Source organism: Agromyces capsici (assembly GCF_058349965.1).
This window is the reverse complement of sequence record NZ_JBYRET010000001.1, coordinates 1,535,255-2,442,597: the sequence shown is the minus strand read 5'-3', so window position 1 is coordinate 2,442,597 and position 907,343 is coordinate 1,535,255. Positions and strand designations below refer to the sequence as shown.

The window sequence follows — 907,343 nt, the reverse complement described above, 5'->3', positions numbered from 1 at the left end:
TGCCGCCGACGCTAGACGCCCGCCCCGCACCATCCGCCACGATCCATGCCTGAGACGGAACGAACCCCCCACCACGCCGTTGTGGAGGAGGGGTCGTGCCGTGGCATCCGGGATCGCGCCCGGGGTGCCGCTTAAAAGAAGGGGGCGGCACCCATTGGGGGGAACAGGTGCCGCCTCGGCAACGCAAGGATTGGGGGGAATCTCGAGCGTTGCAGGCCTCGAAACGAAAACGTCCGGGCGGTACTCAGTGTATGGGTTACCGATCCATGCGCAAGCACTTTTTGTCCTCATTTGTGCCGACACTCAGAAATTTCTTCGACTTCCTCCAGTGGGAGGAATCGGAGCTGCGGATCCGTTGGAGAAATCGTCAGTAGACGACGCATTCCGAAGGTTGCGGCGACCGGTCGACGCGGCGCGAATGCCGTGAGAGCCCGGCGCGCGACCCGCTGAGAACCTCGTCACGACCCCCCGTCGGGCCGCGATCAGGGTTCAGACTACGCCCCGCCGACGCGCCCGCGCGAACGACACGCACTCCGGCGGGCGGTAGTCTGCTGTGTGGGGCAGGCGACCCACCGTTTGAATCTTTCGCGAAGGAGCGATCGCACCACTATGAACGCGCAGATCGATCACGCGCTCGAGGAGATCCGGCGCTTCCGCCCGAGCCCCGAGTTCGCCGCCCAGGCCGTCGCCGACGAGGGCCTCTACGACGCCGCCCGGGCCGACCGGCTCGGCTTCTGGGCCGACCAGGCCCGCACCCTTCTCCAGTGGGAGAAGCCCTTCACCCGCACCCTCGACTGGTCGAACCCTCCGTTCGCGAAGTGGTTCGACGACGGCGAGCTCAACGTGGCCGTCAATTGCCTCGACCGCCACGTCGAGGCCGGCCTCGGCGACCGCGTCGCGCTCCTCTGGGAGGGCGAGCCCGGCGACTCGCGCGCCATCACGTACGCCGAGCTGACCGACGAGGTCAAGCGCGCGGCGAACGCGCTCACCGACCTCGGCGTGGGCGAGCACGATCGCGTCGCGATCTACCTCCCCATGATCCCCGAGGCCGTGGTGGCGATGCTCGCGTGCGCGCGCATCGGCGCCATCCACTCGGTCGTCTTCGGCGGGTTCAGCGCCGACAGCCTCGCGTCGCGCATCGACGACGCCGAGGCATCCGTCGTCATCACCGCGGATGGCGGCTACCGCAAGGGCCGCGTGTTCCCGCTCAAGCCGGTGGTCGACGAGGCGCTCGGCAAGGCCGAGGGCGGCACCGTGCGCAACGTGCTCGTCGTCAAGCGCGGCGAGAACGAGGTCGACTGGAACGCCGACCGCGACCTCTGGTGGCACGAGGCCGTCGCGACCGCGTCGAACGAGCACGTGGCGAAGGGGTTCGAGGCCGAGCACCCGCTGTTCATCCTGTACACCTCGGGCACCACCGGCAAGCCCAAGGGCATCCTGCACACCTCGGGCGGCTACCTCACGCAGGCCGCGTTCACGCACAAGAACGTGTTCGACCTGCACCCCGAGCGGGACGTCTACTGGTGCACGGCCGACGTCGGCTGGATCACCGGCCACTCCTACGTCGTCTATGGGCCGCTCGCCAACGGCGCCACCCAGGTCATCTACGAGGGCACGCCCGACACCCCCCACCCCGGCCGCTGGTGGGAGATCGTCGAGAAGTACAAGGTCTCGATCCTCTACACGGCGCCCACCGCCATCCGCTCGTTCATGAAGCTCGGCCGGCAGATCCCGCACGAGTTCAACCTGCGGTCGCTGCGCCTGCTCGGCTCGGTCGGCGAACCGATCAACCCCGAGGCGTGGATCTGGTACCGCCACGTCATCGGCGGCGGCTCCATCCCCGTGGTCGACACGTGGTGGCAGACCGAGACCGGCGCGATCATGATCTCGGCGCTGCCCGGCGTCACCGACCTGAAGCCCGGCGCCGCGCAGGTGCCGGTCCCCGGGGTGTCGATCAGCATCCTCGACGACGACGGCACCGAGATCCACGGCGAGGGCGGCGGGCTGCTCGTCGCCACCGACCCGTGGCCGTCGATGCTGCGCGGCATCTGGGGCGACCCCGAGCGCTTCAAGGAGACGTACTGGGAGAAGTTCGGCGACAAGTACTTCGCCGGCGACGGCGCCCGCCGCGACGAGGACGGCGACTTCTGGCTGCTCGGCCGCGTCGACGACGTCATGAACGTCTCGGGCCACCGCCTGTCGACCGCCGAGATCGAGTCGTCGCTCGTCGCCCACCCCTGGACGGCCGAGGCCGCCGTCGTCGGCGCGTCCGACGAGACCACGGGCCAGGCGGTCGTCGCGTTCGTCATCCTCAAGGCGAGCCAGGTCTCGCACGTGAACGACCCGTTCGAGGCCAGCGAGGAACTGCGCAAGCACGTCGCCACCCAGATCGGCGCGATCGCGCGGCCTCGCCAGGTGTTCATCGTCAACGAGCTGCCGAAGACGCGCTCGGGCAAGATCATGCGGCGCCTGCTGCGCGACCTCGCCGAGGGCCGCGAGATCGGCGACACCACCACCCTCGCCGACACGTCGATCATGCAGGTGATCAGCGCGCAGGTGCGCTGACCCCTTCGCACTCCGGATGCCGCGGCGGGCGCGTTCCGCCGCGGCATCCGTCTGCCCGCCCCGCGCCCGCCGTCGCCGCGCGCCAGCCGCACCCTCGGTTGCTGCCAACCTCGCTCCTGGGGGCGTTTGTAGGACTTCCGGGCGATTGTCGGTCATTTGGCTGGACGTAGGACGACACGTCGTCGATTCGTCCTACAGTCATCGCATTGTCCGACCAAGCCTCGCGTGTCATACAACGCAGCGTGCCGCCGTCCGCCGCCCGCCACCGCCCGTACGGAACATCCCGCGCGCGACGACCTGACGAGTACCAACCCCTCCTGCGGCGATCGCGCACCTCACCGCAGGTGCTTGCCCGCGGCCATGACCTCGAGGATCGCGGTCTCGATCATCGGCCAGCTCCATTGCACCTGATCGCCGCTGTACCGGAGCACGATGAACCCCATGCGGCGAAGGCGGTCGTCCTGTTCCAAGTCGCGATTACGCTGTCTGCGAGGCGCGTGCGGCCCGAATCCGTCGATCTGCAGCACGAGGCGCTTGCCGATGAGTCCGTCGACCGGATGCCCGTCGAGCACGACCTGCGGCACCATCACTACGCCGCGTCGCGCCAGCCTGATGCGGGCGAGCGATTCGAGACCGGAATCGGCCAAGCCGTCGGCATTCTCGACCACCTTGGCGAGCGCGGCATCGCCAGCGGCAAGCTCGCGAAGTTCCTCGATCGTGATCTTCTTCCGGCGCAGCGCCGAATCGACGACCATGACGGCGCGCTCGAGGGGTTGGCACGCGGCGATCTGCGATAGCGTCCGCCGCAATGGCACGATGACCGCGCGGACACGGGGAGCCAGCACCGGCTCGGGCCGCCGAGTCCAGTGCACGACGAGTTCGCGCCGCGTGGTTCCCGGCCAGGATGGCGCAGCGCGATCCAAGCGCGGCGTGTCCCGGCCGGCGCACAGGTGCAGGGATGCATCCTCCAGATCCCACAACCCGTGCAACGGGGCCGCTGAAACGCATGCGAGTGTCGCCCCAGCATGCACCGCGTGGATGAGCGCGGAGTTGCACTCCGGCGCCGCGAACCAATCGCGCCGCACACGGCGGACCGCGCCGGCCTCCACTGCCGCTCGGAGCTGTCGGGGCGTGACCGCCTCATCGCGCAGTTGCACACGGTGGGCGAGCTTCCAAGTTCCCAGCGCGCGGTGGACTCCGGCGAAGTCTGAGACGCGGGCAGGCATGTCCTGGAGCATTCCGGAGTGCGCCCCGACGTACCGACCGGAGGGGAGATTGTGCACCGATGACGCGAGCGCGCCGCGCGGGAGGACACGTCGCGGGCGAACAGCACGTGTCTCCGTCGACGGACGGCGAGCGTGTGTGGCCCTGGCAACTGCATGCGAAGACGGGCCGCCGCACCGCGAGGCCCGACCGGTTCCGGGCGGCGCCCACTGAAATCTAGGACACGACGCCGAAGTCATGACAATCATCTGAATGTCGGACAGAACCGCGCCCTTTCGTCCGACATTCCGGCGCCCGTCATCCCATGACGCCCACGTCCTACATTCCGAACATCCGGAGGAATGTGGGCGCGAAGCCAGGCGTGCGGGCGCGCGGGACGCGAGGCACCGGCGCGCGGGGCGCGGGACGCGAGGCACCGGCGCGCGGGACGCGAGGCACCGGCGCGCGGGGCGCGGGCGCAAGCAGGGGCGCGCGGGGCGCGCGAGCCGCGGGCGCAAGAGCGGGCGGGCGTGGGGCGGGGCGACCGCGCGCCCGCGCGCGCTACGCGAACTCGACGATGAGCTCGACCTCGACCGGGGCGTCGAGCGGGAGGACCGCGACGCCGACGGCCGAGCGGGCGTGGCGGCCCGCGTCCCCGAAGATGTCGCCGAGCAGCTCGGACGCACCGTTGACGACGCCCGGCTGGCCGGTGAACGCGGGGTCGGATGCCACGAAGCCGACGAGCTTGACGACGCGGGTCACGCGGTCGAGCGACCCGAGTTCGGCGCGCACCGCCGCGAGGGCGTTCAGCGCGCAGAGCCGCGCGTACGACTTCGCGTCGTCGGCGGGCACGAGTCCGTGACCGTCGCCGACCTTGCCGGTCGCGGGCAGCGCGCCCAAGACGAACGGGAGCTGGCCCGAGGTGTACACGAGCGACCCCGTGACGGCGGTGGGCACGTACGCGGCGACGGGAGCCGCGACATCCGGCAGCGTGATGCCCAGCTCGGCGAGGCGCGCCTCAGCCGAAGACGACGCACCCATCAGGCACCGCCCTCGAACTGCTTCGCGGCCTGCGCGGCCGCCGCGGCGCCGGCGGATGCCGCAGCCGACGTCTCGCCGCCGACGGGGCGCTTCAGGTAGGCGACGAGGCCGCCCTCGGGGCCCTGCACGACCTGGACGAGCTCCCAGCCCTCCTTGCCCCAGTTGTTCAGGATCGCGGCCGTGTTGTGGATCAGCAGCGGGGTGGTGATGTACTCCCAGGCGGGCATGACGCTCCTTCGAGCCGGCGGTTGCGAGAGGAGTCGGCGGGCGGTCGCACGCACGCTCGCACGCGCGCACCAACGCGGGCACGCCTCGGTGCACCGGGTTTTTGCCAGCCTTCTCGGTTAAGCTCCACTATATGTCTGCCCAAAAACCCTTGAGTGATGCCGCCACGGGCGTCCTCGGCTTCGTCGGCATGAGCGCACTCGCCGGCATCCTCGTGACCGCCGCGGTGACCCCCGCGCTGGCCGTCACGGGCATGGCCGCGAACAACAGCATCAACATGTTCGAGAACCTGCCGGCATACCTCGACATCAGCGAGCTGTCGCAGAAGACGGACATCTACGTCACCACGGCCGAAGGCACCCCGTACCCGCTCGCGTCCTTCTTCGACGAGAACCGCGAAGAGGTGGCGTGGGACCAGATCAGCCAGTACGCGAAGGATGCCGCGATCGCCGGTGAGGACCCGCGCTTCTACGAGCACGGCGGCGTCGACATCCAGGGCACGGTGCGCGGTGCGCTGAGCACGGTGACGGGCAAGGACGTGCAGGGCGGCTCCTCGATCACCCAGCAGTACGTGAAGAACGTGCTCATCAACAACGGCGTGAGCCAGGCCACGACCGAGGAGGAGAAGGACGCCGCCTACGCGGAGGCGACCGAGGTCTCGGCCGAGCGCAAGCTCAAGGAGATGCGCTACGCGATCGCGCTCGAGAAGAAGTTCTCGAAGGACGAGATCCTGCGCGGCTACCTGAACATCGCCGCGTTCGGCGGCCGGGTGTACGGCATCGAGTCGGCCGCCCAGTACTACTTCGGCGGAAAGCGCGCCGCCGACCTCACGCTCGCCGAGGCCGCGAGCCTCATCGCGATCGTGAACCACCCCGAGAAGTTCCGTCTCGACCGTCCTGACAGCGAGACGAACGGCGCGAACACGGTGGTCGACGGGCAGCCCGTCCCCTATGCCGAGAACAAGCAGCGCCGCGACTACATCATCGGCGAGATGCTCAAGTACGGGAAGATCACGCAGGAGGACGCCGACGCGGCCATCGCCTCGCCCGTCGCCCCCCTGATCACCGAGCCGAGCACGGGATGCCAGACGGCCGGCGGCAGCGCGTACTTCTGCGACTACGTCACGTGGATCATCAAGAACCACTACGACGACCCCGCCACCGAAGACGTGAACGAGGGCTCGCGCCTGCTCCAGCAAGGCGGCCTGCAGGTGTTCACGACCCTCGACCTCGACCTCCAGAGGGCGGCCGAGACGTCGATCGCCGAGAACGTGCCGACCGTCGACGAGCGCTTCGACGTCGGTTCGGTGGCGGTGAGCGTCGAGCCCGGCACGGGCCGCGTGCTCGCGATGGCCCAGAACAAGAAGTTCACGAACGACCCCGAGCTCGCCGCGACGAGCGCCGAGTACACGTCGGTGAACTACAGCACCGACTACGAGTACGGCGGGTCGAGCGGCCTGCAGCCGGGTTCGACCTACAAGACGTTCACGTTGGCCGAGTGGCTGAACGCAGGCCACTCGCTGCTCGAGTCGTTCAACGGGTCGCGTCGCGCCTTCACGTCGTTCACCGACAGCTGCACCGGCAACTGGAGCGGCAGCTACAACCCGCGCAACGACGACGGCCGCATCGCGAACAACGCGGTCGACGCCACCAAGTGGTCGGTCAACACGAGCTTCATGGCGATGGCCCAGCAGCTCGACCTGTGCAAGATCAAGCAGACGGCCGAGGCGTTCGGCGTGCACCGCGCCGACGGCGGCGAGCTGCAGATGAACCCCTCCGACGTGCTCGGCACGCAGGAGATCGCGCCGGTCACGATGGCGGCGGCGTTCGCCGGCATGGCCAACAACGGCACGACCTGCAGCCCGATCGCGATCGACCGGATCGTCAAGGCGAACGGCGAGGAGGTCCAGCCGCCGCAGTCGAACTGCGTGCAGTCGGTGACGCCCGAGGTCGCGCACAGCATGGAGTACGCGATGCAGCAGGTGTTCGCGGGCGGCGGCACGGCGGTCGCCTCGAACACGGGCTCCGACGTCCCGCACATCGGCAAGACCGGTACGACGGATGGCGCGAAGGACACCTGGATGATCGGCTCCAGCACCGAGGTCGCGACCGCGGTGTGGGTCGGCAACGTCACAGGTGACGCGAACCTGCGCGACCTGAGCTTCGACTCGGGTTCCGCGGCGACGGCACGTCACCGCATCTGGCCCGCGATCATGTCGGTCGCCGATGGCAAGTACGGCGGCGCCGCGTTCCCCGAGCCCCCCTCGGGTGCGTTCAAGCAGGTCCTGGTCGACATCCCGGCCGTCGCCGGCCTCTCCGTCGAGGAGGCGAAGAAGGCGATCGAGGCCGCCGGGTTCGTCTTCGAGCAGGGCGCCGAGGTCGACAGCGACCAGCCGAAGGGCACCGTCGCGGGCACCGATCCGTCGGGCCAGGCGGCTCGCGGCGCGGTCGTGCGGGTGCTGATCAGCAACGGCAACGTGGCGCGCGTGCCCGACGTGCGCGGCATGGACGCCGATGAGGCCAAGTCGACGCTCGAATCGGCCGGCTTCAAGGTGCAGACGCGCGACGAGAACGTGACCGATCCGAGTCAGGATGGCGTGGTCATCGCGCAGTCGCCCGATGCGGGCGGCGCGGCGAAGCCCGGCGACACCATCCGGCTCTCGATCGGCAAGCTCGCGGGCGGCGTGACGCCGCCCGGCGGCGACTCGCCCGGGAACGACTAGTGCCCGGTCCGCGCTCGACCGCCGCGACGCGGATCGCCGCGGCGGTCGGCGTCGCGGCGGCGGCCGCGGCGGTCTACGGGTCGCTCATCGAGCGGACCCGCTGGACGCTGCGCCGTGTCGAGGTGCCCGTGCTGCCCGCGGGCTCGACGCCGGTGCGCGTGCTGCACGTCTCCGACCTGCACATGGCGCCGTGGCAGCGCTCGAAGCAGGGCTGGGTCGCGTCGCTGGCCTCGTTGAAGCCCGATCTCGTGGTGAACACGGGCGACAACCTGGGGCACGAGCGCGGCATCGAGGGCATCCGCCGCGCGTTCGCGCCGTTCCGCGGCGTCCCGGGCGTCTTCGTCAACGGCTCGAACGACTACTACGGCCCGGTGCTGAAGAACCCGTTCGGCTACTTCGGCGGTCCGTCCGGCCACATGACGCGCGCGAAGCGCCTCGACACGGCGGCCCTGCACGCGTTCTTCGACGAACTCGGATGGATCGACCTCGACAACCGCGCGACATCCCTCGACCTTCGCGGCACGCACTTCGAGATGTTCGGCGTCGACGACCCGCACAAGGGATACGACCGGCTCGACCTCATCACGGCGGCGATCGACGACCTCCGCTCCGACGATGCGCTCGGCGACGATGCGTGGCCCGACGGCCCGACTCCGAAGGAGCTCCGGCCCACGGTGACCGTGGGCGTCACGCACGCGCCGTACCAGCGGGTGCTGAACTCGTTCGTGACGCACGGCGCGCAGCTGCTGCTCGCCGGCCACACGCACGGCGGCCAGGTCTGCGTGCCCGGGTTCGGGGCGCTGGTCACGAACTGCGACATCCCGCGTTCGCAGGTCAGCGGCCTGAGCGTGTGGCGTCACGGCCTGCGTTCGGCGTACCTGCACGTCTCGGCGGGCCTCGGCACGTCGATCACCGCGCCGATCCGGTTCGCGTGCCCGCCCGAGGCGACACTGCTCACCCTGGTCCCGGCCGGATGACGCGGGCGCGCGTCCGCACGTCGGGCGTGGTCAAACGCGCGCGGAATGTGGGCTATTCTTGTTGAGGCCTTCGGGCCAGACGGGGTGTGGCGCAGCTTGGTAGCGCGCTTCGTTCGGGACGAAGAGGTCGCAGGTTCAAATCCTGTCACCCCGACCATGTGATGCAGCGAGACCCCCTCCTTCGGGAGGGGGTCTCGGCCGATCAGATGAAGCCGTCGTAGGTGCGTCGGACGACGCTGGAATGGATCCAGTCGATGAGCGTGACGTAGTCCCACACCGGCATGCCCGTGGCATCCTGGATCTGCTTCGCGTAAGGGGGCATGTCGCTGCACTCGAGCAGCAGCGCGCCGATCTCGGGGCGGTCCGCCACCAGCTGCACGGCGGCGCCGACGACCTCGTCGCGTACCTGCTCGAGGTCCATCCAACCCTGGTCTTCGAGGATCGCTCCGCGGAAGCCGGGGCTGTGCTCCATCCCGGCGACGACGATCGGCGCGCCGTCGGGGATGCCGACCGCCGTCAGCATCTGCTGGTCGAGGCTGCTCTCCTTCGCGCAGAGGATGCCGAGCCGCTGCTGGGGCTGCAACGCACCGAGCAGCATCGGCACCTGGCACAGGCTGGAGAGGAACACCGGGACCGGGAGCGCCGCGGCGAGCTCGCGCTGGAACCGGGCGAAGTAGCCGCACGCGCCGACGATGGCGCGGCATCCGTCGCTGACGAGTTCGCGGGCGGCCGCGAGGATCGGTTCGAGCAGCGTCGGGTCGCCGCCGATGAGCCGGGGGCTGTCGGCGCCCTCGACGACCTTGAACCGGACCGGGTAGTCGTACGTCGACGCGTTCGCGACGTTGCCCGGGATGATGGGGTATCCGGTGTTCAGCAGCAGGATGCCGATGGCGTGCCCGGCCATCACCTGGCCGGAGGGCTGGTGGATGATCGTGCCCAGTTCCCTCACCTCACATGGTCCGCCGCAGCCTCAGACGATGCCGAGGCGGGCTCGCACCGCGTCCACGAAGGCGCGAACGTCCAGATCACCGTACCCGCGTTCGGGGCTGCCGAGGACCTTGAAATCCCGGGAGTGATTGATGAGCAGCTGCCGCAACTCGCCCTGGGTGAAGCCGGTCGCGGGACCTCCGGCCATCGCGGCCTTCCGGCCCATCGAGAGCGCGAGCGCGACCGCCCCGGTGACGTGCGGGGCCGCGAAGCTGGTCCCGGAACGAGCCTCCGCCATGACCTCCTCGTCAGTGCCCGCTCGGGCCGCCGCGATGTTGACACCGGGGGCGACGAGATCGGGCTTCATGACGCCGTCGGTGTTGGGCCCGTGCGAGCTGTGCTCGTAGAGCTCCTTACTGTCCTGGGGTGCGATAGCGCCCACGGTGATCACCTCCGAACCGGTGCCGGGGATCGTGATGGTGACGTCATCGACGGCGCCGGCCTTGAACGACAGGCTGCGGTCACGCTGATCCTCGAGCCAGGCGTGGAACACGTCGGCGCCGCGCCAACTCTTGACCGTGATCAGGAGCTTCCATTCGCCCGGCTGGACGGCCTTCTTCCTGCCCGGGGACACGGTGATCGAGAGCCGAGCCTTCCGAGGGTTCGCCGGGGCGTACTGCTCGTAGCTGGCGTTCAGGTCGTTCAGCGTCGTCAGCGCCTCTGAGATCGGCGTGCCGACCGTGAGCACACCGCTGAGGTTCTGGTCGGGATCCACGATCTGGAAGTCGTAGAGGTTGTGGGTACCGAACCACAACTCGAGCTGGTCCGAAGCGCCCTCGCGCGCGGGCACGCTGATCGGCGTGGAGTTCCAGCGGAGCGTCTTCAGGCTCTGATCGACGTACTCGAAGCGTGCATGCCGTCCGAATCCCCCTTCGTTCCCCGCTGATTTCACGATGACGTGATCGGGCTGTGCGACGAACCGCGCGCACCGCTGCTCGACCTCTGCGGTTCCGTCGTGCGCCCCCGCGTTCATGCCGTTCGAGATGTTGACCACGACCGGCAGTCCGAGTTCCCCGGCGCGGTCCTCGATGAGCTGGAGTGCGTTCAGGTGTCCCGCGGACGCACCGATCGATTGGCCGCGGCGGTCGAAGCGCACGACCAGCAGGCGTGCGTCCGGCGCGATCCCGCCGCCGAACTTCGGCTGCTCGCCGAGGGCCCGGCCTGCGGCGATGCTGGCGACGGCGGTCCCATGCTCGACCCCGGTGCGAAGCGCGGCCCGGTCGCCGTCGGCGAGGGCGTCGAAGTCGGTTCCGAGGTACACGGCGCCGCCCTTCACGCCGAGCCGCGTCACCAGGTCCGCCCCCTCCGGGGAGAAGGTCCGAGCCGGAGCGTCGGCGGGTACGGCGGTGTCGCGCTGGTCCCAGTACAGGTCGATCCGGCTGTTCCCATCACCGTCCATGAAGGCGTGGTGGTAGGGATCGATGCCGTCATCGATCAGGGCGATCAACGCCTGCTCTCCACGCTCGTCGATGCCGGCACGGTCCAGCGGCACCCCGACGAACGGAAGGCTCACCCGGCACTCCGTCTGGAGCGCCGTCCCGCTCGCCGAGAGCGAGACCACGTCGCGTGTCCGCGCGAGCTCGCGCGCGGCCGAGGAGTCGACGAGGACGCTCAGCACGTCGGCATCGCGGGAGATCACCGACATCCCCGGGATCGCGGGAAGTTCGGTGGTCGCGTCGACGACGACCAGCACGGCCGGCTGCGGCACAGAGTCGTCTGCCGACAGGAGGATCGGGTCGATCGTGCGGAGCGCCTCCTGTGCGCCGCAGATCCGGCGCCACAGCTGCTGTGTCTCCGCGGCACCGCGCAAGGCCACGACGAGCGCTTCGACCGACGTCCCGAGCTTGGTCGCCACCGTCTTCCCGGAGGCATCCGTGCTCCTCGTCGCCGCCCGATGCGTCGCGACCACCTTCCAATCCTGGTTGAGCACCGGCGCGCCGGCGCTCCCCGCGGCTGTGGCGAGGATGTACCGGACATCGTGCCCGTCGTTGGACAGCAGTCGGCCGCCGACGTAGGACAACGACTTCGGTCCGAGGTAGGGGTAGTGGATGGCGGCGATGGGTCCGCTCGTCGGCCGGCCGAGCTCGATCTGGAGGGGTTCGCGGTCCTCCATCCGCTCGGCGAGGCGCAGGATCAGGAGATCGATCGTGTAGTCCAGGAGGGCGATCTCGGCCGCGGCGACCGCAGTGACGGCGGCGCCGTGACGGTCGGCGTCGAACTCGACGGAGCATTCCGTGAGATCGACCTCGTCGGGCGCCAGCAGCTTCTTCGCCTCCGCGCTGTGATCGCCGAAGGTGGCCACGTGCGCCGGTGCGACGACGAGGTCGGGTGCGATGAGCCATCCGGTGCTGCCCGAACGCCCGAATCGCACCCGTGCGACCGATCGGGCCGCCTCCAGTCCGGAGGAGAGGAACGAGACGCCCACCATCTCCAATGCGTCGGGTTCTGGAAGGCTGTGCAGCACCTCGGGCAGCGGCTGCCCCAGTTCGGTCAGTGCAGTCGTGATCGGCGCGGTATCGTCGACATCCCCGCGCTCGACGATCATGCGGAGCAGCCATTCGAGCGCTTCGGACAGTTCGCCCGAGTCGTCCCGGGCGAGCCGGCGCACCAGATCGGGAAGCGGCTCGATCGTCCCGTCGGACCGAGTGAGTTGATGGGCGAACGGGGATCCCATCACGAACCTCTCCGCGTCGTTCGGGAGGACGGCGACGACGGACTCGAGCGTTGCATCGGAGAGTGCGGGGCCGGTTCGTGCGGGCTCGGTCCTCGCCTCCGAGATCGCGTCGGATGCCGGGACATCCGGAGGCAGGATCGCGTCGAGGAGTTCAGCGTCGAGCAGGCCGCGCCGGTTGAGCGAGTCGACCACGGCGCCCAGATACTCCTCGTCCGAAACCCGGTTCCGCCCTGGCTGGGCGTCGATCGCCTCGGCGACGGCCGGACCGCGTGCACGCAGGAAGTCGAGCGCGGCGTCGAGGTCGGGGAATCGCGCGAGGAGCTGCCGGGTGACGTTCTTCACTCCTCTGGTCTCGACGCTCGGGGTGAATGCCTTCGACTGACTCTGGGTCGCTCCGATGTCGTCCCCGGGCGCGGTGAACGACGAGTCGGGGTACTCGGCCTCGAAGGCCAGTGGATCCGTCGGGGGAAGCGGGCCGGCGAAGCGCAAGCCGAGCGAGACGACCCGGCGGTCGAGCGCGAGTTCCGAGACCGGGACGGCCCAGTTCTCCTTCCCGAACTGGCCGCCGAAGTGGCAGCCGTGCACGGTGCCGCTGGACAGGTTGACGAGGGCGGCACCGGCCGCGCCGCCGAGCGTGGAGCAGTCATGGGCGATGGACCAGTTGCCGCGCTCGTCGAACCGATCGGCGGAGTGGCCCAGTACTCGGCCGGGTGAGACGACCTTCTGACCGGTGTCGAACTCGCCGAGGTCTGCGAGCCACTCGGGGTCGTTCCGAGCGTCGGGCGCGTAGTACCAGGCGAGCGCGACCGCGTCGCCGGCTGAGACATCCGGGGTCGCATCGAGGCTGAGCGGCTCCACCGGAGGCACACTGTCGAGCTCGAGCACGGCGAAATTGAGCACCGGATGGCGCATGAGACATCCGACGATCCGGTACTCCGGTCCCTCGCCGAGCAGTGCCCCCATCCGCAGTGCCGGACGGTGGCGCACGATGCCGCCGGCACCGGACGGCACGATGAGGTCGGCGATGAACCCGGCGGTGACGACGAGACCGGGCCCGGCGAGGAATCCTGCTCCCACCCACTGCATGCCGGGGTGGTCGTCCAGTTCGATGCGGCCCGTCGCCGCGACGGCACTCTCGATCGCGGGCCAGCCGTTCTCCACTGCGGTGGCCAGGTCGTCTTCGCGCTGATCCCAGTTGACGCGGTATGCATCGTCGATGCGCAGGACCGGTCGTTCGGCGGACCGGAGGATCAGCGCCATGATCGTCAGCCGCTGCGACCGGCCCGCATGGCAGCCGCGGCGCTCTCGACGATCGACACGCCTGCCCCGGCGGGCGATTCGACACCCTCCGTCCTGACGGGTGCCGCGTTCTCGAGCGCGGAGAGGATCTCGTCCTGCTTCGCGACGACGCTCTCGCGCTGTGCCTGTTCGTCGGGATACAGCAACCGAAGCCCTCGGACATCGCCTTCCGAGAGCGCCTGGCCATCGCCGTTCGGCGCGCACGGGCTGGGCTCGGTCTTGTAGAAGAGCGAGGGGAATCGGTACAGCATCACGGATGCACGGTCGAAGGGCCCCACGACGAGGCCGGGGTCTTCTTCCGTCTTGAGGTTGTGGTCGACCTTCGCCCGATCCCAGAAGTTGGGGAACCCGGCGAGGTACGTGTAGATCCCCGGCCGCCGACCGTTGCTGTCCGCGATGAACGCCCCGCGGTCGTCCTGCGTCGGCTGGTACCCGGGGTCGTCGTCCCACCTGAAGGACACCTGGCATGGACCGCGCATGTTCTGGTGCGAATGGTGGAACCCCAACGCGTGCAGGAACTCGTGCAGCGTCGTGCCCCGCCACGACGCCGGACGCTGGACGGCGAACCCGCCGAGGTTCAGGCTGGCCTGGTACGGCCGCCCGCCGACACGAGAAGTGGGCGGGCCGATGCTGGTGTCGACGCTGTCGATCCCGACGAGTGAGAAGTAGCCCTTCTTGTCGAAGCTGACGCGAATGTCGGCCGCGTGTTCGGTGTCGGACTCGGTCCAACGGCGGAAGTCGCCGTCCGCCGTCTCGCCGAAGTCGAAGACGACACCGCAGGCCTCGGTGACCTTCTGGAGCGTGGTCGCGATGTCGAGGTGCAGGTCGCTGTCCCCGTCGAAGAAGGCCACCTTGATCACCTTGCCGGGCAGCCAGCGCCGGAGATCCGAGACGACGAATTCGAGGCCGAGATCGCCGCCGAACGAGAGCTCTTGCAGCTTCGCATTCCGGATCTCGACCGTGGCGGCCACATCGTCGGGGAGATTATCGAAGAGAATGTCGCCGTCCCGTAGCTGGCTGAAGAAATCCATGACTCCCCCTCGAATCGGTCATCCCCGGTCTTACTCTCATCCCCCGAACATGACCAGTCCTCACTTCAGGGGACGGCGCGGATCTCTTGGCGCGCCCGAGCTGCGAATGGGCGCACCAGGCGCATTACGCGGGACACTGAGCTGAGTCTCGTCTTCGCCACCCTCGCCGAGAGGCTGACGACGAAGGTCCAGTTGCAGTCCTGAATACAAGGACGTGCCCCTGCCGGTCGAGTCGGCGTGCAGCACATTCCCCTGCCGGTCGAGTAGGCGTGCAGCGCCGTGTCGAGACCACCGACATCCGGCCGAAACCTCAGCGGATCCCCTCCCGACTACGCTGAATCGATGACCTCGAACCGCTCGGATCGCCGGCTCGCGGCATCCGCCCGACTGGATGCCCTGGCGCCGCCGCGGCCTCCGAGGGTCGAGATCGCGCGCGGGTGGGTCTTCCTCATCACCCTGCTCTACTCGATCGGACTGGGGCTGATGCTGTTCTGGCCGGTGCACGTCGACGGCGAGGGCGGCCTCATCGACCCGAGCTGGCTGCTCGGCGTGCTCGGCTCGTGGGGCATGAAGCCTGAGGTGCGCTACCCGCTGGTCGAGATGGCGGGCAACGCGCTGATGTTCGTGCCGCTCGGCGCGCTGTGGATCGCGTGGGCGCGCCGCCCCCGATGGTGGAGCGTCGTTGTGGCGATGCTCATCGCCGTGGTGGTCAGCGTCGCGGCGGAGTACGTGCAGGCGAGGTATCTGCCCGCCCGCACCTTCGACCCGCGCGACATGGTCGCGAACACGCTCGGCGCGGGGATCGGCGCGACGGTCACACTCGTTGCCGTGCGGTCGTGGTTCCGGCCAATTCGGTAGGCCTACGTCGGCGGTGGATCATCGAGCCGTTTCCGCGTTGATCCCGGTACATCTCGCGACGAGTCGCATCAAGATCGCTCTCGAATCGCCATTGCTGTCTCCATTCGGGCCTGGGTTGCGTATCGAGATGACCAGCGACAGTGCATCCCCGCAATTCGGTTGCCAGATACCCTCTTCGTCCAGGTCCGCTGAAATGAGGACTACTCGGGTGTGCATGTACCGAGTACATTGACAGCCCTCCACCGGTGAACGGGGACCGATTGTGGGCGCGCTCGACGAGATTATCACTGAGGTGAGGGACAACGCCATGGAGCGGATCCGCTCTGGCGGGCCCGCCCCATGGGAAGCCGGCGTGGAAGCCGAGGACCGCGTCATCACCGGGGAGCACTCGCCTGCTTCGGCACAGAGCCGATTCAACCCATGTCTTGACCCACGCGTGTACTGACCAAACCCATCCACCTGCGGAGGAACCATGGCTACAAAACGCGTTATCGCTCACGTCATGAGCGAGGACGAACTCTTCCTCGCGGAGGGCCTGCTCGGCGCTGAAGCCTCCACTGAAAGCTTCGCGATGGGCGAGGCCACCGCTGAGCAGGTCGCCGAACTGCAGGCGGCCGGCATCGTTGTCGAGGAGGTTCCCGATGGACCACCGGAAACTGCGGTCGCTCAGCGTCGGTCGATTCCCGCCACGCGCGACATCGGCGTGTGGGCCCCCACGCCAACCGACGATATCCCGCCACCGCCACTCGGGGTCGTCACCGAGTGGTTGATCCAACTCACCGGGCCGCTTCGTGATGAGTGGAAGCCTGAACTCGCAGACCGGGCCGTCCAGCTCATAGAGTACCTGCCAACTTTCAGCTATGTTGGCCGGGCCACCCCCGAAGCCGCCGGCCAGCTGATCGGGTTGCCATTCGTAGTCGACGTCCGCTACTACGGTACGGACGTCACCGGTCCGGTGGCCCTTGCGGTACACGCTGACGAGCCGGGCCTCGAAGCACTCGAGATGGTGACTTGGGACGCGCTGGTAGCGGATGAGGCTGTGGTGCAGGACCTCGTCGGCTCGCTGCAGGCACGGGGCGTGCCCGTGGTCGGCGCCACGCGGCGAAAGGTGCGTTTCAAGGCGACGCCCGGGGATCAACTGCTCGACGACGTCGTGCTCGAGCCCGGGGTGCTGAGCGTGGTGGAGTTCGTTCCGCCGACCTTACAGCTCGACGTCGCACGCCAATTGGTGTTCGGGGCGAACGCAGGGATGGCAAATCCAGGGGCCTTTCTCGGCCTGGACGGGGAGAACGAGCTGGTCGCCGTGGCCGACACCGGCCTCGACGACACGCATCCCGATTTTGCAGGCCGGATCGCGGGGCTAGTGGCGCTTGGGCGACCCGGGGCTGCGACGGATCCGAACGGTCACGGTACGCACGTCGCAGGAACGATCTTGGGCGACGGATCAGCCTCGGGTGGGGAGTTCACCGGCATCGCCCCGAAGTCGCAGCTCTACTTCCAGTCTGTATTGGACGCACACGGCGACCTGGGCGGACTGCCGATAGCGTTGGAGGACCTGTTCGCCCCCGCGTACGCGGCCGGCGCGCGCGTGCACAACGACTCGTGGGGCGCCGCCACAAACTCCGCGTACACAATCAGCGCTCAGGAGGTCGACGAGTTCGTAGCAACCCACCGGGACTTCCTCGTGGTAGTTGCCGCAGGTAACGCGGGAACCGGTTCGGCACCGCTAAGCGCCCAGCGTGGATTTGTGGATTGGTTCTCCATAACGTCGCCAGCCTCATGCAAGAATGCGCTGACCGTCGGAGCACAGCGCTCCCGGCGCATGTTGGGCGGGCTCTCCAATATGACGTACGGCCAGGTGTGGGGCCGTGATTTCCCGGACCCGCCGACCAGGGACACCGCCGTTTCGGGCGATCCCGAGGGGTTGGCAGCATTCTCAAGCAGGGGGCCCTGCGATGACCGGCGAATCAAACCGGATCTCGTGGCGCCCGGGACCGACATCCTCGCGACGCGTTCCGCCTTAGCGCCGGGAGGTAATTTCTGGGGCGAGTATGCGCCCAACGGGAAGTACGCCTTCATGGGTGGAACGTCGATGGCTGCCCCAGTGGTGGCGGGCTGCGCTGTCTTGGTGCGGCAATGGTACCGCCGCGAGCGGGGCGTGGCCTCGCCGTCCGCGGCGTTGATCAAGGCCACGCTCATCAACGGGACGCGTCGTCTCACCGGGGCTGATTCGATCGCGGACTGGGATCGGCTCCCCAACTATCATCAAGGGTTCGGCGCGTTGGACATGACCACGACCTTGCCGGAGCCGGACGCCGATTGGTCGCTCGAGTTCGTGGAGGCGACTGGCGGTCAGGCGTTGGCGAGCACCGGAGCGCGGCGGCGGTACGTGGTGGACGTGGCGCCCGGCCGCCCGTTGCGGATCTGCTTGGCCTACACCGACCGGCCCGGTCGCGGTCTGCAGAACCACCTACTCCTCATGCTGAAAGGTCCCGACGGCACGAGGCTCGTGGGCAATGCCGACAGGCCGAACAGTCTCAATATGCCCGACGCGGACAACAATGTGAAGACGGTTCGGATTGACGCGCCGATGGCGGGTCGCTATCTGATTCAAGTGTCGGCCACCAATCTTCTGATCCGTCCAGGCGAGTTGGCGCAGGATTTCGCACTGGTGGTGAGCGGCGATCTCCAGGACGCGCTCACGCCGATTCCGTGAGAGGTGTTCGGTCTCGGGCGATCGTTCAGGTGCAGTTCGCCGTCTGCGGGCTGAGGCTCAGCCCCGCCCAACGTGGGCAGCCCATCGCGACGCGGTCGCAGGGTATCCCCGGTCCGCTCGTGGACCTCCGGCACAATGTGATAGTCCGAATCGGGCCGGCGGTCTTCGCCAACTAGGCATCGAACTCATTGTTCTTGGCGCCAGCCAGGAATGCGCGCCACTCCTCGGTGGAAAATGCCACCTGGGCGGCCGGCTTTTGCGAGTTGCGTACGTAGACCAGCCCCGATTGCGGTGCTAGAGCGACCTCGAGACAACAGCTTTCGCCACCACAATACGAAGAGCGTGTGAAGTTCAGTTCGTCATCCATTTCTTCTCCTCCGAAATCTTGGGAGAACACTTCACGCCACATGTTGCGCGGTTCGAGGTTCGATGATCGGATCGCCGAAAGGCGCACTCACGTCCCCGAGCCTCCAAGGGCGGCCCGGGCGAGTTGTCGCTCTTCCCCCGGGCCGTCATCGGTGACACCGCCTTGGCAATTGCGGCGTCGGCTGCTTACGGGTAGCACCTGCTCACGATCTGCTCGCCGGCGACATAGAGCTTGACGCACACACCGGTGGGGAAGCCCCAGCTCGTGCGGATGCTCAAACAGGCCCTGACCGGGGTGCCATTCGGAACGTCGAATGGCACCGGGATACAGACCTGCCCGATTCCCAGTGGAAGCCTCAAACAGACCCTGCGGTTGCCGGAAACAACTTCGATGCAGGAGGCGCGCATCTCAAGCACGCCGCCCTCGGTTGTGGAGAGATCGGTGACCGCCGATGCGTCTCGCCCTTCGAACGGCTGCCGCGCTGCCTCCAGAGTGGCCGTAATCGCCTGCTGGTCGAATTCGGCGTATTCTTGGTCCTGACCATTTGCCATGGTTTCCCCCTTGCGACCTCATGCGGACAGGATTCATCCGCTCATGGGATGGTTCCAAAGGATCGTCACCGCAGCGTCACACTTCAATCGTGGGGGTCGCAGCTGCAGGCCCCCGGGCCCGATACGAGCCGAATTCGACAACTGGCATCTCGCGTGGGTGACGCCGACGTGACGACGATGTGACGCGGATGCGGGAGATTTGTTTCACTGCTCCGTCCGCCAATGAGGACGGAGTGATCGCGCAGCCAGGACGTCGTTAGCGTGGTCGGATCGGTCCGACCACGGGAGGGAGGTGACTCATGATCCCGGACGATTATCACGCCCTATATGACCGCGGTGTCCAGGTTTCACGCAGCGCCGAGTTGCCGGCGCCGGAGTCCACCAGCGCCGGGCGTGATGTGTTGTCCGCTGATGTGCCGGATCTGGTCATCGAGGAGGACGAAGCAACGGGGCTCCCCAACCGGATCCTGAGCCGACAGCCCAGCGGCCGGTTGTCTGCGCCAGGGCCGTCGGATCCAGGCGAGGCTGTGGTTCAGTTCATCGAAGACCGACGCGACGTCTGGAACCTCACAGAAGAGGATGCAGCGGCTGTGCAGGTGCGTTCGGTCAGTCGCGCCGGTCTCAAGACAGCGCAGTTGTTCCAGAGTGTCGATGGCGTGGAAGTCTTCGATTCGGATGTGACGGTTGCGCTCGACGACCAGAATGGCGTGATTGCCGTATCCGGGCAGTTGTTCCCCGGCGCGGACACGGCTGCCCGGTCGGCTCGCGAGGCCCGCACCGCGGCGCGGACCCCGGAGGATGCGATCGCACGGGCGGCGTTCGACCTGACCCGCGTCGTCTACCAGCCCGAGGATTTCGTGGCCGCGGCTACGCAGCCCGACAGCGGTCCGTACCGGTTCTACGAGTTCAGAGCTGGTGAGAATGAGCGTCGGCCCCTTTTCGAGCGGCCGGTCAGGGTGAAGGACGTCATGTTCCCTCTGGCGAATCAGCAGTTCGCTTCAGGTCACTACGTCGAACTGTGGATCGTCGGATTTCCCGCGTTCAGCTACGTCATCGACGCGGTGGACACTCCATTCCTCCTGTTCCGTAAGAACCTGGCCAATGAGAGTGCCGCCTTCACATATCGAGTGCACAACACCGGAGACGCACTGTTCCGTCCGCACGATGGGCCGGCTCCCGGAACCCCCCATCCCACTGGGGTGCCCGACGGCTTTCAGGCAGCGACGGTCGTGGAGCGCCTGGTCACACTCGAGAGCCTGCCGGGCCGGGACCCATGGCTGGCACCGGGCGCAACCACCACTCGCGGGAACAACTGCATCGCGTACGCCGACCTGCAGCCGCAGGACGGGCTGGGGAGCGGCGACACGCCAGGACGAATCTCCGCTGTCGACACGTTCGATTACACCTACGACCACAACCGGGACGCCAGCGACGAAGTGAATCTCCAGAACAGCGTCGTGGGCATGTTCTTCCACGTCAACTGGCTCCACGACCGTTGGTACGACGCGGGCTTCGACGAGGCGGCCGGGAACGCCCAGGACGACAACTTCGGCCGCGGCGGCGTCGGAGGTGATCCCATCCTGGCGGAAGGCAACGACTTCAGCGGCACCGACAACGCGAACATGGCCACCCCCGCAGACGGTGCCAGTCCACGAATGCAGATGTACGAGTTCCTGGGACCTCAGCCCGATAAGCCGACCCGTACCAGCAACCATGAGGCGCTGATCACGTTCCATGAGATGGGCCACTACATCACGAACCGGTTGGTAGGGAATGCGAACGGTCTGACCAACCAGCAGGGTCGCGCGATGGGCGAGGGCTGGGGCGACTTCTTCGCCATCAGCATGACGTCGCAACCGGGCGATGACTTCATCGGCGGGGCGTTCCCGGTCGGCGGATGGACCGACCTCACTGCGACCTTCACTGACAACTACTACTTCTCGATCCGGCGATACCCGTACAGCGCGGATACCTCGAAGAACGCGTTGACGTTCCGACACATCAGCGCCGGTCAGCTGCTCCCGGTCGGTCCGCCCATCAGTCCGAACGCCGGCGGGCCGAACAACGCTGTGCACAACGCCGGGGAGATCTGGTGCGCGGCCCTCTGGGAGGTCTTCGTCAATCTGGTGGCGAAGCACGGACATGAAGAAGCCGAGCGACTGATTCTGTTGGATGTGGTCGGCGGCCTGAAGCTGACGCCGTCGCGACCGACGTTCCTGAACGCCCGCGACGGGATCATCTCGGCGGCCACCGCCCTCAACCCCGAGGACGTGCCCGAGATCTGGGCGGGCTTCGCCAAACGCGGAATGGGCATCGGGGCAGTTGGTCCGGCTCAGAACTCAACCGACCTGCAGGGTGTCGTGGAGAGCTTCGAAGTACCGATTCCCTAGCGCGTCCAGCCAGCGCAATCCGTCCACCAGCCGATCACGGGAGAGCCATGGATGTACCAGTGACGCCTTCAGGCTGTCGCCGGGGGCTCGACGAGCGGCCGCACCCCGTCTTGCTGACGCGGTCGGAGGTCCGTTCGCGGCGCTCGGCTGAGATGGCCACAACCGGGCTGGCTGATGCGGTTTCGGCCGTCCGCTATCAGAGGGCTATCGAAGACCTGACCGCGCACCCGACCCGGCATTCCTTCTCGACGTCGTTCCGCGACGCGGCACGAATGGTCGCCGACCGGTTCTCCGAACTCGGGTACGCCACCAGCGAGGAGCCGGTGGCCTTCAGCGGTCGCGAGACACTCAACGTCGTCGCCGACAAGCCCGGCACCGCCCCCGAGGACGAGCGACGGCTGGTCTACGTCGTGGCGCATCTGGACTCGATCAACGAGGCGGCGGGAGTCAACGCACCGGCACCCGGGGCAGACGACAACGCCTCGGGTGCCGCAGGAGTCCTCGAAATCGCCCATGTGTTCGCCGATGTCGACACCCTGCATGACCTTCGCCTGGTCGTGTTCGGCGGCGAGGAGCAGGGACTCCACGGCAGTCGGATACACGTGGCGGGGCTGACTGACGCTGATCGGTCGCGGATCATCATGGTCCTCAACATGGACATGATCGCTCGGCTCAACACCGCCGCGCCGTCCGTCCTGCTGGAAGGCGCTGCCGTTTCCCAGCATGTGATCGACGAGTTGGCGCAAGCCGCCCATGACACGACGGATCTGGACGTATTCGTCTCGCTCGAGCCCTTCGCTTCTGACCACGTGTCCTTCATCGACGCCGACCTCCCTGCGGTGCTGACCATCGAGGGAGCGGACCAACTGAACCTGGATGAACACACGCCCAGGGACACCGTCGCAGAACTCGATATTCCGGTGGCCACCAGCATCCTCCGGATGAACACCGCCGCGCTGGCAACGATGCTCCTTGCAACGCCCTGACGACCGAACGGCGTCGACCTCGAGGCCCTTCATGAGCATCTTCAGCGGGCTTCGTCCGCAGGTGCGGGCACCTGCGACCGCCCACTCGCCCACCGCAGCAGCATCTCCAGCGGCCCGCGCCCCACATACCGCTGCCAGACCGACGCGAACAGCATCGACCCCACCACGAGCCCGATGAGCAGCGCCCACGAATCGTCGACGAGTACGCCGTTCTCCGAGCGCTTGAAGAAGGAGATCACGATGAGGTGCGCCGTGTAGATCGTGAGCGGCATGGCGCCCATGGCGGTGATCGGCGAGAGCACAGCGGTCGCGGCGCGGCGCACGCCCGGCGCAGCAAGCGCGGTGAGCGTCACGACGAACGCGACGACGACGAGATTCACCCCGACGTTCCCGACCGTCTCGGCCGACGCGCGCACCGGGATCATCCAGTCCGCGGCGGGGTCGGCGCCGAGCACCTGGTTCGCGGGCATCGAGCCCGCAAGGGGCAGGCAGACGACGGCCGCGGTGGCGCCGGCCAGCGCGTACCAGGGAAGCACCCGCGGCGAGGCGACATCCAGCCGCGCCAGACCGAGCCCGATCAGCATGACCGGCACCCAGATGATGACCGGGTAGGCGCCGGTGAGGAACCAGTCGACGACGAAGCCGGCGTCGCCGCCGCTCGCGTCGATGAGGGCCGGGTCGCGTTCGGCCAGCGCGGCGACCGCCGGGGTCACGACGAGCAGCGCCGCGCCGAGCGCGACGGCCGCCCATCCGGGCATGAAGAGGAGCGGCAGCAGCACGAGGAACGCGACGCCGTACTCCTCGAGGATCACGAACACGAGCGGGTTGAACACCGCCACGATCAGCACGCCGAGCGCGATCAGGATGAGCGCGCGGATCGCGATCTGCCGGCGCAGGATGCCGCGGCCCTCCGTCGCAGGCCGCGTCGCGCCGGTCAGCAGGCCGAGCCCGATGCCCGCGGTCAGCGCGAACAGCAGCCGAGGGCGGTCGTCGGCGATCGCGATGATCTCCGTCCAATCCGCGGATGGCACGACCGGCGCGACGTGCGCGACGAACATGCCGACGAGCGCCAGCCCGCGCGCGGCATCGACGCCGGTGACGCGGGTCGCCGGACGCGCGACCGACACCCGGGGGCGTCCGTCGGTCGCACTCATGCGAGACACTCTCGCACGGCGCCATCCGCGTGGGATACGGGTTACCCCCAGTTCGGGGACCGGCATGGTCGCGTCCGCTGTACCGGCTAGCGTTCTCCGGTTAGGGTTGCTGGAACACGAGGGTTCATCGACGAGCCCCGAACGCTTTCGTCGTCTGCCCGCCCCTAACTCTGGAGTCGCGCCCATGCCCTCGTCTGAGATCCTCGACGACCTCACGTCCAAGCCGATCAGCCGGCGCGCCGTCGCCGCCGGCCTGTGGGCTGCGCCGGCTATCGCACTCAGTGTCGCTGCTCCCGCATTCGCGGCCAGCGGCACCCACACGGTCCAGGTGACGGCAACGGGCTGCGCATCGGGCACCTCGGTCACGTTCACCGTCAAGAACACCGGCACCAGCGCGTTCCATTCGGATGTGGCCTTTGCCGTGACCCTCAACAACGACGCCGCCGGAACGACAGTCACGTCGATCACGGTGCAGGGCGGGACCCCGACGTCGGGATCGACCGTTGTGTTGCCGTCTCTCGCAGGCGGCGCGAGCACCACGCTGACGGTGGCACTCGGTGGCGGCCCGTCGAGCAACAGCAACAACCTGAAGCCGACGGTCACCGGCACTGTCTCTGGCGGCGGGCTCACCGGCACGCCGTCCGCGGTGGCGTCGATCAAGAAGTCCGGCAGCGGCTGGGCGTGCGGTTGACCTGAGGGTTCGACCCCGAACCTAGGTAGCACCATCGAACTCTCCGATTACCTCAAGATCCTTCGCGCCCATTGGCTCGCGATCCTTCTGTGCACCCTTCTCGGCGGCGCGGCGGCCTTCGGATGGACGCTGCTCCAGCCGAAGGTGTTCACCTCCGAAGCGAGCGGCATCATCACCACCGGGGTCAGCGAAGACCTCGGCGCGGCGCTCGTCGGCGACAACTACGCCAAGTCGCGGGTGAAGTCGTTCGTGGATGTCGCGACCTCGCAGGGCGTCGCCGAGCACGTGATCGAGCAACTCCAGCTGGATGACGCGCCGTCGGCGCTCATCGGCCGCGTCACCGTCACCAACCCCCTCGACACCGCCGTCCTGAAGGTGACGGCGTCGGCATCGAGCCCCGAAACGGCCCAGCAGCTCGCCGAAGCGTGGATCGCGGGAATGAGCGCCCAGATCTCGGAGATCGAGAACTCGGGCCCAGCCGCGAGCCCGCAGCTCGACGAGGCCGGCAATCCGATCGAGGGCGCCGCGCCCGAGTCGGTGGTCGGGTTCCAGACGTTCGACGCCGCCACTCTCCCCGGCGGCCCGAGCTCCCCCAACACGCGCCTCGCGATCGCGCTCGGCCTGCTCGTTGGCCTCGCCGTGGGCGTGGGCTACGCGGTGATCCGCACGACGCTCGACCGCCGCATCCGCTCGGCTGCGGCCCTCAGCCAGGCGTTCGATGTGCCCGTGATCGGCTCGGTGCCGTTCGAGAAGTCGTTCGACGCAGAGCACCGGCTGCTCAGCGGCGCCGACGCCGCCGACGGGCGCGCCCTCCCCGAGGCGATGCGCAAGCTGCGCACGAACCTGCAGTTCATGAACGTCGACCACCCGGCCCGCGTGCTCGTCGTCACGAGCTCGCTCCCCGGCGAGGGCAAGACGACGGTCACGGCGAACCTCGCGATGGCGATCGCCGCCTCGGGCCAGCCTGTGGTCGTCGTCGACGGCGACCTGCGCCGCCCGATGGTCGCGAAGACCTTCAACCTCGTGAGCAACGCGGGTCTCACCGACGTGCTCATCGGCCGCGCGACCCTCGCCGAGGTCATGCAGCCGTGGGGCCCGAGCGGCCGGCTGGCGGTGCTCGCCGCCGGTTCGATCCCGCCGAACCCGAGCGAGATGCTCTCCTCCGACGCGATGCGCGCCACCCTGTCGCAACTGGCGCGGCACGCGATCGTGCTCGTCGACGCTCCTCCCCTGCTGCCGGTGACGGATGCCGCGATCCTCACGGCGCGCACCGACGGCGCGATCGTCGTGGCCTACGCGGGTCGCACCCGTGTGGATGCGCTCGAGCAGTCGCTCGCCGAGCTCGCCAAGGTGAAGGGCCGCGTGCTCGGACTCGTGCTCAACGCCGTGCCGCGGCGCGGCGCCGATGCCGACGCGTACGGCGCGCACTACGGCGGCTACTACCAGGCCGAGCCCGATCTGCCGTTCGCGTTCGACGACCAGGCGCAGTCCGCGCCGACCCGCACACGTCGCTCTGAGCGCACGCGGTAGCGCTCGGTCGGCGACCGAAGAGGCCCGGCGTCGCCGACACGGCCGGCCCCGTCGGCGCGCCGTCGACATGTCCCCCAAAGGTCCGACAGCGGCCAGCCGTGCTTCTTGCCACGATGACCCCAGAACCGAGGAATTCTTCGCATTAGGGGGAGCATCATGAGCGACGACGCGAATGCCACACCGATCGAGGACCCGGACGCGCGAGGGGGCGAAGCGCCGGTCGAGGAGGCGCCTGGCCCTGAGGGCGGTGTCGCCGATATCGACCTCGAGGCGCTGAGCACCGAAGAGCAGGAATCCGCGTTCGCCGAGGCGGGCGTGTCGAGCGACCTCGTCGCCCTCCGCGACGCGGTCGAGGCGACGCTGCTCACCGCTTCAGGCCGACTCGAATCGCTCGCCGAGGAATCGCCGTCTGGAGGCATCCTCGGGGTCGGCATCGGCCTGCCCGATCCGACCAGCCTCTCCATCGGCGGCGTGCCGGGCGAGGCCTCTTTGACCCTGTTCACCGAGAGCCCGTTGCCGCAGGAGCAACTGCTGAGCCAGGTGGCGGAGAGCGCGGGCACGCGCGCCCTCTCGACCGTTCCCGTGGAGCAGGTCCCGGTGGGCTCGGTCGATGCGTACTCGTTCCGTGGACGGCACCGCCCGGCGCCGGGCGGTGTCTCAGTCGGGCACGTCGACATCACCGCGGGGACGCTCGGCAGCCGAGCCATCGGCCTGACGGACCCGTGGACGACTCGCCACCTGATCCTCAGCAACAACCACGTGCTGGCGAACTCGAATGACGCCCGGGTGAACGACAGCATCGTCCAGCCCGGGCCGTTGGATGGTGGGCGCAGCCCCGCCGACCAGATCGCCGTGCTGGCACGCTGGGTGCCGCTCATCTACGGCGGCGCGGCCAACTTCGTGGATGCCGCCTTCGGCTGGGCGTGGGCCGACCGCGTCCGTGGCGAGCAGTACTTCATCTCGGGGGGTGCGAACGCGTACTACCGCACGGGCACGGCGCCGCTCCCCGCGACGCTCGGCATGGTCGTCGGCAAGAGCGGCCGAACCACCGGCCTCACGCAAGGGCGCGTGACGCAGATCGGCGTGTCGGTGAACGTCAACTACGGATCCGGTCGAGTGGCGCTCTTCCGCAACCAGATCGCGATCCAGTCGGTCACGGCGAACCCGTTCTCGGCGGGCGGCGATTCCGGCTCGCTCATCTGGCAGTGGGCGACGGGGCTCAGGCCGGTCGGCCTCCTGTTCGCCGGCGGTGGTGGCACGACCTTCGCCAACCCGATCGGTGCCGCGCTCGCCGCCCTGAACATCCGGCTGCTGCCCTGACCGGAACGCCGGGAGCCGTGAAGCAGGAGGGAGAAGCGTAGAGTTGCCGAGAGGCGATACGAGGTGACCTCATGAGCGATGGTGACCACCCGGAAGCCGACTACTCCGGTTCCGGCCCCGTCGAGTTCCATCCGGCTGACGACGCGCAGCTCGCGGCGCTCGGACGAGTGCCGGCGAGCGACGAGGCGAGCCTGCTCGCGATCCCTGGCGTCACCTCCGTCGGCCTCGGCCACGACCCAGCGGGAGGCGAGGCGGTCGTGATCGGCGTGGTGGACCCGGGCGTCGCGGCGCGGCTGCCGTCCGAGGTCGCCGGCGTGCCCGTGGTGGTCGAGATCACCGGCGAGGTGAACGCACTGCCGTCGGACTGAAGTCAGGCTGGGCCGATGAGGCCGCGGCGCTCCAGGTCGTCGAGGAAGGCCGCGACGTCGACTTCGACGTCGGCCGAGTCGACTCCGTAAGCGGATGTCACGGCCGCGACGATCGCGGCGCGGTCGCGGGTTCCGTCGATCGCGCGCCAGATCTCGAGGGCGGTGCCGTCGAGGTGGATCGGGTCGGGAGCGTCGAGGCGGCGAAGGTCGAGGATGACGGCGTGGTCATCGCGCTCGACGACGGCCAGCTCGGAAGAACGCCGGACCGCGCCGCTCATCGGCCCCTCCGTGTCACGACGCGCGCCCAGAGGGCTGACGGCAGGTTGCGCAGGCCGCGGCCGAGCCGGGCGAGGCGGGCGCGGTTCAGCGCGCGCCGGCCGGGCGCGATGTCGGCGTGCGAGCGGCGGAGGTTCTCCTCGTCGGGCCAGACGATGTAGGCGAGCTCGCGGGGCCGATCGCGCCACGGCGTGCGCTCCAGCCGGCGCAGCCAGAAGTGGGTGCCCGTGCCGCCCGAGGCCAGGCGCTCGCGCCACGCGCGCAGCTCGGTGTCGTCGCGGCGGGCGCCCGCGGCCGCATCCGACACCCCGAGCGAGCGCAGCGCGCCGTCGAGGGTCTCGATGCAGCCGGTCTCGTGCGCGAGCGCGTCGAGGCGTGCGCGCGAGGCCGTGTCGAGCGACCCGAACCGGGCGTGCAGCTCGGCGAGCTCGCCATCCGCCCGCCCACCGAATGCCGGCCAGCGCCGCAGCGCGTGCAGCGCGGCGATGAGGATGGTGCCGTCCCGGCTCGGGATCGGCACCGATCGCCCGGCCACGTCGACGGGCACCTGATCACGCCACAGCGCCTCGAACACCTCGCCGGCCGGTGACAGGAATCCCGGGAACCGCTCGTGCAGGTCGAGGTCGCAGGGCCATCCGTCGCGGATGAGCGTGACCGAGTGCTCCGACCAGTCCTCGGTGCCGTCGGCCAGCTCGCGCGAGCGCCATCCGGCCGCCCGCAGCCGCTCGACGACGTCACCGAACCCTGCGGGGTCGATGAGCACGTCGGCGTCCGCCGACACGTGCGGACCGCGCACCGCATGATGGGAGGCGGCGGGCCCCTTGATGCTCAACGCGCGCACCCCGACCGACGCCGCGACGGCGTGCACGTACGCGTGCGCGAGGGGCGTGGCATCCGCGATCGAGAGCTGCCGCGTCGGCAGCGACCTTACCGGCGCGTCTTCCACCTCAGGGGCGGCCGAGGCCGTGGTAGGTCCAGCCGGCGGCGCGCCAGGCGGCGGGGTCGAGCACGTTGCGTCCGTCGATGATGACGGGCGAGGCGACGAGGGCCGTGGTGTCGGCGGGGTCGAGGCCTCGGTACTCGCGCCATTCGGTGACGAGCACGACGAGGTCGGCGCCGCGCAGTGCGTCGGCGGTCGACGCGACGTAGTCGAGCTGCGGATGGCGCGCCCGCGCGTTCGCGATGCCCTCGGGGTCGGTCGCGATCACGTCGGCGCCGAGGCCCTTGAGCGAGACGGCGACGTCGAGGGCGGGCGAGTCGCGCACGTCGTCGGAGTCGGGCTTGAAGGTGACGCCGAGCACGGCGATGCGCTTCTGGTAGGCCGAGCCGCCGAGCGCTTCGACGGCGAGGTCGACGACGCGCTGGCGGCGGCGCAGGTTGATCTCGTCGACCTCCCGGAGGAAGCCGACGGAGTCGCCGCGGCCGAGCTCCTCGGCGCGGGCGGCGAAGGCGCGGATGTCCTTGGGCAGGCAGCCGCCGCCGAAGCCGACGCCGGCGTTGAGGAACCGGCGGCCGATGCGGGCATCGTGGCCGATCGCGTCGGCGAGCTGCGTGACATCGGCACCGGTGACCTCGGCGATCTCGGCCATGGCGTTGATGAAGCTGATCTTGGTGGCCAGGAACGCGTTCGCGGCGACCTTGACGAGCTCGGCGGTGGCGTAGTCGGTGACGATGCGCGGCGTGCCGGCGTCGAGGGCGGTGCGGTAGACGGCGTCGAGCTGATCGGCCGCGTGCTCGTCGGCGACGCCGTAGACGAGCCGGTCGGGCTCGATGGTGTCCTTCACGGCGAAGCCCTCGCGCAGGAACTCGGGGTTCCACGCGAGCCGCGCGTGCGGCGCGATCTCGGCGAGGCGCGCGGCGAGGCGCGCCGCGGTGCCGACGGGCACGGTGCTCTTGCCGACCACGAGCGCGCCCTCGGCGAGGTGCGGTGCGAGCGACTCGAACGCGGCGTCGACGTACCGCAGGTCGGCCGCGTCGCTGCCGGGGGTCTGCGGTGTGCCCACGGCGATGAAGTGGATCTCGGCGCCCGCGGCATCCGCCATGTCGGTGCTGAACCGCAGCCGGCCCGACCGCGTGGCCGAGGTGAGGATCTCGGCCAGCCCGGGCTCGAAGAACGGCGCCCGGCCGGCGGTGAGTTCGGTGATCTTGCGCTCGTCGACGTCGATGCCGACGACCTCGTGGCCGAGCTCTGCCATCGCGGAGGCGTGCACGGCGCCGAGGTAGCCGCAGCCGATGACCGAGATCTTCATGGGGTCCTTTCCGTCCGAGACGAGCATGCCATGCCTGGGGTCGGCGGGATGGCGAGCGCGGAGGCGGTCACGCGTCGAGCCCCGCAGCCAGCTGCTTGATCCAGGGGCGCAGCTCGATTCCGAGGTCGTCGCGGTCGAGGGCGAGCTGGATGGTCGACTTGATGTAGTCGAGCCGGTCACCGGTGTCGTAGCGGCGGCCGCGGAACACGATGCCGACGACCTTGCCCTCAGCGGCGAGCTCTTGGAGCGCGTCGGTGAGCTGGATCTCGCCGCCCTTGCCGGGGGGCGTGCGCTCGAGGATGTCGAAGATCTCGGGCTGCAGCACGTACCGGCCGATGATGGCGAGGTTGGATGGCGCGGCGTCGGCCGACGGCTTCTCGACGAGCTCGGTGACCTTGACGACATCCGGGTGCTCGGTGGGCTCGACCGCGGCGCACCCGTAGAGGTGGATCTGCGACGGGTCGACCTCCATGAGCGCGATGACCGTGAGGCCGCGCGCGCTGCACTGCTGCAGCATGGGTGTCAGCAGCGCGTCGCGCTCGTCGATGAGGTCGTCGCCGAGCAGCACCGCGAACGGCTCGTTGCCGATGTGACGCTTCGCGCGCAGCACGGCGTGCCCGAGCCCCTTCGGGTCGCCCTGGCGTACGAAGTGGATGTCGGCGAGGCTCGACGAGTGCATGACCCGCTCGAGCTTGGTCTGGTCGCCCTTCTGCTCGAGCGTCTGCTCGAGTTCGGTGACCCGGTCGAAGTGGTTGGCGAGCGCGTTCTTGTTGCGCCCGATGATGACGAGGATGTCGTCGAGCCCCGCGCCGACGGCCTCCTCGACGACGTACTGGATGGCCGGCTTGTCGACCACCGGCAGCATCTCCTTCGGCATCGCCTTGGTGGCGGGCAGGAAGCGGGTGCCGAGGCCCGCGGCGGGAATGACGGCCTTCGTGATCTGCTGTGTCATGTGTGGTCGGAACCTCCTGGGTCGCGAGCGGGTCGGAGTTGCGGCGCCCGTGTGCGCTGCGAGCCCGACCCGCTCCGGTCAAGTCTCGGGGTCGCCTCAGCGAGGCGCCGGTGACCTCGGTCGCCGCACAGAACATCGTGCCGCCCACCCCCGTCGCGACGGCACCCTCTCACTGTATGAGAGGGGCGTCGCGGGGCGCCACGGCGGCGATTTCCGCGGTGTGAATCGTGGGTGACGGTTCGGTCACGGTGCGGTGGCATCAGTCGGAAGACGACGGAATGCCCTTGGTTGCTGGCCGCGTTCTGCAAGCGCCTTCTACCTCGCGAGGATACGGCGAATACCTGCCAAGAGGTGAGCTGGAGTGGGAAGTAGCGCGCGGCCTCCATGCCCAAGCCGAAGGTTCAGCACTACAGCGAGGCCGAGATACGAAACGGTTGATGCGACCGCGGCGCCTAGCGCGCCATAAGGCGGGGCCAGAAGGACGAGCAACGCTATCCCAACGAGTAGCGCACCCGTTTGACCGGCAGTCATTGCTGTCCCTCTGCCAGTTCCGGCGAGCATGAGTGAACTGTACGCCGAGGAGCACAACGCTGCGGACCCGATCAAGTAGACAATCGTTGCTGGGATCGCCGGCGAAAACTCAGCTCCGAAGACGAGGACGATGCCGACGGGGCTCACGATCATCAACGCGATTGATGCGAGGGCTCCGAGGCTGGCAATCTCGCGTGCACCTGAGAGCAGTATCGCGGCACGATTGTCTTGTGGCGCTCGCACGACGGACCGATAGATGGGGGCGACTGCCGCTTGGCATACTGCAGGGGGAATAGACCCGATGATCGTGACGGTTGAGTAGTAGCCCGCTTGCGCGCTTCCAGCTAGAGGCAGAATCAGGATCTGGTCGAGCCGATAGGAAAGCGCCTCGGATACCGCGCCGCCCGCTAGCGATAGCCCCTCGCGGACCACATGCCGGAGGCTCGCACGAGCTCCCACTACTGTGACACGGTTCCACGAAGCGGATACTACGAGCGTCAAGACGTTAGTAGCGACTTGAGCCCAGATGACCTGCCACACGCCCAGGACACCAAATGCGGCGGCACCTATGACAAAGATCATGAACGCAACGGGCTGTGAAATCCGGATCGCGAAGACTGCCCAGTAGCGCTCCATGCCTACCATTGCTGACGCGTCCGTCATCCAAAGAACAGTCAGCGGAGCAAGCGTGATTCCAACGAAGGCTGCCGTCAGTTCTACTGGATCGAGGCTGCCGAAGGCGGTAAACGCCAGTACGACGGCCACGAGACTGGATGGCAGGAAGAGAGCGAGTGCAACAATACGTGCCGCTCGTGTGCCTTGCTCGCGACAACCAGCTGCGGCTAGTCGCCGCACGACAAGTGGAACTCCGAGTCCGATCAGAATCGGGACAATATTGAGTGCGGCAATTACCGCAGAAGTCTCACCTCGCCCCTCTGGCCCGAGCAGGCGTGCAAGAACTGGAGCGACCACTAGTCCCGCACCAATGTTGATGGCGTTGGCAATCACGATCAACGCGGGGCGCCCCCGCGCTGAATCTGCGTCTGAGTTGCTCCTCATCCACGGTCGTTCCGGCGAGACCACATGACCGACTCCATTCGACGTTGTCTAATGGAGCGGAGCAGTGTTCCAAGCGCGGTGCGGATGACAAGTCGCGGGCTGGCGCGCCGAAAGTTCAATTTCTGCCACCCTGAGTACTGCGGCACGCGATATCCGGCGACTCTTCGTCCTGCAAGTCGCGCGCCGAGCGTGCTCCGCCGCTCCACCTGCAGAGGCTGCACCTTTGCAACATCCTCGATATCAATCTCCTTGAGATCGACGACCCCGGCGGAGCGAGCCGCCATAAGCAGGTCTTGGCCTTTCGGCGTACGTGCAATGACCACTGAGTTGCCATGTCCCTCTGTGAAGATGGGGAATCCGCGGGCGTCCGTCTGCCAGTAGTCGCCAACTGCGACGTCTGCAAGCTCGCCCGTCCCATCTATGCAGAGCTTGCATCGCCACTGCAGATCACGACCGAGGATCTCACCCCAAGCCCGCTCGTAGTCCATCTCGCGCCGATCGCCGTCGCGATCTACCGCACTAAATCTGCCCGGCCAACCGAGCCCGCGATAGCGAATACTTTCTGGTCGTTCATCGCCAAAGTCAAGCGCACTGAGGATTCGCTCTGTGGCACGCCAACTCGGAGTCCCCGCACAGAAGAAGGAGAGCTTGATTGTCGAAGACGGAAGGAATGCTGAATCCTGCATTGTGGTCACAGCCGCAATCTCGCAGGGCTTCCCAACGACAGCGACCGGGGGATCACCGCTTTCAATTCCTTCTAGCGTTGCAACGGGCGCGTAGCGCGACCCCGATGCAGCAAGCGCGCCCGCGCGCCCTGTGACTCTTACAGGTGTCGAGAATGTGGATTTCGTGCGGTCCTCTTGCACGGCCCGAACGTGACCACCCCCTTGAGCTGCGATCCATTCTGAGAGGGCGGTTAGGACACCCCCGCTGCTCCCGGAGATGCGAACCTCGTCATCAGTTGCCCACCCACGCCAAACAGAAACGTATCGTCCAAACACATCGTGATCAGCCGTCTGAGATTCGCTGGCAGGCCGAGCGATGCCGAGTCCAGGACAGATTGTTCTGAACTGCCGAGCCGAGTCGCGATCGTTGAGCCCGACGGGCCCATCGACGACTCGAGGCCGAAGAAACCCATCAGATTCGACCATCTCAATTCGCTCAAACATTGCGGCACAACCGCCGCACCCGGTGCAAAGCCCGCCTTCCACCACTTGACGAACGGCGCGCGATAGCTCATCCAACAGCGAACTCCTGCGTGTGACTTGACAGATCAAGGACGAGACGGTCCATCAGACCATCTGCATTCGATAGGGCTTGCTCGACCTCAGGCTGAAGGCGGGCTTCAACCGCAGCCTCGATGAAGCTCAAAGTCGGCGTGACGATATCTCCGTCCTCTCGCAAGTCGCCGCCGTGCCCCCAGCCGATCTCCGAGAAGAGCGGCGCAAATTTGCGGGAGTAGGCCCAAGCGAAGCTCGGTGTACCCATCGAGAGAGCATTCAGGCAAGCGTGCATCCGAGAGCCAACTACCGCGCGTGCACCGCCGACAATCGCTCGCGCGTCGCTCAAGCTCCCGGGAACCATCAAACCATCGGCACGAAGCTCACTTGCAGCCTCATCAAGGACACGGACGTCGCTGTCCTGGTACGGGTTCTCGAGCACGTGCGGCATCAGAACTACCTTGAGGCCCAGCGCTTGGACCGACCGCGAGAGATCCCTCAGACGGGTTCGATAGAGGAGGTGGTCGACGTGGGGGTTAGCATCCCAGAGCAGGCCGGAGACGTTCAGAACAACGTCGTCGCGCTGCGGAACCGCGGGACGGGGCAGTGCGAACACCATATCCGTGGAGGGGATGGCTGAGATATCGAAGGCGTTCGCCGCATAGTCGAGTGACACTCTGTCGCGGCCGAAGACACTCGACGCAGCCGCAAGACGCCGCCTCGCAAGTGACCCGATGTGCCGTGATCTGAAGGGCCCGATGGTCTGAGGCAGGAAAATGAGTGGTACCCGTGAACGCTGTGCGGCGCGCTGCGTGTACATCATCATCAGGACGCGTCGCCATCCATACGCATCCGTAAAGCTGTCACCAGCACCAGTATCAAGAATCAGGTCGTATTGCTGAATCCACTCGGAGACCGGACCATGCCGCTGGATAAGATCCATTGCGACATTCTTCTTTCCCGGATTGAATCCGCTTTCGTTTGGGCCGAAATCCTGGAAATCAATATGGGCGGCCTCGCCCAAGGCTCGAGTCACAACCGTGGCGGCGCCCTGAGCCAGGACGCGAACACCGAGATTCGCGGACCGATCATCAGCCCACAGGACCAAGACACGCATACCGTCATTCGTGTTCACAGATATATCCTTAGCTCATTTCCGTCGCAAGACTTGCATGTTCGAGGCGCCGGACCAATCGTGCAGGAACTCCCGCGTACAGGCCATTCTCGCCACAATCGCTTGCCACAACTGCACCGGCAGCGATAATGCTCCCAGCACCGATCGAAACGCCCGGAAGAATGGTGACTCCAGCACCGATCCAAACACCATCGCCCACCGAAATCGCGGCCGAAGTCTCCTTGCCCGCGCGCATGCGCGAGCCTCCGATCTGATGACTGCTTGTCACAAACATCGACCGCATGCCAATAGCAACGTCCGAGCCGATGTAGATCCCACCGCTTGCATTGAACATGCAGCCATAGTTAACGAAGCTCCGCACTCCGATAGCGACACGGTTAGATCCAAACCATACGCCGGGAGAGATGTAGGATCTCTGAATCTCGAAGCCGAACGCCCGCAGCGCTCGCCAACGAAGTGGCCTTGGGAACAACGGCGAGGCTATCAGCCAGTTATAGACGACATCACGCGCGAGACCGGGCCAAATCCGAGCCAGATTCCTGCTAATCATTCACGGACCCCTCGAACAACACCTCTGACAGCGCTGGCAAATTTCCGGACCTTCCCAGACCGCTCCTGGCGCAGAGGCGTGGTTAGCATTCCGATGGTAACGATCAAGTACCCCGGCGAAATCCAACGTCTTGTGCCGAGCATCTCTCGGGCCAAGGTCGCCCGGTTGAGGTTTGTGTAGTAATAGTACACTTCACCTCTGCCATGGCCGGACCCGCTTGACGCACCCTCGATGTGCCAGATGACCGCCTCTGAGAGTGTTCGCAGTTCTAGACCTCGGTCAATTGCCCGGACCATAAACTCGACGTCCTCCCAGTACATGAAGAAGTCCGACCGAAACCCGCCAAGAAGACACCAATTCGCGCCCGAGAGCGCGAGAGCCGTTGCTGGGGCGAACGGGTAGATCCCCTCGCGTTTAGGTGGCGCGGCATGCTTCACACGGATCTTCTTTGAGTCGAAATAACCGATGGAGAACCAATCCTTCTCCTCCGGACCGAATTGAAAGATACGCGGAGTGACAACGATATGTGGAGATTCCACCAATGCATGCCAAACGAGATTGGGGGCACCAGGACCAATCAGCGTGTCGGGGTTGAGAATCCAGAGAAGATCACCGTCCCCCACACTCAGGTGCTCCGCACCTCTATTGACGGCCGCACCGAATCCGATGTTCTCCGCCAGCGGTAGGACTGAGATCCTGCTGCTTTCAAATGAAGCCAGCTTCTCGAGTTCGCCTTCTCTAGGCGAAGCGCAGTCTACGATCAGCCAGTGGTCGAAACTGTCGTCACTTACCGATGCGATGCTATCGGCCAGGACGTCGGCGGAATTGTAGTTCACCGTGACTATTAGACGACGCATGGCTTTCGACATCGCGGGATTTCTGCCTGCCAACGTCATCGGGAAATTCCTCGCCCTCGAACCAAGCCACCGGGTATCGCGCTGACAACTACGGAAGATACGCTCTCCCAGGAGAGCGAGCCCTGCGCTGCAAGCAGGCCCCTCGCCGAGAGTTCCTCGTACATCTCCGGAACCGCTATCAGTCGCTCAACGGAATCGGCAAGAGACGAGGCGTCGACCGAATCGGCAACGATGCCGCCCTGACTCTCGCCTACTTGCTCGATGAGTCCGCCGACTGGGGTTGCGACAACCGGTACGCCTGCGCCCACAGACAACGCGACAACGCCCGACTGGCTCGCCTCGACATACGGGACGATCGTGATGTCGATCTGGCTGAAGAAATCGGTCACCTCGCTCTCCGACGCCCATTTGAGATTCCAGTGAATCGGAAGGTCGCCACTTGCGGAAATCAGTTCGTCAGCCTGCCCGTTCCCGAGAACTTCAGCACGTACGTCTATCCCTCTATTTGAAAGCTCCCTCACGAGCTCGACATACAGGGGAAGGCCTTTGTATGGGAGTAGGCGACCGAAGAACCCGAGGCGGACTATTCGACCACGTGGGGCAGTGCGCGGCGAAGCCGCTACTGCTGAGACCCCATGGGGAACAACCAGGACGGGAGCAGCTGTCTGGGATTCGACCCGGCGCGCGACCGCGGTACTGAAAGCGAGCACCAAGTCGGCGCGCCTAAGGTCCGCAGCACGACACCACCTCTTGAGAAGATGCTCCTCACCTGGGTGGTCCACTGCGTCATGGATACTCGCCACATATTGTCGACCGTTCCCCACCAGAAGCGACGGAAATAGTGATTGCCACAAGCTGTACATCGGGGAGATAACAACGGAGACATCGTGACGCCGCAAGAACAAGCGAAAGCGCACGATCTCCCAAATGAGCCAAGGTGCCCTCAGGAGGAATTCGCGCTTCGATCGGTATGTTCGAACCTCATGCGCTTCCACGCCTAGGCGCCGCCAGAGCTCGAGATTGTCACTGCCGGAACTGTAGGAGGCAACGACTGACCCTGGCGGCAGCAGCGAAGCGATCCCCTTGGTCAGATGGTATGCGAATGCCGGCCCGCCACCGCTCGAACCCCAGTGAATCAGCGCTACCCTCACAGGTCTGTCGTCGCTGATGGTAGTCATATCAAGCCCACCATTCGGCGACTGGCAGTCGTGTATGCAAGGCGCAATACTTCTGACTGACTTTCCCGCGTGTTCTTCTCCAAGACCTTCGCCCAGACCGAGAGGTTGTGAGCGCGCAGCGATGGATCTGTGGCGACTTGCGTAGCAAGTTCGGCCAGTTCGGATGATGCCATCCGCTTCACGCTACTCGGGACGTCCTCGAAGGCTGGAATTGAGCGAACCACGATAGGCAGTCCCGCGGCATGGGCCTCAATGACGGCAATCGGAAAACCCTCCCACGCTGCAGTGTGCACATAGACATCCGCTTCCGAGAGCCCCTGACGAATCTCGGCCTGGCTCAGCCAACCGGTAACCGTAACCTCAACTTCCTCCAAGCTACGCTTCATCTCGCTGTCGCCGTCGCCGATCCACGTGGCTGTCACTGACCTTAGCTTCCCTGCATGACGCACTACTTCCGCGAAATGCGCGGGATCCTTTTGTGCCGAAACTCGCCCAATCGTCACGAGTCGCACTTGGAACGATGGCCTTTCGAATGCCGGCTCAACTCGCGTCATATCGCCAACGTTCGGCACGTATCTCGCCTCACGCACTCCCAGTGCGAGAGCGGTGCGCGCCTCATGTGGAGAGCACGCGGCGACCATATCGGCTCGCCTCGCAAGTGAGCGTTCGATGACTTGCAGCACAAGACGGGCGAATGCCCCGATGTCGCGACGCTCAAAGCCGAAGCAATGCGGACTGTACACGACCGCGGCGTCGCGCGGGATGGACAACGGACTTCGTCCGACCGCTCCAGCGAGAGACGAGTGCAGGTGCACGATGCTCGGCTCGATTTCGCGTAGCAGCCGCCGAAGTCGCAATGGAGTAAAGTTGCGCTTTGACACGTATTTCACCGAACTAAACGACTCCAAACGGGACACATCGAGTTCGCCTTTTCGGAGCACACCGATTACGTGGTGCTCGATCTCCGGCGTTGCCTCCGCGAATGTCTGCATCGCCGAAGCGACGCCCCCACCGAGGCTCTCGGTCACGTGTGCGACGACAATCTTATGCAACTTTGGGTCCGCCCTTGAGCTCCGACTGTATGTTGGTCGACCCTCGAGAAATTCGAAGTCGCGAATAGCAGACTCCCAAAATGATTCCCCACAGCAGGCCAAGGGTGTCCCAAACAGAGATGGCCAGGACGAGACCGACAGCCGCGATCAGTGTCGATGCGAGGCCAAAGACCACTTCCGGCTGAATTGCTCGGATCCCTATGAACAGAGCGATAACGTATGCGAGGGTCCCCAACACTCCGAAGCTCGCCGCCAAGAACACCACCTCGGAGTCGATAGTGATTGCGACGTCACGGATTCCTTTGTATTCAGTGCGGATTAACCATTCTCCTAACGGCATTCCATTGAAGCCGTATCCCAGCGGCGTTTCTGAAAGGAGTGAAGGCACGAGTGAGTATATTGCGAATCGATAAGCTCGGCTGTATTCGCCCGATGTGTTGCCGACCACTTCAGCAGTCCAAACCTCGACTGATAGATAGGCAACCGTCAGGAGTACAATCCCAGCCGCAACCCAAGCCAACTTGTGACGTCGGGATAGCCATCCAGCGACCTGAGGAAAGACCACAATTACCAAGCACGCAGCGGAGAGATAGATTGGTCCCTCACTCCCGGTACTCCAGATACCAAATGACAGCACCGCCGCACAACCGATTCGAACCCAAGACCGCGCGTATAAGGATGATGGAAGCGCGACCAGAAATAGAAGGCCGAGAACCAGCGGGTGATCCGAAGCAACCAGCGCACGCGGTCGGCCATACTCGACGAAGTAGAGAAAGTCGCGCCCAAGCAAGGATTGCGACGTAAGGAACTCAATACTCGCGGGGACGACCATGATGATCGAAACGACCAGATAGGCCACGGCGAACTGGCGGTGCAGATGCGCACGAGCAATTCCGACACCGACAGAGATTGCCATCGGAATTAGAAGCAGATATCGCTGAGCATTTGCGTTGCCAAACTCAGTTAGGGCAAGAATCTCATCAGTCGCGCCGCCAACTGTGACCAGCCCAAAGAACAGCGTGCCTAGGACGGCGATCGTGAGGTGCCGGATCCGAAGCGCGCCAATGGCGAGAAGTCCGAACGCCCATACAGCGAGGCAAGTCAAGAGAACGACGCGCGGCGATGCAACGCTCGCGACTAAGAACGGGTTGTAGACGACCAGCGAGACAATCAGAGCTAACGCAACTGAAATGCGCCGGAAACCGGCGGGTACGACTATCGTCTCTGTCTGCCTGATTGTGGCGACTTGACGATGCTTCGCGAGGCTAGATTCCGCCATCATCGACCTCAATGATTTGAGGTCCTACAGACGGAGCCCCCAAGGACAGCCCACTCAGACGTACGCGTGCGACTCGCGCCGGCGAATTCCAGTAGCGAACGTGCCGATTGATAATCACGAGGCGTCCTTGCCTGGGGCAATCACCGCGCGAATCGTCCGCCAGAGGATCGCGATATCCGTCGTCATTGACCAGTTCTCGACGTAGTACAGGTCAAGGCGCATTGCGTCGTCCCAATCCAAGCTCGAGCGACCACTCACCTGCCAGAGGCCGCTCACACCGGGCTTCATCATCAGTCGTCGATGGGCGGCGTCGTCGTAGAGCGCGACTTCCGCCTCGCGCTGTGGCCGTGGGCCGACCAGGCTCATGTCGCCTCGGAGTACGTTGAAGAACTGCGGAAGTTCGTCGAGCGAGTATCGGCGAATCAACCGGCCTACAGGGGTGATCCGTGGATCGGCATTGATCTTGAAGAGCGGGCGGTCGGACGTGCCTTGCGCATCGAGCAGGCTCTTGAGCTGATCGTCAGCGCCCTGGACCATCGAACGAAATTTGAGCATCCGGAAAGGTGCGCCACCGAGCCCGATGCGCTCCTGAGAGTAGAATATTGGCCCAGGGCTTGAGAGTTTCACGGCGGTGGCAACTGCCAGCATGATCGGACCGCTCAGGAGTATGAGCACCAGCGAGCCGACGATGTCGAAGAGTCGCTTGGACGCCTTCTTGCGCCCCTCGAAGACCGGATACTCGACGTGGATCAGCGGCACACCGGCGACCGGGCGCGCGTGGATACGGGGTCCAGCGACGTCGGTGAGCGCGGGCGCTACGATCAGGCTCAGGGACCGTGCCTCGAGATCCCAGCCGAGCTGGCGCAACTGCACCGGATCGATCGTGTCGGCACCGGTCACGATCACCGTGTCGGCGCGGGTCGCGTCGATCGCGTCAAGGACATCGTCGTATCCGGCCACGACAGGGATGTCGGGGAGCAGGTCGTTCGAGGTCGTTCCGTGCTCGGTCACCGCCCCGACGATGTGGAGGCCGGCCCGGCCGTCGCGGGCGAGCTGGCGGGCGACGTGGATCGACTTCGTTCGCTCGCCGAGAAGCAACGCGTAGTGCAGGTAGTCGCCGTCGCGCCGACGGCCGTTCAGCCACTGACGCCACACCCAGCGTCCGAGGATCATCAGGCCGAGTCCCGTGGGCAGCGCGATCAGCAGGTACCCACGGCCGATCGGCGAATTGAGAAGGAACGCGAGGATGGCGAGGATACCGAAGACCCGAATGGTCGCGTCGGCGACGCGCTTGTACTCGAGCGTGCCGGACCCGATGATCTTGTGGTCGCGTGTCGCGTAAAACTCGAGGGCGAGCATCCACGCGATCACCAGGAGGATGGACAGCGCGGAGTAGGTCAGCGCGAAGCCGAACATCTCGGACGAAGCCACCTCGAGCTCGACGGAACGCGTGCCGAAGCGGAGCAACTGCGAACCGAAGACCGCGACGAGCACGGCGAGAAGGTCGGTGGCGAACAGCCGCGTCGCGAACTTCCGTTGCCATTTCGCGACCACCGCGCTCGGAGACTTCGCGCCGGTCGCCTCGTTCTGCCCCTCGGCAGGCGCCATCGTCACCATGTCGCACCCCCATCCTTCGAGCGGGCGACGAGCTCGCCGCTCCACAGCCACACCCCGCCTGCCGAGTCGGCGGCGATCGCGGAGGCCCCGTCCGCGGCATCCGTCGCCAGGCACTCGCCCGCGGGGGCGGCCGTGCCATCCGTCGCCACCGTCGCGACCTGCACGCCGTCGCAGTCGCCCTGGTCGGCGATCAGCACCCGGATGCCGCTGCTCGCGTCGTCACGCTGCATCGCGATCGCCGCGGCACCCGACACGGGCGCGGTCTCGAGCCAGTTCGCTCCCCCGTCGAGCGTGATCGCGAGCACCGCGTCGTCGCAGAGCACGGCCGCCGACTGCGCGTCGGCAGCGGCGACCTGACGCGGGGTGCCCGGGCATGGCAGCCAGCGCGCACCGCCCGGCGCGACGACCTCGGCGCCCTCGATGCGCCACGCCGAGTCGAGCTCGGCGGAGGCGGCCCAGCCGGCTCCCTGAACGAACGTGCCGAACGCAGCCGGCGCGCATCCGTCGGCCAGCGCCGCGACGGCCGTCGCCTCCGTCGCGGAGGTGGCGACGATCGACTGCGGGGCGCTGCCGTCGGGCAGTTCGGCCGAGACCCACGTCGCTCCCCCGTCGCCGGTCGCCTCGACGACGCCGGGCACGGCGAGGCAGTCACCGGTCGTCGCGCGGTAGGCGACGTTCGCGTCGAACGCGGCCAGCGTCACCGACAGCGCGGCGACGCTGAGGTCGGGTTCGGGCGTCGGCGTCGCGCTCGACTCGATCGGGATCAGCGACGGCATCGCCTGCGGCGAGGCCGCGCCGGCGGCGGGCGCACGCGTCGACGAGAGTGCGAACCAGATGAGCGCGAGGTCGACGAGCGCGAGCAGCGCGAGGCCGGCGATGACCCACCAGCGGATGCCGTGCGGCGCACCCGAGACGTACGACCTAGGCGGCACCTCGACCTCCCGAAGCAGTCGCTGCGAACGCCCGCACGGCCGCGTCGACGGCATTCGTGATCAGGCGACCCGCCTCGGCATACACCTCGGGCGAACGACGATAGGGATCGACGACGTCATCGTCGTCGGGGCGCACCGGCGGCATCGCGAGCCCGCGCGACAGCGCGAACTCCTCGACCAGTGCAATCGGTTCGATCGTGGCTCCCGGCATCGCGGCCGGAGGAGGCTCGGCGGCGAGGTACTCGCCGATGCGCGCGAACTCGCGCAGCGTGAACGTGCGGCGCGACGCGCGCGGCGAGAGCTTGACGACCGCGGCGCGGTGCTCGCGCGAGGCCGTGAGGATCAGGTCGGCGAGCTCGACCATGGTGGTCGTGAGCTGCTGGGCGCGGTGCCCGTCGCCGTCGAGGCCGGCGGCGAGAGCGAGCTCGGCCGTCTCGGGGGTCATCGGCGAGTTCACCATCGCCCGGGTGCCCGCGCTCCAGACCGTGGCGTCGATACCCCCGCGCTCGAAGCGGTCGGCGAGCAGGTGCGCGGCAAGCGGCGACCGGCAGATGTTGCCGGTGCAGACCGTCATCACGTGCAGCGTCATCGCGCCACCGCCGGCTCGTCGGAGGCGTACCCGTAGCCGTAGCCGTACCCGTAGCGGCCATAGCCGTACGCGTCGGGACCCTTCGTCGGCAGCATCGTCAGCACGATGCCGGACACCGGTGCGTCGACGTTCGCGAGCGCCGCCAACGCGCCCCGCAACTGCCCGCGCTGGGTGCGGCCCGCGGCAACCACGACGATCGCGCCGCCGACGTTGCGCGCGAGGATCGCGGCATCCGTCACCGGCAGCAGCGGGGGTGCGTCGAAGAGCACGACGTCGAACGAGCGGTCGAGCTCGGCGATCGTCTGGATCATCGCCTTCGAGCCGAGCAGCTCGCTCGGGTTCGGCGGGATCGCACCCGCCGGCAGCACGTACAGCGAGTTGCGGCCCCAGCGCTGCACCACGTCCTGCACGTCGGCGCGGCCGATCAGCAGGTCGCTGAGGCCCACCGCGCCCTCGAGGCCGAGGTACTCGGCCACCTTCGGGCGGCGCAGGTCGGCCTCGACGAGCAGCACCTTCGCACCGGCATCGGCCAGCGCGATCGCGAGGTTCGCGGTCGTCGTCGACTTGCCCTCGGACTCGATCGAGCTCGTCACCACGAACGACCGGTTCGTGCGGCCCGCGTCGACGAAGTAGAGGTTCGTGCGCAGCGTGCGGAACGACTCGGCGCGGGGCGACTGCGGATCGGCGTGCACGATCAGCGGGCGCTCGGCCGCCTTCGGGTCGAACACGATGCCGCCGATGATCGGCGTCTCGGTCACCAGCTCGACGTCGCGCTCGTTGCGGATGCGGGTGTCGAGCGTCTCGCGCAGCACCGCGATGCCGATGCCGAGCGCGAGGCCCACCAGGCCGCCGAGCGCCACGTTGAGCGGCACGTTCGGGCTCACCGGCGACTCGGGCACCGCGGCGTGCTGCACGAGCGTCAGCTTCACGGCGCTGCGGGTCTCGCCGTCGTCGCCCTCGGATGCTTCGATCGTCTGCACCACACGAGTGAGGCTCTCGCTGACCGCCGTCGCGACGTTCGCCGCCAGCTCGGGGTCGTCGTCGACCACGGTGATCTCGATGAGCGACGTGTCGAGCGGCGCCGTCGCGGTGACCTGCTCGGCCAAGCTCTGAGCGGAGGTCTCGAGTGAGAGCTCCTCGATCACCGGAAGCAGCACGATCGGGGTGGTCGCGAGGTCGGCGTACGTCTTCACGCGCTGCTGCGTGAACGTGTTGCCCTGTTGAAGTTCGCTGACGGATGACCCGGCCGACGTCGAGACGAAGACCTTCGCCGACGAGCTGAACTTCGGGGTCGTGATGATCGAGTACGCGGCGCCGGCACCGATGCCGAGGAGGGTCAGCAGCACGATGAGCACCCACGACTGCCGGAGGATTCGGAGATAATCCCTCAACTCCACTGAAATCACCTCCTGAACGCAACGAAACGTCGGCCCGGCGCAACTCCCTTGCGCGGCCGACGTTGTCTCACCACTCTTTCACAGGAACGGAATCGGATTCCCCCCTCCGGTACCGATTCCGGATAGTTGTACCCCGAACTGGGGTACAGGTCACGCGCGTCGCGGCGTACCCCTGAGGTTCTCTCGAGCGATCACATCGGTGCGCACGAACTCACCCTGAATCGCGCTGGCTGAACCCCGGTGACCGTCCCCATTCGACCCCGGTCGAACCCGGGCTGGCCGGCGCGTCTCAGCAGGGCGCGTCGGCCAGGGTCACGGCGGTCGTGTTGATCATCGGCGTCGTCCGCACCTCGGTCGGTCCGTACTCGCCGGGCACGCCGGCGAACGTCGCGCGCACGAGAGCCGTCTGACCGCTCTCGAGGTCGATCGTGAACTTCTCGGCGGGCCTGCCGAGGTCGGTCACCGACGGGCCGGCGACCGTGTTCAGGCCGGGCTCGGGAACCTCGACCGCCGCGGTGATCGCACCCACGGGCCCGTAGAGGAACACCTCGGTGCGGTAGAACGCGTACAGGTTGCTGTCGACGTACCGCGGCAGCTCGAGGTCGCCGGGCACGTCGAATCGCAGCCGTGCCTCGACCGTGTAGGTCGGCGCGTCGGGCGTGCACGAGTCGGTCGTCACCACGACCTCGGTGTGCAGGTAGTAGTCGATCTTCGACGACGACCGGTCGCGGAAGTACGCGCCGACCACCGTGGCCCCGGTGTTCGTCTGCGGCAGCACGCCCTGCAGGCGCGTGTCGTCGAACAGCTCCTGCGTCGCGGGATCGGCGCTCCACATCATGAGCGAGCCGCCGTTCGCGACATCGGTCACCGCTCGCGCCATCGCCCACACGTCGTAGTCCACCGTCATGACGCGGTCGAAGATCGCGGATGCCGCGGCGGCGAAGTACTCGTCGGATCCCTTGCCGTCGGGGTACCGGAAGTACGCCTCGCTCAGGAGCTTCGAGACCACGTTCGTGCTCGTCAGCTGCTCGCCGCCGGGCAGCGTCACCGGCCCGGTCACCTCGAGGAGGCGCGCCAGGCCGATCGGGTCGAGCGAGACGATCACGTCAGGCGTCAGCCCCTGCTCCCGCTCCCAGTGCGCCGTGATGAACCGCGCGGCGGTCGGGAAGTCGGGGCGGCTCGTCGCCGCGTTGACCTGGTTGAAGAAGATGTCGTCGTACAGCTCGGCCGCACTCGGGTCGACGTCGACCGGCAGCGGCGTGCGATCCGTGAAGTCGGCGCTCGAGACCTGCCTCGCGACCTGCACCGAGCCCGCCTCGACCGTGAGGAGCGTCTGCGCCGCCGGACCTCCGCCGAGTCCCGCCGCCTCGGCGTTGTTCAGGAACGCGAGTACGACGTTCCGGGGCCCGTTCACGCCGAGCAGCTCGCCGACCGCGTTGAGGGCCGCGTCGACCTGCGGGACCGCCGCGCCCGCGGTCGACAGCATGCCGTCGAGCTCGGTCACCGCCGCGCCGACCGGGCTGATCGTGGCATCCGTGTCGATCGAGTCAAGCTCGCCCTGCAGTTCGGGCAGGATCCGCGCCGCCGCCGCCGAGATCTCGGTCGCCTCGCGCAGCGGCGCGACGTCGAACCCGCCCGTGGCCGGATCACGGGCGAGCGTGAACGAGCCGAGCAGCGTCGAGACCGGCGTGACCACCTCGGCCGACAGGTCGTCGACCCCCTCGGCGATCACGCGCACCGCGCGGAAGTTCTCGCCCAGCACCGGGACGAGCTCGCCCGCACGCCACACCGGCGACGCGGTCGGCTCCACGGCCGATGACGCCGACGACGCGAGCTCCGCCGCGATCGGGGGCAGGTCGGTCAGCCGCCGCTCGTCGGCCGCCCGCTGGAACTGCGCCACGGAGGTGCGCGCCGCCTCGAGGTCGTCGCGCACCTGCAACGCGCTCGTGCCGAGCCACCACGTGGCGACGCCGCCGCCGATGATCAGCAGCGCCAGGACGGGCCAGAACACGGCATGAAAGACCCGGCGGCGCGTGCGCGGTGTGCGTCGGCCGCGGGCGTCGGGCGGCGTCATCCGCAGGGCGCTTCGGCGACCGTGACCGCAGTCGGGTTGATCATCGGCGTGACCCGCACCGCAACCGGCGCGTCGTCGGGCGTGCCGGCGAACGTGGCACGCACGAGCGCCGTGCCCCCGTTCTTCAGGTCGACCGTGAACTTCTCGGCCGGACGGTTCAGGTCGACGACCGACGGGCCCGTCGTCGTGCCCAGGCCGGGCTCGGGCACCTCGACCGCGGTAGTCGTCCCGCCCACCGGGCCGTACAGGAACACCTCGGTGCGGTACGTGCCCGGCTCGCGGGCATCGATGTACTCGGGCAGCTCGATATCAGCCGGGATGTCGAACCGCAGCCGAGTCTCGACGGTGTAGGTCGGCGCCTCGGGGTTGCAGGTGTTCGTCGTGACCAACGCCTCGGTGTGGAGGTAGTAGTCGATCTTCGAGATCGAGCGGTCTCGGAAGTACACGCCGAGCACGGTCGCACCGTCGTTCGTCGCGGGCAGCGTGCCATCCAGCCGCGACCCCTCGAACAGCGTCTGCGTCGGCTCGTCGGCGGTCCACATCATCAGGCTGCCCGCGTTCGTCACGTCGACGAGGGCCTGCGCCATCGCCCACACGTCGTAGTCGCCCGACATGAGGCGATCGAACACCGCGGCCGAGGCGGTCGCGAAGAACGCGTCGGACTCGGCGCCGCCCTCGGGGTAGGTGAAGTAGATCTCGTTGAGCATCTTCGACACCACGTTGTCGCTGGTCAGCTGCTCCCCGCTCGGCAGGGTCACCGGCCCCGTCACCTGCAGGATGCGCGACACCGCGAGCGGATCGGTCATCACGACCGTGTCGGGCACGATGCCGATGTCGCGCTCCCAGCGGGCACGCAGCAGTTCGGCGGCGGTCGGGAAGTCGGGCCGGCTCGTGGTCGCGTTGATCTCGGTCAGCAGGATGTCGTTGTACAGCTGCGAGGCGCTGTCGTCGACCGGGACGTCGATCGGGGCCTGCGTGTCGAGCTGCGTGCTCGAGACCTGCCGGTCGATGGCGATCATGCCGTTGTCGACGTTGAGCAGCGTCTGCGCCGCCGGGCCGCCGCCGAGCGCGGTCGCCTCGGCATTGTTCTCGAACGCGAGCAGGACCTTCTGCGGACCGTTGATGCCGAGCATCGCGCCCGCTCCGGCGAGCGCGGCATTCATCGCCGGCACGGTCTGCTCGGCCTGCGCCACCACTCCCTGGAACTCGCCCACCGCGTCGGACACCTGCCCGATCGTGGCGTCGGTGTCGACCGACGCGAGGGATTCCGACAGTCCCCCGAGGATGCGGTCGGCGGCGGCGGCGACCTCGGTGGCCTCGCGGAGCGGCTCGAGGTTCAGCGCACCGGTCTCGTCACGCGCGATGCCGAACGACCCCACCAGCCCGACGGTCGGCTGCACGACCTCGACGGAGATGTCGTCGACCCCCTCGGCGATGATCCGGACGGCTCGGAAGTTCTCGCCCAACCCCGGGATCAGCTCGGAGGCACGCCAGATCGGGTTGCCCGTGGGCTCGACCGCCGCCGACGCCGACGCCGACAGGTCGTCGGCGACCGGCTGGAGCTCGTCGAATCGGCGCTCGGCTGCGAGCGTCTGGAACGTCGCCACGGAGTCGCGCGCGGCTTCGAGGTCGTCGCGCACCTGGAGTGCACTCGTGCCGAGCCACCACGCCGACAGTCCGCCGCCGATGATGACCAGCGCCAGCACCGGCCAGAAGATCGCATGGAAGATCCGGCGGCGCCTGCGTCTCTTCGAGCGTCCGCTGCTGCTGCCGTGCGGACGCTCCGGCGCCAGCACGAACTCGGGGTTCGTCACGACGCCCCATCGTAGACGGACACGGCCGAGAATGCGCCTCGCACGCCCCCCGAGAACGCCGTCGGCATCAGTAGGCGCCCTGCGCCTGGACCACGGCGCGCGCCGTGCGGTACAGGATGATGACGTCGCCGGTCAGCGACCAGTTCTCGACGTAGTACAGGTCGAGGCGCACGCTGTCCTCCCACGAGAGGTCGGAGCGTCCCTGCGTCTGCCACAGTCCCGTGATGCCCGGGCGCACCAGAAGCCGGCGACGAGCCCAGTCGTCGTACCGCACCACCTCGGAGGCGAGCGGCGGCCGCGGCCCCACGAGCGACATCTCGCCGCGGAGCACGTTGATCAGCTGCGGCAGCTCATCGAGGCTGTACCGGCGAAGGATGGCGCCCATGCGCGTCACGCGCGGGTCGGTGCGCATCTTGAACAGCACGCCGTTGCCGTCGGTGCGGTCGAGCAGCGTCGGCAGCTGCGCCTCGGCGTCGACCACCATCGACCGGAACTTCAGCATGTGGAACGTCTCGCCGTTGAGCCCCACGCGCTCTTGCGAGAAGATCGCCGGGCCGGGGCTGTCGCGGCGTACTGCCAGCGCGATCAGCAGGAACAGGGGGCTCAGGATCACGACGGCGAGCGTGCCCACCACGAGGTCGAACGCGCGCTTGGCCGCGTACTTGCTGCCCGTGAACATCGGGTAGTCGACCTGGATCAGCGGGAGCCCGGCCACCGGTCGCGCGTGGATGCGCGGGCCCGCGACATCCGTCAACGCCGGAGCCACCACCAGGTTCGTCGACGTCGTCTCGAGCTGCCAGCCGATCTCGCGCATGCCGCGCGGATCGATCGTGTCGGCACCCGTGAACACCACCGTGTCGGCGCGCGCCTCCCGCAGCACCCGGTCGAGGCTCGCATAGTCGCCGAGCACCGGGATGCCCCGCGCGAGCTCGTGGGACGACTCGCCGTGCTCGGTGATCGCACCGACGATCTGGATGCCCGTGACGCCGTCGCGCGCGATCTGCTCGGCCACGTGCGCCGACTTCTGCCGCTCGCCCATCAGGACGGCGCGGTGCACGAAGTTGCCCATGAGCCGCTGACGAAGCAGCCACTTGCGCCACGCCCAGCGCCCCGTGACGAGCAGCGCGAGCCCCAGCGGGAACGCCACCAGCACGTACGCGCGACCGACCTCGGAGCGCAGCAGGAACGCGCCGATCGCGAGGATCGCGAAGACGCGGATGCTCGCATCGGCGATGCGGCGGTACTCGGACGTGCCCGCGCCGACGACGCTCGGTGCACGTGTCGCGAACAGGGCCAACGAGACGAACCATCCGGCCGCCAGCAGCGCGGAGACCACGGCATAGCTGATCAGGAAGTCGGCCCGCTCCCCCACGCCCGGAATGCGCAGCGAGGTACCGGTCGTGCCGAACCGGATGAACTGCGAGCCGTAGACCGCGAAGACGATGACCGCGAGATCGGTGAACAGCAGCCGCCGTCCGTACGCGCGCTGCCACCCGGCGACCACCTCGGCAGGGGTTGTGGTCTCGGGCTGCCGAGTGAGCGACATGCATCACCTCCGGCGCCGGCTCCGCCTCGGGTTGGGAGCCCGGCGCATGCACACCGTTCGGGCGCGGTGGGCATGGTCAGGCTACCCTCCCACCTCGGCGCTCCGGGAGTGCTGCGTCGGAGGTCACCCCCGAACTGGGGAGAAGTGAGTCGGCCTCACGCCTTCCGGCCGTGCAGCACCCCGCCGCTCTCCTGCAGGTAGCACACGCCGCACAGCGACTCGTACGTGACATCCGCCCCGTCGATCGCGACCTGGTCGCCGTCGAACACGTACCGGCCGTCGATGAGCCGGCCGTTGAAGATCGCCTTGCGGCCGCACCGGCAGATCGTCTTCAGCTCCTCCAGGCTGTGCGCCACCTCGAGCAGTCGACGGCTGCCCGAGAATGCGACCGTCTGGAAGTCGGTGCGGATGCCGTAGGCCAGCACCGGGATGTCGTCGAGCAACGCGATCCGCAGCAGGTCGTCGACCTGCTCGCTCGAGAGGAACTGCGCCTCGTCGACCAGCAGGCAGCTCACGTCGCGGCCGGTGCGCTCGATCACCGGCGTGCGCTGCCGCTCGAACAGGTCGAGCACCGCGTCGTCGGGCGTGATCGTGAAGTCGACGTCGCGCACCATGCCGAGCCGCGACACGATGCTGCGATCGCCCTTCGTGTCGACCGCCGGCTTCGCCAGCAGCACCTCGTGGCCGCGCTCCTCGTAGTTGAACGCGGCCTGCAGCAACGCGGTCGACTTGCCGGAGTTCATCGCCCCGTAGCGGAAGTACAGCTTGGCCATCTACTCGAGCAGTCCGTCCTCCGCCGCCCGGCGGATCAGTTCGGCGCGGCGCCCCGCGGGGCGGCCGACCTTGGCGTACTTGTCACGCGCGCGACGCAGGTACGTCTTCGCGCTCTCGTACCCGATGCCCATCGTCTTCGCGACGGCCGCGGTCGACAGCCCCTGCGCGTAGAGGATGAGCGCGCGCCGCTCGGCGTCGCTCAGGCCCGCGTCGGCGGGTGCGCCCGGGTCGCCGAGGTCGTCGGCGTTCGCCTGGTCGACGGATGTCGCGTGGCGGGCGCGCGCCATCCGCTCGCCCCGGGCGACCCGCCGGGCGATCGCGATCAGCTCGGCCACCGGCATCGTCTTGGGCACGAAGGCGCCCGCGCCCGCGTCGAGCGAGCGGTTGCGCGACGCGTCGTCGTCGAGCGCCGTGACGACGACGACCGCCGCGCCCGCGGCCCGGCACGCACGGATGCGCGACTCGATCGAGATGCTCTCGTCGAGCTGCAGGTCCATCAGCACCAGGTCGACCGGGAACTCGGGATGCCGCACCAGGTCGAGCCATCGCGTCGTGCGGACCACGACCTCGAGGTCGTCGGCGTGCTCCTCGATCCATGACGCGAGGCCGTCGACGATGACGGCGTGGTCGTCGAGGATGCCGACGCGGACCGTGCTGCGCGCGGTCGCGTCGGCGCCGGGCGCGGTCGCGTCGGTGCCGGTCGCGTCGGTGCCGGTCGCGTCGGTGCCGGTCGCGTCGGTGCCGCGCTCAGCCGGCGTCATAGCGGAACTCCACGCGGACATTCTCTCGCGTCACGACCAGGTCGCTGTGCAGCCCGACCGTGCGCGCGACGGCGAGGAACCGCTCGAGCTCGCGCCTCGTCGGCGGTGCCGTACCCGCCTCGGCCTCGAGCACGATGCGGCCCGACTGCCCCGACGACGACGCCGACATCCGGATGGCGCGCGCCCGCGCCCCCGCGGACAGCCACGACACGAGCGCGGTGATCGCCGGCCGCTGGTCGGTGCGCAGCCGACCGGCGACGCCGCCGGGATCGTCGACCGTGACGGCCACCTCGCGCGCCGCGGAGATCGATGCCGCGAGGTCGTCGAGCCACGTCGACTCGATGCCGGCCTTGAGCGCGCGCCGCAGCGCGTCGGCGAGCTCCCGAGCACGGTCGGCGTCGGCGACGCTCACCCGGTCGGCCGTCATCACATGCGCGAGGAACGGCAGCACCTCGCGCCCGAGCACCGACACGCGGCCCTGCTGCACCGACCGCGCGATGCCGGTGCGGATGCCCGCGTCGCGTTCGAGGGCGGCCGTGTTCGCCGTGCGCTGCCACGCGAGGGTCTCGCGCACGATGGTCACCGAGTAGCCGGCCGCCGCCGCGGCGAACGCGAGCACGGTCACGCCGTCGAGGATCACGATCGACACGGCCGTGACGCGCGGGAGCGCGCCATCCGCTGACCCGACCTCGAGGATCGCGAGGAGCGTGGTCGCGATGCCGCCGGCGACGAGCAACGACACCCATGTGCAGAACGGCGACACCGCGAGGATCAGCGCACCGACGACGACGGGGCCGAACCGCGCGTAGTCGGCGCGATCGGCGCCGATGGTGGCGACGAACTCAGCGATGGCGGCGCCCACGGCGAGACTCACGGTCATCCACAGCCGGTCGACGGTGAACGGCGAACGGGCCGGCAACGCCGAGATCGACGCGACCAGGCCCGCCCCCGCGACGAGCGCGATGGCGAGCAGCGAGAACCCGGGCGCCGTCACCTCGTTCCACTGCGCCGCGGTCACGCCCACCGCGACGCCCACGGCGAGCGCCGAGCCCACGACCACGAGCGGCGCGGCGGCCACCCCGCCGATCGGGTCGACCTCCTGCTGCGTGAGCCGCATCGTGCCGCTCATGCGCCGCCCTCCGGGACCGAGAGCACCACGGTCGTGCCGACGCCGGGGCGCGACCAGATGCGGACCGAGCCGCCTTCCTGCTCGATGCGCCCCGTGATCGACGTGCGGAGGCCGATGCGGTCGTCGGGCACCGCCTCGGGATCGAAGCCGGCGCCGCTGTCGACGACGATGACCGTGACCTCGCCGTCACCCGCCCCGACCGCGACCTCGGCCTCGTCGACGCCCGCATGGCGGATCACGTTGACGAGGCACTGGCCGACGGCCGCCTCGAGCGCGTCGCGGCGGCCGGGGCCGAGCCGCTCGAGGGCCTCGGGTTCGCCGGCGACGTTGACGGTGACGCCCGCGTCGCGGGCGATGCCGAGGGCCTCCGAGAGGGGTGAGGCGGTGCCGGTCGTGCCGGCGGGGCCGGCGGGGCCGGCGGGGCCGGCGCCGGCGGGGGGAGCGGCAGCCGGCGCGACGGCGACGCCCGCCATTCCCTCGGCGGCCCTGGGGCCGGCGTCGGCATGTTCTGCGGCGTCGGCGGCCCAGTCGCGGCCGACGATGAGGGTGAGGTCGTTGCGGATGGCGGCGCGAAGCCGATCGTCGACGGGCCCCGAGCCGGCGGTGGCGATGGCGACGAGGTGGCTGAGCGCGGTGTCGTGCAGTCGGGCGATGGCGCGGAGTTCGTAGTCGTGCCGGATGTTGAGTTCGCGGGTCTGCTGGCTGGCGCGGTGCAGTGCGGTCTCGCGGCGGTCGACGGCGCGACGCGACGCGGCGTCGAACGTCCGCGCGATGACGACGATGCCGAGCGTGGCGGTCGCGGCGAGGCCGGGCGTCCAGGCCGCTCCGGCGGTCGCGGCGCCGAGGAATGCGGCGGCTTCGCCGAGCCCCCAGCCGAGCACGGCCCAGGTGATCGCGATGCCGGATCCGACGCCGGCGCCGCCGACGAGCACCAGCGCGGCGCGGGAGAGGGCGACGAGCGCGGTGTCGGCGGCGTTGTCGATCTCGCCCGAGGCGAGGAGGAGCGCGGTGAGTCCGTACACGGCGGCGGTGCCGGCGATGAGCGACACGACGGTGAGGGTGACGGTGGCGTAGCGGGCGACGAGGAGCAGCAGGAGCGCCTGGATGGCGAGGAGCGCCATGGCGGCGAACGCGGCGCGCTGGCGGCCGGGGCCGTCGCCGATCGGCGTCGTCACTGCGACGGCCGACACGATCGTGAGCAGCAGGCCCGAACCCAGGCAGACGGCGGCGGCCCACTGCCCGGCGCGCGACAGCGCACGGCTGAGGGATTCGCGCGCCAGGTGCTCGGGCAGGCCCAGCGTCATGTGTGCTCCGATCCGGCCGCGACGCGCACGGCCCTGCGCGGATTATCGCAGGCTGTGAACGCCCGGCCCAATGCGGGCGACGGCGCTCGCCCGCATTGGGCGGTGCCCGCGCCGGCGTCGGTCAGAACAGCATCGCGGGTGCGGCGGCGCCGAGGTCGACGTGCTCGACTTCGGCGGCTGCCGCCCGGGCGGCTCGCTCGCCGACGGTGGTCGTGCGGGTGCCGCGGCCGAGCGCCGACGACCGCACTCCGCCGGTGACGGAGTCTTCGCGACCGCGTTCGAGCCGGTGCGCGCGGATCAGCGGCCTGATGCGCGCGGCGAGCCATTCGCGGTACTCGGCGGGCGCGTACGCGCTGGCGCCCGGGTACATCGCGCGGTACCGCGGAACGAGTTCGGGGTGCTCACGGGCGAGCCACTGGAAGAACCACGGCTTCACGGCGCCGCGCAGGTGCAGCGCCGAGTAGATGACGCTGGTCGCGCCGGCGGCCTTGGCGCTGCGGAGAGCGTCGTCGAGATGCGCGCGCGTGTCGGTGAGGTACGGGAGGATCGGCATCAGGAAGACGGAGCAGTCGAACCCGGCGTCGCGCACGGCGGTGACGGTCGCGAGCCTCGCGGCGGTGGGGGGCGTGCCGGGCTCGATCGAGCGCTGCAGCTCGTCGTCGTACACGGCGATCGACATGGCGAGGTCGACCGGAACGTGCTCGCGCGCCGCCTGCAGCAACGGCAGGTCGCGCCGCAGCAGCGTGCCCTTGGTGAGCACGCTGAACGGCGTGCCGCTGCCGGCGAGCGCTTCGATGATGCCCGGCATGAGCGAGTACCGCCCCTCGGCCCGCTGGTACGGGTCGGTGTTCGTGCCGAGCGCGACCGGCTCGTGCCGCCACGCGGGCCGCGCCAGCTCGCGCCGCAGCACGTCGGCGACGTTCACCTTCACGATGATCTGCCGATCGAAGTCTTCCCCCGCATCGAGGTCGAGGTAGTTGTGCGTCGGCCGCGCGAAGCAGTTGTGGCTGATCACGCCGTTCGCGATGAAATCACCGGTCGTCGTCGTGATGTCGAGCATCTCGACCGGCTCGCCTCCGAGCGCCTCGACCGACACCACCCGAAGATCCGCGATCGTCTTCACCATGCTTCCGACGAGGGATCGCTTCCGCACTATTGCCGGTTCCGTGAGTGCGAAGAACTTCTGCCGTGCGGCGAGTCCTCCACGCAGCCGGACCGATGACACCCCGTTTGCACTTGGTGCCTCGAGCACGGCGTCCGAGCCGAAGCTGTCGAACGACTCCAACGTGGTTGCGAGCATGCGCGCATCACTGTTGCTGATTCGGAGGACACCACCTGAATTGGAGCCTTCGGCGTCGAATATTCCTGCAAGGAATCCAGCGCGCCACTCGGCCGAAGCACGTTCCGGCCAGGCGATCAGCTCGGTCAACGCCTCATAATGCGTTCGCTTGCTAGTTCGAATCGCCTGCATGGCGCGGCGCCGTTGAGTCGACGCGCTGAACGCGAACTCGGTCGTCTCGATGCCGAAGTGACTCAAGAACTGGCGACTCCGCTCGAGCGCTTCGCGATCGGCGAGGGCGAGCCTGAATCGATAGGCGCGGTAGATGAGGTCGGGTCGACCCGTGCGCGGATAGTCCCGGGTAAGCATCATGCCGTCGCCTCGTACCATGCCGGTGAGATATCCGCGGCGATACTCGGCGGACGTCAGGTCGGTCTGTGCATCGGCGGGGCCGGAGCCGAAGCCGATGAGCGAGTTACCCGTCGTGAGGTAGGGACGCTGCCCAGGGCCGGACATCGCTCCGACGACGTGCTTCCAGCCGCGCTCCGTGAGGAAACGATGGTCGCCGCTGGCGACGATCGACGTACCGTCAGCCGCGGTGATCCGATAGGCGGACTTACGCGTGGCCCACTTCGCTACGACCTTCGAGGCGACGTACCGGCGGAATCCGTCGCGCGTCTCGGTGCCGAGCACGTGGTCGCCGACTTCGACGTCAGCGAGAGCGCGAGTCGTGCCGTCGGCCATCGTGATCACCGTGTCGGGATCTATGCAGTATGCGCACGCGTGGGTGCATCCCCGATAGGGGTTGATCGTCCAGCCGAACGGCACGTACGACTGGCCCGGCACCTTGTTGAGCGCCGACTTCGCGAGCACCTCGTGGAAGGTCACGCCGGCGAACTCGGGCGTCTGCACCGAGCGCACGAGGTTGTTCAGGCGGGCGAGCCCGGGCAGCGCATCCTGCTGCTCCACGCCGAGTTCTTGACCGTTCCATCGCACATGAACATTCGAACACATGTTCGAATGTGAGGCAAGGGGATGGTACGGCTCGGCGGGCGACGGCGTTCGACTCGTGGGACCGGGAGAAAGGTAGACGCGGGATACCTTTCTCCCGGGATCGCGGAGCGGAAGGTGTGTCGCGGGCGGGTTTCGAGACGGGCGCGGAGCGCCCTCCTCAACCCTCACAAGCGCGGGGCGCACCACCGGGTTTCGAGACGGGCGCGGAGCGCCCTCCTCAACCCTCACAGGCAGCGGGCGCGGAGCGCCCTCCTCAACCCACACGACGAGGGATGCCCCGGGCACGGCACGTGCCCGGGGCATCCGGTTGGGGAGAGAATTGCGGATCAGAACTCGTAGCAGGTGAGGAACTCGAAGCTGTCCTCGGCGAAGGTGCGGTCGGACGGAGCCCAGTCGCGCTCGACGACGTAAAGCTTCACCTTTCCCTGCGCGGCCTCGAGGATCGGGCCCCACTCGATGTCACCCTCGCCGACGTTCGACGGGGTGCCGGGAGCGGCGCCGTTGAGCGCGCCATCCTTGATGTGCAGCAGTTCGATGCGGTCGCCGTACTGCTCGAGGAGCGACGCGACGTCGAAGCCGGCATCCGTCGCCCAGAACACGTCGAGCTGGAACACCACGTAGCGCGGGTCGGTGTTCTCGACGAGGATCTCCCACGCACTCTTCACCTCGCCCGTCACCGGGTCGGCGTAGGTGGTGGTGAACTCCGACTGGTGGTTGTGGCCGAACAGCTTGCCCGTGCCGTTCTTCACCGAGAGCTCGCCGAGGCGGTTCATGTTCGCCGCGGTCGCCAGCACGTTCTCGTACGAGTCCAGCCCCGGGGTGGGGAACCCGCCCGAACCGATGTACTTCTGCCCGAGCGTCTTGGCGTCGGCGAGCGACGTCTCGAAGTCGGTCTCGTCGTAGTTGTGCGCGCTCGGCGACGACAGCCCGTACTGCTTCATCAGGGCGGCGAACTCGGCCGCGGTGCGGTCCTCGTACGTGCTGAACGCGCTGCCGGGCGTGCCGAACGGCTCGATGTTCTGGTAGCCGATGTCCTGCAGTTCGGCGAGGATGTGCTCCGTGCCCACACCCGGCACGGCCGGCCCGCCGAAACTGAAACCGGTCTGCCAGGTGAGGTAGCTGAACATCTGGATCGAGATCTTGCTCGCGGGCACGCCGCGGCCGGCGCAGTCGGCCGCGGAGTTCGCGTTGTCGCTGTTCGGCGCGGCGGTCGCCGGGGCGGCGGCGAACAGGCCGCCCGCGATCAGGGCCGCTGCCGCGGTCGTCGCGAGACCGCGCCGAACGCGCTTGGAGGTGGTGGTCATCTCTGTGTTGCTCCTTCGTGTGATCGGGCGGTGGGTCCGCCCGGTTGGAACTACTAGTCGAGGCTCGCGATGAGCGCTTCGGCGTTGCGGACGAGCACCTCGTCGTCCGTCGCGGCGACGAACCGCTCGAGCGCCTTCACGGCTTCGGGGTCCTCCCCGTCGGCGAGGTGACGGGTCGCCTGCGAGAGGAACGCCGAGAGCTTCCGCTCGTCCGACTTCGAGAACGCGCCCTCGTCGGCCGTGCGATCGAAGATCGCCGCGAGGTCGTCGATCGACGTCGTCACCGTGAACACGACCGTGGTCTCGGCAGTGTGGCCCGCGGCATCCGCGGCCGTGACGACCAAGGTGTGCTCGCCGAGCGAGAGGGTCGACAGGTCGATCGTGCCCGCCTCGGTCAGCTCGATCGGCTCGCCGTCGATCGTCGCCGTCGTCGTCGCGACGCCGGCCGTGGCATCCGTCGCCTCGATCTCGAGCGTCTTCGACGACCCGACCTCGCCGCCGTCGGCGACACCCGTGACCGCGAGCTCGGGTGCGACCGTGTCGATGCCGACCTCGAGCGGGCCGACCTCGGAGGCGTTGCCGCCGCTGTCGAGCGTGCGGTACTGCACCTCGTGCTCGCCGTCCTCCGACAGCGTGAACGGCACGAAGTAGTGCACGTAGTCCCAGTACGGGCCGCGGAGGCTCGTCCAGGTCTCGCCGCCGTCGGTCGACACCTGCGCGTCGCCGAGCTCGCCGTTGTCGGCGCCGTTCACCGTGATCGACACGGGACCCGTGTACCAGCCGTTCTCACCCGTCGGCTCGGCCGGGTCGAGGGTCGCGGTCGCCGTGGGAGGGGTGACATCCGACACGCCGGCACCGGTGAAGGTGATCGTGTCGAGCACGACCCCGCCGGTCGACGTGACGAACAGCTCGCCGGTGCCCTCGGGGAACGCGCCGACCTTCGCCGGCACCGTGGCGAACCCGTCGGAGTCCACGGCCGCGGTCGCGAACGGCTCGGCGTCGGCCGAACCCCAGCGGAACGAGATCGTGCCGTCGCCCGAGCCGCGCACGTCGATGCCGTCGATCCCGGTGAAGTTCACCGGATCCCACGCCAGCACGTCGCCCGCGTCGAACGAGGTCACCGTGTACAGGCCGCCGGCCGAGTCGTCGCGCACGACCTCGACGCCCTCGAGCGTGTCGGCGTGCTCCGCCTCCTGCACGAACGGGTTGAGGATCAGCGAGACCTCGCCCTGCGCCGGCGGGATGTCGCCGTTGCCCGCGTCGGTGTACGTGGCGACGACCACGGCGTAGAGCTTCTCCGTCACGCCGTGCTCGGGCGCGTCGACCGGGGTGGTCCAGGCGCCGGAGCATCCGCTGCCGATGATGTCGGGGTGGGCGTGCGTGTCGTGCCCGAGCCCGATGGTCCAGTTCAGGTTCGCGCAGTTCGTCTCCGTGCCGTCCTCGGGGTCGGAGGTGCTGAACGAGTACAGGATGGCGTCGCCCCAGCCGAAGAACCCGCCGTCGGCCGGTGCGTCGGCCGACAGGGTCGGTGCGACGTTGCCCACCGTGATGAGCCGCGACGTGATGCCGGTGCGGCCCTCGGGGTCGGTGACGCGCAGCCGGACGGTGTACTGGCCGAGCTCGGTGTACGTGGTCGAGACCTGCGCGCCGGTCTCGTCGAACGTGCCGTCGCCGTCGAGGTCCCACTCATGGGTCAGCGCGCCGCCCTCGGGGTCGGTCGAGCCGGTGCCGTCGAAGTCGACCTCGAGCGGCGCGGCCGACGACGAGATCTCGCTCGCCGCGATCACCGCGGCCGGGCTCTTGTTGCCGGCCGCGTAGTCGACGCGGTACAGGCCCGCGTCGGGGTTCTCACGGAAGAACCCGTCGCCGTAGTCGAGGATGTAGAGCGAACCGTCGGGACCGAACTCCATGTCGATCGGGCTGTCGGTGATCGGCTGCACGTTGTCGGTCAGCGCCTCGTTGGGCAGCACCTGCTCGATGTGGGTGACCTCACCGCCGGGCTCCGACGTGGTGAACGCGGCGATGTAGTCCTGGCTGAACTCGTAGAAGAACGTCTTGCCGTCCCAGTACTCCGGGAACTTCGACGACGGCCCCTCGGGGTCGTAGTCGTAGGTCGGACCGCCCATGGGGCCCTGGCCGCCCTGCGCGTCGAACGTCACGAGCTCGTCGTGCGGCTGGTCGCCCGGGTTGTCGCCGTAATACAGCTGCGGGGCGGTGACGGCCGGCAGCTGCTCGAGACCGGTGTTCCAGCGCGACGTGTTCTCGGGCCCGGCCTCGCAGTCGAACCACTCACCCGGCGTCGAGGTCTCGAACTGCCAGTCGTTGTACTCCGCGTTGGGGCCGTGGCAGTAGGGCCATCCGGCGTTCAGCGCCTCGGTCGTGGCCTGCCACTCGACGTAGCCCATGGGGCCGCGCTGCGCGTCGGCGACGCCCGAGTCGGGGCCGTAGTCGCCCCAGCTGACCGCGCCGCCCTCCTCGTCGACGGTCATGCGGAACGGGTTCCGGACGCCCTTCACGAAGATCTCGGGGCGTGTGCCCTCGGTGCCCGGCGCGAACAGGTTGCCCGCCGGGATCGTGTACGAACCGTCGTCCTCGACGTGGATCCGCAGGATCGAGCCGCGCAGGTCGTTCGAGTTGCCCGCTCCGCGACGCGAGTCCACGCCGGGGTTCTGGCCGGCCGCGTCGTTGGTCGGCGCGAACCCGCCCGACCCGCCCGCACCCGACGGCGTGTTGTCGCCCGTGGACAGGTACAGGTTGCCATCCGCATCGAAGTCGACGTCGCCGCCGACGTGGCAGCACTGGCCGCGCTGCACCTCGACCTCGAGGATGACCTGCTCGGTCGACAGGTCGAGCGACTTCGTCTCGGCGTTCCACTGCACGCGCGAGAGCTGGTTGTAGCCCTTCCAGAGGTCCCAGTACGAGTCGTCCTGGCCGGCCGGAAGCGTCGTCGGCGCCGAGCCGGCGGGCGTGGTCTCGGGGTACGGCGCGTGCATGACGCGGGGCGCGTAGTACAGGTACACCCACCCGGAATCCTCGAAGTCCGGCGCCAGGGTGACCGTCTGCAGGCCGTCTTCCGAGTTCGCGTACACGTCGATCTCGTTGATCAGACGCGTGACGCCCGTGTCGGGGTCGGTGTGACGGATGTCGCCGTTGCGCGCCGTATGCAGGACGCTGCCGTCGGGCATCACGGCCATGCCGACGGGCTCGCCGACCTCCTTCGTGAGGGTGATCTTCTCGTAGTTCGACCAGTCGAGCGCGGCATTCGCGCCCGGCTCGGTCGAATGGTCGACGCCGTCGTGCGCCCACGCGAGTGTGCTCGTCGAACCGAGCACGAGCGTGGTCGCGAGGGCGGCAGTCAAGCCGATACGGCTGAGCTTCATTCGCAGTCCTTCATAGGGTCGTGCCGGACACGAACGGCCCGGCGTGAGGAGCGTGCGAGTCACCGCCGCCTCGGAAGGACTCCGACGATCGACGGTGATCTCGGCCTGAACATTACGAGAGGCTTTTGCCGCATGTCAAACGAAAGTTGACATGCAACCGGACAGCTTGCAGTTCTGTGGTGGTGCTATTTCGAGAGCCCGCACGGGCGTCGCGGCACCCGGACCCCTTCCCCTGCATGGCACCCCGCGCCGCACCCGCACGCGCAATACGGGCGGCGATGCCACCCAGACGGATCCCCCGTTTCCGCACAGGGCACGCGAACCGGACAATCGGCCCGAAATAATCCGAACGTCACACGGTTTCTTCTCGGGCTGTGTCGAAGCGGCGTTGCACGTGCACCCAGTTCACGAGCGGTCGGACGCCATCACCGGCGGCCTGACGCAGACGGTCTCGCGGCACCGGGAGAAAGGTAGACGCGGAATACCTTTCTCCCGGTTCCGTGAAGGGGAAGCACTGCGGACGGGTTTCGAGACGGGCGCGGAGCGCCCTCCTCAACCCGCACACGTTCGAGACGGGCGCGGAGCGCCCTCCTCAACCCACACACGTTCGAGACGGGCGCGGAGCGCCCTCCTCAACCCGCACACGTTCGAGACGGGCGCGGAGCGCCCTCTTCAACCCACAGGAGTTCCCTACGCGGCCGCGCGGGACCCCGCAGGGGCGTCGAGCGCGAGCGTCTCGCCATCCCATCGCCGCCGCAGCCAGCGATCGTGACTGGCGATCACGACCGCGCCCGGGTAGGAGCCCAGCGCCTCCTCGAGCTCGCCGGCGAGGGCGAGCGAGAGGTGGTTCGTCGGCTCATCGAGCAGGAACACGTGCGGCGGCGACGCGATCACCAGCGCCAGCGCCAGGCGACGCTGCTGCCCGACCGAGAGGCGCCCGACGGGGCGGTCCAGGTCGCGCGGGGCGACCAGGCCGAGACCGGCGAGCGGCACGCGCTCGGCGCGCCGCTCCCCCAGCGTCCGCTCGTAGATCGCGCGGGGCGTGGCATCCGGATCGGCGAAGCGCACGTCCTGCTCGAGCAGGCCGACCCGCAGCCCGCGCCGGCGGTGCAGCACGCCGCGGTCGGGCGCGAGGCGCCCCGCGAGGACCGCCAGCAGCGTCGACTTGCCCGCGCCGTTCGCCCCCGTCACGAGCAGGCGCGTCGCCGGAGCGACGCGCAGCGATCCTAGCTCGAGACGGCGCTCGACCGCGACCTCCGCCGCCTGCAGCAGCAGGCCCGACTCGTGATCGAGCACGTGCGAGCCCGACGGGATGCCCCCGAACGACAACGGCGCGGGCGGCTTCGCCACCTGCGACCGCTCGAGCTCAGCCAGGCGGACCTCGGCGTTGCGCACCCGGCGCGACACCGCCTGCTCGACGCCCTCGCGCTTGAAGTGCTTGAGGAACTTGTCATTGTCGGTCGGCGCGCGGCCGTGCGCGACGGAACGCGCCGACTCCGCCACCGCGAGCCGCAGCCGCCGCAGCTCGGCCTGCTCGTCGTCGTGCTGGCGCTGCCACCGAGCCCGCTCGTCGACCCGCACCGCGAGGTACTCGCTGAACGAGCCGCCGAAGACCGTGCCGACGGATGCGGCGAGCACCGCGTCGCGCGCGCCCTCCCCCGCCGGTCGGCCCGCGGCGGACTGCGCGAGCGCCGTCGCGCCCGCCCGCCCCGGATCGAGGTCGAGCAGGCCCGTCGCCACGCGATCGAGGAACTCCCGATCGTGGCTCGCGAACACCACCGGCCCGCGCCAGGCGCGCAGGCGATCCTCGAGGAACTCCGCCGCGTCGTCGTCGAGGTGGTTGGTGGGCTCGTCGAGCAGCAGCGCGTCGGGCGCGGCGAGCAGCAGCGCCGCCAGCGCGAACCGGCTGCGCTGGCCGCCCGAGAGCTCGTCGATGCGCCGGTGGCGGCCGAGCGCCGACAGGCCGAGCCCGTCGAGCAGCTCGTCGCGGCGCCGGTCGACCGACCAGACGTCGGCGCGCTCGGCCGCCTCGAGGGCGGCGGCGTACCGCTCAGCGGGGTCGGGCGCGGCGTCGGCGGCGGCGTCCGGCACCGAGAGCGCCAGCGCCGCGGCGTCGAGCTCGCGCTCGATCGCGCGCACCTCGGCGACCGCGGCCTCGAGCACGTCGTCGACGCGATCGTCGGCCGCGAACGGCAGCTCTTGGAACAGGATGCCGGTGCGAGCCGGCCGCGAGATGCGGCCCGACACCACGGCCCCGGGCAACGGATCGGCGCCGACGGGCGGTGAGCCCGCGGCATCCGTCGACCCGGCCGCGATGAGCCGCAGCAACGTCGACTTGCCCGCGCCGTTCTCGCCGATGAGGCCGAGGCGCTGCCCCGCCGACACCGCGAACCCGAGGTCGGTGAGCACGCGCCGATCGACGAAGGCGACGGACAGTCCGTCGACGCGCAGGTGGGATGAGGAGGAATGGATGACTGGCATGAGGAAGGATCCCCTTCGCGAGAGTGCTCCCGAGCCGTCGCCGGACACCGCGCGCGGCAGCGGGCGCGGACGACGCGTCGGACCGGTCGCTCACCACGCGGAGGAGGCGGCGACGGCCCGGGAGCGGAGGATGGATCCCGCCGGGCATCTGCCGTCGCCGGGGTGCGCGCGAACACTGTCGCGATCAGCGGAAAGAGCACACCCCGGATGTCAACGGCGCCTCGGGCGCGGGACGATGGGATGTGCTCACTTCATAGCGGGGTCGACTGTACCAGATCGTGAGGGTTGCGGTGCGCCGTGAGGGTTGAGGTGCGCCGAAGGCGCCGGAGGCGCGGCGCTCGGATCGTGAGGGTTGAGGTCCTCGAAACCCGGCACCCCGCGCGCGGGTTTCGACGTGCGGGCGGGTTTCGAGACGGGCGCAGTCAGATCGTGAGGGTTGAGGTCCTCGAAACCGACACCCCGCGCGCGGGTTTCGAGACGGGCGCAGAGCGCCCTCCTCAACCCTCACAATGAGACGGGCGCAGTTCAGATCGTGAGGGTTGAGGTCCTCGAAACCCGGCACCCCGCGACCGGGTTTCGAGACGGGCGCAGAGCGCCCTCCTCAACCCTCACAGAGGCACGGGCGCAGAGCGCCCTCCTCAACCCTCACAACGGAGACGGGCGCAGAGAGCCCTCCTCAACCCTCAGCAGGTGCGGCGCTCAGGAGGCGAGCGCGGGCACCTTCTCGGGCGCCCGGACCGCGGCCGGAGCCTCGTGCTGTTCGCCCTCGAGCTGCAGCGCCGCGGCCGTGCGCGCGAGCGATGCGGCGGCGAGCTCGGGGTCGTCGGAGAGCGTGGTGCCGTACGACGGGATCATCTCGCGAAGGCGCGGCTCCCACTCGGCGACCTTGCCGGGGAAGCTGCGCTTGAGCACCTCGAGCATGATCGGCACGGCGGTCGACGCACCGGGCGAGGCGCCGAGCAGGCCCGCGATCGTGCCATCCGCCCCCGAGATCACCTCGGTGCCGAACTGGAGCACACCGCCCTGCTTCGGGTCCTTCTTCATGACCTGAACGCGCTGGCCGGCGGTGATGAGCTCCCAGTCCTCGCTCTTCGCGGTCGGCATGAACTCGCGCAGCGCGGCCAGCTTCTTGTCGCGGCCGGCGAGCACCTCGGAGACGAGGTACCGGACGAGGTCGAAGTTCTTCAGCCCCACCTGCAGCATCGGGATGATGTTGTGCAGCCGGATCGAGAACGGCAGGTCGAACCACGTGCTGCTCTTCAGGAACTTCGGCGTGAAGCCCGCGTACGGGCCGAACAGCAGCGAGGCCTCGCCGTCGACGACGCGCGTGTCGAGGTGCGGCACCGACATCGGCGGGGCGCCGACGGCCGCCTTGCCGTAGACCTTCGCGTTGTGCTGGGCGACGACCTTCGGGTTCGTGGTCCGCAGGAACTGGCCCGAGATCGGGAAGCCGCCGAAGCCCTTGATCTCGGGGATGCCGGCGTGCTGGAGCAGCGCCAGGGCGCCGCCGCCCGCGCCGACGAACACGAACTTCGCCCGCACCGCCTTCGGCGTGTTGCCGACCGTGTGACGCACGCGCAGGCGCCACATGCCATCCTTCTGGCGCTTGAGCCAGGTGACCTGGTGGTTCGTGTGGATCTCGGCGCCGCGCTGCTCGATGTCGCGCAGCAGCATGCCGGTCAGCGCGCCGAAGTCGACATCGGTGCCCGCGGTGGCGCGCGTCGCGGCGATCTTCTGCCGGCGGTTGCGGTTCTTCGCCATGAGCGGGGTCCACTCGGCGAGGGTGTCCATGTCCTCCGTGTACTCCATGCCGGCGAACAGCGGCTGGCCCTCGAGCGCGGCGTAGCGCTTGCGGAGGTACTCGACGTTGGCCTTGCCGCGCACGAACGTCATGTGCGGGGTGGAGTTGATGAACCGCTTCGGGTCGGCGATCGCACCAGACTCGACGAGGTGCGCCCAGTACTGCCGGCTCACCTGGAACTGCTCGTTGATCGACACGGCCTTGTCGGCGCTGACGCTGCCGTCGGCCGCCTGCGGCATGTAGTTCAGCTCGCAGAGGGCGGCATGGCCCGTGCCCGCGTTGTTCCACGGGTTCGAGGACTCCTCGGCCACGCGGCCGAGTCGCTCGTAGACACGGATGGTCCAGTCGGGCTGGAGCCTGGAGATCAGGGAGCCGAGCGTGGCGCTCATGATGCCCCCGCCGATCAGCACGACGTCGACGGTGTCCTCGGAAATCACGCGTTCCAGTCTACGTCTGCCCGGATGTACGAGTTGACCAGCCCCGACGCCGCGAACCGCCACGCCGGCGAGCGCCCGCGTCGCGAGGGTTGAGGAGGGCGCCTCGTGAGGGTTGAGGAGGGCGCTCCGCGCCCGTCTCGAAACCCGGCGAGGGCCGCGGAGCGCTGCGAACGACCGCGGCAGCGCTGTCACAGCGCTTGGACCCCGCCCGCGATCAGGCCGACGCCCGCGGTGATGAGCGCCGCGGTGAGCACGATCGCCCCGGCCCACAGCAGCACGACCAGTCGGTTGGGTCGCTGCGGATCGGTGCCGACGACCGAGAGGAAGAAGCCGGCAGGCATGAGGATGGCCGCGACGGGCACGCCCACTCGCGCGAGCTGCAGCCAGAACCCGTCGAGCGCCGCGAAGGAGATGACCGCGAGGATGGCGATCGAGAGCACGAGCAGGACGGCGGCGTGCGCGTGGCCCGCCCGGAAGAAGCTCTGCTGCAGCCGGTTGGCTGCGACATGGCCGCGCACCACCCGGGTGAGGAAGTACCCGCCGCTCTCGACGGTCACGAGCGCGAGCAGGAGCACTCCGATGAGGATGAGATCGTTCGGCGACGGCATGGCGCGGCCCTCCGGTGAGATCGATGATGATTGGATAGTGATACTCTCCAATATTAGAGAGTCGCACTATCCAATGCAAGGAGCCGTCGCATGCGCATCTCCGCCCTCGCCGCCGCGTCAGGCATCCCGGTTGCGACGATCAAGTTCTACCTCCGCGAAGGGCTGCTGCACGCCGGCGTCGCGACCTCCGCCACGCAGGCGACCTACGACGACACCCACGTGCGACGGCTGCGACTCATCCGGGCCCTCACCGGATCGGTGGGGCTCAGCGTGCAGCAGGCGCGCACCATCCTGCAGCTGGTCGACGATCCGGGCGACGACCTCTACCGGACGCTCGGCCGGGCGGTCGGTGCGCTGCCGCCCGAGGTCGGGCTCGCGCCATCCGACGACGCCGATGCATACCCGCGCGCCCGCGCCGCGCTCGAGGCGCTCGGACAGGTGTTCGACCCGCAGTTTCCGGCCGTCGCTCAGCTCGAGTCCGCGCTCGCCGCGGCGGAGGACGCCGGCCTGCCGCTCAGCCGGGAGCGGCTCCTCGCCTACGGGAGGCACGTGCGCGGCCTCGCCGAGTACGATCTCGGGCGCCTGCCCGACGATCCGCGGGCGGCCATCGAGTACACGGTGCTCGGCACGGCGCTCTACGAACCGGTCATCCTCGCACTGCGGCGGCTCGCCCACCAGGATGTCGCGGCGCGACGGCTTCCCGGCGCAGCCGAACGCGGTCGTGAGGGGTGAGGAGGGCGCCCTGCGCCCGTCTCGAAACCCGCCCACGCACACTTGTGAGGGTTGAGGAGGGCGCTCAACGCCCGTCTCGAAACCCGCCCACGCACGGTTGTGAGGGTTGAGGAGGGCGCTCAACGCCCGTCTCGAAACCCGCCCACGCGCGGTCGTGAGGGTTGAGGAGGGCGCTCAACGCCCGTCTCGAAACCCGCCCACGCACGGTCGTGAGGGTTGAGGAGGGCGCCCTGCGCCCGTCTCGAAACCCGCCCACGCACGGTTGTGAGGGTTGAGGAGGGCGCTCAACGCCCGTCTCGAAACCCGCCCACGCACACCCGGGTTTCGAGACGCGCCTCCGGCGCTCCTCAACCCTCACGAACACGCACACCCGGGTTTCGAGACGCGCCTCCGGCGCTCCTCAACCCTCACGAACACGCACACCCGGGTTTCGAGACGCGCCTCCGGCGCTCCTCAACCCTCAGACCGAGGCGGGCAGATTCGCCGCGACGAGCTCCGCGATCTGCACCGCGTTCAGCGCGGCGCCCTTGCGGAGGTTGTCGTTCGAGACGAACAGCACGAGGCCCTTGTTCTCAGGAGCCGACTGGTCCTGGCGGATACGTCCCACGTAGCTCGGGTCGTTGCCCGCGGCCTGCAGCGGCGTCGGGATGTCGCTCAGCTCGACACCGGGCGCGGCGGCGAGCAGCTCGGCCGCACGCTCGGGCGTGATGTCGTTCGCGAACTCGGCGTGGATCGACAGCGAGTGGCCCGTGAACACCGGCACGCGCACGCACGTGCCCGCGACGCGCAGGCCGGGCAGCTCGAGGATCTTGCGGCTCTCGTTGCGGAGCTTCTTCTCCTCGTCGGTCTCGAGGTCGCCGTCGTCGACGATCGAGCCCGCGAGCGGGATCACGTCGAACGCGATCGGGCGCGGGAACTTCTGGGGCTCGGGCAGCGTCACCGCGCCGCCGTCGTGCACGAGGCCGATGGCATCCTGCTCGACCGCCGCGCGGGCCTGCTCGAGCAGCTCCTCGCCGCCGGCGAGGCCCGCACCCGACACCGCCTGGTACGTCGAGATCATGAGGCGCTCGAGGCCGGCCTCGTCGTGCAGCACCTTCAGCACCGGCATCGCGGCCATGGTCGTGCAGTTCGGGTTGGCGATGATGCCCTTGCGTGCCTCGTCGATCGCGTGCGGGTTGACCTCGCTCACGACCAAGGGCACGTCGGGGTCCATGCGCCAGCCGCTGGAGTTGTCGATGACGGTCACGCCTGCCGCGGCGAAACGCGGGGCCTGCGCCTTCGACAGCGTCGCGCCCGCGGAGAAGATCGCGATGTCGAGGCCCGTCGGGTCGGCCGTCGAGGCGTCCTCGACGACGACATCCTCGCCCTTGAACGGCAGGGTCGTGCCCGCCGACCGCGCAGAGGCGAAGAAGCGGATCGACGCGACCGGGAAGTCGCGCTCCTCGAGGAGGCGGCGCACGACCGCGCCGACCTGTCCGGTGGCGCCGACGACGCCGATGTTCACTCCGTGTGCCATGGTGCTCCCTCTCGTGGCATCAATCCAGTATTCAGGAGATCGAACGATTCACAGGACCGGAGGTGTCCGATCGTCCTGCAATGGCAGCGTTCTCCTGTAATCCGGCAGTCGGTCGACGGATGGCGCGTGCGCGGCGCGCCGCGACATCCGCTCGTTCAGGCTGCCGGATGTCGCGTCAGCGACCCGTGCCGGCGTACACGACGGCGTCGGTGTCGCCGTCGAGGTCGAACGCGCGGTGGACGGCGACGGCCGCGTCGTGCACGCTGTCGGCGCGCGTGACCACCGAGATGCGGATCTCGGACGTCGAGATCATCTCGATGTTGATGCCCGCCTCGTACAGCGCCTCGAACAGCTTCGCCGAGATGCCCGTCGCCGAGCGCATTGCGGCGCCGACGAGCGAGAGCTTGCCGATCTGGTCGTCGTACTGCAGCGACTGGAAGCCGAGCGACTCCTGCGCCTGCGACAGCGCCTGCAGCGCCTTCTCGCCGTCGGACTTCGGCACCGTGAACGAGATGTCGGTGCGACCCGTGGCCGCGGCCGAGACGTTCTGCACGATCATGTCGACGTTCGCGTTCGTGTTCGCGACGATCTTGAAGATCTTGGCGGCCGCACCGGGCACGTCGGGCACGCCGACGACGGTGACCTTGACCTGGCCGAGGTCGACCGCGACTCCGGCGATGACGGACTCTTCCACAGCTTCTCCTTCGGGAAGACGCTCGGGGTCGTAGACGATGGTCCCCTCGCTGTTGTTGAACGACGAGCGCACGTGCAGCGTGACTCCGTGGCGACGCGCGTACTCGACGGCGCGGATGTGCAGCACCTTGGCGCCGGATGCCGCGAGCTCGAGCATCTCCTCGCTCGTGATGCGGTCGAGCTTGTGCGCCTTCTTCACCACGCGCGGATCGGACGTGAACACGCCGTCGACGTCGGTGTAGATCTCGCACACGTCGGCGTCGAGCGCCGCCGCGAGCGCCACCGCCGTGGTGTCACTGCCGCCACGGCCGAGCGTCGTGATGTCGCGCGACTCGCGGCTGAAGCCCTGGAAGCCCGCCACGATGACGATCGCGCCCTCGTCGAGCGCCTCGCGCAGGCGCACCGGGGTGACCTCGACGATGCGTGCGGCGCCGTGCGTGGCATCCGTGATCATGCCGGCCTGGCTGCCCGTGAACGAGCGGGCCTCGTGCCCCATGCCCTTGATCGCCATGGCGAGCAGCGCCATCGAGATGCGCTCGCCCGACGTCAGGAGCATGTCGAGCTCGCGCGGCGCCGGGATCGGCGTGACCTCGTGCGCGAGGTCGAGCAGCTCGTCGGTCGTGTCGCCCATCGCGGAGACCGCGACGACCACGTCGTTGCCCGCCTTACGCGACTCGACGATGCGCTTCGCGACCCGCTTGATGCTCTCCGCGTCGGCGACGGACGAACCGCCGTATTTCTGCACGATCAAGCTCACGTGGGCGCTCCCGGGATGGTCGGGGTGGACGGGGCGACCGGGGCGATGGACACCCGGCGCCGGAAGGTCCATCATATGTCGGCGCGCATTCCGGGCCGGCCATGTGACGGATGGCACAGGCGGGCGGGTCGTACCGGCGGGGGGCGGCGCGCGGATGGCGCGGCGCGCCCTGCTCAGCGGTCGCGTTCCATGTACCACTCGGTGAAACGGCGTGCTCGGCCATCCGGTGCGAGACGCACGACCCACAGGTTGTCGTAGAGCTTCGACGCCGGATAGTCGGTGCGCCCCTGCACGAAGACCATGTCGTCGGTCTCGACGAGCACCTCCCAGTCGAATGTCCAGTCGTCGGGTTCGTCCTTCGAGTCGAGCCATCCGGCGATGATCGCCTCGCGGCCGCGGAGCGCATCGGGATCGTCGGGGCTGAACTCGTACACCGCGTCCTCGCTGAAGATGGCGGCGATGTCGTCGGGGTCGTTGCTCCCCCACGCGCGAACGTACCCCTCGACCCATTCGGTTCCTGCGCTCATGCGCTCCGTTGTATCGGCGGCGCCCGCGGGCGTCAACGGCTTGCGCGCTCCGTGCCCGCGCCTCCCGTCGCCGTCCGCCGCCACCCGCCCCTGCCACCCGCCAGCCGCCACCCGCCACCCGCCACCCGCCACCCGCGGTTTACAGGAGTACCGGCGATTCACATGACGATGCGCGCGATCTCGTCCTGTCGATCGCCGGTACTCCTGTAAACCGCAGTGTGCAGCGCGCCAGCGGTAGAGTGCGGCCATGTCCGAACTCGCCGAGGACTGGTCGCAATTCAATGTCGCGATGGCCGGCGCCACGGCGGCGCTCGCCGGCCTGCTCATCGTCGCGATGTCGGTGAACGTGAAGGCGATCGTGGCGTCGAGGTCGCTCCCGGTCCGCATGGCGACCGCGCTTGCGACGCTGCTCCTGGCGCTCGCGGCCACGGCGCTCGGCCTCGCGCCCGGGCAGCCCGTCTGGGCGTACGGCCTCGAGGTGCTCGCCGGCGCGAGCGTCGCAGCGGTGTTCGAGGTGCGGGCCTTCGGCGCGATCAAGCAGGACCAATTGGTCACGACGGCGCAGCGGACGGCGAAGGCCGTTGCGGGCACCGTGCCGATCACCGTCTACCTCATCGGCAGCCTGCTGCTCGTGGCCGGCCTCGCTTCCGCAGGCCTGTGGTTCTTCGCCGCGGGCGCGATCCTCGCGATCGCGTCGGCGGTCCTCCATTCGTGGATCGTGCTCGTCGAGGTGCTGCGCTGACTGCACCGGCGAACGGATGTCGCGGTCAGTCCGTGTGCGGGCGGGGCATGTCCCACTCGGTGTCCGCAGCCCGCACGCGTCAACCGACGACGCGGCGGCCCTCGAAGGCACGACCGAGGGTGACCTCGTCGGCGTACTCGAGGTCGCCGCCGACCGGGAGCCCCGAGGCGAGACGGGTGACGCGGATCTCGAGGGTCGTCAGGAGGCGGCTGAGGTAGGTCGCCGTGGCCTCGCCCTCGAGGTTGGGGTCGGTGGCGATGATGACCTCGCGGACGGTTCCGTCGGCGAGGCGCTGCATGAGCTGGCGGATGCGGAGCTCGTCTGGGCCGATGCCGTCGATCGGGCTGATCGCTCCGCCGAGCACGTGGTAGAGGCCGCGGAACTCGCGCGTGCGCTCGATGGCGACGACGTCCTTCGCCTCTTCGACGACGCAGATGAGCGACGCGTCGCGGCGCGGGTCGCGGCAGATCGAGCAGGTCGACTGCTCGGCGACGTTGCCGCAGATCTCGCAGAACTTCACCTTGTCGCGCACCTCGAGCAGGATCTCGGCGAGCCGCGACACGTCGAACTGCTCGGTCTGCACGATGTGGAACGCGATGCGCTGCGCCGACTTCGGTCCGATGCCGGGAAGGCGGCCGAGCTCGTCGATCAGCTCCTGGACGATGCCCTCGTACACGCGCTACCCCCGCTCGCCGAATCGAGCGGGCGGCGCCTCGACCTCTTCGAGGAACGTCGCGCCGAGCAGGTCGCGGACGACGGCCTCGCCGTACCGCTGGATCTGCGGCGGGCCGGATGTCGCGGGGCCGGACGCGCGTGCGGGCGAGGACGAGCGGGCAGGGCGCGACGGCGCAGTCGGGCCGACAGGTTCGGCGGCGACGGCTGCCGCATCGATCTCGGGCTCGGACCCCGGATCGAAGTCGGGCTCGTCGTCGGGCGGCGGTGCGTCGGCGTCGTCGGGCGGCGGAACCTCGTCGACCACGGCAGACGGCCCGGCGGGAGCGGGTGATCGTCGCGAGGCGTCGCGCGCGGCGGGACGATCCGCGACCGCGGTCGCGGTGCGCGGTGCTGCCGTCGCAGCGACGTTCATCGAGGCATCGGGCTCGGCGGTGGGGTCGGACGCCGGGATCGCCACCGTGACCCACGAATCGACCGGCCCGGCCGGCGCAGCCGACGGCGAAGCGGATGTCGCGGGCGACCCTCCCGTCCGCGAAGCGGCGTTCGTCGTCCCACCGGATCGGGGCGCACGCGACGCGGCGGGGGCAGCGCCTGTTGCGGCCTGGGCGGATGCCGACGGCACGTCTGCAGCGGCGCGGGTCGCAGACGGCTGCGTGCCCGAAGCGGGCGTCAGCGGCTCGGCACCGGGACCGGACGGCGCAGGTGCCGGTGCAGCCGCAGCCGCAGCCGCAGATGCAGATGCAAGTCTGGGCGCGGCACCACCGTCATCCGTCGGCGCCGGCGAGGACGGCGCCGTCGACGACGCGCCCGGCTCATCGTGCGGGGCGACCACGCGCGGGACGAACTTGACCTGCACGCCGAGGACCTCGGCGATCGTGCGGCGGAGGAGCTCGGCCGGGCTCTGGGTTCCGGTGCCGCCGCGGAGGTCTTGCACGTCGTTCTGGCTGGGGAAGCCGAGCACGAGTACGGCATCGTCGGTGCGGTAGTCGATGACGCGAGCGGTGAGCGCCGCCATCCAGGCGGTGCGCTTCGTGCGCTCGAGCACGGCGAGGATCTCGGGCCAGGCGTCGCGCATGAGCTCGAGCGTCACGGGACCGACCGGCTTCGTGCGCGGGCTCGGCTCCGCAGCCTGCTCGGCGTCGGTGCGCGCCGGCGCGGGTGCGGGGGCCGCGGAAGCGGAATCGGAAGCAGCGGGACCGGTGCCTGCGGCACGCGAACCCCTCACGGACGCCGATGCCTCGCTCGGCGCAGCCGCGGCCGGCGGCGACGCAGCAGGCGATGCAGCAGCGGCCGGCACCCGTGCAGCAGACGGCACCGGCGCGACCGACGACGCCGCAGCGCGCTCCGGCGCTGCCGACGACGTCGCAGCAGCCGCGTCGGCCGGCGCCGCGGCATCCGTCACCCCGACCCGGCGCTCGAGCCGCTCGACCCGGGCGAGCGCGCCACGCTCGGTCGCGTCGCTCGCGGGCACGAGCACGCGGGCGAGCATCAGCTCGAGGTGCAGGCGAGGCGAGGTCGCGCCGGTCATCTCGGTGAGCGTCTGGTTCACGAGGTCGGCGACCCGCGAGAGCTCGGCCGCGCCGAACGCCGACGCCTGCGTGGCCATGCGCGTGAGCTCGTCGGCCGGGACGCCGCGCAGCACCGCGGCGGCCGCCTCGGGCGAGGTCGCCGCGACGACGATGAGGTCGCGCAGGCGCTCGAGCAGGTCTTCGACGAAGCGCCGCGGGTCTTGGCCGGTCTGCATCACGCGGTCGGCCGCCGCGAACGCACCGGCCGCGTCGGCGGCGCCGATCGCGTCGACGACCTCGTCGAGCAGTGCGCCGTGCGTGTAGCCGAGCAATGCGACCGCGCGCTCGTACCCCACGGTCGAGCCCTCGGAGCCCGCGATGAGCTGGTCGAGCAGCGACAGCGTGTCTCGCGGCGAGCCGCCGCCCGCGCGAACCACGAGCGAGAGCACGCCGGGCTCGACCTGCACGCCCTCGTCGTCGCACAGCTGCTGCACGTAGTCGAGCATCGGCGCGGGCGGAACGAGCCGGAACGGGTAGTGATGCGTGCGCGAGCGGATGGTGCCGAGCACCTTGTCGGGCTCGGTGGTCGCGAAGATGAACTTCACGTGCTCGGGCGGCTCTTCGACGAGCTTGAGCAGGGCGTTGAAGCCCTGCGGCGTCACCATGTGCGCCTCGTCGAGGATGAAGATCTTGTAGCGGTCGCGCGCCGGGGCGAACACGGCGCGCTCGCGCAGGTCGCGCGCGTCGTCGACGCCGTTGTGGCTGGCCGCGTCGATCTCGACGACGTCGAGCGAGCCGCCGCCCGCGCGCGACAGCTCGACGCAGCTCGGGCACACCCCGCAGGGCGTGTCGGTCGGCCCCTCGGCGCAGTTCAGGCAGCGCGCGAGGATGCGCGCCGACGTGGTCTTGCCGCACCCGCGCGGGCCGCTGAAGAGATAGGCGTGGTTCACGCGGTCGGTTCGCAGCGCCGTCATGAGCGGCTCGGTGACCTGCGACTGGCCGATCATCTCGGCGAAGGTCTCGGGCCGGTATCGGCGGTAGAGGGCGGTGACCACGCGTCAATGGTAGTCGCGGCATCCGACACCGCGGCCGGTCGCGGGCGGTCCCGTGCGGGCCCGAACCGCCGTGCCCGGGCGCGTCCGGCGGCGGTGTCGGTGAGTGGGCGTAGGATTCCTGAACCGCACCGGTGCGGCACGCGCCATCCGCTCGCCCGGTGCCCGACGACGGAGGTGGTCAGGTGACGGGCATCACGAGCGCCGCGCAGCTCGAACGGTTCCGCGAGCTGCTGCTCGCCGAGAAGCGCGAAGCCGAGGAGCGACTCGTCTCGCAGGCCGAGGGCATCTCGGCCGTGCGCGACGCGCGCAACGACGGTTCCGTCGACGACGAGCACGACCCCGACGGCCCGACCATGAGCCAGGAATGGTCGCAGCGCACCGCCGTGCTGCACGACGTCGAGCACGAGCTCACCGACGTCGACCGGGCGCTCGCCCGCATCGACGCCGGCACCTACGGCGTCTGCGAGCGCTGCGGCCAGAAGATCTCGGTCGCCCGACTCGAGGCACGCCCCACCGCGACCCTCTGCATCGACTGCGCGCGGCTCGTGCGCTGAGACCGGTGCGCTGAGCGCCGAGCGGATGGCGCGTCAGCGCGCCACGGTCTCCACGGTCTGCCGCGCGATCTCGAGTTCCTCGTTGGTCGGCACGACGAGCACCTCGACCCGCGAGCCGTCGGTCGAGATACTGCGCGCCTCGCGCGAGCGCTCGCCGTTGCGGGCCGCGTCGACCTCGACGCCGAACCCCTCGAGTCCGGCGAGCGACCGCCGGCGCACCTCGGCCGCGTTCTCGCCCACGCCGGCGGTGAACACGATCGCGTCGACCCGCCCGAGCTGGGCGGCGTACGCACCCACGTACGACCGGATGCGGTGGCAGTACACCTCGAGCGCGAGCTCGGCGCGCGCGTCGCCCGACTCGGCCGCCGCGACGAGGTCGCGCATGTCACCGTGGCCGCCGAGGCCCAGGATGCCGCTGCGCTTGTTGAGCAGGTCGTCGACGCCGTCGACGTCGAGCCGCGCCCTCCGCTGCAGGTGCAGCAGCACCGCCGGGTCGAGATCGCCCGAACGCGTGCCCATCACGAGCCCCTCGAGCGGCGTCATCCCCATGCTCGTCTCGACCGAGCGGCCGCCGTCGACCGCGCACGCCGACGCGCCGTTGCCGAGGTGCAGCACGATGAGCTTCAGCTCCTCGACCGGTCGGCCGAGGAAGGCCGCCGCGGCGCGCGAGACGAACCGGTGGGATGTGCCGTGGAACCCGTATCGGCGAACGCGGTTCCGCTCCGCGACATCCCGGTCGATCGCGTAGGTGTACGCCGCGGGCGGCATCGTCTGGTGGAACGCGGTGTCGAACACGGCCACGTGCGGAACCTCGGGGAACGCGCGCTCGGCCGCGACGATGCCCGCGAGGTTCGCCGGGTTGTGCAGGGGCGCGAGCACCGACAGCTCGTCGATGTTGATCTTCACGAGCTCGGTGATGACCGTCGGCTCGAAGAAGCGGGCACCGCCTTGCACGACGCGGTGGCCGACGGCGACCGGCGCGTGCGACTCGAGCGACGGGCCGTGCTCGGCGAAGGCCCGCAGCATCCACGCGAAGGCCGCGTCGTGGTCGGGGATCGCGAGCTCGTCGCGGAACTCCGCGCCCGCGGCATCGGTGTGCGTCGCCCGCCCCTCGGGCTGGCCGATGCGCTCGACCAAGCCGGTCGCGAGCGCCGCGCCCGCCTCGACGTCGACGAGCTGGTACTTGAGCGACGACGAGCCGGAGTTGACGACGAGGACGGCGGTCACGACGCGGCCGTCCGGGCCTGGAGCTGCTCGAGCGGGCCCGCGCCGTGCTCCATGCCGTCGCCGGCCGCCGCCTGGATCGCCGTGATCGCCACCGTGTTCACGATGTCCTGCACGAGCGCGCCGCGCGAGAGGTCGTTGACCGGCTTGTTCAGCCCCTGCAGCACCGGTCCGATCGCGACCGCGCCGGCCGAGCGCTGCACCGCCTTGTACGTGTTGTTGCCCGTGTTGAGATCGGGGAACACGAAGACGGTCGCCCGCCCCGCGACATCGGACTCGGGCATCTTCGTGCGCGCGACCGCCGCATCGGCCGCGGCGTCGTACTGGATCGGCCCCTCGACCGGCAGCTCGGGTGCGCGCTCGCGCACGAGCTCGGTCGCCCGGCGCACCTTGTCGACGTCGGCGCCCGTGCCCGACTCGCCCGTCGAGTACGACAGCATCGCCACGCGCGGCTCGATGCCGAACTGCGCGGCCGTCGCCGCCGACGAGATCGCGATGTCGGCCAGCTGCTCGGCCGTCGGGTCGGGCACGATCGCGCAGTCGCCATACACGAGCACGCGGTCGGCGAGCGCCATGAGGAACACGCTCGAGACCACGTCGACGCCCGGCTTGGTCTTGATGAGCTCGAACGCCGGCCGGATGGTGTGCGCCGTCGTGTGGATCGCGCCCGAGACCATGCCGTCGGCCAGCCCGAGCTCGACCATCATGGTGCCGAAGTACGAGACATCCTGAACCGTGTCGCGGGCCTGCTCGAGCGTGACGCCCTTGTGCGCGCGGCGACGCTGGTACTCGTCGGCGAACCGGTACACGAGCACGTGGTCGTGGTTGGAGAGCACCGTCGCCTTCGAGATGTCGAGGCCCAGGCCGATCGCGCGTGAGCGGATCTCGATCTCCTCGCCGAGGATGGTGAGGTCGGCGACGTCGCGCGCGAGCAGCGTCGCCGCCGCGCGCAGGATGCGGTCGTCGTACCCCTCGGGCAGCACGATGTGCTTGCGCGCCTGCCGAGCCCGCGCGAGCAGGCCGTACTCGAACATCAGCGGCGTGACGACGTCGGTCGTCGCCACGTCGAGGCGGTCGAGCAGCGCCGCACCGTCGACGTGCGTCTCGAACAGGGCCAGCGCCGTGTCGCGCTTGCGCTGCGACTCGGCCGCGAGCCGCCCGCGGGTCGACGTGATCGCGAGCGCCGTGTCGTACGTGGTGAGCTCGGTGCGGATGATCGGCAGGCTCGCCTTGAGGCCCTCGATCAGCCGCTCGACCGTCTCGGACACCGGGAAGCCGCCGTTCAGCACGATGCCCGAGATCGACGGGAAGGTCGCCGACGCGTTCGCCGTCAGCACCCCGAGCAGCACCTCGCTGCGGTCGCCCGGCACGATCACGACCGAGCCCTCGATGAGCCGCGCCAGCACGTTCTCCATCGACATCGCCGCGATGACCACGCCGAGGGCCTCGCGCTCGAGCAGCTCGGGATCGCCGGCGTACAGCGTGCCGCCGACCGCGTGCATCACGCCCCGCATCGACGGTGCGACGAGGTAGGGGTCCTCCGGAATGGCCCAGACGGCGACGGATGGCGCGGGGGCCGCAGATCGCACGGCCTCGATGACCTGGTCGAGCCGGTCGGGATCGGCGCGGTTCGCCACGATGCCGAGGACGGTCGCGTGCTCGCGCTCGAGCTCCTCGATCGCGAGCTCGGTCAGCTGCGCGAGCTCGTCGGGCGTGCGCGCGTCGGTGTAGCCGAGGCGCTCGCTCGCTCCGCGGCCGTGCGGCACGCGGCCGCCGACGGCGAGCAGCACGGGCGCCCCCAGGTTCGCCGCGATGCGCGCGTTGAACGCCAGCTCGGTGGGGCTGCCGACATCGGTGTAGTCGGACCCGATGACCACCACCACGTCGCACCGCGACTCGACCGCCTTGAACCGCCGAACGATCGTCGCGAGCGCCGCCTCGGGATCGGCGTGCACGTCTTCGTACGTCACCCCGATCGCGTCGTCGTAGCCGAGGTCGATGACGCCGTCGTGCGCGAGCAGCAGCTCGAGGACGTAGTCGCGCTCCTCGGTCGAACGAGCGATCGGTCGGAACACCCCGACGCGGGTCGCGCGCCGACTCAGCGTGTCGACCGTGCCGAGGGCGACGGTGGACTTGCCGGTGTTGCCTTCCGCGGAGCAGATGTAGATGCTGTGCGCCACGTCCGCCAGCCTATTGGCCGGGTCGGACGCCTCGCTGGGAATCCCGGGCGAGTGCGGCGGGCGCCGCGAGCGAGCGGATGTCGCGGACGGCGCGCGGTTCGCGAGGGTCGCGCGCTCGGGTAGACTGACGGACGGCTCCTCGCGTGGCGCCATCCAGGCCAACTCCCCCAGGGCGGAAACGCAGCAAGGGTAACCGGGCTCTGGCGGGTGCGCGAGGGGTCCCAGGAGGATTCGCCTAGTGGCCTATGGCGCACGCTTGGAAAGCGTGTTGGGTGAAAGCCCTCGGGGGTTCGAATCCCCCATCCTCCGCCAAGAAACACCGGGTGACGCGCAGAGCCTCCACCGGGGTTCGAATCCCCCATCCTCCGCGGAATGCGAATGAGCGCCGCGCCCGAAGGGTGCGGCGCTCATTCGCATCACTGGAGGACCATGGACACCGCCGACACCCGCGCTCGTCGCGGCGCGCTCGACTGGGCGACCCTCGCGCTCGGGGCGGCGGGCGTGCTCGTCGTCGCGTGGGTCTGCCTCACGAGCTGGGGAGCGATCGTGCACGGGCATCCCCTCTACGCGGTGTGGCTCACGGTGACGCTCGTCGCCTCGGTCTTCACCGGAGTCATCGGCCTCCGGGGCGGCATGCGCCCCGGGCCGTGGCGGCTCGCGTTGCGGATCCTCGCCATCGTGGCCGGCGCGGGTTGGCTCGCACTCACCGCCTGGCTGCGTCCGTATTCCGCCGTCGAGCCCGCACTCGCGGCGATGCGATCCGACGCGGCCGTCACGGTCACCGAGACCGCCACCGAGATCGTGTTCGCACCGACATCCGGCGCGGATGACACCGGCGTCTTCTTCCAGCCCGGCGCGCTCGTCGACCCGCGCGCGTACGCCGCCGTGCTCCGTCCGCTGGCCGAGGCGGGGCATACCGTCGTCATCCCGAAGCAGCCGTTGGGGATCGCCTTCCTCGCGGTCGGTGCCTTCGACGACGCGCGGTCGGAATTCACCGACGTCGCCGGATGGGTCGTCGGCGGGCATTCGCTCGGCGGCACGGTCGCAGCCCTCGACGCCGACAGCGCCGACGAGGATGCCACGTCACCGTCGATCGGCCTCCTCCTCTACGCGTCCTATCCCGCGGACGACCTCAGCACGTCGCTGCAGGCACCGGTGCTCTCGATCTCCGGCTCGGAGGACGGCCTTGCCACTCCGGCGAAGATCGACGCCTCGCGCGCCGACCTCCCCGACGACGCTCGATTCGTGCAGGTCGACGGCGCCTCGCACGCCCAGTTCGGTTCCTACGGTCCGCAAGCGGGTGATGGCACTCCGACCATCAGCGACGACGACGCCCGCTCGCAGATCAGCGACGCAACGCTGACGTTCGTCTCCGCGCTCGAGGACTGATCCACCACCAGCGGAAAACACCCCCGAACGGGCGTGGCCGCCGGCGCCTGGATCCGCAAGGATTCGCGCAGCCCGGCCCGCAGCGCAGCGGAGCGCCCCTCTCGCCTCGCCGCGCGAGAAGGGGGAAGCATGTCCGCATCAGCCCGCCGCCGCAGCGCCATCGCCGCCGGAGCCGCCGTCGCGCTCGCCGCATCGGTGCTCGCCGCCTCGCCCGCGACCGCCCGCCCGCTCGAGAACGTCACGTTCACCGAAGAGGAGTCCTTCACGGACGACAACTTCTGCGATGCCGGCGTGGCAGTGGACATCGCGATCACGCGCGAAGTCCACGTTCTCTTCAACTCCCGCAAGCCCGGAACGGCACCGTACTGGAAGGCCAACTACGCGGTCGACGTGGTCTACACGGGCGAGAACGGCGTCGTCACCGAGCATGGCCGCGGAATCGACAAGGACCTCAAGATCACGGTCAACGACGACGGGACGATGACGATCCTGGTCCTCGCCACGGGCAACACCACGGTGTACGACGAGTCGGGCAAGGCGATCGCGCGCAACCCGGGCCAGGTCCGCTACGAGGTGCTCATCGACTACGGCGAGGACGTCGCCGATCCGTCGGATGACACGTTCATCACGTTCCTCGGCCTGGTCAAGGGCTCGACCGGACGGTCCGACGACTTCTGCGAGGCGGTGCTGCCCATCGTCGGCTGATCCGCCCGTGAGCGCGCACGCGCGCGCTCATCGAGTGGGCGATCCTGGCGGGCTCGCGCGGAGCGCGACCGCCAGGATCGCCCACTCGATGGCGAGGCACCGGCGCGTGAAGCGGAACCCGCTGTCCGCACGCGCATCCGCGCCGCCGGCGCAAGTCCCCCTTAATGCCGAATGGCGGTGCCGACGGCATCGGCGAATCATGGATTCCGATGTCAGCGGCAGCAGCGGTGAAGTTCGGGAGTGGGGACGCAGGGGGCTCCCGCACCGTTGCTGCGTCGACAGGCGGCAGGGGCCTCAGGGTGCACACGCTGAGGCCCCGCCGCACTCTCGCGAGGACCATCGGCCTGCCGCTGCTCGCGCTCGCACTCCCGCTGCTCGTCACGCTCGCGTGGGTGATGCGCCCGCTCGGGCCCGCGGCCGTGGCCGCGTCGGTCCTGATCGCGACCGCGCTCGGCATGCTCGCGCTCGTCGCGTGGGTGCGCTACCAGCGCACGGAGGCCACGGTGAGCCCGCACGGCATCGTCGAGCGGGGCTTCCTCGGCCGCATGCACAGCGTCGCGCGCCGCGACATCGCCGGCGTGCTCCGCCTCGACACCTACCGCGGCGACACGCTCGAGACGGCGCGGCAGCTGTTCGTCATCGACCACGACGGCCGCTGCGTGTTCCGCATGCGCGGCACGTTCTGGGACGACGCGTCGATGGACCTCGTCTCCGACATCCTCGGCGTCGACGAGGTGGTGCGCCCCGAGCCGGTCACCCTGGCGGAGCTGCGGTCGACCGACCCGAGGCTCCTGTACTGGTTCGAGGGTCGCGGGCTGCACCGTCGCTGACGGCACCTTCGCCGACGAGCGCCTCGCCGAAGGGCGGGCGGATGTCGCGACCCGCGCTCAGCGCGTCGCGATGCCGAGCAGCGGAGCGTCGGGCCGGCTCGAGGGCAGCTCGTGGAACCCGAGCCGCTCGTAGAACGCGCGCGCACCGGTGTTCGCCGGATCGAACCCGAGGTGCACGGCCGGCACGCCGCGTTCGGCGAGCGCCGCTCGCAGCGCGTCGATGAGGCGGCGGCCGAGCCCCTTGCCCTGATGCTCGGGCAGCAGGTCGATGTGCAGGTGCGCGGGGTACGCGTCGAGCTCGGCGATCCGCATCCGCTCGGGGTCGCCGCCGTCGGCGATGAGCTGCGCCTCGGTGTACGCGGGCTCGTACGCCGTGGGCGGGCCCGGCATCGGATGTCGCGCGCGGAAGCCCGGCGCCCACTCGCGTGCGTACCAGTCGATGAAGGCGGCCGTATCGGCGACGCCGAGCACGTAGCCGCCGATGCCGCCGCCCCCGGCGTCCACCACGAACGCGAGCTCGGGCGCGTACTCGACGTACGGCAGTGCGTACACCTCGGGCATGAGCGCATCGTCGCTGTAGAGCCCCGTCGCGTCGCCGCCTCCGGCGGCCGTCAGCAGGCAGATGCGCGCGATCGCGTCGCGGTCGGCCGCGCGGTAGGGGCGGATGACGGGCGCCCGCGCCCCGTCGTCGGACGCCGGCCCCGCGGCCTCCGTCATCGCCGCTTCGCCATGCCGAAGAGGCCGGTGAGCACCTGGCCGATGACCTTCTGGGTCTGCTTCGAGCCGAGCACCTGCTCGAGCGCCGAACGCTCGGGCGTGCGCGACCGCGACCGCGAGGTGCCGGAGGTCCGCTTCATCATGCGGTCGTACTCAGCCTGCGCCTTCTTCTCTGCCTTCTCCTGGTCGGCGCGGATCTTGGCCTGCATCTTCTCGTACTCGGCCTCGGCCTCGGCCCGCGCCTTCGCGGCCTCCTCGGCGTCGGCCGCGGCTGCGGCATCCGCCATCCGCTTCGTCAGCAGCTCGTGCGCCGACTCGCGGTCGATCGCGGTGCCGTACTTCGCCATCAGGGGGGATGCCGCGACGGCGGCGTCGATCGCGGCGTCGGCGCTCGGCGACATCGACGCCTGGGGTGCGCGCAGCCGCGTCCACGCGACGGGGCTCGGCGCGCCCTTCTCGTTCATGACGGTCACGATCGCCTCGCCCGTGCCGAGCACGGTGAGCGTCTCCTCGAGATCGTAGCCCGAGTTCGGGTAGGTCGAGACCGTCGCGCGCAGCGCCTTCGCGTCGTCGGGCGTGAACGCGCGCAGCTGGTGCTGCACGCGCGAGCCGAGCTGGGCGAGCACGTCGCCCGGCAGGTCCTTCGGCGTCTGCGTCACGAAGAACACGCCGACGCCCTTCGAGCGGATGAGGCGCACGGTCTGCACGACCTGCGCGAGGAAGTCCTCGGAGGCGCCGTTGAAGAGCAGGTGCGCCTCATCGAAGAAGAAGACGAGCTTGGGCTTGTCGAGGTCGCCGACCTCGGGCAGGCCGCCGTACAGGTCGGCGAGCAGCCACATGAGGAACGTCGAGTACAGCGCGGGCTTGTCGGCGACGCCCGGCACCTCGAGCAGGCTGATGACCCCGCGCCCGTCGGCGGCGGTGCGGAGGAACTCGGCCGTGTCGATCTCGGGTTCGCCGAAGAACACGTCGGCGCCCTGGTCGGCGAAGGTGATGAGCTCGCGCAGGATGACGCCCACGGTGGCCTTCGACAGGCCGCCGAGCCCCTCGAGCTCGCCCTTGCCCTCGTCGCTCACGAGGTACGCGAGCACCGCGCGCAGGTCGTCGAGGTCGAGCAGCGCGAGCCCGTTCCTGTTCGCGTAGTGGAAGACGAGCCCGAGGCTCGACTCCTGCGTCTCGTTGAGGCCGAGCACCTTGCTGAGCAGGAGCGGGCCGAAGCCCGAGATCGTGGCGCGGATCGGCACGCCGCGGCCGACGCCGCCGAGCGAGAAGAACTCGGTCGGGAAGCTCGCGGCGCTCCACGCCTGCCCGATCCCCTCGGTGCGCGCCAGGAGCTTCTCGCTCGACGCGCCCGGCGTCGCGACGCCCGAGAGGTCGCCCTTGATGTCGGCAGCGAAGACCGCGACGCCGTTCGCGGCGAGCTGCTCGGCGAGCACCTGCAGCGTGCGCGTCTTGCCCGTTCCGGTCGCGCCCGCGACGAGGCCGTGGCGGTTGGTCATGGCGAGCGGGATGCGCACGGGCACCTCGGGCATCGCCTCGCCGTTGACGAGCGCGCCCATCTCGAGCGCGGCGCCCTCGAACGCGTAGCCGGCCCGGATGCGCTCGACGTCGTCGGCGCCGAGCGGGCCGTGTGCGGGTGTCGCAGAACCGGGTTGCGGGGCCGGGTTTCGAGACGCGTCCGGCTCCGCCGGGCGCTCCTCAACCCGCACAGGCGCATCCGGCTCCGCCGGGCGCTCCTCAACCCGCACAGGCGCATCCGGCTCCGCCGGGCGCTCCTCACCCCGCACAGACGCGTCCGGCTCCGCCGGGGGCTCCTCGACCTGCACGGCGGCCTCGGCCGCGGCCTTCGCGAGCGCCGCCGCCTCCTCGGCCTTTCGGATCGCCTCCTGCGCCTGCTGCTGCAGCGCCTCGGCCGCCGCCGCGGCGGCCGCGGCCGCCTCCTGTGCCCGCTTCACCGCGTCATCCGACATGGGGCCGATCCTATCCACGGCGTGCGAGGTCGACCGGAATACTGGAGCGGATGAGCGATCTCGGACCCGTCGACCCCGGACACGCCGCCGACCTGGCCTGGCTGCGGCGGTGGCGGCTCCACCTCGAGGGCGACGTCTTCACGACCGCGACGAGCACGCTCATCCCGGTCCGCACCGAGGACGACGCCCCTGCGATGCTCAAGCTCGCGCACGTCCACGAGGAGGAACGCGCCGTCGACCTGCTCGCCGCGCTCGACGGGCACGGCGCGGCGCGCGTGCTGCGCCGCGACGGCGGAGCCGTGCTGATCGAGCGCGCGACCGGCCCGCGAGACCTGGTCGAGATGGTTCGCCAGGGCGGGCGCGCCGACGACGAGGCGACCCGCATCCTCTGCTCGGTCGGCCGGCGCCTGCACGCTGAGACGGAGCGCGTGCTGGGCCTGCCCGCGCCGCCCGAGCTCATCGACCTCGAGACGTGGTTCCGCCAGCTCTTCGCGAACGCCGACCGGCTCGGGCCGCTGCATCGCGCGGGTGCGTCGGTCGCCCGGCGGCTGCTCGACGAGTCGCACGACCCGGTGATCCTGCACGGCGACCTGCACCACGCCAACGTGCTCGACTTCGGCGAGCGCGGCTGGCTCGCGATCGACCCCAAGGGGCTGATCGGCGACGCCGAGTTCGACGTGTGCAACGTGCTGTGCAACCCGCACGAGCGCGCGCTCGTCCCCGGGCGACTGGCCCGTCAGTTCGAGGTCGTGGTCGATGCGACGGGCTTCGCGCCGCGCCAGCTGCGCGACTGGCTGGTCGCGTGGTGCGCCCTGTCGTCGACGTGGTTCCTGCTCGACGGCGACGAGGAACGGGCGGAGGTCGTCGCGCGCATCGGCGAGCTCGCGGCGGGGCTCGACGGCATCAGTTGACGATCAGCAGCCCCGTGGCATCCGCGGCCTGCTGCATCGAGCCGGCGTCGGTGACGTCGAGGCCTGCGCCGTCCATGAGCGCGGTCGCCTGCGCCGAGCGGTTGCCCGACTTGCAGTAGACGACGTACTCGGCGTCGTCGTCGAGCGCGGGGATCTCGGCGGCGAGCTGCCCCGAGGTGAGATCGAGGTTGACGGCGCCGTCGAGGTGGCCGGCGGCGTACTCGGCGGGCGTGCGGACGTCGACGACGACCGTGTCGGAGGAGAGCTCGATGGGCTCGGCGGCGGCGCAGCCGGTGAGGGCGAGCGCGGCGGCGCCGGTGGCGGCGACGAGGGCGGTGCGGATGGCGCGGGGGCGTCGGAACAGGGTCTGCATGCGGTCGATAATACCCCAGGGGTATTGTCTGGTAGAATCGAGGCATGGCTTCCGTGAACATCACCCACGACACGATCGAGAGCACCGTCAAGGACAACGACATCGTGCTCCTCGACTTCTGGGCCGAGTGGTGCGGCCCGTGCCGCATGTTCGGCCCCATCTTCGAGCGCGCGTCGGAGCAGCACACCGATGTCGTCTTCGGCAAGGTCGACACCGAGGCCGAGCAGGCGCTCGCCGCGGGATTCCGCATCACCTCGATCCCGACGCTCGTCGTCTTCCGCCAGGGCATCATCGTCTTCGCACAGCCCGGCGCGCTGAACGGCGCCCAGCTCGAGCAGGTCATCGAGGGCGCGAAGGCGCTCGACATGGACGACGTGCGACGCCAGATCGCGGAGCAGCAGGCGGCTGCGGCGCCGCAGGCGTGAGCCGGCTCGCCCGGTCGCTCAGCGCGCGCTCCTGCGCCGTGAGCCGCGGCGAGCGCGGCATCCGCGCGGTGATCGCCGTCTTCCTCGCCGCATTCGCGCTGAACAACCTCGACAACCTCTGGTGCGCCATCCCTGCGGGGATCTGCGCCACCTTCCTCGCCATCGGCGCGATCACCGGATGGTGCCCCACCGACCTGCTCGCGCGCACCCCCGCCACGACCGAGCCGAACGCGCTCGGCTACCCCGAGGCGCGGCAGCCGCTGGCGCCCTGAGCGCGCGCGGCGGCGCGGCGACGACGGGCCGACGGTCCCTCGACCGGGGCGCGGCCGCGCGTACGCTGGCGGTATGACGGATGCCGCGCTCATCGGTCCGGTCGGAGCCCCCGACCTACACGTGATGACGTTCAACATCCGCCGCCGCGTGCCCCGCTACCGCACGGGCAGCCCCGACGACTGGGGGCACCGGCGGCCATTGGTTCGCCGGCTGCTCACCATCGAGCAGCCGACCCTCCTCGGGGTGCAGGAGGCGCTCGCCGACCAGGTCCAGAGCATCGCCGACGGGCTCGGCGACCGGTATCGATGGGTCGGCACCGGACGCGATCCATCCGGCCGCGGCGAGCGCTGCCCGATCTACTACGACGCGACGCGGCTCGAGCTCACCGCGTGGCGCCAGCTGGCGCTCTCGGCGACCCCCGACCTGCACGGCTCCCGCTCGTGGGGCAACGTGACCCGGCGCATCCTCGTCACGGCCGAGTTCACCGACCTCGAGACCGGCGCCCGCCTCATGGCGTTCAACACCCACCTCGACCACATCTCGTGGCGCTCGCGGCTGCACTCGGCGCGGATGATCGCGCGACTCGCGCAGGCGGCCCGGACCGCCGACCCCGCCGCAGCCGTCGTCGTCACCGGCGACCTCAACGCCGACGAGCAGTCCGCGGTGCACCGGAACCTTATGAACGACGGCCTCCGCGACGTCTGGGATGAGGCCGACGAGCGGATCACGCCCCAGTGGGGCACCTATTCGGGATATCGTCGGCGCAGGGTCGGCGGGCGGCGCATCGACCACATCCTCGTCGACGACGGGGTCGAGGTGCTGCAGGCCGGCATCAACGCCATGAGATTCGACGGGAACGCGCCATCCGACCACGAACCGGTCCAGGCGGTGCTGCGGCACCGGCGGGCCGGCGGCGGCCAGGCGTCGACGGAAGGACATGGATGATGCACGAGATGCTCGCGAACCTGCGCCGGCGCCCGAACGGGCCCGCCGAGCTCGTCGCCGACGGCCTGCGCGTCATCGCGCTCGTGTGCATCGTCGTGGCCGGCATCGGCTGGGGCCCGGTGGGAGCGGTGAGCCTCGCGCTCGTCAGCGGCGGGATGCTGATCCCGCGGGCGCTCGACGTGCGACCCGCGTTCGACATCATCTTCGGGGTCATCGCCCTCGTGTCGGTGTGGAGCAGCGTGACCGACCTGTACGTGACCGTGAAGTGGTGGGACCTGCCCATGCACTTCCTCATGAACGGGCTCGCCGCGGCGATCGCCTACGTGCTGTTCGATCGGCTCCGCATCGTCGCGGATGCCGAGACGCTCCCGCGCCCCACGCTCTCGCGCACGATCGTGACCACGTCCGTGGGGCTGGCGTTCGGCGCCGTCTGGGAGATGTGGGAGTGGTTCGGCAAGACCTTCATCGACGACGAGATCTACGTCGGCTACACCGACTCCATCGGCGACCTCGTGCTCGGCGGCCTCGGCTCGCTGCTGGCGGGGCTCTCGCTCACCGTGCTCATGGCGCGGCCGCACCGCGCGGCGATGCCCGCGGCGGTCGCGACCTCCGAGGAGCCGCCGGCGCAGCCGGTCGCCTGATGCGCGAACTCCTGGCCAACCTGCGTCGGCGCCCGCGAGGGACGGCCGAACTGGTCGCCGACGGCCTGCGCCTGCTCGGCGTTGCAAGCATCGCCCTCGCCGGGCTCGGCTGGGGCATGAAGGGCGTGTCCAGCTTCGCCGTCGTGAGCGTCGCCATGCTGCTGCCCCGCGCGCTCGGCGTCCGCCCGGCCCTCGATATCTCCTACGGCGTCATCGCGCTCGTGTCGACGTGGAGCAGCGTGACCGACTTCTACAGCGTGGTGCTGTGGTGGGACGACGTCATGCACTTCGCGATGACCGGGATCGCCGCGGCGACCTGCTACATCCTCCTCGTGCGCCTCCGGCTCGTGGCGGATGTCGCGACCCAGCCGCGCCCGCTGCTCTCGTATGCGGTTCTCACGACGACGATCGGCGCCGCCCTCTCGGCGGCCTGGGAGATGTTCGAGTGGTTCACCACGACGTTCCTCGACCCCGCGACCGTCCTCACCTACCAGGACACTGTCACGGACATGGTTCTCGGCACGCTCGGGTCGCTCGTCGCGGGCCTGCTGCTCCCCGTGCTCGCCGCGAATCCGCGCACGACCGAGTCGCCGGCGGGCGGTGAGGGGCCTCCCGCACGAGGGCGCGTCAGCCCGCGCTGATCGTGACCGGTGGGCTGCTCGCCCAGTCGCGCACGAGCTCCTCGCGCACGTGCACGCCCGTGCCCGCGCCATCCGGAACCCGCAACTGCCCGCGGTGCTCGCCGGTGCCCAGCACGAACGGCTCGGTGAGGTCCTCGGCGAAGTAGCGCGCCGACGCCGATGTGTCGCCCGGCAGCACGAACCCCGGCAGTGCCGCGAGCGCGACGTTCGCCGCGCGCCCGACGCCCGTCTCGAGCATGCCGCCGCACCAGACCGGCACCTCGCGGTCGCGGCACGCATCGTGCACGCGCAGCGCCTCGAGGTAGCCGCCCATCCGACCCGGCTTGATGTTCACGATGCTCGTCGCGCCGCGCTCGATCGCGTCGACCGCGGTGGTCACGTCGAGGATCGACTCGTCGAGGCAGATCGGCGTCGACGCCGCCTCGGCGAGCCGCACGTGCGTCGCGAGGTCCTCCTCGGCGAACGGCTGCTCGATGAGCAGCAGCTCGAACGGGTCGAGGCCCGCGAGCAGCGGGATGTCGTCGGCCGTGTAGGCGGTGTTCGCGTCGACCTGCAGCATCGCGTCGCGGCCGAGCAGCTCGCGCACCGCGCCGACGGGCACGAGGTCCCAGCCGGGCTTGATCTTCAGCTTGATGCGGCGGTAACCCTCCTCGACGTAGCCCGTGACCTCGTCGAGCAGCTCCTCGAGCGTCGGCGCGATGCCGACCGAGACGCCGCAGTCGACCCATTCGCGCGCGGCGCCGAAGCACTCCCCCATCGAACGCCCCTGCGCGCGCAGTTCGGCGTCGAGCACCGCGGCCTCGAGCGCACCCTTGGCCATGCGGTGCCCGGCGACGAAGGCCAGGGTCGGGGCGACGCATGCCGCGAGCGGAACGCTCGCGATCGACGCCGCCGCACCGCCCCCTGCGACCTGCGCCCGCCGATCCGCCATGTGCTGCTCGCGGTCGTCGACGAAGATGCCGGCGGCGTGCGCGGGATCCTCGATGAGCACGCCCGACACGTGGCCGTCGTCGTCCACGACGTGGTGCGCCGGAGCCCGCAGCAACGCCGGAGCGAGGTAGCGCTCGATGACGGATGCCGCGCCGGCGACGTACTCGCCGGAGTAGAAGGGGTCGCGACCGGCGACGCACTCGCCCCATCCGTCGCCCTGATCGGTGCGCACGCGTACGAGGAGCACCTCGCGCGCCGTCTCGCGGCCGAACGACGTCTCGAACGGCCGAACGAGCGGTACCTCGAGCCGGTGCAGCTCGATCGCCTCGATGCGTGGCGGGGTCTCGGTCATCGCGCCTCCCGGGCTTCGTCGTCGCCACCAGTCTGGCGCAGCGCGCGCGGCACGTCAGGGTCGAACGGCCGTCCGGGGCGCCGGGCGCACTGGCGCGGCCGCGGCCCTGGCCACGGCCCTGGCCACGGCCACGGCCCTGGTGCCGAGAAGTCGCAGATGCACGGAACGACCCGCCGAACGCGACGTCTCGATCCACGGGCCGACCCGGGGCAACGCGACGCCGCTGCCGCGCGCGAACGGTGTCCCATCGAAACGTCGCAGATGCACGGTACGACCCGCCGAACGCGACTTCTCGATTCGCCCCGGGTGGAGCGGGCGAGCGCGGAGACGGATCGCCACGCGTCAGAGGCCGAGGCGGGCGAGGTACGCGTTGCGGAGGCGGCCTGCGGGGTCGAGGCGGGCGCGCAGCGCGGCGAAGTCGTCGAAGCGCGGGTAGCGGCCGCGCACCTCGTCGCCGGGCAGCGTGAAGAGCTTGCCCCAGTGCGGGCGGGCCGTCGCCGGCAGCGCCGCCTCCAGCGAAGGCAGCAGCGCCTCGACGGCCGGCTGGTCGCGCACCCAGGTGAAGTGCAGGCCGACGACGTCGGTGCGGTACGCGGGGCTCAGCCAGAGCGTGTCGGCGGCGACCGTGCGCACCTCGCACACCTGCAGCAGCGGCGCGATGCGCGCGGCGAGCGCGCGCACCGCCTCGATCGCGGCGACCGCGTCGCTGGGCGGCACGAGGTACTCCGACTGCAGCTCCTCGCCGGCCGACGGCGTGAACTCGAGGCGGAAGTGCGGCAGCCGCTCGTACCACGGGCCCGGTTCACCGAGTTGCGCCGTGCAGGCGTCGGCGGGCAGCCCCAGAATCGGATGCCGCGGCACCGACGCCGGCCGCGCGCCGAGGCGTTGCACGATCGCGCGACGGCGCTCCGCGACATCCGCTTCGAAGGGCAGCCGCTGCTTGACCCAGAGTTGGTCGGCCGTCTCGGTGTCGGACCAGCGCGTGAAGATGCTGACGCTCGTGCCGAGCGACGTGGTCGCGTCGAGGTCGGCGAGGATCGCGTCCCATCGCGGCGCCTCGAACACGGTCTGCGCCACGTCGTAGGTCGGTTCGACGTCGAGCTCGACCGCCACGACGACGCCGAACGCGCCGAGGTGCACGACCGCGCCGTCGAAGTCGGCGTCGCCGCGTGCGAACGACACGTGCTCGCCGCCGGGCGTGAGGAACGCGACCGCGCGCACGGCCGAGGCGAGCGAGCCGATGCGGTCGCCCGATCCGTGCGTGCCGGTCGCAGTCGCGCCTGCGACCGAGATGTGCGGCAGCGACGCCAGGTTCGCGAGCGCGAGCCCACGTTCCTGGAGGCGGGGGGCGAGGTCGCCGTAACGGATGCCGCCGCTCACCCGCACCGCGCCGGGCCCGCTGCCCGCGTCGACCTCGACCGGCAGCCGGTCGGTCGCGATGAGCGTGCCGTCGGTGTCGGCGAGGTCGTTGAACGTGTGCCGCGTGCCCAGCACGCGCACGGGACCAGGGCCGGCGAGCGCGTCGCGCAGTTCGTCGATCGACGCGGGGTGCACGATGCGCTCCGCCTGGTACTCGAGGTTGCCCGCCCAGTTGCGGCCCGCTGCGCTCATGTCGTCGATCCTCTCGTGATTCGCGCGTCGGTGTGCGCGCTCGGGGTCAGCGCGCGGGATGCCTGCGTCTCGGAACGCACCTCCGAGGGCGACGGATGCCGCGACCGCGGCCCGCACGTGGGTGCGGGGGGTCGCGGCATCCGGGTTCGTCGCGGGGACCGGGTCTCGAGACGCGCCTCCGGCGCTCCTCGACCCTCACGGGGACGCGCCTCCGGCGCTCCTCGACCCTCACGGGGACGCGCCTGCGGCGCCCCTCGACCCTCACCGGAGGACGCGCCTCCGGCGCTCCTCGACCCTCCGGGGCGGCTCAGCCGAGCGAGATCGCCGTCCAGGACACCGGCGGGAGCGTGACGGTGAGCTCGCCGCCGTCGATCGCCGCCGACTCGTTCGCGCGCGGCGCGACCCGCTCGGGCTCGGCGAGCGTGTTCTTCGCGTACACGTCGTCGTCGGCGATCGTGTGCGTCTCGAGCACCGAGACCTCGCCGAGCGAGCCGAGGTCGATCGTGAGCGTCACGGGCTCCGAGACGCTGCGGTTCACGAGGAACACCGCGGTCCGCCCGGTCTCCGCGTCGTGCGTCGCGACCGCGTCGACGAGCGGCACCTCGCCGTACGCCTTCGTCGAGTACGTGGGCGCGTCGAGCTTGAGCTCGAGCGCGTCGCCCTGGGCAAGGCGCGAGGTGATCGAGAACGGGAAGAACGTGGTCTGCCGCCATGCGGGCCCGCCGGGCTCGGTCATGATCGGCGCGATCACGTTCACGAGCTGCGCGAGCGAGGCGCTGGTGACACGGTCGGCGTGCTTGATGAGCGAGATCATGAGGTTGCCGAACACGACCGCGTCGGCGACCGAGTAGATGTCCTCGAGCAGGCGCGGCGCGACCGGCCAGTTGTCGATCCCCTCGATCTTGTCGACGCCGTGGAAGCGCTCGATGTACCAGACGTTCCACTCGTCGAACGAGATGTTCACGGTCTTCGAGCTGCCCAGCACGGCCTTCACGTGGTCGGCCGTCGCGACGACCGTCTCGATGAAGCCGTCCATGTCGACCGCCGAGGCGAGGAACGAGCCCAGGTCGCCGTCGCGCTCCTCGTAGTACGCGTGGCACGAGATGTAGTCGACGTCCTCGTACGTGTGCGTGAGCACCACGCGCTCCCACTCGCCGAACGTCGGCATGTGCGCGCTCGACGAGCCGCACACCACGAGCTCGACCGACGGGTCGAGCTGGCGCATGGCCTTCGCGGTCTGCGACGCGATCTTGCCGTAATCGTCGGCCGAGCGGTGCCCGAGCTGCCACGGGCCGTCCATCTCGTTGCCGAGGCACCACATCTTCACGCCGAACGCGTCGGTGCGCCCGTTGTCGATGCGCTGCTGCGACAGCGTCGTACCGCCGGCGATGTTCGCGTACTCGAGCAGGTCGAGCGCCTCGAGCGTGCCGCGCGTGCCGAGGTTCACGGCGAGCATGAGGTCGCTGCCGACCTTCTCGAGCCAGTCGCCGAACTCGTGCAGCCCCACCTCGTTGGTCTCGGTCGAGTGCCAGGCGAGGTCGAGCCGGCGGGGACGCCGGTCGCGCGGGCCGACGGAGTCCTCCCAGCGGAAGCCCGAGACGAAGTTGCCGCCCGGGTAGCGGATGGTCGAGACGCCGAGCTCCTTCACGAGGTCGATGACGTCCTGGCGGAAGCCGTCGGCATCCGCGGTCGGGTGCCCGGGCTCGAAGATGCCGTCGTAGACGTGCCGGCCGAGGTGTTCGACGAAGCCGCCGAAGACGTTCCGCTGGATGCGTCCGATGGCGAAGTGGGGATCGATGGTGAGGCGTGCGCTGGGCATGTGGTGCTTCCTGTGCGTGATGGCCGTGCGGCCGCGTGGTCGTGGGTCGTGATGGTGGCCGGATGTCGCGGGCGCGACATCCACTCGGTTCATGGGTGCGCTACTTGACGCTGCCGATCGCCAGCCCGCCCTGCCAGTACCGCTGCAGGAACAGGAAGGACAGGATGAGCGGCAGCACCGAGATGAACGCGCCCGACGTGATGAGGTTCCACACCTGCTCGCCGCCGGCGCCCGCGTTCGAGAGCGCCGTCCAGCGGTTGAGGCCGACGGTGACCGGCAGCAGCTGCGGGTCGGTGAGCACGGCGAGCGGGAGGAAGAAGTTGTTCCACGTGCCGACCACCGAGAGCAGCAGGACCGTCACGATCGCGGGCTTCAGCAGCGGCAGCGCGACCTGGAAGAACGTCCGCCACTCCCCCGCGCCGTCGATGCGGGCCGCCTCGAGCATCTCGTCGGGCACCGCGTCCTGCGTGTAGACGCGCATGAGGTAGACGCCGAACGGGCTGAGCAGCGACGGCAGGATGACGGCCCACGGCGTGTTGATCAGGCCGTACTGGCTGAGCAGCATGAACGTCGGCACCACGAGCGCCGTCAGCGGCACCATGATCGAGCCCAGGATGACGCCGAACACCGCCCCACGGCCGCGGAACCGGTACTTCGCGAACCCGTACCCGGCGAGGATGGCGAGCACCGTGGCACCCGCGCCGCCCGCGAAGGCGTACAGGAACGAGTTGGCCAGCCACCGCCAGTAGATGCCGCCCTGGTGGGTGAACAGGCCCTGGATGTTGACGAAGAGCTGCGCCGGGTCGTCGAACCAGAACGCCGGGCTCGAGAACAGCCCCGAGGTGCTCTTCGTCGCGGCGACGAAGAGCCACCAGATCGGGATCACGAAGTAGATCGCAAGGATGATGAGGAAGACGTGCGAGCCGATGCGCCGCTGGCCGCGGCGACGGCGGCCGGCACTGTGGTCGATGTGGTCGGGCAGGCCGGTGACGGTCGTGAGCGCTTCGGCGCGGGTGCCGGCGGGAGTCGTGGTGGTGGTGGTGGTCATCACTTCAGTCCGCTCTGCTTGCGCGTGAGGAACAGGAACACGTACGAGCCGGCGAACACGAGGATGCCGAGCGCGAACGCGATGGTGGAGGCGTAGTTGAACTGGCTGTACGAGAAGGCCAGCGAGAACGCGTACATGTTGGGCGTGTAGGCCGCGTCGATCGCGCCCTGCGCGACGTTGCGGAGCACGACGGGCTCGGTGAAGAACTGCAGCGTGCCGATGAGCGCGAAGGTGATCACCATGACCATCGACGACGAGATCATGGGCACCTTGATCCGCGTCGCGGTCTGCCAGCCGTTCGCGCCGTCGATGCGCGCCGCCTCGTAGACCGCAGGGTCGATCGAGCGCAGCGCCGCGTAGATCACGACCATGTAGTAACCCGACCACTGCCACGTGACGATGTTGACGAGGCTGCCGAAGATGGTGCCGGCGGCCAGGAAGTCGGGCGTCGCGAGCCCGACGGCGTCGAAGATCGTCGCGGCCGGACCGAAACGCGGGCTGTAGAGGAAGCTCCACATGAGCGCACCGATGACGACGGGGATCGCGTACGGCGCGAAGATGAGCAGTCGCGAGAGCTGCGACAGGCGGGTCGCGAGCGTGTCGAGCACGAGCGCGGCGGCGAGCGCGACGATGAGCTGCGCCGGGATCATGACGACGGCGTATGCGGCGACGCGCCCGAGGCCCTCGAGGAAGAGCGGGTCGGTGAACGCCTTGACGTAGTTCGCGGCACCGGTGAACTTGGTGCCGGTCGCGAGCGTCGAGGTGAACAGGCTCATCCCGAACGCGTAGACGAGCGGGAACACGAGGAAGGCGGCGAACACGACGAGGAAGGGCGTGACGAAGAGCCAGCCGACGCGCTGCCGCTTGCGCTCGAGGCTCGCCCCGTGTCGCTGCGGGCGGATGGCGCGCGGCGTCGTCGGCGGGGCCGCGACGTGGGATGTGGTCATGGTGGTTTCCGTCCGGTGGGTGTCTCCGATGGATGGATCGGGGCGGGTGGGGCCGGCGCGGGCCGGCCCCACCGGGGGCTCACTCGACCGTGAAGCCCTGCTCGGTCGCGTATGCCTCGAGCGAGGCCTGAAGGTCGTCGAGCGCCTCGTCGGAGCTCTTCTCGCCCTGCACCATCGCGTAGAGCTGCTCGGTCAGCTGGTCGTAGGCGTAGTTCTGGAAGGGGCTGAAGGTGAACCCGGTGTAGCCGGATGCGGCCTCGAGGAAGACGTCCTTGTTGATCTGCTGGCCCCCGAAGAACGGGTACTCGAGGTCGCGGAAGTAATCGGACTCGAGGATGGGCTTCCACAGCGGGAACAGCGCGGCCTCCTCGATGCCGATCTTCCATGCCTCCTCGGTGCCGAAGATCTCCTTGGCCACGGTGGCGGCGGCCTCCGTGTCGTCGGCCTGGCTCGTCACCGCGAAGGTCGAACCGCCCCAGTTGATCTGCACCGGGTTCGCGGCGTCCCACTGCGGGACCGGCGCGGCCTTCCAGACGGCGTCGGCGTCGGCATCCGCGAGGCCCTGCAGGTAGCCCGGGCCCCAGGCCGCGGCGACGTAGATCGCGTAGCTGCCGTCGACGAGCTTGGTGTTGTAGTCGGCGGTGAACGCGTCGTCGGTCGCGACGAGGCCCTGCTTCACGAGGCCGTCCCAGTACGCGAGCACGTCCTTCGCGCCCTGGTCGTCGACCTCGATGCCGATCGACTGCGGGTCGGCGCTGTCGTACTCGAACGGCACCGAGCCGGCCTGCGCGAAGAGCGCCTGATTGTACGCCCGGCCGTTCGTCGGGAAGTCGGCGAGCACGCCGGGCGCTCCGGCATCCTTCAGCGCCTGCGCGGCGGCTGCGAACTCGTCCCACGTGGTCGGCACCGGGATGCCGTACTGGTCGAGGATGTCCTGGCGGTAGAGCATGCCCATGGGGCCGCCGTCGACCGGGATGGCGAAGACCGCGTCGCCGCTCGAGACGTCCTTCCACGCACCCTCGGTGTAGTCGTCCTTGACGTCGTCCGCGCCGAACTCGGTCAGGTCGACGAGCGCGTCGCGGATCGAGAAGCTCGAGAGCACCTCGGACTCGAGCATGATCACGTCGGGCGCTCCCGAGCCCGACTCGATCGCGGTCGAGAACTTCGTGTACTCGTCGTTGCCCTGTCCGGCGTTGGTCCAGCAGACCTGCACGTCGTCGTGGGTCTCGTTGAACAGGTCGACGACCTGCTCGAAGGCGGGGTACCAGGCCCAGACGCTGACCTGCGTCGCCTCGGGGTTCAGGATCTCGTTCGTGCAGGAGTCGCCCTGCCCGGCGGTGCTGCAGCCGGTCAGCGCGGCCGCCGCAACGGCGACGGCGCCGGTCGCGGCGATGACCTTGGTCTTCATTCTGTGTTTCCTCTCGCGGTGCGGGGACACCGTTGTCGCGTGCGATGTGCGTGCGGCCGCGGAGGAGGACTCCGCGCCGAGTTCGGTAGTTCTACAACGTTGTAGGTAAACGTTGTAGAAGTATGGTGACGCGACTTCTCGTCCCTGTCAAGCGCGTGACGCGAAGTTCAGGACGGCGCGGGCACGGATGCCGCGACATCCGCCACCGGCACGACCACATCGGGCAGCGCGGCATCCTCCCGGCCGGTCGGGGCCGGCGACCAGTCGGGCGCGGACGGCGCCGACTCCCGCTCGACGATGCGGAACTCCGCGAGCCTCAGCTCCGGCACGCCCGCGGCGTCGCCCAGCTCGATGCGCCGCAGGAGCGTGCTCACGGCCGTCTCGGCGATCCACCTGCGCCCCGGATCGACGGTCGTCAGCGACGGGATCGAGTACTCGGCCTCGTCGAGCCCGTCGAAGCCGACCACGGCCACGTCGTCCGGCACGCGTCGGCCCGCCTCCTGCAGCACGCGCATCGCGCCGAGCGCGAGCGTGTCGTTGAGGCCGAACACCGCGTCGAAGTCCGCGCCGCGGGCGAGCAGCTCGCGCATCGCATCGGCGCCGTTGGCCCGATGCCAGAGCGTCGTCTCGACGACGATCGAGTCGTCGTACGGCACGCCGGCGGCGGCGAGCGCCTCACGGTACCCGCGGAGGCGGAGTCCGGCCGAGCCGATCACCTCGCCGGGGTGCGCCCCGACGACGGCGATGCGGCGCCGTCCCGACGCGAGCAGGTAGTCGGTCGCCGCGCGCGCGGCGTCGATGTTCCGCATCGTGACGTGGTCGGTCGGGCCGTGGAAGATCCGCTCGCCGAGGAGGACGAGCGGGTACGGCACCTCGAGCGCCGCGACATCCTCCTGGCCCATGCCGAGCGCACTGAAGATGAGGCCGTCGGTGAGCTTCAGCCGTGGGCTGCGCAGCAGCTCGAGCTCGCGATCGCGGTCGCCGCCCGTCTGCTCGACGAGCACGACCGCCCCAGCCGCCTCGGCGGCGGCGATGACCGACGCGGCGAGCTCGGCGAAGTAGGCGAGCCCGAGGTCTGGGACGGCCAGCGCGATCGCACCGGTGCGACCCGATCGCAGGTTGCGGGCGGTCAGGTTCGGCGTGTAGCCGAGCTGCGCGATCGCGTGCTCGACGCGTTCGCGGGTCGCGGGCCGGATGTGCGGGTAGTCGTTGATGACGTTCGAGACCGTCTTGATCGAGACCCCCGCGAGCCGGGCCACGTCGTGCAGTGTGACTGCCATGGGCGCCTCCTCGTCGCCGGTAGTCTACAACGTTGTAAAGCGATCGGGCGCGTGGTCGGGGGCGCGATCCGCGTCGTCGGCGGTGAAGACGTAGTCGCCGTTCGCGTCGAGCTCGGGTCGGAGCCGCCCGTCGGCGAGCGCGGCGAAGGCCTCCCGCGAGGCGTCGCGCAGCGCGGCGGCCGCGCGCGGATCGGCGGCGCGCACGCCCTCGAAGTCGGCCACGAGCGGCAGCCCGCCCTCGGCGCGCCAGGCCGGCTGCGGCATCCGGGTGAGCGCCCTCGCGACGCGTGGCGACCTCAGCCGCCAGCGCACCTCGAACCGGTCGCTGCGGTCGCCGCCCGAGATCGCGTCGCGGAGCTCGCCGTAGAAGTCGGGGTGATAGGCGATCACCTCGGCGCCGAGGCGGACGAGGTTCATGCGCGCGTTGCGACGGATGAGCGGGTCGTACGTCCAGCGCACCTCGTCGACGCCGTGTTCGAGGCAGATCGCGCGCTGGCGCAGCTTGAGCGCGACGCCGATCCCCCGCCCGCGCGCCGCTGGGTCGACGGCGTTCATGTGCGAGTGCACGTGCAGGCCGCCCGCCCAGCCCAGGAACCCGAGCGCCGCCCCGAGCGGCACGTCGAGCACCGACTCACGCGAATCGGCCCCTCTGGGGGCGATTTCGCGTGAGTCGTGATCCTCACGCCGCGCGCCCGACACCGACTCACGCGAATCGGCCCCCGCAGGGGCCGATTCGCGTGAGTCGAGAACGGCTCGCCGGGGCGCCGGCACGGCGACGAGGACGGTGTTGCCCGCGTGGGCGATCGCCTTCAGCGACGCGAGGTCGACCGTGCGGCCGGCACCCCAGGTCGCGTCGAAGCGCGCGAGCGCGCCGGCGAGTTCCTCGGGGCGGGCCTGACGGGTCAGGATGCCGCCGCGCGCGTCGGCGGCGTCCGCCAGCGCGCGCGCCGCGGCCGCGTCGTCGGCCGACGGCGCCGGCACCGCCGTGGGGCCCGCGCTCGCGCCATCCGTCATGCCCGCGACCTTATCGCGTCACGTCCGCCGCGACCCACGCGCCATTCACGTGCCGATTCTGCGAAGGAGGCACGCTCGGGAGCGCACTCCATCGCAGAAGCGGTACTTCAGCGGGCGGCGGGCGGCGCGGGAAGCGTGGGAGGGCGCGGCGCCCGCTCAGCGCGCGAGCCGGTCCTCCATCCCCCACGGCTGGCCGTACCCGCCGTCGGCCTCGGCGCGCGCCATGAGGTCGAGGAACGGCTGCGCGTCGAACGCCTCGGGCCCGAGCACGCCGACGCCCGACCACGCCCCCGTCGCGAGCAGCTCGAGCGCGATCACCGGGTTCAGCGCGGTCTGCCACACGACGCACTGCGCCTCGTACTCGCGCATCGTCCACTCGTTGTCGCTCACGTGGTAGAGGTACACCTCGCGAGGCGCGCCATCCGTGCCCCGGCCCGTCACCCAGAGCCCGGCGCACGTCTTGCCCGTCATGCGGGGGCCGATCGTGGCGGGGTCGGGCAGCGCGGCGGCGACCACGTCGCGCGGCGCGACCTCGACGGGCCCGGCGGCGCTGCGCACGCGGATCGGCCGCGTCGAGTCGAGCCCGAGCAGGTTGAGCGTCTTCAGCACGCCGATGAACTCGTCGCCGAGGCCGTACTTGAACGTCACGCGCTTCGCGTCGACCCAGCGCGGCATGAGGAGCACCTCCTCGTGCTCGACGTTGACGCACTCGACCGGTCCGATGCCCTCGGGGAACTCGAACACCTCGGGCTCCGAGAACGGCGGCGTGGTGAACCATCCGCGGTCCTGCTCCCAGACGACCGGCGGGTTCAGGCATTCCTCGATGGTGGTCCAGATCGAGAAGGACGGCGCGAAGATCTCGTTGCCGGCGTCGTCGCGCACGACGAGGTTGGCGCCGTCGCGCGTGCCGAGCTCGTCGATCTCGCTGAAGAGGTGGTCGGCCGCGTAGCGCGCGAACACGTCGGAGAGCCCGGGCTCGACGCCCATGCCGACGAGCGCGAGCCGGCCGGCCCGCTCCCAGTCGTCGGCCTGCGCGAACTGGTCGTCGCCGAGCTTGACCCCGGTCTCGGCGTAGGGGTCGGTCGGGTGCGGCTCCGAGAGGCTCATGGCCATGTCGAGGTAGTCGGCGCCCGCGGCGAGCGCGCCGGCGAAGATCGAGGGCACGAACTTCGGCTCGACCGCGTTCATCACGTGCGTGGCGCCGTGGGCGCGGGCGACGGATGCCACGACCTCCGGATCGCTCGCATCGACCTGCGCCGTGGCGAACCGGGCCGCGACCTCGTCGCCGTGGCGGCCGGCGATCCAGTCGACCGTGCGGCGGGCGCGGGACTCGTCGTAGTCGCTCACGACGATCAGCTCGAAGAAGGAGCGGCGGGCGGCGATCTTGGCGATGGCATCGCCCACGCCCCCCGCACCGATGAGGAGGATTCGCATGGGGTCGACGCTAGCCGTCACCGCTCGAATTGTCCACTTGGATAATTCGAGAAGGCGGCGCTCGAGAGGTGCCCGCCCTGTCCCCCGCCGAGGCCGTCGCTCAGCCGCACCTGCCGGTTGACGTCCTTGTACAGCAGGTACCGGAACGGCCCCGGCCCGCCGGCGTAGCAGGCCTGCGGGCAGAACGCCCGGAGCCACATGAAGTCGCCGGCCTCGACCTCGATCCAGTCGTCGTTCAGCCGGTACACGCCCTTGCCCTCGAGCACGAACAGCCCGTGCTCCATCACGTGCGTCTCGGCGAACGGGATCGATCCCCCGGGCTGGAACGTCACGATGTTCACGTGCATGTCGTGCGCGAGGTCGTCGGGGTCGACGAAGCGGCTCGTCGCCCACGCGCCGTCCGTGCCGGGCATCGGCTGCGGCACCACGTCCTGGTCGCGTGTGACGAACGACGTGGCCGTGTGGCCCTCGAGCGGCTCGTACGCCTTGCGGATCCAGTGGAAGCTCACCGCCTCGCCGCCCGCGTTCGCGATCGACCAGCGCTCGCCCGCCGCGAGGTAGGCGTACCCGCCGGGCCCGAGCACGTGCTGCTCGCGTTCGGCCTCGAGCGTCAGGGTCAGTGAGCCGGATGTCACGAACACGACGCCCTCGACGCCGAGCTCCTGCTCGGGGCGCTCGGCGCCGCCGCCGGGCCCGATCTCGACGATGAGCTGCGAGAACGTGGTCGCGAACCCCGCGATCGGACGCGCGAGGATCCACGCGCGCGTCTTCGTGAACCCCGGCAGGTTACTCGTGACGATGTCGCGCAGCACGCCCTTCGGGATGAACGTGTACGCGGGCGTCACGATCGCGCGGTCGGTGAGGAGCTCGGTCTGGTCGGGCAGGCCGCCCGCCGGGGTGAAGTAGCTCACGTCGCCTCCTGGTCTCGGGTGGTGGGTGCGGTCGCCGTCGACCGCTCACGTCTCGGGTACGCGAGCGCCGCCAGCGACGCCTCGTCGTATCCGGTGTCGGCCGCGACCTCGGCGCCAGGGATGGCACCGCAGCGGATGGCACGCAGCACGAAGCCGGCGAGCGCGCGCACCGTCGCGGGCTCGTCGAGCACGTCGCCGATGGTCTGCGCGCGGTGGTGGCCGAGCCGCGCCGCGGCCTCGGGGTACCCGTCGAGGTAGAACGCGTAGGTCGCGAGGAACCGCGTCGGCAGCTGGTTGGGGTGCAGGTCCCAGCCCTGCGGGAAGCCGCGTTCGAGCGAGCGGCGCACGAGCCGGGCGTGCAGCCGCCAGGCCGAGCGGGCGCGGTCGCCGACCGGGAGCACGTTGGTCGAGCCATCCGACAGCCGGATGCCGGTGCCCGCGACGGCGACCTGCATGGCCTGCTTCGCGAAGTCCGCCGCCGGGTGCTCCATCGACTGCTGCCCGGGCGCGATGCCGAGGGCCGCGCTGTAGTCGTATGTGCCGTAGTGGAGCCCGCTGATGCGGCCGGGCGCGGCGAGCGAGAGCCGGGCCACGGGCCAGAGCCCGTCGGCGCCGAGGATCAGCTGCGGCGTCTCGACCTGCACCTCGAACCGCAGGCGCCCGTCGTCGAGGCCGAGCGCGCGTTCCAGGGCGGTCGCGACCTCCGCCATCGCCTGCACCTGCGCGACGGTCGACACCTTCGGCAGCGTGAGCGCGAGCCCGTCGGGCAGGCCGCCGTGCTCGACGAGGGCGGTGACGAACAGGTCGAGGGTGCGGATGCCGCGGGCGCGCGTCGCGGCCTCGAACGACTTGAACCGGATGCCGATGTCGGGCGGCGCGAAGTGCGCGCCCTCGGCGGCGATGACGCGCTTCGCGGCGCGGACCGCGTCGGCGTCCTCGACGTCGTCGCCGCGGTCGCCGTAGCCGTCCTCGAAGTCGATCCTGAGGTCTTCGATCGGCTCGCGCTCGAGCTTCTCGTACACGCGCGACGCGGCCACGGGCGCGATCGTCGGGTCCAGGCCGACCGCACGCGCGAGCGCCTCGAGGCCGCCCGCCGCCTCCGCCGCGGCGAGCGCCTCGCGGCTCCATACCGTCGGCAGCTCGGGCGTGTAGCGGTCGGCCGGCACGTACACGGTGTGCACGGGCTGGCGTGACCCGTCGTCGCCCGGGTAGGCGGTCGCGAGCAGCGCGTCGGTCGAGGCGAGCCTGGCATCGGCGGCAGCGAGGTCGGCAGCGGAGAGCGCGGTGCGCACGCTCACTCCAGCAGCTCGTAGGCGGGCAGGGTGAGGAAGTCGACGTAGTCGTCGGAGAGGCAGAACTCGGCGACCAGTCGCGCCGCCGGCTCGTAGTAGGCGGCGAACCGGTCGGGCGGCACGTCGGCGCGGAGCGCGGCGACCTCCTCGTCGAGCACCTCGCGCACGAGCTCGGGCGTGAGCCGGCGCCCGGTGTCGGCCAGCACGGTGTCGTGCCGCAACTGCTGCCACACCTGCGAGCGCGAGATCTCGGCGGTCGCGGCATCCTCCATGAGGCTGTGCAGCGCGACCGCGCCGTTGCCCGAGAGCCAGACCGCGAGGTACGCGACCGCGACCGACAGGTTCGTGCGCAGGCCCGCCTCGGTGACCTGACCGCCCATCGCGGCGACGTCGAGCAGGTCGGCGGCGGTCACCGCGACCTCGGGGCGCTGCCGGTCGAGCTGGTTCGGCCGGTCGCCGAGCACGCCGTCGAACACCTCGAGGCACACGGGCACGAGGTCGGGGTGTGCGACCCACGACCCGTCGAACCCGTCGCCCGCCTCGCGCGTCTTGTCGGCGCGCACCTTCTCGAACGCGACCGCGGTCGCCTCGGGGTCGGCGCGGTTGGGCACGAACGCGGCCATGCCGCCCATCGCGAACGCACCGCGACGGTGACAGGTCTGCACGAGCAGCTCGGTGTACGCGCGCATGAAGGGCGCGGTCATCGCGACCGACGCCCGGTCGGGCACCACGAACTCGGGTCCGGCGTCGCGGAACACCTTGATGATGCTGAAGAGGTAGTCCCAGCGGCCGGCGTTCAGGCCCGAGGCATGCTCGCGCAGCTCCCAGAGGATCTCGTCCATCTCGAACGCGGCGGGGATGGTCTCGATGAGCACCGTGGCCCGGATGCTGCCGGCGGGAAGCGCCATCCGCTCCTCGGAGAAGGTGAACACGTCGTTCCAGAGCCGCGCCTCGAGATGCGACTCGAGCTTGGGCAGGTAGTAGAACGGGCCGTCGCCGGAGTCGAGGAGCAGCTGCGCCGTGTGGAAGAGGTGCAGGCCGAAGTCGACGAGGGAGGCCGACGCGCGCTCGCCGTCGATCAGGACGTGCTTCTCGGGCAGGTGCCATCCGCGCGGCCGCGTCACCACGGTCGGGCGGCGGAGGTCGTCGCGCAGCGCGTACGCCTTGCCCTCGGGCGAGGTGAAGGCGAGCGTGCCGCGCGCGGCGTCGCGCAGGTTCCGCACGCTGCCGACGATGTTCGCCCAGGTGGGGCTGCACGCGTCCTCGAGGTCGGCGAGCCAGACGCGCGCGCCGGAGTTGAGCGCGTTGATCGCCATCTTCGCCGGCGCGGCCGGGCCGGTGATCTCCACGCGGCGGTCGGCGAGCGCCGGTGGCGGCGGCGGCACGGTCCACTCGCCGTCCCGCACGTCGGCGGTCTCGGCGAGGAAGTCCAGCCGGTCCTCCCCGCGCGCGATCCGATCGCGGCGGGCGCGGCGGGCCGCGAGCAGCTCCCGGCGACGCGCATCGAAGCGATGGTGCAGTTCCTCCACGAACGCGAACGCGTCCGGCGCGAGGATCTCCTCGCTGCCCGCGACGTCGTCGGCACGGGCGATCTCGACGGCCATCCGGCTGCCACTCCCCTCCGGTGGAGCCCCTGGTGAGCGCTCCACACGCTGCCCTCATCTTCGCGCACCGACCACCGCGGCGCCACGGGATCGGGGCCGTTTCCGCGGCGTAGACTCGCGGAAACGAGGGGTGCGCGTATGGAATCGACGTCGGTGACCGTCAACGGCCGGGCGTGCGCGCTGCACGGCGTCAGCCCGCACACGACGGCCCTCGACTGGCTGCGCGCGCAGGGCCTGACGGGCGCGAAGGAGGGCTGCGCCGAGGGCGAGTGCGGCGCGTGCTCGGTGCTCCTCGCGACGCCCGACGGCGACGGCGGCACCGCCTGGACGGCCGTGAACTCGTGCCTCGTGCCCGCCGCCGCGCTCGACGGCCAGGAGGTCGTCACCGCCGAGGGGCTGGGCACGCCCGAGCACCTCCATCCCGTGCAGGCCGCGCTCGCCGCGGGCGGCGGTTCGCAGTGCGGCTACTGCACGCCCGGGTTCGCGTGCAGCATGGCGGCCGAGTTCTACCGGGCGGGTCGAGGGCGAGCGGATGGCGCGACCGCCGGCGCCTCGGACGCATCCGACGAGCACGCGGCAGGCCCCGATGTCGGCCCGAACGGCTTCGACCTGCACGCACTCAGCGGCAACCTGTGCCGGTGCACGGGCTACCGGCCCATCCGAGACGCCGCGTACGCGCTCGGCGCGCCCGATGCGGCCGACCCGCTCGCCGAGCGTCGCGGGCGGCCCGCCCCCGCGACGGTCGCGACCGTGCTCGAGGCCGACGACGCCCGGTTCGTGCGGCCGTCCTCGCTCGACGACGCGCTCGCGCTGCTCGCCGACGAACCCGACGCCATGGTCGTCGCCGGGTGCACCGACTGGGGCGTCGAGGTGAACCTGCGCGGCCGGCGCGCCCCGGTCACGATCGCGATCGAGCGGCTGCCCGAGCTGCGCACGTTCGACGCCGACGCCGACGGCGGCGTCGAGATCGGTGCCGCGCTGTCGCTCTCCGAGGTCGAGCGGCACCTGGGCGGTCGCGTCCCGCTGCTCGCCGAGTTGTTCCCGCAGTTCGCGTCGCCGCTCATCCGCAATCGGGCCACGATCGGCGGGAACCTCGGCACGGCCTCCCCCATCGGCGACGCGGCGCCCGCGCTGCTCGCGCTCGGCGCGCGACTCGTGCTGGTCTCGCGCGACGGCGAGCGCGAGGTCGGCCTCGACGAGTACTTCACGGGCTACCGGCAGACGGTGCGCAGGGCCGGCGAACTCATCCGCGCCATCCGGATCCCGGCGCCGGTCGGCGACGCCGCCCGGGCCTCACGCACCGCGTTCCACAAGGTCGCCAAGCGCCGGTACGACGACATCTCGAGCGTCGCCGTCGGCTTCGCCATCGACCTCGACGCGGATGGCACGGTGTCGGCCGCGCGCATCGGACTCGGCGGCGTCGCCGCCACGCCGATCCGCGCCCTCGCGACGGAGCGCGCCCTGGTCGGGCGGCAGTGGGACCTCGAGACCGTCCGCGACGCGGCATCCGTGCTCGGCGGTGAGGGCACGCCGATGTCCGACCACCGCGCGAGCGCCGACTACCGCGCGCTCATGCTGAACCGGGCGCTGCTGAAGTTCTTCCACGCCGGGCCGCCCGTCGCGGCCGACCGCCGCGAGGAGGTGCCAGCATGAGCGAGCTCGCCGCCCGCCCCGCCGAACCCGTCGTCGGCCGGGCGCTCCCCCACGAGAGCGCGCCCCGGCACGTCACGGGCACCGCGATCTACACCGACGACCTCGCCGCCGGCCGCACCGACGTGCTCACCGCGTGGCCCGTGCAGTCCGAGCACGCGCACGCGCTCGTCACGCTCGACGTCACGCCCGCGCTCGGCGTGACCGGCGTCGTCCGCGTGCTCACCGCCGCCGACGTGCCCGGCGAGAACGACGCGGGCGCCAAGCACGACGAGCCGCTGTTCCCCTCCGAGGCGATGTTCCACGGGCACGCGCTCTGCTGGGTGCTCGGCGAGACGCCCGAGGCCGCCCGGCTCGGCGCCGCCGCCGTGCGCGTCGAGTACGCGCCGCTGCCCTCGATCGTCACGATCGCCGAGGCCATCGACGCGGGCTCCTTCCAGGGCATCGCGCCGACCGTGCGGCGCGGCGACGCGCCATCCGCCCTCGAGAACGCCCCGCATGTGTTCGAGGGCGAGAGCTTCGTGGGCGGGCAGGAGCACTTCTACCTCGAGACGCATGCATCGCTCGCGCACGTCGACTCCGAGGGGCAGGTGTTCGTCGAGTCGAGCACGCAGCACCCGTCCGAGACGCAGGAGATCGTCGCGCACGTGCTCGGCGTGCCGAACCACCGCGTGACCGTGCAGTCGCTCCGGCTCGGCGGCGGCTTCGGCGGCAAGGAGATGCAGCCGCACGGGTTCGCGGCGATCGCGGCGCTGGGAGCGACGCTCACCGGCCGCCCGGTGCGCCTGCGGCTCAACCGCACGCAGGACCTCACCATGACCGGCAAGCGCCACCCGTTCCACGCGACCTGGCGCGCGGGCTTCGACGATGAGGGCCGCATCCTCGCGCTCGAGGCCGTGCTGACCTCCGACGGCGGCTGGTGCCTCGACCTCTCCGAGCCCGTACTCGGGCGGGCACTGTGCCACGTTGAGAACGCGTACTGGATCCCCGACATCACGGTGCAGGGCCGCATCGCCAAGACGAACAAGACCTCGCAGACCGCGTTCCGCGGCTTCGGCGGGCCGCAGGGCATGTTCGTGATCGAGGACATCCTCGGCCGGGTCGCGCCCCTGCTCGGCATCGACGCCGCGACGCTGCGCGAGCGCAACCTCTACCGCGAGGGCCAGGCGACGCCGTACGGCCAGCCCGTGCGGCACGCCGAGCGCCTGCACGACGCGTGGGCGCGCGTGCGCGACGAGAGTGCGTTCGACGAGCGCCGCGCCGCGATCGACGCGTTCAACGCCGGCAGCCCCGACACGAAGCGGGCCCTCGCCATCACGCCCGTGAAGTTCGGCATCTCGTTCACGTTCACCGCGTACAACCAGGCCGGCGCGCTCGTGCACGTCTACCGCGACGGCTCGGTGCTCGTGAACCACGGCGGCACCGAGCTCGGCCAGGGCCTGCACACCAAGATGCTGCAGGTCGCGGCGACCGCGCTCGGCCTGCCCATGTCGGCGGTGCGACTCGCGCCGACCCGCACCGACAAGGTGCCCAACACGTCGGCGACGGCCGCGTCGAGCGGCGCCGACCTCAACGGCGCGGCGGTCAAGCACGCGTGCGAGCAGATCCGCTCGCGCATGGCGCCCGTCGCCGCCCGGCTGCTCGGCGTGCCCGAGGCCGAGGTGCGCTTCGCCGACGGTCGCGTCTCGGGCGCCGATCCGGATGGCACGTCGCTCGAGTTCTTCGAGGTCGCCGAGGCCGCCTACCACGACCGCGTGCAGCTCTTCGCGGCCGGGTTCTACCGCACCGAGGGCCTCGGCTGGGAGCCCGGAACCATGCAGGGCACGCCGTTCAAGTACTTCGCGTACGGCGTCGCGGCCGCCGAGGTCGAGGTCGACGGCTTCACCGGCGCCTACCGCGTGCGGCGCGTCGACATCGTGCACGACGTCGGCGACTCGCTCTCGCCGCTGATCGACCTGGGCCAGGTCGAGGGCGGGTTCATGCAGGGGGCCGGATGGCTCACCCTCGAGGAGCTGCGCTGGGACGAGTCCGACGGGCCGAGCCGGGGCCGGCTGCTCACCCAGTCGGCGAGCACCTACAAGCTGCCGGCGTTCTCCGAGCTGCCCGACGAGCTCAACGTGCGCTTCCTCGAGCGGGCCGCCGAGGACGGCGCGGTGTACGGCGGCAAGGCCGTGGGCGAGCCGCCGCTCATGCTGGCGTTCAGCGTGCGCGAGGCGATCCGCGAGGCCGTCGCCGAGTTCGGCCCCGACGGGCACAGCGTCGAGCTCGCCTCGCCCGCGACGCCCGAGGCCGTGTTCTGGGCGATCGAGGCGGCGCGCGCGGCCCGCGGGCCGGCCGGAGCCGCCGCCGAGCTCGCCGCGCCCGGCTCGGGCGCCGCACCGGCTGAGGCTCCGGTCGCGGAGGCCGGCCTCGCCGCAGCCCGCCGCTCCGCTCCGCGCGAGCCCTGAGCCGGGCGCTGGACGGAGGCCGGATGGACTGGGTCGACGCCCTGCAGCGGCTCCGCGCCGCTCGTCGCCCTGCGGTGATCGTCACGCTCGCGGTCGTCCGCGGGCACGCGCCGCGCAACGGCGGCGCGAAGATGGTCGTCGCCGAGGGCGAGGCGTTCGGCACGGTCGGCGGCGGCAACCTCGAGCGCACCGCGCTCGAACGCGCCCGTGCGATGCTCGACGAGCGCGCCGCCGAGCCCGAGCTGCTCACCCTGACGCTGAGCGACAAGGCCGTCACCGACTACGGCGTGCAGTGCTGCGGAGGAGAGGTCACCATGCTGCTGGAACCCGTGCCGGTCGTGCCCGTCGTCGCGGTCTTCGGCATCGGGCACGTCGGGCTGGAGCTCGCCCGCATCCTCGCCCGGCACCCGATCGAGCTGCACCTCGTCGACTCTCGCGGCGACATGCTCGTGCCCGAGCGCCTCGTCGCGCTCGCCGACGCCGTCGCGACCGTGCACGTGCACCACCCGCCCGTGCCCGAGTCCGCCCTCGCCGAGCTGCCGACCGGCGCGCATGTGCTCGTGATGACGCACGACCACGCCGAGGACCTCGCGATCGTCGACCAGGCGCTGCGCACGCCCGGCGTCGCCTCGATCGGCCTCATCGGCTCACGCTCGAAATGGGCGCGGTTCCGCGCGCAGCTCGCGTCGGCCGGCCACGACGAGGCCGCGCTCGGGCGCGTGACGACGCCGATCGGCATCGAGGGCATCCGCTCGAAGGAACCGGCCGCGATCGCGGTCAGCGTCGCCGCCCGCACGCTCGAGCTCATCGAGCAGGCCCTTCCGGCCGCCCGGCCCCCGCTGGCCGAGTAGCGACCGGCGCTACGCGCGCGGTCGCGCCGGCGGCGTGATGTGCGACTGCGCGAGCGCGGCGTTCCGCTCGGCGACGATCGCCGCGCGGCGCAGGCGCTCGGCCTCGAGCTTGCGGGCGAACACCGTCCAGACCAGCAGCGCCATGCCGGCGCCGACGAGCGCCCCGCCGACGGTGTCGGTGAACCAGTGCGCCCCCACGTAGGTGCGGCTGACCGCCATGAGGATGGTGTACAACGCTCCGGCGACCCACACCCAGCGCTTCGGCACGATGATGCCGATCGCCACGGCGATCGTGGCGGCATTCGCGACGTGCCCCGACGGGAACGACCCGAAGTCCGCGATGACCAGGATGTCCTCCGGCCGGGCACGTCCGAACAGGTTCTTGAGCACCTGCACCATGCCCGCGCTCGCGGCCGACGCGACGACGAAGTACAGCGCGGCCCAGGGCCGCCGCACCACCAGCAGCGTCACCGCGACCCCGATGGGCACGATGAACACGCCCATGATGCCGCCGCCGAGCCGGTCCATCCCGAAGGCGATGATGTCGCCGATGCCGCCGCGCAGTTCGAAGACGTCCTCGGCCCACTCCTCGTCGACCTCGAAGATCCCGCCGGCGCGCAGCACGATCACGAGACCGAGCACCGCGGCGATCACCACCGCGGCGATCCCCGCCGCGAACGGCACGAACCGTCCGACGTACTCGGTACGGGCCTCGCGCGCGGGGGGCCGGAGGTCGTCGCCCTTGGCGGGCGTGCGACCCGACTCGCTGGTGGTCGTTCCCTCGGGCCCCTGGTCGGTTCCGGGTGCGCTCATCCCCTCACCGTAATCGGCGAGTCGTGAGCAGCCTGAGAGCGGATGCCGCGTGCCTCGGCTTCGGTGCCGACGCGACGGGCACGGGGCCGACTCGAGCGGATGTCGCGTGCACGGCGCGGCATGCGACATCCGCTCGTCGCAGTCACTCGGAGAGGGCGGGCACCGTGGAGGGGCGCACGAGCGCCCACACGCCGACGATCGCGATCACCGCGGCGCCGAGCATGACGACGGCCATCGGCACCGCACTCCCCACGCCGAGGAACCCGACCAGCGGCGAGATCGCCCCCGCGAGGCCGAAGTTGAGCGCACCGAGCAGCGACGCCGCGGTGCCGGCCTCGGCGCCGTGGTTGGCGAGCGCGAGCACCTGCACGGCGGGGAACGTGAACCCGCACGCGGCGATGTAGATCCAGAGCGGGATCGCGGTGCCCCAGAACCCGGCGCCCGCGCCGTCGAGCACGATGATGGCGATCGCCATGGCGACGTGCACGACCGTGGTGCCCGCGATGATGTACTGCGGCGGGATGGGGCCGCGGATGAGCCGTGACGACACCTGCACGCCCACGACCACGCCGATCGAGTTCACGGCGAAGAGCATTCCGTACTCCTGCGCGGTGAAGTCGTACACCTGCTGGAACAGGAACGACGACGTCGAGAGGTAGGCGAACAGGCCCGTGAAGGTCATGCCGCCGACGAGCGCCGCACCGAGGTAGACCCGGTCGCGGAACAGCGCGCGGTACCGCTGCGCGACCGACGAGTGGCCGGCGATGTGGCGCCGCGACACGGGCAGGGTCTCGACGATCAGGAACGCGACCGCGAGCACCACGACGACGCCGTAGCCGGCGAGCACCCAGAACACGCCGCGCCAGTCCATGACCTGCAGCAGCTGCGAGCCGATGACCGGCGCCAGCACCGGCGCGAGGCCGTTCACGAGCGCGAGGCGCGAGAGCATGCGCACGAGCGGCTTGCCGCCGAACAGGTCGCGCACCATCGCCATGGCGACGACGCCGCCGGCCGCGGCGCCGAAGCCCTGCAGCAGCCGGAACACGATGAGCCAGGTGATGTCGGGCGCCAGGGCCGCCGCGACGGAGGCCGCGATGTGCAGCGCCGTCGAGAGCATGAGCGGCAGGCGGCGACCGACCTTGTCGCTCCACGGGCCGACGATGAGCTGGCCGAGGCCGAAGCCGATCATGGTGCCCGTGAGGGTGATCTGGATGGCTGCGGCGTTCACGCCGAGCTCGGCCTCGAGCGCCGGGAAGGCGGGCAGGTAGAGGTCGATCGTGAACGGGCCGAGCGCGGTGAGCGCTCCCAGCACGAGCACGTAGACGAGGCGCTGGCGGCGGCTGAGGAGGTCGCCGGGGTGGCGCGGCGCGGCGTAGTCGTCGGGGCGGACGATGGGGATTGAAGCGGTGGACATAGGCGTTCCCGGGGCGTGCTGGAGTGCGGACGTGCGGTGAGGATGCCGCGGGCGCGCGCCGTCGGGCGCCGGGCGAACGAAAGCGGCGCCCGCGTGGGGCGCCGCCGTGAGCGATCTCGGCCACCATGGCCTCGAATCGATTCGACTATCGTCCAGTGTACCGAACCGACCCCCGGGTCGCGCAAGTGCGGATCCCGGGACGCGCCCGCGTCGCGGACCCACCGGACGCGCGTCGACCGGCGGGGGCGGCTCAGCGAGCCGCCCCCAGCGGATCGGCCAGCAGGCTCGCGAACGCGCCCTCGGCGGCGCCGATCATGAGGCGGTCCTCGCCGAGCGCCGCGATCCGCACGTCGACGTCCTCGGCCGCGGCCGGCATCGCCTGGGCGGCCATCGCCGCCCGCAGCGCCGGCGGGTCGAGGTCGGCGAGCGTCGCGAGGAACCCGCCGAGGATCACGAGCGACGGGTTGAGCACGTTCACCGCGTTCGCGAGCGCGGTCGCGAGGATCCGCCGCTGCCGGTCGAGCTCGTCGGCGACCCTCGCCGCGTCGCCCGCCGGGCCGTCGAGGGCCGAGCGGATGGCGGCGGCCAGCGTGGGCTCGTCGGCGCCGCGCAGCCCGACCGCCTCGAGCAGGCGGGTGCGACTGACCTCGTCCTCGAGGACGCCGCCGTTCGCGCGCCGGTCGTCGGCCGACGCGATGCCCGGCCGGTTCTGCCCGAACTCCCCGGCGTAGCCGCTCGTGCCGCCGACGGGCCGGCCGTGCACGATGAGCCCGCCGCCGATGCCGCTCGCGCCGCCGTTGAGGTACACGAGGTCGTCGACGCCGCGGCCCGCGCCGAACAGGTGCTCGGCGATCGCGCCGAGGCTCGCGTCGTTGCCGACCGTCGTGGGCAGCCCGGTCGCCTCCTCGACGAACGCGCGGATCGGGGCGTCTCGCCACTCGAGGTGCGGCGCGAACCGCACGAGCCCGTCGGAGGCGCGCACGAGCCCGGGCACCGCGAGCCCGACGCCCGCGAAGCGGGCGTGGGCGAGCGCGCCCGCACGCCACCGGGCGATCGCGTCGGCGATGAGCCGGGCCATCTCCTCCGGCGTGACGAGGTGGTCGACCTCGATGCGCTCGCGCGCCTCGATCCGCCCGCCGAGCCCGACGGCGGCGACCGTGACGGCGTCGACCTCGGGGTTCACGGCGATCGCGACGATGCGCGGATCGGGCGCGACCACGGGCGACGGGCGGCCGACGCGGTTCGTGGGGTCGGGTGCCCGCTCCTCGACGAGGCCGAGCTCGACCAGTTCGCCGGCGAGCGCGGCGATGGTCGAGCGGTTGAGGCCGGTGAGCGCCGTGAGTCGAGCCCGCGAGAGCGGCCCCTCGAGGTGCACGAGGCCGAGCACGCGCGCGAGATTGCGGCGATGCACGCCGTCGAAACTGCCGGACCGGTCTGCCACGCGTCCACTCTAGGTTCGCGCGAGGCCCCGGGCGGTTCGGCACGCCGAATATGTTGCGCTTGACCGCATATCGAGGGGAGCGTATATTCGAGGCGTCCAGATCACTTTCGACGTTGGAGTCGAAACTTTCGAGAGGTTCAAAGATGAACAGACGCAGCATCACGCGGCTCGTCACGCTCGGTGCCATGGCGGCGCTGGCTGCCGGCACCGTGACCGGATGCAGTGCCGGAGACGGTGGCTCGGCTGACGGCTCCGTCGAGTTGAGCTTCTGGCACAACTCCACCACCGGCCCCGGCAAGGCGTACTGGGAGACGACGGCGAAGGAGTTCGAGGCCGAGCACCCCGGGGTCGACATCACGATCCAGGCCATCCAGAACGAGGACATGGACGGCAAGCTCCAGACCGCCCTGAACTCGGGCGATGCCCCCGACATCTTCATGGCCCGCGGCGGCGGCAAGCTCGCTGCGGTCGTCGAGGCCGGCCAGGTGCAGGACCTCACCGAGTCGCTCTCGGACGAGACCAAGACCGCCCTCGGCGAGGCGTCGCTCGCCGCATTCTCCGTCGACGACAAGATCTACGGCGTGCCGTCCGCCGTGCTTCCCGGTGGCATCTACTACAGCAAGGACCTCTTCGCCGAGGCGGGGATCACCGAGACGCCGACCACCTTCGACGAGCTCAGCGAGGCCGTCGACAAGCTGAAGGGCATCGGCGTCGCCCCGATCGCCCTCGGCGCGAAGGACGCGTGGCCCGCAGCGCACTGGTACTACTTCTTCGCACTGCGCGAGTGCTCGGAGGACGTCATGGCCGGGCTGGCCGCCGACCCGAGCTTCGAAGACGAGTGCTTCCTGCGCGCGGGCGAGGACCTCGCGGACTTCGCCGCGACCGAGCCCTACAACGAGGGCTTCCTCACCACGTCCGCCCAGCAGGGGGCCGGGTCCTCCGCGGGCCTGGTTGCGAACCACAAGGCGGCGATGGAGCTCATGGGCGCCTGGAACCCGGGCGTGATCGCCTCGCTCACGCCCGACGAGAAGCCGCTCGCCGACCTCGGCTGGTTCCCGTTCCCCGCCGTCGAGGGCGGCGACGGCGGCGAGGGCGCGATGATGGGCGGCGTCGACGGCTACAGCTGCTTCGTCGAAGCGCCGAAGGAGTGCGCCGAGTTCCTGGACTTCGCCTCGCAGAAGGAGCAGCAGGAGGGCTACGCGGAGGCGTTCGTCACCCTGCCGGCCAACAAGGACGCCCAGGGCGTCGTCACCGACCCCGCGCTGCAGGACGTGCTCGCCAACTACAACGAGGCACCGTACGTCTCCGTGTGGCTCGACACGCTGCTCGGCCAGAACGTGGGCAACGCCCTGAACGTGGGCGTCGTCGACCTGCTCGCCGGCAAGGGTGACGCCCAGGGCATCATCGACGCCGTCGAAGACGCCATCAAGAAGGGCTGAGAGGCCCAGGCACCATGAACGTTCGCACCAGCGCTCCCTCGACGAGGCGAGCCTCGGCGGACGGCGTTCGGGCCGGGGACGACCTGTCGTCCCCGGCCGTGCGCCGGGCCACCGCACCGGCGGCGTCGACTCGGGGACGCGGCAGGCGCGACTGGCGGAAGATCGTCGAGATCGCCCTCCTCGTCGGCCCGGCCCTCGTCATCTTCCTCGGCTTCGTCATCTTCCCGGTCGTCATGGCCGGGTACTACGGATTCTTCCGTTGGAAGGGCTACGGCCCCCCGACCGACTTCATCGGCCTGCAGAACTACGTCACGATCCTGCAGGACCCGGCCTTCCACGAGGCGCTCGGGCACAACTTCTTCATCGTCGTGATGTCGCTCGTGGTGCAGGGGCCCCTCGCACTGCTGCTCGCGCTGCTGCTGAACCGCCCCATGCGGGGACAGTCGGCCATCCGCGTGCTCATCTTCGTGCCCTACGTCCTCGCCGAGGTCGTCGTCGGGACCGGCTGGAGCCTCATGCTCCAGACCGACGGCGCACTCAACGGACTGCTCGAGAAGATCGGCCTCGGCGCCCTCGCGCAGGACTGGCTCTCCAACCCTGACCTCGCGATCTGGACCCTCCTCGGGATCATCACCTGGAAGTACATCGGCTTCGCCGTCATCCTCTTCCTCGCCGGCCTCCAGGGCATCCCGCAGGAACTCACCGAGGCGGCCCAGATCGACGGCGCCTCCTACTGGCAGATCCAGCGCCGCATCACGCTGCCGCTGCTCGGCCCGACCCTGCGCATCTGGGCGTTCCTGTCGATCATCGGCTCATTGCAGCTGTTCGACCTCGTCTACATCATCTGGGGTCAGTACATCGCCTCGACCGCGGGCACCTCGACCATGGCGACGTACATGGTCGCCAACGGCCGCAACGCAGGCAACTACGGCTACGGGAATGCCGTGGCGGTGGTGCTCTTCCTCATCTCACTCGTCGTCGCCCTCGTCTACCAGCGCTTCGTGCTGCGGCGGGACACGGCCGGCGCCCTCACCGATCGGAGCGAGCGATGACCGCCTCGACTCTCGCCATTCCACCGGCCCGACGGCTTCGCGGCAACGGTGCGCTCCCCTGGGGCAGTCCGGCCATCTACTTCGGGGCCCTCATCGTCATCGCCCTGATGCTGGGACCGATCCTCTACATCATCATCGGCGGCTTCCGCACCAACGCGCAGATCACCGCCGACCCGTCGGGAATGCCGTCGCCCTGGGTGACCGAGAACTACGCCGACGTGCTCGCGAGCACCACCTTCTGGGGCGAGGTGGCGAACTCCACGGTGGCGGCCGTCGTGACCACGGTCGGGGTCGTCGTCCTCGGCCTGATGGCCAGCTTCGTGCTCGCGCGCTACCGGTTCCGGATGCAGGGGCTGCTCTACGCCGTCTTCGCCGCGGGCCTCATGTTCCCGATGACCGTGGCGATCACGCCCCTGTACATCGTGGTACGCAACCTCGGCCTGATGAACTCGCTGGCCGGCATCATCCTGCCCCAGATCGCCTTCGCGCTTCCCGCGACCATCATCATCCTGGTGCCGTTCCTGCGTGCCATCCCCGACGAGATCGAGGAAGCCGCCGCCATCGACGGCGCGTCCCGCCTCGGCTTCTTCTGGCGCATGGTCATCCCCCTGGCGCTGCCGGGCGTCATCACCGTGGGCATCCTCGCCTTCATCGCGAGTTGGAACAGCTACATCCTGCCGTTGTTCATCCTGAACGACGAGGCGTCCTTCACCCTCCCGCTCGGCGTGCAGGCCTTCGCATCGCAGTACTCCGTCGACACCGCCAAGGTGCTCGCCTTCACCTCGCTGTCGATGATCCCCGCGCTCATCTTCTTCAGCATCTTCGAACGCCGCATCGTCGGCGGCCTGACCGGGGCGGTGAAGGGATGAGCGAAGCGCTGGCGGATGCCACGGGCACGACCGATGCCGCCCCGATGACCGAGACCCGGACCACGCGAGAGACCCACCTGATGACCGATACGCAGACCACGGACGTCGCATCGGCGACCGACGCCCCATGGCGCGATACCTCGCGTCCCGCCGGAGCCCGGGCCGACGCACTCATCGCCGAGCTCTCCCTCGAAGAGAAGATCGCCCAGCTCTACGGCATCTGGATCGGCGCATCCGCCGATGGCGCCGACGTGGCCCCGCACCAGCACGAGATGAGCGGCAGCGTGGACCTCGACGCGCTCCTGCCGATGGGGCTCGGCCAGGTCACGCGCGCCTTCGGCACCGCCCCGGTCGACGCGGCCCTCGGAGCGCAGTCGCTCGCCCGGCTCCAGGAACGCATCGTCGCGTCGAGCCGGTTCGGGATCCCGGCGCTCGTGCACGAGGAGTGCCTGGCGGGCTTCGCCGCGTTCGGCGCGACCGCCTACCCGGTCCCGCTGTCGTGGGGCGCGACCTTCGACCCCGAGCTCATCGAGCAGATGGCCCGCCGCATCGGCGCCGACATGCGCTCGGTCGGCGTGCACCAGGGGCTGGCGCCGGTACTGGACGTCGTGCGCGACGCCCGGTGGGGCCGCGTCGAGGAGACCATGGGCGAGGACCCGTACCTCGTGGGCACGATCGGCACGGCCTACGTGCGCGGACTCGAGGCCTCCGGCATCGTGGCCACGCTGAAGCACTTCGTCGGGTACTCGGCATCGCGGGCGGGTCGCAACCTGGCGCCGGTGGCGGTCGGCCCGCGGGAGCTCGCCGACGTGCTGCTTCCGCCGTTCGAGATGGTCGTGCGCGATGCGCGACCCCGTTCGGTGATGAACGCGTACACCGACCTCGACGGCGTGCCCACCGCGGCGGACCGAGACCTCCTCACGGGCCTGCTGCGCGGCACCTGGGGCTTCGAGGGCACCGTCGTCGCCGACTACTTCTCCGTGGCCTTCCTCCAGACCCTGCACGGCACCGCCGGAGACCTCGGCGACGCCGCGGCGGCGGCGCTCGAGGCGGGCATCGACGTGGAACTGCCGACGGTGCACGCGTTCGGCGAGCCGCTCGTGCGGGCGATCGCCGACGGCCGCCTCGACGAGGAGGTCATCGATCGGGCGCTCCACCGGGTGCTCGTGCAGAAGATCGACGTTGGCCTGCTCGACGATCCGGCCCCGCCCGCCGCCGCGGACGCCGCCCAGGGCGCCATCGACCTCGATCCCGTGGAGAACCGCGCGCTCGCCCGTCGCATCGCCGAGCAGGCGATCGTGCTGCTCCACAACGACGGCACGCTGCCCCTGGCGGCCCCCGAACGGATCGCGGTGATCGGCCCGACGGCCGACGACCCGCTCGCGGTGCTCGGCTGCTATGCGTTCCCCACCCACGTCGGCGTGCACCACCCCGAGAGCGGGCTGGGCATCGAACTGCCGACCCTGGTCGAGGCCCTGCGCGCCGAATTCCCTGCGGCCGAGATCACCGTGGCATCGGGCACCTCGATCGACGGCGGCGAGAGCGACCGCATTCCGGAGGCCGTGGCACTCGCGCGATCCGCCGACATCGTCGTGCTCGCGCTCGGCGACCGGGCCGGCCTCTTCGGTCGGGGCACGAGCGGGGAGGGCTGCGACGCGGAGACCCTCGACCTGCCCGGCGCGCAGGCTTCGCTGCTCGAAGCGGTGCTCGACGCCGGCACGCCGACCGTGCTCGCGCTGCTCGCCGGCCGCCCGTACGTCCTCGGCACGGCGCCGGAACGCGCCGCCGGCATCGTCCAGGCGTTCTTCCCGGGCGAGGAGGGGACCCGCGCCGTGGCCGCGATCCTCTCGGGCCGCGTGAACCCGAGCGGGCGCCTTCCGATCAGCGTGCCCGCCACGTCCGGCGCCCAGCCGTCGACCTACCTGGCGTCGACCCTCGGCCGGCGCAGCGAGGTGTCCAGCATCGACCCGACGGCCCGCTATCCGTTCGGCCACGGACTCGGCTACGCCTCGTTCGCGTGGAGCGACCTGCGCGTCGAGGAGGTCGAGGCGAGCACCGATGGCGCCGTGCGGATGTCGCTCACGGTGCAGAACACCGGCGACCGGGCGGGAGCAGAGATCGTCCAGCTGTACCTGCACGACCCGGTGGCCTCCGTGGTCCGGCCGGTGCAGCGGCTGATCGGGTTCCAGCGCGTCGAACTCGAGCCCGGCGGAGCCGCGCGGCTGGGCGTCGAGGTACCGGCCGACGTCGCCTCGTTCACGGGGCGCGACGGCCGGCGGATCGTGGAACCCGGCGCGCTCGTGCTGAGCTTCGGGCGGTCGAGCACCGACCTGCCCCTGCAGGCGAGCGTGGAACTGGTCGGGCCCGTGCGCGTGGTCGATCACACCCGTGCCCTCCACCCGGTCTGGTCCGCAGCGCCGCGCGGCACCGTCTCGCCGTGACCGCCGCGCGGAACCCGGTGCTGCCAGGGTTCCATCCCGATCCCAGCATCTGCCGTGTCGGCGACGAGTTCTTCGTGGTCACCTCGACCTTCGAGTACTTCCCCGGCCTGCCGGTGCACCGCTCCCGCGATCTCGTCGAGTGGGAGCTCGTGGGGCACGCGGTGCACCGTGAAGACCAGCTGGACCTGTCGACGGTGCCGGCGTCCGGCGGACTGTTCGCGCCGACGATCCGCCACCACGACGGCCGGTTCTTCGTCGCCTGCACGCTCGTCGGCGGCGAGGGCCGACAGGGCAGCTTCGTGCTGACGGCGACGGACCCGGCCGGGCCCTGGTCGGATCCGGCCTGGATCGAGGATGCCCCGGGCATCGACCCGTCGATCTTGTTCGACGGCGACGGGCGGGCGTGGTGGAGCGGCACCCGGCCGGCCGACCCCGGCGACTGGCCGGAGCAGACTGAGGTGTGGGTGCGGGAGCTCGACCTGACGACGATGTCGCTCGTCGGCGACGAGCATGTCGTCTGGCACGGCGCCGTCGAGGGCGCGGTCTGGGCCGAGGGCCCGCACCTCTATCGCGGGGCGTCCGACGTGCTGCTCGTGGCCAGCGAGGGCGGCACCGAGCGCCACCATGCCGTGAGTGCCGCACGCGGGCCGCACCCCACGGGACCCTTCACCGGCTCGCGAGCGAATCCCCTGCTCACCCACCGCCACCTCGGCGGCGATGTCCCGGTCGCGAACGTCGGCCACGCCGACCTCGTCGACGACGGTCGGGGCGGGTGGTGGGCGACCGTGCTCGCCACCCGGCGGCTGCCCCTCGGCGGAGGCGCCGCCGACGCCCTGCAGGGCCGTGAGACGTGGCTGGTTCCCGTCGCCTTCGAAGACGGCTGGCCGGTCTTCGCACCGGGCTCCGGCCGATTGTCGGAGGAGGTGGAGGTGCCGTGGGCCGACCGGCCCACCGCCATCCGGGGCTCGCTCACCGACGAATTCGACGGGCCGACGCTGCACCCCGACCTGGTGACGCTGCGCACCGCCGTCGGCGGGAACAGGGCGCAACTCGGCGAGCGGCCGGGACACCTGCGTCTCCACGCCGCCTCCGGCGGACTGCACGAGCGGGCGGCGCACGCATTCGCAGGCTTCCGGCTGGAGCAGCGGGTCGCGACCCTGACGACGGTGCTCGAGATGCCGGATGTCGCGTCCGCCGGCCTGCACGCCGGACTCGCACTGCGGCTCTCGGAACGCCGATACGTCACGTTCAGCGCCCGTGCCGGCATGGCCGGCCGCGTCGTGCAGCTCGCGATCCACCTCGACGGCGGCGATCACATTCTGGGCACCGTCGCCGTCGACAGCGCCCGTCTCGGCCTCGCCCTCGAGATCCGGGACTTCGAGGCCGTCGCCGTCGTCGAAGGCGGCGAGGAGCGCATCGAGGTCGGCCGCGCCGACCTCTCACCGCTCAGCCCGAGCCATGGGGGCGGGTTCGTCGGTGTGGTCGGCGGCATCTTCGTCGTCGATCCCGCCCATCGCGAACCCGGCGCGCCACCGGCATCCGCCGATTTCGATCGGCTCAGCCTGGCGCACTCGCCTCCCTCCTGACGGCGGCCGCTCGCTTCCCACCCCGCGTTGCCGATGTCGGACGGCGGCGAGAGACTCGCGATGGAACGAAGGAGTGAATCACCATGACCTCGTACGTGACCCCCGTCGACCCGGACGGGCTGCACCGCAGCCCGGCCTTCGCGCAGGGCATGATCGCGCCGGCGGGCCCGCTGCTCTTCGTCGGCGGCCAGAACGGCACGGATGCCTCGGGCACCCTGCTCGAGGGCCTGCGCGGGCAGACCGAACAGGCGCTGCGCAACGTGCTCGCCGTACTCGCCGCGGCGGGCACCGGCCCCGAGCACGTGGTGAAGCTGAACATCCACCTCGCGCCCGGCATCGATCCGAACGAGGCGTACGCCGCGAGCGCCGCCGTGTGGGGTACCCGCCGAACCGCCGTCACCGTCCTCACCGTCGCACCCGCCCGCCCGGGCGCCCTCGTCGAGGTCGACGCGATCGCCGCCGTTCCTCCTTCCCCGTCGGTCGAGTAGCGGAGGCGGAACGGTGACCCCGACTCCCGCCGGCGACCGCGCCGTCGTCCGCGACGCGTTCGAGCTCCCGCTCCCGCGCCGGGCCGCGTTCCGGCTGTTCACGGCGCGCGGCGAGGAGCTCTGGGTGCCCGGCTGGGTTCCGCGGTTCTTCGCCGACGTCGCCGACGACCTCGAGGTGGGCACGGTCTGGCGCACCGACGACGACGCCGGCCGGCCGACGACGTGGATCGTGCTCGACGCCGACCCGGGCATCCGGGTGCGTTACGCCCGCGTCGCCGACGGGTGGACGGCCGGCACGGTGACCGTCGAACTGGCCGACCTGCCCGACGGGTGCCGGGTCACGGTCGAGTACGACCTCACCGCGATCCATCCCGATGCCGCGGCCGAGCTCGCACGCTTGGCCGACGGCTACGCCGACTACCTCGCCTCCTGGCGCGAGGCGATCCTCGACCATCTCGCGGCGGGCGGTGCGATGCCCGACCCGGTCTGACGCTCGTCGGCCGGCGTCAGGGCTCGACGTCGTCGAGGCGGGCGATCACGACCTCGAGCAGGCGCGCGAGCTCGGCCCGGTCGGCGTCGGAGAGGTCCTGCAGCACGTCGGACTCGACCACGTCGGACCCGCGGATCGCGAGGCTGAAGAACTCCCATCCCTCCGACGTCAGCGCGACGAGGATGCGCGTGCGGTTCTCGGCGTCGGGCGTGCGCTCGACGAAGCCGCGCTCGGCGAGCTTGTCGAGCCGGTGCGTCATCGACGACGGGGCGACGTTCGTGAGGTCGGCGAGCTGGCTCGGGGTGAGGGGGGCGTCGGCCTTCGCGAGCGTCGCGACCACCGCCCACTCCCCCTGGGTGATGCCGAGGTCGGCGAGCTGACGCGCGTACCACTGGTCGAGCTTGCGCGAGAGGCTTCCGACCGCCGTGATGACGCGCTGCACCGACTCCTCGCCGCCCGCCGCGACGTAGGCCTTGACCGCCCGTCGGTGCTGCTCGGCCGCGCTCGGCTTCCGCTTCGCCATGCGGGAATTCTCGCACACCTCTTTCGGTTGCTAAGATTTCGATATCGAACTATTCGACGCCGAAGCCGATGTGAGGTCGCGCCGGCGTCGCCATCGTCGCGGCCGCGGGCCGCGACCTCCGTCGACTCCGCGATCAACGTGAAAGGGGTGCGCCCATGCGCGCGATGCTGCTCGTCCTCGCCTCGAGCATCGGTTCACTGGGATGGGGCGGCGTGCTGCCCTACCAGTACGCCTATGCCGCCGACACGAGGGACTGGGGCGCCCTCGTCGCCGCGGGTGCGGCGTCGCTCTTCTCCGTCGGCGCGCTCGTCGCGGCACCCATCGCCGGCCGGCTCAGCGACCGGTACCCGCCGGTGCGCGTCGCCGTCGTCGCGCAGCTGATCGGTGCGGCCGGTGCGGCCTCGTTGATCCTCGCCGACGATCCCGCGGCGTTCCTCGCGGGCATGCTCGTCTTCGGGATGGGCCTGTCGGCCGCCGCACCCGCCAAGCAGGTGCTCGCCCTGCAGTGGTCGTCGAGCGACGATCGCCGCAAGGTGTTCGCGTACAAGTTCACGGGCGAGGCGCTCGGCATGGCCGCGGGCGCGTTCATCGCCGGGCACCTCGTCGACCTCGACCGGCCCGACGGGCTGCACGTCGGCTTCCTCATGGCCGCGGGCGGCTTCGTCGTCTCCTCGGCCATCATCGCCCTCGCCGGCCGCGGCGCCCCCGTGCCGACCGAGTTCGCGGCCGACCCGACCGGCGCGATCTCGGCCGTCGAGGCGCGCTCGCGCGGCATCCTGCGCGTCATCTTCGCAAACCCGGCGCTGCGCTGGACCGCGATCGTCACGATCACGCTCGCGCTCGGCTTCTACGCGCAGTTCGAGTCGGGGCTGCCGGCATACGGCATCACCGTGCTCGGGGTCGATCCCACCGCGATCGGCACCGCGGCGGCGGTCAACTGCATCGTGATCGTCGCGATCCAGGTCGTCGTGGTCCGTCTGACGGCGAAGCGCAGCGCCCCGGTGCTGCTCATGGCGGTCGGCACGATCTGGGTGATCGCGTGGATCGGCCTCTCGGCCGCGCAGCTCGCGCCCGGCGTCGCGTCGGCGCTGTTCGTGATGATGTACGGCGTGTTCGCGGTCGGCGAGACGATCTACAGCCCGGTGCTCAACCCGCTCACCGCGTCGCTCGCGCCCAAGGGCATGGTCGGCCAGACGCTCGGCGCGATGGCCGCGCTGCAGACCGCGTTCACGGCGGCCGGGCCGCTCGTCGCGGGCGTGCTGCTCGGGGCGGGCCTCGCCGACGGCTTCCTGCTCATGCACCTCGGCGTGAGCCTGCTCGCGGTGTTCGCCGCGTGGCGGGTGAAGCGTGCGCTCGCTCCGGCCCGCGCGGGCGCGGCGCCCGAGCCGCCGCTCACCCGCCCCATCCCGGTCGCGGGCTGAACACGAGCGAGCGGCTCAGTGGGCGTCGTCCATGCCCGTGACGTGGACGGCGTACCCGACGCAGCCGGCGTCCTCCCATCGATACTCGGGGGCGACGGCGGGGTCGTCGGGACCGAACTCGGGAACGCCGTGGAGCGCTTCGAACTCGGCCGTCCCGCCCGCGGGGCCACTGAACGCAGCCAGTCGCTGCTCGACCGACGCCTCCGGCGGGATGAGCCAGTAGACCGTGAACCGGTAGTCGAAGCCCTTCTCGAGCATGCAGTCGGCGATGATGCCGTGCTGGGTGAGCCAGGTCTCGGTGCTCGCCGGATCGGGGTCATCCGCCGGCCGGGGGATGGTCGCGATGTCGGTGGACGCGTCGAAGAACGGGATGCCGGACTCGTCCACCGCCGGCTGCGCCCCCGCCGCCGCCGGGGGCGCGGTCGGGGTCGGGGTCGGGATCGGGGTCGGCTCGACGGCGTCCGCGTCGGGCTCGATCGTCGGCGACGACGACGCCCGCCCGGTCGGGCTCGGCACTGCGACGGGGCTGGATCCGGCCTCGTGCTGCATCAGCGAGGTCACCGCGGTCGCCGCCAGCGTCGCCCCCGTCCCGAGCGCGACGACGGTCGCGGCGACCGCGACGATCAGCGCCACGCGGGTACGGGTGACGACGGGTCGCCGCCGGTTGCGTTCGGCCTCGAGCAGGTCGTCGACCTCAGCCACGTTCGTCTCCTTCGCTGTCGAGCACGGCCGGACGCCCGGGCCGTGCGGCCGTCGGTATCCGAGCCCAGTGGATGGCGGCGGCGACGCACGCGAGCGCGAGCGCGGCACCGATCGCGAACGTCGCAGGCTCCCACCACGGGACCCGGTTCACGAGGACGACGGCGCTCGCACTGAGCACGTAGAGCGCCCGGCCGGCCTCGACGAGGATGAGCCCGGTCGGGACGGCCAGGGCGAGGGTCGCCAACGCACGCTGTCGTGCATCGACCATGGCGAGCAACGCCAGCAGGGCGATGAGACCGAGGATCACCGCTCCGAGCGCGGGGCTCGGGATGCTCGAGACATCGCCGATCACGAGCGCGCGCACGAGCCGGAACGCCACGAACCCGCCCAGCGCGACGTCGAGCACGCCGATCGTCACGACCACCGCGAGCATCGCCGCGTCGGCTCGGAGCGCCAGGCGGACGCCGGGATCGGCCCGCCGGAGCACGGCGGACCGCCAGGTCAGGTCGGCCGGCACGCCGCGAAGGGCCCGCAGCCGGATCGACCACGCGAGGCGCCGAGGACCGACGCCGGCCTCGGCGGCCCACATCGCGTGCTCATGCAGGTCGGAGGCGATCTCGTCCTGCCGGCTCGCGGCGACGCCCGCATCCATCCCACGGGTGTACGTCATCGTCCAACGCAGGACGCCGCGCGCCGCCCGGTGGAAGTGGCCGCTGCGCTCGACGCTCATGCGATCGCCGGCCTGGTCGACCCGCTCGGCGTCGAGGCGGCGCGGATCGACAAACGCAGTGCCGCCTCACCCGCGCCCGTCACCCGGTAGAGCCGGCGGCGCGGGCGCCCCTCCGCCTCCGCCGCCTCGGCCGCCTCCCACTCGGATTCCAGCAGCCCGGCCTCGGACATCCGGCTCAGGGCCTTGTAGAGCGTGCCGTGCGCGAGCAGGGCCGACCCGTCGTGATCGGCCAGCGCCCGGGCCAGGCCGAAGCCGAAGAACGACCCGTCGGCGGCCTGCAGGGTCGATCCCGCATCGAGGATCGCCACCTCCAGCGGGAGGAGGACTCCTGGTCGTCGTCGCGGCATACCCGAACTATAGGAAGATATCTGCCGATAGCGCAAGGATGTGCCTATGCTTCGAGACATGGGACCTGCGCCATCCACACTCCTGACCGGCCTGCTCGCGATCGGGGCCGGCCTGTCACTGACCGCGTGCACGCCGTCCGCGTCGCCGCCACCAGAGGCCGCGCCGTCCGTCACGCCCGGCCCGCCGACTCCGACCCCATCCGACGACGTTCGATGCCAGGACGACTTCACCGCGCAGATCGAGTGGGGAACCGATCCGGCCGCGCCGAGCACCGCCTACCTTGCACTCGCCAACTCCGGCACCGCGGCGTGCCCGCTGTCCGGGTTCCCGAGCGAGGCGGCGTTCCTCAGCGCGTCGGGTCCCATCGAGACGGTGGGCTACGGCCTCGACGGCTCGCCGACGATCGACGAGTTCGGCCGGGCCGGAGAGGTCGTGACGGTCGCCCCCGGCGGGCGCGCCTACATCTGGGCCCGGATCGCGCAGACGGCCGACCGTGCGAGCGATGACCGCTGCCAGTTCCCCGCGGCGGCGACGGGCGTCACCCTGGTGCTGCCCGGCGCGTCCGCTCCGATCGTCGCGCCCGCCGATATCGAGGTCTGCATGGATGCCGACGGAGACGACCTGCAGCTCGGGCCGGTCGATTCGGAGCCCCGCCCCGCCTCGTCCGCGGGGTGACGACGATCGCGCCGACCTGATTCGGAGCTGCGGCCGCGCTCGACGGTGGACCCGCCGCCCCGATCGTGGTTCAGTGGTCCCGTGGCCCACGTGGTCGACACGGACTACCTCGTCGTGGGCGCCGGCGCCACCGGGATGGCGTTCGCCGACGCCCTGATCGACCACGCCGACGGAATCACCGTGACGCTCGTGGACCGTCGCCACGGCGTGGGCGGGCACTGGCTCGAGGCGTACCCGTTCGTGCGCCTGCACCAGGCGTCGGCCTTCTACGGCGTGGCGTCGACGCTGCTCGGCGGCGGCCGCCTGCAGCACCGCGGACCCGAGGCGGGACTCCAGGAGCGTGCCACGCGCGCCGAGATCTGCGCGTACTACGAGCGCATCCTCGCCGAACGGCTGCTGGAGTCGGGCCGCGTGGAGTTCTTCCCCGGATGCGAGGTCGACGAGGACGGTCGACGGTTCGTCTCGCGGGTGTCGGGCGAGGAGCACCTCGTGTCCGACCGGTGCCGCGTGGTCGACGCCCACCACCTCTCACCGCGGATCCCGGCCGAGATGGCGCCGCCGTTCGTCGTCGCCGACGGCGTGAAGGTGGTCCCGGTCAACGAGCTCGCCCACCTCCACGAACCGCCGGGCGAGTACGTGATCGTCGGATCGGGCAAGACCGCCACCGACGCGTGCGTGTGGCTCCTGTCGCGCGGGGTCGATCCGGAGGCGATCTGCTGGGTGCGGCCACGTGACCCGTGGATGCTGAACCGCGCCGTCGTGCAGCCCGAGCCCGCGGTCTTCCTCGGCATGGTCGCCGACACCATGCAGGCGGCCGAGGCGGCGTCCTCGCCGGCCGAGATGTTCGGCAGGCTCGAGGACGCCGGCGTGATGCTGCGCATCGACCCGACGGTCGCGCCGACCATGGCCCGCACCCCGACCCTCGCGGCCTGGGAGCTCGACCTGCTGCGCTCCATCCCGAACGTGCTGCGCCACGGCCATCTCGCGGCCGTGGCGCCCGGCCGCCTCGAGTTCGCCGACGGCACGGTCGCGGCCCTCGCCGACGACGCCCTGGTGGTGCACTGCGCCGGAGAGGGGTTGCGGATGGCGCCGCTCGTGCCCGTCTGGACGCCGGAGGCGATCACGCTGCAGCCGATCCGCACGGGGTTCCCCTGCTTCGGCGCCGCGCTCGTCGGCTACGTCGAGGCCACCCGCGACGACGACGCCGAGCGGAACCGGCTGTGCCCGCCGTCGCCCTATGCGAACTCGATGACGGAGTGGGCCCGGATGACCGTGCTGGGCGCCCGGTCGGCCGCCGCGTTCGGCTCCGAGCCCGACATCGCGGCCTGGGCCGACACGGTGGCGCTCAATCCGGCCCGCATCCCGCCGGATCACCCGCGCACCGCCGAGCTCGACGACGCGCTCGACCGGTTGCAGGCGCATCGGACGCCGGGTCTCGCGCGGCTGGCCGAGTTCGCCGGACTGACGTGATCGGGCGCCCGGCGCCCGATCGCGAGGGGACGGCCTGCCGCGCCGTCAGGCCGCCGGCGGCGCGGTGCTCTCGCGCACGACGAGGCTCGTCGCGAGGTCCATGCGGGGCGTCGGCGCACCTGGCTCCAGCGGTTCGTCGGCCAGCCGGATGGCGAGCCTCGCCGCCTCCTCGCCCATGCGCCGCAGCGGCTGATGGACCGTCGTGAGCTTGGGCGTGAGCCAGGCCGCGAGCGGGATGTCGTCGTAGCCGACGACCGAGAGGTCCTCGGGCACGCGGATGCCGCGCTCGCGCGCCGCCTCCAGCACGCCGAGCGCCTGCATGTCGCTGCCGGCGAAGATCGCCGTCGGCCGCTCGTCCGCGGGCGCGTCGAGCAGCTCCCGCGCCCGGTCGCGCCCGCCCGACACGTGGAAGTCCCCGAAGCGGATCCACGACTCGTCGATGGGCAGGCCCGCCGAGTTCATCGCCGAGCGCAGGCCGTCGATCCGAGCGAGCGAGCACATCATGTCGGCCGGACCGGTGATCGCCGCGATGCGCCGGTGGCCGAGCTCGATGAGGTGCCGGGTCGCGGCGAGCCCGCCCGACCAGTTCGCCGAGCCCACCGACGGCGCGTCGGCCGACGGGTCGCCCGCCGGGTCGACGATCACGAACGGGATGGCGCGCGCGTGCAGCTGCTCCCGGTACTCGGGCACCAGGTCGCTGAACACGAGCACGACGCCGACGGGCCGGCGGCGCATGACCCCCTCGATCCAGTCGGGATCGGGCGAGTGCCGGCTGCCGCTGACCGTCAGCACGACCGAGAGCCCGTTCTGCTTCGCGACCGACTCGACGCCGTCGATGAGCTCCATCGACCAGATCGGGTCGAGCTCGTGGAACACGAGCTCGATGAGCTCGGCGCGCGATTCCGAGCGGCCGCCGCCGCGCCGGCGGTAGCCTCGCTCGGCGAGCACCTGCTCGACGCGTGCGCGCGTCGCCGCCGCGACATCCGCCCGGCCGTTCAGGACCTTCGAGATCGTCGAGAGCGACACGCCCGCCTCGTCGGCGATCTCGGCGAGCGTGACGCGGTCGGTCGCGGCATCCGTTGACATGTTTCGAATCCTAGCCCCGAAACTTGCGCGACCGAATGCCACGACACGACGTGCGCCGGCGGGTCAGCCGCGCACCTCGCCGGCGACTCCGTCGACATCGACCACGGGGATGACGGCGCCGCCGCGGATCCACAGCGGCACCGTGTCGAATCCGTGCTGCTCGCGACGCCAGACGCCGCCCTCGACGGTCTCGCGCGTGAACCAGTTCGTCCACGTCCCCGACGGCAGGTAGTACTCGACCGCTCCCGACGCCGAGAACACCGGCGCGACCAGCAGGTCGGGACCGAGCAGGTATTGCCGGTCGAGGTAGGCCACGGCCGGGTCGCCGGGGAACGCCAGCTGCATGGGCCGCATCACGGGCGTGCCCGTGCGATGCGCCTCCGCGCCGGCCGCGACGAGGTACGGCCGCAGCGACGCCTTGAGCTTCGCGAACGTGCGCGCGACCTCGACCGCCGACTGCCCCGGCGCCTCGTCGCCCGTGTCGAACGCCCACGGCACGCGGTAGCTCGTCGACCCGTGCAGGCGCGAGTGGCTCGAGAGCAGCCCGAACGCGAGCCAGCGCTTGAACACCGCCGGGTCGGGGTCGCCCTCGAAGCCGCCGATGTCGTGGCTCCAGTAGCCGAAGCCGCTGAGCGCGAGCGAGAGCCCGCCGCGCAGGCTCTCGGCCATCGACGTGAACGTCGACGAGTTGTCGCCGCCCCAGTGCACCGGCATCGACTGCCCGCCGGCCGTCGCCGACCGCGCGAAGAGCACTGCCTCGCCCGGCCCGCGCTCGGCCTCGAGCACGTCGAACACCGCGCGGTTGTACAACTGCGTGTAGCGGTGGTGCATCGCCTCGGGGTCGCTGCCGTCGTGCCAGACCACGTCGACCGGGATCCGCTCGCCGAAGTCGGTCTTGATCGCGTCGACGCCCTGGTCGATGAGCCCGCGCAGATGCGCCTGGAACCAGCGCGTCGCCTCCGGGTTGGTGAAGTCGACGAGTGCCATGCCGGCCTGCCAGAGATCCCACTGCCACACCGAGCCATCCGCCCGCTTCACGAGGTAGTCGTGCTCGACGCCATCGCGGAACAGCTGCGACCGCTGCGCGATGTACGGATTCAACCACGCGCTCACGCGCAGGCCGCGATCGTGCAGCCGCGCCAGCATGCCCTCCGGGTCGGGGAAGACCGCCGGGTCCCATTGGAAGTCGGTCCAGTGGAACTCGCGCATCCAGAAGCAGTCGAAGTGGAACACCTCGAGCGGGATGTCGCGCTCGGCCATGCCGTCGATGAAGGCGTTCACCGTCGCCTCGTCGTAGTCGGTCGTGAAGCTCGTCGAGAGCCACAGGCCGTACGACCAGTCGGGGACGTGCGCCGGGCGGCCGGTGAGCTTCGTGTAGCGGTCGAGCACCTCGGCGGGCGTGGGGCCCGCGATCACGAGGTACTCGAGGCACTCCCCCGCGACCGAGAACTGCACCTGCTCGACGGCCTCGGAGCCGACCTCGAACGACACGTGCCCGGCGTGGTTCACGAGCACGCCGTAGCCGCGGTTCGTCAGGTAGAACGGCACGTTCTTGTACGACTGCTCGCTCGACGTGCCGCCGTCGGCGTTCCAGATGTCGACCGTCTGGCCGTTCTTGACGAGCGGCCCGAAGCGCTCGCCGAGCCCGTACACGAACTCGCCGACGCCCAGCGAGAGCTGGGTGTGCAGGTACGCGGATGCCTCGGCGAGGCCGGTCGTCGTGATGCCGGTGACGCCCGTCGGCTCGGCGGCCACGGGTGCGCCGGGCGCGAGCCGCATGTACCCGACCGACTTGTGGCCGCTCGTCGTGAGCGCGGCGCCGGAGGCGTCCTCGAACGTCAGTTCCCACGGCGCCCCGCGCCGGACGCGGGCGCGCACCGAGCCCGCGTCGACCACGCCGCCCTCGTCGTCGACCGAGATCGACGCGCGGTACGCGTCATCCGCCGCGATCTCGAAACCCACGTCGCGCGGAGTGCCGCAGTGGTGCTCGACGCGCACCCGGATGACGCCCTCGGCCGGGCTCGCGAGCGAGACCGTGAGCATCGGCCGGTTCAGCGTGTCACCGCGCGCCGCGATCACGCGCGTCGGCGCCCAGACGACCAGCTCGTCACGGCCGCCCGCCGCCTCGCCCTCGATCGCGAGGTCGCGCGCCTCCTGCGCGTACAGCGCCTCGACGCCGGGGCGGGCGTGCCAGAACCCATCGGTGAACTTCATTACTTGACCGCTCCTGCCGTGATGCCCCTGGTGAGGGTGCGCTGGAAGATGAGGAAGAAGACGAGCGTCGGGATCAGGCCCAGCAGGGCCGACGCGCTCGTGGTCGTGACATCCATCAGCCGGTCGCCCTGCAGCACCGTGATCGCCACCGGCACCGTCTGCGTCGCGTTCGACACGAGGAAGGTCAGCGGGATCAGGAACTCGTTCCACGTCCAGATGAAGAAGAAGATGAGCAGGACCGACAGCGTCGGCCGCGAGATCGGGAACACCACGCGCCAGAGGATCTGCCAGCGCGACGCCCCATCGAGCGACGCCGCCTCGAGCAGCTCCTTCGGGAACGTCGAGTACACCGACGCGAGCAGGTACGTGCCGAAGGCCGACTGGATGACGGTGAAGATGATGATGACCGCCCACTGGCTGTCGTACAGCCCGACCTCCTTGAACATGAAGTACAGCGGGTAGAGCAGCACCTCCTGCGGCAGCATGTTCGCCAGCAGGATGATCACGACGATCCAGAGGCGGCCCTTCACGCGCCCGATGCCGAGCGCGAACGCGTTGAACATCGAGATCAGCACGGCGAACACCGCGACCAGCCCCGAGATGAACACGCTGTTCCAGAGCTTCTCGGGGAAGTTCACGCGCTCCCAGAACGCCACGATGCCGTCGAAGTAGAACTCGGTCGGCAGCGTCAGCGGGCCCGACGTGTTGTAGTCGGCCGGCGACTTGAACGAGTTGATGAGGATGAGCAGGAACGGCACGGCGATGAAGAAGCCGAGCAGGACGGCGACGACCAGCACGACCCAGTCGCCGGGCGTGCGGCGGGCCGGTCCGCCCGAGCGGCGGCGCGAGCCGGTGCTGCGGACGTCGCGGCGCAGGCCACGCGGGCGGCGCGCGGGCGTGCCACCCGTCGGCAGCTCGATGTCACGGCGCTCGGGGTCGAGCTCCTCGACGATGGCGGTCATCGACCCGCCTCCTTCTTCTCCATGCGGTGCTGGGCGAGGATGAACAGCACGCTCACCGCGGCGATCACGACCGTCAGCGCGGTCGCGATGGTCGCGCCGTAGCCGACCTGCTGCGACTGGAAGAACTCGCTGTACGCGTAGTACGCGGGCACGATCGTCGAGGTGCCGGGCCCGCCGCCGGTCAGCGCGTAGACGGGGCCGAACACCTTGAGCGCCGCGATCGTGCACGTGAGCGTGACGACGAAGATCTCGGGGCGGATCATGCCCATCGTGATCGCGCGGAACCGCTGGAACCAGTTCGCGCCGTCGAGCTCGGCCGCCTCGTACAGCTCGGGGTCGACCCGCTGCAGCGCGGCCATGAAGATCACGATCGGGTAGCCGAGCTGCACCCAGACCATGATCACCATGAGGCTCGCCAGGGCCGTGTCGGGGCTGCCGAGCCAGTTGTGCGCGAGGTGGCCGAGGCCGATCGCCTCCAGCACCTGGTTGAGCGCGCCGTTCTGCGGGCGGAGGATCCAGCCGATCACGATCGCGGCGATCACCGCGGGCAGGATCTGCGGCAGGTAGTACGTCGCGCGCAGGAAGCTCGCGAGCTTGCCGCCGAACTTGCGGCCGATGAGGTCGAACAGCATCGCGGCGAGCAGCAGGCCCAGTAGCGTCGGCACGATCACCATCGCGAGGATCATCGCGATCGAGTTGGCGAAGCTGGTCCAGAACACCTCGTCGCCCATGAGCTCGACCCAGTTCTCGAGGCCGATCCACTGGGGCGGGCGGATGCCGCGGTACTCGGTGAACGTGAGGTAGATGTTCCAGAGCAGCGGCACCACCACGATGAGGGCGAGCAGCGCGAGCCCGGGCACGAGGTAGAGCCAGTAGGTGCCGCGACGGGCGCCGGGGATGAGCCCCTCCTCGGGCCCGCGCGGGCGGCGACGCGACACGCGGCCGGCGCCCGTGGCATCCGCGGCCTCGATCGTCGTCGCGGCCCTGGTGTCGAGGGCAGTCATGGTGGTTCCTTCCGGTGGTCCGTCCGGGTCGTGCGGGGTTGGTCGGGGCGTGGCCCCGAGGGGCGGATGCCGCGGCGCACGCACTTCGCCGCGGCATCCGTTCTGTGGTTCCTGAGCCCGTCGAAGGGTCAGCCGATGATGTCGTCGACGCCCGACTGGTACTGCTCGCCGAGCTGCTCCTGCACCTCGGCCGGCGTCTTCGTGCCGTTCACGAGCTCCTGGAGCCCGGCGTTCAGCTCGTCGTAGAACGTCGGCGTGGGCCAGTCGGGGTAGAACGAGATGCCGTCCTTGTCGTTCAGCGCGTTGAAGTTCGCGATGAGCTCCTTCGACTTCTCGTCGGTGATGTCGGCCTCGTCGGCCGCGACGGGCACGCCGCCGTTGTTGCCGAGCAGCGCCTGGATCTCGGGGCGCATCGTGATGTCGATGAACTCGTACGCGAGCTCTTTGTTCTTCGCGCGCTCGGGCACGACCCACATGTTGCCCGCGGAGCCCGGCGAGAGCTGGGCCTCGGGGAAGAGGAACGTGCCCCATTCGAAGTCGGTGATCTCGCTCGCGAAGCGGCCGTACCACCAGCTGCCCGAGTAGAAGATCGGCGCGTCGCCGCTGATGAACGCGACGCCGGCGTCCTCGGCCTTCAGGCCGGAGGCATCCGTCGAGATGTAGCCGGCGTCGACCCAGTCCGTCACGGTCTCGGTCGCGTAGGTGATCTCGTCGCCCGACCAGTCGACCGGGTTCTCGTACAGCTGGTAGTCGTTCACGAACTGGCGGTCGGCCTCGCTCAGCGCGAGCTGGTACCAGAGCTGGCCGAGCGGGTACTCGGCGGCCGAGGTGGTGAGCGGCGTGGTGCCCTGGTCGGCGAAGGTCTGCAGCACGGCCTCGAACTCGGCGAGCGTGGTCGGCACCTCGACGCCGGCGGCCGCGAACGCGTCCTTGTTGTAGTAGACCTGCACGAACTCGCCGTAGTTGGGCACGCCGTACCAGCTGCCCGAGCCCATGATGCCGTTCTCGTCGTACTTCGCCGTGGTCTGCAGCGCCGGCGCGAGCAGGTCGCCCCAGCCGTACTCGTCGACGACGTCGTCGAGCGGGGTCAGCAGGCCCTCGCTCGAGAGCAGGCCCGCGGTCGCGTTGCCCTTGTTGTACTCGAGGATGTCGGGCGCCTCGTCGGAGTTCAGCACCTGGCTGGCCGTCGAGCGGATCTGCTCGAAGCTCTTCTCCTCGAACTCGACCGTCGCGCCGGTCTCCTCCTCGAAGATCTCGATCGCGCGGTCCCACGCGATGCCCATGGCGGAGTCGGCGCCCTCGTAGTGCCAGAGGCGGAGGGTGTTCTCGTCGCCGCCCGCGTCGCCGCCGGAGCAGCCGGTGAGGACGAGGGCCGCGGCCGCGACCGAGGCCGCGACGGCGAGGGTTCTGGTGTGCTTCATTGCTACCTCCTGGTGTGGGTGGTGCGGGGTGTCCACCCGGTGGGGCGGATGGTGGTGGGTGGGTGAGTGGGGTGTCGGGTCGAGATTGTCGAAGCGCTTCGATTACGGGCGAACGGATGCCGCGGGGCGGCCGGTTCCCGTCAGGCCGAGGCGCGGGGCGGCGGCGCGGTCGAGCCGTGCTCGCGGTACTCGGGGGCGATCAGGCGGACGCCGGGCGGCACTTCGACACCGTCGACCAAGCGCATGGCGAGCTCGACCGCGAGCTCGCACGACGCGCTCGGCACGAGCGGGACGGAGTCGATCGGCGGGATGAAGGCGGACGTGTCGAAGGTCGCCCCCACGGAGACGACCGACACGTCCTCGGGCACGCGGCGGCCGAGCGCCGCGAGCTCGTCGAGCGCGACGGCGTGACTCGTGTCGTCGCAGTGCAGTACGAGCGCGGTGGCGCCGCCGTCGAGGAGCTCGCGGACCGCCGCGCGCACCGGAGTGCGCCGCGGGCCGTCGCTCTCGGGGAGGGCGACCGCGCACGCGAGACCGAGTGCGGCCGCGCGCTCCTCGAGCCCGCGCTTGACGCGGGGCGGGAAGTTCGACTTCTCGTACGACGTCGGCGGGTGGCCGATGAAGCCGATCGAGCGGTGGCCGAGCTCCGCGAGCCGGTCGACGGCGAGGGCCGACGCCGCCTCGAAGTCGAGGTCGACGCAGACGAGCCCTTCGTGGTCGTCGGGCACGCCGATGAACACGGTGGGCAGCGAGATGCGCCGCGCCAGGGCGACGCGCTCGTCGTCGGGCGCGACATCGAGCACGAGCACGCCGTCGGCGAGCCCGCTCGAGGCGACCCGGCGCATGCCGGCCGACGCCTCCTCCTCGGTGAGGAGCAGGATGTCGTACTCGTACCGGCGTGCGGCGATCGAGGTCGCGAGCACGAACGCCATGTGGGCCGGCGCGTGCGTGTCGGCCCGGAACGGCTCGGTCAGCGCGAAGATCTGCGTGCGACGACCGGCGAGCATGCGGGCACCGGCGTTCGGCCGGTAGTCGAGCTCGCGTGCCGCCTCCTCGATGCGCCGCCGGGTGTCGGCGGAGATCGAGCGCTTGCCGCTCAGCGCGTACGACACGGTGCTGATGGACACGCCGGCGGCCTTGGCCACCTCGTGGATCTTCGCCATGCCGACTCCATCGTCTAAACGCTTCGATTGGGACTGACCGGCACTCTACGCAGATGTCGAAGCGTTTCGCAAGTGTTTGTGGAAATTGAGAACAAATGGCACCGGACGACACGACGTCGAGTTGCGCGCGGCCGTGCCATCCGGTTATGTTTGATCCGCCAACAAATCACCGATGACGCTGAAAGGCGGATCTCCATGGCCACCGCGCCCACTCGCGACGACAAGTTCTCCTTCGGCCTGTGGACCGTGGGCTACAACGGCACCGACCCCTTCGGCGGTCCGACCCGCAACGCGCTCGACGTCGTGCACGCGGTCGAGAAGCTCTCCGAGCTCGGTGCCTACGGCCTCACCTTCCACGACGACGACCTGTTCGCCTTCGGCTCCACCGACGCCGAGCGGCAGACGCAGATCGACCGCCTGAAGGGCGCGCTCGCCGACACCGGCGTAATCGTGCCGATGGTGACGACCAACCTGTTCAGCGCGCCCGTCTTCAAGGACGGCGGATTCACCTCCAACGACCGCGCCGTGCGCCGCTTCGCGCTCCGCAAGGTGCTGCGCAACATCGACCTCGCCGCAGAGCTCGGCGCGAAGACCTTCGTCATGTGGGGCGGCCGCGAGGGCGCCGAGTACGACGCCGCGAAGGACATCCGCTCGGCGCTCGAGCGCTACCGCGAGGCCGTCAACCTGCTCGGCGACTACGTGACCGACAAGGGCTACGACATCCGCTTCGCCATCGAGCCCAAGCCGAACGAGCCCCGCGGCGACATCCTGCTCCCCACCGTCGGCCACGCGCTCGCCTTCATCGAGTCGCTCGAGCGCCCCGAGCTCGTCGGCCTGAACCCCGAGGTCGGGCACGAGCAGATGGCGGGCCTCAACTTCGCCGCCGGCATCGCCCAGGCGCTGTACCACGGCAAGCTCTTCCACATCGACCTCAACGGCCAGCGCGGCATCAAGTACGACCAGGACCTCGTGTTCGGCCACGGCGACCTGCACAACGCGTTCGCGCTCGTCGACCTGCTCGAATTCGGCGGCCCCAACGGCGGCCCGGCCTACGAGGGCCCGCGCCACTTCGACTACAAGCCGTCGCGCACCGAGGACGAGACCGGCGTCTGGGACTCGGCCGCCGCGAACATGCGCACCTACCTGCTGCTCAAGGAGCGCGCCGCGGCGTTCCGCGCCGACCCCGAGGTGCAGGAGGCGCTCGAGGCGGCGCGAGTGCTCGAGCTCGCGCAGCCGACGCTCGGCGAGGGCGAGTCGTACGACGACCTGCTCGCAGACCGATCGGCGTACGAGGACTTCGACGCGTCGGCGTACCTCGGCGGAAAGGGCTTCGGCTTCGTCCGCCTGCAGCAGCTCGCGACCGAGCACCTGCTCGGCGCCCGCGGCTGAGCCCACCCGCGCCGGCACCCCGCAGTCACCCCAGCCAGCCCCGCCCCGCCCCACCCCACCCCACCCCACCCCACCCCACCGAATGTTGCCGTTCGACGCGAGTGTTGCCGTTCCAGCGGCATCACTCGGCGCGAACGGCAACACTCGACCCATGACCCTCACCAGGAGGACCGCATGACGCTCGTCGCCGGCGTCGACTCGTCGACGCAGTCGTGCAAGGTCGTGATCCGGGATGTCGCGACGGGCGCGCTCGTGCGCTCGGGCCGCGCCGCCCACCCCGACGGCACGGAGGTGGATCCCGCCGCGTGGTGGGACGCCCTCCGGGCGGCGATCGCCGACGCCGGCGGGCTCGACGACGTCGCCGCCGTCGCGGTCGCCGGGCAGCAGCACGGCATGGTCGTGCTCGACGACGCGGGTCGCGTCATCCGCCCCGCCCTGCTCTGGAACGACACCCGCTCGGCCGGTGCCGCGCGCGAGCTGATCGCCGAGGTCGGCGCGCCCGCGTACGCCGAGCGCACGGGCGTCGTGCCCGTCGCCTCGTTCACGGCGACGAAGCTGCGCTGGCTGCGCGATGCCGAGCCGGATGCCGCGGCGCGCGTCGCGGCCGTGGCGCTCCCTCACGACTGGCTGTCGTGGCGGCTGCGCGGCTACGGCCCGGCGGAGGCCGCGGACGCTCCGCGCGGCCCGGTGCTCGACGAGCTCACGACCGACCGGTCGGACGCGTCGGGCACCGCGTACTGGGGCGCCGATGGGTACGACCGCGACCTGCTCGTGCGCGCGCTCGGGCACGACGCCCTGCTGCCCCGGGTGCTGGCGCCGACGGATGCCGCGGGCCACACGCCCGCGGGCGCGCTCGTCGGCGCGGGCGCGGGCGACAACGCGGGTGCCGCGCTCGGGCTCGACGCGCGCCCCGGTGACGTCGTCGTCTCGATCGGCACGAGCGGCACGGTGTTCGCCGTGACCGACTCCCCCGTCGCCGACGCCTCGGGCACGGTCGCCGGGTTCGCCGACGCGACCGGCGCGTGGCTGCCGCTCATCGCGACGCTCAACGCGGCCCAGGTGCTCGACGTGGTCGCGCGCCTGCTCGGCGTCGACCACGACGAACTCGGGCGGCTCGCGCTCGAGGCCGACCCCGGGGCATCCGGTGCCGTGCTCGTGCCGTACTTCGCGGGCGAGCGCACCCCCAACCTGCCGGACGCCACGGCGTCCCTCGCCGGCCTCACCCTCGCGAACACGACCCGCGCCAACCTCGCACGCGCCGCGGTCGAGGGCCTGCTCTGCGGACTCTCCGACGGGCTCGACGCGGTGCGGTCGCAGGGCGTCGAGGCGCGACGCATCCTGCTCATCGGCGGGGCCGCGCAGAACCCTGCCGTGCGGCGCATCGCCGCGCAGGTGTTCGACGTGCCGATCGTGGTGCCCGCGCCCGGTGAGTACGTGGCGGATGGCGCCGCTCGCCAGGCCGCGTGGGCGCTCACGGGTTCGCGGCCGACCTGGCCGGTCGACGTCGCCGACGAGCTCGCGCCCGACACCCGCCCGGTGATCCGCGAGCAGTACGCGGCGCGCGCGGCTGCGGCCGCATCCGCCACGGGCGACCGGGGCGCGTAGCCCGGGTCGCCCGAATGTTTCCGTTCGGCGCGAGCGCGCCCCGTTCATCGGCCGCGCTCGCGCCGAACGGGAACACTCGGCGAGTTCAGCCTCCCTCGCCGCCGGCGGCGAGGGCGGCGCCCGCCGCCTCGAGCCAGCGCAGCGGGTCGGCCATCGCGGCGGCGCTGCTGCCCGCGAGGTCGGTGAGCGAGGCGGATGCCGCGAAGGCGGACGCATCCGCGTCGATGACTCCGGCGACGAGCGCGACGGGCACGCCCCACGCCGCGGCCCGAGCGGCCACCTCGCTCGGCACCTTGCCGGCGGCGGACTGGCCGTCGAACCGGCCCTCGCCCGTCACGACGAGGTCGGCGCCGCGCAGCGCCTCCGAGAGGCCGATCGCGTCGGCGACCGCACCGGAGCCGCCGGCCATCTGCGCGCCCCACGCCAGCAGGCCGAATCCGGCGCCGCCGGCGGCTCCGGCACCCGGCTCCTCGCACAGCCCGGCGCCACCGGGCACCGCGCGCACCAGCCGCGCGAGGTTCTGGTCCATCGCCTCGACGAGCTCGGGCGTCGCCCCCTTCTGCGGGCCGAAGATCGCGGCGGCGCCGAACGGGCCGAGGAGCGGATTCGTGACGTCGGAGAGGATGAGCGCGCCATCCGCCGGCAGGGGCCGCAGGCCCGACAGGTCGACCCGGGCCAGCGCACCCACGCCGCGATTGCCGAGCCGCACCGGGCGGCGTTGCGCGTCGAGGAAGACGCCGCCGAGCGCGGCGAGCGCGCCCAGGCCGCCATCGGTCGACGAGCTGCCGCCGAGCGCGAGCAGCAGCCGGGTCGCGCCCGCGTCGAGCGCGGCGACGATCGCCTTCCCGAAGCCGTACGAGTGCGCGTCGAGCGGGCGGAGCGGGTCGAGCAGCGTGATGCCGCTCGTCGACGCGAGCTCGACGACCGCCGAGCCATCGGGCAGGCGCAGCCACGCGGCATCCACCGGGCGATCGTCGGGGCCCTGCACGGTGACGGGCACGCGCTCGGCGCCCGGCACGGCCGTGGCGAACGCGTCGAGCGTGCCCTCGCCGCCGTCGGCCATGGGCTTCTCGACGATGACGTCGGACGGCGCGACCGACCGCCAGCCGCGCGCGAGCGCGTCGGCGGCCTCGGCGGCGGTCGCGGTGCCCTTGAACGAGTCGGGCGCGAGGATGACGCGACGGCTCACGTGCCGCCCGCCCCGCCTGAGCCGGCCGCCGTGGGCGCCGGCACGTGCGACAGCCACTCGATCGCCCGCGCGATCAGCGCGCGGTGCCCCGCCGAGTCGTACGACCGGGCGTCGTGCCCGAGCGCGTCGTACACGAGCCGCGAGCGCCCGAACTCGCGAGCCCAGATGAACGGATGGCGCACCCCGCCCTCCTCGTGCTCGCCGATGGGTTCGATCACGTCGTACAGGCGCAGCGCGGTGTAGCGCTCGTCCTCGACCGTGAAGTCATCGAGCCCCTCGCGCACGGGATGGTTGCCGACGACGTGCACGCGCGCCTCGCCGAGCGGCGGATGCCACGAGACATCTGGTTCCCAGCCCCCGCCGACGGCGAGACCGTACGCGCCGTAGTCGCGCAGGCTCGACGCGGCCGAATGCATCGCAAGGATGCCGATGCCGCGGTCGATCGCCGTCTCGAACGCGGCATCGTCGACGCGATCGCCGGCGCCGGCGTCGACCTCGACGCCGTCGGGAACCGGCCCGTCGGGATCGCCCGCGTTCACCACGAGCAGCGCGACGTCGTCGCCGAGCGTCGCGAGCGCGGCATCCACGTCGTCGCGGACCTCGACGTCGAACCCGGCCTCGGCCACGAGCTCGGCCAGCCGCGCGCTCGTCTCGGCATACGGATGCCACGGGTCGGCGTACCGCCCGCCCCCACTCAGGATGATCGCGCGCATCGGAACCTCCTCGGTCGGCTGAATCGTACGTCGCTCACTCGGTGAGCACCATGGCCCAGTCGTACGCGGCGAGCTCGACGCGGTCGACTCGCGCGCCGGTCACGGCATCGGTGCCGGCGACGTCGACGGATGTCGCTGGGCCGCCGTGGTTGACCATGGTGAGCAGTCGTCCGCGGCGGGCGGCCTCGACGTGCTCGGGAAGCCCCGCGACGACCGGCTCCACCCCGGTCGCCGCGAGGAGCCGATCGACGACGGACTGCACGCCGCGCTCGTCGGGGATCGTCGCGAGGTAGCGGGCCGTCCCGGCGCCGACCGCACGAACGGTCAGGGCGGGGTCGCCCGCGCGACGGCCCGCGGTGAACGAGGCCTCGACGCGGGCGTCGTCGGCGACCACGTGCAGTTCCTCGGCCAGGAGCGTGCCGATGCCCGCGAGCCCGGCCTCGCCCGCGAAGGGCGCCTCCCGCTCCCCCGGCGCGCCGGGCGCGGCATCGGGCGCGACGAGCGCTCCGAAGTCCTCGATCCGGATGCCGCAGAGTGGGCCGAGCTGGGTCGCGAACCCGCCGTCGCGGAACCGGTCGCACTCGTCGACCACGTCGGCGAACGGTCCGGCGAGCAGCTGCCCGCCGCCCTCGACGAACGAGGTCAGCGCCGCGGCATCCGTCTCGCGCACGAGGTACAGCAGCGGCGCGATGGCGACGTCGTAGCCCTCGCCCGCGCGCGCGGCCGGCACGATGTCGACCTGCACGTGCCGACGGTGCAGCGCGCGGTACCAGCGCTGCACGACCGCGAGGTAGTCGAGCGCGTTCTGCGGGTGGTCGGAGGCCTCGACGGCCCACCAGTTCTCCCAGTCGAAGACGAGCGCGACCCGGGCGTCGCGGGCGGTCGCATCGCCGGCGGGCAGCTCGGGCAGCGCCGCGAGGTCGGCGCCGAGGGCGACCACCTCGCGCCAGGTGCGCGTGTCGGTGCCCGCGTGCGGCAGCATCGCCGAGTGGAACTTCTCGGCGCCCGCCCGCGACTGCCGCCACTGGAAGAACAGGATGCCGTCGGCCCCGCGCCCCACGGCCTGCGCGCTGAGCGCCGCCATCTGCCCCGGCGCCTTCGGCGCGTTCGCCGGCCGCCAGTTCAGCGCGTTCGTCGCCTGCTCCATGAGGATCCACGGCACCTCGGGCTTCAGCGATCGGATCAGGTCGCGCTGGAACGCGGCCGCCCGGAACGACTCCGGATCGTTCGGGTCGGGGTAGCAGTCGTCGCTGACGACGTCGACGTGCTCGGCCCATCGGGCGTAGTCCGCGGGCTTGAACGCGCCCATGAAGTTGGTCGTGATCGGCTGCGTCGCGCCCGCGGCGCGGATGATCTCGCGCTCCATCAGGTGACACTCGAGCAGCATGTCGCTCGTGAAGCGGCGGAAGTCGAGCTCCTGCCCGGGATTGCGCGAGTACGGCGCCTTGCGCGGCGGGAACACCTCGTCGAACGAGCCGTACCGCTGCGACCAGAAGTCGGTGCCCCACGCCTCGTTCAGCGCCTGGACGTCGCCGTAGCGATCGGCGAGCCAGCGCCGGAACGCGTCGCGCGCGGCATCCGAGTAGTCGGCGTTCAGGTGGCAGCCGTACTCGTTGTTCACGTGCCACATCACGACCGCGGGGTGGTTCGCGTACCGCTCGGCGAGGGCGGTGACGAGTTCAGCGGCGAGGCGCCGGTACACCGGCGAGGATGGCGCGAACTGCTGCCGGCTGCCGGGCCAGTAGGTGGCACCGTCCTCGTCCTGCGGCAGCATCTCGGGGTATGCTGCGGTCGCCCACGGCGGCGGCGACGCGGTCGCGGTCGCGAGGTCGACCGCGATGCCGCCCTCGTGGAGCAGGTCGATCACCCGGTCGAGCCATCCGAAGTCGAACTCGCCCTCACGCGGCTGGATGCGCGACCACGAGAAGATGCCGAGGCTCACCATCGTGACCCCCGCCTCGCGCATGCGCGCGACATCCTCGGGCCAGACCTCCTCGGGCCACTGCTCGGGGTTGTAGTCGGCGCCGTAGTGCACGGGGTTCTCCTCCGTCGTCGCAGGTTCGCGAGCGTTTCCGTTCGTCGCGAGTCGCACCATCCGACCCGGAACACTCGGGACGAACGGAAACGCTGGTCATGGGAACGTGCCGAGTGGGCGATCTTGGCGGCGCATCCGGGACGGATGCCGCCAAGATCGCCCACTCGAGCGCAGCACGAACCGGGGTCCGTGCCGCACGGGGTCGGGGTCAGCCGAGGATCACGCCCGCCTCGGTGAAGAACTGGTCCACCGCGTCATCCACCGTGATCGCGCCGAGGCCGATCGACTTGCCGAGGTCCCAGAAGGTCTGCTCGAGCGAGCCGTAGCCGACGACCGGAACAGGCGGGGCGTCGCCGAGCCGATCGGCGACCGACTCGAGGTAATCGGCGACCTGCGCGTCGGCACCCTCGAGGGTCGCGCCCGCGAGCTTCGTCTCGGAGGCCGGGAAGCCGAGCGTGGTGCCGAAGATCTCGCCGGCCTCCTCGCTATTGACGACGAAGTCGAGCCACATCGCGGCGGCCTCGGGGTGCTCGGTGTCGGCCGAGATCGCGACCTGCAGGCCGGCCTGGCGGTAGAGGTCCTGGCCGTCGGGCTCGTCGGTCGGGGGTGCGACCATCGTGATCGACGCGGCGCCCGAGTCGGCGAGGTAGCCGCCGAGGAAGTTCGACCAGCTGCCCTCGCTCGCGGTGAGGTTGGCGCCGAAGCCAGAGATCGGCGAGATCTCCTCGAGCTTCTGCTGCGGGATGGTGACCCCGTCGCGGGCGTCGGCACCGGACTCCCAGAAGTCGCGCAGCTGGTCCTCGGTGAAGCCGAGCTCGCCGTCCTCGGTGTAGAGGTTCTCGCCCTGGGCGCGCAGCACGTTCTCGAAGGTCTGGATGCGCTGGGTGACGTCGGTGCCGCCGTAGACCGCGCCGCCCGTGGCCTCGGTGACCGACGCCATCCACTCGGTGTACTCCTCGTACGAGGTGCCGCCCTCGTAGGGCTCGACGCCGGCCTGCTCGATCAGGGCGTCGTTGAGGAAGATCGCCCACGCGCTGTAGCCGGTCGGCAGCGAGTACTGCGTGCCCTCGAGCTGGCCGGTCTGCTTGAGGCCGTCGTCGAACGCGTCGAAGTCGACGTACTCGCCGACCTGCTCGAGGTCGAGCAGCAGGCCCGGCTCGGCGTACTCGCGGAGGTACGAGTCGGAGAACTGCCACACGTCGGGCAGGCCGCCGCCGGCCGCCTCGGTCTTGCGCTTCTCCCAGTACGAGGGGAAGTCGGTGAAGGTGCCGTCGATCGTGATGTTCGGGTGCTCGGCCTCGAACGCGTCGATGAGCTGCTGGTAGCGCTGCGCGCGGTCGTCGTTGCCCCACCAGGTGAAGTTGAGCGTCACCTCCTCCTCGGGGTCGTACCCGGATGCCTCGCTGCCGCCGCCGCTCGCGCACCCGGTGAGCGCGAGGGCCGCTGCCCCCGTGATCGCCGCTGCGGCGAGCATGCGCCGCCTGCCGTTCCTCGTGAACATCTGTCCTCCGTCGTCGTCGTCGGGTTGTCGCGCCCTGGGGTTCGGGGAAAGCGCTTCCCGAACTGTAGCGTGCATCGTTGTAGAGCGTCAACAGCCGCGATTCCCCGCGTTCTCGGGCCCGCCCCGATCCCCTGTTCAGGAGGTCCCGCGCGACACGCCGCCGGAGCACGCCCCCAAGCTCGGCGCGTCGCCGATTCGTCCTGAACAACCGAGCGGATGGCGCGCCCGCGCCATCCTCGCCCTCACCCCTTGCGCTGCTCGCGGTACGCCGTCGGGCTGAGCCCGTGCATGCGGCTGAACTGGCGTGAGAAGTAGAACTGGTCGGCGTAGCCGACCTCGCGCGCGACCTCCGCGACGTTGAGGTGGGTCGTGTCGAGCAGGCCGCGGGCGCGCGCCATCTTGAGCGCCGTGTGGTGCGCCAGCACCCCGCCCCCGGTGGCTTCGCGGAACAGCGCGCCGAGGTGCGACGCCGAGACGCCGACGAGGCGGGCGAGCTCGCCGACGCGGATGGTGCCGTCGACGCGCTCCTCGAGGTAGCGCATCGCGCGTTCGAGCGGCTCGCCCTGCTCGGGCAGGCGGCGGTCGACGGCGAGCTGCGTCATCAGGCGCCAGGCGATGCCGGCGGTCGCGAGCAGCCGCGCGGGCGACTGGTCGCGCTCGAGCCCCGAGACGATCTCGTCGAGGAGCGCCGTCACGCGGTCGACGGCGCGGAGCGAGACGATCGGCCGCTCGATCGACGCGCCGACCGCCTCCCAGAGGTCGCCGAGGTCGCTGCCGCGCAGGTGGCACCACCAGATGGTCCACGGCCGGTCGGCGTCGGCGCCGTACGCGTGCGGCGCGCCGGCGGGGATCAGGGCGGCGGTTCCGGCGGCGACGCGTGTGCGCGCGCCGGCGAGCTCGATCCATCCGCCGCCGTCGACGCACACGATCACGATGGCCTCGGCCGCGCCGCGGGGTCGCCGCCGCAGGTGCTCCTCGGCCGCGGGGAACAGCCCCGCGTCGGTGACCGTGAGCCGCCGCGTGACGGGCCGCGCGAGCGCCTGCTCGACGAGCGGGCGCGGCACGACGCAGAGCCGTTGGCGCTCGAACCCCTCCCTGCGTTCCATCCGTCCATCTTCCCATCGCGAGGCGAGGCGGCGAGCGGATGTCGCGGCGCGCGCCATCATCGGAACGTCCATGCCGGTGCCGCGATCGCCCATGGGCGACGCACAGGCCCGCGCGTACGCTCGATCGCGTGAGTTCCCTGCACCGTCGCATCCAGCTGCCCGACCCGCCGCCCGCCGAGCGCGCCCGTCTCGACGCGGGCGGGGTCGCATGCTGGGAGGAGCCGCTCGTCATCGACACGTACGAGCCGGCCGAGCCCGACCGCTACCCGCTATTCCTCGACCGGCGCGTGTACCAGGGTTCGAGCGGGCGCGTGTACCCGATCCCGTTCACCGACCGCATCGAGGCCGAGGCTCGGCCTCGCGCCTGGCGCGCGATCCACCTCGAGAACCGGTGGGTGCGTCTCGTGCTGCTGCCCGAGCTCGGCGGCCGCATCCACATCGGGTACGACAAGACCCGCGATTACGACTTCTTCTACCGCAACAACGTCATCAAACCCGCGCTCGTGGGGCTGGCCGGCCCGTGGGTGTCGGGCGGCGTCGAGTTCAACTGGCCGCAGCACCACCGGCCTGCGACCTTCCTCCCTGTCGAGACCCGCATCGACCGCGCCTCCGACGGCGAGGTCGTCGTCTGGCACTCCGACCTCGATCCCCTGCAGCGCATGCGCGGCACGCATGGCATCCGGCTGCGCGGCGACTCGGCGCTGATCGAGCTCGAGGCCTCGCTCGTGAACCGCACCGACGTGCCGCAGACGTTCCTGTGGTGGGCGAACGTCGCGGCGCGGTCGCACGAGCGCTACCAGTCGTTCTTCCCGACCGACGTACGGTACGTCGCCGACCACGCCCGGCGCGCGATCACCGCGTTCCCGGCCGCCGACCGGCCGTACTACGGCGTCGACTACCCGGCGCTCGCCGCCGAGCGGCCCGGCGCCGACCGCATCGACGTGTACTCGAACATCCCCGTGCCGACCTCGTACATGATCACCGACACCGCCGACGACTTCTTCGGCGGATACGACCACGACGCGGGCGCCGGGTTCGTGCACTGGGCCGACCGCGCGATCTCACCCGGCAAGAAGCAGTGGACGTGGGGCGACGGCGAGGTCGGCCACGCCTGGGACCGGCACCTCACCGACGGCGACGGCCCGTACGTCGAGCTCATGGCCGGCGTCTTCACCGACAACCAGCCCGACTTCAGCTGGCTCGCGCCCGGCGAGACCCGGCGCTTCCGCCAGTCCTGGTATCCGATCCAGGACATCGGCCCGGCGGTGCAGGCGACCCTCGACGCGGCGATCGGCCTCCGGGCGGATGGACCGTTCGCGCGCCTCGGCGTCGCGACCACGGCCGAGCACGATGCCGTGCAGGTCGTGCTCCGGCGCCGCGACGACGGCGCGGTGCTCGGCGACTGGACGGTCCGGATCGCGCCGGGTGAGCCGTTCGTCGTCACCGTCGAGAAGGTCGAATCGGATGGCGTGCCCGCCCGCCGAGACGACCTCGAGGTCGACGTGGTCGCCGACGCCCGCATGCTCGTCGCCTGGCGCGCTCACGCGGTCGGCGCGGGCGAGCCGTGGGTCGCGACCGAACCGCCCGCCCCCGACGAGATCGCGGGCACCGACGAGCTCGTGCTCACCGGGCTGCACCTCGTGCAGTACCGCCACCCGACGCGCTCCCCCGAGCCGTACTTCGCCGAGGCGATCCGCCGTGACCCCGGCGACTCGCGCGCCCGCGTGCAGCTCGCGCGGCTCGCGTTCGCGCGCGGCGAGCTCGACGCCGCCCTCGATCACGTCGACCGGGCGCTCGAGCGCCTGACGCGGCGCAACCTCAACCCCGAGCACGGCGATGCGCACCTGCTCCGTGCGCTCGTGCTCGAGCGACTCGGGCGGGCGGATGCCGCGGCCGACGCGTTCGGGAAGGCCGCGTGGGATGGCCGGCTGGTGCTGCCGGCCGCGCTGGGCCGAGCGCGCCTCGCGCTCGCCACGGGCGACGCAGAGCTCTCGCTCGCATTCGCGGAGACCGCGCTTCGGGCGGATGCGTCCAGCACGGCGGCCGTCGCGAGCCGCGTCGTCGCTCTCCGCGCGCTGGGCCGCGACCAGGCCGCGGATCGGGACCTGGCCGCGGCGCGCTCGGCCGACCCCCTCGACCCGCTGCTCGCCGCGCTCTCCGACGACCTCGATCCGATCGACCCGCGTACGCTCCTCACCATGGCGCACGAGCTGTTCCGCCTGGGCGACCGCGCGCGCGGCATCGGGCTCGCCGAGCGGGCCGCGGCGACGGGCCCCGGCCCGTTCGGCAACCCCGCACCGCTCGCCGCCTACGCGCTCGCGGGATTCCTCGACGAGATCGGCCGAGCGGATGACGCGTCCCGCGCCCGGAAGGGCGCCCGCGCCGCCGACCCCCGGCTCGCATTCCCGCACGGGCTCGACGACCTGGGCGCGCTCGAGTCCGCCCTCGACGCCGACCCCGCCGACGCCCGCGCCCGCGCGTACCTCGGCTGCTGGCTGCTCGACGCCGGCCGCACCGCCGACGCCCTCGCGGCGCTCGACGCCGCGATCGGAGGGGGCACCGACCCCATCGCCGACCCCGTCGCGTGGCGGAACGCCGCCGTCGCGCTCGTGAACTCGGGCGGCGACCTCGACGAGGCCGACCGGCGCTACCGCGTCGCGCTCGAGCTGAGCCCCGCCGACGCGCGCCTGGTCTTCGAGCGCGACCAGCTCGCGGCGATCCGCGGGGTCGCGGCGGAGGCGCGGATCTCGGCGATCGTCACCGCCGGCCCTGAGGCGCTCGTCCGCGACGACCTCGCGATCTCGTACGCGAACCTGCTCGTCGACGTCGGACGCGCCGGCGACGCGCTCGCGTTCCTCGACGGGCGCGAGTTCCAGCCGTTCGAGGGCGGCGAGGGGCAGGTGATCCGGGTGTTCGATCGTGCGAGCGCCGCCGTGGCGCGCGACCTGCTCGAGCGCGGTGACGCGCGAGCGGCCGCCGACCTGCTTCGCCGGGGCATCCGCGTGCCGGAGCATCTCGGCGAGGGACGGCACCCGGCCGAGCCCGGCGCGGAACGACACGTCCTGCTCGGCGACGCGGAGGACGCGCTCGGCGACCGCGCTGCCGCTGAGGCCGCGTGGCGGCGTGCGATCGGCGGCGGTCCGCTCGCCGTCGGCGAGCGCACGGTCGACGAGCGCGACGCGTGGATCGGCGCGGCACACCTGCGCCTCGGCGATCCGGCGGCAGCCGAACGAGTCTGGACCGCCCTCGGGGCACGTGCGGACGAGCTCGACGCGGCATCCGACCGGGTCGACTACTTCGCCACCTCGCTGCCCGAGCTCCTGCTGTTCTCCGTCGACACCGCCGAGCGGCGCCACGCGCTGGCCGCACGGCTGCGCGAGCACGCCGCGGCGGGGCGACGCGACGCCGCGATGGTGACGGCATGAGCGACGGAACCGTCCGCTACCTCGGTACCCCGCTCGGCGGCGCACCCGACCCGAGCCTCACCGGTCCGGTGCCCGAGCACCTGCCGGAACGACTCGCCATCTGCCTGTGGGACTTCTCGTGGGTCACCCGGGCCGGATCAGGCGAGCCCTACGAGGACCTCGACCGCGCCATGGCCGAGACGGTCGAGCGCGGGTACGACGCGATCCGGATCTGCGCCGCGCCGCTGCTCGTCGCCGGCGGGCCCGAACTCGGGCTCGACGCGCTCGCGCGCGACCTCGAGGTCGAGGGCCTCGGCGCGGCGCCGACCGGCGGGTACTACGGCGAACGCACGCGCTGGTACGACGCCCCTGGCGGCTACCGCCTCGATGTGCGTGCGCGCCTGTTCGAGCTGGTCGAGGCCGCGAAGCGGCACGGCGTCGTCGTGATCCTCGCGAGCTGGGAGTACCAGCAGTCGCCGTCGTTCGCGGCCGACGCCGCGTGGTTCCGCGCGATCGACGCGGTGCCGCTCGGCGAGCGGCACCGCGTGCTCGCCGAGGCGTTCGACCGGATCCTCACCGAGCTCGAGCACGCCGGCCTCGCCGACGCCATCGCGTTCACCGAGCTGCACAACGAGGTCGACTTCTCGATGCTGCCGCCGATCGAGCAGGGCGGCGAGGCCGCCATCGCCTGGCTGCGCGAGCGGCATCCGGCGCAGCTCGTCACCGCGAGCTACGGCAAGCCGCCGCACCTGGCGATGCACCGCGTGTCGCCGGCGCTCGGGGTCGCCCAGTTCCACGTCTACTCGTACGGCGTGCTCGACGCGCTCCAGCGGCGCATCGACATCCGCTCGGAGGGCACCGAGGGTTTCCCCAACGCCGAGCTGCGGGCGCTGCTGCGCACGGACGCGCCATCCTTCGCCGAGTGCGGCCGCCCCGCCCACTGGAAGCTGGAGGCGACCGTGATCACCGACCAGATGCTCTACGGGTACGACTGGATCGACCCCGCGAAGTGGGATGCCTGGCTCGACGCGCACCTCGACCCGTACCGCGAGGTGATGCTCCGCGAGGTCGAGTCGAGGGTCGTCGCGGTCGCCGAGTGGGCGCGATGGCGCGGCGTGCCCGCCGCGATCGGCGAGGGATGGGTCGGCTACACGCCGCGCGACGGCCGCTTCGAGGAGACCGGGTTCGGGCTCGAGCTCGCCGAGCACGGCATCCGCACGGCGCTCGCGCACGGGGTGTGGGGCGTGGTCGCCTGCTCGAACGCGGCGCCGCACCATCCGATGTGGGCCGACCTCGAGTGGCAGCAGCGCATGACGGCGCTGGTCGGGGCAGGATCGGACGCATGAACGAGCGGATGCCGCTGCGCCTCGCCCCCGCGGAGCAGCGCGTGCCGCTCGCCCGCCCCGCCATGTCGAACGACCGCGACCGCCACGACCGCCTGGCCCTGACGAACCGGTACGTCGAGCTCGAAGGCCGGCCCGCGATCCCCGTGTCGGGCGAGCTGCACTACTCCCGCGTGCCGCGCACCGCCTGGCGCGAGAGACTGCAGCTCATGCGGTCGGGCGGCGTGACGGTCGTGTCGACCTACGCGATCTGGATCCACCACGAGCGCGAGCGCGGCGACCTCCGCTTCGACGACGGCCTCGACGTCGCGGCGTTCGTGCGAGTCGCGGCCGAGGTCGGGCTCGACGTCGTCGTGCGCATCGGTCCGTGGTGCCACGGGGAGGTGCGCAACGGCGGATTCCCCGACTGGGTCGCCGCGGCATCCGTCGCCCATCGCACCGACGACCCGGCGTATCTCGAACTGGTGCGCGGATGGTTCGCCGCGATCAGTCGCGAGCTCGCACCGCTGTGCGGGCCGGACTCCCCGATCATCGGCATCCAGGTCGAGAACGAGCTCATCGACCAGCCCCGGCATCTCGCGACGCTCGTCGGGCTCGCCCGCGACGCGGGCCTGGCGGCGCCGATCTGGACCGCGACCGCGTGGGACGGCGCCGACCTGCCGCCCGACGTCGTGATGCCCGTGTTCGGCGGGTACGCCGACGGGTTCTGGGTCGACGCCCACGTGCCGTGGCCGTCGAGCTTCCGCGCGCACTTCCGCTTCTCGCACGACTGGGACGACCCGGGCATCGGGGCCGACCTGCGTGGCACGCCGGCCGAGGCTGACGGCGCGCCGGCGCGCGCCCGCGCCGCGGCCTCCCCCGACTTCCCGGTCGCGACGTGCGAGCTCGGCGGCGGCATGGCGTCGGCCTACCACCGGCGCCCGCTGCCGAGCGCGCTCGACCTCGCCGCCGTCGCGAACGCGAAGCTCGGCTCGGGCTCGAACTGGCAGGGCTACTACATGTACGCCGGCGGCCTGAACCCGGCCGACGGCCTCCAGGAGTCGCTCGCGACCGGCTACCCCAACGACCTGCCGCGCTTCGACTACGACTTCCACGCGCCGATCGGCGCCGCCGGCGAGCTCGCGCCGAGCCACGCCTCGCTCCGGACCCAGCACGCGTTCCTGGCCGCCTTCGGCGAGCGCCTCGCACCCATGGCCTCGCGGCTTCCCGAGCGGATGCCGCGGGGCGACGACGATCGCGACACCCTCCGCTGGGCCGTCCGCTCCGAGGGCGACGCGGGGTTCCTCTTCATCGGGCACCACCAGGCCGTCGAGCAGGTGCGGCCGGCGGAGAGGGTGCGGTTCGAGGTCGCGCTCGCGTCGGGGCCCGTGCTCGTGCCATCCGCCGACCGGCCGCCCCTGACGATCCCGCCCGGCACGGTCGCACGCTGGCCGCTCGGCCTCGCGCTCGGCGGCGCGGTCATCGACTGGGCGACCGCGTCGGCGCTGACGGTGCTGGAGGGCGAGGTGCCGACGCTCGTGCTCCTCGCCGAGCCGGGTGTCCACGCGACGGTCGCGGTTCGCACGGCGGCCGCCACCGAGGCGGTGCTCCTCGAAGCGCGCGGCACCGAGGAGACGGTCCACCGCGTCCGCGACGGCGTCGCCGCGCTCGACGTGCTCCTTCTCCCGGCCGCGTGGGCGCCCGACGTGTGGGTGCTCGAGGGCTCGGCCGGCGAGCGGATGCTGCTGCGCTCGCGTTCCCCGCTGTGGATCGACGGCGACGCGCTCGCCGCGCGGGCCGGCCGAACGCCCGACGTGCGCCGCTACGACCCCGCGGTGGGCATGTTCGAGTCCGTGCCGCTCACGGGCGATGAGACCCCTCCGCTGCCGGTGCGGGCGGCCGCCGCCCCCCGGTGGGAGCCCGGCCGCGCCCGCGCCGTGTTCGGCGGCACGCCCGCGCGCCGCGCCGCGCCCTCGGCCGACGACCTCGAGCGGCTCGCCGTCCGGATCCCGCTCACGGGGTGCGGCGGCCCGGCCGACGGCGTCATGCGCACGCTCGTCGTGGAGTGGGCCGGCGACGTCGCGACCCTCGAGGTCGACGGACGCACCGTCGACGACCGCTTCTGGGACGGCACGCCCTGGTTCGTCGACCTCGACGCGGCCGGGGTCGGCGCCGACTCCGAGGTCGCGCTGCGCATCCTGCCGCTGCACCCCGACAGCGAGGTCCACCTGCCGGAGGCCGCGGCGGCCCGCCGCCGGGCCCACGACGGGCCGCTCGGCTCGCTCGACCGGCTCGTCGGCCGGCGCTCGACGGTCTGGCGCGCCATCCTCTGATCGCATCGACCCCGAGGCTCGCCGGCGGCGTCCCGCCCGGCACGGCCCACGCGCGCCACCACGCGGCATCCGTCGCCTCGATCTCGCCGTCGGCGAGCATCGATCGCCCGACCGTGTGCGGCCTGGTCCCGGTGAGCCACGGCGCGACGTCGCGCCCCGCGCCCACTGCGGGAGCGGCCGGCCCGACGCGTTCACGCCTGGCGGTCGTGGGCGGAGCTCGCGCGACCGTCGTCGGCGCGGCCGTCGTCGGCATGCCCGCGACCGCGGCGCGGCCGCTCGGGCACCGCGACGATCGCGAGCGCGACGCAGCCGAGTGCGGGCACGACGAGCGGGAGCAGCTGCCACGTCACGACCGACGCGAACACGGCCGTCGCGACGAGGTACGCGGCGCCGATCGGGTCGGCGGCGACCGCGGCCGGAACCGAGCGGATGGCACCGAGCCAGCCGTGACCGGGCGTCCAGAGCCCCACCGCCGTGAACAGCGCGAGCGCGAGCCCTGCGAGTCCGAGCCATCCGACCGCCGCGACCACCGGGCCGCCGGGCAGCACGCCGCTGCTCGCGAGGTCGATGTCGAGCAGCAGCACGAGCACGAGCACGAGCGCGCCGAATCCGATGCCGAGGCCGCCGACGAGAGCCGCCCGGACATCCGCCCAGAACTGCCCCATCGACGACGACTCCGCCTTGAGGAACCGGCGCAGGTGCCGGACTCCCGCCGCGAGCCCCGCGGGCAGCGTCACGACCGGGATCGACACGAGCGCGACCAGCACGCCGATGAGGAGCACCTCGCCGAGCAGCCCGAAGGCGCTCGTCGCGCCCGGGAAGCGGGCGGGCGCCGCGCCCGAGCGGACCGGGCCGCTGCCCGACCGCTCGGCGTGACGCGCCGCGCGCTCGCTCGCCCGTGACATCCGCTCGCCCTAGCCCTTCAGGCCCTGCGTGGCGACGCCGTCGACGAGGAAGCGCTGGAACACGATGAAGAAGATCAGGATCGGCAGGAGCGCCAGGAACGAGACCGCGACGGTCGCGCCGTAGTCGGACGAGGAGGTCTGGTCGTTGTAGAGGCGCAGCGCGATCGGCAGCGGGTAGAGCTCTGGTGAGTTCACGTAGAGCAGCGGGCCGAGGAAGTCGTTCCAGGTCCAGATGAACGTGAAGATCGCGCTGGTGATCAGGGCGGGCTTGATCAGCGGCAGGATGATCGCGGTGAAGATCCGGAAGTGGCCGGCGCCGTCGATCTTGGCCGCCTCGTCCATGTCGCGCGGGATGTTGCGGATGAACTGCACGATCAGGAACACGAAGAACGCCTCGGTCGCGAGGAACTTCGGCAGGATCAGCGGCCAGTACGTGTCGACCAGTTCGAGCTTCTGGAACATGATGTACTGCGGGATGATCACGACGTGGAACGGCAGCAGCAGCGTGCCGATCATCGCGGCGAAGAGGATCCCGACGCCCTTGAACTGCACCCGGGCGAACGCGTACGCGGCCAGCGCGGAGGAGGCCACGGTGCCGACCACGGCGGCGATCGCGATGATCAGCGAGTTCGCGAAGAACCGCCACAGCGGCACGCCGCCGATGCCCTCGAGGACCTTGAAGTAGTTGTCGATCGTGGGCTGGTCGGGCAGCAGGCCCGGGTTCTGGCCGAACTCGCTCGAGGGCTTGAACGTGGCGAACGTGAGCCAGACCAGCGGGTAGAGCACGATCGCGGTCAGCAGCAGCAGCGCCACGAACCAGATGATCGTGTTGACCGTCTTGCGCTTGACCCGGCGGCGGCCGGTGGGCGCGCCCTGGAGCTCGACCTCGAGGAACTCGGGGCGGGCGATCTCGGAGGTTGAGGTGGTCATCGGTTCTCTCCCGCGTAGTGCACCCACGACTTCTGGGTCTTGAAGAGGATGGCGGCGATGATGGCGACGACGATCACGAGGACCCACGCCATCGCAGCGGCGTAGCCCATCTGCAGGTCGGCGAAGCCGCGCTTGTAGAGGTAGACGGTGTAGAAGTTCGTCATGCCGGCCGGGCCGCCGGAGCCGTTGGAGATGATGTACGCCGACGCGAACACCTGGAACGCGTTGATCAGCTCGAGCAGCAGGTTGAAGAAGATCACCGAGGAGAGCATCGGGAAGGTCACCGACCGGAACTTGCGGATCGGGCCCGCGCCGTCGACCTCGGCGGCCTCGTAGAGCTCCTTGGGCACCTGCTTCAGGCCGGCGAGGAAGATCACCATCGGCGCGCCGAACTGCCACACGGCCAGCAGGATCATCATCGGCAGCACGAGGGCGACGTTGCCCACCCAGCCGCCGAGCTCGATGCCGAAGAACGAGAGGGTGTTGTCGACCGGACCGTCGGTGGAGAACATCGCGCGCCACACGATCGCGACCGAGACGCTCGCCCCGATCAGCGAGGGCGCGTAGAACGAGGAGCGGAAGAACGCCGATCCCCGGTCGCGGTAGTTCAGCATCATCGCCACGGCCAGCGCGGCGGCCAGCTTGATCGGCGTGCCGATCAGCACGTAGACCAGCGTGATCTGCACCGACTGCAGGTACACCGGGTCCTCGGTGAACATCCGGACGAAGTTGTCGAGTCCGACCCACTCCGGCTCGGTGAACAGGTTGTACTTCGTGAACGCGAGGTACAGCGAGTAGAGCATCGGACCGAGCGTGAGGCCGATGAAGCCGATCATCCACGGCAGGAGGAAGGTGTAGCCGGTCGCCGTCTCGCGACGGTTCCGGGCCTTGATGCCCGCACGAGCGGGGACATCGGGGCCGCGACGGCCGGGACGCTTGGCGCCCTCGTCGGCCGTGACGATCGCTCTCGTCAGGGTGGTGCTCACAGTGTCTCTCCCGGTTCGATCCTGAGGCTACTCCGGGTCCGGGCCGCCGTGCGGGGCCCGGACCCGGATGGCCGCTACTGGTTCAGGACGACGTCCATCTCGGCGAAGAACTGCTCCACGGCCTCGTCGACGGTCATGGTGCCGTAGCCGAGCTCCTGGCCGATCTGGCGGAACTTCTCCTCGAGGGTGCCGTAGCCGACGATCGGCACGGGCGGGGCGTCGCCGAGGCGGTCGGCGATGGACTCCTCGTACGCGGCGATCTGCTCGCCGAGCGGGTCGAGCTCAGCGCCCTCGAGCTGGGTCTCCGAGGCGGGCAGGCCACGGTTGGTGCCGAACGCGGCGCCGACCTCGGGTGAGTTGACGAGGAAGTCCACGAGCGTGGCCGCGGCCTCGGGGTGCTCGGTCGTCGAGGCGATCGAGTGCAGCATGGACGGCTTGAGGTACAGGTCCTGCGCACCCTCCTCGGTCACGGGCGGGGCGACCAGGCCGAGCTCGGTGTAGCCCTCGCCGAGGTTGCCGAGGTAGCCGGCGCCGAAGTTGTCCCACGTCAGTTCGCTCGCGGTGAGGGCCGCGTCGAAGCCGGAGAGGGGGAAGACCTCCTCGAGGCGCTGCTGGCCGATGACGGAGCCGTCGGTGCGGATCTCGTCGCCCTGCTCCCAGAACGCCGCGAGGTCCTCCTCGGTGAAGTTCGGCTCGCCGTCTTCGGTGAACAGGTCCTCACCGGCGGCGCGCTGCTGGATCTCGAAGTTCTGGATGCGGCCCGTCCAGTCGGTGCCGCCCCAGAGCTCCACGCCCTGCGCGGCGGCCGCGTCGGTGACCTCGGCCATCCAGGCGTTGTAGTCCTCCCAGTCGCCGCCCTCGAAGTCCTCGACGCCGACCTGCTCGAGCAGCTTGGGGTTGGTGTACATGCCCCACGCGTTGGTCGAGGTCGGGATGCCCGTGGTCTCGTCGCCGACGACGCCGATCTGGAGGATGTTCTCGCTCAGCGGCTCGGTGTCGATGATGTTGCCGAGGTACGGAGTGAGGTCGAGCAGCAGCCCGTTCTCGGAGTACTGGCGGAGGTAGGAGTAGTCGAACTGCATGACGTCGGGGAGGCCGCCACCGGCCGCCTCGGTCTGACGCTTCTCCCAGAACTCGGGGAAGGTGAGGAATGAGGTGTTCACCGTGATGTTCGGGTACTCCTCGTTGAACGCGGCGAGCGCCTCGTCGTACATCGCGGCGCGGACGTCGTTGCCCCAGAACGCGAAGTCGAGCGTGACCTCCTCGTCGGGGTCGTAGGTGGCGGCCGGCTCGGAATCGCCGCCCCCGCCGCAGCCCGTGAGCACGAGCGCTGCGCTGGCCGTGACCGCGGCGGCGGCGAGTGCCGCGCGACGCGTGCGAATGTTGAACATCGTTGTCCTCCCGGAAAAACGTCTCTGTCTGCCTGGTGCGGGTGCGCTGCTGGGAAAGCGCTTCCCCAAACTGTAGCCCCTTGCTGCCCATCGGTCAATCGAATCCACAAAATCGTTTCAACCGATACGCGATCGTGACGGATGTCGCGCATCCGGCGGCGGCGTCCGGGTCAGCCGCCGAGCGGCGCGACCGGGGCGTCGCGGTCGCACACGAGGACGCCGTCGACCACCGCGAGCGGTGCGGCGAACACCGCGCTCAGGCGCGCGGCCGCGGCATCCGTCGACCCGAGCTCGGAGCCGTCCCAGTGAGGGTGCGTGAAGTAGTAGAAGACGGCGCGGTCGCCCTCGACCACGACGTCGCCGTGCCGTCCGAACGTCTCGTCGCCGCGGCGACGGCCCGGTGCGCCGAGGATCACGTCGTCGGGCCCGCCCTGCCGCTCCCACGTCACCGCGTCGGGCGAGCGGTGCACGCCCATGCCGCGCCATTCGTCGACGAGCATCCACCACCAGCCGCCGAGCTCGAACACGTTCGGGCCCTCGTGCGGCCGGCCGCCGATCGCGCGTCTCTCCACGTGCCAGGACCCCGGCGCGAGGTCGGGGCTCGACGCGACCCAGGTGGTCGAGCCATCCGCCTCGTCCTTGTACCAGAGGCGCCAGAGGCCGTCGGGGCAGCGCGCGACGCAGGCGTCGATCACGCGATCGCTCGAGAGCGGGATGTCGCCGACGACGCGCCAGCGCTCGAGGTCGTCGCTGACGTACTCGACGATCCGGCGCGCGAGCCCCTCCCACCGGTCGGGGATGCCGTCGATGACCGTGAGGTACATCCGGTACCGGCGCCCGTCGAAGATCACCTCGGGCGCCCAGTGCGTCTCGGCCCAGTCCGACTCGGGGCCGCCGCCGAGCCGCAGGTCGTCGAGCGTGCCGGCGTACCGCCAGCGCCGGCCGTCGGCCGAGCGCGCGACGCCGATGCGGCTGCCGTGCACCCACGCGACGCCGGGCTCGTCGACCGACGCGCGACGCTGGGTGTACAGCATCCACCACTCCCCCGTCGCGTGATGGCGGATCACCGTCGGATCGGTGGCGCCGTCGTGCACGGGGTCGTGGAAGAGGGCGTCGTCGTCGGGCAGCTCGATCGGGGCGACGGATGCCGCGGCGCGGCCGCTCATCGACGCAGGTCGGTGATCGGGCTCTCGAGGCTGCGCAGGCGGTCGTCGTCGTCGCGAAGCGTTTCGCGCGTGACCGTGCGCGCGTTCGCGGCCGAGGAGTAGATCGCCGTCACGATCTCGAACGAGCGCGCCGGATCGGTGGCCGTCGACGGCAGCGGCTCGCCCGCCACGAGCGCGCGGTAGATGTCGCGCACGAGCGGGTCGTGGCCGCTCGGCTCCTCGACCTCGGGCAGCGCCCAGCGGGCGACGGTCTCCTCGTCGACCCCCGGCGCGGGCGTGATGCGCCAATGCTCGTGCCCGTGCCCGTAGAGGTGGTCGACGGTGATCGTGGCGAGTTCGGTGTCGATGCGGATCGAGCTGGTCTCGCGCGGCGAGAGCGCGCTGGTGATGACGGAGGCCACGACGCCGTTGTCGAACGCGATGGTCGCCGTCGAGACGTCCTCCATCTGGGTCTCGCGCGCGAGCCGCCACAGCTGTCCGTTCACGCTCGCCCAATCGCCGAGCAGCCACGCCATGAGGTCGATCTGGTGGATGCCGAGTCCGAGCGTGGGCCCGCCGCCCTCGGTGGCCCACTTGCCGCGCCACGGCACCGCGAAGTACTCGGGAGCGCGGTACCAGAGCGTCTGGCAGGTGGCGACGAGCGGACGCCCGAGGGCACCGGAGTCGAGCAGCGCCTTCGCGTGCGCGGCGGCGGTGCCGGTGCGCTGCTGGAACACCACGGCCAGGCGCCGGTCGTTGCGCCGTGCGGCCTCCGTCATCGCGTCGAGCTCATCGAGCGCGAGCGCAGCGGGCTTCTCGCAGATCACGTGCACGCCGGCGTCGACCGCGGCGATCGCCTGCTCGGCGTGCACGCCGGGCGGGGTGCAGATGTGCAGCACGTCGATGCCGCCGCCGGCGAGCAGGGCGCCGAGGTCGTCGGCGACCGCAGGACCGCCCGACCGCTCGGCGAACGCGCGGGCGCGGTCGAGGTCGCGGTCGACGACGGCGACGAGCTCGGCGTCGGGCGTCGCGGCGATGGCCTGCACGTGCGCGTCAGCGATGGCGCCGGTGCCGACGATCGCGGCACGGAGCGGGGCGGTCGGGGTGGTCATCGGTCTCCTCCGGTGGGCTCGATGGGTGCGTCGACGAGCTCGACGTCGGCGTCGGCGTTCGTGTCGGCGTTCGTGTCGTAGCGCCGCAGCCGCCCGCACATCCCGAATGCGGGGGCGACGGATGCCTCGGCCACGCGCGCCTCGGCCAGGCCGGGATCGGAGCCGCCCGCCAGCGCGTCGAGGCGGTCGCCGGTCTCGCGCGCGACGGCGAGTGCTCCCGCCTCCCAGCGTCCTCGCCACTCCGCGACGCGGGGCCGCACGAGCGCGGCAGCGCGCCCGTGGAGGTGCGCGAGCCGATCGGGGTCGACCGTGCCGTCCTCGCGGAACAACGCGACGTAGCCCTCGACGGCGAGGTCGCGGCGGCCGTGCGCGGCGGCGAGCCGATCGGCGTCGGATGCCTCGGGGCCGACCAGCGCCGCGGCATCCGCGTATCGCACGGGGTCGGCCAGGATCTCGCCGGGGAAGGTCATGACGGCGTCGCCCGCCTCGGGGAGGCCGGCGTTCTGCATGATGACGCGCACGTCGAGCCCGCCGTCGTTGATTGCTCGGTGGATCACGCCGGGCGCGAACCAGACGAGGTCGCCGGGTTCGAGCGGGCGCTCGGCGAACGCACCGGCGCCGTCGATGGTGTGGAGGCGACCGCGGCCGCCGACCACGAGGTACGCCTCGGCCGACACGGTGTGCAGGTGCGGGGTGCCGCCCGCGAGGCCGTCGGGCGCGACGGCGTCGTACACCTCGAGCGCGCTGACCGAGGTCGCGCCGGGGAATTCCGGCGCGGTCACGAGGCACCCGAGGTCGCGCCGCCGGAGGTCGCGGTCGCAGGCCCGAGCAGGTCGGGCAGCCGCTCGGCGGCCAGTGCGGCGAGGCCGGCCGCGCGCTCGGGGTCGGCTGCGCCATCCGCGATCACGACCCCGTACCGGAGGGTCATCGTCGCGCCCGGCTCGATCACGTGCTCCTCGCTGAAGAACGGCGCCGGGCAGAGGCAGGCGAACTCCTCGCTGCGCGCGAACCACTGCGTCGGGTGCTGCACGTTCGCGGGGTCGTCGACCATCACGACGGTCGAGGCGGCGTCGGCCTCGTCGTGCCGGCCGGTGAACCCCATCCAGGGCGAGCGGATGCCGCGCAGCTCGTCGCCGCCGGCGACACCCGGCGCGAGCACCTGCCCGCCGGTGAACGAGCGCGGTCCGCGCCAGAAGAGGCCGCCGTAGCCGGCGTTCTCGCGGCCGCGGGTCGTGGGCGACCCGATCGGGATGGCACGGTCGGTGCGGTTCGTCATGCGGGTCGCGAATCCGAGCATCCACGCGTCATCGGAGAGCACGGATGCCGCGAGCGTGCGCTCCTCGTCGAAGATCCGCTCGCCGTGCTGGGTGATCCACTCGAGACGCTCGACGCAGCGCGCGGTGCCGCGACCGCGTGCCGCGGCATCCGTCGACTCGAAGCCGACATGCCGCTGCTCGCCGTTGTTCGGCAGCTGCACGTAGCCCTCGCCACGGACGAACGTGGGGCCGCCCCAGAAGTTCGCGTCGCCGACGACGGGCAGCGACCAGGCGATCCCCTTGTGCCAGACGTGGTCGTGCGGGCGGTAGAGCGTGACGGTCTCGCCGCCGAGGGTGCGGATCGGGCTGACGTAGGGCCGCGGCGACTCGTAGGTCGGGTGCTCGGGGCGGAAGACGTACTCGGCGAGGACCTCGCCGTCGGCGTGGATCATGATGCGGTCGTCGTCGCGGGCGATGCGGAGGTCGGGCATCGGTCTCCTCGTGGTCGTCGTCGATCCGTGGGGCGCTCGCCGCGAGCCGTCTGACGACCCGAATCAAGGAAAGCGCTATCCCGATACTACAGGCATGCGGCCGCACTCACTCCGGCGGCTCCTCGATCAGGGTGAGCAGGTTGCCGTCCGGGTCGACGAGGTGCCCCGCGCGCAGACCCCAGTCCTGCAGGCGCACCTCATGGAGGCGCGGGAAGCCGGCGTCGCGGACCGGCACGTCGGCAGCGGCGATCGCCGCGGCCAGTTCGTCGACGTCGGCGACGCGAAGCGTGCAGCGCGACGCGCTTGCGGCGGGATCGAGGTCGGCGAACGGGAAGAACTCCAGCTGGAGGTCGCCCCGGCGCAGAATCATCCAGCCGTCGTCGCGGAAGGCTCGTTCGAACCCGAATCCGCCGTAGAACGACTCGGTGGCGTCGAGGTCGCGTGAGGGCAGGTTGGGCACGGCGCGATCGCGCGGCGCGGGGTCGGCAGGGCCGGCAGGGTCGGTCATGACTCGCATCATGCCGTGGAACATCCGGTGCGGCCAGTGCCGCCGCGTCAGCCTCGCAGCGATGCGGGACCGCGCAGGCGCGCATCGAGGAGGCGCATCAGCTCGCCGACCCGTCCGCCGCCGTCCGCCACGGGCGGATACCGGCGGAGCACGTCGACGACGACGTCGGGGACCTCGGGGAGCTCCTCATCGTGCGGAGGTCGCTCGTGCGATCGAGGTCGATGGCAGCGGAGTCCCTCATGGCGTGATCCTCCTCCTCGACCGGCTCGAACGCACGGGGCGCCTCGTCGGATCAGCGTTCACACGGCGACGGGCTCCCGCGCCGCGACCGGCGCGGCCTCGTCTTCGACGCCGTGCGCACCGAGCCGAAGGCCCGGCGTGCTGTTCGCGGCGATCATCATCCGCTCGGCTCGTCGACGATCGATGGGCGACTCGGCGCCGGGCGTGTGCCGCGCGACGACGGTCGAGTTCGGCTGGACCCACGCCTGCATCGCACTGCCGACGCGGTCGGTCCAGGAGACGAGCAGGGGTTCGTTGCGACGCAGCTTGGAGAATACGACGAGCGCGACGTGCGCCAGCAGTTCGTCGTCCAGTTCGATGCGCATCCACCCGTCGATCTCGAGGGCGGGGGGCGCGGTCATGGTCTGGTCGCTCTCATGTCGTTGCATCCGCGCCACGGTTGCAGGGCGAGCGTCATGCGGCAAGCCGGCGGCGGCGATTCACAGGCTCGCAGGATTCACAGCCGACTCGGATCAGGGGACCACGCGCGGTCGGAGCGGGTCATCCGGCCAGTCTTCCACTCCCGGCGGGACCATCGGCCCGCGCGATCGGCAGGGAGGTCGCCAGACTCCTCGCATGCCCTCCGCCCGCACCGTCGCGCTGGCCGTGTCCATCCCGCTCGCCGCTGCCGCGGCCGCCCTCCAGTGGCTGGGCCGCACCTACGGCTCGACGGCGGCGGAGCGGCGCGAGTCGATGCCCGGCGACGAACTCGTCGACGGCCCGCAGATCGTCGCGACGCACGCGGCGACGCTGCCCGCTCCGCCCGAGCGGATCTGGCCGTGGCTCGTGCAGGTCGGATGGCATCGCGGCGGGTGGTACACGCCTCGCTGGGTCGACGTGCTGCTGTTCCCCGACAACTGGCCGAGCGCGGGCCGCATCCATGCGGAGTTCCAGGACCTCGAGGTCGGCGACGTGATCCCGGACGGCCCGCCGGAGACGATGTGCGGGTTCACCGTCCGCGAGGTCGCGCCATCCGCTCGGCTGGTGCTCGAGTCGACGACGCACCTGCCGCTGTCCTGGCGGGAGCGGGACCTCGCCCGACTGCACTGGACGTGGAGCTTCCGCCTCACGCCGGTCGACGGCGGTGCCGCCACCCGGCTGGTGTTCCGCTGGCGCGCACGCACCGCGCCGTGGTGGCTCACCGCCGGCGCCCACCTGTTCATCGTGCCCGCCGACTTCATCATGTCGCGCGGCATGCTGCGCGGGCTCGGCGAGCGGGTGTCGGAGACATCCGAGAAGCCCTGAGGACGGATGCCGCGGCTCGAGCTGAATGGTCAGCAGTCGCTGTATAGTCAGCGCATGCTGACCATTTCGACCGGCCTCGACGTCATGAACCGGCTCGGCCGCGCGATGGCCGACCCGACCCGATCCCGGATCCTGATGAACCTGCTCGACGGCCCGAGCTACCCGGCGGTGCTCGCCCGCGAGCTCGACCTGACCCGCCCGAACGTGTCGAACCACCTCGCGTGCCTCCGCGACTGCGGCATCGTGATCCCCGAGCCCGAGGGCCGTCAGACGCGCTACGAGATCGCCGACCCGCACCTCGCCCGAGCGCTCACGACGCTCCTCGAGGTCACCCTCGCGGTCGACGAGGACGCGCCGTGCATCGACCCCGCGTGCACGGTCGCCGGGTGCTGCGGGATGGCGCCCGAGTGAGCGCGCCGCGCTTGACCGCGAGCCGGCGCCGCGTGCTGCATCGCCGCGTGCGCCTCATCGTCGCGTTCACGATCGGGTACAACCTGCTCGAGGGCATCATCGCGATCACGGCCGGCGCCGCGGCATCCTCTGCGGCCCTCATCGGGTTCGGCCTCGACTCGTTCGTCGAGGTGGCCTCCGCCGCTGCCGTCGCGTGGCAGTTCACGCGGCGCGACCCCGAGCGCTGGGAGAAGCCGACCGTTCGCGCGATCGGCATCGCCTTCTTCGCCCTCGCGGCGTACGTGACGGTCGACGCGATCCTCGCGCTCACCGGCGTCGAGCGCGTCGAGCACAGCCCGCTCGGCATCGCGATCACCGTCGCGAGCCTCATCGTGATGCCGCTCCTCGCCTGGATCGAGTTCCGGACCGGCCGGGAGCTCGGCTCGAAGAGCGTGCAGGCGGATGCCACGCAGCTGCTGCTCTGCGTGTACCTCTCGGGCACGGTCCTCGTCGGGCTGCTGCTCAACTCGCTGTTCTTCTGGTGGTGGGCCGACTCGGTCGCGGCGCTCGTCGTCGCCGCGCTCGCGGTGCGCGAGGGCGTCGAGGCGTGGCGCGGCGAGGTGGAGTCGCCGTTGGAGGTGCTCGAGGAACTGGAGGGCGAGCAGGTCGAGGCGGACTGATCGCCCCCGCCCCGCTCCTCGACCGCAGGGACGCGATGGCTCTCCGCACAGTATCGGTACCGAAGTACCGAAAGTACCGGAGTACCGGAGTGGGCGCGAGGGAATGCCCCCTCCATTGCCGTGCCGGTCAGACGATCGCGCGCGCGAGTTCGACCGGCCGGTTGCGGCCCGCGACGCGGACCGTCGGCCAGCGCGGATCCACCGTGAGCACCTCGATCCCTTCGGGCCCGACCAACACGGTGTCCTCGACCTTCGCGCCGGGCGCGGTCGGATTCCACGCGAACGCCTGGCCGGCTTGCACGACGTCGGCGATGCCGGGCACGGCGCGCGGGTCGCGGCCGGCGTAGCCGGCGGCGCCGCCCTGGTGGTGGCGCGTCCACTCGTCGGGGTCGAAGTCGTGCGCGCCGTACGCGGCGATGCCGGCGGCGAACGCGTCGCCGAGCGTCGCGCCGGGCATGGTCGCGTCGAGGAACGTCGCCTCGACGTCGAGGATGCGGCGCGTGGCATCCGCTTCGGCCGGGTCGTCGCGGCCGAAGCGTACCCAGCGTGTCGCGTTCGCGATGAGGCCGTGACGACGTCCGCAGACGACGAGCATCGCGCGGTCGCCGAGCGATGAGCCGGTGGGCAGCGGATGGCGGTGGCCGAGGCGGGCGCGTCCGGCGACGAGCGTGACGAGCGGGTCGATGCCGCGCGCCACGAGGTCGCCCGCGAGCCGCGCGGCCACCGTCCGCTCGGAGTCGGCCGGCGCCGCGGCGAGCGCGGCATTCGTCAGCACTACGGCGACCTCGCGGCAGAGGACGCGGTAGCGGGCGAGCTCGCCGGGGAGCAACGAGGCGCGGGCGAAGCGAAGGTCGGCCGCGACCTCCATCTCGTCGAGGGCGTCGAGTCCCGCGGGGACGAGCGGCTCATGCCACGGGACGCGCGCGACCTCGAGGTCGGCGGCGTCGCCGAGTTCCTCGGCGAGCAGCCGATCGGCCTCGTTCGCGAAGACGCGCAGCTCGTCGCCATCCGGCCGCACCACGACCGCGACGACGGGGTCGCCGGCCAGCGACACGTGCGTGCGCGCCCCGTCGAGGACCCACGCGACGGCCGCGTGCGAGCGCAGCACGAGTGCCGGCGCACCCCGGCGCTCGAGCAATTCGAGCACGCGCGCACGCTTGGTCGGACGGTCGACGCCCGGATGGGCCGGCGCCGGCGCGAACGCGCTCACGCGCGCGTGCCGATCGCGCCGGGCGCCGTCGTGCTCTCGCGGGCCTCGAGCCGCGGGCGGTAGAGCACGGTGTGCTCGACCGGTCCGCCGCCGATGAGGGTGCGCAGCCGCGCCCACACCTGCGCGCCGATCTCGGTGCGCGGCACCGACATGCTCGTGAGGCGGGGCGTCGCGTAGCGCGCCATGGGCACGTCGTCGAAGCCCGCGACCGACAGCTCGCCGGGCACGTCGACGCCGAGCTCGCGCAGCCGGGCGAGCAGGCCGAGCGCGACGAGGTCGTTGAACGCGATGACCGCGGTGACGCCGCCGCGGTGCGCGTCGAGGACGGCGATGGCGACCGTCTCACCGTCCTCGGGGCGTGAGCCGCCCGGGATCTTGTCGATGCGCACGCCGGGGTGCATCGCGAGTGCCTCGTCGACGCCGCGAAGGCGTTCGGCGTTCGACGAGCTCGTCTCCGGGCCGGTCACGTACGCGAGGTGCCGGTGACCGAGACCGACGAGATGGTCGACGAGGTCGCGGATGCCGCGGACGTAGTCGACCCCGACGATCGGCACGTCGAGGTCGGGCAGCGGGCGGTTCACGACGACCACCGGCGCGACCCGTTCGACGAGTCGGCGCAGCTTCGCCTCGGGCATGCGCGGTGCGCACAGCACGAGCGCGTCGCAGCGTTGGCGCGCCTCGATCGCGGTGGTCTCCTCGTCGTCGACCCGCTCGGCGGTGTCGGCGACGAGCACGCGGTATCCGTCGTCGGCGGCCGCGAGGCTCAGCCCCTTGAGGATGCCCTGGAACAGCGGGTTCTCGAGGTCGGGCACCACCATGGCGACGGTCGTGTTGCGCCCGTGCACGAGGCTGCGCGCGACGAGACTCGGCGCATAGCCGAGCGTCGCGATCGACGCCTGCACGCGGCGCACGATGTCGGGGTCGACGCTCTGCCGCCCGTTGAGGACGCGCGAGACCGACGCCGGCGAGACACCGGCGTGCGCGGCGACGTCGGAGATCGTCACGCCCCTGCTGCGCTCGCCCATGCGTCCCCTTCCGGATGGCGCGGCGCGCCGGATGCGCGCCGGGAAATCGGTTCCTCAGTGTAGCGCCCGGCTTGCCGGCGTGCCCGCATCTCGCCTAGGCTTCCGCCGAGAAAGCGATTTCTCTCGCGTTGACAGACAGGAGCATCGATGCGCGTCGTCGTCACCGGGTCGTCCGGACGGCTCGGGCGCTCGCTCGCAAGCGGACTCGCGGCGGCCGGCCACGAGGTGATCGGCCTCGACCGCGCCCCGACCGGGCTCGACGGCGTCGAGGAGCGCGCGGTCGATCTCGCCGAGCCGGGCGCCGCCGCCCACGTGCTCGGCGCGCTGCGGCCCGACGCGCTCGTGCACCTCGCCGGCATCGCCGTGCCGTTCAGCGCGCCCGAACGCGACATCCTGCTCACCAACACCGCGCTCGCGCACGATGTGCTCTCGGCCGCGGCATCCGCCGGTGCCGGCCGCGTGCTCGCCGCGTCGAGCCCGACGCCGATCGGATACTCCTCCCCCGCGTGGCGCGCCGCCGCGGTGCCGATCGACGAGACGCATCCGCTCGAGCCGGCGAACGCGTACGCCCTGTCGAAGGTCGTCATCGAGGAGACCGTGCGCATGTTCGGGCGCACGGCGCCCGGCGCGTTCGGGTTCTTCCGGCCCTGCTACGTGATCTCGCCCGAGGAGTGGGCGGGGGCGCCGACCCAGCAGGGCCACACCGTCGCCGAGCGGCTGGCCGACCCCGCGCTCGCGGCCGTGAGCCTGTTCAACTACGTCGACGCGCGCGATGTCGCCGGCTTCGTCGACGCCTGGCTCGCCGCACCCGTCGACGCGATCGACGGCGAGGGGTTCTTCGTCGGCGCCGCCGACGCGCTCGCGACCCGGTCCGTCGCCGAGCTGTGGCGCGAGTTCGCGCCATCTCTCGGCCCCGCGGCCGACACGCTCGTGGGCACCGCGCCGGTGTTCTCGATCGCCAAGGCGCGCGACCGCCTCGGCTGGACGCCGGCGCGTGACTGGCGGGCCGAGCTCGCCGCCGCCGCGGCCGCGGCCGACACGGCATCCGCCTTGCATCTGCCGAGTGTTTCCGTTCGAGCCGAGCGTGACCGTTCCAGCAGCAACACTCGGCCCGAACGGAAACACTGGTCGGCGACATCCGCCAGCGCGCCAGTCGCCCCAGCCGCAGGGCCGGCATCAACGAGTGTGTCCGTTCGGGCCGAGTCGGCCCGTTCGGACGGGCACACTCGCGCCGAACGGAAACCCTCGACCGAACCGCATCCCACCGAGACGAGGACCGCATGACCACGCCCGCGCCCGCCGCCCGCCTCGACTTCGACGGCGTGCTGTTCTTCCCCGTCACCCCGTTCGACGCCGACGACCGCGTCGACCTCGGCGTGCTCGCCGAGCACCTCGAGACCCGGCTGCCGTTCGGCCCGGGCGGCGTATTCCCCGCGTGCGGCACGGGCGAGTTCCACGCGCTGTCGGCGGGCGAGGCGATCGACGTCGTTCGCGCGAGCGTCGACGTGGTCGCCGGCCGCGTGCCGGTGATCGCCGGTGCGGGCGGCCCGCTCGGCCACGCGATCGAGCTCGCGCGCGGCGCGGCCGAGGCCGGCGCCGACGGCCTGCTGCTGCTCCCGCCGTACCTCGTCTCGGGCACCACGGCCGGGCTCGTCGCGTGGGTCGAGGCGGTCGCCGCGGCATCCGACCTGCCCGTCATCGTCTACCACCGCGGCACGGCCCGGTACACGGCCGACGCCGTCACGCGCCTCGCCGCCAACCCGAAGGTCGTCGGCTTCAAGGACGGCACGGGCGACGTCGGCCTCGCGCAGGAGATCGTGCTCGCCGCCGAGGCCGCGGGCCGCGACGACTGGGCGTTCTTCAACGGCCTGCTCACCGCCGAGCTCAGCCAGGGCGCGTACCGGGGCATCGGCATCCCGCTGTACTCGTCGGCCGCGTTCGCGATGATCCCCGAGCTCGCCGCGCTGCACTACCGGGCGTACGTCGACGGCGACGAGACGACGCGGATGGCGCTGCTGCGCGACTTCTACACGCCCCTCGTGCGCCTGCGCGACGAGACGCCCGGCTTCGGGGTGTCGCTCATCAAGGCCGGCCTGCGGCTGCGCGGGCTCGCGGTCGGGTCGGTGCGGCCGCCGCTCGTCGACCCGACGCCCGAGCAGGAGGCGCGGCTGCGCGACATCCTGGATCGGGGGCTCGACCTCGCCGCCGCGCTCGCCGCCCGGTTCGCCGCCGCGGAGGCCTCCGCACGGTGACCGCCACGATCGCCCGCCTCGCCACCAGGCCGATCCGCATCCCGCTGCTCCGGCCGTGGGGGCCCGACGTGCGCGACCTCTCGGTCGTCGAGGTCGCGGTGGAGGACTCCGACGGCGCCGTCGGGTACGGGTTCTCGTGGACGCCGACGATCGGCGCGGCGGCGGTGCGGGCCCACCTCGACCACGACATCGCGGCGTTCGCGATCGGGCGCGACGCCGAGGCATCCGCCCTCTGGGAACCGCTCTGGACACACCTGCACGAGGGCGGGGGCGGCGGCATCACGACCATCGCCATGGCCGGGCTCGACCTCGCGTTGTGGGATCTCGCGGGGCGCCGCGCGGGCGTCGGCATCACCGACCTGATCGGCCGCCGCCACGACACCGCGACCGTGTACGGCAGCGGCGTGAACCTGCACTACCCGCTCGACGAGCTCGTCGAGCAGGCCGAGCGCTGGATGGCGGCGGGATTCGACGCCGTGAAGGTCAAGGTCGGCAGCCCCGACCTCGCGCGCGACCTCGAGCGCATCGCCGCCGTCCGCGAGGTGATCGGCCCCGACCGGCGGCTCATGATCGACGCGAACCAGCGCTGGAACCTCGACCAGGCCGAACGCGCGATCGGGGAGCTCGCCACGTTCGACCCTGCCTGGATCGAGGAGCCGCTGCGCGCCGACGACCTCGCCGCCCACGTCGAGCTGCGGCGCCGCATCGAGGTGCCCGTCGCGCTCGGCGAGAACGTGTACACGCACTACCGCTTCGCGGAGTTCATCGACGCCGGCGCCGTCGACGTCGTGCAGCCGAACGTCGTGCGCGTGGGCGGCATCTCGCCGTTCTTGCGCATCGCCGAGCTGGCCGCCGAGCGCGGCACCGACCTCGCCCCGCATCTGCTGCTCGAGCTCTCGGCGCAGCTCGCGCTCGCCCTGCCGGGCGAGCACCCCGTCGAGTCGGTGGAGGATGCCTCGTTCGAGACGCTCGGCGCACTCGCCGAGCCGTCGCCCGTCGCCGTGTCGGGCGCCACGGTGTCCACCACGGGGCGTCAGGGACTCGGCATACGATTCACGAGCGCGCACGCGGATGCCGCGGCATCCGCTCGACCCACGGAGGAAGCATGACCGAGACCGCCGCCATCGAGACGACGCCCGCCGCGACGACCGCGGCCGAGCTCGACGAGGTCGCCGCCGCCGCGCGCCGCGCCTTCGCGGTGACCGTCGCGTCGACCGCGGCCGAGCGCGCCGCGTGGCTGCGCGCCGCCGCCGACGCCCTCGACGCCGCACGCGACGAGCTCGTCGCGATCGCCGAGAAGGAGACGCACCTCGGCACGGTCCGGCTGAACGGCGAGGTCGCCCGCACCACCGCGCAGCTGCGGCTGTTCGCCGACGCCGTGCTCGATGGCTCCTACCTCGAGGCGACGATCGACCACCCCGACCCGACCACCATCCCGCCGCGTCCCGACCTGCGCCGCATGCTCCGCCCGCTCGGCCCGGTCGCGGTGTTCGGCGCGTCGAACTTCCCGTTCGCGTTCTCGGTCGCGGGCGGCGACACCGCCTCGGCGCTCGCGGCGGGCTGCCCGGTCATCGTCAAGGGCCACCCGGCGCACATCCGGCTTTCCCGCCGCACGGCCGAGGTCGTCACCGACGCACTGCTCGCCGCCGGCGCGCCCGACGGCGTCTTCGGCCACGTCGAGGGCCACGAGACCGGCGTGGCGCTCGTGCAGCACCCCGAGATCCGCGCGGTCGGCTTCACGGGGTCGCTGCACGGCGGCCGGGCGCTGTTCGACCTCGCGCAGCGGCGCCCCGACCCCATCCCGTTCTACGGCGAGCTCAGCGCCGTGAACCCCGTGCTCATCACCGCGGCCGCGCTCGAGGCACGGGCCGATGAGCTCGCCGCCGGGCTCGCCGGCTCGTTCACGCTGGGCGCCGGGCAGTTCTGCACGAACCCCGGCGTCGTGCTCGTGCCCGTCCGGTCGGGCTTCGCCGAGCGCGTCGGTGCGGCGGTCGCCGAGGTATCCGCCGTGCCCATGCTGACCGACGGCATCGCCGCGGCCTTCGCGACGGGCGTCGGCGGGCTCGCACGCCGCGCCGACGTCGAGGTGGTCGCCGGCGACCCGGCGCAGCAGCCCGGCACAGGTGCGCCCGTCGTGCTGCGCACCACCACCGCGGCCGTGCTCGCAGACCCCGGCGCCCTGTTCCACGAGTGCTTCGGACCGTCGACCCTCATCGTCGAGTACGCGGATGTCGCGGACGCCCTCGCGGCCGTCCGCGCCGTGGGCGGCAGCCTCACCGCGACCGTGCACGCCCAGCCCGGAGAGGAGCTCGCGCCGATCGTCGAGGTGCTGGCCGAGATCGCCGGCCGCGTGCTCTTCGCGGGCTGGCCCACCGGCGTCGCCGTCAGCTGGGCGCAGCAGCACGGCGGCCCGTGGCCGTCGACCACGACCATCCACACCTCGGTGGGCGTCACCGCCCTGCGCCGGTTCCTGCGGCCGATCGCGTTCCAGGACGCACCGGATGCCGCGCTGCCGGCCGAGCTGCGGGATGCGAACCCGCTCGGCATCCCGCGCCGGATGGACGGCGTGCTCGAACTGCCGACCGCCACCCCGCCGGTCGCCTGAGTGGGCGTCGCGAGCTACCTGGTCGCCGCCACCCCGCCGCGGCTCGCCGTCGGCGGGATCACGGTCGCGCTGCCGGTGCTCGCGGTCGAGCAGCTCGGCGACGTCGCCGTCGGCGGGTTGCTCGCCGCCGCGGCGCTCGGGCCGAGCATCGTCTCGGCGCCCATCGCCGGCGCGATGCTCGACCGCAGCCGCCGGCCCGGGGCGCTCGTCGCCGGGGCCGGCCTGGCCACGGCCGCGGCGTTCACGATCGCGGCCTTCCTCGGGCCCGTGCCGGCGTGGGTCGTCGCGCTCGCGCTCGTGCTGGCCGGGGCGACCACGCCGTTCGTGTTCGGCGGCCTCTCGAGCTTCGTCACCGAGGGCATCCCCGAGGAGCGACGCGCCTACGCGATCGACGCGCTCGCCTACAACCTCGGGGCCGTCATCGGGCCCGCCGCGGTCGCCGCGGCCACCGCGCTCGGCTCCGCCCGCGGCGCGACGCTGCTGATGGCGGGCTTCGCGCTGCTCGGCGCCGCCGGCACGCTCCCGCTGCGACTGCACCCGCTCACGCACGCGCACGAACGTCGCTCGATGCTCGCCACCATCGCCGCGGGCTTCCGCCACATCACGACCCACCGCCCGCTCGCCGTCATCACCGCGAGCGGCACGCTCAGCCAGTTCGGCGCCGGAGGGCTCGCCATCGCGGCGGTCGCCCTCGCGGTCTCGCGCGCCGGCGACCCCGCCGACGGGCCGATCATCGTCACGGCGTTCGCCGTGGGCGGGCTCCTCGGGGCGCTGTGGAACTCGCGCCGCCCGTCCCACCGGGCGCCGGAGTTCATCATGGGCGCCGGGTTCGCCGCGACCGGCGTCTTCACGGTGCTCGCCGCGATCGATCTCGGCACGGCCTGGGCGATCGTCACGATCGGCATCTCCGGCCTCTTCACGGCGGCGAGCTCGGCCGCGATGCTGCTCATCCGCAAGCAGCAGAGCCCGCCCGCGCTCCGCTCGCAGGTCTTCACGGTCGGCGCGGGGCTGCGCGCGGCGGCCGCGGCGGCCGGAGCCGCCGTCGCCGGCCTCGCGGCCGGGGTCGGCGCCGAGGTGCTCCTCGTCGCGATCGGCGCCACCTGGATCGCGTCGGGCGCGATGCTGCTCGCCTACCCGAAGGGCGCGCCCGAGATCGACGGCGAGGGCTGAGCCGCCGCACTCGCCGAGTTGCCCGACACGAGCCAGGGGTCGGGGCCGAAGGCCTCGTCGCGGACCTGCGCGCCGGAACCCCCGGCGCGATCGCCCCCGAACGGAGCCTCAGTCGAGCTCGTGGATGAGGTCGACCAGTTCGTCGATGCGGTATCCCTGCTCCCGCGCGAACTCGACGAGCTCGCGCGCCTTCAGCACGACGGCCCCTCGCGCCGGCGTGCCGGCCACCGAGATGCCTCGGCCGCGGCGGAACTCGAGCAGGCCCTCCTGTCGCAGCAGACGGAGCGCACGCAGCACCGTGTTCGTGTTGACCTCGAGTACGGCCGCCAGGTCCTTGGCGGGGGGCAGGCGCGCACCCGGCTTCGCCTCGCCGTCCGCGATCGCGCGACGGATCGCCGCGGCGACCTGTTCGTAGAGATCGCTCGGTTCGGCTCTATCGACCTTGACGGAGAACATGGTGCTAGCGATAATAGCATCACAAAGAAGGTGACGACATGGTCTCCGACACTGTGATCCGCCGGCTCGCATCCGTTCCGTCCGACGAGGAGGCGATCACGCACGACGCGCTCGACCCGCCGACCGGCGAGCCCGGCTCTCCCCGAGCCATCGAGGAACCCCCGATCCCAGACCCCGTCGAGTTGCTCATCAAGGAGGCAAGGAGGCGAGCCCGCCGGCGGCGGCTCGTCGTCGGCGGGCTCGCGGTCGCGACGGTCGCGGTCGCGGCGATCGCCGGCACGGCGTCGCTCGACGAGGCAGTCCCGACGCAGGGACAGGGCACGGCGCTCGACGCGCCGGGCGGAACCACCGCCCTCGGGGTCTTCGAGCCCATGCGGGGACGCATCGTGTACGTCGCAGGGCGCGAGCTGCGCGCCGTCGACCCCGACGAACCGACCTCCGTCCATGAGCTGGCGCTGCCGGATGAGGTGCGGGGCGCCTTCCTCATGGCAGCCGGATGGTCCGCCGACGGCACGCGGCTCGCGCTGAGCTCCGAGCACTCCGGACGGAGCTACGTGATGGCCGCCGATGGCGAGGTCACCGCCGTCGAGGGCGGCGGGGGCTGCTGCTGGTTCGTGGTCGACCCCTGGCTCTCCCCCGACGGCACCTCCGTTCTCGACCTCGTCGCGGGCGATCAGCTTCGCGTCAGCGAGTTCGGGAGCGGCGAGGTCTCGCGCATGGTGCGGCTCCAGCCTCCCGTCGGAGACCTCGACACCGGGATCGTGCCGATCGAAGCATGGTCGCCGGACGGCGCCCGGGTCGCCTACACCGCGTACGAGCAGGTGGGCGCGGCCCTTCTCCCGTCCGTCCACGTCGTCGATCTCGATACCGGAGCCACGTGGCAGGTGGTTCGCCCGGGATTCGGACACGTCCGGCACATGACCTGGTCGCCGGACGGCTCCCGCCTGCTCGTCATCGCCGGTCCATGGCGACTGACGACCGAGGCGACGACCCTCAACCCGTTGGTGCACCCCCACGAGACGGCCCTGTACCTGGTCGACCCGCAGGTCGCGACGACGCGGACGCCGGACCCGATCGCCTCAGGCCATTTCATCGCTGCGACGTGGTCGCCCGACGGCGGTCGCATCGCCGCGATCGAGTACGACGGATCGAGCCGCCGGATGATCGTGCTCGGCGCCGACGGCTCGGCGTACCGAGAGCTCCTCAGCCTGCCGCATGGCGGCCTGTTCAGCGGCCTGGCGTGGCATCCGGCTCCCGACGCGGGCTGAGCCCTCCGCTCGCCCATCGGGCTATCGGACGTTCGTGAACACCGCGTCCTCGTAGACGAACGACGGCGACGTGCGCATCGTCAGCGAGCCGTCATCGGCGACGGACCACGCCTCCCGCCACGTCACCGACTCCCCCGGCTGGATCGGCGTGGTCGGCGGGATGCCGACCTGGCCGCCCTCGGCGCCGACGTCGATGATGCGCGTCGCCTCGGTGCCGTCGGACTCGAGCCGCGAGACCACGATCGGCTGCACCGGCTCGGACGAGTCGTTCGCGATGGTCAGCGTGAACACCAGGTCGACCGCCTGGTCGGATCCACCCGCGAGGTTCGACGGGGTGAACGGCTCGGGCACCGAGACCGTCATCGAGACGTCGTCGCTCCACAGCATCGTCTCGCCGAACGCCAGGTCGCCCACCACCCCGGAATCGGTCTCGTCCGGCGCCGCGGACTCGTTCGGCACCGGGGTGCCGAACCCCTCCTCGATGCCCTCGCGGATCTCCTCCTCGATCACGCCGGAGTCGACGAGCTGGCCGAAGATGCCGAACGCGACGACGGCGGCCACGATGGCGCCGACGATCGCGCCGACGATGGAGACGATCAGCGCGACGATCGCGGGCCACTTCCGGCCCTTCAGGAACAGCGCCACGATCGAGAGCACGAACGCGATCGGGAGCAGGATCCATCCGACGACCTGCACGAACGGGATGCAGGCGAAGACGAAGCCGACGGCCGCGACGACGAGCGCCACGATGCCGAGCACGTTCGGGCCGGAGGGCTCCGGGGCAGGCGCGGGCGCCTGCGGGCCGCCGGGCACGGTCGCGGTGCCGTAGCCCGCGGTGCCGTAGCCGGTCGAACCGTACGGGGCGGTGCCGTACGGCTGCGCGCCGTACTGCTGGGTGCCGTACTGCTGGGTCGCGGACTGGTCCACGGGCGGGACCGAGCCGTACGGCGCGGTCGCGGTGAGGTCGTCCGGGGTCGCGGGATACGCGGCGGTGGCGCCCTGGTCTGCGGCGGGCGCGAGCGGGGCGGTGTGCTCCGTCCACTGCGTCCCGTCCCAGTAGCGCAGCGCGCCGCGGCCGTCGTCGTACCAGCCGGCGGGAGGGTTCGTGGGATCGGTCATGCCCGCGATGCTGCCATCGGGCGTGTCGCGCCGTGGGGCCGAAAGGCCCTCCGCGACGGGCGGCGGATGGCGCGACATCCGCGCCCGCGGTCAGACGCCGAGGTCGAGGTCGGCGATCCGCACCGGCTCGCCCGTCTTGAGCGATCGGTTGCCGGCGATGCCGACGGATACGGCGCGCACGCCGTCGGCGTATCCGGCGACGCGGCCGAGGGGCGCGTCATCCGTCACCCGGTCGAAGACGTGACGCAGCAGGTAGGCGTCGCCGCCGCCGTGGCTGCCGATGCCCTCGGGGATCTCGACGACCTGCGCACCCTCCCAGTGCCGCTGGAGCACGAGGCGCTCGATGTCGGGGCGCACCTCGTCGACGGGCGAGTGGTCGGGGTGCATGCTCGGGTCGACGACCACGCGGCCGTCGTCGCCGATGAGCACGGCGCCGCGCTCGACGACCTCGAGCTCGGCGCGGCCCTCCGTGCCGTTCACGGTGACGCGGTAGCCCTCCCATGGCGCGTGCGCATTGAGCGAGTAGCTGAGCGTCGCGCCGCTGTCGTAGTCGACGAGCGCGGCGAGGTTGTCCTCGATGGTGATGCCCGGGTCGAACACGTCGCGGTCGCGCAGGTAGCCGTCGTGGTGCTCCTGGTCGAGGTAGAGCTCCTTGAGGCGCGCGTCGCCGGCGAGGTCGAGCGCGAACGGGTCGCCTGTCGCACCGGTGCCGCGTGCGGGCCGCTCGCCGAGCCCCCGCGCCGCGGCGTTCTCGGCGCCGTAGAAGCGCAGGCCGCCGCTCGCGAAGACGCGCACGGGCGCGGCGGCGATCCACCAGTTGACGAGGTCGAAGTGGTGCGAGGCCTTGTGGATGAACAGGCCGCCGGAGTTCCGCTTGTCGCGGTGCCAGCGGCGGAAGTAGTCGGCGCCGTGCACGGTGTCGAGCGCCCACTCGAAGTGCACGCTCGTGACCCGGCCGATGCGACCGTCGGCGATCACGCGGCGGAGCGTCGAGTTGCGCGGGCTGTAGCGGTAGTTGAACGTCGTGATGACCTCGCGGCCGGTCTCCTCGATCGCCGCGCCGATGCGGCGCACGCTCTCGGCGTCGATCGTGAGCGGCTTCTCGACGACCACGTCGGCGCCGGCGCGCAGCGACCGCACGATGTAGTCGGCGTGCGTGAAGTCGGGCGTCGTGATGATCACCCGGTCGAGGCGCTCGTCGGCGATCATGCGTTCGAGGTCGTCGGTCGCGTAGCGGGCCGGGGCCGGATGTCCCGCCGCGACGACCTCGCGCTCGTACACGTCGAGCCGCCCCGGGTTCACGTCGCTCCACGCGACGAGCTCCGCGATGCCCGGCACGTGCTCGGCGCCGAGCACCGTGCCCGAGAGCGCTCCGACGTACATGCCCGCGCGGCTGCCCGTGCCGATGAGTCCGTACCGTTCGCGCTGCGCCATCGCCTGCTCCACTCGAGTCGTCGCGGTCGTCATGCAGAGAAAACGATTTCCCACCACCCGGCGGCGACGCGCGCCATCCGTGCCGGTGCGCTGGGAAAGCGCTATCTCGTTGCGATACCATTTCTACCATCCGGACGGCGGGCGGCGAAACATCCCGGGCACCCGACGACCCGCGGAGTAGCATCGGACCGCCCACGCGGGCGTGACTGACCACGGAGGACGCATGAGCGGCGACGCAGCCCCCACCACGCGGAGCGCCCCGGCGACCCTGCACGACGTCGCCCGCGAGGCCGGCGTCTCGCTCGCGACCGCCTCCCGCTCGCTCAACGGCAGCACCCGCAAGGTGAACGAGGAGTACCGCCAGCGCGTGCTCGCCGCCGCAGCGAAGCTCAACTATTCCCCCAACCTGTCGGCCCAGGCCGTCGCGCGCGGCACCACCACGACCGTCGCGCTGCTCGTCGCCGACATCGCCGACCCCTACTTCTCGCAGATCGCCGCGGGCGTCGTGCGCGAGGCCGACCGCGAACGGCTCATCGTCACGATGGCCGCCACCGAGCGCGACACCGAGCGCGAGCTCGAGCTCGTGCGCACGCTCCGCGGCCAGCGCCCGCGGGTCATGATCCTCGCCGCATCGCGCCGCGAGGGCGACCCGAACAACGCGGCGCTCGAGGCCGAGCTGCGCGCGTTCGAGTCCAACGGCGGACAGGTCGCGTTCGTCAGCAGCACCGAACTGCCGTTCCGCGCCGTCCAGCTCGACAACCGCGCCGGCGCCGAGGCGCTCGCGCGTGAACTCACCGGCCTGGGCTACCGCCGCTTCGCGGCCATCACGGGAACCGAGGGGATCCGCACCGCCGACGAGCGCCTCGACGGGTTCCGTGCCGGACTCGAGGCGACGGGCGGCGCGCTCGAGCGCGTCGTGCGCCCGGCGTTCACGCGCGACGGCGGCTACGCCGGCATGAAGGAGCTCATCGACGGCGGCATCGACGACATCGAACTCGTCTTCGCCGCCAACGACGTCATGGCCGTCGGCGCGATGTCGGCCATCCGCGACGCGGGCCTGACCCCGGGCACGGATGTCGCGGTCGCCGGCTTCGACGACGTGCCCACCGTGCGCGACGTCACGCCGCCGCTCACGACCGTGCGGATCCCCCTCGAGGACGTCGGCCGCCGCGCCCTCCGCCTCGCGCTCGGCGAAGCGACCGCCGACGATGAGGCGCCCGTGCACACCGAGGTCGTGCTGCGCGACTCCACCCCGCGCCGCGGCTGACGCGCGCGGCGCACTCGCCCCGCGCCGCCGGACATCTCCGCGCCGCACACCCTCCTCGCACCGACTCCCGCCTTCGCGCGGGTCGACCCGCAACAACCCGGGACTCGATCGGCGAACCGCCTGCCCGGGGCGCGACATCCGACCGCCGCGTGCGCCGATTCCCGCCTTCGTGCGAGTCGACCCGCAACAACCCGGAACTCGATCGGCGACCGCCACAGCGCGAGTCGCGACATCCGCCCACGCACCATCCGCACCGCCCCCGCGCCGAGCGCCGACTACGACGAATCCGCGAGAGGTGTTGCGCGATGCGCGCCCCGTGTCCTACACTCGGGTAAACGCTTTCCCGCAGCGATGCGGCGGCCGGTCCGTCGCCCGCTCCCGGCTCGAAGAGGAACATCACCGTGGCAGACGCGACGACCCCGAAGTCCATCGGCATCATCATGAACGGCGTGTCCGGCCGCATGGGCTACCGCCAGCACCTCGTGCGCTCGATCCTCGCAATCCGCGAGGAGGGTGGCGTGCTCCTCAGCGACGGCATCACGCGCGTCCAGGTCGAGCCGCTGCTCGTCGGCCGCAGCGAGGCCAAGCTCGCCGAGCTCGCCGCGAAGCACGGCCTCGAGCACTGGACCACCGACCTCGACGCCGCACTCGCCGACGACCGCTGGCAGATCTACTCCGACTTCCTCGTCACCAAGGCGCGCGCCGCTGCGCTGAAGAAGGCGATCGCGGCCGGCAAGGCGATCTACACCGAGAAGCCGACGGCCGAGAGCTTCGAGGAGGCCCTCGAGCTCGCGAAGCTCGCCGAGGCCGCCGGCATCAAGAACGGCGTCGTGCACGACAAGCTCTACCTGCCGGGCCTGCAGAAGCTCAAGCGCCTCATCGACTCGGGCTTCTTCGGCCGCATCCTCAGCGTCCGCGGCGAGTTCGGCTACTGGGTGTTCGAGGGCGACTGGCAGCCTGCGCAGCGTCCGAGCTGGAACTACCGGGCGGAGGACGGCGGCGGCATCATCGTCGACATGTTCCCGCACTGGAACTACGTGCTCGAGAACCTGTTCGGCCGCGTCGAGTCGGTGTACGCCAAGGCGGTCACCGAGATCCCCGAGCGCGTCGACGAGCACGGCGACACCTACCGGGCGACGGCCGATGACGCGGCCTACGCGATCTTCGAGCTCGAGGGCGGCATCACCGCGCAGCTGAACTCGAGCTGGACCACGCGCGTGAACCGCGACGAGCTGGTCGAGTTCCAGGTCGACGGCACGCACGGCTCGGCCGTGGTGGGCCTGTTCGGCTGCAAGATCCAGCCGCGCAACGCGACGCCGAAGCCCGTGTGGAACCCCGACCTCGCCGACGAGCACGACTACGCGACCGACTGGATCGAGAGCCCCGGCAACCGCGAGTTCCAGAACGGCTTCAAGGAGCAGTGGGAGGAGTTCATCCGCCACGTCGTCGAGGACGCTCCGAACCACTACGACTTCCTCGCCGGCGCGCGCGGCGTGCTCCTCGCCGAGGAGGGCCTGCGCTCGAACGCCGAGGGCCGCCGCATCGAGATCCCGGTCGTGTCGCTCGACGCGCCCGTCGAGACGGTCGCGGTCCCGGGCGACGCGTCCGAGCTCACGGGGGCCCGCTGACCATGACCTCGCTCACCCTGCTGGGGGCGGATGGCGCGACTCGCGCCGTCGCACTGGCTCCCGCGCCATCCTTCGCCAGGCCTCGCCGCCCGCTGCAGTCGCGCGTCGCGTACGCCGCGGCCCACGTGGTGCCGAAGGCGCACGCCGACAACACGCCGGGGCAGCCGGCCGAGATCGACTGGGACGCGACCCTCGCCTTCCGCCACCACGTGTGGTCGTGGGGCCTGGGCGTCGCCGACGCCATGGACACGGCGCAGCGCAACATGGGCCTCGATGCGGCCGCGACGCGCGAACTCATCTCCCGCAGCGCCGCCGAGGCGGCGTCGGCGGGCGGACGCCTCGTCGTCGGCGTGAATACGGACCACGTCGGCGACGAGTCCATCTCGCTCGAGCAGGTGATCGACGCCTACGTCGATCAGCTGCACCACGCCGAGGATGCCGGCGCCGGCGCCGTGCTCATGGCGAGCCGGCACCTCGCGCGGGCGGCGCAGAACGCCGACGACTACCGTCGCGTCTACCGCGAGGTGCTGGCGAAGGCGAGCGCTCCGGTCGTGCTGCACTGGCTCGGCCCCGCGTTCGATCCCGCCCTCGAGGGCTACTTCGGGTCGACCGACACGGATGCCGCGGCCGGCACGCTCCTGCAGATCATCGAGGCGAACCGCGACAAGGTCCAGGGCGTGAAGATGAGCCTGCTCGACGCCGACGCCGAGATCTCGGTGCGGCGCCGACTGCCGGAGTCGGCGCGGATGTTCACGGGCGACGACTTCCATTACGTCGGCCTCATCGAGGGCGACTCCGAGGGGCACTCCGACGCGCTGCTCGGCGCGTTCGCGGCCCTCGCGCCGAACGCCTCGGCGGCGATCCAGGCGCTCGACGCCGACGACGTCGAGGCCTACCGCGCCATCCTCGGCCCCACCGAGGAGCTCTCGCGCCAGGTGTTCGCCGCGCCGACCTACTACTACAAGACCGGGGTCGCGTTCCTGTCGTGGCTGAACGGCCACCAGGCCGCGTTCCAGATGGTGGGCGGCCTGCACGCCGCCCGCAGCCTGCCCCACCTGTCGCGCATCGTCGAGCTCGCGAACGGCTCGGGTGCGCTCGAGCGCCCCGAGCTCGCCGCGGCCCGCTGGCACGAACTGCTCACGATCAACGGCATCGACACGACGGTGACGGATGTCGCGTCCGCGCCCTCCGCGGAGGACGCCGCCGTCGCCGCCGCCCCCACCGAGGCGGTCCCGGCATGAGCGCGCACCCCCGTCTCTCGCTGAACCAGGCGACGATCAAGCACGCGTCGCTGCAGGAGGCGCTCGACGTCACGGCCGCCGGCGGCTACCAGGGCATCGGCCTGTGGCGCGAGCCCGTCCACGAAGTCGGCCTCGCCGAGGCATCCGCTCGACTGGCCGACTCGGGGCTGCGCTTCACGAGCCTCTGCCGCGGCGGCTTCTTCACGATGGCCGAGGGGCCCGAGCGGCGCGTATCGATCGACGACAACCGCCGCGCGATCGAGGAGACCGCGACGCTCGCGGCCGCGGGCGCTGACGGGTCGACCGCCGTGCTCGTGCTCGTCGCGGGCGGGATCCCCGAGGGCTCGACCGACCTCGTCGGCGCGCGCGCTCGCGTGGCCGATGCGCTGGCCGAACTCGCGCCCGAGGCCGAGGCGGCCGGCGTGCAACTCTCGATCGAGCCGCTGCACCCGATGTACGTCTCCGACCGGGCCGTCGTGTCGACCCTGAAGCAGGCGCTCGACCTCGCTGCGCCGTTCGCGCCCGAGGTCGTCGGCGTCGAGGTCGACACGTTCCACGTCTGGTGGGACCCCGAGTCGCTCGACCAGATCGCCCGCGCCGGGCGCGAGGGCCGCATCGCGAGCTACCAGGTCTGCGACTGGAAGGCGCCGCTGCCGGCCGACGTGCTGCTCGCGCGGCACTACCCCGGCGACGGCGTGATCGACTTCGCGACATTCACGCAGGCCGTCGAGGCGACGGGATACGACCGCGACATCGAGGTCGAGCTCTTCAACGCCGACATCTGGGCGACGCCGTTCGCCGACGTGGTGGCCCGCACCGCGGCATCCTTCGACGCCGTCGTCGCCCCGCACCTCGCCGCCGCGCCCGCCCGCACCGCCGCCGAGGTCCCCGCGCGCTGACGCGCACCCGCCCGCACACCCCGCCGACTCACGCGAAACCGCCCTTCCAAGGGCGGATTCGCGTGAGTCGGTTCAGGGGCTCAGCCGACTCACGCGAAACGGCCCTTCCAGGGGCCGTTTCGCGTGAGTCGGTGAACGGGCGGGCGGCGGACACGGAGGCGGCGCGCTCAGGCGACGCGCCTGATCGCCGGCATCCGGAAGGTGCCGTCGAGCACCGACGCCCGGGGTTGGTAGATCCGGACCATGGGCCGGAAGTCGCCCTCGGGCGTCGGCAGCCAGTTCGCGGCCGCCGCGTCGTCGTCGGGCCGGTCGCGCTGCATCCGGATCACGAGCGACCCGTCGCCGTCGCGCACGAGGCCCGGCGTGCGGTCGCCGATCGAGTACCGGTCGATCGCGTTGTCGACGAGCAGGAAGTCGGGCATCGAGTACATGGTGACCGACCAGAACGCGTCGGCCGGAGGTTCCTCGTCGAGGCGCAGCTCGTAGGCGGCAGCACCGTTCAGCTGCCGGCCGTCGGCGTCGACGAACACCTCGCCGTACACGGCCTCGTACCCGTGGTTCCCCCAGAGTCCGTTGCGCGCCGACCGCGCGCGGGTCTCGTACGCCCGCTCGCGATCGGCGATCCGCCACTCGGGCGCGTCGATCGTGCCGATGCCGAAGTGGTCGAGGTTGTAGTCGAACGCGTGCACGAGCAGGTTCCAGCCGTTCATGGCCGCCGTCGGGTCGGGCTTCGAGAGCTCCTCGATGCGGTTGCGGCCCTCGGCGGTCGCGTGCGCGAGGTGGGCGTCGAGCTCGCGCGAGACGATGCCGAACGGGTTCCCCCGATCGGCGAGCCCGTAGGCCGCGTAGCGCCGGAGGTACTCGCGGTCGCCCGCGGCCGGTGGGAACGCCTGGCTCCAGACGCGCATGAGCTCCCACGGTCGCAGGTGCTCGGGCAGTCCGGCGAGGTGGCCGCGCGGGATGCCGCGGAGCGGACCGTTTTCGGGCAGCGGCTCGAGCGTCAGCCCGTCCTGGATGCGTCGCACCCTCGGCAGGTCGTCCTCGCCGTCGACCGCGAGCCGGCCGACGATCGCCGCGACCTCGGTCGGAGCCTCGATCACCCGCACGCCGTCGGGCGGCGCGCCGCGCCATCCGGGGGGCACGATCAGGAACTCGGCCTCGGCGGTGCCGGTCGCGCGTCGCCCGACGTACGCGAAGTTGTTCGTCCATGCGTCGACGAACTGCAGCACGTAGTAGGCGCCGTCGGTGTCGGGCACGTGGAGCCGAAGCGGACCGCCCGAGAGGTCGAGGAACGCGATGGCGTACAGCGTGTCGTTGTTGACGCTCACGAACGCGTCCCCGGGCCGGGCGAGGCGGGACGCGAACGCGAACCTGTTCCAGCCGGGGGCGGGAAGGGCGGCGCCCATGCCGTGCTCGGCGATGGACGCGATCGAGGAGAGGTTGTAGACCAGCGGGTAGCCGACGACGTAGCCGTCCACCAGCACTCGATCGGTCCAGTCCATTCGGCACCCCCGGCGGCGGGCTCCCCCTGAGCCCTCTGCGGTCAGGCTACCGGCACCACCGGGCTCACGCCGATTGCACCCGGTGCAGTTCGGCGTAGCGTCCGCCCGCGGCGACGAGCTCGTCGTGCGAGCCCGTCTCGACGATGCGTCCGCGTTCGAGCACGACGATGCGGTCGGCCGAGCGGATGGTGCTGAGCCGGTGCGCCACGACGAGCGTCGTCCGTCCGCGCATGAGGTGGGCCAGCGCCTCCTTCACTTTCGCCTCGGACGACGGGTCGAGCGCGCTCGTGGCCTCGTCGAGCAGGAGCACGCGCGGGTCGCGCACGAGGGCGCGGGCGATCGAGAGCCGCTGGCGCTGCCCGCCCGAGAGCCGCGCGCCGCGTTCGCCGACGACGGTGTCCCAGCCCTGCGGCTGCGCCTCGACGATCTCGAGCGCGTTCGCGTCGCGCAGGGCGCGCAGCACCCGCTCATCGCCGACCTCGCCGAGCCCATAGACGACGTTCTCGCGGATGGTCCCCTCGAAGAGCACCGACTCCTGCGGCACGACCGACACGAACCGCCGGAACGTGCGCAGGTCGAGCTCCTCCATGTCGACGCCGTCGAGCAGCACGCGCCCGCGCGTCGGTCGCACGAAACCCAGCACGAGGTTCAGCAACGTCGACTTGCCGGAACCCGACGATCCGACGAACGCGACCGTCTCGCCGGGCCGGATCTCGAGGTCGACGTCGTCGAGCGCGGGCGGTTCGCCGAACTCGTACCGCAGTTCGGCGCCGTCGAGCCGGATGCCGCCTGCGACCGCGTCGACCGGCCGCTTGCCCGCGTTGAACTCGAGGTCGGGCTCCTGCAGCACCTCGGCGATCGAGCGGACCGACTCGGTGCCGCGCGCGACGATCGGCAGCAGCATGAGCAGGCCGGTCGCGGCCTGCGTGAGCAGCGCGAAGTACGAGCTGAGCAGCACCACCTGGCCTGCGGTGATGGGCAGCCAGCCGCTGACCGCGATCCACGCGGCGAGCACGAGGCACCCGACGCCGAGCAGCTGCAGCGAGACCCACGACAGCGAGGCGAACCGCCCGTTCAGCAGGTCGAGCTGGAATCCGGCCTGTCGCACGCCGTCGGCGCCGCGCGCGACGCGGCCGACGGCGACGTGCTCGAGCCCGTGCGCGCGCGTGATCGGCAGCAGGGTCGCCATCTCGCCGACGCGCGCCGAGAACTGCTCGACCTCGCGCCGGAACGACTCGTTGCGCTGCCGGCTGCGGCGGTTCAGGATGGCGCGCAGCACGACCGCGAGCGGGATCGCGAGCGCGTACACGGGCAGGAACTGCGGCACGTTGATCGCGGTCATCACGATCGCGCCGACGAGCACCATGGTCGCCGAGAGCAGGGGATGCGCGGTCTGCTGCAGCATGACCTCGACGTTCTCGACGTCGCGGACGACCTTGGTCTGCACGATCGCGGAGTTGGCGCGCGTGTGGAAGCCGATCGAGAGCGCCTGCAGCCGGGCGGCGAGCGCGTTGCGCAGGTCGCGGCCGATGTCGCGCACGACACCCATGAAGAGCCGGGTGTAGGCGACGTGATTCGGGTAGTTCTGCAGCAGCGCGATCACGGCGATGCCGGCCCAGAGCGCGAGCGAGCCGACCGGCCCCCCGGCGACGACGACGTCGATGATCTCGGCGGTCACGACCGGCATGAGCCAGAGCGGGGTGTCCTTCAGGGCGAAGAAGGCGACGGATGCGGCGACGCGGCCGCGGCGCATGGCGAGCAGCCGAAGCACCGACCTGGCCGGTCGTCGGCCGTCGACGGCCCGGTCGATGTGGGAAAGCGCTTGCCCGGTCACTCGTCCATTGTGCCGTGAACCGTCTCGCATCGCTAGGCTGGATCGATGTCGTTCGAACCGCGCTCCCTCCCGATCGACCCCGATGCGAAGGCCGCGCTGGCCGCCAAGAGCCTCGACTACCGCCTCATCGACCCCGGTGACCTCGACGCGCTCGACGCGTGGATCGAGGCCGACCACCGCGGGTTCCACCACGCCCGCCCGCGCGACGTGGGCCGCGACTACGACCGTCGCGTCATGTCCGAACGCCGCGTCCACGGCGTCTACGACGACACGATCCCCGACCCCGCCGTTCCCGTCGGCACCGTCTCGAGCTGGCCCGCCGGGCTCAGCGTCCCCGGCGGCCGGAGCGTCGACGGCTGGGCCGTGAGCTCCGTCACGGTCTCGCCCACCCACCGCCGCCGCGGCATCGCCCGGGCGCTCATGGAGGCCGAGATCGCGACCGCGAAGCGCGCGGGCGCCGCCGTCGCGATGCTCACCGCCACCGAGGCGACGATCTACGGCCGCTTCGGCTACGCTCCCGCGGCCAAGGCCGCGACGGTCGAGGTCGAGCGACGCCGTGCGCACTGGGTCGGGCCCGAGGCGCCGGGCCGCGTCCACTTCGTCGACGCGAGCGTGCTCCGCGAGCAGGCGGCGGCGATCTCACGACGGGCGGTCGCGCGCACGCCGGGCGAGATCGACCGCTGGCCCGGTGCCCTCGACCGCATGCTCGGGCTCGTCGACGCCGAGTCCGACGCGTCGCGCTCGCTCCGCGCGCTCCGGTACGACGACGAGCACGGCCAGCCCCAGGGCTTCGCCACCTTCCGCGTCACGCGCGAGCCGAACCAGCCCGGCTGGGCCGAGTTCGACGTGCTCGCCGCGGCGACCGACGACGCCGAGCGGGCGCTCTGGCGGGTGCTCGTCGAGCAGGACTTCGTCACGGGCGTGCGTGGGCTGCTCCGCTCGGTCGACGAGCCGCTGGAGTGGCTGCTCGAAGACCCGCGCGCGGTGACGGTGAAGGACGTCACCGACCACCTCTGGGTGCGCATCGTCGACGCGGCAGCCGCGCTCGGCGCGCGCCGCTACGGCGCCGCGGGCGAACTCGTGCTCGACATCGACGACCCGCTCGGCTACGCCAGGGGCCGCTTCACGTTGCTCGTCTCGGCCGACGGCCGCGCGGTGGTGCACTCGCCGCGCCCCGACGGCGAGGCCGCCGACCCCGCACCCAAGCGCGAGCGATCACGCGCCCGCGCCTCCGACGGCGAGGCGACCGGTTCGCGGTCGGCGTCGCGCGCCGCGGCGCCGCGCTCGATCCGCCTGCACGTGCGCGACCTCGCGTCGATCTACCTCGGCGGCGTGCGTCCATCGGTGCTCGCCCGCGCGGGCCGGATCACCGAGGCGTCGGCCGGCGCGCTCGACCTGGCCGACCGGATGTTCGCGTCGCCGCGCACCCCGCATCTCAGCATCTGGTTCTGACGCGCCATCCGCCGCCCCGGCCCCCGACGCCCGGCGACGGACCCGGCTCACGCGACGTCCTGCCGGGGGAAGATCACCTTCTCCACGATGATGATGAGCGACGCGGCGACCGGGATGGCGACCAGCGCGCCGAGCACGCCGCCGAGCGTGCCGCCGGCCACAGCCGCGATCACGACGAGCGCACCGGGTACCGAGACCGCGCGGCTCATGATGCGCGGGCTGAGGACGTAGGCCTCGACCTGCATGTAGATCAGGTAGTAGATCGCGGCCGCGACGCCGGTCGCGGGCGACGCGGCGAACGCGAAGATCGTGATGATCACGGCGCCCGTGAGGGTACCGATCAGCGGCACCAGCGAACCGAGGAAGGCGATGAAGGCGAGCAGGATCGGCGCCGGCGCCCCGATGATCGTCAGGTAGATGAGGCTCAGCACGCCGTTGATGGATGCGAGGCTGACCTGGCCGATGACGTAGCGACCGACCGAACCGGTGATCTCCTGCGACACGTCGACGAAGCCGTTGCGCGAGGACGCGGGCACGAAGCGCGCCGCATAGCGCTTCATCGAGTCGAGCGACGCGAGGAAGTACAGCGTCAGGATGAGCACGATGGTCGCCCCCGTGAGCCCGCCCGCGATGCCCGCGCCCACGGCGAGGATGCCGCCGGTCAGCGCGCCGATGTTCTGCGGATCGCCCAGCCAGTCGCCGATCGAGGCGATGCCGTCCTCGATCCACGTGGTGCCGCCGGCGATCCCGCTGATCCACGCCACGACGTCGCTGTTCGCGGCATCCTCGACGATCTGGTCCCAGTTCTGGACGATCGTGGTCACCTGATCGACCACGAGCGGGACGATGGTCGCGATCAGCGCGACGAACAGGCCGATGACGAAGAGGAAGACGATGAGGATGGCGACCCACCGCGCCATCCCGCGACGCTGCAGCCAGCTCACGACGGGGTCGAGGCCGAGCGCGAGGAACAGCGCGAGCGCGATGTAGAGGATGACGGTGCTGAGCTGGCCGATGATGCCGCCGAGGAACACGGCGAGCAGCACGCCGACCGCCCCGACGAAGCCCATCCGGAACGCGCGCACGCGGACCTCGGGGGCGTTCGGGTTCGCCTCGGCGGTGACCTCCGCCTGCACGGTCGGTTCGGGCTGCCGGACCGCTCCGGCGACGCGTCTCCACATGGTCGTGACGCTACGCGGGAGGCGTGTCGCGGAGCGGTCGGCGCGCCGCGGCACCCGCCAACGTGCGCTGCGACGGCATCTGCGCGGCCGTGCCCGGCCGGCGCGCGAGGAGCCGCATCAGGCGAGGACCCCGCTGACGGCGAGGCCGACCAGCACGGCGATGCCGACGCCGAGGGCGCCGATGATCATGCCGCCGATGCCGATGAGCACGCGCTTCCGCCCGGCGTTCGGGTCCTCGGTGCGCGCCCACGTCGGTACGCGGCCCTTGCGGGCGTGCGTCTCGACGATCATCGTGCGGATGATGTCGCGCATGGTGCTCGCCACGTCGTGGGCGTTCGGGCGCACGGCCGGGTCGTCGGCGGTCATGGCGCCGAGCAGGGCGCGCCATTCCGCGGAGAGCGCCTCGGGAACCTCGGGCGGGCGATGCAGGCGGGCCAGCGCGGCTTCGATGGGGGTGCCGACGTACTCCCGCTCCCCCTTGAGCGACTCGAGCAGCACGAGCCCGAGCGAGTAGATGTCGGTCGCGGCGGTGACGTCCTCGCCGCGCGCCTGCTCGGGCGAGATGTAGGCGGCGGTGCCCATGATCGTGCCGTGGCCCGTCAGGCGAGTGCCGTCGACGAACTGGGCGACGCCGAAGTCGGCGAGCCGCGTCATGAGCGTGTAGCCGAAGGTGGGCGTCTCGTCGATGAGGATGTTCTCGGGCTTGACGTCGCGGTGGATGACGCCGCGACCGTGCACGTAGCTCAGGACGTCGGCCACCTGGGCGCCGATGTCGGCGACCTGGCGAGGCTTCAGCGGGCCCTCCTGGATCCGGTGCGCGAGCGAGAGGCCCTCGACGAGCTCCATGACGAGGTATCGGCGCTCGACCCCCGCGTGCACCAGGCGCCCGGCATCGTAGACCGGCACGAGCCCGACGTGCGTGAGGCCGCTCAGGAGGTTGATCTCGCGCTCGCGCCGCTGGCGGTCGGAGACCGACTCCTCGGCGTCGCGGAACAGCTTGACGGCCACGTGCCGACCGAGCTCGTTGTCGCGCGCACGATAGACGTCGGCCATGCCGCCCGAACCGATGTGCTCGAGGAACTCGTACCGTGGCGGCGGGTCCTGGAGCGGCTCGCCCGTCGGTGCCGGATCGGCCGACGCGGCCTGGGCCGGCTCGACCGGCGCGGGCACCACCGGCATCGCGCTCGGATCGGTGCGGACGCTCGGGTCGGTGCGCACGGCGGGATCGCTCATCGCACCGGCGCCACTCGGGCCGGTGCGGCGCGACGGATCGGTTCGGAACGTGGGATCCGTGCTGACTCCGACGCCGGCGACGCCAGGCAACCCGAAGGGGCCGGGCCGGCCCTCGGGGGACGACGACTCGCGCATGGCGGCCTCTTCTCTACGGTCGGGGGAGACCGGTTCCGCGCACCCGCATCAGGCGTGGGTGCGACATTTCGCTAGTCTATCTAGTAAGTATTCTGAAACATCTCTCACTGCGAGCAGTCTTCCGAAAGCGGATATCTGCAGCAACACCGACCCGAGGGGTTGACAGCGGGCCGATCTCCTGATCAGGCCCCTCGTCGGCGTTCGCACGCCGACGGCATGCGGTCAGGAGACCGACCGCGCCCGCTCGATCGCGGAGACGCGTGCGGCGGGCCGGGCATCGTGATCGGCTTCGCTGACGCTGTCGACGGCATCGCGCATGCGCTCGAGGAAGTCGAGCACGGCGACGGCCTCGTCGGCCTCGAGATCCTCGGCGACGTCGATCATCCGCCGGTGCATCTCGCCGAGCGTCGCGCGCACCTCGTCGTCGCTGGCGATGGTCGGTGCGATCACCAGGGCGCGCCGATCGGTCGGGTGCGGTCGCCGCTCGACGTGACCGCTGCGGACGAGGCGATCGATGAGCACGGTCGTCGAGGCCGAGGAGATGCCGAGGTGGGCCGCGAGGTCCTTGGGGCTGACGGAGGACCCCTCGCCCTCCCGCTTCAGCAGGAAGCGGATCGCCAGCAGGTCGGTCTCGCCCATGCGCATGGCCGACCTGGTGCGCCGCCGCATCGCCGCCTCGGCGGCGCGATAGTCGCGCAGAGCATTGAGGACCGCCACACCGCGACGCGTACGATCGGCGGAATACCAGTACCCCGAGGATCGCTCGCCAGTCATCTCAGTGATACTACACGACCTCGTTACTAGACGATCTAGGGATAGTTCACGGAACGGCCGTTCGCTGAACGATCTGCGCCGGGCGCTCAGAAGGCGCGCAGGTAGACCCACGGCAGCCGGTGCATCAGCAGCCGGTGGCGCGGACCGGCGGCTTCGACCCGGCCGACGGCCGCCGTCTCGGCCTCGCCCTCCGGCACGGGCGCGAAGTGCTCGTCCTCCTGCCAGTAGAGCGTGGCGCGATCCGCGCTGAACCGACCGACGTACGCCCGCGCCTCCGCCGCGCGCAGGGCGTCGAGCGCCTCGGCGACGGATGCCGCGCCCACCAGGCCGTGCAGCGTCACCCACGTCGGCGGGAAGAGGGTCATCGCGCCGCCGGCATGCCGCTCGAGCGCCTCCGCCGGACGCAGCCACTCGACGGCCACGAGCTCGTCGACCGCGGCCACCGGCTCCGCCTCTGGCGCGCGGGCGGCGAAGAACCACGTGCGCATCCGCTTGGGCACGCCCTCCGGCGGGCTCCACAGCGCGAACTCCACGAGGGCGCCGGCCTCGACCGCGAGGCCCACCTCCTCGAGCGTCTCGCGCACCGCGGCCCGCCGCGCGGCCGCAGCGGATTCGAGGGGCTCGCCCGCGGCATCCTCATCGTCGACCGCCCCGCCGGGGAACACCCACGCGCCCGCGAACGACCCGCGGTCGTGCGGCCGCTCACCCAGCAGCACCTCGACCCCGCCGTCGCCGTCGCGCAGCAGCACGACCGTCGCGGCCGATCCGACGGAGGAGGGGGCGGCGTCGCGATCCATGCCGCCAGCCTATGCCGGTCGGTACACTGCCGAGGTGGCCGAGACCGCCGACGCTCCCCCGCTGCCAGACGGCGTGACGCTCATGCGTGCGCCGAACCCCGGGCCGATGACCCTCGACGGCACGAACTCGTGGCTGCTCCGGGCGTCGGGTGCGAGCGCGTCGGTCGTGATCGACCCGGGACCCACGGATGCCGGGCACCTCGCCCGCCTGGCCGAGGGCGGCGTCGAGCTCGTGCTCATCACCCATCGCCATCCCGACCACACCGACGCGGTCGATGCGTTCGCCGCGCTCACGGGAGCGCCGGTGCGCGCCGTGGATCCCGCGTGGTGCCGCGGCGCCGGCCCGCTCGTCGACGGCGAGCGCATCACGGCGGGCGGCATGACGCTCCAGGTGCTCGCGACCCCGGGCCACACCGCCGACTCGGCGTGCTTCGCCCTCGCGGGCCCGGATGGCGCGCCCGCCGGCGCGTCGCCCGTCGCCGTCCTCACCGGCGACACCGTGCTCGGTCGCGGCACGACGATCATCGCCCACCCCGACGGCGCGCTCGGCCCCTACCTCGACGCGCTCGAACGCCTGCGGGCGATCGGCGCCCGACACCCGGTCACCGTCCTTCCCGGGCACGGCCCGGTGCTGCCCGACCTCGCCGCGATCTGCGACGCCTACCTCGCGCACCGCGCCGAGCGGCTCGACCAGATCCGCGACGCCCTCACGCGACTCGGCGCCGACGCGACCGCCGAGGCGGTGACCGACGACGTCTACGCCGACGTCGACCCGTCGGTGCGGGGCGCGGCCGAGGCATCCGTGCGCGCGCAGCTCGAGTACCTGCGCGCGCGCTGACCCGCACTGGCCGGGCCGCGCTCGCCGGGCCGCGCGCCGAAGAGACCGCGAAGGGCGGATGGCACGCGCCATCCGCCCCGGGAGAACCGGCCGTCACTCGATCGGCTGGACCTCCTTGACCGTGCCGGTGTCGTCGACGTACTGCTGGTGCAGGTGCACCGGCTCGACGGGCTTGGCGGCGGCGCGCTTGCGCTTGCGCGCGGCGGCGGCGAGGTTCAGCAGCTCGACGAAGATCGCGAACGCCATCGGCACGTAGATGAGCGCCTTGTCGATCTTGAACCCGAAGCCGTCGGCGATCAGGAACACGCCGATGAGCAGGAGGAACGACAGCGCGAGCATCTTCACCGTGGGGTGCGCGTTGACGAACGCGAAGATGTAGCGCGCCGCGAACAGCATGATGGCGAACGAGAGCACGACGACCGTGATGATCACGATCATGTTCTCGGTCATGCCGACGGCCGTGATGACGGAGTCGAGCGAGAACACGATGTCGAGCACGAGGATCTGCGCGATCACGGCGCCGAACGTCGCCGTGCCGGCTCCGGTCGTGTGCTCCTCGGCCCCCTCGAGCTTGTGGTGGATCTCGGTGACCGCCTTGTAGACGAGGAAGAGCCCGCCGGCGATGAGGATCAGGTCGCGACCCGAGAAGCCCATGCCCCACAGCACGAACAGCTCGGTCTTCAGACTGATGACCCATCCGGCCGCGAAGACGAGACCGACGCGCATGAGCATCGCGAGCGTGAGGCCGAGGTTGCGCGCCCTCGCCTGCTGCTCGACGGGCAGCTTCGCGGCGAGGATCGAGATGAAGATGACATTGTCGACGCCGAGCACGACCTCGAGCACGAACAGGGTGAGGAACACGGCCAGGAGGTCGGGCGTGAACTCGAGAGAGAAGTCCATGCCGTCCATTCTCGCGGAGGAATCCCGACCATCCGTCCACGAGCATGCGTCGGGCGGGGCCGCGGCCTCCGAACGCCGCTAGTCGCGCGACGACGTCGGGGCGAGCATGATCGGCGGGATGGCGATGCCGAGCGGATGGCGCATCCACACGTTCCCGGTGCGACGGTGCTCCTCGCGGGTCGCGAACGTGTACAGCTCGGTCCGCGCGCGGACGGCCGCAGGGCGCTCGCCGTCGAACGGGTCCCGGGCGAGCAGCTTCAGCGTCGCGGCATCCGCTTCGAGGAGGTGCTCGAGGAATCGCATGAACCACTCCTCGTGGATGCGCCCGAGCGGCAGGAACCACATCAGCCAGTCGAGGCGCAGGTGGTACGGCGCGTACTGCCGCGGGATGCGCTTCGCGTTCCAGGGCTTGCCCTTGAAGCCGTACTCGCGCCACTCGGCACCGGGATCGCGCGGATCGTCAGCGGTGCCCTCGACGACCACCTCGACCCGCTGCCGGGTGACCGTGCCGAAGGCGCCGTACGCGTTCACGAGCATGTAGCGGTCGAACGACGCGTTCATGAGCTGCCGCTTCGAGACGAGGTTCATGAGCGGATGGCGGCTGAGCCAGAGGATCAGCGCCGTGACGAGGAGCACGATCGCGATCCACCACGGCGGGCTCGCGGCATCCGACGGCGCCTCGATCGCCTCGATCGGCAGCCACGGGAGCAGCCACTCGACGGCCGAGTCGCCGACCGCGCCGAACGCGAGGACGATCGTGATCCAGTTCAGCCATGCGAAGTTGCCCGTGATCACGAGCCACAGCTGCGTGGCGATGATGACCGCGGCCGCGATGGTGCGCACGGGCTGCGGCGCGAACAACAGGAACGGCACGATCAGCTGCGCGACGTGGTTGCCGATCACCTCGATGCGGTGGAACCACTTCGGCAGCAGGTGCGCCTGGCGGCTGAGCGGCCCGGGCATGGGCTGGGTCTCGTGGTGGTAGTACAGCGCCGTCAGGTCGCGCCACTCGCGACCGCCGCGGATCTTGATCATGCCGGCCCCGAACTCGAGCCGGAAGACCAGCCACCAGACGAGCACGACGATCGGCAGCGGCGGCGGCACCTCGCGCGAGCCGAGGAACGCCACGAGGAACCCCGCCTCGCACAGCAGCATCTCCCAGCCGAAGCCGTAGAAGGTCTGCCCGACGCTCGCGATCGACAGGTACAGCCCCCAGAGGGCGAGGAAGGCGAGCATCGGCACCCACGGCGGGCCCAGCTGCGGCAGGCCGACCACGACGGATGCCGCGAGCACGAGCCCGGTGACGCAGACGCCGACCAGCTTCGCGTCGCTGTACCCCCACCGCCGGAAGACCGTCGGGCCGAGGTACCCGCGGCGACGGGTGCGCCGCCACAGGCCGACCTTCTCGTCGGTGCGCTCCCGGCGTTCGCGCAGTCGGTCCTCGGCGGCCCGGACCGCGTCGAGCAGGTCGGGGACCGGCAGCAGGCCCCGCTCCCCGAGCAGGGGCCGGAACTGGTTCAGGGTCGACAGGAAGGCGACGACGAACAGTGCGGCGATGCCGCGCTGCAGCACCTCGCGCGCGAGATCGGAATCGCGGGCGTCGAACCACGAGAACCAGGCGGCCCAGTCCACGTGGTCACGCTAACCCCGGCGCACGCCGCGGGCGCGGGCCGAACGGCCCGCGCGCGCGGCCGGGAGCGCCGAGCGCGGTCAGGCCGGCGGGTTCGCCGGATCGACGGTCTCGATGGTCTCCTGCTCGACCGCGTTGTCGGCCTCGAGGTCGTTCGCGTCGGGCGCCGGATCGGTGTCGGCGCTGCCGCCGGGCGCGGGCGCAGGTCCGGTGTCGCCGGCGCCGCCCGCCGCGGCCTGCTTCGCATCGGCGGCTTCACGGTCGGCCGTGTCCGGGCTCAGCACGGCGTCGCCGTGGCCGCCGGCGCCGAGCCCGCCGCTGACCGTGTTGATCGTGCCCGTCAGGTCGGGAGTGTCCGGGTTGAGGTCGCCGGCAGGCTGGAGCCGGTCCTCCTCCTCCCACGGGTTCAGCGGGTCGCTCATTGCTGGTCTTCCTCCTCCGTCGGACGCCGCTCGCCGGATCTCGGCGCCGATCGCCCGGGTGATCTCCACGTTGCTCCGCGGCGCCGCGAACGTCAACGGGTTGACGGGGCCGAACCGGACGCACCGATGCGTGGACGCGCCGACGCGCCCCGGGCCTGGGGCCGCGGGGCGCGTCGTGGTGGGGGCGGGCGGTGGCTCGGCTCAGGCGACGAGCGCGACGCCGGCGTTCCAGCCGACCTTCTCCTGCACCGCGAGCGTCAGCTGGAGGAAGCCGATCGACTCGAGCTCGCGGGCACGGGCGAGCTTGCCCGCGTCGACGGCGTCGACGCCGCCGGCGCGCACGACGTCGACGAGGGCCTGCTTGGCCAGCTCGTCGTCGCCGGCGACGAGCACCGTCGTGGGCTGCGCGCCGCCGACGTTCTTCGAGGCGAGCGTGGCGGCGAAGTTGGTGTTGAAGGCCTTCAGCACGCGCGACTCGGGGAGCTTCGCGGCGAGCTCGGCGGCCGACGACGCGTCGGCGGGCACGACCAGCGAGTCGAAGGTCTCGAAGTTCAGCGGGTTGGTGATGTCGACGACGATCTTGCCCGCGAGCTGGTCGCGGCGCGCCTCGACGATCTCGGCCACCGACGGGTACGGCACGGCGAGGATCACGATATCGCCCGTGACCTGCTCCGCGGCGTCGCGGCCGACGAACTCGACGGTGTTGCCACCCGCTGCCACGATGCCGCCAATGGCGGTGCCCATGTTGCCGTTTCCGATGATGCTGACGGTCGTCATGATGTCCTCTCCGCGCCCCTCGGCGCGATTACTTGTAGCGACAACTAACACCATAGCGGCTTTCAGTTGTCGCGTCAACCAAGTGTGCGAGAATATGACGCATGACGGATGACACGCGCTGGCTGAACACCGAGGAATCGGCGGCCTGGGTGCGGCTCGTCGCGCTCACGGAACTCCTGCCGGGTGCGCTCGACGCACAGCTGCTGCGCGACGCGCAGCTCACGCACTTCGAGTACGGCGCGCTCATGGCGCTCGCGGCCGCGCCCGATCGCACGATGCGCATGACCGCGCTCGCGTCGCGCACGAACGCCACGCTCCCCCGCCTCTCGCACGTCGCCCGGCGCCTCGAGGAGCGCGGCCTGATCCACCGCTTCCCATGCCCCGAAGACCGGCGCGCAACGAACGCGACCATCACCGACGCCGGCCTCCTCCTCATCGACGAGGCGGCGCCCGGCCACGTCGAGGCGGTGCGGCAGAACGTGCTCGACGCCCTCACGCCCGAGCAGCTCGAGCAGCTGTACGCCATCGCCGGCGCCGTGCTCGCGCGCCTCGATCCCGAGCAGCGGCTCTCCGCGACGTCGTGCCAGTTCAGCGAGGGTCCCGCGATCGCGCGCGCCGGCTGACGTCCCACTCGAGTCCGCCCGACACGGTCGGGGAGATCGGCGTCACCCCTGTTGGTGGGTCGTGGCCGCGGCGGAGCGCGACTAGCATGAGGCGATTCGTGACCCGCGGGTCGGCATCCAGCCTGCCCGGATCACCGGTGCTCCTTGGAGGCCAGGATGAACGTCGCTCGATCGATCGGAACGCTCGCGGCGGTGACCGCCGCACTCGCACTCGGCGTGGGGGTGACCGCGTTGAGCGCCACCGGCACGGGCGACGAGACGCTGCGGCTGCACCTCGGCAGCGACGGGACGAACTTCGTCTACAGCAACGGGGGCGATCCGATCACGCAGACCATCGGCACGCCGAAGAACTGCCAGATCACGGTGGACGGCCCACTGGCGGGCATCGACGGCAGCGACCGCGGACCGGGCCTGAAGGACGGCTCGATCGGCATCAAGACCGGCGGTTCCACGGGCGTTCCATGCTCGCGCGTCGACAGCACCGAATACCTGACCATCGACCTGCAGGGCGTCCCCGACGCCGTCCGGGCCTCGCTCGACCTCGAGCTCAAGGGCAGCGTCCGGGTCGACATCGTCGTGTCCCACGGCGACACAGAGGTCGACACCTTCCAGATCCGCGCCGGCAGCGGCATCGTCCCCGGCCAGGGCGTCGACGGGAGCGCGACCGAGCCCTTCACCGCGACCGCGACGGCGGCCCAGCCGATCGCCAACTGCCGGAACGCCTCCGACGCCGGGCCCGACGCCGGGCCCGCCGACAACTGCTACGTGACCATCGAACCGTCGGGTTCGTTCGACACCGTGGAGTTCCGGCCGGTGAGCGGCGAGGTCTCGCTCGAGGGCAGCTCCGACTTCGGCAACGACCCCGCGTTCGACACCGTGTTCACCCTCACCGGGTTCGACGGCGAGCTGGGCTGCACCGAGGCCGACAACACGGCCACGATCGAGGTGGGGACCCTCTTCGGCAGCTTCACCCGGCTGACGAACCCCGACGGCTCCGACTGCGTGCTCAAGCCGTACACGCTCGAGGTGGACATCGCGGCCGAGACGATCAGCTTCGTGCCGGTCGACAACGCCGGCGCCCCGCAGCAGGCGGCCTACCAGGGCACCGTGAAGTTCGCTCCGAAGGACTCCGCGAACCCGTTCACCAGCAAGCTCGAGTACGACCAGGACGATGACGGGCCGCTCGGGTTCGAGTACATGCCGTGGTGCGCCGGTGATCCGTTCACCACGCCCGACGCACCCGGCTCGATCGACACCTCGGTGATCCCGGCCGGCCACACCTGGTGCATCGTCCAGGAGAGCACCGGCATCTACTCTGCGACGCAGACGCGCACCGCGTGGGACGTGGTCGGGATCGGGGACCCGAAGATGCGCTGATCGTCAGCTCCGGGAGCCCGCCGTCGTGTCCACGACGCCGAGCTCCCGGAGCAGGCCCTCCGCCTCTGTCCGCGCGTGCCATGCTGCCGACCGGTCCTCCGAGAGTTCGGCCTCGATGAGCCGGAGCTGCGCCTCCTCGAAGACGAGCCCCTGCTCGCGCGCCTGGGCGAGCCCGGCCGCCACTGCATCCCTGGCCTCCCCGGCACGACCCAGCGCGACGAGCGCCTGCGCCCTCGTCCGTAGGATCGTGCTGCCGTAGACCTCCGCCTCGCCGCCCGAGCCGCGCTCCGTCTCGGCCAGGGTGTCCATCGCCTCCCGAGGCCTGCCCTCCAGGACGAGCCCATGGGCGAACAGGATCGCCGCCTCGATCGCCGACTGCACCTGACCGGTCCGGGTCGCCTCGCGTCTGAGGGCCGAGAGGCGGTCCATCGCGCCCTCGTCGCCGCGGAGCAATCGCAGCCGCGCCAGCTGGATCTCGGCGAAGATCGCGGCATCGACCAGTCCGTGCGCCCGGAGCACGCGCACCGCGGGGACGAGCACGCGCTCCGCCTCCTCCAGCCGTCCCTGGCTGACCAGCACCTCGCCGATGTTCGCGCCGCACGTCGCCGCCTCGGACTCGTTGCCGGCACGCAGGAAGGCGTCCTGGGCCCGCGCGTAGAAGGTCACGGCGGCCTCCCATTCGCCCTTCCAATAGGCCTGCCCGCCCAGGTTGTTGGTCACGACGGCGGTGCCCGTCAGGTCTCCGAGCTCGTCGTAGATGGCGAGCGCGCGCTCGCCGTAAACGGCCTTCGCGGACTGGCCCAGCATCACGTAGGCGGCGTCGAGCACCTGGTACGAGCGCGCCAGGGCCTCCCGCTCGCCTGAGGCCTCGGCCTCGGCCATCGCCTGCTGGGCGAGCCGCACCGCAGCGGGCATGTGCTCCTGCAGCTGCCGGATCTGCGCGTTCAGGGCGTCGAGCCGGGCGGTCGCGCGAAGCGCCTCGACGCGTCCGAGCTCGGCCACGAGGCGACGACCGATCGTCAGGTCGCGGTACGCCGCGGCGTACGCGCCGGTGCGCGCCCGAGCCCGGGCTCGCTTGCGCAGGATGTCGGCGGAGCGGATCGGGTCGTCCCGGACGAGGCGACCGGCCTGGCGGAATGCGCCCACCGACTCCTCGAAGAGGCCCGCCTGCTCGAGGACGTCGCCGAGGGCCTCGGCGACATCCGCGACGTCCGACGGCGACAGCCCGGGGAGGGAGCGCGAGGCGATCATGGCGCGGCGGTAGAACGTGGCCGCCTCGAGGTTGGCGTAGAGCTCCTTCGCGCGGTCGCCCGCCTGCCGTGAGAACTCCCACGCCTCCGCCCAGCGGTGCGCCTCGAAGTAGTGGACCGACAGGAGCTCGACCCGTCCGGCGGCGGATTCGGACGAGGTGTTGAGGATCCCGTCGCCCACGCGGGCGTGCAACTCGCGACGGGTCCGGAACGGGAGCCCCTCGTACGCGACGTCGCGGATCAGGCTGTGCCGGAAGCGGATCCAGCCGCCCTCGTCCGTGAGGAGGAAGTCGGTCAGGCGGCGCAGGGTCTGCCTCAGCCAGTGGAGGTCGCCGGCGACCTCGTCGAGCACCGCCGCGGTGTACTCCGGCCGGAATGCGGCCCCGAGCACGGCGAATCGTCGGAGCAGGTTGCGGTCGGCGGGCGGGAGCGTGTCGACCCGCGCCGCGATGAGGCCCTCCACGGACTGGGGCAGGAAGTCGACCGCGGCGCCCTGGCGCAGGGCATGGAGCAGCTCGAGCAGGAAGAGCGGGTTGCCCTCGGCGCGGGCGGCGAGGAGGTCGACCTGGCTGGGCAGCAGCGGCGTGCCGGTCTCGGCGCGCTGCAGCAGGTCCTTGGCATGGGCCGCGTCGAGGGGCTCGAGCTCGACGCGCGTGATGACGTCGCTTCCGTCGACGACGATCCCGTCACCCGGCTGGCGACTCAGGACGAACAACCACGGCAGCGACTCGACCGCCGCGACGAGGGTGGTCAGCAGGTCGCGCGACGCCTCGTCCATCCACTGCCCGCCGTCGATGAGGAACAGGGTCGGCTCGGCGTTCGTGGCCCGCAGCAACGCCGACACCGCCGCGTGCGTGCGCGCCGGGCGGAACTGGTCGTCGAGCTCGGCGACCTCGGGCGACTCGGGGAAGGCGAGGCCGAGGGGCAGGCCGATGAGCGCGAGCCACGGCTCGAGCTCAGGCACCCGGGCGCGGACCAGGTCGGCGAGCGCCGCCTCGGTCGCGCGGGGGTCGGGGTCGGGCAGGTCCCAGGCCGTCCGCAGGAGCGTGCGGAACGGGAAGTAGGGCGTCGCGGTCTGGTAGAGGCGGCACTCCGCCGCCACGACGCGCTCCGGCCGCGCGGTCGCGAGCAGTTCCTGCACGAGCCGGGACTTGCCCATCCCGGGACCGGCGACGATCTCGACGACCCCGCCATGCCGTTTCCGCGCCCTCGCCCAGGCCCGCGTGAGGATCTCGAGCTCCTCGTCACGGCCGATGAGCGGGGTGGCGGAGACGGGCGCCGAGGCGCGGCTGCCCTCGGGCTCGCCCACCGACATGGCGTGGACCGGCTGCTGCTTGCCCTTGACGAGGAACGGCTCGGGCGCGCTGACCTCGAACGTGGTCCGCGAGGCGTCGAGGACCTCCTGCGTCGCGTAGACCTCGCCCGCCGGGGCCTTGTCCATGATGCGGGCGGCGAGGTTCACGGCGTCGCCCATGATCGTGTACGTCCTCCGGTACGCCGGACCGACGGCACCCGCGAACACCGAGCCGGCCGTGATCCCGATGTGCAACGGGAGGTCGTCCGGTGCACGGTTCCGGATGTCGCGCGCGGCCAGCAGCATCTGCTCCTCGTTGTTGCCGGCCGTGTCGGGAACGCCCGCGGTGAGGATGATCTTGCCGCCGTCCTGGGCGATGTCGGTGCCGAGGAAGGCGACCCCGTGCGCCTCGGCGCAGCCCTGGACCGTCGTGACCAGCTCGTCGAGCGCCGCGGCGGCGCGCGTCGGATCCTGCGCGACCATCCGGTCGAACCCGGAGTAGCGGAGGAAGGCGATGGCCGCGGGGCGGTGCTCCGCGTCGACGGCCGCGCCCGACAGCGTCGCGCGCAGTCCGAGCGGGATGAACTGCCGGAGGTCGACCTCCGGGCTCTGGGCGGCACGGAAGCCGGACTGCTCGACCTGCGGGGCCCGGGTCAGCAGGAAGCCCGGGCCGGACGGGGCCCCGACGGCCTCGCGCGGCAGCAGCCGTGCGTTCTCGGGGCTGAGCAGCACCTGGGCGGCGACGGCCGCCGACTCCATCTGCACCGTCCGGGTGGCGCCGGGACCCGCCACGATCAGCTCGCGATGCGACCGGCCGACGAGGAAGAAGTCGAACGTGCCGCTGTGCACGCCGACCGACATCCGGAGGGCCACCTTGCCGGCGCTGGTCGTGAAGCCGTCGAGCCGTCGCAGCTCGGCTCGCATCGCATGGGCGGCGGCGGCCGCCCGCGTCTCGTGGTCCTCGCCGGTGAAGAGCATGAGCTGCGCGTCGCCGCCGAACTTGAGCAGGTTGGCACCGAAGGCGTACGCGGCGGGCAGCAGCCGATCGAAGGTGCCGTCGATGACCTCGGTGACCTCCTCGGCGCCGACGTTGCCGTGCCGCGCCAGGCGCTCGGACATCCGCGTGAAGCCCGAGATGTCGATGAGCGCCATGCTGCCCTCGACCGGCCGGTGCAGCGCGCCGGGCGCCTCCTCGTCCCAGAAGCGCACGAGGCGGGGCACGTACGGCTGCAGGAGATCCGGCGCGGCGGCGTCGGAGCGGACCCGGCCGGCGGTGGTCATCGCGCGTGCTCGGAGGGTCCCACCGGCACGGAACCGACCGCGCCGTGGATCTCGGGCAACACGATGCCTCCTTCGCGTCGGGACCTCGGCGGGAGCCGATCTCGCACCACGGCGCGAGATGGGATCCCGTGATCCCACCCTGCCACACCATCCCGCGCGCGCGGCAGAACCGCGCGCAGGGCGGGCCGGCGCGCGGCGGAGGTCAGCGCGACGGACGGATCAGCGCGCGGCGTAGGTCAGGCAATCGGCGTCGTCGATCCCCGGCCCGATGCGCACGGCGCTCGCGTGGCACTCGAGCGCGTCGTTGTGCACGCACTCGGCACGCTGGCACGCGCCGACGTGGGTGACGACCTTGTCGAGACCGCCCTTGGTGCCGAGGGGGATGAACGTCACGCACTCGGCATCGCCCACCGATCCCGCGATCGTGACCGCGGCGGCATGGCAGTGCGAGTGGTCGTTGTACGAGCACCCGGTCACCGAGCATTCGGCGACGGCGGGCAGTTCGTCGAGGGTCATGCTCACGGTGACCTCCAGGAGCGGTGTCGGGCCGGCAGGTGCGGGCGATGCTACTCCCGCGCGCGGTCCGCGGCCAGACCCGCCGCGCGAGTCGTCCCCGGCGGGCGTCGGCGACACGGCGTCAGAGGAGCCACGGGTCGAGACCGAGGTCGTCGGCACGCGGCGGCGCCGCGATCGCGGGCGGCGGTGCCATCCGTCTCCGGGCGGGCGCCGCAGCCCGCCCTCGCATCCGGCCGAGCACCCCCGTCGCCCCCGCACCCAGCCGTGCCAGCTCACGGGCACGCGGCCCGGTCGGGATGTCGCGCGGCAGGGCCGTCGACGCGACGATCCACCGCGGCATCCCCAGCAGCTCGAGCACGCGGGCCAGGCGCTCGGACTCGAACACGCTGTCGACCTCGAGTTCCTCGGCGAGCACCTCCACCAGAGCCTCGGCCGAGTCGGGCTTCCCCGCCACCGAGGCGAAGGCGTCGGCGAGCTCCGCGCCGTACGGCTCGGCGAGCACCAGATCATCGGCGCCCGGCTCGCGGGACGGGTCGCTCGAGTAGCGGCCGAGCTCCTCGGATCCGCGCCACGCGGCGAGCACGAGCTGGCGGTCCTCGCGCACGCGCACGGCGAACGCCGTGGTGGCGAGCCGGCCGGCGAGCGCGGCGGCGACCTCGAGCACCCCGCGGCGATCCGCCGCGACCGTGCCGCCCCCGGGATCGGCGATCGCGACGACCCAGCCGCCGTCGGGCGGCGCGATCCAGCCGGTGAACCGGATGTCGCGGAGCACGGCGACGACGGCGTCGCGCGTCGCACCGTCCGCCGTCGAGGCGACCACCGCGCCGTACGTCTCGCCGGCGGCGCCGGCGGCGTCGGGCGTCGAGCCGGGCAGCGGGAGGGTCATGCCCCATCATCCCGCACGCGTGGCACCCGGGCGCGCGAGGGCCGCGGGTGTCGACCGATCGATCGACCCCCGCGGCCCGGGAACGCTGCTCCGTGGAGGCTAGCCGGCGACCGGGATCGACTGCGCCTCGAGCGCGTCGATGGTCGACTGCTGGCCCTTCTCGAGCGCCTCGACCAGCGTGCCGCTGCCGGATGCCGCGGCCTTGAACCCGTCGGAGACGTCGGCGTAGGTCTGCGTCATGGTCGGACCCCACACGAAGTCGGGGCTGACCTGCGCGGACGCCTCGGCGAACACGTCGTAGATCGCCTGGCCGCCGTAGAACTCGACGCCCTCGGTGAGGGTCGGCAGCTCGAGGCCGGCCTCGGTGGCCGGGTAGATCGCCGCTTCCGTGTTGAGGATGGTGAGCGCCTCATCGGAGGTGTTCAGCCAGAGCGCGAACTTCGCCGACTCGTACAGGTGGTCGGTGCCCTTGAAGACCGCGATCGACGAGCCGCCCCAGTTGCCGGCGGCGTCGCCGCCGGCCTCCCACTGCGGCGCGAGCGCGACCGACCAGTTGCCCGCCGTGTCGGGCGCACCCGACGCGATCGAGTTGGCGCCCCAGACGGCCGAGTTCCAGGTCCATACCTCACCCGAGTTGTAGGCGTTGTTCCACTCGTCGGTCCACGCCGGGTAGGTCGAGACGAGGCCGTTCTCGATGAGGTCCTGCCAGTACTCGGCGACCTTGGTCGACTCGTCGCTCGTGAGCTCGACGGTCCACTCGTCGCCGTCGTTGGCGAACCACTGGCCGCCGGCCTGCCACACGAAGCCCGCGAACTGGTTGATGTCGGTCTGCGAGAAGTTGGTGATGTACCCGCCGGCCTCGCGCACCTTCACGGCCGCCGCACGGTACTCCTCCCACGTGGTGGGCACCGCGATGCCGTTCTGCTCGAACAGGTCGCTGCGGTAGAACAGCGCCATCGGGCCCTGGTCCTGCGGGACGCCGTAGACCTCGTCCTCGGTGCCGAGCGAGACCTGGCCCCACGTCCAGTCGAGGAACTGGTCCTCGGCGGCGACGACGTCCTCGCACGCGGCGAGGTTCTCGAGGCCGTCCTGCACGCGGAAGTTCGGCAGCGCGTCGTACTCGATCTGGCCGAGGTCGGGGGCGTTCCCGGCCTCGAGCTGGTTGAAGAAGTTCTGGTACGTGCCGGAGTTGCCGTTGGGGCCGGTCTGCACCTCGACCTGGATCTCGGGGTTCTGCTCGTTCCAGACCGCGACGGCGTCCTCGATGCCGGGGATCCAGCTGGTGAACTCGAGCGTGACGTCCTCGCCGGCGGGCTCGCACGATGCGGCGGCGTCGCCGCCCGACGAGGCGTCGCCGGCGGCGCACCCGGTCAGGGCGAGCGCGGCGGAGGTGAGCAGGGCTGCGGTGACCGCTCGTTTCGTGTGACGCATGGTTTCCTCTTCTCGGTGGGGGTGTTTCGACCCGGATGCCCCCGGGCGGGGTGTCTACTTCAGTGAGCCGGCGCCGAGGCCGGTGCGCCAGTAGCGCTGAAGCAGCAGGAACGTGATGATCAGCGGGATGATCGAGAGCAGCGAGCCGACGAGCACGTAGGTGCGCAGCTCGGGGAACTGGTTGATCGTGGAGTTCCAGGCGTAGAGGCCGTAGGTGACCGGGAACAGCTCCTCGCTGCGCAGCATGATGAGCGGCAGGAAGAAGTTGTTCCAGATGGTCACGAACTGGAACAGGAACACGGTGACGAGCGCGGGGAACATCAACCGGATCGAGACGGTGAAGAACGTGCGGATCTCGCCCGCGCCATCCAGCCGGCTCGCCTCGAGCAGTTCGTCGGGCACGGATGCCTCGGCGAACACGCGCGAGAGGTACACGCCGAACGGACTCACGACGCTGGGGAGGAACACCGCCCAGAACGTGTCGGTGAGCTGGACGCGGCTGAACAGCAGGAACAGCGGCAGCGCGAGCGCGGTGGCGGGCACGAGCACGCCGCCGAGCACGACGTTGAAGATCGTCTCGCGGCCGGGGAAGCGGTACTTCGCGAGCGCGTACCCGCACATCGCCGCGAGGATCGTCGCCACGACGGCGCCGAACCCGGCGTAGAGCACGCTGTTGAGGATCCACTTGAGGTAGACGCCGTCCCGGTACGCGAAGAGGTCGCCGATGTTCTCGAACAGCGCGAAGTCGGCGAACCACAGCGGGTTCGTGCTGAACAGGTCGCCGCGCTCCTTCGTGGAGGCCACGAGCAGCCACCAGATCGGCACGAGGAAGTACAGCGTGAAGACGGCCATGACGAGCATCGCGCCCGTCCGCGAGAGGATCCCCTCGCGCGGTCCGCGCCCGCGGCCGGACGTGCCGCGCCGCTCGGTGGACTCCTCCGCGGCCTCGAGGGCCGCGGCATCGGTCGGCGTGACGATGCTCATGCGTCCGCCCCCTTCCGTCGGGTGAGTCGCAGGAACGCGAACGACAGGATGAACGTGGCGAGGGCCAGCACGACCGAGAACGCCGCCGCGAGCGACACGTTCGGGACCGCACTGGTCGCGTAGATCGTCATGTTCGGCGTGTACGTGCTCGTGACCGCCGAGCTGAACGAGCGGAACGTCTGCGGCTCGGCGAGCAGCTGCAGCGTGCCGATGATCGAGAGCACCGCCGTGAGGGTGAGCGCGGGCCGCACGAGCGGGATCTTGATCGACCAGGCGATGCGCGCCTGGCCGGCGCCGTCGATGCGGGCCGCCTCGTAGATCTCCTGCGGGATGGCGAGCAGGGTCGAGTAGATGATGAGCATGTTGTAGCCGACGAACACCCAGGTCACGACGTTCGCGATCGCCCACAGGACGAAGTCGGCCGAGAGCAGGTCCACCTGGCTCGTCAGCGCCTCGAACGGCGACAGGTTCGGCGAGTAGAGGAAGCCCCACATGATGGCGGCGATCACGCCCGGCACCGCGTAGGGGGCGAAGAAGGCGAGCCGGAAGAACTTCTTGCCGCGGATGAGCGGCGAGTCGAGCAGCAGCGCGAAGAGCAGGGCGAGGGCCAGCATGACCGGTACCTGCACGATGCCGAACACCAGCACGCGGCCCACCGAGGTCCAGAACGCCTCGTTCTGGAACACGAGCGCGTACTGCTGGAACCCGCCGAAGACCTCGGTCGCGGCGCCGTACGTGCCCTCGCGCTCGACGACGAGCATCGACTGCCAGATCGCCACGCCGATGGGGATCAGGTAGAAGAGCAGGAACAGCACGCCGAACGGAGCGACGAACGCGATGATCGCGCCGGGGTGGTGCACAGGCCGTCGGGCCCGCCTGGTTCGCCCGCCTCCGCCGCGCGCTGCGGTGCGCGCGGGGGTCGGGGTGGTCACGGGTGCGGTCATTGCGCGCCCTCCTCTCTGATCACGCGGACCGCGCCGCCGGGCACCGCGAGGCGCCCGTCGACGACGGATCCGGTCACGAGCTCGGTGCCCCGGACGTCGACCTCGACGTCGGCGGCGCCGTGGTTCACGACGAAGGTGTACGCCCGCCCGTCGCCGCGGCGACGGGTGATCTCGACCTCGGCCGAGGCGCCGGGCACGGATTCCACGCCCGCGCCCTCGAGCGCGCGGCCCACGACGGCGCGCAGGGCGTCGCGCTCGAGCAGCGTGCCGAGGTACCACGCGTCGCCCGCGCCGTCGGCGCCGGCTCGGCGGGTCAGGGCGGGCCGGCCGATGGCGGGGCCGTCGGCGAAGCGGTCGAGCACCGCGGCATCCGTCGCGTCGAGCCGGTCGGTCCAGAGCGACGCGCCCGCCCCCGATTCGAGCGTGATGGGCTCGCCCGGCAGGACCGGCGCGAACTCCTCGATGCGGATGCCGAGCAGATCGCGCCACGCGCCCGGGTAGCCGCCTGGTCGCACCCGGTCGTGCTCGTCGACGACGCCGCTGTAGAAGGTGACGAGCGCGTGGGCGCCGGATGCCACGGCCTCATCGAGCGCGGCCGCGTCGACGTCGGAGACGAGGTACAGCCCGGGCACCACGACGAGGCGGTAGCGCGTCAGGTCGTCGCCGGGCCGGACGACGTCGACGGTCACGCCGAGGTCGTGCAGGGCGCCGTACAGGGCGTGCACCTGGTCGAGGTACTCGATCGCGTGGGTCGGCCGGGTCTCCGCGTCGGACGCCCACCACGACTCCCACGAGAAGAGCAGGGCGACGTCGGCGTGGACGCGGGTGCCCGCGACCTCGTCGAGCGCGCCCACAATGCGGCCGAGTTCCACGGCCTCGCGCCAGAGGGCCGAGTCGGTGCCGGCGTGCGGCACGAGCGAGGAGTGGAACTTCTCGGAGCCCTGCAGCGACGCGCGCCACTGGAAGAAGCACACCGCATCGGCGCCCCGCGCGACGTGCGCGAGCGAGTTGCGCAGCATCTGGCCGGGCTCCTTGGCGAGGTTCACGGGCTGCCAGTTGACCGACCCGGTCGAGTGCTCCATGAGCAGCCACGGCGCGCCCGCGGCGAGGCCGCGCGTGAGGTCGGCCGCGAACGCGAGCTCGGTGCGCGGCTCGCCGAGGCGGTGGTCGAGGTAGTGGTCGTTGGCGATCACGTCCACCTCGGGCGCCCACGACCAGTAGTCGAGGTTGCGGATGTGGGCGGTGACCATGAAGTTCGTCGTGATCGGCAGTGCGCTGTGCCGGCGGATGACCTCGGCCTCGGCGCGGTAGTACCCGAGCAACTCGTCGGAGGCGAACCGCTGGAAGTCGAGCACCTGCCCCGGGTTGCGGCTCGAGAGTGTCAGCTTCGGGGTGAGGATCTCGTCCCAGTCGGTGTAGCGCTGGCTCCAGAAGCTCGTGCCCCAGGCCCGATTCAGCTCGTCGATCGTGCCGTGGCGCTCGCGGAGCCACCGGCGGAACGCGCGCGTGCTCTCGTCGCAGTGGCAGAGCGCGTTGTGGCAGCCGAGCTCGTTCGATACGTGCCACAGCGATACGGCGGGGTGCTCGCCGTACCGCTCGGCCACGGCGCCGACGAGCGCGAGCGCGTAGCGGCGGAAGGTGGGCGAGCTCGGGCACCAGGCCTGCCGACCGCCGGGGAACCGCGTGGTGCCGTCCTCGACGACGGGGAGGATCTCGGGGTGCCGGGTCGTGAGCCACGGCGGCGGCGACGAGGTGCCCGTACCGAGGTTCACGCGGATGCCGGCGTCGTGCAGGAGCCCGATCACCTCGTCGAGCGCCGCGAAGTCGTACCCGCCGTGCGGGCCCTGGAGGGCTGCCCAGCCGAAGATGTTGACGGCCACGAGGTCGACGCCGGCCTCGCGCATGAGCGCGACGTCCTCGCGCCAGACGGCCGGGTCCCACTGCTCGGGGTTGTAGTCGCACCCGAAGGCGATGCCCTGGTGCTGGAAGCGGGGGCGGGCGGCGGCGGGCGCAGGCTCGGGCTGCCGCGGCGGGATCGGCGCCAGTGTCGTCGCGTGGTGGTCCACGGTGCTCCCGGATGATCGTCATTGATTCTGTGAACGTGCACAGATTGCTCCGAGCGATTCGCCCGCGCAATTTCTGTGAACGTACACAGAATGGCACTGCGCGGCGGCCGTGTCAACACCTGCGCGGCACTACAGTGAGTCCCATGACGACCAGGCCGGCCCGCTCCAAGCGTGCGACCGTGCACGACGTGGCCCTCGAGGCCGGGGTCTCGCGCGGCACCGTGAGCCGCTACGTCAACGGAGAGCCGTACGTCTCGGCGGCGGCGCGCGACGCGATCGAGGCCGCGATCGAGAAGGTCGGCTACGTGCCGAACACAGCGGCGCGCAACCTGGTCATGCAGCGCACCCAGGCGGTCGGCTTCATCGTGCACGAGCCGCACTCGCTGTTCGTGGAGGACCCGAACATCGGCGAGATCCTGCTCGGCGCGAACACCGAGCTCTCCGAGGCCGACCACCAGATGGCCGTGCTCATCGTCGACACCGAGCGCGACACCGACCGCGTCGCCCGATACCTCTCGGGCGGGCTCGTCGACGGCGTCATCATCGTCTCGGCGCGCGCCGACGACCCCATCACCCGCGTGGTCGAGCGATTGCAGCTGCCGGCCGCGTACGTCGGGCACCCGCCCGGCGCCGCCAGCAGCGCGGCCTTCGTCGTGATCGACAACCGGGGCGCGGCGCGCGCCATCACCGAGCGGCTGGCCGCAACCGGGCGCCGACGGATCGGCATGATCGCGGCGGCCCTCGACCGCGACTCGGGGGCCGACCGCCTCGCCGGATTCACCGAGGCGCTGGGCGACGCGTTCGACGACACCCTGGTCGAGCCGGTGCCGTTCTACTCGTACTCCGCCGGACGCGACGGCATGCGCCGGCTGCTCGAACGTGCCCCCGACCTCGACGGCGTATTCGCCGCGTCCGACGCCGTCGCGGCGGGCGCTATCGAGGCACTTCGCGCCGCCGGACGACGCGTGCCCGAGGACGTCGGCGTCGTCGGCTTCGACGACAGCGCCTGGGCCCGCCGGACCACCCCGCAACTGTCGACCGTGCGGCAGCCCGCGGCCGGCCTCGGCGCCGAGGCGGCCCGGCTCGTCCTCGCGCGGCTGGCCGACGAGGAGACGCCCGCGGAGCGGCGCCTCGACTGCGAGATCGTCTGGCGCGGGTCGGCCTGAGCCGCCGCCGGTGCGATCAGGCCCGCAGCGCCTCGGCGATCGGGGTCGAGCCGCGGTTGAACCGGATGGTACGGCCGATTGTGCCCGGGTCGGCGAGCGCCGCCGCGGCGACCGCGGCGACATCCGCCCGGTCGACGTCGCCGCTCGACTCGCCCGTCGCGTCGATCGCGCCGGTGCCCGGCCCGTCGGCGAGCGCCGAGGGCCCGAGGATCGTGTAGTCGAGGGCGGACGCGCGCAGGTGCTCGTCGGCGTCGGCCTTCGCGTCGGCGTAGTGCCGGAAGGCGCTGTCGGCGGGCACCCGGTGGTCGGTGCGCGAGCCGAAGTAGGAGATCATCACGTACCGGCGCACGCCCGCCTGCTCCGCGGCATCCATCGAGCGGACCGCCGCGTCGTGGTCGACCGCGCGCGTGCGCGTGGGGTCGCCGCCGCCGGCGCCGGCCGACCAGACGACCGCGTCATGGCCGGCGATGACCTCGGCGAGGCCGTCGACGTCGAGCGTCTCGACATCGGCGACGACCGGGTTCGCGCCGGTCGCCGCCACCTCCGCCGCGTGGTCGGGATTGCGGATGACCGCCTCGACGTCGTCACCCCGTTCCGCGAGGATCCGCTCGAGCTGCAGCGCCACCCTGCCGTGGCCCCCGATGATCAGCACCTTCGCCATCGCCGTCCCCTTTCGCGTACTCCCACCGTAGTGACGGATGCCGCGCCGGCAACCCCCGCGAGCGGTCCCCCGCCACCGATGCCGGCGCACGATGCCCGCGCAGGATGGCGGCGCGGCATGCTGGCGCGCCGGCATCCCCCGCGGGCAGAATGAGGCCAGGTGTCACACGGAGGTGCGCATGTCGATCGAAACGGTGCTCTGGGGAGCCATCTTCGCGATCATGGCGGTGGGCGGGGTCGGCCTCGCCGTCTGCCTCTGGGTGTTCGCCCGCTCGCCACGACCGTGATCGCCGCCGCGCGCGGCGCGGCTCGGGCGGTTCGCCGATGCCGGTGACGAGCGCCGGCGTGCTGCTCTACCGGCGCGCTCCCGGGCTGCAGGTGCTCGTCGCCCACATGGGCGGCCCGTTCTGGGCGCGCAAGCACGAGCACGCGTGGTCGATCCCGAAGGGCGAGCTCGACGCCGACGAGGCGCCGCGCGACGCGGCGCTGCGCGAGTTCGCTGAGGAGCTCGGGCTGCCCGCGCCCGACGTCGAGTACGCCGACCTGGGCACGGTGCGCTACGCGTCGGGGAAGCTGCTGCACGTGTTCGCGGGCGAGGCGCCCGGCTTCGAGCTGGAGGGGTTCCGGCCGGGCACGTTCGAGCTGGAGTGGCCGCCGCGTTCGGGCCGCACCGCCGAGTTCCCCGAGGTCGACGAGGTGCGGTGGGTGGATGTCGCGGACGCGTGGATGCTGCTCGTGAAGGGCCAGCTCGGCGCGCTCGACGCACTGGAGCGGCACCTCGCCGCCCGCCCCTGACGCTCAGGCGACCGTGGACCCGTCGGCCGGGGCGGCGGGGACCTCCTTCACGCGTCTCCTGCGGAACCGCAGGTGCTTGCGTTCGTCGATCGAGGGGTCCTCGCCCTCCCAGACCTTGATGATGGCCCAGCCGACCGCGGTCAGGGGCACGGCCAGCACGGCGCCGACGATGCCGCCGACGATGGTGCCCGCGGTCAGGGCGATGAGGATCACGAGCGGGTGCAGCTTGAGCGATTGCGCCATGACGACCGGCTGGAGCAGGTCGCCCTCGAGCTGGTTCACGACGATGACGATCGCGACCACGATGAGCGCCACGATCGGACCGTTGGCGACCAGCGCGACGAGCGCGGCGAGGATCCCGGCGAGCGTGGCGCCGACGAGCGGGATGAAGGACGTCAGGAACACGATGACCGCGAGCGGCAGCGCCAGCGGCACCTGCAGGATCACGAGGCCGAGGCCGATGAAGAACGCGTCGACGAACGCCACGATGGCCGTGCCGCGGACGTACCCGCCGAGGACCTTGACGCTCGTGGTGCCGACGCGGCGTCCGCGCTCGAGCCGCTCGCCGCGGAACGGCCGCATGAAGAACGCCCAGATGCGGTCGCCGTCCTTGAGGAAGAAGAACAGCACGACGACCATGAGGAGGAGCCCCGTGACGAACTCGGTCGCGCGGGAGACGCCCGTGAGCGCGGTCTGGCCGAACTCGGCGCTCGTGACGAAGTCGACGATGGCATTGCGGGCGTCGTCGATCTGCTGCTGGTCGATCGGGATCGGCAGGTCCTGCACCCAGCCGAGCAGGTCGTCGAATCCCTCGGTGGCGGACTCGACGAGGCTGGCCCACTGGCCGCGCACCGCGAAGACGACGGCCGTCACGATCCCGCCGAGCACGAGGATGCCGCCGAGCAGCGTCGTCCACGCGGCGAGCATCGGCGACCACCCCATGCGGCGCAGCCAGACGACGAGCGGCGCGGCCGCGGCGGCGAGGATCAGCGCGATCAGCACCGGGATGACGAGCACCCGCACCTGCAGGAGGCCCCAGACCGCCACAGCGCCGAGCGCCGCGACGAGGAGCATCTGCAGGCTGCGGATCGACCACCTGCCCAGCCGGTCGTTCCAGATCGGACCGCCGGTGCCGCGGCGAGCGCCGTCGCCCTCGCCGTCATCGTCGGTCGAGGCCTCGACCTCGACGCGTGCCCTGCCGAAGATCATGGCTCGACCCTAGGGCCCGCCGGGGTCGCGGCGCAGCCCCCCTCGCGGGCACTCGCGCATGCGCTAGGCTGACCCGCTCCACGGCGCGGGCACGAGCACCCACACGACCTCGGCGGGCTGGTCGTCCTCGGCGGTCCAGGTGTGCGGCTCGCGACCGGGGAAGGTGAGCGCGTCGCCGGCGTCGAGCCGCACCATGCGATCGGCGAACCGCACGGCCACCGCGCCCGTGACGACGTGCATGACCTCGACGTCGCAGTTGACGGTGTAGAGCTCCCTCCCGCCGTGCGCGCCGGCCTCGAGCGACGAACGCAGGAGCTGCACGCGCGACTCGCCGCGCGGCGACATGAGGTGTTCCTCGACGTGCACGCCGCCGAGGTTGATGCGCGGCGCGTCGGCGCGCGTGACCTTCTGGATCTCGGGTTCGGCGAACAACGCGCCGACGGGCAGCGAGAGCACCTGGCAGAGCTGCACGAGGGTCGCGACGCTCGGCGAGGTCTCGTCGCGTTCGAGGCGGCTGAGGAAGCCCTTGCTGAGGCCGCTCGACTCGGCGACCTGCGCGAGCGTGAGGCCCTGCGCCATCCGGGTACTGCGGAGCTTGGCGCCGATGGGCGGCCCGTCGGCGTCGGCTGAGGGATGGATGGGACGCAACGCCGGCTCCTTCGCTGGGGATCGGTACGGCCCGTCGGCCCGGTCTCGACCTCGGTGGTTGACGCGGGCGGGGTGCCGGGCGTACCGTGTGGCTGAGTTTCCTCAACAGTACTGGAAGTTTCGTAATATGCAACCCACTCCCGAGCACGCGCCGCGCGGACCGGTCGACGCCAGCGTCGTGCCACGCTTCGCCGGCATCGCCACGTTCGCGCGCCTGCCCCGCCTCGACGAGGTCGAGCGGGCGGATGTCGCGATCGTCGGCGTTCCGTTCGACTCGGGCGTGAGCTACCGCCCCGGCGCACGCTTCGGTCCCGCGCACGTGCGCGAGGCGTCGCGCCTGCTGCGCCCGTACAACCCCGCGCAGGACGTCTTCCCGTTCGGCGCCCAGCAGGTCGCCGACGCCGGCGACATCGCCGTGAACCCGTTCGACATCGCCGAGGCCGTGCGCCAGGTCGAGGCCGGCGCGCGCGAGCTGCAGTCGGCCGCGCGCAGGACCGTGGCCATCGGCGGCGACCACACGATCGCACTCCCCCTGCTCCGCGCCGTCCACGCCCAGCACGGCCCGGTCGCGGTGCTCCACTTCGACGCCCACCTCGACACGTGGGACACCTACTTCGGCGCGCCGACCACGCACGGCACGCCGTTCCGCCGCGCGAGCGAGGAGGGCCTCATCGACCTCACCGCGAGCATGCACGTCGGCATCCGCGGCCCCCTCTACGCCAAGAGCGACCTCGAGGACGACGAGCGGCTCGGCTTCTCGATCGTCTCGAGCGAGTACCTCGAGGAGCACGGCGTCGCGGCCGCGATCGACCGCATGCGCGCCCGCATCGGCGACGCGCCGCTGTACATCTCGATCGACATCGACGTGCTCGACCCGGCCCATGCACCCGGCACGGGAACCCCCGAGGCCGGCGGGCTCACCAGCCGCGAACTGCTGCGGATGCTGCGCGCCCTCGCCGACCGGAACATCGTCGGCGCCGACATCGTCGAGGTCGCCCCCGCGTACGACCACGCCCAGCTCACGGCCGTCGCCGCGAGCCACGTCGCATACGAGCTCCTCAGTGCCATGGCGCCCAAGGGAACGGAGGCCACGAGATGACCGAGCAACGCACCCCCGCCGTCGAGGAGGTCGAGGCCGCGGCATCCGCCATCGTCGAGGCCTTCGCCGCGACCGACGGACCCCGCTACTTCGCGACGTTCGCGCCCGACGCGACCTTCGTGTTCCACACCGAGCCCGCACGACTCGACGACCGGGCCGCGTACGAGCGCCTCTGGGCCGAATGGGTGGCCAGCGGATGGCGCGTCGCCTCGTGCACGTCGAGTGACCGCCGCGTGCAGCCGTTCCCGGGCGGCGCGGTGTTCACCCATTCGGTCGAGACCGCCGTCGAGACGCCCGACGGTCCCGACGCCTACCGGGAGCGCGAGACCATCGTGTTCCGCACCGACCCCACCCGCGGCCTCGTCGCCGTGCACGAGCACCTCTCCCCCATGCCCGCCGACGACGCGGCCTGACCCCCCCAACCCGAGGAGAACAGCAATGTCGCTCTACACCCGCCTCGAACAACGCCTCGAACGCAACTCCGACGACGCCGGCCCCGTCAAGGGCGAGTTCTCGCTGGTGCGCATCGGCCTGATCTGGCTCGCCGCGAACCTCGTCGTCACGACCCTGCTCACCGGCACGCTCTTCGTGCCTGAGGTGGACTACGGCCTGGTCATCCTGCTCATCATCGTCGGCACCCTGATCGGCGCCGTGGTGCTGGTACTGGTCGGCAACATCGGCACGCGCACCGGGCTGCCGACCATGGCGCTCACACGCGGACCGTTCGGCACGCGGGGCAGCCTGCTGCCCGTCACGGCCAACGTCGTGATCCTGATGGGCTGGAGCTGGGTGCAGGCCATGCTCGCCGGCATCGCGCTCGACTTCATCGTCGCCTCGTTCACGGGGGTCTCGCTGCCCGTCCTGTGGGCGGTCGTCTGCCAGACGATCGTCGTGATCCTCGCGATCTTCGGCCACGAGGGCATCGCCCGCATCGAGCCGTGGCTGGCCGCGGTCATGCTCGCGATCATGGCGTACATCTTCATCGCCGCGTTCACCACGTTCACGCCGGCCGAGTACGTCGCCATCGAGCCGGCACCGACCATCTACACGCCGATCCTGGTGCTCGACGTCGTCATCGCCACCGCGATCTCGTGGACGGTGCTCTCGGCCGACTTCAACCGCTTCGCGAAGACCAGCCGCGACGGGATCGTCGGCGCGGGCGTGGGCTACAGCCTCTCGACGATCATCTCGATGTCGCTCGGCGCCACGGCGATCGCGTACGTCGTGCTCTCGGGCGGCGAGGCCGTGCCGTTCGACCCGGTGACGATCATCGACCCGTTCGGCTGGCCGCTCGCGATCGTGATCTTCGTCTCGGTCATGGCCACCAACACCATGGTCGTGTACGGCATGGTGACGTCGGTGGTGAACGCCGTCCCGGGCACCCGGGTGAAGTTCCTGCCGACCGCGCTGGTCCTCGGCCTCATCTCGATCATCGGCGCGACGTTCTTCGGCCTGCTGAACCAGTTCACGACGTTCCTGGTGCTGATCGGCGCGCTGTTCGCCCCGGTCTTCGCGATCATGATCGCCGATTACTACATCGTCAAGCGCGGCGCCTACACGCCCGACATCCTGCACCCGCGCGGCGGGCGGTACTGGTACCTCGCGGGCGTGAACTGGGCGGCGATCGCGTCCTGGGCGGTCGGCGCGGTCGCGGTCTACCTCTGGACGTACGTCTGGCCCACGCCGATCGGCGCGACGATCCCGGGCTTCGCGCTCACGTTCGTGCTCTACCTGCTGCTCTCGCTGCGTGAGCGGGCCGCGCACCCGGCGGAGCCGAGCCACCACCTCAGCCGCGTGCCGCTCGGCACGGGCTCGGGTGCCGGCGGCACCGGCGCGTGACCGGGGCGACCGGGCGGATGCGCGACCTCAGCCACCCGATCTCCGACGGCATGATGGTGTACCCCGGCGACCCCGGGGTGCACCTCGCGCCCGCGCTCGAACTCGAGCGCGACGGCGCCGCGGTGACGGCGGTGCGGATGGGATCGCACACGGGCACCCACGTCGACGCGCCGTCGCACACGGTCGCCGGCGGGCGGTCGATGGCGGAGGTCGCGCTCGACGAGCTCGTCGGCGAGGCGCTCGTGGTGCGCGTCGCGGGCCTGGGCGACGGCGCGACGATCGGCCTCGACGAGCTCGGCGACCTGCCCGACGCGATGCCGCCGATCGTGGTGGTCGACACGGGCTGGTGGCGGCACTTCGGAAGCGAGCGCGCGCTGCGGCACCCGGCGCTGGATGCCGCGGCCGCGCGTGCGCTCGTCGAACGCGGCATGCGCGTGCTCGCGGTCGACACGCTGAGCCCCGACCCGACGGATGCCGCGGGCACGACGTCGTTCCCCGTGCACGAGATCGTGCTCGGGGCCGACGGGCTCATCGTCGAGAACGTGACGAACCTCGAGGGGCTGCCCGAGCGCATGCGCGTCGGCTTCTTCCCACTGCGCCTCGCCGGCGACGGCGCGCCGGTGCGCGCGGTCGCCTTCGACGTGCGCCCGTCGGTCGAGTAGGCGCGCAGCGCCGTATCGAGACCCGCCGTCCGGTCTCGATACGCGCCTTCGGTGCTACTCGACCCCCAGAACGTTCGCGTGCAGACTGGGGCGATGGACCCGGTGCAGGCGCTCGAGGAGATCGCGACGCTGCTCGAGGTGCAGCTCGCCTCGCCGTTCAAGGCGAAGGCGTTCCGGCGCGCGGCCGCCGCGATCGCCCCGCTGTCGGTCGACGAGCTGCGTGCCCGCTCGTCCGACGGGCGGTTGAAGCGCACGCCCGGCATCGGCGACTCGAGCCTCGGCGTCATCGTCGAGGCGCTCGCCGGCGATGTGCCCTCCTACCTCGCCGACCTCCGCGAGAAGGCGGGCGCCGAGTCCCGCACCGGCCTGCGCGCACTGCTGAAGGGCGACCTGCACGCGCACTCTGAGTGGTCGGACGGCACGACGAGTATCGCCGCAATGGCGCGCGCCGCGACATCCGCCGGGCTCGAGTACTTCGCCCTGACCGACCACTCGCCGAACCTGCGCGTCGCGAACGGGCTCTCGCCCGAGCGTCTCGAATCGCAGCTCGAGATCGTCACCGCGCTGAACGCCGGGCTCGGCGAGGGCGACGGCGACCCCGATGCGCGCGACCGCGGCGACCTCGGCGTTCGGATCCTCACGGGCATCGAGGTCGACATCCTCGAGGACGGCGTGCTCGACCAGCGTCGCGACCTGCTCGACCGGCTCGACGTCGTCGTCGCGAGCGTGCACTCGAAGCTGCGGGCCCCGTCCCGCGAGATGACGCCGCGGATGCTGCGTGCCATCCGCGATCCCCGCACCAACGTGCTCGGCCACTGCACGGGCCGGCTCGTGCAGGGCTCGCGCGGAACCCGTCCCCAGTCCGAGTTCGACGCCGACGCGGTGTTCGCGGCGTGCGCCGAACACGACGTCGCGGTCGAGATCAACTCGCGCCCGGAACGCCAGGACCCTCCCGACGACCTCATCGCGCTCGCCCTCGGCCACGGATGCCGGTTCGCGATCGACACCGACGGGCACGCGCCCGGCCACTTCGGCTTCCTCGCGCTCGGGGCGGCGCGTGCGGAGGCCGCGAGGATCCCGCCCGAGCGGATCGTCACCACGTGGGACGCCGACCGGCTCGTGGAGTGGGCGGCATCGAAGAAGCGACGGAAGGGGTCGTGATGGAACTCGGCGCATTCTCGGTGAGCCTCGCGGTGAAGGACCTCGCCGCGTCACGCGCCTTCTACGAGCAGCTCGGATTCGAGGCCTTCATGGGCGAGGTCGAGCAGGGCTGGCTCGTGCTGCGCAACGCCGACCACGTGATCGGACTGTTCGAGGGCATGTTCGAGCGCAACCTGCTCACGTTCAACCCGGGGTGGGACCAGCGGGCGCAGGAGGTCGAGGCCTTCACCGACGTGCGCGAGCTTCAGCGGACCCTCCGCGAGCGCGGCATCGAGGTCGTGAGCGAGGTCGACGAGTCGGGATCGGGTCCGGGCAGCTTCATCGTCGTCGATCCCGACGGCAACCCGATCCTCTTCGACCAGCACCGCTGAGCGGGTCAGGAGCGTTCGCGGACCCAGTCGAGCACGCCGCCGAGCGCCGTCAGCACGGCGACGTGACCCGCGTCGAGACGCATCCAGAGGCGCGCCTCGGGCACGGCCGCGAGGAGCCGGACCGCGTGCGCTCGCGGGATCAGGCGGTCGAGTTCGCCGTGCACGAGCAGGGTCGGCACGTGCACCGCGGCGAGGTCGAACCCCCACGGGCGCGTGAACGCCACGTCGTCGTCGACGAGGCCGGCGGGGCCCGCCTCCTCCGCTCGCTGCACATCTCGTCCGAGGTCGGCCCAGTCTCCGCCGAGCGCGGCCCGGTCGGCCGCGACGAACTGCTCCGGATCGAACTCGTCGGTCTCCGCGAAGCGCGCGCGCTCGGCCCGCGACGCGGCCGCGGCGCGCAGCGCCGCAGGCGCCTGCATCCCGTCGAACCAGGCGTCGTCGCCCGTGTACGGGGCGACGCTCGCGAAGGTGGCCGCCGCGGTCACCCGATCGGCGAGCATCGCCGCGCAGGCCAGCGCGTGCGGCCCGCCGCCCGAGTACCCGACCACGCCGAAGCGGTCGACGCCGAACGCGTCGGCGACGGCCTCCACCTCGACGGCGGCGGCGGCGACGTCGCGCCCCGGGTTCGCGGCGGACCCGCCGTAGCCGGGCCGGGCGTACGTCAGCAGCCGGATGCCGCGCTCCCGCGTCGCGTCGACGAGCGGGCCGATCGGCTCGCCGGTGTGCGGCGACCCGTGGTGCCACACCACGACGGGCGCGTCCGGCGCGGTCGAACCGGCCTCGAACGCACGGACGGTCCGCCCGTCGGGCACCGCGACGTCGAGCATGCGCGGCATGCGCGCCCCGCGCGTCAGCGCTCGACCTGCCGGCGGTCCCCCGCCCGGCCGAGCCACGCGCGCAGCGCGAAGAACACCCCGACCGCGACCACCGCGACCACCGCGAGCTTGACGATGAACCACAGCACGCTGAACACGAGGTCGACGAGGAACCACGCGATCACGACGGAGGCGATGACGCCGAGGACGATCCAGATGGTGCGGCTCATCGTTCGAGCCTATCGAGCCGCAGGCTCCCCGCAGCATCCGTCGACCGGGCCGTCACCCAGGAGCCGTCAGCCCTGCACGCGCCCCGACGGCGCGGCGATGCGCTTCAGCCGCGGCGGCGTGGCGAGCACCCACGCCGCGACCATGACGACGACCGACAGGGCGAACACGGCGAAGCCGAGCCAGTCGTCGGTGTCGCGGGCCGTGTACATCTGGTTGAGCTTGCGGAGCGCGCCGGTGGTGAACACGAGCACGACGTGCACGAACGTGAACGCCAGGAAGAAGAGCATCACCGGGTAGTGGACGGCACGGGCCCACTTCTCGGTCGCCGGGTTCGCGAGCGACCCCTCCGCGGGCCAGATCGACGAGAGCCGGAGCCCCGTGAGCAGCGCGAGGGGCGCCGCCACGAACACGACGGTGAAGTACGCCAACTGCTGCAGCGCGTTGTAGACGACCCACGAATCCTCGGTCGGCCACTCGAGCGAGGCGTACTGCAGGGCCGCCGAGAGCGCGTTCGGCACGACGGCCCAGTCGGTCGGCACGATGCGCAGCCATTGCCCGGTCGCGAAGAGCAGCACGACGTAGGTGACGCCCGTGAGCACCCAGAGCGCATCGAGCCACAGGTGGAACCACAGCCAGATGCCGAGGCGGCGCGGCGCGCGCTTCGTGCGGGGCCAGCGGGTGTTGTCGCGCGTCCAGAACCCCGGCGGGCGGCGCTTGCCGCGCAGCTCGAGCCCGGTCTTGACGAGCAGCGCGAGGAAGAAGGCGTTGAGGAAATGCTGCCAGCCGAGCCACGCGGGGATCCCGACGGGCGTTCCCTCCGGCGGCGGCACGATGCCCGGGTACTCGGCGACGAACGCATCGACGGCCGGGATCTCGCGGAGCAGCCGCGCGACCACGACCGCGACGACGAACGCCACGAGCGCGATGCCGGCGCCCCACAGCACGCGCCGACGCTGCGCCTTCCACCATTCGGCGGCGCGCGAGGGCTTCGTTGAGGTCACGGTCATCTCCGGGTCGGTTCCTTCTCCGGTCGGGTTCGGCCGGCGGTGCCGGACTGAGCGTATCGACGATAGCGCCGACGGCTGGGAACCCGTGACCCGCGTGACGCTCCGCGACGCAGCCGGGCGAGCTCGTCGCACCTGCCTATGCTGGGCCGATGCTGAAGGAACTCGCGACCGGTGCGCGCATGCTGCTGCGCGGCTTCGGCTTCTGGCGGCGGGATCCCGGGGTGATGCTGCTGGGGCTCGTGCCCGCCGCGATCGTGTTCGCCGCCCTGGTGTGGGGACTGGTCGCGCTGGGGATCGGGCTGCCCGGGCTCGTCGACTGGGCGACGCCGTTCGCCGACGGATGGCAGGAGTTCTGGCGCTCGGCGTTCCGCGCGCTCGTCGCGGTCGTCGTCTTCGCGGGCGCGGCCGTGCTCGCGTTCGTCACGTTCACCGCGCTGACGCTCATCGTCGGCGACCCGTTCTACGAGCGCATCTGGAAGGCCGTCGAGGCCGACCTCGGCGGGGCCGTGCCATCCGAGGGTCCGAGCTTCTGGAGCGGGGTCGGCGGCGCGCTCGTGCTCGTGCTGCAGGGCCTCATCTCGGCCGCGGTCGTCGCGGTCGCCGGGTTCATCCCCGTGGTCGGCGGCGTGCTCGCGGCCGTGCTCGGCGCGATCCTGACGGGGCGCCTGCTCGCGCGCGAACTCGCCGCCCGGGCCTTCGACGCCCGGCATCTCGACCCCGATGTACGCCGCGCCCTCCTCCGCACCAACCGCTGGCGGTTCCTCGGCTTCGGCGTCGCGACGCAGCTGTGCTTCCTCGTGCCGCTCGGCGCGGTGGTCACGATGCCGGCCGCGGTCGCCGGTGCGACGATGCTCGCACGGTCCGCGCTCGAACCCGTGCATCCGATCGGGCCCGACGACCGGAAGTAGGTGGTGAGGGGCAGCGGATGCCGCGGGGCCCGTCGATTCTCCCGCGGCATCCGCCTGTCTCGGGCCGGCGGGGCCGGCGTGCTTGACACCGGCACCGGGCCCGCGACAGGCTCGCCGCGAGGGGGCGGCCGATGGGGCGCGAGCGCGGGACCGATCGCGGCGCGGGAGCACGCCGCGCCCGCCGCGCGGCGCGCGACCCCGCCCACGCGTCTCGCTGGGTGATCGCGGCGCTCTGCACGGGCACGATCCTGAGCGCCCTGAACTCGGGCATGATCGCGGTGTCGCTCAGCACGCTGCGCCGCGAGTTCGCGGTCGACGTCGCCACGGTGACGTGGGTGATCTCGGTGTTCTACCTCACGTCGGCCGTACTGCAGCCACTCATGGGCCGGCTCGCCGACCGGTACGGGCCGCGGCGCGTGTTCGCGACCGGCATGTGGACGATCATGCTCGCCGGGGCGCTCGGGCCGTTCGCGCCCGACCTCGTGTGGCTGTGCGCCGTGCGCGTGCTGCTCGCGATCGGGACCGCGACGGCGTTCCCCTCGGCGGCGGCGATGCTCCGCGCGGTCGCGGCGACGAGCGGCGCCAGCGCACCGAAGATGATCGCGCGCATCCAGCTCGTCGACACGAGCTCGGCCGCGGTCGGGCCGGTGCTGGGCGGGCTGCTCATCGTCGCGTTCGGCTGGGAGGCCATCTTCTGGATCAACGTTCCGCTCGCCGCGGTCGCGCTGGTCAGCACGGCGCTGGTCGCACCGCGCGATCCGCCGCGCGAGCGCGTGCCGATCAGGCAGTCCCTCCGTGAATCGGATGTGCCGGGCATCCTGCTCTTCGTCGTCACCGTCGCGACCCTGCTGGTCTTCCTGCTCGAACTGCCGAGCGGACCGATCTGGCTGCTCGTGCCGGCGACGCTCGGGGCCGGTGCGCTCTTCGCCTGGCGCGAGCTGCGCACCCCGGCGCCCTTCATCGACCTGCGCCTGCTCGCCCGGAACATGGCGCTCGTCCGCGTGTACGCGCTGTTCGTGCTCGCGAACCTCGTGTTCTACAGCGCCCTGTTCGGCATCCCGCAGTACCTCGAGGACCACGCCGGCTACCGCACCGACCTCGTCGGCGCCCTGCTGCTGCCGCTCGCGGCCTTCAACGTCGTGATGACGCCGGTCGTCGAGCGCCTGATCGACCGGCGGGGGGCGCAGCGCACGCTCGTGATCGGGTCGGCGGCCCTCGCGGTCGCGACCCTCGCGCTGCCGCTGCTCGGCGCCTCGACGGCGGTGCCGGTCGTGCTCGCGGTCACCGCGGCGGTGGGCGTCCCGTACGTGTTCGTGCTGATCTCGATCACCCAGTCGCTGTACGTCGCCGCTCCGCCCGAGCACGTCGGCCAGGCGGCCGGCATCTTCCAGACCGCGCGCTCGCTCGGGTGCATCGCGGCGAGCGTCGTCGTCGGCCTCGCGTTCACGGGCGGCACCGGCCCGGCCGACTGGGTGCTGCTCGCGACCATCGCGGCGGGGCTCGCATCCGCGACGCTCGTGGTCGTGGTGCTCTGGCGGATCCCGCGGGCCCCCGTCGCGGCCCCGGCCCCGCACCCGGCGACGCCGTCCTCGCCCGCACGGCCGGACGACTAGCCTCGCGACATCCGGCCCGCGAGCACCTCGTCGACCCAGCGCGGCACGAGTTCGCTCGCGGGCCCGAGCCGGCTCTCGTCGAAGAACGGCGTGATCTCGCTCTCGGCGAGGTTGAGCTCCAGCGTCGCCGCGCCGAACGCCGCCGCGGTGAGCACGAAGCCGGCGGCCGGGTGCACGGCGCCGGACGTGCCGATGGCGACGAACTGCTCGCACGCGACCAGGGCGAGGTCGATGTCATCGAGCCAGTACGGCATCTCGCCGAACCAGACGACGTCGGGGCGCAGCATCCGCTCGCCGCACCGCGGGCACGGCGGCGCGTCGGCGAGATCGCCGGTGACGTCGACGCGCGCCTCGCAGGCCAGGCATCGTGCGCGGCCGATCTCGCCGTGCATGTGCCGCACCCGACCCGACCCGGCGCGCTCGTGCAGGTCGTCGATGTTCTGCGTGATGAGCAGGAAGTCGCCGCCGAGGGCCGCCTCCAGCCGTGCGAGCGCCGCATGCGCGGGGTTGGGGGCGACGGATGCCACGGCACGGCGCCGCGCGTCGTAGAACCGCTGCACGGTGTCGGGGTCGCGTTCGAAGGCCTCGGGCGTCGCGACCTCCTCGACCCGGTGCCCCTCCCACAGGCCGCCCGCGTCGCGGAACGTGGGCACGCCGCTCTCGGCGGAGATGCCCGCGCCGGTGAGCACCACGATGCGCGGCGCCGCGCCCGGGGTCACGCGGGCGCCTCCGCGGCGACGTGCCCGCTGAACAGCAGCACGCGCGTCGGCCCGAACGGGAACGACGGCACGCGCACCAGCTGTACGTCGTCGCCCGTGAAGCCCGCGGCGACGAGGGCGGCGCCGGTGTCGCGGTCCCAGTGGCAGCCGTGGCAGAAGCGCGTCGAGAACGGCGTGACCACGCGCTGCACCGCGCGCTTGAGCGTGCGCGGCGGAGCGATGACGTGGTCGACGAACACGACCCGCCCGCCCGGCCTGAGCACGCGCCGCACCTCGGCGAGCGCCGCGCCCTGGTCGCGCACCGAGCAGAGCACGTAGGTGCCGACGACCGCGTCGACCGACGCGTCGGGCAGCGGGATGGCCTCGGCGACCGCGTCGAGCGGCGTCGACCGGTGGCCCCACTCCCGTGCGCGCGTCGCGAGCTCGCTCCGGCGCTCGGCGTCGGGTTCGAGGCCGACCCAGTCGACGTCCTCGTGCAGCGCGCCGAAGTTCTCGCCCTCTCCCGCGCCGATCTCGAGCACACGGCCGCGCACGCGTCCGACGGCCTCGCGCTCGAGGTCGTCGAGCGCGTCGTCGGTGATCAGCTCGGGCCGCGCGCCATCCATGCCGTCATGCGACCACGGCTGCGCGCGTCCGTCAAGCGGTCCGCGCGGGCCCCGGGATTCGAACCGGCCGGAACCCGCGCGGAGTCGCTCACCGTCGCAGCCAGACGGTGGTCTCGCCGGGCAGGCTCCCGTGGTCGAGACGACCGCTCGCCACGAGCGGAACCCCGTCGGGGAGGTCGACGGGCTCGGTGCCGAAGTTCATCACGACCTCCCACCCGTACGGGCGCCGGAAGTGCACGACGTCGGGTCGGGCGGATGGCACCCACTCGAGCTCCTCGGGCGCCTGCAGGTCGCCGCGCAGCACGAGCGCGCGCCGGTACATCCAGAGCGTCGACGCCGCGTCGTCGGCCTGCACGTCGGCGGCGAGCTCGCCGAACCACTCCGGCTGCGGCAGGTGCGCGCCGTCGGGCCCGAAGCCGAACGACGAGCCGGCGCTGGTCCACGGCAGCGGCACGCGGCATCCGTCCCTGCCGATGTCGACGCCCGGGTTGCGCAGGTACGACGGGTCCTGGCGCTCCGAGGCGGGGATGTCGGCGACCTCGTGGAGGCCGAGCTCCTCACCCTGGTAGAGGTAGGCGGAGCCGGGCAGGCCCAGCATGAACAGGCTCGCCGCGCGCGCCCGCCGCAGGCCGCGTTCCCGGTCGAGCTCGGGCTCGGTGCCCCCCGAGAGCAGCCAGGCCGCGCCGTGCTTCTCCCCCGGCTCGGATGGCTCGGGCAGCCCGTAACGCGTCGCATGCCGGACCACGTCGTGGTTGGAGAGCACCCACGTGGTCGACGAGCCCGACTGGGCCGCGAGGGCGAGGTTCGCGTCGACGACGCGGCGGAACGCGTCGGCGTCGAACGGCGCCTCGAGCAGGTCGAAGTTGAACGCCTGGCCGAGGCCCTCGACGCTCGCGTAGCGGGGGCGGCGGTGCGACTCGACCCATGCCTCGGCGACGCCGATGCGCGGCGGCGAGTACTCGTCGAAGAGGCGACGCCACTCCGCGTAGATCTCGTGCACCTCGTCGCGGTCCCACAGGGGGTGCGCGCCGTCGCGCGGCAGCGCGTCGAGCGTGGCCTGGTCGGGCAGCTCGTCCTCGAGCCGCTTCGCGAGCCCGTGCGCCACGTCGATGCGGAACCCGTCGACGCCGCGGTCGGACCAGAAGCGCAGGGTGCGCAGGAAGTCGTCGCGGACCTCGCGGTTGTCCCAGTTCAGGTCGGGCTGCTCGGTCGCGAAGGTGTGGAAGTACCATTGGCCGTCGCCCACGGGCTCCCAGGCGCTCCCGCCGAAGATGCTGGTCCAGTCGGCGGGCGGCAGCGCGCCATCCGGCCCCAGCCCATCGCGGAAGACGTACCGGGCGCGAGCCGCCGAACCGCGGGGCGACGCGAGCGCCTCGCGGAACCACTCGTGCCGGTTCGACGTGTGGTTCGGCACGATGTCGATGATCACGCGGATCCCGACCTCGTGCAGCGCCGCGACGAGGTCGTCGAAGTCCTCGAGCGTGCCGAGGCGCGGGTCGACGTCGCGGTAGTCGTCGACGTCGTAGCCGCCGTCGGCGAGGGCCGACGGGTAGAACGGGCTGAGCCAGACGGCGTGGATGCCGAGCCGCCGCAGGTAGGGCACACGGGAGGCGATGCCGCGCAGGTCGCCGACGCCGTCGCCGTCGGCGTCGGCGAAGCTGCGCGGGTACACCTGGTAGACGACGGCTTGGCGCCACCAGTCGGCGTCGTGGCGGGTTCGGTCGAGGTCGGGGCAGGCGAGCACGTCGCTCATGGCGTGCGGTCCTTTCGGGGTCGGTTGCGAGTGGCGGAGGATGCGGACGGGCGGGCGGGCCCGGCCCCTGAGGGGCGGCCGGCCCCGCGGCTCCTACCCCTTCACCGCACCCTGCGTCACGCCCTCCATCACCCAGCGCTGGGTGAAGAGGTAGACGATGATCGCCGGCGCCATGGCCATCAGGTACGACGCGAACGACACGTTGTAGTTGTTGCTGAACTGCGTCTGGAAGATCGACTGCACGACGGGCAGCGTCTGCTGCGCGGAGTCGGCGATGATCAGCGACGGCATCATGAAGTCGTTCCACGAGGCGAGGAACGCGAAGATCGCGACCGTCGCGCTCATCGGCGCGAGCAGCGGGAAGATCAGCCGCCGGAACGTCTGCCACGTGGTGGCCCCGTCGATGCGGGCGCTCTCCTCGAGCTCGAGCGGGATCGAGCGCAGGAACGCCGTGAACAGCAGGATGCTGAACGACAGCTCGAACATGATCTTCAGGATGATGACGCCGAACGGGTTCGCGAGACCGACGAGCCCCGTGAGCTGGATCTGCGGGAGCGCCACCACCGGGAACGGCAGGAACAGCGCCGTGAGCAGGTAGAAGAACGACCAACGGAACAGCCGGTGATCCCAGTTCCGCACGATCGCGTACGACGCGAGGGCCCCGAGGATGACGGTGCCGACCACGGTTCCGGCGGTGATGAGCAGCGAGATCATGAAGGCGACGGGGAAGTTGGTCAGCTCCCACGCCTGTGCGAAGCCGGAGAAGTCGATCGGGTTCGGCAGGGAGAACGCGTTGCCGTCGACCGCCTGGGATGTCGACTTCAGCGACATCGAGATCGTGACGTAGAGCGGGAGGAGCACGGTCAGGGCGCAGAGGAGCAGGATGACCAGGGTCGTCCAGTTCGTCCGCTCCTGGCCGACGCGGCCCCGCCGGCGCGGCGCTCGCGTGGCGACGGCCTCGTCGCGCGAGCGCGTGGTCGAGACGGAAGCGGGGATCCGCTTCGCTGCTGTCTGGGTCATCAGATCGCCGCCCTTCCGCGGGAGATTCGGAGTTGGAGGACCGAGATGGCGACGGCGATGATGAAGAAGATCGTCGCGTTGGCCATCTGGTAGGCGTAGTCGCCGCCGGTGAAGCCGGTGAAGATCGTCATCGCGATGCTGCGCGTGGAGGTGCCCGGACCGCCGTTCGTCAGGCCGACGATGACTTCGTACACGTTCAGGTAGTTCTTGAAGCCGATGATGATGTTGATCACGACGTACCCCGCGACGAGCGGGAGCGTGACCGACCAGAGTCGGCGGGCCGCGCCCGCCCCGTCGATGTCGGCGGCCTCGTACACTTCGCCGGGGATCGAGAGCAGTCCGGCGATGTAGATCAGCAGGGTGGCCGGGATGGACTGCCAGGCGGTCACGATCACGATCGAGAGCCAGGCGAGGTCGGGGTTCGCGAGGATCGACTCCGACAGCCAGGGGATGCCGGCGGCCGTGCCGAATGCCGGCAGCGAGTTCGAGAACAGGAAGTTGAAGACGTAGGCGATCACGATGCCCGAGATCACCATCGGGATCACGAACACCGCGCGGAGCGGCGTCTTCAGCTTGATGCGCGACGTGAGCCCCACCGCGAGCAGGAACGCGATGACGTTCACGAGCAGCACCGTCACGATCGCGAAGCCGAACGTGAAGCCGTAGCTGGCGAGGATCGCCGGGTCGGAGAACACCGCGATGTAGTTGGTGAGCCCGATGAACTGCCAGTCGCCGAAGCCGATGAAGTTCGTGAACGAGTAGAAGATGCCGAGGACTGCCGGGACCGTGATCGCGACGGTGAACAGCACGAGCGTCGGGATCAGGAACCAGTAGTAGACCGGGTCGACCCGGGGCCGGCCCCGCTTGTCGTGGGCGGTCCCCGCGAGGTGGTCGACCTGGCCGTGCTCGGCCTCTTCGACCAGCGCGCCGGCGGAGGCCGCGGCGGGGGTGATGGGTGTCGTCATGGCGTTCGTCCTCTCGATTCGCCGGGTCAGCCGCGCAGGGCCAGTCGTGCCCAGTCGGCGTCGATCTTGGCGAGCGTGTCGGGGATGTCCGCGCCGGTCGCCATGGCCTGGATGTAGTTGTCGATCGGGATGGTCAGCGGGATGGAGCGCGACAGGCCCTGGTAGAAGGCGCCGTCGTCGTAGTACTCCTGCATCGGGATGATGCGCTCGTCCGTGACATCCGCCGCATCGGTCGTCGTGCCGAAGCCCAGGAACGCCGCGTTGTACTCGTCCATGACCTCCTGCTGCATGAGGTACGACACGAACTCGCGTGCGGCCTCCTGCTCGGTGCTGGCCTCGGGGATCCACAGGGCGAGGTCGAGGTTGACCCGCACCTTGAGGTCGTCGGGGTCGTCCGACGAGGGGAGCGGGAACGTGGCGAGCTCGAGGTCGGGGTTCGTCTTCGCGATCTCGCCGAGCGCCCACGGGCCCTGCATGTACATGGCGGCCTCGCCGTTCGCGAAGGCGACGTTGCCGTCGCCGTAGCCGCGGCTCTCGGCGTCGTCGTTCGAGTAGTCGGCGAGCTGCTTCATCTTCTCGGAGGGCTCGAGGATCGTCTTCTGGAAGGACACCTCCGAGTCGGGACCGACCTCGGTGCCGAGCTCCTCCATCTGGTCGAGGAACTCGGGGACATCGATCAGGCCGCCGACGGAGTAGTCGAAGAGGCCCTGGCCGAGCGTCCACGGGTCCTTGAACGTGCTGTAGATCGGCGTGATGCCCGCGGCCTCGAGCTCGTCGCAGACCGCGATCAGCTCGTCCCAGGTCGTCGGGACCTCGAGGCCGTTCTCCTCGAACATCTCGACGTTGTAGATGACGGATGCCGCGGCGACCGAGTACGGCAGCACGCTCGTGCGGCCGGGGTACGTGGCGTACTGGTCGACGAGCTCCTGCACCTCCGGGCGGATGCGGTCGGCCTCGGGCATGTCGGAGAGGTCGGAGAGCGCCCCGCGCTCCATGAACCGCGCCATCTCGTAGTTGTAGTTGAGCAGCCCGACGTCGGGCGGGTTGCCGCGGAGGAACCCGGCCGAGAGGTTCGAGGCGGTGTCGAGCGTGACCTGCACGTCGTCCTGCTCGGCGTTGAACTGCTCGACGAGATCGCGGAAGTACGGGATCGCCTCGGGCTTCGACATGTGGAAGGTGATCTCGGCGGGGCCGCCGCTGCCGACGCCGGCGCAGCCGGACAGGGCGAGCGTGGCGCCGAGCAGGCCCGCGGTCGCGAGCGCGAGCGTGACCGGCATCGGCCGGCGTCCCATGGCGCGGGAGGTGGGGCGGTCTGGGCGGTGAGGCACCTCGTCGTCTCCTCTGGTTCCGGATCGCGCGTGCCGTTCCCGGCCCGTCGACCCTGACGGAAGTAAATTTAGAGTGTAGATTTACTTGTTGTCGTAAATAATGACTGAGGAAGACGGAAAGGTCAAGGGGTGGACAGGATCGAAGCCGCGACATCGCCGCAGGTGCTTCGCCGCGTGAATGCTCGACGCGTGCTCGACCACGCCTGGCGCGCCGGTCCGTTCACCGCGACCGATGCGATGGCGGCCACAGGGCTCACGCGTTCGACCGTCATCGGGGTGTGCGACGAACTGCTGCGGCAGGGATGGCTGGAGGAGCTCGACGACGCGCGCGCCGTCGGCGCCTACACGAAGGGCCGGCCGGCGCGCCGATACGCGCTTCGCGAGCGCGCCGCGGTCATCATCGGCGTCGACGCCGGCTACGACCGCGTCTCGGCCACCGTCGCCGACCTGCGCGGGACCCCCCTCGGCCGGCACGGCGTCGTCATCCCCTCGCCCGGACCCGGTGACGTCGAGCGGCTCGCCGATGCCGACGCACGTCGCTCGCTCGCCCGCACCGCCGTCGGTGGCGCACTCGCGGACGCCGGCGTCTCGCCCGCGGAGGTTCTGGCGATCACCGTCGCGGTGCCCGCGCCGGTCGACCGCGACGGCGTCTCGCCCGCCGAGGACTGGTTCTGGAGCCTCACCAACCCGGGGTACGCCGCGGTGTTCGACCGCGACGCCGATCTCGTCACCGTCGAGAACGACGCGAACCTCGCCGCGATCGCGGAACGATCGGCCACGACGGGCGGAGGCCGCGACGTCGACTCCTACATCGCGCTCATCGTGGGCGAGGGCATGGGCGCCGGCCTCATGATCGACGGGCGACTCGTGCGCGGACGCCGCGGCGGTGCCGGCGAACTGCGCTTCCTCGAGCATGTCGAGGGCGTGGGCTCCCCCGAGGGTCTCGCCCTGCTCGCGCGCCGGTGGGCGGTCGAGGCGATCCGCGCCGGCCTTCCCGCCGACAGCCCGCTCGGCCGGCTCGACCCCGACACGCTCGACGAGTCCGACGTCGGCGACGCGGCGCGGGCGGGCGATCCCGTCGCGATCGGGATCGTCGACCGCCTCGCCGACCGCCTCGCCCGCATCTGCCTCGTGCTCGGCGACCTGCTCGACGTCGACCGCATCATCGTCAGCGGCGCCGCGGCCGAGTCGCTCCCGATGATGATCGACCGTGCGGCGGCCATCCTCGACGGCAGCGGCGATCCGACGGCTCCCGAACTGCGGAGGTCGGAGCTCGGCGAGCACTGCGTCACGATCGGTGCGATCGAGCACGCACTCGAACTCGTGCGCGATCGCGCGCTCGACCTCTCGCCTCGGGCCCGCGGCGCGGCCTGAGGCCTGGCCCGCGGCGCGCCCGAGGCGCAATCCGACCCCGGGGAGTTCGAGGGGGAACGCCATGGCCCGACCGATCGAGGGAGTCGGCACGGCGGTCGCAGCGTTCGTCGGCCTCGCCGACGCCGGCCCGATCGGCACCCCGGAGACCGTCGACGCATGGAGTGGCTTCGAGGCCGAGTACCGCGGCCGCGCGGGGCCCGGCACGATGGGTCACCAGGTGTGGGACTTCTTCGAGAACGGCGGCCGCTCGGCCGTGGTAGTCCGGGTCGCGGACGCCCGCCTCGAGTCGGTGCGGCGAGGGCTCGCCGCGCTCGACGGTGTGGACCTCGTGAACCTGCTTGTGCTCCCGGCGGAGTCGGCCGCGGATCCCGATGCGCACGCGATCGTCGCCGAGGGCGTCGCGTTCTGCGAGCGTCGGCGCGCGATGCTGCTCGTCGACCCGCCGCCGTCGTGGACGAGCACGGCGGCGATCGATTCCTCGAGGAGAGCATCGAGCGGGGCCTCCGGTGGGCGACGTTCGAGCCGAACGCCCGCGCATCCGCGAACGCTGCCGGAATGCTGCATCCGCGCCGACATCGGTGCGACGCTGGACGCATGACCTCGACGATCGAACGCCGGATCGACATCGCGGCCCCGGCCGATATGGTGTTCGAGCTCGTCTGCGATCTGCACGGCTACGGTCGCTGGCTGCCGTCGGCCGGCGACTACGAGGGCACGTCCGAGATCTCGCCGCCGCCCGTCGTTGTCGGCACGACATACGCCGAGCACAGCCGCCGCGGCGTTCGCCATGGACGGATCGTGGTGCTCGACCGGCCGCTGCGTGTCGTGTTCGTGCAGCCCATGACGCTGCGTCCGCGCATGGCGGGCACGATCGAGAGCACCGTGACCATGTCGGTGGCCGCCGCTGCCGGCGGCGCGCGCGTCACGCGGACCGTCGAGCTCGGCATACCCGGCCGGCTCGCCCTCGCGCGCTCCCTCATCATCAGCCGCTACTCGCGCGAGAGCGAACGCATGCTGCAGGCGCTGAAGCGCTTCGCAGAACGCTGAACCGAGTCCCCAGCCGATCGCCTCTGCGTCCCCGAGTATCGGCCGACGCGGTCTGAACGTCCCGGCGCGACCGGCGCGGTGTGCTCCGCTCTCGTGCGATCCGTGTAGCTTCGATCGCGCTCGCGTCATGGTTCGATCCCATCCGCACGCCTCTCATGCCGCGACGGCGCATGCCGTTGATGTCGCGACGGCGCATCCCGCAGCGGCTCATGCTGCGAGGTCGGGCAGTTGCAGTTCGAAGCGTGCGCGGCCGCCGAGTCGTGGGGTTTGGTCGGGGTCGATGTGCGGGGGTGGGATGAACCAGGCCTCGCGCGCGGTCGCGCGGATCTGCCATCCATCGCGGTGGATGAGGTGGTGGCAGAAGCTGCACAAGAGCACGCCGTTCGCCAGGTCGGTGGGGCCGGTGTCGCGCTCCCACCAGTCAATGTGGTGGGCTTGGACGTAGCCGATGTTCTGCCCGCAGCAGGCGCAGCCGCCGTCGCGTTCGCCGAGCGCGAGGCGTTGCGCTTTCGTGAACAGTCGTGCGGCGCGGCCGAGGTCGAGTGGCAGGCTGTCGCCGCCGAGCACGGCGGGGATCAGGTTGGCGTCGGCGGCCAGGCGGCGGGCGCTCGCCGCGGAGATCGGCTGGTCGATGCCGTCGATGCTCGCGTGGCCGAGGCCGGTGCGCAGCGTGTCGAGGTCGATGCGGACGATGACGGTGGTCTTGGCCAGCGGGGTGGGCGCGTCCTGACAGCCGAGTGCGTGTCGGGCGAGGTCGGCGAGCGCGTCGGCCCGGATCTGCAGGATGGACCGCGGGTCGTCGATGACCGGGACACCGGGCTCGCCGTCGCCGTCGCCGTCGGCGTGAGCGGTGGCGGTGGCGGTGCGGTCCGGCACGCGCGCGCCGGGCGCGGGGTCGCGACGGCGGAGCACGTCGCTGACGAGCGCGTCGATCGCGGCTTTCACGGGTGCGGCGGTGACCGGGTCGAGTCGGGCGTGCAGGTGCAGCATGCCGGTGCCGTCTTCCCGCATGCTCAGCGACCGCTGCGTGCGCAGCTGCTCTTCGCGGGGTTCGACCCCGTCGGCGTCGAGGCGTGCTTCGGCCTCGCGCACGCCGCGCAGCAGGAGCTCGAGCGGCACCTGGCCGGCGAGGCGGACCAGGGCGGCCTCGGCGGTGTCGGCCAGGGCGGGGTCGGCGCGCAGCGCGACCCGGTCGAGCATGCCCGCGATCGCGGCCGCCGCATCGACGCTGATCGCCGCCGCACCCAGCGCCGCGGCCAGGTGCGGGTGACGGGCCGGCGCCCGACCACCGGTGAGACCCGCCCGCTCGGCGGTCGCCGTGCCGACCGCGATCAGCTTCGCCGCCTCACTGCGCGACCCCCCCGTGGCCGCCGCGAGCAGCCGCACCGGGCTGTGGAACCCGTGCGTCTTCGCCAACCCGGTGTCACCGAACTCGGGCCCGGACCGGCGGGCGACCTCGCCCGCGACCCGCACCAGCAGCCCATCGACCTCGCGCCGCAACCGCGCCAGCACATCGGTCACCTCGACCAGGTCGGCATCACTCATCCGCTCCACCTCGAGCTGCGCATCACCGACCCGCGCATCACCGGCCCACGCATCACCGGAAGGCGCATCACCGGCAGGCGCATCGGCGCCGATCACCCCGAACGCCGGCAGCGCACCGGCCCAGGCCGTGCGCAGCGTCGCGAGCTGCCGCTCGAGCGATGCCAGCGCTGATTCCATGCTTCGATCCTGCACCCACCCACCGACATTCCGATCCGACCCGAAACATGACCTGATCAGCACAAACCGCCTGTGGGGAATCCGCGCGCCGGTCGACCTGTGGAGGACGAGTCGCGCCACGCCGCGCTGGTCCTGCATGCGACATCCGGTCACCTACGACATCCCGTCACCTGTGGCATCGGGTCACCCGCGACATCGCGTCACCCGCGACATCCCGTCACCCGCGACATCCCGTCACCCGCGACATCCCGTCACCCGCGACATCCGGTCACGTCGGGTTCTTCCGGTCGACACCCGACGCGCCTAGCGTGGGGTGCAGTCGCACACCGCCGATGTCGTCGATGAAGGAGAAGGGCATGTCCACGAGACGCCGCCGCACCACCGCCGCACTGACCGCCACTGCCACGCTGATCGGCGCCGCCGCCGTCACGGCGATCGCAGGCCCCGCGGCCGCCGCACCGCCCGAGGGCGCCGGGCCGACCGACCTGCGCGTCGCCACGTACAACCTCTCGCTCAACCGCAACTTCGAGGGCCAACTCGTCGCCGACCTGTCGACGCCCGACAACGCGCAGGCGAAGACGGTGGCCGAGGTCATCCAGCGGACCAATCCCGACATCGTGCTGCTCAACGAGTTCGACTTCGTCGAGGGCGGCGTGGCCGCCGACCTGTTCCGCGAGAACTACCTCGAGGTCCCCCAGGGCGGCGCCGACCCCGTCGAGTACCCGTACGCGTTCGTGGCACCGTCGAACACCGGCATCCCGAGCGGCTTCGACCTCAACAACAACGGCACGGTCGGAGGGCCCGACGACGCGCTCGGCTTCGGCTTCTTCCCGGGCCAGTTCGGGATGGCGGTGCTCTCGAAGTATCCGATCGACGCCGATGCGGTGCGCACGTTCCAGCACTTCCTCTGGAAGGACATGCCGGGAGCGCTGCTCCCCGATGACCCGAACACCGCGGCACCCGCCGATTGGTACTCGCCCGCCGAGCTCGACGTGTTCCGCCTCTCGAGCAAGTCGCACTGGGATCTGCCCGTCGACGTGAACGGGCGCATCGTGCACGTGCTGGCCTCGCACCCGACCCCGCCCGTCTTCGACGGTCCGGAGGACCGCAACGGCCTCCGCAACCACGACGAGATCCGATTCTGGGCCGACTACGTCACCCCGGGTACGGCCGCGCGGTACATCTACGACGACGAGGGCGGCATCGGCGGGCTGAAGCCCGGCGAGTCGTTCGTGATCCTCGGCGACCAGAACGCCGACCCGCTCGACGGCGACTCGGTCGAGGCGGCGGTGGACCAGCTCCTCGCACACTCGCGCATCACCGACCCGCTTCCCACGTCGGAGGGTGCGGTCGAGGCGTCCGAGCTGCAGGGCGGCGCCAACCTCGCGCACGAGGGCGACCCGGCGCTCGACACCGCCGACTTCGCCGACACGACGCCCGGCAACCTGCGCGCCGATTACGTGCTGCCGTCGCGCGACCTGCGCGTGACCGACGCGGGCGTGTTCTGGCCGGTGCAGGCCGATCCGCTCTCGGCGCTCACGGGCGTGTTCCCGTTCCCGTCGAGCGACCACCGGCTCGTGTGGGTCGACGTGCGCGTGCACGGCTGACCGCGTCGGTGACCGAGTCGCCGCGAGACGGCGTGTCGAGGCCTCGCACCGACGGGTGCGGGGTTTCGGCGCACGCCTGAGGCGCTACCCGGCGTCCGGCACCTCCGGGGGCACGCCAGCGACGCGTCGAGCGGATGACACGAACGCGGGCCGCACGCGCTCCCACCCGTCGAGGTAACCGCCGACCATCGCGGCGTCGCGCAGCAGCACCAGCTCGGCGGCGGCCTGGGCGGGGTCGTCGGCGCCGGCGGCGCCGAGCACGCGCTCGAGCTCGGATCGAAACCACTCGCGGTGCCGCGCGACCGCCGTGCGCACGCCGCTCGCGGCATCCGGGTACTCGGCGGCCGCGTTGATGAACGGGCACCCGCGCGTGTGGTGGCGCGCGACATCGTCGGCGAGTCCCTCGATGACGAGCCCGACGAGCGGCGCGGGCTCGGCGCCCGACGCCTCTGCGGCCTCGAGGGCGCCGCGGATGTTCGCATCCTCCACGCCGAGGTAGGCCTCGACGAGCGATTCCTTGCTCGGGAAGTGCCGGTAGAACGTCGCTCGCGTGACCCCCGCCCCGGCGATGATGCGGTCGACCCCGACGGAGTGGATCCCCTCGCGGTAGAAGAGCTCGCTCGCCGTCGTGAGCAGTCGCTCGCGCGCTGCGGAGGTACCGCTCGGCGTCGTCCGTGTTGCCATGACGTAAATGATAGAACGATCTTTCTCTTTTTGCTTGACATGGATGTCGCGACCGGCGTATCTTCTGGGAATAACAAGACAGAACGATCGTTCTACTTCACTGAACGACACGGACCGCGCAGAGCAGGCAGAGCAGACCAGAAGGAGCACCACCCATGACCACCACCGACAAGGCCCCCATCGTCCTCATCCACGGACTCTGGATGACCCCGACCAGCTGGGACACCTGGGCGGAGCGCTTCCGCGCCGCCGGCCACGAGGTCATCGTGCCGGGATGGCCCGGCATCGACGACCGCTCGGTCGCCGACATCCGCTCGAACCCCGAATCCCTCAAGGGCATCGGCCTGAAGCAGATCGCCGACCACTACGAGGCGATCATCCTGGCCCTGCCGCAGAAGCCCATCATCATGGGGCACTCGTTCGGCGGCGTCATCACCCAGATGCTCGCCGACCGCGGCCTCGGCGCCGCCTACGTCGGCGTCACGCCCGGCCAGACCGCGGGCATCACCACACTGCCGCCGTCGACGCTCCGCACGGGCTTCCCGATCCTGTCGAACCCGTTCGACCGCAACGGCGCGAAGCCCATCTCGAAGTCGCACTTCCACTTCACCTTCGGCAACGACCTCAGCCGCGAGGCATCCGACCGCATCTGGGAGCAATACGCCGTGAACTCCTACAACCGGGTCTTCTTCGAGGGCGTCGCGTCGACGATCAACGAGAAGGGCGGCGTGACCCACGTCGACTACGGCCGCACCGACCGCGCTCCCCTGCTCGTGATCACAGGCGAGATCGACCACGTCGTGCCGCCCGCCATCGGCCGGGCCGTCGTGAAGAAGTACCGCGCGACGGGCAGCCCCGCCGTCGTGGACTACCGGGAGTTCGCCGGGCGCACGCACCGCATCGTCAGCCAGGACGGCTGGGAGGAGGTCGCCGACTTCGCGCTCGCGTGGGCGCTCGAGCATGCGCAGGTTCCGGCTGCGGAGTGACGGACCCGGTCGATGGGCCGCGCCGCGCAGCGGCAGCGTCTACGCGGCGACCGGCGGCAGGCCCGGTCCGACGCGGTCGGGGACGGCCCGCACGACCGTCGGCAGCCAGTCGCGCACCTCGGGCCACGCCCGTGCGGTCGGCAACCGGCGGATGAGCGCGGCGAGCGGCGCCTCGCCCGGCGCCCACGGGATCACCCGGCTCGGCGACGCCGACGCGAGCACGCCGAGCCACCAGTGCATCCACGTGCCCTGCAGCGACTCGGGCTCGAGCACCACGTAGTAGTCGGGCACACGGAGCCGGTGCTGCGCGACCTGGCCGATCACCTGCTCGATCTCGAGCTGCAGCACCCCGAGCGTCGAGCGCTCGTCGTAGAACTCGACCCACGCCGAGGCGACGTGCCCGAGCGGGTCGCGGTCGTGCACCACGAAGGGCGCCTGCGACGTGGCCGACCACGTCACGACCTCGGCGTCGGTGGCCTCCGTCATGTCGGCGAAGCTCGCACTCTCGACGTTCGCGAGCCCGGCGAGCGAGCCGATCGCGCTCGTCGCCTCGTCGCCCACGACGACCAGGGTGGTGCTGCCCGGAGCCTCCATTTCCGGATTGTACGTCCGGCGGGGGCACGTTCGGGAGGGTCGAAGGGCGGGTCTCGATACGCGCCTGCGGTGCTACTCGACCAGCAGGGATCACGCCGCGAGCTCGACGCGCACGAGCGACGACCGCACGTCGGCGAACGGCGCGCCGCCGACGGTCAGCACGCGCCACGCGGCATCCGCCCGCTCGACCTGCGAGACCGCGAGGTTGTCGAGCTTGGGGTAGCTGCGGGCGTCGTGCCCGGTGAGCTCGCCGAGCACGTGCCGGATCAGCGTGCCGTGCGCGACGGCGAGCACGCGGGCGCCGGCGTGCTCGACCGCGATCCGCTCGAGCGCGCGGACCCCGCGGGGTCCGACCTCGCTCTCGGGCTCCTTGCCCTCGAAGGCGCGGCCGGGCCAGCGCACGTCGATCTCGGACACCGGCGTACCCTCGGCGGCGCCGAAGTCCTGCTCGACGAGGTCGTCGTACTCGCCAGCGACCGGCAGCCCGAGCCCGCGCGCGAGGATCGCGGCGGTCTCGCGGGCGCGGCCGAGCGTCGAGCTCACGACGAGGTCCCACCCGGCGGGGTCGATGAGGGCGGCGGCGGCCTCGGCCTGGGCACGACCGGTGTCGTTCAGCGGGATGTCGGTGCGCCCCTGCATCAGGCCCCGGAGGTTCCAGTCGGTCTGTCCGTGGCGGATGAGGGCGAGCTGCATGGGCTCCAGCCTACGCGGCGCGGGCTGAGCGGATGCCGCGTGCGGACGCCGTGGGTCACGGGCCGGGCTCGCCGAGCGGCCCGGTGCCCGTGCCGTCCGGCACCGTGCGGACGTCGACGAGCTCCTCGCGGCCGGCGCCGCCCGCGACGTCGAGGGCGAGCAACGGCCCGAGATTGCGCGCGTAGAACTTGTACTCGACGACCTCCGGTTCGAGCGCGTTGGTGTCGCGGGTGACGAGCACGTCCTCGAACGCGCCGTAGGGCGCCTCCGCGCGCTCGCCGACGCGCAGCACCTCGCCCTCGTCCTCCGCCTCGCCCGCGAGGTACTCCTGCCGATACGCCTGGCCCGGCTCGGGGTCGCCGGGCAGCAGCACGCCGGGCAACGCGCCGTCGACGCCGGCCTCGAACGACCCCTCGGTCGAGGCGATCTCGCCGTCCTCGAACTCGGCGGTGTCCTCGCCGAGGTACCAGACCGTGCCGTCCTCGTGCTGCGCGTACCAGTCGAACGTGTCCTCGACGATCTCGTCGCCGCGGTAGACGGTGTCGCGCACGATTCGGGCGACCACCCCGTTCGCGATCTCGCGCGTCTCGGTCGTCGCGGTGACGACCACGCGCAACTGATCGCCGCCGCCGTCGAGCTCGTGGTACTCCCACTGGGTGCCGGGCGTCATCGGCCAGTACGGGTGGTCGATGTCGGCGGTGAACTCGGCGGGGTCGAGGGAGACCGGCTCGTCGGCCTGCGGCAGGGCGGATGCCGCGGTCGTCGGTTCGTCGGTCGCCGGGGCGCCGGTGCACGCGGCGAGCACGAACGCACCCGCGAACAGGACGCCTGCGGCGCACGCCGCTCGGCGCCGGTTGCCCGACCGATCGTCGTGCTGTGATCGCATGAGCCGCCTCCTGGCGACGCCCGCGGCGGTCCGAGCGGACGCCGCGGCCCGGCCGGGCCGGTCGCTCGTCCGGACGATGCGACTCTACGCCGGTGGCCCGCCGGCGGGAATCCCGGGCGCGGACGGATCGGGACCCGTGTCCCGTGACACCGGGACATCCCGCCTGCGACGATGAGCGGATGACGCTCGCCTCCAGCCGCATCGCGACCGTCGTCGCGCTGTGCGTGTCGGCCGTCGCAGCGGTCGGGGCGATCGCGATCGACCTCGTGGTGCTGCCGTCGCATCCGGAGCCGCCGCTGTCGTCGGGCTGGTCGGGCGTGCTGCCGGGCGTCGCGATGCTCGTGCCCGGGTGCCTGCTGCTCTGGCGACTGCCGTGGCATCCGATCGCCGTCGTGCTGATGGGGTTCGGCACGCTCTGGGTGCTCGACGGCCTCGCCTCGGCCGCGGTGAACCTCGCCTGGTACATCGATCGCGACGCGTGGTGGGCGGTGCCCGCGATGTGGTTCTTCGGGCGGCTCGGGTCGGTCCTGATCCTCCCGATCCAGCTGCTGCTCCTGCTTTTCCCCGACGGGCGGCTTCGGGCGGGCGGATGGCGCGTGGTGTCGGTCGTCGCGATCGCGCTGGGGCTCGTGATGCCGTTCGCGTTCCTGTTCGCGCCGGCCGAGGCGCTCGTCGCCGACGATCCGACGCGGGCCGGCCTGCTCGCCGAGTTCGAGCCGGCGCTGCCGACGCTCGGCTTGCCGGATGCCGCGTGGGCGCTGATCCTCGGCCTCGCGCTGCCGTGCCTGGCGGCGAGCCTCGTGCTCTCGCTCGTCGTGTGCGTGAGCCGCCGGTTCGACGCCGACCCCGAGGAGCGCGCGCAACTGCGGTGGCTCGTCTGGTCGGGCGTCGTGTTCGTCGGTGCGCTCGCGATCTACCCGCTCGTGCCGACCGTCGTCGTCGACGTGCTGCTCGCCGGCACGATCGGGCTGATCAGCGCTTCGGTCGTGATCGCGGTCACCCGCTACCGGCTCTACGCGATCGACCGGCTGCTGTCGTGGACGCTCGTCTACGCGGTGCTCATCGTCGCGATCATCGCGGTCGACGTCGTGGTGGTGCTGCTCGTCGGCAGCGCGATCGACGACCGGGTCGCGATGCTGCTCGCGGTCGTCGCCGTGACGGTGGCGTACGCCCCGCTGCGCGGACGGCTGTTCGCGGTCGCGAACCGGCTGGTGAGCGGCCGGCGGGGCGATCCGTACGGCGTGGTCTCGTCGCTCGGCGACCGGCTGGAACGCGCGGCCGGCACCTCCGAGCAGTTGGGCGACCTCGCGGCCGCGATCGCCGAGGCGTTCGGATCGCGGTACGTGCGCGTCGAGCTCGACCGGCCCGACGGCGAACGGCTCGCCGCGTCGGTCGGGGTGCCGGCACCGAGCCTCGTCGAGGTGCCGATCGACCACGCGGGCGCCGTGATCGGCCGCATCCTCATGGAGCAGGGGCGGCGCCCCGTGGTCTCCACGCGCGACCAGCGGCTGCTCGGCGACCTCGTGCGCCTCGCCGCGGCCGCGATCCTGAACGGCGAGCTGCGCCGCGAGCTGCAGTCGATCCGCGAGCGGCTGGTGCTCGCGCGCGAGGAGGAGCGGTCGCGGCTGCGCCGCGAGCTGCACGACGGGCTCGGGCCGCTGCTCGGCGGCGTGAAGCTCCGCCTCGAGACCGCGCGCAACGTCGCGGGCCACGACCCCGAGCGCTCGCTCGCCCTCGTCGACGCGGCGGTCGACGACCAGGCCGAGGTGATGTCCGAGATCCGCCGCATCGTGCACGACCTCCGCCCGCCGGCGCTCGACGATCTCGGGCTCGTGCGCGCACTCGCCCAGCAGGCGGAGCGGCTGACGGGCGGCGGACTCGTCGTCGAGGTGTCGGGCGACGTGCCCACCGCCCTGCCGCCCGCCGTCGAGGTGGCCGCGTACCGCATCGCATCCGAGGCGCTCGCGAACGTGCGGCGCCATTCGGGGGCGTCGCACGCCTCGGTGCGACTCGAGCACGACGAGCGGATGCTGCGCCTGGAGGTGCGCGACGACGGCACCGGGATCCCGGCCGACGCGGTCGGCGGGGTGGGTCTCAGGTCGCTCCGCGAGCGGGCGCAGGAGCTCGGCGGCACGCTCGAGATCTCCGACGCCGACGGCGGCGGGACCGTCATCCGGGCCGCGCTGCCCTTGACCCACACCCCCGCCGCCTCGCCCGCCCCCGTGCCGGACCCCGAACCGGGTCCCGAACGCGACCGTGACCGCGACCCCGACCCCGACCCCGTGGAGGCCACCGCCGATGCCTGAGGACCCGATCCGCGTCGTGCTCGTCGACGACCACCCCGTCTACCGCGACGGGCTGTCGATGCTGCTCGAGTCCCTCGACGGCGTCGACGTCGTCGCGACCGCCGCCGACGGCGAAGTCGCGCAGGAGGTCATCGACGCCGCCGAGCCCGACGTGGTCGTGATGGACGTGCAGATGCCGCGGCTCGACGGCATCGCCGCGACGCGCGAGGCCGTGGCGCGGCATCCGCATCTCGCCGTCGTCGTGCTCACCATGTCGGAGGACGACGAGACGGTCTTCGCGGCCATGCGCGCCGGCGCCCGGGGGTACCTCGTCAAGGGCGCGAGCCAGCACGAGATCCGGTCGGCGATCGACGCCGCCGCCCGCGGCGAGCTCGTCTTCGGCGCGGCGATCGCGCGGCGCGTGGCCGAGTTCTTCGCGGCCGGGCCGGCATCGGCACCCGTCGCCGAGGTGTTCCCCCAGCTCACCGCGCGCGAGCGCGAGATCCTCGACCTGCTCGCCGCCGGACGCTCCAACCCGCAGATCGCGCAGGCGCTGTTCCTCTCTCCGAAGACCGTGCGGAACAACGTGTCGAACATCTTCGCGAAGCTCCAGGTCGCCGACCGCGCCGAGGCGATCGTGCGGGCCCGCGACGCGGGCCTCGGCCGCGCCTGAGCACGCCCTCCCTGCGCGCGGGGTGGCGGAGCAGCGCGCGGCCCCTCGAGAACCCTGACACGGATGTCCCGGACGCGGGTCGGGACATCCGCGGGACGCCGCACCCTGTGGGCCCGGGTCGCCCGCCCGGGAATCTGGGAACACCAACCCAGAACCGCCCGGAAAGGCAGCACACGACCATGGACCTCTTCGCACCCGCGACGACCACTCCCGCCTCGCCCGTCGAGGATTCGACCACTGGTTCCGCCGCGCCCGCCGCGACCGCCGCGACCGCCGCGACCGCGCCATCCGCCCACCCCGCCGGCCGCGGCCGGACCACCGCCGCCGACCTCGGCCCGGTGCGTCCGAACCGCCTGCAGCGCCTCGGAGGCGCGTTCCTGATCGCCGGGCCGATCCTGCTCACCGGCGGCATGCTCACCTCGCCCGAGCAGACGGCGCCCGGCAACGCCGGGTACATCGAGTCGCTCGCGGCCGACCCGGCGCTCAGCCTCTGGTCGGCGAACCTGCTGCACTACGGCTGGGTCGCCCTCGCGCTCGGCGCGCTCGCGACGCTCGGCCTGCTGCGCGGGCCGCGCGGCCGGGTGTTCCTGCCGATCGCCGCGGTGATCCTCATGTTCGGCGCCATCCAGATGTCGGGCCTGCTGCTCTCGGACTGGTTCCTCGTCAGCGCCGGCAACACGCTCGCGATCGAGGATGCCGTGCTCATGGACTCCACCGCCAAGGAGTGGAGCGTCGCGATCTGGCAGTACTCCGGCATGGCCGCCGGACTCATCGGCATCGGGCTGCTCTCGCTCGCGCTGGCCCGTGCGAAGGCGATCTCGTGGTGGATCGCGCCCCTCGGCTTCCTGCCCTGGGTCGTGCCGGCCTTCGGCCTCGGCCCGGTCGGCGCCATCCTCGGGTTCGTCTGCTACCTGCCGCTGCTCGTCGCGGGCGTGCGCCTGGTGGCCGCCCGCTGACGACGACGGATGCCTCGGGGCCCGCGGTGCGCGATGCGCCGCGGGCCCCGTCGCCGTGTCGGCATACCCCGGTACTCCGGTACCCCGGTACCCCGGTACCCCGGTACTCCGGTACCCCGGTACTCCGGTACTCCGGTACTCCGGTACTCCGGTACTCCGGTACCGAAGCTCGAGGGGGAAACCGTGCCTCCGCGCACGCGCGTCCACCCCCTCGACGCGGACGGGCCCCGTGGCTAACGTGGCGCCGGGAAGGAGCACACCATGGGAATCATCGCGGTCGACCTGTTCATCACGCTCGACGGGGTCTACCAGGCGCCCGGTGGGCCCGAGGAGGACCCGTCGGACGGATTCGAGTACGGCGGATGGCAGGCGCCCTACCTCGACGACGAGTCGGGCGCGATGATCGGCGCGGGCATCGACCGTCTCGACGCGCTCCTGCTCGGCCGGAAGACCTACGACATCTTCGCCGACTACTGGCCGAGGCACGCCGACACCCCCATCGGGGCGAAGTTCGAGGCGGTCCCGAAGTTCGTCGCCTCGCGCACGCTGACCGACCCGTCGTGGGCGGGCACCACGGTGGTGACGGATGTCGCGGCCGAGCTTCCGGCCATCAAGGAGCGCTTCGACGAGATCCACGTGATCGGCAGCGGCGCGCTCGCCCGCTCGCTGCTCGCCGCCGACCTCGTCGACCGGCTCAACCTGTACCTCTACCCGATCGCCTTCGGCACCGGCAAGCGCCTCTTCGACACCGGGACGATCCCGGCCGCGTTCGCGCTCGCCCAGCAGCCCGTCGCGTTCCCGAAGGGCGCCGTGGGCCTCGTGTACGAGCGCGCGGGCGTGCCCGTCACGGGCATCGACATGTCGACCCTCGACGAGGCGTAGCCGGCCGGAGGCCTGCGCAGCGTCGAATCCCGGGTTCGTGCGGGATCACCCGCACGAACCCGGGACTCGCGCGGACGCGCCGCCCCGAGGGCGTCCCCAGCGGATGGCGCGGGGCCGCGCCATCCTCAGATCTCGGTGTGCCCCAGGTCGGGCCCGGCGACGAAGCGCGCCTCGGGCTCGGCGAACGCCTCCAACTCGAGCACCGCGACCTCGTTGCGTCCCCCGCGTACGACCGGCGCGGGCACGATGAGCGTGCGCTGCGGTCCGCGCCGCCAGTACCGACCGAGCAGGAACCCGTTCACCCACACGAGGCCCTTGCCCCAGTGCAGGGTGTCGAGGAACAGGTCGGCCGGCGACTCGAGCTCGAACTCGCCGTACGCGAGCACCGGGCCGGCCGCGAACTCCGACGGCCCGAGCTTCGCCGCCGCCGGCACCCGGTCGAGGTCGAGCGGGCGCGCCGCCCACCCCGTGAGCGGCTCGCCGTCGAGCGCGACGCCGCCGATGAGGCCCTTGTGCTCGCCGATGCGCGCGCCGTAGTTCACTCGCCCCTGGTCCTCGACGACGATCACGAGCTCGCCGCGCGCGTCGGCTAGGGCGACCGCGCGCTCGTGCGCGTCGCGGCCGAGCACGCCGACGGGAGCGCCGTCGACGAGCACCCAGGCCCGGTCGCGCACCTCCTCGCCGACGGTGAGCACGCCGGGCCCGCCGCGCGCGAGTCGCGTCGCGAACAGCACGATGCCGCGGTCGTGACCGAGCGCATCGAAGGTCGGCACGTGCTCATGGCGCGTCTCGTCGCCGAGGCGCGGCGCCGCCTCGAGCAGCGACGGGCCGACCGCGAGCGGCGCCGTGAGCACCGGCGCCGGCTCGCGTGTCGCGGGCACCTCGTCGGGCACCGGCGCGTACTTCGCGATGACCTCGCGGAACGCCCAGAACTTCTCGGTCGGATGCCCTGCCTCGTCGAGCGGCGCGTCGTAGTCGTAGCTCGTTGTGATGGGCGCGTAGCGTCCCTTGTCGTTGGCGCCGCTCGTGAGCCCGAAGTTGGTGCCGCCGTGGAACATGTAGACGTTGACGGACCCGCCGGCCGCGAGCAGCGTGTCGAGCTCGGCGGCGGAGGCCGCGGCATCCGTCGTGTGGTGATGCGAGCCCCAGTCGTCGAACCAGCCGCACCAGAACTCCATGCACATGAGCGGTCCGGTGGGCTGGAATTCGCGCAGGGTCGCCAGCCGCTCGGCCGTGCGCGAGCCGAACGAACCGGTCAGGTGCAGCCCGGGCAGGCTGCCGTCGGCGAGCATCTGCGGCGTCGGCTGGTCGATCGTCGTGAGCGGCACGGTGATGCCGGCCTCGCGCGTGACGCGCACGAGCTCGGCGAGGTACGCCTTGTCGGCCCCGTACGCGCCGTACTCGTTCTCGATCTGCACGAGGATCACGGAGCCGCCCGTGTCGACCTGGCGCGGCGCGACGACCTCGTACACGTTGCGGAGGAAGTCGCCGACCGCGCCGAGGTAGTGCGGCTCCGAGCGCCGAACCCCGACCTCGGGGTCGCGGAACAGCCAGGCCGGCAGCCCGCCGTTGTCCCACTCGGCGCAGATGTACGGCCCCGGACGCACGATCGCGTGCATGCCCTCGGCCGCGACGAGGTCGAGGAACCGGCCGAGGTCGAGCCCGCCGTCGGTGCGCCACTCGCCCGGGTGCGGGGCGTGCGCGTTCCAGGCGACGTAGGTCTCGATCGTGTTGAGGCCCATGAGCCGGGCCTTGCGGATGCGGTCGGCCCACAGGTCGGGGTGCACGCGGAAGTAGTGCAGGGCGCCCGAGAGGATCCGGTACGGCTGCCCGTCAAGCTCGAAATCGGTCGTGCCGATCGCGAAGCGGCTCTCGGGGGTGGTGCTCATCGGGGGTATCCAATCGTGCTGGGTGGGAATGCTCTGCGGGTTGAGGAGGCGCGGAGCGCCGTCTCGAAACCGCCGGGTGGGCGTGGTTTCGAGACGCCGACTCCGTCGGCTCCTCAACCCGCAGTGTGGCGACGAGGCCGGGCGGCTACTCGTTGACCGAGAAGCCCTGCTCGTTGCCGTAGGTCACGAGCTGCTCCTGCCAGTCTGCGAGGCCGTCGTTCAGGTCGGCCGTGTTCGCGTAGGACTGGCCGACGGTGTCGCCGAAGATGCTGTTGGCGTACACCTGGTAGGGCAGGTACGACCACCCGGAGGCGACATCCTTCGACGCCTGGGTCAGGACCTCGTTGATCTTCTGGCCGCCGAAGTACTCGGACTCGAGGCCGACGAACTCCGGGTCCTCGAGGTCGGCCGTCGTCGACGGGAAGCCGCCGCTCTCGAGGAAGACCTCGATCGAGGCCGGGTCGCTGTTCAGCCAGCGGAGGAACGCCGCGGCGAGCGCCGGGTTCTCCGACTGCTTCGTGACCGACTGGCCGCCGCCGCCGTTCTCGGCCGCGACGGGCGTGCCGTCGTACGTCGGCATGGGCGCGACGCGCCAGTCGCCGGCGCCGTCGGGCACGCTCGACTCGAGCACGCCGGGCATCCACGCGCCGATCACGAGCGAGGCGATCGAGCCGTCGGCGAGGCCCTTGAACCACTCGTCGCTCCAGCCGGGCGTGGTCGCGAGCAGCTCCTCCTCGACGAGCTGGTTCCAGACGCCGGTCCACTTCTGCGTGCCCTCGTCGGCCAGGTCGACGGTGATGTCGGTGCCGTCGATGCCGAACGGGCGGCCGCCGGCCTGCCAGATCATGCTCGTCGTGAAGCCCGCGTCGCCGGTGTCGCTCGTGAGGTACTTCGTCGGGTCGGCGGCGTGGAGGTCGCGCGCGGCCTGCACGTACTCGTCCCACGTGGTGGGCACCGCGATGCCGTACTGCTCGAACACGCTCGCGTTGTAGAACAGCGCCATGGGGCCGGAGTCCTGCGGGAGCCCGACGAGCTTGCCGTCGACATTCACGGCGCCCCACGTCGAGGCGGAGTACTGGTCCTCGAGCTCGTCGAGGCCGTACGCGCTGAGGTCGACCAGCGCGTCGGAGAGCGCGAACTGCGGGATCGCGTAGTACTCGATCTGCACGACATCCGGAGCACCCGAGCCCGCCTTGATGGCGTTCTGCAGCTTGGTGTACTCCTCGGTGTTCGTGCCGGCGTTCACGAGCTCGACGTCGACGTTCGGGTACGCCTCCTCGAACGCGGCGACCTGCGCCTCGGCGCTCGGCGTCCAGCTCCAGTAGGTGAGCTTCCCGCCGGCCTCGAGCGCGGCGTCGAGGTCGTCGGCGGAGCCGGTGCCGGCCTCGGAGCCGCCGGCCGCGCAGGCGGCGAGCGAGCCGACCAGGGCGGCGGCCGCCACGACCGACAGGGTCCGCCGTGCGGCGGATCGGGTGATGCGCATGGGATGTGTCCCTTCACTTCGTTGTGCCATGTGTTCCGGGGCAGGACGCTCCGGTCGAGCGGGCTGGGGGTGCTCCGCCGCGCAGTGCCGCTCGGTCACTGCTTGACGCTTCCGGCGCTGAGCCCCGACTGCCAGAACCGCTGCAGGCCGAGGAACGCGACGACGATGGGGATGATCGTGAGGAGCGAGCCCGTGATCACCAGGTTGTAGATGGGCTGCGCGCCGACGCCGGTCGCCTGCGCGTTCCACTGGTTGAGGCCGACCGTGAGCGGGTACCAGGTGGGGTCGCTCAGCATGATCAGCGGGAGGAAGTAGTTGTTCCAGGTCGCGACGACCGTGAAGAGCAGCACCGTGACGATGCCCGGGGCGAGCAGCTTGATCGAGATCGTGAAGAACGTGCGGAGCTCGCCCGCGCCGTCCATCCGCGCCGCCTCCAGGATCTCGGTCGGCACCGAGTCGACCGCGTAGACCCAGATCAGGTAGAGGCCGAACGGGCTGATCAGCGACGGGATGATGATCGCCCACGGGGTGTTCGTGAGGCCGAGCTGGCTGAACATCAGGAACGTCGGCACCGCGAGCGCGGTGCCGGGCACGGCGATCGCGCCGAGCACGACCGCGAACACCGCGCGCCGGCCGGCGAAGCGGAACTTCGCGAGGCCGTAGCCCGCGAGCGTCGCGAGCAGCGTCGCCCCGCCCGCACCGATGACGACGTAGAGCAGCGTGTTGCCGAACCATCGCAGGAAGATGCCGTCGCGGTACGTCAGCGTCTCCCAGATGTTCTGGAACAGCACGAACTCGTCGTCGAACCAGAGGCCGAAGCTCGAGAACAGGCCTGCCTGCGTCTTCGTCGCGTTGGTCACGAGCCAGAGCAGCGGCACGAGGCTGTAGACCACGAAGATGCCCATGAGCAGGGTGAAGGCGACCGACTTGCGGGGCTGCAGGGGCGAGAAGCGCCGACGGCGGCGCGCTGCGCCATCCGTCGCCGTGTGCTCGTCGTGGGCCGGTGCGGGGCGGGTGTCGCGGACGGCGGTGACGCTCATCGGTCCTCCTTGCGCGAGCCGCGCAGCTGCACGACGTACGCGATGACGGCGGTGATGACGCCCATGACGATCGCGACGGTGGCCGAGTAGTTGTACTGCTGGCCGGCGAACGAGAGGTTGTAGGCGTACATGTTCGGGGTGAAGTACGTGGTGATGATGTTCGGCGCGAGTGTGCGCAGGATGTTCGGCTCGTTGAAGAGCTGGAAGCTGCCGATGATCGAGAAGATCGTGGCGATCACGATCGCGCCGCGGATGGCCGGGAGCTTGATGCCGGTGACCACGCGCATCGGCCCGGCGCCGTCGAGCTCGGCGGCCTCGTAGAGGTCGGTCGGGATGACCCGCAGCGCCGAGTAGAAGATCAGCATGTTGTAGCCCACGAACTCCCAGGTCACGATGTTGCCGATCGACACGAGGATCCACTCGCGGGCGAACGGCGTGATCACGGTCGAGCCGAGCCAGTCGTTGAGGTTGGCGGCGAGGCCGAAGTTGTCGCCGTACATGAAGCCCCACATGAGCACCGCGACGACCGCCGGCACCGCGTAGGGCAGGAAGATCACGATGCGGAAGAAGCCCGACGCGTGCAGGCGGGCGCTGTCGATCGCGAGGGCCGCGACGAGTGCCAGGGCGAGCATGATCGGCACCTGCACGAGGAGGAACAGCGTCACCCGGCCGAAGGACTCCCAGAACTGCGGGTCCTGCAGGAGGGCGACGTAGTTGTCGAGGCCGACGAACGCGTTGCCGCCGACCAGCTGCTCGCGGAAGAGGCTGAGGTAGACCGAGTACACGACCGGTGCGATGAACACCAGCAGGAACACGACCAGGAACGGCGCGACGAAGGCCAGGCCCTTCCATTCGCTGCGGCCGCGTGCGGCGCGGCTGCGGCGACGGCGCGGTGGGGGCGCCGTCACGGTCGCGCCGATGACCGGCGCGGCGGGGGACGTCGTTGTCATGTGATTCTTTCCGATCGCGGCCATGTTCACGTCAACATGGCGTGCGGACACCGTAGCATGTTGACGTGAACATGCGCCAGTCTGGGCGTAACGGAACACGAGGAGCGTCATGACGACCGTCACCACCCCCGGCGCGGCCGCCGGCCGCCGCCGCGGCCCGTCGATGGCCGACGTCGCCCGCCTCGCCGGCGTCTCGGGCCAGACCGTGTCGCGCGTCTCGAACGGGCGCACGAACGTCGACGCCGAGACCCGCGCCCGCGTGCTCGCCGCCATGGAGCAGCTCGGCTACCGCCCCAACAGCGCGGCACGCGCCCTGCGCACCGGGCGCTTCCGCAGCCTCGGCGTGATCATGTTCACGCTCTCGAGCTTCGGCAACATGCGCACGCTCGACGCGATCGCCTCGGCAGCCGAGGAGGCGGGGTACTCGCTCACGCTCATCCCGGTGCCGCACCCGACGCGCGGCGAGGTCTCCGACGCGTTCCAGAGCCTCGCCGATGCTGCGGTCGACGGCGTGATCATCGTCATCGAGGCGCACCTGCTCGACGAGAGCGACGTCGAACTGCCGCCCGGCCTGCCCGTCGTGATCGTCGACTCCGCCGGCGACGACCGCTTCACCTGGGTCGACACCGACCAGGCCCTCGGCGCGCGCCTCGCCACCGAGCACCTGCTCGGACTCGGGCACGCGACCGTGCGACACGTCGCCGGTCCCGAGCGCTCCTACTCGGCCACCCGTCGTCGCGAATCGTGGGAGGCCACGCTGCGCGCGCACGGCGCGATCGTGCACCCACCGCTCGTCGGCGACTGGTCGGCCGAGTCGGGGCACGAGCTCGGCCTCGAGCTCGCCGGCGACCCCTCGGTCACCGCGATCTTCGCCTCGAACGACCAGATGGCGCTCGGCGTGCTTCGCGCCCTGCACGAGTCGGGCCGGGCCGTTCCCGCCGAGGTCAGCGTCGTCGGCTTCGACGACATGGAGGAGGCTGCGAGCTTCTGGCCGCCCCTGACGACCGTCCGTCAGTTCTTCGGCGAGGTCGGCCGCCGCTCGGTCGAGGCGCTTCTGCACGAGGTCGAGTCCGGCGACCGGCGGGCGCCGTCGGTCGTCGCGACCGAGCTGGTCGTGCGCGCGAGCACGGCGCCGCCGGCCGCGCGCTGAGCCGCGCGCTGAGCCGCGCGCTCACCGCGCCCGGCCACCCGGCCACCCGGCACGCGGCCGCCACGCGCTGCCCACCCCGCCACCCGGCTACGCGGCCGCCACGCGCTGCCCACCCCGCCACCCGGCGCTGCCCACCCGGCCACCCGGCCACCTCGCGCCGCCCCCCCCCCCATTTCGCTTGCTCAGGACTCGCGCGCGACACGCCGTGCCTGGCACGGCGATATGCCGGCGCGCCCTCGTTCCGTCCTGAGCAAGCGTTCGGTGCAGGGCGGGAACGGGCAGGGCGGGAACGCGCTGGCCGGGAATGGGCGGACGGGCACGGCAGCGCCGCACGCGAACGACCGAGCGCCCGGCCCCACGAGGGGACCGGGCGCTCGTTTCGTCCGGCGAGCGACGGATCAGGGCTGGCGCGAGTTCGCCGCCACGATCCGCCCGCCGTCCGCCTCCGCGGACGCCGGCTCGATGCCGTCGGCCCCGACGGTCACGTGCACGGTGAGCAGCTTGCCCGCGCCGTTCGTCTCGGGCGTGAAGGACTGCTCGGTCGCGCCGGGCACCGGCTCACCGTTCAGGTACCACTGCCACGAGATCTCTCCGTCGCCCGGATCGAGCGTCGCGGTCGCGACCGCAGGCGTGCCGACGCGCGACCGGTCGACGACCTGCAGGTCGGCGATCACGGCGTGGCGGTGGACCGTGACGGTGTACACCGTCTGCGACGTGCCGTCGGCCGAGGTCACCGTGACCGTGCCCGCTCCCCCGTTCTCCGTGGTGGGCTGCGCGATGCGCACCGTTGCCGCTGAGTCGACCGCGCCCGCGTCGAGCACCGGCAGGCGCCCTCCGTCGACGTCGACCTCGTAGTCGGCGCGCGACGGGTCGAACCCGTCGACGCCCTCGCCGTCCAGTCGCAGTACGGCGAGGTCGCTGACCGACGCGGCTGCCGGCACCGACTCGAAGACCTGCACCTCCGAGACGATCAGGTGCGTGTTCGGGTACGCGTTCATGATCACGCGCACGCCCGTCGCCGCGGTCGGCGCGAACTCGGCGGTCACGATCGGCGCCGTGCCATCCGTCGGCGATGCGACCGGCTGGGACTGCTCCCACCCGGGCGCCGGCGACCATGCGCCATCCGCACCGCGCAGTTGCACCTGCATGGTCTGCGCCCAGCTGTTCGTGCCGTCGCGCCAGAAGTGCACCGTGACCTGCTCGACCTGGCGCGCGCCGAACTCGTACGTCAGCGTGCTCTGCGCCGGCTTGTTGGTCGACACCCAGTTCGACCAGCCCTTGTCGCCGACCACGCCGTTGCGCGTGCGGTCGACCGGGTAGCCCGACTCGGTCGAGCTCGCCGACGCGGTCACGCCGGCGTCGGGCGCGAAGTTGCGCAGCGTGCCCTCGGTCACGAGCACCGACAGCCGCGCGGGCAGTTCGGCGCCGTCGGCCGTGGCGGTGCCGGCGATGCGGATGACGCCGACCTCGGCGAATGCGTCGGCCGCGACGGCCGACCAGTCCCACGTGACCGGCACGTCGAACGCCTGCTCCGACGCCCCGACCCGCGCGGGCACCGTCGTCGGCGCCGCCGCCTGGACGCCCGCGAGGCTCGCGCCGCGCGCGACCGTCACCGAGACGGGGTCGGTGGCGGTCAGCCCGCCGACGTCGACGTGCGCGGTGACGTCGAACGCCTGCCCGAACACGTCGGTCGCGGTGCCCGGCACGGCGATGCGTCCGCGCTCTGCCCACGCCGAGTCATCCGGCAGCGCCCACTCGACGGGCACGGCGACCCCGGCGCCCCACGCGTAGCGCGGCGCGACGGTCGTCGGCAGCACGGGTGCGACGCCCACGAGCGTGCGGGCGGCGACCGATTGCTCGGCGAGCGGTGCGAGGTCGAGCGGATGCCACGACTGGTTCGCGCCGCCGTTCGATCCGTACACCCCGACCGTCGCGTTCTCGGCGGAGGACTGCCCGCCGACGTCGAGCGAGAGCCCGAGCGCCTCGTTGACGAGCGTGTAGGCGCGGCCGTCGGTGGTGTTCACGATCCAGCGGGTCGCGGCCGTCGCCGCCGCGGTATCCGTGCCGATGGCCCGCAGGTCGGTGCCTGTGCTCGTCGCGCCGAGCACCCGACCGTCGGATGCCTCGAGGACCACGCGTCGCGTGGCCTCGCGCTCGCCCGGCTCGACCTCGTGCACGGTCCACGCCTGGCGCGCGGCGAGCGCCGGCTCGGCGGCGAGGGTCGTGATGGTCGTCGCGGCGCCACCCGCCGCGCCGGCCGTCAGCGCCTTCGCACTCTGCGATCCGACCAGCTGGTACCGGTGCCCGTCGCGGAGCGCGGGCGCGTCGTCGGCGACGCCGGTGACGCCGTCGATCACGAACGTCGTGACCGACTTCGCCGGCACGGTCAGCGTCGCGGTGCGCGCCTCCCGGTCGATCGCGATGGGGGCGCCCTCGACGAGCGCGTTCGCGGTCGGCTCGTCGGCCGACGGCGCCTGCGTGGTCATGTACGGCGTGACGGTCGCGCCATCCGCGACCTCGCCGAAGTTCGACAGGTCGAGCGTGACCTGCCGGTCGGCGGCGGCGGTGTTGCGGTGCACCACGGTCGCGCCGCTGCTGTCGGCCTGGAGCGCTGCGGTGCTCGAGAGGTCGTCGACCGCCATCAGGCGGTCGCCCTCCTGGATGAACTTCGTGAAGTTGCGGAGGGTGTTGAACTTCGAGTTCACCTCGATGCCGCACGGCTCGACGGCCGTCGAGTCGCCGCCGGCCGCCGCCACGCGACGCGCGGACTTCCACACCTCGACGCCGTCCTCGACATACGGGCGGCAGTCGAGGTCGATGAAGATCGAGCCCCAGTTCAGGTTCTCGCCCTGCGGCTGCATGTTGTAGAGGTCCTCGACGGGCTGCCAGAGCACCCACGCGTTCGGCTCGAGCTCACGCAGGTCGTCCATGATGCGACCGGCGATCCCGAGGCCGTTCTCGATGCTCACCGGGTTGTAGCCGTTGACCCAGCTGCCCTCGATCTCGCTCATCCACAGGTCGGTGTCGGCCTGCTTCGCGAGGTCGCGCACGACGAGCCGGCCGCTCGTGCCGTAGGTGTGCACGTTCATGCGGTCGACGGCCTCACGGGTCGTGGCGGGGTACGCCGCCCAGTTCGTGGCGAAGATGCCGGGGTTGGTCTCGTCCATCGCCGCCACGAACGCGTCGGTGGTCGTCGCGTCGCTGTCGAGCTCGGCGCGCAGGGCGTCGATGAGCTGCGCCTGCCGCGCGGGGCCGACGTGCATGCCCTCCTGGCGCCCGCCGACCGGCACGCCGTTCTGCAGGGTCGTGCCCCAGTAGTTCGTGTTCGGCTCGTTCAACGGGTCGATGCTCTCGACGTCGATGCCGTACTCGCCCTCGAGGTGCTCGGTGACGCGCACGAGGTACTCGGCGAACGCCGGGATCGCGGCCGGCTTCAGCTGCTCGGCCGACGTGTTGAAGCCGCCCGACACGTAGCCGCTCTCGGTCATGAAGTACGGCGCCGAGTTCGCGAACGTCTCCCAGTGGGTGATGCGACCGTCGGCGGCGAGCCGCTCGACCCACCACCGCTGCGTCGCGTCGGCGCTCCAGTCGTAAGACGCCGCGTCGCCGGCGTCGAACGCCGCGAGCACGTCGTTCCGCTCGGCGTAGGTCGTCGCGGCGCCGTCGTGGACGCCCGCCTCGCCGTCGGGGTCGGGCGCCCACCATCCCTCGACGGCGCCGCCCGCGCGCAGGTAGTCGCGCACGTCGGACGCGTTGCCGCCGCCGATGTTGTACCGCGCGATGTTCAGGTCGAGGCCGTCCTCGCCGAACACCGCCTGGTAGAGCTCCTCGCGGAGCGCCTCGGGGTAGCCGCCCGTCGCGTTGCCGAACCAGACGAGGCTCGTGCCCCAGCCCTCGAACTCCTCACCCGCGTAGGCCGGGTTCGGCGTGATCGTGAGCGCGTCGGCGGCGTGCGCCGGTTCGGTCGTGCCGATCGGGGCCACCGCCAGGGCGCCCGCCGCGAGCGCGGCGCCCGTCATGAGCGCCGCGATGCGTCTGCCGTGCATCGTCATCGATGTCGTCCTCTTTCACCGTCGAAGTGGATGTGCCGCCGAGCGTGTTGACGTCAACACGCCCGGATCTCGACCCTATATGTTGACGTCAACACGCGGAAGGGCGAGTTCGCCCGCCGCGGCTTACAGGAGATCGAACGATCTACAGGAGCCCAGCCGCAATCCGTCCTGCACATCGGCCGATCTCCCGGCCCAGCTGATGGCGCAGTGAGCCGTGCGAGCGGATGGCGCGGTCCCGCGCCATCCGCTGAGGGCGGCGAGCGATCAGTCGAGCTCCTGGAAGATCGTGAGTTGCAGTCCGGCGGGGCCGCGGAGGCGGGCGTTCACGGAACGCCACGGGGTCTCGCGCGGCGCGGCCTCGAGCTCGGCGCCCGCGTCGACGAGTTCGCCGGTGACCGCGACGGAGTCGTCGACCTCGAGGGCGACCCGCAGGCGATCGCTGCGCTCGCCGTCGGTCTCGACGCGATCGATGTAGCGCACCTGCGCGGGATTGGACAGCTCGAGCGTCGCCCGGCCCGCGTCGAGGATCCGCACCTCCGCGCCATCGTCGCCGCTGTAGGCCTCCTGCTCGGGCATGCCGAGCACGTCGCGGTAGAACGCGAGCGCCGCCTCGAAGTCCTCGGCCTCGACGACGAGCCGCAACTGCCGCACGCGACCGCGGCCCTGGCCCCGACCCTCGCCCGGGATGTCATCCCCCATCGGTCTCCCCCTCCGCCCCGCCGCCGCGCAGCAGCCCGCGCAGCGCCTGGATCGTGTCGGCCTCGTCGGGCCGCTTGTCGTCTCGGTACCGCTTCACGCGCGCGAAGCGCAGCGCGATGCCGCCCGGGTACCGGCTCGACCGCTGCACTCCGTCGATCGCGATCTCGACCACGGTGACCGGCTCGAGCCACACCGTGTTCGTGGTGCGGCGCGTCTCGATGGTCGGGAAGTGCTCGGTCTGCCAGCGCAGCAGGTCGTCGGTGAGGCCCTTGAAGGTCTTGCCGACCATGACGAACCCACCGGGCTCGCCGAACTCGCCGGCCGGGTCGATCGCACCGAGGTGCAGGTTCGACAACCAGCCCGTGCGGCGGCCCGACCCCCACTCGGCGGCGAGCACGACGAGGTCGTAGGTGTGCACGGGCTTGACCTTGAGCCAGCTCGCGCCGCGCCTGCCGGCGGCGTACGGCGCGTCGATGCCCTTGACGACGACGCCCTCGTGCCCGGCGGCGAGGGCCTCGCGCGCGATGCGTTCGGCGACGTCGGGATCGTCGGTGACCTCACCGGGGATCCGGTGCGCGCCGGCGACGCGCTCGAGCTCGCGCCGGCGCATGGCGAGCGGCTCGTCGAGCAGGTCGCGGCCGTCGACGTGCAGCACGTCGAAGAACCACGGATGCAGCAGCACCTCGCGCGCGGCCTCGGCACCGAAGCGCGACATCGTGTCCTGGAAGGGTCGTGGCGCGCCATCCTCGTCGAGCGACAGGGTCTCGCCGTCGAGGATCACGTCGCGGGCGGGCATGCGCCGCACGACCTCGACCACCTCGGGCACGCGGTGCGTGATGTCGGCGAGGTTGCGCGTGAACACCCGCACCTCGTCGCCCGCGCGGTGCACCTGGATGCGGGCGCCGTCGAGCTTGTACTCGACCGACGACTCGCCGGCCTGCTCGAGCGCGGCGGCGGCGGATGGCGCGGTGCCCGCGAGCATCGGCAGCACGGGCCGCCCGACCACGAGCCCGATCGCCTCCAGGTCGCCCGGCGCCCCGGTCAGCGCGACGCGCGCCGTCTCGCCCAGGTCGCCGGAGAGCATGGCCGCTCGACGGACGACCTCGCCCGGCCGGTCGGCGGCGCGCGCGATCGCGTCGGTGAGCACCCCCTCGAGCGCACCGGTGCGGAGCTCGCCCAGGATGACGCGGCTCACGAAGTCCTGTTCGCGCGCCGTCGCGCGCGAACCGAGGTCGCCGAGGATTCCCGCGCGCTCGGCTGAGGACCCGGCACCGGATGCCGCGGCGAGCCGGTCGAGCGCATCGTCGACGTCGTGGATCGTGAGCGTCGCCGTCGCGGTCGGGTCGCCCATCGCGCCGGCGAGGCCACGCCAGCCGACGCCGACCCGCCCCTGCCGCGGCTTCGCGGTCAAGAACCCGATCGCGGGCAGGATCTCGTCGGGCGCGAGCCCGCCGAGAAGGCCCGCGAGCGCATCGACCTTGGCGAGGCGCGACCGTGTGGACGCGACCCGTTCGGCGGTGGCGACCAGCTCGTCGAGCAGCACCGCCCCAGTCTGGCACCGCCCTCCGACACCGCGGCGCACGCTACCGCGGACGCGGCGACGCCCACCGACGCGACTCCGCGGACACCGGCCCGGCAGACGCCGCGACCGGGCGCGCCGACGACGGCGCGCCCGGTCGCTGCGCCGGCGGGGTCAGCAGAACGTCGCGTCGTTGCCGTCGATCGAGGCGAGCAGCGTGCCGAGGCCGCCCGGGCCGTCGACCCCGAAGAGCCGCGCGACGTTGCCGAGCCCGAGGCGGGGCTCGTCGAACGAGCTGGAGTGCGCGCCGAGCCCGCCGTCGGAGCGGGCCGCCTGCGCCGAGACGACGCCCCAGCAGTTGCTTCCGTCCGCGGCGACCGCGGGCGTGGCCAGCGCGAGACTGGCCGTGATGCCGAGCACTCCGGCGACGGCGAGCGTGCGAGTGCGAGTGCGCATGAGAACCTCCTGATCGAAGGACGGTCGGATGGCCGCCGAATGGTGTTCGTGGCCAGCCGCGCGGCGGATTGGCCCGAGCGGAGCGACTGGGGTCGCTCAGTCGGTGGGCGGCAGTTCCATGCTCACCTTCGTGCCGTCGGAGAGCGTGTCGGAGATGAGACCGAGGAGGTTGCCGTCGGGATCGAGCAGGTAGCCGAGTCGGCCGAGGCCGGGCGAATCCTCGGCCGCCATCGACACCGTCGCGCCGAGTTCGACGGCGCGGCGCATGACGTCGTCGATGTTCCCGTCGAGGCCGATCACGATATCGCAGCCGTTGACGGGCGCGCCGGGTTCGGGTCGCGGCCCCTCGCGCTGGGTGAGGCCGCCGTTGATGCCCATGCCGGGCTCCCCGGCCACGTTGCCGATCGAGCCGTCGCCGGTCGCGATGACCCAGTACGGCGTGTCGCCGTACTGCGTGAACTTCCAGCCGAACAGTTCGGAGTAGAAGTCGATGAGCCGCTGGGGCTCGGACGCGTGGATCTCGAAGTGCACGACGAGGTTGGCCATGATGCCTCCTTGGATCGGGTGCCCGCGGCCGCGCCCCGTCGGCGCCGCCGCGCTCGGATGCGCCACACGCTACGCCGACGGCGGGACATCGTGAACCCCGGGGCCCGTTCGACAGGAGAGAATCGTCCGGTGGCCCTCTTCTCGCGACGCGCGATGCCGTCCGCGCGGGCATCCGCGCGGGCGACGCCGATCGGCGACGCCGAGCGGGACTGGATCGACGCGCACGTCGCCCTGGTGACCGACGCCGGCGTCGACCTCGCCGACCCCGAGGCCCTGCGGCGCTGCTACGAGCACTGGGCCGGCGCATGGCGCCGCATCAACCCGCCCGAGCGCGACGACCCGGCCGTGATGGTCAACGCGCTCGGTGCCGCGTTCGGCGAGCACCTCGCGCGAGGCGCGGCGCTCGCGTGGGGGCTCGTCGAGGACGAGGCGGGCGTCGACCTCGCGCTCTACCGCGGCCGCGACGAGGTCGTGATCCGGCCGGTCAGCCTCGTCGCGTCGCGCTGGTCGGCCGAGGAACCCTCCGGCGAGTTCCTCACCGCGACGTCGTCGCAGCTGGTGGCGGCGCTGTCGGGCCCGCGGCGCGGGAGGCGGGCACGAGCGGGCGAGGCGTCCGGGCGACGCTGAACCGACCGCACCGGCCGGCCTGAACGGGGATCTTGTCCGCCGATCCTGGCGCCGGTATCGTCGCGCTCGAGTGGGCTCCGCGCACATCCACGTGCGCACGATCGTCTGGGGGATGGTCCGATGTCCGATTTCTTCACCATGCACGAGGGCGAGACCGCCGCGCCCGTTCCCGACGGACCCGTGCTGTGCCCGGCGACGCCGGCGATGCGTCGCATCCATCGGGTCTTCCTCTGGGCGTACGACGAGGCGCCGGGGCTCGCGCGCTCCGCCGACGGTGACGTCGAGCGATCGCGTTACGTCGGCGACGTGCTCGGCAACTTCGACAAGCTCCTGCACGTGCACCACGAGGGAGAAGACCTGTACATGTACCCGCAGCTGGGAGAACGCGCTCCCGGGTGCGCACTGCACATCTCGCAGATGCTGGCGCAGCACGAGCAGGTCAAGGCGGTGCTCGACGAGCTCGCCCCGATCCGGGAGCGGTGGCGCGACAGCGCCGACGCCGCCGTCGGCGAGGAGCTCGCGACCGGGTACGAGCGACTCTCGGCGATGCTGAAGGTGCACCTGCGCCGAGAGGTGACCGAGGTGACGCCGGCGGTCGAGAAGGTGCTCACGCAGGAGGAGTTCGACAAGCTCTCGAGCCACGGCGTCGACGCCTTCGAGAAGAAGGTGGTCCTCGCCTACCTCGGCATGATCCTCGCGACGAACCCGCCCGATGAGCAGAAGGAGTTCATCATGGACGTCCCGCTGCCGATCCGCCTGGCGTACCGGCTCGTCGGCAAGCGGCTGTACCGCAAGCAGTACGCGACGCTGTTCCCCGGCCGCGAGATCCCGCAGACGCTGTAGGCACGAAGGTCGAGCTTGACGGATGGCGCGCCATGCGCTGCAATATATTGCATGCCGCTGACTGATCGGGGGCGCGCCGAGCGCCCCAAGTCGCTGCGCGACCACGCCTACGCGCACCTGCGCGACGCGATCGTCTCCGGCGAGCTCGCACCCGGCGAGCGCCTGCGCGACCCCGAGCTCGAGGCGTGGCTCGGCGTCAGCCGCACTCCCATCCGCGAGGCGATCGCCCGGCTCGAGACCGCGGGCCTCGTGCAGACGCGCCGTGCGAAGCAGACCGTCGTCGCCCCACTCGACACGCGCACGGCCCTCGCCGCCCAGCGCATCGCCGCGTCGTTGCACGAGCTCGCCGTGCGCGAGGCCGTGCCGCAGCTCACTGGGTCCGACCTCGAGGCGATGCGCGAGGCCAACGCGCGCTTCGCCGCGGCGCTCGGCGCCGATGACGTCGACGCGGCGATCGCAGCCGACGACGACTTCCACGCCGTCGCCGTGCAGGCAAGCGCGAACCCGCTCCTGCCGGGCCTGCTCGAGCAGGTCACCCCGCTGCTGCGCCGGCTCGAGCGCGCACGATTCGCCTCGCTCGCGGGCCGCGATTCCGTGGCCGACCACCACCGCATCGTGGCGCTCTGCGCCGAGGGGCGAGCGGATGACGCGGCGCGGGCCACGCACGACAACTGGTCGACCCTCGGCCGGTTGCTCCACCTCGACGACGACGACGAGGCCCACTCCCCCACCACATCGCACCAAGGAGCACCATGGCCCTCGCCGACTTCCCCCGCCACCAGCTGACGTTCGGGCCGAGCCCGATCCATCCGGTCGACCGCCTCAGCGCCCACCTCGGCGGCGCACGCGTCTGGATGAAGCGCGAGGACGTGAACTCCGGCCTCGCCTTCGGCGGCAACAAGACCCGCAAGCTCGAGTACCTCGTGCCCGACGCGCTCGCGAAGGGTGCCGACACGCTCGTCTCGATCGGCGGCGTGCAGTCCAACCACACCCGCCAGGTCGCCGCGGTCGCCGCGCACCTCGGCATGAGGGCCGTGCTCGTGCAGGAGCACTGGGTCGACTGGCCCGACTCGGTCAACGACCGCGTCGGCAACATCCTGCTCTCACGGCTCATGGGCGCCGACGTGCGCCTCTCGCCGGCGGGCTTCAGCATCGGGTTCCGCGAGTCGTGGAAGCAGGCGATCGCGGATGTCGAGGCCGCGGGCGGCACGCCGTACGCGATCCCCGCCGGCGCGTCCGACCACCCGCTCGGCGGGCTCGGCTTCGCGAACTGGGCGCACGAGGTCGCCGCGCAGGAGGAGGCGCTCGGCGTCTTCTTCGACACGATCGTCGTGTGCTCGGTCACGGGATCGACGCACGCGGGCATGATCGCCGGCTTCGCCGACCTCGAGCAGAACTTCGGCGGCCGGCCGCGCCGCGTGATCGGCATCGACGCGTCGGCGAAGATCGACGAGACCCGCGACCAGGTCGCGCGCATCGCGCGCAACACGTCCGCGCTCATCGAGCTCGGCCGCGACGTGCGCGACGACGAGATCACGGTGCTCGAGGGCTGGGCGGGCGACTACTACGGCATCCCCGTCGAGTCGACCGACGAGGCGATGCGGCTCACGGGCAGCCTCGAGGGCGTCATCCTCGATCCCGTCTACGAGGGCAAGTCGATGGCGGGCCTCATCGAGCTCGTCTCGCGCGGCGACATCCCGAAGGACTCGAACGTGCTCTACGCGCACCTCGGCGGCCAGCCGGCACTCAACGCCTACAGCGGCCGCTACCACTGAGCGGATGCCACTGGGCACGCGCCCGGCGCCCACCCCGCCTCGCACCTGTATCCGCACCGCACGGCGCGGGCTGGCAGGATGAGCCGGTGACCCGCGGCATCCGTTTCTCCTCCGATCCGGCCGAGCTCGACCGTGCCCTCGTGCATCGCTGGCTGTCCGAGCACGCGTACTGGGCGCTCGGCCGGCCGCGTGCGGTGCAGGATGCCGCGATCGACGCGTCGCGGAACTACGGCGCGTACGACGAGGCGTCGGGTGAGCAGCTCGGCTACGCGCGGGTCGTGACCGATGGAGCGACGTTCGCCTGGCTGTGCGACGTGATCGTCGACCCGGACGCCCGCGCACGCGGCGTCGGCGTGGGACTCGTCGGGTTCGTGCTCGCCGACCTCGAGCCGATGGGCCTCAAGCGCATCGCCCTCGCGACCGGCGATGCGCACGGGCTCTACGAGCGGTTCGGCTTCACACTGCTGCCGAACCCCGAGCAGTGGATGGTGCGATCCAGCGACGCCCACCGATGATGCCGTTCCTTCCGTGATGCCGGTGGAAAGGTATCCGCCGGATACCGCGCCACCGCGTCCAAGCAAGGGAACCTCCGCCGCGCTTGGCGCGAGCTGCTCGCGGGTGCCAGCATCAGCGCATGCTGCGGCTCGTGGGGGCGATCGGACTGGTGCGGCTCGTGCTCGGCGTGCTCGGACTCGGGAAGGCGTACCGTGAGGGCCCGCCCCGGCGAAGTGCCGGCCGCGCCGCATATCCTCGTCGGGTGACTCCGACCGCTACGACGACCGCGACCGGTGCACCCGCCCGGATGCTCGCCGCGGGCGAGTGGCGCGCCCGCGAGGCGGCGCACGCCGAGCGCGCCGATGCGCTGACGGCTGCGCACCGCGAACGGCGCGCGCGGGCCGAGGCGCACCCGATCGAGGACTTCCTCTTCACGTACTACTCGTACTCCCCCGCCCTACTGCGGCGGTGGCACCCCGGCGCGGGCGTCGAGCTGTCGGATGCCGCGGGCACGCCGCGCACGGAGTGGCGCTGGTACACGGGAGGCGCGACGTCCGGAAGCCTGGTCGTCGACGTCGACGGCCTGCACCGCGAGAAGGGTCCGATGCTGCGAACGGTCGAGCGGATGCTGCGGCTCACCGCGTCGCGTCCGGGGCAGTTCGGCTGCTTCGGCCTGCACGAGTGGGCGATGGTGTACCGGCAGCGCGAGCATCGCCATCCGGTGCCGCTTCGACTCGGCCAGGACGCGACCGACGAGGTCGTCGAGGCCAACGACATCCGTTGCACCCACTTCGACGCGTTCCGGTTCTTCACGCCCGGCGCGGTGCCGCGCAACCGCTTCGCGCCGACGCGCGAGGACCAGCCCGAGCTCGAGCAGCCGGGCTGCCTGCACGCCGGCATGGACGTCTACAAGTGGGCCGTGAAGCTCGGCCCGCTCGTGCCGGGCGAACTGCTGCTCGACGCGTTCGAGCTGGCACGCGACATCCGGTACCTCGACATGCAGGCGTCGCCGTACGACATGGCGCCCTGGGGCGGGAAGCCCGTGCGCATCGAGACGCCCGACGGGAAGGCCGAGTACGTGCGCCGGCAGCGCCGCTTCGCCGATCGGGGCAACGCGCTGCGCGCGCGGATCCTCGAGGCGCTGCCCGGAGCCTGACGCCGCACCCCGGTCGGGGTCCTGTCCCGTCGCGGTGGCCGGTGTTAGCATCGCGCACGTCGGCATCCGCCTCGCCGCGGCGAGGCGCGCGTGCCGAGGCACCCGACAGGAGGCGCGAATGCCAGGACCCGATGACCTCGTCGCCGGCGCGCCGGCGTGGGTCGACGTGACCACGACCGACCTCGACCGCACCGTCGCGTTCTACGAATCGCTCTTCGGCTGGACCGCGGAGCGCGGCGACGAGCGGTACGGCGGCTACGTCACGTTCCGGCACGAGGGCAGGCGGGTCGCGGGCGCCGCCGCGCGTCAGGAGACCGACCCCGCGCCGCCGCACTGGACGGTGTACCTGCTCACCTACAACGCCGCGGCGACGAGCGAGCGCATCGCCGAAGCCGGCGGCACCGTGCTGTTCGAGCCGATCGACATCCCCGAGATGGGCGTCATGGGGCTCGCGATCGACGCGACCGGCGCCGTCGTCGGCTACTGGCAGCCCGGCGGGCTCCCCGGCTTCGACGCGTTCGACGAGCTCGACACCGCCGTGCGGTTCGAGCTCGCGGCCAGCGACTTCGACGCGGCCGAGCGGTTCTACGCGCACGCGTTCCACTGGAGCATCGACCACGGGGCGGGCGAGCCGCGGTACGGGGTGTACCGGCACGCGCGCCACGACTACGCCGGCATCCTCGACGCGAGCGGCCTGCTCGGCGCCGACCTGCCGCCGTCCTGGAGCGTCGCGTTCGGGGTCGAGGATGTCGAGCAGGCCGTCGAGCGCGCGGTCGCCGCAGGTGCGACGCTCGTGGTCCCGCCGTGGGACCTTCCCTCGGGGCGCCGCGCCGGGCTCACGGACCCGGCGGGGGCGTACTTCGTCGTCGCGTCGATGGCGGATCCGGACGCCGAGTCGCCGTCCGAGGAGGTCGAGTAGATGGGCGACTGGGACGTCGTCATCGTCGGCGGCGGCAGTGCCGGGCTGAGCGCCGCCCTCATGCTGGGCCGGTCGCGTCGCCGCGTGCTGGTGGTCGACGGCGGGGCGCCGCGCAACCGCGTCGCCGGGCACATGCACGGGGTGCTGGGCCGCGACCACACCTCCCCGCTCGACCTGCTCGCCGCGGGCCGCGCCGAGCTGACGCGCTACGACGATGTCGCCGTCGAGTCGGCCGAGGTCGTCTCGGCCGCGCAGCTCGACACCGATGCGATCACGTTCGAGGTCGTGCTCGCGTCGGGCGAACGGCACACGACACGTCGCATCCTCGTCGCGACCGGGCTCACCGACCGGCTCCCCGACATTCCCGGCCTCGCCGACCAGTGGGGGTCCGGCGTGGTCTCGTGCCCGTACTGCGACGGGTGGGAGGTCCGCGACCGCCGCCTCGCCGTGATCCCCACGTCGGCGGCGAACGCGCACCAGGCGCAGCTGCTCAGGCAGCTCTCGCCCGACGTGGCGTTCCACGCGAACGGCCTCGCGCTCCCGGCCACCACGCGCGCACCCCTCGAGGCACGCGGCATCGAGATCGAGGACCGGCCGATCGCGGAGGTCGCGGCCGACGCGAACGGGGCGCTCCGCGCCATCCGGTACCAGGACGGAACCGAGCGCGAGGTCGACGCGATCTTCGTCGCGCCGCGGCCCGAGCCGAACGACCGGGTGCTCCGCGAGCTCGGCGCGCGGCGCATGCGCAACGACGGCGTCGACTGGGTGCTCGTCGACGAGGACGGCCGCACGAGCGTGCGCGGCGTCTGGGCGGCCGGCAACGTGGCGTCGGCGCGCGCGACGGTGCCGATGGCGATGGCGGCCGGCAACGCCGCGGGCACCGCGATCAACGGCGAGCTCATCGACGAGGACATCCGCGCGGCCGTCGCCGCGATCGGCTGACGCGGCGAGCCACCCTCCCGATCCGGGGGTTGGCCGCATGCCGGCGGCGACCCGGCCGTCGGTACCGTCGGCCCATGACCGCGACCTCCGCACCCGCCGCCGCGACCCACGCACCGCCCGACGCGCCGCGCTCCGCGCCATCCGACCACCCGAAGCTCGCGACGCGCATCGGCTGGACCTGGGTGCTGCTCACCTCGCTCGCGATCGCCGCGTTCGCGGTCGTGCCCTACCTCACCGCGCCGCTGGCGGAGTCGAGCGGCGGACTCGCCGACTGGTACGACGGACGCCCCTGGCCCGTCCTCGTCGCCTTCTTCACGCACGTGATCGGCGGCGGCATCGCGCTCGTGCTCGGACCGCTGCAGTTCTGGCACGGCCTCCGCACGCGGCATCCGCGCGCCCACCGCTGGGTCGGCCGCACGTACCTCGTCGCGGTCGGGGCTGCGGCCGTCGCGGGCATCGCGCTCGCACCCGTCAACCAGGCGGGGCTCGTGGGCCTGTTCGGGTTCGGCGCGCTCGGCGTGCTCTGGCTCGTCACCGGATGGCGCGGCTACCGGGCGATCAGGTCGCGGGATGTCGCGAACCACCGCGCCTGGATGATGCGCAACTTCGCACTCACCTACGCCGCGGTCACGCTGCGGATCTGGCTGCCGCTGCTGATCTTCGCGCAGGTGCCGTTCGCGGGACCGGCCGGGTTCGACGGGGATGCCGCGTTCGCGAACGCGTACGCCGTGGTGCCGTTCCTGGCCTGGCTGCCGAACCTCGTCGTGGCCGAGTGGCTCATCCGGCGGCGCGGGCTCCCGTCGTACCGCCTCGCGCGGGAGGCACGGCCGGCGGTCGGGTAGCCGGGACCCGACGCGTCGCACTCGCCCGCGACCGCGACGGGCGCCCGACGTCCCGAGGGCGAGCGTGCGCGTGTCAGGGCACCGTGTACCCCGCGGCCTGCACCAGCTCGTACCACTCGGACCGCGTGAGCGGGATGTCGGATCCCTGCGCGGCGGCCGCCACCCGCGAGGGCGTCGTCGTCCCGAGCACGACCTGCATGTCGGCCGGGTGACGCGTGATCCAGGCGGTCGCGATCGCGATCGGCGGCACGTCGTACTTCGCCGCGAGCCGGTCGATCACGGCGTTCAGCTCGGGGTAGTCGGGCGAGTCGAGGAACACGCCGGTGAAGAACCCGGCCTGGAAGGGCGACCACGCCTGGAGGGTGATGTCGTGCAGGCGGCAGTAGTCGACGATGCCGAGGTCGAGGCTCGCCGACTGCGCGACGCCCTGCATGTTCGCGGCGAGGCCCTGCGCGACGATCGGCGAGTGCGTGATCGACAGCTGCACCTGGTTCGCCACGATCGGCTGGGTCACCGACTTCTTCAGCAGCTCGATCTGCCCCGGCGTGTGGTTCGAGACGCCGAAGTGTCGCACCTTGCCGGATGCCGCGAGCTCGTCGAACGCGCGGGCGACCTCGTCGGGCTCGACGAGGGCGTCGGGCCGGTGCAGGAGGAGCACGTCGATTCGGTCGGTGTCGAGCGCCTGGAGCGAGCCCTCGACCGACGACATGATGTGGTCGTACGAGAAGTCGAAGCCCCACGGCTCCTTCACGATGCCGCACTTGGTCTGGATGGTGATCTCGTCGCGCTGCGACGGCGTGAGCTGGAGCGCCTCGGCGAAGCGGCGCTCGCAGCCGTGCAGCGGTTCGCCGTAGATGTCGGCGTGGTCGAAGAAGTCGATGCCGGCATCGCGGGCGGTGCGCACGAGCTCGCGCACCGCGTCATCCGTCATCTCCTGGATGCGCATGACGCCGAGCACGACGTTGGGGGCGGCGACGTCGGTGCCGCCGAGCGAGATGGTCTTCATGGGTCCGTGACTCCTCGGGTGGTGGGTGCGGATTCACCCTAGGCAGCCGCGATTGAGAAGTCCAACGACTTCTGCTCATGCGATTCAGAAGTACTCTTGATGGATGGATCTTCGCCAGATGGAGTACCTGGTCACGCTCGCCGACGAGCAGCAGTTCACGCGCGCCGCCGCGATCTGCGGTGTCTCGCAGTCCGGGCTGTCGGCGGCGATCCGCAGCCTCGAGGACGAGCTGGGCACGACGCTCTTCGAGCGCACCACCCGCCGCGTCGAGCCCACCGAGTCGGGGCGCGCTCTCCTCCCCCACGCGCGCACCATGCTCGCGCAGGCGAGCGCCGCGCGCGATGCGGTACTCCGCGCCACGCACGAGCTCTCCGGCAGCCTGCGCGTCGGCGCCGAGCAGTGCCTCGGGTTCGTGGATGTCTCGGGGTTGCTCGAGCGCATCCGTCGGCGGTACCCGCTCGTCGACCTCGACTTCACCCAGACCGGCTCGCACGACCTCGTCGCCGCGGTCCGCGACGGCAGCATCGACCTGGCGTTCGTCGCCGGCACCGACCTGCCCCCGCGGATGTCGCGCACCGAGCTGGGGCGACGGCCGCTGGTGCTGCTCGCCCCGCCGCAGCATCCGCTCGCCGCCCTCGACGCGGTCGACTGGGCCGACCTGCGCGACACCGACTTCGTCGACTTCCAGGGCTCGTGGGCCGTCCGTTCGGTCAACGACGCGACGTGCGCCGCGCACGGCGTGGCCCGCCGCGTGCGGTGCACGGTCGACGACGTGCACACCCTGCTCGACCTCGTGCAGCGCGGCCTGGGCGTCGCGCTCGTGCCGCAGCACATCGCCGCGAAGCCGCAGGCGGCGGGGCTCGCGGTGCGGCCGCTGCCGGCGTCGGCGCCGCCGTGGGTCGTCTCGGTCATCACGGCCGAGTCGTCGCCGGCCTCGGCGTCGCTGCTGCTCGAACTGCTCGACACCGAGCTCGCGCTCAGCGCGTGAGCACCGTTCCCGGCGCGGAGCCCACGATCCGTTCGGCCGCTCTCAGGAAGATCGGTCATGCTCGAAGGATGCGCCCTACCGCTCCGCGCCGCCTCCGCCTGATCGCCGTCGCCGCGTCGGTCGTCGTCGCACTCTCCGCGTGCGCGACCCCCGCCGAGGAGGAGCCCCCGGCCGACCCCGAGGCGCAGCTGAAGGCCGAGCTGGCCGGGCTTCCGGGCGTGGAGTCCGTCGAGATCGGCGGCATGGAGCCCGCCGACGAGAACCCGCGGTACACGACCGTCACGATCGAGTCCGACGCCGACCGCGACGACGTGCTCGCCACGGCGGAGCGCACGCCCGAGATCGCGGCCGGCCTCGACTGGGCCGACCCGATCACGCTCACCGCCGATGCGCCCGAGTCGAGCACCGGTGCCACCGCGGCCGACACGTTCGTCGAGCCGTGGTGGTCGTTCGAGGTCACCCCCGAGACGGATGCCGCGACCTCGCGCGCCACGGTCGACGGCCTGCTCGACGCGGCCGAGGTCGAGGGCGTCGTCGGGCTCGCCTTCGTCGACGGCTGGCCGTACGCGGCCTTGCTCGAACCAGACCGGGTCGCCGACCGGTTCGAGGCGCTCATGGAAACCCCGCTGTTCGTGCAGGGCGGTTCGTTCGCGCTGCGCTCCGACCAGCCGCTGCTGCGCTTCTCGCACATCGAGGGCATCACGTCGCCGAACCTGATCGCCGAGCTCATCGCGATCGCGGGCGAGCACCCGCACGCCGAGGTGCTGCTCGAGGGGCCGCAGTTCCCCAAGCTGTACATCGCGCGCGTCACGACCGCGGAGGCCGAGTCGATCGCGGCGCGGCTCGCCGATCCGGCGCTGCTCGAGGGTGTCGACGCGGGCACGGGTGCGCTCTCGTGGCAGATCACCTCACCCGACGCAGACGGCCCGGGCTACTGGGAGGGCCAGGTCGGCACCGGCTGAGCGGCGGGCGCGATCTGCGGGCGCGCGCCGCGCCCATCGCGCCGCTGGCCTACCCGGATCCGGGCTGGTCGACGACCTGTTCCAGCACGCGTTCGAACGCGCCCGCGTCGATCGCGATCGACCCCGCGTACGGGTGGTCCATGTCGGCGGTGACGAAGATCACGAGGCCGATGAACAGCGAGAGCAGCCCGGCCATGAGCAGGTGGAGCCGCCGGCTCGAGACGGCGATGAACGCGATGAGCACGGCGTTGACGATCGCGCCCACCCAGATGACCGCCCAGAGGAGCGGCGGCAGCTGGAGCGAGGTGGCGTCGATGCGCGCGCGACGCGCCTCGACGAGCGAGTCGAACGTCTCGAGCGCCTGCTTGTACTGGGCCTGCTCGGTGAGCGTCTCCGCCTCCACGCTGTCGAGGATCGCCTCGAGCTCGTCGGTCTGCGCGTCGCTGGCGGTCGGCAGCACCTGACGCTGCTGCGAGGGGAAGTCCTCGTCGATCACGGCGTGGAGGTAGTCGTCGAGCGCCTGGTGCACCCGGTCGCCGCTGTCGTCGGGCAGCGCCGAGCTCGCGCGATAGAGCGCGCCGACGCGGCTGGCCTCCTCGATCGCGACCTCGCGGGTGTGGGCGAGGTTCTCGTACACCGACACGGCGACGAGGGCGAGCAGGATGCCGAAGAAGACGCCGAACGTGCCGATCACGTGCGCGAGCGCGCGATCCCATTCTTTCGGGTCGGCGACGAGCCGGGCGACGACGGGCCGCAACGCGAGCACGATGCCGCACGACCCCGCGACGAACAGGATCAGGAACACCGGCAGCGTGATCCAGACGCTGGTCTCGTAGAACCAGTTCACGGATGGCCCCTTCCCCCCGGATGGCGCACACGGCTGCCGCACGCACCCGTGCGGACCACCCTAGGGAACGCGGGCGACCGTGCGCCATCCCTCGAACGGGCCCGGACGGACGGCCGGCTCAGTCGCCGGCGGCGGCCTCGAGCCGGGCGATGCGCAGGCGTGCGTGCCGCTCGCTGGGCGACATCCGACCTAGGACTCGCTCCCCCGTGCGAAGCACGATGCGCGTGAGCGTGATCGCCGGCCACCACGGCCGGCGCAGGCCGAGCAGGCGCCGGTACGCGGGGTCGAGCGAGGCGACCGCGCCGCCGAAGAGGATCGGGTAGAGCCATCCGGTCAGGCCCGGCAGCCCCGGCCGGCGGATGAAGCGCACCGCGCCCGCGACGCGCTCGTCGACCTTCGCGCCCCGCACGAACTCGGCGAGTTCGGCGTGCAGTTCGGCGACGCTCGTCGGCGGCTGCTCGACCCCCATGAGCCGCCCGGCCTGCGCCCACTCGCGCACGTAGGCGTCGGGGCCGCCCGGGATGGGGCGCCCCCAGACGGCGTGCGCGCCGAGGAACGCCTCGGTGAACGCGTCGTGCACCCAGCGGAGAAGGTCTTGGTCGTCGGCCGAGTACGTGCGGCCGGCGCCAGCGGCATCGGTGTAGGTGCCCCGCACCTTCTCGTGCAGGCGGCTCACGAACGCCGACGCCTCGGTCGCCTGGCGGCGGTCGCCGAACGTGGTCGTCGCGACCCAGCGGATGGTGCCGTCGAGGCGCCCGAGCGGATCCTCACGGTAGCGCGAGTGGTCGTGCACCCCGGCCATCGCACCCGGGTGCAGCGTCTGGAGCAGCAGGGCGCGGATGCCGGCGACCAGCGTCGGCAGGGCCCCGTTGACGGCCCACACGGCACTGCCCGGGCCGAAGAACCCGGCGTCGTCGCCGTCGGCGAGCCGGCGCGTCCAGCCGGGGAGCTCGTCGTCGGGCTGCGTCGAGCGCCCGCGCACGCGGAAGCGCGGCCGCGGCGTGACGCGCGGCGTCGCACTCGCGGTCGGGCTCGACGAGGCCATGCCTCCGACCGTAACCCGCCGTGCCGCGTCCTGGCTGACGATCTGCCGCGAACGCGCGCCGCCGGCTACGCGGGAGTCGGCTCCAGCTCGAGCGTCATGAAGACGCTGTGCGGATCGAGCGCGTAGTCGCCGAAGGGCGGGCACTCGCGGAAGCCGTACCGCGCGTAGAGCGTCCGCGCGGGCCGGAAGAATTCCTCGGTGCCCGTCTCGAGGCTGACGCGCCGGTACCCGCGGCGGGCGGCCTCGGCGAGCACGTGCTCGAGGAGGCGCGCACCCAACCCGCGGCCGCGGGCGGCGGCATCCGTTCGCATCGACTTCAGCTCGCCGTGCCCGGGGTCGAGCTCCTTCAGCGCCACGCAGCCGACGAGGTCGTCGCCGTCGGCGATGGTCCAGAACGTGACCTCGGGGACGGCGAGCCCTGACACGTCGAGCGCGTGCACGCTCTCGGGCGGCGAGGTCGCGAACATGTCGTCGAGGTGGTCGCCGAGCAGCTTGAGGACGCGCTCGTCGGCGAGGTCGCCGCGATCGATGGTGATGGGGGCGGGGGTCGTCACACGACCATTCTCCACGGGCGCCCCGGTCAGGCCGGCCGCACGGGTTGGCGCAGGATGGTGCGCAGCTTCTCGGGCGCGGTCCGGCGGGCGTCGCTCAGGTAGATCTCGTGGTGGTCGCCCGCGAAGGTGAGCCCGTGCTGCGGCATCCACTCGTCGTGGAGGCGCGCGAGGGTCGGCGCCTCGTCGTCATACGAGCCGACGTGCAGGATCTGCACGCACGGCCCCTCGTGCAGCTCGCGAAGGTGCACGAGCTCGAGCGCGGGCCGGTCGCCCTTCGCGCGCACGGCCGCGACGGCCTCGGCGACGAGCGCCTCGTCGACCCAGTCGGGCTGGGCGATCAGCATGGTCCAGCTCCACGCGGCCTTGTCGCGGGCGACGAAGGCGGCAGGGTCGTCGGCGCGCCAGAGACCCTCGAGCGGAGCGACCGCGAAGTCCCGGCCGGCCTTCTTGCTCCGGAACTTCACCGCGTAGGCGACCGGGAACAGCGCTTCGAGGGCCTCGGCGTACGCCGGGGCCGTGTTCGGGTCGCCGTGCCCGTCGACGGCGAGGTATCGCATCAGCGGCACGTCGACCATCGCGAAATCGCGAGCGGATGGCGCGTAGAGCTCGCGGTACGCGCGCTTCACGTCGTACTTCTCGCCGGTCATGCCCGCAGGCTACGCCGTCGCGCGGCTCGGGGTCACCCCAGCGCCGCGATGGCGTCCTCGACGAGCTGCACGACCGACGGTTCCTCGTCGATCTCGGGCGTGAAGCCCATCCGCACCACGACGAGGTCCTCCGACGGCACGATCAGCACCTTCTGGCCGTCGTGGCCCGCCGCGTAGAACGTGTCCTCGGGCAGCTCGGGCCAGCGCGGCTCGCCACCGGGCAGCACGTTCCCGCGCCAGCTCATGCCGTTGCCCGGGTCGTCGGTCTCCTCGACGTCGAGGACGGTCAGGCTCCGCGCCATCCAGTCGTCGGGAAGGAGCTGCTCGCCGCCCCACTCGCCGCCCTGCATCGCGAACTGCCCGATCGCGGCCCAATCTCGTGGAGTCGCCCAGAGGTAGGAGGAGCACACCGGCGTGCCCGCGGCATCGGGCTCGAAGATCGCCGAGGTGAGCCCCAGCGGCTCGAGCAGCGTTTGTCGCGGCAGGTCGGCGCCGAGCCCGGTGCGCTCGGCGAGCACCGAGCAGAGCAGGGTCGTGTTGCCGCTGGAGTACTCCTGGACGGTCCCGGGCTCGTGCTCGAGCGGGAGGCTTGCGACGTACGCGGCCATGTCGGACTCGAGGTAGAGCATGCGGGTGATCGGCGTGCCGAGGTCGTAGGTCTCGTCCCATTCGAGGCCGCTGGTCTGGCGCAGCAGCTGCTCGACGGTGATGTCGGCGCGCTCGTCGGTCCACTCGGGGCGGAGCCGGTCGTCGTCGAGCGCGACCACGCCCTGCTCGACGAGCACTCCGGTGATGAGGTTCGCGACGCTCTTCGACATCGACCAGCCCAGCTGCGCGGTCTCGGCGTCGAAGCCGTCGGCGTAGCGTTCGCCGACGAGCTCGCCGTCCTTGACGATGACCACGGCGCGGGTGCCGAGCGCGTCGGCGTCGGCGTCGTCGAGGTCGGCGCCGAACGCACGGTCGATGGCCGCCTCGATCGCCGGGTCGGTCGCCGCGGCATCGGGTGCCGGCGCGTCGGTGAACGGGTTGGCGCCGGCGGCGATCGGCGTCGCCGCGCCGAGCTCGGGCCGGTCGTCGGCGAGCGTGCAGCCGAAGCCCTCGGCGTACCAGGTGCGCTGGCGCGCGAGCGCGCCGAGCAGCGAGCCCGTCGTCGGATCGCCCGCACCGGTGACCTCGAGGTACGGCACGAGCGGGTTCGGCGGCAGGTCGGCCTCGGGGTCGCCGCGCCCGGCGACCTCGCCCACCGCGCACGCGTTGTGCGCCGCATACCCCGTGCCGGTCAGCAGGATGGGCTGCTGCCACAGGTACACGCCCGTGAAGGCGGCGATGACGAGGAGGGCGAGGACGGCGACGACGACGACCACGCGGCGGAGGATGCGCACCAGCGGATGCTAGCAGCGGGCGCCGACGTCGCGCGGCCTCCGATCGCGCGAACGCAGCGCTGTCCTTCGATTCAGGAGCAGGCGCGAGCCCCTGCGCATGTCACCGGCCGAGAAGCGCGTTGAGCCAGCCCGGCCCGACCGCGTCCGCGTCGGGCAGGCGCGCCCGCAGCCCGCGGTCGGCCGTCACGACGAGCACCCGGCCACCGGCGCCGACGAGCACGCGGACGGCGTCGGCGATCGCGTCGTCGCCCTCGCCGAGCGCCCGCACGACCTCGACGCCCGAAGGGGCGGCGGCCGTCCTCGCCTGCCCCTCGAGCACGGCCACGATGCGCCCGATGCGCATCGAGTCCCCGTCGGGGCCGTCGACGTCGTTGCCCACGAGCGCCGGCATGCCGGCGAGCAGCCGGACCGCCGCGCCCTCCCGGTCGCGCCACCAGCCGTCGGGTCGCGAGCCCATGAGGTTCGCCACGTCGACGACCACGGTCACGGTCACGGGCACGGTCGGCTCCGCGTCATCCCCCATTCGGCGATCATCCCACGTGGGCCGCTACGCGTCCTTGAGCGGCAGCACCTCGCCGTGCGTCTGGCACGTCGGGCAGTACTGCGCGGTCGTGCTCGCGAACGAGAAGTCGCGGATCGTGTCGCCGCACCTCGGGCACGGCTCGCCGGCCCGACCATGCACGCGCATGGCCTCGACCTTCGCCGCCTTCTGGCGGTCGATCGGGATGCCGCGGCGCGCGTCGATCGCCGAGCGGATCGTGTCAACCGTCGCCCCGAAGAGGCGGTCGAGCTCGTCGTCGGCGAGCGTCGACGCGTGCGCGACCGGCGAGACCCTCGCCGCGTGCAGGATCTCGTCGGAGTAGGCGTTGCCGATGCCGGCGAGCGACTCCTGCTCCTGCAGCACGGCCTTCGCCTGCTTGCGGCGGCCGACCATCGCGCGGTCGAAGTCGGCCCGCGTGAACTCGGGCGAGGCGGGGTCTGGCCCGAGCTTCGCGATCGCCGACACCTCGGCGGGGTCGTCGACCACCGAGCAGCCGAGCGAGACCCAGTCGCCGGCGTCGGTCAGTTCGAGCGCGGGGCCGTCGTCGAACGCGATCGCGACGAGAGTCGGGGCGGGCGCGACCTCCGCGTCACCGGGCGACGGCTCGGGCGCCGCGCCATCCGCCCATCGGGCCCAGCCGTGCCGGCCGAGTGAGATCACGAGGTGCTCCGACCCGTCGAACGCGAGCGAGACGTGCTTGCCGTGACGCGTCGCGCCGAGCACGCGTTCGCCGGTGAGCGTGGTGAGCGGGCGCGCGCGCGTCTTCGTGACGCGGAACTCGATGACGTCGACGTCACGGATGGCGCGGCCCGCGAGCCGCGCGTCGAGCTCGTCGGCGAGCGCCTGCACCTCCGGTGATTCCGGCATGAGGCCAGCATCCCACTTCGGGGAAGGTCGCGCGCCGGTCGACGCGACGATTGTGCACGACGCCGAGTCGGGCCATCCTGAACCCATGAGTGACCACGGGGAGTTCCTGGTTTGGGTGAACAGCACGCTCGTCGAGGCCGAGCGGGCCCAGTTCGACGGGGACGACCGCCCCCGCCGGGCGATCTGGTCGCGCACGGAACCCGTGAGCGTGCTCGGCGCATGGCGCAGCGGAGTCGGCCGTCCCGACGTCGTGGGGGCCTTCGAGGTGCTCGCCTCGAACTTCTCGAACTGCACCGACTACCGGCTCGAACTGATCTCGTCGGATGTCGTCGGCGACATGGCGTACACGGTCGGGTACGAGCGCGTCACCGCGACGATGGACGGCGCGCCGCGCACCTTCACCATCCGCGCCACGCAGGTGTACCGGCGCGAGGACGGCGAGTGGCGCGTGGTGCACCGGCACGCCGACGCGGTGGCGTGACCGGCTCAGTGCGTGGCGGCCCAGTTCTTCAGGGTCGTGAGCGTGATGCCGTTCTGCGAGTCGGTCTTGCGCAGCCCGAGCGACGCGGCGATCTGCGCGGCCGAGCATCCGCCCGCGTCGACCACCGTGAGGCCCGAGGAGGCGCCGGTGCCGTCGACGAACCGCCCCGTCGAGAGCGCGTAGTAGCGGCCGGCGGTCTTGCGCTTGACGCTGTCGGGCAGGGTCGTGCGGCTGCATGCGTCGGCGCTGTCGGCCACGCCGTCGCGGTCGGCGTCGGAGGTGGTGCCGGTCGAGCCCGATCCGGAACCCGACGAGCACGTGAACGACCAGGTGAGGCTCGAGGGTCGCGTTCCGGATGCCTCGAGGGACCAGCCGAGCCCGAAGGTGCCGTCGTACGGGGCCTTGTAGGTCAGGCCCGAGGTGGCGGGCGCCTCGTTGAACGAGATCATGCCGCCCGATCCGACGGTGAGGATGATCGCGTCGCCCACGCGCGCCGGTGACACGGTGACGCCGATGGTCTCGCCGGCCTTGAGCGCGACGGTGCGGCTGACCGTGTCGGCCGTCACCGTCAGCCCGCTGAAGGAGGCGCACGTGTACGACGCCGTGGACGTGGCCTGCATCGTGCCGGCCTGCGGCTTCGCGGCGATCGCGGGCGCCGCGATCACGGTGGTCAGGGCCAGCCCGATGGCCGCGCCGATGGCGGCCAGGCCGGTGGTGCGTGCGCGTGCTCGCATGGATGTCTCCTCGCTTCCAGGTCGCGGTGTCGTCGACGACACCGTGCCCGACGAGCGGGCGCGACACCTTCCCTGACTATCAGAGAATTCCTCATCGCGCCACTCAAGCGGATGCGGGGGTCCGCATTCACCGCGGTGTCTCGGCGGCCTCGCGGTGGTCTCCCAGACGGCGCGTCGGCTCGTCGGCTGCCTCGGCCGATCGGCCGAGGCAGGTCCGGCCGGACGGCCGATGTGCGCGGCGCCGTGCGCGGCGAGCATCGAGGAATGACCGTCACCGCGACATCCCGCACGCCGCGCCGACCCGCGCCCTCGCCCCGCCGCCGCTCAGGGTGGCTGCCGGTCGCCGGCCTCCTCGTCCTCAGCCTCGTGCCGATCGGCGCCGGCGCGTCCCGTTTCACCGAGCTCGCGAGCGCCGCGCCCGTGACGCCCGAGAACGCGCGATTCTTCGAGGCGCCCGTGCCGATCCTGGTGCACATCGTCGGCTCGAGCCTGTTCCTCGTGCTCGGCGCGCTGCAGTTCGCGCCGCCCCTGCGCCGCCGTCGCTGGCACCGCCTCGCGGGGCGCGTGCTCGTGCCGGCGGGGCTCGCCTCCGCGATGTCGGGCGTCTGGATGGCGGTCGGCGATGACCTGCCCGCGAGCAACGGCATCGTGCTCCTCGTACTGCGGGTCGTCTTCGGCACGGCGATGACCGCGGGCCTCGTCGTCGCATTCGTCGCGATCCGGCGGGGCGACGTGCCCACGCATCGCGCGTGGATGATGCGCTCCTACGCGATCGGCATGGGTGCCGGCACGCAGGTGCTCACGTTCCTGCCGTGGACGATCGTCTTCGGCGCCCCGTCCGTCGGCGTGCACGCGGTGCTCATGGGCGCGGGCTGGGTGATCAACCTCGTCGTCGCCGAGATCGTGATCAGGCGGATGGCGCGTCGAGCACGCCGCCGCACGGGCGCGGATGCGACCTGGTCGACGACCCCGCCGACCGCCCCGTCCGCTGCCGCGCGTGCGCCCCTATCCTGAGGGCATGACGAGCCCCGCCAGGGCGCTGTGGGACGCGCCACCCGCCTCCCCCGCCCCGCCGCGGCGCGTGTGGCGCGACTGGGTGCTCGTCGCAGTGCTGCCGCCGCTGATCCTCGTCGAGGCGGCGCTGCGAACGGATGTGCCGTGGCGCTGGCTCTGGGCGGTCGTGCTCGTGGTGCTCGTTCCGACGCTGCTGTGGCGTCGCATCCGCCCGCTGACGATGCTCGCGATCGCGTTCGCCGTCGGCACGGTCGGCGGCGTCGCGACCGGCGGCGACCCGCAGTTCTTCGCGACGGCGTACTTCCTGATCCTCGTCTACGCCCTGATGCGCTGGGGGGACGGCCGCGCGATGATCGTGGGCGCCGCCGTCCTCGTCGCGGGCACGGTGCTGTCGCTCCCGATCGGCTCGGCGACGGCCGGCGACCTCATCGGCGGCCTCGCCGTGCTGGTCGCGACGACGGCGCTCGGCGTCGCGTTCCGCTGGCGCGCAGGCGCCCGGGCTCGCGAGCTCGATCGCGCGCGCCTGCTCGAGCGCGAGCACCTGGCGCGCGACCTGCACGACACGGTCGCGCACCACGTGTCGGCGATCGCGATCCAGGCGCAGGCGGGCACGGCGGTCGCCGCGCACGACCCGGCGGCCGCGGTCGAGGCGCTGCGCGCGATCGAGGGCGAGGCGTCGCGCACGCTCGACGAGATGCGGTCGATGGTGCGGGTGCTCCGGCGTGAGGATGCCGCCGCGCTCGCGCCGGCGGCGGGCCTGGCCGACCTGGCGCGGCTCGCGCGAGGCTCGCGCGCCGTGCCCGACGCGGCGGCGCCGGGCGCGCCCGGCGCCGCGGGCCCGTTGGTCGAGGTGCACGTCGAGGGCGACGTCGACGCCGTGCCGACCGTCATCGGCGCCGCGGTCTACCGGATCGCGCAGGAGGCGGTCACCAACGCGCGCCGGCACGCGCGGCACGCGTCGCGTGTCGACGTGCACGTACGGGCGGATGGCACGGGCGTCCGCCTCGACGTCCGTGACGACGGCGAGCCCGCGCCATCCGCTGCCCCCGGCTACGGCCTCACCGGGATGGCGGAGCGCGCCGCGCTGCTCGGCGGGTCGTGCTCGGCGGGGCCGGCGCCGGGCGGCGGTTGGGTGGTGACGGCGGTGCTGCCGCGGGCAGGATGGTCGACGTGAGCGTGCGCGTGCTGATCGCCGACGACCAGCAGCTGGTGCGGTCGGGGCTGCGCATGATCCTCGACGCGCAGCCCGGCATCGAGGTGGTCGGCGAGGCGGCCGACGGCGCCGAGGCGGTGGCGCTCGCCGGCTCTCTGCGCCCCGACGTGTGCCTCCTCGACATCCGGATGCCCGTGATGGACGGCCTCGAGGCGACGCGCCTGCTGGCCGGGCCGGATGTCACGGAGCCGATCCCGGTCGTCGTGATCACGACGTTCGACCTCGACGAGTACGTGTACGCGGCGCTGCGCTCGGGCGCTCGTGGGTTCCTCCTCAAGAACGCCGGACCGGTGCTGCTCGCCGAGGCGGTGCACGCCGCCGCGCGGGGCGACGCTCTCATCGACCCGAACGTGACGGTGCGGCTCATCGAGGCGTTCGCGGGGGCCGCGGGCGCGACCTCAGCTGGGCCCGCGCCGTCGCAGCCGTCGTCGCCGCTCACCGACCGCGAGGAGGACGTGCTCGCCGCCGTCGCCCGCGGTCTCGGCAATGACGAGATCGGCCGCGAGCTGCACATCTCGCTCAGCACGGTGAAGACGCACATCGCGAGCCTCATGACCAAGCTCGACGCCCGCAACCGCGTCGAGCTCGCGATCTGGGCGCACGAGCGCGGGCAGGCGACCCGCTGAATCGCAGGGTGGACGCACGCTGTACGCTCTGACAGAATCCTGTACATGCGTACAGCCCTGGTCGTCGACGGCGACCTGACCGCTCGCGCGCGCATCCTCGCAAGCGCGTTCGACCGGTTCGCCGCCCGCGGGTACGACGCCGCGACGATGCGCGACATCGCCGCGCACGCAGGCGTCAGCACCGCGCTCGTGACCCACCACTTCGGCACCAAGCTCGCGCTCCGCGAGGAGTGCGACGCCCGCGTGGCGCGATTCATTGCCGAGAAGCACGGCGGCGCGACCAGCGCCTCCGACGTGCTCGGCGAGGTGCTCGGCACCTACGGCCCGTACCTCGCGCGCATGCTCGGCGATGGCGGCGAGGCCTCCGACGCCCTGTTCGCGCGCCTGCTCGACGTCGCCCGGGCGATGATCGCCGACGGCTCGGCGAGCGGATGGCTCCGCACCTCGCGCGACCCCGACGCGCAGGCGGCCACGCTCGTGATGCTCGGCGTCGCGCCCTTCCTGATGCTCGGCCCGCTGGCCTCGTGGGCGGGCGGCCCCGACGACGCACTGCGCCGCATCTCCGTGCCGCTCGCCGAGCTGTACACGCACGGTCTCACGACCGACGACCGGCTCCTCGCCGCCGCCGCGCTCACGCCGGAGGAGGCAGAATGAGGATCCTGCTGGTCAGCGCCGGATCACGCGGCGACGTGGAGCCGTTCGCAGCGCTCGCTCGGCGCGCCGCGACATCCGATCACGAGGTTCGCCTGGCGATGCCGGATCGGTCGGGCGCCGACCTCAGCGGGCTCGACGTGCAGAGCCTGGGCGTCGACTTCACGGCGATGATCGAGTCGCAGGGCGTGTCGCCGGTCGCGGCGATGCGCAACCTTCGCGACGTGGTGCGGCCGGTGATGCGCGGCGTCCTCGTCGGCGCGGTCGAGGCGGCGCGCGAGTTCCGGCCCGACGTGATCGCCTGGCACCCGAAGGTGCTCTCGGCGCCGATCGCCGCCGACGCGCTCGGCATCCCGCACGTGCTCGTCGAGATGGTGCCCGCGGTGACGCCAACGCGCGAGTTCCCCGCGGCGGGCACGGTCACCCGTTCCCTGGGTCCGCTGAATCCGCTCACGTATCGGGCTGCGTCGGCAGCGTCGGCGATGTTCCGTCGCGAACTCGACGAGGCGGCCGCCGCGATCGGAGTGCGGCGGTCGCGGCGGGCCTCGGCGCCGTCGGCGACGCTGCTGCCGATCAGCCCGGCGATCCTGCCGCGGCCGGCAGATTGGCCCGAGTCGGTGCAGCTGACGGGCGCGTGGCGGTCGGTGGCGGCGGATGACGCGGGGCCGTCGGCCGACCGAGCCGTCGAGGCATTCATGCGCGGCGGTCCGTTCCTGTACGCGGGGTTCGGATCGATGGCGGCGGGCGACCCGGCGGCGCGCGGACGCGCGGTCGTCGAGGCGGCGAGATCGCGGGGGCTGCGCCTGCTCGTCGCAACGGGTCTCGGCGGTCTCGCGATCTCCGACGATCTGCGCGGGCACGACGTGCTCGTGACCCGCTCCGTCGACCACGCGGCCGTGCTGCCACACGCCGTGGCCGCGGTGCATCACGGCGGCATCGGCACCGTGCAGGCCGCGACGGCGGCCGGAACGGTGTCGATCATCGTGCCGTTCATCGCCGACCAGCCGTTCTGGGGCGCCACGCTCCATCGCACCGGGTTGGCGCCCGCGCCCATCCCGCAGCGCCGCCTCACCGCCGCGCGTCTGACCGACGCCATCGCGTCGGCACCCGAGCACGCCGCCACCGTCCGGTCGGCGGCGGACCGTATGGCCGACGAGGACGGCACCGGGGCGGCCGTTCGCAGGCTCGAGCGGCTGGTGCGCCACCCCGCCTGACCGCGCGCGCCGGGTTGGCGCGCCGCAGCCCGGAGTGACCTTGGTCCGCGGCGACGCCCGGCATGCGGCGTGACGTGCGAGGCCTGAGAGGCGCGTATCGCAACGAAGGAGGACGGCGATGAGAGTGCTGGTCGCCTACGCGAGCAAGGACGCACATCGCGAGCCTCATGACCAAGCTCGATGCCCGGAACCGCGTCGAACTCGCGATCTGGGCGCACGAGCGGGGGCGCGCGCGCCGATGGCTGGGGCGCGCGTCGATTCGTTCCTCTCCGCCCGCTGATCCCGCGATCGCGGGACGGTCTTCCGCACGCGATCCTCCGGTACTCCGGTACTCCGGTACTCCGGCACTCCGGCACTCCGGCACTCCGGTCGTCCGGTACTGCGGTACTCCGGTACTCCGGTACTCAGTCACGACAGCTCGGGCCGTCCCCGACGCGGTCGCTCTCAGTGCGCACCCGGGGGCGAACCTCGGCGCGCCGCCCCTACGCTCCGGCCATGGACACTCGTCGCTCCGAGGATGACCGTCCGACCCCGCCCGGGGTGACCGCCTTCGTGCTCTGCGCAATCGCCGCCGTTCCCGCCCTGCTGTTCGGACTCGTGCTGAACATGTTCGGCGCCTGGGTCGGGCACGCCCAGTTCTGGTTCGGCGGTCCGATCCTCACCGTGGTGGGCGTCGGCCTCAGCATCGGCGCCGGCGTCTACGCCATGTCGCTCGGATCGATCTGGGGCGCCCTGCTCACGGCGAGCCCCGCCGCGCTGATCGGGCTGGCGTTCTTCATCGATTCCGGCGGGCCGCTGTTCGGCCTGATGTTCACGCCGATGGCGATCCTGCTCGGGATCCTGCTCGTGCTCACGACCGAGCACCGGCGACGCGCCGACGGTGAGGCCGACGCGGTCGACGCGCTGCTGCGGCTTCAGGAGCAGCGTCCGGTCGCCGCGCCGACCGCCGCGACCGCGGCCGCAGCGGCGGCGGCCGTGCCGGTGACGATCGAGTCGGTCGACGAGGGCCACGCCGACCCGGCGTCGCCCCGTCTCATGCCGTGAGCAAGGGCGCTGCACGGCGCCGCAGCGACGGGCAGCTGAGGTCGGGGCCTGCCCGGATGTCGCGACGCCCCACCGCGGCCGTGCCCGACATCCTGCTGCAGCCGGGCGAGCTCGGCTGCGGCCCCGACACGGCACTGCGGCCGGGCGACCAGCTGCGGTCGCCGCACTGATCGCGCGGGTCTCGGGTCGCGTCGCCTTCGGCGTCGCGACGCGATCACCGGTGCGTGCGGGGCTCCGCGATTCCGCTCGGGTCGGGGTCGTTCCCGTCGGCGTCGGCATCGAGGTCGGGCTCGGGGGCGACCTCCGGCTCGGCGTACTCGGCGATCTCGAGGAGCTCGGCCCGCATCGCGCGCCACCGAACGATCGCGGTCGCGACGCCTCCGACGGCGATCAGGCCGCCGACGAGCGAGCCGTTCGCGAACGCGACCAGGCCGAAGATCGCCGCGATCACCCCGGCGGCGATCGGAGCGTAGTAGTGGACGGCGATCACGACGGCATCTCGAGCGGCACCCGCTCAGTATTGCCCAACGCGCGGTCGCAGGTCCGTGTGATGGCGCAGTGGAGAGCATGCGCGCACGGCATCACTCCTCGCAGCCCGGAGTGACCTTGGTCCGCGGCGCCGCCCGGCATGCGGCGTAGCGTGCGAGGCCTGAGAGGCGCAGGCAGCGACGAAGGAGGACGGCGATGAGAGTGCTGGTCGCCTACGCGAGCAAGTACGGCGCGACCGAGGGGATCGCGCAACGCATCGGCGAGGCGCTGACCGGGCGCGGGCTCGAGGTCCACGTCATGAGATGCAAGGACGTGGCCGAGGCATCCGGCTACGACGCCTACGTGGTCGGCTCCGCGACCTACGAGTTCAACTGGCGCAAGGCCGCGAGGAAGTTGGTCGAGCGCAACGTCGAGGTGCTCGCCGCGAAGCCGACCTGGCTGTTCGCGAGCGGCCCGCTCGGCACCGAGGAGGTGGATGAGGAGGGCAAGGACGTGCTGAAGGGCGCCGAGCCCAAGCAGTTCGCGAAGTACGAGGACCTCGTGCACCCGCGCGGAACGCAGGTGTTCCGGGGCGCGTACGACCACGACAAGATCCACGGCGCCGACCGCGTCATCGTCTGGATGCCCGCGATCCGCGACATCATGCCCGAGGGCGACTTCCGCGAGTGGGACGCGATCGACGCGTGGGCGTCGACGATCGCCGACGAGCTGCTGGGAGCGGCCGCTCGCCCGTGAGGCCGGCGGCCGCGGCGACCCCGACGCCCCTGCGCCACCTGCGCGGCCTCCGCGCCGGTACGACTGGCGCGCGGCATGCCGAAGTGGCGCAACCGTGGCGGGACATGCGCGAACCCGGGACTCGCGATGAGGTGGCGGTGCACTACGCCGCGAGGCGCTCACCGGCGCCGGAACGGCCCTCCGCAGAGCGCGGCGGCTCGTCTGCGGCGAGCTCGGCCTTCGTCGGCGCGAAGACGCTGCGGATCACGAGGTCGAAGAGCCGGTCGGGCAGCAGACGACGCAGTCCGACGATGAACTTCGCGCTGAACGGCGTCGCGTAGCGGGTGCGCGGGCGCCGCGCGGTCGCGGCATCCGCGATCGTGGCCGCGACGACGTGCGGCTCGGTCGACGCCGCCGACCGGTCGGCCGCTTCGAGGGTGCGCGCGAGCGCGCGCGCCTGCGCGGCATACGCCGTCTCGCCCGAGCGCTCGAGCGCGCTGCGACGAGAGATGCCGTTCCATTCGGTGCGGACTCCGCCCGGCTGAATGACGACGACGCGGATGCCATGCGGCTCGAGCTCGACGCGGAGCGAGTCGCTGAGGCCCTCGACGGCGAACTTCGTTGCGTGGTACCAGCTGCCGAGCGGTTCGTAGATGCGCCCGCCGATCGAGGAGATGTTCACGATCGTGCCCGAGCGGCGCTCGCGCATTCCGGGCAGAACGAGCTGGGTGATGCGGGCGAGGCCGAAGACGTTGACCTCGAACTGGCGCCGCGCCTCGTCGATCGGCACGTCCTCGAGCGCGCCGTACGAGCCGTACCCGGCGTTGTTGACGAGCACGTCGATACGGCCCTGCTCGGCGATGATGCGGTCGACCGCGGCGCGAACCGACGCGTCATCCGTCACGTCCATCGCGATGGCGTGCCCGCCGGCGTCGATGAGTCCCGACATCCGCTCGGCTCGCCGTGCCGCGCCGTAGACCGTGACGCCGCGACGCAGCAGTTCCAGTGCGGTCTGCTCGCCGATGCCCGACGAGGCACCGGTCACCAGGGCGACCTGTCGTTCCATGAGCTTGTTCCTAACCGGTTGGTTACTTCGGATGCTCCGAGTGAAGCACGTTTCCGCACCGTTTGCAACTAAACGGTTATATACTCGCAGGATGGCACGCAATGCTGACCTCACCCGCGCCCGCATCCTCGAGGCGGCGACCGCCGAGTTCTCGGCACGCGGCATCGCGGGCGCCCGGGTCGATCGCATCGCCGACGCCGCCGCCTGCAACAAGGCACTGCTCTACTCGTACTTCGGCAACAAGGAGCAGCTGTTCGACGCCGTCTTCGCCGCGCTCGTGGCACGCTTGGTCGCCGAGAACCCCATCGACCCCGAGCACCTCGACGCCTACGCGGGCGAGCTCGTCGACTCGTACGTCGCCCGCCCCGAACTCGTGCGCCTCGCACTGTGGGACCGCCTCGAGCGCGGTGGCGCCGGCATGCGCTCCCCCGAGCTGCTGGCGACGGATGCCGCGAAACTCGCGTCGATCGCCGACGCCCAGGCCTCAGGCGCGGTCTCGTCTCGGTACTCCCCCGCCGAGGCCCTCGCGATCGTGACCGTGCTCGCCTCGATCTTGCCGGTCCTGCTCGAGGGCGACTCCGACGCGCGGGTGCGCGAGGTGGTGACGACCGCGGTCGCCCGCCTCCTGAGCTGAACGGGAACGACCGCTACAGCAGGATCGACAGCGGGTGCTCGATCCGGTGCACGAAGGCCGCCAGCCACTGCGCCGCGAGTGCGCCGTCGAGCACGCGATGGTCGGCCGAGAGCGTCACGGTCATCACCATGCTGACCGTGAGCGCGCCGTCCTCGACGACGGGCAGCTGGCGTGCGGCCCCGACGGCGAGGATGCCCGCGTGCGGCGGGTTGATGATGGCCGAGAACTCGGTCGTTCCGTACATGCCGAGGTTCGACACGCTGAAGCTCCCGCCCTCGAGCTCTTCCTGCCTGAGCCGGCCGGAACGGCCACGATCGGCGAGGTCGGCGACCGCGGCCGCGACCTCCCCGAGTCCCATGCGGTCGATGCCCCGCACCACGGGGGTGAGAAGGCCGCCGTCGATGGCGATCGGGACCCCGATGTCGACGGACCGGTGACGTTGGATCGCCGTCTCTCCCCAGGTCGCGTTCGCCTCCGGAACGTCGGCGAACGCGCCGGCGCAGGCCTTCAGCACGAAGTCGTTCACCGAGACGCGGACCGACGACGCCTCGTTCACCCGGCGACGGAGCTCCAGCAGCTCGTCGACGCGGCAGTCGGCCGTCAGGAAGAAGTGCGGAACGGTCGTGGCGCTCTCGGTGACGCGCCGCGCGATGGCCCGCCGCATCGGAGTGAGCGGCACCTCCTCGACGGATGGCTCGGGGGCCGCCGCGCGCGCCCCGAGAAGGAGATCCTCAGCAACCCCTATCAGTACCGGCGCAGCGACGCGGCGCAGACGAGCTGACGGCGCGGCCGATACGCGAACGCCTGGTCCCGGCCCCCCAGGGGCCGGGCTTTCGTCATGTCGGGCGCGCCCCTTGCCCTCACACGCTCCATGTGGCATGTTCGCAGTCGGATGTTGACGTAAACATCCGATCTCGCGGCGGCGCAGCGACGCGCCGGAATCGATTGGAGCTTGCATGAGACGAACACTCGCCATCGCCCTCGGGGCGGCCCTCCTGATGCCGGCGGCGCTGTCGACGCCGGCATGGGCGAACCCCGCGATCGGACCGACCGGAACCGGCGAGTTCCGCGGCGTGAACTGGGCCGACCCCCGCGACAACTACGCCGACGACGAGGTCGTGCCCTCCGGACTGAGCACTCACGACGACTACGCCACGACGTTCGCGAAGGCATCCGGCATCATCCTGGAGTTCCGTCGTGAGGTGCGCGCCAACACCGTTCGACTCCCGATCAACCCGTCGAGCGTCGGCACCGGCTGGTGGGACTCGTACCAGGGTGCGATCGACGCGGCGGTCGACAACGGGTTCAAGGTCATCCTCAGCTACTGGGAAGCCGACGACGCCAAGGACGGCCGGGTCGACGACCCGGCCGCATTCGATGCGATGTGGGACACCGTGGTCGCCGAGTACGGATCGAACCCGCGGGTCTACTTCGAGCCGATGAACGAGCCGTTCGGCTACTCGCTCGACGAGTGGGTCTCACTGACCTCGGGCTGGCTCGACGACCACGCCGACGTTCCGAGGAAGCGCGTGATCATCTCCGGCACCGGGTACAACGACGACGTCACGGGCGTCGGCGCCGCCGAGGAGCTCGACGGCACGTTGCTCTCGCTGCACTTCTACGGGTTCTGGGCCGACCACACCACCGAGGACGAGTGGAAGCAGAACCTCCTCCCCCGCATCGGCGAGTACGGCTGGCGGACGGTCGTGTCCGAGGCGGGCTCGCCCATGACGACCGGGCTGAACTACGGCAACCATGAGGGCGACGTGTACACGTCGTACCTCGGCGCCCTCACCGAGGTGGCACGCGACCAGGGCATCGGCATCGTCTACTGGCCGGGCCTGCGCACGAACGACGCCTACACCCTCACGGAGATGGTCGGCGACGGGGACCTCGAGGTCACGAACGAGTCCGGCCTCGCGCAGCTGCAGTGGGGCTGGGGCCTCCTGAAGGAGGAGCAGCTCAACGACCTGCCGCCCGCCCCGCCGGGCGAGCCCATCGTGAGCGTGCAGCACGGCGTCTGCGTCGACGTGCCCGGCTTCTCCACGACCGCCGGCACGAAGCTCGGCCTCTGGTACTGCAACGGCGGCGGAAACCAGTCGTTCGACTGGACCGCGGAGAAGGAGCTCACGGTCTACGGCGACATGTGCGTCGAGGTGGCGGGTGACGTCGCCGCCGGCAGCGGGCTGATGATCGCCGACTGCACGGGAGCAGCCGACCAGCAGTGGGAGCTGAACGCCGACCTGACGATCAGCAGCGTCGCGGACGCGGGACTGTGCCTGGCCGCGCCCGAATCGGAGTGGGGAATCGCGCTCGCTGCGTGCGACGCCACGGCGACGACCCAGCAGTGGACTCGCGGATAGCGGAACCCGACGAGGGAGCGTTGCGGACGCCCGGCCTGCGCGGCAGGTCGGGCGTCCGCCGTGTGCGACCAGGTGGCGCGTGGGCGGGCCCGGTGTCACCTCACCGGGGCATCCCACTCGAAGCCGTCGGGGTCGACGACCGCGCCGCCGTCCCCGTTGATCCGGATGCGGTGCGAGCCGGAGCCGTCGGGCGAGACACCGGCCGACTTGGCGAGCGCACGTCGCCGGTAGAGCCCGAGGCCGATGGGGCTGCCAGGCAGGTCGAAGTCGACGTAGCTGCCGAAGCTCTTGCCGACGGCGAGGCCGCGCTCCGTGTAGAAGCGCTTGCTGGCCGGCACGTCTTCGACGCCGAGCAGGAGCACGACATGGTCGAACGCGCGGCTCGCCGGCGCCGAGTCCTTCTTGGTCGACGTGGCGAGGTTCCAGATCGCGCCATCCGGGGCCTGCACCACGCCGCCGAAGCCCCAGAGCGACTTCGCGAGCGGCTTCAGGATGTCGGCGCCGGCGGCGACCGCCGCGTCGAACAGGGCAGTCACGTTCGCCGGTTGCGGCGCGACCAGCGACATGGTGTACCCGCGGAAGCCGTCGGTCGCGGCAGCCGTCGCCGCGGTGCGCACCCGGCCATCGAGGTCGAAGGCGTCGCGATAGAAGCGGGCGGATGCCTCGGGGTCGGGGGCGCCGAGGGTGATCGAGTCGATGCGGGCGAGGGTCGTGGTCTCTGTGGTCATGTCGGCGACGCTACGCGGGGCGCTCGGGGCCCGCTTCTCGATTCCTGATGGATGTCGCGGCGCGCCGTTCACGCCGGTTCGCTCCCGTCTTCGACGAGCGGTCCGGGCAACCGCTCGAACCCGCGTCGCCGCAACCCACGATCGGGTACCGCTCCCCTCGAGTGCGCCGGGCCAAACGTCCCTGCCGAGTCGGCGGGCCCGGGCTAGCCTCGCGCCATGACTGCTGCCGCAACCCCGCAGACCGATCGCTGGAACGTCTGGGCGATCGTCGCCATCATCACGGTGTGGTTCACCGTGATCCTCGGCCTGATCTTCGGCCACGTCGCGCTGTCGCAGATCAAGCGCACGGGCGAGCGCGGCCGCGGCCTCGCCCTCACCGCCGTGATCGTGGGCTGGCTCGCCGTGGTGGCGGGCGCGCTCCTCGCGATGTTCCTGCTCATCTTCGGCGGCCTGGCCATCTCGAGCAACGGCGGCTAACAGCCGGGCCCGACGCGGCGAATGCGCGAGTCCCGGGTTCTTGCGGGTCCGCGCCGTCGGACCCCTCAGCGCTGCGCGCTCCCGGAGACCGCGACACCGAGGGCGTCGACCGCTTGGGCGAGCTGCTCAGCGGTGATGGACCGGCCCAGGTACTGCAACACCAGCCCGTCGATCGCGGCGAACATTGCTCGATCGAGGGCTTCGCTGCCCGGCAACCCGAGCATCGACCGCCCCTGCGCGAGCTCGCTGACGTACCGCTGGTACAGCGTGCGGACCGCCGGCTGGAGGTCGGGACGTCGACTCGCCTCGAGGACCATCTCGAACTGGAACACCTGCAACGCGGGCTCGGAGAGGACGTTGTCGACCAGGGCCGAGCGGAACGACTCGGCGTCGCTCGCATAGTCGGCGAGGTTCGCCAGCCCGATCGAGCGCTCCATCGACCATTCGAGCGCCGCGGCGAGCAGCCGGTCGCGCGTGCCGAAGTGGTGGGCGATGAGGGTGTTGTTGACGCCGGCCTCGTCGGCGACGGCGCGGAACGTCATGCCGCGCATGCCCTTCGCGGCCACGACGTGCACGGTCGCGGCGAGCAGGGCCTCCCGGCCGTCGCCGTGGTTGAGCGGTCGGCGCCGGGGTTCGGTCATGCGCACCAGTGTAGGCACGCGGACGGGTTCGCCCGCGGCATCCGTTGACATCGAACTAAGCATGTGCTTAGCTTACCCGCATCGAAGCTCAGCACTTGCTTAGTTTGGTCGAGGACGACCGGCGGTGCTCCCCATCCGAAGGAAACGACGATGTCTCCAGATCCCAACCCACACGCCGACCCCGACGGGTCGGAGGTCGACGTGGTCGTGCTCGGTGCCGGCTTCGCCGGCCTGACCGCCGCCCGCGAGCTCACGCAGCGCGGCCTCTCGGTTCGGATCCTCGAAGCCCGCGACCGGATCGGCGGCCGCACCTGGTACGCCGAGGGGCTCGGGCGCGGTCTCGAACTCGGCGGCACCTGGGTCCACTGGACGCAGCCGCACGTCTGGGCCGAGCTCGCCCGTTACGGCATCGGCACGGTGCCGAGCCCGACACCGGTGATCGCGCACTGGTGGGAGGACGGCGCGCCGCGATCGGGCGACCCCGACGAGCTGCTCGCCCGGCTCGACGAGCCGAACCGCCGCCTGACCGCCGACTCGCGGCACGTCTTCCCGCGCCCCTTCCAGCCGCTCGATCAGCGCGACCTCGTCGCATCCGTCGACCATGAGACGATCGCGGATCGCATCGCCGCGCTCGACCTGAATCCGGCGGACCGCGCCCTCCTCGAGACGTTCTGGACCCTCAACGTCAACGGCTCGATCGAGCAGGCTGCGTACACGCAGGCGCTGCGCTGGGTCGCGCTCACCAACGGCGACTGGGCCGTGAACTTCGAGGCGTGCGCCTCGTACAAAGTCGAGGGCGGCACGGGCCGCCTCGCGCACGCCATCGCGGATGACTCCGACGCCGAGCTGCGCTTCGGCACCGTCGTCGAGGCGATCGAGCACGACGACGACACGGTCTCGGTGACGACCGCCGACGGGCACGTCCACACCGCCCGATACGCCATCGCGACGTTCCCGCTCGCCACGCTCGCCAGGGTGCGAGTCGCTCCCGAACTCCCTCAGCCCCTGCGGACCGCGGCGAGCGGCGGCCAGACCGGCCTCGGCACCAAGGTCTGGTTCCGCCTCGAGGGCGTGACCGAGCCGTTCGTCGCGTTCGGCGAGAAGGACTGGCCGCTGAACTTCTTCCAGGGCGAGTACCCCGACGGCGACGGGATCATCGTCATCGGCTTCGGCTCCGACGCATCCGCCATCGACCCGACGGATGCCTCGGCGATCGAGCAGGTCATCGGCCGGCTCATCCCCGGCGCACGGGTCACCGCGGTGGAGGCGCACGACTGGGTCGCCGACGAGTACGCCGGCGAGACCTGGCCGATGCACCGGCCCGGGTACCTGTCGGGCGCGCTGCCCGGGTTCCATGCCGGACAGGGCCGCCTGCGATTCGCGGGCGCCGACTACGCCCACGGCTGGGGCGGCTTCATCGACGGCGCCATCGAGAGCGGACTGATCGAAGCCCGCCGCATCCTCGCCGAGTACACCGACGTCGACGTCGACGATCGGCTCCTGGCCGCCCGCGCCTGAGCGCCACGGCCCGCCCCATCCCCTGATCAACCGCACCACGTGAAGTCCAAAGGAGGACATCATGAGCATCGACACCCAACCGAAGCTGACCGCGTCGGATGTGGCGCACGGCACCGCGCTGAAGCCGAACAGCCTCGGCTTCGTCGGCATCGCCTTCTTCGTCATCGCCGCTGCGGCGCCCATGGCCGCGTTCGTCGGCGCCGGGCCCGTGCTGTTCTCGATCATGGGGCCGGGCGTTCCGCTCGTCTACCTCATGGTCGCGGTCGTCATCGCGCTCTTCGCCGTCGGCTACCTCAAGATGAGCCGGCACATCGTGCACGCCGGCGGCTTCGTCGCCTACATCGCGCGCGGGCTCGGCCGCCACGCCGCGACGGGGGCCGCGGGCATCGTGATCGTCACCTACATCGCGCTACAGGTGGGCTTCTGGGCCCAGTTCGGCGTGTTCGCCCAGCAGCTGGTCGCCGGATGGCTCGGCCTCGACCTTCCCGTCTGGGTCTGGGCGCTCGGCTTCATCGCCGTGACCACGGTGCTCGCGATGCGGGGGGTCGACCTGAACCTCAGGGTGCTCGGCATCCTGCTCGTGCTCGAGATCGCCGTGGTGGCCATCCTGGTCGGCGGCATCGTCCTCGGCTCCGGGGGCAACGCGCCATCCCTCGAGAGCTTCAGCCCGTCGCAGCTCGCCAACCCCGGCTTCGGCGTGGCCGTGCTGTTCGTCTTCGCGTGCTTCACCACGTTCGAGGCCACCACCGTCTTCAGCGAGGAGGCGCGCAACCCGCGCCGTACCATCCCGCTGGCGCTGTACGCCGTGATCCTCTTCGTCGCGATCTTCTACACGGTCGCCACGTGGGCGGTCAGCTTCGCCGTGGGCCCCGACAACGTGCAGCAGGCGGCCTCCGACGACCTGGCGGGCGTCATCTTCGGCCTCGCCGCGACGTACGTCGGTCCGTGGCTGGATGTCACGATGCAGGTGCTCGTCGTGTCGAGCTTCATTGCGATGCTCATCGGCATGCAGAACATGTTCGCCCGGTACGGGTTCGCCCTGGCTCGCGCGGGCGTGCTGCCCAAGCCGCTCGCCCGCGTCGGCCGGCGCTCGCACGCGCCCGCCGCTGCGGCGCTCGCCAACGGCGTGATCGTCGCGATCATCGTGACCGGCTTCCTGCTCGCCGGCGCCGACGCGATCGAGGTCGTCTACGCATGGTTCGTCGCGCTCGGCACGGTGGGCTTCATCGTGATGATGGCGCTGGCCTCGCTGGCGATCGTGGTGTTCTTCCTTCGCGAGAAGTCCGAGCGCGGGTTCTGGACGACGAAGGCCGCGCCCGCCGTGTCGCTCGTGCTCGTCGTCGCGGTCCTCGTGATCGCGCTGCAGAACTACGACGCGATGCTCTTCAGCGAGGGCGCGACCGCGAAGCTCCTGCTCTGGCTCATCCCCATCGCCTTCGCCGTCGGCGCGGTCCTCCCGCGCCTCAAGAAGGACATCGACTACGACACCGTCACGTCGGCCGCCAGCTGACTCCGCTTTCCCGTTCCACGAAAGGACCCACGATCATGACCGACACCACGCAGGCCCCCGGCCGGACCGCTCACGACTACGTTCCCGTCGAGGACTGGCCCGACGTCACCGCGATGCTCGACGGCTTCGGCGCGCCATCGCTCGACGCCACCGACGACCTCGACGGCGTAGAGTTCGACATCGCCTTCGACAACGGATGGACCATCGCGCACCGCTTCGCGGGCGGCGCCGTCACCTGGACCATCGTCGGCGGCGACGGAGTCGGCATGACGGGCACCCACCCGTACCGGGCCGTCGAGGCACGACCCGGGCTCTACTTCGTCGACTTCATCAAGGGCGAGGGCGCGCACGCGAGCGACGTCTCGATGGTCGTCGACCGCACCGACGGTCGCGTGACGGTCGCCGACTCGAGCTTCGTCGACCGGGATGGCGCGGTGCGCATGCACACCGAGATCCTCACGGGTCGCATCGCCGGCACCGGCCCGGTCGAACCGCTCCGCCGGTCGAACGAGCTCGTCGGCAAGCGCATCTTCTACCGCTACAGCCCGACCGAGCACTACGAGCACATCTACCTCAACGCCGGCACGTTCGTCTGGTACTGCGTCCGCGGCGCCGAGCAGGGCCTCGGCGACGTCGACGCCGCCAGCGCGTACGAGCTCGGCGACGGCATCGTGATGCTGCACTGGAGCGAGTCGGTCATGCCGGTCGAGTCGTTCCTGGTGATCGACCTCGTGAACGAGCGCTCGATCGGCCGGATGTTCTGCTGGGACGGCCCCACGCTCGCACCCGTGCACCTGCCGTTCGACAGCCGCCTCACGGTGCTCAGCGACACCGCGTACCCCACCGACTGATTCCACGGTCGACCGACTGATCCATGGAGGACACCATGCCCACCACCGAATCCACGACGATCCTCGAGACGATCACCGCTCCGCCCGAGATCGGCCGTCCCATTCCGGATGCCGCGACGCGCGAGATCATCGGCCACGCGCCGGTGCACGGCGTCGCCGACCTCGATGCCGCAGTCTCCGCCGCCCGGTCGGCGCAACCCGCGTGGGCCGCGCTCGGACACGGCGAGCGCAGCCGCATCCTGCACGCCATCGCCGACGAGATCGAGGCGAACGCCGAGGAGCTAGCCGTGCTGCTCTCACGCGAGCAGGGCAAGCCACTGAACGGGCCGAACGCCCGCTTCGAGGTCGGCGCCTGCGCCGCATGGGTGCGGAACGCGGCCGACACCGCGATCGAGCCCGAGGTCGTCTTCGAGGACGGCCCGGCTCGCGCCGAACTGCACTACGAGCCGCTCGGCGTCGTCGGCGCGATCGGCCCGTGGAACTGGCCGATGATGATCACGGTCTGGCAGATCGCGCCGGCGCTGCGAATGGGCAACGCGGTCGTCGTGAAGCCGAGCGAGTTCACGCCGCTGTCGGTGCTCGCGATGGTGGAGGTCGTCAACCGGCGCCTCCCCCAGGGCGTGCTCACGGCGATCGCCGGCGACCGCGAGGTCGGGGCCGCCATCGCCGCGCACCCGGACATCGACAAGATCATGTTCACGGGCTCGACCGCGACCGGCCGGAAGATCGTCGAGTCGTCGGCGCACAACCTCGCCCGGCTCACGCTCGAGCTCGGCGGCAACGACCCCGGCATCGTGCTTCCCGGTACGGATGTCGCGGCGCTCGCCGAGAACCTCTTCTGGGGCTGTTTCATCAACACCGGTCAGACGTGCGCGGCGCTGAAGCGACTCTACGTGCACGAGTCGGTCTACGACGAGGTCGTCGAGGCGCTCGCCGAGCTGGCCAGGGTCATGCCCATGGGTCGCGGGCTCGACGAGGGCAACGTGCTGGGTCCGCTCCAGAACGAGCCGCAGTTCGACATCGTCAGCCGGCTCGTCGACGACGCGCGGGCGCGCGGCGCCCGAATCGTCGCGGGCGGCGAGCCGGCGCCGGAGCTCGGTCCGCTGTTCTACCGCGCGACCGTGGTGGCCGACATCGAGGATGGCGCGGCGCTCGTCGACGAGGAACAGTTCGGTCCCGTCATCCCGGTCGTGAAGTACACGGATGTCGACGACGCGATCGCGCGCGCGAATGCCTCCGAGCAGGGTCTCGGCGCGTCCGTGTGGTCGAACGACCCGGAGGCGGCCGTCGAGGTCGCCCGTCGGATCCAGGCCGGTACCGTGTGGATCAACCAGCACGGCGCGGTGAACCCGAACGTGCCGTTCGGCGGCACCAAAGCGTCGGGCTACGGCCACGAGTTCGGCATCCACGGTCTCAAGGCGGTGTCGTCGCCGAAGGTGATCTCGCGCTGATCGCCGCGCGACCCGCCCGCCGCCTGCGCCACTTCGGCGTGCTGCGCGCCATCCCGACCGGCGCAGAGCGTGCCGAACTGGCGCAGGCATGGGCGGCGAGCGGATGGCGCGGGCCAGTTCGCATGCCGCGCCCCCGGCTCCGCGCCGCCGGCGTTACGCCGCCGAGGTCGCCCCCGCGCGCCCTGACCGCTCGAGCTCGTGCAGCCACGCCAGCGTCGAGGCTTCCAGCCGCTCGGCGAGTGCGGGGTCGTAGTCGGCGCTCGCCGGGTCGGCGAAGAGGTGCGCCGACCCCGGATAGCGCTCGAGCGTCCCATGCGCTTCGGACACCAAGGCGTCGGCGATGTCGAGATCGACCCAGGGATCGTGCTCGGTCGTGTGCACGGCGAGCGCGACATCCGTCGGCCAGGGGGTCTCGAAGACCGCCGACGGGAGGCAGCCCGAGATGAGGAGGGCACCGCGGGCTCCTGGTCGGGTCTGGGCGAGCAGCTGCGCCGGACCGGTGCCGAGCGAGAAGCCGGCGTAGACGAGGTCGGTCGGCAGCGACTGGGCCGCCGCGACCGCGCGATTCGCGAGCTCGGGGATGCCGATCTCGTCGCGGTAGGCGACGCCCTCGTGGAGCGTCGCGAACACCTTGCCGTCGTAGTAGTCGGGCGTGTGCACGATGTGCCCCGCCGTGCGCAGCGCCTCGGCGAACGCGAGGACTCCGTCGGTGAGTCCCTGGCCATGGTGGAAGAGGAGGATCTCGTTCATATTGGACAGTGTACAACTCAATTGATCGCCGTACAATAGCTGCATGGCACGGACCGCCGGACAACGCGCAGGCCTGACTCGGCAGCAGGTCACGGATGCCGCGATGGAACTGCTCCGCGAGGGCGGGCTCGACGCTGTGTCGATGCGACGCGTGGCCGATCGGCTCGGAGTCGCACCGAACAGCATCTACGCGCACATCGCCGACAAGGCCGCTCTCGTCGACGAGCTGATCGATGCGATGCTCGGCGGCGTCCCGACGCCGACCGACGACGGATGGCGCGCCCGGATCGAGCGCGTCATGCGGGACAGCCGGCGGGAGCTGCTCGCGCATCCCGACCTCGTGCCATTCGCGCTCGTGCGCCAGTCGGTGGGGCCGAATGCACTGCGACTCGGCGAGGTGACGCTGGGCGCGCTCCGCGAGGCCGGCCTCGACGGTCCGGCCGCCGTGACCGGCCTCCAGGTGCTGCTGGTGCACACCATCGGATCGGCGGCGTTCGAGACCGGACGCGCGCAGGACCCGGAGCCCGCGGCACGCCGTCGGCGCGGGCAGGAACGGGCGGCGGACTTCGGCGGCCTGACCGCGGAGCTCAGTGAACCCATCTCCCGCTGGAGCGGCGACGAGATCTTCGAACGCGGCCTCGGCTGGCTGCTCGACGGACTGGTGTCCGACGCCGCGCCCGACGCCTGGTGACACCGCAGCCCGCCGGATCCACCTCGAGGATGACTTCGCGTCGATGAGGGCGTGCGCGGCGGCGAGTGCAGCGAGGATGGCACGGTGACCGATTCCACCCTCGAGCCCGCGACCCGATTCCGTGTGAGGCTCGCACCCCAGGCGGCGCGTGTCCTCCTCGTCGGGATCGTCGCCGTCGCGCTGGGCGGGGCGACCTCGCTCGGCCAGACGTTCCTGCCGGAGGAGGCCGCATCGCTCGCCAATTCCGTGACGGGATGGACGCTGCCGACGGTCGCGCTCGTCTTCGTCGTGGCGCGGTCGTTCCCCGAGGCCGCCGTGACCGGCGCGGTGTCGTTCGTCGCGCTCACCGTCGGCTACGCCGTGGTGTCGACGCTGCGCGGCTTCCCGTTCGACCCCATCTCGTGGGCGGTCATCGGCCTGATCGCCGGACCCGTGGTCGGCGCGGCGACCTTCGCGCTGCGGAGATCTCCGAGCGAAGCGGCCGTCGGCGGCGGGCTGCTGGCCGGGACCCTGATCGGCGAGGGCATCTACGGGCTGACGGCGATCGCCGCGACGACCAGCCCGGTGTTCTGGTGGGCGGCCATCGCGGTCGGATGCGCGATCCTCGTGGCCGTGGCGGCGCTGCGGCTCCGCGACATCCGCTCGACGCTGGTGATGGTGTCGGTCGCCGTACTGGTCGCGGCGCTTTTCGTGGCCGCCTACCTGGCGCTGCCCACCGTGTTCCTCGTGCTCTGATCGCCGTTGGTACGCGCACCGAAGTACCGGCGGACGCTGGTCAGGAGGTCGGCCACCATCCGCTCGGAACCGTGATGTCGAGACGGGGGATGCGCAGCAGGGGGAGTTCCGAGCCCGCGGAATCGGCGAACGAGAGCACCGAGACGTGGAGCAGCGCGTCATGCGTGACCGGTCGATAGTAGTCGTACCAGGCGCGGCAGTTCACCTCGATCTCACGGCAGACGGCCGGGAAGTCCCGGCCCTCGTCCACCGAGTCGACTTCCGGCTTCCGCGCCGTCGGATTCGCGAGGGCGATCCGGTCGGCGAGGAGAATCGCATTCCGTGCGCGCAGGGAGCCGGTGCCCGCGAGCGCGAAGCTGTAGTCGACGCCGATCGTGAGCAGTCGCCGGGCGCCCGCGCCCTCGCCCAATTGCACGATCGGTTCGAGCACCTCCTGCAGCGTCGCGGCCAGCGAGGCGCCGGCAGTGACCGGGCCGACCGGTGGCACGGAGATGCTCGGGATCACCGGGGTCGTGAACCCGACCAGCGGCGTGCCGAAGACGAATCGCGCATTCGTCCGTGCCGGCTGGTCCTCGGTCGCCCCCTCGGCGAGCGACGCGTTGCGGATCACCTGGCAGTCCAGCCTGGCGGTCTGGCGTGTGAGCACATCGAGATCCGGCCAGTCCACGTTCAGTGCGCACCCCTCACGGGGCATCGCGTCAGCGAACTCGTACACTGCCTCTCGGGCACTCTGCGGGGTCGCGACCACGTCGTTGATGAGTGGCCAGACGACGTCACCGGTGCCCGGTGCCCGGACACGCAGACGCGCGGGCGCGACGAACGCGTCGGCGAAGTCGACGTCCAGGTCGATCGACGACCCGACACCGGGCGCGGGCGCACCATGCGGCTTCCCGGCCACTCCGTCGGCCCACGGCACCGGAACACCGAGTCGGCGCGCCCACGCGCCGGCCACGTCCTGGACCTCCCTCAGGTAGAGCCCGAGCACGTCGGCGGGTTCCGGCGTCTCAGAGCCGGCGACGATGCCGTTCCACCACGCGCGGATCGTCGGCCACGCGGTCGTGAACGATGCGAGTGCCTCGAAGAGGGTCGGCGCCGCGGCGGCACTCCGTTCGACCGCCTGGATCGGGAGGTTGACGTGGACGCGCAGTCGCAGCGTGTCCTGGGCCTCGACCGACGGCAGCGACAGCCTCGTCCGGTAGTCCCAGCGCAGGTATCGCGCCAGCGGGTTCTCCCCGTCACGGTCGGTGACCGCGCCCGATGACGGCGCGGCCTGTACCGCGGCCTGCGACTCCACGGCGGGAGTGGCGGGGTACCGGCGCTGCGGGATCGGCACGGTGAGTCGGCCGAGGGCGAAGCGCAGCGGATCGCCCGGTCGGTCGAGCACGACTCGCAGCCACTCGGAGGGCTCGTACCCGTCGGTCTCCTCCGATGCCAGGTGCTCGAGGAACCGCGCGCTCCACTCGAGCTCGAGTGGCAGGCTGGCGTGCGCGCCCGGGTCCCCGGCCGAGATCGTGAAGGTGAGGTACGCCGGGTGCGATCCCGTGGTCGGCGCCAGCGCGACCCGGGCGCTCGACACGGTCGGCGCTCCGGTCGTGTTCGCCCCCGCCGCGGAGCCCCCCGCTGGGCGTATTCCGCCGAAGAGGCGCGCCGGGCCGCCCTCACCCTCACCCTCGCGCTCGCCCTCGACCTCGATGTCCACCGGCACCTGCGCGATGGTCGCATTGCCGAACGCGGCGCCGAGCGAGGCGAGCGCCGTCTGCTCGAGATGATCGCGAGCGGTCTCGAGATCGCCCGTGGGCGACCCTGCCGGCGCCGGGTCGTACACCGGCACCACCCCCTCCGCGAGGCACTGCGCCAGGGTCGCCTTCACCTGCATCAGGTGGGCATACGTGGCAGGATCGAACGCCGCGATCGCGCCTGCCGAGGCGGGGCGGAGCATCTCGTCGAACGCGAGCAGGAACCGCTCCGCCCATACGTCGAGATCCACGCCTTCGAAAGTCCGCCCGACGTACGTCGGCGACGGTCCGGCGCTCAGATCGGGCACCCTCGCGGTCGCGCTCTCGAGGTGCAGCGACAGCGGCGCGAGCGCGAAGTACGCAGCGCCCCCACCCACCTGGACATGCACCCCCGACGTCCGGCTCCAGCGAAGCACCCAGAGGAAGGCACTGTCAGCGTCGGCGCGCATCGCGTCGGGACGGACGGCGAGGCGCGCCATCCCGTCGCCGCCGTCGAACCCGGCGAACACGGCCTCGAAGTCGGTCGCGAACTCGGTGAGCGCGACGTCGGACTGCACCGGCTCGCCGGTCGCGATCGCGCGCGCCTGGGCCTTGGCGGTGCCCGCCGAAGGCGGTTCGAGGTCGGCGACGAGGGATGCCGCGTTCCGCGCCGACTTCACCACGGAACGCCCGTCCGGGCTGACGTAGACGAGATCCTCGGGGCGGCACATCGTGAGCGTCACCGACAGGGGCAGGACGTCCTCACCCGCGGACCGGAGTGCGGTCGGGTCGATCGGGAGCGTGATGGTCGCGTCGGCAGTCTGCCGCCCATCGGTCCCGAGCACCGCGATGATCCGGCGCGCGTAGTCCAGCAGCTCGACGCGCAGCTCGTTGGATTGCCATGCCGGAAGCACCGACGTCGTGACGACAGCGCTCGTCCGCGGATCCGCGAGCTGCCAGACCACCGTCGTCAGCTGACGCTCGGCGTCCGCGCGACCGGTGACGGCATCCGAGTCGAACCGCAGCCGGAGCGAGAGCGTCGGACCCTCGCTCGGATCCGTCACGAACCGGTACGCGATGCTCGTGCCCGGCCATTCTCCGGGACTCCACAACGGGTCGTTGTACCGCACGTCCAGGCCGACGCGATGGGTGCCCCCGTCGAGCGTGTTGCCGAAGACATCGAGCACGCGGAGCTCGAGCGGCACCGTCGACCCGACGGCCGCATACGGGTCGGTCGTTCCGTCCCCGAGGTCGGCCGTTCGCTGGGTGACGAATCTCGACACGGGGACGACCTGCCGGTAGGTCTGCACGTCGGTTCCCGCACGGGCCGAGACCTCGTCGTCGACGACGGGACCGAGCGCGAGGCTCCAGAGCGAGGAGGCGAACGTCGCTGCTCCGGCATCGGCGACCACGCGGAACTGGAGCAGGTGGTAGAGCTGGGCGACCCAGTCCGCCTCGTACAGCCCGGGCGCCACCTCGGCGCGGATCACCTGCTCGACTCCCCACCGGGCGCCGAACGCGACACACCCCGGCGGGTAGGCGGGCGCGAGGCTGGTCAGTGCGGCGCCGTCCCGAACCATCTCGAGGTGGAGGGTGCCTGCGTACTCCGGGTCGATCCGTGCGGCGAACGCGTTGTGCCATCCGCTGAAGTCGACGCCGGCCGGGAACTGCACCGCGATCGTGAGCGTCGCGGTGTCGCCGGACGGCACACCCTCGACCGGCGGGACCGTCGGGGGCGAGAAGATCTCGGCCGGCAGCCCCTGCCCGTCGACGGTCACGTACTGGAGGGTCGTGCCGGCCGTCCGGACGACGCTCACCTCCCAGAGCAACCGGAGGAATCCGTTCACGTCGTCGATCCTCGCGGTGCTCGGCCCGAGGAGGTCGTCGTGGGCCGACAACGCCAGCGCAGCGCCGGCCAGGGCCGGCTGGCTGGTCGTGGAGAGGTTGGTCTTCGCGAGGAGCACCCGACCAGGTTCCAGGGCGTCGGAGCGGTAGCCGCTGCCCGGGGCGTCGTAGAGCACGTGCACCGTCGCCCCGGCGAGAACGTCGGCATGCGCTTCGGCCCCGGCCAGGAGTGCTTGGATGCGGCCACGGGTCTCGTCGTCGGTGCCGTCGACCCGATACACGAACGGCGCATACGGAGAGACGGGACGTCCTGCGTCGGACTCGAACTGCGCGTCGCGTGCTCGGGCGACGAGGTGCACCGTGACCGGGATCAGGAGCACCGGTCGCGGAATGATCTCCGGCGGCGTGGCATCCGGACCCCCGGGGTCGTCTTGCGAGACCCGCAGCTCGAGCGAGCCGGATGCGGCCTCGGCGAGCACGTCCGGCGGCAGCGGCACCACGAACGTGTCGTCCTGCCCAGGAGCCGACCAGAAGAGCCGGGTGCGCGCGGCGATCCTGCGGACGTTCGCCTGCGCTGCCGGGATCGCGTCGACCGCGATCGTCCCGCCGTCCTCCGGTGCGGTCGCGAGCAGACCGAGGTCGCCGGCCCCCAGCGTCGACCAGGTCGGCACCGGCGCGGGAGGCAGCTCCGCCACCGGCATCGTCGAGGTGACGCTGTCCGCTCCGCCCGCGAACTTGATGCACGCGCTCAGGCGCCCGGGTGCGGCGCCCAGGCGCAACGTCGCCGAGATCGTGGCATCCGCTGAGTCGACGACGAACTGCTGGCCCGTCAGAGCGACGCCCGCGGCGATGCGGAACGATGCCGGGTCGAATGGACCGGTTGCCGGGACGCTGCTGGGTTCGGGGAGCCGGAGCCCGCTGAGGAGGTATCGCGAGGCAATGCCGCCGATCTCCGCGGCGATCTCGGCCGGGTCGGCGGCCGCCGGAGCCGAGCTGTCGTGCAGGTGGGCGAGCTGGCGCGCAACCGTGAGCAGGTAGTCCTGCAGCACGATGTCGGCCAGCGGCGGGCCGGCATCGTCCGTCGCCGCGCGGTCCTCGGTGCGCGCGGCCGCCGAGCCGAGCGCGAGTTCGGCGAAGTAGTCCGCGACGGCCTCCGGATAGTCCCCGGGCGTCAGCGCCTGCTCCGCGAAGTCGGTCGTCGTGCCCCGGTACGTCATGCAGAGTTCGCTGAACATGGGGAAGAACGACAACGACTGCTCGGGCGGTGCGTCGCCGTCGCCTCCGACGCCCAGCTCCACGGCGTCCAGGACGAACCGGATCTCGTCCTCGAGGAATCGGCTGAGCGCCGACCACCAGTCCTCGGGAGCTGCCGCGGTTCCCTGGCCCAGGGCGAGCACGACGTCGCTCCACCCGCCCCCTGGGGCATAGGTGCGGAGCAGCCAGTCGCCGAGCGCGTCGAGCAGCACCTCGAGCGGCGTCGGCGCCTCGTCACCGGGTGGCGTGGCGGCGCCGGACGGCGAGGCGGCGGGGCATCCGATCCCCAGACCGGCAACCGCGTGGAGCGTTCCCGGCGCGTCAGCGGGGTAGACCGCCGACGGCTGGAGCAGGAACCGCAGCGGGACCTCCCGCAGGCGCGGCGGCGCGGGATCCATGCGCGGTGGTGCGGACGCGTCGATCGCGGCGGCGGCGGCGATCAGCCGGGTCTCCAGTCGATCCGGGCCGATGGCCACCCATTCATTCATGCCGGCGAAGGCGGGATTCCGGGGCCCGTCGATGGTCGCTCCGGGCGTCACCCCGGGCGAGATCTCGAACGTCTCGGTGATGGTGGTCTTGAAGCCGACCGAGATCGTGACGAACGCGATGCGAAGACTCGCCTCGACCCGCACGGAAGCGGAGACCCGAACGGAGCTCGCGTACCCCGTCTCCAGTGCGAGGCCGGCCGAGACCGACAACCGCACGAGGACCGAGAGCTTGACGACCTTCAGGTCGACCCTGCCCTGCAGCACGCCCGTCAGGCTCGCCGTCGCCGCGAACCAGAAGTAATCGGGAGGTCGCGACAGGCTCGCGCCGGACCCGTCGAGCGCCGATCCCGTCGGCTGCGGCGGGGCCTTCCATGCGAGAAGGCCTTGGAACGTGGCCTGGAGCGTGAGCGTCAACTCCGCCGAGAACGGCCCGCTCGCTATCGAACGCCCGAGCCCGAACCAGGCCCCGAGGCCGAACTCGAGGATCGGGTTGTACGACTCGGATGCGGCGACGAGCGCGGATCCACGTTCCCGAAGCGCCCTCCCTCCGCTGGCGGGGTCGTCGCCGCTGCGAAGCTTGGCGAACATGAATCCGCCGCCGCCGGTGAAGATCGCGAACTGCACGCCGATGGAGTTCTCCCCCAGCGGCCATCCCACGCTGACCTTGAAGTCGCCGTTCGTGTAGATCCAGATCTTGAACGAGGGCACGGTCACCGAGACCGCCCCGAGCTGGATCGTGCGGAACTTCTCGGGCAGCGTCAGCGCGCCGTAGTAGACGCCCAGCCCGTCGCCGAGCTTCTGGTAGAGGATCTCGAGCATGAGCCCTGCGAACGCGTCGGCAGTGCAGGTGATCTCCATGCCGTAGAGCGCCGGATCGTTGAACACTGCGCGGACGCACCACCCCCGTACGTCGACGTCGGCCGCGATGAACCAGTTGCGCTCGGGGTCGTAGTACGTCTTCGCAAGCTCGATGACCTTCGCGGGGTCGTTGGTGGTGAAAGCCTGTTCGAGTTCGTCGAACATCTGGGTCAGCGGGTCGTCGGCGTGCACGTCGACCTCGGGTCCGAACCGCTGGCCGAGCCCCAGGTAGTGCACGCGGAAGTTCGGCGCCTCGGCTGGTGGCGCCGGGAACGGGAACGCGACGATCTCGCGCTTGCCGGCCGGCGCCGGCTCACCTCGTCTGCGCGCCTCATCCACGAGCGCCGGCTGCGCGTCGAAGGTCACGACGGCGCGCAGGTCGAGACCGGACTTCCCCGGGTCGTACGTGACGATCAGGCTGTGCACGGTGAACTGCGGCTCGATCGTGATCCAGCCCGGGATGTCGCCTCCGGGGAGGTGCACGCCTGCAGAACCGTTCGAGAAGAGTTCGATCACGAACTCGACGGCCGGCTCGTGCGCGAGCTCGACGGTCAGGTACGGCGCGATGTCGACGTCGAAGACCTTGCTCCAGAGCGCACTCGACTGGAGCGTCGCGACACCCTCGAGTGCGTCGATGCCGATCATCCGAGCGATCGCCGCGACCATCGCGCCCAGGTTCAGCCGCGTGGGCTTCTGCTCGTCCGCCGTGTAGGGCCCGAATGTGACCACGGTCGGGCCGGCACCGAGCGCGACCTCGAGAAGTAGCGGGTAGTCGTGCTCACCCACCTCTAACTGCGCCACGACGCCGAGCGTGAGCCGCGGGCCCGGCCTGGCCGACGTTCCGTCGTCCGCGACCGGCGCGGCCGGATCCGGTCGCGGCTCGAGCGCAGAGCCGGGACCAGGCTCGGGCCCGGATTCGTCGTCGGTATCGTCTGCGTCAGGAGTCATGCGGGTTCTTCGGACTTCTCATTCGTCACGCCGACGACGCCACCCCTGATACCGATCACGTCGTCGATGATCCAGAGTGGATCATCGGGCCACTCCGCCGAGATGATGATCGTGTAGAGCTTGGGGTCATTCGGCTTCTCCGTGCCCGGCACCTTCAGGTGGGCCTTATTGACGGTCCATTCGAGCTGCTCGAGCTTCTCGAAGGCCTTGTCGAGCGGTGGAGGGAAGTCCACGGCCGCCGGCAGCGATACGTGCAGGTTCTTGTCAACCCATTCAGTCAATTGCTTGATCGTTCCGAGCTTCATCGGTCCGGGTAAGGCGAGGTCGATTCCTTTCTTCTTCATTTCAGTGATGTCGGAGGTCGACACGGGAATCGCGTAGCCCCCGACTTGAAACGTGACGCCGACCACCACTTCGCGATCCGGCTGGGTTCCGGCGTCAAGCGGAACAGGCCGTGGGGTCTGGTGGTACTCGATATCGGACATGTGCGGTGCTCCGTTTCTTGACTTGTGCCGTTGGCGTTACTCAGGCTCGGTAGGGCCCGCCGGAGGCTTCGGTCGGCGTCACGCGCACGAACGCGACTCCGTTCGGCGCGGGCGCGAACGAGAGCGGGGCCGTACCCGTCGCCGTGTAGACGCCGTCCTGGAGCACGACGCCGATGCCGGAACGCCAGATCGTGCCCAGCACGGTGCCGTCGGGAAAGGTGACCGGCAGGCCGAGGTGGAACCGGGCATCGACGGCGGCCATCAAGGCGCTGATGGTCTTCGCGTCGAGGATGGGGTCGGTGTCATCCATCGGGCACCCCGACATTGCTGGACGTGCCCAGAGCCGCGGTCTGCGTCCGCTGCGTCCGCTGCGTCCGCTGCGTCGCGGCGAGGTTCCAGCCGAGGCTGCCGGGCGTGGGACCGGCGAACAGGATCAGGTCGCAGATCACCCCTGGCGGGAACTTCAGACCGAGGAAGCTGAGGGCGACGTTGTTGAACATCAGCACATAGAACGGCTCGAGTGCGGATGTCATCGAGTGTGCGAGGTTCGCGTCGCCGAACGTGGTGGAGAGCAGCCCCTCGAGGTTGAAGCCGAGCGCACCGGCTGAGAGGGCGGGGAGCTGCACGAACACTCCTGCGGCATCGTCGTCGGGCGTGGTCCGGCTCGGCCCCCATCCGACGACCAGCGAGGCCTCGATCGAGGCGTGCGCGTCGGAGAGCGACCCGAGAGAGCCGAGCGGCATACGGAACCGCAGTGCGTACTGGGGTGCATCGGTGACGCGCGCTGCACCTCCGGGTGACGTGTCGTCTGGAGCGAGCTCGGCGACGTGGACGACGGCTCCACCGAGTTCGGTCGCCGAGAGCCCATCGGCGTGCTGGAGGAAGCCGCCCAACGTGAGCGGGAGGCCAGCGACCAGGGATCCCTCGCGCACCGCAGCGGGCGTGTCCGTGGCGCTCAGCCCGCTGAAGTCGGGCGTGATCACGGGCGGCCCCATGCGTTTGCCGGTCGCGTCCAGCGCGCAGGAGATGTCGAGGGCGATCCCGCTGACCTCGAGTCCTTTGCCGTTGGCGCCGTAGGAAAAGAGGTCGAGTCCATCACGGACTCCCGGGAACGGATTCCTGGCGAACGCGAGCGCGCCGCTCAGTGTCACCCTCGAGCGGATCTCGGCCGTCTCGTCTGTCCTGGCTGACGGCTGAGTCTCCTGTGCCGGAGCGAGTCCCGCCGAGGTGAGCTCGAACGCATCGAGCACCCGCACGGCGCCGCCGGCATCGGTGAAATCGAAGACGGTGGGGTCCGACAGGCGGAAGTCGAGTGAGCCGATCGCGCCATGCTCCTCGTACGTCCCGTGCAGCACGACCGTGTTCGTCGGATCCGCGCCGAGCCGGACTCGGCGGCCGAACAGCACGTCGATACCGATGGCGACCTCGGCGGTGAGGCCGGTGAGCGTCGAGTTGGCGATCGAGGCGGTCAATCGCCGCACGCCGAACCGGTAGTCGCCACCCGCATTCGCCCCCGGCTCCGTCGACGTGTGATCGATGACGCCGAACAGCGAGCTCGACGCGATCTCGGGCCCGCCCTCGCCGTGGCCGAGGCGGTTCACGTCGATCCCGAAGTGGTGCGCCGTCAGCTGCCCCTCGATTCCGGCGAAGAGCGCCTGCAGGTCGGCGGGCATCCCGTTGCCGTCGATGGCGGCGTTGAAGGCGAGCACCCCCGTCCAGTCGGGCCGCGCGGCGAGCGCGCGGAACGCGACGAACGGATCGCCGGGCTTCCCCGCGCTCGCCTCAGCCTCATCGATGGCCGCCTGGAGGGCCCGCCGAGCCGCGGCGACCTGCTCCGAGCCGCCCACGAACACCTCAGGGTGGGCCCAGCCGTCGCCCGCGATGAGCGTCTTCAGTGCGACGCCGGTCGCGAACTTGAACACCAGGATCGTCGGCGCCGCATCCGGATCGCCGGAACCGGCGAAGGACACGTTGAAGCGGGCCACGTCCAGCGCACGCCTCGCCATGGGGAATCGATGCCAGTCGGCGAGCACCAGGAACACCTCGTCCTGCAGTAGCGCGGTCGCGAGCCATGGCGCGACCGTTCCCGATGCATCCGGTTCGAAGGCCAGCATGCCCGAGCCGCTCACGGCGAGGGTCAGCTGCCCCCACGTGCCGGCGAGGCCTTTCGTGCCGTCGTGAAGGTCGACGAGGAAGCCCTGGGTGGTGCTCGTGCGGCCCGCCAATGGCGTCCCCACGGCGTCGCAGAACACCGGCGGCGCCGGCGGCGGCGGCTCCGCCCCAGCCGCCGCGACCTCCGGCGCCCCCGCGAGGATCTCCCCGCGGATGCGCGCCAGCACCTCCATCTCGAATGCCTGCACCACAGCGGCGGTCTCGCCGGACAGCTCCGGCAGACCTCCGTAGAACGCCATGGGCACGGCGACGGGCGCACGCAGGTCGCGCACCTTGGTGGAGACCGCTGCCGGCAGCGTCATCCCCCCGCTCTTCGCTCCCGCCGGGATGACGGATGGCCCGTAGTTGACGGATGCTCCCGGCTGCGCGAAGTAGTCGCCGTTCGGTCCGCTCGGGTCGACCCACGACGTGGTATCGGAGTGGGCGAAGCCGCCACCCGCGGCGTCGTTCCACCTCGCGGGGCGTGATGGAACGAATGCGATCCGCCGACCTGCGGAGGCCACGACGTACTCGAGGCCACTGAGCCCGCACATCACGCGCGACGGCTCGGACACGTGCAGCGCGAACTGTCCCAGCGGTGCGAGGGAGACCACCGCCCGTCCGCTTGCGGTCGTTCGACGTGCGAACCAGAGACCGGCACGGGCCTGGTCTGCGTCGGTGCACGGGGTGAGGAGCACCCGGTCGCCACCTGTCGTCGTCGCGACCTCTGCGGCGAGCGCGGTGACGTCGCTGTCCTCGGCGAACCGGAGGCGGGTGCGACGCCCGTCGAACGGGGCTGCAGGATCGAGGTCGACGTCGAGTGCGAGGCGCAGGTCGCTGCCGCCGGGGAGGTCCGCCATCGTGGGGAACACCAGGTCGATCGCGTCATCGGAGTGCTGTCGGACGTAGCGGAGGTCACCTGCGCGGGCCGGCCCCGTCGACTCCGGGTCATCCTGGACGAGGCGGAAGAGCTCCTCGGCACCCCATTCGACCGAGAACGAGAGCACGCCGGCGGTCGCGCCGTCGAACGGGACCGACACGGGCGTGCCCTGCGGCAGCGGCAGGCCGGCGACTTCGACCCCCGGCCGAGCAAGCTCCATGTTCGTCGCGCTCGGGCTGGAGAGTTCGAGTCCGTCCTCCGACACCGAGATCCACGTCGAGGGTGGCACCTCGAACGCGAGGTCCCCGAACGACAGCGGGTACCAGCGCGACTGATCGTTCCGAACCTTGCCGTTCTTGCGGCCCTGCGCCGTCGCGAGCAGCACAGAGGGTGCGTCCGCCGCCCCGCGTGGGAGCCATGCCAGGGCGATCCCGACCTGCGAGCCGGTCGGCAGGTCGAGCCGCTGGACGAGGCCGGCGGCGGACTCCTCGACCGGGGCACTCGTCCAGATGAACGCCCCGTAGTGCTGCCACGCGGCGGTCGCGGTGAGGTGCTCCTCAGGCGCCGCCGGAGCCCGTTGCATGACGAAGTAGACGTTCGCGCCGCTGGTCGTTCGGTACCGGGCGCAGCCGTCCCCATGCTGTTCCAGGCGTAGTTCGATCGCGATCCCCCCGATCGCTCGAAACGCGTGGGCGCACCGCGCCCATCCCCCAGTCGCAAGCTAGCGCCTCGCCCATAGCGGAGTCAATGCTCCGGTCGGATTCGCAACAAGCCGGCCGGTTCGCGGTTCACAGCCCTGAAATGAGTTCCACGATCGGCGCGGAGGTCTCATCTGGATTCGCGAACTGCAGGTCATGGGGGCCGTCGACCTCCACCTGCTCGGAGACAGGAGAGATCGCGAGCCAGTGGGCTTGGTTCTCGACGCCGCCTTCGTCCGCCTGCGTCGCGCTGATGACGAGCACCGGGAACTCGCCGAACGGCATCGCGTAGGCGTCCTGCTCGACCGAGGCCTGCACCCAGTCCATGTGCTCGGGGTTGTCCTCCCAGGTGAATCCCTCCTGAGCCTGGTACTCGGTCATCATCGCGGGGTCGTCGTGGTAGGCGTCGATCGTGACGAGCGCGGCGACCCGGTCGGGGTGCGCCTGGGCGTACGCGATCGCGATGTTGCCGCCACCCGACTGGCCGCCGACCACGACGGGCGCCTCCAGTTCGAGCGCCGCGATCACGCCGTCGAGGACGCCGACGAGGTCGGCGAGACCTCGGGGTCGGTCGGGTGGATCGTCGCTCGCGGCGCTGGTACCGAGGCGGTCGTAGGTGCACACCGTCGTGACCTCGGCGATCGGAGCGACGAAGGACGACGGGAACGACCCCGTGCCGGCCGAATCGGTGCCGGCTTCGAGGAGCAATGCCGGGCTGCCCTCGCCGCGGCATGTGTACCCCACGGTGATCCCGTCGAACTCCACCGTGCCCTGACGGGCGTTCGAGTCCGTGGCCGGCGTCGACGGGGACGTCGACTCCGACGTCGGAGATCCGGGGCCGCATCCGGTGAGCCCCACCATGACCGCGACGGTCAGGCCCAGGACCACGGGTCGACGTCGGTCAGGCCTCTGCACACACACGTCCTGCTTCATCGCCGTCCCCCGAATCGAGCACGCCCACAGACCACCGAACGTGAATGTATCTCATATTCGGCTCGCCTGTCGGCCCCGATACGGGGGCGGAATCGGGTGAGTCGCTCGTCGCGGGTGCAGACTGGCTCGTCGGCGTCGGCGTCGGCGTGACCTGGTGCGACCCTGCCCGTCGGTCAGCCGCCCGTCGTCGAGCACCTGCAGCAGCAGGTTGAACACGTCGGGGTGAGCCTTCTCGATCTCGTCGAACTCAGCGAGTTCGTCGACGGCCCCGCCCGAACCGTGCGGCGTCGAAGTCACGTCTCATCGGGTCGAGAGGGACTTCGCGTCGATGTAGTCGCAGATCGGTCGCACCGGTGAGCGCGGCCGCGGCCTCGCGCTCACCGCCGTGATCTTCGGCTGGATCGCCGTGGTGAGCCTGGCGCTCTTCGCGATGTTCTTCCTGATCTGGGGCGGGCTCAACATGTCGAGCACCGGCTGAGTCCCGCGCTCGGGCACACGTGGGGGTCAACCGGTGGGGCGCATGCCCCGTCGGTGCACGAGATGGCGGCGTCGACCCGTGTCGCGCTCACCCCGTCGGGTCGCGCCGAGCCTCGCGCCACCGCACGGCGATGAGCGTGCGGCTGTCGCATCCAAGGGCGACGAAGAGGTCGGCGACGTGCTTGCGCACGGTCCGCTCGGTGAGGCCGAGGCGCCCGCCGATCTGCCGGTTGGTGAGGCCCAGCTCGACGAGCGCCGCGACCTGGCGCTGGCGCGGGGTGAGGCGGTCGGGGTCGCGGTCGGGGTCGCGACCGAAGCCGACGCCTGCGGCCAGGACCTCCATCGCGACGATCGCGCGCCGGAACTCGAGACCCGCCGACAGCGTGGCGCGGAACCGCTCGAGCCGGTCGAGGTCGGCATCGGTGAAATCGCGGTCATCGCGCCAGGCGGAGAGCAGGAGGAACCGGTCGGGCGTCCGGAGCAGCGGCATCGCCGCCTGGTAGCGGCTGCCGCGCGGGTGCAGGAGCACCTCGTAGACCTCGGTGCGCTCGAACTGGCCCAGATCGACGACATCCGTGAGTCGCGACGCCGCCGCCGGCCCGCTGACGACATGGGCGAAGTAGGGGTGGGTGCCGATCAGACGCTGCCACTCGCCGTACTCGCGCTCGCTGATGGGGGCGCCGCCACGAAGTGCGACCTCGGCGCTGACCTGCTCGTCGAGTCGGAGGGACGACACGCTGAAGGTCGAGCCGCCGACGTGCGCATCCAGGACTGCGAGCGCATCGGCCATGACGTCGGCGCCTTCGGCGGCGGCTCGTGCGAGGGCGACCGTGTCGGCAGCGAATCGCTCGCTGGTCATATGTCTACGATCGGGTTCCGAGCGGCGGTGCGCTACCCCCGAATTGGGCTGAAAGTGGCTGAAGCGCCACCATGACGCATCCCGCCTGCGGCATTACCGTGCGCTCATGGGGACCATGGGGACTATGGGGACACGAACAGGATTGCTCGCCACGATCGGCTTCGTGCTGCTCGCGACCACGGCCTGCGCGCAGTCGGGCGCGGGCGAGGAGGCCGACCCGACGACCGACACGTCGGCTTCGCCATCCGCCGAGGCGACGGAGGGCGCGGATGCCGCCGGGCCGGCGACGGTCGGCGACACCTTCGAGTTCGCCGACGGCACGACGATCGGCATGCTCGCCGCGCCGTGGACCACCACCGACCGGGTGGACAGCGTGCTGTTCCACCAGCTCCCGGACAAGCCCGGCGTGCCAGTCGACGACGCCGTGTGGGCCGACATCATCGTCTACGTGCCCGATGCGGCATACGGTCCTGGCGCGACCGAGCCGGAGCCGGTGCCGGCCGATCCCGTTGCGTGGACGCTGTCGCATCCCGACCTGGAGATCCTCGACCAGCGGGAGATCACGGTCGATGGCGTGGCTGCGACGCAGATCGACGCCCGAGCGGTGAATGAGACGAAGTGGCTGGCCGTCGAGGGCACACCGTTCGGTTGGGGCGGCGCCGAACGCGTCGTGCTCATCCCGCTCGACGGCTCGTGGTTGGTCCTGCGTGGCAGCACCTTCGATCCGGATGTCTCGTTCGCCGAGGATCTCCCGCCGGGCGACGGCCTCAGCGAGCTGCTCGACTCGGTCGACATCGCCGACTGACGCCCTGACGACGACGGCCCGGCCTCCGGGGGAAGGCCGGGCCGTCGTGGCGGGTTCGGTGCCGCATCGGGGGTCATCCGGCGGGCTGAGTGCCCCGTTCGTGCACGGTTCCGGCCCCCATGACGACACGGAGCTCGGGTGGGGTCAGGCGGCGTCCGGCAGCGACACCGTGGCGTTCGGCACGGATGCCACGACGAACTCGCCGTCGGCGGCATCCACCCGCACCGCCTCGCCGTCGCCGAGCGCGCCGGTGACGAAGAGGTCGGCGATGCGGTCGTCGATCTCGCGCTGGATCAGGCGACGCAGCGGACGGGCACCGTACTCGGGCTCGTAGCCGCGCTCCGCGAGGAGCGCCACCGCGGCATCCGTCACCTCGAACGCGATCTCGCGAGCGGCCAGCCGGCGCTCGGTCGCGCCGAGCATCAGGCGCACGATCTGCGCGATCTCGTCAGACGAGAGCTTCTGGAACAGCACGATCTCGTCGATGCGGTTCAGGAACTCCGGCCGCATGGCCTCGCGCACCTTGCCCATCACTCGAGCACGCACGTCGTCCTGCGACGAGAACCCCGAGCCATCCGTCGACGCCACGAAGCCGAGCGCACCCGACCGCGACGCGAGGAACTCCGAGCCGAGGTTCGAGGTCATGATGATCACCGTGTTGCGGAAGTCGACCGTGCGACCCTGGCCGTCGGTCAGGCGACCGTCGTCGAGCACCTGCAGCAGCAGGTTGAACACGTCGGGGTGCGCCTTCTCGATCTCGTCGAACAGCACGATCGAGTACGGGTTGCGCCGCACCCGCTCGGTGAGCTGGCCGGCCTCGTCGTAGCCGACGTAGCCGGGAGGGGCGCCGACGAGCCGCGACACGGTGTGCCGCTCGCCGAACTCGCTCATGTCGAAGCGGATGATCGCGCCCTCGTCGTCGAACAGCGACGACGCGAGCGCCCGCGCCAGCTCGGTCTTGCCGACGCCGGTCGGTCCGAGGAACAGGAACGAGCCGACGGGCCGGCGCGCATCGCCCATGCCGGTGCGGTTGCGGCGCACCGAGCGGGCGACGGCGGTGACCGCGTCATCCTGCCCGATGACCCGGGCGTGCAACTCGCCCTCGAGGTTCGCGAGACGCTCGCGCTCGCCCTCGGTAACCCGATTCACCGGGATGCCGGTGGCCCGCGAGATCACGGCGGCGATCTGCGGCTCGTCGACCGTGTGCTGGTTGAGGAGGCCGTCCGCGGCCGTCTCGAAACCAGCCTGCGCAACCGTCCCCTGCGCCTTCGCCTTCTCCGTCGCCTCGTCGAGCCGCTCCTGCACCTTCGAGATCTCATCCCGAATCCGCGACGCCTCCTCATAGTGCTCAGCCCGCACGGCCGCGTTCTTGTCGGCCTCGAGCTCCGCCAGCCGCGAGATCAGCCCCGAGACATCCACCTTCACGCCCAGCTTGAGGCGCAGGCGCGCGCCGGCCTGGTCGATGAGGTCGATGGCCTTGTCGGGCAGCACGCGGTCGGTGAGGTACCGGGCGCTGAGCTCGACGGCGGCGCGGAGGGCGTCGTCGGTGTAGGTGACGCCGTGGTGCTCCTCGTACGCGGGGCGCAGGCCCTGCAGGATGAGCACGGAGTCCTCGATCGAGGGCTCCCCCACGCGAACCGGCTGGAACCGGCGCTCGAGCGCGGGGTCCTTCTCGATGGTGCGGTACTCCTTGAGCGTGGTCGCACCCACGAGGTGCAGCTCGCCGCGGGCGAGGCGGGGCTTCAGGATGTTGCCCGCGTCCATGCCGCCCTCACCGGCACCACCGGCGCCGACGACGGTGTGCACCTCGTCGATGAACACGATGAGCTCGCCCCGGTGCTCGGCGATCTCCTCCATGGTCTTGGTGAGGCGCTCCTCGAAGTCGCCGCGGTAGCGGGTGCCGGCGAGCATGCCGGGCAGGTCGAGCGCGACGACGCGCTTGCCGAGCAGCGCCTCGGGCACGTTCTCCTCGACGATCGCGCGGGCCAGGTCCTCGACGATCGCGGTCTTGCCGACGCCGGCCTCGCCGATCAGCACTGGGTTGTTCTTCGTGCGGCGGCTGAGGATCTCGATGGTCTGCTCGATCTCGTCGGCGCGGCCGATCACGGGGTCGAGCTCGCCGTTCATGGCGCGCTCGGTGAGGTCCATGGCGAACTTGTCGAGCATGGGGGTGGCGGATGCCGCGGCATCCGTCTGCTCGCCATAACCGTCGTTCGCGGTGTCGGTGCCCTCGCCCTGAGCGGATGCCACGTGCTCGCCGAGCCCGGCCGCGAGCGCGTCGGCGGTCACGCCGGCGCGTGCGAGCACCTGCCCGGCGGGGGCGTCCTGCCCCAGCACGAGCGCGAAGAAGAGGTGCTCGGGGTCGATGTACGTCGACCCGCTCGAGCGTGCGACCTGGTACGCGTGGAACAGCGCGCGGCTCGCGCTCGGGGTGATCATGGCCGAGTTGACGTCGGCGGTGTCGGATGCCGCGGGCAGCCGCGCCTCGGTCGCCGTGATGATGCGCTCGGGGCTCGCGCCGACGCGCGTGATCGCCTGCGCGACGGACTCGTCCTCGACGATGACGCGCAGGATGTGCAGTGCGTCGAGCTCGGTCTGCCCGCGCTCGAGCGCGAAGCGTCCGGCGCGCTGCAGGATGCTCTGGGTGCGCGAGGTCAGGAACCGGCTGAGGTCGATCGACCGCGCCTGCCTGGCCTGCTCACCCGCGAGATACCGGGCGAGGAACTCGTCGAACGAGCTCGCGCCGGCCTCGTTGAAGTCGTCTGGCACCTAGGTCCTCCTGGGAACTTGAGTTGGGTACGCTCAAGTTCAACGCATTGAAGGCGAGGGTATTCCTTCTGCGCAACGACGTCTGGGAACGATCGCAGCTCGGCGGCCGCCGTTGGAGATCGGGCGCAAGCTTTCGAAGGGCAGTCGCGGGGCGAGGGTCCTCGGCACCGGCCCGGAGCGCCTGCGCACGTCGACCGGTCAATTCCAAGAAGAGGCTGTTCAAACCGCAGGCTTGCCCTTCACCGCCATCCATGCAACCAACCGGACTTCGCCGAGCGAAACCGTAGGCAGCGGTCTGACCGGCGGAGGTGCCTGGATGCCTGCCGCGTCGAGTACCGTGCGCACCAACTCGATGCGCTCGCTCGCCGTGCGCCCCTCGTTGAGTGCACGTCGTACGCCACGCTCTACCTTCTTTGTCGGGACTGCACGCAGCCGCAGCAAGAGTTCCCGTTGATCTCCACCAAGAGCCCCGCCCTCGGCTCGCACAAGATCGAACGCGTCGCGGAATGACTTCGGGGCATCGGGTTGCAGGTTGTTCGGGTCGGTCAACTCTTGCCAGCGCGCGTGGATGCTTTCCTGAGCGACAGCCCACGCGTCATACGCGCGGTCATACACGAGGTCAGTCATCCAACGCGCGGTGTTCGGGCCCCCGGGATCGGCCGCGATGAGCGCACGCAGCGTGTCCGCGTTGGTAAGCGGCCCGTTGTCGCTCTCGATCGGCTCCCAGTTCTCGGTAACGGGAACGAGGCGGAACCACGGTTGTGGGTGGCCCGCGATCTTGACGCAGAAGACGTAGGCGTTCCCCGCAAGCCGCGATGCCTCATACCCGCTGCCGGACCCGTACGGCAGGTCCTTCGCATCGCGCGCCAGCACGGGATCCTGATCGAACGCGTTATAGAGGCGGCGGCGGTACTCCTCACCCGAGAGCGCAGCGGAGGATCCCCGGGTTTCGACCAGTTCCTCGATCTGCTCGACAATCTCGTCGGCGTCGGCGGCGTCGACAAGCAGGACCTCGCGACCTTTGCGTCCCGGAAGCACCTCCCCCGCTCCCACTGCCGCCTCTGCCTGTGCAAGCTTCCGTTTGAGCGTCCGCTCGAGTCCGAGCAGCGCATCGAGCCGGTCAGATGGAAAGAAGAGGCCAAGGTCGACCGCCTCGTGCTGGCTCCCGATTCGATCGACACGCCCGTGGCGCTGCACGATCCTCATCGGATTCCAAGGGAGGTCGTAGTTGATGATCTGCGCGGCCTGCTGGAGGTTCACACCTTCGGCGAGAACGTCCGTGGTGATGAGGATGTCGAACTGGTCCTCGTGTAGCGGCTCGCCCCCATCGTTCAGCGCCCCGGCGGTCCTGGGTGCGAACCCGGCGATTGTCGCAGCGCGGCCGCCTTGATCGACACCCCCGGTCTCGCCTCGCTTCTGGGTCGATGCGTAAGCGCCTAGGATCGGCGGGGCTATACGGGCGCGATAGTCGGCGAGCGGCGAGTCGCCGGGCACCTCGGCAATGATCTGCGAGAGGTACTCGTGGAGCGCGATGACCGTGTCGGAGTATGTAGAGAAGACGATCACCTTGCGGCGGTCGCCAGAGGACACGCCCCGCGGATCGACCGCACGCGCCTTGGCAGCGATTGCGGTGAGTTCTTCGGCAAGCTGCGCGGTCTTAGGTTCTCCGTCTGCGATGGTCGCGTCGGCCAAGTCGCGCAGCCGACCGAGCAGTGCCAGGTCGCTCTCAACATCGGCTCGGAGGTCATCCACGCGGTAGAACGATGCGGGCTGAGCCTGATCTCGTTCGTCCATGTCGAGGGCCCGCACGAACTCGTCGAGGTCGTCGGACTCGGCGGAGCCCCAGTCGCGAAGCGCCTCGCCGATGAGCACGTACCCCCCCATTAGCGCATCGAGGAATGCGCGGTGCGCGGCAATCAGGGTGTCCAGCGTCGCACGCAGGGCCTGCGGAGATGACTCCAGCCGCTTTAGGAGCGCAGACCGCAACAGGCCGGCGTTCGAGAGTTGGTATGCCTGGAGACCGTCTCCAAGAAGGTAGGCGCTCGTGACATACCGCGAGAGCAGCAGGCGGCCCGGGTCGTCGCTTCGCTCTTGATACAGCTTGTGCGGGTCATCAAGGTGCGGTTGGTCGAGCGCGTAAATCATCGCGTCCACAAGTGCGAGGTCCGAGTCATCTAGGTCGTAGTCGATCCGCCGCACCTTCGCTTGTGGGAAGCGGATGAGCATTGGGCGCCCGTCCGGCCCGATTATCTCCTCGTGGGGGTACAACTCCTTGACGAACTTTCGCGTGCGGCGAACCGCCACTTGATCCATGAGGTCGAAGAGGTGCTCAGGCGTGAGATTCTCGGGGTCGATCGCGCGTGCGGCCTGGATGTACTTCCGAATCGACGGGATTCCGATAGGCGCAAACCGCGCGTCATCACGAACGAAGTACCTGATGAGCGTTTCCAGATCGGTGAGTGAGTTGTTGACGGGTGTCGCCGTGAGTAGGAGCACTTTCTTCGGGTACTTGCCCCCAAGGATGACAAGGTCTACCGCCTCTGAGCGTGCCGTTCCTGCGTTGCGCAGGTTGTGGGCCTCGTCCACGACGATGAGCGAGTAATCCTCGGCCTGCTTGACGAACTGCGGGTCGTGACCGCTCGAGTCAGGATCGACCTTGTTGCGAATCTCCTCGTAGGACATGACGTCTACGCGGTAGCTGAAGCCATGTTTGCGGAGGAATGGAAGCCACATTGAGTTTCGCAACGCGGCAGGTGCCACGATGAGCACACGTTGACGGTTCTGCTCCGAGACTTGCTGAATCACCTCGGCAGCGAGAAAGGTCTTGCCGAGACCCACCTCGTCTGCAACGAGGACGCCGCCGAGCTCATCGAGCAGCCGCTCCATGCGAGCGACGCCATCTGCCTGGAATCGGGTAAGGCTGAAAGCCGTGCTCTTGGGCATGGCCTCTTCGTCGAAGTGCGCCCCGTACAGCTCCCATAGCATCCGAAGGAAAACCGACCACGGCGTGTGCGGTGCCCACTGCTGCTCGTAGTGTGCGGCGAGGTCATATGTCTCGCTCACGTCCCAGAGCTCATTGAACCAGTCCCGAACATTCTTGACGTAGTTCGGGTCGCCTGCGGGGTAGCCGAGGTTCAGCTCGGCGTTGCGCGAGAGCCCGGCGAGGGTCATGTTTGAGGAGCCCGCGAGCACGGCCGCGAGCATGGAGTCGTCGCTGATATACGCTTTGCCGTGTAGAAAGCCCTCGGTGTATCGGCGGACTTCGACGCGCGGTGTCCCACGATTGGACTCACTTCGCAGCCACTCGACCATGCGCTGCGCGTTTTGACTCGCGCGACGCGCGAAGCCCATCGTGTCGCGTTCAGCCTTCATCCACTCGCCGTGTGCTTTAAGCGCGGCCACCACCCGCTTCTCTGCTCCCTCGTCCGCGGCAGCAAGCGCCCGTACGATGTCCTCCTGCGGCTCCGCGCCTAGCAGTAGACGGACGTAAGGCACTTCGTTCAACTCGTCAGCGAGGAGCGCGAATCCCGACGGGTTGACGTACGCCGTGGCGATTGCCGCCGCGGGTGTGACCGCGAGCTTCTCACGGATGATTCGGTACATCTTGTTGATCTCGGACGCGACTGTCATCACCGGATTGTTCGTCGCGAACGCAGGCAGCTGATCTTCGGTCACGCTCTCTCCTTCCAATGGAAGTAGTGAACCAGCACGGCGTCGAGCCTCTCCTGATAGTCCCACCCACGATGGAATGTGGCGAAAACATGGCGCACCTGCGCGGGGGTCAGACCGTAGAGCAAGAACACCAGAGCGTCGAGCTCGGCTATTAGGGACTCCTTCACGCGGTCGTCCTTCCCCGTGCCAGTGTCGACGCCGACCGCCTTGGCCCAGTCGTGATAGCGGCCGTCAACCGCACCAATGGCAGCAGCGATCGAGACAACCCTCCGCGCGAGCGCTGCATCCGGATCGTAGTAAGGCACTGGGAGCGACTTCATCACATAGAAGTTGAAATTGATCTCCACCCACCGCCGCGCGGCCCAGTCGAACGGCAAGCTGCTCAGCACGCCTAGGAGAAACGCCTCAGCCTTCTCATCGCCGTCTGCCCGTAGCACAACCTGGCATCCCTCAGTCGCGGAAATGCCGCCCGGAATGAGCGCAGCAATCGTTGTGCGCTGGTTTGTGTTGCTCGTGATCTTCCGGAATGCGATACGTGGCCGATCCATCGGCAACTTCGTCCCGAAATCGAGCCCGTGGTACGGGGAGCGCGCCTGACGAGTCTGCGCCGCCAGCTTCTGACTGAGGTGATGTCGTAGCGATCCCGCATCGGCACGCGCGTAGTAGATGCCTGTGTCCGGATCCCAGAGATTGAACGACTCGCCTTTGTAGATCGGAATCTTCGCCGACGGTGTGAGGTCAAAATCGTACAGATCCGCGTCGTTCGACGAGTGCAACTCGTTAGTCAGCCGGAAGTCCCAACCCGGCCTACTAGCCGCGAAGACGGGGCTCCGGTGCATCACGCGGAAGATTGTCGCCGACTCGGGGTCGGGAATGAGCGGGAACGCTGCAACGTCGGACCAGGTCTCGAATTCACCTGCTGGCACTTCCGCAAGCCGGTCCGCGCCCCGGAGGAAGTCCGGCTCTGATGCGAACGGCCCAGCGAACCGTACGACGCGGTCACCGTCACGCTCTACCACCGTGAAAGCGAACTCCTTGCTCGCGTGGACGGGACTCTCGAAGACCCAGTGGCCGTTGTTGATCGCCAGGCAGACGGAGGCAAAGGATCCAGAGCGGAAGATTTCACGGCGCCACGCCTCGAGTGGGGCACCCGACACAGCAGGACGAGGTAGCACGATTGCGCTGCGACCACGCGAACGCAACAACTGCCACACCCTCCACGCGAACGCCTGATAAAGATCCGTGTCCCCGGATCCGAGATCGAACGGGCCAGTCCTAATGGCCTTTCCGTACTTGGCGACGTTAGCCACCTCGGCCTCATACTCGCGCACGAGATCAGGACGCCGCTTCTTAAGGTCGGCTATTACCGCATTTTGCTGCTTCTTCGCCATTCGACGCAGACCGAGCCCCGGGAATCGAAGCCACCACCACTTCTGCTCCTCGACCTTGACGGTCTCCCACGGCGGATTCCCTAGCAGGACGTCGAAGCCCGGGTTGTCCCGAAGAAAGACCTCGGGAAAGAGCGCAGGCAGGTGCGCTGGGTCCAACACGCGAACGATCTCGGTGGGCTGTGACGACTCGACGAGTCGCGTGACATGCTCTTCCCGAGTGATCTCCGCTCGCCACTCGCCCAGTCGCGCAGCAACGGCGGCGTCGAAGATCCTCGCTGCCGGTGCGGCTGCCTCCTTAGCCCTGGCGAGCAGGTCTGTCGCCCGCGCGACCTCGGCCTTACCCGCCTCGGAGGCGTTCGCAACGTCCGCGAGGAGCGGGAGCGATTGGTTGAGATATTCCGTGACCGCGCCACGAACCATGCGTTGATAGCCCGACTCATGCCGGTCGTCTGCCAGATCGAGAACGAAGCCACCGTCAGGTGCCGTCACGGGCTGCCTCGCACCACGCCTTTTATCCACCCCGACAAGTGCATCAATCGCCTCGTCGATTGTGCCGATGCCGGTAAGGCTGTTCGCGCACACGAGGCCGTGGTCAAGATTCGACATCGGCAGACCGGGGACGAACGTGTGAATCCACAAGGCGAGGCGAGCGAGCTCGACAGCTAGCGGATTGATGTCGAGCCCATAGATACACCGGCGGGCGACCTGCCGGCGAAGCAGCCCGATTTCCTCAACCTCCGTCTTGGCGACCTCATCGGTGCCGAGCGCATCCCGGGCCACACCCGCGATCGTGAGCAACTCCTGCCGAACGTCGGGAATATCGTGATCGGTAAGGAAGGTTCGCATGAGCGCTTCGATCTTGTCGACGGCGGCAACGAGAAAGTGGCCGGAGCCCATCGCGAGGTCGGCGACGCGGAAGTCAAAGAACTCCATCCGCGACACGGTCATGCCCTTCGCGAGGGCGGCGGCGATGCCGTCGAGATGCGCCGTGAGCGCAGGCACAATCGACCGCTCGATAAGATGATCGACAACAACCTTGGGCGTGAAGTACGAGCCCGTCGCCTTACGCTCGCCTGAGGCGCCGTGGAAGTACACGGTTCCCTTCGCCGCCTCGACTTCGGTTCCATCGGTTGCTGGCACCCACGCGCCATTCCGATCCGTCGCGAGGTCGGAGTCGGCGATCGCCAGGCTGGACTCGAGCAGTCCCTCGTAAATCGTGCCGAACTCGCGGACGCTGAGCGCGCGGAAGTCCACCGGTCCGCGTACGCCCTCGTATGTGGCATCCACGAGCAGGTGCTGCAGTGCAGGCCCGAGCACGGAGTCCGGCAGAACCAGCCGTGCGAGCAGCGCTCCTTCCTCGCTTCGTGCGGCGTCAGCGGCGAATAGCCCGCCATTGTAAGCGGGCACTTGCCACTGCTTGTTGCCTTGGTCGATGGCGTTCCATACCTGGACGAGATCGAACCAGATCGACGATGATTCGCCGAAGTCCGCCTCGTCAATGTCGAGGTTCCGGCGGGCGATCGTCTTCAGGCTGTTGGCGTCGTAGCCCTCATTGCGGCCCGAAGGAAGCAGGCCCCGGTCCTCCGCGTAAGCCTGGAAGAGGAGTCGGAAGAGAATGCGGAGCGTGAGCTTGTATGCCGTCTTGAGCCCGTCTGCCTCGACCTTGAGGTCGACATCCGGTAGTCGCTCGGCGACGGCCTTGGCGATCGGCGGGACGACCTCCTCATAAATGCGCTGCCGCAGGCGCACGCCCAGACCCGTTGCGTAACGGGCGCTGTCGCGCAGCAGTTCGTCCGTCGTGCCCCCTTCGGCAAGCGCCGACGCGGAGAACACAAGGCCAAGCAGGGCTGCCTGAATGTCGTCGATCGCCGAGAGGTCGATCTCGAAGAAGGTCTCTACCTGCCCCTTCTGCCCGACACCGACACCATCCTTGCCCGGGTAGAGGCGGATCTGGTCCTTACGCAAACCGATCACCCACGGCAGCCCACGGCGCTGCGCGACGGCAAGACCGAAAGCGATCGGCGTGAGCTGGTAGCGGGAAGATCTCGCGTCGAAGTGCTCCGTCTCGTCGAGGAGAACCGCAACGGCGCGGGGGGCGTCGGAAGGGCCCGCCGCGTTCGCGAGGATCAGAGTGCCGCCGGTTCCGGGCCCCGTCCGGAACCCGAGCGCCTCAATTAAGCGCAGCCCACGCAGCGCGAGGAACGACCTCGCCTCGGCACCCCGCGATGCCCAATCGGCGCGCGCCGGCACGTTGTGCTCCAGGTGGTACTTGGCGAACAGGCCATTGTTCGTCCAACCGACGCCACCTGAGTCAACCTGCTTTCGCAGGGATGCCATGCGATTGAAGGCCGCCGTCGAGTCAGGTTCGTCCAGCACCGACTGGAGTTGGCGTGCAGCTTGGTCCGCGGCCAGTTCGACCGTGGCCGCCTGCGAGTCCGGCCCGTAAAGCCAGGTGGTGGCGCCGTCGGTGGCGGCAATGACGAGTGTGATCGCGCGGCTGCCCTTACGGAGTGTGAAGAGCTTGTCGAGCAACGCACGGGTAGGCGGTGACGCCACAGTCGCCGTCGCCACCTGGACTCCGCCGAGCCCATCAGGGTCAGGTCCGATAAAGACCTTCCCAAGAGCTGCCCCCGCGGGCGCGGAGCCTGTCCATGAGACCACGTGCGGCGCGCGCAACTCGACCTGGGCCGGGTCCTTGCTCACTCGGCAACTCCTTTGCTCGGTGACCCTTCGACCGCAATCCTTCCATTGAATTCAGACGGACGTGGGGCACAGGGGTGGTTCGCCCGCAGTCTTTCTCTACTAGGCTCCCCGCCCGGCGGTCCCGGGCGAACAGCCGATAAGGACCGGAAACCAACGGGAGCTGATAGGTGAATCTGTCACAGCGAAATCGCCCGCCTGGATGGGCAGCTGGCAAGATGCCCTCGTTCCGAAGCCCCGTTGCTGCACGGGTGTGTGACAGTCGGGTCGATGGCCAGAAGTGACTCCTGAAACCTCCGCCTCGGAATGTCCACCGACGTCTGGACGGGCTGCAATTGTCCGCTTCGCAAGATGGGCATCGACTGGCACCCGATTCAGCAGGATCGGGCCCCCGGTCAAGCCGTGATCCCGGTCTGAACCTCTCGGCCGGCCGGCGATGCAGGAGCGCAAGCGTTTCGCGTTACGAATCAGCTCTCGGTAATGACCAGAGCGAACCGCGGTAGAGACGGATCTTCCGGGAGGTGCGCTGCTTCTAATAGTTGGCCCTTCTCAACGTACTCCGGAAGTCCCTTGCTTAGCTGCTGACGGTTGCGGTGGCTAAACCTAGCGAGGAGCGCCTCAAGCCCGCCTTGCGAAAGGGAAGCAGCTGGACCTGTTCCGCGTGGTGACGGAGGAGCGGAACCACCGCCCGGCGCTCCGCCACCCGGCGGCGGAGGCGGGTTCAGACGGAATAACTCGGACCACGGAAGTGTAGCGTCGGCAAACGCGGATACTTTGTTCGTTCGTCGCTTACCGGCTTCCCTGATTTGTTTGAGATCAGAAGTGTGAATGGCGGCACAGCCATATAGCGTCGGTGCAGGTCGGCGGGCATGCACCGCACCGGGTCGCGACAGATCCCAGCCGTTGTACAACAAGTGGAACGGCATTGCTTCAACGTCTCGCGCGTGCCTAAGTAGCGTATCGTACTGAAGTTCGCCCTGCAGTTGTCCTGGATGGCCAAGCTCGCCGTACGTGTGGTGCCGCTTGTTGTGTGTGACGCGCTTCGCTTGAATCGTGTAGCCGAGCGAAGCTCCCGACTTGAGCAAGATCCAGAACTCAAAATCGGCGCCCACACGTCGCTCGACATTTTGACTTATTGGAACGATGGTGACGGCCGCGTTCAGTCGTGCGAGGTCGAAGAGATTGAGCTGGGTAATCGTCACCTCACCCCAGCTCATTTTCGTTCTGCGGGCTTCCTGGATTGTCCACCAGGTTCGTCCTGCTGCGCGGTCCATCACGCGCGTGAAGTAGTCCAGCTTCAACTGCTTGCCCCTCGACACTCGTTCAGCGCAGCCTAGTGCAAGAGAGAGATTGCAAGAGTTCGATATTGGCGCCGACCACCGAGGTTCCTTGCACCCAATGGCCCACACTTCTTGCCACGGTCGCTCGACCATTTGTTTGCCGATGCTGGATGCGCGGGTTGGTAAGCGGGAAATCGGGACTAGTGAGAGTGCCGCCTTATGACGCGTGCGCCCGACAAACCCGGGCCTGAGTCGGCAACGGAGGGGTACACATCCGCTGGCCCCACGCCCTACGCGCCCCTCGGCACTTGAGGCAGTGGCACGGGCGGGCGCAACTTCGGCCGGGGCAGGACGCTTGGGGTTCTGGGTTCGAGATCACCCAGGCGGCTGCGTAGCTCGGCAGCAGCGAATCATGCGAGCGGTATGGGAAGCGGTCGAGGTTCTCGACGAGGCGCGACGTCGCCGCTACTCGGCTCCACCCCACGAACGAATCAGCTCTCGAGCTCCCCATCCTCGCCGCCGGCGTCGGCGACGAGTGCCGCATGCCAAGGTGGCTGCGCGGTCGGGACTGTCGCACTCGATACGCGAGGGACGACATCCGCGCGGAGGCAGATCACTGGAACTTGCGGGATGGTGGTCGACCGGTGCCTGATGGGTATGCACCATCGGATGAACGCGACGCGGTCGAAGGGTAGACGCACATGCGTGGCGGTGTCTCGCCTCGCCCTGCGAGGCGATGAATCGGGAGCGGAGCCGTGCCATCACGTCTTCCTCGCAGGCAGGCCCTACGATCGACGACTAGGTGATCAAGGGGAATCGATGCAAGGCAGTCCGACGGGCGTTGATGAAGAACTGGCCGCGCAGTTTGCGCATTTCCTAGACCTGCAAGCGAATCTCCGCGATGCGCACGCACGCGAACAGCGGTCGCGGGCAGACGCATCCTCGATACTCGACTTGGATGACACGGCGACGAACCCTGTTCAGATCAGCCATTTCGTGAGTTACTGCCTCATGCAAGCAGTCGACATAGCGGACTCCATGCGCGCCATGGTGCGGCGCGAGGACGGCTCGCTTGAGGTCCCAGTGGTGGCACTCTACCCACTGCTGAGAGCGCAGATCGAGAGCGCCAGCATTGCGGCGTGGGTTTTGGCTCCGCCAGACAGACGAACACGGATCCTCAGGCGATTACAGGCGGGGCACGACGAGCTCGCCCACGACGCGGCATTCGTGCGGAGCTCAGTGGTAGGCAAGACCGCCACAGAGCAGAACCGTGTCCTGCGACTGGACGCACAGCGGACGAAGGCTCATAGACAGCATCTGCGGGTCGTTGCGGCGGCCCAAGGCATTGACCGAACAGAGTACGAGAACTCGCGCCCGGCATGGGAGACGATCGTGCAAGAAGCCGGCAAGGCAGTCGAAATTGCAGACTCGAAGCTTGTCATGATGTGGAGGCTCGCGAGCGGCTTCACACATCCGTCGCTGCGGCGAGGTTCAATCGGTCTCGCGTACTCGGTTTCCGAAACGGACAGTGGCATCGTTCGCGGCGTGCTGTCGCCCCGCATCGATTGGATGCTTACCCTTATCGCCATCAGCTACCGAGCTACCGAAGGCGCACTCAAGCTTTGGCGCGCCGCGAAAGTAGCGCATTCTATGAAGCCGCCGACCTAATCGGACTGCGCCAGGTTATGACACCCGCTCCGAAGGCGTGAAGACCAGTTCTAGGCAGAAAGCCGAGGCATCGGCTGATTGACAGGCTCCGCCGCACTCGAACGCAATCGGCGGAGGGTCGTGTCTCGCCAAGTCAGCGCCCGGAACGAAACAGCATCGGGTTTCGCATGCAACGGCCCGGTTGCCGCCGACGACCGATTTGATGCACGGAAGCGCACCGCCCTCTCCCGGCTCGCGCCTGAAGATGCCGGACTTGTCTGTCATGCGCGCGAGATCCGCTGTACTATAAACGTAGTAAATTGCACCGACGAAGGAGTCGTCATGCGTGCACCAGAACCTCACCATCAGCCGATCGCCGCACCGGCGGATCTCGCGCCGCCGCTGCCCGAGGCATCCGGGTTCGATCACCTCATCGTCGAGACCCCGGGCGTGCGCACCCACGTCGCCACCGTCGGCGACGGTGAACCCGTCGTCATGCTCCACGGCTTCCCGCTGCATTGGTGGCAGTGGCATCAGGTCGCGCCGCTGATCGCCGAGCAGGGCTACCGCGTGATCTGTCCCGACCTTCGCGGTGCCGGCTGGACCGAAGCCGACGACCCCGGCATCGAACGCGAGACGCGACTGCATGACCTGCTCGCGCTCTTCGAGGCGCTCGGCGTCGAACGTGCGCACGTCGTCAGTCACGACATGGGGGCGATCACCGCGATGCAGCTCGCCTACGCTCACCCGGAACGCGCGGGGAGGGCGGTCCAGCTCTCGGTGCCGCCCGGATTCATCTCGTTCAGCCCCAGGCTCGTCGCCGCCTTCCGGCACATGCCGAAGCTGCTCTGGCATCGGCCCGGGAGCTCGCTCCGGGGAGTGTGGGCCGATCAGTACAACGCGAGGCGGACGCCGGAGGCGGAGATCGACGCCCACCTCGCGCCCATGCAGCGCCCCGCCATCGACCAGGCGGTTCGCGCGCTCTACCGAGGCATGGTGATCCCCGAGTCGATGCGGCTGAGCCGCGGCGTGTACAAGCGGATGCGCCTGACCGTCCCGACGCTCTTCACCTTCGGCCGGGTCGACACCAGGTTCGACGAGGAGCTCATCCGCCGCCTCTGCGCGAACCCCGAGCGATTCGCCGACGACGTCGAGTTCGCGTTCGTCGACGACGGCGGCAAGCTCCTCCCCGCCGAGGCTCCCGACGCGGTCGCGAACCTCACGCTCGACTGGATCCGGCGAGCCGACTGAGTTCGGCTCGGCCATTTCGAACTGCAAGTGCGGGGGCGCGGATGCCACGGCGCCACGCGTGCGCGTGCGAAACTCGTCGACGTACGCGACGTGAGAGGCGCCGATGGCTGCAGCAACCAGGGAGCGAGCCCTCGAGGCGGCGGTCGAGGTCCTCGGCACCGACGGAGTGCGGGCCCTCAGCCATGCGCGCGTCGATCAGCGGGCCGGGCTGCCGGCAGGGTCGACCTCGAACTGGTTCCGCACCCGGCGGGCCCTGCTGGCCGGCATCATCGACTGGATGGCGGAACTCGAGCGTGCGGACTTCACGCCCGAGCTGCTCGAGCAGCCGACGCCCGACTCTCTCGCCGAGGGGCTCTGCGCCGTGCTGCTCGTGCAGACCGGCCCCGCCGCGACCCGCACCCGGGCGCGCTACGCGCTCTTCGTCGAACTCGCTGCCGACCCCGAGCTCCTCGAACCGCTGCGCCGTCAACGTCGCGAGTTCGAGCAGTGGACGGACCGGCTCGTCGCTGCGGCCGGCATCCCCGACTCCGTGCCGGCCGCACGCGCCCTCATGGCCCTCGGCGACGGCCTGGCCCTGCACCGGCTCACAGTCGACCCCGAACTCGACGTGCGTCCGGCGGTCGAGCGCGCCGTGCGCGCGCTCGCGGCGACGGCGTGAGCCGGCGTCGGCGCGAACTGAAGTGGGCCCGCCGTCGTAGAGCCGTTGTGGCCGTGGGTCGGGCTCTGCCATAGTGAGCACCATCAGGCCAAGGCCCGCTGTTCTCAGGGATCGAGGTACGGATATGACCTCTCATCCACCCAGTCGCACGAGGGAAGCGCCGCGCGTTCGGCTCGTGTTCATCGATCCCGCTCGGGCCCGGTCGATGCGAGGGGCAGGAGCATGAGCCGCGCGTACTTCTGGGTCGCCACCATCCTCGCGGTGTACTGCTGGCTGATCCCACTCGCCTGGCTCCTCGCGCCGTCGGTGCCGTTGACGTCGTGGGGTTTGGAGATCGAGCCGGTGGCAGCTTGGTTCGGTCTCCGCGCAAGCGTGGGGACCGCCGGCTTCGGCGTTGCACTCTTCCTGGTGCGCCGCGAGCCTCCGTCGCGCGGGCGCCTCGCGGTCAGCGTCGCATTCATCGCTGCCTGGCTCACCTGGGCGGCCTACGGTGTGTACTCGGTGATCACGGGCGCAGCGGGCGTCGGGCTGCTGGCGACGGTGGGCGTCGAGATCGTCGCGGCCGCCGTGCTCGCGTGGGCGGAGTTCGGGACACGGCGCCGTGCCGAGCGGAACGCGCCAGCTGTGGACGGGCTCGGGCACACCGCAGATCGGTGACCTGCCGAGACTGGATGCTCAGGCCGAACCGGATCGGACCTGCGGGCGCGGTGCTCGACGAGTCCCGTCGACGCGACGACGACTCCGGCGCCGACGTGTGGTCGCTGGGGTCCGTCGGGTTCACTGCATCCGAATCGTCGGCGGCGCGCTCGCATTCCGCTGCTTCGATCGTCCACGGTCGAGTGCGCGTCGCCACTACTACGAAATCGTAGTCAGTAGCGTAGATTACGAAAACGTAGTCGTCTATGGTGACTACGAATTCGTAGTGAACGGAGCCCTGCCCATGAGCTACCGCGGCCGCGTCCCAAACGCGGAGACCCTCGGCCTGATGTTGCAGCAGGGGCGGCTCGCTCGCGGGCTGAGCCAGCGTGAGCTCGCTGCCGAGCTCGGGCTCACGCAGCGATGGGTCTCCGAGATGGAGGCGGGCAAGCCGGGCAAGCTCACGGAGCGACTGTTCGCGATGCTCGAGGCGACCGGCGTGCGGCTGTACGCCGAGCTCGACGCGCCGAGCCGCGACCGCGGTGACACGCGCGACACCGAGGAGCCGCGCGATGCCTGAGCTTGCCGTGGAGCTGTACGGCGAGGAGGTGGGGCGCCTGACCGGCACCGACTGGCGCCGGTTCGACTTCGAGGCATCCCGCACCGCGATCGAACGGTTCGGGCTGGGCAGCACCCAGCTTTCGACATCCGTGCCGCTGGTGCCGTTTTCGTCAGCGGCCTGAGGCGCGGCATCCCGCCCGCACATGGCCGGCCGCACCGTCACGCGAGCGGACGGATGCAGGCGCGAACCCACGCGGCGACCGCCTCGAGATCGACCGCACTCGCTGCGACCTCGCGGAGGAACCGGTCGGCCTCGGCCACGTCATCGGCCACGAGGTCGAGTTCGCTGAGTTCGAGGAACGCGACGGTCGCGAACCACGCCAGCCGCTTGTTCCCGTCGGCGAGCGGATGGTTGCGCATCAGCGCGATCAGGAGCGCCGCGGCCTTCTCGTCGAGCGTCGGGTGCACCTCCTCGCCGAACACGGGCATCGGTGCGGCAAGAGCCGAGAGCAGCACGTTGCGCCCGCGGGCGCCGTCCTTGAAGTGAAATCCCTCGTCGTCGAGCAGTGCCTCGACGTCGTCGGGGTCGAGGTACTCAACCTCGCGCCCCGCCGTCACCGGGCGAGACGCTCGAGCAGTTCGGCGTCGCGGGAACGGACGCGATCGAAGGCCGCACGCGTGCGGGCGGACTTGTCGACACGAGCCGCGAGTTCGTCGAGCGTCGCCCGCCCGCGTGCGCGTGGCGGCGATGAGCACGACCAGGTGCTCCGATAATCTCGCAGAATGAGTCGGCTTGAGTCGGTTCCACCTCCTTCGGAGAAGAAGGCACGCGACGCCCGGACTGGACGACGGTTGTTCTATTGGGCCGCAGGGTTGTTCGGCGCGCACCTGCTCTTTCTGGCATTCGGCCTCCTTGAGGCACTCGACGCAGTCGATTGGTCGCCCGAGTTCCAGTTGATTACCGGCTGGCTCGGCTACATCGTCCTGGTGTGGCCGGTGCTTGCGATCATTGCGGCCGTGGTCTGCGGCATCGCACTCAAGGGTCCTTTGCCGGACGACGTCCAGCGAGCCACGACGATCAGTCTCATCGGATCTCTCGCGTTGATCGTGATCGGACCCGTGATCATCTTCGTGATCATCAGGTTGTCCTACGCATTGGCCGGGTGGTGATCTTGTCCGGGTATTCGAGGTCGAAGTTTGAGCGCGCGTTCTCGTCGTTCGAGCCGACACGTACCTGACTGTCACCGCCGAAACTCCCGTCGAGAACGGGGATGCGAGGTCGGTGAGGTCGAGCAATAGTTACCTCGTGCCATGCCCCTCGACCGCGGCCTCGCCGTCAGCGCGCAGGCGGCGCCGTCGACGCCCGCGGGATGACGGTCGGCAGGGCCGTACGGATGCCACGATCCCCCTCCCCCGGCCCAGCCTTGCGGGCGGGGGCGTCGGCTTCGAGGAGGCGTTGGACGCTCGCGCGGCACGAGCGGGCTCGCATCAGTGCGCGGGCACCCGCTCGAGCTCCTCGATCAGCGGCGACGCCTCGACATCCCGCATGATCGCCCGCCCCATCGCCGCGGCCGACTCGCGGTAGCCCGCATCCCCGAGCACCTCGGCGACGGCGCGGGCGATGCGCGCGCTCGGGGCCCTGCGCGGCACGGCGACCCCGGCGCCGCGCTCGGTGACGCGCACCGCGTTGTCGGCCTGGTCCCGTCCGTGGTGCAGGATCACGAGCGGCAGGCCGGCGGCGAGCGCCTTGACGACCGTGCCGTGGCCGCCGTGGGTGACGACGAGATCGGCGTGCGGCAGCACCTCGCGGTGCGGGGCCGATGCCACGACCGTGACGTTCGCCGATGCCCGGATCGCGCCCGGCTCGACGGCCGGCCCGGTGGTCACGAGTCCGCGCACGGGCAGCTCCCCCAGCGCATCGGCGATGCGCTGCAGGCAGTCGACGTGGTTCTGGAACGTCGAGGACATCGCGACGAGCACGAGCGGCCCGTCGCCGTCGGGCGGCGTCCAGCCCGAGCCATCCGCCCAGTCGGGGTCGTCGAGGATCGGGCCGACGTAGCGAGCGTTCGGCGGCAGCGTCGCGGGGAAATCGAAGGCCGCGGACGTCAGCACGAGCTGCATCCGGGCATGCTGCATCTGCGCCCACAGCGTGGGGAGGGGGTCGAGCCCGTGCCGGTCCCGGAGCTCGTTGAGCTCGCGCAGCGTGTACCGGTCGATGAGGCGAGCGGACACCGCGCGCATGGCGCGGTCGCGGGCGCGTCCGAGCGGGCCGTGCGCCGGCGCGAGCCCGGCTCCGAACGGCGGCATGCCGTCGGCGGGCAGCACGTAGACGTTGGGCATGAGCAGGTCGAACGGCACGCCCCGCGATTCGGCGGCGATCATCGCGCCGAGCGCGAAGCCCGAGGTCACCACGAGGTCGGGCTCGATCTCGTCGATCGCGGCGCCCGCGTCATCCGCCTGCCCTGAAGCCGGGCCGACGAGCATGTGGTCGGCCATGCCGCGTGCTTGCGCGAGCGGCGTCCGGAGCTCCCAATCGCGGAACTCCGCGAAGGGGCGCCGCCAGATCAGCACCGCCGCGCCCGCACGCTCGACGTCGGCGGCCATCGTCTCGTCGGCGAGCACGGTCACCCGGTGCCCGCGATCGACGACCCGGCGCACGACGCCGACCTCGGGCGGCACGGTGCCGCCCGCGTCGGTCAGCGCGAACAGGTAGGTGCGAGGGTTCGGATGCGTCATCGGTGATCACCGTCCCGACCGGCTCCGATCCGGTCGGACCGGGCCGCGATGCGGCGAGCGTAGCAACGCGCGGCGAGCGGATGCCTCAGGGCTGGCCCTGCCCGCTCGACCCCGCGGCCGAGGGCGACCTCCGAGCGCGACGACGCAGAGATCGCCAAGCTCGTGGTGATCTGCGGCACCCGCGCGATCGACGCCGACGGTCGCCCCGGAACCTCGTCAGCGCTCGCCGTCGGCGAGGATCGCCTCGAGCCGTGCCTGGCGATCCACTCGCGCTCCTTGCGGAGCGAGCCGACGCCGCCGGGCGTCCGCGGCATCCGCACCAGCAGTTCATCGCGGAGGCGGAACATGACGTTGTCGGTGCCGCCACCGGCACGCACGAGCGGGAGGCCGGCCCACTCGGGGCGTTCGAGTCGAATGACGGATGTCGCGAGGTCGGCGTCGATCGGGATCTCGTCGTGGTGCAGGGCCATCGGGGTCAGTCTGGCAGGCGGCAGAGGTTCTCCGCGGCGTCGGCTCCGCACGGGCCGGGTCAACCTGGCCCGGCCGGTCGGCGGTGCGGCTGAGCCCGAGACGGACTCAGTCCGGCTCGCGGAAGCTCGGGCTGAGATCGGGCCGAGGCGGGGCCGGTGGCGGCTCGGGAAGCCCGGCCGCGAAGATGTCCTCGAGCATCAGGTACGCGGCATCCTTCGGCAGTTCGCCCGGGTAGTAGCGCTCGTACAGCGCCTCGGCCTCGTCGACCGAGCGGATGCCGGTGAGTGAGAGCAGCACGGCGATGTCGGCGTCGTCGCGGGTCGGCCGGCTCGCGCGGATCTTCATCGCCAGCAACGCCTCGGGCGAGATGACCCACACCGACACGTCATCGTCGTCGTAGAGGGGCTCCCACCCGACATCGATCGCGATCGGGATGAAGCTGGCCGCCTTGGCGTTCAACCAGTCGTCGTCCCATCCGCGTCGTCGCGCGATCTCAGCCGCGATCTCGAGGGTCGGGCCCGCGGGATGGAGCTTGGCGTCGATGTCGGGTGTGACACGGCGCTCACCGTAGTAGCGGAGCAGCATGGCCGCACCGCCGACGATGCTCACGCCGCCGCGCTCGTCCCTGGCGTGCAGCTGGCGGACGAGCTCGCGGAGCCCGTCGATCATGTCGTCGCGCGTGAGGTCGGTCATGCGCTCTGCAGCGTCGACTCGTCGACGAGGATCCGGCGACGGCGGAATGCGGGAGGCACGTCGCGGATGGCCCGCGTCGAGGTCCAGCGGTTCACGGTGAGCGGCGTCTCTTCGGGAAGCGTGCGCGCGGGATCGTCGACCCAGCCGGGCTTCGGGAGCGCATCGCGATCGAGCCAGTACTCGGTGACCGCGGCCAGAGCGGCATCCCAGACCGGCGAGCCAGTGGGCGGCGGTTCGGTCGCGGCCAGGACGACGCGATCGACGCCTTCGGTCGCGGCGAGGTTGTCGCTGTACCGCAGGAAGGTGCGGAGCGCGGCCTCGGGGTCGCCATCGGCGAGCCAGTCGGCGATGGCGTCGCCCGCCTCGATCGAGCCGCTGCGGGAGGTCGGATAGACGCCGACCCGGCGCCCCGTTGCTCGCAGCAGGTGGTCGAGCTTCTCGATCGAGGGGTTGCGCAGGCCGGCTTCGATCAGCGACACCGTCGACTTATCGATGCCGGAACGGCGCACGAGTTCGGCCTGCGACAGGCCCGCGGTCTTTCGCGCGGCCCGGAGGAGGGTGCTGGCCGGAGCCATTCGAGGCCTCCAATCTGTTTGCGGATACGCAAACATTGTACGCTCTCCTCATCGCCCGCGAAAGCTCGGATGCGGCGCTCGAAAAGGCGTCGCTCGCGCGGCCGCTGCCGCGACCCTGGCCGCACCCCTACCGAGGGCGGCACGACGCGGGTATGTACACGACACGTGGTGGGATCAGGCGAAGACCGGCGTCGGCAGCGGCTGCAGCTCGAGCTCCTGCCGCATGCGGGCGACGCGTCGATCGAGTTCGGCGCGGAAGGCAGCGTCGTCGGCCACGAGTACCGCAAGCCGGCGAGCGTCAGCCGCCTCGTCACGTTGCCAGTCGATGCCGAGATCCATCGCCTCGGCGTGCTGGAGCAGCGTGGCGCGCGCACGATCAGCGTCGCCGATGAGGGCGCGGGCGAGCGCGATGTCGATCCGCGGCACGATGCCGTCGTCGTTCCCCGAGGCGAGCCGGCGCAGGTGCCGGTCGCGGTCGGCGAACCGGTCGTCCCACTCCACCACCGCCTCGCGGGCCGTCGCCGCGATCCGCTCCGCCTCCGCGCGCACGGCCTCCCGGCCGGTGAGGTCTGCGGAGACACCCGCCACCCTGCCCCCGAGATCGAAGGCCCGTCCCTCGAAGTACGTCCAGAGGTGCTGCACGCCGACGTTGAGCATCGCGGTGTTCGCGACCCAGCTCGCCTGGAACTCGACGTTGATCACCCACCATCCGCGATCGCCGATCCACTGGCGAGGGCTCGAGCTCGCCAGGCGCACGTCGAGGTCCGCGAAGGCCGCGCGGGCGGCGCGACGGAGCTCCGTCATCGCGCGCGTGCGCGAGTCATCCGTCGTCATCGCCGGCGCCCCTCGTCGCGGCCCATCTCAACTGAGCCAGACGAGCGCGCCTCATCCGCCTCGGCTCGCTCGACCAGCCCGCGGTTGGCGCGCGCGGCCCGGATCGCTCCGGCGTTCGCGACGAGCGTCCCGCCGACCATGCCCGCGATCGCGGCCCAGCCGATCCCGGCGCCGGCGAACACCAGAAGCGCGACTCCGGCGACGAAGCCCGCTGTCTGGATCAGCCGGAGCCGTGGGGACATCGGGTGGCCTGCGACCCACCGGCGCATCATCGGCACGGCCACGGCCACGGCGTACGCGAACGCCCCCGCGAAGACGCCGGCCACCGCCAGCGCGGCGACCGGACCGTCGTCGACGGCCGTGACGGCCAGCCAGGCGCCTGCCGCGACCGCCACGGCGGTCAGGACCACCGAGAACGTCAGGGACCCCCTCGGCCAGGCCCGATCGTCCCGAGGGACGACGTCGACGGATGACGCATCCGCGCCCTGCCGGGCCACCTGTGACATCACACGCCTCCTCGCGAGTCGTCGCCGCGACGGATGGCGCGACGCGCCGGACACGTGCGACGGTCGCGCCCCGAGCCGATCGAGGAGCAACCATGCCCAGCATGGTCTCCGGCACATGCTGCTCCACGGGGCGGCAGCGGGGCAGTCCTTGCGTCGAGCGGCGACGGTGCGCTATCCGCTCGCCGATGACCCATCCCAGCCCCTTGCAACCGGTACTCAGGTACGGGTTTACCGTGGGGTCATGAACGATTCGCCAGCCGCCTCGTGGGCCCCGGAGTCGTGCGCGCTGCCCACCGTGGAGCGCCCGCTGCGCGAGGAGGAGTTCGCAACGTTCTTCCGCGACCACCTGAGACGCGTGCGTCGGCCGGGGTCGACCGTCGTCGAGTTCGAACTCGAGCGCGGGAGTCTCGAGCGCGCCCGCGAGCTCGCGGCGCTCGAGACATCCTGCTGCTCGTTCTTCTCGTTCGAAGTGCGAGAGCGGGAACCCGACGGGCGCGTGCTGATGACCATCGGGGTCTCCCCCGCACATGCGCTGATCCTCGAGGCCCTGGTCGACTCGGCGGTCGCGGCATCCGGAGCCGAGGTGGTCGCATGAGCGGCACGCTGCGCGCGGGCGAGGTCGCCGAGCGGGTGGGCGTCAACCTGCAGACGCTCCGGTACTACGAACGTCGCGGACTCCTGCCCGAACCCGATCGCAGCCTCGGCGGCCATCGCCTCTACGACGACGACGCGGTGCTGCTGCTCCGCGTGATCAAGGCCGCCCAGTCGCTCGGCTTCACGCTCGACGAGGTCGCCGCGCTCATCGACGCCGGATCGCACGCGCACCGCCGCCGGGAGAACCTGCACGACCTCGCCGAGGCGAAGCTCGAGCAGGTGCGCGAGAAGATCGCCGCGCTGCAGCTCATCGAGCAGACCCTCGTCGACGTGCTCGACGCCGGATGCGACGACCTCACCGCGTGCGCCCTCGAGGAGCACTGCCCGATCCCGTTCGGCGGCATCGAGCGTCTCTCCTGAAAGCGGGCGCCGGGATCCGGAGCGCGCCGCGGAGGTCGGGCGCGGCGGCGGGGTGCGTGTCTGCGGCTCGACAGAGTACGTCGGCCGGCGAGGCACTCCTCCTCCACAGGGGCGACTCTTGGTGGTTTATCCACATGCAGAATCCCTGATCGCATCCAATTTCACGGGCCAGCGGATGTCAGTGGGTGCCTGCAGGATGGAGTCATGGAACAGCCGCCGCGACTCGCGCCCGACGCCCGGCCGGCGTCATCAACGTCGCGTGCGCTGATCGCGCTCGAGCGCGAGGTTGCGGCGCTCCGCGAGGCATGGGTCGGCGCGATGCCGGCGTGGGGCGCCATCCGCGGTTCGGCGCAGGTCGAGGCGGAGCAGATGAGCGATGCCGGGCTCATGCAGGTCATCGACGGGCTCGCGAACGTGCGGCGCGATGTCGACGCCCTGTTCGCGAGACTCGCCGCCGAGGTCGCCAAGCGGTCCGGGCCCGAGTTCGGGGAGCTCGGGTTCGCGAAGGCGCAGGGCTTCCACAATCCGGCACGACTCCTCGCCGCGGCCACCGGCGGGTCGCGCGCCGACGCGCAACGACTCGTCGCCGTCGGCGCCGCAACGGCCGAGCGGCAGACGTTCAGCGGTGAGCGGATGCCGGCGCGGCATCCGCACGTGGCGACCGCCCTGCGGTCGGCGACGATCAGCGTCGAGGCGGCATCCGCGATCACGATCATGCTCGAGCGAGCGTCGATGCGCGCCGAGGCGGGCCGGGCGCAGGTCGTCGAGCACGCCCTCGTCGAGCTTGCCGCGCGAGTGCCGCTCGAGACGCTCATGCGCGGGGTGCGCGAGGCCGAGGCACGGCTCGACCCCGACGGGGTCGAGCCACGCGAAGACGAACTCCGGATGGCGCGCTCGCTCACGATCCGCGAAGACCACCGCGGATTGGTGCACCTACATGCCCGGCTCGACCCCGACAGCGCGGCGCCAGTGAAGGCGGCGATCGAGGCGCTGGTCAGCGACGCACTGCGACGACGTCAGCCGGGCGAGCCCACGCCGGTCGTCGACGACCGACGTTCGATTCCGCAGATCCAGGCCGATGCGCTCGCCGCGCTCGCCCGCCACACGCTCGGCTGCACCCAGACGACCACACCGCTCGCGAAGACCACCGTCGTCGTGCGCGTCGACCTCGACGCCCTCGTCAGCGGGCTCGGGCATGCCCGCATCGACGGACTCGACCAGCCCATCTCGGCCGCGACGGCCCGCCGCATGGCCGCCGACGCCGAACTCGTCCCCGCCGTGCTCGGCGGCGAGAGCCTGCCGCTCGACCTCGGCAGGGCGGCACGCCTGTTCACGAAGGCGCAGCGTCTCGCCCTCGGCGAGCGCGACGGCGGCTGCGCCTCCTGCGGGCAGAACATCGGCTACGTCGAGGCTCACCACATCGACTGGTGGGAACGCGATGCGGGCCCGACCGACCTCGCGAATGGGGTGATGCTGTGCAGCTTCTGCCACCACATGATCCACCGCGACGGCTGGCAGATCCGGCCCGGCCCGCGGGAGATCTGGTTCATCCCACCCCCGCACATCGACCCCGCCCAGGTGCCCCGCCTCGGCGGCCGGGCACGGTTCGAGTTGCGCGAAGCCGAGGCGGCGTGACCTGCCTCAGCGTCAACCGCCGGCGCCGGGCACCGAACCGACCGGTGCAACGAAGGTCCGGACGCGGCGCGCGCGGACCCGCGCGCGCCGCCCGAAGCGAACCGGGATCAGGCTGGACGCAGCGCGGGCTCCCCCGCATGCGCCAGCGCCCACTCGAGCGCGTGATCGGCGACTTCCTCCCAGCCGGGTTCGGCGCAGATCCAGTGCGACCGGCCCGGGAACTCGACGTACTCGGTGATCGCGGGCGACTTGGCGTAGTGCTTCGCGTTCGACTTGTTCACCGACGGCGGCATGATGTGGTCCTTCTCACCGCCGATGAAGAGGAGCGGTGCGCGATCTTTCGTGTAGTCCACCCAGGTCTCCTGGTGGCCGGGCTGGAAGTTCGCGATCAGGCCGTACGCCCACACCCAGTTGCCGGGCGCGGCGATCGCGTACTTCTCCCAGACGGCGTCCGACTCCTCGCGCGTGAGCGTGTTGGCGAACGCGTAGTGGAACTCCTCGGGCGTGAACCCGACCGCCTTGTGCCGGTTCGCCGGGTTCTTCAGCGCCGGGAACAGCGACTTCGCCTGCGAGAGCGGCGTCACCCGCACGCCCTCGGTGGGCGCCGAGTCGACGACGACGGCCGCCGCCCCCAGGCCGCGGGCCAGCAGCAGCTGCGTGAGCGTGCCGCCGAACGAGTGGCCCATGATGATCGGCGGCGTCGGCAGCGCCTCGATGACGCCGGCGAGGTGGTCGACGGTCTGCGGCACGGTGAGGTTCGCGATGAGGTCGGGGTTCTCGCGCAGCCCCTCGACCTCGATCTCGAACCCGGGGTACCCGGGCGTGAGCACGGTGAAGCCCTTCGCCTCGAAGCGCTCCTTCCAGCCCTCCCAACTGCGCGGGGTCATCCAGAGGCCGTGCACCAGCACGATCGTGTCGGGTGCGGCGGGGTCGGTGGTCCGGTCGGTCATGATCAGTGTCCTTTCGGTGGGGCGGATGCCGCGGCATCCGTTTTCAGGAATCGATGAAGGCGAGCAGGTCGGCGTGCAGCCGATCCCGCTCGGTGTCGGGCAGGCCGTGAGCGCCGTTCTCGTACACGAGCAACTGCGCGCCCGCGACCATGGCGGCGGAGCGCTTGCCGCCGACCTCGAACGGCACGATCTGGTCGTCGTCGCCGTGGATCACGAGGGTCGGCACGTCGACCTTCGCGAGGTCGTCGCGAAAGTCGGTCGCCGAGAACGCGGCGATGCACTCGTACGCCGCGCGGTGGCCGCATTCCATGCCCTGCAGCCAGAACGCGTCGCGCGTGCCGGGTGAGACGTCGTTGTTGCGGTTGTTGCCGAAGAACGGCCCGTCGGCGAGGTCGCGGTACAACTGCGACCGGTCGGATGCCTCCCCAGCGCGCAGTCCGTCGAACACGTCGATCGGCAGGCCCTCGGGGTTCTCGTCGGTGCGCAGCATGAGCGGCGGCACCGCCGAGACGAGCACGAGCCTCGCCACCCGCCCGCTGCCATGACGGCCGAGGTAGCGCACGAGTTCGCCGCCCCCGGCCGAGTGGCCGACGAGCGCGAGGTCGGTGAGGTCGAGGTGGTCGATGAGCACGGCGAGGTCGTCGGCGTACGTGTCCATCTCGTTGCCGTCCCACGTGCGTGTCGATCGGCCGTGCCCGCGGCGGTCGTGCGCGATGGCGCGATGCCCGTGCTCGGCGAGGAACCGTGCGCCGGCAGCCCACGCGTCGGAGTTGAGCGGCCAGGCGTGGCTCAGGATCACGGGCGAGCCGCGGGCGCCCCAGTCGGTGTAGAAGAGCCGGGCGCCGTCGTCGGCCGTGACGTAGGGCATGTCGGCCTCCTCATGGCGTGAACGGATGCCACGATCGTGCCGCCGCGCGCCGGGTCGCCGAACCACGTGGCGTGCGTAGTCGCGACCCGGGCGCGGCGCTACCGGCACCGGCCGCGCCGCGGGTCAGCGGTCGCCGAGTCGCTCGGTGAGCTGCTTGCGCGAGGTCACGCCGAACTTCCGGAACACCTTGCGCAGGTGATAGTCGACGGTGTTGACGCTGATGAAGAGGGTCGCGCCGATCTCGGCGTTCGTCTTGCCCTCCGCGGCCATGCGGGCGATCGTGCCCTCCTGCGGTGTGAGCGGCTCGACGCCGTCATCGCCGGGAACGAGGTGCGGCACGTGCTCGCCGGTCGCCTCGAGCTCGCGGCGGGCGCGGGCCGCGAAGGCCGGCGCCTCGACCCGGGTGAAGATCGCGAGCGCCTGCTTCAGGTGGTCGCGAGCCTCCCGTCGGCGCTTCAAGCGCCGCAGCCACTCGCCGTAGACGAGATGTGCGCGGCCGAGGTCGGCCGGAGCCGTGGCCGCCTCGAGGTGCTCGATCGCCTCCACGTACTTCGATTCGGCGTCCGCGTCATCCGCCATCAGCGCCGCCGACTTGGCCGCCTGGCCTCGTACCCACGGCGTCCCGCTGGCCGCGGCGATCCCCTGCAGCCGAGTCAGCTCGTCGCCGACCTCCGCGGCCCGGCCGCTGCGCACCGCGGCTTCGATGTAGTCCGGGAGCTGCTGCATGGTCACCTGCAGGAAGTTCCGCTCGACCATCGGCCGGAACCGTTCGAACGCGTCACGGTAGTACCCGTCGGCGAGCTCCCTGATGCCCAGTCCGGTCATCGCGATCGTCCACGCACCGGCGAACCCGGTCGCGAGCACGCCCTCGGCGACCTGCTCGACGAGCTCGACGGGGGCGCCCGCCCAGGCGAGGGCCGCGGCGTTGACCACCTGCTCGGCGTCGTAGCCGATCGCCCGGCGCAGCTCGCGCACCTGCTCGATGTACCGAGCGGATGCCGCGGGGTCGCCGCGCACGAGCTCGAGGTGGCCCAGCAGCCACAGGTTGGTGTCCACGACGCGGAGCACCCCGGCATCGCGCGCCACCCGGAGCGTGCGCTCGAGGAGCTCGATGCACACGCGCTCCTCCCACAACGCCATGGTCAGCGCGACGCCGAGCGAGCCGACATCGAGCAGTTGCGCGTCGTCGGCATCGCGGATCGTGGCCACCGCCTCGCGCATGAGCGGCACCGCCACGTCGTAGGGCTCGAGGATGTGCGCGGCGACGGCGCGAAGCTGCACCGACCTCGGACCGTCGGCCACGGCGGCGCCGTCGGCGAGTCGGCGCCCCAGTTCGGGGAGGCTCACGCCCTCGGCCGCCCACTCGGCGGTCAGGGTGTAGTCGAACGCACGCAGCAGCGCCCGCTGCTCGAGCTCCGGAGCGAGACCGTGGAACAGCGTCGCGGCACGCAGCATCATGGCCGCGCCGCCGACGACGCCGTCGTGGTCGGCGATGAACAGCGCGAGCAGCGCGCGCAACGTCAGCACGCGGCCGAGCCCGACCGGGCCGAGGCGGTCCTCGTCGAGACGCGCGAGCAGCTCGAGCGCGAGGCCTACGGCGCCGGCCACCGAAGCCGCCTCGGCGGCCTCGAGGATCCGCCGGTCGTGCTCCGGCCCGTCCGAGGTCAGGTCGGCGGCGCGGGTGAGCAGCTGCGCGCGCGACACCGAGGCGCCGCGCACGCCGGCGGCGTCGGCCATACGTTCCATGCGGGCGGCCAATGCGTCGTCGGCACCGACCGACGCCGCCGCACTGTGCCAGACCGCGAGGTCGGCGCGACCGCGCTCGTCGGCGACCGCCGCGAGCGCCTCGTGCGCGCGCCGTCGGTCGTCGGCGGGCATGCCGTTGTAGACGGCCGAGCGAACGAGCGGATGTCGGAAGTCGACCGTTCGCCGGATGGCGACCAGCCCGGCGCGTTCGGCCGGCCCCGAGGCATCCGTCGCCAGGCCGAGCCGTTCGGCCGCCGTCGCGATGAGCTCGCGATCGCCCGTCGACTCGGCCGCCGCGACGAGCAGCCAGCGCTGCGCCTCCGGCGCGATCGCGTCGACCTGCGCCGAGTAGTGCGCCTCGAGTCGCTCGCCGACCGGCACGGGCGTCGGGGCCAGCGTGGAGTCCGTGAGCTGCTCGGCGGTGAACTCGCGGCCCAGGTCGATGAGGGCGAGCGGGTTGCCGCCGATCTCCTCGGCGATGCGCGTCGCGAGCAGCGGATCGACGGCCCCGCGCACCGATCGGTTCAGGAGCTGCACCGCCGCACGCTGATCGAGTCCGCCGAGTTCCAGCGCGGGAACGCCGGCGGTGACGAGCTGCACGCGCGGGTCGGGGCGCGACGCCAGCAGCAGCGCGACCGGCTCCGCAGCCAACCGGCGGGCGACGAAGGCGAGCACCTCGAGGGACTCCGCATCGACCAGGTGCGCGTCGTCGACGACCCACGCGATCGGCTCGACCTCGCCGGCCGCCGCGAGCAGCGACAGCAGCCCGAGCCCGACGAGGTACCGGTCGGGCGGAGGCCCGTCGTCGACGCCGGCGGCGATCCGCAGCGCCGCGGCCTGCCGCGCGGGCACGTGGTCCAGGTGATCGGCGAGCGGGGCGCCGAGGCGCTGCACCGCGGCGTACGGCATCGCGGATTCGGCTTCGTACCCGTCGGACCGCAGTACCCGGATGCCGCGAGCCCGCCCCACGGCGGCGTCGAGCAGCGCCGTCTTGCCGATGCCCGGTTCGCCGACCAACGACAGGGCGCCGCCGGTGCCGTTCCTGGCATTGCTCAGCATCGCACCGAGGCGGTCGAGCTCGCCGGTGCGTCCGAGGATCGCGGGGGGTGCGGGTTCGATGAGTCACCGTACCCCGGCTACGGCGGTGCGGTCCAGCGTCCTGCTCGTCCTCCCGGTCGGGCGCGGCGGCGTCGAGGTGTCCTTGGCTTCAGGAGTTCCGAGCGGACCACGCCGGAGCCCATCAGGTGGGCGACCCGGCCGCGAGCCGCTCCCCCAGCCAGGCCCGCGCCCGAGCGTGGAAGGCCCGCGTCACCTCGGCGCCCCGAGCGATCGACTCGAAGCCGTGCGGCGCGCCCGGCACGACGTCGACCGTGCACTCGACGCCCGCGTCGCGCAGCGCGGCGGCGTAGGCGAGGTCCTCGTCGTGGAACAGGTCGATGTCGCCGACCCCGATCCACGCCGGCGGCAGCCCGGTCAGGTCGGCGCGGCGGGCGGGCACGGCGAAGTCGGGCACGGCGTCCTCGCCCGGCGACGCCTGCAGGTACGACGACCAGCCGACGAGGTTGTCGCGGTTGGTCCAGGCGAAGTGCCGCACCGCGTCGAGTTCCCGACGCGCGGCGGTGCGGTCGTCGAGCATCGGGCAGTACAGCAGCTGCGCCGCCGGCTTCGGGCCACCGGCGTCGAGCAGTCGCTGCGCGAGCGCGGCCGCGAGCCCGCCGCCCGCGCTCTCCCCGCCGACCGCGACCCGCGCGGGGTCGATGCCACGAGCGGACGCGGCATCCTGCAGCCACTGCCACGCTGCGACGCAGTCGTCGAGCGGAACCGGGAACGGATGCTGCGGCGCGAGCCGGTACTCGACCGAGACGACCACGATGCCGAGTCGCTCGGCCAGGTCGGCGCAGAACCGATCGTCGGCCGCGGCGGCGCCGATCACCAGCCCGCCGCCGTGCATCCACAGCAGCGCGCCGCGCGTCACCGACCCGGTTCCGCGAGCGGGCGTGAACACCCGCACCCCGGGGCCGCGGGCACCGAAGTCCACGCGTTCGAATCGCACGCCCTCGGCCTGCCTCGGCGGCGGGATGAGCGCGAGCATCGACTGCGTCATCCGCCGCTGCCAGCCGTGCTGGACCCGCGGGCGCGGGAACCACCGGTAGGCCCCACGCAACTCCGGGTGCAGGTCGGCGACACGCATGCGTGTCAGGGAGGAGGGCGCGTCATCCGCTCGGGTGCTCGTCATGGTGCCCACGATTCTGACGCATGCGAATCCTCCCAGCAGATTCCCGACCACCGGTTCGCGTGGGCGATATATCGTTGACATATCGTCGAGACCCGATCAGGGCCCGGTTCCAGGGAGGTCATCATGAGCGATTCATTCGGCAGCGGCTTCGGCGGCTCCTCAAGCGGATGGGGCGGCAAGGGCGCCAATCCCGGCCAGGGCATCTGGGATGCCATGGAGCAGCTCCGCGGGATGTTCGAGCAGAAGGTCGCCCCGCGCATGGGCAAGGGCGACGTCCGCGCGGCGGTGCTCGCGCTGCTCGCCGAGAAGCCGATGCACGGCTACCAGATCATCAGCGAGATCGCCGAGCGCAGCGGCGGAGCCTGGAAGCCGAGCGCGGGCTCGGTCTACCCGACGCTGCAACTCCTCGCCGACGAGGGACTCGTCACCGCCGAGGAATCCAACGGGCGCAAGACGTACTCGCTGACCGAGATGGGCAGGGCCGAGGCCGCGACATCCGCTGACCGCGCCCCGTGGCCGACCGCGAGCGGCGGCGGCAGCAGCAGCGGTCGCCGAGACTTCGGCAGCGCCGGGCCCATCGCGAAGGCAGGGTTCGAACTCGCCCAGGCCGCGGCGCAGATCGGACGCACCGGGACGCCCGAGCAGGTCGAGCAAGCCGTCGAGCTGTTGAACGACGCGCGCCGCCGCATCTACTCGATCCTCGCGCAGGACTGACCGGGTGCCCTCGACACATCGGCATCCGGAAGGCAGGATGCCCGATGTGGGGAACCTGCGCGCCCGGTACCGGCGGATCCTGCGGTTCGCCGCGCGGTACATCATCCAGACGTGGTGGTTCGAACTCGTGCTGCCGCGCTTCGGCCTCGCCGGGGTCGCGGCGCGCGGGCGCACCGCGCGGCTGACCCGCATCGCACAGCGCTTCCACGACCTCGCGGTCGACCTCGGCGGGCTCATGATCAAGGTCGGCCAGTACATGTCGTCACGACTCGACGTGCTGCCGCCCGAGATCACGCGCGAACTCGCCGGCCTGCAGGACGAGGTGCCGCCGGTGCCGTTCGACCAGATCCGCCGCCTCGCGGAGGCCGAGCTGGGACTGCCGCTCGAGCGCGCGTACGCGGAGTTCGACCCGACGCCGCTCGCCGCGGCATCCCTCGGCCAGGCCCACCGCGCCCGGCTCGCAGCCCTCGACGCCGCCGACATGGGCTACGACGAGGCCGTCGTCAAGGTGCAGCGGCCGGGCATCGACAAGATCGTCGACGTCGACCTGGCGGCATTGCGACGCGTCGCCGGATGGCTCAGCCGCGTGCAGTTCGTCGCGAAGCGCGTCGACCTGCCCGCGCTCGTCGAGGAGTTCGCCACCACGAGCCTCGAAGAGATCGACTACCTGCACGAGGCCGGCAACGCCGAGCGATTCGCCGCGAGCTTCGCCGACGACCCGCGCGTCGCCGCACCCGAGGTCGTCTGGGAGCGCAGCACCCGCCGCGTGCTCACCCTCGCCGACGTCACGGCGATCAAGGTCAACGACCGTTCCGCGCTGCTGGCCGCCGGCATCGACCCGAAGGACGTCGCGCAGCAGTTCGCGGCCGTCATGTTCGACCAACTCTTCCGCGACGGGTACTTCCACGCCGACCCGCACCCGGGCAACATCTTCGTGACGCCGGTCGCGGCTCGTACGCCGTCGTCCTCGCGTTCAGGAACGCCGGATGCCGCCGCATCCTCCCCCGCGTACCAGCTGACCTTCATCGACTTCGGCATGATGGGCGAGGTGCCCGACGGCCTCCGCCGCGGCCTGCAGCAACTGCTGCTCGCGGTCGCCGCGCGCGACGGCAAGCGGATGGTCGACGCCATCCGCGGGGTCGGCTTCCTGCTGCCGACGGCCGACACGGCCGAGCTCGAACGCGCGATGTCCGAGCTGTTCGCGCGCTTCGGCGGCATGGGCTTCGCCGAGCTGCAACAGGTCGACGAGCGCGAACTGCGCCGATTCGCGATCGAGTTCGGCGAGGTCGTGCGCACCCTGCCGTTCCAACTGCCCGAGAACTTCCTCCTCATCATCCGGTCGATGTCGCTGACCTCCGGCCTGTGCAGCTCGCTCGACCCCGAGTTCAACATCTGGGACGCCGTCGAGCCCTACGCCGCCCAGCTGCTGCGCGCCGAGCGTGGCGGCATCGTGCAGGCGGTCGGCCGCGAGGCGGTGTCGGTGGTCGGCACCGCGTGGCGGTTGCCGGGGCGGCTCGACGCGGTCGCGGACCGGATCGAGGCGGGGCGGCTGGTCGCGCAGTCGCCGCGAATCGAGCAGCGGATGGCACGCCTCGAGCGCGCGGCCCAGCGCATCGTGTCGGCGGTGCTGTTCGTGGGTCTCTTCGTCGGCGGCATCCTGCTGCGGGTCGACGAGCCGGCGTGGGGCGTGACGCTGATGGTCGTGTCGGTGGTGCCACTGCTGCACGCGGTGTTCGCGGGGCTGTTCGGGCGGCGCGGGCCGGGGTGATCCGGGCTCCCTGGCGCGCCTGCACCCGGTTCCGCCACCGAGGGCAACCGCGCATTGACGCACCGCCGGCTCGGGCGTAGACCTGAGGCATCCGAAAGGAGGTGCGCCATGGCGAAGGATCTCCTGGTGAACCTCGACGACATGCCGGGCGAAGGCGCGCGAGTCGGCGAAGCCCTCGGCCGAGCGGGCGTCAACATCGAGGGCCTCTGCGCCGTATCCAGCGGAGGGAGGAGCGCTGTCCACATCCTGGTCGATGACGCTGCCGGCGCGAGGACCGCACTCGAGGGTGCAGGCATGACGGTCGATGCCGAGACCGACGTACTCGTCTCCCCCGCCCTGTCCGAACCCGACCTGGACACGCCGGGCCGGTTCGGCGCGATGGCACGGGCGCTCGCCGACGCCGGCATCAACATCTCCCTCGTCTATGTGGCCTCGAGGAACCGCGTCGTCCTCGCCACGAGCGACAACCAACGAGCCACGCAGCTGCTCCAATCGATGATGTGAGCTGACCGGCGCGCAGGCTGCGGGAATGGGCGACGTCCCGTGGCCCGTCCGCCGTGGACGCGACTGCCGGCCCGCGGGCAGCTCAGCCGTCGGCGGCCCGCCGGTAGCGGTCGGCGTAGACGCGGAGCAGGTCGCGCAGCTCCGAGGGCGACTCGACCATGAAGTCCATGCCGAGCATGCCGATGTACGCGGCGATCGTGTCGAGGCTGTCGGCGCCCGCGAGCAGCATGGACTCATCCGCCGAGATCTCCTCGACGATGCCGACGGCGGGGTGGATGCGGTCCAGCACCGCGGATGCCGATGCGGCGACGCGCACGCGGGCGTGCACGTTCCATCCGCTCACCGCGACCTGGCGCATCGTGAACGCGGTGTAGTCGCCGCCGGGCACGAGCCGCGGTTCGAACCGCCGCCGCGTCGGCATGCGCGGGCGCACGCGGTCGGCGCGGAACACGTCCCACTCCCCTGACTCCGGATCGCGTGCGACGAGGTACCAGCGCCGCAGCCACGCGAGCAGCCGATAGGGCTCGACGAGCCGCGGCACCTCGTCGTAGTCGAAGCGCAGCCATTCGACCGAGCGGATGGCGGTGGCGATCGCCCGCAGCACCTCGGGGTCGACCTCGGGGTCGGGGGCATCCGTGTCGTTGTTCTCGGGGGCACGGTCGATGACGGTCGCAACGGCCTCGACCGTCGGCCGCAGGCGCGGCGGCAGCACCTGTTCGAGCTTCGCGAGCGCGCGCCGGCTGGACTCGCCGACGCCCGCGACGCCGGTCGCCGCGCGCAGACCGATGGCGACGGCGACCGCCTCCTCGTCGTCGAGGAGCAGCGGCGGGAGTCGCCCGCCCGCGCCGAGCCGGTACCCGCCGATCGACCCGCGCCTCGCCTCGACGGGATAGTCGAGGGCGCGCAGGCGTTCGACGTCGTTCCGGATGGTGCGGGTCGTGACGCCGAGCCGCTCGGCGAGCTCGGGACCCGACCACGTCGGGCGCGACTGCAGCAGGCCGAGGAGGGCGAGCAGGCGGCCCGCGGTGTCCGTCACGAGTGCCTCCGACGAGTTCGGTTCATCAGGAACGATCCTTTCCGCTCTCGACCGTACCGTCGGAGACATGAACACCACCACCGCATCGCAGACCGACATCCGCCCCTTCACCGTCGCCGTGCCGCAGGCCGACCTCGACGACCTGGCCGACCGCCTCGCCCGCACCCGCCTGCCCCAGGCGGCGCCCGCCGACGACTGGACCACCGGCACCCCGAACCACTACCTGCGCGACGCCGTCGAGCAGTGGGCATCCTTCGACTGGCGCGCCGTCGAGGCGCGTATCAACGCCCTGCCGAACTTCATCACCGAGATCGACGGACAGCCGATCCACTTCATCCACGTCGTCTCCCCGCATCCCGGGGCGACCCCGCTCCTGCTGGCCCACACCTACCCCGGGTCGTCCGCCGACTACCTCGACCTCGTCGACCGACTCGTCGACCCGGTCGCGCACGGCGGCCGCGCCGAGGACGCGTTCACCCTCGTGATCCCGGATGCCCCGGGCTTCGGCTTCTCGAACCCGGTGCGCGAATCGGGTTGGACCACCCGACGCGTCGCCCGCGCGTACGACACCCTCATGCGCCGCCTCGGCTACGAGCGGTACGGCGTGCACGGCTCCGACAACGGCGCGATGGTCGCGCGGGAGCTCGGCCTGCTCGAGCCCGAGGGCTTCCTGGGCCTGCACGTGCTGCAGCTCTTCTCGTTCCCCTCGGGCGACCCGAGCGAGTTCGAGCGGCTCGAGCCGGCCGACTACGCCGGCCTCGAGCACATGCAGTGGTTCCAGAAGGTCGGCGGATACAACACCATGAACGCGTCGCGCCCGCAGACGATCGCGGCCGCGCTCAGCGACTCGCCCGTCGGACTGCTGGCCTACAGCGAGCTGTTCGAGTCGTTCGGCAACGGCACGTCGAAGGTGCCGCTCGACGCCATCCTCACTGCCGTGAGCATCGCCTGGTTCACCAACTCGGCGGCGGGCATGAGCCGGGCGTACTACGAGAACGCGCAGGACGAGCCCGAGCCGGCCGTCAACCACGCGCCGACGGGCGTCGCCGTGTTCGCCGACGACTTCCAGACCATCCGGGTCTTCGCCGAGCGCGACAACGACGCGATCGTGCACTGGAGCCGGTTCCCCGAGGGCGGGCACTTCGCCGTCCTCGAGGTGCCCGACGTGCTGGCGGGCGACATCGCGGCGTTCTTCGCGTCGCGGCGCTGAGGCATCCGCCAACCGCGCCTGCCTCACCCGAGGACGCGCCCGCCCGGTCGATCCGGGCGGGCGCCGCTGCGTCGCGCACCATCGAGCGCGCTACAACTCCTCCGCGATCCGCTTGATGTCGGCCAGGCGGCGGTCCCACTGGGCGCCGATGGCGTCGAGCCGACGGGCGGTCTCGCTGAGCGACGACCCGACCACCCGGTAGCGCACCTCGCGGCCGACGCGTACCGGTTCGACGAGACCGACCTCGGCCAGCACGGCGAGGTGCTTCGCGATCGCCTGACGGGTCACGGGCAGGCGCCCGGCGAGGGCCGACGCCGAGGCGTCGCCCTCGCCGAGCGCGGCCAGGATGCTCCACCGCGTCTCGTCGCCGAGCGCCGCGAACACGGGAACCAGGGCTGCGGTCACGAGCCGCCCTCGAGGAGCGCGACGAGCTTGTCGAGTTCGCCGTTCCATCCACCACGGTGGTCCTCGAGGTGCGCGGCCGGGTCGGCGAGATGCTCGAACCCCGTCTCGACGACGGTGAGCCAGGTGCCATCCGGTACCGGCTCGAGCGTCATCGTGAAGACGGTCGAGTGCTCGGGCGCGAGCTCGGCGGCGCGGTCCGCCGGGGCGTCGCCGCTGGCCCAGCGGTACGACACCGAGCGTTGCGGGTCGATCGCCTCGACGCGGATCGGGACGACGTGGTCGCCCGGGAAGGTCAGCGTCCCGCGCGCGCCGGCGCCGGCGCCGTCGAACACGGCCTGCCCGAACCACTGCGAGATGTGCGCGGGGTCGGTGACGGCGGCCCATACCTTCTCGACGGGGGCGTCGATGTGCACGCTGCGGCGCACGGTGAACTCGCGCTCGTCGATCACGGCGGCGGGGTTGTCGGTCATGCGGTCCATGTTGGTTCCTTTCGTCAGGTGGTGCAATAGCGAGGTTGCAGGAGGTGGTTCAGTCGACGAGCGCGCCCGCCGTGAGGTTCGAGATCACGCCCGTCATCGATCCGGCGCGGTCGGATGCCGCGAACGCGAGATACTCGGCGACGTCATCGAGGGTCGGCAGCCGGCCGAGCAGCGTCATGCCGACGAGGCCGTCCATCCACTCGTCGAAGTCGATGCCGGAGTCAGCGGCGATCCGCCCGAACATCTCGCGCGTGTACGACGTCTCGAGCGCGTCGCGCATCGCGTGCGGCCGCACGCACACCACCCGCACGCCGGCCGGCCCGAGCTCTCCGGCGAGGGCCCGCGAGAACCCCTCCAGCCCGGCACTCTGCGCCGCGTTGCCGATGAGCCCGCGGCCCGTCAGTCGCGCGCCCGGCGTCGAGACCGTGAGGATCACGCCGCTGCCCTGCGCGATCATCGGCCGTGAGACCGCCTTCGCCGTCACGAAGTTCGTCTGCAGGTAGCCCGTGACGGGGTGCAGGTAGTCGGCGAGCGACGTGTCGCCGATCGCGAGGCCCTGCACGTGGTCGAAACCCACGGCGTTCAGGGCGATGTCGACGCGCCCCGCGGCATCCGTCACCGCGTCGACATGCCGGTCGACGGCGACCTGGTCCATCGCGTCGACCACGTCGACCTCGACGGTGCCCCCGAACGAGCGAGCAGCGGATGCCGCGGACTCGAGCCGTGGCAGGCTGCGCCCCGCGAGGAACACCCTCGCTCCCTCTCGGGCGAAGGCCCGCGCCGCGGCGGCGCCGATCGATCCCCCGCCGCCGTGGATCACGGCGACCTTGTCCTCGAGCAACATGACGGTTCCCTTCTTCCGGTCCTGCGGTTCTGTCCTTCGGTCATCGAGTGGCGACGGATGCCGCGACGCCGGGTTGCAGCGCGCTGGTCGCCCAGGCCGCGGCGATCGCCGCGATCCCGATGGCGGATGCCACGACCACGGCGAGGTGCACCCCGCCGATGCCGATCGCCGCGCCGCCGGCGGAGGCGCCGAGCGCGATGCCGAGGTTCACCGCCGACGCGGGAAGCGCCGAGGCGAGCGGCGCACCGGGGCCGGCGAGCGCGACCACGCGGTGCTGGATCGACGGGCCCGTGGCCATGCCGAAGAGCCCCACCCCGAACACGGCGATGGCCACGAGCCACGGCTGGGCTCCCACGATGAGCAGCGCGAGGAGCGAGATGGTCACGCCGATCGCGCCCACGATGAGCATGCGAGGCGCGTTCGCGTCGGCGAAGCGTCCGCCGGCGAACGAGCCGATCGCCGTCGCGGCGCCGTAGACGAGGAGGAATGCCGACACGGCCGGGCCCGCGACATCCGTCACCTCGCCGAGGAACGGCACCAGGTACGTGATCGCCGTCAGCATCGCCGCGAACGTCAGGATGCTCACCGCCAGGACCGCGAGCACGCGAGGCGCGAAGGCGTGCCGCGCCTGCCCGAGCGCGCCGACGTCGCGCGGCGTCGATACGGAGGGGAGGACGGCGCCCGCGAGGATCCGCACCACGATGCCGACCACGACCACGGCGACGAAGGCGCCGCGCCATCCGATCGCTTGCCCGAGCAGCGTGCCCAGCGGGACGCCGAGCGCGCTCGACAACGCGAAGCCGGAGATGATGACGGCCATCGCGCGGCCGGCGCGATCGGCCGGGACCACCGAGGTGGCGGTGGTCATCGCGGCGGCGATGAACAGTCCCTGCACCGCGCCGATCGCGACCCGCGCGACGAGGAAGACCGGGTAGTCGGCGCCGAGCAGCGCCGGCAGCACGTTGGCGATGACGAACGCCGTCGTCGCGGCGAGCAGCACCCGGCGCCGGTCGAATCGCGTCGTCAGGAACGTGAGCAGTGGGCCACCGATCGCCAAACCCATCGCGTTCGCGGTGACCAGCGCGCCCGCGGCGGGCACGGAGACGGCCAGGTCGTCGGCGATCAGGTCGATCATGCCGACCACGAGCATCTCGGCGCAGCCCATCAGGATTGCGCCGGCGAACAGCACGGCGAGCACGGTGCGCGCGGTGGCGGTGGCGGTCCGGGTCGGAATGCGGGTCGTGTTCGGGGTCATGTGGCGTCCTCTCTCATGCAACTCGATGGTTGCATTAAATGGGATGACGCGCAACCCCTGAGTTGCAGTCAGCCGCGCCTACGCGCCTCCGCGCCCCACCGCGCTCTCCCGCACCGCATCGAGCACCGCCTGCAGCGCGGGCGAGTCCGCCTGGCTGCGGCGGTGCACGGCCGCGATGTCGCGCGTCGACGCGGGGCGCACGGTCGGGATCGCCACGAGCTCAGGGTGCAGCGGCGGCCGGCCGAGGCGCGGCACGAGCGCGACCCCGAGGCCGGCGCGCACGAGCTCGAGGTGGTTCTCGAACTCCATCGACTCGTGCACGATGCGCGGCGCGTTCGCGACGCCGTCGAACAGGCGGCGCAGCCACTGCCGGCAGATGGTCGAGTCGAAGGTCGCGATCCAGCGCTCGTCGGCGAGATCGGCGGGAGTCAGCTCGGTGCGGTCGGCGAGCGGGTGCTCGCGTCGGAGGATCACGTCCGCGACATCCGTGAACAGGGGCGTCTCGACGAGGTGCTCGGGCATCGCGAGCGCCACGCCGCCCCAGCGGTGCACGATGCCGAGGTCGCGCTGGCCGGATGCCACGAGGGCGACGGTCTCCCACGGCTCGCTCTCGCGCAGCGGCACCCGCAGCTCCGGGTGCTCGCGCTGCAGGCCCGCGAGCACGCCGGTGAGCAGGCCGCGCACGGCGGTCGAGAACGCGCCGACGCGCACCTCGCCCGTGATGCGGCGGGGTGCCGTGGCATCCGCACCCGGGGTGATGCCCGTGAGCTGCAGGTCGGCCTCGATGCGCTCGAGGTCGGCGAGCACGCTCGCGGATGACGTGACGAGGTGGCGCCCGGCATCCGTCAGCACGACGCCGCGCCCGGCGCGCTCGAGCAGGGACACGCGCGTGCCGCGCTCGAGGCGCTTGATCTGCTGCGACACCGCCGAGGGCGTGAACCCGAGCGCGTCGGCCGCCGCCGCGACGCTGCCGTTCGTGGCCACCGCACGCAGCGCGACCACGGCTTCGAGATCAATCATGCAGCAATGCTACCGATTCGCGCGAAGAAATGATCGCTGGTGTTTCCGGATGGCACGCGCTGGAGTGGGAGCATGACGAGACGCGACATGCTGCTGGCCGCCGCCGTGGCGACGATGTGGGGCTTCAACTTCGTCGTGATCGACTGGGGCATGGATGGCATCCCGCCGCTGTTCTTCGTCGCCGTGCGGTTCGCCGTCGTCGCCCTCGCGGTGGTCGTCGTGCCGCGCCCGCTCGCGAGCTGGCGGACCGTCGTGGGCGTCGGAATCTTCATGAGCCTCGGGCAGTTCGCGCTGCTCTACACCTCGATCGCGCTCGGGCTGCAGCCCGGCATCGCGGCGCTGCTGCTGCAGGCGCAGGTCGTGCTGACGATCGTGGTCGCCGCGCTCGCGCTGCGCGAGCGGCCTTCGCGCCTGCAGGTGGCGGGGGTCGGTCTCGGGACCGTCGGGCTCGGCGTGGTGGCGCTGGGGCGCGGCGGCGACGCACCCGCGCTCGCGGTCGTGCTGTGCCTGCTCGCCGCGCTGTCCTGGGCGGTCGGGAACGTCGTGGCGCGCCGGGCCGGGCCGGTCGCGCCCGCGCGCCGCTTCGGCGCGCTCTCGCTCACGGTGTGGTCGTCGCTGGTCGTGCCGCTGCCGGCGCTCGGCCTGTCGGCGCTCATCGAGGGGCCCGACGCGATCGGGGCCGGCATCGAGGCGTTCGGGTGGCGGCCTGCGCTGTCGACGCTCTACACGGCGGGCCTCTGCACGCTCGTCGGCTACGCGATCTTCAACGGGCTGCTCGCCCGCAACCGCTCGGCGTCGGTCGTGCCGTGGGTGCTGCTCGCGCCCGTCGTGGCCATGGCATCCGCTGCCCTGCTGCTCGGCCAGGTGCCGAACGTGTGGGAGACCGTCGGCGGGGCGGTGCTCGTGGCCGGGGTGTTCGTTGCGAACGCGCCGGGGCGGCGCCGACGCGGCGAGACCGTCGCGGTCGTCGACGTGGGCGGCGCGCTGGCGCGCTAGTTTGGTGCAATGGACCCCGGTGAGGTCGGAATCGAGATCACCCCGATCCTGGCGGCCGGCTCGCTCGAACCGGAGCTCGCCGCCCGGCTCGACGCGGTTCTGCGCCGCACCTGCCACATCGCCCGCGCGCTGACCGGTGCCGAATTGGCGGCCGCCAAGCTCTGGATCGGCGACGACAGGTCGCAGGCACGCAAGTACTTCAGCATGAGTGAGAAGTACGCAGCGTTCCGTGACTTCCGAGTCGACCCGAAGGGCGACGGCCTGCACGGGATGAGGATCCCACCCGGCGAGGTCATCCGCCTGAGCGACGCCGAGGTGGTGTCGCATCCGCTCTACCGGGGCTTCGGTGCGTTCGCCGACGCCCACCCGCCGATGCGCGGATGGCTGGCCACGAGTGTCTGCAGCGACGACGGTCGAAAGCACGGCATGCTGCAACTGAGCGACAAGAGCGGTGGGCGCGACTTCGACGAATCCGACGAGGCGAACATCCGCGAACTCGCTGCGCTCATCGGCGAAACGCTCGACGCCCTTCGACTGGCCGCCCAGCGGTCGACCTAACGCTCGCGGCGTCGGCGAGGCGTTGACGCGTCCAGTGCGCGGGCGAAGACCTGAGACATCCGAGAAGGAGGTGCCGCCATGGCGAAGAATCTCAAGGTCACCCTCACGGACCGGCCAGGCGAAGGGGCTCGACTCGGCGAGGCGCTCGGGAACGCGGGGGTCAACATCGAGGGCCTCTGCGCGACGATGGACGGCGGGACGGCCAACGTCCATGTCCTCGTCGAGGATGTCGCGGGAGCACGAGCCGCGCTCGAGGGCGCGGGGATCGCGGTCCAGGCAGAGACCGACGTGATCGTCAGTCCGGCGCTCCCCGAGCCCGACCTCGACACACCGGGGAGGTTCGGTGAGATGGCGCGCGCGATCGCCGACGCCGGGATCAACATCAGCCTCGTCTACGTGGCCTCCAGGAACCGCGTCGTCCTCGCGACGAGCGACAACCAGCGGGCCACGCAGCTGTTGCAGTCGATGATGTAGCGCCCCGCTGCCCGTCGACGACTCTCGCGAGCGTCGCGGGTCAACCCTTCGACGCGACAGACCTCGAGGTGCACAATGGGCCGATGGCCGAGGTACTGCTCTTCCATCACGCACTGGGGTTGACCGAGGGGGTTGATGCCTTCGCGGATGAGCTGCGCCAGGCGGACCACACGGTCCACACGCCCGACCTGTTCGACGGGCGCACCTTCGACTCGATCGAGGCGGGCGTCGGATACGCCGGCGAGGTCGGTTGGGGCGAGATCATGGCCCGCGGCGAACGCGCGGCCGCGTCGCTGCCGAACGCACTCGTCTACGTGGGGATGTCGCTCGGCGTCGTCCCCGCGCAGATGCTCGCGCAGACCCGCGCCGGCGCGAGGGGCGCCGTGCTCCTCTACTCCTGCGTGCCCGTCTCGGAGTTCGGGACGTGGCCGGATGGCGTCGCGGTCCAGATCCACGGAATGGATGCCGATCCGATCTTCGTCGGCGAGGGCGACGTCGACGCCGCCCGCGAGCTCGTCGCGGCGGCGGACGACGCCGAACTCTTCCTCTACCCCGGCGACCGGCACTACTTCGCCGACTCGACCCTGCCGAGCTACGACCACGGCGCCGCGACGCTCCTCACGCGACGCGTGCTCGACCTCCTCGCCCGAGTGAGCTGACACGTCATGACCATCCAGCGCCTGGACAACGTCGCCATCGTCGTCGACGACCTCGACGCGGCGATCGCGTTCTTCGCCGAGCTCGGCATGGAACTCGAAGGGCGCGCGCACATCGAGGGCGCCTTCGCCGACCAGACCGTCGGGCTCGACGGCATCCGCAGCGAGATCGCGATGATGCGCACGCCCGACGGCCACGGCCGACTCGAGCTGACGAAGTACCTGCACCCCGAGGCATCCGCCCCCACGCCCCCGGCGCTGCCGCCCAACACGCTGGGCCTGCACCGCGTGATGTTCGCCGTCGACGACCTCGACGACACCCTCGCCCGGCTGCGCCCGCACGGTGCCGAGCTGCTGCGCGAGGTCGCGAACTACGAGGACGTCTACCGGCTCTGCTACCTGCGCGGGCCGGCGGGGATCATCGTCGCGCTGGCCGAACAGATCGGCTGAGCAGGGGGCGGAGCAGGTCGGGCGCGCACCTCACCGCCGCCGCACGCGCCGGGGCACCCGCACCCCCGGTAACCTTCGGGCATGGAAACCCTCCGCGGCATCGTCCTGCTCATCCACCTCGTCGGCTTCGCCGTGTTGTTCGGCGCGTGGGTCGTCGAACTGGTCAACGGCAAGCGGGGCATCACGCGCGTCATGAATTGGGGCCTCGCGATCGCGGCGGTCGCGGGGCTCGCACTCGCGGCGCCGTGGGGCATCGAGTACGACCTGAACTACGCCAAGATCGCCACGAAGCTCGTGATCCTGATCGTCATCGGCGCGCTCCTCGGCATCGGCGCCGGCCGCCAGCGCAAGAGCGGCTCGGTGCCGCCGGCGATCTTCTGGGGGATCGGCATCCTGACCCTCGTCAACGCGGGAATCGCGGTGCTCTGGCGCTGAGCCGTCGAAGTCGCCTGCGGGCGGATGGCTCGCCCCACCGTGTCATCCGTCTCGCAGCGCCTCCGCGATCGCCGCGCCGAGCACTCGCGCACCCTCCTCGGACGGGTGCAGTCCGTCGAGCGACATGCCCGGGCGGAACCGGCCGTCGTCGGTTCGCAGGCCCGCGGAGGCGTCGACGAACCGCCATCCGCGGGTGTCCGCCAGCTGCTCGAGCCGCTCGTTGAGCTCCACCGCGCCCGAGGGGAGAGCGTCCATCGGCGGGACGGAAGCGACGACGACCTCCTCGATGCCGACCGTCTCGACGATCCGGTCGAGGTTCGCGGAGGTCTCGGCGAACGGCACGCCGAACGCGACGTCGTTCGTGCCCGCGAGCAGCACGAGCGTGCCGGCGTCGACAGGCGCCACCGCATCCGCCATGCGGGCCGTGGTGGCACCCCACTCCGCCCAGCCGCCGGCGAACCCGAACCCGGCCTCGCGCACGTACGTCGCCCAGGACGACGGCCCGAGGTCGCCGGCGGCGAAGTCGGGGCTGTCCGCGTCGGTGATCGAGTCGCCGACGGCGGCGAAGGCGGTTCCGTTCGCGGTCGAATCGGATGGCGCGGGCGCCTCCGCCGCAGAGCGGGGCGCGCCCGGCGCGCCCGGCGCCGAGGCCGGCGCGCAGCCGAGCAGCACGACGCACGCCGTCGCGACGAGCGCGAGCCCGGCGACCCGGACTCCCGAGCGAAGCGTCGCTACCGCGCCATCCATTCGCCTCGACGCTCCTACGCCCAGCCGAGCTCTCGGAGCCGAGCGTCGTCGAGCCCGAAGTAGTGGCCGATCTCGTGCACGAGCGTGACCCGGACCCGCGCCCGCAGCGCGTCGAGATCGGCGCTGTGCTCCTGCAGGTTGTTCTTGTAGAGCGTGATCCGGTCGGGCAGCTCCCCGAAGCCGTACACCCCTCGCTTGGTCAGCGGATGCCCGCGGTACTGCCCGAACAGCCGCGGCCGCTCCCCCACCGGCTGGTTCTCGACGACGATCGCGATGTTCTCGAGCCCGCGGACCATGTCGTCGGGGAGGGCGTCGAACTCCTCGACGACCATCCGCTCGAAGTCGTCGTCGCTGATCTCGACCATGTGCCCATTGTGCGCGCTCGCCGGCGCCGACGCGCTCGGGGGCGCGGGCGCCCGCGCGCGCAGGGGCGCGGGCGCTCCCGCCCGCGCCCCCGCTACCGCACGCTTTCGAGGAAGTTCCGCGTGCGCTGGCGCTGCGGCGTGTCGATCACCGCCGCGGCCGTGCCCGACTCGACGACCACGCCGCCGTCCATGAACACGACCTGGTCGGCGACGCCGCGCGCGAAGCCGATCTCGTGCGTCACCACGATCATGGTCATGCCGTCATCGGCGAGCTCGCGCATGACGTCGAGCACGTCGCCGACCAGTTCGGGGTCGAGGGCCGAGGTCGGCTCGTCGAAGAGCATCAGCTTCGGGCTCATCGCGAGCGCGCGGGCGATCGCGACGCGCTGCTGCTGGCCGCCGGAGAGCTGCGACGGGTAGTGGCCCGCGAAGTCGGCGAGGCCGACGCGATCGAGCAGTTCGCGGGCACGCGCCTTGGCCTTCGCGCTCGGCATCTTGGCGATGCCCACCGGGGCCTCGGTGATGTTCTCGAGCGCGGTCATGTGCGGGAACAGGTTGAACCGCTGGAACACCATGCCGATGCCGCGCCGTTGGCGGGCGATCTGGCGCGGGCTCATCTCATGCGTCGCGTGGCCGGCCTGGCGATAGCCGATGAGCTCGCCGTCGACGATGATGCGTCCGCCATCGATCGTCTCGAGGTGGTTGATGCACCGCAGGAGGGTCGACTTGCCCGACCCGGACGGCCCGAGCAGCACGGTCACCGTGCCCTCGGGCACCTCGAGCGAGATGTCGCGGAGCACCTGGTGGGCGCCGAAGCTCTTGCGCACGCGGCGGATCTCGACGAGCGGCCGGGTCGCGGCGGCGCCGGCGGCAGGGCCGCCCGGCGCGGTGGCGATGGTGGTCATACGACTCGGACCTCCTTGGTCACGGGCGCCGGAGCCGGCCCCGGTCGACGGGAATCGATCGCGCGGCGGAGCCGCTGCAGCGGGGTGGGCGGAAGGGAGCGGCTCGAACCGCGCCCGAACCGGCGCTCGAGGTAGTACTGCGGGATGGAGAGGATGCTCGTGAGGATCAGGTACCAGAGGCTCGCGACGATGAGCAGCTCGACCTGCTTGAGGTTCTGCGACGAGATGACCGTCGCCGCGGTGTAGAGCTCGAGCACCGCGATGACCGAGAGCAGCGACGTGTTCTTCAGCATCGAGATGGTCTCGTTGCCCATCGGCGGGATGATCACGCGCATGGCCTGCGGCAGCAGCACGCGACGGAACGTGTACAGCGGCGACATCCCGAGCGACGCAGCCGCCTCGCGCTGGCCTTCGTCGACCGAGAGCATGCCGGCGCGCACGATCTCGGACGAGTACGCCGCCTGGTTGAGGGTCAGCGCGAGCAGGCCCGCGGTGAACGCGCTGATCAGCGCGTTCGTGTCGGCCTGCCAGAAGGCGATGTCGGTGAACGGGATGCCGACGGTGATGCTCTCGTACAGGAGGCCGAGGTAGCCCCAGAGCACGATCTGCACGAGCAGCGGCGTGCCGCGGAACACCCAGACGTAGAACCAGGCGACCGCGACGAGCACCGGGTTCGACGAGAGCCGCATCCCGGCGACCACGATCGCGAGCAGCGTCGACACGACCATCGCGATGAGCGTGATCAGCAGCGTCAGGCCGACGCCGTCGATGATGCGCGGGTCGAACAGGAACGAGCCGATGGCCTCGAAGTCGATGTTCGGGTTCGTGAGGACGGATGCCGCGAACGAGGCGGCGAGCACGAGCACCGCCGCTCCGCCGATCCAGCGCCACGGCCGGCGCAGCGGGATCGCGACGATGTCGTCGTCGGTCGCGTCGAGCGCGGGCGGAGGGACCGAAGCCGGCGCCGCCGACGGACGGAGGGCCGTCACGACTCGGCCCCCTGGTTCACCTCGGCCGACTCGACCGCGTAGGCGCCGATGTTGTTGCGCTCGAGCACCTCCTGGTAGGCGCCCTCGTCGATGAGGGCCTGGAGCGCCTGCCGGATCGCCTCGGTGAGCTCCGCGTCACCCTTCAGGATGCCGATGCCGCTGTAGACGGGCGAGAAGCCGGCCGGGTTCTCGGGGTCGCGCACGACGTCGAACGCCTCGCCGTCGTCCGTGGTCGCGGCCGCGTACTCGGCCACGACGGCATCGGCGACGTACGCGTCGCTCTTGCCGGCCCGCAGTGCGGTCTGCGCGTCGAGGTCGGAGGGCAGCTCGGTCACCTGCACCGGGCTCGACCCGCAGTCCATGGCCCGCAGCAGGTCGCCCTGCACGGTCGCCTTCTGCACCGAGACGGTCTTGCCGCAGAGGTCGGACTGGGTGGTGATGTCCGCCTCGTTGCCGGCATTCACGAGGATGGCGAACCCACCGTGCGTGTAGTCGACGAAGTTCAGCGTCTCCTGCCGCTCCGGGGTGTCGTTCATGCCGCTCATGATGAGGTCGTTCTTGCCGGCCTGCAGCGACGGGATCACCGAGTCGAACGCCTGCTTGTTGATCGAGACGTCGATGTCGAGCTTCTGGCCGATGAGCCGGCCGAGCTCGGGGTCGAAGCCGATCTCGCGGTTCGTGTCGTCGTACATCGCCATGGGCGGGAAGGGGATGTCGACGGCGATGTCGAGGCGCCCCTTCTCGACGATCGCGTCGGGCAGCAGCGCCGCCAGCTCGGGGTCGGCGGTCGTCGAGACCTCGTCGCCCATCGGAACGTCGGCGCCGCCGCCGGCCGTGCCGGTGCCGGCGGTCCCGGCCGAGGCCGTGAGTCCGGAGCATCCGGTGAGTGCGAGTGCCGCGACGACGGCGGTCGCGCCGAGCGCGGGGATGAAGCGGGTGATCATGAGTGACTCCTTCGTCAGTCGAGGTGAGCGGGGTGATCGAGGTGATCGAGGTGATCGGGCTGAGCGGATGTCGCGCTCAGACCAGCGCGCCGGCCAGGGCGGGCGCGTGGGTGGCGAGCAGGTCGTCGTAGGTCTCGCGTCGCGTGACGAGGCGGGCCGCGCCATCCGCCACGAAGACGATCGCGGGCTTGAGCGCGCCGTTGTAGTTGTTCGACATCGTGTAGGCGTACGCGCCCGTCGCGGCCATCACGACGAGGTCGCCCACGCGGGCGGGCGGCATGGGTGCGCCGTCGACGAGCAGGTCGCCCGACTCGCACTGGCGGCCGACGAGCTGCACCGTCTCGGTCCACGGTTCGAGGAGCCGGTCGGCGAGCACCGCCTCGTAGCGCTGGTGCGTGAGCGCGATGTCCATCTGGTCGGCGAGGCCGCCGTCGACGGCGACGAAGGTGCGTCCGGTGCGCTTGACGGTCGTCGCGCGGTAGAGCGTTACGCCGGCGCGCGCGACGATCGAGCGGCCCGGCTCGATCAGCAGCCGAGCGCCGGCCGGGAGGTGCGCGCGAGCGGCGGCGACGATCGCGTCGAGGTACGCCTCGACGCTCGGCGACTGCTCGTCGTAGGTGTAGCGGATGCCGAGTCCGCCGCCGACGTCGTAGGTGCCGAAGGTGCCGACCGTCGAGATCTTGGCGACCGCCTCGGCGAACTGGGCGGTGTCGAGGATCTGCGATCCGATGTGCAGGTGCACGCCCTCGAATCGCATGAGCCGATGCGACTGCATCCGGCGGATGGCACGACCCGCCTGGTCCATCGGCAGGCCGAACTTCGAGTTCGCGCCGCCGGTCGCCTGCGAGGCGTGCGTCTTCGCGTCCACGCCGGGGATGACGCGCAGCAGGAGCTTCTGCGGGCGGTCGAGCAGCCGCTCGAGCCGGTCGAGCTCGTCGTCGTTGTCGACGATGATCGTGTCGACGCCGGCGTCGAGCGCCATCCGGAGCTCGGCATCGGTCTTCGCGTTGCCGTGGAAGTGCAGCCGCGCCGGGTCGACACCTGCGGCGAGTGCGAGCCGGAGTTCCCCGCCGCCGGCGATGTCCACCGACAGCCCCTCCTCCTGCGCGAGGCGGTACATGCCGACGGCGGGGAGCGACTTCGACGCGAAGAGCACCTCGGAGTCGGGCCAGCGCCCCCGCAGCCCGTCGATGAACCGGCGCACCTGGCGCCGCAGCCCGACCTCGTCGTAGACGTGCAGCGGGGTGCCGAACCGCTCGGCGAGCTCGGTGACGGCGACGCCGCCGATCTCGAGGACCCCGTCCGGGGTCGCGGTCGCCTCCTCCGGCAGGATGTGCCAGAGCTCGTCGAGGCGGGTCCCCTCAGGGGCCGGGCGGTTCGCGGTCATTCGTTCCTCCTCAGCGGCGTCATCGCCGTCGCGGTGGCCAGCTTAGGAAGATCGCGCTCGCCGATGGTTGGAGATCCGGGATAGCTTTGCGGCATGGATGAAGCGATTCCTCCAATGGCGACCACGGCGGCCCCGCCGCCGATCCCTCGGGTCACGCTCGCCGAGCTGGTCGACCAATTGGGCCCGAGCACGATCACGGTGATCGGCGCGGCGGGCGTTGGGGTGCCCGTGACGGGCACCGAGTTCCTCGACATCGCCGACGAGATCCCGGATGCGGCGGGCACGCTGCTGCTCGCCCCCTCGACCACGTCGCTCAGCACGGCCCGGCTCGCGGCCGTCGCGGCGAGCGCGGCGGAGGCCGGCGCGTCGGGCCTCGCGCTGAAGTGCAGCACCGATCGCGTCGCCGCGATGGCCGCGATCGCCGAGTCGACGGGGCTCACGATGCTCCGCGTCGCCGACCGGATCAGGTGGCGCCTCCTCGACGCGCAGCTCACGCACCTGCTCGGCGAGTCGGATGCGACCCTCTCGACGCCGCAGGACCGCGGCGCCGAACCGCTGTTCGCGGTGGCGAACGAGCTGGCCGAGCACTTCGGCGGGTCGGTCGCGATCGAGGACCTGAGCCGCAACATCCTCGCCTACTCGTCGGTGCCGGGGCAGCTCATCGACGAGTTGCGCACGCACGGCATCCTCGCGCGCCGGGTGCCGGCGTCGCCCTACAACGATGACCAGTACCGCACGGTGCTGCGGTCGGACCATCCGATCAAGTACCCGCGCCTCGGCGACGAGGAGCCGCGCGTCGCCTTCGCGATCCGCGCCGGTGCGCTGCCGCTCGGCACGATCTGGGCGATCGACGCGTCCGGCGACGGCCCGGTGACCGACGAGCAGGCCGAGCGGATGCGGCGTGCCAGCGCGCTCGCGGGCGCCCACCTGCTCGACGACCTGCGCACCCACGCGACGAACCAGCGCCCGCGCGAGGATCGCCTGCGCACGCTGCTCACGGGCATCGACCTGACGGGCACCGAGTTCGCCGAACTCGGGATCCCGGAGGAGCGCGGGGCGGCGCTGCTCGCGTTCCACGTGCCGAGCGCCGGGCCGACCGCGATCGCCCAGCTCCGCTCCACGGTGATCCGCCACCTGGTGCTGCACCGGCCCGACACGGTGGCGGTCGCGCACCGCGGTCGCGTGTACGCGCTCCTCGCCGCGGGCGGCGTCGACGAGGCGGTCCGGGCGGCCGAACCCCTGCTCCCCCTGCTCGACCGCCTGGTCGGCGACGGCACCCGGATCGCCGTCGCCGGGCCCGTGCACCGTTCAGGCGAGGTGGCCGCAGCTCGCGAACTCGCGGATCGACTCCTCGACGCGGCGGCGAGCGATCCCGACCCGGCGAGCGGAAGGATCGTCACGACCTCGACCGTTCGGCCGAGACTCGTGATCGAGCGCGTCGCCGAGCTGTTCGCGGCATCCGACGAACTGCGCGACCCGGCCCTCGACGAGCTGCGCGCACGCCCGGCCACCCGCCTGATCGCCGACACCCTGCTCGTCTGGCTCGAGTCGTTCGGCAACATCGCGCAGACCGCGGAGCGGCTCGGCGTGCACCAGAACACCGTCCGCCACCGGCTGCACCGCGCGAGCGCCGCGCACGGCATCCGCGTGGAGCGCGCCGACGAGCGGCTGGCCGCCTGGCTGCAGCTGCGGGCCGGCGCCGATGCGGAGCGGAATGGAGTGGGCCGGTGAGCTCGCCATGACGCGCGGAAGACGCCGCGCCCCGATCGCGTTGAACACGGCATGAGAGCGATCGCGTACTCGTCGACCGGCCCGTCGTCCGTCCTGCAGCTCGTCGAGCGCGACATCCCGGGGCCCGGGCCCGGGGAGGTGCGCGTGCGCATCGTCGTCTCGGGCGTGAACCCCACCGACTGGAAGGCGCGCGCCGGCGCGCGGGCGGGCCGGCCGACGCCGTTCGACGAGGTCGTGCCGAACCAGGATGGCGCGGGCGTCGTCGACGCCGTCGGCGACGACGTGACCGGCCTCAGGGTCGGCGACCGGGTGTGGGTGTTCCTCGCCGCGCACGAGCGCCCCATGGGCACCGCGCAGGAGTTCACGGTGGTGCCCGCCGGCCGCGTCGTGCACCTGCCCGACGGCGCGGGCTTCGACCTCGGCGCCTCCCTCGGCGTCCCCGCGATGACCGCGCACCGTGCCCTCACCATCCACGAGGACGGGCCGACCCGCCTCGCCCCGGCAGCGCTCGCCGGCCGCACCGTGCTCGTCGCCGGCGGCGCCGGCGCGGTCGGGCACGCCGCCATCCAGCTCGCCCGCTGGGCGGGCGCCCGGGTGATCACCACCGTCAGCTCACCCGGGAAGGCCGCCCTGGCCACGGCGGCGGGCGCCCACCACGTCGTGGACTACCGGACGGATGACGCGGCCGCCGTCATCCGTGCGATCGCCCCCGACGGCGTCGACCAGGTCGTCGAGGTCTCCCCCGCCCGCAACGCCGCCCTCAACGCGCAGGTGCTCGCGAACCACGGATCGGTCGCGGTCTACGCGACCGACGGCGGCGCCGAGGTCACGCTCGACGTGCGCCACCACTTCGCGCTCAACGTGCGATACCAGTTCCTGCTGCTCTACACCGTCGGCGAGGCGGCGCTCGCGGCCGCCGCCGAGGACGTCACCCGCGCGGTCGAGGACGGCGCGCTCCCCGTCGGCGAGCAGGCGGGGCTGCCGCTCACGCGCTTCCCGGTCGAGCGCACCGCGGACGCGCATGACGCGGTCGAGGCCGGCACGGTCGGCAAGGTGCTCATCGACGTCGGTGCGGAGGGTGCGGGCCCGGCCGCCTGACCGTCACCGCGCGGCGGCGCCGAGCAACTCGTGCGCTCCGGTGAACGTCGCATCCAGCGCCGCCTCGAGGTCCGCGAGCAGGTCGCCGGCATCCTCGATCCCGACCGAGAGCCGCAGGTGCCCGTGGGTGCGGAACTCCTCCGGGTACGTCGCGACGCGCCCACCGTCGGTGCCGACGTGCACGATCAGCGAGTCGTCGTGACCGAGCGAGAACGCCGACGTGATGAGCCGCAGGTTCGACACGAAGCGGTTCTGCGCGTCGGGCCCGCCCTTGACCGCGAAGGCGATGGTGCCGCCGAAGCCGCGGCCGCCGAACTGCCGGCGGGCGAGCTCGTGCCCCGGATGCGAGGCCAGGCCCGGGTACGCGACGTACTCGACCCGCGGGTCGGCCTCGAGGAACTCGGCGAGCGCCGCCGCCGACGCGAACGACTGGCGGAGGCGCAGCGGCAGCGTGACCGACCCGCGCTGGATCTGCGCGGCGTTGAACGGCGAGATGATCCCGCCGACGTCGACCATCGCGTCGGCCTTGATGGGCTCGATGAGCTCGTGCCGACCGATCACGGCGCCGCCCATCGCGTCGCCGTGTCCGTTGATGTACTTGGTGAGCGAATGGACGATCAGGTCGGCACCGTCGTCGAGCGGTCGGTAGAACGGCGGCGGCGTGAACGTCGAGTCGACCATGACGATCGCCCCGTGCTCGTGGGCGATCTCGGCGATCGCGGCGATATCGGCGACCTTCGTCGTGGGGTTCGCGATCGCCTCGACGCAGACGAGCCTGGTCTCGGGTCGCATGGCCGCCCGCACCGCGTCGAGGTCGGTGATGTCGACGAACGTGGCGTCGATGCCGTAGCGGCCGGGAAGCAGCTCCGTCCAGAGTCGCCAGGTCGCCTCGTACGTGACATCGGAGACGAGCACGTGGTCGCCCAGGCGGACGTGCGTGAAGAACACGGCGTGCAGGGCCGCCACGCCGCTCGCGAGCGCGACCGCCGCCTCGGCGCCCTCGAGCGCGGCGAGCTTGGCCTCGAGCGCGGCCTGGTTCACGCCGGTGTTCCGCGTGTACAGGCCGGGCGCCGTCGCCGACCAGCTGATCGCGCTCGGATCGTCGGGCAGCTCGTACGAGTTCGCCATCACGATGGGAACCCGGAGGGCGCCGTGCCCGCCATCGGGCAGGTTGCCCGCGTGAACCGCCATGCTCAGGTCCGAGAGCGTGGTCGGCATCCGTCGGTCGGGTCGCGGCGTGCCCATGGCTCCTCCAAGTACGTGCATCATTGACATCCTCTATTGCTAGTATTGCACGCAATGGCAGCGGTGCCGAAGACCCGGATGAAAGGAGTCACCGTGATCGCATCCCGACTCGACGAGATCGACCGGCGGATCCTCGCCGAACTCGCCGACGACGCCCGGCTCCCCCTTGCCACCCTGGCCGTCCGCGTCCACCTCTCGCGCAATGCGGTGCGGCAGCGCATCGAGCGGATGGAGCGCGACGGGGTCATCGCCGGCTACACCGTCGTGCGGGGGCGCCCCCAGGGCGAGCCGCGCCAGGTCTCCGCGATCGTGTTCGTGTACCGCTCCGACCGCATGCGCGGCGGACAGGTGATCGCGGAGCTGACCGCGATCCCCGAGGTGGTGCGCTGCGATGTGCTCGCCGGGCAGTTCGACCTGCTGGTCACCCTCCAGGCGGAGTCGATGGACCGCGTCGGCGAGATCTGGGAGCGCATCGCCGCGATCCCCGGCGTGGCCGACACCGTGACCTCCGTCGCCCTCACCACGGTGATCGACCGCACGGCACCCTGAGCACGCCGCAGGACGCGACCCAGGGGCCGGGCGGATGCCGCGACTCACCGGGCGAGCAGGCGCTCCGCATCCTCGGCGCTGAGCTCGGCGAACCGCGCCACCGACTCCGCCACCGACACGCCGGTGGCGAGCGCGTGCTTGGCGGCCGACGTCGCCGCGTCGTATCCGATGACCGGGACCAGGGCGGTCACGGCCCCGACGGAGCGCGCGACGCGGTCCGCGAGGAGCGACGCGTTCGCCTCGATGCCCTCCACGCAGTACTCGCGGAGGACGCGCGCGCCCCGCGTGAGCCATCCGGCCGACTGCAGCAGCGAGTGCGCGATGACCGGCTCGAACGCGTTCAGCTGCAGCTGCCCGCCCTCGGCGGCGACCGCGATCGTCACGTCCGCGCCGATGACGGCGAAGGCGATCTGGTTCACCACCTCCGGGATCACCGGATTGACCTTGCCCGGCATGATCGACGAGCCCGCCTGCCGCGCCGGCAACCGGATCTCCGAGAGACCCGCCTGCGGACCGCTCGAGAGCAGCCGCAGGTCGTTGCAGATCTTCGAGAGCTTCACCGCCGTGCGACGCAGCATCGCCGATGCGTGGAGGAACCCGCCGGCATCCCATGTCGCCTCGAAGAGGTGCGCGGCCGGCGTGACCGGGAGCCCGGCGAGACGACCCAACTCTGCGACGACGTCCTCGCGGAACCCGGGCGGCGCGGTGACGCCCGATCCGATCGCGGTCGCGCCGAGGCTGCACTCGAGCAGGAGCGGGACGGCCTCCTCCAGGCGCTGCACGTCCTCGCGCACGGCCACGGCGAACGCCGCGAACTCATCGCCGAGGGTCATCGGCACCGCGTCCTGCAGCTGCGTGCGTCCGACCTTGCGGATCTCGGAGAACTCCCCCGCGCGCTCGGTGAACGCATCCGCGAGCCGCGACAGTTCCGGCGCCAGCTCGAGGAGCACCTCCACGACCGCCAGGCGGATCGCCGTGGGATACACGTCGTTCGTCGACTGACTGCGGTTCACGTCATCGATCGGGTGGATGACGTCGTAGCGCCCGCGCTCGTGGCCCAGCCGCTCCAGCGCCGCGTTGGCGATCACCTCGTTGGCGTTCATGTTCGTGCTCGTCCCGGCGCCGCCCTGCACGACGTCGACGCAGAACTCCTCGTGCAGTTCCCCGCCGCGGATCCGCTCGCACGCGGACTCGATCGCCTCGGCCTGCTCGGCCGTGAGCAGCCCGAGGCCGCGGTTGGCGCGCGCCGCGGCCTGCTTCACGGTCGCGAGCGAGCGGACGAGCGCCGGGTGCCGGCCGATCGGCGTCCCGCTGATCGGAAAGTTCTCCCGCGCCCGGAACGTGTGCACTCCCCAGTACGCGTCGCTGGGCACCTCGACGGTGCCCAACGAGTCGGCCTCGCGGCGGACCGCTCCCATCGCGCTCATGTGCTGATGCAGACGACCTTGGGCTGGGTCATCTCCTCGAACGAGAACCGCACGCCCTCGCGGCCCATGCTGCCGTACTTCGCCCCACCGAACGGCATGCCGTCGACCCGGTAGTCGGACGAGTCGTTGATCATCACGCCGCCCGCCTCGAGCGACTCCGCCACGCGCAGCGCGCGATCGAGGTCGCGCGTGAAGACCGCGGCATGCAGCCCGTACTCGACGTCGTTCGCGAGGGCGACCGCGTCGTCCTCGGCGTCGAAGGGCTGCAGCATCACGATCGGGGCGAACGCCTCGTCGGCCCAGACCTCGCACGAGATCGGCACGCCCTCGAGGACCGTCGGCCAGAACACCGAGCCCTCGCGCCGATCGCCCGCGAGCACGACGGCGCCGGCCGCCACCGCGTCCGCGACGAGCCGCTCGGCGCGTTCGGCCGCGGCCGTCGAGATCATCGGCCCGACATCGGTCGCCTCCGACGCCGGGTCGCCGGCGATCAGCGAAGCGGATGACGCGGCGAACCGTTCGCGGAACGCCTCGTAGGCTCCGCGCTGCACGAGGATCCGCTGGACGCCCACGCAGTTCTGCCCCGCCGCCCAGAACGCGCCCGACACGCAGGCCTCGACCGCCGACGGAACGTCGGCGTCGTCGAAGACGATCACCGGGGCGTTGCCGCCGAGCTCCATCGCGAGCCGCTTGAGCCCCGCGCCGCGCGCGATCGCCTCGCCCGTCGCGAAGCCGCCGGTGAACGACACCATCCGGATCTCGCGGACGGCGAGGAGCGCCTGGGCGAGGTGTCGGTCGCCGTGCACCACCGTCACCATCTCGTCGGGCACGCCCGCGTCGATGAGCACGTCCACGAGGAACTGCGCGGTCAGCGGCGTGGACTGCGACGGCTTGAGGATGACCGCATTGCCGGCGGCGACCGCGGGCCCGAGCTTGTGGGCCACGAGGTTGAGCGCGTCGTTGTAGGGGGTGATCGCGAGGATGATGCCGAGCGGCTCCCTCGTGAACCAGCCCCTGCGACGCTCCGAGCCCTCGAAGGCGTCGAAGGGGATGACCTCGCCCGCATTCGAGCGGGCCGCCTCGGCCGAGAGCGACAGCGTGGTGACGGCGCGCCGCACCTCCTTGCGCGCCTGGCGGACGGTCTTGCCCGCCTCGCGGACGATGAGGTCGGCCGCCGCATCGGCACGCTCGGCGAGCAACGCGGAGGCCCGCTCGAGGGCCGCGTGACGCTGGTACCGCGACATCCGGGTCGAGAGCGCGAAGCCGACGCGCGCCCGCGCCATGATCCGGTCCACGTCGGCGGGCGCATGCTGCGGGACGCGGCCGATCTCGGAGCCGTCGTACTTGTCCACGACGGGGGCGAAGCGCGGTGACATGCCGGTCGCGACCGGGGCGATGAGGATCTCGGTCACCGTGCCGCCTCCCCCACGAGTGCCCCACGCGCGGCCTGGATCACGATGAGGTCGGACAGGAGCGCGTAGGCGGTCTCCGTGCGGCCGGCGCCGGGCCCCGACATCGTCACGGTCCCCAGCAGGTCGGTGTCGAAGGCGACGGCGTTGGTCGCGCCCGAGATGCCGGCGAGCGGATGGTCCAGCGGCAGCGCGACGGGCTCGACGCTCGCGGTGACGGTGCCGTCGGGATTGCGCCGGGCCGAGCCGATGAGCTTCCATCGGCGGCCGTTCGCGGCCGCGTCGGCCACGTCCGCCGGCGAGAGCGAAGAGAGCCCGCGACGCTCGACGTCGGCGGTGGTGATCCCGGCGCCGAGCACCTCGTTCGCGAGGATCACGACCTTCAGCTGCACGTCGGAGCCCTCGAGGTCGGCGGTGGGGTCGGCTTCGGCGAAGCCGAGCTGCTGCGCCTCGGCCACCGCCGCGTCGAGCGCCATCCCGTCCTCCATCCGCCCGAGCACGTAGTTGCTGGTGCCGTTGAGGATGCCTTGGACCGCGCTGATCCGCAGGCCCGCGAACACCCGCTCCGCCAGGCGCAGCACGGGCGTGCCGCTCATCACGGCGCCCTCGTGCTCGAACCGGACCCCGTTCGCCTCGGCGAGCGACCGGAGCTCGGCACCCGCGAGCGCCACAGGCCCCTTGTTCGTGGTCGTGACGTTCCGGCCCGATTCGATCGCCCAGCGCACGTGGGACACCGCCGGTTCGCCGTCGACCGGATTGGTGAAGGTCGCCTCGACGATCGTGTCGGCCGTCGTGTTGCGGATCACGTACTCGTTCCGCGGCTCAGCGTGCCCGCCGGGGAAGCCGGCGAAGTCGGCGCCCGCCGGAAGCGCGAGCACCGCGGCCACGTCGATGCCGTCGGCCTGCATGAGGGAGCCGAGCCGGAGGTCGGTGATCGCGACCACCCGCAGTTCGAAGCCGAGCTCGACGGCCAGCTCGTCGCCGCGCTCGTAGATGAGCTGGGCGAGTGCTCGGTTCACGCCCCCGAAGCCGATGAGGGCCAGGTCATGTCGCTCCACGTGAGTTCCTCCTTGGTCGAAGCGGATGGGAGATCATCCTGTTCGGCCCCGGTGTCCGCCGGCGCTGTCGAATCGACCGCCCGGTTGGTCGGATCGCCCGTCGCTCGGGCGATACGGTCGGTCGTGCTCCGCGAGGCGGCACGCGCGCACTCGCGACTTGCGGCGAGCGGCGTCGAGTTGTAACGTCCTCGAAACCGAGGATCGTGCAATATCGACACGTTGATGTGCTCATATTGCAAGTACTCAACGTCGAGTCCCTCACCACAGACCGGAGGAATTCCCCCCATGACCGGATCAGCCCGCAGCACCGAGCTGCCCAACGCACTTCCGCACACGACGGCGACCCAAGTGCCGTACCGACGATTGCAGCGCTCCATGGACGCGCGCCACCTCATCATGATCGCGCTGGGCGGGGTGATCGGCTCCGGCCTGTTCCTCAGCTCCGGCTACACCATCAACCAGGCCGGCCCGCTCGGCGCGGTCATCGCCTACGGCATCGGCGCGGTCGTGGTCTACCTCGTCATGGCCTGCCTCGGCGAACTCGCGCTCGCCTACCCCGTCTCGGGCGCGTTCCACATCTACGCGGCACGGGCGATCAACCCCGCGACGGGCTTCACCACCGCGTGGCTGTACTGGCTCTGCTGGGTCGTCGCACTCGGCTCGGAGTTCACCGCCGCCGGAATCCTGATGCAGCGGTGGTTCCCCACGGTCGACGTCTGGATCTGGTGCCTCGTGTTCGCGGCACTGCTGTTCACCCTCAATGCGATCTCGGCCCGCGTGTTCGGCGAGACCGAGTTCTGGTTCTCGCTGATCAAGGTCTCGGCCATCATCGGCCTCATCGTGCTCGGCGGGGCGGCCATCTTCGGCATCACCCCCCTCTCGCCCGAGAACCCCGGTGCGGTGCTCTTCAGCAACTTCATGACGCCTGAGGGGCTCTTCCCGACGGGCATCGGCGGCGTGCTCATGACGGCGCTCGTGGTGTTCTACGCGTTCAGCGGTTCCGAGCTCATCGGCGTCGCCGCAGGCGAGACGAAGGACCCGGCCCGCAACATCCCCAAGGCCCTGCGCTCGACCGTGCTGCGGCTCGTCATCTTCTTCATCGGCTCGATCACCGTCATCGCCGCGATCGTGCCCTACGAGCAGACCGGCGTGACCGACAGCCCGTTCGTGACGGTCTTCGAGTACGTCGGCATCCCCTACGCCCCCGACATCATGAACTTCGTCATCATCACCGCACTGCTGTCCGCCGGTAACAGCGGCCTGTTCTCCTGCGCCCGCATGCTCTTCTCGCTCGCCGAGGAGGGGCACGCGCCGCGCGCCTTCACGCGCCTGACCCGCCGTGGCATCCCCATCGTCGCGCTCAGCGTGAGCCTCCTGATCGGCCTGGCGTCGCTCCTCTCGAGCGTCATCGCGCCGGAGACGGTGTACCTCGTGCTCGTGTCGATCGCCGGCTTCGCGGTCGTGGCCGTCTGGATGTCGATCGTCGCGGCGCAGTTCTTCCACCGTCGCGCCTTCGTCCGCTCCGGCGGCGACGTGTCGAAGCTCGCCTACCGGACCCCGCTGTACCCGGTCGTGCCGATCGTCGCCTTCGTGCTGCTCGGCATCTCGATCGTCGCGATCGCGTTCGACCCGAACCAGGTCGCCGCGCTCTACTTCGGCATCCCGTTCGTCGCCGGCTGCTACCTGTTCTTCTGGTTCCGCTACGGCCGGCGCGGGGCGAAGGCCGTGACGCCGATCTCGGAGGAGGCTCCTGTGGACGCGATCGACGGACCTGGTGACCGCGCTGCGCAGTCGGCGAAGGACGACGTGATCGGATGACGCCGACACCCGGGTGGATCGAGATCGATCTCGACGCGATCGAGCACAACCTCGACACCGTACTCCAGCGCTTCGGCACGACGACCGAGGTCTGCACGGTCGTGAAGGCCGACGCCTACGGTCACGGGATCGAGCACGTGCTTCCGCTGATCATCGCCCGGGGCATCCGCACGATCGGCATCACGAGCACCGAGGAAGCGGTCGCCGCCCGCTTCCTCGGCTTCACCGGGCGGATCCTCAGGATCCGCCCGGCGCTCGCCGCCGAGATCGAGGACGGCGTGGCGCACGGCGTCGAGGAATGGGTCGGGGGTGCGGAGCATGCCGAGGTCGTCGCGCAGGTCGCGCGCGATCGCGGCATCCGCATCGCCGTGCACGTCTCCGTCAACGCGACCGGACTGAGCCGGGACGGCATCGAGCTCACCCGACCCGGCGGAACAGACGAGCTGCGCCGCGTGCTCTCGCATCGCGAACTGGACGTCGCCGGCGTGTGCTCGCACTTCCCGAGCGAGGACCGGGCGGATGTCGCGCAGGGAGCCGCGGCGTTCCAGGTCCAGTCCGCCGCAGTCCTCCGCTCCCTGGGCGCCGAGCCCGGCCGGGCGCAACGGCACTGCGCGACCTCCTACGCGGCGCTCACGGTTCCGGATGCCGCGTTCGACATGGTGCGGATCGGCGCCGCGATCTACGGCGACACGGTCGCGCCGGGCACGGCGTTCCGCCCGGCCTTCACGCTCAAGTCCCGCGTCGCCGCGATGAACCGCTACCCGCGCGGCAACACGGTCGGCTACGACCGGACGCATCGGCTCGACCGCGACGCCGTGCTCGCGACCGTCCCCATCGGCTACGCCGACGGCATCCAGCGCTCGCTGGGCGGCCGCGGGTCCGTCCTCATCCGGGGCCGTCGCGTTCCGATCGTGGATCGCCACGCGATGAACACCATCACGGTCGACGTGACCTCGATCGGCGGCGCCGAACTCGGCGACGAGGTCGTGTTCTACGGGGTGCAGGGCGACGAGCGCATCTCGTCCGCCGACCTCGAGCACGCCAACGCGCACATCGCGGCCGACCTCTACTCGGTCTGGGGCCGGCTGCACCCCCGAGTCCCCGTCCGGTCGGCGGCCCCCGCCGCGTCGGCCACGAGGTAGCGCACGCCACTGCGGTGTAATGGAGTCCGACGCCCACCGGTGAAGGAGACGAGACCGTGCAGATCCCCTCATCGCTCGCGCAGGGCCTCCGCCTGGTCGAGACCGCGGTGGAGCGCGAGCGGACCGGCCGACCGGGGCACACGGCGTCGCGTCTCGCCGACGCCGCCGGGATCGAGCGCAGCCGCACCTCGCGGCTGACCCGCGAGCTCCGCCAACTGGACTACCTCGAGCGCGACGAGGCGCAGTCCTACCGAGCCGGCGGTCGGTTCTTCGCCATCGCCGCCGCGCTGCAGGCGCCGCTGCTCGGCGCGTCCCGCGCGCGTCTCCGCGCGATCGCGGCGCGCTTCCCGGTGACCGCTCGCATCACCGGCCGCGACGGTGTCCGCGCCGTACTGCTCCGCCACGAGACGGGGGTGGGCGCATCCGAGTCATCGATCCGTCCCGGCATGGCGACCCCGACGTGGTCGACCGGACCGGGTCGAGCGCTGCTCTGGGACCACGGCCGCGAGGATCTCGAATCGCTGCTCGCCGACGTGCAGTTCGTCGGCGTCGGCGGACCCGGGGCGGCCCGCTCGGCGCCGGAGGTCGTCGCGCTCATGGAGCGGGACCGCGAGCGCGGGATGATCTGGGCGGAAGAGGAATACGACGACGACGTGCTCGAACTCGCGCTTCCGATCAGGGAGGCGGACGGAACGATCATCGCGGCCGTCAGCGTCAGCGCGTCGCTGCGCGAGCGCGCCCGTGCGGGCGATCTCGCCGCGGCCGTCGCGGACGCCGCTGCGGACCTGACCGAGCTGGCGTCACGGCACTGAGCCGTCGGTTCGTTCGGAACGCGGCGCGCCGACCATCCCCGTAGGAGCACCGATGCTGCGCGAGAGGGTGTCGGCCGCCTCCGTGCAGAGCGCCCCGAGCTCCGAGGTGCGCCCGACGAGCGACGTACGCGTGCCCACGATCTGCACGGCAGCCACCACCTCGCCCCGGAAGTCGCGGACCGGCGCCGACACCGAGTAGAGGCCCGGCTCGGCCTCCTCGTCGACGATCACGAAGCCCCGCTCGCGCGCCGCATCGAGCCGCGCGACGAAGTCGTCGATCGAGTGCGGAGCATTCGGCCCCGCACTGCGGAACTCCGTCCGCGCGAAGACGGCACCGATCTCGTCGTCGCTCGCATCCCAGAGCACCGCCTGGCCGGCGTCGCTGCAGAACGCGGGATAGGCCCGGCCCAGCCACGATCCGATCATCCGGGAGGACGGCGGGATGCTCTCGACGATGGTGACGGTGCTGTCGCCGACGAGCACCCCGAGGAAGCACGCCTCGTCGGATGCCTCGCTGAGGTGCTCGAGCACGCCGAGCCCGTCGACCCGCAGCCGCCGGTCGGTGAGCTCCTGGGCGGCCGCGTACCAGTTCCAGCTCAAGCGGTACGCCCGATCGTCGCCACGGACGACGAAGCCGAGCGCCTCGAGCGAGGCGAGCGCTCGAGACACCTGTGAGCGATCGCGGCCCAGGTGCGCTGCGACGACCGACACCGTCGCGCGGTATGGTGGCGTGCGCGTCACCTCGGCGAGCGCGGAGATCACCTCGAACCCGCGCCCCATGCTCGACGACACGTCACCCTCACCCGGCATGGGTCTACGGTACCGATCAGCGCTGCTGCGGGCCGTGCGCCGCCACGTCGGCGGCGCGCTTCGCCAGCTCGCGGCTCACCTCGGTGGTCCATCCGCAGTTCGCGCAGATCATGACGTAGCGGCGCGCGAACGTGAACAGCGGGATGAAGAACAGCCACAGCCGGCTCCCGCTCTCGACGAAATGCTGCGCGGCCTCCTCATGGCAGTGGTCGCAGCGGAGGCGCGCCACCGCGATCTCCCGCTCGCGCGGGAACACTCCGATGAAGAGGAACATGCTCCGATGCTACGGAGCAGGGCGGGCGCCCGACATCCCCTCCACGGCGTCCTCGATCCCGACCGGTTCCCGTTCGACATCCTCCACGTAGAGCGTGCCGGCGACGATGAGGCCGTCGCGGATCCGGAAGAGCGTGACCCCACGCACCTCGAACGGCTGCCGATCCGAGCGGGTGCCGTGCCAGACCCATTCGCACCAGTTCAGGTCGCCGTCCTGCACGGAGCGGACGACCTCCGCCCGGAAGTCCGGGATGCCGCGCAGCATCGCGCCCCAGTTCGCGCGAACCTGCTCGCGTCCGACGAAGGCACGACCCGGGTGAGCCGGCTGCCGGCTGTCGTAGTCGGGGTGGAAGAGCCCGACCATCCGATCCAGGTCGTGATCGTTCATCGCCCGCACCAGCTGGTCGATCACGAGGCCCGGATCGGGTCGCTCGTCCGGCGTCACCTCTCCCATGGGCCCAGCATCCTCTCCCCGTCGCCGGATGTCACCGGCAGCCGCGAGACGTGCGCTACAGTCGCCGCATGCAATGCCGGTGAGCCGCCTCCACCCCTCGTACCTGCGCGCCCCGCGCCACCGAAAGGCCCACCCATGCACGAATCCCTCCCGCTGGCCGGCACGACCGCCCTCGTCACCGGCGTGTCCCGCCGCCGCGGCATCGGCTACGCCGTCGCCGAGAAGCTCGCCGCCCTCGGCGCGAGCGTGTTCCTCCACCACTACCGGCCGCACGACCTCGCGCAGCCGTGGGGCGGTGACGATCTCGACGCGGTTCGCGCCGGCATCCGCTCGTCGCTGACCGCCGGCGCCCGGTTCGGCGACCTGAGTGCCGACCTGACGGATGCCACGCAGATCGAGCCGCTCATCGCGGCGGCGAGCGGCCTCGCGGGCGGGCTCGACATCCTGGTCTGCAACCACGCCCGGAGCGGCGACGACGGCGGGATCCTCGACATGACGCCCGAGCGCCTCGACGGGTTCTGGGACGTGAACGCCCGCTCCACGATCCTGCTCACGGCGGCCTTCGCGCGCACGAAGGCCCGTCGGCCCGATGCGGCGCCGCGGCGCCCGGGCGAGCGGATGGCACGTCCGGCACCGTTCCCCCAACCGCAGGGCCGGGTGTTCTGGATGACGTCGGGGCAACTGCACGGGCCGATGCGCGGCGAGGTGGCCTACGCGGCGAGCAAGGCCGCGCTCGCCGGCGTCACCGCGACGGCCGCCGCCGAACTGCTCGACCTCGGGATCGTCCTGAACACGATCAACCCCGGCCCGGTCAACACCGGGTACATGGACCCGGGCACCGCGGATCGCCCGCTCGAGGGGCTCGAGCAGCACCTCGCGACCACGCCGTTCGGCCGGTACGGCAGGCCCGAGGATGCCGCCGAGCTCATCGGATGGCTCGCGACGCCGAGCGGCGCGTGGGTCGTCGGGCAGGTGCTGACCAGTGATGGCGGGTTCGCACTCGGGTGAGCTGCGGAGGGCGAGATGTCGGCGGCGTGCGAGAGCATACGGGGATGGACGATGGAGTCATCGACTGGCTGCTCCGCGCCGACCCGGCGATCACCTGGCAGGTGCGACGCGACCTGCTCGACGAGCCGCCCGAACGGGTGGCCGCCGAACGCGCGCGGGTGGCAGGCGAAGGCTGGGGCGCCGACCTCCTCGCGCTGCAGGATGCGAACGGCTACTGGGGCAGTGCCGTCTACGGCGAGCGCCGCGAGCGCGACTCGGTGATGTGGACGCTCCAGGTGCTGCTCCGGTTCGGCATCGACCCCGAGGCGCCCGCGGTGCGGCGCGCGATCGAGCGCGTCCACGACCACGTCCGGTGGGCCGACGACGTGGGCGGCCGACCGTTCTTCGAGGGCGAGGTCGAGGAGTGCGTGAACGGCGGCGTGCTGAGCTACGCCGCGTACTTCGGCGTGCTCGACGGGGCCGACCGCCTCGTCGACCGCCTGCTCGGCCAGCGCCGCGTCGACGGCGGATGGAACTGCGCCGAACCACGGCCGACGCCCCGCTCGTCGTTCGACAGCACGCTGTGCGTGCTCGAGGGGCTCCGCGCGTACCAGCGCGTCACCGGGTCGACCGATGCCGCCCTCGCCGAGGCCGTCGAGGGCGGCGAGGAGTACCTGCTCGAACGCCACCTCTTCCTCCGCAAGTCGACCGGCGAGGTCGCGAACGACCGGTACGTCGAATTCTCCTTCCCGATGTACTGGTTCTACGACGTGCTGCGCGCGCTCGAGCACTTCCGCGCCGACGGCGGGCGTCCCGATCCGCGACTCGCGCCCGCCCTCGACCTGCTCCGGTCGCGTCGCGGCGGCGACGGGCGGTGGCCTGCCGGACCGCAACGCTCCGCGCTGCGCGCCTACGTCCTCGAGAAACCGAAGGGCGAACCGAGCCGCTGGAACACGTTGCGCGCGCTCCGCGTGCTGAAGTGGGCGGCGCCCGATTCGGCCTGAGGCCCTCCCGAACGTCAGCCCGGCCTCAGCGACGCGTCGAAGCGTGGCACATCCGGTCGCGCACCCACCCCGCGGCATCCGCCTGCGAGAGCTCGCCCGAACGGACCAGCCGCACGAAGGCGATGGCCTCCTCGCTGAGCCGCCAGTCCTCGCTGCCGGGCGCATCGCGCAGCACGTGGACGACGAGCCAGCGCGTGATCACCCCGCCGAGACGGGCGGCGACGGCGACCGTGCCCGCGAAGTGCCGCGCCTGCCCGTCGGTGTCGTCGTCCATCGGCGCGCGGAAGCCGCGACCGCGGATCCGATTGCGACCACCCGATGCCGCGTCGAACAGCCAGACCGGACCGCGACGCACCCCGGCCACCCGCCCGAGCTCCCGCAGGAACCGCCCGTTCGGGTACCCGCGCTCGGCGAGCCGGTCGATCGATTCGGCGAGCGCGGCGCAGGCATCCATCACGTCAGGCTATGCCGAGATGGGCCCCGCGACCCGCGCCGCTCAGCTGGGAAGCTCGACAGTGTACGAGACGATCTCGGTGATGCGCCCGTCGTCGGCGAAGTCGAAGATGTCGCACGCCGCGACGATCGAGACGTCGCCCTCGCCGTCGGTGTACCTGGCCAGGCTGTCGACGACCACGCTCTCCTCGCCGACGACCGAGCGGAAGCGCTGGAACTCGGTGGTGACGCTCGCGAGGTCGGCCGCAGTGCGATCGAGCGCCTTCTTCACGGCCTTCCGCCCGACCATGGGAGGTCCGCCGACGACCGTCCACACGATGTCGTCGGCGAGGTGCGGGAGCGCGACATCGAACCGGTGGCTCGAGAACGCTCGCGCGATCTTCTCGGTCGTGATGTCGGTCGTGACGTTCATGCGGCTGACCCCCTCGCGCGGCATCCCGCGCCTTCGCGGATGACGGATGCGATCAGCCTGTTCCGAGCCGCGGACGCCGTCAAGAGGCAACCCGCGACTCACCTCGCCGGCACCACCGCCTCGACGACCTGATCGACCACGCGCCTCACCGAGTCATCGCCGAGCAGCCCCGGCAGGGTGAGGTGCTCGAGGAGAAGCCCGCTCATCGCGAGGTACAGCACCAGCGCGGTGGCGCGGTCGCCGGGGAACCCGCCGTCGACGTGGTCGGCGGTCGCGCCCGCCAGGTTCGCCGCGAAGTGGCGCGTGACGGCGGTCGTCAGCCGCTCGTTCCGGGTCGCCTCGAGCCGCAGTTCGAGCAGCGCGAGGTGGGCGGCGCGGTCGGCCATCGCCCGCTCGACGAGCCACAGCATGAGGTCGCGCTCGGTCTCGCGCGTGTGCGCCGGAGCCATCCGCTTCGCCACCTCGACCGGGTCGGGCGCGAGCCGCTCGAACACGTGCGCCGCGAGCTCGTCGACGAGCTGGTCGCGGGTCGCGAAGTAGTTCGACGCGGTGCCTGCGGGCACGCCGGCCGCGCGGTCGACGGCGCCGAACGTCAGGCCACGGCTGCCCTGACCGGCCATGACCTCGACCGCGGCATCCAGCAGCTGTCGTCGTCGCTCGGCATTCCGCACCATCCGCTCGCTCCTCCCGTCGACCCCTCGGCCCATTCGATCACCGACTTGGTGCCATCCTAACCACTCTGGTTATAGTGGTTGAGCCCGCGACACACCAGGCCGCCGCCACGCACGAGACCCTGAGGACGCATGCGAAAGCTCACGTACTACATCTCCCTCTCGATCGACGGCGTCATCGCCGGCCCCGACGACGAGGTCGACTTCTTCCCCGGCTCCGACGAGTACATGGGATGGATGGTCGCCGACTACGGCGACGCCCTGCCCTCGCACGTCCGCGACCGGTTCGGCATCTCGGAGGCCCCGCTCACCCGTTTCGACACGATCGTCATGGGCCGGCGCACGTACGATCCCGCGTTGCAGCTCGGCATCACGTCGCCCTACTCGCACCTGCGCCAGTACGTGGTCTCCGCCGGCCTCGAACCGACGGACCCGGCGGTCACGATGATCACGGACGACCCGGTCGACGCCGTGCGCGCCCTGAAGGCCGAGGACTCGTCGCTCGACATCTACCTCGCCGGCGGCGGCCGCCTGGCCGGCCAGCTGCTCGGCGAGATCGACGAGCTCGTCATCAAGCGGTACCCGGTCGTCGCGGGAGCCGGGCTGCCGGCGTTCGGCCCGGGGTTCTCGCCGACCGTCTTCGAGCTCGACGCCGTGCGCTCGTTCGAGGGAGGCAACCTCGTCGAGTGGTACTCGCGCCGGCCGACCGCAGGGACGAGCCCGCCGTCCCCCAGCCTGCACCGAACCCGGGCGGAGGTCACGGGTCGGCGTGCCCGCGCGTGATTCACCCGCCGAGGAGGTGCCCCGCCTGCTCGACGACGAGCACGACCGCGAGCACGATCATCGCCCCGCCCGAGATCCGCGAGACGAGCCGCATCGCCGAGGGCCGCAGGCGCAGCACGGTCCGCGCGCCGAAGCCGACGGCCGTGTACACCAGCGCGCACGCGGCGACGAAGATCAGGCCGAGCACCGCGAGCTGCACCGGGATCGGCCAGGCGCCCGCGGCATCCGTGAACTGCGGCAGCAATACCACGAGCACCAGCAGGCCCTTCGGGTTCAGCCCGCTCACACCGGCGCCCTGCAGCAGTTGCAGCCGGGGCCGAGCGGATGGCGCGGGCGACCCGCCGCCACCCGCGACGACGGTTCCCCCAGCTGCCGCCACCACCACGACCGGCGGCTCGCGCAGCACCCGCACGCCGAGGTACGTCAGGTAGATCGCCGCGGCGAACGTGAGCGCGACGATGAACCAGGGCAGCGCGGCGACGGCCGCGCCGACGCCGATCGCGACCGCGGCGACCGTGACGAGGTACCCGACGAGGATGCCCGCGAGCGACGGCGCGATGCTGCGCTCGCGCATGCTCGCGCCGATGAGGTATGCCCAGTCGGGGCCGGGCAGCAGCACCATAAGCACCATCATCACCGAGCAGGCGAGCAGCAGTTGGGCGTCCATGAGAAGAACGGTACGGATGTCGCGATGGAAGCCGCTTCCGAGTTCCGCCCTGCCACGAGGCATCCGTGGAAGAATTCACCACATGGACGCCATCGACCGGAGGATCCTTGCCGAGCTGCAGCACGACGGCCGGCTGAGCCTCACCGAGCTCGCCGAGCGCGTGAACCTGAGCATGTCGCCGACGCACCGCCGGCTGCGCGCGCTCGAGGCATCCGGCGCCATCACGGGGTACCGCGCGGTCATCGACCCCGACGCGGTCGGCATGGGCTTCGGTGCGCTCGTGTTCGTCACCATGGCCCAGGCCAACCGCGACACCGTGCCCGCGTTCGACGCCGCGGTCGCCGAGATCCCCGAGGTCACCCAGGCGCTGCGCCTCTTCGGCGACCCCGACTACCTCCTGCAGGTCGCCGTCGCCGACCTGCGCGCCTACGAGAAGCTGTGGGACGAGAAGCTGTCAGCGCTGCCGGGCGTGGCGCGGGTGCAGTCGACGCTGGTCATGAAGACCGTCGTCGATGATCGGGCGTTGCCGCTCTAGCGACGATCCGGCGAGCGCGGCGCAGGCATCCGCCAGGTCACTGCACGGCGGTCGAGCGAGGGCGCTCCAGCCGCAGCGCGGCCGCGCCCTGCCGCGCCACCCCCGGCGTCACGCCGTAGTGGCGCTTGAAGGCGCGGCTGAACGCCGCCTCCGACGTGTAGCCGACGCGGCTCGAGATCGCGGCGATCGGGTCCGTGGTGCGGCCCAGCTCGTCGCGAGCCTGCTCGAGGCGCCAGCCCGCCAGGTAGCGCATGGGCGGTTCGCCGACGAGCGTCGTGAACCGCTCCGCGAAGGCCGACCTCGACATGTTCGACTCGCGCGCGAGGCGGACGAGGCTCCAGTCCTCATCGGGCCGCGCGTGCATGAGGCCGAGGGCCCGGCCCACGTGCGGGTCGCGCAGCGCCGCGAGCCATCCGGTCGCCGGATCGGTCGCGCGCAGCCACCGCCGCAGCACCTGGATGACGAGCACGTCGGCCAGCCGCGTCATCACCGCCTCGCCGCCGGGTTCGATCGACTCGGCCTCGCGCGCCATGAGCCGCAGCACCGCCTGGAAGGCGCCCGCCTCGCCGTCGTCCCACGCGTCGACGCGGATCACCTCCGGCAGCTCGGCGAGCAGGCGCGCGGTCAGCGGCGCGTCGATCCGCATCGCGGCGTAGGCGATCTGCACGCGCTCCCCGCCGCCGCCGAAGCGCATGTGCTCGTACGTGTCGGTCAGCCGCTCGGCGGGGATGTCGAACAGCGGGGTCGACGCGGCATCCGCGGTGCTCAGCATGCGGTGCGGTCGCCCGCGCGTGATGAGCGCGGCGCTGCCGGCCTCGAGCTGATGGCGCTCGCCGCCGATCTCGAGCACGCACCGACCGGCGAGCACGACCGGCAGCATCATGTAGCCGTCGAGCTGGGGGAACTCCACGCCCCACGGCGCGGTGAGCTCGGCGCGGCAGTACAACGCGCCGGTGAAGCGGAGCAGGTGCAGCCCGTCGCCGAGCCGATCGACCGGGGCGCTCGACGCATTCGCGGTGCGGGGATTGACCATGCGTCCACGCTGGCATGCCGGGCGACCGGATGTCCCGACTCGCGGACGAACGGCATATGAAACCGGATCCTCGGCGATTGTCCGTCCACCGTGCCGGGGCGAAGGTGGACGGACACCCACCAGGAAGGACACCGAGATGAACACCGCGACCACCACCACGTACGGCGTCATCGGCGCCACCGGAAAGACCGGCCACCGCATCGCCGACCGCCTCGAGGCGCGCGGGGAGATCGTCCGCCGACTCGCCCGCGGCACCGCCCCCTCCTTCGACTGGGACCGGCCGGACGGCTGGCCCGAGGCCCTGCGCGGAGTCGACCGCCTCTACGTCGCCTACGTGCCCGACCTCGCCGTGCCGGGAGCGGATGCCGCGATCTCGCATCTTGCGCAGGTCGCCCGCGACGCCGGCGTGCACCGCATCGTCCTGCTGTCGGGGCGCGGCGAGGACGGGGCCCGGCGCGCCGAGGACGTGCTCTTCGCGTCGGGGGTCTCGGCGACGGTCGTGCGCTCGAGCTGGTTCGCGCAGAACTTCACCGAGGGGATGCTGCGCGACGCCGTCTCGACCGGCGTGCTCGCCATGCCCGCCGGCGAGGTGCGCGAGCCGTTCATCGACGTCGAGGACCTCGCCGACGTCGCCGTCGAGGCGCTCACCGCGGACGGGCACGAGGGCCGGGTCTTCGAGGTGACGGGGCCCGAGTCGCTCTCGTTCGCCGAGGTCGCCGCCATGCTGACGGAGGCCGGCGGACGCGACATCCGGTACCTGCCCGTCGGGTTCGACGAGTTCCACGCCGCAGTCGCCGCCGAGGCAGGCGCCGAGGTGGCGACCATGCTCACCGAGCTCTGCCGCGAGGTGTTCGACGGGCGCAACGAGCGGACGGCGTCCGGCGTGCAGGAGGCGCTCGGGAGGGACCCGCGCGACCTGCGCGCGGTGCTGCGATCTGGGGGCCTTGCGGCGTAGATTGGCGCTGAACGAGGAGGTTCGCGTGAGCGCCACCGGTTCCACCGGGTCCACCGTCTCCGAGGTCGGCGGGCCTGCGAGCGCAGGCCGGCCCGACCCGGCCCACGTCGACGAGCAGCAGTCACGGGCCGTCGCCGAGGCCGCCCGCGAACAGGAGTGGCGCAAGCCGAGCTTCGCCAAGGGCGTCTACCTCGGGCAGTTCGACCTGTCGCTGATCCATCCGCACCCGAGGCCCGCGCGCGAGCGCGTCGAACGAGGTGAGCGATTCCTCGCCGAGCTCGAGGCGTACCTCCGCACCGTCGACGCCGCGCAGATCGAGCGCGAGGCGCGGATCCCCGACGAGGTCTACCAGAAGCTCGCCGAGCTCGGCTGCTTCGGCATGAAGATTCCCGTCGAGTACGGCGGCCTCGGGCTCGGGCAGTACTACTACAACCACGCGCTCGCGATGATCGGCACCGTGAACCCGGCGATGGTCGCGCTGCTCTCGGCGCACCAGTCCGTCGGCCTGCCCGAACCGCTCGTGCTCGCAGGCACCGAGGAGCAGAGGCGCCGGTACCTGCCGCGCTGCGCGACGGGAGCCATCAGCGCGTTCCTGCTGACGGAGCCCGAGGTCGGTTCCGACCCGGCGCGACTGCAGGCGACCGCGGTGCCGAGCGACGACGGCTCCGAGTACGTGCTCGACGGCACGAAGCTCTGGACCACCAACGGCGTCGTCGCCGAACTGCTCGTCGTGATGGCGCGGGTGCCACGGTCACCCGACGAGCAGGCCGACGGCCACCGCGGAGGCATCAGCGCCTTCATCGTCGAAGCGGATGCCCCGGGCATCACCGTGCACCGTCGAAACGCGTTCATGGGGCTGCGCGGCCTCGAGAACGGGCTGACGACCCTGCGCGGTGTGCGCGTGCCGCGCGAGAACCTCATCGGCAACGAGGGTGAAGGGCTCAAGATCGCGCTGACCACCCTCAACGCCGGTCGGCTGGCGATCCCCGCGATCTGCGCCGGTGCCGGCAAGTGGGGCCTCAAGATCGCGCGCGAGTGGTCGAACGCCCGGGTGCAGTGGGGCAAGCCGATCGGCGAGCACGCCGCCGTGGCGCACAAGATCGCGTTCATCGCCGCGACGACGTTCGCACTGGAGGCGGTCGTCGACCTCTCGGGCGTCCTGGCCGACGAGGGTCGCAAGGACATCCGCATCGAGGCGGCGCTGGCCAAGCTGTGGGCGTCGGAGATGGGCTGGCGGATCGCCGACGAGCTCGTGCAGATCCGAGGCGGCCGCGGGTTCGAGACGGCCGAGTCGCTCGCGGCCCGCGGCGAGCGCGCGGTGCCGGTCGAGCAGATGCTCCGCGACCTGCGGATCAACCGCATCTTCGAGGGCTCGAGCGAGATCATGCGCCTGCTCATCGCGCGCGAGGCGGTCGACGCCCACCTCAAGGTCGCGGGCGACCTGATCGACCCGCACCAGGACCTCGCCGGCAAGCTCAAGGCGGCCGTCTCGGCGAGCGGGTTCTACGCGCGCTGGCTGCCGCAGCTCGTCGCCGGCAAGGGCGACTTGCCCACCTCGTATGACGAGTTCGGTGCGCTCGCGCCGCACCTGCGCTACGTCGAGCGCACGAGCCGCAAGCTCGCGCGCGAGACGTTCTACGGGATGGCGCGCTGGCAGGGCGGCCTCGAGAAGAAGCAGGGCTTCCTCGCCCGCGTCGTCGACATCGGCGCGGAGCTCTTCGCCGTGTCGGCGTCGTGCGTCCGCGCCGCGATGATCGCCGCCGACACCCCGGAGCATGGGAAGGCCGCCTACCAGCTCGCCGACACGTTCGCCGAGCAGTCGCGTCACCGCACCGAGCGGTTGCTCGACGAGCTCTGGCGCAACACGGATGTCGCCGACGAACGCCTCGCCGCGCGCGTGCTCGAGGGCCACTACGCCTGGCTCGAACAGGGGATCATGGACGTGAGCGAGGGCACCGGGCCGTGGATCACGGAGGAGGTGCCCGCCGACGCGGCCGAGAACGTCGCGCGCCGCGTCATCCGCCCGACCGAAGGCTCGTAGCCGATCCGGCCGACGCTGCCACGCGCGACCCGAGAGCGCGGGCCTCAGTGCGGCGCCACCCCTTCACCTCGGCGTCCACGGCGCGGGGTCTCGACCCTTCGATCCGCTACACCTCGGCGAGTTCGACGCGCGGTTCGAGGCCGAGGAAGTCGCCGTAGCGGGCGGCGGCCTCGCGGATCGACGCGAGCTCGCGCGCGTTCAGGTCGCGGAGCGGCCGGATCTCGAACACCACCGCGGTCGCGGTGACCGAGCGACGCATGCCGGCCAGCAATTGGGCGTCGACGAGGGCCATGCCGATGGCGGATTCGCGTCCGCCCGGGACGAGCCCCTCGGAGTCGATCACCAGCCGGGAGTCCTGGTAGCCGCGGTACATCTCGTCGAGCAGCTGCAGCAGGTGGCCCGACGGCGATGCCGCGGAAGGGATGTCGCCGGGCGCACGCCAGAACGTGCGCCCGTCGTGCTCGAACGACTCGAGTCGGTCGCCGGCGACCGCGGCGAGCCCGCGCCGCACGTCGGTCAGGGTGAGCGTGGCCCAGTACGCGAGATCGCGCTCGGTGGCCGGGCCGTGCGAGGTGAAGTACCGGAGAGCGAGTTCGGCGAGCGCCTCGTCGCGGTCGAGGCGTCTTGGCGCGGGCACCCGGTCGGCGAACAGGGCGTACGTGTGCTCGCCGTCGCGCGGCGCGCCGCTGCACACGAGGGCGTGGAGCTCGAGGTGCCCGAACAGCAGCATCGGCTGCGGGCCGCCGAGCTCCTCGCCGCGCTCGGCCAGCGCGTCGACGAGCTCGCGTCGCGTGCGGTCGGGGGTCTCGGCGAGGATCGAGGTCACGGCGTCGGTGAGCCGCGACATCCGCTCGGCCAACGGCCGCAACTGCTGGTCGATGACGGGCAGCACCCGCGGCGCGGTGAGCTCGAGCAGCCACTGCGCATCGTCGGCGTGCACGTAGTGCCAGGTCGGTCGCAGCACGTGCGTCCGCAGCACGCGACCGCTCGCGATCGCGCCCGCGAGGTCGTGCGGGTCGGGCGACCCGGTCCGGGTCGCGACCGCCCACGCCGACTGCGACGGGTTCTCGGCCTGCACGCCCAGCAGCGAGGAGACGACCTGCTCTGCACCCGCGACCGGCGCCGCGAGGTGCTGGGAGTGCAGCCGCCAGCGGGCGAGGTCGCGGTCGGATGTCACGCCCGCGCGTCCTCCAGGTGCGGCGCGCCGTGGCTCAGCACCTTGACCACGAGGTTGTGCTTGCGGAGCGTGCGGATGGTGCGCGCGACCTCGTCGGGCGTGCGCCCGAGCGCGAGCTCGTTCACGACGACGAGCACGTCGCCGGCCCTGAGCGTGTCGAATAGTCGGCCGAGTCGCTGCTCCCACGACTCGGGCGCCTCGGGAGTCGGGTAGCGGAAGTCGAGGATCTGCACGCCGAAGCGGGCCAGGTCGGTGCGCTGCTCGAGGATCGGCGGCATGTCGTCGCGCGGCACCACGAGGCCGACGAGCCGCGAGCCCTCGGGACGCGCCTTCCACCAGTCGTGGTTGCGCTGCAGCTCGACGAAGCACTCGGGGCAGCCGAGCGCGTGGTGGCCCGGCTCGTGCGCGATGCCCGCGGCATCCGTCGTCGAACCGGTCGTCTGCTCAGCCATGTCGGAACCCCTTCGTCTCAGGTTCCATTCTCGCCGAGGCCGGGCGAGGTTCACCGCATCCGCAACACCACGCTGCCGCGCTTGCGGCCGGTGTCGACGTAGCGATGCGCCTCGACGATGTCGTCGAGGTCGAAGGTGCGGTCGATGACCGGGCGCAGCGCGCCGGATTCGGCGAGCGCGGCGAGGCGTGCCATCCCCTCGGAGCCCATCTCGCCGCCCTGGTGGTCGACGCGGATGCCGCTGCGGCGCGCCTGCCGACCTGCGGCGAGCATGCCGCGCAGGTCGGTGATGACGAGCAGGAGCGCGCCGCCGGGACGGATGAGGTGCGCGACCCGCGCGAACGGCGCGTTGCCGACGCCGTCGACGATGACGTCGTAGCGGGCGTCGGTGCCCGGCGCGGCGAAGTCCTCGCGGGTGTAGTCGATGACGTGCGAGGCGCCGAGCGAACGCACGAGGTCGGCGTTGCGGCCGCTCGTGACCGCGGTCACGGTCGCGCCGCGGCGGGCGGCGAGCTGGACGACGGCCGAGCCGACCGCGCCCGACGCGCCGTTGACGAGCACCTGGCTGCCCGGGCCGATCTCGACCCGGTCGAGGAAGCGGATGGCGGTGTGCCCGCCGAAGACGACGGCGGCGGCCTCCTCGAACGAGAGGTTCGCGGGGGCGTGGGCGACCTCGCCCGACTCGGCGACGGTGACGTACTCGGCGTGGCCGCCGAAGGCCGCGCCGCGCATGAGGATCACCCGGTCGCCGGGTGCGAAGCGCGTGACCTCCGCCCCCACCGCCTCGACGATGCCCGCCGCCTCCATGCCGAGCACACGCTTCCGCGGCCGGAAGAAGCCGATCGTCGGTCCGACGACCAGCGACAGGCCGCGCGGCACCTCACGTGTGCGGAGACGGTGGTCGGCGATGCTCACGGTCGACGCGTGCACGCGGATCAGCAGTTCGTCGGCGACGGGCGTCGGCACCGGAAGGTCACCGACGCGCACGACCTCCGGGCCGCCGAAGCGGTCGACGATCGCGGCGCGCATCGCGGTCGCCTGCGGGGTGGATGTCGCGGACACCCGTGCTGCGTTGGTCATGGCCTACTCCCTTACGCTGTAAGATTTACTACGTAAGATACGCCTCGGGCGCGACGATGTCCAGAGCTCCTCCGCAATCGCCTGACGGCGTAAGGTGGAGGCATGCCGGCCTCGAAGCACGCCACGCGAGCGCGACTCAGTCGCGACAGCGTGCTGCACACCGCGATGCAGCTCGCCGACCGCCGCGGCCTCGAGGCGCTCACCATGCGCGCCCTCGCCGAGGAGCTGGGCGTCGAGGCGATGTCGATCTACTACCACCTGCCCAACAAGGACGCGATCCTCGACGGCGTCGTCGAGGAGGTCTTCGCCGAGATCGAGTCCGAGGTCGGCGGCTTCGCGGTACCCGCGGCGACGGATGCTGCGGACTGGGCACCCGCACTCCGCGCGCGCATCCTCGGTGCCAGGCGCGTGCTGCTGCGCCATCCGTGGGCCCCATGGATCATGAACCCGCGCGGCGCCTCCGGGCCGAACGCGATGCGCCACGTCGACGGCATCGTCGGCATCATGCGCACGGGCGGCATGTCGTACGAGCTCATCCACCACGCACTGCACGCGATCGGCAGCCGCGTGTACGGGTACGTGCAGGAGCTCAGCGACGACACCGCCGCACCCGCGCCGGTCGAACTCGAGCAGCTCGCGACGTTCGCGCCGAACCTCGCCGGGATGCTCGGCGAGGTCGCGCACGACGACCCCGGCTCGACGCTCGGCTGGTGCGACGACCAGACGGAGTTCGAGTTCGGCCTCGACCTCCTGCTCGAGGGGCTCGAGCGCCGGCGCGCGGCCGAGGCCGAGGCCGCCATCAGCGGGTGAGCGCGGCCTCGGAGTCGAGGCGGGCGAGCTTGTCGGGGTTGGCGACCGAGTAGATCCGGGTGACCAAGCCGTCCTCGACGGTCAGGCTGACCACCCCGAACAGCACGCCGTCGACCTCGACGCGCATCGCCGGCGCGCCGTTGACCAGCACACGCGACGCGACGGGGTGCACGCCGAACTTCTCGAGCCCGCCGCGCAGGTACGCGACGATCTTCGCCGCACTGACGATCGGGCGGCGGGCGGCGCCGCGCACCTTGCCGCCGCCGTCGGCGATCGCGACGGCGTCGGGGGCGAGCACGTCCATCAGCGCCTGCAGCTCGCCCGTGTTGAACGCGGCGATGAACCGCTCGAGCACCTGCTCCTGCTCGCTCGGTTCGACGTGCATGCGCGGACGCCTCGCCGCGACGTGCTCCTTCGCCCGGTGTGCGATCTGCCGTACCGCGGCGGGAGACTTGTCGACCGCGACCGCGATCTCGTCGTACGGCACGTCGAACACCTCGCGCAGCACGAAGACCGCCCGTTCGGCGGGGCCGAGGGTCTCGAGCACCGTGAGGGTGGCCATCGACAGGCTCTCGGCGAGCTCGACGTCGTCCGCGACATCGGGGCTCGTCAGCACCGGCTCGGGCAGCCACTCCCCCACGTACTCCTCGCGACGGCGCGACACCGTTCGCAGGTGGTTCAGCGCCTGCCGGGTCACGATGCGCACGAGGTATGCGCGCGCATCGCGCACCTCGCCCCGGTCGACGGACGCCCAGCGCAGCCAGGTCTCCTGCAGCACGTCTTCCGCATCGGCGGCCGAGCCGAGCAGCTCGTACGCGACCGTGAACAGCAGGCCGCGGTGGATGACGAACGGGTCGTCGCTCATGGCGCTCACCCTACGCGAGGCCGGCGACGGTCGATCGGGTCCGGCAGCGGGCCGGGCCGGCGAGCGCGGCGGTGAGATGCGTTCGGTGGTCATGCCTCCTCCACGTCTCGGAACGGTGCGTCGACATGGAGACACCGGCAGGGCGGTCGGTGTGACACTCCGAGCGGCGACAGCTCCTCACCGCGCGTCAGCCGTGCGCACCGGCTTCGCGTGGGGTGCATGCCTCCTGTCTCGCAGATCACGCCGGCGCGACATCCGCACCATTCGCCCCGCCGTTCGTCGCAACGATCGCCCGCTCGTCGCACCGATGCGCCGTCGACCGCGCCCGCCCGTCCACGAGGCCGGCGCCCTCCGTAGCGTGACGTCGTCCCGCGCAACGACGCGACCCCCGAGGAGGAGCACAATGACGTCGCAGCCCCCACAGCCGACACTCGACGCCGAATCCGGCGACGAGCTCCGGCCCGATCCCGACCTGCCGCCCACCGCCGTCTCCGAGGCCGAGCTCGAGCGCGAGCGCAAGTGGACCCTGCCGAAGATCCTGCTCTGGGGCGCCATCGCCCTGCTCGGCGGGGTCGCCTGGACGATGATCGCGATCGTCCGGGGCGAGACCGTGAACGCGGTGTGGTTCGTGTTCGCCGCCGTGGCGACCTACCTCATCGGCTACCGCTTCTACTCGAAGGTCATCGAGCGGTACATCGCCCGCCCCGACGACCGCCGGGCCACGCCCGCCGAGACGCGCGCCGACGGCAAGGACTACCACGCGACCGATCGCCGGGTGCTGTTCGGCCACCACTTCGCCGCGATCGCCGGCGCCGGCCCGCTCGTCGGCCCGGTGCTCGCCGCGCAGATGGGCTACCTGCCCGGCACGATCTGGATCATCGTCGGCGTCATCCTCGCCGGTGCCGTGCAGGACTACCTCGTGCTCTTCTTCTCGATGCGCCGCGGCGGCCGCACCATCGGCCAGATGGCCCGTGACGAGCTCGGCAGGATCGGCGGCACGGCCGCGATCGTCGCCTCACTGCTCATCATGCTGATCATCATCGCGATCCTCGCGCTCGTCGTCGTCAACGCGCTCGGCGAGAGCCCCTGGGGCGTCTTCAGCGTCTCGATGACCATCCCGATCGCGCTGCTCATGGGCGTGTACCTCCGGTACCTCCGCCCCGGCCGCATCACCGAGGTGTCGATCATCGGCTTCGTGCTCCTCATCGCCGCGATCGTCGCGGGCGGATGGGTCGCCTCGACGCCGTGGGGCGCCGAGATGTTCCACCTCGACCGCACCACGATCGCGTGGGGCATCATCGTCTACGGCTTCATCGCCGCCGTGCTCCCCGTGTGGCTGCTGCTCGCCCCGCGCGACTACCTGTCGACGTTCATGAAGATCGGCGTGATCGTCGTGCTCGCCGGTGCGATCGTGCTCGTGCGCCCCGAGATCACGGTGCCCGCGATCAGCGAGTTCGCCGGCGGCGAGCTCGGCCCGGTCTTCTCGGGCTCGCTGTTCCCGTTCCTCTTCGTGACGATCGCGTGCGGCGCGCTCTCGGGTTTCCACGCCCTGATCGCGTCGGGCACCACGCCGAAGCTCATCGAGAAGGAGCGCCAGACGCGCTTCATCGGCTACGGCGGCATGCTCATGGAGTCGTTCGTCGCGATCATGGCGCTCGTCGCCGCGATCTCGCTCGACCGCGGCATCTACTTCGCCATGAACTCGTCGGCCGCCGCGACCGGCGGCACGATCGAGGGTGCGGTCGCGTTCGTGAACTCGCTCGGCCTCACGGGCGTGAACCTCACGCCCGACATGCTGTCCTCCACGGCGGCGGCGGTCGGCGAGGAGTCGATCGTCTCCCGCACGGGCGGGGCGCCCACGCTGGCGCTCGGCCTGGCGAACATCATGCAGCAGGCGTTCGGCGGGGCCGCGATGGCGGGCTTCTGGTACCACTTCGCGATCATGTTCGAGGCGCTGTTCATCCTCACCGCGGTCGACGCCGGCACGCGCGTGGCGCGCTTCATGCTGCAGGACTCGATCGGCAACGTGTTCCCGAAGTTCAAGGACACCGGATGGCGCCCCGGCGTGTGGATCACCACCGCGATCATGGTCGCCGGGTGGGGCTACATCCTGATCCTCGGCGTGACCGACCCGCTCGGCGGCATCAACACCTTCTTCCCGCTGTTCGGCATCGCCAACCAGTTGCTCGCGGTCATCGCGCTCGCGGTCGTGCTCGCGATCGTCGCGAAGCGCGGGCGGAGCTACTTCACGTGGCTCTGGATCGTCGCGCTGCCCCTGGCGTTCGCTGCGGTCGTGACGATCACGGCGTCGATGTTCAAGATCTTCTCGCCGGTGCCGCAGGTGGGCTACTGGGCCAACCACATCGCCTTCCGCAACGCACTCGACGCGGGCGAGACCTCGTTCGGCACGGCCGGCACGGTCGAGGCGATGGAGGCGGTCGTCCGCAACACGTTCGTGCAGGGCACCCTGTCGATCGTCTTCGTGACGCTCGCGATCACGGTGCTCATCACGTCGATCGTGACGACGGTGCGGGCGCTGTGGAACGGCGGCGGCGAGAACCACGAAGACGCGCCCGTGGCATCCCGCCGTTTCGCACCCGCCGGGATCATCGCGACCCCGGCCGAGAAGGCGCTCGAGCGCGAGTGGGCCCAACTGCCCGCCGACCGGCAGCCGGAGTCGGTGCGCCACTGATGGCCGGCGCCTGCGAGCGGCGACCCGCCCGGACCTCCGCGGTCCGGGCGGGCGCCGCGCCCACCGCCCCCGCCGCCCCCGTCCCCGCCGTCGCGTTCGGGCTCGTGCGACGCGGATGGCGCGCCCTCGCGTGGTACACGCGCGACCTCATGGGCGACAATGCCTACCGGGTCTACCTCGAGCACCACCACCGGCACCACGGGCCGGATCATCCCACGCTGACCGAGCGCGAGTTCTGGCGGCAGAGAATGGATGAGCAGGACCGCAACCCGGGGGCCCGCTGCTGCTGACGTGACGAGGGAGCGCACATGATCGACGCCGTGTGGCTGCCCGTCGCCGTGGTCGCCGGCGTCGCACTCACGCTCCTCGCGCAGTTCGGCTGGCGGATGGCCCGGGGCTCGCGCGACCTCGGCAGCGACGCCGAACGGGCGACGTTCCGCACGCTCTCGCTCGCCTCGCGCGCTGCCGTGCACCTGCGCGGCGGCCTCGAGACGGGCGACGTGCAGCGCGCGGCGCGCTCGCTCCGGGCGCTCCTCGGCAGCGAGGCGATCGCGATCGCCGATCGGAAGGGCGTGGTGTCGATCGACGGCCGGCTCGACCTCGGCCCCGCAGCGTGGCAGGTCGCGGCGAGCGTCATCGAGACCGGACAGCGCCAGCTGCTGCGCACCACGATGGACGCGGTCGGCGCCCCGATCGTCGCCGGCGGGCAGGTGGTCGGAGTGATCGTCGCGTTCGCGCCGAAGGTGCGCCCGCCGCTCGTCCGCGCCGCGACCGAGGTGGCCAAGTGGTGCGGCGCGCAGATCGAGCTCGGCGGGCTCGAGACATCCCGCACCGCGCTCGCCGAGGCCGAGCTCCGTGCGCTGCGGGCGCAGATCAGCCCGCACTTCGTCTACAACGCGCTCAGCGTGATCGCCTCGTACATCAGCACCGACCCCGAGCGGGCGCGCGACCTGCTGCTCGACTTCGCCGACTTCATCCGGTACTCCTTCCGCCGCCAGGGCGAGTTCACGACCCTCGCCGACGAGCTGCAGAGCGTGCACTCCTACGTCGAGCTCGAGCGCGCCCGATTCGAGGAGCGGCTGAGCGTGACGCTGCGCATCGAGCCCGAGACGCTCGCGACCGTCATCCCGTTCCTCAGCCTGCAGCCGCTCGTCGAGAACGCGATCCGGCACGGGCTCGAACCGCGCGAGCAGGGCGGTACCGTCGTCATCTCGTCGCACGACGACGGCACGCACACCGAGATCACGGTCGACGACGACGGCGTCGGCATGGACCCGGCCGAGCTCCGCGCACTGCTCACCGCCGGCGAACCCGTCGACCGCGTCGGCCACATCGGCCTCCGCAACGTCGACTCGCGCGTGCGCGGCATCTACGGCGACGACCATGCGCTCGTCGTCGAGACGAACCCCGGCGCGGGCACGATGGTGCGCATGCGCATCCCGAAGTCGCAGCCGTTCAACGAGACCGAGCGGGCGGTGAGCCGATGACGGATGCCGCGTCCCGCATGATCGACGTGCTCATCGCCGACGACGAGCGCCCGGTGCTCGACGAGCTCGAGGCGCTGCTGCGCCGCGACGAGCGCGTCCGCGACATCCGCCGAGCCGCATCCGGGTCGGAGGCGATCCGCCTGCTGTCGGAGCATCGGGTCGACGCCGCGTTCCTCGACATCCACATGCCCGGCCTGTCGGGCTTCGACCTGGCACGGGCGCTCTCGCGGTTCGGCGATGCGCCCGCGATCGTGTTCGTGACGGCCGACGAGGCCGGCGCGGTTCAGGCGTTCGACTTCCAGGCGCTCGACTTCATCCTGAAGCCGATCCGGCGCGAGCGGCTGCAGCGCGCCGTCGGGCGGATCCTGGCCTACCGTGAGGCGGCGACGGGCGGTGCCGCCGGCGCGCAGGGCACCGAGGCTCCGCCCGACGAGACGATCCCGGTGCGCGTCGGCAACGTGGTGCGCGCCGTGCGCCGCAGCGACGTGCGGTGGGTGCAGGCCCAGGGCGACTACTCGCGCCTCGTCACCGACACCGAGAGCCACCTGATCCGCGAGCCGATCTCCGACCTCGAGGAGCGGTGGGCGGCCGCGGGCTTCATCCGGGTGCACCGGTCGTACCTCGTCGACCGTGCGGCGATCACGACCGCCCGGCTCGTCGGGCCGCATCCGACGCTCGTCGTCGCCGGCGAGGAGATCCCGGTCAGCCGGCGGTCGATCGCGATCGTGCGCGAGGCGATCCTGCGGCCGCCGGAGGCGGATCGGTGAGCGGGCGCGCGGGCGGTGGCCGACCGGCGCGCGAGCGCGTGACCTCCGTCGACCGCACCGCGACGCGGGTCGAGCCGCCCGCCCGCACCGGGAGCACGCGGGTGAGCGAGGCCGAGACGCTGTTCACGCGCGGGCTCATGCGTGCGCAGGGGCGGCTGGGGCTGGCGTTCGTGCTCGCGTTCGTCGCGGTCGTCGCGGGCGTGACGTTCGTGATCAGCCAGGTGCCGTGGTTGCACGAGATCGACCTCTGGGGCGTGCCGCTCCCCTGGCTCGTGCAGGCGTACGGCTTCTACCCGATCATCGTGGTGTTCGCGGCGACCTACGCGATCGCCACCGCGCGCGTCGAGCGCCGGTTCCGCGACCTGGTGGAGCACGAGTGAGCCCGCTGCTCGTCGTCGGCGCGATCGCGCTCGTGGTGGTCGTGACGTCGGCGATCAGCATCTACGGGCTTCGGATCTCGCGCACCACGAGCGACTTCTTCGTCGCCTCGCGCACGGTGCGGCCCATCTGGAACGCGTCGGCGATCAGCGGTGAGTACCTGTCGGCCGGCACCTTCCTCGGGCTGTCGGGCCTCGTGCTGCTGTCGGGCTCCGACGCGTTCTGGTTCCCCATCGGGTACGCGGCGGGCTACTTCCTCGTGCTCGTGTTCGTCGCTGCGCCGCTGCGCCGCAGCGGCGCGTACACGATCCCCGACTTCATCCACGCCCGGCTCGACTCGCTCGCCGCGCGACGCCTCACCAGCGTCCTGGTGGTGGTCATCGGATGGCTCTACATCGTGCCGCAGTTCCAGGGCGCGGCCCTCGCGCTCAACGTCGTGTCCGGCATCCCGCCGTGGGTCGGCGCGGTCACCGTCGCGATCGTGGTGAGCGGCTCGGTCGCCGCCGGCGGCATGCGGTCGATCACGTTCGTGCAGGCGTTCCTGTTCTGGCTGAAGCTCGCCGCACTCGCCGTGCCGGTGCTCTTCTTCCTGATCACGCTCGGCCCCCACGAGCCCTCGATCGACCCCGACCTCGTCTTCCCGGCCGAGCGCGGTCCCGGCGGGCTCGACACGTACGCCACGGCGTCGCTGCTGCTCGCGCTGCTGCTCGGCACGATCGGGCTGCCGCACGTGCTCGTGCGGTTCTACACGAGCCCCACGGGCACGTCGGCGCGCTGGACGACCGTGATCGTGATCGTCCTGATCAGCGTCTTCTACATGGTCTCGGGCACGATCGGCCTCATCGCCCGCGCGACGGCGCCCGACCTCGCGCAGCCCGGGGTCGCCGACACCGTGGCGCTGCTCCTGCCCTCGAGGCTGATCCCCGGCGCCGCCGGCGACCTGCTCACGGCGCTCGTGATCGCCGGGGCGCTCGCAGCGTTCCTCGGCACGTCATCGGGGCTGGTCGTGTCGCTGTCGAGCGTGGTCAGCCAGGACCTCTTCCATGGAACCGTCCGCTCGTTCCGGTGGGCGGCGGTGTTCACCGCGGCGATCCCGCTGCTCGTCGCGCTCGCGACCGTGCCGCAGGCGCTCGTCACCTCGGTCGGCAACGTGTTCGTGTTCGCCGCGTCGGCACTCTCGCCGGTGATCGTGCTCGGCATATGGTGGCGGCGACTCACCGCGCGCGGAGCGGTCGCGGGGATGCTGGTCGGCTCGATCCTCTGCGCCGGCGCCCTGATCGGCTCATCCGCGCTGGGCCGGGGTGCCGAGGCGGATCCCATCGGCGCCCTGCTCGAGCAGCCCGGGGCGTGGACCATCCCCGCCGCGACGCTCGCGTGCGTCGTCGTGTCGCTTCTCGACCGGCGCACGCCCGTGAACACCGATCGGGTGCTCAGCCGGCTGCACACACCGGAGCAGCCTCGATCGACGGCGGACTGAGCCCGCGCAGCCGACGTGTCGTGCGCGGCGTCGGTGGTGGCGCGTAACGTGACCCTCGAAGCGCCGCGCCGAGCGCACGAGGAGGTCACCGATGGCGCGCAGCCCCGACATCCCCGAGGCGTTCGACGTCTACACGGTGGTGGTGCTGCGGCGTCCGGCCGACGCGCCCGCGATGGCCGACGACGAGCTCGACGCGCTCCAGGCGCGGCACCTCGCCTACCGGGCCGAGCTGCGCCAGCGGGGCATCCTCGTCGCCAACGGGCCGTTCGACGCGCAGAGCGATCCGTCGTACCGCGGCATGTCGATCTTCTCGTGCGACCCCGCCGAGGCGGCGCGGCGGTCGGAGGCGGACCCGCTGGTCGTCGCCGGACGTCTCGCATACGACGTCATGGAGTGGTGGGTCGCCGCCGACTCCCTCGCCTTCCCCCACGCCGAACACCCGGTCGGCGATCGCAGGTCCATGTCCGACGACTGAACCGAACGCACCCCACCGAAACGAGGTCACCATGAACGCCGCCGAGATCACGCTCGCGCCCACGATGCACGCGCCCGCCGGGATCGCGATCGTCTCCGCCGAGTCCCTGCGCATCGGCACCGGGCGCACCCGCCGTTTCGTCGGCCGCGAGCACGGAGCGGGCATCTCGTACTTCTTCGTCGACAACGACCCGGGGCAGGGGCCCGGGCTGCACTGGCATCCGTACCCCGAGACCTGGGTCGTGCTCGAGGGCACCGCCGAGATCACGATGGGCGAGCGCCGACTGGTCGCGACCGTCGGCGACACGGCGACCGTGCCGACCGGCGTCTGGCACCGCTTCGAGAACGTCGGCGACGGGCCGCTGCGCATGCTGTGCATCCACGCCTCCGACGTGATCATCCAGACGTGGGCCGAGGAGGACTGAGCCGTGTCGTTCCAGGGGTACCTCGACACCATCGAAGCCAAGACCGGCCTGACGCCGCGGCAGTTCGTCGACCTCGCGGCCGAACGCGGGCTCGGCCCGGGCACGAAGGCGACGCCGATCGTGCAGTGGCTGGCCGACGACCACGGCCTCGGCCGCGGTCACGCCATGGCGCTCGTGCACGTGATCACCAAGGGTCCCCAGATCGACACGAAGCACGTCGGCACCGACGGCACCCACCGCGACGCCACCGACGCACTCTGGCTCGACGGGGCGGCGTCGAATCCGCACCGATGAGCCAGACTGGTCGGCAGGGGAACGAGGAGGTTCCTCCATCTCGTTCATCGTGTCGTGTGCCGACCAGGACGAGATCGACCACTACTGGTCGAGGCTCTCGCACGTGCCCGATGCCGAGCAGTGCGGGTGGTGCAAGGACAGGTTCGGTGTCAGCTGGCAGGTCATCCCCGCGAACATGGGCGAGCTCACCCGACGCCCCGAGCAGATCCAGGTCATGATGCGCCAGAAGAAGATCGTCATCGCCGAGCTCGAGCAGGCCTGATCCCAGCGGCGCCCGTTCTGGGGCTTTCGCGCCCGGCGCACCGGACTAGCATGCGGTGCGTGGAGCGAAGCGGATGGTTCGCCCGCGTGCCGCTCTGGGCGCGCATCGCGGTGCCCGTGCTGCTCGTGGTCGTGATCGTGGCTGCGGTGATGGCCGCGATCACCGCATCGTCCGGCGGCGATGACGATCCGGTCGCCGCCGCCCGGGAACTCTGCCGCGACGCCGCGCTCGAGGAGCTCGCCTCGTTCGACCGCGAGGAGGGCGACGTGTCGGAGTCCCTCGAGGTCACCCAGCTCACCGACGACGAGTACCGGGTGCAGGGCACCGCGAGCTACCAGGACGAGGACGACGAGATGCAGTACGGCCTGGTGCGATGCGTGGTGCGCGACGTCGACGGCGAGCTGGTGCTGCGGAGCGTGCGGTTCGGGTTCTGAGCCGGATGCCGCGTGCACCTCGCTCCCGGCTGGACGCCGTAGTCTCGTCTCACCGCCCCTTCCCGAGAGGAGACCGCCTGCCATGAGCAGCGCCACCGCGAGCAGTGCCACCGACCTCGGCGTCTTCGACCGCCGCGAGTCCGAGGTCCGCGGGTACGTCCGCGCCTTCCCGACCGTCTTCGACCGCGCGGTCGGCTCGACGCTGGTCGACGCCGACGGCCGCGAGTACCTCGACTTCTTCGCCGGTGCCGGCGTGCTCAACTACGGGCACAACAACCCCGCCTTCACCCGGGCACTCATCGAGTACCTCGAGCGCGACGGCATCATCCACGGCCTCGACATGGCCACGTCGGCCAAGCGGGCGTTCATCGAGGCGTTCGAGCGCCTCGTGCTCGAGCCGCGCGGCCTCGACCACAAGCTCCAGTTCACCGGCCCGACCGGTGCGAACGCCGTCGAGGCGGCGCTCAAGGTCGCCCGCCAGGCGACCGGCCGTTCGACGGTCGTCGCGTTCACGAACGCCTTCCACGGCCTGAGCCTGGGTTCGCTGGCCGCGACGGGCAACAGCCACTACCGGGAGGCGGCCGGCGTCGGCCTCGACGACATCGCGCGCCTGCCGTACGACGGTTACCTGGGACCCGATGTCGACACCCTCGACCTGTTCGAGAAGATGCTCGACGACCCGGGCTCGGGTCTCGACCTGCCCGCCGCGGTCATCGTCGAGGCCGTGCAGGGCGAGGGCGGCATCAACGTCGCCCGCGTGGCGTGGCTGCAGCGCCTGCGCGCGATGACGGAGGCCCGCGGCATCCTGCTCATCCTCGACGAGATCCAGGCCGGCGTCGGTCGCACGGGCCGCTTCTTCGCGTTCGAGCACGCCGGCATCGTGCCCGACATCGTGACGGTGTCGAAGTCGATCTCGGGCTCGGGACTGCCGATGTCGCTCGTGCTGCTGCGCCCCGAGGTGGATGTCTGGAAGCCGGGCGCGCACACGGGCACCTTCCGCGGCAACAACCTCGCGTTCGTGTCGGCACGTGTGGCGCTCGAGACCTACTGGGCCGACTCGGTGTTCACCGACGGAGTCGTGGCGAAGGGCGAGCTGCTGCGCGCCGAGCTCGAGGGGATCGCCGCGGAGCACCCGGAGCTGGGCTTCGTGGTCCGCGGCCGCGGCCTCATGATGGGTATCGCGTGCGACGCCGACCGCACGCTGGCCGGGCGCGTCTCGAAGGCCGCGTTCGAGCGCGGGCTCGTCATCGAGACCTCGGGCGCGTTCGACGAGGTGCTGAAGTTCCTGCCCGCGCTCACGATCACCGAGGACGAGCTGCGGCGCGGCCTCGACATCGTGCGCGAGAGCCTCGCGGCGGTGCTCGCGGGCTGACCTGTCCGGCCCGAGTCGCGCGCCGCGCGTGGCGCCGGAGACGAGGACGGGCTCACGACCATGACTTCGGGTCGGGTCGTGAGCCCACTTCGTTTCGCGGTAGGGGCGCGCCTCGAATGCAGCGATTCTAGGTCGGCTTCCTCGCTCCGGGGAAGACCTCTCGACTCCAGAACCGGAGATCGTTATCCGGTCGTGTCCGGACCCGTCCGGACACGACCGGACATCCGGCGGGGCGGACCGCAGCCCGCCCCGCCGCTCGGTCGCGGTCTACTTCCTGCGCACCTGCACCTCCTCCGACGGGGCCGATGCCGCCGAGGATCCGACCTCGTTGTGCGCCACGATCGTCGCCCGGTACTTGGCGCCGACCTGCAGGTCGCCGAAGGTCACCATCACCGACGCGCCCGAGACCTCCTTCACCACGACCGGATGGTCGGTGCCGCGCGGGGTGAGCGTCACGGTGTAGCCCGTGATCGGCCGACCCCCGTCGTCGGGTGCGGTCCAGTGCACCGTGAGCGATGACGCGCCTCGGGTGAGCGTCGGCGCATCCGGTTGCACGGGGGCGGTGGGCTCCGCGGCGACCGGGCCGACCTGGGCCGTCGCCGAGGCCGGGCTCCAGAGCGGCTTCGACGCGGTCACCTCGACCGCGACGGTCGCGCCCACGTCGGACTCGGTCAGCGCGTACTCCGCGCCATCCGCCCCCTCGATCGGCTCGCCGTCACGCAGCCACCGGTACGACGTCGCCGTCCACGGCTCCGAGACCGCTGCCGCGAGCGTCTGGCCGACCTCGGCGAGTCCGCCGATGGCGACGCCGAGCGGTTCCGAGTCCGCCACGGCCTGCCGGTCGACGCTCTCGAGCGTCGGCGTCACCGATTGCATCAGGCCGTCAGCGCCGAACTCGAGCCGGTCGATCGTCGTCTCGCGGTGCGTGCCGTCGCCGCCCGGCATCCCGAACCGGTGGTACGCGATCACCCAGTCGTCGGTGCCGGGGATGTTGAGCACCGAGTTGTGGCCCGTTCCCTTGATGCCGAGCGACAGGTCCTTCTGCAGGATGACGCCGCGGTAGGTCCACGGACCGTCGACGCTCGTCGCGGTCGCGTAGCCGACGCGGTAGTTCTCCGAGCCGGTGTCGTCGATCGAGTACGTGAGGTGGTACATCCCGTCGCGGTAGTTCACGAACGTGCCCTCGCGGTACGACGTGAGCCCGGCGATGGTCGTGATCGTCTCGGGCTTGATCGAGACCATGTCGTCGTTCAACTCGGCGTAGACCGGGCTGCCGTTGCCCCAGAAGAGATAGTGCTTGCCGGTCACGGGGTCGCGGAAGGCAGCCGGGTCGATGGCCTGGCCCGACTTCACCGCCTCGCCGTTCGTGATCATCGCCGTCGGCTGCGCGGTGAACGGCCCGGCCGGATGGTCCGCCACGGCGACGCCGATGGTCTTGCGGTTCAGCGCCGCGTTGTGTCCCGAGAAGTAGAAGTAGTACTTCCCGTCGCGTTCGATGATCGTCGGCGCCCACGCGTTGCCGGTCGCCCACGGCACGTCGCCGTTCGCGCCGTCGAGCGTGAGGATCGGCCCGGCCGAGCGCTCCCAGTCGACGAGGTCCTTCGACGTCCAGGCGTAGAAGTCCTTGCCGCCCCAGCCGGGGTACCCGTCGGTGGTCGCGTAGAGGTAGTACGTGTCGCCGAACACCGCGATGTTCGGATCGGCGTACAGGCCGGGCAGCACGGGGCTCGCCATGACGCGCGCCTCGAACGTCCAGGTCGTGGCGGGGCCGTCGGGTGCCGTGAGCACGACCTCGACGGGCTCCGCGAGGTCGACCGTGGTGCCCGACGCCGGCGAGGCGGTGACCCCATCGGCGGTGTCGAAGACCGGGGCGAGCGCCGAGACATCCGTGCCCGGCACGACCGGGAACACCACGGTGCGGGCCGACGCGTTCACGATCGGGTCGATCTTGAGCGCGTCGGGCTCGGCGAGGCTCACGCCGGCGAGCGCCGCCGTGTTGCCCGACCGGGTGAGCACCTCGCTCGGCGAGAGCGCCCGGTCGTACAGCGCGAACTCGCGGAACTCGCCGCGGAAGCGGCCGTCGGCGTTGTACAGCGAGCGGCCGAGGGAGTTGGCGAACGTGCTGCCGCCGCCGATCTCGCCGGGGTCGAGCGTCACGTTCGCGTTGCGCGCGACCTGCACGCCGTCGAGGTACAGCGTCGCCGTCGTGCCCTGGAGCGTCCAGGTGAGGTGCACCCAGCGGTCGCGCGGCAGCGCCGCCCCCGAGTTCGCCGTCTGCTCGGTCGACCAGTTGCCCGACGCGAGGCTCGTGCGGTACGCCGAGTCACCGGTCGTGAACAGGTAGCCGTTGCCGACACCGGATGCGTCGGTGTTGCCGAGTCCGTAGATGAAGTAGTTGCCCGACTGCGCGGGGTCGATCTTCACCTCGGCCTCGATCGTGGCATCCTCGACGCCCGTCAGCAGGTGGTCGGGCAGGTCGACGTAGTCGTCGGAGCCGTCGAGGCGGAGCACTCCGCCGTCCTGCCAGGTCGCGCCGCCGACGATGGCGGCGTCCTTGCCGTTGCCGGAGCGGTCGGCGAGGACCGTGCCCGAGCCGTCGGTGAAGTCGTAGCGGACGATCTCGCCGTCCTCGTTGGACTCGACGGGCGGCGGACCGGAATGGAGCCGCTCGAGCTCGGCCGCGGTGACCGGGAGCACGGTGCCGTGGCGAGGGCTCGCTGGCAGGTCGTACTGCGGCGAGACCTTCCAGTCGGGCTGGGCGATGTCGGCGGTCTCGAGCGGGATGTAGCCGCGCCCGCCGTACTCGTCGACGAACAGGTACGTCTTCTCGCCGTTGACGTCGCCGGGGTTGGACTGGAACACCGTCGGGCCCTCGACCGCGCTCGTGCCGGCGTCGCGGCCGATGCAGGAGTCGATCATGGTCCACTCCGTCAGCGGAGCGCGGAGCTCGGTCGAGGTCTCCTGGATGATGTCGCTGCAGCCCGTGGTGCCCGCGCCCTCGTCCTTGGTGAACCGGTGGTAGGTGTCGCCCGCCTTGATCACGGTCGAGTCGATGCGCGAGATGCCGTCCTGCCAGATCTGCGGCTCGCTGAAGGTGACGAAGTCGCGGGTCGTGGCGTAGAGCATGCGGTTGTAGGTGTTGCCCGTGTGGCCAGGGTCATCCTCGGCGTAGAGCTTCGACGCCCAGAACACCACGTACGCGTTGATCGACTCGTCGTAGTACGCCTCGGGCGCCCACGTGTTGCCGGCCGTGTCGGGTGAGACCTTCACGTGCCGCTGCTCCGACCAGTTCACGAGGTCGTGCGACTCCCACACCTCGATGTACTGCGAGCCCTGGCGCTGCGAGGAGTCCCAGCTCGTGCCGCTGCCGATCGAGAGGTCGGTCGCGATGAGGTAGAACGTGTCGCCCTCGGGCGAGCGGATGAGGAACGGGTCGCGCAGGCCCTTCGTGCCGTACTTCGACGTGAGCACCGGCTGGCCGCCGTTGAGCTCGGTCCAGTCGAGCGCGTTGTTGCCCTCGCTCGCGGCGAAGTAGATGTTCTCGCCCGCGAGCGAGTTGCCCGTGAAGTAGGCGAACGCGTACCCCTCGAGCGGGACGAGGTCGACGGCCGCGCGCACGGTCGCGGCGAACTCGCGGGTGGCGGATGCCGCGTTGCGGGTCACCGTCGCGATGAGCCTGACCTCGGTGTCGGCCGCGGGTCGCTGCACGACGCCGTCGGTCCCGATGATCGAGGGGTCGGACGAGGCCCAGGCGATCTCGGTGCCGGCGGAGACGCCGGGGAGCGTGAGGTTGCCGCGCACGTCGTCGACGTTCGCGATCGCGAGTGCCGCGGCGGCCTCGTCGACGATGCTCTGGTCGTCGGCCTCGGCCGGCACGGTCGCCTCGAAGGCCTTGGTCGCGGTCGCGTCGCCCGACGAGAGCGTCGCGGTGAGCGTCACGGTCGCGTCGCCGGCGGATGCAGCGGGGCGGGTCACCGCGCCCGTCGCCGAGATCACCGCGGGGTCGCTCGACTGCCACGAGACAGCGGACCCGTTGACGCCGGTCGTCGGCAGCGCGACATCCGACTCGACCGCCGACAGGTCGCCGAGGTCGAGCGCCGCGAGGTCGCGGTCGACCCGGGTCTGCGCGCTCGGAGAAAGCGCCGCGACCTCTGCCGCGGAGAGCGCCGTGTCGTAGATGCGGAAGTCGCGGAGGCTGCCGGCGAGGGTCCGGTCGGCGGTGTACACCGAGCGGCCCAGGTAGTTGGCGGTCGTCGTGCCGTTGCCGATCGCGCCCGGCGTGATCGTCACGTTCGTGTTCTGCGCGACCTGCACGCCGTCGAGGTAGATGCGCGCCGTGTTCGTCGCGTCGTCGAGCGTGTAGGTGATGGTCTTCCAGACGCCGCGCGCGAGGTTGGCGCCGCTGTTGACGGTCTGCTCGGTCGACCAGTTGCCGGTCGCGATCGAGGAGCGGTACGCGTTGCCCGTCGAGAACAGGTAGCCGTTGCCGGCGCCCGACGTCGTGTTGCCCATGCCGTAGATGAAGTACGGGGTCGCCTGGTCGGGGCGGATGAGGACCTCGGTGCTCACGGTGATCGAGGTCAGCCCGGCCAGCAGGTTGTTCGGCAGGCGCACGTGGTCGTCGACGCCGTCGAGCCGCACGCCCTCACCGCCGGTGAGCGCCGCGCCGCCGATGAACGTCGCGTCGCGGCCGTTGCCGGAGAGGTCGGCTGCGACGGTGCCCGAGGTCTCGTCGAGGGCGTAGTGGGCGACCAGGCGGTCGTCGGCCGCGGCGAGCGCCGGCGGGGTGGAGGTGAGGACGACCGAGGCGCCGACCAGCGCCGCGGTCACCCCCGCGAGTGTTCGTCGAGCGATGGTGGGCTTCATTGCGGCATCCTTCGGACGGTCCCGGCATCGCGGCCGGGTCGCAGACAGTGTCAAGCCGTGATGTTATCGCTCACAATTCGACCGCACAACATGTTTCAGCGCGAGCATGATGCAATGGGAGCGGACAACGTCGCCCGCTTCGGCATGCTGATGTGAACCCTCACAATCGCTGCGGCGTCCAGCCGGCGCGGCCGCGCATCGCCCCCGGCCCTCGGCGCGCGTGCCGCCCGCGATTCCCGTCTTCCGGCGGGTAGCACCCGCACGAAGACGGGAGTCGCGAGGGGGCGCCGATCAGTCGGCGGGCCCGCCGCTGCCGCCGCCGTCCTGCAGGAACGCCAGCACCGCGGCGACACGCCGGTGCACGCCGGTCTCGGGCAGCCGCAGCTTCGTGAAGATCGCGTTGACGTGCTTCTCGACGGTCGACGACGACAGGAACAGTGCCTGCTCGATCCCCGCGTTCGTGCGGCCGCGCGCCATTTCGCGCAGCACCTCGAGTTCCCGGGGCGAGAGCGCGGCGAGCGGACTCGACGCCGAGGCGCTGCGTCGTCGCACGAGCGTGTCGACGATCTGCGGGTCGATCACGGACCCGCCGGCGCGCACCTCGCGCAGCGCGTGCACCAGGTCCTCGAGGTCGCCGATGCGGTCCTTCAGGAGGTACCCGAGCCCGGCCGAGCCGTCGGCGAACAGCGCGAGCGCGTAGCTCTCGTCGGCGTGCTGCGAGAGCACGACGACACCCGTGTCGGGGTGCGCGGCGCGAATGGCACGTGCCGCCTCGATGCCCTCCATGTGGTGGCCGGGCGGCATCCGGATGTCGGTGAGCACCGCATCGGGCGACATCCGGCGCACGGCGTCCAGCAGTTCCGTCGCGTCCCCGGTCCCGGCGATCACCTCGACCTCGCCCGAATCCTCGAGGAGCCGCCGGACTCCCTCGCGGACGAGGTAATTGTCCTCGGCGATGACGACGCGCAGCATGCCCGGGTCAGCCATCGCGCTCCCCCACGGGCAGGTCGACGAGGACGGTCGTCCCGGCGCCCGACGGGTCGGCCGGCGTCACCTGCACGGTGCCGCGCAATGCGGCGACCCGGTCGCGGATGTTCGCGAGGCCGCCGTGCGATGCCGCCGTGGCCACGGCGGGCGCGGCGAACCCCCGCCCGTCATCGGTGATCGCGATCACGAGGTGGCCGTTCGACCGGGAGAGCCCGACCGACGCATGCGTCGCACCCGCGTGCTTCGCGGTGTTCGCGAGCGCCTCGCGCACGACGTAGTAGGCGGTGGTCTCGACGTCGTCGGGGTATCGCTCGGCGCGCACCGCGGCATCCGCCTCGACCGTCAGCGGGATCGGGAACCGCGCGACGCCCGACTCGACCGCCGCCACGAGCCCGTTGTCGCTCAGCACCGGCGGGTGGATGCCGCGCGCGAGCTCGCGCAGGTCGGTCAACGTCTCGCGGGCCTGGTCCTGCAGCTCGGCGAGCTCCTCGGGCGTCAGTTCGCCGCGCTCCAGCCGATTGCGCGCGAGCCGGAGCCCGGCGATCTGCGCGACCACGTTCTGCTGGATCCCGTCGTGCAGGTCGCGCTCGAGGCGCCGCCGCTCGTCGTCCTGCGCGGCGACGAGGCGCTCGCGCGACGCCGTCAGCTCCTCCAGCTGCTCGGCGAGTCGTGCCGTGAGTCGCACATTGGCGACGGATGCCGCGGCCTGCCCTGCGACCGTGCGCAGCAGCGTGCGCTCGGCCTCGCTGTACTCCCCGAGGCGGCGGCGCCCCACGTCGATCCGGCCGAGGGTCTCGTCGGCGTGGACCAGGTCGACCGAGAGCGATGGCGCCCCGGCCACGTCGCCGGCCGACGCCGCCGACGACGCGGCGAGCGCGCCATCCGGCCCGGCCTGGCTGATGCGGACCCACGACGCGTCGAGCCCGTCGCGGACGGCACCCGCCAGGTGGGCGAGCAGCTCGCGCGGTTCGCCCGCCTGCTCGAGACGCTCGCCGAGCTCGCTGAGCATGCCGAACTGGCGCTCGCGGTCGCCGAAGAGCGCACGGTGCAGGCGCTGCTGCGCCCAGCCGCGCACTGGAAGCAGGAGCACGGCGACGAGCGTCGTGATGAGGACCGCGGCCACGGTCCTGAGCGGGGGCGCGAGCAGGATCGCGGGGGTGGCCACGGCGGCGGCGTAGAGCACGGTGATGAGGAGGTTCGACGAGCGCTCCACTCGGACGTTGCGATCGCCGCCCCGGATGTCGAACGCGCCGTAGCGGAGGATTCCGTGGATCGCGGCGACGGGGATGGCGAGCATCGAGGCGTAGACCAGCAGCTCGACGCCCCACAGGCCCGGCACGAACGTCCACAGCAGGAACGCCACGATGGCGCCGCCGACCGCAAGGGCCATGACCCGGGTGCGGGCGCGCACCTCCGGCGCGCCGAACAGTGCGCGAGAGGCGAGCACCGTGAGGCCGAGCGCGACGGCCAGCCATGCCTGGACGAACAGCGCGTGCACCAGCGGCGCCGCCCACTCGAGCCACGGCACGACGAAGGGATTCGGGATCGCCTCGCCGCTGACGCCGGCGTACGGCGACATGACGACGTAGGGCGTCGTGAGCAGGGTCAGCGGCCCCGAGAGCACCGGGAGCCAGAGGAAGGCGACCGCCACGCGCTGCCAGCGCCGCTCCGGCACCCCGTCGGGGAACGTGGCGAACACGATCAGGAGCGTCGAGGTCGCCACCGCGTCGGCGGTGAGGCCGACCACGTTGACGAGCGGGAACCACGGCTCGACGAGCACCTCCGGGTTGACCTGGATGAACGTCTCGTAGGCCGAGCCGACGAGCATCGCGGTCGCGCCGAGCGCGATGAACAGGGCGATCCGTGCCGAGGACACGGTGAGCAGCCACATGCCGAAGACGAAGAGCGGCAGCGCACCGAGGAGGGGCCAGGCGAGCCCGTGGTCGGCGGAGCCGCCCACGAGGAATCCGAGGACGACGACGACGTAGACCAGGCTCGCGACCCCGATCGGGCCGAGCGTCGCCAGGCACACCCACCTGCGCTCCACGGTCCCCATCGTCCTCCTGTCGAGCGGCTCAGCCAATGCCGGCCTCCTCCGATTCGGCGATCGTCCCGCGCCGGGGATCGATCGGCAGCATGACGACGACGCGCGTCCCCGACGGCCGGTTCGCCCCGACCGTCATCGTGCCGCGCAGCGCGGCGACCCGGTCGCGGATGTTCACGAGCCCCCCGTGGGACGCCGAGCCCGCCCCGACCGGATCGATGCCCCGCCCGTCGTCGGCGATCGCGATGCGGAGGTGCCCGTCGTCGCGCGAGAGCCCCACCGACGCATGGGTCGCGCCGGCGTGCTTCGCCGTGTTCGCGAGCGCCTCGCGCACCACGTAGTACGCGGTGGCCTCGACATCCTCGCCGTACCGTTCGGCCCGCACCGCGTCGTCGGCCTCGACGGCGAGCGGGATGGGATAGCGCGTGACGCCCGACTCGACGGCCGCGACGAGGCCGTTGTCGCTGAGCACGGGCGGGTGGATGCCGCGGGCGACCTCCCGCAGGTCGGTCAGGGTCTCGCGAGCCTGGTCCTGCAGCTCGGCGAGGTCGTCGGTCGTGAGCTCGCCGCGTTCCAGCCGGTTCCGAGCGAGCCGGAGCCCGGCGATCTGCGCGACCACCGTCTGCTGGACGCCGTCGTGCAGGTCGCGCTCGAGGCGGCGACGCTCGTCGTCCTGCGCGGCGACGAGGCGCTCGCGCGACGCGGTCAGCTCGTCGAGCTGCTCGGCCAGCCGGGCGGTGAGACGCAGGTTGGCGACGGATGCCGCGGCCTGCCCCGCGACCGTGCGCAGGACCGTGCGCTCGGCGTCGCTGTACTCGCCGCGGCGTCGCGGCCCGATCTCGATGCGTCCGAGCGCATCGTCGGCGTGCACGAGGTCGACCGTCTCGACGGGGTCGCCGCGTGCGTCGGCCGCCGCGCCCGCGGACGACTCGGCGACCGGTCCGTCGGGCCCGGCCAGGACGATGCGCACCCACGACGCGTCGAGCCCGCCGCGCACAGCCGCCGCCAGCCGCGACAGCAGCTCGCGCGGCTCCCCGGCCTGCTCGAGGCGCACGCCGAGCTCGCTCAGCATCCCGAACTGCCGTTCGCGGTCGCCGAAGACGAGGCGGCGGATGCGTCGCTGCAGCCAGGCGCGGAACGGCAGGAGGACGACGGCGACGATCGTCGTGAGCAGCACGGCGCCGATCACGGTCAGCCGGTCCACGAGCAGCAGTGCCGGGGCGGCGACGGCGATCCCGTAGAGGACGGTGATGAGCACGGTGGAGGACCGCGCGACGAACTGGGCCCGGGCGCCCGGGGCGAGGTCGAAGGCGCCGTAGCGCAGGATGCCGTGGACCGCCGCGATCGGGATGGCGGCCAGGCTCGCGAACACCGCGATCTCGAGCAGCGGGTTCGGCACCGCGTTCCAGAGCGGCCAGATGACGACGAGCACGAGCACGACCCAGGTCATGAGGCGGAGTCCCGCCCGCAGGGCCGGCTCCCCGAAGAAGGCCCGTGAGATCAGCACCGCCAACCCCACGAACACCGCCGGCCACCGGACGAGGACCCACTCGACGGCGGGTGCCGCCCATGCGAGCGCGGGCACCGCGAACGGGTTCGGGATCTCGTTCGCGGGCACCTCGTGGAACGCCGGGATGAGCATGCTCGGGCTGACGATCAGCGAGAGCGGGGCGACCACGACGGGCACCCAGATGAACCAGACGGCGACGCGCTGCCACCGTGCCTCGGGGATGCCCGTCGGGAACGTCGCGAACATGCTGATGAACGCGGCGGAGGCGACGGCGTCGATCGTCAGCCGGATGCCCGTGACCACCGCGAACCAGTCCTCCGGCAGGGCGTCCCCACCGGAGGCCATGAACGTGTCGATCGCCGTGCCGACGGCGATCGCGGTCCCGGTCCACGCGATGTACAGCGCCGAGCGCGAGGTCGACACGGTGAGCAGCCAGATCCCGAAGACGAACAGCGGCAGGATGCCGAGCAGCGGCCACACGAGGCCCTGGACGGTGTCGCCGGCGACGAATCCGCGGACGACCACGACGTACGCCACCGACGCCGCCCCGATCGGCGCCAGGGTCGCGAACCATCCCCATCTGCGGAGCACACTCCCATGGTCCTCCCCCCGATCGGGACCGCGGGAGAGGGATGTCCCCGGCATCCCTTAGCGGTTTCCCTCCATGCGATGTGCGGCACGCCGCCACGCGGCATCCGGTTCGCTGGGTTCCGGCCTCTGCCGCCGTCGGCGAACGTGAGGGTCGAGCGGATGCCGCCGACCGGCGCCGCACGAAGGAGAAGGCATCATGCGCACGCTCTACACCGGTCTCGCGTGGACCGTCGCCGGAGCCGTCGTCGTCCAGGCCGCCGCGATCGCGTTCGCGTTCGGCGGCATGCTGAACCTGGTCTCGGAGGGCGGCGTCGTCGACAAGGCCCTGCTCGAGAGCTTCCAGGCCGCCGGCGTGGGCGAGGTCGGGTTCCTGATCCACGGCGTCGTCGGCGGCGTGCTCATCCCGCTGGTCGCGCTCGCGCTCCTCGTGGTGTCGTTCCTCGTGCGCGTCCGCGGCGCCACGCTCTGGGCGGCGATCGTGCTCGGGCTCGTCGCGCTGCAGGTGACCCTCGGCTTCTCGATCACCGACGTGCCGTACCTCGGGCTGATCCACGGGGCGAACGCCCTGGCCGTCGTCGCCGCCGCGTCGTTCGCGGCCCTTCGGATGCGACGCGCGACGGAGCGCACCGTCGCCCCCGAGGAGGCGAGCACCGATGCCGTCGCGGCGTGAGTTCCTGCGGCGCGTCGTCGTCGGCGTCGCGGTCGCGACCGCGATGGGGGCCGGCGCGCTCGCGTGGAGCTCCACGCTCCTCGGCGAGTACTCGGTGATGGACATGGGCGCCGGCGATGCGCACGGGCACGGCGGCCACGGGCAGCCCGGCCCCGTCGCGGCGGGCGCGGGCGCGGGCGCGCCATCCGGTGTCGCGAGTTCGTCGGCGGCGGTCGACGTGACCTCGCTCGCCGCCGATCCCGACCGCCCCGCCGACGTGCGCGTCGAGCTCGTCGTGCGGCAGGAGCCGATCGACGTGACCGGTGGCCGCCGCATCGACGGGTACACCGTGAACGGCACGTCGCCCGGCCCCGAGATCCGCGCGACGCAGGGCGACCTCGTCGAGGTGACGCTCGTGAACGAGTCGGTGGCGGATGGCGCGACGCTGCACTGGCACGGCATCGACGTGCCGAACGCGGCCGACGGCGTCGCCGGCATCACGCAGGATGCTGTACCCGTCGGCGGCCGTCACGTCTACCGGTTCGTGGCCGACGACGCGGGAACGTACTGGTACCACTCGCACCAGATGTCGCACGACCAGGTGCTGCGGGGCCTCCTCGGCGCGATCGTGATCGACCCGGCGTCGTCGCCGGCGGATGCCGCGGCCGACGTCGACGTCACCGCACTGCTGCACGTGTACGGCGGGCGGCACACGCTGAACGGCCGCGTCGCCGACGAGCGCGTCGACGCCGCCCCGGGCGAGACGGTGCGCGTGCGTGTCGTCAACACCGACCAGGGCACGGCCGCCGTCTGGTCGGCCGCGCCCTACCGCGTGCTCGCGATCGACGGCCGCGACGTGCACGAGCCCGGCGAGGTCCGCGATCAGCGCCTGCTCGTCCCCGCCGGCGGGCGAGCGGATGTCGCGGTGCAGGCGCCCGCGACCGGCGATGCCGTGCGCCTGCACGTCGGCGGCGCGCGCAGCGTGCTCGTCGTCGACGCGGCCTCCCCCGAGGCATCCGTCCCGCCCGCACGCCAGCCGGCGGACACCCTCGACCTGCTCGCCTACGGCAGCCCCGCCCCGCTCGACTTCGACCCGACCGCACCCGAGCTCACCTACGACTACGTGATCGCGCGCCGCTTCGGGATCATCGACGGCCGCCCCGGCAACTTCTGGACGATCAACGGGCGCATGTTCCCCGACGTGCCGATGTTCCACGTGCGCGAAGACGACGTGGTCGCCATGCGCATCGAGAACCACTCGGGCGACGTGCATCCCATGCACCTGCACGGGCACCATGTCGTGGTGCTCTCACGCGACGGCGTCCCGGCATCCGGCAGCCCCTGGATCGTCGACTCGCTCGACGTGCACCCCGGCGAGACGTACGACATCGCATTCGTCGCCGACAACCCGGGCATCTGGAGCGACCACTGCCACACGCTGCCGCACGCCGTCGACGGCCTCGTCGCTCACGTCATGTACGAGGGCGTCACGACGCGATTCACGATCGATGGGGCGGCGGGAAACCGGCCCGAGTGAGGGGATGGCCGCGGTCGCGACGAGACGTCGCGGGTGCACGGCTCAGCCGAGCACCCGCGACGTTCGAGCGGGTTCCGAGTCACGGTCCCTTCGGGACGAGTTCGATCTGGATCGCCTCCACCCGCCGGGACTGCCCGGTGGTTCCGGCCGTCTGCCCGTCGGCGACGAACGACTGCCAGCCGATGTCCTGGACATGGGCGCGGTATCGGATCGAGTACTGCTCCGCGAGCTCGCCCGTGAGCCTGATCTGCACCGCTTCGAGGCGCCTGGACTGCCCGACCGTCCCGATGTAGTCGTCGGAATCCGTCCACGGCATCCAGCCGATCATCTGCACGTGACCGCGGTACTCGAGGTCACCCGAGAGCCCCGTGTCGACGACCTCGGCCTGGAGCGCCTCCATCGCGAGCGAGCGTCCGGTGGTGCCGGCGGTCTGGCCGTCCGCCACCGTCTCCATCCAGCCGATGTTCGCGACGTGTGCACGGTACTCCACCGAGGGATCCTCGATCGGTTCGGACTTCTCGAGCAGCCGCACCTGGATCGCCTCGATCTGGAGCGACTGACCGACCGTGCCGGCCACCGCGCCGTTCTCCACCCAGCCCATCCAGCCGATGTTCTGGACGTGGGCGCGGTACGAGACGTCGTACAGGGTCGACAGTTCGTCGGTCAGCCTGAGCCGCACGGCCTCGAGCCGCAGGGCACGCCCCGTGGTGCCGACGAGCGCGTCGTCGTCCCTCCATCCGCTCCAGCCGACGTTCTGCACATGCGAGTTGCTCTCGAAGGAGCCGTCGAATCCGTTGCCGAACATCGACAGGTCGAGCGCCTCGAGCCGCAGGGACTGGCCGAGCGTGCCGGCGATCTGGCCGGACGTCAAGGCGGGGCGCCAGCCGAGCTGCGCGACGTGCGCCGAGTACCGCATGATCGGCGTGTCCGCGCCGTACGAGTCCGCGAGATGCGCGACACGGGTCGCGACCCAGTCGCGCAAGTACTCGACCTCCCCCTGCCACGTGTCGGCGACGACGTGCCCGTTCGATCCGAACACCGACGGTTCACCGAGCACATCGTCCCAGCGCGCGAAGTTCGCCTCGGCGGACTGCTGGATCTCGGCGGCGTAGCCGTCGATCCGCGTCGGAAGCGCGTTCACGAGTTGCTCGAGCTCCTGCTCGTACACGTCGTGCACGAGCTGCACGAACTCCTCATTGCGGAAGAGCTGCGCGAACCAGTCATTGCCCGCACCGCGCAGGGCCTTCGAGTTGCGCACGTAGTCCTGGACCGGGTCACCGCCGAGCCGTTCGATGGTGTAGCTCGCGAAGGCGCTGTCGAAGTCCCAGACCGGACCCGCGTGCAGCACGTCGCCCGCACCGTCCTTCCAGAAGAACACGGACGACCTCGGGATCTCGGGGTTCGCCGCGACCTCGAACACGAAGTGGTACTTGATGAACGACTCGACGTCGATCATCGAGCTGATCTTCGACCAGTCGGGATCGGCCGCGTACAGGTAGGACTCGAACTCGTTCAGGTAGTCCTGGATGTCGGCGTACGCCTCGGCGAGGGGCGGCGCCAGCGGGTCGTCCACGTCCTCGACCGCGTCCTTCAGCACGAAGAGCGAGTTGCTGATGTCGGTGTAGAAGTTGAAGTCCTCCTCGAGACCGTAGTTGAGGTCGAGCTCGAGCATGATGCCGCCGGGATCCTGCATCTCGAGCCGGTTCGTCTTGACCTCCACCTTCTCGGTGAGCAGGTAGTTGCCGAGGAACTCGCCGTCGATCGTGAGGTCGACGAACCGGCTGTCCGGCGAACCCGGGAGCCCGAAGTCCGCCGCCAGGTCGTAGGCGACCTTGTTGCGCAGGAGCGCGGTGTCGGCGTGGTTCGCGAGGAGGATCCACGTCTTCGCGGCCTGCATGCCCAGGATCGGGGTCGAGTCGTCGAACTTGATCTGGAACGGCTTCTTGTCGAGCGTCCACGTGAAGTTCCCGCGACTCTTGATCTCCTCGAGCGTCGCACCGGCGAGGTCGTTCGCCGGGTCGCCCGGATCGGAGAGGTCGAGGACGGCGTGCGGTTCGGTGTCGGGGTCGACCGGGACCTCGTCCTTCGACGCGTAGAGATCCTCCAGGCCGTAGCCTTCCGGAAGCTGGATCGAGATATGGGGCAGGTCGGTGACCGGCGCGGCGAGCGCCGCCTCCGTGACCTGCGTCTCCCCGACGACCCCCTCGGCGAAAGCCGGCGACGCCGCGAGTGGCGACACCAGTGCCAGGGCGACCATCGCGGTCAGGATGCCTCGTCGTCCGCGATACATGATCCCTCCCGCTCCGCACGTCTTCGTGCGTCCGAGCCTCGGCGCTCAGCGGCCGCTGCTCGCCGTGGACGGGAGCATAGCCATGTCGCAGCTGCGCCACAGGGCCCTTGGTCCGAGTACGCCCCCGTACTGGGGGTGCAGACGCGATCTCGTGCTCGTGGTGTCAGGGGCATCGGCACGTTCACGTCGCGACCGCCGCGGAGAGCACCACGGGACTCAGCTGCGCACGATGGCCACCCCCTGCGGCGCCAGCACCAGGCCGGACGCCACGGCGCCGCTGAGCACGTCGACGCCGTCGACCGAGATCGTCGCGTCATCCGCGCCGTGGTTGATCACGAACGTCAGGCCCCCGCGGTTCACCACCTCGACGTGTGCGCCGGAGGCGACGGGCGTGGGCGTTCCCACGCCGCCGTCCGCGAGCACGTGCTCGGCGAGCCGGTTCAGCGCGTCGGGGTCGGGCAGGGTCGCCACGTACCAGGCCGTTCCGGCGCCGGCGGGCCGGCGGGTCACGGCGGGCCACCCGGACAGTGCCCCCTCCGCGAACGTCGCGAGCGTCTCGGCATCGTCGGAGCGAACGAATTCCGCCCACGCCGTACCGGCCGCCTCGGTGCCGAGCAGCGCTCCGTCGAGGGCGACGGGCGGCGGCGGAGCCGTGCCGTCATTGCCCAGATCCGGCCCAGCAGGCGGTGCGAACTCCTCGATCCGCACGCCGAGCGCCCGCCGCAGCGGCTCGCCGAGGTATCCACCGAGTCGCACGTGCAGATGCTCGTCGGTGATCCCGGTGCCGAAGCCGACGACGAGCGCGCCGCCCGGCTCGGCGAACGACGCCAGGTTCGCCGCCTGCGCGTCGGTCACCACGAAGTGCGCCGGCGCAACGACGACGCGATACGCCGACAGGTCGCCGTCCGCGCGCACGAAGTCGACCGCGTGGCCGAACGAGCTCAGCGCGCGATGCCACGCGAAGAGGATCTGCAGGTACGACACCGAGGTCGGCGACGCCGGCTGCTCGATCGCCCACCAGCTGTCCCAGTCGAGGGCGATCGCCACCGACGAGGGCACGCGCATGCCCTCGACCCCTCCGTCGGGCCCGGAGAGCCGCGCGAGCTCGCCGCCGAGCTGCTCGATCTCGCGCCACACCCGGGTGTCGGTGCCGCCGTGCGGGACCATCCCCGAATGGAACTTCTCAGAGCCGGCGGCCGACTGCCGCCACTGGAAGAACAGGATGCCGTCGGCGCCCCGGGCCACGGATTGGTACGACCACGCCCGCATCATGCCCGGCGCCTTCGGCGCGTTGCGCGCCCGCCAGTTCACGGCGCTCGGCGACTGCTCCATGAGCAGCCACGGCGCGCCGCCGCCGAGCGAGCGCATGAGGTCGCGGACCATCGCCGCGTACGCCGGCGAGTCCGGGTCGGCGGGGTCGGGATACGTGTCATCCGACACCACGTCGACGTGCCGCGCCCACTCCCAGTAGTCGACCGGCTTGAAGAAGCCCATGAAGTTCGTCGTGATCGGCACGTCGGAACTCGCCCGGATGACCTCGACCTCGGCCAGGTAGCACGCGAGCAGCTCGTCGCTCGAGAACCGGTCGAAGTCGAGCAGCTGCGTCGGGTTCCGGAACGTCGGCGCCGCGCGCGGCGGCTCGACCTCGTCGAACGCGTCGTACCGCTGGGACCAGAACGCGGTGCCCCAGGCGCGGTTGAGCTCCTCGACCGTGCCGTACCGCGCCTCGAGCCAGGTGCGGAACGCCGCGGCCGACACGTCGCAGTAGCAGCGGCTGACGTGGCATCCGTACTCGTTGTTCACATGCCAGAGTTCCAGTGCCGGATGGCCGGCGTACCGCTCGACCATGCGGTCGACCAGCCGCCGGGCGCGCTCGCGGTAGACGGGCGAGCTCGGGCAGTACTGCTGGCGACTGCCGACCGCGAGGCGCACGCCCTCCTCGGTGACCGGGAGGGTCTCGGGGTGCAGTCTGGCCAGCCACGGCGGCGGCGAGGCGGTCGCGGTGGCGAGGTCGACCCGTAAACCACCGGCGTGCAGGGTGTCGAGCACGTCGTCGAGCCATCCGAAGTCGTACTCGCCGGGCCGGGGTTCGAGGCGGGCCCACGAGAACACGGCCACCGTCGCAAGGTTGACCCCGCCGCGCTGCATCAGCCGCACGTCCTCGTCCCACACCTCCCGCGGCCACTGCTCGGGGTTGTAGTCGCCTCCGTACTTCATGGTCATCCCTTCACGCTCCCGGTGGTCAGGCCGCTCTGCCAGTACCGCTGCAGGAACAGGAACGCGATGATCAGCGGCACGATCGACACGAACGATCCGGTGATGACCGTCGAGAACAGGGCCTGCGACCCGCCGCCGGCCGACGCGGCCGCCTGGATCTGCGCGAGGCCGACCGTGATCGGGTACAGGTCGGAGCTGTTCAACATGATCAGCGGCAGGAAGTAGTTGTTCCACGTCGCGACGAGCGAGAACAGGAACACGGTGACCAGCGCCGGGCCGAGCAGCCGCAGCCCCACCTGCCAGAAGATGCGGAACTCGCCCGCACCGTCGACCCGCGCGGCCTCGATCAGCTCGTCGGGGATCGCGTCGGCCGAGTAGACCCGCATGAGGTACACGCCGAACGGGCTCACGAGCGACGGGATGATGACCGCCCACGGCGTGTTGGTCAGTCCCGCCTGCGAGAACAGCAGGTACGTCGGCAGCGCGAGTGCGGTCAACGGGATCATGATCGCCCCGAGCGTCGCGCTGAACAGCGCCGTGCGGCCCGGGAAGTCGTACTTCGCGAACGCGTAGCCGGCCATCGCCGACAGGAGCGTCGCGCCGATCGCCGCGGCGACCGCGTACGCGATGGTGTTCAGCAGCCAGCGCGCGAAGATGCCGCCCCGCACCGTGAACAGCGTCTGCAGGTTCTCCCACAGCGAGAGGTCGCCGCCGAACCACAGCCCGAACGTCGAGAACAGCGCCTCGTTGTCCTTGGTCGACGAGACGAACAACCACCAGAGCGGAAGGATGAAGTACAGCACGCCGAGCCAGAGCAGCACCGTCAGCAGCGTGCTGCGCCGCTTCTCGGGGTCGAATCGGCGTGCCTTGCGTCGGGCGGCCTTCGGGGCACCTGCCGTCACGGCGGCGCGGGTCTCGAGCGAGGTCATGGCAGGATCCGTCCTTCTGCCGCCATGATCTTCTCGGTCAGCGGCTTGCGTTCACGGCGCTCGGTTGCGATCTGGAACACGTACGACAGCACGGCGATCACGATGCCGAGCAGGAACGCGATCGCCGCCGCGTAGTTCAGCTCCCGGTTGAGGAACGCCAGGTTGTACGCGTAGTAGTTCGGCGTGAAGGAGTTCGTGATCGCGTCGGGCGCGATCGCGTTCAGCAGGCTCGGCTCGGCGAACAGCTGGAAGGTGCCGATGATCGAGAAGATCACGGTCAGGATGATCGCGGGCCGGATGGCGGGGATCTTGATGCTCCACGCGATGCGGAACTGCCCCGCGCCGTCGATCTCGGCTGCCTCGTACAGGTCGCTCGGGATCGAGCGGAGCGCCGCGTACATGATGATCATGTTGTAGCCGACGAACTCCCACGTGACGATGTTCATCATCGAGCCGAGGATGTTCTCGGGGGTCAGGAACTCGGGCGTGCCCCATCCGAGCGCTCGAGCGATCTGCGCGATCGGCCCGAAGTCGGGGCCGTAGAGGTAGCCCCACATGAGGGTCGCGACGACGGCGGGCACGGCGTAGGGCATGAACACGAGCAGGCGCACGCTGCGCGCTCCGCGGGCGCGGCCGCTGTCGAGCGCGAGCGCGAAGAGCAGCGCCAGTCCCAGCATGATCGGCACCTGGATGATGAAGAACAGGCCCATCCGGCCGAGGCTCGCGAGGAACGCGGAGTCCTGCAGCGCCCGCACGTAGTTGGCGAGCCCGGCGAAGACCTCGCCGCCGATGAGCTTGCTCTCGAACAGGCTCAGGTATCCCGCGTAGACGAGCGGGATCACGAGCATCGTGATGAACACGACGAAGAACGGGAGGATGAACAGGTAGGCGGCGATGCGCTGCTTGCGCTTCGTCGAACTGTGGCGGCGGGCGGGCGGGGCGGTGGCGGGATGGCGCTCGGCGCTGAGTGCCGGTGATGCGGACACGTCGACTCCTGACTCGTTGTGCGGAAGGGTGCGGGCGCCCGCCGTCGTGCGGCGACGGGCGCCCGAGACCTCACTCGACGGTGAAGCCCTGGTCCTCCGCATAGCCGACGAGCTGGTCCTGCCACTCGTCGAGCGCGGCGGCGATGTCGCCCTTGTCGGCGATCACGGTGCCCATCGTCTCCTCGTAGCTGGAGTACACGAACTCCATGAACGGCAGCCACTGGAAGTCGGTGTCGACGGTCTCCGAGATCTCGGCGAACAGCTTGTTGACCTGCTGGCCGCCGTAGAACTCCGACTCCTGGTCGATGAAGTCGGGGTTCTCGAGCACCGAGTTCTGCGGCGGGTACAGGAACTGCTCCGTCGCGAGCATCAGCGCCGACTCCTCGTCGTGGTTGATGAACTTCGCGAGCTCGTACGCGGCGATGGGGTTCTCGCTCGACGCGAGCACGGCGTCGGACGATCCGCCCCAGTTGCCCGAGACGTTCTCGCCATCCGCCCACTGCGGCAGCGGCGCCGCGCGCCAGAGTCCGGACGTGCCCTCGGCGGTGCCCTGCAGGAACACGGGGCCCCACGCGGCGGTCAGCCAGCCCGCGTACTTGCCGCTCGCGAGGCCCTGGTACCACTGGTCGTTGAAGTCGACGTCGGTCGAGATCAGGTCCTGCTGGATCAGGTCGGTCCAGTACGAGGCGACCTCCTTGGCCTCGTCGCTGTTGACGTCGATGGTGACCGTCTCGGCGCCGTCGTAGCCGAACGGCTTGACTCCGGCCTGCCAGAAGAAGCCGATCATCTGGCCGGCCTGCGTCGCGCCGAGGTTCGAGATGTACGAACCGGTCGAGTCCTTCACCGCTCGCGCGGCTTCGGCATACGCCTCCCACGTCGCCGGCGGCTCGGTGATGCCTGCCTGCCCGAGGAGATCCTCACGGTACAGGTTGCCCATCGGGCCGACGTCCTGCGGGATGGCCCAGACCTCGTCGTCGGGCGAGACCTGGTTCCAGGCCCAGCCGACGTAGTCGTCCTCGATCTCGCCCGCCCCGTACGGCGACAGGTCGAGCAGCGACTCGCTCAGCACGAACGAGGGGATGTACTGGTACTCGACCTGCGCGACATCCGGTGCGCCCTCGCCCGCCTCGATGGCGCTGCGGAGCTTCTGGTAGTGGGGCAGGCCCTGGCCGACGTTCTCGACCGTGACGTCGATCGCCGGGTACGCCTCCTCGAAGAGGGCGACCTCGTTCTCGATGTCGGGCACCCACGTCCAGAACGTGAGCTCGGTCGGCGTGCTGAGGGCCTCTTCGCGCTGCTCGTCGGTGATCTCCTCGGTGGGCCCGGCATCGTCTCCGCCGCCGGGCGCGCAGCCGGAAAGGACCAGTGCTGTGGCGACGGCGCCGGCGCCGAGGGCCAGCGCGGTTCTTGGTGCGTTCCTCATGTCCTTCTTCCTCTTCTCCAGGGCGACGGTGGATCCGGTCGCCTCACCCGTCGAGCAGGGTCAGCGTCGACCATGCCTCGAGCGGGAGTTCGGTGCCGGCCGCATGCGCGGCGGCGGTGACCGCGTCGGTGACGTCGCGGTCGAGCGTGATGGCGGTGTCAGTCCCGCTCCAGTTGAAGACGAACCAGGCGCGTCGCCCCTGCGCGGTGTGACCGGATGACACGGTCACGGGCAGCGCGCGGTCGGACGCGAGCTCGTCGGCGACGGGTGCCGGCACGGCCCACCGGATCAGGTCGGCGGCGAGCGCGGGCGAGGGCACGGTGCCGACGACGGTGATGCGGCCCGAGCCGTGCGCGTTGGTCGTGATCGCGGGGAAGTCGCCGAACCGCGGGTGCTCGTAGCGTGCGAGCACCCCGGCCCCGTCCGCGATGAGCCCGTCCGCCCAGAGGCGCGCCGCGGCATCCGCCCTCGTCTGGAACGGCTCGGTCGGGATCACGGCGAGGTCGGCGCGGAGGTTCGAGAACTCCTCGTAGTGGACGCCCGCAGCCTCGGCCAGGCGGGCAGGCGCGACCTCGACGCGGGCGCGAGCCTCCTCGTCGCCGTACCCCGTGCGGATGCCGATCACGAGATGCCCGCCCGCCGCGGAGTACTCGCGCAGCAGGTCGAGGTCGTCATCGGATGCGGCGTACAGACCGGGCGCGACGAGCACGGGGAACCGCGCGGCGAGCGCCTCCGCACCGATCTCGCGCGCCTGGCCGACGTGAAGGATCCGCGCCTGCGCACCGGCGTCGATCACCCCCCTGTGGAACGCGTCGACGATGCGCTGGTAGGACGCGCGATCGGGCGCGCCAGCCGGCGTGGACAACGGGGGGAAGAACTCGAGCGCGAAGCGGCTGTCGTTCGACCACAGGATCGCGACGTCGGCATCAGGCTCGAACCCGTCGAGCGCACCCCCGATCGCCCGCAGGTCGGCGCCCACGTCGGCGAGCTCCCGGTACACGCGCCCCGGCTGCAGGCTGTGCGGGATGACGCCGCCCCAGTAGGTCTCGGTGCCGTAGGGCAGCGTGTGCCAGTGCCAGTACTCGATCATCGCCGCACCGCGCGAGATGAACGCGAATGCGGCCTGCCTCAGCTGGCCGGGGTACGGCGGGAGGTTGAACTCCGATCCGCCGATCGACTGGGCGTCGGTCTCGGTCACGAGGAACCGCGACTGCTTCGAGGAGTAGAGCCGGTCGGCCTGGCGGAACATCGCCGCGACGCCCGACGTGGTCCAGTGCGTCACCGGCTCCAGGTCGAGTGTCGCATCGAGGTGGTCCTGCATCGCGTAGTACGGATTGCCGGCCGTGATGTCGAGCGCGTCGACGAGTGCCTCGTCGTCGAGCGCCGGCCGAGGGTAGGCGATGCAGGTCGTGACGAACTGCGCAGGACTCGCGTATTCGCGCACGATCTCGGCCTGCCAGGCGATGAACTCGGTCGTGAGGTCGGCCTGGTAGCGCCGCCAGGCGAGGTCGTACTGCGGCAGCGTGTTCCCGTCGGGAGTCCACAGGTCGGACCAGTCGGAGAGGCGGTGCGACCAGTAGGTCAGACCCCATTCGCGGTTCAGCGTCTCGACGTCGCCGTACTTCTCCTTCAGCCGCCGCACGAACCGCTGGAAGGAGCCGCGGTTGTGGAAGAGCTCCATGCCGGGTTCGTTGTCGACCTGGTAGCCGATGACGGCGGGGTGGTCGGCGTACCGTGCGATCACGGCGCGGATGACCCGCTCGGCGTGGAACCGGAAGGCCGGGTGCGAGTAGTCGACCTCCTGGCGGGCCCCCCACGGCACGCGCTCGCCGGTGCGCCGCTCGGCGGCGATCTCCGGGTACGCGGTCTGCAGCCACGGCGGCACCGCGTAGGTGGGCGTGCCGAGGACGACCGCGATGCCGCGTTCGTGTGCGCCGTCGAGCACCGGCTGCAGCCAGTCGAGGTCGAACTCGCCGTCGCGAGGCTCCCAGGTGGACCAGACGGACTCGCCGACGCGGATGACGGTGAACCCGGCCGCGGTCATCAGGTCGAGGTCGGCCTCGGTGCGCTCCTCGCGGTGGTACTCGGCATAGTACGCGGCGCCGAAGAGGATGCCGTCGATGCTCGTCGCGGGCTGGGGGTCGGTCATCGTGATGCGTACTCCGTCGTAGGCGTGGCAGTCGAGTTCGATGCGTGAATGTTTCCGATAACATCCGTTTGGGAATAGGATGTTGCCGATAACATCGAATTGTCAAGCACTGTTTCGTGATCGTGACGAATGGCCCCCCTCCGGGCGTCGAGGGGCCCGACGCCGGTCGGGGAGGATCGTGGGATGAGCGAGAGCGCAGCTCCCCTGAAACCGGCTCCCCCGCCACGGCCAATGAAGCCCGCGACGATCTACGACGTCGCCCGGGCCGCCGGGGTGTCGCACCAGACCGTGAGCCGCTTCCTCAAGGGCTTCGAGGGCATCCGCCCCGAGACCCGCGAGAAGGTCGTCCGAGCCCTCGACGAGCTCGGCTACCGGCCGAACCTGACCGCCCGCAGCCTGAAGTCCGGCCGCTCGCATCGGATCGGGGCGCTCACGCACGAACTCTCCAACGTCGGCCCGAGCCGGGTCGCCGAGGGGGCGAGCGCCGCCGCACGCGAACGCGGCTACGTGCTCGACCTCGTCTCGCTCGACGCGGCCGACCCGCGAGCGGTCGAGGAGTCCCTCGAGCTCATCACGCAGCACAGCCTCGCGGGCGTGCTCGCGCTGTCGTCGACCGACGAGATGACCCGCGCTTTCGAGACCACCGCCTTCCGCGTGCCCGTCTTCATCGACGCCGAACTCGACGACGCCGAGGGCAACCCTCGCACCGCGTTGACGAAGGTCGGCGTTCCGGCGCTCATCGCCCACCTCGCCGGCCTGGGGCACCGGCGATTCCTCCACATCGCCGGCCCGCAGATGTGGTCGGCCGCGCGCAACCGCGTCGTCGCCTACCACGCCGAGCTCGAGGCCCGAGGCCTCGAAGCGGTCGGCGTCCTGCCCGGCGACTGGTCGGCGAAGTCGGGCTACGAGGCGATCGCGCGACTGCCGGAGCTCCCCGACGCGACGGCGATCGTCGCCGCCAACGACCAGACCGCACTGGGAGCGATGCTCGCGCTGAAGGAGCGCGGGATCCGGATCCCCGACGACATCAGCGTCGTCGGCATCGACGACATCCCCGAGGCCGCCTACTTCGATCCGCCGCTCACGACGGTCCGCATCGACTTCGAGTCCCAGGGGCGGGCATCCGTGCTGCGACTCATCGCGCAGATCGAGGGCACCGACGAGGCCCCACCCGCGGTGCCGGAGCCGCGGCTGGTCGTCCGCAGCTCCACCGGGCCGGCGCGCGACGGGCGGTGAATGTCGGAGGCCGTCGGCACGATGGGCGCATGACGATCGAGGTCCGCCCCGCGTCCGGCTTCGACGACGTCGCGGCCGTCGTTGGCCCCAAACGGCCCGATGCGAACGTGTGCTGGTGCCTGAGCTACCGGCTCATGTCGTCGAGGGAGAACCTCGCGCTGCGCGGCCCGGCGCGCGGCGAACGCGTCGCCGAGCTCGTGCGGCAGAGTCCGCCGCCGGGCGTGCTCGCGTACGACGGCGACGAGGTGGTCGGCTGGGCGGCGGTCCACGCGCGCGCCGACACGAGCTTCGCCACCAGCCGGAAGATCCCGCACGTCGACGACCTCGACGTGTGGTCGGTGTGGTGCATCCGCGTGCGGCCGGGCCATCGCAAGCAGGGCATCTCGCACCAGCTGCTCGCCGGGGCCGTCGAGTTCGCGCGCTCGTACGGCGCGCCCGCGATCGAGGGCTACCCGGTCGACAACCGCGGGGCGAATGTCGACCTGACGATGGCCTACGTCGGCACGCGGTCGCTGTTCGAGCGCGCCGGGTTCGCCAAGGCGGCCGACACCGACTCGATGGTGGGCGGCTTCCCGCGCGTGCTCATGCGGCTCGACCTGCGCTGACCGGCGTGCAGGCGCGAAGATCGACGCATGAGCATGCATGACGCGCCGATCGAGGTGGCGGTCGCCGTCGACATCGGCGGCACGAAGGTCGACGCCGCGCTCGTCGACCCCCGTGGCCGGATCGTGCCGGGCAGCCGCCATCGCGCCCCCACCGGGCCTGGCCAGACGCCCGAGACCTTCACCGCCGCGATCGCGTCGGTGTGCCGGCCCGCGATGGATGCCGCGGGGCCGGCCCACCGCGTCGTCGGCATCGGCATCGGCACCGCCGGGCCGCTCCTGGGCGACGGCACGCGCATCTCGCCGCTCAACCTGCCGGGCATCCGCGAGTTCCCGCTGGTCCCGGCGGTCGAGGGCCTCGCCGCGGGCGCGCCCGTGCGGGTCGCGCTCGACGGCACGTGCATCGCCCTCGCCGAGTTGCGGTTCGGCGCGCTCCGCGGGGTGCGCAACGGCATCGCGATGGTGGTCTCGACGGGCATCGGCGGCGGCATCGTGGTCGACGGTCGCGTCATCCGCGGCGACACCGGCAACGCCGGTCACGTCGGCCAGGTCTGGGTGCGTCGACCCGACCCGGTCGACCCGGTCGACGCGACGGTCGAGGGCGTCGCCTCCGGGCCGGCGACCGTGCGGTGGGCGAACGAGCAGGGCTGGGCGGGCACCGACGGCCGGCGACTCGCCGCCGACTACCGCGCGGGCGACCCCGTCGCCGTGCGCGCCGTGCACCGCTCGGCCGACGCGGTCGGGCAGGCCATCGCGGGCTACGCGGCGCTGCTCGACCTCCGCACCGCGGCCGTCGGGGGCGGCTTCTCGCACGTCGCCGACGACTACCTGCCGCTCGTCGAGGCGGCTGCACGCCGAGCCGCGGTGCTGCCGGCGGCCGCCGAGATGCGGGTCGTGCCGGCCGAGCTCGGCGACGCTGCGCCGCTCGTCGGCGCCGCGCTGCTCGTGCACGACGCCTGACGCCGGCCTTCCGCGAGGCGGGCTGGGCGCCGGGCTGCACCGCCGTCGGCTCAGCCTCCGCCGGCGAAGCGCGCGGCACCGCCCGCGACCGTGGCGGCGCGCACGCGCTCCCGGTGCTCCGCGGCCATCCCGTCGAGGCGGGCGAGCGGATGCCACGCGAGGTCGACCATCTCGCCGTCGGCCGAGTACGGCTCGCCGGCCAGCCACGTGCACCGGAACGTCAGGTCGAGGTAGTCGGCCTGGTCGCCGTTCGGGTACGTGACGCGGGGCACCTGGTGCACCCAGGCGAGCGCGTCGACGCGGATCTCGACGCCGGCCTCCTCGAGCGCCTCGCGTCGGGCGGTGACGGCGGGCTCCTCGCCGGGATCGACGATGCCGGTGATCGGCGTGAGCGCCCCGGTGTCGGAGCGGCGGCCGAGCAGCACCTCGTCACCGCGCAGGATCACCGCGGTGACGCCGACCAGCGGCAGCGGAGCCGTGCCGACGTGGCGACGGAGGTCGAGCACGAACTCGGGCGTGGGCATGGCGCCACCCTATGCCCCCTCGCGCGTCCCGCCGCTGGCCGCGTCCCGCCGTTCGTCGCGCCGGTGGTGCCGTTCGTCGCGCGGGGGCTACCGCGGATCGCCGTTCGTGCGCTATGGTCTGTTTCCTGACTGAACGATCGGTCGGCAAATCCCCTCGGCGCACCACCCTCGCGCTGGATACCCGAGTCCCGCAAGAACAACGGAGTTCGCATGACCTCAACCACGCACGAAACCGAGCGCACCGGCCGCATGTCATCCGAGGAGCGCAAGGTCCTCGCCGGAACCCTCGTCGGCACGTCCATCGAGTGGTACGACTTCTTCATCTACGCCCAGGCCGCCGGCCTCGTGCTCGCGCCGCTCTTCCTCGCGCCGCTGGCCGAGTCGAACCCCGGTCTGGCGCAGGTGCTCGCCTTCGCGACGATCGGCATCTCGTTCCTGTTCCGACCGCTCGGCGCGGTGATCGCCGGCCGGCTCGGCGACAAGATCGGACGCAAGAAGATGCTCGTCTTCACGCTCGTGATGATGGGCGTCTCGACCTCGCTCATCGGCTTCCTGCCCACCTACGCCGCGATCGGCATCGCGGCGCCGATCCTGCTGATCAGCCTGCGCATCCTGCAGGGCTTCTCCGCCGGCGGCGAGTGGGGCGGCGCGGCGCTGATGTCGGTCGAGCACGCGCCGCGCGGCAAGCGCGGCTTCTTCGGCGCCTTCCCGCAGATCGGCGTCCCGATCGGCATGATCCTCGCCACGTTCACGCTGTGGATCATCACCTCGTCCATGTCGCCCGAGGCGTTCATGGAGTGGGGCTGGCGCATCCCGTTCATGCTCTCGATCGTGCTGATCGTGGTCGGCTACCTGATCCGTCGCGCGGTCGAGGAGAGCCCGGTCTTCACGGAGCTCCAGCAGCGCCAGGCCGAGTCGTCGGCACCGCTGAAGGACCTGTTCCGCAGCAACACGAAGAACGTCGTCCTGACCGCGGTCATCTTCATCGCGAACAACGCCGCGGGCTACCTGCTCATCGCCTACTTCGCGACCTACGCGGTGACGGCGCTCGGCATGGACCGTCCGACGGTGCTGCTCGCGACGACGTTCGCCTCGTTCGGCTGGCTGATCTTCACGCTGTGGGGCGGCCGCCTGTCCGATCGCCTCGGTCGTGTCCGCACGTTCCAGATCGGCTACGTGTTCCTCGCCCTCTGGGCAGTCCCGATGTGGTTCCTCATCGACACCGGCGAGATCCTCTGGTACTTCGTCGCACTGTTCCTGATGACGTTCGGCCTCGGCCTCTCCTACGGTCCGCAGGCGGCCCTCTACGCCGAGATGTTCCCGGCGCGGGTGCGCTACTCGGGCGTCTCGATCGGGTACGCCCTCGGCGCCATCCTCGGCGGCGCGTTCGCCCCGATGATCGCCGAGGCGCTGATGGTCGCGACCGGCCAGTCGTGGACCATCGGCGTCTACATCGCGATCGCCGCGGTGATCTCGCTGATCGGCGTCTCGCTCGTCAAGGAGACGAAGGGCGTCGACCTCAACGCCTGATCGACGACCGCGCGATGGGGGCGGATGCCGCGGCATCCGCCCCCATCGTCGTCTCCGCCTCCGCGGGTCTCGCGCAGGTCAGGGTGACGGTTCGACGCGCCGCTCGGCCGACGCCTCGAGTGCGCGGATCAGCGTGCGCGAGTCCCACGGCCCGATGTGCCGGACCCCGCCGATGAAGAACGTCGGGGTCGAGTGCAGGTCCATCAGCTCGGCGTCGAGCTGGTCCTCCTCGACGCGGAGCACCACCTTCGGCGAGCGCATGTCGTCGATGAAGCGGTCCACGTCGAGGTCGAGCTCGTCCGCGTAGCGGCAGAGGTCGTCGGGCGTGAGCGCGTCCTGTCGCGCGAACAGCAGCCGCGACATCTCGAGGAAGCGGCCCTGCAGCGCCGCGGCCTCGTACGCCTGCGCCGCCTCCTTCGCGTGCGCGTGCACCGACTCGAGCGGCAGGTGACGCCACACCCAGCACACGTCCTCGCCGAAGTGATCGATGACCGCGTCGATCGACCCGGTGGCACGGCTGCAGAACGGGCACTCGAAGTCTCCGTACTCGACGATCTGGTACGGGGCGTCGGGGCGGCCGCGGTAGTGGTCGCGCGTCGGGTCGAACGGCCGCGCGAGCACCTTGCCGATCGGCTGCGGCGGCGCCAGCCGGTCGGCGATCGTGAAGATCGCCCAGCCGAGCGTGAACGCGATGACGGATGCCGCGAGCACGCCGACGCGCGCCAGGTCCTGGGTCTCGGAGTCGGCGATCGCGAGGGTCACGATGAACAGCGAGATCGTGAAGCCGATGCCCGAGAGGGCCGCCCCGCCCGCGATGCGCGGCATCCCGAGCCCCGGCGCGAGGCGGCCGAGTCCCGTCATCCGCATCAGCGCGGTCGCCCCCGCGATGCCCACGAACTTGCCGACGACGAGGCCCGCGACGATGCCCCAGGTGAGTGGCGAGGCGGCCGCGGCGGCGAGCGTCTCGGCGTCGAGGTGCACGCCCGCGTTGGCGAGGGCGAACAGCGGCAGCACGAGGAACGAGATGTAGGGGCCCCACGCCGCCTGCAGCCGGTCGTTGATCGACAGCGAGTCGCGCAGGCTCCGGGCGACCGCGGCGGCGTAGGCCGCGTTGGGCGACTCGCGGAACGCCCGCGAGAGCTCGGCGGAGCGCTCGACGTCGGTGCGCCGCGGCGGGAACACGGGGATGAGCAGCGCGACCGCGACGCCCGCCAGCGTCGGGTGCACGCCCGCCGCGGCGATCGCGAACCACAGCGCGATGCCGAGCGTCGCGTACGCGATGCCGCGCCCGGCCGGCAGGAACCGCACCAGCGCGATGGCGACCATCAGCAGGACCGAGATCGCGAGCGGCGCGAGGTCGATGCCCGAGTTGTAGAACACCGCGATGGCCAGCAGCGCGCCGATGTCGTCGACGACCGCGAGCGTGAGCAGGAACGCCCGGAGCCGGGCGGGGAACTTCGGCCCGATGATCGCGAGCGCGCCGAGCAGGAACGCCGTGTCCATCGAGATCACGACGCCCCACGCGTGCGCCTCCCCCGACGGCCACGCGATGAGCAGGAAGATCAGGGCGGGCACGATGAGCCCGGCGACCGCCGCCACGACCGGCACCACGGCACGCTTGGGGTCGGTGAGCTCGCCGAGCGTGAATTCGCGCTTGACCTCGAGTCCGACCACGAAGAAGAACAGCGTCATGACGGCGTCGTTGACGACGTGATGCAGCGTCGTGGTCAGCACCAGGTCGCCGACGCCGAGCTCGACCGGCGTCTCCCAGAACTGCTCGTAGGTCTCGCCCCAGGGCGAGTTGGCCCACAGGATCGCGAAGACGGTGAACACGAGCAGCAGCGCCGCGGCCGCACGGTCGCCGGTTCCGAAGCGCAGTCGCGCGTGCCACGGCGTGGTGGTCGTGGTCGTGCCGGACGCAGGGGCGGGCGCTGCGGCGCTCATGCGCCAATGCTAGGGGGCGGATGGCGCGGGGCGGGCGGATCGCCCGCGAACCGCGCGTTTGACTTCGGGGGTGCGCCCGATCAGACTGCCGATCATGAGCACGCATGGAGATGCCCGGGCCGACGAGTCCGAGCAGCGCAGCGTCGACGAGGTCATCGAGCGCCTCGCCGGGAAGTTCCCCGAGGTCGACCGCGAGCTGATCCGTCAGATCGTCGACGAGGAGCACCACGGCTACGACGGCCGGCCCGTGCGCGACTTCGTGCCGGTGCTGGTCGAGAAGAGCGCCAAGCGACGCGTGAAGGCGCTGGCGACGGCCTGAGCCCGCGCGCCGCCGTGCCCGAAGCGCCGGCTCCGCCCGCGAGCGGAGCCCGCTAGACCGCGACGGCCGCCTCGGGCCGGCGAGCGGAGGCGGGCCCCGGGACGGCAACCCGGGCACCGGTGCGGGCGGACTCGAGCACCGCGGCGGTCAGGCGTGCCGCCCGCAGCCCGTCGGCGAACGTCGGCAGCGTGTCGGACGCCTCGCCGGCCAGCGCCGCGTATGCGTCGGCGACGAAGTCGTTGAAGCACTGCTGGTAGCCCTGCGGGTGGCCGGCGGGCACCGGCTCGAGCCCGACCGGCGACGCGAGGGCCGTGCCCGGGTTGCGCGTGATCAGGCGGCTCTCGTCGCGGCGGCCGATCCAGGCGCGTTCGGGCAGCTGCTGGTCGAACGCGTAGCTCTCATCGGGGCCGTCGAACGAGAAGTAGAGGCGGTTGTCGCGCCCGGCGCTCGCCTGGCTGACGACGAGCGAGCCGATGGCGCCGTGGTCGGTCGTGAACGTGAGCACCGCGCCATCCTCGGTGAGGTTCTGCGCCGGACCGCCGTGACGCTCGAAGGCGTTGCCGACCGTCGCGGTGACGGTCGTGATGCGGTGGCCCGTGACGAACTCCATCAGGTCGCACCAGTGCACGCCGATGTCGCCGAACGCGCGACTGGCGCCCCCCGCGATCGGGTCGACCCGCCAGTTGGTCTGGTCGACGCCGGCGAGCCAGTCCTGCAGGTAGCTGCCGTGCAGCACCCAGAGGCGGTTGGCGGCGTTGCGCCGGATGCGCTCGCGGATCTCGCGCACGAGCCCGTAGTAGCGGTAGATGAACGGCACCGCGGCGACCGGCACGTCGGCCTGCCGACGGGCGAGCGCCTCGGCATCCTTGACGCTGGTGGCCAACGGCTTCTCGACGATGACGCCGATCCCGGCGTCCATGATCGCCTCGGCCTGCGCACGGTGCAGGGCGTTCGGGGTCGTGACGTGCACGATGTCGGGGCGCAGGGCGATCAGTTCCTCGACGCCGCCGAGTGCGAGCGCGGCGGGCCGGCTCGCGACGAACGCCGCCGCCTTCTCGCGGCTCGAGCCGGCGACGCCGACGAGGTGGTGGCCGCCCGTGGCGATGGCCTGCGCGTGGACGCGCGCCATGAACCCGGTGCCGATGATCCCTGCGCGAACCGACATGCGCTGCTCCTCTGATCGTGATGAACACTCACCATCAGTCTCCCGCAGTTGCGCCTGTTTGGCACATAAGTGGTTGCGATCCGGCGCATAAGGGGAAGCGCGGTCCCGCCCTCCACACGCACGAGCGGCGCCGGGCTCGCGCCCGGCGCCGCTCCAGTGCGGGCCCTATCGCGTGCTGAACGCCGCGTCGAACGCCGCCGCCGACGGCTCGTACGACGACAGCCGCCGCACGAACCCGAGCGCCTCGGGCGCGCCGACGAGGCGGTCCATGCCGGCGTCCTCCCACTCGACCGAGAGCGGACCGTCGTAGCCGATCGCGTTGAGCATGCGGAACGCGTTCTCCCACGGCACGTCGCCGTGCCCGGTCGAGATGAAGTCCCAGCCGCGCCGCGGGTCGGCCCACGCGAGGTGCGACGACAGGCGGCCGTTGCGGCCGTTGTCGAAACGCTTCTTCGTGTCCTTGCAGTGCACGTGGTAGACCCGGTCCCGGAAGTCCCAGAGGAACCCCACCGGATCGAGGTCCTGCCACACCATGTGCGACGGGTCCCAGTTCAGTCCGAAGGACTCGCGGTGGCCGATGGCCTCGAGCGTACGCTTGGTCGTCCAGTAGTCGTAGGCGATCTCCGACGGATGCACCTCGTGCGCGAACCGCACGCCGACCTCCTCGAACACGTCGAGGATCGGATGGAACCGCTCGGCGAAGTCGCGGTAGCCGGCGTCGATGAACTCCTCCGAGGCCGGTGGGAACATCGCGACGGCCTTCCAGATCGACGAGCCCGTGAAGCCGGTGACGGTCGTGACACCGAGCGCTGCCGCCATCCGCGCCGTCATCTTCAGCTCCTCGGCCGCACGCTGCCGCACGCCCTCGGGGTCGCCGTCGCCCCACACCCGGTCGTTCAGGATGTCGCGGTGCCGCTGGTCGATCGGGTCGTCGCACACCGCCTGGCCGGCGAGGTGGTTCGAGATCGTCCAGACCTGCAGGCCGTTGCGCTCGAGGATGTCGCGCCGGCCCTGCACGTAGGCGGCGTCGTCCCAGCGCGAGACGTCGAGGTGGTCGCCCCAGCAGGCGATCTCGAGGCCGTCGTACCCCCACTCACCCGCGAGCCGGGCGACCTCCTCGAAGGGCAGGTCGGCCCATTGTCCGGTGAACAGCGTGATCGGTCGGGGCATGGGATCCTCCTCTAGCCGGCGGCGGGCGAGCCGACGCCCACCCATCGGGAATCGTGTGCGGAACTCTCCTCCACCGCGGCGAGCACGCGCTGCACGTGCAGTCCCTCGGCGAAGGTCGGATGCGGGTCGGTGCCGTCGGCGATCGCCTCGACGAGGTCCTTCACCTGGTGGCTGAACCCGTGCTCGTAGCCGAGCATGTGGCCGGCCGGCCACCACGCGGCGACGTACGGATGCTCGGGCTCGGTGACGACGATGCGCGTGAAGCCCTGCACCTCGCTCGGCGCCGTGCGGTCGTACCAGTGCAGGACGTTGAGGTCCTCCAAGTCGAACGCGAGCGCGCCCCGGTCGCCCGAGACCTCGATCGCGAGCGCGTTCTTGCGGCCGGTCGCGAAGCGCGTCGCCTCGAACGAGGCGAGCGCGCCCGACGAGAGCCGTCCGGTGAAGAGCGCGAGGTCATCGACGGTCACCGGGCCGCGGCCCTCGCCCGCCGTGCCCGACAGCCCCGAGCCCGAGCCCTGCACGGGGCGCTCGCGCACGATCGTCTCGAGCACGCCCGACACCGCGGTGACCTCCTGCCCGGTGACGAACTGGGTCAGGTCGATCGCGTGCGCCCCGATGTCGCCGAGCGCACCCGAGCCGGCGTGCTCCCTCTGCAGGCGCCATCCGAGGGGCATCTCGGGGTCGACGAGCCAGTCCTGGCGGTAGCTCGCGCGCACCTGCTGCACCCGGCCGATCCGCCCCTGCGCGATGAGGTCGCGCAGGAGCGTGACGGCCGGAACGCGCCGGTACGTGAAGCCGACCATCGATCGGATGCCGCGGGCGGACGCCCGCTCCGCGGCATCCGTCATCGCCTCGGCCTCGGCGACCGCGTTCGCGAGCGGCTTCTCGCACAGCACGTGCTTGCCCGCCGCGAGCGCGGCGATCGCGATCTCGGCGTGCGAGCCGCCCGGCGTGACGATGTCGACGAGGTCGACGTCGTCTCGCGCGATCACCTCGCGCCAGTCGGTCGCCGAGTCCGCCCAGCCCCACTTCGCCGCGGCATCCGCCACCGCGTCGGCGTGGCGACCCACCACGACGGCCATCCGGACGTCGAGCGGCAGGTCGAACACGCGCGGCGCGGTGCGCCACGCCTGCGAGTGCGCCGCGCCCATGAAGCCGTAGCCGATCATAGCGACGCGCAGGGGCTGGCGCGTGCTCATGCCAGCACGACCTCGCGCTCGACCGGCACCCGGTTCGTGACGTAGCGGCCGGGACCGCCGTCGACGCCCGGCATGATCTGCATGTAGAGCAGTCGCATCGTCAGCACCACCTCGACGGTCAGCTGCTCGCCCTCCGCCGGCGCGCGGCCGAGGTCGATCAACACGTCGGGGCGGTCGGCGACGAACCAGAGCGTGTCCCACTGCTCGGGCAGTTCCTCGATCCGGTACTCGCGGCCCTGGAGCGCGAAGCGCAGGCGGTCGGTCGGGATCGCCTCGCCGTTCACGGTCACGGCGACGCCGTCGACGGCCGACAGCCAGAGGCTGCGGTACCAGGGCAGCTGCACCGAGACGGCGATGCCGTTCTCGAGCCGCCGGACGTCCTGCTCGGAGAAGAGCGAATCATGAGTGGCCATGGGGTGCCTGCCTTACTTGAACGTGTCGGTGAACGTCTCGTGCGGCACGGGCGGCGCCGGCTCGAGCGTCTGACGGGTCGAGGGGTGGTAGGGGTGGTACTCGGTCGGCACCGGCTCGTCGGCCGGCGGCATGAAGACGGGCTTGCCGTCGTCGCCGAAGTACATGAGGTCGAGGTCGAACGCGGCCTGGTTCTTCTCGCCGAAGCTGATCCAGTCCTCGTGGAACGGGGCGCGCGCGAGCTCGTAGCAGCGGAACTTCCAGATCTTCCACTCGCCGTCCTGGCGGAGGAAGTCGATCGCGTACTTGCACCAGACCCAGTGCGCCCAGACCTTCTTGCCCTGCACCTCGCCGGGCGAGTACATGTCGGGGAAGGCCGTCGCGACCTCGGGATCGGTGAGGCCCGACTCGGTGCCGGCCATGATCCAGACGCCCTTCGCGGTCTCGCCGTCGGCGGCGACCTCGATGACCGGCGTGGTCGTCGCGTGCAGGATCAGCTTGCCGGTCGGCGTCGGCCGCCCCTGGTGGTAGCGGATGACGCTGTCGTAGTCGGTGTACTGGCCGGCGTTCGTGTACCGGGCCCGGATGCCGGGCGTGCCGCGCTTCACCCAGAGCGGGATGATCTGCTCGTCCTGGAACGCGTTGTGCAGGTACATGTACCGGTTGAACAGGTTCTCGACGTCGCCGCGGTCGGCGGCGCGGCGGGCGAGGCGCGTGGCCTTGTCGACCTGGCCGCGCAGCCGATCGATCTCGGCCTGCAGTTCGGCGACGGATGCCGCGGCGGAGGTCTCGACGAGCTCAGACACGGGCGGCCGCCTCCTGCTCGATGGCACGACGCATGAGCGCGTGCTGCTTCTTGACGAGGTCGATGGGGTCGGCCTCGCCGAGGTCGGCGAACGCGTGGCCCTCCCACTCGCTGGAGAGGTAGCCGGTGTAGCCGCCGTCGACGAACTGCTTCACGATGCGCGGGATGTCCATGGCCGGCTCGTCGCCGTTCGCGTCGATGTCGTAGAACTTCGCGTGCACGTGGAAGATCTGCGGCATGATGTCGAGCCACTCCTCCGGCGGCACGAGCCCGTGCATGTTGAACGCGAGACGCGTGAACGGCCCGAAGGTGAGCGGGTCGACGCCCTCGCCGGTGAGGTAGTCCTCGAACTTCTGGTTGCGCACGTGCATGGGCGTCGGCTCGTGCCAGATCTCCTCCATGACGGGGAAGTGCTTCTCGTCCATGCCCATCCGGTTCAGCGTGCGCAGGAGCATGGGCGAGAGGCTGTGCATGGTCGACGAGAAGTCGGCGGTGAAGCCCAGCCGCTCGCTCTGGAGCTCGTCGTACATCTCCCGCATCCGCAGCACCGCGGGATCGTTCGGCCCGGAGGGGGCGTGGATCTCGTAGCCGAGGTACTGGTCGTACTGCTCGGCCAGCGGCAGGAGGCTGCGGAGGAGTTCCCTGCCGTGCGATCGGATGACGACCCGCTTGAAGCCGAGCGTGTGCGCGGTCTTCAGCTGGCGCGCGAGGAAGTCGTGCTCCTCGTCGGGCGTCATGTCGCGGTCCTTGCGGCGGCCCATGTCGAGGTTGGTGCCCACGGCGCTCGCCTCGAGGCCGTACTTCTCGAGCGAGTCGAACCAGAGCTTCACGAAGTCGGCGTCGACATCGGGATACGTGCGCAGCAGCTGGGCGATGTTGAACTCGACGCCGGGGCCGATGCCCTCGTCGTGCACCGCCTTGATCAGCGTCTCGGGCGTGTAGAGCCCGGCCGCGAACTCGCTCGTCATGGAGTAGAGCGTCGTACCCAGCTTGATGCCGGTGCCGGCGATGCCGGTGGTCGTGTCGGTCATGCCTGGACCGCCTTTCCGAGGTGGGTGTCGAGGATGCGGCGCGCTTCCGCGGCATCCGTGATCATGCGAGAGCCGGATGCCTCGGCGGCCGAGCGCTGCACGGCCTGCTCGGCCGCGATGATCTCGAAGGGGCTCTGCCAGTTGTTCCAGTGCCATCCCTCGTACTCGCTCGAGATGGCGCCCGAGTAGCCCTGCTCGACGAGCAGGCGGATGAGGTCACGGACGGGAACCGAGGGCTCCTCGCCGCGCTCGTCGATGCCGAAGAACTTGCCGTGCACGTGCCGGATCCACGGCATGATCGCGAGCCAGTCGTCGACGCGCGCCGGGCCGAAGAGACCGGTGCCGTTGATGCCGAAGTCGATGCCGAGGTCGGGCCGGCCGTTCTGCGCTGCCAGGCCGATGAACGCACCGAACCGCTGGCCGTGCTCGGCCTGGTCGGCGGGCGGGCCCTGCTCGGAGAACGCGTTCCAGAGGTCGACGACCTTCGCGAGCAGTTCATCGGAGGCGCCGCGGCGGCGATACGCCTCGAGCAGCGACGGCGCGAAGCCCGTGACGGTGGCGCCCCAATCCATGGTGAACCCGAGGTACGGCGATCCGACCTGCTCGTACCGGTCGCGCAGCGCGAGGATGCGCGGGTGCGAGGCGTACTGGTCGGCGTGCACCTCGAGGGCGAGCGTCACGCCGTACTGCTCGGCGATGGGGGCGAGCTGCTCCATCGAGTCGGGCGTCAGCGAGATCTGCACGCGCGCGATCGGGAAGCCGAGCTTCGCGGCCGCCTCGATCTGGCGGCGCATGTACTCGATGAGCTCGTCCTGCGTGAGCAGGCGGTCGCGGTGGATGCCGATGTCGGCGTTCACGGCGAGCGAGGTCGTGACGAGCCCGACCTCCTCGACGAGGTCGCGGAACCAGCCCGCGAACCGGTCGTCGACCTCGGGGAACCCGCGGAAGCTCGAGAAGCCGATGACCTCGAGGCCCGGGCCGTAGCCCTCGGCGGCGACCTTGCGGATGAGGCCCTCGAGGTCGTACTCACGACCGTGGAAGGCGCGCGTGAAGCTGTAGAGCGTGACGCCCTGGATGGGGGTGCCGAGGGCGGTCATGCCGCCACCGCCTTCCGTGCCGGCATCGTCTTGGTGTCGCGCTCCTCGATGTGGAGCGTCTCGCCGTCGCCGATGATGATGTAGGGGATGTAGAGCGTGAGCTGGACGCTCACCTCGTGCTCAGCGGCATCCGTCGCCACCGCGACCTCGCCCGAGAGCACGGCGGAGTCGGTGGGGAACCACCACTGGTCGCTCTCGCCGATGAGCTCGGCGAAGGTGAACTCGCGGCCGTTCATGGCCCAGCGGAGCGAGTCGGCGGGCGCCTCGACGCCGTCGACGGTGAGCGAGGCGCCTGCGATGCAGGAACCCGGCAGGGCGCGGTACCAAGGCATCCGGACCTCGACCGACACGCGCGTGTCGTCGACGGTGAGCGTGCCCTGTTCGATGATGCGATCGGCGATCACAAGTCCTCCTCGACTTTATCTCTATTTCTGCATTCTAATGTCTGATTCAGACATATGCAACAGCGGATGGTCGCGGCTCGAGTCCGGCCGCGCGGTAGATGTCGTCGACGACCCTCATCGTGCCGACCGCGCGGTCCGCGTCGAGCAGGCTCGGCGAGCCGTCGGCGAGCACCGCGACGAGGTGCTCGAGCTGCCTGACGTAGCTCGACTCGCCGTCGACGGCACGAGCCTCTGCGAGGACGCCGGCCTCCGACGTGACCCGCAGCTCAGCACCCCACTGGGGCACGATGACGCTCGTGGCCTCGAGCGACGCGGCCTCGCCCGCGACGCGCAGCGACATGCTCCCGCTGCCCTTGCCCAGGAACGACGAGCGGAGGCGCACGGGAGCGCCGTCCGGCAGTTCCAGGACGGCATCGGTCTCGAGGTCGACCCGCGGGTCATCCGCCGAGACCACGGCGGTCGAGGACACGACGCGAGGTTCTCCCCACGCCGCGCGCAGGAGATCTGCCGCGTAGCAGCCCACGTCCATCACCGCGCCGCCGCCCAGATCGCCGTCGAGCCGGATGTTGCCGGGCTTCACGACGAAATCCGGGATGCTGAAGTCGATGTCGACGCCGTGGACCGCACCGAGGACCCCGGAGCCGATCACCTCGAGCAGCCGCTGGGTGAAGCCGTGCAGGCGGTAGTGGAAGCCGACGAACGCACGTCGCCCGGACTGGGCTGCCGCCTCCGCGATCGCTCGGGCGCCCGCTTCGTTCGCGGAGAGCGGCTTCTCGCAGAGCACGTGCTTGCCGGCGCGGAGCGCACGCGTGGCCCACTCGGCATGGAAGGTCGGTGGCAGCGCCACGTAGACGAGGTCGACCTCGGGATCCGAGAGGACCGCTTCGTAGTCTCCTGCCCGGGGCACGTCGAGGCGGTCGGCGAAGGCGCGTGCGCGCTGCGGATCGCGCGAGCCGATCGCGACGACGTGGACGCTCTGCACCTCCCGCGATGGCTCGACCATCGCCCGCTCGGCGATCCCGCCCGCGCCGAGGATGGCGACGCGCACCGTGGCGTCCGCCACGCGGTCCGCACCCGTCGAGCCGCTCATCGTCGCTGTCCCTCGAGGCCCGCGTACGCTTCGCTCGCCACACGCGTCGCGATCGTCCGGGCACCGCGGACGGCGAGCGCGACGCTCGTGAGCGTCGGGTTGCAGGCCGTCGCGGTCGGGATCACGTTGTTCCCGGCGACGAAGACGCCCGGCGCCTCCCACAGCTCGCTGTCGGGGCTGCAGACGCTCTCGCCGTCGTTGCGCTCGCCCATGCGCGTCGTGCCCTGGTAGTGCAGCGACGCGCCGAGCGGCATGGTGAACGGACGCGGGTCGAGCGGCTCGCCGACCGCGGCACCGAGGCGGACGATCTCCTCGCGGGCCTGGTCGAGCACCTCGTGGTCGCGCTCGGTGAGGCGGTAGTGGATGCGCATGGCCGGCATGCCGTACGAGTCGGCGACGTCGTCGCTGAACTCGACCCGGTCGTCGCGCTGCAGGTCCTTCGCGCAGAAGAGCCCGAGCCCGACGATCGAGCCCGGCACGATCGGGTCGTCCTCCGCGAGCGGGATCGGCGACGCGTCGAGCTGCATGATCTGGCCGTGGAACGGCTGCGCGTCGGTGTACGGCACCCAGCTCACGCCGCTCTGCTCGCTGAGGCCGCCCTCGGCGGGTGCGGACTCCTCTGCGCCGGCCAGGGGCTCGACGTCGCGGATGCGCGAGGCGAACACGACCTGGGTCTGGTCGTTGAGGTAGCGGCCGAGCGCATCAGGGCGGATGCCGCTGGCCCACAGCAGCTGCGGCGTGCGCAACGCGTCGGCGGCCAGGACGACCGCTCGGGCGCGCACGTCGTGCTCCTCGCCCGAGCGCAGGTCGCGTACGCGCACTCCCGCCGCCCGGCCGCCGTCGACGAGCACGCGCATGACGAGCGACTCGTCGTGCAGGTGGAAGTCCGGGTTGGCTCGCGTGACCTCGCCGAGCACCACGTCGGAGCCCGACCAGACGAGACGGCCGTCCGGGCGGCGGTGCACGGCGAGCGGCATCCGCTGCACGCGTGCCGCCGGTTCACGACCGTCGTCGACGGCCGCCGCGAGTCGCTCGCGGACCAGGCCCGTGAAGGGCGCGCCGTCGAACGCGTCGGTCGTGACGCCGAGCAGGCGATCGGCCTCGTCGAGCAGCTCGTCGAGGTCGGGCAGGAACTCGATGCGCTCGCCACCGCCGGGTCGCGGACAGGCACCCGTCCAGTGGGCGGACATGCCGCCGACGTTGCTCGACATCGCGGCGACCGGCAGGCCGTCTTCGCCGGGGAACGCGAAGCCGTCGTCGAGGAGGAACGTGCCCGGGCGTGCCCGGCGCTCGCCGCTCTTGACCGCGCCGGGCGAGTTCACGGTGTCGGCGCCGGCGCCGGGACCCTCGGACGCGCGCTGCGCCGCGGCCCGCGCCTCAGGATCCTCGATGTTCTTCACGTGCGCGCCGGGCGGATCGGAGACCGTCGGCCCCACCTCGAACATCGCGATGGTGACGCCGGGCGCCTCCTCGCTCAGGATGCGCGCGTAGGCGGCGCCGGTCGGACCGCTGCCGACGATCGCAACGTCGACCGCGGCCGGGTAGCGGCTCATGCCGACACCGCCAGGTCGCGGATGAGGGCGACGGATGCCTCGGACTCCTGCGTCGGGTAGTACTCGAGCCCGATCGGACCGTCGTAGCCGGACGCGCGCAGGATGCCGAGCCGTTCGGCCCAGTCGAGCGAGCCGGAGCCCGGCTCACCGCGGCCTGGCGCGTCGGCGAGCTGGACGTACTTGACGAGCCCGCCCGCGTTCGCGAGCTCGGCCGCCATGTCCTCGCCCTCGACGGCCGAGTGGTAGATGTCGTACAGCACGCCGAAGAACGGCGAGTCGACGCCACGCGCCACGTACACGGCCTCGCTCGTGCGGTCGAGCAGCGAGCCGGGGTGGTCGACGCGCACGTTGACCGGTTCGAGCACCAGGGTGATCCCCGACCCGTCGATCTGCGCGATCGCCTTCTCGTAGATCTCGATGAGCTTGTCGAGCTGCACCTGTCGCTTCCAGCCGCCGAACCCGGTGCCGCTCCCCACCACGATGCGGGGCGTGCTGAGCGCCTGCGCGATCTCGACACCCTCGTCGAGCTTGCGGAAGAACTCCGAGTGATCCCACGGCGGGATCATGAACTGCGTCCGCGGCTCGGCGAGCTGGGCGGTGAGCTGCGTGCCGGTCTCCTCGAGCGCGGCCTTGAGCGCCGGCAGGTCCTTGGGCGTCGACGGGGCGTCCGCCCCGGTCGGCCCCCACATCTCGACGGCGGTGAAGCCCGCCGCCGCGGCGGCCCGCACGCGGTCGTGGTAGTCGCCGGCTTCGGTGAAGAGGAGTTCGATGTTGGGTGCGAGCTGGTACACGTGCGTCTCCTGGGGTCGGAACCTGATGGGTCGTGAACGGCATGCACGGGAACCTGCGGCAGCACGTCCCGGTGCTCGACGATCCGGCCGTTCTCGAATCGTTGGGTGGTCCGCGTGCGGCGGATCAGCCCTTCAGGCCGCCCGCGAAGCCCTGGATGAAGCGCTTCTGGGCGAACATGTAGAAGGCGAGGATCGGGATCATCGAGATGATCACCACGGCGAAGATCTTGTTCCACGCCGAGACGAGTCCGCCCACGTACGTGTACATCGCGACGGGCAGCGTCTGCGTCTCGGAACCGCCGAGGAAGATCAGCGAGTTGAAGAAGTCGTTCCAGACGATCAGGCCCGCGAGGATCGCGACCGTGCCGGTGGCCGGCGACATGAGCGGAAGCACGACGCGGAAGAACGCCTGCGTCGGAGTCGCACCGTCGATCACTGCGGCCTCCTCGTACTCGGTCGTGAGCCCGCGGAAGAAGCTCGCGTACAGGAAGATCGACAGCGGCAGCAGGATGCCGATCCACAGCAGGATCATGCCGAGCGCGTTCCCGGTCAGCCCCACGGTGCGCGCTCCGATGTAGAGCGGCACGGTGCCGAGCTGCGCGGGCAGGATGATCGCGATGAGGACCAGGTAGTACGTGAAGTTCGTCCACGCGCGGGTCCGGCGCGCGATCACGTACGCGGTCAGCGAGCCGAGCAGCACGAGCCCGGCGATCGCGCCGACCGTGATGATGACGCTGTTGAGGATGCTCATCGGGATGCTGTTGCGGCCGGTCGAGGTCAGCACCTCGACGAACGCACTGAAGTCGACCGACGTGGGCGGGGCGACCGCGCTGGTGGTCAGCACCTCCTGGTCGCTCTTCAACGACGTCACGACGAGCAGGTACAGCGGGAGGAGCCCGATCAAGGTCACGATCCAGACGAGCACCTCGCGGAACGCGGTGAGCTTGGTGTAACGGAACATGGTCAGGCCTTTCGGGCGTCGCGATCGCGGGTGACGTACTGCTGGAGGATGGCGAACACGAGGATGATCAGGGTGAGCACGAGGGCGAGCGCCGAGCCGAAGCCGAACTGCCCGAGCGAGAAGGCCTGCTTGTAGACCTCGGTCGCGAGCGTCTCGGTCGCTCCGGCCGGGCCGCCGCCGGTGAGCGCGAGGATCTGGTCGAAGATCCGCAGGCCCTGAATGATGCCGAGGGTGGTCGCGATCGCGATCGAGGGGCGGATGGCGGGCACCACCACGTGCCGGAAGCGACCCCAGATGCCGGCGCCGTCGAGCGCGGCGGCCTCCTCGACCTCGATAGGCACGCTCGCGAGGCCCGCGAGGTAGATGACCATGACGAAGCCGGTCTGCTGCCAGACGACCGTGATGAGGATGGCCCAGATCGACCACGTCGGGTCGGCGAGCCAGACCTTCTGGAACTCCTCGAGGCCGATGAGGCCGAGGAAGCCGTTGAGCGGCCCGTCGAACTGGAAGATGAACTTCCACACGTACGCCACCGCGAGCGGGCTGAGGACCACGGGCATGAACAGCAGTGTCCGCAGGACGTACCGCGTCTTCAGCATGCGGTTGATCGCGAGCGCGTACAGCAGGCCGAAGACGTTCGTGAGGATCACCGAGCCGAACGCGAGGAAGAGGGTGTTCCACACGGCGCCGAGCAGCAGCGGATCCTGGAAGATCCGCTCGAAGTTCTCGAGGCCGATGAAGTTCCAGTCGCCGAGGCCGGTCCAGTCGGTGAAGGCGAAGAACCCGCCCGTCAGGGTGGCGAGGTAGTGCACGCCGATGACCAGGGCGATCGCGGGGAGCGCCCACCACCAGTGCCCGAACGTGATGAGCGGCCGGCGTCCGCCGCGCGGCCTGGGCGGGGGCGTGTTGCGGGCGGCGGGCGGCACGGTGATGCTGCGGGTGCTGTCCTGCGTCGTCACAGTCATTTCGCTTCCTGACGTCGTCGTCGCGGCGCCTCAGCGGATCGGGGCGCGTTACGGTAACTCTCCCACGCTTGTGTCGAAAACACACATTAGTTATCCCGATGCCGCGTATAAGTAGGGAGCCGCCGAGTGGCGCGGCATGGACGCATAGGCTGGGCCCACAGCCATGAATCGATTCAAGGGAGATTCGGTGACCGAGATCGGCGACCTGCGCGTGGAGCACCTGGAACGGCCCATCGGCGTCTGGACCGCCCGGCCCCGCTACTCCTGGCGCTTCGCCACGGCCGAATCCGACGTCCTCCAGTCGGCCTACGAGCTCGAGGTGGTCGACCTCGACCGCTCGGCACCGGCGTGGAGCAGCGGTCGCGTCCTGTCGGCGCGCACCACGCTCGTCGAGCACGCGGGCGACGACCTCCGGTCGGCGACGAGGTACGCGTGGCGTGTGCGCGCCTGGCTCGACGGGTCGAGCGATCCGACCGAGTGGGCGCAGTCGGAGTTCGAGACCACGCTGCTCGGCGACGAGCCGTGGACGGCGCCGTGGATCGAGCCCGAGCAGGATCCGGTCCGGCCCGACGGCGCCGCGCGCTTCCAGGAACTGCACTCGCTCCGAATCGACGCCCCTCCGGAGGCGCGCCTGCTCCCGCTCCCGTACCTCCGGCAGCGGTTCGACGCCGGCGGCGACCTCGTCCGGGCCCGGCTCTACGCCACAGCGCACGGCATCTACCGCGCCGAGCTCAACGGCTCGCCCGTCTCCGACGAGCTGTTCGCACCCGGCAACGACAGCTACGATCGCCGGCTGTCGTTTCAGGTCTACGACGTGACCGAGCTCGTCGGCAGAGGCGAGAACGTTCTCGGCCTGGTCCTCTCGGACGGATGGTACGCCGGGCGGGTCGGCATCCTCGGCTCGAGCCGCCACTACGGCGACCGCCTCCGGGCCACGTGGCAGCTTCGACTCGAGCACGCCGACGGGAGTACCCGCACCATCGTCTCGGATGGCACGTCGGTGTCGTCGACGAACGGGCCGCTCCGGTACGCCGACCTCGCCGTGGGCGAATGCTTCGACGCCCGGGTCGACTGGGACGGATGGAGCCGACCCGGATTCGACGACTCCGGATGGTCGCCGGTCGCGGTCGTCGACGTCGACCAGCCGCTCGTGCCCTTCGCCGGCGAACCCGTCCGTCCCGTGCTCGAACTGCCCGCGGTCGAGCTCATCCGCACCCCGGCCGGCGAGACCGTGGTCGACTTCGGGCAGGTCATCGCCGGGATGGTGCGCTTCCGGGTCCGCGGACCGCGCGGCGCGGTCGTCCGGCTGGAGCACTCCGAGGTGCTCGACGAGCACGGGAACTTCCTGGTGAACATCCTCGGGCCGAACAAGGACCAGACCGATGCCTACATCCTCGCCGGAGCCGAGGACGGCGAGACGTGGGCTCCGACGTTCACGTTCCACGGCTTCCGGTACGCGCGTCTCACCGGATTCCCCGACGACCTCCGGTCCGCCGACTTCACGGCCGTCGTGACCTCGTCGGACCTGCCCGTGATCGGCCGCTTCGAGTGCTCGGACGAGCGGCTGAACCGGCTGCACCAGAACGTGCTCTGGAGTCAGCGCGGCAACTTCCTCTCGATCCCGACCGACTGCCCGCAGCGGGAACGATACGGCTGGACCGGTGACATCCAGGTCTTCGCCCCGACCGCTGCGACGAACATGGCCGTGGCGCCGTTCCTGAGCCGGTGGCTCGCGAACGTGCGCGCCGACCAGCTCGAGGACGGGCGGATCACCAACATCTCGCCCGATCCGCCGGCGCTGCGCTTCATCGCCGACGGCCCGCCGCCGAGCTACGACGACCCCATCATGCTGCTCGCCTCGTCGGCAGGCTGGGGGGACGCGATCGCGATCGTGCCGCACGTGCTGTACGAGCACTTCGACGACGTGCGTGTGCTCGAGGAGAACTACGCCTCGATGCTCGCGTGGGCGGAGTACCAGATCCGCAGCGCCGAATCCGGGCTCCCGCCGCGTCTCGTCGGCGTCGACCTCGACGACGAGCGCCGTGACCGCCAGCGCTACCTGTGGAACAACGAGCCGAACTTCGGCGACTGGCTCGCACCCAGCACGCTCACCGGCCCGGACGGCGACCAGATCAACGCACCTCGCCGGACGGGCGAGGTCATCGGGTCGCTGTACCACGGCCACCTGCTCGACCGGATGGCGCAGATCGCGGGCGTCCTCGGGAAGGTGAGTGACGCCGAGCGGTTCGCGACCCGCGCGGCGGCCGTGCGGCGGGCGTTCGCGGCGGAGTACGTCGACGCGGACGGCCGGATCCCGGGCGACCTGCAGGGGCCGTACGTGCTCGCCCTCGCGTTCGGCTTCGTCCCCGAGGAGCTCGAGCCGCTCGTCGCCGCGAACCTGGTCGAGCTCATCCATCGGGCCGACGACCACCTGGACACGGGCTTCCTCTCCGTGCCGCACCTCCTCGACGTCCTCTGGGAGACCGGACACCGGGACCTCGCCCGCACCATCCTGTTCCGGGACACCGCGCCCTCGTGGCTGTACGAGGTCGAGCAGGGCGCCACCACCATCTGGGAGGGCTGGGAGGCGATCCGGCCCGATGGGACGGTCACCGAGCTCTCGTTCAACCACTACGCCTTCGGCTGCGTCGACGACTGGATGTACCGCCGCATCGCCGGCCTGCAGCTCGTCGAGCCAGGCTACCGACGATCGCGGATCGAGCCCGACTTCGACTGCGGGCTCGCCTGGGTTGCCGCGCACGTCGACACGCCCAGCGGCCGGTTGTCGTCCTCGTGGCGACGATCGACCGAGGGGCGCGTGGAACTCCGCGTCGAGGTGCCGCCGAACACGACCACGACGGTCTTGCTCCCGCCGGGCGCAGCGGACCTCCGGCTGGATCGCGCGGGCACGACCCGGCAGGTCGCCCGCGAGACCGAACTCGGCTCCGGACCTGCGACGGTCTCGTTCCGGCTCTGATCCGCCGAATCCCGGATCAGCCGGACTATTGCCCCACATAACCGATACTAATGTCAGAATCGTGCGAATGTGTGTCAGGCTGGTCCCACGGCCGAGCGCCGTGCCAGCCTCCCAGAGCTGGCGACAACGACGTCATGAAAGGGTCGAAATGCCACAGCACGCACCGCACCCCGCAGCCAAGCTCCGGTGGTCGCTCCTCGCCGCACCGGTCGCCGGTGCACTGGTCCTCGCCGGCTGCGCCGGCGGGAACGACGACGGAGGCGACTCCGCCGGCGGCTCCGCCGACAGCTTCTCCGTCATGGTCGCCCAGGCCAACGACACCGATGACGCGTACGCGCAGCTCCTCGAGCAGTACTCGGAGGAGACCGGCGTCGAGGTCGAGGTCATCCCCTACCCGTCCGAGGCGTACAACACGCAGGTCACCACGCAGCTGCAGGGCGGCAACGCCGCGGACGCGATGATCCTCTCGCCGGGCACCGGCCAGCCGATCTCGGTGATCACGCTCGCCGAGGCGGGCTTCCTCGAGCCGCTCGACGACACCTCCGCGGGGATCATCCCCGAGGGCACCGAGTCGCTGTACCAGGTCGACGGCGAGACGTACGCCCAGCCGACGTCGCTCCAGCCGGTCGGCCTCGTCTACAACCCGGCGGCGGCCGAGGAGGTCGGCATCGACGAATTCCCGGCGACGTACGAGGACCTCCTCGACGCCTGCGCCACGGCGCGCGACGGCGGCAAGAGCTTCCTCGTGATCGCCGGTTCGGTCCCGTTCAACACGGGCCTCTTCTCGCAGATCCTCTCCGCGACCCGCGTCTACGAGGAGACCCCCGACTGGAACGAGCAGCGCGCCGCAGGCGACGTCACCTTCGCCGACAGCGGATGGCGCGACGCGCTCGAGGACTTCGTCGAGCTGAACGAGGCGGGCTGCTTCCAGGACGGCGCCGCGGGCGGCACGTTCGACAACATCACCAACGGCATCGGCGGCGGCACGGCGCTGAGCGCGCCGGTCCCGGGCTCGGCGGCGAACTCGATCAACGCGGGCGCGGGCCTCGAGACCGACGTGCGCGCCTTCCCGCCGGCTGACGGCCAGGGCGAGTACACGATGGCCTCGGCGAACTACGCGTGGGCGATCAACGCCGCCGCCGACGACGACGTGAAGGCTGCGGTGCAGGAGTTCCTCGACTGGGCTGCGGAGCCGGAGCAGGCGAAGACCTTCGCCGACATCTTCGGCGCCGTGCCGATCACGGGGGCGGCCACGGACGAGCTCCTGCCGATCTACCAGCCCATCGGCGGCCTGCTCGAGTCGGGTGCCTTCACGGGTCTGCCCAACGCCACCTGGCCGAACCCGGCCGTGTACGAGGCGCTCGGCGCCGGCGTGCAGGGTCTGCTGACCGGCCAGACGACGGTCGACAGCATCCTCGAGGAGATGGACGCCGCCTGGGATCAGTGACCCGGGTCGCACCATCCCACCACTGACGGATCGCCGCTCGGGGCCTCGCGCCCCGGGCGGCGATCCGCGTCCCGCCCACCGGAAGGAGCCCGCGTGTCCCCCAGTCCTCGCGTCCGCGCCCTGCTCGACGAGCTGACCCTCGCCGAGAAGCTCGGCCAGCTCCAGATCGTGTTCCGCCCTCGCGCGGAGGACGCCGCGCAGCTCGTGCGCGACGGCGTCGGCTCGGTGTTCTGGCCCCGCTCGGCCGCCGCAACCAACGAACTGCAGCGGGTCGCGGTCGAGCAGACGCGGCTCGGCATCCCCTTGCTCGTCGGGCTCGACGTGATCCACGGGCAGCGCACCATCGCACCGGTCCCGCTCGCGCAGGCCGCGAGCTTCGATCCGGCGATGGTGCAGCGCCTCGCCGGCCTCGCTGCGGCCGAGGCCCGGTCGGGCGGGGCGAACTGGACCTTCTCCCCCATGCTCGACGTCTCGCGCGACCCCCGCTGGGGTCGCGTGGTCGAGGGCTTCGGCGAGGACGTGCACCTGACCGCGGAGCTGGGCCGGGCGATGGTTCGCGGGTACCAGGGCGACTCGCTCGCGTCACCGGACGCGATCGCGGCGACCGCGAAGCACTACGTCGCGTACGGCCAGCCCGAGGGCGGGCGCGACTATGACGCGGCGGATGTCTCGGAGCACCGCCTGCGCAACGTGCACCTCGAGCCGTTCCGCGCCGTCGTCGAGGCGGGCGCGGCCTCCGTCATGGCCTCGTTCAACACGGTGGCTGGGCGCCCCATGCACGCCAACCGGCGACTGCTGACCGGCGTGCTCAAGGATGAGTGGGGCTTCGACGGGGTCGTCGTCGGGGATGCCGACGGCGTGCGGAACCTCATTCCACACGGCGTGGCCGCCGACCTCGCCGACGCCGTGCGCCTCGCCTACGCCGCCGGCCTCGACGTCGAGATGGGCGGCGCACCCGCCGAGCTCGATCCGTCGGAGCTCGCCCCGGGTCGGCTCGACCCCGCCCGGGTCGACGACGCGGTCGCACGCGTGCTCGCGCTCAAGGAGGCGCTCGGGCTCTTCGATGACCCCTACGTGCCGGAGGCCGACGAGCGCACCGAACCCACTGACGAGAACAGGCGGATGGTGCGGGTCGCCGCCGCCCGGTCGTGCGTGCTGCTGAAGAACGACGGCACGCTGCCGCTCCGCTCGCCGCGGCGTGTGCTGCTCACCGGCCCGTACACCGATTCGACCGATCACCTCGGCGCCTGGGTGCAGTCGTTCGCCGCACCCGCCCGCAGCGTCGCGGACGAGTTCCGCACGCGCTTCCCCGACGCCGACGTGCGGGTGGTGCCGGGGGTCGGCTTCCTCGACGAGGATCCCAGCGGCATCGCGGACGCGGCGGCCGCCGCCCGCGAGGCCGACGTCGTCATCGTGCTCGTCGGCGAACCGGGCGCGCTCTCGGGCGAGGCGGCCTCGCGCAGCGACCTCCGCCTGCCCGGCCGGCAGGCCGACCTGATCCGGGCGATCGCCGACACCGGCGTGCCGTTCGCGGTCGTGCTCGAGAACGGTCGGCCGCTCGTCGTCGCAGACTGGATCGACCGGGCGCCGGCGGTGCTCGAGGCGTGGCACGGCGGCACCGAGGCCGCGGGCGCCATCGTCGACGTGCTCGCGGGCGACGCCGATCCCGCAGGACGCCTGCCCATGTCGTTCCCGCGCTCGGTCGGCCAGGTGCCGGTGTACTACGCGCACGAACGCACCGGGCGCCCGGCGACCGTCGGCGGCTCGCTGACCGAGACCGCGGAGGACGTCGGCCTGCACGGCCCCGACAACGTGCACGAGAAGTACACGTCGAAGTACCTCGACCTCGAGCTCGGGCCGCAGTTCGCGTTCGGGCACGGATCGGGGTACGCGTCGTTCTCGCACGGCGAGCCGCGGCTCGACCACGACGACCGCTCGCTCGACGACCTGCGTCGCGGGCGGCGCATCGCGCTCGACCTCGACGTGACCAACGCGTCCGAGCGCGCCGGCGACGAGGTGATCCTCGTCTTCGTCGAGGACGTCGTCGCGAGCGTCGCTCCGCCCGTCCGCCGGCTCGTCGCGTTCGAGCGCCGCACGCTCGACGCCGGCGAGACCGCGACCTTCTCGTTCGAGCTCGGCGAGCCCGACCTGGGCTTCTGGGCAACGGATGGCGCGGACACGCGCTTCGTCGTCGAGCCCGGCGTGTTCCGCCTGCACGTCGGCCCGACGCTCGAGCGCACGCGAGCGGTCGAGCTCCAGGTCAGCTGAGCGGGCGGTAGCGCAGGTCGCGGAAGCGCGCCTCGCCGTCGCCGCTCGCGTAGATCGCGGGCCGGAGGCTCTGCAGGTCGCCCATCGTGTTGGCGTGGTAGCCGGACGTCTCGTACCGGATGGCGTGCCGCACCCAGTCGCCGCCCGGCAGCCGGTACCACGACGTGACCGTGTGCTCGTCGTTGCGGATCCGCAGCTGCATCCGGCGCGTGGGCGGTGCCGGCTCGCGCCAGTGAGTGCGCAGCCCGCCCGAGTAGCTCGACATGCGGTCGCCGTCGATGCCCATGCCGCAGAAGAGCCGGTCGTTGAAGTACAGCAGCAGGCCGGCCTCGACCGTGCCGTTGCCGAGCAGCTCCGCGTCGACCTCGATCTCGTACGAGTGGTCGCCGGTCACGAGGCAGAGCGGCGACGTTCCGGCCGGGCCGTCGCCTCGCGCGCGCAAGACGAGCCCATCGCCGTCGAGTCGGAGCCGTTCGGCTTCGCCCGGCGATGGCGCATGGAAGGTCCACCGCTCGCCGAGCCGGAACGCGCCGGCGTCCTCGACGAAGCCCGCCGACGGGCGCTGTGGCGCGGCATCCGTGGGCGCCGTTTGCGGCGCACCGATGTCGTCGGCGATCGCCACGGGCCATCCGTCGTCGGTCCAGTCGATCGGCTCGAGCAGCACCTGCCGGCCGAGCGTGCGAAAGCCGTGCTCGTAGCCGTGCGAGAGCATCCACCAGGCATCCGCCGGCCCCTGCAGGATCGTCGCGTGACCGCGTGACCACCAGCGCTCCGCGGCATCCTGGGTTCGGGCGATGGGGTTGCCGGGGTGGTTCTCCCACGGCCCGTGCACCGAGCGCGATCGGGCGACGATGACCATGTGACCGGTCGCCGGTCCCGCCGTGCCGCCGACGGCGCTCACGAGATAGAACCAGTCGCCGCGACGGAACAGCTTCGGGCCCTCGAGCGCGTACGCCTCGGTGACCCAGTCGTCGGGGTAGCGCCATCCGTCGTAGACCTGCTCGAGCTCGCCGATCGTGGCGAGGCCGTCGTCGGTGAGCCGCACCATGCGGATGCCGTTGACGAAGAGGTAGCGGTTGCCGTCCTCGCCGACGACGTGGCCGGGGTCGATCGCCCCGCGGATGCCGAGGTCGATCGGCTCCGACCATGGGCCGCGCATCGACGGCGCGTGGATCACGAAGATCGACGGCTCGGTGAGCTCCGACCACGGCGTCGGGATGAACGGGATGTAGATGAAGTACCGGCCGTCGTGCTCGGCGATGTCGACCGCGAAGGTGTTGCCGAGCGGCTCGGCGAGCGCGGAGCCCTCGAACGTCCAGTTCACGAGGTCGGTCGAGCGGTACAGCGGCAGGCCGGGCGCGGCCTGGAACGACGAGTACGTCATCCAGTACTCGTCGCCGACGCGGATCACGGCCGGGTCGGGCCGGTCACCGGCGAGCACCGGATTGGTGAAACGCACGGCGTCAGCCATGGTTCCGGATGTCGCGCGCGACCCAGTCCGCGACGGCGGCGATGGTGCGCAGCGCGCCCTCGTCGCCGGGGTGGTCGATGTGCCCGTGCGCGGCGCCCGCCTCGACGCGGACCTCGACGTCGACGCCGGCCGCGGCCAGCGTCTCGGCGAACCGCTCGCCCGACGGGCGCAGCTCGTCGCGCTCGCACACCACGATGAACGTGGGCGGGAATCCGTGGCCGTCGCCGAGGCCGGCGAAGGCGTGCGGGTCGGCGAGCGCGGCCTCGGAGCCGGCGTAGTTCAGGGTGAGCTGGCCGTGCGGCGACGCGAGATCCACATCGGCTGAGGCATCCGGCCCGTTCGGGTGCAGGACCGGGTAGACGAGCACGAGCCCAGTGGGCACGGGCTCCCCCGCGTCGCGCAGCCGGGTCACCGCACCCGCAGTGAGTGCGCCGCCGGCGCTGGAACCGCCGAGCAGCAGCGACTCGGGCGCGACGTCGACGAGGTCGGCCGTGGCATCCGTCACGAACCGCCAGGCGGCGAGCACGTCGTCGGACGGCACCGGGAAGTGCACGTCGCCGAGGCACTTCGCGTAGTCGACCGCGACGACCGGGATGCCGCGCGCCGCGAGCTCATGCGCGACCCAGTTCGACTCGGGCATGTCGAGGTGTCCGCCGATGAACGCGCCGCCGTGCACCCACACGAGCGCGCGGCCGGTCGGCGTCGCCGTGTCGTCGCGGTAGGCCCGGATCGGCACCGGCCCATGCGGGCCGTCCACCGCGCGATCCTCGGTCTCGACGCGCGCGAGGTGCGGGAAGCGACGCACGAGCGACGCGGTGTCGACGTCGGTGCGCGGGTCGGCGGGCTCGCCGTGCTCGGCGAGCCAGCGGATGGCGTCGGGCACCGGCATCCGCCGGAAATCGGGCAGGCCCGCGGTGTCGGCCTCCAGCGACGCCTCGGTCATGCCGGCTGCACCGCCCGCATGCTCGCCCGGATGAGGTCGTGCTGGCGGCGAACGAGCAGCAGCGGGTCGACCTCGCCGAGCTCGGCGAACGCGTGGCCCTCCCACTCGCTCGACCAGTAGCCGCGGTAGCCGCCCTCGACGAAGACGCGAACGAGCTCGGGGTAGTCGATCGCGGGCTCCTGGCCCTGCTCGTCGATGTCGTAGAACTTCGCGTGCACGTGCAGGATCTGCGGCATGATGTCGGCCCACTCGCGCGGGTCGACGTGGCCGTGCATGTTGAACGCGAGGTGCGCGAACGAGCCGAGCCGGCCCGGGTCGAAGTCGCGGCCGCGGAGGTAGCCGATGAACTGCTCCTGGCGCTCGCGCATGGGCGCGTCGGTCGCCCAGATCGCCTGCAGGCGGTCGACCGCCTCGTCGTCGAGGCCCGCTCGCGAGACCGCGCGCAGCAGCGTCGGCGACATCGCGTGCATCGTCGACGAGAAATCGGCGACGAAGCCGAGCAGCGGCGAGTCGAGCTCGGCGTACGTCTCGCGCACCTTCAGGATCGGGTCGGCGTTCGGCCCGAGCGGCGCGTGGATCTCGTAGGCGAGCTTCAGGTCGAGCCGCTCGGCGACCGGCAGCAGTCGGCGCAGCAGCTCGGGCTTGGCGGACTGGATGCGCACGAGCGGGAAGCCGAGCCGGCTCGCGCCCTCGAACATGAGCTTGGAGAACTCGAACTCCTCGTCGGGCGTCATGTCGCGGTCGCGACGACGCCCCATGTCGAGGTTCGCGCCGAACGAGCTCGCGTCGAACCCGTGCCGGTCGAACGCGTCACGCCAAGTGCGCACGAACTCGTCGGAGACCACCGGGTAGGTCGGCAGCACCTGCGACGCGACGATCTCGATGCCGGGCCCGATCCCGAGCTCGGCGACGCGGTCGAGGAGCCCCGAGAAGTCGTACCAGCCCGCGCGGAACTCCGCGCTCGCCGAGTAGAGGGTGAGGCCGAGCTTGAACGGGTCGGCGTCGGTCGCGGGCGGCGGCGGAGCGACATCCGTCACCAGCGCGGGCGCCGGCGCGTCGCGGTCGGTGGCCGTCAGCGTCAGCGACTGGCGCACGAAGTTGGGCACGTACATGCCCGGTCCGCCGTCGGGGCCCGGCGCGATCTGCATGTACGGCAGGCGCAGCTCGCCGACGATGCCGACCTCATGGGTCTCGCCGAGCGCGACCGACTCGGCGCGGCGCGCGATGAGCAGCGGGTGCGCCTGCAGGTACCAGAGCACCTCGCTCTGCTGGGGCAGCTCGTCGAGCGCGTACCGCACGCCGCCGAGCTCGAACGCGAGGTCGCCCTGCGGCACCTCCTCGCCGTCGATCGTGAGGCGCAGCGTCGACACCGACGAGAGCCAGAGGCTGCGGTACCACGGCAGCGTGAGCGAGAGCGCGAGGCCCTCGGGGTGGGTGCGCAGGCTGTCGGCCTGGATGAGTCCGTTCGGCATGGTCCGTGTCCTGTCGTTCTCGGTGGTTCGTGGGTCGGATGGCGCGGCTCAGAGCCCGGCGGCGATGCGGCGGATGAGGGAGTGCTGGCGTCGCACCTGTTCGATGGAGCGCCACGGCTCGCGCTCCCCCTCGTACTCGCTCGAGAGGTAACCGGTGTAGCCGGCATCTTTGAGCGCTCGGAGCACGGGCTCCCACGGGATCTGCTGGTCCTCGAGGTGCTCGTCGATGTCGTGGAACTTCGCCTGGATGAAGACGACGTACATCGCGATGCCGGCGATGTCGGCCGGGTCGACGCCGATTCCGTCGAGGAACGCCGGGCGCTGGCCGGGAAGCTCGCCGGGTCGCAGCGGGATCGGGCGGTCCTGGAAGATGCCCGTGTCGAGCAGCAGTCCGAAATGCTTCGTGCCCGTGCGCTCGATGAGGTCGATGTAGTCGTCGACGACCGGGTGCTTGATGGGCGTCGGCGAGTGGATCTCGGGGCAGATCACCACGTCGAGCTCGGCGGCGAGGTCGAGCGAGCGCTCGACGGACTCGGTCCAGATCGGGTCGGGCACGAGGTCGCTCGAGACGACGCCGATCTTCGGCCGCACGAAGCGGAAGCCGAGGCGCTTCGCGAGGCGCAGGTCGCGCTGCAGCATGCCCGCGCCCTCCTCGGCCGTGAGGCGCCGCGCGTTCGGTCCGCTCGAGTGCAGGCGGGTGTCGATCCACGAGCCGTAGTTGGTGGGCTCGAGGCCGTACTGGTCGAGCAGGGCGAACCAGCGGTCGATCCACTCGGTGGTCGGCTCGGGATAGCCCGCGATGTGCCCTTCGCCGAGGATCTCGACGCCGGTCGCGCCCACGTCGGCGACGTGCGCGAGCGCGGTCTCGAGGTCGAGCACCGTGCCGTAGTCGGTCATGTAGCTGTACAGCGAGACGCCGTACTTGAAGGGCCCGCCGTCGCCATCCGATGAGAGCGTGATGTGCCGGGCGACGCGATAGGTGCTCGGCTGGTGCTCCTCCGGGATGTACGACATCCGCAGGCGCAGCTCGATCGCGACCTCGTGCGTGCCCTGCGGCAGCCCGCCCTCGAGCGGCACGGTGACCACGGCGGCCTCCTCGAGCGGCCAGCGCACGCCGTCGGCGTCCCACAGCTCGGCGAGCGTGTACGTGCGCCCGCCGAAGGTCCAGCGCGGCACCTCGGGTCCGACGTCGACGAGGTCACCGACCCGCACCGCGATCCCGTCGATGAGCGAGGCCGCCATGCCCCGGTACGACGGCATCCGCACGCGGAACTGGAAGCCGGTGACCCGGTCGCCCTCGCGGACGTTGCGGAAGCCGGTGGACTGGATGAGGTCTCGCTCGAGCAGCATCGTCGCTCTCTCTCGTGGTCGGTGCGGTTCGATCAGGCGGTGACGGATGCCGCGGTGCGGGCCGAGAGCTCCTCGACCGCCTTGCGCGCCCCGCGCACGGCGATCGCGACGCTCATGAGCGTCGGGTTCATCGCCGTTGCGGTCGGGATGAGCGCGTTGCCGCCGACGACCAGGCCGTCGACCCCCCACACGCGCGACCACGGGTCGGCGACCGAGGTGCCGTCGTCGGCCGGGCCCATGCGCATGGTGCCCTGGTAGTGCAGGCTCGAGCCGTTCGGCATGAGACGCGGCTCGGCGACGAAGGTGCCGAGCGCCTCGCCGGTGCGACGAAGCCGCTCGGTGGCGGCCTCGATCTCGGCGGTCTCGCGTTCGGTGAGCTCGTACTCGATCGTCATGTTCGGGAAGCCGCGGTAGTCGGGCTCGGCGTCGTCGAACGTGACCGCGTCCTCGTAGCGCGGGAACTTGCGCATGCCGTAGCCCATGTTCACGTAGCCCCAGCGGTTCCTCGCGAGCGGATGCTCGGGGTCCATGGGGAAGGGCGTGGTCTCCGAGTACATGACCTGGAGCGAGAAGGGGTGGTCGGGCTCCGAGAAGGGGATGCGGTTCACGGCGGCGACGGGGTCGGCCGCGTTCGCCGAGCGGCGGGCGAGCTCGGCATCGAGCTCGTCCTCGGTCGCGTAGCGACTCATCCGCTCGCCGTCGAGCGCGACGGTCGAGATCACGACGGGGTGCTCGGTCAGGTAGTGGCCGAGCGCCTGCGGACGGATGCCCGACGCCCAGAGCAGCTGCGGCGAGCGGAACGCGTCGGCGGCGACCACGACCAGGTCGGCTGGGACGAACGCGGTCTGCTTCGTGCGCAGGTCCTCCACCGTGACGCCCGTGACGCGATCGCCGTCGCGCTCGATGCGACGCACGAGCGAGAGGTCGCGCAGGTCGAAGCGTTCGGCGAGCGGGTGCCCGGGCTCGATCAGCGGGCCGAGCACGGCGTCGGCACCCGCCCAGCGCATCGTGCCGTCGGGCTGCGGGTCGCCGGCGACGGGCAGCGTGCCCGGGCCGTAGCCCTCGGGCAGCTCGCCCGCGTACTCCTCAGCGAGGAGCGAGCGGATGGCGCCACCCACCGCCGAATCGGCGAAGGCCGCGCTCTGCGCGTGGAGCAGCCCCTCGGCCGTCTCGATGAGGTCGTCCCACTCGTCGTCGGCGATGAAGTCGACCTTCTCGCTGAACGCAGGGCGCGGGATGGCGCAGGTCCAGTGCGCGCCCTGTCCGCCGACGTTGGTCGCACCAGCCGCGGCCGGGAAGGTCGGCGCGTGCGCCGACCCCTCGCCGCCGAAGTCGAGGAGGTGCGTGCCCTGGCGGGCCGTGAACATGCCCTCGACCACGGTCGCGGCCGGGATGCCGAGCGACTCGCGGAACGCGCCGGCCTGCGGCCCCTGCGACCGCTCGCGGGCGCGGGCCTTCTCGTCGGGGTCGGCGATGTTGCGGACGCTCTCGCCGGGGCGGTCGGTCAGCTGCGGGCCGGCCTCGAACATGATCACGCGGGCCTCGGGAAGGCCCTCGAGGAGCAGGCGGGCGTAGGCGGAGCCGATCGGCCCGCTGCCGACGACGGCGATGGTGGGGTGGTGCGACATGTGCGTCTCCTCTTCGAGTCTCACGCGGTGGCGGGTTCGGTGGCAGGTTCGGTGGCGGATGGCGCCGGCTCGTCGGAGAGCCGGCCGGGCGGGAGCAGGATGGCCGCGACGATGCCGATCGCGTACGTGATCGCGAGCGCGGCGAAGACCGGCACGAAGACGTCGCCGTAGATCTGGGCGACCTCGGCCTGCACGGCGGGTGCCGAGCCGTGCACGACGTCGGGCGTCAGCGACGAGGCTTCGAGCGACGCGGGCAGCTGCGCGGCGACGCCGGCGCCGATCACGCCGCCGATCACCGCGGTGCCGAGCGTCGAGCCCATCTGCCGGACGAGGTTCGTGGTCGCGGTGATCGTGCCGGTCTCGTTGCGCGGCACGGCGCCCTGCACCACGGCGATGACGAGGCTCATGAACGATCCGGTGCCGATGCCGACGGCGAACATCACGACCATCGGCACCCACAGCGGCGTGCCGACGGGCAGCAACGCCATGGCGAGCAGGCCGGCGGCCGCGAGGGTCGTGCCGAAGATCGTGTACCCGCGGTAGCGGCCGGTGCGGCTGGCGAGCCATCCGGTGCCGAGGTTCGAGACGAGCATGCCGAAGACCGTCGCGATCGGGACGAAGCCCGACACGGTGGCGGTCGTGCGGTAGGCCATCTGGAAGTAGGTCGGCAGGTAGGCCGTGACCGAGAACAGGCCGATGCCGATGATGGCCGACAGCGCGATGCCGGCTGCGACGGTGCGGTCGGCGAAGAAGCCGAGCGGCACGATCGGCTCGGGCGCACGCAGCTCGATCAGGAAGAACGCGGCGAGCGCGATGCCGCCGAACGCGAAGGCCACGACCGCAGCAAGCGCCGACGCGGGGTCGACGACCCAGGTCACGCCGAGCACGAGGGCGACGAGCGCAAGCGTGAACGTGACGGCGCCCGCGATGTCGAACCGGCGCGGCGTGGTCTCGACGTGCGGGATGGCAAACACGGCGAGCGCGAGTGCGACGAGGCCGAAGGGCAGGTTGATCCAGAACACCCACGACCAGCCCAGGTAGTCGGTGATGAGCCCGCCGAGCACCGGCCCGACGAGGATGGCGATGGGGAACGCCGCGCCGATGATGCTCATGTACCGCGGCCGCTGGCGCGGGGTCGTGACGTGCGCCACGATCGTCTGCGACATGAGCTGGATGCCGGCGGAGCTCATGCCCTGCGCGATGCGCGCGATCACGAGCTGGGGCATGTCCTGCGCGAACCCGCAGGCGAGGGAGGCCGCGAGGAACACGACCACGGAGGTGAGGAAGACCAGCCGGGGCCCGACGAGGTCGCCGAGCTTGCCGAGCACGGGCAGCAGGACGGTGCTCGCGAGGGTGTAGCCGACGACGACCCAGCTCATGTGCTCGAGCGCGCCGAGCTCGCCGGCCACGGTGGCGAGCGAGGTGGCGACGATGGTGTGGTCGAGCGCGCCGAGGAAGGCGACGGTGAGGAGCGAGGCGACGAGGAGGCGGAGCCGGAGGGGTGAGAGCGACATACGTGGAATGCCCGAACGATCGAGCCGTCGACGCGACCGGATGTGCCCTCGCTCGCAACCTCACGGCGAGGATCGGATCCCGGGGGATCCCGACGTCATGTCGATTCTAGGCGATCTTTAGTTAGAAATCAACTAAAGATCTGCAGCCGGCGCCATTCGGACACGATGGCGTCGGCCGCGATCGCGTCCCGGCGGAGGTCCTCGAGGTCGGTCAGCCTGACGAGGCCCGCAGGACCCGCCGCCGGGTCGACCGGTGCGAGGACGCGGATGGCGCGCCGCAGTGCGGCGCGCGCTCCGGACTCGTGGAGCGCGGGCGACGCCATCCGCCCGCGCGCGGTGCTCGTCGAGAGCTCGCATCGCCCGAGCGGCGCGTCGAGCTCGAGCTCGGTCGTGGTCTCACCCAGCGCCCGGATCCGCAGCACGGAGCCGCCGGTCGTCGCCGCGGTCGCGATCAGCGATCCGACGGGGCGCTCTCTCCCGTCCGCGAGCAGGAGCGCGGCGCCGCCGGTCGCGGCGACCGCCATCGGCGCGCCCGCGAGTGCGCGCATCCAGCCGATCGCGTCGCGGACGAGGCCGGGCAGGTCGGCGGGTTGCGCACGGCACTCGGCGACGAGCACGCGCGGTGCCGCGCCATCCCGCGCCCCGACCGCCTGCGCGACGAGGTCGTGACGGAGCCGTGGACGATGGACCAGCACCGGGATGTCGGCGCGCGCCGCGAGCGCGTCGATCGCCTCGACCGGCGCGCTGGCCGGATCGGCGACGAGCACCGCACGCGCGCCGCCGTCGGCGGCGTACGCCGCGGCATCCCACCACCCATCGCCGCAGTCGACGACGACGAGCGCGCCCCGTGGGGCGTCCGCCGTTGCCGCGCTGTGCGGCAGGCCGGCGACGGCTGCCTCGAAATCGGGCAGTCCCGCCGGGACGTGGACGCGGGCGGTCATGCGCCGGCTCCGGCGCGCACCGCGGCGGCCGCCGCGTCGGCGAGCTCGATCGCATAGAGGGCGTCGTCGAGGAGCTCGTGGTACTCCGTGGTCGCCGAGCCGTCGAGCAGCTCCGCGAGCGCACGCCACTCGCGGAGGTAGCCGTCCTCCGGGTCGCGCGGGAAGGTCGTGGTCCGCAGGTCGCCGCCGCGCACGCGCACCCCGGCGCTGCCGGTGTGCACGAAGGCGGGCGGGAACTCGACGTCGAGCCGGTCGGTCGACGTATCGATCGTGATCCGCCAGACGGGGTCGGGGCCGTCGGGCACCATGACGGCGACCAGCTGCACGGGGATGCCGCTCGCGCGGAACCCGATCGCGTACCCGATCGGCGCAACCGGCACGGCGAAGTCGACGCCCTGGATCTCGGGCGCCAGGTCGCGGACGGCGGGGAGGTCGTGCACCGCCAGCCCCAGCACCAGCTGCCGGACCACGCCCGCGGCGACCGCCGGGACGGCGAGGTCGGGCGCGCCCCGCCCGGGCGCCGCCGACGGCGCGAGCTCGGTGACGGCGTCGTGGAACCGCCCGTTCGGCGGCAGGGCCACCGTGGCCGAGATCGCGCGGACCTCGGCGCGGAGTGCGACCAGGTGACGCTTGGCGCGGTCCCAGGCCGGGTCGTACAGGTGGTTCGTCGCGACGACGAGCGGCACGCCCGCGTCGCGGCACGCCTCGATGATCGCGTGCGCATCGTCGGCGTTCGTCGCGAGCGGCTTCTCGCACAGGATGCCGCGGACGCCCGCGGCGATGCTCTCCCCGATGTGCCGCGCGTGCTCGGCGGGCGGGCTGCAGATCGCGACGACCTCGACCGCCGGGTCGGCGAGGAGGGCGGCGGTGCCGCTCGACGCGGCGGCGCCGCTCCGGGCAGCGAGCCCGTTGGCACGGCCGGAGCCGCCGTCGGCGAGGTGCACGACCCGGAACCGGTCGGCGAGCCGATCGAGGGTGGGCAGGTGGAGCGCCGAGACCCCCGGCCCCGCGCCGATCACGCCGACACCCCGTGCCATCCGCCCACCCGCCTTCGTCGCAACTTTGGCCTCGACTATACAAAAGTTCGTGCGACTTCGGTCGATCGTTGCGGGAAATCGGTGTCCAGCGGCGTTCGTTGTGTCAGAATTCAGTGCATGACACGCGAGTCCACACTGCGGTTCGGGGCCCAGACCGACGAGGTCACGAGCCTCCTGCGCATCGTCAACCTCGTCCGCACCGGCGAGGCCACGACGCGCCCCGAGATCGGCCGGCTCACCGGCCTGGGGCGCGGCGTCGTGACCCAGCGCGTCGACCAGGCGATCGAGATGGGCTTCCTCGCCGACGGCGAGTTCGCCCCGTCATCCGGCGGCCGTGCGCCCCGCACGCTGCGGTTCCGCTCGGAGCAGGGGCGGATCATCGTGGCCGCCTTCGGCGCGCTGCACATCCGCGTGGGCATCGCGTCGCTCGACGGCGACATCCTCGACGACCGCCATACCGAGTGGGACATCGCGCGCGGGCCCGCCGAGACCATCGACCGGGCCCTCGCGATGCTCGACGAGATCCTCGCCGCCCACGACGACGTGCCGGTGTGGGGCGTCGCGGTGGGCATCCCCGGGCCCGTCGACTTCGACAGCGGCCGGCCCGTCGCTCCCCCGATCATGCCGGGGTGGAACGGGTTCGACATGCGCCGCCGCTTCGAGGAACGCTTCGACGCGCCGGTCTGGGTCGACAACGACGTGAACCTGCTCGCCTTCAGCGAGCGCTCGCGACGGCCCGACGAGCGGCTCGACCTCATCTTCTTCAAGGTCGGCACCGGCATCGGCGCCGGCCTGCTCTCGCAGGGACGGATCCACCGCGGGGCCAACGGCGCGGCCGGCGATGTCGGCCACGTCCGCGTGCGCGACTCGGAGTCGCCGTGCCGATGCGGCAAGATCGGCTGCCTCGAGGCGGAGGCCGGCGGATGGGCGCTGGTGCGCGACGCCGAACGGGCGATCGAGGAGGGCGCGACCGGCGCGCTGGCCCAGCTCGTCGCGGAGGGCACCACGCTCACGCCCCAGCTCATCGCGATGTCGGCCATGAACGGCGACGCGCTCGCGATCTCGCTCATCCAGCGCTCGGCGCGCCTGGTCGGCGAGTCGATCGCGGCCCTCGTCAACATGTTCAACCCGTCGGTCATCGTCGTCGGCGGCGCGGTGTCATCGGCGGGCGAGGTGTTCCTCGCCGAGGTGCGTCAGCGCGTCTACGAGCTCTCGCTGCCGCTTGCCACCCGCGACCTCAGCATCGTCCGCTCGCTCGGCGACGAGAAGGAGCCGCTGCGCGGCGGCGCCGAGATGGTGCGCGAACAGCTGTTCGAGGCGACCTTCCCGCGGTGGTTCGCCGAGGGGCGACCGCTCATCCGCGACGTCATGCCCGTGGCATCCTGATCACTTCTTCCTTTTTCTGACATAAGGGCGTATCTTTCAGTCTCAACGAGACACGAAGGAGTGCCATGCCCGAGCCGACCATCCGCACGCTCATCGTCACCGGGATGACGGACGTCCATCACGACTGGCGTGCGACGACGCCGGCGCTGAAGGAGTTGCTCGAGGGCACGGGCCGCTTCGAGGTTCGCGTCACCGAGGAGTTCCGCGGGGCGACCGCCGCGACGCTCGAGCCGTACGACCTCGTCGTCCTGAACTACTACGGCCGGCGCGACCCGTGGCGCGACGTGCCCGAGGAGCGCTTCGGCGAGCAGGCCGAGCGGGCGCTGTTCGACTTCGTCGCGAGCGGCAAGGGCCTCATCGCCTACCACCCGACGCTCGCCGGCGGCGTCGGCTGGGACCCGGAGTACGAGCGACTGCTCGGTGGCGTCATGCGCGAGGACACCTCGCGCCGCGCCCCCAACAACGACTTCATGATCCACACCGCCGACGAGCACGCGATCACCACCGGCTGGCCCGCCGAGTTCCCGCATTACGGCGACGACCTCTACGTCGGCCTGAAGTGGCCCGAGGGCGTGAAGAAGACCATCCTGCTCACCGGATGGGACAACCCGCTGCGCTACACGCAGGTCCCCTCGCAGTGGCGGGCCCTGCCCGGCATGGGCGAGGAGCACCCCGTCGCCTGGACCGTCGAGTACGGCGCGGGCCGCTCGGTCTCGATCGGCATCGGCCACAACGTCGCCGCGATCGGCCACCCGGCGTTCCGGGCGCTGTTCCCGCGCAGCGCCGAGTGGGCCGCGACCGGGCAGGTGACGATCCCCACGCCCGACAACCTCGGCGAGCCCGTCGAGGGCGGCGACTGGTGGCCGACCACGCTCGAGCCGATGGTGCGGCAGATGTTCGACGAGTGGGTCGCGGCGGGCGAGCCCGCCACCCAGAAGTAGGCGGCGCCGCCCATGAGCCTGCCCATCCTGCTCGACGATGCCCTCGTGCGCACCCCTGACGGGTTCGGGCTGCGCCTCAGCCTGCCGTGGATCCGCTCACTGCCGGTCGCGAGCCTCTCCGACCTCGCGGTGTCGATCGACGGCGCCCCGGCGACGGATCTCCGCACCCGACCCGACGGCGAGTGGTGGTTCCTCCAGGACCGGCTCGTCGTCGAGGGTTCGCTTCCCCTCGACGACGGTCCGCGCGTGGTCGCCGTCTCGTTCCGCCTCGCCATCCCCTACCTGCAGGCCGGTCCGGATACGCCGCTCACGCTGCCGTTCCACGTCCAGCGCACGCTCTCCGTGGGTCGAGGAGCGCGCAGCGCGTCTCGAGACCCGAACCTCCCCACCGCCTGGACTCTCGCCGCGAGCGCGTTCAACTGGACCCCCGACGTCGTGCGCGCCGACCGACCCGCCGCCGATATCGCCATCGACGTCGTGCGCGAGGGCGTGGCATCCGTCATCGAGATCGAGCCGGGCCAGATCTGGCGCACCTTCCCCGAGCCCGCTGACGCCGAGGTGGACGCGTTCCGCGCGTCACTCGAGGCGGTCGGCGGCACCGTGAGCATCGCCGGGGCGAGCCTCGACGACTGGACCCCGTCGGGCCGACGCCGCGACGACGACGAGCGTCTCGCCTTCCTGCTGCCGCAGCTGCGCGCAGCCCGCCGCGTCGGTGCGACCGGGGTGCGTCTTCCGATCGGCCAGGCCGGGCCCGCGCTGCTCGTCCGGCTCGTCCCCGTGCTGCACGAACTCGACCTCGTGCTCTTCGAGGAGGCGCAGGGCCGCCAGACGCCGAGCGACCCCGACACGGCTCGCGCGCTCGACGCGATCGCCGCGCTCGAGGACCCGCACGTGCGCGTGCTCGTCGACATCAGCATGCTGATGCCGGCGCTGCCGGTGACCTACGTGGCGGCCCTCGAGGCCGCCGGTCTCGATCGCGCGTTCCTCGATCGTGTGGCGTCCGGATGGCGCGACCCCGCGATCGTCGACGTGCTCGTGTCGGCGCTCCGCGCCGGCGAGGTCCCGCCGCCCGCGCACGCCCTGTTCATGGACATGCTCGTGCGCTTCGGCCGCTCCGACGCGGCGGTGCTGCGCGACATCCTGCCCCTCGTCGGCGGGTTCCACCTGAAGTTCTGGGACCTCGACGACACCGACGGTCGCGTTTCGCAGCCGATCCGCGACCTCGGCGCCGTGCTCGCCGGTTCGGACTTCGCCGGCACGCTGTGCAGCGAGTGGGGCGGTCACGAGTGGCTCGAGGCGGACGCCGCGGACATGACGCGGCGCCATCTGGCGCTCGCCGCCTCGTCGCTCACGGAGGGCGCAGGCGCGGCGACGCGCGCGGTCCGCGCATGAGGCGCATCCCGGTGCCGACGCTGACCCGCGTCATCGTCGACAACGACTTCGCGGGCGACCCTGACGCGCTCGTCGCGCTGGCGCACCAGCTGCTCACCGAGTCGACGGAGGTGGCGGCTCGGGTGGAAGGTATACGACGGATACTTTTCTCCCACTGTCGCGAGAGGGAACGTGTCTCGCGAATTGGGTGCCCATAACGGGCTGCGATGGCCTAGCGCGCGGAATAGATGGGGTGGATAGACTGAGGGTCCGACCCCAGCCGAAGGAACACAGCGACGTGTCCGACTCCCAGCCTCCCCTCTCCCGGCTCGACCTCAACCTGCTCGTCTCGCTCGACGCGCTGCTCACCGAGCGAAGCGTGACGCGTGCGGCCGAGCGGCTCCACCTCAGCCAGCCGGCGCTCAGCGCGTCGCTCGCCAGGCTCCGCACGCACTTCAACGACCCGATCCTCGCCCGCTCCGGGAACACGTACGAGCTCACGCCGCTCGCCTCGCGGCTGACCGAGCACACGGCCGCCGCACTCGACGCCGCGCGCCGCGTGTTCGAGAGCTCGGCCGAGTGGGACCCGAGCCAGTCGACCCGCGAGTTCGCGATCTACGGCTCCGACTACAGCGTCGCCACGACGGGCCGGCGCGTCGCAGCGCTGGCCGCCGAGCGCGCACCGGGCGTGCGCTTCCGGTTCATGATGCACAACCCCCAGATCGTCGACGAGGCGGTGAACCGACTGCGCGGCGCCGATGCGCTGCTCATGCCGCACGGGTTCCTCACCGACCTGCCGTACACCGACCTCTGGAACGACACCTGGGTCATCATCGCCTCCGAGGGCAACACGGCGATCTCCGACGGCGTGACGCTCGAGGACGTCGCACGTCTGCCGTGGGTGTTCACCTACCTCTCGCGGTCGGCCTTCACCTCGGCGACGCGTCAGATCCAGCAGCTCGGCATCGAGCCGCGCGTCGAGGCGGTCGTCGAGAGCTTCCTGCTGCTACCCATGTTCGTCGAGGGCACCGACCGGCTCGCGCTCGTGCAGAAGGGCCTCGCCGAGCACGCGGTGCGGACGGCCGACGTGCGGATCTACGAGCCGCCGTTCGACGCGACGCCCATCCACAACGCGATGTGGTGGCATCCGGTGCACCGCCGCGACCCCGAGCACGAATGGCTGCGCGGCCTGTTCGTCGAGGCGTCGGCCGGACTGGGCGACGCGTCGGCCTGAGGCCGCTCGTCAGGCGCGCTCGCGGGCGCGCGACCGCGGGCGGGCCGCCGGGATCTCCGGGACGGGCCGGGCGCGCCCGACCGTGTTGCGGATCTCGCCGATGCCCTCCACGCGCATGACGACCTCGTCGCCCTCGGCGAGCGGCGGCGGCGTCAGCTCGCCCGCGCGTCCCCACAGCTCGGCGAGGCAGCCGCCGTTGCCGGCCGTGCCCGAGCCGAGCACGTCGCCCGGCACGACCCGGGAGTCGCGCGACGCGTAGGCGACGAGGTCGCCGAATGGCCAGCCCATGTTCGAGAGCAGGTCGTGGCCGATGCGCTCGCCGTTGACGAGGACCTCCATGCGGATCGGCAGGAAGCCCTCGTCGTCGACCAGCCCGGCGAACTCGTCGGCGGTCGTGATCCACGGCCCGAGCGTGGTCGCGAAGTCCTTGCCCTTGGCCGGGCCGAGGCGCACCTTCATCTCGCGGCCCTGGATGTCGCGCGCCGACCAGTCGTTGAAGATCGTGTAGCCGAAGACGTGCGCCGCGGCATCCGCCGGGTCGAGGTCGCGCCCGTCGGAACCCGCAACCCCGCCGATCACCGCGCCGACCTCGAGCTCGAAGTCGAGCCGCTCGGTCGCGGGCGGCCGCACCTCGTCGCCGGTCGCGATGATCGAGTGCGGGTTCGTGAAGTAGAACGTCGGGTACGTGTACCACTCGTCCGCGACGTGGCTCGCGCCGTCGACCGACGCCGTGACGCCCTCGACGTGCTCCTCGAACGCGACGAAGTCCCGCACGCTCGCGGGCACGAGCGGCGCGAGCAGCTCCATCTCGCTGAGCGGCCGGGCGGATGTCGCGGCATCGCCCTCGGTCTCGGCGACGAGTGCGGGCAGCTCCGCGAGTCCGGCCGCGAGCACGTCGGCCACGGTCAGTCCGCGCGGGAACGGCACGACGCCGTCGCCGATCACGAACCCCTCGCCGACCGCGCCGCGATACGTCCAGCGCGCGATCCTCATGCGGCTCCCCCCGCGGCGACCGCGCGGACCCGGCCCTGCGGCAGTCGCGCGCCGAGCAACTCACGGGCGTTTTCCGACAGGACGGCGCGCTCGTCGGCCTCCGCGAGGCCCGCCTCGCGCACGCGCTCGACCGGGTCGTCGACGCCCATGTCGAACGGGTAGTCGGTGCCGACGAGCACGCGGTCGGCACCCGCGGCGTCGACGAGGGCGCGCAGCGCGCCCGGCGTGTGCACGAGCGAGTCGAAGCGCAGGCGTCGCAGGTACGACGACGGGAGCTCGCGACATCCGTGCGCCTCGGGCCGCACCTGCCACGCATGGTCGGAGCGACCGAGGAACGTGGGCAGGTACCCGCCGCCGTGGGCGGCGACGAGCTTCAGGCGCGGGTGCCGGTCGAGCACGCCCGCGAAGATGACGTGCGAGAGCGCGACGGCGTTCTCGACGGGCTGCCCGACCGTGTTCGAGAGGTAGAAGCGGTCGAGCCGCTCGTCGAGGCTGCAGCCGAACGGGTGCAGGAACACGATCGCGTCGAGCTCCTCGGCGCGGGACCAGAACGGCTCGAGCCGCTCGTCGGAGAGCTCGACGTCGCCCGCGAACGACGACAGCTCGACGCCCGCGAGCCCATTGGCGAGCACCGCGTCCTCGAGCGCCGCCACCATCAGGTGCGGATGCTGCAGCGGCACGAGCCCGAGCCCGAGCAGCCGGTCGGGTGCGCCCGCGACATGCTCGGCGATCGCGCGATTCGCCTCGCGCGCTGCCCACGCCGCGACCTCCTCGCCCGCCCAGGGGTAGTAGTGCGACGGCGACGGCGAGACGACCTGCACGTCGACGCCCTGCCGGTCCATCTCGGCCAGGCGCGCGTCGAGCGAGGTGAGCAGCGCCATCCGCTCGCCGATCATTCGGCCCGAGGCGGCGAGGCTCTCGGGGCCGTTGCGCCGCGCCTCGAGCGCCTGCGCGGCGCCGAAGCCCTCGGGGTCGCGCGCGCCGACCGCCTGCTGCAGGGCCGGCAGCAGCAGGTGCGCGTGCACGTCGACGACGGGCGCCGGCCCCGCGGCATCCGTCGACGTCGCTTCGCCGCCGCTCATGCGGGCTGGCTCACGAGCATGGCGATGCGCCGCATGAGACCCGGCACGTCGGCGTCCTGCACGTGGTCGATCTGCCACTGCCCGAGCTGCACCGAGGCCTCGACGACCTCGGTCGCGCGCGGCAGGCGGCGCGCGTGGAACTCGTCCCACAGCGCCTGGTCGACGGCGTCGCGCTCGAGCAGCAGCTCGGAGAGCACCAGCGCGTCCTCGCCGGCCTGCGCCGCGCCCTGCGCGATCGTGGGCGGACAGCTGTGCGCGGCCTCGCCGATGATGACCACGCGGCCGCGGTTCCACGCGTCGGGTACCACGTGCTTCGTGAACCACGTGTAGTTCACGCGCGACGCATCGTCGAGCGACTCGCGGATCTCGTTCCACGGGCCGCCGTACGCCTGCGAGAGGCCCTTCATGACCTCCACGCCCTGCTCGGGCGAGAGCAGGTGCCGGTCCTGCGCCGGCTCGACGAGGTAGGCGTACATCATCTCCTCGCTCGTCGGGCAGTAGCCCGCGATGTAGACGGGGCCGCCGTAGTAGAGGTCGGTCTGCGTGACGTCCTTCGGACGCGGCACGAACGCGCGCCAGATGCCCATGCCCGTGCGCTCGGGCTCGACCTCGATGCCGAGCTGCGTGCGGATGTCGGAGTTGAGTCCGTCGGCGCCGATCAGGAGGTCGTAGCGGGCCGTCGACCCGTCGGAGAGCGTCACGTCGACGCAGTCGTCGTCCTGCGTGAAGCTCGTGACGGTCGTGCCGTAGTGGATGCGGGCGCCGAGCTCGGTGGCGCGGTCGGCGAGGATGCGGGCCAGGTCGGGGCGGTACATGCCCGCGACGGCCGGGTACTCGGGGCCGCCCGTGCGCGCGTCGGGGATCTGCGCGATGAACGGCGCGTCGGGGCCGGGGGCGCGCAGGCCGGTCTGGTCGAAGGAGTAGCCGGCGTCCCTCACCTGCTCCCAGACGCCCAGGCGGTCGAACACGCGCAGGGCGTTGCCCTGCAGCGTGATGCCGGAGCCGAGCGCCGACAGGTCGGGCTTCTTCTCGAAGACGTCGACGTCGACGCCCCCTTCGGCGAGCAGGATGGCGGCGGCGCTGCCGGCCACTCCGGAGCCGACGATCGCGACGCGGGAGACTGCGGTCATTGGTGATCCCTCCTTCGGGATGCGTTCGGGTTGCGGACTACTTCAGGGCGATGGGATTGACGGGCGAGCCGACCGCGCCGGTGATGGGCAACGGCGGGGCGACGAGCAGGAACTCGTACACGCCATCCTCGGCGCAGTCGGCGGCGAGCGCCTCGAGGTCCCACATCTCGCCGACCGTGAGCCCCATGTTCGGGATCACGACCTGGTGCAGCGGCTGGAACGCGTCGTCGAACTCGTTCGGCCGCACCTCGAAGCCCCATGTGTCGGTCGCGACGGCGGCGATCTCGGTGCGGTGAAGCCATCCGGCCGTCGTGAACGACAGGCCCGCGCTGGGTCCGCCGGCGTAGCCGTTCCAGCCCTCGCGCAGCGCGCGGCCGTACCGGCCCGTGCGCACGAGCACGAGGTCGCCGCGGCCGACGGCGCTCGTCGCGCCCTGGGCGTCGATGCACGCCTCGAGGTCGGCGACCGTGATCGCGTAGCCGTCCTCGAGTTCACCGGTGTCGGGCCGCAGGGCCCGGCCCACGTCGAGCAGCACGCCGCGGCCGACGATCGCGGATGCCGCGTGCTCGATGCCCGTGACCAGGTCGCCGTCGCTCGTGACCACCTGGCCGGCCGGGCGGCCGTTCCACGCGACGCCGCGGTCGAAGATGTGGCCGAGGCCGTCCCACTGGGTGGAGCACTGCAGCGGCATCGCGATCACGTCGTCGGCGCCGCCGATCCCGTGCGGGAAACCCTGGGTGCCGGCCGCCGCATCGGTGCCCGTGTCGAGCATGGTGTGCACCGGGTTGGTGCGTCGTCGCCAGCCCTGCTGTGGGCCGTTCATGTCGAACGGCTGCGAGAGCGAGAAGCTCGCGCCGCGGTGCACGAGGCCCGCGGCGCGGGCGCGCTCGGCGTCGCCGATGAAGTTCAGCGTGCCGAGCCGGTCGTCCTCGCCCCAGCGTCCCCAGTTGCGGACGGCCTCGGCCGTCTCGGCGATGTGGCGCGCGGGGTCGGTGCGGTCGAGGGCGGCGGGATCTTCCGTGGGCGTGGGGTGGGTTTCGAGACGGCGCTGGCGCGCCTCCTCAACCCGCAGGTCGTTCGTCACGGTGTCACCGCCTCGGCGACGGCGCGGACGGTCTGCGCGCCGAGCCCCTCGATCGCGCCCACCATTACGTCGCCGTCGCGCAGCATGCGGCCGTGGACGATGCCGTTGCCCGCAGGGCTGCCCGTGAGCAGCAGGTCGCCGGGCAGCAGCGGCATGTTCTGCGAGGCGCCGGCGATGAGGGCAGGCAGGTCGAAGAGCAGGTCGGAGGTCGTGGCATCCTGCATCGTCTCGCCGTTGAGGGTGAGCTGCAGGTGCAGGTCGTCCGCATTCGGGACGAACTCCGCCGGCACGAGGTACGGGCCGGTGGGCAGGAACCCCGGCGCGTTCTTGCCGCGGTACCAGTCGGTGCCGATCTCCTTCATGTCCTCGCGGAAGACGAGGTCGCGGGTCGTGACGTCGTTGACGATCGTGTAGCCGGCGACGTGCTCCATCGCGTGCTCGTGGTCGACCCGGTACGCCTCGCGGCCGATCACCACGGCGAGCTCGAGCTCCCAGTCGTGCTGGTCGCTGTACGACGGCAGCACGAGGTCGACGTCGTCGCCGACGACCGCGGCGGGCAGGCCGATGAAGAAGTACGGGGTGCCCTCGCGTGCGCGGCGGTCCATCATCTCGGCGGCCCACTCGCGCAGCTCCTCGATGGGGCGCGGGTCGTTCTTGGCCCGGCCCGCGGCGACGAGGTCGATCACGTGCGTGCGGTAGTTCGCGCCCGTCTGCAGCACCTGGCGCGGCGTGACGGGTGCGGTGAGCGTGACGTCGGCGAGCGGATGCCACGTGCCATCCGCCTGCTCGGCGACGCGGCGCAGCCGCTCCCACGACTCCGGCGCCGCGGCGAGGAAGGCGTTGAGGTCGGGTGCGCCGAGCTCGTCGGGGCCGATCTCGCGGACCCGGTCGCCCGCGACGAGACCGAGCACCGGTTCGGCGTCGCCCGCGACCCCGCTCGCGCGGAAGCGGACGATGGCGAAGGGTGCGGCCAGGCCGGCGGACGACGATGTCACGGGTGGGTCTCCAATCACGCGCGCAGCGGTGAGCGGCGTGGAACCAGTCAACCGCGTGCGCGGGTATCAGTGAAGGGCCGATCGATGATGGACTCCATCACCACCGTCGATGCGTTCAGCGGCGCGGCGCACCCGCGCCGGACTCGACCACCTCAGGCGGGGTCAGCGTGTGCGACGTCGACGCGGCGGCCGCGGCGTACTCGAACTCGCCAGGCTTGCGCGTCACGTGGCGTGCCACGAGCAGGGCCAGCGCGATGCCGAGCGCGCACCAGATGCCCATCGCGATCGACGACCACGAGAATGCGTCGGCGAGCGCCGCGGCGTCGGACGCGCCGGCGGCGACCTGGCGCGAGCTCACGCCGCCGTACACCGAGGCGACGATCGCCGTCATCACGGCGGCGCCGACGTAGCGGGCCATGTTCGAGATGCCCGACGCGGCGCCGACCTCGGCCGGATCGACGCACGCCGTCGAGATCGACGAGCACGGGCCGTTCTGCAGGCTCATGCCGGCCGCGACGCCGATGAGCGGCAGCACGAACAGCGCGTAGGTCCACGACTCCTGCACGAACGCGAGCGCGGCGAACGAGACCGTCATGATGATGAAGCCGACCGCGATCGTGGTGCGCGCGCCGATCTTCCCGACGATGGGCGTGATGAGCGGCGCGAGCACGACGGCCGCCGCGGCGACCGGCAGGGTCGCGAGGCCCGCCTGGAACGCGTCCATGCCGAGCGTGGCCGGGTCCTGGAAGTACAGGCTGACGACGTACATGATCGCGTTCACGGTGCCCGAGCCGAGCAGGATCGAGAGCGTCGCGCCGACGAGGATCTTGTTGCGCAGCAGCGCGAGGTCGAGCAGGGGCGCCTTCACTCGCTTCTCCACGACGACGAAGCCGATCGCGGCGAGGATGGTGATCGCGAAGCAGCCGAGCGTGGGCAACGACACCCAGCCCCACGCGCTGCCGTTGGTGAGCGCGAAGATGAGCGGGGCGAGGATGGCGGCGATGAGCACGGTCCCCGTCCAGTCGATCGACCGCGGGCGGGTCGGGTCGCTCGATTCCTGGACCGCGGCGAGCGTGATGGGCACGCAGGCCGCCGCGATCGCCGCGTCGATCCAGAACAGGCCCTGCCAGCCGATCGTCGACGCGAGCAGGCCGCCCACCAGCGGACCGGCCGCCGCCCCGATCGCCGACGCCGCACCCCAGAGGGTCACGGCACGCAGCTGCGCCGTGCCGGTGTTCGACGCCGAGAGCAGGCTCATGCCGCAGGCGAGGATCGTCGCCCCGGCGGCGCCCTGGATGCAGCGGCCCGCGATGACGCCGAGCCCCTCCTGCGAGAGCGCGATGAACACGCACGACGCGATGAACAGGAACAGGCCGCCGAGGAAGATCTTCCGCCGGCCGAACACGTCGCCGAGCGCTCCCGACGTGACGATCACCGCGGCGCCGACGAGCGAGTAGCCCGTGACCGCCCACTGCAGCGTGTCGGTCGGGGTCCCGGTGTCCTCGGAGATCGCCGGGATCAGGATCGAGACCGCCGACGTGTTCGCATTCACCACCAGCGCCGAGACCGAGGTCGCGATCAGTGCACCCTGCGCGTACCGCTTCGAAGCCGTCGTCGCCGTGTTCGCCGAATCCCCCATGCTGGCGTTCGTAGCACGTGATCACGGCATGAGGAGTGACTTTGGTCGGTCGCCGGTCGTTCGCCTTCGGTCGCGAGTCCCGCGCCGGTCAGTCACGGTCGAGGGCCCGCGCGATCGTCAGCCCGCCGCCGTGGCCGGTGAGCCCGCCGTCGACGGCGATCTCGGCGCCCGTGACGAACGCGGCATCCGGCGAGAGCAGGTGCGCGATCACCGCCGCGACCTCCGCGGGGGTGCCGGTCCGGCCGAGCGGCGTGGACGCCAGGTTCACCTCGCGGAACACGGCCGGCGCGCTCGCGGTCATCGGCGTCTCGATGAACCCCGGGCTGACGAGGTTGACCCGGATGCCACGGGGCCCGAGTTCCATCGCCGCGGTCTTCGTGATGCCGCGCAGCGCCCACTTGCTCGCGCCGTACGCGATCCCGTAGTGCGCCATCGCGCCCGCGGCCGATCCGACGTTGACGATCGAGCCGCCTGCGCGCATCAGGGGTGCGAGGGCCTGGATGCCGAGCGCCGGTCCGGTCGCGTTGACGGCGAACGCCTGCGCGAAGTCATCGGCGGTCGCATCGTGGAGGCGGCCGCGGCGCGTGATGCCGGCGGCGTTGACGAGTCCGTCGATCGTCGACCCCTCGGCGGAGGTCCGTTCGGCGAGCCGGGCCCAGTCGCGCTGGTCGGCGACGTCGAGCACGACGCGGTCGATCCCCGACGCCGCCGGTGACGCGCCGGCCCACGCGAGGTCGGCGGCGATCACGCGGGCGGCCGCATCGGCCAGGGCCACAACCGTCGCCGCGCCGATCCCGGATGCCGCGCCGGTGACGACGTACGTCCGGCCCTCATGCGAACCCATCGGCACCCCTTCCCTGCGGTCGTCCGAGCTTCCATCGTGCCGCCCCGAAGGCGCGTGATACGTCGCATCACGGATCGCGATGCCCGCGGGCATACTGGACGCAACCGCATCCGACGGAGGACTCCCGTGGCCGACCTCACCGATCTCGCTCGCACCCACCTCGCCGCCGCGCTCGCCGACGAGCACGGCCGCAGCGCCGAGCTGATCCTCCGCGACGGGCCCATGCGCCAGACGATCATCGCGCTGCGGTCGGGCGTCGGCCTCGCCGAGCACAACTCCCCCATGGCGGCCAGCCTGCAGGTGCTGTCCGGGCGCGTCCGCGTGACCGGCCAGGACGTCGCCGAGATCCCCGCCGGCCGGCTCGACGTGCTCACCCACGACCGGCACTCGGTGCTCGCCCTCGAGGACTCCGTGTTCCTGCTCACGACCGTCACCGGGATCGAGCCCACCGGAGGGCCCGAGCGCGCACGCTGACGCGCGGGGTGCGGCAACCGCCGGGCACGCGCGCCGGACACGCGTGTTCTCAGGACTTGTGACGATCTACAGGACCGGATCGCGAGATCCGTCCTGACCTTCGCGCGGACTCCTGTAAACCAGACGCGAGCGAGCTCGAGCGAGCGAGAGCGCGAGCGCGCTGCGTCAGGCGCGGGCGAAGACCGCGGCGAGCGCCTGGCCGCCGCCGATGCACATGGTCTCGAGCGCGAGCTCGCCGTCGAGTGCCGGCAATTCGTGGGCGAGGGTCGCGAGCATGCGTATGCCGGTGGCGCCGATGGGGTGGCCGATCGAGATGCCGCTGCCCCGCGGGTTGAGCCGCGGGTCCTCGGCGTCGACGCCCCAGTCGGCGAGGCACGCGAGCACCTGCACCGCGAACGCCTCATTGAGCTCGATCACGTCGAGGTCGTCGAAGCCCAGCCCGGCCCGCGACAGCGCCAGGTTCGCCGCCGGGACGGGCGCGACGCCGAAGCGCAGCGGGTCGTTGCCCGCGACCGCCCACGAGACGAGCCGCAGCATCGGGGTGAGCCCGAGCTCGGCGGCCCGCTCGGGCGTCGTGACGATGCACACGGCGGCGGCGTCGTTCTGCCCGCTCGAGTTGCCCGCGGTCACGGTCGCGTCGGGGTCGCGGCGGCCCAGGATGGCGCGGAGCGCGCCGAGCGCCTCGAGCGACGTGTCGGCGCGGGGGTGCTCGTCGCGGGCGACCCTCACGGTGCCGCGTCGGCCCGCGACCTCGACCGGCACGAGCTCGGCGTCGAACGCGCCGGACTCCTGCGCGGCCACTGCCCGCCGGTGCGACTGCAGCGCGAACGCGTCCTGCGCCTCGCGCGAGATGCCGTACTCGGCGCGCAGCAGCTCGGCCGAGCCGACGTTGCCGTCGGGCGTCGGGAAGCGGCGGCCGCCCACGGTCTCTCGTCCGCGCGAGAGGGCGTCGTGCAGCATCAGCCCGGCACCGGTCACGCCGCGGCGGCCCTGGACCGTGTAGAGCGGCGCGTTCGACATCGACTCGACGCCGAGCGCGACGACCGCGTCGGCGACGCCGGTCTGCACCTCCATGGCCGCGTTGAGCACGGCCTGCAGGCCCGAGCCGCAGCGGCGGTCGAGCTGGTACCCGGTCGTGGTGACCGGGAAGCCGGCGTCGAGCGCGGCGACCCGACCGATCGCAGGCGCCTCCATGGTCGGGTACCCCTGGGCGGCGATGACCCCGTCGATCGCGGCCGGGTCGACACCCGTTCGTTCGAGCAGGGCGGTGAGCACGGTGGTCGCGAGCTCGAGCGCCGGCACGGTCGCCAGCGCGCCGCCCATCCGCCCGACCGGGGTGCGCAGCGGTGCGCAGACGACGACGTCGCGGAGCTCGGTCATGCGGCGCCCGCGCCGAGCCCGTCGGCGACCGTGAAGGGCGCGCCCGTGGCATCCGACACCTGCTCGACCGTGACGCCGGGAGCGAGCTCGATGAGCGCGAACCCGTCGTCGGCCACGTCGAACACCGCGAGGTCGGTGATGATCCGGTCCACGCAGCGGCGCCCGGTGAGTGGCAGGGTGCACTCCTGCACCAGCTTGGCCGAGCCGTCCTTCGCGACGTGCTCCATGACCACGATCACGCGCTCGGCGCCGTTCACGAGGTCCATGGCACCGCCCATGCCCTTGACCATCTTGCCGGGCACGGCCCAGTTGGCGATGTCGCCGTGCGCCGAGACCTGCATGGCGCCGAGCACCGCGGTCGTGATGCGCCCGCCGCGGATCATGCCGAAGCTCGCGGCGGAGTCGAAGTACGCCGCCCCGGGCAGCACCGTCACGGTCTCCTTCCCGGCGTTGATGAGCTTGGCGTCCTCCTCGCCTTCCCACGGGTAGGGGCCGACGCCGAGGATGCCGTTCTCGGAGTGCAGCACGACCTCGACGCCCTCAGGCAGGTGGTTCGGGATGAGCGTCGGCAGGCCGATGCCGAGGTTGACGTACGTGCCGTCCTCGAGCTCGCGGGCCGCGCGGGCCGCCATCTCGTCACGGGTGAGGGGCATCAGCGGGTCTCCTCGGCCTGGTCGGGGGCGGTTCCGGATGCCGCGGGCCGGGGCCGCACGGTCACCTTCTCGATGGGCAGGTCGGCGGACTGCTCGGGCGTCAGCACGATCACCCGGTCGACGTAGATCCCGGGCAGGTGGATGTCGTCGGGCCCCAGCACGCCCGGTTCGACGAGCTCGTCGACCTCGGCGATGGTCACCCGGCCGGCCATGCCCGCGAGCGGGTTGAAGTTGCGGGTGGACTTCTCGAAGCGCAGGTTGCCGTGCCGGTCGCCGACCGCGGCGCGCACCAGGCCGTAGTCGGTGCGGATGGCGCGCTCGAGCACGTACTCGCGGGTCTTCCCGAACGAGTCGAACGGGCGCAGCTCCTTCGGCTCGCTCGTGAGCGCGACCGATCCGTCGGGCGCGTAGCGCAGCGGCATCCCGCCGTCGGAGACCGCCGTGCCGGCGCCGGTCGCCGTGTAGAACGCGGGGATGCCGACGCCGCCGGCGCGCAGCCGCTCGGCGAGCGTGCCCTGCGGGGTCAGCTCGACCTCGACCTCCCCCGAGAGGTACTGGCGCGCGAACTCCCGGTTCTCGCCGATGTACGACGCGATCACCCGCCGGATGCGGCCGGCGGCGAGCAGCTCGCCGAGCCCCCACCCGTCGACGCCGCAGTTGTTCGAGACGACCTCGAGCCGGTCGACGCCGCGCGCGAGCAGTGCCCGGATGATCGTGATCGGCACGCCCGACAGGCCGAAGCCGCCGACGGCGAGCGACGCTCCCGACGGGATGTCGGCGACGGCCTCGTCGGCCGACGCAAAGGTCTTGTCCATGGGTCCTCCGGGTTCAGGGGGTCTCGTCGGGGGCAGCAGCGGTGTCGGGGGTGTCGGGGCCGGATGCCGCGGCGTCCTGCTCCGCGAAGACCGCGCGCATGATCGCGAACGCCGCATTCGAGGCGGGCAGGCCCGCGTAGAGCGCGGTGTGCAGCAGCACCTCGGCGATCTCGTCGCGCGTGAGCCCGTTGCGGAGCGCCGCGCGCACGTGCATCGCGACCTCGTTCTCGTGACCGCCCGTGGTGAGCGAGGCGAGCGTCGCGATCGAACGCTCCCGCCGCGACAAGCCGGGCCGGTCCCACACGTCGCCCCATGCGTACCGCGTGAGGAAGTCCTGGAACGCCGCCGTCTCGGCCGTCGTCGCCGAGACCGCGCGGTCGACGTGCGCGTCGCCGAGCACCTCGCGGCGCACGCGCATGCCGCGGTCGTGGGCGACGGATGCCGCGCCCGCACGTTCCGCCGCGGCGACGTGCTGCGCGATGAGCTCGGCGGCCGCGGCGGGCTCCTCGAGCACGGCGAGGTGCGACGCCCCGTCGAGCGCGACGTGCCGGCCGCCCGGGACGGCGTCGGCGAGGTCCTGCATCGAGGCGGGCGTCGTCACGGCGTCGCGCCCGCCGCTGATCGCGAGCGTCGGTGCGTCGAGCGCGCCGAGGTCGGCGGTCCGGTCGAAGTCGGCGAGCGACTCGGCGCAGCGCGCGTACGACTCGTCGTCGACGTCGACGAGCGTCGTGAGCGACGCAGCACCGGGCCCGCCGCCCTCGCGCTCGAGGAAGCCGGGTGCGAACCAGCGCGCGGCGCTCCCGGTGACGAGCGACGCGGTGCCGCTCGCGCGCACCGACGCCGCGCGCTCGTGCCATCCGTCGGGCGTGCCGATGCGCGACCCGCTGCAGCTCGTCACGAGCGAGCGGACGCGGTCTGGGTGCGCGACGGCGAGCTCGAGCGCGATCGTGCCGCCGAGCGAGACGCCCGCGACGTGGAAGGCGCCGCCGCCGGCCTCGTCGACGACGGCGAGCACGGCGTCGGCGAGCTCGCCGATGGTGAACGCGTCGCTCACGGAAGGCGAGACGCCGTGACCGGGGAGGTCGATGCGCAGGATCCGCAGGCCGGCCGTCCTCGGGTCGGCTCGGAGCCGTGCGACGACGCCGTCCCAGAGGGCGGTCGTCGTGCCGAGCGAGGGCAGCAGCACGAGCAGGGGGTTCGTCGCGGCCGGCGCGGCGCCGGGCGCGAACGAACCGAGCAGGCGGGGAACGGTCATCGGGAGCCCTCCGGTTCGGCGAGGCGGGTGAAGCGGGCGACGGCGCGGTCGACGATGCGATCGGATGCCGCGGCGAGCACGTCGACGTCGGGACGCGTGCCGGCCGGCCCGGCGTCGCCGAGGATCGAGGCAGCGCGCTGCGCGTCGAACTCGAGCCCCGCGACCAGGCGCGCGGCGGCGCCGGACGCGGACCGGGCGAGCCGCACGAGCCGGCGCAGCGCCGACCACTCCGCGTGCCAGCGCCCCGCCGACCGCTCGTCGCCCGCGACCGCGGCGCTCGCGACGACCTGCAGCAGGCCGGGCGCCTCGACCGCGGCGGCCGTGACCAGCACGGCGTCGACGGGGTTCTGCTTGTGCGGCATGGCCGACGATCCGCCGCCGCCGGCGAGGCGGACCTCGCCGACCTCCTCGCGCGAGAGGAACGTCGCGTCGCCCGCGATCCGGCCGAGCGCGGCGACGACCGTGGCGGCAGCGGCGGCCACCGCGAGCACGGGCGTGCGTTCGGTGTGCCAGGCGCGTCCGGGGTCGGCGAGCCCGAGCCGCGAGGCGAGGCCGGCGCGGACGTCGTCCGCGGCACCGGGTCGACCGGCCGCGACATCCGCTGCCGCACCCGTGCCGACGGCCCCGCCGAACTGCACGGGGAAGGAGAGCCCGTCGAGCGCCCCGATCGCCGAGCTCACGCCGTCGAGCCAGCCCGCGGCGAGCACGCCGAGCGTCGAGGCCTCGCCGTGCCGCGCGATCGACCGCGCGATCCTCGGGCTCTGCCGGGCGGCGTGCGCGAGCCCGGCCAGCCGTCGGCCCGCCTCGATGAGCGAGCCGCGCACGGCGCCGAGCGCGTCGCGCGCGACGAGCATGAGCGCCGTGTCGACGATGTCCTGGCTCGTCGCGCCGAGGTGCAGCCGATCGGCGGGCAGGCCCGCCGCCTCGAGCTGCGCGCGCAGCAGCGGCACGAGCGCGACGACCGGCACCCCGTCGCGCGCCACGCCGTCGCGCAGCGCGTCACGGTCGAGCCCCGCGGCATCGAGCGCATCGGCCTGCGGATCGAGGAACTCGTCGAGCTCCTCCGCCCAGACGCGCAGCAGCGCGCGCTCCACCTCGACCATCGCGGCGAGCACCGCGTCGTCGTCGGTGCCGGACGCGTCGCTCGCGCCCGGATCGATGAGTCCCCAGTCGGTCATCGCTCCATCCTGCTCAGACCTCGGTGCCGTAGTCGAGGAACACGGTCTCGTTCTCGCCCTGCAGCCGGATGTCGAACCGGTACGAGCGCGGCGCATCGGGCTCGGCGATGAGCGTGCCGCGGCGGCCAGCGTCGACGCGCGCGAGCAGCGGATCGGCGGCGTTGGCCGCGGCCTCGTCGCCGAAGTAGGCACGCGTGAACAGATGCTGGGTCACGCCGCGCGCGAAGACCGTGACGAGCAGGTACGGCGCCGAGCCCTCGCGCGTCGCGCCGGGCTTGATCGTCGTGAACGAGTAGTGGCCGGCACGATCGACCGCCGCGCGTCCGAAGCCCGCGAACCCGTGCTGGTCGCGGTCGAACGAGCCGCGCTCCGTGGAGGGCCGGCCCGAGGCATCCGCCCCCCAGATCTCGACGAACGCGTCGGGGATCGGGTCGCCCGCGCCGTCGTACACGAAGCCGTGCAGCCGCACCGCATCGGGCAGCCACGGCGCCCGCACGTCGGGGCCGCCCGCGTACGGCAGCGCGTAGCCGAAGAACGGGCCGACGGTCTGCGACGGGGTCTGCGCGAGCGGACCGCTGTGGGCGCCGGGATGCGCGTGTGCGCCGGGCAGGTCGTCGGCGTCGAACGCCTCGTCGTCGAAGTCGGGCGCGCTCGCGCGGGTGGTCTCAGGCATGGTCGGCGTCCTCCGGCTCCATCCAGGTCGACTTCGGGCCGGTCAGCACGACGTCCCACCGGTAGCCGATCGCCCATTCGGGCTCGCTCACGTCGTGGTCGTACGTCGCGACGAGGCGCTCGCGCGCCGCCGGGTCGACGATCGACTGGTAGATCGGGTCGAGCGCGAACAGCGGGTCGCCCGGGAAGTACATCTGCGTGATCAGCCGCTGCGTGAACGCGCTGCCGAAGAACGAGAAGTGGATGTGCGCCGGACGCCACGCGTTGCGGTGGTTCTTCCACGGGTAGGCGCCGGGCTTGATCGTCGTGAGCCGGTACGAGCCGTCGTCGCCGGTGATGACGCGGCCGACGCCCGTGAAGTTCGGGTCGAGCGGCGCCGGGTGCTGGTCGCGCTTGTGCACGTACCGGCCGGAGGCGTTCGCCTGCCAGATCTCGATGAGCTGGTTGCGCACGGGGCGGCCGTCGCCGTCGAGGATCCGGCCGGTCACGATGATCCGCTCGCCGAGCGGCTCTCCCGCGTGCTGGATCGTCATGTCGGCCTCCTCGGCCGCGACGTCGGTGTGGCCGAAGGCCGGCGAGACGAGCTCGATCTCCTCGGGGTCGGCGCGCACGAGTTCGTGGGTCGGATGGCGCAGCACGGTCGAGCGGTACGGTGCGAAGTCGCGGCGGGGGTGCGCCGCGAGCGGGCGACCGGCGGATGCCGCGGCATCCGTCTCGCTTCGGTGGCGTTCGGCGATCTCGTCGCTGATGGCCTGCTGCCCGAGCTCGGGCTGGGGTGCGGGTCGTTGCATGGTCACTCCGTGGTGAAGGGAAGGCCGGCGTACTGCTCGGCGAGGCTCTGGCGCGCGGCGTGCGAACCGGTGACGTACTCGAGCTGGCCGACCTGGCTGCGGTAGCGGAAGCCGCGCGCCGAGGCATCCGGAACCTCGTGGTGCACGTGCAGCATCTCGGTCATCCACTGCGAGAAGTGCTGCACCTTCCACTGGCGGGCGAGGGCGCGGTCGCTGTAGCGCTGCAGGCCGGTGTCGTCGCCGGCGCGGTGGTCCAGGATGGCGCGGGCCAGCAGCGCCACGTCGGCGATCGCCGAGTTCAGGCCCTTCGCGCCGGTCGGCGGCACGATGTGGCCGGCGTCGCCCGCGAGGAACATGCGGCCGTGCTGCATGGTCGAGACGACGAAGCTGCGCATGGGCGTGATCGACTTCTCGGTGATCGTGCCCTCCTGCAGCTGCCAGCCGTCGACGCCGAGCCGGGTCTGCAGGGCGTCCCAGATGCGGGCGTCGCTCCAGTCGTCGATCGACTCGTCAGGGCCGACCTGCACGTAGAGGCGCGACACCTCGAGCGAGCGCATCGAGTGCATGCCGAAGCCGTCGCGGTGCAGCGCGTAGATGAGGTCATCGGTCGAGGGCGGCACGTCGGCGAGGATGCCGAGCCAGCCGAAGGGGTACGAGCGCTCGAACACCTCGATCCCGCCGTCGGGGATGCTGCGGCGGCACACGCCGTGGTAGCCGTCGGCGCCGACGACGAAGTCGCATTCGAGCTCCTCGGTGACGCCGTCCTTCGTGTAGATGACCGTCGGCCGCTTGCCGGTCACGCCGACCGGCTCGACGTCCTTCGCCTCGAACACGACGTCCGAGCCGATGCGGTCATGCTCGGCGAGCAGGTGCCTCACGAGGGCCTGCTGGCCGTAGACCGTCACGGTGCGGCCCACGAGGTCGACGAAGTCGATGTGGTGACGCTGGCCCTCGTACTGCAGGTAGATGCCGTGGTGGGTGAGGCCGCGCTCGCGCAGGTCGGCGTCGAGGCCGTGCTCGGCGAGGAGGTCGACCGAGCCCTGCTCGAGCACGCCGGCGCGGATGCGGCCGAGTACGTGCTCGCGGGTCTGCGCCTCGAGGATGGTGAACGGCACCCCGGCCTGGGCCAGGAGGTGCCCGAGCATCAGGCCGGCCGGGCCGGCGCCGATGATCGCCACGGAGGTGGACTTTCGCACGGTTGCGCCTCTCACGTCGTCGGGAAGTGACGTGACGAGCATGCGCCTCAGCGGATGCCGCGCGGCGCGCGCTTCCACTCAGCGGAAGAACTCATTCGCCCGGCGCGCGGTAGCCGAGCGCCGACGAGATGCCGCGCGCCGCCATCCGCACGCCCAGTGCGAACTGCGGCTCGCCGACCCGCTCGACGTGCGCGATCACCGACACCGCCGCCACCACCTCGCCCGTGGCATCTCGCACCGGCGCCGCCACCGAGAACGCGCCGCGCGTGAGCTCCTCGACGGAGGTCGACAGGCCGAACGAGCGGATCTCGGCGAGGCGCCGACGGAGGTCGCGCTCCGCCGTGAGGGTGTTCGGCAGGTACTTCCTGGGCTCCGACGCGATCACCTCGTCGAACACCTCGGTCGGCGCGTGCGCGAGCAGCACGAGCCCGACGCCGGTGGCGTGCAGCGGCAGGCGCGAGCCGACGTCCGAGATCACCGGCACCGCGCCCGGACCCGACAGCCGCTCCAAGTAGACCGCGCCGAGCCCGTCCCGCACCGCGAGGTGCACGTGCTCGCCGGTCGACTCGAGCAGGTCGTCGAGGTAGGGCACCGCGATGCGCCGCAGCCGCAGCGCGGTCGGCTGGCGCACGCCCAGCCGCCAGAGCCGCATGCCCACGCGGTACCGACCGTCGTCGCCGCGGATGAGCCCGCCCCACTCGACCCACTCGCGGACGAGGCGGTGCGCCGTCGAGAGCGGCAGGCGCGCCCGCGAGGCGATCTCGCTGAGGCTCAGGTCCTCGCGGCCGGCGAACGCGTCGGCGATCGCGAAGAGCTTCTCCGCCACCGAACGCGAGTCCGCGCCGCCTCCCGACATGCGCACATGCTAGCCGCCGCGACATACGCCGCACCGTCATCGACGCGAGCGATGCCCGGCATCAAGAGATTCGGCTTCCCTGATACCCGGCGAGCGCCGACAGTGGAAACGTGCCCGAGGGCACCCGAACCACGCGGTCGTCATCACCGCACCCCGACTGAAGGATCGACGATGATCAAACTCCTCTCCCACCTCTCTTACCTCGAGATCGCGGCGCCCGACGTCGAGGCCTCCGTCCGCTTCTACGAGGAGCAGGTCGGGCTTCGGGTCCAGTCGCGCGCGAACGGCAAGGTCTACCTGCGTTCCTGGGGCGACTACTACAACTACTCGCTCGTGATCGCCGAGGGCCCGGAGCCCGCGCTGAACATCATGGCGTGGCGCACCTCGAGCCCCGAGGCGCTCGACGAGGCCGCGAAGCGCATCGAAGCCGCCGGCGTCACCGGCGAGTGGATCGCCGACGGCCACGGCCACGGCCGCTCGTACCGCTTCACCGGCCCCTGGGGTCACACCATGGAGCTGTTCTGGGACGTCGAGAAGTACGTCGCACCCGAGGAGTTCCGCTCGGTCTTCCCCGACCGCCCCGAGAAGCGCACGCAGCACGCCGTCGGCCCGCGCCAGCTCGACCACGTCACGGTCGCGGCATCCGATGTGCGCGCCTTCACCGAGTGGTACCGCGACGTGCTCGGGTTCCGCATCATGGCCTACACGACCCTGGACGACTACCCCGTGACGGTCTTCGGCGTGATCACCACGAACGAGAAGTCGCACGACCTCGGCGTCGTGCTCGACAGCTCCGACCGCGGCGGCCGCGTGAACCACTTCGCGTTCTGGGTCGACTCGCGCGAGGAGCTGCTCCAGGCCGCCGACGTGCTCATGGAGCGCGGCACCCACATCGAGTACGGCCCGTCGATCCACGGCGTCGGCGAGCAGAGCTTCCTCTACTTCCGCGACCCGAGCGGCATGCGCATCGAGTGGAACACCGGCGGCTACCGCAACTACGTGCCCGACTGGGAGCCCGGCGAGTGGAAGCCGTCCACCGGCTCGAACAACCTCTACCGCAACGGCGCGATGCCGATGTCGATGACCGAGTCGTTCCCGCCCGACCCGGGCAAGCCCACCGCGACCGAGGAGGGCATCGTCCCCGGCACCGAGGAGGCGATCCTCAACCCCTACGCCGTGCAGGGACGCGGCTGAGACGTGCACGGTCCGACCGGAGTCCTCCCGGTCGGGCCGGGCGCAGAGGTGGTACGACGGATGCCGCAGGTGTGGAGCCTGCGGCATCCGTCGTTCCATGCGCGGGAGGCCGACGAGACGGCGCCCCTGAACCTGAGAGAAGCTCTCGGGACCTTCGAGTATTCTTCACGTGTCGAGAAACAGGTTGACCGGTTCGCCCCGAGCCGGATAGCCTGCGACAGCGCCGGTCCACCCCCACCCGGCGCCCGCCCCCAACCCGCCCCCGTCACCCACGGAGGGATCCCCAGCCGCCCCCAGCGGCCATACCCCCATGAACACCCCACCGCGACCCCGTGTCGCGGTACCGGACGGCGCGCCCGAACGCGTCTCCGCGACTCACACGATCGGAGATCGAGATGCAACTCCTCGAACTCGCCGAATGCCGGCACTGCGGACACGACGACACCGAGCACCTCGGTGCCTGCCGCACGGACATCTTCGCCGGCGGCGCCTGGGCGAAGTGCGACTGCGCGTCGTTCGTCACGCCCGAGGCGGCCTAGCCGCCGACCCCGCCGCCCGAGGCGGCGGATCCGGAGCGCCGGGGCGCCGACAGGCCCCCGGCGCTTCGGAACGCCCACGCCGGATCGGGGCGGCCCGGACCTCACGCCAGGGCGAGCGCCCCGAGGAACGCGAGGTACGAGACGAGGCTCGCGATGCCGACCGCGTCCTTCGCGCGCTTCGGCGCATCGGCCGCGACGAGCACGCCGAGCACCGAGAGCAGCGCCCACGCGGCCGGGTGCCCGTACCGGATGGGGAACGACGGCAGCCCCGTCGTCGTGTCGGCCTCGCCCGGCACCACGACCAGCCACAGCACGGTCATGGCCGCCGCGAACACCGCGCCCGCGATGCCGAGCACCCTGCGGTTCCTGTGGAACCACGCCTTCGCGCCGCCGCTCGCAGCGCCCGTCCCGTCCGTCATGTCGGCTCCTCCCCCGTGGACCCGCCCCGCGGTCACTGCGACGAGCGTATCGGCGGCGGCCCCTCCAGCAATTGCGCGGCGTACGCGGTGACGCCGCGCCGCAGCTCGAGGTAGATCTCGCGGACGTCGGCGGCCGGGTCCTCCTCGGCCCGCCGTGCCCACTCGTCGAACGCGATCCGCACGGTCGTGCCGACCATCGACACGAGCGCCTGGGCGGTCAACGCGTCGGACGCACCGCCGGTGGCCGCCACCGCGGCATCCGTCAGCGTCTGCACGTGCTCGGCGTCGCGCCGCAGCGCGATGGCGAGCACCGTCGGCTCGGCACCGACCAGGCGGCGCGTGCGCAGGAAGCGGTCGCGGGCGACGTCGTCGTGCATGAAGTCGTCGACGAGGCGCAGCCACGCGACCTCCATCGCGGTCACGACCGGCGCGCCCGACCGGATGGCCGCGAGCGCCTCCCGCATGACGGCCTCGAACTGCTCGTCGTCGACGAAGACCGCGTCCTCCTTGGTGGGGAAGTAGCGGAAGAACGTGCGCGGCGACACCCCCGCGGCCTCGGCGATGTCGTCGACGGTCGTGCCGGCGACGCCGCGTCGCTCGAACAGCACGAGCGCCGCGTCGGAGATCTGCCGCAGCGTCTCGCGACGGCGGCGTTCGCGGAGCCCGAGTGGCACGTCGGCCGTGTCGTCCGCAGTCATGCGTGAATCATACAGTTCGTGTCGAACTGGCAGTGTCTGCCATAATGGCACGCACAGACTCCGCCGGCTCGATGGTGCGCCGCGCCCGCATCGACTCCGAAGGAGCCCCCGTGACCGTCGCCGAGACGCGCCAGGCGCCCGCGCCATCCGCCACCGCCATCGCCCCCAGCGGCACCGACGCGACCGCCCCGCGCGTGGGGCCCGTCATCGCGCTGCTCGTGGCCTCCGCGTTCGTGGTCATCCTCAACGAGACGATCATGAGCGTCGCCCTGCCGCGCCTGATGGCCGACCTCGACATCACCGCCGCGACCGCGCAGTGGCTCACCACCGGCTTCATGCTCACCATGGCCGTCGTGATCCCGCTCACCGGCTGGATGCTCGAGCGGTTCACCCTCCGCGCCGTGTTCTTCACCGCGATGGGCCTCTTCACCGCCGGCACCCTCATCGCCGCGCTCGCGCCCGGCTTCGAGGTGCTCCTCGCCGGCCGGGTCGTGCAGGCCGCGGGCACTGCGATCATGATGCCGCTGCTGTTCACGACCGTGCTCAACGTGGTGGCGCCGTCGCATCGCGGCCGCATGATGGGCGTCATCACGATCGTGATCGCGGTGGCCCCGGCCATCGGTCCGACCGTCTCGGGCATCATCCTCTCGGCGCTCGACTGGCGGTGGATGTTCTGGATCGTGCTGCCGATCGCCGTCCTCGCGATCGCGCTCGGCGCCATCTGGGTGCGCAACGTGACCGTGCCGCAGAAGGTGCGCTTCGACGTGCTCTCGGTCGTGCTCTCGGTGTTCGCGTTCGGCGGGCTCATCTACGGCCTCAGCAGCATCGGCGAGGCCGCGGCCGGCCACGCGCCGATCCCGGTGTGGATCCCGATCGTCGTCGGCGCCGTGGCGCTCGCGGGGTTCGTGTTCCGACAGCTGCGCCTCCAGCGCGACGACCGGGCGCTGCTCGACCTGCGCACGTTCCGCTCCCGCGCGTTCTCGCTCGCCGTGGTGCTCGTCGTCGTCGCGATGGCCGCGATGTTCGGCACGCTCGTGCTGCTGCCGATCTACCTGCAGCAGGTGCTCGGGCTCACGACCCTCGAGACGGGCCTCATGCTGCTGCCGGGCGGCGTGCTCATGGGCGCCATCGCCCCGGTCGTCGGCTCGCTGTTCGACCGGCTCGGCCCGCGCCCGCTCGTGATCCCGGGCATGATCGTGGCGGCCGCCGCACTGTGGGGCATGGCCACCTTCGACGAGTCGAGCGCGGTCGGCTGGATCATCGCGGTGCACCTCGCCCTGAACCTCGGCCTCGGGTTCGTGTTCACGCCGCTGCTCACGTCGGCGCTCGGCTCGCTGCCGCGCCCGCTGTACCCGCACGGCAGCGCGATCGTCGGCACCGTGCAGCAGCTCGCCGGCGCGGCGGGCACGGCCCTGTTCATCACGGTGATGTCGATCGTGGCGGCCTCCGCCGGATCGGCGGGCGGTGACCTGACGGGCGCGCTGGGCGCGGGCATCCACGCCGCGTTCCTGACCGGCGCGATCATCGCGCTCGGCGCAGTGGTGCTGTCCTTCTTCGTGACGAACCCGGCGGCGGATGGCGCGGCCGGCGCCTCCGCGGATGCCGCCGCCGGCGCGGCGATCCCCGTGCACTGAGGGGCCCCCGCGCGCCCCGGCGCGCCCCGGCCTCAGCCCTCGGGCTCGGGCCGCAGCAGGCGCACCTCCTCCGTGTCGAGCATCGCCTGCACCCTGCGCAGCACGAGGTCGTCGATCCGTCGCTGGTCGCGGAGCGCGAGCACGGCCTCGCGCTTGCGGTCGAGCAGCGCGAGGCGCATCGCGCGGTACTGGTCGCCCCGGGTGAGCGTGGCCCGGTCGTCGTCGGCCTCGCCGCGTTCCGCGCGCAGCTCGGCGAGCCGGCCCTCGAGCTCGCGGGTGACTCGGTCGCGCACCTCGGGGTCGACGTCGAGCTCCTCGGCGACGGCAGGGATCGCGGCGAGCGCCTCCTCGGCCGCGGTGGTCTCGGCGAGGCGTCGCTCGTCCTCCTCCTCGGCGTCGACCGCGAAGCGCGCCCAGCGCACCACCGGCGGCAGGACCAGGCCCTGCACGACGAGCGTCAGCACGATGACGCCGGCCGTGACGAAGATGACGAGATGCCGCTCGGGGAAGCGGCGCCCGACGCGATCGTGGTCGGCACGGCGAGCGCCGCCGCGAGCGACACCGCGCCGCGGAACCCCGCGACCGACGCCACGACGCGGGCCCGCACGTCGAGGTGACGTGCCCGTTCCTCCGGCGAGCGCACGGTCAGCCGCACCAGGGCCCCCGCGAGGAAGTGGAAGGCGAAGCGCACGGCGAGCAGGACCATCCAGACCGCCCCGACCATGCCGATCGCCCGGCCGAGCTCGGACGCGGGCACGCTCCGCACGTCGTTGCTGACCTCGAGCCCGATCAGCACGAACAACGCGCCGTTCAGCATGAACGTCGCGAGCGCCCAGAACGAGTCGGCCTGGCTGCGCGAGGTCGCCGTGCTCACGCGCGGCCCGACCTGGGTGGCCACGAGCCCCGCGACCACGACCGCGAGCACGCCCGAGGCGTGGATGAGCTCGGCGAGCAGGTAGGCGGCGAAGGGCATGAGGATCAGCGTGACGTTCTTCAGGAGCGGCTCTCGGATCCACCGCAGGACGAGCAGCCCGACCGCGGCGACCGCCGCTCCGGCCGCGCCGCCGCGCTGAGGAACACGAGCACGGTGCTCGTCAGGACGATGCCGCGCAGGTCGCGGCGGATGCCGCGGAGCGAGGTGGTCAGGCTCTCCCAGAACAGCAGCGCCGGAAGGAAGATGAACAGCACGATCTCGGGCGGCAGCCCCACGTCGTACAGTGCGGGCAGCATCCCGAGCAGGATGCCGGTCACGAGCAGCAGCACGGCCGAGGCGACGCGCAGGCGCCGGGCGAGGGCCGTGCAGGCGACGAGCGCGACGCCGAGCACGACGACGAGTTCGAGTCCCGGCATCCGCTCTCCCGCTACGCGATGAGGAACCGGGCGATGAGCCCGTCGCGCAGGTCGAACGTGAACGTGCCCGGCCCGTTGTACCCGTTCCCCGACACCGTGACGGTCAGCAGGTACTGCTCGGACTTGCGCCCCGACACGATGCCGTGCACCTCGAAGTGCGACTGCCGGCCGATGTTGTCGGTCTCGTTCCAGCTCGCGACGCCCTCGCGGCCGTGGAACTCGCGGCCCCAGTCGTTCACGTACGCGTCGTCGGTGAACGCCGCGACGAATGTCTCGGAGTCGCCGCGGTTGGTGGCGTCGACGAACTCCCGGATGGCTGGCGGCATGCTCGTGTCCGACATGGCCGTCACCCTACGCCGGTGCGGCGGCGTTGTCAGGGTCCGGATGGCGCGGGGCGCGCCATCCGCTGCGATGATGGTCGGCATGACCGAACCCGCGACCCGTCGCGAGCGCCCGCGCGTATTCGGGCCCGTGGTCGACGAGATGACGCGGTGCGTGCACTACCGCACCGAGGTCGACATCGTCGCGATCCGGTTCGCGTGCTGCGGCGAGTACTACCCGTGCCACCTCTGCCACGAGGAGACGGCCGGCCATCCGGCGACGCAGTGGCCCCTCGGCGAGCGCGGCCGCGAGGCCGTGCTGTGCGGGGCGTGCGGCACCGAGCTCACGATCGCGGCGTATCTCGCGGCGGACGCCTGCCCCGAGTGCGGGTCCCGGTTCAACGAGCGGTGCCGATTGCACACGCACCTCTACTTCGAGACCGAGGCCTGACCGCTCGGGCGGCGACCACCCTCCCCCCGGCGAGTCCCGGATTCGTGCGGGTCGACCCGCAGGAACGCGGACCTCGCGACGGGGCTAGAGTGCACGGATGGCACACACCGACCTCGTCAGCGCCGGCGCCGCCCGCGTGGACTGGATCCGCTCCCGCATGGGCCTGCTGGCCGACGTCCGCCGCGAGTTCGCTGCGACCCGGCCGTTCGCCGGGCACCGCATCGGCATGTCGCTGCACGTCGAGCCGAAGACCGCCGTGCTCGTCGAGACCCTCGCGGCCGGCGGGGCCGAGCTCGTCGGAACGGGCAACTTCGGCTCCACACAAGACGACGTGGTCGCCTACCTCAACACCCTCCCGGGCATCACGATCGTCGGGCGGCGGGCCGACCCCCTCGAGCAGCACGAGCGCAACATCGCGACGGTGCTCGACGCGGGTCCCGACATCCTGCTCGACAACGGCGGCGACCTCGCCGCCTGCATCGTCGCGCGGGGCCTCGGCGACCGGATCGTCGGCGGCACCGAGGAGACCACGAGCGGCGGCGACCGACTGCGCGGAGAGCTGCACGGGCGCGTGCCGTTCCCGGTGATCGTGATCAACGACAGCCTGCTCAAGGCGATCGGCGAGAACAAGCACGCCGTCGGGCAGTCCGCGGTCGAGAGCTTCATGCGGCTGACCAATGCGATGGTGCCCGGTCGCCGCTTCGTGGTCTTCGGGTACGGATGGTGCGGCCGCGGCGTCGCACACTACCTGCGCGCGCTCGGCGGCAAGGTGGCGGTCGTCGACGTCGACGAGCTCAAGGCGTTCGAGGCGACGCTCGACGGCTTCCGCGTCGGCAGCGGCGACGACTTCGCGGAGTGGGGCGACGTGTTCGTCACCGCGACCGGCCGGCCCGGCGTGCTCGGCTACGACCTCATCGAGCGCATGCACGACGGCGCGATCATCGGCAACATCGGCCACGTGCCGTGGGAGATCGACGTGCCCGCGCTGCGCGCGAACGCGGTCGGCCACGCGCAGATCGTCGACGCGCTCGACCGGTTCGACCTGCCGGGCGGACGGCACGTGGTGCTGCTCGCCGACGGCCGCATGTTCAACCTGGCCGGAACCGAGCCGAAGGGCAACTCGCTCGAGTCGATGGACCTCGGCTTCCTGCTGCAGTCGCTCTCGCTCGAGCGCATCGCGACCCGCGCGGCCGAGCTCGCGCCCGGCGCGCAGCCCGTGCCCGACGACCTCGACCGCACGATCGCGCGCCGCATGATGGCGATCCTGAACTCGGCCGCGTAGTCGCGCGCGGCCTGCTCACGCTCCGCCGTGGCGGCCAGGTCGCACGAGCGGCGTGTGCCACAATCCACGCATGTCGAGGGTTCGCTCCGAACTGAAGAGCACCGGATACGAGATCTTCGTCGGGGCCCTGTCGGTCCTGTCGATCGTCAACCTCGTCCTCCTGTACGCCCTCGGCGATGACGGGGCGCTGGCCACCGTGCTCGTGGCCATGAACGCGCTGTTCAGTGCCGTCTTCCTGGCCGACTTCGCCTATCGGCTCGCGACGGCGCCGCATCGTGGGGCCTACTTCTTCCGGCACTACGGCTGGGCCGACCTCCTGGCGAGCCTGCCGTTCCCCCAGTTCAAGATCCTCCGACTCTTCCGGATCATCCGAGTGATCCGCCTGATGCGCGACGTCGGACCGGGCGGCATCTGGCGCACCCTGATCAAGGACCGGGCCGGGAGCGCGCTGTACGCGCTGCTGCTCATGGGCGTCTTCGTCCTTCAGTTCGGGAGCCTCACGATGCTCTACCTCGAGCAGGATGCTCCGGGCGCGAACATCACGACGGCCTCGGACGCGCTGTGGTACACGATCGTCACCATCTCGACCGTCGGCTACGGGGATCAGTTCCCCGTCACCAACGCGGGTCGATTCGCGGGCACGCTCATGATCGTGCTGGGCGTCGCCATCTTCGGCACCTTCACCGGGTACCTCGCGAACCTGTTCCTGGCGCCGCGGAAGGCCGCAGCGGTCGAGTCGACCGGCCAGGAGCCGCCGGCGTCCTGACCGCCGGTCAGCGCGCCTGCGCGAAGAACTCCAGCGCCGCCTGGCGGAACACCCGCGAGCCCGGCGCGTTGAAGTGGTGCCGGTCGGGCAGCTCGACGAAGGTGCCGTGGGGCGTGGCCTCCGCCAGCAGCCTGGATCGCTCGATGATGGCGTCCTCCGAGCCGGTGGCGAAGAGGATCTCCTGCCGCGGCGGGTTCGACGGGTCGGGGTCGGCGTCGCCGAGCCGCATGCCCTCGGCGAGCGCGACGAGCGCGCGCAGGTCGTTGCCGGGCACCCGCTCGGCGAGCGTGCAGTAGTTCCACGTGACCGTGTCCTCGACGGGGGTGCCGTGCTCGGCGTACGCCCGCGCCTGCTCGATCTGCAGCCGAGCGAGCGGCCGGCCGTCGGGGATGCCGCCGAGCACCGCCCGCTCGACGTGATCGGGCACCTGCACGGCGACCTGCCAGCCCACGCGCGCGCCGAGGGAGTAGCCCGCGTAGAGGACGGTGTCGAGCAGGTACGTGTCGAGCACCGTGACGAGGTCGTTCACGAGCGCATCCATGCCGTACGCGAGCGGGTCGTGCGGCTTGTCGCTCGCGCCGTGGCCGCGCTGGTCGACCCCGAGCACGCGGAACCCGGCGCGCGTGAGATCGCGCACCCACCCCGTGCTCACCCAGTTGTCGCGACAGCTCGACGCGAATCCGTGCACGCACAGCACGGTCGGCGCGTCGGCGTCGCCCCACGAGTACGTCGCGATGCGGAAGCCTTCGGCCGACATCACGAACTGCGGCGCGGGCATCTCGGTCAGGGCGGGGAGCGCGGCATCCATGTCCGCCATTCTGCCGGGCGCAGCACGATGGCGCGGCGATCGAGGGACCGAGGTCCCTCGGGGGCGCGCCCGCGACCCGCTAGGGTCCCGTGCCATGACCCGCAACACCGGAGTTGACGGTCCCGCGTCCGACGCCCTACTCCAGATCGGACGCTTCTTCACGCGGCGCGAGCAGACGCCGGATCACCGCGCGGTGTTCCTCGAGGGCGGCCGCCAGGGCGATTCCTTCTACCGCGACCGGTGGAGCCACGACAAGGTCGTGCGCTCCACGCACGGCGTGAACTGCACGGGGTCCTGTTCGTGGAAGGTGTACGTCAAGGACGGCATCATCACGTGGGAGGCGCAGCAGACCGACTACCCGAGCGTCGGCCCCGACCGCCCCGAGTACGAGCCCCGCGGATGTCCCCGCGGGGCCGCGTTCTCCTGGTACACGTACTCGCCGACGCGCGTGCGGTACCCGTACGTGCGCGGCGTGCTGCTGGAGGCGTACCGCGAGGCGAAGGCTCGGCTCGGCGATCCGGTGCTCGCGTTCCGCGAGGTCAGCACGAACCCCGAGACGCGCCGTCGCTACCAGCAGGCGCGTGGCAAGGGCGGCCTCGTGCGCGCGACGTGGGCCGAGGCGGTCGAACTCGTCGCCGCGGGCTACGTGCACACGATCAAGGAGTACGGGCCCGATCGAGTCGCCGGGTTCTCACCGATCCCGGCGATGTCGATGGTCTCGCACTGCGTCGGCACGCGGTTCACGCAACTCATCGGCGGCGTGATGACGAGCTTCTACGACTGGTACGCCGACCTTCCGGTTGCGAGTCCGCAGGTGTTCGGCGACCAGACCGACGTGCCCGAGTCGGGCGACTGGTGGGATGCCACGTACCTCATGATGTGGGGCTCGAACGTGCCGGTCACCCGTACGCCCGACGCGCACTGGATGGCCGAGGTCCGCTACCGCGGCACCAAGGTCGTGACCGTCAGCCCCGACTACGCCGACAACACGAAGTTCGCCGACGAGTGGCTGCCGTGCCAGGCGGGCACCGATGCGGCGCTCGCGATGGCGATGGGGCACGTGCTGCTGAAGGAGCACTACGTCGACCGGCGCGTGCCGTTCTTCGTCGAGTTCGCGCGCACGTATACCGACCTGCCGCACCTGGTCACGCTCGTCGAGCACGCCGACGGCGGGCTCGTGCCCGGCAAGTTCCTCACGTCGGCCGACCTCGGGGGCAACGCCGACGAGGACGCATGGAAGACCGTCGTGGTCGAGGCCGCGACCGGCGAGCCGGTCGTGCCCAACGGCTCGATGGGCTTCCGCTACGCCGAGTCGGGCGTCGGCCGCTGGAACCTCGACCTCGGCGACACGGTGCCCGCGTTGTCGCTGCGCGACGCGAAGGTGGCGACCGAGGCGACCGAGGTGCTCCTCCCTCGGTTCGATGCTCCGGACGGCTCGGGCGCCGTGCTCCGCCGCGGAGTGCCCGCCGCACGCATCGGCGGGCGCCTTGTGACGACCGTGTTCGACCTGCTGCTCGCGCAGTACGGCGTCGCCCGCGAGGGCCTGCCCGGCGAGTGGCCGGCCGGCTACGACGACCCCGAGACCCCGTACACCCCCGCCTGGCAGGAGGAGATCACGGGCGTGCCGGCGGAGGCCTGCATCCGCATCGCCCGCGAGTTCTCGCAGAACGCGATCGACTCGGGCGGCCGCTCGATGATCATCATGGGCGCGGGCATCTGCCAGTGGTTCCACGGCGACGCGACCTACCGCGCCATCCTGTCGATGCTCATCCTCACGGGCTCGATGGGCCGCAACGGCGGCGGCTGGGCGCACTACGTCGGCCAGGAGAAGTGCCGCCCGATCACCGGATGGCTCTCGCTCGCGAACGCACTCGACTGGTCGCGCCCGCCGCGCACCATGACCGGCACGTCGTACTGGTACATGCACACCGACCAGTGGCGCTTCGACGGATACTCGGCCGATGCCCTCGCGTCGCCCCTCGCCGAGGGCAACCTCGAGGGAATGCACACGGCCGACACGATCGCGCAGTCCGCGCGGCTCGGCTGGATGCCGTTCTATCCGCAGTTCGACCGGAACCCGCTGGAGGTCGCCGACCGGGCCGAGGAGGCGGTCGCCGACGGGAGCGCGCCCGACGCGGCATCCTTCGTCGCCCGTTCGCTCGCCGACGGCTCGCTGAAGACCGCGATCTCCGACATCGACGCGCCCGAGAGTTGGCCGCGCGTCCTGACGCTGTGGCGCTCGAACCTCATGGGCTCGTCGGCGAAGGGCAACGAGTACTTCCTGAAGCACCTGCTCGGCACGCACAGCAACGTGATGGCCTCCGACGAGGCATCCGTCCGCCCGCGCGAGGTCGCGTGGCGCGACGAGATCCCCGAGGGCAAGCTCGACCTGCTGGTCTCGGCCGACTTCCGGATGACCTCGACCACCCTGCTCTCCGACGTCGTGTTCCCCGCGGCCACCTGGTACGAGAAGCACGACCTGTCGTCGACCGACATGCACCCGTTCGTGCACGCCTTCACGCCCGCGATCGACCCGCCGTGGGAGGCGCGCAGCGACTTCGACCTGTTCCACGCGATCGCACGCTCGCTGTCGGAGATGGCGAAGGCCCACCTCGGCACGCGCAAGGACCTCGTCGCCGTGCCGATGCAGCACGACACCCCCGGCGAGACGTCGCAACCGGGCGGCGCCGTGCGTGACTGGGCGCGCGGCGACATCCCGCCGACGCCCGGCAAGACCATGCCGGTGTACGCGGTCGTCGAACGCGACTACACCGCGATCGCCGACAAGCTCGCGACGGTCGGTCCCCTGGCCGAGAAGCTCGGCTTCACGATCAAGAACGTCACGTACGACGTGTCGCACGAGGTCGATCGGCTCGCGAAGGCGCACGGCGTGCTGCCCAGCGGCCCGGCCGCCGGCCGACCCGCGATCGACACCGACGTCAAGCTCGCCGAGGCGATCCTCTCGTTCTCCGGCACGACCAACGGCGAGCTCGCGGTGCAGGGCTTCACGACCCTCGAGAAACGCGTGGGCAAGCCGCTCGCCGACCTCGCCGAGGGCTCGGAGGAGAAGCGCATCACGTTCGCGATGACCCAGGCCGCGCCCGTGCCGGTCATCACGAGCCCCGAATGGTCGGGCTCCGAGACCGGCGGGCGCCGCTACGCGCCGTTCACGGTGAACATCGAGCGGCTGAAGCCGTTCCACACGCTCACCGGCCGCATGCACTTCTACCTCGACCACGACTGGATGCGCGACCTCGGCGAGACCATGCCGATCTATCGCCCACCGCTCGACATGCACCGCCTGTTCGGCGAGCCCCGCCTCGGGCCCGACGGCCGCAACCAGGTCGTCGTCCGCTACCTCACGCCGCACTCGAAGTGGTCGATCCACTCCGAGTACCAGGACAACCTGTTCATGCTCTCGCTCTCGCGCGGCGGGCCGACGGTGTGGATGAGCCCTGCGGATGCCGCGGCGATCGGCGCCGCCGACAACGACTGGGTCGAGTGCGTGAACTCCAACGGCGTGCTCGTCGCCCGCGCGATCGTGTCGCACCGCATGCCCGACGGGGTCGTGTACGTGCACCACGCGCAGGAACGCACGATCGACGTGCCGAAGTCGGAGGCGACCGGCCGGCGCGGCGGCATCCACAACTCCGTCACGAGGCTGCTCGTGAAGCCGACGCATCTCATCGGCGGCTACGCCCAGCTGTCGTACACGTTCAACTACCTGGGTCCGACCGGCAACCAGCGCGACATGGTGGCGACGATCCGCCGCCGGTCGCAGGAGGTGACGTACTGATGCACGCAGTTCGGAAGCACAGTATGGCTCCCTCGCAGGAATCGCAGGAGGTGACGCTCTGATGCGCGTCATGGCTCAAATGGGCATGGTCATGAACCTCGACAAGTGCATCGGATGCCACACCTGCTCCGTCACGTGCAAGCAGGCGTGGACGAACCGGGCCGGCACCGAGTACGTATGGTTCAACAACGTCGAGACCCGGCCCGGCCAGGGCTACCCGAGGCGCTACGAGGACCAGGAGCAGTGGCGCGGCGGGTGGGCGCTGAACTCCCGGGGGCGCCTGAAACTCCGCACCGGCAGCCGGCTGAAGCGCCTGCTCACGATCTTCTCCTCGCCGGTGCAGCCGAAGCTCGAGGACTACTACGAGCCGTGGACGTACGACTACGAGACGCTCACGAACGCCCCGCTCGGCGACGACTTCCCGGTCGCCCGGCCGAAGTCGCTCATCACCGGCGAGGACACGAAGATCACGTGGTCGGCCAACTGGGACGACGACCTCGGCGGCACGAGCGAGCTCGGCCACCTCGACCCGATGGTCGAGAAGGTCCGCCGCGAGTCGGAGGACGCGATCACGTTCCAGTTCGAGCAGACGTTCATGTTCTACCTGCCGCGCATCTGCGAGCACTGCCTGAATCCGTCGTGCATGGCCTCGTGCCCCTCGGGCGCGATCTACAAACGCGAAGAGGACGGCATCGTCCTGGTCGACCAGGACCGCTGCCGCGGCTGGCGCCAGTGCATCACCGGCTGCCCGTACAAGAAGATCTACTTCAACCACAAGACCGGCAAGGCCGAGAAGTGCACGCTCTGCTACCCCCGGCTCGAGGTCGGCATCCCGACCGTGTGCTCGGAGACCTGCGTCGGGCGCCTGCGCTACCTCGGCCTGTTCCTCTACGACGCCGACCGCGTGACCGAGGCCGCGTCGACGCCCGACGAGAAGGACCTCTACGAGGCGCAGCTCGACCTCATGCTCGACCCGAACGACCCCGCGGTCATCGCCGCCGCGCGCGAGCAGGGCATCGCCGACGACTGGATGGACGCCGCGCGGCGCTCCCCCGTCTACGCACTCGCGAAGACCTACCGGGTCGCACTGCCGCTGCACCCCGAGTACCGCACGATGCCGATGGTCTGGTACATCCCGCCGCTCTCGCCCATCGTCGACCTGCTGCGCGACCAGGGCCACGACGCCGAGTCGGCCGGCACCCTGTTCGGCGCGATCGAGGCCCTGCGGATCCCGGTCGAGTACCTCGCCGAGCTGTTCACCGCCGGCGACACCGACCTCGTGACGGGGGTGCTGCGCAAGCTCGCCGCCATGCGCGCCTACCTGCGCGACATCACGCTGAGCCGGCCCACCGACGAGTCGATCCCGCGAGCGGTCGGGATGGACGGCGCGACCATGTACGAGATGTACCGCCTGCTCGCGATCGCGAAGTACGACGAGCGGTACGTGATCCCGACCGCGCACTACGAGCAGGCGCACGAGCTCGAGGAGCTCGGCTGCTCGCTCGACTTCGACGGCGGCCCGTACGAGATCGTCGGCTCGGGCCCGTTCGGCGAGGCGAGCGGCCGGCCGGCGCCGGTCGCCGTCGAGACGTTCCACGCGCTGCGCGAGCGGCAGACCTCGGATGGCGCGGCCGGCGAGGCCTCGCTGCGGGGCCGCGTGAACCTCCTCAACTGGGACGGCCAGGGCGCGCCGCCCGGCCTGTTCCCCGACCGACGGGGCCAGGAGGGCGACCGCGGCGACGGCGCCGAGACCCGCGGGAGCGGCTCATGAACCGGCCCGTGGTCTACCAGGCCGCGTCGATCTGCCTCGGCTACCCCGACGACGACACCCTCGCGTTGGCGGGGCTCGTCCGGCGGGCGCTCGCGGAGTCGGCGCCGGAGGCCGCGCCATCCTTCGCCCCGCTCCTCGACTGGTGGGCGAGCGAACCGGCCGCCGTCGTGCAGCGCGCGTACGTCGACGTCTTCGACCTCTCGAAGCGGCACGCGCTCTACCTGTCGTACTGGACGGATGGCGACACGCGCCGCCGCGGCATGGTGCTCGTCGACTTCACGCAGCGCTACCGCGACGCCGGGCTCGAGCTCGGTGAGACCGGCGAGCTGCCCGACCACCTTCCGCTCGTGCTCGAGTTCGCGCGGCACCGACCCGACGCGGGCGCGGCGCTGCTGCAGGAGTACCGGGCGAGCCTCGAGCTGATCCGCCTTGCGCTCGCCGAACGCGACTCGCCGTACGCCGGCGTCGTCGCCGCCGTGTGCGCGACCCTGCCGGGTCGCTCGCCGGCCGACCGGCAGCAGGCCATGGCGATGGCGGCCGCGGGCCCGCCGACCGAGTCGGTCGGTCTCGACCCGTACGATCCGCGCCTGCTTCCCCTCGCGACGACGGGAGGGCGATCGTGAGCGTCGTGCTCTGGGGCATCCTGCCGTACGTGATGGTCGCGGTCCTCGTCGGCGGGCTCATCTGGCGCTACCGGTACGACCAGTTCGGCTGGACCACCAGGTCGTCGCAGCTGTACGAGTCGCGGCTGCTGCGGATCGGCTCGCCGCTGTTCCACTTCGGCATCCTCGTAGTGGTCATCGGCCACGTCATCGGCCTCGTGATCCCGAAGGCGTGGACCGACGCGGTCGGCGTCACCGAGGAGATGTACCACGTCATGGCCCTCGGCCTCGGCTCCATCGCGGGTGTCGCGACGCTCGTGGGCGTCGCCATCCTGATCTACCGCCGGCGCACGACCGGGCCGGTGTTCATGGCGACGACGAAGAACGACAAGGCCATGTACCTGGTGCTCGTCGCCGCGATCGTCGCCGGCCTCGCGACGACCCTGATCAGCGTGTTCGGGCCGCACGAGGACGTGACCTACCGCGAGACGGTCTCGCCGTGGTTCCGGTCGCTGTTCGTCTTCCAGCCCGACATCGAGGCGATGTCGGAGGCGACGCTCGCGTTCCAGATCCACACGCTCATCGGCATGGCCCTGTTCGTGATCTGGCCGTTCACGCGGCTCGTGCACGCCTTCACGGCCCCAGTGCACTACCTGTTCCGCCCGTACATCGTGTACCGCTCGCGCGACGCCCGCCCCGCACCCGGCAGCGGCATCCGCCGCCGCGGCTGGTCGCCGGTCGGCACGCCCGACCGCGCCGGCGACCGCCACACCGCCCGAACGCCGGACCGCACCGGAAGGGGAACGAGATGACCGAGGCGTCAGCGAAGCCGACCGCCGACATGACGGCGCTGCCCGGTCGGGGACTGAACCTCGGCCTCGCGCTGCTCGCCTTCGCGATCACGTTCTGGGCGTGGAACATCATCGCCCCGCTCGCCGTGCGCTACGCCGACGAACTGGGGCTGGATGCGACGCAGACGTCGATCCTCATCGCGACGCCCGTTCTCGTCGGTTCGCTCGGGCGCATCCTCACCGGCGCGCTCACCGACCGGTTCGGCGGACGGAGCATGTTCACGCTCCTCACCGCGGTGTCGGCGGTGCCCGTCCTGCTCGTCATGTACGCCGGGCAGGTCGGCTCGTACCCGCTGCTCATCGCCTTCGGATTCCTGCTCGGCATCGCCGGGACGACGTTCGCGGTCGGCATCCCGTTCGTGAACGCCTGGTACGACGCGTCGAAGCGGGGCTTCGCGACCGGCCTGTTCGGCGCCGGCATGGGCGGCACGGCGCTGTCGTCGTTCTTCACGCCTCGGATGGTGGCGTGGTTCGGTTACACGGCGACGCACATCATCATCGCGGTCGCGCTCCTGGTCGTGGCAGCCGTCGTCTGGATGTTCATGCGCGACGCCCCCACCTGGAAGCCGAACACCGACCGGGTGATGCCGAAGCTCGCAGCAGCCTCGAAGCTCGCGGTGACGTGGCAGATGGCGTTCCTCTACGCCGTGACGTTCGGCGGGTTCGTGGCGTTCTCGACGTACCTGCCGACGTACCTCAAGGAGGTCTACGGCTTCGACCTCGCCGACGCGGGCGCCCGCACGGCGGGCTTCGCGATCGCGGCCGTCATCTCACGTCCCGTCGGCGGCTGGCTCTCCGACCGCATCGGGCCCGCCAAGGTGCTCGGCATCTCGCTCGCCGGCGCGGCCGTGATGGCCGTCGTGATCGCGCTGAAGCCGCCGCCCGAGCTGCTCGCGGGCTCCTCGTTCGTGCTCATGGCCGTGTTCCTCGGACTCGGCACGGGCGCGGTGTTCACGTGGGTCGCCCAGCGCGCCCCCGCCGAGCGCGTCGGGACGGTCACGGGCATCGTCGGCGCGGCCGGCGGACTCGGCGGCTTCTTCCCGCCGCTCGTCATGGGCGCGACCTACGACGCCGAGGCGCACAGCTACACGATCGGGCTCGTGCTGCTCTGCGCGACCGCGCTCGCGGCGCTGGCGTTCACGATGTACCTGGCGCGGCGGGACCGCCGCCCGTCGTGACCTGCGACTGCCGGTGCTGGCGGGCGTACTCGCGCAGGACCGACTCGGTGTCGTCGCCGTGCGGGAGGAACCGGTCCCGCAGGACCCCCGCGAAGTCGTCGATCGCCTCCTCGAGCATCTGGCCGCTGTTGCGGACGGTGCGGTCGGGCGAGCGTCGCGCGAGGCGTGCGAGGTGCAGGGCGTACGGCAGTTGCGCCGCGAGCGACGCCTCGGGCTCCTGCTCGGTGAAGTAGTAGGACTCGCTGTTCTGCCACAGGTCGACGCGGGCCTGGGCGAGGTCGGCGGTGACCGAGTCGAGCAGCCCGCTCGAGGTCGCGGACTCCATGTTGAGCAGGTGCCCGGCCGTGTCGGCCCGCTGGATGAGCGCGATCCGCAGCGCGAGCGCGCGGCGACGGCCGAGGCCCGGGTAGAGCTCGAGGAACCACGCGACCGCGGCGGTCAACAGCGCGAACCCGATGAGCGCCTGCAGCGGCGCGAACATGCGCAGCCACGGGTCGATCGGGTAGACGTCGCCGAGCCCGAGCGTCGACATGCTGACGACCGAGAAGTAGAACGCCTCGACGATCGCCGGGTAGCCCTCGTGCGCGATCTCGGGACTGTAGGAGAAGCCGTCGGGCACGAACGGCAGGTAGACGAGCGCCCAGCCGACGATCTGGAACACGGCCCACACCGTCACGACCGCGACCGAGGCGAGCGGCCCGGCCACCGTGCGGCCGCGGCGGCCCAACCGCGACGACAGCGCCCACGTCGAGCTCGCGGCGAGGTGCGAGAAGCGCCCGCGGCCGGTCGGGTGCAGGAGCGTGTGGAAGACCTCGTTGAGTCCGAGCGCGATGAGCGCGATTCCCGCGATCATCCAGATCCAGCTCACGTGGTCGATCCTTCCGGATGTCGCGGCGCGCGCGTCGGCGGCCCGTCGGGTGTGTCCGGCGCTACCCCTGGAAGTCCTCGGGATCGACGTCGTCGAGGAACTTCTTGAACTCGTCGAGCTTCTCCTCGTCGGACTCCTCGTGCGGTTCGACCATCTCGGCCGGGATGCCGGCCTCCTCGAGCACCTCGTCGGCGACGAACAGCGGCGCACCCGTCCGCGAGGCGAGCGCGACCGAGTCCGACGGGCGTGCGTCGATCGTGTACGGGCCGGTGGGCGTGCTGATCGAGAGTTCGGCGTAGAACGTGCCGTCCTCGATGCGCGTCACCTCGACGCGCTCGATCTGCGAGCCGACGGCGTCGAGCAGCAGCTTCATCAGGTCGTGCGAGAGCGGCCGTGGCGGCTGCTCGCCCTGGATGGCGATGAGGATGGAGGTGGCCTCCTGCGCCCCGATCCAGATGGGCAGCACCCGCCCCTCGCTGGCCGGCTCGCCGAGCGGCTTCAGCAGGATGATGTGCTGCCCCGACGCATCGAGCGCGACCCCGAGCACGCGGACCTGGACCATGACGCCTCCCGTCGGACGATCGGGCGTATCCCCCCAGCGTACGCCCGACCGCCCGGCCGGCGTCCGGCCCTAGGGCCCGGTGCCCGAGACGCGGATCTCGACCTCGCCCTCGCCCCCGGACGGCCCCTCGACGCCGACGTGCACGGTGACGCGCCCGGTCCGCTCGCCCGGTGCCGTGGCGACGACCGTGTAGTCCCCGGGCTCCGGCGCGGCGATCGAGAACCGCCCGTCCGGGCCGGTCAGTGCGGCGATGTCCGGCACCGGCCCGGGGGCGGCCGCGATGGCGACCGCCGCCTCGGCGAGCGGCCGCCCCGCGTCATCCGTCACCGTGCCGGTGATGACCGGCACGTCGGGAGGCGTCATGCCTTCCAGGCCACCAGGTTGCTGTAGACGCCCGACGTGATCCGCGTGCCGGAGTTGGCCGTGCCACCGCCGTACGCATGGATCGCGATCGCGTACCGGTGCCCGTCGACGATGCGGTATACGCCGCTGCCGCTCTGGCCGCCGTAGGTGTCCACGTCGTAGTAGACCTTGCGCGGCGCGACCGAGGTCACCTTGCGGGCGTGGTACCACTGCGTGCCCGCCGGCTTGTCGCCCGGGTAGCCCGAGATGTTCGCGATCGACGCGAGCAGCGTGGCATCCGAGTAGGCACCGAAGCCCAGCCAGCCCGTGGTCGAGCCGAGGTTCGTGTTCAGGATGATGGCCCCGTAGTCGTACTCCTGGTTCCCGCTGTTCGACCAGCCCGTCACGGTCCGGAAGTTCGTGCTCACCGCCGATCCGAACGGCTGCTGCGAGCCGTTGCGGCCCGGGATCACGGTGATGCTCCGGACCCATCCGTCTCGGTTGGGCACTCCGCTGTTCCTGATGAACACGCAGTGCCCGGCGGTCACCAGCGTGTGCGGCCCGATGAACCAGCCGGTGCCGATCCACTGCGACCCGTCGTTCGCGGTGATCCGCAGCGACGCGTGCACGCGCCACGGGAAGACGGCGGTCGTCGTGATCTGCACGCGGTCGTCGGTGCCGATCACGGCTTCCGGCGCCGGGCCGAACGACGCCTCCCCGATGTCCGGCAGGTCCGCGTCCGCCTCGACGACGGCCTCGGCGACCGATTCGGCGTCGGGCTGCTCGTACCCCTCGACCTGCTCGAGACCGCCGGCGGTGGCGCCGGCCTGGCCGTCGCCGCCCTCGTCGCCGCCCTGCTGCTCCTCGCGTGCGCCGGCTCCGGCGCCTGCACCGGCCGCGCCCGGGCTCGACACCGACGTGTCGAGGTCACCGGCCTCCGTCCGGATCCCGCCACCGCCGGCCACGGCGTCGGAGCTCACGTCGACCTCGCCCATCACGGCACCTCCCCCTCTGCGCGGGCGCTTCGCCCGGATGCGATCGGATGCGACGGCGCGAGGGTACGCGGGGCGGTGTCACGGCGGCGTCACGGGACAGTCACTCGCGGTCGCCGCGCTCGACCCGGTGCCCGGCGTCATGTCGGTCGACCTCGAGGAGGGCGTCGACATCGGCCCGCGCGATCAGGAGATCCAGTAGCGACGCGGCCCCCCGGCCGCTTCCCGGGCTAGTCGCTCCAGAGGCGGACGAGCTCGGTCAGGTCCGCGCTCGGCGCGACCCGGAGTTCGGTGCGCAGCAGGCGCGCGTACTGCCGGTAGGCGCGTCGCGCCTCCGCGAGGTTGCCCTCCGACAGGTGGATCACGATCAGCGCCCGTTGGGCGCTCTCCCGGAGCGGGTCGATGTCAATGGCCGTCATGGCCGCCTCGATCGCCTCGCCGAACCGGCCCTGTTCGGCGAGCCGGCGACTGAGGGCCTCGAGGGCGTGCAGGAGGCGCTGCCGGATGCGCTCGCGCTCGAACACGACCCAGTCGTCGTACCATCCGGGCAGCAGCTCGATCGCGGCGGGGTGGAAGCCGTGCATGGAGAGGTCGTCGCAGTCGGCCGTGCCCTCGACCAGCCGGCCGGCCCACTCCTCGACCCGCACGACGTCGATCTCGGTGCCGAAGCGCAGTGAGAGCGTGTGCCGGTCGGCGTCCAGGACCTCAATTCCCGATGATCGGAGGCGCCACAGCGCGGTCCGGAGGTTTCCGGCCGCACGGCCCTCCGTGACCGACGGCCACAGCGTGCCCGCGACCTTGCGGCGGCTGACGGCCCGTCCGTTGCGGAGCGCGACGAACACGAGGAGCCGTTCGCTCCCCTCCGGCACCGGCACGCGCCGCCCGCCCTCGATGATGTACGGCCCGTCGAGCAGGCACACCGCCTGCGTCGGCTCGAGTTCCGGGACCGCCCGCGCGCCCGCATCCCGACCGACGAGCAGACTCGACATCGCACGCACCCCGTCGCCAGTCATACTCGCATCGGGCGGACGCGAACAGTCCTCACTTCTACCGACTGAGCCTACCGGCCGCCACGACCAGCGGATCAGCGCGGGGCGCGCACTGTCGTGTGCGGTGTTCGACCGCGGACATCGGCGTCTGCGACAATCGGAGCGCGACCGATCGCCGCCGAGATGGAGGACCGACGATGACCCTCGACCGACGCACACCCGAGGCCGTGCCAGTCGGCCGCGAATCGAAGTGGACCCTCCTCGGCACCGCGCTCATGCTGGGCATGGGCGCCCTCGTCATCGGCAGCGCCCTCGTGCTGATCGTCGCGACGATCGCCCTCGGCGACACCGCGTTCGAGCTGCCCTGAGGCAGGGGACCGACATGTCAACGGCACCGGATGGCGCGGGCGCAGCCTCGCAGGCCGTCGACGAGTACATCGCCTCGTTCCCCGACGACATCGCCGATCGCCTGCGCCGGACACGCGCCGCGATCGTCGCGGAGGTTCCGAATCCCGAGCAGAAGATGCGATACGGCATCGCGGCGGTGATGCTCGGCGGGCGCTACGCCCTGCACTTCGCCGGCTGGAAGAAGCACGTCGGCATCTATCCCGTGCCGAGGCTCCCCGAGCCGCTCGAGTCCGAGGTGGCGCCGTTCCGCTCCAGCACGGACTCCGTGACGTTCCCGCACTCGGCCGAGCTGCCTGAGGCGCTCATCGGCCGCATCGCCGCCGCCGTCGTCGCGCAGCGCGCGGCAGCCGGGGCCTGACCCGGGCGATGCCGGTGGCTGCTGCGACACTCGAGGTATGACCGCGACGATCGGCACGCCCGGCGGCACGCCCGAGCGGCCGGCGCTGTTCTTCTCCGGCCCCGAGGAGTTCCGCGCCTGGCTCGAGGCGAACCACGAGACCGCCGCCGAGCTGTGGATGGGCCTCTACAAGAACCACGTGCCCGATCGGGGCCTGACCTGGGAGCAGGCCGTGCCCGAGGCGCTGTGCTTCGGATGGATCGACTCGGTCTCGCAGCGCATCGACGACGAGGCACGGCGTCAACGATGGACCCCTCGTCGGCCGACGAGCAACTGGTCGGCGGTCAACATCGCCATCGTCGAGCAGCTCACCGCCGAGGGGCGCATGCGTCCGGCCGGCGTCGCCGCGTTCGAGCGCCGGCGCGACGACCGCGGGTACTCCTACGAGAACGCTCCGCTCGACCTCCCGGCCGATGCGGCGGCGAGGCTGGCCGCTGATGCCGCGGCGTCCGCATTCTGGGAGGCGGCCACGCCGACCTACCGCCGGCTGGTCGTCCACTGGATCATGTCCGCGAAGCAGGAGGCGACCCGCGAGCGCCGGCTCGCGCAGCTCATCGACGACAGCGCGGCGGGCCGGCTCGTGCCGCCCCAGCGCTACGGCGAGACGCCGAAGTGGGCGGAGCGGGCCGCCGTCGCGGCGCGCGCCGCGACATCCGGAGACACCTCGGCGTGATCGCGTTCGGCACGCCCGCGCTCGCGTACGAGGATGTGGGGGTGCCGATCTTCACCCCGCTCGAGTGGCTGCTGCTCGCGATCGCCGCGTGCGCCGTAGGCCTCTCGAAGAGCGGCATGCCCGCGTTCGGCCCGGTGCCCGCGGCGCTCTTCGCGAGCGTGCTGCCCGCGAAGGCGTCGACCGGCGCGGTCCTGGGGCTCCTGCTCGTGGGCGACCTGATCGCGGTGCGGATGTACCACGCCCACGCCGACTGGAAGATCCTGCGCCGGCTCGTCCCGTCGGTCGTGATCGGCGTGCTGCTCGGCGTCGTCGTGCTCTGGTTCGCGGATGACGCGGCGGTGCGCCGCATCATCGGCGCGATCCTCGTCGGCCTTGTCGCGCTGAGCTTCACGCTGATGCTGCGCCGTCGCCGCGACGGCGGCGATCCGCGGCCCGTCCCGCCGGCGCTCGCCCATGTGTTCGGGCCGCTCGGCGGTTTCACGACGATGGTCGCGAACGCCGCCGGCCCCGTGATGTCGCTCTACTTCGTGGCGTCCCGCCTGCCGGTGCAGGCGGTCCTCGGCACGGCCGCGTGGTTCTTCCTCGTCGTGAACGCCTTCAAGGTGCCGTTCTCGGTCGGCCTCGGACTCATGACGCCGCAGTCGCTGCTGCTGAACCTCGTGCTCGTGCCCGCGCTGCTGGTCGGTGCGCTGATCGGATGGCGCGTCGCCCGCCGCATCCCCGCGGTCTGGTTCGAGCGGACCGTGCTGCTGCTCACCCTGGCGTCGGGGGTGTACCTGCTCGTGGCGTGATCCCCGGTCCGGAAGCGGGTCTCGCGGGCGTCGGGAACTACCCCGCCTCGGTGGCCCGGAGGAAGTCATCGAGTGGACCTCGGCGCGCTTCGCCGGCGAGCCGATCGAGCCGGGCTGCGTCAGGTCCGAGCGCTGAGCCGCAGCGGTGAACGCCGCCGCGCCCACCGCGACTGCCGGGCGACGGCCGTGATCCCGGATCAGCCCGTCGGCGTCCGCGTGACGAGATCGGCCGCTCGCTCGCCGATGACGATGGCGGCCGCGTTCGTGTGGCCGCGGATGATCGTGGGCATGACCGAGGCGTCCGCGACCCGGAGCCCGTCGACGCCGCGCACGCGCAGGTGCTCGTCGACGACGGATGCGGCATCCGTCCCCATTCGCGCGGTGCCGACCGGGTGGTAGAGCGTGTGGGCGTACTCCGCGAGGGCGAGCGCGTCGCGATCGGCGCGGCTCATCCCGTCGGAGCCGACGGGCCTGATGAAGCCGCGATCCGACACCCGGCCGAACGCCTCGGTGGCGACGAGGTCCTCGCACACCGCGAGGCCGAAGAGGAGCGCGTCCCGGTCCGTGCCGTCCGGGTCGGTGAGGTAGCTCGGGTCGATGCGGGGCGCGTCGAAGGGGTCCGCGCTGGCGAGGCTCACCGTCCCGCTGCTGTTCGGTTGCAGCAGGACGGCGCCGACCGTCAACCCGTGCGCGGGGTGCGTGGTGAGTCCCTGGTCGACGAAGGCGACCGGGGCGAAGATCAGCTCGATGTCCGGGAGCGACAGGTCGGGCCGGCTCCTCACGTAGCCGTACGCCTCGGCGACGTTGGAGGTGAGCATGCCCGTCCTCGCGACCAGGTACTTCAGCAGCTCCCGGGCACGCTCGGCGGCGAACAGCGTGTCGCCGTTCGCGTCGATGATGAGCCCGGCGACGAGGTGGTCCTTGAGGTTCTTGCCCACCTCCGGCGAGTCGGCGACGACCGGGATGCCGAGTGCTTCCAGTTCGCCGCGATCGCCGATGCCGGAGAGCATCAGCAGCTGCGGGGTGTTCACGCTGCCGCCGCAGAGGATCACCTCGCGCTCGGCTCGGACCGACGTGGTCCCGCCGTCTCGGACGTACTCGACGCCCACGGCTCGCGTACCGTCGAAGAGCACGCGGGTGGCGTGCGCTCCCGTCCGGACCGTGAGGTTGCGGCGTCGCCGCGCTGGCTTCAGGTACCCGTCGGCGACGCTGAACCGCGCGCCCCGGCGCTGGGTGACCATGGTTCGGATGACGCCGACGCGCGCGGGCCCGTTGGCTGCGATCTCGTCCAGCCCGATCTCGCGGGCCGCGTCGATGAAGGCGGCGGTGGATGAGCGGGGCGCGCGCTGCGGCGCGATCCGGATCGCACCGGACGTTCCCATCTCGTCGCCGGAGGCATGCGGATCGGCCATCCGCTCCGCCCTCCGGAAGTAGGGCGACAGCGCGTTCCACGACCACGACTCGCCGGCCGTCTCGGCCCACGCGTCGTAGTCCTCGGGAAAGCCGCGGATCCACATCATGGCGTTGATCGCCGACGAGCCGCCGAGCACCTTGCCGCGCGGCCAGTAGATCCTCCGGCCGTTCAGCCGGGCCTGGGGCTCGGTCTCGTAGTTCCAGTCCACCGGCGAGCGGAACAACCTGGAGAACGCGGCCGGGATCCGTATCTCCAGCCGATCATCGCTCGGGCCGGCCTCGAGCAGCAGCACGCTGTGCTCCGGGTCCTCCGACAGGCGCGCCGCCACGGCGCAGCCGGCCGAGCCGGCGCCCACGACGACGAAGTCGCAGTTTCCTCGATCCACGTCGTCAGTCTGTCATCGGCCGACGACGGCGTCGGGTCTCACGCCGACGTGAGGGACCCCTCGGCGGCCGGTCGGGCCGGACTCGCCGGGGCCGGTGCGGGCACCGGCCGCGTCATCGCGTCGACCACCCGCGGGAATCGGCGCTCGACGTGGTCGCGAAGCGTGGTGTCGTCGTCGGTCGCGAGCCATTCGTGCAGCGCGCCCGTGAACAGGGCGAAGCCGATCGCGGCGAGGATCTCCGCGTCCTCGCGCTCGAAGCCGCGGGCGGCGAGCGCGTCGCTGACCGCGTGCTGCCAGCGCGCCTGCTTGGCCAGCTCGCGGCCGGTGAGGCCGACATCCTGTTCGATGATGCGCTGGCGCTGCTGCAGTCGCCGCCGCTGCGGCTCGAAGCGGTCGGCGAGGTCGCCGAGTGCCGAGCGCATCATGGCACCCGCGTCGGCGGCGTCGCGGACGCCTTGGATCGAGGCGATGAGGAACGGCAGCAGTTCGTCGTCGTCGGCGAAGACCACCTCGTCCTTGTCGCGGAACTGCCGGAAGAACGTGCGCGACGTGGCACCGGCGCGCGCGGCGATCTGCTCGACGGTCGTGTTGGCGTACCCCTGGTCGACGAAGAGGGCGAAGGCGGCGTCGACGAGTCTCGCGCGGGTGTCCTCGGGCCATCGGGGCATGTCTCGCATCCTACTCTTGTGTCACATTGTGACATCACCTATCGTGACCCTATGACACAAACTGACATCACTTCGTCCACGGTGCTCCTCACCGGTCCGACCAGCGGCATCGGCGCCGGCATGCTCGGGCACCTCACGCGACATCCGTCTCGCCCCCGGCTCGTGCTCATCGGGCGCGACGCCGGGCGAACGGATGCCGCGGTCGCCACCGCTCGCGCGGCCGGCCTCACCGCCCACGGCGTGCACGCCGACCTCGCCGATCTCGAGACGGTATCGTCGGCGCTCGACGAGGTGCGCGGGCTCATCGCCGACGGCCGAATCGGACCGGTCGACGCGGCGATCCTCAACGCGGGCGCGCAGTACACCGACCGCCGACGACAGGGCGCGCAGGGGTGGGAGCTGACCTTCACGGTCAACGTGATCGCCCAGCACCTGCTGGTCCGCGGCATCCGACCGCTGCTCGCCGACGACGGCCACGTCGTACTCCTGGGCTCGTCGACGCATCGGGGCAAGCGGGCGTCGTTCAATCTCGTGCCCGACCCCGTATGGCAGCCGCCTGCCGAACTCGCGACCGCGATGCCCGCGGCGACGGGAGGCGAGCGCTTCGCCGACGAGCGCGAGCAGGGCGGCGTCGCCTACGCGTCGAGCAAGCTCGCGCTCGTGACCCTGGCTCACCAGTGGGCGAGCCGGTTCGCCGCCGATGGCCGCCGGCTCAACACCTACGACCCGGGCCTCGTCGCGGGCACCGGTCTCGGCCGCGACATGCCGAACTCCATGTACTGGGTGTGGCGATGGGTGATGCCGGCGATGAGCGTGCTCCCCGGCGCGACCACGCCGAACCGATCGAGCCGCCACGCGGTCGAGCTCGCGCTCGGCGACGCGCACCGCGAGCTCCACGGCGGGTACGTCGAGATCGGACGGCTGACCCGGGCCGCGTCGAGTACGCGGGTCGCGTCACGCCAGGCGCAGGTGTGGTCATGGCTCGAACAGGCGACGGAACCGTACGTTCCGGCGTGGGTGCGCGACGAGGCGGCCGCATGATCGTCGTCTCGCTCGCCCTCAACCTGGTCGTGCTCGTGCCGGTGCTCATCGCGATGCGGGCGAATCGCCAATGGGTCGTCGGTGCCTACGGCGAGCGCACGGCGGCGCGCGACATCCTGTTCGCGATCTACACCGCGATCCTGCTCGCCAGCGGCGCACTGCTCGCGTCGTGGCTCCTCGGTCCCGATCGGGCCTTCGTCGAGGCCGCCGCCGTCGCGCTCCTCGGCGTGCAGGTCGTGTACAAGGTGGGCACCGCGGTGACGGTCCAAGGGGGGGTTCCGGAACCCCGTCGTGCTGAGCAACCTCGGCATCGCGGTGGTGCACGGCGCGACCATCGCGACGCTGCTGCTGAGCCGCTAAGGCAGCACGAATGGGATGGCGCCCACCGCAACGGCCGCGGCGAACAGGGTCACGGCGAGCGGCACCGACCGCCGCACCGTGCCGGTGCCGAAGCGCGTGACGAGTCCGTCGAGCCACGCGCGCGTGCGATCACGGGCGACGAGGCCGATCGCAAGCAGGATGAGGCAGGGCAGGCAGTAGACGAACGTGTAGCCGGCGATCACGAGGAGGCCGTGCCACGTCGGGATGCCGACGTCGACGAGTCGCTCGATCGCGATGAGGTACGGGAAGGCGTTGGGCAGGTCGGCCGCGGTGATGACCACGCCGAACGGGAGTGCGGTCGCCGGCCGGAACCAGGGGGGCAGGGTGATCGGACGGCGAGGCCGGTCCGCCAGGCGCCGGAACCCCGCGACGGCGAGTCCGACCGCGGCCGCGCCGAACGCGATGAACCGCAGGACGGTCACGACCCCCTCGACCGCACCGGCGGCCGCTCCGGCGCTGAGGTAGAGGAGGGCGCCGAGCGTGAACACCGTGATGGCGGCGCCGGCCACCGCCGCGAGGGCCGTGAGCCCCGGCCGACGGGGGGCCGCGAGCAGGATCAGCGTCACGGAGAGGATCGTCGCCGGGTTGAACGCGTCGAGCACCGCCAGGCCGGCGATGCCGAGCAGCAGCGCCGCGCTCACGAGCGGTCGGCGCGGCGCCCGCCGATGAGGTGCTGCTCGAGCTCGGTCAGCTCATCGTCGCCGAGCGGCGCCCCGACGCCCGCCAACGCGTTCATCGCCAATCCGTCGCCGACGAGCCGGATGACGCGGGCGCGGACGGCGTCGCCCACCTCGTCCGCGATCATCCGCTCCCATGCGGCCGTCGCCTGGTCGGCGGCCGCGACCGTCGCCGCGCCGGGCGCCTCGAGTGCCCGGTGGGCGATCGCGATCGCGCGGAAGAGCTCGAGGTCGTCGCCGCTCGGCACCGACAGGCGGAGCCACGCCGACGCGGCATTCCCCTCGGCAGCCGCCTCGCGCATCGCCGCGTCGACCTCGTCGAGCGCCTGCCCGACGAGTCCGTCGACGAGCGCCGCGCGCGACGGGAAGTGGTGGATCAGGCCGCCCTTGGAGACGCCGGCGGCCTCGGCGACGACGTTCAGCGAGGGCACGACCCCGCGCTCGAGCGTGAGGCGGCGGGTCTCGGAGAGGATCCGGGTGCGCATGTCCATGCCGCCAGTCTCGCACACCGACCGACCACCCGGTCGGTCTCCTCCGGCAGACGGACCTGCCGGTCTGGACCTTCACACCGACGAGACAGGTCCCGGAACGGGATGGCTCGCGCCCCACGAGGCGAGCAGCGCGAGCCGCTCGGCCGACGGCGACCCGGGCTCCGCGGTGTAGACGAGCATCACGAGGCCGGGTTCCGAGGTGAGGGCGAACTCCTCGTACGCGAACGTCAGCTCGCCGACCACGGGATGGACGAAGCGCTTCGTGCCGGCGCCGTGGGTTCGCACGTCGTGCGCGCCCCAGAGCCGACGGAACGTCTCGCTCTGCGTGGAGAGCTCGCCGACGAGGTCCTGCATGACGCGGTCGTGCGGGTTGCGGCCGGCCTCGGCGCGCATGATCGCGACGCACATCTCGGCGAAGAGCTCCCAGTCGGGGTAGAACTCGCGCGAGACTGGGTCGAGGAACTGGAACCGCGCGAGGTTCGGGGTGCGTCCGCCGTCGCCGATCAACGGCGAGTAGAACGCTCGCCCCAGGGCGTTGGTCGCGAGCAGGTCCTGGTACTGGTTGCGGACGAACGCGATGCCGCCGGTGATCGACTCGAGCGTCCAGCTGAGGCTGGGGCGGGCGGGCGCCTGCCGCGCCGTGCGCTTGCGAGGCCGCCCCGACGTGGGGATGCCGTCGGCCGCGCGGGCGAGGTCGAAGAGGTGCGCCCGCTCCGTGTCATCCAGCTGCAGCGCGTTCGCGATGGCGTCGAGCACCGCCGACGAGGCGCCCGCGATCGTGCCGCGCTCGAGCTTCGAGTAGTACTCGACGCTCACCCCGGCGAGCACCGCGACCTCGGTGCGGCGCAGGCCGGCGACGCGCCGGTTCGGCCCGGCGGGCAGGCCGGCCTGCTCGGGCGTGAGCTTGGCCCGGCGCGACATGAGGAACTCGCGCACCTCGGCTCGATTGTCCATGCCGACAGGGTAGGTCGGATGCCGCCGGCGAGGGGTGCTCTCGCAGTACACCGCTCATCAGGGCCTCCCCCGACTCCGCGCGAGCCGGTCTACTCGATGTCGTGCCATCTATCACCTCCTCGACTCCCGCCCCGCCGCGGCGCGGCCGGCTGCTTCCCGCCGTGCTGCTCCTGCTCACGGTGTTCGGTCCGATCTCGATGGACCTCTACCTGCCGCTGCTGCCCGCGCTCACGCTCGAACTCGGCGCCGCCACGTCGATGGCGCAGCTCACGATCACGGCGTGCCTCATCGGGCTCGCGCTCGGCCAGCTCGTTGCGGGTCCGCTCTCCGACCGGTTCGGTCGACGGATGCCGCTGCTCATCGGCGTCGCCGCGTACATCGCCGCATCGGTGTGGTGCGCGGTCTCGCCGAGCGTCGAACTGCTCGTCATCGCCCGCTTCGTGCAGGGCGTCGCCGGCGGCGTCGGCCTCGTGATCGCGCAGGCCGCCGGCCGCGACCTCTACTCCGGCGCCGCGCTCATCCGCTTCTTCGGCCGGCTGACGGTGCTGAGCGGCCTGGCCGCGATCGTCGGTCCGCTGCTCGGCGGGCTGCTCGCGACGGTCGCCGACTGGCGCGGACTCTTCCTCTTCCTCGCGGGCATCGGCGGCGCCATCCTGCTCGCCGTCGCCCTGCAGTTCACCGAGACCCTGCAGGCTGAACGGCGCACGCGCGGCGGCCTGGCGCAGACCGGGCGCGACTACCGCACCCTGCTCGCCGACCGCCGGTTCGTCGGCGCCGTGCTCGTGAGCGGCTTCGCCTACGCGGCCGTGTTCGCCTACCTCGCCGGCGCCACGTACGTGCTGCAGGGCATCTACGGCCTCAGCCCGCAGCAGTACGCGATCGCGTTCGGGCTGAACTCGGCCGGGTTCATGGTCTTCGGATGGCTCGCCGCGCGCGCCACGGAACGCTGGGGCTCGCGCGGCGCCCTCGCCGCCGGCCTCGTGATGTGCGCGCTCGGCGCCCTCGGCCTGCTCGCCGGCGGCCTGTTCGCGGTGCCGGTCGGCGTCGTGATCGCGTCGCTGTTCATGCTCGTCGGCGGCGTCGCCGCGACCACCCCGCCGACCACGACGCTCGCCCTCGCCGGGTACCCGCAGATGGCCGGCACCGCCTCGTCCCTGCTCGGCATGGCGCGCTTCGCGATCGGCGGGTTCGTCGCGCCGCTCGTCGGCATCGCCGGCGCCGCGACCATGCTGCCGCTGGGCATCGTGACCGGTGCGGTGATCGCGCTGGCCGCGGCATCCGTCGCACTGCTCGTGCCGCGCCGCCGCGGTGCGAACCCGCCCGCCGACCCGACCCGAACCCCCACCACCCCGACCGCCCCCGAGACCCGACCCGCTGCCGCGCTCGCGGCGGCGACCGACCAGTAACCCCCTGGAACAGAAGGAGTACCCACCATGCGTGGTGTCATCATGTACGGCCCCGGCGACGTGCGCGTCGAGGACCGCGAGAAGCCGACCATCGCCGAACCGACCGACGCGATCATCCGCGTGACCTCGGCCTGCATCTGCGGGTCGGACCTCTGGCCGTACCGCGGCCAAGACGACTACGGCTGGCCGGCCCCCATGGGCCACGAGTACGTCGGCGTCGTCGAGGAGATCGGCGCCGACGTGCGGAACGTCGCCGTCGGCGACTTCGTCGTCGGGTCGTTCTTCGCCTCCGACAACACCTGCGAGATCTGCCAGGCGGGCTACCAGTCGCGCTGCGTGCACGCGGTGCCGATGGGCGCGCTCGGCACGCAGGCCGAGTACCTCCGCGTGCCGCTCGCCGACGGCACCCTCGTCGCGACGCCCGGCCGGCCGACGCCGCAGCAGGAACGCGGGCTGCTCGCAGCATCCGACGTGCTCGGCACCGGATGGTTCGCGGCCGTCGCCGCCGAGGCCGGGCCCGGCAAGATCGTGGCGGTCGTCGGCGACGGCGCGGTCGGGCTGCTCGGCGTCCTCGCCGCGAAGCAGCTCGGTGCGGAGCGCATCATCGTGTTCTCGCGGCACGCCGACCGGCAGGCGCTCGCGCGCAGGTTCGGCGCCACCGACATCGTCGAGGAGCGCGGCGACGAGGGCGTGGCGAAGCTGAAGGAGCTCACCGGCGGCCTCGGAGCGCACTCGACCATCGAGGCGGTCGGCACGCAGGAGTCGATGATGCAGGCCATCCGCGCCACGCGGGCGGGCGGCCACGTCGGCTACGTCGGGGTCTCGCACGACGTCTCGCTCGACGGCCTGGAGCTGTTCTTCTCGGGCGTGCACCTGCACGGCGGGCCTGCCCCGGTGCGTCGCTTCCTGCCCGAGCTGATCGACCTGATCATGACCGACCGGATCGACGCCGGCGCCGTCTTCGACCTCGAGCTGCCGATCGAGCAGGCAGCCGAGGGCTACGCGGCCATGGACGAGCGCCGCGCCACCAAGGTGCTGCTCACCTCCTGAGCGGCGTAGGCAGCATCTATCGAGATGGGAGGAACCGCAATGCGACGACTGATGACCGTGGCCGCGCTGGTGTCGGTGGCGATCGGCGCCACGGCCTGCACGAGCCGGGCTGGTACCCCGGCCGCATCCGAGCCGTCGCCGACGCGGCAACCGACATCGCCCTCGGAATCCGAGCCCGCCACGTCGGCCGCGGCCGCGGCACCCTCCACAGCCCCCGTGGCGGGTGCCGTGGTCCGCTTCAGTTCCGGTGCGATCGTCATCGACGTCACGATCACGGCGGACAACGCGGCGACGCGCGACTTCCTGTCGATGCTGCCGCTCACCCTGACGTTCTCCGACTTCGCCGGACGTGAGAAGGTCGCCGACCTGCCTCGCGGCCTCGAAGCCGCCGGAGTTCCGGGATCGGACCCCGAGGACGGCGACCTCATCACCTACCTCCCGTGGGGCAACCTCGGGTTCTACTACGACGCGTCCGGCATCGGCTTCGACGAGAACGTGATCCACCTCGGCACGTTCTCGGCGAGCCTCGACGAGCTCCGAGCCCTCGAGCGCGAGCCGGTCGACATCGCCCGCATCGACGACGCGGACACCGAATGAGAGCAGGCGCCATGGAGTTCCTTCCCGAGCAACCCACCGTGAAGGGCCCGGCCGAGCTCTTCACGGGCGACGTCTGGTTCGACGTCGTCGCCCGCGGCGAGACGCCGTCGCGCGTGCGCGTCAACGTAGTGCGATTCGCACCCGGCGCCCGCACGGCCTGGCACACCCACTCGGTCGGCCAGACCCTGCACGTGACGGATGGCACGGGCCTCGTGCAGTCCCGCGGCGGCGGCGTCCGGGTGATGCGCCCGGGCGACACCGTCTACACCCCTCCCGGCGAATGGCACTGGCACGGCGCGACCTCCGACTCGTTCATGTGCCACCTCGCCATCTGGGAGGACGACGACGCGACGTGGGGCGACCACGTCACCGACGAGGAGTACGCGGCCGAACCGGACGACGTCGCGGGCACCTGACCTCTCAGCGCCGGGGCGTCCACCCGGGCGGGAGCGGGCCGTCGATCATCGCCCGCTCCTCGTCGGCCTGCGCGGACCAGCCCTGCGCGGCATCCGTCGCATCGAACCCGCCGCGGGCGACCCGGAACCCGAGGTCCTCGTGGTGCATGCGCGGCGCGCCACCGCGGCGGGTGGAGGCGCGGACGCTCCACGCGTCGTCGGCGAAGCCACCGCCGCGGAAGACCCGGTAGTCGTCGTACCGGGCCGGGTCGAGCAGGTCCCAGCACCATTCCCACACGTTGCCGAGCGTGTCGAACAGGCCGTTGAGGTTCGGCAACTTGGCGCCCACGGGCCGCGGTGCGGTCACGCCGTCGGCGCTCGTCCAGGCGACCTCGGCGAGCGGGCCGTAGTGCGGTCCGGTCGACCCGGCCCGGCACGCGAACTCCCACTCGGCCTCGGTCGGCAGGCGGTACCCGTCGGCGTCGACGTGCCAGGTGACCTGCTCGCCCTCGTACGTGTACGCCGGGTCGAGCCCCTCCCACTCCGAGGCGGCATTGCAGAATCGGATGGCGCGCAGCCAGCTGACGTCGGTCGCCGGCCGGCGCGGGTGGGTTGCCGTCTCCCCCAGCAGCTCGGCCATCTGCTCCTGCGTCACGGGGTAGACGCCGATCTCGAACGGCTCGAGCTCGACGCTCCAGCGCACCTTCCGCCGGGCGTCGTGCAGTCCGACGGTGCCGCCCTCGATGCGCGCCAGCTCGAAATCGGTCATCGGTGCAGTCTGGCACGCGCGTCGCGTCGGCTCGCGGGTGTCCCATGCCGAATCGGCTCGTCGCCGGTCCGTCCGATTCGTGCGCAATCGGCGAACCGCAGCGGGCCGATCACCCGGCCGAGGCCGCGTAGCCGTTCGCGACCGTCGCCACCTTGTCGACGTACTCGTTGTCGTGGTTGTACGAGTAGATGGCCTTGCGCCACCCTTCGGGGGTCGTCATCGGGCCCGACGCGCAGAGGTACAGGGCCGTGGCGTGCGCGGCGTCGTCGATCTGGTTCGGATCGGCGACGCCGTCGCCGTTCGCGTCGATCCCCCACCGGGCCCACGTCGACGGGATGAACTGCATCGGCCCGACCGCGCGATCCCACGTGGCGTCGCCGTCGAAGACCCCGTCGTCGGTGTCCCTGATCGTGGCGAAGCCGTTGCCGTCGAGCGCCGGGCCCACGATCGCGGGGCGGACCTGGCCGTCGTCCTCGAGGACCGAGTCGCCGTGGCTGCCGTGGCCGGACTCGATCGCGCCGATCGCCGCGATCGTCGTCCAGTCGAGGCCGCACTGCGGCTCCGCCTGGGCGATGGAGACGTGCGCGACGGCGTACGCCGACAGCGCCCGCTTGGGGACCCCGGTCGCCGCGGCGACCTGCGAGATCCAGTCGCCCTCCACTTCGACGTCGGCGCCGGTCTCGGGCTCGACCATCGGAGCCACCTCCGAACTGGTCACGCCAGTCGGTTCGTCGTCCGACCCGGCGGCGCCGCTCACCGGTTCGCCGTCGGCGACCGGCGCACTCACCGGCGGCAGCCCCACGCCCTGCCCGCGCGCCGACGGTGCCGCGAACCCCTCCGGGTTCGTGGCGGTCCCGACCAGCGTCACCGCGGAGATCGCGCCGACCACGAGCGCGACGACGGCGACCACGGCACCCACGTATCCCGCGATCTGGAGGAGGATCTGACGCCCTGACGCGGGCCGGTGCGGACGACCGAGGGGGTCGCCGTACGGTTCGTCATCCCAGGACATCGTCCACCTGCTCCGATCGGGCGCTCAATCACCTGACTGCCCGCCGGGTCGACCGCACGTCATGTCATCGGCGAACGCGTCGCCGACCCGCTCGCCCAGCCTATCCGCCCGCGGTGGACACCGCACGAGTCAGGGCCAGACGTCCCTGCGCGATCCGGACCGCCCACGCCGCATCCACCGGGGCCACCCGCTTCGACAGGCTGGCGCATCGCGGCGCAGGCGCTCGCCACTGTGGCGAGGCCCCCCGCGGGCCGACTGCCGTAGTGTCAGCCCGCTCGACAATGGCGACGACAGGATCCACCATGACCACAACCGCACTGAAGACGGCAGCCCCCACGAAGCTCCGGCGTTCCCTCGGCCTCTGGGCCATCGTGGGCCTCGGCCTCGGGTACATGACCCCCATGACGGTGTTCGACACGTTCGGCTACGTCTCGGAGGAGAGCGGCGGGGTCGTCCCGCTCGCCTACCTCTTCGCGCTGGTGGTGATGCTGTTCACCGCCATCAGCTACGGACGGATGACGCGCGTCTACCCGTCGGCCGGTTCGGCCTACACCTACGCGTCCGAGACGATCCACCCGAACGTCGGGTTCCTGGTCGGATGGACGGCGCTGCTCGACTACCTGCTGTTGCCGCTCGTGAACGCGCTGCTCGTGCGCCAGTACTTCGAGTCGTTCTTCCCCGACGTGTCCGGATGGGTCTGGGTCATCGGCTACGTCGCGCTGATCACGCTGCTCAACCTCTGGAGCATCTCGTCGACCTCGCGCGTGAACGCGACGCTCCTCGTCTTCCAGGTCGTGCTCATCGCGGTCTTCGTGATGCTCGCCTGGGGCGCGCTGCAGCAGGGCGCCGGCAACGGCACCGCGTTCAGCATCGAGCCGCTGTACCACGCCAACGTGCAGATCGCGACCGTCGTCAGCGCCGCCACGATCGTGTGCTTCTCGTTCATCGGCTTCGACGCCATCACGATGTACACCGAGGAGGCGAAGGACGCGCACACGGTGCCCAAGGCGATCGTGCTCGCGCTGCTGCTCGGCGGCGTCATCTTCTTCACCGCGGCCTGGTTCGCGCAGTCGCTCTTCCCGGCCACCGAGGGCTTCACCGAGGGCACGGCGCTGCCCGAGATCGCCTACTCCGTCGGCGGCATGCTCTTCCAGATCTTCTTCGTCTCGGCAGCGATCGCCGCGGCCGCCGCGTCGAGCCTCGCCTCGCACGCGAGCGTGTCGCGCATGATCTACGTGATGGGCCGCAACAGCCGGGGGCCGGTCGGGCGGCGCCTGTCGTACGTGCACCCGCGCTTCCGCACCCCGGCGGTCGCGGTGGTGCTCGTGGGCATCGTGTCGCTGGGCGCGGCGGTGGCCGACCTCGACTTCGTGTTCTCGCTGATCAACTTCGGCGCGCTCATCGCATTCACGGTCGTCAACCTGGCCGTCATCCTGCACTTCGCGATCCGCCGCCGCGAGGTGAAGACCGCGTGGCAGATCGTGCGCAACATCCTGCTGCCCGTGATCGGCGTCGTGCTCACCGTCGTGCTCTGGCTCAACGTGAGCAGCGAGGCGATGACCTACGGCCTCATCTGGCTCGCGGTCGGCTTCATCGCACTGCTCGTGATGACGCGCCTGTTCCGACGCCGCCTGCACATGTCGCTGCAGGAGGACGAGGTCATCGCCGAGGGCGACGAGGGCGCGGACGCGCTGCTCGAGGACGACCGGCAGCGCCTGGCCGCCGGCGAGTAGCCCGCACGCCTGAGGCGCCGCCCGGAATCGAGTCCGGGCGGCGCCTCGCCCGCGCGCGCCGGCGCCCGGTGGTCAAGGTCGGTGCTGCTCTCCCACCCGCCGCGTCGAGTCCCGCTCGTGGTAGACGAGCTCGAAGGTCTCCACCACCAGCTCCGGCGACTCCGGCGGCGCGGCATGCCCTTCGAGGAGCGAGACGAGCAGCTGGCCCGCGCGCAGTCCGGCCTCGCGCGGCCGCAGGTCGAGGGCGCTGACGGGCGGCTGCACGATCGGCAACGCCGCGCTGTCGACGTACGACACGACCTGGATGTCGCCCGGCACCGTTCGACCGAGTTCCTGCAGCGTCGAGAGGATGCCGACGGCGAGGCCGTCCGGAACGGACACGATGGCGTCGACATCCGGCCGGGCGTCGATGAGCTCGCCGACGAGGCGACGCAGCTCGGTCGCGGAAGGGACGCCGACGAGGGGGCGGAACGAGAGCGCCGCCTGCTGCTGGTCGGACCAGGCGGCCGCTGCGTCGTGGACCGCCTGGACCCACATCTGGTCGATGTCGGGGATGAGCACGACGATCGAGGTCGCCCCGCCGTCGCGGAGGCGCTCGAGGAGCCGACGGGTGGCGGAATCGTGGTCGGCCATGACCGACGCCGTCGGCTGCGGCACGCCCGGCGGAACGAGTTCGGAGGTGACGACGGGCCGGCCCGTCTCGAGGATCGCCCGGGCCAGTTCGTCGTGACTGTCGACGTCGGCCATGACGAAGCCGTCGACGTGCAGGCCGCGGGCCTTCTCCGGGGGGTAGTCGCCTGGGATCAGCGAGACCGTGAGCTCCTGCTCGTGGGTCGCCTCGACCACGCCGAAGGCGAAGTTCATGTAGTACTCCATGAACCGCAGGCCCTGCGGCAGCCAGAGCCCGATCGATCCGGCGCGGGCGCGTCGGAGGTTCCGTGCTCCGCTGTTGGTCGAGAAGTTCAGCTCGGCGGCCGCGGCGGCCACGCGCGCTCGGGTCTCGGCCGAGACGCGCCCGCCTCCCGAGAGGGCCCGCGACGCGGTCCCGCGCGACACGCCGGAACGGTCGGCGACATCCTGCAGTGTCGGCGGACGTGTGGCGACCATCGGATCCCTCCCGGTCCGATCCTAACCAGCGGGAATCCCGCGGTGGACGAAATTGCACAATCGATTGCGCAATCGCCGGAAATGATGCAGACTCACCTCAGTCACCCCCGCGACGCATCCCCCGCGCACGGGTCCGCATTCAACGAAGGAGTTGCCGTGACCCTGGATTCGACCCTCCTCGACGACACGCCGAAGACGGGAGCGCTCAAGACCGCGGCCCTCGGAACCTGGGGCGTCGTCTTCCTCGTGGTCTCGGCCGCGGCACCCCTCAGCGTGCTCGCCGGCATCGGACCGCTCGCCGTGCTCATCGGCGGCGTCTCCGCCCCGCTCGTCTACGCCATCGCCGGCGTGGTCCTCGCCGTGTTCTCGATCGGATTCCTCTACACCGCCCGCAACCTCAAGCCGATGGGCGGCTTCTACACCTACATCGCCGTGGGACTCGGCAAGGTCGTGGGCCTCGGCGCGGGCTTCCTCGCCTGGGTGTCGTACAACCTCCTGCAGATCGGACTGTGGGGGCTCTTCGGCGTGATGGCCGAGGGCATGATGGCGCAGGTCTTCGGGATCCAACTGCCGTGGTGGGTGCTCGCCGTCGTCGGCGCGGTGCTCGTCTTCGGCCTCGCCGCGGCGGGCGTGGATGTCGGTGCCCGCGTGCTCGGGGTCCTGCTGGTGCTCGAGACGGCCCTGCTGCTCGTCCTCGCCGCCTCGATCCTCACCCAGCGCGGCGGCGACCTCGGCTTCGCGACCTTCGCGCCCGAGAACGTCTTCACCCCGAGCATGTTCGCGATCCTCGGGTTCGGCTTCGCGGCGTTCATGGGGTTCGAGTCGACGGTGCTCTACCGCAACGAGACCCGCGACCCGGCGAGGTCGATCCCCCGAGCGACCTACATCGCCGTGGCGTTCCTGGCCATCTTCTACACGGGCACCCTCTGGCTGGTGATCCAGGCGTTCGGCGACACCGCGGTCCAGGGCGTCATCGCCGAGGACCCCGCCGCGTTCTTCTTCATCGCCATGGGGCAGTACGTCGGCGACTGGGGCGTCGCCGTCATGTTCATCCTGATCGTGTCGAGCATCTTCGCGGGACAGCTGGCGTTCCACAACGCGATCAACCGGTACAGTTTCGCGCTCTCGCGCGACGGCATCCTGCCCGCCTTCTTCAACCGCACCAACCGCACCGGCGCACCGTGGGTGGCCGGCCTGCTGCAGTCCATCGTCGCGGTCGCGATCGTGCTCGCATTCGCGATCGCCGGACTCGACCCGCTCACGCAGCTCGTGATCCTCATCAACTCGCCCGGCGTCTACGGCATCATCACGCTGCAACTGCTCGCGTCGATCGCCGTGCTGCTCTTCATCCTCCGCAACCGGCACCTCGAGCGGAAGTGGTACGTGCTCCCGGCGGCGATCTTCTCGATCGTGGCGATGACGGTCCTGCTCGCAATCCTCGTGTCGACGATCGACTACCTGACCGCGGCGGGCGCGGCCGTGAACGCGATCATCCTGGCCGTCGTGCCGCTCGTCCTCATCGCCGGCATGGTCTACGCGCTCGTGCTCCGATCGACCGACCCCGACCGCTTCGCGATGATCGGCGGCCAGGAGGCGGAGCAGGCATGAGCGCCGACGCAATCACCGACCGCATCGCCGACGTCGTCATCCTCGGCGGCCGAGTCATCACGATGGCCGAGGCGGATGTCGCGCCCGCGGGCGCCACCGGCATCGCCATCGCCGACGGACGCATCCTGGCCATCGGCGACCGCGCCGACCTGGAACCGGTCATCGGCGCCGGCACGGTCGTGCACGAACTGCCCGGCGCCGCGGTGCTCCCGGGGTTCGTCGACAGCCACATCCACCCGGTGTTCGGCCTCGCGCTCACGCGCGGCGCCGACCTCACCGGCTGCCGCTCGCTCGCCGAGGTCGAGCAGCGGCTCCGCGCCGAACTCGAGACCCTGGGCGATGACGACTGGCTGCTCGGCTGGGGCCTCGACCCGAACGCGTTCGAGGGCGCCGAGGTCGACAACCGCCTCCTCGACGAGGTGGCCCCGGGCCGCCCCGCGTTCATCCGCCTGTTCGACGCGCACGCCGCACTCGCGTCGTCAGCGGCGCTCGAGATCGCCGGACCCCGCGGCGACGAGCGATTCACCGACGGCTCCCGCGTGGTCACCGATGCGGACGGCCACCCGACCGGGTACCTGCTCGAGCTGCAGGCGATGGCGATCGTCGAACCGTTCGTGCCGCGACTCACCTTCGACCAGCGCGTCGAGGGCCTGTACGAGGTGCTCCTGCAGATGGCCCGCGCCGGCTTCACCGCCGGCCAGGTCCAGGATCTCGCGCCCGACACGATCGAGCTCCTCGCCGCCATCGAGCAGACGAGAGACCTGCCGATCCGGCTCCGGATGTCGCCATGGTTCGAGCCCGGCACCGCGGTCGAGGAGGTCGACCGGCTCGCGCGCCTCCAGGGGCGGCGCGGGCGGCGGTGGGTCGTCGAGGGCGTGAAGCTCATGATCGACGGCACGATCGACAACGGCACGGCGTGGCTGCACGAGCCCGACTGCCTCGGCGAGTCGACGGCCTCGCTCTGGCTCGACCCCGAGCAGTACCGCGACGCGCTCACCGAGCTCGACCGCCGCGCCATCCCGACCACCACGCACGCCATCGGCGACGCCGGCATCGAGTTCGTCGTGGGCGCCATCGCCGGGCTCCCCCATCGCAACGCGACCCACCGGGTCGAGCACATCGAGACGATGACGGATGCCGCACTCGAGCTCGTCGCGTCATCCGGGATCACGGCGAGCATGCAGCCGACGCACTGCACCCTCTTCACGAGGGCGGACGGGAGCGATCACTGGTCGACGCGCCTCGGCGCGGAGCGGGCGGCCCGCGGGTTCCGCACGGGCGACCTGGTCCGCGCGGGCGTTCCGCTCGCGCTGGGCTCGGACTGGCCGATCGCACCGAGCGACGCGGTCGGCATCCTCGCCGACGCGCAACTCCGGCGCCCGCACGACGACCCGGATGCCGCGCCCGTGCAGCCCGAGCAGGCGCTGAGCCCGATCGACGCGCTGCGCGGATTCACCACGCATCCGTACACGACGATCGGGCGGCGCGGCGGCGTGCTCGAGGTCGGCGCCGTCGCGGATGTCACGGTGCTCGACCTCGACCCGCTGACCGCCGACCCCGACGACGTGGGGCGGGCGACCGTCCTGCTCACCCTCGTCGACGGCCGGGTGGCGGCGACCGCCTCGCTCGACGAGACGCGCTCACCGGTGCCGGCGTCCCGCTAGCGCTCAGACCCGGCTCTCCAGCACCTGCCGCTACGGCGTCCACCACGGCCGCAGCGGCAGGTCGCCTACGCCGCCGTGCTCGTCGGCCTTCACCGCGAGGACCTGGTGCAGCTGGATCCCGCCGCGCTCGAACTGGAGTCGCGAGCCGGCCATGTAGAGGCCCCACACCTTGGCCTTCTCGAGGCCGACCTCCTCGACGGCCTCGTCCCAGTGCGCGACGAGGTTGGCGCACCAGTCGCGCAGGGTCAGCGCGTAGTGCGGGCGCAGGTTCTCCTCGTGCAGCACCTCCAGTCCGGCATCCTGCGCCTCGGTGATGATGCGGCCCGAGCCGGTGAGCTCGCCATCGGGGAAGACGTAGCGGTCGATGAACCCGTGCGTCGACGGCTCGGTCCTGTTCTCGGGACGAGTGATGCAGTGGTTGAGCAGGAGACCGCCCGAGCGCAGCCTCGACCGGAGGAAGCGGAAGTACGGCTTGTAGTTCCGCACGCCGATGTGCTCGAGCAGCCCGATCGACGACACCGCGTCGAAGCCCGATTCGCGGATGTCTCGGTAGTCGCCGTAGCGCACCTCGGCGAGGCCTCCGAGGCCCTCGTCGGCGATCGCCCGTTGCGCCCAGGTCGCCTGCTCCTGCGACAGGGTCACGCCGATCGCGCGAACGCCGCGACGCGCGGCGTAGCGCACCATGCCGCCCCAGCCGCATCCGACGTCGAGCAGCCGGTCGCCCGGCTCGAGCCGGAGCTTCTCGAACACGAGGCGGTACTTGTTCTCCTGCGCTTCGTCGAGGGATGCCCCGGGGCGGGGGTAGCACGCGCACGTGTACGTCATCGACGAACCGAGCACCCACTCGTAGAAGGTGTTCGAGACGTCGTAGTGGTAGTGGATCACCTCGGCATCGCGCGCCTTGCTGTGCCGCCGTCCGATGCCCAGGCGGCGCCAGCGCGGCGGCACCTCCTGCGGCGGCGGGGCGATGGGGCGCAGGTGCTCGACGCCGATGGAGCGCACGATCCGGGCCATCGTCTTCGGCGGCGGCATCCGGAACACCAGCTCGTCGGCGAGCGCCTTGAGCAGCTCGTACGGATCGCCGGGATGCACGCCGTGGACCTCGATGTCTCCGGCGATGTAGGCGCGGGCGAGGCCGAGGTCGCCGCGAGCGGTGGCGAGGTAGGTCGTGCCGCGCGGCGAGGTCAGCTCGATCCCGAACGGGGCGTCCTCGGGGCCGGCCGAACTGCCGTCGTACGCGGTGAACCGCAGCGGCAGCCGACCGCCGGCGAGCAACTCGAGGATCTCGGCGAGCGTGAGCCTGCCGTCATCGGGTGGAGGCGCTGTCGTGCCATCCGCCGCGGGTGCCTGGCTCTTGAACGTCGTCATCGTCGTTGCACCGCCTTCGCGTAGAGGTCGAGGAGTCGCCCGTCGGGGTCGTAGCGCCGCTTCACCGCGCGGTAGGCGTCACCGCCGTACCGCGCGTCGAACTCCTCGCGGGAGTAGTAGGCATCGGAGTAGAGGGACTTGTGCCCGTCGAGTTCGCCGACCTCCTGCTCGATGCGCCGGTTCGTCTCGCCCTCGATCGCGCCGACCGGCACCGTCGACCAGAAGCCGACGTTCACGTAGGTCTCGTTCGGCCTCATCGGATAGAGCGACCAGCCGTCGTCGTTCCGCATGCGCACCGGGCAGAGCCAGATCGGCTCGATCGGCACGTTCGCCAGGAACCAGTCGAGGAACTCGACGGTCCGCCCGACGGGCACCTCGATGTCCTGGATGACCCACTCACGCGGCGGGCGACGCTTGACGCGTTCGAGCAGGTCGGCGATGCCGTATCGCCGTGCGAGGCGCATGAGCTTCCAGTACGAGCTGCTGCGTCGGTACCGGCGCGGCCACAACGGGCGGATGAGCGGATGCTGCGCGCCGAACCCCTGCGAACACCAGAACCAGTCGGTGTCCCACCGCCACAGGTAGTCGCGGATGGTGAGTCGATCGTGGATGGCGCCGTCGTCGTGCTGGATGGAGCGGTAGAAGATCCGCTGCCCGGTGTAGTCGCTCACGGGGCCGGGCGCCGCGGTCTGCGTGCCGAGGCAGAGGTAGCTCTCGTCGGCGTCGAACACGACGCCGTCGAGGTAGTCGACCCGCTCGCCGTCGTGCAGGCCGGTCTCCACGATCCGGTCCATCGCGGCGACGAGGTCGTCGAGGGCATGGAACCGCACGTGGGTGAGCGCGACGAACGGCTGCACGGGCTCGAGCTCGATGCGCAGGCGCACCGCGTAGCCGAGCGTGCCGTAGGAGTTCGGGAACGCGCGGAACAGGTCGGCGTGTTCGTCGGGCGACGCCGTGACGAGCTCGCCCGCCCCGGTGAGGATGTCGAGCTCGAACACGGACTCGTGCGGCATCCCGTTGCGGAACGACGCCGACTCGATCCCGAGGCCGGTGACCGCGCCGCCGAGCGTGATCGTCTTCAGCTGCGGCACGACCAGGGGTGTGAGCCCGTACGGGAGGGTCGCGGCGACGAGATCCTCGTAGGTGCACATGCCCGCGACATCCGCCGTGCGCGCCTCGGGGTCGACCGCGATGACGTGGGTCAGGCCGGACGTGTCGAGCCCCGGGGCATCGGCCCTTGCGCGCGGACGGAACAGGTTCGACGTGCGCTTCGCGAGTCGAATCCCGGATGCCGCGGGCACGGCCCGGTAGCTGGCGAGAAGCCGCTCCACGCCGTCGGCGTGGGCGGTGCGTGCGTCGGTCTCGCGAACGGACACGCCTTCACGGTAGTCCGCGGGGTCGGCGCGCGCACTCCCCCGAGGTCGCTACCTGAAACCGTCGTCGGTGCGACGCACGACGCTGGAACGGATCGGGACCTGGAACAGGCTCGACAGGAACACGGGACCGGCAGGTGTCCCCTCCGTCCCTCGCGTCACCGTCACCGTCGGCGATCGGACTCCTAGCTCGACGGCGAGGCCGTCGGCTCCGGCGACGGGCTCGGCGCCGCGGCCGCGTCCTCGAGCTCGGAGATCGCCTGTTCGAAGGCCGCGATCGTCGCGGCATCCACGGTCCCCGTCGGCTCGACGCCCAACTCGACCTGGAACGCCTTCACCGCCTCGGTCAGCGCGTCCGTCCAGACGCCGTCCACCGGCCCGTCCCAGAACCCGACGAGCTTCAGCGTCTGCTGGACCGCGGCGGTCGATGCCAAGGACTCCTGCGCGGCGGCCCCGCCGAGCGCGACCAGCTCGGCCTGCAGCGCGGCGGCCGTGGCCTTGTCGACCGTCCCCGTGACGGGCAGGCCGTTGGCTTCCTGCAGGTCCTCGATCGCCTGGACGGTCATCGGCCCGGAGATCCCGTCGACGGTGCCGGTGTAGTACCCCGCCGTCGCGAGGTCCTGCTGCAGGGCGAACGTGTACGCGGAGACCGCCGCCTCGGCCTGGACCTGCTGCTCGTCGGTGAGGCATCCGGCATCGGCGAACAGCCGGAGCCACGCCATCTCGAGGGCGACGACCGCGCTGTTGAACTGCTCGGATGCCTCGGTCAGGGGCGTCTGGTCGGTGATGCCGGCCTGCGCATCCTCGAACTCGGCGTCGGCCTGCTTCACCCGGTCGACGGATGCCGCTGGTGCGAGCGGGGTGGCGGTCGGAGCGGGCGTGGGGCTCGGAACGGCAGTGGGTGTGCCGGCTGTGCCGGCCTGGACCTCGGCGAGCGCCGCCTGGGCGTCCGCGAGTTCCTGCTGGGCGACCACGAGGTCCTCCTGCGCCGCGACGGCGGCTTCGGCGCCGTCGAAGGCCGCATCCCGCGGTTTGGCGAGGTCCTTCCCGGCGTCCCTGACGTCGCCCACGGTCGGCGCGGTGTCGTTCAGTACGTCGCCGTACCGGTCGAGTGCCTCGATGTAGGTCTCGCTCGCCTGGCAGAACTCCCCGGATGCCGCATCCAACGCGCTCTGGGCGTCCGCCACGGCCTGTTGCTTCGCCTCGACCTGGGCCTCGGCCCGGTCCAGGCTGCTGGTCTCGGCGCAGCCGGAGAGCCCGACCACGATCACGACGCCCACCACCGCGGTTGCGAGGATCCCCGACATCCTCGCCCGATCGATATTCACACATCGCCTCCGATCAAGAGCTGAAACGTGCTCACATCATGGCGCTCCGGGATGCCGCATCGCCACGGGCGCGCCGCGGATGGCGCCAACCGAGGCGCCGTAGAACCGCAGCCCACCGCCGATGCGCTCGGCGTCCGCGTGGGCCCGCCATTCCGAGGCCTCGGCCCGGAGCGTGCGGTCGATGAACTCGGCGGCCGGCGTCGTCACGGTTCGATTCTGCGCCGCCGCAGAAGCGTCACCGCCCGGCGCCCGCGAGCCGCATCGTGTCCCCCGCCCGCGCCGCGAACGCGGTCGCGGTGGACGCGATCGTGCGCTGCATCACCTCGACCGCGGCGGTGGTCGCGACATCCGCCGGCCTGGCGAGGCTGATGGTGCGGGTGAGCGTCGGCGCTTCGAGCCGCACCGATCGCAGGCCGGGGCGATCGATGAGCACCATCGCCGGCACGATCGCGACACCGAGGCCGCGCTCGACGAAGCGCAGCACCGCGTCCATCTCGGCCCCCTCGAGCACGACCTCGGGCATGAGCCCGGCCGCGCGGAACGCCGCGTCGGTGGTGCTGCGCAGGTCGTAGCTCGAGCTGAAGATGATCTGCGGGAGGCGCGCGACATCCGCCAGCCCGATGCTGTCGTCGCTCGTGACAGGTGGTGCGACGGCGGATGACACGACCACGAGCTCTTCGATGAGCAGCGGCGTCACCGTGAAGCGCTCGGGGGGCGTGCCATCCGACGTGGTGATCAACGCGAGGTCGAGCTCGCCGCTGCCGAGCTCGTCGAGCAGCGCCCGCGACCCCTGCTCGGAGAGATGCAGTTCGATGGCCGGATGCTCGGCGTGGAACACACTGAGCACCTCGGCGACGAGGCTGATGCAGAGGGTCGGCGTCGCGCCGAGCCGCACCCGGCCGCGCTCGAGGCCGGCGAGTTCGGCGAGCTCGCGCCGCACCGATTCAGCGTCGGCGAGCATGCGGCGCGCGAGCGGCAGCAACGACTCGCCCGCGGCGGTCAGCGTCGAGCCGCCGCGGGCGCGGTGGAACAGCTCGGCGCCGAGGCTCTGCTCGAGCGCGGCGATCTGGCGGCTCAGCGACGGCTGGGCGAGGTAGATCTCCTCGGCGGCGCGGGTGAAGTTGCCGAAGCGGGCCACCTCGACGAAGCTGCGCAACTGCTCGAGGTTCATGTCGATAGCGTACGCGCATCGTATCCACTCTCAAGATGCATTGGACGGATGGAACACGCGAACCTACCGTGGAACGCATGCTCACTCCCGCTCCAGAACGCCAGATCTCCACGACCGTCCTCGTGATCGGCACGGGCGGATCGGGCCTGCGCGCCGCGATCGAGCTCGCCGAGGCGGGCGTCGACGTGCTCGCGCTCGGCAAGCGCGCGAAGTCCGACGCGCATACCTCGCTCGCGGCCGGCGGCATCAACGCCGCCCTCGCGACCATGGACCCCGACGACAGCTGGCAGCAGCACGCCGCCGACACGTTGAAGGAGAGCTACCTCCTCGCCGACCCCCGCACGGTCGAGACCGTGACGAAGGGCGCGGCCCGCGGCATCCAGGACCTCGAGCGCTACGGCATGCCGTTCGCCCGCGAGCACGACGGCCGCATCTCGCAGCGCTTCTTCGGCGCCCACACCTACCGCCGCACCGCGTTCGCCGGCGACTACACCGGCCTCGAGATCCAGCGCACGCTCGTGAACCGCGCCGCGCAGCTGAACGTGCCGATCCTCGACACCGTCTACGTCACGCGCATCCTCGTGAACGACGACGGCGCCGTCTTCGGTGCGTACGGCTTCGACCTAGAAGACGGCACGCGCTACCTCATCCACGCCGACGCGGTGATCCTCGCGGCCGGCGGCCACAACCGCATCTGGCGGCGCACGTCGTCGCGACGCGACGAGAACACGGGCGACTCGTGGCGCCTCGCCGTCGAGGCGGGCGGGCGGGTGCGCGACCCCGAGCTCGTGCAGTTCCATCCGTCTGGCATCATCGAGCCCGAGAACGCGGCCGGCACGCTCATCTCCGAGGCGGCGCGCGGCGAGGGCGGCATCCTCACCAACGGCCTCGGCGAGCGCTTCATGTCGAAGTACGACCCCGAGCGCATGGAGCTCTCGACCCGTGACCGCGTCGCGCTCGCCGCCTACACCGAGATCAAGGAGGGGCGCGGCACCCCCAACGGCGGGATCTGGCTGGATGTCTCGCACCTGCCTCGCGAGACGATCATGCAGCGCCTCCCCCGCGTCTACCAGACGATGCTCGAGCTGCAGATGCTCGACATCACGAGGGAGCCGATCGAGATCGCGCCCACCGCGCACTACTCGATGGGCGGCGTGTGGGTGCGTCCCGACGACCACGGAACGGATGTCCCTGGCCTCTACGCGATCGGCGAGGCATCCTCCGGCCTGCATGGCGCGAACCGCCTGGGCGGCAACTCGCTCATCGAGCTCCTCGTGTTCGGGCGCATCGTCGGCCAGGCCGCGGCGTCGTACTCGGCGTCGCTGGCCGCCCAGAAGCGCTCGGCCGCCGCGGTCGACGCGGCGCGCTCCGAGATCGACGCCCTGCTGGCGGCGGACGGCCCGGAGAACGTGCGCGCCCTGCAGCGCGCCATCCGGAACACCATGACCGAGCACGCCGGCGTCGTGCGCGACGAAGCGGGCCTGCGCACCGGACTCGCCGAGCTCGACGCGATCGAGGCGCGCATCGCCGACATCGGCGTGCACCCCGACCTCGCCGGCTACCAGGACCTCGCGCACGCCTTCGACCTCAAGTCGGCCGCGCTTGCGGCCCGCGCGACCCTCGAGGCCGCGCTCGAGCGGCGCGAGACCCGCGGATGCCACAATCGCAGCGACTACCCCGAAACGGATGCCGCGCTGCAGGTCAACCTCGTCTGGTCACCCTCGACCGGCGTGACCCGCGAGGAGATCCCGCCGATCCCGGAGGAGATCGCCGCGCTCATGGACCGCGAGGTGTCGGCGGCGGGCAAGCTGCTCGAGTGACCACCCCCGTTACGCCGTACCCGTCGACCCTCACCACGCGATCCCGCGCGAGCGCAGGTCTTCCCTGAACGCCTCGCGCAGCTCGTCGTCGACCTCGAGGTCTGCGGACGCGATGGAGTCGAGCACGGATTCGACCCGCGTGGATCCGATCACGGGCCACGCCCCGGGCATGGCGTCGCACATCGCGGCCAGCGCGGCGCGATGCACCGAGACCCCGCGCGATCGCGCGACGGCGGCCACGCGCGGCACGTGCGTCGCGAGCGGGTCCGCCTTCGGGCCGCCGAAGGGCGCGTAGGCGAGGAAGGGAATCCCGGCGTCGACGCACGAGCGGTACTCGTCGGCGGTGTCGATCCCCAGGGCGAAGCGGTTCTCGACCGCGTCGAGCGAGGTGATCCTTCTCGCCCGATCGAGCTGATCGACGGTCGCGTTCGACAGTCCGATCGCCTCGACGACGCCGTCGTCGCGCAGCGCGGCGAGTTCGCGGACGGACGCGTCGAGGTCGTCGACCCGATCGGTCCGGTGCAGCAGCAGGAGCGACGGCGGGGCGCCGAGCACCTCGCGGCTGCGGAGCGCGTCGGCGCGCACGCGTTCGGCGCTGGTATCGGAGTCCCACGCCGTGCGACCGAGCCGGAAGTGGCCCGCCTTGGTGATGATCGGCAGGTCGGGCCGTTGCCGGCGCGCCGCCTGTGCGATCCGTTCGCCCGCGGCGTCGTCGTCGACCGTCGCGTAGGCGCGCGCCGTGTCGATCGCGAGCACGCCGGCGTCGACGGCGGCGCGCACGACGGCGAGCGCCCCGTCGACGGTCGCGCCCGGCTTCAGCACGAGGGAGGCGACGCCCAGGACCACGCCGCGACCGGCGAGCGCGAACCCCATCAGCGCGTACCCCGCGCGCGCAGCTCGCGCCGACGCGTCCTGTCCATGGTCAGAGCGTAGAAGGCGCCACTCCGTGGTGTCGAGGCCGCGGCGATCTCCACCATCCCGTCGCTGGGGCACCCCGGCCTCCTCCTCGACCGGCCCCGGCTACGCCTCGCGAGGGACCGGCGTCCCTATCGCCCCGGTGGATGCGGTGACAGAATGTCTCCGCTCCGACCGTGTGCGCGCGATGGGCGAATGCCCGTGTCCTGGTGCGGTCGGTGCGGCGGGAGGGGGTCGCATGTCGAGAACCCGTGAGGCATCATGACCCGGCGGCGCGGGGTCGCCGGGCTCGTCCCGATGCTCGGCTGGATCCGCTCGTACGATCGACGATGGCTGCGCGGCGACCTGATCGCGGGAGTGACGGTCGCCGCGTTGATCGTGCCGAAGAACCTGGGCTATGCCGGGATCGCCGGGATCCCGCTGCAGAACGGGCTGTACGCGGCTGCGGCCGCCGCCATCCTGTATGGGATCTTCGGCACCAGCCGGCAGATCTCGATGGGGCCGAGCTCGGCGTTGGCCGCCGTGGCGGCCAGCGCGGTGCTGGTCACCGGCCTCACCGACCAGGCCGACATCGCCTCGTTCGTCGCGGGCATCACGTTGGCGTCCGGGGTGCTGTTCCTGGTCCTCTTCCTCCTCAAGATGGGATGGATCGCGCAATTCCTGTCACGGGCGGTCGTCACCGGGTTCCTGTTCGGCGCGGCCATCGACGTCGTGATCTCCGAGCTTCCGAAGCTCACCGGCACCGAGGCCGGCGGAACGAACTCGTTCCAGGAGCTCTGGTCGTGGTTCGGCTCGCTGGATGAGGCACACCGCACGACGGTGATCGTCGGCATCGTGTCGCTCGTCGTCGTGTTCGGGATCCGACGGATCGCACCTCGTCTGCCCGGCGCGCTCGTCCTCGTGGTCGGGGGCCTGCTGGCCTCCGCACTCCTGGATCTCGGCGATCGCGGCGTGGCGCTCGTCGGCGACGTCCCGCGGGGACTGCCCTCCTTCACGGTCCCCGACCTCGGCCTGATGTGGGAGCACGCGTCGACCGTGGCGATCGCCGCGGTCGCCCTGGTCCTCATCGGGTTCTCGCAGACCGCCGGGGACGCCAGGGCGTTCGCGGCCAAGCACCGCTACCAGGTCGACATCGACCAGGAGTCGGTCGCCCAGGGGCTCGCGAACGCGGGCTCGGGACTGTTCCAGGGCATGCCGGTGTCGACGAGCTTGTCGGCGAGCTCGCTGAACGACCACTCCGGGGCGCGCACCGGGTTCGCCTCGCTCACCTCAGGTGTCACCGTGCTGCTGACGCTGCTGGTGCTGGCCCCGCTGTTCTCGGGTCTGCCGAAGCCCGTCCTCGCCGCACTCATCATCGAGGCGGTGGTGATGGGCATGATCAACATCCCCGAGATGCGGCGCCTCGCGCGCGTGCAACCGTTCGACTTCTGGGTGGCGATCGCCGCGATCGTCGGCACCCTCGCCTTCGGCGTGCTCGCGGGCGTCATGATCGGCATCGGCCTCTCATTGCTCTGGCTCATCTGGGTCGCCACCCACCCCGCCATCCCGATGCTCGCCCAGGAGGTCGGCACCGAGGTCTTCCGCGACGTGAGCGAGTTCCCGGATGACCAGCTGACCCCGGGCGTCGTCGTGATCCGGATGGACGGCGGGCTGTTCTTCGCCACGTCGGATGCCCTCGAGGACCGGGTGCGCGCGATCATCCACTCGACGCCCGACCTCACCGGAGTCGTGCTCGACTGCGCCGGCATCAACTTCATCGATTCCCAGGGCGCCGCCAAGATGAACGACGTCGTCACCCTCGCACGGGACTCGGGCATCACGCTTCGCCTCGCCCGCCTGAAGCGTGCCGTCCGCGCCACCCTCGAACGGGATGGCGTCCTGGAGCGCATCGGCTCGGCCAACATCCACGGCAACGTCTCGAGAGCGGTGCAGGCACAGGTGCAGGCCTCCGCTCCGCCGTCCCCGAATGACCGGACGCCGGAGGACTGACCGACACCCGCCACGGCGCGGCCCGGCGCGTCGCCGGCCGAAGCACTGGACCCCGCCCACGCCCCGCTCGTATCCTTCGAAAGCAGGAAACCCCGATCGGGAGATCGGGCACGCATGGACCGTAGGGGGAACGGCGATGCATGGGGACGTTGAGGGGGCCGACCCGTCGGGCGAACCGCCCGGTGGCGACAGGCAGTCGAGTGGCACGTGGAAGACGACCGAAGCGCGGGCCGAGGAGATCACGCAGCTCTCGCTGCGCGCCCTGTCGGCGAAGGTCAACCTGATCACGTACATCGACGAGCTCGAGGACGAGGTCCGCCGACTTCGCCGGCAGCTCGGTGACGCTGCGCCATAGCGGTGACGGATGGCACGGTCTCATCCGTTCCGCCGGCTCGCGACATGCGGCTCAGTGCACCCGAACGAGCGAATGCGCTGCCATGAGGACGGTTGCGCCGCCCATGAGCAGGTGCATGAGTCGGTCGCTCCACCGGCCACCTCGTACGGATGCGACCGCCGAGACCACGGTGTGCGCCACCGCGGCCGCCAGCACGAGGGCGATGAGTCCGCCCCCACCGGCGCCGGCGCCGTGCCCGGCGTGCGGGTCGGCGGCTGCCGCTCCGGAGCCGACCGACATCATCGGGAGCAGCGCGGCCATCACGATCAGGCCGAACGCGTCGTGCGTCGCCGCACGCTGCGTCTCGGCGGCGCTCGCGCCGTCCCGTCGGCGACGCCACGCCTGTGCCGACGACAGCCCGATCGCCGCGGCGATGAGCACCGCCACCCAGAGCACGGTGCCGATCGAGCGGAGCGCGGCGACATCCACCATCGCTCCGAGCATGAGCAGCAACGCGAGCAGGCCGGGTACGGCGGCACGCGTCCGCCATCCGGAATGCAGGCACGCCGCGATCGCCGTGAGGCCGATCGCGACGGGGTGCAGCGCCTCGGTCACGTCACACGCCCCGTCGGTCCCCGGCGACGATGGGAGTCATCGCCCCGCCCTCAGCCGTGCTGGAACCACGTCGTCTTCCAGTCTGTGTAGTTGTCGAGCGCGTGCCGCGAGAGGTCGCGTCCGAAGCCCGATTGCCGGAAGCCGCCGAACGGCGTGGTGAGCCCGAGCGCGTCGACCGTGTTGACCGAGACGGTGCCCGCGACCAGCCGCTCCGACACGCGATGTGCGCGCCCGAGGTCCGAGGTCCAGAGCGAGGCCGCGAGGCCGTAGTCGGTCGCGTTGGCGAGCTCGATCGCCTCGTCCTCGGTGTCGAAGGGCAGCACGGCGACGAGCGGGCCGAACACCTCGACCCGATGGAGGTCGTGCTCGGCCCCGAGCCCGGTGACGATCGCGGGCCTCAGGTACGCGTCGGATCCGGTGATGGTGACCCGGTCGCCGCCGCTGACGAGCCGGCCGTCCCTGGCGGCGCGGTCGATGGCGGCCCCGACGGCGTCCGCGTGCGCCCGGCTGATGAGGCTGCCGTTGCCGGATGCCCCGGCGAGCGGGTCGCTCGGCTCGTACGCTCGAGCCGCTGACGCCAGCAACTCCACGAACTCGTCGTGCACGCCTCGCTCCACGAGGATACGGGAGTTGGCCGAGCACACCTGTCCCTGGTTGTAGAAGGCGCCGAAGGCGGCCTTCTCGGCGGCGACGTGCAGGTCGGCGTCCGCGAAGACCAGGTTGGCGCTCTTGCCGCCGGCCTCGAGGGCGACGCGCTTCAGGTTCGACGAGCCGGCGTCGATCATCAGCTGCTTGGCGACCGCGGTCGACCCCGTGAAGGCGAGCACGTCGATGCCCGGATGGCGCGCGATCCGGCCGCCGACCGTCGAGCCCCGTCCGGGCACGACGTTGAGCACGCCCGCGGACACGCCGGCCTCGAGCGCGAGGTCGGCGAGGCGGAGCGCGGTCAGCGATGTCTCGGTCGCCGGCTTCAGGACGACGCTGTTCCCGGCCGCGAGGGCGGGTGCGAGCTTCCAGGCGGCGATCTCGAGCGGGTAGTTCCACGGCACGATCGCGCCGACCACGCCGAGCGGCACGCGGCGCACGAGCGCCGTCGAGCCCGGGGGCGTCGCCGGGATCTCGTCGACCCGCTTGTCGGCGAGTTCGCCGTACCAGCGGAAGGTCTCGGCGGCCCCGGGCACGTCGACCGTGCGCGTCTGGGCGATCGGCTTCCCGGAGTCGAGGGTCTCGAGCAGGGCGAGCTCGTCGAGGTTCGCGGTGATGAGGTCGGCGAGCCGGACGAGCGCCCGGCCGCGTTCGGCGGCGCCGATGCGACTCCAGGCGCCGTCGTCGAAGGCCCGCCGGGCGTGGTCGACCGCGACGTCGACGTCGCGCTCGGTGCCCGCCATGAGGTCGGTGAGGTGGTCGAGCGAGCCGGGGCTGACGGCGGGGATCGTGCCGCCCTCGGCCGCGTCGACGCGTCGGCCGCCGATCACGGCGCGCCCGTCGATCGCGAGGTCGCGGCTCCGCGCTGTCCAGTCGATGGTGGTCATGATGCGTCCTCCGCGGTGGTGGGGGTGGTCGACAGGACGTCGACGGTGGTCCAGGCCATGAGCACCGCGGCGTCGAGCAGTGCCCGCTCGGCCGCGTCGCCGACGCAGGCGGCGGCGAACTCCTTCTGGTGGTTGGCGTACGGCAGCGAGTCGACGCCGATGTACGGGTGGATCGCCGGCACGATCTGCGACACGTTGCCCATATCGGTCGAGGCGCGGTTCATGCGACCCGCGACGGTCGGGTCCGCGAAGACCCGCCCTCGCTCCAGGGCGTTGCGCCGGTAGGCGGCGAGCGCGCGCTCGTCGGTGCGGAACTCCGCGTAGGGCTTCGACTCCGGCGTGATCGTGAGGGTTGCGCCCGTGGCGACGGCGCCGGCTTCGAAGCACCGACGCACGCGCTCTTCGAGCACCGCGAGCTCGTCGAGCGAGTCGGCGCGCGCGTACCAGCGTCCCTCGGTGCGCTCGGGGATCGCGTTGGGTGCGAACCCGCCGACCGTTTGGATTCCGTGCACGCGCGTATCGGCCGGGAGCTGCTGGCGCAGCATCCCGATGGCGACCTGGGCGATCACGAACGCGTCGTTCGCGTTGACGCCCTGGTCGGGGTAGGCGCCGGCGTGCGCCGAGACGCCGTCGTAGGCGATGTGGCTGTGCGAAACGGCGAAGGGCCGCGCCTCGGCGACGTCGACGGGTGCGGGGTGGACCATCATGGCGAGGTCGAGGTCGCCGAAGGCGCCGGCCTCGATGAGCTCGATCTTGCCGCCGCCGCCCTCTTCGGCGGGCGTGCCGTAGACGCGCACGGTGAGGCCGAGGTCGTCGGCGAGCTGCGCGAGCGCGAGACCTGCCCCGACGGCGCTCGCCGCGATGAGGTTGTGCCCGCACGCGTGGCCGAGGCCCGGCAGCGCGTCGTACTCGGCCATGATGCCGATCGTCACGGGACCGGAGCCGGCTTCGGCGAGCAGCGCCGTCTCGAAGCCGAGGTAGTCGGAGGTCACGCGGAAGCCCGCGTCGGCGAGGGCGTCGCCGACCCATCCGACGGCGCGGTGCTCCTCCCAGGCCGTCTCGGGGTGTGCGTGCAGCGTCTCCGACAGGGCGATGAGGTCAGCGGATGCCGCGGCGACCGCCCGGTCGGCGGCGCGCTTGAACGTGGTGCCGCCGTCACTCATCGCCGGGCACCCCGTACGACGGTGCGGCGGCCGGCTCGAGCGCGCGAGTGACGTAGGCGTCGCGCTGCGGGAGCCAGAGCTCGAGGAGCCCACCGAGCTCGGCGATGGGGTCGCCCTCGGTCCAGTCGACGCGCAGGTCGGTCACGCGCCAGCCTGCATCGCGGACCACCGACAGGCCCGCGGAGTGGACCGGGCCGGCTTCGCCGCCGGCATCCATCGCCGCCTGCATCGCAGCCAGCAGGCGGTGTTCCAGCTCGCCGGTCGCCGCGTCGAACGCGTCGACCATGCGCTGCGGGATGTCGGCGGCGGCGAGCAGGTTGCCGCCCGCCGCGACGCCGTCGCCGACCGCGTCGCCGAAGACGCCGAGCGCGCGTTCACCCGAGTGCACGGCCGCGTTCCCGGCGGAATCCACGACGAGCACCTGCCTGAACTCGAGGTGCGCACGGTCGCCGGCGACCGACGCGAGTGCCGCCGCCGCCGGCATCCCGTCGCGCAGCCGGTCGAGGACGAGCGGACCCAGCCGCGGGTCGGTGACGTTCTGCGAGTTGACGGCGCCGACGCCGTCGGCGAGCGAGACGCACCGCGCCGCGACGGCGGGCGACGACGAGCAGATGGCCGAGCCCAGCGCGCCGGAGGCGTCGCGTGCCGCGAGTGAGAACGTCATTGCGCGCCATCCGTCGCCGGAGCGCTGATGACCGCGGTGGCGTCGATCTCGACGAGCCACTCGGGGCGGGCGAGCGCGCTCACGACCAGCCCCGTCGAGACGGGGAACACGCCCTCGAGCCAGCGACCCATGACCCGGTAGACGGTCTCGCGGTAGCGCGGATCGATGAGGTAGACGACGACCTTGACGATGTCGTCGAGCGACGAGCCGGCCTCCTCGAGCAGCATCGCGATGTTCGCCATGGCCTTCTCGGCCTGCGCCTCGACGTCGCCGATGCCGACCGACTCCCGGGTGTCGAGGTCCTGCCCGATCTGGCCGCGCAGGTAGACGACGCCGTTCGCGACGACGGCCTGGCACAGGTCGTTGGCGAGGCTCTGCTCGGGGTAGGTGTCGCGGGTGTTGAAGGGGCGGATGCGGGTGTGGGTCGTCATGAGATCGCTCCGGATGCGGCGAGCGCGGGCTCGTGGTCGAGATCGCGGTGGGACGGGGTGATGGATGGGGCGGCGGATGGCACGGCAGCCTCGGCCGACGAGGAGTAGGCGTGGTAGCCGCGCTGGATCGTGATCTGGTCGGCCAGGTACCGGGCGTCGTGCCAGACGCCCCAGATGAAGCTCGATCCGCGCCGCGACTGCCACGGCAGCCCGAGGAAGTACACGCCCGGCTCGACCGAGACACCCCGGTGATGTCGCGGGCGCCCGCGCTCGTCGAACGCGTCGAACTGCATCCACGAGTAGTCGACCGCGAACCCGGTCGCCCAGAGGATGCTCGTGATGCCGCTCGCCGCGAGGTCGAGTTCGAGGATGGGGTCGGTGAGGCACCCCGGGTCGGGACCGATGACGCGCGCCTCGGGCTCCTCGGGCAGGTCGAGCCCGTTGCGGGCGACGTACGCGTCGGCCTCGTCGAGCAGCTCCAGGTAGTTGGCGTCGCCGTTCGCGATGTTCACCGCGAGGTCGGGGGCGAACCGCATCGTGCCGCGCTCGAACCCGCCCGCGCGCCCGAGGAGCGTGATGCCCTCGCCGGCGAGCCGGCGGAAGTCGACCGTGTGGCCGCCGCGGGCGCCGCTCACCGCGATGGTCACGTGCTCGGCGCCGGCGGGCGGCGCGGCCAGCTCCCACTTGCCGAGGACGCCCAGCCACCAGCAGAAGTCCCGGCCGCGGTAGCTGCGCGGCGGGCGGTCGTGGGGGCCGACGGCGAGGAACACCTCGCGGCCGGAGCGCCGGAGCTCGTCGGCGATCTGCACGCCCGACGATCCGGCGCCGACCACGAGGACGGCCCCGTCGGGCAGCTGCGCGGGGTTGCGGTACCCGCTCGAGTGCAGTTGGTGGATGTCGGCGTCGACAGGCACCACGGCGGGGATGACGGGCCGCTGGAACGGCCCGGTCGCCGCCACGACGTAGCGGGCGTGGATGGTGCCTGCGGAGGTCTCGGCCGTGAAGCCCGGGTGGCCCTGGCGGCGGCGCACGGCGGTCACCTCGACGCCGGTGCGAACCGGGGCGGCGATCTTCTCGGCGTAGGCCTCGAAGTACTCGGCGACCGCGTCCTTCGGGGCGAAGGCGTCCCGGGGCACGTCGAACTCGAGTCCGGGGAACCGGTCGTGCCAGGCCGGCCCGTTCGCGACGAGCGAGTCCCACCGGCCCGTGCGCCAGCGTTCGGCGATGCGGTCGCGCTCCACGACGACGTGCGCGATGCCGCGCTCGCCCAGGTGCTCGCTCATCGCGATCCCGGCCTGACCGGCGCCGATCACGAGGACTTCGGTCTCTTCGCTCGACATGCTGACCTCCTTGCTTCGCCGACCTCTGCGTCGGTGAATTCAGGCTAGGAACGGCGATTGAATCTGTACAGATGAGATCAGCGACGCACCGCATCAAGAAAGTTGATACAGTGCCTGGATGGCACGCCTCACGCGCCCCGACATGACGCTGGTGCAGCTCCGCTACTTCGTCACCGCCGCGACCCGTCGGTCGATGACCGAGGCGTCGGTCGACTTGCACGTCGCCCAATCGGCCGTCTCGACGGCCATCGCCCAGCTCGAGCGCGGCCTCGGCGTGCAGCTGTTCGTGCGCCAGCGGAGCAAGGGCCTCGCGCTCACCGACGCCGGCGAGCAGCTGCTGCGCGACGCGCGCTCGCTCCTCGCCCAGGTCGACGAGATGACCGACACCGTGCGCGGCCGTCACTACGACGTCCGCGGCACGCTCCGGCTGGCGTGCTTCGTCACGCTCGCCCCGTTCGTGCTGCCGCGGCTGATCTCGCGCCTCAAGGAGGAGCATCCGCGCCTCCGCATCGAGATCATCGAGGCCGACGTCGACGGCACGGTCGAACTCCTGTTGAACGGCACGGTCGAGGCGGCGATCGCGTACGACTTCGGCCGCATGCACGACCTCGCGTTCGACCACCTCTACACGGCCGAACCCCACGTCATCCTGCCGCTCGACCATCCGCTCGCGCGGCGCAAGCGCATCACGCTCGCCGAACTCGACGGTCAGGACCTCGTGCTGCTCGACATCCCGCATTCGCGGGAGTACTTCCTCGGCATGTTGCAGGCCGCCGGCGTCGAGCCGCAGATCCGCTACAGCTCGCGCAGCTACGAGACCGTCCGCTCACTCGTCGCGCGCGGGGAGGGCTTCTCGATCCTGAACCACATCCCGCAGTCGCCGCGCACCTACGACGGCGGCGAACTCACCGCCATCCCGATCGCAGGAGAGGTCGCTCCGCTCGACGTGTGCTTCGTGCGCGTGGCCGACGTGCGCCCGACCGCGCGAGCGAGGGTGATCGGCACCCTCGCTCGCGAGTTGTTCGGCGGCCCGGATTCGCCTGGAGCGCCGCCTCAGCAGTGACATCCGGCGTCGTCGCCCGCCGTGTGGCAGGCGCCGTGCGCCGAGGGCGATGGCGGCACGTCGAGTGCCGGGTTCTGGTCGAAGAACCCGTTCGGCTTGAGCGTGAAGCCGGTGTGGTCGACCGGCATGATGGGCCAGTCCTCGACGCGCGGGAAGTGCGTGAGTCCGAAGCTGTGCCACACGACGATGTCCTCGCCGTCGATCGGCCGGTCCGCGCGGATGTACTCCGGCAGCCCGGGCGAGCCGATGCTCTGGTTCACGAAATCGCCCGCGGGGAAGCGCTCGTCCTCCGCGAAGCGCGTGACCCACAGGTGGTCGGTCGCGAAGGCCGCTCGGCGGCTGATCGACGAGTCGTCCGCCGCCGCGAGGGTGGGCAGCCCCTCGGGGATGAGCGTGTATGCGACGGGCTCGCCGACGACGTTCGTGCGCTCGGTGTTGACGATGTCCCAGACCCGGCCGAGCGAGCCGTCGGCGCGGCGACGCGCCTCCGTCTCGGTGCCGAGCACTCGGCGCGAGCGCGTGAAGGCGTTCCCGTGCGGGTTGCCCTCGCCCTTCGGCACGCGCTGCAGGTCGAGCTCGTGCACCGCGTTGCGGTCGCCGTCGATCGCCATGTCGAGGCGGGCGCAAAAGAGGTGCTGGTGGAACGGCGCCCCCAGGCCCGGCGCGATCTGCGACGCGTACGGGTAGCCGTCGCCGGGGTACCGGGCCGTGAACACGATGCCCGTGGCCTTCGCCTCGAACTGGATGGTGCCGTCGAGGTAGAGGTACCAGTAGAAGCCGTAGTCGTAGTTGCCGACGGTGGTGAAGAAGCTGACCACCAGCCGACGCTGGCGACGCGTGGACTTGTGGTTCGCCCACTCGTCGGTGTGCTTCCAGAGCAGGCCGACGTCCTCCTCGTGGATGCAGATGCCCTGCGCGATCTCGCGCGGGTTGCCGAAGTCGTCGGCGACGACGGGCGAGAGGTAGGTGATCTCGCCGAGGCAGTCGCATCCGAGCTCGAGCGAGTTCGCGTCGCGCCCGACGAGGTACTCCCCCGTGTCGAAGTAGTTCTGCCAGGAGCGGTACGGCGCCGGGTCGCCGTAGGGCACCACCATCTCGGCGATCGACGCGCGGTCGATGATCGGGCGCCGGCGCGCGCCATCCTGGAACCCGATCTGGCTGAGGACGAGCCCCTCGCGCGCGTCGAAGCCCACGTGGAGGTCCCACTTCTGCCAGCGCAGCACGTTGCCGTCGAGCGTGAAGCTCGGCCCCTCGGGCTGCGTGATCTGCAGCGGCTTCAGGTCGGTGCGCAGCGGCCCGGTCAGCTCGGGCGACTCGAAGTTGCCGTTCGTCAGCGGGTCGTCGGACGGGCCGTCGTCGATGATACGCACGACGCGGCGCTCGATCATGTCGACGAACGCGACGAGCTGGTCGACGGGGTGACCCCACGCGTACTCGCCCGGCTCGCGCTGCACGAAGGCGAGTCCGCGCAGCAGTCGCCTGCCCTCCTCGCCCTCGTAGTCGAAGATGCCGGCCGACAGCGGGGCGACGCGCACCTGCGCGGGGGTGAGGCCGCGTGCGGCGAGCGCAGCCCGCCATCCCTCGTCCGCCGCGAGGATCGTCTCGATCGACGCGAACTCCTCGAGCAGTACGGGCGCGTGGCCCACGAGCAGGGGATCGACGGCGGACTCGGTGACGATCCGCCGCTCGGTGAGCGAGACCACGAGATCGGTCGTCTCGCCGGTGGCGGTGTCGAGCAGGATGGCGCGGGCCTCGCGCGGCACGTCGTGGCCGTCCCGCATCAGGGCCTTCGCGGGCTCCCTGAGCGAGAGGTAGGCCACGCGCACCGTCTCGCCGAGGCGCCCCTCGTCGACGAGGTGGTCGCGGACGGCCGTGATCTCCTCGGCGCTGAGGGGATCCATGGGGTGCGTGCGAGTGCGCCGTTCGATGGCGACGGTCGTGGTGTTCACGATGCTCTCCGTAACTGCGGTGTCAGGTGTCGCGGATGGCGCGACCCGTCGGATGCAGTCGAGTACACCTCACCCGCGCGGCCGCCGCCAATATCGGTCCCTGTGCCACTGGATCAATTCGGCAGATGCAGTCGGCGCCATGCGATCGCCTCGACGGATGGCGCGACATCCGTCTGCCCGCTGCATCTGCCGAATTGATGCACTGGGTCGAACTTCTGAAGTTCCATGATGAAGCCGATCGGCGCACCATGGACGCACCACCAGCGGGAGCTCGGGCGTTCGGGCCGGCTCCGTCCCCACCGCTCGCCCGAACCAGACAGATCCCCGGCAACGTCGCCGAGAGAAGGGGCCGTCATGACCAGCGCGTCACCGACCACGCAATCCCTCGTCCAGTTCGAGACCCGGCACATCATGCCGATCCCGGAGAACGAGCGCACCGGCACCGTCCGCTCGCTCTTCGCGATCTGGGTCGGCATCAACATGCTGCCGCTCACCGTCGTGACAGGAGCGATCGCCACGGGCGCCTTCGGCCTCTCGATCGGCTGGAGCATCGTCGCCATCCTCACCGGCAACCTCATCGGCGCGTTCGGTGCGGCGCTGCACGCGTCGCAGGGTCCGCACCTCGGCGTCCCGCAGATGCTGCAGGCCCGCGCCCAGTTCGGGTTCTACGGCGGCAGCCTGCTCGCCTTCGTCGCCCTGCTGATGTTCCTCGGCTTCTTCGCCAGCATCCTCGTGGTGGCGAAGGACTCGCTGCTCGCGGTGTTCCCCGACCTGCCGCCCGCCGCCGTCATCATCGGCTTCGCGGTGGTCGGCATCGCGATCGCCGTGTACGGCTACGACCTCCTCCGCAAGGCGATGACCATCCTGTCGGTCATCATCGCCGTCGTGGTCGTCGTCGCGATGATCATGCTGTGGTTCCAGCCCGCCGTGACGCAGGCGAACCCCGAGGCCGGCTTCACGGTCTCCGGCTTCTTCGGGATGCTCGCCATCGGCGTCGTGTGGCAGCTCGCCTACGCACCGTACGTGTCGGACTACTCCCGCTACCTGCCGAAGAACACCGGACCCAAGCAGGCCTTCTGGGCCACCTACCTCGGCCTCGTGCTGAGCTCCGTGTTCGTCATGATCCTCGGCGTGCTCCTCGGCGCCGCCGACGCCGCCAACCCGCTCGGGGCGATGGGCGCCCTGCTCGGCGTCTTCGGCACCCTGGGGCTGCTGATCTTCGCCTTCAGCGCCGCCGTGATCAACGCGGCCGAACTGTACTCGGGCGTCATGTGCGCGCTGACGACGGTGAACTCGACCTTCGCGAAGGTGATCGTGACCACCCGGACGCGCGTCGTCACGACGCTCGTGTGCGGCGCGATCGCGACGGCGGCGGCGCTGGCCGGCGAGAGCGACTTCGTGACGATGTTCCAGAACTTCGTCACGATCCTGCTCTACGTGCTCATCCCGTGGTCGGCGATCAACCTGGCCGACTACTTCATCGTGCGCAAGGGCGAGTACGCGGTCGCCGAGCTCTTCCAGCGCGACGGCGGCCGCTACGGTCGCTGGAACGCGGTGGGCCTCTCCACGTACGCGATCGGCATCCTCGTGCAGATCCCCTTCATGGTGACGCCGATGTACACCGGCCCACTGGCCGAGCCCCTCGGCTTCGTCGACATCGCCTGGATCCTCGGATTCATCGTGAGCGGGGCCGTCTACCTCCTCCTCACCCGGATGTTCCCGACGGCGGAGCCCGTCGTGGCCCGCGAGCCGGCCGCCGCCGCTGCCGTCGAACGGCACTGAACCGAGTCACCTCGAGCCGAACGGGCCGACCGCGCGTGCGCGGTCGGCCCGTTCCGTCGAGCGGCTCCGAGTGGCGTTCAGACGGGCAGAGCACGGACCCGCGGCCCCGCTCCCGGCCCCCGGGTGGCGCGTCGCTCCCGTGCCCGGCCGATGCCGATGATGGCGACGCCCAGCAGCACGAACGCGAACAGGATGCCGCCGATGTACGTGAACACCGACACGTACCCGGCCGTGTTCGGGTCGAGGAACCCGTAGGGGTACCACCACGGCGTGCTGCCGTCGGGGTTCGGCACGCGATCACCGCGGATCATCGTGTAGCCCGTCCAGATCAGCGGGTAGCTGAGGATGACGGTGAGCGACGACCACGGGAGTCCGCGGACCCGGTCCGCGAACAGCAGGTCGAACACGAAGTACACGGGCAGCACGACGTGAAGCGTCTCGGTGGCCCACGAGTCCATGAACGAGACCCATGCCGGGTCGGTGGCCGCCACCGAGGGCGGGTCGCCGCGCAGCAGCACGTTGAACACGATGCCGAGCAGGATCACCGGCCCGGTGACCGCGGCCATCGCCATCGCGATGCCCACCGGCTCGGCCGACGTGTCTTGATGCCGCGCCATCCACCGCGCCGTCATCGTCAGCGCGATCACGCTGAGGATCGCCGACACGATCGTGAACATGCTGAAGTAGTTCGCCAGCACGTCGCTGCGATCCTGGCCTTCGCGCGCCGCGCGATCGATGTTGACCAGAAGCCCGGCGACGACGCCTGACGCCGCGACGATCGCCGCGGCGACCCTGAACCATACCCAACGCATGAGACCCCCCAGTTCCACTGCGATTCGGGTTGGGGATGTTGTAGTCCTCTTTCCGCTCGACCGCGCGAACTCTGGCGATACGATTGAGGAATTCTCAGCCAAAAGGGCTGGCCGTTGTCGACGAGCTCCAATTCAATGCCTGCCGCGGCATACGTCGTTCCTTCCCGTCCGCCCGCTCCGCTCGGGTCAGGTCGACGCTGCCCAGCGCGCGATCCAGCAGGCGCGTGCCTCAGACGAGCGGGTGGACATCGACCCTTCCCGATGACACGGACACGCTGATCGACTCGTCGGCCGCATCGATGCACTCGCGGCTCTGGTCGAGCAGCGAGCGGGCGCGTACCCGGCGACGCCGGTGGAACCGCCGGCCGGAACGTGGCATCCGCTGGATTGCTCGAGAGTCATTACCTCCCGTCGACGCCGCCGCCTTCCTCGCCCTCGTCATGCGCGCCGCCGGCTGACGCATGCTCGGATCGCCGTCAGGCGATCAGCGGAACGTCCTCGGGATCGCGAGCATCGTCAGCGGAAAGACCTCGAGCGTTCCTGCAGACGCACGGACGTGCAGATCCTCACCGGCCGGGCGGAGCCTCGCGCTGAACAGGGCCGCCGAGGAGGAGAGCTCGAGCACGGGCCCATCGATGATGAGCCGCAGCCGGTCCGACGCGGGCACGGTCCATTCGTCGTCGCCGATCGTGACGACCACGGCCTCGGGGGTCCGTGAGATGGCGAGCACGCGTTCCCCGCCACTGGCGACCGTCAGCTCGCCGGCGGCGCCCTCCCATTCGACGTCGGTGGCCAGCCCCGAGACGCGACCTTCGACCGCGAGATCGCCGCGGTGGGAGGCGACATCGGGATGCGGCGTGGCGACCAGCGCGCCATCCTCAGCCGACAGTCGGAACGGCACGCTGTGCGCACCGGTCCAGCCGGCCTCCTCGTCCGCGATGCCGCGGATCCAGAACGACAGGCACGGGCGGTCCTCCGCGTCGAAGAAGAGCGAGGGAGCGTAGTAGCCGTCGCCGTAGGTCAGTCGCCCCCAGTCGACGGCGTCGAACCGGCCATCCCGGTACGAACCCGCGGCATAGCCCGCGTAATGGAGGACGTCGGCATCCCACACCGACGAGACCATCACCTCGAGACCGTCGACGTCGACGAACTGGGGGCACTCCCAGAGGGCGCCCATCCAGACCGGCTCGCGTTCCGCGGTCGACCGTGACAGCACCACTCCGTCGTACGCCCAGGAGCGCAGGTCCGACGACGTCCACGACAGGGCCATCGCCGTGCCGTCTCGGTGGGCAGCGCCGACGAACATGCGCCAGCCGGTTGCCTCGCGGCGGACGAACGGGTCACGGAAGGCGATGAGGTCCAGCTCGCTCGGCGCCTCGACCACGACCTCGCCCTTCCGCCATTCGAGCCAGTCCGCGTCGACCGGCCGCGCGGCGCGGATGCGGCCGATCCCGAAGTCCGGGACCGAGGTGGCGGTGTAGAAGATCACGGTCTCGTCGCCGTCGACGACGAGGCATCCGGTCCAGATGCCGTCATCGCCGTCTCCGGGGGCGATCGCGACCGACGTCTCGGTCAGCGACAGGAGGTCGCGCCCGGTCGCGTGGCCCCAGTGGCAGTTCGGCGCCCACGACGTGCGGTCGGGCACGTACTGGAAGAACACGTGGTACCGACCGTCTCGATAGGTGATCCCGTGCGGGTCGTTGATCCATCCGCTCCGGGCGGTGAAATGCAGGGCAGGTCGCATGTGAGTTCCTCACGGTGGAACGATCAGGGTGGGACGAAGGGGTTCGGACAGGGAGTCTGCGGGACTGCCCGAACCCCTTCGTGTCTTCAGGCGACGGCTCGCTCGCGAGGCGGCGCAACGGAGTCCCGCACGACGAGCGGGCAGTCCAGCACGGTGGGATGCGCGGCGAGGAGGGCAGCTTCGCCCGTGCCGTGGATCGACTCGGCGAGCGCCGCGACCGCCCACGCACCCATCTCGTAGTGCGGCAGGGCGACCGTGGTCAACGCCGGGAAGAGGCTCTCGGGCAGCGGCGCCTGATCGTCGAAGCCGACGACCGACAGGTCGCCCGGGATGCTCAGCCCGCGGTCGGCCGCGGCGCGGTAGGCGCCCATCGCCATGCGGTCGTTGTAGCAGAACAGGGCCGTGGGTTCGCGGTCGAGCAGTGCGAGCGTCGCCGCGTAGCCGCCGCGCGCATCCGATCCGCCCGAGACGATCAGGCCGTCGGTCGAGAGCCCGGCACGCGCCATCCCATCGAGGTAGCCCTGCAGGCGCCCTCGAGTGGCCGGCACGTCGTCGGCGCTCTCGGCGAATGCGATGCGGCGGTGCCCCTGCGCGACGAGCATGTCGACGACGGATGCCGCGCCCCCGCGCTCATCGGGCAGGACGGCGGGGATCGACCCGGCCGAATCCCGCGCGCCGATCAGCGCCGCCGGGCGGGAACGCAGGTTCTCCGGGGCTTCGATGACGTCGTGATACACCGTGGCGTAGATGATCCCGTCGGCCTGACGGTCGAGGAACGCCTGGATCTGCGCGGCATCCACTTCAGGGTCCGGGTTCAACTCGGAGTTGATGATCGCGAGCGTGAGGTTGCGGCGGCTCGCCTCCTCCTGGGCGCCCAGGATGATCCGGCCGGCGTGCGGGGTCGTCGCGATCTCCTCGGTCACGAGGCCGATCATGTCGGAGGCCTGGGTTCGCAGGCCGCGAGCCAGTCGGTTCGGTCGGTACCCGAGCTCCTCGGCGGCCGCGCGGACGCGCGCCGCCGTCTCCTCGCTGACCCGGGTGTGGGGCGTCTCGTTGAGGACGTGCGACACCGTGGTCTGCGACACGCCTGCGTGCGCGGCGACCGCCTTGATCCCGACCGTCTTCTCGGACACGTGGCTCCTCGTCATCGTCGGCTCCTCACGTTCGTACCACGTCTCGGTCCGTCGCCCCGGGCGACGGCGCCGGAAGCGACGGCAGCGGCCTGACGGCGTTCTCCGCGCGGTCGGCCCGAACCTGATCGTCGGTGCCGGAGTCGAGGATCGTGTTGCGGGCGGATGCCGCGTCGACCGCGACCGTCGTCACGTCGAGGTCGCGCACGGTGTCGGTGGTCAGGAGCGCGTCGACCTGGGCCACGAAGCAGGAGTCGCTGGTGGTCGTGCTGACGTCCTTCGCGACGACGTGGTTGCTCGAGACGAAGTTGCCGCTGCCCTCAGCCAGTCGGATGATGACGGGCGGCACGCCCTCGGGCCGGATGCACTGCGACTCGACGATCTCGGAGAAGTGGTTGCCGATCACGGAGTTGTCGTTGCCGCTGATCGCGAGCAGGCCGTAGCGATCGTCGAGGCCGTTGTCGATGCCGAGGAACGGGGTCCACGGTTCGTGGTCGCGCAGGAAGTGGTTCGACCCCACGAGGTTCTCGGAGCTGTTCGCCGCGAGGACCACCATCCCCGGATAGAACGAGTGCAGCCGGTTGTTGGTCACGCTCGACCGCGTGACGCCGTGCAGGTGGATGCTGCTCGACCCGCGGGGGAACACGTTGTTCGCGGTGATGAGCAGGCCGCCGTGGTGCTCGGCGTAGATCGACCGACCGGCGAAGCCGGCGCCTACGAGGTTGTCGGTGATCTTCGACGCCTGCCCCCATCCGCGGAGCTCGATGCAGCTGCCGCACTCGGCGATGAAGTTGTCGTGGATGGAGAGCGCGTCGGCGTTGTAGATCGTGACCGCGTTCTCCAGGTAGACGAACCCCATCCCGGTGATGCGGAATGAGTCGTTCGCATCGGCGACGTAGATCCCGGTCTTGCCGTTGACATACGAGTTCTCGGGATTGCCGCCCGGGCCGTCGCCGGTGAAGTGCAGGCCGTCGATGCAGAAGCCCGAGAACTCGACGGAGCTGATGCGGGGGCTGCCGGTGCGTGCGACGAGGAACGCGGCGCCATCCGCCTCGTTGCCGGCATGGCCGTCATCGCCGTCGGCGCCGGCCGGGAGGTCCACCAGGATGCGGCTTCCACCGGGCCACAGCTCGTGGAGATCGGGCCACTCCTCCCGCGGCACGTTGAACCGGATGCTCGAGGACGTGAATCCGTGCCCCGCGCCCTCGATCCTGAGGAAGCTGAGGTCGATCACCACCTGTGTGCGCAGGCGGTAGTCGCCGGGCGGGATGGCGATGACGGCGCCCGGCTTGCCCCCGTCGGCGACATCCGTCACCGCCTGCCGCTGCTTCACGTCGGCGATGATGCTGTTGATCACCGCCCCGACGTCGTCGTAGGGATCGCCGTCGGGCCAGGTGGTGACGTCGTACTGGTTGGTGCTGGACATCGGGGTTCCGTTCGGGTCGGGGCTCAGCCCTTGACGGCGCCGAGGGTGAGGCCGGCGACGATGTGGCGCTGGAGGAACAGGGTGAGCAGGATGACGGGCACGGAGTAGACCGCGGCCAGGGCCGTCATGCCGCCCCAGTCCAGGCCGAACTGGCTCTGGAAGTTCGCGATGACGACCGGGGTGGTCTGCGCGCGCACCGAGGTGAGCAGCAACGCGAAGAGGAACTCGTTCCACGACGCGAGGAACGCGAAGATCGCGGTCACGGCCAGCCCGCCGGACACCACCGGGAGGACGACGCGCACCATGGCCTGGATGCGGCTGCAGCCGTCGACCTCGGCGGCCTCGCTGAGCTCATCGGGAACGGCCTCGAAGAAGCTCGCCATCAGCCAGATCGAGAGCGGGAGGGAGATCGTGGTGTGCGCGAGCGCGAGCCCGAACGACGTGTCGGTGAGCCCGAGGTTGCGCATCACCTCGATGAGCGGCGCGCCGACGGCGATGGTCGGCACCATCCGGGTCACGAGGGCCGCGACGATGAAGACGCGCCCGCTGGGGGTGCGGAACCTCGTGATCGCGTACGCCGCCGGCACGGCCAGCACGAGCGAGAGCACGGTCGAGATGACCGCGGTGACGACGCTGTTGACCAGCGCTGCGGGCACGCCTTCACGGCTGAGGGCGGCGACGTAGTTGTCGAGCGTCCATGTCTCGGGCCAGACCGACGGCGGCACCGCGATCGCGTCGAGCGGCGTCTTGAACGACGTCAGGAGGAGGTAGACGAAGGGGAATCCGTAGAGGACGATCGCGGCGGCCAGCAGCACCCACAGCAGGATGCGGCTCTTCCCGCGGGTTTCGAGAGGGTTCATCGTGCACTGCTCCCGGGTCGCCAGATCAGCAGGATCGCGGCGATCGCCACGGCCAGCATGACGATGAGGTAGACCGTCCCCATGGCGCTGGCGAGTCCGGGATCGCCGAATCGCGTCATGGTGCGGTAGATGAGAAGACTGAGGGTGGTGGTGCTGCCCTGCGGGCCGCCATCCGTCTGGATCAGGATGATGTCGAACGCACGGGCGGCGTCGATGCCGCGGACGATCAGCGCGACGGCGATGACCGGTCGCAGGAGCGGGATGATGATGCTGAACAGGATCCGCGGGTACCGGGCCCCGTCGATGCGCGCGGCTTCGATCACATCGCCCGGGATGTTCTGCAGGCCGGCGAAGAGTACCAGCGTGACGAACGAGGTGGTGAGCCAGACGTCGGGGATCGCCACCGAGAACAACGCGATGTCGGGGTTGCTCAGCCACTGGATCTGGTCGGGGCTCGAGAGGATGCCGGCCTCGAAGAGCAGCTGGTTGACGATTCCGAAGTTGTCGATCAGCAGGAACCGCCACAGCAGACCGGCGACGACCGGCGCGATCATCAGCGGGTACATGAAGATCGTGCGGAAGACCGTGGAACGCCGCCCGAGCGCCGTGAACAGCAGCGCGACGGCGAGCCCGAGCACGAACTCCGCCGTGACGACGATGATCGTGTACACGACGGTGCGCACGGAGGCCGACTGGAACGCCTCCGACGCGAACGCGGTCGCGTAGTTCGCGAAGCCGACGAACTCGCGCGGCGCGCCCGCGAACGGGGAGATCTCGAAGAAGCTGTCGTAGACGAACCGCATGAGCGGCCACAGCACGAACGCCGCAAGGAACAGGGCCGCCGGCGCCAGGAGCAGCAGGGCGAAGCGACGATCGCCCTGGTCCTTGCTGAGGTGCCGGCGAGGTCGGTGGGCGCCCCGGGTCGGGGCGGCGGTGCCCCTGGTCGGGGCTCCGGGGCCCCGGGCGGGGGCGGCCGAGGCCGCCTCCGCCCGGGCCCGGGGAGCGAGTGTGTCCACGATTGCCTTCTTCTCCGGACCGTCTACTCGACGATCGCTTCGATCTGGGACTTGGCGTCGGAGAGGAGCAGCGCGGTGTCGGCTCCCGGTTCGACGGCCCTCTGCATCATCGGCACGAGGACCGAGTCGACGATCTCCTGCCAGTGCTCCGACGCGGGCCGGGGCAGCGACTGCGGCGACTCGAGCGTGGAGACGAGGGCCGGGTAGTTCTCGAACCCGGGCTCGCCGGCCTTGCTCTCGAAGGCGCTCTTCCGGGCGACGAGGCCGAGCGACGTGTCGGCGGCGAGGTCGTTGTGCTCGTAGGCGAACGCGATGAACTCCTTCGCGGCGTCCTGCTTGTCTCCCGTCGCGGGAACCGAAAGGTACCAGGCGCCCGGCACACCCGCGACGCCACCGGGTCCGCCGATCATCGGCGCGACGCCGATCGCGTCCTTCACGGTCGAGTCCTCAGGGGTCTGACGGTACGCGTGACCCCAGAAGCGCATCATGGCGAGGTTGCCCTGGTAGAAGAGGTTCTGCGCTCCGGCCCAGTCCAGTTGCGCGGCACCGGACGGCGCGTACGGCAGCAGGCTCACGTAGAAGTCGAGTGCCTCCTGGTGCGCGGCGCTGTCGATGGTGACATCGCCGGTCGCGGCATCCAGCACCATGGCCTCTTCGCCGGCCTGCGAGACGGTGGCCAGCCATTCGGTCTCGACGGCGCCCTTCACGTCGGTGCCGTACAGGTCGATGGTGCCGTCGCCGTCGGTGTCGCGCGTGAAGAACTCGGCGACGTCGCGGTATTCCTCCCACGTCGTCGGCGCGGCGAGCGGGTAGCCGTACTTCGCCTCGAAGTCGGCCATGTTCGCCGGGTCCTCGAAGAGGTCGGTCCGGTAGAAGAGGATCTCGGAGTTGGTCCAGACCGGCATGCCGACGAACGTGCCGTCGACCTGGGACTCGCTCACGAGCCCGCCGAAGAGGTCGTCCTCGACGTCGGAGGTGTACAGGTCGTCGAGCGGCGCGAGGGCGGGCGCGAACGCCGGGAGCCAGATCGCGTCGAGGGCGGCGATGTCGAACGAGGGCTGCCCCGACTGCAGCTCGGAGGAGACGCGGTCGTAGAGGCCGGCGTACGGGAGCTCGACGAGCGTGACCGTCGTGCCGGTCTCCTCCTTGTACAGGTCGGCGATCGGCTGCAGCTCGGCCTTCCCGCCGCCCTCCACCACGACGGTCAGTTCGCCGCCCTCGGACGCGGCCTCTCCGGTGCCGCCCACGCCGCAACCGGTGAGGATGAGCGCGGCCGCGCTGACGGTGGCCGCGGCCGCCATGACGAGCGTGCGGCGTCGGCGCGTCGTCGGCTGTGTGCGAAGCTTCATCACTTCGACTCCATTCGTTGATGTGTGACAGGACGCAGACTCACTTGCGACGATGGTGCCAATACGTTTTGCCAAATCGTCTTGGCATGAAGTTAGCTGAGGTCCACGAGCGCGTCAAGACGATGACGGTGCCAAAGACTTTGGCGAATCCGAACCCGCTGCACGAGCGGGCGGCGGAGCGAGCGCGCCCTCAGACCGACGAGCGGATGACCGGCGGGCAGGCGACCGCGAGCCTGCCTCCGTCGGGGACGGGATCGAGCCCCAGCAGCAGCCGCACCCCCATTGCGCCGAGCTCGTAATGCGGGAGCGCGACGGTCGTCAACGGCGGGCGGAGGTGCGCCGCGATGACTTCCTGGTTGTCGAAGCCGACGACCGCGACATCCGCAGGGATCGACAGCCCACGGTCGCGGAGGCCGTCGTAGAGGCCCATCGCGACGCGGTCGTTGTGGCAGAACACGGCGGTGGCGCCCGCAGCGACGATGGCGTCGACCACGTCGTAGCCGCCTTCCTGCTCCGGGCGCGCGTCGAAGACGAGCCCCTCGTCGAAGGGGATGCCCGCGGCATCCAGCGCATCGCGGTAGCCCGCGAGCCGACCCTCGTGCGCCGGCGACGGGGTCGTCGTGTTCACCAGGGCGATCCGCCGGTGTCCGGCGTCGAGCAGGAGCTGGGTCGCCGTGCGTCCGCCCTGCACCTCGTCGGGCACGACGGCGGGTGCCTCGCCGCCCTCCGAGTAGCAGTCGACGAGCACCACGTCGGTCTCGAGCAGCGCCGACGGGATCTGCGCGGCGCGGTGGTACCAGGTCGAGTAGAGGATGCCGCGCACCTTGTGCTCGAGCATCATGCTGATCGCCTCGTCCTCCGCGGCACGGTTGCCCTCGGTGTTCGCGACGAGCAGCACGTAGCCGTGCCTCCACGCCTCGTCCTGCGCGCCGTGGATGATCTGGCCGGCGAAGGGGGTCGTCGCGATCGCGTCGGCGACCAGGCCGATGAACTTCGAACTGCCGCTCACCAGGTTCTTCGCGAGCGCGTTCGGGCGGTAGCCGAGCTCGTCGATCGCCTTCCGCACGCGCTCGCGAGCGGCCTCGCCGATGCGCGCGTTGCGGTTGTCGTTGACCACGTGCGAGACGGTCGCGACCGAGACGCCGGCGGCCTTCGCGACATCCCGCATCGTCACCGGATGCGACGACCGACCGTTCTCGGCACTCACCGACCGCCTCGCCTTCGGGTTCGCATCCGTCATCCCTTCGTGGCCCCGCTCTCCAGACCGTAGATCATCGCCTTGTTCAGCACGAGGAAGACGAGCAGCAACGGCGTGATCGTGACGCAGACGGCGGCGAAGGTGGCAGTCCAGTCGACGTTGCCCATCGCGCCGATGTAGTTCTGCAGCCCGAGCGGGATCGTCTTCAGGTCGTCGGAGAGCACGAACGTGTTCGCGAAGATGAAGTCGTTCCAGATGAAGATGCTGTTCACGAGCACCACCGTCACGATGGTGTTCACCGAGAGCGGGAACGTGATCTGCCCGAAGATCCGGTACGGTCCGGCGCCGTCGATCGAGGCGGCCTCGTATGTCTCTCGCGGGATGTACTCGTAGAACGACGAGAACAGGTAGATCGACATCGGCAGCGAGAACGCCGCCAGCGGAATGATCATCGACTGGTAGGTGTCGAGCAGGTCGACCGACGAGTAGTCGATGAACAGGGGCACGAGGGCGATCTGGACGGGCACGATGATGCCGATGAGGAACAGCACTCGCACGACGCGACTGAGGCGGAATCCGAGGACCTGCAGTGCGTAGGCCGCCATCATGCCGAGCAGCACGATGAGGACGTTCGCTCCGAGGGTCACGATCAGGCTGTTCACGATGTTGAGCCCGAGGTTGCCGGTCGCGAACGCGCGAGCATAGTTGTCGAAGGTGATCTCGGTCGGCAGCGCGAAGGGGTTGCCGCTCGCGAAGTCCTGCTCGGTGCGGACGCTGGTGATGAAGAGCCAGGCGAGCGGGTAGACCTGCACGATGACGATGAGCCAGATCATGACGCTCGCGAGGGTGCGGTGCACGTTCAGGCGCTGCCTGCGGCGGGGGGCCATGTGCCTGGTCGACTGCGGCGAGGTCGCCGGCTGGGGTGATGGGGCGAGAGCCGTGGCGGTCATGCGTCGGCCTTCCGTCGGAGCAGGAGGATGATGAGGCCGACCGCGATGAGGCACTCCACGACGATGAACACCGAGATGGTGCTGGCGTACCCGTAGTCGGTGTGCGTGAACGCGGTCTTGTACATGTAGGTGGTCAGCAGCTCGGATGCCTGCCCCGGGCCGCCGTTGGTGAGCAGGTAGGGGATGTCGAAGCCGCGCAGCGCGTACGTGCTCGCCATGATCGTCGTGGTGATCCAGACCGGTCGGATGTAGGGGAAGCGGATCTTGGTGAAGACCTGCCACCAGTTCGCCCCGTCGAGACGTGCGGCCTCCTCGAGTTCCTGCGGCACCGCGAGGAGCGCAGCGTAGATGATGAGCATGTACAGCCCGGTGAACCGCCATCCCTCCGGGATGGAGACCGCGGCGAGCACCGTGTCCACATTCGACAGCCAGGCCTGCTGCAGCCCCTCGAGGCCGACCCACGCGAGGAGTTGGTTCAGCAGGCCCACAGGCTCGAACGAGTAGATCCGCTGGAACAGGAACGCGATCGCGACCGTCGAGATCACCGCCGGGAGCAGGTAGAGGGTCTTGACGACCTCGCGGCCGCGTCGGAGCGAGATGAGCAGGCTCGCGACGACGAGCGCGCCGCCGAGCTGCAGGACCAGGCAGATCGCGAGGTAGCCGAGCGAGTTGAAGAACGCCGTCCAGAACACGTCGTCGCCGACGAACATCCGGGCGTAGTTGTCGAACCCCACGAAGCGCATCGACGTGATGCCGTCCCACTTGAAGAAGCTGAGGAACAGCGACTGGAGGATCGGCAGCAGCACGGCCACGCCGTAGAGCAGCAGGGGCGGGATCAGGAAGACGAGGACCGAGGTCTTCGACCGGCTGGGGAGCATCGAAGTGCTCATGGTGACCTCTCGGGTGGAGCTGGCGGGGTGGGATCGTGGTGGGGGCTGCCGCCCGGCGGCCCCCACCACGCGGATCACTCGAATGCGGCGGGGCCGTTCTCGGCGATCGTGGCGTCCATCGTCTCCATGAACTCATCGGGCGTGATCTCGCCCTGCACCAGCAGGGTCAGCTCCTGCTGCAGGCGGGTGTTCGAGGTGGGGTCGAGTTGCGTGTCCCACGGCATCGCATTCTTCTCGCCGACGTCGTTGGCCTGCTGCACGGCCCGCTCGTAGAGGGGGGTCGCGTTGTCCGGGATGGTGGTCTCGACGTTCGACGTCGGCGACAGCGCGCCGGTCGCCGCGTACACCTCGGGGTACCGCTCGAGGGCGAAGGCGAGGAAGTCGCGCACGAGCGGATCGAACGTCTTCGCGTTGATCGCCATGCCGATGCCCGAGGGCGTCACGTATTCGTTCGCCGCGGTCACCGCGTCGGGAGTGAGCGGCAGCGTGAAGTAGTCGACGTCGTCGCGCACGCCCGCGTCGAGGTTCTCGGTCGCCAGGTTCGCGAGTTCCCAGGTGCCGATGTTGTACACGGCCGCCTTGCCCGAGGTGAACAGCGCCTGGGCGTCGGCGTACCCGGTCGAGGAGAAGCCCTCGGCGAAGCATCCGGCCTCACCGAGCGAGTGGAGCCACTCGACCGCGGCCTCGCCGTCGGGGTCGGCGAACTTCGCGTCGCCCTTCTTCAGCTCCTGCACGTATTCGGGCCCGGCGGTGCGGAACGGGTGGTAGGCCATGTAGCGTTCGAGCGGCCACTGGTCCTGGCCGTCGAGTGCGATCGGCGTGACGCCTGAGGCGCGCAGCGCCTCGCACATCGCCGGGACGTCGTCGAGCGACTGGGGCACCTCGACGCCGGCCTGCTCGAAGATGGCCGTGTTGTACCAGAAGAACTCGAGCTGGAACTCGAACGGGACCATGTACAGCGAGCCGTCGTCGAACCGCTGGTAGTTCAGAGCCGCGGCGCGGTAGTCGTCGTAGAGGTCGAGGTCCTTCAGCAGTGCTTCGGCGTCGATCATGCGGCCCTGGTCGGCGAGCTTCTTCGCGAACGGCGTCGCGTCGGTGTCGAAGAGCTCGGGCAGCTTGTTCGCCGCGGCAAGGGTCTCGTACTTCTGGATGTACGAGGGCCGGTCGGGCGTCGTGATGAGGTTCAGCGAGAAGCCCGGGTGCTCCTCGGCGTACTCGTCGGCGATCTGCTGCATGGCGGTGATCACGCCGCCGTCGGCCGGCCGCGAGAGCAGCCACGAGATCTCGCGCGGCTCGATCTCGCCCTCGGGGTCGATGTCGCCGGTCGCTGTGGCGGCGCCGCCCGCGCAGCCGCTCAGCACGAGGGCGACGGATGCCGCGGCGGCGACCGCCGCAGCCCTGATGCGGAAGTGCTTCATGTCGTTCATCTCCATTGATTGAAGCCGGAATGCGGGGAAATGTGTTCAGTTGTCGATTCGTTGCGTTGGTTCAGGTCGTCGCGGATGCCGCGGCGAGCGCCGCGGTTCCGGTCTCGTCGCGCTCGGGCTCCGCGTCGGAGCGGGTGCCGACGCGGCATCCCGTCACGACCGCGGCGCCCTCGCCGACGAACAGTCCAAGCCGACCGGCAGGGCGGTCGTAGAGGCGGGTGCTGAGGCTGACGCGGCCGTCGAGGACGGCGACGCAGAGATCGCCGTCGACGACGACCTCCAGCGTGTGCTCGCCGGGCGGAAGATCGCACGAGCGCTCGAGCTCGATGACGTACGGGACGTCGCCGGAAACCTCCCACTGGCCGTCTCCGGTGCGCGGCCGCGGCCACCGGTCGAACACCATCCGGTCGCGCTTGGGCTCGAGGCGGATCACGTAGCTCTCGTCGCCGTCGGCGCTGGATCGCAGCAGCACGCCGCATTCGGTGGTGCCCGCCGCGATGTCGAAGGTGACGGCGGCGTGGAACGCGCTCGGCAGCTCCTCCCGCGACACCACGGCGCGATAGCCGTCGTGCGCGCGGAGCTCGATGGGCGTTCCGCCGACGGCGCCGGACGACAGCTCGTCGCGGTGCGCCTCGTCGAATTCGATCGGCTGCGCCTCGGTGAAGCTCGCGGTGAGCTCGGCCGGGAACCCGAACGCGAGGGTGCCGTCGGCGTTCTGCCGCGCCTCGAGCACCGAGAGCGTGCCCGCCCACAGCCAGGCGCCGTCGTCGCGGGCGCCGTCGCGGCTCGCGATCCAGCCGAAGAAGAGCCGGCGTCCGTCGCGCTCGGCGGACTTGGCGGCGTAGTAGGCGCGCCCGTCGAGGGAGTCGTGCTCGGGGACCTCCCACGGTCCGTGGAGGCTGCGCGCCATCCGGTACCTGGTCGTGAACGACTCCGAGAACTCGGAGTACACGAGGTACCACCAGTCGCCCCACTGGAAGACCTCGGGGCACTCGTGGGTGATGTAACGGCGCGGGTCCCAGAAGGGCTCGGCCGTCTCCCACGTGACGAGGTCGCGCGAGACGCACTGCGCGATCACGCCGCGCCTGCGCTCGGGCCCGGCGACGTGGCGGGCGGCGATGAGCATGCGCCAGAGGCCGGCCTCCTCGTCGCGGAACACGAACGGGTCGCGCCAGTCCCCCGTCTCGTAGCCGGCCGGGGCGCCGAAGGTGTGCTCCGGATGGCGCTGCCACGTCGCCATGCCGTCGACGCTGGTCGCGTGCATCACGAGCTGCAGCGGCAGCCCGTCGTCGCCGAGGTGGCGCGGGTTCTGCCCCGTGTAGAAGAGGTGGTGCGCGCCGTCGGCGTCGCGGACGATGCTCCCGGTGTAGGCGTTGAAGTCCGCCGCGTCGGCGGCGCCGGCCGCGAGCGAGACGCCGCGGTCGTCGAATCGCACGAAGTCGGTCGTGGCGACGAGGTTCCACGGGGTGCCGGGCTTCGGGGTGCGGCGCACCTCGTGCAGGTAGAAGAGGTGGAAGACGCCGTCCTCCTGCCAGGGGATGACGTCGCCGACCCAGGCGTCGGTCGGGCGGTAGAAGACGGGTGCAGTCATCGGCGGTGATGTCCTTTGGTTAAGCGTTTGAGCAGGACAATAACAGCCGCTGGGACGATGGTCAAGCGTTTAATCACGCATCTCGCCCGCGGCGGCGGTCCGACTGACGCCCGAGGCATTGCGGGCGTGGAGGGAACGGCTGGATGCCCTCCGCGCCGACGACCGAGGCGAGATCATCGATCGATAATATAAGTTGTGCACAACTCAATTGTGTGCAATGCTTACCGCATGCCCGTGACCGATGAGATGGTGTGCTTCTCGTTGTACGCCGCCTCGCGGGCGACGACGCAGCTCTACCGCACCCTGCTCGACCCGTGGGGCCTCACCTATCCGCAGTACCTGGTGCTCGTCGCGCTGTGGCGCGAAGGCGAGCAGACCGTCACGTCACTGGGCGACCTACTGCAGCTCGACTCGGGCACGCTGTCGCCGCTCCTGCGCCGCATGGAGCAGGCCGGGCTCGTCGCCCGATCCCGCAGCGCGCACGACGAGCGCGTGGTCACGGTGACCATCGGCGAGCGCGGCACCGCCCTCCGCGGCGAGCTCGCGCACCTGCCATCGCGTATCGCCGAGGCGGCCGGCGTGCGCGACGCCGATGTTGAGTCGCTGATCCGCACGCTGCAGGAGATCACCGCGTCGATGCACACGGCCGCGGCATCCGCTCACGAACCGCGCACCGGCTCGGTAGGTCGCGCGGCATCGTCGCCCGGCCGCAGGTAGGCCCGCCCCGGCGCGTGCGCCGTCACCGGACGACCCATCTTCCCCGACACGAAAGGAACCGCATCATGCGCGCCCTCATCCATTCCGCCTTCGGCGACCCCGGCTCGGTGCTCGAGGTCGGCGACCGCCCCCTCCCCGAGCCCGGCCCGGGCCAGGTCCGCGTGCGCACGCTGCTCGCGACGATCCACAACCACGACCTGCTGACCGTCAGCGGCGATTACGGCTTCAAGCCCGAGCTGCCCGCGCCGGCGGGTACCGAGGCGGTCGGCATCGTCGACGCCCTCGGCGCCGGCGTCGCGAACGTCGCGGTCGGCCAGCGCGTCGTCACCGGCGGCAGCTTCGGCGTGTGGGCCGAGTACTTCCTGGCCCAGGCCGGCGCACTCATCCCGGTGCCCGACGGCATCACCGACGACGCGGCCGCCCAGCTGGTCGCCATGCCGTTCAGTGCCGTCAGCCTGATGCACGCGCTCGACCTCGAGGCGGGCGACTGGCTCGTGCAGAACGCGGCGAACGGCGCCGTCGGCCGCATGGTCGCGCAGATCGGCACGGCCCGAGGCATCAACGTCATCGGTCTGGTCCGCCGCGCCGAGGGCGTCGCCGAGCTCCGCGACGAGGGCATCGCGAACATCGTCGCGACCGACGGCGACGGATGGCGCGACGAGGTCGCCGCCATCACCGGCAGGGCCCCGATCGTCGCCGGCGTCGACTCGGTCGGCGGCACGTCCGCCGGCGAGGTGCTCTCACTCCTCGCCGAGAACGGCACGCTCATCGTGTTCGGCAGCATGGCGTCGCCGGTGCTCCAGCTCGCATCGTCCGACGTCATCTTCAAGCAGCTGACCGTGAAGGGCTTCTGGGGCAATCGGGTCAGCCGCGATATGGATGGCGCGACGCGCGCGCTGCTCTTCGGGCAGCTGATGGAGCACGTGCGCTCGGGCGAGCTCACCCTGCCGGTATCGGGCGTCTACGCCCTCGACGACATCGGCGCTGCGGTCGCCGCGAGCCGCACGCCGGGTCGCGTCGGCAAGGTGCTGCTGCGGCCGTAGCCGAAGCGACCCAAGGCTGTTCGGAGCGCGCCGCCTGTTCGATGAACACCCGCACGTCAGCGGCGAGCGTCTCCGCCGGCCCCTCGACGGCGAGCGCTGCACGAGCTCTGGACCGTACCTCGTCAGCCCGCCTGATCCGCGTGGGCACGGACCATGTTCGCCAAGCCCCGCTCGTCCCGGATCGGGCTCGAGCGGGGGTAGCTCGTCGTGAGGAAGTGCTGCGCGAACGGGAAGCATGCCGCCGAGAAGGGCGACTCGGCCAGGAACTCCGTGCCGAACGTGTTCCGCTCGACGACGACCGACTCCAGCGGCAGGTGCAGCGCCTGGGTCATCTCGCCGGGGTCGAACACCAGGCCGAACGGCTCCGACCCCTCGTGGGCGAGCCGCCCGCCGTAGTCGACGGACAGGTTGCCCTCGACCCACAGCCGCTGGTCGAGCGGCCGCATCGTGGCATCCGTCAGGTCGGCGGTGAGCGTCAGGTCGTTCGGACGTTCGCGACTTCGGACGTCGACGATCACCTCGCCGGCGTGCGACGTCGTGATGAGCGCCCGATCCGTCGTCGCGGCGGAGAAGCCCTGACCGGGGTCGTAGTTGATGGTGTTGGATTCGTAGTCGCAGATCACCCAGGTGAGCATCCCGGTCCGCAGGTTCTCCGCGATCAGGTACAACTCGACGCGAGCCCCCCAGAAGACCGACGCATGGACGTTGAACGCGCCGAGGATCGCACAGGGGCGCTGCGCCTCGCCCTCGAACATCGAGGTCGCGACGAGGCGATAGCCCGGCGGCAGCAACCGGCTCGCGGCGGCCTCGTCGCGGATCTCGTACGCCAGGAAGGTGCAGTACGGCTCCACGACGAACCCCATGTACGCCGGACCGCGGGCCTTCGACACGATCCAGCGCTGCATCCGCAGCGGCAGCCGTGCGAGCATCTCGGCTCGTCCGTACAGCCCGGCGACGCCCTTCGGCGAGATCGAGTCTTCCGTGCTGCCGATGAAGCTTCGCAACTCCGACCGGGCGATCCGCGTTTCCATGCCGCAACGCTATGCGCCTGCGATCGACCGCGAATCGTCCGGATGATTGACGCTCGACCGGCACGCACAGGCACCCCGCCCCGCCCCGCGGGCTGCCGGGCACTCGGCACCGCCCCCGGAATGCCCCGCCGCGCCAGACGTTGGAGCCAGTATGAAGCGCATCGGTTTCCTCTCGTTCGGTCACTGGTCGAACTCGCCCGGCTCGCAGACGCGATCGGCGTCCGACGTGCTGCTGCAGTCGATCGACCTGGCGGTCGCGGCCGAGGAGGTGGGTGCCGACGGCGCGTACTTCCGGGTTCACCACTACGCGAACCAGCTCGCCAGCCCGTTCCCGCTTCTCGCCGCGGCGGGCGCGAAGACGAGTCGCATCGAGCTCGGCACGGGCGTGATCGACATGCGCTACGAGAACCCGCTCTACATGGCCGAGGATGCCGGCGCCGCCGACCTCATCGCGGGCGGCCGACTGCAGTTGGGCATCTCGCGCGGGTCACCCGAGTCGGTGATCGAGGGCTATCGCTACTTCGGCTACGAGGCGCCCGAGGGCTCGACCATGGCCGACGTCGCCCGGAACAACGCGACGGTCTTCCTGAAGGTCATCGACGGGGCGCGATTCGCTGAACCGAATCCGCGACCGATGTTCCCGAACCCGCATCCGGGGCCGCTCGGCATCCAGCCGCAGTCGCCCGGCCTGCGCGACCGCATCTGGTGGGGCGCCGGATCCGACTCGACCGCCGTCTGGGCGGCCGAGCAGGGCATGAACCTCATGAGTTCGACGCTCAAGGAGGATGAATCGGGCGAGCCCTTCCACGTGCAGCAGCGCAAGCAGATCGAGGCGTTCCGCGCCGCCTGGGCCGAGGCCGGTCACGAGCGGGAGCCGCGGGTCTCGGTGAGCCGCTCGATCTTCGCCATCGTCAACGACGTGGACCGCAGGTACTTCGTCGGCGGTGGCGACCGGTCGGACCAGTTCGGCGTGATCGACGACTTCCGCGCCGTCTTCGGCCGCAGCTACGCCGCTGAACCCGATGTCCTCATCGAGCAGTTGCGCGAAGACGAGGCGATCGCCGCCGCCGACACCGTGCTGCTCACCGTGCCGAACCAGCTGGGCGTCGACTACAACGCCCACGTCCTCGAGTCGATCCTCACGCACGTGGCGCCGGCGCTCGGATGGCGGTGAATGACGGCTGAACCGGGCGGCGACGACGCGTGAACCGTCGCCGCCGCCCGATCCCCGGATTCGGAACGGCGTGAGACGGTCTCGGACCGGTGCTACTTCAGCTGTCCGCGGATCTCCCCGGGCGGATTGTTCGCGTTGTGCACGTTGACGTAATACGCGCTCGGGTCCGCCGCGACCGCGTCCAGCAGCGCCTCGTCCGCGACGATCGTGCAGCCGCTGACCGAGAAGTCGGTCGCGCTCGGAACGCTCAGCGGGATCACGACCGGACCCGCGACGTTGCGCGGGGCGACGTGGACGTGGGCGGCCGTTGCTGGCGCGGAGAGTCCCCTCACGTCGAGCGTGTAGCAGAACTCGTTCAGGGCGTCGTCGATCTCGTAGGAGAACGACCCGTGCGCGCCGAAGTTGTTCGGTGCCGGCACCTCCTGCCCGCCGGTCAGCGGGATGGCGGGTGCGGCCTGGGCGGCACCGGCGCCGGCGAACGTGAGCGCGGCGGCGGCGACGGTCAGTGCTGCGGTCCTCGCGTGCCTCTTCGTCATCATGATGGTTGCTCGCTTTCTCGGTTCGTTCCGCACGCTACGCCGACGCCCGGGCCCCCACAAGGGGATCAGTTCGGCGTCATCGACGACTTCCGCGCCGTCTTCGGCCGCAGCTACGCCGCCGAACCCGATGTGCTCATCGATCAGTTGCGCGACGAGGCGATCGCCGCCGCCGACACCCTGCTGCTCACCGTGCCCAACCAGCTGGGCGTCGACTGCAACTCGCACGTCCTCGAGTCGATCCTGACGCACGTGGACCCGGCGCTGGGGTGGCGGTGAACGATGGCGGCTCCGTTCCTCGCTTCCGCGGAGCCTCGCACGTCAGCGGAATCGCGGCGGCGCGTACGCGAGGCTGGGAGGCACGTCGTAGTCCCAGCGACGGAGGATGTCGTATGCCCGGGTGAGCCGGGCCGTGAGGTCGGCGTGGTGCTGCTGATCAGTCGCCGGCCAGTCCGTGCCCGGCCTCCGGACGTAGGCGGTGTTCCGCTCGCCCAGCAGCGTCTCGCGCAGGAACTCCGCCTGGTACGCACCCGTTCGGATCCTGAGGGCCTTCTCCTGGCTGTGGTGCCGCACGATTCCCTGCGGCTCGAGCTCGCGGAGCAGGCGGCCGATGGCCTGGCACTCGAATGCCCCGAGGTAGGGCGAGTTCAGCGCCAGGTCCTCCTCGACCCGGTCGTGGGGCACCTCGAACGCGAACGCGAGCGCCTGCTGGAGACTGCGGAACTGGCCGCCGTCGATGATCGGGACGTCGACGACGGGCAGGAGCCCGCCGTCGACCGGCGGGCGCGGTTCGCCTCGGGCATCGCCGCGGTTGCCGAGCGAGACGATCCGGGGCAGCCAGTCGCCTCGCGGCTTGTCCCGGTCGACCGCGCCGTCAGGGCCCACCGTCGCGTTCATCGTGTCGTGAACGCATTGGACGTGCAGCATCCGTGCGCTGTTGAACTCGGCGACCGTCACACGGTCTAGGTCCAACGCATGCAGGTTGGCGCACTTGGCCTCGAACACCTTCGCGATGACCTCGTCACGGATGCGGGCGTACGAACCGGCGCCGCGCTGGCCGAGATCGTCGATGACCCCGATCAGCCGCCGCCATTCGCCGTCGTCATGCGGCGGTCGGAGGAAGGGGACACCGCTGAACGAGATCGGCCTGATCGAGTCCACCCCGTTGAAGGAGACCCTCTCGCCTCGAGCCTGGGCATCGTGGCGCTCGAAGAATGCGCGCAATCCTGCCTCTGGGTCGGCCGGCCAGTCGCGGTTCGGATCGAACAGCATGCGGTGGTGCGGGAACTCCACGTAGGCCACGCGCTCGTCGACGTCGGCCCATCGCTTGCACAGGTCGCTCGTCGTCATGTCCGAGAAGTCGTACTGCTGGCGCTGCGTGAGACCCGGCTCGAGGAACGGCTCCAGCTCTCGCGGGAAGGCGGCGGTCGCATGCGGACCGGTGAGGACCAAGTCGATGCGGCCGGCCACCTCTTCGAACGCAACCGACCCCTTGCCACGGTAGAACACGAGGTCATCGAACCCGAAGGTCGCGCCCTCGGGTATCCATACGATCCCGCCGGGGCGGTCCTGCTCGAAGGTGCCGCTGACCATCGCCGTCGCCGCTCAGGACGTTCGCTCGCCGAGGCGCTGCAGCAGCAGCGCCTGAGTGATGACGAACCGTTCGATCTCCCCGGGGTCCACGCTCTCGTCCGAGGAGTGGATCCGGGAGGCCGCGACATCCTCAGGACCCCAGAGCACGAACTCCGCACGGGGCACGGCGTGCTGCAGCGTGCGCAGCAGCGGGATGGAACCGCCGCATCCGGCTTCGCCCACCGGCTTCCCGAACGCCGTCTCCATGGCCCAGCGAGCCGCGGCATAACCGGGTCCGCTGGTGTCGCACCGGAACGGCGGTGCCTCCTTCGTGCGCTGCACCTCGACCTGCGCGCCCCAGGGCGCATGCGTCTCGAGATGGTGCACCAGCGCGTCGAGTTCGTTCGCAGGGTCCGAGCCGGGCACGATCCGCATCGAGATCTTCGCCCGCGCCGCTGGGATCAGCACGTTCGACGAGCCGGCGATGCTCGTCATGTCGATGCCGATCGCGTTGAGGGACGGGCGCGCCCAGAGCCGGTCCCCGACGGGACCGGTTCCGGTGAGCTGCACCCCGTCGAGGACGTCGGCGCTGGAGCGCAGGTCATCCTCATGGAAGTCCTCGCCCGCCCAGCTGCCTGAAGACACCCCCTCGATCGCGACGTTCCCGTCGTCGTCGTGCAGCGTCGCCAGCAGCCGCGCCAGAGCCATCATGGCGTCCGGTGCCGGTCCGCCGAAGACGCCGGAGTGCAGTGGGTGTTCGAGGGTCCGCACGGTCACCACGCACGCGACATCCCCCCGCAGTGCCGTGGTGAAGACGGGCTCACCGACCCGGAGGTTCCCCATGTCGCAGATGACGAACAGGTCGCAGTCGAACAGCTCCGGGTGCGCGTCGACGAAGGCCTCGAGATTGCTCTCTGTCTCCTCCATGCCCTCGAGGATGAGCTTGACGGTGCACGGGGGCTTTCCGTCGAAGATCCGGAGCGTGCCCAAGTGGGCGACGAGCCCGCTCTTGTCGTCGGACGCGCCGCGGCCGTAGATGCGGCCGTCGTCCTTCGTCGTGGCGGTCCACGGATCGCTCGTCCAGCCCTGCTCCTCGGGCGCGGGCTGCACGTCGTAGTGGGCGTAGAGGACGACGGTGGGCGAACCCTCCGGTCCCCTGATCTCTCCATAGATGGGCGGATACCCCGTCGGCACGTCCATGAGGCGGACGTTGGTGAAGCCGGCCTCGCGGAACAGCTCCAGGGTCACGTCCGCCATTCGCCGGACTGGTTCCTCCGGGTAGCCGGGGAATGCGACCGAGGGGATGGCGACGAGCGTCCGCAGGTCCGCGAGCAGACCGGGCATGAGCTCGGCGGCCTTGGCGGCGATGTCGGCGGACTGCACCGGCACGTCGGCGTTGGATGTCATCTCTCCTCCGATTCAGGACTGGACTGGGCCGATGGACGAGGCTCCCAACGAGGTCGCGTCGCCTGCGATCAGCCGAAGAAGATCGCTCCGATCAGCGCTCCGACGACGATGGTGATGACGGAGAGGACGAGCATCGGGACGAAGAAGCTGTGGTCGAACAGCTTCGTGCCGAGCTTCGTGGTACCGGAGAGGTCGAAGTTCGCGGCGGCGATCTGGGTTCCGTTCGCGGGCAGGGTGTAGACGCCGCCCAGGGCGCCCGCCCACATGCCGGTCACGACACCCGGTGCCAGACCGGCGGCCAGGCCGATCGGCACGATGGTCCGCGTCGCGGTGGACTGGCTGGTGGTCAGGGCAGCCACCAGGAACACGGCGAGCGCGAAGAGGAACACGTAGTTGTTGACCCAGCTGCCGATCGTGTCGACGATGACCTCCTCGTGCGCCGCGATGAACGTCGCGGTCAGCCACGCGATGCCGAAGAGCGCGATGGCCGAGATCATGCCCGCCTTGAAGACGGACATGTCCGGGACGGTCTTCACGTCGGGCCGTCCGATGAAGAGGATCAGGACGCCGACGACGAACATCACCATGACGATGGTCGTGGTCATGTCGATGGGCACGGGGTCGCCGCCCTCGACCGGGAACGACGGCCGCAGGCCGGGGAAGAGCCCGAGCAGGACGATGACCACCACACCGGCGAAGAAGGTCAGTGCGGAGTTGCGGCCTCGCTTCGTGTAGGTCAGCGCCGGCGCGGTGGACGGGCCGCCCGCCGTCGTCGTGGGTGCGCCGGTCTTGCCTGCGCCGCCGCCCGGCCCGGCCGGGGTGGTCTCGTCGGCGGTGGTGGCATCAGCCGAGGCCGTCGTCGTCTCAGCGGCGCCGCGCCAGTGCGTGAGTTCTCCCGAGGCGATCTTGGCCTGGACCTGCGGATCGTCATCGAGGTTCTTCCCCAACCGGTTGACGACGAAGGACGTGACCACGATCCCGATGAGGCAGGCCGGCAGGGTGATGGCGAGGATCTGGGTGAGCCCCAGGCCGTATTCCTCGGTGTCGGTGAGGGTCACCATCGCGGCCATGGCCGCGGAGACCGGGGACGCCGCCAGCGCGATGCCGGACTGCACGACGGTCAGCGACATGGGTCTCGAGGGACGGATGCCGTTCTTGTAGGACACGTCGTAGATGACCGGCAGCAGCGGGTAGATGATGTTGCTCGTCCCGGCGCCGACCGAGAACGCGAACGCCGTGAGCGGCGCGATCAGCGTGATCTGCTTCGGATGCCGCTGGATGACCCGGGCCGCGACGTAGACCATCCAGTCGATGCCGCCGGCGGCCTGCATCATCGCCGCCGCGGTCACCACCGCGAGGATGATCGCCATGGCTGCCGCCGGCGGTGAGCCGGGAGCTTCCTGGAACACGAAGACGAGCACGAACGTGCCGAGGCCGCCCCAGAGCCCCACGCCCACGCCACCGGCCCTCGTGCCCATGACGATCGCTCCGAGGACCACGAGGGACTCGAGCACGAACACCAGTACGTCCATTTCCTTCTCCTGCCTCGGTTCTCAGCTCACTGCGGGCACTGCGTCTCGGCGAGGCCCTCGACGATCGACCAGGCGTCCTGAACGCTCTGCTTCGCGTCGTCGATCAGGGGCGCCGCGGTGTCTCGGGCATCTGCGCCGGCGTCGACCGCGGCCTGCCGCACGGCGTCGACGTTCTCCCGCAACCGGGTCAGGGCGTCGTCGAGTCGCCCCTCCGCCACAGCCTGGAACTGGTCGAGTTCACTGCTGACCTCGTCGGCGGCGGCGCGGATCTCGTCCACCTTCGCCGTCGCCGGATCCATCGCGCCGAGTTCCTCGACCGCGGCGACGAGATCGTCGTACTGAGTGCAGAAGTCCTGGGTGGCGAGGTTCGCGCAACCGCTGAGCAGCTGGACGGAGAGGAGCCCGAGCCCAAGGGGCACCCCCGCGCCCCGCACGACTCCGCGTTTCCTGCTCGACATGGACATCTCCTGCTCCTCGGACTGGTGCGATTCATGTTCGTCCCGGTCGATGCGAATTCAGAAGGGGCTTTCGGCCCAGAGCGGATGCCACGTCTGCACGGGTTGGGCCGCGCCTCCGCGATGCGGGGTCGACGGCGCCCGGCGGGCGAACTCGAACGACGGATGCCACGTGGCATCCGCCGTCGTCACCCCCGCTCGACCGGCAGCCACAACTCCGTCGTCGCCGTGCTGAAGTCCTCGGCCCGCTCGAGCACCGCCACCATCGACGGGCCCGGCCGCAGCCGCCACGGGTTCGACGGGAACCAGTCCGCCGCCGTCGCCGCCCACGTCGCCTGCAGCTCTTCCGGGTACGCGCCCGACGACCGGAACACCGCCCACGACCCGGCCGGCACCTGGGTCACGTCGAGATCCTCCGGCACGGCCGTCTCCGATGTGACCGCGACCCCGTGCAGGTACGTCAGCTCGCTGCCCTCGGCGTAGTCGGGGTCGACGTCGTCGCTCACCTGCAGCAGCCCCGCCGGTTCGGTGTCGCCGAGCGCCTTCAGACGCGCGTGCTCCTCCGGCGGCAGCGCGGCGATGTGCGCCTGGATGTGCGGGTTGGGCCCGTGGTGGATGAGCGGCACGCGCGTGGCGCGGCCGACGAGCAGGAAGGCCGGTCGTTCGGCGATACGGGTGTCCATCGTGGTGTTCCCTTCAACGGTCAGGCGGAACCTGAGCTGCGGTTGCGTCCGAAGGGGTCCACCGTCTCGACGCACGTCGCCCGGGCCGACGCCGTGCACCGCCCGGAACGCGCGACCGAACGCCTCTGTCGAGCCGTACCCGAACCGCACCGCGATCCCCAGCAGCTCGCCGTCGCCCAGCACCTCGGCCGCCGCGACCGTCATGCGCCGCCGCCGGATGTACTCCGACAACGTCATGCCCGCGAGCGACGAGAACATCCGCCGCACGTGGTACTCCGTCGTGCCGAGCTCGCTCGCCAGCCCGGCGACGTCGATCTCCTCGGCGAGGTGCTCCTCGACGAACTCGACGAGCCGGTTCAGCGCTGCGATCACGGTGACCCCCTTCGCACTCCAGCCTGCCCATCGACTCGGATGCGCACCCGACTATCCCGGTTCGATTCGGTCTGCCGCCCACCGCACGCGGCTAGACGGAACCGGCTGCACGTTCGATGAGCACCCGCACCTCGGGGACGAGCTCGTCGACGGGCCCTTCCACCGGCAGCCCCGGTGCGACGGCCGTGATCGGCAGCACGGCGACGGCGGATGCCGCGGCGCCGGCCTCCGCGCGCCATCCGCTGATCTGCTCAGCTGACGCCACGTACACGATCCGCCCGAGCCCGACCCAGGCGTGCGCCGCCGAGCACATCGGGCAGTGCTCTCCCGACGTGTACACCGTCGCCGCCGCCCGCTCGTCGGCGGTCAGGTTCGCCGCCGCCCAGCGCGCGATCTCGAACTCCGGATGCCGCGTGGCATCCCCCATCGTCACCTCGCGGTTGCGGTCTTCGAACCGCACCGTGCCGGAAGCGTCGACGAGCACCGACCCGAACGGACCGTCGCCGGCCTCGAGCGCTTCACGCGCGAGCTCGACCGCCCGGCGCAGGTGGACGAGGTCGGCCTCGGAGATCGTCATGCGTCCAAGCTAGGCGCGTGCCCGCGCCGATGGCACCCCGTCCATAGGATGTCCCGGTGCCTCTCTTCGACCACATCGGCATCACCGTCGATGACCTCCCCCGCTCGATCGCCCAGTTCGATCCCGTGATGCAGGCGCTCGGCTGCACCCGGCAGGACGCCGACAACGGCGTCTCCTGGTACCTCGGCGAGGAGGAGCTGATCCTCTTCCCCGCCCGCGAGCCGGGCACCGGCCCGCACCGGCACGGCCAGGTCGGATGGCAACACCTCGCCTTCCCCGTCGCCTCCCGCGCCGAAGTCGACCGCCTCCACCAGATCGCGACGGATGCCGGGTGGACGGCCGTGAGCGGACCGAAGCCGTTCCCGCGCTTCAACGACCGCTACTACGCCGCCTTCGTCGAGGACGCCAACGGCATCCGCCTCGAGTTCATGCACAACCCGCCTCGAATCATCCATGGGTGAGGCTACCTACCTCGGCGGAAACAGATCAGCAACCTCGACGTGCGACCTAGCCCCCGGGAGTAAGGCGAACTTCTTCACATTGGCCCTGGCACCGGTCGCTGCCCCCCAGATGCCGAGAGATTCCTCGATGCGTGCGTAGCCGCAGACAGGTGTCACATACCGACAAGGCCGCTCAGCGCTCCGTACCCAAACTCCCGGTGTCTGCGTCGAGGATCTTGTACATGGCCTCCGGGTCTCTCAGAGTCGCTTCGTCGATTCGATTGGCGGCCATTTCCTTCGAGCTGAGAGCTCGCACGCGTATGTGCACCTTACCGTCTGCGTCTTTGAACTGGGCATATTGAAGCGATCCGAGATCCATCGCAACCGAATCCGCGTGCTGCGTCGATGTTGCCGCGTCGGCAAAAGCGGTCGCATAGTTCTTAGCGTTCTCCGATTGCGCCTTTTCCACCGTCATCGCTTCAGCGGCCTGGTAAAGCTGACTTGCCAAGAGCCGCACTTGTCGCTTCTGGGCGAACTTCGTGCCCCAAGCGCGAAGCTTGAGGAAGATCGAGCCGCCGTCGACGCTCATCACAGCATATGAGTCAACACCGAGCTTGGGAAATAGCGCTTGCACGGCGAAGTAGATCCGGAAAGCGGCGAGCGCATCATCAGTCCCGATGTAGATCTGGAATACCCGGACGCTCGGCTTAGCAGTTGGCTTGCCGCCATCCCGGGTCCGCAGCACTTTTGGCTGTCCATACTGGACCGTGCGTTCCGTCCCGGTTCTGGCGCCACCAATGACAATCTGACTCTTCTTGCCATCGTCGCGACGGCTGGCGCCGCCAATCCGCGCCGCCGCGGATCTACGCTTGCTCAATTCCTCAGCCATGGACAGAATCTATCGGCAAGGAACCAATGCACTGCGGACGAGTGACTTGAACACTCCGGCTCCAGGCGGCCGACGGCCAATCGGGCGGTGGCCCTGGCGCCGCCGAGTCCATCGCCGATCCGCGGCGGACGTGGTAGTGATAGGGCGCGTTGGTTCACGTTCGGCGCGTCTACGGGCATTCATGCAGAGCGGGGTTCTCCTGCTCGGCCATAGTCAGTTCCAGCCAACAGTTCTCGCAGACCGGCGCGGGTTTCGGCTCGCAGACGCACCCATTGCAGTTGGGGCACTTCGGCGTATTGCAGCCGGAGCAGACTGCGACAGTCTCGTTCACGGCGAAGATGTGCCCGCAAGCCTCCCTTGGGCATTCATAGTCGTCGAGACGATCCCAGACGGTGCGGCGGCCGAATCGGCGCATCGGCCGAATGACCGTGAAGGCGTATGCCCAGGTGTGATCGAGTGAGAGTTCGGCGGTCAGTTCGCGCTGCGCCCATCCAGAGATCGACTGAAGGCCTTCGCTCATGTCGCCGATTGCACTGCCGTCACCTTCGAACGCATCGACGATGAGCCGAGCAATGCCGGGCTGTATGCGACCCCGCGCCGGGGCAAAGACGTCGTCGCCGCAAGCTCTCGCGAAGGTGACGATGCCCTGATGATCGGTGACGACGACGGTCGCCTGCTCGTGCTCGGGTGCGACCTCGACGGCGCGCATCGCGACCGCTGCACGCGAGGCACGGACCTTGCCATAGACGTCGCTGAGGGCGCGAGCGGTCAGCCAGCTCGAATCGAGCGACATGGTGTCGACTGGGATCAGCACCTCCGCAGCGAAGGCATCGGCCACGCGCTCCTCGAGTCTCCCCCCAGCCTCGCCGGGAAGGCTGTAGCGGACATTCGCCCACTCGAGATGCTGGCGCTGGACGTGGTGGCCGAGCTCGTGCAGGATCGTGAAGCTGTCGCGCTCGGTCGTAAGGGCGGGATGCACGAGGATCGTCGACTGTCCGGTCGGGCGGAAACGGTAGTAGCCGAAGACCGAGCATCCTGCTTTCGGGTTCATGTCGTATTCGACGGTCACCTCGGGGTGTCCGTGCAACGCACCTTCGGGATTCTCGCCGAGTGCCGGCAGGTCGAACGCCGCCCGTTCGACTTCAAGCCGAACCAGCTCAGCCGCGATTCGTCGGTACCGCTTCTCGGCCGCCCAAGCGCGAAAGGTCTCCTCAGCCGTCATCTCGGTCAGGCTTCGTCTGCGTCAAGGAGTCTATGAATGGCGGCATCCAACCGCGCCCGCGTACTGCCGTCTGAGCGTGCTGCAAGCGCGAACTGGCTGCGCACCAAGGACCGAGCACGCGCCTCATCAAGCCCGCGTCGGCGCCCGATCTCCAGGACGTCGTCCTTGATCTCCGGCGAGAGCATTTGGAGGGTCGTATCGTCCTTGCGGTTCAGAAGGAGTTGCTCCGCCGGCAGGTCGACCAGTCTTGACAGCGTGTCGAGCTGCTCGGGGGTGGGCGTAGCCTCGCCGCCGAAAAGGCTGACCGCCTCGGGAACGGTCACGCCGAGCGCCTCGCGAAGATCGATGAGCTGTAGGCCCAAGGCGCGGAGTGACTCCGGGTCGAGTGGGGTCTCTCCTGGAACTGGCTCCGGCCACACATGCCCGTTGATCGCTTCCCATTGATCGACCATCTCGTCGCTGACAGCGTGGCGGTCGGCTTGGTCGACATTCGCGTCGGCGAAGGGCAGCACCGGGTCGGTGCCATCTTCGAATGCGGAGAGCAGCAGAATCATGGTCCGCTCGGAGAGCGCTGGGCCGAACCGGCGGTGCAGCAGGTGCATTCCCACCCCCGTCTCACGGGATGGCCAGACGGCGACCGCCCCGATCGGCGAGGTGTCGAGCCGGACCGCCGGCGGGAAGACCGGATCGCTCGCCAGCGTAACGGGCCACGCGAGCACGAACGACGACGCGACACCCGAAACGACGGCGAGGCCGAGTGCCTCGCCGTCCCAAGACAGCAGCCACAGGTCCCCGAGACTGGGTGGGGCGTAGGTTGGTCGCAGCCAAACCTCCTCTGGCACGCCAGAAGGGGCCTGCTCGAGGCTTAACGGCATAGTGCTCCCCTCCGCGGCTCGAATGAAGCAAAGTCCGACACCGTATCACGCTCCTCCGGCCGCGCCCGGCTTCGGGCGATTCCTGTAGTGGTCGAGCACATGCGTTCGCAACGGCTCTGGCAGGGTCGCCAGGTACCGGCAGAGCGTCTCGTGACCGGTCCATCGCTTCTTCACGGACCGTAGGAAGCGGTACGACCACCAGCCGTCCTCCGTGAGACCGAGATCCCGGCGCCTCGGGCTGTGAAGGTCGACAGCCGGGTCGTAGGCGCTCGTCGTGCGGGCCATCGCCTTCCACACATAGGCGTCGTGGGGCTGTTCCGCCACACAAACCATTCGACGAGGGGAGTTCTTCCGATCGCGCTCAGTAGTTGTGCTCGGGTCGACATTGTAGAGGTCGCCGCGCCGCGCCGTATTACCCGCCATACCGCGATCGTACTGCCCAGTAGTGACACGGCTCATCGACCTCGGCCGACGACCGCTCGATGGCGTGAAATCCCACTACGCTCTACACGTGGACAATGTAGTGCGCATCGATTTTCACGAGCAAGATCAGCAATGGACCGTGACGCTGATAGACGTCGACGGGACGGCTCGTCCCGGAGAACCGTTTCCCGCATCCGGTCACGAACGCTTTTCGAAGCTTGAGCAGGTTCTCTCCCGACTGAAGACACTTGGCTACCGGCCAAAGCACATTCCCTACGACAAGCCAAATGCAGACCGGTACAGCTTCCAGGTCGAGCCCGGCTAGCGGAGCGGCTGCGCGGAAGCGCGTTCGATCAGAACTCTGCAGCCAAGTGTCAAGCGATGTCCATCCAAGCGGCGACCCTGCGTCGAGGACTCCCCGATCCGGCGCGGATCTCGCGCCGCGGGACAGTACGTCGTGGGAGGATGGCGCGATTCGCTATTGATCGCATCCTCGCGGAAGTGCGAGCCAGTCTGCCACCTTCTGGCCCTTCGCCTCGGCGCGACCTCGGCGATCTCAGTCGCGATCTCCGCGATGGTGTGCGTATCTGGGGACCGCGCGAGCTTGTCTGCTAACTAGGGAGATTGGTTTCCGGCTCAACCGCGCGCCTCGGTGTGATGGTCGTTGCGGCCGGTCTACGGCCCCGCGCACGAATGAACTATGGACGTCGGTGAGCGAGCCGAATCCGTAGTTCTCACCCGATGCGACGAGCGACGACGAGTAGCGATTTGCCAGACTAGGGCCGCTACGCCAGCGAGAGCACCAACCCACGCGGCGACATCAGTTGCGTTCACCGTGCCGGACGCTATCGCAACCGTGCGACCCCAGGGAAATCGAAGCCTCAGGTGAGCCCTGCCGCCTTCAATAACTCTGCGCAACGAGTCTGATTCTTGAAGACATTCCCCGGGTATGAGTTGTCCGGGAACTCCGCGTAGAGCGCATCGAGAATCGACACGGCTTGGTCCGGAATACTCGCCAGCACTGCGTCGAAGTCGAAGTCCGGGTCGCTGAGAGATTTCCGCCCGACGGAATTCAACAAGACGTGGGCGATAACCCGGCTCCCGTGGATCGCAACCCCGCCGCGCAGGCCGTCGTTCCCCTTGCTTTCGTGCAACAGCGCCTGATCAACGGCTCTCACCAAGTCCACCGCTCGGTGCAGGGTCAAGCCGTTGACGCTCGGGTTGAAGATTGCCTTATAAGGCCCCGATTCTCTGTCAAAAAGACGGGAGACCTCTCGTTTCGCAAGAACCGCATTCGCCAGGTCTTCGGACGCGCATGCGAGCGCGACTGCGGCCTGACGAGCGTCAATGACTTTGGTGAGATCGTCAGTCGCGGGCAGTTCGCCCGAACGAAGGATGTACTCGTAGCCAGCGAGACGCAATTCCTTCACAAGCCGATGCTGCTCTGCGTCGAGAAACACGAAATCTTGAGACGAGACGACGTTCTGAGTATTCGCGTAGCGGGTGACCCGACGGGCGAGCTCAGGGTCCTCGTTGTCGACCTGAATCACTCGGATACTTACGTACGCCGCCTCGAGTTGCGCCTCAAGTCCCTGACGCTGGGCGCGACCCAGAGTCGATGCCGTCTGCGCGCCATTCACAATGCTGGCGTTGCGCAATCGCAGGAAGACGGCGTCGCGGGACGCGGCGCCGGCGAGGCTCCGTTCGATGTCCGAAGCAAGCACCGTGATTCCGTTGTTGTAGTACCAGAACCTTTCGGGCTCTGACTGCAACGTGCGCAGTATCTCCTCATTGATCTCGGACTTCGGCAGGACGACTCGGATGTTCTCCGCAAAGAGGGCAGAAGAGTGCTCCAGAAACCAGGCTGCGACCTGGCTCGCGTTCACACGGCCGTAGAAAGACGGGACGGGCTCGGGATTCTTGCCCCAATCCAGCAGTTGGAGATCGAGATCTACGTCCTTACGATCCGGCTGTGATAGGGCATCGAAAAAGTTGGATTGAGTAAGCGTCGTTGCCTCGGCGATTGGGTTCCCGTCGCCGACGTCATTCAGAACAGAAAGCAGCGTGTCAATTGGCTCGCGAACGACGTGAGCAAGTTCGTTCGCGGCCGTCGTCGCCAAGATCATTCGGAAGTGACCGCCTGGAGTTTGCATTGCACTCCGGACTGCCGCTTTAGCCTTCGGCGAGCAGGTCGCGATTCCAGATGAATCGATGTCGAGAAGAGATCGCGCACCATTGACGAACTTGAGCACCGAGCCCAGATCGATCGAACCTGTCCCGTCCGCCCGCCACTTCGATTGGACGATCACTACAAGATTGGTAAGTGGATCAACTGCAACCGCATCAATCCCGCCGTCGAGCTCGCCGTCCGTGATTTCGATCAGCGTCGCACCGTCCGCCGCTCGATCTCCGAGCGTTAGATCGATCGCGTACCGCGCCAGCAGGCGAGAGAGGTTGTTCTCATCGCTGAGTCTGGAGTCCCAGTCGTCGGGCGCGTAAGCGCTACGCAGGTGGGTCTCGATCTGACGCACGTGCAAGAGGCTCATCTGCAACTTTCCGTATATGTTTGGTGCGTCGTGACCATGGGATGACCGGACGCCCGAGTCATCCGGTCATTCATTCCCTGGAGACTTAGAAGTCCCAGTCCTCGTCCTCCGTGACGACGGCCTTGCCGATCACGTACGACGAACCCGACCCCGAGAAGAAGTCGTGGTTCTCGTCGGCGTTCGGCGAGAGGGCCGCGAGGATCGCGGGGTTCACGTCGGTGACCGTCTTCGGGAACATCGGCTCGTAGCCGAGGTTCATGAGTGCCTTGTTGGCGTTGTAGTGGAGGAACTTCTTGACATCCTCGGTGAGGCCGACGCCGTCGTAGAGGTCCTGCGTGTACTGCACCTCGTTGTCGTAGAGCTCGTAGAGCAGCGAGAACGTGTAGTCCTTGATCTCCTCGCGCTCGGTCTCGGAGACCCGCTCGAGGCCCTTCTGGAACTTGTAGCCGATGTAGTACCCGTGCACGGCCTCGTCGCGGATGATGAGGCGGATCAGGTCGGCCGTGTTGGTGAGCTTCGCGCGGCTCGACCAGTGCATCGGCAGGTAGAAGCCCGAGTAGAAGAGGAAGCTCTCGAGCAGCGTCGAGGCCACCTTGCGCTTCAGCGGGGAGTCGCCCTGGTAGTACTCCATGACGATCGCGGCCTTCTTCTGCAGGTTCTCGTTCTCGACCGACCAGCGGAACGCCTCGTCGATGTCCTTCGTCGAGCACAGCGTCGAGAAGATCGAGGAGTAGCTCTTCGCGTGCACCGACTCCATGAACGCGATGTTCGTGTACACCGCCTCCTCGTGCGGGGTCAGCGAGTCGGGGATCAGCGACACCGCGCCCACCGTGCCCTGGATCGTGTCGAGCAGCGTCAGGCCCGTGAACACGCGCATCGTGAGCTGCTGCTCCTCGGCGGTGAGCGTGTTCCACGACTGGATGTCGTTCGACAGCGGCACCTTCTCGGGCAGCCAGAAGTTGTTCACGAGACGGTTCCAGACCTCGAGGTCCTTGTCGTCCTGGATGCGGTTCCAGTTGATCGCGTTGACGTGGTCGACCAGCTTGACCTTGCCCTGGTGGGCGGGGTCGTTCGTTGCCGAGTTGACCGGGTCGGTGAGGGTCATGTCAGTTCCTTCTGGGGGCGGATGTCGCGAAGTGGAGTTGTCGGGCGGTGGGGCGGGTTTCGAGACGGCGCTGAAGCGCCTCCTCAACCCTCACAAAACGTGAGAGATGCTCACAAAGTACAGGAGACGCACATGTCGAGCTCCGTGCCCTCGAGCGCCATCTGGCGCAGCCGGATGTAGTAGATGGTCTTGATGCCCTTCTTCCACGCGTAGATCTGGGCCTTGTTGATGTCGCGGGTCGTCGCGGTGTCCTTGAAGAACAGCGTGAGCGAGAGGCCCTGGTCGACGTGCTGCGTCGCCGCGGCGTAGGTGTCGATGACCTTCTCGTAGCCGATCTCGTACGCGTCCTGGTAGTACTCGAGGTTGTCGTTCGTCATGAACGCCGCCGGGTAGTAGACGCGGCCGAGCTTGCCTTCCTTGCGGATCTCGATCTTCGACGCGATCGGGTGGATCGACGCGGTCGAGTTGTTGATGTACGAGATCGAGCCGGTCGGCGGCACCGCCTGCAGGTTCTGGTTGTAGATGCCGTGCTCCATGATGGAGGCCTTCAGCTCCTGCCAGTCGTGCTGCGTCGGGATGTGCACGCCGGCGTCGGCGAAGAGCTCGATCACCTTCGGTGTCGAGGGCACCCACGCGGCATCCGTGTACTTGTCGAAGAACTCGCCCGACGCGTACTTGGAGTCCCAGAAGCCGTCGAAGACCTCGCCGCGTTCGATGGCGATCGTGTTCGACGCCTTCAGCGCGTGGAACAGCACCGTGTAGAAGTAGATGTTCGTGAAGTCGACGCCCTCTTCGCTGCCGTAGAAGATGCGCTCGCGGGCGAGGTAGCCGTGCAGGTTCATCTGGCCGAGGCCGATGGCGTGCGACTTGTCGTTGCCGTCTTCGATCGAACGAACCGACGAGATGTGCGACATGTACGACACCGCGGTGAGGCCCCGGATGGCGGTCTCCACCGTCTTGCCGAAGTCCGGCGAGTCCATGGTGTGCGCGATGTTCAGCGACCCCAGGTTGCAGGAGATGTCCTTGCCGATCTGGTTGTAGCTGAGGTCCTCGTTGTAGGTGGTCGGGGTGTTGACCTGCAGGATCTCCGAGCAGAGGTTCGACATGTTGATCCGGCCCTTGATCGGGTTGGCCTTGTTCACCGTGTCCTCGAACACGATGTAGGGGTAGCCCGACTCGAACTGGATCTCGGCGATCGTCTGGAAGAACTCGCGCGCGTTGATCTTCGTCTTCTTGATGCGCGGGTCGTCGACCATGGCGCGGTAGTTCTCGGTGATCGGCACGTCGCCGAACGGCTTGCCGTAGACGCGCTCGACGTCGTACGGCGAGAAGAGGTACATGTCCTCGTTGTTCTTCGCGAGTTCGAACGTGATGTCGGGCACGACGACGCCGAGCGACAGGGTCTTGATGCGGATCTTCTCGTCGGCGTTCTCGCGCTTGGTGTCGAGGAACCGCATGATGTCGGGGTGGTGCGCCGACAGGTACACCGCGCCGGCGCCCTGGCGCGCGCCGAGCTGGTTGGCGTAGCTGAACGAGTCCTCGAGCAGCTTCATGACCGGGATGATGCCGCTCGACTGGTTCTCGATCTGCTTGATCGGCGCACCGGCCTCGCGGATGTTGCTGAGCAGCAGTGCCACGCCGCCGCCGCGCTTCGACAGCTGCAGCGAGGAGTTGATGCCCCGCGAGATGGATTCCATGTTGTCTTCGATGCGGAGCAGGAAGCACGAGACGAGCTCGCCGCGCTGCGCCTTGCCCGTGTTGAGGAACGTCGGCGTGGCCGGCTGGAAGCGGCCGCCGATGATCTCTTCCACCAGGTCGATCGCGAGCTGCTCGTCGCCCCCGGCGAGGCCGAGCGCGGTCATCACGACGCGGTCCTCGAAACGCTCGAGGTACCGCTTGCCGTCGAACGTCTTGAGCGTGTAGCTCGTGTAGTACTTGAACGCGCCGAGGAAGGTCTCGAAGCGGAACTTCTTCGAGTACGCCAGGTCGTTGAGCTTCTGGATGAAGTCGAACGAGTACATCTCGAGCACCTCGGGCTCGTAGTACTCCTTCTCGACGAGGTAGTCGAGCCGCTCCTTGAGGGAGTGGAAGAAGACCGTGTTCTGGTTGACGTGCTGGAGGAAGTACTCGCGCGCCGCCTCACGGTCCTTCTCGAACTGGATCTTGCCGTCCGGACCGTACAGGTTCAGCATCGCGTTGAGGGCGTGGTAGTCCATGCCCGCGTTGCTGCTGCGCGGTGCGTCGATGACGCTCACGCCACTGTCGTTGCCGGATGCTGCTGCGTTGACCAAAATGCGTCCAATCCCTCGTCGACGGCGCGAACGTCGTCGGGTGTTCCGAATACTTCGAAGCGATACAGGTGCGGCACGTGGCACTTCGCGGCGACGATGTCGCCGGCGAGGCCGTAGGCCGTACCGAAGTTGGTGTTTCCGGCGGCGATGACGCCGCGGATGAGCGCGCGGTTGCGCGGGTCGTTCAGGAACCTGATGACCTGCTTCGGGACGGCGCCCTTGCCGTCGCCTCCGCCGTAGGTCGGCACCACGAGCACGAACGGCTCGTCGGCGACCAGCGGCGCATCCTTCGCGTGCAGCGCGATGCGCGTCGCCGGTCGCCCGAGTTTTTCGACGAAGCGCGCGGTGTTGCCCGACACGCTCGAGAAGTAGATGAGGTTCGTCATTGCTGCTCCAGGTTCCGCATCACGACCCCCCGGTCGCTGCTCCCGGGAGCGTTACGCGAGCCGGCTCGCCAGCTCGTCGATCTTGTCGGGGCGGAAGCCCGACCAGTGGTCTTCGTCGGTGATGACGACGGGGGCCTGCAGGTAGCCGAGCTCCTTGACCGCGGCGAGCGCGGTCTCGTCCTGCGAGAGGTCGAGCACCTCGTACTCGATGCCCTTGCTGTCGAGGGCGCGGTACGTGGCGTTGCACTGCACGCACGAAGGCTTGGTGTAGACCGTGACCGTCATCTCGAAAACCCCTCTTCTCTGGCTCCTGAGGAGCCACTCCCCCGGTGTTGCCTGGTGTTCTTCAATACTACATCTAGTGTCTGACCAACGGAACGACCCCAAGATGCTGTAGTTACATTCGTGTAGTTTTCCACCGCGTTCTCCACCGCTCATCCCCAGCCCAACCGGGGCGTGATCGGCGGATTTCCGCGGTTCGGGTCGGAGTTGTCCACAGGCCCGCTCGTTCGAGCGGATTCCACCTGTGAGCAGATGCCGGGCGTGTCGCGGCGTGTCGCCCCATCCCGACATGTGGGCCCCACCGCCCACCCGACCCCTACATATGGTGTTGTCGCGAACTCCATGCTTCCACCACCCACCGACATTCGATCCCGGATGCCTCGGCGCGTCGCCGCCCATCCGGCCGCACAGTTCCCCGAGCCCCGCGGGCGCGAGCGTGCACCCCCTGTCGGACGTCGGCCCGCGCGGGTAGCGTGGCCCGCGGACCCGAACCGACGCAGTACCCGAACCTGCGAGGAGGACCGCATGTCCCCGTCCCACATCGTCATCTCGCGCGACGGCACGTCGATCGCGTACGACCGCGAGGGCAGCGGGCCGCCCGTGATCCTCGTGGGCGGCGCGTTCCAGTTCCGCGCGTTCGACCCGACGACGAAGCATCTCGCGAAGCTGCTCGCGGCCCGCGGCTACTCGGTGATCAACTACGACCGGCGCGGCCGCGGCGAGAGCTCGCACGACGCGACGATGACGCTCGCCGACAACATCGCCGACCTCTGGGCGATCGTGAGCGAGCTCGAGCGGGTCGGCGACGCCGACGCGGGCGTGGCGCTGTTCGGCAACTCCTCGGGCGGCGCGATCGCACTCGCGGGCGCGGCCGCCGGGCTCCCGGTCAACGCGCTCGTGGTGTTCGAGGTGCCGCTCGACGCCGAGGGCGGCAGCGAGGGCGCGGAGTTCCTCGCGGGCCTGCGCGAGCGCATCGCGGGCGACGACCCCGACGCGGTCGTCGAGTACTTCATGAAGGACATGCCGCCCGAGTGGCTCGCGCAGTCGAAGGCGAGCCCGTCCTGGTCGCTCATGGTGCGCATCGGGCCGAGCCTCGAAGCGGATGCCGAGTCCCTCGCCTGGACCCAGTCCGCGCCGCACGCCGAGCTGTTCGGCCGCGTCGCGGCCCCCGCCCTCGTGCTGGTCGGCGAGGAGACGCTCGACGTGATGGGCCCGGCGGCCGACGCGATCGCGACGGCCCTGCCGAACGGCGAGCGCCGCGCCATCCCGGCCGCCCAGCACCAGTGGCAGCCCGATGTCATGGCGGCGACGATCGCGGACTTCCTGGACTCGAACATGCCGCGCTGACCGTTCGTGAGGGTTGAGGCGCTCGAAACCCGGGTGCGCGAGGGCGTGGGTTTCGAGACGGGCGCTGAGCGCCCTCCTCAACCCTCACGACGGACACCGCCGGGTTTCGAGACGGGCGCTGAGCGCCCTCCTCAACCCGCACGACGGACACCGCCGGGTTTCGAGACGGGCGCTGAGCGCCCTCCTCAACCCTCACAGACGAGGGGCGCCGCCCGCCGAAGCGGACGGCGCCCCCGTCACGGGATGACTCGGCTCAGCCCGTCGTGCAGAGCTCGCCGTTCAGCGTGAACGCCTCCGGCGACGGGTTCGCACCCCCGTTCACGCGACCGTTGAAGCCGACCTCGATGCTCGCGCCCGGCTCGATGTGCCCGTTCCACGGCAGGTTGGTCGCCGTCACCGACGCGCCATCCTGCGACCAGATCGCGTCGCGGCCGTTCTTCACGGTCTGCGAGCCGTCGAACTCGAAGCCGAGCTCCCATCCGTCGATCGGCGCGTCGCCGGTGTTCGAGATGGTGAGCGTCGCGTCGAACGCCTTCTTCGAGTTGCCCTCCACGGCGTAGGCGACCTCGCACGTCGGCACGTGTTCGGTGAGCGTGAGGAACGTGATCGAGTACGCCGGGAAGTCGTACGTGAACTCGTTCGCGCCGCCATCCCATTCGCGCTCGACCGGCACCAGGTGCTCGGGGTCGGCCTTCGTGTTGACCTCGCCCGGCGAACCGACCATCTCGGTCACCGCGACCTCGTCGTCGACGACCATGCCGCCGGTCACCGATACCGCCGTGCGCGCGGTCGCGCCCGTCGGGTTGACGACCTTGAGCACCGTGTCGCCGGTCTCCTCGTGGTGCGTGACCACCTGGTAGAGGCCCTTCGCGCTCGGCTCGGTGTAGGTGAGCTGCAGCTCGCCGTCGAGGTAGAGCGAGATGGTCGAGCCATCCACGACGACCTTCACCGTGTAGTCGCGACCCGTCTCGATCGAGCGGTTCTCGACCGCCGCGACCTCGTTGGCCGAGCCGCCCGACGCGTGCTGGAGTGCCATCCGGGTGTTGTTCCACCCGCCGAGGTTCCACCAGTAGTAGTCGTTGGCGCCGCCGGCGGCGAAGCCGATGAGGAAGCCCTCGCGCCCGGCGAGCTTGCGCGCGTCGAGCTCGAGTGTGTAGTTCGACCAGTCCTGCGCGTACGCGTCGGGTGCGAGCGCCCGGGCGTCGTTCACCGAGGTCGACGACTGCACGTACTCGCCGCCCTGCACGGCCCAGCTGCCCGAGACCGGCGACCAGTCGGTGCCGGCGTCGAACGACTGGGTGTACAGCGCCTCGCCGGTCGCGTTCGACGTGACGCGAACGTCGTCGTACGCCGCGCTTGTCGACCACGTCGAGAGGAACACGCCGCCGTCGAGCACGTTCGCCGGCACCGACTCGGTGTGGGTCGACGGAACAACCTCGTCGCCGACGTTCGTCATGAACATCTGCTGCGTGTAGTAGTTCACCGACCCCCACGACTCGTCGTTGTCGAACCACATCATGTCGGGCGCCCACTGCACGTGGTCCTCGTTGGCGAACATCGGCGCGTACGAGGCGAGCTCGACGAGGTCGGAGTTGCGCTCCAGGCCCGTCATGTACGCCGCCTCGGCGAGCGCGTTGCCGAACGTGTTGCCGCGCGAGGCGTACTCGCCGAGGAACACGTGCGGACCCTCGCGGTCGTACGCGTCGTACCGCTCCGAGTTCTGCAGGAACCAGGCCGGGTCGTTGTAGTAGTGCTCGTCGACCATGTCGACGCCCTGAGCCCGGTTGAACTCCCACAGCTCGTCGAAGCGCGCGCCCGTGTCATCCGGCCCCGAGTTCGAGATGATCGTGATCTCGGGGTAGGCGGCGGCGATCGCGTCGCGGAACTTCGGGAAGTTCGCCTGGAACGTGTCGGTGTTCTCCTCGTTGCCGAGGCCGATGTAGCGCAGGTCGAAGGGCTCCGGATGTCCCAGCTCGGCGCGCTTGGCACCCCAGACCGTGGTCTCGGCGTCGCCGGTCGCGAACTCGATCAGGTCGACCGTGTCCTGCACCCAGCGGGCGATGCGCGCGTCATCCGTCATCTCGGGGATGGCGCTGCCGCAGCCGTTCGCGCCGACCGACACCACCGGAAGCGGTGTCGCCCCGAGGTCCTCGGCCCACATCAGGTACTCGAGGTACCCGATGCCGTACGACTGGTTGTAGCCCCAGAAGTTCCAGTTCGTCGGGCGCTCCTCGACCGGTCCGATGGTCTCCTTCCACTGGTAGGTGCGACGGCGGTCCTGCCCGTCGGACTCGAGGTAGGTGTCGAACGTGCCGACGTTGGTGACGCAGCCGCCGGGGAAGCGGAGGAAGCTCGGGTCGAGCTCCGCCACCTTCTCGGCGAGGTCCTTGCGCAGGACGCTCTTGCCGTTCACCGGGCCGACCCACGTGTCGACCGGGAACAGCGAGACCATGTCGAGCTGCACCGAGCCCGCGGCGCCGGTGAGCACGACCAGGCGGCCGGCGTCGGTCGTCGCGTTCGCGGTGAGCCGCACCTCGGCCTGGCGCCAGGCGTCGTCGCCCGCGACCGAGACGGTGCCGACGGCGAACTGCTGCGTGCCATCCGCGTTCTCGACCGCGACGGTCAGCTGCTGGGCCGTCGCCGAGCGCGTCCACACCGAGAAGTCGTAGCTCTCGCCCTCCTCGACGGCAACGCCCCGGTTGAACCCGATGTTGCGCACGCCGACGCCCGCCGCGTTCGCGGTGATCGTGAGCGAGGCGCGGTTCGAGTCGTTCAGCCAGCGGGCGCGGTCGCTGCCGACCGCGATCGTGCCGATGCCGCCGCGCTCGACCTTCTGCCACGCGGTGAGGCCGTTGAACGACGCGTTGTCGGCCGTCGAGAACTCGAACGAGCGGTTGCGGACGAGCTCGGCGTAGAGCCCGCCGTCGGCCGCGTAGTTGATGTCCTCGTAGAAGATGCCGTACAGGTCGTCGCTCATGTCGGTGCGCTCGGCCGCGGTGTCGATCGCGATCGAGTGCTCGGCGATCTCGACCGGCACGATGGTCAGCCGCGCGGCATCCGCCTGGCTGCCGATCACGAGGCGGCCGTCGGCGTCGACGGCAGCGAAGCCGTCGCCGTCGCCGCCGTCGGCCGTGCGCAGCGCCACCTTGCCGCCGCCCACGTCGGTCAGGCGGAACCCGGTCGGCTCGTCGCCTTCGCTGCCGAACACGACCCGGCCGTCGCGCACGACCACCGGGCGGTCACCGCCCTGCTCGCGCAGGGCGATGGGGCGAGCGGATGTCGCGTCGCCGGCGAGCTCCTCGGCCGTGAAGGCCAGCTCGGCGAACGGGCGCTCCGCGACGAAGCCGATCGACCCGTCGCTGCCGACCTCGGCGAGGTGCGACCCGTCGCCGTCGCGGGTCAGCGTGAACGCGCCATCCGGAACCAGGTCGGCACCCTCGGGCTCGACGAGCGCGAAGTAGTCGAACGTCGCCTCGTGACTGGGCGCGCCGCCGGCGGCGAGCGCGTACAGGCCGATGCGGGTCACGTCGAAGCCGACGGTGGCGCGAGCCGCCTCGGCCCACTCGAAGCCGGTCCAGTAGCTGGTGACGATCTCGTCGCCCGTGCGCTGCACGCGCAGGTACTCGTGCGTCGAGCCCGGTCGCGCGGTGAAGGTCGAGCGGTAGACCGCGTTCTCCTCGACGCCGTTCTCGATGACGGTCGGGCCGCCGGGCGCGAAGCTCACGTTGGTGAGGCCCGCCCGCACGTAGTCGTCGAGGTCGGCCATCGCGATGAGGCCCGCGCCCTGGAAGTTCGTCGTCACCGGCCCGGTGACCGAGGTGTACGCGGTGAAGTCGCCAGCGGGCACGTCGACGAGGAACACGTTGTCGGCCGTGTTGTCGCCCTGGTACGTGTCGCCCGCCTGCGAGTGCAGCGTGAGCGCGCCCGGGTTCTCGGTGAGCGACCAGGCGCTCGCGACCTCGGAGACGATGCTCCAGCGGTCGCCGAGCGAGTCGCCGTCGAACTCGTCGACCCACGCGCCATCCGGCAGCACCGGTGCCTTCGGGCTCGCGACCGTGACGGCCGCCGTGCCCGACGTGCCGCGGGTCGAGCTCGCCGTGATCGTCGCGGTGCCGTCGGCGACCGCGGTGACGAGGCCGTTCGCGTCGACCGTCGCGACCTGCTCGTCGCTCGAGGTCCACGTGACGCTGCGGTCCTCGGCGGTGACGGGCGTGACGGATGCCGCGAGCTGGCGCGTGCCGCCGGGTGCGAGGTTCGCCTCGCCCGGCGTGACCGTCACGGCCTCGACGAGCGCGTCGGGCTGGTAGGCCTCGAGCAGGCGCTGGTACTCGCTCGCCGTGACCGGGATCACGGTGCCATGGCGCGGACTCTCCGGGAGCTGCGCGTCGGGCACCGCGGTCCACGCGGCGCTCGCGAGGTCGTTCGTCTCGAAGAGCATGTACCCGTTGCCGCCGTGGTACGAGGGCTGGTCCTGCAGCAGGTACCACGTGTCATCCGTGTTGCTCTGGAAGATCGACGGGCCCTCGCCGCCGGTGAACGTGCCGCCCCACGGGTTCGGCTGGCCGAAGCCGATGCGCTCGGCCATGAGCTCCCAGCCGTCGCCCTCGGTCACGCCCTGCGTGCGGCGCAGGTCGGTCGAGCGCTCCTGGCGCATGCCCATGTACGACTCGTCCTTGGTGAGGCGGTAGTAGGTGTCGCCGTCCTTCGCCACGGTCGAGTCGATCATGCCGCGGCCGGCGCCCTGCGGCTCGTCGATCCAGACCTGCGGCGCCGAGAACGTGACGAAGTCGCGCGTCGTGGCGTACATCATCCGCTGGTAGCTCGTGGAGATGTCGCGCTGCTCGGGCGGCAGGTCGGCCGGGTAGAGAGCCGAGGCCCAGTACACGACGTACTCCCCCGCCGCCTCGTCCCAGTACGCCTCGGGCGCCCACGTGTTGCCCGCGTTCTCGGGGGCGACGACGACCTCGCGCTGCTCCGACCAGTTCACGAGGTCGGTCGATTCCCAGACCATGATCGAGCGACTGCCGGTCTCCTGCGCCGTGCCGAAGTCGCCGCCGCCGTAGATCTTCAGGTCGGTGGCGATGAGGAAGAAGCGGTCGCCCTCGGGGCTCCGGATGATGAAGGGGTCGCGCAGGCCCTGCTCGCCGAGCGTGGAGGCGAGCACCGACTCGCCGTCGTTGAGGCTCATCCACTCCTCGGGGTCGTTGCCGACGCTCGCGGCGAAGTAGATCTCCTCGCCGTCATCGGTCGACTCGCCCACGAAGTGCGGGAAGAAGTAGGCCGAGTACGGCTCGGCCTCCGGGAGGGGCTCCACCGTCGCAGCGTAGTCGTGCGTGGCGGTCTCGCCGCCGAGCGTGGCGGTCGCGGTGAGGGTGACGGATGTCGCGTCCGCGCCGGTGGCCGGACGCGTGACGACGCCGCCGGTCGTGATCACATCCGGCGCGCTGGATGCCCAGCTCAGCGCCGCGCCGCCTTCGCCCGTGGTCGGCAGCGTGAGGTTGCCGCGCACGTCGTCCAGGTGCGGGATCACGACGCCCGCCGCCGCCTCGGCGGCCGGGCTCTCGACGGCCGCCGCGATGGTGGCTGCGCCGAGCGGCGCGATCAGTGCGAACGCGAGGGCGCCGGCGAGCGGCAGCCTCGTGGATCGCGTACGGGTGCGCCGCGCGTCGGGCGCTCCCTCACGGCGCCGCGGATGCGCGCGCCCGGTGGCTCTGGTCGTCATCGACCGTCCTCGCTCTCTTCATCGGGAGTGGGTGGGTGGAGCACAAGAATGTGAACGTGTTAGCGCTCACAATTGTGAACGCTAACAGAAGGGCGGATGGCGCGCCAGACGCGATTCACGGTCGGTCGATCAGCGCGAGCCACAGCCCCGAAGTGGTGCCGTGCGCCTCGGCCGGTGCGAACCAAGATCCCGAGTGTTGCCGTTCGCGCCGAGTGTTGCCGCTCGATCGGTCACACTCGGCGCGAACGGTAACACTCGGCAGGGAGGCGTGGGCCGCCCGACGAGGCGTCACCGCACCATCCGGTGACGGTGTGAGGCGCGGAACCGGCTCAGGAGGTGACGGCCGCCCGGTCGCGCGTCGGCGCGGCCGTGCTCGTGCGCACGACGAGGTCGGGCACGCGCGGCGCGGGCATCCGGTCGTCGTCGCCCAGCACCGCGAGCACGCCCGCCATGGCGTCGCGCCCGAGCGCGTCGAAGTCCTGCCGCAGGGTCGTGAGCGGCGGCGCGAAGAACGCCGCCTCGGGGATGTCGTCGAACCCGACGATGCTCACGTCGCCCGGCACCGACAGGCCCGCCTCTGAGAACGCGTGCATGACACCGAGCGCCATCTGGTCGTTCGAGACGAACACCGCGGTCATCTCGGGATCGGCCGCGAGCGAGCGCCCGTGCACGTATCCGCTGCCGGGCGACCAGTCGCCGACGAGCGGCTCGCGCGCCGCCAGGCCGTGCTCGCCGAGGGCGGCGCTCCAGCCGCGCACGCGCTCCGCGGCATCCATCGCGTTGGTCGGCCCCGAGACGTGGCGGATCTCGCGGTGCCCGAGCCCCACGAGGTGCTCGACCGCGAGGCGCGCGCCGGCGTACTGGTCGAGCCACACGCGGTGCATCGAGCCTCGATCCTCGGATGCCACGGCGACGACCGGCACCCCGAGCTCGATGCCGTCGAGCGCGTCGAGCGCGGCGCGCTGCGCGGCGATGAGCACGATCGCCTCGACGTTCTGCCGCACCAGGAGCTCGGCCGTGGAGCGCATGCTCGCGGCATCCGTCTCGAGCATGCTGGCCGTGATGACCGCGTACCGGGCGTCGCGCGCGGCCTCGTTGAAGTGCAGCGCGGTCGACGAGGGCCCGTAGTCGGGCGCGCCCGTGACGATCAGCCCGAGCGTGCGCGTGCGCCGGGTCACGAGCGCCCGCGCGGCCGGCGACGGCACGTACCGCAGCTGCTTGATGGCCTGCTCGACGCGCGCCCGAGTCGCGGGGCGCACGTTCGGCAGGTCGTTGAGCACGCGCGACACCGTCTGGTGCGACACGCCGGCGAGCCGGGCCACGTCGAAGATCGTCGCGGCCCGGGCCTTGTCGTCGTGATCGCTCACTCGCTGCCTGGCTCCCTGCCTCGCGCCCTCGGCGCGCTCGTCATGTCGATTATCCCGCCCGGACCGGCCGGAACGGGGAGGCGGAGGGCCCGCAATCGGGGGCGGGCCCTGCGCCATCCGCTGCGCCTCAGCGCCGCCTGGCCGTGAGCACCTTCTGCAGGATGATGAACACGAGCAGCAGCGCGCCGATGAAGATCTTCGTCCACCACGACGAGAGGGTGCCCTCGAAGGTGATGATCGTCTGGATCACGCCGAGCACGAGCACGCCGAGCACCGAGCCGAGCACGAACCCGTACCCGCCGGTCAGCAGCGTGCCGCCGATCACGACCGCGGCGATCGCGTCGAGCTCGGTGCCGATCGCGGTGAGCGGGTAGCCCGACAGCGTGTAGAAGGTGAACAGCACGCCCGCGAGGCCCGAGCAGAAGCCCGAGATCACGTAGACGAGCACCTTGGTGCGCGCGACCGGAAGGCCCATGAGCAGGCCCGACTGCTCGCCGCCGCCGATCGCGTAGACGGTGCGACCGAAGCGCGTGCCGTGCAGCACCCATACGGCGAGCGCGACGACGACCAGCGCGATGATCACGCTCGGGGTGATCGACATGCCGCCGCCGAGCGGGATGCGCGAGACTGCGAGCTGCACGAAGGTCGGGTCGGTGATCGAGATCGAGCTCTGGCTGATCACGTAGCAGAGGCCGCGCGCGAGGAACATCGCCGCCAATGTGGCGATGAACGGTTGCACCTTGAACACGTGGATCATGAGGCCGACCAGCAGGCCCAGCACGCTCGTGAGCACCAGGATCAGCGGGATCACGACCCCGGGCGACCATCCGGTCTGCAGCAGGCTCGCGGCGATCATGCCCGACAGCGCGACGACCGCGCCGACCGACAGGTCGATGCCGCCCGTGAGGATCACGAACGTCATGCCGACGGCGAGCACGATGAGGTACGCGTTGTCGACGAGCAGGTTGAGGAACACCTGACCCGAGAAGAACCCGCGGTAGCGGATGCCGCCGATGACGAAGACCGCGACGAACAGGATGGCGGTGACGCTCACCGGCCCGTACTTCGGGCTGGTGAGCAGCGCGGCGGCCGCGCGGCCGGCGCGGGCGATGGGGTTGCCGGATGGCGCGGGGCCGGTGCCGCCGGGCCCGCGCGGCGGTCGCGGCGCGCGGCGGGCGGGCCCGCGGTCGGCGGGGCGCGAGGCGCGCCCGGGGGCGTCGAGCAGCTCGGTCATGATGCGGCGAGCCCCTTCCCGGCTCGGACGGCGAGGCGTCTGCGGAATGCGCTGAACGCCTCGGCCGTGGTGGGCGATTGGAGCAGGCACACGACGGTGACGACCGCGGCCTTGAACACCATGGTCGCGATCGGCGGGATGCCGACGGTGTAGACGGTCGTGACGAGCGTCTGGATGACGAGGGCGCCGACGAGCGTGCCGAGGAGCGTGTACCGGCCGCCGGCGAGCGACGTGCCGCCGATCACGACGGCCAGGATCGCGTCGAGCTCGATGAACAGGCCCGTGTTGTTGGCATCCGCCGCCGCGGTGTTCGCGGTGAGGATGAGGCCCGCGATCGCGGCGCACAGCGCGCAGAACGTGTAGACCGCGAACAGCAACCCGCGGGCGCGGACGCCGGCCTGGCGGCTGGCCTCGGGGTTGATGCCCACCGACTCGATGAACATGCCGAGCGCGGTGCGCCGCGTGATGAGCGCCGCCAGGCCGAACACGACCGCCGCGATGATCACCGCGATCGGCACGCCGAGCCAGAACCCCGAGCCGAGGAACTTGAACGGCGGGCTGTTCACCGTGAGGATCTGGCCCTCGGTGATGAGCATCGCGACGCCGCGCCCTGCGGTCATGAGGATGAGCGTGGCGATGATCGGCTGGATGCCGAGCACCGCGACGAGGAACCCGTTCCACACGCCGAGCAGGAGCGAGATGAGCAGCGCGACGGAGACCGCGACCGCGACCGTCGCGAGGTTCCCGGGCTCGGGCGAGCCGAGGATGATCGAGCAGGCGACGGCGCCCGAGATCGCTGCGACGGCCCCGACCGACAGGTCGATGCCGCGCGTGGCGATGACCAGCGTCATCCCGACCGCGATGATCAGCGTCGGCGCGCCGTTGCGCAGGATGTCGATCAGGCTGCCGAACAGCTGCCCGTCGCGCACGGTGATCGTGAAGAAGCCGGGGAACGCGACGAGGTTGATCGCGAAGAGGACGAGCAGCATCACAACCGGCCAGAACAACCGGTGCGACACGACCTTGGCGAGCACGCTCATCGCGGGCCTCCTTCGGTGTGGTCGGGGCGGGTGGGGGTCGCGGTGGGGGCGGCACCGGATGGCGCGACCGCCGCGTGCGCGATGGCACCGGATGTCGCGACCGCCGCCGCCTCGAGCTCCTCCAGCGCCTCGTCGTCGGACGCGACCCGTCCGTCGGCGATGAGACCGAGCAGCGAGTCGACCGTGAGCCCGTCGTTCTCGAGGTCGGCGACGACGTGCCGGTCGCGGAGCACGACGACGCGGTGGCTGAGCCGCAGCACCTCCTCGAGCTCGGCCGAGATGAACAGCACGCTCATGCCGTTCTCGGCGAGATTGAAGACGAGCTTCTGGATCTCGGCCTTGGCCCCGATGTCGATGCCGCGGGTGGGCTCGTCGAGGATCAGCAGGCGGGGTGCGATCGCGAGCCACCGCGCGAGCAGCACCTTCTGCTGATTGCCGCCCGAGAGGTTGCGCACGAGCGCGTCGGGGTTGCCGGGTCGGATGTTGAGGGCCTGGATGTAGCTTTGGGCGAGCTCGTCCTGCTTCTTCTTCGGGATCGGACGGAACCAGCCGCGGTCGGCCTGCAGGGCGAGCACGATGTTGTCGCGCACGGTGAGGTCGCCGACGATGCCCTCGTCGCGCCGGTTCTCGCTCGAGAACGCGATGCGCTTGGAGATCGCCTGCCGCGGGGTGCGGAGCTTCACGGCCTCGCCGCGGATCGTCAGCTCGCCCGTGTCGGCGCGGTCGATGCCGCCGAGGAGGCGCGCGAACTCGGTCCGCCCTGAGCCGAGCAGGCCCGCGAGGCCCACGACCTCGCCGGCTGCGATCGGCAGGTCGGCCGGGTTGATCGCGCCGCGCCGCCCGAGCTGCGTCGCCGAGACGAAGGTCGCGCCATCCGAGTCGTCGACGACCACCGTGTGGGCGCGCTGCTCGAGCTCGTCGAGCGCCGTCAGCTCCTTGCCGATCATCTTCTGCACGAGGTCGATGCGCAGCAGCTCCTCGACGAGGTACTCCCCCACGAGCTGGCCGTTGCGGAGGACCGTGAGCCGGTCGCAGATCTCGTACACCTGGTCGAGGAAGTGCGAGACGAACAGGATGGCGACGCCCTGGTCCTTCAGCGAGCGGATGACGCGGAACAGCTCGGCGACCTCGTCGGCGTCGAGCGACGAGGTCGGCTCGTCGAGGATCAGGACCTTCGCGTTCACGTCGATCGCGCGGGCGATCGCGATGAGCTGCTGCACCGCGAGCGAGTGGTCGCCGAGCAGCGAGCCCGGGTCGATGTCGAGGTTGAGCCCGGCGAGGAGTTCGGCCGACCGACGGCGCATCGTGCGCCAGTCGATGCCGCCGAAGCGGCGGGGCTCGCGGCCGAGCATGATGTTCTCGGCCACGGACAGGTTCGGCAGGAGGTTGACCTCCTGGTAGACCGTCGAGATGCCCGCGGCCTGCGCCTGGGCCGGTCCGCTGAACGAGACCTGCTGGCCTGCGAGCGTGATCGTGCCGGCGTCGATGCCGTAGACGCCGGTCAGGGCCTTGATGAGGGTCGACTTGCCGGCGCCGTTCTCGCCCATGAGCGAGTGCACCTCGCCGGGGAACATGCGGAAGTCGACGCCGTCGAGCGCCTTCACGCCCGGGAAGCCGATCGAGATGCCGCGCATCTCGACGACCGGCACCGGTGCCGTCGCTGCCGCGGCGGGTTCGGTCTGCTGGGTCACGATTGCTCTCCATCGAGTTGTGAGGGTTGAGGAGCCGCGAAGCGGCGTCCGGCCTGTGTGGGTTGAGGAGCCGCGAAGCGGCGTCCGGCCTGTGTGGGTTGAGGAGCCGCGAAGCGGCGTCTCGAAACCCGAACGTGGGGCCGAGGAGCCGCGAGCGGCGTCCGGCCTGTGTGGGTTGAGGAGCCGCGAAGCGGCGTCTCGAAACCCGACCGTGCGGGCCGAGGAGCCGCGTCGCGACCTCCTCGACCCGCACCTCGCGGATCAGTACTGCCGCGTCGGCAGCGCTTCGATCGCCTGCTCCTGCGTGAAGGTCGTCTCCTCGGTGACGATGCGCTTCTCGGGGGTCTCGCCGTTGTTGATCTGCTCGATGATCTCGATCAGCTGCTTGCCGAGCAGCGGCGAGCATTCGACGATGAAGTTGATCTTGCCGTCGGCGAGGGCCTGCATGCCGTCCTTGACCGCGTCGACCGTGACGATCTTGATGTCCTCGCCCGGCACCAGGCCGGCCGCCTCGATCGCCTCGATGGCGCCGAGGCCCATGTCGTCGTTGTGCGCGTAGATGAGGTCGACGCCCGGGTTCGACTTGAGCAGCGCCTCGGTGACCTGCTTGCCGCCGGCTCGGGTGAAGTCACCGGTCTGGCTGGCGACGACCTCGAGGTTCGGGTTCTCGGCGATGACCTCGGCGAAGCCCTCGGCGCGGTCGATGGCGGGCGCGGCGCCCGTGGTGCCCTCCAGCTGGATGATCTCGACCGGCTCGGTCGCGTCGGCGTACTCCTCGAGCACCCACTGGCCGGCCTTCTCGCCCTCCTCGACGAAGTCGGAGCCGAGGAAGCTGACGTAGAGCGAGTCGTCTTCGGAGTCGACCGCGCGGTCGGTCAGCACCACGGGGATGCCGGCGGCCTTGGCCTCGTTCAGCACCGCGTCCCAACCGGTCTCGACGACCGGCGAGAACGCGATCACGTCGACCTGCTGCTGGATGTACGAGCGGATCGCCTTGATCTGGTTCTCCTGCTTCTGCTGCGCGTCGGAGAACTTGAGCTCGATCCCGGCCTCCTCGAAGGCGGCCTGGATGTCCTTCGTGTTGGCGGTGCGCCAACCCGACTCGGCGCCGACCTGCGCGAACCCGACGACGAGCTCGTCGAGCGGCTTGGGGCCTTCGGCGGCGGCGTCTCCACCGCTGGCGCATCCGGAGAGGGCGAGGAGCATCGCGCCGGCGGCGGCGATGCCGATGAGCTGCGTCTTCATCAGCTGGAACCTCCTTGTTCACGTGCCGGCGGCTGGGCTGCTGCGGAGTCTCGGTGCGCCGGGCGGCCGGTTCATTCGGGCCGCAGTGGAGATGTTAGCGCTCACAAGTGAGCGCTCACAAGTGCCAATTTCGCGGCGGATGGATCACGGGGCCCCACCGCCCGAGAATCCGCCGATGCGAGCCCGCCAGGGAGGCGTTCGACTGCTCGATGGAGTTCGCGACTCGTGACGCCGACGCAAATGTGAGCGCTCAACAGGAGGGCGGTCGCACTCGCCTCGTCCCCCGTCGAGTGTTTCCGTTCGCGCCGAGTGTGACCGTTCCAGCGGCAACACTCGGCGCGAACGGAAACACTCGACCTGTCGGGCTCGGTGCGGGGCGGATTCACACACCCGCAACGTCGGCGCGAGAGGATGCTCGACATGGTCGAGCCCTTCCACCTCATCGTCGGCGCCGGGCCCGTCGGCACGGCGCTCGCGCTCCGCCTCGCCGATGCCGGCTCGCGCGTGCGCGTCGTCACGCGCTCGGGCGGCGGGCCGAGCCATCCGCGCGTCGAACGCGTCACGCTCGACGCGAGCGACCCCGAGGGCCTTGCCTCGGCCGCGCGCGGGGCCGCGGTCGTCTACAACTGCGCGAACCCCGGTGCGTATCCGGAGTGGGAGCGCGTCTGGCCGCCGCTCGCCGCGTCGATCCTGCACGCTGCCGAGACATCCGGCGCCGTGCTCGCGACAATGGGCAACCTCTACGGCTACGGGCCCGTCGACGGGCCGATGCGGCGCGACACTCCGCTGCGGCCCTCCGACCACAAGGGCGTGCTGCGCGCCCGGATGTGGGAGGAGGCACTCGCCGCGCACGAGGCCGGGCGGGTCCGGGTCACCGAGGCGCGCGCGTCGGACTACCTCGGGCCGACCGCGCCGGTCTCGAACGGCCTGCTGCCGATGTACGCCGCGAAGACGCTCGCCGGCCGCTCGGTGACGGTGTTCGGCGACCCCGACGCACCGCACAGCTGGACCGCCGTCGACGACATCGCCGCGACCCTCGAGGTGCTCGGGCGCGACGAACGGGCGTGGGGCTCGGCGTGGCTCGTGCCGTCCAATCCGCCGGTCAGCGTGCGCGAGCTCCTGCGGGACCTCGGTGCGCGGGCGGGCACGGGCGAGCCTCGGCTACGACGGATGCCGCGCTGGGTGCTCGCCGCCGGCGGGGTCGTGGTGCCGATCGTGCGCGAGGTCGCGGGGGTGGTCTACCAGTTCGATCGGCCGTTCGTGGTCGACGCGTCGGAGACGACCGAGGTGTTCGGCGTGCAGCCGAGCGACTGGGACGCGCTCATCGACGCGACCGCGGCCGCATGGCACGAGCGCGCGGTGCGGCCGGCGGTCGGATAGCCCGGGCGCCGGCAGCCGGCGGCTCGCCTCTTGCCGCCCGACCGCCCGATCGCTACGCCTTCCCGGCCTTCGCCGCGGCCTTCGCGGCCTGCTTCGTCGCCCGCACCTTGGCGAGCGACTCCGCGTCGGTGATGTCGGCGACGGAGGCGAAGCACCCGTCTTCGCCGTAGTGCCCGACCGCCTCGCGCCATCCGTCGGCCTGCAGCCCCAGCTGCTTGCCGAGCAGTGCGAGGAAGATCTTCGCCTTCTGGTCGCCGAAGCCGGGCAGGGCCTTGAGTCGGCGGAGCACCTCGGGCCCGTCGGGGTCACCCTGCGTCCAGATCGCGGCGGCGTCGCCGCCCCAGTCGTCGCGTACCGCGACCGCCAGCGCCTGCACGCGCCCGGCCATCGAACCGGGGTAGCGGTGGACCGCCGGCGTCTGCTTGAACACGTCGACGAGGTGGTCGGGGTCGACCGCGGCGAGGGTCTCGGGCCTGATCGAGCCCACGCGGTCGCGGATCTTCAACGGCCCGGCGAACGCGGTCTCCATCGCGACCTGCTGGTCGAGCAGCATGCCGGTGAGCAGGGCGAACGCGTCGCTGCTGAGCAGTTCGTCGGCCGCGGCATCCCCGGTGATGTTGAGCGTCGTCATGGCCACCATCCTCCCACCGTCGGCCCGACCCGGGGCGGCGCGCAGCACGACCGCGGTCGTGACAGGCCCCGACCCGACGCGAATGACGGCGGTCGGAGGCAGACTGGCGACGACAGCCCGCCTTGCCGCGCACCGCTGCCGGCACCGAACAGGAGGCCCACCATGGACTGGAAGATCGAGCTCATCTTCGTGCCCGTCACCGACGTCGACCGCGCGAAGGAGTTCTACGTCGAGAAGCTCGGCTTCAACGCCGACCACGACCAGCGCGTCAGCGACGACCTGCGGTTCGTGCAGCTCACCCCGCCCGGCTCGGCCTGCTCGATCGCGATCGGCGAGGGCCTCGGCGGCACGCTCGCGCCGGGCTCGCTCGACGTCATCCAGGTCGTGATCCCCGACGCCGACGCCGTGCTCGCCGACCTCCGCGCGAAGGGCGTCGAGGCAGAGGGCGTCGACGAGCAGGCGTGGGGTCGGTTCATCACGCTCCGCGACCCCGACGGCAATCGCTGGACCCTGCAGCAGCTGCCCGACTACTCGGCCTGAGCCGGCGCGCGCCTGCTCGGCCCGCGCCACCCCGAGTTCGTAGGATGAGACGCATCAGGGCTCCGGGAGGAGACCCATGATGCGTCTCATCCTGCACACGCGAGGAGCAGCCGAACGAGATGCATGAGAATCCGGGAGACGGTGCCCTCCACCGGCCCATCTCCCGGATCCTCATGCATTTCGGCCGGCGAAGCGGCGCGGTCGGCCGTCCGGCGCCACCCCGAGTTCGCAGGATGAGACGCATCAGGGCTCCGGGAGGAGACCCGTGATGCGTCTCATCCTGCACACGCCCGAGCAGCGCGCAGGGTGGCGCCAGGCGCCGCGGTCAGGCGCGCGGCGGCGCCGTGCTCGCGCGCACGACGAGCTCGGGCAGGCGCGCCGTGCGGTCGGGCGCCGACGACTCGTCGCGGAGCACGTCGAGCACGGTCGCCATGATGTCGCGTCCGAGGGTGTCGAAGTCCTGCCGCATCGTCGTGAGCCCAGGCGTGAAGAACGCCGCCTCGGGGATGTCGTCGAAGCCGACGACGCTGAGATCCTCGGGCACGCGCACGCCGACCTCGTGGCAGGCCGCCAGCAGCCCGAGCGACATCTGGTCGTTGCCGACGAACACGGCGGTGGGCCATCCGTCGGCGAGGAGCCGTCGACCCGCCGCGTGACCGGATGCCGCGAGCCAGTCGCCCCCGACCGGATCGCGCTGCTCGAGCCCGTGTGCCGCGAGCGCGGCGGCGAATCCGCGGCGGCGCTCGGCGGCGTCCATCGAGTCGGCGGGGCCGGCGACGTGCGCGATGCGCCGGTGCCCCAGCCCGATGAGGTGCTCGGTCGCGAGCCGCGCGCCCGCGGCCTGGTCGAACGAGACCCGGTGCGAGCCCGGCGAGTCCTCGGAGGCGACGGCGACGACCGGCACCCCCGCGTCGATGCCGCGGAGCACCTCAACCCCCTCGCGTTCGCCCGAGATGAGCACGATCGCCTCGACGCGCTGCAGCACGAGCCGATGCACGGCCTGGGTGAGCGCGTCGGCGTCGAGCGCGCGCATGCTCGCTTGGCTCACGGCGTATCCGGCCTCGCGGGCGGCCTCGTTGAACCCGAGCGCCGCGCTCGACGGGCCGTAGTCGGGCCGGCCCGCCTGGATCAGCCCGATCGAGCCCGACTTGCGCCGCGCCATCGCCCGCGCGGTCGGAGACGGCGCGTAGTTCAGCTCGGCCATCGCCTGCTGCACCCGAACGCGCGTCGCGGCGGCGACACCGGGCAGGTCGTTGAGCACCCGCGACACGGTCTGGTGCGACACCCCGGCGTGCTTGGCCACGTCGAACATGGTCGGTACGCCGGTGGGGTCCGACGCGGGCGCCGCGACATCCGCTGCAGCCGCAGCCCGGGCCCCTGCCCCGGCCCCGGCAGCCGCACGCGCCGCGCCATCCGCCCCGCCCGCACCCACCGGAGCGGACGCGGCGGCCGGGTCCACCTCCCGGCCTGCCGCGCCCGTCCCGCTCATTCGCGCCGCCTTCAGAGGCCCTGCGCCAGTCGGTAGTACGCCTGGTTCCAGCGCACCTCGCGCTGGAAACCGGGCAGCGTGGTGTCCTCGTCGATGACGAGCAGCTCGGCCTTCGCCATGTCGGCGAAGTCGCGGAAGACCTCGACGCCCACCGCGGTCGACATGACCGTGTGGTGCGCGGCGCCCGCGGTCAGCCACGCGGCGGCCGAGGTGTGGAAGTCGGGGGCGGGCTTCCAGACGGCGCGACCGACGGGCAGCTTGGGCAGCGGATGGCGCAGCTCGACGTTCTCGACGACGTTCGCCGTGAGCCGGAACCGGTCGCGCATGTCGCTCAGCGCGACCACGACGGCGGGGCCCGGGTCGGCGGTGAAGACGAGACGCACCGGGTCCTCCTTGCCGCCGATGCCGAGCGGGTGGATCTCGAGCGACGGCTTCGAGGTCGTGAGCGACGGCGAGACCTCGAGCATGTGCGCGCCGAGGATCAGCTCGTCGCCGGGCGTGAGGTCGTAGGTGTAGTCCTCCATGAGCGACGCGCCGCCGGGCAGCCCGGCGCCCATGACGTTCGCGACGCGCACGAGGATGGCCGTCTTCCAGTCGCCCTCGGCGCCGAAGCCGTAGCCCTCGGCCATGAGGCGCTGCACCGCGAGGCCCGGCAGCTGCTTCAGCGCGCCGAGATCCTCGAACGACGTGGTGAAGGCGCCGAAGCCGCCCTCCTCGAGGAACGAGCGCAGGCCCAGCTCGATCGCCGCGCCGTCGCGCAGCGACTGGTGCCGCTCGCCGCCGCGGCGCAGCTCGGGCACGACCTCGTAGAGCTCCTCGTACTCGGCGACGAGCGCGTCGACGTCGGCGTCGGATGCCGCGGCCACCGCCTCCGCGAGCTCGTTGACGCCCCACGTGTTGACCTGCACGCCGAAGCGCAGCTCGGCCTCGGTCTTGTCGCCCTCGGTGACCGCGACGAAGCGCATGTTGTCGCCGAAGCGGGCGAGCTTCAGGCTGCGCGATGCCGCGAGGCCGGCCGCCGCGCGCTGCCACGTGCCGAGCTCGGCCTGCACGCGCGGGTCGCTCGCGTGGCCGACGATCGTCTTGCGCGGCACGCCGAGGCGGGTCTGGATGTACCCGAACTCGCGGTCGCCGTGCGCGGCCTGGTTGAGGTTCATGAAGTCGAAGTCGATCTCGCCCCACGGCAGTTCGACGTTGGCCTGCGTGTGCAGGTGCGCGAGCGGCTTCTGCAGCGCGTCGAGTCCGGCGATCCACATCTTCGCGGGGCTGAAGGTGTGCATCCAGGCGACGAGGCCGATGACGTGGTCGGCGGCGTTGGCCTCGAGCGCGGTGCGGCGGATCGCGTCGGAGTCGGTGAGTACCGGCTTCCAGACGATCTTCACGGGCACGGCGGATGCCGCGTCGAGCGTCTCGGCCACCTGGCGCGACTGCTCGGCGACCTGCGCGAGGGTCTCGGGGCCGTACAGGTGCTGGCTGCCGGTGAGGAACCAGACCTCGTAGCCGTCGAGCGACGTGGTGAGCGGGGTGCGAGTCATGTGCGTGTCCTTACTGCTGCGGTGTGTTCATCGGCGTGCCGCACGACGCGGGTCACGCGGTCCGTTCGTTGGTTTCGAGTGGGCGATCTTGGCGGCTCCCACGCTGTTCACCTCGCCAACTTCGCCCACTCGGGGTCAGAGGGCCTCGACGGCGGCGGCCTCGGCGGCGAGTCCGGCGCGGTAGCGGGCGAGGTAGGCGGAGAAGCCGGCGACGTCATCGGGGTCGGGCTGGACGGTGTCGAACGCGGTGCCCGCGAAGACGTGCTGGTCGAGGTAGGTGCCGAGGTCGACGCCGTCGGGCGACGCGAGGTACGACGCGAGTACCGCCATCCCCCACGCCCCGCCCTCGGACGCGGTCTCGCCGACCGCGACCGGCGCGTCGAGCGCGGCGGCGAGCAGCCGCTGGGCGACGCCCGCGGTGCGGAAGATGCCGCCGTGCGCGTACATGCGGTCGATCTCGACGCCCTCACCGTCGAGCACGCGCATGCCGAGTGCGAGCGTGCCGTACACGCCGTAGAGCTGGGCGCGCATGAAGTTGGCGAGGGTGAGGCGGCTGTCGGGCGTGCGCACGATGAGGGGGCGGCCCTCGGTCAGACCCGCGATCGGCTCGCCCGACAGGTGGTTGAAGGCCAGCAGCCCGCCGGCGTCGTGCTCGCCCTCGAGCGCCTCGCGGAACAGCACCTCGAACACGGCGTCGGTGCCGACCTCGTTGCCGGATGCCGCGGCGAACCGCGCGAACACGCCGGCCCAGGCGGCGAGCTCGCTCGCGCCGTTGTTGCAGTGCACCATCGCGACGGGGTCGCCCGCCGGCGTCGTGACGAGGTCGAGCTCGTGGTGGGCATGCGAGAGCGGGCGCTCGAGCACGACCATCGCGAAGATGCTCGTGCCGGCGCTGACGTTGCCGGTGCGCGGCGCGACCGCATTGGTCGCGACCATGCCGGTGCCGGCGTCGCCCTCGGGCGGGCAGAGCGGCACACCCGGCTGCAGCACCCCGGACGGGTCGAGGTACGCGGCGCCGGCCGCGGTGAGCCGCCCGGCCTCCTGCCCGGCGGGCAGCACCTCGGGCAGCAGCTCGGCGACCTTCAGGCCGGGCGCGCGCTCGGCGACGAGCCCGTCGTAGATGCCGATGAGCCGCGCGTCGTAGTCGTGCGTCGCCGCGTCGATCGGGAACATGCCCGACGCGTCGCCCACGCCGAGCACCTTCCGGCCCGTCAGCCGCCAGTGCACGTACCCGGCGAGGGTCGTGGCGAAGCGGATGTCGCCGACGTGCGCCTCCTCGTCGAGCACCGCCTGGTGCAGGTGCGCGATCGACCAGCGCAGCGGGATGTTGAGCCCGAACTGCTCGCTGAGCTCCGCGGCCGCGGCACCGGTGGAGGTGTTGCGCCACGTGCGGAACGGCACGAGCAGCTCGTCGTCGCCACCGAAGGCGAGGTAGCCGTGCATCATCGCCGAGACGCCGACGGCGCCGAACGTCGTGGGCTGCGCGCCGTGGCGGCGCTGCGCGTCGGCGACGAGGTCGGCGTACGCGGCCTGCAGCCCGGCCTCGACGGCCTCGAGCGAGTAGGTCCAGCGCCGGTCGACGAACTCGTTCTCCCACTCGTGGCTGCCGACCGCGAGCACCTGCGTGGGGTCCTCGCCGACGAGGCACGCCTTGATGCGCGTCGAACCGAACTCGATGCCGAGCGTCGTGCGCCCGTCGAGGATCGCGGCGCGCGCGCCATCCGTGCTGTTCAGGGTGTCGCTCATCGCCGAGCGTCCTCCTTCTGTCCGATCGTGGTGGTCGAGCCTGTCGAGACCCGTCGAGCGTCCGCAGCCTGTCCGTAGACGTTCTGGTAGCGATCGAAGAGGCGGTCGATCGCCTCCTGCGGAATCGGGATGAGCGGGCCGGCCTCGCGGGCGAAGTGGACGGTGCGCGCGACATCCTCGACCATGACCGCCGCCTTGACCGCGTCCTTCGCGTTCGCACCGATCGTGAACGGGCCGTGGTTCTGCATCAGCACGGCCCGGCTCCGGTGCCCGGTGAGCGTCTCGACGATGCCGCGGCCGATCGAGTCGTCGCCGATGATCGCGAACGGACCCACCGGGATCGGCCCGCCGAACTCGTCGGCCATCGCCGTGATCGCGCACGGGATCTGCTCGCCGCGCGCCGCCCACGCCGTCGCGTAGGTCGAGTGCGTGTGCACGACGCCGCCGACCTCGGGCATGTTGCGGTAGACGTACGCATGCGCGGCGGTGTCGCTCGACGGGGCGCGCTCCGAGCCCGGCGTGCCGGGGATGGCGTTGCCGTCGAGGTCGCAGAGGATCATGTTCTCGGGCGCCAGGTCGTCGTACGAGACGCCGGACGGCTTGATCACGAACAGGTCGGCGCCGGGCACCCGCCCCGAGACGTTGCCGCCGGTCCAGACGACGAGCCCGTAGCGGGTCAGCTCGCCGTGCAGCCGCGCGACGTCCTCCCGTACCGTGGCGATCGCCGCGTCGATCTGAGGTTCGAACGCCATGCGGCGACTCCTTCGTCCGGTTTCGTTAGCGCTAACGAAGATCGATGTTAGCGCTAACGAACCCGCACCTCAACCCACGGATGGGTGCGTGAGCATGCGACGAGGGGCGGATGCCGCAGCATCCGCCCCTCGTCGCATCGGGAGTCGTACGGCCTAGCTGCTGCCCGATCGCCGCTTGTTGTACACGTCGAACGCGACCGCGAGCAGCAGCACCATGCCCTTGACGGCCTGCTGCCACTCGATGCCGATGCCGAGGATCGACATGCCGTTGTTCAGGACACCGATGATCAGACCACCGATGATCGCGCCGCCGATCGTGCCGACGCCACCCTGGACGGCCGCGCCGCCGATGAACGCCGCCGAGATCGCCTCGAGCTCGAAGCCGTCACCCGCCTTCGGGCCGGCGAGGTTCAGGCGGGCCGTGAAGATGAGGCCGGCGAGTGCCGCCAGGAAGCCCATGTTCACGAACAGCCAGAAGTCGACGCGGCGGGTCTTGATGCCGGACAGCTCGGCCGCGTGGCGGTTGCCGCCGATCGCGTAGATGTGCCGGCCGAACACCGTGCGGTTCATGACCACGCTGTACACGAGCACCAGCACGCCGAGGATGATCAGGGTGATCGGGATGCCCTTGTAGGACGCGAGCGCGTAGGCGAAGAACCCGATCGCCGCCGAGATCAGCACGAGCTTCGTGACGAACCACGCGATCGGCTCGACGTCCTGGCCGTACTTCTGGCGGCCGCGGCGCGTGCGCACCTGCTGGACGACGAGGATCACGATGGCCAACGCGCCGACGCCCAGCGTGAGCGGATCCACCTCGAACCCGAGGCCGAACACGTCGGTGACGAAGCCGTTGCCGAGCGCGCGGTACTCGGCCGGGAACGACCCGATGTTCGCGTTGCCGAGCACGACCAGCGCGAGGCCGCGGAAGATGAGCATGCCGGCCAACGTCACGATGAACGCGGGGATGCCGACGTACGCGATCCAGAAGCCCTGCCAGACGCCGACGAGCGCGCCGATGCCGAGCGAGAGCAGCACCGAGAGCCACCACGGCAGGCCCCATTGCACCGCGAACACGCCCGAACACGCGCCGACGAAGGCCGCGACCGAGCCGACCGACAGGTCGATGTGCCCGGCGATGATGACCATCACCATGCCGATCGCGAGGACGAGGATGTACCCGTTCTGCACGACCAGGTTCGAGATGTTCTGCGGACGGAGGAGGATGCCGTCGGTGAGGATCGCGAACAGGATCACGACGGCGAGCAGCGCGATGAAGATGCCGTTGCGACCGAGGTCGCTGAGCACGTGCGTCAGCCGGTCGGTGAACTTGTTCTGGACGGGATTGATGTTGCTGCCCGCCGCGTGGGTTTCCTCGATGGTGGGGGGATTCGGATTCGACATGATGTCTCCTGATGTGATCCGTCAGCCGCGGGCTAGCGGGGCTTTTCCATGGTCATGAGCTTGAGCATCGCCTCGGGCGTGGCCTCCTCGACGGGGAGTTCCCCCGTGATGCGGCCCTCGGAGAGGGCGTAGACGCGGTCGCAGATGCCGAGCAGCTCGGGCAGCTCGGACGAGATCACGATGATCCCCTTGCCCTGCGCGGCGAGCTTGTTGATGATCGTGTAGATCTCGTACTTGGCGCCCACGTCGATGCCGCGGGTCGGCTCATCGAGGATCAGCACGTCGGGGTCGGAGTAGATCCACTTCGAAAGCACGACCTTCTGCTGGTTGCCGCCCGAGAGCTTGCCCGTCTTGACGAGCACGTTCGGCGCCTTGATGTTCATCGACTTGCGGTACTCGTTGGCGACCGCGTACTCCTCGTTGTCGTGCACGAGGCCGTACTTCTCCAGCTTGCGGAGGGACGCCATCGAGATGTTCCGCTTGATGTCCTCGATGAGGTTGAGCCCGTAGGTCTTGCGGTCTTCGGTGGCGTACGCGATGCCGTTCGAGATCGCCTCGGCGACCGTGCGGGTCTTGATCTCCTTGCCGCGCAGGAACACCTTGCCCGTGATCCTCGACCCGTACGACTGGCCGAACAGGCTCATCGCGAACTCGGTGCGACCGGCGCCCATCAGCCCGGCGATGCCGACGATCTCACCGGCGCGGACGTGCAGGTTGACGTTGTCGACGATCACGCGCGACGTGTCCTGCGGGTGGTGCGCGGTCCAGTCCTCGACGCGGAGCAGCTCCTCGCCGATGTTCGGCGTGTGGTCGGGGTACCGGTGCTCGAGGTCGCGACCCACCATGTCCTTGATGATGCGGTCCTCGGTGACATCCTGCTTCGCGATCGTCTCGATCGTCTTGCCGTCGCGAATGACCGTGACCGTGTCGGCGACCTTCTTGATCTCGTTGAGCTTGTGGCTGATGATGATCGACGTGATGCCCTGCCCCTTGAGGTGCAGGATCAGGTCGAGCAGGTGGTCGGAGTCCTCGTCGTTCAGGGCCGCGGTCGGCTCGTCGAGGATCAGCAGCTTCACCCGCTTCGAGAGCGCCTTCGCGATCTCGACGAGCTGCTGCTTGCCCACGCCGATCTCGCGGATCTTCGTCGTGGGGTTCTCCCGCAGGCCGACTCGGGCGAGCAGCTTCGCAGCCTCGAAGTTCGTCTTGTTCCAGTCGATGAGACCGCCGGCGCCCTTCTGCTCGTTGTTGAGGAAGATGTTCTCGGCGATCGACAGGTAGGGGCTCAGTGCGAGCTCCTGGTGGATGATCACGATGCCCTTGGCCTCGGAATCGGTGAGGTCCTTGAAGGCGACCGTCTCGCCCTCGAAGACGATCTCGCCGTCGTAGGTGCCGTGCGGGTACACGCCCGACAGCACCTTCATGAGGGTCGACTTGCCGGCGCCGTTCTCGCCGCAGATCGCGTGCACCTCGCCGCGTTCGACCTCGAAGTTGACGTTCGAGAGGGCCTTGACGCCGGGGAACGTCTTCGTGATGCCGCGCATCTCGAGAATGTGGTTGGTCATCCTTGCTCCTGCTCCATTGCCGGCGCGCCGTCCGGTGCGACGGATGCCGCGGCCGGGACCTGAGGCGAGAGTACTCCCGCCGCAGGTCCCGACACGCGGGGTTGCATCATCCGATTCGGCTCAGCGGCGAATCAGCCGTTGATTTCCTCTTCGGTCCAGTAGCCGCTGTCGACCAGGACCTCGGTGATGTTGTCCTTGACGACGATCACGGGGTCGAGGAGGTACGACGGCACGACCTTCACGCCGTTGTCGTAGTCCTCGGTGTTGTTGACCTCGGGCTCCTCGCCCTCGAGCAGGGCGGTCGCCATGTCGACGGCCACGGTCGCGAGGTCGCGGGTGTCCTTGAAGATGGTCGCGTACTGCTCACCGGAGTTGATGGCCTTGACCGAGTCGAGCTCGGCGTCCTGGCCGGAGATGATCGGCCACTCGTCGCCGACCGTGTAGCCGGCGTCGGTGAGGGCCGAGATGATGCCGCGCGAGATGCCGTCGTACGGCGAGAGCACCGCGTCGACCGTCGAGCCGTCGGAGTAGTCCGCCGTGAGGATGTCCTCCATGCGGCTCTGCGCGGTCTCGCCGTCCCAGCGGAGCGTCGCGACCTGCTCGATGTCGGTCTGGCCCGACTTCACGACGAGCGTGCCGTCGTCGATCAGCGGCTGGAGCTCCGACATCGCGCCGTCGAAGAAGAAGAACGCATTGTTGTCGTCGAGAGAGCCGGCGAACAGCTCGATGTTGAACGGACCCTCGGGGGCGCCCTCGATCGGCGTGCCGTCGAGCTCGGTCAGGCCGAGGCCGTTGAGCACCGACCACGCCTGCTGCTGACCGACGACGAAGTTGTCGAACGAGGCGTAGTAGTCGACGTTCTCGGAGTCGCGGATGAGGCGGTCGTACGCGATGACCGGGATGTCCGCGTCGGCGGCGGTCTGGAGGACCTCCGACAGCGTGGTGCCGTCGATCGCGGCGATGATCAGGGCCTCGGCGCCCTTGGTGATCATGTTCTCGACCTGCGAGACCTGCGTGGGGATGTCGTCCTCGGCGTACTGGAGGTCGACGCTGAAGCCCTGCTCCTCGAGCTGCTCCTTGACGGAGTCGCCGTCCTGGATCCAGCGCTCCGAGCTCTTGGTGGGCATCGCGACGCCGATGAGGCCGCCGTCGCCGCCTCCGTCGCCGCCCGCGCCGCCCGAGCACGCGGCGAGCGCGAGCATCGAACCGGCCGCCAGCGTGGCGAGGAGCACCTTCTTCGTGCTGTTCACGGTGTGTCCTTTCACTGTGTGGTCATGGACGTCCTGGTGACGTTTCGAAAAGCCGGCCTCGTCCATGACGACCGACTTCCCTGCGGCATCCGTTCTGGAGCGCGGGTGCCGCAAGCTCTTCAGTTGTGGGCGGTACGTCGGGCGTCCGTCGCCTGTCCGTACACGTTCTGGTACCGGTCGTACAACCGGTCGATCGCCTCCTGGGGGATCGGGATCAGCTCGCCCTGGTCGCGCGCGAGGTGCACGGTGCGCGCCACGTCCTCGACCATGACCGCGGCCTTGACCGCGTCCTTGGCGTTCGCACCGATCGTGAACGGGCCGTGGTTCTGCATCAGCACGGCCCGGCTCCGGTGCCCGGTGAGCGTCTCGACGATGCCGCGGCCGATCGAGTCGTCGCCGATGATCGCGAACGGACCCACCGGGATCGGCCCGCCGAACTCGTCGGCCATCGCCGTGATGACGCACGGGATCTGCTCGCCGCGCGCCGCCCACGCCGTCGCGTAGGTCGAGTGCGTGTGCACGACGCCGCCGACCTCGGGCATGTGCCGGTACACGTAGGCGTGGGCCGCGGTGTCGGAGGACGGAGCGCGCTCGGAGCCCGGCGTGCCGGGGATGGCGTTTCCGTCGAGGTCGCAGAGGATCATGTTCTCGGGCGCCAGGTCGTCGTAGCTCACGCCCGAGGGCTTGATCACGAACAGGTCGGCGCCCGGCACCCGCCCCGAGACGTTCCCGCCGGTCCAGACGACGAGCCCGTAGCGGGTCAGCTCGCCGTGCAGCCGGGCCACGTCAGCGCGCACCCGCGCGATGGCGACCTCGATCTGCGGGCCGAAGCTGGTCACGCGGGACTCCCTCGTCGTCGGTGCGGGCCGTCATCGACGGCGGTGGATCTCGTGGCCGTGTGACTCGTGATGTGACCGTTCACATGGCGAGTCACATGTTAGCCACATCCGAACGGAGCCTGTCAACTCGTCGAAGGTCACGGAACGGTAACGTGCCGTCGGACCCCGTCATGCGCGCGGATCTCGCGCGGCGTGAGCTCGCGGACCGACCGCGGCGCGGGTTCGCAGTCCGGCGCACTCGCGCACTCGCGCACTCGCCGACCCGCGGCCGCCCCGAGCTAGAACGCCGGTGCCCCGACCGACCCGCGGATCACGAGCTCGGGCACGATCGTGCCGCGGTACTCGGGCGCGGAGGGGTCGAGGTCGCCGAGCAGGAGTGCCACGCACCGCCGACCCAGCTCGGCGAAGTCCTGCCGCACGGTCGTCAGGGGCGGCCAGAAGTGCGCCGCCTCGGGGATGTCATCGAATCCCACGACCGAGACGTCGCGCGGGATCTCGAGCCCGGCATCGCGCACGGCGTGCATGACCCCGAGCGCCATCTGGTCGTTCGAGGCGAAGATCGCGGTGAAGTCCCGCACGGTGAGCAGCTCCCGGCCGGCGTGGTAGCCGAAGTCGGCCGTCCAGTCGCCGAGGATCGGGGCGGTCGTGGGCACGTCCTGCGCGCCCATCTCGTCGAGGAACCCGCGCATCCGCGCCTCGGCCTCGATCCAGTCCCGAGGCCCGGTCAGGTGGTAGATCTGCCGGTGGCCCTGCTCGATGAGGTGCCGCGTCGCCATGCGGGCACCGGCGATCTGGTCGACCGACAGCGCGTGGTCGGGGTCTCGGCCCGTGGACTGCAGCGACACGTAGGGCACGTCGATCGAGAGCTGGGCGAGGGTGTCGAACACGCGCACCTGCGGCGCGATGACCACGAGTCCCTCGATGCCCTGCGCGGCGAGGTGCGCGAGCCCGTCGGCGATCGAGCCCGCGTCGGAGGACTCGATGTTCGCCGTGGTGACCCAGTAGCCGGCCTCGCGCGCGGCGGCCTCGATCGCGGCGATGCTCGACGCCGGACCGTAGTGCGTGCTCGAGGCCGAGAGGATGCCGATCGTGTGCGACCGGCTGGTCACGAGCGCACGGGCCGCGCGGTTGGGCTTGTACTGCAGCTCGGCCATCACGTCGAGCACGCGTTGCTTGGTCTCGGGCCGGATGCTCGGGTGCTGGTTGAGCACGCGGGAGACGGTCTGGTGCGAGACCCCCGCCAGGCGCGCGACATCGCGGATGCTGGGCGCGCGTCCTCGTGTGGACTCCTGCGTCGGCTCTGGCACGGTGACCTCGATCGATCTCGGCATGTTCACGGTCACACATGCCGCCGCGACCATTATGCACGCCCACGCGGCGAATGTGACGGTCACATTGTGACGGTCACATCCCTGAGATTGCGGGCCGGACCCGTGAGGCGATCGCCACGCCGACGAGTGCGATCGCCACGGTCACCAGGAATTCGGCCGTGAACGCTCCGGGCCCGACGACGCTCGCGACGAGCGCCGTGATGGCGAGTGCGACCGCCGCGCCGAGCGACTCGCCGATCGTCAGGGCCGCGCTGTTGAACCCCTGCGCCTCGGGCTGCGACTGCTCGAGCACCGACACCGAGAACCGCGGGTACATGAACCCCATTGCCGCACCGCAGAGCGTCCACGCGACGAACGCGACCGCCGGCGCGAGCCCGAACGCCGCGACGGCGAGCACGACGACGAGCGACATGGCGAGCAGTGCGGCGCCGATCCGGACCACGTCGGTGTTCGAGATGCGATCGCCGAGCCGGCCCTGCAGCCAGGAGGCGACGGCCCATGAGATGCCCGCGCCCGTGAGCACCGCGCCCGCGAGGCTCGGCGAGAACTCGTAGCGGTCGATCAGCAGGTAGGGCAGGTAGATCTCGGTGCCGAAGAACGCGCCGGCGACGATCGCGCGCATGAGCACGGTCGCGGGCATGCCGCGTGCGGCCCGGAGCGTGCCGGGCGGGAACAGCGGCCGCACCGCGACGATCGTGACCGCGATGGCGACGACCGCGATGACCCACCGCCACGGCTCGGGAAGCTCCTTCGCGAGGCTGACGCCCAGCGCGGCGACGGCGGCGAGCACCGACCACGCCATCCGCGACGCGCTCCACGGCACCGTCGGGTCGCCCTGCACACGGTCGAGCACGCGCAGCAGCGGCACGAGCATCATCGCGCCGGCGGGCAGCACGAGCGCGATCACGCCGAGGAACACCCAGCGCCAGTCGAACTGCTCGGCGATGAACCCGGCCACCGCGGGCCCGACGATCGACGGGATGACCCAGGCCGCCGCGAAGCCCGCGAACACGCGCGACCGCACGGACTCGGGGTAGACGCGCGCCACGATCACGTAGAGCGGCACGATCACCGCGGCGCCGCCGATGCCGTGCACGAGCCGTCCGAGGACCAGCACGGGCATGTTCGGGGCGAGGCCCGCGATCACCAGGCCGACGACGAACAGCACGCCCGCTCCGAGGAGCGGCGGCAGCGGACCCGAACGGTCGCTCCAGTTGCCGGCGACGACCATGCCCACCACGCCGGCGGCGAGGGGCACCGAGAACGCGAGCGCGTAGAGGTGCTCGCCGTCGAGGTCGGCCGCGACGAGCGGCATCACGGTGGTCACGGCGAGCACCTCGAACGCCGCGAGGAAGATCAGCGCGAACATGCCGAGCGACAGCCACCGCCACGGGCGGGCGAGCGGGCCCCCGACCGGAACCTCGACGGCGTCGGACGGTGCGGGGGTGGTGCGTTCGCTCACCCGATCGAGCCTACGATGGCCCCGCGACATCCGTCGCCGTCGATTCCGCCGCCGACCGGCCGGAATCGGACAGTGACGCGACGATCGGCGCAACGACCGAGCGATGCGGCGGGCGCCGCCGCGCCTACAGCTCCTCGTGCACGTCGGGGTCGGCGCCCCAGAGTCGCCCGCGCTCGAGCCCGGAGATCGCCTCGACCTCGGCCGGGTCGAGCTCGATGTCGAACACGTCCAGGTTCTGCCGGCGCCGCTCGGCGTCGGCGGACTTCGGGATCGGCACTGCCCCGAGCGCGAGGTGCCACGCCAGCACGACCTGCGCGGGCGACGCGCTGTGCCGCGCGGCGACCTCGCCGATCACGGGCTCGGCCAGCAGCTCGCTGCGCTTGGCGAGCGGGCTCCAGCTCTCAGTGCGGATCGCGTGCTCGGCGTGATACGCGCGCAGCTCGGCTTGGGGGAAGTACGGGTGCAGCTCGACCTGGTTGACCACGGGCATGAGCCCGGTCTCGCCGGCCAGCCGGTCGAGCATCGCGGGCGTGAAGTTCGAGACGCCGATCGAGCGCACGACGCCGCGCTCCTTCAGCTTGATCATCGAGCGCCAGCTGTCGACGTACCGATCGCGCTTCGGGTTCGGCCAGTGGATGAGGTACAGGTCGACCCAGTCGAGGTCGAGGCGCCGCCGCGACTGCTCGAAGCTCGCGAGCGTCTCCTCGGTGCCGTGGTGGCGCCCCGGCAGCTTCGTCGTGACGAAGAGGTCGCTCCGGTCGACCTCGGAGCGGCGGATCGCCTCGGCCACCACCTCCTCGTTGCCGTAGTTGTAGGCGGTGTCGATCAGGCGGTAGCCGTCGTGGATGGCGGACACGATGGCATCCACGCCGCTCTGGTCGTTCAGACCGTACGTGCCCAGTCCGATCGCAGGGATCGTGTTGCCGTCGGCGAGCGCGTACGCGTGGGCGGTCATGGGAACCATCCTCACCCGGAAACGCCCGCGCGTGCCAGCAGCGACGCGCGATCCGCAGCGGTTCGACAGGCGAACGGATGGCGCCCGCACCTGCCGCGGACCCTGGCGAGCGGCGATCACGCGCCGGAGCGACCGACCGGAAGCTCGGCGAACGCGCGCACGGGGAAGGTGCCGAACCCCTCGACCCGGGGCGGGACGGCCGTGAACCGCGCCCCGCGCGGGGGCACCCGGTCGAGCGACGTCAGGTGCTCGACGACGTGCACGCCCGCGGCGAGGAGGATCGAGTGCGCCGGGCGCTGCCCCCCGGATTCGGTGTCGTCGATGTTGAGCGAATCGATCCCGACCAGCGCGACCTTCGCATCGACGAGGTGCTGCGCACCGGCCTCGGTGAGGAAGGGCGCGCCGTGGGCGTACTCCGGCGTGCCGAAGTGACGGCTCCACCCGGTGTGCAGCAGCACGGCAGTGCCGGCGAGGTCGCGGTCGAGGAACACCTCGGCGGGGATGCCGCGGCTCGCGGCATCGGCGAGGTGGAAGACCTCGGCCGGCAGGCCCGCGAGCGTCGCGAGGTCGAGGCTCGCGAGGTCGCCGCCCTCGGCGTAGCGGTGGTAGGGGCTGTCGAGGTAGGTGCCTGTGTTGCCCGCCATCGTGATGAGGTCGATGGCGAACTCGGTGCCCGGCGCGTAGTGCTCGCGCGACGCCTCGCGCGTGAGGTGCGGCGTGATCGTCGGCGCGGGGATGCCGGGATACGTGACGAGCCCGGCGCGGATGGCATGGCTCAGGTCGACGAGCTCGCCGCGCGTCGCCGTGCCGGCGGCGGATGCCGCGGCATCGGCCCCGGCGCTGCCGACGCCGCGCGACCCCTTGTGCGCCTCCTCGACGATCTCGAGCTTCGAGAGCTCGACGCGCCCCACCATCGCGAGCCCGAGGTGACGGACGAGAAGTTCGCCGACCTGCGACTCGGTGAGGTCGGCCGACGGCAGGTCGAGGCGGAAGCCCTCGGTTCGCAGCCCACCTCCGTTCACGAAGTCGATCTCGGCGTCGAGGACGGCGCGGTACTCGGTCAACGGTGCTCCTGTCGGGTGGTGGCGGCGAGCGGTCGGCGACGCAGGCGTCGCACGACCGTGACGAGCACGGCGGCGGCCGCGAGCACGAGCGGTACGACGAGGTTCTGCCACGCGAGCGCGAGCAGTCCTGCGGTCATGATCGTCGCGACGACCGCGAGCCACCAGCCGAGGCTCCAGCGCCGCAACAGGAGCGTGGCGGCGAGCATGCCCGCGGCGTAGATCGCGACCATGTTGCTCGTGTGGATCAGGATGAACCCGGTCAGGTCGAGGTCGTTCATCAGCATGAGGCCGAAGTACACGGTGATCAGCACGCCGGTCAGCGCGAGCGCGCGGCGCGGCACCTCGCCGTCGGCCGCGCCCTTGGCGAGGAACCGCGGCAGGTCGCCGTCGCGCCCGAGCGCGGCGCCGAGCTTGCCGAACGCGGGCAGGTAGGCGTTCACCACGCCGACCGTGACGATCGCGGCGACGATCGCGACGAGCACCGATCCGATGCCCGGCGCCGTGGTCTCGACGAGGTCGAGCAGCGGCACCTGGCTGGCCCCGGCCCGCTCGCCGAGCACCGCCACCGTGACGAACTGGAGCGCGAGGTAGCCGACGCCCACGACGCCGATCGCGATGGCGGTCGCCAACGGGATGATGCGCCGCGGGTCGCGGAACTCGCCCGCGATGTGCGTGCCGACCTCCCAGCCCGCGAAGGCCCAGACGAACAGGCTCACCGCGACACCGACCCCGGCCCATCCGTTCGGCAGGAAGGGCGTGAAGTTCGCGGGGTCGGCGGCGGGGAAGGTCACGGCGACGACGCCCACGACGACCGTGAGCAGCAGGCCCGTCAGCACGAACTGCACCCAGCCCGCGACGCGCACGCCGAACCAGTTCGCGATGAACGGCGGGAGGAAGACCGCGAAGCCGATGACCGGCACCGCCGCGCGATCGACGCCGAGCACCGCGACGACGTACTCGCCGCCGAGGATCGCGACGACCGGGGCGCCCACGCAGACGCCGAAGAAGAACCAGTAGCCCGTCATGCGCGCCGCGGTCGGTCCGAGGGCGCGCCGCACGTAGCTCGCCACGCCCCCGGCGTCGGGGAAGCGCGAGGCGAGCGCGGCGAACGTGCCCGCGAGCGGGATCGACAGCAGCAGCACGGCCGCGACCGCGACGATCGACGCCGGGCCGGCCGCCTGCGCGGCGAGCCCGGGCAGCACCAGGATGCCGGTGCCGAGCACGCTGGCGATGTACAGCGCGGTGCCCTGCACGAGCCCGAGGCTGCCGTGGTGCCCGGTGGCGACGTCGACGGATGCCGCGGCATCCAGGGTTCTCGAACTCACCCGTTCATCGTGCCGGATGCCGCCGTCATCGCGCGCTGGCAGTCAAGACACCGTTGCGCGACATCCTGCCATTGTCGCTCAGTGCCCGCGGACCTGCGCGATCGCCGCCTCGCGGTCGAGGAACGACGCGAGCTCGCCGATCGAGCTCATCAGCGGCGCCGGCACCACCACGAGCGTGTTCTTGTCGACGCCGACCTCGACGAGCGTCTGAAGCGTGCGCAACTGCAGGGCGAGCGGATGCGACATCATCGTGTCGGACGCGACGCCCAGCTGCGTCGCGGCGAGCGCCTCGCCCTCGGCGGCGATGATCTTCGCCCGCTTCTCGCGCTCGGCCTCGGCCTGCTTGGCCATCGCGCGCTTCATCGAATCGGGCAGCAGGATGTCCTTCAGCTCGACGAGCGTCACCTGGACGCCCCAGTCGGCGGTCGTGACGTCGAGGATCTCGCGGATGTTGGCGTTGAGCGTCGCCGTCTCGGACAGCGCCTCGTCGAGGTGGTGCTGCCCGATCACCTTGCGGAGGGTGGTCTGGGCGATCTGGTCGATCGCCGACTTCACGTTCTCGATCGCGATCACGGACTTCACCGCGTCGACCACCCGGTAGTAGGCCACCGCCGAGACGCCGACGCTCACGTTGTCCTTCGTGATGATGCCCTGCGACTGGATCGGCAGCGTCACGATGCGCAGCGACACCTTCGTCATCACGTCGACGATCGGGATGATGAACCGGATGCCCGGCTCCCGCACGCCGTGCAGGCGTCCGAACCGCAGCACGACGCCGCGCTCGTACTGCTTGACGATCCGCACCGCCATGAAGAACAGGACGATGGCGATGACGCCGACGACGATCAGGGTGACGATGAGGGCAGTGCTCATCGGGACCACCTCCCGGGCGCCGGTGACGTGCCGCGCGCCTCACCACCATTGTCACCCCGGCCGGGGAGGACGTGGCCGACTACAGCCGCGCAAGCGCCTGGTCGATGTCGGCGAGCAGGTCGTCGACGTCCTCGATGCCGACCGAGAGGCGCACGATCGACTCGGGCACCTCCGCCTCGGTCCCCTTCACCGACGCGTGCGTCATCTCCGACGGGTAGTTCACGAGCGACTCCACGCCGCCGAGCGACTCGGCCAGCGTGAACAGCTCGGTCGACTCCGCGAAGCGCCTCGCCGCCGCTCCCCCGCCGGCCAGGTCGATCGAGACCATGCCGCCGAAGCCCGACATCTGCCGCGCCGCGAGCGCGTGGCCGGGGTGCGACTCGAGCCCGGGGTAGAGCACGCGCGCGATGCCGGAATGCTCGGAGAGGCGTTGCGCGATCGCGAGCGCGTTCCGGCTGTGCCGCTCCATCCGGATGCCGAGGGTCTTGATGCCGCGCGTCGTGAGGAACGCGTCGAACGGGCTCGAGACGGCGCCCGCCGCGAACTGCGTGAACCCGACCCGCTCGGCGAGCTCCTCCTGCCCGGCCGCGAACACGAGCGCTCCCCCGACGACGTCGGAGTGGCCGCCGAGGTACTTCGTGGTCGAGTGCACGACCACGTGCCCGCCGAGCGCGATCGGCTGCTGCAGGGCGGGCGAGGCGAAGGTGTTGTCGACCACGACGAGCACGCCGGCCTCGTCGCCGAGTTCGGCGAGGGCAGCGACATCCGAGATCTTCATCAACGGGTTGGAGGGCGTCTCGACCCACAGCACCTTCGTGGTTCCGAGCTCGATGGCCTCGCGCACGGCGTCGAGGTCGCTGGTGTCGACGGTGGTGTGGCGCACGCCCCAGTCGCCGAAGATCCGGCGGATGAGCCGGTGCGTGCCGCCGTAGACGTCGTTGCCGATGACGACGTGGTCGCCGGGCTTCAGCGCGGTGCGCAGCAGCGCATCCTCAGCGGCGAGGCCCGAGGCGAACGAGAGGCCGCGGATGCCGCCCTCGAGCGCCGCGAGCTGCGTCTCGAGCGCGGTGCGCGTCGGGTTGCCGCCGCGCGAGTACTCGTACCCGCCGCGGAGGTTGCCGATGCCGTCCTGCGCGTACGTCGACGTCACGTGGATGGGCGGGATGACGTCGCCCGTGGTCGGATCGGGGTCCTGCCCGGCGTGGACCGCGCGGGTGTCGAAGCGGGCAGTGCGCCCGTTTTCAGGAGCGTGCATCTCGATCAGCGCCTTTCCGAGGGATTGTGAAGCCTGTGGACTTGATTCTGGGCCGAGCGGATGGCTCAGCCGCTCGCTGCTCCTGAATACGGAACGCGTCAGGAGGAGAGGTAGGCGAGCAGGTCGGTGCGGGTGACCACGCCGAGCGCCTTGCCGCCGTCGGTGACGAGCATCGCCGGCTGGTCGCCGAACGCGTGCCGCGCGGTCGCGACCGGCTCGTTGACGCCGATGAGCGGCAGCGGCTCCCCGACGACGGTCGAGACCTCGTCGGTCAGCTTCGCGCGGCCCGAGAAGACCTGGTCGAGCAGCTCGTCCTCGTGCAGCGCGCCGAGCACCTCGCCGAGCACCACCGGCGGCTCGGCCGCGAGCACGACCAGCTGCGAGACCCCCGTCTCGGTCATGCGGTCGATCGCCTCGCGCACCGTGTCGCTCGGGTGCACGTAGACGAGCGGCGCCGTGCGATCGGCCTTCGCATCGAGCAGGTTGCGCACGGTGTGGCCCGCGGGCGCGTTGCCGAAGCCGTACGCGCGCAGCCACTTGTCGTTGAAGATCTTGCCGAGGTACCCGCGGCCCGAGTCGGGCAGCAGCACCACGAAGACGTCGTCGGGTCCGGCGGATGCCGCGGCCTTCAGCGCCGCGACCACGGCCATGCCGCTCGACCCGCCGACGAGGATGCCCTCCTCGCGCGCGAGCCGGCGCGTCATCGCGAACGACTCGGCATCGGAGACGGCGATGATCTCGTGCGGCACCTTGGGGTCGTACGCGCTCGGCCAGAAGTCCTCGCCCACGCCCTCGACGAAGTACGGCCGCCCGGTGCCGCCCGAGTACACCGAGCCCTCGGGGTCGGCCCCGATGATTCGCACGCGGTCGCCCGACACCTCGCGGAGGTACCGACCGGTGCCCGTGATCGTGCCGCCCGTGCCGACGCCGGCCACGAAGTGCGTGATCTTGCCGTCGGTATCGCGCCAGATCTCGGGCCCAGTGGTCTCGTAATGCGAGAGCGGCCCGTTGGGGTTGGAGTACTGGTCGGGCTTGAACGCGCCGGGGATCTCGCGCGCGAGCCGGTCGGAGACGCCGTAGTACGACTCGGGGCTGTCGGGCGCGACCGCGGTCGGCGTCACGACGACCTCGGCGCCGTACGCCTTGAGCACGTTCCGCTTGTCCTCCGACACCTTGTCGGGGCAGACGAAGACGCACTTGTACCCGCGCTGCTGCGCGACGAGCGCGAGCCCGACGCCCGTGTTGCCCGACGTGGGCTCGACGATGGTGCCGCCCGGCTTCAGCTTGCCCTCGCGCTCGGCCGCGTCGATGATGCGCGCGGCGATGCGGTCCTTCGCGGAGCCGCCGGGGTTGAAGTACTCGAGCTTCACGAGCACCGTGGCATCCGTGACCCCCTCGGTCACGCGATTCAGCTTCACGAGCGGGGTGTTCCCGACGAGGTCGGTGATGTTCTCTGCGTACTTCATGCCGGTGTGTTCATCCTCTGGTGGAGTGCGTCTGAGCGGCGCCCGGATCGGCGCGCGACGCATGGGTAGGGGTCGCCTGCCTAGTAGCGACGACAACACCGAGGCGAGAAGCTCACGCGGCCAGCCTAGGGCATGAGGGATGTCTCGTGGCAGGCTTGGTATGCGGGCGGATGGCGCGTCCGCACGCGTGCCGGCGTGCCGACACCGGGCGTCACGGCCCGGCATTCTCCCAGCCCATGCGTTCGTATACTCAGCACGACCCCCGCACGAGGAAAGGCCCCCGCGTGAGCGCGACCCCGCCCGGCAAGAAGCCCACCGTCAAGCAGCAGCGCGCCATCGAGCGCGAGCGCAAGCTCGAGGAGTTCAAGAAGCGCGAGGCGCGCATGAAGCGCAATCGCCGCATCGCGATCTGGAGCTCGGTCGCCGTGGGAGTCGCCATCGTCGCGCTCATCGTGACCTCCGTCGTGCTCGCGCCGCAGCCCGCGAACTACAGCGCCGGCGGCACCGGCGCCGAGATCGACGGCGTCGAGACGTTCGAGAACGCCTCGGAGCACGTCCAGACCGCGGTCGACTACCCGCAGACTCCGCCCGCCGGCGGCCAGCACAACCCGGCCTGGCTGAACTGCGGCGTCTACGAGGAGCCCGTGCCGAACGAGAACGCGGTGCACTCGCTGGAGCACGGCGCGGTCTGGGTCACCTACGACCCCGAGGCGCTCTCCGACGACGAGCTGTCGGCCCTGCGCGCGAAGCTGCCGAGCACCTACGTGATCCTCTCGCCCTTCGAGGGCCTTCCCTCGCCGATCGTGCTGAGCGGCTGGAACAGCCAGCTCCAGGTCGACGAGGCCGACGACCCGCGCATCGCCGAGTTCCTCGAGGAGTACTGGCTGAGCCAGGACGTGCCCGAGCCCGGCGCCTCCTGCACCGGCGCGATCGACGGCCCCGGAAAGGTGTCGTGACCGACGAGTCGAGCCTGACCACGGGCGAGCCCGAGACGGAGCGGTCGCGCGGCGGATTCGGCCGCTGGGCCGTCGTGCTCGCGGCATCCGTCGCCCTGATCGTGGTCGCCGCGATCGCCTTCTCGGTCGGGCGCCTCTCGGCGCTCGGCGACCCGACCCCGTCGAACACGAGCGCCGAGGCCGGGTTCGCCCGCGACATGCAGGTGCACCACCAGCAGGGCGTCGAGCTCGCGATGATCGTGCGCGACGCGACCGACGACGAGGCCACGCGCCTGCTGGCGTACGACATCGCCACGACCCAGTCGCAGCAGGCCGGCCAAATGTACGGCTGGCTCGCCGAATGGGGCCTGCCCCAGTTCGGCTCCGACCCGTCGATGACGTGGATGTCGCTGCCCGCCGACGACGGTGCCACGCACGACGCGCACGGCTCGGGCGACGGCGCGTCGACGCATGAACCCGGCGGGCCCATGCCGGGGCTGGCGACGCCGGAGCAGGTCGAGGAGCTGACGTCGCTCGAGGGCGTCGAGGCCGAGCGGATGTTCCTCGAGCTCATGATCGCGCACCACCGGGGGGCCGTCGAGATGGCCGAGGCCGCGCTCGCACGCTCCGACTACCCGGTCGTCGTCTCGCTCGCCGAGTCGATCGTCGCGAGCCAGCAGTCCGAGGTCGCGCTCATGGAGGACATGCTCGCCGAGCGCTCCTGACCGCGGTCGCGTTGTTCGGCCGCGCGGCGTGCTCGGCCGAGGCGTGCCGCTACGGGCGGCTCGCGGGCACCTCGGGGCGCTCGGCCTGCTGCCGGTAGAGCGAGGCGTAGACGCCGCCCGACTCGATGAGCTCGGCGTGCGTGCCGCGCTCGGCGATGCGGCCCGCGACGATCACGAAGATCACGTCGGCGGCGACCACGGTCGAGAGCCGGTGCGCGATCGCGATGGTCGTGCGCCCGCGCGACGCGTCGTCGAGCGCGGCCTGCACGACGCGCTCGCTGATCGTGTCGAGCGCGCTCGTCGCCTCGTCGAGCACGAGCACCGCCGGATCCTTCAGCAGCACGCGCGCGATCGCGATGCGCTGCTTCTCGCCGCCGGACAGCCGGTAGCCGCGCTCGCCCACGACGGTCTCGTAGCCCTCGGGGAACGACGCGATGGTCTCGTGGATGTTCGCGGCCCGCGCGGCGGCCTCGAGCTCCGCGTCGGTGGCGTCGGGCCTGGCGTACCTGAGGTTCTCGGCGATGGTCGCGTGGAACAGGTAGGTCTCCTGGCTCACGATGCCGATGTGCGACACGAGCGATTCCTGTGCGAGGTCGCGCACGTCGACGCCCGCGAAGCGCACTGCACCGCTCGAGGCCTCGTACAGGCGCGGCACGAGGTACGACACGGTCGTCTTGCCGGCGCCGCTCGGCCCCACGAACGCCGCGAACTGCCCCGGCTCGATCGTGAACGACACGTCGTCGAGCGTGGGGCGCTGCTCGTCGTCGGCGTCGGGGTACCGGAACGAGACGTGCTCGAACTCGACCCGGCCGAGGAGCGGCTCGCCCGCGGCATCCGTGCCCGTCGGCACCTCACGCGCATCGGGGCGGTCGCTGATCGCGGGCGTGAGGTCGAGGTACTCGAAGATGCGCGCGAACAGCGCGCTCGAGGTCTGCAGGTCGAGCGCGACCCGCATGAGACCCATGAGGGGGAACAGCAGTCGTGCCTGCACCGTGGTGAACGCCACGATCGTGCCCGCCGTGATGTCGGCCTCGCCGCCGGTGATGAGCCAGCCCGACACGAGGTAGACGATCGCCGGGATCGACGACATGAAGATCGAGACCATGGCGAAGAACCACTGGCCCGACATCTGCTGGCGCACCTGCAGATGGATCTGGTTGCGGTTCTCGTCGGCGTAGCGGTCGATCTCGCTCTTCTGCCGCGTGAAGCTCTTCGACAGCAGGATGCCGCTGACCGACAGCGTCTCCTGCGTGATGGCCGTCATCTCGGACAGCGACTCCTGCGTCTTCGCCGCGATGCGGGCGCGCACCTGGCCGACCCGCCGCTGCGCGATCACCATGAACGGCATGAGCACGAGCGCGATGAGCGTCAGCTGCCAGTTGAGCAGCAGCATCGCGACGAACGCCGAGATCACCGTGACCGTGTTGCCGAGCACGCTCGAGACGGTGTTGGTGAGCACGGATGCGACGCCGCCGACGTCGTTCTGCAGACGCGACTGGATGATGCCCGTCTTCGTACGCGTGAAGAAGCTCAGCTCCATCGACTGCAGATGGCTGAAGAGCCGCACCCGCATCGCGCCCATGACCTTGTTGCCGATCGTCGCGGTGAGGAAGGTCTGCCACACGCCGAGCAGCGCCGAGACCACGAACACCGCGATCATGGCCGCGACGATCCAGCCGAGCACGGTGAGGTTCGGATCGCCGATGCCGCCCGAGGCGTCGGTCGGGAACAGGGCGTCGTCGAACGCGCGCTGCGTGAGCAGCGGCGGGATGACGCTGAGCGCGGCCCCGATGAGGACGAGGACCACGACCACCGTGAGGGCGGCACGATGCGGCCGGAACAGCTCGGCGATGCGCTGCAGGAGGTGCGGGATCTTCGGTGCGGCCGCGTTCTCGGCGCGTTGCGCGTCTTCGTCGGCGCTCGAGATGCGGCGCCCCATCCCTCCGCCGCGACCGGCGGGCGGTCGTGCGCCGGGCGGACCCATGCCGCCGCCGTGCATGCTCATGCATTCACCCTAAGCGGCACCCCCGGCACCCGGGGCGGCGACGAGAGAGGCGGATGCCGCGGCATCCGCCTCCCTCGTGACCGGCGGATGCCGCGGCATCCGCTCGCGATCAGCCCTTCGTGGCGCCCGCCAGCAGGCCGCGCACGAAGTAGCGCTGCAGGCTGAAGAACACGATCAGCGGGATCACGATCGAGATGAACGCCGAGGCCGTGAGCAGCTGCCAGTCCTGGCCTCTCGTTCCGACCAACTCCGCCAATCGTTGCGTCAGTGGTGCGACGTCCTGTGTGCCGCCCGAGAAGATCAGGGCGACGAGCAGGTCGTTCCACACCCAGATGAACTGGAAGATCGCGAACGACGCGAGCGCGGGGGTGGCCAGCGGCAGCACGATCCGGCCGAAGATCTGGCCGTGGGTCGCGCCGTCGACGCGTGCCGCCTCGATCACGTCGGTCGGGATCTCCGAGATGAAGTTGTGCAGCAGGAAGATCGCGAGCGGGAGGCCGAACATCGCGTGCGCGAGCCACACCGGCGCGTAGTTCTGCTCGGGGATGATCGGGACCACGTCGTGCAGCCACGCCTGCATCGGCCGCAGCCAGGTCGAGAAGATCTGGAGCAGCGGCACGAGGGCCATCTGCAGCGGAACGATCTGCAGCGCGAACACGAAGATGAACAGCCAGTTCACCCACTTGAACTTGATCCAGGCGAACGCATACGCCGCCATCGACGCGAACACCAGCGTGATCAGGGTGCCGAGCAGTGCGATCGCGATCGAGTTCACGATGTACGCGCCGAGCTGCGGCGACGACGACGAGGTCGAGAACAGCACGGACGAGTAGTTCTCGAGCGTGAGCCCGGGATTCTGGAAGTAGGTCCACCACCCGGTCGTGCGGATGAGCTCGGCCGGACGGAACGACGAGAGGAACAGGCCGAACGTCGGGATCGTCCAGAGGACCGCGATGATCAGCGACACGATCGTCGCCGTGCGCGACGTGAGCCGCTGCTTGACGCGCGCGGCCTTGGGGCGGGCGTACTCGGCCTGCTCTGCGGCTTCGAGGGACCCTTGGTCCTTGCCGACCGGGAGGTCGGCCGGGGCGACGCTGCTCATCGGATCTCCCTCTGCTTGCGGAGGACGTTGACGTTGTAGACGACGATCGGCAGCACGAGCAGGAAGAGGATGAGCGCGAGCGCCGACCCTCGCCCGATCTCGCTCGCCCGGAATGCCTGGGTGTACATCTCGTTCGCGATGACGCTGGTGTTGAAGTTTCCGGCGGTCATGGTCCGGACGATGTCGAAGACCTTGAGTGTCGCGATCGAGATCGTCGTCAGGACCACCACGAGCGATCCGCGGATGCCGGGCACCGTCACGTTGATGAACCGCTGCCAGGCGTTGGTGCCGTCGAGCTGGGCCGCCTCGATCTGCTCGGTCGGGACGCCCTTGATCGCCGCGCTCAACAGGACCATGGCGAATCCGGTCTGGATCCAGATCATCACGATGATGAGGAGGAAGGTGTTGAGCGGATCGGTCTGGAGCCACTGGACGGGCTCGCCGCCGAAGGCGACGACGATCGCGTTCAGGAGGCCGATCTGCTCGCGATCGCCCGACCGGTACTCGTAGACGAAGCGCCAGATCACGCCCGCGCCGACGAACGAGATCGCGATCGGCATGAAGAGCACGACCTTGTAGTACTTCTCCCCGCGTGAGCGGTCGATGAAGACCGCGTACGCCAGGCCGATGATGGTCGCGAACGCCGGCACGATCGCCACCCAGATGATGGTGTTGACGAGCGTGCGGATGGCGGCCGGCTGCGTGAACGTCCAGATGAAGTTGTCCATCGTCCAGTCGCCGCTCGAGTCCTGGAACGCGAGGATGCTCGTGCGGATCGCCGGATAGACGAGCCCCACGAACACGAACAGCATCGCGGGTGCGAGGAAGCCCGCGAGCTGCCAGTAATCTCGGCCCTTCTTCGGGGCCCTGTCGATGAAGAAGATGAGCAGGCCGACGACCGCCGCAAGGATCGCGAGCCCCATCACCACCTGCAGGATCTTGCCGAGCAGATCGGCCGTGGTCATCGTGCCTCCCGGGTTCGTCGTTGAAGCTGGGGTGCCGAGGGGCGGGGTGTCGAACCCCGCCCCTCGATCATGCCGTGCCGCGGGCCGTGAGTGCCAGCGGCGCGCGGACGGCTAGCTGGAGGGCCAGCTCGCCTCGATGGCGTCGAGCGTCTCCTCGGTGCTCTGACCGCCGACCCACGCCACGATTCCCTTCCAGAAGGAGTCGGCGCCGACGGCACCGGGCATCAGGTCGGACCCGTCGAACCGGAACGTCGTCTCGGGATCCTGGAGGATCTCGATCGACTGCACGAGCAGCTCACTCGACGCGTTCTCGGGGTCGACGCCTCTGTTCGCGCTGATGACGCCGCCCAGGCTCACCCGGTTGTTGGCCCAGGTGTCGCTCGACAGGTAGGCGCGGAACGCCTCGACCTCCTCGGCCTCGCGGAAGGCCACGACGATCTCGCCGCCGCCGGTCACCGACAGCGGGTCGTCGGCGCTGGCCGGCGGGAGCAGGAAGCCGAAGACCGTGCCGTCGGAGGCCACGGTGTTCTCGTCGCCGCCCTCGGGGTTCCAGAAGGTCTCGTAGAACGAGGCCTGGTGGTGCAGCGAGCACTCGCCCTCGAGGATCGGCAGGCCGGCGGTCTGGAACGCCTCGGTCACCAGCGTCGACACGTCGCCGATGCCGCCGTTGACCATCTCCTCGCTCTTGAGGTACTCGCCCACGGCGTCGAACGCCTCGGCGACCTGCGGGTCGTTGAACGGGATCTCGTGGGTCACCCACTGGTCGTAGACGTCTGCGCCGTGCAGGCGGAGCATGTAGTCCTCGACCCAGTCGGTGCCGGGCCAGCCGGTGGCGTCACCGGACTCGAGGCCGACGCACCACGGCTTGTGGTCGCCCTCGGCCGCGATCGTGTCGGAGAGCTCCTTGAGCTCGTCGAGGGTCGCCGGGATCTCGTACCCCTTCTCCTCGAACTCGGCCGGCGAGTACCAGACGTAGCCCTTGATGCTCGCCATGAGCGGGGCGCCGTAGAACGTGCCCTCGTAGGAGCCGTACTTCTTCCAGTCCTCGGACCAGAACTCGTCGGCGTTCGCCTCGACCGCCTCGGAGGCCGGGATGAGCCAGCCGCCGGCGGCGAGGCGGTTCATCAGGCCGGGCTGCGGAACGAAGGCGACGTCGGTCGCGTTGCCGCCCTCGGCGAGCACCGCGATCTGGGCCTCGAACTCGCTCGAGCCCTGGTACTCGACCGAGATGCCGGTGCAGGTCTCGAAGTCGGCCCAGGACTCGTTCAGCCGGTCGGCCTCGATGTCGAGGATGGTGCTGGATGCCGTGACCTCGGCACCGTCGAACGTGCCGTACTCCTCGTAGTCGCTGCAGTCGACGTCGGCCGCATCCTCCTGTGCGATGTCGCCGGTGCACGCGGTGAGCGTCAAGCCGACCGCGGCGGCCGCCACGACGGGGACCGTCCAACGGCGGTGCCGTGTGAGTCTCATGTCTTCTCCTCATTGAGTGCGGTGCAGGGCGGAGCCGGGAACCGGTTCCAGCGTCCACGGTAAGGGACGATCCGGGGACGGGCAAGGGTTCGAAGGGTCACGATCGAGTGACGAGCCGGAAACCGGGAACCGGTTCCATACGGGGACGGATCGGGCGTACACTCCGATGCGCAGGGCCCGACGGAGGGAGGAGGGATGTCCGCGATCTCGGACGTGGCACGCCTCGCCGGGGTCTCCAAGTCGACGGCGTCGCGCGCGCTCACCGGGCGCGGCTACGTCTCGGAGCAGACTCGTCGCCGCGTCTCGGATGCCGCGGCCCAGATCGGCTACATCGCCTCGCCGAACGCCGCGAGCCTGGTGACCGGCCGGACGAAGAACGTGGGGATCGTGATCCCGTTCGTCAACCGCTGGTTCTTCGGCGAGGTGCTCGAGGGCGCCGAGCGCGCGCTGCTCGCCGCCGGCTACGACCTGACGCTGTACAACCTCGCCCTCGAAGGCCCGGCCCGCGATCGCGTGTTCGACTTCTTCCTGGCGCGCAAGCGCGTCGACGCGGTCATCGCCGTCGGCGTCGACCTCACCGAGCGCGAGGTCGACGTGATCGAGCGTCGCGGCAAACCGATCTACGCCCTGGGCGGCATCGCGCCCGGAGCGCCACGCCTCACGGTCGACGACCGCGCCGCCGCGACGCTCGCGACCGAGCACCTCATCACCCTCGGCCACACGCGCATCGCCCACATCGCCGGCGCCGCCCCCGGCTCGGCGGCGCACAGCGTGCAGCGACTCCGGACGGCGGGGTTCGACGACGCGATGGACGCCGCCGGCCTGCAGCCGGTCGGGGTCGACGGCGGGATCGTCGAGGCCGAGATGACCCTGCCCGGCGGGTACACGGCGGGACTGCAGATGCTCGGGCATCCGACCGCGCGCCCCACCGCGATCTTCGCGGCCTCCGACGAGATCGCGTTCGGCGTCATGCGCGCCGCCGAGCGGCTCGGCATCGCCGTGCCGACGGCGCTCTCGGTCATCGGCTTCGACGGGCACGAGTACGCCGAGTTGTTCGGGCTCACGACCATCGAGCAGTACCCCGTGGACCAGGGCCGGATCGTGGCCGAGGCGGTCCTGTACGAGCTCGGCGAGGAGGTGGGCGACGAGGCGGCCGCGGGGTTCGACCGGCCGCTCGCGACACGCCTCGTCGTGCGCAGCAGCACGACGGCGCCGCCGCGCTGACGCACGGCGCGACATCCGCGCATCGCCCTGGAAGTCTCAGGGACAGCCCGGTGGCATCCCCACGACGGGCGTCGTAGCGTCCGCAGCGGGCGACGTGCCGCGCCGATCGGACCGCACCTCGCCCGGCACCGACGAAGGAGGGCACCATGACCACCGAAACCGCCGCCACGAGTGCGGCGATCACCCCCGCCGACGGCATCACGCTGCAGCGGATCTCCCGCGCGGGCGGCTACCGAGGTCCGAACGACGGCGTTCCCGGGCCGAACACCTGGAAGGGCCTCCAGCAGACCGTGAAGGGCTACGGCTACGCCGGACATCTCGACGGCGATCCGGGCCCGGCCACCTGGGACGCCCTGCAGCGGCTGGCCGCCAAGGGCGGATACACGGGCCCGAACGACGGCGTGATGGGACCGGCGTCGTGGAAGGGCGTCCAGACCGTGCTCGCGGGCTTCGGCTATGCGGGGCCCGTCGACGGCATCCCGGGACCGGCGACCAACGCGGCGCTCCAGGTCCTCGGCCGCATCGGCGGCTACTTCGGCCCCTACGACGGCGTCCTCGGGCCGAACTCGTGGAAGGGCGTGCAGACCGTGCTCACGGGCGTCGGCTACACCGGCCCGATCGACGGCGTTCCCGGGCCGAACACCTGGAAGGGACTGCAGCGGATCGCGCAGCGAGGCGGGTACACGGGGCCCATCGACGGCGTCCCCGGCCCGAACACGTACGCCGGGCTCGCGAAGCTCCTCGTGCGGAGCGAGCACGACTGAGCAGGACGAACGACGGATGCCCCGTGCCGAGCGAATCGGCACGGGGCATCCGTGTGTTCAGGTGACGCAGGTCACCTCAAACGGGAAGCGCTCGAGCGAGCGCAACCACTTACTTGAGGGTGACGGTCGCGCCGGCCTCCTCGAGGGCGGCCTTCGCCTTGTCGGCGGTCTCCTTGTTCGCGCCCTCGAGCACGGCCTTGGGAGCACCGTCGACGACGGCCTTCGCCTCGCCGAGGCCGAGCGAGGTGAGCTCGCGGACGACCTTGATGACCTGGATCTTCTTGTCGCCGGCAGCCTCGAGGACGACGTCGAAGGAGTCCTTCTCCTCGACCTCTTCGGCAGCGGCGCCGCCGCCTGCGGCAGCGGGGCCGGCAACGGCGACGGGAGCGGCCGCGGTGACCTCGAAGGTCTCCTCGAACGCCTTGACGAACTCCGAGAGCTCGATGAGGGTCAGGCCCTTGAACTGCTCGAGCAGCTCCTCAGTGGACAGCTTCGCCATGATTCTTCTCCTTAGATTCTCTGGTAACTCACCGCTTGAGAGGCTCGCGCCTACGCAGCGGACTCCTGCTTCTCACGCAGCGCGTCGACCGTGCGAACGGCCTTCGAGAGCGGTGCGTTGAACAGATATGCGGCTCCGAACAGCGAGGCCTTGAAGGCACCGGCGAGCTTCGCCAGGAGCACTTCGCGGGACTCGAGGTCGGCGAGCTTGCCTACCTCTTCGGCGGTCAGGGGCTTGCCATCGAAATAGCCGCCCTTGACCACGAGGAGGGGGTTCGCCTTGGCGAAGTCACGCAGCGACTTCGCGACGGCGACCGGGTCGCCGTGCACGAACGCGATCGCCGACGGGCCCTTGAGCTCGTCGTCGAACGAGGAGATCCCGGCGTTGTTGGCCGCGATCTTCGTCAGCGTGTTCTTCACCACGGCGTAGCTCGCGTCCCCACTGATGGACTTGCGGAGCTCCTTGAGCTTCGCAACAGTGAGGCCGCGGTATTCGGTCAGCAGAACGGCGGTCGAGCTCTCGAACAGGTTCGTGAGTTCGGCAACCGAGGCTTCCTTGTTCGCCATGGCCACTCCTTGTGAATTCAACGTGCATCGCGGAGGCGGTGCACGGCCTGGGAGCGCTGGAAACTCGTGAGCGTCGAGCGAAATGAAAAGAGCTCCGGCGCAGTTGCGCGGAGCTCGGCCCGGATCGCCCGGGAAGTCTTCGTCACACCTGCGCGGGCACTTGCGTTCGCAAGACTTCGGTCGCGAACCTTTCGGCGCACGACAACCAGCGGTCTTCGGCTCCGTCAAGGGTAACGGATGGCGCGACCGCCGCCAAATCGGCGCACACGACGCCTTGCGCGCCCGGGTCGACCCGTGACATCCGGCCGACTGGGAATAGTTGACCATTGTCCATCAGTTACGTATGGTTGACCGCAGTCAACGATTCTGGAGTTCCATGGCCACCACCGCGCGCACCCGCGCCCCGAAGCCGCCGGCCGAGCCCGCCGCGCTCTCCGACAACGGCATGACGCACCGCGAGGTGCTCACCGCGCTGTCGGGCCTGCTGCTCGGCATGTTCGTGTCGATGCTCGCCTCGACCGTCGTCGGCACCTCGCTGCCGCTCATCATCTCCGACCTCGAGGGCGACCAGTCCGCCTTCACGTGGGTCGTGACCGCGACCCTGCTCGCCACCACGGTCTCGACGCCAATCTGGGGCAAGCTCGCCGACCTCTTCGACCGCAAGCTCCTGCTGCAGCTCGCGCTCGTGATCTTCGTCGTCGCGTCGGCCGTCGCCGGGTTCTCGCAGGACACCGGCACGCTCATCACCATGCGCGTCTTCCAGGGCCTCGGCGCCGGCGGCCTCGCCGCGCTCAGCCAGATCGTGATGGCCGACATCATCAGCCCGCGCGAGCGTGGCCGATACGCGGGCCTCTTCGGCGCCGTCATGGCCGTCGCCACCGTCGGCGGCCCGCTGCTCGGCGGCGTCATCACCGACGGCCTCGGCTGGCGCTGGAACTTCTTCGTGGGCCTGCCGATCGCGATCGTCGCGCTGGTGCTGCTGCAGCGCACGCTGCACCTGCCCAAGCGACCGAAGACCAAGGTGTCGATCGACTACGCCGGCATCGTGCTCATCTCGGCGGGCGTCTCGCTGCTGCTGCTCTGGGTCACCTTCGCCGGTTCCGACTTCGAGTGGATCTCGGTCCCGAGCCTGCTCATGGTCGGCGGCGCGGTGCTGCTCCTCGCGATCGCGATCGTCGTCGAGCTCCGCGTTCCGGAGCCCGTGATCCCGCTCGGTCTCTTCCGGAACCGCACGTTCACCCTCTCGGTCATCGCGTCGATCTCGGTCGGCGTCGCGATGTTCGGCACGGCGGTCTTCCTCAGCCAGTACATGCAGCTCGCGCGCGGCGCCACGCCGACCGAGTCGGGGCTGCTGACGATCCCGATGATGGCGGGCGTGCTCGTCTCCTCGACCGTGATCGGGGCGCTGGTCAGCCGCCGCGGCAGGTGGAAGGGCTTCATGGTCACGGGCGCCGTGCTCATGATCGCCGGCAGCATCCTGCTCGCGCAGCTCCACTACGACACGCCGTTCTGGTACGTCGGCATCTCGATGTTCGTGCTCGGCGCCGGCGTCGGCATGCTCATGCAGAACCTCGTGCTCGTCGTGCAGAACACGACCGAGGTGAGGAACCTCGGTGTCGCCACGAGCGCCGTCACGTTCTTCCGCAGCCTCGGCGGCACCGTCGGCGTCGCGGTCATGGGCTCGATCCTCGGCACCGTCGTGGCCGACGGCATCACCGACGGCATCGCCGGCCTGCCGCCCGAGCAGCAGCTCGAGGCCGCCCAGACCCTGGGCGCCGGCACCATCCCGCAGATCAGCCAGCTTCCCGAGTTCCTGCGTGTCGTCGTCGAGTCGGCCTACGGCACCGGCGTCGGCACGGTGTTCCTGGCGGCCGTGCCGCTGGCGATCGTCACGCTCGTCGCGGTCGCGTTCCTGCCTGACATCAGCCTGGGCACGCAGAACGCGATCCAGCGGGCGAGGACCGAGGAGGACGCGGAGGATGCCGCGATCGACACTGCCGCGGCATCCGTCGCCCTCGCACCCGTGGGCCTCGCGCACGACGTGGCAGAGCGGGGCGACCGCTCCCCCGCGCAATAGGATCGGCCGCATGACCGCCACCGCCGCATCCGCGCCCCGCGCGGCCCGCGACGACCAGATCGCCGCGGTCGAGGAGCAGCTCCGGTCGCTCTTCGTCCGCGTGCGGGCCGTCTGGAAGGAGGCCGCCGCCGCGGTCCACCCCGAGTTGCAGCCGGTCGGGTACAAGATCCTCTCGGCCGTCGTGCGCCGGGGGCCCATGCACGCCGGCGCCATCGCGGAAGCCCTCGAGATCGACAAGAGCGTCGTGAGCCGCCAGCTCAAGCACCTCGAGTCGCTCGGCCTCGCGACCAGCCAGCCCGACCCGAACGACGGACGGGCGCGGATCATCGAGCCGACGCCGGTCGCGATCGAGCGCGTCGGGCGCCGGAGTTCGCGGATGCAGCAGCAGCTCTACTCGCAGTTGCGCACCTGGCCGGCCGGCGACGTCGACGAGCTCGCACGGCTGCTCAGCCGCCTGACCACCGGCGTCCTCGCGCCGGAGCGCCCGGACGAGGTTCCCGGAACGCCCGAGGCGTAGCCGGCGCGCCCGACCGTCGCTCAGGCGGGCAGGTCGACCGTGAACTCGGTTCGGCCGGGGTCGCTCTCGACCGAGACCGTGCCGCCGTGCGCCTCGACCACCGCGCGCACGATCGCGAGGCCGAGGCCCGTGCTCCCGGCTCGGCGCGAGCGCGACGCGTCGCCCCGGGCGAACCGCTCGAACAACGTCGCGCGGACCTCGGGATCGATGCCCGGTCCGTCGTCGGTGACCGTGACGCGGGTGCGCGGCCCCGTGCCATCCGTCGCCGGCACCTGCCGGAGGCGCACGATCACCTTCGTGCCCTCGGGCGTGTGCACGCGTGCGTTGGCGAGCAGGTTCGTGAGCACCTGCCGAAGCCGCGACTCGTCGCCGGGGACCGTCACCGCCTCGTCGGGCACCGCCACCCGCCAGTCGTGATCGGGTCCCGCGACCTGGGCGTCGCCGACGGCATCGACGACGACCTGCCGCAGGTCGACCGGGTCGCGCCGCAGCTCGCGCCCCTCGTCGAGCCGTGCGAGCAGCAGCAGGTCCTCGACGAGCTCGGTCATCCGCAGCGACTCCGACTCGATGCGGCCGAGCGCGTGGACCACGTCGGGCGGCAGCTCGCCGCCGTGCAGGCGGGTCAGCTCGGCGTAGCCGCGGATCGAGGCGAGGGGCGTGCGCAGCTCGTGGCTCGCGTCGGCGACGAAACGGCGCACCTTGCGCTCCGACAGCTCGCGCGCCGACAGCGACGACGAGACGTGTCCGAGCATGCGGTTGAACGCGGTCGCGAGCCGGCCCACCTCGGTGCGCTCGTCGTCGACGGGCACCTCGTCGGGCAGCTCGACGTCGCCGCGCGCGAGCGGCAGCTCGGAGACCAGCGTCGCCGTCTCGGTCACCTGGTCGAGCGGCTGCAGCGCACGGCGCACGGTCACCGCGCCGAGCGCGAGCGCGCCCGCGAGCCCCGCGAGCGCCACGACCGCGACGGTGATCGCGAGCTGCGTGGTCGTCGCGTTGACGTCGGCGAGCGGGAAGGCGACGACGAACGAGTAGCCCCCGTTCGTGGGCGCCGCGATCGCCCGGTACTCCCCCAGGTCGTCGAGCTCGACCGTGACCGGCTGGCGGTCGGTCGGGATGGACGCGATCGTCTGGCCCGCCTCCTCGGAGAGGTCGTCGATGTCGCCCTCGCGGTCGATCGTGCCCGAGTACATGACCGCGCGGTCGGTGACGAGCGCGGCGATCGCACCGAGCGGCTGGCCCGGCAGGCGCAGCAGCACGTCGGCGCCCTCGGGCGGGATCGGCAGCGGTCCGCCCGGGTCGTCGAGGGCGCGGCCGGCACGGTCGATCGCCTGCTCGAGCTGCGCGTCAAGGCGCGCGACGAGCTGATTGTGCAGCACGGCCACGCTCACGACGCCGACCACGGCACTGACCAGCACCACGAGCGACGCGATGAGGATCAGCAGGCGGCGGCGCAGCGTCTTCGGCGCGCGACGGCGCGGCGCGGCATCCGTCGACGAGGCGGCAGCGGATGGCGCGGCGGCAGCCGTCGTGGTGTCGGACGCGCCGTCGGACGCGCCCTCGGGGGCGTCGCTCGACCGCGCGTGGGCCACGGCCTGCCGTGCGGCGGCCGCGTGGCCGGGATCGCCGGGGCGTGTCATCCGGCCGCTTTCAGCATGTAGCCCGCCCCGCGCACCGTGTGGATCATGGGCGTGCGGCCCGCGTCGATCTTCTTGCGGAGGTAGGAGATGTAGAGCTCGACGACGGATTCCTTGCCGCCGAAGTCGTAGTTCCAGACGCGGTCGAGGATCTGCGCCTTCGACAGCACACGGCGCGGATTGCGCATGAGGAAGCGGAGCAGCTCGAACTCGGTCGCGGTCAGCTCGATGGGCGTGCCGTCGCGCTCGACCTCGTAGGAGTCCTCGTCGAGGCTCAGGTCGCCGACGCGCAGCACCGGGTCCTTCGCCTGCGCGAGCGTGAGCGTCGACCGGCGGATGAGCCCGCGGAGGCGCGCGACCACCTCCTCGAGGCTGAACGGCTTCGTGACGTAGTCGTCGCCGCCGGCGGTGAGCCCGGCGATGCGGTCGTCGAGCGAGTCCTTCGCCGTGAGGAACAGCACCGGCGTCTCGGTGCCGTCGGCGCGCACGCGCTGCAGCACCTCGAGGCCGTCGATGTCGGGCAGCATGATGTCGAGCACGATCGCGTCGGGCCGGAACTCCCGGGCAGCCCTCACCGCGCCGAAGCCGTCGGACGCGGTCCGCACCTCCCAGCCCTCGTAGCGCAGCGCCATCTTCAGGAGGTCGGTCAGCGAGTTCTCGTCGTCGACGACCAGCACGCGCACGGCCGTGCCGTCGGCCTTGGCGATCTGCGGCCGCTGCGCGGCGCCGGGTGCGGTGGTCGGATGGCTCATGTGATCGAGTATGCGGTTCGGCCTGTGGGTTTCCTATGGGCAGGGCGGATGCCGCCTGTGATCCCGCAATGAGCCCGACCGGCCCGCTCGGCGGCCGGCTCATACCGCAGGCATAGGCATGGCATCGGGCGACCACAGCCCCCGTGCCTAGCGTCACGGATCGAGCCCATCGACCGGTGGGCGCCCCGAGACCCCCGAGGATCCCACCATGTTCTTCACCTACCTCCGGCGCGAGCTCGCCGGGCGCCGCAGGCAGACCGCGATCGTCGCGGTCGGGATGGCGCTCGCGATCGCGCTCGTCATGATCGTGAACTCCGTGTCGGCCGGCGTGCGCGACGCGCAGGCCGCCGTGCTCGAGTCCGTGTACGGCGTGGGCACCGACCTGACCGTCTCGCAGGCCGCGGCCGCGCCCTCCGAGGGCGAGGATCCGGGCGGCGGCGTGCGCTTCGAGTTCGGCCAGGACGACGGCGCGACCGGCGCCGACGGCACGACCACCGAGCTCAGCAACTCGCGACTCACCGCGGGTCCGGGCGCGACGACCTTCGACGCGTCGGCGCTCGACACGGTGCAGGACGTCGACGGCGTCGCCGCGGCATCCGCGACCCTGAGCCTGAACAACGTCACCTTCGACGGCGAGCTGCCCCAGGCACCCTCGGGCGATGCGACGGCGGGCGGCGACGCCACGATGCCCGCGCCCGGCGAGGGCGAGGCCGGCGGCGGCTTCCGCGGCGGCGCGTTCGACGTCTCGAGCACGACCGTGACGGGCATCGACCCCGCGGCCGACGCGGTCGGCCCGCTCAGCTCCGTCGAACTCGTCGACGGCCGCACGCTCGACGCCGACGACGCCGGCCAGAACGTCGTGGTGCTCGACTCCGATTACGCCACCAACGAGGGCCTCGCGGTCGGGGGCACGATCGACCTCGGTGGCACCGAGTTCGAGATCGTCGGCACGGTCGCCTCGACGTCGGCGGATGCCACGACCGCGTCGAACGCGTACATCCCGCTCGACGTGGCCCAGTCGCTCTCGGGCCTCGAGGGCCAGGTGTCCGACATCGCCGTGCAGGCCGAGTCGGCCGAGGTCATCTCCGACGTGAAGAGCGACCTCGAGACCGCACTGCCCGACCAGGAGGTCAGCACCCAGGAGGACCTCGCCGCGTCGGTCTCGGGCTCGCTCGGCAGCGCGAGCCAGCTGATCTCGAGCCTCGGCGTGTGGCTCTCGATCGCAGTGCTGGCGGCCGCGTTCCTCATCGCCATCCTGTTCACGATCCAGGGCGTCACGCGCCGCACGCGCGAGTTCGGCACGCTCAAGGCGATCGGCTGGTCCAATCGCCGCATCACCGGCCAGGTCGCGGGCGAGTCGCTCGTGCAGGGCCTGATCGGCGGCGCGGCGGGGCTCGCGCTCGGATTCGCGGGCATCGCGATCGTGAACGCGGTCGCGCCGACGCTGGCCACGACCTCGACGCCGGACGCCACCGCGGCCGCAGGCCCGATGGGCGGCGGGTTCACCGGTGGAGGCAACCCGTTCGACACCGCGCAGGCCAGCGAGGTCGTGCTGAGCGCGCCGGTAACGGTGAGCGTCGTCGCCCTCGCGGTCGGCCTCGCGGTGGTCGGCGGCCTCCTCGCCGGTGCGATTGGCGGATGGCGCGCCAGCCTGCTGCGCCCCGCCGAGGCGCTGCGCAGCGTCGCGTAACGGATGCCGCGGCATCCGCTCGCCCCCTCATCGACCCGCACCACGGAAGGAACCACCCCATGTACACCCTCGAGAACGTCTCGAAGACCTACCGGCAGAAGGAGCGCCAGGTCACGGCGCTGAAGGACGTGAGCCTGACCATCCCCACGGGTCAGCTCGTCGCCATCCAGGGCCCCACCGGCGGCGGCAAGTCGACGCTGCTGCAGCTGCTCGGCGCGCTCGACCGGCCCACCTCGGGCCGCGTCTCGCTCGGCGAGGCCGACCTGTCGGGCATGCCCGACGCGTTGCTCGGCGGCATCCGGGCCCGCGAGATCGGGTTCGTCTTCCAGGGCTTCAACCTCATCCCGACGCTCACGGCGCAGGAGAACGTCGAGACGGCGCTCGAGCCGCTCGGCGTGCCCGCCGAGGAGCGACGCTCGCGGGCGACCGCCGCACTGGAGTCGGTCGGCCTCGGCGACCGCGCCCTCCACGTGCCCAGCGAGCTCTCGGGCGGCCAGCAGCAGCGCGTGGCGATCGCCCGCGCGCTGGTCAAGGAGCCCGAGGTGCTCCTCGCCGACGAGCCCACCGGCAACCTCGACGAGCAGACCCGCGACGAGATCATGGACCTCCTCAAGGGCCTCTGGCGCGATCGCGGGCTCACGCTCGTGATCGTCACGCACGACTCCGCCGTCGCGAGGCGCGCGGAGCGGCGGCTGCACCTCACGCACGGAACGGTGACCGAGCGGGCGTAGCCGCCGAGCGGATGTCGCGGGCACGCCCTCCGCCCGCGGCATCCGCTCGCCCTTCCTTCACCGGCGGCCCACTGCGACGTAGACTCGCCCCGAACGCCGCAGGTCAGGGGAACCATGGAGCTCGCAGCATCGACGATGACGGACGCGCCGGCCGGCGACCGATACCTCCTCATCGCGGACATCTCGGGCTACAGCACGTTCCTGTCCAGCGTCGAGGAGGCGCACGGCGTCGACTTCAGCCAGGGCATCCCGATCGCGTACTCGCTGCTCGCCGAGTTGCTCGACAGCGTCACGACGGGTGTGTCACCCGAGTTCGCACTCGTCAAGCTCGAAGGCGACGCCGTCTTCGCGTGCGCGCCGGCGTCAACACTCGACGGCGAGCGCGACCGCGTGCTCGATCGGCTCGCGACGATGTACGCGGGGTTCCTCGCCGCTCGGAAGCGCGCGACGCCCGGACCAGAGCACGACTGCACCGCGTGCCCGAACGTGGCCTACCTCGACCTCAAGGTGATCCTGCATCGCGGGCTCTGCGTACGGCAGAGCGTCGGCGGCGGCAGCGACCTGCTCGGTCCCGCTGTGACCGTCGCGCACCGCCTGCTCAAGAACGGGATCCGCGACCGGATCGGCTACCGGCCGTACCTCTTCGTCACGGATGCCGCGGCGACCGGGCTCGGCCTCTCCGGCGTCGGCCTCGCCCACCGGGAGCAGTACCCCGACACCGGCGAGGTGCCCGGGTCGATCCTCGACCTCCGCGCACCCCTCGCGCCGCTCCTGCCGGTGGCGTAGCGCCGGGCACGCCGAATCCCGGGTTCTCGCGGGTGGACCCGCTCGAACCCGGGCTTCGGCGCAGGACGGGCGCGCGCCCGCCCGCTACTGGTTGGAGAAGGCGGCGTCGAACGACGCCGTCGGCCGCGGCCAGATGAGCGAGCGCACGAACTCGAGCGCCTGCGGGCCGCCGTGCAGGCGGTCCATGCCGGCGTCCTCCCACTCGACCGAGATCGGACCGGTGTAGCCGATCGCGTCGAGGGCGCGGAACGCGTCCTCCCACGGCACGTCGCCGTGCCCGGTCGAGACGAAGTCCCAGCCGCGGCGCGGGTCGCCCCACGGCAGGTGCGAGCCGAGGATCCCCGACCGGCTGTTCGCCGTGCGGATGCGGGTGTCCTTGCAGTCGACGTGGTAGATCCGGTCCTGGAAGTCCCAGATGAAGCCCACGGGGTCGACGCCCTGCCACATCATGTGGCTCGGATCCCAGTTGAATCCGAACGCGGGGCGACGGTCGATGGCCTCGAGCGTGCGCACGCTGGTCCAGTGGTCGTACGCGATCTCGGACGGGTGCACCTCGTGCGCGAACCGGACGCCCTCGTCGTCGAACACGTCGAGGATCGGGTTCCAGCGGTTCGCGAAGTCCTCGTAGCCGGCGTCGATGACCGATGCGGGCACGGGCGGGAACATCGCGACGTACTGCCAGATCTTCGACCCCGTGAACCCGACCACCGTGTCGACCCCGAGTTTGCGGGCCACGCGCGCGGTGCGCTTCAGGTCCTCCGCGGCGCGCTGGCGCACGCCCTCGGCGTCGCCGTCGCCCCACGTGTAGGGCCTGACGATCGCCTGGTGGCGGAAGTCGATCGGGTCGTCGCACACCGCCTGGCCGGTGAGGTGGTTGGAGATCGCGTAGACCTTCAGGTCGTATCGCTTCAGGAGCTCGAGCTTCTCCTTCAGGTAGCCGGGCTCCTCATCGGCGAGCTTGGTGTCGAGGTGGTCGCCGCCGACGCCGATCTCGAGGCCGTCGTAGCCCCACTCGGAGGCGAGGCGCGCGACCTCCTCGAACGGCAGGTCGGCCCACTGGCCGGTGAACAGCGTGACGGGATGCGTCGCGGGGGTGTCGGTCATGCTCGGATCCTTTCGTGGGGGTCGGACATCGTGGCGGCATCGCCGAGGCCCTGCCACCGGAGGACGAGGTCGCGCACCTCGGTCGCGTGCACGCGGTCGCCGGCCCCGTCGAGGAAGCGCGGGTCGGAGGCGAGGAGGAGCGGAGTGTCGGCCCTCGAGTCGGGCAGCCGGCCGTGCGTGCCGCGCACGCACGACGGGTCGAGCGGCACGGTGCTCATCGCGTACCGCAGGCCGAGCTTCTTGCGCACGAGGTTGCCCCCGGCCTTCGCCTTGGCGAGCGTGTCGGCCGGGTCGAAGAACAGCTCGGCCGGGTCGTAGCCGGGCTTGCGATGGATGTCGACGCCGCGAGCGTACTCGGGCGCCCGGTCGTCGTCGAGCCAGAAGTAGTACGTGAACCACGCGCCGGGCTCGGCGACGACGACGAGCTCGCCGGAGCGCGCGTGGTCGAGCCCGTAGCGGGCCTGCGCCTCGCGGTCGAGCACCTCGTCGACGCCGTCGAGGTCGCGGAGGATCGCCGCCACGCGCGACACGTCGGCGGGATCGGCGACGTACACGTGCGCGACCTGGTGGTCGGCGACCGCGAACGCACGCGAGGTCCAGGGGTCGAGCTGCTCGCGCCCGTCCTGCACGTAGACCTCCAGGAGGCCCTCGCGGCGCAACGCCCGGTTGACGTCGACCGGGCGATCGGCCGCGGCGATGCCGTACTCGGCGAGCGCGACGACCGTCACGTCGTGCGCCTCGGCCTCGTCGAGCAGCGGGGTCATCGCCGCGTCGAGGTCGGCGGCCGCCCGCGCGGCCTCGGGCCCGTCGGGCCCGAACCGTTGGAGGTCGTAGTCGAGGTGGGGCAGGTAGGCCATCGTGAGGTCGGGCGCGCCGGGCTGCGCGAGCACGCGTCGGGTGGCGTCCACGATCCACTTCGTCGAGCGGATCGACGCGGTCGGCCCCCAGTACTGGAACAGCGGGAACTCGCCGAGTTCCTCGCGCAGCTCGTCGTGCAGGCGCGGCGGGCGGGCGTAGAAGTCGGGCGACTTGCGGCCGTCGGCGTGGTAGATCGGCCGCGGCGTGACGGTGAGGTCGGTCGTGGCGCCCATGGCGTACCACCAGCCGAGGTTCGCGCTCGTGTAGTCGCCGCCGCGGCGCCGTCGCGCGGTCTCCCAGAGCTTCTCGCCGCGCACCAGCCGGTTGTGCTGGCGCCACAGCAGCACGTCGCCGAGGCCGCGGAAGTACCATCCGTTGCCCACGATGCCGTGGCTCGAGGGCATCGTCCCCGTCAGCACCGACGACTGCACCGAGCAGGTGACGGCGGGCAGCACAGTGCCGAGCTCGGCGCGGCCGCCGGCGCGCGCCATCCGGTTCAGGCGCGGCATGTGACGCAGCGCGTCGGCGGTCAGGCCGACGACGTCGAGGAGCAGCACCTTCGGGGTCGACGCGCTCATGCCGGCTGCTCCGCCCGCTCGAGCAGCTCGGTCGCGGCCCAGCGCAGCTCGGCGGCGATGCCGCCGACGAGGTCGACCGACGGGCCGGGCAGCACCGACCACGTGTAGGTTTCGACGTCGACGTGCAGCTCGTCGACGGGTTGCACGGTGCGCACCGCGGCGAGCGCGGCGCGCAGCACCCCCGTCGTCGACGAGAGCGGCGCCTCGGGCGCGAGGTGCAGCGGCACGTGGAAGTGCACGCGCCACGGCGCCGTCGCGGGCAGCTCGTCGAGCGCCTCGGGGAGGTCGTCGACGCGGATGACGCCGCCGGCGGCGTCCTCGCGGACCTGGTGCAGGTAGCGGTCCTCCGCGTACGCCTCGACCGCCCGGCGCGCCTCGGGGTCGTCGGGTCGTTCGACGTGCAGCGCGGCCGACGCCTGCACCTTCACGACGCGGAGGCCCGCGTCGGCGATGCGCGCGACCGCCGCCCCGGGGTCGGCGAACGAGACGGCGAGGTGGCACGTGTCGAGGCAGACGCCGATGTGGTCGAGGTCGATGCGATCGCGGTGCGAGTCGAGCCACGCGACGACGTCGTCGACGTCGTCGAGCGCGCAGCCCGGCTCGGGCTCGACGGCCAGGCGGATGGCATGGCCCGTCTCGGCGCGGATCGCCCGCAGCTCCGCGCCGAGCTCGGCCAGGGCAGCGGTCGCCGCACGGTCGGCCTCGTCGTCCCAGCCGTCACGCCAGCCGAGCGGCAGAGTCGAGATGCTTCCGTCGGCGCCGGGCGGCAGCAGTGCGGCGAGCACGCGCGCCGCGTCGATCGTGAACTCCAGGCGCGCCGGGTCGGTCCAGTCGGGCCGGTACACGTCGAGCTTGACGACCTCGGCGTGGAAGGCCTCGTACGGGAACGCGTTCAGGGTGCGCACCTCGAGACCGTTCCGGTCGAGCGCGGCGCGCAGGCGCTCGAGTGCGGCGGGCTCGGTCGCGAGGCGCGCGGCCAGCGGCGCGGGCAGCCAGAGCCCGACGCCGAGCGTCTCCAGCGCCGCGGCGAGCCGGGCGGGCCCGGCGTACGCCTCGAGCTGCCGGATCACCCCGTCGAGATCCTCGGCCGGGTGCACGTTGGTGCAGTACGAGAGGTGCATCAGCGCGCCGCCCCGGGCACGGCGGGCGCCGCGACATCCGCCGCGCCGCGCAGGATCGAGTTGCCCGAGAACAGCTCGGGCTCGCTCGCGAGGTCGAAGCCGGGCAGCGGCGAGAGATCGAGCCGCCCGCTCTGGGCGAAGAAGGCCACCGGGTTCTGCCAGAGCACGGTGTCGACGTCGGCGGTCTCGAAGCCGGCGTCGAGCATGGCTGCGCCGGTCTTCGCGGTGAGCAGCGGGTCGGAACGGCCCCAGTCGGCCGCCGAGTTCACGAGCACGCGATCGGTGCCGAACCGCTGGAGCAGCGCGACCATGCGGTGCGGGTCCATCTTGGTGTCGGGGTAGATCGAGAAGCCCATCCAGGCGCCGCTCTCCTTCACCATCTCGATCGTGACCTCGTTGAGGTGGTCGAGCACCACGAGCTCGGGCGCGATGCCCGAGTGCGCGATCACCTCGAGCGTGCGCCGGGTGCCGTGCTTCTTGTCGCGGTGCGGCGTGTGCACGATCACGGGCAGGCCGTGCTCGATCGCGAGCGCGAGGTGCGCCTCGAGCACCTCGTCCTCCTCGGGCGTCATCGAGTCGTAGCCGGTCTCCCCGATGGCGACGACGGACTCGCGGCGCAGGAACCGGGGCAGCTCGGCCATGACCTCGCGACAGCGCGGGTCGTTGGCCTCCTTCGGGTTCAGCGCGAGCGCGCAGTGGTGGCGGATGCCGAACTGCGACGCGCGGAACCGCTCCCACCCGGTGAGGGCGTCGAAGTAGTCGACGTACGAGCCGACGTTCGTGCGCGGCTGGCCGAGCCAGAACGACGGCTCGACGAGCGCCCGCACGCCGGCCGCGTACATGGCCTCGTAGTCGTCGGTCGTGCGGGAGGTCATGTGGATGTGCGGGTCGAAGATGCGCATGTCAGCGGCCTTCCTGTCGTGGTGCGTCGGTCGCCGGCAGGAGCGACCGCAGGTCGTCGGGCACGGTGCGGCCCGCGGCCTCCCGTTCCTCGGCGAGGTCTTCCGCCATGCGCGCGAGCTCGGCGTCGGTGCGCTCGTCGAGCCCGGCGACGACCGAGAGCGGCACGCCCATGAAGACGAGCTTCACGACGCCGTGCCGCCAGTCGTGGTCGGGGAGGTGGCGGCCGGCGAACGCGCCCATCGCCGCGGCCACCAGCCGCGGGTCGTTCGCGCGCAGGGCGTCGCGCACGAGCCCGATGCCGGTCCCGCGCCGCGGCTCGTCGACCGGGCCCGTCTCGGCGAGCGCGTTGAGCGCGTCGAGCACCCGGATGCGCTCCTCGGTGTCGCCGTCGCGGTAGCGCTCGCCGATGTCGTCGGTGCCACGCGATTCGTCCGTGCCGTTCATGCCGCTCACCCGATCCTCTCGATGACGTCGTTCATGCGCGCGATGCTCTCCGCGGCGATGCGCGGCGCCGCGTGCGAGTGCCGCGGCAGCTCGACCGCCGCCACGCCCGTGTAGCCGAGCTCGGCGAGCGTGCGGAACGCCAGGTCGAGGTCGACGCTGCCGGCGCCGAGCTCGAGGTGCTCGTGCGCGTGCGGCAGCATGTCGTCGACCTGCACGTTGACGAGCAGCTCGCCCGCGGCGCGGAGCGCGCCGTCGACGCCGTAGGGCTCGACGACCACGCAGTGCCCGAGGTCGACGGTGATGCCGAGCTCGGGCGGGTCGCCGAGCTCCGCCCTGAGCCGCAGCGCATCCGCGACCGTCTCGACGAGCATGCCCGGCTCGGGCTCTAACCCCAGGCGCACCCCCTCCGTGCGGGCCGCGGCAACGACCCGGTGCAGGTTGGCCACGAGGCGCCGCCACGCGACATCCGGATCGGCCCCTTCGGGCAGCACGCCCGACCACAGCGACACGCACTCGGCGTCGAGCACGCGCGCGATCTCGATCGCCCGGACGAGGAACGCGACCCGCGCGGCGGCGTCGGGGTCGTCGTCGAGCAGGTTCGGCCGGTGCTTGCGCGCCGGGTCGAGCACGTACCGTGCGCCGGTCTCGACGACGACGCGCAGGCCCCGCCGTTCGAGCTCGCCGCGGAGTGCGATGGCGCGGTCGAGCCATCCGTCGCCGAATGCGTCGAAGTGCGGATGGCCCAGCGTCAGTGCGACGGCACGGTAGCCGTTCGACTGCAGCAGGTCGAGCGCGTCGTCGAGCGGATGGTCGGCGAGGCCGTTCGTGCCGTAGCCGAGCAGCGGCCGCGGGAGCGCGGAGGTCCCGCTCACGTGATGTCACGCCCCTTCGCGCCGCGTCGGGCCAGGAGCGCCGCCACCGCGTCGATCGCGAGCAGCACGAGCGCGTCGACGGGCCGCCCCGCGCGCGCGGTCAGCGCGGCCTGCAGCGGGACCATCGCGAGGATGCCGCGCCGGGTGGCGGTGCGCACCACGGGCGCGGTCGGCGTCGACATGGCCTCGACCTGGGCGCGCAGGGTCGGCACCGCGAAGCGCGCGGCGGCGGCCACCGAGACGAGCCCGGCGGCGGTCGGCTCGGGACGTACCGCGGAGGCGGCGGCCGCGATCGTCGTGAGCGACGCGGCGGCTGCCGTGACCGGACGCGTGCCGTGCACCTCGCCGCGCGCGAGCGCCGTGACGCTCGCGGTGTGGCCCGCCATCACGAGCGCGGGACGCAGCGCGTCGGCCGCCCGGTCTCGGCCCGCGCCGAGCAGCACGTCGAGGCCGCGGCAGGCGCCCATCACGACCGGTCCCACCCAGCCGTGCTTGGCGACGAGGTCGTAGGTCCAGATGGATGCCGCGAGCGGGACCGCGACGGCGAGCGAGCTCCGCCCGCCGGTGAGGCCGGCCACGGCGACGCCGGCGACCGTCAGCGCGCCGGCGACCACGAACGCCGACCTCCGCGAGATCTTCCCCGACGGGATCGGACGCTCGGGCCGCTCGACGCGGTCGAGCTCGGCGTCGGCGGCGTCGTTGAGCGCCATCCCGCCCCAGTAGAGCAGGACCGACGCGACGGGCAGGCCGAGCCGTGGCAGCAGGCCCGTGCGACCCGTGGCGGCCATGCCGGCCGTCGCGTCGCCGAGCACCGTGAGGCCGGCGGGCGCCCGGACGAGCTGGAGGAAGGTGGACGCGTCCACCGTCAGGCCACCTGCGCCGAGGTCCTCCGCACCGCGGTCCGCAGCGCCCACGAGACGAGCTCGTCGGCCTGGCGTGCGAAGGCGTGCTCGTCGCTGCCCCATGGGTCCTTGAAGAAGTAGCCGAGCTCGGCGATCGGGCCTGACAGGCCGGCCTCGTCGGCGAGCGCGAGCAGGCGGGCGAGGTCGATCACGAGCGGCGCGGCGAGCGTCGAGTCGAAGGCGGTCCACGTGGTCTGGAGCGTGATGCGGGTGTCGAGGAAGCCCTCGGCGTGCACGTGGTCCCACGCCGTCTTGACGTCGCCGAGGTCGGGCACGTTGTCGATGTGCAGGGGCGTGACCACGTCGTGGCCGAGCAGGTCGTGCAGGCCGCGGTTCTTCGAGGCGAGCTTCGACTCGACGGCCGCGGGGTCGGCGAGCGTGGCGCCGTCGCCGCCGCCGAGCAGGTTCGCACCGGCCCACGACATCACGCGCATGCCGCGCGACGAGAACATGGGCGCGAGCACCGTGCGCAGCAGGGTCTCGCCGGTCTTGCCGTCCTGTCCGGCGATCGGCACGCCCGCCTCGAGGGCGAGGTCGTGCAGCGCCGGGATGCCGAGCGAGATCGACGGGGTGAAGCACACGTACGGCGCGCCGGCCTCGGCCACCGCCGCGAGCGCCGAGAGCGTGCTCGACGGGAGCAGCTCGACGCCCTCGGTGGCGAGGGCGGCCGCGAGCGCGTCGCGGTCGTGGAACTCAGGACGATCGGCGGGCAGCGGCTCGGTCGACGCGACGTCGATCACGATGACGCGGCGGAGGCCGTGGCGCTCGCGGAAGGAGCGGATGTCGTCGGCGCGGAGCTCGATCTCGCGCTGCTGCGAGCCGCGCGCGCGGCGCGGGATGACGCGGATCTCGGCGTCGGCGGCCTCGAGACGCGACGCGACCGCCTCGACCGTGGCGGCCGGGATCATGCCGCCGGCCGCGAGCCGGCGGGCCCGGTCGAGGAGGGGCGTGTCGTCGACGTCGTGCCCGCCGACGACGAAGTCGTCGAATTCGGGCAGCGGCACGCCCTCGAACGCGGGGCCGGCCGTGACCAGGCCGACCGGTCGGGCGACGCCCTCGGCGAGAGCCGCCAGGCCGATCGCGGCCGTCGTCGCGACGCTGCCGCGCGCGCCCACGAACCAGACTCCCGTACGTCCTTCGTTCATCGTCGAACCACTCCGTTCCCGTGTGCACCGTTGCGCCGGGCGTGCGCACTGAGGCTCGCCCGCTCCGACGTTATCGGAGGTTGCATCCTTGGTCAATCAGAAGTCGAATGCTCTGCGCGTTAACTTGCGCAATCATCGACTGAAGTCATGCCTCACGGCCCGGAACACCCCGGGCGATGACGCGGAGGTAGGCGTCGAGCGCATCCGTCAGGCCCGCTCCGTCGAGCGCCCCCGCCGCCGCGGCGGCGTGCCGTACGATCAGTCCGCGATGCCGCTCGAGTGCGCCCGACTCGCGCATGACCTCCCGCACGCGCTCGACGGCCTCGTCCGACAGGTCGGCCCGGCCGACCTCGCGCTCGAGCAACTCGCGCGCCTCGGGCGTCGCCCCCTCGAGCGCGAGCTGCAGCAGGCGGGTCCGCTTGCCGCCGCGCACGTCGGAGCTGATGGACTTGCCCGTGCGCTCCGGATCGCCGAAGACCGCCAGCTCGTCGTCCTTCAGCTGGTACGCGACGCCCAGGTGGCGGCCGTACTCCGAGAGCGCGGCCAGCACCGCACCGTCGGCGCGCCCGGATGCCACGGCGCCCAGCCGCAGCGGCAGGATCACGCTGTACCCCGCGGTCTTGAGCTCGGCCATGCGGATCGGCAGCGCGCGGACCGGCGGCAGCTGCTCGCTCCGGACGTCCATGAGCTCCCCCGCGATCGCCGCGTCGAGCGACGAGAGGAGCTCGAGCACCAGCGCGACCCTGGTCTCGGCCGAGACCGGCGTGCCGGCGAGCAGGCGGACGCTCGCGCTGATCGCGAGATCGCCGGCGAGCAGGGCGGCGGAGGTCGCCTGGCGGTCGGCGACACCGTCACCGGCGCCGGCCGACGCCCACGCGGCCCGCACGCTGCCCACGACGTTGAGGCGGCCGTGCCGCCGGTCGTCGCCGTCGATCAGGTCGTCGTGGACGCACAGTCCGACGTGCAGCAGTTGGACCGCGGCGCCGAGCGCGTCCCACACCTCGGGTGCGTCGCCGCCCATGCCGAGGTACGCGGCGATCGCGAGCCGCGCGCGCAGTTGCTTGCCGCCGCCCTGTGCGGCGAGCAGGTCGATGAGCTCGCGCGGTTCGGGGTCGGAGCCCGCCGCGGAGGCGGCGAGGGAACGCCATGCGCCGGCGACTGCGGCCGACGTGCGCGCGACGGCCAGGCCGACCCGTTCGACGAGCTCGGCCGCGGCATCCGCCGGCCCAGTCCGGGGCGACCCGCACGGTGCGCCGCCCGGCGTTCCCGCCATCGGATCGTCGTGCGGCGTCGAGACGGCGTACGCCCGCTCCTGCAGCGACATGGTCCTCTCCTCTCCGCCCGGCGCATCGTCGCACCGGGCCGAACGGCGTGGACGGCCGAGGTCAGTCGGTCGCGCCCACGACGCCGACCCACGCGCCGTCCGTGGCCGAGCTGTGCCCGACCGCATCGAGCACGCGCTGCACGTGCAGCCCGTCGGCGAACGAGGGCCGCGGCGAGGTGCCTCCGGCGATCGCGTCCACGAAGTCCTTCGCCTGGTTGGCGAAGCCGTGCTCGTAGCCGAGCATGTGCCCCGCGGGCCACCAGGCGTCGAGCCACGGGTGGCCGGGCTCGGTCACGATGATGGTCTTGAAGCCCTGCTCGACGGCGGGCTCGGTCGCGTCGTAGAACTCGAGCGCGTTGAGGTTCTCGAGGTCGAAGGCGATTGCGCCCTTCGAGCCCGACACCTCGACCCGCAGCGAGTTCTTGCGCCCGGTCGCCATGCGCGAGGCCTCGAACGTACCGAGGGCGCCGGAGGCGAACCGGCCTCGGAACAGCGCGACATCGTCGACCGTGACCTCGCCGTACTCGGTGGCCGGGCCGACCGAGGCGGACCCGGCGATCGCGCCGGAGCTGGAGGACGAGGCGAGCGGACGCTGCCGCACGAAGGTCTCGAGCACACCCGAGACCTCGCTGAGCCGCAGGCCGGTCATGTACTCGGCGATGTCGACCGCGTGCGCCCCGATGTCGCCGAGCGCTCCCGAGCCGGCGCGGTCCTTCTCCAGGCGCCACGTCATCGGCGCGTCGGGGTCGACCAGCCAGTCCTGGAGGTACGAGGCGCGGACGTGCCGCACCTCGCCGATCCGGCCGTCGGCGATGAGCTTCCGCGCGAACGCGGTCGCCGGCACCCGCCGGTAGGTGAAGCCGAGCATCGAGCGGACGCCGCGGGCCGAGGCCAGTTCGGCCGCCCGGGTCATCGCCTCCGCCTCGGCCGTCGTGTTGGCCAGCGGCTTCTCGCAGAGCACGTGCTTGCCGGCCTCGAGCGCGGCGATCGCGATCTCGGCGTGGCTGTCGCCCGGGGTGACGATGTCCACGACGTCGATGTCGTCGCGCTCGACGACCTCGCGCCAGTCGATCGAGGTCTCGTGCCAGCCCCACTTCTCGGCCGCCGCGGCGACGTGCGCCGGACGCCGTCCGACCAGGACCTCCATCGACGGCTGGACCGGGAGGTCGAAGAACCTCGGAGCCACGCGCCATCCCTGCGAGTGGGCGGCGCCCATGAAGCCGTTGCCCACCATCGCGACGCGAAGTCGTTCACCCATGCGGATCGAAGCCGCCTTTCTGTGTAGGGGAGGCCGAGGCCGGGCGCCCGGAGCGGACGCCCGGCCTCGGTGTTCGGCTCAGGACTCGAACGCGAACTCGATGTACTCGTCGACGTTGTCGGCCGTGACGACGGGCGCGTCGAGCACGATCCGGTTCGGGACGCTCGGCGTGTAGAGGTCGCTCATCGTCTTGCCCTGTGCGATCAGTCGCGCGAGCGCGATGCCGTCGGCGGCCTGGGTCGACGGGTAGATGACCGTGGCCTCGAGCACCGAGTCGCCCGACTCGATCGCCCGCATCGCGTTCGCGCTGCCGGCGCCACCGACCATGAAGAACTCGTCGCGACCTGCGGCCTCGATGGCGGCGAGCACGCCGACGCCCTGGTCGTCGTCGTGGTTCCAGATCGCGTCGATCTCAGGCGCCGCCGAGAGCAGCTGCGAGGTCACGGCCTCGCCGCCCTGGATGGTGAAGTCCGCGGCGACGCGGTTGGAGACCTCGAGGCCGCAGTCCTCGAGGGCGTCGGCGAAGCCCTGCGAGCGGTCCTGCGTGAGCGGCAGGGAGTCGATGCCGGCGATCTCGGCGACCACCGCGTCATCCTGCCCCTCGAGGCGCTCGCAGATGTACGTGCCCGCGGACACGCCCATTCCGTAGTTGTCGCCGAGGATCGTGGTGCGAGCGGCGAAGGGGCTCGAGAACTCGCGGTCGACGTTGATGACCGGGATGCCGGCCTCCATCGCCTGGGTCGCGACCTCGGTCAGCGCCGCACCGTCGGTGGGCAGCAGCACGATGGCGTCGACGCCGTCGTTGATGAAGGTCTCGACCTGGCTGATCTGGAGGTTGGCGTCGTTCGTGCCCTCCGCCACCCGCAGCTCGACGTCGTCGTAGCTCTCGGCCGCGGCGAGCGCGGCCGAGTTGATCGCACCGAGCCAGCCGTGGTCGGCGGCGGGGCCGGAGAAGCCGATGACGACGGTGTCGCCCGAGGCCGAGTTCTCTTCCGCGGAGTTCTGGTTCTCGGTGACGCTCGACTCGGCGCCGCCCGCGGTGCAGCCGGCGAGCAGGCCGGCGACCGCGAGCGAGGCTCCGGCCATGACGAAGGCGCGGGCACGTGACGTGCGCTTGACGCTCATTGTGGTTGTCCTCTCGTTGGGTGTGACGCAGGGCCGCCAGGTGGACTTCTTCCACCCGAGTGCGACCACACCCGACGGAGTCCACGTTGACGTTCGGCGAGCGTAGCAGAAGATCCCCGTTCCTGCGCAACTTATGCTTGGTAATCGTCAAAAGTTCGTCGCCCTGTACTGGCGGGGATTGCGGTGGGAACGTGCAGGCGAGGAAACTCGTCGCAAGATGAGACTTGCTTCGGCGCTCGTTCCGGTTATGATTTCCAAGTGATCAAAGACGACCATTCTCCGGCATTACTCCGAATGAGCGGCATCTCGAAGAGCTTCGCGGGCGTCCACGCCCTGAAAGGCGTCGACCTCGAGATCGCCGCGGGCGAGGTGCACTGCATCCTCGGACAGAACGGCGCGGGCAAGTCGACGCTGATCAAGACGCTCGCCGGCGCCCACACCCCCGACGACGGCACCATCTTCTGGAACGGCGAGGAGGTGAACCTCTCCTCCCCGCAGGACGCGATCGAGCTCGGCATCGCGACGATGTACCAGGAACTCGACGTCGTCGACGGACTCTCGATCGCCGAGAACATCTTCCTGGGGCACGAACTCTCCGTCGGCGGCCTGCTGCGCACCGGCGAGGCGAACTCGCGCACCCGCGCGCTGCTCAAGCGTCTCGGCCATGCGAACCTCTCGCCCACCCGCGAGGTCGGCACGCTGAGCGCGGCGAACAAGCAGATCGTCAGCATGGCGCGGGCCCTCAGCCACGACACGAAGCTCATCATCATGGACGAGCCGTCGGCGGTCCTCGACAGCGAGGAGGTGAAGAACCTCTTCCGCGTGGTCCGCGAGCTCACGGCCGACGGCATCGCCGTCGTCTACATCACGCACCGCCTCGAGGAGATCCGCGAGATCGGCGACCGCATCACCGTCCTGAAGGACGGGCGGAGCACGGCGAACGGCCTGCCCGTCGCGGGCACGCCCACCTCCGAGCTGATCCGGCTGATGACCGGCCGCGAGGTGGCGAACGTGTTCCCGCCCGCGACGCCGGTCGAGCCATCCGCCCCCGTCAAGCTCGAGGTCAGCGGGCTGAGCCTCGACGACGTCTTCCACGACATCAGCTTCAGTGTCCGCGCGGGCGAGATCATCGGGCTCGCCGGCCTCGTCGGCTCGGGTCGCTCCGAGATCCTCGAGACCGTCTACGGGGCGCGGCGCTCGAGCGCCGGCACCGTGAAGGTGAACGGTCGCGAGCTCAAGCGCGGTTCCGTGCGCGACGCGGTCCGGTCGGGCGTCGGGCTCTCCCCCGAGGAGCGCAAGAGCCAGGGGCTCCTACTCGACGAGCCCATCTATCAGAACGTCACGCTCGCCTCCTTCGCGCGATACGCCCGGGGCGGCTTCGTCAACGAGCGCGCCGAGCGCCGCGTCGCACAGGAGCAGATCTCGGCCCTGCAGCTGCGGCCGGCCGACCCCGACCGCGCCGCTCGCACGCTCTCCGGCGGCAACCAGCAGAAGATCCTGCTGGCCCGCTGGCTCGTCAACCGCACCTCGGTGCTGCTCCTCGACGAGCCCACGCGCGGCGTCGACGTGGGCGCGCGCGCCGAGATCTACGCCCTCATCCGCAAGCTCGCGGCGAACGGCGACGCCGTCGTCATCGTCTCGAGCGAGATCGAAGAAGTCCTCGGCCTGGCCGACACGGTCCTCGTCATCGCCGACGGCCGCGTGCTCAGCACGGTGAAGGCAGACCAGATCGACGAGCACCAGGTGCTCGACCTCATCATGGAAGGAACCGCCGCGTGAGCGAGCAGCAGCAGACCATCTCCCCCGCCGAGACCGAACCGGCCACGACGCAGCCGACCGAGCGGAAGTTCTCCGCGAAGTCGCTGCTCAGCGGCTCGGTCGGCCGCAACCTCGGCCTGATCCTCGCCCTCGCGGCCCTGTTCGTCGTGGGCGCGATCACGGCGGGCGACCGCTTCACCAACATCGACAACATCCTGGTGATCCTTCGCCTGGCCTCGATCATCGGCGTGATCTCGATCGGCATGACCTTCGTGATCATCGGCGGCGGCATCGACCTGTCGGTCGGCTCGGTCATGGGTCTCGCGTCGGTCGTGGCGACCCTGTCGGCCGTCCAGGCGGCCGCCGAGAACTCGACCTGGCTCGTCATGGTCTTCGTCGCGCTCGCCGTCGGCCTCGCCGCGGGCTTCATCAACGGGATCGTGATCGCGTACGGCAAGGTCGTCGCCTTCATGGCCACGCTCGCCATGCTCGTCGCGGCGCGCGGACTCGCCGAGATCCTCGCCAACCGCACGACCCAGGTCGTGCGCATCCCCGAGTTCATCGAGTTCATGAACTCCGACCTGATCGGCGTGGACATGCTTATCTGGATCTTCGTGCTCGTCGCCGCCGCCGGGTGGATCCTGCTGAACCGCACGACCTTCGGCCGCCGCACGATCGCGATCGGCGGCAACCGCGAGGCCGCGCGCCTCGCGGGCCTCGCGGTGCGTCGGCACACCATCTACCTCTACGCGCTCGCGGGCCTGACCGCCGGCATCGCCGCCGTCATGATCCTCGGCCGCACCACGGCCGGCACCTCGACGCACGGCACCCTGTACGAGCTCGACGCGATCGCCGCGGTCGTGGTCGGCGGCACGCTCCTCGCGGGCGGTCGCGGCACCATCACGGGCACGGTGTTCGGCGTGCTCATCTTCGCCACGCTCACCAACGTGTTCACGCAGAACAACCTCTCCACCTCGGTCCAGGCCGTCGCCAAGGGCGTCATCATCGTGATCGCCGTGCTGCTCCAGCAGCGCTTCTCGGGTCAGGGGTCCCGCTCGCAGTAGCACCCCCTCCAATTGGGGCACCACGCCGCGGCGTGGTGCATGCGAAGCCATGCGAGTTATGACATGAGGTATGGGAGAATCATCGGATGACTGACGTAAGTGCGGGCGGGTCTCGCCCACACGTGAACGCGCTGGGTTCGACCGCGATGAGCGATCTGTTCCAGATCCTCCGCGACGGCCAGCCGCGCACGCGAAGCGAGCTCGCTGCGATCACCGGGCTCGCCCGCACGACCGTCGCGATGCGGATCGACGCGCTGACCGGGCTCGGCCTGGTCGGCCCGGTCGGCGAGGCCGCATCGACGGGCGGCCGCCCGTCGTCGCTGTTCGCCATCACCGCGAGCGGTCGGTACGTGATCGGCGTCGACATCGGCGCATCCCACGTCCGGGTCGCGCTCAGCGACATCACCGGACGCGTGCTCGAGGAGACGAACTCGGTCATCGCCGTGTCGGAGGGTCCCCGCGTCGTGCTCGACGCGGCCGTCGCGTCCGCCCGCGAGCTCATCGAGCGCGCCGGCCGTCGCACCGAGGACCTGCTCGCGATCGGCGTCGGCGTGCCCGGCCCGGTCGAGTTCAGCTCGGGCCGGCCGATCAACCCCCCGATCATGCCCGGCTGGGACCGCTTCGACGTGGCCGGCTGGATCCGCCAGGAGCTCGACGTGCCCGTGCTCGTCGACAACGACGTGAACATCATGGCGCTCGGCGAGAGGGAGCACGCCTGGCCCGACGTCGACCACCTGCTCTTCGTGAAGATCGCGACCGGCATCGGCGCGGGCGTCATCTCGGGCGGCTTCCTCCAGCGCGGCGCCCAGGGCACCGCGGGCGACATCGGGCACGTGTACGTCTCGCGCGGCGCCGAGATCGCGTGCACCTGCGGCAACTTCGGCTGCCTCGAGGCGCTCGCCTCGGGCAGCGCGATCGCGCGGGCCCTCACCGCCGCCGGCATGCCGGCGAAGAACTCGCGCGACGTCGTCGACCTCGTCAAGAACGGCAACGTCAACGCCATCCAGGCCGTGCGCCAGGCCGGGCGCGACATCGGCGAGGTGCTCACGACCTGCGTGAGCCTCATGAACCCGTCGGTCATCGTGCTCGGCGGTGCGATGGCCGAGGCCGGCGAGCACCTCATCGCGGGCGTCCGCGAGGTCGTCTACCGGCGGTCGATGCCGCTCGCGACCGAGGCCCTGCACATCACCCTGTCCCAGACGGGGGCGGATGCCGCGGTCCTGGGCGCCACGATGCTGGCGATCCACCACTCCCTCTCGCCGGCCAACATCGAGGCGATGATCGCCGCGTCGTCGGCCGGGCTCATGCACGCGGTCAAGTAGCGCCGCGCGTCCGTCGCGACCGCCCGCCGGGGGCGGTCGGCGGTAGCGTATGGGGGTGACCGACACGCCGTTCGCGCTCTTCGACCTCGAGTCGTTCGCGCCGCGCGTCGCCTCGGCACTCAGCGAGCCGTCGCACCCGCACGAACGCCGCATCGTGGCCGATTCCGGCGACCGGGTGGCGTGGCTGCGCGCCCGCTCGCGAGGGGTCACGGCGACGGATGCCGCGAAGCTCGCGTCCGCCGCATCCGTGCGGGCCGCCGCCAACGAGAAGCTGTACGGCACGCCGGGCCGCGGGTTCGGCGGCAGCCGCTACACCGACCACGGACGTGAGCGCGAACCCGTGATCGCGGCATGGGTGCAGCACGAGCACGGCATCGCGCCGTCGAGCCTGCTGTTCCACGCCGAGCGCGACGAGCGCCACCTCGCGACCCCCGACGGCCTCCGCGTCGCCGGTGGCGGCGCCGTGGAGCTGTGCGAGATCAAGACCACGTCGAAGGCGTGGCGCGGCATCCCCCGCGGGTACCTGCGGCAGGTGTGGTGGCAGCAGTACGTGCTCGGCGCCGAGCGCACCCTCGTGGTCTGGGAGCAGCACGACGGGTTCGTGCCCGTCGCCGAGCCGGAGTGCCGGTGGGTCGACCGCGACGAGAACCAGATCGCCCAGCTCGTCCGGCTCGCCGACCTGCTGCTCGAGGCGATCCGGCCGCAGCCCGACGCCCCCGAGCCGGTCGGCTACCGCGACTCGCCCGGCCGCTCGTTCTACCGCCCGGGGCCGCTCGCGTGAGGTTCGTGCTCCTGCACGGCCTCGGCGCCGACCGGAGCCAGCCCGTCGGGCTGTTCGGGCCCGTGATCGCCGGGCTCGGCGTGCCGGCCGCGTCGATCGCGGCGCCCGACGTGCGGGCGCACGGTGCGTCCGGCATCGTCGGCGACCCGGCGGACTTCGCGCTCGACCGGCTCGCGCGCGAGGTCGCGACGGCCGCCGGAGACGAGCTCGCGCGCGCGGGCGGCGACGCGGCGGCATCCGCTCGACCCGATTCGCCCGTCACCCTGATCGGCATCTCGATGGGCGCGGCCCTCGCCCTGCGGATCTGCCTGCTCGGCCTCCTGCCCGTCGAGCGCGCGGTGTTCGTGCGGCCCGCGTTCGGCGACCGGTCGCTGCCCGCGAACCTGCGGCCGTTCCCGGTCATCGGCGAGCTGCTGCGCGAACTCGGTCCGGTCGGGGGCGCAGAGCGGTTCCGGCACACCGAGCCGTACCTCCGCGTCGCGCACGAGTCACCGGCGGGCGGGCGGGGCCTCCTCGCCCAGTTCAGGGCGACGGATGCCGCGCGCCGGGCGATCCGGCTCGTCGAGATCCCGCGCAACCGCGCGTTCGCGCACGACGCCGAGCTCGCAACGCTCGCGAGTCGCGACATCCGCTCGCTCGTGGTCGGCGCGCCCCGCGACCCCGTGCACCCGTTCGCGCTCGCGGAGCGCTGGGCGGCGGGGCTCGGCGCGCCGCTCGAGCGCGTCCCGCCGCGCGACGACGGGCAGCCCGCGCAGGAGGCCGCGATGCGCGCGGCCGTCGGCGGCTGGCTCAGCCGGCCCTGACGCGCACGTCGGCGTCGCCCCCGCCGCCGTGATCGCCGGGGCTACCCGCGTCACGGGCGTCGCGGCCCGCGACCGGCGCCGCCGGCTCCGATTCGACCTCGTGCGGCCACGGCGTGCGGCTGAGCGCGAGCACGCCCGCCCCGACGAGCAGGATGAACGCCGCGATCGCGACGACGTACACCGCGACCCCGCCGTACCCCGCCTCCTGCGCGGGATTGAGGAACGGGTACGGGTACCAGCCGATGAGCGCGCCGCGGACGAGCGAGTACGCCGCCCATGCCAGCGGGAACAGCGCGATGGTCCAGAGCCGCGGCCACGGGATGCGGTGCCGCCCGGGTGCCAGCACCCAGTCGGCGACCACGTAGAGCGGCGCCCACACGTGCAGGATCTCGTTCGACCACGGCACGGTCGTGGCCTGGTCGAGCGAGATCTCGCGCAGCAGCAGGTTGTAGACCACGAACGTGGTCGACATGTAGGTCACCGCGCACGCGCGGACGAGGTTGAACCACGGCGGGTCGTCGCGCCGGGTGAACGCGATCCACGCCCCGGCGAGCAGCACGAGCGCGGTGAGCGCGTTCGAGAGGATCGTGAAGTAGCTGAAGAAGTTCACGACGAATGCCGCCCGGTCGGGCACCATCGACCAGCTCACGACGAACTGGCCGACGATCGCCGCGAACACCGCGCCGGCCGCGAGGATCCTGAGCACTCCGAACAGTGCGCGCATGCGACATCCCCTCTCGACGCAGCGGTGCTCGCAGCCTAACCTGCCCCAGAATGGACGCACGGGAGGCGAGCGGATGGCGGAGGCGATGCGGGCACTGGTGGTCGACGCGACGGGTGACGATGCGCAGCTGCGCCTGGGCGAGGTGCCCCGGCCGATCCGGGTGAGCGACGAGGTGCTCGTGCGCGTCGTGGCCGCGGGCGTCAACCCGATCGACCGCAAGACGAAGCTCGGTCGCGGCGTGTCCGCCGCGATCCCGTCGTTCCCGGCGGTGCTCGGGCAGGACTTCGCCGGCGTCGTCGAGCAGGTGCCCTACGCCGCGCACCCACTGCAGGTCGGCGATCGCGTGTACGGCATGGGACGCGTGCCGCGCACCTCGGGCAGCTATGCCGAGTTCGTGACCGTCTCGTCCCTGAGCATCGCGCCGATGCCGGCCGCGATCGGGTTCGTCGAGGCGGCCGCCGTGCCATGCGCCGCCCTCACCGCGTGGGGTGCGGTCGTCGATGTCGCCCGCGCGCACGACGGCCAGCGGATGCTGGTGCACGCCGGCGCCGGCGGCGTGGGCCACTTCGCCGTGCAGCTCGCGAGCTACTTCGGCGCCCACGTGACCGCGACCGGCTCGCCTCGGAACGCCGAGTTCCTCGCCTCGCTCGGCGCGGATCGCGTGATCGACTACACGAGCGAGCGCTTCGAGGACGTGCTCGACGAGCAGGACGTGGTGATCGACCTCGTCGGCAACGTCGCGGATGACACGGGCACGCGCTCGCTCCGGGTGCTGCGCCGAGGCGGGCTCGTCGTGAACGTGCCCACCGGCTCGTGGCCGACGATGGCCGAGGAGGCCGCCGCCGCGGGCATCCGGGCGACGGGCTACTCGGTGGCGCCCGACGCGCGCACGCTCGCCGTGATCTCGCGGCTCATCGACGACGGCTCGATCCGCGTGCACGTCGACGGCGAGTTCCCGCTCGAGGAGGGCGAGGCCGCGCACCGCCGGCTCGGCGAGGGGCACGTGCGCGGCAAGCTCGTGCTGCGCGTCGCGCCCGATCCGGCGTGATCGGGGGTGCGCGGCCGATCGGCAGGCAACCCACAGGCCGGGCGTCGGATGGCTCGGCTAGCGTGACGGCATGAACGCCGCGCCGTCGATCGTCTGGTTCCGCGACGACCTGCGCGTGGGCGACCACCCCGCATTGCACGCGGCGGTCGAGCGCGGCGAGCCGATCGTCGCGGTGTTCGTGCTCGACGAGGAGTCGCCGGGCATCCGCCCGCTCGGCGGGGCCGCGAAGTGGTGGCTGCACCACTCGCTGGACTCGCTCGCCGGCGACGTGCGCGAGCGCGGCGTGAAGCTCGTGCTCCGGCGCGGAGAGGCCGGCCGGGTCATCCGTTCGCTCGTCGACGAGGTCGGCGCGGGCGCCGCGTACTGGAACCGCCGCTACGGCGGCGCCGAGCGCGAGGTCGACACCGCACTCAAGTCCGAGCTGCGCGACGCGGGCCTCGAGGTCGAGAGCTTCGCCGGGTCGCTGCTGTTCGAGCCCTGGACGATCCGGACCGGGTCGGACACCCCGTTCTCGGTGTTCACCCCGTTCTGGAAGGCGTGCCTCGGGGCCGACGAGCCGCGGCATCCACTGCCCGCGCCGTCCGACCTCGACGGGTTCGGCGGGCCCTCGGGTCGCGGTGCGGCCAGCGACGACCTCGCCGACTGGAACCTGCTGCCGACCGCGCCCGATTGGGCCGGGGGCCTCCGCGAGACCTGGGAACCCGGCGAGGCGGCCGCGCACCGGCGGCTGCGCGAGTTCCTGCGCGACGACCTCGCCGACTACGCGACCGGCCGCGACCGCATGGACCGGCAGGTCACGAGCCGGCTCTCACCGCGGCTGCGCTGGGGCGAGCTGAGCCCCCACCAGGTCTGGCATGCGACCCGCGAGCGGGCAGCCGGCACCGAGGGCGCGCGCAAGTTCCTCTCCGAGGTCGGATGGCGCGAGTTCGCGTGGCACGTGCTGTTCCACTTCCCCGACCTCGCGACGAAGAACTGGCGGGCGGAGTTCGATGCGTTCCCGTGGCCCCGGCTCCACCCGTCGGCGCTCACCGCCTGGGAGCGCGGCCGCACGGGCGTGCCGGTCGTCGATGCCGGCATGCGGGAGCTGTGGCACACGGGCGTTCTGCACAACCGCGTGCGCATGATCGCGGCGTCGTTCCTCACCAAGAACCTGCTCATCGACTGGCGGCGCGGCGAGCAGTGGTTCTGGGACACGCTCGTCGACGCCGACCACGCGTCGAACCCGTTCGGGTGGCAGTGGGTCGCGGGGTCGGGGGCCGACGCGGCACCGTACTTCCGCGTGTTCAACCCCGAGCTGCAGCGCGAGAAGTTCGATCCCAGCGGCGCGTACGTCGGCAGGTGGGTGCCCGAGGCCGGCACCGACGACTACCCCGAGCCGATCGTCGACCTGAAGCAGACGCGCGAGGCGGCACTGGCGGCGTACGAGCAGGTGAAGGCCGCCCGATAGGCCAGGGCATCGCCGGCCGCGGGCGCCCGTCAGCTCGCCGGCAACGCCCGGCCCCGTTCCGGGCGGGACCTGTCCGGAGTGTGCCGACGTCACCGCCGCAAACGGCACGTCACACTCAACTTCCTGCCCGTGTTGCGCGACTTCCGTTACCGCAGGTGCAGATTATGTTGACTTAACGGCACAAGTCCGCGAAGGTTGGCTGACGTGCTCGATGGCGAGTCGAGGGCGACGCGGCTCTCACGAAAGGAACCAACCCGATCATGTGTTACGGATTCGACGGCGACCAGGCGATGCAGGCCTCACGCGACCTGCGCGGCATCAGCAGGCGCGGGGTGCTGATGGGGCTGCTCGGCGCGTCCGCCGCCGCGCTCACACTCGGCGGCGGAGCGATGCCGGCGGCGGCCGACGTCGCGACCAAGCCGTGGAAGCGCGTGCCGCCCGGCAAGATCAGCATCCAGCTCTGGACGGTGCGTGCGGGGCTGGGTGCGCCCTGGGGCCCCGGTGACTACGACACGACGCTGCGCGCGATCGCCGAGATCGGCTACCCGCGAGTCGAGCAGGCGCTCGGCTACTTCGGCCGGACGGCCGCCGAGCTGCGCGCGTTCTACGACTCGATCGGCATCCGTGCCAGCTCGTCGCACGACGGGGTGTCAGCCCACGACGCCGCACTCGCGACCAAGCTCGAGAACGCGGCGACGCTGGGGCAGAAGTACCTCAACGTGCCCTACTTCGCCTCGAGCTCCCTGGCCGACTGGCAGGCGCTCGCCGATCGCATGAACGTCGAGGCGCAGGCTGCGGCCTCGTACGGCATCGCCTACGGGTACCACAACCACGCCCACGAGTTCACGACCGACCTCGGCGGCGGGCGCACGCCGTGGCAGGTGCTCACCGAGCGGCTCGACCCGTCGCTCGTCCACCTCGAGGTCGACCTGTACTGGGCGGTCACCGGCGGCGTGAACCTCGGTGAGGCCGACCCGGTGCAGTTCGCCATCGACACGATCCATGCGGCGCCGCAGCGGGTGCGCCAGTTCCACGTCAAGGACCGCCACCTCGGCGGCGACATGGCCGACCTGGGCACCGGCACGATCGCGTTCGACCGGATCTTCGCGGCGCACGCGGTCGAGGAGTACATCGTCGAGAACGACACCCCCGATGTCACGCCGCTGCAGACGGCCGAGGTGGGGTACGACTACCTCCGGTCGCTCCGGTTCTGACGGCGCTCACCGGGAGGGCGTCCGTGTTCGTCGCACGGCGCCCTCCCGCGGCGAAGGCCGCCCCGTAGGTCAGGCCAGCGGCCGCTCGAGCACGTGATCGTGCTCCCAGCGCTCGCCCACGAGGAACCGCTTGTGCCCGACGATCCGGAAGCCGTGCTTCTCGTAGAAGCGGATGGCGCGGGCGTTCTCCTCGTTCACGCCGAGCCAGACCACGGGCGCGCCCTCGCGGGCCGCCTCGGCGAGCGTAGCGCCCATGAGCTCTCCCGCGACGCCCTGCCCGTGCGCCGCCGGGTGCGCGTACATCTTGCTGAGCTCGATCGCCGGCCGCGCCGTGACGGCCGCCGCGGCATCTGCGTCGGCCGGCACACCGCCCTCGGTGCGCACGAGCATCGACCAGCCGACGAGCCCGTCGGTACCGTCGAGCTCGCCCCGCCAGGCGGGATCGCGCGCGTCGTCGGCGACCGCGACGAGGATGGTGCGATCGGGGTCGGCGAGGTACTCGACGAAGCGGTCACGAGTGAGGTGCTGGGCGATGAAGGCGCGGATCGCCGCGATCGTCGTCGAGGGCGGGCACGCGAGCGGGAACGTCACCGCGGCGAGCGCGGCGAGCGCGACGGCATCCGCCGGCGCGGCGGGTCGGATCTGCACGGTCACCACCGCACCCTACTCCGCGCGGGGAATCGCTCGACGCGCGCCGAGGTCGCGTGAGAAGGTGGCGTCAGTCCGCGAGCGCAGGGGGCGCTCGCCGGGTGGAGGGGGTCCGGATGTCCGGAGTGCTGGCGTCATCGGTCGACGGCCGATCGTTCACGACGAGTGCGGGCGAGGGCGCACCGACGGGCACGCTGGTCCGCCTCGAGACGACGGACGGCGCGTGGCTCGGCCTCGTCGAGGCGGTCGCGCCCGACGGCGCCGAGGTCGGTCGCGTGCTCGGCGTGCTCGACGGCGACGGCGGGCTCGACCAGCGATCGGATGCCCCGTTCCGGGACGCGCACGTGCGACGTGCCGACGAGGCATCCGTCGACGCCCTGCATCAGGCGTCGCACGCGACGCTCGACATCGGCACGATGCTCGCCTCGCCCGGGCCGGCGAAGCTGATCGGCTCCCGGTTCAATCGGCACACCTTCTGGTGCGGGCAGTCGGGCTCGGGCAAGACGTACGCGCTCGGGGTCGTGCTCGAGCAGGTGCTCGCGCACACGGCGCTGCCGATCGTCGTGTTCGACCCGAACTCCGACTTCGTGCGGCTCGGCGAGCGGCGCGAGGGCGTCACGGGCGAGGATGCCACGGCGCTCGCCGCGCGGAACATCCGGGTGCTGCGCCCCAACGGGCCCGACCCGCTGCTCGTGCACTTCCGGTCGCTGCCGATCGAGGCGAAGGCCGCGATCCTGCGGCTCGACCCCGTCGCCGACGCGCGCGAGTTCAACACGCTGCTGCACTCCGACGAGGTCGCCCACGCGATCGACAAGGACACGCTGCTCGGCGAACTGCGCGCCTCCGACGACCCGGGGCGGCAGGCGCTCGCGACCCGCATCGAGAACCTCGGCATGCTCGACTGGGAGGTGTGGGCCGGCCCGCGGACGCCGGTGAACGAGATCGTCGCCGAACGGCCGGATGCCACGGTGCTCGACCTCGGCGGCTTCTCGACGCCCGAACAGCACCTCTCGGTCGCGATCTCGGTGCTCGACGACCTGTGGGCGCGCCGTTCGGAGCGCAAGCCGGTGCTCATCGTGATCGACGAGGCCCACAACCTCTGCTCGCCCGACCTGGTCACGCCGCTCGCGGTCGCGGTGCGCGAGCGGATCATCCAGATCGCCGCGGAGGGCCGCAAGTACGGCCTGTGGCTGCTGCTGTCGACGCAGCGGCCCTCGAAGATCCATCCGGGGATCATCTCGCAGTGCGACAACCTCGCCGTCATGAAGATGAGCTCGCCCGGCGACCTCGCCCAGCTGGGCTCGTACTTCGGCGTCGCACCGGCCGGGCTGCTCGCGATGTCGCCGTGGTTCCGGCAGGGCGAGGCGTTGTTCGCGGGCGGGTTCGTTCCGGCGCCGACCCTCGTGAAGATGGGCTCCCGCCTCACGCCCGAGGGCGGCGGCGACGTCGGCGTGCCGATGCGCTGAGCGAGGGGCGTGCCGCCGGGTGAGGCCGCACTCGGCCGGATCGTCCCGGCTCAGCCGACGACGGGCGCGAGCTCCCTGCGGAACCAGAGGTCGGCGTAGAACTCGTCGTTGAACGGCGCGACCTCGACGTAGCCGGCGGCGCGGTACATCGCGATCGCCTCGGTGAGGGTCGCGTTCGTCTCGAGCGTCGTCGCGACGCAGCCGTGCTCGCGCGCCGCCGCCTCGAGCGCCGCGAGCAGGCGCCCTCCGACGCCGAGCCCGCGGACCTCGTCGGCGACCCACATGCGCTTCACGTACCCGGTGCCGTCGGGCTCGAACAGCACGCCGCCGCAGCCGATCGGCCGGCCGTGCAACCGCGCGAGCAGGAAGACGCCGTGCGGGTCGGCGAACTCGTCGGTGCCGGGGTGCAGGCTCTGCCCGACGTCGAAACCCCCGGGGAACCGGCGCGCGAGCTCGGCGTAGTAGGCGGCGAGGCACGTGCGCGCGTCGGCCGACGCGGCATCCGCTCGCTCGATCGTCACCTGCCCCGCCTCGAGCAGCCGGGTGACGGTCGCCATGGCCTCGACGAGCCGGTCGCGGCGGGCGGCGGGCAGCGGGTCGAGCACGGATGCCGCGAGCTCGTCGCTCGCCGTGTCGAGCCCGCGTCGTTCGCGCCGGCCGGCGGCGGTGAGCGTCGCGCGCCGCACGCGCGCGTCGCCCGACGCGTCGCCGACGGCGACGAGCCCGTCGGACTCGAGACTGCGCAGCAGCCGGCTGAGGTAGCCCGAGTCGAGGCCGAGCCGGGCGCGCAGCTCGCGAACGTCGGCGCCGTGCTCACCGATCTCCCACAGCAGGCGGGAGGCGCCCAGCGATCGCCCGCGGGCGAGGTAGGTCTCGTTCAGGGCGCCGATCCGCTCGGTGACGGTGCGGTTGAAGGCGCGCACGGTCGCGATGGGGTCGGGCGCGACATCCGGTGGCATTCTCTGACTCTAGTCAGTGATCTGGCCACGTCAAGCCCGGGCACGACGAAGCGGATGTCGCGGGGGTGGAGCCCGCGACATCCGCTCGTCTCATCGCTTCCCGGCGATGCCTACAGGAACCGGGCGTACGCCCCCACCGTCAGGAACGTGGGGAACTCGGGCTCGAGCGCGACCGACCGGAACACCGAGATCGCGTCGTCGAACCGGTCGCCCTCGAAGCGGGGCAGGTCGGCCACGGCGGCCGCCATGATCCGCACGATCGACGTCTGGTCGATGCGCGTGCCCTCGGCGGTGACGGTGTTGTCGTGCAGCCACTGCCACACCTGCGAGCGCGAGATCTCCGCGGTCGCGGCGTCCTCCATGAGGTTGTCGATCGCCGCCGCTCCGGTGCCGCGCAGCCACGACTCGATGTACCGGATGGTGATCGAGATGTTGTCGTAGACGCCGGCCTCGGTGACCTCGCCGCCCACCGACGGGATGTCGAGCAGGTCGGCACCGGTCACCTGCACGTCGTCGCGGAGCCGGTCGACCTGGTTCGGCCGCTCGCCGAGCACCGCGTCGAACTCGGCGCGCGCCGTCGGGATCAGGTCGGGGTGCGCGACCCACGTGCCGTCGAAGCCGTCGCCGGCCTCGCGGCGCTTGTCGGCCGCCACCGCGGCGAGCGCACGCTCGGTGACCTCGGGGTCGCGGCGGTTCGGGATGAACGCGCTCATGCCGCCGATCGCGTGCGCGCCCCGCTTGTGGCAGGTCTGCACGAGCAGCTCGGTGTACGCCCGCATGAACGGCACCGTCATGGTGATCGACTTGCGGTCGGGCATGACCCAACGACGGCCCCGCGAGCGGAACGTCTTCACGATCGAGAAGATGTAGTCCCATCGACCGGCGTTCAGGCCCGCGCAGTGGTCGCGCAGCTCGTAGAGGATCTCGTCCATCTGGAACGCGGCCTGGATCGTCTCGATGAGCACCGTCGCACGCACGGTGCCGTGCGGGATGCCGACGTACTCCTCGGCGAACGTGAAGATCTCGTTCCAGAGCTTCGCCTCGCGGTGCGACTCGAGCTTCGGCAGGTAGAAGTACGGGCCGCGACCGGCCGCGATGAGGGCCTTCGCGTTGTGGAAGAAGTAGAGCCCGAAGTCCACGAGCGACCCGGACGCGTGCATCGCCCGCCCCGCACGGTCGTGGAACCTCAGGTGCTTCTCGACGAGGTGCCAACCGCGCGGGCGGAACACGATCGTCGGCGTCTCCGTCGCGGTGACGCGGTACTCCTTGCCCTCGGGACTCGTGTACTCGAGGTTCCCGCGCAGGAAGTCGAACAGGCTCAGCTGCCCCTCGACGACGTTCGACCAGGTCGGGCTCGTGGCGTCCTCGTGGTCGGCGAGCCACACCTTCGCGCCGGAGTTCAGCGCGTTGATCGCCATCTTCCGGTCGGTCGGGCCGGTGATCTCGACGCGGCGGTCCTCCAGGCCCGGGCCGGGGCCCGCGACGCGCCACGTGGCGTCGTTCCGGATCCACTCGGTCTCGGGCAGGAACTTCGGGTCGCGGCCGTTGGCGGCGTCGACCCGGTTCTGCAGGCGGATGGCGAGCAGCTCGTGCCGCGTGTGCGCGAACCGGTCGTGCAGCGCGGCGAGGAACTGGAGCGCCTCGGGCGTGAGGATCTCGGCGTAGCGCTCCCCGAGGGGCGCGGTGACCTCGAGGGTCGGCTGCGCCGGCGCGAAGGCGGGCGCGGTGCGGGCCGGCTTCGGCTCGTGCGTGGTCGGTCGGTCGATCGTGATGGTCATGGTCTCGTCTCCTTGGTCTCGTGAGGGTTGAGGAGGCCCGCCAGGGCCGTCTCGAAACCCGGTTCGCCGAGGCGAGGGTTTCGAGGGTTTCGAGACGCAGCTTCGCGGCTCCTCAACCCGCAGAGCGGCATCAGTGCTGGAACTGCTCTTCCTCGGTCGATCCGACGAGGGCGAGGGTCGCGCTGTTCGGGTTCAGCGCCGTGGCGATCTGGTCGAAGTAGCCGGTGCCGACCTCGCGCTGGTGGCGCGTGGCGGTGTACCCGGCGGCCTCCGAGGCGAATTCCGCCTCCTGGAGCTCGACGTAGGCCGACATGTGGCGCTCGCTGTAGTCCTTGGCGAGCGTGAACATGCCGTGGTTCAGGGAGTGGAAGCCGGCGAGGGTGATGAACTGGAACGCGTAGCCCATCGACGCGAGCTCGCGCTGGAACTTCGCGATCTGGTCGTCGTCGAGGTGGCGCTTCCAGTTGAACGAGGGCGAGCAGTTGTAGCTCAGGCGCTTGCCCGGGAACTTCGCGTGCACGGCCTCGGCGAACCGGCGGGCCAGGTCGAGGTCGGGCTCGGCCGACTCGACCCAGAGCAGGTCGGCGTATTCGGCGTACGCGAGGCCACGTGCGATGACCGGCTCGATGCCGTTCTGCACGTTGTAGAAGCCCTCGGCGGTGCGCTCACCCGTCACGAACGGCCGGTCGCGCTCGTCGTGGTCGCTCGTGAGGAGGGTCGCGGCCAGCGCGTCGGTGCGGGCGATGATGATCGAAGGGACGCCGGCGACATCGGCCGCCATGCGAGCCGCGTTGATGGTGCGGATGTGCTGGCCCGTCGGGACGAGCACCTTGCCGCCCATGTGGCCGCACTTCTTCTCGCTCGCGAGCTGGTCCTCCCAGTGCACGCCGGCCGCGCCGGCCTCGATCATCTGGTGCATGAGCTCGTAGGCGTTGAGCGGGCCGCCGAAGCCGGCCTCGGCGTCGGCGACGATCGGCGCCATCCAGTCGCGGTCGTCGGCGCCCTGCTCGACCTGGCCGGCGCGCAGCAGCGCGTTGTTGATGCGGCGCACGACGGCCGGCACCGAGTTCGCGGGGTAGAGCGACTGGTCGGGGTAGGTCTGGCCCGAGAGGTTCGCGTCGGCGGCGACCTGCCAGCCGCTCAGGTAGATGGCCTTGAGGCCCGCGCGCACCTGCTGCACGGCCTGGTTGCCGGTGAGGGCGCCGAGCGCGGCCGACCACTCCGGGTCCTCCATGCGCTCGAACGCGGTGCCGGTGTTCTTCTGGATGTCCTCCCACAGCTTCTCGGCGCCGCGACGGGCGAGCGTGCGCTCCTCGCGGACCGGACCGCGCAGAGCGATGACGTCCTCGGCGGTGTAGTCGCGCTTGACGCCCTCCCAGCGGGGGTTCGCGTCCCACTCGAGCTGCAGCTCGGCCGCGGTCTGGGTCTGGTCGCCGGGGCGGTTCTCGGTGCTCATCGTCGTGCTCCTTCGGTGCGATGGATGTCTCGTGCGTCCCCGTCGTCGGGGTTCGCCGTGGTCCGTGGCATCCATGCTGCGGGGCGCGCACCCACCCCGACCGACGATTCCGGGGGTGAACTTTCCCGGTTCTTCCGCGCTGCGGAACTCCCCGGGTCGGCTGGGTGCGAAACCGGCACGCCCGAGGAGAATGAGGGCGTGACCCACGGCGACGAGGTCGGTGCCGGCACGCGACGTGAGCGTGCCCGTGCCCGTGCGCGGCGCGCCCGGGCCCACCGACTCGGGAGCGCGGGACTCGCGCTCTTCGTCGGCGGCCCGGTGCTCGGATTCGCGCTCGTCGTGACCGCCATCGCCCTCTCGACGGCGGGCACCCCGTGGTGGCCGGTGGTGATCCTCGCGGCGGTCGGCGGGGGCCTCGCGCTCCACGGCATCGGCCTGCGAATGCTGCTCGCCGCCGAGGACGCACGCGAGCCTGCGGAGCCCGCGCCGGACGCTCAGGCGGAGGACGACGCGTCGCCGGCCCGCACGAGCCCCGACTCGTAGGCGGCCACGACCGCCTGCACGCGGTCGCGCAGGCCGAGCTTGGCGAGCAGGCGCGTGATGTGCGCCTTCACGGTCGCCTCGCTGAGGAAGAGCCGCTGCCCGATCTCCTGGTTCGACAGGCCCCGGGCGATGAGCAGCCACACCTCGCGCTCACGCGGCGTGAGGTCGGCAGCGGGATCGGCCGCGGGGGCACCGGGCGGCGGTGCGGCGAGGTAGCGCTCGATGAGCCGGCGGGTGAGCGCGGGCGCGAGCAGCGACTCGCCCCGCGCGACCGTGCGGACCGCGTCGACGAGCCGCTCGGGCGGAGCGTCCTTGAGGAGGAACCCGGACGCGCCCGCCTGCAGGGCGCGGTAGACGTACTCGTCGAGGTCGAACGTCGTGAGCACCAGTACGCGCGGGGCGTCTGGCGCCCCGGCGACGCGCGCGGTCGCCTCGATGCCGTCGAGCCCGGGCATGCGGATGTCCATGAGCACCACGTCGGGCCGCAGCCGGGCCGCCGCCTCCACGGCCTCGTTCCCGTCGCCGGCCTCGCCGACGACCTCGAGGTCGGCCGCCTCGAGGAGTCCGACGATGCCCGACCGGACGAGGGCGTGGTCGTCGGCGACGAGCACCCGCGGCGCGCTCACGAGGCATCCCCCAGCGGCAGTTCGGCGGCCACGCGCCATCCGCCGTCCTCGACCGGGCCGGTCTCGAGCGCGCCGCCGTAGACGCGCACGCGCTCCCCCATGCCGGGCAGGCCGCGCCCGCTCCCGCGAACGAGCCCGACGACACCGTCGCCTTCGCTGCCGCGCGGCGGACCGTTCACGACCTCGACGCGCACCGACCGGTCGCGCCGGGCGACGTAGACCGAGACGTCGGCGCCCGGCGCGTGCTTGCGGATGTTCGTGAGCGACTCCTGCACGATGCGGTAGACCGCCAGGGCCACGCCGTCGGGGATGCCGTCGACACGGTCGTCGACCTCGAGGCGGCAGGCGTGCCCGGCGGCCTCCGTCTCGGCGACGAGGTCGGGCAGGCTCGACAGACCCGGCTGCGGCGCGTACGCGACCCCCTCCTCGCGGAGCACGTCGAGCAGGTGGCGCATCTCGTCGAGCGCCTCCTGCGCCGTGCGGCGCGTGAGCTGCAGGTGACGGCGGGCGCGCTCGACGTCCTTGTCGAGGAACTGCTCGGCGGCGCCGGCCTGCAGCGCGACGATCGAGAGCGCGTGCGCGACGAGGTCGTGCAGCTCGCGCGAGATGCGGGCCCGCTCGGATGCCACGGCGTCGGCGGCCAGGCGGTCGGAGCTCTCGCGCGTCCGCTCGAGGGTGAGCGCACGGTGCCGCACGATGCGGCCCGCCGCCCAGGTCGCGCCCACGAAGAAGACGAGGAACACCGTGCCGGCGGTCTCGATGCCAGGCGAGCCGAAGTAGCCGAGCGCGTGCGCGGCGAGCATCGCCGCGACGGGCACCAGGCCGAGCAGGGCGGCGGCCCACCAGGCGGCGATGCGCTCGGCGACGGTGAACGTCGCGACGAGCAGGCTCGGGAAGGGATTGAACGTGGCGTCGGCCCCGGCGAGCGCGGCGTGCACGACGAGCGCGGCGGCCACGAGCAGCATGACGAGCGCGGGGAACCGGCGGCGCACCACGAGCGGCACCGACACCGCGAGCGCGAACCCGAGCTGGGCGAGCACGTTGCTCGACGGGACCAGCACGGCCTCGAGGGTCGCCCAGAGGGCGATGCCGCCGGCGATCGCGAGGTCGAGGGGCGTCGTCCACCGGCGCCAGGCCCGCCAGCGGCCGGGAACGCGGGCGCTGCCCCCACCGGTGCGCGCACCCGATGCCGCGCGGTCGTCGCGCGGGTCGGAGATCAGGGCGGCATCGGTCGGCACGGATCCGATGCTACGGCCGCGCCCGCGGCGACCGACAGCGACGAAGGTCGACATCCGCCCAGCCGGAGGTCGATGCGCGGGGCGACCGGAGGCTCGCGCCGACGAGCCCTGCGTCGCGCCATCCGTCGACCCGCGACCGATGCCGGCACCCCCGGCCCGTCCGTACGTTCGCCATGTCGGCCGATCCGCGCCGCCGGACACCGCACCGAAACCTCGATCAGAAAGGCCTCCCATGGCTCCCGTCACCACCGACCCCGTCCTCGCCGCCCGCGGCCGTGCCGCCGAGTTCGCCGCCGCCTCGGCGGCCGGCCACCCCGTCGCCCGGTACCCGCGCGACGGCCGCCTCATCGGTCGCATCGGCGCGAAGCTCGCCGGCATCGCCGCACTCACCGCCGGAGGGCTGTCGATCGTCATCGGCGTGCTGCAGTTCCTCTTCCCGCAGGACGAGGACCCCGCGATCGACCCGCGCACGCGGGTCATCCTGGCGATGTTCACCGTCAGCCTGTGGGCGTTCGCGGTGCTCTTCCTCGGTCTCGCGCGGTACGCCCGGTCGACCTGGGGTGCGGTCGTGGCCGCGAGCGGCACCGTGCTGCTCACGGTGGGCACCCTCACGAGCGCCGTCAACGGCATCGACCTCGAGTTCTTCCCGATGGTGGCGATGCTCGCGAACGCGATGTGGCTGGTCGGCGCGATCGCGCTGTGCGTGTCGCTCGTGCGGGCCAAGCGCGTGAGCCTGTGGCTCGCGCTGCCGATCCCGTTCCTGCAGCTGCCGCTGCTCTTCCTCTCGCAGGTCGGCGGCGGCGTGCCGGCCGGCGCCTTCCTCCTCGTGCTCGGCGGCGTGCTGCTCGCCGGGCGCATCGAGGGTCGCGCGCGTCGGCTCGCGCACCGCTGAGGCTCGCCGGTCTCATCTGCGGCATCGGCCCGCGGCATCCGTCACCGATCTTCCGGGCGGATACCGCGGGCCGGCGTCGCGTCGCCCGTCGCGCCGAGCCTCGCATCGCGTCCACGCTGGTGATACCTTGTGGTTCAAGGTATCTGGCACTGCGAGGTACTGCGCAGAGAGCCCCGCACGCCCGCCGAGACGGAGGCACGCATGCGCGTCGGTAAGGACCTCGTGACCGCGGCCGCCACACCGGTCGTACTCGGCATCCTCGCCGAGGGCGAGTCGTACGGCTACGCGATCCTGCAGCGGATCACGGAGCTCTCGGGCGGCGAGCTCGAGTGGAGCGACGGCATGCTCTACCCCCTGCTGCACCGCCTCGAGCGCCTCGGACACGTCGAGTCGCAATGGGGCGCCTCGCCCAGCGGGCGACCGCGCAGGCACTACCGACTGAGCGCCCAGGGCGCCGCGATGCTCACGGAGCAGCGGCGCCAGTGGGACGTGGTCGGCGACGTACTCGCGAAGGTCTGGCCCGACGGCTCGGGCGACGGCACCCGACCCGGCCGCGGCGGATCGACCCGGCTCGCACTTGGGGGTGCCTGAGATGGCCCTCGACGAACGACACGACCTCGACGAGCTCGTCGCCTCGTGGCGCGAGTGGCTGGAGCGACGCGAGACGCTGAGCCCCCAGGACGTCGACGAGCTCGAGGGACACCTGCTCGACCGCGTCGAGGAGCTGCGCGCTGCCGGCCTGCACGACGACGAGGCCTTCCTCGTGGCCGTGAAGCGTCTCGGTGCGGTCGACGACCTCTCGCGCGAGTACGCGCGCGTGCATTCCGAACGGCTCTGGAAGCAGCTGGTGCTCGACGACGGGCCGAGCGATCGCGACGCGGCCTCCGTCGGCACGGACGGCTCGGCGGCGTCGCCGTCGTTCGCCCGACGCGCGAACGGACTCGCCGTCGCACTCGGGCTCGGCGTCGGCGCCGGGCTCGCCGTCAAGGTCGCCGACCTGGTCGGGGTCGACCCGACGTTCTTCCTCCGCAACGCCGCGATCCTGGTGCTGCCATTCCTCGCAGCCTGGTTCGCCTGGCGCCACCGCACGCCCCTCGGCGCACTCGTCGGCATCGCGGTCGCCTTCGCGATCGCCGCAGTGGCCCTGAACGCCTACCCGTTCGGCCCGGGTGGCGGCGCCGAGGCGTTCGCGATGGAGCCGTCGATGACCGAGCTGCTCGCGTCGGTGCACGCGCTCGTCGCGCTCTGGCTCGTCACGGGCGTCGCGTACGCCTCGGGCGACTGGCGAGGCACCACGGCGCGCATGGACTTCGTCCGCTTCAGCGGCGAATGGGCCGTGTACTACTTGCTCATCGCGCTCGTCGGAGGCGGGCTCTCGATGCTGGCCGTCGCGGTGTTCGGTTCGATCGGCGTCGACATCCTCACGTTCGTCGGCGAGTGGGTCATCCCGTGCGGCGCCGCAGGCGCGGTGCTCGTCGCGGCGTGGCTCGTCGAGGCGAAGCAGCGTGTCATCGAGAACATCGCGCCCGTGCTGACGAAGGTGTTCACGCCGCTGTTCACCCTCATGGTGCTCGCGCTCGTGGTGGCCGCCGCGCTGCAGTGGGACCTGGTCGATGCGAACCGCGACCTCCTCATCGCATTCGACCTCGTGCTCGTCGTGGTGCTGGCCCTGCTCGTCTACTCGTACTCGGCGCGCGACCCGCTCGTCCCCGCGGGCTGGTTCGAGCGGATCCAGTTCGTCATGCTGGCGGGCGCGCTCGTGCTCGACCTCGTGGTGCTCGTCGCGATGGTGGGCCGCACGGGCGAGTTCGGGTTCAGCGCGAACAAGACCGCGTCGCTCGGGCTCAACCTGATCCTGCTCGCGAACCTCGCATGGGCGGCGTGGCTGCACCTCGGGTTCCTGCGCGGCCGGACCCCGTTCCTGCGGCTGGAGCGCTGGCAGACCGCGTACCTGCCGGTGTACGTCGCCTGGGCGGCCGTGGTGGTCATCGCGTTCCCGCCGCTGTTCGGGTTCGAGTGACCGTCGGCGGGCGCGGCCACGAGCAGCGCGAGTCCGACGCATGACGCGAGCCCGGCGCCCGCCCTCGGAGGGGCGGACGCCGGGCTCGTGCTCGGTCAGCTCTGTCAGTAGGTGACCTGCTGGCCGGTCTCGCGGTGCTGCGCGGCGTCCTTCACGTCGGCGGCCGCGGTCTGGCCCTCGGCCTTGACGGTGTCGACGGCCTCGCCGGCGCGCTCCCTGACGGAGTCGACGGCGCCCCGAGCCTCGGGCTTGAGGTGCTCGGCGGCCTCCTGGGCCACGCTCTTGACCTCGTCGACGAGCGGCGCCGCCGCGTCCTTGGCCTTCTCGGCGACCTGGCGCTCCGGACGCGACGCGGGGATCAGCGACGACACGAGCCAGGCCGCGCCGAAGACGATCAGGCCGGCGGCGACCGGGTTGCCCCGGGTGGCGGAGGCGACGCGCTGGGGCGCCTGCCCGACGGCGTCGCCCGCGGAGTGCATCGCATCCCCCGTGGAGTCCGCCATGTCGTGGGCGATGCCCATCACGCGGTCCTTCGCACGCCGGAAGGCGCCCTTGACCTTCTCCGTCTGGCGGTGCACCGCCTTGCCGGGGTTCACCTTGTCGGCGAGGGCGTCGACGTCCTGGCCGAGCTCCACTCGCGTCCGTTCGATGTCGGAACGGATGGCATTCGGATCGGTGCTCATCGGTTCTCCTCATTCCTCTTGAGTGTGTCGGGGATCTTCTTCAGGCTGTCGACCGTGCGGGGCAGGCCCTGGACTCGGTCGAACTCCTTCTTGCCGATCGAGAACAGCACGGCCGCCGCGATGCCCCAGAGGACCGCGACGATCACGGCCGACCAGCCGAGGCTGTCCACGAGGTCGCCCAGGCCCCACCAGAGGGCGACCGACAGGAACAGGACGGCGAACCATCCGGCGAACCCTGCGCCCCCGTACAGGCCGGCCCCCTTGCCCGCACGCTTCGCGGACTGGGTGGCCTCGGCCTTGGCGAGCTCGACCTCCTGACGCATGAGCGTCGACATGTCGCGGCTGACCTCGGCGACCAGGTCGCCGAGCGAGGTGGTCGCGGCCTTCTGCTCCGACGGCGTCGGCACATCGGCCGGCGGCGCCATGGAGGTCGTGCCGGCGACATGCGCGCCCGTCGTGCGCGGGTCGACGCCTCCCACGTGCGCGCCACTCATCAGAGCGCCCCGGTGCCGTCGTCCCGACGGGTCCCCTCGCCGGGGAACGGCTCGGTGTAGGGCGGCTCGGTCCCGGTCACGCCGGTCGGCTCAGCGCCCCAAGTGGTCTCGGGCTCGGCGACGTGCGCCCCGCCGGTCGTGCCCGCGACGCCCGCTCCGACGCCCGTCTCGTACGCGCTTCCCGTGCCGTACGTCCCACCCGTGCCCGTGTAGGAACCGGCCCCATTCGGGAGTCCGGTCGGGTAGGTCGTCCCGGTGCCCGTGAGCTGCCGGGTGCTGCCGGAGGCGGAGTCGCCGTCGCTCGGCGTCGCGAGCGAGCGGGTGAGCCGGCCGATCACGACGCCCGCACCCGCGGCGATGGCGAGGAAGACCCCCGGACGGCGACGGGCGAAGCGCTTGACCTCCTCCAGGAGATCCTGCGGCTCACGCTGGTCGAGCCAGCTCGCCACCGAGTCGGCGCGCGACCCGACGGTCTCGACGAGGTCGCGTGCGAGACCCGACTGCGTCGAGGAGGCGGCCATCTCCGAGAACTGCGACCCGACGTCGCGGATGCCGCCCGCGGCGCGGTGCTGCTGCGTCGACGCCTGCGAGCTGACCTCGCTGCCGACGCGGTCCGCGAGCCGGCGGGCCTGGAACTTCGCTTCGGAGGCGACCGAGCGCGCCTCCTGCTTCGCGGTGTCGGCGACCCGGTGGCCGGCCGCACCCGCTTCCTGCTTGAGATCCGGGGTCCCGGTCCCTGCGGTGTTCACCATGTTCGCCCCTTTCGTCTGTGAGGCCGGGCGGCGTGCACCGGCCTCGACGGTGGATTGTGCAGGCAACGCTAGGTCGGCGGTTCTCGGGTCTGAAGGGTCTTGCGGGGGCTCGGATCGGAGCGTATAACCGCGCGCGACCGAGAGGCGTCCCGGGCCGATGCACAGCCCTCACGTCGAGCGCAACCCGTTCCACCCGGCGAGGTGGCCCACGTAACGTCGCGCTCGGAGCGCACCACGGCAGGAGGGAGTCCGCATGCCCGTGCAGTACGGCTGCAAGCTCGCCGCCGAGGCATTCGGCCCGAACGAGCTGGTCCGCCAGGCTCGGCTCGCCGAGGAGGCGGGATTCGACTTCGTCGAGATCAGCGACCACTTCCACCCGTGGCTCGACTCGCAGGGCCACTCCCCGTTCGCGTGGTCGGTGCTCGGGGCGATCGCCGCGTCGAGCGCATCGTTCGGGACCGATCCCGATCGCTCCCTCGTCGAGGCATACTGGGCGCGTGGCGGCGACGGGCTGCGCTACGGCGAGGCGGCGATGGCGTGGGCTCCCGATCCGGATGCCGCGGCGCGGGCGGCGCACCAGACCTCCCGCTGGTCGCTCCTCGGCTGGAAGGTCATGAGCGAGCTGCCGAACCCCGCGAACTTCGAGGAGGCGTCGGTGTTCGTGCGGCTCGAGGACCTGCGCGAACAGGTCCCGTGCGGGCCGGACGTCGCCGCCCACGTGGATTCCGTGCGCGCCTACGAGGAGGCGGGCTACGACCGGATCGCGATCATGAACCTCGGACCCGACCCTGACGGGTTCTTCGAGTTCTTCGCGAACGACCTGCGGCCCGCGCTCACCGGAGGGTGACGCGGACCGCAGTCGGGACGGGTCTGCGGTCGGGCGGGTCAGGCGGCGCGGCGCTCCCGGGCGAGCTCGTCGAGGACGCTCGTCTGCGCGGGCGTCCAGCCGAGCGAGCGCGCGAGGGCGCCCGGCGCGGACTGGTCGAGGAGCAGCGCGTCGGCGATCTCGGCGCCGAGGCGGGCGCGCGTGGCATCCGCCGTGCTCGGCACCACGCCGGCCCCGCCGGCGGCCGCCTCGACGATCGCGCGGACCCTCGTGGGCGAGCCGTCCGATCCGATCACGCGGCGGAGCGGCCCGTCGTGCTCGAGCACCGCGAGGTACAGTCGCGCGAGGTCGTCGACGTGCACGAGCGTCCAGTGCTGGCTGCCGTCGCCGACGAGGCGGATCGCGCCGTCGGCCGTGCGCGGACCGTCCGCGATCATCGGCACGAGGCCGCGGCCGCCCCCGTAGACGACCCCGGGCACGAGCACCCGGGCATCGGCGGATGACGCGAGCAGCCGTTCCTCGAAGGGCACGCGCCAGGCGACGAGCTCGGGCGGGTCGAGCGGGCTGTCCTCGGCGATCCCGTGGCCCGGGCCGTAGACCCACACCCCGCTCGTGAAGACGATCCGGCGGCCGTCGGCGAAGGCGCGCGCTGCGGCGTCGACCACGGCCGCGTTCAGATCGGCCGGCGCCTCCTCCGGCGCGGCGGTGTGGACGGCGGCATCGACGCCGTCGAGGGCGATCGCGACGGCGTCGGCGTCGGCGAGGTCGAGTCGCAGGGCCGTCGCGCCGCGGGCGGCGACCTCGGCCGCCGCCCGGTCGCTGCGCACCACGGCCCGCACGTCGTGGCCGGCCTCGACGAGCACGTCGAGCACGGCCGATCCGATGAATCCGGTTCCCCCGGTCAGTAGCGTTCTCATGGAAGGCACGGTATGGATTGGATACCGGTACCTTCAACGGAACTTCCCTCGAGGGAACCGGACGACCCGGTTCCGCGATGCGAAGGAGAGCACCATGCCCAGCACGAGCCCAGCGCAGATCGAGCGTCACCGCTCCCCCGGCGCCGCGCCGCTCGACGGACCGTGCGACGTCGGCAACCTCGACGTGCTCGATCCGGACTGCCCGAGCCGTATCGTGTTCGGACGCATCGGCGAGCGCTGGTCGATGTTCGTCATCCTCGCACTGGCCGGTGGCACGATGCGCTTCACGCAGCTGCGGGCGAAGGTCGGGGTCGTGACCCCGAAGGTGCTCACCGAGACGCTGCGCGCCCTCGAGGCCGACGGACTTGTCGAACGGCGCGCCTACGCCGACTCGCCGCCCCGGGTCGAGTACTCGCTCAGTCCCCTCGGCCGCTCGCTGCTCGCGCCGATCCAGGCCATGCGGAGCTGGGCGGAGGTGCACGTGCCCGAGGTGCTGGAGTCCCGCGAGCGGCACCGCGCCGCGGCGGATGAGGCGATGCTCGCCGGAGTTTGCTGAGCCTGCCGCATCGCAGCACTTCCGCGTTTCTTCACGTCGCGTCGCGACGATCGCGCCACTGAATCGTGCGAATGCGGGTGCCTGGGCGGAACTTCCGCAATCCTTCCGTTTGCGACATCCGCTCGCTCATGTGAGCATGAGGCATGGTCACCGCCGATCGCACCCGTCCCACGGCCCTCGCCGCCGCGTACGCCGCGGCGCCCGCACGAGCGCTCGGACCGGTCGGCGTCGTCGGCGCCCCACCCGAGCCCGCGCCCGACGAGGTCGACGCGCTCACGCTCGGCCGCCGCATCCGCGAGCGCCGCGTCGCCGCCGGCCTGACCCTCGGCGAACTCGCCGCCGCGATCGACCGCGCGCCGAGCCAGGTGTCGGCGATCGAGAACGGCAAGCGAGAGCCGCGCCTCTCGATGCTCCGCACGATCGCGCTCGCCCTGGGCACGACGGCCGACGAGCTGCTGCGCCCCGACCCGCCGTCGGAGCGCGCCGCGCTCGAGATCGCGGTCGAGCGCGCGCAGCGCGGACCGGTGTTCGCCGCACTCGGGCTGCCGTCGTTCCGGGTCGCGAAGGGCATGACCGACCAGACCCTGCAGACGATCCTCGCCCTGCACAACGAGATCGACCGGCTGCACCGCGAGCGCGCCGCGACGCCCGAGGAGGCGCGACGCGCGAACGCGCTGCTGCGCGCCGAGATGCGCGCCCGCGACAACTTCTACCCCGAGCTCGAGGCGAAGGCGGCCGAGCTGCTCGAAGCCGTCGGCCACTCCGGCGGTCCGGTCTCGCACCAGCTCGTCGCCGACATGGCGAGCCACCTCGGCTACTCGCTGCACTACGTCGGCGACCTGCCCAACTCGACGCGCTCGGTCACCGACAAGCACAACGGCCGCATCTACCTGCCGACGCAGCAGTCCCCGTCGCGGGACTCGCGCTCGCCGATCCTGCAGGCGCTCGCGTCGCACCTGCTCGGCCACGAGGAGCCCGCGAACTACGGCGACTTCCTGCGCCAGCGCATCGAGACGAACTACCTCACGGCCGCCATCCTGCTGCCCGAGCAGGCCGCGGTGCGCTACCTCACCGAGGCGAAGAACCTGCGCCGCATCTCGATGGAGGAGCTGCGCGACCACTTCGCCGTCTCGTACGAGACCGCCGCGCACCGGTTCACGAACCTCGCGACGGCGAGGCTCGACATCCCCGTGCACTTCATGAAGGTGCACGAGTCGGGCACGATCATCAAGGCGTACGAGAACGACTCGGTGCGCTTCCCGTCCGACGCGCTCGGCGCCGTCGAGGGCACGATCGTGTGCCGCAACTGGACGGCCCGCACGGTGTTCGACGTCGAGGACCGCTTCAGCCCCTGGTACCAGTACACCGACACGACCTCGGGCACGTTCTGGTGCACCTCCCGCATCGAGAAGGCCAAGGAGGGCGAGTACTCGGTGTCGGTCGGCGTGCCGTTCGAGCACGTGAAGTGGTTCCGCGGTCGGGAGACACCGCACCGTGCGGTGTCGCGCTGCCCCGACGAGTCGTGCTGCCGGCGCCCGCCGTCGACGCTGTCCGAGAAGTGGGCGGATGCCTCGTGGCCGGCCGCGCGCACCCCCACATCGCTGCTCGCGGCGCTGCCGACCGGCACGTTCCCGGGCGTCGACCAGACCGAGGTGTACCAGTTCCTCGAGGCGCACGCGCCGCGCCCCTGACCGCCACGCGAGCCGCACCCCTGGCGACCGCTGCGCCAGTTGGGCGTGCTCTGCACCGCGCGAGTCGGCGCAGAGCCCGCGGAAGTGGCGCGCAGGCGCTCGGCGCGGGCCGCGCGAAGTGGCGCGCAGGCGCTCAGGTCCCCTCGGATGCCGCGAGCTCGCGGAACCACGCGAGGCCGGCGCGGTGCGCCATCACGCCGTAGTCGAGCGTTGCGCGCTGGTATCGGAACACCGCCCGGTACCCCTCGGGCACGGCGGTCGCCTGCGCGTCGAGCCGGTCGGCGAAGACCTCGAGCTGGGCGAGTTCGCGCTCGACCTCCGCGATGATGTGGTCGAGGATGTCGCGGCGCTCCCCCGCGTCCTCGACCAGGCCGAGCAGGAACAGCCGCGAGAGGGCCGCGACCTCGAGGTCTCCGCCGGTGAGCGGCGACCGGATCCAGGCGTGGAACGCCTGCATCCCGCCATCCGTGATCGCGTAGATCTTCTTGTTCCGCCCACCCTCGGTCGCCTCGCGGACCGTCACGTGATCGGCGGCGAGCAGCCCCCGCAACGCGCTCTGCAGGCTCCCGAAGCTCGCGCGATAGAAGAGCGACGGCCCCTGCTCGAACTGCTTGTTCAGCGAGTACAGGGTCTGCGGCCCGAGCAGCATGAGCAGTCCGAGGATGACGTGCCCCACCTCGCACCCGCCCTTCCGTGATCCCCGGGCGCCCTCTTGCCGCGCCGGGATCTCCGCACTATGTTACGAATCGTGATATCTCGCTTCGCGATATCACGATCAGGGATGAGGGGATTCTCGCAGATGACCGCGGCCACCGAGTTCGCCACGCGCCTGGATCGCCACCTCGCCCGCGTGACCGGGCGTCGCGGGCAGCTGGGCGCTCCGCAGGTCGCGGTCGAGGCGCCCGACCTCGGCATCGCGTACCGATCGGGCGGAGGGCGGCGGTTCCACGTCGCGAGCGTCGGCAAGCTGTTCACCGCGACACTCGTGGCCCAGCTCGTCGAGGCGGGCACGCTCGGGTTCGACGCGCCCGTGAGCGGACTGCTGCCCCGCGACGAGCTCGAGGGCCTCTTCGACACGACCGGCGGCACGGATGTCGCGGCCGGGGCGACCCTCGAGCACCTCCTCACGCACACTGCGGGCGTGGCCGACTACTTCGAGGGGCCCGTGACCGGTGGACCGCGTTTCCGCGACCTGATCGTCGACGAGCCCGACACCCTCTGGACGCCGGCGACGCTGCTCGCGTTCAGTCGCGACCGCCAGCGGCCGGTCGGCCGGCCCGGCGAGCGCTTCGCCTACTCCGACACGGGCTACATCCTCCTCGGCCGGATCTTGGAGGAGACGTCGCACCGGGAGTTCCACGAACTGCTGCACTCCCGGATCTTCGAGCCGCTCGGCATGCGCGACAGCTCGCTGCTGTTCCACTCGAACCCGGCGAACGTCGAGGGCGCGACGGATCTCGCACCGCTCTGGATCGGCCGCCACGAGCTCAGCCGTGCGCGCAGCCTGAGCTGCGATTGGGCCGGCGGCGGGATCGTGAGCACCCCCGACGACCTCATCGCGTTCGGTGCCGCCCTGCATCGCGGTCGCCTCCTGTCGCCCGGGACCGTCGCCCATCTCGCCCAACCGCGGAGCCGCTTCCGCCCCGGCATCCACTACGGCGCGGGCATGATGCAGGTGCGCTTCGACGGCCTCTCGCCGTTCCTCCGGGGGATGCCGCGCCCCATCGGGCACATCGGCGTGCTCGGCACGCACCTCTTCCACGACCCGGTCCACGATGCCGAGATCGTGCTGGACTTCGGTTCGACGCGCGAGATGGTGCGCAGCTTCCGCACGCTCATCGAGATCGAGCGGCTGCTTGCGCGCGTGAGCGGTCGATGACGGATGGCGCCGCGCCGGCGCCGGCGCCGCGCGTCAGTGGATGACGAGCGTGCCGACGGGCGCGCCGTCGCGGTCCATGAGCTCGTGCTCGGCCGGCCCGTCGAGGTCGAGCTGCGGGATCGCCCCCGCCCAGTAGCGCAGGATGCGGCCGACCTCGGCGGCTGCGGTGTCGTCGGGAAGGGCGTCCAGGTCGATCGAGATCCGCAGCTCCATACCCGCACCCTGCCACGATCGGGCGCCGGCGTCACCCCTCATACGCGCCGGCGTCGGCGTCACCCCGAGTGCGTCCCGGCGTCGGCGCGCCGGACGAGCGACGGGAGCGAAGCGCCCCGTCAGCCCGCACGGTAGCCGCGCACCGCGTGCACCGCGAACGACTCGGGGTACGACGCCGCCTCTGGCGGGTGCGGCGGGAATGCGAACACGTCGAGCATGAGCTGCATCGGGTACTGGGGCGACTGCGCGACGCGCTTGCGCACGAGCCCGTCGATGGAGAACACCACCTCGTCGGGACGCCAGTCGATCGCGTAGCGGTGCGGCTCGCGCACATCGCCGTGCAGGCGGACCTGCTCGAAGTCGTCGGCGATCGCCGGGTCGCGGAACGGGTGCACGCCCATGCCCACGAGCGCGCTGCCGTCGTCGGCGATGTCGCGGCCGAAGACCTCGAAGACGCAGATCTCGGCCGACTGCGCCGGTTCCTCCTCGATGCCGATCAGCCAGAGCGCCGCCATCGCGTGCTCGTCGAGGCCGTCGATCGCGGCGACCACCTCGACGCGGCCGAAGTGGGGGGTGTACAGCCGACGATCGGGCTGCGCCTCGCGCACGACGAGCCCGTCGCGGAACGGATGCTGGCCGGCACCGGAGCCCACTGGCCCCGACCGCACGGCGGTCTGCAGGTTCGACACCTGCGTGGCGCCGTCGTACTCGACCGACCAGGCCGGTTGGTCGGCGTCGACCCGAAGGCGCAGCACGCCGTCGCCGACGTCGTACCGCGCGCGCGTGCGCTCGCGGCTCGACCACTGCGGGAGGTAGTGGGGAAGCCACTGGGCGGGGTCGAGGTCGGGGCCGGAGAAGTCGGCGTCGAACTCGAGCAGGTCGGGCGCGGGCGGCGGCACGGGCGGGGCGGGCGGCATGACGACGATGCTCCCGCGACCCGCCGACATCACGATCGCGACCTCCGGGGCACGACCTCCGGAACGCGACATCCCGCGTCTTGTTGTCCACGTGTGCAATATGGGGCATGATGGGAGCACCGACCGACTTGGAGTGATCCCCCGTGGGAACGACCGTCTACGAGCGCCGCCGCCCCGCGGCATCCGTCATCGAGCACAGCCTCGCCACGACACGGCAGTCCGTGTTCTGGATCGACGACCTGCCCGAGGAGGCCAGGCGACCGCGGCCGCGCCTCGAGGGTGCGCACGTCGCCGACCTCGCGATCGTCGGCGGCGGCTACACCGGGCTCTGGACAGCGGTGCTCGCGAAGCTGCGCGACCCCGACCTGCGGGTCGTCCTCGTCGAGGCGAAGCAGGTCGGCTGGGCGGCATCGGGTCGCAACGGCGGGTTCTGCGAGGCGAGCCTGACGCACGGTCGCGAGAACGGCCTGGCGCGCTGGCCCGACGAGATGGACGAACTCGACCGGCTCGGCCTCGCGAACCTCGACGCGATCGAGGCGAGCGAGGCCGAACTCGGGATCGACTTCGAGTTCGAGCGCAACGGCTCGCTCGACATCGCCGTCGAACCGCACCAGGTCGAATGGCTGCACGAGGCCGCGGCGGAGGCCGCGAGCCGCGGCGACGACTCGGTGAAGCTGCTCGACGAGCACCGGCTGCGTGCTGAGGTCCACTCCCCCGCGTACCTCGGCGCCGTCTGGAACACGCGCAGCAGCGCCATCCTGCACCCGGCGAGGCTCACCGCCGAGCTCGCCCGCGTCGCCGAGGAGGCGGGCGTCGAGGTCTTCGAGCGCTCGCCGGTGACGCGCCTCGACACCCCGGGATCGACCGGCGCAGTGCAGCTCGTCACCGAGCACGGCCGCGTCGACGCGACGCGCGCGGTGCTCGCGACCAACGTGTTTCCATCACTGCTCAAGCGCAACCGGTTCATGACGGTGCCCGTCTACGACTACGTGCTCGTCACCGAGCCGCTCACCGACGAGCAGCGCGCCTCGATCGGCTGGGCGAACCGGCAGGGCGTCGGCGACCTGGCCAACCAGTTCCACTACTCGCGCCTCACGCGCGACGGCCGCATCCTCTACGGCGGGTACGACGCGATCTACCACGCGGGCGGCCGCATCCGCGAGCGCTACGAGCACCGGCCGCAGAGCTTCGCGAAGCTCGCGAGCCACTTCTTCACCACCTACCCGCAGCTCGAGGGGCTGCAGTTCAGCCACAAGTGGGCCGGCGCGATCGACACGTCGACGCAGTTCACGGCGTTCACCGGGCTCGCCCGCGACGGACGAGTCGCCTACGCCTCGGGCTTCACCGGGCTCGGCGTCGCCTCCACGCGATTCATGGCCGAGACCATGCTCGACCGGCTCGCCGGTCTCGACACCGAACGGACGATCCTCGAGATGGTGCAGACGCGCCCGCTCCCGTTCCCGCCCGAGCCCGCGGCATCCCTCGGCATCAACCTCACCCGCTGGTCGCTCGACCGCGCCGACCACCACCAGGGTCGACGGAACCTGCTGCTGCGCACGCTCGACGCGCTCGGCCTCGGGTTCGACTCGTGAGCGCGACCGAGGGCGCCATCGGCAGCGCGACCGGCGCCGACGGCGGAACGCTCGCCCGGCTCGTCGCGGGGGCGGTGACGGATGTCGCGGCCCTCCCGCTCGCACACGAGCCCGTGCCGCGGGAGCAGGTCGTGGCCGGCACGCCGACCACCGGCCACGCTCCGCTCGACGAGCCGGGCGATGCGATGCGTTCGGCGGAACTGGGCGTGTGGGAGATGACACCGGGCGCGATGCGCGACACCGAGGTCGACGAGGTGTTCGTCGTGATGACGGGGCGCGCGACGGTCGAGTTCGTCGACCCCGCCCTCCCCGCGATCGAGCTCGGGCCCGGCTCGCTCGTGCGGCTCGACGCCGGCATGCAGACGGTGTGGACGGTGCACGAGACGCTGCGCAAGCTGTACGTGGCGCCGTAGTCGCGCGCCGCGCCATCCGTCGCCCCGCCCGCCCTGGGCTCACGCCGAGAGGTCGGCGTCGCGGTCGGCGGGCACCGTGATCGCGGCGACCTCCTCCAGCCGCGGATGGCGCTCGTCGCCGTGGTCGACGACTCCGGTGTGCCACGTCAGCCGCAGGCCGTCGGGCCCGTCCTGCAGGAGCGCGAGGTTGTTGTCGAACCACGGGCCCTTCACCGTGTGCCACTGGAACGGCGCGTCGGGCACGGTGACCGAGCGGGCTGCGGCCGCACCGACCGGCGTCGCCACGCCGTACGACATGACGACCGCGAACCAGCGCAGGAAGCGCGGAAGGGGGTTGCGCACGGGCGAGCACACGGCCTGCAGGATGCGGCCGCCGTGCTCGCGCTCGACCTCGGCGAGGTAGGAATAGTGCACGTCCCCCGACAGGAACAGCACGTTCTGCGGTGCCGGCCCACGGGCGCCGTCGGCGAGCTCGGCCACCATCCGCGCGACCGCCTGGAACGTGTTCTCCCAGGCCGCCCAATGCTCGAGGTCGACCGCCTGACGCAGCCGCTCCCCCACCCGGGCCGCGAAGCGACCCCAACCGCCCTGCGAGATCGCCTCATCCCAGGCCTCGACGTGGTGCAGGCCCATGGGCAGCAGGAACGGCAGCGACGTCGCGACGAGCACGTTGCGGGGCCCGCCCTGCAGCTGCGCGTCGAGCCAGGCGAGCTCGTCGCGGTCGAGCAGTCCCCGGGCGTCGGGGTCGAGATCGCGCGCGGCGCGCGAGTCGACGACGATGAGCCGCACATCGTCGAGGTCGCGGGCGTAGCTCCAGCGCACGCTCGCCGGGTCGCGGTCGGCCCGGTCGGCGAACGCGTCGAGCGCGTCGCTGAGGTCGAGCTCGTCGCCGTCGTCGCCGCCGTCGCCGTCGCCGTGCGCGTGCGCGTGCGCCACGACCCGCTGCCACAGCTCGTCGTCGGCGCGCTCGCGCGGCGACAGGTTGCCGAGGTGCTGGTACACCCAGTACGAGCCGAGCCCGGCGACGATGCGGCCGTGCCACCACGACGTCGCCTCCATCTCCCGCTTCCAGTCGAGCGAGGCGTTCCAGTCGTCGCGCACGTCGTGGTCGTCGAAGATCATCGCGGTCGGCACGGTCGAGAGCAGCCAGCGGTTCGCGGGGTCCGACCAGGCGAGCTGGTAGAGGTGCGCGTACTCCTCGTAGTCCTTGAGTTCCTTGCCGGGTTCCTCGCGGATGTCGCGGCGGCTCCGGATGAACTCCTGCATCTCCTTCGACGTCAGGTCGGCGTACACCTGGTCGCCGAGGAAGAGCAGCAGGTCGGGACGCTCCTGGCCGCCCGCCGCCACCGCGAGCGCGAACGCGCGCATGGCGTCGACGCCGTGCGTGCGGTTGCCGTGCGCGTCGTGCGGCACGCTCGTGCGGCACGACCCGTACGCGAGGCACAGCGGCCGGCCGGGCGTGCGGGTCGCGACCCGCGACACCGGGTACGGCGTGCCGGGTTCGGGCCAGACGCGCTCGCCGTCGATCGCCACCTCGTAGCGGAGCTCGGTCGCGGGCGGGAGGCCGTCGAGCTCGACGAGGGCGTAGTGGTGGCCGTGCACGCCGAAGGTGCGCGCGCCCCATTCGCGTCCGCCGGCGCGGACGACCACGCGACCGGCGGCGCGGGTCTCGACCCAGATGCTCGCGGAGGCCTCGTCGACGTACCGCAGCATCGGTCCCAGCACGAGCGCCGATCCACCCATGAAGCCGTTCTATCGCGTCGGCCCGCGCGGTGCCACGGGTTGCGCCGGACAGGTCGGCCCGGCACCGCCGCGCGGGGCACTCAGGCGACGGATGCCGCGGGGCCGTCGGTCGCGGCGTGCGACGTGTCCGCCGCGGCCTCCGCCGCCGTCGGCGTCGGATCGACCGGGTCGATGCGGAACGCCTGCATGAAGCGGTCGAGCGCGTCGGACTCGCCCGCGAGGATCGAGACCGAGCGGGCGTCGGCTCGTCCCGCGAGCAGGTCGCGGAACTCCGCGGGTTCGAGCGCGAGCTCGAGCGTCGCCTCGAACGCCGGCTCGGGCGTCGTGCGCCGCGGCTGCGGCACGGCTCCGGCCCCGATGGGCACGACCTCGAGCGCGCCGCCGACGACGGTCGCCGCGACGGAGGCCTCGGCCACGTGCAGCACGTACTCGGTCGGCGGCATGCCGAGCGCGGCATCCGCTCGGAACGCCGCGCGCAGCGCGATCGTGACGCCCTCGCGCGTGACGAGCTCGCCGTCGCCCGGGTCGCCGAGCGACGACCAGCCCCAGCGCTCGAGTGCGAGCACGGCGGGTGCCAGTCCGCGGCCGAGCGCGGTGAGCTCGTAGCCCCCGCGCACGGTCGGCACGCGGCGGACGACGCCCGCCTCCTGCAGCTCCTTGAGCCGGTCGGCCAGGATGTTCGTCGGGATGCGCGGCAGCCCCGCCTTCAGGTCGCCGTACCGGCGCGGGCCGACGAGCAGGTCGCGGACGATGAGCAGCGCCCATCGCTCCCCGACCCGCTCGATCGCCCGGGCCACGCCGTCGTACTGGCCGAAGCCGCGCGCGGCGCGCGTCGCCATGGCGGCGGCCTGGTCAGGCCGTCGCGCCCGGCGCGCCGGCGCCCTGCTGCGCCATGTAGGCCTCGGGACCCATCTCGGCGGCGGCGGGCTCCATGTACAGGTAGCCCAGGATGTTGCCGTCCGGGTCCTCGAGGTCGCGCGAGTACATGAAGCCGTAGTCCTGGGCCGGTCGCGGCTCGGTGCCGCCCGCCGCGAGCGCCTTGACGAGCATCTCGTCGACGGCCTCGCGCGACTCGCAGGTGAGCGACACGGCCATCTGGGCGTGGGTCTTCGTGTCGATGATCTGCTTGTCGGTGAAGGTGCCGAGGAACTCGCGCGTGAGCACCATGAAGTACAGGTTGTCGTCGAGCACGACGCACGCGGCGTTCTCGTCGGTGAAGTTCGGGTTGATGCGGTAGCCGAGCGCCTCGTAGAACGCCTTGGAGCGGTCGAGGTCGGTCGTGGGGAAGTTCACGAAGATGCTGGTCGCGGTCATGGTGTCCTCCGGTGGTGGAAGTCTCGGATGGTGCCTGATGCGCCTAGCTTGCTCTTTGCAAGTGCACTTGTCAATAGCAAGTGAACGAGGGGCGCCGACGACCCGTCAGCGGCCCCCGCCGCGCCGCACGAGCAGCGCCAGGTGCAGCGCCGTGAGCGTCTCGCCGTCGTCGAGGTCGGCGTCGAGCAGGTCGCCGATGAGCGCGAGCCGCTGGTAGAACACCGATCGCGAGAGGTGGCTCGCCTGCGCCGCGGCCGTGCGGTTGCCGGGGTGGGCGAGCATCGCGCCGAGCACGTCGAGCAGGTCGCCGCCGCGGGCGAGGTCGTGCTCGATGAGCGGCGCGAGCATGCGCTCCCCCAGTTCCTGCAGGCGGTGGTCGTCGCGCAGCGACGTCACGAGCCGCACCAGCGGTCGGTCCTGCGAGCGGCGCACGACGAGCCCCCGGGCCTGACGCGGCAGCGGCGTGCGCGCGAGGTCGAGCGCCTCCTGCACCGAGACGAGCAGGCCGTCGAGGTCGTGCGCGGTCGCGCCGATCGCGAGCGCGAGGCGCGCGGCATCCGTCGTCGCCGGCGTGGTCGCGGCGATCGCATTCGCGAATCCGCGCGCGGCCGCGTCGTCGAACCGCGTGCCGACCGGCAGCGACAGCAGCACGACCCGGGCGGACGCCGGTGCGTCGCCTGCCTGCGGACGCGCCTCGAGCGCCCGGCCGCCGAGGGCACGCGCCGACTCGTCGGCCGCGCCGTCGCGGGTCGCCCCGGTCGCGACGAGGCCGTAGAGGTCGGCGCCGGCCAGCGGCAGCCCCGCCGCCTCGAGACGCGCGGCCGCACCGCCTGCCGACCCGAACCGCCCCGTGAGCAGGTGCTCGACGAGCCGCTGCCGGCCGATGCGGGCCCACGTGTCGTCGTCGCCGTCGGCGAGGCGCCCCAGTGCGAGCGCGATGGCCCCCTGCTCGAGCACGCTCGTGCGACCTGCGGCGTGCGGCGGCCCGGGCAGTGCGATGAGGTGACCCCAGCGGATGCCGCGGGCCTCGACGGGCACGATGAGCCACGCGTCCTGGCCGGCGCCGACGCTCGACCCCGCGCGACGGTGCGCGTCGCGCGAGCGCAGCTGCCATCCGGCGAGGAGCTGTTCCTCGGCGTCGGGCGGCAGGTCGGCCGCGACCACCTCGTGCGCGAGGCTCTCGAGCACGACGGGCGCGGCGAGCGTCTGCGCGAGCTGCTGCACGATGTGGTCGGCGGGCGCGCCGCGCAGCGCGAGCGCGGTGAAGCGCTCGCGCACCTCGTCGCGGGCGTGCAGCGCGGCCGTCTGCTCGGAGATGATCCGGCGGTGCACCGCCTCGGTGAGCGCGACGAACTTCACCTCGCGGTGCAGTGCCGCGAGCGCGAGGCCGTGCTCGGCCGCGGCGTCGACGACGACCGCCGGCACGTAGCGGTAGTGCGCGCCGAGCTCGATCACGAGCCCGGCGATCCCGGCCTCGACGAACCCCGCGAGGAGCGTACGGAGGTCAGCCGGTTCCTCCGGCCAACCCGACCCGGTCGAGAGCAGCAGCTCGCCGCCGTTCAGCAACCGGGCGACTCCCGCGCTGTCGGAGACGTGCAGCCACCGCACGCGCGCGTCGAGCGCCGAACCGCCCACGAGCACCTCGGGGACGCCCGCGGCCACCGCCTCGAGGGCGAGGATCTCACCGACGGTCGGCAGGCTGTCGTCGGCTGCGGCGCTCCCCGCACCGTTGGCCGGACGATCCGTCCGGATATCGGACGCTTCGCGACGATCTGGCACGGGAGCCGCCTCGCTCTCTCTGTAAGACTGGGGAAACGCAAGCCTAGACGATGCCGGTCGATCTGTCCGGATCCAGTATCGGGCCGCACCGCACACCCCACCGAAGGACTGCAATGAGCCTCACTGACACCGCCACCCCGCCCGCCGCGACCGCCGACGTGGCGCAGATCGGCCACTGGATCGACGGCGCGCTGCGCGCCTCGACGTCCGGGCGGACCGCTCCCGTCTACAACCCGGCGACCGGCGCCGTGCAGGCGGAGGTCGCCCTGGCCGACCAGGCCGAGATCGACGAGGCGATCGCCTCCGCCCAGCGCGGGTTCGAGGTGTGGAGCGGTTTCTCGATCGCGAAGCGCCAGAGTGTGCTGTTCGCGTTCCGCGAGCTGCTCAACGCCCGCAAGGGCGAGCTGGCCGAGATCATCACCGCCGAGCACGGGAAGGTGCGCTCCGACGCGATGGGCGAGATCCTCCGCGGCCAGGAGGTCGTGGAACTCGCCACCGGGTTCCCCCACCTGGTCAAGGGCGCCTTCTCCGAGAACGCGTCGACCGGCGTGGACGTGTACTCGCTCAAGCAGCCGCTGGGCGTGGTCGGCGTGATCAGCCCGTTCAACTTCCCCGCGATGGTGCCGATGTGGTTCTTCCCCATCGCGATCGCCGCGGGCAACGCCGTGGTGCTCAAGCCGTCCGAGAAGGACCCGTCGGCTGCGCTGTGGATGGCTGAGCTGTGGAAGCAGGCCGGCCTGCCCGACGGGGTGTTCACGGTCCTCCAGGGTGACAAGCTCGCCGTCGACGGCCTGCTGACCTCGCCGGTGGTGCAGTCGATCTCGTTCGTCGGCTCGACGCCGATCGCGCAGTACATCTACGAGACCGCGTCCAAGCACGGCAAGCGGGTGCAGGCCCTCGGCGGGGCGAAGAACCACATGCTCGTGCTGCCCGACGCCGACCTCGACCTCGTCGCCGACTCGGCCGTCAACGCCGGCTACGGCGCCGCGGGCGAGCGCTGCATGGCCATCAGCGTCGTGCTGGCCGTCGAGCCCGTCGCCGACGACCTCATCGCGAAGATCTCCGACCGCATCGCCAGGCTGAAGATCGGCAACGGCGCCGGCATCGACGGCGTCGAGCCCGACATGGGCCCGCTGATCACCGACGTGCACCGCGACAAGGTCGCCTCCTACGTCGACATCGCCGAGGCCGACGGTGCCACCGTCGTCGTCGACGGCCGCGGCTTCACGGTCGACGGCCACGAGGACGGCTTCTTCTTCGGCCCCACCCTGCTCGACCGCGTGCCCACCACGAGCCGCGCGTACACCGAGGAGATCTTCGGACCGGTGCTCTCGGTCGTGCGCGTCGGCTCGTACGACGAGGGCCTGGACCTCATCAACTCGGGTCAGTTCGGCAACGGCACCGCGATCTTCACCAACGACGGCGGCGCCGCACGGCGCTTCCAGAACGAGGTCGAGGTCGGCATGATCGGCATCAACGTGCCCATCCCCGTGCCGGTCGCCTACCACTCGTTCGGCGGCTGGAAGAAGTCGCTGTTCGGCGACGCCAAGGCCTACGGCGTGCACGGCTTCGACTTCTTCACCCGCGAGAAGGCCGTCACCAGCCGCTGGCTCGACCCCGCCACCCACGGCGGCATCAACCTCGGCTTCCCCCAGAACCACTGACCCTCAGCCCCCACGTCCACAATTCAGGAGCGCACGGGGTGCGCCCTGTGCGGAATTCAGGAAGCGCGTGCAGCTCCTGGCCGGTCGGATGCAGGTTTCGGCATCCGACCGGGCGTCGGGCCGCTGCCGCTCCTGAATTCCGAACCGAACGGAGTACCGAGAGATGACCGATCTCCTGATTTCTGAACACGACACGACGCAGACGACGACGGATGGCACGACGGATGGCGCAGCCGCGGCGACGTACGTCGACCGGCGCGGCACGCGCCATCCGCTGCCGGATGCCGCCGCCGAGGCGCAGGTGCGCGCCGACGACCGCGCCCACGTGTTCCACTCGTGGAGCGCGCAGGCCCTCATCGACCCGCTGCCCGTCGCGGCGGGCGAGGGCTCGACGTTCTGGGACTACCAGGGCAACGCGTACCTCGATTTCTCGAGCCAGCTGGTGAACCTGAACCTCGGCCACCAGCACCCCGACCTCGTCGCGGCGATCCAGGAGCAGGCCGGTCGCCTCGCGACCATCCAGCCGGCGCTCGCCAACGACGTGCGCGGCGAGCTCGCGCGCCGCATCGCCGAGGTGGCGCCCGGCGACCTCGACACGGTGTTCTTCACGAACGGCGGGGCCGACGCCAATGAGCACGCGGTGCGGATGGCGCGCGCCGTCACCGGTCGCCGCAAGGTGCTGTCGATGTACCGCAGTTACCACGGCGGCACCGCGACCGCGATCTCGCTCACGGGCGACCCGCGTCGCTGGGCGAACGAGCCGAGCGACGGCAGCGTCGTGCACTTCCTCGGGCCGTACCCGTACCGCTCGTCGTTCCACGCCGTCAGCCCCGAGCAGGAGACCGAGCGCGCGCTCGCCCACCTCGAGCAGGTCATCACGCTCGAGGGCGCGAACACCGTCGCGGCGATCATCATCGAGACCGTCGTCGGCACGAACGGCGTGCTCGTGCCCCCGCCCGGCTACCTGCAGGGCGTGCGCGAGATCTGCGACCGGTTCGGCATCGTGTACATCGCCGACGAGGTCATGGTCGGCTTCGGCCGCATCGGCGAGTGGTTCGCGGTGAACCACTTCGGCGTCACCCCCGACCTCATCACCTTCGCGAAGGGCGTGAACTCGGGCTACGTGCCGCTCGGCGGCGTCGTGATCTCGCAGCGGATCGCGTCGCACTTCGACACGGTGTCGTTCCAGGGCGGCCTGACGTACTCGGGCCACCCGCTCGCGTGCGCGGCGGGCGTCGCGACGTTCGAGGTGTTCGAGCGCGACGGCATCCTCGAGCGCGTGCGCGACCTCGGTGAGCGCGTCGTCGGCCCGCGCCTGCGGGCGATGGCCGAGCGCCATCCGTCAGTCGGCGAGGTGCGCGGGCTCGGCCTGTTCTGGGCGATCGAGCTCGTGCGCGACCGCGAGACCCGCGAGCCGCTCGTGCCGTTCAATGCGTCGGGGGCGGATGCCGCGCCGATGGCGAAGGTCGCGGCCGCCTGCAAGCGGGCCGGCCTCTGGCCGTTCATCCACTTCAACCGGATGCACGTGGCGCCGCCGCTCGTGATCACCGAGGAGGAGCTCATCCGCGGCCTCGACATCATCGACGAGGCGCTCGACCTGGCCGACGCCGAGCTCGCCTGACCCGGCACGAACGCATGAGGATCCGCGCGATGCGGCCCACCGGGGCCCGTCGCGCGGATTCTCATGCCTCCCGATCGCGGAGCGGTTCGCGCAGGGCGAGCGGCTAGCCTGAGGCACATGGACGCACGGGGCCCGGCCGGGGGGATGCCGCGACGCGCGTTCCTCGCCGCGGCGGTCGGCGGCCTCGCCGCGGCCTCGCTCGCGGCGTGCACCGACGGCGGCCCGACCCCGACCGCGACCCCGACCCGGACCTCGACGCCCACGCCGACCCCGACCCCGACGCCCACTCCCGGCGCCGTCCCGCAGCCTGTCGCGTTCCTCCGCTCGCGCTGGAGCGCCGACCCGTTCGTCCGCGGCGCGTTCAGCTTCGACGCGGTGGGCACCACGCCCGAGCTCCGCGCGGCGCTCGGCGAACCCGTCGCCGACCGCCTCGTGATCACCGGCGAGGCGACCTCGCCCGAGGCACCCGGCACCGTGCACGGCGCCTACGCCGAGGGGCTCCGCGCCGGCCGCGCGGTCGCCGGTCTCGCCGACGACGGCGACCGGATCGCGATCATCGGCGCGGGCATCGCGGGCCTCGCCGCCGCCCGCACGCTCGTCGACCGGGGGTTCGACGTCGTCGTGATCGAGGCGCGCAACCGCCTGGGCGGCCGCCTGCACACGGTCGAGGACGACGAGTTCAGCGCGCCCGTCGAGCTCGGCAGCCCGTTCGCCTCCGACGGCGGCCTCATGCACGCCGTCCTGGCCGAGGCGGGGGTCGCGACGCGCGACTTCACGCCGCAGATCCAGCCCCGCACGCCCGAGGGCGTGGTCGTCGAGCCGTCGTCGGCCGGGTGGGATGCGATCGCGACCGCGCAGGCCTGGGCCGCTGGGCAGTCCGCCGACACGTCGCTCTCGACCGCGCTGATCCGCTCGGGCGTCGTGCCGCTCCCGCCCGAGACCGGCGCCGACGGCCTGGGCCCCCGCGACTGGTTCGTGAACGCCCTGACCACCGGCGTCGAGCCCACGACGGGCGCGATCCCGGCGCGCATCTCCGCGCAGCGCTTCGACGCCGACGCCGTCTGGAAGCCGACCGCGCAGGTCACCAGCGGATGGTCCGGCCTCATCGACGTGCTCGCCGAGGGCCTCGACATCGCGGGGTCGAGCGCGGTCACCGAGATCGCGGTCGACGACGACGGCGTGAGCCTCCGGCTGGACTCCGGCGAGTCGCTCCGCATGCATCGCGTGATCGTGACCGCGTCGATCGGCGTGCTGAAGACCGACACGATCACGTTCGACCCGCCGCTGCCGCTGCTGCACCAGCGCGCGATCGCGACGATCGGCATGGGCGCGGTCGATCTCGTGCAGCTCCGCTTCGACGAGGCGTTCTGGCGGTCGACGACGGATGCCACGGGCGCAGCGATCCCCGTCGACCAACTGCCGAACGTGCTCACCGTGGTGGGCGCGACCTCGGCGGTCGCCGCGTGGCTGGACCTCGGCGTCGATCCGCGGCAGCCCGTGCTCGTCGGGATGCTCGCCGCGGAGCACGCGCGCCGCATCGCGGAGCTCGACGACGGCGACGCGCTCGACACGGTGCTCGCGGCGCTCGCGCCTTTCGCGGCCGGTTAGCCCGCGGCATCCGCCACGGCCGTCGCCTCGGTCGACGGCCCGGCCGCCGCCGCCCGCCGAGCAGCCCGGGCCGCCCGGCGCCGCACCGCCACGCGCGCGAGCCGGCGGTGCACCGCGACGAGCACCGCCGTCAGGGCGACGAAGATCCCGAGCACCAGCACGCAGTACGCCGCGACGCCGCCGGGCCCGCCGACCTGCGTCTCGTCGAGGAAGAAGTACGGGTACCAGCCGATCTCGGCGCCGCGCAGCAGCGTGTAGACGAGCCAGATCGACGGGAGGACGAGCACGAGCCCGACGGTGGCCCAGGGCACCGGCGGGTTGACGGCGATCACGGCGTCGACGGTCCACGCGATCAGCGCGAGGAATGGCACCACGAAGTGCAGCACGGTGTCGGACCACGGCACCTCGAGGCGGTAGTCGCGCGTCGAGGCCTGGAGCGCGATGAGCCCGAACACGATCCCCGACACGAGCAGGTACACGGTCACCATCGTCCGGAACGCCCCGAGCAGCGGCGGGTCGCGCGGCTGCAGCAGCGCGTACCCGGCGGCGACGAGCAGCGTGACGACCGCGAGCATCGCGGACAGGATCGTGAAGTAGCTGAAGAAGTTCACCGACGCGAACAGCGGGAACTCCAGCACGTACTGGTAGTTGCCGATCAGCGCGACGACCTCGATCACCGCGATCGCGAGGCGGAACGCCCCGAGTGCGCGCCGGGCGTTCCTCACCCGCCGGCTGGGCGGCTCGGGCCCGACGGTCGCGCCAGACCCGCCCCGGAGCTCGTCGGCGTCGCCCGGCGCATCCGCGCTCGTCACCCGTGCGGCGGAGCCGGTGACGGACGCGGGCATGTGCTCACGCTAGTCGCCCGACCTCCACGACCGCGGAGTTCACCCGGGCGACGCGAACCAGCGCTCCCGCCGCACGTCGCCGAACCGGGCCTTCTCGGCCGCGTACTCCCGCGCCGGTCCGAGCAGGGGCGCCGTCGGGCCGCCGGGGGCGCGGAAGTCGACGTCGACGCGCCCGACCTCGCCGTCGCCGTACTCGATGAAGCAGAGGCCGCGGCCGCCCGCCTCGGGTTCGCCCTCGCCCCGCACGCGCCGCACGAGCTGCGCAGCGACGACCCGTGCCGCGCTCTCGGCGAAGGTGCCCGCCTTGGGGATGCCGGCCTCGGCGCAGTCGCCGATCGCCCACACGTCCGGGAACCGGGTCTCGTGGGTGAGCGGGTCGACGGCGACCCAGCCGTCCTCGGTCAGCCCGGCGGCGACGAGCACGTCGGGCACGCGATGCACGGGCACGCCGATGAACAGGTCGTACGGCTCGTCGTGGTCGGCGAACCGGGCCCGGCGCGCCCCGGGATCGATGCCATGCACGCGGTGCCGCTTGGTGTACTCGATGCCCCGGTCGGCCATCGCCGTCTCGAGGGCGGCCGACGCCGACGGCGACACCGGGATCGGCGAGGGCTGCGGGCTGACGACGTGGATGCTGCTGGCGTCGCGGATGCCGCGCTCGACGAGCAGCTCGTGCACGATCAGCGCGCCCTCGTACGGCGCGGGCGGGCACTTGAACGGGATGGACAGCACCGCGAGGATCACCCTGCCCCCAGGGAAGGCCGCGAGTTCGTCGCGCAGCCGCGCGGCGCCGTCGACCGAGTAGTACTCGAATCCGCCCTCGGCGAAGCCGGGCGTCGCGGCGAGGTCGTACCCTGCGCCGAGCGCCACGACGAGCAGGTCGGGATCGTAGGTCGCGACATCCGTCACCACGCGACGTGCGGCGGGATCGACCTCGAGCACCCGCTCGCGCCGGAACTCGACGCCCCGCTTCGCGAAGTGCGCGTACGGCAGCCGAACCTCGCCGGGAGTGCGCCGGCCGGCCAGCACGTCGAGCTTGGAGAACCCGAAGACGAACGCGTCGGCCTGGTCGACCAGCGTCACCTCGACGTCGCCGGCGAGCCGCTCCGAGAGCAGGGTCGCGAGTTCGAGGCCGCCGAATCCGGCCCCGAGGATCATCACGTTCGTCGCCATTCCCCCATGATCCGCTCGACCGGCTCGCCGCGGAAGGGCTCAGTCGAGCGGCCGCAGGATCCGGTCGAGGAACCGGCGAGTGCGCTCCTCGCGCGGGTTCGTGAAGATCTGGGCGGGGGCGCCGCGCTCGACGATCACGCCGCCGTCCATGAACAGCACCTCGTCGGCCGCCTGGCGCGCGAACGCGAGCTCGTGGGTGACGACGACCATGGTCCAGCCCTCGTCGGCGAGCTCCTTGATGACGTGCAGCACCTCGCCGACGAGCTCGGGGTCGAGGGCACTCGTGGGCTCGTCGAACAGCAGCAGGTCGGGCTTCAGCGCGAGCGCGCGCACGATCCCGACGCGCTGCTGCTGCCCGCCGGAGAGCTCGAACGGGTACGCGTCGCGCTTGTCGGCGAGGCCGACGCGGTCGAGCAAGGCGGATGCCTCGGCGAGCGCCTGCGCCTTCGGCACGCGCTGCACGCGGATCGGGCCCTCCACGACGTTCTCGACGACGGTCATGTGCGGGAACAGGTTGTGCTGCTGGAACACCATCGCGGAGCGGTCGCGCATCGCGATGCGGTCGGCCTTCGCGACGGGGTTCGAGAAGTCGATCGCGGGGCCGCCGTCGAACTCGAGGGCACCGCCATCCGGTGTCTCGAGGCCGTTGAGCGAGCGCAGCACGGTCGTCTTGCCCGACCCGCTCGGCCCGATGAGCGTGACGACCTCGCCGCGACGCACCGAGAAGTCGATGCCGCGCAGCACCTCGTTCGTGCCGAACGACTTGCGGATGCCGCGTGCCGAGAGCAGCACCGCGGCCTCCGTCGACCCGGTCTCGGGCGGGGCGAGCGGGTCGCCGCCCGACGGCGGCACGGGCGGTTCAGTGCGCGACATAGCGATCCAACCTCTTCTCCAGCCTCGACTGCACGCCTGAGAGCACGAGGCAGAACAGCCAGTAGATGAGCGCCGCCTCGAGGTAGAGCAGCATGAACTCCTGGCTGAACGCCGCGATCTGCTGGGCGACGCGGAACAGCTCGGTCACGAGGATCAGCGACGCGAGCGAGGTGTCCTTGACGAGCGAGATGAACGTGTTCGACAGTGGCGGCACCGAGACCCGTGCGGCTTGGGGCAGGATGACACGGCGCAGCGTCGTCGCGGGCGACATCCCGATCGTGTACGCGGCCTCCCACTGGCCCTGCGGCACCGACCGGATCGCGGCGCGGATGATCTCGGCGGCGTACCCGCCGACGTTGAGCGAGAACGCGGCGATCGCGCTCGGCCACGGGTCGATGACGAGCCCGATCGCGGGCAGGCCGTAGAAGATCACGAACAGCTGCACGAGCAGCGGCGTCCCGCGGATCACGGACACGTAGAACCGGGCGATGTTCGAGAGCACCGGGTTCTTCGAGAGCCGCATGAGCGCCACGACGAGCGCGAGCACGAGGCCGATCGCGAACGACGCGACCGCCAGCGGGATGGTCCCGGTGATCCCGCCCCACACGATCGGCCAGAACGACTCGAGGAACAGCTGCAGGCCCTCGTTCATGGATTCACGACCTTCCGGGCATCAGGATGGCGCGCTCGCGCGCCCGCGCGGACGTCGCACCGCGACATCCTGCGCCAATGTTGCCATTCGCGCCGAGTGTTTCCGCTCGAACGGGCGCACTCGGCGCGAACGGAAACACTCGGCGGGGGCGGGGGCGGCGCGGGAGGGCGGCGGCGGACTACTGCGAGACGTCGGCGCCGAAGTACTTCTCGCCGATCTCGGCGAGCGTGCCGTCGGCCGCGAGCTCGGCGAGCGCCTCGTCGATCGCGGCGACGAGCGCCTCCTTGTCCTGCGTGAGCGCGAAGGCGCTGAGCGAGGAGTCCTCGGTCTCGGCGGCGACCTCGATCGCGGCGTCGGGCGTGGTGTTCACGTAGTCGAGGAACGTCAGCTCGTCGTTGATCGTGGCGTCGACGCGACCCTGCTGCAGCAGCGACACGGCCTGGGCCCAGCCCTCGACGGCCTCGACGTTCGCGCCCGACTCGGTCGCGAGCTCGTACCAGTTGCTGGTGAGCGACTGCGCGGTGGTCTTGCCCTCGAGCTCCTCGAACGACGAGATCGACGAGTCGCCCTCGTTCACGACGATGACGCCGCGCGAGACGGTGTATGGCTCGCTGAAGAGGTACTGCTCCTCGCGCTCGGGCGTGATCGAGACCTGGTTCGCGATGACGTCGAAGCGACCGGCGTCGAGGCCCGCGAAGATCGCGTCCCACTGGGTCTCCTGGAAGGCGATCTCGAGGTCGAGCTTCTCGGCCACGGCCTCCGCGACCTCGACGTCGTAGCCGACGAGGTCGCCGGAGCCGTCCTCGTGGAAGCTGAACGGGCGGTAGGTGCCCTCGGTCGCGACCGTGAGCGTACCGGCCTGCACCAGGCCGTACTCGTCGCCCGCATCGCTCGCGGCGCCCGAGTCGGAGCCGGAGTCGCCGCTCGAGCACGCGGCGAGCGCGATGACGGCGGCCGAGGCCGCGGCGAGGCCGAGGATGGTGCGGGTGCGGGCGAGAGGCATGGTGCTCCGTTCGTGACGTTTCGATTCCGGCGGGGTGTGCCGGGGTTCGGGTGGGCCGGCGCGCACGAGTCCATCACGTCGGCGACCACGGGGTGAAACCGGATGACGCCCCGTTTCCATTCCCGATCGGCCCCGATTCCCTGCAAATCGGGGCGACATGCGCGCACGGGCATACACGCTCGGGGGCCCTCCGCGCAACCGGAGGCGGCCGGCCCCGGGCGGTGGCTAGTGTTGCGGCGGTCGAGGGACCGGATCCCTCGTCGCGGTGACCCCACACCAACCGAAGGAACCCCATGATCACCCTGACCTGGCTCCTGCTCATCGCCCTCGCGGGCGGCGTCCTCGCCCTCGTCGACGGCATCTGGCGCCTTCGCGCCCGAGGCGGCTCGACGGTCGTCGGCATCATCGAGATCGTCGTCGCCGGCCTGTTCCTGCTCGCCCTGTTCCTGCCCGGCATCCCCTTCGGCGCGCTCGTGCTCGGCATCGCGACGATCGTGGTGCTCGCGGTCGCGCTGTTCGCGGGCGGGCGCACCGGGCGCACGCTCACGATCATCGCGCTCGTGCTGATGGTGATCTGGCTGATCCTCGTCAACCGCTGGATCATCATCCCCGGCATCAACTGACCCGGAACGCTCCATCGATCGGAGGCCGGCGCCGCACCTCGCGCGCCGGCCTCCGCCGTGTCAGTCGAGTCCGAGCTCGCGTCGCGCGTCGGCGAGGCCCTCGACCTCGAGCGTCCACTCGGGCCGCACGAACCACTCGGGCTCGAGGCGGAAGCGCACGTCGAGTTCCATCTCGCCCGGCCGCGCCTCGATGCGGCCGAGCCCGTTGTCGCGGTAGCCGAGCTTGCGCGTGACGCCCTGCGACGACCCGTTCCAGTCGGCGGCACTGGTCTCGGCGACCTCGGCGCCGAGGTGGTCGAACGCGAAGGCGAGCACCGCGGCCCGCATCTCGGTGCCGAGGCCGAGGCCCTGCTTCGACGCGGTGAGCCACGAGCCGGTCGAGATCGTCCGCCGCGTCGGGAAGCGGTGGCCGCGCACGTCCTGCAGCCCGATCACGACGCACTCGTGGCGGATGGCGAACAGGAGCGTCCAATCGTCGGGCGCGCACTCGACGCGCTGCCGCCAGACGTGCTTCGCGATGCCGCGCGCCTGCTCGGCGGGCTCGGCGTCGGTCCAGGGCATCGCGAACGGCATGACGCCCGGGTCGTGGACACCCGCGAGGGCCGACTCGACGAGCGAGGCGAGATCCTCGTCGCGCGCGAGGCGCAGCTCGAGCCGCGGCGTGCGCAGCCGGAGGCGGAAGAGGGGCCAGACGTCCTCGAGGTCCATCGCACGACCCTATCGGCGGCGGATGGCGCGTGGTCGCCGGGGCGCGCGGGCGCCTGGACGCGCGCGCTAGAACGCGCTGAGGCCCGTGAGCGCGCGCCCGATCACGAGCTGGTGCACCTCGTCCGTGCCCTCGTACGTGCGCACCGACTCGAGGTTCGCGGCGTGCCGCATCACGGGGAAGGCGCTGGTGATACCGTCGCCGGCCAGGATGGCACGGGCCTCATGCGCGATCTTCAGCGCCTCGCGCACCGAGTTGAGCTTGCCGACGGAGATCTGCGCCGGCGTGAGCGCGCCGCGCTCCTTGAGCCGGCCGAGGTGCAGCGCGAGCAGCACGCCCTTCTCGACCTCGACGAGCATGTCGGCGAGCTTGGCCTGGATGAGCTGGTTCGCGCCGATCGGCTTGCCGAACACCTCGCGCGTGATCGAGCGGTCGAGCGCCGCCTCGAGGCACGAGCGCGCGGCGCCCATCGCCCCCCAGACGATGCCGTAGCGGGCCTCGTTGAGGCAGCCGAACGGGCCCGAGAGCCCGCGGGCGCCGGGCAGCATCGCGTCGGCCGGCAGGCGCACGCCCTCGAAGGTCACGTCGCACTGCACCGACGCGCGCATCGAGAGCTTCCCGTCGATGGGCGTCGCGGTGAACCCGGGGGTCGTCGTCGGCACGAGGAACCCGCGCACGACGCCGTCGTCCTGCCCGGAGGCGTCCTCGACCTTCGCCCACACGACCGCGACGTCGGCGAGCGACGCGAGCCCGATCCAGCGCTTGGCGCCGTCGATCACCCAGGCGTCGCCCTCGCGGCGCGCGACCGTGGTCATCGCCGCGGGGTCGCTGCCGCCCTGCGGCTCGGTGAGCGCGAAGCATCCGATGAGCTCGCCCTTGGCCATGCCCGGCAGCCAGCGCTGCTTCTGCTCCTCCGAGCCGTACTTGTGGATGGCGCTCATGGCGAGCGAGCCCTGCACCGACACGAAGGTGCGCCAGCCCGAGTCGGCCGCCTCGAGTTCGAGGCACACGAGCCCGTACGAGACGGCGCCCGCCCCGGCGCATCCGTAGCCCGTGAGGTGCATGCCGAGGAACCCGAGCTCACCGGCCTCGCGCACGAGCTCGCGGCGGAAGTGCTTGTCCTCGAAGTCCTGCTCGATGACCGGCGCGATGCGCTCCTGCGCGAAACGGCGGGCGCGGTCGCGCCAGTCGCGCTCCTCGTCGGTGAGGAGGGCGTCGAGGTCGAACACGGTGTCGATGCGCGGCGCGGTCACGGCGGTGGAGGTGGCGGTCATCGGATGGTCCTTTCGGTGCGGTTCAGGAGCGCCAGTCGGCGCCGTCGTGCTCGCCGAGCGCGGGCGGCGCGGAGCGGTAGCCGGGGCGGGTCGTGGAGAGTCGGATCGGGTTCGCGATCGAGCGGTGCGCTGCGGTGCCATCCGTCGCCTCGATCTCGGCGACCGGCTCGAGCCCGAGCTCGTCGGCGAACGCGATCGCCTCGCCGACGTCGTTGACGAGGCCGGCCGGCACGCCGACGTCGGCGAAGGCGTCGACCCAGTGGGCCGCGGAGGCCCCGGCGAGCGCCCGTTCGAGGTCGTCGCGCAGCTCGTCGCGGTGCGCGACCCGGTCGGTGTTGGAGGCGTATCGCGGGTCGTCGGCGAGCGCGGGCGCGCCGACGACCGAGGCGAGCGCGCGGAACTGCTTGTCGTTGCCGACCGCGATGACGAGCTCGCGGTCGGCGGCGCCGAACACCGCGTAGGGCGCGATGCTCGGGTGCTGGTTGCCGAGACGTTGCGGCGGGACCCCGGTCGCGAGCGTGGAGGAGGCCTGGTTGGTCAGGGCTGAGAGCAGGCTCTGCAGCAGCGTCACCTCGACGAGCTGGCCCGCGCCGGTGCGGTCGCGCTCGCGCAGCGCGAGCAGGATCCCGGCGACCGCGTTCTGGCCTGTGAGCACGTCGACGAGGGCGACGCCCACCTTGGTCGCGTCGCCGTCGGGGTGGCCCGTGATGCTCATGAGCCCGCCGACGGCCTGTACGAGCAGGTCGTAGCCGGCGAGCGCCGCCCCGTCGCCCGTGCCGAAGCCGGTGATCGAGCAGTACACGACCCCGGGGTTCTCCGCGCGCACGCGCTCATAGTCGAGTCCGAATCGGGCCATGACGCCGGGGCGGAAGTTCTCGATGACCACGTCGGCGGATGCCGCGAGCCGACGCGCTTCGGCGAGCCCGGCGTCGTCGGCCAGGTCGAGCACGACCGACCGCTTGTTGCGGTTCACGCCGCCGAAGTAGGTGGAGCGGCCGGCGTCGTCGACGGGGGGCCGCCACTGGCGCGTGTCATCTCCCGCGGGCGATTCGACCTTGATCACGTCGGCCCCGTAGTCGGCGAGCATCATGGTCGCGTAGGGGCCGGCGAGCACGCGGGAGAAGTCCGCGACGCGCACGCCGGCGAGCGGTCCGGTGGGTCCGTCGGGCATTCGCGTCCGCCTTCGCGTGGGGCGACCGCCGTCGGCCGCCATGAATTCCTCCTATATTGAATGATTTTCTCGCGCGGCGCCACTCGGGCAGCATCCGCTCGGTTAGCCTGAGTCGCATGGAGACGAGGGTGGGTCCCGGCGCGCGCGAGGCCGTGTTCGCCCAGCTCGCCGACGCCGGCCGCGCCGAGCAGGTCGCGCAGCGCCTGACCGACGGCATCGTGCTCGGCGTGCTCCACCCCGGCGAGCGCCTCCCCAGCGAGCCCGAGCTGGCCCGCCGATTCGGCGTGGCCCTCATCACCGTGCGCGAGGGCCTCGGCATCCTCCGCGAGGCGGGCCTGGTCGAGACCCGCCGTGGCCGCGACGGCGGCAGCTTCGTCGTCGAAGACGAGGGCGGGCACCGCTCGCTCCTCACCGCGCGGCTGCGCGGCCTGGCGCAGGTCGAGCTCAGCGACATGTCGGTCTACTTCGGCGCGATCCTCGCGGGCGCCGCCGAGCGCGCGGCGGAACGCGCGGCCGAGAGCGACGGCGAGCGCCTCGGCACCTGGCTCGCCGCCGCCGACTTCGGCACCGCGGCATCCGCTCGCACCAACCAGGGCGGGTTCTTCCTCGAGGTCGCCGTGCTCAGCCAGTCGGCCCGGCTCGTGCGCGAGCAGATCCGGCTGCAGGCCGAGTTCGGGCCGCTGCTGCTGCTCGGCCTCGACGACGACCAGGCGCGGGCCGAGGTCGTCGGGCACGACCGCGCGATCGTCCGCGCCGTCGCCGCGCACCGGCCTGCCGAGGCGCGCGAGGCCGCGGGCGCCCTGGTACGGGGCCTGTCCGAGCTGCTCCTCTCTGCGAAGGCGCGCATCGAACGGGGAGGTGCGCTCGATGAGCCGATCGGTTCCTGAGGTCGCGGCCGCCGTCGCCGGCGTGTTCACCACGGTGTTCGACCAGCTCGCCGCGTGGCGTGCCCCGATCGAGCAGCTCATCGCCGGATCGCCCGACGTGCGTCCGGCCGACCTCGACACCGCCGTCGCCGACCTGGTGCTCCCCCGGCTCGTCGAGCCCGACCCGCTGCTCGTCGGGGCCGGGTTCATCGCCGACGGCGAGATCGTGCGCGGCCGCGACGTGCACTTCGCCTGGTGGCTCGGCCCGCTCGAGGCGAATCCGGTGCTCGGCTCGACGACCGAGCCGACGCGCCTCGACCTCACGACGCGCGGCTACACCGAGTACCTCCGCGACTTCCGCGCGCTGGAGTGGTATCGCATCCCCGCGACGACGCGCCATGCGCACGTCACCGGACCCTACGTCGACCACCTCTGCACGTGCGACTACATCCTCACGCTCACGATGCCGGTGCACGCGGGCGGCGACGGCGGGGCATCCGGCCAGGCGCGCATGGTGGGCGTGGTCGGGGCGGATGTCGCGGTGCGACGCCTCGAGCAGGAGTTGCTCGCCGCCTTCCTCGACGTGCCCGAGCCGCTCGCGCTCGTCAACGACGACGGCCGCGTGGTCGTCTCGACCGAGCCCGCGCTCCAGGTCGGCCAGCTCGCGGTCGCGTGGGAGCACGCGGAGCCGTGCCCGGGCACGCCGTTCCGGGTGCTCGTCGGCCCGACGCCATCCACCTCGAAATAAATCATCCGCTGATATATCTTTAGACGACGAGCGTATGCACCGCGGCAGACGACCCTTCGCCCTTCGACAGGCTCAGGGACCGAACTCAGGGACCGACGGCGCGGTGCACCGAGAAGGAGAAACCCCAATGAGCTATGCCGTGACCAATCCTGCGACCGGTGAGGTCCTGAAGACCTTCCCGACGATCACCGATGCCGAGCTCGAGGCGGCCATCGCCTCGGCCGCCGAGGCGCACCGCACGTGGTCGAAGTCCACGACCGTCGAGGAGCGCGCCGCGCTCATCCGCCGCGTCGGCGAGCTGCACGTCGAGCGCCGCCAGGAGCTGGCCGAGATCATCGTGCGCGAGATGGGCAAGCCCATCGAGCAGGCCCTCGCCGAGGCCGACTTCGCCGGCGACATCTACACGTACTACGCCGACCACTCGGCCGACTTCCTGAAGGACGAGCCGGTGCACCTGCTCGCCGGCGACGGCACCGCGGTCATCCGCCGCAGCTCGCTCGGCGTGCTGCTCGGCGTCATGCCGTGGAACTTCCCGTACTACCAGGTCGCCCGCTTCGCCGGCCCGAACCTCATCATCGGCAACACGATCGTGCTCAAGCACGCCGAGCAGTGCCCCGAGTCGGCGGCCGCGATCGCGCAGATCTTCGCCGACGCGGGCTTCCCCGAGGGCGCGTACGTGAACGTCTACGCGTCGCACGACCAGATCGCGACCGTCATCGCCGACCCGCGCGTGCAGGGCGTCTCGCTCACCGGCTCGGAGCGGGCCGGTGCCGCGGTCGCGGAGCTCGCGGGCAAGCACCTGAAGAAGGTCGTGCTCGAGCTCGGCGGCTCCGACCCCTTCATCCTGCTCTCGACCGACGACCTCGACACGGCCGTGCAGAACGCCGTCGACGCGCGCCTCGACAACAGCGGCCAGTCGTGCAATGCGGCCAAGCGCTTCATCGTGATCGACGAGCTGTACCAGCCGTTCCTCGAGAAGTTCACGGCGAAGCTCGCCGAGGTCGAGGCGACCGACCCGACCTCGTCGGACTCGGCGCTCGGCCCGCTGTCCTCGCTGAAGGCGGCCGAGGGGCTCGACGCCCAGGTCAAGCGCGCGGTCGAGCACGGCGCCACGCTCGTGCACGGCGGCACCCGCGACGGCGCGTTCTTCCAGACCACGGTGCTGACGGATGTCTCCCCCGAGAACCCTGCCTCGAAGGAGGAGTTCTTCGGGCCGGTCGCGCAGGTCTACCGCGCGAAGGACGAGGCCGAGGCGGTCGCGATCGCCAACGACATCCCCTTCGGCCTCGGCTCGTACGTCTACACGACCGACCCCGAGCAGGCCGACCGCGTCGCGAACGCGATCGAGGCCGGCATGGTCTTCGTCAACGTCGTGCTGGCGGATGGCGCGGAGCTGCCCTTCGGCGGCGTGAAGCGCTCCGGCACCGGCCGCGAGATGGGCCGTCTCGGCGCCGACGAGTTCGTCAACAAGAAGCTCATCCGCATCGGCTGACGACTCCGACGCACGCGCCCGACGCGCCCCGGGCTCCGGCCCGGGGCGCGTCGTCGTCGTGTCGAGCGGCTGCTCGGACGGATCGCCGTCGGCCCGCCGCGGTTCCGGCTACTCGCGGTCCTGCCCGGTGCGCTCCTGCCCGGTCCGTTCGCGCTCGGTGCGTACGTGCCCCGTGCTCCAGGCGAGCGCGTCGACCGCGTCCCCGCCGAGCTCCGGATGCCGCGCCCGGAATCCGGTCGAGCTCGCGGCGAAGTCGACCTCGAGTCGACGGGCCGCCTTGGCGAGTGCCGGTCCGGCTGCGGCGCCGAACCGTGCGATGAGGCGTCCGTCGTCGCGGACGGGATCGGGCGTGCGGCCCCAGCCGGTCCACTCGACGACGGCGCGGGTAAGACGAGGCTCCATTGCCTTCATCGGTGCTCCCTTGCGTTTCGTGCGCTTGCTGCATGCCGGTCTCGGTGACGCGGAAACGCGACATCCGTGCCGGCGGAACAAAATCATCTTATTCTATAGCTTTAGGACCGAAGGTATGCGAAGCTGTGGCAACCGGCGTCCGGGGTGGGCGGGCGCGATCAATGAAGATCACGAAAGGCCAGCATGTCCGAACCCGCGAAGCGCGCCGAACTCGGCGACGGCGAGCACCTCCAGGTCCTCGGTTACCAGGACACCTTCAACCGCTCCATGAGCCTCTGGGCGAACTTCGCCCTCGGCTTCACGTACCTCTCCCCGCTCGTCGGCGTGTACTCGCTGTTCGCGCTCGCCCTCACCGTCGGCGGACCGCCCTCGATCTGGTGGATCGTCATCGTGGGCGCCGGGCAACTGCTCGTCTCGCTCGTGTTCGGCGAGGTCGTCTCGCAGTACCCGATCCACGGCGGCATCTACCCCTGGGCGCGACGGCTCTGGGGTCGTCGCTACGCATGGATGGCGGCGTGGGTCTACATCTGGGCCATGATCGTGACCATCACCGCGGTCGCCGAGTACGGCTCCGGCTTCACCGCCAGCCTGTTCGGCATCGAGCACACCGCCGACACGACGCTGTGGATCACGCTCGGCCTGCTGCTGATCGCCCTCCTGATCAACCTCTCGGGCACCAGGTGGCTCGCCCGCGTCGCGCGCATCGGCCTCGCCGCCGAGCTCATCGGCGTGATCGGGCTCGGCCTCTACCTGCTGATCTTCCAGCGCAAGCAGGAGTTCAGCGTCTTCTTCGACACGATGGGCGTCGAAGGCGACGGCAGCTACCTCACCGCGTTCATGGGCGCGGCGCTCGCCGGCCTGTTCCTCTTCTACGGCTTCGAGGCCTGCGGCGACGTCGCCGAAGAGGTCGCCAACCCGGCGCGCCGCATCCCCCGGGCCATGATGCTGACGATCCTCGTCGGCGGCGTCTCGGCGCTGTTCTCGTTCGGCGGCTACGTGCTCGCCGCCCCCGACCTGCAAGCGATCGTCGCCGGCGAGGATGCCGACCCGATCCCCGCCATCCTCGAGTCCACGCTCGGCCCGGTCGGCGCGAAGCTGTTCCTCGTCATCGCGATCACGGCGTTCCTCTCGTGCGTGCTGAGCCTCCAGGCCGCCGCGAGCCGCCTGCTGTTCTCGTTCGCGCGCGACGGCATGATCCCGGGCCACCGCTGGCTCTCGAAGGTGACCGAGGGCAGCAAGGTGCCCGCGAACGCGCTCATCGTCGCGTGCACCGTGCCCGCACTCATCGCCGTGCTCGTCTGGCTCAACGCCGACCTGCTCTACCCCGTGACGGCGTTCGCGGTGCTCGGCATCTACGTCGCGTTCCAGATGGTCGTGCTCGCGGCGCTCCGCCAGCGGATACGCGGATGGAAGCCGGCCGGCCCCTTCTCGCTCGGCCGCTGGGGCCTGCTGGTGAACATCATCGCGCTCGCCTACGGCGTGTTCGCGATGATCCTGCTGGCCACGCCGGGCTCGTCCGGCGACGTCGTCGCCGACTGGATCGTCCTGATCGGGCTCGGCGTCGTCCTCGGCACCGGACTCGTGTACCTGTTCATCGCCCGACCCGACCGCCGGTCCGACGCGCCGGCGGGCGACGCGATCGAGGTGGCCGAGCGCCTGCGCTCCCACCCGGCGCGCACGACGCAGTCCGCGGACCTCGCAGGGGCCGACGCGTCGTAGCGCACACGCGGGGCGGGCGGCCGGAGGGGGAACCGGCGCCCGCCCCGCCTCATCGCGGACCACGCACGGCACAGGTGCTGCGCTGCGGGGTCCTGACACGACCCGGCATCAGACGACGCCGTTCTCGTACGCGTACGCCGTCGCTGCCGCTCGCGTCGACACCTGCAGCTTGGCGAAGATGTTGCTGAGGTGACGAGCCACCGTCTTCTCGCTGAGCGAGAGGCGTTCGGCGATCGCCCGGTTGGTGAGGCCGGTCGACACGAGGCGCAGCACCTCGAGCTCCCGTTCGGTCAGTCCGCCGCCGCCACGGCCCGTGCCCGTGATCCGGTCGAGGTCGGCGAGCGCGGGCGCGGCTCCGAGCTCGAGGAACACCCGCCGAGCCGCGTCGAACTCGACGCGAGCCCGATCCGGCTCGCCGAGCGAGCGGAGGACGCGACCCGCCATCACGCGGCTCCGAGCCCCCTCGTACGGGACGCCGAGCTCGCGCCATCCGTCGCCCGCCTCCTGCGCGGCAGCGAGCGCGGCGGCCGCGTCGCCTTCGGCGAGACGCACCTGCGCCGCGGCGAACGAGATCACGGCCGCGAACATCGGCGACGGCGAGGGCCCGGCCCGCTCTCGCAGTTCCTCGAACGCACGCCGGGCGGCTCCGACGTCGCCGCCGGCCGTCTCGACCTCGATCATCGCGGGAAGCCGGTACCGCCGCATGAACGGGTCCGCGTCGGCCGCGCTGCGCCGGATCTCCTCCCTCGCCCGATCGATCCTGCCCTCGGCGAGCAACAGCATGGCCGAACCCGGTTGCGGATCCCACGCCGTCTCCCCGGCTCGGCGGAACGACTCCGCCGCCGAATGCAGCGCGCCACGGAGCCGCTGGAGCTCGCCGTACCAGTACGGGGCGCCCCACATCGCGCGGAAGTCGCCGGCCCGGAAGCGCGCCATCCCCAGCTCGGCCTCGGTCGCCGCCTCGGGCCACGCACCCTGCAACCGCAGGAGCGCGCCCCGCAGCGCGTGGCGCTGGCCGTCGTAGGCCACGAGCTCCGGCTGGGCGCGGCACCACTCGTCGAGTATCGACGTCCAGGCCACGATCCGGCCGAGGTCGAATCCGATGTGCGCCATGCCGATGCACGTGCACAGGATGAATCCGGAGAAGACCGGCGACACCTCGCCGCGCGCGACGGCGGCCACCGCCCGGTCGAAGAACGCGAAGCCCCTCTCGTCGTCGCCTAGGTCGAGGAAGCAGTACCCGCGCCCCCACGCCGCCATTGCGGCGAGATCCCGATCCTCGAAACGCTCGGCGATCTCCTCGGTCTCGGCTGCCTGGCGCTCGGCTCCGCGGTAGTCGCCGCTCGCGATCGACGCGATCGTCGTCGGCACCATGGCGAGGCCGACCACTGACGTCGGTTCGCTCAGCGAACTCGCGAGGCGACGGGCCCGCGGGATCCATTCGAGGTTGTGCGACCATTCCGCCAGCTCGATCTGGTAGACGGCGATCCAGGCGGCGGTGCGAACCCCGCCCTCGAGGTCTCCCCGCACGACGTACGCCTCGTGGGCGCGCATCAGCACCGCGAGCGCATCCCGCCCCTCGCCTCGCAACAGCGATGCGGTCGCGAGCAACTCGAGGTCCTCCGGAGCGAGCCCGCCGGCGGCGTCCGCGACGGCCAGTCGCTCGTGCGCCTCCGCCCAGCGCCGGCCGGCGACGGCCGCACGGCCCTCCTCGAGCGCCGCGGACGAGGTCATGGCCCGTCCGACCTCGTCACGTGCAGCCCCGCCTCCTCGGCCGCGCGGATCGTCTCGCGCATCAGGCGCTCGGCGATCTCGGCGACGGCCGTGACGTCGCCGAAGTCGAGCCGCACGGTCGTCGCCCCGGTGTGCTCGACGAGTCGCCGCACGTCGTGCACGATCTGCTCGGCGGCGACGAAGTCGAGTTCACCGCGCAGGGTGATCGTGACCGTCGCGTGCTCGGCGTCGAGGTCGACCTCGCCGACGGGCGAGGCCGGTTCGGCCGTGTGGTCGAACATGTGGAGGCCGAACCGATCGGAGAGCGCCTCGAGCATCGCCACGCCGCGCGTGCTGTTGCCGGCCTCGTCGAGCGGCGGGCTGAACACGCCGACCCCGAACTGGCCCGGCCGGACCGCGACGATCCCGCCGCCGACCCCGGACTTCGCGGGCATGCCGACGCGGAACGCCCACGCGCCCGAGCGGTCGTACATGCCGCAGGTCGCCATGAGCGAGAGAGTGTCGCGGGCCGCTCGCTCGCTCACCACGCGATCGCGCGTGAGCGGATGCACGCCGCCGTTCGCGAGCGTCGCGCCCATGAGCGCCAGGTCCTCCGTCGTGACGAGCAGCGCGCACTGCCGGAAGTACGGGTCGGTCGCCGCGTCGACTTCCGCCGTGCCGAGCGCCCCCGTCGCCAGCGCGAGGCCGGCGAGCGCGCGGTTGCGGTGGCCGGTCTCGGCCTCGGACCGGTAGACGCCGTCGTCGAGGTCGAGCTCGCGGCCCGCGAAGCGGGAGAGCGCGTCGCGGATCAGCGCGAACCGCTCGTCGGCGTCGGCGGCCGGCACGAGGGAGGTCGTCACGATCGCGCCGGCGTTGATGAACGGGTTCTCGGGCCGGCCCGAGGCGTCCAGGCTGATCGCGTTGAACGGCTCGCCGCTCGGCTCGACGCCGACGTGCCGCAGCATCTCGTCGGCGCCGATCAGGTCGCACGCGAACGCGTACGCGAAGGGCTTCGAGACCGACTGGATGGTGAACTCCACCGCGGTGTCGCCCGCCCCGTAGACCCGGCCGAGCACGCTCGCCAGCGAGACGCCGAACGCGTCGGGGTCGGCGCTGGTCAGCTCGGGGATGTAGTCGGCGATCCTACCGCCGGACACGCGTGCCGCGACATCCGCCAACGCCCGGCCCAGGGTGCGATCGACGGCCTCGCCCAGGAGCTGCGGACGCTCGACGCCGGTCACGGCCGGCGCCGGACGGATGTCGCGTCGATCTCGTCGCGCCGCAGCGACACGAGCCGCCGCACGACCTCGTCGGGCAGCGGGCGGTCGGCCGTGAAGCGGATGGTGCCCTTCGCGCGGTCGAAGCCGTCGAGCGCGTCGGCGGACTGCTCGATGACCGCGGGGCTGAACGGGTACACGCCGATGTGCGCCTTCGCGGCCATCACCGACAGCAGCGCCTTGTCGCGGTAGCGCAGCGCGGGCATGCCGTAGCTGCGGCCCTCCAGCGCGTCGGGCACGGTCTCCCGAGCCACTCGGTAGACCGCGTCGATCGCCGACCGCACGGGCTCGTCGAGTCCGGCCACGTACTCCGAGACCTCCCCCATGCGGCTCATGCTACGCGCGGGGCGCGCCCCGCGGCATCCGTGCGGTGCCGAGACCTCGGGTCTACCCTCGTGACGAGGGGGTCTCATGATCCGGCAGCGCGTCATCGTGCACGGCCGCGTGCAGGCGGTCGGCTTCCGCTACTACGCGCGCGCCGAGGCCCAGCGGCTCGGCGTCTCAGGATGGATCCGCAATCGCTCCGACGGTGCCGTCGAGGCCGAGATCGAGGGGGACGCGCCATCCGTCGACGCCATGCTGGCCTGGCTCGACGACGGCCCGCCCGGTGCCGACGTCACCTCGATCAGCACCGCCGACCAGACCCCCACCGGCGAGCGCGGCTTCCGCATTACGGGCTGACGGATGGCGCGCCGCACCGCTTCGACGAGAGGAGACCGCCGATGAGCGACCCGTGGGGCGACGATCCCGCCGGCGAGGACGAGGAGCAGTGGCGCGAGCAGGTCGTCAACGACGCCGTCGCGGGCGAGCACGTGCCCACCGACGAGGAGCTCGACCTCGACGCGCTCGAGCACGAGGGCCTCGAGGACGAGGAACCGGAGGACGACGGGTCCTGGGACGACGACCTCGAGGAGGAATGAGCCGTCCCTCATCCCGCCAACGGCGCGATCGGCAGGCCCGGCACCACGATCGACGGCGGCCCGCTGAAGCCCTGCTCGAACACCGTCGCGAACGAGAGCGTGGCGATGGTCCCCGCGTCCGGGAGGTGCCGGTTGAACACGATCGTCCCGCGGCGGAGCTGACCCGGCGCGATGGTCTCGCTCCATGAGCTCCGGAAGGCATCCGCCTCGAGCGTCGTGCCGTCCTCGGCCGAGAGCGTCGCGTTGCGGTACACCGGCAGGGTGATGGTGTTCGCGAGGTCGTTGCGCACCGTCAGCTCGACGCGCGTGAAGTCCGCCGTGTGCTCGACCCGCTCGACGGTCGTGACGATGCCGCCCGAGTCGAGGGCCACCGGACTCTCGAGGCGGTCGACGCCGACCTGATTGCCGGTGATGAACCCGCTCACGGTCGCCACCGCATAGGTGACGGCGACGCCGCCGATGCCGATGACGAGCACGGCGACGAGCACGCCCACGAGCACGCTCACGCCCGGGCGGTGCGGCGCAGGGACCACGCCGGTCGGTGCCGTCGCGCCACGTGGCGCGGGCGCGCCGCCCGGCGGTGCGACGGGTGCCGACGCCGCAGCCGCCGCGGGCGCGGCCTCCTCGGGGGGCCGGGTCAGCGCGTCCTTCATGAGCGCCACCATCGCGGCTGCCATGCCCGTCAGCGGAGCGGCGAGCCACGTGCCGATCCCCGTCCAATCCGTGGCGAACTGGATCACCACGCCGGCGCCGACGAGGATCAGGTTCGCGAGTCCGCCGACGAGGATGACCCGGCCGACGCGGACCCGGCCGAGTCGGCGCTTCGACGGGGCCGCCGCCGTCGGCGCGGCACCGCCCGATGGAGGTGCCGGCGCCCCGCTCTCGAGCGCGAGGAGCGCCGTGCCGAGCTGGATGCGATCACCCTGCCGAAGCTCGCGTGCGGTCGTGAGGCGTTCGCCGTTCACCCAGGTCCCGTTCCTCGATCCCACGTCCTCGATCGTGACGGTCTGCGCCGCGCGGACGAGCATCGCGTGGTGACGGCTGACGCCCTCGTCGTCGAGGACGAACTCGGACGTCGCGTCGCGTCCGACCGTCGTCTCACCGGCGGGCACGACGACGCGCAGGCCGGCCTGCCGTCCCCCGATCACGACGAGGGTCGGTCCCGGTCCCCCCGGCTCCGGCGACATCCTGCTGCCCTGCTGCCCTGTCACATCGCCGCGGTGCACTCGCGGCCTCGGCAGCAGGGTACGCCCGCCGCCCTCCCGCGGGCCAGAGGGACACCCCTGAGCGGGCGGGCCGAGTGGGCGACGGCGGGCCGGCGAACGGGTCAGACGAGTCCGTTCTCGTACGCGTAGGCCGTCGCCGCGGCGCGCGACGCGATCCCGAGCTTCCCGAAGATGTTGCTGAGGTGCCGCTCGACGGTGCGTTCGCTGAGCGTGAGGCGTTCCGCGATCCCGCGGTTGGTCAGCCCCGTCGAGACGAGGCGGAGCACCTCGACCTCTCGCGCGGTCAGCGCCCCGGTTCGCCGATCGCCGGCCAGGTCCGCGAGCTCGGCCCGCGCGGGCTCAGCGCCGAGGGCGACGAAGACCTCGCGCGCTCCCCCGAACTCGACCTCCGCCGATGCATGCTCGCCCAGCGCGCGCAGCGCGCGCCCGGTGAGCACCCGGGTCCGTGCCCGTTCGTAGGGCGCGTCGATCGCGAGGAAACGTGCCGACGCGGACCGCGCCTCCTCGAGCGCTCCGGGCGCGTCCTCCGCGGCGAACCGCACGCGCGCTTCGGACGCGGCGAGCACCGCCTCGAGCAACGGGGTCGGCATCGCGGCGCTCTCCCGCCGCAGCTCCTCGACCGCACGACGGGCCGCATCGAGATCGCCCGCCGCCACCTCGATCTCCACGAGGGCGGGGAGGACGAATCGTCGCGTGAACCGGTCGTCGCCGGCCGCATTCCGCCGGATCTCGGACTGCGCGTACTCCGTTCGCCCGGCCGTGAGGTGCAGAAGCGCCTGGCCGGGTTGGGGCTCCCACCCCGATTCCGCGGCCCGCCGGTACGACTCCTCGGCGGAGTGGATGGCGCCGCGCAGCCGCCGAAGCTCGGCCGAGTGGTACGGCGCCCCGTAGCTCGCGCGGAAGTCGCCGGCGCGGAACCGGGCGAGGGCGAGTTCGAGCGAGCCCGCCGCGTCGTCCCAGGCGCCGTGCACGATCTGCAGTGCCGCGCGCAGCGCGTGGCGCTGCCCGCTGAAGGTCACGAGCGACGGTTGCGCCCGGCACCATCCGTCGAGCACCTCCGTCCAGCGCTCGGCACGTTCGAGGTCGTACGCCATGATCGCGTCGGAGATCACCGCGCAGCAGATCACCCCGCTGGTGATGGGACCGACGTCGCCCGCCGTCACTGCACCCATGGCCCGGTCGTAGCTCGCGAACGCCTCGGCGATCGCGCCGAGCTCGAGGAGCGACTTGCCGAGTCCGAGCGAGGAGTTCGCGTCGAGCTCGCGATCGCCGTGCTGCTCTGCGACCGCGCGGATCTCCTCGAAGGTCCGACGGGACTCCACGACGTTCCCGCTGCCGAGTTGCGCGACCCCCGGTGCGAGCCGTACGAACCCGGCGAGCGGACCCGGCTCGTCGACCGCATCGGCGAGGCGCATGGCGCGCGCGGACCATGTGACGGAGCCCGAGAAGTCGCCGAGTTCCACCGCCTCGAGGGCGAGCCACCCGGCCACGCGTGCGGCGGCGGCATGATCCGACCGCGCGAGGTGCCCCGCGTACGCCCGCGAGCCCGCATCCATCGCGACCGCGGGCTCGCCGCGCAGGAGCGCTGAGGTGGAGAGCAGTTCGAGGTCGGATGGCCTCAGCCCGCCGTCGGCGTCGACCTGCGCGAGGCACTCGACTGCGTCCGCCCAGCGACCGTCCGCCACGGCGGCGCGGCCGGCTTCGAGCGTGCTCGGCGACGTCATCTCGCTCCCCCGGCGACCGCCGCCCGGTCGGCCCGGGTCCGCGGCTTCGTGGGAAACGTACCGTCGCGCCATCCGCCGCCGCAAGGTGGGGCAGGTGCGTCGCTACCTCGCCATGTGGCGCTCGCTCGCGCGGGACGGCCCCCGATCCAGCGGCCGGTTCCGTCCGCGCGGGGCGGCGGTGCCCGCGGCCGCCGTGCGATGGCGCACGCACAGCACGAGCATCACCGCCGACGCCACGAGATAGAACGAGTGCAGCATCCAGATCGGTCCGGGTGGGAGGCTGAACACGTACAGGGAGTAGACGACATTGGCGGCGTTGATCATCGCGATGCTGCCCAGGCTGTACGAGGTGACGTCGTGCGTGCGCACCGCCTTCCAGAGCATCGGCAGGTTGCTGATCGCGAACACCACCGCCGCGATCACCCCCGCGAGCACCGGAACGTCCATGACACCGACGCTACGGCGCCGGGCGGCCCGCGTCTTCGGGGGAATCATCCATCTTGCGGAGCCGCGGGAATGGGTGATTCCACCCACGAACTCCGATCGGCTGCACCCGCCGTGCGTGGACGACGAAGGGCCCGCCGGCGAACCGGCGAGCCCTTCGTGACGAGTCAGGCGACTCAGATGGCGTTGACGTCCAGCGGGATGCCGGGGCCGAACGTGGTCGACACGGCGCCCTTCTGGATGTAGCGGCCCTTGGCGCTCGACGGCTTGAGGCGCACGACCTCCTCGAGCGCGGCCTTGAGGTTCTCGTCGAGCTGGTCCTGCGAGAACGAGGCCTTGCCGACGACGAAGTGCACGTTGGCGTGCTTGTCGACGCGGAACTCGATCTTGCCGCCCTTGATCTCCTCGACGGCCTTGGCCGGGTTCGGGGTCACGGTGCCGGTCTTCGGGTTCGGCATGAGGCCGCGCGGACCGAGGACCTTGCCCAGACGACCGACCTGGCCCATGAGCTCGGGGGTGGCGACGGCCGCGTCGAACGCGGTGTAGCCGCCGGCGACCTTCTCGATGAGCTCGGCGCCGCCGACCTCGTCGGCACCCGCGGCGATCGCGGCCTCGGCCGCGGGGCCGGTCGCGAAGACGATGACGCGGGCCGTCTTGCCGGTGCCGTGCGGGAGGATGACGGTGCCGCGCACCATCTGGTCGGCCTTGCGGGGGTCGACGCCGAGCTTCAGCGCGACCTCGACGGTCGAGTCGAACTTCGCCGAGCCGGTCTGCTTCGCGAGCGCGACGGCGTCGGTCGGGGTGTAGTACTTGCCGGCCTCGATCTTCTCGGCCGCGGCCCGGTAGGCCTTGGACTTCTGTGCCATGTTGGTTCTCCTTGCGAGAGTGTGGTCATCGCGCCTGGCGGGCGCTGCCACGAATGAGAGTTCTACTGTGCGGGTCGAGGAGCGCGAAGCGCGTCTCGAGACCCGGAGGCCTTATTCGACCGTGATGCCCATCGAGCGAGCGGTGCCCGCGATGATCTTCGACGCAGCGTCGAGGTCGTTGGCGTTGAGGTCGACCATCTTCGCCTCGGCGATCTCGCGGACCTGGTCCTGCGAGATCTTGCCCACCTTGGTGGTGTGCGGGACGCCCGAGCCCTTGGCGACGCCGGCGGCCTTCTTGATGAGCTCGGCGGCGGGCGGGGTCTTCAGGACGAAGGTGAAGGAGCGGTCCTCGTAGACGGTGATCTCGACGGGGATGACGTTGCCGCGCTGCGACTCGGTCGCGGCGTTGTACGCCTTGCAGAACTCCATGATGTTGACGCCGTGCTGACCCAGCGCCGGACCGATCGGCGGGGCGGGGTTGGCGGCGCCGGCCTTGATCTGAAGCTTGATCAGACCAGTGACCTTCTTCTTCGGTGCCATGATTTCTCTCTTCCTGTTCGAACGCCCGGCCGAATCGCCGGGGCACTCTCCCGCAGGTCCCGGCGGTTCCGGGTTGCGGTGGCTGGCTGGTGCTCGCGAAAAGCACACAACCCTCCGAGTATACCGGAGGGTTGCGTGCGTGGATTCCGCCTAGAGCTTGGTGACCTGGTCGAAGCTGAGCTCGACCGGCGTCTCGCGCTCGAAGAGCGAGACGAGCACTGTGAGCTTGCCGCTCTCGGGCTTGATCTCGTTGATCGTGCCGGGCAGGCCCGCGAACGAGCCGTCCTTGATGGTGATGGTCTCGCCGATCTCGAAGTCGACCTCGGCGGGGATGGCGCGGGCGGCACTCGCGGCCGCGCCGGCCTTCGCGCCGCGCGCGGGGGCGACATCCTTGATCTCGACGAGGCTCTTCAGCATGTTGAAGGCCTCCTCGAAGCGGAGGGGCGTCGGGTTGTGCGCGTTGCCCACGAAGCCGGTGACGCCGGGAGTGTGGCGGATGACCGACCAGCTCTCCTCGTTGAGGTCCATGCGGACGAGCACGTAGCCGGGCACGCGCACGCGCGTGACCATCTTGCGCTGGCCGTTCTTGATCTCGACCACGTCCTCCATGGGCACCTCGACCTGGTGGATGTGGTCGGCCATGGCCATGGTCTCGCGGCGCTGCTCGATGTTCGCCTTCACCCGGCGCTCGAAGCCGGCGTAGGAGTGCACGACGTACCACTTGCCCGGGAGGAAGCGGAGCTCGTGGCGGAACGCCTCGTACGGGTCGTGCTCTTCGTCTTCTTCGGTGACGGCCTCGAACGCGGCCTCGGCCTCGTCGGCGGAGTCGATGTCGAGTGCGTCGTCGACGACGGCGTCGGCCTCGGGGTCGGACGCCTCGGCGAGCGAGTCGAGGACGGCGTCGAGGTCGATGTCGTTGCCCTCGTCGTCGACGATGTGGACGGCGCGGTGCTCGGCCGGCTCGACCGAGTCCTCGTCGTGCTCCTGCGTGGCGCCTTCCTGGATCTCCTCGACCTCGGACGACTGCTCAGCGGCGGTCGCCCAGTCGACGTCCTCGCGCTCGTTCCTCGTCACTGTTCCTCAATCCTTCTCTTGCCGAACCGCGGAGGTTCCGCGGCGGGTGCGGGCCGACGGCCCGATCAGACCCCCGGCGTTCCGAAGACGTACAGGACCAGCAGACCGAACAGCTGGTCCATCCCCCAGACGATCGCCATCATGATGACCACGAAGACCAGGACCACCGCGGTGAAGCTGAAGAGCTCCTTGCGGGTGGGCGTGACGACCTTCTTCAGTTCGCCGATGACCTGCCGGAGGAACAGGGCGATCCTGGCGAAGGGGTTGCGCCGTGCCGCGCGCTCGCGCTTGGCATTGGCGACGACGTCCTCGCTGGGCTCGTCGAGTACTTTCCGGGCCACCTCGTACACCTTTCATGGGCCGGCCATCGCCGGCCGGCTCGCAGGGCGGACAGGACTCGAACCTGCAACCTGCGGTTTTGGAGACCGCTGCTCTACCAATTGAGCCACCGCCCTATGCGACCCGGCTGGCCGGGTCACAGGGTCGAAGTCGCCTGCCGAGTGCCGCCGCACGGGTGTTCCACCCGTTCGAAGGCGCGATCGATCTTGGCTGACTTCAACAACCTCACCAAGTGTATGCGACGCCGGATGGTGCACCAAACCGGGGCCCGCTCCGCGGAACCGCACGGGACGAATGTCCCATGGGACGCGCGCGCGGCGGGCGTACCGTGGCCGCAGAGCGGCAGTGACGTCGCATCCGCGACGCGTGTCCGCCACGAGAGGAGCTGCACGACATGAGCGATGTCCGTGTCACCGGCTGGGTCGGTTGGGGCTGGTTCGCCGGCGTCATCCTGATCATCGCCGGCGCCATCGATGCGATCTACGGCCTGATCGCGATCTTCCAGCCCGACGCCTACTTCGTCGTGACGAGCGGAACGCTGTTCCTGCTGGACGTCCAGGGGTGGGGCTGGTGGCACCTGCTGATCGGCATCCTGTTGATCCTGGTGGCGCTCGCGCTGTTCACCGGCGCGACGTGGGCGCGCGTGATCGCCGTGATCCTCGCCTCGCTGAACGCGGTCGGCCACATCTTCCTGCTGCCGACGCAGCCGTGGTGGTCGATGATCGTGATCGCGCTCGACATCTTCGTGATCTACGCACTGACGGTGCACGGCAAGGAGCTCAAGGTCAGGGAGGCCTGACGCGGAAAGGCGCGCCCGTGGGGGCGGGCGCCGGCGCCGCGGCCTGGGGAACCGCCGCGGCGCCCTTCCGTGCCCGGGGGCGGCGCGCAGGTCCGGACGATCCGTCCGGGTGGCGGCGGATGTCACGACCGCCCCCGCTGACACGCGGGGACCCCTCGTCCTAGGCTGGAGCACGTGACCGATCAGCGCCGTCTCTCCGCCCGCATCTCCGCCATCGCCGAGTCCGCGACCCTGAAGGTCGATGCGAAGGCCAAGTCCCTGCAGGCCGAGGGCCGCCCCGTGATCTCGTACGCGGCGGGCGAGCCCGACTTCCCTACGCCGGCGCACATCGTCGAGGCCGCGCTGGCGGCGGTCGCCGACCCGAGGAACCACCGGTACACGCCCGCGGCCGGACTGCCCGAACTCCGCGAGGCGGTCGCCGCGAAGACCCTGCGCGACTCGGGCCTCGAGGTCGGCGCGGGCCAGGTCGTCGTGACCAACGGCGGCAAGCAGGCGGTCTACCAGGCCTTCCAGGTGCTGCTCGACGACGGCGACGAGGTCCTCGTGCCGACGCCGTACTGGACCACGTACCCCGAGGCGATCAAGCTCGCGGGCGGCCGCCAGGTCGACGTGTTCGCGGGCAGCGACCAGGGCTACCTGGTCACGGTCGAGCAGCTCGAGGCCGCGCGCACCGAGCGCACCCGCGCGCTGCTGTTCGTCTCCCCGTCGAACCCGACCGGCGCGGTGTACCCGCCCAAGCAGGTGAAGGCGATCGGCGAGTGGGCGCTCGAGCACGGGATCTGGGTGATCTCCGACGAGATCTACCAGAACCTCACCTACGCCGACGACCCCGAGGCCGCGCCGCCGCGCGCGCTGTCGATCGTCGAGGCGGTGCCCGGCCTCGCCGAGCAGACGATCCTCGTGAACGGCGTCGCGAAGACCTACGCGATGACCGGATGGCGCCTCGGTTGGATGGTCGGTCCGGCCGACGTCATCAAGGGCGCCGCCAACCTGCAGTCGCACCTGTCGTCGAACGTGTCCAACATCTCGCAGCGCGCCGCGATCGCCGCGCTCACGGGTCCGCAGGACGCGGTCGAGGAGATGCGGCGCGCGTTCGACCGCCGTCGCCGCACCATCGTGGCCGAGCTGTCGAAGATCGACGGCATGTCGGTGCCGGTGCCTCAGGGCGCGTTCTACGTCTACCCGGATGTCACGGGGCTGCTCGGTCGCGAATGGGGCGTCGCGACGCCGACGACCTCGCTCGAGCTCGCCGACCTGATGCTCGAGCAGGCCGACGTCGCCGCGGTGCCGGGCGAGGCGTTCGGACCGAGCGGGTTCCTGCGCTTCAGCTACGCGCTCGGCGACGCGCCGCTGCTCGAGGGCGTGCAGCGCCTGCAGCGCCTGTTCGCCTGACCGGAGCCGCCGGCATGGATCGCGCCGCGCGCCGCGTACACGAACCGCGCAGCAGCGCCGACGTCATCGGCGAGCACTCGCAGTTCCGCCTCGACCTCGAGCGCATCCGGTTCTCGCCGTACTTCTCACGGCTGTCGGCGGTCACGCAGGTGATCGCCCAGCCGGGTGCGGGCCCGCTCATCCACAACCGGCTCACGCACTCGATCAAGGTCACGGCGGTCGCGCGCGCGATCGCCGTCGCGATGACGGATGCCTCGTCGCCCGCGCGCGCGCTCGCGATCGAGCACGGCTGCGACGCCGTCGTCGTGCAGGCCGCGGCGAGCGCCCACGACCTCGGCCACCCGCCCTTCGGCCACCTGGGCGAGCGCGTGCTCGACCGGCTGGCCCGCGAGACGCTTGGCCTCTCCGACGGGTTCGAGGGCAATGCCCAGAGCTACCGCATCATCGCGACGCTCGACGTGAGCGAGGTCGCGCCGCTCGGCCTGAACCTGACCGCCGCGGTGCGCACCGCGGTCGCCAAGTACCCGTGGACCCGGTACCTCGACGTCGACGCGCTCGGCGACGGGCCGCTGCCGCGCGGCCTGCGCCGCACCGGGTCCGGCGTCGACGTGCCGAAGTACTCCGCCTACGGCATCGACGCGGCCGACCTCGTCGACGCCCGCCGCGGGCATCCCCCGCTGCGCCAGTCGCTCGAGTGCTCGATCATGGACATCGCCGACGACATCGCGTACTCCATCCACGACGTCGACGACTTCTACCGGGCGGGCCTGCTCAGCCAGGGCGCGGTGGCCCGCGAGTTCCGCGGCTGGATCGAGTCGGGCGGCGATCTCGCCGACCTCGACGACGAGGCGCTCGCCCGGCGCACCGCACCGCCCGGCAGCGCGCTCGAGGGCCTGCGGAGGAAGCTCCGTGCGAGCGACCCGTGGATCGCGTCCGACGACGCGTTCCGCGAGGCGGCCGGGGTCGTCGCCGACGACCTCGTCGACGGCCTGCTCGCGAGCCCGTTCGACGGGTCGATCGCGTCCGAGCGGGCGTTGTCGTCGTTCACGAACCGGTGGATCACGCACCTGCAGTCCTCGGTCGTGCCGACGCCCGAGGGCGTCATCCGGGCGGGGCTCGTGACGTTGGACGTGCTCGCCTGGCACGAGGTCGAGATCCTGAAGTTCGTGCACCGGCACTTCATCCTCGACCGGTCCGACATCGTGATGTACCAGCGCGGGCTCAGCCGGGTGCTCACGCGCGCGGTCAAGGGCCTCACGGCGTGGATCCGCGACGAGGACGATCGCGACCGCGTGCCGCAGCGCCTGCGCGAGCTGGTCGAGATCGCCACCGACGGCTACTCGCGGCTCCGCACGGAGCGACCCGAGGAGGTGCCGATCCCCGAGGCCGACGAGGTCGCGCGCCTCGGCGTGGGCCGCGGGGTCATGGACTACGTCGCCTCGCTCTCCGACGACCAGGCGCTCGCCGTCTCCGAGGCGATCGACGGCCGGCCCGACCGCCTCTGGGACATCGGCCAGAACCTCTAGTCGGTGTTGTGAGGGTTGAGGAGCCGCGAAGCGGCGTCTCGAAACCCCTCGCCTCCGCACCCGTCGCACGCGGTGCCGGGTCTCGAGACGCACCTCCGGCGCTCCTCGACCCTCACACGGGCGCCAGCGCGATACGCGCGTCGCGCGTGATGCCCTCGGCGATCGCGTCGAGCAGCGGCGACCCGAGGTTCCACTGCTGCCAGTACAGCGGGACGTCGACGGGCAGGCCGCCCAGCGCGACGAGCCGGCCGTCGGCGAGCTCGTCGTCGGACTGGAAGCCGGGCAGCAGCCCCCACCCGAGCCCGAGCTTGATCGCGGTCGCGAAGTCGTTCGAGGCGGGCACGTAGTGCCGCGGCGACGCCGCGTCATCCGCGCCGCGCAGCCGCAGGTACTCGGACTGCAGGTCGTCGCGGCGATCGAAGTCGACGCGGGGCGCGGCGGCCAGCGCCGCGGCATCCGCCCCGTCGGGGCACCACCGCGCCACCCAGGCGGGCGTCGCGACGGCCGTGTAGCGCATCACGCCGAGCGGGCGCACGAGGCAGCCGGCGACCGGTGCGGCCTGCGAGGTGACGGCGCCCATGACGGCGCCCGACTCGAGCAGGCCGGCGGTGAAGTCCTGGTCGTCGCGGTGCAGGTCGAAGACCACCGCGTGGTGCTCGGCGATGCGGGCCAGCGCGGGCAGGAACCACGTGGCGAGGGAGTCGGCGTTCACGGCGAGCGGCACGGTCGTGGGGCGGGCGGATGTCGCATCGTCGCCACCGAACGCGGCGAGCGCGTCGTGCTCGAGGAGGGCGAGCTGCCGCGCGAGGCGTACCACCGCCACGCCGGCCTCGGTGACGCGCACGGGCTTCGAGCGCACGACGAGGACCCGGCCGAGCCGGTGCTCGAGCTGCTTGACGCGTTGCGAGATCGCGGACGGCGTGAGGTTCAGCTCGGCGGCCGCGGCGTCGAACGTTCCCGCGTCGACCACGGCGGCGAGCGTCCGGGCGAGGTCGAGCGGGATCTGCATGAAGCAATGCTAATGCTGATGAAGAATCTTGAGCTGGATTTCACGGATGGCGCTGCCTAACCTCGACGGCATGGACCTCACCGTGCTCGTCGCCGGCCTCGGCCTCGGCTTCTCGCTCATCGTCGCCATCGGCGCGCAGAACGTGTTCGTGCTGCGCCAGGGCATCCGACGCGAGCACGTGTTCGTCGTCGCCCTGATCTGCGCGGTCTCCGACGCGGTGCTCATCGCCGCGGGCGTGGGCGGCATGGGCGCGGCGCTGAACGCGGCGCCGTGGCTCATCGGCGTCGCACGCTGGGCGGGGGCGGCATTCCTCGTCGGCTACGCGTTCCTCGCGGCGCGACGCGCCCTGCGCGGAACTGAGGCGGGTCTTGTGGTGGAGGCTCCCGCCTCGCCCGACACCTCGGCACGAGGCGGCGGCGTAGCCACCGCCACGCAGACCGCGGTCCTGCCGGTCGTGCTGACGTGCCTCGCGCTCACGTGGCTGAACCCGCACGTGTACCTCGACACGGTCGTGCTGCTCGGCTCGGTCGGCGCGACGTACGGCGATCAGCGCTGGATCTTCGCCGCGGGTGCGATGCTCGCGAGCGTCGTGTGGTTCTTCTCGCTCGCGTACGGGGCGCGACTGCTCGGCCGCGTGCTCGCGAGCCCGCGCGCGTGGCGGGTCCTCGACGGGATCATCGCCGTGGTCATGCTCGCGATCGCGGTCTCGCTCGTGCTGCCTGCCTGAGCCGTGCTAGCGTGTGCGTCATCGTGAGCACCAACACCTGTCGCTGCTGTCGCCGCTAGGCGGTCGTCTCCCCGACGATCCCAGGGCGCGATTCCTCCGCGCCGCCGACCGCAGCCCCCGTGCTCACGCCGCATCCGACGCGTCCGCGTCAGCTCCGCGGCATCCGCTCCTCGAGGCACCGCCCTCCAATCGGATGCCACGAGCCGACGTCGAAGGATGCCGGGGCCGCCTCACCGTCGGCGCACCATCCCGGCACCTCGAAAGGACCAGCACATGTCCGCCATCCCCGTCCTCGACCTCTCCCTGCTGAACGGCACGCCCGAGCAGCAGGCGCAGTTCCGCGACGAGCTCCGCCGCGCGACCCACGAGGTCGGCTTCTTCTCGCTCGTCGGCCACGGCGTGCCCGCCGACCTCATCGACCGCGCCTACGAGGCCGCGCGCGCGTTCTTCGCGCTGCCCGAGTCGCACAAGCTCGCGATCGAGAACGTGCGCAGCCCGCACTTCCGCGGGTACACGCGCATGGGCGGCGAGCGCACGCTCGGGCGCGTCGACATCCGCGAGCAGATCGACATCGGCGCCGAGCGGCCCGCCGTCGAGATGACGGCGGGGACGCCCGACTACTGGATCCTGCAGGGACCGAACCTCTGGCCCGACGCGCTGCCCCAGCTGCGCGAGGTCGCCGAGGAGTGGATCGCACGGCTCGACGAGGTGGGCACGCGACTGCTGCGCGCGTGGGCCGAGGCGCTGGGCGCGCCATCCGACGCCTTCGACTCGGCGTTCACGACGCCCTCGCCGTACATGAAGATCGTGCGCTACCCCGGCGTCGAGGCCGAACAGCCCGCGCAGGGCGTCGGCGCGCACAAGGACCTCGGCGTGCTCACGCTGCTCTCGGTCGAGGAGGGCAAGGCCGGCCTGCAGGTCGAGAAGGATGGCGAGTGGATCGACGTCACCCCGCCCCCCGGCGCGTTCGTCGTCAACATCGGCGAGCTGCTCGAGATCGCGACCGGCGGCTACCTCAAGGCGACGCTGCACCGCGTGGCCTCCCCCGAGCCGGGCACCGAGCGCATCTCGATCCCGTACTTCCACGGCCCGGCGCTGGACGCCGCGATCCCGACCATCGCGCTGCCGCCGGCCCTCGCCGCCGAGGCGCCCGGTGTCACCCAGGACCCGGCGAACCCGCTGCACGCGGTCTTCGGCGAGAACTGGCTGAAGAGCCGCCTGCGCGCGCACCCCAACGTGGTCGAGGCGCAGCACCCGCGCCTGCTCGTGGGCGCCTGAGTCGTGTGAGGGTTGAGGAGGGCGCTCCGCGCCCGTCTCGAAACCCGCGACCCGATCGAAGCGGTCCGTGAGGGTTGAGGAGGGCGCTCCGCGCCCGTCTCGAAACCCGCGACCCGCTCGAAGTCCGGGTGTCGAAACCGGGTTCCCCCGTTCGTCGTACTTGCGTAGCGTGACCGAGAGGAAGGAATCCGCCATGGAGTATGCGCTGTTCTACGCCGAGGGCCCCGACCCCCTGCCCTACGTGCCGGCCGACGACCACGTCGGCGAGTGGGTCGACGAGGTGGAGGCGCGCGGCGCCTCGGAGTACGGCGAGCGGCTGCGGCCCGAGCAGGATGCCACGACCGTCCGCGTACGCGGCGGCGAGGTGCTCGTGGTCGACGGCCCGTTCACCGAGGCGAAGGAGGCGATCGGCGGCTTCGACGTCATCGAGGCCCGCGACCTCGACGAGGCGATCGAGATCGCGTCGAAGCATCCGGTGGCCTCGTTCGGGCAGGTCGAGATCCGCCCGTTCATGCAGTGGCCGGGCGCGGAGCCGGGTTCGCGCGTGGTGCCGGCCGGGTTCCCCGAGCGACCGACGCGCGGACGCCGCTACCTCATGCTCGTCGTCGCCGAGCCGGGCGGCGAGCGGGCGGCGGGGGCGGCCGACGGCAGCACGCCCGACGACGACCCCGAGGCGTGGGTGCGCGAGATGGACGGCCGCGGCGTGCGGCAGTTCGGCGAGGTCCTGCGACCGCCGGCGGATGCCACGTTCGTGCGCCGCCGGAACGGCGAGGTGCTCGTGACCGACGGCGGCTTCGCCGAGGCGAAGGAGTGGGTCGCCGGCTTCGACCTCATCGAGGTGACCGACCTGGCCGAGGCGATCGAGGTCGCGGCGAAGCACCCGATGGCGCGCGGCGGCGCGATCGAGCTGCGCCCGCTCTGGCCGTTCGACGTGCACGAGGACCACGTCGCGCGCACCGAGCGCGAAGCGGCGGAGCGCGGTGTCCGGCTCGAGCCGGCGGCCGCCGAGGCGCTGGCGGGAGCCGCCCTCTGACGACGGCCGACCGCGCGGCGGCGGGTTCGGGCGGTGCCGATCCGCTCGCGCCCGAGGTCGCGGCAGCGTTGCGCGACGCGTACCGCTCGGAGTGGGCGCGGGTCGTCGCGACGCTGATCCGCGTCACGGGCGATTGGGATGTCGCGGAGGAGGCGGCGTCCGCCGCGTTCGAGCGTGCGGCGCAGACGTGGCCGCGGGACGGGGTGCCGCGCAATCCGGGCGCCTGGCTCACGACCGCGGCGCGAAACCTCGCGCTCGACCGGCTACGTCGGCGCGGTGTCGAGGCCGAGAAGGTCAGGGAGTGGATGGCGATGGAGGAGGTCTCGGGCCGCACGGGCGGTCCGCCCGACCCGGCCGATGTCGTCGCCGACGAGTCGCCGCAGTGGGACGACCAGCTGCGGCTGATCTTCACCTGCGCGCATCCCGCGCTGCGCATGGAGTCGCGAGTGGCGTTGACGCTGCGCACCGTCGGCGGACTGGAGACCGGTGAGATCGCCCGGGCCTTCCTCGTGCCGGAACCGACCATGGGCCAGCGCATCTCGCGCGCCAAGCGCAAGATCCGGCACGCCGCCATCCCGTACCGCGTGCCCACCGCCGACGTGCTGCCCGAACGGCTCGGCGGCGTGCTCGCAGTGCTGTACCTGATCGCCAACGAGGGGTACCTCGCCTCGCACGGCGACGTGCTGCAGCGTCTCGATCTCGCCGCCGAGGCGATCCGCCTCACGCGACTCGTGGTCGCACTGCTCCCCGGCGCCGACGAGGCGACGGCGCTGCTCGCGATGCTGCTCCTCCAGCACGCGCGCTCGGCGGCACGCGTCGACGCCGCCGGCGAGCTCGTGCCGCTGCCCGAGCAGGACCGCTCGCGCTGGAACGCGGCCGAGCTCGCCGAGGGGCTCGCCCTGCTCGGTGCCGGACGCGCCGCCGACGACCCATCCGGCCCCTACCGACTGCAGGCCGAGATCCAGGCCGCGCATGCCCGCGCCCATACGGCCGACGACACAGACTGGCGCGCCATCGCCGAGCGCTACGACGCGCTCGCGATGCTCGCCGACTCCCCGTTCGTCGCGCTCAACCGCGCGATCGCGCGCGGCATGGCGTTCGGCCCGCAGCACGGCCTCGACGACCTCGCCCTGCTCGAGGCGTCCGGCCGGCTCGACGGCTACCACCTGCTGCCCGCGGCGCAGGCCGACCTGCTCCGCCGCCTGGGCGAGGCGGATGCCGCGGCATCCCGCTACCGTGCCGCCATCGCACTCGCCCCGACCACTCCCGAGCGCCGCTTCCTCGAACGCCGCCTCGCCGAATTACCCCTCCCGCGAACCGAGGGCTGAGGAGGGCGCCCAGCGCCCCAGGCGCGCGCGTGAGGGTTGAGGAGGTCGCGCAGCGCCGCAGGCGCGCGTGTGAGGGTTGAGGAGGGCGCCCAGCGCCCCAGGCGCGCGCGTGAGGGTTGAGGAGGGCGCCCAGCGCCCGTCTCGAAACCCGTGGGGCGCACGACCGCCGGGTTTCGAGACGCCCGCGGGCGGGTTCCTCAACCCTCACGGGCCGAGCGGCAGGACATCCACCGACCGAGTCTCGATACGCCGCTTCGCGGCCTCTCCCCCGCCGGATGCCGCGCCACCATGCCCTCCCTCCTCAAGACCCGGTGGAAAGGTATCCCGCGAATACCTTTCCACCGGGCCGCGCGATGGATGCCTGTCTCGCGAGCCGGGCGGCGGTCAGGACCTGGGCGCGGCGACGGAACCGACGAATCCTGCGCCGCAGGCGCGTGCGTGAGGGTTGAGGAGGGCGCCCAGCGCCCGTCTCGAAACCCGTGGGGCGCACGACCGCCGGGGTTTCGAGACGCCCGCTCCGCGGGCTCCTCAACCCTCACAGGGCGCGGCATCCACCGATCGGTGGAGGGCGAAATCGACCGGGTCACGGCTGCCGCCGGAAGCGGCGCGCGGGCAGGCTCGAGGGCATGGACCACATGACTGAGGCGGAGGCGCCCGCGGTGCAAGTGCGCGGACTCCGCAAGGAGTACGGCCGGATCGACGCGATCGCCGGCATCGACCTCGACATCCGGCGCGGCGAGACGTTCGCCCTGCTCGGGCCGAATGGTGCGGGCAAGTCGACCACCATCGAGATCCTCGAGGGCTACCGGCTGCGCAGCGGGGGCGAGGTGAGCGTGCTCGGCGAGGACCCCGCGCACGGCGGGCTCGACTGGAAGGCGCGGCTCGGCATCGTGCTGCAGTCGGCCACCGAGCCCGGGCAGTACACGGTGCGCGAGCAGCTCGCGCACTTCGCCCGGTTCTACCCGAACCCGCGCGACGTCGACGAGGTCATCGCCGCCGTCGGACTCGAGGCCAAGGCGCGCACGCGCATCGCGAAGCTCTCGGGCGGGCAACGACGGCGGGTGGATGTCGCGCTCGGCATCATCGGCCGCCCCGAACTGCTGTTCCTCGACGAGCCGACGACCGGGTTCGACCCGGAGGCGCGGCGCGAGTTCTGGAACCTGATCCGTGCGCTCAAGCAGGAGGGCACCACCATCCTGCTCACGACCCACTACCTCGACGAGGCGGCGCAGCTCGGCGACCGCGCCGGCGTGATCGTCGGCGGGCGGCTCGTCGACGTGGCGCCGATCGGCGAGCTCGGCGGCGCCGCGGCCCGCGTGCCGATCGTGCGCTGGCGCGACGCCGACGCCGACGGCGACGCGCCCCGCGAGGCGCGTACAGAACGGCCGGCCGAGTTCGTCGCATCCCTCGCCCGCGACCTCGGTCGCGAGCCCGATGGGCTCGAGGTCATCCGGCCGAGCCTGGAGGACATCTACCTGGACCTGGTGGGCGCGGCCGAAGCCGGCGCCCTCGATGAGGAGGAGGCGCTCGCATGAGCACCATGACGACCACCGCCGCAAGCCCGCGGCGCGACATCCGCCCGACCGGCCCCGGCATGGGCCCGGCCGGCACCCGCCCGAACCGGCTCGCGGTCGGCCTCGCCCGCATCGGGCACGAGGTGCGCGGGTACTTCCGCTCGCCCGACACCGTGTTCTTCACGTTCCTGTTCCCCTTCATCATGCTCGGCATCTTCACGGCCGCGTTCAGCGCGTCGGGCGAGATCCAGCCGGGGCCCGACGCGGAGTCGATCTCGGTGGGCGCCTACTACCTGCCCGGCCTGCTCGCCGCCGGCATCCTGCTCTCCGGCGTGCAGAACCTCGCGATCGACATCGCGGGCGAGAAGTCGGACGGCACGCTCAAGCGCCTCGGCGGCACGCCGCTCTCGCCCGTGTCGTACTTCCTCGGCAAGATCGGGCAGGTCTTCGTCACCGGCACGTTCCAAGCGGCCCTGCTGCTGCTCGCGGCCGGTACCGTGTTCGGCATCGCGCTGCCGACCGAGGCCGAGGCGTGGTTCACGTTCGCCTGGGTGTTCGTGCTCGGCACCGCGACGTCGGCGCTGCTCGGCATCGCGCTGTCGTCGGTGCCGCGGTCGGGCAAGTCGGCGAGCGCCGTCGTCGTGCCGATCATGCTCGTGCTGCAGTTCATCTCGGGCGTCTACCTGCAGTTCAACCAACTGCCCGAGTGGATGCAGAACATCGCGAGCATCTTCCCGCTGAAGTGGATGGCGCAGGGCATGCGCGCCGCGTTCCTGCCCGAGGACTTCGCGGTGCTCGAGCCGAACGAGTCGTGGGACCTCGGCTGGGTCGCGCTCGCGCTCGTCGCGTGGCTCGTGGTCGGGCTCGTCGTCAGCCGGCTCACCTTCCGCTGGCTTCGGCGCGACGCCTGAGCGCTGCGCCACGCGAGAACCCTGTGGGAGCCTGATCACATGCAGAACGTGCGGTGGTGGGATGCCGCGGCGGTGGCGGTCACGGTCGTCATCGTCGCGGTCAGCCTGCTCGACCCGCCGTTCGGGGCCGACGACGCGGCGACCTGGGCGGCCGCGGGAGCGTTCCTGATCATCCACCTCGCGTGGGGCCGCCGATGCGTGCCGGTCGCGACACCACGCCGGCACCTGGCGATCGCGATCGCCTACGCGGTGCTCCTCGCGATCGGCACCACCATCGAGCCGTCGTTCGCGATCCTGCAGGCCTTCCTCTACCCGTTCGTCTGGTCGACGTCGCCGTCGACGCGGAGCGCGATCGTCGCGAACCTCCTCATCGCCGTCGCGATCGTCGTCGGGTACGCGATCCGGGTCTGGCCCGCGGGACTCGTGACCGGCACCGCGGTCGCCGCTCTCTCGGTCGGCTTCAGCATCGCGCTCGGCCTCTGGATCACGCGCATCGCCCAGTACGGCGAGGAGCGGGCGAGGCTGCTCGACGAGCTCCAGTCCGCACAGGGCCAGCTCGCCGCGATGCACCGCGACGCGGGCGTCACCGATGAACGGGGGCGGCTCGCGCGCGAGATCCACGACACCATCGCGCAGAGCCTCACCGGGCTCGTGATGGTCGCCCAGCGCGCCGAGCGACGGCTCGCCGGCGTCGAGGGCGAGGCCGCGGCATCCGCTCGGGGCGATGTCGAACTCATGGAGCAGATGGCCCGCGAGGCCCTCACCGAGGCGCGCGGACTCGTCGCGTCGCTCGCGCCGGTCGACCCGTCGGCAGGACTCGGCGAGGCGCTGCGACGGCTCGCGAGCGGATTCGAACGCGAGACGGGCGTGCGCGTCTCGGTCGAGGCCGATGCCGCGGCGCTCGACCGCGAGCTCGAGGTCGTGCTGCTGCGGTGCGCGCAGGAGGCGCTCGCGAACGTTCGGAAGCACGCGCGGGCGTCGTCGGCCTCGGTGACGGTCTCGGCACTCGACGGGGAGATCGTGCTCGAGGTGTGCGACGACGGCGTCGGGCCGGGCGACGCGGTCCCGGGCGACGGCGGCTTCGGCCTGGCGGGCATGCGCGACCGGGTGGCGCTCGTCGGCGGGCGGCTCGAGTTCGGGCCGGGCGGCGCGGGCGGCACCGTGCTGCGCGTGGTGGTGCCCCGCGCGGATGCCCCGGCGAGCGCCGAGACGGCGACCTCGACCCCGGCCGGATCCGAGCCGACGGGAGTGAGCGAGTCATGACCGATCACCGCGAGCCCATCCGCGTCGTCGTCGCCGACGACCACCCCATCGTCCGCTCGGGCATCGTCGGGCTGCTCGAGTCGGAGCCCGGCATCGAGGTCGTCGGCGAGGCCGTCGACGGCGCCGAGGCCGTCGCGCTGGCCGCCGAGCTCCGACCCGACCTCGTGCTCATGGACCTCCGGATGCCCGTGCTCGACGGCGCGGCCGCGACCGCGCGCATCCTCGCGGCGGTCGGCGCCGGCGGCGGCCCCGGCGGCACGCGCGTGCTCGTGCTCACGACCTACGAGACCGACGACCACATCCTCGCCGCGATCGAGGCGGGCGCGAGCGGGTACCTGCTGAAGGCCGCGCCGCAGGAGGAGATCCTCACCGGCATCCGCTCGGTCGCCGCGGGAGAGACGGTGCTCGCGCCGTCGATCGCGGCGAAGCTGGTGACGCGCGTACGGGCCGCCGCGGCGTCGGCCGCCGCGCCCGCGCCGCCGTCGCTGTCACCGCGCGAACTCGAGGTGCTCCGCCTCGTCGCCGACGGCCGCTCCAACCCCGAGATCGCCCGCACGCTGCACATCGGCGAGGCGACCGTGAAGACCCACCTCATCCACGTGTTCGAGAAGCTCGAGGTGAACGACCGAACGCGCGCGGTGACGCGGGCGATGGAGCTCGGCCTGCTCTGATCCGTGGCGCCGGCGCCGTACGCTGGGCCCGTGGGGCTGGTGACGGGCGTACGCGTGGCGGTGCGCCGGGCGCGCCTGCTTCCCGGTTGGGTGACCAGAGCGGATGCCGCGGCGACGCGCCGCATCAACGGCTGGCACTCGCATCCGCACGTCGACCGGTTCTGGTCGCGACTGACCGGGTTCGCGGACAAGGGCGTGCTGTGGTTCACGGTCGCGGGCGTGCTCGCGGTGGTCGGACGCCGACGGGCGGCGGCCCGTGGCATCCTGTCGCTCGTGGCGGCGAGCGCCCTCACGAACCTCATCGCGAAGCGCGTGTTCGGCGGCGACCGCCCCGCCCTCGAGGACGTGCCCATCGGCCGCCGCCTTCCCGTGCAGCCGTCGAGCCGCACGTTCCCGTCGGGGCACTCGGCGAGCGCCGCGGCGTTCACGGCGGGCGTCGCGCTCGAGTCGCCGCGGGTCGGCGCCGCACTCGCGCCGGTTGCGCTCGGCGTCGCGTACTCGCGCCTGCACACGGGCGTGCACTGGCTCTCCGACGTGGTGGGCGGGCTCGCGATCGGCCTCGGCGTCGCGGCGGCCGGCGCGGCGATCGTGCGACCGCGGCCCGGACCTCCTCCGCCACCGGTGCCGCCCGGCGTCGACCGTGCGCTGCCGGCCTCGCCCGACGGCGAGGGCGTCGTCATCGTCGTGAACCGGTCGGCCGGCACCAGCGTGGTGCGCGCCGACCCGATCGACGTGCTCGCCGAGCGGCTCCCCCGCGCCGAGCTGCACGTGCTCGAACCCGGCGACGATCCCGGCGAGGCCGTGCGGGCCGTGCTCGCCCGGCCGACCCCGCCGCGCATCGTCGGCGTGTGCGGCGGCGACGGGTCGGTCGCGTGCGTCGCCGACGACGCGCGCCGCGCCGGCGTGCCGCTGCTCATCGTGCCGGCGGGAACCTTCAACCACTTCGCGCGGACGGCGGGCGTGCCATCCGTCGACGCCGCCATCGACGCCGTGCAGCGCGGCGAGGGCGTGCGCGTCGACCTCGCCGAGCTCACCTTCGGCTCCCACGAGCCGATCACCGTGACCAACGTCGCCTCGGTCGGCCTGTACCCCGACTTCGTCGCCGAGCGCGAGCGACTGCAGCGGCGGCTGCGGAACAAGTGGGTGTCGGCGATCATCGCGGCGGTCCGGGTGCTCGGCCGCTCCCAGCCGGTCACGGTCGTCGTCGACGGGCGCCGCGCCGAGCTGTGGACGCTCTTCGTGGGCGTCGGCCGGAACGCCCGCGACGTGCCCGCCCCGTTGCAGCGCCGCACGCTCGACGACGGAGTGCTCGACGTGCGCGCCCTGCACGCCGGGTCGCGCACGGGCGCGATCGCGTCGCTCGCGTTCGGGCACCGCACCGCGGCCGTGCTGCGCGCGCTGCGACTGATCCCCGAGCGCGTCGAGGCGTTCACCGCGACCGAGCTCACCGTCGACGTGCGGCCCCGCCGAGGCCAGCCGCCCGGGTTCGCGCACGACGGCGAGGTCGCGCTCGACGAGCCGGCCGCGGCATCCGCCGACCTCTCGGCGCCCGGCTATCGCACGACGATCCGCGTCGTGCCGGGCGCGCTCGACGTGTACCGCCCGGCGGTGCGCACCGCGGCGACCGAGCGCACCGAGTTCGCAGGATGAGCCCGGTCAGAGGCCCGATATCGGGCCTCTGAACCGCGTCATCCTGCGAACTCGCAGTGTGGGGCGGTCGGCGTGAGGGCGGCCTACAGCTCGACTCCGACGAGCATCGGCTCGGGGTGCAGCAGGATGCCGAACTCGGACTGCACGCGCCCCTGCACGAAGCGGGCGAGCTGGGCGACCTCGTCGGCGGAGGCGCCGCCGCGGTTGGTGAGCGCGAGCGTATGCTTCGTCGAGATCGCGGCGCGCGACCCGGGCAGGGCGAAGCCGCGATGGACGCCCGAGTGCTCGATGAGCCACGCGGCCGAGAGCTTCACGAGCGGCGGGGCGGCCGCGCCATCCGCCGCCTGCTCCTCGACCCGCTCGAGCTCGGCCTGGTGCGCGAGGAACGCATCGAGCGGCGACTCGGCGGCCAGCTCGGCGAGCGGTGTCACCTCGTCGGGCTCGTCGGGCTCGACGTACCAGCGCGGCGCGTCGCCGGGCAGGGTGCGCGCGACGCGTTCGGGCACGATCGGGTTGGTGAAGAACGATCCGGCGCTGACGGAGTCGACGTCGTCGGGATCGAGCACCATGCCCTTGCCCGCCCGCAGTGCGAGCACGGCGTCGCGCACGCGTGCGAGGGGCGCGCGGTCGCCGAGCTGCACGCCGAGCGCGCCGGCGAGCTGCGCGTACGCGACCGGCGTGCCGAGCGCCTCGCCGAGCACCTCGCGCTCGGCGGTCGTGTCGTGCAGCGCGAGCTCGACCGAGACGACGACGCCGCGCAGGCCCTGCTTGAGCACCGAGGTGCGGTAGCCGAGCTCGAGCTCGTCGGCCGACATCGCGCGGGGCTCGTCCTCACCCTCGCCGAGGAACTCGATGCCGACCAGTGCGCTCGAGAGCTCCTGCCCGTAGGCGCCGATGTTCTGCACGGGCGAGGCGCCGACCGAGCCGGGGATGCCGGACAGTGCCTCGAGGCCCGCGTACCCCTGCTCGACGGCGTACGCGACGAGCTCGTCCCAGTTCTCGCCGGCCTGCACGCGCAGGTGGACCGTGCCCACCTCGTCGCCGGGCAGCACCTCGATGCCGCGGGTGGCGATCCGCACCACCGTGCCGTCGAATCCCTCGTCGCCGACGAGCAGGTTCGATCCGCCGCCGAGCACCATCCACGGCTCGCCCGACGACTCGGCCTCGCGCACGAGCTCGACGAGCTCATCGCGGGTGGTCGCGGTGACCAGCCGGTCGATCGGCCCGCCGACGCGCAGGGTGGTGAGGTCGGCGAAGCGGATGTCGCGTTCCTCGCGAGGCCCGGACGACTCGGTGGTGCTCATCTCAGGCGAGCACCACCCGCACCTGCGCCTTGCCGAGCACGGTGCGGCCGTCGAAGGTGACGGTCAGGTCGACGCGGGCGGTGCGCGCCTCGGCGTCGAGCTCGCCGACCTTGGCGGAGACCGACACGTCGGCCCCGGCCTCGGGGTCGACGACCACCGGGCGGGTGAAGCGGACCTGGTAGTCGCGCACGCGGCCCGGGTCGCCGGCCCAGTCGACGACCGGCTGCACCGCGAGGCCCATCGTGAGCATGCCGTGGGCGATCACGCCGGGCAGGCCCACGCCGGTCGCGACGTCGTCGCGGTAGTGGATCGGGTTGAAGTCGCCGGATGCGCCCGCGTAGCGGACGAGCGAGTCGCGCGTGAGGTGCACGTCGCGCTCGGCGACGACGTCGCCGACGGACAGGGCGTCGAAGTCGGGTGCGGGCATCAGTCGTCTCCTCGAACCACGAGCACGGAGGTCGCCGTCACGACGTGCTCCCCCGCGGCATCCGTCATCACCGACTCGGCGGTCACCGTCGAGTGGCCGCCGATCGACTTCACGCTCGTGACGCGCAGCGTCGCCGTCAGCTCGTCGCCCGCGACGATCGGGCGCGCCGAGGTGAAGCGCTGGTCGCCGTGCACGACGCGCGAGAAGTCGATGCCGGCATCGGGCTCGGCGAGCAGCTGCGCGAGCGTGTGCTCCTGCACGACCACGGCGAACGTGGGCGGCGCGACGAGGTCGGCGTGGCCCGCGGCGCGCGCGGCGTCGACGTCGAGGTTGATGGGGTTGGTCGCGAACACGGCGCGCGCGAACTCGCGCACCTTCTCGCGGCCGACGAGGTACGGCGCGGTGGGCGGGAACTCGCGCCCCTGCAGCTCGGGGTTCACTGGCACCGTGACAGTCTACGCAGGGCGCCCTTCGGCGAGCGGATGTCGCATCCGCTCGCCCGCACCGGCCGCGCTCAGCGCTTGCCGCCCCCGAGCAGCCCGCCGAGCAGGTCGCCGAGGCCGCCGAGCATGCCGCCGCCCGCGCCGCCGCCGCCGCTGCCGCCGAGCCCGCCGCCGCCGAGCAGCCCGCCCAGGATGTCGCCGATGCCGCCGCCGCCGCTCGCCGGCGCGTCGGCCTGGGCCGGCTCGCCGCCCTGCTGCCCGCGCTGGGCGAACTGGCCCGCGAGGAAGCTCAGCACGATCGGCGCGAGGATCGGCAGCAGCTTCTGGATGAGCCCCTGCCCGCCGCCCTGCTCGGTCGAGCCGAGCTTCTGCACGACCTGGTCGGTGTTGGCGCCGAACACGTTGTGGACGATCTTGTCGCCGTCGTCCGCGTCGACCTCGTCGAGGTTCACGCCGCCCTCGAACAACTGCGGCGAGTGGTGCTGCACTGCGCGCTCGAGCGAGGCGGCCCCCGCGGCATCCTGCGCGTTGGCGCCCATGCCGCCGAGCAGCGCCGGCAGGGCCTCGTCGACGGCCGACCGAGCGGTGGCCTCGTCGACGCCGAGCCTCGCGGCCAGGTCGGAGATCGGGATGTTGGCGATGATGTCGTCGTACGCGGCCATGCGGGCTCCCCCTTCGCGCGCCCGCCGTCGGGCGCCCACGCTCACGCTACCGGGGCGCATTCCCACGGTCGAGGCCGGACCGCTCGGACACTACATTCCCGCAGCCGATTACAGGAATCCCGGCGATCGACAGGACGGAGTCCGCGATTTCCTCCTGTAGATCGCCGACTCTCCTGCGAATCCGGAACGGCCAGCGCTCGCGTCGCCGGCCCTACCGGCCCGGGTCAGCCGTCGTCGCGCAGGCGCGCGAGACGCAGCCTGAGCGAATCGAGCAGCAGCTCGAGCCCCTCCTCGAACGCGCGGTCGGAGCGCGCGGCGCCGCGCTCGGCGCTCGCGAGCAGCCGTCCGAGGGTCGCGGTCGGCCCCTGCGGCTGCCAGATCTCGTCGGGCGAGGCGAGGTCGAGGCCGAACCCGAGCGCGAACGAGTCGAGGATCGCGACGACGACCAGCACCTCGTCGTCGGGGAACCCGGCGGCCAGCAGCGCGGTCGCGAGGTTGTCGTAGCTCGCGATGACGATCGGGTCGGTGATGGTCTTCCCGACGATGAGCGGGATCGCGTTGGGGTGCCCGGCGTACAGCGCCCGCTGGCTGCGCATGGTCTCGGAGACGACGTGGTCCCACGTGCCGGTCGGCGGTTCGGGCAGGTAGCGCTCGGCGAGCCTCCCGCGGATGAGCTCGACGATCTCGTCGCGCCCGCGCACGTGGTTGTACAGCGACGAGGGCGTGACGCCGAGCTTGCGCGCGAGGGCGTTGACCCCGAACGACTCGCCCGAGTCGACGAGCTCGAGCGCGGCGTCGGCGATGCGATCGGTCGACAGCAGCGGCACCTTGGGCCTGGGCATCCGCACCTCCTCGTCCGGGCCAGCCTAGGGGTCGTTTCGGACCGAATCCGAGATTCCCTCTTCCCCGCAGCGGCTTCGGTGTGAATAATAAACGAACACCATTCATTTAGCGGATGCCGCACCCGGCGTGCCGCGACCCCATCTCCCCGCACAGCGTCGTGCACCTCCCGTCAGGAGACTCCCCGTGACCGCAACCACTCCCACCTCCCGGGTGCCGCTCCGGTTCCCCGGAGCCGTCGCCACCTTCGGCGTCGGCATCGCCGGCTACCTCGGCGTCAACCTCTCGCCGTACATGATCGCGGCCCTGCAGACGGCGCTCGGCGCCGACGTGCTCACCGCGAGCTGGATCGTCACGGCGACGCTGCTCGCGACCGCGGTGACCGGCCTCGCGGTCGCCCGGCTCTGCGCCGGGCCGCGCCGGCTCGCCGTCGCGCGCATCGGCCTGCTCGTCGCAACCGTCGGCTTCGGCGTGGCCGCGCTCGTCCCCGCGCCGGCCGTCGTGGTCGCCGGGCTCATCGCCGGCGGCATCGGCGCGGGCGGCGCGGTCGCCTCGTCTGGCGCCGCGCTCGCCGCGTTCCTCAACCCCGATCGGGTCGCCGGATGGAACGGGCTCGCCAACCGCGCCGTGATCACCGTGATCCTCGCCGTCGTGCCGATCATCGGCCTCGCGCCGGTGAGCGTGTTCGGCGTGCTCGCCGGGTTCTCGGCCGCGATGCTGCTCACGACCGCATGGCTGCCCGCGGCGCCGATCGTCGAGGTCGCGCCGCACGCGCGCGCCGCAGCATCCGCGACCCCGTACGCGCGCCGCGTCACCATCGCCGGCATCGCGCTGCTCGTCTGCTTCGCACTGTGGGCCGTGAGCGAGGACTCGCTCTGGGCCATGGCCGGCATCATGGGGGCCGAGCAGGCCGCGCTCACGCCGGAGGGGCTCGGCATCGCGCTCAGCGGCGCGACCGCCGGCGGCATCCTGGGCGCCATCCTCATCACCGTCGTCGGCGACCGATTCGGGCGGGCGCTGCCGCTCGCGCTGCTGCTCGGCGCGGGCGGCATCCTGAAGATCGTCGAGTCGACCGTGACCGACCCGACCGCGTTCGTCGTCGTGTTCATCGCGTGGAACACGATCTACGCGATCGCGTTCCTCTACTTCGTCTCGACCGCGGCGGCGCTCGACGCCGACGGCCGCTGGTCGGGCCCGCTGCTCGCGGTGTACCTCGTCGGCTCGGCCCTCACCCCCGTGATCGGCGCGGCGCTCGTCGAGGCGTTCGGCTTCGCCGGCTTCGGCGTCGCCCTGGGCGTCGCGAGCTTCGCGCTCATCACGCCCGTCGTGCTCGTCGCGCGGTTCTCGCGCGAGGTGCAGGCGGCCGAGCATGCGGCGGATGTCGCGACACGCGCCGCACGCGGAGACTCAGGCACCGACGTGATCGCCGAGGGGGTGCGCGCATGACCCGCGTCGCGTACGTGAACGGCCGCGTCTTCACGGCGACCGACGAGCGGGAGTGGGCGGAGGCCGTCGCGACCGACGGCGACGCGATCACCGCGGTCGGCACCACCGCCGACGTGCTCGCCGCCGCCGGCGCAGGCGCCGAGGTCGTCGACCTCGCGGGCCGGCTCGTCGTGCCGGGCTTCGTCGACGCGCACACGCACCTGGTGATGATGGGCGAGGCGCTCGGCCGGGTCGGACTCACCGACGCGCGCTCGCTCGACGAGATCCGGGCGCGCCTGCGCGCCGCCCGGGCCGCACACCCCGACGCACCGCGCGTGCTGGGCCGCGGCTGGTTGTTCGACTCGGTCCCGGATGGCGCGCCCACCGCCGCGATGCTGGACGCCGCCGTCGCCGACGTCCCCGTCTACCTCGACGCCAACGACTACCACTCGTGCTGGGTCAACACGGCGGCGCTCGCCGAGCTCGGCATCACGCGCGACACCCCCGATCCGATCGGCGGACGCATCGGGCGCGACGCATCCGGCGAGCCGAACGGCATGCTCTACGAGACCGCCGCGCAGCAGCACGTGTGGGAGCACCTCGCCGCACAGGCCACCGACGCCGACCGCGACGCCGCCGTCGAGCGCACCATCGCCGCCTACCTCGCGACCGGCGTCACCGGCGTCGTCGACATGGCCTTCGACGACCTCGGGCTGGCGGCGTTCCGCCGTGCGGCCGAGCGTCGCGGCGGGCGGCTGCCGATCCGCGTCGTGGCGCACTGGTTCGTCGCGAACACGGGCGACGAGGCGGCCAACCTCGCGCAGGTGGCGCGCGCGGTCGAGCTCGCGCGCGAGGCCGACTCGCCGTGGCTGCGGATCGCGGGCATCAAGCTCGTGCTCGACGGCGTGATCGATGCGTGCACGGCCGCGATGCGGCATCCGTACGCCGACGGGTCGAACGCCGACCCGATCTGGCCACTCGACGCGCTGAACCCGGTGGTCGCCGCCGCGGACGGCGCAGGGCTGCAGGTCGCGATGCACGCGATCGGCGATGCGGCCAGCGGCATCGCCCTCGACGCGCTCGAGCACGCGATCGCGGTGAACGGCGAGCGCGACCGGCGGCACCGCATCGAGCACCTCGAGTACGTCGACCGGGCGGATGTCGCGCGGCTCGCGCGCCTCGGCGTCGTCGCGTCGATGCAGCCCGTGCACGCCGACCCCGCGATCTGGGCGAACTGGGCCGCGATGCTCGGCGACGAGCGCGCCGACCGCGGCTTCCCGTGGACCGAGATCACCGACGCCGGCGCCGTGCTCGCCTTCTCGACCGACGCGCCGACCGCGCCGCACGAGTCGCTGCCGAACCTGTACGTCGCCGCGACCCGGCGGTCGGCGCTCGACGGCTCGTTCCCCTCGAACCATCCGGAGTACGCCGTGCCGCTCGCCGACGCCGTACGGCACGCGACGCGCGACGCCGCGTACTCGTGCCGCGAGGAGCACGTGCGCGGGCGCCTCGCGCCGGGGCTCGCGGCAGACCTCGCGGTCATCGACCGCGACCCGTTCGAGCTCGGCGAGGCGTCGCTGCTCGAGGCGCACGTCGTCCGCACCGTCGTCGCGGGGCGCGCCGAGTACGTCGCCGACGCCGACGCGGCGGACGCCGCCGCCTGAGTCCGCTCCACCTCGCGTCCACCCGTCGAGAGGTCGCGGATGCACGGTTCGACCCGCCATTCGCGACCTCTCGTCTGTGGCCACGACCCCGGCCAGCCCCCTCTGCTCCAGAAGTCGCGGATGCACGGCTCTACCCGCCATCCGCGACCTCTCGATCTGGATGCGTATGTTTCACGCTTGACTTATATAAGTAGGCAGTGAATCATGGGACCATGCACGCGCTCGACATCCTCGGCGACCCGGTCCGACGCCGGATCGTGGAGCTGCTCGCCGACGGCGAGCTCGCCGCCGGCGACGTCGGCCGCGTCGTGCAGCAGGAGTTCGGCATCAGCCAGCCGGCGGTGTCGCAGCACCTGCGCGTGCTGCGCGAGTCCGGCTTCGCGCGCGTGCGGGCCGAGGGCACGCGCCGCCTCTACGCGCTCGACCCCGAGCCGATCCATCAGGCCGCCGAGTGGTTCACGCCGTTCGAGCGGTTCTGGCGACCGCACCTCGACGCGCTCGGCACCGAGCTCGCCAGGTCGGCGCGTGAACGCCGGCTCGCGACATCCGCCTCACCGACGAAGGAGCACTGACATGGACATCGAGGCACAGATCGACGCCGTCGACCGCACCCTCACCACCGGCGAACGCGACGGCGCGCCCGCGCACGTGCAGACCCTCGAGCAGACCTATCGCGCCGCCATCGGCGACGTGTGGAACGCCCTCACGACGATCGAGCGGATCCCCCGCTGGTTCCTGCCCGTGAGCGGCGACCTGCGCCTCGGCGGGCGCTACGCCATCGAGGGCAACGCGAGCGGCACCGTCGAGTCGTGCGACGCGCCGAACTCGTTCGGCGTGACGTGGGAGTACGGCGGCGGCGTGACGTGGCTCACCGTCCGCCTCGACCAAGTCGACGCGGAGCACACGCGCGTCGAGCTCGAACACGTCGCGCTCGCCGCCGACCTGCCGCCGGGCATGTGGGAGCAGTTCGGCCCGGGCGCGACCGGGGTCGGCTGGGATTCGACGCTGCTCGGCCTCGCGCAGCACCTCACGACCGGCGAGGTGCGACCCGACAACTCGGCCGAGTGGCTGCTGACCGACGAGGGCATCGGGTTCATGCGCCTGAGCGCCGACCGCTGGGCCGACGCCCATATCGCGAGCGGGGCGGATGCCGCGACCGCGCGCGCCGCGGCCGACACGACGTTCGCGGCCTACACCGGGGCATCGCCGGCGCCCGCGGCCGACGACTGACGCGAGTCGCGACATCCGGGCTCGAGACGCGCTTCGCCCCTCGCGACCGGAGCCGCAGACGCGGAACCGCCCCGCCGGGTGTCGCCGGCGGGGCGGTTCGCAGTCGCGTCCGGCCGGTGCGGGTGGAGCGCCCGCGGCCGGACGCGGGCTCAGTCGGCCGCGGCGCGCGAGAGCGTCTCGCCGCGGAAGAACGCGGGCCGCTTCACGGCCTGCCAGATCATGATCGCGACGCCCGTGAGCAGCACGACCATGCCGAGGATGAAGACCAGGCCGACGCCGAAGACGTTCGACCCGCTGCCGTAGTCCGGGTCCATGCTGTCGATCAGCGTCGTGACGAACAGCACCGACAGGATGACGCCGCCCACGAGCGGGAACAGCAGCGTGAAGAAGAACTCCCGCACCGAACGGAACCACGTCTTGCGGAAGAACCACACCGCGGCGAACGCCGTGATGCCGTAGTAGAAGCAGATCATCATGCCGAGCGCGGTGATGGTGTCCCACAGCACGTTCTCGCTGAGGAAGCGCATGACCGCGTAGAAGGCGGAGGCGACGACCGCCGACACGACGGTCGCGTACCCGGGCGTGAAGAACCGGGGGCTCACGCGCGCGAACTTCGGCGGCAGCGCCCCGTAGTGGCCCATCGCGAGGAGCGTGCGCGCGGGCGACACGAACGTCGACTGCAGGCTCGACGCGCTCGAGGTGAGCACCGCGAGCGACACGAGCGCCGCGAGCGGACCGAGGATGGGGCCGGCGAGCGCGAAGAAGACGTTGTCCTGGATGTCGGGGTTGCCGAGGCCGTACTCGCCGTCGCCGACGCCGGCGAACGAGATGAGCGACACCGAGATGAGCAGGTAGAGCACCACGATGATGATCACCGACAGCGTGGCCGCGCGGCCCGGGGTCTTCTCGGCGCCCTTCGTCTCCTCGTTCATGGTGAGGGCGACGTCCCAGCCCCAGAAGATGAAGATCGACAGGGACAGGCCCGCGGCGAGCGCGCTGAAGTCGCTCACGGCGAACGGGTTGAACCAGCTCAGCTCGATCGGCGTCGCGTCGAACGCGTTGCCGTTGGCGACCTCGACGAGCGCGGCCACCGAGAACAGCACGAGCACGGCGACCTGGAAGCCGACCAGCCAGTACTGCAGCTTCTGCGTCGTCTGCAGGTCGCGGTACGAGATCCACGTCGCGCCGAGCATGAAGAGCAGGCACACGACGACGTTCACGAACGGGTTCGCCGCGATGTCCGCGATCTCCGGGTTGCCGGCGATCTGCGAGATCAGCAGGAACAGGAAGTCGACCGCGATGCCGGCCAGGTTCGAGAGCACCAGGATCGTCGCGGCGACGAGCCCCCAGCCCGCCATCCAGCCGATCCAGGGGCCGAACGCACGCGTCGCCCACGTGAACGAGGTGCCCGAGTCGGGCATGCGCTTGTTGAGCTCGCGGTACCCGAACGCCACGAGGAGCATCGGGACGAAGCCGAGCAGGATGATCGCGGGCACCTGCGTGCCCACCTCCGACACCGTCGGGCCGAGCGCGGCGGTGAGCGTGTAGGCGGGAGCGATGCAGGAGATCGCGATGACGACCGCGCCGATGAGGCCGACCGAACCGGCCGAGAGGCCCTTGCGGGTGATGCCGCCCTGCGGCGCGTCGATCGCGCGGGTCGCCTCGGTGAACGGGGCGCCGGGCGTGGACTCGTTGTGCTGCGTCATTGCATCGTCTTTCCGTGGGTGTTGCGCGGTACCACGATCATCGGCACCGGGAGCTCGCGCAGCACCTTCGCTGCGGTCGAGCCGAGGAACAGGCGGCGAGGTGCCGCGAGCCGGCTCGAGCCGACGAGCACCAGCTCGCCGTCGTGCCAGTCGAGGGCCTGCACGGCGTCCTCGATCGTGGACCCGCGCGCGATCTCGACGGTCGCGTCGATGCCCGCGGGGAGCTTCCGGTGCGCCTCCTGCAGCACCTGCTCGGCGTGCGCCGAGCTGGTGAGCTCGGCGAGGTGCGCGTCGAGGCCCGCGGGCAGGTCGATCGGCACGAGCGAGAGCAGCCGGAGCGGGGCATGCGTGGCGCGGGCGAGCGAGGTCGCCGCCTCGAGCTGCTCCTCGGCGCCGGGGCGGGTGCCGACGCACGCGGTGATCCGGGTGACGCCCTGCGACACCGGGATCTCGCGCGCACCCGCTGGAGCGAGCGCGACCGGGACGTCGGAGGAGTGCAGCAGCTCGTTCGCGACCGATCCGACGCGTGCGTGCGCCCGGCGGCCGCCGCCGGCCGCGCCGACCACGATGAGGTTCGCGTCGAATTCGTGGGCCGCGTTGATGAGGCCCTCGGCGAACGACTCCGCGTAGCGGATGTGCAGCTTGGACGCGACATCCTCCCCCAGGTGCGTCGACGCCTCGGCGAGCCACTCGCGCGACTGTTCGCGCAGGTAGCGGAGGTACCCCTGGTCGACGGGCACGCGGGCGTTGTGCGCCTCGGACGGCAGCACCATCACGACCTCGAGCACGCCTTCCGCGGCGCTCGCCACGCGGCTCGCGAACGCGAGCGCGTCGGCGCCGGACTCGTTGGCGGTGTAGCCGACGACGAGCTTCAGGTCGCTCATCGCACACCTGCCTCGGCCGGTACGGCCTCGAGGACCTGCGCGGCGACGAGTCGACCCATCCGGATGGCACCGTCGACGTGCTGGTACCCCTTGCCCGCCATGTCGGAGCACGCGAAGCGGATCGGCCCGACCGGCGTGCGCAGGTCGGCGCCGTAGCGCGCGAGGCCGCCCATGTCGAAGCTCGCGGCGTACGCGCCGCGCGTCCACTCCTCCGAGCCCCAGTCGGACTCGTAGTAGACGACCGGGTGCTTGGCCTGCTCGCCGTAGTAGTGCGAGAGCGACTCGAGGATGCGCGCCTTGCGCTCCTCGGCGCTCAGGCGGAAGACCTCGTCGGCCGCCTCGTCGGAGACGAAGCCGACGAGCGTGCCGCGGGTGTCGCCGTGGTTGGTGTTGTCGTACGCCTCGTGCGAGAGCTCGTAGGGGCTGAACGCGGTGCCCGACAGGCCCTGCTCGCGCCAGAACGGCGTCTCGTAGACGGCGTGCACCTTGATGACGAAGCCCATCGAGATGTGCTGGTGCATCTGGTGCTGGAGGCGCGGCAGCGGCGGCTCGTACGAGATGCGGTCGTAGAGGATCGGCGCGAGTGCGAGGATCACCTGCTGGGCGTGCACCTCGAGCGCGTCGGTGACGACCGTGACGCCCGCCTCGGGGTCCTCGGGGTTCCAGCGGATGGTGCGCACCGGCTGGTTCAGCTTCACGGCGTCGCCGAGTCGCTCGGCCAGGCGCAGCGGCACCTGCTGGAGGCCCCCGACGACGCGCTTGTCGAGGATGAAGTCGGCGTCGACGAGGTTCGAGAACGAACCGGCGGAGGCCGCCATGAGCAACGCCTGGAGCGCCGAGAACGCGTGGGTCGGCTTCGTGAGCATCGCACCGGCGATGAACATGCCGATGTTGAGCTTCGCCTCCTCGTCGTCGGTCTGCGTGCCGAGCCACTCGGCGAACGAGATCTCGTCGAGCTCCTTCGCGCGAGGGTGCGCCCACGGCTGCTCGGGGTCGATCTCGGCGACGAGCTGGTCGAGCCGGTCGATGAGGCCGACGATCTCGCCCTCGGTCTGGGCGGGCACCGGGAAGATCTCGCCCTCGAAGAGGCGCCGCTCGCCGGTCTCGCTGATGTAGACGTTCCGGCCCTCGCGGTAGCGGTCGTAGGTCTCGAGGCCGAGCTCGTCGAGCGTCTCGATGAGCGCGTCCTGGTCGGGCGAGACCCACTGGCCGCCGATCTCGAGCATGGCGCCGTCGATCTCGCCGGTCCAGAGTCGGCCGCCGACGCGGTCGCGCGCCTCGAGCACGACGACATCGCGCCCGGCCTTGGCGAGCTCGGTGGCCGCGGTGAGGCCCGCGGCGCCTGCGCCGACGATCACGACGTCGGTGTCGATCCGTTGCATGGTGTGCGTTTCCGTTTCTTCTGTTCAGAATTCAGGAGCGGGCGCTCCGCGCCACGCGCTGAATTCAGGAGTGCGGCGGCGTCGCCGCCCGGTCGTCGCGCGGATTCGCGCTCGCGCGTGCCCAGTCGCGTCCATCGCTCCTGAATTCCGGACCTGCGTCGGGCGCATGTGCGTCAGCAACTCCTGAATTGTGCGCAGGGGGCGGATGTCGCGACGCGGGCACGCGCGTGCGAGGCGCGCCGCGACATCCGCTCGGCCCTATGCGGGGATGAGGGTGTACTTCGTGTCGAGGAACTCGTGGATGCCCTCGAAGCCGCCCTCGCGACCGATGCCCGACTGCTTGACGCCGCCGAAGGGCGCCGCCGCGTTCGAGACGAGGCCCGTGTTCAGGCCCATCATGCCGGTGTCGAGGCGGTCGATCATGCGGTGGCCGCGGGCGAGGTCCTGCGTGAACACGTAGGAGATGAGGCCGTACTCGGTGGAGTTCGCCAGGCGCACGGCCTCGTCCTCGTCGGCGAACGTGGTGATGCCGAGCACCGGTCCGAAGATCTCCTCGCGGAGCAGGCGCGCGTCGGAGGACACGTCGCCGAGCACGGTCGGCGCGTAGAACGAGCCGGCGCCGTCGATCGCAGAACCGCCGGCGAGGACCTTCGCGCCCTTCGAGACGGCGTCCTGCACGAGCTCGTCGGTTGAGGCGACCGCGTCGGCGTCGATGAGCGGGCCGATCGAGATGCCGTCCTCCGTGCCGCGGCCGACGCGCATCGACTGCACGCGCTCGGTCACGCGGCGCGCGAACTCGGCCGCGACCGACTCGTGCACGATGAACCGGTTCGCGGCCGTGCACGCCTGGCCGATGTTGCGGAACTTCGCGACGATCGCGCCGTCCACGGCCTTGTCGAGGTCGGCGTCCTCGAAGACGACGAACGGCGCGTTGCCGCCGAGCTCCATCGAGGTGCGGAGGATGCCCTGCGCCGACTGCTCGATGAGCTTGCGGCCGACCTCGGTCGAGCCCGTGAACGAGAGCTTGCGCAGGCGCGGGTCGGCGATGATCGGGCCCGAGACCTTCGACGAGCTCGTGGTCGTGACCACGTTGACGACGCCCTTGGGCAGGCCGACCTCCTCGAGCAGTTGCACGAAGGCGACCGTCGTGAGCGGCGTGAGGGCGGCCGGCTTGACGACCACGGTGCAGCCCGCGGCGAGCGCCGGGGCGATCTTGCGGGTCGCCATCGCGAGCGGGAAGTTCCACGGCGTGATGAAGTACGACGGGCCGACGGGGCGCTGCGCGACCACGATGCGGCCGGTGCCCTCGGGGTTCCAGCCGTAGCGGCCGGTGATGCGCACGGCCTCCTCGCTGAACCAGCGGAGGAACTCGCCCCCGTAGTTGACCTCGCCGCGCGCCTCGGCGAGCGGCTTGCCCATCTCGAGCGTCATGAGCAGCGCGAAGTCCTCGCGACGCTCCATGAGCAGGTCGAACGCGCGGCGGAGGATCTCACCGCGCTCGCGGGGCGCGGTCGCGGCCCACGACGCCTGTGCGGCGACGGCCGCGTCGAGCGCGCGGAGGCCGTCGGCGGCCGACGCGTCGGCGATCTCCTTGAGCACCTCGCCCGTGGAGGGGTCGCGGACCTCGAAGGTCTTCCCGCCTTCGGCCGCGATCCATTCGCCGCCGATGAACAGCCCGTCGGCGACGCGGTCGAGCAGTGCGGATTCCTGCGTTGCAGTGGTCATGCTGGGTGTCCGTTTCCTGTCGTGCGCGGATCTCGCGCGATCACGGGTAGAGGCCGCGGAGGCGGTGCGCCTCGGCGACGCGTTCGACGGCGAGTGCCGTGGCGGCGGTGCGGAGCGAGAGGTCGCGGGCCTCGGCATAGCCGAGGACGTGACGCCAGGCGTTCAGCATCCGCTCCTCCAGTCTGCTCTCGACCTCGTCGGCCCGCCACCAGTACGCCTGGTTGGCCTGGACCCATTCGAAGTACGAGACGATGACACCGCCCGCGTTGGCGAGGATGTCGGGGACGACGAGCACGCCGCGCTCCCGGAGGATCGCGTCGGCGGCGGGCGTCGTGGGGCCGTTGGCGCCCTCGACGACCACCGAGGCCTTCACGTCGCGGGCGTTGCCGCCGTGGAGCACGCCCTCGACCGCGGCGGGCACGAGCAGGTCGACGTCCTGCGTGAGCAGCTCGTCGCGGTGGAGCTCGTCGGCGCCGGCGAAGCCGACGACCGAGCCGGTGGCGCGCACGTGGTCGGAGAGCGCCTCGATGTCGATGCCGCGGTCGTTGCGAAGCGCGCCGTACTGGTCGCTCACCGCGGTGACCTTCACGCCGGCCTCGGCGAGGAACCGCGCGGCGTCGGCGCCGACCTTGCCGAAGCCCTGCACGGCCGCGGTGGAGCGGGCCGGCTCGAGTCCGGTGTGGCGCAGCGCCGCGAGCGCGATGTGCGTGACGCCGCGGCTCGTGGCCGACGCGCGGCCGAGCGATCCCCCGAGCGAGATCGGCTTGCCGGTCACGATGCCGGGCACGGTGTAGCCGCTGTTGACGGAGTAGGTGTCCATCATCCAAGCCATGGTCTGCTCGTCGGTGCCGATGTCGGGCGCGGGGATGTCGCGTTCCGGCCCGATGATGGGCAGGATCTCGCTCGTGTAGCGGCGGGTGACGCGTTCGAGCTCCGCAGTGGAGTGCTCGCGCGGGTCGATCGCGAGCCCGCCCTTGGCGCCGCCGTACGGCACGTCGAGCAGGGCGCACTTCCAGGTCATCCACATCGCGAGCGCGCGGACCTCGTCGAGGTTCACGTTCGGCGCGTAGCGGAGGCCGCCCTTGGCGGGGCCGCGCGAGAAGTTGTGCTGCACGCGGTAGCCGAGGTACAGCCGGCTCTCGCCCGAGTCCATGCGCAGCGGCACGGCCACGCTGAGCTCACGACGCGGCGTGGCGAGCATCTGGTGGAGGCCGTCGCCGTAGCCGAGCAGCGTCACCGCCTCGGCGAGCTGGGCGCGCGCATCGACGAGCGGGGTCGGTTCGAGGGCGACGGATGCCGCGGCATCCGTCGGCGACATCGTCGGCGCCGTCACGGGGTTCATGCCTGCTTCAGTCCTTCCGCGAGGACCTCGAGGCCCTCGATCAGCAGCTCGTCCGAGATGGTGAGCGGAGGGAGGAAGCGGATGACGTTGCCGTAGGTGCCGCACGTGAGCACGAGCACGCCGTTGGCGGCGGCGTAGGCGGCGAGCTTGCCGGTGAGCGCCGCGTCGGGTGCGCCGGTCTCGGGGTCGACGAGCTCGATCGCGACCATGGCGCCGCGTCCGCGGACGTCGCCGATGCGCGCGTCGGCGGTGCGCAGCGCGTTGAGGCGGCCGATGAGGACCGAGCCGATCTCGCGGGCGCGCTCGATCAGGCCGTCCTCCTGGTACGACTCGATCGCGGCGAGCGCGGCGGCGCAGGCGATCGGGCTGCCCGCGTAGGTGCCGCCGAGGCCGCCGGCGTGGGCGGAGTCCATGATGTCGGCGCGGCCGGTGACCGCCGAGAGCGGCAGGCCGCCGGCGATGCCCTTCGCGGTGACGATCAGGTCGGGCACGATGCCCTCGTGCTCGCTGGCGAACCAGGCTCCGGTGCGGCCGAAGCCGGTCTGCACCTCGTCGGCGATGAAGACGACGTCGTTCTCGTTCGCCCACTTCACGAGCGCCGCGAGGAAGCCGGGGGCCGGCACGATGAAGCCGCCCTCGCCCTGGATGGGCTCGATGATGATCGCGGCGAGGTTCTCGGCCCCGACCTGCTTCTCGATCTGCAGGATGGCGCGGGCCGCGGCCTCGGCACCCGACAGGCCGCCGTCGCGGAAGGGGTAGCTGAGCGGCACGCGGTACACCTCGGGCGCGAACGGGCCGAAGCCGCTCTTGTACGGGATGTTCTTGGCGGTGAGGCCCATCGTGAGGTTCGTGCGGCCGTGGTAGGCGTGGTCGAACGCGACGACGGCCTGCTTCTTCGTGAAGTGGCGGGCGATCTTCACGGCGTTCTCGACGGCCTCGGCGCCCGAGTTGAAGAGGGCGGAGCGCTTGGCGTGGTCGCCCGGGGTGAGCTCGTTGAGCTTCTCGGCGACGGCGACGTAGCCCTCGTAAGGGGCGACGGTGAAGCACGTGTGGGTGAAGGCGTTGAGCTGGGCGGTGACGGCTTCGACGACGCGCGGGTTCGAGTTGCCGACGCCGGTGACGGCGATGCCCGAGCCGAGGTCGATGATCGAGTTGCCGTCGGCGTCGACGATGACGCCGCCGCCGGCCGCGACGACCGACACGGGGATCGTGGTGCCGACGCCCGCGGCGACGGCCTCGGCCTTGCGGGCCATGAGCTCCTGCGAGAGGGGGCCGGGGATGCTGGTGACGAGGCGGCGCTCCTGCGGGAGGGCGGGGCCGCCGACGGCGGTGGTGGTGGCCGTGGGTTCGACGAGGGTCATGGGGTGCTCCGATGCGGTGACGACGGTGGCGGTGTCGGGCCATGGTAGGCAGCACCGATCGGATGGCACCCCCTCCCCCGTGTACACTCGTACCCACTGTGCTCGACGCGGCGTACATCCAGGAGGTTCCGTGAAGCCCACCGTTCGCACCCTCCTCGACCGCGGCGACCTCGCGCTCACGCTCCTCACCGACGAGGGCGGGCTGCCCGACGGCGCGCTCGACGCGCCCGCGGCGTGGGTCCACAGCTCCGACCTGGAGGATCCGGCGCCGTTCCTCGAACCGGGCCAGGTGCTGCTGACGACCGGCACGCAGTTCGGGGCCGACACCGGTCACGACGACCCCGCCGGGTTCGACGCGTACGTCTCGCGGCTCGCGGGCGCCGGCATCGCCGCGCTCGGGTTCGGCACCGAGGTGGTCCGTGCGGGCACGCCGCCGCTGCTCGTCGAGGCGTGCTCGACGCACGGGCTGCCGCTCTTCGAGGTGCCCTACCGCGTGCCGTTCATCCGCATCGCGCGCACCATCGCCGACCTCAACGCGGCCGACGCGAACGCCCGCCAGGCGTGGGCGCTGCAGGCGCAGCGCGCGATCTCGCTCGCGGCGCTGCGCCCCGACGGCCTCGGCGCGACGCTCACCGAGCTGAGCAATCGGCTCGGCACGTGGGTCGGGCTCGTCGATGCCGCGGGCGCGCTCGATCGCGAGGCGCCGGTCGGCGGGCTCGGCCAGCCCGCGCTCGGCGAGGTCGTCGGCGAGGCGCGCTCGATGCTGCGGCGCGGCCAGCGCGCGAGCCGCACGCTCGAGGCGGGCGCCTCGGTGGGCCGGCCGCAGCGGATGACGCTGCAGACGCTCGGGGCGGGTGGCGCGCTGCGCGGGGTGCTCGCCATCGGCGACTCGCCCGAGCTCGACGCCGCCGGTCGCGAGGTCGTCACCGCGGTGATCGCGCTCGCGGGACTCGCGCTCGAGCAGAACCGCGACCTCGACCGCGCGCGCGGTCACCTCCGCTCGGGCCTGCTCCGGTCGATGCTCGCGGGCGACGTCGAACTCGCCGCCGGCGTCTCCGCCGAGATGTGGGGCCCGCTGCCGCAGGACCCGGTGCGGGTCGCCGTCGCCGACCTGCCGCACGAGCACGTCGACCGGATGGCGGAACAGCTCGAACTGCGCGTGGACGACAAGGACGGCCGCCTCTTCTTCGGCCGCGACGGCGAGACCGTCGTGGTCGTCGCGGAAGACCGCGACAGCGGGGTCGCCGAGGAGCTCGCGCACGAGTTCGACGTGCCGGTCGGCGTCTCCGACGCGGCATCCGTCACCGACCTCGCCCGCCTGCACGAGCAGGCGACCCGCGCGCTCGAGCGCGCCCGCGAGACCGGGCCCGGCGTGACGTGGTTCGACGACATCAGCCGGCAGGGCGTGCTGGCGTTCCTCGCCCGCACCGACGCACGCGCGGTGGCCCGCGCGACCCTCGAGCCGCTCATCGAGTACGACCGCGAGAACGGCACCGCGCTGCTCGAGACCACGCGGACCTGGCTCGAGCACGGCGGCCAGTTCGACGCGACCGCGCAGGAACTCGGCGTGCACCGTCACACCGTGCGCAGCCGCATCGCGCTCGCCGAGAAGCTGCTCGGTCGCGACCTGTCGGGGTTCCATGCACGTGCCGACCTGTGGGCCGCGCTGCTCGCGACGGAGTGACCCTTCCGGTCGCCCATGTGCCGGGCGTACGGTGGAACCAGGACGGTCTCGCGATGAGGGGGTACCGATGCAGGCGACGGTCGGCGATCGGCTGGTGATCCACGGCAAGGCGGTGGGCAGCGGGGAACGGCACGGCGAGGTCCTCGAGGTCCGCGGCGCCGACGGCGCTCCGCCGTACCTCGTGCGCTTCGACGACGGGCACGAGGCGCTGCTCTACCCGGGCACCGATTGCGAGTTGGAGCACGCGCACAAGCACACCGCGCACTGACGGCCGCGCGGCATCCCTCGCTCGCGCCCGCCTGTGGACGGGCCGGGCAGGTGTGCGGGGGTCCCGCGATAGCGTGGAGGGCATGCTCTTCCACTCGTATGCGGCCATCGGCGACAGCTTCACCGAGGGCGTGGGCGACGAACTGCCCGACGGCAGCGTGCGGGGGTGGGCCGATTTCGTGGCGCTCGGGATGGCGCGCGCCGCCGCGCCCGACACGGTCGGGTACGCCAACTTCGCGATCCGCGGGCGCAAGCTCGGCCCGATCATCGACGAGCAGCTCGAGGCGGCGATCGCGCTCGAGCCCGAGGCGATCAGCTTCAACGGCGGCGGCAACGACATGCTGCGCCCGCGGATGCCCGAGGAGCTCGTGGCCGACCGGTTCCGCCAGGCCGTGCACCGGATCCGCGACGAGGACATCCACGTCATCATGCTGAGCGGCGCGAACCCCACCGACCATCTGCCGCTCGGCCGCGTGTTCGACGCGCGCGGGGTGCGCCTCACCAAGGCGCTGCACGACCTCGCCGCGCTGCCCGGCGTCACGTTCGTCGACAACTTCGCCGATCGGATGCTCCGCGACATCCGGTACTGGTCGCCCGACAAGCTGCACCTCAACGCGCTCGGGCACGCGAAGGTCGCCTCGAACGTGCTCACCGCGCTCGGCATCCCGGTGCCGGAGGAATGGGGCGTCGCCGAGGTCGCCGCCGCGCCCGCGGGGCCGAAGAGCCGCAACACCGCGGTGTACTACCGGGAGTACGTGCTGCCGTGGATCGGCCGCCGCCTCACGGGCCGCTCGTCGGGCGACGGCCGCGCCGCGAAGCGCCCGACCCTCGAGCCGGTCGCCCTCGACGCCTAGTCCCGGCCCGGCCGCCCGACCTGCCCCGCCCCGCCCCGCCCCGACCCGACCCGAGTGTTTCCGTTCGTCGCGAGCGTGCCCATCCGGACGGACGCACTCGCGACGAACGGAAACACTCGCGCGCGGGACGCGTCGGCCGTGCCATCCGGACGGACGTACTCGCGACGAACGGGACGCTCGCGCGCGCGACGCGTCAGCCCGTGAGCACGCCCTCGACGAAGGCGCGCGTGCGGCGCGCGAGCCCGTCGATGCGGGCCCACGCGTGCGCTCCGCTGCGCACCTCGGCGGGCGCGAGTGGCGCGTGCAGGCGCACGTTCTCCTGGCACGACAGGTCGCTGCAGAGGTACGTGCCGATCGTGTCGCCGTTGCGGCCGGCCTCCCCGGCGCGTCGCGCGGAGAACATCGTGACCTGGTTCATGGGCTGCTGCGTGTGGCACAGGCTGCACATGCCGGCGCGGAAGCGCGACGACGGCGGGTCGGCCGCACGCAGCACGACCCCGATCGGCTCGTCGTCGATGAGCGTGACGAGGTAGCCCCGGCGGCTCGCCCGGCGGTCGCGCCAGGCGAGCGCATCGACCCGGTCCCACTCGACCAGCAGGTACTCCAGCGGCAGTTCGAGCTCCTCGAGCTCGCGGTCGGTCGCGTTCACGAACGACGACCGGAGCTCGTCCTCGGTGATGGGACGCATCCGACCCCCCTTCGACCCGAACCAGTGTAGGCGCGTCCCGCGACGTCGCCACCCGGGCGGAGGTCCCGAACGAACCCGCCGCCGCTCGCGGCGCTAGTCGAAGCTCGGCCGCGGGCGATCGTCGACGCGCGGGCACCAGCCCGCCGGCGTGCGATCGTACTCGTGGGCGGGGCCGTCGGCCACGAGCCGCGCGAGCGCGTCGACGAACCGGTCGACGTCGTCGGCCGACGACCCGGCGCCGAGGCTCGCCCGCAGGCCGTTCGCGCGCGACGCGACGCGATCGAAGAACGGGTGCGCGCAGAAGCGGCCCGCACGCACCGAGATGCCGTGCTCGGCCGCGAGCGCCGCCGCGACCAGCCCGACCGACCCGCGCTCGAGTTCGATGGTCGCGATACCGAGCCGGTCGCCGGCATCCTCGAAGCCGCGGATGACGCGGACCCCGCGCACCGCTTCGAGGCCGTCGTGCAGGCGCTCGGTCAGCGCCTCCTCGTGCTCGCGCCGCGCGTCGTCGCCGAGGCGCTCGAGCTCGGCCAGGGCGCGCGCGAGCGCCGTGATGCCGAGCACGTTCGGCGTGCCCGCCTCGTGCCGCTCGGGCCCGGTCTTCCACGTGGCACCGTCGACCCGCACGGCCTCGACGGCGCCGCCGCCGGCCAGGTGCGCGGGCGCGGCGTCCAGCCAGTCCGGGCGGCCGACGAGCGCGCCGGCGCCGAACGGCGCGTACGCCTTGTGCCCCGAGAAGGCGAGGTAGTCGACGCCCGATGCCGCGAGGTCGACGCGCCGGTGCGGCAGCAGCTGCGCGGCATCCACCGCCAGGCGGGCGCCGTGGTCGTGCGCGAGCGCGGCGATCTCGGCGACGGGCAGGACCTCGCCGGTCACGTTCGACGCGCCCGTGACCGACACGAGCGCGGCGGGGCGACGACGCAGTTCTGCGGCGAGCGCGTCGATCGTCTCCGCGATCGTCGGCCGGGCCACGACCACGCGCCGCCCTCCGCGCTGCCACGGCAGCAGGTTCGCGTGGTGCTCGATGTCGAGCACGATCGTCTCGCCGGGCACCGCGCCCGCGAGCAGGTTGAGCGCATCGGTGGTGTTGCGCGTGAACACGACCGCGTCGTCGATCCGCGCGCCCACGTGCCGGGCGACGGCGACGCGCGCATCGTCGACGAGCGCGGTCGACGCCTGCGACGGGTATCCCGTGCCGCGGTGCACGCTCGAGTAGTACGGCAGCACCCGCGCGACGTGCGCGCTCACGGCGGTCAGGGCCGGGGCGGATGCCGCGACATCCAGGTTCACGTGGCGCACGCGCCGTCCGCCGAGCACGGGCACCTCGAGCCCGGCGTCGTCGAGCAGGGCGAGCGGCGCGGCGCCGGCGTGCACGGCGGTCGCGGAGCTGGACATGGCGCCTCCTCGGACGGGGTTCGCACGAGGCTACGGACGCACGGCCCGCGCCCTCAAGGGTGGCGCGTCACCGTGCGTCATGTCCGGAAACGGAGCGCAACACACAGGGCCGCCGGCCGGGTGCCGTCCCGGCCGTACCATTGGTGCATCCGGCGCCGTCGCGCCACGAACCCGACGAGCCCGACGGATCCCAGAACTCCACAACCCGACGAACCCCGGAGCACCCCACGACGTGACGACCCACGAGCCCGACCAGTTCCCCGACGACCGCCACGACGGCAACGGCGACGCCTTCCGCCGCCGCGTCCCCGACCCCGATCGGGGGCTGCAGCTGAGCGACGTCCCGGAACTCGTCCTCGTCACCTCGCACGCCCCGCACGCGCGCTTCGACCGCGACGACATCGTGGTCCGCAAGGGCCAGTACGCGCTCGCCAACGGGCACGCGACGCCGCACGAGTCGATGGTCGAGGACCTCCTCGCCGTGGCCTCCGCCCTCGACCACGCCGGCATCGACCACCTGCTGGTCCGACGCGACGGCGGGCGAGCCGTGCTCGCCGTCGACCGCGCCGACCGCAAGCGCGTGGTTCGCACGCTCGCGTCGGCCTTCGCGAACGAGCCGTTCTACTCCGCCACCCTCGTGCCCGAGAAGGCGGCCGATGCCGCGCACGTGCTCGTCGCCGACGGCACGCTCTCGGCGCACCGCAAGCCGCAGGCCGTGCGGCTCTACCGCCCGCGCATCGAGCCTGTCGGCCGCCTGCGGTACGGCGCCGAGTCGGCACTGCAGCTGGAGTTCTGGCGCTTCGGCGACGACGTGATCGAGGCGCCGTGCGAGAACGCGCTCATGCGCCGCACGCTGCCCCGCTCCGAGGCCGTCGACGAGACCGTGCACCTGCACGGGCGCGACTGGCGCACGATCGAGCACATGTGGGCGCCGCTCGCGAGCGACATCGACTTCGAGATCGACATGGTGTTCTCGTGGGTCGACGGCTCCGACGTCGAGTTCCTCCGCGAGCGCGCACGGCGCATGCAGACGTACGTGGTCGGCGAGGGCGACGAGTCCGAGGCCCGCTACCGCCAGATCGACGAGCTGAAGTACGCGCTGCGCTCGGTGCACCTGTTCGCACCGTGGGTTCGCCGCATCTTCATCTGCACCGACTCGCCCGCGCCGAACTGGCTCGCCAAGCACCCGAAGGTCACCATCGTGCGCAGCGAGGAGATGTTCGCCGACGTCTCGATGCTGCCCACGTACAACTCGCACGCGGTCGAGAGCCAGCTCCACCGCATCGAGGGGCTCGCCGAGCACTTCCTCTACTCCAACGACGACATGTTCTTCGGTCGTCCGCTCTCGCCCGACCTGTTCTTCTCCCCCGGCGGCATCACGAAGTTCATCGAGGCGACCACGCGCATCGGTCTCGGCGAGACCGACCCGAGCCGCTCGGGGTTCGAGAACGCCGCGCGCGTGAACCGCGCGCTGCTGCGCGAGAAGTTCGGCAAGGTCACCACGCGCCACCTCGAGCACACCGCGGCGCCGCTGCGCAAGAGCGTCATGGCCGAGCTCGAGGCGACGTTCCCCGACGAGTTCCGCCGCACCGCGGCGAGCCGGTTCCGCTCGGCGACCGACATCTCGGTGACCAACTCGCTCTACCACTACTACGCACTGCTCACCGGGCGCGCCGTGGTGCAGACCGACGCGAAGGTCAAGTACATCGAGACCACGCTCAAGCGCGCGCTCCCGGCCATGCGGCGGCTGCTCAAGCGGCGCGACCAGGACATGTTCTGCCTGAACGACGGCAGCTTCCCCGAGATCTCGGTCGAGGAGCGCACGACCGCGGTGATCGACTTCCTCGAGCACTACTTCCCGTTCCCCGCCCCGTGGGAGAAGGGGGCGACGGATGCCGCGGCGAACGCCTCGGCGACGGGCGACGTGCCGTCGATCGACGAGCTCCGAGGGGCCGACGGCCTGACGGCGTAGGTGCGCAGCCGGGCGTCCCGTGAGGGTTGAGGAGCGCACGGCGAAGGCGGGCGCGTCTCGAAACCCGGCACCACGCACCACCGCCGGGTTTCGAGACGGGCGCTGCGCGCCCTCCTCAACCCTCACGACCCACGCACCACCACCGGGTTTCGAGACGGGCGATGCGCGCCCTCCTCAACCCTCACGACCCACGCACCACCGCCGGGTTTCGAGACGGGCGCTGGGCGCCCTCCTCAACCCTCACGACCCACGCACCACCACCGGGTTTCGAGACGGGCGCTGGGCGCCCTCCTCAACCCTCACAACCGCTGCGCGCCCTCCTCAACCCTCGCAGGGGTCGACTACGCGAGCACCGGGATCGGCTCGGTGAACGGCGGCTCGGCGGTGCGCACGATCGTCGGCGCCGCGGCATCCGGGATCACGATGCCCTCGAGCGCCAGGCGGCGCGCCGATTCCTCGGGGTCGATGAAGTCGAGCGCGGGCGTCTCGCCGAGCGGCACCACCGAGTGCAGCACCGTGTCGGCGTACACGTGCACCAGGTTGAACGCGCGCGCGCCGTCGCGGCCGCGCGTGCCGCCGACGGGCACCGTGAGGTCCTGCGTGTAGCAGCTCGCCGACGCCACCGAGACGGGTACACCGGCGAACGTCGCCGTCGATGAGTAGTGCAGGTGCCCGCCGATGATCGAACGGATGTCGCTTCCCGCGACCACCTCGGCGAGCGCGGCCTGGTCGCGCAGCTCGACCGAGACGGCGAGGTCGAGCACGCTCGGCACCGGCGGATGGTGCAGCGCGAGGATGGTGCCGTCTGCCGCGGGGATCGAGAGCTCCTCGGCCAGCCAGTCGAGCTGGTCGCCCGTGATCTCGCCGTGGTGGTGCCCGGGCACCGTCGTGTCGAGCGTGATGACGCGCAGGCCGTTGACGTCGTGGACGCGGTCGACCGGGCGCTGGCCGCCGGCCACGTCGCCGAGCAGGCCGCGCCGGAACGCGTCGCGGTCGTCGTGGTTGCCCATGACCCAGATGACCTGCGCGCCGAGGCGGGCGGCGGCGGGCTCGACGATGCCGCGGAGCAGGTCGTACGCCTCGGGCTCGCCACGGTCGGCGAGGTCGCCCGTGAACACGATCGCCTCGGGACGCCCGCCCGACGCCTCGAACTGCTCGAAGAGCTTCCGGAGGTGGGTGTCGGCCGCGACCCGGTCGTAGAGCCGGCGTCCGCCGCCGAGCAGGTGGGTGTCGCTGATGTGCAGGAGGAAGTGCGACGGCCGCGGATACTCGGCCCTCCGGGTGTTCACGAATGCTCCGTCTCGTCGAGGTGCGGATCGTCCGGGTGTGGTCGAACCTAGCGCAGCACGTCGGGCCGAACGTGCAGTGAACGCGGGATGTGACGAAGCTGAACGCGGCGGCGACGACCCACGTTCGGGGGGCGATGTCAAGGCCCTCCCGCCACGGCGAGCGCCGGACGAGACTCGCTGACAGAGGTGGTCGTCACCTCCAGGCAGGCCGGTCGGCGAGCTGAGGACCGTTCCCGTCCCCCGGGAGCCTTCGCCGCCGGCCTGCCGTCCATCGACCGACGGCCGGTGCCTGGCGACGGTCGGCGGGCGGGCCGACGCGCGCTGCGGACGATCAGCCCTCGTCGGCGTCCTTCGGCTTCTTCGGGTTGTTGGTCGCGCCCGGAGGGTCCTGGCGGCCGTTGCCGGGCGAGTCCGCGGTCGGCGTCTCGACCGGCGCTGGGCTCGGCTCGGCGTCGACGGCGGGCGTGCCGGCGTCGCCCGTGGCCGGGCGGTCGGTCGGCCTCGGCGACGGCGAGGGCGACGGAGACGGCGCGGGCGTCGGCGTGCGCGTCGCGGGGCTCGGCATCGTGAAGCCCGAGGCGGGCTCGGGTCGCGCGGCCTCGTCGGGAGCCTCGCCTCCCGCGACCGGCCCCGGCACCTGCGCGATCATCGCGATCGTGCCCCCGATGGCGAGCGCGGAGGCGAGCAGGGCACCGCCGAGGAGCACCGGCAGGCGGTGCGCCGAGATCCACGGCAGCACCGGGCCGGCGCGGAACGCCGCGACGGCCTCACCCGCACGACCGCGGGCGGTGACGAGCCTCGCGCGCGCCACCGTGAGGCCCGCGGCGACGGCCGCGGCGGCGGTCTCGAGCGGGCCCACGGGGCCGGTCGGGGGCGCCGCGCGGCGGCCTCGCCGCCTGCTGCCCTCGTCCGGTCGGGGGTTGTCCATGCCGTTCACCGTCTCGTCGCTCGTCCGTCCGTCCGCCGGAGTACTCTACCTTCCCGGCGCGTTCGGCGCCTCCCGAACGGGGGACATCGGCGAGGGGGCTTGACACGGGGCGTCACGACCCGTCCGGCGGGCCTTTCGGCCCGGCATGCGCCATCCGCCCGCCCTACGGTCGAGACCGACCCGGGAGGTGTGAGGCATGCGTCCGATCGAGGTGCGCGACCTGCGCAAGGCGTACGGCGAGGTCCAGGCGGTGGACGGCGTCTCGTTCGAGATCGATCGCGGCGAGGTCTTCGCGCTGCTCGGCCCGAACGGCGCCGGCAAGACGACCGTCGTCGAGACCATCGAAGGCCACCGCACGGCCGACTCCGGCGAGGTCCGAGTACTCGGCCACGACCCCGCCCGGCGCGAGCGGGCGCTGCGCGAGCGGATCGGCATCGTGCTGCAGGAGGCCGGCTTCGACGAGGATGCGACCGTCGCCGAGCTCGTGCGCCTGCACCGCAACCTCTACCCGCGGCGGCTCGACGCCGACGCGGTCATCGACCTGGTCGGGCTCGCCGAGAAGCGCTCGGCGCGCGTCCGGACCCTGTCGGGCGGCCAGAAGCGCCGGCTCGACCTCGCGCTCGGCCTCGTGGGCGACCCCGAGGTGCTCTTCCTCGACGAGCCCACGGTCGGGTTCGATCCCGAGGCGCGCCGTCAGGCCTGGTCGATCGTGCGCGACCTGCGGGCGAAGGGCACGACGATCCTGCTCACGACCCACTACCTCGACGAGGCGCAGCACCTCGCCGATCGTGTCGCGGTCGTGGTGGCGGGCCGGCTCGTGGCGCTCGGCACGCCGGGCGATCTCGCCGCTCGCGGCAGGGCGACCGTGATCGAGTTCCGCACGGGCGGGGCAGCGGATGGCAGGGCCTCCGCGGCGGGCGGCGAGGCCGTCGCACCGCCCGGCCTTCCCGCCGCGCTCGGCCCGGGTCCGGCGATCGAGCGCGACGGCGCCGGATGGCGCGTGACGACGGATGACGCGACCCGAGCGCTTCACGCGATGACGACGTGGTCGCTCGAGCACCGGGTGCCGCTCGAGGAGCTCGAGGTGCGCCGCCCCACGCTCGAGGACGCCTACCTGGAGCTGGTCGGCGAGCGGGCGGTGCACGCGGGCGCCGATGAGGGGGTGCCGGCGTGACCGTCGGCTCCGAGCCATCCGTCGCCCGTGGGCCCCTGCCCGCCGCGGTCGAGGCGGGCCGCCCCGGCCCGGCCGGTCAGCTTCTGCATCGGAGCACGCACGTCTTCCGCTCGCTGTGGCGCGCCCGGATCGCGTTCGTGTTCACGTTCGGCCTGCCGCTCGTGTGGCTCGTGCTCGTCGGCATCGTCGCGGGCAACGAGGTCATCGACGAGTCGACCGGCCTGCGGGTGATGCAGTACGCGACGCCCACGGCGCTCGCGATGGGCTGCCTGTTCGCGACGCTGCCCTCGATCGCGACCTCGGTCGCCGAGGACCGCGAGACGCTCGTGCTCAAGCGCCTGCGCGGCACGCCGCTGCCCGGGTGGGCGTACGTGGCGGGCCAGCTGGTCGCGGTCACGCTGCTCGGCGCGGCGGCCGTCGCGGTCGTGCTCGCCGTCGCGGTCATCGCCTACGGCGTGCGGGTGCCGGGCGAGGCGGTGCTCCCGCTCATCGTCACGGTGCTCGTCGGACTCGCGTCGTTCAGCGCGCTCGGTATCGCGATCGCCTCGCTCGCGCCGTCGGCCCGGGCGACCGAGGCGATCACGGTCGGCGCGGCCGTGGTGCTCTCGTTCATCTCGGGCGTGTTCATCATCGGCGGGTCCCTGCCGCAGTGGATCGAGGACCTCGCCTGGATGCTGCCGCTCAAGCCGTTCGTCGACTCATTGCAGGAGCTGTTCGACCCGTACGACGACGCCGCGGCGTGGAACCTCGGCAACCTCGCGCTCATCGCCGCGTGGGGCGTCGCGGGTGCGATCGTGGCCGCGATCGCCTTCCGCTGGGAGCCTCGTCTCCGTCGCCGCGCCTCCCCTGCGGCTCGAGGAGGCGCGCAGGCCTCTCCTGCGGGTCGAGGAGGCGCGCAGGCCTCCCCTGCGGGTCGAGGAGGCGCGCAGCGCCGTCTCGAGACCCCCGCCCGCGCCGACGCCGCCACCACCGACGCCCGCCCCGGCACCGCGTTCGCCCGCGCCCTCGGTCAGCTCGGCGCCGCCCTCCGCTCCACGCTGCGCCGCCCGGGCGACCTGTTCTTCTCGATCGGCATCCCGGTCGGGCTGCTCTGGCTGCTGGTCACGCTGCAGGGCGGCGGCGAGCGCGACGGCATCCCGATCGTCACGTCGACCGCCGCCGCGATGTGCGCGTGGGGCGTCGGCGTGGTCGCGTTCATGAACACGGCCGAGTGGGTGGCCCGCTCGGCCGAGCGCGGACTGCTGAAGCGCCTGCGCGGCACGCCCCTCTCGCTCGCGGAGCTCGGCGCGGGCCGTGCCGCGGCCGCCGTGCTCGTCTCCTGGGCGATCGCCGCGACCCTGCTCCTCGTCGGCGCGCTCGCCTTCGAGCTCCGCACGACCGTGGCCGGACTCGCGCTCAGCGCCGTCGTCATCGTGCTCGCGGTGGCGTCGCTCGCGGCGTGCGGCCTGCTGCTCGCGACCGCCCTGCCCGACGCGCGGGCCGCGGGCGCCGCAGCGCTCATGATCCTCTTCGTCGTCGCCTTCGTGTCGGACATCTTCCTGGTCGGCGGCCCCGACTGGATGCGCGCGATCGGCGCGCTCTTCCCGCTCGCCCACGTCAAGACGGCGCTGCTCGAGGCCTGGCTGCCCGAGGGGCCCGCGATCGCCTGGGTCTCGCTCGCCGCCCTCGCGGGCTGGACCCTCGTCGCCTCCGCCGCGACGTGGCTGCTGCTCCGCGCGCGTGGCGCCGCGTGGAGCGGCACCCGCACCCGCGAGCTCAGTCGCGCGCCGAGGCGACGAGCCGGTCGAGCCACGCCGTCGCGGTGACCTCGGGGCTGTCCTCGCCGAACTCGTAGGCGTGCGCCCGCATCCGCTCGCGGGCCGCGGTGAGGTGCGCGACGGCGTGCGGATGGCGGAGCTCACCGCCCGGCACGTGTCGGAGCACCGCGAGCGCGAGCGTGTACCGGTCGAGCCCGTTCATCCGCAGCATGTCGAACGGCGTCGTCGTGGTGCCCCGTTCCGCGAACCCGTGCACGTGGAAGCTCGCGTGGTTCGGCTGCCGGTACGCGAGCTGATGGATGAGCGACGGATACCCGTGGAAGGCGAAGACGACCGGCGCGGCCTCGGTGAACACGGCCGCGAACTCGTCGGCGGGCAGGCCGTGCGGGTGCTCGTCGGGTGCCCGGAGCCGCATCAGGTCGACCACGTTGACGAACCGGACCCGCAGCCCCGGCACCGACTCGCGCAGCAGCTCGACCGCGGCGAGCCCCTCGAGCGCGGGCACGTCGCCGGCCGTGGCGACGACCGCGTCGGGCTCGCGCCCCTCCACCTCGGTGCCGGCCCACGCCCAGACCCCGAGTCCGCGCTCGGCGTGCGCCCGCGCGGCCTCGTACGAGAGCAGCGACGGCTCGGGCTGCTTGCCCGCGACGATCACGTTGACGTGGTCCCGCGAGGCGAGGCAGTGCTCGGCGACCGTGAGGAGCGAGTTCGCGTCAGGTGGCAGGTACACGCGCACGACGTCGGGCCCCTTGTTCACGACGTGGTTCAGGAACCCCGGGTCCTGGTGCGAGAAGCCGTTGTGGTCCTGCCGCCACACGTGCGAGCTCAGCAGGTAGTTCAGCGAGGCGACGGATCGCCGCCACGGCACCTGGTCGGCGACCTCGAGCCACTTCGCGTGCTGGTTGAACATCGAGTCGACGATGTGGATGAACGCCTCGTACGAGGCCAGCAGGCCGTGACGGCCGGTGAGCAGGTAGCCCTCGAGCAGGCCCTGCAGCAGGTTCTCGCTCAGCACCTCGATCACCCGGCCGCTGCGGCCGAGTCGGATGTCGACGGGCCGGCGCTCGGCCATCCACTGCGTCGAGGTGACCTCCCACACCGCGTCGAGCCGGTTGGAGGCCGTCTCGTCAGGGCCGAACAGCCGGAAGTCGTGCGGGTTGGCCCGCATCACCTCGGCGAGCCACCGCCCGAGCACGCGCGTGGACTCGACCGTGGCGCCCGGGGCGACGCGGTGCGCCGCGGCATCCGGGAGCACGAGGTCGCGCAGCAGCTCGCCGCCGTTCGCCGCGGGGGTCGCGCTCATGCGCGCGTCGCCGCGCGGGCGGCACTCGTCGAGCTCGGGCGCGGGCGCGCCATCCGCCGTGAACAGCTCGTCGGGCCGGTACGAACGCAGCCAGTCCTCGAGCAGCCGCAGGTGCGACGGGTCGTCGCGCACGCCCGCGAGCGGCACCTGGTGCGAACGCCAGGTGCCCTCGACGGGCTCGCCGTCGACCTCGCGCGGGCCGGTCCAGCCCTTCGGGGTGCGCAGCACGATCATCGGCCACGCGGGCTGCGGCCCCTCGGGGTCGCCGGCGTGCTCGGCCCGGATGCCGTCGATCCGGTCGAACGCGTCGTCGAGCGCGCTCGCGAACGCCTCGTGCACGCGCATCGGGTCGACGCCCACGTCGCCCTCGACGATCGTCGGCGCGTACCCGTAGCCGCGGAAGAGCTCGACGAGCTGCGACTCGGGCATGCGCGCGAGCACGGTCGGGTTGGCGATCTTCCAGCCGTTGAGGTTGAGGATCGGCAGCACCGTGCCATCCGTCGACGGGTTCAGGAACGCGTTCAGGTGCCAGCTCGCGGCGAGCGTGCCCGTCTCGGCTTCGCCGTCGCCCACGACGCACGCGACGAGGCGATCGGGGGCGTCGAGCGCCGCGCCGTACGCGTGCGCGAGCGAGTAGCCGAGCTCGCCGCCCTCGTGGATCGATCCCGGCGTCTGCGGCGCCGCGTGCGAGGGCACCCCGCCCGGCGTCGAGAACTGCCGGAACAGCTCGGTCATGCCGCGCTCGTCGAGGCTCACGCGCGGATACCGCTCGCTGTACGTGCCCTCGAGCCACGCGTTCGCGAGCATGGCGGGGCCGCCATGGCCGGGCCCCGCGATGTACAACGCCTGCAGCCCGCGTTCGCAGATGACGCGGTTGAGGTGCGCCCACACCAGGTTCAGCGCCGGCGCGGTGCCCCAGTGCCCGAGCAGCCTCGGCTTGACATGCTCGGGGGCGAGCGGATGGCGCAGCAGCGCGTTCTCCCGTAGGTAGATCTGCCCGGCGCTCAGGTAGTTCGCCGCCCGCCACCATCGGTCGACCGCGGCGAGCTCGCGCGTCACGCGGCGGTCCACCCCACGACCACGGCCTCGATGGACGTGTGCGGGACGACCACGACGGGGCCGGCGAGGTTCATGAGCAGGTCGGCGTTGGTCCGCCCGAGCGGGAGGAAGCCCCGCACCGGCACGCGGCGACCCGTGACGGTCAGGACCGCGCGCCGCGAGATGCCGATGAGCGCCGCCGACACGGGGTCGGCGGTCGAGCGGACCTCGATCGACAGCCCGGGGTGCACGGCCGCGGCCAGCGACGCTGCACGCTCGCCGATGCCGGAGCGACCGGCGTCGCCGTCGGCGGCGCGGAGCAGGACGAGCGGCTCCCCCAGCCGGCTCGCCTCCTCCGCAGCGAAGCGGACCGCGTCGTCGCTGACCGCTCCGTCCGCGACGCCGACGGCGACGCCACTGCGCCCCCGCCATGAGGTGACCGGGACCACCGCGCACGGCACCTCGGAGACCGCTGCCAACTGCAGGCTCCGCGAACCGAGCGCATGCCCGTGGAAGTACCCGACCTTGTGCGTCCCCACAGCCACCAGGTCGGCCTCGCGCGCCGCCTCGGCGAGCGCGAGCATCGGACTTCCGACGGAGACGACGCTCCCGATCGCGAGATCGGCGCCGACGCCGCGTGCGAACGCGAGTTCGCGTTCCGCCCGCTCCTCGGCGGTGCGCTTCAGCTCGACGAGCGCCGAGCCGCCGACGGCCCCCCATTCGTCGTCGACGACGGTGACGAGGGTGAGGTCGTCGCGGGTGCGCCGTGCCCGATCGAGCGCCCAGGTGAGGGCGGCCCGGCTCGCGACACTTCCGTCCGCCCCGACCAAGATCGTCATGGAGCAAGCATCCGGTGCCTGCGCCGCGGTTGCGGGGCCTTTGGTCCTTCGTGCGACCTCGACACGCCGGATGCTACAGTTTCGCCATCACGGGTCTGGGGGTGGGAGCCTGCATTCGTCGCCACTGTCCTTCCCGGAAGGGCCGAGGGTCGAACTCGATCGGGCCCTCCGCGACCTCGTCGAGCGCGCCGACGAGGTCATGCGCACACAGGGCCGCCTCCGGGCTCTGCTCCGCGCGACCCAGGCCGTCGTCGAGCAGATCGAGCTCTCCGAGGTGCTGCACCGCATCGTCGAGGCCGCCGTCGAGCTGGTCGACGCCCAGTACGGCGCGCTCGGGGTGCTCGCCCCGCAGGGCGGGCTCGAGGAGTTCATCCACGTCGGGATGCCCGAGGACACGGTCCGTCGCATCGGCCACCTGCCCGAGGGGCACGGGCTGCTCGGCGCGCTCATCGACCATCCCGAGCCGATCCGGCTCCGGACCCTCGGCGAGGATCCCCGCTCGGCCGGGTTCCCCGCGGGCCACCCGCCGATGGGCAGCTTCCTCGGCGTGCCGGTGTCGGTGCGCGACGAGGTCTTCGGCAACCTCTACCTGACCAACCAGCGGCAGGGCGAGTTCTCCGAGGAGGACGTCGAGTTGACGTCGGCGCTCGCCGCCGCGGCGGGCGTCGCGATCGACAACGCCCGCCGGTTCGCCGAGGCGCGCATGCGCGAGGCGTGGGCTGCGGCATCCGCCCAGGTCGTCTCGGCGCTGCTCACCGACGCCGACACCGAGGGCACGGCGGCGCTGCTCGCCGACGAGCTCGCCTCGCGGGGCGCGGCCGACCGGATCGCGATCCTCGTCGCGGCCGACGACGACCACGACCTCCGCGTCATCGAGGCGCGGGGCACGGATGCCGCGGCGATCGCCGGCACCGTGATCCCGTCCGCTCGCACGCTCGCCGCGGTCGTGCTCGAAGGCGGCGAGACGCGCGCGACGCCCGGCGGACGGATCGACGGCCTCGCCGACGCGCTGGCGCTCGAGCACGACGGGCATGTCGGCCCCGTGGTGTTCTCCGCGATCCGCAAGTCGGGCGCGCCTCGGGCCGTCATCGCCGCGGGTCGCAACCCCGGCACGCCGCACTTCACGCCGGCCGAGATGCGCATCGCCGACGACTTCGCCGAGCGCGTGTCGCTCGCCCACGAGCTCGCGGGCGCCCGCGAGGCGCAGCAGCGCACGATCCTGCTGGAGGACCGCGCGCGCATCGCCCGCGACCTGCACGACCACGTCGTGCAGCAACTCTACGGCGCCGGCCTCGACCTGCAGGCCGTCGCGTCGACCTCGAGCGATCCGGCCAATTCGCGCATCGAGTCGGCGGTGTCGGCGATCGACGAGGCCATCGCCCACGTCCGCACGATCGTCTTCGCGCTGACGCCGCGCGCCGACGGCATGCCGACGCTGCGGCACCGCGTGCTCGACCTCGCGGCCTCCGCGTCGAGCCACCTGCCGCAGCCCGTCGCCGTCACCTTCAGCGGCCCGGTCGACCTCGTCGCGGAGGGCCGGCTCGCCGACGAGCTGACCGCGACGGTGCGCGAGCTCCTGTCGAACGTCGTGAAGCACTCCGGGGCGGCGACGGTGCACCTCACGGTGACGGCGGCCGACGGCGAGGTCACCGCCGACGTCGCCGACGACGGCCACGGCATCGAGGTCACCGCCCGGCGCAGCGGGCTCGAGAACCTGCGCGTGCGCGCCGAGCGACTCGGCGGTTCGTTCCGCATCGACACGGGCGCGCGCGGCACGCGCGCCCGGTGGTCGGCCCCCGTCCCCGCATCCCCTGAGGAGTGAGATCCATGACCCGCGTATTCCTGGTCGACGACCACGAGATCGTCCGTCGCGGCGTCGCCGAGCTGCTCGAGCGCGAGCACGACCTCGAGGTCGTCGGCGAAGCCGGCACGGTCGCACAGGCACTGGCCCGCATCGAGGCGACGTCGCCCGATGTCGCGGTGCTCGACATGCGACTGCCCGACGGCGACGGCATCGACCTCTGCCGCGAGCTGCGGTCGCGGCATCCGGAACTGGCCTGCCTCATCCTCACGGCGTACGACGACGACGCCGCGGCGATGTCGGCCGTGCTCGCCGGCGCGGCCGGGTACGTGCTGAAGAACGTGCGCGGCACGACCATCGTCGAGGACGTGCGGGCGGTCGCGACGGGGCGGTCGCTCATCGACCGGACCGTCTCGGCGAAGGTCGCCGAGCAGGCCAAGCGCGACGACCACGACGACCCCCGCTTCAGCGCACTGAACCTCCGCGAGCGGCAGGTGCTCGCCCTCATCGCCGACGGGCTCACGAACCGGCAGATCGGCGAGGAACTCGGCCTCGCCGAGAAGACCGTCAAGAACTACGTGTCGGGACTGCTCTCCAAGCTCGGCTTCGAGCGCCGCACGCAGGCGGCGATCTACCAGCTCGAGCGCCGCAACCACGAGCCCGCCTGACGCGCGACGGCGGGTCGAGGCGTCGCCCCGCGCCCTCTCGGGACTCCGGCACGACGAAGGCGGACCCCCGGGCGGTGTCGCACCCGGGAGCCCGCCTGCCTGATGCGGCGTTCGACTCCTAGAAGTCGAAGTCCCCGATGTTCTCGGCGTCGAACACGTAGGGGTCGCCGAGCAGGACGGTCGCGTCGGCGCCGACCTCGTACTCGCCGAGCTTGCCGGCGTCGAACGTGTCGCCTTCCTCACCGGCGATCTCGCCCTCGATGAGCGCCTTCGCGGCGAACGCGGCGAGGTAGCCCAGGTCGGCCGGGTTCCACAGAGCGAACGCGGTCACGGTGCCGTCCTCGACGTACTCGCGCATCTGGTTCGGGGTGCCCAGGCCGGTCAGCGCGACCTGGCCCTTGTACTCCGAGGTCGAGAGGTAGCGCGCCGCGGCGGCGATGCCGACCGTGGTGGGCGAGATGATGCCCTTGAGCTCCGGGTAGGTCTGCAGCAGCGCCGCGGTCTTGTCGAACGAGGTCTGGTCGTCGTCGTCGCCGTACACGACCTCGACCAGCTCGATGTCGGGGTGGCTGGCCGCCAGCTCCTCCTCCATCAGCTCGATCCAGGCGTTCTGGTTCGTCGCATTCGCCGACGCGGACAGGATCGCGATCTGTCCGGCGTCGCCGATCTGCTCGGCGATCAGGTCGACCTGGATCTTCGCGATGCCCTCCGCGGTGGCCTGGTTGATGAACAGGTCACGGCACTCCGGGTTGGTGTCCGAGTCGAAGGTGACGACCTTGACCCCGGCGCTGGACGCCTCGTCGAGCGCGTCGCAGATGGCCTCCTTGTCGTTGGCCGAGACGACCAGCGCGCCCACGCCCTGCTGCGCCGCGGTCTGGATGAACGAGACCTGCGAAGTCGGCGAGGCCTCGGAGGGACCGACCTCGGCGAACTCGCCGCCGAACTCCTCGACCGCCTCCTCGCCGCCCGCCGACGACGTGTCGAAGTACGGATTGCCGAGGTTCTTCGGCAGGAACGTCACCGACAGGTTGGCCCCGTCGCCGCCGCTCTCACCTCCGCCGGAGTCGCCGCCGGAAGCGCATCCCGTGAGGGCGAGCGCGGCCGCCGCCGCCATGGCGGTGATCGCCACGCCGATTCGGCGCGTACGGTGCTGAGTGAACATCGTTGTTTCCTTCCTTGGTGCCGGGGACCGGACTGTGATTTCAGGTGGGGGGTGGTCAGGACGACGGAGGTGCTGCCGCGACCCGCCCCTTCTTCTTCCCGATCGCCGAGATCCGCCGACGGCGGAGCCAGGCGAGGAGGCTTGCGGACACCACCGAGAGCACGAGCAGCACGCCCGTGATGATGTTGATGATGTCGCTGGTGACGCCGGCGAGCCGGAGCGCGCTGCCGAGGGTGCCGATGAGCAGCACGCCGGCGATGACGCCGTGCAGGGCGCCGCGGCCGCCGAAGATCGACACGCCGCCGAGGAGGACCGCGGCGATGACCGAGAGCTCCATGCCGGTGGCATTGTCGCCGCGGGCGTTGCTGTAGAGCAGCGTGAAGTACACGCCCGCGAAGCCCGAGACGGTGCCGCTGAGCACGAAGAGGATGAACTTCGCGCGGCCGACGTCGACGCCCGAGAAGGCCGCGGCCTCCTTGTTCAGGCCGATGGCGTAGAGCGACCGGCCGAACGGGGTGAAGTGCAGCAGGATCGCGAAGCCGATCGCGAGGATCACGAACGGGATCATGATGCCGGGGATGGGCGTGCCGGGGATGTTGTCCTTGGCCAGGTCGGTCCAGAACTCGGGGAAGTCGGTGACCGCCGTGGTGCCGAGCAGGCCGACCGCGATACCGCGGAACAGGGCGAGCGTGCCGATCGTGACCGCGAGCGAGGGCAGCCCGACCACGGTGACGAGGAACCCGTTGACCACGCCCGCGACGGTGCCGACGAGGATCGCGGCGATCCCGGCGACGGGGAACGGGAGCCCCGCCTGGGTGAGGATGCCGGTCATCACGCTGGACAGGCCCACGATCGACGCGACCGAGAGGTCGATCTCCTCGGTGATGATGATGAGGGTCATCGGCAGTGCGATGAGCAGGATCGGCGCGACATCCCGCAGCAGGTAGGTGACCGTGAGCGGGCTGTCGAAGTTCGGCACGACCGCGAGCGCGACGGCGATCACGGCGACCAGCAGCGCGATCACGGCGGTCTCGCGGGTCAGGAGCACGCGCCGCCAGAGCGGGTTGGAGTACGCCTGGTACGTGCGGGCGGTCCGGGTGTCCGGCGCCGGAGCGGTGGCGGTCATCGGCCTTCCTCCCTGATCTGGAGCAGCTTGCGGGATTGTCGGAGCGCGAGCACCCGGTCGAGCACGATCGCCCCGATGATGAGGGCGCCGACCACGGCGCGCTGCCAGAAGTCCTGGATGCCCAGGATCGGCAGGGCCCGGTTGATGGTCAGCAGCAGGTACGCGCCGATCGCGGCGCCCCACACGGTGCCGACGCCGCCCGAGATCGCGACGCCGCCGATCACGGCCGCACCGATCGCCTGGAGCTCCCAGCCGGTGCCGGCCTGCGAGCTGACGGTGCCGTAGCGGGCGGCGTAGAGTACGCCGGCCAGGCCCGCGAGGGCGCCGCTGACGAGGAACGCGGTCAGGATGCGGCGCGTGACGCGCAGCCCGTAGAGGTGCGCGGCGGCCGGGTCGGAGCCGATCGCGTAGAACTCGCGACCGCTGCGCAGGTTGCGCAGCACCCACGCGGCCACGACCAGCACCGCGACGGCGATGATCGTGAGGATCGGGATGTACAGGATCTGCCCGGTGCCGAGGCCGCGGAAGTCGGCGGGCAGGTCGGAGGCGTTGATGCGGTCGCTGCCCGTCCAGGCGACGTTGATGCCGCGGTAGATGTACAGCGTGCCGAGCGTGATCACCAGCGCCGGCACCTTCGCGAACGCGACGAGCGCGCCGTTGATCAGGCCCAGGATGGCGCCGAAGGCGACCCCCGCGAGGAAGACCGCGATGATCGGGATGCCGGGCACGTCGATGAACAGCCGGCCCGTGAGGTATGCGGTCAGGCCGAGCACCGAGCCGACCGACAGGTCGACGTTGCGGGTGATGATCACGACCGCCTGGCCGACCGCGACGAGCAGCAGCAGCGACGGCGTCAGCAGGAGGTCGCGGAACCCGTCGGCGGAGAACAGGAAGTTCGGGTTGACCAGTGTCGCGACGAGGATCACCGCGAGCAGCGCGATCACGATGCCGGTCTCGCGGGCCTTGAAGATGTGGGAGACGGCGCGCGTGGCCGCGGAGGGCGCGGGCTTGGCGGGCGGGGCGGCGGTCGCGGTCACTTCGCGTCCTCCTTCTCGGCGGTGGCCGCGAACATCACGGTCTCGGGGGTGGCTTCGGAACGGGGGAACTCGCCGGTGAGCCAGCCCTCGCGCATGACGAGCACGCGGTCGGCCATGCCGAGCACCTCGGGCAGCTCCGACGAGATCATGAGGATCGCCAGTCCCTGCTGGGCGAGCTCGGAGAGCAGGCGGTGCACCTCCGACTTGGTGCCGACGTCGATGCCGCGCGTGGGCTCGTCGACGATGAGCACCTTGGGCTCGGTCGCGAGCCACTTGCCGAGCACGACCTTCTGCTGGTTGCCGCCCGAGAGGGTGCCGGTCTCGGCGTCCAGCGCCGCGGTCTTGACCTCGAGGCGGCTGGCCCACACCTCGGCCGCGGCGTTCTCGGCCCGGCTCGTGATCAGCCCCGCGGTGGCGATGCTGTTGCGGATGGCGAGGGTCACGTTGCGCGAGACGGACTCGTCGAGCACGAGGCCCTGCTTGCGGCGGTCCTCGGGGACGAGCGCGAGGCCTCGCGCCATGGCGACGCGCGGATTGCCCTTCGGCAGCGCCTGGCCGCCGAGGCGCACCGAGCCCGACTCGTACGGGTCGACGCCGAAGATCGCGCGGGCGACCTCGCTGCGGCCGGCGCCGACCAGGCCCGCGAGGCCCACGATCTCGCCGGCCCGCACCGTGAAGCTGATGTCGTGGAACACGCCCGTGCGGGTGAGGCCCTCGACGACGAGCACGTCGTCGCCGATCTCGGCGGGCAGCTTCGGGAACAGCTCCGCGACGTCCCGGCCGACCATCTGGCGCACGAGCTCGTCGACGCTGGTCTCGGCGATTGGCTCGGTCGCGATGTAGCTGCCGTCGCGCATCACGGTGACCGTGTCGCACAGCGCGAACACCTCGTCGAAGCGGTGCGAGATGAACATCAGCGCCCGGCCCTCGTCGCGCAGGCTCCGGGCGACCGCGAACAGGCGCTCGACCTCGACGCCCGAGAGCGCGGCAGTCGGCTCGTCCATGATCAGCACGCGCGCGTCGAGCGAGATGGCCTTGGCGATCTCGATGATCTGCTGGTCGGCGATCGAGAGGCCCTCGGTGATGCGGTCGGGGTCGATCGTCACGCCGAGCCGGGCGAAGATCTCCTGCGCCTCGGCTCGTATCGCCTTCCGATCGATGCGGCCGAACCGGTTCACGGGCTGGCGGCCCATGAAGATGTTCTCCGTGACCGACAGGTCGGGGAAGAGCGTCGGCTCCTGGTAGATCACGGCGATGCCGGCCGCCTTCGACTGCGCGGTCGTGTGGAAGTCGACCTCCTCGCCGCGCAGGCGGAACGTGCCCGCGTCGCGACGGTACAGGCCCGCGATGATCTTCACGAGCGTCGACTTGCCGGCCCCGTTCTCTCCGATCAGGGCGTGGATCGAGCCCTGCTGGAGCGTGATCGTGCCGGAGCGGAGGGCGACGACGGCGCCGAAGGACTTGACGACCTTCGACAGCTCGAGCGCCGGGGGTGCGGGGGTCGTGGGGACCTGGTCCACGGTCACGTCCTCCTCCTTGAGGTGAAAACTGTATGAATCGATTCAGGCTCGATTCAGGCATACTCTATGGAGGACATCCACCGCGGTCAAGTCGCACCCGGACGGATGACCCCCCGCCAGTGGATTCGATGGAGAAGGAGCGCGATGGCACCGGCGAGCATTCGCGACGTCGCCCAGCACGCGGGCGTCTCGGTGGGCACCGTGTCGAACGTGCTCAACCGGCCGGGCGAGGTGTCCGCCGAATCGATCCGGCGCGTCCACGAGGCGATCGAGGCCCTCGGCTACGTGCGCAACGACGCCGCGCGCAAGCTCCGCGCCGGGGTGAGCACGACCGTCGGCTTCGTGGTGCTCGACGGCCAGAACCCGTTCTTCGGCGACGTCGTGCGCGGCGCGGAGGACGAGGCATCCGGCCAGGGCATCGCCATCCTGTACGGCAACACCGACGAGGACCCGAAGCGCGAGCGCATGTACCTCGACCTCTTCGAGGAGCAGCAGGTTCGCGGCGTGCTCATCTCGCCCTACGGCGACATCAACCCGCGGCTCGAGCGGCTGCGCTCGCGCGGCATCCCGGCCGTGCTCGTCGACCGGTTCAGCGGCGACGGGCGGTTCAGCTCGGTCTCGGTCGACAGCGTGAACGGCGGGCGCATGGCGATCGAGCACCTCATCGCCACCGGACGCCGGCGCATCGCCTTCGTCGGCGGCCCGTTCGACATGCGCCAGGTCACCGACCGGCTCGCCGGCGCCCGGGCCGCGGCCGAGAACGCTGCGGACCACGTCGACCTCGAGGTGGTCGCGACCGACGCCCTGACGGTGGCGGATGGCGCGGCCGCCGGCGCCCGCATCATGGCGCGTCCGCGCTCCGACTGGCCCGACGCGATCTTCGCCGCGAACGACCTGCTGGCGCTCGGCCTGCTGCAGGCGCTCACCGTCGACGGGCGGATGCTCGTGCCCGACGAGATCGCGCTGATCGGCTTCGACGACATCGCGTTCGCCGCGGCCGCGGCCGTGCCGCTGTCGTCGATGCGCCAGCCGAGCCGGATGATCGGCCGCACCGCGCTCCGCATCCTGCTCGAGGAGACCGCCGACCCCGAGCTCATCCCCCGGCAGACGGTGTTCCAGCCCGAGCTGATCGTGCGCGCGAGCACGAACCCGCGCCGCTGACCGCCTCGGTGGTCGAGGAGGCCGGAGGCCGTCTCGAGACCTCCTGCGGGCAGGGAATGGATTCCCAGCGTCGGCCGTTGTCTTGATATAGTTGTAGATACAAGTAACGACTGGAGTTCCGAAATGGACGAGCGCATCCTCAACCCCGCCACCTCGATGGGCGCGGTGACCCTGCGCGTCGGCGACCTCGAGGGCATGTCGTCGTACTACGCGAACGCCTTCGCGATGGAGCGCCTCGAGGAGCAGAGCCGCGGCCGCGAGGTGCACCGCGTGCTCGGCCGCGGCACCACCCCGCTCGTGCGACTCATCCACACGCCCGACCTGCCGGGCGTCGACCCGCGCCAGTCGGGCCTCTTCCACACGGCGTTCCTGTTCGACGACCAGGCGAGTCTCGCCGCGACCGTGCTGCGCGCCGCGCGCGACCCCCGCAGCCGCTTCGTCGGCTCGAGCGACCACCTCGTGAGCGAGGCGTTCTACTTCACCGACCCCGAGGGCAATGGCGTCGAGCTCTACACCGACCGCGATCGCAGCACGTGGATCCACGACGGCGAGCAGATCCGCATGGCCACGATCTACCTCGACCCCAACGCGTACCTCGAGCACCACCTGTCCCAGGCCGCGGTCGACGCGGGCCCCTCGCTCGCCGGCAAGGTCGGGCACGTGCACCTGCAGGTCGGCGACGTCGCGACCGCGAGCGACTTCTACGTCGGCGCGCTCGGCTTCGAGACCACGCAGACCGGCTACCCGGGCGCGGTGTTCGCCTCGGCGGGCGGCTACCACCACCACATCGCGATGAACACCTGGAACAGCCGCGGCTCGGGCCCGCGCGCCGCGAGCCTCGGCCTCGGGGACGTCTCGGTGACGGTGCCCGACCGCGACGACCTCGACGCGCTCGTCGCCCGCCTGCGCGCCCGCGGCCTGCAGTTCGCCGACGACGGCCGGTCGGTCTCGGTCGACGACCCGTGGGGCACGCAGGTCACGGTCGCCCTCCCCGACCTCTCGACCGACGAGCTGCTCGCCCGATGAGCCTCGTCGACGTCCGCTCCCCCGAGCTTCGTCCCGACGCCGCCGCCGCGTCGGCCCCGCGGGCCGTGGCGCTGCTGCTGCACGGCTTCGGCTCGAACGAGCGCGACCTGGCCGGCCTCATGCCGATGCTCGACCTCGACCTGCCGTGGGCGTCGCTCCGCGCGCCGCTGACGGCCGGGCCGGGCGCCGCATGGTTCCAGATCACGACGCCGGGCAGCCCCGACGCCGCGCCGGTCGAGGCCGCGACCGACGCCATCTGGGCGTGGGTCGACGAGCACCTGGATGCCGCGACCCGCGTCGTCCCGATCGGCTTCTCGCAGGGCGGACTCATGGCGACGCAGGTCCTGCGGACACGGCCCGAGCGCGTGCTCGCCCCGGTGGTGCTCGGCGGATTCGTGCTGGGCGCGCCCCAGCCGGCCGACGAGCGCCTCGCGACATCCCGGCCCCCGGCGTTCTGGGGCCGCGGCGCCGAGGATCGCGTCATCGCCGCCCACGCGATCGCCCGCACCTCGGAGTGGCTCCCGCGCCACACCGACCTCGTCGAGCGCGTCTACCCGGGCCTCGCCCACGGCATCAGCGCCGACGAGCTCGCCGACGTCCGCGCCTTCCTCGCCGCCCACCTCCCGGCGGTCGAGTAGGACGCGAAGCGCCCGCACCGAGACCTCCCGTGACGTCGGTGGTCCCGCGTAGCGTGCAGACATGGCACCGGATGGCGCGGCCTGCACGGCCGTCGACGAACGCGGGCCGTGCACCGCGCTCGCCGACCCGCACGCCCCGCTCTCGCTCTGCACGATGCACCTGCTCGCCGCGTACGACTGGGTCGCCCGCGAGGAGGGCGTCACCGATGTGCTGCCCGGCGCGTGCCTCGTATGCGGGTCGCGCGTGGGGGTGCGGTACCCGTCGGGATCGGTCTGCGCGGTGTGCGAATGGCGGCTCGGCGACGTGCCCGACCCCGAGCTGGTGCCGCCACGCGTCGACGTCGTCTACTACGTGCGCTGGCGCGAGCGCGTCAAGATCGGCACCTCGTCGAACCCACGGCAGCGGCTCGCGGTGATCCCGCACGACGAGGTGCTCGCGTTCGAGCGCGGCGGACGGCTGCTCGAGCAGCGCCGGCACGCCGAGTTCGCCGCCTCACGCTGGCCGCGCTCGGAGTGGTTCCGGCTCGACGAGCCGCTCGTCCGCCACCTCGCCGAGCTCGCCGGCGACCGCGCCGACCCGTGGGACCGCTACGACCGCTGGCGCAGCGAGGAGCTCGCGCGCCGCGGGTGACTCACTTCTTGGGGTGACGTGGCTTCCGGAAGGGCTTGTCGTCGTCGCGCGGCGCGCGGTCGTCGTCGCGCGACCGTCTCGCCGGTCGGTCGTCGCCGTACTCGCGCGGCCGGCGCGGACCGCGGTCGTCGTCCCAGCTGCGTCGCCGCGGCCGGCCCGAGTCGGGTCGCAGCTCGATGAGCTGACCCGAGATGCGCGTGCCCGCGAGCCGGTCGAACACGTCGGCCGGCAGGTCGGCGGGCAGTTCGACGAGCGAGAAGTCCGACATGATCTGGATCGCGCCGAAGTCGTCGCGCTGCAGGCCGCCCTCGTTGGCGAGCGCGCCGACGATCTGGCGCGGCTGCACGCGCTGGCGCTTGCCGACGGCGATGCGGTACTGCGCCATGGGCTGGGAGTTCGGGCGCGGGCGTCGCTCCGGCCGGTCGCCGCGGTCGCCGCGGTCGCTCCGGTCGCCGCGCTCGGGCCGGTCGCGGTCGAACCGCTCCCGCACGGGGCGCTCGGGCTCGGGCTCGAGCAGGAGCGGCGACTCGCCCTGCGCGACGACGGCGAGCGCGGCCGCGACATCCGTCTCGGGCACGTCGTGGTTCCGCACGTAGTGGGCGATGATGTCGCGGAACCCGTCGATGCGATCGGCCTGGCCGAGCGCCGCGGTGATCCGGTCATCGAAGCGAGCGAGGCGGGTGACGTTCACGTCCTCGACGCTCGGAAGCTGCATCGGCGTGATCGGCTGCTTGGTCGCCTTCTCGATTCGGCTGAGCAGCCCGCGCTCGCGTGGCGTGACGAAGCTGATCGCGTCACCCGTGCGGCCGGCGCGCCCGGTGCGGCCGATGCGGTGCACGTACGGCTCGCTGTCGGTGGGGATGTCGAAGTTCACCACGTGGCTGATGCGCTCGACGTCGAGGCCGCGGGCCGCGACATCCGTCGCCACCAGGATGTCGAGCTTGCCCGACTTGAGCTGATTCACGGTGCGCTCGCGCTGGGCCTGCGCGATGTCGCCGTTGATGGCCGCCGCCTCGTAGCCGCGGGCGCGGAGCTTCTCCGCGAGCTCCTCGGTGACGTTCTTCGTGCGGACGAAGATGATCATGCCCTCGAAGTTCTCGACCTCGAGGATGCGCGTGAGCGCGTCGACCTTCTGCGCGTAGGAGACGACGAGGTAGCGCTGGGTGATGTTCGCCGAGGTCTGGGTCTTGGTCTTGACCGTGATCTCTTCCGGGTCGTGCAGGTACTGCTGCGACATCCGGCGGATCATGGCGGGCATGGTCGCGGAGAACAACGCGACCTGCTTGGTGTCGGGCGTGTCGGCGAGGATCGTCTCGACGTCTTCGGCGAAGCCCATCTTGAGCATCTCGTCGGCCTCGTCGAGCACGAGGTACTTGAGCTCCGAGAGGTCGAGCGTGCCCTTGTCGAGGTGGTCCATGATGCGGCCGGGCGTGCCGACGACGATGTGCACGCCGCGGCGCAGCGCCGAGAGCTGCACGCCGTACCCCTGCCCGCCGTAGACCGGCAGGATGTGCACGTGCTTGAGGTGCGCGGCGTACCGCTCGAACGCCTCGCAGACCTGCAGCGCGAGCTCGCGGGTCGGGGCGAGCACGAGCGCCTGCGGGGTCTTCTGCGACACGTCGAGGCGCGCGAGGATCGGCAGCGCGAACGCCGCGGTCTTGCCCGTGCCGGTCTGCGCGAGGCCCACGACGTCCCGGCCCTCGAGCAGGGTCGGGATGGTGGCGGCCTGGATCGCCGACGGCGTCTCGTAGCCGACGTCGTCGAGCGCCTTCAGCACCGGGCCCTCGAGCCCGAGGTCGGCGAACGTCGTCTGAGCGGGCTCGGCGGGAGCCTCGGCCTCGACGGGGGTATCGACGGAAGTCACCCTTCAGGGTAGCCCCGCCGGCTGGGAGAGCGTCGGGCGGGGTCGGCCGAGGGGCGCCAAGTGTGCGCCATCCGCTCGGAGAACGCAACGGGGTGATGCGGATCCCGATCGTCGGGAAGGGTGGATGGCTCGTGACCGCACTCGACGCAAGGAGGAAGACATGCTGACACTCACCGACACGGCGAGCACCGTCGTCAAGGAGATCGTCGACCGCAGCGGCGCGCCTGCTGGTGCCGGCCTCCGGATCGACACCGAGGGCGACTCGGCGACCCAGTTCGCCGTGGAGATCGCCCCGGAGCCGCAGGAGCGCGACGCGATCGTCGAGCAGGCGGGGGCGCGCGTGTACCTCGCCGAGGATGCCGCACAGGCGCTCGACGACAAGACGCTGGACGCCCATCTGGGCGAGGACGGACGCGTCGCATTCGACGTTCTGCCCCAGCGCATCTGACCAGCCGGAGACGGTGGCTCGGTGATCCCCCTCCCGGGTCGTCGCCTGCTGGACGGAATTCGGCTCAGCGCCCCGGGCTTCGGCCCGGGGCGCTGCGTCGTTCAGCCCTTCTCCGCTCCCGCCGTGGTATTCATGATTCGGCGCTGGAAGATGAAGAACAGCACCGCGACCGGGATGGTCATGAGCACCGCTGCCGCGAGCTGCAACGGGAACTGGTTGCCCGAACCCAGCTGTCCCGAGACGAGCGAGGCGACGCCGGTCGTGAGGGTGTTCAGCTCCGGACTCTGCCGCGACACGATGAAGTGCTGCAGCTCGTTCCACGAGCCCTGGAAGCTCAGGATGATGAGCGTGATGAGCGCCGGCCGCGCCATCGGCAGCACGACCGACCAGAACGTGCGGAACTGGCCGGCGCCGTCGATGCGCGCCGCCTCCTCGATCGACACGGGGATGGAGTCGAAGAACTGCTTCATGATGAACACGCCGGCCGCCGTCGACAGCAGCGGGATGATCATGCCCGCGTACGTGTCGTAGATGCCGAGCTGCTGCAGGATGAGGAACCGCGGGATCAGCAGCACCACGCCCGGTACGGCGAGCACGCCGATGAAGAACAGGAACACGAACGCGCGACCGCGGAACTGCAGCCGCGACAGCGCGTACCCCGCGAGCGAGTCGAAGAACACGCGCCCCAGGGTCACGATCACCGTCACGAGCAACGTGTTGCCGAACCAGAGCGGGAACGGCACGTCGGTGAAGAGCCGCTCGTACGCCGCGAACGTGACCGTCTCGGGGATGAGCGAGAGCCCGTTCTGCGTGGCATCCGCGTCGGTCTTGAAGCTGCCCGCGACCGAGAGGATGAACGGGTAGATGTAGATGAGCGCCAGGCCGATGAGGATCAGGTAGCTCGTCCAGAGTCCTGCGCGCACCTTGGCCGGCGTGCGGCGGCGGCGCGGCGCGGGGCGAGCGGATGCCGCGGCTCGGTCGCCGTCGGCGGCCACCACGGCTCGCGTGCTGAGGTCGGTCATCGTCAGCTCCCGCCTCGTCGATCCGCGTCGTCATGTTCGGTCGCGTCGGCGCCCGAGACGAGCGCGCGGTCGGTCGGGTCGGCGCCGACGACCGCCGCCGCGGCGTCGGGTTCGCGGCGCCGGAGGTCGTCTCCGCCCGCCGGTCCGCCGGCGCGTCGACCCCGCCTGCCCATGCCCTTCGGATCGCGCTCGCGGAGCCACCACCGCTGCAGGAGCGTGAGCAGGATGATGAAGACGAACAGGATGAACGCGATCGCCGCGCCCTGTCCCCACTTCAACTCCTCGAACGACGTCTCGTAGGCCAGGAAGGCGGGCGTCTTGATGGTCCCGCCGGCGGTGCTGCCGCCGAGCACGTAGATCTGGTCGAACACCTGCCACGAGCCGATGAGCCCGAGCGTGAGCACCGTGAACATCGTCGGCCGGAGCATGGGGACCGTGACGGAGAAGAAGGTGCGGAACGGCCCGGCGCCGTCCACCCGCGCGGCCTCGTCGATCTCCCCGCCGATGGCCTGCAGCCCGGCGAGGAACAGCAGCATGAAGGTGCCGGAGGTCGTGAAGATCGCGAGCATGATCAGCGTCATCATGGCGACGGACGGCCCGGCCAGCCATTCCCACCAGGTGATGCCGAGCGGACCGTCCTGGGCCAGCGCCTCCGGAGGGCTCGTGACGCCGAACGCGGCGAGCAGGTTGTGGAACACGCCGCTCGCGTCGTTGAGCCAGTTCGGGCCGTCGATGCCGAAGAAGCCCAGCACCGCGTTGATGGCTCCCGACGCGGTGAACAGGAACTGGAAGACGATGACGATCGCGACGGTCGAGGTGACCGACGGGAAGTAGAAGGCGGTGCGGAAGAAGCCTCGTCCGCGGATCACCGCGCGGTTGACCTGCACGGCGAGCAGCAGCGCGACGATCGTCTGCAGCGGCACCACGAAGACGACGTACCAGAGGTTGTTGCGCACGGCCCGGCCGAAGTTCTCCTGGTCGAGCCCGGGCTCGGTGGTGATCGCGGCGTAGTTCTCGAGCCCGACGAAGTTCACGTTCGGGTTCAGCGGCGACCGGAAGCCGTTCCAGTCGCTGAAGCTCACCCACAGCGCGAGCAGGATCGGGATGGCCAGGAACACCACCACGATGACGGCGGCAGGCGTGACGAAGAGCCAGCCCGCCCGGGCCTCGCCGCGACGGATGCCACCGCCGCGACGAGACCCGGAAACGGTACCGGTCATGATCAGCCGTTCGCCTCGGCGGCAGCCGCCTCGAGGTTCTCCTGGAACGGCCCGAGCACAGCGGCGGGGTCGGCGAGACCCTGCGTCTCGAGCGACGTGTTGAAGTCCGCGACGGCCGGCGCCGACCCGGCGAAGGCCACGGGGCTCTGCGCGTACTCGACGCCCGCGACGAACGCCGCGTTCTCGGGGAACTGCTCGGCGTAGGCCGCCGAACCGGACTCGGTCGAGGGGATCACGCCGAAGGCCTCGGCGAACGCGAGCTGCTGCTCGTCGGCCGTGAGGTACTCGACCAGGCTGACGGCGGCGTCACGCGTCTCCGACTCGACCGGGATGCCCCAGCAGTTGCTGAACGCGAAGGTCGCCGGGCCGGCGGGGCCCTCGGGCAGCTCGACGCTGATGAACTCCCGGTCCGGGTAGTCGTTCGCCAGCGCGCCGTTGATCCACGGTCCCTCGATGACCATCGCCGCGCTGCCGAGACCGAAGGCCTCGCCCGCCCAACCGGCTTCGAGGTCCTGCGGGTACTTGAGCGCTCCCGCGTCGATGAGCCCCTGCAGGTAGGTCAGCGCCTCGGCGTTCTCGGGCGAGTCGGCGGTCACCTCGCCGTCCTCGTAGACGCCGCCGCCGGCCTGCCCCATGAACGTTCCGATGCGCTGGTACTCCCGGCCCATGCCGAGCCCGACCTGCTCGCCGGTGGTCAGCCGCTGCGCCGCCGCCTGGAGGCCCTCCCAGTCCGTCGGGACGTCGGCGTCGGTGAGCCCCGCGGCCTCCCACGCCGCGGTGTTGATCTGCAGGGCCAGCGTCGAGAAGTCCTTCGGCGCGCAGTAGAACTGGTCGTCGTAGGTGAACTGCTCGCGGAGCGCGGGCAGGAACTGGTCGGCGTTCTCGAGGTCCTCGGCGTACGGCTCGATGAAGCCCTGGTCGGCGTAGGTCTGGAACTGGTCCCAGGGCATGTAGAACAGGTCGGGCGGGTTGTTGCCCGAGAAGCCCTGGCCGAGCTGCTGCACGAGGTCGTTCGCGGCGACGACCTCGACGGTGTTGCCGGTCTCCTCGGCCCAGGCCTCGGCGGCCTCGGTGACCGCGGTGGTCTCGGCCTCGCCCGACGAGCCGATCAGGATGCTGAGCTCCTGTCCGCTGGTCTCGCCGCCGTCGTCGCCGCCCGGGGAGCAGGCGGCTAGGGTGATGACGAGTCCCGTCGCCACGGCGACGGCGCTCCATTGTGATGTCCTCACGATGTATCCCTTCTGGTGATTGCCGGCCTCACGTGCCGGGGATCGCGTCGAGCGCCAGGTGTCCAGGCCGTCGCTCGACGAGTCGGGGCGCGAGGAGCCGGTCTGCCGGCTCCTCGTCGCTGCTCGGATTCGGGCGCACGTCGTCGCCCGCGGGACCGAACAGCAGGTCGAGTGCGGCGGCCACCACGTCGTCGAGGGGCTGCTCCACGCTGGAGAGCCCGACGGCGGCGGCCACCGGGGTGTCGTCGAACCCGACGACGGGGAGTGCGGGGCGGCCCGCGGTGCGGGCGGCGATCATCGCACCGAGTGCGAGCGAGTCGCTCGCGCAGACGATCGCGTCGGGGGGCTCGGGAAGCGCCAGCAGCTCCGAGGCGGCGCGCGTGCCCTCCGTCACCCCGTCGACGGTGTGCCGGGCGAGGAGCTCCCGGTCGTCGGCACCCAGGCCGCACTCGGCCGCCCACCCCGCACGGCGCTCGTCGCCGGTGCCGGAGCCGTCCGGCCAGCCGATCCAGCCGATGCGCCGCGCACCCGTGCTGCGGAGGTGCCGCACGGCCTCGGCGACGCCGGCCCGCCCGTCGACGTCGACCCAGCGATGCGGCACCGCCCGGGTCTCCGGATCCCACGGCCGCCCGAACGCGACGAACGGGACGCCCTGGTCGGTGAGGGCGCGGATGCGCTCGTCGCCGTGCGTGGTCGCGGTGAGCACGAACGCATCGACGTCCGAACCTTCGCGCAGGCCCCGGATCCGGGCCAGCTCCTCGTCGGGGCTGACGGCGGAGAAGACCATCACCCGCAGGCCCCTCGACTCGGCGTGCTCGGTGAGCTTGTGCAGGAAGCGATCCAGCACGGCGCCGGAGATGCCGTCGCGCCACGGGTCGATGCGCACGCCGATCGTCGCGGACTTGCGGGTTCGCAGCCGTCGCGCCGACGCGTGCGGTCGGTATCCGAGCCGATCGATCGCCTCGAGCACGCGCTCTCGCGTGGCCTCGCGCACGACTCCCGGGCTGTTGAGCACGTTCGAGACCGTCTGGCGCGAGACCCCGGCGGCCTGCGCGACATCCTCGACGGTCGGCATCCGTGACACTTCGCCTCCTTCGGCTCGTGCGCGGGTCGTCATCGGTGACGATCTTCGGAATCCGCCGATTTGATCGATCAAATCTTTGCTAGTGTTGCCGACGTCGGACAGCGGTGTCAACCCGGTCGGGATCACCGTTCCATCACGAACCGGAAGCGAGCACCACGTGACCGCATCACTTCAGCCACTGCTGCACGACGCGCTGGCGGTCCTGCGGGCGCCCATCCAGGTCTGGTCGTCGCACGACGGCACGATCGGCCGCGCGCCCGTCCACGGCATCTACAGCGCCGACATCCGCCTCGTGCGCGGTCTCCGGCTGACCGTCGGCGGCCAGGTCCCCGAACACCTGGCGACCGGGGGCGAGCGCAGCGACCGCACGCGCATCGATGCGCTGGTCCGCACGCTCGACGACCCGACGCCCGATCCCGGCGTGCGCCTCGTGCTGGAACGCGCCGTCGACGCCGACGGCGTCGCAGACACCGTCACGCTGCGCAACCGGCGATCGGTCGACGTGCGGGCACGGGTCGAGATCGAGATCGAACCCGACGCGAGCCCGGTCGACCACGTCAAGCTCGGCGCAGCCCCGCCGCCGGCTCCGCGGCCGACGCTCGACGGCGACGTCGCGGAATGGGGCGGCGACGAGGTCACCGCCCGCCTCGCCGCCCGCGGCCTCGACGTGCGGGTCGACGCGCGCGGCATCCGACTCACCGCCGACCTCCTCGTGCCCGCCGCGGGCGAGGCGAGCGTCGGGTGGCGCCTCGACACCGTCGACGGCGCCGCGGTCGTGCGGGGCGTCGACACGCCCGTCCCGTGGAGCGCCCCGGTGGTGACCGCCGCCGACGACCGCCTCGGGCGCTGGATCGCCCAGGGCCTCGCCGACCTCGACGCGCTGCGCATGACCACGGTGCGGCAGCCGGAGGCCGAGTTCATCGCCGCCGGCGCGCCGTGGTTCTTCACCCTCTTCGGACGAGACTCGATCTGGACCGCGCGCATGCTGCTGCCGCTCGGCACGAAGCTCGCGGCCGACACGTTGCGCGTGCTCGCAGGGCTCCAGGGCACCGACGTCGACGATGTCACCGCCGAGGAGCCCGGCAAGATCATGCACGAGCTGCGCCGTGCCGCCCTCGCGCTCGACGGCGATGAGGGCGAACTCCCACCGCTGTACTACGGCACGGTCGACGCGACCGCGCTGTGGATCATGCTGCTCCACGACGCCTGGCGCTGGGGACTGCCCGAGCACGAAGTGCGCGAACTGCTGCCGCACCTGCAGGCCGCGCTCGCCTGGATGCGCGACCACGGCGACGCCGACGGCGATGGGCTCCTCGAGTACGTCGATCGGTCGGGTCGCGGCCTCGCCAACCAGGGCTGGAAGGACTCAGGCGACTCGGTGCAGTGGCGCGACGGCTCCTTGGCCGAAGGCCCCATCGCGCTCTGCGAGGTGCAGGCGTACGCGTACGAGGCAGCGGTGCACGGGGCCGACCTGTTCGATGCGTTCGGCGTCGACGGCGGCGAGCAGTGGCGCACCTGGGCCGCTCGACTGCGGGAGCGATTCCACGCCGAATTCTGGATCGACGACCCGGCGGGCGCGTACCCGGCGATCGCGCTCGACGCGCACAAGCGCCCGGTCGACACCGTCACCTCGAATCTCGGGCACCTGCTCGGCACGGGCCTGCTCGACGCCGACCAGGTCGACCTCGTCGTGCGCCGTCTGACCGACCCGACCCTCGATTCGGGATACGGCCTGCGAACCATGTCGACCGAGTCCGGCGGCTACTGGCCGCTCAGCTACCACGGCGGCACCGTGTGGGCGCACGACACCGCGATCGCCGTGCTCGGCCTCGCGCGCGAGGGTCGCGGGGCGGATGCCGCGGGGTTGGTCGAGGGCCTCCTGCGCGCCGCCTCGGGCTTCGGCTACCGCATGCCCGAGCTCCACTCGGGCGACCCGGCGAGTGAGGTCGCGGTGCCGGTGCCGTACCCGGCGGCGTGCCGCCCGCAGGCGTGGTCGGCCGCGGCATCCGTCGCCGTGCTCACCGCCGTGCTCGGCCTCGAGCCCGACGGCGACGAGCTGCGCACGAATCCGCTCCCCTCGTTCGGAGCGCTCTCGGTCGACGGCCTCCGCATCGCGGGGCGCGATCGCCGCGTCGCAGCGGGCTGAGCGCCGGCGGGGCTCGTCAGTACAGCTCGAGCTCGTGCCCGGCGCGCTCGACCTCGCGCATCCGCGCGGACGCCGCGTCGCCGAGGCGTCCGGAGCACTCCGCGATCACGGCCTCGACGAGCGCCAGCACGGGCGTCATCGCGTCGAAGGCCGAGGGCGAGCCGGTCTCGCTCGGCAGCACCACGTCGGCATCGCTTGCGATGGGTGAGAGCCAGGCGTCCGTGAAGAGCAGCACCGAGGCGCGCCGGCCCTTCGCCGCCGCAGCCAGCCGTCGGGTCGGCTCCTCGTAGCGGCGGTAGTCGAACAGCACGACGACGTCGCCGCGGCGGAGACCGGCGACCGCCTCGGCGCGCCCGGCGTCGTGCTCGGGGACTGTGACGACACCCGGCCGGAGCAGTTGCAGGTGCTGGGCGAGGAATCTGGCGAGCAGCCCGCTGAACCGCCCGCCGCCGACGAGCACCCGACTGCGCGGCGCGCAGAGGAGCTCGACGGCGCGTTCGAACTCGCCCGGGGCGAGGGCCGCAAAGGTCCGGTCGAGCGTGTCGCGCATGATCGACGCGGCGCGGGCCAGGCCGGATGACTCGTCGGCGGCCTGCGTTCCCTGGCGGCGGTCGTACAGCTCGATGGGCGAGGCCGACCGCTCGTCGAGGTCGTCGCGGAGGGCCTGCTGGAAGTCGGGGAAGCCGCGGTAGCCCAGCCGGTTGGCGAACCGAAGCACGGTCGGGCCGCTCACGCCGGCGCGGGCCGCGAGCTTCGCGACGGTCTCGAACCCGGCCGACGGGTACGACGAGAGCAGGACGCGGGCGACCTTGCGTTCGGCCGGGCTGCACTCGGCCATGCCCCGACGGATCGCCTCCGCCATGGGCGGGGATGCCTCAGCCGCACTCATCAGCGCCTCCTCCGCACTCACCGTACCGACTCGCCCTCGGCGACGGCCACGACGAGGCCGGCGAGCAGCGCGACGCGTTCCGGCACGGTGCCGAGGTCGAGCCATTCGTCGTCGCCGTGGTCACCGCCGCCCACGGGGCCGAGCCCGTCGAGCGTCGGGATGCCGAGGGCCGCGACGAAGTTCGCATCGGACGCGCCGCCGGTGGCCGCGACCTCGAACGCGAGCCCGAGGCGGTCGCCGACCTGCCGCGCGAGCGCCGCGAGGCCGTCGGTGGCGCTGCGCTCCAGGGGTGGGCACACGTCGAGGCGGGTGACCGAGATGCGGGCGCCGTCGACCGCCGGATGGCTCGCCCGCTCGTCGATCGCATCGAGCGCGCCGACCAGGTCGGCGAGTGTGGCCGCGCGCACCTCGAGGTGCAGCTCGGCCGACTCCGGCACAATGTTGGGCCTCGAACCGGATGCCACGCGGCCGACGTTCACGGTGAGCCCGGGCGCGGTGCCCGAGAGCGCCTGCACGTCGAGCAGGAACCGGGCGGCCTCGACCGCGGCGTTGATGCCCCGTTCGGGCTCCACGCCCGAGTGGGCGGCCCGACCCCGGATGGCGACCACGAGGTCGGCGACGCCCTTGCGGGCTCCGACGAGGTCGCCGTTCTCGCGCGCGCACTCGAGGCACAGCGCGGCCGTCGCCCCGTGTGCCGCCTCGGCGAGCATCTCGCGGCTCGCCGGCGAGCCGACCTCCTCGTCGGGGGTCAGGGCGATGACGAGCTCGCCGTAGCCGCGGTATCCGACGCCGTCGAGCACCCGGGCGGCTGCGAGCCCGGCGGCGACGCCCGCGATGTCGTCGCACACACCGGGCCCCCGCGCGATGCCGTCGGCGACGCGGAACGGTCGGGCGGCCGCGGTGCCCACCGGGAACACCGTGTCCATGTGCGCGAACAGCAGCACCTTCGCCGTGCCCTCGCCCCTGCAGCGGCCGACGACGACGGGACCGTACCTCCGGCCGTCGCGCTCGGGCGTCGGCACGGTCTCGACCTCGAAGCCGTCGGCGGCGAGCGCCGACGCGGCCCACGCGGCGACCCGTGCGACGCCGTCGGGGTCGTGCGAACCGGAGTCGATGCCGACGAGGTGGGCGAGGTCGGCGCGATAGCGGTCGTCGACCTCGTCGGCCGCCCGGCGAAGGTGCTCGGCGGCGGGGAGGTGCGCGGCGGTCGCGGCGGAACCTCCGTCGAGGAACGTGCCCGCCACCTCAGAGCACCTTCGACAGGAATGAGCGGGTGCGCTCCTCGCGCGGGTCGCCGAGCACCTGCGCGGGATCGCCGGCCTCGACGACCACGCCGCCGTCCATGAACACCGCCACGTCGCCGACCTCACGGGCGAAGCCGATCTCGTGGGTCACGACGATCATCGTCATGCCGCTCTCGGCGAGGCTCCGCATCACGTCGAGCACGTCGCCGACGAGCTCGGGGTCGAGCGCCGAGGTGGGCTCGTCGAAGAGCATGACCTCCGGCTCCATGGCCAGCGCGCGGGCGATGGCCACGCGCTGCTGCTGGCCGCCCGAGAGCTGGGCCGGGTAGGTGCCGGCCTTCTCGGCGAGCCCGACCTGGGCCAGGAGGCGCATGGCCCGCTCCCTGGCATCCGCCTTCGAGCGCCGGGCGACCTGCGCCGGCGCCTCGATCACGTTCTCGAGCGCGGTCATGTGCGGGAAGAGGTTGAACCGCTGGAAGACCATGCCGACCTTGCGACGCTGCGCGGCGACCTCCTTCTCACGCAGCTCGTACAGCTTGCCGTTCCGCTCGCGGTAGCCCACCGTCTCGCCATCGACGCGGATCATGCCGGCGTCGATCTGCTCGAGGTGGTTGATGCAACGGAGGAACGTCGACTTGCCCGAACCGGACGGGCCGAGCAGGCACACGACCTGCCCTCGCTCGACAGACATGGTGATGCCCTTCAGCACCTCGAGGCTGCCGAACCGCTTGTGCACCTCGACGGCCTCGACCATGGGGCGCTCGGCGGTCGCCGTGAGGGGCGCAGCCTGGGGAACGGTGGCGGTCATGACGCCGACTCCTTCTTCGACGCGCGCGACGCGCGGGCTGGCAGCGCGATGCTCTGCGTGAACGTCGACACTCGCGATCCGATGGTGGGCCGAGCGCCGGTGAAGCCGCGGCCGTAGCGGCGCTCGAGCCACATCTGCGGGATCGACAGGATCGAGGTGAGCACGAGGTACCAGATCGCCGCGACGATGAGCAGCGGGATGATCTTGTAGTTCTGGGTGTACGCCTCGCGGATGTTCGACATGAGGTCGTCGCCGGCGACGATCGCGACGAGCGAGGTCGACTTCAGCATCGTGATCGTCTCGTTGCCCATCGGCGGGATGATCACGCGCATCGCCTGCGGGAGCACGATGCGTCGGAGGGTCTTCGCGGGCGACATCCCGAGCGAGTGCGCGGCCTCGGTCTGGCCGTGGTCGACCGACTGGATGCCGGCGCGCACGATCTCGGCGGCGTACGCCATCTCGTTGAGGCCGAGCGCGAGCAGGGCGGCCACGGTCGCCGGGATGAGGTCGCTCGTCGTGAACGACCAGTACTCGATCGAGGTGAACGGCACCCCGATCACGATCTTCGGGATGAACGCCCCGATGAAGCCCCAGAAGATGAGCTGGAGCAGCAGCGGCGTGCCGCGGAACACCCAGATGAAGAGCATCGCGGCGATCGACAGGACCGGGTTCGACGAGAGGCGCATCACGGCGACGACGATGCCGCCGATCACGCCCATGACCATCGACGCCGCGGTGAGCCAGAGCGTGATGAGCACGCCGTTGATCGTGAGCGGCTTGAAGAGGTACTCGCCCACGGTCTCGAGGTCGAGGTTCGGGTTCTGCAGGATCGAGGCCAGCGATCCGATCCCGACGACCAGGACGAGGACGGCGGCGATCCAGCGCCCCGGGTGGCGGACGGGGACGGCCTCGATGGGGCCCGGGCGGGCGGCGCCCGGAGGACCCGAGGGCCCTGCGGGCGCCGCCGTGGCTGACGGCTGCGTTGCGATCATGGGTGGTGCTTCCGTTCCGATCGTGCGTGGCGGGTCATTCGGCCTCGGCGGCGCCGTTGATCGTAGCCTCGTCGATGCCGATGCCCGTGACGCCGTACTGGTCGAGGATGGCCTCGTAGGTGCCGTCGTCCATCAGGGACTGCAGGGCCGCCTGGATGGCCTTCGCGAACTGCTCGTTCTCCTTGAGCACGCCGATGCCGTTGAGCGTAGCGTCGTAGCCGTTGGGTGCCTCGGGGTCCTCGACCACCTCGAAGGTCTCGCCGTTGTTCGTGGTCTTCGCGACGTAGCCCGCGCTCGGCTTGGTGAGCAGCGATGCGACCGCCTTGCCGCTCGTGATCGCGAGCTGCGCGTCGGCGTCGGACGGGAACTCCGACAGCTCGATCGGATCGAGGCCCTCGGTTTCGCACTCGCCCTGCCAGACGTCGTTCACCAGGTCGACCTGGCTCGTCGCGGCCTGCACGGCGACGGCCGTGCCGCAGAGGTCGAGGAAGCTCTCGATCCCCTCGGGATTGCCGGCGGTGGTGAGGATGCCGGTGCCCGATGCCGAGTAGTCGACGAAGGTCAGCACCTCCATGCGCTCGACGCTCGAGGTCATCGCGGTGATCGTGGCGTCGTAGTTGCCGGCCTGCAGGGCGGGGATGATGCCGTCGAACGCCTGCTGCTCGAACTCGAACTCGATGCCGAGCTTCGCCCCGATCGCATGGCCGAGGTCGACGTCGACGCCGGTGAGCTCGTCCGATCCCTCCTCGACGAACATCTCGAACGGCGCGTAGGGCGCGTCGGTGGCGACCTTGATCACGCCGGCGTCGGCGAGGTCGGCGGGCACCAGCTCGGCGGCGGCCTCGTCGACGGTGATCTCGATGCCGGCGACCTCGACCGCGTCGGCGGACCCGGCCGCGGTGTCGTCCGCCGCCGAGCCCGGGGTGCTGCACGCGGCGAGCAGCAGGATGGCGCAGAGGCCCGCGCCGACGGATGCCGTGCGGAGGAGCGGGGTGGAAGCAGTCATGAGCATGGGTCCTTTGATCGCTGCGGTGGGATCGGAACACGACCGAGTATGTAACATTCGTTCCAACATTGCCACTCTGTGATCGATCTGTAACAAAACCCGATCGAGCCGGCCGGGTCTTCCGAAGGACCCGTATCGTGCATTAGCATCGCGCTCGCTAGTGCTCTTTCTGTAACGCACATTCCAAGGAGGCGATGGTGCGAACACTCCCCCTGCACATCACGTTCGGCGCGGTCGGCACGGCGGTCGCCGTGCTCGCCGCGACTCCGGCGATCGCGGCGCCGCCGTCGGACGGGGGCGCGCGGCCGCACGCCGTCCTCATCGGCGGGAACCTGTCGGAGGACGCGGAGATCCTGCAGGCCATCGTCGATCTCGCCGACCCGGATGGCGCGGGCCCGGCCAGGGCTCGCATCGCGATCGTGACCGCGGCCGCGCGCACGGCTCGCACACCGGCGCAGGCCGCCGACCCGTCGCTCAACAACGCCGCTGCGAACGGGCTGTACTACTCCGACCTCTTCCGGCAGTACGGCGCCGACACCTACGCCGTGCCCGTCGACACCGCGGTCGACTACGACGGTGACGAGTACCGCCCGGATCGAGCGGACGACCCCGCCGTCGTCGCCGAGCTCGCCGGGGCCACCGGCGTCTTCTTCGGCGGCGGCGACCAGATGCGCTACGTGCGCACCCTGCTGGACTGCGAGCCGGCCGTCGACGAGGCCGTCACCGCGTGCACGGACACGACGGTCATGGGCGCGCTCCGCGAGGCCGCCGACCGCGGCGTCGTCGCCGGCGTCAGCGCGGGCCTGACCATCCAGCAGGGCGCCGACATGATCACCGGAGGCGAGTCCTACGAGGCGTGGCGCGACGGCGCCACTCCCGGCTACCTCGATGACCCAGCCGAGCTCGGCTACGTCCCGCACGGCGGCCTCGGCTTCGTGGACGGCGTCCAGCTCGACAGCCACTTCGCCACCTGGGGCCGTCAGGGCCGCGCGATCAAGCTCGGCCTCGAGACCGGCCACGACCTGATCCTCGGCGTGGACGAGACGACCGCCGTGGTACTCGACCGCGGAACCGGCGTCGGCCGGGTCATCGGCGAGCACGGAGCCTCCCTGCTCGACCTCCGCGACGCCCGCGAGACCGACGGCGGCGTGACCGGCGTGCGGTGGAGCTACCTCACCGCCGGCGACGAGCTCAACCTGCGCCGCGGCCTCGCACTCCCGGCGGCGGACTCCACCGCCCTGCGTCCCACCGCGGGCCCGGTCGCCGAGCGCGCCGACGTCTGGGATTCGCTCGCCGGCGAGGGCGGCACCTACTCGCTGCGCGACCTCGCACGCGAGGCCGTCGCGTCGAGTGTGCGCACCGCGTCCGGGACGAGCTTCGAGATCGACCCGCAGTTCCGCACGAGCCTCGTGCGGAACCCGTCGACCCGCGCCTGGAGTACGCCGGCGGGTGGCGTCTCGTTCGCAGGACTCGAGGTCCGGATCGACCGCATCCCCTGACGCGGGCCGAATCCGCTCCTGCCGGCTGCCGGCATGCGAACGCATCCGGTCCCTCGGGACCGGATGCGTTCCGACGTCCGGTCGGTCCTCAGCCTGCTAGTTCACGATGAGCGAGGTCGGGACGGCCTCGTTCACGCACTCGACGTCCCACACGCCGCTGCCCCACCGCACGACGCTGAGGGCGGCGTTGCCGATCCCGGTTCGCAGGGCCGACGGGTCGGCGCCGAACGCCTCGAGCGCCAACATGATCGTGATCCCGCTCGAGACCACGAGCACGTCGCCGCCGCCCGCGGCGGTGGTCGCCGCTGCCAGCTCGTCGAGCGCCGCGACGACCCGGGCGCGCACGGCAGCGGGGGCCTCGGCGGGCGGGCCGAGCGCACGACTCCGTTCCGGGAGGTCCGCGAGCATGCCGAGGAAGGCGCGGTCGGCAGCGGACGGATCGGCCAACGCCGCCCGGAGTTCCGCGTTCGGCGCGCCCTCGAACGCCCCGAACCCCAGCTCGCGCAGCCGCGGGTCGAGGATCGGGGCGATCGGTGCGCCCGCGGCCCGAGCGGCGAGCTCCGCCGTCTCGCGATGGCGCATCCCGTCGGCCGCATGCACCGCGACGAGTCTCACGCCCTCCGCGCGCAGGCGCTCGCCGAGGCGGGTCGCCGCCTCGCGGCCGACGTCGGTGAGCGGCGAGTCCGCCCACCCCTGCACCCGGCCGAGCGCGTTCAGCATGCTCTCCGCATGGCGGACGAGCAGGACCCGCACGGAATGCGACGGACCGCTCACGCCGCCCCGGCCGGCTCGTGCTCCCACTGCGGGCGCGGCACCGAGTCGAGCAGGAGTCGCGTGTACTCGTGCGCGGGCGCGCGCAGCAGTTCGGCGGTCTCGCCGCGCTCGACGATCTCGCCGCGGCGCATGACCACCGTCTCCTCGCAGACCCGGCGTACGACGGCGAGGTCGTGGCTGATGAACAGCACGGTGAGCCTGCGCTCGCGGCGGATGCCGGCGACCAGGTCGAGCACCTGCGCCTGGACCGACACATCGAGGGCGCTCGTCGCCTCGTCCATCACGAGCAGGTCGGGCTCGATCGCGAGGGCGCGCGCGATCGCGACGCGCTGCCGCTGCCCGCCCGAGAGGGTGCGCGGGCGCGCCTGCGCGTGGCGCTCGTCGAGGCCGACCCGGTCGAGCAGGTCGAGCACCCGGTTCCTGGCCTCCCGGGATCCGAGCCGGGCGTGGAGCCGCAGCGCATCCTCGATGGAGCGGCCCGCGGTGATCCTCGGGTCGAGCGAGAGGTACGGGTCCTGGAACACCATCTGCACCGAGCGCGCGTGGGCCAGCCGCTCGGCGCGCGTGCGCGGCGCCGCCGTGCGGTCGCGGCCGTCGACGCGGATGTCGCCCGCATCCGCCTGCTCGAGGCCGACGATCATGCGCGCGAGCGTCGACTTGCCCGAGCCCGACTCCCCCACCACGCCGAGCGCGCCGCCACGCGGGATCGCGATCGACGCATCGGCGACGGCGGGCACCGGCGTCCGGCCGCGCGGGTGGTAGGTCTTCGAGAGCGACTCGACGACGAGCATGGGCTCGGCGGCGGCGGATGGTGCGGGGGCCGGGTTTCGAGACGCCGCGTCGCGGCTCCTCAACCCGCGGTCCTGGTCTCCGGCTTCGCGGCTCCTCGACCCGCGGTCGTCATCCCCCACTTCACCGACCTGGATCGTCGGGGTCGCCGCCACCAGCCGCTTCGTGTACGCGTCCTGCGGGTCGCTGAGCACGCGGCGGGCGTCGCCGCGCTCGACGACCCGGCCGCCGCTCATCACGACGATGCGATCGCAGAACGACGCCGCGAGGTTGAGGTCGTGCGTGATGAAGAGCATCCCCATGCCGCGGTTCGCGCGCTGCTCGGCCAGCACCCCGACGATCTCGGCCTGCGTCGTCACGTCGAGCGCGGTGGTCGGCTCGTCGCAGATGAGCAGCGGCGGGGAGCCCATGAGCGCGCCCGCGATCATGACCCGCTGCAGCATGCCCCCCGAAAGCTCGTGCGGGTGCTGGTGGAGGTGCTCCTCGGGGCGCGGCATCCGCACCGCACCGAGCAGTTCCGTCGCGCGGGCGCGGGCCTCCGCGCCGGGTCGGCCCGCGCCGAGCCGCATCGCCTCGGTCAGGTGGTCGCCGATCGTGCGCATGGGATTGATGCCGGCCCGCGGGTCCTGGAACACCATGGCGGCCGAGCGGCGGCGCAGGTCGAGCAACTCGCGCGTCGACGCGCCGAGCACCTCCCGGCCGTCGAGCCGTACGGAGCCGGCGATGGTCGCCCGATCGGGGAACAGGCCGAGCACCGAGCGCGCGGTGAGCGACTTGCCAGAGCCCGACTCGCCGACCAGGCCGACGGTCTCGCCCGCGGCGACGCTGAGCGAGATGCCGTCGAGGAGGTGCGTGGCGCCCGGCAGGTCGAGCGTGAGCCCGTCGATGTCGAGGAGTGTCATGCGGGGATCTCGCCTCCGATGCGGTCGGACAGTTCTTCGCCGATCACGTTCACCGCGACGACGACCACGACGACGGCGACGGCCGGCACGATCGCCGGGAGGAAGTAGCCGCCGATGAGGCCGGCCTGGGCCTCGTTGATCATCGCGCCCCAGTCCGCGGTCGGCGCCTGGACGCCGAGGCCGAGGAACGACAGCGCGGCGAGTTCGGCGAGCACGTAACCGAAGTTCAGCGTCGACTGCGCGCCCACGATGGGCGTGACGTTGGGGAGCACGCGGCGGAACGCGATCCACGCGCCGCCGAAGCCCTGCACGCGGTAGGCCGCGACGTAGGGGCGGCTGCGTTCGGCGGTCACGAGCGAGCGGGTGAGCCGGGCCACGAACGGCGCGTACGCGATGCTCATGGCGATCACCGGAGCGACGAGTCCCTTGCCGAACAGCGCCACCGCCATGATCGCGATGAGCAGCGAGGGGAAGGCGAACACGACGTCGAAGACTCGGCCGAGCGCGGCGTCGAGCCATCCGCCGCGCCATCCGGCGAGCAGGCCCAGCAGGATGCCGAGCACCGTCGACGTGACGACCACGAGCAGCGGGCCGAGCAGGGCGGTGCGCGCGCCGTAGACGAGCCGGCTGAGCAGGTCGCGCCCGAGCGCGTCGGTTCCGAGCCAGTGCGCGGCGCTCGGGCCCGCGTGCACGGCCGACAGGTCGACCTGGTCGGGCGGGTAGGGCGCGATGAGCGGCGCGAGGATCGCGGCGAGCGTCATCGCGGCGACGACGCCGAGGCTCACGAGCAGCGTGACGTTCGCGCGGCGCACGCGCGGGGCGCGCAGCACCTCCACGGCGAGGGTGGGGGTGGCGGTCATCTGGCAGCAGCTCCGGCGGCGGATCGGGGATCGACCCAGGGTTCGAGGAGGTCGACGATCGCGTTCACGACGACGAACGCGGTGACGACGAGGAGGACGATCGCCTGGACGACCGGGAAGTCGAGGCGATCGACCGACTGCACGAGGAGCGATCCGATCCCCGCGAGGCCGAACGCCGCCTCGACGATCGAGCTCGCCACGAGCAGGCCCGCGACGAGCAGGCCGCTCACGGTGAGGATCGGACCGAGCGCGTTCCGGAGCACGTGTCGGCGCACGACCGTCGCTCGCGTCAGGCCACGGCTCGTCGCGACCTCGACGTGCTCGCGGTCGAGCTGGTCGACCATCGACGAGCGGGTCACCTTGCCGACGAGCACGACGAACACGATCGCGAGGGCGATCGACGGCAGCACGAGGTGGTACACCGTGTCGAGCCCGCCGTCGCCCGAGCCGAACGACGGGAACCAGCCGAGCTGGACCGCGAACACCGCGATGAGCACGATCGAGCCGACGAACGACGGGATGGCGCCGAGCATCGTGAGTCCGACGAGCACCGCCCGGTCGAGCACGCGTCCGCGGTTGAGCGCCGCGACGATGCCGGCCAGCAGGCCGACGATCGCGATCATCAGCCCGGCCATGAGCACGAGCCCGAGCGTCACCGGCAGCCGCTCGCCGATGACGACCGAGACATCCTGCCGGTACTGCAGCGAGCGGCCGAAGTCGCCCTGCAGCACGCCGGCGACCCAGTTCAGGTACTGCTGCCACGGCGGCAGGTCGAGGCCGTACTGCTCGGTGACCTGCGCCACCGCCTCGGGGCTGGGCTTGCGGCCCCGCAGGAGGAACGACACGGGGTCGCCCGGCACGAGGAACCGAGAGAAGAAGACGAGCAGCGACGCGAGGAAGAGCGTCAGGGCGAGGGCGCCGAGCTTGCCGGCCACCCGGCGGAACGTGGCCGAACCGGTCCACGTTCCGCCGGGTCGCGACGCGGTGCGCCCGGCCGGGTCAGCGAGCGCCAATGGTCGCCGCCCACGGGTAGTAGAGGAACGCGATCGAGGGCGCGACGCCCGTGATCCGCTCGCCGACGAACACGGGCATCGGCCCCGTGAAGAGCGGCAGCCACGGCAGCTCGGCGTTCGCGATGCGCTGCGCCTCGGCCGTCTTCTCCGAGCGCGCGGCGGGGTCGTCGATCGCGATGGCCTCGTTCACGACGTCGTCGAAGGCCGGGTCGCTCCATCCGCCGTAGTTGCTGAACTCGCCGGTGCGCAGCACGCTGTACATCTCGAGCGGGTCGGGGCTCGAGAGGTACCAGACGGTGTAGAAGAGGTCGATGCCCTCGCGGGCACTCGGGTCGGAGAACAGCGCCGTGTACGCGTTCGGGGTGACCGTCTCGATGGTCGCCGTCAGGCCGATCGACTCGGCGGCGGCGGCCGTCGCCTGGGAGATGATGTTGAAGTCGCTGCCGATCGGCGCGGTGGCGAAGGTGATCTCCTCGCCCACGGCGCCGGCCTCCTCGACGAGGCGCTTGGCCTCCTCGAGGTCGTAGGGGTACTCCTCGAGGCCGTCGAACGCCGACTCGAGCGCCGCATCGCTCGCGCCGACCCAGACCGAGTCGGTCGTGAGCGCGTTCGTCACGTCGCCGTAGCCTTTCGCCGCGGCATCCACGATGCCCTGGCGGTCGAGCGCCATGAGCAGCGCCTGCCGCACGCGCAGGTCGCCGAGCGGGCCGTCGAGGTTCGAGACGATCAGGCTCGAGACCGCAGTGCTCAGGCCGAAGTGCACGTCGCCGACACCGGATGACTCGAGCTGGGCGATCGCGTCGAACGGGATCATCCAGCCGCCATCGACCTCGCCCGACTTCAGCGCGTTGACGCGAGCGGTGGAGTCGTTCATGAAGATGAACTCGACCTCACCCGATCGCGCGCGGAGTGCGTCGTCCCAGTAGCCGTCGTAGCGCGCCAGGGTGATGGACTCGCCCGACTTCCACTCCTCGAGCGAGAACGGGCCGGTGCAGTTCACGCCGCCGGTCGAGTTGCCGTAGTCGGCGCCCGCGGCCTCGAGGGTCGCGGCCGACTCGACGACGCCGGCCGAGCCGCCCATGGCGAGGTTGAACTGCGAGTCGGGCAGCGCCTCGGTGACCGTGACCTCGCGCTCGCCGGTCTGCTCGATCGAGACCACGTTCTGGTAGACGGAGTACCACGACGAGCCCACTGCGGGATCGAGGTGGCGGCTCATCGAGGCGACCACGTCGGCCGCGGTCAGGGTGGTGCCGTCGTGGAAGGTCACGCCGTCGCGGATCGTGTAGACCCAGGTGGTCGGCGTCGGATGCGTGTACGACTCGGCCAGACCGGGCGAGAGCGTGTAGTCGGGGTTCAGCCGCAGCAGCGACTCGCACACGTTGGCGAGCACCTGGTTGTCGGCGTAGTCGAAGGCGTAGGCGAAGTCGAGCGAGAACGGCTCGGCGTAGCTCACCCACGTGAACGAGTCGATGTCGCCGGATGGCGCGTCGGTCGTGGTCGTGAGCTCCCACTCGACGCTCGCGTCGGCGTCGGGTTCGGGGCCGGTGCAGCCGGCGAGGGCGAGGGCGGCGGTCAGGCCGCCGGCGACGACGGCGGCGGTGCGCCGTGCGCGCCGGGGACGGCGGTCCGGGGTGCGGGGTGCGGACATGATGCTCCTCAGGGGTCAGCTGGTGCGGGTGTGGGCGAGGGCGCCCTCGATCCACGTGGACGTCACGGTGGACCGGTGGATCTCGTCGGCGGGCAGGCCGAACGGGTCGGGATCGAGTACGACGAGGTTGGCGAGGTAGCCCTCGCGGAGGTATCCGGTGTCGTGGTCGCGGTGGTTCACGTAGGCGGTGCCCGAGGTGTAGGCGGCCATCGCCGTGGCGAGGTCGAGGCGCTGGTGCGCGCCGCCGAGCGGTTCGGCGTCGGTGCCGGGAGCGACCCGGGTGACCGCGATGTGGATCGCGTCCATCGGGTCCGGGCTGGAGACGGGCCAGTCGCTGCCCGCGGCGAGCCGGGCGCCGTGACGCACGAGGTCGCCGAACGGGTACTGGCGCGCCTCGGCGCCGTCCTGCAGGAACGGCAGCGTCAGCTCGTCGATCTGGTCCTCGTGGGTGGCCCAGAGCGCCTGGATGTTGGCGACCGCATCGAGCGCGGCGAAGCGCGCCGTCTCGGCCTCCTCGACGACCTGCAGGTGCGCGAGGTGGTGGCGGCGGTCGCCGGCGCCGTTCGCCTCGCGCGCGGCCTCGACCGCGTCGAGGGCTTCGCGCACGGCCCGGTCGCCGAGCGCGTGGAAGTGCACCTGGAAGCCGGCGGCGTCGAGCCTCGTGACGATCTCGCGCAGCCGCTCGGGGTCGATGAAGGAGAGGCCGCGGTTCGACGTTTCGTGCCCGTGCGCGTCGCGGTAGGGCTCGAGCATCGCCGCGGTCTGGTTCTCGGCGACGCCGTCGACCATGATCTTCACGGTGCCGAGCGTGCAGCGTCCGCCGTCGAGCGCGGCGAACTCGCCGCGCCGGGCGATCATGGCGTCGACCTGCTCGAGCCCGCCGCCGCGCTCCCACCATTGCGCGCCGACGACGTGCGCACGCAGCGTGCCGTCGACGATCGCGCGGCGGTAGGCGGATGCCACGTCCTGCACGCCGCCGAGGCCGCTGCCGATCCACGCGTCCTGCCAGCCGGTGATGCCGAGGGCGATGAGCTCGTCCTGCGCGCGCAGCAGCCCGGCGTAGGCGAGGTCGTGGCTGATCGGCGGGCGGACCTCACTGAAGAGATCGCTCGCACCCTCGTGGAACGTGCCGGCGGGCGTGCCGTCGGGCTCGCGCTCGATGCGTCCGTCGGCCGGGTTTGGCGTGGCGGCGTCGATGCCGGCGGCCCGGATCGCCGCGGTGTTCGCCCAGGTCGAGTGGTGGTCGCGGCTCATGAGCAGCACGGGCCGGTCGGGCACGACGGCGTCGAGCAGGCCGCGCACGGGCGCCCCGCCCGGGAAGTGGTCCATCGACCATCCGCCGCCCTGGATCCAGCCCTCGTCGGGATTCGCGTCGGCGTAGGCCTTCACGCGGGCGACCGCGTCCGCGGCATCCGTCGCCTCCGCGAGGTTGCACATCAGCAGCTCGACGCCGGCGCTCAGCGGGTGCACGTGGGCGTCCTGGAAGCCCGGGCTCAGCAGCGCCCCCTCGAGGTCGACGATCCGCGTCGCCGGGCCGATCCAGGCGGATGCCTCGGGCTCCGGTACGACGGCCGCGATGCGACCTCCGGCGACGGCCACCGCGTGGCCCCGCAGCGGCTCGCCGGTTCCGGTGAACACGGCTCCGCCGGTGAACAGTACGTCTGCAGGCAACAGCGCCCCTCGCTTTCCTCGTCGAACCGGGGTGATGCGGCGAGGCTAATCGGAGGCCGGCACAGTTGTCAACGCTGTTGACAACACTGTGGTCATCACCGACGATTGGAGCGCTGCGCCCGCGAGGCGAGCCCACGAGCCCGCAGGGGTCGCGGGCGTGGCACCATGAAGCACGAGACGAACGAAGCGAGGACGATGACGACGGACGGCGCGCGATCCCCGAGCGACTCGAGGGCTCGCCAGGCGAAGCGGCACCGGCTCGACCGCGACCGCATCATCGCCGCGGGGCTCGAGCTCGCGGCCACGCCCGGCACGGCGTCGATCTCGGTGCGCGAGCTGGGCACCCGGCTCGGCGCCGATCCGACGGCGATCTACCGCCACTTCCGGAGCAAGGAGCAGCTCATGCAGGCGCTCCTCGACGACCTGGTCGGCCGCAGCGTCGCCGAGGTGACCGCCGACCCCGAGGAGTGGCGCGACCGCCTGCGCCAGCTCGCCGACTCCACCCTCCGACTCTTCTCGCGCCATCCGGCGATCGGTGTCGAAGCGACCGTGCTCACCACGCACGGGCCGGGCGAGCTCGCCGCCGTCGAGTTCATGCTCGACGCGTTCTCGCGGGCGGGCCTCGAGGGCGACGACCTCGTGAAGCACTACGCGCTGCTCGCCGCACACGTGCTCTCGAGTGCGGCCGGCATCGCCCGCGCCCGCGCCGAGCGCGGCGAGCCGAGCGACTCGGGCGATTCCGGCGTCGCCGAGCCGAGCCCCTGGATCGAGGGTCCGCTGCTCGTCGACCCGCGGACCCACCCGCACATCGCCGCGGTGAGCCGCCAGCTGAGCGAGCTCGAGGACCGCGACCTGTTCCTGCTCGGCGTCGAGGCGGTCATCCAGTCGGCGGAGCGGACCGCGCGAGCCTGAGGTCTTCGCGCGGCCGCGCCATCCGACCGCTGGTTTCTACGTAATGTAGAAGACATGCACCGCACGACGCTCGCCCTCCGGCTGCTGCTGCCCGCGTTCCTCATCGGCGCGATCGTCGCGATCTCGTTCCTCGAGGCACCGCTGAAGTTCCAGGCGCCCGGGATCACGATCCCGCTCGGCCTCGGCATCGGCCGCCTCGTGTTCACCGCGCTGAACATCCTGACCGGCGTCGTCCTCGCGGTGCTCACGCTCGTGAGCCTGCGGCGACCACGCGCCGGGCGCGCCTCGCTCGCCCTGCTCGGCGCGACGTGGGCCGTCTTCCTCGTCGAGGTCGCGGTCATCCGCCCAGTGCTCAACCGGCGCAGCGACCTCGTCATCGCGGGCGCCGAGGCGCCGGGCACCGACTGGGCGCATTACGCCTACATCGCAGCGGATGTCGCGGTGCTGGCGCTGCTCGTCGCGCTCGTCGTCGTCACGGTCCGCGAGACCCTGCCCGCCGGCGCGTCGCGGACCGAGCCGCCTCGCAGCGCTTGACACGGAATAGTTCATAGACAAAACTCTGTGGACGACGCGACATCGACGTCGCCCGACACAGGAGTCCACATGCGCATCGTCATCGCCGGAGCCGGCATCGGCGGCCTGGCCGCCGCCCTCAGCCTCGAGGCCGCGGGGTTCCGCGACATCACGATCCACGAACGCGCGACCCAGCTGCGCGGTCTGGGCGTCGGCATCAACCTGCTCCCCCACGCGATGCGCGAGCTCACCGAACTGGGGCTCGCCGACCGCATCGCCGCACTCGGCGTGCCGCCGACCACGCTCGCCTACTTCAATCGGTTCGGCCAGCCGATCTGGAGCGAGCCGCGCGGGCGCGAGGCCGGCTACCGGTGGCCGCAGCTCTCGGTGCACCGCGGGCGCCTCCAGCTCGCGCTGCGCGACGCGGTGATCGAGCGCCTCGGCGACGTCATCCGGCTCGACCACCGGCTCGAGGGCGTGACCGACGGGGCCGACACCGTCACCGCCCGGTTCGCGACCCCGGACGGCCCGGTGGAGGTCGAGGCCGACGCCCTCATCGGCGCCGACGGCATCCACTCCGCCCTGCGCGCCCTGCGCTACCCCGACGACGGCGAGCCGGTGTGGAGCGGCCTCACCCTCTGGCGGGGCACGACCGTCATCCCGTCCTACCTCGACGGCCGGACCATGATCATGGCCGGCGACGGCGACCAGAAGTTCGTCGCCTACCCGCTCGAGGAGCCGCGACCCGACGGCCTGCAGCGCATCAACTTCATCGCCGAGCGCCGCGGCACCGGCTCGCCCGACGCCGACTGGAACCGCGCCGTCGACCCCGCACCCATCGTCGAGCTCTTCCGCGACTGGCGCTACGACTGGCTCGACGTGCCGGCCGCGATCGCCGCGGCCGAGGAGATCCTCGAGTACCCGATGGTCGACCGCGACGCGCTGCCGCGCTGGTCGTTCGGCCGCACCACGCTCCTCGGCGACGCGGCGCACGCGATGTACCCGAACGGGTCGAACGGCGGGTCGCAGGCGATCCTCGATGCGCGCACGCTCGCCTTCCACCTCGCGAGCGCGCCGGCCGTCGACGAGGCCCTCGCCGCCTACGACGCGGCGCGCCGGCCCGCGACGGCGAAGCTGCTCGAGCTGACCCGGCAGACCGGCCCGGAGCGGGTCATGCTCCTGGCCCGCGAGCGCGCGCCCGAGGGCTTCGACGACATCCACGACGTCATCCCTGCCGCCGAACTCGAGCAGGTCGCCGCCGACTACAAGCGGGCCGCGGGCTTCCACCCCGACGCACTCAACGAGCGCTCGTCGCTGACGGTCGGGGTCGCATCGTGACGTTCGACGCCGCCCGCCTCGCGGCCGTCATCTCGCCCCTGCGGCGCGCACTGCTCGCCTCGGCGCGCGAGCGCGAGGCGCTGCCCGACATCCCCGACGCGCAGATCGAGGTGATCCGGGCGCTGCCGCGCGGCACCGTGACCTCGCCGAGCGACCTCGCCCGGTCACTCGGCCTCAAGCGGTCCACGATCAGCAACCTGCTCGCGTCCATGGAGCGCTCCGGCCTCGTCGCCCGGCGCCCCCGCGCCGACGACCGCCGCCACGTCGAGGTCGTCGCGTCCGCCGACGCCCTCGGCTACTTCGAGCGCTTCGACGCGGCGAGCGCCGCGATCGTCGCCCGCGCGGCGTCCGCGCTGACGCCGGCCGAGCTCGCGGCGCTGGATGCCGCGGTGCCGGTGCTCGAGCGGCTGCGCGACGTGCTCGTCGAGCAACGTCGCGACGCGACATCCGTCATGGAGGAAGCCTGATGCACGACCCCGCCGTTCCCGGCCTGGAGCCCGCCTTCGACGTCGCGGTGCGACTCGGACCACTCGACGACCACGGCGTCACGCGTGCAGGTCACCGGCGCGTCATCCCCATCGTCGGGGGCACCGTCACCGGCGGCGTCGACGCCGAGATCCTCCCGGGCGGCGCCGACTGGCAACGCGTGCGCCCCGACGGCGCGATCGAGATCGACGGCCGGTACACCGCCCGCACCCCCGACGGCGAGCTGCTCTACCTGCAGGCCGTCGGCGTGCGCACCGGCCCGCCCGAGGTGCTCGAGGCGCTGCTGCGCGGTGAGGATGTCGTGCCCGACCGCTACTACTTCCGCACCGTCGTGACCGTCGAGACCTCGGCCCCGAGGCTGCGGCACCTCGAGCACGCCCTGTTCGTCGCCTCGTGCGTGCGCGACGCGGATGCGGTTCGGTACACCGCGTACCGCGTGACGTAGTCGTACGTCGGCGCACTCGGTCGGACCGGACGGTCCGACCGGGAGTAGCCTCGCAGGAGCGCCGGGTCACGACCGGCGAGGGAATGGAGGACGTGCGTGGGCCGAGGCGACGATCAGCGGCAGGTGACCATCGACCGGTTGACGCGCGCGGCGCGCGTCGCGCTCGGCAGCGGCCGTGCGCTCGACGAGCGACTGGTCGCAGACATCTGCGAGCAGAACGGCGTGCACCCGACCGCGTTCCGACGCTTCTTCCCGACCGACGATGCCCTGCTCGATGCGGTGAACGAGCAGCTCGTGCACAACTGCGTGACCCGCCTGCGTTCTGCGGTCGACGCGTTCGAGGCGATGGCCGACCCCGCCGCCGACCCGATCGAGACCGCGGCGCGACTGCTCGCCGACTCGTGGCCGCTCGATCGCGGCGGGTTGATCCTCCGCGCCCAGCGCCGGCTTCGGGCGCTGACCTCGCACGCCGGCAGCGGCGATGCGGCGGCGGCCGCCGAGCGCTCGTTCGTCGACCGGCTCGTGCCGGTGTTCGAGGATCTCGCGGCGAAGCTCGACCGGCGCTTCGTCTGGCCGCCCGTGCTCGCCGTTCGGGTCATCGTCGACACGTACGAGCGGTCGTTCGAGAGCTGGCTGCTCATGGGCAACCGCGAGGAGGACTTCGACGCCTCACCGTACGCGACTCGGACGCTGCCGGTGCTGCTCCGCGAGACGAGCGCGCCCACCCAGGCCGGGTGAGCATCACGATCGGCGCGCGCGCCGGTCTCGGCGTGCGCCGATCTCGGGGCCCTCAGAGCGTCGCAGCGTGCGGATCGAACTCCGCCGGCAGCGAGCCGGGTTCCTCGATCGAGCTGCCGACCGTCGCGAACGAACGCGATTCGGCCGCCTCCTCGATCGCCAGCAGGGTGTCGAGCACGTGATAGCCGAATCGACCCGTCGCGACGTGCGGGCGGTCGTCGCGGATGGCACGCGCCATGTCGAGCACGCCGAGCCCACGACCGGCGAGCACGCCCTCCTGCGGCACGTCGAGCACGTCCTGCACGATCGGAGCCGGCGGCACGACCATCTCGGTGAGCTTCCGGGTGATCGTGATCGGGCCGCCGAAGGTGTTGGGGTCGGGGATGACCAGGGTGCCCTCGGTGCCGGTGATCTCGACGATCCCGTGCCGGAGCAGCGGGGAGTCGGTGCTGTAGAGGCTCTGGGCCTGGCCGCCCTGCTCGAAGTCCATCAGGACCGAGAGGGTAGAGGGGATCTCGACGGGGAACTCCTGCCCGGTGAGCTCGCCCACCTCGACGCGACGCGTCGGCGTGCCCTGGAGGCCGAGCGCGGCGACCGAGGCGACCGGGCCGAAGATATGGACAAGCGCCGAGACGTAGTACGGACCCATGTCGAGCAGCGGCCCGGCGCCCTTCGCGTAGAGGAACGCGGGGTTCGGGTGGAAGATCTCCGGGCCCTGCCACTGGAACGCGGTCTGCGCGTACAGCGGCCGGCCGATGTCGCCGCGGGCGATCGCACGCTTCGCCGTCTGCACGCCGGGGCCGAGCACCGTGTCGGGCGCGACGCCGACGCGGAGCCCCGCGGCATCCGCCGTCTCGAGCAGCCGGAGCGATTCCTCGCGATCCACGCCGATCGGCTTCTCGGTCCAGACATGTTTGCCCGCGGCGACGATCGCCTCGGACACCTCGACGTGCACCGCCGGGATCGTGAGGTTCACCACGATCTCGATCTCGGGATCGGACAGGACCACGTCGACGCCACCCCAGCGCGGCACGCCGTACGCGTCCGCCTGGGCGCGGGCGCGGGCTTCGATCACGTCGGCGATGGCGAGCACGCGGAGGTCGGGGAAGCTCGTCAGGCTCGTCAGGTACTGGTCGCTGATGTTGCCCGCGCCGATGATCCCGACGCCGACCGGTCCGGTCGCGGCGGCCATCAGGCGGCGACCTTCTCGTCGAGGAAGATGCGGCTCTGCTCGAGGGCGGCGAAGAGGTCGCCGTCGAACCGGTCGAACTCCACGATCGCCAACTCGAGCGCCGGTGCGGCGGCGATCGCTTCGCGCAGGGGCACCGCACCCTGGCCCGCGGGCAGCTGATCGGCGGGCGGGTACGCCGCCACCGCCTCGGGGTCGAGCGTGCCGTCCTTCGCGTGGACCGCGATCACGCGATCCCCGAGCCGCTGCAGCAGCGCCACTGGATCGACGCCGGCGCGGGCCACCCAGTACAGGTCGATCTCGAGCACCACACGCGGGTCGAGCAGGCGGGCGAGCACCTCCAGGCCGGTCTCGCCGTCGAACGTGGCCTCGAGCTCGTGCGCGTGGTTGTGATAACCGACACGGATGCCGCGGGCCGCGCCGATCTCGGCGGCGGCGTTGAGCAGACGCGCGGTCTCGGCGATCTGCTCGACCGACTCCCACCGGGCGGGCTCGGTGTACGGATCGATCACGGTCGTCATGCCCAGCGTCGCCGCGGCGGCGAACACCTCGTCGGGACCGGGGACCGCGATGGTCGTGCCGCTGCCGTCGGGGTTCACGAACGAGGTCGACGCGAGGAACGCGTGGCCCGACGGAGCCGAGAGGCCGTGCGACGCCAGCGCGGCGGCCAGCGCCTCGGCGCGGCGCACGAAGTCGTAGGGCTCGACCGCGGCGAACCCGCACGCGGCGACCCGTGCGAGGGCACGGTCGAGATCGGCATCCACGGCCTCCTTGATCGTGAACAGCTGGATCGATGTCTGGACTGCCATTGCTCCTCCTTCTCCGTCTCGCATGGCGTGCGCGCGGCCGGTGGCCCAACGCTTGCGTGGAAGCGTAGCACAAAACCTCCGCATGGAGGTTTCTGGCCGCCTAGACTTCGATGCATGCCGGAGAACAGCGATCAGGTGAGGCCCCGCGGCTCGTACGCGAAGGGGATCGCCCGACGGCAGGAGATCCTCGACCGCGCCATCGAGGTGTTCGCGCAGCGCGGCTCCGACCGGACGAGCCTGCGCGCGATCGCGCGAGAGGTCGGCGTGACTCACGCGGCACTGACGCATTACTTCGGCTCGCTCGAGGAGCTGCTCGTCGCCGTCTACGAGAACTCGGAGAAGCGCGCCGGAGACGACGGCACCTCCGAGCCCGGAACGACGCCCGTGGAGATGATGCTCCGGTCGGCTCGCGCCAATCGCGAGGTGCCCGGGCTCGTGCAGCTGTACTCCACGCTCGTCGCCGCGGCGCTCGAGGACGACCGGCCCGTGGCCCGGGACTTCGCGATCGCACGATTCGCGGGCCTGCGCCGACTCCTGGCCGATCGCGTGCGCGAGAACCAGCGCTCCGGACGCATCCGCGCCGACATCGACCCGACCGCCGTCGCCGCGCTCGTCATCGCCGCATCGGACGGGCTCCAGACCCAGTGGCTCCTCGACCCCGCCGCCCCGCAGGAGGACGCCCTCGCGCTCCTGGAGGAGCTGCTGCATCCGCCCGCGAGCCCCGGCGCGCCCACCAGAAGTGGGGCTTGACCTCCGGTTCGACCCGGCGAACCCTGAGATCGACCCGAACCCGGTGAAGGGGTTCACATGGACCGACGGACGTTCCTCACGCTGGCCGGTGCCGGCACCGCGCTCGGCGCGACCGAGCTGATGGGTTCCAGAGGCGCCATCCCCCGCGCGGTCGCGGTGCCATCGCAGGAGACGGCGACCGTGCCGCTCCAGATCCTCGACATCGAGGGCATCGGCCGGAAGATCGGCATCGAGATCCGCCTCGGCGGCGGCGAGCCGCGCCTCTACACGTTCGACACGGGGTCCTCGGGATTCTATGCGGCGAACAACCGGGACTGGTGGCCGTCATCGAAGCGCATCGGCGGCCCGCAGATCGCGCAGACCTATGGAAGCCACGAGACGTTCCAGTCCAAGCGCGTCCGCACGTCGGTCGGGATCCCCACCACCACCGGTGAGATCGAGATCGAGGCCGACGTCGGGCAGATCCTCGACGGATACGGAGGATCGCTCGGACCTCGCAGCCGATCGCCCTGGCGCAAGGACGTGGCCGCGGGGAAGCCGCCGCTCTTCGGGCACTTCTTCGGCGACTTCGGCTCGGGCCTGAGGGAGGTGAACGGCCTGTTCGCCATCCTGCCGCAGCTCCCCGGGAACCTGTCGAGCGGATTCGCGGTGCGGCTCGGATGCGACGGCAGCCCGGGTTCGTCGCCGACGCTCGAGATCGGACTGACCGACGCGATCCGCGCCGAGGTCACGTCGTGGATACCCATGGCCGGAGGCCCGAAATCGCCGCCGTTCCCGGGCAGCGGTCTCCCCACCTACACGCAGGAGCTCCTCGCCGGCCACTACTCGTTGAACGGCGGTCAGACGGTGTACCCGTTCGACACCGACGCGATCCTCGACACCGGCTGTCCGACGACCTTCATCCACGAGCACGGCGACCTGCAGGTCCCGGATGCGCTCCTCGACGCCCACCGTACGCAGCTGCTCGACGACGTCCTGTTCTGGGTCACCGCCGAGGGCACCGAGTTCGGCAACGGGTTCCACCTCGAATTCCCCGCCGGCGACCTCCCCGGGAACAACCAGGTGCTCGTCGCTCCCACGAACGAGCGGGCGTACGTGAACCTCGGGTTGATCCCGTACTTCCGCTACGGCGTGGTGTTCGACGTCGAACGCGGTCTCGTGGGATTCGCTCCGTGCAGCTAGCGTTCGCCGTGCACTGAGGCCGCGGGCTCGACCTCATCGACCTGCCGATGCTCGATGTCGTCGACGTGCGCGCGCGGCATCGCGACCGCACCCGCGATCGTCGCGACCGCGGCGATCGCGACGCCGATGAACACCGCCGCTGACGCGGCCTGGATCGCGGCGGCCGAGTGGGCCCCGAGCCCCGACTCGCCGATCACGCCGTTGGCGACGGCGCCGAAGACCGCGACGCCCACGGCGCTGCCCATCGAGCGCAGGAACATGTTCGCGCCGGTGACGACGCCGCGCTCCGACCACGGCACCGACGACTGCGCGGCGATGAGCGTCGGCGAGGCCACGAGTCCCAGCCCGAGGCCGACGACGAAGCACGCGACCGCGGTCGTCACGGGGTTCGGCGCGAAGGTCGCGGCGACCAGTCCGATCGCTCCCAGCACGGCGATGCCGAGGCCGAGGAATGCCGTGTTGCGGAAGCCCATGCGCAGGTAGAGGCGCCCCGACTGGGACGCGGAGAGCGGCCACCCCAGCGTGAGGGCGGCGACCGCGAGCCCCGAGACGACCGGCGTCGCGCCCGCCGACACCTCGAGGAACGTCGGCACGTACGAGGTCAGGCCGATGAGCACGGCGCCGACGCCGAGCGAGATGAGGGAGGTGGTGACGATGAGGCGACGCGAGAACAGCCAGAGCGGAAGTACCGGCTCCGCCGCCCGCCGCTCGATGAACACGAATGCGCCGATGAGGACGGCCGCGAGGGCGAATGCGCCGATGCTCTGCCAGGAGTTCCACGCCCACGCCTGCCCGCCCTCGAGCACCGCCAGGATGAGCAGCGTCAGTCCGACCGTGAGCACAGCAGCGCCTGCGATGTCGATGCGGTGCGGCTTGCGCTCGACGTTCTCGTGGTAGCTCCGGATGAGCATCCACGCCGCGATGATGCTCAGCGGGATGTTGACGAAGAAGATCCACCGCCAGGAGAGGAACTCGGCGAAGAGGCCGCCGAGCGAGGGCCCGATGACGGATGACGCGGCCCACACGCTCGCGATGTACCCCTGCACGCGGGCGCGTTCCCGCACGGTGTAGAGGTCGCCCGTGATGGTGATCGAGACGGGCAGCACGGCCCCCGCGCCCAGCCCCTGGATCGCGCGGAAGACGATGAGCGAGGTCATGTCCCACGCGAAGCCTGCGAGGATCGAGCCGACCAGGAAGGTGCCGATGCCCACGAGCATGATGGGCTTCCGGCCGATCGTGTCGGCGAGCTTGGCGTAGACGGGCACCGAGACGGCCTGGGCGAGCAGGTAGATCGAGAACAGCCACGGGAACTGCGCGAACCCGCCGATGTCGGCCACGATCGACGGCACTGCCGTCGCGAGGATGGTCGCTTCGATCGCGACGAGCCCGGTGCACAGCATCAGCGCCATCAGCACCGGCCCGCGCTCGGAGCGCAATCCCACGGCGGTCTGCTCGGTCACGCATCCTCCTCGCCGGACCGCCCACGAGTCACGGGCACCCCCTCAGAGCCAACGCGATCGAGCGGCAGGCATTCCCGGACCTGTCCGGATGCCACAATCGCGGCGCCCCTTCGGCCGACCCGCGTCGTCGATGACGACAGATCCGGCCCACGTCCGGATCGGCGAGTTTACCCTCCGAATATGACTGATTTCCGTCCGCCCGTCGCCGACCTCGCGTATGCGCTGAAGCATGTCGTGGGCTACGACCAGGTCGCCGAGCTTCCGGGCTTCGAGCACGCCGACTTCGACACCGTCACCGAGATCCTCGAGGAGGTCGGCGGCTTCATGGCCGAGGTCGTCGCCCCCACCAACCGCGCGGGCGACGTCGAGGGCGCCCGCCTCAACGCCGATGGCACGGTGACCACGCCCACCGGCTTCAAGGAGGCGTACGCCGCGTACGTCGACGCGGGCTGGGGTTCGGTGCCCCTGCCCGAGGAGTTCGGCGGCGGCGAGTTCCCGCGCACCGTCGGGCTCGCCATCCAGGAGCTGACGATGGAGGCCAACATGGCCTTCTCGCTCGCGCCGCTCCTCACGCAGGGCGCGATCGAGGCGCTCCTGCACTACGGCAGCGATGAGCAGAAGCAGGCCTGGCTGCCCAAGATGGTCAGCGGCGAGTGGACCGGCACCATGAACCTCACCGAGCCGCACGCCGGGTCCGACGTGGGCGCCCTCACCACGAAGGCCGTGAAGCGTCCCGACGGCACGTACGGCATCACCGGCCAGAAGATCTTCATCACGTTCGGCGACCACGACCTGAGCGAGCAGGTCGTGCACCTGGTGCTGGCTCGCACGCCCGACGCACCTGCCGGCACCAAGGGCATCTCGTGCTTCATCGTGCCCAAGTTCCTCGTGAACGACGACGGCTCGCTCGGCGCGCGCAACGGCGTGCACACCGTCGGCGTCGAGCACAAGATGGGCATCCACGGCTCGCCCACCTGCGTGCTGTCGTACGAGGACGCCACGGGGTACCTGATCGGCGACGAGAACCTCGGAATGCGCATCATGTTCGTGATGATGAACAGCGCACGCCTGTCGGTGGGCACGCAGGGCCTGGCCGTGGCCGAGCGCGCGTACCAGCAGTCGCTCGCCTACGCGACGGAGCGCATGCAGGGCCGCGCGATCGGCGCCACGCAAGACTCCCCCATCATCGACTTCCCCGACGTGCGCCGCATGCTCATGACCCAGAAGTCGTACATCGCCGCGCTGCGACGGATGATGCTCCTCAACGCCGTCTACGTCGACATCTCCACCCACCATCCGGATGCCGCGACCCGCGCCCGCGCTGACGAGATCGTGGGCCTGCTCACCCCGATCTGCAAGGCGTTCGGCACCGACCTCGGCAACGAGCTGACCTCGCTCGCGCTGCAGGTCCACGGCGGCATGGGCTTCATCGAGGAGACCGGCGCCGCCCAGCACTACCGCGACGTGCGCATCGCCGCGATCTACGAGGGCACGAACGGCATCCAGGCCGCCGACCTCGTGGGCCGCAAGCTCGGCGTCCGGGGCGGGGCCTCGTTCCTCGAGTTCATCGCCACCATGCGCGAGATCGACGGCGAGCTGGCGGCCGCCGGGGACGAGTTCGCGTCGATCCGCACCCAGCTCAGCTCGGGGCTCGACGTGCTCGAGCAGACAACCGGGTGGATGCTGCGCACCGGTGCCGCCGACCCGAACTCGGTGCTCGCGGGCTCGAGCCCGTACCTGCGCATCTGGGGGCTCGTGGTCGGCGGCTGGCTGCTCGCGAAGTCCGCGCTCGCCGCTCGCGAGCTCAACGGCGACACCGTCGCGGGGGCGCAGTTGCCGCTGGCCCGGTTCTACGCCGAGCAGCTGCTGCCCGCGACATCCGGGCTCGTCGGCGCCGCCACGGCCGGAACGCGCGACCTGTTCGCTCTCGACGCCGCCGCGCTCGGCGACGTGGTGCGGCGCACCGCGCGCGTCTGAATGATCGCGGACTGAGCGGCGGGGTCGTGCCGATCGGCGCGACCCCGCCGCCCTCCGATACGAACTCCGGCTCGGTCCGACTCAGCTCAGCTCGTCGCAGAGGTCCCTCGTGCGGCCGGACGAGCCCGTGATCGTGAAGACGCTCTGCGCGTCCACTTCGTAGGTCACCTGGCCGACGTAGAGCGTGGTGGAGGGGCCGGCCGGAACGTCGGTCGGGAACAGGATCAGCACGTTGTGTCCCGTGCTCCTCGCCGTCGACGTTCCATCCGGTTCGAGGGTCGTGCTGGTGACGGAGCCGTTTCCCTTCAAGAAGACGGTCGCCCCGGTGCTGAGGTTCGCGAAGGTGAGATCGAAGCCACGTCCTGCGGTCAGTACTCGGACGACGTTCCCGTCGGGATCGGTGAATTCCCTCGTGATCGCCGAGCCGCCCGTTCCGGTCACCCGCAGCTCGAAGTCGCACCCGATGCCGGCCGGAAAGACGATGTCGAAATCTGCCGCGGAAGCCGGGCCGGGTACCGCGACGGAGAGCAGCCCCGCCGCGACCGCCACCGCTGCCCACTGACGTTGAAGATGTCCTGCCATGATCGGCCTCCCCCATGATGGGCGCGACTTCAGCTCCGAAGCAGGGTCGATCGCGGAAGCGGCGCCGACTTTCCGATTCAGGAGCAGGATGGCAGCCCGAACACACCGCCGCAATAGGCCGTCACTCGAAACGAGCAGATGCACGAAAGGCCCGGAGCTTCCGCAGAAATCCGGGCCTGTAGTAGCGAGGGCGGGACTCGAACCCGCGACACCACGATTATGGGCCGTGTGCTCGTATCCGTGAGTACGGCACGATGCCGGCGCCGACCAAAACCCGCGAAAATTAGACCATTTCACCTCATGTTGACCACGACTCGTTCACCGATCAAGTGACGCGAGTGTGGTCAAAATGTGGTCACCGCGGAATGACTTCCGCGTCGAGGCCGGTGTGATGTATCGGGACATGCCTGACGTTTCTGCATCAGGACATCTCTGACGGTGGGAGGGTCTTGGGCCGTCGTCCGCGGGGTCGGCCGTTGCTGACGTACTTGGTGCCGGGCTTGGGCCAGGGGTGCTCGATGATGAGTGTGCCTTTGAGGTCGAAGTTCATCATTGTTGTCCCGGCGTCGATGACGCAGACCCGGTGTCCGGCCGTGGCCCGGCCGATTCCGAATCGGATGCCGCGGAACTCGACGGCACCGGTGTTCCCGACCAGCTTCACCCGGATCTGGTCTGAGGGTTCCGGTAGCGGCGTGTGCGGGGTGGTGGGTCGGGGTGCTTGGGTCTTGGGTGTCGTGTCCCAGGCTGACTGCGGGGTGATCCTGCCGGGAAGGGCTTGGTGGGACCTTTGGGTGTTGTAGATGAGATCGAAGTCGTCGACCTGCGTCTGGAGCTGCTCGAGGGTGTCGGCGAGGGGCTGCTTGTCGAGATACCGGAACAGGGTCTGGTGGAATCTCTCGTTCTTTCCTTGGGTGGTCGGCTTGTAGGGTTTCCCGGTGATCGGTTCGACGCCGAGCGATCGCAGGTAGGCGACCAGCTGGCCCCGCACGCCGCGGCGGGACGGGATCAGTGCGGCCCCGTTGTCGCTGAGCAGCCGCTGCGGGACACCGTGAGCGGCGATCCCCTTCTTCACGACGGCGATCGCCGCTTCGGAGGTTTCGCCCCAGGCGACGTGAGAGGCGACGGCGAGGCGGGAGTGGTCGTCGATGAGCTGGAAGATGACGCACTTGCGGCCGCCGGTGAGGACGTATTCGGTCGCGTCGAGCTGCCAGCACGCGTTCGGCGCCGGATGGACGAATCGCCGGTACGAGGACCGTGGCTTCTTCCGCGGTTCGACCTTCGCAACACCGGCGTCGCGGAAGATGCGAGACAGCGACGCCGTCGATGGCACCGGGTCCATCCCGAGTGCTCGCATCTTCTCGTGCACGCTGATCGGGCCGTGGTCGAGTGCGGACTGTTCCAGCGCGGCCCGCACCGCGACGGCCTGCGCGGCGACGTCGTCCGGGAGCTTGCCGGGGCTGCGATTCGGGCGCCTTGACGAGGGTGTCAGATCGTTTGTGTAAGGGGTGTCGGCTTCTTCTGAAGGGACGACACTGATGACCATGATCGACAGGGACGCTCGTGCGGAGCGTCGGCGACGGCAGAACGAGATGGCCAAGCGGCTGCGTGAGTCCGGCGTGCTGGACGAGTTGTTCGAGAAGATCGACGCGGGCGAGGTGCAGCTGGATGGCCCGGACGGGTTGATCCAGCAGATGATCAAGACCGGCCTCGAGCGGGGCTTGCAGGCCGAGCTGACCGAGCATGTCGGGTACGAGAAGGGCGACCCGGAAGCGGGGTTGTACCCGAACTCGCGGAACGGGTCGTATCCGAAGACCGTCGGCACGCAGGTCGGGGACGTCGAACTCGAGGTCCCGCGGGATCGCGACGGCACGTTCACCCCGCGGCTGGTGCCGCGCGGGTCGCGTCGGCTGAGCGGCCTGGACGAGATGATCGTGTCGCTGTACGCCGGCGGCATGACCGTCCGCGACATCGAGCATCACCTCGCCGCGACGGTCGGCACGGAACTGAGCCGGGAGACGATCTCGAAGATCGTGGACGAGATCAGCGACGAAGTCCTTTCGTGGCAGCGCCGACCGTTGGAAGCGTTCTACCCGGTGATCTACCTCGACGCGCTGGTCGTGAAGGTCCGCGACGGCGGCCACGTCCGGAACAAGGCCGCACACCTGGCCATCGGCGTCGATATGGACGGCGTCAAGCACGTCCTCGGGATCTGGGTCCAGCAGACGGAGGGTGCGAAGTTCTGGGCCTCGGTGTGCGCCGAGCTCGCCAACCGCGGCGTCGGCGACGTGCTCATCGTCTGCTGCGACGGGCTCACCGGGTTCCCCGAAGCGATCGAGGCGACCTGGCCGGACTCGCTCGTGCAGACCTGTGTTGTGCATCTGATCCGCCAATCGATGCGGTTCGTCGCCTACGGGCAACGCAAGGCCGTCGCCGCCGCGCTGAAACCGATCTACCAAGCCGCCGACGCGGACGCCGCGAAGGCCGCGCTGGACGCGTTCGCCGCGTCCGAACTCGGGCAGGCGAACCCGCACACGGTCGCCGCGTTCGAGAACGCGTGGGAGCGGTTCACGCCGTTCCTGGCGTTCCCGCCCGAGGTGCGGCGCGTGATCTACACCACGAACGCGATCGAGTCGCTGGACTACCAGCTGCGGAAAGTGACTCGCAACCGAGGCCACTTCCCAAACGACGCCGCGGTCGTGAAGCTGCTCTGGCTGGCCATCTGCGACATCGAGGACAAGAGAGCCCGGGAGCGGGAGAAGGAGCGCGGCAAGCCCGCGAACGAACGCAAGGCCCCGCCACGCCTCGTCGAAGGCCAGGTCATCACGAGCTGGAAACGAGCCCTCGCACAACTCGCGATCGCCTATCCCGACCGCATCACCCCGTACCTGTAACGCCACGCCGATGACCGCTTACACAAACAACTTGATAGGCTCGCCTTGACCGCGGCTCTAACGCTGCGACCGGCCCCTCCGTCGCGGCGCGTCGGCGGATCGCGTAAAACGTCTCCGGTGAGATCCTGTGCTCCAGGCAGAACGTCGTCACCGATCCCCGCGGCGCGTCCGGCGGCCACTGCGCGATCGCGAGGCGGACACGAGGATCAACTGGCTCAACACGGCTCATCCCTGGTCGCGTCAGAGATCTCTTGATCCGGAAACGTCAGAGATGTCCTGAGGGACCACATACCGTATTCAGCTTCTAGAACCGACGCGTCGAGGCCGGTGCCACATCCCTCTTGAGTCGCGGCTTATCTCCCGAGTTGAAGGACAAGCACCAAGTGGATCGCGGATCGATACGCTATCGCCATGCTGCTCCGCAGCGCGCGACCACGGACTGCCGCCCTATGAATTCGGAATCAAGGGACGGGTGATGACCAGTTGCTCTGCGACGTCAGCCTCCGATCCGGAGGAAGCTATGCCGGATGCGGAGAACGTGGGTGGCCGTCATGTTTGAGGCTCGAGACGACAAATGCGACCGTAACCTGATGGACGCAATGCTGGACACCGAGATTAAGGCCGACCAGGCATTGGCATGCATGCTGCCAGCGTGTTCGGTGAGCTTACGGTGCTGGCCCCGAGCCTGCCCCAGTCCGCGTTCCCGGGGAGGGTGTCCGGTCCGACGTCGTCCGCGGTGCCCGCGCCGGTTAGACCGTAAGGCTGCGTGACTACAAACTGTCACCTGATCGTGCCAGCAGGCCCAACTGTCACCTCTTCATGCAACAGACCCGCGTGTCCGGTCGAGTTCAGCGTGACTGTGATTGGCGACGACAATGTTCGAGCTCACGGCACAGCTCATCCGCATCCCAGCCAGTAACCGGTCCTGCAGCATGGGACCTGAGGGGCACAAAGCGCCGCATCTCTCCGTCCCCGTTTGCGACGACCTCAATGATTGGCGCGTCAACGACCGCAGACTTGTTGGCGACCTGCACCGCCGAGAATTCCTTCCAGTCGAGAACCTCAATGGGGCCGTCGCGCCCGAGGAAGCGAACCCCATTCTTATCAGCGATGAGCACAGCAAGCTGAGTTGCCCCGGTAGTACTTGAGAGCCTCACGAGCGACCGAACGGAGGTCGGGATGGCGTCCTTCTCAGCCTTCAGAATCCGTCGCGCCCATTGGGAGGATAGCCACGGAATCACAGCGAGGAGGGCAATCCCTACGCCCAGCACTGCGAACGTCAGCACGCTCCAAATCGGTGAAGTGATCTTCCCGCTCAGCAGCTGGAAGACCGGGATAACGATCATGGTCGTCGCCAAGATCCATAGGCCGAGGTTCCCCATACCCCGATGCTCAACACTGCGCATGACTTCCTCCTCGAATCGAGCTTCATTGCCCGCCAAATCCACTGACGCCCGAACGACGGCATCGCTCGTCGCGGGTGTAGCTAAGCGACACACGACTGGTGGGGGCAATATCCGCCCGGCAGATAACTCCTATCCAAGTGGACTGGGATAAGTACGGTCGAGAAGTTGGACACGCTCGTGGCGAAAACTCGGAGAGCGCCAACAGCAGCCTTGTTGAAGGAAACTCCCATCGTCATGGCCACGACTCCTTCTGCAGTCCCCTGAGCTGCACCTCGAAGAGCACCCTGCTGCATCCTCAATCGCGCCTTTGCCTGCGATTCACCAAGAAGCGCACTAGTAGCACGAGCCTTCGCGGCGCCCCCAGTCGCTCCAACGGACGCTGCAAAGCCGAGGCACCGGGCACTCCTCGAGAAGAAGCAGACCGTGTTGCTCGCGCCACGAAGCATAGCGTCGACGCCGTATGCGACTGCAACGTGGGCGACTCTTGTTGCGATCGACGTCTCGGAACGTCGGGTACTAATGCCTCCATTGCCACATCCGCAATCCAACCGTTCGCCCGTCAGATCGAACCCATTGATGGGGTCGGCGGGGTAGTCGTAGTTGTTGGTGACGCCGCCCTCGATGGGGTCGACTTCGAGGAACCGGCCGAGGGCGGGCACGTATTGGCGGGCGCCCATCTCGACGGTGTGGATGCTGCCGGCGTGTTCGGTGAGTTTGCGGTGCTGTCCGAGCCAGCCCCAGTCCGCGTTCCCGGGCAGCGTGTCCGGTCCGGTGTCGCCCGCGGTGGTGGTGCCAACCCGTCCGGTGCTCGGGTCGATGGGTTGCCCGAACGGGTCGTACCGGTGCACGCCCACGCTGCGGGTGCCGGCGGCGTTCGCAGTGACGGTGATGTCGCCGTGGATGTTCGGGTACGACCAGGTTTCCGTGCCATCGGCGGTCGTGGCGACCATGACGCCGCCGGGCAGTCCGATCACCTTGTTGCGCCCCGGGTCTGGTGGAGGCTCCTGACATCCGGAAAGGATGAGGGGCATGCCGAAGTTGAAGAAGTATCCGCCTGAGTTGAAGGAGCGCGCGGTTCGGCTCGTGCTCGCTGCTCGTGACGAGGACGGTGGCCGTCGGGGTGCGTGTACGCGGGTCGCGCAGCAGTTGGGCGTGAACGTGGACACGCTGCGCGGTTGGGTGCACCGTGCCGAGATCGACGGCGGTGTCAGGCCGGGCCTGAGCACGAGCGACAGCGAACGGATCGCGGACCTCGAGCGTGAGGTGCGGGAGTTGCGGCGGGCCAACGCGATCCTGCGCAGCGCATCGGCTTTCTTCGCGGCGGAGCTCGACCGCCCACGCAGCTGATGGTCGACTACGTCGACGCGCACAAGGACGAGTTCGGGGTCGAGCCGATCTGCCAGGAGCTGCCGATCGCCCCATCGACGTACTACGCGCGCAAGACCCGGGCTCCGTCCCCACGGGCGCTCAGTGACGAGGTCGCGTTGGGCGAGATCCGCCGGGTGCACGCGGACAACCTCGGCGTGTACGGGGCCCGGAAGGTCCGCGCGCAACTACGTCGCGAGGGCCACCGGTACGCCCGGTGCACGGTCGAGCGGTTGATGCGCCGCGACGGGCTGCGCGGGGTGCAGCGGGCGCGCGGGCCGCGCACCACGATCCCGGGGGATCCGGCCGAGCTGCCGTTGGACCTGGTCGAGCGGGCGTTCACCGCGACCGCGCCCGACCAGCTGTGGGTCGCCGACATCACCTACATCCGCACGTTCGCCGGCTGGGTGTACGGCGCGTTCGTGATCGATGTGTTCAGCCGCCGCGTCGTCGGCTGGCAGCTGTCCACGAGCCTGCGCACCGACCTGGCGTTGGACGCGCTCGAGATGGGCCTGTGGGTCCGGCGCCGCGACGGCCGGAACACCGCCGGGCTGACCCACCACAGCGACCGCGGCGTCCAGTACCGCGCGATCCGCTACACCGAACGGCTCGCCGAGGCCGGCGCGGTCGCATCCGTCGGATCCCGAGGCGACAGCTACGACAACGCCCTCGCCGAGGCCTTCAACTCGCTGTTCAAAGCCGAGCTCGTGCGCCACCGCGGCCCGTGGCGATCGATCGATGACCTCGAGTTCGCCGTGGCCGAGTACATCGACTGGTTCAACCACCGACGCCTGCACACCGCGATCGGGATGATCCCACCCGTCGAAGCCCAACAGCAGCACTACGATTCACACCACGACCCCGTCCGCAACCGCGAACGGGCGACGATGAGCCTCCGATGAACCCGGGGCGCAACAGCGGGACTCGAACCCGCGACACCGCAATTATGAGCCGCGGACTCATACTCACGGGTGACCACAACCCAATGGCACCGACGTGATGGAACATCTACTGATGTGACCGAAACGTGTCCGATTTCCGCCATCGGCACGAGGGCAGCGAACGATAGAACTGCAAGAATTAGTACCTGATCAGGCCTTGTAGCGAGGGCGGGACTCGAACCCGCGACACCACGATTATGAGCCGTGTGCTCTAACCACCTGAGCTACCCCGCCGCGAGGCTACCCCGGCACGGCCGGAGGAACCAGAGCCCCGAGTCAGGATTGAACTGACGACCCCTTCCTTACCATGGAAGTGCTCTACCACTGAGCTATCGGGGCGAGTGCCGCTCTCACGGCAACCACACGAGGATATCACCGCGGAGCGCGTGCATGAAATCGTGCGTCAGATGCTCGAACCGAAGCCCGAGGACACTCCCGCGGCGGCGAAGAGGACGACGAAGAAGAGCACGTACGCGGCGATCCCGAGGATCCACAGCGCGCTCAGCACGTAGCCCGCGATGAGCCCGGTCAGCGCCGCCGCGTCGCCCTGCTCGCCGCGGTCGCGGATCTGCCGGCGGGCGATGTGGCCGAGGATGATCGCGGGGATCGAGGTCACGAGACCCATCATGAGTCCGCCGAGCCCGAGGCCGAACGCGACCCACGCGAGCACGTTCTGCGGCCGCGCCACGGGCGGCGCCCACGTCGCGACCGGAGCCGAGGCGTACGCCGGAGCGACCCCGGTCGGGCCGTAGGCGGTCGCCGACCACGCGGGCGCCGCAGGCGGCGACGCCACCGCGGCCGGAGCCGGCGGAACCGGCGGGACGGGTGCAACCGGAGGAACCGGCGCGGCATCGGTCACGGGCACGGGCGCGGGGGTGGGGGCGTCCACGAGGGCTCCATCGGGTCGGGGTGCGGGGCTGGGTCGAGCGTCATGCTATCGGTCGCGGGTTGCGCACGGGTGTCGTGCGGGACGGCGACTACGAACGACGGATGCCGCGTCGCGGGGCCTCCGCGCGCGGCATCCGTCGTCTCAACTCGTTCGGAACTCAGGACCGGACGGCGCGCCGCGGCTCCCATGGCGGCGAAACGCCGCGCTGACCGTGGGCGCACCGCGCCCGCGTCCTGAATTCAAAACCAGATCGTGGGCTACTTCACCGCGCCCGCCGAGAGCCCGCCGACGATGTACTTCTGCAGGTACAGGAACAGCAGCACGACGGGGAGCGCCGCGATCACGGCGCCCGCCGAGAACGCTGCCCAGTCGGCGTAGCGCGGGTTCGAGACGAGCTTCACGAGCCCCACCGCGAGCGTCTGGTTCTCCGTGTCGATGAGGATGACCGACGCCACCACGTACTCGTTCACCGTGAAGATGAACGACAGGAGCGCGACGACCGCGAGGATCGGCGCGACCAGGCGAAGGATGATCGTGAAGAAGATCCGCGCGTGGCCGGCGCCGTCGATCTTCGCGGCCTCGTCGATCGACGCGGGGATCGTGTTGAAGTAGCCGTACATGAGGTACGTGTTCACGCCGAGCGCACCGCCGAGGTACACCATGATCAGGCCGATGTGCGTGTTCAGGCCGATGGCCGGGAACCAGTCGCTGATCGCACTCATCACGAGGAAGATCGCGACGACGGCCAGCATCTGCGGGAACATCTGGACCACGACGATCCCGATGAGCCCGACGCGGCGGCCCGTGAACCGCATCCGCGAGAACGAGTACGCCGCGAGCGAGCCGAGGAACACCGTGAGCAGCGCCGTCACGCCCGCGATGATGAGCGTGTTCGCGAACCAGGTCGTGAACGGCACGTCGGGGTTCGTCAGGATGCGCGCGTACGCGTCGAAGCCGATCTCCGAGAACAGTGCGTTCGAGCCCGTCAGCGTGCCATCCGGATTCAGCGACGACGAGATCACGAACACGATCGGGAACAGCGCGAACGCGACCACGACGATGCCGACGAGGTGGCGCCATCCGGTCGCCTTGAACCACCGGCCCAACGAGAACGGGCGCTTGGGCGCGGCCGGGCGGCCGCGCGGATGCTCAGCGCGCTCTGCCTCCGCTTCGCGGGCGCTCGCGAGGATCTCGGCCTCGACGACCGGGGCCTCGACCCAGGAATAGTGCTCCTTGGTGCCCTTCTTCGCCATCAGTTGATCTCCTCGAGCGACTTGGTGCGGCGGAACGCGATGATCGAGATCGTCGCCACCACGATGAAGATGATCACGGAGTACGCGGCCGCGAGCCCGTAGTCGCGGTTCTGGCCGGTGAAGGCCACCTTGTAGACCATCGAGATCAGGATGTCGGTGAAGCCGACCGGGATCGGCGCGGCGGTGTCGCGCGGCCCGCCGTTGGTCAACATGTAGATCACGTTGAAGTTGTTGAAGTTGAACGCGAACGACGCGATCAGCAACGGCGCGACCGAGACGAGCAGCAGCGGCAGCTTGATCAAGCGGAACGTCTGCCACGGCGAGGCGCCGTCGACCGTCGCGGCCTCGTTCACGTCGTCGGGGATCGACTGCAGCGCGCCCGTGCACACGAGGAACATGTACGGGAAGCCGAGCCAGAGGTTCACGATGAGCACCGAGATCTTCGCCACCGTGGGGTCGGTGAGCCACGGCACGCTGGCGCCGCCGAGCAGCACCTGGTTGATGAACCCGAAGCTCTCGTTCATCATGCCCGCCCAGACCAGCGCCGACAGGAACGACGGGATCGCGTACGGCAGGATCATCGCGATGCGGTAGAACCGGCGACCCCTCATGCGCAGGTCGTTGAAGACGAGCGCGAGGAAGAGGCCCAGGAAGAACGTCGACGCGACCGAGATGAGGGCGAAGGCGAACGTCCACAAGGTCACGTAGACGAGGGGGCCCGCGAGGCGCGAGTCGGTCACGGCGCGCACGAAGTTGTCGAATCCGACGGTGATCTGCCAGCCCGGCAGCAGTTCCGTGCCGTCCTCGGCGGTGAAGGCGCCCGTGCCGGTGTCGGAGTAGACGGTGCCCGTCGTCAGGTCGGTCATGGTGCCGGCGGCCTCGTCGTACTCGAGCGTCGAGGTGTAGAGATAGCCGTTCGATCCGTCGGGCGTGCGGATGGCACCGTCGTTCGGGTCGTCGGAGAAGGGCACCGCGAGCTCGGTGATCTCGTCGGTGCGGGCGATGACGTCCTGGAAGCTCAGCGTCGTCCATCCGTCGATCGCGACGGCCTTCCCGTTCTCGAGCTCGGCGCCGTCGACCTCCTGCAGGGGCTGCTCGGTCGTGCCGACGCTGACGTCGCCGTCGGGGTCGGTCACGAGCAGGCCGAGCGTGCCGAGCTGGTCGACGACCGTGACGCCGTAGGTGGGCGAGTCGGGCACGCGCTCGAGCGAGGAGGCCATCAGCGAGCTGACCGCCTGCTCCTTCGAGCCGTTGTGCCCCGTGCCGTAGTTGGTGAAGGCGATGTAGCCGGTGTAGACGACCACGAACACCTGGAAGAGCACGAGGAAGATGACGCCCGGCGTGAGGTACTTCGCCGGCAGCTTGGTCCGCGAGAAGTAGATCCAGTTGACGACGATGGTGACGACCGCCACCACGCCGAGCACGCCCCACTCTCCGGCGAGCGCGAGGATGATGACCGCGTAGAGCGCGATCGCGTCGACGATGCCGATGAGCACCATCTTGATCAGGATGGTGCGGAGGCCTCCGGACGCGGCATCCGCGATGGACGCGGCGCGTCGTTGCCGTTTCGTGGGCGGCGTCGCGGCCTCGGTCGTGACGTCCTCGTCAGTCGTGGTAGTCATTCGCTCGCTCTTCTCGTAGCGCTACTCGTGATACGTGACGGCTCCGGGCCGGATGCGCGGCGGCATCCGACCCGGAGCGTGTCAGGCGTCAGCCGGCGTCGATCGCCGCCTGGACGTCGGTGGCGAGCTTGTTCCAGGTCGCGACCGGGTCGGCACCGTTGATGATGTCGGCCTCGGCGATGCCCCAGTACTGCCACACCGAACCCATGGCCGGGATCGCCGGCATCGGGACGGCGTCGGCACCGACGGTGGCGAAGCCCTCGATGATCGGGTCGCTCGAGGCGGTCTCGGCGGCGGCCGAGAGCGCGGGCAGGATGTTGCCGGCCTCGAAGAGGTCGAGCTGCACGTCCTCGGTGCCGATGTAGTTCACGAGGAAGTCGTTCGCGGCGACCTTGTTCTCCGACTCGGACGAGACGAAGAAGCCCTTGACGCCGGCGAACGGCGAGGCGACCTCACCGGTGGGCGAGGGAACCGGGTCGATCGCGACGTTGACGCCGCCGTCGATCGCGGCGCCCACGTTCCACGGGCCGGTCAGCCAGAACGCGGCCGTGCCGTCGAGGAACGCCTGCTTGGCGATGTCACCGTCGATGTCGGTGTTGAAGTTGGCGGCACCGTTCTTGCCCTGCGTGCCGAGCCACTGCGCGAACGCGACGCCGCCCTCGTTGCCGAGCTGCAGGTCGGTCGGGTCGTAGCCCTCGTCGTTCGAACCGAACACCGGGGCGCCGAACGCCGTCTGGAACGGGTAGAGGTGGTAGGGGTTGCCCTCGGCGCCCTGCTCGACCACGAACGGCTTGTCGAGGCCGGCGGCCTGGCCCTTGGCGATCATGTCGTCGAAGCTCGTCGCGGCCTCGGGGACGAGGTCGGCGTTGCGGAGCACGGCGATGTTCTCGACCGCGTAGGGGAGCATGTAGACGGTGCCCTCGTAGGTGGCCGCGTTGATCGCGACGTCGAGGTAGTCGGCGGCGGAGTCGCCGAGCTCGAGTGGAGCCACGACGCCGTTGGTCGAGAGCTCGCCCAGCCAGTCGTGCGCACCCATCGTGATGTCGGGGCCCTCGCCGGTCGGGACCTGCTGGATGAAGTCGTCCTTGATGGTGGAGACGTCCTTGCCGACGATGTCGACCGTGACGCCGGTCTCCTCGGTGTAGGCCTCGGCCGCGCCCTTCAGCGCGTCGACGCGCTCGGAGTCGACCCAGACGGTCAGCGTGCCGCCGTCGGCCGCGCCGTTCTCGCCTTCGCTGTTGCCGCCCGCGCAGCTCGCGAGGCCGAGCGTCGCGACGACGGCGACAGCGCCGGCCGCGAGGAGGCTCTTGGTGTTCACCCGCATTGGTGTGTGCCCTTCTCAGTGTGCGTGAGACCGGCGCCTTCGCCTGGTGTGGGACGCTGCCCCGTTCCGCTTCTGGGAACCGCGCACCGTGCTCGAAAGGCCGTTCTTCCGGTGTGGATGTGCCCGCGATGTGATTGCAAGCGGTTTCAGGTATACCCTGTTCCCGTCGAGTTGACAACTCGGCGTTATCCGATCGAGACCGGTTCGCCGGGTTGGCGCATGTCGCCACGATCTGCAAACGCTTCCAGATTGATTAGGATTCCCCGCATGACTTCCGAATGGTGGCGCACCGCCGCGATCTACCAGATCTACCCCCGCTCCTTCGCCGATGCGAACGGCGACGGCATGGGCGATCTCGCCGGAATCCGCTCGCGCCTGCCCGAGCTCGCCGACCTCGGAGTCGACGCGATCTGGCTCTCGCCGTTCTACACGTCCCCCCAGAAGGACGCCGGCTACGACGTCTCCGACTACTGCGACGTCGACCCGCGCTTCGGCACGCTCGCCGACTTCGATGACATGCTCGCCGAGGCGCATCGGCTCGGGCTGCGCGTGATCGTCGACCTCGTGCCGAACCACTCGTCCGACCGGCACGTCTGGTTCCAGGAGGCGCTCGCCGCCGCGCCGGGCAGCGCCGCCCGCGCCCGCTACCTGTTCCGCGACGGCCGCGGCCCTGCCGGCGACGAGCCGCCCAACAACTGGGACTCGGTCTTCGGAGGCCCCGCCTGGACCCGCGTCACCGAGGCCGACGGCACTCCGGGCCAGTGGTACCTGCACATCTTCGACAGCTCGCAGCCCGACTTCGACTGGACCAACGAGGAGGTCCGCGAGGAGTTCCGCCGCATCCTCCGGTTCTGGCTCGACCGCGGCGTCGACGGCTTCCGCGTCGACGTGGCGCACGGCATGATCAAGGCCGACGGCCTGCCCGACTGGACCCCGCCCGCCGACAGCGGCAGCATGGGCGGCGCGAGCCACGGATCGGCCGCCGAGCACGCCCGGATCGAGGCCGGCGTGCCGCTCGAGCCCGAGATCCACGACGAGGGCGACGGCGCCCCCTTCTGGGGCCAGGACGGCGTGCACGAGATCTACCGCGACTGGCGCGCGCTGCTCGACGAGTACCCCGGCGAGCGCATCCTCGCCGCCGAGGCCTGGGTCGACCCGCTCCCCCGCGTCGCCAAGTGGGTGCGCCCCGACGAGATGCACCAGGCGTTCAACTTCGCCTACCTCGAGACGACGTGGGATGCCGCGGCCCTCCGTCGCGTGATCGACGCCTCGCTCTCCGCGTTCGGCGCCGTCGGCGCGCCATCCACCTGGGTGCTCTCGAACCACGACGTGGTGCGGCACGCCTCGCGCCTCGCGCTGACGTCCGAGAACCTGCAGGGCCACGGCATCGGGCCCCGCACGCCAGGGCTGCCCGACATCGAAGTCGGCCTGCGGCGCGCGCGCGCCGCGACCGCGCTCATGCTCGCGCTGCCCGGCTCGGCGTACATGTACCAGGGCGAGGAGCTCGGCCTGCCCGAGGCGATCGACCTGCCCGACGACGCCCGCCAGGACCCGACGTGGTTCCGCACCAACGGCGAGCGGTACGGCCGTGACGGATGCCGCGTGCCCCTGCCGTGGGAGGGCGACCGCCCGTCGTACGGCTTCGGGCCGACGGATGCCTCGTGGCTGCCGCAGCCCGCATCGTGGGCGTCGTACGCGCGCGACCGCCAGCGCGGCGTCGACGGATCCACGCTCGAGCTGTACCGCGCCGCGCTGCGCGGACGGCGTTCGCACGCCCTCGCCACCGGCGCGGTCGAGTGGATCTCGCCGGCGCGCGGCGACGCCGACGGCGTGCTCGCGTTCCGCAACGGCGACGTGGTCGTCATCGCGAACACCGGCTCCGCCGATGTCCCGCTGCCCGCGGGCGAGCTCCTGCTCGCGAGCGCGGAGCTCGCCGACGGCGTGCTCCCCGCCGACACCACCGCCTGGCTGCGCGCGTAGCCGCGGATGCGGCCGCGACGCGCGCCCGCCCGCGCCCCGCGCCCCGCGCTTCACAGACGCATGAGAATCCGCAACTCGCGCCTCCACGCGGCCCCATGTACCGGATTCTCATGCATCCCGCATCGGCCGCGCCATTCGGCCCGCCGCGCACGTCACCACGGACGCATGAGAATCCGCATCTCACGCCCCCACGCGGTCCACGCACCGGATTCTCATGCATCCCGAATCGGCCGCGCCATCCGCCCGCCGCGCACGTCACCACGGACGCATGAGAATCCGCATCTCACGCCCCCACGGGGCTCATGTTCCGGATTCTCATGCGTCCGGACGCATCGCGCTCACGCGCTCGCGGGCGCGAGGCCTCCCGCCCGCGGGAGCAGCGTCTCGGGCAGGTCGGGCGCGTAGGGGCCCCGCCCGGTCCAGCGGTGCTCGCCGCGCGCGACGAGCGCGAGGATGCCCGCACGTGTGCGGTCCCAGTCGTCCATGACCTGCCGGTAGCTGAGCCGCAGCACCAGGTATCCGCGCGTGACGAGCTCGAAGTCGCGGCGCCGGTCGTTCTCGAATGCGTCGCCGGTGTGGAACGCGCGCCCGTCGACCTCGATCACGAGCCGGTCGCCGACGAGGAAGTCGACGTTGCCGACCCCGTCGAAGTACGCCTGTGCGCGGAACCGGATCCGCCTGGCCTGCAGCAGCAGGCGCACCCTCGTTTCGAGACCCGACTGGCAGTTCGGGTCGACCCGATCGAGCAGCGCCCGGCGGGTCTTCGGCATCAGTTCGCGGATGAAGTCGAGGTGCCCGGGCTGAAGCGTGTCGCGTTCGAGCGCGGAGTCGATCGACGCGAGGACGGACTCCTCCCCGGAGCACGCGAACATCTCGGCCAGCGCGTCCGGGAGCGTGTCGCGTGGCCGGTCGAGTCCGCCGCGCGTGCTGTAGTGGACGCACACCCGATGCGCACCCCGGTCGAGCGGCATCGCGCGATTCTCGGGTGAGAAGAGCCGCCCGGTCGAGTGCCGGACGCGCACGTGCAGCTTCCCGTCGTCGTGCACCCAGACGTCGTGCATGCGTGCGACCGTCGTCGCGGTCGCCGTGCCGCCGACCCGAACGGCACGCACGAGGTCGGGATGCACGCCCGGTGCAGCGAACCATCCGTTGCGGATCCGGATGACGCGGCCCTCGTGCGCTGCAGCGCGCACCGTCGCTCGACCGAACCCCGCACGCTCGAGTGCGGCGAGCGGCAGCACGCCGCCGTTGGACGTCAGGTGGGCCACGACCGTCGACATGGTCCGAGTGTGGCGCGGACGCGCCATCCGCTCGTCGCCGCCTGCCGATCTGTGGAGGCCACCCGACCGGTCTGTGGAGAACGCCCGCCCCCAACCTCCGCACGGATGCATGAGGATCCGGGCGATGGGCCCGTCACGTGCGTCAGATCGGAATGCTCATGCATCCGTGGGTTGGGCGGGGCGCGCGGATGACGCGTCAGTTCGTGTTCGCGTAGAGCCACTCGAGCGGATCGACGTGGGTGCCGCTCACTCCGCCGAGGCGGATCTCGAAGTGCAGGTGCGGGCCGGTCGACATGCCCGTGTTGCCCGTGGTGCCGAGCACATCGCCGACCGACACCGTGTCGCCGACGGCGAAGCGGCGAGACCCGTACTCCATGTGCGCGTAGACGCTCGTGACGGTCTCACCGTCGATCTCGTGGTCGATCATCGTGACGACGCCGAGCGAGCCGCCCGAGTCGGTCGAGACCGCGACGGTGCCGTCGGCGATCGACTGGATCTGGGCGCCGAGGCCCGGGTTGAAGTCCTGCCCGCGGTGGTTCGACGAGCAGCCGGCGCAGTTGCGATAGCCGAAGCGGTCGCCGATGTGCACGCCGACCGCGAACGGCCATTGGATCGTGCCGAGCGGGTTGTTCGTGAAGGTCGCCTCGGGGCGGATTCCCGCCGCGCGCGCATACTCCTCGATCGTCTGGTGCTGGTAGCCCTCACGATCGACCGACGCGGCGAGCGTGCCTCCGGCGATCTCGACGCGCTGGCCGTCGATCGTCGTGACCGTGTTGTTGCTGAGCGCCATCGCCTGCACGTCCTGCGGCGAGAGCAGCGAGAGCGACGGCACGGATGTCGCCACCGCGAGCATCGCGACGAAGCTCATCGCGACCGTGCTCACGACGCGGGTCGACAGTGCGCGGCGGAGCGAGCGGCGCGGTGCCGGCTTCGACCCGGATGCCGCGGCGCCGGCCGGACGCGCAGTGCCCGTGGTGTGCGGGGCAGCGACGCCGCTCGAGCCGCGCGCGGCGCGGCCCTGGCCGGAGGCCCCGCGTCGCACGAGCGACGTGCGCGACGGCATGGATGGCCGGGGCTCGACCTCGCGGAACTCGAGTCCGGTGGGCGCGGCGTCGGCGCCGGCTGCGGCGGCGAGCATCGCGGCGAAGTCGTCGGCGGACTCGGCGCGGAGATCGCGCTCGGCAGCGGACGCGACGGGCGTCTGCGGGGCCGGGACTCGAGCCGCGGCCGTGGCCATCGCCTCGCCGGGTCGCTGTGACTGCGGACCGCTCGAGGCGCGGGCTCGGGCGTCGACGTGTGCCGCGTCGCCGGTCTGCGACGACGAGGGGCGCTGGCCGGGCCGGGCCTGCTGATCCGGGCGGGCGTATCGCTGATCGGGACGACCCTGCTGGGCGGGGCGGCCCTGCTGGTCGGGGCGGCCCTGCTGGTCGGTCGGCGTCGGCCGGCCGGGTCGAACCTGCTGATCGGGTCGAACCTGCTGATCGGGGTAACCGGGCCGCTGCTCGGGCCGACCCTGCTGATTCGGCCGACCCTGCTGGCCGCGGTGCGACGGCTCATGCTCGGGGCGAATGCCCTCACCGGGGCGACCCTGGCGGCCGGAGTTCGCGTACCCCTGGTCGGGCCGGTGCCCGGCCGGGGCCTGCTGGTCGGGGCGTGCCGGCCGTTCGGGCCGGGCCTGGCCTGGACGGCCGGGCTCGCCGGGATACGACGCGCCGGCACGCGGGTCGCGCTCGCGGGCGCGGTCGGCGGGCGCGTGCCCCTGCTGCGGGCGCTGCGGCTCGGGATATCGGCCGTCGGTTCGGCGCGGGTCGGTCTCGTGCGCGGGCGCGACGGGGCGGCGCTGCGGAGTCCAGTCGGGTGCGGGCACTCCGGGCCGGGCCACGGGGGCGTCGGGTCGCCGGCCGGTCTGCGGTGCGGGTGCGTTCGCCGCCGATACGGGCGAGCCGCCGTACTCGTGCTCGGGCGCGGGCGCCGCGCGCCGGCCGGTGCGCGGCGGCTCGGTCGGGGCCGGACGGTCGGGCATCCGCGGCGCGGCCGCCCCGGACGGCAGCGCCGACGGAGCGGCAGGAGCGGAGGGTGCGCCGGCGGCGGGCGCCGCAGCGGCATCCCGGCGGAGCCGGCGCGACTCGGGCGCCGGAGCCGCATCGGCGGAGCGCGGTCGCGCGGACGGCCCCGGCCCCGGCGCCGGCGCCGACGACGACGCCGCCGCCGCCGACGACGACGAGACGGATCCCGAAGCGGAGCCCGGGTGCGCGACGGGCGTCGGCAGCACATCGCGGCGCTCGCGCGGACGCAGCGGCCCCGTGCCATCCGCTCGCCCCGCGCCCGTGCCGTCGGAGCCCCGCGGAGGCAGGTACGACTCGAACGACATGCCCCCGGAAACGGCGGCGGCCGAACCCGGGCCGACCCTGCGGTCGGCCGGCTCGGCCGGTGAGGTGGTCGCGCGGTCCCGCAATTCGCGGCGCGTCAGCGGACGTTCTGACCGCACGCGGTCATGGGTGCCTGGCGCTGAATGGTCGGGCACGAGGGGGGACTCGGGCACGTGGGGGACTTTCGCTCGGGTTGGGCGGGACTGGGGGATGCTCGCTCAGCTCGTGGCCGAGGTAACGGATCGATAAAGCGTAACCGGTCGATGGCGTCTTCGCCACGTCGCGCGTCGGCCTGTGGACGGACCGCCCGACACCGGGAACGACGCCTCAGCCCGCCGCCGCGCCCGACTCCAACAGCAGCGCCGCCAGCTCGTCGTACACCGACGGCGCCGCCGCGACGAGCAGCTCGCCGCTCTCGGGCCCGCCGCCGACGCCGCCGACCCGGCCGCCCGCCTCGCGCACGATGAGGGCGCCGGCCGCGTGGTCCCACGGGTTGAGCCCGCGCTCGTAGAAGGCGTCGAGGCGTCCGGCGGCGATCGCACTGAGGTCGAGCGCGGCCGACCCGATGCGACGGATGTCGCGCACGCGCGGCAGCACGTGCAGCAGCACCTCGGCCTGCGTGCGGCGCCGCTCGGAGGCGTACCCGAACCCGGTTCCGACGAGCGCCTTCGACAGCTCGACGTCGTCGTTCACGCGCAGCTCGCGGTCGCCGAGCCGCGCCCCACCGCCCCGCGACGCCTCGAACACCTCGCCGGTCGACGGGTTCACGACGACGCCGGCGAGCGCGCGCCAGTGCAGCGGGTCGGGCGGCCCGTCGACCACCGCGATGCTCACCGCCCACGCCGGGATGTCGTAGAGCAGGTTGACCGTGCCGTCGATCGGGTCGACGACCCAGTTCAGGCCCGACGTGCCGACGTGCGTCTCCTCCTCCTCGCCGAAGATGCCGTCGTCGGGCCGCGCGTCGAGGATCATCGAGCGGATTCGCGCCTCGGTGTCGCGGTCGACCGCGGTGACGACGTCGACCGGCGAGGACTTCGTCGCCTCGACGGAGATGCCGCGACGGCGCTCCTCGAGCGCGGTCTCCGCGACGGTCGTGCCGATGCGGCGGGCGAGGGCGAGCAGGTCGACGGATGCCGCGTGGCCGGCGTGATCGGTCATGCCCCCACGCTAGCCGTGCCGGGCCGCCCGCGCCCCGGAAACGACGGAAGCCCCGGTCGAGACCGGGGCTTCACATGCGTGGCGAGTGAGGGATTCGAACCCCCGAAGTCGATGACAGCTGATTTACAGTCAGATCCCTTTGGCCGCTTGGGTAACTCGCCATACGCCCGACCACGTTCCTCACGCGACCGGGGGCCACACAAGGATACCCATGCGGGCGCGTGGCGAGAAATCGAGGCGGCGCGGATGGCTCGGGGCCGGTCAGCCGCGGAAGATCGGCTGGGTGTCGTTGGGGCCGAGCCGTTCCGGCAGGGTCTCGCCCGTGCCGTCGTCGTCGACGTCGCCGAACGGGCCGCGCAGGACGGCGGGGGGCGGCGGGGGCACCGGTTGCGTGCCCATGGGGCTGCCGTTCGGGCGGACCGGCCCACGCAGGCCGGCGCGCGCGATCGTGCGCTGGATCGTGAGATCGCGTTCGTTGGGGTCGCCGACGTAGCGGATCTCCTTGAGACCCTGCGTCTGCGCCGCGGACTCGAACACGAAGTGACCGAAGCCGCAGATGCGGCCGACGACCGGCCGATGCACCGTGATGTCGAGGATTCGGGCGAGCGGCATGGTCGAGATGTTCTGCGTGAGGATGCCGTGCACGCGGAACACCCGCATGTTCGTGATGACGAAGCGATCCATCTGGGCCTGCAGGACCCGCCAGAACCCGTGGACGGCGAGCACGACCGCGCCGATCGCGGGCAGCCACCAGATCTGCGGCGGCACCACGAAGGTCAGCACGAGCACCGGGATGGCCGCGACGAGCTCGATCACGGGCTTCACGATCGCCGCCCAGTGCTTCGCGACCTCGTCGACGATGACCTCGCCCTCATCGGCGATCAGGAAGCGCTCGACGCGCGGGTCGAACAGGCTTCGCGCCTTCGCGCTCACGTTCCGCCTCCCGTCGCTCCGGCCACTTCAGTCGCGGTCCGCTCGATCCGCCGCCCGCGCCGCTCCGGTCGCTCCGCTCGCCCCGGTCAGGCCGAGGCCAGCGAGGTGAAGAACCGGCCGACCGCCTCGATGCCGCCCCAGACGGCGGCGAAGGCGCCCTGCACGGCGTTGGCGGCGTCTTCGGGGCGGGTGATCATGTAGAACAGGGCGAACACCACCACGAGTCCCACGGCGATCCGCTTGACCCATTTCACGCGTTCATTCCCTTCATCACACGTTCGCGGGCAAGCCAGGCCCCCCGAGGCCCGCCCTGGACTCTGCTTTCCTACCCCACAACGCGGGCCACGGCAATTCGCCACTCCGCGCGGCGATAGGATCGAACGTCGCGCGGCTGATCCCGAGCCGCCTGCAGGTGCGAGGGAACATGGTCGGCATCGATGAGGTGGCCAAGCTCGCGGGGGTCTCCACCGCGACGGTCTCGCGCGCGCTGAGCGGGCGTGGTCACGTCTCCCCGGCATCGAAGGCGAAGGTCGAGGATGCCGCGGCGCAGCTCGGGTACGTCGTGTCATCCAATGCCTCGAGCCTCGCGTCGGGCCGCACGCGCAACATCGGCGTCGTCATCCCGTTCCTGAACCGCTGGTTCTTCTCGTCGGTACTCGAGGGAGCGCAGCAGGCGCTGCTCCGGCACGGGTACGACCTCACGCTGTACAACCTCTCGGGCGACGGGCGCGAGCGCTCGAGCGTGTTCGAGCACTTCCTGCTGCGGCAGCGCGTCGACGCGGTGATCGCGGTCTCGCTCGAGCTCACCGAGCACGAGGTCGAGCGGCTGCACGACCTCGGCAAGCCCCTCGTCGGCGTCGGCGGCCCGATCCCCGGCGTGCGCACGCTCACGATCGACGACGTCGCGGTCGCGCGCCTCGCGACCGAGCACCTCATCGGGCTCGGCCACCGGCGCATCGGGCACATCGGCGGCGACCTCGCGTTCGACCTCGACTTCCACCTGCCGACGAACCGGCGGCTGGGCTACGAGGCCGCACTGCGCGACGCGGGCGTCGAGCCCGACCCGACGCTGTTCGCTCCCGCCGACTTCACGATCGCGGGCGGGTACCACGCCGCGAAACAGCTGCTCGGGCGGCCGCACGACCGGCCGACGGCGATCTTCGCGGCGTCCGACGAGATGGCGATCGGCTGCATCCTCGCCGCGCGCGACCTCGGCATGATCGTGCCGCGCGACGTGTCGATCATCGGCGTCGACGACTACGACCTCTCCGACTTCTTCGGCCTCTCGACGGTCGCGCAGTTCCCGCGGGGCCAGGGCGAGAAGGCGGTCGAGATCCTCATGGAGCAGCTCGAGCCCGGTCCGGATGCCGCGCCTCCCGCGTCCACCCCGTTGCCGTTCGAGCTGCGCGTGCGCTCGAGCACGGCGCGCCCGCCCGAGTAGCCCGCGCGCGCGCGCCCGCGTCTTCTCGAGTGGGCGATCGCTTCCTTCTCGAGTGGGCGATCTTGGCGCACGAGCGCAGGATGGCGCAGCCAACATCGCCCACTCGAAGACAAAGCGACGCGAACCGAAGTACGAGTGGGCGATCTTGGCGCTCGAGCGCAGGATGGCGCAGCCAACATCGCCCACTCGAAGTCGAAGCGACGCGCGCCGAAGCGAGGACGCGAGGGCTCAGGCGGGGAGGCGCAGGCGCGCGAGCGCGCCCTGGATCGCGACCGCCGCGGCGCCGCGCGCCCAGGAGCCGAAGCCCGCGTCGTCGACGTGCACGACGACGGGCGACGCCTCGGGGTCGCGGTCGGCGGCGAGCGCGGCGAGCGCCACGTCGCCCGCGACCTGCCACAGCTCGATGCCCTCGCCCGAGAGCACGATCGTGTCGACCATCGCGATGTTGGCGATGTACGCGAGCATGCGGCCGAGCGCGCGCCCCGCGGCATCCGTCACCGATCGGGCGAGCGGATGGCCCGACGCGGCCAGTTCGAGCACCTCGTCGTAGCCCACCTCGCGGCCGAGCGCGATGCCGAGCTGCGCGCAGATGCTCGGGATGGAGAGCATCGCCGACGCGCAGCCGCGATGTCCGTCGGGGCAGAGGGGTCCGCTGGGGTCGAGCGGCAGGTGCCCGCCGAGGCCGAGGCCGGTGTCGGGCGTGGTGACCACGCGGTCGTGCATGACGAGGCCGTAGCCCACGCCGGCGCCGGTGGTGACGACGGCGAACGCGTCGCGCCCGCGCGCGGGGCCGAACCACTGCTCGGCGGTGGTGAGCGCGGTGACGTCGTTCTCGAGGTCGACGGGCACGCCGAGCCGGGCCTCGAGCACGTCGGCGAGCGCGACGTCGCGCCAGCCGAGGAACGGCGCGCGCGTGACGACGCGCTGCCCGGCGACGTTGCCGCCGACGCTCACGCCGACCCCCGCGAGCTCGACGCCGGCGACGGCACCCGCACCCGCGTCCGCGTCGGCGTCGGTGTCGGCGTCGCGGAGCTCGTGCACCAGCTCGACGATCGCGTCGACGACCGCGTCGAGGTCGTGGGCGGCGAGCGTGCGCTCGGACTCGGCGAGCACGCTCGCGCGCAGGTCGGTGAGCACGCCGTGCGCGAACTCGCCGGTCAGCTTGATGCCGACGAAGCGGCGCGCGTCGACGTGCACGTCGAGCGGCTTCGCGGGCCGCCCCGCGCCCGAGGGCGCCGTCTCGGCGGTCTCGACGAAGAGGCCGCGCTCGAGGAACGGCTTGCTGAGCCGGGTGAGGCTCGCGGGCGAGAGGCCGAGTCGGCGGCCGAGGTCGGCGCGCGAGATGGGGCCGTGGATGAGCACCTGGCGCGCGAGGTCGCGAGCGGTCTCGCTCATCTCGGTCTCAGTGGTCGCCATCGGCCCTCCCTGCCCGCAGTTCGTTCCATTCTGACATGAATTCCATCGGAGATTCGAGATTCGAGCGGATGGAATCCTCCGAATCCCGGTCTTGACAACCCTATATTTTCCGTCGTAGAAATAAACCATGCAACGCCGCACCGAGCTCGTCCACCTCCGCAACGGGGGCACCAGCGTCGTCCTCGACGCCCGCCACGCCCCGCTCCCCGTGATCGTCGCGTGGGGTCCCGACCTCGGCGACCTCGCCGCAGACGAGCTCGCGGCCCTCGGCCTCGCGGCCCTGCCGCAGCGCGTCTCGGGCGGCCTCGACCGCCCCGCACCGCTCACCCTGATCCCGCAGGAGTCGTCGGGCTGGCTCGGCACCCCCGGCCTCGCCGGCCACCGCGGCGGCCGCGACTTCTCGACCAAGCTCGTCACCGACGACATCGAGGTCGTCGGCGCCTCCGCGACGATCAGGGCGACGGATGCCGCGGCCGGCCTGGCCGCGACCATCGAGCTGCACGTGACCGACGCCGGCCTCCTCCGCCAGCGCATCACGCTGGAGAACCTCACCGCCGAGCCGTACGCGCTCACGGCGCTCGCCCCGACGTTCCCGCTCCCCCGCGACCTCGACGAACTGCTCGACACCACGGGCCGGCACCTCCGCGAGCGCAGCCCCCAGCGGCACGCGTTCACGATCGGCTCCCACCTCCGCGAGAGCCGCCGCGGCCGCCCCGGCGCCGACGCGAGCCTGCTGCTCGCCGCCGGTCGCGCCGGCTTCGGCTTCGAGCGCGGCCTCGTCTACGCGGTGCACACCGCGTGGAGCGGCAACCACCGCCTGCTCGCCGAACGCACGCCGACCGGCGACGCGCTCCTCGCCGCGGGCGAGCTGCTCGCGCCCGGCGAGATCGAGCTCGCCGAGGGCGAGACGTACACCACCCCGTGGGCGATCGGCTCGTGGGGCGACGGCCTGAACGAGCTGTCGAAGCGGTTCCACGACGAGCTCCGCGCCCGGCCGCAGCATCCACGCCGCCCCCGCCCCGTCACGCTCAACACGTGGGAGGCCGTGTACTTCGACCACGACCTCGACACGCTCACGAAGCTCGCCGAGCGCGCCGCGAGCGTCGGCGTCGAGCGGTTCGTGCTCGACGACGGCTGGTTCCGCGGCCGCCGCGACGACACCGCCGGCCTCGGCGACTGGTACGTCGACGACGACGTCTGGCCCGACGGGCTCGGCCCGCTCATCGAACGCGTCCGCGGCCTCGGCATGGAGTTCGGCCTGTGGGTCGAGCCCGAGATGGTCAACCTCGACAGCGACCTCGCGCGCGAGCACCCCGACTGGATCCTCCGCGGCCGCGACGAGCTGCCCGTGCCGGCGCGACAGCAGCACGTGCTCGACCTCGCCCACCCCGACGCGTGGCAGTACCTGCTCGAGCGGCTCGACGCGCTGCTCGCCGAGTACGACATCGCGTACCTCAAGTGGGACCACAATCGCGACCTCCTCGAGGCCGGTTCCGCCGAGACCGGCCGGGCCCGCGTGCACGAGAACGTCGCCGCGCTGTACCGCCTGCTCGCCGCGCTCAAGCGCCGCCACCCCGGCCTCGAGATCGAGTCGTGCGCCTCGGGCGGCGCGCGCGTCGACCTCGGAATCCTCGAGCACACCGACCGCATCTGGACCTCCGACACTCTCGACCCGATCGAGCGGCTGCAGATCCAGAAGTACACGGGGCTGCTCGTGCCGACCGAGATGATGGGCGCGCACCTGACCAGCCCCCGGGTGCACTCGACGGGCCGGACGGTCGACCTCGACCTCAGCGCCGGCGTGGCCCTCTTCGGCCACTTCGGCATCGAGTGGAACCTGACCGACCTCGACGACGCCGGACTCGACCGGGTCCGCGCCTGGGTCGAGCGGCACACGGCGCACCGCGAGCTGATCCACACCGGCGCGCTCGTGCACGGCGACACACCGGATGCCACGACCGACGTCCGCGGCGTGGTCGCGCGCGACGCGGCATCCGCCCTCTTCACGTTCACGCAGGTGACCACCAGCGTGACCTACCCACCCGGCCGCTTCACGCTGCCGGGACTCGCCCCCGACCGCCGGTACTCCGTGCGCGTCGCCGCGGGCAGCGTCGCCGACGGCCCCGGCCAGTCGGCGCTGCCCTGGGCCGAGCAGCCGATCACGCTGACCGGCCGCCAGTTGGGCACGGTCGGGCTGCAGGCCCCCGTGCTCTTCCCCGGGCAGCTCGTGCTGCTCGAGCTCACGTCCGCCTGACTCCACCGACGCAACCGACCACCCCGCACGTTCCAGCGCAAGGAGGCGCACGATGACCGACCGGACCACCCGATCGCACCCGCACCGGAGGCGGCGCGCCAAGCGACGGCGCACGCTCGCCGCGGCATCCGTCGCACTGGTCTCAGCCGCGAGCCTCATGCTCGCCGGCTGCGCGGCGCCCGGCGACGACGAGGTCGTCACCCTCGACTTCTTCCAGTTCAAGGGAGAGGCGCTCGAGGACTTCACTCGCATCATCGACGAGTTCGAGGCCGAGAACCCCGACATCCGGATCGTGCAGAACCAGGTCGCCGACGCCGACACGATCATCCGCACCCTGCTGGTGAAGGACAAGGCACCGGATGTCATCACCCTGAACGCCAACGGCGGCTTCGGCAAGCTCGCGCAGGCGGGAGTGTTCTACGACTTCTCCGACGAACCCGTGCTCGAGACGATCAAGCCGTCCGTGCAGGAGATCCTCGCCGACCTCGGCAACAAGGAGGGCGAGGTCAACGGCCTCGGCTACGTGAACAACGCGAACGGCGTGATCTACAACCGCGCGATCTTCGAGGAGCAGGGCCTCGAGGTGCCCGAGACCTGGGACGAGTTCATCGCCGTGTGCGATGCGCTCGAGGCGGCCGGCATCGTGCCGTTCTACGGAACGCTCGCCGATTCGTGGACCGGGCTGCCCTCGTTCAACGCGCTCGGCGCCTACCCGGCCCAGGACGACTTCTTCGAGAAGCTGCGCGAGGAGGGCGAGGACGTCGGTCCGGATTCGGAGGTGTCGTTCTCGAAGGACTTCCGCGAGGCGATGGAGCAGCAGTACGAGCTGTTCGGCTACACGCAGGAGGGATACCGCGGCAAGACGTACGACGACGGCAACGCCGCATTCGCCAACGGCGAGGTCGCGATGCTCATGCAGGGCATCTGGGCGATCAACCCGGTGAAGGCCGTGAACCCCGACATCGACGCCGCCATCTTCCCGTATCCGGCGAGCGACCAGCCCGACGACCGCCTCCTCGTGTCTGGCGTCGACGTCGTGGTCACGATGGGCAAGAACACGCCCCACAAGGAGGAGGCGCTGCGCTTCATCGACTACCTCTTCGAGAAGGACGTGATCGAGGAGTTCGCCGCATCGCAGAACATGGTGCCGTCCGTGGAAGGCGCGGAGCTCAGCGACGACCCCGTCATCCAGTCGGTGAAGCCGTTCTTCGACGACGGCAAGATCACGGGCTTCATCGACCACCAGATCCCGCCGAGCATCCCGCTCGCCGCGATCGACCAGCAGTTCCTCTTCGACGGCGACGTGGATGCCGCACTCGCCACCCTCGACAGCGAGTGGAGCAAGGTCGCCGCTCGCACGATCCCATTGACGGGAGAATGACATGACGACGCTCACCGAGGCCGTGCGTACCTCCTCGACAGGAGGCTCCGCACGCGGACGCGCGGCTCGCGTTCGCACCGAGGCCAAGCGCGCCCTGCCGGCCTACTACTGGATGGTGTGGCCCGCGGTCATCGCCTTCGCCGCCTTCCACACCATCCCGGTGCTCGTGGGGATCTTCTTCAGCTTCACGAACTACGCCGGCTACGGGGACTGGAACTTCGTCGGGATCTCGAACTACGTGAACCTGTTCAAGGACGACCGCGCACTGGCCGCGTACGGGTTCTCGTTCCTGTTCGCGATCGTCGCGACGATCCTCACGAATGCGATCTCGCTCGCGATCGCACTCGGGCTCAACGCCAAGATCAAGGCGCGCAACTTCTGGCGCGGGGTCTACTTCGTGCCCTACGTGCTCGCGATCCTGGTGATCGGCTACGTGTTCCAGTTCCTCTTCTCGAACTCGCTGCCGAAGATCCTCTCGGGCATCCCCGTCTTCGCCGACAACATCCTCACCAACCCCGACTGGGCGTGGACGGCGATCGTCGCCCTCGCGGTCTGGCAGGCGTGCGCGTTCACGATCATCATCTACCTGTCGGGTCTCCAGACGATCCCGGGCGAGCTCTACGAGGCAGCGTCGCTCGACGGCGCGAAGCCGTGGCGCCAGTTCACGTCGATCACGTTCCCGCTCATCAGCGCCTTCTTCACGATCAACATCGTGCTGAGCCTGAAGGGCTTCCTGCAGGTGTTCGACCCGATCGTCTCGCTCACGAACGGAGGGCCGGGCACCTCGACCGAGTCGGTGACGCTGCTCATCTTCAAGGGCGGCTTCTCGGGCGGCGAGTTCGCCTACCAGACGGCGAACGCCGTGGTCTTCTTCATCGTGATCACGATCGTCTCGCTCTTCCAGTTCCGGGTCCTTCAGCGCAGAGAGGCCGATTTCTGATGACCACTGCAACCAACACCGCCAGCCAGCTCGAGGCGGAGGTCGACGCCGTCACCGCCGTCGAGGGCCGCAAGCGACAGGGCGATCGCGACGACGACACCCGTCGCACGAACTGGTGGGCGACCGCCCTCATCGCGGTCTGCTCGCTGACGATCCTGATCCCGCTGTACCTCGCGGTCGTCGTCGCACTCAAGACACCCGACCAGCTCGTGACCGGCACCGGCTTCGAGTGGCCGAACCCGGTGCGCTGGGAGAACTTCCCCGAGGCGTGGGAGCGCACGAACTTCCCGCAGGCGCTCATGAACACGGCCATCATCACGGTGGGCTCAGTCGTGTTCACCCTGCTGACCAGCTCGGTCGTCGCCTATGCACTGGCCCGCAACATCCACCGGCCGTTCTTCAAGGGCGTGTTCTTCTACCTGCTCGCTGCGCTGTTCATCCCGTTCCCGATCATCATGCTGCCGCTCGTGAAGCAGACCGCGATCCTCGGGCTCGACAACCAGGCCGGCATGATCGTGCTCTATACGATCTACGGCCTGTCGCTGAACATCTTCATCTACACCGCCTACATCCGCTCGATCCCGATCGAGCTGGAGGAGGCGGCGCGGGTGGACGGCGCGTCGACGTGGCGGGTGTTCCGGTCGGTGATCTTCCCGCTGCTCATGCCGATGAACGCGACGGTCGGGATCCTGACCTGCGTGTGGGCGTGGAACGACTTCATCATGCCGCTCGTCGTGCTCACCGATCCGGCCGCGCGCACGCTGCCGCTCGCGCAGTACGTCTTCCAAGGGCAGTTCAACACCGACTACACGGTGGCGTTCGCGTCCTACCTCATGGCGATGGCGCCCCTGCTCATCGTCTACATCTTCTCGCAGCGCTGGGTCATCTCCGGCGTGACGCGAGGGTCGATCAAGTAACCTGCACGGATGTCGCGGGGCCCGCGCCCTCTGTGAGGGTTGAGGAGCGCGAAGCGCGTCTCGAAACCCGGACCCGCGACATCCGTTCGGCCGCACCGAACCACCATCCGCTCGGAAGGAACCACCGCCACATGACCACCGCCCGCCCGTCGACCCTCGACGCCGGAACCGTGCTCGCCGCCGACCCGAACTGGTGGCGCCAGGCTGCCGTGTACCAGATCTACCCGCGCAGCTTCGCCGACGCGAACGGCGACGGCATCGGCGACCTGAAGGGGATCACGTCGCGGATCCCGTACCTCGTCGAGCTCGGCGTCGACGCGGTGTGGCTCTCCCCGTTCTACCCGTCGGCGCTGGCCGACGGCGGGTACGACGTCGACGACTACCGCGACGTCGACCCGAAGATCGGCACGCTGGCCGAGTTCGACGAGATGATCGCGGCGCTGCACGCCGCCGGCATCCGCCTGATCGCCGACATCGTGCCGAACCACTCGTCGAACCGGCACGAGTGGTTCCGCGAGGCGCTGGCCTCGCCGAAGGGCTCGGCGGCGCGCGATCGGTACATCTTCCGCGACGGCGAAGGGCCGGACGGCACGGAGCCGCCGAGCGACTGGCAGTCGATCTTCGGCGGCTCGGCATGGGAGCCCGTCGGCGACGGGCAGTTCTACCTGCACCTGTTCGCGCCCGAGCAGCCCGACCTGAACTGGGCGAACCGCGAGGTGCGCGACGACTTCCTGCGCACGCTGCGGTTCTGGTCGGATCGGGGCGTCGACGGCTTCCGCGTGGATGTCGCGCACGGCCTCGCGAAGGATCTCACCTACCCGCTGCGCTCGCACGCCGACCTCGAGGCCACGAAGCTCTCGACCGACGGCTCGCACCCGCTGTGGGATCGCGAGGAGCTCGACGAGATCTACGCCGAGTGGCGCGCGGTGTTCGACGAGTACGACCCGCCGCGCATCGCGGTCGCCGAGGCGTGGGTCGAGCCGACCCGCCGCCACCGGTACGCGGCACCGACCAGCCTCGGACAGGCGTTCAACTTCGACCTGCTGCGGGCGAACTTCTCGGCCGCGGAGTTCCACGAGATCGTCGACCGCAACATGGAGTTCGCCGCCGAGACGGGCTCGTCGAACACGTGGGTGTTCTCGAACCACGACGTCGTGCGGCATGCGACCCGGTACGGGCTGCCCGACGACGACTCGTTCGAGTACGACCTCGGCAAGGCGTGGCTGCTCTCGGGCGGCACCACGCCCGCGGTCGACGCGGCGACTGGGCTGCGTCGTGCGCGGGCGGCGACGCTGTTCCTGCTCGCGCTGCCCGGCAGCGCGTACCTCTACCAGGGCGAGGAGCTCGGGCTGGCCGAGGTGGCGTCGATTCCCGACTCCGAGCGCCAGGATCCGACGTTCTTCCGCAATGCGGGCGTCGAGGTCGGGCGTGACGGATGCCGCGTGCCGCTGCCGTGGGTCGCCGACGCGCCGTCGTTCGGGTTCGGGCCCTCCGCGGCATCCCACCTGCCCCAGCCGTCGTGGTTCGCGCAGTACGCGGTCGACGTGCAGGACGGCGACCCTTCATCGACGCTGACGATGTACCGCCGCGCGCTCGCGCTGCGCCACGAGCTGCAGGGTGCGGAGAAGCTCGCGTGGATCTCGCTCGAGCTGCCGGAGGTGCTGGCCTTCCAGCGCCCGACGGGATGGACCGTGGTGACGAACTTCGGTTCCGCGCCGGTCGCGTTGCCCGACGGCCTGCGCGAACTCGAGGTGGTGCTCGCGAGCGCCGACCTCGTCGACCCGGCCGTGATCCCGGCGGCGACCACCGTCTGGCTCCGCTGACGATGTGAGGGTTGAGGAGCGCGAAGCGCGTCAGCCCTGTGAGGGTTCAGGAGCGCGAAGCGCGTCAGCCCTGTGAGGGTTCAGGAGCGCGAAGCGCGTCTGCCCTGTGAGGGTTCAGGAGCGCGAAGCGCGTCAGCCCTGTGAGGGTTCAGGAGCGCGAAGCGCGTCAGCCCTGTGAGGGTTGAGGAGCGCGAAGCGCGTCGGCCCTGTGAGGGTTGAGGAGCGCGAAGCGCGTCTCGAAACCCGACCTCACGCACCCCCGCGGAGGTCGGCCAGCACCGCCCGCCCGACGCGATCGCCCGACACGAGCGCGCCCTGGATCGACGCGGTATCGCGGTGGTCGCCGGCCACGTACAGCCCGTCGCCGATCCGCGCCGCACTCCTGGTACGCAACGGCGGCGGCTGTGCGGGAAGCGCGTCGTGGATGTCGTCGCGTCTCAGCAACGGCCACGCGGATGCCTCGGCTCCCCAGATCTCGCCGAGGTGACGCCGCACGTCTGCCTCCGCCGGCGCCGCCCCGGGGTCGGCGCGCGCCGCGGGCGGCAGCAGGCACGTCGCCTGGACGAGGTGCCGACCTCGCGGTGCGTACGAGGGTGCCGTGTACGACATCACCACGGTGTTGACGACCGGCCCGCGGCGGCGGCCGTCGACGGCGATCATCGCGGAGTCGGTGGGTGCGACATCCGGGGCGAACCACCAGGTCTGCAGGCCCTTGGTGACGGGCTTCGGGAGGTCGAGCAAGTCTCCGACCGCCTCCGGGCCGACCGCGACGACGACCGCGCCCGCCGTGAGCGGGTCGCCGCCGTCGACGTCGACCTCGACCGCGGCCGCGCCCTCGGACCCGTTCGACCGCAGCCGGCGTACCCTCGCCCCGAGCCGGATGTCGGCACCGGCGGCCGTCGCCACGTCGGCGAGCTGGGTCGGGAGTGCGGCGATGCCGCGTTCCGGCACCCCGGGCGAGCCGAGGACGAACATCCGAGCGAGCAGGCGTGCGAAGCTGTCGGAGCTGCGGCCCTCGCCGTCGGCGAGCACGCCCGCGAGGAACGGCTCGAGCACCTCGCTGCGCAGAGGGCCGTGGAGACCCACCCGCTCCCACCCGTCGTGCAACGTGCGATCGTCGCCCGCGATGACCCGACGCGGCCGCGCGAGCACCGGGACGATCCATCTGGCGAGCGCGACGGCGTCGCGCGGGGTCACCAGTCCGCTGGCGAGCGTCGCCGCGATGCGGGTCGGGTGCCGGCGCGGATCGGCGAGTTCGACGGTGCCGTGCTCGCGGCGCACCCGCACCCCGGCGGGGAACCGGTGCAACGCGAGCCCTGCGACATCCGCCCACCGCCGTACCGCCGGGTAGGCGGGGTTCAGCACCTGGAAGCCGCGGTCGAGCAGGAACCCGTCGACCGAATCGGTGCGCTGGCGACCGCCGACCTGGTCCTCCGCCTCGAGCAGCACCACCGCGAGGCCCGACTCGGCGAGCCGCGTCGCGCAGCGCAGGCCGGCCAGGCCCGCGCCGATCACGATGACGTCGGCGTCTCCATCGCGGCGCATCGCGACCCCCGTTCAGCTCTCCCCATGATGCCCGAGCGCACCCCTCGACCCGCAGACGACCCTCGCTAGACTGGCCCGCATGGCAGATTCGACGTTCGACATCGTCAGCAAGGTCGACAAGATGGAGGCCGACAACGCGGTCAACCAGGCCCGCAAGGAGATCGAGCAGCGCTACGACTTCAAGGGCGTCGGCGCGTCGGTCGAGTGGTCGGGCGAGAAGATCCTGCTGAAGGCCGCGTCGGAGGAGCGGGTGAAGGCGGTGCTCGACGTGGTGCAGTCGAAGTTCATCAAGCGCGGCATCTCGCTGAAGTCGCTCGACTCGGGCGAGCCGTACGCGTCGGGCAAGGAGTTCCGCCTGGAGGTCGGCCTGAAGAACGGCATCGACCAGGAGCACGCGAAGAAGATCGGCAAGCTCATCCGCGACGAGGCGCCCAAGACGGTGAAGTCGCAGATCCAGGGCGATGAGCTGCGTGTCTCGTCCAAGAGCCGCGACGACCTGCAGGAGACCATCCGCCTGCTGAAGGCCGCCGACCTTGACGTCGACCTGCAGTTCGTCAACTTCCGCTAGTCCCGCTCCGACGTAGTGGGATGCCGCACCTCGGCATCACAGGACGTCGCCGCGCGTTACGCGAGCTCGATGGTGACGAGCGGCGTGATCAGGTCGAACTCGCGGCGGTGCGCATCGAGTTCGACGTCGAGGTCATAGCGGTTCTGCAGGTTGAGCCAGAACCGCTCGCTCGTACCCAGGGCGCGCGACAGCCGCAGGGCGGTATCTGGCGTGACCCCGCGCTTGCCGTGCACGATCTCGTTGATTCGCCGCGGCGGCACGCCGATGGTGACAGCGAGCCGGTACTGGCTGATCCCGAGCGGCTCGAGAAATTCCTCGAGCAGGATCTCCCCCGGGTGAATCGGATCGTGTGCCTTGATCATGTCGTGCACCTCCTCAGTGTCGATCGGCCAACAGCACATCATCCGCCCCAAGGTCGACGAAGGCAAGCGTTCATCAGACCCGCGGCGCGTACCCCTCGAGCCACCGCGTGATCGCCGCGTAGGCGGCGGCCCGCGCCGGCTCCCGCGACAGAAACACGTCGTGCAGCGCCCCGTCGATGCGCGCGACCGTGACCTCGAGTCCGAGGCCGAGGGCATGCCGGGCGATGTCGTCGACGACGAGCACGATGTCGGACGAGAGCATCGCGTCATCCCACCGCCCCTGCAGTGTCGACCTGGCCGACAGCAGGGTGAGCACGGGCGCGCCCACGTCGATGCCGGCGTCGATGGTCGCGTGCCCGGCGAGGATCGCGGTGAGCCATGCGGGATGCGTCGGGAAGCCGCGGTCGGGCCGCCAGCGGTGGTCGTACTCCCACTCGCCGTCGAGTTCCTTCGCGACCGAGCGCGCGTAGAACCCGAGGTCGACGTTCGGCAGCGGCCGCATCGGGTTGACCCGCGCCCCGAACTCGATGACGGGCGAGATCGCCTGCCGCCCGATCCCCCGCAGCTGGAACTCCAGCCACGGGCTGTTCAGCACGACCGCCGCCGCGCGCCCGGGATTGCGCGCCGCCCACAAGCTGAGGACGAGCCCGCCGGTGGAGTGCCCGAGCAGGATGAGCGGCCGCTCCTGAGGGTTGAGGAGGCCGCTCTGCTCGTGAGGGTTGAGGAGGCCGCTCTGCTCGTGAGGGTTGAGGAGGCCGCTCTGCGGCCGTCTCGAAACCCGCCCCCGCGCACCGTCGGCTTCCTGCTCCCGATCATCCTCATCGATCGCGACGAGCGCCGCCTCGATGTCCTCGTCATACGTCGCCAGATCCGTGACGTACCCGGGCGTCTGCCACTCCCGCAGGCTGCGCCCGTACTTCCGCAGGTCGAGCGCGAAGAACCGCGCGCCGGCATCCGTCCAGAACCGCGCGAGCTCCGGGTTGAAGAAGTAGTCGCTCCACCCGTGCACATAGAGCACATCGCACCCGGATGCCCGAGGCTCAGGCATGGGCTCAAGCTCGCGTTCCCACGGCCACCGCCAGCCGCGCCGCACCGGCGCCTTTGCGGCGGGCGGCACGTGCCGCACGAGCGTCGCGACAACCTTCCCCTCGTCGTCGGACTCGAGCGGCATCGTCAGCTGCTCGAACCCCTCGCCGAGCACGTCCAGCCGCCAGTCGTCGGCGGCCGTCTCGAGCATGGTCCCCTCATCCGGCGGTGTCGGCATCGGTCCGGCCGTGTATGCGCCGGCTCCTAGAAGAATATGCCGATGATGCCGATGACTGCCGGAAAGAGAATGACGATGAAGAGCACCGGCAGGATCGCGAACACGAGAGGGAAGACCACCTTGATCGGCACCTTCATCGCCTGCTCCTCCGCCCGCTGCCGGCGTCGGATACGCATCTCGCCCGCCTGGACGCGCAGGACGTCAGCAACCGCGATGCCGTAGCGATCCGCCTGCTGCACCGCGCGGATGAAGCGCTTCAGGTCGACGCAGTCTGTGCGCGTGAGCAGGGCGGCGTACGCGTCGCTCCGCGACCGGCCGATCGACATGTCCTGCAGCGTGCGGATGAGCTCTTCCGAGAGGGGTCCATGACTTCCCTGAGCGGCCTTCGCCATCGCTGCTTCGAACCCGAGCCCGGCCTCGACCGCGATGGTCATCTGGTCGAGGGTGTCGGGCAATGCCAGCAAGATCGCCTTCTGGCGATCGTCTGCACGGCTCGTGAGTATCACCTCGGGCAAGAAGAAGATCATCACCGCGAATGCTGCGCCGACGACCTTCCCCAGAACGCTGGGCGCCGCTGTCAGGCTCATCACCACGATCAACAACGCGACAGCTGCAACTGCCACGCGCACGAGGAGGAATCCTCCGACCGTCCACTTCCCGGCGTTGCCCGAGTGAATGATCTTCCTCTGGATCCAGCCCGTGTAGCCCGTCGGCATCACTGCCTGCAGTGTCTGCGCGAACGTCGCACGCTCGACGCGCTCGCGCTCGGCCTCGGTCGTCGGGGCGACGACTGCCACGACATCCGCCTTGGCGGGAATCGTCAGGAAGATGAGAAACACTATGAGGCCGATGCCGATGGCGACGGCCGCGATGGCGACGATGGGGACGAGGCTCATCTCGATTCCTTCAGAACTTCACGCGGACGGCGAAGGCCATCCAGACGGTACCGATGATCATCAGGAGCACAGCAACCGCCAGCGCGACCCACCCCAGAACGGTCTCGAAGAACGGTGCGAGATAGGTCGGCTGGATGACGAGGACGATCGCGAACACCGCGATCGGCAGCGCGAGGAGCACCATTGCCGACAGCCTGCCTTCGGCGCTCAAAGCCTTCACCTGGCGCCGGATCTGATTGCGTTCGCGGATCGTTGCCGCGGTGCGCTGGAGGGTCTCGGCGAGATTGCCGCCCGTCTCCCGATTGACGGCGATGGCTTGTGCCGCCCAATCGAAATCTGCTGACTGCATCCTCACCGATGTATTGGCGAGCGCAACATCGAGGTCGCGCCCGATGCGAACTTCGTTCACGATGCGGGAGAACTCCTCCGATGTAGGGGGATCCGCGTACCGTGCGACCGAATCGATCGCCTGCGTCAGTCCGTGCCCAGCGCGGAGGTTGCCCGACACCAATGTCAACGTGTCGTCGAGCTGATCGGCGAAGTTAGCTCGACGACGGGCAGTCCGCGCCGAAAGGTACAGGTGCGCGATCAACGGCGCAAGTAGCGCGAAGAGCACGCCCCACACCAGTGCCCCCCATGTGCCGAAGCCGATCAGCACGCCGAGGAGGCCGAGCACCGCTGCCATTGCGAACACCACGAGAAGGAAGGCCGATGGTGTCATTCGGAGGCCCGCGAGTTCGAGCCGCTCCTCACCGAAGAGTCGCCGGTCGCGTCGCGACATCGCCGATTCGATCGTGGCAACGGTCTTCTCTGTAGCCTTCGTCAGCGGCGAGACATACTCTTCGCCCGGCGCCAGTCGCCGCTGGATCGCGACCCGACGCGCGGGCGGCGCGATGACGAGGAAGACCAGGGCCAGGAGAGCGATGAGCGAGAAGAGGATGCCCACGACGAGCAAGCCGTTCATCCCATCTCCCCCAACATGCCGCGTTCCCGTGGCTGGAACCGGAAGATGCTGGCGGGAATCTCGATGCCGAGATCGTTGAACTGGTCGACGAATCGAGGTCGCACGCCTGTCGAGACGGCATGCCCACGGAAGCGACCGTCCTCGTCGACGCCCGCTGCATAGTCGAAGGCGAAGGCGTCCTGAAGCGTGATGATGTCGCCTTCCATACCCTGCACCTCGGTGATGCTGGTCACCCGTCGGGTGCCATCTCTGAGGCGGCTGATCTGCACGACGATGTCGATCGCCGATGAGATCTGTTCGCGGATGGCGCGGAGTGGGAGGTCCATGCCCGCCATGAGAACGAGCGTTTCGAGTCGAGCGAGCGCGTCGCGCGGCGAGTTCGCGTGGATGGTCGAAATCGATCCCTCGTGGCCCGTGTTCATCGCTTGAAGCATGTCGAGGCTCTCGCCTCCTCGTACCTCACCGATGACGATACGGTCGGGCCGCATGCGCAGCGAGTTCCGTACAAGGTCGCGGATCGTGATCTCGCCACGTCCCTCGATGTTCGCCGGACGGGACTCGAGGCGCACGACGTGTTCCTGCTGGAGTTGCAGTTCGACGGCATCTTCGATCGTGATGATCCGTTCGTCGCCGGGGATGAATGCCGAGAGCACATTGAGCAAGGTTGTCTTGCCGGTACCGGTGCCTCCGGAGACCAGGATGTTGAGCTTCGCCCGCACGGAGGCATCAAGCAATGTCGCCATCTCGCGAGTCAGCGTGTCGAAGCCGATCAAGTTGTCGACGGTATACGGCGTGCGTGAGAACTTGCGGATGGTGAGCGACGAGCCGTCGACGGCAAGCGGCGGGATGATGGCGTTGACACGCGAACCGTCGGCCAGTCGGGCATCGACCAAAGGCGACGACTCATCGATGCGACGCCCCACTCGGGAAACAATGCGTTCGATGACGCGTCGCAACTGCGCCTCGCTGGTGAATCGGCTCCGGGACTCGAAGAGCCGCCCGGATCGTTCGACGAATATCTGGTCGTAGCGATTGACCATGATCTCCGAGACACCGGGGTCGTCAAGCAGCGGCTCCAGCGGGCCGAAGCCGAGCACATCGGCCCCGATCTCGGTGATCAGGCGGTTCCGCTCACCGCTCGTGAGCGCGACCTGCTCGGCCTCGACGATGCGGCTGAGTTCATCGCGCGCCAAGGCATGCAGCTTTTCCTCGGTCAAGGTCGGGTCATTGAGCCGCGCCCCGATGCGACGGAAGAGCTCCTCCGCTGCGCGTTCCTTCAAGTCGGCGAGGGCGTCCGCCGGCCCGACGGGGTCGGCTGTACCTGCGAGCGCATTCCACGTGCTCGTATGCGTTTCGGAGGCCGCCGGCTGTACCGGCGAGTCGTCGGTTGACTCACGGAGAACTTCCGTCGGCGTCGGTTCTATCTGAAGCCGCGGAAGCTCCATCGTCGCGTCGTCGAGGGGCGGGAGGTCGCCGGGTTCACCTGGAACCGCGCGGTGCCCCCCTCGCGCCCTCTGGAGGCGATCACTCAGACTCATCGCGTCCTCGCTTTCCTGTGGATACGTCGGCGAGTCGGGACTGCTGACGGGTCGATCCGCTGCACGATGGCGCGGAGTGCCCTCGCGGCGGGGTCGCGGACATCATGGTGAATGAGCGGCGCACCCTCGTTGGATGCAAGGACCACTGCTGTAGAGCGGGGCACATGGATGTCGATCGGCGTCCCGATGATGGCCTCGACGTCCTTCGTCATCAGACCGGTGTTCTTCTCGACGAAATTGAGCACGACATGCCGATTGTTCGGCACAAGGCCGAGGGCGACAAGAAGCTCGAACTCCTTGCGGAGCGCGCGGAGGCTCGGAACGGTCATGTTCGATACGAAGACCCCGTCGGTCGCATGCTCGAGTGCGGTAAGCGTGTGCTCGGGCATCCCGGGTGTCGTGTCGACGATGACGTAGCGGAACATCGTGGCGAGCCGGTCGAGCAGCGCCCCGAGCGCGTCGGTGGCAATCCCGTCTGCAAGTTCAGGTGACGGAGGGGCGGCGATGATGAAGAAGTCATCCTCGTGATGCGTGAGCAGGGCCTTCAGCGCCACCTCGTCGGTACCTGTCTGTACGACGTCGGCGAGGGAATACTGCGGATTCAGATCCAACGCATTGGCGATATCCCCGAACTGGACATCAGCATCGACGAGCACGACGGAGTTGGGTTCGACTTCGGCGAGTCCCGCAGCCAGGTTGATCGCGGTCGTCGTCTTACCCTGCCCGCCCTTCGGCGCTGCGACGACGATGACTTCGCTGCGCACGTTCTCGGCCATCGGAGGCAGCACCCATTCGGGCTCCTCCGGTTCGGTTACAGCTTCGACTTCGGACGACTGCTCGAGATGGCTTTCGTCCCCATCGGCTGACTCATCGATGTCGATGTCGGGACTCGACGCTTCGTCGGTCGTCGCGATTCCCTCGGTGTCCTGACGAAAATCCGGGTCGAGTAGCGCGAACACGTTCGCGATCTCGTCCTGGTCGTGTGCCGCGGATTCCTCCTCCGGGCTTACAGCAGGCAGTCGCCCGGATGAGGTAAGCCATTCGTCGAGCCGGGCGAGGAGCGACTCGGTCGTGCCGTCGGTGGCCTCGGGACTGAGGACGGCATGGATCTCTATGCCGTCGACCCAGTCTTCAAGGTCGGATCGCTGCTCCCGGACGACAATGATGCCGATGCCGGGCCACCGCTCGGAGAGCTTCTCGCTCAGCGACTTCGTCTCGTCGAAGCTCAGGAGCGGTCCTAGGAGCGCGATTCGGGCCGACCCCCTGACGCGCCGGAGCGCGGAGTCGGCTCCGAAGGTGAGGTATTCGCCCGGCACCGTCTGGAGGCGGCCACGGAGAAGTCGGCGAAGCCGGGTCTCGTACTCCGCGCTGCGGCTGACCAGCAAGTACCGGGTCACTGGAATGCGGTGCTTCCATCGACGGGCGAGGTCCCGCTGTTGTCGGTGGACTCGTTCTCAAGGGTGAGCCACATCTGCGCGTAGTCGGCGGCTTCGCCTTCGGTGAACCACACCCAGCGCTCGATGTCGTGCGCGGACAGCGCGATCGTGAGCATGATGCTCGAGTCCGAACTCTGGTCGGCTTCTTCGCCGGTCTCCGGATCCACTCCAAGCACGCCCTGGACTCTCGTCACAAGTACTCCGTGGAACGCGAAGCTCGTAATCGGATTGAGGACGTCCTCAGTGCCCTGCTCGTCCGGGTCAACGGTCCCCACGAGACCGACACGATCACCGGCGGAAACCTGACCACCTACCACTCGATCAGCAGGCAAGGTAAACGAGACGAGCTGCATGCCCGGAGGGACCGCTACTGCACCATCCGCCGCGTCAGCAGGGTCAATGAATCTTCCCTCGCGGAGCACATCCCCGGGCAGCAGATCAGCCGACGTGACCAGGCCTGCGAGGTCGCTGAGGTCGGTCACGGCGTCTTCGGGAACGGCATTCCGAGGCAGTTCGGAAACCTCGAGCTTCTCCTGCACCGCTTCCGCCGGGGTTCCCAACGGTACCGCTTCCGTGACGACGTACGCTTCCACCAACTCAGCACCCTCGGCCGCCCGCGCGTCAGCTCCAGCGACGTAGAGGTAGATTGCGACGCTCCCCGCCACCGCGAGGATGACGGCGAGGATCGCGCCGATGATTCGGGTCTTCATGTGCTGCTTTCTGTAGGGCTCTGAGGCGTCAACCGATCAGCGCGGCTCGTTCGTCGTCGGTCAGGATCATACGCACCACGCTGAGGCTGTCGGAGTCGCCGTCGCCGAGCACGAACGAGTCATCGATGGCGACATACTTGACGAACTCCCCCTGCAGACACCCGGCCTTGCACGGAGGCGCCGACGTATCGATCTCCGTGAAGGACGTGAGCTTTCCGCCAGTGAGCAGGAACGCAGCGAACTTCGAGATGTGGTAGCACTCCTTGGTCGGTGTGGCGATCGGAGACTCATCACAGCTCTTCTTGACGTACTTGAACGAGTCGAAGATCGGGATGAGGATGACCGTACCGAGCAACGGCGTCAGGTCGTCCTTGGGATTGCATTCCGACGACCCTCCGCCCATGCCGCTCTCTCCGAGATGCCAGAGTTCGCCATCCTCCAGATCAAATTCGACTGAGCAGTCTTCAGCAGTCAACCAGCCGAATCCACCGGGGTTGTCCGTCACATCGGGGCATTCGGCCCGCGCCTTGACGCCGAGTTCGATCGAGATCTTTTCTCCCGGCTCGGCAAGCTCAAACTCGCAGTTCCCAAAGCCGATCGGAATGACTTCCCCCGCGACTGGCGTGCCCCATTCGGCCGACCCTGACGCGAAGACACTCGTCGCATCGCCTACAAGGACCTGCGCGAGCACATGATCAACCGCGGTATTCGCCGTGACGGTCACCGTGTTGTTCGCCAGGCTGATAGTAGGAGTATCAGCCACCGGCTCTCGGAGGATCGCTGCGTTGTCCTCTACATACTCTTGAGCGGTGTCTCCGGGGCTCGCGGTGCACGTTGCCGCATCCCGAGCGCACGATGCGGCGATCGCCAGAGCCGCGGCGTCCACTCCGTTCTGCAACTGTGCGCGCTCTGCGTAGAGAGCGCCAACGTCGACGGCGATCGCGCCCGCACCGAGGAGCGGAATGAGTGCGAACGCGACAACGGTCGCGGTAGCACCCCGCTCAACACGAAATCGCGCCGTCAGCCGCCGCATGGAGTAACTCCTCTTCCGGTGAGGGTGATGGACTCACCGAGACCTTCGACGAATGCCTCAAGACCGGTGATGGTGTCCAACTCGAGCGATACCACGACTTCTGCATCGCCCGGGCCAGTGGCTGGACAGATCTGCGGTGTGGTCACCAAGGGGGCGCTGTCGAGAGTCGAAGCGGCGTTCGTCGCAGCGGTGATCGCATCGCCGGCGTCGCGAGTAATCGCGAGGACGCGGGCACCCTCGCGAGCCGCGTTCGTCACGGTCAGCTGTTGGTTGAAGGTGTAGCCGAACTCGATGATTCCGAGCAAGATCACGAGTAGCGGAATCAAGACGAGGGCAAACTCCACCGCGGCGGCACCGCGTTCATCGCGACCGTGCCTGTAGCGACGACGCTTCAAGATCACGCTCCAATCGATGCCAGGTGCGCGGCCGCAATCCGCGGCCGCGCACCTATTCGCCAGTTGAGGCCGCGTTAGCCGACCTCGACCTCGCCGATACGGTCGCCCACGTCGGTGAAGAGCGTGTTAAGTGCAGGTCCCAGAATCATCAGACCCGCGATGATTGCGACCGCGATCAGGCCGATGATGAGGCCGTACTCGGCGGCGTTGCCGTCCTCCTCGGTGCGGAGCGAGTTGAGGCGAGCCTGCGCCTTCGTGATGAGCTTGAGCATGGGTGACACCCTTCGGGTCGTACAAACAGTTCTTGGGGGTGCCGCCCACAGTTGCAAGCGGCTCCCCGAACCTAAGGCCCAGTAAAACCGGGGGCTATGCCCCATTTCGGGGTGCACTCTAATTGGGGGTCAGGGTGGGGTACAGCCGTGATCGGAACGTGATCGATGCGCTGCTATAGTCCGCACTTCGGGGGACAAGGGACCTCGACTCGGGGGGACAACCCGGGAATCGGATGGGACGGTGCGATTCCACCCGCGTTCTGGGGGTCATGCCGCCCAGACGAAAATCGCGAGGATCGCGCCGGCCAGCATCGACGGTCCGAACGGGATGGACCCCCGCAGCGTTACGCGACGCAACAGCAGCGCGATGAGGCCGACTACTCCGCCGATGACGAAACCGGCGACCAGCCCGACGAGCCAGACGTTCCAGCCAAACCATCCGAGAACCAGGCCGAGGGGCGCCGCGAACTTCACGTCGCCCATGCCCATGCCGGACGGGGAGATGAGCGCGAGCACGAAGTAGAAGAGGAACATACCGGCGCCGCCGGCGAGCGCCCAGAGGAGACGCATCCACTCGCCCGTGAGCGCGGAGGCGAGGACGAGCAAGACCGCGACGATCGCGAGGGTGGGCAGCAGCACTGCGTTCGGGAGGCGGTGCTCGGTGAGGTCGACGATCGAGAGGACGACTCCGGTCGCGACAAGCGCGAGCACGGCAGGCAGGATGGGGTGGGCGCCGAATCGCCAGGCCGAGATTGCGAAGCCGACGGCGGTTGCGAGTGAGCACCAGACGCGGAGGGTGTGGAGCGGCATCCGGTCGGTCGAGGGCTTGTGGATGTTGCGGTCGGCCCAGGCGGCGAGCGGGAACCAGCCCAGGAGAGCGCCGAGTAGTGCCGCGCCCACGGTGAGGAGGGCGGGGGCGAGGGGCATGAGGGGGAGCCTATCTTCTCGCCGCACGGGGCGGGTTTCGAGACGGGCGCAGAGCGCCCTCCTCAACCCTCACAATCCGGGTTTCGAGACGGGCGCGGAGCGCCCTCCTCAACCCTCACAGAGGCACAGCGCGGCGCAGCCGCTCCTCATTCCTCACAAGAGAGCGCGGCTTCGCCGCTCCTAGAGCTCGCCGCGCGAGATCGACACCATCTCGTCGCGGGGCACGACCTTGACGCGGGCGCGCTCCTCGGCGGAGCCGAGGGCCTGCTCGTGCTCGTCGAGGCGGTGCCATCCGTCGAGGTCGGTCCAGCGGATGCCGCGGGACTCGAGCATCTCGATCACCGACTCCTCGGAGGGCGACTCGGGCCGCCACCAGTTGCCGAGGTCGTTGATGACGTGCTTGATCGTCTCCATCGCGTCGGACTTGGTGTGGCCGATGAGGCCGACCGGGCCGCGCTTGATCCAGCCCGTCGCATAGACGCCGTACATCTGGCGCGACTTGCCGGTCTCGGGGTCGTGGATGAGCACCTGGCCCTCGCGGTTCGGGATCACGCCGTTCTCGCGGTCGAACGGGATGCCGGGCAGCGGCGAACCGTAGTAGCCGACCGCGCGGTAGACCGCCTGCACCGGCAGTTCGCGGATCTCGCCGGTGCCGACGATGCCGCCCTCGCCATCGGGCGCGGTGCGCTCCCAGCGGAAGGAGGCGACGTGCCCGGCACCGTCGGAGACGATCTCGAGCGGCTTGGCGAAGAAGTGCAGGTGCAGTCGGCGCGAGGCCTCCCCCACCGAGCGCTTGCGCCACTGCTGCAGCACCTTGTCGATCACGAAGACCTGCTTGTTGCCGGCCACGGCGGCGCGCGCCGCGTCGTCGTAGTCGAAATCCTCGTCGTAGACGATCATGTCGACGTCGCGCAGCTCGCCGAGCTCGCGCAGCTCGAGCGGGGTGAACTTGACGGATGTCGGGCCACGACGCCCGAACACGTGCACGTCGGTGACGGGCGACGCCTTCAGCCCCTCGTACACGTTCGCAGGGATCTCGGTCGGCAGCAGGTCTTCGGCGTGCTTCGCGAGCATGCGCGCGGCGTCGAGCGCGACGTTGCCGTTGCCGATCACGGCGACCGACTGCGCCTCGAGCGGCCAGTCGCGCGGGTAGTCGGGGTGCCCGTCGTACCAGCTGACGAAATCGGCCGCGCCGTACGAGCCCTCGAGATCGATGCCCGGGATGTTCAGGGAGGCATCCTTCACCGCGCCGGTCGCGAAGATCACCGCGTTGTAGTGCTTCTTGAGGTCGTCGAGCGTGATGTCCTCGCCGAAGCGCACGTTGCCGAAGATGCGGATGTCGCCGCGGTCGAGCACCTCGCGGAGGGCCGTGATGATGCCCTTGATGCGCGGATGGTCGGGGGCGACGCCGTAGCGCACCAGGCCGTACGGCGCCGGCAGGTGGTCGAACAGGTCGATCGAGACGTCGAAGTGCCGCTCGGCCTTCAGCAGGATGTCGGCGGCGTAGATGCCGGCGGGACCGGCGCCCACGATCGCCAGGCGCAGCTTGTTCCTCGTCACCGGCTCGGACCTCCTGTACTCGGTTCGGACATGCTCGACGCGATCGCGCTCAACTCGACCGCTCCACGATGGTGTCGGCGAAGCGCGTCAGCGCCTTCTTCACGCTGCCCTCGGGCACGGGCGCGAGCGCCGCGACGGCCTCGTGCGCCCAGCGGTGCGCCTCGGCGAGCGTCGCGCGCGTGGCCTCGTGCTCGCGCAGCTCGTCGACGAGCGCGTCGACGGTCGCGCGCGACGGCACGATGCGCGCCGCGAGGGTGTTCGTGTCGAGCGGATCGCCGGCGTCGGCGGCCGGCGTGGGCAGCACGTCGCGACGGATCCGGTCGAGCAGGTCGGCGGAGGCGACATCCGTCTTCGCCAGCTCTTCGAGGCGCAGCAGCGGCAACGTCACGACGCCCGCGCGCAGGTCGGTGCCGGGCACCTTTCCGGTCTCCTCGGGCTGCGGCGACAGGTCGATGACGTCGTCGATGAGCTGGAAGGCGACGCCGATCTTCTCGCCGAACGCGACGATCGGCGCCTCGAGCGCGGAGTCGGCGTTCGAGAACACGATGCCCGACTGCGCGGCCGCCGCGATGAGCGAGCCGGTCTTGTCGGCGAGCACCTGGATGTAGTGCGCGATCGGGTCCTCGTCGGGGTCGGGCCCGACGGTCTCGTTCAGCTGGCCCAGCACGAGGCGCTCGAACGTGTCAGCCTGCATCCGGATGGCGCGCTCCCCGAGCTTGGCCATGAGCTGGCTCGCCCGCGCGAACAGCAGGTCGCCCGTGAGGATCGCGACCGAGTTGCCCCACACCGTCTGCGCGCTCGGCACGCCGCGGCGGCGCTCGGACTCGTCCATGACATCGTCGTGGTACAGCGAGCCGAGGTGCGTGATCTCGATCGCCATCGCCGCCGTCACGACGTCGTCGGTGACGCCGTTGCCGAGCTGCGAGGTGAGCAGCGTCAGCATCGGGCGCACGCGCTTGCCGCCCGCTTCGAGCAGGTATCGGCCCGCGACATCGGCGATCGTGTCGGCGAAACGCACCTCGTCGACGAGGCCCGATTCCACGCGCTCGAGCCCGGCATCGATCGCCCTCGCCATCGCCCGGTCGGCCGAGGAGGCGAACACCCGCTCGCTGAGGCCGAGGTTGGCGGCGAGTGTCGACCCACGTCGGACGACCGGATGGCTCGGATTCACGACGCCCAGCCTACCGAGAGCCAGCCGAGCGGATGCTGCGAGCCTGTCGAAAGCGGACGGCTTCGCGCTACACCGCGGCGAGCGGCTTGCGGGCGCGGTGCAGTGCGACGATGCCGGCGGTCAGGTTGCGCCACGCGACATCCGACCACCCGACCTCGCGGATCCAGCCCGCCAGCGTCGGCTGGTCGGGCCACGCGTTGATCGACTCGTTGAGGTACTCGTAGGCGTCGTCGTTCGAGCTCGACAGCTTCACGAGCGGCGGCATGACGACCTTCTGGTAGAAGTCGTACCCCGCACGCACGACGCCGATGGGCGGGTGCGAGAACTCGCACACCACGAGTCGGCCGCCGGGCTTGGTGACGCGCAGGAACTCGGCGAGCGCGACCTTCGGTTCCTTCACGTTGCGCAGGCCGAACGAGATCGTGACCGCGTCGAACTCGTCGTCGCCGAACGGCAGCGCCATCGCGTCGGCCTCGACGAACACGAGGTTGGGCACGTGCGCCTGACGGCGGCGGCCGACCTCGATCATGCCCGGCGAGAAGTCGGCGGCGACGACGCTCGCACCCGACTTCGCGAGGCTCGCGCTCGACGTGCCGGTGCCGGCCGCGACATCCAGCACCTTCTCGCCCGGCTTCGGCGCGACCGCCTTCGTGGTCGCGGCGCGCCAAAGCGTCGCGTTGCCGACCGAGAGCACCGTGTTGGTGCGGTCGTAGCGCGCGGCGACCCGGTCGAACATCGCCGAGACGTCGCGCGGGTCCTTGCCGAGGTCTGCCCGCGTCATGCCTGCGAGTCTACGGTCGGGGGCTGGGTCGGTGCTGGGCGGCGGCGGATGGCGCGGAGCCGGTACCGCGCCATCCGCCGCTGCCTCACCATGTCGGGTTCGCAGGATGAGGTGCGCCAGGCCTCCGCATGCGCCCCGCTGATCCGCCTCATCCTGCGAATTCTCTGGGGGAGCCTGTGAGAACCCATGCAAAGGGATGGAATCGCCCGTCGGCCGCGTTGACTGAGGGTGACACGGAAGGAACACCGACGACATGGGTATGAAGGCGATCTGGAACGGCACGGTCATCGCGGAGTCCGACGACACGGTCGTCGTGGAGGGCAACCACTACTTCCCGCGCGAGGCGATCCGCCCCGAGTACTTCGCCGACAGCGACAACCGCAGCGTGTGCCACTGGAAGGGCACCGCGAGCTACTTCCACGTCGAGGTCGACGGACAGCGCAACCCCAATGCCGCCTGGTACTACGCCGAGCCGTCGGCCGCCGCCGAGGAGATCCGCGACCGCGTCGCGTTCTGGCGCGGGGTCGACGTCGTCGCGGCCTGAGCCGCGATGAGGGTTGAGGAGCGCCGGAGGCGCGTCTCGCTGTGAGGGTTGAGGGGCGCCGGAGGCGCGTCTCGAAACCCGGTGCGCGCGGGCGGGTTTCGAGACGGGCGCTGGGCGCCCTCCTCAACCCTCACACTCCGCGCGGGCGGGTTTCGAGACGGGCACAGAGCGCCCTTCTCAACCCTCACCCTCGCGCCCTCCTCATTCCGCAACACCCGGCGAGGCGTAGGCTGATCCGGTGACGCGAACGGATGCCGCGGCGCCGCCGGCCGCCGATACGAAGCTGCGCGTCCGCACCGTCCCGGTCGACGAGACGGCGCCGCTCGTGCCGCGGCTCGACCCGCGGAACCCGCTTCTCTGGATGCGGCGCGGCGAGGGCATCATCGGCGTCGGCGAGGTGCTGCGCATCGAGACCGCCGGGCCCGACCGCGTCGAGCGTGCGGCCGACGGATGGCGCCGGCTCGCCGCCGCCGCCGACGTCGACGACCGCGTCGGACTGCCGGGCAGCGGGCTCGTCGCGTTCGGCGCGATCGCGTTCGCCGACGAGTCCGCGGCCACGAGCGTGCTCGTCGTGCCCGAGATCGTGCTCGGACGCCGCGACGGACGCGCCTGGGTCACTCGGATCGAACTGCTCGACGCGACATCCGGCGCCCCCGCGCCTGCCTCCGCGGTCGAGATGCCCGAACCGTCGCCCAAGCGCGACGTGCCTCGGGTGCGCTTCGAACCCGGCGCCATGCCGCCCGAGGCATACACCTCCGCCGTGGGCGAGGCGGTGCGTCGCATCGACGCCGGGCTCTTCGAGAAGGTCGTGCTCGCACGCGAGATCGTCGGCGAGCTGCACGAAGGCGCCGGGCTGCGCGCCGCGCTCGCCAAGCTCGCCGACGACTACCCCGACACGTGGGTGTTCGCGGTCGACGGCCTGATCGGCGCGAGCCCCGAGACGCTCGTGCGCGTCGACCACGGCACGGTCTCGGCGCGCGTGCTCGCCGGCACCGCGTCGCGCGGTGCGGATGCGACATCCGATCGCGCGCAGGCCGCCCGCCTCGCCTCCTCGCACAAGGACCTCGCCGAGCACGCGCTCGCGGTCGAGAGCGCCGTCGCGACGCTCGCCCCGCACACCGCCCGGCTCGATGCGAGTCCCGAGCCGTTCACGCTCCAGCTGCCGAACCTCTGGCACCTCGCGACCGACCTCAAGGGCACGCTCGGAGACGGCTCGAGCTCGCTCGACCTCGTCGCCGCGGTGCACCCCACGGCCGCCGTCGCCGGCACCCCGCGCGAGGTCGCGCTGCGGGCGATCGCCGAGCTCGAGGGCTTCGACCGCGGCCGGTACGCCGGTCCGGTGGGCTGGATCGACGCCGACGGCGACGGCGAGTGGGCCATCGCGCTGCGCTGCGCGCAGGTGTCGGCCGACGGCACCGTGCGCGCATATGCCGGCTGCGGCATCGTGCACGACTCGGTGCCGGCCGACGAACTCGCCGAGACCGCCATGAAGTTCCGGCCGATCGTCGAGGCCTTCGGCGCCCCGCCGCCGTCGCCGCCGATCCCGTAGCCGCCCCGGCGGCTCAGCTCACCATGAGGCGCTGCCGCTGCTCCTCGACGTCGAAGTCGGCCACCGGCCAGTCGAGCCGCATCGCCTCGAGCGCCTCGATCAGCAGGTGCTGCACCGCGAGCCGCGCATACCACTTGCGGTCGGCGGGCACCACATACCACGGCGCGTGAGGCGTCGTCGTGCGGTCGAACACCATCTGGTAGGCCTCGCGATACTTGGGCGCGAGCATGCGCTCGTCGATGTCGCCGGGGCTGAACTTCCAGTGCTTGTCCCGCCGCTCGAGGCGCTTGAGCAGCCGCTGCTTCTGCTCGTCCATCGAGATGTGCAGCATGACCTTGATGATGGTCGTGCCGGATGCGGCGAGCTCGGCCTCGAACTCGTTGATCGCGTCGTACCTGCGCTCGATCTCCTCGGGCGGCGCGAGTTCCCGCACCTTCGCGATGAGCACGTCCTCGTAGTGCGAGCGGTCGAACACGCCGATCATCCCGGCGTCGGGCAGCTCCTTGCGGATGCGCCAGAGGAAGTCGTGCGCGAGCTCCTCCTCGGTCGGCTGCTTGAACGCCGCGTACTGCACGCCCTGCGGGTTGCCGGCGCTCATGACGTGCTTCACGATGCCGCCCTTGCCCGCGGTGTCCATCGCCTGCAGCACGAGCAGCACGCGACGCGGGTCGTCACCCATCTGGTTCCCGGCGAACAGCATCTCCTGCTGCGTCGCGAAGATCCCCGCGCCCTCCTCGAGCGACACCTCGGCGTCGGCCTTCTTGCCCGCGAACCCGGGCGTGCCGCGCGGCTCGACCTCCTCGAGCCGGAACCCCTGCCTGACCCGCAGCACCTCCGACGGATCGGTCGCCCAGTACGTTTCGAGACCCACGTCGCTCCCCTCATGGCGGCGTCCGCGCCGCTGTGTGCCTTCATCTTCGGGGCGCGACGGATGCCGCGGCAAGGGGGTGGCGTTTCCCGCGGATTGAGGAGGCCGCTTGCGGCCGTCTCCCCTGCGGATTGAGGAGGCCGCCCGCGGCCGTCTCCCCTGCGGATTGAGGAGGCCGCCCGCGGCCGTCTCGAAATTCGCCCACGCGCACCGGGTTTCGAGACGCGCCCTGGAGGGCGCTCCTCAACCCACACAGAAGGAACCGCGCCCAAATGGCGCTCCTCAACCCTCACGGGTTCGGCGCCTCCGGCGCTCCTCAACCCTCGGGCTCAGCGGACGAGCGGCACCTCGAGCAGGGTCGGCCCCGTCACGGCGGTGCCGAGCGCTTCGTCGAGCTCGCCTCGTGTCGCAGCGCGGCGGTATTCCCAGCCGTAGGCGGCGGCGAGCGCCGCGAAGTCGACCTGCTGCGGCGTGTACTGGACGCGGTCGAACGCCTCGGCCGGGGCGGATGCCGCGACCTCGAGTGCGTCGAAGATGGTGCCGCCGCCGTCGTTGCCGACGACGAGCAGCACGCGCGGGCGCACCTCGCCGGCGCCGAGGAGGAGCGACCCGACGTCGTGGAGCAGCGTGAGGTCGCCGATGACCGCGCGGGTCGTACCCCGCGCCGCGGAGGCGGGCGCGTCGGCCGCACCATCCGTCGCCTGGCTCGCGATCGCGATGCCGAGCGCGGTCGCGACCGTGCCGTCGATGCCGGCCAGTCCGCGGTTGGCGTGCACGGCGATGCGGCGGCCGGGCACGGCACGGTCGGCGTCACGGATCAGGCGCGAGGCGCCGAACACGAGCCGGTCGTGCGGCCACGTCGCGGCCCAGACCGCCTCGACGAGCATGCGACGGTCGACGGGCGTGCGGATGCGCGCGAGCTGGTCGCGCAGGTACGCGCGCTGCGCCGCGAAGTCGGAGACGTGTCCCGTCTCGTCGACGCCGCTGCGGAGGCCCGCGCCATCCGCCGACGTCTGCACCGTCGTCTGCGTCGCCGCCTCGTCGAGCAGCAGGCGGCTGGCGCGCACCCACCGCCCGGTCCAGGCGCGCTCCTCGGCGGTCGGCTCGCGGGGCTCGACGTCGACGGCGCGCTCGAACCGGTCGACGGCGTGCCCGGGGTTGAACCACTCGATGCCGGATGGCGCGACCGCCACGACCTCGACGTCCTCGCGCTGCACGAGCGCGGGCACTTCGCGCGACAGCGTCGGATGCCCGAACACGATCGCGCGCTCGACCTCGTCGCCGAACCCGGGCTCGCGCAGCAGTTCGCGGTAGGCGACGACGAGGTTCGGCCCGAACCGGGCGCCGCTGGTGACCTCGGCGAGGAGCGGCCAGCCCGCGGTGCGGGCCAGCTCCTCCGCCTCGGGTCCGGCTCCGGCGCCCGCGATCACGACGGTGCGGTGGCCGTGCGCGAGGCGCGCGACGGGCACAACGTCGTGCGCGGCCGCGGCGGCGGTGATGCGGGCGACGGATGCCGCGGCATCCGCCGTCGGCACCGATGTGTCGTCGAGCGCGACCGCCGACGACAGCGGTTCGCGCAGCTGGAGGTTGAGGTGCACCGGGCCCGGGCCCGGATGGGGAATCGCGCGGCCCTCGGCGTCGACGCCGCGCGCCGCCCGCACGGCCTCGCGCGCAAGGCGCGCCGCGCCATCCGCATCGCCGGCACGGCCTTCGGGCGGCGGCACGTCGTGTTCGAGGCGCACCGCGCCGGCGAAGATGCCGGGCTGCATGGTGGTCTGGTTCGAGCGGATGCCGCGGAGCTCGGCGGGGCGGTCGGCGGTCGCGAGGATCAGCGGAACGCCGCCGTGGTGCGCCTCGAGCACGGCCGGGTGCAGGTTCGCGACCGCGGTGCCGGAAGTGGTGACGACGACGACGGGCCGACCGGTCTCGACCGCGAGCCCGATCGCCAGGAAGCCGGCACCGCGCTCGTCGATGCGCACGTGCAGGCGGATGGCGCCCACCCGCTCGAGCTCGGCGGCCGCGAGGGCGAGCGCCTGGGAGCGCGAACCCGGCGCGACGACCACGTCGGTGACGCCGGCGCGCACGAGCTCCGAGAGCAGCGCGAACGCCGCCGCGGTCGCAGGACTCGCGACCGCGCGCGCGTCACGCATTCGGCCGGCCCGACGGGCCGGGCTCTCCCGGAGTGTCGGTGCCGCCGTCGTTGCGGCGGTGGTCGCTGCCGAGCGCGTCGTCGGGGCGCGGACGGTCGGATGGGGTGTCGTCGTCGAGCTCGGCGAGTTCCTGCTCAAGGCGGCGGATGCGCTCCTCGTGCTCGGCGTCGGCGCGCAGCCGGCGGAGGAATTCGGGGTCGTCGTCGGGGGCGTTCGATCGCGGGCCCACCTTGCCGACGCGGATCGCGCGACCGCGCCCGACGACGAACCACAGCAGCCCGCCGATGATCGGCACGAGGAGGATGACCACGATCCACCAGCCGCGCGGCAGACCGCGGATGCGGGAGCGGTCGAAGAGCGCGCAATCGACCGCCGCATAGATCGTGAAGACCACGGCGGCGACACCGAGGATCACCCAGAGGCGGACCATGCACCGATCCTACGCGCGCTGCGTCACAGTCGGCTGGGAGCGGTCACCCAGATTCACCCGCCTACACTGATCGCGTGAAAGCCGTCCCCGTCTGGCTCCGCTACACGCTGCTGCGCGTGCTGCTGTTCGCCGCTCCGCTCATCGTGCTGCTCATCGCCGGCGTCAGCCCGTGGATCGCCGTGCTCGTCGCCGCACTCTTCGGCTTCAGCGCGTCGCTGATCTTCCTGCGCCGTCAGCGCGAGGAGTTCGCGAGCGACCTCTACGCGGCCCGGCACCGCGAAGCGCCCGTCGTGCGCGACGACGACGAGGCCGAGGATGCGGCGGTCGACGCGACGGACCAGCGCCCCTCCGAGTAGGCGAGCGATGCGCCATCCGCTCGGCCCGTCGCCGCGCCATCCGCTCAGAATGCGAAGACGAGCCCCATGCCGACGCCGTAGGCGAGCGCCGTGAGGCTCGCGAGCTGCAGCGCGGTGATGAGCTCGCGCGGCGTGCGCGCCCAGCCGACGATGATGCACGCCGGCACCGCCGCGAGCAAGGCGAACAGCACGAGCCACGCGGGCGGGTACAGGAACGCCCAGAACACGACCACCGCGAACGGCAGCAGCATGAACACCGCGAACAGGATGCGGGACGCGAGCGGCCCGACCAGCACCGACAGGGTGCGCTTGCCCGCGGCGCGGTCCTGGTCGATGTCGCGCAGGTTGTTCGCCATGAGCACCGCGCACGCGATCAGGCCGACGCCGGCGCCGCCGGTCCACGCCTCGAGGTTCACGGTGAGCGCCTGCACGTAGGCCGACCCTGCCGTCGCGACGATGCCGAAGAACACGAACACGAACAGCTCGCCGAGGCCGTAGTAGCCGTACGGGCGCTTGCCGCCGGTGTAGAACCAGGCCGAGACGATCGCGACCGCGCCGACCGCGAGCAGCCACCACTGCTGCGTGATGACGACGAGCGCGAGGCCCGCGACCGCGGCGATCGCGAAGAAGGTGAGTGCCACGGCGAGCACGCGCTTCGGCGGCACCAACCCGGAACCGGTGAGGCGCGCCGGGCCGACGCGGTGCGCGTCGGTGCCGCGGATGCCGTCGGAGTAGTCGTTCGCGTAGTTCACGCCGATCTGCAGCGCGAGCGCAACGACGAGCGCGAGCACGAAGCGCCACGGATGGAACGGCTCATCGAGATACGACGCCGCGACGACGCCGGCGCCGGTGCCCAGCGCGACCGGGGCGATCGCGAGCGGCAGCGTGCGCAGGCGCGCGCCGCCGACCCAGTCGCGCCACGTGATCGGGCCGCGCTGGACCGCGGGCGCGGCGGCGGCCCTCGCAGGGTTGCCGGAGCGTCCGTTGGTGCGCCCCTTCGCGGCGGGCTTGGCGGGCGGGGTCATGCGCTGGGGTTTCGGGCGGGCCACCGTGCCATCGTATTCGGCGCGGCCTCCTCGCCGAGTGTTCCCGTTCGGTCCGAGTGTGGCCGCTCGCGCGGTAACACTCGGCGCGAACGGGAACACTCGAGGGGCTCAGGCCCGCGGGTCGGCGGCCGCGCGCGCGAGCGCGGCGCACGCGACCCTGTCGGGCTTGCCCGACGCGAGACGCGGGAGGTCGGCGACCGGGACGAGCAGCACGGGACGGGCCGCGGGCGGGAGGCCCGCGGCATCCGTCGCCTCACGAAGGGCGTCGAGCGCCCCCGGCGCCTCGGCGGCAGTGCCCGACGCGACGACCGCCGCGCGCTCGCCCCACTCGGGATCGGGCACCGCGACCGCGACCGCATCGCCGAAACCGGGCACGGCATGCACCGCCCGCTCGACCTCGCCGAGCACGACCTTCACCCCGCCCGACGTGATCACGTCGTCGGCGCGCCCGGTGACCCGCAGCACTCCACCCGCGTCGATCGACCCGAGGTCGCCCGTGCGGTACCAGCGCGTGCCGTCGGGGTCGGTCGCGAACGCCGCGGCCGTGCGCTCGGGGTCGTCGAGGTAGCCGTCGGCGAGCGTCGGGCCGCCGAGCTCGAGCTGCCCGTCGACCACCCTGGCGCGCACGCCCGGCAGCGGACGGCCGTCGTAGACGCACCCGCCCGAGGTCTCGCTCGACCCGTAGGTGCGCACGATGCGCGCGCCGAACGCCGCCGCCCGCTCGACGAGCGCGGGATCCACGCGCTGCCCGCCGACGAGGATCGCCGCGTAGAACGCGAGCGTGCGGGCGAGGTGACCGGATGGCTCGGCCTCGGCCGCCTCCACGATGCGGGCGAGCTGCACGGGCACGAGCGAGGTGTACCGCGGCAGCGCGTCGCGCGTGCGCATGACGCGCATGGTCGCCTCGGCGAACGCCTCGGGCGTGAACGGCTCGGCGGCCGGGGTTCCGACCACGGGCGTGCCCGCGACGATCGAGCGGACGAGCACCTGCACGCCCGCGACGTAGTACGCCGGCACGGCGAGCACCCAGCGACCGTGGCCGCCGAGTGCCGTCGCGGTCGCGTCGGCGCTCGCGCGCAGCGCTGCCGCTGACAGCAGCACGCGCTTGGGCGCGGCGGTCGAGCCGGATGTCTCGACGACGAGCGCGATCCGGTCGTCGACCTCGCCCACTGCGCGAGTGTTTCCGTTCGCGCCGAGCGTGCCCGCTCCAGCGGTCGCATTCGGCTCGAACGGAAACACTCGAGCCTGGTCACCATCCGCTCGCCCCCCGCCCGGCACGGGCCAGATCGCCGGCCCGCCGGCGAGCGCCGCCTCGAGGAGATCGCGGAGCGCCGCGACATCCGTCACCGGAACCCGCAAGAGGGGTTTCACCGCGACATCCGCTCGCCCACCGTAACCCCCTGAGTCAGTAGTGCCAGGGGAATGCTCCCCAGTCGGGGTCGCGCTTCTCGAGGAAGGCGTCGCGACCCTCGACTGCCTCGTCGGTGCCGTACGCGAGCCGCGTCGCCTCGCCGGCGAACACCTGCTGGCCCACCATCCCGTCGTCGACCGCGTTGAACGCGAACTTGAGCATGCGGATCGCCGTCGGCGACTTCGTCAGGATGGTGCGCGCCATCGCGATCGCCTCGCGCTCGAGGTCGGCGTGCGGCACGACCCGGTTCACCGCGCCCATCTCGTACGCGCGGTCGGCCGAGTACTCCTCGGCGAGGAAGAACACCTCGCGCGCGAACTTCTGGCCGACCTGGCGCGCCATGTACGCGCTGCCGTACCCGGCGTCGAAGCTGCCGACGTCGGCATCCGTCTGCTTGAAGCGCCCGTGCTCGCGGCTCGCGATCGTGAGATCGCACACGACGTGCAGCGAATGCCCGCCGCCGGCCGCCCACCCGGGCACGACCGCGATGACGACCTTCGGCATGAACCGGATGAGCCGCTGCACCTCGAGGATGTGCAGGCGGCCGAGCCGCGCGTCTGAGGGTTGAGGAGGGCGCGAAGCACCCGTCTCGAAACCCGGACCGTCGGATGGGTCTCGAGACGCGTCGGCTTCGCCGTCGCTCCTCGACCCGCTGACATCCTCGTACTTGTAGCCGTCGCGCCCGCGGATGCGCTGGTCGCCGCCCGAGCAGAACGCCCAGCCGCCGTCCTTCGGGCTCGGCCCGTTGCCGGTGAGCAGCACGACGCCGATGCGCGGGTTCGTGCGGGCGTCCTCGAGGGCGCGGTAGAGCTCGTCGACCGAGTGCGGTCGAAACGCGTTGCGCACCTCGGGCCGGTCGAACGCGATGCGCGCGATGCGCCCGTCGGGCGAGTGATGGTAGGTGATGTCGGTGAAACCGGCTGAACCGGTGACGGACGCCGCGGCCTCCACCCACTCGCTCGGATCGAACAGTTCCGACACCTCGACTGCCATGCCGTCCAGCCTATGGCGGGTCGTGGCTAGGGTGGAGCGATGACGGATGTCGCGACGCGAACGCTGGGACGCACCGGGCTCATGGTGACCGAACTGTGCGTCGGCACGAGCCCGCTCGGCATCCCCGAGCTGTACGGCCCGGTCGACGAGGAGCGCGCCGTCGACACGGTGCTCGCGGCGCTCGCGAGTCCCATCCGCTTCATCGACACGTCGAACAACTACGGCGCCCACGGCGAGAGCGAACACCGGATCGGCGAGGCGCTGCGCCGGGCGGGCGGACTGCCTGACGACGTGGTGCTCGCGACGAAGGTCGATCCACTCCACGGCAGCGACGATTTCTCGGCGCGACGCGTGCGCGCGTCGCTCGCCGAGAGCCTCGAGCGGCTCGGCGTCGACCGGGTTCCGCTGCTGCACCTGCACGACGCGGAGCGGATCGGCGTCGACGCCGCGCTCGCGCCGGACGGCCCGGTCGAGGCACTCCGCGAGCTCAAGGCCGAGGGCGCCGTCGACTGGATCGGGCTCGCGGGCGGCACCCTCGCCGTCGCCGCGCCACTCATGGAGACCGGCGTGTTCGACGTCGTGCTGACGCACAACCGCTTCACGCTGCTCGACCGGTCGGCCGACGGCCTCATCGGGCGCGCGACCGAGTTGGGGCTCGGCGTGCTCAACGCGGCGCCGTACGGCGGCGGGCTGCTCGCGAAGGGGCCGGCCGCCACGACGAAGTACGCGTACGGGGAGCGTCCCGACATGCACGAGGCGGCGGTGCGGATGGCGCAGGCCTGCGCCGAGTTCGACGTGCCGCTCGCTGCCGCGGCGCTGCAGTTCTCGACGCGCGACCCGCGTGTCCACTCCACGATCGTCGGGATGTCGACGCCGTCGCGCATCGCGCAGACGCTCGCGTCGTATGCGACGCCGATTCCCGACGGGCTGTGGGCGCGGTTGGAGGAGCTGGTGCCGCCAGCGGAGAGCTGGATCGGCGAGCGCTGAGGGTTCGGGGGGTGAGGGGGCGCACCGGCCGGGTTTCGAGACGGGCGCGAGCGCCCTCCTCAACCCTCACAAGACGAACGAGCGCAGAGCGCCCTCCTCAACCCTCACAACTGGAGCGAACGCAGAGCGCCCTCCTCAACCCCCGCGCCGGGCGAGGTGACAGACTCGGGGCATGAGCGACGCCGCCGTCCCGCCCCTGCACGACCTGCTCGCGACCGCCCGGGTCGTCGCGCTCCCGCTCGTCACGCGGTTCCGCGGCCTCGACGTGCGCGAAGCGCTGCTGTTCGAGGGTCCGGAGGGGTGGTCCGAGTTCGCCCCGTTCGCCGAGTATCCCGATGATGAGGCGGCGACGTGGCTGGCCGCCGCGATCGACTTCGGATGGCACGCCGCGCCGCCGACCGTCCGCGATCGCGTGATCGTCAACGCGACCGTCCCGTCGGTCGACCCCGACGCGGTGCCGTCGGTGCTCGAGCGGTTCCCGGGTTGCCGTACCGCGAAGGTGAAGGTCGCGGCATCCGACCAGACCCTGGCGCAGGATGTCGCGCGCGTGCGCGCCGTGCGCGAGGCGATGGGCCCCGAGGGACGCATCCGGGTCGATGCCAACGGCGGCTGGAACGTCGACGAGGCGGAGCACGCGATCCACGCACTCGCGCCGTTCGACCTCGAGTACGTCGAGCAGCCGTGCCCGACGGTCGACGAGCTCGCCGAGATCCGCACCCGCACGAAGTACATGGGCATCCCGATCGCGGCCGACGAGAGCGTGCGCCGCGCCGCGGACCCGCTCGCCGTCGCCGAGGCGCGCGCCGCCGACCTGCTCGTCATCAAAGCGGCACCGCTCGGCGGCATCCGTCGCGCCCTCGACCTCGTCGATCGCGCGGGCCTGCCCGTCGTGGTCTCGAGCGCCCTCGACACGAGCGTCGGCCTCGCGATGGGCGCGCACCTGGCGGCATCCATTCATGACCTCGACTACGACTGCGGGCTCGGCACGGCGTCGCTCCTGGCGGCGGATGTCACGCGCGACCCGCTCCTCCCCCGCGACGGCGCGATCGACGTGCGCCGCGTCGACCCCGACCCCGCACTCCTCGACCGGTACGCCGCCGACGAGGAGCGCACCGCCTGGTGGCTCGCGCGCCTCGAGCGCTGCCACGCGCTGCTCACCGCGCCCGCCGCCGTCGCCACCGCCGACTGACCCGATCCCCCGGACACGACGAATCCCGGGCTCCTGCGGCTACGGCCGCGGAAACCCGGGATTCGGCGTGCTCCGGAACAGGTCCGGGCGGAGCGGCGCACACCCGCTCCGCCCGGACCTGTTCAGGCCGCGCCGCGCACGGCGCGCCTCACCAGAGCAGGATCATCGCCGGGACCGACTGCGATCCGGCGAACCCGTCGCCGCCACCGAAGTCGACCTGCACCCAGTGGGCGCCGGCGCCGAGCTTCGGCAGCTTCACGCTGAACCCGCCGTTCTCGCCCGCCTCGATCGGCTCGGTCGCGACGACGTCGCCGTCGACCAGCACCGAGACGGTGCCGACCGGGCGCGAGCCGTCGAGCGCGGTGACCTGTCCGGAGACCTTGATCGTGCTCCCGGCCTTCGCGATCGCCTTGCTCGGCGCGGCGAGCGTCACCGTGGCGACGCCGGCCGGCTCCTGCTCATCGACGAGCACCGCCGCGGTGCGTGCCGGCAGGGTGAGCGTGCCCGACGCGGCATCCCACGACGTGCCCTTCACGACCTCGTCGGCACCGCCGGCCTGCACCTCGTTGAGCGCGAAGTCGCGCCCCGCGAGCCCGTCGACCTGCTCGGTGATCGCCTCGGGCGAGGCGTTGAACACCACCATCGCACCTTCGAGCGACGCGTCGAGGTCCTCGCCGACGAGGTCGTCGATGAGCATCACGATGAGGCCGTCCGTGGCATCCGTGCCGCTGTTCGGGAACGACACCTTCTGCTCGATGAGCTCGGCCGAGCCCAGCTGCAGCAGGTCGACCGACGAGCGCACGCGCAGCAGGTCGAGGGCGGATGCCTCGGCCGAGGCGATGTCGGACGCTGCGGGCTTCAGGGCCGGGTCGGCCAGCAGCGGCTTCATGAACTCCCAGTGGTCCTGGTTGTCGGCCTTCGGCGGCAGGCCCGAGCCGAACGTCGACTCCAGGCCAGTCCAGTCGATCCGGTTGAACCAGTCGCCCGAGTTGTAGCTGTTGCGATCGAGCGACTTCGAGCGCAGCAGCTCGGTGCCGGCGTGCCAGAACGACGGCGTCTGCGCGAAGGTCACGGTCGCGAGCGACAGCGTGTTCATGCGGACGCGGTCGGCCATCGACGTGTCGGTCGGCAGCTTGAAGACCCCGAGATCGAACAGCGTCTCGTTGTCGTGCGCGTCGACGTAGTTGATGACCTCGTCGGGCTGGTCGGCGTAGCCGGCCGGTACGCCGTTGTAGTCGACCTCGGCGCCGCTCTTGACCACGCCGTCGTACCCGGTGAACTCGAAGTCGCGGAGGTTGCCCGCGAGCCCGAGCTTCACGAGGTCGGTCTGCTGGCCGAGGTTGCGGATGCCCTCGCGCGTGGGCAGGCCGTTCGGCTCGCCCGCGAGGCCGGTGCCGAAGCCCTGCTCGAACTTCGACTTGCCGTCGACCGGGCTGCCGCCGTGCACGCCGTCACGCAGCCGGTCGTTGAACGTGCCGATGCCGGTGCCGCCGAGCTGGCCCTGAGTGGCCTGCGTGAACCGGGCGTTGTCCGCGACCTCGCCGAAGTTCCAGCCCTCGCCGTACAGGTACACCTTCGACCCGTCGACGCCGTCCTCGGCGAGCGTGAGCTCGTCGAGCGCCGCGCGCACCGCGAGCAGGTTCTCCTTCGAGTGGTGGCCCATAAGGTCGAAGCGGAAGCCGTCGACCTTGTACTCCTTGACCCAGAGCACGGTCGAGTCGACCATGAGCTTCTCGCCGAGGGCGTGCTCGGTCGCGACGTTCTGGCAGCACGTCGAGGTCTCGACGCCGCCGTTCGCGTTGAGCCGCTGGTAGTAGCCCGGCACGACCTTGTCGAGCACCGACTTCTCGCCCTGGCCCGACTGCGCGGTGTGGTTGTACACCTCGTCGAGCACGACCTGCAGCCCGGTGGCGTGCAGGGCGCCGACCATCTCGCGGAACTCCGCGACGCGCGCGCCGCCCTCCGGGTTCACGGCGTACGAGCCCTCGGGCGCCTGGAAGTGGTACGGGTCGTACCCCCAATTGAAGCCGTCGAGGTCGCGGATCTTCTCGAGGCACGCCTGCTGCTCCTCCGAGGCCGGACCGTACGACGCGAGGTCGCAGTCGGGGGTGGCCTGGAGGGACCGTCGCTCCTCGATGGTCGCGATGTCGAACGTCGGCAGCAGGTGCACGGTGTTGATGCCGGCGTCGGCGAGCTCGCGCAGTTGCGCGGTGCCCGCGCTGTCGCGCGTGAACGCGCGGTACGTGCCCCGCTCGGCCTCGGGCACCGTCTCGTCGGTGATCGAGAAGTCGCGCACGTGCAGCTCGTAGATCGCGCGGTCGACCGGGCGGTCGACGGCCGGTGCGGGCGTCGACGCCCACTGCTCGGGTGCGAGCACCGGGTCTTCGAGGTCGACGACGACGGTGCGCGCCGAGTTCACGGTGAGCGCGGCCGAGTACGGGTCGGTCACCGAGTTCGACTCGATCTCGCCCGTCGTCGGGGCGAACACCTCGACGAGCCAGCGGTACTCGTCGCCCGCTCCGATCGCGGCATCCGTCACCGACCAGGCACCGGATGTCGCGTCGAACGTCGCGGGCAGCACCTGGGGGTCGCCGGTCGCGCCGGCCTCCCACAGCTGGAGCGACACGGACTGCGCCGTCGGCGCCCAAACGGACGCGGTGACGGCGTCGCCGGCGAACGAGGCGCCGAACGCGGCGGAGGCCGCGCCATCCGCGTACAGGTCGTCGAGCACGCCCGGCAGCTGCACCCCGGTGAGGGCGGTCAGCTCACCCTGCTGGTTGAGCCCCGTCGAAACCCGCTGGGCCACCTGCAGCTCCTCGGTGAGGAGCGCGGCGATCGCCTCGCGGTCGAGCCCGACCGGCCGCAGGGCCGCGTAGCTCGCGAGGTGCGGGAACGACGCGGCGAGCTCGTCGCCGATGCCGGCGGGGTCGATCTCGAGCTCGATCGGCTCGCCGCCGCCGGTCACGGCGCCGTCGGCGACCGCGAGCCCGGCGTCGGCCGAGTGCTCGAGCGTCCACGAGAGGTCGCCGGGCGCGACGCCGCCGAGCAGCGACTGCGGCCACGCGAGCGTGTTCGCGTCGAGCCAGTACGCGCGCTGCGTGCCGGTGCCCGCGAGCGGCGGGTCGGCCACGACGATCTCGAGCACGTGGGTGGCGAGCGTGTACCGGAAGGTCACGAGCTTGCCCTCGGTCGCGCTGAACGAGAGGTTAGCACCATTCCGCACGCCGTCGGCGCCGTAGTTCTCGTCCCACGAGAGGCCGTGCGCGACCTTCAGCTCGTAGTTTCCGCTGGGCAGCTGGTCGGTCGCGAACTCGTACACGCCGTCCTTGTCGCCGTCCTGCGCGAACGTGACCATGCAGTCGGGCGCCCAGTCGCCGGGGCAGCCGAGCTCGGACTGCAGGTTGCCCGGCAGTGTCACGATCGGCCCCTCGGCGGTCGACGAGAAGACCTTCGTGCGGGGGTCCCAGTAGAAGGTCACGGGAGTGGTGCCATCCGTCGTGTAGGTGGCGTTCGCACCGTCCTGCACGCCGTTCGCGCCGTAGTTCAGCGCCCACGAGCCGTTGATCGCGACCTTGTACTCGTACGAGCCGGCCGGGACCTGGAACGTGCCGGCGTAGATGCCGTCGGCGCGCTTCGTGAGCTTCGCGGCCTCGCAGCCGGGGGCCCAGTCGCCCGCACAGCCCATCTCGGAGTTGTGGCTGCCGGGAACCGTCACGAGGCCGATCTCGGGCTCGGGCTCCTCTTCGACGACGAGGTTGACCGCGTTGCCGACCGACGCGTACGTCGAGGCGGCGGCGCGCTGGCCCGCGGCATCCGTCGAGATCGCGCGGTACTCGACGAGGGTGCCCGGAGCGAGGCCCGCGGTGTCGTGGAAGACGCGCGGCGTGGTGTCCTCGGCGGTGCCGAGCGGCGTCCACTCGTCGGAGCCGGCGACGCGCCAGGCGAAGCTCGTCTCCTGCCAGGTCGAGTCGGCGACATCCGCCGAGACCGGGGTCACGCCCGTGACGCCGGCGCCCGCGGCGGGCACGTCGACGGCGATGGCGGATGCCGCCTCGGGCGCCGTCACCTGGCGGTTGGCGCGCAGCACGACCGCACCGAGTGCCGGCACTGCGACGGATGCCACGCCCTCCGCGTTCGCGGTGACGCCCGGGCCGTCGGTGCCGGCCGTTCGGTACAGCGGCGTGAACACGCCGCCCGCGGTCAGCGTCGACACGTCGACCGTCTTCGCCTCGTTCGCGTTGTTCACGGCGACGAGGTACTCGACCTTCTCGTCGCGGTCGACGCGGCTGAATGCGTACACGCCCGCGCCATCCGTCACGTACCGCTCGATCTGGGCGCCCCGGTCGAGGGCGGGGTGCGCGTCGCGCAGCTCGGCGAGCGCGGCGATGTGCTCGTACAGCGGTGCGGTCGTGTCGTACCGGTCGACGCTGCCGGCGTTCTCGCCGGTGACCAGCTTCTGGTTCACGTACTCGGCCGTCTCGCTCGCGAAGAGCGTCTGGCGCGCGTCCTTGTCACCGCCGGTACCGGCGAAGCCCTGCTCGTCGCCGTAGTAGACGACGGGCTGGCCGCGCGTGAGGTACATGAGCTCGTGCGCGAGCTCGTCACGCTGGAGCGCGTCGCCCGTGTTCGCGAGCATGTAGCCCACGCGTCCCATGTCGTGGTTGCCGAGGAAGGTCGGCAGCGCCGTCGCCGACGAGTCGGGCGTCGTGTAGTAGTCGTCGCCCGCGAACAGCGACTGCAGGTTCTTCGAGCTGTTGCCCGACGCGTACGAGACGGCCTGCGACTGGAAGGTGAAGTCGAGCACCGAGTTCATGTCGGAGTTGCGGACGTACGGCGACAGCTTCACGGGGTCGGCGTCGTAGACCTCGCCGAACATGAAGAAGTCCGGATTGCCGGCCGCGTGTGCGTAGTCGAGCACCTCGGTCGACCACTGCTCCCAGAACTCGAAGTTCACGTGCTTGGCCGTGTCGATGCGGAAGCCGTCGATGCCGAGGTCGATCCAGCCCTGGTAGACGTCGATGAAGCCGTCGACGACGGTCGGGTGCTCGGTCATGAGGTCGTCGAGGCCGACGAAGTCGCCGAACGTGACCGACTCGCCCGACCAGGTCGAGTCGCCGCGGTTGTGGTACAACGTCGGGTCGTTGAGCCAGGCCGGAACCTTGAGGTCGGCGTCCTCGGGCGCGATGACGGGCGTGTACGGGAAGCTCGTCGCGGGGTCGAGTGCCGGGAAGGCCGGGTCGGCGGCGCCGGCGTAGTCGCCGGGATCGAACGCGGTGCCCGCGGCATCCGTGTAGGGGCTCGTCGCCTGGTCGATGTACGAGTACTGCTGCTCCTCGTAGTCGATCACGTCGGCCGTGTGGTTCGTGATGATGTCGAAGTAGACCTTGATGCCCTTGGCGTGCGCCTCGTCGATGAGGGCCTCGAGCTCGGCGTTGGTGCCGAGGTGCGGGTCGATCTGCGTGAAGTCGGTGATCCAGTAGCCGTGGTAGCCGGCCGACGCGTTCGCTCCCTCGCCCTGCACCGGACGGTTCATGAAGCTCGGCGTGAGCCAGATCGCGGTCGTCCCGAGCCCGTCGATGTAGTCGAGCCGGTCGCGCAGCCCCTGGATGTCTCCACCCTGGTAGAAGCCCTTGTCGGTCGGGTCGAACCCGGTCGTCAGGCGGTCGCCCTCGAGGCCGCCCTCGTCGTTCGTCGGGTCGCCGTTGGCGAACCGGTCGGTCATGACGAAGTAGAAGTTCTCGGTGCTGCCCGGCTGGCGTGCGGGTGCGGCGACGAGCGCGGCATCGGTCGCGTCGTCGTAGGCGCCGCGGGTCTCGAGCAGCTCGAGGCCGACGCGCTTCTGCGTGTCGTCGAACACGACGCGCACGTCGGTGTCGCCGCCGACCGTCAGCGGGATGTTGTCGCCGCCGCCGTTCAGGCCCCAACTCGCGTCCCACGAGTCGTTCGCGGCGACCTTGTACTCCCACGAGCCCGCGGGCACGGTGAACTCGGCCGCATAGACGCCGGCCGTGTCGGTCGGCGGCAGGTGCGTCGCCTCGCAGGCTGGCTGCCAATCCTCCGAGCACCCGAGTTCGGACTGCAGCGACCCGACGAGCGCGAACGTGTCGCCCTCCTCGGCCGCCGCCCCGAGGGGAACGACGGAGAGCACGGAAGCCGCGACGGCGCCCGTCACCCCCAGTGCCAACCAGCTGCGAGCGCGCGCTCGATGCGTCATCTTCGACTCCCGATTCCCCGGCACGACACCGTGCCTGAACGACATTGGGTGCGACGCTATCGGGTGGCGGACGGTTAATGCAAGCGCTTGCAAGATCGGATGGCGGAACTGCTCGGCCGCGGATGCCTCACCCGGTCTGCTGAGAGCCGCACGGGCCCGTGCGATTGGAAGCGCTGCCACGAGCCGCCCCTCGTCCGCGGGGTACCGGGCACGAATGGGCACAGGGAACGGGGTGGGTCCTGGTGCCCTGTGCCGGTCACATGAGTCGTCCGACGGCGACGGCGCGGAAGTGCTCGGTGCGGAGGGAGTCGGCCTCGCGCTGCAGCTCGTGGAGTTCCCAGGGGTCCATTCCCTCGAGCCGGGCGGAGCGGGCCCGAGCGACGGCGAGCGCGGCGGAGCGGAGGAGGCGCCCGGGCAGCGTCCAGCGCCGGATCCGGCGGGAGGATGCGGTCGGGGCGAGGACTGCGGAGTTCATGGTGAGGTCTCTCGTGAATCGGTGAACGGGTGGGTCGGTGGGTCGGTGGATCCGCTGATCGGGAGGCCGTCTGGATGACCGGGTGAGCGGATCAGCGGGGCAGGGTCGGCGTCCGGCGGTAGCCGTCGCGACGGAACTGCACGGATGCGCCGGTGACCGCCGCCGCCGCGAGCAGTCCCAGCAGGATCATGGTTGCGAGCATGTCGCCCCTCCTCTCCGTCTCGAACTTCGGGGCCCGATCGGGCTCATCTCAGTTCTACGACTGGGGGGCATGGCGGCTCATCGGCGACGACTACCGAGATCAGACGGTCCGCATACCGACATCGGCCGCGGCATCACCGAAGGCGGAACGGACGAAGGCGGGAGGGAAGGCGGCGCGCGACGCTCAGCCGGCCTGCTCGAGCACCTCCGGCGCCATCCGAGCGGCCTCACTCCGCGTCGCCACGCCGAGCTTCGCGAGCACGGCGGCGACGTGCGTGTCGACGGTGCGGACCGACAGCACGAGCCGGTCGGCGATCTCGGCGTTCGTGAGGCCCTCGGCGACGAGCCGGAGCACCTCGACCTGCCTCGCGGTGAGGCCCGCCGGATTGGCGCGGGTCAGGGTCGAGGGCCCGCGCGGGATGGTGCGCACCCCGCGTTCGCGAAGTCGTGCCCTGACGACCCGCGCGAGCGGCACGGCTTCGAGGCGGTCGAGGATCGCGAGGGCTGCGACGAGGTCGGCCTCGTCCGGGCTCTCGGCGAGCGCGGTGGCCTCGTGGTACGGCGCTCCGGCGGCATGCCAGAGCTCCGCGGCCCTCCGCCAGTCGCCGCGGGCCTGCACGGCGAACGGGTGCTCGTCGTCGGGCGCGACCTCGACCTCGTCCCCCGCGGAGCGCAGGACGTACGCGAGCTCGGCGCGCAGCGACCGGGCGTCGAGACGGTCGGCCTCCGCGAACTCCGGGCGCGCGATGGCACGGGCCGATGCGGGGTCGCCTCGCAGCAGTGCCGCCTCGGCTCGCGCGGCGGCCACCGGCCCTCGTCGCTGCAGCTCACCGAGCTCGACCGCGAGCCGCCACGCCTCGTCGAGCAATGCATCGCCCTCGGCGTCGCCACGCCGGACGTGCACGGTTCCCGCGACCATCAGGGCCACGCACCGCGCGTGCGGCGCCTCGATCTCGCGATCGAGGGTGTGCAGCGCGTCGTCCCAGCGCGCGCGGGCGAGGTCGAGCCGAGCCTGCTCCATCTGCTGGTAGGTCACGAACCCGATGAACTCCGCGCGCTCCGAGATCTCGAGGGCGCGCGCCAGGTAGTGCTCCGCGAGGTCGAGCCGGTACTGGTCGAGCAGGCCCCACACGAGGTTGACGGAGGCGCGGGCGGCGTCCTCGATGTCGTCGACCGCCAGCGCCACCTCGGCGGCCTCGATGAGCTCGGCCATGCCGGCGTCGTCGGCGAGGAACATGAGCGCCGTGCCGTGGTTGTTCAGCGCGTGCGAGAGCACGCCGGCGGCGCCCGTCTCCCGCGCGATGTCGATGGCGCGGCCCGAGAGCTCGATGGCGCGGGTGGTCTCGTGCGCGAGCAGGGCCAGCTGGGCCTCGTTGCTCAGCGCCATCGCGTACAGGCTCGGTTCGCCGGCGTCGACGAGCACCGCGGAGGCCTCGCCCGCCGCCGCTTCGGCCTCGGTGCGATGCCCCGCGAACCACTGGAACCGCGACATCCACCGCAGGCTCGCCCCCAGCCGGTGCGCGTCGCCGAACTCCCGGCGCAGCGGCATCGCCTCGGACTCGGCGATCACGGCCTCCTGGGCGAATCCGACGGTGTACGCCTCGATCGCGTACTCCTCGAGCAGGTCCGCCCGCTCGGCGGGCGGGTATCGATCGGCGTGGGCGCGGGCCACCCGGAAGTGCGCCGCCGCCTGTCGGTGCGCACCGGATGCCGCGGCATCCCGGGCCGCGCGCGGAGCCCACTCGACGATGACGTCGAGATCGCCCGCCGCGAGCGCATGGTGCACGAGCGTCGCGGGATCCGCGTCGCCCGCCGCGAGGAGCGCGGCGAGCACCCGGCGCTCGAGCTCGATCCGGCGCGAGGCCGGAAGCCCGTCGACCACCGCGCGCCGTGTCAGCTCGTGGCGGAACCGCACCCCGTCGGGCTGCACGACGAGGAGGCCGCCCTCCTCTGCGGCGCGCACCGCGCCGGCACCGCCGGGCACCAGCCGTGCGAGCAGGTTCGCATCCACGGCCGACGGCACGACGGCGAGTTGCTCCACGTGCTCCTGGGTCGCGGCGTCGAGCCGGCGGAGTCGACCGGTCACGGCGTCCACCACGGTGGGAGGCACGCGCACCTCGTCGGCCGACGCCACGAGCTCGCTGACGAAGTAGGGGTTCCCGTCGGTCAGCGCCACCACGCGGTCGACGTCGACCCCGGTGCCCGCGGTCAGCTCGCCGACGGCGGCGGGCGAGAGTCGCCGCGGCGCGATGCGATCGACCCGATCGCCGTGTCCGAGATCGCCGAGCAGGCGGTTCAGCGGATGATTGCGGTCGAGCTCGTCGCGGTAGGTGAGGACCAGTGCGGCCGGCAGGTCGTCGATGCGACGCGCCAGGAAGCGGACCGCGTCGAGCGTCGCCTCATCGGCCCAGTGCACGTCCTCGATGACGAGCACCGTCGCGGGCGTGCCCGACAGCTCCTCGCGCAGCGCGTCGAAGACCTCCTCGCGGTCGCCCGCGCGGAGCGCCTGCCCGAGCCGCGGCCCGACCGAGGACGTGAGGTCGCGCAGCGGACCGAGGGGCCTGGGCGTCGACATGGCGTCGCCGCGCCGAGGAGCACGCGCACGCCGTCGGGCGGCTCCGCGCGGAGCGCGTTCACGAGGCTGGACTTGCCGATGCCCGATTCACCGTGCAGCAGCACCAGGCGTCCGCGCGCCGCGGCGGCATCGCGCGCCGCGGATCGCAGCGCGTCGAGTTCCCGATCGCGTTCGAGCAGGGCCCGGCCCATGCAGCGATCGTGCCCGCGAGTCGTGGCGATCGCAACCGTGCCGTCCCGGAGCCGCACGTCGGATGCCACGAATGTTCCCGTTCGTCACGAGCGTGCCCGTTCGAACGGGCGGTCTCGGCTCGAACGGGAACTGTCGAGCGTACGGTCCGGACGGGAGCGGTCGAACGTCCCGGCCGGACGGCGACAGTCGGGACGGGACGGCCGGATCAGAGACCCGAGTAGGCGTGCAGCCCCTTGAAGAACAGGTTCACCACGGTGAAATTGAACAGCACCGCGGAGAATCCGATGATCGCGAGCCAGGCCGATCGCGTGCCGCGCCATCCGCGCGTCGCGCGCGCGTGGATGTACCCGGCGTAGACCACCCAGATGATGAAGGTCCACACCTCCTTGGTGTCCCAGCCCCAGTAGCGGCCCCAGGCCTTCTCGGCCCAGATCGCGCCGGCCATGAGCGTGAACGTCCAGAGGATGAAGCCCACGATGTTGACCCGGTACGCGAGGCTCTCGAGCGAGGCCGAGTCGGGCAGCGTCGCCAGGAACGACTTCTTCACCGCGTCGGCGGTGGCGGCGATCGCCTCGCGGCGCGCCTGCATGAGCTGCACGACCGACAGCGCGAACCCGAGCGCGAAGAACCCGACCGCCGTGGTCGCGACGAACACGTGGATGACGAGCCACACCGACTGCAGCGCCGGCGGCAGCGGCACGACGCTCACATAGAAGTTCACGGTCGCGACGCCGAGCAGGACCAGCACCAGCCCGGTGATGAACGTGCCGAGGAACCGCAGGTCGGTCTTCGAGATCACGAGCACCACGAGGTACACCGTGGTGACGACGAGCGTGCCCGTCAACGCGAACTCGTACATGTTCGCCCACGGCACGCGCTCGGCCGCGATGCCGCGCAGCACGGTCGCCCCGAGGTGCAGCAGCCACGCGATCACCGTCATCGCGACGGCGACGCGCAGCACGGCCGAACGCCCGTAGGCGACGGGGGCGGATGTCGCGGCACCGGCCTTCGACGACCGGTCGCGCCCGGCGGCTCCCCCGGACGAGGTGGCCGCGGTCGCGCCCGCGCCCGCCGCGGCGAGGACCTCGACCCGCTCGGCGCCGGACCCCGCAGCGACCGTCGCGGACGCGGCATCCGTCGCCGTCGCCGAGGCGGCCGACCGCTTCGCGAGGTCGATCGAGTACGCGATGAACGCGATCGCGTACACGGCCATGGCCGAGTAGACCGCGATGATGGAGATCTCGTCGAGCGTCACCGTTCCACCTTACGTCGAAGCTTTCTCAGGATCTGCGGGAGCGTCCTCAGGCCCGGCGTGCGCGTCCGCGAGCTCCTCGACCGCGCGGTCGAGGCCCGGGTCGTCGCCGCGCGCGAGGCCGGCGTACTCGAGCGTGGTCGTGCCATCCGCCCGGGTCACCGCCTTGACCCACATGCGCCGGCGCGGGATGAAGAGCGAGAGCAGCAGTCCGCCGATGATGAGCACGGCGAACACGAGCACCCAGCCCTGCGACGGGTCGTGGTGCACGTCGAACGAGGCGAAGCGCGGCACGGACTGCGAGAAGTCGTCGGCCGCGGCATCCGGGGTCGCCGTCTCGAACTCGACCGTGCCGAGGCCGTTCGGCAGCTCGGTCGACTGGCCGGGCATGAGCTCGACCGAGTCGACGCCGGTGTCGCCGCCCGTGAGCTGCTCCATCCCGGTCGTGTCGAGCTGGTAGACCGAGCGCGGCGTGCCCTCGTCGATCCCGAGGTCGCCCGAGTAGACGTTGAGCGTCAGCACCGGGTAGACGAGGTCGGGGTAGCTCGACGTGTACGCCCCCGAGGGCAGCGTGGTCTGCGTCGGGTAGAAGAAGCCGACCATGCCGACCTGGTCGGCGAGCCCGTCGGGAACCTTCACGACGCCGATCGAGGTGAGGTTCGCGTCCTGCGGGAGGAACGGGATCGAGTCGGTGAACACGACCTCGCCCTCGGGGTCGCGCACCGTGATCGTCGGCGCGTAGCCGTTGCCGAGCAGGTACACGTCGGTGCCGTACTCGTACAGCGGCTCGTTGACCTTGACCTGGCGCTCGGCCTCGCCGCCGGTGCCGTCGATCGTGACGCGCGCCGTGAAGTCGATCGCCTGCCCGAGCGCGTCGCGGTTCTCGGTCTCGTAGACCGCGTCGAGCTCGTCGAGCGTCAGCCGGTACGGCGTGAGCCGGGTGTCGTCGAAGAAGCGTCCCGGGTTGAACGAGTCGTACGCCGCGAGGGTGTTCACGAACGACTGGCCCTCGACGATCACTCGCTGGCCGGAGAAGCCGAAGCCGCCGCCGACGGCGACCGCGACGAGCACGCCGACGAGCGCCGTGTGGAAGATCAGGTTGCCCGTCTCGCGCAGGTATCCCCGCTCGGCGGAGACGGATGGCGCGCCGCGCACGTCGTACCGCTCGATCCGGTAGCCCGACTTCTTGAGGGCCGCCGCGGCCCGCTCGACCGCGGCCTCGGGCGTCTCGCCGTCGCCGAGCGGCCGCTCGGTGTACGCCGACAGGCGCGACAACCGCGCGGGCGTCTTCGGCGGGCGGGCCCGCAGCGCCTCGAAGTGGTGCTTCGTGCGCGGGATGATGCAGCCGATCAGCGAGACGAACAGCAGCAGGTAGATCGCCGAGAACCACACCGACGTGTACACGTCGAACATCTGGAACCCGTCGAGCACCGGCGCGAGGTCGGGGTTGTCGGCGAAGTACTGCACGACGCCGTTCGGGTCGCTCGACCGCTGCGGCACGAGCGATCCCGGCACGGCGGCGAGGGCCAGCAGCAGCAGGAGCAGCAGCGCGGTGCGCATGCTCGTGAGCTGGCGCCATCCGAAGCGCAGCCACTCGACGGGACCGAGCTTCGGGGCGTTCACCGGGCCCGCGGAGCCGCCCGAGCCGGCGACCTCGCCGTCGCCGGCGGCGGTGTCGGCGCCGGCGCCGCGCGAGCCGTCGTCGTAGTCGGCCGGGCGCAGCGGGTCGACGCCCGTGTCGCGCGCCGGCGTGCCATCCGCTCGCCCGCCGTCGGGCCGCGCCTCAGATCGCGGGGACGAAACCACTGATCACCGCCTGCAACTCGTACATCCAGATGGTCCAGAGGCCCGACACCATGAGCAGGCCGATGGCGATGAGCAGGCCACCGCCGATGAGGTTCACGGCTCGAATGTGCCGCCGCACGAACGCGAGCGCGTTCGCGGCCCAGCCGAAGCCGAACGCGACGAGCAGGAACGGGATGCCGAGGCCGATGCAGTACGCCAGGCCGAGCAGCGCGCCGCGGCCGGCGTTGCCCGCGTCGGCGCTCAGTGCAAGCACGACCGCGAGCGTCGGGCCGATGCACGGGGTCCAGCCGAGGCCGAACACGATGCCGAGCACCGGCGCTCCCGCGAGCCCGGTCGCCGGACGCCACGACGGCTTGAAGGTGCGCTGCAGGAACGTGAACTGGCCGATGAAGACGAGCCCCATGCCGATGAGCACGACGCCCAGCACGCGGATGATCACGTCGGAGTAGAGCCGCAGCCACGCGCCCATCGCGCCGAACGCGGTCGTGAAGAGGAGGAAGACCAGCGTGAAGCCGGCGATGAACAACAGCACGCCGAGGAGGAGCCGGCGGCGCGCACGGCGCTGCTCGTCGGCGTCGGCGCTCGCGTCGGCGAACCCGCCCAGGTAGCCGAGGTACCCCGGCACGAGCGGCAGCACGCACGGCGAGAGGAACGACACGAGCCCCGCGGCAACCGCGATCGGCACCGCCGCGAGCAACTGGCCGCTGAAGATCGTCTCGCCGAGGTCCATGCGCCGCTACGCCTGCTCGGCGATGACGTCGCGCACGATGGTCTCGAGGATCGAGGCGTCCTTCAGCTGGCCGAGGATGCGCGCCGCGACGCGGCCCTCGGCATCGAGCACGATCGTCGTCGGCACGGCGGCGGGCGGCACCTCGCCGGCGAACGCGTACTGCACGGCGCCGTCGTTCACGTCCACGATCGACGGGTAGGTGATGCCGTAGTTCTCCTCGAAGGATGCCGCGGTCGCGGCCTGGTCGCGGACGTTCACGCCGACGAACGACGCGCCGTCGCCCTCGAACTCCTGGGAGACCTCCTGCAGGAGCGGCGCCTCGGCACGGCACGGCGCGCAGCCGGCGTACCAGAAGTTGACGACCGTGACCTGCCCGGCGAGGTCGGCCGAGTCGAGCGCCTCGCCCTCGATCGTCTCGCCCGCGAACGCGATCGGCTCGCCGCGCTCATCGGCGGGGAACTCGGCGATCGTGCCGTCGCCGGCGATGTAGCCCTTGTTGCTGCCCTCGCGGTACTGCTCGGCGAGAGGGTCGCTCGAGCAGCCGGCCAGCACGAGCACGGATGCCGCGGCGAGCGCGACCACTCCGAGGGTTGCGGAGCGGCGCAGCCGCGTCTCGGAACCCGGCCGTGAGGGTTGAGGAGCGCGCCCAGCGCGCATCTCGAAACCCGGCACTCGCGACCCGCCCATCACACCGCCCCCACATCGGTCGCGTTCGCGGCGAGCGAGGCCGCCGGATCCCGGTACCCGACCTCGACGAAGCGCCCGTCACGGCGCTCGAAGCTCGTGATGCTCGACAGTGCGCAGCGACGGCGGCGCGGGTCGTGCGCGAGCGACTTGCCGGCGACGCGGCGGTGCACCATCCAGATCGGCAGCTGGTGGCTGACGAGGACCACGTCGCCCTCGTCGACCGAGTCGGCGGCATCGGACATCGCGTGGAGCATGCGGTCGGCGATCGAGCGGAACGGCTCTCCCCAGCTCGGCTCCCAGGGGTTCACGAGGTACGACCAGTTGCGCACGTCGCGGAGGGCGGAGTCGCGCCCGGTCATCCGCTTGCCCTCGAACCGGTTGGTGGGCTCGATGATGCGGTCGTCGAGCGCGACCTCGAGGCCGAACGCTTCGGCGATGGGCTCGGCGGACTGCTGCGTGCGCTGCAGCGGCGACGAGATCAGTGCGGCGACGTGGCGCTTGCGCGCGGCGAGGTCGCGCGCGGCGCTCGCGGCCATGGCGCGGCCGAGGTCGCTCAGGCCGAATCCGGGGAGACGGCCGTACAGCACGCCCTGCGGGTTGAAGACCTCGCCGTGGCGCACGAGATGGATCTGCTCGGCCGGCACGCCCTCCAGTCTACGAACCGGTTCCCTTCGAAATCGCCGAGCGTCGTGGGCTACCCGTTCCCCCAGCGGCCCAGGTCCGGCATCGGCACCCGGATCTCGTCGAGGTCTTCTACCCGCAGGCCGAATGCGCGTGCAAGTTCGGCTGTCGCCCGGGCAGCCCCTCGCCGAGTCATCGCCGTGCACGAGAGCTCGCGGTCACGCCCGTCGACCTCCAGTTCGAGGACCTTGATCCGTCGACTGGGCGAGAAGTTCGTGAACCATCCCGAGTAGTCGATGAGGATGGCATCGCCGATACGCTCGTGACGGAACCGGTACGTGCGGAACCACGAGACGATGATCAGCTCCGATCCGCGGATTCGGATGCCGACGAAGAAGCTGCGCGCCACGAGCGCTGCGGACGGCACGATGACGAGCAGCATCGCCGGACCTGCGCCCGCGGGTGCGACACTTCCCAGGAGTGACGCGAGCAGCAGGAAGCCGCCGTAGCCGTACCCGAACCCGCGGGCGACCCGACCGACCGGACGAAGGTCGCGGTGCCGCACCGCCGGCGTCGTTCTCGCGCCCGATGCGGCGTCCCGATCCGTCTCCACCGTGGCATCCTCCCAGAGTGCGCACCGCAACCGGTTCACAGGAGTCTCGGCGAACTGCAGGACGGAATCGTGGATCGGCTCCTGTGCATCGTCGGGACTCCTGCAAACCGGGCCGGGCGTGGAGGCCGGGCGCGAGCGGATGGCGCGAGGAGGGCCGGTCGGGCGGGGAACCCCGGCCGGTAGGATGGCCTCTCGTGAACACGCGCACCCTCGTCAAGGACCTCGCCGCACTGCCCGACGGCCCCGTCACCGTCGCCGGATGGGTCGAGACCGTCCGCGATCAGAAGAAGGTGCAGTTCATCATCCTGCGCGACGAGTCGGGTGCCGTGCAGCTCGTGAACCCGGCCGTGCGCGAACTCGACCCCGAGGGCGTCAGCGTCGGCGCGGCCGAGGCGCTCGCACTGACCGAGCAGATCTCGGCGCTCGGCCACGGCACGTTCATCAGCGTCACCGGCCAGCTGAAGCACGACGAGCGCGTCAAGCTCGGCGGGCTCGAGGTCAAGATCGCGACGCTCGACGTCGTGAGCGAGGCGCTCGAGACGCCGATCGCCGCCGACTCGAGTCTCGACAAGCGGCAGGACTGGCGCTTCCTCGACCTGCGCCACCCGAAGCAGAACCTCATCTTCCGCATCCAGACCACGTTCCTGCACGCGCTGCGCACGTACTGGGTCGAGCGCGACTGGGTCGAGATCCAGACGCCGAAGCTCATGGCGTCGGCCTCCGAGTCGCGGGCCGAGCTGTTCGAGCTCGGCTACTTCGACGGCACGGCGTACCTCTCGCAGAGCCCGCAGTTCTTCAAGCAGATGGCGCAGCCGGCGGGCTTCGGGCGCGTGTTCGAGGTGGGCCCCGCGTTCCGCGCCGACCCGTCGTTCACGTCGCGCCACGCGACCGAGTTCACCTCGATCGACGCCGAGATGAGCTGGGTCGAGTCGCACGAGGACGTCATGCGGATGCACGAGGAACTCCTCGTCGCGGGCTTCACGGCGGTGAAGGAGAAGCACGGCGCCGAGATCCAGGAGCTGTTCGGCGTCGAGATCACGGTGCCGGCGACGCCGTTCCCGCGCATCCCCCTCGCCGAGGCGAAGCGCATCGTCGCCGAGCGCGGCTACGTCGTGCCCCGCAACGACGCCGACATGGACCCCGAGGGCGAGCGCCAGATCTCGCAGTACGTCAAGGAGGAACTCGGCCACGAGTTCGTGTTCCTCACCGACTACGCCTCGAGCATCCGGCCGTTCTACCACATGCGCCACGCGGATGACGCGGGCCTCACGAACTCGTACGACCTCATCTTCAACGGCGTCGAGATCTCGACGGGTGCGCAGCGCGAGCACCGCATCGACGTGCTCGTCGAGCAGGCGAAGGAGAAGGGCCTCGACCCCGAGGAGCTCGGCTTCTACCTCGACTTCTTCCGCTACGGCGTGCCCCCGCACGGCGGCTTCGGCATGGGCCTCGCGCGTGTGCTGATGCTCATGCTGCACGAGCACTCGATCCGCGAGACGACCTACCTGTTCCGCGGGCCGACGCGCCTGCTGCCGTAGGTCTCGCCCGACCCTCGGGTTGAGGAGCGCCGGAGGCGCGTCTCGAAACCCGACCCCTGGCGACGGCGCCTCGGCACGCCCGCAACGTGGCGTACTCGACCGGCGCGCGCGGCGGCGGCAGACTTCTCGATGTGGAAGCGCTGTTGCTGTCGTTCGCGCTGGTCCTGCTCGCCGCGATCCTGATCTCCGGGCTCGCGCACCGCACGGTGCTCTCGACGACCGTGCTGTTCCTCGTCGCCGGGTTCCTGCTCGGCAGCGGCATGCTCGACATCGTCGTGCTCGAGGCGACCGATCCCACGGTGACCACGGTCTCGTCGCTCGCGCTGTTCATCGTGCTCTACACCGACGGCCAGGAGTTCGGGCTGCGCGAACTCCGCGCGGCCTGGCACCTGCCCGGTCGGGCGCTGCTGCTCGGCATGCCGATCACGTTCGCGATCACGACGGTGCTCGGCGTCTGGCTGCTCGGGTTCACGTGGCTCGAGGCGGCGCTCGTGGCGGCGGTGCTCGCGCCGACCGACCCGGTGTTCGCGTCGGCGATCGTGGGTCGCGGCGAGATCCCCTACCGCGTGCGCCACCTGCTCGGCGTCGAGTCAGGACTCAACGACGGCCTCGCGCTGCCCGTCGTGCTCATCCTCATCGCCACGGTCGGCGGCCCCGAGGCCGAACCGCTCGTGCTCGCCGAGGAGCTCGTGCTCGGCGTAGCCGTCGGCATCGCCGTCCCCCTGGTGGTGTCGTGGCTCGTGCGCCGTCCGGTGTTCGCCCGCACCCCGCTGTACGCCTCGCTCACGCCCATCGCCGTGGGCCTCATCGTGCTGGGCGTCTGCACGGTCACGCACGCCAACCTGTACCTCGCCGCGTACGCCGCCGGCATCACGGTCGCGACCGCGGCGCCCGAGATGCGCGACGCGTTCCACCAGCTGGGCGGGCAGGTCTCCGAGCTCGTGAAGCTGCTGGCGGTCTTCATGTTCGGGGCGCTCATCTCGCCGGCCCTGCTCGTCGACGTGCCGTGGACGGGCTACCTGTTCGGCGTGCTCCTGATGGTGTTCGCGCGGCCGATCGCGGTCGAGCTGTCGCTCATCGGCAGCCGGCTGCCCTGGGAGGAGCGCGCGACGGCGGCGTGGTTCGGCCCGAAGGGGTTCGCGTCGGTGCTCTACGGGCTGCTCGTGCTGCAGAGCGGCGCGCCGGGGGCGGAGTTCATGTTCCACGTGATCGTCGTCGCGATCGCACTGTCGATCCTCGCGCACTCCTCCACGGACGTGCCGATCGCCGGCTGGTTCGCGCGGCGTGAGGCAGCCGAGCGCGCCGCCCGCGCAACGTGGCGCGACACCCCGGAGGCGTCACCCCGGGGCATCCACCCGCCGCAGTCCGACGAGTGACCGTCAGGACGAGATCGGCGCCCCCGTCGGGATGGATGACAGGAACCCGTCGCGGACTTCGACCCAGATGACCGGGTGGCCGTCGGCGATCGCGACGAGCGCCTCGAACGACGTCACCGGCCGCTTCGTCCCGTTGTCGAGCGCGTAGATCGTCGTCGAGGCGGCCGACTTGACGAACGGCTTGCTCGTGAGCGACTGGTTCGCCCTCGGCAGGTGCCAGCACAGCGCGTCGCTGAGGCCGGCGACGGGCATTCCCTCGACCGCATGCTCCGGCAGCGGCCAGCGCTTGCCGGCGGAGGCGAGCCAGAGTCCGCCCTCGCACGAGGCGAGCGCGTCGAGGACGACCTGGGAGCGCTGGATCCCGGCGAGCGTGCCCTCCGGGACCTGGCGGTACGCCGTGGACAGGCCGAACGCGCGCGCCGATTCGAAGGTGGCCAGTGGTTGCAGGTCGAACGGACCGTCCACGACGTAGACGGTCGGGTCGCCGGAGGTCTTCACGAGCGTGCCGGAGGGGAGCACGTCGGGCCCTCGGTTCAGCGACGCGAGGAACGCGTCGTTGACGGCCCACGCGATCGCCGCGTGCGGGCGCGAGACGTCGACGACCGAATCCCAGCTCTCGACACGACGCTTCAGCCCGTCCGAGAGCATGAACACCGTCGAGCTCGACCTGGACTTGACGAAGATCGGGGTCGCGCGGAGCGAGGTGTCCCCCAGCCGGCACGTCTCATCGGCCAGTGCGGTCGTCGCAAGACCAGCGACGAGCGACGACGAGACCTCGTGCATCGCGCCGTTGCCGAGGAAGTAGTGCGCGCCTGCACATGTCGCCACGTTCGTGAGCTGCGATGCGCCGACGGAGTACGCGCCCAGGTCGGCGCGCGGCACCGTCTCGAAGCCCAGCGACGACGGATTCGAGACGGGACCGGCGCCCATGTCGAGGGCGAGCTCGAAGCTCGGGAGCCTGACCAGCCCGGAGAATCCGTCGACGACGTAGATGTCGGGGCCGTCGCTGGCCTTGACCAGGGTCTTCGGGGCGAAGACCGGCTGCCCCTTCGGTGTCTCCGCGACGAACGACGGATCGACCTGGCGCAGGAGCCCGTACCGGCCTTGGAGGTTCTGCAGCGAGGACATGGTCGTCACCGGCCGAAGGCGGCCCTCCACCAGCGCCCAGACCCTGGCCTCACCGGCGGCCTTCATCAGGGTGAGCCCACCGAGCGGGTCCTGCTGCCGCTGCATGGCAGCGCAGGTCTCGGGATCCAGGGTCAGCGGCGACAGGCCCGCCACGGCGGTGTCGGGCACCGGCCATGCCCGACCATCCAGGCCGAGGTAGGTTGCGCCGTCGCAGGAGACGAGCACCCCCAGCGACCGCGGTGCCACCGTCCGAGCGGCGATCGCGGCATCCGAGACCACGCGATAGCTCGTCGGGAGGCCCAGCGCGGCGACGGTGCCGAAGCTCGACACGGGTATCAGCCGCAGGTCGCCGTCGACCAGGTACACCATCGGCTGGGCGGCCGACTTCACGAGCGTGCCCGGCGTCAATCGCTCGGCGACAGTCGGGAGGAGCTCGAGGTACTCGGGCCGGACGGTCAGGAAGTTGGGTGCCTGGGGTGCGCTGAGCCGCTCCGCCTCGCCCATGCTCGCGACCGCCGACTTCGTGCCGTCCGCGACGTGGAACACCACGGGCGATGTCGGGCCCTTGAGCAGCAGCGCTTCGGTGATCGCCGGGGACCGCTGCGGAAGCCGTCGGCAGGCGAAGCCCGTGAGTTCGGACACGGGCAGGCCCGCGGCCTCGTCGGCGGACACGGGCCACGCGCCGCCGTTCGCGCCGACGTACGACGTTCCGTTGCAGTGGACGGCATTGCGCAGCGTGTGTTCGTCGACCTCGTACTCGGCGCGCTCCACCGCGGGCCGAGTCGTGAAGGAGGTCGGGAGCCCCATGTCGGAGACCGTCGCGAAGGACGTCAGTCGCGTCAGGCGCGAGTAGCCGTTCGCGAGGTACACGGCGGATTGGTCGTCGAACTTGAGGAGGCCGCCTGCGACGACGCGCGGGGTGCCGGTGGGGAGCGTGCCGAGGAACGCGTCGTTGACAGGGTGCGCGCCGACTCCGGAGGCGCCCAGCACCTCGTGCTTCCCGGCCTCCTCCTCATCGACATACCAGACGCGGCCGCCACTCGAGAGGTATCCGCTGAAGCGCTCGCCGGTGACGGCGAGCCGATCGCACGTCGACGGGTCGAGTTCGCTCCGAGGCGAGTACGGGAACTCCTTCCAGGTGATCCAGTACAGTCGGCCGCCCGAACCCAGCTGACCTCCGTCGCAGCTCACGAGGTTGCTGAGCGGGCGGAAGTCGATCTCGTAGTCGTCCAGCTGCGCGTCGGGCACCACCGAGTACGAGGTCGGGATGCCGAGGTCCTGGGCCGTCGAGAACGAGGTCAGCCGCACGAGCTCGGTCGGCCCGTCGACCAGGTACACGTCGGCGCCGCTCCCCTTCACGAGGACCCCGGGCTGCAGCCCGACCGTGGGCGAGAGCGTCCTGGTGTTCCACGTGCGGAGTTCGCCCTCGGCCATCGTGAACGTCGGAGACAGGTCGGCGGCGAGGCCGCGCGGCCCGCTGTACCCGGCGCGGACACGGTACTCGCCCGGGAGCAGGCCGCCGAGCCGATAGCCGCCGTCGGCAGCGATGGGCGATCGCTGCACCATCGTCCAGGTCGCGCGCTCCGGGTCGCGGAACTGGAGCTCCGCGTAGACCGAGCCGTCGGAGTACTGGTCGGGCGTCAGTCCGTCGACCGTGACCTTGCCCGTGATCGACGCTGGGCGGTGCACCGTGGCGTCGAGTCGCCGGACGGACGGAGCCGTCAGGTCGATCAGCTCGGGCTCGGTGTACGTCACGCCCGGCCATCGGACCGGCACGAAGCCCTCGGCCGTGATCCACACCTCGTAGTCGCCGGGCCCGATGCTGTCCATGCGGAACGCGCCCGAACCGTCGGTCGTCGCGGTGTAGGAGAGCCATGTCCCGTCGGTGAGGGCCTCGCGAGCGTTCGCCGTCACCGTGGCGCCCCCGATCGCGCCGCCCCCGGAATCGCGGACGGTTCCCGCGATGATGCTCGCAGGTTGGAGCGTGGCGTCGACGCCCTCCTTCGACGCGTCCTGGACGTAGACCACGCCAGGCGTCCGCCCGTCGGCCCACGGCTCGTCGCCGACGTAGTCGAAGCGGACGACGTAGGTGCCCGGATCGAGCCGCAGCGTGTACGCCCCCGATTCGTCGGTGGTCACCGACTCGACGTGCGATTCGCCGCCGACCAGGGCGCTGACCCGCACTTCGCCCGGAAGTGCCGGCCTCGACTCGGACCCGAGGAACACCCGGCCGCTGATGGTGTGCACGGCCGGGATCCTGAGGAACTGCTGATCCTGGTAGATGCCGGTCGACTGCGGACGCGGATTGAAGAGTCCGGATCCGAGGTAGGTGTACCGCACCGAGTATGCGATATCGTCCCGCAGCGTGAGCGTGACCTGCCCGGCGGCATCGGTGAGCGCGCTCGCGGTCGGCTCGACCTGGCCGGATGGGATGGCCTCGACGAGCACCTCGTCAGTGCCGGCGAGCGTGGGCCACGTGCCGAGTACGACGGTCGCCTGCCACGTGCGCTCGGCGGCCTGGACCGGCGCGGGATTCGCCATGGCGAGGACGGCCGCGAGGAGTGCGGCGACGAGCAGCGTCGAGGGTCTGCGCGAGAGGGTCATCACGGCCTTCGCTCGTAGGGTCGAGCATCGGGTCGTGCTCTCAGGGAGAACGTAGCGTTCAGCGCGGTTCGGCGCCAGATGGCTCTTCGGCTCGTTCGGCCGCACCCGCGCGCAGCACCTCGTCGAGCGGTGTCACCTCGGCGCGCTCGAGGTCCCGCAGCGCGGGGCCCTCGATGCGGCGACCGCGGTGGTCGAAGCGCGAGGCGTGCAGCGGGCAGTCCCACGTGCACTCGGCGTCGTTCCAGCGCAGAACCCCGCCGAGGTGGGTGCACACCGCGGAGACCTCGCACGTGTCGCCGCCGACCGTCGAGACGCCCACGGGATGCGCGCCGCGCCGCAGCACGACACCGACGCCCTCGGGCGGCGCCGGCGCGGCCTGCGCCTCGGGCGCGCGCAGCGCGTTCGCCCAGCCGCCCACCGCCGCGGCGCCCACGCGCGCCCCCTCGGCGAGGCCGCGCACGAAGTCGGCGGGCATCGTCAGCCGGGTGCCGATGGTCCGTCCCCAGTCCGGACGGCGGGCGCCGAGCATCTCGTGCGAGATGCGGATCGCCGCGGCCGTGCCGTTCGTGAGCCCCCACTTGGCGTAGCCGGTCGCGAACCACACGCGGCCGCGGCCCCGCGGCATCCGGCCCACGAAGGGCACGCGGTTGTGCGACTCGTAGTCCTGCGCGGCCCACTGCTCAGCGTCGGCGACGCCGGGCCACCAGGCGTGCGCCCAGGCGAGCAGTTCGTCGAGCAGGTCGCCCGTGCTCGGCTCGCGCCCGGTGCGGTGGTCGGCGCCGCCCACGATCAGCTGCGTGCGGCCGCCGTGCTCGGCCGAGCGGATGCTGCGGCTCGGCCGGTCGACGGAGAGGTAGAGCCCGTCGGGCAGGCCCGCTGCGGCGGTCTCCGGCACGTCGAACGAGGCGAGCATCGACCGGAAGCCGCTCGTCTTCGCCCAGTACAGGCCCCGGTCGAGCATCGGCGCGCCCGTGGCGATGACGACCTGGTCGGCCGTGAACGTGCCGGCACTCGTGCGCACCCGCACCGGATCGGCGGCGCGCACCCCGAGCGCCCGGACGCCCGTGACGAGCCGGCCGCCGCCGCGCGCGACGAGCTCGGCGAGGCCCCGCATGAGCTCGGCGGGATCGAGCGCGAGCTGGCCGTCGAGCGCCGCCGCGCCCGCAAGCGGGAACGGCACCCCGTCGGGCACGTCGTCGACGCGCCGCACGGGCAGTCCGGCCTCGCGCGCGGCCCGGACCTCGGCGTCGACGGCGTCGAGCCCGTCGACCGACTGCGCGTAGCTGTACGCGGTCGACTCGCGGTACGCGACGTCGGCGCGTTCGCACGCGCGCCGCAGCCACTGCTGCCCGGCCCGGTTGGCGTCGACGTACGCGCGGACGAGCCGGGCGGGGTGCGCGCGCCGGATCGTGGAGAGCCGGGTGCCCTGCAGCAGGCTCACCTTGCCGGTGTTGCGTCCGCTCGCGAGCGCGCCCGCGACATCCTGTTCGAGCACGGTCACGCGGCGCCCGGCGTCGAGCAGCATGACCGCCGTCGCCAGCCCGGTGATGCCTGCGCCCACGACGACCACGTCGGAGTGCTCGTGGGCGGCCGGCTGGTCGGGGTGGGATGCCGCGAGGGTCGTCATGCTGCAAGTCAACGCCTGCGGCATCCGATTCTCACCCCCTTGAGCGAGCGGATGCCGTCGGCTAACGCCTCGCGAGCAGCGCCGTCTTCAGCCGGACCGGGTCGATGCGCCAGTACCCGTGCACCTCGTCGTCGACGAGCAGCACCGGGATCTCCTCGGCGTACCGTGCGCGGAGGGCGTCGTCGTCCAGGATCGACAGCTCCTCGAGGCGCGTGACCGGTGCGTCGGGCGTCGCGGCGAGCTCCTCGCGCACGCACTGCACGACCTCCCGCGCGTCGTCGCACAGGTGGCACCCCGGCTTGCCGATGAGGGTGAGGCGGATCTCGCGGGGGGTCATCCGGTCAGGATACGCGCGCTCAGGGTGCCCGGACGCGCCGCCGGGACTCCGGGACCCGCGGATTCCGCGCAGCGAAAAGCGCCAGGCCTCACGGCCTGACGCCCTGCCAGTGGTCGAGTCGACTACTTCTTGTTGCGACGCTGGTGGCGCGTCTTGCGAAGCAGCTTGCGGTGCTTCTTCTTCGCCATGCGCTTGCGACGCTTCTTGATGACGGAACCCACGAAAACCTCACAAAGATCGGGTCGGCCGCGCGTGCCGCAGCCGTGGGGCGATCAGCCCCGCGGTAGTCTAGCCCATTCGCCGACGAGGCGCCGAGCCATCCGCTACGTTCGAGGGATGTCCCGACCCGGACTCGTGATCCGAACCACGCGCGAAGCGGACTGGCCTGCCGTCCGAGCGCTCCGCCTCGAGATGCTGCGCGACACCCCGATCGCCTTCGGCGACACGATCGAGCGGGCGCTCCAGTACGACGAGGCCGAGTGGCGCACGCGCGCTCGTCGCGGTGAGGCGCGTGAGCAGACCGTGCTCGTCGCGATCGAGGGCGAGCGGTGGGTCGGCACGATGGGATGCTACGTGCCGGACGCCGCGACCGGACCGCTCCTCGTCGGCGTCTACGTGTCGCCCGATCGCCGCGGCGAGGCGGCCGGCGTCACGCGCGCCCTGCTCGACGAGATCGAGCGGTGGGCCGCCGAGCGCAGCGACACGCTCCGGCTCGAGGTGCACGAGGACAACGCGCGAGCGCGCCGGTTCTACGAGAAGCTCGGGTTCGCCTACACCGGGTACCGCCGGCCGTACGAGCTCGAGCCGGGCGGGCTCGAGCTCGAGATGGAGAAGCGGCTGGGCTGAGGGTCTCGATACGCGCCGGGCTCCGCCCGGTGCGACTCGACCACCGGGGTCACTTGCGCTTGCGCTGCGACGCGACGACCGCGGTGACCTGGTGCGCGGTGTCGGCGAACGCCTTGCCGAGCGCCGATGCGAAGGCGCGCTGCTCCTCGTTGAGGCCCTCCTCGGCGCCGGCATCGGCGCCGGCGAGCGTGACGGCGTCGGCCGCGGCATCCGTCGACACGAAGGGGATCAGCCAGTCCTCCAGGCGCTCGAGCGGCGCACGGTCGAGGTGGTAGTAGCGGTGCTGGCCCTCCTCCCGGACGCCGACCAGCCCGGACTCGCGCAGCACCTTGAGGTGCTTGGACACCGTGGGCTGGCTGACGCCGAGCGCCGTGACGATCTCGCCGACGCTGATCTCGCCGCCGGATTCGGGAACCGACGTCTCGCGGTCGAGGAGGACGCCGAGGATGTCGCGCCTGGTCGGGTCCGCCACCACGTCGAAGATGTCCGCCATGGCTCAAGGGTAGTCAGTCGGGGCGGAGAGCGGGGAGTACGATGACACACGCGTCGAGCGAGGGGAGGGCGGATGGCCGCGCAACCCGTGGGTCGTCGGGGGATCGCCCGTCGCTCATGGCTCGGCCGCGTCCGCGACGCCGTCGACGGGCTCGTGCGGAGTTCGCCGTCACGGTTCGCGATCCTGATCTTCGCCGGCCTGGTGCTCATCACCACGCTCCTGCTGACGCTGCCGATCGCCAGGGCCGGCAGCGGCACCGGCGGCACACCCCTGTACGACGCGTTCTTCACCGCGACGTCCGCCATCTGCGTCACGGGCCTGACCACCGTCGACATGGCCACCCACTGGTCGCCGTTCGGCAACGCGGTGATCTTCATCGGCATGAACGTCGGCGGCATGGGCGTGCTGACGCTCGCCTCCATCCTCGGCCTCGTGATCTCGCGCCGGCTGGGCCTGCGCGCGAGGCTCATCGCGGCGAGCGACACGAACCCGTCGCGCGTGCACGCCGGCCCGGTGTCGGAACGGCAGGCCATCCGCCTCGGCGAGGTCGGCGGCCTGCTCGCCACGGTCGCGATCAGCACCCTGTCGATCGAGGCCGTCATCATGCTCGGCATGATCCCGAGCATGCTCGCGGCCGGGTACGACGCCGGCACGAGCATCTGGTACGCGGCGTACTACTCGGTGAGCGCATTCACGAACACGGGGTTCGCACCGAATCCGCTCGGCCCGGTCGAGTTCTTCGACGACTACTGGTTCCAATCGCTGCTCATGCTCGACGTGTTCCTCGGCAGCCTCGGCTTCCCCGTGATCTTCGCGCTGCTGCGCACGTGGAAGTTCCCGCGCCGATGGAGCGTGCACGTCAAGCTCACGCTGACCACCACCGCGATCCTGTGGGTCGCGGGCGCGCTCACGTTCCTGGTGCTCGAGTACGACAACCCGAAGACCTACGGGTCGTTCGGGTTCGGCAAGACGCTGTACGAGGCGTTCTTCATGTCGACCATGACCCGTTCGGGCGGGTTCGCGACGATCGACATGGCCGACCTCTACGGGTCGAGCCTGCTCGTGACCGACATGCTCATGTTCGTCGGCGGCGGTTCCGCGTCGACCGCGGGCGGCATCAAGGTCACGACGCTCGCCGTGCTCTTCCTCGCCGCGTACGCCGAGGCGAAGGGTGCGCCGGCCATGGAGGCGTTCGGGCGCCGCATCCCGCGCGACATGCTCCGGCTCGCGGTGAGCGTCGTGCTGTGGGGCGCGACGATCGTCGCCGTGTCGACCGTGATCATCGTGCAGATCACCAAGGCGCCGCTCGACTTCGTGCTGTTCGACGTCATCTCGGCGTTCGCGACGTGCGGCCTGTCAACCGGCCTGACCAACGACCTGCCGCCCGAGGGCAAGTACGTCATGGCCGTGACCATGTTCATGGGTCGCGTCGGCACCGTCACGCTCGCGGCAGCCCTCGCGGCCGCGCAGAAGCGCCAACTGTTCAAGCGACCGGAAGAGAGGCCCATCGTTGGTTGATCGCATCAAGCACGACGCCCCCGTGCTCGTCATCGGACTCGGCCGGTTCGGGGCCGCCACGGCCGGCCAGCTCGACCGCCTCGGCCGCGAGGTGCTCGCGGTCGACGAGGACGAGGCCCTCGTGCAGAAGTGGGCTGAGCGGGTCACGCACGCCGTGGTGGCCGACGCCAAGTCGCTCGACGCGCTGAAGCAGATCGGCGCGCAGGAGTTCTCGATCGCCGTCTGCGCGGTCGGCTCGTCGGTCGAGGCATCCGTGCTCATCACCGCCAACCTCGTCGACCTGAAGATCCCGCAGATCTGGGCCAAGGCGATCTCGAGCTCGCACGGCAAGATCCTCGAGCGCATCGGCGCGAACCATGTCATCTACCCCGAGCGGGAGGCGGGCGAGCGCACCGCGCACCTGGTGTCGGGCCGCATGCTCGACTTCATCGAGTTCGACGACGACTTCGCGCTCGTGAAGATGTACCCCCCGAAGCCGATCCGCGGCAAGAACCTCACCGAGTCGGGCGTGCGCTCGCGGCACAACGTGACGGTGGTCGGCGTCAAGAGCCCGGGCAAGCCCTTCACCTACGCGACCGAGAAGACGGTCGTGTCCAACCACGACCTCATCATCGTGTCGGGCACCGAGGGCGACATCGAGAAGTTCGCCGCGCTCGAATAGCGGGGCGGCCGCGCCGGTAGCGGGGCGGACGCGCCTGTGCCGGCGCCGCGACATCCGTCGGCGCCCGCCGGGCCGTCAGCCCATCACGCCGGCGAGCGTGGACGCGATCGTCGCGACGAGCCCGATGCCGAGCAGGATCACCGCGAGCGTGCCGAGCAGCCGGGGCACCGGCGAGTCGGCCTCGAACCGGAGCCGGTCGGGCGTGCGACGGCGGTAGAACGCGGGCTGCATCTCGCTCGCGTCGAGGTGCTCGCGCTCGTCGTGGTCGAGCGCCCGCTCGTGGAACTCGCCCTCGGCGAACCACCTGACGCGCGCACCGGCCGGGCCGTCGACGACGACCGCCTCGGTGGGCTCCCACGTGCCGTCGGCCATGCGCGCGAACGCGAACGCGAGCAGGCACAGCCCGCCGCCGACGAACGTGATCCACGCGACCACCTCGCCGACGAGCGCGATCACGTCGAGCAGACCCATGACGCCGAGCGTACCTGCGGTTCGGGGAGCCGGATGACAGGGGCACGAGTGCCGTTGGTCCCTCCCGCCCTCGCGGGGCTGGCGTACCATCCGCCGCATGACCAGCGTGATCAGCACCCGCGGGCTCGAGAAGCGCTTCGGACGCACCGTCGCGCTCGACGGGCTCGACCTCGAGGTGCGTCCCGGCGAGATCCACGGCTTCCTCGGCCCGAACGGCGCGGGCAAGTCCACGACCCTCCGCATCGTGCTGGGCCTCGCCCGCGCGAGCGGCGGCACGGTCGAGCTGTTCGGCCGCGACCCGTGGGCTGAGGCGGCATCCCTGCATCGACGGCTCGCGTACGTGCCCGGCGACGTGACCCTGTGGCCGAACCTCACGGGCGGCGAGGCGATCGACCTGCTCTCCCGGCTGCGCGGCGGCACCGCCGATCGCGCCGCGTACGCCGAGCGCAAGGCGCGCCTGATCGAGGCGTTCCAGTTCGACCCGCGCGTGAGGGGCCGGGCGTACTCGAAGGGCAACCGGCAGAAGGTCGCCCTGATCGCCGCGTTCGCGACGCCCGCCGAGCTGTACCTGCTCGACGAACCGACGAGCGGACTCGACCCGCTCATGGAGGTCGTGTTCAACCGCGAGATCGACCGGCTCGCGAAGGACGGCGCGACGGTGCTGCTGTCGAGCCACATCCTCTCCGAGGTCGAGGAGCTCTGCGATCGCGTGAGCATCATCCGCGCCGGGCGGCTCGTGGAGTCCGGCACGCTCGCCGAGCTGCGGCACCTCACCCATTCGACCGTCGCGTTCGTGCACGTTCCGGGCCAGGAGGGCGCCGTCACGGCGATCGACGGGGTCCACGATCTCGTGGTCGACAACGGCCGGGTGCGCTTCACGGTCGACAGCGACCGGATCGCGCGCGTGCTGCCCGAGCTCGGCCGGCTCGGCGTGCAGGCGCTCACCGTCATGCCACCCTCGCTCGAGGAGCTGTTCCTGCGCCACTACGGCGACGACCCCGCGCTGGTCGGCGCGGAGGCGCGCGCGGAGGCCGGCACGTGAACCTGCTCGGCGTGCTGCTTCGACAGCGCCTCCGCCGCGACCGGGTGCAGCTCGCGCTCTGGATCGCCGGCACGGCCGGGCTCGGGCTCATGGCCACGACCGCGGTGACCACCACGTTCGGCGATCTCGCCGAGCGCGAGGGGATCCTCCGCTTGACCATGGTCGCGCCGGCCATCCTGATGTTCCGGGGCACGCCGAACGGCGCCGAGGAGGGGCCGTTCGCCTTCTTCCTCATCTTCGCCTTCATCGCACTGCTCGCGGGCCTGATGAGCACGTTCCTCGCCGTGCGCCACACGCGCGGCGACGAGGAGGCCGGGCGAGCCGAGCTCGTCGCGGCGACGCCGGCGTCGCGCGTACTCCCGACGACGGCGACGGTGATCCACGGCGTGCTCGCCGACGTCGTGCTCGGCCTGGCCGTCGCGCTCGCGTTCATCGCGAGCGGGCTGGAGGTCGCGGGCTCGCTCGTCGCCGGCACGGCGGTGGCCGCGTGCGGCATCGCGTTCCTCGCCGTCGGGCTCGTGTTCGCGCAGCTGTTCCGCACCTCGCGCGCGGCCAACGCGGCGGGGGTGGCGGCCGTCATCGCCGCGTACTTCGTGCGCGGCATCGGCGACGCGGCGGGCGAGCCGTCCGACGACGGGCTGCACCGCACCGCGATGTGGATCAGCTGGCTGTCGCCGATCGGCTGGGGCCAGCGCACGGGCGCGTTCGCCGAGGACGACCTGCGGCCGGTGCTGATCGCGCTCGGATTCGCGGCGGTGCTCGTCGTGCTGGTGTACGTCTTCCAGTCGGCGCGTGACAGCGGGGCGAGCGTGCTGCCCGGCTTCCGCGGGCGCGATCACGCGGGCCCGGTGCTGTCGGGCTCGCTTGGCCTCGCGTGGAAGCTCAGCATCGGCGCCGTGCTCTCGTGGGCCGCCGGCGCCCTCGTGATGGGCGCGCTCGCGACCTCGCTCACGCCGTTGGTCGACCAGATCGGCTCCGACGTGCCCGAGGTCGCCGTGAGGCTGCAGGCCATGGCGGGCGCGGATGCCACGCTCGAACAGGCGCTCACGACCACGTTCTTCAGCGTGATCGGCATCCTCGCGTCGGCGTGCGCGCTGCAGCTCGTGATGCGGGCGCGCCAGGAGGAGGCGCACGGCACCGCCGAGGTCGTGCTCGCGACGCCCGTGCCGCGCCAGCGTTGGCTCGGCGAGTACGGCGCGGTCGCATTCGTCGGCGTGGTGATCGTGATCGGCGTCGCGATGCTCGGCGCCTTCGCGGGCGCGCAGTCGGCCGACGACCCGGGCGGCATGGCGAGCGACGCCGCCGAGGCGGCCGTCGCGCAGCTGCCGGCGATCCTCGTGTTCCTCGGCCTCGGCCTGCTGCTCTTCGTGCTCCTCCCCCACCAGATGATCGGCCTCTCGTGGGCGCTGCTCACGCTCGGGGCGTTCTTCGGCGTGTTCGGCGAGCTGCTCGGACTGCCCGACTGGGTGCACGACCTGTCGCCGTTCGCCCACTCCCCCGTGCCGATCGGCGACGACGTCGACTGGACCGGCGGGATCTGGATGACCGGCATCGGCCTCGCGACGATCACCGTGTCGATCGTGCTCATGCGCCGCCGCGAGCTCGCCACGGGCGGCTGAGCGGGCCGCGTAGCCTTGACGGGTGCAGTGCCCGTACTTCGACGCGGGGCGATGCCGGTCGTGCTCGCTCATGGGCCGGCCGTACCCGCAGCAGCTCGCCGACAAGCAGGCGCACGCCGTGGAACTCCTCGCGCCATTCGACGTGCCCGAATGGCTGCCGCCCGTCGCGAGCGGCGAGCGCGACTACCGCAACAAGGCGAAGATGGTGGTCGGCGGCACGATCGAGGCGCCCACGATCGGCATCCTCGACGCCGACGGGTACGGCATCGACCTGCAGTCGTGCGGCATCTGCTCGCCCGGGCATCGCGCGGCGTTCCCCGTGCTCGCGCGGTTCGTCACGCTCGCCCGCATCACCCCGTACGACGTGGCCTCCCGCCGCGGCGAGCTCAAGCACCTCATCGTCACCGAGTCGCCCGACGGCGAGCTCATGGTGCGGTTCGTGCTGCGCTCGACCGAACCCCTCGGCCGCATGCGCAAGCACCTGCCGGCCCTCCTCGCCGAGCTGCCGCAGGCTCGCGTGGTCACGGCGAACCTGCTGCCCGAGCACAAGGCCGTGCTCGAGGGCGCCGACGAGGTCGTGCTCACCGACGCGGGCACGCTGCCGATGCGGCTCAACGATGTGACGATGCACCTGCGCCCGCAGAGCTTCTTCCAGACCAACACCGCGATCGCCGAGGCGCTGTACGCCGAGGCGCGCGAGTGGATCCGCGAGCTCGCTCCCGAGGACGCGTGGGACCTCTACTCGGGCGTCGGCGGGTTCGCGCTGCACCTGGCCGACGCCGAGGGCCGCACCGAGGTCACCGGCATCGAGACGAGCGTCGAGGCGGTCGCGAGCGCCGAGCTGAGCCGGACGGATGCCGCGCTCTCGCGCGTGCGCTTCGCTGCGGGCGACGCAACGGCCTACGCGCTGGCCGCGCCATCCGCCCCCGACCTCGTCGTCGTGAACCCGCCGCGCCGCGGGATCGGGGCGGAGCTCGCGGGCTGGCTCGAGCGGTCGGATGCCGCGCACGTGCTGTACTCGTCGTGCAACGCGGCATCCCTCGCGAAGGACCTCGCGGCGATGCCGTCGCTGCGGCCCGTGAAGGCGCGCGTGTTCGACATGTTCCCGCAGACCACGCACTTCGAGGTCATGGTCCTCCTCGCCCGCCGCTGACCGCCCTGTGCAGAATTCAGGAACGCCCACCTCCCCCGCTCGTGCAGAATTCAGGGACGCCCACCTCCCCTGCCCGTGCAGAACTCAGGAACGCGGCGTCCCTCATGCGAGCAGAATTCAGGAACGGGCTCCTACTGCGACGTGGTGAGCTCCTCGAAACCGCCTCCGGTCCCGGCCCTTGCTCGCCTCGATCCTGAATTCTGCGCGGACAGGCGAACGGACTTCGCGTGCGTCTCCTGAGTTCCGAACGTGGGGGCGACGGCCCTACGTACGTGCTTCCTGAACTCTGCGCGTAGGAATTGCCGGCCTGCGCGTTCGTCCCCTGAATTCTGAACGTGGGTGGCTCGGGTGGCGGGGCGCGGGCGGCGGGGTGCGAGCGGATGGCGCGGGGCGCGGGCGGCGGGTCAGGCGCCGGCGGCGAGCTCGCGCGCGCGCGCGAGGGCGGCGTCGGTGGCGCGGTCGAAGAGCGCCGAGAGGTCGGCCTCCTGCAGCACCGCGATCGCGCGCTCGGTCGTTCCCTTCGGGCTCGTGACGCGCCGTCGGAGCTCGGCCGGGTCGTCGCCGGATGCCGCGAGCAGCTCGCTCGCACCGCGGAACGTGCCCTGCACCATGGTCGCGGCCTGCTCGGGCGTGAAGCCCTTCGCGATCGCGGTCTTCGTGAACTCCTCGATGAGGAGGAACACGTAGGCCGGCCCGGATCCCGAGATCGTCGAGAGCGCGTCGAGCTGCGACTCGGGCACGACGAGCACCTCGCCGACGGTCGCGAACAGCGAGACGACGAGCGCCAGGTCGGCGTCGGTCGAGCGCGTGCCCGCCGAGACGCCCGTCACCGCGCGCCCGACCACGGCCGGCGTGTTCGGCATGGTGCGCACGACCGACACGTGCGACGGCAGGTGCGACTCGAACGTGGCGACCGTCACGCCGGCGGCGACTGAGACCACGATCGCGCCGGGCTCGAGCGCATCCGCGATCTCGTCGAGCAGGTCGGGGACCATCGCGGGCTTCACGGCGACGACCACGAGCTTCGCGCCGGCGACCGCGCGGCGGTTCGCCGCGGCATCCGTCTCGGTCGCGTACGCCGTCACGCGCGGCTCGTCGGCGAACTCGGCCGCGCGGGCCTCGCTGCGATTCGTGGCGCGGATGCCGCCGGCGACCGTCACGTGCGGCTGGAGCAGTCCGGCGAGGATCGCGCGGGCCATCGACCCGGCGCCGAGGAAGGCGATGGAGGGCAGTTCGACGTGCGGGTCAACCGGCTGGAGGGAGGTCATGGCGACCATCCTAGGATTGGCGCATGAGCGCATCCGGCGGCACGAAGGCGATCCTCGCGGCATTCCTCGCGAACACGGGCATCGCGGTGACGAAGTTCATCGCGTGGGCCATCTCGGGGTCGGCATCGATGCTTGCCGAGGCCGTGCACTCGGTCGCCGACGCGGGCAACCAGCTGCTCCTGTTCGTCGGTGGGCGACGCGCCAAGAAGGACGCGGACCGCGCACATCCGTTCGGCTACGGACGCGAGCGGTACGTGTACGCGTTCGTGGTGTCGATCATTCTGTTCTCGGTCGGCGGTCTCTTCTCGATCTACGAGGGCGTCGACAAGCTCCAGCACCCGCACGAGCTCGAGAACGCCTGGGTGCCGATCACGGTGCTCGTGATCGCGATCGTGCTCGAGTCGTTCTCGCTGCGCACCGCGGTGAAGGAGTCGAACCTCGTGCGTGGCAAGCAGACGTGGGTGCAGTTCGTGCGCCACGCCAAGGCACCCGAGCTGCCCGTCGTCCTCCTCGAGGACATCGCGGCCCTCCTCGGCCTCGTGTTCGCACTCTTCGGCGTCGGCCTCACGGTCATCACCGGCAACACGATCTTCGATGCGATCGGCACGCTCATGATCGGCACCCTGCTGATCATCGTCGCGATCATCCTCGGCATGGAGACGAAGAGCCTGCTCGTCGGCGAGGGCGCCACCGCGGGGGATCTCGGCAAGATCGAGAAGGCGATCCTCGCCGGACCGGAGGCCGAGCGCATCATCCACATGAAGACCCTCTACCTCGGGCCCGATGAGCTCATGGTGGCCGCCAAGCTGGGCTTCCACGGCGGCGAGACCCTGGCCGAGGTGTCGACGGCGATCAACGTGATCGAGGAGCGCGTACGGCACGCCGTCCCCGCGGCCCGCGTCATCTACATGGAGCCCGACATCTACGTCGACCCGAACGAGCACGCGCCGCCCACCGACGCGATCGTCATCAAGGGGCTCGAATGACGGATGGCGCGGGGTCGGCCCCCGCTCGACTTCCCGTCGCGATGGTGCTCCGCCACGACTCGGCCATCGGCCTGGGCAACCTCGGGCCGGTGCTCGAGGCCCACGGCTACGAGATCGTGACGGTCGACGCGCCCCACGAGGACGTCACCGCGATCGACGCGCTCGCACCCGACCTGCTCGTCGTGCTCGGCGGCGACGAAGCCGCCTACGAGACCGACCGCTACCCGTACGTCGGGCACGAGATCGAGCTGCTCCGGCAGCGGATCGCCGCCGAGGCGCCGGTCTTCGGGGTGTGCCTGGGTGCGCAGATGCTCGCCGACGCGCTCGGCGGTCGCGCCTACCGCGGGCCGCGCAAGGAGGTCGGCTGGCTCGGGGTCGACGTGACCGACGCCGGCCAGACCTCTCCGGTACGCCACGCCCGAGGCATCCGGTTCGTGCAGTGGCACGGCGACACCTTCGACCTCCCCGAGGGCGTCGAGCGGCTGGCGTCGTCGCCCGAGTACGCCAACCAGGCGTTCCGCCTCGGCGACTGGCTCCTCGCCGTGCAGTTCCACCCCGAGGTGACGCCGGCGATCCACGAGGACTGGCTGGCCGCGTGGGGCGACGAGCTGCCGGAGTACGGCCTCACGGTCGAGCGCATGCGCGAGCTGCAGGCCGAGTGCGGGCCGGCCGCCGAGGCGGCGTCCAGCGCGATCCTCGGCGAGTTCCTCGACGGGCTCGGTCAGGGGCGCCGGGCGGGATCCTCGAAGAAGTCGAGCAGCAGCCGCGCCGCGGCATCCGCCTCGACCCCCGCGTAGACCTCGACGCGGTGGTTCAGCCGCCGGTCGCGCAGCACGTCGTAGAGCGACCCGGCCGCGCCGGCCTTCTCGTCCCACGCCCCGAAGACGACCGTCGGGATGCGCGCGGCCACGATCGCGCCGGCGCACATCACGCACGGCTCGAGCGTGACGACGAGCGTGCAGTCGGTGAGGTGGCGGTCGCCCGTGACGCGGGCGGCCTCGCGGATGGCGAGGAGCTCGGCGTGCGCGGTCGGGTCCTCGTGCAGCTCGCGCTCGTTGCGCCCGGTCGCGATGACCTCGCCGTCGCGGACGACCACGGCGCCGACCGGCACGTCGCCGGTGGCGAGGGCGGCGGATGCCTCGGCGAGGGCCAGTCGCATCCATTCCGCGTGCTCGGGCAGCTGGACCGGCATCCCCCTCGCCCCTTCTCGCTGGCGGAACCCCCGCAACTAGACTCGAGCCTATGCGAGTCCACGTTGCCGACCACCCGCTGATCACCCACAAGCTGACGGTGCTGCGCGACGTGAACACGCCGTCGCCGGTGTTCCGCTCGCTGGTCGAGGAGCTCATGACGCTGCTCGCGTACGAGGGCACGCGCGACGTGCGCGTCGAGCCCGTCGACATCGTCACTCCCGTGGCCCCGACCACCGGTGTCCGCATCGCCGATCCGAAGCCGCTGATCGTGCCGATCCTACGCGCGGGCCTCGGCATGCTCGAGGGCATGGTCAAGCTCCTCCCCAGCGCCGAGGTGGGCTTCCTCGGCATGGCGCGCAACGAGGAGACCCTCGAGCCGACCACCTACGCCGAGCGCCTGCCCGACGACCTCAGCGGCCGCCAGTGCTTCGTGCTCGACCCGATGCTCGCCACGGGCGGCTCGCTCACGGCGGCGATCGAGTTCCTGCTCCAGCGCGGGGCGACCGATGTCACGGCCATCTGCATCCTCGCCGCGCCCGAGGGCCTCAAGGCGGTCGAAGAGGCCCTGCACGGCCGCGAGGTGTCGATCGTGCTCGGTGCCGTCGACGAGCGGCTCAACGAACACGGGTACATCGTGCCGGGCCTCGGTGACGCGGGCGATCGCCTGTACGGCACCGTCTGACCTGCGCGTCCTGGCGACGTGCGCATCGCCTCCTGGTGAGGTTTCCGCAAGATCACCGCACCCTCACGTCGCAGGATCTTCGTCGTGAGACACGCCCAAGCGCCTTTCGAATTCCAGAATTCGATGAAATCTCTTCCAGTCGAAGAATCTTCTTCACGATCGGATGTTTCGCCCGAACCTCGCACGGGCGCGGATGACGCGCGCACCGCGTGCGACGTCACGCGCCGTCATCCCGGCGTCACGGTTTGACACATCGCGGAACGTGAGTTTGACTTTCGCTCATGACTGACACCGCACGCACCCTGACCGCCCGCGAGGCGAACAGGACTGCCGACATGATGATGTCGGCGCGTGCCCCCATGTGTTGTCGAATGTGCCGCTGACCAGCGAACCCTCCGCCGAGTCACGCGACTGATCCCACCCCGATCGGCGCGGCTCCGTCGAACCCGATGCGCTTCCGGGTTCCCCCGGCCACCACAGGCCTTCGCTTCAGACCCCGACGACGGGGTCGTCGACGCATCTTCAGCACAAGGATCCGCCATGTCTCTCGCTCTCGCTCCCGCCGTCCGTCCGTCCCACCCCGCCGTCCGCCCGACGCACCCCGCGGCCTACGCTCCGCAGCCCGCCCGGCCCGCCGCTGTCCCGGCCGCGCCCGTTCCGGTCGCCGCGCAGGCCCAGCCGGCCCAGGCCGCGCCCCGCGTCCGCGCCGTGCCCGAGGGCACCGAGGCGCGCGGGTTCGTCCTGTACGTCGGGCTCGACGAGGCGAAGGCCGTCGCCGACGGCACCACCCTCCACCGCCTCGTCGAGGCGATCCGCAACCTGACCGCAGAGATCGCGCCGTCCGCCGAGACGTACGCCGCGGTCGCGCTCGCACCCGAGGGCGCCGGCGGCCGCGACGTCGACGTCGTGCGCCTCGCGCTCCAGGACCCGACCGCGCTCGCCCGGCAGCGCGAGTCGCAGGGCCTCCAGGCCGACGCCGACCGTCACCCCGACGGGGTCATCATCGACATCTCCCGCAAGCGGGTCCTGCTCGACGGCGAGGCCGCCGGCCTGACGTACAAGGAGTTCGAGCTGCTGCAGTACCTCGTGCTCCGCGAGGGCCGCACGATCGACCGGCACGAGCTCATCGACGGCCTCTGGTCGGGCGAGGACGAGGCACCCAACGAGCGCACGATCGACGTGCACGTGCGGCGCCTGCGCTCGAAGCTCGCGCACTACCAGGACATCGTCCGCACGGTGCGCGGCGTCGGCTACCGCTTCGACCGCCACGCCGACGTCTCGATCCGCCAGGCCTCCACGCCGAGCCCCGACGTCTTCTGATCGCGGGCGGCTGAGCCGCTGCCGGAACCGGGACCTCGCGCCGGGGTCGCGGCATCCGCCGGGAGTGGTCGGCACGAGAGGCGCGCGCGAGGATGAGGGCATGCCGACGTCGCCGATCGTGCTCGACCTGCCCTTCCGCGGGCGATGGATGGCGCGCAACAGCCCCGCGCGCCGGGTCCCGAGCCACGGCACGCACCTGATGGGCACGACGTACGCCATCGACTTCATCGCGGTCGATGAGCGGGGCCGGTCGGCGCCGTCGAACTGGCGCGCCTGGCTCTCGGTCGAGGCGCCCGACTCGTTCGTCGGGTTCGGGAAGCCGATCCTCGCACCAGTCGCCGGAACCGTCGTCGCCGTGCACGACGGCGAGCCCGATCACGAGGCGCGTCGTTCCTGGTTCGCGCTCGCCGGGTATGCGCTCGGGCAGGCCGGCAGGGTGCGCGCGGGCCCCGACGCGATCGCCGGCAACCACGTGGTGTTCGCCATCGCCGAGGGCGGTCCGTACGTCGCGGTGGTGCACCTGCGGTGCGGTTCGGTGCGCGTGAAGGTCGGCGACCGCGTCGCGTCCGGCGACCAGGTCGGCGAGTGCGGCAACTCCGGCAACAGCACGCAGCCGCACGTGCACGCGCAGGCGGCCGACTCGCTCGACTGGGGCAGGGCTCGCGGACTCCCGATCGCATTCCGGTTCCGCCACGCGGGCGTTCCCGGGGCGACGGTGACGGGTCTGCCCGAGGAATCCGAGATCGTCGAGGACCCCGGCTCCGACGCCTGATCGGACACGGGAGCACCTGCGGAACGCGCGAACCGCCGGGCGATCGCTTCGCCGACCGCATCGAGTTCGCCTTCGTCGAGGAGGCAGGCACGCTCCCTCCGACGACGCTCCGGACATGGTCGCGGACCTTGTGCTCGACTGGTTCGACCGGGAAGACTGAGCCGACCGCGTCCGGCGCCGCACCGTTGAGTCGACACGACCGGCGAATCCCCCGCATTCGGGGCACACGGGGCTAGCGCCCGTTATCGATCCGTTATATATTCGGAGAGCACCGGTTGTTTGCTGTGGCGGCCGGTGCGGAATGTGATTGCAGGACACTCTTGGTGCAAGGGCGAGGGCCGGTCGTCAGCCTCTACGACCGGCCCTCAACCGTGTCCGGGCGCCGTCGACGGGCCCGCGTTCGGGGCACATCCGGCATCTCCCTCGTTCCGAACCCCGTGCGCGGACGGTGTTCGCTATCGTCGGACTCGGCGGCGACCTCACGGGTCGCCGGGCTTGATGGAGGGAGCACGGGTGGCTGATCGCGCGACGGCCGTGGCGGCATGGGAGGCGCTGTTCCGGGCGCAGGTCTCCGTGATGCGGAGACTCTCCGCGGAGTTCCCGACCGAGCTGATGTCCCTCAACGAGTACGACGTGCTCTTCAACATCTCACGCGCTCCGGGTCGGCGACTGCGCCTCAAGGAGCTGAACCGGCACGTGCTCATCTCCCAGCCGAGCGTGAGCCGCCTCGTCGACCGACTCGTGGCCCGAGGCCTCGTCGAGAAGTCCGACGACCCGCTCGACGGTCGCGGCACGATCGTGCAGCTCACGCCGAAGGGGTTCGAGGAGTTCCGTCGCGCGGCGATCCACCACATGCACGCCATCACCGACCGCGTCGGCACCGCGCTCGACGACGACGAGCTCCATCGGCTCATCGAGCTCTGCGACCGCCTGCGCGAGGCGCAGGGCCCGACGGCCGACGCGTCACCTGGCGAGCCCCACGAGCGCGGAGCCTGACGGTGGCGAATTGGCGCATCCGCGACTTCCACGCCGACGACGTCGACGGCATCCTGCGGCTCTGGGAACAGGTCGCCGCGGCCGATGCGGAGCCCGTGTACAACCTGGCCGAGGTGCTCGCGTCGTGCACGAAGGACCACGCGGTCGTCGCGGTCAGGGGCGATCAGGTCATCGGCGCCGCCGTGGGCCGGGCCGCGCACGCGCAGGGCTGGGTGGTCTTCCTCGCGACCGATGCCGATGAACGCGGCCGTGGCATCGGATCCTCCCTCCTCGCCGCACTCGAGGCGCGGATGGCGCCCTCGGGCGTCTCGAAGCTGTCGGCGCTCATGCCCGCCGCCGAGACCCGCGTGGGCGCGTTCCTCCATCAGGGCTTCGAACTGAAGCAGGACCTCCACTACTTCGAGCGGCACATCCCCGTGCAGCGCGAGGAGCTGAAGCTGCTCGCCGAGCTCGGCGGCCGGGTCCTCCCCCGCGGCCTGTGGGACGCGGTCGGCGGGATGGCGCGCGAGAAGGAGCTCCTCGAACGCCGGCTCGTCCTGCCGCTCGCACAGCCCGAGCTCGCGGAGCGCTTCGGGGTCGCCCCGCCGCGCGCCGTCGTGCTCTTCGGCCCGCCCGGAACGGGCAAGACGACCTTCGCGAAGGCGATCGCGTCCCGGTTGGAATGGTCGTTCGTCGAGGTGTTCCCCTCCCGACTGGCCGCCACGCCCGGCGCGCTCGCCGGGGCGTTGCGCGAGACCTTCCTCACGATCTCCGAGCTCGAGCACGCCGTGGTCTTCATCGACGAGGTCGAGGAGATCGCCTCCCACCGCCAGGGCGAGCCGCCGTCGCCGACGCAGGGCGTGACGAACGAGCTGCTGAAGATCATCCCCGCATTCCGCGAGCAGCCCGACCGCCTGCTGATCTGCGCCACGAACTTCATCCGGGCGCTCGACTCCGCGTTCCTCCGGCACGGCCGCTTCGACTACGTGATCCCCATCGGCCTGCCCGACGAGGAGGCCCGCACCGCGATCTGGGACCGCTACATCCCGGCGGCCGCGGTCGACGTCGACGTCGCCACCCTGGTGGCGATGACCGACGGGTTCTCGCCGGCCGACATCGAGTACGCCGCGCGGAAGGCGTCGCAGTCGGCGCTCGAGAAGGCCGTGTACTCCGACATCGCCGACGCGCGCGGCCCGCACATCGAGGACTACGTCGCCGCGATCGCGGCCACGCGAGCCACCGTCTCGGCCGAGGTCGCCGCGGAGTTCCTCGAGGACATCGAGACGGTCGGGCGCCTGTAGCCCGTGCGTCCGCGCGGATCCGGCTTCTGCGCCCGGACATGACGGTGGGGCGGGAACCCGTTTCGATGTGCCGCCAAGGCGGCTCGGTACTGGGCACTTCCGCGAGATTCCGGGCAAGTTGGATCAGCTGACGACGCGTCGATATGACTTGGATGACTCACAATTGTGGGCAAAGTGTGGGCAAAGTTGCGTGCATGAAACCCACGTCTCGCAGCTCGGCAAGTCATGCACCAGCGACCTGTCCGTGTCGCGCAACGAGCTGATCAAGACCGGCCACATCTTCGCGGTCGATCGTGGCTTCGTCGCGTTCACCGTTCCCGGAATGGCGGCCTTCATACACCGACGAATCGATGACTGACGCCCTGCCCCAGGGGCCGCGAGCGCTGCACGGACGATCCTTCGCCGATCGGAGCGGGGCTCCTCTGTCTAAGAGTCGCGCGCGTCTTCGATCAGGGCCCACAACTGCCGATCCTGCGCCTCATAGCCCGGTCTGCCAACGTTGTCGAACGGGTTGCTCGGCAGGACGAAGGCGTACGCCGCGTTGTTCAGCTTCTTCCCTGGAGTGCCTTCGCGCATCGCTCGCGACGTCATCTTCGGTTGCCGGGGGAACTTCCCGCTCATGCTCGATCCGGCGCTTGCCCTCGATGTGCTCGCCGAGTCGAACGGCTCACCCTCGGTCGCATAGGCCATCTGGACGCGGCGCTCGTGGAGCGCGATCGCCTTTCCCGATGCTGATAAGGCGACCTACTCGGGACAGCTGGGAACGTCTGGAATGGGCTCGGATCGATACTCGTTGAATACGTGTGCGCGCATCAAGTCTCACCGGGGTCACCGGCGCCCCGCCTGATGCGGTGCACCCCGGCGGTCATCGCCGGTGGACGCGTGGCCATCATGTCCCCTGCAGACATGGCATCTGCGTCGACGTCAGTGCACGCATGTGTTGTTGCTGATGCCGAGCTCGAACAGGCCGCCTCCTGCCAGTGACTGAACGACGCCGAGACCGAGCAGAGATGCGAGAAGAACCGCAGCGATCGCGATCGCGATGCCTCGCCGTCCGCGGCGGCACACCCAACGGCGCCCTCGATGACCAGGGATGCACCTCGACCGGCAACGGCTCGTTCGCCTGCCCATCCAACTGACCGGACTGAGAGGAATCACCTTGACCCCCGCGATTGATCCCCTTGCAACAGCCCTACTGCCGACGCGGCCGATCGACATCACCGCCTACCTGCCAGACCCGGCAGACGAGCCCAGCGGCTGACCGGTTCACTGCCGATCGCCTATCGAATCGTCACCAGTTGTCTCCGTAGAGAACGTCAACGGTGACTTCGATGGCGCGAGTCGCGTCGTCAACGATCACCCGGAGGATGGCTTCCTCGCCGTCCAGGTTCTCTTCGTTGGTGAGCTGGGCGCGTGTGCGCGTGAGGAGGCTTGTCGGATGGTTCAAGTCCTTCCAGTGCCCGAAGGGCTTGCGATACTCAGACATCCGGCGGACTCTCGCTGCGACGCCCGGATCAATCTTGTCCTGCTTCTCCAACTCCGCCAGAAGTCGGCCGAGGCCCATGGTTTCCCATCGGCTTGGCGCATCCGTCGCATCCATCCAGAACGGTCCAAAGCGTCCCGCCAATGCGCGCTCGCAAACGGCGTGACAGCACAGGATGGTTGCGATCCAGTTCCCCTGCACGAACGCGCTCGCAGCGGCGGCCCACGTCCACATCGCTTCCTCGCCTGCCCCTGACATCCAGAACTCGCGGCCATCCATTGCCGCCTCATACAGCCGTTCGATGTAGGCGCGGCGTTCTTCTGGACTTGCGGCCCGCGCGTCCAATGGACCAAAGACCTCGGACCATGAAAGGGCGCCGCGTGGCTCCAGCGGTTCGCTCGAATCCATGAAGTCATCCCCTCGTTGGTGGCGAGACAGGCGACGACCATTCTGGTCTCTCAAGCGGTGGGTCGCGCCGCAGGTGCTCTAGTGCCCGCCGCTGGGGATGGACTTTCGGCCAACCTGGACGAGCGAGGGGACGCCCGGTGGGCGACGGCAGAGCAGCGCGCGGCCTAGCCTGCGCGACTGGTTTCAGTCTCGGAGAGCGAGAGGAGCATCTGGGTCGCCGCCGTCAACCAAGGGTGAACCATGTCGCCCGGGATCCGTCGCTCTTCGAGTGTCGGGCCTGTCGCGTAGGCGCCGGCTCTTATGAGCAGCAGCCGGCGTCCCTCATCGTCCCAGTGCAACGCAAACTTCATCACCTTGAGCTTGCCCTTGCGTGAGGGCCTCATGAACTCGACGAGCGCGTAGCCTTCGCGTGACTCGTTCTCCGCATAGATGTTGACGCCGCGACAGTCGGGACGATCCATCATGAGTTCGCCGAGCGCCTTCGCAGCCTGGCGCAGGTGTACGCCGCGGAACCAAGTCTTCACAGATGAATCATGTCAGCCACGTCGGAGGCAAATCCCAAGCAAGACGCTGGGATTCACCGACCGCGACAGCGCAGGGCCGACTCAAGTTGCCCGCAAGCCGGTCCTGGTTTTTAGCGGCTGGCGGTGCGCGCACTCCGCCGCGACGGCTCTTGCATCTGCGACTTCAATAGGCCCGCCCGGCGATGTGCCCGATGAGGGTTCGCCAAGTGCGATGCATCGGCGCCGCGCGATCGCCGAGCCAGGAGCGGCAGGTCATGACTGGTCGTGATGTCTCAGGACGTCAGTGACAGAAGTGCGTCAACACATCGGTGACAGTTCTGGACGGGTTGGCCGCCGTTGAAGCGTCGTTCGCGGCGCCCGTCGTCGAGCCCGGCCCGGTTTGTGGACGAGGTTCGGGCGGGCGGTGTCGGTTCGGGCGGCGTTGGAGTAGTCCGGGTTGGTTCACCGGACGATCAGTGTGGCGCCCGAGGGCGAGGACGTATGGTGTTCGCTGGAAGGAGAACTAGTCTCGTGACACCTGAACCTGGAAGCGCGACGGCGGATCCTTGTTGAGCCCGGGGCGCGACACATCCCACCAGCGTGGCGGTTGCGGTTATCTCCGAGCATCCCAGGCTTCCTTCAGCTTCCTTAGGAAGCTCTCATCGCTCCCCCAATACAAGGAGACATGGGCGCCACGGTAGTAGTTCTCCAGATACTCGCGCGCGCGTCCGGCGTCGATTGTGGATTCCTCCTCGGGGTCGGCCCGAACGGCTACGTGTGTGTACGCCTCACGCCGGCGCGCATCCTCGGACGGCATCAAGCTGCGGCAGAGGACCTGAAAGTCCCACTCATCGAGGCGGAAACCAACAAACATGAGCGCCGAGTCTGACAGCCGCCGGCGCACCACCTTCGGGATGAGGTCCTGATTGCGGGTGATGCTTACGAAGGAGTTGAAATAGTCGTCCTGAGTCAGCACGAGCGAGTCGGGCTCGTCGAAGGTCCCGAGCAGGTGGTAAATCAACGGGCGCTGCGGCGTGGGCCGGTACCCGGGCTCCCGCTCGAACACCGACTCCGGCCAGTCGGCGTCTTCGTGCCAGCGGCAGAGCTCCACCTCGGGCTTGCGGCCGGCATCGCGTAGCGCGCTAGCCAGCAGGCGGGAGTGCAAGGTCGTGATATAGACAGGCGCCGGCATCTGGGCCAGCACAGAGAAGGGCTCGACCGCGTCACGCTTATGCCGCGCATTCCAGGCTGCGGCGATGACATCCTCGAGAGGGGCGTCCTCGGCGAGTAGGTCCGCAGGGAGGTCGTCGCGGTAGCGCTGGACGATCGTGTGGTGCAGGTGGCTCATGTATTCCAGGCGGGGGAAGCGCCGTGTTTGGTTGACCGCCAGGTACTGGGCGACCTGGGGCAGGCTCTCCCGGTTGTACGGCGCCATGGGGAACCTGTAGCTCTGGGCCCAGTCCCTGGCAATCTCCTGTCGGGTGCCCAGCAGCGCCTCGGCGATGCCGAATCCGATCACCGGGGTGCAATTCCCGACCTTGAGGTCGCTAATCAGCGACGGCCACCTGTCGAACCGCTCCCCGCCGGAAGCGATGCCCGGCACGTACCACAGCCGTCCGGTCTTCAGCCGCATGAACAGCGCGGGCACCCACCAGTCCGGGCGGTCGCGCACGGCCGACCGGGCGACCGCGGTTGCACGGTCCACGACCCCGTCCTCCTCAAGGCTGGCGAAGAAGACCCGGGTGAATGCGGCAGAGGTGGTCATGGAGATGTCCCCCTGCATCGCCACGACCGCGGGAACGCCGGCCTCGGCCAGCCGGGGCCCAATCGCGGCGAGCACGCCGGCGTCCTCGCTGCGCCGGTCGCCGCCCGTGCCCGCGCTCTGGGACGACGCGAGGAACACCAGCCGGGGCAGCTGGGGGAGCTCTCGCAAGTGGCTGACCAGCTCACTCCCCAGCAGCGGGGCGGCGTGGCCGTCCTCATCGACCAGCAGGAGGACCGGCTCGTCGTTGACGACGTAGCCGTGGCAGACCAGGTAGAGCACGTCGACCCCGCGGCTTACCTCATCGAGCACGTTTCCCACGGTGGGTGCGGCAGCCCCGGGCAGCGTGGTCAGCGACAGGGACCCCAGCCCGGCGCGGGCACGGGCCAGCTCCTCGTCGACGATCACGGGGGCCAATGGGCGGCCGGCGTCGATCGAGTCGAGGTCCGACGGCCCGGCCACCACAGCGAGCGCCCTCAGGCTATCCCGGGGCCGAATTCCGACGGGGCGCCAATCCTGGCTGGTCAGGTACCGCGAGAACAGCACGTTCCTGTTGGTGAGCAGTTTTGAGTGGTCGATGGGACTGCGCAGCGTCTCCCATCTCAGCCCGTGCAAGGCGGTGGCGCTGCTGCCGATCACCAGGCGCACCCGCAGCGGCACGCCTTGGCTCTGCGAGATCGCGACCGCTGCCTGGAACGCCGCGCCAGCCCCGTGACCGAACAGACCCGACCCCAGCGCCAGGCCATATTCCTCCTCGTCGTCGATGGCGGCGAGCTGCCGCGGGTCGATATCGGCCAAGAGCGGTCCGGAGACGTCCAGCTGCGTCTCGGCGTCGGTCCGGGGTAGCGAGAAACGGAGCTCCACGCTCCAGGTAACGGCGTCGCGCCGGTGGAGACCGATCTCCAAGTCGGCGTATTCATCCGCTTCGCTGTGTGGATCCGAGCCGACAGTTCCACCGGGCACGACCGGCGACATGGGTACTGCCTCTCGGGTGGCCCGCTCCTCGGCCTCTCGGGCGGCCCGCTCCTCGGCCTGTCGGGCGGCCTGCGCCTCGGCCTCTCGGGCGGCCCGCTCCTCGGTCTGTCGGGCAGCCTGCGCCTCGGCCTCTCGGGCGGCCCGCTCCTCGGCCTCTCGGGCAGCGCCGTCTAAGGCCTCAATCCGGTCCCGCTCAGCACGGGCGTCCCTTGGCGCCGACGGCGGGGAAGCCGATGGGTGCGGGGCAGTCTCTGTAGGCCCATTGCCACCCGCGATTTGCTGCAGCACAGCAGCCGCCTCCAACGAGACCGCCCGGCTGTCATCATCCGCCAAGGTCGTCAGGTGTTGGATGACGGAGGCACGGACAAAGTCGTTGCCGACACGGTGTAAGTGGGCTAGCTCGTCAACAGCGCCGCGCCGTTGCGCGGCGATCGGGCTTTCGATTACGTTCTGCAGCCGTATCGGAAGCGTCCAGTGCACATTTCGTGCAATGAAGATTCGGCCGTCAACTTCCTCCTGCTTTTTTGGCCGTTGCTGCGGCATCTCCGACACGACACGCTCGTACACGTAGCTGTACAGCTCATCCAGTGCGATCTCGCCATCGTTGTCAAGATCAGCCTCGCCGCTACGCATCGCCTCGACCAGGTAGCGGGTGAACACCGATGACATGCCAGAACCGCGCACGTCATTGCCCTCGAAGGCGTACTGGGTGGCATCGGAGGCCGTGAGCACCGCCCGCCCTTTGCCGTGGAAGCGCTCCAAGGTCTGCACTCCCTCGTCCGCTTTGGCAGCTCTGCCGGCCGGGAATGCGCCGCTGTAGCAGCAATCGAGGATCAGCACCTTGCGGCGTGACGGGGAGGTCTCCATTGCCTCGTTGAGTTGGGCGGCGGAAATTGCGGTCCACACCAGCGCCTCGCGCCGGGTGTTCGTCATCGCCAGATACAGCCGACCCTCGTCGTCCTTGAGTCCATGGCCAGTGAAGTACAGCAGCGTTAGGTCATCCCTGCGGCTATTGGTATAGAAATCCGCGATGGCCTCTCCCACGACGGAATTCGGTTCGTTGATCAGCGTGGTGACGTCAAATCCCGCAATCTCCGGATCTTCCAGCACTCCCGCGAATGCTTCCGCGTCGTGCGCCGGTGCGACTAACTGCCCTAGGCCACTGTCCGCGTATTGGTAGGACGCAATGACGAGAGCACGACGGGCGGCCATGGGTCACCCGGACTGGTGACGCTTGACGAAAGCCTTGACCAACTGGGTTTGCTCCGCCGACGTCGCGCTGCTCAGCTCCAGCGTGTCGCCATCGATCGTCACTTTGACTGTATTCCTATACGCGCCAGCGCGTCGGCCCAGCCAGTCATTGATCGTCGCGATCAACGTGGTGATGACCCCACCGCTCGCGCTGAGCGTCACGAGCCACTCGGTCATCGCCTCGACCACGGGACCCTTCGAGCCCGGCGGAGGCTCAGCGGAGGGAACGGCGTCGACAGTGGCGACGTCTAACGACCGCAGCTCGTTACGTAACTGCCGCCCCAACCGCTCCACGTACTCAGCATCCGTGTCGACGTCCGGCTCCAACACGACGTGTATCTCCACGCGCGAATGTTGCGTCAGGGTGCCGCGCGACACAAGGGACTTAAGACCAATCGCGAGAGGGCGCACACTCGAAGGGGGTCAATTGTGAGGCTGTTATGCCGCCTCGCTGTCTTCCTCATTGAGAAAGTCGAGGGCGGGATCGTCCGGCTCGCCCTCGTCCGTCGAGAGCAGCGAACAGTCAGGGTTCACCGGGCGCAGGGTGCGATCGACAATGCTCGCCGGCCCCCGGTCCACCGTTCGGTCGGATTCGATGTGGTGACCTTCCGTGATGGCAGTCGACCCGTGGCCGAGGAACGTCGCAGCCGGTCGGCGCTGTCTCCGCGCGTAATGACTGTTGCGCCCGTGCGCCGGTACCAGCGCAAGGTGATTCTCAGCCAGCTCGAGGAAGGCGCGAAAGGTTCGACGCACATTGAAGTGGCTGAGCGGCATCCCCGCCCGATTCGCGAAGATCGTCCGCTCACGGTCGCCGTAGCCTATCTGCGCGACCCGGATGACGGCGGGGTCCGCCACCTGGGCGCGCGGCGTCGAGTCTTGCTGACGAAAATCGGGTCAGCGGCCCACCGTCGCGCGCGCGAGTATGTGGGCGAGATGTGGGCAGCCGCGGAAACTCGCGGGAGATGCCGTCCTGCCGCGTCCTGATTCACCGTGAACGAGGGGCATCAGACATGATGTGAACGGTGGGGCGGGAACCCTACCTCCCGCCCCACCGCGGCCTCACAGGAGGCCCTCCCCGCCGAGCGACCCGAACTGAGCTCGGCGAGCCAACCTCCCGAGCGACCGCGCTGGGACAATGGCGGTCGCTTTCGCCGCGTGGGGCGAGGTGTCGGGTCGGGTCCCGACTCGGGGTTGTGAGGAATCGTATCGTTCTGCATACTCCGGCCGCAGTGCCCCAGAGCGGGGGTCAGGATCCGGACCGCGGGGTCCGGATCCTGACCTCACGCCGCGGGCGAGGTGTCTGCGGGCCAGTCGACGGACTCCTCCCAGCCCGAGTGACGACGCAGGTACGCCGCGATGAACGGGCACCTCGGTACGATGCGCTCGCCGCGCGCCACGGCGTCGTCGAGCACGTGCCTCGCGAGGCGGCTGCCGAGCCCCTGCCCCTCGAAGTCGGGGTCGATGATCGTGTGGATGAACACGATCCGCCCCGGCCTCAGTTTGTACTCCACGTACCCGGCGAGCGCGTCGCCGACGAACAGTTCGTACCGATTCGTCTCGTCGTCGCGCTCGACGTGCACGTTGTCGTCGGTCACGACTCGACCGAGTGGGTCGCCTCCGGCACCTGGACCGTGCGGGCGGTGTCGGCCGTCTCGACGGCGACCTTGCGCGGCTTCGCCTTCTCGCTCACCGGGATCGTGACGCTCAGCACGCCGTTGGTGTAGCTCGCCGAGATGCGCTCGGTGTCGACACCCTGCCCGAGGCTGAGCTGGCGCAGGAACGAGGCGCCCTCGCGCTCGCGGGTGATCCACTTCACGTCCTCCCCCGAGGGCAGGGTGCGCTCGGCTCGGATCGTGAGCAGCTGACCGTCGACGTCGACGTCGACCGAGCCGGGGTCGATGCCGGGCAGGTCGGCGGTGAGCACGTAGTGGTCGCCGTCGCGGTAGAGGTCCATCGGCATGCGTCGCGGCCCGCGTCGGGTCGTGTCGAAGAGCGCCGAGGCGAGACGGTCGAGGTCGCGGAACGGGTCGGTGTTGGCCATGATCTCTCCTTCCATCGTTGCGAAGTTGAGTCGTATCGACTCATGCTTGCTTCGATGATACGAGTTGAGCCACATCGACTCAACTTCTCATCAGGAGGAACGCGCCAGCGCCGGCACCATTCCTCGAGCGGGTCCGCCCATGGCGAACGCGGGCTTGGCGACGGCGGTCCGGGACTCGGGTCGCCGCGGCTGCGCGGACTCGTTCCCCATCGTCGGATGCGTCGTCACGACGAGCGCGATGAGCCAGACGAACACCAGCGCGAACGCCACGACCTCGAACACCGTGAGCGACGCGAGGCCGAGGCGGTCGTACACGATCCAGGTCCCGACCTCGATCGCGAGCGCCGCCCAGGATGTCGCGACGAGACGCCGCGGCATCCGTCTCACGAGCCACGGCGTGAGCGAGGCGAGCAGGAAGAACGCGGCGCCCGCCGCGCTCGCGAACACGTTGTGCAGCACCTCCTCGGTGTTGATCGGCACCAGCCCGACGCCCGCCAGGGAAAGGCCGATCACGGCGACCAGCACGCGCGCGGTGGCCACCGCGCCGCGGCGGGCCGCGTACTCGGCGCGCTCGAGACCGCTCGCGAGCCGCCCGGCCATCGCGGCCATCGCCCCGCCCGACAGGATGAGCGCGAGGTTGAAGCACGCCGCCGCGAAGTCGCCCGACGTGCCGAGCGTGCTGAAGTTGTCGACCCACCACTCGCCGGTCGAGGTGAGGCTCATGCTCGCCAGGCAACCGGCGGCGAGCAGCATCGCGACCATGTTGAACGAGCGGTACGCCGACTGGTGGTGCGCGCGCCGGTGGACCGTTCCGGTGACCGCCCCGAGCGTGCCCGCGAACAGCGCGCTCGCCGTGACATGGCCGCCGGGCAGCGGCGCGAACGCCTCGGCCGCGGCGCCGACGGCGAGCGCGGCGATCGTGGCCCAGACCGACGCGTTCGCGAGAGCGCCGAGTCCCGGGCTCGCCCAGACCATGCGGCAGCGGCCGCCGGGGCGGCGCCCGGACGGGACGGATGCCACGGCGAGCGCGGCGAGCAGCAGCATCGCGACCACGACGGCCGCGATCACGCACAGCGGATCGAACACGACGTGCACGCCGCGGTGGGCGCCATGCGACCCCTCCACGCCGGGCAGGACATGGACGAAGTGGAACAACTCGCTCGCCACCGCGACGGCGACGGCCGCGGCGATGGTGAGCATGGCCGCCACGAGGGCAGCATGACGGACGATCGGCGCCGGGCCGATCGCGACGGCTCGCACACCCCTCATAGCCGAACTCTCGATCGCGGGAATCAGACCGGTTCGAGCCTAGCCCGCCCCGTCGAACCCGTCACGCCCGCGAATCGGCACCCGTCCGGGATACCCGGCGGATTCACAGCGCATGCCTCCCGTTCGCGGGGCGCATGCGGCAGGCTGGGCACATGGCACGACTGGGAATCGACGCCGACGTCGACCTCGCCCGGATCCGCTCGGCTGCGCCCGACTCCTCGGCCCCCGCCGATGCCGAGTTCGCCCGGCGCCTCACCGCGCACTTCCCCACCCTCCACGGCCTGTTCCGGCGACTGTACGGCGACCGCGACGACGCGCTCGACGAGCTCGCCGGCGTGATCGCCGACGCCGCGACATCCTGGGCCGACCGCCCCGCCGACCTGAAGGCCGCCGACGCGCAGCGCGAGCAGGACAGCGGCTGGTACCTGTCGAACCGCATGCTCGGCGGGGTCTGCTACGTCGACCGGTACGCGGGCGACCTCGCCGGAGTGCGCGCGCGCATCCCCGAGTTCGTCGAGCTCGGCCTGACCTACCTGCACCTCATGCCGCTGTTCGCGGTGCCCGAGGGGAACTCCGACGGCGGCTACGCGGTGTCGAGCTACCGCGCGGTCGCGCCCCACCTCGGCACGATCGACGACCTGCAGGCCCTCGCGGCCGACCTGCGCGCGAACGGCATCTCGCTCGTGCTCGACTTCATCTTCAACCACACCGCGTCGAACCACGAGTGGGCGCGGCGTGCGATCGCGGGCGAACCCGGCTACGAGGACTTCTACCTGATCTTCCCCGACCGCACGATGCCCGACGCGTACGAGAAGACCGTGCGCGAGATCTTCCCCGACGACCACCCGGGCTCGTTCGTGCAGCTGCCCGACGGCCGGTGGATCTGGGCGACGTTCCACACCTTCCAATGGGACCTCAACTACGCCAACCCGGCCGTGTTCCGCGCGATGGCGGGCGAGATGCTCTTCCTCGCGAACCTCGGCGTCGACGTGCTCCGCATGGATGCCGTCGCGTTCATCTGGAAGCGGCTCGGCACCCCGTGCGAGTCGCTGCCCGAGGCCCACCTGCTGCTGCAGGCGTTCAATTCCGTGCTGCGGATGGCGGCGCCATCCTTGCTGTTCAAGTCCGAGGCCATCGTGCACCCCGACGAGGTCGCCGAGTACATCTCGCTCGGCGAATGCCAGCTGTCGTACAACCCGCTGCAGATGGCGCTCACCTGGGAGGCGCTCGCGACCCGCGACCCGCGGATGCTGCGCCAGGCCCTCGAGCGACGGCACACGCTCCCCGAGGGCTGCTCGTGGGTGAACTACGTGCGCGGCCACGACGACATCGGCTGGACCTTCGCCGACGAGGACGCCGCCGAGTTCGGCATCCAGGGCTACGACCACCGCCGCTTCCTCAACGCGTTCTACGTCAACCGGTTCCCGGGCAGCTTCGCGCGCGGGGTGCCGTTCCAGGAGAACCCGCGCACGGGCGACGCGCGCGTCGCGGGCACGACGGCCTCGCTCGCGGGCATCGAGGCCGGCGACGCGCACGGCGTCGACCGGGTGCTGCTCGCGCACGCGATCGCGCTGTCGACCGGCGGCATCCCGCTCGTCTACCTCGGCGACGAGGTCGCGCAGCTCAACGACGACTCGTACCTCGACGACCCGGCCCTCGCCGACGACAGCCGATGGGTGAACCGCCCGCCCTACCCCGCCGAGGCGTACGCGCAGCGGCACGACCGCTCCACGCCGGCGGGCGCGGTGTACGCCGGCCTGACCCGCCTCATCCAGGTGCGACGCGAGACCGCCGAGCTCGCGGGCGGCCGGCTCGTGCCGTTCGACGCGACGCACCCGACGGTGCTGGGTTACCAGCGGCCGGGGGCGACGGATGGCGCGCCATCCGCCTCGACGACCGTGCTGTGCCTCGCGAACGTCGGCGACGCGCCCGCGACCGTCGACGCGCTCACCCTGTCGGGCTTCGCACCCGACGCGCACGAGCTCATCACCGACCGGCAGGTCTCGCTCGAGCGCGGCATCGTGCTCGAGCCCTGTCACGTCGCGTGGTTGCGCGTGCGCGCGGCCGACGAGCCGCCGCGGTTCTGAGCGGCGCGGCGCCGCGCCATCCGCTCAGGGACCCGCGCGCCGGCCCATCTTCAGCACCGGCGCGACGTAGCCCGAGCCGTGGTCGAGCTGGTAGTCGAGGTTCACGGCCGCGTTGATCAGCGCGAGGTGGCTGAACGCCTGCGGGAAGTTGCCGAGCTGCTCGCCCGTGAGGCCGATCTCCTCGGCGTAGAGCCCGA

804 protein-coding genes, 6 tRNA genes, 1 other RNA gene, 6 pseudogenes and 1 other annotated feature (1 of these 818 cut by a window edge) are annotated in these 907,343 nt (G+C 71.2%); of the genes and pseudogenes, 318 read left to right on the top strand and 499 right to left on the bottom strand.

Features of this window, described 5'->3' with window-relative positions; all coding sequences use genetic code 11:
- Positions 1–609: 609 nt before the first annotated feature.
- Positions 610–2,565, top strand: coding sequence for an acetate--CoA ligase (acs, locus tag AC3RKB_RS11400; RefSeq protein WP_491436259.1), 1,956 nt, complete (start codon positions 610–612; stop codon positions 2,563–2,565).
- Positions 2,566–2,900: 335 nt separating this feature from the next.
- Here acs and AC3RKB_RS11395 read toward each other — a convergent pair whose 3' ends face one another.
- From AC3RKB_RS11395 to sp36, 3 genes are all read right to left on the bottom strand, one after another.
- A complete protein-coding gene (locus AC3RKB_RS11395; protein ID WP_491436258.1) occupies positions 2,901–3,791 on the bottom strand; it encodes a DUF559 domain-containing protein in 891 nt (296 codons plus the stop codon).
- Positions 3,792–4,329: 538 nt separating this feature from the next.
- Entirely contained in the window at positions 4,330–4,809 is a 480-nt protein-coding gene (locus AC3RKB_RS11390; protein ID WP_491436257.1) for a RidA family protein, read from the bottom strand.
- Entirely contained in the window at positions 4,809–5,036 is a 228-nt protein-coding gene (gene sp36 / locus AC3RKB_RS11385; RefSeq protein ID WP_491436256.1) for a Sp36 family protein, read from the bottom strand. Before sp36 ends, AC3RKB_RS11390 begins: the two co-directional genes overlap by 1 nt.
- A gap of 131 nt (positions 5,037–5,167) precedes the next feature.
- Here sp36 and AC3RKB_RS11380 point away from each other — a divergent pair, with 131 nt between their 5' ends.
- The 3 genes from AC3RKB_RS11380 (at position 5,168) to AC3RKB_RS11370 (ending at position 8,890) form a co-directional block, all read left to right on the top strand.
- On the top strand, positions 5,168–7,756 hold the full coding sequence (locus AC3RKB_RS11380; protein ID WP_491436255.1) for a transglycosylase domain-containing protein: 2,589 nt from the start codon (positions 5,168–5,170) through the stop codon (positions 7,754–7,756).
- Complete coding sequence (locus AC3RKB_RS11375; protein WP_491436254.1) at positions 7,756–8,733, top strand: metallophosphoesterase; 978 nt, start codon at positions 7,756–7,758, stop codon at positions 8,731–8,733. The genes AC3RKB_RS11380 and AC3RKB_RS11375 overlap by 1 nt, the downstream gene beginning before the upstream one ends.
- An 80-nt stretch (positions 8,734–8,813) precedes the next feature.
- A tRNA-Pro gene (locus AC3RKB_RS11370) sits at positions 8,814–8,890 on the top strand.
- 45 nt (positions 8,891–8,935) lie between these two features.
- On the opposite strand, the gene AC3RKB_RS11365 is transcribed toward AC3RKB_RS11370, so the two are convergent.
- The 3 genes from AC3RKB_RS11365 to AC3RKB_RS11355 are packed head-to-tail and all read right to left on the bottom strand — an operon-like array spanning position 8,936 to position 14,724.
- Positions 8,936–9,682: an aspartate/glutamate racemase family protein gene (locus AC3RKB_RS11365; protein WP_491436253.1), complete on the bottom strand. Its 747-nt coding sequence runs from the start codon at positions 9,680–9,682 to the stop codon at positions 8,936–8,938.
- 21 nt (positions 9,683–9,703) lie between these two features.
- Positions 9,704–13,654 (bottom strand): S8 family serine peptidase, encoded by a 3,951-nt coding sequence (locus AC3RKB_RS11360; protein WP_491436252.1) that lies wholly within the window; start codon positions 13,652–13,654, stop codon positions 9,704–9,706.
- A gap of 5 nt (positions 13,655–13,659) precedes the next feature.
- Positions 13,660–14,724, bottom strand: a complete 1,065-nt coding sequence (locus AC3RKB_RS11355) for a zinc metalloprotease (RefSeq protein WP_491436251.1) — start codon at positions 14,722–14,724, stop codon at positions 13,660–13,662.
- A gap of 342 nt (positions 14,725–15,066) precedes the next feature.
- Here AC3RKB_RS11355 and AC3RKB_RS11350 point away from each other — a divergent pair, with 342 nt between their 5' ends.
- Complete coding sequence (locus AC3RKB_RS11350; RefSeq protein ID WP_491436250.1) at positions 15,067–15,582, top strand: VanZ family protein; 516 nt, start codon at positions 15,067–15,069, stop codon at positions 15,580–15,582.
- A 502-nt stretch (positions 15,583–16,084) separates the two neighbouring features.
- Positions 16,085–18,298: a S8 family serine peptidase gene (locus AC3RKB_RS11345; RefSeq protein ID WP_491436249.1), complete on the top strand. Its 2,214-nt coding sequence runs from the start codon at positions 16,085–16,087 to the stop codon at positions 18,296–18,298.
- 172 nt (positions 18,299–18,470) lie between these two features.
- Here the strand turns inward: AC3RKB_RS11345 and AC3RKB_RS11340 are convergent, their stop codons facing one another.
- The gene (locus AC3RKB_RS11340) at positions 18,471–18,665 is read right to left on the bottom strand and encodes a DUF397 domain-containing protein (RefSeq protein WP_491436248.1); all 195 of its coding nucleotides are present in this window, start codon (positions 18,663–18,665) and stop codon (positions 18,471–18,473) included.
- A 185-nt stretch (positions 18,666–18,850) separates the two neighbouring features.
- Complete coding sequence (locus AC3RKB_RS11335; protein ID WP_491436247.1) at positions 18,851–19,216, bottom strand: hypothetical protein; 366 nt, start codon at positions 19,214–19,216, stop codon at positions 18,851–18,853.
- Positions 19,217–19,515: 299 nt separating this feature from the next.
- Between AC3RKB_RS11335 and AC3RKB_RS11330 the strand changes: the two genes are divergently transcribed.
- Together AC3RKB_RS11330 and AC3RKB_RS11325 are read left to right on the top strand one after the other, a co-directional pair.
- Positions 19,516–21,606 (top strand): M36 family metallopeptidase, encoded by a 2,091-nt coding sequence (locus AC3RKB_RS11330; RefSeq protein ID WP_491436246.1) that lies wholly within the window; start codon positions 19,516–19,518, stop codon positions 21,604–21,606.
- A gap of 59 nt (positions 21,607–21,665) precedes the next feature.
- Positions 21,666–22,592 carry a M28 family metallopeptidase gene (locus AC3RKB_RS11325; protein WP_491436245.1) on the top strand — a complete coding sequence of 309 codons (927 nt, stop codon included), beginning with the start codon at positions 21,666–21,668 and terminating at the stop codon, positions 22,590–22,592.
- 41 nt (positions 22,593–22,633) lie between these two features.
- On the opposite strand, the gene AC3RKB_RS11320 is transcribed toward AC3RKB_RS11325, so the two are convergent.
- A complete protein-coding gene (locus AC3RKB_RS11320; protein WP_491436244.1) occupies positions 22,634–23,746 on the bottom strand; it encodes a DUF418 domain-containing protein in 1,113 nt (370 codons plus the stop codon).
- A 184-nt stretch (positions 23,747–23,930) separates the two neighbouring features.
- On the opposite strand from AC3RKB_RS11320, the gene AC3RKB_RS11315 reads away from it, so the two are divergent.
- From AC3RKB_RS11315 to AC3RKB_RS11300, 4 genes are all read left to right on the top strand, one after another.
- Positions 23,931–24,437 carry a hypothetical protein gene (locus AC3RKB_RS11315; protein ID WP_491436243.1) on the top strand — a complete coding sequence of 169 codons (507 nt, stop codon included), beginning with the start codon at positions 23,931–23,933 and terminating at the stop codon, positions 24,435–24,437.
- Between the two features lie 33 nt (positions 24,438–24,470).
- The gene (locus tag AC3RKB_RS11310) at positions 24,471–25,967 is read left to right on the top strand and encodes a tyrosine-protein kinase domain-containing protein (protein ID WP_491436816.1); all 1,497 of its coding nucleotides are present in this window, start codon (positions 24,471–24,473) and stop codon (positions 25,965–25,967) included.
- A gap of 156 nt (positions 25,968–26,123) precedes the next feature.
- The gene (locus tag AC3RKB_RS11305) at positions 26,124–27,287 is read left to right on the top strand and encodes a chymotrypsin family serine protease (RefSeq protein ID WP_491436242.1); all 1,164 of its coding nucleotides are present in this window, start codon (positions 26,124–26,126) and stop codon (positions 27,285–27,287) included.
- A gap of 71 nt (positions 27,288–27,358) precedes the next feature.
- Entirely contained in the window at positions 27,359–27,655 is a 297-nt protein-coding gene (locus AC3RKB_RS11300) for a hypothetical protein (protein WP_491436241.1), read from the top strand.
- Positions 27,656–27,657: 2 nt separating this feature from the next.
- On the opposite strand, the gene AC3RKB_RS11295 is transcribed toward AC3RKB_RS11300, so the two are convergent.
- The 29 genes from AC3RKB_RS11295 to AC3RKB_RS11155 all read right to left on the bottom strand — a co-directional run bounded on the left by AC3RKB_RS11295 (position 27,658) and on the right by AC3RKB_RS11155 (position 66,234).
- Complete coding sequence (locus tag AC3RKB_RS11295) at positions 27,658–27,933, bottom strand: PqqD family protein (protein WP_491436240.1); 276 nt, start codon at positions 27,931–27,933, stop codon at positions 27,658–27,660.
- Positions 27,930–28,877 (bottom strand): nucleotidyltransferase family protein, encoded by a 948-nt coding sequence (locus AC3RKB_RS11290; RefSeq protein ID WP_491436239.1) that lies wholly within the window; start codon positions 28,875–28,877, stop codon positions 27,930–27,932. The genes AC3RKB_RS11295 and AC3RKB_RS11290 overlap by 4 nt, the downstream gene beginning before the upstream one ends.
- A gap of 1 nt (position 28,878) precedes the next feature.
- Positions 28,879–30,180 (bottom strand): UDP-glucose dehydrogenase family protein, encoded by a 1,302-nt coding sequence (locus AC3RKB_RS11285; RefSeq protein ID WP_491436238.1) that lies wholly within the window; start codon positions 30,178–30,180, stop codon positions 28,879–28,881.
- A gap of 67 nt (positions 30,181–30,247) precedes the next feature.
- A complete protein-coding gene (galU, locus tag AC3RKB_RS11280) occupies positions 30,248–31,132 on the bottom strand; it encodes a UTP--glucose-1-phosphate uridylyltransferase GalU (protein ID WP_491436237.1) in 885 nt (294 codons plus the stop codon).
- 315 nt (positions 31,133–31,447) lie between these two features.
- Complete coding sequence (locus tag AC3RKB_RS11275; RefSeq protein ID WP_491436236.1) at positions 31,448–32,722, bottom strand: oligosaccharide flippase family protein; 1,275 nt, start codon at positions 32,720–32,722, stop codon at positions 31,448–31,450.
- A complete protein-coding gene (locus tag AC3RKB_RS11270) occupies positions 32,719–33,873 on the bottom strand; it encodes a Coenzyme F420 hydrogenase/dehydrogenase, beta subunit C-terminal domain (protein WP_491436815.1) in 1,155 nt (384 codons plus the stop codon). The genes AC3RKB_RS11275 and AC3RKB_RS11270 overlap by 4 nt, the downstream gene beginning before the upstream one ends.
- Before the next feature lie 85 nt (positions 33,874–33,958).
- Positions 33,959–35,077, bottom strand: a complete 1,119-nt coding sequence (locus tag AC3RKB_RS11265) for a polysaccharide pyruvyl transferase family protein (RefSeq protein ID WP_491436235.1) — start codon at positions 35,075–35,077, stop codon at positions 33,959–33,961.
- A gap of 10 nt (positions 35,078–35,087) precedes the next feature.
- On the bottom strand, positions 35,088–35,411 hold the full coding sequence (locus AC3RKB_RS11260) for a DapH/DapD/GlmU-related protein (protein WP_491436234.1): 324 nt from the start codon (positions 35,409–35,411) through the stop codon (positions 35,088–35,090).
- Positions 35,412–35,623: 212 nt separating this feature from the next.
- On the bottom strand, positions 35,624–36,523 hold the full coding sequence (locus AC3RKB_RS11255) for a glycosyltransferase family 2 protein (RefSeq protein ID WP_491436233.1): 900 nt from the start codon (positions 36,521–36,523) through the stop codon (positions 35,624–35,626).
- On the bottom strand, positions 36,520–37,662 hold the full coding sequence (locus AC3RKB_RS11250; RefSeq protein WP_491436232.1) for a glycosyltransferase family 4 protein: 1,143 nt from the start codon (positions 37,660–37,662) through the stop codon (positions 36,520–36,522). The genes AC3RKB_RS11255 and AC3RKB_RS11250 overlap by 4 nt, the downstream gene beginning before the upstream one ends.
- On the bottom strand, positions 37,659–38,690 hold the full coding sequence (locus tag AC3RKB_RS11245) for a glycosyltransferase (protein WP_491436231.1): 1,032 nt from the start codon (positions 38,688–38,690) through the stop codon (positions 37,659–37,661). The genes AC3RKB_RS11250 and AC3RKB_RS11245 overlap by 4 nt, the downstream gene beginning before the upstream one ends.
- Positions 38,691–38,706: 16 nt before the next feature.
- Positions 38,707–39,996 (bottom strand): hypothetical protein, encoded by a 1,290-nt coding sequence (locus tag AC3RKB_RS11240; RefSeq protein WP_491436230.1) that lies wholly within the window; start codon positions 39,994–39,996, stop codon positions 38,707–38,709.
- 111 nt (positions 39,997–40,107) lie between these two features.
- A complete protein-coding gene (locus AC3RKB_RS11235) occupies positions 40,108–41,610 on the bottom strand; it encodes a sugar transferase (protein WP_491436229.1) in 1,503 nt (500 codons plus the stop codon).
- Entirely contained in the window at positions 41,604–42,542 is a 939-nt protein-coding gene (locus tag AC3RKB_RS11230) for a hypothetical protein (RefSeq protein WP_491436228.1), read from the bottom strand. Before AC3RKB_RS11230 ends, AC3RKB_RS11235 begins: the two co-directional genes overlap by 7 nt.
- A complete protein-coding gene (locus AC3RKB_RS11225; protein ID WP_491436227.1) occupies positions 42,532–43,116 on the bottom strand; it encodes an arsenate reductase/protein-tyrosine-phosphatase family protein in 585 nt (194 codons plus the stop codon). The genes AC3RKB_RS11230 and AC3RKB_RS11225 overlap by 11 nt, the downstream gene beginning before the upstream one ends.
- 11 nt (positions 43,117–43,127) lie before the next feature.
- Entirely contained in the window at positions 43,128–44,528 is a 1,401-nt protein-coding gene (locus AC3RKB_RS11220; protein ID WP_491436226.1) for a tyrosine-protein kinase domain-containing protein, read from the bottom strand.
- Between the two features lie 289 nt (positions 44,529–44,817).
- Positions 44,818–46,539, bottom strand: coding sequence for a DUF4012 domain-containing protein (locus AC3RKB_RS11215; RefSeq protein ID WP_491436225.1), 1,722 nt, complete (start codon positions 46,537–46,539; stop codon positions 44,818–44,820).
- 59 nt (positions 46,540–46,598) lie between these two features.
- Entirely contained in the window at positions 46,599–48,416 is a 1,818-nt protein-coding gene (locus AC3RKB_RS11210) for a DUF4012 domain-containing protein (RefSeq protein ID WP_491436224.1), read from the bottom strand.
- 67 nt (positions 48,417–48,483) lie between these two features.
- On the bottom strand, positions 48,484–49,962 hold the full coding sequence (locus tag AC3RKB_RS11205; protein ID WP_491436223.1) for a sugar transferase: 1,479 nt from the start codon (positions 49,960–49,962) through the stop codon (positions 48,484–48,486).
- A 155-nt stretch (positions 49,963–50,117) separates the two neighbouring features.
- On the bottom strand, positions 50,118–50,735 hold the full coding sequence (locus tag AC3RKB_RS11200; protein WP_491436222.1) for a thymidine kinase: 618 nt from the start codon (positions 50,733–50,735) through the stop codon (positions 50,118–50,120).
- Positions 50,736–51,497, bottom strand: a complete 762-nt coding sequence (locus tag AC3RKB_RS11195; RefSeq protein WP_491436221.1) for a response regulator transcription factor — start codon at positions 51,495–51,497, stop codon at positions 50,736–50,738.
- Entirely contained in the window at positions 51,484–52,626 is a 1,143-nt protein-coding gene (locus tag AC3RKB_RS11190) for a hypothetical protein (protein WP_491436220.1), read from the bottom strand. The genes AC3RKB_RS11195 and AC3RKB_RS11190 overlap by 14 nt, the downstream gene beginning before the upstream one ends.
- Positions 52,623–53,930 carry a sensor histidine kinase gene (locus AC3RKB_RS11185; protein ID WP_491436219.1) on the bottom strand — a complete coding sequence of 436 codons (1,308 nt, stop codon included), beginning with the start codon at positions 53,928–53,930 and terminating at the stop codon, positions 52,623–52,625. Before AC3RKB_RS11185 ends, AC3RKB_RS11190 begins: the two co-directional genes overlap by 4 nt.
- 121 nt (positions 53,931–54,051) lie before the next feature.
- On the bottom strand, positions 54,052–56,205 hold the full coding sequence (locus AC3RKB_RS11180) for an intein-containing Rv2578c family radical SAM protein (RefSeq protein WP_491436218.1): 2,154 nt from the start codon (positions 56,203–56,205) through the stop codon (positions 54,052–54,054).
- A gap of 344 nt (positions 56,206–56,549) precedes the next feature.
- On the bottom strand, positions 56,550–57,527 hold the full coding sequence (locus AC3RKB_RS11175) for a sugar phosphate isomerase/epimerase family protein (protein WP_491436217.1): 978 nt from the start codon (positions 57,525–57,527) through the stop codon (positions 56,550–56,552).
- Between the two features lie 53 nt (positions 57,528–57,580).
- Complete coding sequence (locus AC3RKB_RS11170; RefSeq protein ID WP_491436216.1) at positions 57,581–60,907, bottom strand: PQQ-dependent sugar dehydrogenase; 3,327 nt, start codon at positions 60,905–60,907, stop codon at positions 57,581–57,583.
- Between the two features lie 690 nt (positions 60,908–61,597).
- Entirely contained in the window at positions 61,598–63,388 is a 1,791-nt protein-coding gene (locus AC3RKB_RS11165; protein ID WP_491436215.1) for an ATP-binding cassette domain-containing protein, read from the bottom strand.
- 699 nt (positions 63,389–64,087) lie between these two features.
- Entirely contained in the window at positions 64,088–65,623 is a 1,536-nt protein-coding gene (locus tag AC3RKB_RS11160) for a malate:quinone oxidoreductase (RefSeq protein ID WP_491436814.1), read from the bottom strand.
- A gap of 191 nt (positions 65,624–65,814) precedes the next feature.
- A complete protein-coding gene (locus tag AC3RKB_RS11155) occupies positions 65,815–66,234 on the bottom strand; it encodes a hypothetical protein (protein WP_491436214.1) in 420 nt (139 codons plus the stop codon).
- A 90-nt stretch (positions 66,235–66,324) separates the two neighbouring features.
- Here AC3RKB_RS11155 and AC3RKB_RS11150 point away from each other — a divergent pair, with 90 nt between their 5' ends.
- The gene (locus AC3RKB_RS11150) at positions 66,325–66,966 is read left to right on the top strand and encodes a MerR family transcriptional regulator (RefSeq protein ID WP_491436213.1); all 642 of its coding nucleotides are present in this window, start codon (positions 66,325–66,327) and stop codon (positions 66,964–66,966) included.
- Between the two features lie 460 nt (positions 66,967–67,426).
- Here AC3RKB_RS11150 and AC3RKB_RS11145 read toward each other — a convergent pair whose 3' ends face one another.
- From AC3RKB_RS11145 to AC3RKB_RS11135, 3 genes are all read right to left on the bottom strand, one after another.
- Entirely contained in the window at positions 67,427–68,482 is a 1,056-nt protein-coding gene (locus tag AC3RKB_RS11145) for an aspartate-semialdehyde dehydrogenase (protein ID WP_491436212.1), read from the bottom strand.
- 175 nt (positions 68,483–68,657) lie between these two features.
- Entirely contained in the window at positions 68,658–69,932 is a 1,275-nt protein-coding gene (locus tag AC3RKB_RS11140; RefSeq protein ID WP_491436211.1) for an aspartate kinase, read from the bottom strand.
- 173 nt (positions 69,933–70,105) lie between these two features.
- A complete protein-coding gene (locus AC3RKB_RS11135) occupies positions 70,106–70,459 on the bottom strand; it encodes a nuclear transport factor 2 family protein (protein WP_491436210.1) in 354 nt (117 codons plus the stop codon).
- A 247-nt stretch (positions 70,460–70,706) separates the two neighbouring features.
- On the opposite strand from AC3RKB_RS11135, the gene AC3RKB_RS11130 reads away from it, so the two are divergent.
- Positions 70,707–71,201, top strand: coding sequence for a hypothetical protein (locus tag AC3RKB_RS11130; protein ID WP_491436209.1), 495 nt, complete (start codon positions 70,707–70,709; stop codon positions 71,199–71,201).
- Between the two features lie 79 nt (positions 71,202–71,280).
- Here the strand turns inward: AC3RKB_RS11130 and recR are convergent, their stop codons facing one another.
- Together recR and AC3RKB_RS11120 are read right to left on the bottom strand one after the other, a co-directional pair.
- Positions 71,281–71,877 (bottom strand): recombination mediator RecR, encoded by a 597-nt coding sequence (gene recR / locus AC3RKB_RS11125; RefSeq protein ID WP_465544563.1) that lies wholly within the window; start codon positions 71,875–71,877, stop codon positions 71,281–71,283.
- Between the two features lie 3 nt (positions 71,878–71,880).
- Entirely contained in the window at positions 71,881–74,439 is a 2,559-nt protein-coding gene (locus AC3RKB_RS11120; RefSeq protein ID WP_491436208.1) for a DNA polymerase III subunit gamma and tau, read from the bottom strand.
- A 158-nt stretch (positions 74,440–74,597) separates the two neighbouring features.
- Here AC3RKB_RS11120 and AC3RKB_RS11115 point away from each other — a divergent pair, with 158 nt between their 5' ends.
- Complete coding sequence (locus AC3RKB_RS11115) at positions 74,598–74,993, top strand: TraR/DksA family transcriptional regulator (protein WP_491436207.1); 396 nt, start codon at positions 74,598–74,600, stop codon at positions 74,991–74,993.
- Between the two features lie 33 nt (positions 74,994–75,026).
- On the opposite strand, the gene AC3RKB_RS11110 is transcribed toward AC3RKB_RS11115, so the two are convergent.
- Positions 75,027–76,220 carry an acetate/propionate family kinase gene (locus AC3RKB_RS11110; RefSeq protein WP_491436206.1) on the bottom strand — a complete coding sequence of 398 codons (1,194 nt, stop codon included), beginning with the start codon at positions 76,218–76,220 and terminating at the stop codon, positions 75,027–75,029.
- On the bottom strand, positions 76,217–78,397 hold the full coding sequence (gene pta, locus AC3RKB_RS11105) for a phosphate acetyltransferase (protein WP_491436205.1): 2,181 nt from the start codon (positions 78,395–78,397) through the stop codon (positions 76,217–76,219). The genes AC3RKB_RS11110 and pta overlap by 4 nt, the downstream gene beginning before the upstream one ends.
- Before the next feature lie 130 nt (positions 78,398–78,527).
- On the opposite strand from pta, the gene ffs reads away from it, so the two are divergent.
- The 5 genes from ffs to AC3RKB_RS11080 all read left to right on the top strand — a co-directional run bounded on the left by ffs (position 78,528) and on the right by AC3RKB_RS11080 (position 81,321).
- An RNA gene (gene ffs, locus AC3RKB_RS11100) (signal recognition particle sRNA small type) lies at positions 78,528–78,624 on the top strand.
- Positions 78,622–78,709, top strand: a tRNA-Ser gene (locus AC3RKB_RS11095). Before ffs ends, AC3RKB_RS11095 begins: the two co-directional genes overlap by 3 nt.
- A gap of 117 nt (positions 78,710–78,826) precedes the next feature.
- Entirely contained in the window at positions 78,827–79,786 is a 960-nt protein-coding gene (locus AC3RKB_RS11090; protein WP_491436204.1) for an alpha/beta hydrolase, read from the top strand.
- A gap of 129 nt (positions 79,787–79,915) precedes the next feature.
- A complete protein-coding gene (locus AC3RKB_RS11085; RefSeq protein ID WP_491436203.1) occupies positions 79,916–80,491 on the top strand; it encodes a hypothetical protein in 576 nt (191 codons plus the stop codon).
- A gap of 299 nt (positions 80,492–80,790) precedes the next feature.
- Positions 80,791–81,321: a hypothetical protein gene (locus AC3RKB_RS11080; protein ID WP_491436202.1), complete on the top strand. Its 531-nt coding sequence runs from the start codon at positions 80,791–80,793 to the stop codon at positions 81,319–81,321.
- A 57-nt stretch (positions 81,322–81,378) separates the two neighbouring features.
- Here the strand turns inward: AC3RKB_RS11080 and AC3RKB_RS11075 are convergent, their stop codons facing one another.
- Together AC3RKB_RS11075 and AC3RKB_RS11070 are read right to left on the bottom strand one after the other, a co-directional pair.
- Positions 81,379–82,038, bottom strand: coding sequence for a GNAT family N-acetyltransferase (locus tag AC3RKB_RS11075; protein ID WP_491436201.1), 660 nt, complete (start codon positions 82,036–82,038; stop codon positions 81,379–81,381).
- Complete coding sequence (locus tag AC3RKB_RS11070) at positions 82,035–84,008, bottom strand: helicase HerA-like domain-containing protein (protein ID WP_491436200.1); 1,974 nt, start codon at positions 84,006–84,008, stop codon at positions 82,035–82,037. Before AC3RKB_RS11070 ends, AC3RKB_RS11075 begins: the two co-directional genes overlap by 4 nt.
- A gap of 50 nt (positions 84,009–84,058) precedes the next feature.
- On the opposite strand from AC3RKB_RS11070, the gene AC3RKB_RS11065 reads away from it, so the two are divergent.
- Positions 84,059–84,919 (top strand): aminoglycoside phosphotransferase family protein, encoded by an 861-nt coding sequence (locus tag AC3RKB_RS11065; protein ID WP_491436199.1) that lies wholly within the window; start codon positions 84,059–84,061, stop codon positions 84,917–84,919.
- Here AC3RKB_RS11065 and AC3RKB_RS11060 read toward each other — a convergent pair.
- Entirely contained in the window at positions 84,912–85,292 is a 381-nt protein-coding gene (locus tag AC3RKB_RS11060; RefSeq protein WP_491436198.1) for a rhodanese-like domain-containing protein, read from the bottom strand. The two genes, AC3RKB_RS11065 and AC3RKB_RS11060, sit on opposite strands and share 8 nt — an antisense overlap.
- Positions 85,293–85,336: 44 nt before the next feature.
- Here AC3RKB_RS11060 and trxA point away from each other — a divergent pair, with 44 nt between their 5' ends.
- The 5 genes from trxA to AC3RKB_RS11035 all read left to right on the top strand — a co-directional run bounded on the left by trxA (position 85,337) and on the right by AC3RKB_RS11035 (position 88,217).
- Entirely contained in the window at positions 85,337–85,717 is a 381-nt protein-coding gene (gene trxA, locus AC3RKB_RS11055; RefSeq protein WP_491436197.1) for a thioredoxin, read from the top strand.
- Positions 85,714–85,989, top strand: coding sequence for a YgaP family membrane protein (locus AC3RKB_RS11050; protein WP_491436196.1), 276 nt, complete (start codon positions 85,714–85,716; stop codon positions 85,987–85,989). Before trxA ends, AC3RKB_RS11050 begins: the two co-directional genes overlap by 4 nt.
- A 73-nt stretch (positions 85,990–86,062) precedes the next feature.
- Entirely contained in the window at positions 86,063–86,935 is an 873-nt protein-coding gene (locus AC3RKB_RS11045) for an endonuclease/exonuclease/phosphatase family protein (RefSeq protein WP_491436195.1), read from the top strand.
- Positions 86,935–87,576, top strand: coding sequence for a DUF2238 domain-containing protein (locus AC3RKB_RS11040; RefSeq protein ID WP_491436194.1), 642 nt, complete (start codon positions 86,935–86,937; stop codon positions 87,574–87,576). Before AC3RKB_RS11045 ends, AC3RKB_RS11040 begins: the two co-directional genes overlap by 1 nt.
- Positions 87,576–88,217, top strand: a complete 642-nt coding sequence (locus AC3RKB_RS11035; protein WP_491436193.1) for a DUF2238 domain-containing protein — start codon at positions 87,576–87,578, stop codon at positions 88,215–88,217. Before AC3RKB_RS11040 ends, AC3RKB_RS11035 begins: the two co-directional genes overlap by 1 nt.
- On the opposite strand, the gene menC is transcribed toward AC3RKB_RS11035, so the two are convergent.
- The 12 genes from menC to aceB (AC3RKB_RS10975) form a co-directional block, all read right to left on the bottom strand.
- A complete protein-coding gene (gene menC, locus AC3RKB_RS11030) occupies positions 88,204–89,499 on the bottom strand; it encodes an o-succinylbenzoate synthase (RefSeq protein ID WP_491436192.1) in 1,296 nt (431 codons plus the stop codon). The two genes, AC3RKB_RS11035 and menC, sit on opposite strands and share 14 nt — an antisense overlap.
- Before the next feature lie 342 nt (positions 89,500–89,841).
- The gene (locus AC3RKB_RS11025) at positions 89,842–91,110 is read right to left on the bottom strand and encodes a D-arabinono-1,4-lactone oxidase (protein WP_491436191.1); all 1,269 of its coding nucleotides are present in this window, start codon (positions 91,108–91,110) and stop codon (positions 89,842–89,844) included.
- Positions 91,111–91,417: 307 nt separating this feature from the next.
- Positions 91,418–92,929, bottom strand: a complete 1,512-nt coding sequence (gene arfA, locus AC3RKB_RS11020; RefSeq protein WP_491436190.1) for an arabinosylfuranosidase ArfA — start codon at positions 92,927–92,929, stop codon at positions 91,418–91,420.
- 100 nt (positions 92,930–93,029) lie between these two features.
- The gene (locus AC3RKB_RS11015; protein ID WP_491436189.1) at positions 93,030–93,977 is read right to left on the bottom strand and encodes a carbohydrate ABC transporter permease; all 948 of its coding nucleotides are present in this window, start codon (positions 93,975–93,977) and stop codon (positions 93,030–93,032) included.
- Positions 93,977–94,924: a carbohydrate ABC transporter permease gene (locus AC3RKB_RS11010; protein WP_491436188.1), complete on the bottom strand. Its 948-nt coding sequence runs from the start codon at positions 94,922–94,924 to the stop codon at positions 93,977–93,979. The genes AC3RKB_RS11015 and AC3RKB_RS11010 overlap by 1 nt, the downstream gene beginning before the upstream one ends.
- Before the next feature lie 79 nt (positions 94,925–95,003).
- Complete coding sequence (locus AC3RKB_RS11005; RefSeq protein WP_491436187.1) at positions 95,004–96,332, bottom strand: ABC transporter substrate-binding protein; 1,329 nt, start codon at positions 96,330–96,332, stop codon at positions 95,004–95,006.
- 167 nt (positions 96,333–96,499) lie between these two features.
- Positions 96,500–97,612, bottom strand: a complete 1,113-nt coding sequence (locus AC3RKB_RS11000; RefSeq protein ID WP_491436186.1) for a LacI family DNA-binding transcriptional regulator — start codon at positions 97,610–97,612, stop codon at positions 96,500–96,502.
- A 24-nt stretch (positions 97,613–97,636) separates the two neighbouring features.
- A complete protein-coding gene (locus AC3RKB_RS10995; RefSeq protein ID WP_491436185.1) occupies positions 97,637–98,626 on the bottom strand; it encodes a hypothetical protein in 990 nt (329 codons plus the stop codon).
- Positions 98,627–98,782: 156 nt separating this feature from the next.
- Positions 98,783–100,060, bottom strand: a complete 1,278-nt coding sequence (locus AC3RKB_RS10990; RefSeq protein WP_491436184.1) for a saccharopine dehydrogenase family protein — start codon at positions 100,058–100,060, stop codon at positions 98,783–98,785.
- Between the two features lie 17 nt (positions 100,061–100,077).
- Positions 100,078–100,971 (bottom strand): bifunctional allantoicase/(S)-ureidoglycine aminohydrolase, encoded by an 894-nt coding sequence (locus AC3RKB_RS10985; protein ID WP_491436183.1) that lies wholly within the window; start codon positions 100,969–100,971, stop codon positions 100,078–100,080.
- The gene (locus AC3RKB_RS10980; protein ID WP_491436813.1) at positions 100,968–102,263 is read right to left on the bottom strand and encodes a DUF6986 family protein; all 1,296 of its coding nucleotides are present in this window, start codon (positions 102,261–102,263) and stop codon (positions 100,968–100,970) included. Before AC3RKB_RS10980 ends, AC3RKB_RS10985 begins: the two co-directional genes overlap by 4 nt.
- 2 nt (positions 102,264–102,265) lie before the next feature.
- Positions 102,266–103,867 (bottom strand): malate synthase A, encoded by a 1,602-nt coding sequence (gene aceB, locus AC3RKB_RS10975; RefSeq protein ID WP_491436182.1) that lies wholly within the window; start codon positions 103,865–103,867, stop codon positions 102,266–102,268.
- A gap of 138 nt (positions 103,868–104,005) precedes the next feature.
- Between aceB (AC3RKB_RS10975) and AC3RKB_RS10970 the strand changes: the two genes are divergently transcribed.
- The 3 genes from AC3RKB_RS10970 to xdhC are packed head-to-tail and all read left to right on the top strand — an operon-like array spanning position 104,006 to position 108,815.
- Positions 104,006–105,520 carry a xanthine dehydrogenase small subunit gene (locus AC3RKB_RS10970; RefSeq protein ID WP_491436181.1) on the top strand — a complete coding sequence of 505 codons (1,515 nt, stop codon included), beginning with the start codon at positions 104,006–104,008 and terminating at the stop codon, positions 105,518–105,520.
- Complete coding sequence (gene xdhB, locus AC3RKB_RS10965; RefSeq protein ID WP_491436180.1) at positions 105,517–107,964, top strand: xanthine dehydrogenase molybdopterin binding subunit; 2,448 nt, start codon at positions 105,517–105,519, stop codon at positions 107,962–107,964. Before AC3RKB_RS10970 ends, xdhB begins: the two co-directional genes overlap by 4 nt.
- A 23-nt stretch (positions 107,965–107,987) precedes the next feature.
- Positions 107,988–108,815 (top strand): xanthine dehydrogenase accessory protein XdhC, encoded by an 828-nt coding sequence (xdhC, locus tag AC3RKB_RS10960; protein ID WP_491436179.1) that lies wholly within the window; start codon positions 107,988–107,990, stop codon positions 108,813–108,815.
- A 9-nt stretch (positions 108,816–108,824) separates the two neighbouring features.
- Here xdhC and AC3RKB_RS10955 read toward each other — a convergent pair whose 3' ends face one another.
- The 3 genes from AC3RKB_RS10955 to AC3RKB_RS10945 all read right to left on the bottom strand — a co-directional run bounded on the left by AC3RKB_RS10955 (position 108,825) and on the right by AC3RKB_RS10945 (position 112,483).
- Complete coding sequence (locus AC3RKB_RS10955) at positions 108,825–109,628, bottom strand: phosphatase PAP2 family protein (protein WP_491436178.1); 804 nt, start codon at positions 109,626–109,628, stop codon at positions 108,825–108,827.
- 142 nt (positions 109,629–109,770) lie between these two features.
- The gene (locus tag AC3RKB_RS10950) at positions 109,771–111,042 is read right to left on the bottom strand and encodes a multidrug effflux MFS transporter (protein ID WP_491436177.1); all 1,272 of its coding nucleotides are present in this window, start codon (positions 111,040–111,042) and stop codon (positions 109,771–109,773) included.
- Between the two features lie 250 nt (positions 111,043–111,292).
- Positions 111,293–112,483, bottom strand: a complete 1,191-nt coding sequence (locus tag AC3RKB_RS10945) for an ROK family transcriptional regulator (protein ID WP_491436176.1) — start codon at positions 112,481–112,483, stop codon at positions 111,293–111,295.
- 143 nt (positions 112,484–112,626) lie between these two features.
- Between AC3RKB_RS10945 and AC3RKB_RS10940 the strand changes: the two genes are divergently transcribed.
- From AC3RKB_RS10940 to AC3RKB_RS10910, 7 genes are all read left to right on the top strand, one after another.
- Positions 112,627–113,922, top strand: a complete 1,296-nt coding sequence (locus tag AC3RKB_RS10940; protein ID WP_491436175.1) for an extracellular solute-binding protein — start codon at positions 112,627–112,629, stop codon at positions 113,920–113,922.
- Positions 113,923–113,936: 14 nt separating this feature from the next.
- Positions 113,937–114,974 carry a carbohydrate ABC transporter permease gene (locus AC3RKB_RS10935; RefSeq protein WP_491436174.1) on the top strand — a complete coding sequence of 346 codons (1,038 nt, stop codon included), beginning with the start codon at positions 113,937–113,939 and terminating at the stop codon, positions 114,972–114,974.
- Positions 114,971–115,843: a carbohydrate ABC transporter permease gene (locus tag AC3RKB_RS10930; protein ID WP_491436173.1), complete on the top strand. Its 873-nt coding sequence runs from the start codon at positions 114,971–114,973 to the stop codon at positions 115,841–115,843. The genes AC3RKB_RS10935 and AC3RKB_RS10930 overlap by 4 nt, the downstream gene beginning before the upstream one ends.
- An 80-nt stretch (positions 115,844–115,923) precedes the next feature.
- Entirely contained in the window at positions 115,924–118,284 is a 2,361-nt protein-coding gene (locus tag AC3RKB_RS10925) for a beta-xylosidase/alpha-l-arabinosidase (RefSeq protein ID WP_491436812.1), read from the top strand.
- Positions 118,281–119,870, top strand: a complete 1,590-nt coding sequence (locus AC3RKB_RS10920) for a glycoside hydrolase family 43 protein (RefSeq protein WP_491436172.1) — start codon at positions 118,281–118,283, stop codon at positions 119,868–119,870. The genes AC3RKB_RS10925 and AC3RKB_RS10920 overlap by 4 nt, the downstream gene beginning before the upstream one ends.
- 83 nt (positions 119,871–119,953) lie before the next feature.
- Positions 119,954–120,358 carry a RidA family protein gene (locus AC3RKB_RS10915; RefSeq protein ID WP_491436171.1) on the top strand — a complete coding sequence of 135 codons (405 nt, stop codon included), beginning with the start codon at positions 119,954–119,956 and terminating at the stop codon, positions 120,356–120,358.
- 13 nt (positions 120,359–120,371) lie between these two features.
- Positions 120,372–120,848, top strand: coding sequence for an SRPBCC family protein (locus AC3RKB_RS10910; protein WP_491436170.1), 477 nt, complete (start codon positions 120,372–120,374; stop codon positions 120,846–120,848).
- A gap of 16 nt (positions 120,849–120,864) precedes the next feature.
- On the opposite strand, the gene AC3RKB_RS10905 is transcribed toward AC3RKB_RS10910, so the two are convergent.
- Complete coding sequence (locus AC3RKB_RS10905; RefSeq protein ID WP_491436169.1) at positions 120,865–121,371, bottom strand: MarR family winged helix-turn-helix transcriptional regulator; 507 nt, start codon at positions 121,369–121,371, stop codon at positions 120,865–120,867.
- Between the two features lie 155 nt (positions 121,372–121,526).
- Between AC3RKB_RS10905 and AC3RKB_RS10900 the strand changes: the two genes are divergently transcribed.
- Positions 121,527–122,792 (top strand): MFS transporter, encoded by a 1,266-nt coding sequence (locus AC3RKB_RS10900; protein ID WP_491436168.1) that lies wholly within the window; start codon positions 121,527–121,529, stop codon positions 122,790–122,792.
- A 15-nt stretch (positions 122,793–122,807) separates the two neighbouring features.
- On the opposite strand, the gene AC3RKB_RS10895 is transcribed toward AC3RKB_RS10900, so the two are convergent.
- The 3 genes from AC3RKB_RS10895 to AC3RKB_RS10885 are packed head-to-tail and all read right to left on the bottom strand — an operon-like array spanning position 122,808 to position 124,571.
- Entirely contained in the window at positions 122,808–123,494 is a 687-nt protein-coding gene (locus tag AC3RKB_RS10895; RefSeq protein WP_491436167.1) for a hypothetical protein, read from the bottom strand.
- A complete protein-coding gene (locus AC3RKB_RS10890; RefSeq protein WP_491436166.1) occupies positions 123,487–124,224 on the bottom strand; it encodes a hypothetical protein in 738 nt (245 codons plus the stop codon). Before AC3RKB_RS10890 ends, AC3RKB_RS10895 begins: the two co-directional genes overlap by 8 nt.
- Complete coding sequence (locus tag AC3RKB_RS10885) at positions 124,221–124,571, bottom strand: PadR family transcriptional regulator (RefSeq protein ID WP_491436165.1); 351 nt, start codon at positions 124,569–124,571, stop codon at positions 124,221–124,223. Before AC3RKB_RS10885 ends, AC3RKB_RS10890 begins: the two co-directional genes overlap by 4 nt.
- Positions 124,572–124,629: 58 nt before the next feature.
- Between AC3RKB_RS10885 and AC3RKB_RS10880 the strand changes: the two genes are divergently transcribed.
- Positions 124,630–125,247 (top strand): DUF4232 domain-containing protein, encoded by a 618-nt coding sequence (locus AC3RKB_RS10880; RefSeq protein ID WP_491436164.1) that lies wholly within the window; start codon positions 124,630–124,632, stop codon positions 125,245–125,247.
- An 81-nt stretch (positions 125,248–125,328) separates the two neighbouring features.
- On the top strand, positions 125,329–126,717 hold the full coding sequence (locus AC3RKB_RS10875) for an NAD(P)-binding protein (protein WP_491436163.1): 1,389 nt from the start codon (positions 125,329–125,331) through the stop codon (positions 126,715–126,717).
- A gap of 45 nt (positions 126,718–126,762) precedes the next feature.
- On the opposite strand, the gene AC3RKB_RS10870 is transcribed toward AC3RKB_RS10875, so the two are convergent.
- From AC3RKB_RS10870 to AC3RKB_RS10845, 6 genes are all read right to left on the bottom strand, one after another.
- Positions 126,763–127,803, bottom strand: coding sequence for a LacI family DNA-binding transcriptional regulator (locus AC3RKB_RS10870; protein ID WP_491436162.1), 1,041 nt, complete (start codon positions 127,801–127,803; stop codon positions 126,763–126,765).
- A gap of 63 nt (positions 127,804–127,866) precedes the next feature.
- Complete coding sequence (yicI, locus tag AC3RKB_RS10865) at positions 127,867–130,017, bottom strand: alpha-xylosidase (protein ID WP_491436161.1); 2,151 nt, start codon at positions 130,015–130,017, stop codon at positions 127,867–127,869.
- Complete coding sequence (locus tag AC3RKB_RS10860; protein WP_491436160.1) at positions 130,017–130,979, bottom strand: carbohydrate ABC transporter permease; 963 nt, start codon at positions 130,977–130,979, stop codon at positions 130,017–130,019. The genes yicI and AC3RKB_RS10860 overlap by 1 nt, the downstream gene beginning before the upstream one ends.
- On the bottom strand, positions 130,976–131,983 hold the full coding sequence (locus tag AC3RKB_RS10855) for a carbohydrate ABC transporter permease (protein WP_491436159.1): 1,008 nt from the start codon (positions 131,981–131,983) through the stop codon (positions 130,976–130,978). Before AC3RKB_RS10855 ends, AC3RKB_RS10860 begins: the two co-directional genes overlap by 4 nt.
- Before the next feature lie 128 nt (positions 131,984–132,111).
- Entirely contained in the window at positions 132,112–133,404 is a 1,293-nt protein-coding gene (locus AC3RKB_RS10850; RefSeq protein ID WP_491436158.1) for an ABC transporter substrate-binding protein, read from the bottom strand.
- A gap of 140 nt (positions 133,405–133,544) precedes the next feature.
- Positions 133,545–134,567, bottom strand: coding sequence for a LacI family DNA-binding transcriptional regulator (locus tag AC3RKB_RS10845; protein ID WP_491436157.1), 1,023 nt, complete (start codon positions 134,565–134,567; stop codon positions 133,545–133,547).
- A gap of 195 nt (positions 134,568–134,762) precedes the next feature.
- Between AC3RKB_RS10845 and xylA the strand changes: the two genes are divergently transcribed.
- Positions 134,763–135,956, top strand: a complete 1,194-nt coding sequence (gene xylA, locus AC3RKB_RS10840) for a xylose isomerase (protein WP_491436156.1) — start codon at positions 134,763–134,765, stop codon at positions 135,954–135,956.
- Between the two features lie 174 nt (positions 135,957–136,130).
- Positions 136,131–137,561, top strand: coding sequence for a xylulokinase (gene xylB, locus AC3RKB_RS10835; protein WP_491436155.1), 1,431 nt, complete (start codon positions 136,131–136,133; stop codon positions 137,559–137,561).
- Between the two features lie 85 nt (positions 137,562–137,646).
- Here the strand turns inward: xylB and AC3RKB_RS10830 are convergent, their stop codons facing one another.
- The 5 genes from AC3RKB_RS10830 to AC3RKB_RS10810 all read right to left on the bottom strand — a co-directional run bounded on the left by AC3RKB_RS10830 (position 137,647) and on the right by AC3RKB_RS10810 (position 144,105).
- Positions 137,647–138,750, bottom strand: coding sequence for a glycerate kinase (locus AC3RKB_RS10830; protein WP_491436154.1), 1,104 nt, complete (start codon positions 138,748–138,750; stop codon positions 137,647–137,649).
- Positions 138,747–139,463, bottom strand: a complete 717-nt coding sequence (locus AC3RKB_RS10825; RefSeq protein ID WP_491436153.1) for a ThuA domain-containing protein — start codon at positions 139,461–139,463, stop codon at positions 138,747–138,749. The genes AC3RKB_RS10830 and AC3RKB_RS10825 overlap by 4 nt, the downstream gene beginning before the upstream one ends.
- 34 nt (positions 139,464–139,497) lie before the next feature.
- A complete protein-coding gene (locus AC3RKB_RS10820; protein ID WP_491436152.1) occupies positions 139,498–141,498 on the bottom strand; it encodes a beta-galactosidase in 2,001 nt (666 codons plus the stop codon).
- Positions 141,499–141,706: 208 nt separating this feature from the next.
- The gene (locus tag AC3RKB_RS10815; protein ID WP_491436151.1) at positions 141,707–142,999 is read right to left on the bottom strand and encodes an ABC transporter substrate-binding protein; all 1,293 of its coding nucleotides are present in this window, start codon (positions 142,997–142,999) and stop codon (positions 141,707–141,709) included.
- Positions 143,000–143,241: 242 nt separating this feature from the next.
- Entirely contained in the window at positions 143,242–144,105 is an 864-nt protein-coding gene (locus AC3RKB_RS10810; protein WP_491436150.1) for a helix-turn-helix domain-containing protein, read from the bottom strand.
- Between the two features lie 128 nt (positions 144,106–144,233).
- Here AC3RKB_RS10810 and AC3RKB_RS10805 point away from each other — a divergent pair, with 128 nt between their 5' ends.
- Genes AC3RKB_RS10805 through AC3RKB_RS10795 form a run of 3 tightly spaced genes read left to right on the top strand, consistent with a single transcriptional unit; the run spans position 144,234 to position 151,164 of the window.
- Positions 144,234–147,530: a DUF5107 domain-containing protein gene (locus AC3RKB_RS10805; RefSeq protein ID WP_491436149.1), complete on the top strand. Its 3,297-nt coding sequence runs from the start codon at positions 144,234–144,236 to the stop codon at positions 147,528–147,530.
- The gene (locus AC3RKB_RS10800) at positions 147,527–148,855 is read left to right on the top strand and encodes a cellulase-like family protein (RefSeq protein WP_491436148.1); all 1,329 of its coding nucleotides are present in this window, start codon (positions 147,527–147,529) and stop codon (positions 148,853–148,855) included. Before AC3RKB_RS10805 ends, AC3RKB_RS10800 begins: the two co-directional genes overlap by 4 nt.
- Positions 148,852–151,164 carry a beta-galactosidase gene (locus AC3RKB_RS10795; protein ID WP_491436147.1) on the top strand — a complete coding sequence of 771 codons (2,313 nt, stop codon included), beginning with the start codon at positions 148,852–148,854 and terminating at the stop codon, positions 151,162–151,164. The genes AC3RKB_RS10800 and AC3RKB_RS10795 overlap by 4 nt, the downstream gene beginning before the upstream one ends.
- Before the next feature lie 191 nt (positions 151,165–151,355).
- Here the strand turns inward: AC3RKB_RS10795 and AC3RKB_RS10790 are convergent, their stop codons facing one another.
- From AC3RKB_RS10790 to AC3RKB_RS10745, 10 genes are all read right to left on the bottom strand, one after another.
- The gene (locus AC3RKB_RS10790) at positions 151,356–152,069 is read right to left on the bottom strand and encodes a hypothetical protein (protein ID WP_491436146.1); all 714 of its coding nucleotides are present in this window, start codon (positions 152,067–152,069) and stop codon (positions 151,356–151,358) included.
- A gap of 9 nt (positions 152,070–152,078) precedes the next feature.
- Complete coding sequence (locus tag AC3RKB_RS10785; protein WP_491436145.1) at positions 152,079–152,999, bottom strand: carbohydrate ABC transporter permease; 921 nt, start codon at positions 152,997–152,999, stop codon at positions 152,079–152,081.
- On the bottom strand, positions 152,996–153,985 hold the full coding sequence (locus tag AC3RKB_RS10780) for a carbohydrate ABC transporter permease (RefSeq protein ID WP_491436144.1): 990 nt from the start codon (positions 153,983–153,985) through the stop codon (positions 152,996–152,998). Before AC3RKB_RS10780 ends, AC3RKB_RS10785 begins: the two co-directional genes overlap by 4 nt.
- Positions 153,986–154,059: 74 nt before the next feature.
- Positions 154,060–155,376 (bottom strand): ABC transporter substrate-binding protein, encoded by a 1,317-nt coding sequence (locus tag AC3RKB_RS10775; RefSeq protein ID WP_491436143.1) that lies wholly within the window; start codon positions 155,374–155,376, stop codon positions 154,060–154,062.
- A 170-nt stretch (positions 155,377–155,546) separates the two neighbouring features.
- Complete coding sequence (locus AC3RKB_RS10770; RefSeq protein WP_491436142.1) at positions 155,547–156,542, bottom strand: family 43 glycosylhydrolase; 996 nt, start codon at positions 156,540–156,542, stop codon at positions 155,547–155,549.
- The gene (locus tag AC3RKB_RS10765) at positions 156,539–157,633 is read right to left on the bottom strand and encodes a Gfo/Idh/MocA family protein (RefSeq protein WP_491436141.1); all 1,095 of its coding nucleotides are present in this window, start codon (positions 157,631–157,633) and stop codon (positions 156,539–156,541) included. Before AC3RKB_RS10765 ends, AC3RKB_RS10770 begins: the two co-directional genes overlap by 4 nt.
- Positions 157,630–158,415, bottom strand: a complete 786-nt coding sequence (locus AC3RKB_RS10760) for a cupin domain-containing protein (protein WP_491436140.1) — start codon at positions 158,413–158,415, stop codon at positions 157,630–157,632. Before AC3RKB_RS10760 ends, AC3RKB_RS10765 begins: the two co-directional genes overlap by 4 nt.
- Complete coding sequence (locus AC3RKB_RS10755) at positions 158,412–159,380, bottom strand: DUF6807 domain-containing protein (RefSeq protein ID WP_491436139.1); 969 nt, start codon at positions 159,378–159,380, stop codon at positions 158,412–158,414. Before AC3RKB_RS10755 ends, AC3RKB_RS10760 begins: the two co-directional genes overlap by 4 nt.
- 106 nt (positions 159,381–159,486) lie before the next feature.
- Positions 159,487–159,888: a bleomycin resistance protein gene (locus AC3RKB_RS10750; RefSeq protein ID WP_491436138.1), complete on the bottom strand. Its 402-nt coding sequence runs from the start codon at positions 159,886–159,888 to the stop codon at positions 159,487–159,489.
- A gap of 299 nt (positions 159,889–160,187) precedes the next feature.
- Complete coding sequence (locus AC3RKB_RS10745; RefSeq protein WP_491436137.1) at positions 160,188–160,556, bottom strand: DUF7882 family protein; 369 nt, start codon at positions 160,554–160,556, stop codon at positions 160,188–160,190.
- 187 nt (positions 160,557–160,743) lie between these two features.
- Here AC3RKB_RS10745 and AC3RKB_RS10740 point away from each other — a divergent pair, with 187 nt between their 5' ends.
- From AC3RKB_RS10740 to AC3RKB_RS10730, 3 genes are read left to right on the top strand one after another with little or no spacing between them, the layout of a single operon-like run.
- The gene (locus AC3RKB_RS10740) at positions 160,744–161,412 is read left to right on the top strand and encodes an SRPBCC family protein (RefSeq protein WP_491436136.1); all 669 of its coding nucleotides are present in this window, start codon (positions 160,744–160,746) and stop codon (positions 161,410–161,412) included.
- A gap of 54 nt (positions 161,413–161,466) precedes the next feature.
- A complete protein-coding gene (gene cmtR, locus AC3RKB_RS10735) occupies positions 161,467–161,823 on the top strand; it encodes a Cd(II)/Pb(II)-sensing metalloregulatory transcriptional regulator CmtR (RefSeq protein WP_491436135.1) in 357 nt (118 codons plus the stop codon).
- Entirely contained in the window at positions 161,820–162,482 is a 663-nt protein-coding gene (locus AC3RKB_RS10730; RefSeq protein ID WP_491436134.1) for a cation efflux transmembrane domain-containing protein, read from the top strand. The genes cmtR and AC3RKB_RS10730 overlap by 4 nt, the downstream gene beginning before the upstream one ends.
- Before the next feature lie 127 nt (positions 162,483–162,609).
- On the opposite strand, the gene AC3RKB_RS10725 is transcribed toward AC3RKB_RS10730, so the two are convergent.
- Complete coding sequence (locus AC3RKB_RS10725; protein ID WP_491436133.1) at positions 162,610–163,692, bottom strand: M24 family metallopeptidase; 1,083 nt, start codon at positions 163,690–163,692, stop codon at positions 162,610–162,612.
- The gene (locus AC3RKB_RS10720) at positions 163,689–164,717 is read right to left on the bottom strand and encodes a LacI family DNA-binding transcriptional regulator (RefSeq protein WP_491436132.1); all 1,029 of its coding nucleotides are present in this window, start codon (positions 164,715–164,717) and stop codon (positions 163,689–163,691) included. Before AC3RKB_RS10720 ends, AC3RKB_RS10725 begins: the two co-directional genes overlap by 4 nt.
- A 147-nt stretch (positions 164,718–164,864) precedes the next feature.
- Here AC3RKB_RS10720 and AC3RKB_RS10715 point away from each other — a divergent pair, with 147 nt between their 5' ends.
- From AC3RKB_RS10715 to AC3RKB_RS10695, 5 genes are read left to right on the top strand one after another with little or no spacing between them, the layout of a single operon-like run.
- Positions 164,865–166,001, top strand: coding sequence for an NAD-dependent epimerase/dehydratase family protein (locus tag AC3RKB_RS10715; protein WP_491436131.1), 1,137 nt, complete (start codon positions 164,865–164,867; stop codon positions 165,999–166,001).
- Positions 165,998–166,969: a 5-dehydro-4-deoxyglucarate dehydratase gene (locus tag AC3RKB_RS10710; RefSeq protein WP_491436130.1), complete on the top strand. Its 972-nt coding sequence runs from the start codon at positions 165,998–166,000 to the stop codon at positions 166,967–166,969. Before AC3RKB_RS10715 ends, AC3RKB_RS10710 begins: the two co-directional genes overlap by 4 nt.
- The gene (locus AC3RKB_RS10705; protein WP_491436129.1) at positions 166,966–168,078 is read left to right on the top strand and encodes a mandelate racemase/muconate lactonizing enzyme family protein; all 1,113 of its coding nucleotides are present in this window, start codon (positions 166,966–166,968) and stop codon (positions 168,076–168,078) included. The genes AC3RKB_RS10710 and AC3RKB_RS10705 overlap by 4 nt, the downstream gene beginning before the upstream one ends.
- Entirely contained in the window at positions 168,075–169,574 is a 1,500-nt protein-coding gene (locus AC3RKB_RS10700; RefSeq protein WP_491436128.1) for an aldehyde dehydrogenase (NADP(+)), read from the top strand. Before AC3RKB_RS10705 ends, AC3RKB_RS10700 begins: the two co-directional genes overlap by 4 nt.
- Positions 169,575–170,744 carry an MFS transporter gene (locus AC3RKB_RS10695; RefSeq protein WP_491436127.1) on the top strand — a complete coding sequence of 390 codons (1,170 nt, stop codon included), beginning with the start codon at positions 169,575–169,577 and terminating at the stop codon, positions 170,742–170,744.
- Positions 170,745–170,852: 108 nt separating this feature from the next.
- Here the strand turns inward: AC3RKB_RS10695 and AC3RKB_RS10690 are convergent, their stop codons facing one another.
- The gene (locus AC3RKB_RS10690; protein WP_491436126.1) at positions 170,853–171,200 is read right to left on the bottom strand and encodes a GntR family transcriptional regulator; all 348 of its coding nucleotides are present in this window, start codon (positions 171,198–171,200) and stop codon (positions 170,853–170,855) included.
- Between the two features lie 38 nt (positions 171,201–171,238).
- Between AC3RKB_RS10690 and AC3RKB_RS10685 the strand changes: the two genes are divergently transcribed.
- Positions 171,239–172,468 carry a TolB family protein gene (locus AC3RKB_RS10685; RefSeq protein WP_491436125.1) on the top strand — a complete coding sequence of 410 codons (1,230 nt, stop codon included), beginning with the start codon at positions 171,239–171,241 and terminating at the stop codon, positions 172,466–172,468.
- A 21-nt stretch (positions 172,469–172,489) separates the two neighbouring features.
- On the opposite strand, the gene AC3RKB_RS10680 is transcribed toward AC3RKB_RS10685, so the two are convergent.
- Positions 172,490–173,587 (bottom strand): DUF2510 domain-containing protein, encoded by a 1,098-nt coding sequence (locus AC3RKB_RS10680; protein ID WP_491436124.1) that lies wholly within the window; start codon positions 173,585–173,587, stop codon positions 172,490–172,492.
- 90 nt (positions 173,588–173,677) lie between these two features.
- Positions 173,678–175,054 (bottom strand): Gfo/Idh/MocA family protein, encoded by a 1,377-nt coding sequence (locus AC3RKB_RS10675; RefSeq protein WP_491436123.1) that lies wholly within the window; start codon positions 175,052–175,054, stop codon positions 173,678–173,680.
- A gap of 190 nt (positions 175,055–175,244) precedes the next feature.
- On the opposite strand from AC3RKB_RS10675, the gene AC3RKB_RS10670 reads away from it, so the two are divergent.
- The 4 genes from AC3RKB_RS10670 to AC3RKB_RS10655 all read left to right on the top strand — a co-directional run bounded on the left by AC3RKB_RS10670 (position 175,245) and on the right by AC3RKB_RS10655 (position 180,056).
- On the top strand, positions 175,245–176,288 hold the full coding sequence (locus AC3RKB_RS10670) for a LacI family DNA-binding transcriptional regulator (RefSeq protein WP_491436122.1): 1,044 nt from the start codon (positions 175,245–175,247) through the stop codon (positions 176,286–176,288).
- Between the two features lie 440 nt (positions 176,289–176,728).
- Positions 176,729–177,916 carry a Gfo/Idh/MocA family protein gene (locus AC3RKB_RS10665; RefSeq protein ID WP_491436811.1) on the top strand — a complete coding sequence of 396 codons (1,188 nt, stop codon included), beginning with the start codon at positions 176,729–176,731 and terminating at the stop codon, positions 177,914–177,916.
- Positions 177,917–177,918: 2 nt separating this feature from the next.
- The gene (locus AC3RKB_RS10660; protein WP_491436121.1) at positions 177,919–179,157 is read left to right on the top strand and encodes a DUF993 family protein; all 1,239 of its coding nucleotides are present in this window, start codon (positions 177,919–177,921) and stop codon (positions 179,155–179,157) included.
- Positions 179,154–180,056, top strand: coding sequence for a sugar phosphate isomerase/epimerase family protein (locus AC3RKB_RS10655; RefSeq protein ID WP_491436120.1), 903 nt, complete (start codon positions 179,154–179,156; stop codon positions 180,054–180,056). The genes AC3RKB_RS10660 and AC3RKB_RS10655 overlap by 4 nt, the downstream gene beginning before the upstream one ends.
- A 167-nt stretch (positions 180,057–180,223) precedes the next feature.
- Here the strand turns inward: AC3RKB_RS10655 and AC3RKB_RS10650 are convergent, their stop codons facing one another.
- Positions 180,224–181,558: a DUF1254 domain-containing protein gene (locus AC3RKB_RS10650; protein ID WP_491436119.1), complete on the bottom strand. Its 1,335-nt coding sequence runs from the start codon at positions 181,556–181,558 to the stop codon at positions 180,224–180,226.
- A 64-nt stretch (positions 181,559–181,622) separates the two neighbouring features.
- Complete coding sequence (locus AC3RKB_RS10645) at positions 181,623–183,392, bottom strand: ABC transporter ATP-binding protein (protein ID WP_491436118.1); 1,770 nt, start codon at positions 183,390–183,392, stop codon at positions 181,623–181,625.
- Positions 183,393–183,437: 45 nt separating this feature from the next.
- Between AC3RKB_RS10645 and AC3RKB_RS10640 the strand changes: the two genes are divergently transcribed.
- Positions 183,438–184,844 (top strand): GNAT family N-acetyltransferase, encoded by a 1,407-nt coding sequence (locus AC3RKB_RS10640; RefSeq protein ID WP_491436117.1) that lies wholly within the window; start codon positions 183,438–183,440, stop codon positions 184,842–184,844.
- Between the two features lie 47 nt (positions 184,845–184,891).
- Here the strand turns inward: AC3RKB_RS10640 and AC3RKB_RS10635 are convergent, their stop codons facing one another.
- The 4 genes from AC3RKB_RS10635 to AC3RKB_RS10620 all read right to left on the bottom strand — a co-directional run bounded on the left by AC3RKB_RS10635 (position 184,892) and on the right by AC3RKB_RS10620 (position 188,964).
- A complete protein-coding gene (locus AC3RKB_RS10635) occupies positions 184,892–186,025 on the bottom strand; it encodes an AI-2E family transporter (protein ID WP_491436116.1) in 1,134 nt (377 codons plus the stop codon).
- Between the two features lie 117 nt (positions 186,026–186,142).
- Positions 186,143–187,258, bottom strand: coding sequence for a serine/threonine-protein kinase (locus tag AC3RKB_RS10630; RefSeq protein WP_491436115.1), 1,116 nt, complete (start codon positions 187,256–187,258; stop codon positions 186,143–186,145).
- A gap of 357 nt (positions 187,259–187,615) precedes the next feature.
- Positions 187,616–188,167 carry a MarR family winged helix-turn-helix transcriptional regulator gene (locus AC3RKB_RS10625; RefSeq protein WP_491436114.1) on the bottom strand — a complete coding sequence of 184 codons (552 nt, stop codon included), beginning with the start codon at positions 188,165–188,167 and terminating at the stop codon, positions 187,616–187,618.
- A gap of 86 nt (positions 188,168–188,253) precedes the next feature.
- Positions 188,254–188,964: an NUDIX hydrolase gene (locus tag AC3RKB_RS10620; RefSeq protein ID WP_491436113.1), complete on the bottom strand. Its 711-nt coding sequence runs from the start codon at positions 188,962–188,964 to the stop codon at positions 188,254–188,256.
- A gap of 82 nt (positions 188,965–189,046) precedes the next feature.
- Here AC3RKB_RS10620 and AC3RKB_RS10615 point away from each other — a divergent pair, with 82 nt between their 5' ends.
- The gene (locus AC3RKB_RS10615; protein WP_491436810.1) at positions 189,047–189,802 is read left to right on the top strand and encodes an MBL fold metallo-hydrolase; all 756 of its coding nucleotides are present in this window, start codon (positions 189,047–189,049) and stop codon (positions 189,800–189,802) included.
- Positions 189,803–189,895: 93 nt separating this feature from the next.
- Here the strand turns inward: AC3RKB_RS10615 and AC3RKB_RS10610 are convergent, their stop codons facing one another.
- The 4 genes from AC3RKB_RS10610 to AC3RKB_RS10595 form a co-directional block, all read right to left on the bottom strand.
- Entirely contained in the window at positions 189,896–190,702 is an 807-nt protein-coding gene (locus tag AC3RKB_RS10610; RefSeq protein WP_491436112.1) for a TerC family protein, read from the bottom strand.
- Between the two features lie 78 nt (positions 190,703–190,780).
- A complete protein-coding gene (locus AC3RKB_RS10605) occupies positions 190,781–192,334 on the bottom strand; it encodes a lipase maturation factor family protein (protein ID WP_491436111.1) in 1,554 nt (517 codons plus the stop codon).
- A 78-nt stretch (positions 192,335–192,412) separates the two neighbouring features.
- A complete protein-coding gene (locus AC3RKB_RS10600; RefSeq protein WP_491436110.1) occupies positions 192,413–192,754 on the bottom strand; it encodes a hypothetical protein in 342 nt (113 codons plus the stop codon).
- Between the two features lie 201 nt (positions 192,755–192,955).
- Positions 192,956–193,531 carry an NADPH-dependent F420 reductase gene (locus AC3RKB_RS10595; RefSeq protein ID WP_491436109.1) on the bottom strand — a complete coding sequence of 192 codons (576 nt, stop codon included), beginning with the start codon at positions 193,529–193,531 and terminating at the stop codon, positions 192,956–192,958.
- Positions 193,532–193,632: 101 nt separating this feature from the next.
- On the opposite strand from AC3RKB_RS10595, the gene AC3RKB_RS10590 reads away from it, so the two are divergent.
- Both AC3RKB_RS10590 and AC3RKB_RS10585 read left to right on the top strand, forming a co-directional pair.
- On the top strand, positions 193,633–194,154 hold the full coding sequence (locus tag AC3RKB_RS10590) for a MarR family winged helix-turn-helix transcriptional regulator (RefSeq protein ID WP_491436108.1): 522 nt from the start codon (positions 193,633–193,635) through the stop codon (positions 194,152–194,154).
- Positions 194,155–194,310: 156 nt separating this feature from the next.
- A complete protein-coding gene (locus AC3RKB_RS10585) occupies positions 194,311–195,531 on the top strand; it encodes a hypothetical protein (protein ID WP_491436107.1) in 1,221 nt (406 codons plus the stop codon).
- A 3-nt stretch (positions 195,532–195,534) separates the two neighbouring features.
- Here AC3RKB_RS10585 and AC3RKB_RS10580 read toward each other — a convergent pair whose 3' ends face one another.
- The 7 genes from AC3RKB_RS10580 to AC3RKB_RS10550 form a co-directional block, all read right to left on the bottom strand.
- Positions 195,535–199,356 carry an AAA family ATPase gene (locus AC3RKB_RS10580; RefSeq protein WP_491436106.1) on the bottom strand — a complete coding sequence of 1,274 codons (3,822 nt, stop codon included), beginning with the start codon at positions 199,354–199,356 and terminating at the stop codon, positions 195,535–195,537.
- A 219-nt stretch (positions 199,357–199,575) separates the two neighbouring features.
- Complete coding sequence (locus AC3RKB_RS10575; RefSeq protein ID WP_491436809.1) at positions 199,576–199,872, bottom strand: DUF1540 domain-containing protein; 297 nt, start codon at positions 199,870–199,872, stop codon at positions 199,576–199,578.
- A gap of 121 nt (positions 199,873–199,993) precedes the next feature.
- Positions 199,994–200,758, bottom strand: a complete 765-nt coding sequence (locus AC3RKB_RS10570) for a hypothetical protein (RefSeq protein ID WP_491436105.1) — start codon at positions 200,756–200,758, stop codon at positions 199,994–199,996.
- 99 nt (positions 200,759–200,857) lie between these two features.
- On the bottom strand, positions 200,858–202,189 hold the full coding sequence (locus tag AC3RKB_RS10565) for an ABC transporter substrate-binding protein (protein ID WP_491436104.1): 1,332 nt from the start codon (positions 202,187–202,189) through the stop codon (positions 200,858–200,860).
- 54 nt (positions 202,190–202,243) lie between these two features.
- Positions 202,244–203,173: a carbohydrate ABC transporter permease gene (locus AC3RKB_RS10560; RefSeq protein WP_491436103.1), complete on the bottom strand. Its 930-nt coding sequence runs from the start codon at positions 203,171–203,173 to the stop codon at positions 202,244–202,246.
- Positions 203,170–204,117 carry a carbohydrate ABC transporter permease gene (locus AC3RKB_RS10555; RefSeq protein WP_491436102.1) on the bottom strand — a complete coding sequence of 316 codons (948 nt, stop codon included), beginning with the start codon at positions 204,115–204,117 and terminating at the stop codon, positions 203,170–203,172. The genes AC3RKB_RS10560 and AC3RKB_RS10555 overlap by 4 nt, the downstream gene beginning before the upstream one ends.
- Positions 204,114–206,183, bottom strand: a complete 2,070-nt coding sequence (locus AC3RKB_RS10550) for a beta-galactosidase (RefSeq protein WP_491436101.1) — start codon at positions 206,181–206,183, stop codon at positions 204,114–204,116. The genes AC3RKB_RS10555 and AC3RKB_RS10550 overlap by 4 nt, the downstream gene beginning before the upstream one ends.
- A gap of 143 nt (positions 206,184–206,326) precedes the next feature.
- Between AC3RKB_RS10550 and AC3RKB_RS10545 the strand changes: the two genes are divergently transcribed.
- Entirely contained in the window at positions 206,327–207,349 is a 1,023-nt protein-coding gene (locus tag AC3RKB_RS10545; protein ID WP_491436100.1) for a LacI family DNA-binding transcriptional regulator, read from the top strand.
- 16 nt (positions 207,350–207,365) lie between these two features.
- Here the strand turns inward: AC3RKB_RS10545 and AC3RKB_RS10540 are convergent, their stop codons facing one another.
- A complete protein-coding gene (locus AC3RKB_RS10540) occupies positions 207,366–208,010 on the bottom strand; it encodes an SDR family oxidoreductase (RefSeq protein ID WP_491436099.1) in 645 nt (214 codons plus the stop codon).
- Between the two features lie 323 nt (positions 208,011–208,333).
- Between AC3RKB_RS10540 and AC3RKB_RS10535 the strand changes: the two genes are divergently transcribed.
- Positions 208,334–208,804: an NUDIX hydrolase gene (locus AC3RKB_RS10535; RefSeq protein ID WP_491436098.1), complete on the top strand. Its 471-nt coding sequence runs from the start codon at positions 208,334–208,336 to the stop codon at positions 208,802–208,804.
- A 3-nt stretch (positions 208,805–208,807) separates the two neighbouring features.
- Here AC3RKB_RS10535 and AC3RKB_RS10530 read toward each other — a convergent pair whose 3' ends face one another.
- A complete protein-coding gene (locus tag AC3RKB_RS10530; RefSeq protein WP_491436097.1) occupies positions 208,808–210,013 on the bottom strand; it encodes an AI-2E family transporter in 1,206 nt (401 codons plus the stop codon).
- Between the two features lie 63 nt (positions 210,014–210,076).
- On the bottom strand, positions 210,077–210,661 hold the full coding sequence (locus AC3RKB_RS10525) for a helix-turn-helix domain-containing protein (protein ID WP_491436096.1): 585 nt from the start codon (positions 210,659–210,661) through the stop codon (positions 210,077–210,079).
- Between the two features lie 127 nt (positions 210,662–210,788).
- Here AC3RKB_RS10525 and speB point away from each other — a divergent pair, with 127 nt between their 5' ends.
- From speB to AC3RKB_RS10495, 6 genes are all read left to right on the top strand, one after another.
- Positions 210,789–211,760 (top strand): agmatinase, encoded by a 972-nt coding sequence (gene speB / locus AC3RKB_RS10520; RefSeq protein WP_491436095.1) that lies wholly within the window; start codon positions 210,789–210,791, stop codon positions 211,758–211,760.
- Positions 211,757–212,173 (top strand): YybH family protein, encoded by a 417-nt coding sequence (locus AC3RKB_RS10515; RefSeq protein ID WP_491436094.1) that lies wholly within the window; start codon positions 211,757–211,759, stop codon positions 212,171–212,173. Before speB ends, AC3RKB_RS10515 begins: the two co-directional genes overlap by 4 nt.
- Positions 212,174–212,198: 25 nt before the next feature.
- The gene (locus AC3RKB_RS10510) at positions 212,199–213,599 is read left to right on the top strand and encodes a purine-cytosine permease family protein (protein WP_491436093.1); all 1,401 of its coding nucleotides are present in this window, start codon (positions 212,199–212,201) and stop codon (positions 213,597–213,599) included.
- Positions 213,596–214,261 (top strand): cyclase family protein, encoded by a 666-nt coding sequence (locus AC3RKB_RS10505; RefSeq protein WP_491436092.1) that lies wholly within the window; start codon positions 213,596–213,598, stop codon positions 214,259–214,261. Before AC3RKB_RS10510 ends, AC3RKB_RS10505 begins: the two co-directional genes overlap by 4 nt.
- 93 nt (positions 214,262–214,354) lie before the next feature.
- Positions 214,355–215,422: a PHP domain-containing protein gene (locus AC3RKB_RS10500; protein ID WP_491436091.1), complete on the top strand. Its 1,068-nt coding sequence runs from the start codon at positions 214,355–214,357 to the stop codon at positions 215,420–215,422.
- Positions 215,422–215,793, top strand: a complete 372-nt coding sequence (locus AC3RKB_RS10495) for a VOC family protein (RefSeq protein ID WP_491436090.1) — start codon at positions 215,422–215,424, stop codon at positions 215,791–215,793. Before AC3RKB_RS10500 ends, AC3RKB_RS10495 begins: the two co-directional genes overlap by 1 nt.
- A 5-nt stretch (positions 215,794–215,798) precedes the next feature.
- On the opposite strand, the gene AC3RKB_RS10490 is transcribed toward AC3RKB_RS10495, so the two are convergent.
- The 3 genes from AC3RKB_RS10490 to AC3RKB_RS10480 all read right to left on the bottom strand — a co-directional run bounded on the left by AC3RKB_RS10490 (position 215,799) and on the right by AC3RKB_RS10480 (position 217,846).
- Positions 215,799–216,629, bottom strand: coding sequence for an alpha/beta fold hydrolase (locus AC3RKB_RS10490; RefSeq protein WP_491436088.1), 831 nt, complete (start codon positions 216,627–216,629; stop codon positions 215,799–215,801).
- A gap of 14 nt (positions 216,630–216,643) precedes the next feature.
- Entirely contained in the window at positions 216,644–216,838 is a 195-nt protein-coding gene (locus AC3RKB_RS10485; protein ID WP_491436087.1) for a hypothetical protein, read from the bottom strand.
- 66 nt (positions 216,839–216,904) lie between these two features.
- Positions 216,905–217,846: a cytochrome b/b6 domain-containing protein gene (locus AC3RKB_RS10480; protein WP_491436085.1), complete on the bottom strand. Its 942-nt coding sequence runs from the start codon at positions 217,844–217,846 to the stop codon at positions 216,905–216,907.
- Between the two features lie 149 nt (positions 217,847–217,995).
- Here AC3RKB_RS10480 and AC3RKB_RS10475 point away from each other — a divergent pair, with 149 nt between their 5' ends.
- Both AC3RKB_RS10475 and AC3RKB_RS10470 read left to right on the top strand, forming a co-directional pair.
- Positions 217,996–218,754, top strand: coding sequence for an EI24 domain-containing protein (locus tag AC3RKB_RS10475; RefSeq protein ID WP_491436084.1), 759 nt, complete (start codon positions 217,996–217,998; stop codon positions 218,752–218,754).
- Positions 218,755–218,885: 131 nt separating this feature from the next.
- The gene (locus tag AC3RKB_RS10470; RefSeq protein ID WP_491436082.1) at positions 218,886–220,367 is read left to right on the top strand and encodes an MFS transporter; all 1,482 of its coding nucleotides are present in this window, start codon (positions 218,886–218,888) and stop codon (positions 220,365–220,367) included.
- Here AC3RKB_RS10470 and AC3RKB_RS10465 read toward each other — a convergent pair.
- The 6 genes from AC3RKB_RS10465 to AC3RKB_RS10440 form a co-directional block, all read right to left on the bottom strand.
- Positions 220,364–221,086, bottom strand: a complete 723-nt coding sequence (locus tag AC3RKB_RS10465; protein WP_491436080.1) for an NAD-dependent deacylase — start codon at positions 221,084–221,086, stop codon at positions 220,364–220,366. The genes AC3RKB_RS10470 and AC3RKB_RS10465 overlap by 4 nt on opposite strands.
- On the bottom strand, positions 221,083–221,691 hold the full coding sequence (locus tag AC3RKB_RS10460; RefSeq protein WP_491436078.1) for a class I SAM-dependent methyltransferase: 609 nt from the start codon (positions 221,689–221,691) through the stop codon (positions 221,083–221,085). Before AC3RKB_RS10460 ends, AC3RKB_RS10465 begins: the two co-directional genes overlap by 4 nt.
- An 88-nt stretch (positions 221,692–221,779) precedes the next feature.
- The gene (locus AC3RKB_RS10455) at positions 221,780–223,444 is read right to left on the bottom strand and encodes a glycoside hydrolase family 13 protein (RefSeq protein ID WP_491436076.1); all 1,665 of its coding nucleotides are present in this window, start codon (positions 223,442–223,444) and stop codon (positions 221,780–221,782) included.
- A gap of 93 nt (positions 223,445–223,537) precedes the next feature.
- Positions 223,538–224,464, bottom strand: a complete 927-nt coding sequence (locus tag AC3RKB_RS10450) for a carbohydrate ABC transporter permease (protein ID WP_491436075.1) — start codon at positions 224,462–224,464, stop codon at positions 223,538–223,540.
- A complete protein-coding gene (locus AC3RKB_RS10445; protein WP_491436073.1) occupies positions 224,464–225,429 on the bottom strand; it encodes a carbohydrate ABC transporter permease in 966 nt (321 codons plus the stop codon). Before AC3RKB_RS10445 ends, AC3RKB_RS10450 begins: the two co-directional genes overlap by 1 nt.
- 26 nt (positions 225,430–225,455) lie before the next feature.
- A complete protein-coding gene (locus tag AC3RKB_RS10440) occupies positions 225,456–226,706 on the bottom strand; it encodes an ABC transporter substrate-binding protein (protein ID WP_491436071.1) in 1,251 nt (416 codons plus the stop codon).
- Positions 226,707–226,886: 180 nt separating this feature from the next.
- Between AC3RKB_RS10440 and AC3RKB_RS10435 the strand changes: the two genes are divergently transcribed.
- The 3 genes from AC3RKB_RS10435 (at position 226,887) to AC3RKB_RS10425 (ending at position 229,178) form a co-directional block, all read left to right on the top strand.
- Positions 226,887–228,131 carry an ROK family protein gene (locus AC3RKB_RS10435; protein WP_491436069.1) on the top strand — a complete coding sequence of 415 codons (1,245 nt, stop codon included), beginning with the start codon at positions 226,887–226,889 and terminating at the stop codon, positions 228,129–228,131.
- 61 nt (positions 228,132–228,192) lie between these two features.
- Positions 228,193–228,729 carry a hypothetical protein gene (locus AC3RKB_RS10430; RefSeq protein WP_491436068.1) on the top strand — a complete coding sequence of 179 codons (537 nt, stop codon included), beginning with the start codon at positions 228,193–228,195 and terminating at the stop codon, positions 228,727–228,729.
- Positions 228,726–229,178 (top strand): SRPBCC family protein, encoded by a 453-nt coding sequence (locus AC3RKB_RS10425; protein WP_491436066.1) that lies wholly within the window; start codon positions 228,726–228,728, stop codon positions 229,176–229,178. The genes AC3RKB_RS10430 and AC3RKB_RS10425 overlap by 4 nt, the downstream gene beginning before the upstream one ends.
- 207 nt (positions 229,179–229,385) lie before the next feature.
- Here the strand turns inward: AC3RKB_RS10425 and AC3RKB_RS10420 are convergent, their stop codons facing one another.
- Entirely contained in the window at positions 229,386–230,900 is a 1,515-nt protein-coding gene (locus tag AC3RKB_RS10420) for an HNH endonuclease signature motif containing protein (protein WP_491436064.1), read from the bottom strand.
- Positions 230,901–231,256: 356 nt separating this feature from the next.
- Between AC3RKB_RS10420 and AC3RKB_RS10415 the strand changes: the two genes are divergently transcribed.
- On the top strand, positions 231,257–232,507 hold the full coding sequence (locus AC3RKB_RS10415; RefSeq protein ID WP_491436062.1) for an endonuclease/exonuclease/phosphatase family protein: 1,251 nt from the start codon (positions 231,257–231,259) through the stop codon (positions 232,505–232,507).
- Positions 232,508–232,591: 84 nt separating this feature from the next.
- Here the strand turns inward: AC3RKB_RS10415 and AC3RKB_RS10410 are convergent, their stop codons facing one another.
- Positions 232,592–233,191: a TetR/AcrR family transcriptional regulator gene (locus AC3RKB_RS10410; protein WP_491436061.1), complete on the bottom strand. Its 600-nt coding sequence runs from the start codon at positions 233,189–233,191 to the stop codon at positions 232,592–232,594.
- Between the two features lie 155 nt (positions 233,192–233,346).
- Here AC3RKB_RS10410 and AC3RKB_RS10405 point away from each other — a divergent pair, with 155 nt between their 5' ends.
- Positions 233,347–234,177, top strand: coding sequence for an alpha/beta hydrolase (locus AC3RKB_RS10405; protein WP_491436059.1), 831 nt, complete (start codon positions 233,347–233,349; stop codon positions 234,175–234,177).
- A 39-nt stretch (positions 234,178–234,216) separates the two neighbouring features.
- Here the strand turns inward: AC3RKB_RS10405 and AC3RKB_RS10400 are convergent, their stop codons facing one another.
- The 3 genes from AC3RKB_RS10400 to AC3RKB_RS10390 form a co-directional block, all read right to left on the bottom strand.
- The gene (locus tag AC3RKB_RS10400) at positions 234,217–234,771 is read right to left on the bottom strand and encodes a hypothetical protein (RefSeq protein ID WP_491436057.1); all 555 of its coding nucleotides are present in this window, start codon (positions 234,769–234,771) and stop codon (positions 234,217–234,219) included.
- Positions 234,772–234,861: 90 nt separating this feature from the next.
- The gene (locus tag AC3RKB_RS10395) at positions 234,862–235,464 is read right to left on the bottom strand and encodes a histidine phosphatase family protein (protein WP_491436055.1); all 603 of its coding nucleotides are present in this window, start codon (positions 235,462–235,464) and stop codon (positions 234,862–234,864) included.
- Positions 235,465–235,519: 55 nt separating this feature from the next.
- Positions 235,520–236,350: a hypothetical protein gene (locus tag AC3RKB_RS10390; RefSeq protein WP_491436054.1), complete on the bottom strand. Its 831-nt coding sequence runs from the start codon at positions 236,348–236,350 to the stop codon at positions 235,520–235,522.
- A 179-nt stretch (positions 236,351–236,529) separates the two neighbouring features.
- Here AC3RKB_RS10390 and AC3RKB_RS10385 point away from each other — a divergent pair, with 179 nt between their 5' ends.
- From AC3RKB_RS10385 to AC3RKB_RS10370, 4 genes are all read left to right on the top strand, one after another.
- Positions 236,530–238,656, top strand: coding sequence for a sensor histidine kinase (locus AC3RKB_RS10385; protein ID WP_491436052.1), 2,127 nt, complete (start codon positions 236,530–236,532; stop codon positions 238,654–238,656).
- Positions 238,649–239,308: a response regulator transcription factor gene (locus AC3RKB_RS10380; protein ID WP_491436050.1), complete on the top strand. Its 660-nt coding sequence runs from the start codon at positions 238,649–238,651 to the stop codon at positions 239,306–239,308. The genes AC3RKB_RS10385 and AC3RKB_RS10380 overlap by 8 nt, the downstream gene beginning before the upstream one ends.
- A 179-nt stretch (positions 239,309–239,487) precedes the next feature.
- Complete coding sequence (locus AC3RKB_RS10375; RefSeq protein WP_491436048.1) at positions 239,488–240,264, top strand: hypothetical protein; 777 nt, start codon at positions 239,488–239,490, stop codon at positions 240,262–240,264.
- A 261-nt stretch (positions 240,265–240,525) separates the two neighbouring features.
- A complete protein-coding gene (locus AC3RKB_RS10370; RefSeq protein WP_491436046.1) occupies positions 240,526–241,146 on the top strand; it encodes a dihydrofolate reductase family protein in 621 nt (206 codons plus the stop codon).
- Between the two features lie 125 nt (positions 241,147–241,271).
- On the opposite strand, the gene AC3RKB_RS10365 is transcribed toward AC3RKB_RS10370, so the two are convergent.
- From AC3RKB_RS10365 to AC3RKB_RS10350, 4 genes are all read right to left on the bottom strand, one after another.
- Positions 241,272–243,035 carry a glycoside hydrolase family 35 protein gene (locus AC3RKB_RS10365; RefSeq protein WP_491436044.1) on the bottom strand — a complete coding sequence of 588 codons (1,764 nt, stop codon included), beginning with the start codon at positions 243,033–243,035 and terminating at the stop codon, positions 241,272–241,274.
- A gap of 145 nt (positions 243,036–243,180) precedes the next feature.
- Positions 243,181–244,518, bottom strand: coding sequence for an ABC transporter substrate-binding protein (locus AC3RKB_RS10360; protein ID WP_491436043.1), 1,338 nt, complete (start codon positions 244,516–244,518; stop codon positions 243,181–243,183).
- A 95-nt stretch (positions 244,519–244,613) separates the two neighbouring features.
- Positions 244,614–245,558, bottom strand: coding sequence for a carbohydrate ABC transporter permease (locus AC3RKB_RS10355; protein ID WP_491436041.1), 945 nt, complete (start codon positions 245,556–245,558; stop codon positions 244,614–244,616).
- On the bottom strand, positions 245,555–246,508 hold the full coding sequence (locus AC3RKB_RS10350) for a carbohydrate ABC transporter permease (protein WP_491436039.1): 954 nt from the start codon (positions 246,506–246,508) through the stop codon (positions 245,555–245,557). The genes AC3RKB_RS10355 and AC3RKB_RS10350 overlap by 4 nt, the downstream gene beginning before the upstream one ends.
- A gap of 109 nt (positions 246,509–246,617) precedes the next feature.
- On the opposite strand from AC3RKB_RS10350, the gene AC3RKB_RS10345 reads away from it, so the two are divergent.
- Positions 246,618–247,658: a LacI family DNA-binding transcriptional regulator gene (locus AC3RKB_RS10345; RefSeq protein WP_491436037.1), complete on the top strand. Its 1,041-nt coding sequence runs from the start codon at positions 246,618–246,620 to the stop codon at positions 247,656–247,658.
- 398 nt (positions 247,659–248,056) lie between these two features.
- Here the strand turns inward: AC3RKB_RS10345 and AC3RKB_RS10340 are convergent, their stop codons facing one another.
- From AC3RKB_RS10340 to AC3RKB_RS10320, 5 genes are all read right to left on the bottom strand, one after another.
- Positions 248,057–251,710 carry an RICIN domain-containing protein gene (locus AC3RKB_RS10340; protein WP_491436036.1) on the bottom strand — a complete coding sequence of 1,218 codons (3,654 nt, stop codon included), beginning with the start codon at positions 251,708–251,710 and terminating at the stop codon, positions 248,057–248,059.
- A 264-nt stretch (positions 251,711–251,974) separates the two neighbouring features.
- Positions 251,975–252,409: a VOC family protein gene (locus AC3RKB_RS10335; RefSeq protein ID WP_491436035.1), complete on the bottom strand. Its 435-nt coding sequence runs from the start codon at positions 252,407–252,409 to the stop codon at positions 251,975–251,977.
- Positions 252,399–253,952, bottom strand: a complete 1,554-nt coding sequence (locus AC3RKB_RS10330) for an ATP-dependent DNA ligase (RefSeq protein ID WP_491436033.1) — start codon at positions 253,950–253,952, stop codon at positions 252,399–252,401. Before AC3RKB_RS10330 ends, AC3RKB_RS10335 begins: the two co-directional genes overlap by 11 nt.
- A gap of 150 nt (positions 253,953–254,102) precedes the next feature.
- Positions 254,103–254,384, bottom strand: coding sequence for a hypothetical protein (locus AC3RKB_RS10325; protein ID WP_491436031.1), 282 nt, complete (start codon positions 254,382–254,384; stop codon positions 254,103–254,105).
- A gap of 96 nt (positions 254,385–254,480) precedes the next feature.
- Positions 254,481–254,930, bottom strand: a complete 450-nt coding sequence (locus AC3RKB_RS10320) for a VOC family protein (protein ID WP_491436029.1) — start codon at positions 254,928–254,930, stop codon at positions 254,481–254,483.
- Positions 254,931–255,059: 129 nt separating this feature from the next.
- Between AC3RKB_RS10320 and AC3RKB_RS10315 the strand changes: the two genes are divergently transcribed.
- From AC3RKB_RS10315 to AC3RKB_RS10275, 9 genes are all read left to right on the top strand, one after another.
- Entirely contained in the window at positions 255,060–255,557 is a 498-nt protein-coding gene (locus tag AC3RKB_RS10315) for a DUF3806 domain-containing protein (RefSeq protein WP_491436027.1), read from the top strand.
- A gap of 120 nt (positions 255,558–255,677) precedes the next feature.
- The gene (locus tag AC3RKB_RS10310; RefSeq protein ID WP_491436025.1) at positions 255,678–256,400 is read left to right on the top strand and encodes a hemerythrin domain-containing protein; all 723 of its coding nucleotides are present in this window, start codon (positions 255,678–255,680) and stop codon (positions 256,398–256,400) included.
- 51 nt (positions 256,401–256,451) lie between these two features.
- Positions 256,452–257,186 (top strand): GntR family transcriptional regulator, encoded by a 735-nt coding sequence (locus tag AC3RKB_RS10305; RefSeq protein ID WP_491436023.1) that lies wholly within the window; start codon positions 256,452–256,454, stop codon positions 257,184–257,186.
- Positions 257,153–258,175 carry a 1-aminocyclopropane-1-carboxylate deaminase gene (locus tag AC3RKB_RS10300; protein WP_491436021.1) on the top strand — a complete coding sequence of 341 codons (1,023 nt, stop codon included), beginning with the start codon at positions 257,153–257,155 and terminating at the stop codon, positions 258,173–258,175. The genes AC3RKB_RS10305 and AC3RKB_RS10300 overlap by 34 nt, the downstream gene beginning before the upstream one ends.
- Before the next feature lie 86 nt (positions 258,176–258,261).
- Positions 258,262–258,690 (top strand): GNAT family N-acetyltransferase, encoded by a 429-nt coding sequence (locus AC3RKB_RS10295; RefSeq protein WP_491436019.1) that lies wholly within the window; start codon positions 258,262–258,264, stop codon positions 258,688–258,690.
- 287 nt (positions 258,691–258,977) lie between these two features.
- Entirely contained in the window at positions 258,978–259,826 is an 849-nt protein-coding gene (locus AC3RKB_RS10290) for a 3-methyladenine DNA glycosylase (protein ID WP_491436808.1), read from the top strand.
- 118 nt (positions 259,827–259,944) lie between these two features.
- Complete coding sequence (locus AC3RKB_RS10285) at positions 259,945–260,745, top strand: VOC family protein (RefSeq protein ID WP_491436018.1); 801 nt, start codon at positions 259,945–259,947, stop codon at positions 260,743–260,745.
- Positions 260,746–261,687, top strand: coding sequence for an NAD(P)/FAD-dependent oxidoreductase (locus tag AC3RKB_RS10280; RefSeq protein WP_491436016.1), 942 nt, complete (start codon positions 260,746–260,748; stop codon positions 261,685–261,687).
- Positions 261,688–261,761: 74 nt separating this feature from the next.
- The gene (locus tag AC3RKB_RS10275) at positions 261,762–262,529 is read left to right on the top strand and encodes a DUF2306 domain-containing protein (protein WP_491436014.1); all 768 of its coding nucleotides are present in this window, start codon (positions 261,762–261,764) and stop codon (positions 262,527–262,529) included.
- A gap of 73 nt (positions 262,530–262,602) precedes the next feature.
- Here the strand turns inward: AC3RKB_RS10275 and AC3RKB_RS10270 are convergent, their stop codons facing one another.
- Complete coding sequence (locus AC3RKB_RS10270; RefSeq protein ID WP_491436012.1) at positions 262,603–263,535, bottom strand: aldo/keto reductase; 933 nt, start codon at positions 263,533–263,535, stop codon at positions 262,603–262,605.
- Positions 263,536–263,638: 103 nt separating this feature from the next.
- Here AC3RKB_RS10270 and AC3RKB_RS10265 point away from each other — a divergent pair, with 103 nt between their 5' ends.
- Positions 263,639–264,523: a LysR family transcriptional regulator gene (locus AC3RKB_RS10265; RefSeq protein WP_491436010.1), complete on the top strand. Its 885-nt coding sequence runs from the start codon at positions 263,639–263,641 to the stop codon at positions 264,521–264,523.
- 68 nt (positions 264,524–264,591) lie between these two features.
- Complete coding sequence (locus AC3RKB_RS10260) at positions 264,592–265,485, top strand: hypothetical protein (RefSeq protein ID WP_491436008.1); 894 nt, start codon at positions 264,592–264,594, stop codon at positions 265,483–265,485.
- 49 nt (positions 265,486–265,534) lie between these two features.
- On the opposite strand, the gene AC3RKB_RS10255 is transcribed toward AC3RKB_RS10260, so the two are convergent.
- From AC3RKB_RS10255 to AC3RKB_RS10225, 7 genes are all read right to left on the bottom strand, one after another.
- Positions 265,535–266,332 (bottom strand): bestrophin-like domain, encoded by a 798-nt coding sequence (locus AC3RKB_RS10255; RefSeq protein WP_491436006.1) that lies wholly within the window; start codon positions 266,330–266,332, stop codon positions 265,535–265,537.
- A 118-nt stretch (positions 266,333–266,450) separates the two neighbouring features.
- Complete coding sequence (locus AC3RKB_RS10250; RefSeq protein WP_491436005.1) at positions 266,451–267,377, bottom strand: oxygenase MpaB family protein; 927 nt, start codon at positions 267,375–267,377, stop codon at positions 266,451–266,453.
- Positions 267,378–267,442: 65 nt separating this feature from the next.
- On the bottom strand, positions 267,443–267,931 hold the full coding sequence (locus tag AC3RKB_RS10245; RefSeq protein WP_491436003.1) for a GNAT family N-acetyltransferase: 489 nt from the start codon (positions 267,929–267,931) through the stop codon (positions 267,443–267,445).
- Between the two features lie 26 nt (positions 267,932–267,957).
- On the bottom strand, positions 267,958–268,578 hold the full coding sequence (locus AC3RKB_RS10240; RefSeq protein WP_491436002.1) for a GyrI-like domain-containing protein: 621 nt from the start codon (positions 268,576–268,578) through the stop codon (positions 267,958–267,960).
- 32 nt (positions 268,579–268,610) lie between these two features.
- Positions 268,611–269,960 carry a serine hydrolase domain-containing protein gene (locus tag AC3RKB_RS10235; protein ID WP_491436001.1) on the bottom strand — a complete coding sequence of 450 codons (1,350 nt, stop codon included), beginning with the start codon at positions 269,958–269,960 and terminating at the stop codon, positions 268,611–268,613.
- 100 nt (positions 269,961–270,060) lie between these two features.
- Complete coding sequence (locus AC3RKB_RS10230) at positions 270,061–270,483, bottom strand: hypothetical protein (protein ID WP_491435999.1); 423 nt, start codon at positions 270,481–270,483, stop codon at positions 270,061–270,063.
- Positions 270,484–270,507: 24 nt separating this feature from the next.
- Entirely contained in the window at positions 270,508–271,368 is an 861-nt protein-coding gene (locus tag AC3RKB_RS10225) for an Fpg/Nei family DNA glycosylase (RefSeq protein WP_491435997.1), read from the bottom strand.
- Between the two features lie 85 nt (positions 271,369–271,453).
- Between AC3RKB_RS10225 and AC3RKB_RS10220 the strand changes: the two genes are divergently transcribed.
- Complete coding sequence (locus tag AC3RKB_RS10220; protein WP_491435996.1) at positions 271,454–271,849, top strand: nuclear transport factor 2 family protein; 396 nt, start codon at positions 271,454–271,456, stop codon at positions 271,847–271,849.
- Positions 271,850–271,854: 5 nt separating this feature from the next.
- Here AC3RKB_RS10220 and AC3RKB_RS10215 read toward each other — a convergent pair whose 3' ends face one another.
- Positions 271,855–272,583 carry a hypothetical protein gene (locus tag AC3RKB_RS10215; RefSeq protein ID WP_491435994.1) on the bottom strand — a complete coding sequence of 243 codons (729 nt, stop codon included), beginning with the start codon at positions 272,581–272,583 and terminating at the stop codon, positions 271,855–271,857.
- A 264-nt stretch (positions 272,584–272,847) separates the two neighbouring features.
- Here AC3RKB_RS10215 and AC3RKB_RS10210 point away from each other — a divergent pair, with 264 nt between their 5' ends.
- From AC3RKB_RS10210 to AC3RKB_RS10185, 6 genes are all read left to right on the top strand, one after another.
- Entirely contained in the window at positions 272,848–273,597 is a 750-nt protein-coding gene (locus tag AC3RKB_RS10210) for a DUF2306 domain-containing protein (RefSeq protein WP_491435993.1), read from the top strand.
- Between the two features lie 4 nt (positions 273,598–273,601).
- Positions 273,602–274,771, top strand: coding sequence for a sensor histidine kinase (locus AC3RKB_RS10205; RefSeq protein WP_491435991.1), 1,170 nt, complete (start codon positions 273,602–273,604; stop codon positions 274,769–274,771).
- Positions 274,768–275,436: a response regulator gene (locus AC3RKB_RS10200; protein WP_491435990.1), complete on the top strand. Its 669-nt coding sequence runs from the start codon at positions 274,768–274,770 to the stop codon at positions 275,434–275,436. The genes AC3RKB_RS10205 and AC3RKB_RS10200 overlap by 4 nt, the downstream gene beginning before the upstream one ends.
- A 45-nt stretch (positions 275,437–275,481) precedes the next feature.
- Positions 275,482–276,090, top strand: coding sequence for a TetR/AcrR family transcriptional regulator (locus AC3RKB_RS10195; protein WP_491435989.1), 609 nt, complete (start codon positions 275,482–275,484; stop codon positions 276,088–276,090).
- Positions 276,087–277,301, top strand: a complete 1,215-nt coding sequence (locus AC3RKB_RS10190) for a glycosyltransferase (RefSeq protein ID WP_491435988.1) — start codon at positions 276,087–276,089, stop codon at positions 277,299–277,301. Before AC3RKB_RS10195 ends, AC3RKB_RS10190 begins: the two co-directional genes overlap by 4 nt.
- 495 nt (positions 277,302–277,796) lie before the next feature.
- A complete protein-coding gene (locus AC3RKB_RS10185) occupies positions 277,797–278,345 on the top strand; it encodes a hypothetical protein (RefSeq protein WP_491435987.1) in 549 nt (182 codons plus the stop codon).
- A 214-nt stretch (positions 278,346–278,559) separates the two neighbouring features.
- Here AC3RKB_RS10185 and AC3RKB_RS10180 read toward each other — a convergent pair whose 3' ends face one another.
- Positions 278,560–278,835: a hypothetical protein gene (locus tag AC3RKB_RS10180; protein ID WP_491435985.1), complete on the bottom strand. Its 276-nt coding sequence runs from the start codon at positions 278,833–278,835 to the stop codon at positions 278,560–278,562.
- Positions 278,836–279,029: 194 nt separating this feature from the next.
- Between AC3RKB_RS10180 and AC3RKB_RS10175 the strand changes: the two genes are divergently transcribed.
- Positions 279,030–279,569: a flavodoxin domain-containing protein gene (locus AC3RKB_RS10175; protein WP_491435984.1), complete on the top strand. Its 540-nt coding sequence runs from the start codon at positions 279,030–279,032 to the stop codon at positions 279,567–279,569.
- 142 nt (positions 279,570–279,711) lie between these two features.
- On the opposite strand, the gene AC3RKB_RS10170 is transcribed toward AC3RKB_RS10175, so the two are convergent.
- A complete protein-coding gene (locus tag AC3RKB_RS10170) occupies positions 279,712–280,614 on the bottom strand; it encodes an oxidoreductase (protein WP_491435982.1) in 903 nt (300 codons plus the stop codon).
- 91 nt (positions 280,615–280,705) lie between these two features.
- Here AC3RKB_RS10170 and AC3RKB_RS10165 point away from each other — a divergent pair, with 91 nt between their 5' ends.
- Complete coding sequence (locus AC3RKB_RS10165) at positions 280,706–281,248, top strand: TetR/AcrR family transcriptional regulator (protein ID WP_491435981.1); 543 nt, start codon at positions 280,706–280,708, stop codon at positions 281,246–281,248.
- A 13-nt stretch (positions 281,249–281,261) separates the two neighbouring features.
- On the opposite strand, the gene AC3RKB_RS10160 is transcribed toward AC3RKB_RS10165, so the two are convergent.
- Positions 281,262–282,128 carry a 2-oxo acid dehydrogenase subunit E2 gene (locus tag AC3RKB_RS10160; RefSeq protein WP_491435980.1) on the bottom strand — a complete coding sequence of 289 codons (867 nt, stop codon included), beginning with the start codon at positions 282,126–282,128 and terminating at the stop codon, positions 281,262–281,264.
- 76 nt (positions 282,129–282,204) lie between these two features.
- Here AC3RKB_RS10160 and AC3RKB_RS10155 point away from each other — a divergent pair, with 76 nt between their 5' ends.
- Positions 282,205–283,611, top strand: a complete 1,407-nt coding sequence (locus tag AC3RKB_RS10155) for a ricin-type beta-trefoil lectin domain protein (RefSeq protein ID WP_491435979.1) — start codon at positions 282,205–282,207, stop codon at positions 283,609–283,611.
- Between the two features lie 95 nt (positions 283,612–283,706).
- Here AC3RKB_RS10155 and AC3RKB_RS10150 read toward each other — a convergent pair whose 3' ends face one another.
- Positions 283,707–284,339: a VOC family protein gene (locus AC3RKB_RS10150; RefSeq protein WP_491435977.1), complete on the bottom strand. Its 633-nt coding sequence runs from the start codon at positions 284,337–284,339 to the stop codon at positions 283,707–283,709.
- 216 nt (positions 284,340–284,555) lie between these two features.
- Here AC3RKB_RS10150 and AC3RKB_RS10145 point away from each other — a divergent pair, with 216 nt between their 5' ends.
- Entirely contained in the window at positions 284,556–284,816 is a 261-nt protein-coding gene (locus AC3RKB_RS10145) for a DUF4190 domain-containing protein (protein ID WP_491435976.1), read from the top strand.
- Positions 284,817–284,881: 65 nt separating this feature from the next.
- On the opposite strand, the gene AC3RKB_RS10140 is transcribed toward AC3RKB_RS10145, so the two are convergent.
- Complete coding sequence (locus AC3RKB_RS10140; protein ID WP_491435975.1) at positions 284,882–285,457, bottom strand: TetR/AcrR family transcriptional regulator; 576 nt, start codon at positions 285,455–285,457, stop codon at positions 284,882–284,884.
- A gap of 150 nt (positions 285,458–285,607) precedes the next feature.
- On the opposite strand from AC3RKB_RS10140, the gene AC3RKB_RS10135 reads away from it, so the two are divergent.
- The 4 genes from AC3RKB_RS10135 to AC3RKB_RS10120 all read left to right on the top strand — a co-directional run bounded on the left by AC3RKB_RS10135 (position 285,608) and on the right by AC3RKB_RS10120 (position 290,787).
- On the top strand, positions 285,608–286,975 hold the full coding sequence (locus AC3RKB_RS10135; RefSeq protein ID WP_491435974.1) for a flavin monoamine oxidase family protein: 1,368 nt from the start codon (positions 285,608–285,610) through the stop codon (positions 286,973–286,975).
- A gap of 61 nt (positions 286,976–287,036) precedes the next feature.
- On the top strand, positions 287,037–288,485 hold the full coding sequence (locus tag AC3RKB_RS10130) for an APC family permease (protein WP_491435972.1): 1,449 nt from the start codon (positions 287,037–287,039) through the stop codon (positions 288,483–288,485).
- 35 nt (positions 288,486–288,520) lie between these two features.
- Positions 288,521–289,336, top strand: a complete 816-nt coding sequence (locus tag AC3RKB_RS10125) for a MoaF C-terminal domain-containing protein (protein ID WP_491435971.1) — start codon at positions 288,521–288,523, stop codon at positions 289,334–289,336.
- A gap of 35 nt (positions 289,337–289,371) precedes the next feature.
- Positions 289,372–290,787, top strand: a complete 1,416-nt coding sequence (locus tag AC3RKB_RS10120) for an aldehyde dehydrogenase family protein (RefSeq protein WP_491435969.1) — start codon at positions 289,372–289,374, stop codon at positions 290,785–290,787.
- A gap of 153 nt (positions 290,788–290,940) precedes the next feature.
- Here AC3RKB_RS10120 and AC3RKB_RS10115 read toward each other — a convergent pair whose 3' ends face one another.
- Entirely contained in the window at positions 290,941–291,537 is a 597-nt protein-coding gene (locus AC3RKB_RS10115; protein ID WP_491435968.1) for a dienelactone hydrolase family protein, read from the bottom strand.
- Between the two features lie 43 nt (positions 291,538–291,580).
- Between AC3RKB_RS10115 and AC3RKB_RS10110 the strand changes: the two genes are divergently transcribed.
- Together AC3RKB_RS10110 and AC3RKB_RS10105 are read left to right on the top strand one after the other, a co-directional pair.
- Positions 291,581–292,228 carry a TetR/AcrR family transcriptional regulator gene (locus AC3RKB_RS10110; protein WP_491435967.1) on the top strand — a complete coding sequence of 216 codons (648 nt, stop codon included), beginning with the start codon at positions 291,581–291,583 and terminating at the stop codon, positions 292,226–292,228.
- Positions 292,229–292,312: 84 nt separating this feature from the next.
- Entirely contained in the window at positions 292,313–292,963 is a 651-nt protein-coding gene (locus AC3RKB_RS10105; RefSeq protein WP_491435966.1) for a DUF6518 family protein, read from the top strand.
- Positions 292,964–293,003: 40 nt separating this feature from the next.
- On the opposite strand, the gene AC3RKB_RS10100 is transcribed toward AC3RKB_RS10105, so the two are convergent.
- From AC3RKB_RS10100 to AC3RKB_RS10070, 7 genes and pseudogenes are all read right to left on the bottom strand, one after another.
- Complete coding sequence (locus AC3RKB_RS10100; RefSeq protein WP_491435965.1) at positions 293,004–299,924, bottom strand: hypothetical protein; 6,921 nt, start codon at positions 299,922–299,924, stop codon at positions 293,004–293,006.
- 143 nt (positions 299,925–300,067) lie between these two features.
- On the bottom strand, positions 300,068–300,556 hold the full coding sequence (locus tag AC3RKB_RS10095; protein ID WP_491435964.1) for a hypothetical protein: 489 nt from the start codon (positions 300,554–300,556) through the stop codon (positions 300,068–300,070).
- Positions 300,557–300,596: 40 nt separating this feature from the next.
- Complete coding sequence (locus AC3RKB_RS10090; protein WP_491435963.1) at positions 300,597–300,866, bottom strand: hypothetical protein; 270 nt, start codon at positions 300,864–300,866, stop codon at positions 300,597–300,599.
- The gene (locus AC3RKB_RS10085; RefSeq protein ID WP_491435962.1) at positions 300,859–304,170 is read right to left on the bottom strand and encodes a hypothetical protein; all 3,312 of its coding nucleotides are present in this window, start codon (positions 304,168–304,170) and stop codon (positions 300,859–300,861) included. Before AC3RKB_RS10085 ends, AC3RKB_RS10090 begins: the two co-directional genes overlap by 8 nt.
- 205 nt (positions 304,171–304,375) lie before the next feature.
- The gene (locus AC3RKB_RS10080) at positions 304,376–305,029 is read right to left on the bottom strand and encodes an alpha/beta fold hydrolase (RefSeq protein WP_491435961.1); all 654 of its coding nucleotides are present in this window, start codon (positions 305,027–305,029) and stop codon (positions 304,376–304,378) included.
- A 342-nt stretch (positions 305,030–305,371) separates the two neighbouring features.
- Positions 305,372–305,461: pseudogene (locus tag AC3RKB_RS10075) on the bottom strand (AAA family ATPase); the annotation flags it as partial.
- A 322-nt stretch (positions 305,462–305,783) separates the two neighbouring features.
- The gene (locus AC3RKB_RS10070) at positions 305,784–306,554 is read right to left on the bottom strand and encodes a helix-turn-helix transcriptional regulator (protein ID WP_491435960.1); all 771 of its coding nucleotides are present in this window, start codon (positions 306,552–306,554) and stop codon (positions 305,784–305,786) included.
- Positions 306,555–306,678: 124 nt separating this feature from the next.
- On the opposite strand from AC3RKB_RS10070, the gene AC3RKB_RS10065 reads away from it, so the two are divergent.
- Positions 306,679–307,359, top strand: coding sequence for a hypothetical protein (locus AC3RKB_RS10065; protein ID WP_491435958.1), 681 nt, complete (start codon positions 306,679–306,681; stop codon positions 307,357–307,359).
- A gap of 144 nt (positions 307,360–307,503) precedes the next feature.
- Here the strand turns inward: AC3RKB_RS10065 and AC3RKB_RS10060 are convergent, their stop codons facing one another.
- From AC3RKB_RS10060 to AC3RKB_RS10045, 4 genes are all read right to left on the bottom strand, one after another.
- Positions 307,504–310,128 carry an ATP-dependent Clp protease ATP-binding subunit gene (locus AC3RKB_RS10060; protein ID WP_491435957.1) on the bottom strand — a complete coding sequence of 875 codons (2,625 nt, stop codon included), beginning with the start codon at positions 310,126–310,128 and terminating at the stop codon, positions 307,504–307,506.
- A gap of 219 nt (positions 310,129–310,347) precedes the next feature.
- On the bottom strand, positions 310,348–313,803 hold the full coding sequence (locus AC3RKB_RS10055) for an SNF2-related protein (RefSeq protein WP_491435956.1): 3,456 nt from the start codon (positions 313,801–313,803) through the stop codon (positions 310,348–310,350).
- A complete protein-coding gene (locus tag AC3RKB_RS10050; RefSeq protein ID WP_491435955.1) occupies positions 313,800–317,894 on the bottom strand; it encodes an Eco57I restriction-modification methylase domain-containing protein in 4,095 nt (1,364 codons plus the stop codon). Before AC3RKB_RS10050 ends, AC3RKB_RS10055 begins: the two co-directional genes overlap by 4 nt.
- Before the next feature lie 464 nt (positions 317,895–318,358).
- Positions 318,359–319,192, bottom strand: coding sequence for a DUF6615 family protein (locus tag AC3RKB_RS10045; protein ID WP_491435954.1), 834 nt, complete (start codon positions 319,190–319,192; stop codon positions 318,359–318,361).
- A gap of 798 nt (positions 319,193–319,990) precedes the next feature.
- On the opposite strand from AC3RKB_RS10045, the gene AC3RKB_RS10040 reads away from it, so the two are divergent.
- The 6 genes from AC3RKB_RS10040 to AC3RKB_RS10015 all read left to right on the top strand — a co-directional run bounded on the left by AC3RKB_RS10040 (position 319,991) and on the right by AC3RKB_RS10015 (position 324,106).
- A complete protein-coding gene (locus AC3RKB_RS10040) occupies positions 319,991–320,839 on the top strand; it encodes a hypothetical protein (RefSeq protein ID WP_491435953.1) in 849 nt (282 codons plus the stop codon).
- A gap of 321 nt (positions 320,840–321,160) precedes the next feature.
- Positions 321,161–322,069, top strand: coding sequence for an alpha/beta fold hydrolase (locus AC3RKB_RS10035; protein ID WP_491435951.1), 909 nt, complete (start codon positions 321,161–321,163; stop codon positions 322,067–322,069).
- Positions 322,070–322,172: 103 nt separating this feature from the next.
- Positions 322,173–322,727, top strand: coding sequence for a TetR/AcrR family transcriptional regulator (locus tag AC3RKB_RS10030; protein WP_491435949.1), 555 nt, complete (start codon positions 322,173–322,175; stop codon positions 322,725–322,727).
- A gap of 222 nt (positions 322,728–322,949) precedes the next feature.
- Complete coding sequence (locus AC3RKB_RS10025) at positions 322,950–323,384, top strand: hypothetical protein (RefSeq protein ID WP_491435947.1); 435 nt, start codon at positions 322,950–322,952, stop codon at positions 323,382–323,384.
- Between the two features lie 265 nt (positions 323,385–323,649).
- Positions 323,650–323,943, top strand: coding sequence for a helix-turn-helix domain-containing protein (locus AC3RKB_RS10020; RefSeq protein ID WP_491435946.1), 294 nt, complete (start codon positions 323,650–323,652; stop codon positions 323,941–323,943).
- Positions 323,936–324,106, top strand: coding sequence for a hypothetical protein (locus tag AC3RKB_RS10015; RefSeq protein ID WP_491435945.1), 171 nt, complete (start codon positions 323,936–323,938; stop codon positions 324,104–324,106). The genes AC3RKB_RS10020 and AC3RKB_RS10015 overlap by 8 nt, the downstream gene beginning before the upstream one ends.
- 37 nt (positions 324,107–324,143) lie before the next feature.
- On the opposite strand, the gene AC3RKB_RS10010 is transcribed toward AC3RKB_RS10015, so the two are convergent.
- Entirely contained in the window at positions 324,144–324,542 is a 399-nt protein-coding gene (locus tag AC3RKB_RS10010; RefSeq protein ID WP_491435944.1) for a type II toxin-antitoxin system death-on-curing family toxin, read from the bottom strand.
- A gap of 165 nt (positions 324,543–324,707) precedes the next feature.
- Between AC3RKB_RS10010 and AC3RKB_RS10005 the strand changes: the two genes are divergently transcribed.
- On the top strand, positions 324,708–325,094 hold the full coding sequence (locus AC3RKB_RS10005; protein ID WP_491435943.1) for a hypothetical protein: 387 nt from the start codon (positions 324,708–324,710) through the stop codon (positions 325,092–325,094).
- 318 nt (positions 325,095–325,412) lie between these two features.
- Here the strand turns inward: AC3RKB_RS10005 and AC3RKB_RS10000 are convergent, their stop codons facing one another.
- From AC3RKB_RS10000 to AC3RKB_RS09975, 6 genes are all read right to left on the bottom strand, one after another.
- Positions 325,413–326,660, bottom strand: a complete 1,248-nt coding sequence (locus tag AC3RKB_RS10000) for a glycosyltransferase (protein ID WP_491435941.1) — start codon at positions 326,658–326,660, stop codon at positions 325,413–325,415.
- Complete coding sequence (locus AC3RKB_RS09995) at positions 326,657–327,130, bottom strand: hypothetical protein (RefSeq protein ID WP_491435940.1); 474 nt, start codon at positions 327,128–327,130, stop codon at positions 326,657–326,659. The genes AC3RKB_RS10000 and AC3RKB_RS09995 overlap by 4 nt, the downstream gene beginning before the upstream one ends.
- A gap of 106 nt (positions 327,131–327,236) precedes the next feature.
- Complete coding sequence (locus AC3RKB_RS09990; protein ID WP_491435939.1) at positions 327,237–327,824, bottom strand: DUF6036 family nucleotidyltransferase; 588 nt, start codon at positions 327,822–327,824, stop codon at positions 327,237–327,239.
- A complete protein-coding gene (locus AC3RKB_RS09985; protein ID WP_491435938.1) occupies positions 327,821–328,399 on the bottom strand; it encodes a helix-turn-helix domain-containing protein in 579 nt (192 codons plus the stop codon). The genes AC3RKB_RS09990 and AC3RKB_RS09985 overlap by 4 nt, the downstream gene beginning before the upstream one ends.
- Before the next feature lie 174 nt (positions 328,400–328,573).
- Positions 328,574–329,233: a hypothetical protein gene (locus AC3RKB_RS09980; protein ID WP_491435937.1), complete on the bottom strand. Its 660-nt coding sequence runs from the start codon at positions 329,231–329,233 to the stop codon at positions 328,574–328,576.
- A complete protein-coding gene (locus AC3RKB_RS09975; RefSeq protein WP_491435936.1) occupies positions 329,230–329,739 on the bottom strand; it encodes a hypothetical protein in 510 nt (169 codons plus the stop codon). Before AC3RKB_RS09975 ends, AC3RKB_RS09980 begins: the two co-directional genes overlap by 4 nt.
- Before the next feature lie 241 nt (positions 329,740–329,980).
- On the opposite strand from AC3RKB_RS09975, the gene AC3RKB_RS09970 reads away from it, so the two are divergent.
- The 3 genes from AC3RKB_RS09970 (at position 329,981) to AC3RKB_RS09960 (ending at position 332,388) form a co-directional block, all read left to right on the top strand.
- Positions 329,981–330,334 carry a hypothetical protein gene (locus AC3RKB_RS09970; RefSeq protein ID WP_491435935.1) on the top strand — a complete coding sequence of 118 codons (354 nt, stop codon included), beginning with the start codon at positions 329,981–329,983 and terminating at the stop codon, positions 330,332–330,334.
- Positions 330,331–330,753: a MerR family transcriptional regulator gene (locus AC3RKB_RS09965; protein WP_491435934.1), complete on the top strand. Its 423-nt coding sequence runs from the start codon at positions 330,331–330,333 to the stop codon at positions 330,751–330,753. Before AC3RKB_RS09970 ends, AC3RKB_RS09965 begins: the two co-directional genes overlap by 4 nt.
- 204 nt (positions 330,754–330,957) lie before the next feature.
- Positions 330,958–332,388: an HNH endonuclease signature motif containing protein gene (locus tag AC3RKB_RS09960; RefSeq protein ID WP_491435933.1), complete on the top strand. Its 1,431-nt coding sequence runs from the start codon at positions 330,958–330,960 to the stop codon at positions 332,386–332,388.
- Positions 332,389–332,495: 107 nt separating this feature from the next.
- Here AC3RKB_RS09960 and AC3RKB_RS09955 read toward each other — a convergent pair whose 3' ends face one another.
- The 4 genes from AC3RKB_RS09955 to AC3RKB_RS09940 form a co-directional block, all read right to left on the bottom strand.
- A complete protein-coding gene (locus tag AC3RKB_RS09955; protein ID WP_491435932.1) occupies positions 332,496–333,338 on the bottom strand; it encodes an alpha/beta hydrolase in 843 nt (280 codons plus the stop codon).
- A gap of 43 nt (positions 333,339–333,381) precedes the next feature.
- Positions 333,382–334,206, bottom strand: coding sequence for an alpha/beta fold hydrolase (locus AC3RKB_RS09950; RefSeq protein WP_491435931.1), 825 nt, complete (start codon positions 334,204–334,206; stop codon positions 333,382–333,384).
- Positions 334,207–334,329: 123 nt separating this feature from the next.
- A complete protein-coding gene (locus tag AC3RKB_RS09945) occupies positions 334,330–337,050 on the bottom strand; it encodes a helix-turn-helix transcriptional regulator (RefSeq protein WP_491436807.1) in 2,721 nt (906 codons plus the stop codon).
- Positions 337,051–337,192: 142 nt separating this feature from the next.
- Positions 337,193–338,188 carry an alpha/beta hydrolase gene (locus AC3RKB_RS09940; RefSeq protein WP_491435930.1) on the bottom strand — a complete coding sequence of 332 codons (996 nt, stop codon included), beginning with the start codon at positions 338,186–338,188 and terminating at the stop codon, positions 337,193–337,195.
- Positions 338,189–338,311: 123 nt separating this feature from the next.
- On the opposite strand from AC3RKB_RS09940, the gene AC3RKB_RS09935 reads away from it, so the two are divergent.
- From AC3RKB_RS09935 to AC3RKB_RS09925, 3 genes are all read left to right on the top strand, one after another.
- Positions 338,312–338,902, top strand: a complete 591-nt coding sequence (locus tag AC3RKB_RS09935) for a PadR family transcriptional regulator (protein ID WP_491435929.1) — start codon at positions 338,312–338,314, stop codon at positions 338,900–338,902.
- Positions 338,903–338,939: 37 nt separating this feature from the next.
- A complete protein-coding gene (locus AC3RKB_RS09930) occupies positions 338,940–340,670 on the top strand; it encodes an ABC1 kinase family protein (protein WP_491435928.1) in 1,731 nt (576 codons plus the stop codon).
- Positions 340,671–340,796: 126 nt separating this feature from the next.
- Entirely contained in the window at positions 340,797–341,174 is a 378-nt protein-coding gene (locus AC3RKB_RS09925; RefSeq protein WP_491435926.1) for a hypothetical protein, read from the top strand.
- An 82-nt stretch (positions 341,175–341,256) separates the two neighbouring features.
- Here the strand turns inward: AC3RKB_RS09925 and AC3RKB_RS09920 are convergent, their stop codons facing one another.
- Positions 341,257–342,210: a helix-turn-helix transcriptional regulator gene (locus AC3RKB_RS09920; RefSeq protein WP_491435925.1), complete on the bottom strand. Its 954-nt coding sequence runs from the start codon at positions 342,208–342,210 to the stop codon at positions 341,257–341,259.
- A gap of 67 nt (positions 342,211–342,277) precedes the next feature.
- Here AC3RKB_RS09920 and AC3RKB_RS09915 point away from each other — a divergent pair, with 67 nt between their 5' ends.
- Positions 342,278–343,420, top strand: a complete 1,143-nt coding sequence (locus AC3RKB_RS09915; RefSeq protein ID WP_491435924.1) for an epoxide hydrolase family protein — start codon at positions 342,278–342,280, stop codon at positions 343,418–343,420.
- A gap of 90 nt (positions 343,421–343,510) precedes the next feature.
- Here the strand turns inward: AC3RKB_RS09915 and AC3RKB_RS09910 are convergent, their stop codons facing one another.
- From AC3RKB_RS09910 to AC3RKB_RS09890, 5 genes are all read right to left on the bottom strand, one after another.
- Positions 343,511–343,825 carry an ArsR/SmtB family transcription factor gene (locus tag AC3RKB_RS09910; protein ID WP_491435923.1) on the bottom strand — a complete coding sequence of 105 codons (315 nt, stop codon included), beginning with the start codon at positions 343,823–343,825 and terminating at the stop codon, positions 343,511–343,513.
- A complete protein-coding gene (locus tag AC3RKB_RS09905; RefSeq protein WP_491435921.1) occupies positions 343,822–344,304 on the bottom strand; it encodes an SRPBCC family protein in 483 nt (160 codons plus the stop codon). Before AC3RKB_RS09905 ends, AC3RKB_RS09910 begins: the two co-directional genes overlap by 4 nt.
- A gap of 49 nt (positions 344,305–344,353) precedes the next feature.
- Entirely contained in the window at positions 344,354–345,148 is a 795-nt protein-coding gene (locus AC3RKB_RS09900) for an SDR family NAD(P)-dependent oxidoreductase (RefSeq protein WP_491435919.1), read from the bottom strand.
- 40 nt (positions 345,149–345,188) lie between these two features.
- Positions 345,189–346,403 carry an MFS transporter gene (locus AC3RKB_RS09895; RefSeq protein ID WP_491435918.1) on the bottom strand — a complete coding sequence of 405 codons (1,215 nt, stop codon included), beginning with the start codon at positions 346,401–346,403 and terminating at the stop codon, positions 345,189–345,191.
- Between the two features lie 78 nt (positions 346,404–346,481).
- Positions 346,482–347,423, bottom strand: a complete 942-nt coding sequence (locus tag AC3RKB_RS09890) for a LysR family transcriptional regulator (RefSeq protein ID WP_491435917.1) — start codon at positions 347,421–347,423, stop codon at positions 346,482–346,484.
- Positions 347,424–347,495: 72 nt separating this feature from the next.
- Between AC3RKB_RS09890 and AC3RKB_RS09885 the strand changes: the two genes are divergently transcribed.
- The 6 genes from AC3RKB_RS09885 to AC3RKB_RS09860 all read left to right on the top strand — a co-directional run bounded on the left by AC3RKB_RS09885 (position 347,496) and on the right by AC3RKB_RS09860 (position 350,992).
- Positions 347,496–348,419: an EamA family transporter gene (locus tag AC3RKB_RS09885; protein ID WP_491435915.1), complete on the top strand. Its 924-nt coding sequence runs from the start codon at positions 347,496–347,498 to the stop codon at positions 348,417–348,419.
- 9 nt (positions 348,420–348,428) lie between these two features.
- On the top strand, positions 348,429–348,977 hold the full coding sequence (locus AC3RKB_RS09880; RefSeq protein WP_491435914.1) for a GAF domain-containing protein: 549 nt from the start codon (positions 348,429–348,431) through the stop codon (positions 348,975–348,977).
- A 78-nt stretch (positions 348,978–349,055) separates the two neighbouring features.
- On the top strand, positions 349,056–349,451 hold the full coding sequence (locus tag AC3RKB_RS09875) for a hypothetical protein (protein ID WP_491435913.1): 396 nt from the start codon (positions 349,056–349,058) through the stop codon (positions 349,449–349,451).
- Positions 349,452–349,534: 83 nt separating this feature from the next.
- Positions 349,535–350,110 carry a dienelactone hydrolase family protein gene (locus tag AC3RKB_RS09870; RefSeq protein WP_491435912.1) on the top strand — a complete coding sequence of 192 codons (576 nt, stop codon included), beginning with the start codon at positions 349,535–349,537 and terminating at the stop codon, positions 350,108–350,110.
- Between the two features lie 6 nt (positions 350,111–350,116).
- Positions 350,117–350,557, top strand: a complete 441-nt coding sequence (locus AC3RKB_RS09865) for a VOC family protein (RefSeq protein ID WP_491435911.1) — start codon at positions 350,117–350,119, stop codon at positions 350,555–350,557.
- An 81-nt stretch (positions 350,558–350,638) separates the two neighbouring features.
- Positions 350,639–350,992, top strand: a complete 354-nt coding sequence (locus tag AC3RKB_RS09860) for a Fe-S protein (RefSeq protein ID WP_491435910.1) — start codon at positions 350,639–350,641, stop codon at positions 350,990–350,992.
- Between the two features lie 42 nt (positions 350,993–351,034).
- On the opposite strand, the gene AC3RKB_RS09855 is transcribed toward AC3RKB_RS09860, so the two are convergent.
- The 6 genes from AC3RKB_RS09855 to lysA form a co-directional block, all read right to left on the bottom strand.
- Complete coding sequence (locus tag AC3RKB_RS09855) at positions 351,035–351,739, bottom strand: SGNH/GDSL hydrolase family protein (RefSeq protein ID WP_491435909.1); 705 nt, start codon at positions 351,737–351,739, stop codon at positions 351,035–351,037.
- Positions 351,740–351,753: 14 nt separating this feature from the next.
- Positions 351,754–352,104, bottom strand: coding sequence for a metallopeptidase family protein (locus AC3RKB_RS09850; RefSeq protein WP_491435907.1), 351 nt, complete (start codon positions 352,102–352,104; stop codon positions 351,754–351,756).
- A 92-nt stretch (positions 352,105–352,196) separates the two neighbouring features.
- Positions 352,197–353,009: an amino acid ABC transporter ATP-binding protein gene (locus tag AC3RKB_RS09845; protein WP_491435906.1), complete on the bottom strand. Its 813-nt coding sequence runs from the start codon at positions 353,007–353,009 to the stop codon at positions 352,197–352,199.
- Positions 353,006–353,998: an amino acid ABC transporter permease gene (locus AC3RKB_RS09840; protein WP_491435905.1), complete on the bottom strand. Its 993-nt coding sequence runs from the start codon at positions 353,996–353,998 to the stop codon at positions 353,006–353,008. Before AC3RKB_RS09840 ends, AC3RKB_RS09845 begins: the two co-directional genes overlap by 4 nt.
- Positions 353,995–354,942, bottom strand: coding sequence for an ABC transporter substrate-binding protein (locus AC3RKB_RS09835; protein ID WP_491435904.1), 948 nt, complete (start codon positions 354,940–354,942; stop codon positions 353,995–353,997). Before AC3RKB_RS09835 ends, AC3RKB_RS09840 begins: the two co-directional genes overlap by 4 nt.
- Positions 354,943–355,018: 76 nt before the next feature.
- Complete coding sequence (gene lysA / locus AC3RKB_RS09830; RefSeq protein ID WP_491435903.1) at positions 355,019–356,329, bottom strand: diaminopimelate decarboxylase; 1,311 nt, start codon at positions 356,327–356,329, stop codon at positions 355,019–355,021.
- A 114-nt stretch (positions 356,330–356,443) separates the two neighbouring features.
- On the opposite strand from lysA, the gene AC3RKB_RS09825 reads away from it, so the two are divergent.
- Positions 356,444–358,060, top strand: coding sequence for a PucR family transcriptional regulator (locus AC3RKB_RS09825; RefSeq protein ID WP_491435902.1), 1,617 nt, complete (start codon positions 356,444–356,446; stop codon positions 358,058–358,060).
- Positions 358,061–358,111: 51 nt separating this feature from the next.
- Complete coding sequence (locus AC3RKB_RS09820; protein ID WP_491435901.1) at positions 358,112–359,158, top strand: NADPH:quinone reductase; 1,047 nt, start codon at positions 358,112–358,114, stop codon at positions 359,156–359,158.
- A 3-nt stretch (positions 359,159–359,161) separates the two neighbouring features.
- On the opposite strand, the gene AC3RKB_RS09815 is transcribed toward AC3RKB_RS09820, so the two are convergent.
- Complete coding sequence (locus AC3RKB_RS09815; RefSeq protein WP_491435900.1) at positions 359,162–360,349, bottom strand: trans-sulfuration enzyme family protein; 1,188 nt, start codon at positions 360,347–360,349, stop codon at positions 359,162–359,164.
- Between the two features lie 147 nt (positions 360,350–360,496).
- Here AC3RKB_RS09815 and AC3RKB_RS09810 point away from each other — a divergent pair, with 147 nt between their 5' ends.
- A complete protein-coding gene (locus tag AC3RKB_RS09810; protein ID WP_491435899.1) occupies positions 360,497–360,952 on the top strand; it encodes an Lrp/AsnC family transcriptional regulator in 456 nt (151 codons plus the stop codon).
- A 44-nt stretch (positions 360,953–360,996) separates the two neighbouring features.
- Here the strand turns inward: AC3RKB_RS09810 and AC3RKB_RS09805 are convergent, their stop codons facing one another.
- Genes AC3RKB_RS09805 through AC3RKB_RS09795 form a run of 3 tightly spaced genes read right to left on the bottom strand, consistent with a single transcriptional unit; the run spans position 360,997 to position 364,846 of the window.
- Positions 360,997–362,379 (bottom strand): aspartate ammonia-lyase, encoded by a 1,383-nt coding sequence (locus tag AC3RKB_RS09805; RefSeq protein WP_491435898.1) that lies wholly within the window; start codon positions 362,377–362,379, stop codon positions 360,997–360,999.
- Complete coding sequence (locus AC3RKB_RS09800) at positions 362,376–363,791, bottom strand: aldehyde dehydrogenase family protein (RefSeq protein ID WP_491435897.1); 1,416 nt, start codon at positions 363,789–363,791, stop codon at positions 362,376–362,378. The genes AC3RKB_RS09805 and AC3RKB_RS09800 overlap by 4 nt, the downstream gene beginning before the upstream one ends.
- A complete protein-coding gene (locus tag AC3RKB_RS09795) occupies positions 363,788–364,846 on the bottom strand; it encodes a homoserine dehydrogenase (RefSeq protein ID WP_491435896.1) in 1,059 nt (352 codons plus the stop codon). Before AC3RKB_RS09795 ends, AC3RKB_RS09800 begins: the two co-directional genes overlap by 4 nt.
- A 285-nt stretch (positions 364,847–365,131) precedes the next feature.
- On the opposite strand from AC3RKB_RS09795, the gene AC3RKB_RS09790 reads away from it, so the two are divergent.
- Genes AC3RKB_RS09790 through AC3RKB_RS09780 form a run of 3 tightly spaced genes read left to right on the top strand, consistent with a single transcriptional unit; the run spans position 365,132 to position 368,618 of the window.
- Entirely contained in the window at positions 365,132–366,664 is a 1,533-nt protein-coding gene (locus tag AC3RKB_RS09790; protein ID WP_491435895.1) for an amino acid permease, read from the top strand.
- Positions 366,661–367,806, top strand: coding sequence for an alanine racemase (gene alr, locus AC3RKB_RS09785; RefSeq protein WP_491435894.1), 1,146 nt, complete (start codon positions 366,661–366,663; stop codon positions 367,804–367,806). The genes AC3RKB_RS09790 and alr overlap by 4 nt, the downstream gene beginning before the upstream one ends.
- A gap of 56 nt (positions 367,807–367,862) precedes the next feature.
- Positions 367,863–368,618, top strand: a complete 756-nt coding sequence (locus tag AC3RKB_RS09780) for an IclR family transcriptional regulator domain-containing protein (protein WP_491435893.1) — start codon at positions 367,863–367,865, stop codon at positions 368,616–368,618.
- Here AC3RKB_RS09780 and AC3RKB_RS09775 read toward each other — a convergent pair.
- From AC3RKB_RS09775 to AC3RKB_RS09765, 3 genes are read right to left on the bottom strand one after another with little or no spacing between them, the layout of a single operon-like run.
- Positions 368,607–369,428 carry an IclR family transcriptional regulator gene (locus AC3RKB_RS09775; protein ID WP_491435892.1) on the bottom strand — a complete coding sequence of 274 codons (822 nt, stop codon included), beginning with the start codon at positions 369,426–369,428 and terminating at the stop codon, positions 368,607–368,609. The genes AC3RKB_RS09780 and AC3RKB_RS09775 overlap by 12 nt on opposite strands.
- 16 nt (positions 369,429–369,444) lie before the next feature.
- On the bottom strand, positions 369,445–369,702 hold the full coding sequence (locus tag AC3RKB_RS09770) for a zinc-ribbon domain-containing protein (protein ID WP_491435891.1): 258 nt from the start codon (positions 369,700–369,702) through the stop codon (positions 369,445–369,447).
- A 9-nt stretch (positions 369,703–369,711) separates the two neighbouring features.
- The gene (locus AC3RKB_RS09765; RefSeq protein WP_491435890.1) at positions 369,712–370,155 is read right to left on the bottom strand and encodes a nuclear transport factor 2 family protein; all 444 of its coding nucleotides are present in this window, start codon (positions 370,153–370,155) and stop codon (positions 369,712–369,714) included.
- A 135-nt stretch (positions 370,156–370,290) separates the two neighbouring features.
- Here AC3RKB_RS09765 and AC3RKB_RS09760 point away from each other — a divergent pair, with 135 nt between their 5' ends.
- Both AC3RKB_RS09760 and AC3RKB_RS09755 read left to right on the top strand, forming a co-directional pair.
- Positions 370,291–371,163, top strand: coding sequence for an SDR family oxidoreductase (locus tag AC3RKB_RS09760; protein ID WP_491435889.1), 873 nt, complete (start codon positions 370,291–370,293; stop codon positions 371,161–371,163).
- Positions 371,164–371,207: 44 nt separating this feature from the next.
- Positions 371,208–372,146, top strand: a complete 939-nt coding sequence (locus AC3RKB_RS09755) for a prenyltransferase/squalene oxidase repeat-containing protein (protein WP_491435888.1) — start codon at positions 371,208–371,210, stop codon at positions 372,144–372,146.
- Between the two features lie 25 nt (positions 372,147–372,171).
- On the opposite strand, the gene AC3RKB_RS09750 is transcribed toward AC3RKB_RS09755, so the two are convergent.
- From AC3RKB_RS09750 to AC3RKB_RS09740, 3 genes are all read right to left on the bottom strand, one after another.
- On the bottom strand, positions 372,172–372,600 hold the full coding sequence (locus tag AC3RKB_RS09750; RefSeq protein ID WP_491435886.1) for a hypothetical protein: 429 nt from the start codon (positions 372,598–372,600) through the stop codon (positions 372,172–372,174).
- Positions 372,601–372,642: 42 nt separating this feature from the next.
- Positions 372,643–373,011 (bottom strand): nuclear transport factor 2 family protein, encoded by a 369-nt coding sequence (locus AC3RKB_RS09745; protein ID WP_491435885.1) that lies wholly within the window; start codon positions 373,009–373,011, stop codon positions 372,643–372,645.
- 98 nt (positions 373,012–373,109) lie between these two features.
- Positions 373,110–373,685: a TetR/AcrR family transcriptional regulator gene (locus AC3RKB_RS09740; protein WP_491435884.1), complete on the bottom strand. Its 576-nt coding sequence runs from the start codon at positions 373,683–373,685 to the stop codon at positions 373,110–373,112.
- A gap of 129 nt (positions 373,686–373,814) precedes the next feature.
- Here AC3RKB_RS09740 and AC3RKB_RS09735 point away from each other — a divergent pair, with 129 nt between their 5' ends.
- Positions 373,815–374,465 carry a dihydrofolate reductase family protein gene (locus tag AC3RKB_RS09735; protein ID WP_491435883.1) on the top strand — a complete coding sequence of 217 codons (651 nt, stop codon included), beginning with the start codon at positions 373,815–373,817 and terminating at the stop codon, positions 374,463–374,465.
- Between the two features lies 1 nt (position 374,466).
- Here AC3RKB_RS09735 and AC3RKB_RS09730 read toward each other — a convergent pair whose 3' ends face one another.
- A complete protein-coding gene (locus AC3RKB_RS09730; protein WP_491435882.1) occupies positions 374,467–375,132 on the bottom strand; it encodes a LysE family translocator in 666 nt (221 codons plus the stop codon).
- An 82-nt stretch (positions 375,133–375,214) separates the two neighbouring features.
- Here AC3RKB_RS09730 and AC3RKB_RS09725 point away from each other — a divergent pair, with 82 nt between their 5' ends.
- Positions 375,215–375,667 carry an Lrp/AsnC family transcriptional regulator gene (locus AC3RKB_RS09725; RefSeq protein WP_491435881.1) on the top strand — a complete coding sequence of 151 codons (453 nt, stop codon included), beginning with the start codon at positions 375,215–375,217 and terminating at the stop codon, positions 375,665–375,667.
- Between the two features lie 37 nt (positions 375,668–375,704).
- Here AC3RKB_RS09725 and AC3RKB_RS09720 read toward each other — a convergent pair whose 3' ends face one another.
- Positions 375,705–376,700, bottom strand: a complete 996-nt coding sequence (locus AC3RKB_RS09720) for an AraC family transcriptional regulator (protein ID WP_491435880.1) — start codon at positions 376,698–376,700, stop codon at positions 375,705–375,707.
- Positions 376,701–376,836: 136 nt separating this feature from the next.
- Between AC3RKB_RS09720 and AC3RKB_RS09715 the strand changes: the two genes are divergently transcribed.
- Positions 376,837–377,655, top strand: coding sequence for a Rossmann-fold NAD(P)-binding domain-containing protein (locus tag AC3RKB_RS09715; protein WP_491435879.1), 819 nt, complete (start codon positions 376,837–376,839; stop codon positions 377,653–377,655).
- 25 nt (positions 377,656–377,680) lie between these two features.
- Complete coding sequence (locus AC3RKB_RS09710; protein WP_491435878.1) at positions 377,681–379,696, top strand: acyl-CoA dehydrogenase family protein; 2,016 nt, start codon at positions 377,681–377,683, stop codon at positions 379,694–379,696.
- A gap of 106 nt (positions 379,697–379,802) precedes the next feature.
- Here the strand turns inward: AC3RKB_RS09710 and AC3RKB_RS09705 are convergent, their stop codons facing one another.
- From AC3RKB_RS09705 to AC3RKB_RS09695, 3 genes are read right to left on the bottom strand one after another with little or no spacing between them, the layout of a single operon-like run.
- Positions 379,803–380,873 carry a winged helix DNA-binding domain-containing protein gene (locus AC3RKB_RS09705; protein WP_491435877.1) on the bottom strand — a complete coding sequence of 357 codons (1,071 nt, stop codon included), beginning with the start codon at positions 380,871–380,873 and terminating at the stop codon, positions 379,803–379,805.
- Positions 380,870–381,325 (bottom strand): recombinase family protein, encoded by a 456-nt coding sequence (locus tag AC3RKB_RS09700; RefSeq protein ID WP_491435875.1) that lies wholly within the window; start codon positions 381,323–381,325, stop codon positions 380,870–380,872. Before AC3RKB_RS09700 ends, AC3RKB_RS09705 begins: the two co-directional genes overlap by 4 nt.
- 50 nt (positions 381,326–381,375) lie before the next feature.
- Positions 381,376–382,404 (bottom strand): NAD(P)-dependent alcohol dehydrogenase, encoded by a 1,029-nt coding sequence (locus AC3RKB_RS09695; protein ID WP_491435874.1) that lies wholly within the window; start codon positions 382,402–382,404, stop codon positions 381,376–381,378.
- Positions 382,405–382,506: 102 nt separating this feature from the next.
- On the opposite strand from AC3RKB_RS09695, the gene AC3RKB_RS09690 reads away from it, so the two are divergent.
- Positions 382,507–383,214, top strand: coding sequence for a TetR/AcrR family transcriptional regulator (locus AC3RKB_RS09690; protein WP_491435873.1), 708 nt, complete (start codon positions 382,507–382,509; stop codon positions 383,212–383,214).
- On the opposite strand, the gene AC3RKB_RS09685 is transcribed toward AC3RKB_RS09690, so the two are convergent.
- Positions 383,204–384,079 carry an RNA polymerase sigma-70 factor gene (locus AC3RKB_RS09685; protein ID WP_491435872.1) on the bottom strand — a complete coding sequence of 292 codons (876 nt, stop codon included), beginning with the start codon at positions 384,077–384,079 and terminating at the stop codon, positions 383,204–383,206. The genes AC3RKB_RS09690 and AC3RKB_RS09685 overlap by 11 nt on opposite strands.
- Before the next feature lie 403 nt (positions 384,080–384,482).
- On the opposite strand from AC3RKB_RS09685, the gene AC3RKB_RS09680 reads away from it, so the two are divergent.
- From AC3RKB_RS09680 to ectB, 12 genes are all read left to right on the top strand, one after another.
- Positions 384,483–386,771: a carbon starvation CstA family protein gene (locus AC3RKB_RS09680; RefSeq protein WP_491435870.1), complete on the top strand. Its 2,289-nt coding sequence runs from the start codon at positions 384,483–384,485 to the stop codon at positions 386,769–386,771.
- Complete coding sequence (locus AC3RKB_RS09675) at positions 386,771–387,061, top strand: YbdD/YjiX family protein (RefSeq protein WP_491435869.1); 291 nt, start codon at positions 386,771–386,773, stop codon at positions 387,059–387,061. The genes AC3RKB_RS09680 and AC3RKB_RS09675 overlap by 1 nt, the downstream gene beginning before the upstream one ends.
- An 18-nt stretch (positions 387,062–387,079) precedes the next feature.
- Positions 387,080–388,258, top strand: coding sequence for a sensor histidine kinase (locus AC3RKB_RS09670; protein ID WP_491435868.1), 1,179 nt, complete (start codon positions 387,080–387,082; stop codon positions 388,256–388,258).
- On the top strand, positions 388,255–389,025 hold the full coding sequence (locus AC3RKB_RS09665) for a LytR/AlgR family response regulator transcription factor (RefSeq protein WP_491435867.1): 771 nt from the start codon (positions 388,255–388,257) through the stop codon (positions 389,023–389,025). The genes AC3RKB_RS09670 and AC3RKB_RS09665 overlap by 4 nt, the downstream gene beginning before the upstream one ends.
- Entirely contained in the window at positions 389,022–389,405 is a 384-nt protein-coding gene (locus AC3RKB_RS09660; protein ID WP_491435866.1) for a heavy metal transporter, read from the top strand. The genes AC3RKB_RS09665 and AC3RKB_RS09660 overlap by 4 nt, the downstream gene beginning before the upstream one ends.
- Positions 389,402–390,880 carry a sodium/solute symporter gene (locus AC3RKB_RS09655; RefSeq protein WP_491435865.1) on the top strand — a complete coding sequence of 493 codons (1,479 nt, stop codon included), beginning with the start codon at positions 389,402–389,404 and terminating at the stop codon, positions 390,878–390,880. The genes AC3RKB_RS09660 and AC3RKB_RS09655 overlap by 4 nt, the downstream gene beginning before the upstream one ends.
- A gap of 91 nt (positions 390,881–390,971) precedes the next feature.
- A complete protein-coding gene (locus AC3RKB_RS09650) occupies positions 390,972–391,355 on the top strand; it encodes a YciI family protein (protein ID WP_491435864.1) in 384 nt (127 codons plus the stop codon).
- 31 nt (positions 391,356–391,386) lie between these two features.
- Complete coding sequence (locus tag AC3RKB_RS09645) at positions 391,387–391,779, top strand: cupin domain-containing protein (RefSeq protein WP_491435863.1); 393 nt, start codon at positions 391,387–391,389, stop codon at positions 391,777–391,779.
- 3 nt (positions 391,780–391,782) lie between these two features.
- The gene (locus AC3RKB_RS09640) at positions 391,783–392,073 is read left to right on the top strand and encodes a DUF4287 domain-containing protein (RefSeq protein WP_491435862.1); all 291 of its coding nucleotides are present in this window, start codon (positions 391,783–391,785) and stop codon (positions 392,071–392,073) included.
- Complete coding sequence (locus AC3RKB_RS09635; protein WP_491436806.1) at positions 392,060–392,335, top strand: VOC family protein; 276 nt, start codon at positions 392,060–392,062, stop codon at positions 392,333–392,335. Before AC3RKB_RS09640 ends, AC3RKB_RS09635 begins: the two co-directional genes overlap by 14 nt.
- Before the next feature lie 59 nt (positions 392,336–392,394).
- A complete protein-coding gene (locus tag AC3RKB_RS09630; protein WP_491435860.1) occupies positions 392,395–392,769 on the top strand; it encodes a hypothetical protein in 375 nt (124 codons plus the stop codon).
- A gap of 82 nt (positions 392,770–392,851) precedes the next feature.
- The gene (ectB, locus tag AC3RKB_RS09625) at positions 392,852–394,141 is read left to right on the top strand and encodes a diaminobutyrate--2-oxoglutarate transaminase (protein WP_491435859.1); all 1,290 of its coding nucleotides are present in this window, start codon (positions 392,852–392,854) and stop codon (positions 394,139–394,141) included.
- Positions 394,142–394,408: 267 nt separating this feature from the next.
- Here ectB and AC3RKB_RS09620 read toward each other — a convergent pair whose 3' ends face one another.
- The 4 genes from AC3RKB_RS09620 to AC3RKB_RS09605 all read right to left on the bottom strand — a co-directional run bounded on the left by AC3RKB_RS09620 (position 394,409) and on the right by AC3RKB_RS09605 (position 404,139).
- Positions 394,409–399,007, bottom strand: coding sequence for a family 43 glycosylhydrolase (locus tag AC3RKB_RS09620; protein WP_491435858.1), 4,599 nt, complete (start codon positions 399,005–399,007; stop codon positions 394,409–394,411).
- A 291-nt stretch (positions 399,008–399,298) separates the two neighbouring features.
- Positions 399,299–399,994: a response regulator transcription factor gene (locus AC3RKB_RS09615; protein ID WP_491435857.1), complete on the bottom strand. Its 696-nt coding sequence runs from the start codon at positions 399,992–399,994 to the stop codon at positions 399,299–399,301.
- The gene (locus AC3RKB_RS09610) at positions 399,987–402,050 is read right to left on the bottom strand and encodes a sensor histidine kinase (RefSeq protein WP_491435856.1); all 2,064 of its coding nucleotides are present in this window, start codon (positions 402,048–402,050) and stop codon (positions 399,987–399,989) included. Before AC3RKB_RS09610 ends, AC3RKB_RS09615 begins: the two co-directional genes overlap by 8 nt.
- A 19-nt stretch (positions 402,051–402,069) precedes the next feature.
- Positions 402,070–404,139, bottom strand: a complete 2,070-nt coding sequence (locus AC3RKB_RS09605) for a sensor histidine kinase (protein ID WP_491435855.1) — start codon at positions 404,137–404,139, stop codon at positions 402,070–402,072.
- Between the two features lie 196 nt (positions 404,140–404,335).
- On the opposite strand from AC3RKB_RS09605, the gene AC3RKB_RS09600 reads away from it, so the two are divergent.
- Positions 404,336–404,809 (top strand): hypothetical protein, encoded by a 474-nt coding sequence (locus AC3RKB_RS09600; RefSeq protein WP_491435854.1) that lies wholly within the window; start codon positions 404,336–404,338, stop codon positions 404,807–404,809.
- Positions 404,793–406,325, top strand: coding sequence for a multicopper oxidase family protein (locus tag AC3RKB_RS09595; RefSeq protein WP_491435853.1), 1,533 nt, complete (start codon positions 404,793–404,795; stop codon positions 406,323–406,325). The genes AC3RKB_RS09600 and AC3RKB_RS09595 overlap by 17 nt, the downstream gene beginning before the upstream one ends.
- A 79-nt stretch (positions 406,326–406,404) precedes the next feature.
- Here the strand turns inward: AC3RKB_RS09595 and AC3RKB_RS09590 are convergent, their stop codons facing one another.
- The 6 genes from AC3RKB_RS09590 to AC3RKB_RS09565 form a co-directional block, all read right to left on the bottom strand.
- Positions 406,405–408,582 carry a CotH kinase family protein gene (locus tag AC3RKB_RS09590; RefSeq protein ID WP_491435852.1) on the bottom strand — a complete coding sequence of 726 codons (2,178 nt, stop codon included), beginning with the start codon at positions 408,580–408,582 and terminating at the stop codon, positions 406,405–406,407.
- A gap of 249 nt (positions 408,583–408,831) precedes the next feature.
- Positions 408,832–410,838, bottom strand: coding sequence for a beta-galactosidase (locus AC3RKB_RS09585; RefSeq protein WP_491435851.1), 2,007 nt, complete (start codon positions 410,836–410,838; stop codon positions 408,832–408,834).
- Positions 410,835–411,761, bottom strand: a complete 927-nt coding sequence (locus AC3RKB_RS09580; protein WP_491435850.1) for a carbohydrate ABC transporter permease — start codon at positions 411,759–411,761, stop codon at positions 410,835–410,837. The genes AC3RKB_RS09585 and AC3RKB_RS09580 overlap by 4 nt, the downstream gene beginning before the upstream one ends.
- The gene (locus AC3RKB_RS09575) at positions 411,758–412,747 is read right to left on the bottom strand and encodes a carbohydrate ABC transporter permease (RefSeq protein WP_491435849.1); all 990 of its coding nucleotides are present in this window, start codon (positions 412,745–412,747) and stop codon (positions 411,758–411,760) included. The genes AC3RKB_RS09580 and AC3RKB_RS09575 overlap by 4 nt, the downstream gene beginning before the upstream one ends.
- A gap of 70 nt (positions 412,748–412,817) precedes the next feature.
- Complete coding sequence (locus tag AC3RKB_RS09570; RefSeq protein ID WP_491435848.1) at positions 412,818–414,170, bottom strand: ABC transporter substrate-binding protein; 1,353 nt, start codon at positions 414,168–414,170, stop codon at positions 412,818–412,820.
- 43 nt (positions 414,171–414,213) lie between these two features.
- Positions 414,214–416,319, bottom strand: a complete 2,106-nt coding sequence (locus AC3RKB_RS09565; RefSeq protein ID WP_491435847.1) for a beta-galactosidase — start codon at positions 416,317–416,319, stop codon at positions 414,214–414,216.
- Positions 416,320–416,502: 183 nt separating this feature from the next.
- Between AC3RKB_RS09565 and AC3RKB_RS09560 the strand changes: the two genes are divergently transcribed.
- From AC3RKB_RS09560 to AC3RKB_RS09550, 3 genes are read left to right on the top strand one after another with little or no spacing between them, the layout of a single operon-like run.
- Positions 416,503–417,555: a LacI family DNA-binding transcriptional regulator gene (locus tag AC3RKB_RS09560; protein ID WP_491435846.1), complete on the top strand. Its 1,053-nt coding sequence runs from the start codon at positions 416,503–416,505 to the stop codon at positions 417,553–417,555.
- Between the two features lie 29 nt (positions 417,556–417,584).
- Positions 417,585–418,160, top strand: coding sequence for a GNAT family N-acetyltransferase (locus AC3RKB_RS09555; protein WP_491435845.1), 576 nt, complete (start codon positions 417,585–417,587; stop codon positions 418,158–418,160).
- 27 nt (positions 418,161–418,187) lie between these two features.
- Positions 418,188–419,117 carry an ROK family protein gene (locus AC3RKB_RS09550; RefSeq protein WP_491435844.1) on the top strand — a complete coding sequence of 310 codons (930 nt, stop codon included), beginning with the start codon at positions 418,188–418,190 and terminating at the stop codon, positions 419,115–419,117.
- A 50-nt stretch (positions 419,118–419,167) separates the two neighbouring features.
- Here the strand turns inward: AC3RKB_RS09550 and AC3RKB_RS09545 are convergent, their stop codons facing one another.
- Positions 419,168–419,641 (bottom strand): NUDIX hydrolase, encoded by a 474-nt coding sequence (locus tag AC3RKB_RS09545; protein WP_491435843.1) that lies wholly within the window; start codon positions 419,639–419,641, stop codon positions 419,168–419,170.
- A 210-nt stretch (positions 419,642–419,851) separates the two neighbouring features.
- Between AC3RKB_RS09545 and AC3RKB_RS09540 the strand changes: the two genes are divergently transcribed.
- On the top strand, positions 419,852–421,171 hold the full coding sequence (locus tag AC3RKB_RS09540; protein ID WP_491435842.1) for an MFS transporter: 1,320 nt from the start codon (positions 419,852–419,854) through the stop codon (positions 421,169–421,171).
- A 78-nt stretch (positions 421,172–421,249) separates the two neighbouring features.
- Here AC3RKB_RS09540 and nhaA read toward each other — a convergent pair whose 3' ends face one another.
- The gene (gene nhaA / locus AC3RKB_RS09535) at positions 421,250–423,115 is read right to left on the bottom strand and encodes a Na+/H+ antiporter NhaA (RefSeq protein ID WP_491435841.1); all 1,866 of its coding nucleotides are present in this window, start codon (positions 423,113–423,115) and stop codon (positions 421,250–421,252) included.
- Positions 423,116–423,209: 94 nt separating this feature from the next.
- Here nhaA and AC3RKB_RS09530 point away from each other — a divergent pair, with 94 nt between their 5' ends.
- Complete coding sequence (locus AC3RKB_RS09530; protein ID WP_491435840.1) at positions 423,210–423,434, top strand: three-helix bundle dimerization domain-containing protein; 225 nt, start codon at positions 423,210–423,212, stop codon at positions 423,432–423,434.
- Between the two features lie 52 nt (positions 423,435–423,486).
- Here AC3RKB_RS09530 and AC3RKB_RS09525 read toward each other — a convergent pair whose 3' ends face one another.
- The 13 genes from AC3RKB_RS09525 to AC3RKB_RS09465 all read right to left on the bottom strand — a co-directional run bounded on the left by AC3RKB_RS09525 (position 423,487) and on the right by AC3RKB_RS09465 (position 436,076).
- Positions 423,487–424,599, bottom strand: coding sequence for a Gfo/Idh/MocA family protein (locus tag AC3RKB_RS09525; protein ID WP_491435839.1), 1,113 nt, complete (start codon positions 424,597–424,599; stop codon positions 423,487–423,489).
- Between the two features lie 165 nt (positions 424,600–424,764).
- A complete protein-coding gene (locus AC3RKB_RS09520; protein ID WP_491435838.1) occupies positions 424,765–425,769 on the bottom strand; it encodes a sugar phosphate isomerase/epimerase family protein in 1,005 nt (334 codons plus the stop codon).
- A gap of 11 nt (positions 425,770–425,780) precedes the next feature.
- The gene (locus AC3RKB_RS09515; protein ID WP_491436805.1) at positions 425,781–426,938 is read right to left on the bottom strand and encodes a Gfo/Idh/MocA family protein; all 1,158 of its coding nucleotides are present in this window, start codon (positions 426,936–426,938) and stop codon (positions 425,781–425,783) included.
- A gap of 26 nt (positions 426,939–426,964) precedes the next feature.
- Complete coding sequence (locus AC3RKB_RS09510; RefSeq protein ID WP_491435837.1) at positions 426,965–427,381, bottom strand: C-glycoside deglycosidase beta subunit domain-containing protein; 417 nt, start codon at positions 427,379–427,381, stop codon at positions 426,965–426,967.
- A gap of 12 nt (positions 427,382–427,393) precedes the next feature.
- Positions 427,394–428,185 (bottom strand): nuclear transport factor 2 family protein, encoded by a 792-nt coding sequence (locus AC3RKB_RS09505; protein WP_491435836.1) that lies wholly within the window; start codon positions 428,183–428,185, stop codon positions 427,394–427,396.
- Positions 428,178–429,215 carry a sugar phosphate isomerase/epimerase family protein gene (locus tag AC3RKB_RS09500; RefSeq protein WP_491435835.1) on the bottom strand — a complete coding sequence of 346 codons (1,038 nt, stop codon included), beginning with the start codon at positions 429,213–429,215 and terminating at the stop codon, positions 428,178–428,180. Before AC3RKB_RS09500 ends, AC3RKB_RS09505 begins: the two co-directional genes overlap by 8 nt.
- On the bottom strand, positions 429,212–430,312 hold the full coding sequence (locus AC3RKB_RS09495) for a sugar phosphate isomerase/epimerase family protein (protein WP_491435834.1): 1,101 nt from the start codon (positions 430,310–430,312) through the stop codon (positions 429,212–429,214). The genes AC3RKB_RS09500 and AC3RKB_RS09495 overlap by 4 nt, the downstream gene beginning before the upstream one ends.
- Complete coding sequence (locus AC3RKB_RS09490; RefSeq protein ID WP_491435833.1) at positions 430,309–430,716, bottom strand: C-glycoside deglycosidase beta subunit domain-containing protein; 408 nt, start codon at positions 430,714–430,716, stop codon at positions 430,309–430,311. Before AC3RKB_RS09490 ends, AC3RKB_RS09495 begins: the two co-directional genes overlap by 4 nt.
- A gap of 46 nt (positions 430,717–430,762) precedes the next feature.
- Positions 430,763–431,806, bottom strand: coding sequence for a Gfo/Idh/MocA family protein (locus tag AC3RKB_RS09485; protein ID WP_491435832.1), 1,044 nt, complete (start codon positions 431,804–431,806; stop codon positions 430,763–430,765).
- Positions 431,803–433,359, bottom strand: coding sequence for a GMC oxidoreductase (locus AC3RKB_RS09480; RefSeq protein WP_491435831.1), 1,557 nt, complete (start codon positions 433,357–433,359; stop codon positions 431,803–431,805). Before AC3RKB_RS09480 ends, AC3RKB_RS09485 begins: the two co-directional genes overlap by 4 nt.
- Positions 433,356–434,150: a TIM barrel protein gene (locus tag AC3RKB_RS09475; protein ID WP_491435830.1), complete on the bottom strand. Its 795-nt coding sequence runs from the start codon at positions 434,148–434,150 to the stop codon at positions 433,356–433,358. The genes AC3RKB_RS09480 and AC3RKB_RS09475 overlap by 4 nt, the downstream gene beginning before the upstream one ends.
- A gap of 124 nt (positions 434,151–434,274) precedes the next feature.
- Positions 434,275–435,111 carry a carbohydrate ABC transporter permease gene (locus tag AC3RKB_RS09470; protein ID WP_491435829.1) on the bottom strand — a complete coding sequence of 279 codons (837 nt, stop codon included), beginning with the start codon at positions 435,109–435,111 and terminating at the stop codon, positions 434,275–434,277.
- Positions 435,112–435,113: 2 nt separating this feature from the next.
- Positions 435,114–436,076: a carbohydrate ABC transporter permease gene (locus tag AC3RKB_RS09465; protein ID WP_491435828.1), complete on the bottom strand. Its 963-nt coding sequence runs from the start codon at positions 436,074–436,076 to the stop codon at positions 435,114–435,116.
- Between the two features lie 187 nt (positions 436,077–436,263).
- Here AC3RKB_RS09465 and AC3RKB_RS09460 point away from each other — a divergent pair, with 187 nt between their 5' ends.
- From AC3RKB_RS09460 to AC3RKB_RS09450, 3 genes are all read left to right on the top strand, one after another.
- Entirely contained in the window at positions 436,264–439,053 is a 2,790-nt protein-coding gene (locus tag AC3RKB_RS09460; RefSeq protein ID WP_491435827.1) for a family 78 glycoside hydrolase catalytic domain, read from the top strand.
- Positions 439,054–439,201: 148 nt separating this feature from the next.
- Positions 439,202–440,500 (top strand): ABC transporter substrate-binding protein, encoded by a 1,299-nt coding sequence (locus tag AC3RKB_RS09455; RefSeq protein ID WP_491435826.1) that lies wholly within the window; start codon positions 439,202–439,204, stop codon positions 440,498–440,500.
- A 93-nt stretch (positions 440,501–440,593) separates the two neighbouring features.
- Positions 440,594–442,768, top strand: a complete 2,175-nt coding sequence (locus AC3RKB_RS09450; protein WP_491435825.1) for a glycoside hydrolase family 3 N-terminal domain-containing protein — start codon at positions 440,594–440,596, stop codon at positions 442,766–442,768.
- Here AC3RKB_RS09450 and AC3RKB_RS09445 read toward each other — a convergent pair.
- The 8 genes from AC3RKB_RS09445 to AC3RKB_RS09410 all read right to left on the bottom strand — a co-directional run bounded on the left by AC3RKB_RS09445 (position 442,761) and on the right by AC3RKB_RS09410 (position 453,124).
- Positions 442,761–444,239 carry a family 43 glycosylhydrolase gene (locus AC3RKB_RS09445; protein ID WP_491435824.1) on the bottom strand — a complete coding sequence of 493 codons (1,479 nt, stop codon included), beginning with the start codon at positions 444,237–444,239 and terminating at the stop codon, positions 442,761–442,763. The genes AC3RKB_RS09450 and AC3RKB_RS09445 overlap by 8 nt on opposite strands.
- Positions 444,232–445,182: an alpha/beta hydrolase gene (locus tag AC3RKB_RS09440; protein WP_491435823.1), complete on the bottom strand. Its 951-nt coding sequence runs from the start codon at positions 445,180–445,182 to the stop codon at positions 444,232–444,234. The genes AC3RKB_RS09445 and AC3RKB_RS09440 overlap by 8 nt, the downstream gene beginning before the upstream one ends.
- Complete coding sequence (locus tag AC3RKB_RS09435) at positions 445,179–446,654, bottom strand: C-glycoside deglycosidase beta subunit domain-containing protein (protein ID WP_491435822.1); 1,476 nt, start codon at positions 446,652–446,654, stop codon at positions 445,179–445,181. The genes AC3RKB_RS09440 and AC3RKB_RS09435 overlap by 4 nt, the downstream gene beginning before the upstream one ends.
- A 48-nt stretch (positions 446,655–446,702) precedes the next feature.
- Entirely contained in the window at positions 446,703–448,004 is a 1,302-nt protein-coding gene (locus AC3RKB_RS09430) for a C-glycoside deglycosidase beta subunit domain-containing protein (RefSeq protein WP_491435821.1), read from the bottom strand.
- A gap of 32 nt (positions 448,005–448,036) precedes the next feature.
- Entirely contained in the window at positions 448,037–449,632 is a 1,596-nt protein-coding gene (locus tag AC3RKB_RS09425) for a GMC oxidoreductase (protein WP_491435820.1), read from the bottom strand.
- 20 nt (positions 449,633–449,652) lie between these two features.
- On the bottom strand, positions 449,653–451,146 hold the full coding sequence (locus AC3RKB_RS09420; RefSeq protein ID WP_491435819.1) for an MFS transporter: 1,494 nt from the start codon (positions 451,144–451,146) through the stop codon (positions 449,653–449,655).
- A 128-nt stretch (positions 451,147–451,274) separates the two neighbouring features.
- Positions 451,275–452,087 (bottom strand): hypothetical protein, encoded by an 813-nt coding sequence (locus AC3RKB_RS09415; protein WP_491435818.1) that lies wholly within the window; start codon positions 452,085–452,087, stop codon positions 451,275–451,277.
- Positions 452,084–453,124: a Gfo/Idh/MocA family protein gene (locus tag AC3RKB_RS09410; protein ID WP_491435817.1), complete on the bottom strand. Its 1,041-nt coding sequence runs from the start codon at positions 453,122–453,124 to the stop codon at positions 452,084–452,086. The genes AC3RKB_RS09415 and AC3RKB_RS09410 overlap by 4 nt, the downstream gene beginning before the upstream one ends.
- A gap of 117 nt (positions 453,125–453,241) precedes the next feature.
- On the opposite strand from AC3RKB_RS09410, the gene AC3RKB_RS09405 reads away from it, so the two are divergent.
- From AC3RKB_RS09405 to AC3RKB_RS09390, 4 genes are all read left to right on the top strand, one after another.
- Positions 453,242–454,510: an ROK family protein gene (locus AC3RKB_RS09405; RefSeq protein ID WP_491435816.1), complete on the top strand. Its 1,269-nt coding sequence runs from the start codon at positions 453,242–453,244 to the stop codon at positions 454,508–454,510.
- 65 nt (positions 454,511–454,575) lie between these two features.
- Positions 454,576–455,451, top strand: coding sequence for a ThuA domain-containing protein (locus AC3RKB_RS09400; RefSeq protein WP_491435815.1), 876 nt, complete (start codon positions 454,576–454,578; stop codon positions 455,449–455,451).
- A 12-nt stretch (positions 455,452–455,463) separates the two neighbouring features.
- A complete protein-coding gene (locus tag AC3RKB_RS09395) occupies positions 455,464–456,843 on the top strand; it encodes a restriction endonuclease subunit R (RefSeq protein WP_491435814.1) in 1,380 nt (459 codons plus the stop codon).
- Between the two features lie 277 nt (positions 456,844–457,120).
- Entirely contained in the window at positions 457,121–458,056 is a 936-nt protein-coding gene (locus AC3RKB_RS09390) for a LysR family transcriptional regulator (RefSeq protein WP_491435813.1), read from the top strand.
- Between the two features lie 9 nt (positions 458,057–458,065).
- Here the strand turns inward: AC3RKB_RS09390 and AC3RKB_RS09385 are convergent, their stop codons facing one another.
- The 7 genes from AC3RKB_RS09385 to AC3RKB_RS09355 form a co-directional block, all read right to left on the bottom strand.
- Positions 458,066–459,049: a fumarylacetoacetate hydrolase family protein gene (locus tag AC3RKB_RS09385; protein ID WP_491435812.1), complete on the bottom strand. Its 984-nt coding sequence runs from the start codon at positions 459,047–459,049 to the stop codon at positions 458,066–458,068.
- The gene (locus tag AC3RKB_RS09380; RefSeq protein WP_491435811.1) at positions 459,046–460,131 is read right to left on the bottom strand and encodes an amidohydrolase family protein; all 1,086 of its coding nucleotides are present in this window, start codon (positions 460,129–460,131) and stop codon (positions 459,046–459,048) included. The genes AC3RKB_RS09385 and AC3RKB_RS09380 overlap by 4 nt, the downstream gene beginning before the upstream one ends.
- The gene (locus tag AC3RKB_RS09375; RefSeq protein ID WP_491435810.1) at positions 460,128–461,261 is read right to left on the bottom strand and encodes an FAD-dependent oxidoreductase; all 1,134 of its coding nucleotides are present in this window, start codon (positions 461,259–461,261) and stop codon (positions 460,128–460,130) included. Before AC3RKB_RS09375 ends, AC3RKB_RS09380 begins: the two co-directional genes overlap by 4 nt.
- A 37-nt stretch (positions 461,262–461,298) precedes the next feature.
- Positions 461,299–462,237 carry a cyclase family protein gene (locus AC3RKB_RS09370; RefSeq protein ID WP_491436804.1) on the bottom strand — a complete coding sequence of 313 codons (939 nt, stop codon included), beginning with the start codon at positions 462,235–462,237 and terminating at the stop codon, positions 461,299–461,301.
- Positions 462,238–462,341: 104 nt separating this feature from the next.
- Complete coding sequence (locus AC3RKB_RS09365) at positions 462,342–463,340, bottom strand: fumarylacetoacetate hydrolase family protein (RefSeq protein ID WP_491435809.1); 999 nt, start codon at positions 463,338–463,340, stop codon at positions 462,342–462,344.
- A gap of 115 nt (positions 463,341–463,455) precedes the next feature.
- Positions 463,456–464,979 carry an MFS transporter gene (locus AC3RKB_RS09360; RefSeq protein WP_491435808.1) on the bottom strand — a complete coding sequence of 508 codons (1,524 nt, stop codon included), beginning with the start codon at positions 464,977–464,979 and terminating at the stop codon, positions 463,456–463,458.
- 88 nt (positions 464,980–465,067) lie between these two features.
- Positions 465,068–465,823 (bottom strand): SDR family NAD(P)-dependent oxidoreductase, encoded by a 756-nt coding sequence (locus AC3RKB_RS09355; RefSeq protein ID WP_491435807.1) that lies wholly within the window; start codon positions 465,821–465,823, stop codon positions 465,068–465,070.
- A gap of 126 nt (positions 465,824–465,949) precedes the next feature.
- Between AC3RKB_RS09355 and AC3RKB_RS09350 the strand changes: the two genes are divergently transcribed.
- The gene (locus tag AC3RKB_RS09350; protein ID WP_491435806.1) at positions 465,950–466,297 is read left to right on the top strand and encodes a cupin domain-containing protein; all 348 of its coding nucleotides are present in this window, start codon (positions 465,950–465,952) and stop codon (positions 466,295–466,297) included.
- A 165-nt stretch (positions 466,298–466,462) separates the two neighbouring features.
- On the opposite strand, the gene AC3RKB_RS09345 is transcribed toward AC3RKB_RS09350, so the two are convergent.
- From AC3RKB_RS09345 to AC3RKB_RS09305, 9 genes are all read right to left on the bottom strand, one after another.
- Positions 466,463–467,677, bottom strand: coding sequence for an acetyl-CoA C-acetyltransferase (locus AC3RKB_RS09345; RefSeq protein ID WP_491435805.1), 1,215 nt, complete (start codon positions 467,675–467,677; stop codon positions 466,463–466,465).
- Entirely contained in the window at positions 467,674–468,330 is a 657-nt protein-coding gene (locus tag AC3RKB_RS09340; protein WP_491435804.1) for a CoA transferase subunit B, read from the bottom strand. The genes AC3RKB_RS09345 and AC3RKB_RS09340 overlap by 4 nt, the downstream gene beginning before the upstream one ends.
- Positions 468,330–469,145: a CoA transferase subunit A gene (locus AC3RKB_RS09335; RefSeq protein WP_491435803.1), complete on the bottom strand. Its 816-nt coding sequence runs from the start codon at positions 469,143–469,145 to the stop codon at positions 468,330–468,332. Before AC3RKB_RS09335 ends, AC3RKB_RS09340 begins: the two co-directional genes overlap by 1 nt.
- A 13-nt stretch (positions 469,146–469,158) precedes the next feature.
- On the bottom strand, positions 469,159–470,400 hold the full coding sequence (gene pcaDC / locus AC3RKB_RS09330; RefSeq protein WP_491435802.1) for a bifunctional 3-oxoadipate enol-lactonase/4-carboxymuconolactone decarboxylase PcaDC: 1,242 nt from the start codon (positions 470,398–470,400) through the stop codon (positions 469,159–469,161).
- A complete protein-coding gene (locus AC3RKB_RS09325) occupies positions 470,397–471,578 on the bottom strand; it encodes a lyase family protein (protein ID WP_491435801.1) in 1,182 nt (393 codons plus the stop codon). Before AC3RKB_RS09325 ends, pcaDC begins: the two co-directional genes overlap by 4 nt.
- A gap of 13 nt (positions 471,579–471,591) precedes the next feature.
- The gene (gene pcaG / locus AC3RKB_RS09320) at positions 471,592–472,251 is read right to left on the bottom strand and encodes a protocatechuate 3,4-dioxygenase subunit alpha (RefSeq protein ID WP_491435800.1); all 660 of its coding nucleotides are present in this window, start codon (positions 472,249–472,251) and stop codon (positions 471,592–471,594) included.
- Complete coding sequence (gene pcaH, locus AC3RKB_RS09315) at positions 472,244–473,041, bottom strand: protocatechuate 3,4-dioxygenase subunit beta (protein ID WP_491435799.1); 798 nt, start codon at positions 473,039–473,041, stop codon at positions 472,244–472,246. Before pcaH ends, pcaG begins: the two co-directional genes overlap by 8 nt.
- Positions 473,042–473,043: 2 nt before the next feature.
- Entirely contained in the window at positions 473,044–474,237 is a 1,194-nt protein-coding gene (locus tag AC3RKB_RS09310; protein WP_491435798.1) for a 4-hydroxybenzoate 3-monooxygenase, read from the bottom strand.
- Positions 474,238–474,328: 91 nt separating this feature from the next.
- The gene (locus AC3RKB_RS09305; RefSeq protein WP_491435797.1) at positions 474,329–475,093 is read right to left on the bottom strand and encodes an IclR family transcriptional regulator; all 765 of its coding nucleotides are present in this window, start codon (positions 475,091–475,093) and stop codon (positions 474,329–474,331) included.
- A gap of 171 nt (positions 475,094–475,264) precedes the next feature.
- Between AC3RKB_RS09305 and AC3RKB_RS09300 the strand changes: the two genes are divergently transcribed.
- The gene (locus tag AC3RKB_RS09300; protein ID WP_491435796.1) at positions 475,265–476,287 is read left to right on the top strand and encodes a VOC family protein; all 1,023 of its coding nucleotides are present in this window, start codon (positions 475,265–475,267) and stop codon (positions 476,285–476,287) included.
- A gap of 395 nt (positions 476,288–476,682) precedes the next feature.
- Complete coding sequence (locus AC3RKB_RS09295) at positions 476,683–476,826, top strand: hypothetical protein (RefSeq protein ID WP_491435795.1); 144 nt, start codon at positions 476,683–476,685, stop codon at positions 476,824–476,826.
- 101 nt (positions 476,827–476,927) lie between these two features.
- Here AC3RKB_RS09295 and AC3RKB_RS09290 read toward each other — a convergent pair whose 3' ends face one another.
- Together AC3RKB_RS09290 and AC3RKB_RS09285 are read right to left on the bottom strand one after the other, a co-directional pair.
- On the bottom strand, positions 476,928–477,245 hold the full coding sequence (locus AC3RKB_RS09290; RefSeq protein ID WP_491435794.1) for a hypothetical protein: 318 nt from the start codon (positions 477,243–477,245) through the stop codon (positions 476,928–476,930).
- A 32-nt stretch (positions 477,246–477,277) separates the two neighbouring features.
- The gene (locus tag AC3RKB_RS09285) at positions 477,278–477,943 is read right to left on the bottom strand and encodes a TetR family transcriptional regulator (protein WP_491435793.1); all 666 of its coding nucleotides are present in this window, start codon (positions 477,941–477,943) and stop codon (positions 477,278–477,280) included.
- A 71-nt stretch (positions 477,944–478,014) separates the two neighbouring features.
- On the opposite strand from AC3RKB_RS09285, the gene AC3RKB_RS09280 reads away from it, so the two are divergent.
- Complete coding sequence (locus AC3RKB_RS09280) at positions 478,015–479,577, top strand: DHA2 family efflux MFS transporter permease subunit (protein WP_491436803.1); 1,563 nt, start codon at positions 478,015–478,017, stop codon at positions 479,575–479,577.
- Between the two features lie 32 nt (positions 479,578–479,609).
- On the opposite strand, the gene AC3RKB_RS09275 is transcribed toward AC3RKB_RS09280, so the two are convergent.
- Genes AC3RKB_RS09275 through AC3RKB_RS09260 form a run of 4 tightly spaced genes read right to left on the bottom strand, consistent with a single transcriptional unit; the run spans position 479,610 to position 481,268 of the window.
- Positions 479,610–480,041: a hypothetical protein gene (locus AC3RKB_RS09275; protein WP_491435792.1), complete on the bottom strand. Its 432-nt coding sequence runs from the start codon at positions 480,039–480,041 to the stop codon at positions 479,610–479,612.
- The gene (locus AC3RKB_RS09270; protein ID WP_491436802.1) at positions 480,035–480,589 is read right to left on the bottom strand and encodes a cation:proton antiporter domain-containing protein; all 555 of its coding nucleotides are present in this window, start codon (positions 480,587–480,589) and stop codon (positions 480,035–480,037) included. The genes AC3RKB_RS09275 and AC3RKB_RS09270 overlap by 7 nt, the downstream gene beginning before the upstream one ends.
- Positions 480,571–480,927: a cation:proton antiporter domain-containing protein gene (locus AC3RKB_RS09265; protein WP_491435791.1), complete on the bottom strand. Its 357-nt coding sequence runs from the start codon at positions 480,925–480,927 to the stop codon at positions 480,571–480,573. The genes AC3RKB_RS09270 and AC3RKB_RS09265 overlap by 19 nt, the downstream gene beginning before the upstream one ends.
- Positions 480,928–480,938: 11 nt before the next feature.
- On the bottom strand, positions 480,939–481,268 hold the full coding sequence (locus AC3RKB_RS09260; RefSeq protein WP_491435790.1) for a nuclear transport factor 2 family protein: 330 nt from the start codon (positions 481,266–481,268) through the stop codon (positions 480,939–480,941).
- Positions 481,269–481,350: 82 nt separating this feature from the next.
- Here AC3RKB_RS09260 and AC3RKB_RS09255 point away from each other — a divergent pair, with 82 nt between their 5' ends.
- The 3 genes from AC3RKB_RS09255 (at position 481,351) to AC3RKB_RS09245 (ending at position 483,746) form a co-directional block, all read left to right on the top strand.
- Positions 481,351–481,698 (top strand): CHY zinc finger protein, encoded by a 348-nt coding sequence (locus tag AC3RKB_RS09255; RefSeq protein WP_491435789.1) that lies wholly within the window; start codon positions 481,351–481,353, stop codon positions 481,696–481,698.
- Positions 481,699–481,795: 97 nt separating this feature from the next.
- Positions 481,796–482,980 carry an adenosylhomocysteinase gene (locus AC3RKB_RS09250; protein WP_491435788.1) on the top strand — a complete coding sequence of 395 codons (1,185 nt, stop codon included), beginning with the start codon at positions 481,796–481,798 and terminating at the stop codon, positions 482,978–482,980.
- 70 nt (positions 482,981–483,050) lie between these two features.
- Complete coding sequence (locus AC3RKB_RS09245) at positions 483,051–483,746, top strand: ion transporter (protein ID WP_491435787.1); 696 nt, start codon at positions 483,051–483,053, stop codon at positions 483,744–483,746.
- Positions 483,747–483,753: 7 nt separating this feature from the next.
- Here the strand turns inward: AC3RKB_RS09245 and AC3RKB_RS09240 are convergent, their stop codons facing one another.
- Entirely contained in the window at positions 483,754–484,554 is an 801-nt protein-coding gene (locus AC3RKB_RS09240) for an alpha/beta fold hydrolase (protein ID WP_491435786.1), read from the bottom strand.
- Between the two features lie 94 nt (positions 484,555–484,648).
- On the opposite strand from AC3RKB_RS09240, the gene AC3RKB_RS09235 reads away from it, so the two are divergent.
- The 5 genes from AC3RKB_RS09235 to AC3RKB_RS09215 all read left to right on the top strand — a co-directional run bounded on the left by AC3RKB_RS09235 (position 484,649) and on the right by AC3RKB_RS09215 (position 492,752).
- A complete protein-coding gene (locus tag AC3RKB_RS09235) occupies positions 484,649–488,350 on the top strand; it encodes a nitrate reductase subunit alpha (protein ID WP_491435785.1) in 3,702 nt (1,233 codons plus the stop codon).
- A 61-nt stretch (positions 488,351–488,411) separates the two neighbouring features.
- Positions 488,412–490,121: a nitrate reductase subunit beta gene (gene narH / locus AC3RKB_RS09230; RefSeq protein ID WP_491435784.1), complete on the top strand. Its 1,710-nt coding sequence runs from the start codon at positions 488,412–488,414 to the stop codon at positions 490,119–490,121.
- Complete coding sequence (gene narJ, locus AC3RKB_RS09225; protein WP_491435783.1) at positions 490,118–490,744, top strand: nitrate reductase molybdenum cofactor assembly chaperone; 627 nt, start codon at positions 490,118–490,120, stop codon at positions 490,742–490,744. Before narH ends, narJ begins: the two co-directional genes overlap by 4 nt.
- A gap of 32 nt (positions 490,745–490,776) precedes the next feature.
- On the top strand, positions 490,777–491,535 hold the full coding sequence (gene narI / locus AC3RKB_RS09220) for a respiratory nitrate reductase subunit gamma (RefSeq protein WP_491436801.1): 759 nt from the start codon (positions 490,777–490,779) through the stop codon (positions 491,533–491,535).
- Positions 491,532–492,752: an MFS transporter gene (locus AC3RKB_RS09215; RefSeq protein ID WP_491435782.1), complete on the top strand. Its 1,221-nt coding sequence runs from the start codon at positions 491,532–491,534 to the stop codon at positions 492,750–492,752. Before narI ends, AC3RKB_RS09215 begins: the two co-directional genes overlap by 4 nt.
- On the opposite strand, the gene AC3RKB_RS09210 is transcribed toward AC3RKB_RS09215, so the two are convergent.
- The 4 genes from AC3RKB_RS09210 to AC3RKB_RS09195 all read right to left on the bottom strand — a co-directional run bounded on the left by AC3RKB_RS09210 (position 492,712) and on the right by AC3RKB_RS09195 (position 495,519).
- A complete protein-coding gene (locus AC3RKB_RS09210; protein WP_491435781.1) occupies positions 492,712–493,620 on the bottom strand; it encodes a potassium channel family protein in 909 nt (302 codons plus the stop codon). The genes AC3RKB_RS09215 and AC3RKB_RS09210 overlap by 41 nt on opposite strands.
- Positions 493,621–493,681: 61 nt before the next feature.
- Positions 493,682–494,182: a bifunctional nuclease family protein gene (locus AC3RKB_RS09205; RefSeq protein ID WP_491435780.1), complete on the bottom strand. Its 501-nt coding sequence runs from the start codon at positions 494,180–494,182 to the stop codon at positions 493,682–493,684.
- A gap of 69 nt (positions 494,183–494,251) precedes the next feature.
- Entirely contained in the window at positions 494,252–494,545 is a 294-nt protein-coding gene (locus tag AC3RKB_RS09200; RefSeq protein WP_491435779.1) for a carboxypeptidase-like regulatory domain-containing protein, read from the bottom strand.
- Positions 494,542–495,519, bottom strand: coding sequence for a trypsin-like serine peptidase (locus AC3RKB_RS09195; RefSeq protein WP_491435778.1), 978 nt, complete (start codon positions 495,517–495,519; stop codon positions 494,542–494,544). Before AC3RKB_RS09195 ends, AC3RKB_RS09200 begins: the two co-directional genes overlap by 4 nt.
- Positions 495,520–495,556: 37 nt before the next feature.
- Here AC3RKB_RS09195 and AC3RKB_RS09190 point away from each other — a divergent pair, with 37 nt between their 5' ends.
- Positions 495,557–495,718: a hypothetical protein gene (locus tag AC3RKB_RS09190; RefSeq protein ID WP_491435777.1), complete on the top strand. Its 162-nt coding sequence runs from the start codon at positions 495,557–495,559 to the stop codon at positions 495,716–495,718.
- Between the two features lie 28 nt (positions 495,719–495,746).
- On the opposite strand, the gene AC3RKB_RS09185 is transcribed toward AC3RKB_RS09190, so the two are convergent.
- Positions 495,747–496,505 (bottom strand): AfsR/SARP family transcriptional regulator, encoded by a 759-nt coding sequence (locus AC3RKB_RS09185; RefSeq protein ID WP_491435776.1) that lies wholly within the window; start codon positions 496,503–496,505, stop codon positions 495,747–495,749.
- A 197-nt stretch (positions 496,506–496,702) separates the two neighbouring features.
- Between AC3RKB_RS09185 and AC3RKB_RS09180 the strand changes: the two genes are divergently transcribed.
- From AC3RKB_RS09180 to AC3RKB_RS09165, 4 genes are read left to right on the top strand one after another with little or no spacing between them, the layout of a single operon-like run.
- A complete protein-coding gene (locus AC3RKB_RS09180; RefSeq protein ID WP_491435775.1) occupies positions 496,703–496,873 on the top strand; it encodes a hypothetical protein in 171 nt (56 codons plus the stop codon).
- 14 nt (positions 496,874–496,887) lie between these two features.
- Entirely contained in the window at positions 496,888–497,271 is a 384-nt protein-coding gene (locus AC3RKB_RS09175) for an iron chaperone (RefSeq protein ID WP_491435774.1), read from the top strand.
- A gap of 37 nt (positions 497,272–497,308) precedes the next feature.
- Entirely contained in the window at positions 497,309–497,983 is a 675-nt protein-coding gene (locus tag AC3RKB_RS09170; protein WP_491435773.1) for a YdeI/OmpD-associated family protein, read from the top strand.
- The gene (locus AC3RKB_RS09165) at positions 497,980–498,774 is read left to right on the top strand and encodes a TSUP family transporter (RefSeq protein ID WP_491435772.1); all 795 of its coding nucleotides are present in this window, start codon (positions 497,980–497,982) and stop codon (positions 498,772–498,774) included. Before AC3RKB_RS09170 ends, AC3RKB_RS09165 begins: the two co-directional genes overlap by 4 nt.
- A gap of 197 nt (positions 498,775–498,971) precedes the next feature.
- On the opposite strand, the gene AC3RKB_RS09160 is transcribed toward AC3RKB_RS09165, so the two are convergent.
- Together AC3RKB_RS09160 and AC3RKB_RS09155 are read right to left on the bottom strand one after the other, a co-directional pair.
- A complete protein-coding gene (locus AC3RKB_RS09160) occupies positions 498,972–500,573 on the bottom strand; it encodes a GMC family oxidoreductase (RefSeq protein WP_491435771.1) in 1,602 nt (533 codons plus the stop codon).
- A 38-nt stretch (positions 500,574–500,611) separates the two neighbouring features.
- Complete coding sequence (locus AC3RKB_RS09155; protein ID WP_491435770.1) at positions 500,612–501,241, bottom strand: TetR/AcrR family transcriptional regulator; 630 nt, start codon at positions 501,239–501,241, stop codon at positions 500,612–500,614.
- A gap of 51 nt (positions 501,242–501,292) precedes the next feature.
- Between AC3RKB_RS09155 and AC3RKB_RS09150 the strand changes: the two genes are divergently transcribed.
- A complete protein-coding gene (locus AC3RKB_RS09150; protein WP_491435769.1) occupies positions 501,293–502,282 on the top strand; it encodes an SDR family NAD(P)-dependent oxidoreductase in 990 nt (329 codons plus the stop codon).
- 356 nt (positions 502,283–502,638) lie between these two features.
- Here AC3RKB_RS09150 and AC3RKB_RS09145 read toward each other — a convergent pair whose 3' ends face one another.
- From AC3RKB_RS09145 to AC3RKB_RS09135, 3 genes are all read right to left on the bottom strand, one after another.
- Positions 502,639–503,304, bottom strand: a complete 666-nt coding sequence (locus AC3RKB_RS09145) for a GAP family protein (RefSeq protein WP_491435768.1) — start codon at positions 503,302–503,304, stop codon at positions 502,639–502,641.
- The gene (locus AC3RKB_RS09140) at positions 503,301–503,831 is read right to left on the bottom strand and encodes a TetR/AcrR family transcriptional regulator (protein ID WP_491435767.1); all 531 of its coding nucleotides are present in this window, start codon (positions 503,829–503,831) and stop codon (positions 503,301–503,303) included. Before AC3RKB_RS09140 ends, AC3RKB_RS09145 begins: the two co-directional genes overlap by 4 nt.
- 72 nt (positions 503,832–503,903) lie before the next feature.
- Positions 503,904–504,785: a helix-turn-helix transcriptional regulator gene (locus AC3RKB_RS09135; protein ID WP_491435766.1), complete on the bottom strand. Its 882-nt coding sequence runs from the start codon at positions 504,783–504,785 to the stop codon at positions 503,904–503,906.
- A 110-nt stretch (positions 504,786–504,895) separates the two neighbouring features.
- Here AC3RKB_RS09135 and AC3RKB_RS09130 point away from each other — a divergent pair, with 110 nt between their 5' ends.
- From AC3RKB_RS09130 to AC3RKB_RS09115, 4 genes are read left to right on the top strand one after another with little or no spacing between them, the layout of a single operon-like run.
- Positions 504,896–506,191: a multidrug effflux MFS transporter gene (locus AC3RKB_RS09130; protein ID WP_491436800.1), complete on the top strand. Its 1,296-nt coding sequence runs from the start codon at positions 504,896–504,898 to the stop codon at positions 506,189–506,191.
- 27 nt (positions 506,192–506,218) lie between these two features.
- Positions 506,219–507,241, top strand: a complete 1,023-nt coding sequence (locus tag AC3RKB_RS09125; RefSeq protein WP_491435765.1) for a zinc-dependent alcohol dehydrogenase family protein — start codon at positions 506,219–506,221, stop codon at positions 507,239–507,241.
- A 39-nt stretch (positions 507,242–507,280) separates the two neighbouring features.
- Positions 507,281–507,838 carry a cyclophilin-like fold protein gene (locus AC3RKB_RS09120; RefSeq protein WP_491435764.1) on the top strand — a complete coding sequence of 186 codons (558 nt, stop codon included), beginning with the start codon at positions 507,281–507,283 and terminating at the stop codon, positions 507,836–507,838.
- 11 nt (positions 507,839–507,849) lie between these two features.
- Complete coding sequence (locus AC3RKB_RS09115) at positions 507,850–508,254, top strand: (R)-mandelonitrile lyase (protein WP_491435763.1); 405 nt, start codon at positions 507,850–507,852, stop codon at positions 508,252–508,254.
- A gap of 4 nt (positions 508,255–508,258) precedes the next feature.
- Here the strand turns inward: AC3RKB_RS09115 and AC3RKB_RS09110 are convergent, their stop codons facing one another.
- Together AC3RKB_RS09110 and AC3RKB_RS09105 are read right to left on the bottom strand one after the other, a co-directional pair.
- Positions 508,259–509,002 (bottom strand): formylglycine-generating enzyme family protein, encoded by a 744-nt coding sequence (locus AC3RKB_RS09110; RefSeq protein ID WP_491435762.1) that lies wholly within the window; start codon positions 509,000–509,002, stop codon positions 508,259–508,261.
- A gap of 109 nt (positions 509,003–509,111) precedes the next feature.
- Entirely contained in the window at positions 509,112–510,014 is a 903-nt protein-coding gene (locus AC3RKB_RS09105) for a lytic transglycosylase domain-containing protein (RefSeq protein ID WP_491435761.1), read from the bottom strand.
- Between the two features lie 302 nt (positions 510,015–510,316).
- Here AC3RKB_RS09105 and AC3RKB_RS09100 point away from each other — a divergent pair, with 302 nt between their 5' ends.
- The gene (locus AC3RKB_RS09100; protein WP_491435760.1) at positions 510,317–511,747 is read left to right on the top strand and encodes an APC family permease; all 1,431 of its coding nucleotides are present in this window, start codon (positions 510,317–510,319) and stop codon (positions 511,745–511,747) included.
- Between the two features lie 72 nt (positions 511,748–511,819).
- On the opposite strand, the gene AC3RKB_RS09095 is transcribed toward AC3RKB_RS09100, so the two are convergent.
- Positions 511,820–512,854: a LacI family DNA-binding transcriptional regulator gene (locus AC3RKB_RS09095; protein WP_491435759.1), complete on the bottom strand. Its 1,035-nt coding sequence runs from the start codon at positions 512,852–512,854 to the stop codon at positions 511,820–511,822.
- 156 nt (positions 512,855–513,010) lie between these two features.
- Between AC3RKB_RS09095 and AC3RKB_RS09090 the strand changes: the two genes are divergently transcribed.
- A complete protein-coding gene (locus AC3RKB_RS09090; RefSeq protein ID WP_491435758.1) occupies positions 513,011–514,462 on the top strand; it encodes an APC family permease in 1,452 nt (483 codons plus the stop codon).
- Positions 514,459–516,126 (top strand): amidohydrolase, encoded by a 1,668-nt coding sequence (locus AC3RKB_RS09085; protein WP_491435757.1) that lies wholly within the window; start codon positions 514,459–514,461, stop codon positions 516,124–516,126. Before AC3RKB_RS09090 ends, AC3RKB_RS09085 begins: the two co-directional genes overlap by 4 nt.
- Before the next feature lie 30 nt (positions 516,127–516,156).
- Here AC3RKB_RS09085 and AC3RKB_RS09080 read toward each other — a convergent pair whose 3' ends face one another.
- The 5 genes from AC3RKB_RS09080 to AC3RKB_RS09060 form a co-directional block, all read right to left on the bottom strand.
- Positions 516,157–517,494 (bottom strand): class I SAM-dependent methyltransferase, encoded by a 1,338-nt coding sequence (locus AC3RKB_RS09080; RefSeq protein WP_491435756.1) that lies wholly within the window; start codon positions 517,492–517,494, stop codon positions 516,157–516,159.
- Positions 517,491–518,870, bottom strand: a complete 1,380-nt coding sequence (locus AC3RKB_RS09075; protein ID WP_491435755.1) for an FAD-binding oxidoreductase — start codon at positions 518,868–518,870, stop codon at positions 517,491–517,493. The genes AC3RKB_RS09080 and AC3RKB_RS09075 overlap by 4 nt, the downstream gene beginning before the upstream one ends.
- Positions 518,871–519,052: 182 nt before the next feature.
- Entirely contained in the window at positions 519,053–520,174 is a 1,122-nt protein-coding gene (locus AC3RKB_RS09070; RefSeq protein ID WP_491435754.1) for a peptidoglycan-binding protein, read from the bottom strand.
- 57 nt (positions 520,175–520,231) lie between these two features.
- A complete protein-coding gene (locus AC3RKB_RS09065; RefSeq protein WP_491435753.1) occupies positions 520,232–520,402 on the bottom strand; it encodes a hypothetical protein in 171 nt (56 codons plus the stop codon).
- Positions 520,403–520,430: 28 nt separating this feature from the next.
- The gene (locus tag AC3RKB_RS09060; protein WP_491435752.1) at positions 520,431–521,366 is read right to left on the bottom strand and encodes a LysR family transcriptional regulator; all 936 of its coding nucleotides are present in this window, start codon (positions 521,364–521,366) and stop codon (positions 520,431–520,433) included.
- Between the two features lie 77 nt (positions 521,367–521,443).
- On the opposite strand from AC3RKB_RS09060, the gene AC3RKB_RS09055 reads away from it, so the two are divergent.
- On the top strand, positions 521,444–523,186 hold the full coding sequence (locus AC3RKB_RS09055) for an L-aspartate oxidase (protein WP_491435751.1): 1,743 nt from the start codon (positions 521,444–521,446) through the stop codon (positions 523,184–523,186).
- Between the two features lie 30 nt (positions 523,187–523,216).
- Here AC3RKB_RS09055 and AC3RKB_RS09050 read toward each other — a convergent pair whose 3' ends face one another.
- Positions 523,217–524,059, bottom strand: coding sequence for an aldo/keto reductase (locus AC3RKB_RS09050; RefSeq protein WP_491435750.1), 843 nt, complete (start codon positions 524,057–524,059; stop codon positions 523,217–523,219).
- Positions 524,060–524,362: 303 nt separating this feature from the next.
- On the opposite strand from AC3RKB_RS09050, the gene AC3RKB_RS09045 reads away from it, so the two are divergent.
- Entirely contained in the window at positions 524,363–526,090 is a 1,728-nt protein-coding gene (locus AC3RKB_RS09045) for a SulP family inorganic anion transporter (protein WP_491435749.1), read from the top strand.
- Between the two features lie 136 nt (positions 526,091–526,226).
- A complete protein-coding gene (locus AC3RKB_RS09040) occupies positions 526,227–526,445 on the top strand; it encodes a hypothetical protein (RefSeq protein ID WP_491435748.1) in 219 nt (72 codons plus the stop codon).
- Between the two features lie 51 nt (positions 526,446–526,496).
- Here the strand turns inward: AC3RKB_RS09040 and AC3RKB_RS09035 are convergent, their stop codons facing one another.
- From AC3RKB_RS09035 to AC3RKB_RS09010, 6 genes are read right to left on the bottom strand one after another with little or no spacing between them, the layout of a single operon-like run.
- Entirely contained in the window at positions 526,497–527,039 is a 543-nt protein-coding gene (locus AC3RKB_RS09035; RefSeq protein WP_491435747.1) for a hypothetical protein, read from the bottom strand.
- Positions 527,040–527,089: 50 nt separating this feature from the next.
- Positions 527,090–528,571 carry an aldehyde dehydrogenase family protein gene (locus AC3RKB_RS09030; protein ID WP_491435746.1) on the bottom strand — a complete coding sequence of 494 codons (1,482 nt, stop codon included), beginning with the start codon at positions 528,569–528,571 and terminating at the stop codon, positions 527,090–527,092.
- Complete coding sequence (locus tag AC3RKB_RS09025) at positions 528,568–529,734, bottom strand: M20 family metallopeptidase (RefSeq protein WP_491435745.1); 1,167 nt, start codon at positions 529,732–529,734, stop codon at positions 528,568–528,570. Before AC3RKB_RS09025 ends, AC3RKB_RS09030 begins: the two co-directional genes overlap by 4 nt.
- Positions 529,727–530,398: a DUF1028 domain-containing protein gene (locus tag AC3RKB_RS09020; protein WP_491435744.1), complete on the bottom strand. Its 672-nt coding sequence runs from the start codon at positions 530,396–530,398 to the stop codon at positions 529,727–529,729. Before AC3RKB_RS09020 ends, AC3RKB_RS09025 begins: the two co-directional genes overlap by 8 nt.
- Positions 530,395–530,829, bottom strand: a complete 435-nt coding sequence (locus tag AC3RKB_RS09015; RefSeq protein ID WP_491435743.1) for a RidA family protein — start codon at positions 530,827–530,829, stop codon at positions 530,395–530,397. Before AC3RKB_RS09015 ends, AC3RKB_RS09020 begins: the two co-directional genes overlap by 4 nt.
- Positions 530,826–532,169 (bottom strand): flavin-containing monooxygenase, encoded by a 1,344-nt coding sequence (locus AC3RKB_RS09010; protein ID WP_491435742.1) that lies wholly within the window; start codon positions 532,167–532,169, stop codon positions 530,826–530,828. The genes AC3RKB_RS09015 and AC3RKB_RS09010 overlap by 4 nt, the downstream gene beginning before the upstream one ends.
- A gap of 118 nt (positions 532,170–532,287) precedes the next feature.
- Here AC3RKB_RS09010 and AC3RKB_RS09005 point away from each other — a divergent pair, with 118 nt between their 5' ends.
- Positions 532,288–533,232: a LysR substrate-binding domain-containing protein gene (locus AC3RKB_RS09005; RefSeq protein ID WP_491435741.1), complete on the top strand. Its 945-nt coding sequence runs from the start codon at positions 532,288–532,290 to the stop codon at positions 533,230–533,232.
- On the opposite strand, the gene AC3RKB_RS09000 is transcribed toward AC3RKB_RS09005, so the two are convergent.
- On the bottom strand, positions 533,223–535,133 hold the full coding sequence (locus tag AC3RKB_RS09000; RefSeq protein ID WP_491436799.1) for a primary-amine oxidase: 1,911 nt from the start codon (positions 535,131–535,133) through the stop codon (positions 533,223–533,225). The genes AC3RKB_RS09005 and AC3RKB_RS09000 overlap by 10 nt on opposite strands.
- A 402-nt stretch (positions 535,134–535,535) precedes the next feature.
- On the opposite strand from AC3RKB_RS09000, the gene AC3RKB_RS08995 reads away from it, so the two are divergent.
- Positions 535,536–536,963: a purine-cytosine permease family protein gene (locus tag AC3RKB_RS08995; protein WP_491435740.1), complete on the top strand. Its 1,428-nt coding sequence runs from the start codon at positions 535,536–535,538 to the stop codon at positions 536,961–536,963.
- A 77-nt stretch (positions 536,964–537,040) separates the two neighbouring features.
- Here AC3RKB_RS08995 and AC3RKB_RS08990 read toward each other — a convergent pair whose 3' ends face one another.
- From AC3RKB_RS08990 to AC3RKB_RS08935, 12 genes are all read right to left on the bottom strand, one after another.
- Entirely contained in the window at positions 537,041–537,775 is a 735-nt protein-coding gene (locus AC3RKB_RS08990; RefSeq protein ID WP_491435739.1) for a Pr6Pr family membrane protein, read from the bottom strand.
- Positions 537,776–538,259: 484 nt separating this feature from the next.
- Positions 538,260–539,519: a glycoside hydrolase family 32 protein gene (locus AC3RKB_RS08985; RefSeq protein ID WP_491435738.1), complete on the bottom strand. Its 1,260-nt coding sequence runs from the start codon at positions 539,517–539,519 to the stop codon at positions 538,260–538,262.
- An 86-nt stretch (positions 539,520–539,605) separates the two neighbouring features.
- Complete coding sequence (locus AC3RKB_RS08980; RefSeq protein ID WP_491435737.1) at positions 539,606–540,667, bottom strand: LacI family DNA-binding transcriptional regulator; 1,062 nt, start codon at positions 540,665–540,667, stop codon at positions 539,606–539,608.
- A gap of 10 nt (positions 540,668–540,677) precedes the next feature.
- The gene (locus AC3RKB_RS08975) at positions 540,678–542,075 is read right to left on the bottom strand and encodes a NosD domain-containing protein (protein ID WP_491435736.1); all 1,398 of its coding nucleotides are present in this window, start codon (positions 542,073–542,075) and stop codon (positions 540,678–540,680) included.
- A 23-nt stretch (positions 542,076–542,098) separates the two neighbouring features.
- The gene (locus AC3RKB_RS08970) at positions 542,099–542,935 is read right to left on the bottom strand and encodes a carbohydrate ABC transporter permease (protein WP_491435735.1); all 837 of its coding nucleotides are present in this window, start codon (positions 542,933–542,935) and stop codon (positions 542,099–542,101) included.
- A complete protein-coding gene (locus AC3RKB_RS08965) occupies positions 542,932–543,795 on the bottom strand; it encodes a carbohydrate ABC transporter permease (RefSeq protein WP_491436798.1) in 864 nt (287 codons plus the stop codon). Before AC3RKB_RS08965 ends, AC3RKB_RS08970 begins: the two co-directional genes overlap by 4 nt.
- Positions 543,796–543,974: 179 nt before the next feature.
- Complete coding sequence (locus tag AC3RKB_RS08960) at positions 543,975–545,300, bottom strand: ABC transporter substrate-binding protein (RefSeq protein WP_491435734.1); 1,326 nt, start codon at positions 545,298–545,300, stop codon at positions 543,975–543,977.
- A gap of 190 nt (positions 545,301–545,490) precedes the next feature.
- On the bottom strand, positions 545,491–546,507 hold the full coding sequence (locus AC3RKB_RS08955; protein ID WP_491435733.1) for a LacI family DNA-binding transcriptional regulator: 1,017 nt from the start codon (positions 546,505–546,507) through the stop codon (positions 545,491–545,493).
- Between the two features lie 29 nt (positions 546,508–546,536).
- Positions 546,537–547,448 (bottom strand): carbohydrate ABC transporter permease, encoded by a 912-nt coding sequence (locus AC3RKB_RS08950; RefSeq protein WP_491435732.1) that lies wholly within the window; start codon positions 547,446–547,448, stop codon positions 546,537–546,539.
- Entirely contained in the window at positions 547,445–548,326 is an 882-nt protein-coding gene (locus AC3RKB_RS08945; RefSeq protein WP_491436797.1) for a carbohydrate ABC transporter permease, read from the bottom strand. Before AC3RKB_RS08945 ends, AC3RKB_RS08950 begins: the two co-directional genes overlap by 4 nt.
- 86 nt (positions 548,327–548,412) lie before the next feature.
- Entirely contained in the window at positions 548,413–549,765 is a 1,353-nt protein-coding gene (locus AC3RKB_RS08940; RefSeq protein ID WP_491435731.1) for an ABC transporter substrate-binding protein, read from the bottom strand.
- Between the two features lie 61 nt (positions 549,766–549,826).
- A complete protein-coding gene (locus AC3RKB_RS08935) occupies positions 549,827–551,356 on the bottom strand; it encodes a glycoside hydrolase (protein WP_491435730.1) in 1,530 nt (509 codons plus the stop codon).
- Between the two features lie 228 nt (positions 551,357–551,584).
- Here AC3RKB_RS08935 and AC3RKB_RS08930 point away from each other — a divergent pair, with 228 nt between their 5' ends.
- Together AC3RKB_RS08930 and AC3RKB_RS08925 are read left to right on the top strand one after the other, a co-directional pair.
- Complete coding sequence (locus AC3RKB_RS08930) at positions 551,585–552,073, top strand: MarR family winged helix-turn-helix transcriptional regulator (protein WP_491435729.1); 489 nt, start codon at positions 551,585–551,587, stop codon at positions 552,071–552,073.
- Positions 552,074–552,138: 65 nt separating this feature from the next.
- Entirely contained in the window at positions 552,139–553,116 is a 978-nt protein-coding gene (locus tag AC3RKB_RS08925; RefSeq protein ID WP_491435728.1) for a zinc-binding dehydrogenase, read from the top strand.
- A 122-nt stretch (positions 553,117–553,238) separates the two neighbouring features.
- Here the strand turns inward: AC3RKB_RS08925 and AC3RKB_RS08920 are convergent, their stop codons facing one another.
- Positions 553,239–554,147: a hypothetical protein gene (locus AC3RKB_RS08920; protein WP_491435727.1), complete on the bottom strand. Its 909-nt coding sequence runs from the start codon at positions 554,145–554,147 to the stop codon at positions 553,239–553,241.
- Between the two features lie 151 nt (positions 554,148–554,298).
- Between AC3RKB_RS08920 and AC3RKB_RS08915 the strand changes: the two genes are divergently transcribed.
- Entirely contained in the window at positions 554,299–555,321 is a 1,023-nt protein-coding gene (locus AC3RKB_RS08915) for an LLM class flavin-dependent oxidoreductase (protein WP_491435726.1), read from the top strand.
- Positions 555,322–555,413: 92 nt separating this feature from the next.
- Here AC3RKB_RS08915 and AC3RKB_RS08910 read toward each other — a convergent pair whose 3' ends face one another.
- A complete protein-coding gene (locus AC3RKB_RS08910) occupies positions 555,414–555,857 on the bottom strand; it encodes a CHRD domain-containing protein (protein WP_491436796.1) in 444 nt (147 codons plus the stop codon).
- A 66-nt stretch (positions 555,858–555,923) separates the two neighbouring features.
- Between AC3RKB_RS08910 and AC3RKB_RS08905 the strand changes: the two are divergent.
- Positions 555,924–556,136: pseudogene (locus tag AC3RKB_RS08905) on the top strand (LLM class flavin-dependent oxidoreductase); the annotation flags it as partial.
- A gap of 42 nt (positions 556,137–556,178) precedes the next feature.
- Here the strand turns inward: AC3RKB_RS08905 and AC3RKB_RS08900 are convergent.
- The 6 genes from AC3RKB_RS08900 to AC3RKB_RS08875 form a co-directional block, all read right to left on the bottom strand.
- Entirely contained in the window at positions 556,179–557,450 is a 1,272-nt protein-coding gene (locus tag AC3RKB_RS08900) for a hypothetical protein (RefSeq protein WP_491435725.1), read from the bottom strand.
- Between the two features lie 12 nt (positions 557,451–557,462).
- The gene (locus AC3RKB_RS08895) at positions 557,463–558,836 is read right to left on the bottom strand and encodes a dipeptidase (protein ID WP_491435724.1); all 1,374 of its coding nucleotides are present in this window, start codon (positions 558,834–558,836) and stop codon (positions 557,463–557,465) included.
- 68 nt (positions 558,837–558,904) lie between these two features.
- Positions 558,905–560,368 carry an anaerobic C4-dicarboxylate transporter family protein gene (locus tag AC3RKB_RS08890; protein ID WP_491435723.1) on the bottom strand — a complete coding sequence of 488 codons (1,464 nt, stop codon included), beginning with the start codon at positions 560,366–560,368 and terminating at the stop codon, positions 558,905–558,907.
- A gap of 26 nt (positions 560,369–560,394) precedes the next feature.
- Positions 560,395–560,826: a hypothetical protein gene (locus AC3RKB_RS08885; RefSeq protein WP_491435722.1), complete on the bottom strand. Its 432-nt coding sequence runs from the start codon at positions 560,824–560,826 to the stop codon at positions 560,395–560,397.
- A gap of 185 nt (positions 560,827–561,011) precedes the next feature.
- Positions 561,012–561,878 carry an AraC family transcriptional regulator gene (locus AC3RKB_RS08880; protein ID WP_491435721.1) on the bottom strand — a complete coding sequence of 289 codons (867 nt, stop codon included), beginning with the start codon at positions 561,876–561,878 and terminating at the stop codon, positions 561,012–561,014.
- Between the two features lie 91 nt (positions 561,879–561,969).
- Complete coding sequence (locus AC3RKB_RS08875; RefSeq protein WP_491435720.1) at positions 561,970–562,455, bottom strand: nucleoside deaminase; 486 nt, start codon at positions 562,453–562,455, stop codon at positions 561,970–561,972.
- A gap of 56 nt (positions 562,456–562,511) precedes the next feature.
- On the opposite strand from AC3RKB_RS08875, the gene AC3RKB_RS08870 reads away from it, so the two are divergent.
- Complete coding sequence (locus tag AC3RKB_RS08870; RefSeq protein ID WP_491435719.1) at positions 562,512–562,916, top strand: VOC family protein; 405 nt, start codon at positions 562,512–562,514, stop codon at positions 562,914–562,916.
- Between the two features lie 172 nt (positions 562,917–563,088).
- Here AC3RKB_RS08870 and AC3RKB_RS08865 read toward each other — a convergent pair whose 3' ends face one another.
- From AC3RKB_RS08865 to AC3RKB_RS08855, 3 genes are all read right to left on the bottom strand, one after another.
- On the bottom strand, positions 563,089–563,784 hold the full coding sequence (locus AC3RKB_RS08865) for a hypothetical protein (protein ID WP_491435718.1): 696 nt from the start codon (positions 563,782–563,784) through the stop codon (positions 563,089–563,091).
- 169 nt (positions 563,785–563,953) lie between these two features.
- Positions 563,954–565,006, bottom strand: coding sequence for an ImmA/IrrE family metallo-endopeptidase (locus tag AC3RKB_RS08860; protein ID WP_491435717.1), 1,053 nt, complete (start codon positions 565,004–565,006; stop codon positions 563,954–563,956).
- 5 nt (positions 565,007–565,011) lie between these two features.
- Complete coding sequence (locus AC3RKB_RS08855) at positions 565,012–565,881, bottom strand: hypothetical protein (protein ID WP_491435716.1); 870 nt, start codon at positions 565,879–565,881, stop codon at positions 565,012–565,014.
- A gap of 511 nt (positions 565,882–566,392) precedes the next feature.
- Here AC3RKB_RS08855 and AC3RKB_RS08850 point away from each other — a divergent pair.
- Positions 566,393–566,629, top strand: coding sequence for a hypothetical protein (locus AC3RKB_RS08850; RefSeq protein WP_491435715.1), 237 nt, complete (start codon positions 566,393–566,395; stop codon positions 566,627–566,629).
- Between the two features lie 556 nt (positions 566,630–567,185).
- Here the strand turns inward: AC3RKB_RS08850 and AC3RKB_RS08845 are convergent.
- From AC3RKB_RS08845 to nrdH, 5 genes are all read right to left on the bottom strand, one after another.
- Positions 567,186–568,835, bottom strand: a complete 1,650-nt coding sequence (locus AC3RKB_RS08845) for an AIPR family protein (protein ID WP_491435714.1) — start codon at positions 568,833–568,835, stop codon at positions 567,186–567,188.
- A 100-nt stretch (positions 568,836–568,935) separates the two neighbouring features.
- Positions 568,936–569,955: a class 1b ribonucleoside-diphosphate reductase subunit beta gene (gene nrdF, locus AC3RKB_RS08840; RefSeq protein WP_491435713.1), complete on the bottom strand. Its 1,020-nt coding sequence runs from the start codon at positions 569,953–569,955 to the stop codon at positions 568,936–568,938.
- Positions 569,956–570,065: 110 nt separating this feature from the next.
- Complete coding sequence (gene nrdE, locus AC3RKB_RS08835) at positions 570,066–572,171, bottom strand: class 1b ribonucleoside-diphosphate reductase subunit alpha (protein ID WP_491436794.1); 2,106 nt, start codon at positions 572,169–572,171, stop codon at positions 570,066–570,068.
- Between the two features lie 35 nt (positions 572,172–572,206).
- Positions 572,207–572,632: a class Ib ribonucleoside-diphosphate reductase assembly flavoprotein NrdI gene (gene nrdI / locus AC3RKB_RS08830; protein WP_491435712.1), complete on the bottom strand. Its 426-nt coding sequence runs from the start codon at positions 572,630–572,632 to the stop codon at positions 572,207–572,209.
- 51 nt (positions 572,633–572,683) lie between these two features.
- The gene (gene nrdH / locus AC3RKB_RS08825; RefSeq protein WP_067945991.1) at positions 572,684–572,917 is read right to left on the bottom strand and encodes a glutaredoxin-like protein NrdH; all 234 of its coding nucleotides are present in this window, start codon (positions 572,915–572,917) and stop codon (positions 572,684–572,686) included.
- Between the two features lie 522 nt (positions 572,918–573,439).
- On the opposite strand from nrdH, the gene AC3RKB_RS08820 reads away from it, so the two are divergent.
- On the top strand, positions 573,440–574,261 hold the full coding sequence (locus tag AC3RKB_RS08820; protein ID WP_491435711.1) for an alpha/beta fold hydrolase: 822 nt from the start codon (positions 573,440–573,442) through the stop codon (positions 574,259–574,261).
- 253 nt (positions 574,262–574,514) lie between these two features.
- On the opposite strand, the gene AC3RKB_RS08815 is transcribed toward AC3RKB_RS08820, so the two are convergent.
- From AC3RKB_RS08815 to AC3RKB_RS08790, 6 genes are all read right to left on the bottom strand, one after another.
- Complete coding sequence (locus AC3RKB_RS08815) at positions 574,515–579,983, bottom strand: alpha-L-arabinofuranosidase family protein (RefSeq protein WP_491435710.1); 5,469 nt, start codon at positions 579,981–579,983, stop codon at positions 574,515–574,517.
- A 329-nt stretch (positions 579,984–580,312) separates the two neighbouring features.
- Entirely contained in the window at positions 580,313–581,350 is a 1,038-nt protein-coding gene (locus AC3RKB_RS08810; protein WP_491435709.1) for a LacI family DNA-binding transcriptional regulator, read from the bottom strand.
- Between the two features lie 127 nt (positions 581,351–581,477).
- The gene (yjfF, locus tag AC3RKB_RS08805) at positions 581,478–582,584 is read right to left on the bottom strand and encodes a galactofuranose ABC transporter, permease protein YjfF (protein WP_491435708.1); all 1,107 of its coding nucleotides are present in this window, start codon (positions 582,582–582,584) and stop codon (positions 581,478–581,480) included.
- On the bottom strand, positions 582,581–583,624 hold the full coding sequence (locus tag AC3RKB_RS08800) for an ABC transporter permease (protein WP_491435707.1): 1,044 nt from the start codon (positions 583,622–583,624) through the stop codon (positions 582,581–582,583). Before AC3RKB_RS08800 ends, yjfF begins: the two co-directional genes overlap by 4 nt.
- Entirely contained in the window at positions 583,621–585,258 is a 1,638-nt protein-coding gene (locus AC3RKB_RS08795; protein WP_491436793.1) for a sugar ABC transporter ATP-binding protein, read from the bottom strand. The genes AC3RKB_RS08800 and AC3RKB_RS08795 overlap by 4 nt, the downstream gene beginning before the upstream one ends.
- A 318-nt stretch (positions 585,259–585,576) precedes the next feature.
- Positions 585,577–586,560 (bottom strand): ABC transporter substrate-binding protein, encoded by a 984-nt coding sequence (locus AC3RKB_RS08790; RefSeq protein WP_491435706.1) that lies wholly within the window; start codon positions 586,558–586,560, stop codon positions 585,577–585,579.
- Between the two features lie 420 nt (positions 586,561–586,980).
- Between AC3RKB_RS08790 and AC3RKB_RS08785 the strand changes: the two genes are divergently transcribed.
- Positions 586,981–587,940, top strand: coding sequence for an NAD-dependent epimerase/dehydratase family protein (locus tag AC3RKB_RS08785; protein ID WP_491435705.1), 960 nt, complete (start codon positions 586,981–586,983; stop codon positions 587,938–587,940).
- A gap of 52 nt (positions 587,941–587,992) precedes the next feature.
- Here the strand turns inward: AC3RKB_RS08785 and AC3RKB_RS08780 are convergent, their stop codons facing one another.
- Complete coding sequence (locus tag AC3RKB_RS08780) at positions 587,993–588,571, bottom strand: HhH-GPD-type base excision DNA repair protein (protein WP_491435704.1); 579 nt, start codon at positions 588,569–588,571, stop codon at positions 587,993–587,995.
- 162 nt (positions 588,572–588,733) lie between these two features.
- Between AC3RKB_RS08780 and AC3RKB_RS08775 the strand changes: the two genes are divergently transcribed.
- A complete protein-coding gene (locus tag AC3RKB_RS08775) occupies positions 588,734–589,111 on the top strand; it encodes a glyoxalase superfamily protein (protein WP_491435703.1) in 378 nt (125 codons plus the stop codon).
- 325 nt (positions 589,112–589,436) lie between these two features.
- Here AC3RKB_RS08775 and AC3RKB_RS08770 read toward each other — a convergent pair whose 3' ends face one another.
- The 16 genes from AC3RKB_RS08770 to AC3RKB_RS08695 form a co-directional block, all read right to left on the bottom strand.
- The gene (locus AC3RKB_RS08770) at positions 589,437–590,600 is read right to left on the bottom strand and encodes a LacI family DNA-binding transcriptional regulator (RefSeq protein WP_491435702.1); all 1,164 of its coding nucleotides are present in this window, start codon (positions 590,598–590,600) and stop codon (positions 589,437–589,439) included.
- A gap of 11 nt (positions 590,601–590,611) precedes the next feature.
- Complete coding sequence (gene araA / locus AC3RKB_RS08765) at positions 590,612–592,135, bottom strand: L-arabinose isomerase (protein ID WP_491435701.1); 1,524 nt, start codon at positions 592,133–592,135, stop codon at positions 590,612–590,614.
- 135 nt (positions 592,136–592,270) lie between these two features.
- Positions 592,271–593,881, bottom strand: a complete 1,611-nt coding sequence (locus tag AC3RKB_RS08760; protein WP_491435700.1) for a xylulokinase — start codon at positions 593,879–593,881, stop codon at positions 592,271–592,273.
- Complete coding sequence (locus AC3RKB_RS08755; RefSeq protein WP_491435699.1) at positions 593,878–594,633, bottom strand: L-ribulose-5-phosphate 4-epimerase; 756 nt, start codon at positions 594,631–594,633, stop codon at positions 593,878–593,880. Before AC3RKB_RS08755 ends, AC3RKB_RS08760 begins: the two co-directional genes overlap by 4 nt.
- 153 nt (positions 594,634–594,786) lie before the next feature.
- A complete protein-coding gene (gene mmsB / locus AC3RKB_RS08750; RefSeq protein WP_491435698.1) occupies positions 594,787–596,034 on the bottom strand; it encodes a multiple monosaccharide ABC transporter permease in 1,248 nt (415 codons plus the stop codon).
- A gap of 32 nt (positions 596,035–596,066) precedes the next feature.
- Complete coding sequence (mmsA, locus tag AC3RKB_RS08745) at positions 596,067–597,596, bottom strand: multiple monosaccharide ABC transporter ATP-binding protein (RefSeq protein ID WP_491435697.1); 1,530 nt, start codon at positions 597,594–597,596, stop codon at positions 596,067–596,069.
- A 131-nt stretch (positions 597,597–597,727) separates the two neighbouring features.
- Complete coding sequence (chvE, locus tag AC3RKB_RS08740; protein WP_491436792.1) at positions 597,728–598,798, bottom strand: multiple monosaccharide ABC transporter substrate-binding protein; 1,071 nt, start codon at positions 598,796–598,798, stop codon at positions 597,728–597,730.
- Between the two features lie 167 nt (positions 598,799–598,965).
- Entirely contained in the window at positions 598,966–599,685 is a 720-nt protein-coding gene (locus AC3RKB_RS08735) for an L-ribulose-5-phosphate 4-epimerase (protein WP_491435696.1), read from the bottom strand.
- A gap of 278 nt (positions 599,686–599,963) precedes the next feature.
- Positions 599,964–601,016 carry a LacI family DNA-binding transcriptional regulator gene (locus AC3RKB_RS08730; protein WP_491436791.1) on the bottom strand — a complete coding sequence of 351 codons (1,053 nt, stop codon included), beginning with the start codon at positions 601,014–601,016 and terminating at the stop codon, positions 599,964–599,966.
- Between the two features lie 73 nt (positions 601,017–601,089).
- A complete protein-coding gene (locus tag AC3RKB_RS08725; RefSeq protein ID WP_491435695.1) occupies positions 601,090–602,478 on the bottom strand; it encodes an MFS transporter in 1,389 nt (462 codons plus the stop codon).
- A gap of 124 nt (positions 602,479–602,602) precedes the next feature.
- Positions 602,603–603,433, bottom strand: a complete 831-nt coding sequence (locus tag AC3RKB_RS08720; RefSeq protein ID WP_491435694.1) for an aldo/keto reductase — start codon at positions 603,431–603,433, stop codon at positions 602,603–602,605.
- A 116-nt stretch (positions 603,434–603,549) separates the two neighbouring features.
- Positions 603,550–604,497 (bottom strand): cyclase family protein, encoded by a 948-nt coding sequence (locus tag AC3RKB_RS08715; RefSeq protein WP_491435693.1) that lies wholly within the window; start codon positions 604,495–604,497, stop codon positions 603,550–603,552.
- Entirely contained in the window at positions 604,494–605,822 is a 1,329-nt protein-coding gene (locus tag AC3RKB_RS08710) for an APC family permease (RefSeq protein ID WP_491435692.1), read from the bottom strand. Before AC3RKB_RS08710 ends, AC3RKB_RS08715 begins: the two co-directional genes overlap by 4 nt.
- Positions 605,823–605,900: 78 nt before the next feature.
- On the bottom strand, positions 605,901–606,695 hold the full coding sequence (locus tag AC3RKB_RS08705) for a slipin family protein (RefSeq protein ID WP_491435691.1): 795 nt from the start codon (positions 606,693–606,695) through the stop codon (positions 605,901–605,903).
- 79 nt (positions 606,696–606,774) lie between these two features.
- Positions 606,775–607,950, bottom strand: coding sequence for a cystathionine gamma-synthase (locus tag AC3RKB_RS08700; protein WP_491435690.1), 1,176 nt, complete (start codon positions 607,948–607,950; stop codon positions 606,775–606,777).
- Positions 607,951–608,048: 98 nt separating this feature from the next.
- Entirely contained in the window at positions 608,049–609,416 is a 1,368-nt protein-coding gene (locus AC3RKB_RS08695; protein ID WP_491435689.1) for a cystathionine beta-synthase, read from the bottom strand.
- A 284-nt stretch (positions 609,417–609,700) separates the two neighbouring features.
- Between AC3RKB_RS08695 and AC3RKB_RS08690 the strand changes: the two genes are divergently transcribed.
- Both AC3RKB_RS08690 and AC3RKB_RS08685 read left to right on the top strand, forming a co-directional pair.
- Entirely contained in the window at positions 609,701–610,372 is a 672-nt protein-coding gene (locus AC3RKB_RS08690; protein WP_491435688.1) for a thioredoxin-like domain-containing protein, read from the top strand.
- The gene (locus tag AC3RKB_RS08685) at positions 610,369–611,076 is read left to right on the top strand and encodes a DUF305 domain-containing protein (protein WP_491435687.1); all 708 of its coding nucleotides are present in this window, start codon (positions 610,369–610,371) and stop codon (positions 611,074–611,076) included. Before AC3RKB_RS08690 ends, AC3RKB_RS08685 begins: the two co-directional genes overlap by 4 nt.
- 49 nt (positions 611,077–611,125) lie before the next feature.
- Here AC3RKB_RS08685 and AC3RKB_RS08680 read toward each other — a convergent pair whose 3' ends face one another.
- The 4 genes from AC3RKB_RS08680 to AC3RKB_RS08665 form a co-directional block, all read right to left on the bottom strand.
- Positions 611,126–613,075, bottom strand: a complete 1,950-nt coding sequence (locus tag AC3RKB_RS08680) for an ABC transporter ATP-binding protein (RefSeq protein WP_491436790.1) — start codon at positions 613,073–613,075, stop codon at positions 611,126–611,128.
- Between the two features lie 115 nt (positions 613,076–613,190).
- On the bottom strand, positions 613,191–614,183 hold the full coding sequence (locus tag AC3RKB_RS08675; protein ID WP_491435686.1) for a carbohydrate ABC transporter permease: 993 nt from the start codon (positions 614,181–614,183) through the stop codon (positions 613,191–613,193).
- Entirely contained in the window at positions 614,180–615,148 is a 969-nt protein-coding gene (locus tag AC3RKB_RS08670) for a carbohydrate ABC transporter permease (protein WP_491435685.1), read from the bottom strand. The genes AC3RKB_RS08675 and AC3RKB_RS08670 overlap by 4 nt, the downstream gene beginning before the upstream one ends.
- Positions 615,149–615,259: 111 nt before the next feature.
- Positions 615,260–616,618: an ABC transporter substrate-binding protein gene (locus tag AC3RKB_RS08665; protein ID WP_491435684.1), complete on the bottom strand. Its 1,359-nt coding sequence runs from the start codon at positions 616,616–616,618 to the stop codon at positions 615,260–615,262.
- Positions 616,619–616,813: 195 nt separating this feature from the next.
- Between AC3RKB_RS08665 and AC3RKB_RS08660 the strand changes: the two genes are divergently transcribed.
- Both AC3RKB_RS08660 and AC3RKB_RS08655 read left to right on the top strand, forming a co-directional pair.
- Positions 616,814–617,842 (top strand): LacI family DNA-binding transcriptional regulator, encoded by a 1,029-nt coding sequence (locus AC3RKB_RS08660; RefSeq protein WP_491435683.1) that lies wholly within the window; start codon positions 616,814–616,816, stop codon positions 617,840–617,842.
- Between the two features lie 146 nt (positions 617,843–617,988).
- Positions 617,989–618,606, top strand: coding sequence for a peptidoglycan-binding domain-containing protein (locus AC3RKB_RS08655; protein WP_491435682.1), 618 nt, complete (start codon positions 617,989–617,991; stop codon positions 618,604–618,606).
- Positions 618,607–618,715: 109 nt separating this feature from the next.
- Here AC3RKB_RS08655 and rplL read toward each other — a convergent pair whose 3' ends face one another.
- Both rplL and rplJ read right to left on the bottom strand, forming a co-directional pair.
- A complete protein-coding gene (gene rplL / locus AC3RKB_RS08650; protein ID WP_127792363.1) occupies positions 618,716–619,105 on the bottom strand; it encodes a 50S ribosomal protein L7/L12 in 390 nt (129 codons plus the stop codon).
- Positions 619,106–619,155: 50 nt separating this feature from the next.
- Entirely contained in the window at positions 619,156–619,671 is a 516-nt protein-coding gene (gene rplJ / locus AC3RKB_RS08645; protein WP_204391983.1) for a 50S ribosomal protein L10, read from the bottom strand.
- A gap of 445 nt (positions 619,672–620,116) precedes the next feature.
- Here rplJ and AC3RKB_RS08640 point away from each other — a divergent pair, with 445 nt between their 5' ends.
- Together AC3RKB_RS08640 and AC3RKB_RS08635 are read left to right on the top strand one after the other, a co-directional pair.
- The gene (locus AC3RKB_RS08640; RefSeq protein WP_491436789.1) at positions 620,117–621,748 is read left to right on the top strand and encodes an MDR family MFS transporter; all 1,632 of its coding nucleotides are present in this window, start codon (positions 620,117–620,119) and stop codon (positions 621,746–621,748) included.
- A gap of 10 nt (positions 621,749–621,758) precedes the next feature.
- The gene (locus tag AC3RKB_RS08635) at positions 621,759–622,265 is read left to right on the top strand and encodes a MarR family winged helix-turn-helix transcriptional regulator (RefSeq protein WP_491435681.1); all 507 of its coding nucleotides are present in this window, start codon (positions 621,759–621,761) and stop codon (positions 622,263–622,265) included.
- A 20-nt stretch (positions 622,266–622,285) separates the two neighbouring features.
- Here AC3RKB_RS08635 and AC3RKB_RS08630 read toward each other — a convergent pair whose 3' ends face one another.
- On the bottom strand, positions 622,286–623,902 hold the full coding sequence (locus tag AC3RKB_RS08630) for a sensor histidine kinase (protein WP_491435680.1): 1,617 nt from the start codon (positions 623,900–623,902) through the stop codon (positions 622,286–622,288).
- Positions 623,899–624,651: a response regulator transcription factor gene (locus AC3RKB_RS08625; protein ID WP_491435679.1), complete on the bottom strand. Its 753-nt coding sequence runs from the start codon at positions 624,649–624,651 to the stop codon at positions 623,899–623,901. Before AC3RKB_RS08625 ends, AC3RKB_RS08630 begins: the two co-directional genes overlap by 4 nt.
- A 208-nt stretch (positions 624,652–624,859) precedes the next feature.
- Here AC3RKB_RS08625 and AC3RKB_RS08620 point away from each other — a divergent pair, with 208 nt between their 5' ends.
- The 3 genes from AC3RKB_RS08620 (at position 624,860) to AC3RKB_RS08610 (ending at position 627,858) form a co-directional block, all read left to right on the top strand.
- Positions 624,860–626,341, top strand: a complete 1,482-nt coding sequence (locus AC3RKB_RS08620; protein ID WP_491435678.1) for an ABC transporter permease — start codon at positions 624,860–624,862, stop codon at positions 626,339–626,341.
- A 59-nt stretch (positions 626,342–626,400) separates the two neighbouring features.
- Entirely contained in the window at positions 626,401–627,072 is a 672-nt protein-coding gene (locus tag AC3RKB_RS08615) for an ABC transporter ATP-binding protein (RefSeq protein WP_491435677.1), read from the top strand.
- A 114-nt stretch (positions 627,073–627,186) separates the two neighbouring features.
- Positions 627,187–627,858 carry a DUF2652 domain-containing protein gene (locus AC3RKB_RS08610; protein WP_491435676.1) on the top strand — a complete coding sequence of 224 codons (672 nt, stop codon included), beginning with the start codon at positions 627,187–627,189 and terminating at the stop codon, positions 627,856–627,858.
- Positions 627,859–627,942: 84 nt separating this feature from the next.
- Here AC3RKB_RS08610 and AC3RKB_RS08605 read toward each other — a convergent pair whose 3' ends face one another.
- The 11 genes from AC3RKB_RS08605 to AC3RKB_RS08555 all read right to left on the bottom strand — a co-directional run bounded on the left by AC3RKB_RS08605 (position 627,943) and on the right by AC3RKB_RS08555 (position 639,492).
- Entirely contained in the window at positions 627,943–628,962 is a 1,020-nt protein-coding gene (locus AC3RKB_RS08605; RefSeq protein ID WP_491435675.1) for a sugar phosphate isomerase/epimerase family protein, read from the bottom strand.
- Positions 628,959–630,398 (bottom strand): alkaline phosphatase family protein, encoded by a 1,440-nt coding sequence (locus AC3RKB_RS08600; protein ID WP_491435674.1) that lies wholly within the window; start codon positions 630,396–630,398, stop codon positions 628,959–628,961. Before AC3RKB_RS08600 ends, AC3RKB_RS08605 begins: the two co-directional genes overlap by 4 nt.
- Positions 630,395–631,519: a metabolite traffic protein EboE gene (eboE, locus tag AC3RKB_RS08595; RefSeq protein WP_491435673.1), complete on the bottom strand. Its 1,125-nt coding sequence runs from the start codon at positions 631,517–631,519 to the stop codon at positions 630,395–630,397. The genes AC3RKB_RS08600 and eboE overlap by 4 nt, the downstream gene beginning before the upstream one ends.
- Positions 631,519–632,421, bottom strand: a complete 903-nt coding sequence (locus tag AC3RKB_RS08590; RefSeq protein ID WP_491435672.1) for a TatD family hydrolase — start codon at positions 632,419–632,421, stop codon at positions 631,519–631,521. The genes eboE and AC3RKB_RS08590 overlap by 1 nt, the downstream gene beginning before the upstream one ends.
- 1 nt (position 632,422) lies before the next feature.
- Positions 632,423–632,866 (bottom strand): EboA domain-containing protein, encoded by a 444-nt coding sequence (locus tag AC3RKB_RS08585; RefSeq protein WP_491435671.1) that lies wholly within the window; start codon positions 632,864–632,866, stop codon positions 632,423–632,425.
- A gap of 5 nt (positions 632,867–632,871) precedes the next feature.
- On the bottom strand, positions 632,872–633,738 hold the full coding sequence (locus AC3RKB_RS08580; protein WP_491435670.1) for a sugar phosphate isomerase/epimerase family protein: 867 nt from the start codon (positions 633,736–633,738) through the stop codon (positions 632,872–632,874).
- Entirely contained in the window at positions 633,735–634,601 is an 867-nt protein-coding gene (locus AC3RKB_RS08575) for an SCO3242 family prenyltransferase (protein ID WP_491435669.1), read from the bottom strand. The genes AC3RKB_RS08580 and AC3RKB_RS08575 overlap by 4 nt, the downstream gene beginning before the upstream one ends.
- Positions 634,602–634,603: 2 nt before the next feature.
- Positions 634,604–635,785 carry an inositol-3-phosphate synthase gene (locus tag AC3RKB_RS08570; protein ID WP_491435668.1) on the bottom strand — a complete coding sequence of 394 codons (1,182 nt, stop codon included), beginning with the start codon at positions 635,783–635,785 and terminating at the stop codon, positions 634,604–634,606.
- A 145-nt stretch (positions 635,786–635,930) separates the two neighbouring features.
- Entirely contained in the window at positions 635,931–637,109 is a 1,179-nt protein-coding gene (locus tag AC3RKB_RS08565; protein ID WP_491435667.1) for a polyprenyl synthetase family protein, read from the bottom strand.
- A gap of 61 nt (positions 637,110–637,170) precedes the next feature.
- Positions 637,171–638,367 (bottom strand): Gfo/Idh/MocA family protein, encoded by a 1,197-nt coding sequence (locus tag AC3RKB_RS08560; protein WP_491435666.1) that lies wholly within the window; start codon positions 638,365–638,367, stop codon positions 637,171–637,173.
- Positions 638,368–638,445: 78 nt separating this feature from the next.
- Entirely contained in the window at positions 638,446–639,492 is a 1,047-nt protein-coding gene (locus tag AC3RKB_RS08555; protein WP_491435665.1) for a substrate-binding domain-containing protein, read from the bottom strand.
- 294 nt (positions 639,493–639,786) lie between these two features.
- On the opposite strand from AC3RKB_RS08555, the gene AC3RKB_RS08550 reads away from it, so the two are divergent.
- The 5 genes from AC3RKB_RS08550 (at position 639,787) to AC3RKB_RS08530 (ending at position 645,220) form a co-directional block, all read left to right on the top strand.
- Positions 639,787–641,271: a sugar ABC transporter ATP-binding protein gene (locus AC3RKB_RS08550; protein WP_491435664.1), complete on the top strand. Its 1,485-nt coding sequence runs from the start codon at positions 639,787–639,789 to the stop codon at positions 641,269–641,271.
- An 83-nt stretch (positions 641,272–641,354) separates the two neighbouring features.
- A complete protein-coding gene (locus AC3RKB_RS08545; RefSeq protein ID WP_491436788.1) occupies positions 641,355–642,314 on the top strand; it encodes an ABC transporter permease in 960 nt (319 codons plus the stop codon).
- Between the two features lie 86 nt (positions 642,315–642,400).
- On the top strand, positions 642,401–643,636 hold the full coding sequence (locus AC3RKB_RS08540; RefSeq protein ID WP_491435663.1) for an ROK family transcriptional regulator: 1,236 nt from the start codon (positions 642,401–642,403) through the stop codon (positions 643,634–643,636).
- 55 nt (positions 643,637–643,691) lie between these two features.
- A complete protein-coding gene (locus tag AC3RKB_RS08535) occupies positions 643,692–644,417 on the top strand; it encodes a YqaJ viral recombinase family protein (RefSeq protein WP_491435662.1) in 726 nt (241 codons plus the stop codon).
- Complete coding sequence (locus tag AC3RKB_RS08530) at positions 644,414–645,220, top strand: alpha/beta fold hydrolase domain-containing protein (protein WP_491435661.1); 807 nt, start codon at positions 644,414–644,416, stop codon at positions 645,218–645,220. Before AC3RKB_RS08535 ends, AC3RKB_RS08530 begins: the two co-directional genes overlap by 4 nt.
- Here AC3RKB_RS08530 and AC3RKB_RS08525 read toward each other — a convergent pair.
- Positions 645,207–645,944 carry a Pr6Pr family membrane protein gene (locus AC3RKB_RS08525; RefSeq protein WP_491435660.1) on the bottom strand — a complete coding sequence of 246 codons (738 nt, stop codon included), beginning with the start codon at positions 645,942–645,944 and terminating at the stop codon, positions 645,207–645,209. The two genes, AC3RKB_RS08530 and AC3RKB_RS08525, sit on opposite strands and share 14 nt — an antisense overlap.
- A 73-nt stretch (positions 645,945–646,017) precedes the next feature.
- Between AC3RKB_RS08525 and AC3RKB_RS08520 the strand changes: the two genes are divergently transcribed.
- The 3 genes from AC3RKB_RS08520 to AC3RKB_RS08510 all read left to right on the top strand — a co-directional run bounded on the left by AC3RKB_RS08520 (position 646,018) and on the right by AC3RKB_RS08510 (position 649,653).
- Positions 646,018–646,992, top strand: a complete 975-nt coding sequence (locus tag AC3RKB_RS08520) for an NADP-dependent oxidoreductase (protein WP_491435659.1) — start codon at positions 646,018–646,020, stop codon at positions 646,990–646,992.
- A 70-nt stretch (positions 646,993–647,062) separates the two neighbouring features.
- The gene (locus AC3RKB_RS08515) at positions 647,063–648,439 is read left to right on the top strand and encodes a cryptochrome/photolyase family protein (protein WP_491435658.1); all 1,377 of its coding nucleotides are present in this window, start codon (positions 647,063–647,065) and stop codon (positions 648,437–648,439) included.
- 260 nt (positions 648,440–648,699) lie between these two features.
- Positions 648,700–649,653, top strand: coding sequence for a sugar phosphate isomerase/epimerase family protein (locus AC3RKB_RS08510; RefSeq protein WP_491435657.1), 954 nt, complete (start codon positions 648,700–648,702; stop codon positions 649,651–649,653).
- A 69-nt stretch (positions 649,654–649,722) separates the two neighbouring features.
- Here the strand turns inward: AC3RKB_RS08510 and AC3RKB_RS08505 are convergent, their stop codons facing one another.
- Entirely contained in the window at positions 649,723–650,307 is a 585-nt protein-coding gene (locus tag AC3RKB_RS08505) for a GNAT family N-acetyltransferase (RefSeq protein ID WP_491435656.1), read from the bottom strand.
- 110 nt (positions 650,308–650,417) lie between these two features.
- Between AC3RKB_RS08505 and AC3RKB_RS08500 the strand changes: the two genes are divergently transcribed.
- Positions 650,418–651,767, top strand: a complete 1,350-nt coding sequence (locus tag AC3RKB_RS08500) for an ATP-binding protein (RefSeq protein ID WP_491435655.1) — start codon at positions 650,418–650,420, stop codon at positions 651,765–651,767.
- Between the two features lie 50 nt (positions 651,768–651,817).
- Here AC3RKB_RS08500 and AC3RKB_RS08495 read toward each other — a convergent pair whose 3' ends face one another.
- The 3 genes from AC3RKB_RS08495 to aceA all read right to left on the bottom strand — a co-directional run bounded on the left by AC3RKB_RS08495 (position 651,818) and on the right by aceA (position 655,960).
- Positions 651,818–652,726 carry a GNAT family N-acetyltransferase gene (locus AC3RKB_RS08495; RefSeq protein WP_491435654.1) on the bottom strand — a complete coding sequence of 303 codons (909 nt, stop codon included), beginning with the start codon at positions 652,724–652,726 and terminating at the stop codon, positions 651,818–651,820.
- 110 nt (positions 652,727–652,836) lie between these two features.
- Complete coding sequence (gene aceB / locus AC3RKB_RS08490) at positions 652,837–654,504, bottom strand: malate synthase A (protein WP_491435653.1); 1,668 nt, start codon at positions 654,502–654,504, stop codon at positions 652,837–652,839.
- A gap of 130 nt (positions 654,505–654,634) precedes the next feature.
- A complete protein-coding gene (aceA, locus tag AC3RKB_RS08485; protein ID WP_491435652.1) occupies positions 654,635–655,960 on the bottom strand; it encodes an isocitrate lyase in 1,326 nt (441 codons plus the stop codon).
- A 198-nt stretch (positions 655,961–656,158) separates the two neighbouring features.
- On the opposite strand from aceA, the gene AC3RKB_RS08480 reads away from it, so the two are divergent.
- Positions 656,159–656,503 carry a hypothetical protein gene (locus tag AC3RKB_RS08480; protein WP_491435651.1) on the top strand — a complete coding sequence of 115 codons (345 nt, stop codon included), beginning with the start codon at positions 656,159–656,161 and terminating at the stop codon, positions 656,501–656,503.
- Here the strand turns inward: AC3RKB_RS08480 and AC3RKB_RS08475 are convergent.
- Positions 656,455–657,168, bottom strand: coding sequence for a response regulator (locus AC3RKB_RS08475; RefSeq protein ID WP_491435650.1), 714 nt, complete (start codon positions 657,166–657,168; stop codon positions 656,455–656,457). The two genes, AC3RKB_RS08480 and AC3RKB_RS08475, sit on opposite strands and share 49 nt — an antisense overlap.
- Entirely contained in the window at positions 657,126–658,367 is a 1,242-nt protein-coding gene (locus tag AC3RKB_RS08470) for a sensor histidine kinase (RefSeq protein ID WP_491435649.1), read from the bottom strand. The genes AC3RKB_RS08475 and AC3RKB_RS08470 overlap by 43 nt, the downstream gene beginning before the upstream one ends.
- Positions 658,368–658,599: 232 nt before the next feature.
- Here AC3RKB_RS08470 and AC3RKB_RS08465 point away from each other — a divergent pair, with 232 nt between their 5' ends.
- The 3 genes from AC3RKB_RS08465 (at position 658,600) to AC3RKB_RS08455 (ending at position 661,279) form a co-directional block, all read left to right on the top strand.
- Positions 658,600–659,259 carry a hypothetical protein gene (locus AC3RKB_RS08465; protein WP_491435648.1) on the top strand — a complete coding sequence of 220 codons (660 nt, stop codon included), beginning with the start codon at positions 658,600–658,602 and terminating at the stop codon, positions 659,257–659,259.
- Positions 659,260–659,460: 201 nt separating this feature from the next.
- Positions 659,461–659,850, top strand: a complete 390-nt coding sequence (locus tag AC3RKB_RS08460; protein ID WP_491435647.1) for a PadR family transcriptional regulator — start codon at positions 659,461–659,463, stop codon at positions 659,848–659,850.
- A 1-nt stretch (position 659,851) separates the two neighbouring features.
- The gene (locus AC3RKB_RS08455; protein WP_491435646.1) at positions 659,852–661,279 is read left to right on the top strand and encodes a permease prefix domain 1-containing protein; all 1,428 of its coding nucleotides are present in this window, start codon (positions 659,852–659,854) and stop codon (positions 661,277–661,279) included.
- A gap of 104 nt (positions 661,280–661,383) precedes the next feature.
- On the opposite strand, the gene AC3RKB_RS08450 is transcribed toward AC3RKB_RS08455, so the two are convergent.
- The 3 genes from AC3RKB_RS08450 to AC3RKB_RS08440 form a co-directional block, all read right to left on the bottom strand.
- Positions 661,384–661,962, bottom strand: a complete 579-nt coding sequence (locus AC3RKB_RS08450) for a DUF3618 domain-containing protein (protein ID WP_491435645.1) — start codon at positions 661,960–661,962, stop codon at positions 661,384–661,386.
- The gene (locus tag AC3RKB_RS08445) at positions 661,959–662,387 is read right to left on the bottom strand and encodes a phage holin family protein (RefSeq protein WP_491436787.1); all 429 of its coding nucleotides are present in this window, start codon (positions 662,385–662,387) and stop codon (positions 661,959–661,961) included. Before AC3RKB_RS08445 ends, AC3RKB_RS08450 begins: the two co-directional genes overlap by 4 nt.
- A 68-nt stretch (positions 662,388–662,455) precedes the next feature.
- Positions 662,456–663,208, bottom strand: coding sequence for a hypothetical protein (locus tag AC3RKB_RS08440; protein WP_491435644.1), 753 nt, complete (start codon positions 663,206–663,208; stop codon positions 662,456–662,458).
- 253 nt (positions 663,209–663,461) lie between these two features.
- Here AC3RKB_RS08440 and AC3RKB_RS08435 point away from each other — a divergent pair, with 253 nt between their 5' ends.
- Entirely contained in the window at positions 663,462–664,055 is a 594-nt protein-coding gene (locus AC3RKB_RS08435) for an LLM class flavin-dependent oxidoreductase (protein ID WP_491435643.1), read from the top strand.
- 38 nt (positions 664,056–664,093) lie between these two features.
- Here AC3RKB_RS08435 and AC3RKB_RS08430 read toward each other — a convergent pair whose 3' ends face one another.
- A complete protein-coding gene (locus AC3RKB_RS08430; RefSeq protein WP_491435642.1) occupies positions 664,094–664,951 on the bottom strand; it encodes an NAD-dependent epimerase/dehydratase family protein in 858 nt (285 codons plus the stop codon).
- A 94-nt stretch (positions 664,952–665,045) separates the two neighbouring features.
- On the opposite strand from AC3RKB_RS08430, the gene AC3RKB_RS08425 reads away from it, so the two are divergent.
- The gene (locus tag AC3RKB_RS08425) at positions 665,046–665,507 is read left to right on the top strand and encodes a winged helix-turn-helix transcriptional regulator (protein WP_491435641.1); all 462 of its coding nucleotides are present in this window, start codon (positions 665,046–665,048) and stop codon (positions 665,505–665,507) included.
- Between the two features lie 143 nt (positions 665,508–665,650).
- On the top strand, positions 665,651–667,198 hold the full coding sequence (locus tag AC3RKB_RS08420) for a helix-turn-helix domain-containing protein (protein WP_491435640.1): 1,548 nt from the start codon (positions 665,651–665,653) through the stop codon (positions 667,196–667,198).
- Between the two features lie 133 nt (positions 667,199–667,331).
- Here AC3RKB_RS08420 and AC3RKB_RS08415 read toward each other — a convergent pair whose 3' ends face one another.
- A complete protein-coding gene (locus AC3RKB_RS08415; protein WP_491435639.1) occupies positions 667,332–667,874 on the bottom strand; it encodes a helix-turn-helix transcriptional regulator in 543 nt (180 codons plus the stop codon).
- A 123-nt stretch (positions 667,875–667,997) separates the two neighbouring features.
- Here AC3RKB_RS08415 and AC3RKB_RS08410 point away from each other — a divergent pair, with 123 nt between their 5' ends.
- Positions 667,998–669,077, top strand: a complete 1,080-nt coding sequence (locus AC3RKB_RS08410) for a serine hydrolase domain-containing protein (protein WP_491435638.1) — start codon at positions 667,998–668,000, stop codon at positions 669,075–669,077.
- Between the two features lie 33 nt (positions 669,078–669,110).
- On the opposite strand, the gene AC3RKB_RS08405 is transcribed toward AC3RKB_RS08410, so the two are convergent.
- Positions 669,111–669,290 (bottom strand): hypothetical protein, encoded by a 180-nt coding sequence (locus tag AC3RKB_RS08405; RefSeq protein ID WP_491435637.1) that lies wholly within the window; start codon positions 669,288–669,290, stop codon positions 669,111–669,113.
- Positions 669,291–669,409: 119 nt separating this feature from the next.
- Entirely contained in the window at positions 669,410–670,279 is an 870-nt protein-coding gene (locus AC3RKB_RS08400) for a glycoside hydrolase family 16 protein (protein ID WP_491435636.1), read from the bottom strand.
- Positions 670,280–670,350: 71 nt separating this feature from the next.
- Between AC3RKB_RS08400 and AC3RKB_RS08395 the strand changes: the two genes are divergently transcribed.
- A complete protein-coding gene (locus AC3RKB_RS08395) occupies positions 670,351–671,799 on the top strand; it encodes an NAD(P)/FAD-dependent oxidoreductase (RefSeq protein WP_491435635.1) in 1,449 nt (482 codons plus the stop codon).
- On the top strand, positions 671,796–672,212 hold the full coding sequence (locus tag AC3RKB_RS08390) for a cupin domain-containing protein (RefSeq protein WP_491435634.1): 417 nt from the start codon (positions 671,796–671,798) through the stop codon (positions 672,210–672,212). The genes AC3RKB_RS08395 and AC3RKB_RS08390 overlap by 4 nt, the downstream gene beginning before the upstream one ends.
- A gap of 39 nt (positions 672,213–672,251) precedes the next feature.
- On the opposite strand, the gene AC3RKB_RS08385 is transcribed toward AC3RKB_RS08390, so the two are convergent.
- The 4 genes from AC3RKB_RS08385 to AC3RKB_RS08370 form a co-directional block, all read right to left on the bottom strand.
- Positions 672,252–673,955, bottom strand: a complete 1,704-nt coding sequence (locus AC3RKB_RS08385; RefSeq protein WP_491435633.1) for an alkaline phosphatase D family protein — start codon at positions 673,953–673,955, stop codon at positions 672,252–672,254.
- Positions 673,956–674,035: 80 nt separating this feature from the next.
- Positions 674,036–674,794, bottom strand: a complete 759-nt coding sequence (locus AC3RKB_RS08380; protein WP_491435632.1) for a winged helix-turn-helix transcriptional regulator — start codon at positions 674,792–674,794, stop codon at positions 674,036–674,038.
- A 13-nt stretch (positions 674,795–674,807) separates the two neighbouring features.
- Positions 674,808–675,269, bottom strand: coding sequence for a VOC family protein (locus tag AC3RKB_RS08375; protein WP_491435631.1), 462 nt, complete (start codon positions 675,267–675,269; stop codon positions 674,808–674,810).
- 105 nt (positions 675,270–675,374) lie between these two features.
- Positions 675,375–677,048, bottom strand: coding sequence for a PucR family transcriptional regulator (locus AC3RKB_RS08370; RefSeq protein WP_491435630.1), 1,674 nt, complete (start codon positions 677,046–677,048; stop codon positions 675,375–675,377).
- Positions 677,049–677,161: 113 nt separating this feature from the next.
- On the opposite strand from AC3RKB_RS08370, the gene AC3RKB_RS08365 reads away from it, so the two are divergent.
- The 3 genes from AC3RKB_RS08365 (at position 677,162) to AC3RKB_RS08355 (ending at position 681,941) form a co-directional block, all read left to right on the top strand.
- Entirely contained in the window at positions 677,162–678,712 is a 1,551-nt protein-coding gene (locus AC3RKB_RS08365; RefSeq protein ID WP_491435629.1) for a CoA-acylating methylmalonate-semialdehyde dehydrogenase, read from the top strand.
- A 163-nt stretch (positions 678,713–678,875) separates the two neighbouring features.
- Positions 678,876–680,333 (top strand): aspartate aminotransferase family protein, encoded by a 1,458-nt coding sequence (locus tag AC3RKB_RS08360; protein WP_491435628.1) that lies wholly within the window; start codon positions 678,876–678,878, stop codon positions 680,331–680,333.
- 117 nt (positions 680,334–680,450) lie between these two features.
- A complete protein-coding gene (locus tag AC3RKB_RS08355) occupies positions 680,451–681,941 on the top strand; it encodes a flavin monoamine oxidase family protein (protein WP_491435627.1) in 1,491 nt (496 codons plus the stop codon).
- Here the strand turns inward: AC3RKB_RS08355 and AC3RKB_RS08350 are convergent.
- The 5 genes from AC3RKB_RS08350 to AC3RKB_RS08330 all read right to left on the bottom strand — a co-directional run bounded on the left by AC3RKB_RS08350 (position 681,938) and on the right by AC3RKB_RS08330 (position 686,487).
- The gene (locus tag AC3RKB_RS08350; RefSeq protein WP_491435626.1) at positions 681,938–682,786 is read right to left on the bottom strand and encodes a Pr6Pr family membrane protein; all 849 of its coding nucleotides are present in this window, start codon (positions 682,784–682,786) and stop codon (positions 681,938–681,940) included. The two genes, AC3RKB_RS08355 and AC3RKB_RS08350, sit on opposite strands and share 4 nt — an antisense overlap.
- A gap of 39 nt (positions 682,787–682,825) precedes the next feature.
- Positions 682,826–683,959, bottom strand: coding sequence for an NAD(P)/FAD-dependent oxidoreductase (locus tag AC3RKB_RS08345; protein WP_491435625.1), 1,134 nt, complete (start codon positions 683,957–683,959; stop codon positions 682,826–682,828).
- 39 nt (positions 683,960–683,998) lie between these two features.
- On the bottom strand, positions 683,999–684,832 hold the full coding sequence (locus AC3RKB_RS08340; protein WP_491435624.1) for an amino acid ABC transporter ATP-binding protein: 834 nt from the start codon (positions 684,830–684,832) through the stop codon (positions 683,999–684,001).
- Positions 684,819–685,484 (bottom strand): amino acid ABC transporter permease, encoded by a 666-nt coding sequence (locus tag AC3RKB_RS08335; protein WP_491435623.1) that lies wholly within the window; start codon positions 685,482–685,484, stop codon positions 684,819–684,821. Before AC3RKB_RS08335 ends, AC3RKB_RS08340 begins: the two co-directional genes overlap by 14 nt.
- Positions 685,485–685,662: 178 nt before the next feature.
- Positions 685,663–686,487, bottom strand: coding sequence for an amino acid ABC transporter substrate-binding protein (locus AC3RKB_RS08330; RefSeq protein WP_491435622.1), 825 nt, complete (start codon positions 686,485–686,487; stop codon positions 685,663–685,665).
- Between the two features lie 293 nt (positions 686,488–686,780).
- Between AC3RKB_RS08330 and AC3RKB_RS08325 the strand changes: the two genes are divergently transcribed.
- Positions 686,781–687,110, top strand: a complete 330-nt coding sequence (locus tag AC3RKB_RS08325; protein WP_491435621.1) for a hypothetical protein — start codon at positions 686,781–686,783, stop codon at positions 687,108–687,110.
- 60 nt (positions 687,111–687,170) lie between these two features.
- Here AC3RKB_RS08325 and AC3RKB_RS08320 read toward each other — a convergent pair whose 3' ends face one another.
- From AC3RKB_RS08320 to AC3RKB_RS08310, 3 genes are all read right to left on the bottom strand, one after another.
- Positions 687,171–687,818 carry a GNAT family N-acetyltransferase gene (locus AC3RKB_RS08320; protein ID WP_491435620.1) on the bottom strand — a complete coding sequence of 216 codons (648 nt, stop codon included), beginning with the start codon at positions 687,816–687,818 and terminating at the stop codon, positions 687,171–687,173.
- A 66-nt stretch (positions 687,819–687,884) separates the two neighbouring features.
- Entirely contained in the window at positions 687,885–689,090 is a 1,206-nt protein-coding gene (locus AC3RKB_RS08315) for an acyl-CoA dehydrogenase family protein (protein ID WP_491435619.1), read from the bottom strand.
- Positions 689,091–689,112: 22 nt separating this feature from the next.
- A complete protein-coding gene (locus AC3RKB_RS08310; protein ID WP_491435618.1) occupies positions 689,113–690,261 on the bottom strand; it encodes a CaiB/BaiF CoA transferase family protein in 1,149 nt (382 codons plus the stop codon).
- A 116-nt stretch (positions 690,262–690,377) separates the two neighbouring features.
- Between AC3RKB_RS08310 and AC3RKB_RS08305 the strand changes: the two genes are divergently transcribed.
- From AC3RKB_RS08305 to AC3RKB_RS08295, 3 genes are all read left to right on the top strand, one after another.
- Positions 690,378–691,148: a FadR/GntR family transcriptional regulator gene (locus AC3RKB_RS08305; protein WP_491435617.1), complete on the top strand. Its 771-nt coding sequence runs from the start codon at positions 690,378–690,380 to the stop codon at positions 691,146–691,148.
- A complete protein-coding gene (locus AC3RKB_RS08300) occupies positions 691,129–691,875 on the top strand; it encodes a cache domain-containing protein (protein ID WP_491435616.1) in 747 nt (248 codons plus the stop codon). Before AC3RKB_RS08305 ends, AC3RKB_RS08300 begins: the two co-directional genes overlap by 20 nt.
- A gap of 127 nt (positions 691,876–692,002) precedes the next feature.
- Complete coding sequence (locus tag AC3RKB_RS08295) at positions 692,003–693,367, top strand: NAD-dependent succinate-semialdehyde dehydrogenase (protein ID WP_491435615.1); 1,365 nt, start codon at positions 692,003–692,005, stop codon at positions 693,365–693,367.
- Positions 693,368–693,475: 108 nt separating this feature from the next.
- On the opposite strand, the gene AC3RKB_RS08290 is transcribed toward AC3RKB_RS08295, so the two are convergent.
- Complete coding sequence (locus AC3RKB_RS08290; protein WP_491435614.1) at positions 693,476–693,778, bottom strand: hypothetical protein; 303 nt, start codon at positions 693,776–693,778, stop codon at positions 693,476–693,478.
- A gap of 183 nt (positions 693,779–693,961) precedes the next feature.
- Between AC3RKB_RS08290 and AC3RKB_RS08285 the strand changes: the two genes are divergently transcribed.
- Positions 693,962–695,497 (top strand): APC family permease, encoded by a 1,536-nt coding sequence (locus tag AC3RKB_RS08285; RefSeq protein ID WP_491435613.1) that lies wholly within the window; start codon positions 693,962–693,964, stop codon positions 695,495–695,497.
- A gap of 108 nt (positions 695,498–695,605) precedes the next feature.
- Here AC3RKB_RS08285 and AC3RKB_RS08280 read toward each other — a convergent pair whose 3' ends face one another.
- The 3 genes from AC3RKB_RS08280 to AC3RKB_RS08270 are packed head-to-tail and all read right to left on the bottom strand — an operon-like array spanning position 695,606 to position 698,813.
- A complete protein-coding gene (locus AC3RKB_RS08280) occupies positions 695,606–697,231 on the bottom strand; it encodes a LuxR C-terminal-related transcriptional regulator (RefSeq protein WP_491435612.1) in 1,626 nt (541 codons plus the stop codon).
- Positions 697,228–698,451, bottom strand: coding sequence for a glutaminase A (gene glsA, locus AC3RKB_RS08275; protein WP_491435611.1), 1,224 nt, complete (start codon positions 698,449–698,451; stop codon positions 697,228–697,230). Before glsA ends, AC3RKB_RS08280 begins: the two co-directional genes overlap by 4 nt.
- Positions 698,448–698,813, bottom strand: coding sequence for an iron chaperone (locus tag AC3RKB_RS08270; RefSeq protein WP_491435610.1), 366 nt, complete (start codon positions 698,811–698,813; stop codon positions 698,448–698,450). The genes glsA and AC3RKB_RS08270 overlap by 4 nt, the downstream gene beginning before the upstream one ends.
- Positions 698,814–698,898: 85 nt before the next feature.
- On the opposite strand from AC3RKB_RS08270, the gene AC3RKB_RS08265 reads away from it, so the two are divergent.
- On the top strand, positions 698,899–699,168 hold the full coding sequence (locus AC3RKB_RS08265; RefSeq protein ID WP_491435609.1) for an acylphosphatase: 270 nt from the start codon (positions 698,899–698,901) through the stop codon (positions 699,166–699,168).
- Positions 699,169–699,209: 41 nt separating this feature from the next.
- Positions 699,210–699,407 carry a hypothetical protein gene (locus AC3RKB_RS08260; RefSeq protein ID WP_491435608.1) on the top strand — a complete coding sequence of 66 codons (198 nt, stop codon included), beginning with the start codon at positions 699,210–699,212 and terminating at the stop codon, positions 699,405–699,407.
- 8 nt (positions 699,408–699,415) lie between these two features.
- Here the strand turns inward: AC3RKB_RS08260 and AC3RKB_RS08255 are convergent, their stop codons facing one another.
- The 8 genes from AC3RKB_RS08255 to AC3RKB_RS08220 form a co-directional block, all read right to left on the bottom strand.
- Positions 699,416–700,594 (bottom strand): FHA domain-containing protein, encoded by a 1,179-nt coding sequence (locus AC3RKB_RS08255; RefSeq protein WP_491435607.1) that lies wholly within the window; start codon positions 700,592–700,594, stop codon positions 699,416–699,418.
- Between the two features lie 140 nt (positions 700,595–700,734).
- Positions 700,735–702,357: a helix-turn-helix transcriptional regulator gene (locus AC3RKB_RS08250; RefSeq protein WP_491435606.1), complete on the bottom strand. Its 1,623-nt coding sequence runs from the start codon at positions 702,355–702,357 to the stop codon at positions 700,735–700,737.
- Between the two features lie 102 nt (positions 702,358–702,459).
- Positions 702,460–702,804 (bottom strand): hypothetical protein, encoded by a 345-nt coding sequence (locus tag AC3RKB_RS08245; protein WP_491435605.1) that lies wholly within the window; start codon positions 702,802–702,804, stop codon positions 702,460–702,462.
- A 173-nt stretch (positions 702,805–702,977) separates the two neighbouring features.
- On the bottom strand, positions 702,978–703,667 hold the full coding sequence (gene rplA / locus AC3RKB_RS08240) for a 50S ribosomal protein L1 (RefSeq protein WP_491435604.1): 690 nt from the start codon (positions 703,665–703,667) through the stop codon (positions 702,978–702,980).
- A gap of 111 nt (positions 703,668–703,778) precedes the next feature.
- Entirely contained in the window at positions 703,779–704,207 is a 429-nt protein-coding gene (gene rplK, locus AC3RKB_RS08235; protein ID WP_491435603.1) for a 50S ribosomal protein L11, read from the bottom strand.
- A gap of 150 nt (positions 704,208–704,357) precedes the next feature.
- Entirely contained in the window at positions 704,358–705,281 is a 924-nt protein-coding gene (nusG, locus tag AC3RKB_RS08230; RefSeq protein WP_491435602.1) for a transcription termination/antitermination protein NusG, read from the bottom strand.
- Between the two features lie 65 nt (positions 705,282–705,346).
- Positions 705,347–705,622 carry a preprotein translocase subunit SecE gene (secE, locus tag AC3RKB_RS08225; protein WP_491435601.1) on the bottom strand — a complete coding sequence of 92 codons (276 nt, stop codon included), beginning with the start codon at positions 705,620–705,622 and terminating at the stop codon, positions 705,347–705,349.
- Between the two features lie 41 nt (positions 705,623–705,663).
- A tRNA-Trp gene (locus AC3RKB_RS08220) sits at positions 705,664–705,736 on the bottom strand.
- Between the two features lie 278 nt (positions 705,737–706,014).
- Here AC3RKB_RS08220 and AC3RKB_RS08215 point away from each other — a divergent pair.
- From AC3RKB_RS08215 to dgt, 3 genes are all read left to right on the top strand, one after another.
- Positions 706,015–706,419 carry a DUF7144 family membrane protein gene (locus AC3RKB_RS08215; RefSeq protein ID WP_491435600.1) on the top strand — a complete coding sequence of 135 codons (405 nt, stop codon included), beginning with the start codon at positions 706,015–706,017 and terminating at the stop codon, positions 706,417–706,419.
- 174 nt (positions 706,420–706,593) lie between these two features.
- On the top strand, positions 706,594–707,811 hold the full coding sequence (locus AC3RKB_RS08210; RefSeq protein WP_491435599.1) for a pyridoxal phosphate-dependent aminotransferase: 1,218 nt from the start codon (positions 706,594–706,596) through the stop codon (positions 707,809–707,811).
- Positions 707,812–707,825: 14 nt separating this feature from the next.
- Complete coding sequence (dgt, locus tag AC3RKB_RS08205; protein WP_491435598.1) at positions 707,826–709,337, top strand: dGTP triphosphohydrolase; 1,512 nt, start codon at positions 707,826–707,828, stop codon at positions 709,335–709,337.
- Between the two features lie 112 nt (positions 709,338–709,449).
- On the opposite strand, the gene AC3RKB_RS08200 is transcribed toward dgt, so the two are convergent.
- Positions 709,450–710,346, bottom strand: a complete 897-nt coding sequence (locus tag AC3RKB_RS08200; protein WP_491435597.1) for a LysR family transcriptional regulator ArgP — start codon at positions 710,344–710,346, stop codon at positions 709,450–709,452.
- Positions 710,347–710,392: 46 nt separating this feature from the next.
- On the opposite strand from AC3RKB_RS08200, the gene lysE reads away from it, so the two are divergent.
- The 9 genes from lysE (at position 710,393) to AC3RKB_RS08155 (ending at position 720,721) form a co-directional block, all read left to right on the top strand.
- Positions 710,393–711,073, top strand: coding sequence for an L-lysine exporter (lysE, locus tag AC3RKB_RS08195; protein ID WP_491435596.1), 681 nt, complete (start codon positions 710,393–710,395; stop codon positions 711,071–711,073).
- A gap of 273 nt (positions 711,074–711,346) precedes the next feature.
- Entirely contained in the window at positions 711,347–712,351 is a 1,005-nt protein-coding gene (locus tag AC3RKB_RS08190; RefSeq protein WP_491435595.1) for an isopenicillin N synthase family dioxygenase, read from the top strand.
- A 193-nt stretch (positions 712,352–712,544) separates the two neighbouring features.
- The gene (locus AC3RKB_RS08185) at positions 712,545–713,384 is read left to right on the top strand and encodes a YciI family protein (protein WP_491435594.1); all 840 of its coding nucleotides are present in this window, start codon (positions 712,545–712,547) and stop codon (positions 713,382–713,384) included.
- 68 nt (positions 713,385–713,452) lie between these two features.
- Positions 713,453–714,712, top strand: a complete 1,260-nt coding sequence (locus AC3RKB_RS08180) for an RNA polymerase sigma factor (RefSeq protein WP_491435593.1) — start codon at positions 713,453–713,455, stop codon at positions 714,710–714,712.
- A 626-nt stretch (positions 714,713–715,338) separates the two neighbouring features.
- On the top strand, positions 715,339–716,247 hold the full coding sequence (locus AC3RKB_RS08175; RefSeq protein ID WP_491435592.1) for an ABC transporter ATP-binding protein: 909 nt from the start codon (positions 715,339–715,341) through the stop codon (positions 716,245–716,247).
- A 5-nt stretch (positions 716,248–716,252) separates the two neighbouring features.
- Positions 716,253–717,137, top strand: coding sequence for an ABC transporter permease (locus tag AC3RKB_RS08170; RefSeq protein WP_491436786.1), 885 nt, complete (start codon positions 716,253–716,255; stop codon positions 717,135–717,137).
- Between the two features lie 39 nt (positions 717,138–717,176).
- Positions 717,177–718,400, top strand: a complete 1,224-nt coding sequence (locus tag AC3RKB_RS08165; protein ID WP_491435591.1) for a sensor histidine kinase — start codon at positions 717,177–717,179, stop codon at positions 718,398–718,400.
- Complete coding sequence (locus AC3RKB_RS08160; RefSeq protein WP_491435590.1) at positions 718,397–719,071, top strand: response regulator; 675 nt, start codon at positions 718,397–718,399, stop codon at positions 719,069–719,071. Before AC3RKB_RS08165 ends, AC3RKB_RS08160 begins: the two co-directional genes overlap by 4 nt.
- A 30-nt stretch (positions 719,072–719,101) precedes the next feature.
- Entirely contained in the window at positions 719,102–720,721 is a 1,620-nt protein-coding gene (locus tag AC3RKB_RS08155) for a bifunctional phosphatase PAP2/diacylglycerol kinase family protein (RefSeq protein ID WP_491435589.1), read from the top strand.
- Positions 720,722–720,804: 83 nt separating this feature from the next.
- Here AC3RKB_RS08155 and AC3RKB_RS08150 read toward each other — a convergent pair whose 3' ends face one another.
- The 5 genes from AC3RKB_RS08150 to AC3RKB_RS08130 all read right to left on the bottom strand — a co-directional run bounded on the left by AC3RKB_RS08150 (position 720,805) and on the right by AC3RKB_RS08130 (position 724,399).
- On the bottom strand, positions 720,805–722,025 hold the full coding sequence (locus AC3RKB_RS08150) for a UDP-N-acetylmuramate dehydrogenase (RefSeq protein ID WP_491435588.1): 1,221 nt from the start codon (positions 722,023–722,025) through the stop codon (positions 720,805–720,807).
- A 1-nt stretch (position 722,026) separates the two neighbouring features.
- The gene (locus AC3RKB_RS08145; RefSeq protein WP_491435587.1) at positions 722,027–722,452 is read right to left on the bottom strand and encodes a MaoC family dehydratase; all 426 of its coding nucleotides are present in this window, start codon (positions 722,450–722,452) and stop codon (positions 722,027–722,029) included.
- Positions 722,452–722,898 (bottom strand): FAS1-like dehydratase domain-containing protein, encoded by a 447-nt coding sequence (locus AC3RKB_RS08140; protein WP_491435586.1) that lies wholly within the window; start codon positions 722,896–722,898, stop codon positions 722,452–722,454. The genes AC3RKB_RS08145 and AC3RKB_RS08140 overlap by 1 nt, the downstream gene beginning before the upstream one ends.
- Before the next feature lie 68 nt (positions 722,899–722,966).
- Positions 722,967–723,557: a DUF937 domain-containing protein gene (locus tag AC3RKB_RS08135; RefSeq protein WP_491435585.1), complete on the bottom strand. Its 591-nt coding sequence runs from the start codon at positions 723,555–723,557 to the stop codon at positions 722,967–722,969.
- Between the two features lie 224 nt (positions 723,558–723,781).
- The gene (locus AC3RKB_RS08130) at positions 723,782–724,399 is read right to left on the bottom strand and encodes a TetR/AcrR family transcriptional regulator (protein ID WP_491435584.1); all 618 of its coding nucleotides are present in this window, start codon (positions 724,397–724,399) and stop codon (positions 723,782–723,784) included.
- A 184-nt stretch (positions 724,400–724,583) separates the two neighbouring features.
- Between AC3RKB_RS08130 and AC3RKB_RS08125 the strand changes: the two genes are divergently transcribed.
- From AC3RKB_RS08125 to AC3RKB_RS08110, 4 genes are all read left to right on the top strand, one after another.
- Complete coding sequence (locus tag AC3RKB_RS08125) at positions 724,584–725,843, top strand: MFS transporter (RefSeq protein ID WP_491435583.1); 1,260 nt, start codon at positions 724,584–724,586, stop codon at positions 725,841–725,843.
- Positions 725,840–727,486: an amidohydrolase gene (locus tag AC3RKB_RS08120; RefSeq protein WP_491435582.1), complete on the top strand. Its 1,647-nt coding sequence runs from the start codon at positions 725,840–725,842 to the stop codon at positions 727,484–727,486. Before AC3RKB_RS08125 ends, AC3RKB_RS08120 begins: the two co-directional genes overlap by 4 nt.
- A gap of 212 nt (positions 727,487–727,698) precedes the next feature.
- Positions 727,699–728,058 carry an ArsR/SmtB family transcription factor gene (locus tag AC3RKB_RS08115; RefSeq protein ID WP_491435581.1) on the top strand — a complete coding sequence of 120 codons (360 nt, stop codon included), beginning with the start codon at positions 727,699–727,701 and terminating at the stop codon, positions 728,056–728,058.
- Position 728,059: 1 nt separating this feature from the next.
- Entirely contained in the window at positions 728,060–728,716 is a 657-nt protein-coding gene (locus AC3RKB_RS08110) for an SRPBCC family protein (RefSeq protein ID WP_491435580.1), read from the top strand.
- 149 nt (positions 728,717–728,865) lie between these two features.
- On the opposite strand, the gene AC3RKB_RS08105 is transcribed toward AC3RKB_RS08110, so the two are convergent.
- The 6 genes from AC3RKB_RS08105 to gabT all read right to left on the bottom strand — a co-directional run bounded on the left by AC3RKB_RS08105 (position 728,866) and on the right by gabT (position 737,116).
- The gene (locus AC3RKB_RS08105; protein WP_491435579.1) at positions 728,866–730,422 is read right to left on the bottom strand and encodes an APC family permease; all 1,557 of its coding nucleotides are present in this window, start codon (positions 730,420–730,422) and stop codon (positions 728,866–728,868) included.
- On the bottom strand, positions 730,419–731,306 hold the full coding sequence (locus AC3RKB_RS08100) for a universal stress protein (RefSeq protein ID WP_491435578.1): 888 nt from the start codon (positions 731,304–731,306) through the stop codon (positions 730,419–730,421). The genes AC3RKB_RS08105 and AC3RKB_RS08100 overlap by 4 nt, the downstream gene beginning before the upstream one ends.
- Positions 731,303–732,688 carry a flavin monoamine oxidase family protein gene (locus tag AC3RKB_RS08095; protein ID WP_491435577.1) on the bottom strand — a complete coding sequence of 462 codons (1,386 nt, stop codon included), beginning with the start codon at positions 732,686–732,688 and terminating at the stop codon, positions 731,303–731,305. The genes AC3RKB_RS08100 and AC3RKB_RS08095 overlap by 4 nt, the downstream gene beginning before the upstream one ends.
- Positions 732,689–732,946: 258 nt before the next feature.
- A complete protein-coding gene (locus AC3RKB_RS08090) occupies positions 732,947–734,413 on the bottom strand; it encodes an NAD-dependent succinate-semialdehyde dehydrogenase (protein WP_491435576.1) in 1,467 nt (488 codons plus the stop codon).
- Between the two features lie 40 nt (positions 734,414–734,453).
- The gene (locus tag AC3RKB_RS08085; RefSeq protein ID WP_491436784.1) at positions 734,454–735,731 is read right to left on the bottom strand and encodes a Glu/Leu/Phe/Val family dehydrogenase; all 1,278 of its coding nucleotides are present in this window, start codon (positions 735,729–735,731) and stop codon (positions 734,454–734,456) included.
- Between the two features lie 20 nt (positions 735,732–735,751).
- On the bottom strand, positions 735,752–737,116 hold the full coding sequence (gene gabT, locus AC3RKB_RS08080; RefSeq protein ID WP_491435575.1) for a 4-aminobutyrate--2-oxoglutarate transaminase: 1,365 nt from the start codon (positions 737,114–737,116) through the stop codon (positions 735,752–735,754).
- A gap of 130 nt (positions 737,117–737,246) precedes the next feature.
- Here gabT and AC3RKB_RS08075 point away from each other — a divergent pair, with 130 nt between their 5' ends.
- From AC3RKB_RS08075 to AC3RKB_RS08065, 3 genes are all read left to right on the top strand, one after another.
- Positions 737,247–738,800 carry a PucR family transcriptional regulator gene (locus AC3RKB_RS08075; RefSeq protein WP_491435574.1) on the top strand — a complete coding sequence of 518 codons (1,554 nt, stop codon included), beginning with the start codon at positions 737,247–737,249 and terminating at the stop codon, positions 738,798–738,800.
- 67 nt (positions 738,801–738,867) lie between these two features.
- A complete protein-coding gene (locus AC3RKB_RS08070) occupies positions 738,868–739,068 on the top strand; it encodes a DUF1918 domain-containing protein (RefSeq protein ID WP_491435573.1) in 201 nt (66 codons plus the stop codon).
- An 82-nt stretch (positions 739,069–739,150) separates the two neighbouring features.
- On the top strand, positions 739,151–739,921 hold the full coding sequence (locus AC3RKB_RS08065; RefSeq protein ID WP_491435572.1) for an SGNH/GDSL hydrolase family protein: 771 nt from the start codon (positions 739,151–739,153) through the stop codon (positions 739,919–739,921).
- A gap of 193 nt (positions 739,922–740,114) precedes the next feature.
- On the opposite strand, the gene AC3RKB_RS08060 is transcribed toward AC3RKB_RS08065, so the two are convergent.
- Both AC3RKB_RS08060 and AC3RKB_RS08055 read right to left on the bottom strand, forming a co-directional pair.
- Entirely contained in the window at positions 740,115–740,609 is a 495-nt protein-coding gene (locus AC3RKB_RS08060) for an FBP domain-containing protein (protein WP_491435571.1), read from the bottom strand.
- Positions 740,610–740,702: 93 nt separating this feature from the next.
- Entirely contained in the window at positions 740,703–742,004 is a 1,302-nt protein-coding gene (locus AC3RKB_RS08055; RefSeq protein WP_491435570.1) for an aminotransferase class V-fold PLP-dependent enzyme, read from the bottom strand.
- 325 nt (positions 742,005–742,329) lie between these two features.
- On the opposite strand from AC3RKB_RS08055, the gene AC3RKB_RS08050 reads away from it, so the two are divergent.
- The gene (locus AC3RKB_RS08050; protein WP_491436783.1) at positions 742,330–743,976 is read left to right on the top strand and encodes a stealth family protein; all 1,647 of its coding nucleotides are present in this window, start codon (positions 742,330–742,332) and stop codon (positions 743,974–743,976) included.
- Between the two features lie 341 nt (positions 743,977–744,317).
- Here AC3RKB_RS08050 and AC3RKB_RS08045 read toward each other — a convergent pair whose 3' ends face one another.
- On the bottom strand, positions 744,318–745,265 hold the full coding sequence (locus AC3RKB_RS08045) for a phosphodiesterase (RefSeq protein WP_491435569.1): 948 nt from the start codon (positions 745,263–745,265) through the stop codon (positions 744,318–744,320).
- A gap of 331 nt (positions 745,266–745,596) precedes the next feature.
- Complete coding sequence (locus AC3RKB_RS08040; protein ID WP_491435568.1) at positions 745,597–746,193, bottom strand: hypothetical protein; 597 nt, start codon at positions 746,191–746,193, stop codon at positions 745,597–745,599.
- 196 nt (positions 746,194–746,389) lie between these two features.
- On the opposite strand from AC3RKB_RS08040, the gene AC3RKB_RS08035 reads away from it, so the two are divergent.
- Both AC3RKB_RS08035 and AC3RKB_RS08030 read left to right on the top strand, forming a co-directional pair.
- Entirely contained in the window at positions 746,390–747,367 is a 978-nt protein-coding gene (locus tag AC3RKB_RS08035; RefSeq protein ID WP_491435567.1) for an ABC transporter ATP-binding protein, read from the top strand.
- Positions 747,364–749,172 carry an ABC transporter permease gene (locus AC3RKB_RS08030; RefSeq protein ID WP_491435566.1) on the top strand — a complete coding sequence of 603 codons (1,809 nt, stop codon included), beginning with the start codon at positions 747,364–747,366 and terminating at the stop codon, positions 749,170–749,172. The genes AC3RKB_RS08035 and AC3RKB_RS08030 overlap by 4 nt, the downstream gene beginning before the upstream one ends.
- On the opposite strand, the gene AC3RKB_RS08025 is transcribed toward AC3RKB_RS08030, so the two are convergent.
- Both AC3RKB_RS08025 and AC3RKB_RS08020 read right to left on the bottom strand, forming a co-directional pair.
- Positions 749,123–751,486: a phosphoketolase family protein gene (locus AC3RKB_RS08025; RefSeq protein WP_491435565.1), complete on the bottom strand. Its 2,364-nt coding sequence runs from the start codon at positions 751,484–751,486 to the stop codon at positions 749,123–749,125. The genes AC3RKB_RS08030 and AC3RKB_RS08025 overlap by 50 nt on opposite strands.
- On the bottom strand, positions 751,483–752,304 hold the full coding sequence (locus tag AC3RKB_RS08020; RefSeq protein ID WP_491435564.1) for a universal stress protein: 822 nt from the start codon (positions 752,302–752,304) through the stop codon (positions 751,483–751,485). Before AC3RKB_RS08020 ends, AC3RKB_RS08025 begins: the two co-directional genes overlap by 4 nt.
- A gap of 199 nt (positions 752,305–752,503) precedes the next feature.
- On the opposite strand from AC3RKB_RS08020, the gene AC3RKB_RS08015 reads away from it, so the two are divergent.
- Together AC3RKB_RS08015 and AC3RKB_RS08010 are read left to right on the top strand one after the other, a co-directional pair.
- Positions 752,504–754,126 (top strand): GAF domain-containing sensor histidine kinase, encoded by a 1,623-nt coding sequence (locus AC3RKB_RS08015; RefSeq protein WP_491435563.1) that lies wholly within the window; start codon positions 752,504–752,506, stop codon positions 754,124–754,126.
- 5 nt (positions 754,127–754,131) lie between these two features.
- Positions 754,132–754,773: a response regulator gene (locus tag AC3RKB_RS08010; RefSeq protein ID WP_491435562.1), complete on the top strand. Its 642-nt coding sequence runs from the start codon at positions 754,132–754,134 to the stop codon at positions 754,771–754,773.
- Between the two features lie 118 nt (positions 754,774–754,891).
- Here the strand turns inward: AC3RKB_RS08010 and rhaS are convergent, their stop codons facing one another.
- From rhaS to AC3RKB_RS07990, 4 genes are read right to left on the bottom strand one after another with little or no spacing between them, the layout of a single operon-like run.
- Positions 754,892–755,935, bottom strand: coding sequence for a rhamnose ABC transporter substrate-binding protein (gene rhaS, locus AC3RKB_RS08005; RefSeq protein WP_491435561.1), 1,044 nt, complete (start codon positions 755,933–755,935; stop codon positions 754,892–754,894).
- Between the two features lie 55 nt (positions 755,936–755,990).
- Positions 755,991–757,061: an ABC transporter permease gene (locus AC3RKB_RS08000; protein ID WP_491435560.1), complete on the bottom strand. Its 1,071-nt coding sequence runs from the start codon at positions 757,059–757,061 to the stop codon at positions 755,991–755,993.
- Complete coding sequence (locus tag AC3RKB_RS07995; RefSeq protein ID WP_491435559.1) at positions 757,058–758,098, bottom strand: ABC transporter permease; 1,041 nt, start codon at positions 758,096–758,098, stop codon at positions 757,058–757,060. Before AC3RKB_RS07995 ends, AC3RKB_RS08000 begins: the two co-directional genes overlap by 4 nt.
- Entirely contained in the window at positions 758,095–759,624 is a 1,530-nt protein-coding gene (locus AC3RKB_RS07990; RefSeq protein WP_491435558.1) for a sugar ABC transporter ATP-binding protein, read from the bottom strand. Before AC3RKB_RS07990 ends, AC3RKB_RS07995 begins: the two co-directional genes overlap by 4 nt.
- A gap of 138 nt (positions 759,625–759,762) precedes the next feature.
- On the opposite strand from AC3RKB_RS07990, the gene AC3RKB_RS07985 reads away from it, so the two are divergent.
- The 4 genes from AC3RKB_RS07985 (at position 759,763) to AC3RKB_RS07970 (ending at position 763,074) form a co-directional block, all read left to right on the top strand.
- Positions 759,763–760,779, top strand: coding sequence for a LacI family DNA-binding transcriptional regulator (locus tag AC3RKB_RS07985; protein ID WP_491435557.1), 1,017 nt, complete (start codon positions 759,763–759,765; stop codon positions 760,777–760,779).
- Positions 760,780–760,902: 123 nt separating this feature from the next.
- Entirely contained in the window at positions 760,903–761,805 is a 903-nt protein-coding gene (locus tag AC3RKB_RS07980) for a VOC family protein (protein WP_491435556.1), read from the top strand.
- A complete protein-coding gene (locus AC3RKB_RS07975) occupies positions 761,802–762,443 on the top strand; it encodes an alpha/beta hydrolase (RefSeq protein WP_491435555.1) in 642 nt (213 codons plus the stop codon). The genes AC3RKB_RS07980 and AC3RKB_RS07975 overlap by 4 nt, the downstream gene beginning before the upstream one ends.
- Positions 762,444–762,504: 61 nt before the next feature.
- A complete protein-coding gene (locus tag AC3RKB_RS07970; RefSeq protein ID WP_491435554.1) occupies positions 762,505–763,074 on the top strand; it encodes a GIY-YIG nuclease family protein in 570 nt (189 codons plus the stop codon).
- A 1-nt stretch (position 763,075) separates the two neighbouring features.
- Here the strand turns inward: AC3RKB_RS07970 and AC3RKB_RS07965 are convergent, their stop codons facing one another.
- Positions 763,076–764,938 carry a DEAD/DEAH box helicase gene (locus AC3RKB_RS07965; RefSeq protein WP_491435553.1) on the bottom strand — a complete coding sequence of 621 codons (1,863 nt, stop codon included), beginning with the start codon at positions 764,936–764,938 and terminating at the stop codon, positions 763,076–763,078.
- Positions 764,939–765,098: 160 nt separating this feature from the next.
- Between AC3RKB_RS07965 and AC3RKB_RS07960 the strand changes: the two genes are divergently transcribed.
- A complete protein-coding gene (locus AC3RKB_RS07960; protein ID WP_491435552.1) occupies positions 765,099–765,386 on the top strand; it encodes an iron-sulfur cluster assembly accessory protein in 288 nt (95 codons plus the stop codon).
- Between the two features lie 101 nt (positions 765,387–765,487).
- Here AC3RKB_RS07960 and AC3RKB_RS07955 read toward each other — a convergent pair whose 3' ends face one another.
- Genes AC3RKB_RS07955 through AC3RKB_RS07940 form a run of 4 tightly spaced genes read right to left on the bottom strand, consistent with a single transcriptional unit; the run spans position 765,488 to position 769,932 of the window.
- A complete protein-coding gene (locus AC3RKB_RS07955; protein WP_491435551.1) occupies positions 765,488–766,408 on the bottom strand; it encodes a carbohydrate ABC transporter permease in 921 nt (306 codons plus the stop codon).
- Positions 766,409–766,410: 2 nt separating this feature from the next.
- Positions 766,411–767,628, bottom strand: coding sequence for a carbohydrate ABC transporter permease (locus AC3RKB_RS07950; RefSeq protein ID WP_491435550.1), 1,218 nt, complete (start codon positions 767,626–767,628; stop codon positions 766,411–766,413).
- 2 nt (positions 767,629–767,630) lie between these two features.
- Entirely contained in the window at positions 767,631–768,857 is a 1,227-nt protein-coding gene (locus AC3RKB_RS07945) for a sugar ABC transporter substrate-binding protein (protein WP_491435549.1), read from the bottom strand.
- Positions 768,858–768,885: 28 nt separating this feature from the next.
- Positions 768,886–769,932 carry a LacI family DNA-binding transcriptional regulator gene (locus tag AC3RKB_RS07940; RefSeq protein WP_491436782.1) on the bottom strand — a complete coding sequence of 349 codons (1,047 nt, stop codon included), beginning with the start codon at positions 769,930–769,932 and terminating at the stop codon, positions 768,886–768,888.
- Between the two features lie 166 nt (positions 769,933–770,098).
- Here AC3RKB_RS07940 and AC3RKB_RS07935 point away from each other — a divergent pair, with 166 nt between their 5' ends.
- A complete protein-coding gene (locus AC3RKB_RS07935; RefSeq protein WP_491435548.1) occupies positions 770,099–772,087 on the top strand; it encodes an amylo-alpha-1,6-glucosidase in 1,989 nt (662 codons plus the stop codon).
- A 16-nt stretch (positions 772,088–772,103) separates the two neighbouring features.
- On the opposite strand, the gene AC3RKB_RS07930 is transcribed toward AC3RKB_RS07935, so the two are convergent.
- The 5 genes from AC3RKB_RS07930 to AC3RKB_RS07910 are packed head-to-tail and all read right to left on the bottom strand — an operon-like array spanning position 772,104 to position 777,026.
- Complete coding sequence (locus tag AC3RKB_RS07930; RefSeq protein WP_491435547.1) at positions 772,104–772,976, bottom strand: MurR/RpiR family transcriptional regulator; 873 nt, start codon at positions 772,974–772,976, stop codon at positions 772,104–772,106.
- 17 nt (positions 772,977–772,993) lie between these two features.
- On the bottom strand, positions 772,994–774,220 hold the full coding sequence (locus tag AC3RKB_RS07925) for a M20/M25/M40 family metallo-hydrolase (protein ID WP_491435546.1): 1,227 nt from the start codon (positions 774,218–774,220) through the stop codon (positions 772,994–772,996).
- Between the two features lies 1 nt (position 774,221).
- Positions 774,222–775,028, bottom strand: a complete 807-nt coding sequence (locus AC3RKB_RS07920; protein WP_491435545.1) for an amino acid ABC transporter ATP-binding protein — start codon at positions 775,026–775,028, stop codon at positions 774,222–774,224.
- Complete coding sequence (locus AC3RKB_RS07915; RefSeq protein ID WP_491435544.1) at positions 775,025–776,020, bottom strand: amino acid ABC transporter permease; 996 nt, start codon at positions 776,018–776,020, stop codon at positions 775,025–775,027. The genes AC3RKB_RS07920 and AC3RKB_RS07915 overlap by 4 nt, the downstream gene beginning before the upstream one ends.
- Positions 776,021–776,054: 34 nt before the next feature.
- Positions 776,055–777,026 (bottom strand): ABC transporter substrate-binding protein, encoded by a 972-nt coding sequence (locus tag AC3RKB_RS07910; RefSeq protein WP_491435543.1) that lies wholly within the window; start codon positions 777,024–777,026, stop codon positions 776,055–776,057.
- 197 nt (positions 777,027–777,223) lie between these two features.
- Here AC3RKB_RS07910 and AC3RKB_RS07905 point away from each other — a divergent pair, with 197 nt between their 5' ends.
- Entirely contained in the window at positions 777,224–778,525 is a 1,302-nt protein-coding gene (locus AC3RKB_RS07905) for a cyanophycinase (protein ID WP_491435542.1), read from the top strand.
- Positions 778,526–778,621: 96 nt separating this feature from the next.
- On the opposite strand, the gene AC3RKB_RS07900 is transcribed toward AC3RKB_RS07905, so the two are convergent.
- The 6 genes from AC3RKB_RS07900 to AC3RKB_RS07875 all read right to left on the bottom strand — a co-directional run bounded on the left by AC3RKB_RS07900 (position 778,622) and on the right by AC3RKB_RS07875 (position 786,182).
- On the bottom strand, positions 778,622–779,278 hold the full coding sequence (locus AC3RKB_RS07900; RefSeq protein ID WP_491435541.1) for a histidine phosphatase family protein: 657 nt from the start codon (positions 779,276–779,278) through the stop codon (positions 778,622–778,624).
- A 17-nt stretch (positions 779,279–779,295) separates the two neighbouring features.
- Complete coding sequence (locus AC3RKB_RS07895; protein ID WP_491435540.1) at positions 779,296–780,990, bottom strand: dipeptide ABC transporter ATP-binding protein; 1,695 nt, start codon at positions 780,988–780,990, stop codon at positions 779,296–779,298.
- A complete protein-coding gene (locus AC3RKB_RS07890; RefSeq protein ID WP_491435539.1) occupies positions 780,987–781,850 on the bottom strand; it encodes an ABC transporter permease in 864 nt (287 codons plus the stop codon). The genes AC3RKB_RS07895 and AC3RKB_RS07890 overlap by 4 nt, the downstream gene beginning before the upstream one ends.
- Positions 781,847–782,785, bottom strand: coding sequence for an ABC transporter permease (locus AC3RKB_RS07885; RefSeq protein WP_491435538.1), 939 nt, complete (start codon positions 782,783–782,785; stop codon positions 781,847–781,849). The genes AC3RKB_RS07890 and AC3RKB_RS07885 overlap by 4 nt, the downstream gene beginning before the upstream one ends.
- 64 nt (positions 782,786–782,849) lie before the next feature.
- Positions 782,850–784,511, bottom strand: a complete 1,662-nt coding sequence (locus AC3RKB_RS07880; protein ID WP_491435537.1) for an ABC transporter substrate-binding protein — start codon at positions 784,509–784,511, stop codon at positions 782,850–782,852.
- 15 nt (positions 784,512–784,526) lie between these two features.
- On the bottom strand, positions 784,527–786,182 hold the full coding sequence (locus AC3RKB_RS07875) for an amidohydrolase (protein ID WP_491435536.1): 1,656 nt from the start codon (positions 786,180–786,182) through the stop codon (positions 784,527–784,529).
- A 195-nt stretch (positions 786,183–786,377) separates the two neighbouring features.
- Between AC3RKB_RS07875 and AC3RKB_RS07870 the strand changes: the two genes are divergently transcribed.
- The 6 genes from AC3RKB_RS07870 (at position 786,378) to AC3RKB_RS07845 (ending at position 790,614) form a co-directional block, all read left to right on the top strand.
- Positions 786,378–787,094, top strand: a complete 717-nt coding sequence (locus AC3RKB_RS07870; RefSeq protein WP_491435535.1) for a TetR/AcrR family transcriptional regulator — start codon at positions 786,378–786,380, stop codon at positions 787,092–787,094.
- Positions 787,095–787,148: 54 nt separating this feature from the next.
- On the top strand, positions 787,149–787,628 hold the full coding sequence (locus AC3RKB_RS07865) for a hypothetical protein (protein WP_491435534.1): 480 nt from the start codon (positions 787,149–787,151) through the stop codon (positions 787,626–787,628).
- A 69-nt stretch (positions 787,629–787,697) separates the two neighbouring features.
- Positions 787,698–788,945 (top strand): flavin-dependent oxidoreductase, encoded by a 1,248-nt coding sequence (locus tag AC3RKB_RS07860; RefSeq protein ID WP_491435533.1) that lies wholly within the window; start codon positions 787,698–787,700, stop codon positions 788,943–788,945.
- Positions 788,942–789,412, top strand: a complete 471-nt coding sequence (locus tag AC3RKB_RS07855; RefSeq protein ID WP_491435532.1) for a MarR family transcriptional regulator — start codon at positions 788,942–788,944, stop codon at positions 789,410–789,412. The genes AC3RKB_RS07860 and AC3RKB_RS07855 overlap by 4 nt, the downstream gene beginning before the upstream one ends.
- Positions 789,412–789,876, top strand: a complete 465-nt coding sequence (locus AC3RKB_RS07850) for a DUF3237 domain-containing protein (RefSeq protein WP_491435531.1) — start codon at positions 789,412–789,414, stop codon at positions 789,874–789,876. Before AC3RKB_RS07855 ends, AC3RKB_RS07850 begins: the two co-directional genes overlap by 1 nt.
- Before the next feature lie 96 nt (positions 789,877–789,972).
- On the top strand, positions 789,973–790,614 hold the full coding sequence (locus AC3RKB_RS07845) for a hypothetical protein (protein ID WP_491435530.1): 642 nt from the start codon (positions 789,973–789,975) through the stop codon (positions 790,612–790,614).
- Between the two features lie 52 nt (positions 790,615–790,666).
- Here AC3RKB_RS07845 and AC3RKB_RS07840 read toward each other — a convergent pair whose 3' ends face one another.
- Positions 790,667–791,806 carry a Gfo/Idh/MocA family protein gene (locus AC3RKB_RS07840; protein WP_491435529.1) on the bottom strand — a complete coding sequence of 380 codons (1,140 nt, stop codon included), beginning with the start codon at positions 791,804–791,806 and terminating at the stop codon, positions 790,667–790,669.
- Complete coding sequence (locus AC3RKB_RS07835) at positions 791,806–792,612, bottom strand: sugar phosphate isomerase/epimerase family protein (protein WP_491435528.1); 807 nt, start codon at positions 792,610–792,612, stop codon at positions 791,806–791,808. Before AC3RKB_RS07835 ends, AC3RKB_RS07840 begins: the two co-directional genes overlap by 1 nt.
- 114 nt (positions 792,613–792,726) lie before the next feature.
- On the opposite strand from AC3RKB_RS07835, the gene AC3RKB_RS07830 reads away from it, so the two are divergent.
- Both AC3RKB_RS07830 and AC3RKB_RS07825 read left to right on the top strand, forming a co-directional pair.
- Positions 792,727–793,362, top strand: a complete 636-nt coding sequence (locus tag AC3RKB_RS07830) for a TetR/AcrR family transcriptional regulator (protein ID WP_491435527.1) — start codon at positions 792,727–792,729, stop codon at positions 793,360–793,362.
- Positions 793,363–793,419: 57 nt separating this feature from the next.
- Entirely contained in the window at positions 793,420–794,544 is a 1,125-nt protein-coding gene (locus AC3RKB_RS07825; RefSeq protein ID WP_491435526.1) for a hypothetical protein, read from the top strand.
- Here the strand turns inward: AC3RKB_RS07825 and AC3RKB_RS07820 are convergent.
- Positions 794,541–795,953: an MFS transporter gene (locus tag AC3RKB_RS07820; RefSeq protein WP_491436780.1), complete on the bottom strand. Its 1,413-nt coding sequence runs from the start codon at positions 795,951–795,953 to the stop codon at positions 794,541–794,543. The genes AC3RKB_RS07825 and AC3RKB_RS07820 overlap by 4 nt on opposite strands.
- Before the next feature lie 231 nt (positions 795,954–796,184).
- Between AC3RKB_RS07820 and AC3RKB_RS07815 the strand changes: the two genes are divergently transcribed.
- Positions 796,185–797,981 carry an acyl-CoA dehydrogenase family protein gene (locus AC3RKB_RS07815; RefSeq protein ID WP_491435525.1) on the top strand — a complete coding sequence of 599 codons (1,797 nt, stop codon included), beginning with the start codon at positions 796,185–796,187 and terminating at the stop codon, positions 797,979–797,981.
- An 81-nt stretch (positions 797,982–798,062) separates the two neighbouring features.
- Here AC3RKB_RS07815 and AC3RKB_RS07810 read toward each other — a convergent pair whose 3' ends face one another.
- Positions 798,063–798,707: a hypothetical protein gene (locus tag AC3RKB_RS07810; protein WP_491435524.1), complete on the bottom strand. Its 645-nt coding sequence runs from the start codon at positions 798,705–798,707 to the stop codon at positions 798,063–798,065.
- Positions 798,708–798,984: 277 nt separating this feature from the next.
- Positions 798,985–800,052: pseudogene (locus AC3RKB_RS07805) on the bottom strand (DDE-type integrase/transposase/recombinase); the annotation flags it as partial.
- A gap of 52 nt (positions 800,053–800,104) precedes the next feature.
- Between AC3RKB_RS07805 and AC3RKB_RS07800 the strand changes: the two are divergent.
- Positions 800,105–801,454 (top strand): IS256 family transposase, encoded by a 1,350-nt coding sequence (locus AC3RKB_RS07800; RefSeq protein ID WP_491436779.1) that lies wholly within the window; start codon positions 800,105–800,107, stop codon positions 801,452–801,454.
- A 40-nt stretch (positions 801,455–801,494) separates the two neighbouring features.
- Here the strand turns inward: AC3RKB_RS07800 and AC3RKB_RS07795 are convergent.
- From AC3RKB_RS07795 to AC3RKB_RS07785, 3 genes and pseudogenes are all read right to left on the bottom strand, one after another.
- Positions 801,495–801,683 (bottom strand): annotated as a pseudogene (locus AC3RKB_RS07795) (IS481 family transposase); the annotation flags it as partial.
- 619 nt (positions 801,684–802,302) lie between these two features.
- A complete protein-coding gene (locus tag AC3RKB_RS07790; RefSeq protein WP_491435523.1) occupies positions 802,303–802,836 on the bottom strand; it encodes a hypothetical protein in 534 nt (177 codons plus the stop codon).
- Positions 802,837–802,940: 104 nt separating this feature from the next.
- On the bottom strand, positions 802,941–803,891 hold the full coding sequence (locus AC3RKB_RS07785; protein ID WP_491435522.1) for an RHS repeat-associated core domain-containing protein: 951 nt from the start codon (positions 803,889–803,891) through the stop codon (positions 802,941–802,943).
- On the opposite strand from AC3RKB_RS07785, the pseudogene AC3RKB_RS07780 reads away from it, so the two are divergent.
- Positions 803,890–805,127 (top strand): annotated as a pseudogene (locus AC3RKB_RS07780) (IS3 family transposase). The gene AC3RKB_RS07785 and the pseudogene AC3RKB_RS07780 overlap by 2 nt on opposite strands.
- Positions 804,168–804,281 (top strand) — a sequence feature (AL1L pseudoknot). It overlaps the preceding pseudogene by 114 nt.
- Before the next feature lie 199 nt (positions 805,128–805,326).
- Here the strand turns inward: AC3RKB_RS07780 and AC3RKB_RS07775 are convergent.
- From AC3RKB_RS07775 to AC3RKB_RS07750, 6 genes are all read right to left on the bottom strand, one after another.
- Positions 805,327–805,400: transfer RNA gene (locus AC3RKB_RS07775), tRNA-Met, on the bottom strand.
- 33 nt (positions 805,401–805,433) lie between these two features.
- A tRNA-Thr gene (locus tag AC3RKB_RS07770) sits at positions 805,434–805,505 on the bottom strand.
- A gap of 64 nt (positions 805,506–805,569) precedes the next feature.
- Positions 805,570–806,055: a DUF4190 domain-containing protein gene (locus AC3RKB_RS07765; RefSeq protein WP_491435521.1), complete on the bottom strand. Its 486-nt coding sequence runs from the start codon at positions 806,053–806,055 to the stop codon at positions 805,570–805,572.
- A gap of 257 nt (positions 806,056–806,312) precedes the next feature.
- Positions 806,313–807,308 (bottom strand): sugar ABC transporter permease, encoded by a 996-nt coding sequence (locus AC3RKB_RS07760; RefSeq protein WP_491435520.1) that lies wholly within the window; start codon positions 807,306–807,308, stop codon positions 806,313–806,315.
- A complete protein-coding gene (locus AC3RKB_RS07755) occupies positions 807,308–808,930 on the bottom strand; it encodes an ABC transporter permease subunit (protein ID WP_491435519.1) in 1,623 nt (540 codons plus the stop codon). The genes AC3RKB_RS07760 and AC3RKB_RS07755 overlap by 1 nt, the downstream gene beginning before the upstream one ends.
- Positions 808,931–809,018: 88 nt before the next feature.
- Entirely contained in the window at positions 809,019–810,254 is a 1,236-nt protein-coding gene (locus tag AC3RKB_RS07750; RefSeq protein WP_491435518.1) for a sugar ABC transporter substrate-binding protein, read from the bottom strand.
- A gap of 267 nt (positions 810,255–810,521) precedes the next feature.
- Between AC3RKB_RS07750 and AC3RKB_RS07745 the strand changes: the two genes are divergently transcribed.
- Positions 810,522–812,234 (top strand): glycoside hydrolase family 13 protein, encoded by a 1,713-nt coding sequence (locus AC3RKB_RS07745; RefSeq protein ID WP_491435517.1) that lies wholly within the window; start codon positions 810,522–810,524, stop codon positions 812,232–812,234.
- Positions 812,235–812,572: 338 nt separating this feature from the next.
- On the opposite strand, the gene AC3RKB_RS07740 is transcribed toward AC3RKB_RS07745, so the two are convergent.
- The 6 genes from AC3RKB_RS07740 to AC3RKB_RS07715 form a co-directional block, all read right to left on the bottom strand.
- A complete protein-coding gene (locus AC3RKB_RS07740; RefSeq protein ID WP_491435516.1) occupies positions 812,573–813,514 on the bottom strand; it encodes an endonuclease domain-containing protein in 942 nt (313 codons plus the stop codon).
- Positions 813,515–813,710: 196 nt separating this feature from the next.
- On the bottom strand, positions 813,711–815,885 hold the full coding sequence (locus AC3RKB_RS07735; protein WP_491435515.1) for a M23 family metallopeptidase: 2,175 nt from the start codon (positions 815,883–815,885) through the stop codon (positions 813,711–813,713).
- 325 nt (positions 815,886–816,210) lie between these two features.
- Positions 816,211–817,041, bottom strand: a complete 831-nt coding sequence (locus AC3RKB_RS07730) for an inositol monophosphatase family protein (RefSeq protein ID WP_491435514.1) — start codon at positions 817,039–817,041, stop codon at positions 816,211–816,213.
- 79 nt (positions 817,042–817,120) lie between these two features.
- Positions 817,121–817,202: transfer RNA gene (locus AC3RKB_RS07725), tRNA-Tyr, on the bottom strand.
- 100 nt (positions 817,203–817,302) lie between these two features.
- Complete coding sequence (locus AC3RKB_RS07720; protein ID WP_491435513.1) at positions 817,303–817,974, bottom strand: PH domain-containing protein; 672 nt, start codon at positions 817,972–817,974, stop codon at positions 817,303–817,305.
- A gap of 86 nt (positions 817,975–818,060) precedes the next feature.
- On the bottom strand, positions 818,061–818,228 hold the full coding sequence (locus AC3RKB_RS07715) for a hypothetical protein (RefSeq protein ID WP_491435512.1): 168 nt from the start codon (positions 818,226–818,228) through the stop codon (positions 818,061–818,063).
- 170 nt (positions 818,229–818,398) lie between these two features.
- On the opposite strand from AC3RKB_RS07715, the gene AC3RKB_RS07710 reads away from it, so the two are divergent.
- Positions 818,399–819,415 (top strand): LacI family DNA-binding transcriptional regulator, encoded by a 1,017-nt coding sequence (locus AC3RKB_RS07710; protein WP_491435511.1) that lies wholly within the window; start codon positions 818,399–818,401, stop codon positions 819,413–819,415.
- A gap of 228 nt (positions 819,416–819,643) precedes the next feature.
- On the opposite strand, the gene AC3RKB_RS07705 is transcribed toward AC3RKB_RS07710, so the two are convergent.
- Positions 819,644–820,831, bottom strand: coding sequence for an ROK family protein (locus AC3RKB_RS07705; RefSeq protein WP_491435510.1), 1,188 nt, complete (start codon positions 820,829–820,831; stop codon positions 819,644–819,646).
- Positions 820,832–820,958: 127 nt separating this feature from the next.
- Here AC3RKB_RS07705 and AC3RKB_RS07700 point away from each other — a divergent pair, with 127 nt between their 5' ends.
- The 5 genes from AC3RKB_RS07700 (at position 820,959) to AC3RKB_RS07680 (ending at position 828,146) form a co-directional block, all read left to right on the top strand.
- Positions 820,959–823,085 carry an alpha-galactosidase gene (locus AC3RKB_RS07700; protein WP_491435509.1) on the top strand — a complete coding sequence of 709 codons (2,127 nt, stop codon included), beginning with the start codon at positions 820,959–820,961 and terminating at the stop codon, positions 823,083–823,085.
- A 52-nt stretch (positions 823,086–823,137) separates the two neighbouring features.
- The gene (locus tag AC3RKB_RS07695; RefSeq protein ID WP_491435508.1) at positions 823,138–824,466 is read left to right on the top strand and encodes an ABC transporter substrate-binding protein; all 1,329 of its coding nucleotides are present in this window, start codon (positions 823,138–823,140) and stop codon (positions 824,464–824,466) included.
- A 1-nt stretch (position 824,467) separates the two neighbouring features.
- A complete protein-coding gene (locus AC3RKB_RS07690; protein ID WP_491435507.1) occupies positions 824,468–825,406 on the top strand; it encodes a carbohydrate ABC transporter permease in 939 nt (312 codons plus the stop codon).
- Positions 825,406–826,323, top strand: coding sequence for a carbohydrate ABC transporter permease (locus AC3RKB_RS07685; RefSeq protein WP_491435506.1), 918 nt, complete (start codon positions 825,406–825,408; stop codon positions 826,321–826,323). Before AC3RKB_RS07690 ends, AC3RKB_RS07685 begins: the two co-directional genes overlap by 1 nt.
- A gap of 131 nt (positions 826,324–826,454) precedes the next feature.
- The gene (locus AC3RKB_RS07680; RefSeq protein ID WP_491435505.1) at positions 826,455–828,146 is read left to right on the top strand and encodes a glycoside hydrolase family 13 protein; all 1,692 of its coding nucleotides are present in this window, start codon (positions 826,455–826,457) and stop codon (positions 828,144–828,146) included.
- Between the two features lie 249 nt (positions 828,147–828,395).
- Here AC3RKB_RS07680 and AC3RKB_RS07675 read toward each other — a convergent pair whose 3' ends face one another.
- On the bottom strand, positions 828,396–829,691 hold the full coding sequence (locus tag AC3RKB_RS07675; RefSeq protein WP_491435504.1) for an NAD(P)/FAD-dependent oxidoreductase: 1,296 nt from the start codon (positions 829,689–829,691) through the stop codon (positions 828,396–828,398).
- A gap of 79 nt (positions 829,692–829,770) precedes the next feature.
- Here AC3RKB_RS07675 and AC3RKB_RS07670 point away from each other — a divergent pair, with 79 nt between their 5' ends.
- Positions 829,771–830,259: a YajQ family cyclic di-GMP-binding protein gene (locus AC3RKB_RS07670; RefSeq protein WP_491435503.1), complete on the top strand. Its 489-nt coding sequence runs from the start codon at positions 829,771–829,773 to the stop codon at positions 830,257–830,259.
- A gap of 56 nt (positions 830,260–830,315) precedes the next feature.
- Here the strand turns inward: AC3RKB_RS07670 and AC3RKB_RS07665 are convergent, their stop codons facing one another.
- The 14 genes from AC3RKB_RS07665 to AC3RKB_RS07600 form a co-directional block, all read right to left on the bottom strand.
- Positions 830,316–830,621, bottom strand: a complete 306-nt coding sequence (locus tag AC3RKB_RS07665; protein WP_491436778.1) for a HigA family addiction module antitoxin — start codon at positions 830,619–830,621, stop codon at positions 830,316–830,318.
- Positions 830,622–830,694: 73 nt separating this feature from the next.
- Entirely contained in the window at positions 830,695–831,858 is a 1,164-nt protein-coding gene (locus AC3RKB_RS07660; RefSeq protein ID WP_491435502.1) for an alpha/beta hydrolase, read from the bottom strand.
- A gap of 53 nt (positions 831,859–831,911) precedes the next feature.
- Positions 831,912–832,781 carry a type II secretion system F family protein gene (locus tag AC3RKB_RS07655; RefSeq protein WP_491435501.1) on the bottom strand — a complete coding sequence of 290 codons (870 nt, stop codon included), beginning with the start codon at positions 832,779–832,781 and terminating at the stop codon, positions 831,912–831,914.
- Between the two features lie 10 nt (positions 832,782–832,791).
- Entirely contained in the window at positions 832,792–833,745 is a 954-nt protein-coding gene (locus AC3RKB_RS07650) for a type II secretion system F family protein (RefSeq protein WP_491435500.1), read from the bottom strand.
- Positions 833,742–835,283: a TadA family conjugal transfer-associated ATPase gene (locus tag AC3RKB_RS07645; protein WP_491435499.1), complete on the bottom strand. Its 1,542-nt coding sequence runs from the start codon at positions 835,281–835,283 to the stop codon at positions 833,742–833,744. Before AC3RKB_RS07645 ends, AC3RKB_RS07650 begins: the two co-directional genes overlap by 4 nt.
- On the bottom strand, positions 835,280–836,680 hold the full coding sequence (locus tag AC3RKB_RS07640) for a CpaE/TadZ family protein (protein ID WP_491435498.1): 1,401 nt from the start codon (positions 836,678–836,680) through the stop codon (positions 835,280–835,282). The genes AC3RKB_RS07645 and AC3RKB_RS07640 overlap by 4 nt, the downstream gene beginning before the upstream one ends.
- Entirely contained in the window at positions 836,677–837,429 is a 753-nt protein-coding gene (gene cpaB, locus AC3RKB_RS07635) for a Flp pilus assembly protein CpaB (RefSeq protein ID WP_491435497.1), read from the bottom strand. Before cpaB ends, AC3RKB_RS07640 begins: the two co-directional genes overlap by 4 nt.
- 28 nt (positions 837,430–837,457) lie before the next feature.
- Positions 837,458–838,462: a pilus assembly protein TadG-related protein gene (locus AC3RKB_RS07630; RefSeq protein ID WP_491435496.1), complete on the bottom strand. Its 1,005-nt coding sequence runs from the start codon at positions 838,460–838,462 to the stop codon at positions 837,458–837,460.
- On the bottom strand, positions 838,450–838,863 hold the full coding sequence (locus AC3RKB_RS07625; RefSeq protein WP_491435495.1) for a TadE/TadG family type IV pilus assembly protein: 414 nt from the start codon (positions 838,861–838,863) through the stop codon (positions 838,450–838,452). The genes AC3RKB_RS07630 and AC3RKB_RS07625 overlap by 13 nt, the downstream gene beginning before the upstream one ends.
- Positions 838,864–838,931: 68 nt before the next feature.
- Positions 838,932–839,129 carry a Flp family type IVb pilin gene (locus AC3RKB_RS07620; RefSeq protein WP_491435494.1) on the bottom strand — a complete coding sequence of 66 codons (198 nt, stop codon included), beginning with the start codon at positions 839,127–839,129 and terminating at the stop codon, positions 838,932–838,934.
- 267 nt (positions 839,130–839,396) lie between these two features.
- Complete coding sequence (locus AC3RKB_RS07615) at positions 839,397–840,056, bottom strand: prepilin peptidase (protein ID WP_491435493.1); 660 nt, start codon at positions 840,054–840,056, stop codon at positions 839,397–839,399.
- A 180-nt stretch (positions 840,057–840,236) separates the two neighbouring features.
- A complete protein-coding gene (locus AC3RKB_RS07610; protein ID WP_491435492.1) occupies positions 840,237–841,616 on the bottom strand; it encodes an FAD-dependent oxidoreductase in 1,380 nt (459 codons plus the stop codon).
- A gap of 49 nt (positions 841,617–841,665) precedes the next feature.
- Complete coding sequence (locus tag AC3RKB_RS07605; protein ID WP_491435491.1) at positions 841,666–842,787, bottom strand: polyprenyl synthetase family protein; 1,122 nt, start codon at positions 842,785–842,787, stop codon at positions 841,666–841,668.
- A 67-nt stretch (positions 842,788–842,854) separates the two neighbouring features.
- Entirely contained in the window at positions 842,855–843,568 is a 714-nt protein-coding gene (locus tag AC3RKB_RS07600) for a demethylmenaquinone methyltransferase (protein WP_491435490.1), read from the bottom strand.
- A gap of 253 nt (positions 843,569–843,821) precedes the next feature.
- Here AC3RKB_RS07600 and AC3RKB_RS07595 point away from each other — a divergent pair, with 253 nt between their 5' ends.
- Together AC3RKB_RS07595 and AC3RKB_RS07590 are read left to right on the top strand one after the other, a co-directional pair.
- Positions 843,822–844,112 (top strand): DUF427 domain-containing protein, encoded by a 291-nt coding sequence (locus tag AC3RKB_RS07595; RefSeq protein ID WP_491435489.1) that lies wholly within the window; start codon positions 843,822–843,824, stop codon positions 844,110–844,112.
- 238 nt (positions 844,113–844,350) lie between these two features.
- The gene (locus AC3RKB_RS07590) at positions 844,351–845,661 is read left to right on the top strand and encodes an isochorismate synthase (protein ID WP_491435488.1); all 1,311 of its coding nucleotides are present in this window, start codon (positions 844,351–844,353) and stop codon (positions 845,659–845,661) included.
- Positions 845,662–845,674: 13 nt separating this feature from the next.
- On the opposite strand, the gene AC3RKB_RS07585 is transcribed toward AC3RKB_RS07590, so the two are convergent.
- The 3 genes from AC3RKB_RS07585 to AC3RKB_RS07575 form a co-directional block, all read right to left on the bottom strand.
- Entirely contained in the window at positions 845,675–846,532 is an 858-nt protein-coding gene (locus AC3RKB_RS07585; RefSeq protein WP_491435487.1) for a PPK2 family polyphosphate kinase, read from the bottom strand.
- Positions 846,533–846,858: 326 nt separating this feature from the next.
- Positions 846,859–848,679 carry a 2-succinyl-5-enolpyruvyl-6-hydroxy-3-cyclohexene-1-carboxylic-acid synthase gene (gene menD, locus AC3RKB_RS07580; RefSeq protein WP_491435486.1) on the bottom strand — a complete coding sequence of 607 codons (1,821 nt, stop codon included), beginning with the start codon at positions 848,677–848,679 and terminating at the stop codon, positions 846,859–846,861.
- Positions 848,672–849,109 (bottom strand): PLD nuclease N-terminal domain-containing protein, encoded by a 438-nt coding sequence (locus AC3RKB_RS07575; protein ID WP_491435485.1) that lies wholly within the window; start codon positions 849,107–849,109, stop codon positions 848,672–848,674. Before AC3RKB_RS07575 ends, menD begins: the two co-directional genes overlap by 8 nt.
- A gap of 74 nt (positions 849,110–849,183) precedes the next feature.
- Between AC3RKB_RS07575 and AC3RKB_RS07570 the strand changes: the two genes are divergently transcribed.
- Entirely contained in the window at positions 849,184–849,465 is a 282-nt protein-coding gene (locus tag AC3RKB_RS07570; RefSeq protein WP_491435484.1) for a DUF4229 domain-containing protein, read from the top strand.
- A 44-nt stretch (positions 849,466–849,509) separates the two neighbouring features.
- Here AC3RKB_RS07570 and AC3RKB_RS07565 read toward each other — a convergent pair whose 3' ends face one another.
- From AC3RKB_RS07565 to AC3RKB_RS07555, 3 genes are all read right to left on the bottom strand, one after another.
- On the bottom strand, positions 849,510–850,490 hold the full coding sequence (locus tag AC3RKB_RS07565) for a 1,4-dihydroxy-2-naphthoate polyprenyltransferase (protein ID WP_491436777.1): 981 nt from the start codon (positions 850,488–850,490) through the stop codon (positions 849,510–849,512).
- A 129-nt stretch (positions 850,491–850,619) separates the two neighbouring features.
- Positions 850,620–851,882 (bottom strand): AMP-binding protein, encoded by a 1,263-nt coding sequence (locus tag AC3RKB_RS07560; RefSeq protein WP_491435483.1) that lies wholly within the window; start codon positions 851,880–851,882, stop codon positions 850,620–850,622.
- A 34-nt stretch (positions 851,883–851,916) separates the two neighbouring features.
- Positions 851,917–852,915 (bottom strand): 1,4-dihydroxy-2-naphthoyl-CoA synthase, encoded by a 999-nt coding sequence (locus AC3RKB_RS07555; RefSeq protein ID WP_491435482.1) that lies wholly within the window; start codon positions 852,913–852,915, stop codon positions 851,917–851,919.
- Positions 852,916–852,954: 39 nt separating this feature from the next.
- Between AC3RKB_RS07555 and AC3RKB_RS07550 the strand changes: the two genes are divergently transcribed.
- Both AC3RKB_RS07550 and AC3RKB_RS07545 read left to right on the top strand, forming a co-directional pair.
- Positions 852,955–853,902 (top strand): aldo/keto reductase, encoded by a 948-nt coding sequence (locus AC3RKB_RS07550; RefSeq protein ID WP_491435481.1) that lies wholly within the window; start codon positions 852,955–852,957, stop codon positions 853,900–853,902.
- A 172-nt stretch (positions 853,903–854,074) separates the two neighbouring features.
- Positions 854,075–855,091 carry an o-succinylbenzoate synthase gene (locus AC3RKB_RS07545; protein ID WP_491435480.1) on the top strand — a complete coding sequence of 339 codons (1,017 nt, stop codon included), beginning with the start codon at positions 854,075–854,077 and terminating at the stop codon, positions 855,089–855,091.
- Positions 855,092–855,239: 148 nt separating this feature from the next.
- On the opposite strand, the gene pulA is transcribed toward AC3RKB_RS07545, so the two are convergent.
- The 10 genes and pseudogenes from pulA to AC3RKB_RS07495 form a co-directional block, all read right to left on the bottom strand.
- Complete coding sequence (pulA, locus tag AC3RKB_RS07540) at positions 855,240–861,305, bottom strand: pullulanase-type alpha-1,6-glucosidase (RefSeq protein WP_491435479.1); 6,066 nt, start codon at positions 861,303–861,305, stop codon at positions 855,240–855,242.
- A gap of 256 nt (positions 861,306–861,561) precedes the next feature.
- Positions 861,562–861,780, bottom strand: coding sequence for a hypothetical protein (locus AC3RKB_RS07535; RefSeq protein ID WP_491435478.1), 219 nt, complete (start codon positions 861,778–861,780; stop codon positions 861,562–861,564).
- Positions 861,781–862,165: 385 nt separating this feature from the next.
- On the bottom strand, positions 862,166–864,556 hold the full coding sequence (locus AC3RKB_RS07530) for an ATP-binding protein (protein ID WP_491435477.1): 2,391 nt from the start codon (positions 864,554–864,556) through the stop codon (positions 862,166–862,168).
- Between the two features lie 17 nt (positions 864,557–864,573).
- A pseudogene (locus tag AC3RKB_RS07525) lies at positions 864,574–864,747 on the bottom strand (AAA family ATPase); the annotation flags it as partial.
- 206 nt (positions 864,748–864,953) lie between these two features.
- The gene (gene ccsB / locus AC3RKB_RS07520; RefSeq protein WP_491436776.1) at positions 864,954–865,961 is read right to left on the bottom strand and encodes a c-type cytochrome biogenesis protein CcsB; all 1,008 of its coding nucleotides are present in this window, start codon (positions 865,959–865,961) and stop codon (positions 864,954–864,956) included.
- 51 nt (positions 865,962–866,012) lie between these two features.
- Complete coding sequence (resB, locus tag AC3RKB_RS07515) at positions 866,013–867,722, bottom strand: cytochrome c biogenesis protein ResB (RefSeq protein ID WP_491436775.1); 1,710 nt, start codon at positions 867,720–867,722, stop codon at positions 866,013–866,015.
- 61 nt (positions 867,723–867,783) lie between these two features.
- Positions 867,784–868,536, bottom strand: a complete 753-nt coding sequence (locus AC3RKB_RS07510) for a cytochrome c biogenesis CcdA family protein (protein WP_491435476.1) — start codon at positions 868,534–868,536, stop codon at positions 867,784–867,786.
- Between the two features lie 6 nt (positions 868,537–868,542).
- A complete protein-coding gene (locus AC3RKB_RS07505; protein ID WP_491435475.1) occupies positions 868,543–869,193 on the bottom strand; it encodes a TlpA family protein disulfide reductase in 651 nt (216 codons plus the stop codon).
- A gap of 29 nt (positions 869,194–869,222) precedes the next feature.
- Positions 869,223–869,867 (bottom strand): histidine phosphatase family protein, encoded by a 645-nt coding sequence (locus AC3RKB_RS07500; RefSeq protein WP_491435474.1) that lies wholly within the window; start codon positions 869,865–869,867, stop codon positions 869,223–869,225.
- A gap of 50 nt (positions 869,868–869,917) precedes the next feature.
- Positions 869,918–870,457: a hypothetical protein gene (locus AC3RKB_RS07495; protein WP_491435473.1), complete on the bottom strand. Its 540-nt coding sequence runs from the start codon at positions 870,455–870,457 to the stop codon at positions 869,918–869,920.
- A 194-nt stretch (positions 870,458–870,651) separates the two neighbouring features.
- Between AC3RKB_RS07495 and aspS the strand changes: the two genes are divergently transcribed.
- Positions 870,652–871,995 (top strand): aspartate--tRNA(Asn) ligase, encoded by a 1,344-nt coding sequence (gene aspS, locus AC3RKB_RS07490; protein ID WP_491435472.1) that lies wholly within the window; start codon positions 870,652–870,654, stop codon positions 871,993–871,995.
- Between the two features lie 131 nt (positions 871,996–872,126).
- The gene (locus AC3RKB_RS07485) at positions 872,127–873,371 is read left to right on the top strand and encodes a cation:proton antiporter domain-containing protein (RefSeq protein ID WP_491435471.1); all 1,245 of its coding nucleotides are present in this window, start codon (positions 872,127–872,129) and stop codon (positions 873,369–873,371) included.
- A 3-nt stretch (positions 873,372–873,374) separates the two neighbouring features.
- Here the strand turns inward: AC3RKB_RS07485 and AC3RKB_RS07480 are convergent, their stop codons facing one another.
- From AC3RKB_RS07480 to AC3RKB_RS07465, 4 genes are all read right to left on the bottom strand, one after another.
- Positions 873,375–877,103, bottom strand: coding sequence for a carboxypeptidase regulatory-like domain-containing protein (locus tag AC3RKB_RS07480; protein ID WP_491436773.1), 3,729 nt, complete (start codon positions 877,101–877,103; stop codon positions 873,375–873,377).
- Between the two features lie 58 nt (positions 877,104–877,161).
- The gene (locus AC3RKB_RS07475; RefSeq protein WP_491435470.1) at positions 877,162–878,730 is read right to left on the bottom strand and encodes an FAD-dependent oxidoreductase; all 1,569 of its coding nucleotides are present in this window, start codon (positions 878,728–878,730) and stop codon (positions 877,162–877,164) included.
- A gap of 61 nt (positions 878,731–878,791) precedes the next feature.
- The gene (locus AC3RKB_RS07470) at positions 878,792–879,067 is read right to left on the bottom strand and encodes a glutaredoxin family protein (protein ID WP_491435469.1); all 276 of its coding nucleotides are present in this window, start codon (positions 879,065–879,067) and stop codon (positions 878,792–878,794) included.
- 122 nt (positions 879,068–879,189) lie between these two features.
- Entirely contained in the window at positions 879,190–879,288 is a 99-nt protein-coding gene (locus tag AC3RKB_RS07465) for a 30S ribosomal protein bS22 (RefSeq protein ID WP_003792170.1), read from the bottom strand.
- Positions 879,289–879,403: 115 nt separating this feature from the next.
- Between AC3RKB_RS07465 and AC3RKB_RS07460 the strand changes: the two genes are divergently transcribed.
- Positions 879,404–879,913, top strand: coding sequence for a GNAT family N-acetyltransferase (locus AC3RKB_RS07460; protein ID WP_491435468.1), 510 nt, complete (start codon positions 879,404–879,406; stop codon positions 879,911–879,913).
- A 49-nt stretch (positions 879,914–879,962) separates the two neighbouring features.
- Here the strand turns inward: AC3RKB_RS07460 and AC3RKB_RS07455 are convergent, their stop codons facing one another.
- A complete protein-coding gene (locus AC3RKB_RS07455) occupies positions 879,963–880,406 on the bottom strand; it encodes an ArsR/SmtB family transcription factor (protein ID WP_491435467.1) in 444 nt (147 codons plus the stop codon).
- A gap of 72 nt (positions 880,407–880,478) precedes the next feature.
- On the opposite strand from AC3RKB_RS07455, the gene AC3RKB_RS07450 reads away from it, so the two are divergent.
- Both AC3RKB_RS07450 and AC3RKB_RS07445 read left to right on the top strand, forming a co-directional pair.
- The gene (locus tag AC3RKB_RS07450; RefSeq protein ID WP_491435466.1) at positions 880,479–881,924 is read left to right on the top strand and encodes a TrkH family potassium uptake protein; all 1,446 of its coding nucleotides are present in this window, start codon (positions 880,479–880,481) and stop codon (positions 881,922–881,924) included.
- On the top strand, positions 881,917–882,585 hold the full coding sequence (locus AC3RKB_RS07445; RefSeq protein ID WP_491435465.1) for a potassium channel family protein: 669 nt from the start codon (positions 881,917–881,919) through the stop codon (positions 882,583–882,585). Before AC3RKB_RS07450 ends, AC3RKB_RS07445 begins: the two co-directional genes overlap by 8 nt.
- Before the next feature lie 75 nt (positions 882,586–882,660).
- On the opposite strand, the gene AC3RKB_RS07440 is transcribed toward AC3RKB_RS07445, so the two are convergent.
- Positions 882,661–883,056, bottom strand: a complete 396-nt coding sequence (locus AC3RKB_RS07440) for a hypothetical protein (RefSeq protein ID WP_491435464.1) — start codon at positions 883,054–883,056, stop codon at positions 882,661–882,663.
- A gap of 97 nt (positions 883,057–883,153) precedes the next feature.
- Between AC3RKB_RS07440 and AC3RKB_RS07435 the strand changes: the two genes are divergently transcribed.
- Genes AC3RKB_RS07435 through rlmC form a run of 3 tightly spaced genes read left to right on the top strand, consistent with a single transcriptional unit; the run spans position 883,154 to position 886,870 of the window.
- Positions 883,154–884,098: an ABC transporter ATP-binding protein gene (locus tag AC3RKB_RS07435; protein WP_491435463.1), complete on the top strand. Its 945-nt coding sequence runs from the start codon at positions 883,154–883,156 to the stop codon at positions 884,096–884,098.
- Positions 884,095–885,717: an ABC transporter permease gene (locus tag AC3RKB_RS07430; RefSeq protein WP_491435462.1), complete on the top strand. Its 1,623-nt coding sequence runs from the start codon at positions 884,095–884,097 to the stop codon at positions 885,715–885,717. Before AC3RKB_RS07435 ends, AC3RKB_RS07430 begins: the two co-directional genes overlap by 4 nt.
- Before the next feature lie 22 nt (positions 885,718–885,739).
- Positions 885,740–886,870, top strand: a complete 1,131-nt coding sequence (gene rlmC / locus AC3RKB_RS07425; RefSeq protein ID WP_491435461.1) for a 23S rRNA (uracil(747)-C(5))-methyltransferase RlmC — start codon at positions 885,740–885,742, stop codon at positions 886,868–886,870.
- A 404-nt stretch (positions 886,871–887,274) separates the two neighbouring features.
- Here rlmC and proC read toward each other — a convergent pair whose 3' ends face one another.
- On the bottom strand, positions 887,275–888,138 hold the full coding sequence (gene proC, locus AC3RKB_RS07420; protein ID WP_491435460.1) for a pyrroline-5-carboxylate reductase: 864 nt from the start codon (positions 888,136–888,138) through the stop codon (positions 887,275–887,277).
- Positions 888,139–888,161: 23 nt separating this feature from the next.
- On the opposite strand from proC, the gene AC3RKB_RS07415 reads away from it, so the two are divergent.
- Positions 888,162–889,124 carry a cation diffusion facilitator family transporter gene (locus AC3RKB_RS07415; RefSeq protein ID WP_491435459.1) on the top strand — a complete coding sequence of 321 codons (963 nt, stop codon included), beginning with the start codon at positions 888,162–888,164 and terminating at the stop codon, positions 889,122–889,124.
- Complete coding sequence (locus AC3RKB_RS07410) at positions 889,121–889,921, top strand: glutamine amidotransferase-related protein (RefSeq protein ID WP_491435458.1); 801 nt, start codon at positions 889,121–889,123, stop codon at positions 889,919–889,921. The genes AC3RKB_RS07415 and AC3RKB_RS07410 overlap by 4 nt, the downstream gene beginning before the upstream one ends.
- On the opposite strand, the gene tadA is transcribed toward AC3RKB_RS07410, so the two are convergent.
- The gene (gene tadA, locus AC3RKB_RS07405; protein WP_491435457.1) at positions 889,846–890,316 is read right to left on the bottom strand and encodes a tRNA adenosine(34) deaminase TadA; all 471 of its coding nucleotides are present in this window, start codon (positions 890,314–890,316) and stop codon (positions 889,846–889,848) included. The genes AC3RKB_RS07410 and tadA overlap by 76 nt on opposite strands.
- 50 nt (positions 890,317–890,366) lie before the next feature.
- Between tadA and upp the strand changes: the two genes are divergently transcribed.
- The 6 genes from upp to AC3RKB_RS07375 all read left to right on the top strand — a co-directional run bounded on the left by upp (position 890,367) and on the right by AC3RKB_RS07375 (position 895,725).
- On the top strand, positions 890,367–890,999 hold the full coding sequence (gene upp / locus AC3RKB_RS07400; protein WP_491435456.1) for a uracil phosphoribosyltransferase: 633 nt from the start codon (positions 890,367–890,369) through the stop codon (positions 890,997–890,999).
- Between the two features lie 540 nt (positions 891,000–891,539).
- Complete coding sequence (locus AC3RKB_RS07395; protein ID WP_491435455.1) at positions 891,540–892,319, top strand: winged helix-turn-helix domain-containing protein; 780 nt, start codon at positions 891,540–891,542, stop codon at positions 892,317–892,319.
- 100 nt (positions 892,320–892,419) lie between these two features.
- On the top strand, positions 892,420–893,091 hold the full coding sequence (locus AC3RKB_RS07390; protein ID WP_491435454.1) for a M23 family metallopeptidase: 672 nt from the start codon (positions 892,420–892,422) through the stop codon (positions 893,089–893,091).
- Between the two features lie 513 nt (positions 893,092–893,604).
- Complete coding sequence (locus AC3RKB_RS07385) at positions 893,605–894,087, top strand: MarR family winged helix-turn-helix transcriptional regulator (RefSeq protein ID WP_491435453.1); 483 nt, start codon at positions 893,605–893,607, stop codon at positions 894,085–894,087.
- 2 nt (positions 894,088–894,089) lie between these two features.
- Positions 894,090–895,367, top strand: a complete 1,278-nt coding sequence (locus AC3RKB_RS07380; RefSeq protein WP_491435452.1) for an ATP-binding protein — start codon at positions 894,090–894,092, stop codon at positions 895,365–895,367.
- Between the two features lie 67 nt (positions 895,368–895,434).
- Entirely contained in the window at positions 895,435–895,725 is a 291-nt protein-coding gene (locus AC3RKB_RS07375) for a DUF8462 domain-containing protein (RefSeq protein WP_491435451.1), read from the top strand.
- Positions 895,726–895,793: 68 nt separating this feature from the next.
- On the opposite strand, the gene AC3RKB_RS07370 is transcribed toward AC3RKB_RS07375, so the two are convergent.
- The 9 genes from AC3RKB_RS07370 to AC3RKB_RS07330 all read right to left on the bottom strand — a co-directional run bounded on the left by AC3RKB_RS07370 (position 895,794) and on the right by AC3RKB_RS07330 (position 905,059).
- Entirely contained in the window at positions 895,794–895,988 is a 195-nt protein-coding gene (locus tag AC3RKB_RS07370; RefSeq protein WP_491435450.1) for a hypothetical protein, read from the bottom strand.
- A gap of 670 nt (positions 895,989–896,658) precedes the next feature.
- Positions 896,659–897,258 carry a hypothetical protein gene (locus AC3RKB_RS07365; RefSeq protein ID WP_491435449.1) on the bottom strand — a complete coding sequence of 200 codons (600 nt, stop codon included), beginning with the start codon at positions 897,256–897,258 and terminating at the stop codon, positions 896,659–896,661.
- 164 nt (positions 897,259–897,422) lie between these two features.
- Positions 897,423–897,782, bottom strand: coding sequence for a hypothetical protein (locus AC3RKB_RS07360; RefSeq protein WP_491435448.1), 360 nt, complete (start codon positions 897,780–897,782; stop codon positions 897,423–897,425).
- 592 nt (positions 897,783–898,374) lie between these two features.
- Positions 898,375–901,710, bottom strand: coding sequence for a caspase, EACC1-associated type (locus AC3RKB_RS07355; RefSeq protein WP_491435447.1), 3,336 nt, complete (start codon positions 901,708–901,710; stop codon positions 898,375–898,377).
- 3 nt (positions 901,711–901,713) lie between these two features.
- Positions 901,714–902,094: an effector-associated constant component EACC1 gene (locus AC3RKB_RS07350; RefSeq protein WP_491435446.1), complete on the bottom strand. Its 381-nt coding sequence runs from the start codon at positions 902,092–902,094 to the stop codon at positions 901,714–901,716.
- Between the two features lie 93 nt (positions 902,095–902,187).
- A complete protein-coding gene (locus tag AC3RKB_RS07345) occupies positions 902,188–902,604 on the bottom strand; it encodes a hypothetical protein (RefSeq protein WP_491435445.1) in 417 nt (138 codons plus the stop codon).
- 425 nt (positions 902,605–903,029) lie between these two features.
- Positions 903,030–903,344, bottom strand: coding sequence for a GNAT family N-acetyltransferase (locus AC3RKB_RS07340; RefSeq protein WP_491435444.1), 315 nt, complete (start codon positions 903,342–903,344; stop codon positions 903,030–903,032).
- Positions 903,341–903,790: an Hsp20/alpha crystallin family protein gene (locus AC3RKB_RS07335; RefSeq protein ID WP_491435443.1), complete on the bottom strand. Its 450-nt coding sequence runs from the start codon at positions 903,788–903,790 to the stop codon at positions 903,341–903,343. The genes AC3RKB_RS07340 and AC3RKB_RS07335 overlap by 4 nt, the downstream gene beginning before the upstream one ends.
- 90 nt (positions 903,791–903,880) lie before the next feature.
- A complete protein-coding gene (locus AC3RKB_RS07330) occupies positions 903,881–905,059 on the bottom strand; it encodes a hypothetical protein (protein WP_491435442.1) in 1,179 nt (392 codons plus the stop codon).
- 152 nt (positions 905,060–905,211) lie between these two features.
- Here AC3RKB_RS07330 and AC3RKB_RS07325 point away from each other — a divergent pair, with 152 nt between their 5' ends.
- Entirely contained in the window at positions 905,212–907,146 is a 1,935-nt protein-coding gene (locus AC3RKB_RS07325; RefSeq protein WP_491435441.1) for an alpha-amylase family protein, read from the top strand.
- 24 nt (positions 907,147–907,170) lie between these two features.
- On the opposite strand, the gene AC3RKB_RS07320 is transcribed toward AC3RKB_RS07325, so the two are convergent.
- Positions 907,171–907,343, bottom strand: the 3' portion of a protein-coding gene (locus AC3RKB_RS07320) for a glycoside hydrolase family 15 protein (protein ID WP_491435440.1). The gene runs 1,714 nt beyond the window's last position; 173 of the gene's 1,887 nt are visible here — the last part of the coding sequence; its start codon lies beyond the right edge, outside the window — the gene reads right to left on this strand; the stop codon is at positions 907,171–907,173.

What these genes read in the sequence shown, in the direction of transcription:
- acs (WP_491436259.1), top strand. Translation starts at nt 610, where the DNA reads ATGAACGCGCAGATCGATCACGCGCTCGAGGAGATCCGGCGCTTCCGC.
- AC3RKB_RS11395 (WP_491436258.1), bottom strand. Translation starts at nt 3,791, where the DNA reads ATGCCTGCCCGCGTCTCAGACTTCGCCGGAGTCCACCGCGCGCTGGGA.
- AC3RKB_RS11390 (WP_491436257.1), bottom strand. Translation starts at nt 4,809, where the DNA reads ATGGGTGCGTCGTCTTCGGCTGAGGCGCGCCTCGCCGAGCTGGGCATC.
- sp36 (WP_491436256.1), bottom strand. Translation starts at nt 5,036, where the DNA reads ATGCCCGCCTGGGAGTACATCACCACCCCGCTGCTGATCCACAACACG.
- AC3RKB_RS11380 (WP_491436255.1), top strand. Translation starts at nt 5,168, where the DNA reads ATGTCTGCCCAAAAACCCTTGAGTGATGCCGCCACGGGCGTCCTCGGC.
- AC3RKB_RS11360 (WP_491436252.1), bottom strand. Translation starts at nt 13,654, where the DNA reads ATGGCGCTGATCCTCCGGTCCGCCGAACGACCGGTCCTGCGCATCGAC.
- AC3RKB_RS11355 (WP_491436251.1), bottom strand. Translation starts at nt 14,724, where the DNA reads ATGGATTTCTTCAGCCAGCTACGGGACGGCGACATTCTCTTCGATAAT.
- AC3RKB_RS11350 (WP_491436250.1), top strand. Translation starts at nt 15,067, where the DNA reads ATGACCTCGAACCGCTCGGATCGCCGGCTCGCGGCATCCGCCCGACTG.
- AC3RKB_RS11345 (WP_491436249.1), top strand. Translation starts at nt 16,085, where the DNA reads ATGAGCGAGGACGAACTCTTCCTCGCGGAGGGCCTGCTCGGCGCTGAA.
- AC3RKB_RS11340 (WP_491436248.1), bottom strand. Translation starts at nt 18,665, where the DNA reads ATGGATGACGAACTGAACTTCACACGCTCTTCGTATTGTGGTGGCGAA.
- AC3RKB_RS11335 (WP_491436247.1), bottom strand. Translation starts at nt 19,216, where the DNA reads ATGGCAAATGGTCAGGACCAAGAATACGCCGAATTCGACCAGCAGGCG.
- AC3RKB_RS11330 (WP_491436246.1), top strand. Translation starts at nt 19,516, where the DNA reads ATGATCCCGGACGATTATCACGCCCTATATGACCGCGGTGTCCAGGTT.
- AC3RKB_RS11320 (WP_491436244.1), bottom strand. Translation starts at nt 23,746, where the DNA reads ATGAGTGCGACCGACGGACGCCCCCGGGTGTCGGTCGCGCGTCCGGCG.
- AC3RKB_RS11315 (WP_491436243.1), top strand. Translation starts at nt 23,931, where the DNA reads ATGCCCTCGTCTGAGATCCTCGACGACCTCACGTCCAAGCCGATCAGC.
- AC3RKB_RS11305 (WP_491436242.1), top strand. Translation starts at nt 26,124, where the DNA reads ATGAGCGACGACGCGAATGCCACACCGATCGAGGACCCGGACGCGCGA.
- AC3RKB_RS11300 (WP_491436241.1), top strand. Translation starts at nt 27,359, where the DNA reads ATGAGCGATGGTGACCACCCGGAAGCCGACTACTCCGGTTCCGGCCCC.
- AC3RKB_RS11295 (WP_491436240.1), bottom strand. Translation starts at nt 27,933, where the DNA reads ATGAGCGGCGCGGTCCGGCGTTCTTCCGAGCTGGCCGTCGTCGAGCGC.
- AC3RKB_RS11285 (WP_491436238.1), bottom strand. Translation starts at nt 30,180, where the DNA reads ATGAAGATCTCGGTCATCGGCTGCGGCTACCTCGGCGCCGTGCACGCC.
- galU (WP_491436237.1), bottom strand. Translation starts at nt 31,132, where the DNA reads ATGACACAGCAGATCACGAAGGCCGTCATTCCCGCCGCGGGCCTCGGC.
- AC3RKB_RS11275 (WP_491436236.1), bottom strand. Translation starts at nt 32,722, where the DNA reads ATGAGGAGCAACTCAGACGCAGATTCAGCGCGGGGGCGCCCCGCGTTG.
- AC3RKB_RS11270 (WP_491436815.1), bottom strand. Translation starts at nt 33,873, where the DNA reads ATGGTCGAATCTGATGGGTTTCTTCGGCCTCGAGTCGTCGATGGGCCC.
- AC3RKB_RS11260 (WP_491436234.1), bottom strand. Translation starts at nt 35,411, where the DNA reads ATGTTCAATGCAAGCGGTGGGATCTACATCGGCTCGGACGTTGCTATT.
- AC3RKB_RS11255 (WP_491436233.1), bottom strand. Translation starts at nt 36,523, where the DNA reads ATGACGTTGGCAGGCAGAAATCCCGCGATGTCGAAAGCCATGCGTCGT.
- AC3RKB_RS11250 (WP_491436232.1), bottom strand. Translation starts at nt 37,662, where the DNA reads ATGACTACCATCAGCGACGACAGACCTGTGAGGGTAGCGCTGATTCAC.
- AC3RKB_RS11240 (WP_491436230.1), bottom strand. Translation starts at nt 39,996, where the DNA reads ATGATGGCGGAATCTAGCCTCGCGAAGCATCGTCAAGTCGCCACAATC.
- AC3RKB_RS11235 (WP_491436229.1), bottom strand. Translation starts at nt 41,610, where the DNA reads ATGGTGACGATGGCGCCTGCCGAGGGGCAGAACGAGGCGACCGGCGCG.
- AC3RKB_RS11225 (WP_491436227.1), bottom strand. Translation starts at nt 43,116, where the DNA reads ATGACGGTCTGCACCGGCAACATCTGCCGGTCGCCGCTTGCCGCGCAC.
- AC3RKB_RS11205 (WP_491436223.1), bottom strand. Translation starts at nt 49,962, where the DNA reads ATGTCGCTCACTCGGCAGCCCGAGACCACAACCCCTGCCGAGGTGGTC.
- AC3RKB_RS11200 (WP_491436222.1), bottom strand. Translation starts at nt 50,735, where the DNA reads ATGGCCAAGCTGTACTTCCGCTACGGGGCGATGAACTCCGGCAAGTCG.
- AC3RKB_RS11195 (WP_491436221.1), bottom strand. Translation starts at nt 51,497, where the DNA reads ATGACGCCGGCTGAGCGCGGCACCGACGCGACCGGCACCGACGCGACC.
- AC3RKB_RS11190 (WP_491436220.1), bottom strand. Translation starts at nt 52,626, where the DNA reads ATGAGCGGCACGATGCGGCTCACGCAGCAGGAGGTCGACCCGATCGGC.
- AC3RKB_RS11185 (WP_491436219.1), bottom strand. Translation starts at nt 53,930, where the DNA reads ATGACGCTGGGCCTGCCCGAGCACCTGGCGCGCGAATCCCTCAGCCGT.
- AC3RKB_RS11175 (WP_491436217.1), bottom strand. Translation starts at nt 57,527, where the DNA reads ATGACCACCACCTCCAAGCGCGTTCGGCGCGGTCTCGCGACGACCGCG.
- AC3RKB_RS11170 (WP_491436216.1), bottom strand. Translation starts at nt 60,907, where the DNA reads ATGAAGCTCAGCCGTATCGGCTTGACTGCCGCCCTCGCGACCACGCTC.
- AC3RKB_RS11165 (WP_491436215.1), bottom strand. Translation starts at nt 63,388, where the DNA reads ATGCCAGTCATCCATTCCTCCTCATCCCACCTGCGCGTCGACGGACTG.
- AC3RKB_RS11155 (WP_491436214.1), bottom strand. Translation starts at nt 66,234, where the DNA reads ATGCCGTCGCCGAACGATCTCATCCTCATCGGAGTGCTCCTGCTCGCG.
- AC3RKB_RS11150 (WP_491436213.1), top strand. Translation starts at nt 66,325, where the DNA reads ATGCGCATCTCCGCCCTCGCCGCCGCGTCAGGCATCCCGGTTGCGACG.
- AC3RKB_RS11145 (WP_491436212.1), bottom strand. Translation starts at nt 68,482, where the DNA reads ATGGCACACGGAGTGAACATCGGCGTCGTCGGCGCCACCGGACAGGTC.
- AC3RKB_RS11135 (WP_491436210.1), bottom strand. Translation starts at nt 70,459, where the DNA reads ATGAGCGCAGGAACCGAATGGGTCGAGGGGTACGTTCGCGCGTGGGGG.
- AC3RKB_RS11130 (WP_491436209.1), top strand. Translation starts at nt 70,707, where the DNA reads ATGTCCGAACTCGCCGAGGACTGGTCGCAATTCAATGTCGCGATGGCC.
- AC3RKB_RS11090 (WP_491436204.1), top strand. Translation starts at nt 78,827, where the DNA reads ATGGACACCGCCGACACCCGCGCTCGTCGCGGCGCGCTCGACTGGGCG.
- AC3RKB_RS11085 (WP_491436203.1), top strand. Translation starts at nt 79,916, where the DNA reads ATGTCCGCATCAGCCCGCCGCCGCAGCGCCATCGCCGCCGGAGCCGCC.
- AC3RKB_RS11075 (WP_491436201.1), bottom strand. Translation starts at nt 82,038, where the DNA reads ATGACGGAGGCCGCGGGGCCGGCGTCCGACGACGGGGCGCGGGCGCCC.
- AC3RKB_RS11070 (WP_491436200.1), bottom strand. Translation starts at nt 84,008, where the DNA reads ATGTCGGATGACGCGGTGAAGCGGGCACAGGAGGCGGCCGCGGCCGCC.
- AC3RKB_RS11065 (WP_491436199.1), top strand. Translation starts at nt 84,059, where the DNA reads ATGAGCGATCTCGGACCCGTCGACCCCGGACACGCCGCCGACCTGGCC.
- AC3RKB_RS11060 (WP_491436198.1), bottom strand. Translation starts at nt 85,292, where the DNA reads ATGCAGACCCTGTTCCGACGCCCCCGCGCCATCCGCACCGCCCTCGTC.
- trxA (WP_491436197.1), top strand. Translation starts at nt 85,337, where the DNA reads ATGGCTTCCGTGAACATCACCCACGACACGATCGAGAGCACCGTCAAG.
- AC3RKB_RS11045 (WP_491436195.1), top strand. Translation starts at nt 86,063, where the DNA reads ATGACGGATGCCGCGCTCATCGGTCCGGTCGGAGCCCCCGACCTACAC.
- AC3RKB_RS11040 (WP_491436194.1), top strand. Translation starts at nt 86,935, where the DNA reads ATGCACGAGATGCTCGCGAACCTGCGCCGGCGCCCGAACGGGCCCGCC.
- AC3RKB_RS11035 (WP_491436193.1), top strand. Translation starts at nt 87,576, where the DNA reads ATGCGCGAACTCCTGGCCAACCTGCGTCGGCGCCCGCGAGGGACGGCC.
- menC (WP_491436192.1), bottom strand. Translation starts at nt 89,499, where the DNA reads ATGACCGAGACCCCGCCACGCATCGAGGCGATCGAGCTGCACCGGCTC.
- AC3RKB_RS11025 (WP_491436191.1), bottom strand. Translation starts at nt 91,110, where the DNA reads ATGAGCGCAGCGGGCCGCAACTGGGCGGGCAACCTCGAGTACCAGGCG.
- arfA (WP_491436190.1), bottom strand. Translation starts at nt 92,929, where the DNA reads ATGCCCAGCGCACGCCTCACCATCGATCCCCACTTCGCCATCGGACGC.
- AC3RKB_RS11015 (WP_491436189.1), bottom strand. Translation starts at nt 93,977, where the DNA reads ATGACCACCACCACCACCACGACTCCCGCCGGCACCCGCGCCGAAGCG.
- AC3RKB_RS11010 (WP_491436188.1), bottom strand. Translation starts at nt 94,924, where the DNA reads ATGACCACATCCCACGTCGCGGCCCCGCCGACGACGCCGCGCGCCATC.
- AC3RKB_RS11005 (WP_491436187.1), bottom strand. Translation starts at nt 96,332, where the DNA reads ATGAAGACCAAGGTCATCGCCGCGACCGGCGCCGTCGCCGTTGCGGCG.
- AC3RKB_RS11000 (WP_491436186.1), bottom strand. Translation starts at nt 97,612, where the DNA reads ATGGCAGTCACACTGCACGACGTGGCCCGGCTCGCGGGGGTCTCGATC.
- AC3RKB_RS10995 (WP_491436185.1), bottom strand. Translation starts at nt 98,626, where the DNA reads ATGACGGATGGCGCGAGCGCGGGCCCCACGGCGGTGCCGGCGCCGTCG.
- AC3RKB_RS10990 (WP_491436184.1), bottom strand. Translation starts at nt 100,060, where the DNA reads ATGCGAATCCTCCTCATCGGTGCGGGGGGCGTGGGCGATGCCATCGCC.
- aceB (WP_491436182.1), bottom strand. Translation starts at nt 103,867, where the DNA reads ATGGCCGTCGAGATCGCCCGTGCCGACGACGTCGCGGGCAGCGAGGAG.
- AC3RKB_RS10970 (WP_491436181.1), top strand. Translation starts at nt 104,006, where the DNA reads ATGGAATCGACGTCGGTGACCGTCAACGGCCGGGCGTGCGCGCTGCAC.
- xdhB (WP_491436180.1), top strand. Translation starts at nt 105,517, where the DNA reads ATGAGCGAGCTCGCCGCCCGCCCCGCCGAACCCGTCGTCGGCCGGGCG.
- xdhC (WP_491436179.1), top strand. Translation starts at nt 107,988, where the DNA reads ATGGACTGGGTCGACGCCCTGCAGCGGCTCCGCGCCGCTCGTCGCCCT.
- AC3RKB_RS10955 (WP_491436178.1), bottom strand. Translation starts at nt 109,628, where the DNA reads ATGAGCGCACCCGGAACCGACCAGGGGCCCGAGGGAACGACCACCAGC.
- AC3RKB_RS10950 (WP_491436177.1), bottom strand. Translation starts at nt 111,042, where the DNA reads ATGTCCACCGCTTCAATCCCCATCGTCCGCCCCGACGACTACGCCGCG.
- AC3RKB_RS10940 (WP_491436175.1), top strand. Translation starts at nt 112,627, where the DNA reads ATGAACAGACGCAGCATCACGCGGCTCGTCACGCTCGGTGCCATGGCG.
- AC3RKB_RS10935 (WP_491436174.1), top strand. Translation starts at nt 113,937, where the DNA reads ATGAACGTTCGCACCAGCGCTCCCTCGACGAGGCGAGCCTCGGCGGAC.
- AC3RKB_RS10930 (WP_491436173.1), top strand. Translation starts at nt 114,971, where the DNA reads ATGACCGCCTCGACTCTCGCCATTCCACCGGCCCGACGGCTTCGCGGC.
- AC3RKB_RS10925 (WP_491436812.1), top strand. Translation starts at nt 115,924, where the DNA reads ATGACCGATACGCAGACCACGGACGTCGCATCGGCGACCGACGCCCCA.
- AC3RKB_RS10915 (WP_491436171.1), top strand. Translation starts at nt 119,954, where the DNA reads ATGACCTCGTACGTGACCCCCGTCGACCCGGACGGGCTGCACCGCAGC.
- AC3RKB_RS10905 (WP_491436169.1), bottom strand. Translation starts at nt 121,371, where the DNA reads ATGGCGAAGCGGAAGCCGAGCGCGGCCGAGCAGCACCGACGGGCGGTC.
- AC3RKB_RS10900 (WP_491436168.1), top strand. Translation starts at nt 121,527, where the DNA reads ATGCGCGCGATGCTGCTCGTCCTCGCCTCGAGCATCGGTTCACTGGGA.
- AC3RKB_RS10890 (WP_491436166.1), bottom strand. Translation starts at nt 124,224, where the DNA reads ATGAGCGTCGAGCGCAGCGGCCACTTCCACCGGGCGGCGCGCGGCGTC.
- AC3RKB_RS10885 (WP_491436165.1), bottom strand. Translation starts at nt 124,571, where the DNA reads ATGCCGCGACGACGACCAGGAGTCCTCCTCCCGCTGGAGGTGGCGATC.
- AC3RKB_RS10880 (WP_491436164.1), top strand. Translation starts at nt 124,630, where the DNA reads ATGGGACCTGCGCCATCCACACTCCTGACCGGCCTGCTCGCGATCGGG.
- AC3RKB_RS10870 (WP_491436162.1), bottom strand. Translation starts at nt 127,803, where the DNA reads ATGTCAACGGATGCCGCGACCGACCGCGTCACGCTCGCCGAGATCGCC.
- yicI (WP_491436161.1), bottom strand. Translation starts at nt 130,017, where the DNA reads ATGAAGTTCACCGATGGGTTCTGGCACGCCCGCCCCGGCGTCGAGGCG.
- AC3RKB_RS10860 (WP_491436160.1), bottom strand. Translation starts at nt 130,979, where the DNA reads ATGACCGCCATCGTCGAGGAGCTCGACCCCGAGCGCCGTGACATCGAG.
- AC3RKB_RS10855 (WP_491436159.1), bottom strand. Translation starts at nt 131,983, where the DNA reads ATGACTGCCCTCGACACCAGGGCCGCGACGACGATCGAGGCCGCGGAT.
- AC3RKB_RS10850 (WP_491436158.1), bottom strand. Translation starts at nt 133,404, where the DNA reads ATGAAGCACACCAGAACCCTCGCCGTCGCGGCCTCGGTCGCGGCCGCG.
- AC3RKB_RS10845 (WP_491436157.1), bottom strand. Translation starts at nt 134,567, where the DNA reads ATGGCGAAGATCCACGAGGTGGCCAAGGCCGCCGGCGTGTCCATCAGC.
- xylA (WP_491436156.1), top strand. Translation starts at nt 134,763, where the DNA reads ATGGCCACCGCGCCCACTCGCGACGACAAGTTCTCCTTCGGCCTGTGG.
- xylB (WP_491436155.1), top strand. Translation starts at nt 136,131, where the DNA reads ATGACGCTCGTCGCCGGCGTCGACTCGTCGACGCAGTCGTGCAAGGTC.
- AC3RKB_RS10825 (WP_491436153.1), bottom strand. Translation starts at nt 139,463, where the DNA reads ATGCGCGCGATCATCCTGAGTGGGGGCGGGCGGTACGCCGACCCGTGG.
- AC3RKB_RS10815 (WP_491436151.1), bottom strand. Translation starts at nt 142,999, where the DNA reads ATGTTCACGAGGAACGGCAGGCGGCGCATGCTCGCCGCAGCGGCGATC.
- AC3RKB_RS10810 (WP_491436150.1), bottom strand. Translation starts at nt 144,105, where the DNA reads ATGGAACGCAGGGAGGGGTTCGAGCGCCAACGGCTCTGCGTCGTGCCG.
- AC3RKB_RS10800 (WP_491436148.1), top strand. Translation starts at nt 147,527, where the DNA reads ATGAGCGACGGAACCGTCCGCTACCTCGGTACCCCGCTCGGCGGCGCA.
- AC3RKB_RS10795 (WP_491436147.1), top strand. Translation starts at nt 148,852, where the DNA reads ATGAACGAGCGGATGCCGCTGCGCCTCGCCCCCGCGGAGCAGCGCGTG.
- AC3RKB_RS10790 (WP_491436146.1), bottom strand. Translation starts at nt 152,069, where the DNA reads ATGTCACGGGCGAGCGAGCGCGCGGCGCGTCACGCCGAGCGGTCGGGC.
- AC3RKB_RS10785 (WP_491436145.1), bottom strand. Translation starts at nt 152,999, where the DNA reads ATGACCACCTCAACCTCCGAGATCGCCCGCCCCGAGTTCCTCGAGGTC.
- AC3RKB_RS10775 (WP_491436143.1), bottom strand. Translation starts at nt 155,376, where the DNA reads ATGTTCAACATTCGCACGCGTCGCGCGGCACTCGCCGCCGCCGCGGTC.
- AC3RKB_RS10770 (WP_491436142.1), bottom strand. Translation starts at nt 156,542, where the DNA reads ATGAGCGGCCGCGCCGCGGCATCCGTCGCCCCGATCGAGCTGCCCGAC.
- AC3RKB_RS10765 (WP_491436141.1), bottom strand. Translation starts at nt 157,633, where the DNA reads ATGACCACCCCGACCGCCCCGCTCCGTGCCGCGATCGTCGGCACCGGC.
- AC3RKB_RS10755 (WP_491436139.1), bottom strand. Translation starts at nt 159,380, where the DNA reads ATGCCCGACCTCCGCATCGCCCGCGACGACGACCGCATCATGATCCAC.
- AC3RKB_RS10750 (WP_491436138.1), bottom strand. Translation starts at nt 159,888, where the DNA reads ATGACCGACCCTGCCGGCCCTGCCGACCCCGCGCCGCGCGATCGCGCC.
- AC3RKB_RS10745 (WP_491436137.1), bottom strand. Translation starts at nt 160,556, where the DNA reads ATGCAACGACATGAGAGCGACCAGACCATGACCGCGCCCCCCGCCCTC.
- AC3RKB_RS10740 (WP_491436136.1), top strand. Translation starts at nt 160,744, where the DNA reads ATGCCCTCCGCCCGCACCGTCGCGCTGGCCGTGTCCATCCCGCTCGCC.
- cmtR (WP_491436135.1), top strand. Translation starts at nt 161,467, where the DNA reads ATGCTGACCATTTCGACCGGCCTCGACGTCATGAACCGGCTCGGCCGC.
- AC3RKB_RS10720 (WP_491436132.1), bottom strand. Translation starts at nt 164,717, where the DNA reads ATGGGCGAGCGCAGCAGGGGCGTGACGATCTCCGACGTCGCCGCGCAC.
- AC3RKB_RS10715 (WP_491436131.1), top strand. Translation starts at nt 164,865, where the DNA reads ATGCGCGTCGTCGTCACCGGGTCGTCCGGACGGCTCGGGCGCTCGCTC.
- AC3RKB_RS10710 (WP_491436130.1), top strand. Translation starts at nt 165,998, where the DNA reads ATGACCACGCCCGCGCCCGCCGCCCGCCTCGACTTCGACGGCGTGCTG.
- AC3RKB_RS10700 (WP_491436128.1), top strand. Translation starts at nt 168,075, where the DNA reads ATGACCGAGACCGCCGCCATCGAGACGACGCCCGCCGCGACGACCGCG.
- AC3RKB_RS10690 (WP_491436126.1), bottom strand. Translation starts at nt 171,200, where the DNA reads ATGTTCTCCGTCAAGGTCGATAGAGCCGAACCGAGCGATCTCTACGAA.
- AC3RKB_RS10685 (WP_491436125.1), top strand. Translation starts at nt 171,239, where the DNA reads ATGGTCTCCGACACTGTGATCCGCCGGCTCGCATCCGTTCCGTCCGAC.
- AC3RKB_RS10680 (WP_491436124.1), bottom strand. Translation starts at nt 173,587, where the DNA reads ATGACCGATCCCACGAACCCTCCCGCCGGCTGGTACGACGACGGCCGC.
- AC3RKB_RS10675 (WP_491436123.1), bottom strand. Translation starts at nt 175,054, where the DNA reads ATGACGACCGCGACGACTCGAGTGGAGCAGGCGATGGCGCAGCGCGAA.
- AC3RKB_RS10670 (WP_491436122.1), top strand. Translation starts at nt 175,245, where the DNA reads ATGAGCGGCGACGCAGCCCCCACCACGCGGAGCGCCCCGGCGACCCTG.
- AC3RKB_RS10665 (WP_491436811.1), top strand. Translation starts at nt 176,729, where the DNA reads ATGAACGGCGTGTCCGGCCGCATGGGCTACCGCCAGCACCTCGTGCGC.
- AC3RKB_RS10660 (WP_491436121.1), top strand. Translation starts at nt 177,919, where the DNA reads ATGACCTCGCTCACCCTGCTGGGGGCGGATGGCGCGACTCGCGCCGTC.
- AC3RKB_RS10655 (WP_491436120.1), top strand. Translation starts at nt 179,154, where the DNA reads ATGAGCGCGCACCCCCGTCTCTCGCTGAACCAGGCGACGATCAAGCAC.
- AC3RKB_RS10650 (WP_491436119.1), bottom strand. Translation starts at nt 181,558, where the DNA reads ATGGACTGGACCGATCGAGTGCTGGTGGACGGCTACGTCGTCGGCTAC.
- AC3RKB_RS10640 (WP_491436117.1), top strand. Translation starts at nt 183,438, where the DNA reads ATGTCGTTCGAACCGCGCTCCCTCCCGATCGACCCCGATGCGAAGGCC.
- AC3RKB_RS10635 (WP_491436116.1), bottom strand. Translation starts at nt 186,025, where the DNA reads ATGTGGAGACGCGTCGCCGGAGCGGTCCGGCAGCCCGAACCGACCGTG.
- AC3RKB_RS10630 (WP_491436115.1), bottom strand. Translation starts at nt 187,258, where the DNA reads ATGAGCGATCCCGCCGTGCGCACCGACCCGAGCGTCCGCACCGATCCG.
- AC3RKB_RS10625 (WP_491436114.1), bottom strand. Translation starts at nt 188,167, where the DNA reads ATGACTGGCGAGCGATCCTCGGGGTACTGGTATTCCGCCGATCGTACG.
- AC3RKB_RS10620 (WP_491436113.1), bottom strand. Translation starts at nt 188,964, where the DNA reads ATGGATCGCGACGCCGCCCCCTCCTCCGTCGGATCGGCCGCGACGGTC.
- AC3RKB_RS10615 (WP_491436810.1), top strand. Translation starts at nt 189,047, where the DNA reads ATGCGTGCGCCGAACCCCGGGCCGATGACCCTCGACGGCACGAACTCG.
- AC3RKB_RS10610 (WP_491436112.1), bottom strand. Translation starts at nt 190,702, where the DNA reads ATGGACTTCTCTCTCGAGTTCACGCCCGACCTCCTGGCCGTGTTCCTC.
- AC3RKB_RS10600 (WP_491436110.1), bottom strand. Translation starts at nt 192,754, where the DNA reads ATGAGCGACCCGCTGAACCCGTGGGAGGAGGAGGACCGGCTCCAGCCT.
- AC3RKB_RS10595 (WP_491436109.1), bottom strand. Translation starts at nt 193,531, where the DNA reads ATGACGACCGTCAGCATCATCGGAAACGGCAACATGGGCACCGCCATT.
- AC3RKB_RS10590 (WP_491436108.1), top strand. Translation starts at nt 193,633, where the DNA reads ATGACGGATGACACGCGCTGGCTGAACACCGAGGAATCGGCGGCCTGG.
- AC3RKB_RS10585 (WP_491436107.1), top strand. Translation starts at nt 194,311, where the DNA reads ATGAACGTCGCTCGATCGATCGGAACGCTCGCGGCGGTGACCGCCGCA.
- AC3RKB_RS10580 (WP_491436106.1), bottom strand. Translation starts at nt 199,356, where the DNA reads ATGACCACCGCCGGCCGGGTCCGCTCCGACGCCGCCGCGCCGGATCTC.
- AC3RKB_RS10575 (WP_491436809.1), bottom strand. Translation starts at nt 199,872, where the DNA reads ATGACCCTCGACGAACTGCCCGCCGTCGCCGAATGCTCGGTGACCGGG.
- AC3RKB_RS10570 (WP_491436105.1), bottom strand. Translation starts at nt 200,758, where the DNA reads ATGACCCTCCCGCTGCCCGGCTCGACGCCCGACGCCGCCGGCGCCGCC.
- AC3RKB_RS10565 (WP_491436104.1), bottom strand. Translation starts at nt 202,189, where the DNA reads ATGCGTCACACGAAACGAGCGGTCACCGCAGCCCTGCTCACCTCCGCC.
- AC3RKB_RS10560 (WP_491436103.1), bottom strand. Translation starts at nt 203,173, where the DNA reads ATGAGCATCGTCACGCCGACCGATGCCGCGGCCCTCGAGGCCGCGGAG.
- AC3RKB_RS10555 (WP_491436102.1), bottom strand. Translation starts at nt 204,117, where the DNA reads ATGACCGCACCCGTGACCACCCCGACCCCCGCGCGCACCGCAGCGCGC.
- AC3RKB_RS10545 (WP_491436100.1), top strand. Translation starts at nt 206,327, where the DNA reads ATGACGACCAGGCCGGCCCGCTCCAAGCGTGCGACCGTGCACGACGTG.
- AC3RKB_RS10540 (WP_491436099.1), bottom strand. Translation starts at nt 208,010, where the DNA reads ATGGCGAAGGTGCTGATCATCGGGGGCCACGGCAGGGTGGCGCTGCAG.
- AC3RKB_RS10535 (WP_491436098.1), top strand. Translation starts at nt 208,334, where the DNA reads ATGCCGGTGACGAGCGCCGGCGTGCTGCTCTACCGGCGCGCTCCCGGG.
- AC3RKB_RS10530 (WP_491436097.1), bottom strand. Translation starts at nt 210,013, where the DNA reads ATGATCTTCGGCAGGGCACGCGTCGAGGTCGAGGCCTCGACCGACGAT.
- speB (WP_491436095.1), top strand. Translation starts at nt 210,789, where the DNA reads ATGCAACCCACTCCCGAGCACGCGCCGCGCGGACCGGTCGACGCCAGC.
- AC3RKB_RS10515 (WP_491436094.1), top strand. Translation starts at nt 211,757, where the DNA reads ATGACCGAGCAACGCACCCCCGCCGTCGAGGAGGTCGAGGCCGCGGCA.
- AC3RKB_RS10510 (WP_491436093.1), top strand. Translation starts at nt 212,199, where the DNA reads ATGTCGCTCTACACCCGCCTCGAACAACGCCTCGAACGCAACTCCGAC.
- AC3RKB_RS10500 (WP_491436091.1), top strand. Translation starts at nt 214,355, where the DNA reads ATGGACCCGGTGCAGGCGCTCGAGGAGATCGCGACGCTGCTCGAGGTG.
- AC3RKB_RS10495 (WP_491436090.1), top strand. Translation starts at nt 215,422, where the DNA reads ATGGAACTCGGCGCATTCTCGGTGAGCCTCGCGGTGAAGGACCTCGCC.
- AC3RKB_RS10490 (WP_491436088.1), bottom strand. Translation starts at nt 216,629, where the DNA reads ATGCCGCGCATGCTCGACGTCGCGGTGCCCGACGGGCGGACCGTCCGT.
- AC3RKB_RS10485 (WP_491436087.1), bottom strand. Translation starts at nt 216,838, where the DNA reads ATGAGCCGCACCATCTGGATCGTCCTCGGCGTCATCGCCTCCGTCGTG.
- AC3RKB_RS10480 (WP_491436085.1), bottom strand. Translation starts at nt 217,846, where the DNA reads ATGACCGTGACCTCAACGAAGCCCTCGCGCGCCGCCGAATGGTGGAAG.
- AC3RKB_RS10475 (WP_491436084.1), top strand. Translation starts at nt 217,996, where the DNA reads ATGCTGAAGGAACTCGCGACCGGTGCGCGCATGCTGCTGCGCGGCTTC.
- AC3RKB_RS10470 (WP_491436082.1), top strand. Translation starts at nt 218,886, where the DNA reads ATGGGGCGCGAGCGCGGGACCGATCGCGGCGCGGGAGCACGCCGCGCC.
- AC3RKB_RS10460 (WP_491436078.1), bottom strand. Translation starts at nt 221,691, where the DNA reads ATGGATGGCGCGCGGCCCGAGCTGATCACCGACGACGCGCTCGACGAC.
- AC3RKB_RS10455 (WP_491436076.1), bottom strand. Translation starts at nt 223,444, where the DNA reads ATGAGCGACGTGCTCGCCTGCCCCGACCTCGACCGAACCCGCCACGAC.
- AC3RKB_RS10450 (WP_491436075.1), bottom strand. Translation starts at nt 224,464, where the DNA reads ATGACCCAGACAGCAGCGAAGCGGATCCCCGCTTCCGTCTCGACCACG.
- AC3RKB_RS10445 (WP_491436073.1), bottom strand. Translation starts at nt 225,429, where the DNA reads ATGACGACACCCATCACCCCCGCCGCGGCCTCCGCCGGCGCGCTGGTC.
- AC3RKB_RS10440 (WP_491436071.1), bottom strand. Translation starts at nt 226,706, where the DNA reads ATGCCGGTCACGCTCGCGCTCGCGACCGCGGGCCTGCTCGGCGCCACG.
- AC3RKB_RS10430 (WP_491436068.1), top strand. Translation starts at nt 228,193, where the DNA reads ATGGCCCGACCGATCGAGGGAGTCGGCACGGCGGTCGCAGCGTTCGTC.
- AC3RKB_RS10425 (WP_491436066.1), top strand. Translation starts at nt 228,726, where the DNA reads ATGACCTCGACGATCGAACGCCGGATCGACATCGCGGCCCCGGCCGAT.
- AC3RKB_RS10420 (WP_491436064.1), bottom strand. Translation starts at nt 230,900, where the DNA reads ATGGAATCAGCGCTGGCATCGCTCGAGCGGCAGCTCGCGACGCTGCGC.
- AC3RKB_RS10415 (WP_491436062.1), top strand. Translation starts at nt 231,257, where the DNA reads ATGTCCACGAGACGCCGCCGCACCACCGCCGCACTGACCGCCACTGCC.
- AC3RKB_RS10410 (WP_491436061.1), bottom strand. Translation starts at nt 233,191, where the DNA reads ATGGCAACACGGACGACGCCGAGCGGTACCTCCGCAGCGCGCGAGCGA.
- AC3RKB_RS10405 (WP_491436059.1), top strand. Translation starts at nt 233,347, where the DNA reads ATGACCACCACCGACAAGGCCCCCATCGTCCTCATCCACGGACTCTGG.
- AC3RKB_RS10400 (WP_491436057.1), bottom strand. Translation starts at nt 234,771, where the DNA reads ATGGAGGCTCCGGGCAGCACCACCCTGGTCGTCGTGGGCGACGAGGCG.
- AC3RKB_RS10395 (WP_491436055.1), bottom strand. Translation starts at nt 235,464, where the DNA reads ATGCAGCTCGCCCTCATCCGCCACGGACAGACCGACTGGAACCTCCGG.
- AC3RKB_RS10390 (WP_491436054.1), bottom strand. Translation starts at nt 236,350, where the DNA reads ATGCGATCACAGCACGACGATCGGTCGGGCAACCGGCGCCGAGCGGCG.
- AC3RKB_RS10385 (WP_491436052.1), top strand. Translation starts at nt 236,530, where the DNA reads ATGACGCTCGCCTCCAGCCGCATCGCGACCGTCGTCGCGCTGTGCGTG.
- AC3RKB_RS10380 (WP_491436050.1), top strand. Translation starts at nt 238,649, where the DNA reads ATGCCTGAGGACCCGATCCGCGTCGTGCTCGTCGACGACCACCCCGTC.
- AC3RKB_RS10375 (WP_491436048.1), top strand. Translation starts at nt 239,488, where the DNA reads ATGGACCTCTTCGCACCCGCGACGACCACTCCCGCCTCGCCCGTCGAG.
- AC3RKB_RS10370 (WP_491436046.1), top strand. Translation starts at nt 240,526, where the DNA reads ATGGGAATCATCGCGGTCGACCTGTTCATCACGCTCGACGGGGTCTAC.
- AC3RKB_RS10365 (WP_491436044.1), bottom strand. Translation starts at nt 243,035, where the DNA reads ATGAGCACCACCCCCGAGAGCCGCTTCGCGATCGGCACGACCGATTTC.
- AC3RKB_RS10360 (WP_491436043.1), bottom strand. Translation starts at nt 244,518, where the DNA reads ATGCGCATCACCCGATCCGCCGCACGGCGGACCCTGTCGGTCGTGGCG.
- AC3RKB_RS10355 (WP_491436041.1), bottom strand. Translation starts at nt 245,558, where the DNA reads ATGAGCGTCACCGCCGTCCGCGACACCCGCCCCGCACCGGCCCACGAC.
- AC3RKB_RS10350 (WP_491436039.1), bottom strand. Translation starts at nt 246,508, where the DNA reads ATGACAACGACGTCCCCCGCCGCGCCGGTCATCGGCGCGACCGTGACG.
- AC3RKB_RS10345 (WP_491436037.1), top strand. Translation starts at nt 246,618, where the DNA reads ATGACGACCGTCACCACCCCCGGCGCGGCCGCCGGCCGCCGCCGCGGC.
- AC3RKB_RS10340 (WP_491436036.1), bottom strand. Translation starts at nt 251,710, where the DNA reads ATGACGATGCACGGCAGACGCATCGCGGCGCTCATGACGGGCGCCGCG.
- AC3RKB_RS10335 (WP_491436035.1), bottom strand. Translation starts at nt 252,409, where the DNA reads ATGGGGGATGACATCCCGGGCGAGGGTCGGGGCCAGGGCCGCGGTCGC.
- AC3RKB_RS10325 (WP_491436031.1), bottom strand. Translation starts at nt 254,384, where the DNA reads ATGCGCACTCGCACTCGCACGCTCGCCGTCGCCGGAGTGCTCGGCATC.
- AC3RKB_RS10320 (WP_491436029.1), bottom strand. Translation starts at nt 254,930, where the DNA reads ATGGCCAACCTCGTCGTGCACTTCGAGATCCACGCGTCCGAGCCCCAG.
- AC3RKB_RS10310 (WP_491436025.1), top strand. Translation starts at nt 255,678, where the DNA reads ATGTCCGATTTCTTCACCATGCACGAGGGCGAGACCGCCGCGCCCGTT.
- AC3RKB_RS10305 (WP_491436023.1), top strand. Translation starts at nt 256,452, where the DNA reads ATGCCGCTGACTGATCGGGGGCGCGCCGAGCGCCCCAAGTCGCTGCGC.
- AC3RKB_RS10300 (WP_491436021.1), top strand. Translation starts at nt 257,153, where the DNA reads ATGGCCCTCGCCGACTTCCCCCGCCACCAGCTGACGTTCGGGCCGAGC.
- AC3RKB_RS10290 (WP_491436808.1), top strand. Translation starts at nt 258,978, where the DNA reads ATGCTCGCCGCGGGCGAGTGGCGCGCCCGCGAGGCGGCGCACGCCGAG.
- AC3RKB_RS10285 (WP_491436018.1), top strand. Translation starts at nt 259,945, where the DNA reads ATGCCAGGACCCGATGACCTCGTCGCCGGCGCGCCGGCGTGGGTCGAC.
- AC3RKB_RS10280 (WP_491436016.1), top strand. Translation starts at nt 260,746, where the DNA reads ATGGGCGACTGGGACGTCGTCATCGTCGGCGGCGGCAGTGCCGGGCTG.
- AC3RKB_RS10275 (WP_491436014.1), top strand. Translation starts at nt 261,762, where the DNA reads ATGACCGCGACCTCCGCACCCGCCGCCGCGACCCACGCACCGCCCGAC.
- AC3RKB_RS10270 (WP_491436012.1), bottom strand. Translation starts at nt 263,535, where the DNA reads ATGAAGACCATCTCGCTCGGCGGCACCGACGTCGCCGCCCCCAACGTC.
- AC3RKB_RS10265 (WP_491436010.1), top strand. Translation starts at nt 263,639, where the DNA reads ATGGATCTTCGCCAGATGGAGTACCTGGTCACGCTCGCCGACGAGCAG.
- AC3RKB_RS10260 (WP_491436008.1), top strand. Translation starts at nt 264,592, where the DNA reads ATGCGCCCTACCGCTCCGCGCCGCCTCCGCCTGATCGCCGTCGCCGCG.
- AC3RKB_RS10250 (WP_491436005.1), bottom strand. Translation starts at nt 267,377, where the DNA reads ATGGCCTCGTCGAGCCCGACCGCGAGTGCGACGCCGCGCGTCACGCCG.
- AC3RKB_RS10240 (WP_491436002.1), bottom strand. Translation starts at nt 268,578, where the DNA reads ATGACCGGCGAGAAGTACGACGTGAAGCGCGCGTACCGCGAGCTCTAC.
- AC3RKB_RS10230 (WP_491435999.1), bottom strand. Translation starts at nt 270,483, where the DNA reads ATGGGGGATGACGCGGAGCCGACCGTGCCCGTGACCGTGACCGTGGTC.
- AC3RKB_RS10225 (WP_491435997.1), bottom strand. Translation starts at nt 271,368, where the DNA reads ATGCCGGAATCACCGGAGGTGCAGGCGCTCGCCGACGAGCTCGACGCG.
- AC3RKB_RS10220 (WP_491435996.1), top strand. Translation starts at nt 271,454, where the DNA reads ATGAGTGACCACGGGGAGTTCCTGGTTTGGGTGAACAGCACGCTCGTC.
- AC3RKB_RS10215 (WP_491435994.1), bottom strand. Translation starts at nt 272,583, where the DNA reads ATGCGAGCACGCGCACGCACCACCGGCCTGGCCGCCATCGGCGCGGCC.
- AC3RKB_RS10210 (WP_491435993.1), top strand. Translation starts at nt 272,848, where the DNA reads ATGACCGTCACCGCGACATCCCGCACGCCGCGCCGACCCGCGCCCTCG.
- AC3RKB_RS10205 (WP_491435991.1), top strand. Translation starts at nt 273,602, where the DNA reads ATGACGAGCCCCGCCAGGGCGCTGTGGGACGCGCCACCCGCCTCCCCC.
- AC3RKB_RS10195 (WP_491435989.1), top strand. Translation starts at nt 275,482, where the DNA reads ATGCGTACAGCCCTGGTCGTCGACGGCGACCTGACCGCTCGCGCGCGC.
- AC3RKB_RS10190 (WP_491435988.1), top strand. Translation starts at nt 276,087, where the DNA reads ATGAGGATCCTGCTGGTCAGCGCCGGATCACGCGGCGACGTGGAGCCG.
- AC3RKB_RS10185 (WP_491435987.1), top strand. Translation starts at nt 277,797, where the DNA reads ATGGACACTCGTCGCTCCGAGGATGACCGTCCGACCCCGCCCGGGGTG.
- AC3RKB_RS10175 (WP_491435984.1), top strand. Translation starts at nt 279,030, where the DNA reads ATGAGAGTGCTGGTCGCCTACGCGAGCAAGTACGGCGCGACCGAGGGG.
- AC3RKB_RS10170 (WP_491435982.1), bottom strand. Translation starts at nt 280,614, where the DNA reads ATGGAACGACAGGTCGCCCTGGTGACCGGTGCCTCGTCGGGCATCGGC.
- AC3RKB_RS10165 (WP_491435981.1), top strand. Translation starts at nt 280,706, where the DNA reads ATGGCACGCAATGCTGACCTCACCCGCGCCCGCATCCTCGAGGCGGCG.
- AC3RKB_RS10160 (WP_491435980.1), bottom strand. Translation starts at nt 282,128, where the DNA reads ATGCCACATGGAGCGTGTGAGGGCAAGGGGCGCGCCCGACATGACGAA.
- AC3RKB_RS10155 (WP_491435979.1), top strand. Translation starts at nt 282,205, where the DNA reads ATGAGACGAACACTCGCCATCGCCCTCGGGGCGGCCCTCCTGATGCCG.
- AC3RKB_RS10150 (WP_491435977.1), bottom strand. Translation starts at nt 284,339, where the DNA reads ATGACCACAGAGACCACGACCCTCGCCCGCATCGACTCGATCACCCTC.
- AC3RKB_RS10145 (WP_491435976.1), top strand. Translation starts at nt 284,556, where the DNA reads ATGACTGCTGCCGCAACCCCGCAGACCGATCGCTGGAACGTCTGGGCG.
- AC3RKB_RS10140 (WP_491435975.1), bottom strand. Translation starts at nt 285,457, where the DNA reads ATGACCGAACCCCGGCGCCGACCGCTCAACCACGGCGACGGCCGGGAG.
- AC3RKB_RS10135 (WP_491435974.1), top strand. Translation starts at nt 285,608, where the DNA reads ATGTCTCCAGATCCCAACCCACACGCCGACCCCGACGGGTCGGAGGTC.
- AC3RKB_RS10130 (WP_491435972.1), top strand. Translation starts at nt 287,037, where the DNA reads ATGAGCATCGACACCCAACCGAAGCTGACCGCGTCGGATGTGGCGCAC.
- AC3RKB_RS10125 (WP_491435971.1), top strand. Translation starts at nt 288,521, where the DNA reads ATGACCGACACCACGCAGGCCCCCGGCCGGACCGCTCACGACTACGTT.
- AC3RKB_RS10120 (WP_491435969.1), top strand. Translation starts at nt 289,372, where the DNA reads ATGCCCACCACCGAATCCACGACGATCCTCGAGACGATCACCGCTCCG.
- AC3RKB_RS10115 (WP_491435968.1), bottom strand. Translation starts at nt 291,537, where the DNA reads ATGAACGAGATCCTCCTCTTCCACCATGGCCAGGGACTCACCGACGGA.
- AC3RKB_RS10110 (WP_491435967.1), top strand. Translation starts at nt 291,581, where the DNA reads ATGGCACGGACCGCCGGACAACGCGCAGGCCTGACTCGGCAGCAGGTC.
- AC3RKB_RS10095 (WP_491435964.1), bottom strand. Translation starts at nt 300,556, where the DNA reads ATGTCCGATATCGAGTACCACCAGACCCCACGGCCTGTTCCGCTTGAC.
- AC3RKB_RS10090 (WP_491435963.1), bottom strand. Translation starts at nt 300,866, where the DNA reads ATGGATGACACCGACCCCATCCTCGACGCGAAGACCATCAGCGCCTTG.
- AC3RKB_RS10085 (WP_491435962.1), bottom strand. Translation starts at nt 304,170, where the DNA reads ATGCAACGGGCTCCGGCGGCGCCTGAGGAGCACCTCACCGCGACCGCC.
- AC3RKB_RS10070 (WP_491435960.1), bottom strand. Translation starts at nt 306,554, where the DNA reads ATGACCAGCGAGCGATTCGCTGCCGACACGGTCGCCCTCGCACGAGCC.
- AC3RKB_RS10065 (WP_491435958.1), top strand. Translation starts at nt 306,679, where the DNA reads ATGGGGACACGAACAGGATTGCTCGCCACGATCGGCTTCGTGCTGCTC.
- AC3RKB_RS10040 (WP_491435953.1), top strand. Translation starts at nt 319,991, where the DNA reads ATGCAAGGCAGTCCGACGGGCGTTGATGAAGAACTGGCCGCGCAGTTT.
- AC3RKB_RS10035 (WP_491435951.1), top strand. Translation starts at nt 321,161, where the DNA reads ATGCGTGCACCAGAACCTCACCATCAGCCGATCGCCGCACCGGCGGAT.
- AC3RKB_RS10030 (WP_491435949.1), top strand. Translation starts at nt 322,173, where the DNA reads ATGGCTGCAGCAACCAGGGAGCGAGCCCTCGAGGCGGCGGTCGAGGTC.
- AC3RKB_RS10025 (WP_491435947.1), top strand. Translation starts at nt 322,950, where the DNA reads ATGAGCCGCGCGTACTTCTGGGTCGCCACCATCCTCGCGGTGTACTGC.
- AC3RKB_RS10015 (WP_491435945.1), top strand. Translation starts at nt 323,936, where the DNA reads ATGCCTGAGCTTGCCGTGGAGCTGTACGGCGAGGAGGTGGGGCGCCTG.
- AC3RKB_RS10005 (WP_491435943.1), top strand. Translation starts at nt 324,708, where the DNA reads ATGAGTCGGCTTGAGTCGGTTCCACCTCCTTCGGAGAAGAAGGCACGC.
- AC3RKB_RS10000 (WP_491435941.1), bottom strand. Translation starts at nt 326,660, where the DNA reads ATGACGCATCCGAACCCTCGCACCTACCTGTTCGCGCTGACCGACGCG.
- AC3RKB_RS09995 (WP_491435940.1), bottom strand. Translation starts at nt 327,130, where the DNA reads ATGGCCCTGCACCACGACGAGATCCCGATCGACGCCGACCTCGCGACA.
- AC3RKB_RS09990 (WP_491435939.1), bottom strand. Translation starts at nt 327,824, where the DNA reads ATGACCGACCTCACGCGCGACGACATGATCGACGGGCTCCGCGAGCTC.
- AC3RKB_RS09985 (WP_491435938.1), bottom strand. Translation starts at nt 328,399, where the DNA reads ATGGCTCCGGCCAGCACCCTCCTCCGGGCCGCGCGAAAGACCGCGGGC.
- AC3RKB_RS09980 (WP_491435937.1), bottom strand. Translation starts at nt 329,233, where the DNA reads ATGACGACGGATGACTCGCGCACGCGCGCGATGACGGAGCTCCGTCGC.
- AC3RKB_RS09975 (WP_491435936.1), bottom strand. Translation starts at nt 329,739, where the DNA reads ATGTCACAGGTGGCCCGGCAGGGCGCGGATGCGTCATCCGTCGACGTC.
- AC3RKB_RS09970 (WP_491435935.1), top strand. Translation starts at nt 329,981, where the DNA reads ATGAACGATTCGCCAGCCGCCTCGTGGGCCCCGGAGTCGTGCGCGCTG.
- AC3RKB_RS09965 (WP_491435934.1), top strand. Translation starts at nt 330,331, where the DNA reads ATGAGCGGCACGCTGCGCGCGGGCGAGGTCGCCGAGCGGGTGGGCGTC.
- AC3RKB_RS09960 (WP_491435933.1), top strand. Translation starts at nt 330,958, where the DNA reads ATGGAACAGCCGCCGCGACTCGCGCCCGACGCCCGGCCGGCGTCATCA.
- AC3RKB_RS09955 (WP_491435932.1), bottom strand. Translation starts at nt 333,338, where the DNA reads ATGACCGACCGGACCACCGACCCCGCCGCACCCGACACGATCGTGCTG.
- AC3RKB_RS09950 (WP_491435931.1), bottom strand. Translation starts at nt 334,206, where the DNA reads ATGCCCTACGTCACGGCCGACGACGGCGCCCGGCTCTTCTACACCGAC.
- AC3RKB_RS09940 (WP_491435930.1), bottom strand. Translation starts at nt 338,188, where the DNA reads ATGACGAGCACCCGAGCGGATGACGCGCCCTCCTCCCTGACACGCATG.
- AC3RKB_RS09935 (WP_491435929.1), top strand. Translation starts at nt 338,312, where the DNA reads ATGAGCGATTCATTCGGCAGCGGCTTCGGCGGCTCCTCAAGCGGATGG.
- AC3RKB_RS09930 (WP_491435928.1), top strand. Translation starts at nt 338,940, where the DNA reads ATGCCCGATGTGGGGAACCTGCGCGCCCGGTACCGGCGGATCCTGCGG.
- AC3RKB_RS09915 (WP_491435924.1), top strand. Translation starts at nt 342,278, where the DNA reads ATGAACACCACCACCGCATCGCAGACCGACATCCGCCCCTTCACCGTC.
- AC3RKB_RS09905 (WP_491435921.1), bottom strand. Translation starts at nt 344,304, where the DNA reads ATGGACCGCATGACCGACAACCCCGCCGCCGTGATCGACGAGCGCGAG.
- AC3RKB_RS09900 (WP_491435919.1), bottom strand. Translation starts at nt 345,148, where the DNA reads ATGTTGCTCGAGGACAAGGTCGCCGTGATCCACGGCGGCGGGGGATCG.
- AC3RKB_RS09895 (WP_491435918.1), bottom strand. Translation starts at nt 346,403, where the DNA reads ATGACCCCGAACACGACCCGCATTCCGACCCGGACCGCCACCGCCACC.
- AC3RKB_RS09890 (WP_491435917.1), bottom strand. Translation starts at nt 347,423, where the DNA reads ATGATTGATCTCGAAGCCGTGGTCGCGCTGCGTGCGGTGGCCACGAAC.
- AC3RKB_RS09885 (WP_491435915.1), top strand. Translation starts at nt 347,496, where the DNA reads ATGACGAGACGCGACATGCTGCTGGCCGCCGCCGTGGCGACGATGTGG.
- AC3RKB_RS09880 (WP_491435914.1), top strand. Translation starts at nt 348,429, where the DNA reads ATGGACCCCGGTGAGGTCGGAATCGAGATCACCCCGATCCTGGCGGCC.
- AC3RKB_RS09875 (WP_491435913.1), top strand. Translation starts at nt 349,056, where the DNA reads ATGGCGAAGAATCTCAAGGTCACCCTCACGGACCGGCCAGGCGAAGGG.
- AC3RKB_RS09870 (WP_491435912.1), top strand. Translation starts at nt 349,535, where the DNA reads ATGGCCGAGGTACTGCTCTTCCATCACGCACTGGGGTTGACCGAGGGG.
- AC3RKB_RS09865 (WP_491435911.1), top strand. Translation starts at nt 350,117, where the DNA reads ATGACCATCCAGCGCCTGGACAACGTCGCCATCGTCGTCGACGACCTC.
- AC3RKB_RS09860 (WP_491435910.1), top strand. Translation starts at nt 350,639, where the DNA reads ATGGAAACCCTCCGCGGCATCGTCCTGCTCATCCACCTCGTCGGCTTC.
- AC3RKB_RS09855 (WP_491435909.1), bottom strand. Translation starts at nt 351,739, where the DNA reads ATGGATGGCGCGGTAGCGACGCTTCGCTCGGGAGTCCGGGTCGCCGGG.
- AC3RKB_RS09850 (WP_491435907.1), bottom strand. Translation starts at nt 352,104, where the DNA reads ATGGTCGAGATCAGCGACGACGACTTCGAGCGGATGGTCGTCGAGGAG.
- AC3RKB_RS09845 (WP_491435906.1), bottom strand. Translation starts at nt 353,009, where the DNA reads ATGACCACCATCGCCACCGCGCCGGGCGGCCCTGCCGCCGGCGCCGCC.
- AC3RKB_RS09835 (WP_491435904.1), bottom strand. Translation starts at nt 354,942, where the DNA reads ATGATCACCCGCTTCATCCCCGCGCTCGGCGCGACCGCCGTCGTCGCG.
- lysA (WP_491435903.1), bottom strand. Translation starts at nt 356,329, where the DNA reads ATGACCGCGAACCGCCCGGCCCCTGAGGGGACCCGCCTCGACGAGCTC.
- AC3RKB_RS09825 (WP_491435902.1), top strand. Translation starts at nt 356,444, where the DNA reads ATGGCGACCACGGCGGCCCCGCCGCCGATCCCTCGGGTCACGCTCGCC.
- AC3RKB_RS09820 (WP_491435901.1), top strand. Translation starts at nt 358,112, where the DNA reads ATGAGAGCGATCGCGTACTCGTCGACCGGCCCGTCGTCCGTCCTGCAG.
- AC3RKB_RS09815 (WP_491435900.1), bottom strand. Translation starts at nt 360,349, where the DNA reads ATGGCGGTTCACGCGGGCAACCTGCCCGATGGCGGGCACGGCGCCCTC.
- AC3RKB_RS09805 (WP_491435898.1), bottom strand. Translation starts at nt 362,379, where the DNA reads ATGAGCGCGATGGGAGCGGTCCGCCGCGAGGCCGACTCGTTGGGCACC.
- AC3RKB_RS09790 (WP_491435895.1), top strand. Translation starts at nt 365,132, where the DNA reads ATGACCGGATCAGCCCGCAGCACCGAGCTGCCCAACGCACTTCCGCAC.
- alr (WP_491435894.1), top strand. Translation starts at nt 366,661, where the DNA reads ATGACGCCGACACCCGGGTGGATCGAGATCGATCTCGACGCGATCGAG.
- AC3RKB_RS09775 (WP_491435892.1), bottom strand. Translation starts at nt 369,428, where the DNA reads ATGCCGGGTGAGGGTGACGTGTCGTCGAGCATGGGGCGCGGGTTCGAG.
- AC3RKB_RS09770 (WP_491435891.1), bottom strand. Translation starts at nt 369,702, where the DNA reads ATGTTCCTCTTCATCGGAGTGTTCCCGCGCGAGCGGGAGATCGCGGTG.
- AC3RKB_RS09765 (WP_491435890.1), bottom strand. Translation starts at nt 370,155, where the DNA reads ATGGGAGAGGTGACGCCGGACGAGCGACCCGATCCGGGCCTCGTGATC.
- AC3RKB_RS09760 (WP_491435889.1), top strand. Translation starts at nt 370,291, where the DNA reads ATGCACGAATCCCTCCCGCTGGCCGGCACGACCGCCCTCGTCACCGGC.
- AC3RKB_RS09755 (WP_491435888.1), top strand. Translation starts at nt 371,208, where the DNA reads ATGGACGATGGAGTCATCGACTGGCTGCTCCGCGCCGACCCGGCGATC.
- AC3RKB_RS09750 (WP_491435886.1), bottom strand. Translation starts at nt 372,600, where the DNA reads ATGGATGCCTGCGCCGCGCTCGCCGAATCGATCGACCGGCTCGCCGAG.
- AC3RKB_RS09745 (WP_491435885.1), bottom strand. Translation starts at nt 373,011, where the DNA reads ATGAACGTCACGACCGACATCACGACCGAGAAGATCGCGCGAGCGTTC.
- AC3RKB_RS09740 (WP_491435884.1), bottom strand. Translation starts at nt 373,685, where the DNA reads ATGGTGCGGAATGCCGAGCGACGACGACAGCTGCTGGATGCCGCGGTC.
- AC3RKB_RS09735 (WP_491435883.1), top strand. Translation starts at nt 373,815, where the DNA reads ATGCGAAAGCTCACGTACTACATCTCCCTCTCGATCGACGGCGTCATC.
- AC3RKB_RS09730 (WP_491435882.1), bottom strand. Translation starts at nt 375,132, where the DNA reads ATGGACGCCCAACTGCTGCTCGCCTGCTCGGTGATGATGGTGCTTATG.
- AC3RKB_RS09725 (WP_491435881.1), top strand. Translation starts at nt 375,215, where the DNA reads ATGGACGCCATCGACCGGAGGATCCTTGCCGAGCTGCAGCACGACGGC.
- AC3RKB_RS09720 (WP_491435880.1), bottom strand. Translation starts at nt 376,700, where the DNA reads ATGGTCAATCCCCGCACCGCGAATGCGTCGAGCGCCCCGGTCGATCGG.
- AC3RKB_RS09715 (WP_491435879.1), top strand. Translation starts at nt 376,837, where the DNA reads ATGAACACCGCGACCACCACCACGTACGGCGTCATCGGCGCCACCGGA.
- AC3RKB_RS09700 (WP_491435875.1), bottom strand. Translation starts at nt 381,325, where the DNA reads ATGGCTGAGCAGACGACCGGTTCGACGACGGATGCCGCGGGCATCGCG.
- AC3RKB_RS09695 (WP_491435874.1), bottom strand. Translation starts at nt 382,404, where the DNA reads ATGACCAACGCAGCACGGGTGTCCGCGACATCCACCCCGCAGGCGACC.
- AC3RKB_RS09690 (WP_491435873.1), top strand. Translation starts at nt 382,507, where the DNA reads ATGCCGGCCTCGAAGCACGCCACGCGAGCGCGACTCAGTCGCGACAGC.
- AC3RKB_RS09685 (WP_491435872.1), bottom strand. Translation starts at nt 384,079, where the DNA reads ATGAGCGACGACCCGTTCGTCATCCACCGCGGCCTGCTGTTCACGGTC.
- AC3RKB_RS09680 (WP_491435870.1), top strand. Translation starts at nt 384,483, where the DNA reads ATGACGTCGCAGCCCCCACAGCCGACACTCGACGCCGAATCCGGCGAC.
- AC3RKB_RS09675 (WP_491435869.1), top strand. Translation starts at nt 386,771, where the DNA reads ATGGCCGGCGCCTGCGAGCGGCGACCCGCCCGGACCTCCGCGGTCCGG.
- AC3RKB_RS09670 (WP_491435868.1), top strand. Translation starts at nt 387,080, where the DNA reads ATGATCGACGCCGTGTGGCTGCCCGTCGCCGTGGTCGCCGGCGTCGCA.
- AC3RKB_RS09665 (WP_491435867.1), top strand. Translation starts at nt 388,255, where the DNA reads ATGACGGATGCCGCGTCCCGCATGATCGACGTGCTCATCGCCGACGAC.
- AC3RKB_RS09650 (WP_491435864.1), top strand. Translation starts at nt 390,972, where the DNA reads ATGGCGCGCAGCCCCGACATCCCCGAGGCGTTCGACGTCTACACGGTG.
- AC3RKB_RS09645 (WP_491435863.1), top strand. Translation starts at nt 391,387, where the DNA reads ATGAACGCCGCCGAGATCACGCTCGCGCCCACGATGCACGCGCCCGCC.
- ectB (WP_491435859.1), top strand. Translation starts at nt 392,852, where the DNA reads ATGAGCAGCGCCACCGCGAGCAGTGCCACCGACCTCGGCGTCTTCGAC.
- AC3RKB_RS09620 (WP_491435858.1), bottom strand. Translation starts at nt 399,007, where the DNA reads ATGAAGCCCACCATCGCTCGACGAACACTCGCGGGGGTGACCGCGGCG.
- AC3RKB_RS09615 (WP_491435857.1), bottom strand. Translation starts at nt 399,994, where the DNA reads ATGGCTGACCCGGGCATGCTGCGCGTCGTCATCGCCGAGGACAATTAC.
- AC3RKB_RS09610 (WP_491435856.1), bottom strand. Translation starts at nt 402,050, where the DNA reads ATGGGGACCGTGGAGCGCAGGTGGGTGTGCCTGGCGACGCTCGGCCCG.
- AC3RKB_RS09600 (WP_491435854.1), top strand. Translation starts at nt 404,336, where the DNA reads ATGCGCACGCTCTACACCGGTCTCGCGTGGACCGTCGCCGGAGCCGTC.
- AC3RKB_RS09595 (WP_491435853.1), top strand. Translation starts at nt 404,793, where the DNA reads ATGCCGTCGCGGCGTGAGTTCCTGCGGCGCGTCGTCGTCGGCGTCGCG.
- AC3RKB_RS09590 (WP_491435852.1), bottom strand. Translation starts at nt 408,582, where the DNA reads ATGGTCGCCCTGGCACTGGTGTCGCCACTCGCGGCGTCGCCGGCTTTC.
- AC3RKB_RS09585 (WP_491435851.1), bottom strand. Translation starts at nt 410,838, where the DNA reads ATGACCATGAAGTACGGAGGCGACTACAACCCCGAGCAGTGGCCGCGG.
- AC3RKB_RS09580 (WP_491435850.1), bottom strand. Translation starts at nt 411,761, where the DNA reads ATGACCTCGCTCGAGACCCGCGCCGCCGTGACGGCAGGTGCCCCGAAG.
- AC3RKB_RS09570 (WP_491435848.1), bottom strand. Translation starts at nt 414,170, where the DNA reads ATGAGGAACGCACCAAGAACCGCGCTGGCCCTCGGCGCCGGCGCCGTC.
- AC3RKB_RS09565 (WP_491435847.1), bottom strand. Translation starts at nt 416,319, where the DNA reads ATGACCGACCCCCAGCCCGCGACGAGCATCGACGGCATCCTCTTCGGC.
- AC3RKB_RS09560 (WP_491435846.1), top strand. Translation starts at nt 416,503, where the DNA reads ATGAGCGAGAGCGCAGCTCCCCTGAAACCGGCTCCCCCGCCACGGCCA.
- AC3RKB_RS09555 (WP_491435845.1), top strand. Translation starts at nt 417,585, where the DNA reads ATGACGATCGAGGTCCGCCCCGCGTCCGGCTTCGACGACGTCGCGGCC.
- AC3RKB_RS09550 (WP_491435844.1), top strand. Translation starts at nt 418,188, where the DNA reads ATGAGCATGCATGACGCGCCGATCGAGGTGGCGGTCGCCGTCGACATC.
- AC3RKB_RS09545 (WP_491435843.1), bottom strand. Translation starts at nt 419,641, where the DNA reads ATGCCCACGCCCGAGTTCGTGCTCGACCTCCGTCGCCACGTCGGCACG.
- AC3RKB_RS09540 (WP_491435842.1), top strand. Translation starts at nt 419,852, where the DNA reads ATGACCTCAACCACGCACGAAACCGAGCGCACCGGCCGCATGTCATCC.
- nhaA (WP_491435841.1), bottom strand. Translation starts at nt 423,115, where the DNA reads ATGAGCGCCGCAGCGCCCGCCCCTGCGTCCGGCACGACCACGACCACC.
- AC3RKB_RS09530 (WP_491435840.1), top strand. Translation starts at nt 423,210, where the DNA reads ATGAGCACGCATGGAGATGCCCGGGCCGACGAGTCCGAGCAGCGCAGC.
- AC3RKB_RS09525 (WP_491435839.1), bottom strand. Translation starts at nt 424,599, where the DNA reads ATGTCGGTTCGCGCAGGGATCATCGGCACCGGGTTCATGGCGCGCGTC.
- AC3RKB_RS09520 (WP_491435838.1), bottom strand. Translation starts at nt 425,769, where the DNA reads ATGCCCCGACCGATCACGCTGTTCACCGGACAATGGGCCGACCTGCCC.
- AC3RKB_RS09515 (WP_491436805.1), bottom strand. Translation starts at nt 426,938, where the DNA reads ATGATCGGCTACGGCTTCATGGGCGCGGCGCACTCGCAGGCGTGGCGC.
- AC3RKB_RS09510 (WP_491435837.1), bottom strand. Translation starts at nt 427,381, where the DNA reads ATGGCCACTCATGATTCGCTCTTCTCCGAGCAGGACGTCCGGCGGCTC.
- AC3RKB_RS09500 (WP_491435835.1), bottom strand. Translation starts at nt 429,215, where the DNA reads ATGACCGACACGACCACCGGCATCGCCGGCACCGGCATCAAGCTGGGT.
- AC3RKB_RS09495 (WP_491435834.1), bottom strand. Translation starts at nt 430,312, where the DNA reads ATGACCGCCCTCGGCACCCCCATCCAGGGCGTCACGCTCTACAGCTTC.
- AC3RKB_RS09485 (WP_491435832.1), bottom strand. Translation starts at nt 431,806, where the DNA reads ATGAGCGGCTCGACGGGTGCGGACCGCGTGGCGGACGCCACGGTGCGC.
- AC3RKB_RS09480 (WP_491435831.1), bottom strand. Translation starts at nt 433,359, where the DNA reads ATGAGCCGCTACCCGGCCGCGGTCGACGTTGCGATCGTCGGCAGCGGT.
- AC3RKB_RS09470 (WP_491435829.1), bottom strand. Translation starts at nt 435,111, where the DNA reads ATGTTCCGTTACACCAAGCTCACCGCGTTCCGCGAGGTGCTCGTCTGG.
- AC3RKB_RS09465 (WP_491435828.1), bottom strand. Translation starts at nt 436,076, where the DNA reads ATGACTGTGACGACGCAGGACAGCACCCGCAGCATCACCGTGCCGCCC.
- AC3RKB_RS09455 (WP_491435826.1), top strand. Translation starts at nt 439,202, where the DNA reads ATGCCACAGCACGCACCGCACCCCGCAGCCAAGCTCCGGTGGTCGCTC.
- AC3RKB_RS09445 (WP_491435824.1), bottom strand. Translation starts at nt 444,239, where the DNA reads ATGGCTGACGCCGTGCGTTTCACCAATCCGGTGCTCGCCGGTGACCGG.
- AC3RKB_RS09440 (WP_491435823.1), bottom strand. Translation starts at nt 445,182, where the DNA reads ATGACCGAGGCGTCGCTGGAGGCCGACACCGCGGGCCTGCCCGATTTC.
- AC3RKB_RS09435 (WP_491435822.1), bottom strand. Translation starts at nt 446,654, where the DNA reads ATGCCGAACGGACTCATCCAGGCCGACAGCCTGCGCACCCACCCCGAG.
- AC3RKB_RS09430 (WP_491435821.1), bottom strand. Translation starts at nt 448,004, where the DNA reads ATGCTGCTCGAGCGAGACCTCATCCAGTCCACCGGCTTCCGCAACGTC.
- AC3RKB_RS09425 (WP_491435820.1), bottom strand. Translation starts at nt 449,632, where the DNA reads ATGTCGCACCACCCCACCATCGCCGTCGTCGGCAGCGGGCCGATCGGC.
- AC3RKB_RS09420 (WP_491435819.1), bottom strand. Translation starts at nt 451,146, where the DNA reads ATGTCGCTCTCACCCCTCCGGCTCCGCCTCCTCGTCGCCTCGCTCCTC.
- AC3RKB_RS09415 (WP_491435818.1), bottom strand. Translation starts at nt 452,087, where the DNA reads ATGACCGCCCGCGTCCACGTCCCGGCGGGACTGCCCGATTTCGAGGCA.
- AC3RKB_RS09410 (WP_491435817.1), bottom strand. Translation starts at nt 453,124, where the DNA reads ATGGCACGGGGTGTCGGCGTGATCGGCGCGGGGCCGGGGGTCTCGGCG.
- AC3RKB_RS09405 (WP_491435816.1), top strand. Translation starts at nt 453,242, where the DNA reads ATGACACGCGAGTCCACACTGCGGTTCGGGGCCCAGACCGACGAGGTC.
- AC3RKB_RS09400 (WP_491435815.1), top strand. Translation starts at nt 454,576, where the DNA reads ATGCCCGAGCCGACCATCCGCACGCTCATCGTCACCGGGATGACGGAC.
- AC3RKB_RS09395 (WP_491435814.1), top strand. Translation starts at nt 455,464, where the DNA reads ATGAGCCTGCCCATCCTGCTCGACGATGCCCTCGTGCGCACCCCTGAC.
- AC3RKB_RS09385 (WP_491435812.1), bottom strand. Translation starts at nt 459,049, where the DNA reads ATGAGGATCGCGCGCTGGACGTATCGCGGCGCGGTCGGCGAGGGGTTC.
- AC3RKB_RS09380 (WP_491435811.1), bottom strand. Translation starts at nt 460,131, where the DNA reads ATGAGCGGCGGCGAAGCGACGTCGACGGATGCCGCGGGGCCGGCGCCC.
- AC3RKB_RS09375 (WP_491435810.1), bottom strand. Translation starts at nt 461,261, where the DNA reads ATGACCGCAGTCTCCCGCGTCGCGATCGTCGGCTCCGGAGTGGCCGGC.
- AC3RKB_RS09360 (WP_491435808.1), bottom strand. Translation starts at nt 464,979, where the DNA reads ATGGGGGATTCGGCGAACACGGCGACGACGGCTTCGAAGCGGTACGCG.
- AC3RKB_RS09355 (WP_491435807.1), bottom strand. Translation starts at nt 465,823, where the DNA reads ATGGGTTCGCATGAGGGCCGGACGTACGTCGTCACCGGCGCGGCATCC.
- AC3RKB_RS09345 (WP_491435805.1), bottom strand. Translation starts at nt 467,677, where the DNA reads ATGACCGAGCTCCGCGACGTCGTCGTCTGCGCACCGCTGCGCACCCCG.
- AC3RKB_RS09340 (WP_491435804.1), bottom strand. Translation starts at nt 468,330, where the DNA reads ATGCCCCTCACCCGTGACGAGATGGCGGCCCGCGCGGCCCGCGAGCTC.
- AC3RKB_RS09335 (WP_491435803.1), bottom strand. Translation starts at nt 469,145, where the DNA reads ATGGACAAGACCTTTGCGTCGGCCGACGAGGCCGTCGCCGACATCCCG.
- pcaDC (WP_491435802.1), bottom strand. Translation starts at nt 470,400, where the DNA reads ATGACCGTTCCCCGCCTGCTCGGTTCGTTCGCGCCCGGCGCCGCGCCG.
- AC3RKB_RS09325 (WP_491435801.1), bottom strand. Translation starts at nt 471,578, where the DNA reads ATGACCGACTGGGGACTCATCGATCCGGGCGCGAGCGACGCGTCCGGC.
- pcaG (WP_491435800.1), bottom strand. Translation starts at nt 472,251, where the DNA reads ATGCCTGAGACCACCCGCGCGAGCGCGCCCGACTTCGACGACGAGGCG.
- pcaH (WP_491435799.1), bottom strand. Translation starts at nt 473,041, where the DNA reads ATGCAACGACCCGCACCCCAGCCCGAGCTCGGGCAGCAGGCCATCAGC.
- AC3RKB_RS09305 (WP_491435797.1), bottom strand. Translation starts at nt 475,093, where the DNA reads ATGTCGGGAGGCGGCGCGGACTCGCGTTCGGTGGCGGAGAAGCTCTTC.
- AC3RKB_RS09300 (WP_491435796.1), top strand. Translation starts at nt 475,265, where the DNA reads ATGATCAAACTCCTCTCCCACCTCTCTTACCTCGAGATCGCGGCGCCC.
- AC3RKB_RS09295 (WP_491435795.1), top strand. Translation starts at nt 476,683, where the DNA reads ATGCAACTCCTCGAACTCGCCGAATGCCGGCACTGCGGACACGACGAC.
- AC3RKB_RS09290 (WP_491435794.1), bottom strand. Translation starts at nt 477,245, where the DNA reads ATGACGGACGGGACGGGCGCTGCGAGCGGCGGCGCGAAGGCGTGGTTC.
- AC3RKB_RS09285 (WP_491435793.1), bottom strand. Translation starts at nt 477,943, where the DNA reads ATGACTGCGGACGACACGGCCGACGTGCCACTCGGGCTCCGCGAACGC.
- AC3RKB_RS09280 (WP_491436803.1), top strand. Translation starts at nt 478,015, where the DNA reads ATGGTGCGCCGCGCCCGCATCGACTCCGAAGGAGCCCCCGTGACCGTC.
- AC3RKB_RS09265 (WP_491435791.1), bottom strand. Translation starts at nt 480,927, where the DNA reads ATGCCGGGACTCGAACTCGTCGTCGTGCTCGGCGTCGCGCTCGTCGCC.
- AC3RKB_RS09260 (WP_491435790.1), bottom strand. Translation starts at nt 481,268, where the DNA reads ATGTCGGACACGAGCATGCCGCCAGCCATCCGGGAGTTCGTCGACGCC.
- AC3RKB_RS09255 (WP_491435789.1), top strand. Translation starts at nt 481,351, where the DNA reads ATGACCGAACCCGCGACCCGTCGCGAGCGCCCGCGCGTATTCGGGCCC.
- AC3RKB_RS09250 (WP_491435788.1), top strand. Translation starts at nt 481,796, where the DNA reads ATGGCACACACCGACCTCGTCAGCGCCGGCGCCGCCCGCGTGGACTGG.
- AC3RKB_RS09245 (WP_491435787.1), top strand. Translation starts at nt 483,051, where the DNA reads ATGTCGAGGGTTCGCTCCGAACTGAAGAGCACCGGATACGAGATCTTC.
- AC3RKB_RS09240 (WP_491435786.1), bottom strand. Translation starts at nt 484,554, where the DNA reads ATGGATGCCGCGCTCCCCGCCCTGACCGAGATGCCCGCGCCGCAGTTC.
- AC3RKB_RS09235 (WP_491435785.1), top strand. Translation starts at nt 484,649, where the DNA reads ATGACCCGCAACACCGGAGTTGACGGTCCCGCGTCCGACGCCCTACTC.
- narH (WP_491435784.1), top strand. Translation starts at nt 488,412, where the DNA reads ATGCGCGTCATGGCTCAAATGGGCATGGTCATGAACCTCGACAAGTGC.
- narJ (WP_491435783.1), top strand. Translation starts at nt 490,118, where the DNA reads ATGAACCGGCCCGTGGTCTACCAGGCCGCGTCGATCTGCCTCGGCTAC.
- narI (WP_491436801.1), top strand. Translation starts at nt 490,777, where the DNA reads ATGGTCGCGGTCCTCGTCGGCGGGCTCATCTGGCGCTACCGGTACGAC.
- AC3RKB_RS09215 (WP_491435782.1), top strand. Translation starts at nt 491,532, where the DNA reads ATGACCGAGGCGTCAGCGAAGCCGACCGCCGACATGACGGCGCTGCCC.
- AC3RKB_RS09205 (WP_491435780.1), bottom strand. Translation starts at nt 494,182, where the DNA reads ATGGTCCAGGTCCGCGTGCTCGGGGTCGCGCTCGATGCGTCGGGGCAG.
- AC3RKB_RS09200 (WP_491435779.1), bottom strand. Translation starts at nt 494,545, where the DNA reads ATGACGCCTCCCGACGTGCCGGTCATCACCGGCACGGTGACGGATGAC.
- AC3RKB_RS09195 (WP_491435778.1), bottom strand. Translation starts at nt 495,519, where the DNA reads ATGGGCGAGGTCGACGTGAGCTCCGACGCCGTGGCCGGCGGTGGCGGG.
- AC3RKB_RS09190 (WP_491435777.1), top strand. Translation starts at nt 495,557, where the DNA reads ATGCGATCGGATGCGACGGCGCGAGGGTACGCGGGGCGGTGTCACGGC.
- AC3RKB_RS09185 (WP_491435776.1), bottom strand. Translation starts at nt 496,505, where the DNA reads ATGTCGAGTCTGCTCGTCGGTCGGGATGCGGGCGCGCGGGCGGTCCCG.
- AC3RKB_RS09180 (WP_491435775.1), top strand. Translation starts at nt 496,703, where the DNA reads ATGACCCTCGACCGACGCACACCCGAGGCCGTGCCAGTCGGCCGCGAA.
- AC3RKB_RS09175 (WP_491435774.1), top strand. Translation starts at nt 496,888, where the DNA reads ATGTCAACGGCACCGGATGGCGCGGGCGCAGCCTCGCAGGCCGTCGAC.
- AC3RKB_RS09170 (WP_491435773.1), top strand. Translation starts at nt 497,309, where the DNA reads ATGACCGCGACGATCGGCACGCCCGGCGGCACGCCCGAGCGGCCGGCG.
- AC3RKB_RS09155 (WP_491435770.1), bottom strand. Translation starts at nt 501,241, where the DNA reads ATGCCCCGATGGCCCGAGGACACCCGCGCGAGACTCGTCGACGCCGCC.
- AC3RKB_RS09150 (WP_491435769.1), top strand. Translation starts at nt 501,293, where the DNA reads ATGACACAAACTGACATCACTTCGTCCACGGTGCTCCTCACCGGTCCG.
- AC3RKB_RS09140 (WP_491435767.1), bottom strand. Translation starts at nt 503,831, where the DNA reads ATGGACATGCGCACCCGGATCCTCTCCGAGACCCGCCGCCTCACGCTC.
- AC3RKB_RS09135 (WP_491435766.1), bottom strand. Translation starts at nt 504,785, where the DNA reads ATGGACAATCGAGCCGAGGTGCGCGAGTTCCTCATGTCGCGCCGGGCC.
- AC3RKB_RS09125 (WP_491435765.1), top strand. Translation starts at nt 506,219, where the DNA reads ATGCGTGGTGTCATCATGTACGGCCCCGGCGACGTGCGCGTCGAGGAC.
- AC3RKB_RS09120 (WP_491435764.1), top strand. Translation starts at nt 507,281, where the DNA reads ATGCGACGACTGATGACCGTGGCCGCGCTGGTGTCGGTGGCGATCGGC.
- AC3RKB_RS09115 (WP_491435763.1), top strand. Translation starts at nt 507,850, where the DNA reads ATGGAGTTCCTTCCCGAGCAACCCACCGTGAAGGGCCCGGCCGAGCTC.
- AC3RKB_RS09110 (WP_491435762.1), bottom strand. Translation starts at nt 509,002, where the DNA reads ATGACCGATTTCGAGCTGGCGCGCATCGAGGGCGGCACCGTCGGACTG.
- AC3RKB_RS09105 (WP_491435761.1), bottom strand. Translation starts at nt 510,014, where the DNA reads ATGTCCTGGGATGACGAACCGTACGGCGACCCCCTCGGTCGTCCGCAC.
- AC3RKB_RS09100 (WP_491435760.1), top strand. Translation starts at nt 510,317, where the DNA reads ATGACCACAACCGCACTGAAGACGGCAGCCCCCACGAAGCTCCGGCGT.
- AC3RKB_RS09095 (WP_491435759.1), bottom strand. Translation starts at nt 512,854, where the DNA reads ATGGTCGCCACACGTCCGCCGACACTGCAGGATGTCGCCGACCGTTCC.
- AC3RKB_RS09085 (WP_491435757.1), top strand. Translation starts at nt 514,459, where the DNA reads ATGAGCGCCGACGCAATCACCGACCGCATCGCCGACGTCGTCATCCTC.
- AC3RKB_RS09080 (WP_491435756.1), bottom strand. Translation starts at nt 517,494, where the DNA reads ATGACGACGTTCAAGAGCCAGGCACCCGCGGCGGATGGCACGACAGCG.
- AC3RKB_RS09070 (WP_491435754.1), bottom strand. Translation starts at nt 520,174, where the DNA reads ATGTCGGGGATCCTCGCAACCGCGGTGGTGGGCGTCGTGATCGTGGTC.
- AC3RKB_RS09060 (WP_491435752.1), bottom strand. Translation starts at nt 521,366, where the DNA reads ATGAACCTCGAGCAGTTGCGCAGCTTCGTCGAGGTGGCCCGCTTCGGC.
- AC3RKB_RS09055 (WP_491435751.1), top strand. Translation starts at nt 521,444, where the DNA reads ATGCTCACTCCCGCTCCAGAACGCCAGATCTCCACGACCGTCCTCGTG.
- AC3RKB_RS09050 (WP_491435750.1), bottom strand. Translation starts at nt 524,059, where the DNA reads ATGGGGTTCGCGCTCGCCGGTCGCGGCGTGGTCCTGGGCGTCGCCTCC.
- AC3RKB_RS09045 (WP_491435749.1), top strand. Translation starts at nt 524,363, where the DNA reads ATGACCCGGCGGCGCGGGGTCGCCGGGCTCGTCCCGATGCTCGGCTGG.
- AC3RKB_RS09040 (WP_491435748.1), top strand. Translation starts at nt 526,227, where the DNA reads ATGCATGGGGACGTTGAGGGGGCCGACCCGTCGGGCGAACCGCCCGGT.
- AC3RKB_RS09030 (WP_491435746.1), bottom strand. Translation starts at nt 528,571, where the DNA reads ATGACCACCATCGACTGGACAGCGCGGAGCCGCGACCTCGCGATCGAC.
- AC3RKB_RS09025 (WP_491435745.1), bottom strand. Translation starts at nt 529,734, where the DNA reads ATGAGTGACGGCGGCACCACGTTCAAGCGCGCCGCCGACCGGGCGGTC.
- AC3RKB_RS09020 (WP_491435744.1), bottom strand. Translation starts at nt 530,398, where the DNA reads ATGACGTTCTCACTCGCGGCACGCGACGCCTCCGGCGCGCTGGGCTCG.
- AC3RKB_RS09015 (WP_491435743.1), bottom strand. Translation starts at nt 530,829, where the DNA reads ATGACGACCCACACCCGCATCCGCCCCTTCAACACCCGCGACACCTAC.
- AC3RKB_RS09010 (WP_491435742.1), bottom strand. Translation starts at nt 532,169, where the DNA reads ATGTCGAGCGAAGAGACCGAAGTCCTCGTGATCGGCGCCGGTCAGGCC.
- AC3RKB_RS09005 (WP_491435741.1), top strand. Translation starts at nt 532,288, where the DNA reads ATGGCACGCCTCACGCGCCCCGACATGACGCTGGTGCAGCTCCGCTAC.
- AC3RKB_RS09000 (WP_491436799.1), bottom strand. Translation starts at nt 535,133, where the DNA reads ATGGATCCCCTCAGCGCCGAGGAGATCACGGCCGTCCGCGACCACCTC.
- AC3RKB_RS08995 (WP_491435740.1), top strand. Translation starts at nt 535,536, where the DNA reads ATGACCAGCGCGTCACCGACCACGCAATCCCTCGTCCAGTTCGAGACC.
- AC3RKB_RS08990 (WP_491435739.1), bottom strand. Translation starts at nt 537,775, where the DNA reads ATGCGTTGGGTATGGTTCAGGGTCGCCGCGGCGATCGTCGCGGCGTCA.
- AC3RKB_RS08985 (WP_491435738.1), bottom strand. Translation starts at nt 539,519, where the DNA reads ATGCGACCTGCCCTGCATTTCACCGCCCGGAGCGGATGGATCAACGAC.
- AC3RKB_RS08980 (WP_491435737.1), bottom strand. Translation starts at nt 540,667, where the DNA reads ATGACGAGGAGCCACGTGTCCGAGAAGACGGTCGGGATCAAGGCGGTC.
- AC3RKB_RS08975 (WP_491435736.1), bottom strand. Translation starts at nt 542,075, where the DNA reads ATGTCCAGCACCAACCAGTACGACGTCACCACCTGGCCCGACGGCGAT.
- AC3RKB_RS08970 (WP_491435735.1), bottom strand. Translation starts at nt 542,935, where the DNA reads ATGAACCCTCTCGAAACCCGCGGGAAGAGCCGCATCCTGCTGTGGGTG.
- AC3RKB_RS08960 (WP_491435734.1), bottom strand. Translation starts at nt 545,300, where the DNA reads ATGAAGCTTCGCACACAGCCGACGACGCGCCGACGCCGCACGCTCGTC.
- AC3RKB_RS08950 (WP_491435732.1), bottom strand. Translation starts at nt 547,448, where the DNA reads ATGACCGCCACGGCTCTCGCCCCATCACCCCAGCCGGCGACCTCGCCG.
- AC3RKB_RS08945 (WP_491436797.1), bottom strand. Translation starts at nt 548,326, where the DNA reads ATGCTCCCCAGCCGGTCGAAGACCTCGGTCCTCGTCTTCCTGATCCCG.
- AC3RKB_RS08940 (WP_491435731.1), bottom strand. Translation starts at nt 549,765, where the DNA reads ATGAACGACATGAAGCACTTCCGCATCAGGGCTGCGGCGGTCGCCGCC.
- AC3RKB_RS08935 (WP_491435730.1), bottom strand. Translation starts at nt 551,356, where the DNA reads ATGACTGCACCCGTCTTCTACCGCCCGACCGACGCCTGGGTCGGCGAC.
- AC3RKB_RS08930 (WP_491435729.1), top strand. Translation starts at nt 551,585, where the DNA reads ATGCCCGTGACCGATGAGATGGTGTGCTTCTCGTTGTACGCCGCCTCG.
- AC3RKB_RS08925 (WP_491435728.1), top strand. Translation starts at nt 552,139, where the DNA reads ATGCGCGCCCTCATCCATTCCGCCTTCGGCGACCCCGGCTCGGTGCTC.
- AC3RKB_RS08920 (WP_491435727.1), bottom strand. Translation starts at nt 554,147, where the DNA reads ATGGAAACGCGGATCGCCCGGTCGGAGTTGCGAAGCTTCATCGGCAGC.
- AC3RKB_RS08915 (WP_491435726.1), top strand. Translation starts at nt 554,299, where the DNA reads ATGAAGCGCATCGGTTTCCTCTCGTTCGGTCACTGGTCGAACTCGCCC.
- AC3RKB_RS08910 (WP_491436796.1), bottom strand. Translation starts at nt 555,857, where the DNA reads ATGACGAAGAGGCACGCGAGGACCGCAGCACTGACCGTCGCCGCCGCC.
- AC3RKB_RS08900 (WP_491435725.1), bottom strand. Translation starts at nt 557,450, where the DNA reads ATGGTCAGCGGCACCTTCGAGCAGGACCGCCCCGGCGGGATCGTATGG.
- AC3RKB_RS08895 (WP_491435724.1), bottom strand. Translation starts at nt 558,836, where the DNA reads ATGACATCCAACGCCGACGTGCCGGTGCAGTCCGCCGACATCGCCGCC.
- AC3RKB_RS08890 (WP_491435723.1), bottom strand. Translation starts at nt 560,368, where the DNA reads ATGGACGTACTGGTGTTCGTGCTCGAGTCCCTCGTGGTCCTCGGAGCG.
- AC3RKB_RS08885 (WP_491435722.1), bottom strand. Translation starts at nt 560,826, where the DNA reads ATGTCGAGCAGGAAACGCGGAGTCGTGCGGGGCGCGGGGGTGCCCCTT.
- AC3RKB_RS08875 (WP_491435720.1), bottom strand. Translation starts at nt 562,455, where the DNA reads ATGACGATCTCCGAGGCCGACCTCGTCCACCTGCGCCGGGCGGTCGAG.
- AC3RKB_RS08865 (WP_491435718.1), bottom strand. Translation starts at nt 563,784, where the DNA reads ATGGCTGAGGAATTGAGCAAGCGTAGATCCGCGGCGGCGCGGATTGGC.
- AC3RKB_RS08860 (WP_491435717.1), bottom strand. Translation starts at nt 565,006, where the DNA reads ATGACGGCTGAGGAGACCTTTCGCGCTTGGGCGGCCGAGAAGCGGTAC.
- AC3RKB_RS08855 (WP_491435716.1), bottom strand. Translation starts at nt 565,881, where the DNA reads ATGCCGTTAAGCCTCGAGCAGGCCCCTTCTGGCGTGCCAGAGGAGGTT.
- nrdF (WP_491435713.1), bottom strand. Translation starts at nt 569,955, where the DNA reads ATGACCCTCACCGACCCGGTCAACTCGGCAACGAACGACCCCGCCCAC.
- nrdE (WP_491436794.1), bottom strand. Translation starts at nt 572,171, where the DNA reads ATGGACTACCACGCCCTCAACGCGATGCTGAACCTGTACGGTCCGGAC.
- nrdI (WP_491435712.1), bottom strand. Translation starts at nt 572,632, where the DNA reads ATGACGAACCTCATCTACTTCTCGAGCGTGTCGGGCAACACCGCGCGC.
- nrdH (WP_067945991.1), bottom strand. Translation starts at nt 572,917, where the DNA reads ATGACGGTCACGGTCTACACCAAGCCTTCGTGCGTGCAGTGCAACGCC.
- AC3RKB_RS08820 (WP_491435711.1), top strand. Translation starts at nt 573,440, where the DNA reads ATGTCCCCGTCCCACATCGTCATCTCGCGCGACGGCACGTCGATCGCG.
- AC3RKB_RS08815 (WP_491435710.1), bottom strand. Translation starts at nt 579,983, where the DNA reads ATGACGACCAGAGCCACCGGGCGCGCGCATCCGCGGCGCCGTGAGGGA.
- yjfF (WP_491435708.1), bottom strand. Translation starts at nt 582,584, where the DNA reads ATGACCGAGCTGCTCGACGCCCCCGGGCGCGCCTCGCGCCCCGCCGAC.
- AC3RKB_RS08800 (WP_491435707.1), bottom strand. Translation starts at nt 583,624, where the DNA reads ATGAGCGTGCTCGCCAAGGTCGTGTCGCACCGGTTGTTCTGGCCGGTT.
- AC3RKB_RS08795 (WP_491436793.1), bottom strand. Translation starts at nt 585,258, where the DNA reads ATGCGCGGCATCTCGATCGGCTTCCCGGGCGTGAAGGCGCTCGACGGC.
- AC3RKB_RS08790 (WP_491435706.1), bottom strand. Translation starts at nt 586,560, where the DNA reads ATGAAGACGCAGCTCATCGGCATCGCCGCCGCCGGCGCGATGCTCCTC.
- AC3RKB_RS08785 (WP_491435705.1), top strand. Translation starts at nt 586,981, where the DNA reads ATGGTCGAGCCCTTCCACCTCATCGTCGGCGCCGGGCCCGTCGGCACG.
- AC3RKB_RS08780 (WP_491435704.1), bottom strand. Translation starts at nt 588,571, where the DNA reads ATGACGACGCTCAACATCACCGGGGATGCCGCGGCCGACGAACTGCTC.
- AC3RKB_RS08775 (WP_491435703.1), top strand. Translation starts at nt 588,734, where the DNA reads ATGGACTGGAAGATCGAGCTCATCTTCGTGCCCGTCACCGACGTCGAC.
- AC3RKB_RS08770 (WP_491435702.1), bottom strand. Translation starts at nt 590,600, where the DNA reads ATGAGCGGGACGGGCGCGGCAGGCCGGGAGGTGGACCCGGCCGCCGCG.
- araA (WP_491435701.1), bottom strand. Translation starts at nt 592,135, where the DNA reads ATGACTCGCACCCCGCTCACCACGTCGCTCGACGGCTACGAGGTCTGG.
- AC3RKB_RS08760 (WP_491435700.1), bottom strand. Translation starts at nt 593,881, where the DNA reads ATGAGCGACACCCTGAACAGCACGGATGGCGCGCGCGCCGCGATCCTC.
- AC3RKB_RS08755 (WP_491435699.1), bottom strand. Translation starts at nt 594,633, where the DNA reads ATGGCGTTCGAACCTCAGATCGACGCGGCGATCGCCACGGTACGGGAG.
- mmsB (WP_491435698.1), bottom strand. Translation starts at nt 596,034, where the DNA reads ATGTCGAATCCGAATCCCCCCACCATCGAGGAAACCCACGCGGCGGGC.
- mmsA (WP_491435697.1), bottom strand. Translation starts at nt 597,596, where the DNA reads ATGACCAACCACATTCTCGAGATGCGCGGCATCACGAAGACGTTCCCC.
- chvE (WP_491436792.1), bottom strand. Translation starts at nt 598,798, where the DNA reads ATGCTCGCGCTCGCCGCGTGCTCGGGCGGCGCGGGCGGCGACGGAGGC.
- AC3RKB_RS08730 (WP_491436791.1), bottom strand. Translation starts at nt 601,016, where the DNA reads ATGCCGAGATCGATCGAGGTCACCGTGCCAGAGCCGACGCAGGAGTCC.
- AC3RKB_RS08720 (WP_491435694.1), bottom strand. Translation starts at nt 603,433, where the DNA reads ATGACCGCCCACGCGTACGCGCTCGCCGACGGCAACACGATCCCTGCG.
- AC3RKB_RS08705 (WP_491435691.1), bottom strand. Translation starts at nt 606,695, where the DNA reads ATGAGCACTGCCCTCATCGTCACCCTGATCGTCGTCGGCGTCATCGCC.
- AC3RKB_RS08700 (WP_491435690.1), bottom strand. Translation starts at nt 607,950, where the DNA reads ATGCACGCTCCTGAAAACGGGCGCACTGCCCGCTTCGACACCCGCGCG.
- AC3RKB_RS08695 (WP_491435689.1), bottom strand. Translation starts at nt 609,416, where the DNA reads ATGAAGTACGCAGAGAACATCACCGACCTCGTCGGGAACACCCCGCTC.
- AC3RKB_RS08680 (WP_491436790.1), bottom strand. Translation starts at nt 613,075, where the DNA reads ATGCACGGCGGCGGCATGGGTCCGCCCGGCGCACGACCGCCCGCCGGT.
- AC3RKB_RS08675 (WP_491435686.1), bottom strand. Translation starts at nt 614,183, where the DNA reads ATGAGCAGCGTCGCCCCGGCCGACCTCCCGGTCGGCAAGGACCAAGGG.
- AC3RKB_RS08670 (WP_491435685.1), bottom strand. Translation starts at nt 615,148, where the DNA reads ATGACCACGGCCGATCTGCTCGGCAAGATCCTGCAGGTGGTGATGGGG.
- AC3RKB_RS08665 (WP_491435684.1), bottom strand. Translation starts at nt 616,618, where the DNA reads ATGAGACTCACACGGCACCGCCGTTGGACGGTCCCCGTCGTGGCGGCC.
- AC3RKB_RS08660 (WP_491435683.1), top strand. Translation starts at nt 616,814, where the DNA reads ATGTCCGCGATCTCGGACGTGGCACGCCTCGCCGGGGTCTCCAAGTCG.
- AC3RKB_RS08655 (WP_491435682.1), top strand. Translation starts at nt 617,989, where the DNA reads ATGACCACCGAAACCGCCGCCACGAGTGCGGCGATCACCCCCGCCGAC.
- rplL (WP_127792363.1), bottom strand. Translation starts at nt 619,105, where the DNA reads ATGGCGAAGCTGTCCACTGAGGAGCTGCTCGAGCAGTTCAAGGGCCTG.
- rplJ (WP_204391983.1), bottom strand. Translation starts at nt 619,671, where the DNA reads ATGGCGAACAAGGAAGCCTCGGTTGCCGAACTCACGAACCTGTTCGAG.
- AC3RKB_RS08640 (WP_491436789.1), top strand. Translation starts at nt 620,117, where the DNA reads ATGACGCACCGCGAGGTGCTCACCGCGCTGTCGGGCCTGCTGCTCGGC.
- AC3RKB_RS08635 (WP_491435681.1), top strand. Translation starts at nt 621,759, where the DNA reads ATGACCGCCACCGCCGCATCCGCGCCCCGCGCGGCCCGCGACGACCAG.
- AC3RKB_RS08630 (WP_491435680.1), bottom strand. Translation starts at nt 623,902, where the DNA reads ATGACACGCCCCGGCGATCCCGGCCACGCGGCCGCCGCACGGCAGGCC.
- AC3RKB_RS08625 (WP_491435679.1), bottom strand. Translation starts at nt 624,651, where the DNA reads ATGAGCCATCCGACCACCGCACCCGGCGCCGCGCAGCGGCCGCAGATC.
- AC3RKB_RS08620 (WP_491435678.1), top strand. Translation starts at nt 624,860, where the DNA reads ATGTTCTTCACCTACCTCCGGCGCGAGCTCGCCGGGCGCCGCAGGCAG.
- AC3RKB_RS08615 (WP_491435677.1), top strand. Translation starts at nt 626,401, where the DNA reads ATGTACACCCTCGAGAACGTCTCGAAGACCTACCGGCAGAAGGAGCGC.
- AC3RKB_RS08610 (WP_491435676.1), top strand. Translation starts at nt 627,187, where the DNA reads ATGGAGCTCGCAGCATCGACGATGACGGACGCGCCGGCCGGCGACCGA.
- AC3RKB_RS08605 (WP_491435675.1), bottom strand. Translation starts at nt 628,962, where the DNA reads ATGACCGACACCCCCGCGACGCATCCCGTCACGCTGTTCACCGGCCAG.
- AC3RKB_RS08600 (WP_491435674.1), bottom strand. Translation starts at nt 630,398, where the DNA reads ATGAGCGCGTCGACCCCGAAGGTGCTGCTCCTCGACGTCGTCGGCCTG.
- eboE (WP_491435673.1), bottom strand. Translation starts at nt 631,519, where the DNA reads ATGCACCTCTCGTACTGCACCAACGTGCACCCGGCCGAGGATCTCGAC.
- AC3RKB_RS08590 (WP_491435672.1), bottom strand. Translation starts at nt 632,421, where the DNA reads ATGCGCATCTTCGACCCGCACATCCACATGACCTCCCGCACGACCGAC.
- AC3RKB_RS08585 (WP_491435671.1), bottom strand. Translation starts at nt 632,866, where the DNA reads ATGAACGGCACGGACGAATCGCGTGGCACCGACGACATCGGCGAGCGC.
- AC3RKB_RS08570 (WP_491435668.1), bottom strand. Translation starts at nt 635,785, where the DNA reads ATGAACGAAGGACGTACGGGAGTCTGGTTCGTGGGCGCGCGCGGCAGC.
- AC3RKB_RS08565 (WP_491435667.1), bottom strand. Translation starts at nt 637,109, where the DNA reads ATGTCGCTGCAGGAGCGGGCGTACGCCGTCTCGACGCCGCACGACGAT.
- AC3RKB_RS08560 (WP_491435666.1), bottom strand. Translation starts at nt 638,367, where the DNA reads ATGGGTGAACGACTTCGCGTCGCGATGGTGGGCAACGGCTTCATGGGC.
- AC3RKB_RS08555 (WP_491435665.1), bottom strand. Translation starts at nt 639,492, where the DNA reads ATGAGCGTCAAGCGCACGTCACGTGCCCGCGCCTTCGTCATGGCCGGA.
- AC3RKB_RS08550 (WP_491435664.1), top strand. Translation starts at nt 639,787, where the DNA reads ATGAGCGGCATCTCGAAGAGCTTCGCGGGCGTCCACGCCCTGAAAGGC.
- AC3RKB_RS08540 (WP_491435663.1), top strand. Translation starts at nt 642,401, where the DNA reads ATGACTGACGTAAGTGCGGGCGGGTCTCGCCCACACGTGAACGCGCTG.
- AC3RKB_RS08525 (WP_491435660.1), bottom strand. Translation starts at nt 645,944, where the DNA reads ATGCGCGCACTGTTCGGAGTGCTCAGGATCCTCGCGGCCGGCGCGGTG.
- AC3RKB_RS08520 (WP_491435659.1), top strand. Translation starts at nt 646,018, where the DNA reads ATGGCGGAGGCGATGCGGGCACTGGTGGTCGACGCGACGGGTGACGAT.
- AC3RKB_RS08515 (WP_491435658.1), top strand. Translation starts at nt 647,063, where the DNA reads ATGAACGCCGCGCCGTCGATCGTCTGGTTCCGCGACGACCTGCGCGTG.
- AC3RKB_RS08510 (WP_491435657.1), top strand. Translation starts at nt 648,700, where the DNA reads ATGTGTTACGGATTCGACGGCGACCAGGCGATGCAGGCCTCACGCGAC.
- AC3RKB_RS08500 (WP_491435655.1), top strand. Translation starts at nt 650,418, where the DNA reads ATGTCCGGAGTGCTGGCGTCATCGGTCGACGGCCGATCGTTCACGACG.
- AC3RKB_RS08495 (WP_491435654.1), bottom strand. Translation starts at nt 652,726, where the DNA reads ATGCCACCGGATGTCGCGCCCGACCCCATCGCGACCGTGCGCGCCTTC.
- aceB (WP_491435653.1), bottom strand. Translation starts at nt 654,504, where the DNA reads ATGACCATCACGATCGACCGACCGACCACGCACGAGCCGAAGCCGGCC.
- aceA (WP_491435652.1), bottom strand. Translation starts at nt 655,960, where the DNA reads ATGAGCACCGAGAACCGCCCCGGCGACCAGACCCAGACCGCGGCCGAG.
- AC3RKB_RS08475 (WP_491435650.1), bottom strand. Translation starts at nt 657,168, where the DNA reads ATGGCGCGTGGCCGCCGAACTGCCGCTGGGGGATGCCTCGTGAGCGCG.
- AC3RKB_RS08465 (WP_491435648.1), top strand. Translation starts at nt 658,600, where the DNA reads ATGGCTCCCGTCACCACCGACCCCGTCCTCGCCGCCCGCGGCCGTGCC.
- AC3RKB_RS08460 (WP_491435647.1), top strand. Translation starts at nt 659,461, where the DNA reads ATGCGCGTCGGTAAGGACCTCGTGACCGCGGCCGCCACACCGGTCGTA.
- AC3RKB_RS08455 (WP_491435646.1), top strand. Translation starts at nt 659,852, where the DNA reads ATGGCCCTCGACGAACGACACGACCTCGACGAGCTCGTCGCCTCGTGG.
- AC3RKB_RS08450 (WP_491435645.1), bottom strand. Translation starts at nt 661,962, where the DNA reads ATGAGCACCGATCCGAATGCCATCCGTTCCGACATCGAACGGACGCGA.
- AC3RKB_RS08445 (WP_491436787.1), bottom strand. Translation starts at nt 662,387, where the DNA reads ATGGCGCCGCCGGCCGATGTGCCGACGCCGTCGGAGCAGAAGGCCGCG.
- AC3RKB_RS08440 (WP_491435644.1), bottom strand. Translation starts at nt 663,208, where the DNA reads ATGGTGAACACCGCAGGGACCGGGACCCCGGATCTCAAGCAGGAAGCG.
- AC3RKB_RS08435 (WP_491435643.1), top strand. Translation starts at nt 663,462, where the DNA reads ATGCCCGTGCAGTACGGCTGCAAGCTCGCCGCCGAGGCATTCGGCCCG.
- AC3RKB_RS08430 (WP_491435642.1), bottom strand. Translation starts at nt 664,951, where the DNA reads ATGAGAACGCTACTGACCGGGGGAACCGGATTCATCGGATCGGCCGTG.
- AC3RKB_RS08425 (WP_491435641.1), top strand. Translation starts at nt 665,046, where the DNA reads ATGCCCAGCACGAGCCCAGCGCAGATCGAGCGTCACCGCTCCCCCGGC.
- AC3RKB_RS08420 (WP_491435640.1), top strand. Translation starts at nt 665,651, where the DNA reads ATGGTCACCGCCGATCGCACCCGTCCCACGGCCCTCGCCGCCGCGTAC.
- AC3RKB_RS08410 (WP_491435638.1), top strand. Translation starts at nt 667,998, where the DNA reads ATGACCGCGGCCACCGAGTTCGCCACGCGCCTGGATCGCCACCTCGCC.
- AC3RKB_RS08405 (WP_491435637.1), bottom strand. Translation starts at nt 669,290, where the DNA reads ATGGAGCTGCGGATCTCGATCGACCTGGACGCCCTTCCCGACGACACC.
- AC3RKB_RS08400 (WP_491435636.1), bottom strand. Translation starts at nt 670,279, where the DNA reads ATGTCGCGTTCCGGAGGTCGTGCCCCGGAGGTCGCGATCGTGATGTCG.
- AC3RKB_RS08385 (WP_491435633.1), bottom strand. Translation starts at nt 673,955, where the DNA reads ATGGGTGGATCGGCGCTCGTGCTGGGACCGATGCTGCGGTACGTCGAC.
- AC3RKB_RS08380 (WP_491435632.1), bottom strand. Translation starts at nt 674,794, where the DNA reads ATGGCGACGCGCGCCGCGCGCGGCTTCGGCCAGTACGACGGCGTGGCC.
- AC3RKB_RS08375 (WP_491435631.1), bottom strand. Translation starts at nt 675,269, where the DNA reads ATGACCGCGACCAGCATCTTCGTGAACTTCCCCACGACCGACCTCGAC.
- AC3RKB_RS08365 (WP_491435629.1), top strand. Translation starts at nt 677,162, where the DNA reads ATGAGCCTCACTGACACCGCCACCCCGCCCGCCGCGACCGCCGACGTG.
- AC3RKB_RS08360 (WP_491435628.1), top strand. Translation starts at nt 678,876, where the DNA reads ATGACCGATCTCCTGATTTCTGAACACGACACGACGCAGACGACGACG.
- AC3RKB_RS08355 (WP_491435627.1), top strand. Translation starts at nt 680,451, where the DNA reads ATGGACGCACGGGGCCCGGCCGGGGGGATGCCGCGACGCGCGTTCCTC.
- AC3RKB_RS08350 (WP_491435626.1), bottom strand. Translation starts at nt 682,786, where the DNA reads ATGCCCGCGTCCGTCACCGGCTCCGCCGCACGGGTGACGAGCGCGGAT.
- AC3RKB_RS08345 (WP_491435625.1), bottom strand. Translation starts at nt 683,959, where the DNA reads ATGGCGACGAACGTGATGATCCTCGGGGCCGGATTCGGCGGCCTCGAA.
- AC3RKB_RS08340 (WP_491435624.1), bottom strand. Translation starts at nt 684,832, where the DNA reads ATGTCGCGCACTGAACCGCCCGTGCCGCCGTCGGGCGGCGACCCGCTC.
- AC3RKB_RS08335 (WP_491435623.1), bottom strand. Translation starts at nt 685,484, where the DNA reads ATGAACGAGGGCCTGCAGCTGTTCCTCGAGTCGTTCTGGCCGATCGTG.
- AC3RKB_RS08330 (WP_491435622.1), bottom strand. Translation starts at nt 686,487, where the DNA reads ATGCCTCTCGCCCGCACCCGCACCATCCTCGGCCTCGCCGCGGCCTCG.
- AC3RKB_RS08325 (WP_491435621.1), top strand. Translation starts at nt 686,781, where the DNA reads ATGATCACCCTGACCTGGCTCCTGCTCATCGCCCTCGCGGGCGGCGTC.
- AC3RKB_RS08320 (WP_491435620.1), bottom strand. Translation starts at nt 687,818, where the DNA reads ATGGACCTCGAGGACGTCTGGCCCCTCTTCCGCCTCCGGCTGCGCACG.
- AC3RKB_RS08315 (WP_491435619.1), bottom strand. Translation starts at nt 689,090, where the DNA reads ATGACCGCCACCTCCACCGCCGTGACCGCGCCGCGCATCGACACCGTG.
- AC3RKB_RS08310 (WP_491435618.1), bottom strand. Translation starts at nt 690,261, where the DNA reads ATGCCCGACGGACCCACCGGACCGCTCGCCGGCGTGCGCGTCGCGGAC.
- AC3RKB_RS08305 (WP_491435617.1), top strand. Translation starts at nt 690,378, where the DNA reads ATGGAGACGAGGGTGGGTCCCGGCGCGCGCGAGGCCGTGTTCGCCCAG.
- AC3RKB_RS08300 (WP_491435616.1), top strand. Translation starts at nt 691,129, where the DNA reads ATGAGCCGATCGGTTCCTGAGGTCGCGGCCGCCGTCGCCGGCGTGTTC.
- AC3RKB_RS08295 (WP_491435615.1), top strand. Translation starts at nt 692,003, where the DNA reads ATGAGCTATGCCGTGACCAATCCTGCGACCGGTGAGGTCCTGAAGACC.
- AC3RKB_RS08290 (WP_491435614.1), bottom strand. Translation starts at nt 693,778, where the DNA reads ATGAAGGCAATGGAGCCTCGTCTTACCCGCGCCGTCGTCGAGTGGACC.
- AC3RKB_RS08285 (WP_491435613.1), top strand. Translation starts at nt 693,962, where the DNA reads ATGTCCGAACCCGCGAAGCGCGCCGAACTCGGCGACGGCGAGCACCTC.
- AC3RKB_RS08280 (WP_491435612.1), bottom strand. Translation starts at nt 697,231, where the DNA reads ATGACCTCGTCCGCGGCGCTCGAGGAGGGCCGTGCGGCCGTCGCCGGC.
- AC3RKB_RS08270 (WP_491435610.1), bottom strand. Translation starts at nt 698,813, where the DNA reads ATGGGGGAGGTCTCGGAGTACGTGGCCGGACTCGACGAGCCCGTGCGG.
- AC3RKB_RS08265 (WP_491435609.1), top strand. Translation starts at nt 698,899, where the DNA reads ATGATCCGGCAGCGCGTCATCGTGCACGGCCGCGTGCAGGCGGTCGGC.
- AC3RKB_RS08260 (WP_491435608.1), top strand. Translation starts at nt 699,210, where the DNA reads ATGAGCGACCCGTGGGGCGACGATCCCGCCGGCGAGGACGAGGAGCAG.
- AC3RKB_RS08255 (WP_491435607.1), bottom strand. Translation starts at nt 700,594, where the DNA reads ATGTCGCCGGAGCCGGGGGGACCGGGACCGACCCTCGTCGTGATCGGG.
- AC3RKB_RS08250 (WP_491435606.1), bottom strand. Translation starts at nt 702,357, where the DNA reads ATGACGTCGCCGAGCACGCTCGAAGCCGGCCGCGCCGCCGTGGCGGAC.
- AC3RKB_RS08245 (WP_491435605.1), bottom strand. Translation starts at nt 702,804, where the DNA reads ATGGACGTTCCGGTGCTCGCGGGGGTGATCGCGGCGGTGGTGTTCGCG.
- rplA (WP_491435604.1), bottom strand. Translation starts at nt 703,667, where the DNA reads ATGGCACAGAAGTCCAAGGCCTACCGGGCCGCGGCCGAGAAGATCGAG.
- rplK (WP_491435603.1), bottom strand. Translation starts at nt 704,207, where the DNA reads ATGGCACCGAAGAAGAAGGTCACTGGTCTGATCAAGCTTCAGATCAAG.
- AC3RKB_RS08215 (WP_491435600.1), top strand. Translation starts at nt 706,015, where the DNA reads ATGAGCGATGTCCGTGTCACCGGCTGGGTCGGTTGGGGCTGGTTCGCC.
- dgt (WP_491435598.1), top strand. Translation starts at nt 707,826, where the DNA reads ATGGATCGCGCCGCGCGCCGCGTACACGAACCGCGCAGCAGCGCCGAC.
- AC3RKB_RS08200 (WP_491435597.1), bottom strand. Translation starts at nt 710,346, where the DNA reads ATGCAGATCCCGCTCGACCTCGCCCGGACGCTCGCCGCCGTGGTCGAC.
- lysE (WP_491435596.1), top strand. Translation starts at nt 710,393, where the DNA reads ATGGCGCTGCCTAACCTCGACGGCATGGACCTCACCGTGCTCGTCGCC.
- AC3RKB_RS08190 (WP_491435595.1), top strand. Translation starts at nt 711,347, where the DNA reads ATGTCCGCCATCCCCGTCCTCGACCTCTCCCTGCTGAACGGCACGCCC.
- AC3RKB_RS08185 (WP_491435594.1), top strand. Translation starts at nt 712,545, where the DNA reads ATGGAGTATGCGCTGTTCTACGCCGAGGGCCCCGACCCCCTGCCCTAC.
- AC3RKB_RS08175 (WP_491435592.1), top strand. Translation starts at nt 715,339, where the DNA reads ATGGACCACATGACTGAGGCGGAGGCGCCCGCGGTGCAAGTGCGCGGA.
- AC3RKB_RS08170 (WP_491436786.1), top strand. Translation starts at nt 716,253, where the DNA reads ATGACGACCACCGCCGCAAGCCCGCGGCGCGACATCCGCCCGACCGGC.
- AC3RKB_RS08165 (WP_491435591.1), top strand. Translation starts at nt 717,177, where the DNA reads ATGCAGAACGTGCGGTGGTGGGATGCCGCGGCGGTGGCGGTCACGGTC.
- AC3RKB_RS08160 (WP_491435590.1), top strand. Translation starts at nt 718,397, where the DNA reads ATGACCGATCACCGCGAGCCCATCCGCGTCGTCGTCGCCGACGACCAC.
- AC3RKB_RS08150 (WP_491435588.1), bottom strand. Translation starts at nt 722,025, where the DNA reads ATGAGCACCACCGAGTCGTCCGGGCCTCGCGAGGAACGCGACATCCGC.
- AC3RKB_RS08145 (WP_491435587.1), bottom strand. Translation starts at nt 722,452, where the DNA reads ATGCCCGCACCCGACTTCGACGCCCTGTCCGTCGGCGACGTCGTCGCC.
- AC3RKB_RS08135 (WP_491435585.1), bottom strand. Translation starts at nt 723,557, where the DNA reads ATGGCCGCGTACGACGACATCATCGCCAACATCCCGATCTCCGACCTG.
- AC3RKB_RS08130 (WP_491435584.1), bottom strand. Translation starts at nt 724,399, where the DNA reads ATGCCCAGGCCCAAGGTGCCGCTGCTGTCGACCGATCGCATCGCCGAC.
- AC3RKB_RS08120 (WP_491435582.1), top strand. Translation starts at nt 725,840, where the DNA reads ATGACCCGCGTCGCGTACGTGAACGGCCGCGTCTTCACGGCGACCGAC.
- AC3RKB_RS08115 (WP_491435581.1), top strand. Translation starts at nt 727,699, where the DNA reads ATGCACGCGCTCGACATCCTCGGCGACCCGGTCCGACGCCGGATCGTG.
- AC3RKB_RS08110 (WP_491435580.1), top strand. Translation starts at nt 728,060, where the DNA reads ATGGACATCGAGGCACAGATCGACGCCGTCGACCGCACCCTCACCACC.
- AC3RKB_RS08105 (WP_491435579.1), bottom strand. Translation starts at nt 730,422, where the DNA reads ATGACGCAGCACAACGAGTCCACGCCCGGCGCCCCGTTCACCGAGGCG.
- AC3RKB_RS08100 (WP_491435578.1), bottom strand. Translation starts at nt 731,306, where the DNA reads ATGAGCGACCTGAAGCTCGTCGTCGGCTACACCGCCAACGAGTCCGGC.
- AC3RKB_RS08095 (WP_491435577.1), bottom strand. Translation starts at nt 732,688, where the DNA reads ATGCAACGGATCGACACCGACGTCGTGATCGTCGGCGCAGGCGCCGCG.
- AC3RKB_RS08090 (WP_491435576.1), bottom strand. Translation starts at nt 734,413, where the DNA reads ATGACCACTGCAACGCAGGAATCCGCACTGCTCGACCGCGTCGCCGAC.
- AC3RKB_RS08085 (WP_491436784.1), bottom strand. Translation starts at nt 735,731, where the DNA reads ATGTCGCCGACGGATGCCGCGGCATCCGTCGCCCTCGAACCGACCCCG.
- gabT (WP_491435575.1), bottom strand. Translation starts at nt 737,116, where the DNA reads ATGACCCTCGTCGAACCCACGGCCACCACCACCGCCGTCGGCGGCCCC.
- AC3RKB_RS08070 (WP_491435573.1), top strand. Translation starts at nt 738,868, where the DNA reads ATGCAGGCGACGGTCGGCGATCGGCTGGTGATCCACGGCAAGGCGGTG.
- AC3RKB_RS08065 (WP_491435572.1), top strand. Translation starts at nt 739,151, where the DNA reads ATGCTCTTCCACTCGTATGCGGCCATCGGCGACAGCTTCACCGAGGGC.
- AC3RKB_RS08060 (WP_491435571.1), bottom strand. Translation starts at nt 740,609, where the DNA reads ATGCGTCCCATCACCGAGGACGAGCTCCGGTCGTCGTTCGTGAACGCG.
- AC3RKB_RS08055 (WP_491435570.1), bottom strand. Translation starts at nt 742,004, where the DNA reads ATGTCCAGCTCCGCGACCGCCGTGCACGCCGGCGCCGCGCCGCTCGCC.
- AC3RKB_RS08040 (WP_491435568.1), bottom strand. Translation starts at nt 746,193, where the DNA reads ATGGACAACCCCCGACCGGACGAGGGCAGCAGGCGGCGAGGCCGCCGC.
- AC3RKB_RS08035 (WP_491435567.1), top strand. Translation starts at nt 746,390, where the DNA reads ATGCGTCCGATCGAGGTGCGCGACCTGCGCAAGGCGTACGGCGAGGTC.
- AC3RKB_RS08020 (WP_491435564.1), bottom strand. Translation starts at nt 752,304, where the DNA reads ATGACGATCTTGGTCGGGGCGGACGGAAGTGTCGCGAGCCGGGCCGCC.
- AC3RKB_RS08015 (WP_491435563.1), top strand. Translation starts at nt 752,504, where the DNA reads ATGCGCACACAGGGCCGCCTCCGGGCTCTGCTCCGCGCGACCCAGGCC.
- AC3RKB_RS08010 (WP_491435562.1), top strand. Translation starts at nt 754,132, where the DNA reads ATGACCCGCGTATTCCTGGTCGACGACCACGAGATCGTCCGTCGCGGC.
- rhaS (WP_491435561.1), bottom strand. Translation starts at nt 755,935, where the DNA reads ATGTTCACTCAGCACCGTACGCGCCGAATCGGCGTGGCGATCACCGCC.
- AC3RKB_RS08000 (WP_491435560.1), bottom strand. Translation starts at nt 757,061, where the DNA reads ATGACCGCCACCGCTCCGGCGCCGGACACCCGGACCGCCCGCACGTAC.
- AC3RKB_RS07985 (WP_491435557.1), top strand. Translation starts at nt 759,763, where the DNA reads ATGGCACCGGCGAGCATTCGCGACGTCGCCCAGCACGCGGGCGTCTCG.
- AC3RKB_RS07980 (WP_491435556.1), top strand. Translation starts at nt 760,903, where the DNA reads ATGGACGAGCGCATCCTCAACCCCGCCACCTCGATGGGCGCGGTGACC.
- AC3RKB_RS07975 (WP_491435555.1), top strand. Translation starts at nt 761,802, where the DNA reads ATGAGCCTCGTCGACGTCCGCTCCCCCGAGCTTCGTCCCGACGCCGCC.
- AC3RKB_RS07970 (WP_491435554.1), top strand. Translation starts at nt 762,505, where the DNA reads ATGGCACCGGATGGCGCGGCCTGCACGGCCGTCGACGAACGCGGGCCG.
- AC3RKB_RS07960 (WP_491435552.1), top strand. Translation starts at nt 765,099, where the DNA reads ATGCTGACACTCACCGACACGGCGAGCACCGTCGTCAAGGAGATCGTC.
- AC3RKB_RS07955 (WP_491435551.1), bottom strand. Translation starts at nt 766,408, where the DNA reads ATGACCGACCTCAGCACGCGAGCCGTGGTGGCCGCCGACGGCGACCGA.
- AC3RKB_RS07950 (WP_491435550.1), bottom strand. Translation starts at nt 767,628, where the DNA reads ATGACCGGTACCGTTTCCGGGTCTCGTCGCGGCGGTGGCATCCGTCGC.
- AC3RKB_RS07940 (WP_491436782.1), bottom strand. Translation starts at nt 769,932, where the DNA reads ATGCCGACCGTCGAGGATGTCGCGCAGGCCGCCGGGGTCTCGCGCCAG.
- AC3RKB_RS07930 (WP_491435547.1), bottom strand. Translation starts at nt 772,976, where the DNA reads ATGAGTGCGGCTGAGGCATCCCCGCCCATGGCGGAGGCGATCCGTCGG.
- AC3RKB_RS07920 (WP_491435545.1), bottom strand. Translation starts at nt 775,028, where the DNA reads ATGACCGCCACCGTTCCCCAGGCTGCGCCCCTCACGGCGACCGCCGAG.
- AC3RKB_RS07915 (WP_491435544.1), bottom strand. Translation starts at nt 776,020, where the DNA reads ATGATCGCAACGCAGCCGTCAGCCACGGCGGCGCCCGCAGGGCCCTCG.
- AC3RKB_RS07910 (WP_491435543.1), bottom strand. Translation starts at nt 777,026, where the DNA reads ATGACTGCTTCCACCCCGCTCCTCCGCACGGCATCCGTCGGCGCGGGC.
- AC3RKB_RS07895 (WP_491435540.1), bottom strand. Translation starts at nt 780,990, where the DNA reads ATGACACTCCTCGACATCGACGGGCTCACGCTCGACCTGCCGGGCGCC.
- AC3RKB_RS07890 (WP_491435539.1), bottom strand. Translation starts at nt 781,850, where the DNA reads ATGACCGCCACCCCCACCCTCGCCGTGGAGGTGCTGCGCGCCCCGCGC.
- AC3RKB_RS07880 (WP_491435537.1), bottom strand. Translation starts at nt 784,511, where the DNA reads ATGTCCGCACCCCGCACCCCGGACCGCCGTCCCCGGCGCGCACGGCGC.
- AC3RKB_RS07870 (WP_491435535.1), top strand. Translation starts at nt 786,378, where the DNA reads ATGACGACGGACGGCGCGCGATCCCCGAGCGACTCGAGGGCTCGCCAG.
- AC3RKB_RS07865 (WP_491435534.1), top strand. Translation starts at nt 787,149, where the DNA reads ATGCACCGCACGACGCTCGCCCTCCGGCTGCTGCTGCCCGCGTTCCTC.
- AC3RKB_RS07860 (WP_491435533.1), top strand. Translation starts at nt 787,698, where the DNA reads ATGCGCATCGTCATCGCCGGAGCCGGCATCGGCGGCCTGGCCGCCGCC.
- AC3RKB_RS07850 (WP_491435531.1), top strand. Translation starts at nt 789,412, where the DNA reads ATGCACGACCCCGCCGTTCCCGGCCTGGAGCCCGCCTTCGACGTCGCG.
- AC3RKB_RS07840 (WP_491435529.1), bottom strand. Translation starts at nt 791,806, where the DNA reads ATGGCCGCCGCGACCGGACCGGTCGGCGTCGGGATCATCGGCGCGGGC.
- AC3RKB_RS07835 (WP_491435528.1), bottom strand. Translation starts at nt 792,612, where the DNA reads ATGGCAGTCCAGACATCGATCCAGCTGTTCACGATCAAGGAGGCCGTG.
- AC3RKB_RS07830 (WP_491435527.1), top strand. Translation starts at nt 792,727, where the DNA reads ATGCCGGAGAACAGCGATCAGGTGAGGCCCCGCGGCTCGTACGCGAAG.
- AC3RKB_RS07825 (WP_491435526.1), top strand. Translation starts at nt 793,420, where the DNA reads ATGGACCGACGGACGTTCCTCACGCTGGCCGGTGCCGGCACCGCGCTC.
- AC3RKB_RS07820 (WP_491436780.1), bottom strand. Translation starts at nt 795,953, where the DNA reads ATGGCGCTGATGCTGTGCACCGGGCTCGTCGCGATCGAAGCGACCATC.
- AC3RKB_RS07815 (WP_491435525.1), top strand. Translation starts at nt 796,185, where the DNA reads ATGACTGATTTCCGTCCGCCCGTCGCCGACCTCGCGTATGCGCTGAAG.
- AC3RKB_RS07800 (WP_491436779.1), top strand. Translation starts at nt 800,105, where the DNA reads ATGATCGACAGGGACGCTCGTGCGGAGCGTCGGCGACGGCAGAACGAG.
- AC3RKB_RS07790 (WP_491435523.1), bottom strand. Translation starts at nt 802,836, where the DNA reads ATGGGGAACCTCGGCCTATGGATCTTGGCGACGACCATGATCGTTATC.
- AC3RKB_RS07785 (WP_491435522.1), bottom strand. Translation starts at nt 803,891, where the DNA reads ATGCCCCTCATCCTTTCCGGATGTCAGGAGCCTCCACCAGACCCGGGG.
- AC3RKB_RS07760 (WP_491435520.1), bottom strand. Translation starts at nt 807,308, where the DNA reads ATGGCGAAGAAGGGCACCAAGGAGCACTATTCCTGGGTCGAGGCCCCG.
- AC3RKB_RS07755 (WP_491435519.1), bottom strand. Translation starts at nt 808,930, where the DNA reads ATGACTACCACGACTGACGAGGACGTCACGACCGAGGCCGCGACGCCG.
- AC3RKB_RS07750 (WP_491435518.1), bottom strand. Translation starts at nt 810,254, where the DNA reads ATGCGGGTGAACACCAAGAGCCTCCTCGCGGCCGGCGCTGTCGCCGTC.
- AC3RKB_RS07745 (WP_491435517.1), top strand. Translation starts at nt 810,522, where the DNA reads ATGACTTCCGAATGGTGGCGCACCGCCGCGATCTACCAGATCTACCCC.
- AC3RKB_RS07740 (WP_491435516.1), bottom strand. Translation starts at nt 813,514, where the DNA reads ATGTCGACGGTCGTGGCCCACCTGACGTCCAACGGCGGCGTGCTGCCG.
- AC3RKB_RS07735 (WP_491435515.1), bottom strand. Translation starts at nt 815,885, where the DNA reads ATGTCGTTCGAGTCGTACCTGCCTCCGCGGGGCTCCGACGGCACGGGC.
- AC3RKB_RS07730 (WP_491435514.1), bottom strand. Translation starts at nt 817,041, where the DNA reads ATGACCGATCACGCCGGCCACGCGGCATCCGTCGACCTGCTCGCCCTC.
- AC3RKB_RS07710 (WP_491435511.1), top strand. Translation starts at nt 818,399, where the DNA reads ATGGTCGGCATCGATGAGGTGGCCAAGCTCGCGGGGGTCTCCACCGCG.
- AC3RKB_RS07705 (WP_491435510.1), bottom strand. Translation starts at nt 820,831, where the DNA reads ATGGCGACCACTGAGACCGAGATGAGCGAGACCGCTCGCGACCTCGCG.
- AC3RKB_RS07700 (WP_491435509.1), top strand. Translation starts at nt 820,959, where the DNA reads ATGCAACGCCGCACCGAGCTCGTCCACCTCCGCAACGGGGGCACCAGC.
- AC3RKB_RS07695 (WP_491435508.1), top strand. Translation starts at nt 823,138, where the DNA reads ATGACCGACCGGACCACCCGATCGCACCCGCACCGGAGGCGGCGCGCC.
- AC3RKB_RS07690 (WP_491435507.1), top strand. Translation starts at nt 824,468, where the DNA reads ATGACGACGCTCACCGAGGCCGTGCGTACCTCCTCGACAGGAGGCTCC.
- AC3RKB_RS07685 (WP_491435506.1), top strand. Translation starts at nt 825,406, where the DNA reads ATGACCACTGCAACCAACACCGCCAGCCAGCTCGAGGCGGAGGTCGAC.
- AC3RKB_RS07680 (WP_491435505.1), top strand. Translation starts at nt 826,455, where the DNA reads ATGACCACCGCCCGCCCGTCGACCCTCGACGCCGGAACCGTGCTCGCC.
- AC3RKB_RS07675 (WP_491435504.1), bottom strand. Translation starts at nt 829,691, where the DNA reads ATGCGCCGCGATGGAGACGCCGACGTCATCGTGATCGGCGCGGGCCTG.
- AC3RKB_RS07670 (WP_491435503.1), top strand. Translation starts at nt 829,771, where the DNA reads ATGGCAGATTCGACGTTCGACATCGTCAGCAAGGTCGACAAGATGGAG.
- AC3RKB_RS07665 (WP_491436778.1), bottom strand. Translation starts at nt 830,621, where the DNA reads ATGATCAAGGCACACGATCCGATTCACCCGGGGGAGATCCTGCTCGAG.
- AC3RKB_RS07660 (WP_491435502.1), bottom strand. Translation starts at nt 831,858, where the DNA reads ATGCTCGAGACGGCCGCCGACGACTGGCGGCTGGACGTGCTCGGCGAG.
- AC3RKB_RS07655 (WP_491435501.1), bottom strand. Translation starts at nt 832,781, where the DNA reads ATGAGCCTCGTCCCCATCGTCGCCATCGCGGCCGTCGCCATCGGCATC.
- AC3RKB_RS07650 (WP_491435500.1), bottom strand. Translation starts at nt 833,745, where the DNA reads ATGAACGGCTTGCTCGTCGTGGGCATCCTCTTCTCGCTCATCGCTCTC.
- AC3RKB_RS07645 (WP_491435499.1), bottom strand. Translation starts at nt 835,283, where the DNA reads ATGAGTCTGAGTGATCGCCTCCAGAGGGCGCGAGGGGGGCACCGCGCG.
- cpaB (WP_491435497.1), bottom strand. Translation starts at nt 837,429, where the DNA reads ATGAAGACCCGAATCATCGGCGCGATCCTCGCCGTCATCCTCGCGGTG.
- AC3RKB_RS07630 (WP_491435496.1), bottom strand. Translation starts at nt 838,462, where the DNA reads ATGCGGCGGCTGACGGCGCGATTTCGTGTTGAGCGGGGTGCTACCGCG.
- AC3RKB_RS07620 (WP_491435494.1), bottom strand. Translation starts at nt 839,129, where the DNA reads ATGCTCAAGCTCATCACGAAGGCGCAGGCTCGCCTCAACTCGCTCCGC.
- AC3RKB_RS07615 (WP_491435493.1), bottom strand. Translation starts at nt 840,056, where the DNA reads ATGCCCCTCGCCCCCGCCCTCCTCACCGTGGGCGCGGCACTACTCGGC.
- AC3RKB_RS07600 (WP_491435490.1), bottom strand. Translation starts at nt 843,568, where the DNA reads ATGACGCGGGCAGACCTCGGCAAGGACCCGCGCGACGTCTCGGCGATG.
- AC3RKB_RS07595 (WP_491435489.1), top strand. Translation starts at nt 843,822, where the DNA reads ATGGGTATGAAGGCGATCTGGAACGGCACGGTCATCGCGGAGTCCGAC.
- menD (WP_491435486.1), bottom strand. Translation starts at nt 848,679, where the DNA reads ATGCGTGACGCGCGCGCGGTCGCGAGTCCTGCGACCGCGGCGGCGTTC.
- AC3RKB_RS07575 (WP_491435485.1), bottom strand. Translation starts at nt 849,109, where the DNA reads ATGGTCCGCCTCTGGGTGATCCTCGGTGTCGCCGCCGTGGTCTTCACG.
- AC3RKB_RS07565 (WP_491436777.1), bottom strand. Translation starts at nt 850,490, where the DNA reads ATGACCCCGCCCGCCAAGCCCGCCGCGAAGGGGCGCACCAACGGACGC.
- AC3RKB_RS07555 (WP_491435482.1), bottom strand. Translation starts at nt 852,915, where the DNA reads ATGGCAGTCGAGGTGTCGGAACTGTTCGATCCGAGCGAGTGGGTGGAG.
- AC3RKB_RS07550 (WP_491435481.1), top strand. Translation starts at nt 852,955, where the DNA reads ATGACGGATGTCGCGACGCGAACGCTGGGACGCACCGGGCTCATGGTG.
- AC3RKB_RS07545 (WP_491435480.1), top strand. Translation starts at nt 854,075, where the DNA reads ATGAGCGACGCCGCCGTCCCGCCCCTGCACGACCTGCTCGCGACCGCC.
- pulA (WP_491435479.1), bottom strand. Translation starts at nt 861,305, where the DNA reads ATGACGCATCGAGCGCGCGCTCGCAGCTGGTTGGCACTGGGGGTGACG.
- AC3RKB_RS07535 (WP_491435478.1), bottom strand. Translation starts at nt 861,780, where the DNA reads ATGAACTCCGCAGTCCTCGCCCCGACCGCATCCTCCCGCCGGATCCGG.
- AC3RKB_RS07530 (WP_491435477.1), bottom strand. Translation starts at nt 864,556, where the DNA reads ATGTCGACGCCCAGGCCCCTCGGTCCGCTGCGCGACCTCACGTCCTCG.
- ccsB (WP_491436776.1), bottom strand. Translation starts at nt 865,961, where the DNA reads ATGGCCGTGTACGCGATCGCGTTCATCGCGTACTCGATCGACCTCGCG.
- AC3RKB_RS07510 (WP_491435476.1), bottom strand. Translation starts at nt 868,536, where the DNA reads ATGGACCTCGGCGAGACGATCTTCAGCGGCCAGTTGCTCGCGGCGGTG.
- AC3RKB_RS07505 (WP_491435475.1), bottom strand. Translation starts at nt 869,193, where the DNA reads ATGCGCGCTGGGCGCGCTCCTCAACCCTCACGGCCGGGTTCCGAGACG.
- AC3RKB_RS07480 (WP_491436773.1), bottom strand. Translation starts at nt 877,103, where the DNA reads ATGACCCTCTCGCGCAGACCCTCGACGCTGCTCGTCGCCGCACTCCTC.
- AC3RKB_RS07475 (WP_491435470.1), bottom strand. Translation starts at nt 878,730, where the DNA reads ATGACGACCCTCGCGGCATCCCACCCCGACCAGCCGGCCGCCCACGAG.
- AC3RKB_RS07470 (WP_491435469.1), bottom strand. Translation starts at nt 879,067, where the DNA reads ATGACCCCCCGCGAGATCCGCCTCACCCTCATCGGCAAGCCGGGGTGC.
- AC3RKB_RS07460 (WP_491435468.1), top strand. Translation starts at nt 879,404, where the DNA reads ATGTCCCGACCCGGACTCGTGATCCGAACCACGCGCGAAGCGGACTGG.
- AC3RKB_RS07455 (WP_491435467.1), bottom strand. Translation starts at nt 880,406, where the DNA reads ATGGCGGACATCTTCGACGTGGTGGCGGACCCGACCAGGCGCGACATC.
- AC3RKB_RS07450 (WP_491435466.1), top strand. Translation starts at nt 880,479, where the DNA reads ATGGCCGCGCAACCCGTGGGTCGTCGGGGGATCGCCCGTCGCTCATGG.
- AC3RKB_RS07440 (WP_491435464.1), bottom strand. Translation starts at nt 883,056, where the DNA reads ATGGGTCTGCTCGACGTGATCGCGCTCGTCGGCGAGGTGGTCGCGTGG.
- AC3RKB_RS07435 (WP_491435463.1), top strand. Translation starts at nt 883,154, where the DNA reads ATGACCAGCGTGATCAGCACCCGCGGGCTCGAGAAGCGCTTCGGACGC.
- proC (WP_491435460.1), bottom strand. Translation starts at nt 888,138, where the DNA reads ATGACCTCCCTCCAGCCGGTTGACCCGCACGTCGAACTGCCCTCCATC.
- AC3RKB_RS07415 (WP_491435459.1), top strand. Translation starts at nt 888,162, where the DNA reads ATGAGCGCATCCGGCGGCACGAAGGCGATCCTCGCGGCATTCCTCGCG.
- AC3RKB_RS07410 (WP_491435458.1), top strand. Translation starts at nt 889,121, where the DNA reads ATGACGGATGGCGCGGGGTCGGCCCCCGCTCGACTTCCCGTCGCGATG.
- tadA (WP_491435457.1), bottom strand. Translation starts at nt 890,316, where the DNA reads ATGCCGGTCCAGCTGCCCGAGCACGCGGAATGGATGCGACTGGCCCTC.
- upp (WP_491435456.1), top strand. Translation starts at nt 890,367, where the DNA reads ATGCGAGTCCACGTTGCCGACCACCCGCTGATCACCCACAAGCTGACG.
- AC3RKB_RS07395 (WP_491435455.1), top strand. Translation starts at nt 891,540, where the DNA reads ATGTCTCTCGCTCTCGCTCCCGCCGTCCGTCCGTCCCACCCCGCCGTC.
- AC3RKB_RS07390 (WP_491435454.1), top strand. Translation starts at nt 892,420, where the DNA reads ATGCCGACGTCGCCGATCGTGCTCGACCTGCCCTTCCGCGGGCGATGG.
- AC3RKB_RS07370 (WP_491435450.1), bottom strand. Translation starts at nt 895,988, where the DNA reads ATGAGCGGGAAGTTCCCCCGGCAACCGAAGATGACGTCGCGAGCGATG.
- AC3RKB_RS07365 (WP_491435449.1), bottom strand. Translation starts at nt 897,258, where the DNA reads ATGGATTCGAGCGAACCGCTGGAGCCACGCGGCGCCCTTTCATGGTCC.
- AC3RKB_RS07355 (WP_491435447.1), bottom strand. Translation starts at nt 901,710, where the DNA reads ATGGCCGCCCGTCGTGCTCTCGTCATTGCGTCCTACCAATACGCGGAC.
- AC3RKB_RS07335 (WP_491435443.1), bottom strand. Translation starts at nt 903,790, where the DNA reads ATGGCCAACACCGACCCGTTCCGCGACCTCGACCGTCTCGCCTCGGCG.
- AC3RKB_RS07330 (WP_491435442.1), bottom strand. Translation starts at nt 905,059, where the DNA reads ATGAGGGGTGTGCGAGCCGTCGCGATCGGCCCGGCGCCGATCGTCCGT.
- AC3RKB_RS07325 (WP_491435441.1), top strand. Translation starts at nt 905,212, where the DNA reads ATGGCACGACTGGGAATCGACGCCGACGTCGACCTCGCCCGGATCCGC.